This is a genomic window from Bradyrhizobium centrosematis, assembly GCF_045571495.1.
GTDB classification, from domain to species: Bacteria; Pseudomonadota; Alphaproteobacteria; order Rhizobiales; family Xanthobacteraceae; genus Bradyrhizobium; species Bradyrhizobium centrosematis.
Genome location: NZ_CP120703.1, coordinates 3866373 through 4765300, shown reverse-complemented (window position 1 = coordinate 4765300; position 898928 = coordinate 3866373). Strand labels below are relative to the sequence as shown.

General features: G+C 64.6%; 856 protein-coding genes, 7 tRNA genes and 12 pseudogenes (2 of these 875 cut by a window edge). 511 read left to right on the top strand and 364 right to left on the bottom strand.

Annotated features, from left to right (window positions below; genetic code table 11):
* The 20 genes from P6U31_RS22990 to P6U31_RS22895 all read left to right on the top strand — a co-directional run.
* Nucleotides 1-1423 carry the 3' portion of a nickel-dependent hydrogenase large subunit gene (locus P6U31_RS22990; protein WP_407184056.1) on the top strand. It extends 17 nt beyond the left edge of the window, so only the last 1423 of its 1440 coding nucleotides appear in the window; its start codon lies beyond the left edge, outside the window; the stop codon is at nucleotides 1421-1423.
* Between the two features lie 251 nt (nucleotides 1424-1674).
* Nucleotides 1675-2766 carry a hydrogenase small subunit gene (locus tag P6U31_RS22985; protein WP_407184054.1) on the top strand — a complete coding sequence of 364 codons (1092 nt, stop codon included), beginning with the start codon at nucleotides 1675-1677 and terminating at the stop codon, nucleotides 2764-2766.
* Between the two features lie 31 nt (nucleotides 2767-2797).
* On the top strand, nucleotides 2798-4588 hold the full coding sequence (locus tag P6U31_RS22980; RefSeq protein WP_128924937.1) for a nickel-dependent hydrogenase large subunit: 1791 nt from the start codon (nucleotides 2798-2800) through the stop codon (nucleotides 4586-4588).
* A 9-nt stretch (nucleotides 4589-4597) separates the two neighbouring features.
* Nucleotides 4598-5341 carry a Ni/Fe-hydrogenase, b-type cytochrome subunit gene (cybH, locus tag P6U31_RS22975; RefSeq protein WP_407184052.1) on the top strand — a complete coding sequence of 248 codons (744 nt, stop codon included), beginning with the start codon at nucleotides 4598-4600 and terminating at the stop codon, nucleotides 5339-5341.
* Between the two features lie 17 nt (nucleotides 5342-5358).
* Nucleotides 5359-5937, top strand: coding sequence for a HyaD/HybD family hydrogenase maturation endopeptidase (locus P6U31_RS22970; protein ID WP_407184050.1), 579 nt, complete (start codon nucleotides 5359-5361; stop codon nucleotides 5935-5937).
* 29 nt (nucleotides 5938-5966) lie between these two features.
* Nucleotides 5967-6263 carry a HypC/HybG/HupF family hydrogenase formation chaperone gene (locus P6U31_RS22965; RefSeq protein ID WP_407184048.1) on the top strand — a complete coding sequence of 99 codons (297 nt, stop codon included), beginning with the start codon at nucleotides 5967-5969 and terminating at the stop codon, nucleotides 6261-6263.
* Between the two features lie 254 nt (nucleotides 6264-6517).
* On the top strand, nucleotides 6518-6964 hold the full coding sequence (locus P6U31_RS22960; protein WP_407184046.1) for a hydrogenase accessory protein: 447 nt from the start codon (nucleotides 6518-6520) through the stop codon (nucleotides 6962-6964).
* Nucleotides 6961-7824, top strand: coding sequence for a hydrogenase expression/formation C-terminal domain-containing protein (locus P6U31_RS22955; protein WP_407184044.1), 864 nt, complete (start codon nucleotides 6961-6963; stop codon nucleotides 7822-7824). The genes P6U31_RS22960 and P6U31_RS22955 overlap by 4 nt, the downstream gene beginning before the upstream one ends.
* A complete protein-coding gene (locus P6U31_RS22950; RefSeq protein WP_407184043.1) occupies nucleotides 7821-8030 on the top strand; it encodes a rubredoxin in 210 nt (69 codons plus the stop codon). Before P6U31_RS22955 ends, P6U31_RS22950 begins: the two co-directional genes overlap by 4 nt.
* Nucleotides 8027-8533, top strand: a complete 507-nt coding sequence (gene hybE / locus P6U31_RS22945; protein WP_407184041.1) for a [NiFe]-hydrogenase assembly chaperone HybE — start codon at nucleotides 8027-8029, stop codon at nucleotides 8531-8533. The genes P6U31_RS22950 and hybE overlap by 4 nt, the downstream gene beginning before the upstream one ends.
* Nucleotides 8530-9618, top strand: a complete 1089-nt coding sequence (locus P6U31_RS22940; protein ID WP_407184040.1) for a nickel-dependent hydrogenase large subunit — start codon at nucleotides 8530-8532, stop codon at nucleotides 9616-9618. The genes hybE and P6U31_RS22940 overlap by 4 nt, the downstream gene beginning before the upstream one ends.
* Nucleotides 9611-9952 carry a hydrogenase maturation nickel metallochaperone HypA gene (gene hypA / locus P6U31_RS22935; RefSeq protein WP_407184038.1) on the top strand — a complete coding sequence of 114 codons (342 nt, stop codon included), beginning with the start codon at nucleotides 9611-9613 and terminating at the stop codon, nucleotides 9950-9952. The genes P6U31_RS22940 and hypA overlap by 8 nt, the downstream gene beginning before the upstream one ends.
* Complete coding sequence (hypB, locus tag P6U31_RS22930) at nucleotides 9952-10860, top strand: hydrogenase nickel incorporation protein HypB (protein WP_407184037.1); 909 nt, start codon at nucleotides 9952-9954, stop codon at nucleotides 10858-10860. Before hypA ends, hypB begins: the two co-directional genes overlap by 1 nt.
* Nucleotides 10857-13118 (top strand): carbamoyltransferase HypF, encoded by a 2262-nt coding sequence (gene hypF / locus P6U31_RS22925; protein ID WP_407184035.1) that lies wholly within the window; start codon nucleotides 10857-10859, stop codon nucleotides 13116-13118. The genes hypB and hypF overlap by 4 nt, the downstream gene beginning before the upstream one ends.
* Nucleotides 13118-13354, top strand: coding sequence for a HypC/HybG/HupF family hydrogenase formation chaperone (locus P6U31_RS22920; RefSeq protein ID WP_063195714.1), 237 nt, complete (start codon nucleotides 13118-13120; stop codon nucleotides 13352-13354). The genes hypF and P6U31_RS22920 overlap by 1 nt, the downstream gene beginning before the upstream one ends.
* Nucleotides 13351-14493, top strand: coding sequence for a hydrogenase formation protein HypD (gene hypD / locus P6U31_RS22915; protein ID WP_407184033.1), 1143 nt, complete (start codon nucleotides 13351-13353; stop codon nucleotides 14491-14493). The genes P6U31_RS22920 and hypD overlap by 4 nt, the downstream gene beginning before the upstream one ends.
* A complete protein-coding gene (gene hypE, locus P6U31_RS22910) occupies nucleotides 14490-15530 on the top strand; it encodes a hydrogenase expression/formation protein HypE (RefSeq protein ID WP_407184031.1) in 1041 nt (346 codons plus the stop codon). Before hypD ends, hypE begins: the two co-directional genes overlap by 4 nt.
* 6 nt (nucleotides 15531-15536) lie before the next feature.
* Nucleotides 15537-17240: a hydrogenase maturation protein gene (locus P6U31_RS22905; protein WP_407184030.1), complete on the top strand. Its 1704-nt coding sequence runs from the start codon at nucleotides 15537-15539 to the stop codon at nucleotides 17238-17240.
* Nucleotides 17237-18673, top strand: a complete 1437-nt coding sequence (locus tag P6U31_RS22900; protein WP_407184029.1) for a sigma-54-dependent transcriptional regulator — start codon at nucleotides 17237-17239, stop codon at nucleotides 18671-18673. Before P6U31_RS22905 ends, P6U31_RS22900 begins: the two co-directional genes overlap by 4 nt.
* Nucleotides 18666-20033 (top strand): sensor histidine kinase, encoded by a 1368-nt coding sequence (locus P6U31_RS22895; protein WP_407184028.1) that lies wholly within the window; start codon nucleotides 18666-18668, stop codon nucleotides 20031-20033. Before P6U31_RS22900 ends, P6U31_RS22895 begins: the two co-directional genes overlap by 8 nt.
* Before the next feature lie 132 nt (nucleotides 20034-20165).
* Here P6U31_RS22895 and P6U31_RS22890 read toward each other — a convergent pair whose 3' ends face one another.
* Together P6U31_RS22890 and P6U31_RS22885 are read right to left on the bottom strand one after the other, a co-directional pair.
* Nucleotides 20166-20378, bottom strand: a complete 213-nt coding sequence (locus P6U31_RS22890; protein WP_407184027.1) for a hypothetical protein — start codon at nucleotides 20376-20378, stop codon at nucleotides 20166-20168.
* Nucleotides 20379-21570: 1192 nt separating this feature from the next.
* Nucleotides 21571-22467 (bottom strand): LysR substrate-binding domain-containing protein, encoded by an 897-nt coding sequence (locus P6U31_RS22885; RefSeq protein ID WP_407184026.1) that lies wholly within the window; start codon nucleotides 22465-22467, stop codon nucleotides 21571-21573.
* Nucleotides 22468-22663: 196 nt separating this feature from the next.
* On the opposite strand from P6U31_RS22885, the gene P6U31_RS22880 reads away from it, so the two are divergent.
* The 3 genes from P6U31_RS22880 to P6U31_RS22870 are packed head-to-tail and all read left to right on the top strand — an operon-like array spanning nucleotide 22664 to nucleotide 25398.
* Nucleotides 22664-23998 (top strand): C4-dicarboxylate transporter DctA, encoded by a 1335-nt coding sequence (locus tag P6U31_RS22880; RefSeq protein ID WP_407184025.1) that lies wholly within the window; start codon nucleotides 22664-22666, stop codon nucleotides 23996-23998.
* 25 nt (nucleotides 23999-24023) lie between these two features.
* Nucleotides 24024-24524 (top strand): ureidoglycolate lyase, encoded by a 501-nt coding sequence (locus tag P6U31_RS22875; protein WP_407184023.1) that lies wholly within the window; start codon nucleotides 24024-24026, stop codon nucleotides 24522-24524.
* A gap of 34 nt (nucleotides 24525-24558) precedes the next feature.
* The gene (locus P6U31_RS22870) at nucleotides 24559-25398 is read left to right on the top strand and encodes a bifunctional allantoicase/(S)-ureidoglycine aminohydrolase (RefSeq protein WP_407189917.1); all 840 of its coding nucleotides are present in this window, start codon (nucleotides 24559-24561) and stop codon (nucleotides 25396-25398) included.
* Between the two features lie 32 nt (nucleotides 25399-25430).
* On the opposite strand, the gene P6U31_RS22865 is transcribed toward P6U31_RS22870, so the two are convergent.
* The 5 genes from P6U31_RS22865 to P6U31_RS22845 form a co-directional block, all read right to left on the bottom strand.
* On the bottom strand, nucleotides 25431-25985 hold the full coding sequence (locus P6U31_RS22865) for a TIGR02281 family clan AA aspartic protease (protein WP_407184022.1): 555 nt from the start codon (nucleotides 25983-25985) through the stop codon (nucleotides 25431-25433).
* A 28-nt stretch (nucleotides 25986-26013) separates the two neighbouring features.
* Nucleotides 26014-26217 carry a DUF1289 domain-containing protein gene (locus P6U31_RS22860; RefSeq protein ID WP_407184021.1) on the bottom strand — a complete coding sequence of 68 codons (204 nt, stop codon included), beginning with the start codon at nucleotides 26215-26217 and terminating at the stop codon, nucleotides 26014-26016.
* A gap of 44 nt (nucleotides 26218-26261) precedes the next feature.
* Nucleotides 26262-27857, bottom strand: coding sequence for a sensor histidine kinase (locus P6U31_RS22855; RefSeq protein WP_407184019.1), 1596 nt, complete (start codon nucleotides 27855-27857; stop codon nucleotides 26262-26264).
* A 137-nt stretch (nucleotides 27858-27994) separates the two neighbouring features.
* Nucleotides 27995-29275: a sodium:proton antiporter NhaD gene (gene nhaD, locus P6U31_RS22850; protein WP_407184017.1), complete on the bottom strand. Its 1281-nt coding sequence runs from the start codon at nucleotides 29273-29275 to the stop codon at nucleotides 27995-27997.
* Between the two features lie 120 nt (nucleotides 29276-29395).
* Nucleotides 29396-30268 (bottom strand): NAD(P)-dependent oxidoreductase, encoded by an 873-nt coding sequence (locus tag P6U31_RS22845; protein ID WP_407184016.1) that lies wholly within the window; start codon nucleotides 30266-30268, stop codon nucleotides 29396-29398.
* Between the two features lie 198 nt (nucleotides 30269-30466).
* Here P6U31_RS22845 and P6U31_RS22840 point away from each other — a divergent pair, with 198 nt between their 5' ends.
* From P6U31_RS22840 to P6U31_RS22805, 8 genes are all read left to right on the top strand, one after another.
* On the top strand, nucleotides 30467-30904 hold the full coding sequence (locus P6U31_RS22840) for a VOC family protein (RefSeq protein ID WP_407184014.1): 438 nt from the start codon (nucleotides 30467-30469) through the stop codon (nucleotides 30902-30904).
* Between the two features lie 128 nt (nucleotides 30905-31032).
* Nucleotides 31033-32169 (top strand): Mrp/NBP35 family ATP-binding protein, encoded by a 1137-nt coding sequence (locus P6U31_RS22835; protein WP_407184013.1) that lies wholly within the window; start codon nucleotides 31033-31035, stop codon nucleotides 32167-32169.
* A 216-nt stretch (nucleotides 32170-32385) separates the two neighbouring features.
* Nucleotides 32386-33474, top strand: coding sequence for a TRAP transporter substrate-binding protein (locus P6U31_RS22830; RefSeq protein ID WP_407184012.1), 1089 nt, complete (start codon nucleotides 32386-32388; stop codon nucleotides 33472-33474).
* A 167-nt stretch (nucleotides 33475-33641) separates the two neighbouring features.
* Nucleotides 33642-34730: a TRAP transporter substrate-binding protein gene (locus tag P6U31_RS22825; RefSeq protein WP_407184011.1), complete on the top strand. Its 1089-nt coding sequence runs from the start codon at nucleotides 33642-33644 to the stop codon at nucleotides 34728-34730.
* Nucleotides 34731-34995: 265 nt separating this feature from the next.
* A complete protein-coding gene (locus P6U31_RS22820) occupies nucleotides 34996-35346 on the top strand; it encodes a hypothetical protein (RefSeq protein ID WP_407184010.1) in 351 nt (116 codons plus the stop codon).
* A 388-nt stretch (nucleotides 35347-35734) separates the two neighbouring features.
* Nucleotides 35735-36298, top strand: a complete 564-nt coding sequence (locus P6U31_RS22815; RefSeq protein ID WP_407184009.1) for a MarR family winged helix-turn-helix transcriptional regulator — start codon at nucleotides 35735-35737, stop codon at nucleotides 36296-36298.
* A gap of 186 nt (nucleotides 36299-36484) precedes the next feature.
* Nucleotides 36485-37159, top strand: a complete 675-nt coding sequence (locus P6U31_RS22810; protein WP_128924966.1) for a response regulator transcription factor — start codon at nucleotides 36485-36487, stop codon at nucleotides 37157-37159.
* A 1-nt stretch (nucleotide 37160) separates the two neighbouring features.
* Nucleotides 37161-38597 (top strand): ATP-binding protein, encoded by a 1437-nt coding sequence (locus tag P6U31_RS22805; RefSeq protein WP_407184007.1) that lies wholly within the window; start codon nucleotides 37161-37163, stop codon nucleotides 38595-38597.
* A 188-nt stretch (nucleotides 38598-38785) separates the two neighbouring features.
* On the opposite strand, the gene P6U31_RS22800 is transcribed toward P6U31_RS22805, so the two are convergent.
* From P6U31_RS22800 to P6U31_RS22775, 6 genes are all read right to left on the bottom strand, one after another.
* The gene (locus P6U31_RS22800) at nucleotides 38786-40075 is read right to left on the bottom strand and encodes a M20/M25/M40 family metallo-hydrolase (RefSeq protein WP_407184006.1); all 1290 of its coding nucleotides are present in this window, start codon (nucleotides 40073-40075) and stop codon (nucleotides 38786-38788) included.
* A gap of 121 nt (nucleotides 40076-40196) precedes the next feature.
* A complete protein-coding gene (locus P6U31_RS22795; protein WP_407184004.1) occupies nucleotides 40197-41852 on the bottom strand; it encodes a TRAP transporter large permease subunit in 1656 nt (551 codons plus the stop codon).
* Nucleotides 41853-41878: 26 nt separating this feature from the next.
* Nucleotides 41879-42460 carry a TRAP transporter small permease subunit gene (locus P6U31_RS22790; protein WP_407184003.1) on the bottom strand — a complete coding sequence of 194 codons (582 nt, stop codon included), beginning with the start codon at nucleotides 42458-42460 and terminating at the stop codon, nucleotides 41879-41881.
* A gap of 167 nt (nucleotides 42461-42627) precedes the next feature.
* Nucleotides 42628-43647: a GTP 3',8-cyclase MoaA gene (gene moaA, locus P6U31_RS22785; protein WP_407184002.1), complete on the bottom strand. Its 1020-nt coding sequence runs from the start codon at nucleotides 43645-43647 to the stop codon at nucleotides 42628-42630.
* Nucleotides 43648-43757: 110 nt separating this feature from the next.
* Entirely contained in the window at nucleotides 43758-44177 is a 420-nt protein-coding gene (locus P6U31_RS22780; RefSeq protein WP_407184000.1) for a hypothetical protein, read from the bottom strand.
* A 233-nt stretch (nucleotides 44178-44410) separates the two neighbouring features.
* On the bottom strand, nucleotides 44411-45085 hold the full coding sequence (locus tag P6U31_RS22775; RefSeq protein WP_407183999.1) for an HAD family hydrolase: 675 nt from the start codon (nucleotides 45083-45085) through the stop codon (nucleotides 44411-44413).
* Between the two features lie 156 nt (nucleotides 45086-45241).
* Between P6U31_RS22775 and rpiA the strand changes: the two genes are divergently transcribed.
* From rpiA to gor, 3 genes are read left to right on the top strand one after another with little or no spacing between them, the layout of a single operon-like run.
* Nucleotides 45242-45955 (top strand): ribose-5-phosphate isomerase RpiA, encoded by a 714-nt coding sequence (gene rpiA / locus P6U31_RS22770; protein ID WP_407183998.1) that lies wholly within the window; start codon nucleotides 45242-45244, stop codon nucleotides 45953-45955.
* A gap of 2 nt (nucleotides 45956-45957) precedes the next feature.
* Entirely contained in the window at nucleotides 45958-46500 is a 543-nt protein-coding gene (locus P6U31_RS22765; RefSeq protein WP_407183997.1) for a DUF2059 domain-containing protein, read from the top strand.
* Nucleotides 46501-46546: 46 nt separating this feature from the next.
* Entirely contained in the window at nucleotides 46547-47935 is a 1389-nt protein-coding gene (gene gor / locus P6U31_RS22760) for a glutathione-disulfide reductase (protein ID WP_407183995.1), read from the top strand.
* Nucleotides 47936-47943: 8 nt separating this feature from the next.
* Here gor and P6U31_RS22755 read toward each other — a convergent pair whose 3' ends face one another.
* Nucleotides 47944-49083 carry a hypothetical protein gene (locus tag P6U31_RS22755; RefSeq protein WP_407183994.1) on the bottom strand — a complete coding sequence of 380 codons (1140 nt, stop codon included), beginning with the start codon at nucleotides 49081-49083 and terminating at the stop codon, nucleotides 47944-47946.
* A gap of 374 nt (nucleotides 49084-49457) precedes the next feature.
* On the opposite strand from P6U31_RS22755, the gene P6U31_RS22750 reads away from it, so the two are divergent.
* Nucleotides 49458-49766: a hypothetical protein gene (locus tag P6U31_RS22750; RefSeq protein WP_407183993.1), complete on the top strand. Its 309-nt coding sequence runs from the start codon at nucleotides 49458-49460 to the stop codon at nucleotides 49764-49766.
* 13 nt (nucleotides 49767-49779) lie between these two features.
* On the opposite strand, the gene P6U31_RS22745 is transcribed toward P6U31_RS22750, so the two are convergent.
* The 5 genes and pseudogenes from P6U31_RS22745 to P6U31_RS22725 all read right to left on the bottom strand — a co-directional run bounded on the left by P6U31_RS22745 (nucleotide 49780) and on the right by P6U31_RS22725 (nucleotide 54561).
* Nucleotides 49780-49965: a hypothetical protein gene (locus P6U31_RS22745; protein WP_407183992.1), complete on the bottom strand. Its 186-nt coding sequence runs from the start codon at nucleotides 49963-49965 to the stop codon at nucleotides 49780-49782.
* 61 nt (nucleotides 49966-50026) lie between these two features.
* Complete coding sequence (locus tag P6U31_RS22740) at nucleotides 50027-51256, bottom strand: carboxylate-amine ligase (RefSeq protein ID WP_407183991.1); 1230 nt, start codon at nucleotides 51254-51256, stop codon at nucleotides 50027-50029.
* A gap of 17 nt (nucleotides 51257-51273) precedes the next feature.
* Nucleotides 51274-52100: pseudogene (locus P6U31_RS22735) on the bottom strand (class II glutamine amidotransferase).
* Between the two features lie 85 nt (nucleotides 52101-52185).
* Entirely contained in the window at nucleotides 52186-52782 is a 597-nt protein-coding gene (locus P6U31_RS22730) for a redoxin domain-containing protein (RefSeq protein WP_407183989.1), read from the bottom strand.
* A 33-nt stretch (nucleotides 52783-52815) separates the two neighbouring features.
* Nucleotides 52816-54561, bottom strand: coding sequence for an MOSC domain-containing protein (locus tag P6U31_RS22725; RefSeq protein WP_407183988.1), 1746 nt, complete (start codon nucleotides 54559-54561; stop codon nucleotides 52816-52818).
* 443 nt (nucleotides 54562-55004) lie between these two features.
* Here P6U31_RS22725 and P6U31_RS22720 point away from each other — a divergent pair, with 443 nt between their 5' ends.
* From P6U31_RS22720 to P6U31_RS22700, 5 genes are all read left to right on the top strand, one after another.
* Nucleotides 55005-55484 (top strand): TerB family tellurite resistance protein, encoded by a 480-nt coding sequence (locus P6U31_RS22720; RefSeq protein WP_407183987.1) that lies wholly within the window; start codon nucleotides 55005-55007, stop codon nucleotides 55482-55484.
* 2 nt (nucleotides 55485-55486) lie between these two features.
* The gene (locus tag P6U31_RS22715; RefSeq protein WP_407183986.1) at nucleotides 55487-55849 is read left to right on the top strand and encodes a hypothetical protein; all 363 of its coding nucleotides are present in this window, start codon (nucleotides 55487-55489) and stop codon (nucleotides 55847-55849) included.
* The gene (locus tag P6U31_RS22710; protein WP_407183985.1) at nucleotides 55846-56484 is read left to right on the top strand and encodes a TerC family protein; all 639 of its coding nucleotides are present in this window, start codon (nucleotides 55846-55848) and stop codon (nucleotides 56482-56484) included. Before P6U31_RS22715 ends, P6U31_RS22710 begins: the two co-directional genes overlap by 4 nt.
* A gap of 33 nt (nucleotides 56485-56517) precedes the next feature.
* Nucleotides 56518-57099 carry a TIGR00645 family protein gene (locus P6U31_RS22705; protein ID WP_407183984.1) on the top strand — a complete coding sequence of 194 codons (582 nt, stop codon included), beginning with the start codon at nucleotides 56518-56520 and terminating at the stop codon, nucleotides 57097-57099.
* A gap of 204 nt (nucleotides 57100-57303) precedes the next feature.
* The gene (locus P6U31_RS22700; protein ID WP_407183983.1) at nucleotides 57304-57567 is read left to right on the top strand and encodes a hypothetical protein; all 264 of its coding nucleotides are present in this window, start codon (nucleotides 57304-57306) and stop codon (nucleotides 57565-57567) included.
* A gap of 7 nt (nucleotides 57568-57574) precedes the next feature.
* Here the strand turns inward: P6U31_RS22700 and P6U31_RS22695 are convergent, their stop codons facing one another.
* Complete coding sequence (locus P6U31_RS22695; protein ID WP_407183982.1) at nucleotides 57575-58471, bottom strand: alpha/beta fold hydrolase; 897 nt, start codon at nucleotides 58469-58471, stop codon at nucleotides 57575-57577.
* A gap of 181 nt (nucleotides 58472-58652) precedes the next feature.
* Here P6U31_RS22695 and P6U31_RS22690 point away from each other — a divergent pair, with 181 nt between their 5' ends.
* The 3 genes from P6U31_RS22690 to P6U31_RS22680 all read left to right on the top strand — a co-directional run bounded on the left by P6U31_RS22690 (nucleotide 58653) and on the right by P6U31_RS22680 (nucleotide 62371).
* Nucleotides 58653-60041 (top strand): class II 3-deoxy-7-phosphoheptulonate synthase, encoded by a 1389-nt coding sequence (locus P6U31_RS22690; RefSeq protein WP_407183980.1) that lies wholly within the window; start codon nucleotides 58653-58655, stop codon nucleotides 60039-60041.
* A gap of 4 nt (nucleotides 60042-60045) precedes the next feature.
* The gene (locus P6U31_RS22685) at nucleotides 60046-60399 is read left to right on the top strand and encodes a diacylglycerol kinase (RefSeq protein WP_407183979.1); all 354 of its coding nucleotides are present in this window, start codon (nucleotides 60046-60048) and stop codon (nucleotides 60397-60399) included.
* Nucleotides 60400-60613: 214 nt separating this feature from the next.
* Nucleotides 60614-62371, top strand: a complete 1758-nt coding sequence (locus tag P6U31_RS22680; protein ID WP_407183978.1) for an NAD+ synthase — start codon at nucleotides 60614-60616, stop codon at nucleotides 62369-62371.
* Between the two features lie 178 nt (nucleotides 62372-62549).
* Here P6U31_RS22680 and P6U31_RS22675 read toward each other — a convergent pair whose 3' ends face one another.
* Entirely contained in the window at nucleotides 62550-63728 is a 1179-nt protein-coding gene (locus P6U31_RS22675; protein ID WP_407183977.1) for a DUF2865 domain-containing protein, read from the bottom strand.
* A 141-nt stretch (nucleotides 63729-63869) separates the two neighbouring features.
* Nucleotides 63870-64175 (bottom strand): hypothetical protein, encoded by a 306-nt coding sequence (locus P6U31_RS22670; protein ID WP_407183976.1) that lies wholly within the window; start codon nucleotides 64173-64175, stop codon nucleotides 63870-63872.
* Between the two features lie 283 nt (nucleotides 64176-64458).
* On the opposite strand from P6U31_RS22670, the gene cysS reads away from it, so the two are divergent.
* The 4 genes from cysS (at nucleotide 64459) to P6U31_RS22650 (ending at nucleotide 68746) form a co-directional block, all read left to right on the top strand.
* Nucleotides 64459-65841 carry a cysteine--tRNA ligase gene (cysS, locus tag P6U31_RS22665; RefSeq protein WP_407183975.1) on the top strand — a complete coding sequence of 461 codons (1383 nt, stop codon included), beginning with the start codon at nucleotides 64459-64461 and terminating at the stop codon, nucleotides 65839-65841.
* 115 nt (nucleotides 65842-65956) lie between these two features.
* Complete coding sequence (locus P6U31_RS22660) at nucleotides 65957-66448, top strand: GNAT family N-acetyltransferase (RefSeq protein WP_407183973.1); 492 nt, start codon at nucleotides 65957-65959, stop codon at nucleotides 66446-66448.
* A gap of 178 nt (nucleotides 66449-66626) precedes the next feature.
* Nucleotides 66627-68234, top strand: a complete 1608-nt coding sequence (gene cimA / locus P6U31_RS22655) for a citramalate synthase (RefSeq protein WP_407183972.1) — start codon at nucleotides 66627-66629, stop codon at nucleotides 68232-68234.
* Between the two features lie 134 nt (nucleotides 68235-68368).
* Nucleotides 68369-68746 (top strand): VOC family protein, encoded by a 378-nt coding sequence (locus tag P6U31_RS22650; protein ID WP_407183971.1) that lies wholly within the window; start codon nucleotides 68369-68371, stop codon nucleotides 68744-68746.
* A gap of 225 nt (nucleotides 68747-68971) precedes the next feature.
* On the opposite strand, the gene P6U31_RS22645 is transcribed toward P6U31_RS22650, so the two are convergent.
* A complete protein-coding gene (locus tag P6U31_RS22645) occupies nucleotides 68972-69577 on the bottom strand; it encodes a TIGR00730 family Rossman fold protein (RefSeq protein WP_407183970.1) in 606 nt (201 codons plus the stop codon).
* Between the two features lie 201 nt (nucleotides 69578-69778).
* On the opposite strand from P6U31_RS22645, the gene P6U31_RS22640 reads away from it, so the two are divergent.
* From P6U31_RS22640 to P6U31_RS22625, 4 genes are all read left to right on the top strand, one after another.
* Nucleotides 69779-71734 (top strand): ABCB family ABC transporter ATP-binding protein/permease, encoded by a 1956-nt coding sequence (locus P6U31_RS22640; RefSeq protein WP_407183968.1) that lies wholly within the window; start codon nucleotides 69779-69781, stop codon nucleotides 71732-71734.
* 78 nt (nucleotides 71735-71812) lie between these two features.
* Nucleotides 71813-72511 (top strand): phosphatidylserine decarboxylase, encoded by a 699-nt coding sequence (locus P6U31_RS22635; protein ID WP_407183967.1) that lies wholly within the window; start codon nucleotides 71813-71815, stop codon nucleotides 72509-72511.
* 83 nt (nucleotides 72512-72594) lie between these two features.
* A complete protein-coding gene (locus tag P6U31_RS22630; RefSeq protein WP_407183966.1) occupies nucleotides 72595-73473 on the top strand; it encodes a CDP-alcohol phosphatidyltransferase family protein in 879 nt (292 codons plus the stop codon).
* A gap of 124 nt (nucleotides 73474-73597) precedes the next feature.
* Nucleotides 73598-74317 (top strand): RraA family protein, encoded by a 720-nt coding sequence (locus tag P6U31_RS22625; protein ID WP_407183965.1) that lies wholly within the window; start codon nucleotides 73598-73600, stop codon nucleotides 74315-74317.
* 3 nt (nucleotides 74318-74320) lie between these two features.
* On the opposite strand, the gene P6U31_RS22620 is transcribed toward P6U31_RS22625, so the two are convergent.
* Entirely contained in the window at nucleotides 74321-74614 is a 294-nt protein-coding gene (locus P6U31_RS22620; RefSeq protein WP_407183964.1) for a hypothetical protein, read from the bottom strand.
* Between the two features lie 290 nt (nucleotides 74615-74904).
* Here P6U31_RS22620 and P6U31_RS22615 point away from each other — a divergent pair, with 290 nt between their 5' ends.
* The 7 genes from P6U31_RS22615 (at nucleotide 74905) to P6U31_RS22585 (ending at nucleotide 83567) form a co-directional block, all read left to right on the top strand.
* Nucleotides 74905-75678 (top strand): motility protein A, encoded by a 774-nt coding sequence (locus P6U31_RS22615; protein ID WP_080138159.1) that lies wholly within the window; start codon nucleotides 74905-74907, stop codon nucleotides 75676-75678.
* Nucleotides 75679-75702: 24 nt separating this feature from the next.
* A complete protein-coding gene (locus tag P6U31_RS22610) occupies nucleotides 75703-76533 on the top strand; it encodes a flagellar motor protein MotB (protein ID WP_063195488.1) in 831 nt (276 codons plus the stop codon).
* 253 nt (nucleotides 76534-76786) lie between these two features.
* On the top strand, nucleotides 76787-78685 hold the full coding sequence (locus tag P6U31_RS22605) for a potassium transporter Kup (protein ID WP_407183963.1): 1899 nt from the start codon (nucleotides 76787-76789) through the stop codon (nucleotides 78683-78685).
* Nucleotides 78686-78825: 140 nt separating this feature from the next.
* A complete protein-coding gene (locus P6U31_RS22600) occupies nucleotides 78826-80754 on the top strand; it encodes a potassium transporter Kup (RefSeq protein WP_407183961.1) in 1929 nt (642 codons plus the stop codon).
* Nucleotides 80755-80933: 179 nt separating this feature from the next.
* A complete protein-coding gene (locus P6U31_RS22595; RefSeq protein WP_128925005.1) occupies nucleotides 80934-81260 on the top strand; it encodes a rhodanese-like domain-containing protein in 327 nt (108 codons plus the stop codon).
* A gap of 8 nt (nucleotides 81261-81268) precedes the next feature.
* Nucleotides 81269-82447 carry an aminotransferase gene (locus P6U31_RS22590; protein ID WP_407183959.1) on the top strand — a complete coding sequence of 393 codons (1179 nt, stop codon included), beginning with the start codon at nucleotides 81269-81271 and terminating at the stop codon, nucleotides 82445-82447.
* Nucleotides 82448-82454: 7 nt separating this feature from the next.
* Nucleotides 82455-83567, top strand: a complete 1113-nt coding sequence (locus tag P6U31_RS22585) for a polyamine ABC transporter substrate-binding protein (protein WP_407183958.1) — start codon at nucleotides 82455-82457, stop codon at nucleotides 83565-83567.
* Between the two features lie 122 nt (nucleotides 83568-83689).
* On the opposite strand, the gene P6U31_RS22580 is transcribed toward P6U31_RS22585, so the two are convergent.
* From P6U31_RS22580 to P6U31_RS22555, 6 genes are all read right to left on the bottom strand, one after another.
* Nucleotides 83690-84622, bottom strand: coding sequence for a lipid A biosynthesis lauroyl acyltransferase (locus P6U31_RS22580; protein ID WP_407183956.1), 933 nt, complete (start codon nucleotides 84620-84622; stop codon nucleotides 83690-83692).
* A gap of 8 nt (nucleotides 84623-84630) precedes the next feature.
* Nucleotides 84631-85908 carry a beta-ketoacyl-ACP synthase gene (locus P6U31_RS22575; RefSeq protein WP_407183955.1) on the bottom strand — a complete coding sequence of 426 codons (1278 nt, stop codon included), beginning with the start codon at nucleotides 85906-85908 and terminating at the stop codon, nucleotides 84631-84633.
* A gap of 51 nt (nucleotides 85909-85959) precedes the next feature.
* Complete coding sequence (locus P6U31_RS22570; RefSeq protein WP_407183953.1) at nucleotides 85960-87165, bottom strand: beta-ketoacyl-ACP synthase; 1206 nt, start codon at nucleotides 87163-87165, stop codon at nucleotides 85960-85962.
* Nucleotides 87162-87632, bottom strand: coding sequence for a 3-hydroxyacyl-ACP dehydratase FabZ family protein (locus P6U31_RS22565; RefSeq protein ID WP_407183952.1), 471 nt, complete (start codon nucleotides 87630-87632; stop codon nucleotides 87162-87164). Before P6U31_RS22565 ends, P6U31_RS22570 begins: the two co-directional genes overlap by 4 nt.
* Before the next feature lie 10 nt (nucleotides 87633-87642).
* Nucleotides 87643-87930 carry an acyl carrier protein gene (locus P6U31_RS22560; protein ID WP_007592476.1) on the bottom strand — a complete coding sequence of 96 codons (288 nt, stop codon included), beginning with the start codon at nucleotides 87928-87930 and terminating at the stop codon, nucleotides 87643-87645.
* A 222-nt stretch (nucleotides 87931-88152) separates the two neighbouring features.
* Nucleotides 88153-88494, bottom strand: a complete 342-nt coding sequence (locus P6U31_RS22555) for a hypothetical protein (RefSeq protein ID WP_128925012.1) — start codon at nucleotides 88492-88494, stop codon at nucleotides 88153-88155.
* Nucleotides 88495-88833: 339 nt separating this feature from the next.
* On the opposite strand from P6U31_RS22555, the gene P6U31_RS22550 reads away from it, so the two are divergent.
* Entirely contained in the window at nucleotides 88834-89463 is a 630-nt protein-coding gene (locus P6U31_RS22550; protein ID WP_407183949.1) for a ParB-like protein, read from the top strand.
* Nucleotides 89464-89574: 111 nt separating this feature from the next.
* Here the strand turns inward: P6U31_RS22550 and P6U31_RS22545 are convergent, their stop codons facing one another.
* Entirely contained in the window at nucleotides 89575-89730 is a 156-nt protein-coding gene (locus P6U31_RS22545; protein ID WP_165637160.1) for a hypothetical protein, read from the bottom strand.
* A gap of 268 nt (nucleotides 89731-89998) precedes the next feature.
* On the opposite strand from P6U31_RS22545, the gene P6U31_RS22540 reads away from it, so the two are divergent.
* The 5 genes from P6U31_RS22540 (at nucleotide 89999) to P6U31_RS22520 (ending at nucleotide 96750) form a co-directional block, all read left to right on the top strand.
* Nucleotides 89999-90142: a hypothetical protein gene (locus P6U31_RS22540; protein WP_407183948.1), complete on the top strand. Its 144-nt coding sequence runs from the start codon at nucleotides 89999-90001 to the stop codon at nucleotides 90140-90142.
* A gap of 218 nt (nucleotides 90143-90360) precedes the next feature.
* Nucleotides 90361-90528: a hypothetical protein gene (locus tag P6U31_RS22535; RefSeq protein WP_407183946.1), complete on the top strand. Its 168-nt coding sequence runs from the start codon at nucleotides 90361-90363 to the stop codon at nucleotides 90526-90528.
* Nucleotides 90525-93077 carry a cation-translocating P-type ATPase gene (locus P6U31_RS22530; protein ID WP_407183945.1) on the top strand — a complete coding sequence of 851 codons (2553 nt, stop codon included), beginning with the start codon at nucleotides 90525-90527 and terminating at the stop codon, nucleotides 93075-93077. Before P6U31_RS22535 ends, P6U31_RS22530 begins: the two co-directional genes overlap by 4 nt.
* Nucleotides 93078-93628: 551 nt before the next feature.
* Nucleotides 93629-95596 carry a TonB-dependent siderophore receptor gene (locus P6U31_RS22525; RefSeq protein WP_407183943.1) on the top strand — a complete coding sequence of 656 codons (1968 nt, stop codon included), beginning with the start codon at nucleotides 93629-93631 and terminating at the stop codon, nucleotides 95594-95596.
* Between the two features lie 8 nt (nucleotides 95597-95604).
* Entirely contained in the window at nucleotides 95605-96750 is a 1146-nt protein-coding gene (locus tag P6U31_RS22520) for a PepSY-associated TM helix domain-containing protein (RefSeq protein ID WP_407183942.1), read from the top strand.
* Nucleotides 96751-96966: 216 nt separating this feature from the next.
* Here P6U31_RS22520 and P6U31_RS22515 read toward each other — a convergent pair whose 3' ends face one another.
* The gene (locus tag P6U31_RS22515; RefSeq protein ID WP_407183940.1) at nucleotides 96967-97482 is read right to left on the bottom strand and encodes an MgtC/SapB family protein; all 516 of its coding nucleotides are present in this window, start codon (nucleotides 97480-97482) and stop codon (nucleotides 96967-96969) included.
* 170 nt (nucleotides 97483-97652) lie between these two features.
* On the bottom strand, nucleotides 97653-99392 hold the full coding sequence (locus P6U31_RS22510; protein WP_407183939.1) for an ATP-binding protein: 1740 nt from the start codon (nucleotides 99390-99392) through the stop codon (nucleotides 97653-97655).
* A 431-nt stretch (nucleotides 99393-99823) separates the two neighbouring features.
* On the opposite strand from P6U31_RS22510, the gene P6U31_RS22505 reads away from it, so the two are divergent.
* Nucleotides 99824-100789, top strand: coding sequence for a catechol 2,3-dioxygenase (locus tag P6U31_RS22505; protein ID WP_407183937.1), 966 nt, complete (start codon nucleotides 99824-99826; stop codon nucleotides 100787-100789).
* 248 nt (nucleotides 100790-101037) lie between these two features.
* Here the strand turns inward: P6U31_RS22505 and P6U31_RS22500 are convergent, their stop codons facing one another.
* Both P6U31_RS22500 and P6U31_RS22495 read right to left on the bottom strand, forming a co-directional pair.
* Nucleotides 101038-104562 (bottom strand): molybdopterin cofactor-binding domain-containing protein, encoded by a 3525-nt coding sequence (locus tag P6U31_RS22500; protein ID WP_407183935.1) that lies wholly within the window; start codon nucleotides 104560-104562, stop codon nucleotides 101038-101040.
* Nucleotides 104562-105050, bottom strand: coding sequence for a (2Fe-2S)-binding protein (locus P6U31_RS22495; RefSeq protein WP_407183934.1), 489 nt, complete (start codon nucleotides 105048-105050; stop codon nucleotides 104562-104564). Before P6U31_RS22495 ends, P6U31_RS22500 begins: the two co-directional genes overlap by 1 nt.
* Nucleotides 105051-105294: 244 nt before the next feature.
* Between P6U31_RS22495 and P6U31_RS22490 the strand changes: the two genes are divergently transcribed.
* The 8 genes from P6U31_RS22490 (at nucleotide 105295) to P6U31_RS22455 (ending at nucleotide 113521) form a co-directional block, all read left to right on the top strand.
* The gene (locus P6U31_RS22490; protein ID WP_407189916.1) at nucleotides 105295-106752 is read left to right on the top strand and encodes a 6-hydroxynicotinate reductase; all 1458 of its coding nucleotides are present in this window, start codon (nucleotides 105295-105297) and stop codon (nucleotides 106750-106752) included.
* Nucleotides 106749-107645 (top strand): UPF0280 family protein, encoded by an 897-nt coding sequence (locus P6U31_RS22485; RefSeq protein ID WP_407183932.1) that lies wholly within the window; start codon nucleotides 106749-106751, stop codon nucleotides 107643-107645. Before P6U31_RS22490 ends, P6U31_RS22485 begins: the two co-directional genes overlap by 4 nt.
* 15 nt (nucleotides 107646-107660) lie before the next feature.
* Nucleotides 107661-108245: an amino acid synthesis family protein gene (locus P6U31_RS22480; RefSeq protein WP_407183930.1), complete on the top strand. Its 585-nt coding sequence runs from the start codon at nucleotides 107661-107663 to the stop codon at nucleotides 108243-108245.
* Nucleotides 108246-108325: 80 nt separating this feature from the next.
* Nucleotides 108326-109528, top strand: coding sequence for an ABC transporter substrate-binding protein (locus P6U31_RS22475; RefSeq protein WP_407183929.1), 1203 nt, complete (start codon nucleotides 108326-108328; stop codon nucleotides 109526-109528).
* 132 nt (nucleotides 109529-109660) lie between these two features.
* Nucleotides 109661-111550: an ABC transporter permease gene (locus tag P6U31_RS22470; protein ID WP_407183927.1), complete on the top strand. Its 1890-nt coding sequence runs from the start codon at nucleotides 109661-109663 to the stop codon at nucleotides 111548-111550.
* Nucleotides 111547-112338: an ABC transporter ATP-binding protein gene (locus P6U31_RS22465; protein WP_407183925.1), complete on the top strand. Its 792-nt coding sequence runs from the start codon at nucleotides 111547-111549 to the stop codon at nucleotides 112336-112338. Before P6U31_RS22470 ends, P6U31_RS22465 begins: the two co-directional genes overlap by 4 nt.
* Entirely contained in the window at nucleotides 112335-113039 is a 705-nt protein-coding gene (locus P6U31_RS22460) for an ABC transporter ATP-binding protein (protein WP_407183923.1), read from the top strand. The genes P6U31_RS22465 and P6U31_RS22460 overlap by 4 nt, the downstream gene beginning before the upstream one ends.
* Nucleotides 113040-113065: 26 nt before the next feature.
* On the top strand, nucleotides 113066-113521 hold the full coding sequence (locus P6U31_RS22455; RefSeq protein ID WP_407183921.1) for a MarR family winged helix-turn-helix transcriptional regulator: 456 nt from the start codon (nucleotides 113066-113068) through the stop codon (nucleotides 113519-113521).
* A gap of 114 nt (nucleotides 113522-113635) precedes the next feature.
* Here P6U31_RS22455 and P6U31_RS22450 read toward each other — a convergent pair whose 3' ends face one another.
* Nucleotides 113636-114832, bottom strand: coding sequence for an amidohydrolase family protein (locus P6U31_RS22450; RefSeq protein ID WP_407183920.1), 1197 nt, complete (start codon nucleotides 114830-114832; stop codon nucleotides 113636-113638).
* Between the two features lie 158 nt (nucleotides 114833-114990).
* On the opposite strand from P6U31_RS22450, the gene P6U31_RS22445 reads away from it, so the two are divergent.
* From P6U31_RS22445 to P6U31_RS22410, 8 genes are all read left to right on the top strand, one after another.
* Complete coding sequence (locus P6U31_RS22445; protein WP_407183918.1) at nucleotides 114991-115764, top strand: ferredoxin--NADP reductase; 774 nt, start codon at nucleotides 114991-114993, stop codon at nucleotides 115762-115764.
* 106 nt (nucleotides 115765-115870) lie between these two features.
* A complete protein-coding gene (locus tag P6U31_RS22440) occupies nucleotides 115871-116194 on the top strand; it encodes a hypothetical protein (RefSeq protein ID WP_407183916.1) in 324 nt (107 codons plus the stop codon).
* A 78-nt stretch (nucleotides 116195-116272) separates the two neighbouring features.
* Nucleotides 116273-117544: a cytochrome P450 gene (locus P6U31_RS22435; RefSeq protein ID WP_407183914.1), complete on the top strand. Its 1272-nt coding sequence runs from the start codon at nucleotides 116273-116275 to the stop codon at nucleotides 117542-117544.
* A 146-nt stretch (nucleotides 117545-117690) separates the two neighbouring features.
* Nucleotides 117691-117876, top strand: a complete 186-nt coding sequence (locus P6U31_RS22430; protein WP_128925034.1) for a hypothetical protein — start codon at nucleotides 117691-117693, stop codon at nucleotides 117874-117876.
* A gap of 14 nt (nucleotides 117877-117890) precedes the next feature.
* Nucleotides 117891-118091, top strand: coding sequence for a hypothetical protein (locus P6U31_RS22425; protein WP_407183912.1), 201 nt, complete (start codon nucleotides 117891-117893; stop codon nucleotides 118089-118091).
* 90 nt (nucleotides 118092-118181) lie between these two features.
* Nucleotides 118182-118391, top strand: coding sequence for a hypothetical protein (locus P6U31_RS22420; protein ID WP_407183910.1), 210 nt, complete (start codon nucleotides 118182-118184; stop codon nucleotides 118389-118391).
* Nucleotides 118336-118599 (top strand): hypothetical protein, encoded by a 264-nt coding sequence (locus P6U31_RS22415; protein WP_407183909.1) that lies wholly within the window; start codon nucleotides 118336-118338, stop codon nucleotides 118597-118599. The genes P6U31_RS22420 and P6U31_RS22415 overlap by 56 nt, the downstream gene beginning before the upstream one ends.
* A 32-nt stretch (nucleotides 118600-118631) precedes the next feature.
* Nucleotides 118632-118874, top strand: coding sequence for a hypothetical protein (locus tag P6U31_RS22410; protein WP_407183907.1), 243 nt, complete (start codon nucleotides 118632-118634; stop codon nucleotides 118872-118874).
* 36 nt (nucleotides 118875-118910) lie between these two features.
* Here the strand turns inward: P6U31_RS22410 and P6U31_RS22405 are convergent, their stop codons facing one another.
* Nucleotides 118911-120161, bottom strand: a complete 1251-nt coding sequence (locus P6U31_RS22405; protein WP_407183906.1) for a DUF763 domain-containing protein — start codon at nucleotides 120159-120161, stop codon at nucleotides 118911-118913.
* A 139-nt stretch (nucleotides 120162-120300) separates the two neighbouring features.
* On the opposite strand from P6U31_RS22405, the gene P6U31_RS22400 reads away from it, so the two are divergent.
* Nucleotides 120301-121440 (top strand): mechanosensitive ion channel family protein, encoded by a 1140-nt coding sequence (locus P6U31_RS22400; protein ID WP_407189915.1) that lies wholly within the window; start codon nucleotides 120301-120303, stop codon nucleotides 121438-121440.
* A gap of 21 nt (nucleotides 121441-121461) precedes the next feature.
* Here P6U31_RS22400 and P6U31_RS22395 read toward each other — a convergent pair whose 3' ends face one another.
* Together P6U31_RS22395 and P6U31_RS22390 are read right to left on the bottom strand one after the other, a co-directional pair.
* Entirely contained in the window at nucleotides 121462-122379 is a 918-nt protein-coding gene (locus P6U31_RS22395; protein ID WP_407183905.1) for a PepSY domain-containing protein, read from the bottom strand.
* Between the two features lie 141 nt (nucleotides 122380-122520).
* Nucleotides 122521-123498, bottom strand: a complete 978-nt coding sequence (locus P6U31_RS22390; RefSeq protein ID WP_407183903.1) for a tripartite tricarboxylate transporter substrate binding protein — start codon at nucleotides 123496-123498, stop codon at nucleotides 122521-122523.
* Between the two features lie 116 nt (nucleotides 123499-123614).
* Here P6U31_RS22390 and P6U31_RS22385 point away from each other — a divergent pair, with 116 nt between their 5' ends.
* The 7 genes from P6U31_RS22385 (at nucleotide 123615) to P6U31_RS22355 (ending at nucleotide 129797) form a co-directional block, all read left to right on the top strand.
* Nucleotides 123615-124325, top strand: a complete 711-nt coding sequence (locus P6U31_RS22385) for a TetR/AcrR family transcriptional regulator (protein WP_407183902.1) — start codon at nucleotides 123615-123617, stop codon at nucleotides 124323-124325.
* Between the two features lie 32 nt (nucleotides 124326-124357).
* Nucleotides 124358-125242, top strand: a complete 885-nt coding sequence (locus tag P6U31_RS22380; protein ID WP_407183901.1) for an amidohydrolase family protein — start codon at nucleotides 124358-124360, stop codon at nucleotides 125240-125242.
* Nucleotides 125239-126540 carry a C4-dicarboxylate transporter DctA gene (dctA, locus tag P6U31_RS22375; protein WP_407183900.1) on the top strand — a complete coding sequence of 434 codons (1302 nt, stop codon included), beginning with the start codon at nucleotides 125239-125241 and terminating at the stop codon, nucleotides 126538-126540. Before P6U31_RS22380 ends, dctA begins: the two co-directional genes overlap by 4 nt.
* Before the next feature lie 65 nt (nucleotides 126541-126605).
* Nucleotides 126606-127319: a PIG-L deacetylase family protein gene (locus tag P6U31_RS22370; RefSeq protein ID WP_407183898.1), complete on the top strand. Its 714-nt coding sequence runs from the start codon at nucleotides 126606-126608 to the stop codon at nucleotides 127317-127319.
* Nucleotides 127316-127999, top strand: coding sequence for a 4-carboxy-4-hydroxy-2-oxoadipate aldolase/oxaloacetate decarboxylase (locus P6U31_RS22365; protein WP_407183897.1), 684 nt, complete (start codon nucleotides 127316-127318; stop codon nucleotides 127997-127999). Before P6U31_RS22370 ends, P6U31_RS22365 begins: the two co-directional genes overlap by 4 nt.
* Nucleotides 128000-128013: 14 nt before the next feature.
* Nucleotides 128014-128883: a hypothetical protein gene (locus tag P6U31_RS22360; protein WP_407183896.1), complete on the top strand. Its 870-nt coding sequence runs from the start codon at nucleotides 128014-128016 to the stop codon at nucleotides 128881-128883.
* Nucleotides 128883-129797 (top strand): DUF1932 domain-containing protein, encoded by a 915-nt coding sequence (locus tag P6U31_RS22355; protein ID WP_407183895.1) that lies wholly within the window; start codon nucleotides 128883-128885, stop codon nucleotides 129795-129797. Before P6U31_RS22360 ends, P6U31_RS22355 begins: the two co-directional genes overlap by 1 nt.
* Nucleotides 129798-129813: 16 nt before the next feature.
* Here P6U31_RS22355 and P6U31_RS22350 read toward each other — a convergent pair whose 3' ends face one another.
* On the bottom strand, nucleotides 129814-130134 hold the full coding sequence (locus P6U31_RS22350) for a hypothetical protein (RefSeq protein ID WP_407183894.1): 321 nt from the start codon (nucleotides 130132-130134) through the stop codon (nucleotides 129814-129816).
* Between the two features lie 208 nt (nucleotides 130135-130342).
* The gene (locus P6U31_RS22345; protein ID WP_407183893.1) at nucleotides 130343-131584 is read right to left on the bottom strand and encodes an amidohydrolase family protein; all 1242 of its coding nucleotides are present in this window, start codon (nucleotides 131582-131584) and stop codon (nucleotides 130343-130345) included.
* Between the two features lie 147 nt (nucleotides 131585-131731).
* On the opposite strand from P6U31_RS22345, the gene P6U31_RS22340 reads away from it, so the two are divergent.
* Nucleotides 131732-132148: a nuclear transport factor 2 family protein gene (locus tag P6U31_RS22340; RefSeq protein ID WP_407183892.1), complete on the top strand. Its 417-nt coding sequence runs from the start codon at nucleotides 131732-131734 to the stop codon at nucleotides 132146-132148.
* Here the strand turns inward: P6U31_RS22340 and P6U31_RS22335 are convergent.
* Nucleotides 132145-132903, bottom strand: coding sequence for a GntR family transcriptional regulator (locus P6U31_RS22335; protein ID WP_407183891.1), 759 nt, complete (start codon nucleotides 132901-132903; stop codon nucleotides 132145-132147). The two genes, P6U31_RS22340 and P6U31_RS22335, sit on opposite strands and share 4 nt — an antisense overlap.
* 197 nt (nucleotides 132904-133100) lie before the next feature.
* Between P6U31_RS22335 and P6U31_RS22330 the strand changes: the two genes are divergently transcribed.
* The 9 genes from P6U31_RS22330 to P6U31_RS22290 all read left to right on the top strand — a co-directional run bounded on the left by P6U31_RS22330 (nucleotide 133101) and on the right by P6U31_RS22290 (nucleotide 142038).
* Nucleotides 133101-133958, top strand: coding sequence for an ABC transporter ATP-binding protein (locus tag P6U31_RS22330; RefSeq protein ID WP_407183890.1), 858 nt, complete (start codon nucleotides 133101-133103; stop codon nucleotides 133956-133958).
* On the top strand, nucleotides 133958-134734 hold the full coding sequence (locus P6U31_RS22325) for an ABC transporter permease (protein ID WP_036001283.1): 777 nt from the start codon (nucleotides 133958-133960) through the stop codon (nucleotides 134732-134734). Before P6U31_RS22330 ends, P6U31_RS22325 begins: the two co-directional genes overlap by 1 nt.
* A gap of 39 nt (nucleotides 134735-134773) precedes the next feature.
* Complete coding sequence (locus tag P6U31_RS22320; RefSeq protein WP_407183888.1) at nucleotides 134774-135799, top strand: ABC transporter substrate-binding protein; 1026 nt, start codon at nucleotides 134774-134776, stop codon at nucleotides 135797-135799.
* Between the two features lie 16 nt (nucleotides 135800-135815).
* The gene (locus P6U31_RS22315) at nucleotides 135816-137255 is read left to right on the top strand and encodes an amidohydrolase family protein (protein WP_407183887.1); all 1440 of its coding nucleotides are present in this window, start codon (nucleotides 135816-135818) and stop codon (nucleotides 137253-137255) included.
* A gap of 147 nt (nucleotides 137256-137402) precedes the next feature.
* Complete coding sequence (locus tag P6U31_RS22310; protein WP_407183885.1) at nucleotides 137403-138311, top strand: amino acid ABC transporter substrate-binding protein; 909 nt, start codon at nucleotides 137403-137405, stop codon at nucleotides 138309-138311.
* A 136-nt stretch (nucleotides 138312-138447) separates the two neighbouring features.
* Nucleotides 138448-138921: a MarR family winged helix-turn-helix transcriptional regulator gene (locus tag P6U31_RS22305; RefSeq protein WP_407183884.1), complete on the top strand. Its 474-nt coding sequence runs from the start codon at nucleotides 138448-138450 to the stop codon at nucleotides 138919-138921.
* Between the two features lie 2 nt (nucleotides 138922-138923).
* A complete protein-coding gene (locus P6U31_RS22300) occupies nucleotides 138924-140972 on the top strand; it encodes an FUSC family protein (RefSeq protein WP_407183883.1) in 2049 nt (682 codons plus the stop codon).
* Nucleotides 140969-141175, top strand: a complete 207-nt coding sequence (locus P6U31_RS22295) for a DUF1656 domain-containing protein (RefSeq protein WP_407183882.1) — start codon at nucleotides 140969-140971, stop codon at nucleotides 141173-141175. The genes P6U31_RS22300 and P6U31_RS22295 overlap by 4 nt, the downstream gene beginning before the upstream one ends.
* A complete protein-coding gene (locus P6U31_RS22290) occupies nucleotides 141172-142038 on the top strand; it encodes an efflux RND transporter periplasmic adaptor subunit (protein ID WP_407183880.1) in 867 nt (288 codons plus the stop codon). The genes P6U31_RS22295 and P6U31_RS22290 overlap by 4 nt, the downstream gene beginning before the upstream one ends.
* On the opposite strand, the gene P6U31_RS22285 is transcribed toward P6U31_RS22290, so the two are convergent.
* The 3 genes from P6U31_RS22285 to P6U31_RS22275 are packed head-to-tail and all read right to left on the bottom strand — an operon-like array spanning nucleotide 142035 to nucleotide 145823.
* Complete coding sequence (locus P6U31_RS22285) at nucleotides 142035-142928, bottom strand: HpcH/HpaI aldolase/citrate lyase family protein (protein ID WP_407183878.1); 894 nt, start codon at nucleotides 142926-142928, stop codon at nucleotides 142035-142037. The genes P6U31_RS22290 and P6U31_RS22285 overlap by 4 nt on opposite strands.
* 9 nt (nucleotides 142929-142937) lie before the next feature.
* A complete protein-coding gene (locus tag P6U31_RS22280) occupies nucleotides 142938-144149 on the bottom strand; it encodes an acyl-CoA dehydrogenase family protein (RefSeq protein ID WP_407183877.1) in 1212 nt (403 codons plus the stop codon).
* Nucleotides 144150-144197: 48 nt separating this feature from the next.
* A complete protein-coding gene (locus P6U31_RS22275) occupies nucleotides 144198-145823 on the bottom strand; it encodes a long-chain fatty acid--CoA ligase (protein ID WP_407183875.1) in 1626 nt (541 codons plus the stop codon).
* A gap of 177 nt (nucleotides 145824-146000) precedes the next feature.
* Between P6U31_RS22275 and P6U31_RS22270 the strand changes: the two genes are divergently transcribed.
* The 13 genes and pseudogenes from P6U31_RS22270 (at nucleotide 146001) to P6U31_RS22210 (ending at nucleotide 157050) form a co-directional block, all read left to right on the top strand.
* Nucleotides 146001-147860 (top strand): flavin-containing monooxygenase, encoded by a 1860-nt coding sequence (locus P6U31_RS22270; RefSeq protein ID WP_407183874.1) that lies wholly within the window; start codon nucleotides 146001-146003, stop codon nucleotides 147858-147860.
* 5 nt (nucleotides 147861-147865) lie between these two features.
* Nucleotides 147866-148672: a shikimate dehydrogenase family protein gene (locus tag P6U31_RS22265; protein ID WP_407183872.1), complete on the top strand. Its 807-nt coding sequence runs from the start codon at nucleotides 147866-147868 to the stop codon at nucleotides 148670-148672.
* A gap of 116 nt (nucleotides 148673-148788) precedes the next feature.
* The gene (locus tag P6U31_RS22260; protein ID WP_407183870.1) at nucleotides 148789-149607 is read left to right on the top strand and encodes a lytic transglycosylase domain-containing protein; all 819 of its coding nucleotides are present in this window, start codon (nucleotides 148789-148791) and stop codon (nucleotides 149605-149607) included.
* Between the two features lie 113 nt (nucleotides 149608-149720).
* A complete protein-coding gene (locus P6U31_RS22255; RefSeq protein ID WP_128925065.1) occupies nucleotides 149721-149942 on the top strand; it encodes a hypothetical protein in 222 nt (73 codons plus the stop codon).
* 12 nt (nucleotides 149943-149954) lie between these two features.
* On the top strand, nucleotides 149955-150377 hold the full coding sequence (locus P6U31_RS22250; protein WP_407183868.1) for a hypothetical protein: 423 nt from the start codon (nucleotides 149955-149957) through the stop codon (nucleotides 150375-150377).
* 445 nt (nucleotides 150378-150822) lie between these two features.
* Complete coding sequence (locus tag P6U31_RS22245) at nucleotides 150823-151269, top strand: MaoC family dehydratase (protein WP_407183867.1); 447 nt, start codon at nucleotides 150823-150825, stop codon at nucleotides 151267-151269.
* A 319-nt stretch (nucleotides 151270-151588) separates the two neighbouring features.
* On the top strand, nucleotides 151589-152740 hold the full coding sequence (locus P6U31_RS22240) for a LuxR C-terminal-related transcriptional regulator (RefSeq protein ID WP_407183866.1): 1152 nt from the start codon (nucleotides 151589-151591) through the stop codon (nucleotides 152738-152740).
* A 231-nt stretch (nucleotides 152741-152971) separates the two neighbouring features.
* Nucleotides 152972-153937, top strand: a complete 966-nt coding sequence (locus tag P6U31_RS22235) for an AraC family transcriptional regulator (RefSeq protein ID WP_407183864.1) — start codon at nucleotides 152972-152974, stop codon at nucleotides 153935-153937.
* Nucleotides 153938-154050: 113 nt separating this feature from the next.
* Nucleotides 154051-154299 (top strand): DUF6894 family protein, encoded by a 249-nt coding sequence (locus tag P6U31_RS22230; RefSeq protein ID WP_407183862.1) that lies wholly within the window; start codon nucleotides 154051-154053, stop codon nucleotides 154297-154299.
* A gap of 235 nt (nucleotides 154300-154534) precedes the next feature.
* Nucleotides 154535-155653, top strand: coding sequence for a helix-turn-helix transcriptional regulator (locus tag P6U31_RS22225; protein ID WP_407183861.1), 1119 nt, complete (start codon nucleotides 154535-154537; stop codon nucleotides 155651-155653).
* Between the two features lie 245 nt (nucleotides 155654-155898).
* The gene (locus tag P6U31_RS22220; protein ID WP_407183859.1) at nucleotides 155899-156135 is read left to right on the top strand and encodes a hypothetical protein; all 237 of its coding nucleotides are present in this window, start codon (nucleotides 155899-155901) and stop codon (nucleotides 156133-156135) included.
* The gene (locus tag P6U31_RS22215; RefSeq protein ID WP_407183857.1) at nucleotides 156074-156307 is read left to right on the top strand and encodes a hypothetical protein; all 234 of its coding nucleotides are present in this window, start codon (nucleotides 156074-156076) and stop codon (nucleotides 156305-156307) included. The genes P6U31_RS22220 and P6U31_RS22215 overlap by 62 nt, the downstream gene beginning before the upstream one ends.
* 15 nt (nucleotides 156308-156322) lie before the next feature.
* Nucleotides 156323-157050, top strand: a pseudogene (locus P6U31_RS22210) (sulfite exporter TauE/SafE family protein).
* Nucleotides 157051-157058: 8 nt separating this feature from the next.
* Here the strand turns inward: P6U31_RS22210 and P6U31_RS22205 are convergent.
* A complete protein-coding gene (locus P6U31_RS22205; protein WP_407183855.1) occupies nucleotides 157059-160262 on the bottom strand; it encodes an efflux RND transporter permease subunit in 3204 nt (1067 codons plus the stop codon).
* Nucleotides 160263-160424: 162 nt separating this feature from the next.
* Entirely contained in the window at nucleotides 160425-161666 is a 1242-nt protein-coding gene (locus P6U31_RS22200; protein ID WP_407183854.1) for an efflux RND transporter periplasmic adaptor subunit, read from the bottom strand.
* 199 nt (nucleotides 161667-161865) lie between these two features.
* Here P6U31_RS22200 and P6U31_RS22195 point away from each other — a divergent pair, with 199 nt between their 5' ends.
* Nucleotides 161866-162474 carry a TetR/AcrR family transcriptional regulator gene (locus tag P6U31_RS22195; RefSeq protein WP_407183852.1) on the top strand — a complete coding sequence of 203 codons (609 nt, stop codon included), beginning with the start codon at nucleotides 161866-161868 and terminating at the stop codon, nucleotides 162472-162474.
* 289 nt (nucleotides 162475-162763) lie between these two features.
* Here the strand turns inward: P6U31_RS22195 and P6U31_RS22190 are convergent, their stop codons facing one another.
* Together P6U31_RS22190 and P6U31_RS22185 are read right to left on the bottom strand one after the other, a co-directional pair.
* Nucleotides 162764-164875 carry a phospholipase D-like domain-containing protein gene (locus P6U31_RS22190; protein WP_407183850.1) on the bottom strand — a complete coding sequence of 704 codons (2112 nt, stop codon included), beginning with the start codon at nucleotides 164873-164875 and terminating at the stop codon, nucleotides 162764-162766.
* 197 nt (nucleotides 164876-165072) lie between these two features.
* A complete protein-coding gene (locus P6U31_RS22185; protein ID WP_407183848.1) occupies nucleotides 165073-166566 on the bottom strand; it encodes an amidase in 1494 nt (497 codons plus the stop codon).
* Nucleotides 166567-166943: 377 nt separating this feature from the next.
* On the opposite strand from P6U31_RS22185, the gene P6U31_RS22180 reads away from it, so the two are divergent.
* From P6U31_RS22180 to P6U31_RS22140, 9 genes are all read left to right on the top strand, one after another.
* Complete coding sequence (locus P6U31_RS22180; protein WP_407183846.1) at nucleotides 166944-168161, top strand: multidrug effflux MFS transporter; 1218 nt, start codon at nucleotides 166944-166946, stop codon at nucleotides 168159-168161.
* 15 nt (nucleotides 168162-168176) lie between these two features.
* Complete coding sequence (gene guaD, locus P6U31_RS22175) at nucleotides 168177-169574, top strand: guanine deaminase (protein ID WP_407183844.1); 1398 nt, start codon at nucleotides 168177-168179, stop codon at nucleotides 169572-169574.
* A 14-nt stretch (nucleotides 169575-169588) separates the two neighbouring features.
* The gene (locus P6U31_RS22170) at nucleotides 169589-170572 is read left to right on the top strand and encodes an antibiotic biosynthesis monooxygenase (RefSeq protein ID WP_407183842.1); all 984 of its coding nucleotides are present in this window, start codon (nucleotides 169589-169591) and stop codon (nucleotides 170570-170572) included.
* Between the two features lie 52 nt (nucleotides 170573-170624).
* On the top strand, nucleotides 170625-171527 hold the full coding sequence (rnz, locus tag P6U31_RS22165; RefSeq protein WP_407183841.1) for a ribonuclease Z: 903 nt from the start codon (nucleotides 170625-170627) through the stop codon (nucleotides 171525-171527).
* Between the two features lie 157 nt (nucleotides 171528-171684).
* Nucleotides 171685-172605, top strand: coding sequence for a dihydrodipicolinate synthase family protein (locus tag P6U31_RS22160; RefSeq protein WP_407183840.1), 921 nt, complete (start codon nucleotides 171685-171687; stop codon nucleotides 172603-172605).
* A gap of 107 nt (nucleotides 172606-172712) precedes the next feature.
* Nucleotides 172713-173819: a four-carbon acid sugar kinase family protein gene (locus tag P6U31_RS22155; protein WP_407189914.1), complete on the top strand. Its 1107-nt coding sequence runs from the start codon at nucleotides 172713-172715 to the stop codon at nucleotides 173817-173819.
* The gene (pdxA, locus tag P6U31_RS22150; RefSeq protein ID WP_407183839.1) at nucleotides 173816-174844 is read left to right on the top strand and encodes a 4-hydroxythreonine-4-phosphate dehydrogenase PdxA; all 1029 of its coding nucleotides are present in this window, start codon (nucleotides 173816-173818) and stop codon (nucleotides 174842-174844) included. The genes P6U31_RS22155 and pdxA (P6U31_RS22150) overlap by 4 nt, the downstream gene beginning before the upstream one ends.
* A 309-nt stretch (nucleotides 174845-175153) precedes the next feature.
* A tRNA-Gln gene (locus P6U31_RS22145) sits at nucleotides 175154-175227 on the top strand.
* Between the two features lie 177 nt (nucleotides 175228-175404).
* Nucleotides 175405-175767, top strand: a complete 363-nt coding sequence (locus P6U31_RS22140; protein WP_407183837.1) for a DUF1428 domain-containing protein — start codon at nucleotides 175405-175407, stop codon at nucleotides 175765-175767.
* A gap of 117 nt (nucleotides 175768-175884) precedes the next feature.
* Here the strand turns inward: P6U31_RS22140 and P6U31_RS22135 are convergent, their stop codons facing one another.
* Complete coding sequence (locus P6U31_RS22135; protein WP_407183836.1) at nucleotides 175885-176559, bottom strand: TetR/AcrR family transcriptional regulator; 675 nt, start codon at nucleotides 176557-176559, stop codon at nucleotides 175885-175887.
* A 119-nt stretch (nucleotides 176560-176678) separates the two neighbouring features.
* On the opposite strand from P6U31_RS22135, the gene P6U31_RS22130 reads away from it, so the two are divergent.
* The gene (locus P6U31_RS22130; RefSeq protein WP_407183835.1) at nucleotides 176679-178967 is read left to right on the top strand and encodes a sulfatase-like hydrolase/transferase; all 2289 of its coding nucleotides are present in this window, start codon (nucleotides 176679-176681) and stop codon (nucleotides 178965-178967) included.
* A 142-nt stretch (nucleotides 178968-179109) separates the two neighbouring features.
* Here P6U31_RS22130 and P6U31_RS22125 read toward each other — a convergent pair whose 3' ends face one another.
* From P6U31_RS22125 to P6U31_RS22115, 3 genes are all read right to left on the bottom strand, one after another.
* Nucleotides 179110-179676 carry an invasion associated locus B family protein gene (locus tag P6U31_RS22125; protein ID WP_407183834.1) on the bottom strand — a complete coding sequence of 189 codons (567 nt, stop codon included), beginning with the start codon at nucleotides 179674-179676 and terminating at the stop codon, nucleotides 179110-179112.
* Nucleotides 179677-179739: 63 nt separating this feature from the next.
* The gene (locus P6U31_RS22120; protein ID WP_407183833.1) at nucleotides 179740-182883 is read right to left on the bottom strand and encodes a multidrug efflux RND transporter permease subunit; all 3144 of its coding nucleotides are present in this window, start codon (nucleotides 182881-182883) and stop codon (nucleotides 179740-179742) included.
* Nucleotides 182880-184049 carry an efflux RND transporter periplasmic adaptor subunit gene (locus P6U31_RS22115; RefSeq protein WP_407183832.1) on the bottom strand — a complete coding sequence of 390 codons (1170 nt, stop codon included), beginning with the start codon at nucleotides 184047-184049 and terminating at the stop codon, nucleotides 182880-182882. The genes P6U31_RS22120 and P6U31_RS22115 overlap by 4 nt, the downstream gene beginning before the upstream one ends.
* A gap of 378 nt (nucleotides 184050-184427) precedes the next feature.
* Here P6U31_RS22115 and P6U31_RS22110 point away from each other — a divergent pair, with 378 nt between their 5' ends.
* The 6 genes from P6U31_RS22110 (at nucleotide 184428) to P6U31_RS22085 (ending at nucleotide 190235) form a co-directional block, all read left to right on the top strand.
* Nucleotides 184428-184667: a hypothetical protein gene (locus P6U31_RS22110; RefSeq protein WP_027571757.1), complete on the top strand. Its 240-nt coding sequence runs from the start codon at nucleotides 184428-184430 to the stop codon at nucleotides 184665-184667.
* A gap of 225 nt (nucleotides 184668-184892) precedes the next feature.
* Complete coding sequence (locus P6U31_RS22105; protein WP_407189913.1) at nucleotides 184893-187292, top strand: TonB-dependent receptor; 2400 nt, start codon at nucleotides 184893-184895, stop codon at nucleotides 187290-187292.
* 2 nt (nucleotides 187293-187294) lie between these two features.
* On the top strand, nucleotides 187295-187984 hold the full coding sequence (locus P6U31_RS22100; protein WP_407183831.1) for a Fe2+-dependent dioxygenase: 690 nt from the start codon (nucleotides 187295-187297) through the stop codon (nucleotides 187982-187984).
* On the top strand, nucleotides 187981-188946 hold the full coding sequence (exbB, locus tag P6U31_RS22095) for a tonB-system energizer ExbB (RefSeq protein ID WP_407183830.1): 966 nt from the start codon (nucleotides 187981-187983) through the stop codon (nucleotides 188944-188946). The genes P6U31_RS22100 and exbB overlap by 4 nt, the downstream gene beginning before the upstream one ends.
* Before the next feature lie 3 nt (nucleotides 188947-188949).
* Nucleotides 188950-189405 carry a TonB system transport protein ExbD gene (gene exbD, locus P6U31_RS22090; protein ID WP_407183829.1) on the top strand — a complete coding sequence of 152 codons (456 nt, stop codon included), beginning with the start codon at nucleotides 188950-188952 and terminating at the stop codon, nucleotides 189403-189405.
* 11 nt (nucleotides 189406-189416) lie between these two features.
* A complete protein-coding gene (locus P6U31_RS22085) occupies nucleotides 189417-190235 on the top strand; it encodes a TonB family protein (RefSeq protein ID WP_407183828.1) in 819 nt (272 codons plus the stop codon).
* On the opposite strand, the gene P6U31_RS22080 is transcribed toward P6U31_RS22085, so the two are convergent.
* The 3 genes from P6U31_RS22080 to P6U31_RS22070 all read right to left on the bottom strand — a co-directional run bounded on the left by P6U31_RS22080 (nucleotide 190223) and on the right by P6U31_RS22070 (nucleotide 192332).
* Nucleotides 190223-190645 (bottom strand): hypothetical protein, encoded by a 423-nt coding sequence (locus P6U31_RS22080; protein WP_407189912.1) that lies wholly within the window; start codon nucleotides 190643-190645, stop codon nucleotides 190223-190225. The genes P6U31_RS22085 and P6U31_RS22080 overlap by 13 nt on opposite strands.
* A 63-nt stretch (nucleotides 190646-190708) precedes the next feature.
* Nucleotides 190709-191389 carry a site-2 protease family protein gene (locus P6U31_RS22075; RefSeq protein WP_407183827.1) on the bottom strand — a complete coding sequence of 227 codons (681 nt, stop codon included), beginning with the start codon at nucleotides 191387-191389 and terminating at the stop codon, nucleotides 190709-190711.
* A 73-nt stretch (nucleotides 191390-191462) separates the two neighbouring features.
* A complete protein-coding gene (locus tag P6U31_RS22070) occupies nucleotides 191463-192332 on the bottom strand; it encodes a LysR family transcriptional regulator (protein WP_407183826.1) in 870 nt (289 codons plus the stop codon).
* A gap of 89 nt (nucleotides 192333-192421) precedes the next feature.
* On the opposite strand from P6U31_RS22070, the gene P6U31_RS22065 reads away from it, so the two are divergent.
* Nucleotides 192422-193333 carry a DMT family transporter gene (locus tag P6U31_RS22065; RefSeq protein ID WP_407183825.1) on the top strand — a complete coding sequence of 304 codons (912 nt, stop codon included), beginning with the start codon at nucleotides 192422-192424 and terminating at the stop codon, nucleotides 193331-193333.
* Nucleotides 193334-193335: 2 nt separating this feature from the next.
* On the opposite strand, the gene P6U31_RS22060 is transcribed toward P6U31_RS22065, so the two are convergent.
* The 5 genes from P6U31_RS22060 to P6U31_RS22040 form a co-directional block, all read right to left on the bottom strand.
* Nucleotides 193336-193728, bottom strand: coding sequence for a GFA family protein (locus P6U31_RS22060; RefSeq protein WP_407183824.1), 393 nt, complete (start codon nucleotides 193726-193728; stop codon nucleotides 193336-193338).
* A 7-nt stretch (nucleotides 193729-193735) separates the two neighbouring features.
* Nucleotides 193736-194482: an SDR family NAD(P)-dependent oxidoreductase gene (locus P6U31_RS22055; protein WP_407183823.1), complete on the bottom strand. Its 747-nt coding sequence runs from the start codon at nucleotides 194480-194482 to the stop codon at nucleotides 193736-193738.
* A gap of 17 nt (nucleotides 194483-194499) precedes the next feature.
* Nucleotides 194500-195231, bottom strand: coding sequence for an SDR family oxidoreductase (locus tag P6U31_RS22050; protein ID WP_407183821.1), 732 nt, complete (start codon nucleotides 195229-195231; stop codon nucleotides 194500-194502).
* A 135-nt stretch (nucleotides 195232-195366) separates the two neighbouring features.
* Nucleotides 195367-197196, bottom strand: a complete 1830-nt coding sequence (locus P6U31_RS22045) for an IlvD/Edd family dehydratase (protein ID WP_407183820.1) — start codon at nucleotides 197194-197196, stop codon at nucleotides 195367-195369.
* Nucleotides 197197-197332: 136 nt separating this feature from the next.
* Nucleotides 197333-198433, bottom strand: coding sequence for a LacI family DNA-binding transcriptional regulator (locus P6U31_RS22040; RefSeq protein WP_407183819.1), 1101 nt, complete (start codon nucleotides 198431-198433; stop codon nucleotides 197333-197335).
* A 202-nt stretch (nucleotides 198434-198635) separates the two neighbouring features.
* On the opposite strand from P6U31_RS22040, the gene P6U31_RS22035 reads away from it, so the two are divergent.
* The 14 genes from P6U31_RS22035 (at nucleotide 198636) to P6U31_RS21970 (ending at nucleotide 211696) form a co-directional block, all read left to right on the top strand.
* Nucleotides 198636-199703: an ABC transporter ATP-binding protein gene (locus tag P6U31_RS22035; RefSeq protein WP_407183817.1), complete on the top strand. Its 1068-nt coding sequence runs from the start codon at nucleotides 198636-198638 to the stop codon at nucleotides 199701-199703.
* A 50-nt stretch (nucleotides 199704-199753) separates the two neighbouring features.
* Nucleotides 199754-201073 (top strand): ABC transporter substrate-binding protein, encoded by a 1320-nt coding sequence (locus P6U31_RS22030; RefSeq protein WP_407183816.1) that lies wholly within the window; start codon nucleotides 199754-199756, stop codon nucleotides 201071-201073.
* 100 nt (nucleotides 201074-201173) lie between these two features.
* Nucleotides 201174-202091, top strand: a complete 918-nt coding sequence (locus P6U31_RS22025; RefSeq protein WP_407189911.1) for a carbohydrate ABC transporter permease — start codon at nucleotides 201174-201176, stop codon at nucleotides 202089-202091.
* Nucleotides 202084-203019, top strand: coding sequence for a carbohydrate ABC transporter permease (locus P6U31_RS22020; RefSeq protein WP_407183815.1), 936 nt, complete (start codon nucleotides 202084-202086; stop codon nucleotides 203017-203019). Before P6U31_RS22025 ends, P6U31_RS22020 begins: the two co-directional genes overlap by 8 nt.
* A gap of 67 nt (nucleotides 203020-203086) precedes the next feature.
* Nucleotides 203087-204073: a D-erythronate dehydrogenase gene (gene denD / locus P6U31_RS22015; protein WP_407183813.1), complete on the top strand. Its 987-nt coding sequence runs from the start codon at nucleotides 203087-203089 to the stop codon at nucleotides 204071-204073.
* 24 nt (nucleotides 204074-204097) lie between these two features.
* Nucleotides 204098-205066 carry a sugar kinase gene (locus P6U31_RS22010; protein ID WP_407183811.1) on the top strand — a complete coding sequence of 323 codons (969 nt, stop codon included), beginning with the start codon at nucleotides 204098-204100 and terminating at the stop codon, nucleotides 205064-205066.
* A gap of 24 nt (nucleotides 205067-205090) precedes the next feature.
* Complete coding sequence (gene eda / locus P6U31_RS22005) at nucleotides 205091-205741, top strand: bifunctional 4-hydroxy-2-oxoglutarate aldolase/2-dehydro-3-deoxy-phosphogluconate aldolase (RefSeq protein WP_407183809.1); 651 nt, start codon at nucleotides 205091-205093, stop codon at nucleotides 205739-205741.
* 60 nt (nucleotides 205742-205801) lie between these two features.
* Nucleotides 205802-206971, top strand: coding sequence for an acetyl-CoA acetyltransferase (locus P6U31_RS22000; protein WP_407183807.1), 1170 nt, complete (start codon nucleotides 205802-205804; stop codon nucleotides 206969-206971).
* Nucleotides 206972-207087: 116 nt separating this feature from the next.
* Nucleotides 207088-207294 (top strand): hypothetical protein, encoded by a 207-nt coding sequence (locus P6U31_RS21995; RefSeq protein ID WP_035674530.1) that lies wholly within the window; start codon nucleotides 207088-207090, stop codon nucleotides 207292-207294.
* 126 nt (nucleotides 207295-207420) lie between these two features.
* Nucleotides 207421-208620, top strand: coding sequence for a CaiB/BaiF CoA transferase family protein (locus P6U31_RS21990; RefSeq protein ID WP_407183805.1), 1200 nt, complete (start codon nucleotides 207421-207423; stop codon nucleotides 208618-208620).
* A 121-nt stretch (nucleotides 208621-208741) separates the two neighbouring features.
* Nucleotides 208742-209878 carry a thiolase family protein gene (locus tag P6U31_RS21985; protein WP_407183803.1) on the top strand — a complete coding sequence of 379 codons (1137 nt, stop codon included), beginning with the start codon at nucleotides 208742-208744 and terminating at the stop codon, nucleotides 209876-209878.
* Nucleotides 209875-210234, top strand: coding sequence for a Zn-ribbon domain-containing OB-fold protein (locus tag P6U31_RS21980; protein WP_407183801.1), 360 nt, complete (start codon nucleotides 209875-209877; stop codon nucleotides 210232-210234). The genes P6U31_RS21985 and P6U31_RS21980 overlap by 4 nt, the downstream gene beginning before the upstream one ends.
* 605 nt (nucleotides 210235-210839) lie before the next feature.
* Nucleotides 210840-211367, top strand: a complete 528-nt coding sequence (locus tag P6U31_RS21975) for a carboxymuconolactone decarboxylase family protein (protein WP_407183799.1) — start codon at nucleotides 210840-210842, stop codon at nucleotides 211365-211367.
* 26 nt (nucleotides 211368-211393) lie between these two features.
* Nucleotides 211394-211696: a nucleoside triphosphate pyrophosphohydrolase family protein gene (locus P6U31_RS21970; RefSeq protein WP_407183797.1), complete on the top strand. Its 303-nt coding sequence runs from the start codon at nucleotides 211394-211396 to the stop codon at nucleotides 211694-211696.
* Nucleotides 211697-211834: 138 nt separating this feature from the next.
* Here the strand turns inward: P6U31_RS21970 and glsA are convergent, their stop codons facing one another.
* The 4 genes from glsA to P6U31_RS21950 form a co-directional block, all read right to left on the bottom strand.
* Nucleotides 211835-213682: a glutaminase A gene (glsA, locus tag P6U31_RS21965; protein WP_407183796.1), complete on the bottom strand. Its 1848-nt coding sequence runs from the start codon at nucleotides 213680-213682 to the stop codon at nucleotides 211835-211837.
* A gap of 21 nt (nucleotides 213683-213703) precedes the next feature.
* Nucleotides 213704-215776 carry a TRAP transporter permease gene (locus P6U31_RS21960; RefSeq protein WP_407183794.1) on the bottom strand — a complete coding sequence of 691 codons (2073 nt, stop codon included), beginning with the start codon at nucleotides 215774-215776 and terminating at the stop codon, nucleotides 213704-213706.
* 240 nt (nucleotides 215777-216016) lie between these two features.
* Nucleotides 216017-217180: a TAXI family TRAP transporter solute-binding subunit gene (locus tag P6U31_RS21955; protein ID WP_407183793.1), complete on the bottom strand. Its 1164-nt coding sequence runs from the start codon at nucleotides 217178-217180 to the stop codon at nucleotides 216017-216019.
* Between the two features lie 167 nt (nucleotides 217181-217347).
* The gene (locus P6U31_RS21950) at nucleotides 217348-217569 is read right to left on the bottom strand and encodes a biotin/lipoyl-containing protein (RefSeq protein ID WP_063684430.1); all 222 of its coding nucleotides are present in this window, start codon (nucleotides 217567-217569) and stop codon (nucleotides 217348-217350) included.
* Between the two features lie 94 nt (nucleotides 217570-217663).
* Here P6U31_RS21950 and P6U31_RS21945 point away from each other — a divergent pair, with 94 nt between their 5' ends.
* From P6U31_RS21945 to P6U31_RS21920, 6 genes are all read left to right on the top strand, one after another.
* Nucleotides 217664-218638 (top strand): IclR family transcriptional regulator, encoded by a 975-nt coding sequence (locus P6U31_RS21945; RefSeq protein WP_407183791.1) that lies wholly within the window; start codon nucleotides 217664-217666, stop codon nucleotides 218636-218638.
* The gene (locus P6U31_RS21940) at nucleotides 218568-220127 is read left to right on the top strand and encodes an acyl-CoA carboxylase subunit beta (protein ID WP_407183789.1); all 1560 of its coding nucleotides are present in this window, start codon (nucleotides 218568-218570) and stop codon (nucleotides 220125-220127) included. The genes P6U31_RS21945 and P6U31_RS21940 overlap by 71 nt, the downstream gene beginning before the upstream one ends.
* 109 nt (nucleotides 220128-220236) lie before the next feature.
* Nucleotides 220237-221934 carry a GMC family oxidoreductase gene (locus tag P6U31_RS21935; protein ID WP_407183788.1) on the top strand — a complete coding sequence of 566 codons (1698 nt, stop codon included), beginning with the start codon at nucleotides 220237-220239 and terminating at the stop codon, nucleotides 221932-221934.
* 400 nt (nucleotides 221935-222334) lie between these two features.
* On the top strand, nucleotides 222335-223744 hold the full coding sequence (locus P6U31_RS21930) for a type II and III secretion system protein family protein (RefSeq protein ID WP_407183786.1): 1410 nt from the start codon (nucleotides 222335-222337) through the stop codon (nucleotides 223742-223744).
* Nucleotides 223745-223859: 115 nt separating this feature from the next.
* Nucleotides 223860-224354: a hypothetical protein gene (locus P6U31_RS21925; protein WP_407183785.1), complete on the top strand. Its 495-nt coding sequence runs from the start codon at nucleotides 223860-223862 to the stop codon at nucleotides 224352-224354.
* Nucleotides 224355-224559: 205 nt separating this feature from the next.
* Nucleotides 224560-225009 carry a hypothetical protein gene (locus P6U31_RS21920; protein ID WP_407183784.1) on the top strand — a complete coding sequence of 150 codons (450 nt, stop codon included), beginning with the start codon at nucleotides 224560-224562 and terminating at the stop codon, nucleotides 225007-225009.
* 1 nt (nucleotide 225010) lies between these two features.
* Here P6U31_RS21920 and P6U31_RS21915 read toward each other — a convergent pair whose 3' ends face one another.
* The gene (locus P6U31_RS21915) at nucleotides 225011-226486 is read right to left on the bottom strand and encodes an FAD-binding oxidoreductase (protein ID WP_407183782.1); all 1476 of its coding nucleotides are present in this window, start codon (nucleotides 226484-226486) and stop codon (nucleotides 225011-225013) included.
* Nucleotides 226487-226837: 351 nt separating this feature from the next.
* Between P6U31_RS21915 and P6U31_RS21910 the strand changes: the two genes are divergently transcribed.
* The 4 genes from P6U31_RS21910 to P6U31_RS21895 all read left to right on the top strand — a co-directional run bounded on the left by P6U31_RS21910 (nucleotide 226838) and on the right by P6U31_RS21895 (nucleotide 230435).
* Complete coding sequence (locus P6U31_RS21910) at nucleotides 226838-228259, top strand: TadE/TadG family type IV pilus assembly protein (protein ID WP_407183780.1); 1422 nt, start codon at nucleotides 226838-226840, stop codon at nucleotides 228257-228259.
* 33 nt (nucleotides 228260-228292) lie between these two features.
* The gene (locus tag P6U31_RS21905) at nucleotides 228293-228832 is read left to right on the top strand and encodes a TadE/TadG family type IV pilus assembly protein (RefSeq protein ID WP_407183778.1); all 540 of its coding nucleotides are present in this window, start codon (nucleotides 228293-228295) and stop codon (nucleotides 228830-228832) included.
* Entirely contained in the window at nucleotides 228829-229482 is a 654-nt protein-coding gene (locus P6U31_RS21900; protein ID WP_407183776.1) for a TadE/TadG family type IV pilus assembly protein, read from the top strand. Before P6U31_RS21905 ends, P6U31_RS21900 begins: the two co-directional genes overlap by 4 nt.
* A 377-nt stretch (nucleotides 229483-229859) precedes the next feature.
* Complete coding sequence (locus P6U31_RS21895) at nucleotides 229860-230435, top strand: peroxidase-related enzyme (protein WP_407183775.1); 576 nt, start codon at nucleotides 229860-229862, stop codon at nucleotides 230433-230435.
* A gap of 134 nt (nucleotides 230436-230569) precedes the next feature.
* On the opposite strand, the gene P6U31_RS21890 is transcribed toward P6U31_RS21895, so the two are convergent.
* A complete protein-coding gene (locus tag P6U31_RS21890; RefSeq protein ID WP_407183773.1) occupies nucleotides 230570-231745 on the bottom strand; it encodes a patatin-like phospholipase family protein in 1176 nt (391 codons plus the stop codon).
* 228 nt (nucleotides 231746-231973) lie between these two features.
* Here P6U31_RS21890 and P6U31_RS21885 point away from each other — a divergent pair, with 228 nt between their 5' ends.
* From P6U31_RS21885 to P6U31_RS21875, 3 genes are all read left to right on the top strand, one after another.
* Nucleotides 231974-232753, top strand: a complete 780-nt coding sequence (locus tag P6U31_RS21885) for an acetoacetate decarboxylase (protein ID WP_407183771.1) — start codon at nucleotides 231974-231976, stop codon at nucleotides 232751-232753.
* A 111-nt stretch (nucleotides 232754-232864) separates the two neighbouring features.
* Complete coding sequence (locus P6U31_RS21880) at nucleotides 232865-233881, top strand: transporter (RefSeq protein WP_407183770.1); 1017 nt, start codon at nucleotides 232865-232867, stop codon at nucleotides 233879-233881.
* 22 nt (nucleotides 233882-233903) lie between these two features.
* A complete protein-coding gene (locus tag P6U31_RS21875) occupies nucleotides 233904-235301 on the top strand; it encodes a carbohydrate porin (RefSeq protein ID WP_407183768.1) in 1398 nt (465 codons plus the stop codon).
* Between the two features lie 98 nt (nucleotides 235302-235399).
* Here the strand turns inward: P6U31_RS21875 and P6U31_RS21870 are convergent, their stop codons facing one another.
* The 3 genes from P6U31_RS21870 to P6U31_RS21860 form a co-directional block, all read right to left on the bottom strand.
* The gene (locus P6U31_RS21870) at nucleotides 235400-236695 is read right to left on the bottom strand and encodes an MFS transporter (protein ID WP_407183767.1); all 1296 of its coding nucleotides are present in this window, start codon (nucleotides 236693-236695) and stop codon (nucleotides 235400-235402) included.
* A gap of 151 nt (nucleotides 236696-236846) precedes the next feature.
* Entirely contained in the window at nucleotides 236847-238043 is a 1197-nt protein-coding gene (locus P6U31_RS21865; protein WP_407183765.1) for an acetyl-CoA C-acyltransferase, read from the bottom strand.
* Between the two features lie 139 nt (nucleotides 238044-238182).
* The gene (locus P6U31_RS21860) at nucleotides 238183-238953 is read right to left on the bottom strand and encodes an enoyl-CoA hydratase (protein WP_407183763.1); all 771 of its coding nucleotides are present in this window, start codon (nucleotides 238951-238953) and stop codon (nucleotides 238183-238185) included.
* Between the two features lie 157 nt (nucleotides 238954-239110).
* On the opposite strand from P6U31_RS21860, the gene P6U31_RS21855 reads away from it, so the two are divergent.
* On the top strand, nucleotides 239111-239644 hold the full coding sequence (locus P6U31_RS21855; RefSeq protein WP_407183762.1) for a PaaI family thioesterase: 534 nt from the start codon (nucleotides 239111-239113) through the stop codon (nucleotides 239642-239644).
* Between the two features lie 64 nt (nucleotides 239645-239708).
* Nucleotides 239709-240326, top strand: coding sequence for a TetR/AcrR family transcriptional regulator (locus tag P6U31_RS21850; RefSeq protein WP_407183760.1), 618 nt, complete (start codon nucleotides 239709-239711; stop codon nucleotides 240324-240326).
* A gap of 107 nt (nucleotides 240327-240433) precedes the next feature.
* Here P6U31_RS21850 and P6U31_RS21845 read toward each other — a convergent pair whose 3' ends face one another.
* Nucleotides 240434-241342, bottom strand: coding sequence for a LysR family transcriptional regulator (locus tag P6U31_RS21845; RefSeq protein ID WP_407183758.1), 909 nt, complete (start codon nucleotides 241340-241342; stop codon nucleotides 240434-240436).
* A 102-nt stretch (nucleotides 241343-241444) separates the two neighbouring features.
* On the opposite strand from P6U31_RS21845, the gene P6U31_RS21840 reads away from it, so the two are divergent.
* From P6U31_RS21840 to P6U31_RS21805, 8 genes are all read left to right on the top strand, one after another.
* Nucleotides 241445-242941 (top strand): CoA-acylating methylmalonate-semialdehyde dehydrogenase, encoded by a 1497-nt coding sequence (locus P6U31_RS21840; protein WP_407183756.1) that lies wholly within the window; start codon nucleotides 241445-241447, stop codon nucleotides 242939-242941.
* Between the two features lie 120 nt (nucleotides 242942-243061).
* Nucleotides 243062-244207: an isobutyryl-CoA dehydrogenase gene (locus P6U31_RS21835; RefSeq protein WP_407183755.1), complete on the top strand. Its 1146-nt coding sequence runs from the start codon at nucleotides 243062-243064 to the stop codon at nucleotides 244205-244207.
* Nucleotides 244204-245271, top strand: coding sequence for an enoyl-CoA hydratase/isomerase family protein (locus P6U31_RS21830; RefSeq protein WP_407183753.1), 1068 nt, complete (start codon nucleotides 244204-244206; stop codon nucleotides 245269-245271). The genes P6U31_RS21835 and P6U31_RS21830 overlap by 4 nt, the downstream gene beginning before the upstream one ends.
* A 25-nt stretch (nucleotides 245272-245296) precedes the next feature.
* Nucleotides 245297-246184 (top strand): 3-hydroxyisobutyrate dehydrogenase, encoded by an 888-nt coding sequence (gene mmsB / locus P6U31_RS21825; protein ID WP_407183752.1) that lies wholly within the window; start codon nucleotides 245297-245299, stop codon nucleotides 246182-246184.
* A 109-nt stretch (nucleotides 246185-246293) separates the two neighbouring features.
* Nucleotides 246294-248012, top strand: a complete 1719-nt coding sequence (locus tag P6U31_RS21820; protein ID WP_407183750.1) for an AMP-binding protein — start codon at nucleotides 246294-246296, stop codon at nucleotides 248010-248012.
* The gene (locus tag P6U31_RS21815) at nucleotides 248013-248489 is read left to right on the top strand and encodes a MaoC family dehydratase (protein WP_407183749.1); all 477 of its coding nucleotides are present in this window, start codon (nucleotides 248013-248015) and stop codon (nucleotides 248487-248489) included. It begins immediately after the preceding gene.
* Between the two features lie 232 nt (nucleotides 248490-248721).
* On the top strand, nucleotides 248722-249633 hold the full coding sequence (locus tag P6U31_RS21810) for an SDR family NAD(P)-dependent oxidoreductase (RefSeq protein ID WP_407189910.1): 912 nt from the start codon (nucleotides 248722-248724) through the stop codon (nucleotides 249631-249633).
* A gap of 38 nt (nucleotides 249634-249671) precedes the next feature.
* The gene (locus tag P6U31_RS21805; protein ID WP_407183747.1) at nucleotides 249672-250847 is read left to right on the top strand and encodes an NAD(P)/FAD-dependent oxidoreductase; all 1176 of its coding nucleotides are present in this window, start codon (nucleotides 249672-249674) and stop codon (nucleotides 250845-250847) included.
* 111 nt (nucleotides 250848-250958) lie between these two features.
* Here the strand turns inward: P6U31_RS21805 and P6U31_RS21800 are convergent, their stop codons facing one another.
* The 3 genes from P6U31_RS21800 to P6U31_RS21790 form a co-directional block, all read right to left on the bottom strand.
* The gene (locus P6U31_RS21800) at nucleotides 250959-252038 is read right to left on the bottom strand and encodes a D-TA family PLP-dependent enzyme (protein WP_407183746.1); all 1080 of its coding nucleotides are present in this window, start codon (nucleotides 252036-252038) and stop codon (nucleotides 250959-250961) included.
* A 64-nt stretch (nucleotides 252039-252102) separates the two neighbouring features.
* Nucleotides 252103-253914 carry an ABC-F family ATP-binding cassette domain-containing protein gene (locus tag P6U31_RS21795; RefSeq protein ID WP_407183745.1) on the bottom strand — a complete coding sequence of 604 codons (1812 nt, stop codon included), beginning with the start codon at nucleotides 253912-253914 and terminating at the stop codon, nucleotides 252103-252105.
* Nucleotides 253915-253916: 2 nt separating this feature from the next.
* Nucleotides 253917-254408 carry a YaiI/YqxD family protein gene (locus P6U31_RS21790; protein WP_407183744.1) on the bottom strand — a complete coding sequence of 164 codons (492 nt, stop codon included), beginning with the start codon at nucleotides 254406-254408 and terminating at the stop codon, nucleotides 253917-253919.
* Between the two features lie 106 nt (nucleotides 254409-254514).
* Between P6U31_RS21790 and P6U31_RS21785 the strand changes: the two genes are divergently transcribed.
* The gene (locus P6U31_RS21785; protein WP_407183743.1) at nucleotides 254515-255315 is read left to right on the top strand and encodes a hypothetical protein; all 801 of its coding nucleotides are present in this window, start codon (nucleotides 254515-254517) and stop codon (nucleotides 255313-255315) included.
* A 152-nt stretch (nucleotides 255316-255467) separates the two neighbouring features.
* On the opposite strand, the gene P6U31_RS21780 is transcribed toward P6U31_RS21785, so the two are convergent.
* Nucleotides 255468-257840, bottom strand: a complete 2373-nt coding sequence (locus P6U31_RS21780) for a xanthine dehydrogenase family protein molybdopterin-binding subunit (protein ID WP_407183742.1) — start codon at nucleotides 257838-257840, stop codon at nucleotides 255468-255470.
* Nucleotides 257841-258048: 208 nt separating this feature from the next.
* Between P6U31_RS21780 and P6U31_RS21775 the strand changes: the two genes are divergently transcribed.
* Together P6U31_RS21775 and P6U31_RS21770 are read left to right on the top strand one after the other, a co-directional pair.
* Nucleotides 258049-259122, top strand: a complete 1074-nt coding sequence (locus tag P6U31_RS21775) for a Ppx/GppA phosphatase family protein (protein WP_407183740.1) — start codon at nucleotides 258049-258051, stop codon at nucleotides 259120-259122.
* A 1-nt stretch (nucleotide 259123) separates the two neighbouring features.
* The gene (locus P6U31_RS21770) at nucleotides 259124-259810 is read left to right on the top strand and encodes an RlmE family RNA methyltransferase (RefSeq protein WP_407183738.1); all 687 of its coding nucleotides are present in this window, start codon (nucleotides 259124-259126) and stop codon (nucleotides 259808-259810) included.
* A gap of 109 nt (nucleotides 259811-259919) precedes the next feature.
* On the opposite strand, the gene P6U31_RS21765 is transcribed toward P6U31_RS21770, so the two are convergent.
* Nucleotides 259920-261410 carry a DHA2 family efflux MFS transporter permease subunit gene (locus P6U31_RS21765; RefSeq protein ID WP_407183737.1) on the bottom strand — a complete coding sequence of 497 codons (1491 nt, stop codon included), beginning with the start codon at nucleotides 261408-261410 and terminating at the stop codon, nucleotides 259920-259922.
* A 456-nt stretch (nucleotides 261411-261866) separates the two neighbouring features.
* Here P6U31_RS21765 and guaB point away from each other — a divergent pair, with 456 nt between their 5' ends.
* The 3 genes from guaB to P6U31_RS21750 all read left to right on the top strand — a co-directional run bounded on the left by guaB (nucleotide 261867) and on the right by P6U31_RS21750 (nucleotide 265080).
* Nucleotides 261867-263357: an IMP dehydrogenase gene (gene guaB / locus P6U31_RS21760; protein WP_407183736.1), complete on the top strand. Its 1491-nt coding sequence runs from the start codon at nucleotides 261867-261869 to the stop codon at nucleotides 263355-263357.
* A 250-nt stretch (nucleotides 263358-263607) separates the two neighbouring features.
* Complete coding sequence (locus P6U31_RS21755; protein WP_407183735.1) at nucleotides 263608-264630, top strand: NADP-dependent oxidoreductase; 1023 nt, start codon at nucleotides 263608-263610, stop codon at nucleotides 264628-264630.
* A 153-nt stretch (nucleotides 264631-264783) separates the two neighbouring features.
* Entirely contained in the window at nucleotides 264784-265080 is a 297-nt protein-coding gene (locus tag P6U31_RS21750) for a hypothetical protein (protein ID WP_407183733.1), read from the top strand.
* 13 nt (nucleotides 265081-265093) lie between these two features.
* On the opposite strand, the gene P6U31_RS21745 is transcribed toward P6U31_RS21750, so the two are convergent.
* Entirely contained in the window at nucleotides 265094-265936 is an 843-nt protein-coding gene (locus tag P6U31_RS21745; protein ID WP_407183732.1) for a metallophosphoesterase family protein, read from the bottom strand.
* Nucleotides 265937-266005: 69 nt separating this feature from the next.
* Nucleotides 266006-266185: pseudogene (locus tag P6U31_RS21740) on the bottom strand (acriflavin resistance protein); the annotation flags it as partial.
* A 143-nt stretch (nucleotides 266186-266328) separates the two neighbouring features.
* Between P6U31_RS21740 and P6U31_RS21735 the strand changes: the two are divergent.
* Both P6U31_RS21735 and P6U31_RS21730 read left to right on the top strand, forming a co-directional pair.
* Nucleotides 266329-266751: an MAPEG family protein gene (locus P6U31_RS21735; protein WP_257194136.1), complete on the top strand. Its 423-nt coding sequence runs from the start codon at nucleotides 266329-266331 to the stop codon at nucleotides 266749-266751.
* A gap of 40 nt (nucleotides 266752-266791) precedes the next feature.
* Complete coding sequence (locus P6U31_RS21730; RefSeq protein WP_407183731.1) at nucleotides 266792-268093, top strand: RsmB/NOP family class I SAM-dependent RNA methyltransferase; 1302 nt, start codon at nucleotides 266792-266794, stop codon at nucleotides 268091-268093.
* A gap of 211 nt (nucleotides 268094-268304) precedes the next feature.
* Here P6U31_RS21730 and P6U31_RS21725 read toward each other — a convergent pair whose 3' ends face one another.
* From P6U31_RS21725 to P6U31_RS21715, 3 genes are all read right to left on the bottom strand, one after another.
* Complete coding sequence (locus P6U31_RS21725) at nucleotides 268305-268514, bottom strand: cold-shock protein (protein WP_008141931.1); 210 nt, start codon at nucleotides 268512-268514, stop codon at nucleotides 268305-268307.
* Nucleotides 268515-268775: 261 nt separating this feature from the next.
* Complete coding sequence (locus tag P6U31_RS21720) at nucleotides 268776-269108, bottom strand: DHCW motif cupin fold protein (RefSeq protein ID WP_028135824.1); 333 nt, start codon at nucleotides 269106-269108, stop codon at nucleotides 268776-268778.
* 43 nt (nucleotides 269109-269151) lie between these two features.
* Nucleotides 269152-270414: an MFS transporter gene (locus P6U31_RS21715; RefSeq protein WP_407183730.1), complete on the bottom strand. Its 1263-nt coding sequence runs from the start codon at nucleotides 270412-270414 to the stop codon at nucleotides 269152-269154.
* 94 nt (nucleotides 270415-270508) lie between these two features.
* Here P6U31_RS21715 and P6U31_RS21710 point away from each other — a divergent pair, with 94 nt between their 5' ends.
* Nucleotides 270509-270961, top strand: coding sequence for a winged helix-turn-helix transcriptional regulator (locus P6U31_RS21710; protein ID WP_407183729.1), 453 nt, complete (start codon nucleotides 270509-270511; stop codon nucleotides 270959-270961).
* Between the two features lie 18 nt (nucleotides 270962-270979).
* Here the strand turns inward: P6U31_RS21710 and P6U31_RS21705 are convergent, their stop codons facing one another.
* Nucleotides 270980-271351 (bottom strand): nuclear transport factor 2 family protein, encoded by a 372-nt coding sequence (locus tag P6U31_RS21705; RefSeq protein ID WP_407183728.1) that lies wholly within the window; start codon nucleotides 271349-271351, stop codon nucleotides 270980-270982.
* 147 nt (nucleotides 271352-271498) lie between these two features.
* On the opposite strand from P6U31_RS21705, the gene guaA reads away from it, so the two are divergent.
* On the top strand, nucleotides 271499-273097 hold the full coding sequence (gene guaA, locus P6U31_RS21700; protein WP_407183726.1) for a glutamine-hydrolyzing GMP synthase: 1599 nt from the start codon (nucleotides 271499-271501) through the stop codon (nucleotides 273095-273097).
* 187 nt (nucleotides 273098-273284) lie between these two features.
* On the opposite strand, the gene P6U31_RS21695 is transcribed toward guaA, so the two are convergent.
* Nucleotides 273285-274325, bottom strand: coding sequence for a Bug family tripartite tricarboxylate transporter substrate binding protein (locus P6U31_RS21695; RefSeq protein WP_407183724.1), 1041 nt, complete (start codon nucleotides 274323-274325; stop codon nucleotides 273285-273287).
* A 203-nt stretch (nucleotides 274326-274528) separates the two neighbouring features.
* On the bottom strand, nucleotides 274529-275503 hold the full coding sequence (locus P6U31_RS21690; protein WP_407189909.1) for a LysR family transcriptional regulator: 975 nt from the start codon (nucleotides 275501-275503) through the stop codon (nucleotides 274529-274531).
* Between the two features lie 170 nt (nucleotides 275504-275673).
* On the opposite strand from P6U31_RS21690, the gene P6U31_RS21685 reads away from it, so the two are divergent.
* The 10 genes from P6U31_RS21685 (at nucleotide 275674) to P6U31_RS21640 (ending at nucleotide 288712) form a co-directional block, all read left to right on the top strand.
* Complete coding sequence (locus P6U31_RS21685) at nucleotides 275674-276294, top strand: UbiX family flavin prenyltransferase (protein WP_407183723.1); 621 nt, start codon at nucleotides 275674-275676, stop codon at nucleotides 276292-276294.
* Between the two features lie 25 nt (nucleotides 276295-276319).
* Nucleotides 276320-277732, top strand: coding sequence for a UbiD family decarboxylase (locus tag P6U31_RS21680; RefSeq protein WP_407183722.1), 1413 nt, complete (start codon nucleotides 276320-276322; stop codon nucleotides 277730-277732).
* Between the two features lie 127 nt (nucleotides 277733-277859).
* Complete coding sequence (locus tag P6U31_RS21675; protein WP_407183721.1) at nucleotides 277860-278699, top strand: helix-turn-helix transcriptional regulator; 840 nt, start codon at nucleotides 277860-277862, stop codon at nucleotides 278697-278699.
* 143 nt (nucleotides 278700-278842) lie between these two features.
* A complete protein-coding gene (locus P6U31_RS21670) occupies nucleotides 278843-281845 on the top strand; it encodes a xanthine dehydrogenase family protein molybdopterin-binding subunit (RefSeq protein WP_407183720.1) in 3003 nt (1000 codons plus the stop codon).
* Nucleotides 281842-282657: an FAD binding domain-containing protein gene (locus tag P6U31_RS21665; protein ID WP_407183719.1), complete on the top strand. Its 816-nt coding sequence runs from the start codon at nucleotides 281842-281844 to the stop codon at nucleotides 282655-282657. The genes P6U31_RS21670 and P6U31_RS21665 overlap by 4 nt, the downstream gene beginning before the upstream one ends.
* Entirely contained in the window at nucleotides 282654-283172 is a 519-nt protein-coding gene (locus P6U31_RS21660) for a (2Fe-2S)-binding protein (RefSeq protein ID WP_407183718.1), read from the top strand. The genes P6U31_RS21665 and P6U31_RS21660 overlap by 4 nt, the downstream gene beginning before the upstream one ends.
* Nucleotides 283165-284709: an AMP-binding protein gene (locus P6U31_RS21655; protein WP_407183716.1), complete on the top strand. Its 1545-nt coding sequence runs from the start codon at nucleotides 283165-283167 to the stop codon at nucleotides 284707-284709. The genes P6U31_RS21660 and P6U31_RS21655 overlap by 8 nt, the downstream gene beginning before the upstream one ends.
* Nucleotides 284710-284739: 30 nt before the next feature.
* The gene (locus P6U31_RS21650) at nucleotides 284740-285546 is read left to right on the top strand and encodes an enoyl-CoA hydratase/isomerase family protein (RefSeq protein WP_407183715.1); all 807 of its coding nucleotides are present in this window, start codon (nucleotides 284740-284742) and stop codon (nucleotides 285544-285546) included.
* Nucleotides 285547-285622: 76 nt separating this feature from the next.
* Complete coding sequence (locus P6U31_RS21645; RefSeq protein WP_407183713.1) at nucleotides 285623-286954, top strand: MFS transporter; 1332 nt, start codon at nucleotides 285623-285625, stop codon at nucleotides 286952-286954.
* A gap of 60 nt (nucleotides 286955-287014) precedes the next feature.
* A complete protein-coding gene (locus tag P6U31_RS21640) occupies nucleotides 287015-288712 on the top strand; it encodes a GMC family oxidoreductase (RefSeq protein WP_407183712.1) in 1698 nt (565 codons plus the stop codon).
* A 353-nt stretch (nucleotides 288713-289065) separates the two neighbouring features.
* Here the strand turns inward: P6U31_RS21640 and P6U31_RS21635 are convergent, their stop codons facing one another.
* Nucleotides 289066-289629 carry a TetR/AcrR family transcriptional regulator gene (locus tag P6U31_RS21635; RefSeq protein ID WP_407183711.1) on the bottom strand — a complete coding sequence of 188 codons (564 nt, stop codon included), beginning with the start codon at nucleotides 289627-289629 and terminating at the stop codon, nucleotides 289066-289068.
* Between the two features lie 114 nt (nucleotides 289630-289743).
* On the opposite strand from P6U31_RS21635, the gene P6U31_RS21630 reads away from it, so the two are divergent.
* The gene (locus P6U31_RS21630) at nucleotides 289744-290397 is read left to right on the top strand and encodes a glutathione S-transferase (RefSeq protein WP_407183710.1); all 654 of its coding nucleotides are present in this window, start codon (nucleotides 289744-289746) and stop codon (nucleotides 290395-290397) included.
* Between the two features lie 184 nt (nucleotides 290398-290581).
* On the opposite strand, the gene P6U31_RS21625 is transcribed toward P6U31_RS21630, so the two are convergent.
* The 4 genes and pseudogenes from P6U31_RS21625 to P6U31_RS21610 form a co-directional block, all read right to left on the bottom strand.
* Nucleotides 290582-291472 carry an alpha/beta fold hydrolase gene (locus P6U31_RS21625; RefSeq protein ID WP_407183709.1) on the bottom strand — a complete coding sequence of 297 codons (891 nt, stop codon included), beginning with the start codon at nucleotides 291470-291472 and terminating at the stop codon, nucleotides 290582-290584.
* A 20-nt stretch (nucleotides 291473-291492) separates the two neighbouring features.
* Nucleotides 291493-293213, bottom strand: a pseudogene (locus tag P6U31_RS21620) (acetolactate synthase catalytic subunit).
* Nucleotides 293214-293217: 4 nt separating this feature from the next.
* The gene (locus P6U31_RS21615; RefSeq protein WP_407183708.1) at nucleotides 293218-293637 is read right to left on the bottom strand and encodes an SRPBCC family protein; all 420 of its coding nucleotides are present in this window, start codon (nucleotides 293635-293637) and stop codon (nucleotides 293218-293220) included.
* 893 nt (nucleotides 293638-294530) lie between these two features.
* On the bottom strand, nucleotides 294531-295406 hold the full coding sequence (locus tag P6U31_RS21610) for a hypothetical protein (RefSeq protein WP_407183707.1): 876 nt from the start codon (nucleotides 295404-295406) through the stop codon (nucleotides 294531-294533).
* 214 nt (nucleotides 295407-295620) lie between these two features.
* On the opposite strand from P6U31_RS21610, the gene P6U31_RS21605 reads away from it, so the two are divergent.
* The gene (locus P6U31_RS21605; RefSeq protein WP_407183706.1) at nucleotides 295621-296250 is read left to right on the top strand and encodes a hypothetical protein; all 630 of its coding nucleotides are present in this window, start codon (nucleotides 295621-295623) and stop codon (nucleotides 296248-296250) included.
* An 88-nt stretch (nucleotides 296251-296338) separates the two neighbouring features.
* On the opposite strand, the gene P6U31_RS21600 is transcribed toward P6U31_RS21605, so the two are convergent.
* From P6U31_RS21600 to P6U31_RS21560, 9 genes are all read right to left on the bottom strand, one after another.
* Nucleotides 296339-297925, bottom strand: a complete 1587-nt coding sequence (locus P6U31_RS21600) for a methyltransferase regulatory domain-containing protein (RefSeq protein ID WP_407189908.1) — start codon at nucleotides 297923-297925, stop codon at nucleotides 296339-296341.
* Between the two features lie 5 nt (nucleotides 297926-297930).
* The gene (tssH, locus tag P6U31_RS21595; protein ID WP_407183705.1) at nucleotides 297931-300570 is read right to left on the bottom strand and encodes a type VI secretion system ATPase TssH; all 2640 of its coding nucleotides are present in this window, start codon (nucleotides 300568-300570) and stop codon (nucleotides 297931-297933) included.
* Between the two features lie 97 nt (nucleotides 300571-300667).
* The gene (gene tssG / locus P6U31_RS21590; RefSeq protein WP_407183703.1) at nucleotides 300668-301732 is read right to left on the bottom strand and encodes a type VI secretion system baseplate subunit TssG; all 1065 of its coding nucleotides are present in this window, start codon (nucleotides 301730-301732) and stop codon (nucleotides 300668-300670) included.
* Nucleotides 301696-303663, bottom strand: coding sequence for a type VI secretion system baseplate subunit TssF (tssF, locus tag P6U31_RS21585; RefSeq protein ID WP_407183702.1), 1968 nt, complete (start codon nucleotides 303661-303663; stop codon nucleotides 301696-301698). Before tssF ends, tssG begins: the two co-directional genes overlap by 37 nt.
* Before the next feature lies 1 nt (nucleotide 303664).
* Complete coding sequence (tssE, locus tag P6U31_RS21580; protein ID WP_407183701.1) at nucleotides 303665-304213, bottom strand: type VI secretion system baseplate subunit TssE; 549 nt, start codon at nucleotides 304211-304213, stop codon at nucleotides 303665-303667.
* Between the two features lie 170 nt (nucleotides 304214-304383).
* Complete coding sequence (locus P6U31_RS21575) at nucleotides 304384-304869, bottom strand: Hcp family type VI secretion system effector (RefSeq protein WP_407183700.1); 486 nt, start codon at nucleotides 304867-304869, stop codon at nucleotides 304384-304386.
* A gap of 50 nt (nucleotides 304870-304919) precedes the next feature.
* Nucleotides 304920-306422: a type VI secretion system contractile sheath large subunit gene (gene tssC, locus P6U31_RS21570; protein WP_407183699.1), complete on the bottom strand. Its 1503-nt coding sequence runs from the start codon at nucleotides 306420-306422 to the stop codon at nucleotides 304920-304922.
* Between the two features lie 17 nt (nucleotides 306423-306439).
* Complete coding sequence (gene tssB / locus P6U31_RS21565; protein WP_407183697.1) at nucleotides 306440-306964, bottom strand: type VI secretion system contractile sheath small subunit; 525 nt, start codon at nucleotides 306962-306964, stop codon at nucleotides 306440-306442.
* 115 nt (nucleotides 306965-307079) lie between these two features.
* Nucleotides 307080-308396, bottom strand: coding sequence for an ImpA family type VI secretion system protein (locus P6U31_RS21560; RefSeq protein WP_407183696.1), 1317 nt, complete (start codon nucleotides 308394-308396; stop codon nucleotides 307080-307082).
* A 345-nt stretch (nucleotides 308397-308741) separates the two neighbouring features.
* Here P6U31_RS21560 and P6U31_RS21555 point away from each other — a divergent pair, with 345 nt between their 5' ends.
* The 9 genes from P6U31_RS21555 to P6U31_RS21515 are packed head-to-tail and all read left to right on the top strand — an operon-like array spanning nucleotide 308742 to nucleotide 322343.
* Nucleotides 308742-310610, top strand: a complete 1869-nt coding sequence (locus P6U31_RS21555) for a type VI secretion system Vgr family protein (protein ID WP_407183694.1) — start codon at nucleotides 308742-308744, stop codon at nucleotides 310608-310610.
* 56 nt (nucleotides 310611-310666) lie between these two features.
* Nucleotides 310667-311179 carry a DUF6931 family protein gene (locus P6U31_RS21550; RefSeq protein WP_407183693.1) on the top strand — a complete coding sequence of 171 codons (513 nt, stop codon included), beginning with the start codon at nucleotides 310667-310669 and terminating at the stop codon, nucleotides 311177-311179.
* Nucleotides 311180-311191: 12 nt separating this feature from the next.
* The gene (gene tagH / locus P6U31_RS21545) at nucleotides 311192-312562 is read left to right on the top strand and encodes a type VI secretion system-associated FHA domain protein TagH (RefSeq protein WP_407183692.1); all 1371 of its coding nucleotides are present in this window, start codon (nucleotides 311192-311194) and stop codon (nucleotides 312560-312562) included.
* Nucleotides 312563-312610: 48 nt separating this feature from the next.
* A complete protein-coding gene (tssK, locus tag P6U31_RS21540) occupies nucleotides 312611-313948 on the top strand; it encodes a type VI secretion system baseplate subunit TssK (RefSeq protein ID WP_407183691.1) in 1338 nt (445 codons plus the stop codon).
* Nucleotides 313945-315471: a type VI secretion system protein TssL, long form gene (gene tssL, locus P6U31_RS21535; RefSeq protein WP_407183690.1), complete on the top strand. Its 1527-nt coding sequence runs from the start codon at nucleotides 313945-313947 to the stop codon at nucleotides 315469-315471. The genes tssK and tssL overlap by 4 nt, the downstream gene beginning before the upstream one ends.
* A gap of 43 nt (nucleotides 315472-315514) precedes the next feature.
* Nucleotides 315515-319063, top strand: coding sequence for a type VI secretion system membrane subunit TssM (gene tssM, locus P6U31_RS21530; protein WP_407183688.1), 3549 nt, complete (start codon nucleotides 315515-315517; stop codon nucleotides 319061-319063).
* Nucleotides 319045-319761 (top strand): type VI secretion system-associated protein TagF, encoded by a 717-nt coding sequence (tagF, locus tag P6U31_RS21525; protein WP_407183687.1) that lies wholly within the window; start codon nucleotides 319045-319047, stop codon nucleotides 319759-319761. Before tssM ends, tagF begins: the two co-directional genes overlap by 19 nt.
* A 6-nt stretch (nucleotides 319762-319767) precedes the next feature.
* Nucleotides 319768-320541: a PP2C family protein-serine/threonine phosphatase gene (locus P6U31_RS21520; RefSeq protein WP_407183686.1), complete on the top strand. Its 774-nt coding sequence runs from the start codon at nucleotides 319768-319770 to the stop codon at nucleotides 320539-320541.
* Nucleotides 320541-322343 (top strand): serine/threonine-protein kinase, encoded by a 1803-nt coding sequence (locus tag P6U31_RS21515; protein ID WP_407189907.1) that lies wholly within the window; start codon nucleotides 320541-320543, stop codon nucleotides 322341-322343. The genes P6U31_RS21520 and P6U31_RS21515 overlap by 1 nt, the downstream gene beginning before the upstream one ends.
* Nucleotides 322344-322352: 9 nt before the next feature.
* On the opposite strand, the gene P6U31_RS21510 is transcribed toward P6U31_RS21515, so the two are convergent.
* Nucleotides 322353-323309: a DUF4424 domain-containing protein gene (locus tag P6U31_RS21510; protein WP_407189906.1), complete on the bottom strand. Its 957-nt coding sequence runs from the start codon at nucleotides 323307-323309 to the stop codon at nucleotides 322353-322355.
* Nucleotides 323310-323436: 127 nt separating this feature from the next.
* The gene (locus tag P6U31_RS21505; protein WP_407183685.1) at nucleotides 323437-323694 is read right to left on the bottom strand and encodes a hypothetical protein; all 258 of its coding nucleotides are present in this window, start codon (nucleotides 323692-323694) and stop codon (nucleotides 323437-323439) included.
* A 177-nt stretch (nucleotides 323695-323871) separates the two neighbouring features.
* Between P6U31_RS21505 and P6U31_RS21500 the strand changes: the two genes are divergently transcribed.
* From P6U31_RS21500 to P6U31_RS21490, 3 genes are read left to right on the top strand one after another with little or no spacing between them, the layout of a single operon-like run.
* On the top strand, nucleotides 323872-325593 hold the full coding sequence (locus P6U31_RS21500) for a hypothetical protein (RefSeq protein ID WP_407183684.1): 1722 nt from the start codon (nucleotides 323872-323874) through the stop codon (nucleotides 325591-325593).
* A 57-nt stretch (nucleotides 325594-325650) separates the two neighbouring features.
* Nucleotides 325651-327429, top strand: coding sequence for a caspase family protein (locus P6U31_RS21495; RefSeq protein WP_407183683.1), 1779 nt, complete (start codon nucleotides 325651-325653; stop codon nucleotides 327427-327429).
* A gap of 12 nt (nucleotides 327430-327441) precedes the next feature.
* Nucleotides 327442-328092, top strand: a complete 651-nt coding sequence (locus tag P6U31_RS21490; RefSeq protein ID WP_407183682.1) for a DUF4384 domain-containing protein — start codon at nucleotides 327442-327444, stop codon at nucleotides 328090-328092.
* A 24-nt stretch (nucleotides 328093-328116) separates the two neighbouring features.
* On the opposite strand, the gene P6U31_RS21485 is transcribed toward P6U31_RS21490, so the two are convergent.
* The 5 genes and pseudogenes from P6U31_RS21485 to P6U31_RS21465 all read right to left on the bottom strand — a co-directional run bounded on the left by P6U31_RS21485 (nucleotide 328117) and on the right by P6U31_RS21465 (nucleotide 333472).
* The gene (locus P6U31_RS21485; RefSeq protein ID WP_407183681.1) at nucleotides 328117-329109 is read right to left on the bottom strand and encodes a hypothetical protein; all 993 of its coding nucleotides are present in this window, start codon (nucleotides 329107-329109) and stop codon (nucleotides 328117-328119) included.
* 117 nt (nucleotides 329110-329226) lie between these two features.
* On the bottom strand, nucleotides 329227-331092 hold the full coding sequence (locus P6U31_RS21480; protein ID WP_407183680.1) for a caspase domain-containing protein: 1866 nt from the start codon (nucleotides 331090-331092) through the stop codon (nucleotides 329227-329229).
* 383 nt (nucleotides 331093-331475) lie between these two features.
* A pseudogene (locus P6U31_RS21475) lies at nucleotides 331476-331568 on the bottom strand (IS5/IS1182 family transposase); the annotation flags it as partial.
* A 25-nt stretch (nucleotides 331569-331593) separates the two neighbouring features.
* On the bottom strand, nucleotides 331594-332325 hold the full coding sequence (locus P6U31_RS21470; RefSeq protein WP_407189905.1) for a phosphotransferase: 732 nt from the start codon (nucleotides 332323-332325) through the stop codon (nucleotides 331594-331596).
* Nucleotides 332326-332506: 181 nt separating this feature from the next.
* Nucleotides 332507-333472: a hypothetical protein gene (locus tag P6U31_RS21465; protein ID WP_407183679.1), complete on the bottom strand. Its 966-nt coding sequence runs from the start codon at nucleotides 333470-333472 to the stop codon at nucleotides 332507-332509.
* Nucleotides 333473-333706: 234 nt separating this feature from the next.
* Here P6U31_RS21465 and P6U31_RS21460 point away from each other — a divergent pair, with 234 nt between their 5' ends.
* From P6U31_RS21460 to P6U31_RS21440, 5 genes are all read left to right on the top strand, one after another.
* Nucleotides 333707-334267, top strand: coding sequence for a hypothetical protein (locus P6U31_RS21460; RefSeq protein ID WP_407183677.1), 561 nt, complete (start codon nucleotides 333707-333709; stop codon nucleotides 334265-334267).
* Nucleotides 334268-334283: 16 nt separating this feature from the next.
* Nucleotides 334284-334412: a hypothetical protein gene (locus P6U31_RS21455; protein WP_407183676.1), complete on the top strand. Its 129-nt coding sequence runs from the start codon at nucleotides 334284-334286 to the stop codon at nucleotides 334410-334412.
* Between the two features lie 79 nt (nucleotides 334413-334491).
* Nucleotides 334492-335739, top strand: a complete 1248-nt coding sequence (locus P6U31_RS21450) for a serine hydrolase domain-containing protein (RefSeq protein ID WP_407183675.1) — start codon at nucleotides 334492-334494, stop codon at nucleotides 335737-335739.
* A 231-nt stretch (nucleotides 335740-335970) separates the two neighbouring features.
* Nucleotides 335971-336633, top strand: a complete 663-nt coding sequence (locus tag P6U31_RS21445) for an SRPBCC family protein (protein ID WP_407183674.1) — start codon at nucleotides 335971-335973, stop codon at nucleotides 336631-336633.
* Entirely contained in the window at nucleotides 336633-336995 is a 363-nt protein-coding gene (locus P6U31_RS21440) for an ArsR/SmtB family transcription factor (protein WP_407183673.1), read from the top strand. The genes P6U31_RS21445 and P6U31_RS21440 overlap by 1 nt, the downstream gene beginning before the upstream one ends.
* Before the next feature lie 228 nt (nucleotides 336996-337223).
* Here the strand turns inward: P6U31_RS21440 and P6U31_RS21435 are convergent, their stop codons facing one another.
* Entirely contained in the window at nucleotides 337224-337724 is a 501-nt protein-coding gene (locus tag P6U31_RS21435) for a peptide deformylase (protein ID WP_407183672.1), read from the bottom strand.
* 180 nt (nucleotides 337725-337904) lie between these two features.
* Between P6U31_RS21435 and P6U31_RS21430 the strand changes: the two genes are divergently transcribed.
* The 3 genes from P6U31_RS21430 to P6U31_RS21420 all read left to right on the top strand — a co-directional run bounded on the left by P6U31_RS21430 (nucleotide 337905) and on the right by P6U31_RS21420 (nucleotide 340707).
* Nucleotides 337905-338489 carry a TetR/AcrR family transcriptional regulator gene (locus tag P6U31_RS21430; RefSeq protein ID WP_407183671.1) on the top strand — a complete coding sequence of 195 codons (585 nt, stop codon included), beginning with the start codon at nucleotides 337905-337907 and terminating at the stop codon, nucleotides 338487-338489.
* An 83-nt stretch (nucleotides 338490-338572) separates the two neighbouring features.
* Entirely contained in the window at nucleotides 338573-339151 is a 579-nt protein-coding gene (locus P6U31_RS21425; RefSeq protein WP_407183670.1) for a DUF308 domain-containing protein, read from the top strand.
* 335 nt (nucleotides 339152-339486) lie between these two features.
* A complete protein-coding gene (locus tag P6U31_RS21420; protein WP_407183669.1) occupies nucleotides 339487-340707 on the top strand; it encodes an MFS transporter in 1221 nt (406 codons plus the stop codon).
* 22 nt (nucleotides 340708-340729) lie between these two features.
* Here P6U31_RS21420 and P6U31_RS21415 read toward each other — a convergent pair.
* Nucleotides 340730-341115, bottom strand: a pseudogene (locus P6U31_RS21415) (ester cyclase).
* A gap of 57 nt (nucleotides 341116-341172) precedes the next feature.
* Nucleotides 341173-342045: a GNAT family N-acetyltransferase gene (locus tag P6U31_RS21410; protein ID WP_407183668.1), complete on the bottom strand. Its 873-nt coding sequence runs from the start codon at nucleotides 342043-342045 to the stop codon at nucleotides 341173-341175.
* Between the two features lie 151 nt (nucleotides 342046-342196).
* Here P6U31_RS21410 and P6U31_RS21405 point away from each other — a divergent pair, with 151 nt between their 5' ends.
* From P6U31_RS21405 to P6U31_RS21380, 6 genes are all read left to right on the top strand, one after another.
* Nucleotides 342197-343861 (top strand): acetolactate synthase large subunit, encoded by a 1665-nt coding sequence (locus P6U31_RS21405; RefSeq protein ID WP_407183667.1) that lies wholly within the window; start codon nucleotides 342197-342199, stop codon nucleotides 343859-343861.
* A 210-nt stretch (nucleotides 343862-344071) separates the two neighbouring features.
* Entirely contained in the window at nucleotides 344072-344419 is a 348-nt protein-coding gene (locus P6U31_RS21400; RefSeq protein WP_128262042.1) for a Lin0512 family protein, read from the top strand.
* Between the two features lie 5 nt (nucleotides 344420-344424).
* A complete protein-coding gene (locus P6U31_RS21395) occupies nucleotides 344425-345117 on the top strand; it encodes a GNAT family N-acetyltransferase (RefSeq protein ID WP_407183666.1) in 693 nt (230 codons plus the stop codon).
* A 69-nt stretch (nucleotides 345118-345186) separates the two neighbouring features.
* Nucleotides 345187-346371 carry a serine hydrolase domain-containing protein gene (locus tag P6U31_RS21390; RefSeq protein WP_407183665.1) on the top strand — a complete coding sequence of 395 codons (1185 nt, stop codon included), beginning with the start codon at nucleotides 345187-345189 and terminating at the stop codon, nucleotides 346369-346371.
* Nucleotides 346372-346466: 95 nt separating this feature from the next.
* Nucleotides 346467-346676 (top strand): DUF2892 domain-containing protein, encoded by a 210-nt coding sequence (locus tag P6U31_RS21385; protein WP_407183664.1) that lies wholly within the window; start codon nucleotides 346467-346469, stop codon nucleotides 346674-346676.
* Complete coding sequence (locus P6U31_RS21380) at nucleotides 346673-347188, top strand: RNA polymerase sigma factor (RefSeq protein WP_407183663.1); 516 nt, start codon at nucleotides 346673-346675, stop codon at nucleotides 347186-347188. Before P6U31_RS21385 ends, P6U31_RS21380 begins: the two co-directional genes overlap by 4 nt.
* Nucleotides 347189-347261: 73 nt before the next feature.
* Here the strand turns inward: P6U31_RS21380 and P6U31_RS21375 are convergent, their stop codons facing one another.
* On the bottom strand, nucleotides 347262-348602 hold the full coding sequence (locus tag P6U31_RS21375; protein WP_407183662.1) for an RtcB family protein: 1341 nt from the start codon (nucleotides 348600-348602) through the stop codon (nucleotides 347262-347264).
* Between the two features lie 222 nt (nucleotides 348603-348824).
* Here P6U31_RS21375 and P6U31_RS21370 point away from each other — a divergent pair, with 222 nt between their 5' ends.
* The 4 genes from P6U31_RS21370 (at nucleotide 348825) to P6U31_RS21355 (ending at nucleotide 351427) form a co-directional block, all read left to right on the top strand.
* A complete protein-coding gene (locus P6U31_RS21370) occupies nucleotides 348825-349115 on the top strand; it encodes a hypothetical protein (RefSeq protein WP_407183661.1) in 291 nt (96 codons plus the stop codon).
* A 583-nt stretch (nucleotides 349116-349698) separates the two neighbouring features.
* Nucleotides 349699-350370 (top strand): DUF429 domain-containing protein, encoded by a 672-nt coding sequence (locus P6U31_RS21365; protein WP_407183660.1) that lies wholly within the window; start codon nucleotides 349699-349701, stop codon nucleotides 350368-350370.
* Between the two features lie 116 nt (nucleotides 350371-350486).
* Nucleotides 350487-350630 carry a hypothetical protein gene (locus tag P6U31_RS21360; RefSeq protein WP_407183659.1) on the top strand — a complete coding sequence of 48 codons (144 nt, stop codon included), beginning with the start codon at nucleotides 350487-350489 and terminating at the stop codon, nucleotides 350628-350630.
* A gap of 92 nt (nucleotides 350631-350722) precedes the next feature.
* The gene (locus P6U31_RS21355; protein WP_407183657.1) at nucleotides 350723-351427 is read left to right on the top strand and encodes a glutathione S-transferase family protein; all 705 of its coding nucleotides are present in this window, start codon (nucleotides 350723-350725) and stop codon (nucleotides 351425-351427) included.
* Nucleotides 351428-351525: 98 nt separating this feature from the next.
* On the opposite strand, the gene P6U31_RS21350 is transcribed toward P6U31_RS21355, so the two are convergent.
* The 3 genes from P6U31_RS21350 to P6U31_RS21340 form a co-directional block, all read right to left on the bottom strand.
* Entirely contained in the window at nucleotides 351526-352308 is a 783-nt protein-coding gene (locus tag P6U31_RS21350) for a sulfite exporter TauE/SafE family protein (RefSeq protein WP_407183656.1), read from the bottom strand.
* A 3-nt stretch (nucleotides 352309-352311) separates the two neighbouring features.
* Nucleotides 352312-352944: a TetR/AcrR family transcriptional regulator gene (locus P6U31_RS21345; RefSeq protein WP_407183655.1), complete on the bottom strand. Its 633-nt coding sequence runs from the start codon at nucleotides 352942-352944 to the stop codon at nucleotides 352312-352314.
* Between the two features lie 215 nt (nucleotides 352945-353159).
* Nucleotides 353160-353531, bottom strand: a complete 372-nt coding sequence (locus P6U31_RS21340; protein WP_407183654.1) for a tRNA-binding protein — start codon at nucleotides 353529-353531, stop codon at nucleotides 353160-353162.
* A 104-nt stretch (nucleotides 353532-353635) separates the two neighbouring features.
* Between P6U31_RS21340 and P6U31_RS21335 the strand changes: the two genes are divergently transcribed.
* Complete coding sequence (locus P6U31_RS21335; RefSeq protein WP_407183653.1) at nucleotides 353636-353989, top strand: ArsC family reductase; 354 nt, start codon at nucleotides 353636-353638, stop codon at nucleotides 353987-353989.
* A 25-nt stretch (nucleotides 353990-354014) separates the two neighbouring features.
* Here the strand turns inward: P6U31_RS21335 and P6U31_RS21330 are convergent, their stop codons facing one another.
* Nucleotides 354015-354656 (bottom strand): hypothetical protein, encoded by a 642-nt coding sequence (locus P6U31_RS21330; RefSeq protein ID WP_407183651.1) that lies wholly within the window; start codon nucleotides 354654-354656, stop codon nucleotides 354015-354017.
* A 342-nt stretch (nucleotides 354657-354998) separates the two neighbouring features.
* Here P6U31_RS21330 and P6U31_RS21325 point away from each other — a divergent pair, with 342 nt between their 5' ends.
* The 7 genes from P6U31_RS21325 (at nucleotide 354999) to P6U31_RS21295 (ending at nucleotide 361564) form a co-directional block, all read left to right on the top strand.
* On the top strand, nucleotides 354999-355754 hold the full coding sequence (locus P6U31_RS21325) for an ABC transporter ATP-binding protein (protein ID WP_407183650.1): 756 nt from the start codon (nucleotides 354999-355001) through the stop codon (nucleotides 355752-355754).
* Nucleotides 355747-356493 carry an ABC transporter ATP-binding protein gene (locus tag P6U31_RS21320; protein WP_407183649.1) on the top strand — a complete coding sequence of 249 codons (747 nt, stop codon included), beginning with the start codon at nucleotides 355747-355749 and terminating at the stop codon, nucleotides 356491-356493. Before P6U31_RS21325 ends, P6U31_RS21320 begins: the two co-directional genes overlap by 8 nt.
* 33 nt (nucleotides 356494-356526) lie before the next feature.
* Nucleotides 356527-357750, top strand: coding sequence for an ABC transporter substrate-binding protein (locus P6U31_RS21315; protein WP_407183648.1), 1224 nt, complete (start codon nucleotides 356527-356529; stop codon nucleotides 357748-357750).
* A 72-nt stretch (nucleotides 357751-357822) separates the two neighbouring features.
* Nucleotides 357823-358686 (top strand): branched-chain amino acid ABC transporter permease, encoded by an 864-nt coding sequence (locus P6U31_RS21310; RefSeq protein WP_407183647.1) that lies wholly within the window; start codon nucleotides 357823-357825, stop codon nucleotides 358684-358686.
* A 1-nt stretch (nucleotide 358687) separates the two neighbouring features.
* On the top strand, nucleotides 358688-359656 hold the full coding sequence (locus P6U31_RS21305) for a branched-chain amino acid ABC transporter permease (RefSeq protein WP_407183646.1): 969 nt from the start codon (nucleotides 358688-358690) through the stop codon (nucleotides 359654-359656).
* Between the two features lie 156 nt (nucleotides 359657-359812).
* Nucleotides 359813-360457, top strand: coding sequence for a DUF47 domain-containing protein (locus P6U31_RS21300; RefSeq protein WP_235546866.1), 645 nt, complete (start codon nucleotides 359813-359815; stop codon nucleotides 360455-360457).
* Nucleotides 360458-360556: 99 nt separating this feature from the next.
* Nucleotides 360557-361564 (top strand): inorganic phosphate transporter, encoded by a 1008-nt coding sequence (locus tag P6U31_RS21295; RefSeq protein ID WP_407183645.1) that lies wholly within the window; start codon nucleotides 360557-360559, stop codon nucleotides 361562-361564.
* Here P6U31_RS21295 and sugE read toward each other — a convergent pair.
* Nucleotides 361557-361871: a quaternary ammonium compound efflux SMR transporter SugE gene (gene sugE / locus P6U31_RS21290; protein ID WP_407183644.1), complete on the bottom strand. Its 315-nt coding sequence runs from the start codon at nucleotides 361869-361871 to the stop codon at nucleotides 361557-361559. The two genes, P6U31_RS21295 and sugE, sit on opposite strands and share 8 nt — an antisense overlap.
* Nucleotides 361872-362046: 175 nt before the next feature.
* On the opposite strand from sugE, the gene P6U31_RS21285 reads away from it, so the two are divergent.
* The 8 genes from P6U31_RS21285 (at nucleotide 362047) to P6U31_RS21250 (ending at nucleotide 370983) form a co-directional block, all read left to right on the top strand.
* The gene (locus P6U31_RS21285) at nucleotides 362047-363669 is read left to right on the top strand and encodes a peptide chain release factor 3 (RefSeq protein ID WP_407183643.1); all 1623 of its coding nucleotides are present in this window, start codon (nucleotides 362047-362049) and stop codon (nucleotides 363667-363669) included.
* Nucleotides 363670-363768: 99 nt separating this feature from the next.
* A complete protein-coding gene (locus P6U31_RS21280) occupies nucleotides 363769-364344 on the top strand; it encodes a hypothetical protein (protein WP_407183642.1) in 576 nt (191 codons plus the stop codon).
* A gap of 223 nt (nucleotides 364345-364567) precedes the next feature.
* Nucleotides 364568-365152 (top strand): NnrU family protein, encoded by a 585-nt coding sequence (locus P6U31_RS21275; protein WP_407183641.1) that lies wholly within the window; start codon nucleotides 364568-364570, stop codon nucleotides 365150-365152.
* 134 nt (nucleotides 365153-365286) lie between these two features.
* Nucleotides 365287-366879, top strand: coding sequence for a class I adenylate-forming enzyme family protein (locus P6U31_RS21270; protein ID WP_407183639.1), 1593 nt, complete (start codon nucleotides 365287-365289; stop codon nucleotides 366877-366879).
* A 166-nt stretch (nucleotides 366880-367045) separates the two neighbouring features.
* The gene (locus tag P6U31_RS21265) at nucleotides 367046-367699 is read left to right on the top strand and encodes a tetratricopeptide repeat protein (RefSeq protein ID WP_407183638.1); all 654 of its coding nucleotides are present in this window, start codon (nucleotides 367046-367048) and stop codon (nucleotides 367697-367699) included.
* Between the two features lie 46 nt (nucleotides 367700-367745).
* A complete protein-coding gene (locus P6U31_RS21260; protein WP_407183637.1) occupies nucleotides 367746-368297 on the top strand; it encodes a hypothetical protein in 552 nt (183 codons plus the stop codon).
* Nucleotides 368298-368347: 50 nt separating this feature from the next.
* Nucleotides 368348-369730 (top strand): ribosome biogenesis GTPase Der, encoded by a 1383-nt coding sequence (gene der, locus P6U31_RS21255; RefSeq protein ID WP_407183636.1) that lies wholly within the window; start codon nucleotides 368348-368350, stop codon nucleotides 369728-369730.
* The gene (locus P6U31_RS21250; protein WP_407183634.1) at nucleotides 369727-370983 is read left to right on the top strand and encodes a TCR/Tet family MFS transporter; all 1257 of its coding nucleotides are present in this window, start codon (nucleotides 369727-369729) and stop codon (nucleotides 370981-370983) included. The genes der and P6U31_RS21250 overlap by 4 nt, the downstream gene beginning before the upstream one ends.
* Before the next feature lie 145 nt (nucleotides 370984-371128).
* Here P6U31_RS21250 and P6U31_RS21245 read toward each other — a convergent pair whose 3' ends face one another.
* The 6 genes from P6U31_RS21245 to radA all read right to left on the bottom strand — a co-directional run bounded on the left by P6U31_RS21245 (nucleotide 371129) and on the right by radA (nucleotide 378414).
* Nucleotides 371129-372355: an ABC transporter substrate-binding protein gene (locus P6U31_RS21245; RefSeq protein ID WP_407183633.1), complete on the bottom strand. Its 1227-nt coding sequence runs from the start codon at nucleotides 372353-372355 to the stop codon at nucleotides 371129-371131.
* Between the two features lie 170 nt (nucleotides 372356-372525).
* On the bottom strand, nucleotides 372526-373674 hold the full coding sequence (locus P6U31_RS21240; RefSeq protein ID WP_407183631.1) for a hypothetical protein: 1149 nt from the start codon (nucleotides 373672-373674) through the stop codon (nucleotides 372526-372528).
* Nucleotides 373675-373752: 78 nt separating this feature from the next.
* Nucleotides 373753-374493: an SDR family NAD(P)-dependent oxidoreductase gene (locus P6U31_RS21235; protein WP_407183630.1), complete on the bottom strand. Its 741-nt coding sequence runs from the start codon at nucleotides 374491-374493 to the stop codon at nucleotides 373753-373755.
* Nucleotides 374494-374629: 136 nt separating this feature from the next.
* Nucleotides 374630-376144: an amidophosphoribosyltransferase gene (gene purF, locus P6U31_RS21230; protein ID WP_407183629.1), complete on the bottom strand. Its 1515-nt coding sequence runs from the start codon at nucleotides 376142-376144 to the stop codon at nucleotides 374630-374632.
* Between the two features lie 28 nt (nucleotides 376145-376172).
* Nucleotides 376173-376802, bottom strand: coding sequence for a CvpA family protein (locus P6U31_RS21225; RefSeq protein ID WP_407183627.1), 630 nt, complete (start codon nucleotides 376800-376802; stop codon nucleotides 376173-376175).
* 166 nt (nucleotides 376803-376968) lie between these two features.
* Nucleotides 376969-378414 carry a DNA repair protein RadA gene (gene radA, locus P6U31_RS21220; RefSeq protein WP_407183626.1) on the bottom strand — a complete coding sequence of 482 codons (1446 nt, stop codon included), beginning with the start codon at nucleotides 378412-378414 and terminating at the stop codon, nucleotides 376969-376971.
* 189 nt (nucleotides 378415-378603) lie between these two features.
* Here radA and P6U31_RS21215 point away from each other — a divergent pair, with 189 nt between their 5' ends.
* Complete coding sequence (locus P6U31_RS21215; protein WP_407183625.1) at nucleotides 378604-379752, top strand: ABC transporter substrate-binding protein; 1149 nt, start codon at nucleotides 378604-378606, stop codon at nucleotides 379750-379752.
* The gene (locus P6U31_RS21210; protein ID WP_407183624.1) at nucleotides 379752-381818 is read left to right on the top strand and encodes a putative bifunctional diguanylate cyclase/phosphodiesterase; all 2067 of its coding nucleotides are present in this window, start codon (nucleotides 379752-379754) and stop codon (nucleotides 381816-381818) included. The genes P6U31_RS21215 and P6U31_RS21210 overlap by 1 nt, the downstream gene beginning before the upstream one ends.
* A 6-nt stretch (nucleotides 381819-381824) precedes the next feature.
* Here the strand turns inward: P6U31_RS21210 and P6U31_RS21205 are convergent, their stop codons facing one another.
* The 9 genes from P6U31_RS21205 to P6U31_RS21165 form a co-directional block, all read right to left on the bottom strand.
* A complete protein-coding gene (locus tag P6U31_RS21205) occupies nucleotides 381825-382550 on the bottom strand; it encodes a sulfite exporter TauE/SafE family protein (protein ID WP_407183623.1) in 726 nt (241 codons plus the stop codon).
* Between the two features lie 58 nt (nucleotides 382551-382608).
* Nucleotides 382609-383526 (bottom strand): ribokinase, encoded by a 918-nt coding sequence (locus tag P6U31_RS21200; protein ID WP_407183621.1) that lies wholly within the window; start codon nucleotides 383524-383526, stop codon nucleotides 382609-382611.
* Between the two features lie 12 nt (nucleotides 383527-383538).
* Entirely contained in the window at nucleotides 383539-383985 is a 447-nt protein-coding gene (rpiB, locus tag P6U31_RS21195; RefSeq protein WP_128925265.1) for a ribose 5-phosphate isomerase B, read from the bottom strand.
* A gap of 65 nt (nucleotides 383986-384050) precedes the next feature.
* On the bottom strand, nucleotides 384051-384845 hold the full coding sequence (locus P6U31_RS21190) for a transporter substrate-binding domain-containing protein (RefSeq protein ID WP_407183619.1): 795 nt from the start codon (nucleotides 384843-384845) through the stop codon (nucleotides 384051-384053).
* 20 nt (nucleotides 384846-384865) lie between these two features.
* Complete coding sequence (locus P6U31_RS21185; RefSeq protein ID WP_407183618.1) at nucleotides 384866-385624, bottom strand: amino acid ABC transporter ATP-binding protein; 759 nt, start codon at nucleotides 385622-385624, stop codon at nucleotides 384866-384868.
* 1 nt (nucleotide 385625) lies between these two features.
* On the bottom strand, nucleotides 385626-386294 hold the full coding sequence (locus P6U31_RS21180) for an amino acid ABC transporter permease (protein WP_407183617.1): 669 nt from the start codon (nucleotides 386292-386294) through the stop codon (nucleotides 385626-385628).
* Nucleotides 386295-386301: 7 nt separating this feature from the next.
* Nucleotides 386302-386985 carry an amino acid ABC transporter permease gene (locus tag P6U31_RS21175; protein ID WP_407183616.1) on the bottom strand — a complete coding sequence of 228 codons (684 nt, stop codon included), beginning with the start codon at nucleotides 386983-386985 and terminating at the stop codon, nucleotides 386302-386304.
* 10 nt (nucleotides 386986-386995) lie between these two features.
* Entirely contained in the window at nucleotides 386996-387895 is a 900-nt protein-coding gene (locus P6U31_RS21170) for an NAD(P)-dependent oxidoreductase (protein ID WP_407183614.1), read from the bottom strand.
* Nucleotides 387896-387934: 39 nt separating this feature from the next.
* Entirely contained in the window at nucleotides 387935-388675 is a 741-nt protein-coding gene (locus P6U31_RS21165) for a FadR/GntR family transcriptional regulator (protein WP_407183612.1), read from the bottom strand.
* Between the two features lie 284 nt (nucleotides 388676-388959).
* Here P6U31_RS21165 and P6U31_RS21160 point away from each other — a divergent pair, with 284 nt between their 5' ends.
* A complete protein-coding gene (locus P6U31_RS21160) occupies nucleotides 388960-389328 on the top strand; it encodes a GFA family protein (protein WP_407183611.1) in 369 nt (122 codons plus the stop codon).
* A gap of 3 nt (nucleotides 389329-389331) precedes the next feature.
* Here P6U31_RS21160 and P6U31_RS21155 read toward each other — a convergent pair whose 3' ends face one another.
* Complete coding sequence (locus P6U31_RS21155; RefSeq protein ID WP_407183610.1) at nucleotides 389332-390102, bottom strand: exodeoxyribonuclease III; 771 nt, start codon at nucleotides 390100-390102, stop codon at nucleotides 389332-389334.
* A 40-nt stretch (nucleotides 390103-390142) separates the two neighbouring features.
* On the opposite strand from P6U31_RS21155, the gene P6U31_RS21150 reads away from it, so the two are divergent.
* On the top strand, nucleotides 390143-390364 hold the full coding sequence (locus tag P6U31_RS21150; RefSeq protein WP_407183609.1) for a cysteine rich repeat-containing protein: 222 nt from the start codon (nucleotides 390143-390145) through the stop codon (nucleotides 390362-390364).
* A 109-nt stretch (nucleotides 390365-390473) separates the two neighbouring features.
* Here P6U31_RS21150 and alr read toward each other — a convergent pair whose 3' ends face one another.
* Both alr and P6U31_RS21140 read right to left on the bottom strand, forming a co-directional pair.
* Complete coding sequence (gene alr, locus P6U31_RS21145) at nucleotides 390474-391694, bottom strand: alanine racemase (RefSeq protein WP_407189904.1); 1221 nt, start codon at nucleotides 391692-391694, stop codon at nucleotides 390474-390476.
* A 46-nt stretch (nucleotides 391695-391740) separates the two neighbouring features.
* Entirely contained in the window at nucleotides 391741-393252 is a 1512-nt protein-coding gene (locus tag P6U31_RS21140; RefSeq protein WP_407183608.1) for a replicative DNA helicase, read from the bottom strand.
* Between the two features lie 550 nt (nucleotides 393253-393802).
* On the opposite strand from P6U31_RS21140, the gene P6U31_RS21135 reads away from it, so the two are divergent.
* On the top strand, nucleotides 393803-394009 hold the full coding sequence (locus P6U31_RS21135) for a transcriptional regulator (RefSeq protein WP_407183607.1): 207 nt from the start codon (nucleotides 393803-393805) through the stop codon (nucleotides 394007-394009).
* Nucleotides 394010-394012: 3 nt separating this feature from the next.
* On the opposite strand, the gene P6U31_RS21130 is transcribed toward P6U31_RS21135, so the two are convergent.
* A complete protein-coding gene (locus P6U31_RS21130) occupies nucleotides 394013-395263 on the bottom strand; it encodes a class I SAM-dependent methyltransferase (RefSeq protein ID WP_407183606.1) in 1251 nt (416 codons plus the stop codon).
* A 278-nt stretch (nucleotides 395264-395541) separates the two neighbouring features.
* On the opposite strand from P6U31_RS21130, the gene P6U31_RS21125 reads away from it, so the two are divergent.
* The 3 genes from P6U31_RS21125 (at nucleotide 395542) to P6U31_RS21115 (ending at nucleotide 397645) form a co-directional block, all read left to right on the top strand.
* Complete coding sequence (locus P6U31_RS21125; protein ID WP_407183605.1) at nucleotides 395542-396462, top strand: hypothetical protein; 921 nt, start codon at nucleotides 395542-395544, stop codon at nucleotides 396460-396462.
* 110 nt (nucleotides 396463-396572) lie between these two features.
* Complete coding sequence (locus tag P6U31_RS21120) at nucleotides 396573-397169, top strand: TetR/AcrR family transcriptional regulator (RefSeq protein WP_407183604.1); 597 nt, start codon at nucleotides 396573-396575, stop codon at nucleotides 397167-397169.
* Nucleotides 397170-397177: 8 nt separating this feature from the next.
* Complete coding sequence (locus P6U31_RS21115; RefSeq protein WP_407183603.1) at nucleotides 397178-397645, top strand: PaaI family thioesterase; 468 nt, start codon at nucleotides 397178-397180, stop codon at nucleotides 397643-397645.
* Between the two features lie 138 nt (nucleotides 397646-397783).
* On the opposite strand, the gene rplI is transcribed toward P6U31_RS21115, so the two are convergent.
* The 4 genes from rplI to rpsF form a co-directional block, all read right to left on the bottom strand.
* Nucleotides 397784-398383, bottom strand: coding sequence for a 50S ribosomal protein L9 (gene rplI / locus P6U31_RS21110; RefSeq protein WP_407183602.1), 600 nt, complete (start codon nucleotides 398381-398383; stop codon nucleotides 397784-397786).
* A gap of 50 nt (nucleotides 398384-398433) precedes the next feature.
* Nucleotides 398434-399399, bottom strand: a complete 966-nt coding sequence (locus P6U31_RS21105) for a hypothetical protein (RefSeq protein ID WP_407183601.1) — start codon at nucleotides 399397-399399, stop codon at nucleotides 398434-398436.
* Nucleotides 399400-399528: 129 nt separating this feature from the next.
* The gene (rpsR, locus tag P6U31_RS21100; protein ID WP_007592020.1) at nucleotides 399529-399768 is read right to left on the bottom strand and encodes a 30S ribosomal protein S18; all 240 of its coding nucleotides are present in this window, start codon (nucleotides 399766-399768) and stop codon (nucleotides 399529-399531) included.
* Nucleotides 399769-399773: 5 nt separating this feature from the next.
* Nucleotides 399774-400241 carry a 30S ribosomal protein S6 gene (gene rpsF / locus P6U31_RS21095; protein WP_407183600.1) on the bottom strand — a complete coding sequence of 156 codons (468 nt, stop codon included), beginning with the start codon at nucleotides 400239-400241 and terminating at the stop codon, nucleotides 399774-399776.
* 335 nt (nucleotides 400242-400576) lie between these two features.
* On the opposite strand from rpsF, the gene P6U31_RS21090 reads away from it, so the two are divergent.
* The 9 genes from P6U31_RS21090 (at nucleotide 400577) to gmk (ending at nucleotide 409199) form a co-directional block, all read left to right on the top strand.
* Entirely contained in the window at nucleotides 400577-401281 is a 705-nt protein-coding gene (locus P6U31_RS21090) for a TetR/AcrR family transcriptional regulator C-terminal domain-containing protein (RefSeq protein ID WP_407183599.1), read from the top strand.
* Nucleotides 401282-401284: 3 nt separating this feature from the next.
* On the top strand, nucleotides 401285-402310 hold the full coding sequence (locus tag P6U31_RS21085) for a fatty acid desaturase family protein (protein ID WP_407183598.1): 1026 nt from the start codon (nucleotides 401285-401287) through the stop codon (nucleotides 402308-402310).
* Between the two features lie 188 nt (nucleotides 402311-402498).
* Nucleotides 402499-403458 carry an ACP S-malonyltransferase gene (gene fabD / locus P6U31_RS21080; RefSeq protein WP_407183597.1) on the top strand — a complete coding sequence of 320 codons (960 nt, stop codon included), beginning with the start codon at nucleotides 402499-402501 and terminating at the stop codon, nucleotides 403456-403458.
* Nucleotides 403459-403468: 10 nt separating this feature from the next.
* Nucleotides 403469-404206: a 3-oxoacyl-[acyl-carrier-protein] reductase gene (gene fabG / locus P6U31_RS21075; RefSeq protein WP_126258275.1), complete on the top strand. Its 738-nt coding sequence runs from the start codon at nucleotides 403469-403471 to the stop codon at nucleotides 404204-404206.
* 315 nt (nucleotides 404207-404521) lie between these two features.
* Nucleotides 404522-404761 (top strand): acyl carrier protein, encoded by a 240-nt coding sequence (locus tag P6U31_RS21070; protein WP_008551805.1) that lies wholly within the window; start codon nucleotides 404522-404524, stop codon nucleotides 404759-404761.
* A 108-nt stretch (nucleotides 404762-404869) separates the two neighbouring features.
* Nucleotides 404870-406135 carry a beta-ketoacyl-ACP synthase II gene (fabF, locus tag P6U31_RS21065; protein WP_407183596.1) on the top strand — a complete coding sequence of 422 codons (1266 nt, stop codon included), beginning with the start codon at nucleotides 404870-404872 and terminating at the stop codon, nucleotides 406133-406135.
* Between the two features lie 123 nt (nucleotides 406136-406258).
* Nucleotides 406259-407533, top strand: coding sequence for an endolytic transglycosylase MltG (gene mltG, locus P6U31_RS21060; RefSeq protein ID WP_407183595.1), 1275 nt, complete (start codon nucleotides 406259-406261; stop codon nucleotides 407531-407533).
* Between the two features lie 115 nt (nucleotides 407534-407648).
* On the top strand, nucleotides 407649-408536 hold the full coding sequence (locus tag P6U31_RS21055) for a YicC/YloC family endoribonuclease (RefSeq protein ID WP_407183594.1): 888 nt from the start codon (nucleotides 407649-407651) through the stop codon (nucleotides 408534-408536).
* Between the two features lie 3 nt (nucleotides 408537-408539).
* On the top strand, nucleotides 408540-409199 hold the full coding sequence (gmk, locus tag P6U31_RS21050; RefSeq protein WP_407183593.1) for a guanylate kinase: 660 nt from the start codon (nucleotides 408540-408542) through the stop codon (nucleotides 409197-409199).
* Here gmk and P6U31_RS21045 read toward each other — a convergent pair.
* The 4 genes from P6U31_RS21045 to P6U31_RS21030 form a co-directional block, all read right to left on the bottom strand.
* Nucleotides 409132-410337 (bottom strand): hypothetical protein, encoded by a 1206-nt coding sequence (locus P6U31_RS21045; RefSeq protein ID WP_407189903.1) that lies wholly within the window; start codon nucleotides 410335-410337, stop codon nucleotides 409132-409134. The two genes, gmk and P6U31_RS21045, sit on opposite strands and share 68 nt — an antisense overlap.
* Nucleotides 410338-410489: 152 nt before the next feature.
* A complete protein-coding gene (locus P6U31_RS21040) occupies nucleotides 410490-410981 on the bottom strand; it encodes a hypothetical protein (RefSeq protein ID WP_407183591.1) in 492 nt (163 codons plus the stop codon).
* A 23-nt stretch (nucleotides 410982-411004) separates the two neighbouring features.
* On the bottom strand, nucleotides 411005-412351 hold the full coding sequence (locus P6U31_RS21035) for a caspase family protein (protein WP_407183590.1): 1347 nt from the start codon (nucleotides 412349-412351) through the stop codon (nucleotides 411005-411007).
* Nucleotides 412352-412483: 132 nt separating this feature from the next.
* Nucleotides 412484-413173, bottom strand: a complete 690-nt coding sequence (locus P6U31_RS21030) for a hypothetical protein (protein WP_407183589.1) — start codon at nucleotides 413171-413173, stop codon at nucleotides 412484-412486.
* A 310-nt stretch (nucleotides 413174-413483) separates the two neighbouring features.
* Here P6U31_RS21030 and P6U31_RS21025 point away from each other — a divergent pair, with 310 nt between their 5' ends.
* Complete coding sequence (locus tag P6U31_RS21025; RefSeq protein ID WP_407183588.1) at nucleotides 413484-414092, top strand: cupin; 609 nt, start codon at nucleotides 413484-413486, stop codon at nucleotides 414090-414092.
* Nucleotides 414093-414132: 40 nt separating this feature from the next.
* On the opposite strand, the gene P6U31_RS21020 is transcribed toward P6U31_RS21025, so the two are convergent.
* Both P6U31_RS21020 and P6U31_RS21015 read right to left on the bottom strand, forming a co-directional pair.
* On the bottom strand, nucleotides 414133-414834 hold the full coding sequence (locus P6U31_RS21020; RefSeq protein ID WP_407183587.1) for a Crp/Fnr family transcriptional regulator: 702 nt from the start codon (nucleotides 414832-414834) through the stop codon (nucleotides 414133-414135).
* A 16-nt stretch (nucleotides 414835-414850) separates the two neighbouring features.
* Nucleotides 414851-415255, bottom strand: a complete 405-nt coding sequence (locus P6U31_RS21015) for a hypothetical protein (RefSeq protein WP_407183586.1) — start codon at nucleotides 415253-415255, stop codon at nucleotides 414851-414853.
* Here P6U31_RS21015 and P6U31_RS21010 point away from each other — a divergent pair.
* On the top strand, nucleotides 415241-415978 hold the full coding sequence (locus tag P6U31_RS21010; RefSeq protein ID WP_407183585.1) for a Crp/Fnr family transcriptional regulator: 738 nt from the start codon (nucleotides 415241-415243) through the stop codon (nucleotides 415976-415978). The genes P6U31_RS21015 and P6U31_RS21010 overlap by 15 nt on opposite strands.
* Before the next feature lie 49 nt (nucleotides 415979-416027).
* Here the strand turns inward: P6U31_RS21010 and P6U31_RS21005 are convergent, their stop codons facing one another.
* From P6U31_RS21005 to lptF, 9 genes are all read right to left on the bottom strand, one after another.
* Nucleotides 416028-416753 (bottom strand): Crp/Fnr family transcriptional regulator, encoded by a 726-nt coding sequence (locus tag P6U31_RS21005; protein WP_407183584.1) that lies wholly within the window; start codon nucleotides 416751-416753, stop codon nucleotides 416028-416030.
* Between the two features lie 340 nt (nucleotides 416754-417093).
* Nucleotides 417094-417330, bottom strand: a complete 237-nt coding sequence (locus P6U31_RS21000) for a hypothetical protein (protein WP_407183583.1) — start codon at nucleotides 417328-417330, stop codon at nucleotides 417094-417096.
* A gap of 77 nt (nucleotides 417331-417407) precedes the next feature.
* The gene (locus tag P6U31_RS20995) at nucleotides 417408-418466 is read right to left on the bottom strand and encodes an alcohol dehydrogenase (protein ID WP_407183582.1); all 1059 of its coding nucleotides are present in this window, start codon (nucleotides 418464-418466) and stop codon (nucleotides 417408-417410) included.
* A 23-nt stretch (nucleotides 418467-418489) separates the two neighbouring features.
* Nucleotides 418490-419347 carry a 16S rRNA (adenine(1518)-N(6)/adenine(1519)-N(6))-dimethyltransferase RsmA gene (rsmA, locus tag P6U31_RS20990; protein WP_407183581.1) on the bottom strand — a complete coding sequence of 286 codons (858 nt, stop codon included), beginning with the start codon at nucleotides 419345-419347 and terminating at the stop codon, nucleotides 418490-418492.
* The gene (pdxA, locus tag P6U31_RS20985; protein ID WP_407183579.1) at nucleotides 419347-420384 is read right to left on the bottom strand and encodes a 4-hydroxythreonine-4-phosphate dehydrogenase PdxA; all 1038 of its coding nucleotides are present in this window, start codon (nucleotides 420382-420384) and stop codon (nucleotides 419347-419349) included. Before pdxA (P6U31_RS20985) ends, rsmA begins: the two co-directional genes overlap by 1 nt.
* The gene (locus tag P6U31_RS20980) at nucleotides 420384-421319 is read right to left on the bottom strand and encodes a SurA N-terminal domain-containing protein (RefSeq protein WP_407183578.1); all 936 of its coding nucleotides are present in this window, start codon (nucleotides 421317-421319) and stop codon (nucleotides 420384-420386) included. The genes pdxA (P6U31_RS20985) and P6U31_RS20980 overlap by 1 nt, the downstream gene beginning before the upstream one ends.
* Nucleotides 421320-421387: 68 nt before the next feature.
* Nucleotides 421388-423877, bottom strand: coding sequence for an LPS-assembly protein LptD (locus P6U31_RS20975; RefSeq protein WP_407183577.1), 2490 nt, complete (start codon nucleotides 423875-423877; stop codon nucleotides 421388-421390).
* Nucleotides 423877-424974 carry an LPS export ABC transporter permease LptG gene (lptG, locus tag P6U31_RS20970; RefSeq protein WP_407183576.1) on the bottom strand — a complete coding sequence of 366 codons (1098 nt, stop codon included), beginning with the start codon at nucleotides 424972-424974 and terminating at the stop codon, nucleotides 423877-423879. Before lptG ends, P6U31_RS20975 begins: the two co-directional genes overlap by 1 nt.
* Nucleotides 424971-426140, bottom strand: coding sequence for an LPS export ABC transporter permease LptF (gene lptF, locus P6U31_RS20965; RefSeq protein ID WP_407183575.1), 1170 nt, complete (start codon nucleotides 426138-426140; stop codon nucleotides 424971-424973). Before lptF ends, lptG begins: the two co-directional genes overlap by 4 nt.
* A 340-nt stretch (nucleotides 426141-426480) precedes the next feature.
* Between lptF and P6U31_RS20960 the strand changes: the two genes are divergently transcribed.
* The 3 genes from P6U31_RS20960 (at nucleotide 426481) to P6U31_RS20950 (ending at nucleotide 429104) form a co-directional block, all read left to right on the top strand.
* Nucleotides 426481-427980: a leucyl aminopeptidase gene (locus P6U31_RS20960; RefSeq protein WP_407183574.1), complete on the top strand. Its 1500-nt coding sequence runs from the start codon at nucleotides 426481-426483 to the stop codon at nucleotides 427978-427980.
* A 7-nt stretch (nucleotides 427981-427987) separates the two neighbouring features.
* Complete coding sequence (locus P6U31_RS20955; RefSeq protein ID WP_407183573.1) at nucleotides 427988-428440, top strand: DNA polymerase III subunit chi; 453 nt, start codon at nucleotides 427988-427990, stop codon at nucleotides 428438-428440.
* Nucleotides 428441-428618: 178 nt separating this feature from the next.
* A complete protein-coding gene (locus tag P6U31_RS20950) occupies nucleotides 428619-429104 on the top strand; it encodes a hypothetical protein (protein WP_407189902.1) in 486 nt (161 codons plus the stop codon).
* Nucleotides 429105-429140: 36 nt separating this feature from the next.
* Here the strand turns inward: P6U31_RS20950 and P6U31_RS20945 are convergent, their stop codons facing one another.
* Entirely contained in the window at nucleotides 429141-430460 is a 1320-nt protein-coding gene (locus P6U31_RS20945; RefSeq protein WP_407183572.1) for a helix-turn-helix domain-containing protein, read from the bottom strand.
* A gap of 100 nt (nucleotides 430461-430560) precedes the next feature.
* On the opposite strand from P6U31_RS20945, the gene P6U31_RS20940 reads away from it, so the two are divergent.
* From P6U31_RS20940 to P6U31_RS20900, 9 genes and pseudogenes are all read left to right on the top strand, one after another.
* Nucleotides 430561-430944: a hypothetical protein gene (locus P6U31_RS20940; RefSeq protein WP_407183571.1), complete on the top strand. Its 384-nt coding sequence runs from the start codon at nucleotides 430561-430563 to the stop codon at nucleotides 430942-430944.
* A gap of 16 nt (nucleotides 430945-430960) precedes the next feature.
* Nucleotides 430961-431977, top strand: coding sequence for a formylglycine-generating enzyme family protein (locus P6U31_RS20935; RefSeq protein WP_407183570.1), 1017 nt, complete (start codon nucleotides 430961-430963; stop codon nucleotides 431975-431977).
* Nucleotides 431974-433692, top strand: coding sequence for an arylsulfatase (locus P6U31_RS20930; protein ID WP_407183569.1), 1719 nt, complete (start codon nucleotides 431974-431976; stop codon nucleotides 433690-433692). Before P6U31_RS20935 ends, P6U31_RS20930 begins: the two co-directional genes overlap by 4 nt.
* A 14-nt stretch (nucleotides 433693-433706) precedes the next feature.
* Complete coding sequence (locus tag P6U31_RS20925) at nucleotides 433707-433952, top strand: DUF3302 domain-containing protein (protein WP_407183568.1); 246 nt, start codon at nucleotides 433707-433709, stop codon at nucleotides 433950-433952.
* Nucleotides 433949-434890 carry an HlyD family secretion protein gene (locus P6U31_RS20920; RefSeq protein WP_407183567.1) on the top strand — a complete coding sequence of 314 codons (942 nt, stop codon included), beginning with the start codon at nucleotides 433949-433951 and terminating at the stop codon, nucleotides 434888-434890. Before P6U31_RS20925 ends, P6U31_RS20920 begins: the two co-directional genes overlap by 4 nt.
* A 203-nt stretch (nucleotides 434891-435093) precedes the next feature.
* Nucleotides 435094-436314, top strand: coding sequence for a DUF1214 domain-containing protein (locus P6U31_RS20915; protein WP_407183565.1), 1221 nt, complete (start codon nucleotides 435094-435096; stop codon nucleotides 436312-436314).
* Between the two features lie 45 nt (nucleotides 436315-436359).
* The gene (locus P6U31_RS20910) at nucleotides 436360-436521 is read left to right on the top strand and encodes a hypothetical protein (protein ID WP_407183564.1); all 162 of its coding nucleotides are present in this window, start codon (nucleotides 436360-436362) and stop codon (nucleotides 436519-436521) included.
* Between the two features lie 140 nt (nucleotides 436522-436661).
* Nucleotides 436662-437627: a transporter gene (locus P6U31_RS20905; RefSeq protein WP_407189901.1), complete on the top strand. Its 966-nt coding sequence runs from the start codon at nucleotides 436662-436664 to the stop codon at nucleotides 437625-437627.
* A gap of 26 nt (nucleotides 437628-437653) precedes the next feature.
* A pseudogene (locus tag P6U31_RS20900) lies at nucleotides 437654-437959 on the top strand (tripartite tricarboxylate transporter substrate-binding protein); the annotation flags it as partial.
* A gap of 152 nt (nucleotides 437960-438111) precedes the next feature.
* Here P6U31_RS20900 and P6U31_RS20895 read toward each other — a convergent pair.
* The 3 genes from P6U31_RS20895 to P6U31_RS20885 form a co-directional block, all read right to left on the bottom strand.
* Nucleotides 438112-439971 (bottom strand): ABC-F family ATP-binding cassette domain-containing protein, encoded by a 1860-nt coding sequence (locus tag P6U31_RS20895; protein WP_407183563.1) that lies wholly within the window; start codon nucleotides 439969-439971, stop codon nucleotides 438112-438114.
* 56 nt (nucleotides 439972-440027) lie between these two features.
* The gene (locus P6U31_RS20890; RefSeq protein ID WP_407183562.1) at nucleotides 440028-440201 is read right to left on the bottom strand and encodes a hypothetical protein; all 174 of its coding nucleotides are present in this window, start codon (nucleotides 440199-440201) and stop codon (nucleotides 440028-440030) included.
* Nucleotides 440202-440424: 223 nt separating this feature from the next.
* Nucleotides 440425-440673 (bottom strand): sulfur globule protein precursor, encoded by a 249-nt coding sequence (locus P6U31_RS20885; protein WP_407183561.1) that lies wholly within the window; start codon nucleotides 440671-440673, stop codon nucleotides 440425-440427.
* A gap of 320 nt (nucleotides 440674-440993) precedes the next feature.
* Here P6U31_RS20885 and ndk point away from each other — a divergent pair, with 320 nt between their 5' ends.
* Together ndk and P6U31_RS20875 are read left to right on the top strand one after the other, a co-directional pair.
* Nucleotides 440994-441416 carry a nucleoside-diphosphate kinase gene (gene ndk / locus P6U31_RS20880; RefSeq protein ID WP_035715388.1) on the top strand — a complete coding sequence of 141 codons (423 nt, stop codon included), beginning with the start codon at nucleotides 440994-440996 and terminating at the stop codon, nucleotides 441414-441416.
* A gap of 44 nt (nucleotides 441417-441460) precedes the next feature.
* Nucleotides 441461-442321 carry a TerC family protein gene (locus P6U31_RS20875; protein WP_407183560.1) on the top strand — a complete coding sequence of 287 codons (861 nt, stop codon included), beginning with the start codon at nucleotides 441461-441463 and terminating at the stop codon, nucleotides 442319-442321.
* A gap of 5 nt (nucleotides 442322-442326) precedes the next feature.
* Here the strand turns inward: P6U31_RS20875 and P6U31_RS20870 are convergent, their stop codons facing one another.
* From P6U31_RS20870 to P6U31_RS20840, 7 genes are all read right to left on the bottom strand, one after another.
* Nucleotides 442327-442638: a DUF3240 family protein gene (locus P6U31_RS20870; protein WP_407183559.1), complete on the bottom strand. Its 312-nt coding sequence runs from the start codon at nucleotides 442636-442638 to the stop codon at nucleotides 442327-442329.
* Nucleotides 442635-445709 carry an efflux RND transporter permease subunit gene (locus tag P6U31_RS20865; RefSeq protein ID WP_407183558.1) on the bottom strand — a complete coding sequence of 1025 codons (3075 nt, stop codon included), beginning with the start codon at nucleotides 445707-445709 and terminating at the stop codon, nucleotides 442635-442637. The genes P6U31_RS20870 and P6U31_RS20865 overlap by 4 nt, the downstream gene beginning before the upstream one ends.
* Nucleotides 445710-446798 (bottom strand): efflux RND transporter periplasmic adaptor subunit, encoded by a 1089-nt coding sequence (locus tag P6U31_RS20860; protein WP_407183557.1) that lies wholly within the window; start codon nucleotides 446796-446798, stop codon nucleotides 445710-445712. It abuts the gene before it with no gap.
* A gap of 248 nt (nucleotides 446799-447046) precedes the next feature.
* Nucleotides 447047-448549, bottom strand: a complete 1503-nt coding sequence (gene ppx, locus P6U31_RS20855; RefSeq protein ID WP_407183556.1) for an exopolyphosphatase — start codon at nucleotides 448547-448549, stop codon at nucleotides 447047-447049.
* A gap of 15 nt (nucleotides 448550-448564) precedes the next feature.
* A complete protein-coding gene (locus P6U31_RS20850) occupies nucleotides 448565-450757 on the bottom strand; it encodes an RNA degradosome polyphosphate kinase (protein WP_407189900.1) in 2193 nt (730 codons plus the stop codon).
* A 161-nt stretch (nucleotides 450758-450918) separates the two neighbouring features.
* Entirely contained in the window at nucleotides 450919-451596 is a 678-nt protein-coding gene (locus tag P6U31_RS20845; protein ID WP_407183554.1) for a chromosomal replication initiator DnaA, read from the bottom strand.
* Nucleotides 451597-451687: 91 nt separating this feature from the next.
* Nucleotides 451688-452230 (bottom strand): CDP-alcohol phosphatidyltransferase family protein, encoded by a 543-nt coding sequence (locus P6U31_RS20840; RefSeq protein ID WP_025035876.1) that lies wholly within the window; start codon nucleotides 452228-452230, stop codon nucleotides 451688-451690.
* A 155-nt stretch (nucleotides 452231-452385) separates the two neighbouring features.
* Here P6U31_RS20840 and purM point away from each other — a divergent pair, with 155 nt between their 5' ends.
* Together purM and purN are read left to right on the top strand one after the other, a co-directional pair.
* Nucleotides 452386-453459: a phosphoribosylformylglycinamidine cyclo-ligase gene (gene purM, locus P6U31_RS20835; RefSeq protein ID WP_407183553.1), complete on the top strand. Its 1074-nt coding sequence runs from the start codon at nucleotides 452386-452388 to the stop codon at nucleotides 453457-453459.
* A 14-nt stretch (nucleotides 453460-453473) separates the two neighbouring features.
* Nucleotides 453474-454127 carry a phosphoribosylglycinamide formyltransferase gene (gene purN, locus P6U31_RS20830; protein WP_407189899.1) on the top strand — a complete coding sequence of 218 codons (654 nt, stop codon included), beginning with the start codon at nucleotides 453474-453476 and terminating at the stop codon, nucleotides 454125-454127.
* Between the two features lie 90 nt (nucleotides 454128-454217).
* On the opposite strand, the gene P6U31_RS20825 is transcribed toward purN, so the two are convergent.
* Nucleotides 454218-454424 carry a cold-shock protein gene (locus P6U31_RS20825; RefSeq protein ID WP_122403548.1) on the bottom strand — a complete coding sequence of 69 codons (207 nt, stop codon included), beginning with the start codon at nucleotides 454422-454424 and terminating at the stop codon, nucleotides 454218-454220.
* A gap of 374 nt (nucleotides 454425-454798) precedes the next feature.
* On the opposite strand from P6U31_RS20825, the gene P6U31_RS20820 reads away from it, so the two are divergent.
* Nucleotides 454799-455956 carry an autotransporter outer membrane beta-barrel domain-containing protein gene (locus P6U31_RS20820; RefSeq protein WP_407183552.1) on the top strand — a complete coding sequence of 386 codons (1158 nt, stop codon included), beginning with the start codon at nucleotides 454799-454801 and terminating at the stop codon, nucleotides 455954-455956.
* Between the two features lie 230 nt (nucleotides 455957-456186).
* Here P6U31_RS20820 and P6U31_RS20815 read toward each other — a convergent pair whose 3' ends face one another.
* A complete protein-coding gene (locus P6U31_RS20815; protein WP_407183551.1) occupies nucleotides 456187-457227 on the bottom strand; it encodes a LysR family transcriptional regulator in 1041 nt (346 codons plus the stop codon).
* Between the two features lie 71 nt (nucleotides 457228-457298).
* Here P6U31_RS20815 and P6U31_RS20810 point away from each other — a divergent pair, with 71 nt between their 5' ends.
* The 5 genes from P6U31_RS20810 to P6U31_RS20790 all read left to right on the top strand — a co-directional run bounded on the left by P6U31_RS20810 (nucleotide 457299) and on the right by P6U31_RS20790 (nucleotide 460929).
* Complete coding sequence (locus tag P6U31_RS20810) at nucleotides 457299-457916, top strand: hypothetical protein (protein ID WP_407183550.1); 618 nt, start codon at nucleotides 457299-457301, stop codon at nucleotides 457914-457916.
* Nucleotides 457903-458523: a GNAT family N-acetyltransferase gene (locus P6U31_RS20805; protein WP_036000546.1), complete on the top strand. Its 621-nt coding sequence runs from the start codon at nucleotides 457903-457905 to the stop codon at nucleotides 458521-458523. Before P6U31_RS20810 ends, P6U31_RS20805 begins: the two co-directional genes overlap by 14 nt.
* Before the next feature lie 25 nt (nucleotides 458524-458548).
* Nucleotides 458549-459112 (top strand): isochorismatase family protein, encoded by a 564-nt coding sequence (locus tag P6U31_RS20800; protein ID WP_407183549.1) that lies wholly within the window; start codon nucleotides 458549-458551, stop codon nucleotides 459110-459112.
* Between the two features lie 30 nt (nucleotides 459113-459142).
* Complete coding sequence (locus tag P6U31_RS20795) at nucleotides 459143-459313, top strand: hypothetical protein (protein ID WP_164718707.1); 171 nt, start codon at nucleotides 459143-459145, stop codon at nucleotides 459311-459313.
* A 233-nt stretch (nucleotides 459314-459546) separates the two neighbouring features.
* Nucleotides 459547-460929, top strand: a complete 1383-nt coding sequence (locus tag P6U31_RS20790; RefSeq protein ID WP_407183547.1) for an aspartate aminotransferase family protein — start codon at nucleotides 459547-459549, stop codon at nucleotides 460927-460929.
* Between the two features lie 119 nt (nucleotides 460930-461048).
* Here P6U31_RS20790 and rnd read toward each other — a convergent pair whose 3' ends face one another.
* The 6 genes from rnd to P6U31_RS20760 all read right to left on the bottom strand — a co-directional run bounded on the left by rnd (nucleotide 461049) and on the right by P6U31_RS20760 (nucleotide 468304).
* Nucleotides 461049-462197, bottom strand: coding sequence for a ribonuclease D (rnd, locus tag P6U31_RS20785; RefSeq protein WP_407183546.1), 1149 nt, complete (start codon nucleotides 462195-462197; stop codon nucleotides 461049-461051).
* Between the two features lie 415 nt (nucleotides 462198-462612).
* A complete protein-coding gene (locus tag P6U31_RS20780) occupies nucleotides 462613-463947 on the bottom strand; it encodes an ABC transporter substrate-binding protein (RefSeq protein WP_407183545.1) in 1335 nt (444 codons plus the stop codon).
* An 11-nt stretch (nucleotides 463948-463958) separates the two neighbouring features.
* Entirely contained in the window at nucleotides 463959-464828 is an 870-nt protein-coding gene (locus P6U31_RS20775) for a carbohydrate ABC transporter permease (protein WP_407183543.1), read from the bottom strand.
* Entirely contained in the window at nucleotides 464825-465775 is a 951-nt protein-coding gene (locus P6U31_RS20770) for a carbohydrate ABC transporter permease (RefSeq protein ID WP_407183541.1), read from the bottom strand. The genes P6U31_RS20775 and P6U31_RS20770 overlap by 4 nt, the downstream gene beginning before the upstream one ends.
* Nucleotide 465776: 1 nt before the next feature.
* On the bottom strand, nucleotides 465777-466625 hold the full coding sequence (locus tag P6U31_RS20765; RefSeq protein ID WP_407183540.1) for a phosphodiesterase: 849 nt from the start codon (nucleotides 466623-466625) through the stop codon (nucleotides 465777-465779).
* A 206-nt stretch (nucleotides 466626-466831) separates the two neighbouring features.
* Nucleotides 466832-468304: a protein adenylyltransferase SelO gene (locus tag P6U31_RS20760; protein WP_407183538.1), complete on the bottom strand. Its 1473-nt coding sequence runs from the start codon at nucleotides 468302-468304 to the stop codon at nucleotides 466832-466834.
* 197 nt (nucleotides 468305-468501) lie between these two features.
* On the opposite strand from P6U31_RS20760, the gene aspS reads away from it, so the two are divergent.
* Entirely contained in the window at nucleotides 468502-470274 is a 1773-nt protein-coding gene (aspS, locus tag P6U31_RS20755; protein ID WP_407183536.1) for an aspartate--tRNA ligase, read from the top strand.
* Between the two features lie 198 nt (nucleotides 470275-470472).
* On the opposite strand, the gene P6U31_RS20750 is transcribed toward aspS, so the two are convergent.
* Nucleotides 470473-472440 (bottom strand): hypothetical protein, encoded by a 1968-nt coding sequence (locus P6U31_RS20750; protein WP_407183535.1) that lies wholly within the window; start codon nucleotides 472438-472440, stop codon nucleotides 470473-470475.
* Between the two features lie 248 nt (nucleotides 472441-472688).
* Between P6U31_RS20750 and P6U31_RS20745 the strand changes: the two genes are divergently transcribed.
* Both P6U31_RS20745 and P6U31_RS20740 read left to right on the top strand, forming a co-directional pair.
* Nucleotides 472689-474998: an NADP-dependent malic enzyme gene (locus P6U31_RS20745; RefSeq protein ID WP_407183534.1), complete on the top strand. Its 2310-nt coding sequence runs from the start codon at nucleotides 472689-472691 to the stop codon at nucleotides 474996-474998.
* Nucleotides 474999-475291: 293 nt separating this feature from the next.
* Nucleotides 475292-475744, top strand: coding sequence for a DoxX family protein (locus tag P6U31_RS20740; RefSeq protein ID WP_407183533.1), 453 nt, complete (start codon nucleotides 475292-475294; stop codon nucleotides 475742-475744).
* Between the two features lie 3 nt (nucleotides 475745-475747).
* Here P6U31_RS20740 and P6U31_RS20735 read toward each other — a convergent pair whose 3' ends face one another.
* The 5 genes from P6U31_RS20735 to P6U31_RS20715 form a co-directional block, all read right to left on the bottom strand.
* On the bottom strand, nucleotides 475748-476863 hold the full coding sequence (locus P6U31_RS20735) for a helix-turn-helix domain-containing protein (protein WP_407183532.1): 1116 nt from the start codon (nucleotides 476861-476863) through the stop codon (nucleotides 475748-475750).
* Between the two features lie 414 nt (nucleotides 476864-477277).
* Nucleotides 477278-477841 carry a dihydrofolate reductase gene (locus P6U31_RS20730; protein WP_407183530.1) on the bottom strand — a complete coding sequence of 188 codons (564 nt, stop codon included), beginning with the start codon at nucleotides 477839-477841 and terminating at the stop codon, nucleotides 477278-477280.
* A gap of 7 nt (nucleotides 477842-477848) precedes the next feature.
* Nucleotides 477849-478859 carry a polysaccharide deacetylase family protein gene (locus P6U31_RS20725; RefSeq protein WP_407183529.1) on the bottom strand — a complete coding sequence of 337 codons (1011 nt, stop codon included), beginning with the start codon at nucleotides 478857-478859 and terminating at the stop codon, nucleotides 477849-477851.
* A gap of 165 nt (nucleotides 478860-479024) precedes the next feature.
* The gene (locus P6U31_RS20720; RefSeq protein ID WP_407183528.1) at nucleotides 479025-479594 is read right to left on the bottom strand and encodes a glutathione peroxidase; all 570 of its coding nucleotides are present in this window, start codon (nucleotides 479592-479594) and stop codon (nucleotides 479025-479027) included.
* A gap of 99 nt (nucleotides 479595-479693) precedes the next feature.
* The gene (locus P6U31_RS20715) at nucleotides 479694-481253 is read right to left on the bottom strand and encodes a L,D-transpeptidase (protein ID WP_407183527.1); all 1560 of its coding nucleotides are present in this window, start codon (nucleotides 481251-481253) and stop codon (nucleotides 479694-479696) included.
* A 207-nt stretch (nucleotides 481254-481460) separates the two neighbouring features.
* Here P6U31_RS20715 and P6U31_RS20710 point away from each other — a divergent pair, with 207 nt between their 5' ends.
* Nucleotides 481461-482009, top strand: coding sequence for a CreA family protein (locus tag P6U31_RS20710; RefSeq protein WP_407183526.1), 549 nt, complete (start codon nucleotides 481461-481463; stop codon nucleotides 482007-482009).
* A 327-nt stretch (nucleotides 482010-482336) separates the two neighbouring features.
* Here P6U31_RS20710 and P6U31_RS20705 read toward each other — a convergent pair whose 3' ends face one another.
* Nucleotides 482337-482576, bottom strand: a complete 240-nt coding sequence (locus P6U31_RS20705) for a hypothetical protein (RefSeq protein WP_407183525.1) — start codon at nucleotides 482574-482576, stop codon at nucleotides 482337-482339.
* Nucleotides 482577-482638: 62 nt separating this feature from the next.
* Here P6U31_RS20705 and P6U31_RS20700 point away from each other — a divergent pair, with 62 nt between their 5' ends.
* Nucleotides 482639-482803 (top strand): hypothetical protein, encoded by a 165-nt coding sequence (locus P6U31_RS20700; RefSeq protein ID WP_407183524.1) that lies wholly within the window; start codon nucleotides 482639-482641, stop codon nucleotides 482801-482803.
* Between the two features lie 34 nt (nucleotides 482804-482837).
* A complete protein-coding gene (locus tag P6U31_RS20695) occupies nucleotides 482838-483203 on the top strand; it encodes a hypothetical protein (protein ID WP_407183523.1) in 366 nt (121 codons plus the stop codon).
* Here P6U31_RS20695 and P6U31_RS20690 read toward each other — a convergent pair whose 3' ends face one another.
* Both P6U31_RS20690 and P6U31_RS20685 read right to left on the bottom strand, forming a co-directional pair.
* Nucleotides 483204-483449, bottom strand: a complete 246-nt coding sequence (locus P6U31_RS20690) for a DUF6719 family protein (RefSeq protein WP_407183522.1) — start codon at nucleotides 483447-483449, stop codon at nucleotides 483204-483206.
* A gap of 66 nt (nucleotides 483450-483515) precedes the next feature.
* On the bottom strand, nucleotides 483516-484988 hold the full coding sequence (locus P6U31_RS20685) for a PLP-dependent aminotransferase family protein (RefSeq protein ID WP_407183521.1): 1473 nt from the start codon (nucleotides 484986-484988) through the stop codon (nucleotides 483516-483518).
* A 74-nt stretch (nucleotides 484989-485062) separates the two neighbouring features.
* On the opposite strand from P6U31_RS20685, the gene P6U31_RS20680 reads away from it, so the two are divergent.
* The 7 genes from P6U31_RS20680 (at nucleotide 485063) to P6U31_RS20650 (ending at nucleotide 491535) form a co-directional block, all read left to right on the top strand.
* Nucleotides 485063-485785, top strand: coding sequence for a pyridoxamine 5'-phosphate oxidase family protein (locus tag P6U31_RS20680; protein ID WP_407183520.1), 723 nt, complete (start codon nucleotides 485063-485065; stop codon nucleotides 485783-485785).
* A 54-nt stretch (nucleotides 485786-485839) separates the two neighbouring features.
* A complete protein-coding gene (locus P6U31_RS20675; RefSeq protein WP_407183519.1) occupies nucleotides 485840-487117 on the top strand; it encodes an ArgE/DapE family deacylase in 1278 nt (425 codons plus the stop codon).
* Between the two features lie 234 nt (nucleotides 487118-487351).
* Entirely contained in the window at nucleotides 487352-488161 is an 810-nt protein-coding gene (locus tag P6U31_RS20670) for an alpha/beta hydrolase (protein WP_407183518.1), read from the top strand.
* Nucleotides 488162-488197: 36 nt separating this feature from the next.
* Entirely contained in the window at nucleotides 488198-489037 is an 840-nt protein-coding gene (kynA, locus tag P6U31_RS20665) for a tryptophan 2,3-dioxygenase (RefSeq protein WP_407183517.1), read from the top strand.
* An 8-nt stretch (nucleotides 489038-489045) separates the two neighbouring features.
* The gene (kynU, locus tag P6U31_RS20660) at nucleotides 489046-490248 is read left to right on the top strand and encodes a kynureninase (RefSeq protein WP_407189898.1); all 1203 of its coding nucleotides are present in this window, start codon (nucleotides 489046-489048) and stop codon (nucleotides 490246-490248) included.
* 130 nt (nucleotides 490249-490378) lie between these two features.
* The gene (locus P6U31_RS20655) at nucleotides 490379-490777 is read left to right on the top strand and encodes a PaaI family thioesterase (protein WP_407183516.1); all 399 of its coding nucleotides are present in this window, start codon (nucleotides 490379-490381) and stop codon (nucleotides 490775-490777) included.
* Between the two features lie 152 nt (nucleotides 490778-490929).
* Nucleotides 490930-491535 (top strand): GNAT family N-acetyltransferase, encoded by a 606-nt coding sequence (locus P6U31_RS20650; protein ID WP_407183515.1) that lies wholly within the window; start codon nucleotides 490930-490932, stop codon nucleotides 491533-491535.
* Between the two features lie 79 nt (nucleotides 491536-491614).
* Here P6U31_RS20650 and P6U31_RS20645 read toward each other — a convergent pair whose 3' ends face one another.
* The 4 genes from P6U31_RS20645 to P6U31_RS20630 all read right to left on the bottom strand — a co-directional run bounded on the left by P6U31_RS20645 (nucleotide 491615) and on the right by P6U31_RS20630 (nucleotide 494282).
* Complete coding sequence (locus P6U31_RS20645) at nucleotides 491615-491920, bottom strand: hypothetical protein (RefSeq protein ID WP_128925361.1); 306 nt, start codon at nucleotides 491918-491920, stop codon at nucleotides 491615-491617.
* A gap of 72 nt (nucleotides 491921-491992) precedes the next feature.
* On the bottom strand, nucleotides 491993-492709 hold the full coding sequence (locus P6U31_RS20640; protein WP_407183514.1) for a DUF2161 domain-containing phosphodiesterase: 717 nt from the start codon (nucleotides 492707-492709) through the stop codon (nucleotides 491993-491995).
* A 111-nt stretch (nucleotides 492710-492820) separates the two neighbouring features.
* Nucleotides 492821-493501, bottom strand: a complete 681-nt coding sequence (locus P6U31_RS20635) for an SDR family oxidoreductase (RefSeq protein WP_407183513.1) — start codon at nucleotides 493499-493501, stop codon at nucleotides 492821-492823.
* Between the two features lie 22 nt (nucleotides 493502-493523).
* On the bottom strand, nucleotides 493524-494282 hold the full coding sequence (locus P6U31_RS20630) for a tyrosine-protein phosphatase (protein WP_407183512.1): 759 nt from the start codon (nucleotides 494280-494282) through the stop codon (nucleotides 493524-493526).
* 71 nt (nucleotides 494283-494353) lie between these two features.
* Here P6U31_RS20630 and P6U31_RS20625 point away from each other — a divergent pair, with 71 nt between their 5' ends.
* Entirely contained in the window at nucleotides 494354-494680 is a 327-nt protein-coding gene (locus tag P6U31_RS20625) for an MliC family protein (RefSeq protein ID WP_407183511.1), read from the top strand.
* 110 nt (nucleotides 494681-494790) lie between these two features.
* Here P6U31_RS20625 and P6U31_RS20620 read toward each other — a convergent pair whose 3' ends face one another.
* Nucleotides 494791-494994, bottom strand: a complete 204-nt coding sequence (locus P6U31_RS20620) for a DUF2735 domain-containing protein (protein ID WP_407189897.1) — start codon at nucleotides 494992-494994, stop codon at nucleotides 494791-494793.
* 534 nt (nucleotides 494995-495528) lie between these two features.
* Here P6U31_RS20620 and P6U31_RS20615 point away from each other — a divergent pair.
* The 6 genes from P6U31_RS20615 (at nucleotide 495529) to P6U31_RS20590 (ending at nucleotide 500208) form a co-directional block, all read left to right on the top strand.
* Entirely contained in the window at nucleotides 495529-496563 is a 1035-nt protein-coding gene (locus P6U31_RS20615) for a glutamine synthetase beta-grasp domain-containing protein (protein WP_407183510.1), read from the top strand.
* Between the two features lie 200 nt (nucleotides 496564-496763).
* Nucleotides 496764-497465 (top strand): GrlR family regulatory protein, encoded by a 702-nt coding sequence (locus tag P6U31_RS20610; RefSeq protein WP_407183509.1) that lies wholly within the window; start codon nucleotides 496764-496766, stop codon nucleotides 497463-497465.
* Nucleotides 497466-497483: 18 nt separating this feature from the next.
* Complete coding sequence (locus P6U31_RS20605) at nucleotides 497484-498167, top strand: substrate-binding domain-containing protein (protein ID WP_407183508.1); 684 nt, start codon at nucleotides 497484-497486, stop codon at nucleotides 498165-498167.
* A gap of 32 nt (nucleotides 498168-498199) precedes the next feature.
* Nucleotides 498200-499021: a tetratricopeptide repeat protein gene (locus P6U31_RS20600; protein WP_407183506.1), complete on the top strand. Its 822-nt coding sequence runs from the start codon at nucleotides 498200-498202 to the stop codon at nucleotides 499019-499021.
* Nucleotides 499022-499092: 71 nt separating this feature from the next.
* Nucleotides 499093-499242, top strand: coding sequence for a hypothetical protein (locus tag P6U31_RS20595; protein WP_007609497.1), 150 nt, complete (start codon nucleotides 499093-499095; stop codon nucleotides 499240-499242).
* Between the two features lie 261 nt (nucleotides 499243-499503).
* A complete protein-coding gene (locus P6U31_RS20590; protein ID WP_407183505.1) occupies nucleotides 499504-500208 on the top strand; it encodes a GrlR family regulatory protein in 705 nt (234 codons plus the stop codon).
* 204 nt (nucleotides 500209-500412) lie between these two features.
* Here P6U31_RS20590 and P6U31_RS20585 read toward each other — a convergent pair whose 3' ends face one another.
* From P6U31_RS20585 to P6U31_RS20575, 3 genes are all read right to left on the bottom strand, one after another.
* Nucleotides 500413-500856: an SgcJ/EcaC family oxidoreductase gene (locus P6U31_RS20585; protein WP_407183504.1), complete on the bottom strand. Its 444-nt coding sequence runs from the start codon at nucleotides 500854-500856 to the stop codon at nucleotides 500413-500415.
* A gap of 200 nt (nucleotides 500857-501056) precedes the next feature.
* The gene (locus tag P6U31_RS20580; protein ID WP_407183502.1) at nucleotides 501057-501326 is read right to left on the bottom strand and encodes a hypothetical protein; all 270 of its coding nucleotides are present in this window, start codon (nucleotides 501324-501326) and stop codon (nucleotides 501057-501059) included.
* A gap of 189 nt (nucleotides 501327-501515) precedes the next feature.
* Nucleotides 501516-502247: a DUF3750 domain-containing protein gene (locus P6U31_RS20575; RefSeq protein ID WP_407183501.1), complete on the bottom strand. Its 732-nt coding sequence runs from the start codon at nucleotides 502245-502247 to the stop codon at nucleotides 501516-501518.
* A gap of 167 nt (nucleotides 502248-502414) precedes the next feature.
* Between P6U31_RS20575 and P6U31_RS20570 the strand changes: the two genes are divergently transcribed.
* The 4 genes from P6U31_RS20570 (at nucleotide 502415) to P6U31_RS20555 (ending at nucleotide 506115) form a co-directional block, all read left to right on the top strand.
* The gene (locus P6U31_RS20570) at nucleotides 502415-502669 is read left to right on the top strand and encodes a hypothetical protein (RefSeq protein WP_407183500.1); all 255 of its coding nucleotides are present in this window, start codon (nucleotides 502415-502417) and stop codon (nucleotides 502667-502669) included.
* A gap of 63 nt (nucleotides 502670-502732) precedes the next feature.
* Nucleotides 502733-503083 carry a hypothetical protein gene (locus tag P6U31_RS20565; protein ID WP_407183498.1) on the top strand — a complete coding sequence of 117 codons (351 nt, stop codon included), beginning with the start codon at nucleotides 502733-502735 and terminating at the stop codon, nucleotides 503081-503083.
* 260 nt (nucleotides 503084-503343) lie between these two features.
* Nucleotides 503344-504966: an ABC-F family ATP-binding cassette domain-containing protein gene (locus P6U31_RS20560; protein WP_407183497.1), complete on the top strand. Its 1623-nt coding sequence runs from the start codon at nucleotides 503344-503346 to the stop codon at nucleotides 504964-504966.
* A 273-nt stretch (nucleotides 504967-505239) separates the two neighbouring features.
* Complete coding sequence (locus P6U31_RS20555; protein ID WP_407183496.1) at nucleotides 505240-506115, top strand: MBL fold metallo-hydrolase; 876 nt, start codon at nucleotides 505240-505242, stop codon at nucleotides 506113-506115.
* 282 nt (nucleotides 506116-506397) lie between these two features.
* Here P6U31_RS20555 and P6U31_RS20550 read toward each other — a convergent pair whose 3' ends face one another.
* Nucleotides 506398-506646 (bottom strand): hypothetical protein, encoded by a 249-nt coding sequence (locus P6U31_RS20550; RefSeq protein WP_407183495.1) that lies wholly within the window; start codon nucleotides 506644-506646, stop codon nucleotides 506398-506400.
* 202 nt (nucleotides 506647-506848) lie between these two features.
* Here P6U31_RS20550 and P6U31_RS20545 point away from each other — a divergent pair, with 202 nt between their 5' ends.
* The gene (locus tag P6U31_RS20545; RefSeq protein WP_407183493.1) at nucleotides 506849-507304 is read left to right on the top strand and encodes a cupin domain-containing protein; all 456 of its coding nucleotides are present in this window, start codon (nucleotides 506849-506851) and stop codon (nucleotides 507302-507304) included.
* Between the two features lie 6 nt (nucleotides 507305-507310).
* On the opposite strand, the gene P6U31_RS20540 is transcribed toward P6U31_RS20545, so the two are convergent.
* Entirely contained in the window at nucleotides 507311-508273 is a 963-nt protein-coding gene (locus P6U31_RS20540) for an alpha/beta hydrolase (protein ID WP_407183492.1), read from the bottom strand.
* Nucleotides 508274-508385: 112 nt separating this feature from the next.
* Here P6U31_RS20540 and P6U31_RS20535 point away from each other — a divergent pair, with 112 nt between their 5' ends.
* Both P6U31_RS20535 and P6U31_RS20530 read left to right on the top strand, forming a co-directional pair.
* Nucleotides 508386-509063 carry a nitroreductase gene (locus P6U31_RS20535; protein WP_407183491.1) on the top strand — a complete coding sequence of 226 codons (678 nt, stop codon included), beginning with the start codon at nucleotides 508386-508388 and terminating at the stop codon, nucleotides 509061-509063.
* 131 nt (nucleotides 509064-509194) lie between these two features.
* On the top strand, nucleotides 509195-509398 hold the full coding sequence (locus tag P6U31_RS20530; RefSeq protein WP_407183490.1) for a hypothetical protein: 204 nt from the start codon (nucleotides 509195-509197) through the stop codon (nucleotides 509396-509398).
* Nucleotides 509399-509425: 27 nt separating this feature from the next.
* Here the strand turns inward: P6U31_RS20530 and P6U31_RS20525 are convergent, their stop codons facing one another.
* Genes P6U31_RS20525 through P6U31_RS20515 form a run of 3 tightly spaced genes read right to left on the bottom strand, consistent with a single transcriptional unit; the run spans nucleotide 509426 to nucleotide 512031 of the window.
* Nucleotides 509426-510544: an HD-GYP domain-containing protein gene (locus tag P6U31_RS20525; RefSeq protein ID WP_407183489.1), complete on the bottom strand. Its 1119-nt coding sequence runs from the start codon at nucleotides 510542-510544 to the stop codon at nucleotides 509426-509428.
* Nucleotides 510545-510595: 51 nt separating this feature from the next.
* Nucleotides 510596-510928 (bottom strand): PilZ domain-containing protein, encoded by a 333-nt coding sequence (locus P6U31_RS20520; protein WP_407183488.1) that lies wholly within the window; start codon nucleotides 510926-510928, stop codon nucleotides 510596-510598.
* A complete protein-coding gene (locus P6U31_RS20515; protein ID WP_407183487.1) occupies nucleotides 510925-512031 on the bottom strand; it encodes a DUF2336 domain-containing protein in 1107 nt (368 codons plus the stop codon). The genes P6U31_RS20520 and P6U31_RS20515 overlap by 4 nt, the downstream gene beginning before the upstream one ends.
* Nucleotides 512032-512332: 301 nt before the next feature.
* Here P6U31_RS20515 and P6U31_RS20510 point away from each other — a divergent pair, with 301 nt between their 5' ends.
* Nucleotides 512333-513280, top strand: a complete 948-nt coding sequence (locus P6U31_RS20510; RefSeq protein WP_407183486.1) for a helix-turn-helix domain-containing protein — start codon at nucleotides 512333-512335, stop codon at nucleotides 513278-513280.
* 50 nt (nucleotides 513281-513330) lie between these two features.
* Nucleotides 513331-513921 (top strand): NADPH-dependent FMN reductase, encoded by a 591-nt coding sequence (locus P6U31_RS20505; RefSeq protein WP_407183485.1) that lies wholly within the window; start codon nucleotides 513331-513333, stop codon nucleotides 513919-513921.
* Here the strand turns inward: P6U31_RS20505 and P6U31_RS20500 are convergent.
* Together P6U31_RS20500 and P6U31_RS20495 are read right to left on the bottom strand one after the other, a co-directional pair.
* Entirely contained in the window at nucleotides 513918-515999 is a 2082-nt protein-coding gene (locus tag P6U31_RS20500; protein WP_407183483.1) for a methyl-accepting chemotaxis protein, read from the bottom strand. The two genes, P6U31_RS20505 and P6U31_RS20500, sit on opposite strands and share 4 nt — an antisense overlap.
* 75 nt (nucleotides 516000-516074) lie before the next feature.
* A complete protein-coding gene (locus P6U31_RS20495) occupies nucleotides 516075-516530 on the bottom strand; it encodes a DUF1810 domain-containing protein (protein WP_407183482.1) in 456 nt (151 codons plus the stop codon).
* A gap of 190 nt (nucleotides 516531-516720) precedes the next feature.
* Here P6U31_RS20495 and P6U31_RS20490 point away from each other — a divergent pair, with 190 nt between their 5' ends.
* From P6U31_RS20490 to P6U31_RS20480, 3 genes are all read left to right on the top strand, one after another.
* Nucleotides 516721-517680, top strand: a complete 960-nt coding sequence (locus P6U31_RS20490) for a DUF2778 domain-containing protein (protein WP_407189896.1) — start codon at nucleotides 516721-516723, stop codon at nucleotides 517678-517680.
* Nucleotides 517681-517748: 68 nt separating this feature from the next.
* A complete protein-coding gene (locus P6U31_RS20485; RefSeq protein WP_407183480.1) occupies nucleotides 517749-518006 on the top strand; it encodes a hypothetical protein in 258 nt (85 codons plus the stop codon).
* Between the two features lie 121 nt (nucleotides 518007-518127).
* A complete protein-coding gene (locus P6U31_RS20480) occupies nucleotides 518128-519219 on the top strand; it encodes a TRAP transporter substrate-binding protein (RefSeq protein ID WP_407183479.1) in 1092 nt (363 codons plus the stop codon).
* Nucleotides 519220-519389: 170 nt separating this feature from the next.
* Here P6U31_RS20480 and P6U31_RS20475 read toward each other — a convergent pair whose 3' ends face one another.
* From P6U31_RS20475 to P6U31_RS20450, 6 genes are all read right to left on the bottom strand, one after another.
* Nucleotides 519390-520172: an ABC transporter ATP-binding protein gene (locus tag P6U31_RS20475; protein WP_407183478.1), complete on the bottom strand. Its 783-nt coding sequence runs from the start codon at nucleotides 520170-520172 to the stop codon at nucleotides 519390-519392.
* Nucleotides 520160-521215, bottom strand: a complete 1056-nt coding sequence (locus P6U31_RS20470; RefSeq protein ID WP_407183477.1) for a dihydrodipicolinate synthase family protein — start codon at nucleotides 521213-521215, stop codon at nucleotides 520160-520162. The genes P6U31_RS20475 and P6U31_RS20470 overlap by 13 nt, the downstream gene beginning before the upstream one ends.
* Before the next feature lie 6 nt (nucleotides 521216-521221).
* Nucleotides 521222-522043, bottom strand: coding sequence for a GNAT family N-acetyltransferase (locus P6U31_RS20465; protein ID WP_407183476.1), 822 nt, complete (start codon nucleotides 522041-522043; stop codon nucleotides 521222-521224).
* Nucleotides 522030-523067, bottom strand: coding sequence for an NAD-dependent epimerase/dehydratase family protein (locus P6U31_RS20460; protein WP_407183475.1), 1038 nt, complete (start codon nucleotides 523065-523067; stop codon nucleotides 522030-522032). Before P6U31_RS20460 ends, P6U31_RS20465 begins: the two co-directional genes overlap by 14 nt.
* Before the next feature lie 40 nt (nucleotides 523068-523107).
* Nucleotides 523108-523878 (bottom strand): ABC transporter permease, encoded by a 771-nt coding sequence (locus P6U31_RS20455; RefSeq protein ID WP_407183474.1) that lies wholly within the window; start codon nucleotides 523876-523878, stop codon nucleotides 523108-523110.
* 83 nt (nucleotides 523879-523961) lie between these two features.
* A complete protein-coding gene (locus tag P6U31_RS20450) occupies nucleotides 523962-524609 on the bottom strand; it encodes a TetR/AcrR family transcriptional regulator (protein WP_407183473.1) in 648 nt (215 codons plus the stop codon).
* 100 nt (nucleotides 524610-524709) lie between these two features.
* Between P6U31_RS20450 and P6U31_RS20445 the strand changes: the two genes are divergently transcribed.
* The 5 genes from P6U31_RS20445 to P6U31_RS20425 all read left to right on the top strand — a co-directional run bounded on the left by P6U31_RS20445 (nucleotide 524710) and on the right by P6U31_RS20425 (nucleotide 528132).
* Nucleotides 524710-525714, top strand: a complete 1005-nt coding sequence (locus tag P6U31_RS20445) for an ABC transporter substrate-binding protein (protein ID WP_407183471.1) — start codon at nucleotides 524710-524712, stop codon at nucleotides 525712-525714.
* A gap of 249 nt (nucleotides 525715-525963) precedes the next feature.
* Nucleotides 525964-526662 (top strand): septum site-determining protein MinC, encoded by a 699-nt coding sequence (gene minC, locus P6U31_RS20440; RefSeq protein ID WP_407183470.1) that lies wholly within the window; start codon nucleotides 525964-525966, stop codon nucleotides 526660-526662.
* Nucleotides 526663-526681: 19 nt separating this feature from the next.
* A complete protein-coding gene (gene minD / locus P6U31_RS20435; RefSeq protein WP_407183469.1) occupies nucleotides 526682-527497 on the top strand; it encodes a septum site-determining protein MinD in 816 nt (271 codons plus the stop codon).
* Nucleotides 527494-527775, top strand: coding sequence for a cell division topological specificity factor MinE (gene minE / locus P6U31_RS20430; RefSeq protein ID WP_209961595.1), 282 nt, complete (start codon nucleotides 527494-527496; stop codon nucleotides 527773-527775). Before minD ends, minE begins: the two co-directional genes overlap by 4 nt.
* Before the next feature lie 171 nt (nucleotides 527776-527946).
* Complete coding sequence (locus tag P6U31_RS20425) at nucleotides 527947-528132, top strand: hypothetical protein (RefSeq protein WP_128920679.1); 186 nt, start codon at nucleotides 527947-527949, stop codon at nucleotides 528130-528132.
* A 23-nt stretch (nucleotides 528133-528155) separates the two neighbouring features.
* Here the strand turns inward: P6U31_RS20425 and P6U31_RS20420 are convergent, their stop codons facing one another.
* Together P6U31_RS20420 and P6U31_RS20415 are read right to left on the bottom strand one after the other, a co-directional pair.
* Nucleotides 528156-528404, bottom strand: a complete 249-nt coding sequence (locus tag P6U31_RS20420; protein WP_407183468.1) for a hypothetical protein — start codon at nucleotides 528402-528404, stop codon at nucleotides 528156-528158.
* 107 nt (nucleotides 528405-528511) lie between these two features.
* Nucleotides 528512-528901 (bottom strand): hypothetical protein, encoded by a 390-nt coding sequence (locus P6U31_RS20415; protein WP_407183467.1) that lies wholly within the window; start codon nucleotides 528899-528901, stop codon nucleotides 528512-528514.
* A gap of 129 nt (nucleotides 528902-529030) precedes the next feature.
* On the opposite strand from P6U31_RS20415, the gene P6U31_RS20410 reads away from it, so the two are divergent.
* The gene (locus P6U31_RS20410; protein WP_407183466.1) at nucleotides 529031-529816 is read left to right on the top strand and encodes an SDR family NAD(P)-dependent oxidoreductase; all 786 of its coding nucleotides are present in this window, start codon (nucleotides 529031-529033) and stop codon (nucleotides 529814-529816) included.
* Here P6U31_RS20410 and P6U31_RS20405 read toward each other — a convergent pair whose 3' ends face one another.
* Nucleotides 529817-530047 carry a DUF6894 family protein gene (locus tag P6U31_RS20405; protein WP_200454753.1) on the bottom strand — a complete coding sequence of 77 codons (231 nt, stop codon included), beginning with the start codon at nucleotides 530045-530047 and terminating at the stop codon, nucleotides 529817-529819.
* A 380-nt stretch (nucleotides 530048-530427) separates the two neighbouring features.
* Nucleotides 530428-531480: a hypothetical protein gene (locus P6U31_RS20400; RefSeq protein WP_407189895.1), complete on the bottom strand. Its 1053-nt coding sequence runs from the start codon at nucleotides 531478-531480 to the stop codon at nucleotides 530428-530430.
* 369 nt (nucleotides 531481-531849) lie between these two features.
* Here P6U31_RS20400 and P6U31_RS20395 point away from each other — a divergent pair, with 369 nt between their 5' ends.
* A complete protein-coding gene (locus P6U31_RS20395) occupies nucleotides 531850-532446 on the top strand; it encodes a L,D-transpeptidase (RefSeq protein WP_407183465.1) in 597 nt (198 codons plus the stop codon).
* 46 nt (nucleotides 532447-532492) lie between these two features.
* Here the strand turns inward: P6U31_RS20395 and P6U31_RS20390 are convergent, their stop codons facing one another.
* Together P6U31_RS20390 and P6U31_RS20385 are read right to left on the bottom strand one after the other, a co-directional pair.
* Nucleotides 532493-532927: a hypothetical protein gene (locus P6U31_RS20390; RefSeq protein WP_407183464.1), complete on the bottom strand. Its 435-nt coding sequence runs from the start codon at nucleotides 532925-532927 to the stop codon at nucleotides 532493-532495.
* Between the two features lie 120 nt (nucleotides 532928-533047).
* The gene (locus P6U31_RS20385; RefSeq protein ID WP_407183463.1) at nucleotides 533048-533512 is read right to left on the bottom strand and encodes a MarR family winged helix-turn-helix transcriptional regulator; all 465 of its coding nucleotides are present in this window, start codon (nucleotides 533510-533512) and stop codon (nucleotides 533048-533050) included.
* Nucleotides 533513-533615: 103 nt separating this feature from the next.
* Here P6U31_RS20385 and P6U31_RS20380 point away from each other — a divergent pair, with 103 nt between their 5' ends.
* From P6U31_RS20380 to P6U31_RS20360, 5 genes are all read left to right on the top strand, one after another.
* Nucleotides 533616-535538, top strand: a complete 1923-nt coding sequence (locus tag P6U31_RS20380; protein ID WP_407183462.1) for an FAD-binding monooxygenase — start codon at nucleotides 533616-533618, stop codon at nucleotides 535536-535538.
* Nucleotides 535539-535693: 155 nt separating this feature from the next.
* Nucleotides 535694-536707: an SH3 domain-containing protein gene (locus tag P6U31_RS20375; protein ID WP_407183461.1), complete on the top strand. Its 1014-nt coding sequence runs from the start codon at nucleotides 535694-535696 to the stop codon at nucleotides 536705-536707.
* A gap of 168 nt (nucleotides 536708-536875) precedes the next feature.
* Entirely contained in the window at nucleotides 536876-537154 is a 279-nt protein-coding gene (locus P6U31_RS20370; protein ID WP_407183460.1) for a hypothetical protein, read from the top strand.
* Nucleotides 537155-537387: 233 nt separating this feature from the next.
* Nucleotides 537388-537594: a hypothetical protein gene (locus tag P6U31_RS20365; protein WP_164937708.1), complete on the top strand. Its 207-nt coding sequence runs from the start codon at nucleotides 537388-537390 to the stop codon at nucleotides 537592-537594.
* Nucleotides 537595-537683: 89 nt separating this feature from the next.
* Nucleotides 537684-538049, top strand: a complete 366-nt coding sequence (locus tag P6U31_RS20360) for a hypothetical protein (RefSeq protein ID WP_407183459.1) — start codon at nucleotides 537684-537686, stop codon at nucleotides 538047-538049.
* 16 nt (nucleotides 538050-538065) lie between these two features.
* Here the strand turns inward: P6U31_RS20360 and P6U31_RS20355 are convergent, their stop codons facing one another.
* The 3 genes from P6U31_RS20355 to P6U31_RS20345 all read right to left on the bottom strand — a co-directional run bounded on the left by P6U31_RS20355 (nucleotide 538066) and on the right by P6U31_RS20345 (nucleotide 539830).
* Nucleotides 538066-538635 (bottom strand): TetR family transcriptional regulator, encoded by a 570-nt coding sequence (locus tag P6U31_RS20355; protein ID WP_407183458.1) that lies wholly within the window; start codon nucleotides 538633-538635, stop codon nucleotides 538066-538068.
* Nucleotides 538635-538979, bottom strand: coding sequence for a DMT family transporter (locus P6U31_RS20350; RefSeq protein WP_407183457.1), 345 nt, complete (start codon nucleotides 538977-538979; stop codon nucleotides 538635-538637). Before P6U31_RS20350 ends, P6U31_RS20355 begins: the two co-directional genes overlap by 1 nt.
* Before the next feature lie 185 nt (nucleotides 538980-539164).
* On the bottom strand, nucleotides 539165-539830 hold the full coding sequence (locus P6U31_RS20345; RefSeq protein WP_407183456.1) for an O-methyltransferase: 666 nt from the start codon (nucleotides 539828-539830) through the stop codon (nucleotides 539165-539167).
* Nucleotides 539831-539928: 98 nt separating this feature from the next.
* Here P6U31_RS20345 and P6U31_RS20340 point away from each other — a divergent pair, with 98 nt between their 5' ends.
* Complete coding sequence (locus P6U31_RS20340; RefSeq protein WP_407183455.1) at nucleotides 539929-540561, top strand: TetR family transcriptional regulator; 633 nt, start codon at nucleotides 539929-539931, stop codon at nucleotides 540559-540561.
* 58 nt (nucleotides 540562-540619) lie between these two features.
* Nucleotides 540620-541438, top strand: coding sequence for a pyridoxal kinase (gene pdxY / locus P6U31_RS20335; protein ID WP_407183454.1), 819 nt, complete (start codon nucleotides 540620-540622; stop codon nucleotides 541436-541438).
* Nucleotides 541439-541442: 4 nt separating this feature from the next.
* On the opposite strand, the gene P6U31_RS20330 is transcribed toward pdxY, so the two are convergent.
* Nucleotides 541443-542789, bottom strand: coding sequence for a hypothetical protein (locus P6U31_RS20330; RefSeq protein ID WP_407183453.1), 1347 nt, complete (start codon nucleotides 542787-542789; stop codon nucleotides 541443-541445).
* 329 nt (nucleotides 542790-543118) lie between these two features.
* Here P6U31_RS20330 and P6U31_RS20325 point away from each other — a divergent pair, with 329 nt between their 5' ends.
* The 4 genes from P6U31_RS20325 (at nucleotide 543119) to P6U31_RS20310 (ending at nucleotide 545167) form a co-directional block, all read left to right on the top strand.
* Nucleotides 543119-543283, top strand: coding sequence for a Flp family type IVb pilin (locus tag P6U31_RS20325; RefSeq protein WP_027569789.1), 165 nt, complete (start codon nucleotides 543119-543121; stop codon nucleotides 543281-543283).
* Nucleotides 543284-543408: 125 nt separating this feature from the next.
* Complete coding sequence (locus P6U31_RS20320) at nucleotides 543409-543588, top strand: hypothetical protein (RefSeq protein WP_407183452.1); 180 nt, start codon at nucleotides 543409-543411, stop codon at nucleotides 543586-543588.
* A gap of 167 nt (nucleotides 543589-543755) precedes the next feature.
* The gene (locus P6U31_RS20315; RefSeq protein WP_407183450.1) at nucleotides 543756-544010 is read left to right on the top strand and encodes a hypothetical protein; all 255 of its coding nucleotides are present in this window, start codon (nucleotides 543756-543758) and stop codon (nucleotides 544008-544010) included.
* 236 nt (nucleotides 544011-544246) lie between these two features.
* On the top strand, nucleotides 544247-545167 hold the full coding sequence (locus tag P6U31_RS20310; protein WP_407183448.1) for a DMT family transporter: 921 nt from the start codon (nucleotides 544247-544249) through the stop codon (nucleotides 545165-545167).
* Nucleotides 545168-545418: 251 nt separating this feature from the next.
* Here the strand turns inward: P6U31_RS20310 and P6U31_RS20305 are convergent, their stop codons facing one another.
* Entirely contained in the window at nucleotides 545419-545769 is a 351-nt protein-coding gene (locus tag P6U31_RS20305; protein WP_407183447.1) for a zinc ribbon domain-containing protein YjdM, read from the bottom strand.
* Between the two features lie 251 nt (nucleotides 545770-546020).
* On the opposite strand from P6U31_RS20305, the gene P6U31_RS20300 reads away from it, so the two are divergent.
* The 5 genes from P6U31_RS20300 (at nucleotide 546021) to P6U31_RS20280 (ending at nucleotide 548982) form a co-directional block, all read left to right on the top strand.
* Nucleotides 546021-546380, top strand: coding sequence for a c-type cytochrome (locus P6U31_RS20300; protein WP_407183446.1), 360 nt, complete (start codon nucleotides 546021-546023; stop codon nucleotides 546378-546380).
* A 239-nt stretch (nucleotides 546381-546619) separates the two neighbouring features.
* On the top strand, nucleotides 546620-547024 hold the full coding sequence (locus tag P6U31_RS20295; RefSeq protein WP_407183445.1) for a VOC family protein: 405 nt from the start codon (nucleotides 546620-546622) through the stop codon (nucleotides 547022-547024).
* Nucleotides 547025-547069: 45 nt separating this feature from the next.
* Nucleotides 547070-547732: a cell envelope biogenesis protein TolA gene (locus tag P6U31_RS20290; RefSeq protein ID WP_407183444.1), complete on the top strand. Its 663-nt coding sequence runs from the start codon at nucleotides 547070-547072 to the stop codon at nucleotides 547730-547732.
* A 193-nt stretch (nucleotides 547733-547925) separates the two neighbouring features.
* Nucleotides 547926-548453, top strand: coding sequence for a helix-turn-helix domain-containing protein (locus P6U31_RS20285; RefSeq protein ID WP_407183443.1), 528 nt, complete (start codon nucleotides 547926-547928; stop codon nucleotides 548451-548453).
* A 247-nt stretch (nucleotides 548454-548700) separates the two neighbouring features.
* Nucleotides 548701-548982 carry a hypothetical protein gene (locus P6U31_RS20280; protein ID WP_407183442.1) on the top strand — a complete coding sequence of 94 codons (282 nt, stop codon included), beginning with the start codon at nucleotides 548701-548703 and terminating at the stop codon, nucleotides 548980-548982.
* 711 nt (nucleotides 548983-549693) lie between these two features.
* Here the strand turns inward: P6U31_RS20280 and P6U31_RS20275 are convergent.
* Complete coding sequence (locus P6U31_RS20275; protein WP_407183441.1) at nucleotides 549694-550476, bottom strand: class I SAM-dependent methyltransferase; 783 nt, start codon at nucleotides 550474-550476, stop codon at nucleotides 549694-549696.
* A gap of 109 nt (nucleotides 550477-550585) precedes the next feature.
* Between P6U31_RS20275 and P6U31_RS20270 the strand changes: the two genes are divergently transcribed.
* Complete coding sequence (locus P6U31_RS20270) at nucleotides 550586-550852, top strand: DUF2312 domain-containing protein (protein ID WP_025575662.1); 267 nt, start codon at nucleotides 550586-550588, stop codon at nucleotides 550850-550852.
* A gap of 468 nt (nucleotides 550853-551320) precedes the next feature.
* Here the strand turns inward: P6U31_RS20270 and P6U31_RS20265 are convergent, their stop codons facing one another.
* Nucleotides 551321-551836 (bottom strand): ParB N-terminal domain-containing protein, encoded by a 516-nt coding sequence (locus tag P6U31_RS20265; RefSeq protein ID WP_407183439.1) that lies wholly within the window; start codon nucleotides 551834-551836, stop codon nucleotides 551321-551323.
* 166 nt (nucleotides 551837-552002) lie between these two features.
* Here P6U31_RS20265 and P6U31_RS20260 point away from each other — a divergent pair, with 166 nt between their 5' ends.
* Nucleotides 552003-552566 (top strand): type 1 glutamine amidotransferase domain-containing protein, encoded by a 564-nt coding sequence (locus P6U31_RS20260; RefSeq protein ID WP_407183438.1) that lies wholly within the window; start codon nucleotides 552003-552005, stop codon nucleotides 552564-552566.
* 121 nt (nucleotides 552567-552687) lie between these two features.
* On the opposite strand, the pseudogene P6U31_RS20255 reads toward P6U31_RS20260, so the two are convergent.
* The 3 genes and pseudogenes from P6U31_RS20255 to P6U31_RS20245 form a co-directional block, all read right to left on the bottom strand.
* A pseudogene (locus P6U31_RS20255) lies at nucleotides 552688-552867 on the bottom strand (ParB N-terminal domain-containing protein); the annotation flags it as partial.
* Between the two features lie 151 nt (nucleotides 552868-553018).
* A complete protein-coding gene (locus tag P6U31_RS20250; RefSeq protein WP_407183437.1) occupies nucleotides 553019-554446 on the bottom strand; it encodes a hypothetical protein in 1428 nt (475 codons plus the stop codon).
* Nucleotides 554447-554532: 86 nt separating this feature from the next.
* Nucleotides 554533-558303, bottom strand: a complete 3771-nt coding sequence (locus P6U31_RS20245) for a vitamin B12-dependent ribonucleotide reductase (protein WP_407183436.1) — start codon at nucleotides 558301-558303, stop codon at nucleotides 554533-554535.
* Nucleotides 558304-559106: 803 nt separating this feature from the next.
* On the opposite strand from P6U31_RS20245, the gene P6U31_RS20240 reads away from it, so the two are divergent.
* A complete protein-coding gene (locus tag P6U31_RS20240; RefSeq protein WP_407183435.1) occupies nucleotides 559107-560003 on the top strand; it encodes a DMT family transporter in 897 nt (298 codons plus the stop codon).
* Here the strand turns inward: P6U31_RS20240 and P6U31_RS20235 are convergent.
* From P6U31_RS20235 to P6U31_RS20225, 3 genes are all read right to left on the bottom strand, one after another.
* A complete protein-coding gene (locus tag P6U31_RS20235; RefSeq protein WP_407183434.1) occupies nucleotides 560000-562246 on the bottom strand; it encodes a CHASE3 domain-containing protein in 2247 nt (748 codons plus the stop codon). The two genes, P6U31_RS20240 and P6U31_RS20235, sit on opposite strands and share 4 nt — an antisense overlap.
* On the bottom strand, nucleotides 562243-562659 hold the full coding sequence (locus P6U31_RS20230; RefSeq protein ID WP_407183433.1) for a response regulator: 417 nt from the start codon (nucleotides 562657-562659) through the stop codon (nucleotides 562243-562245). The genes P6U31_RS20235 and P6U31_RS20230 overlap by 4 nt, the downstream gene beginning before the upstream one ends.
* Before the next feature lie 244 nt (nucleotides 562660-562903).
* Nucleotides 562904-563509 (bottom strand): BA14K family protein, encoded by a 606-nt coding sequence (locus tag P6U31_RS20225; protein ID WP_407183432.1) that lies wholly within the window; start codon nucleotides 563507-563509, stop codon nucleotides 562904-562906.
* 234 nt (nucleotides 563510-563743) lie between these two features.
* Here P6U31_RS20225 and P6U31_RS20220 point away from each other — a divergent pair, with 234 nt between their 5' ends.
* The 3 genes from P6U31_RS20220 (at nucleotide 563744) to P6U31_RS20210 (ending at nucleotide 567318) form a co-directional block, all read left to right on the top strand.
* Nucleotides 563744-564151: an NADH:ubiquinone oxidoreductase subunit NDUFA12 gene (locus P6U31_RS20220; RefSeq protein ID WP_128925443.1), complete on the top strand. Its 408-nt coding sequence runs from the start codon at nucleotides 563744-563746 to the stop codon at nucleotides 564149-564151.
* Nucleotides 564152-565367: 1216 nt separating this feature from the next.
* A complete protein-coding gene (locus P6U31_RS20215) occupies nucleotides 565368-566714 on the top strand; it encodes a peptidoglycan-binding protein (RefSeq protein ID WP_407183431.1) in 1347 nt (448 codons plus the stop codon).
* A gap of 448 nt (nucleotides 566715-567162) precedes the next feature.
* Complete coding sequence (locus P6U31_RS20210) at nucleotides 567163-567318, top strand: hypothetical protein (protein ID WP_407183430.1); 156 nt, start codon at nucleotides 567163-567165, stop codon at nucleotides 567316-567318.
* Between the two features lie 219 nt (nucleotides 567319-567537).
* On the opposite strand, the gene P6U31_RS20205 is transcribed toward P6U31_RS20210, so the two are convergent.
* Nucleotides 567538-568002: a hypothetical protein gene (locus P6U31_RS20205; protein ID WP_407183429.1), complete on the bottom strand. Its 465-nt coding sequence runs from the start codon at nucleotides 568000-568002 to the stop codon at nucleotides 567538-567540.
* A gap of 412 nt (nucleotides 568003-568414) precedes the next feature.
* Here P6U31_RS20205 and P6U31_RS20200 point away from each other — a divergent pair, with 412 nt between their 5' ends.
* Entirely contained in the window at nucleotides 568415-569176 is a 762-nt protein-coding gene (locus P6U31_RS20200) for a molybdate ABC transporter substrate-binding protein (protein WP_407183428.1), read from the top strand.
* A gap of 254 nt (nucleotides 569177-569430) precedes the next feature.
* On the opposite strand, the gene P6U31_RS20195 is transcribed toward P6U31_RS20200, so the two are convergent.
* Entirely contained in the window at nucleotides 569431-570132 is a 702-nt protein-coding gene (locus P6U31_RS20195; RefSeq protein ID WP_407183426.1) for a DJ-1/PfpI family protein, read from the bottom strand.
* 93 nt (nucleotides 570133-570225) lie between these two features.
* Here P6U31_RS20195 and P6U31_RS20190 point away from each other — a divergent pair, with 93 nt between their 5' ends.
* Nucleotides 570226-571164, top strand: a complete 939-nt coding sequence (locus P6U31_RS20190; RefSeq protein WP_407183425.1) for a GlxA family transcriptional regulator — start codon at nucleotides 570226-570228, stop codon at nucleotides 571162-571164.
* 187 nt (nucleotides 571165-571351) lie between these two features.
* Here P6U31_RS20190 and P6U31_RS20185 read toward each other — a convergent pair whose 3' ends face one another.
* Together P6U31_RS20185 and P6U31_RS20180 are read right to left on the bottom strand one after the other, a co-directional pair.
* Nucleotides 571352-572359, bottom strand: coding sequence for a Na+-dependent transporter (locus P6U31_RS20185; RefSeq protein WP_407183424.1), 1008 nt, complete (start codon nucleotides 572357-572359; stop codon nucleotides 571352-571354).
* A 13-nt stretch (nucleotides 572360-572372) separates the two neighbouring features.
* A complete protein-coding gene (locus P6U31_RS20180; RefSeq protein WP_407183423.1) occupies nucleotides 572373-573320 on the bottom strand; it encodes an alpha/beta hydrolase in 948 nt (315 codons plus the stop codon).
* 210 nt (nucleotides 573321-573530) lie between these two features.
* Here P6U31_RS20180 and P6U31_RS20175 point away from each other — a divergent pair, with 210 nt between their 5' ends.
* The gene (locus P6U31_RS20175) at nucleotides 573531-574556 is read left to right on the top strand and encodes a DUF2155 domain-containing protein (RefSeq protein WP_407183422.1); all 1026 of its coding nucleotides are present in this window, start codon (nucleotides 573531-573533) and stop codon (nucleotides 574554-574556) included.
* Nucleotides 574557-574623: 67 nt separating this feature from the next.
* On the opposite strand, the gene aat is transcribed toward P6U31_RS20175, so the two are convergent.
* The 10 genes from aat to P6U31_RS20125 form a co-directional block, all read right to left on the bottom strand.
* Nucleotides 574624-575304, bottom strand: a complete 681-nt coding sequence (gene aat / locus P6U31_RS20170) for a leucyl/phenylalanyl-tRNA--protein transferase (protein ID WP_407183421.1) — start codon at nucleotides 575302-575304, stop codon at nucleotides 574624-574626.
* Nucleotides 575305-575361: 57 nt separating this feature from the next.
* Entirely contained in the window at nucleotides 575362-576471 is a 1110-nt protein-coding gene (locus tag P6U31_RS20165) for a sensor histidine kinase (protein WP_407183420.1), read from the bottom strand.
* The gene (locus P6U31_RS20160; RefSeq protein ID WP_407183418.1) at nucleotides 576468-576908 is read right to left on the bottom strand and encodes a response regulator; all 441 of its coding nucleotides are present in this window, start codon (nucleotides 576906-576908) and stop codon (nucleotides 576468-576470) included. The genes P6U31_RS20165 and P6U31_RS20160 overlap by 4 nt, the downstream gene beginning before the upstream one ends.
* A 5-nt stretch (nucleotides 576909-576913) precedes the next feature.
* Nucleotides 576914-578431 carry a sensor histidine kinase gene (locus tag P6U31_RS20155; RefSeq protein ID WP_407183417.1) on the bottom strand — a complete coding sequence of 506 codons (1518 nt, stop codon included), beginning with the start codon at nucleotides 578429-578431 and terminating at the stop codon, nucleotides 576914-576916.
* Nucleotides 578432-578537: 106 nt separating this feature from the next.
* Entirely contained in the window at nucleotides 578538-579893 is a 1356-nt protein-coding gene (gene accC / locus P6U31_RS20150; RefSeq protein WP_407189894.1) for an acetyl-CoA carboxylase biotin carboxylase subunit, read from the bottom strand.
* Nucleotides 579894-579982: 89 nt separating this feature from the next.
* Entirely contained in the window at nucleotides 579983-580471 is a 489-nt protein-coding gene (gene accB, locus P6U31_RS20145) for an acetyl-CoA carboxylase biotin carboxyl carrier protein (RefSeq protein WP_407183416.1), read from the bottom strand.
* 36 nt (nucleotides 580472-580507) lie between these two features.
* Nucleotides 580508-580975 carry a type II 3-dehydroquinate dehydratase gene (aroQ, locus tag P6U31_RS20140; RefSeq protein ID WP_407183415.1) on the bottom strand — a complete coding sequence of 156 codons (468 nt, stop codon included), beginning with the start codon at nucleotides 580973-580975 and terminating at the stop codon, nucleotides 580508-580510.
* 229 nt (nucleotides 580976-581204) lie between these two features.
* Nucleotides 581205-582065 carry a DUF1236 domain-containing protein gene (locus tag P6U31_RS20135; protein ID WP_407183414.1) on the bottom strand — a complete coding sequence of 287 codons (861 nt, stop codon included), beginning with the start codon at nucleotides 582063-582065 and terminating at the stop codon, nucleotides 581205-581207.
* Between the two features lie 208 nt (nucleotides 582066-582273).
* On the bottom strand, nucleotides 582274-583041 hold the full coding sequence (locus P6U31_RS20130) for a DsbA family protein (protein ID WP_407183413.1): 768 nt from the start codon (nucleotides 583039-583041) through the stop codon (nucleotides 582274-582276).
* A gap of 92 nt (nucleotides 583042-583133) precedes the next feature.
* The gene (locus tag P6U31_RS20125) at nucleotides 583134-584534 is read right to left on the bottom strand and encodes a M48 family metalloprotease (protein WP_407183412.1); all 1401 of its coding nucleotides are present in this window, start codon (nucleotides 584532-584534) and stop codon (nucleotides 583134-583136) included.
* Between the two features lie 190 nt (nucleotides 584535-584724).
* Between P6U31_RS20125 and P6U31_RS20120 the strand changes: the two genes are divergently transcribed.
* The 3 genes from P6U31_RS20120 to P6U31_RS20110 all read left to right on the top strand — a co-directional run bounded on the left by P6U31_RS20120 (nucleotide 584725) and on the right by P6U31_RS20110 (nucleotide 587979).
* Nucleotides 584725-585912, top strand: a complete 1188-nt coding sequence (locus P6U31_RS20120) for a pyridoxal phosphate-dependent aminotransferase (protein WP_407183411.1) — start codon at nucleotides 584725-584727, stop codon at nucleotides 585910-585912.
* Nucleotides 585913-586001: 89 nt separating this feature from the next.
* Nucleotides 586002-586559, top strand: coding sequence for a biotin transporter BioY (locus P6U31_RS20115; protein WP_407189893.1), 558 nt, complete (start codon nucleotides 586002-586004; stop codon nucleotides 586557-586559).
* Between the two features lie 85 nt (nucleotides 586560-586644).
* A complete protein-coding gene (locus P6U31_RS20110) occupies nucleotides 586645-587979 on the top strand; it encodes a dicarboxylate/amino acid:cation symporter (RefSeq protein WP_407183410.1) in 1335 nt (444 codons plus the stop codon).
* A 28-nt stretch (nucleotides 587980-588007) separates the two neighbouring features.
* On the opposite strand, the gene P6U31_RS20105 is transcribed toward P6U31_RS20110, so the two are convergent.
* Nucleotides 588008-588892, bottom strand: coding sequence for an SDR family oxidoreductase (locus P6U31_RS20105; RefSeq protein ID WP_407183409.1), 885 nt, complete (start codon nucleotides 588890-588892; stop codon nucleotides 588008-588010).
* Nucleotides 588893-588984: 92 nt separating this feature from the next.
* On the opposite strand from P6U31_RS20105, the gene P6U31_RS20100 reads away from it, so the two are divergent.
* Both P6U31_RS20100 and P6U31_RS20095 read left to right on the top strand, forming a co-directional pair.
* Nucleotides 588985-589821: a helix-turn-helix transcriptional regulator gene (locus P6U31_RS20100; protein ID WP_407183408.1), complete on the top strand. Its 837-nt coding sequence runs from the start codon at nucleotides 588985-588987 to the stop codon at nucleotides 589819-589821.
* Nucleotides 589775-591967 carry a tetratricopeptide repeat protein gene (locus tag P6U31_RS20095; protein ID WP_407183407.1) on the top strand — a complete coding sequence of 731 codons (2193 nt, stop codon included), beginning with the start codon at nucleotides 589775-589777 and terminating at the stop codon, nucleotides 591965-591967. Before P6U31_RS20100 ends, P6U31_RS20095 begins: the two co-directional genes overlap by 47 nt.
* Here the strand turns inward: P6U31_RS20095 and P6U31_RS20090 are convergent.
* Together P6U31_RS20090 and P6U31_RS20085 are read right to left on the bottom strand one after the other, a co-directional pair.
* A complete protein-coding gene (locus P6U31_RS20090) occupies nucleotides 591964-593196 on the bottom strand; it encodes an NAD(P)/FAD-dependent oxidoreductase (protein ID WP_407183406.1) in 1233 nt (410 codons plus the stop codon). The two genes, P6U31_RS20095 and P6U31_RS20090, sit on opposite strands and share 4 nt — an antisense overlap.
* A gap of 65 nt (nucleotides 593197-593261) precedes the next feature.
* Nucleotides 593262-595553 (bottom strand): ribonuclease E/G, encoded by a 2292-nt coding sequence (locus P6U31_RS20085; protein ID WP_407183405.1) that lies wholly within the window; start codon nucleotides 595551-595553, stop codon nucleotides 593262-593264.
* Between the two features lie 21 nt (nucleotides 595554-595574).
* Here P6U31_RS20085 and P6U31_RS20080 point away from each other — a divergent pair, with 21 nt between their 5' ends.
* The 7 genes from P6U31_RS20080 (at nucleotide 595575) to P6U31_RS20050 (ending at nucleotide 605775) form a co-directional block, all read left to right on the top strand.
* Complete coding sequence (locus P6U31_RS20080) at nucleotides 595575-596444, top strand: hypothetical protein (RefSeq protein ID WP_407183404.1); 870 nt, start codon at nucleotides 595575-595577, stop codon at nucleotides 596442-596444.
* Between the two features lie 616 nt (nucleotides 596445-597060).
* A complete protein-coding gene (locus P6U31_RS20075; RefSeq protein ID WP_407183403.1) occupies nucleotides 597061-598356 on the top strand; it encodes an N-acetylmuramoyl-L-alanine amidase in 1296 nt (431 codons plus the stop codon).
* A 336-nt stretch (nucleotides 598357-598692) separates the two neighbouring features.
* The gene (locus P6U31_RS20070) at nucleotides 598693-601194 is read left to right on the top strand and encodes a penicillin-binding protein 1A (protein ID WP_407183402.1); all 2502 of its coding nucleotides are present in this window, start codon (nucleotides 598693-598695) and stop codon (nucleotides 601192-601194) included.
* Between the two features lie 172 nt (nucleotides 601195-601366).
* A protein-coding gene (gene prfB / locus P6U31_RS20065; RefSeq protein WP_407183401.1) for a peptide chain release factor 2 occupies nucleotides 601367-602498 on the top strand; the annotation gives its coding sequence in 2 pieces (ribosomal slippage) (nucleotides 601367-601435 and nucleotides 601437-602498; 1131 coding nt in all).
* Between the two features lie 2 nt (nucleotides 602499-602500).
* On the top strand, nucleotides 602501-603385 hold the full coding sequence (locus P6U31_RS20060) for an NAD(P)-dependent oxidoreductase (RefSeq protein WP_407183400.1): 885 nt from the start codon (nucleotides 602501-602503) through the stop codon (nucleotides 603383-603385).
* A gap of 139 nt (nucleotides 603386-603524) precedes the next feature.
* The gene (locus tag P6U31_RS20055) at nucleotides 603525-604436 is read left to right on the top strand and encodes a DMT family transporter (protein WP_407183399.1); all 912 of its coding nucleotides are present in this window, start codon (nucleotides 603525-603527) and stop codon (nucleotides 604434-604436) included.
* A 103-nt stretch (nucleotides 604437-604539) separates the two neighbouring features.
* Nucleotides 604540-605775 carry an ABC transporter substrate-binding protein gene (locus P6U31_RS20050; protein ID WP_407183398.1) on the top strand — a complete coding sequence of 412 codons (1236 nt, stop codon included), beginning with the start codon at nucleotides 604540-604542 and terminating at the stop codon, nucleotides 605773-605775.
* A gap of 20 nt (nucleotides 605776-605795) precedes the next feature.
* Here P6U31_RS20050 and P6U31_RS20045 read toward each other — a convergent pair whose 3' ends face one another.
* Entirely contained in the window at nucleotides 605796-607148 is a 1353-nt protein-coding gene (locus P6U31_RS20045) for a peptidoglycan DD-metalloendopeptidase family protein (RefSeq protein WP_407183396.1), read from the bottom strand.
* Nucleotides 607149-607259: 111 nt separating this feature from the next.
* Nucleotides 607260-607946 (bottom strand): peroxiredoxin, encoded by a 687-nt coding sequence (locus P6U31_RS20040; protein ID WP_407183395.1) that lies wholly within the window; start codon nucleotides 607944-607946, stop codon nucleotides 607260-607262.
* A 195-nt stretch (nucleotides 607947-608141) separates the two neighbouring features.
* Here P6U31_RS20040 and P6U31_RS20035 point away from each other — a divergent pair, with 195 nt between their 5' ends.
* Nucleotides 608142-611960, top strand: a complete 3819-nt coding sequence (locus P6U31_RS20035; RefSeq protein ID WP_407183393.1) for a DUF3971 domain-containing protein — start codon at nucleotides 608142-608144, stop codon at nucleotides 611958-611960.
* A 57-nt stretch (nucleotides 611961-612017) separates the two neighbouring features.
* Here P6U31_RS20035 and P6U31_RS20030 read toward each other — a convergent pair whose 3' ends face one another.
* The 4 genes from P6U31_RS20030 to tyrS all read right to left on the bottom strand — a co-directional run bounded on the left by P6U31_RS20030 (nucleotide 612018) and on the right by tyrS (nucleotide 617309).
* Nucleotides 612018-613712 carry a methyl-accepting chemotaxis protein gene (locus P6U31_RS20030; protein WP_407183392.1) on the bottom strand — a complete coding sequence of 565 codons (1695 nt, stop codon included), beginning with the start codon at nucleotides 613710-613712 and terminating at the stop codon, nucleotides 612018-612020.
* Nucleotides 613713-614081: 369 nt separating this feature from the next.
* Nucleotides 614082-614486, bottom strand: coding sequence for a DoxX family protein (locus P6U31_RS20025; protein WP_407183391.1), 405 nt, complete (start codon nucleotides 614484-614486; stop codon nucleotides 614082-614084).
* 219 nt (nucleotides 614487-614705) lie between these two features.
* The gene (locus P6U31_RS20020) at nucleotides 614706-615998 is read right to left on the bottom strand and encodes an MFS transporter (protein ID WP_407183390.1); all 1293 of its coding nucleotides are present in this window, start codon (nucleotides 615996-615998) and stop codon (nucleotides 614706-614708) included.
* 57 nt (nucleotides 615999-616055) lie between these two features.
* Nucleotides 616056-617309, bottom strand: a complete 1254-nt coding sequence (gene tyrS, locus P6U31_RS20015; protein ID WP_407183389.1) for a tyrosine--tRNA ligase — start codon at nucleotides 617307-617309, stop codon at nucleotides 616056-616058.
* A gap of 165 nt (nucleotides 617310-617474) precedes the next feature.
* On the opposite strand from tyrS, the gene P6U31_RS20010 reads away from it, so the two are divergent.
* The 3 genes from P6U31_RS20010 to P6U31_RS20000 all read left to right on the top strand — a co-directional run bounded on the left by P6U31_RS20010 (nucleotide 617475) and on the right by P6U31_RS20000 (nucleotide 619699).
* Nucleotides 617475-618578, top strand: a complete 1104-nt coding sequence (locus P6U31_RS20010; RefSeq protein ID WP_407183388.1) for an anhydro-N-acetylmuramic acid kinase — start codon at nucleotides 617475-617477, stop codon at nucleotides 618576-618578.
* 109 nt (nucleotides 618579-618687) lie between these two features.
* Complete coding sequence (locus P6U31_RS20005) at nucleotides 618688-619365, top strand: glutathione S-transferase family protein (RefSeq protein WP_407183387.1); 678 nt, start codon at nucleotides 618688-618690, stop codon at nucleotides 619363-619365.
* A gap of 10 nt (nucleotides 619366-619375) precedes the next feature.
* Nucleotides 619376-619699: a DMT family transporter gene (locus tag P6U31_RS20000; protein ID WP_407183386.1), complete on the top strand. Its 324-nt coding sequence runs from the start codon at nucleotides 619376-619378 to the stop codon at nucleotides 619697-619699.
* Between the two features lie 53 nt (nucleotides 619700-619752).
* Here P6U31_RS20000 and P6U31_RS19995 read toward each other — a convergent pair whose 3' ends face one another.
* Both P6U31_RS19995 and P6U31_RS19990 read right to left on the bottom strand, forming a co-directional pair.
* Nucleotides 619753-620400, bottom strand: a complete 648-nt coding sequence (locus tag P6U31_RS19995; protein ID WP_024337874.1) for an alpha/beta hydrolase — start codon at nucleotides 620398-620400, stop codon at nucleotides 619753-619755.
* Nucleotides 620401-620738: 338 nt separating this feature from the next.
* Nucleotides 620739-621731: a LytTR family DNA-binding domain-containing protein gene (locus P6U31_RS19990; RefSeq protein WP_407183384.1), complete on the bottom strand. Its 993-nt coding sequence runs from the start codon at nucleotides 621729-621731 to the stop codon at nucleotides 620739-620741.
* A gap of 44 nt (nucleotides 621732-621775) precedes the next feature.
* On the opposite strand from P6U31_RS19990, the gene P6U31_RS19985 reads away from it, so the two are divergent.
* The 9 genes from P6U31_RS19985 to P6U31_RS19945 all read left to right on the top strand — a co-directional run bounded on the left by P6U31_RS19985 (nucleotide 621776) and on the right by P6U31_RS19945 (nucleotide 630672).
* On the top strand, nucleotides 621776-622969 hold the full coding sequence (locus P6U31_RS19985; RefSeq protein ID WP_407189892.1) for an acyltransferase family protein: 1194 nt from the start codon (nucleotides 621776-621778) through the stop codon (nucleotides 622967-622969).
* A 52-nt stretch (nucleotides 622970-623021) separates the two neighbouring features.
* Nucleotides 623022-624161 carry a cysteine desulfurase family protein gene (locus P6U31_RS19980; protein WP_407183383.1) on the top strand — a complete coding sequence of 380 codons (1140 nt, stop codon included), beginning with the start codon at nucleotides 623022-623024 and terminating at the stop codon, nucleotides 624159-624161.
* 113 nt (nucleotides 624162-624274) lie between these two features.
* On the top strand, nucleotides 624275-625771 hold the full coding sequence (gene sufB / locus P6U31_RS19975; RefSeq protein ID WP_407183382.1) for a Fe-S cluster assembly protein SufB: 1497 nt from the start codon (nucleotides 624275-624277) through the stop codon (nucleotides 625769-625771).
* 132 nt (nucleotides 625772-625903) lie between these two features.
* Entirely contained in the window at nucleotides 625904-626656 is a 753-nt protein-coding gene (gene sufC / locus P6U31_RS19970; protein WP_407183381.1) for a Fe-S cluster assembly ATPase SufC, read from the top strand.
* Between the two features lie 12 nt (nucleotides 626657-626668).
* Nucleotides 626669-627973: a Fe-S cluster assembly protein SufD gene (gene sufD, locus P6U31_RS19965; RefSeq protein WP_407183380.1), complete on the top strand. Its 1305-nt coding sequence runs from the start codon at nucleotides 626669-626671 to the stop codon at nucleotides 627971-627973.
* On the top strand, nucleotides 627970-629217 hold the full coding sequence (locus P6U31_RS19960) for a cysteine desulfurase (protein WP_407183379.1): 1248 nt from the start codon (nucleotides 627970-627972) through the stop codon (nucleotides 629215-629217). The genes sufD and P6U31_RS19960 overlap by 4 nt, the downstream gene beginning before the upstream one ends.
* Nucleotides 629214-629585 carry an SUF system Fe-S cluster assembly protein gene (locus tag P6U31_RS19955; RefSeq protein ID WP_018641712.1) on the top strand — a complete coding sequence of 124 codons (372 nt, stop codon included), beginning with the start codon at nucleotides 629214-629216 and terminating at the stop codon, nucleotides 629583-629585. The genes P6U31_RS19960 and P6U31_RS19955 overlap by 4 nt, the downstream gene beginning before the upstream one ends.
* 49 nt (nucleotides 629586-629634) lie before the next feature.
* Nucleotides 629635-630045, top strand: coding sequence for an iron-sulfur cluster assembly accessory protein (locus tag P6U31_RS19950; RefSeq protein ID WP_100180411.1), 411 nt, complete (start codon nucleotides 629635-629637; stop codon nucleotides 630043-630045).
* 168 nt (nucleotides 630046-630213) lie between these two features.
* Nucleotides 630214-630672, top strand: a complete 459-nt coding sequence (locus P6U31_RS19945; protein WP_407183378.1) for a TfoX/Sxy family protein — start codon at nucleotides 630214-630216, stop codon at nucleotides 630670-630672.
* Nucleotides 630673-630675: 3 nt separating this feature from the next.
* Here the strand turns inward: P6U31_RS19945 and fabA are convergent, their stop codons facing one another.
* Nucleotides 630676-631206 (bottom strand): bifunctional 3-hydroxydecanoyl-ACP dehydratase/trans-2-decenoyl-ACP isomerase, encoded by a 531-nt coding sequence (fabA, locus tag P6U31_RS19940; RefSeq protein WP_407183377.1) that lies wholly within the window; start codon nucleotides 631204-631206, stop codon nucleotides 630676-630678.
* Nucleotides 631207-631313: 107 nt separating this feature from the next.
* Nucleotides 631314-631841, bottom strand: coding sequence for a winged helix-turn-helix transcriptional regulator (locus P6U31_RS19935; protein WP_407183376.1), 528 nt, complete (start codon nucleotides 631839-631841; stop codon nucleotides 631314-631316).
* A 127-nt stretch (nucleotides 631842-631968) separates the two neighbouring features.
* On the opposite strand from P6U31_RS19935, the gene P6U31_RS19930 reads away from it, so the two are divergent.
* Nucleotides 631969-632889 carry an alpha/beta fold hydrolase gene (locus tag P6U31_RS19930; RefSeq protein WP_407183375.1) on the top strand — a complete coding sequence of 307 codons (921 nt, stop codon included), beginning with the start codon at nucleotides 631969-631971 and terminating at the stop codon, nucleotides 632887-632889.
* An 86-nt stretch (nucleotides 632890-632975) separates the two neighbouring features.
* Here the strand turns inward: P6U31_RS19930 and P6U31_RS19925 are convergent, their stop codons facing one another.
* The 3 genes from P6U31_RS19925 to P6U31_RS19915 all read right to left on the bottom strand — a co-directional run bounded on the left by P6U31_RS19925 (nucleotide 632976) and on the right by P6U31_RS19915 (nucleotide 636999).
* Nucleotides 632976-634043, bottom strand: coding sequence for a GGDEF domain-containing protein (locus P6U31_RS19925; protein WP_407183374.1), 1068 nt, complete (start codon nucleotides 634041-634043; stop codon nucleotides 632976-632978).
* Between the two features lie 166 nt (nucleotides 634044-634209).
* Complete coding sequence (locus P6U31_RS19920) at nucleotides 634210-635733, bottom strand: DEAD/DEAH box helicase (protein WP_407183373.1); 1524 nt, start codon at nucleotides 635731-635733, stop codon at nucleotides 634210-634212.
* 303 nt (nucleotides 635734-636036) lie between these two features.
* The gene (locus P6U31_RS19915; protein ID WP_407183372.1) at nucleotides 636037-636999 is read right to left on the bottom strand and encodes a helix-turn-helix domain-containing protein; all 963 of its coding nucleotides are present in this window, start codon (nucleotides 636997-636999) and stop codon (nucleotides 636037-636039) included.
* 199 nt (nucleotides 637000-637198) lie between these two features.
* Between P6U31_RS19915 and P6U31_RS19910 the strand changes: the two genes are divergently transcribed.
* The 4 genes from P6U31_RS19910 to P6U31_RS19895 all read left to right on the top strand — a co-directional run bounded on the left by P6U31_RS19910 (nucleotide 637199) and on the right by P6U31_RS19895 (nucleotide 641446).
* On the top strand, nucleotides 637199-638713 hold the full coding sequence (locus P6U31_RS19910) for a caspase domain-containing protein (RefSeq protein WP_407183371.1): 1515 nt from the start codon (nucleotides 637199-637201) through the stop codon (nucleotides 638711-638713).
* A 196-nt stretch (nucleotides 638714-638909) separates the two neighbouring features.
* On the top strand, nucleotides 638910-639149 hold the full coding sequence (locus tag P6U31_RS19905; protein WP_407183370.1) for a hypothetical protein: 240 nt from the start codon (nucleotides 638910-638912) through the stop codon (nucleotides 639147-639149).
* A 107-nt stretch (nucleotides 639150-639256) separates the two neighbouring features.
* Nucleotides 639257-640519 carry an FAD-dependent oxidoreductase gene (locus tag P6U31_RS19900; RefSeq protein ID WP_407183369.1) on the top strand — a complete coding sequence of 421 codons (1263 nt, stop codon included), beginning with the start codon at nucleotides 639257-639259 and terminating at the stop codon, nucleotides 640517-640519.
* A 162-nt stretch (nucleotides 640520-640681) separates the two neighbouring features.
* The gene (locus tag P6U31_RS19895; RefSeq protein WP_407183367.1) at nucleotides 640682-641446 is read left to right on the top strand and encodes an outer membrane protein; all 765 of its coding nucleotides are present in this window, start codon (nucleotides 640682-640684) and stop codon (nucleotides 641444-641446) included.
* A 112-nt stretch (nucleotides 641447-641558) separates the two neighbouring features.
* Here P6U31_RS19895 and P6U31_RS19890 read toward each other — a convergent pair whose 3' ends face one another.
* Both P6U31_RS19890 and P6U31_RS19885 read right to left on the bottom strand, forming a co-directional pair.
* Nucleotides 641559-642329, bottom strand: coding sequence for an SDR family NAD(P)-dependent oxidoreductase (locus tag P6U31_RS19890; RefSeq protein WP_407183366.1), 771 nt, complete (start codon nucleotides 642327-642329; stop codon nucleotides 641559-641561).
* A 21-nt stretch (nucleotides 642330-642350) separates the two neighbouring features.
* Nucleotides 642351-642536, bottom strand: a complete 186-nt coding sequence (locus P6U31_RS19885) for a hypothetical protein (RefSeq protein ID WP_407183365.1) — start codon at nucleotides 642534-642536, stop codon at nucleotides 642351-642353.
* A 118-nt stretch (nucleotides 642537-642654) separates the two neighbouring features.
* On the opposite strand from P6U31_RS19885, the gene P6U31_RS19880 reads away from it, so the two are divergent.
* Nucleotides 642655-642867, top strand: coding sequence for a hypothetical protein (locus P6U31_RS19880; RefSeq protein WP_407183364.1), 213 nt, complete (start codon nucleotides 642655-642657; stop codon nucleotides 642865-642867).
* 63 nt (nucleotides 642868-642930) lie between these two features.
* On the opposite strand, the gene P6U31_RS19875 is transcribed toward P6U31_RS19880, so the two are convergent.
* Together P6U31_RS19875 and parE are read right to left on the bottom strand one after the other, a co-directional pair.
* Entirely contained in the window at nucleotides 642931-643707 is a 777-nt protein-coding gene (locus tag P6U31_RS19875) for an outer membrane protein (protein ID WP_128925497.1), read from the bottom strand.
* 461 nt (nucleotides 643708-644168) lie between these two features.
* Nucleotides 644169-646211 (bottom strand): DNA topoisomerase IV subunit B, encoded by a 2043-nt coding sequence (gene parE, locus P6U31_RS19870; RefSeq protein WP_407183363.1) that lies wholly within the window; start codon nucleotides 646209-646211, stop codon nucleotides 644169-644171.
* A gap of 273 nt (nucleotides 646212-646484) precedes the next feature.
* Here parE and P6U31_RS19865 point away from each other — a divergent pair, with 273 nt between their 5' ends.
* The 5 genes and pseudogenes from P6U31_RS19865 to P6U31_RS19845 all read left to right on the top strand — a co-directional run bounded on the left by P6U31_RS19865 (nucleotide 646485) and on the right by P6U31_RS19845 (nucleotide 650560).
* Nucleotides 646485-647015 (top strand): DedA family protein, encoded by a 531-nt coding sequence (locus tag P6U31_RS19865; protein WP_407183362.1) that lies wholly within the window; start codon nucleotides 646485-646487, stop codon nucleotides 647013-647015.
* A gap of 226 nt (nucleotides 647016-647241) precedes the next feature.
* Nucleotides 647242-647907 (top strand): FMN-binding negative transcriptional regulator, encoded by a 666-nt coding sequence (locus P6U31_RS19860; protein ID WP_407183361.1) that lies wholly within the window; start codon nucleotides 647242-647244, stop codon nucleotides 647905-647907.
* Complete coding sequence (gene argC / locus P6U31_RS19855; protein ID WP_407183360.1) at nucleotides 647904-648887, top strand: N-acetyl-gamma-glutamyl-phosphate reductase; 984 nt, start codon at nucleotides 647904-647906, stop codon at nucleotides 648885-648887. Before P6U31_RS19860 ends, argC (P6U31_RS19855) begins: the two co-directional genes overlap by 4 nt.
* A 20-nt stretch (nucleotides 648888-648907) precedes the next feature.
* The gene (gene argC, locus P6U31_RS19850) at nucleotides 648908-649954 is read left to right on the top strand and encodes an N-acetyl-gamma-glutamyl-phosphate reductase (RefSeq protein ID WP_407183359.1); all 1047 of its coding nucleotides are present in this window, start codon (nucleotides 648908-648910) and stop codon (nucleotides 649952-649954) included.
* Between the two features lie 14 nt (nucleotides 649955-649968).
* Nucleotides 649969-650560: pseudogene (locus P6U31_RS19845) on the top strand (class I SAM-dependent methyltransferase).
* A 13-nt stretch (nucleotides 650561-650573) separates the two neighbouring features.
* Here P6U31_RS19845 and P6U31_RS19840 read toward each other — a convergent pair.
* Both P6U31_RS19840 and P6U31_RS19835 read right to left on the bottom strand, forming a co-directional pair.
* Nucleotides 650574-650972: an MAPEG family protein gene (locus tag P6U31_RS19840; RefSeq protein ID WP_407183358.1), complete on the bottom strand. Its 399-nt coding sequence runs from the start codon at nucleotides 650970-650972 to the stop codon at nucleotides 650574-650576.
* Between the two features lie 64 nt (nucleotides 650973-651036).
* The gene (locus P6U31_RS19835; RefSeq protein WP_407183357.1) at nucleotides 651037-652845 is read right to left on the bottom strand and encodes a PHA/PHB synthase family protein; all 1809 of its coding nucleotides are present in this window, start codon (nucleotides 652843-652845) and stop codon (nucleotides 651037-651039) included.
* 252 nt (nucleotides 652846-653097) lie between these two features.
* Here P6U31_RS19835 and P6U31_RS19830 point away from each other — a divergent pair, with 252 nt between their 5' ends.
* The 5 genes from P6U31_RS19830 to P6U31_RS19810 all read left to right on the top strand — a co-directional run bounded on the left by P6U31_RS19830 (nucleotide 653098) and on the right by P6U31_RS19810 (nucleotide 658097).
* Nucleotides 653098-653370, top strand: coding sequence for a hypothetical protein (locus tag P6U31_RS19830; RefSeq protein WP_407183356.1), 273 nt, complete (start codon nucleotides 653098-653100; stop codon nucleotides 653368-653370).
* A 209-nt stretch (nucleotides 653371-653579) separates the two neighbouring features.
* Nucleotides 653580-654800, top strand: coding sequence for an LL-diaminopimelate aminotransferase (locus tag P6U31_RS19825; RefSeq protein WP_407183354.1), 1221 nt, complete (start codon nucleotides 653580-653582; stop codon nucleotides 654798-654800).
* Between the two features lie 29 nt (nucleotides 654801-654829).
* Nucleotides 654830-656146 (top strand): homoserine dehydrogenase, encoded by a 1317-nt coding sequence (locus tag P6U31_RS19820; protein ID WP_407183353.1) that lies wholly within the window; start codon nucleotides 654830-654832, stop codon nucleotides 656144-656146.
* A gap of 86 nt (nucleotides 656147-656232) precedes the next feature.
* Nucleotides 656233-657234 (top strand): class II fructose-bisphosphatase, encoded by a 1002-nt coding sequence (gene glpX / locus P6U31_RS19815; protein ID WP_407183352.1) that lies wholly within the window; start codon nucleotides 656233-656235, stop codon nucleotides 657232-657234.
* A gap of 143 nt (nucleotides 657235-657377) precedes the next feature.
* Nucleotides 657378-658097: a haloacid dehalogenase type II gene (locus P6U31_RS19810; protein WP_407183351.1), complete on the top strand. Its 720-nt coding sequence runs from the start codon at nucleotides 657378-657380 to the stop codon at nucleotides 658095-658097.
* 76 nt (nucleotides 658098-658173) lie between these two features.
* Here P6U31_RS19810 and P6U31_RS19805 read toward each other — a convergent pair whose 3' ends face one another.
* Complete coding sequence (locus P6U31_RS19805) at nucleotides 658174-659145, bottom strand: MBL fold metallo-hydrolase (RefSeq protein ID WP_407183350.1); 972 nt, start codon at nucleotides 659143-659145, stop codon at nucleotides 658174-658176.
* Between the two features lie 202 nt (nucleotides 659146-659347).
* On the bottom strand, nucleotides 659348-660013 hold the full coding sequence (locus tag P6U31_RS19800; RefSeq protein WP_407183349.1) for a GntR family transcriptional regulator: 666 nt from the start codon (nucleotides 660011-660013) through the stop codon (nucleotides 659348-659350).
* A gap of 116 nt (nucleotides 660014-660129) precedes the next feature.
* On the opposite strand from P6U31_RS19800, the gene P6U31_RS19795 reads away from it, so the two are divergent.
* The 6 genes from P6U31_RS19795 (at nucleotide 660130) to P6U31_RS19770 (ending at nucleotide 666531) form a co-directional block, all read left to right on the top strand.
* Nucleotides 660130-660924, top strand: coding sequence for an enoyl-CoA hydratase/isomerase family protein (locus P6U31_RS19795; RefSeq protein WP_407183348.1), 795 nt, complete (start codon nucleotides 660130-660132; stop codon nucleotides 660922-660924).
* A 9-nt stretch (nucleotides 660925-660933) separates the two neighbouring features.
* Complete coding sequence (locus P6U31_RS19790; protein WP_407183347.1) at nucleotides 660934-662187, top strand: CaiB/BaiF CoA transferase family protein; 1254 nt, start codon at nucleotides 660934-660936, stop codon at nucleotides 662185-662187.
* Between the two features lie 64 nt (nucleotides 662188-662251).
* Nucleotides 662252-663244 carry a Bug family tripartite tricarboxylate transporter substrate binding protein gene (locus P6U31_RS19785; RefSeq protein ID WP_407183346.1) on the top strand — a complete coding sequence of 331 codons (993 nt, stop codon included), beginning with the start codon at nucleotides 662252-662254 and terminating at the stop codon, nucleotides 663242-663244.
* A 253-nt stretch (nucleotides 663245-663497) separates the two neighbouring features.
* Nucleotides 663498-663980 (top strand): tripartite tricarboxylate transporter TctB family protein, encoded by a 483-nt coding sequence (locus P6U31_RS19780; RefSeq protein ID WP_407183345.1) that lies wholly within the window; start codon nucleotides 663498-663500, stop codon nucleotides 663978-663980.
* Between the two features lie 11 nt (nucleotides 663981-663991).
* On the top strand, nucleotides 663992-665530 hold the full coding sequence (locus P6U31_RS19775; RefSeq protein WP_407183344.1) for a tripartite tricarboxylate transporter permease: 1539 nt from the start codon (nucleotides 663992-663994) through the stop codon (nucleotides 665528-665530).
* Entirely contained in the window at nucleotides 665527-666531 is a 1005-nt protein-coding gene (locus P6U31_RS19770; RefSeq protein ID WP_407183343.1) for a 4-hydroxythreonine-4-phosphate dehydrogenase PdxA, read from the top strand. The genes P6U31_RS19775 and P6U31_RS19770 overlap by 4 nt, the downstream gene beginning before the upstream one ends.
* A 75-nt stretch (nucleotides 666532-666606) precedes the next feature.
* Here P6U31_RS19770 and P6U31_RS19765 read toward each other — a convergent pair whose 3' ends face one another.
* Nucleotides 666607-667740 (bottom strand): glycosyltransferase family 4 protein, encoded by a 1134-nt coding sequence (locus tag P6U31_RS19765; RefSeq protein WP_407183342.1) that lies wholly within the window; start codon nucleotides 667738-667740, stop codon nucleotides 666607-666609.
* A gap of 355 nt (nucleotides 667741-668095) precedes the next feature.
* Here P6U31_RS19765 and P6U31_RS19760 point away from each other — a divergent pair, with 355 nt between their 5' ends.
* From P6U31_RS19760 to P6U31_RS19740, 5 genes and pseudogenes are all read left to right on the top strand, one after another.
* Complete coding sequence (locus P6U31_RS19760) at nucleotides 668096-668548, top strand: Hsp20 family protein (RefSeq protein WP_407183340.1); 453 nt, start codon at nucleotides 668096-668098, stop codon at nucleotides 668546-668548.
* A 122-nt stretch (nucleotides 668549-668670) separates the two neighbouring features.
* On the top strand, nucleotides 668671-669135 hold the full coding sequence (locus P6U31_RS19755) for an NADH dehydrogenase ubiquinone Fe-S protein 4 (protein WP_407183339.1): 465 nt from the start codon (nucleotides 668671-668673) through the stop codon (nucleotides 669133-669135).
* Nucleotides 669136-669268: 133 nt separating this feature from the next.
* A pseudogene (locus P6U31_RS19750) lies at nucleotides 669269-669448 on the top strand (4-hydroxythreonine-4-phosphate dehydrogenase PdxA); the annotation flags it as partial.
* A gap of 133 nt (nucleotides 669449-669581) precedes the next feature.
* Nucleotides 669582-669797 carry a hypothetical protein gene (locus tag P6U31_RS19745; RefSeq protein ID WP_407183338.1) on the top strand — a complete coding sequence of 72 codons (216 nt, stop codon included), beginning with the start codon at nucleotides 669582-669584 and terminating at the stop codon, nucleotides 669795-669797.
* 131 nt (nucleotides 669798-669928) lie between these two features.
* Nucleotides 669929-670960 carry a glycosyltransferase family 4 protein gene (locus tag P6U31_RS19740; protein WP_407183337.1) on the top strand — a complete coding sequence of 344 codons (1032 nt, stop codon included), beginning with the start codon at nucleotides 669929-669931 and terminating at the stop codon, nucleotides 670958-670960.
* Nucleotides 670961-671187: 227 nt separating this feature from the next.
* On the opposite strand, the gene P6U31_RS19735 is transcribed toward P6U31_RS19740, so the two are convergent.
* Nucleotides 671188-672264 (bottom strand): methyl-accepting chemotaxis protein, encoded by a 1077-nt coding sequence (locus tag P6U31_RS19735; RefSeq protein ID WP_407183336.1) that lies wholly within the window; start codon nucleotides 672262-672264, stop codon nucleotides 671188-671190.
* 283 nt (nucleotides 672265-672547) lie between these two features.
* On the opposite strand from P6U31_RS19735, the gene recJ reads away from it, so the two are divergent.
* The 3 genes from recJ (at nucleotide 672548) to P6U31_RS19720 (ending at nucleotide 676178) form a co-directional block, all read left to right on the top strand.
* Nucleotides 672548-674389 (top strand): single-stranded-DNA-specific exonuclease RecJ, encoded by a 1842-nt coding sequence (recJ, locus tag P6U31_RS19730; RefSeq protein WP_407183335.1) that lies wholly within the window; start codon nucleotides 672548-672550, stop codon nucleotides 674387-674389.
* A gap of 91 nt (nucleotides 674390-674480) precedes the next feature.
* Nucleotides 674481-675290: an SDR family NAD(P)-dependent oxidoreductase gene (locus tag P6U31_RS19725; RefSeq protein WP_407183334.1), complete on the top strand. Its 810-nt coding sequence runs from the start codon at nucleotides 674481-674483 to the stop codon at nucleotides 675288-675290.
* 96 nt (nucleotides 675291-675386) lie between these two features.
* Nucleotides 675387-676178, top strand: a complete 792-nt coding sequence (locus P6U31_RS19720; RefSeq protein WP_407183333.1) for an aldolase — start codon at nucleotides 675387-675389, stop codon at nucleotides 676176-676178.
* A 105-nt stretch (nucleotides 676179-676283) separates the two neighbouring features.
* Here the strand turns inward: P6U31_RS19720 and P6U31_RS19715 are convergent, their stop codons facing one another.
* Nucleotides 676284-677513 carry a lytic murein transglycosylase gene (locus tag P6U31_RS19715; protein ID WP_407183332.1) on the bottom strand — a complete coding sequence of 410 codons (1230 nt, stop codon included), beginning with the start codon at nucleotides 677511-677513 and terminating at the stop codon, nucleotides 676284-676286.
* Nucleotides 677514-677637: 124 nt separating this feature from the next.
* Here P6U31_RS19715 and P6U31_RS19710 point away from each other — a divergent pair, with 124 nt between their 5' ends.
* The gene (locus P6U31_RS19710) at nucleotides 677638-677892 is read left to right on the top strand and encodes a hypothetical protein (protein ID WP_407183331.1); all 255 of its coding nucleotides are present in this window, start codon (nucleotides 677638-677640) and stop codon (nucleotides 677890-677892) included.
* A 60-nt stretch (nucleotides 677893-677952) separates the two neighbouring features.
* Entirely contained in the window at nucleotides 677953-678204 is a 252-nt protein-coding gene (locus P6U31_RS19705) for a hypothetical protein (RefSeq protein ID WP_407183330.1), read from the top strand.
* Between the two features lie 27 nt (nucleotides 678205-678231).
* Here P6U31_RS19705 and P6U31_RS19700 read toward each other — a convergent pair whose 3' ends face one another.
* On the bottom strand, nucleotides 678232-678762 hold the full coding sequence (locus P6U31_RS19700) for a MarR family winged helix-turn-helix transcriptional regulator (RefSeq protein ID WP_407183329.1): 531 nt from the start codon (nucleotides 678760-678762) through the stop codon (nucleotides 678232-678234).
* A 54-nt stretch (nucleotides 678763-678816) separates the two neighbouring features.
* On the opposite strand from P6U31_RS19700, the gene P6U31_RS19695 reads away from it, so the two are divergent.
* Together P6U31_RS19695 and P6U31_RS19690 are read left to right on the top strand one after the other, a co-directional pair.
* The gene (locus P6U31_RS19695) at nucleotides 678817-679296 is read left to right on the top strand and encodes a carboxymuconolactone decarboxylase family protein (protein ID WP_407183328.1); all 480 of its coding nucleotides are present in this window, start codon (nucleotides 678817-678819) and stop codon (nucleotides 679294-679296) included.
* 21 nt (nucleotides 679297-679317) lie between these two features.
* Nucleotides 679318-679815, top strand: coding sequence for a cupin domain-containing protein (locus P6U31_RS19690; protein ID WP_407183327.1), 498 nt, complete (start codon nucleotides 679318-679320; stop codon nucleotides 679813-679815).
* Nucleotides 679816-679866: 51 nt separating this feature from the next.
* Here P6U31_RS19690 and P6U31_RS19685 read toward each other — a convergent pair whose 3' ends face one another.
* The 3 genes from P6U31_RS19685 to efp all read right to left on the bottom strand — a co-directional run bounded on the left by P6U31_RS19685 (nucleotide 679867) and on the right by efp (nucleotide 683151).
* Nucleotides 679867-680853: a DUF808 domain-containing protein gene (locus P6U31_RS19685; RefSeq protein ID WP_407183326.1), complete on the bottom strand. Its 987-nt coding sequence runs from the start codon at nucleotides 680851-680853 to the stop codon at nucleotides 679867-679869.
* Between the two features lie 84 nt (nucleotides 680854-680937).
* Nucleotides 680938-682560: a M23 family peptidase gene (locus tag P6U31_RS19680; protein WP_407183325.1), complete on the bottom strand. Its 1623-nt coding sequence runs from the start codon at nucleotides 682558-682560 to the stop codon at nucleotides 680938-680940.
* A 24-nt stretch (nucleotides 682561-682584) separates the two neighbouring features.
* Nucleotides 682585-683151, bottom strand: a complete 567-nt coding sequence (gene efp / locus P6U31_RS19675; RefSeq protein WP_024337831.1) for an elongation factor P — start codon at nucleotides 683149-683151, stop codon at nucleotides 682585-682587.
* Nucleotides 683152-683313: 162 nt separating this feature from the next.
* Between efp and epmA the strand changes: the two genes are divergently transcribed.
* The 3 genes from epmA to P6U31_RS19660 are packed head-to-tail and all read left to right on the top strand — an operon-like array spanning nucleotide 683314 to nucleotide 685759.
* Entirely contained in the window at nucleotides 683314-684378 is a 1065-nt protein-coding gene (gene epmA, locus P6U31_RS19670) for an EF-P lysine aminoacylase EpmA (protein ID WP_407183324.1), read from the top strand.
* The gene (locus tag P6U31_RS19665) at nucleotides 684375-685469 is read left to right on the top strand and encodes a lysine-2,3-aminomutase-like protein (RefSeq protein WP_407183323.1); all 1095 of its coding nucleotides are present in this window, start codon (nucleotides 684375-684377) and stop codon (nucleotides 685467-685469) included. Before epmA ends, P6U31_RS19665 begins: the two co-directional genes overlap by 4 nt.
* 38 nt (nucleotides 685470-685507) lie before the next feature.
* On the top strand, nucleotides 685508-685759 hold the full coding sequence (locus tag P6U31_RS19660; RefSeq protein WP_407183322.1) for a hypothetical protein: 252 nt from the start codon (nucleotides 685508-685510) through the stop codon (nucleotides 685757-685759).
* Nucleotides 685760-685818: 59 nt separating this feature from the next.
* Here P6U31_RS19660 and P6U31_RS19655 read toward each other — a convergent pair whose 3' ends face one another.
* From P6U31_RS19655 to P6U31_RS19630, 6 genes are all read right to left on the bottom strand, one after another.
* Nucleotides 685819-686904: a 3-deoxy-7-phosphoheptulonate synthase gene (locus P6U31_RS19655; RefSeq protein ID WP_407183321.1), complete on the bottom strand. Its 1086-nt coding sequence runs from the start codon at nucleotides 686902-686904 to the stop codon at nucleotides 685819-685821.
* A gap of 235 nt (nucleotides 686905-687139) precedes the next feature.
* A complete protein-coding gene (locus P6U31_RS19650; RefSeq protein ID WP_407183320.1) occupies nucleotides 687140-687718 on the bottom strand; it encodes an HdeD family acid-resistance protein in 579 nt (192 codons plus the stop codon).
* Nucleotides 687719-687790: 72 nt separating this feature from the next.
* Complete coding sequence (locus P6U31_RS19645; RefSeq protein ID WP_407183319.1) at nucleotides 687791-688831, bottom strand: PrsW family glutamic-type intramembrane protease; 1041 nt, start codon at nucleotides 688829-688831, stop codon at nucleotides 687791-687793.
* 545 nt (nucleotides 688832-689376) lie between these two features.
* Entirely contained in the window at nucleotides 689377-689619 is a 243-nt protein-coding gene (locus P6U31_RS19640; protein WP_407183318.1) for a hypothetical protein, read from the bottom strand.
* A gap of 120 nt (nucleotides 689620-689739) precedes the next feature.
* The gene (locus P6U31_RS19635; RefSeq protein ID WP_407183317.1) at nucleotides 689740-690366 is read right to left on the bottom strand and encodes a PilZ domain-containing protein; all 627 of its coding nucleotides are present in this window, start codon (nucleotides 690364-690366) and stop codon (nucleotides 689740-689742) included.
* 462 nt (nucleotides 690367-690828) lie between these two features.
* Nucleotides 690829-690903 (bottom strand) — tRNA-Glu (locus P6U31_RS19630).
* A gap of 226 nt (nucleotides 690904-691129) precedes the next feature.
* Between P6U31_RS19630 and P6U31_RS19625 the strand changes: the two genes are divergently transcribed.
* Genes P6U31_RS19625 through P6U31_RS19615 form a run of 3 tightly spaced genes read left to right on the top strand, consistent with a single transcriptional unit; the run spans nucleotide 691130 to nucleotide 691863 of the window.
* Nucleotides 691130-691384, top strand: a complete 255-nt coding sequence (locus tag P6U31_RS19625) for a PilZ domain-containing protein (RefSeq protein ID WP_407183316.1) — start codon at nucleotides 691130-691132, stop codon at nucleotides 691382-691384.
* Nucleotides 691385-691443: 59 nt separating this feature from the next.
* Nucleotides 691444-691689 (top strand): hypothetical protein, encoded by a 246-nt coding sequence (locus P6U31_RS19620; RefSeq protein ID WP_407183315.1) that lies wholly within the window; start codon nucleotides 691444-691446, stop codon nucleotides 691687-691689.
* A gap of 6 nt (nucleotides 691690-691695) precedes the next feature.
* Entirely contained in the window at nucleotides 691696-691863 is a 168-nt protein-coding gene (locus P6U31_RS19615; RefSeq protein ID WP_407183314.1) for a hypothetical protein, read from the top strand.
* Nucleotides 691864-691990: 127 nt separating this feature from the next.
* Here P6U31_RS19615 and P6U31_RS19610 read toward each other — a convergent pair whose 3' ends face one another.
* Both P6U31_RS19610 and P6U31_RS19605 read right to left on the bottom strand, forming a co-directional pair.
* Nucleotides 691991-692629 (bottom strand): glutathione S-transferase family protein, encoded by a 639-nt coding sequence (locus P6U31_RS19610; RefSeq protein WP_407183313.1) that lies wholly within the window; start codon nucleotides 692627-692629, stop codon nucleotides 691991-691993.
* Nucleotides 692630-692921: 292 nt separating this feature from the next.
* Nucleotides 692922-693374 carry a VOC family protein gene (locus P6U31_RS19605; protein ID WP_407183312.1) on the bottom strand — a complete coding sequence of 151 codons (453 nt, stop codon included), beginning with the start codon at nucleotides 693372-693374 and terminating at the stop codon, nucleotides 692922-692924.
* Between P6U31_RS19605 and P6U31_RS19600 the strand changes: the two genes are divergently transcribed.
* Nucleotides 693373-693519: a hypothetical protein gene (locus P6U31_RS19600; protein WP_407183311.1), complete on the top strand. Its 147-nt coding sequence runs from the start codon at nucleotides 693373-693375 to the stop codon at nucleotides 693517-693519. The two genes, P6U31_RS19605 and P6U31_RS19600, sit on opposite strands and share 2 nt — an antisense overlap.
* Nucleotides 693520-694243: 724 nt before the next feature.
* Here P6U31_RS19600 and P6U31_RS19595 read toward each other — a convergent pair.
* The 3 genes and pseudogenes from P6U31_RS19595 to P6U31_RS19585 all read right to left on the bottom strand — a co-directional run bounded on the left by P6U31_RS19595 (nucleotide 694244) and on the right by P6U31_RS19585 (nucleotide 696778).
* A complete protein-coding gene (locus P6U31_RS19595; RefSeq protein WP_407189891.1) occupies nucleotides 694244-694660 on the bottom strand; it encodes a tannase/feruloyl esterase family alpha/beta hydrolase in 417 nt (138 codons plus the stop codon).
* A 168-nt stretch (nucleotides 694661-694828) separates the two neighbouring features.
* Nucleotides 694829-695686, bottom strand: a pseudogene (locus P6U31_RS19590) (tannase/feruloyl esterase family alpha/beta hydrolase); the annotation flags it as partial.
* Between the two features lie 432 nt (nucleotides 695687-696118).
* A complete protein-coding gene (locus P6U31_RS19585) occupies nucleotides 696119-696778 on the bottom strand; it encodes an oxidoreductase (RefSeq protein ID WP_407183310.1) in 660 nt (219 codons plus the stop codon).
* A gap of 93 nt (nucleotides 696779-696871) precedes the next feature.
* Between P6U31_RS19585 and P6U31_RS19580 the strand changes: the two genes are divergently transcribed.
* Nucleotides 696872-697072: a hypothetical protein gene (locus P6U31_RS19580; RefSeq protein WP_407183309.1), complete on the top strand. Its 201-nt coding sequence runs from the start codon at nucleotides 696872-696874 to the stop codon at nucleotides 697070-697072.
* Nucleotides 697073-697208: 136 nt separating this feature from the next.
* On the opposite strand, the gene P6U31_RS19575 is transcribed toward P6U31_RS19580, so the two are convergent.
* Together P6U31_RS19575 and P6U31_RS19570 are read right to left on the bottom strand one after the other, a co-directional pair.
* Nucleotides 697209-697361 (bottom strand): hypothetical protein, encoded by a 153-nt coding sequence (locus tag P6U31_RS19575; RefSeq protein WP_157783960.1) that lies wholly within the window; start codon nucleotides 697359-697361, stop codon nucleotides 697209-697211.
* A 58-nt stretch (nucleotides 697362-697419) separates the two neighbouring features.
* Nucleotides 697420-697611: a DUF3072 domain-containing protein gene (locus tag P6U31_RS19570; RefSeq protein ID WP_407183308.1), complete on the bottom strand. Its 192-nt coding sequence runs from the start codon at nucleotides 697609-697611 to the stop codon at nucleotides 697420-697422.
* 99 nt (nucleotides 697612-697710) lie between these two features.
* Here P6U31_RS19570 and P6U31_RS19565 point away from each other — a divergent pair, with 99 nt between their 5' ends.
* Both P6U31_RS19565 and P6U31_RS19560 read left to right on the top strand, forming a co-directional pair.
* Nucleotides 697711-697944: a hypothetical protein gene (locus tag P6U31_RS19565; RefSeq protein ID WP_407183307.1), complete on the top strand. Its 234-nt coding sequence runs from the start codon at nucleotides 697711-697713 to the stop codon at nucleotides 697942-697944.
* Nucleotides 697941-698165 (top strand): hypothetical protein, encoded by a 225-nt coding sequence (locus P6U31_RS19560; RefSeq protein WP_407183306.1) that lies wholly within the window; start codon nucleotides 697941-697943, stop codon nucleotides 698163-698165. The genes P6U31_RS19565 and P6U31_RS19560 overlap by 4 nt, the downstream gene beginning before the upstream one ends.
* Nucleotides 698166-698732: 567 nt before the next feature.
* Here the strand turns inward: P6U31_RS19560 and P6U31_RS19555 are convergent.
* Both P6U31_RS19555 and P6U31_RS19550 read right to left on the bottom strand, forming a co-directional pair.
* Nucleotides 698733-699035, bottom strand: a complete 303-nt coding sequence (locus P6U31_RS19555; RefSeq protein WP_407183305.1) for a hypothetical protein — start codon at nucleotides 699033-699035, stop codon at nucleotides 698733-698735.
* Between the two features lie 213 nt (nucleotides 699036-699248).
* Nucleotides 699249-699740, bottom strand: coding sequence for a hypothetical protein (locus tag P6U31_RS19550; protein WP_407183304.1), 492 nt, complete (start codon nucleotides 699738-699740; stop codon nucleotides 699249-699251).
* A gap of 348 nt (nucleotides 699741-700088) precedes the next feature.
* Here P6U31_RS19550 and P6U31_RS19545 point away from each other — a divergent pair, with 348 nt between their 5' ends.
* The gene (locus P6U31_RS19545) at nucleotides 700089-700385 is read left to right on the top strand and encodes an HU family DNA-binding protein (protein ID WP_008558895.1); all 297 of its coding nucleotides are present in this window, start codon (nucleotides 700089-700091) and stop codon (nucleotides 700383-700385) included.
* 50 nt (nucleotides 700386-700435) lie between these two features.
* Here P6U31_RS19545 and P6U31_RS19540 read toward each other — a convergent pair whose 3' ends face one another.
* Nucleotides 700436-700612 carry a hypothetical protein gene (locus P6U31_RS19540; protein ID WP_407183303.1) on the bottom strand — a complete coding sequence of 59 codons (177 nt, stop codon included), beginning with the start codon at nucleotides 700610-700612 and terminating at the stop codon, nucleotides 700436-700438.
* A 453-nt stretch (nucleotides 700613-701065) separates the two neighbouring features.
* On the opposite strand from P6U31_RS19540, the gene P6U31_RS19535 reads away from it, so the two are divergent.
* Both P6U31_RS19535 and P6U31_RS19530 read left to right on the top strand, forming a co-directional pair.
* A complete protein-coding gene (locus P6U31_RS19535) occupies nucleotides 701066-701203 on the top strand; it encodes a hypothetical protein (RefSeq protein ID WP_407183302.1) in 138 nt (45 codons plus the stop codon).
* Nucleotides 701204-702276: 1073 nt separating this feature from the next.
* Complete coding sequence (locus P6U31_RS19530; protein WP_407183301.1) at nucleotides 702277-702474, top strand: hypothetical protein; 198 nt, start codon at nucleotides 702277-702279, stop codon at nucleotides 702472-702474.
* Here the strand turns inward: P6U31_RS19530 and P6U31_RS19525 are convergent.
* Together P6U31_RS19525 and P6U31_RS19520 are read right to left on the bottom strand one after the other, a co-directional pair.
* On the bottom strand, nucleotides 702471-702596 hold the full coding sequence (locus P6U31_RS19525; RefSeq protein WP_407183299.1) for a hypothetical protein: 126 nt from the start codon (nucleotides 702594-702596) through the stop codon (nucleotides 702471-702473). The two genes, P6U31_RS19530 and P6U31_RS19525, sit on opposite strands and share 4 nt — an antisense overlap.
* A 73-nt stretch (nucleotides 702597-702669) precedes the next feature.
* Nucleotides 702670-702936, bottom strand: a complete 267-nt coding sequence (locus P6U31_RS19520; RefSeq protein WP_407183298.1) for a hypothetical protein — start codon at nucleotides 702934-702936, stop codon at nucleotides 702670-702672.
* A 245-nt stretch (nucleotides 702937-703181) separates the two neighbouring features.
* On the opposite strand from P6U31_RS19520, the gene P6U31_RS19515 reads away from it, so the two are divergent.
* Nucleotides 703182-703469 (top strand): hypothetical protein, encoded by a 288-nt coding sequence (locus P6U31_RS19515; RefSeq protein ID WP_407183297.1) that lies wholly within the window; start codon nucleotides 703182-703184, stop codon nucleotides 703467-703469.
* A 71-nt stretch (nucleotides 703470-703540) separates the two neighbouring features.
* On the opposite strand, the gene P6U31_RS19510 is transcribed toward P6U31_RS19515, so the two are convergent.
* Nucleotides 703541-703705, bottom strand: coding sequence for a hypothetical protein (locus P6U31_RS19510; protein WP_162832225.1), 165 nt, complete (start codon nucleotides 703703-703705; stop codon nucleotides 703541-703543).
* A gap of 241 nt (nucleotides 703706-703946) precedes the next feature.
* On the opposite strand from P6U31_RS19510, the gene P6U31_RS19505 reads away from it, so the two are divergent.
* The 5 genes from P6U31_RS19505 (at nucleotide 703947) to P6U31_RS19485 (ending at nucleotide 707000) form a co-directional block, all read left to right on the top strand.
* Nucleotides 703947-704705, top strand: a complete 759-nt coding sequence (locus P6U31_RS19505; RefSeq protein WP_407183296.1) for an SIR2 family NAD-dependent protein deacylase — start codon at nucleotides 703947-703949, stop codon at nucleotides 704703-704705.
* Nucleotides 704706-704902: 197 nt separating this feature from the next.
* Nucleotides 704903-705565, top strand: coding sequence for a cold-shock protein (locus tag P6U31_RS19500; RefSeq protein ID WP_407183295.1), 663 nt, complete (start codon nucleotides 704903-704905; stop codon nucleotides 705563-705565).
* A 165-nt stretch (nucleotides 705566-705730) separates the two neighbouring features.
* A complete protein-coding gene (locus P6U31_RS19495; RefSeq protein ID WP_407183294.1) occupies nucleotides 705731-706216 on the top strand; it encodes a DUF192 domain-containing protein in 486 nt (161 codons plus the stop codon).
* 93 nt (nucleotides 706217-706309) lie between these two features.
* Nucleotides 706310-706386, top strand: a tRNA-Pro gene (locus P6U31_RS19490).
* Nucleotides 706387-706637: 251 nt separating this feature from the next.
* Nucleotides 706638-707000: a hypothetical protein gene (locus P6U31_RS19485; RefSeq protein ID WP_407183293.1), complete on the top strand. Its 363-nt coding sequence runs from the start codon at nucleotides 706638-706640 to the stop codon at nucleotides 706998-707000.
* 164 nt (nucleotides 707001-707164) lie between these two features.
* Here P6U31_RS19485 and P6U31_RS19480 read toward each other — a convergent pair whose 3' ends face one another.
* A complete protein-coding gene (locus tag P6U31_RS19480) occupies nucleotides 707165-707326 on the bottom strand; it encodes a hypothetical protein (protein WP_407183292.1) in 162 nt (53 codons plus the stop codon).
* 235 nt (nucleotides 707327-707561) lie between these two features.
* Between P6U31_RS19480 and P6U31_RS19475 the strand changes: the two genes are divergently transcribed.
* Complete coding sequence (locus tag P6U31_RS19475) at nucleotides 707562-707756, top strand: hypothetical protein (RefSeq protein ID WP_128925567.1); 195 nt, start codon at nucleotides 707562-707564, stop codon at nucleotides 707754-707756.
* Nucleotides 707757-707840: 84 nt separating this feature from the next.
* Here the strand turns inward: P6U31_RS19475 and P6U31_RS19470 are convergent, their stop codons facing one another.
* Nucleotides 707841-708239 carry a translational machinery protein gene (locus tag P6U31_RS19470; protein WP_407183291.1) on the bottom strand — a complete coding sequence of 133 codons (399 nt, stop codon included), beginning with the start codon at nucleotides 708237-708239 and terminating at the stop codon, nucleotides 707841-707843.
* Nucleotides 708240-708421: 182 nt separating this feature from the next.
* Entirely contained in the window at nucleotides 708422-709597 is a 1176-nt protein-coding gene (locus P6U31_RS19465; RefSeq protein ID WP_407183290.1) for an OpgC domain-containing protein, read from the bottom strand.
* A 255-nt stretch (nucleotides 709598-709852) separates the two neighbouring features.
* On the opposite strand from P6U31_RS19465, the gene P6U31_RS19460 reads away from it, so the two are divergent.
* The 3 genes from P6U31_RS19460 to P6U31_RS19450 all read left to right on the top strand — a co-directional run bounded on the left by P6U31_RS19460 (nucleotide 709853) and on the right by P6U31_RS19450 (nucleotide 711464).
* Complete coding sequence (locus P6U31_RS19460; RefSeq protein ID WP_247527477.1) at nucleotides 709853-710158, top strand: ETC complex I subunit; 306 nt, start codon at nucleotides 709853-709855, stop codon at nucleotides 710156-710158.
* Nucleotides 710159-710451: 293 nt separating this feature from the next.
* Entirely contained in the window at nucleotides 710452-710946 is a 495-nt protein-coding gene (locus P6U31_RS19455) for an Lrp/AsnC family transcriptional regulator (RefSeq protein WP_407183289.1), read from the top strand.
* 218 nt (nucleotides 710947-711164) lie between these two features.
* Entirely contained in the window at nucleotides 711165-711464 is a 300-nt protein-coding gene (locus P6U31_RS19450) for a DUF3551 domain-containing protein (protein WP_407183288.1), read from the top strand.
* Nucleotides 711465-711560: 96 nt separating this feature from the next.
* Here P6U31_RS19450 and P6U31_RS19445 read toward each other — a convergent pair whose 3' ends face one another.
* Nucleotides 711561-712589, bottom strand: a complete 1029-nt coding sequence (locus tag P6U31_RS19445; RefSeq protein WP_407183287.1) for an AraC family transcriptional regulator — start codon at nucleotides 712587-712589, stop codon at nucleotides 711561-711563.
* A 122-nt stretch (nucleotides 712590-712711) separates the two neighbouring features.
* Between P6U31_RS19445 and P6U31_RS19440 the strand changes: the two genes are divergently transcribed.
* The 4 genes from P6U31_RS19440 to P6U31_RS19425 are packed head-to-tail and all read left to right on the top strand — an operon-like array spanning nucleotide 712712 to nucleotide 718433.
* The gene (locus tag P6U31_RS19440; protein WP_407183285.1) at nucleotides 712712-713884 is read left to right on the top strand and encodes an isovaleryl-CoA dehydrogenase; all 1173 of its coding nucleotides are present in this window, start codon (nucleotides 712712-712714) and stop codon (nucleotides 713882-713884) included.
* Between the two features lie 23 nt (nucleotides 713885-713907).
* On the top strand, nucleotides 713908-715512 hold the full coding sequence (locus tag P6U31_RS19435) for a carboxyl transferase domain-containing protein (RefSeq protein WP_407183283.1): 1605 nt from the start codon (nucleotides 713908-713910) through the stop codon (nucleotides 715510-715512).
* 4 nt (nucleotides 715513-715516) lie between these two features.
* Entirely contained in the window at nucleotides 715517-717520 is a 2004-nt protein-coding gene (locus P6U31_RS19430) for an acetyl/propionyl/methylcrotonyl-CoA carboxylase subunit alpha (protein WP_407183281.1), read from the top strand.
* A gap of 1 nt (nucleotide 717521) precedes the next feature.
* Complete coding sequence (locus tag P6U31_RS19425) at nucleotides 717522-718433, top strand: hydroxymethylglutaryl-CoA lyase (RefSeq protein ID WP_407183280.1); 912 nt, start codon at nucleotides 717522-717524, stop codon at nucleotides 718431-718433.
* Nucleotides 718434-718565: 132 nt separating this feature from the next.
* Here P6U31_RS19425 and P6U31_RS19420 read toward each other — a convergent pair whose 3' ends face one another.
* Genes P6U31_RS19420 through dctP form a run of 3 tightly spaced genes read right to left on the bottom strand, consistent with a single transcriptional unit; the run spans nucleotide 718566 to nucleotide 721494 of the window.
* Nucleotides 718566-719924, bottom strand: coding sequence for a TRAP transporter large permease (locus P6U31_RS19420; protein ID WP_407183278.1), 1359 nt, complete (start codon nucleotides 719922-719924; stop codon nucleotides 718566-718568).
* Entirely contained in the window at nucleotides 719921-720475 is a 555-nt protein-coding gene (locus P6U31_RS19415) for a TRAP transporter small permease (protein ID WP_407183277.1), read from the bottom strand. Before P6U31_RS19415 ends, P6U31_RS19420 begins: the two co-directional genes overlap by 4 nt.
* Entirely contained in the window at nucleotides 720472-721494 is a 1023-nt protein-coding gene (gene dctP / locus P6U31_RS19410) for a TRAP transporter substrate-binding protein DctP (RefSeq protein ID WP_407183275.1), read from the bottom strand. The genes P6U31_RS19415 and dctP overlap by 4 nt, the downstream gene beginning before the upstream one ends.
* A 331-nt stretch (nucleotides 721495-721825) precedes the next feature.
* On the opposite strand from dctP, the gene P6U31_RS19405 reads away from it, so the two are divergent.
* A complete protein-coding gene (locus P6U31_RS19405) occupies nucleotides 721826-722071 on the top strand; it encodes a pentapeptide MXKDX repeat protein (RefSeq protein ID WP_407183273.1) in 246 nt (81 codons plus the stop codon).
* 134 nt (nucleotides 722072-722205) lie between these two features.
* Here P6U31_RS19405 and P6U31_RS19400 read toward each other — a convergent pair whose 3' ends face one another.
* Entirely contained in the window at nucleotides 722206-722553 is a 348-nt protein-coding gene (locus P6U31_RS19400) for a DUF6481 family protein (RefSeq protein ID WP_407183271.1), read from the bottom strand.
* Between the two features lie 261 nt (nucleotides 722554-722814).
* Between P6U31_RS19400 and P6U31_RS19395 the strand changes: the two genes are divergently transcribed.
* The 3 genes from P6U31_RS19395 (at nucleotide 722815) to P6U31_RS19385 (ending at nucleotide 724295) form a co-directional block, all read left to right on the top strand.
* Entirely contained in the window at nucleotides 722815-723051 is a 237-nt protein-coding gene (locus P6U31_RS19395; protein WP_407183270.1) for a hypothetical protein, read from the top strand.
* A 93-nt stretch (nucleotides 723052-723144) separates the two neighbouring features.
* Nucleotides 723145-723363 carry a DUF2273 domain-containing protein gene (locus tag P6U31_RS19390; RefSeq protein WP_407183268.1) on the top strand — a complete coding sequence of 73 codons (219 nt, stop codon included), beginning with the start codon at nucleotides 723145-723147 and terminating at the stop codon, nucleotides 723361-723363.
* 173 nt (nucleotides 723364-723536) lie between these two features.
* Nucleotides 723537-724295: a hypothetical protein gene (locus P6U31_RS19385; protein WP_407183266.1), complete on the top strand. Its 759-nt coding sequence runs from the start codon at nucleotides 723537-723539 to the stop codon at nucleotides 724293-724295.
* Between the two features lie 453 nt (nucleotides 724296-724748).
* Here P6U31_RS19385 and P6U31_RS19380 read toward each other — a convergent pair whose 3' ends face one another.
* Nucleotides 724749-724910: a hypothetical protein gene (locus P6U31_RS19380; RefSeq protein ID WP_407183264.1), complete on the bottom strand. Its 162-nt coding sequence runs from the start codon at nucleotides 724908-724910 to the stop codon at nucleotides 724749-724751.
* Between the two features lie 253 nt (nucleotides 724911-725163).
* Between P6U31_RS19380 and P6U31_RS19375 the strand changes: the two genes are divergently transcribed.
* Both P6U31_RS19375 and P6U31_RS19370 read left to right on the top strand, forming a co-directional pair.
* Entirely contained in the window at nucleotides 725164-725313 is a 150-nt protein-coding gene (locus P6U31_RS19375) for a hypothetical protein (protein ID WP_407183262.1), read from the top strand.
* Between the two features lie 276 nt (nucleotides 725314-725589).
* A complete protein-coding gene (locus P6U31_RS19370) occupies nucleotides 725590-725835 on the top strand; it encodes a hypothetical protein (RefSeq protein WP_407183260.1) in 246 nt (81 codons plus the stop codon).
* Nucleotides 725836-725935: 100 nt separating this feature from the next.
* Here the strand turns inward: P6U31_RS19370 and P6U31_RS19365 are convergent, their stop codons facing one another.
* Nucleotides 725936-726163, bottom strand: a complete 228-nt coding sequence (locus tag P6U31_RS19365; RefSeq protein WP_027574503.1) for a DUF2171 domain-containing protein — start codon at nucleotides 726161-726163, stop codon at nucleotides 725936-725938.
* Between the two features lie 116 nt (nucleotides 726164-726279).
* On the opposite strand from P6U31_RS19365, the gene P6U31_RS19360 reads away from it, so the two are divergent.
* Nucleotides 726280-727566: a hypothetical protein gene (locus tag P6U31_RS19360; RefSeq protein WP_407183258.1), complete on the top strand. Its 1287-nt coding sequence runs from the start codon at nucleotides 726280-726282 to the stop codon at nucleotides 727564-727566.
* 30 nt (nucleotides 727567-727596) lie between these two features.
* On the opposite strand, the gene P6U31_RS19355 is transcribed toward P6U31_RS19360, so the two are convergent.
* Nucleotides 727597-727815 (bottom strand): hypothetical protein, encoded by a 219-nt coding sequence (locus tag P6U31_RS19355; protein WP_407183256.1) that lies wholly within the window; start codon nucleotides 727813-727815, stop codon nucleotides 727597-727599.
* Nucleotides 727816-728183: 368 nt separating this feature from the next.
* Nucleotides 728184-728260: transfer RNA gene (locus P6U31_RS19350), tRNA-Arg, on the bottom strand.
* A gap of 162 nt (nucleotides 728261-728422) precedes the next feature.
* Between P6U31_RS19350 and P6U31_RS19345 the strand changes: the two genes are divergently transcribed.
* The 7 genes from P6U31_RS19345 to P6U31_RS19315 are packed head-to-tail and all read left to right on the top strand — an operon-like array spanning nucleotide 728423 to nucleotide 739848.
* Nucleotides 728423-728668, top strand: a complete 246-nt coding sequence (locus P6U31_RS19345; RefSeq protein WP_407183254.1) for a hypothetical protein — start codon at nucleotides 728423-728425, stop codon at nucleotides 728666-728668.
* Entirely contained in the window at nucleotides 728665-733869 is a 5205-nt protein-coding gene (locus P6U31_RS19340; protein ID WP_407183252.1) for an alpha-2-macroglobulin family protein, read from the top strand. The genes P6U31_RS19345 and P6U31_RS19340 overlap by 4 nt, the downstream gene beginning before the upstream one ends.
* Before the next feature lie 2 nt (nucleotides 733870-733871).
* The gene (pbpC, locus tag P6U31_RS19335) at nucleotides 733872-736070 is read left to right on the top strand and encodes a penicillin-binding protein 1C (RefSeq protein WP_407183251.1); all 2199 of its coding nucleotides are present in this window, start codon (nucleotides 733872-733874) and stop codon (nucleotides 736068-736070) included.
* Nucleotides 736071-736120: 50 nt separating this feature from the next.
* Nucleotides 736121-737863, top strand: a complete 1743-nt coding sequence (locus P6U31_RS19330; protein ID WP_407183249.1) for an ArnT family glycosyltransferase — start codon at nucleotides 736121-736123, stop codon at nucleotides 737861-737863.
* A gap of 1 nt (nucleotide 737864) precedes the next feature.
* The gene (locus P6U31_RS19325) at nucleotides 737865-738710 is read left to right on the top strand and encodes a phosphatase PAP2 family protein (RefSeq protein ID WP_407183247.1); all 846 of its coding nucleotides are present in this window, start codon (nucleotides 737865-737867) and stop codon (nucleotides 738708-738710) included.
* Between the two features lie 44 nt (nucleotides 738711-738754).
* Nucleotides 738755-739513 carry a glycosyltransferase family 2 protein gene (locus P6U31_RS19320; RefSeq protein ID WP_407183246.1) on the top strand — a complete coding sequence of 253 codons (759 nt, stop codon included), beginning with the start codon at nucleotides 738755-738757 and terminating at the stop codon, nucleotides 739511-739513.
* Nucleotides 739510-739848, top strand: coding sequence for a lipid-A-disaccharide synthase N-terminal domain-containing protein (locus P6U31_RS19315; protein WP_407183244.1), 339 nt, complete (start codon nucleotides 739510-739512; stop codon nucleotides 739846-739848). The genes P6U31_RS19320 and P6U31_RS19315 overlap by 4 nt, the downstream gene beginning before the upstream one ends.
* 9 nt (nucleotides 739849-739857) lie before the next feature.
* On the opposite strand, the gene P6U31_RS19310 is transcribed toward P6U31_RS19315, so the two are convergent.
* Together P6U31_RS19310 and metC are read right to left on the bottom strand one after the other, a co-directional pair.
* The gene (locus P6U31_RS19310) at nucleotides 739858-741549 is read right to left on the bottom strand and encodes a Na/Pi cotransporter family protein (RefSeq protein WP_407183243.1); all 1692 of its coding nucleotides are present in this window, start codon (nucleotides 741547-741549) and stop codon (nucleotides 739858-739860) included.
* Nucleotides 741550-741738: 189 nt separating this feature from the next.
* On the bottom strand, nucleotides 741739-742923 hold the full coding sequence (gene metC, locus P6U31_RS19305; protein WP_407183242.1) for a cystathionine beta-lyase: 1185 nt from the start codon (nucleotides 742921-742923) through the stop codon (nucleotides 741739-741741).
* 380 nt (nucleotides 742924-743303) lie between these two features.
* Between metC and P6U31_RS19300 the strand changes: the two genes are divergently transcribed.
* From P6U31_RS19300 to P6U31_RS19270, 7 genes are all read left to right on the top strand, one after another.
* On the top strand, nucleotides 743304-744320 hold the full coding sequence (locus P6U31_RS19300) for an amino acid ABC transporter substrate-binding protein (protein ID WP_407183240.1): 1017 nt from the start codon (nucleotides 743304-743306) through the stop codon (nucleotides 744318-744320).
* Between the two features lie 22 nt (nucleotides 744321-744342).
* Nucleotides 744343-745548 carry an amino acid ABC transporter permease gene (locus P6U31_RS19295; RefSeq protein ID WP_407183239.1) on the top strand — a complete coding sequence of 402 codons (1206 nt, stop codon included), beginning with the start codon at nucleotides 744343-744345 and terminating at the stop codon, nucleotides 745546-745548.
* Nucleotides 745545-747065 carry an amino acid ABC transporter permease gene (locus tag P6U31_RS19290; RefSeq protein WP_407183237.1) on the top strand — a complete coding sequence of 507 codons (1521 nt, stop codon included), beginning with the start codon at nucleotides 745545-745547 and terminating at the stop codon, nucleotides 747063-747065. Before P6U31_RS19295 ends, P6U31_RS19290 begins: the two co-directional genes overlap by 4 nt.
* 11 nt (nucleotides 747066-747076) lie before the next feature.
* Nucleotides 747077-747814, top strand: a complete 738-nt coding sequence (locus P6U31_RS19285) for an amino acid ABC transporter ATP-binding protein (protein WP_407183235.1) — start codon at nucleotides 747077-747079, stop codon at nucleotides 747812-747814.
* A gap of 103 nt (nucleotides 747815-747917) precedes the next feature.
* On the top strand, nucleotides 747918-750158 hold the full coding sequence (locus P6U31_RS19280; protein WP_407183233.1) for a tetratricopeptide repeat protein: 2241 nt from the start codon (nucleotides 747918-747920) through the stop codon (nucleotides 750156-750158).
* Between the two features lie 114 nt (nucleotides 750159-750272).
* Complete coding sequence (locus P6U31_RS19275; protein ID WP_407183232.1) at nucleotides 750273-752546, top strand: tetratricopeptide repeat protein; 2274 nt, start codon at nucleotides 750273-750275, stop codon at nucleotides 752544-752546.
* 121 nt (nucleotides 752547-752667) lie between these two features.
* Nucleotides 752668-754905, top strand: a complete 2238-nt coding sequence (locus P6U31_RS19270; protein WP_407183230.1) for a tetratricopeptide repeat protein — start codon at nucleotides 752668-752670, stop codon at nucleotides 754903-754905.
* Nucleotides 754906-754962: 57 nt separating this feature from the next.
* Here the strand turns inward: P6U31_RS19270 and P6U31_RS19265 are convergent, their stop codons facing one another.
* On the bottom strand, nucleotides 754963-755997 hold the full coding sequence (locus P6U31_RS19265; RefSeq protein WP_407183229.1) for a cysteine synthase A: 1035 nt from the start codon (nucleotides 755995-755997) through the stop codon (nucleotides 754963-754965).
* Nucleotides 755998-756730: 733 nt separating this feature from the next.
* Here P6U31_RS19265 and P6U31_RS19260 point away from each other — a divergent pair.
* The 7 genes from P6U31_RS19260 (at nucleotide 756731) to P6U31_RS19230 (ending at nucleotide 767215) form a co-directional block, all read left to right on the top strand.
* On the top strand, nucleotides 756731-758215 hold the full coding sequence (locus P6U31_RS19260; protein WP_407183227.1) for an efflux transporter outer membrane subunit: 1485 nt from the start codon (nucleotides 756731-756733) through the stop codon (nucleotides 758213-758215).
* A complete protein-coding gene (locus tag P6U31_RS19255; RefSeq protein WP_407183225.1) occupies nucleotides 758205-759611 on the top strand; it encodes an efflux RND transporter periplasmic adaptor subunit in 1407 nt (468 codons plus the stop codon). Before P6U31_RS19260 ends, P6U31_RS19255 begins: the two co-directional genes overlap by 11 nt.
* A gap of 37 nt (nucleotides 759612-759648) precedes the next feature.
* Nucleotides 759649-762798, top strand: coding sequence for an efflux RND transporter permease subunit (locus P6U31_RS19250; protein WP_407183223.1), 3150 nt, complete (start codon nucleotides 759649-759651; stop codon nucleotides 762796-762798).
* Nucleotides 762798-765902 carry an efflux RND transporter permease subunit gene (locus P6U31_RS19245; RefSeq protein ID WP_407183221.1) on the top strand — a complete coding sequence of 1035 codons (3105 nt, stop codon included), beginning with the start codon at nucleotides 762798-762800 and terminating at the stop codon, nucleotides 765900-765902. Before P6U31_RS19250 ends, P6U31_RS19245 begins: the two co-directional genes overlap by 1 nt.
* A 37-nt stretch (nucleotides 765903-765939) precedes the next feature.
* Nucleotides 765940-766671 (top strand): tRNA-uridine aminocarboxypropyltransferase, encoded by a 732-nt coding sequence (locus P6U31_RS19240; RefSeq protein ID WP_407183219.1) that lies wholly within the window; start codon nucleotides 765940-765942, stop codon nucleotides 766669-766671.
* A 121-nt stretch (nucleotides 766672-766792) separates the two neighbouring features.
* A tRNA-Cys gene (locus P6U31_RS19235) sits at nucleotides 766793-766866 on the top strand.
* Nucleotides 766867-767068: 202 nt separating this feature from the next.
* Nucleotides 767069-767215, top strand: coding sequence for a hypothetical protein (locus P6U31_RS19230; protein WP_164937738.1), 147 nt, complete (start codon nucleotides 767069-767071; stop codon nucleotides 767213-767215).
* 83 nt (nucleotides 767216-767298) lie between these two features.
* Here P6U31_RS19230 and P6U31_RS19225 read toward each other — a convergent pair whose 3' ends face one another.
* Nucleotides 767299-767508 carry a hypothetical protein gene (locus P6U31_RS19225; protein WP_407183217.1) on the bottom strand — a complete coding sequence of 70 codons (210 nt, stop codon included), beginning with the start codon at nucleotides 767506-767508 and terminating at the stop codon, nucleotides 767299-767301.
* Nucleotides 767509-767771: 263 nt separating this feature from the next.
* Between P6U31_RS19225 and P6U31_RS19220 the strand changes: the two are divergent.
* The 13 genes and pseudogenes from P6U31_RS19220 to P6U31_RS19160 all read left to right on the top strand — a co-directional run bounded on the left by P6U31_RS19220 (nucleotide 767772) and on the right by P6U31_RS19160 (nucleotide 782477).
* Nucleotides 767772-768028: pseudogene (locus tag P6U31_RS19220) on the top strand (hypothetical protein).
* A gap of 76 nt (nucleotides 768029-768104) precedes the next feature.
* Entirely contained in the window at nucleotides 768105-768422 is a 318-nt protein-coding gene (locus tag P6U31_RS19215; protein ID WP_407183215.1) for a hypothetical protein, read from the top strand.
* Nucleotides 768423-768479: 57 nt separating this feature from the next.
* Nucleotides 768480-769364, top strand: coding sequence for an ABC transporter substrate-binding protein (locus P6U31_RS19210; RefSeq protein ID WP_407183213.1), 885 nt, complete (start codon nucleotides 768480-768482; stop codon nucleotides 769362-769364).
* A complete protein-coding gene (locus P6U31_RS19205) occupies nucleotides 769364-770986 on the top strand; it encodes an ABC transporter permease subunit (protein WP_407183211.1) in 1623 nt (540 codons plus the stop codon). Before P6U31_RS19210 ends, P6U31_RS19205 begins: the two co-directional genes overlap by 1 nt.
* Before the next feature lie 42 nt (nucleotides 770987-771028).
* The gene (locus P6U31_RS19200; RefSeq protein ID WP_407183210.1) at nucleotides 771029-772270 is read left to right on the top strand and encodes an acetamidase/formamidase family protein; all 1242 of its coding nucleotides are present in this window, start codon (nucleotides 771029-771031) and stop codon (nucleotides 772268-772270) included.
* Nucleotides 772271-772479: 209 nt separating this feature from the next.
* Nucleotides 772480-774810, top strand: a complete 2331-nt coding sequence (locus P6U31_RS19195) for an acetamidase/formamidase family protein (RefSeq protein ID WP_407189890.1) — start codon at nucleotides 772480-772482, stop codon at nucleotides 774808-774810.
* A 13-nt stretch (nucleotides 774811-774823) separates the two neighbouring features.
* Nucleotides 774824-775207: a RidA family protein gene (locus P6U31_RS19190; RefSeq protein ID WP_407183209.1), complete on the top strand. Its 384-nt coding sequence runs from the start codon at nucleotides 774824-774826 to the stop codon at nucleotides 775205-775207.
* 329 nt (nucleotides 775208-775536) lie between these two features.
* Nucleotides 775537-775611, top strand: a tRNA-Asn gene (locus P6U31_RS19185).
* 214 nt (nucleotides 775612-775825) lie between these two features.
* Nucleotides 775826-776005, top strand: a complete 180-nt coding sequence (locus tag P6U31_RS19180; RefSeq protein ID WP_407183207.1) for a hypothetical protein — start codon at nucleotides 775826-775828, stop codon at nucleotides 776003-776005.
* Between the two features lie 139 nt (nucleotides 776006-776144).
* Nucleotides 776145-776807: a protein-L-isoaspartate O-methyltransferase family protein gene (locus P6U31_RS19175; RefSeq protein WP_407183206.1), complete on the top strand. Its 663-nt coding sequence runs from the start codon at nucleotides 776145-776147 to the stop codon at nucleotides 776805-776807.
* A 205-nt stretch (nucleotides 776808-777012) separates the two neighbouring features.
* A complete protein-coding gene (locus tag P6U31_RS19170) occupies nucleotides 777013-778398 on the top strand; it encodes a TolC family outer membrane protein (protein ID WP_407189889.1) in 1386 nt (461 codons plus the stop codon).
* A gap of 305 nt (nucleotides 778399-778703) precedes the next feature.
* Nucleotides 778704-779471, top strand: a complete 768-nt coding sequence (locus P6U31_RS19165) for a PopZ family protein (protein ID WP_407183205.1) — start codon at nucleotides 778704-778706, stop codon at nucleotides 779469-779471.
* A gap of 129 nt (nucleotides 779472-779600) precedes the next feature.
* A complete protein-coding gene (locus P6U31_RS19160) occupies nucleotides 779601-782477 on the top strand; it encodes a valine--tRNA ligase (protein ID WP_407183204.1) in 2877 nt (958 codons plus the stop codon).
* A gap of 89 nt (nucleotides 782478-782566) precedes the next feature.
* Here the strand turns inward: P6U31_RS19160 and P6U31_RS19155 are convergent, their stop codons facing one another.
* Nucleotides 782567-783169 (bottom strand): DNA-3-methyladenine glycosylase, encoded by a 603-nt coding sequence (locus tag P6U31_RS19155; RefSeq protein ID WP_407183203.1) that lies wholly within the window; start codon nucleotides 783167-783169, stop codon nucleotides 782567-782569.
* A gap of 130 nt (nucleotides 783170-783299) precedes the next feature.
* On the opposite strand from P6U31_RS19155, the gene lipA reads away from it, so the two are divergent.
* Together lipA and P6U31_RS19145 are read left to right on the top strand one after the other, a co-directional pair.
* The gene (lipA, locus tag P6U31_RS19150) at nucleotides 783300-784256 is read left to right on the top strand and encodes a lipoyl synthase (RefSeq protein ID WP_407183202.1); all 957 of its coding nucleotides are present in this window, start codon (nucleotides 783300-783302) and stop codon (nucleotides 784254-784256) included.
* A gap of 6 nt (nucleotides 784257-784262) precedes the next feature.
* Nucleotides 784263-784733: a type II toxin-antitoxin system RatA family toxin gene (locus tag P6U31_RS19145; protein ID WP_407183201.1), complete on the top strand. Its 471-nt coding sequence runs from the start codon at nucleotides 784263-784265 to the stop codon at nucleotides 784731-784733.
* Between the two features lie 157 nt (nucleotides 784734-784890).
* On the opposite strand, the gene P6U31_RS19140 is transcribed toward P6U31_RS19145, so the two are convergent.
* Genes P6U31_RS19140 through P6U31_RS19115 form a run of 6 tightly spaced genes read right to left on the bottom strand, consistent with a single transcriptional unit; the run spans nucleotide 784891 to nucleotide 790036 of the window.
* Entirely contained in the window at nucleotides 784891-785706 is an 816-nt protein-coding gene (locus P6U31_RS19140; RefSeq protein WP_407183200.1) for a c-type cytochrome, read from the bottom strand.
* Nucleotides 785706-787328, bottom strand: coding sequence for a b(o/a)3-type cytochrome-c oxidase subunit 1 (locus P6U31_RS19135; protein WP_407183199.1), 1623 nt, complete (start codon nucleotides 787326-787328; stop codon nucleotides 785706-785708). Before P6U31_RS19135 ends, P6U31_RS19140 begins: the two co-directional genes overlap by 1 nt.
* Nucleotides 787315-787884, bottom strand: coding sequence for a cytochrome C oxidase subunit II (locus P6U31_RS19130; protein WP_407183198.1), 570 nt, complete (start codon nucleotides 787882-787884; stop codon nucleotides 787315-787317). The genes P6U31_RS19135 and P6U31_RS19130 overlap by 14 nt, the downstream gene beginning before the upstream one ends.
* The gene (locus P6U31_RS19125) at nucleotides 787881-788057 is read right to left on the bottom strand and encodes a hypothetical protein (protein ID WP_407183196.1); all 177 of its coding nucleotides are present in this window, start codon (nucleotides 788055-788057) and stop codon (nucleotides 787881-787883) included. The genes P6U31_RS19130 and P6U31_RS19125 overlap by 4 nt, the downstream gene beginning before the upstream one ends.
* A gap of 7 nt (nucleotides 788058-788064) precedes the next feature.
* The gene (locus P6U31_RS19120) at nucleotides 788065-789276 is read right to left on the bottom strand and encodes a cytochrome c (RefSeq protein WP_407189888.1); all 1212 of its coding nucleotides are present in this window, start codon (nucleotides 789274-789276) and stop codon (nucleotides 788065-788067) included.
* A 52-nt stretch (nucleotides 789277-789328) separates the two neighbouring features.
* The gene (locus P6U31_RS19115; RefSeq protein WP_407183195.1) at nucleotides 789329-790036 is read right to left on the bottom strand and encodes a c-type cytochrome; all 708 of its coding nucleotides are present in this window, start codon (nucleotides 790034-790036) and stop codon (nucleotides 789329-789331) included.
* 938 nt (nucleotides 790037-790974) lie between these two features.
* On the opposite strand from P6U31_RS19115, the gene P6U31_RS19110 reads away from it, so the two are divergent.
* Nucleotides 790975-791751 (top strand): mechanosensitive ion channel family protein, encoded by a 777-nt coding sequence (locus tag P6U31_RS19110; RefSeq protein WP_407183194.1) that lies wholly within the window; start codon nucleotides 790975-790977, stop codon nucleotides 791749-791751.
* A gap of 96 nt (nucleotides 791752-791847) precedes the next feature.
* Here P6U31_RS19110 and P6U31_RS19105 read toward each other — a convergent pair whose 3' ends face one another.
* Both P6U31_RS19105 and P6U31_RS19100 read right to left on the bottom strand, forming a co-directional pair.
* The gene (locus P6U31_RS19105) at nucleotides 791848-792456 is read right to left on the bottom strand and encodes a CinA family protein (RefSeq protein WP_407183193.1); all 609 of its coding nucleotides are present in this window, start codon (nucleotides 792454-792456) and stop codon (nucleotides 791848-791850) included.
* A gap of 3 nt (nucleotides 792457-792459) precedes the next feature.
* On the bottom strand, nucleotides 792460-793641 hold the full coding sequence (locus tag P6U31_RS19100; RefSeq protein ID WP_407183192.1) for a bifunctional 2-C-methyl-D-erythritol 4-phosphate cytidylyltransferase/2-C-methyl-D-erythritol 2,4-cyclodiphosphate synthase: 1182 nt from the start codon (nucleotides 793639-793641) through the stop codon (nucleotides 792460-792462).
* Between the two features lie 283 nt (nucleotides 793642-793924).
* On the opposite strand from P6U31_RS19100, the gene dusB reads away from it, so the two are divergent.
* From dusB to ntrC, 3 genes are read left to right on the top strand one after another with little or no spacing between them, the layout of a single operon-like run.
* Nucleotides 793925-794926: a tRNA dihydrouridine synthase DusB gene (gene dusB, locus P6U31_RS19095; RefSeq protein ID WP_407189887.1), complete on the top strand. Its 1002-nt coding sequence runs from the start codon at nucleotides 793925-793927 to the stop codon at nucleotides 794924-794926.
* Entirely contained in the window at nucleotides 794923-796098 is a 1176-nt protein-coding gene (locus P6U31_RS19090) for a two-component system sensor histidine kinase NtrB (RefSeq protein WP_407183191.1), read from the top strand. The genes dusB and P6U31_RS19090 overlap by 4 nt, the downstream gene beginning before the upstream one ends.
* Before the next feature lie 9 nt (nucleotides 796099-796107).
* Nucleotides 796108-797550 carry a nitrogen regulation protein NR(I) gene (gene ntrC / locus P6U31_RS19085; protein WP_028174062.1) on the top strand — a complete coding sequence of 481 codons (1443 nt, stop codon included), beginning with the start codon at nucleotides 796108-796110 and terminating at the stop codon, nucleotides 797548-797550.
* 266 nt (nucleotides 797551-797816) lie between these two features.
* On the opposite strand, the gene P6U31_RS19080 is transcribed toward ntrC, so the two are convergent.
* Nucleotides 797817-797960 (bottom strand): hypothetical protein, encoded by a 144-nt coding sequence (locus P6U31_RS19080; RefSeq protein ID WP_407183190.1) that lies wholly within the window; start codon nucleotides 797958-797960, stop codon nucleotides 797817-797819.
* A gap of 177 nt (nucleotides 797961-798137) precedes the next feature.
* Here P6U31_RS19080 and P6U31_RS19075 point away from each other — a divergent pair, with 177 nt between their 5' ends.
* From P6U31_RS19075 to hflX, 4 genes are all read left to right on the top strand, one after another.
* Entirely contained in the window at nucleotides 798138-800528 is a 2391-nt protein-coding gene (locus tag P6U31_RS19075) for an ATP-binding protein (RefSeq protein ID WP_407189886.1), read from the top strand.
* A 17-nt stretch (nucleotides 800529-800545) separates the two neighbouring features.
* Entirely contained in the window at nucleotides 800546-801916 is a 1371-nt protein-coding gene (locus P6U31_RS19070; protein WP_407183189.1) for a sigma-54-dependent transcriptional regulator, read from the top strand.
* Between the two features lie 339 nt (nucleotides 801917-802255).
* The gene (hfq, locus tag P6U31_RS19065; protein WP_007591126.1) at nucleotides 802256-802504 is read left to right on the top strand and encodes an RNA chaperone Hfq; all 249 of its coding nucleotides are present in this window, start codon (nucleotides 802256-802258) and stop codon (nucleotides 802502-802504) included.
* Nucleotides 802505-802515: 11 nt separating this feature from the next.
* Complete coding sequence (hflX, locus tag P6U31_RS19060) at nucleotides 802516-803898, top strand: GTPase HflX (RefSeq protein WP_407183188.1); 1383 nt, start codon at nucleotides 802516-802518, stop codon at nucleotides 803896-803898.
* A gap of 60 nt (nucleotides 803899-803958) precedes the next feature.
* On the opposite strand, the gene mazG is transcribed toward hflX, so the two are convergent.
* Nucleotides 803959-804813 carry a nucleoside triphosphate pyrophosphohydrolase gene (gene mazG / locus P6U31_RS19055; RefSeq protein ID WP_407183186.1) on the bottom strand — a complete coding sequence of 285 codons (855 nt, stop codon included), beginning with the start codon at nucleotides 804811-804813 and terminating at the stop codon, nucleotides 803959-803961.
* Between the two features lie 125 nt (nucleotides 804814-804938).
* Here mazG and queC point away from each other — a divergent pair, with 125 nt between their 5' ends.
* Complete coding sequence (gene queC / locus P6U31_RS19050; RefSeq protein ID WP_407183185.1) at nucleotides 804939-805652, top strand: 7-cyano-7-deazaguanine synthase QueC; 714 nt, start codon at nucleotides 804939-804941, stop codon at nucleotides 805650-805652.
* Between the two features lie 153 nt (nucleotides 805653-805805).
* Here the strand turns inward: queC and P6U31_RS19045 are convergent, their stop codons facing one another.
* The 3 genes from P6U31_RS19045 to nthA are packed head-to-tail and all read right to left on the bottom strand — an operon-like array spanning nucleotide 805806 to nucleotide 807468.
* Entirely contained in the window at nucleotides 805806-806183 is a 378-nt protein-coding gene (locus tag P6U31_RS19045; protein WP_407189885.1) for a nitrile hydratase accessory protein, read from the bottom strand.
* Nucleotides 806183-806842, bottom strand: coding sequence for a nitrile hydratase subunit beta (nthB, locus tag P6U31_RS19040; RefSeq protein ID WP_407183184.1), 660 nt, complete (start codon nucleotides 806840-806842; stop codon nucleotides 806183-806185). The genes P6U31_RS19045 and nthB overlap by 1 nt, the downstream gene beginning before the upstream one ends.
* Nucleotides 806839-807468, bottom strand: a complete 630-nt coding sequence (gene nthA, locus P6U31_RS19035) for a nitrile hydratase subunit alpha (RefSeq protein WP_407183183.1) — start codon at nucleotides 807466-807468, stop codon at nucleotides 806839-806841. The genes nthB and nthA overlap by 4 nt, the downstream gene beginning before the upstream one ends.
* 121 nt (nucleotides 807469-807589) lie before the next feature.
* Between nthA and P6U31_RS19030 the strand changes: the two genes are divergently transcribed.
* From P6U31_RS19030 to P6U31_RS19015, 4 genes are all read left to right on the top strand, one after another.
* On the top strand, nucleotides 807590-808396 hold the full coding sequence (locus tag P6U31_RS19030; protein WP_407183182.1) for an enoyl-CoA hydratase/isomerase family protein: 807 nt from the start codon (nucleotides 807590-807592) through the stop codon (nucleotides 808394-808396).
* Between the two features lie 110 nt (nucleotides 808397-808506).
* Nucleotides 808507-809979 (top strand): DASS family sodium-coupled anion symporter, encoded by a 1473-nt coding sequence (locus tag P6U31_RS19025; RefSeq protein ID WP_407183180.1) that lies wholly within the window; start codon nucleotides 808507-808509, stop codon nucleotides 809977-809979.
* Between the two features lie 252 nt (nucleotides 809980-810231).
* Nucleotides 810232-811368: a methionine ABC transporter ATP-binding protein gene (locus P6U31_RS19020; RefSeq protein ID WP_407183179.1), complete on the top strand. Its 1137-nt coding sequence runs from the start codon at nucleotides 810232-810234 to the stop codon at nucleotides 811366-811368.
* On the top strand, nucleotides 811358-812023 hold the full coding sequence (locus P6U31_RS19015) for a methionine ABC transporter permease (protein ID WP_407183177.1): 666 nt from the start codon (nucleotides 811358-811360) through the stop codon (nucleotides 812021-812023). The genes P6U31_RS19020 and P6U31_RS19015 overlap by 11 nt, the downstream gene beginning before the upstream one ends.
* On the opposite strand, the gene P6U31_RS19010 is transcribed toward P6U31_RS19015, so the two are convergent.
* Nucleotides 811998-812219 carry a hypothetical protein gene (locus P6U31_RS19010; protein WP_407183176.1) on the bottom strand — a complete coding sequence of 74 codons (222 nt, stop codon included), beginning with the start codon at nucleotides 812217-812219 and terminating at the stop codon, nucleotides 811998-812000. The two genes, P6U31_RS19015 and P6U31_RS19010, sit on opposite strands and share 26 nt — an antisense overlap.
* Before the next feature lie 506 nt (nucleotides 812220-812725).
* Here P6U31_RS19010 and P6U31_RS19005 point away from each other — a divergent pair.
* From P6U31_RS19005 to P6U31_RS18995, 3 genes are all read left to right on the top strand, one after another.
* Nucleotides 812726-814720 (top strand): TonB-dependent siderophore receptor, encoded by a 1995-nt coding sequence (locus P6U31_RS19005; protein ID WP_407189884.1) that lies wholly within the window; start codon nucleotides 812726-812728, stop codon nucleotides 814718-814720.
* 51 nt (nucleotides 814721-814771) lie between these two features.
* Nucleotides 814772-816061, top strand: coding sequence for a siderophore utilization protein FsrB (gene fsrB, locus P6U31_RS19000; RefSeq protein WP_407183175.1), 1290 nt, complete (start codon nucleotides 814772-814774; stop codon nucleotides 816059-816061).
* Between the two features lie 82 nt (nucleotides 816062-816143).
* Entirely contained in the window at nucleotides 816144-816959 is an 816-nt protein-coding gene (locus P6U31_RS18995; protein WP_407183174.1) for a hypothetical protein, read from the top strand.
* Nucleotides 816960-816983: 24 nt separating this feature from the next.
* Here the strand turns inward: P6U31_RS18995 and P6U31_RS18990 are convergent, their stop codons facing one another.
* The 7 genes from P6U31_RS18990 to P6U31_RS18960 are packed head-to-tail and all read right to left on the bottom strand — an operon-like array spanning nucleotide 816984 to nucleotide 825869.
* Nucleotides 816984-817979, bottom strand: a complete 996-nt coding sequence (locus P6U31_RS18990) for an FAD:protein FMN transferase (protein WP_407183173.1) — start codon at nucleotides 817977-817979, stop codon at nucleotides 816984-816986.
* Entirely contained in the window at nucleotides 817976-818551 is a 576-nt protein-coding gene (locus tag P6U31_RS18985; protein ID WP_407183172.1) for a nitrous oxide reductase accessory protein NosL, read from the bottom strand. Before P6U31_RS18985 ends, P6U31_RS18990 begins: the two co-directional genes overlap by 4 nt.
* Nucleotides 818548-819375, bottom strand: coding sequence for an ABC transporter permease subunit (locus P6U31_RS18980; protein WP_407183171.1), 828 nt, complete (start codon nucleotides 819373-819375; stop codon nucleotides 818548-818550). Before P6U31_RS18980 ends, P6U31_RS18985 begins: the two co-directional genes overlap by 4 nt.
* Nucleotides 819372-820292 carry an ABC transporter ATP-binding protein gene (locus tag P6U31_RS18975; protein ID WP_407183170.1) on the bottom strand — a complete coding sequence of 307 codons (921 nt, stop codon included), beginning with the start codon at nucleotides 820290-820292 and terminating at the stop codon, nucleotides 819372-819374. Before P6U31_RS18975 ends, P6U31_RS18980 begins: the two co-directional genes overlap by 4 nt.
* Nucleotides 820289-821647, bottom strand: a complete 1359-nt coding sequence (locus P6U31_RS18970; protein WP_407183169.1) for a nitrous oxide reductase family maturation protein NosD — start codon at nucleotides 821645-821647, stop codon at nucleotides 820289-820291. The genes P6U31_RS18975 and P6U31_RS18970 overlap by 4 nt, the downstream gene beginning before the upstream one ends.
* 24 nt (nucleotides 821648-821671) lie before the next feature.
* Complete coding sequence (gene nosZ / locus P6U31_RS18965; RefSeq protein ID WP_407183168.1) at nucleotides 821672-823618, bottom strand: TAT-dependent nitrous-oxide reductase; 1947 nt, start codon at nucleotides 823616-823618, stop codon at nucleotides 821672-821674.
* Between the two features lie 22 nt (nucleotides 823619-823640).
* Nucleotides 823641-825869, bottom strand: coding sequence for a 4Fe-4S binding protein (locus tag P6U31_RS18960; protein ID WP_407189883.1), 2229 nt, complete (start codon nucleotides 825867-825869; stop codon nucleotides 823641-823643).
* A 249-nt stretch (nucleotides 825870-826118) separates the two neighbouring features.
* On the opposite strand from P6U31_RS18960, the gene P6U31_RS18955 reads away from it, so the two are divergent.
* The 4 genes from P6U31_RS18955 (at nucleotide 826119) to P6U31_RS18940 (ending at nucleotide 832084) form a co-directional block, all read left to right on the top strand.
* The gene (locus P6U31_RS18955) at nucleotides 826119-826994 is read left to right on the top strand and encodes a ferritin-like domain-containing protein (RefSeq protein WP_407183167.1); all 876 of its coding nucleotides are present in this window, start codon (nucleotides 826119-826121) and stop codon (nucleotides 826992-826994) included.
* 481 nt (nucleotides 826995-827475) lie between these two features.
* Complete coding sequence (locus P6U31_RS18950; protein WP_407183166.1) at nucleotides 827476-828507, top strand: TRAP transporter substrate-binding protein; 1032 nt, start codon at nucleotides 827476-827478, stop codon at nucleotides 828505-828507.
* Nucleotides 828508-828522: 15 nt separating this feature from the next.
* Nucleotides 828523-830412, top strand: a complete 1890-nt coding sequence (locus P6U31_RS18945) for a TRAP transporter large permease subunit (RefSeq protein ID WP_407183165.1) — start codon at nucleotides 828523-828525, stop codon at nucleotides 830410-830412.
* Between the two features lie 22 nt (nucleotides 830413-830434).
* Nucleotides 830435-832084, top strand: a complete 1650-nt coding sequence (locus tag P6U31_RS18940; RefSeq protein WP_407183164.1) for an acyl-CoA synthetase — start codon at nucleotides 830435-830437, stop codon at nucleotides 832082-832084.
* Nucleotides 832085-832145: 61 nt separating this feature from the next.
* Here P6U31_RS18940 and P6U31_RS18935 read toward each other — a convergent pair whose 3' ends face one another.
* The 9 genes from P6U31_RS18935 to P6U31_RS18895 all read right to left on the bottom strand — a co-directional run bounded on the left by P6U31_RS18935 (nucleotide 832146) and on the right by P6U31_RS18895 (nucleotide 841926).
* Nucleotides 832146-833123 (bottom strand): TRAP transporter substrate-binding protein, encoded by a 978-nt coding sequence (locus P6U31_RS18935; protein WP_407183162.1) that lies wholly within the window; start codon nucleotides 833121-833123, stop codon nucleotides 832146-832148.
* A 32-nt stretch (nucleotides 833124-833155) separates the two neighbouring features.
* Nucleotides 833156-834469: a TRAP transporter large permease gene (locus P6U31_RS18930; RefSeq protein ID WP_407183161.1), complete on the bottom strand. Its 1314-nt coding sequence runs from the start codon at nucleotides 834467-834469 to the stop codon at nucleotides 833156-833158.
* Nucleotides 834470-834471: 2 nt separating this feature from the next.
* Nucleotides 834472-835065, bottom strand: a complete 594-nt coding sequence (locus P6U31_RS18925) for a TRAP transporter small permease (RefSeq protein ID WP_407183160.1) — start codon at nucleotides 835063-835065, stop codon at nucleotides 834472-834474.
* Nucleotides 835066-835226: 161 nt separating this feature from the next.
* Nucleotides 835227-836024 (bottom strand): MBL fold metallo-hydrolase, encoded by a 798-nt coding sequence (locus P6U31_RS18920; protein WP_407183159.1) that lies wholly within the window; start codon nucleotides 836022-836024, stop codon nucleotides 835227-835229.
* Nucleotides 836025-836037: 13 nt separating this feature from the next.
* Nucleotides 836038-836814, bottom strand: a complete 777-nt coding sequence (locus tag P6U31_RS18915; protein ID WP_407183158.1) for a TatD family hydrolase — start codon at nucleotides 836812-836814, stop codon at nucleotides 836038-836040.
* A gap of 13 nt (nucleotides 836815-836827) precedes the next feature.
* Nucleotides 836828-838822, bottom strand: coding sequence for a methionine--tRNA ligase (gene metG, locus P6U31_RS18910; RefSeq protein ID WP_407183157.1), 1995 nt, complete (start codon nucleotides 838820-838822; stop codon nucleotides 836828-836830).
* Nucleotides 838823-838931: 109 nt separating this feature from the next.
* Nucleotides 838932-839978 carry a DNA polymerase III subunit delta' gene (locus P6U31_RS18905; protein ID WP_407183156.1) on the bottom strand — a complete coding sequence of 349 codons (1047 nt, stop codon included), beginning with the start codon at nucleotides 839976-839978 and terminating at the stop codon, nucleotides 838932-838934.
* The gene (tmk, locus tag P6U31_RS18900) at nucleotides 839975-840661 is read right to left on the bottom strand and encodes a dTMP kinase (protein ID WP_407183155.1); all 687 of its coding nucleotides are present in this window, start codon (nucleotides 840659-840661) and stop codon (nucleotides 839975-839977) included. Before tmk ends, P6U31_RS18905 begins: the two co-directional genes overlap by 4 nt.
* 2 nt (nucleotides 840662-840663) lie before the next feature.
* Nucleotides 840664-841926: a D-alanyl-D-alanine carboxypeptidase family protein gene (locus tag P6U31_RS18895; RefSeq protein WP_407183154.1), complete on the bottom strand. Its 1263-nt coding sequence runs from the start codon at nucleotides 841924-841926 to the stop codon at nucleotides 840664-840666.
* 152 nt (nucleotides 841927-842078) lie between these two features.
* Between P6U31_RS18895 and P6U31_RS18890 the strand changes: the two genes are divergently transcribed.
* Nucleotides 842079-843035, top strand: a complete 957-nt coding sequence (locus P6U31_RS18890) for an alpha/beta fold hydrolase (protein ID WP_407183153.1) — start codon at nucleotides 842079-842081, stop codon at nucleotides 843033-843035.
* On the opposite strand, the gene P6U31_RS18885 is transcribed toward P6U31_RS18890, so the two are convergent.
* Complete coding sequence (locus P6U31_RS18885; protein ID WP_407183152.1) at nucleotides 843029-843955, bottom strand: septal ring lytic transglycosylase RlpA family protein; 927 nt, start codon at nucleotides 843953-843955, stop codon at nucleotides 843029-843031. The two genes, P6U31_RS18890 and P6U31_RS18885, sit on opposite strands and share 7 nt — an antisense overlap.
* A gap of 947 nt (nucleotides 843956-844902) precedes the next feature.
* Nucleotides 844903-845193 (bottom strand): hypothetical protein, encoded by a 291-nt coding sequence (locus tag P6U31_RS18880; RefSeq protein ID WP_407183151.1) that lies wholly within the window; start codon nucleotides 845191-845193, stop codon nucleotides 844903-844905.
* Nucleotides 845194-845351: 158 nt separating this feature from the next.
* On the opposite strand from P6U31_RS18880, the gene P6U31_RS18875 reads away from it, so the two are divergent.
* Nucleotides 845352-845942, top strand: a complete 591-nt coding sequence (locus P6U31_RS18875) for a TIGR00645 family protein (protein WP_407183150.1) — start codon at nucleotides 845352-845354, stop codon at nucleotides 845940-845942.
* 15 nt (nucleotides 845943-845957) lie between these two features.
* Here the strand turns inward: P6U31_RS18875 and P6U31_RS18870 are convergent, their stop codons facing one another.
* From P6U31_RS18870 to P6U31_RS18850, 5 genes are all read right to left on the bottom strand, one after another.
* Nucleotides 845958-846275, bottom strand: coding sequence for a DUF1476 domain-containing protein (locus P6U31_RS18870; RefSeq protein ID WP_164937744.1), 318 nt, complete (start codon nucleotides 846273-846275; stop codon nucleotides 845958-845960).
* 241 nt (nucleotides 846276-846516) lie between these two features.
* On the bottom strand, nucleotides 846517-846705 hold the full coding sequence (locus P6U31_RS18865; RefSeq protein ID WP_407183149.1) for a hypothetical protein: 189 nt from the start codon (nucleotides 846703-846705) through the stop codon (nucleotides 846517-846519).
* A 136-nt stretch (nucleotides 846706-846841) separates the two neighbouring features.
* The gene (locus P6U31_RS18860; protein WP_407183148.1) at nucleotides 846842-847516 is read right to left on the bottom strand and encodes an endonuclease/exonuclease/phosphatase family protein; all 675 of its coding nucleotides are present in this window, start codon (nucleotides 847514-847516) and stop codon (nucleotides 846842-846844) included.
* Nucleotides 847516-849672, bottom strand: a complete 2157-nt coding sequence (locus P6U31_RS18855) for a VTT domain-containing protein (protein ID WP_407183147.1) — start codon at nucleotides 849670-849672, stop codon at nucleotides 847516-847518. The genes P6U31_RS18860 and P6U31_RS18855 overlap by 1 nt, the downstream gene beginning before the upstream one ends.
* Nucleotides 849673-849752: 80 nt before the next feature.
* Nucleotides 849753-850049 (bottom strand): hypothetical protein, encoded by a 297-nt coding sequence (locus tag P6U31_RS18850; protein WP_407183146.1) that lies wholly within the window; start codon nucleotides 850047-850049, stop codon nucleotides 849753-849755.
* A 202-nt stretch (nucleotides 850050-850251) separates the two neighbouring features.
* On the opposite strand from P6U31_RS18850, the gene P6U31_RS18845 reads away from it, so the two are divergent.
* Both P6U31_RS18845 and P6U31_RS18840 read left to right on the top strand, forming a co-directional pair.
* Nucleotides 850252-850860: a hypothetical protein gene (locus P6U31_RS18845; RefSeq protein WP_407183145.1), complete on the top strand. Its 609-nt coding sequence runs from the start codon at nucleotides 850252-850254 to the stop codon at nucleotides 850858-850860.
* Nucleotides 850861-851094: 234 nt separating this feature from the next.
* Nucleotides 851095-851301 (top strand): hypothetical protein, encoded by a 207-nt coding sequence (locus tag P6U31_RS18840; RefSeq protein ID WP_407183144.1) that lies wholly within the window; start codon nucleotides 851095-851097, stop codon nucleotides 851299-851301.
* 720 nt (nucleotides 851302-852021) lie between these two features.
* Here the strand turns inward: P6U31_RS18840 and P6U31_RS18835 are convergent.
* From P6U31_RS18835 to pncA, 15 genes are all read right to left on the bottom strand, one after another.
* Nucleotides 852022-852111, bottom strand: a tRNA-Ser gene (locus P6U31_RS18835).
* 289 nt (nucleotides 852112-852400) lie between these two features.
* Entirely contained in the window at nucleotides 852401-852802 is a 402-nt protein-coding gene (locus P6U31_RS18830; protein ID WP_407183142.1) for a hypothetical protein, read from the bottom strand.
* A 450-nt stretch (nucleotides 852803-853252) separates the two neighbouring features.
* Nucleotides 853253-853576 carry a hypothetical protein gene (locus tag P6U31_RS18825; RefSeq protein ID WP_407183141.1) on the bottom strand — a complete coding sequence of 108 codons (324 nt, stop codon included), beginning with the start codon at nucleotides 853574-853576 and terminating at the stop codon, nucleotides 853253-853255.
* Between the two features lie 221 nt (nucleotides 853577-853797).
* Nucleotides 853798-855648, bottom strand: coding sequence for a dihydroxy-acid dehydratase (gene ilvD / locus P6U31_RS18820; protein ID WP_407183140.1), 1851 nt, complete (start codon nucleotides 855646-855648; stop codon nucleotides 853798-853800).
* A gap of 289 nt (nucleotides 855649-855937) precedes the next feature.
* Nucleotides 855938-856801, bottom strand: a complete 864-nt coding sequence (locus tag P6U31_RS18815; protein ID WP_407183139.1) for an ABC transporter permease — start codon at nucleotides 856799-856801, stop codon at nucleotides 855938-855940.
* A complete protein-coding gene (locus P6U31_RS18810; protein ID WP_407183138.1) occupies nucleotides 856798-857727 on the bottom strand; it encodes an ABC transporter permease in 930 nt (309 codons plus the stop codon). Before P6U31_RS18810 ends, P6U31_RS18815 begins: the two co-directional genes overlap by 4 nt.
* The gene (locus tag P6U31_RS18805) at nucleotides 857727-858713 is read right to left on the bottom strand and encodes an ABC transporter ATP-binding protein (protein ID WP_407183137.1); all 987 of its coding nucleotides are present in this window, start codon (nucleotides 858711-858713) and stop codon (nucleotides 857727-857729) included. The genes P6U31_RS18810 and P6U31_RS18805 overlap by 1 nt, the downstream gene beginning before the upstream one ends.
* Nucleotides 858710-859693, bottom strand: a complete 984-nt coding sequence (locus P6U31_RS18800) for an ABC transporter ATP-binding protein (protein ID WP_407183136.1) — start codon at nucleotides 859691-859693, stop codon at nucleotides 858710-858712. Before P6U31_RS18800 ends, P6U31_RS18805 begins: the two co-directional genes overlap by 4 nt.
* Nucleotides 859694-859695: 2 nt before the next feature.
* Complete coding sequence (locus tag P6U31_RS18795; protein ID WP_407183135.1) at nucleotides 859696-861333, bottom strand: ABC transporter substrate-binding protein; 1638 nt, start codon at nucleotides 861331-861333, stop codon at nucleotides 859696-859698.
* A 31-nt stretch (nucleotides 861334-861364) separates the two neighbouring features.
* Nucleotides 861365-862180 carry a sugar phosphate isomerase/epimerase family protein gene (locus P6U31_RS18790; RefSeq protein WP_407183134.1) on the bottom strand — a complete coding sequence of 272 codons (816 nt, stop codon included), beginning with the start codon at nucleotides 862178-862180 and terminating at the stop codon, nucleotides 861365-861367.
* Nucleotides 862181-862646: 466 nt separating this feature from the next.
* A complete protein-coding gene (locus P6U31_RS18785; RefSeq protein WP_407183133.1) occupies nucleotides 862647-863921 on the bottom strand; it encodes a DUF1236 domain-containing protein in 1275 nt (424 codons plus the stop codon).
* A gap of 107 nt (nucleotides 863922-864028) precedes the next feature.
* On the bottom strand, nucleotides 864029-864406 hold the full coding sequence (locus P6U31_RS18780; protein ID WP_407183132.1) for a GrlR family regulatory protein: 378 nt from the start codon (nucleotides 864404-864406) through the stop codon (nucleotides 864029-864031).
* A gap of 32 nt (nucleotides 864407-864438) precedes the next feature.
* Nucleotides 864439-866472, bottom strand: a complete 2034-nt coding sequence (locus P6U31_RS18775; protein WP_407183131.1) for an NAD(+) synthase — start codon at nucleotides 866470-866472, stop codon at nucleotides 864439-864441.
* Between the two features lie 140 nt (nucleotides 866473-866612).
* Nucleotides 866613-867728, bottom strand: a complete 1116-nt coding sequence (locus tag P6U31_RS18770) for an alpha/beta fold hydrolase (protein ID WP_407183130.1) — start codon at nucleotides 867726-867728, stop codon at nucleotides 866613-866615.
* A gap of 16 nt (nucleotides 867729-867744) precedes the next feature.
* The gene (gene pncA, locus P6U31_RS18765) at nucleotides 867745-868383 is read right to left on the bottom strand and encodes a bifunctional nicotinamidase/pyrazinamidase (protein WP_407183129.1); all 639 of its coding nucleotides are present in this window, start codon (nucleotides 868381-868383) and stop codon (nucleotides 867745-867747) included.
* Nucleotides 868384-868643: 260 nt separating this feature from the next.
* Between pncA and glk the strand changes: the two genes are divergently transcribed.
* The 3 genes from glk (at nucleotide 868644) to P6U31_RS18750 (ending at nucleotide 870280) form a co-directional block, all read left to right on the top strand.
* Nucleotides 868644-869636, top strand: coding sequence for a glucokinase (gene glk / locus P6U31_RS18760; protein ID WP_407183128.1), 993 nt, complete (start codon nucleotides 868644-868646; stop codon nucleotides 869634-869636).
* Nucleotides 869637-869777: 141 nt separating this feature from the next.
* Entirely contained in the window at nucleotides 869778-869981 is a 204-nt protein-coding gene (locus P6U31_RS18755; protein WP_407183127.1) for a hypothetical protein, read from the top strand.
* Nucleotides 869982-870124: 143 nt separating this feature from the next.
* Nucleotides 870125-870280 (top strand): hypothetical protein, encoded by a 156-nt coding sequence (locus P6U31_RS18750; RefSeq protein ID WP_407183126.1) that lies wholly within the window; start codon nucleotides 870125-870127, stop codon nucleotides 870278-870280.
* A gap of 56 nt (nucleotides 870281-870336) precedes the next feature.
* On the opposite strand, the gene P6U31_RS18745 is transcribed toward P6U31_RS18750, so the two are convergent.
* Both P6U31_RS18745 and P6U31_RS18740 read right to left on the bottom strand, forming a co-directional pair.
* Nucleotides 870337-870714, bottom strand: coding sequence for a response regulator (locus P6U31_RS18745; RefSeq protein ID WP_407183125.1), 378 nt, complete (start codon nucleotides 870712-870714; stop codon nucleotides 870337-870339).
* A gap of 111 nt (nucleotides 870715-870825) precedes the next feature.
* Complete coding sequence (locus P6U31_RS18740; RefSeq protein WP_407183124.1) at nucleotides 870826-871617, bottom strand: Spy/CpxP family protein refolding chaperone; 792 nt, start codon at nucleotides 871615-871617, stop codon at nucleotides 870826-870828.
* Between the two features lie 457 nt (nucleotides 871618-872074).
* On the opposite strand from P6U31_RS18740, the gene P6U31_RS18735 reads away from it, so the two are divergent.
* From P6U31_RS18735 to P6U31_RS18710, 6 genes are all read left to right on the top strand, one after another.
* Nucleotides 872075-873415 (top strand): ABC transporter substrate-binding protein, encoded by a 1341-nt coding sequence (locus P6U31_RS18735; RefSeq protein ID WP_407189882.1) that lies wholly within the window; start codon nucleotides 872075-872077, stop codon nucleotides 873413-873415.
* Between the two features lie 124 nt (nucleotides 873416-873539).
* The gene (locus P6U31_RS18730) at nucleotides 873540-874478 is read left to right on the top strand and encodes a carbohydrate ABC transporter permease (RefSeq protein ID WP_407183123.1); all 939 of its coding nucleotides are present in this window, start codon (nucleotides 873540-873542) and stop codon (nucleotides 874476-874478) included.
* Entirely contained in the window at nucleotides 874478-875389 is a 912-nt protein-coding gene (locus P6U31_RS18725) for a carbohydrate ABC transporter permease (RefSeq protein WP_407183122.1), read from the top strand. The genes P6U31_RS18730 and P6U31_RS18725 overlap by 1 nt, the downstream gene beginning before the upstream one ends.
* A gap of 20 nt (nucleotides 875390-875409) precedes the next feature.
* Nucleotides 875410-876510 carry an ABC transporter ATP-binding protein gene (locus tag P6U31_RS18720; RefSeq protein ID WP_128925710.1) on the top strand — a complete coding sequence of 367 codons (1101 nt, stop codon included), beginning with the start codon at nucleotides 875410-875412 and terminating at the stop codon, nucleotides 876508-876510.
* Nucleotides 876511-876544: 34 nt separating this feature from the next.
* A complete protein-coding gene (locus tag P6U31_RS18715; protein ID WP_407183121.1) occupies nucleotides 876545-877534 on the top strand; it encodes a hydroxyacid dehydrogenase in 990 nt (329 codons plus the stop codon).
* 167 nt (nucleotides 877535-877701) lie between these two features.
* Nucleotides 877702-878193 (top strand): hypothetical protein, encoded by a 492-nt coding sequence (locus P6U31_RS18710; RefSeq protein ID WP_407183120.1) that lies wholly within the window; start codon nucleotides 877702-877704, stop codon nucleotides 878191-878193.
* 197 nt (nucleotides 878194-878390) lie between these two features.
* Here P6U31_RS18710 and P6U31_RS18705 read toward each other — a convergent pair whose 3' ends face one another.
* On the bottom strand, nucleotides 878391-878888 hold the full coding sequence (locus P6U31_RS18705) for a DUF1993 family protein (protein ID WP_407189881.1): 498 nt from the start codon (nucleotides 878886-878888) through the stop codon (nucleotides 878391-878393).
* A gap of 126 nt (nucleotides 878889-879014) precedes the next feature.
* On the opposite strand from P6U31_RS18705, the gene P6U31_RS18700 reads away from it, so the two are divergent.
* The 5 genes from P6U31_RS18700 to P6U31_RS18680 all read left to right on the top strand — a co-directional run bounded on the left by P6U31_RS18700 (nucleotide 879015) and on the right by P6U31_RS18680 (nucleotide 887179).
* Nucleotides 879015-879794: a transporter substrate-binding domain-containing protein gene (locus P6U31_RS18700; RefSeq protein WP_407183119.1), complete on the top strand. Its 780-nt coding sequence runs from the start codon at nucleotides 879015-879017 to the stop codon at nucleotides 879792-879794.
* 498 nt (nucleotides 879795-880292) lie between these two features.
* Nucleotides 880293-881147 carry a DUF2147 domain-containing protein gene (locus P6U31_RS18695; RefSeq protein ID WP_407183118.1) on the top strand — a complete coding sequence of 285 codons (855 nt, stop codon included), beginning with the start codon at nucleotides 880293-880295 and terminating at the stop codon, nucleotides 881145-881147.
* A gap of 356 nt (nucleotides 881148-881503) precedes the next feature.
* Complete coding sequence (locus tag P6U31_RS18690; protein WP_407183117.1) at nucleotides 881504-884353, top strand: PAS domain-containing protein; 2850 nt, start codon at nucleotides 881504-881506, stop codon at nucleotides 884351-884353.
* Entirely contained in the window at nucleotides 884350-885924 is a 1575-nt protein-coding gene (locus tag P6U31_RS18685; RefSeq protein WP_407183116.1) for a CHAT domain-containing protein, read from the top strand. The genes P6U31_RS18690 and P6U31_RS18685 overlap by 4 nt, the downstream gene beginning before the upstream one ends.
* Nucleotides 885925-885946: 22 nt before the next feature.
* Complete coding sequence (locus P6U31_RS18680) at nucleotides 885947-887179, top strand: hypothetical protein (RefSeq protein ID WP_407183115.1); 1233 nt, start codon at nucleotides 885947-885949, stop codon at nucleotides 887177-887179.
* Nucleotides 887180-887333: 154 nt separating this feature from the next.
* Here the strand turns inward: P6U31_RS18680 and P6U31_RS18675 are convergent, their stop codons facing one another.
* Complete coding sequence (locus P6U31_RS18675) at nucleotides 887334-887738, bottom strand: cupin domain-containing protein (protein ID WP_407183114.1); 405 nt, start codon at nucleotides 887736-887738, stop codon at nucleotides 887334-887336.
* A gap of 24 nt (nucleotides 887739-887762) precedes the next feature.
* A complete protein-coding gene (locus P6U31_RS18670; RefSeq protein WP_128925718.1) occupies nucleotides 887763-888461 on the bottom strand; it encodes a ribonuclease activity regulator RraA in 699 nt (232 codons plus the stop codon).
* A gap of 249 nt (nucleotides 888462-888710) precedes the next feature.
* On the opposite strand from P6U31_RS18670, the gene pxpB reads away from it, so the two are divergent.
* From pxpB to P6U31_RS18655, 3 genes are read left to right on the top strand one after another with little or no spacing between them, the layout of a single operon-like run.
* On the top strand, nucleotides 888711-889442 hold the full coding sequence (gene pxpB / locus P6U31_RS18665; RefSeq protein ID WP_407183113.1) for a 5-oxoprolinase subunit PxpB: 732 nt from the start codon (nucleotides 888711-888713) through the stop codon (nucleotides 889440-889442).
* Complete coding sequence (locus tag P6U31_RS18660; RefSeq protein WP_407183112.1) at nucleotides 889439-890476, top strand: biotin-dependent carboxyltransferase family protein; 1038 nt, start codon at nucleotides 889439-889441, stop codon at nucleotides 890474-890476. Before pxpB ends, P6U31_RS18660 begins: the two co-directional genes overlap by 4 nt.
* Before the next feature lie 33 nt (nucleotides 890477-890509).
* Nucleotides 890510-891280: a LamB/YcsF family protein gene (locus P6U31_RS18655; RefSeq protein WP_407183111.1), complete on the top strand. Its 771-nt coding sequence runs from the start codon at nucleotides 890510-890512 to the stop codon at nucleotides 891278-891280.
* A gap of 87 nt (nucleotides 891281-891367) precedes the next feature.
* Here P6U31_RS18655 and P6U31_RS18650 read toward each other — a convergent pair whose 3' ends face one another.
* From P6U31_RS18650 to P6U31_RS18630, 5 genes are all read right to left on the bottom strand, one after another.
* Nucleotides 891368-891520, bottom strand: a complete 153-nt coding sequence (locus tag P6U31_RS18650) for a hypothetical protein (RefSeq protein WP_407183110.1) — start codon at nucleotides 891518-891520, stop codon at nucleotides 891368-891370.
* Between the two features lie 203 nt (nucleotides 891521-891723).
* On the bottom strand, nucleotides 891724-893337 hold the full coding sequence (locus P6U31_RS18645; RefSeq protein ID WP_407183109.1) for a sulfite reductase subunit alpha: 1614 nt from the start codon (nucleotides 893335-893337) through the stop codon (nucleotides 891724-891726).
* Nucleotides 893334-895112 (bottom strand): NirA family protein, encoded by a 1779-nt coding sequence (locus tag P6U31_RS18640; RefSeq protein ID WP_407183108.1) that lies wholly within the window; start codon nucleotides 895110-895112, stop codon nucleotides 893334-893336. Before P6U31_RS18640 ends, P6U31_RS18645 begins: the two co-directional genes overlap by 4 nt.
* A 337-nt stretch (nucleotides 895113-895449) precedes the next feature.
* Nucleotides 895450-896613: a CmpA/NrtA family ABC transporter substrate-binding protein gene (locus P6U31_RS18635; RefSeq protein WP_407183107.1), complete on the bottom strand. Its 1164-nt coding sequence runs from the start codon at nucleotides 896611-896613 to the stop codon at nucleotides 895450-895452.
* Nucleotides 896610-897200, bottom strand: coding sequence for an ANTAR domain-containing response regulator (locus tag P6U31_RS18630; protein ID WP_407183106.1), 591 nt, complete (start codon nucleotides 897198-897200; stop codon nucleotides 896610-896612). The genes P6U31_RS18635 and P6U31_RS18630 overlap by 4 nt, the downstream gene beginning before the upstream one ends.
* A 110-nt stretch (nucleotides 897201-897310) precedes the next feature.
* Between P6U31_RS18630 and rimO the strand changes: the two genes are divergently transcribed.
* On the top strand, nucleotides 897311-898636 hold the full coding sequence (gene rimO / locus P6U31_RS18625) for a 30S ribosomal protein S12 methylthiotransferase RimO (RefSeq protein WP_407183105.1): 1326 nt from the start codon (nucleotides 897311-897313) through the stop codon (nucleotides 898634-898636).
* Between the two features lie 10 nt (nucleotides 898637-898646).
* Here the strand turns inward: rimO and P6U31_RS18620 are convergent, their stop codons facing one another.
* Nucleotides 898647-898928: the end of a hypothetical protein gene (locus P6U31_RS18620; protein ID WP_407183104.1), read on the bottom strand. 660 nt of this gene lie beyond the right edge of the window; the window shows 282 of its 942 coding nt (coding positions 661-942); its start codon lies beyond the right edge, outside the window; the stop codon is at nucleotides 898647-898649.

The window sequence follows — 898928 nt, the reverse complement described above, 5'->3', positions numbered from 1 at the left end:
CGGCCCGTTCAACCGCGTCGAGGGCGATCTCGAAGTGCGCCTGGACGTCGAGAGCGGGCGCGTCACGCGCGCCGAGGTGACGGCGCCGCTCTACCGCGGGTTCGAGCAGATCCTGGAGGGGCGCCCCCCGCTCGACGCGCTGGCGCTGGCGCCACGGATTTGCGGCATCTGCTCGGTCTCGCAATCGGTTGCCGCGGCCGCGGCTCTGCGCGATGCCATGGCGATCGAGGCGGCGCCGAACGGACTGCTCGCCACCAACATCGCGCATGCCGCAGAGAACGCGGCTGACCATCTCACCCATTTCTACATCTTCTTCATGCCCGACTTTGCCCGCGAGGCCTATGCCGCGCACGACTGGCACGCGGCGACGCACAAGCGCTTTGCCGCGACCCGCGGCAGTGCGGCGCGCGACGCATTGCCGGCGCGGGCGCGGCTGCTCGAGACCATGGGCATCATCGCCGGGAAATGGCCGCACAGCCTCGCGTTCCAGCCCGGTGGTACGACGCGTGCCATCGATCTCGGCGAGCGCGTCCGCCTGCTGTCGATCGCGACGGCGTTTCGCAGCTTCCTCGAGCGCATCGTCTTCGCGGATGCGCTGGAGAATGTGCTGGCGATTACCACCGCGGACGAGCTCGATCGCTGGCGTGACGGCCGCGGTGGCGACTTCGCCCATTTCCTGCGGCTCGCCGACAGTCTCGTGCTGGGCAGGCTCGGCAGGGGCACCGGCTTGATGATGAGCTACGGCGCCTATCATGGCACCGACGGCGAGTTGTTTCCGCGCGGCCTGTTCGGCCCGCGCGCTGCGATCGAGCCGCTGCCGTTGACGCAGATCACGGAGGATGTCTCGCACGCCTGGATGCGAGATTCCTCCGCCGACCCCGCTCACAGCAGCACGATCCCGGATCCCGACAAGCCGGCCGCCTATAGCTGGTGCAAGGCGCCGCGACTGTCCGGTCAGCCGATCGAAGTCGGCGCAATCGCGCGCCAGACGGTGGCGGGGCAGGCGTTGATTGCAAATCTCGTGTCGATCGGCGGGACCAACGTGCGCAACCGCGTGATCGCGCGGCTGATCGAGACCGCGCGCATCGCCCTTGCCATGGAGCAGTGGACGCGTGCACTTCGCCTGTCGGAGCCGTTCTGCCACAATTCGCGCGACATCCCCGATGGCAGCTATGTCGGACTGGTCGAAGCCGCGCGCGGCAGTCTCGGGCACTGGATGGCGGTACGGGGCGGCAGGATCGAGCGCTACCAGATCATCGCACCAACGACGTGGAATTTCTCGCCGCGCGATTCCTTCGACGTCGGGGGGCCGCTGGAGCAGGCGCTGGTCGGCACCGATGTCGGCGACGCTGGCGCGCGCGCGGTTGCGATCCAGCACATCGTGCGCTCGTTCGATCCCTGCATGGTGTGCACTGCGCACTAAGACATGATCCGGAAAAGTGCGACGCGGTTTTCCGGAAAGATCATGCTCAAACAGCCGGAAACTTCGTTGCCGACTGCAAATCGCGTTGTTTCCGCTTCTCCTCCTTTTGCTGTTCCCGCCGCGCTTCATGAGAGCAATTCAAAGACGTAACGTTTTGGAATCTCTCTACATTTGAATCGCTCCAGGTTGTTGGCCTGCTTCTTGCTGTCTTTGGCGTCATCGAAAAGTCAAAGCCGACGACGGGAGGATTCATGGGCACGGCGACGGAAACGTTTTACAGCGTGATCAGGCGGCAAGGCATCACGCGTCGGAGCTTTCACAAGTTCTGCAGCCTGACGGCGACGAGCCTCGGACTCGGACCGCTGGCGGCAAGCCGCATCGCCAACGCGCTCGAAACCAAGCCGCGCGTGCCGGTGATCTGGATGCATGGGCTCGAATGCACCTGCTGTTCGGAGAGCTTCATCCGGTCGGCGCATCCGCTCGTCAAGGACGCGGTGCTGTCGATGATCTCACTCGACTACGACGATACCATCATGGCGGCTGCGGGCCACCAGGCGGAAGCCATTCTCGATGAGACCCGCGCCAAGCACAAAGGTCAGTACATCCTCGCGGTGGAAGGCAATCCGCCACTGAACGAGGGCGGCATGTTCTGCATCGACGGCGGCAAGCCGTTCGTCGAGAAGCTGAAGATGATGGCCGAGGATGCGATGGCGGTCATCGCCTGGGGCGCCTGCGCGTCCTGGGGCTGCGTGCAGGCGGCCAAGCCCAATCCGACGCAGGCAACCCCGATCGACAAGGTCATCACGGGCAAGCCCATCATCAAGGTGCCGGGATGCCCCCCGATCGCCGAGGTGATGACCGGCGTCGTCACCTTCATCACCACTTTCGGCAAATTGCCCGAGCTCGACCGCCAGGGCCGGCCGAAGATGTTCTACTCGCAGCGCATTCACGACAAGTGCTATCGGCGGCCGCATTTCGATGCCGGCCAGTTCGTCGAGGAGTGGGACGATGAGGCGGCACGCAAGGGCTACTGCCTCTACAAGATGGGCTGCAAGGGCCCGACCACCTACAACGCCTGCTCGACCGTGCGCTGGAACGGCGGCGTCTCGTTCCCGATCCAGTCCGGCCATGGCTGTATCGGCTGCTCGGAGGACGGCTTCTGGGACAAGGGCTCGTTCTACGATCGTCTCACGAACATCAAGCAGTTCGGCATCGAGAAGAACGCCGATCAGATCGGCATGGCGGCGGCCGGCGCCGTCGGTGCCGCGGTGGCTGCTCATGCGGCCGTGACGGCGGTGAAGCGGCTCGCGTCCAAGCGCGAAGACGTCGACCACAACAGCTAAGCGCCAAGCGACAGATTAGGGTAGGGCAACCATGGGCATCCAGACTCCCAACGGCTTCAAACTCGACAATTCCGGCAAGCGCATCGTCGTCGATCCCGTGACCCGTATCGAAGGTCACATGCGGGTCGAGGTCAATGTCGACGCCGACAACGTCATCCGCAACGCGGTCTCGACCGGCACGATGTGGCGCGGCATCGAGGTGATCCTGAAGAACCGCGATCCGCGCGACGCCTGGGCGTTCACCGAACGGATCTGCGGTGTCTGCACCGGCACGCACGCGCTGACGTCGGTGCGTGCGGTGGAGAACGCGCTCGGAATCACCATTCCGGAGAACGCCAACTCGATCCGCAATTTGATGCAGCTTGCCTTGCAGGTGCATGACCACATCGTCCACTTCTATCACCTTCATGCGCTGGACTGGGTCGACGTGGTCTCCGCGCTGTCGGCGGATCCGCGGGCGACCTCGACGCTGGCGCAGTCGATCTCGAGCTGGCCGTTGTCCTCGCCGGGCTACTTCAAGGACCTCCAGACCCGTCTGAAGAAGTTCGTCGAGTCCGGACAGCTCGGTCCCTTCAAGAACGGTTATTGGGGCAGCAAGGCCTACAAGCTGCCGCCCGAAGCCAATCTGATGGCGGTGGCGCATTATCTCGAAGCGCTCGACTTCCAGAAGGACATCGTCAAGGTCCACACCATCTTCGGCGGCAAGAACCCGCATCCGAACTGGCTCGTCGGCGGGGTGCCCTGTCCGATCAATGTCGACGGCACCGGCGCGGTCGGCGCCATCAACATGGAGCGGCTCAACCTGATCTCCTCGATCATCGACCGCCTGATCGAGTTCAACGAACAGGTCTACCTGCCCGACGTGGCGGCGATCGGCTCATTCTACAAGGACTGGCTCTATGGCGGCGGGCTGTCGGGCCAGAGCGTCCTCTCCTATGGCGATGTGCCCGAGCATGCCAACGACTATTCCGCCAAGAGCCTGAAGCTGCCGCGCGGCGCCATCATCAACGGCAATCTATCCGAGGTGTTTCCGGTCGATCACGCCAATCCCGACGAGATCCAGGAGTTCGTGGTGCACTCCTGGTACAAATATCCCGACGAGACCAAAGGCCTGCATCCCTGGGACGGCGTCACCGAGCCGAACTACGTGCTGGGTGCCAACGCGAAGGGAACGAAGACCGCGATCGAGCAGCTCGACGAGGCCGGCAAATATTCCTGGATCAAGGCGCCGCGCTGGCGCGGGCACGCCATGGAGGTCGGCCCCCTGGCGCGCTGGATCGTCGGGTACGCGCAGAACAAGGCCGAGTTCAAGGATCCCGTCGACAAGTTCCTGAAGGATCTGAACCTGCCGACCTCGGCGCTGTTCTCGACGCTCGGCCGCACCGCGGCCCGTGCGCTCGAATCGGTCTGGGCCGGACGCCAGATGCGCTACTTCCAGGACAAGCTCGTCGCCAACATCAAGGCCGGCGACAGTTCGACCGCCAATGTCGACAAGTGGAAGCCGGAGAGCTGGCCCAAGGAGGCAAAGGGCGTTGGTTTCACCGAGGCGCCGCGCGGGGCGCTCGCGCACTGGATCAAGATCAAGGACACCAAGATCGACAATTACCAGTGCGTGGTGCCGACCACTTGGAACGGCTCGCCACGCGATCCCAAGGGCAACATCGGCGCTTTCGAGGCGTCGTTGATGAACACGCCGATGGTCAATCCCGAGCAGCCCCTGGAGATCCTGCGCACCATCCATTCCTTCGATCCTTGCCTGGCCTGTTCGACCCACGTCATGAGTCCGGACGGTCAGGAACTCGCCAAGGTCAAGGTCAGGTAGGAGGCCGTCATGATGGATGCCATTGCTCCCGGCTCGGACTCCAGGCCGGACCTCGCGGCGATCGCAGCCGATGCATCCGGGGAACGTGCGGTGGGCCGCCCCACCGTTTACGTCTACGAAGCGCCGGTGCGGATCTGCCACTGGGTGAACGCGTTCTCGATTCTCGTGCTGATGGTGACCGGCTATTTCATCGCATCGCCGCTGCCGACGGTCGCCGGCGAGGCCTCCGAACACTTCGTGATGGGCTACATTCGCTTTGCCCATTTCGCCGCCGGACAGGTGCTCGCGGTGTTCTTCCTCACGCGCATCCTGTGGGCCTTCGTCGGCAATCACCACTCCCGGCAGATCTTCTACATCCCGGTTCATCGCAAGCAGTTCTGGAAGGAGGTACTGCACGAGATCCGCTGGTACGCCTTCCTGGAGCGCGAGCCGAAGATGTATGTCGGCCACAACCCGCTGGCGCAAACCGCGATGTTCACGGGCTTCACGTTGTTCGTGGCCTTTATGATCGTCACCGGCTTTGCGCTCTATTCGGAAGGAATGGGCATCGACAGCTGGCAGCACAAGCTGTTCGGCTGGGTGTTCGCGATCTGGCCGAACAGTCAGGACGTCCATACCTGGCATCATCTGGGCATGTGGGCGCTGGTGACGTTCGTGACGGTGCACATCTATGCGGCGATCCGCGAGGACATCATGTCGCGCCAGAGCATCATCTCGTCGATGGTCTCCGGCGAGCGGCAATTCCGCGATTGAAAACGGGAACGTGACCGATGCCGACATCCCTGCAAGACAATCGCATCCTGGTGCTCGGCATCGGCAACATCCTGTGGGCCGACGAAGGCTTTGGCGTGCGCACGGTGGAGGAGTTCCACCGGCGCTATGCCGTGCCTGACAACGTCACTATTCTCGACGGCGGCACGCAGGGCCTCTACCTCGTGAACTATCTGGAAGAGGCCGATCGCCTGATCGTGTTCGACGCCATCGACTACGGCCTCGAGCCCGGCGAGTTGAAGCTGGTGCGCGACGACGAGGTGCCGCGTTTCACCGGCGCCAAGAAGATGAGCCTGCACCAGACCGGCTTCCAGGAGGTGATCAGTGCAGCCGACCTGCTCGGCAGATGCCCGAAGCATCTCGTGCTGATCGGCTGCCAGCCGCTCGACCTTGAAGACTGGGGCGGACCGTTGACGCCGCCGGTGCGCGACCAGATCGCGCCCGCGATCGATCTGGCCTGCCAGATATTGACCGAGTGGGGCGTTACGATGAGCCGCCGCAGCGAGCCTTTGGCGGACACCGAGCGGTTGCTCGCCAATGACATCGACCACGCCAATTACGAGATGCGGCCGGCCTGACCGGCGCGGCCTGCTTTGGAGAAAGCGCGATGTGCCTCGGCTTGCCGATGACGATCGTCGAGACTGACGGAATGTCGGCGCTATGCGAATTTCGCGGTGAGCAACGCCGCGTCTCCATGCTGCTGCTCTCCAACCCGCCGGTCGGCGCCCACGTGCTGGTCTACATCGATACGGCGATCCGGCTTCTGGACCAGGACGAGGCGCGGCTGATTGCTGCTGCGATCGACGGGCTTGGTGCTGCGCTCGATGGCGAGGATTGCGATCGCTTCTTCGCCGACCTGATCGACCGCGAGCCGCAATTGCCCGCCCATCTGCGGTCCGAATAGACCGCCTCCTGCAGCTGACATCGCTGCCCCCGCCGCACCGACCCACGGCAGGGTGCAAGCTATCTTTCTATCCGCAAAGATATTTTCCACACGACTTGGAAAGTATCTTACCGTATGTGGATGCGCCGTTCCGGGTGCCCAAAATTATATGATTTAGATCAATGAGGTAGCGGCAGAGGGCTGCTGGAATGTCCTGGCATGTGCCTTGCTAATCCTGTCCCGAGCGAAATCATAAGCTTGTCAGGGGAGGTCTGATGGAATTCCAGGTGGGGAAGAAGGATCTGACGCGGCACGGCCTGCCAGAAGTCGGTGCCGCGACGGTCGATCATTTTCTTGGCGCGGCCGATGAGGCCGGCGCGATCGCGGTGCTGCTGTCGGCGGGCGATCCGAACCGGTTTCCGGAGGCGATCGACGTCGCCGTGGTGCTGCCGGAGTTGATCACTGCGTTCAATGGCCGCTTGCGCGGCGCGATCATCGCCCGCGGCGACGAGAGCACGCTTGGCCAGCGTTTCGGCGTGAGGGTGCAGCCGACGCTGATCCTCATTGCCAAGGGCGAGACGCTGGGGCTGATCGCCAAGATCCAGGACTGGTCGGTCTATATCGACCGCATCACCAAGCTGATCGACCGTCCGCGCGGCCAGACCGCCGCGGTCGCCGTCACCCTCGTTCCCCAGCATCGCGCGCAAGGGGCCGAGCTATGAAGGTCGGATTCTGGGATGCGCCCGAAGGCGCCGAGCAACCGGTCAGCGTGTTTCCGATCGGAGAGGAAAGTCTCAATGCATCGAGCGGCAGCCTGACGGCGGCCGGAGCGTTGGCGAAGCTTGCAACGCTCGACAGCGCCGAGCTTGCCAAGAGCTGTCCGAACGCAGTCGCGCTGCTCTCGAAGATCGCGCAGGCCATCGCCGGCCAAAAGGCGGATGCGCCGACGCAGCTGTTCCGGCTCGTCGACCTGAACGATCTCGAAAGCAAGCTCGTCGCCGACGTGCTCGGCGAAGGCGAGGTCGGCGGGGTCGTCGCGTTGCCCGACGGATCGCTGGCCCAGATCCAGGAATCGGTCTTGGCGGGGATCTGGCGCGTGCGGCTCGAAACCGACGCCACATCCGAATATCTCGAGATCGGCGCCATTCCGGAGATCGTCAAGCGCGCGGCCGCCGACCTCACGTCGGCCGATTTCGAGATCGGGCCGGTGCCGGACGGCGCCATGAATGTGTTGCCGGTGCTCGCCGAAATCCGCGAACGCGCGCAGGCCTGGCGGCCGGGGATCCGCTCGCAGATCATCAACTTCACGCTGCTGCCGATGAGCCCGGTGGACATGAGCTTTCTGCAGGACACCATCGGCAACGGACCGATCCAGCTCGTGTCGCGCGGTTATGGCACCTGCCGGGTGCTGTCGACGGGCATCCGCAATGTCTGGTCGGTGCAGTTCTTCAACGCCATGGACACCATCATCCTCGATACGCTCGAGGTCGGCGGCGTGCCGACCGTTGCGCTTGCCGCGGACGAGGATTTCGAGGATTCCGCCGAACGGCTGCAGGAAATCATCGAGGCCTATTTCACATGAGCGCCTTCGAGAATTTTGGCGTTCGTCAGGACGTCACTGAGGCCACGCGGTTGGAATGCGGCATCTGCTGGACCGTCTACGATCCCGCCGACGGTGACGAGGTGGCGCAGATCGCGCCCGGCACGCCATTCGCGGCGCTGCCGGAGGATTGGCACTGCCCGAACTGCGACGCTCCGAAGTCCAAGTTCATGGCGATCGAGGTATGACCGGGAGCGCGCCAAATCTTGAGGCCGATGCCGTGGCGTGGGGCGAGCTCCTGGCCGGGAGCTATCGGGAGATCGGCGAGCGCGCGATGCGCGATCTGCCGATCTACAACGATGCGCTCGGCGTCGAGGCGGTGGGCTTCCGTCGGTTCGCCGGCACGATGGTCGGCATCATGGTCACTCCATGGTTCATGAACGTGGTGATGCCGGCGAGCGCAGCGCGGGAGGATTCGGGAACGACGTTGCAGATCCGTTTTCCTGCCGGCAATATCGAGTTCACGCTCAGCGAGGTCGGACTGATGGGCCGCATCGCAAGCTGCTCGCTGTTCTCGCCGATGTTCCAGTTCGCCGACATGGCCGCTGCGCGGGTGACGGCCGAGGCCGCACTTGCCGAGCTGATGCTGCCGGCAGACAGCGAGGAGGCGGTTCGCCGCCGCGAGCCCGCGACGACCCCGATCGATCGGCGTAACTTCCTGCGCGGTACTTTGACGGAGCGGCGCGGATGACCCTGGCCTTCCGCAACGAGATCGAGATCACGGTGTGGCTTGGCGGCGCGACGATCGCCGACGTCGCGATCCAGCCGCGCAGCCGGCCGCCGTTGACACGGCTGTTTGCGGGAAAGCCGGCGGAATCCCTGCTTCCGGTGCTGCCGCGGTTGTTCTCGCTCTGCTCGGTCGCCCATCAGGTGGCGTTCCTCTCGGCAGTCGAGGCCGCGCAAGGGCAGCAGCCGACGCAAGCGACAACACGCAGTCGCGTCACGGCTGTCGTTGCCGAGCGGCTCACCGAATTGCTGCGCAGCCTGTTCGTCGGGCGGCTGGCGCTCGACGGCGCGAGCGCTGCCGCGGTGCGCGCCATGATGCAGGCGACCACCGTCCTCGGTGGGGCCAATGAAGGTGTATCGGAAGCGTTGCGGCGCGGAGCCCTGGCAAAGATCAAGGCCGCGCTCGCAGCGCTCGGCATTGCCGGCGAAGGCCAGGCTCTGCTGCCGGGCAGCGCGCTCGCTGCCTACCTTGAGCGCTGCGAGGGTGAGGATTTGTCGCCGCCGTCGGTCGAGCCATCATTCCTGACGGGGGCTGACGACCTCGACGTCGTTACGCGCTTGGCGGCGGGCGGGGCAGCCTATTCCGACGCGCCGGAGCTCTGCGGCAAAATTCCGGAAACCGGTGTCTGGGCGCGGTGGGCGCGGCGCGAACCCGTCCTGTCGACGGCGGGGCCGGCTGCGCGCCTCGGAGCGCGCATCGCCGAGGTCGCGCGGCTCTGCGCCTGGCTCGACCACGGCGAGCAAGATCTCGATAATGGCGTCGTCGCAAGCTATCGGCTCGGCGCGAGCCACGGGGCGGCCGCCGTCGAATGCGCGCGGGGCCGGCTCTACCATGCGGTTGCGCTCGACGAGGAACGCCGCATCGTCAATTTCGAATTCCTGGCGCCGACCGAGTGGAATTTTCACGCCCGGGGGCCGCTGGTCCGGAGCCTTAAGGGAGCGAAACTGGCCGCTGGCCGGCGCGGCCAGGACGCGGTTCGCGCGCTGATCGCCGCGTTCGACCCCTGTGTCGGTTTCAAGCTCGACTTTCGCGAGGTAGGCCATGCATGAGATGGCACTGTGCGAGGGCATCATCGGTATCGTCGAGGAGGAAGCGCGCAAGCGCTCCTTCAGCAAGGTGAACGTCGTCTGCCTCGAGATCGGTGCGCTCAGCCATGTCGCGCCGGAAGCGATGAAATTCTGCTTCGAGGCGGTCGCAGCGCAGACCATCGCGCGAGGCGCAAGGCTCGAGATCGTCGAGACTCCGGGAATCGCCTGGTGCATGGCTTGCTCGGAGAGTGTCGAGATCAAGCAGCGTTACGAGCCGTGCCCCTGTTGCGGCGGCTATCAATTGCAGGTGACGGGCGGCGAAGAGATGCGCGTAAGGGAATTGGAGGTCGACTGATGTGTACGGTCTGCGGCTGCAGCGACGCCAAGGCGTCCATCGAACATGCGCATGATCATCATGACCATGGCCATGATCATGGTCACGGCGGACACCATCATCATCACGGTCATGGGCACAGCCACGACCATGTTCACCATCATCACCATGATCACGGTCCTGACGAGGCGGGCGTGCTTGATTGCGGTGCCAATCCGGCGGGTCAAGAGATCGCCGGCATGAGCAGCGATCGCATCATCCAGGTCGAGCGCGACATTCTCGGCAAGAACGACAGGCTCGCCGCCGACAATCGCGCGCGCTTCCGCGCCGACGAGGTGCTTGCCTTCAACCTGGTGTCGAGCCCGGGCGCCGGAAAGACCTCGCTGCTGGTCCGCGCGGTCTCGGAATTGAAGGACAGCTTCCCGATTGGCGTGATCGAGGGCGACCAGCAGACCTCCAATGATGCCGAGCGGATCCGCGGCACCGGCGTGGCGGCGATCCAGGTCAACACCGGAAAAGGCTGTCACCTCGACGCCGCCATGGTCGGCCAGGCCTATGACAGGCTGCCCTGGCTGAACGGCGGCATTCTCTTCATCGAGAATGTCGGCAACCTCGTTTGTCCGGCGGCGTTCGATCTCGGCGAATCCTGCAAGATCGTGGTGTTCTCGACCACCGAGGGCGAGGACAAGCCGCTCAAATACCCCGACATGTTTGCGGCGGCGTCCTTGATGCTGATCAACAAGATCGATCTCGCGCCGGTGCTTGATTTCGACCTTGCCAAGACCGTCGAATATGCGCGGCGGGTCAATCCTGACATCGAGGTGATGACGGTGTCGGCGCGCACCGGCGAGGGCTTTCCGGCTTTCTATGCCTGGATCCGCAGGCGCTGGGCAAAGACGAAGCAGGCCGAGATGGCGATGCAGGGATGACGATGACCGGTGGGACGAGCGTGCCGGAGGCGAAGAGACTGCGTCTGCATGTGCGCGGCGCGGTACAGGGTGTCGGATTTCGCCCCTATGTCTACGGCCTCGCCACGCGCTATCGTCTCGGCGGCTTCGTTGCCAACGATCCCCACGGGGTTATCATCGAGGTGGAGGGTGATCGCGCCGGCGACTTCGTGGCGGCGCTCCCGCTGGAAAAGCCACCGCTTGCCCGCATCGACGACATCTCGGTGCATCCGATCGGGGCCGTGGCGAGCGAGGGATTTTGCATCCGTGCCAGCGAGCAGGGCCGCGTGTCGACCCGCATCGTCGCCGACGCCGCGACCTGCAAGCAATGCCTGCGCGAGTTGTTCGATCCCGGCAGCCGATTTTATGGCTATCCCTTCATCAACTGCACCCATTGCGGCCCGCGCTACACCATTGCCGAGCGGCTGCCCTATGACCGGCCGACCACGGCGATGAAGGGCTTTGTCATGTGCAGTGCCTGCGCGGACGACTATGGCAATCCGGGCAGCCGCCGTTTCCATGCCGAGGCGATTGCCTGCCCGGCTTGCGGCCCAAGGCTCAGCCATGACATCGCGGATATTGCCGCCGCGATTGCCGCGGGCAGGATCGTCGCGATCAAGGGTCTCGGCGGCTATCAGCTGCTCTGCGATGCCCGCGACGATGGCGTCGTGCGGCAGCTGCGGCAGCGCAAGCAGCGCGACCAGAAGCCCTTCGCCGTCATGGTCGGATCGATCGACGCGGTTGCGGACTTCGCTGATGCCGATGCCGCCGAGCTTGCGCTGCTCGAGACCGCGCCACGGCCCATCGTGCTGATGAGATCGCGCGATCGGCTCGCGCCAGCGATCGCGCCGGGCCTGTCGCGTCTCGGCGTCATGCTGCCGGTCGCGCCGCTCCATCACCTGATCTTCGATGCACTGGACATAGCGCACGCGCGGGCCCGCGAAAGCTGGGCGATCGTTGCCACCAGTGCCAACGCCGGCGGCGAGCCGCTCCTGATCGACAATCGCGAAGCCGAGCAACGCCTCGCCGGCATTGCCGACCTCGTCGTCACCCATGACCGCGACATCGTCACCCGGGCCGACGATTCCGTGGCGGCAGTCGTCGCGGGCCGGACGCAATTCATCCGCCGCGCCCGGGGCTACGTGCCCGAGCCGGTTCGCCTCGCGCGGCCCGTGCCGCCGATCCTGGCGGTCGGTGGTGCATTGAAGTCGACGGTGACGGTCACGCGCGGCAATGAGGCGTTCGTCTCCCAGCATATCGGCGACCTCGACAGTGCGGAAGGCATCCGCTTCTTCGAAGAGACGGTCGACCATTTGCTGTCGACCCTCGATGTCGATCCAGTCGTCGTTGCCCATGATTTGCATCCGAACATGGCCTCGACCCGCTTCGCTGAAGCCAGCGGCAAGCGGTTGATCGCGGTTCAGCATCATCACGCCCACGCGGCCGCCGTGATGGCGGAACATGGCATTGCAGGACCGGCGCTGGCCCTGGTGCTCGACGGCTTCGGCCACGGCAGTGATGGTGGCAATTGGGGCGGCGAGCTGCTCGCCTGCGACGGTGCCCGCTTCCGGCGACTCGGACACCTCGCGCCGATGAAAATGCCGGGCGGCGATCGTGCCGCGCGCGAGCCGTGGCGCATGGGCGCGAGCGCGCTGCATGGCCTTGGGCGAGGCGATGAGATCGCGACGCGGTTCGGTACACGGCCGCAAGCCTCGCGCCTCGGCGCTCTGCTCGATCAGCCGGGCGTGCCGACGACGACCAGCGCCGGCCGCCTGTTCGATGCAGCGGCAGGACTGTTGGGGCTCTGTCCGCTGCAGAGCTACGAGGGGGAAGCTGCGATGAAGCTGGAGGCGCTGGTGCGCGCGCCGCGCATCGCGCAGGACGGCTGGATCATCGAGAGCGGCGAGCTGTCCATGGCTCCATTGTTCGCGCGCCTGGCAACCGGGGCCATCGATCCGATCGAAGGTGCCGAGCTGTTCCACGGCACGTTTGCCGCCGCTTGCATCGACTGGATCGGGCAGGCGGCGCGGATGACCGGTATCACCACGGTTGCCCTCAGCGGCGGCTGCTTCCTCAACGCCATCTTGTCGGACACGATCGCGCGCGGCTGCATCGCGGCCGGGCTCTCGCCCCTGCTGCCACGCCAGATGCCGCCCAATGACGGCGGTCTCAGCCTGGGCCAGGCCTGGGTCGCCGCGCTAAGCCTCCTCGAACAGCAAGATCTGGAAGGAACCGCCTGATGTGTCTCGCGATACCGGCAGAGGTCACAAAACTCCTGCCCGATGAGATGGCCATCGTCTCGATCGACGGCGTCAGCAAGGAGATCTCGGTCGCCTTGATCGAGAATCTCGCGGTGGGGGACTACGTGATCATCCATGTCGGCTATGCCCTGACCAAGATCGATCCGGAGGAGGCGCGGCGGACGCTCGAATTGCTGCGCGAGCTGAGCGTCGAGGGGCAGGGAGTGGCGTCATGAAATATGCCGACGAGTTTCGCGACAAGGAGATCGCACTGGGGCTTGCGAAGACAATTCGCAGCGAGACCGACCCGAAGCGGCCGTATCGTTTCATGGAATTCTGCGGCGGCCACACCCATGCGATCTCGCGTTACGGTCTGGAGGACATGCTGCCGAACAATTTGCGGATGATCCATGGCCCTGGATGTCCGGTCTGCGTGCTGCCGGCCGGACGCATCGATATGGCGATCCGGCTTGCGGAGCGAAGCGAGATCATCCTGTGCGTCTATGGCGACCTGATGCGCGTCCCCGGCTCGCAGGGCGCCTCGCTCCTGAAGGCAAAGGCGCGCGGCGCCGATATCCGCATGGTCTATTCCACCATCGACGCGATCCGGATCGCGGAGGAAAATCCCGAGCGCGAAATCGTGTTCTTCGCCATTGGCTTCGAGACCACGACGCCGCCGACCGCGGTGATGATCCGGCTGGCCGAGAAGAAGCGGCTTTCGAATTTCAGCGTGTTCTGCAATCACCTGCTGACCCCGCCGGCGATGCAGAACATCCTGGAGAGCCCCGATATCCGCAATATCGGCCGGGTCGAGATCGACGGCTTCGTCGGGCCGGCGCATGTCTCGACCATCATCGGCACCGCGCCTTACGAGTTCTTCGCCGAAGAGTTCGGCAAGCCGGTGGTGATCTCGGGATTCGAGCCGCTCGACATGATGCAGGCGATTCTGATGCTGGTGCGCCAGGTCAACGAGAGCAGGCACGAGGTCGAGAACCAGTATAGCCGGGCGGTCACGCGCGACGGCAATTTGCGCGCCAAGGAGGAGGTCTCCGACATCTTCGAGCTGCGTGACCAGTTCGAATGGCGCGGGCTCGGCCAGGTACCCTATAGCGGGCTGAAGCTGAAGCGCGCATACGCGAAATATGACGCCGAAATCCGCTTCGGCATGAACGAGCTTCGCGTCGACGACAATCCCGCGTGCGAATGCGGTGCCATCCTGCGCGGGGTGAAGAAGCCGGTCGACTGCAAGCTGTTCGGCACCGTCTGCACGCCGGAGACCCCGATGGGCTCCTGCATGGTCTCCTCCGAAGGTGCCTGCGCCGCGCATTGGACCTATGGCCGCTTCCGCGACCATCAGCAGAGGCGGGCGTCATGAAGGCCTATCAGCGCAAGCTCGACATCAAGAACGGCTGCGTCGACCTGTCCCACGGCTCGGGCGGCCGCGCCATGGCGCAGCTGATTTCCGGGCTGTTCCACGAAGCGTTCGGCAACGAATGGCTGGCGCGCGGTAACGACCAGTCGGCCTTCGATGTCGGCGCCGGGCGCATGGTGATGACGACCGACGGCTATGTGGTCTCGCCGCTGTTCTTTCCCGGCGGCAATATCGGCTCGCTCGCGGTCCACGGCACGGTCAACGACATCGCCATGGCCGGGGCAAAGCCGCTCTATCTCTCGGCGAGCTTCATCATCGAGGAGGGGTTCCGCTTCGCCGATCTCAAGACGATTGCGGAATCGATGGGGGAGGCGGCCCGCTCGGCCGGCGTCCACATCATCACCGGCGACACCAAGGTGGTCGAGCGCGGCAAGGCCGACGGGCTGTTCATCTCGACATCAGGCGTCGGCGTGGTGCCTGATGGGCTCGATCTCTCGGCTGAGAACGCGCGCGTCGGCGATCGCGTCCTGATCTCGGGCACCCTCGGCGATCACGGCGTTGCCATCATGTCGAAGCGGCAGAATCTGGCCTTCGAGACCGAGATCGTGTCGGATTCGGCGGCACTCAACGATCTCGTCGCCAGGATGGTCGAGGCCGGTGGCGCAGGCATCCGCCTGATGCGCGATCCCACGCGCGGCGGGCTCGCCGCCACGCTGAATGAGATCGCCCAGCAATCCAGCCTCGGCTTTCACCTGCTCGAGGAGGAGATCCCGGTCAAGCCGGGCGTGGCGGCAGCTTGTGAGCTGCTCGGGCTCGATCCGCTCCATGTCGCCAATGAAGGCAAGCTGGTCGCGATCGTCGCGCCCGAGATTGCCGGCGTGGTGCTTGCCGCCATGCGGGGGCATCCGCTCGGCCGCGATGCCGCCGACATCGGCGAAGCCGTCGCCGATGACCATCATTTCGTGCAGATGGCGACGAGCTTTGGCGGCGGCCGGATCGTCGACTGGTTGTCGGGCGAGCAATTGCCGCGGATTTGTTGAGCGATCATGATGCGCATCCTGCTGCTATCGCATTCCTTCAACAGCCTGACGCAGCGGCTGCATGTCGAGCTGCGCGAGCGCGGCCACGAGGTGTCGGTCGAGCTCGACATCCATGCCGACGTCACGCGCGAAAGCGTCGCGCTGTACCGGCCAGATCTGGTGATCGCCCCGTTCCTGAAGCGGGCGATCCCCGAAGATGTCTGGCGCAATGTGCGCTGCCTGGTGGTGCATCCCGGCCCGCCCGGCGACCGCGGCCCGGCCGCGCTCGACTGGGCCATTCTCGAGGGAGCAACCGAGTGGGGCGTCACCGTGTTGCAGGCGGACGGCGAGTTCGACGCCGGTCCGGTCTGGGCCTTCCGCACCTTCCCGATGCGGCGCGCTGCAAAATCCAGCATCTACCGCAACGAGGTGACCTCATGCGCCGTCGAAGCGGTGCTGGAGGCGATCGATGCGATCGCGTCGGGACGGCCGACACCGCAGCCGATGCGCGAGGGCGACGCGCGCATTCGCGTACGCGGGCCCTGCCGCCAATCGGACCGCGCCATCGACTGGCAGCGCGACACGACCGAGACCGTTCTGCGCAAGATCAACAGCGCCGACGGCATGCCGGGCCTCCTCGACAGCCTGTTCTTCCAGGACGTGCGACTGTTCGACGCCCATGAAGCGCGAGATATTTCCGGCATTCCCGGCACGATCGTCGCGCAATGCGATGGTGCCTTGGCCCGTGCGACCGTCGATGGAGCGGTCTGGATCGGCCATGTGCGGCAGCTTGCACCGAAGAGCCTGAAGCGCTCTGCAGCGAAGGTCTTTGCCGAGCAAGCAGCTGGCCTGCCGCGGCGGCCGGGTTGCGGCTATGCTCCTATTCAGTACCGCGAGCATGGCGAGGTCGGCGAGTTGCAGTTCTCCTTCTACAATGGCGCGATGGCGAGTTGCGACTGCGAAGCGCTGCTGCATGCTTACCAGGCCGCGCTGGCGCGCCCGACAAAGGTGCTGCTTCTGACCGGCGGTTCCGACTATTGGTCGAACGGCATTCATCTGGCCGAGATCGAGGCCGCCGACAGCGCCGCCGATGAATCCTGGCGCAACATCAATGCCATCGACGATCTGGCACGCGCGATCATCGAGACCACGGACCGGCTGGTGATATCGGTCATTCGCGGCAATGCAGGAGCGGGCGGCGTGTTCTTGAGCCTGGCTGCCGACGAGGTCTGGGCCAGCGATCAGGTCGTGCTCAATCCGCATTACAAGGACATGGGCAATCTGTTCGGCTCCGAATACTGGACCTATCTGTTGCCGCGCCGGGCGGGCGCTGAGAACGCGACCAGGATCACGCAGTGCCGGCTGCCGATGGGCGTTGTCGAGGCACAGCGCCTCGGGCTCGTCGATCGCATCCTCGCAAGGCGCGAGCTCGCGCGCGAAAGTCTCGTGGCACTTGCTGCTGCTGCGGGGGCGGATCCAGGCCTTGCGGCGCGCCTCGCCGACAAGAAGAGCTGCCGCGCGGCGGACGAGGCCAAGAAGCCGCTGCAAGCCTATCGCGACGAGGAGCTGCGGCGGATGAGGCTCACTTTCTACGGCTTCGATCCGAGCTACCACGTCGCCCGCTACAACTTCATCCACAAAGTGCCGAAGTCGCGCACGCCGCTGACCATCGCCAATCATCGGTCGCGGCGGCCGGCCGAGCGGCCCAGGCCCATGGTGGTGCCCTCATGAGCGTTCGGGGAACCATTCTCGTCGTCGACGACGAAGTCCGGTCGCAGGAAGCGCTGCGGCGCGTTCTCAGGGAGGATTTCGAGGTGCTTTGCGCGGGCAATGCCGCCGAAGCGGAAAAGTTGCTGGAGGGCGAGATCGTCCACGCCATCCTCTGCGACCAGCGCATGCCGCAGGAATCAGGCGTGAGCTTCCTGAAGCGTGTGCGGGAGCTGTGGCCCGATCCGGTGCGGATGATCATCTCGGGCTATTCCGATTCCGAGGATATCATCGCCGGCCTCAACGAGGCCGGCATCTATCAATACGTCACCAAGCCGTGGCAGCCGGACCGGCTGGTCGATATCGTCAAGGAGGCGGTGCAACTCTATCGTCTTCAGAAGGAGACGGAAACGGCCGGCGTCGACGTCAAGGCGACGCCTGGGCATATCAAGAAGGTCGTTTCGGTCAAGCGAGGTGTCGCCAAGCAGCTCTACGATTTCGATCGCATCGTGCATTCCTCCGAAAGTCCCATGCACAAGGTGATCGAGCTCGGCAAGCGCGCCGCAGATTACGACATCTCCGTGCTGATCACCGGTGAGTCCGGGACCGGAAAGGAGCTGCTCGCACGCGCCATTCACTACGGCTCGGCGCGCGCCAGCAAGGCGTTCGTCGTCGAGAATTGCGGCGCGTTGCCGGACGAGTTGCTCGAAAGCGAGCTGTTCGGCTGCAAGAAGGGCGCCTTCACCGGTGCCTATCAGGATCGGATCGGCCTGTTCGAGGTCGCCGACGGCGGCACCATCTTCCTCGACGAGATCGGCGAGACCTCGCCGGCATTCCAGGTCAAGTTGCTGCGCGTCCTGCAGGAGAGCGAGATCCGCCCGCTCGGCGCGCAGCGCGTGCGCAAGGTCGACGTCCGCGTCGTGGCCGCGACCAACCGGGATCTTGAAGCCGAGGTCGAGGCCGGCCGCTTCCGGCGCGATCTCTATTATCGCCTGGCAGCGTTTCCCGTCCACATGCCGGCCTTGCGCGACCGCCCGATGGACATCTCACTGATCGCGGAAGGAGTGCTGTCATCGGTAAAGACTTCCTTCAACCGGCCTGGCCTGCGCTTTGCGGCTGCCGCGCTCGAGGCATTTGCCAGGTATCATTGGCCCGGTAATGTCCGCGAGCTGCAGAACGAGATCCAGCGCATGGCGGTGTTGGCGGACGCGGATGAATTGCAGGCCCCGCCGCTGCTGGGCCGCCGCAATGGCAAGCCTCCCGCGGCCCCGGTCCACGGCAAGCTGAACGGCTCGGCGACCCTCAAGGACAAGGTGGAGGATCTGGAGAAAGCGGTTATCATCAGCTGTCTGGAGCGCTACGAAGGCAATATCAGCCGGGTCGCGAGCGAGCTCGGGCTATCGCGGGTCGGTCTCAGGAACAAGCTGGCCAGGTATGATTTGAGAAAGAATGCCTGAGGTGACGCACTCTCCTGAAACGGGCGAGCCGGAAACGCTGCTCAAATTGATCACCAAGCGCGGCGCGATGGAGCTCGATCAGGAGCGCGAGGGCGCCTGGATCGAGGTCATCCGCAAGATGGACGAGGTCTATTCGGACCTCCTGCGCTATGAAGTCGACCTCGAGCACAAGAATGCGGAGCTGGAGGAGGCTCAGGCCTTCGTCACCAACGTCATCGAATCCGTCTCCGACATCCTCATCGTCTGCGATGCCAAAGGGCTGGTGCAGCAGGTCAATTCCGCGTTCCAGCACACGCTCGGCTGCAGCGTCGCGGATATCGTCGGCAAGAACATTGCCGACGTCATCGATGCCAAGGACAAGGCCAAGCTGGTCCCGCTCCTGAAGCCGCGCAGCGCCTCCGACGTCGTCGACGGCGAGCTGCGGTTTTCGCGCGAGAGCGGCAGCTCGGATCTGTTCGGGATCAACGCATCCCCCCGCCACGACCATCGGGGCCGCTTCATCGGCGTGGTGCTGACGGGCCGGCCGATCGGAGAGCTGCGCCGTGCCTATGAGGAGCTGCACAAGGCGCATCACGAGTTGCAGCGCGCCCAGCGGCAATTGGTTGAACAGGAGAAGATGGCAAGCCTCGGCCGCCTCGTTGCAGGCGTCGCGCACGAGCTGAACAACCCCATCAGCTTCGTCTATGGCAATGTCCACACCCTGATGCGCTATCGCACCGCGATCGCCGCCTATCTCGACGCGGTTCACGGCGAGGCCGAGGAGGGCGATCTCGCGGCTCAGCGGCGGAGCCTCCGCATCGATGAGATCCTGGAGGATTTCGGTCCGCTGATCGAAGGCACCCTGGAAGGCGCGGTCCGCATCAGCGAAATCGTGAAGAATCTGCGCCGGCTGTCCTTCAGCAAGCTCGGTGAAGTCGAGCGCGTCAACATCGAGCGGCTCATCAACACCGCGGTGCTGTGGGCCGTGCGCACCAAGCAGGTGCGCATCGACCTGCAGGTGGAGGTCGAGCCGGAGCTCTGGATCTCCGGCAATGAAGGGCAGTTGCATCAGGTGATCGTCAATCTCGTCGAGAACGCGATCGACGCGATGCGCGGCACCGAAGCGCCGCGGCTGGTCGTGTCTGCGGCGCGCAAGGGAAACGAAATCCTGTTCCGGATCTCGGACAACGGCCCGGGGATCGACAAGGATCACATCAGCCACATCTTCGAGCCGTTTTTCACGACCAAGCGGGTCGGCGAGGGGACGGGGCTTGGCCTCTGGATCAGCTACGGCATCGTGCGCGAGCATGGCGGTGAGCTGGTCGCCGGGTATGGTCCGGAGGGCGGCGCGACATTCTCGTTCGCGTTGCCGGCGGCATAGGCGGCCGGCACTCGCCTCGCGCATGAGCTCCGCATTGCCTGTCGGGCAAGACACCTCGTGCGGTCGCCCCTGCAACAAGGAGTCGCTCCAGCAGCGGGAATTTGAGACTGCCGAATCCTCGCGGCGGGCCTGTCACGAAAACATCGAGGCGATCGTCTGTATATGGTCGGTCGCCGCGGCGACGAGATCGGCATAGCTGGTGTGGCCTTGGGCAGCCGCCTTGAGAATGCGCTCGGCGAGGAATGCCTTGGTTGATATCGTCACCAGGTCGGAAGGCACCTTGGACATTGCGTCCTCGAGGGCCGTCCTCATGGTGCACACGAGCTCAGGATCGAATTGCGGCATTGATACGGCTCCATCCATCGCGGTGTCCGGGGCCCCAAATCAGGCCGCCGGTGCGGGGGAAGTTTCGCTGGGCGAGCAGCAGAAGCAAGTCAACTGCATTTGAGCTCCGTGAAATCTTGGAAAGGTTGGTCTCGCGTCGAATTGAACCTGAAGTCGGCGCTGGAGCCGTTCAATTGGCCAAAGAGATCGGATGACCCGTCACCCGGACTGCCGAACCTTGCCTGTTTCGCCCCCTGTCAATCCGTTTCGCCGAAAATATTCCACTTTACCGAAATTCGGAAAGGGCGTATGTGTCGCCCATCCCGGTTCATCAAGAGGGGCGATCTTGAGTCGTCATTTTCGCGAGCCGGGCTTGCGGTGGACGCGGCAGCGTTGGCACGAGATGGGACGGGCGGGGCGGGTAGTCCCTGTGAGTCCGAAACCCGCGTGCAGACGAACGGCGCTGCTAGGCTTCGTCTCGCTGGTAAGTTTCCGGCTTCGTCGACAGGGCCGGGAAAACTGCGGCGACATGGCGGGCCGTGCGTACGGCAAAACCGTGTGGTCCTGGCCGTCGTTGCTACGGTCAAGCCGGATCGAAGATGTGCGCGAGCCCAACCGGGCAGACGGCATCATCCAATTCGAACGGCGAGGAGGCCAGAACGAACTCGGCTCCCGGGAGAGCACGGCATAAGCCGTCCGACCATCGCGCAGGGAAGGCCGAGTGTTCGGCACCACCTGTATGCTGCTGTGCGGTTCTTCCTGCGCGTGTCTTTTGCGCAGCAGACCGCGGGTGCCAGTCGGCACCCGGCCTTCCCTGCGCCCTCTTGACTTTCAGAGGACGAAGCGACGAAGCAAAGCTCGGGCGAGATGAGCCGCGAGAACGAGAAGGCGTGTCTGCAGCCACACAATAAGTGTCATCGCCCGACTTCATCGGTTGATCCAGTACTCCGAGATGGCCGTGGTTGAATCGAGAGGCCGCGGCGTACTGAATTCCCGGCTTTCCCGGGAATGCAAGCGGTACTTGGAGAACCACACGGCTGCCTCATACTCCGTCATTGCGACGAGCCGTTGCGACGAGGCAATCCAGAATCCATCCGCCGAAAAACTCTGGATTGCTTCGCTGCGCTCGCAATGACGATGTTGAGAGAGCACCTGCCATGACCTCGCTCTCGTGCCAACCACGTTACGCGGGCCAATAACGCCATCGCCAGTCCTAGCCCGGACCCTTCCGATGATTGAGGTAGCGAAGCGCCAGCTTGATGAAATTGTGCACCACCATCGACGTCTCTTCCTCTCTGAAGACCAGAAACACGTCGGCTGTCGGCGGCGACGGCCTGATCGGACGGAATACGATGTCGTCGGTCGTGAAGCGCGCAATCGACTGCGGCACGAGCGCCACGCCGAAACCTGCGGCGATCAAGCTTGGAATCGACTGGGCGTCGACGACCTGCTGGGACACCTTCGGCAGGAAGCCGGCATCGACACAGCACGACTGCACGTATCGTGCGAAATCGGAGCTATCCGGATCGAGGACGACATGATCCTCGGATGCGAGGTCACCGAGCGCGATGCGCTTGCGGCGCGCCAGCCGATGGGTGCGGGGCATTGCGAGGACGACCTCTTCTCGCCATGCGAGCTTGCTGGTCAGGCCGCGCTCGGCCGGAATGCCGCGAATGAGACAGATGTTGGTCGTGCGGCCGAGGAGCGCCGCGATCTGCAGCGCCGGGGCCTGCTCGTGCACCGTCATCTTGACCATTGGAGCGACCTGTCGATAGGCCGCGAGCAGCTCTGCGAGACGGCCGCGCAGAATCGAGCCAGTCGCTCCAACGTCAAGCGTTCCGATCAGGCCGGCTCCGATCGACCGAGCCTCGTCTTCGGCTGCCTTGACCTGTTGCAGGATCGCGCGTCCGCGCACCAGCATGGCCTCACCCGCCTGCGTCAGCTCGACCCGGCGGCTGGTCCTGTAGAGCAGCTGGGTTCCGAGCTCCGCCTCGAGGCTCTGAACATGCTGACTGAGCGGCGGCTGCGACAGGTTCAGCCGTCGGGCGGCGAGGGTGAAGCTGCGCTCCTCGGCAACCGCGATGAAGTACCGGAGCTGGCGGAGATCCATAGCGAGACCCTATCAATCGTGTCGTTCTATATATTGGACTTGATGTCGCACCTGGTCAACGAATGGACGGTGCAGCCTCCGTCCTGCCGCGACGACAGGCTGCGTCCGCGGCGATTGCACCTCGCCGCCAACGACAAGAATGGCGAAGGCTCCAGCCGACCAAGCCAGATGGAAGTCCCAGCGAGCGAGGAAGGCCATGCCCAAGATCTTCAAGTCACTCTTCTTCCAGGTCGTCGTCGCACTCGCCGTCGGCATTGCTGTCGGCATGGCCTATCCGGACACCGCATTACAGATGAAGCCGCTGGGTGACGGCTTCATCAAGCTCATCAAGATGCTGGTGCCGGTGATCGTGTTCTGCGTCGTCGTGCAGGGGATTTCGGCGGCCGGCGACCTTTCGAAGGTTGGAAGGGTCGGCATTCGCTCGCTTCTCTACTTCGAGATCGTCACCACCATTGCCTTGGTGTTTGGCCTCGCGCTCGCCTATTATTTCCAGCCTGGCACCGGAATGAACATCGACCCGAAGGCGTTGGACGCCAAGGCGCTCAGCGGGTTCAGCCAGACGGCGGCCCAAGTCGCCGGCGGCGGCGTCTCCGAATTCCTGATGAAGCTCATTCCCTCGACGCTGGTCGGCGCTTTCAGCTCCGGCGACGTCCTGCAGGTCCTGATCGTCTCGATCATGTTCGGATGTGCCGTGTCGCTGTGCGGCGAGCGCGCCAAGCCGGTCGTCGATTTCGTCGAGCGCGTGAACGAGATCACCTTCAAGATGATGAACTTCGTCGTCCGGCTCGCCCCGCTCGGGGTGTTCGGCGCGATCGCCTTCACCGTCGGCAAATACGGCATCGGTTCGCTCAAGCAGCTTGGTGGCCTCGTTGCCCTGTTCTATCTCGCTGTAGCTCTGTTCGTGATCGTCGTTCTCGGCGCGATCATGCGGCTGTCCGGCTTCAGCCTGTTCAAGTTGTTGGCCTACCTGCGCGAAGAGCTGATGATCGTCCTCGGCACGGCCGCCGGCGACAGCGTGCTGCCACAGACCATGCGAAAGCTCGAGCTGCTCGGGATCAAGCGATCGACCGTGGGTCTGGTGATCCCGACCGGATACTCGTTCAATCTGGATGCGTTCTCGATTTACTTGACCTTGGCGGCCGTCTTCATTGCACAGGCGACGAATACGCCGCTTGCGACGGGCGACCTCCTGGCGATCCTCGGCGTCGCGCTGCTCACCTCCAAAGGTGCCCATGGCGTGCCGGGCTCGGCCATCGTCGTTCTCGCCGCGACGCTGTCCGCCATTCCGGCCATTCCGGCGATCGGACTGGTGCTGATCCTGTCAGTGGACTGGTTCATTGGCATTGCCCGCGCGCTCGGCAATTATGTCGGAAACTGCGTTGCGGCAGTCGTGGTCGCCTCATGGGAGGGAGATCTCGATCACGCCAAGGCGCGTCGCATCCTGGACGGCGAGATTGACCCCTCAGCCGAGAATCTGCGGGTCGATCCAGCCGGCGCGGATGCTCCGGTCGCGGGCCTGCAGACCCTCTAGACGCGGGGAGTGCTTGAGGTTGGCGATGGTGACACTCTCGATCGAGCCCTTGACGAAGCAGGCGTTCGCCCCGTTCGGCGAGGTCGTCGAGACGCAAGGAAAGACGCCGCTGTCGATCAACCAGGGCTATGCCGCGCGCTACAACGAGCTCGCCACGATCGACGTCGCCGCGGAAGGCGGGCAGGTCAATATCAGCTGGTTCGTCGCCTCGGCACGCCCGGCACCGATCGCGATCAGCCTGATGGAGCGCCATCCGCTTGGCAGCCAGATGTTCATGCCCCTCAACGGAGCGGACTGGCTGGTCGTCGTCTGCACGGACCCCGCCATCTCCGCGAGCTATCGGGCGTTTGCGGCAAAAGGCCACCAGGGCGTGAATTATGCCCGAAACTGCTGGCATCATCCGCTCCTGGTTCTCCAGGACGCAAGCGCGTTCCTCGTCGTCGACCGCAAGGGGGATGGCGACAATCTCGAAGAATTCTGGCTGAGCGAGAAGATGCAGCTCGCTCTCCGGTCGGCCGCAGGCTGACACGCTCTATCGGTAACCTTCACGAGGCTTGATGATGTCATCGCGCAGCTATCACATACCGCAGGGCGGCCTTCCGCCTCAGACGGACCTGCTGAGCGGCCGCGCGGTCTTCACGAACGCCTACGCCGTCATCCCGAGCAGCGTACAGCGCGACATCGTCGTCAGTCACCTGCCGCACTGGGACGACACGCGGGTGTGGGTGTTGGCGCGGCCGCTCTCCGGCTTTGCAGAGACGTTCTCTCACTATCTCATGGAGATCGCGCCGGCCGGAGGCAGCGAGAGGCCGGAGCCGAACAGGGATGCCGAGGGGGCGTTGTTCGTCGTGGGCGGCCGGCTCAGTCTCGCTTTGGCCGATCAAGAATTCGAGCTGAGGCCCGGCAGCTTCGCTTACGTCCCGCCTGGCTGCGCCTGGAGCATTCGCAACCGCGGCCCGGCTGCGGCGCAGGTTCACTGGATCCGCAAGCTGTACCAGCGCATGCCGGGGCTGGCCGAGCCCGAGGCAATCGTGGTCAACGAAGATTCGCTCGACCCTGTACCGATGCCGGGCACGGAAGGCAGATGGGCAACCACCCGCTTCATCGATCCGGCCGACATGCGCCATGACATGCACATCAATATCGTGACGTTCGAGCCGGGTGCGACGATTCCCTTTGCGGAGACGCACGTCATGGAGCACGGCTTGTACGTGCTCGAGGGCAAGGCGGTTTACCGTCTCAATCGGGACTGGGTCGAGGTCGAAGCCGGAGACTATATGTGGCTGCGTGCCTTCTGCCCGCAGGCCTGCTACGCAGGAGGCCCCGGCCGGTTTCGCTACCTTCTCTACAAGGACGTCAACCGGCACATGAACCTGCGGCAGGGCCCCCCGCTGGTCTAGCCTGCACCGTGCTGCCGCAGTTCCGCCGCGAGCTAATCGATCGCGGTGCGCGAGCGTCGGTGGCTGCTCTGAAGCTCGGGATAGCCGGTCAGCATCAGCTTGTCGGCGCGCACGCCCCAGCTCTCCAGGCGATCGAGGAAGCTCATGCCGAGCAGGTTGGTCTTCATCTGTCCGCGCTGGACGACGAGGGCCGGCACCGATTTCTCGACGAGATGGCCGACGGAGAGACGGTCGAGCGTGAGACGGGCCGCCTTGGTATGGCCCCCCGCGGTTTCGAGGTCGACATCGTATTCGAGCATCTCAATCGGCAACCCGATGGCTTTCGCTGTTTCCCAGGTCAGCACCACCGAGGTCGCACCCGTATCGATCACCATCGGAGCCGCGACACCGTTGATCTTCGCACGCAGTGCGAATTCGCCGCCTTGGCCGCGCGGGATCTGCACGGCGGGGGCAGGCGCCACCGTCTGCGCGCGGAAGATATGCGAGACCTTGTGGCCGGCGCGCGCGATTTGTTCGGGATCGCCATAGGCGACGACCGCGCCTGCCGTGCCGGCGAGCATGACGAGAACGAGCAGGAAGCGGATCATCGCGCGCCTCCCAAGGCGCGCAGGCCGGTCAGCTGCGCTTCGGCGATGGCCCGATCGGCGCCAATCCGGCTTCGGTCATGCGTGCCGGCAACAGGGCCATGAGCGCGAGCCGTTCCGCGCTGTCCATGGCGTGCCAGCGCGCGATTTCGGGCAAGGTCCGGCCGCAGCCGAAGCACAGCTTGGTCCTGGGATCGATCATGCAGACGGCGACGCACGGGGTTTCTTTGCTCATTCGGACATAGTGGGGGATTGTCGGGCATGTCTGCAAGCATCTGGTTAGGAGCCCGTGCCTGCGCTCATGATCGGCTTATGGCGCGGCCGGCGCTTCTCGTCGGGCAGTACGGAACTCTCCGGCTGGAGCGGTGGAGAATCATCTGACAGCGGCGCAAGCGCGCTCATCACGCGCTCCGGCGGGAAGGTGACGATCACCTCGGTGCCGATGCGCAGCTTCGATTTCAGCGTGAACGTGCCGCCATGCAGGTCGATCAGATTCTTGGCGATCGGCAGGCCGAGACCGGCGCCCTGTTCGGCCGACTTGATCGAGTTGGACCCCTGGCCGAACGAGGCGAGCACGACCGGGATCTCGTCCTCGGGAATGCCGGAGCCGGTATCCTTCACCGAAAGATATTGCCCGCCCGAAGCGGTCCAGCCGGCCTTGAGCCAGATCTCGCCGCCCTGCGGGGTGAACTTGATCGAGTTGGAGATCAGGTTGAGCACGACCTGACGGATCGCGCGCTCGTCGGCCCAGAGCCGCGGCATGGCCTGCTCGAACACTTCGTGGATGGTGATGCCGCGACTGGAGGCACGCAGCTTCATCAGATGATGGCAGTCGGCGACGATGCCGACCAGCGATACCGCTTCCTCGTTCAGCTCGTAGCGGCCGGCCTCGATCCGCGACAGGTCGAGGATCTCGTTGATCAGGTTGAGGAGGTGAACGCCGGAATTATGGATGTCGGCGGAATATTCCTTATACACGGGCACGGCATGTGCGCCGAAGATCTCGCTCTTCATCACCTCGGAGAAGCCGAGGATCGCATTCAGCGGCGTGCGCAGCTCGTGACTCATCTGCGCGAGGAAGCGCGACTTGGCGACGTTGGCGGATTCGGCGCGGTGGCGGGCCTCGTCCGAGATCGCCTTGGCCTGTTCGAGCTCGCCGATCAGCGCATCCTTTTCGGCGCGCGCCTCCAGCGTGGCGAAGGTGGAGGAATGCAGACGATGCGCCAGCAGCACGAAATAGCCTTCAGCGGCAAGCGCGAGCGCGGCCAGGATGTAATTGTCCAGCGAGCCCGTTATCGCAAAGCTCAGCGCCATGGCGACCGCGACCGGCGCGGTGGCGGCAAGGGCTGCGATCGGCAGGTTGGCGGCAAGCATGCTCGATACTGCGATCACCAGCAGCATCAGGAACATCATCAGCGTTTCCGTGACCATGTCGAGCACGGGATGGATCAGGATCGCCATCCAGCACAAGCCGTAGAGCAGGTCGAGCACGACGAAGCGTGTCCGCCATGTCCGGGTCGCCGTGGGTGAGGCGGGCTCGGCGAGGAAGCGCCGGCAACTGCGGATCATGGCGCCGTGGATGCAGAGCATGCCGGCGGTCCAGGCGGCGGCCGGAATCGGCTGCATCCACAGGCCGAACAGCACGCCAGTCGCCACCACCAGCAGCATCACGACATAGGAAGCCGACAGCCGCGTCTGGGCATATTGGCGCAGCATCTCGGCGTCGAAGGCCGGCCGGGTTCCGCTGGTCGACGTTAACTTGTCGCGCGCCTCGCGCACCCGCTGCGCCGCAGCCCTTCGGCTGCTCGCCGATGGAGCGCTCACCGGCTCGGCCGGAAGCTGCACAACCTCAGGCTTTTCAGCGGGGTTACTCATCAAGCAACACGATTCCTGCCCGCGCCGGACGCGGGCCTTCTGCATTGTCTATCTCTGGCAAGAAATCCTTAAGAGGTGACTTAAGGAGCTAAAGAATTACGTTAACCCGGCGTTAATTTGGACCTCGCCGGTTCCGTTCAATGCAGCGCGGCGTGCTGGGCGATGTAGACCATCGCTCCCGCCAGATAGCCCACAAGCGCGGGCCCCGCGATGCGGCGGGCGTACCAGAAGAACTCGATCTTCTCGAGACCCATGGCGGCGACGCCAGCAGCCGAGCCGATGATCAGGATCGAGCCGCCGGTGCCGGCGCAATAGGCGATGAACTCCCAGATGAAGCTGTCCGGCGGGTACTGCACCAGATTGTACATGCCCATCGTGGCCGCGACGAGCGGCACGTTGTCAATGATGGCGCTGAGGAGGCCGAGCAGGATGACGATGATATCGAGGCGACCGACCGTCGCGTCGAGCCATTTCGCCAGCAGCTCGAGGACGCGGGCGTGCTCCAGGCATGCGACGGCCATGAGGATGCCGACGAAGAACACGATCGAGCTCATGTCGATGCGCGTCAGCGCATGGACGAGGGTGAGGGGGCGGCGCACATCCTCGTCCTTGTGGCGGTGGACGATCTCGCCGACCAGCCAGAGGATGCCCAGCCCGAACAGGATACCCATGAAGGGCGCAAGGTGGGTCACGGCCTTGAAGACCGGAACGGCGACCAAGGTGCCGAGGCCGAGATAGAACATCAAATTCCGCTCGAACAGCTCGACCCTGAGAGCCTTCGCTTGTTGCTGCAGCGGGGGCACGATCTCCTTGCCCTTGAGCGAATAGCCGATGATGAGCAGCGGTATCAGCAGGTTGAGCAGTGACGGCAGGAACACCGACTTCATGATGCTGACGGGAGTGATCTGACCTCCGATCCAGAGCATGGTCGTGGTGACGTCGCCGATCACGGTCCAGGCGCCGCCGGCGTTGGCGGCGATGACGATGATGGACGCAAACAGCAGGCGATCGCTCTTGTTGCCGATCAGCTTCTGGATCAGCGAGATCATCACGATGGTGGTGGTCAGATTGTCGAGGATCGCGCTCAGGAAGAACGTCACGAAGCCGATGATCCACATCAAGGTGGTCTGCTTCGTGGTGCGGATGATCGAGGTGATGACTTCGAAGCCGTTGTGGGCGTCGATCACCTCGACGATCGTCATGGCGCCGATCAGGAAGAAGACGATCTGCGCGGTCGAGGCGACGGATTCGTCGAGCTGGTGGCTGACGAGCGAGGCATCGCCCACGGACAACGCGTAGATGGTCCAGAGCAGGCCCGCTCCCAGCAAGGCCGAGGCGCTCTTGTTGACGCCGAGCGGATGTTCAAGCGCGATGGCAGCATACGCAACGATGAAAACGGCGGCTATCACGCTCAGCAAGTCAGTCCCCCCGGAATTCGTTCTTCGACTCAATGCGCTTGTCAGGCCTTGAGGCGGCGCCGGCGCAGCGTCAAGGCCGGTGACGGTCGCCGCTGCCCGGCAGCGACCGCCTCGCGCTCCTCAGCGTTGCAGCCGCGCGAGCAGGCTCGACGTGTCCCAGCGCTTGCCGCCCATCTTCTCGACCTCGGAATAGAATTGATCGACCAGCGCGGTGACGGGCAGGTTGGCGCCGTTGCGGCGGGCTTCAGCCAGCGCGATCGAGAGGTCCTTGCGCATCCATTCGACCGCGAAGCCGAAATCGTACTTGCCCTCGTTCATGGTCTTGTAGCGATTCTCCATCTGCCAGGACTGCGCGGCCCCTTTCGAGATGGTCTCGATCACCGCGGCGACGTCGAGGCCGCTCTTCTTGGCGAAATGGATGCCCTCGGACAGACCCTGCACCAGACCGGCGATGCAGATCTGGTTGACCATCTTGGTCAGCTGGCCGCTTCCGGCGGGGCCGAGCAGCTTGCACATCCGCGCATAGGCGCCGGTGATGATCGGCTCGGCGCCGGAATAGGCATCCTGCGTCCCGCCGCACATCACCGTCAGAACGCCGTTCTCGGCGCCGGCCTGGCCGCCGGAGACCGGCGCATCGACGAACTTGAAGCCGGCCTTGGTGGCGGCTGCGTCCAGCTCACGGGCGACCTCGGCGGAGGCGGTGGTGTGGTCGACGAAGGTCGCGCCCTTCTTCATGCCGGCGAAGGCCCCGTCCGCGCCGATCGTGACCGCGCGCAGATCGTTGTCGTTGCCGACGCAGCACATCACGAAATCCTGGCCTTCGGCGGCGGCCTTCGGGGTCGGTGCGGTCTTGCCGCCGAACTTGTCGGCCCATTCCTTCGCCTTGGCCGCGGTGCGGTTGTAGACGGTGACCTCATGGCCCCCTTTTTTCACGAGGTGTCCGGCCATGGGGAAGCCCATGACGCCGAGACCGAGGAAAGCGACTTTAGCCATGTGTGGTACCTTGTCCGTAGTTTTTGAGTTTTACGGTTGTAGCCGGGCGGGGGCGCCGGGCGGCGTCCTCGAAGTTCCGCTGCGAGGGCGGACCGGAGGGGCACCATAAACCGTTAAGCCGGGAGGGCAACGGCTTCGTTTGGCGGCCCCCTGTGCTAGGATGGCGAACCTAAGGACTTCGAAAAAGGGAGCGAAAGCATGGGTGGCGTGAGCGTTGGCGTCCTCGATCATTTCAACATCCGGACCCGGAATCTGGCCGAGACCGTCCGCTTCTATGAAGACGTGCTGGGCCTGGAAAAAGGTGCCCGGCCGAATTTCGCCTTCCCCGGCGCCTGGATGTACAGCGAGGGCAAGGCGGTGGTGCATCTCGTCGATATTTCTGCCACGGCCGAGGCACAAAAGCCGGATTCCGGCGTCGTCCATCATGTCGCCTTCGTCAGTCGCGGTTTCGACGGCATGAAGCAGCGGCTGGCGTCCAAGGGGATGAAGTTCGACTCCCGCCAGGTGCCCGGCGGCGAGCTCTGGCAGATCTTCGTTCACGACCCCAACGGCGTCATGATCGAGCTGAATTACGAGGCCGCCAGGGAGCAGGGGGCCGCGCCCGCCGAGATGGCTGACGATATCGGCAGGCAGTAGCCTTTTGGGCGTTTCCGCTCTAATGGGGCATCCTAAAGTCTCGAGCCTGACCTTGCCGAAGAGCCGCTCCACGCCTTGCGCGGCGCGGCCCGCCGGGTCCGGATCAGGCTCCGTTCAGGAGATGCACTTTGAGCGTGACGCAGCAACAGGTTCTCGACAGCCTCGCCAGGATCAAGTCACCCCGCGGGGTCGCGCTCACCAATGCCAATGTGCTGAGTGCGATCAGCGCGTCGGACGGCAAGGTGTTCTTCTCGATCAATGTCGATGCCGCCGAGGCCAGGGCCTGGGAATCCATCCGGGCCGAGGCCGAGGCCGCGGTGCGCACCATTCCCGGCGTCACCACCGTCATGGTGGCGCTGACCGCCGAGCGCAAGCCGGGCTCCGCGCCACCGCCGCCTCCGCAGCCGAGCCGCGGCGCGCCGGGCGTGCAGCCGGTCCACGCCCACAAGCCGCCACAGGGCGGTGGATCCCCCATGGCGCGGCAGTCGGAGATCCCGGGCATCGCCGCCGTGATCGCGGTCGCCTCCGGCAAGGGAGGCGTCGGCAAGTCGACCACCGCGCTCAACCTGGCGCTGGGCCTGCGCGACCTCGGCCTCAAGGTCGGGTTGCTCGATGCCGACATCTACGGCCCCTCGGTGCCGCGCCTGACGGGCCTGCGCGACAAGCCGGAGCTGAACGACGAGCGCAAGATGATTCCGCTCCGGCGCTTCGGCCTCGCCATCATGTCGATCGGCTTCCTGGTCGAAGAGGAGACCGCGATGATCTGGCGCGGCCCCATGGTGATGTCGGCGGTGACGCAGATGCTCCGCGATGTCGAATGGGGCAAGCTCGATGTGCTGGTCGTCGACATGCCGCCGGGCACCGGCGATGCCCAGCTCACCCTGGCGCAGAACGTGCCGCTCAAGGGTGCGGTGATCGTCTCGACGCCGCAGGACCTGTCCCTGATCGATGCGCGGCGGGGCCTTGCCATGTTCAAGAAGGTCAACGTGCCCGTGCTCGGCATCGTCGAGAACATGAGCTATTTCCAGTGCCCGCATTGCGGCACGCGCTCGGACATTTTCGGCCATGGCGGCGCCCGGCACGAGGCCGAGAAGCTCGGAGTGCCGTTCCTCGGCGAGATCCCGCTGCACATGGCGATTCGCGCCACCTCGGATGCCGGCAATCCCGTCGTCGACAGCGAGCCCGACGGTCCTCATGCGGCGATCTACCGCGCCATTGCAGGGCAGGTTCGGGACCAGCTCAAGGGGGTCATCGCGGCGGCCTGAGGCCACCCGCGGCACGCCTGCTCGTTATTGGAGGGACATGCGACTTTCGTAGAGCCCCATCATGCCATTGTCGCGTTCCGAAACCGGGCCTTCCGTGTTAAAGGCCCAGCGCAGTCAAGCCCCTTCGGTTCGACGCGCCCCTGGCGCGTTTCCGGAATCAGCGGCGGCACAAAGAGAAGTTTAAGGGGAAACGCCCCAGCAAGGAGAGACCTGAAGATGAAGCGTCGTGATTTTCTGAAAGTGTCGGCAGCAGGCGCGGCGGCGACCGCAGTGGCCTCGCCGGCGATCGCGCAGTCCTCGCCCGAGATCAAGTGGCGCCTGACTTCGAGCTTCCCGAAGTCGCTGGACACCATCTATGGCGGCGCCGAGCAGCTGGCGAAATACGTCGCCGAGATGACCGACAACAGATTCCAGATCCAGGTGTTCGCCGGCGGCGAGATCGTTCCGGCTCTCCAGGCGCTCGATGCCACCTCCAACGGCACCGTCGAGATGTGCCACACTGTCTCGTACTACTATGTCGGCAAGGACCCGACCTGGGCGATCTATGCCTCGGTGCCGTTCGGCCTCAACGCGCGGCAGCAGAACTCCTGGTGGTATCAGGGCGGCGGCATGGAGCTCGGCAACGAGTTCTTCAAGAAGTCGAACGTGATCGGCTTCCCCTGCGGCAATACCGGCACCCAGATGGGCGGCTGGTTCCGCAAGGAGATCAAGACCGTCGCCGACCTCTCCGGCCTCAAGATGCGCATCGGCGGCATCGCCGGTCAGGTGCTTCAGAAGGTCGGCGTGGTGCCGCAGCAGCTCGCCGGCGGCGACATCTATCCGGCACTGGAAAAGGGCACCATCGACGCCGCCGAGTGGGTCGGTCCCTACGATGACGAGAAGCTCGGCTTCGCCAAGGTCGCCAAGTACTACTACTACCCGGGCTTCTGGGAAGGTGGTCCGACCGTCCACGCCTTCGCCAATCTGGAGAAGTGGAATTCGCTGCCGAAGAGCTATCAGGCGATCCTCACCAACGCGACGGCCAACGCCAACACCTGGATGGCCGCGCGCTACGACCTCCAGAACCCGGCGGCACTGAAGCGCCTGGTTGCCGGCGGCACCCAGCTTCGTCCCTTCACCAACGAGGTGCTGGAAGCCTGCCTCAAGGCGACCAACGAGCTGTGGGCGGATATCTCGGCCAAGAACGCCGACTTCAAGAAGTCGATCGATGCGATGCAGGCCTACCGCTCCGACGAATATCTGTGGTGGCAGGTTGCCGAATATACCTACGACAGCTTCATGATCCGCTCGCGCACGCGCGGCTGATCGCCTAGTCTTAAAGTCGCAAGACCGGAAAGCCCGGCCTCCGTGGAGGTCGGGCTTTTTCTTTGCCGCAGTGCGATCGGGATGGAATTAGGCCGCAGCTTGCGTCATGCTGGTGCCAAGCCTCGGCAAGAAGGCTCACAATCACTGGTACATCAGGGCAGGAAATCATGAAGAGAAGAGACTTCATCAAGGTCACCGGACTTGGTGCGGCCGGCGCCGCTACGCTCGCGGCTCCCGCGATCGCGCAGTCGATGCCGGAAATCAAATGGCGCATGCCGACGAGCTGGCCGAAATCGCTCGATACGCTGTTTGGCGGCGCCGAGATGATGTGCAAGATGGTCGCGGAGGCGACCGACAACAAATTCCAGATCCAGATCTTCGCCGCAGGCGAGATCGTGCCGGGGCTTCAGGTGCTCGACGCCGTGCAGAACGGCACCTGCGAGATCGGTCACACCGCCTCATATTATTATTTCGGCAAGGACCCGACCTTCACCTTCGGTTCGGCCGTGCCGTTCGGCCCCAACATGCGCATCAACCAGGCCTGGTACATGCAGGGCGGCGGCCGCGACGTGCTCAACGAGTTCTACAAGGGCTACAACGTCGTCTCGCTGCTCGCGGGCAACACCGGCTGCCAGATGGGCGGCTGGTTCAGGAAGGAGGTCAATACGCCCGACGATCTCAAGGGCATGAAATTCCGCATCGGCGGTTTCGCCGGCCGCGTGCTCCAGAAGCTCGGCGTGGTGCCGCAGCAGCTCGCCGGCGGCGATATCTATCCGGCGCTGGAGAAGGGCACCATCGACGCCGCCGAATGGGTCGGCCCCTATGACGACGAGAAGCTCGGCTTCTACAAGATCGCGCCGCACTACTACTATCCCGGCTGGTGGGAAGGCGGGCCGATGCTGCTCGCCTTCGTCAACCTCGACAAGTGGAACGCGCTGCCGAAATATTACCAGAGCGTGCTGGAGCAGGCCGGCCACTACGCCAACAACTACATGATGGCGCGCTACGACACCGCCAATCCGCTGGCGCTGAAGAAGCTGCTCGCGGGCGGCACCAAGCTGCACCCGTTCTCGCCGTCGATCATGGATGCCTGCCACAAGGCGGCCAAGGAGCTGCACGCCGAGGTCGCTGCGACCAACCCGAGCTTCAAGAAGGTGCACGACTCGCTCACCAAGTTCACCAGCGACGGCTACGCCTGGTTCCAGGTCGCCGAGGTCGGCTACGACATCTTCATGGCACGGCGCTCGCAGAGCTGACCGCGTCGGCTTTCGCAGCCCGCGCCCCGGAGCGGAAGCTCCGGGGCGTTGTCGCATCTGGAAGGGCCAGGACCTAAAAAAGCGAAAAACAACCCCATGCACAGTAGCCAACGGGTTGATAAGTCAGCGAAGAATCTGCGGTCCCCACCGGCACTGGCGGAGAGCCGGAGCAGTGCTGTAGTTGACCTGTCGGGCAAAACAGGCGTAGGACGCAATCATGGGATTATTCGAAATCAGGTGCGTCGATGCCTGGCTGGAGATGACGATGAGCTTCGATCCCGAAGGCGTACAAAGATCGCTCCAGAAGGCATGGTCGCTGTCGACCGCAAGCCAATGGACCGCCAGCAATCCGGCGGCCGGACAATGCAACGTCACGTCGCTACTTATTCATGAACTGTTCGGCGGCGAGCTGTTGAAGACGCCGCTGCCGGCCGGCGATCATTTCTATAATCGGATCGAAGGCAAAAGATACGACTTCACGGCAAGCCAGTTCGATCGACCGATCGCCTATGTGGATTTGCCGGCCAGCCGGGCCGAGGCGGAGCTGGGAGCAACACGCGATCAACTGGCCGCACTGAGAGTCTCGTTTCAGGAGGATCCGACGAGGCCGGGCTAAGATCGATGGCCGACGTGACCGCCGCTTGGTGGCATCCATCTTGGGCAATCAGATCGCGAGCAATCGTCTCTTGCCAGTGCCGCAAGGCCGCCGAGCACAACGAGTGCCGTTACCTCAGAGGGCGATATCGTTGAGGCGCGCAGAGGTTGCGTGTCGGCAATCTTGGCGCGAGCGTATCACGTAGTTTTTCGGTGTTCCTTTTACGGAACGATCAGGCTATCGGAATTCGGCAATCGGGCTGAAGCCGCGGCATCGTTACGGCCAAGCAGGCTTCACGGTACGGTATACCGGACTCAACCAATCCCGACGGAATCCAGCTTTCATCAGATACGGCGGCACTCGTTCTTGATCGAGGGCCGGGGAGACCGTTTCCTTCGGGGACTTGTCAATGAGAATGGCGAGCGAAATCGTGCACCTTCTTGTGCAGTCGGCCGGCACGTGGCTTTTTGAAGGTCATCGTTCGGGACTGAGCGATCGCGAATGGATGGCTTTGCGCTTTCTCGCCCTTGCAAACAGATTTTCCAAGACGCCGACCGCTCTGGCGGGCTTTCTGGGGACCACCCGCGGCGTCGCGTCCCAGATTGCCGGCGTTCTCCTGGAGAAGGGATTGGTGGTTCGTAAGCCTTCTGCGGAGGATAAGCGCTCGATTACGCTATGTGTCACGCGTGAGGGAGAGCAGTTCCTGCAGAGCGATCCGATCAACGTCCTGCGGGATCAGCTCATGACACTCGATGGCTCCGATCGATCACGGCTGCGTGATACACTTCGTCGCGTCTTGGTCGGGCTCGATGTTGCCGAGCGCCGTCATCATACCGACGTTTGCAGTCAATGCATGTTTCTTATCGAGAGTGGGGCGGACCAAGACCGTCAGTTCAAGTGCCGGCTTTTTCGGAAATCCATAGCGCAGAATGAGACAACCTTGCTCTGCACCCATTTTGAGGCGCGGAGCTAGGGAGCTCAGCCGCCTCGCGCTGGACCATGAAGCGGCTGCGATTGCCTGGACTCCGAGCGGCTTACACGAAGCTGACGGGTGCCGGACCGTTTGATATTTTCCGCTGGCCGAGGCGTCCCGAATGGTGGAAGAGAGCGGAGATGCCGCGCGGGCCGTGCGGCGACCTGAGGATCCGGCGGATATGCGATGCGCCTTTTGATCGTCGAGGACAATGCCGAGCTGTCGCGGCTGGTCGCGGGCGGGCTGGCGGCGGCCGGCTATCAAAGCGACATCGTGGGCAGTGCGGCCGAGGCGCGCGAGGCGGTGAGCAGCGTCAGCTATGCTGCGATGATCCTCGACCTCGGGCTGCCCGACGGGGACGGCCTGTCGGTGTTACGCGAGCTACGCCTCAAGATGGAGCCGTTGCCCGTGCTGGTGCTGACGGCACGCGGCGGGCTGCAGGACCGCGTCAGCGGCCTGCGCAGCGGCGCCGACGACTATCTCGTCAAGCCGTTCGCGATGGAGGAGCTGGTCGCGCGGCTGGAGGCGATCCTGCGCCGGCCGGGCCAATTGCTCGGCCGCTCGCTCAGTCTCGCCAACCTCGTCTACGACACCGAGAGCCGCCAGATCTTCGTCGACGACCAGCCGCGGATCATCTCCGCGCGCGAGACTTCGGTGCTCGAGATCCTGCTGCGCCGCCAGGGGCGGGTGGTGCCGAAGAAGAACGTCGAGGATCACATCTTCGGGCTGGACGGCGAGGTCGCCTCCAACGCGGTCGAAGTCTATGTCTCGCGGCTGCGCAAGCAGCTCGCAGAACACGGCGCCAAGGTCGTGATCCACACCATCCGCGGCGTCGGCTATCTCATGGACGTGGAGAAATAGCGTGGCCCGGATCGGGTCCTATGGCAGGTCGCCGACGTTCAAATCGCTGATCTGGCGCATCGTGTTCCTGCACATCCTGGCCGTCGCGGTGGTCGCGATCTTCCTGCCGCTGGTGCTGTTCTGGCTGCTCAATTCCGAGATCGACCAGCTGCATCGCGATGCCATGCGCGCCCAGGCCGAAGCGCTGGCGGAGCGCATCGTAGCGCAGCCGGACGGCCTGTTGACGTTCAATCTGCCGGACAGTCTCAAGGGCCTCTATTCGGATGCGTATGGCCGCTATCAGTACGACATTCGCGACGCCGATGGCCGCTTGCTGTTCTCCTCGCACCGGCGCCCCGCCGCGACTGCACCGCGCGCATCGGACAGCATTTCAGGCGCCACGGTCACCCGCGACATCGACGGCAAGACGGTGCGCATCCAGGTCGCCGAGGACCTCGCGCACCGCGACGTCATCATCGACGACATCGTTTCCAACTTCTTCCGCCGCGTGGGATGGATCACGATCCCGAGCCTCCTGATCCTGCTCGCCGCCGACATCATCATCTTCCGCCGTGCGATCGCGCCGCTGTGGAAGGCTTCCCAGGAGGCCAGCAATATCGGTCCGGCGCGCACCGACATCCGCCTGCCGACGGAGCAGATCCCGCGCGAGATCCTGCCGCTCGTCACCGCCGTCAACCAGGCGCTCGACCGCCTCGAAGGCGGCTTTCGGGTGCAGCGGCAGTTCACGGCAGATGCCGCGCACCAGCTGCGCACGCCGCTCGCCATCCTGCGCACGCGCATCGAGACGCTTGACGATCGTGCGGCACGGAAGGCCCTGCATGCCGACATCGAAACCATGAGCCGCCTCGTCACCCAGCTCCTGGAGATCGCCGAGCTCGACACCCTCGTACTCGATCCCGCCGAGACCGCGGATCTGCGCGCCGTTTGCGCCGAGGTGGTCGCCTCGATCGCCCCGTTCGCGATCGCTCAGCACAAGGACATCGCGCTGCGCGGCGCCGACGCGCCGGTCAGGATCCACGGCAATTCGGAGATGCTCCAGCGCGCGATCTTCAACCTCGCCGAAAACGCCATCAAGTTCACGGCGGAGGGCACCACCGTCGACGTCGAGGTGGGCGAGGACGGGTCGGTGCGCGTGCGCGATTCCGGCCCGGGAATCGCGGAGGCCGAGCGCGAGCTGATCTTCCAGCGCTTCTGGCGCGCCGATCGCCGGCGCAGCGATGGTGCGGGACTGGGACTCTCGATCGTGCGCGCCGTGGCGGATGATCATGCGGCCACGGTGGCGGTGGAGAATCTTCCGGGCGGCGGGGCCGAGTTCACGCTGCGTTTTCGGCTGGCGGAGAAGGCGGTGACGGTGTGCCAAAGCTCGCGCCGTATTGACGCTGCACCTTCGCCCCCTGTGGGAGAGGATGGCTCGCCGCATTGGCGGCGAGACGGCTGAGGGGTTCTTTCCGCGCGTCCCTCTTTCAGTTGGGCGCGCTGAGACAGCACCTCATCCGGCGCCATAGCCGAAGCTGCGCTTCGGCGTTCTTAAGAACGGCGGCCGAAGGCCGCCTATGCCACCTTCTCCCACATCCGCCTTCGCCAAGGCTTCGGCGGACATGAGGGGGGAAGGAAGAAAGCCCGCCGCTATTTCAGCTTGCCGGTGGACAGGTCCATGATCATGCGTGTCGCCAGATACAGCCGCGGCACGATGCTGCCCACCTGCACATATTCGGCATCGTTGGAGTGCGCGCCGAAGCCTGACAGGCCCATGCCTTCCACCACAGCCCCGCTGGTCTTGAGCGCGGCAAACGCGGCGTCGGTGCCGCCGCCGGTCGCCTTCTCGTCGACCTTGAGGGTCAGCCCGATCTCCCCGTAGATCGTCTTGCCGTAGGCCGCAACGCGGCGCGAGGCCTCGTTGGCCTCGAGCGGCGGGCGACGCACCTCGAACTTGAGGTCGACCTTGGAGCCGGGCAGCAGGCGATTCTTGATCTTGTCCTGCAACTCCTTCTCCAGCTCGTCGAAATCGGACACCTTGAGCGCACGCGCATCGGCCTGGGCGGTAGCGTCCGCAGGGATCACATTGCGGTTGGTGCCGGACTTGGAGACGGTCCAGTTCAGCTTCAGGCCCCGCTCGGGTTTGGACAGGTCCTTCATCTGCAGCACCTGGTGCGAGAGCTCGTACAGCGCATTCACGCCGCCCTCGGGCCTTGCGCCGGCATGTGACGACTTACCCTGTACGCTGAGATACGCCGAGCCGATGCCGCTGGTGGCGAGGCGCAGCGTGCCGTCGGTGCCGCCGCCTTCGAACGAGAACACCACGTCCTCGTCCGAGGCGAGGCGGGTGATGGTGCTGCGCCAACCGGGCGAGGAGATCTCCTCGTCGCCATTCGTGAGCACCGTGAGCGTGCCGTAATCCCTGAAGTTCAGCTTCTGCAGCAGCGCCACGGTATGGAGAATGAGCGCGACGCCCTGCTTGTCGTCGGCAATCCCGAGACCGTAGGCCTTGTCGCCGTCGATGCGGAACGGCTGGTCCTTCAGCATGCCCTTCAGGTACACCGTATCCATGTGGGCGATCAGCATGATCTTCTTGGCTCCCGTGCCCTTGAACACGGCGTGGACGGCGGGCCCGATCTTCTCAGGGGTATCGTCGAGGCGATAGATGTCGGTCGGTTGCAGGATCTCTACCGTGCCGCCGAGCTGCTTGAGCTGACCGGCAACGCGCTCGGCGATCTGGTTCAGACCTTCGATGTCCCTGCTGCCGGATTCGATGTTGACGAGATCGCGCAGCGTGTCGAGCAGCGGCTGCTGCTCCTTTTGCGCCAGCATTTGGACGTCGGCGATCGGCTCGGCGTGCACCATCGTTGCGGCGCAGGCCAGCCAGAGCGAGGCGATCAACGGGCCGATGAGTGATGAAGCAGGGTGCGGTCGGGGCATGAGCGGCCATCCACGGAGCTGAGGATGGCCCGGTATGCCTGCGTTTCCGCGGCTTGTCACGCCCCCGCGATCGCGCCTCATGCGCCGCGGGCGCGGCGCATGATGGCGCGTGTCGTTCTCGCTACTTCGACGGCGGTCCGAGATCCAGCGGCGGCAGCTCGATCTGCGGCACCTCGATCTTGATGGTGCTGGGATCGATGTTCGACTGCACGCCCTTGTAGTGCATGACCATCGCGGGGAACGCGATCACCAGGCCGACCATGATGATCTGGATGACGACGAACGGCACCGCGCCCCAATAGATCTGGCCGGTGGTGACGGGCTCCATCCGCTTGCCGGTGACGCGATCGGTGTAGCGTTCCTTCGGCGCGACCGACCGGAGATAGAACAGGGCGAAGCCGAACGGCGGATGCATGAACGAGGTCTGCATGTTGACGCCGAGGATCACGCCGAACCAGATCAGGTCGATGCCGAGATGCTCCGCCGCAGGTCCGAGCAGCGGGATGACGATGAAGGCCAGCTCGAAGAAGTCGAGGAAGAAGGCCAGCACGAACACGAACGCGTTGACGAAGACCAGGAAGCCGATCTGGCCGCCGGGAAGCGACGTGAGAAGGTGCTCGACCCAGACGTGGCCGTTGACGCCGTAGAAGGTCAGCGAGAACACGCGGGCGCCGACCAGGATGAACACGACGAAGGCCGACAGCTTGGCGGTGGATTCGGTGGCTTGCCGGATCAGATCCCAGCTCAGCCGCCGCTTCGCGGCTCCGAGGATGAGGGCGCCGGCGGCACCCATCGCGCCACCTTCGGTGGGCGTCGCGATGCCGATGAAGATCGTGCCGAGCACCAGGAAGATCAGGAACAGCGGCGGCACCATGACGAAAGTGGTCTGCTGCGCCATCTTGGACAGGAAGCGGAAGCCGGTGAGCTTGTCGATGACCCAGTTCAGCACGGCGACAACGAAGGCGAAGATGATGCCGTAGAACATGCTGAGCACGACGTAATCGGCGCCATGAACGCTCGAATTGCGCATCATGAACCAGCCGAACACGCAGCTGGCGAGGAACAGCACGCCGAGCGAGGCCAGGCCGCGGCTGCCGCTGTCTTCGCGGAAGCCGATGGCCTCCTTCGGCAGGCCGGGCGTCGCCGCCGGGAAGATCATGCTGACGAGGAAGGCGTAGGCGGCGTAGAGGCCGGCGAGCACGAGGCCCGGAATGAAGGCGCCCTCGTACATGTCGCCGACGGATTTGCCGAGCTGGTCGGCCATCACGATTAGGACGAGCGAGGGCGGAATGATCTGCGCGAGCGTGCCGGATGCGGCGATGACGCCCGATGCCACGCGGCGGTCATAGCCGTAGCGCAGCATGATCGGCAGCGAGATCAGGCCCATCGAGATCACGGAGGCTGCGACCACGCCGGTCGTCGCGGCAAGCAGCGCGCCGACGAAGATCACGGCATAGGCAAGGCCGCCGCGGATGGTCCCGAACAACTGGCCGATGGTGTCGAGCAGGTCCTCGGCCATGCCCGATCGCTCCAGCACCAGCCCCATGAAGGTGAAGAAGGGAATGGCAAGCAGCGTGTCGTTGTTCATCACGCCGTAGACCCGCTCCGGCAGCGCCTGGAGGAAGTCGGGGTGAAATTGGCCGAGCTCGACGCCGATGATGGCGTAGAACAGGCCGACAGCGCCGAGCGAGAATGCCGCGGGATAGCCGAGCAGCAGCACGACCACCAGTGACGCGAACATGATGGGCGCCATATTGGCGATGATAAACGCGGTCATGATTCCCCCTAAACCGTCGCCAACGGCTACTTCTTCTCGATCGCTTCGACGAGGTGCTCGACTTCCGCCTCGAGCGCGGACACCTGGGATTCATGCGGATCCGGCATCAATCCGCGCATGACCCCAATCCGCTTGATCAGCTCGGAGATGCCTTGAACGAGCAGCAGAGCGAACCCGATCATGATCAGGGCTTTGGCTGGCCATTGCGGCAGGCCTCCGGCATTGCCGGATTGCTCGTTGATGTGGAAGGAGCGCTGGAAGAACGGCACGCCCGTGATGATCATGACGATGCACAGCGGGATGAGGAAGAACAGGTGACCGATCACGTCGATCACGTTGCGAACCGTCTTCGGCAGGGCGTTGTTCACGATATCGATGCGGATGTGCTCGTTGTCGAGCAGCGTCCAGGGCGAGCACAGCAGGAACACGATGCTGAACAGCACCCATTGCAGCTCGAGCCACGAGTTGGAGGAGGTGTCGAAGGTCTTGCGGATGATCGCATTGACCGCGGAAATGACGACGGCGGCCAGGATCAGCCAAGCCAGGCGTTTGCCCGTCCAGCGTGTGAACGCGTCGATCCCTTGGCTCAGCTTCAAGAGCGCTTGCAACGATAGGTCCTCCCCGATGTGCCCCGGCCGTCTTGACTGCGCCGAGCGGGCGCGTGGCTTATCTCGCCGCGCAGGCATGAGGCAGCCGCACCAAATCAGCGGGCGTGGCGCCAGTCAATCGGAAGTTTGTTGATAGTTAAGGGGAATAAGACCGTAGTCCGACGGTCTCAGCCGCCCGTGACGCTCATGTGCCTGGACACGCTGGGACGGTCGTGGCGGCGGTCGATGATGAAATCGTGGCCCTTGGGCTTGAGGCCGATGGCGCGGTCGATCGCATCCGCAAGCAGCATGTCGTCGTCAGATGCACGCAGAGGTTTGCGCAAGTCCGAAGCATCCTCGTGGCCGAGGCAGGTGTGCAGCGTTCCCGTGCAGGTAATGCGAACCCGGTTGCAGGATTCGCAGAAATTATGCGTCATCGGCGTGATGAAGCCGAGCTTGCCGCCGGTCTCGGCGACGCTGACATAGCGGGCGGGGCCTCCGGTGCTCTCGGCCAGATCCGTCAGCGTGAATTGCTGGGCGAGGCGCGCACGCACCAGCGAGAGCGGCAGATATTGGTCGATCCGTCCCGAGCCGATCTCGCCCATCGGCATGACCTCGATCAGCGTCAGGCCCATGCCCTTGCCGTGGGCCCAGCGCATCAGGTCAGGAAGCTCATCCTCGTTGAGATTCTTCAGCGCCACCGCGTTGATCTTCACGGCAAGTCCCGCGGCGCGCGCGGCCTCGATGCCTTCCAGCACCTTGTCGATCTCGCCCCAGCGGGTGATCTCGCGAAACTTCTTGGGATCGAGCGTGTCGAGCGAGACGTTGATGCGGCGGACCCCGCAATCGGCAAGCTCGCTGGCGTATTTCGCCAGCTGGGTGCCATTGGTGGTCAGCGTCAGCTCATTGAGCGCGCCGCTCGACAGATGCCGCGACAGCGAGCGGACCAGCGTCATCACGTTGCGCCGGACCAGCGGCTCGCCGCCGGTGAGCCGCAGCTTCTTGACTCCCTTGGCGATGAAGGCCGAGCAGAGCCGGTCGAGCTCCTCCAGCGTCAACAGGTCGGCCTTGGGCAGGAACGTCATGTCTTCCGACATGCAGTAGAAGCAGCGCAGGTCGCAGCGGTCGGTGACGGAAACCCGCAAATAGCTGATGGTCCGCCCGAACGGATCGGTCATGGGGGTCGACAGCGCGGCGAATCCGTTCATGGAAGAGGCCTTGTCACTTACGGCGACGGGCGCACCTTTGCTTCAGCGGTGCTCGGGGACGCAATCTAAGCATCGGACGCGACGAGGACAATCGGGGGGTATACGTAAGTTCAGCGCCTGCCGGCATTCGGATCGGGGAACGGCGAGGCCGCGGTCGGTGCCGCCTCAGCCGGTGCGGCGGCAGGTGCCGCCGCGGCCGGCCTAGGCTTGCGGGGCCGGTGCGGCTTGCGAACCGGCTTGGCCGGGGTCGCCGGCTGAAGTTCCGCAAAGACCGGATTCGGGTCCGTGGTGACCGAGGCGGGCGTTGTGAAATCGCCGGGAGTCTTGATCACGTTCACCGGGACACTTGCCGGCTGGTACTTCGGCAGCGCGAAAGCGACCGTGAAGGGGGCGTCAGGGGCGGGAACCGAGACGGAGCAGGGCGTCTTGCAGCCCGGGCCGAGCGAGGTCGTGGCGTCGGCGCCCGGGGGATTGGATTCGAGCCGGACCTGGACGGTCGGCGGCGCCGATTTGAACGTGTCCCAGGACATCGAGGAGCAGCCGCCAAGGCTTGCCGCTCCCAGGACGCTCGCTCCCACTAACACAACCGCGCTAAAACCACGCATGACCCATCCACTTCAACTGCGACGAACCGCCACATAACCCCACACGGACCTTAGGAGCGTCGCTGGGGGCAGGCAACCGGCGGGGCACGCATAGTTAATGAATGGTTAATGCGGAGGGCGCTGCGGAAAAGTATAGTAGTTTGAATGGCTTGACGGCGCTATGCCGTCATCAGGCTGCTGGCGGCGGCCGGCAGGTCGCGCATGTGATGGATCAGCCGGTCCGGCTTCAGCTCGGCGATCGGCACGTCCGTATAGCCGAAGCTGACCCCGATCACCGGCACCCCGGCCCGGCGGGCGACGCCGACATCGGTTCCGGCATCGCCGACCATGATGCTGGCTTTGACCTCTCCGCCGGCCCGCGCCACGGTTTCCCGGAAAATGGTCGGATCGGGCTTCTGGACGCCGAAGGTATCGGCGCCGCAGATCGCCGCGAACCGGCGGCTGAGGTCGAGCTGGTCCAGCAGGCGCTTGGACAGCCATTCCAGCTTGTTGGTGCAGACCGCGAGGCGATGGCCTTGCGCCGAGAACTGGTCGAGCGCGGCTTCGAGCCCCTCGAAGGGGCGGGATTCGACCGCGATATGGTCGGCATAATAGGCGATGAAATCTGCGGTCATGCGGTCCATGTCGGCAGGGGTGACGGTGCGGCCCTCCGCTTCCAGCCCCCGCTCGATCAGCTTGCGGGCGCCGGCGCCGATCATGTTGCGGGCCGAGGCCATCGGCACCGGCGGCAGGCCTTCGCGGTCGAGCACGTAATTGAGCGCGGTGATCAGGTCGGGCGCCGTATCCACAAGCGTGCCGTCGAGATCGAAGACGATGGTGTGAAGGGAGGTCATGATCCCAGCGCTACCGGCCCGGTCGTTTCCACGCAAGGGGCAGGCCCATAAGATCACCTTATAGGTCTGTTCCCGCGCGGCAAACGAGGCTACATAGGCCGCCGAAAGCGGCCGCCATTGGCGGCACATCTCCGGGATTCAGAGGCGGGCGCAGACGTGAACATGGACCAGTTGAAGCGGCAGGCGGCCGCGCGCGCGCTCGAGGAGGTGCGGGACGGCATGCAGCTCGGGCTCGGCACCGGCTCGACCGCCAAGCATTTCGTCGAGCTGCTCGGGGAGCGCGTCGCCGCCGGGCTCAAGGTGATCGGCGTGCCGACCTCCGAGGCGACGCAGGCCGACGCGGAGCGCTGCGGCGTGCCGTTGACCACGCTCGATGAGATCGACCATCTCGACATTACGGTCGACGGCGCCGACGAGATCGATCCCGAGCTCAACCTGATCAAGGGCGGCGGCGGCGCGCTCTTGCGCGAGAAGATCGTGGCGGCGGCTTCGGATCGCATGATCGTGATTGCCGACGACACCAAATGGGTGCCGACCCTCGGCAAGTTTCCGCTGCCGGTCGAGGTCATTCCGTTCGGGCTTGGCGCCACGCGCCGCGCGATCGAGAAGGCATTTGCCGAATGCGGCGTTTCCGGGCAAATGGCGGTCCGCAAGGCCAAGGACGGCCACGTTTTCGTCACCGACGGCGGCCACTGGATCGTCGATGCCCAGCTCGGACGGATCCAGGATCCAGCCGGTCTCGCCAAGGCGTTGAGCGCGATTCCGGGCGTGGTCGAGCACGGGCTGTTCATCGGCTTGGCCAGCTCTGCCGTTCTGGCGGGTGGCGGGGGAATCCGCGTGATTGAACGGCGCAAGCCGAAAGGAGACTAGGAATGAAGAGCGTTTTGAAATTCTTGCCGGCCGCGACCCTCGCTGCGGGATTGGCTGTTGCGGCCGTCCCGGCCGTGGCGCAGCAGCCGGCCCAGAAGGCTCCCGCGGCGCCGGCGCAGCCGAAGGCCTCGCCCGCAGCGATTGCCGCAGCCAAGGAGATCCTGCAGATCAAGAACGCCAACGCGATGTATACGGGCGCCGTGCCCGGCCTCGTCGAGAAGACCAAGATCGCGCTGATCCAGCAGAACCTCAACTACCAGAAGGACCTCAACGAGGTCGCGACAGTCGTGGCCCAGCAGCTCGCCGGCCGCCAGAACGAGATCGGCGAAGGCATGGCGCAAATCTATGCCAGCGAGTTCACCGAGCAGGAGCTGAAGGATCTCGTCACCTTTTACAAGTCGCCGCTGGGCAAGAAGCTGATCGAGGCCGAGCCGCGCGCCATCGGGCTCAGCATGGCCTTCATGAACTCCTGGGCCCAGAACTTCTCCGAGACCGTGATGGGAGCCTTCCGCGCCGAGATGCGCAAGCGTGGCAAGGAAATCTGACAGACACTATCTGACAGGGGGTTCCTGACGGAGGTCGGAGTGGACAATGGCTGAATTCGACGTCGACCTCTTCGTCATCGGTGGTGGTTCGGGCGGCGTGCGTGCCGCCCGCATCGCGGCCGGTCACGGCGCCCGCGTGATGATCGCGGAAGAGTACCGCATGGGCGGGACCTGCGTGATCCGCGGCTGCGTGCCGAAGAAGCTGCTCGTGATCGGCTCGCATGTCCGTCAGGAGCTCGAGGACGCCGCAGGCTTCGGCTGGACCGTGCCGCCTGCGACCTTCGACTGGCCGACGCTGATCGCCAACAAGGACAAGGAGATCGCGCGGCTGGAGGCGGCTTATACCGCAAACGTCGAGAAGTCGGGCGCGCAGATCGTCAAGAGCCGCGCGGTGCTCGAGGACAAGCACACTGTCCGTCTGCTCGAGAACGACAAGAAGATTACCGCAAGATACATCCTGATCGCCACCGGCGGCGCGCCCAATCATGGCGCGGCGATTCCCGGCATCGAGCACGTGATCTCGTCCAACGAGGCATTTCACCTCAAGAAGCTGCCGAGGCGGATCGTGATCCAGGGCGGCGGCTACATCGCGCTGGAATTCGCCGGCATCTTCGCCGGCTTCGGCTCCGACGTCACCGTGATCTATCGCGGCGACAACATCCTTCGCGGTTTCGACGAGGACGTCCGGGCCCACGTCCGAGCCGAGATGGAGAAGCAGGGCATCACCATTCTCACCGGCTGCACGGTGGCGAAGGTCGATCGGCACGGCGAGGAGTTCACCACGCATCTGTCGAACGGATCGAGCCTCGCCTCCGACCAGGTGATGTTCGCGATCGGCCGGCATCCGGCGGTGGCCAATCTCGGGCTGGAGAAGGCCGGCGTTGCCATCAACCCCAAGAACGGCGGCATCGCGGTCGATCAGTTCTCCAGGAGCTCGGTCGAGAGCATCTACGCGATCGGCGATGTCACCCATCGTTTCAACCTGACCCCGGTCGCCATCCGCGAGGGGCACGCCTTCGCCGACACCGTGTTCGGCAAGCGCGAGGTGACGGTTGATCACACCAACATCCCGACCGCGGTGTTCTCGCAGCCGGAGGTCGGCACGGTCGGCTTGACGGAAACCGAGGCGCGCGCCCAGTTCAGCCATGTCGACATCTACAAGACGACGTTCCGTCCGATCAAGGCGACGATGTCCGGCCGCGATACGCGCGTGCTGATGAAGCTTGTGGTCGACGGCACGACCGATCGCGTGCTCGGCTGCCACATCGTCGGCGACGCCGCTGCCGAGATCACGCAAGCAGTCGCGATCGCGGTGAAGATGAAGGCGACCAAGGCCGATTTCGACGCGACGATCGCGCTGCATCCAACGGCGGCGGAAGAGCTCGTCACCATGCGCACGCCGACCGCGCGGCACGTGCGCCAGGCGGCGGAATAGGGCGCCTCCTAAGCGTACAGATATCCCACCGGCCTGCCTTCGGTGCGCAGCGGACGAAGCTCCTTCTGCGTGATGATCTGGCCGGCGAGTCCGTCGATCTCGTCACGCTGCGTCGGCGTCCAGCTGCGCAGCTCGTTCATGCCCTTGAGCAGGCCGAGGCGGAGGACCTGGGTGTTTTCACTGACGCCAATGAGGCTGATCGACTCCTTGCCCGCCGTCACGACATCGCCGGCGGAAAGCTCGAAGCTCTCACCGGCCTTTCGTTTGAATTCGGCAGTGCCGCGAATGACGCGGTAGATCACGACGTCGCCCTTGGCAAAGCAGGTCGGGTCCGCGGCGCTCGACGTGCTCTTCGGCAGGAGCGCGTGGCCATGCGGGTCGGTCGCGATGATGTGGCCGGTGACGAGATGCCCGCTCGGAATCTCGATGCCGATGTCGCGCACGTAAACGGGCTCTGCCGATTTGACCGAACCATCGGTGAGCGGCTTGAACAGCGCGTCCAGCGACAGGGGATCCTGAAGCCAGAAGCCGGCATCGGCCGGGCGGTCATGCAGCGGATGGCTCCAGGCCACGCGCGGGGTTTCGTCCTCGTTGATCTGCGCGGGACCGACGATGGTCGGGTTCGGAAAGGTGGTGGGATCGGTGATGAAGGCTTCGAGGAATTTGCCGGAATAGCCCATCGAGATCGGATCCGGCACCACCGTCTGCGGCGTCTTCAGATTCTCTTCGGTCGATAGGCCCGACCATGTGTAGAACAGCTGGCGGTGCACGATCGCGCTTTGCAGCATCACCGCGCCGGGGCCAACGTTGTACCAGCGGCCATCATAGTCGAAGGTGAAGGCGCCCGAGGTGACCAGCACCAGCTGAAAGCCGCCCGGCGGAAGATGCAGATGAAAGTCGGTGGGACCGGTGTCGGGACGGTAGATCGGCAAGTTCGTCGCGACTTCGTGCAGCAGGAAGGCTTCGTTGTTGGCGTGAAACCCTTCGTTGGCGCGGTTGTAGAGCGCTTGCGGACGATAGGTCGCCTCGAACTTCGCATTCCGGTCGCGGTCGATGGCGACGAAGTCTTGCGTGTTGAGGCGGAGCGGCGCGCCGTTCGGATGGGTGAGGCCGGTCGTCTTGAGATCGCCCGCAGCATGCACGTTCATGACGTTCTCCGCTCTGCGCCGTTGCTTCGTTGACAACGTCATTGCGAATTTTGGGCCAGTTGGTTTGCAAAGCAGAAGGCGAGCCCGCGGCGTGATGCGGACGCACCGTTGCGGGAAAAATCCGGAGGTTGCACGGGACGTTAGTCGACCGCTCGTTCTGACCGTGAGACGCCGCGCGAGGGGCGTCTCCTTCCAGGCCGGCGACGAGACCTGTCCAATTTATCAGCAAGTCTCATCAGGCGCGTGCAGCGCTGTTGCCGGGTTCGGCGCGATGCTGCCCTTGCGCTCGGCGATAACATCGCGATCGGACAGGCGGCGATTGACAGATTGTTCATGTTTTGTTCTTATGCTGTGCGACCGAGATGGAGGCAGCCATGGACAACCGCATCAACGAAATTCGTAAGACCATCAGAGCGCTCCGCGTCAGCATGCGCGAAGCCGAGGCGATCATGCATGAGCAGATCGATCGCGGTGAGGATTGCAGCTTTGTTGCGCAGGAGGTCATGAAGATGCGTTCGGTCATGAGCCTGCTCGCGAAGGAGCGGATCGCGCTCGGCGATCAGGAGCCGATCATCGTGAACAGCTTCTTCATCCCGCGGCGCCGGCCGACGCGAAAGCCGGTCGCGGCGCTTGCCCCGACCGCCGAGTCCGTGTTCCGCCCGCGCGTGGTGGCGCGGGTTTGACGCGGAGGCTGGCTCACTCCAAGGCGTGACGCGCGGCCCGGTCCGGCTTGCCGGCCGGGCTGTCCGCCCACTTTGCCATCTCCATGGCCCGTGCGTCGAGGCCCTCGCACCAGAAGCAGCTCGGCCGTGCGCGGCCGTTTTCGGACAGGATCGGGACCAGGCTGTGGCCGCAACCTGCGCACCAGGCGATGTCAGTCATGCATTCCCCTACGGCGAAAAATTCGGAGATGACGTTCTCGTTCGGGAAGCTTGCGCGGGCGCTATGACGGCGCTGAAGCGCTCTGCCCGATCGGGGCACTCGTTCCCGAGATCGTCGATGTAGCAATCCATCGTGACACGGCTGCGATGTCGCTGCCGTTGTCGCGATAGGCGCGAAGCTGGAATTCGGCCGAGCTGCCCCGGTCCACAATGATGCGGCAATGCTCGATCTCGGCGGCGCAGCCCAGCGCGTCCGCATCCTCGGCGAGGTCATCGATGATTCGGGAGAGCATTTCCGAGATCGTGACCGGCCCGTCTCTGGAGGCAAAGATACAATCGGTTCCGTAGCGCTGGGCGCGCCATTTGTTCTCCACCGCAATTGCGCGTTCGACTGCCGTAACCGCCCTGGACATATCAGGCCGGAGATAGAGGTGCCGCGTCAGGCAGCGATAGAGCGAGGCGATGGCAACGGCGTCCTCGACGAAGGTGCAGGTGTCGGGCGCTCGGAGCTCGAGCGTCGGGTGGCGCATCGAAGGGCGCATCGCCCACCAGATGTGGCTCTCGTCGGGAATGACGCCCGAGCGCTGCAGGGCGCCGACATATTCGTCGTAGTCCCGCCGGCTCTCGAACAGTTCGGGCAGGCCGGTGCGCGGCAGCTCGGAATAGGCGGCGAGCCGGTAACCCTTCAATCCGGTCTTGTGCGAATTCCAGAACGGAGAGGACGTCGACAGCGCGATGAACAGCGGCAGATGCGGCAGCATCGCCCGCATCACCGCCATGCGCTTCTCAGGATCGGGCAACTGGACATGCACGTGCATGCCGCACATCATGTTGCGATGGCCGATGCTGCGCAGGTCCTCGATCATCTCCTCGTAGCGCGGCTTCGGGCTCGGCTGCGACATGCGCCAGACCGCGGCCGGGTGCGTGCCGCAGGCCATGATCACGAAACCATATTGCGCGGCCACGTTCGCGACCTCGCGCCGCAGGAAGCGAAGCTCTTCGCGGGCGTCGTTGACGTCGACGTGAACGTTGGTGGCGACCTCGAGCTGCGATTGCAGCATCTCGCGCATGGCCTGACCGCCGGTCGACCAGCTCGCCGATTCGAACAGCGCGTTGGGGGTCTCGATCGCGACCTCGAAGCTGCGCGAGTCAGCCAGGAAGTATTCCTCCTCGATGCCGAAGGAATATTCGGCCGCCTTGCCGGCACCGCCAGCGGAGCGAATGACGAGATGCTGCTTGTCTTCAGAGGAATCGAGGCGAAGCAGTTTCAAGACGTCCGAAGCAAAGGTCATGTCCCACCCGGCAGAAATCACCTGCCGGCACTAATCCTTCTGGCAGGGGCGGGTTCCCGTTCGTTGCTACTGCAAATTGTCGCGTCGAACGGAACAATTTTCACGTTTTCTGACGCGCGCGCGATCAATGCGTGATTGGGCGGCACTTCGGTCCAGTTCTCTTCCTTGTCGAACGGCTCGGACACGACGACCACCTGGCCGGCGTCCTCCCGAAAGTAGAGCGTGTTCGCGGCATCGTTGACCGCGACGCGGAAGGCGTAGAGATCCCGGCCGTTGGCGATCGCACTGGTGAAGCGCAGCCGTTCGCGCAAGTGTCCTTCATTGACGAGACCGACGAGGGCTTGCAGCACGCGCCGCGTCGCTTCAAGCGGATCGCGTCGAGACCGGCGCCCATCATCGCCAGGAACACGGCTTCCGAGTCGGTCGTGCCCAAGCGCGAAGGGTAATAGGCATCGGGAATCAGCGCCTCGACCTTGCGCCGCAGCCGATTCCAGCTGCCGACGAATCCGTTGTGCATGAACATCCAGTGGCCGCAGGCAAAGGGATGGCAATTCTGCCGCGTCACCGCCGTGCCGGTGGCGGCGCGCACATGGGCAAAGAACAAATGCGACCGCAGATGGCGGCAGAGATAGCGCAGGTTTTCGTCCGACCAGGCCGGCCGCGTCTCGCGATAGAGGCCGGGCTCCGGATGTTCGCCGTACCAGCCGAGACCAAAGCCGTCGCCGTTCGAGCCCGCCGTGGATTGCAGCGAGCGGATGCTCTGCGCGACCAGCGAATGCTCGGGCTCGGTGACATAGGGCTCGAAAGACGTCGTCTCGCCCCGGTATGCGATCCAGCGGCACATGAGGAATCCTGTCGGGGATGTGTCCTGACGGCACCAACCAATCTGCCCGGGCTGTGTTCCCGGCGAGATCCGGTCGCTGGTGCCGCTAGTCCTCGCCGCCGAGCGTTTCGCGATAAGTCTTGCCATAAGGATAAAAGTGCTCCTTGCGGCCTTGGTCCCAGAGCGCCTTGAATCCGGGTGCGGTGATGTCCCAATCCGGCCGGCACTTCATGCTGACGGCCCTCAGGTCCTGGCGCAATTCCTCGACCGTCGGACGCCCGAAGAACCAGTAGCCGTTGTAAATCTTGTGAACGACCAGGCGGGGCTCCAGCACGATGACATGCGGGATCATGGGATTGTGGACGGGGTCGGTGTATTCGGCGATGTCGAGGTCCTTCTGGACGATCCGCCTGGGGTCCGAGAGGAAGGGCCAGTGCGCGCCGGCGCCGCTGCGATATTCGTTGGTCTCGGTGATGGTGTCGGTGGTGATCGTGACCAGCCGGCAATAGCCGACCTCCATCTCGCGATGGAGCTGAACCAGCCCTTCGGTCTGGCGACGATCCTTCGGGCAGAACCCGCCGCGGCCGAGCACGACGATCATGGGATCGTCCCCCTGCAGCTCCGAGAGCTTGCGGTGCTTTGCGGTGTGATCGCTGAGTTCGTAATCCGGGAAGGTCACGCCCGGCATGATGTCAGTTCGCATCGAAGTCTCCTGTGTCCTGCGCCGATTTGATCTCTAGAGATCGATCACGACATCGCCTTGTGGTCGTGCGCAGCAGATCAGCAGATTCCCCTCCGCGGGCGGGTCGAGCGGATCCGGCGCGTAGCTGACCTCTCCGGCGACGAGCCCGCTCTCGCAATTGTGGCAAACCCCTGTTCGGCACGACCAGCGCACCGGGACATCGCAGGCTTCGGCGAGTTCGAGCAGGCTGGCATAGGAGGGGCCCCAGCAGACGTTGAGGCCGCTGCGGGTGAACGTCACCATCGGACCTGGCCCCGGTGCTCCCGGCGGCTTGTGTACGGGCATCTTCGGCGCGGCGCCGATACCCGGTGTCAGCGAGGGCTTGCTGCCGAACAGCTCGGTGTGGATGCGATCGGGTGCGACACCGAGCGCGGCGAGGCCGGTGGTGAGATCGCTCATGAAGGCCGCCGGTCCGCAGAGATAGAAATGGCCATCCCTGGGAACGTCGAGCATCTGGAGCCGCTGTCGATCCAGACGACCTTCGCTGTCGAAGTCGGCTCCTGCACGGTCGGCCGGATCGGGTGCGCTGAAGCAGATATGACTATGATGGTGAGCCAATCCTGCAAGAAGCCCGCGCACCTCGGCCGCGAACGGATGCTCGCGGCCGTTGCGTGTGCCATGCAGCCACCAGACGTCCCGCGTCGTGCGTTCCGCGGCGAGGGCGTGCAGCATGGCGAGCACCGGCGTCACGCCGATGCCCGCGCTCAGCAGTACCACCGGCTGCTCAGCGCGGTGGAGCGTGAAACTGCCGCGCGGCGCACCGAGCGGCACGATATCGCCGGCCTTGATCGTCTCGGCGACGTAGATGCTCGCCGCGCCGTGCGCCTCTCGCTTGATGCTGATGCGATAGGATGCCGCGTCAGCACGGCTCGACAGCGAGTAGCTGCGCGTCATCGCGGATGGCCCCAGCCGCACGACGACGAACTGACCGGGAAGGGCGGCTGCCAATTTCTGTCCATCGGCGGGCTCGAGCACCAGCGAGGTCACGCTGGCGCTTTCGGTGATCTTGCGCGTCACACGGAAGGGGCGGAAGCCGCGCCAGGCCGGCGACGGGCCAGCGGCTGGGCCGAGCCCGGCGTTTCCCGCGGTGGGGTTGTCCTTCTGCGCGAGCAGCGCTGCAAAGGAGTGATTCCAGCCGCGACTCAGCGCCGGAATCTTCAGCGCGCGCGAGAGGCGTTCGCGCGGATGCGGGGGCAAGTAAAGCAGCGCATTGATCTCGGCTACGCTCATGCCTTCAACGCCGCTTTCAACCTGCGTGATCTCGTCGCCGGCCTGGACGTCGCCCTCCTCGATGACACGGAAGTAGAAGCCCGGCCGGCCGTGCTTGACGAGCAGCGCGGGCATATCCGGCTCTTCCATCCGAATGCCAAGCCGGTAGCAGGTGACGCGCGGCTGCGTGACCTCGAACAGGGCGGTGCCGATCCTGTAGCGATCACCGATGCAGACCACGGCGTCGGCCAGGCCCTCGACGGTGAAGTTCTCGCCGAATTGACCATGAACGAGGTCCGACCGGCCGAGATGTTTCTGCCAGTATCGATAGGATTCGTCCTGGTAGACGAAGACGGCGCGCTGCTCGCCGCCGTGACCCGCCGTATCACCCTGGCCGTCGCCGTCGATGTTGAGCCGGCGAGCCCGGCGCGCGCCCGTGACGGGGGTCTTCCAGATTCCAGTATGGACGGTCCTGCCTTGCCAGGCGACGTCGCGCGGCAAGCCGACATTGAGGGAGAGCAGACGCGCCATCGGTTCCTCGATCGTGGATGCATATCCCCCGACCTGGCGGGGTGCGCAGGGTAATCTGCACCCAAATCGGATGGTTGGCCCGTTAGTGGTTGTTAGACGTTGCGAGACGACCGGCCGGCGACGGTCGGCGCTCCCGAGGGGTAGCGCAGAGCCGCAAACACGAGGCTGGATCAAGTCGCCCGGCAACGGTGGAACCGATGCGGCGGCTGGTCGCAGACCTGCCGCCTTGATTCCGACAGAGCCGCCTTTATCTCTGGCACGAACAAGAATCCGGGCCCCTCTGGCGAGGACGCCGACGATGTCGGCAAACCTCGTGATGTCGGATGACCTGTCCCGCGCGAATGCGATGGATCGGCCGATCGTCGGGCCCTTCGATGTTCTCTCCGACCCCATCGTCCCCATCGCAGCTCCGTGCGGCCATTTCGCAATATTGAGGAGCAACGATGACTGACGCCATGCATTCAAATCCCATCGAGATCGAGATCGAGATCGCGGAGCCATCCACGCTGAACGAGCAGGCTGCGGCCGCGCTGGTGATTGCCGGCGCGCTCGTCGCCGTGGCCGACCGGCAGGTCTCGCCGGTCGAGCGCGACGAGGTGATCCGATTCATCAGGGATCGCGGATTGGCGCCACATCTCGACGACGAGCGGCTGTTTGCGATGTTCGACGCCCTCGCCGAACGGCTGGAGGAGCCGGATTTTGCCAATGTCGTGATCGACACGCTGCGGCCGGTCGCGGACATGCCGTTGTCCTCGCATCTGGTGGAACTGTCGGAGCGGGTCGCGGCCGCCGACGAGGACGTCCATCCCCATGAAGTGCAGGCGATCAAATTGTTGCGCCTGCTGACGCTGGTGCTGCCGCGCGCGAAGCCGGTCGTGGCGACTGCGGCGGGCGCCGCACGGCAGGCCGCCTTGAAGGAGTAAGCATGAGCGCAGTTTCGGACGAGCGGACGACGAAAACCGAGGGCAGCACCGGCCAGATGGCCGGCGGGGACCCGCGTCTCGACAAGCTCGTCCACCGCCTGCCGCCGCGCATGGGCGACACCGTCGCCTATCTGCTCAAGCCATCCAGCCGCTGGGTGAGGATCCCCTCGGGTACGCTCTTGGTGGTCGGCGGTGTGCTCTCCATCCTGCCGGTGCTCGGCATCTGGATGCTGCCGCTCGGCCTCGCGCTGCTCGCCGAGGACGTGCCTGCGCTGCGGTCGTCCCGTTCCAAGGTCTTCGACTGGATCGAACGCCGCAAGCCGCATTGGCTCGATCCGTCTGCATCGAAAAATGATCAAACATGACTGAATTCATCACGCCCGACGCGCTGACTGCGCTGCTTCAGGTCGTCCTGATCGACCTCGTTCTCGCCGGCGACAATGCCGTCGTCATCGGCCTCGCCGCAGCGGGACTGCCGCTCGAGCAGCGCCGCCGCGCCATCATCGTCGGCATTGCTGCCGCCACGGCACTGCGAATCGTCTTCGCCGGCATCGCGACCCAGCTGCTGCAGGTCATCGGCCTGCTGCTCGCCGGCGGCGTGCTGCTGCTCTGGGTGTGCTGGAAGATGTGGCGCGAACTGCGCGAGCAGGCGGCGCATTCGAGGCAGCTGGCGTTCAGCCATGGCGGCGGCACGGATGCTGCGCCGGTGCAGCGAAAGACCTTCGGCCAGGCTGCGGTGCAGATCGTCGCAGCCGACGTGTCGATGTCGCTCGACAACGTGCTCGCGGTCGCGGGCGCCGCACGCGAGCATCCCTACATCCTCGCCTTCGGCCTGTTGCTGTCGGTCGCGATGATGGGCGTCGCCGCCGATCTGCTCGGCCGCGTGCTGCAGAAGCAGCGCTGGATCGCCTATATCGGTCTCGCCATCATCATTTACGTCGCCTTCGAGATGATCTATCGGGGCTCCCTCGAACTTGCGCCTGTCATCGCGAGTCTTTGAGGCAACGACTCCTTCCGCAATCCGGAGTAATTCATGACGTCCGAACCCAAAGCACCTTCGGCGCAGGCCACTCCGCCGCGCCTCGGCCCGTTTGCCCAGCTCATCTTTGGCTCGCGTTGGCTGCAGGTACCGCTCTATGTCGGCCTGATCGTAGCGCAGGCCGTCTATGTGCTGCTGTTCCTGAAAGAGCTCTGGCATCTGGTGGCGCACTCGTTCGACGCCAGCGAGCAGCAGATCATGCTCGTCGTGCTCGGGCTGATCGACGTCGTGATGATCTCGAACCTTCTGATCATGGTGATCGTCGGGGGCTACGAGACCTTCGTGTCGCGCCTGAACCTGACCGGCCATCCCGACGAGCCCGAATGGCTCAGCCATGTCAACGCCAGCGTGCTCAAGATCAAGCTCGCGATGGCGATCATCGGCATCTCCTCGATCTCGTTGCTGAGGACCTTCATCGAGGCCGGCAATCTCGGCACCACGCGCAGTAATTTCACCGAGACCGGCGTGATGTGGCAGGTGCTGATCCACCTGACCTTCATCATCTCGGCGATCGGCATCGCCTGGGTCGATCGTCTCAGCGACAATGGCCCTCGCAAGGAGGCCGGCCACGGCTGAGCAACCCGGCCGCGTCAAACACCTCCCGAGCGGCCAATCCTGAGCCCGCCTGATCGTTCGGTCAGGCGGGCCCTTTTTCGAGATCGATAAAATCGTCTGTATTCGGCTCAGCGGCCGCAAACCCTCTCGGCAAGAAGCACGGCGCCTTAAACCAGAGCTTTGGAACCGACCTGCATCCTGCTCGCAAAAGGGCAGGGCATTATCATGTCAATTTTCAGGGAGATCGTCGTGGCGGTTGCGGGAGTTTACGCGCTCCTGCTCGTCTGCGACGCATTGTTCGGCGTCGGCGAAACGCGCTTCGACGACAACTATTATAGCGCCAGCTTCTATGCGCCGCGGCCGAAGGAGTTTCGGTTTGCGAGCGACACGCCGCCAGCGGTTCGCGTCAGCGAGGCGTTCGCGCAGTTTGCGCCGAGCGATGCAAAGCCGAACAGGCGCTACTCGTCGCTGGCCACCATCATCCGCTAACGCCCGCTCACTCGCCTTGAATCCATTCCGCAAGGCCGCGCCACAGCGTGTCGCGGTGCGCGGGGCGGAAGAAGCCGAAATGGCCGATTCCCTTGGCACCGACGTCGGACGGCCTCACCGTTAGCACCTCCGGCTTGATCGCGGAGAATCCACTCGCGAGCAGCTCGACCGCCGGCCGCGTCGCCCAGGGATCGTCGGAGAAGCACAGCGCCCGCAGCTCGCCTTTGAACTTCGTGAAATTGTCCAGCGCGGGCAGCTTGGAATCGAAGAGATAGCGGGGGCTGGAAACCCACTCGGCCCATTGCAGGAAGACGCCCTTGGGCAGATCCTCGCCGACGCCCGCCCAGCCCGGCGCATAGCCGAGCGCGTGGGTGAGCGGCACGCCGACCAAATTCATGAAGGCGAAGACACGGTATTTTTCCGGCGCGGTCATCAGCCGCCAGGTCGCGGCCTGCGAGGCCACGAATGCGGCCCGTGAAATTTCGCTGTTGTTTTCGATCAGGCCGAGCGCCTGGCCGCCGAAGGAATGGCCGACATAGGCAAGGGGCAGCCCATGATAGCGCTCGCGCATCCAGCGCACCGCGGCGGTGACGTCGAGCGCGGCCCAGTCCGACATCGAGGCCTTGAAGCCGACCAGGGATTTCGGCCGGTTGTAGCCCACCATCGCCGGCAGCCGGGAATCGCCGATGCCGCGATAATCGTAGGTCAGGACCGCACAGCCGCGATGGGCGAGATAGGAGGCAAAGCCGCGATAGATCTTTCGCGGCACGGCGGTCGCCGAGTTGATCAGCACGGCATGGCGCTTGGCGCCCCGCGGCAGGAACAGGGTGCCGGTGAGCGCATACCCGTCGGTCGCCGGGAAGCTGATCTCGTCGATGAAAACGTCGTCCCGTGCTGCGTCCATGGGCAGAAGGTATCCTGCCGGTTTCTTCGTTGTTTCCCAGCAAATGCGAATTTGGCTTTCCCTGCAAGGGTTTGCAGTGCGAAGTGGATTTACAACTGGCGATGTCGTGCCAGCCTGTGTATAAGGCGGCCCTCGCAACCCCTAGATCAGGTTGTGCTTTTTGCTTCACGGAGAGATTGCGATGTCCGAGCGGTGGACGCCCGAGTCCTGGCGCAGCAAGCCGGTGCTACAGGTGCCCGAATATCCCGACGCCAAGGCTTTGGCCGACGTCGAGGCGCAGCTTGCGACCTTTCCGCCGCTGGTGTTCGCGGGTGAGGCCCGCAATCTGAAGAAGGCCTTGGGCCGCGTTGCGGCCGGCGAGGCCTTCCTGCTTCAGGGCGGCGACTGCGCCGAGAGCTTCGCCGAGCACGGCGCCAACAACATCCGCGATTTCTTCCGCGTGCTGCTGCAGATGGCGGTGGTGCTGACCTATGCCGGCGCGGTGCCGGTGGTGAAGGTCGGCCGCATCGCCGGCCAGTTCGCAAAACCGCGATCCTCGCCGACCGAGAAGGTGAACGGCGTCGAGCTGCCGAGCTATCGCGGCGACATCGTCAACGACATCGCCTTCACCAGGGAAGCGCGCATCCCCGATCCGCAGCGCCAGCTGATGGCCTATCGCCAGTCGGCCGCGACGCTGAACCTGCTGCGCGCGTTCGCCACCGGCGGCTTCGCCAATCTCGGCAGCGTGCATCAATGGATGCTCGGCTTCCTCAAGGATTCTCCGCAGTCCCGGAGGTACAAGGAGCTGGCCGACCGCATCTCGGACGCGCTCAACTTCATGCGCGCCTGTGGCCTTGACCTCGAGAGCCATCCCGAGCTTCGCGCCACCGATTTCTACACCAGCCACGAGGCGCTGCTGCTCGGCTACGAGCAGGCCATGACCCGCGTCGATTCCACCACCGGCGACTGGTACGCGACCTCGGGCCACATGATCTGGATCGGCGACCGCACCCGTCAGCTCGATCACGGCCATGTCGAATATTTCCGCGGCATCAAGAACCCGATCGGGCTGAAATGCGGCCCGTCGCTGAAGCCCGACGAGCTGTTGAAGCTGATCGACGTGCTCAACCCCGACAACGAGCCCGGTCGGCTGACGCTGATCGGCCGCTTCGGCTCGGACAAGATCGGCGAGCATCTGCCGAACATGATCCGCGCCGTGAAGCGCGAGGGCCGGGTGGTGGTCTGGTCCTGCGATCCCATGCACGGCAACACCATCACCTCGACGTCGGGCTACAAGACGCGCCCGTTCGACCGGATCCTGTCCGAGGTGAAGTCGTTCTTCGCGATCCATGCCGCCGAGGGCACCCATGCCGGCGGCGTGCATCTGGAGATGACCGGCCAGGACGTCACCGAATGTCTCGGCGGCGCCCGCGCGATCACGGACGAGGATCTCAACGATCGCTACCACACGGTCTGCGATCCCCGCCTCAACGCCGAGCAATCCATCGACATGGCTTTCCTGGTCGCAGAACTCCTCAAGCAGGAGCGTGCCGGCAAAGCCCAGCCGATGCCGGTCGCAGCGGGGCTCTAAAATCTTGCTGCGGATCTGGAAGGCCACGATCAATTCCCGTAACGGGCTGGCCTTTGCGTTCGGATCGGAGCAGGCCGTCCGCGAGGAGATCTTTGCGCTCCTGCTGTCGGTGCCGCTCGCCTGGTTTATCGGTGCGACTGCGATGCGCGCGGTCGAGCTGGTCTGTGCCGTTGCGTTCGTGCTCGTCGTCGAGCTGCTCAACACCGCGATCGAGAAGCTCGCCGACCGCCTGACCATGGACCACGACAAGCAGATCGGGCGGGTCAAGGACATGGGCTCGGCCGCGGTCGGCGTGGCGCTGTTGATGGCCGGCGCGTTCTGGATCATTGCCGTCATCGAGCGATTGGGGTTCGTCTAGCATTCGGAGATGATCCATTGAGCGTGGATGTCCGAGACTTCTTCACCTCTCCCCATCGGGGAGAGGTCGATTTGCATCTCGCGATGCGTAGCATCGTCGAGCGCAAATCGGGTGAGGGGGCTCAGGTCCTACGAGAGGTCGTAACCCCTCACCCGAATTGCATCTCCGATGCAATTCGACCTCTCCCTCCGGGAGAGGTGAAAGCGGACGGCGCATGACCGAACGTCTCGACACATTCGCGGTCACGCTCGCCCAGCTCAATCCCACCGTGGGCGACGTGGAGGGCAATGCCGCTCGAGCGCGTGCGGCGCGGGCGCAGGCAAAGTCCGACGGCGCCGATCTCGTGTTGTTTCCGGAATTGTTCATCGCCGGTTACCCGCCGGAAGACCTCGTACAGAAGCCGGCCTTCCAGGCGGCCTGCCGCGCCGCGATCGAAGCCCTGGCGCGCGAGACGGCCGATGGCGGGCCGGCGATGCTGGTCGGCACGCCCTGGGTCGAGGACGGCCGGCTCTACAATGCCTGCGCGCTGCTCGACGGCGGCCGCATCGCGAGCTTGCGGTTCAAATGCAATCTGCCGAATTACGGCGTGTTCGACGAGAAGCGGCTGTTTGCGCGCGGCCCTGCCGCAGGCCCGGTGACCGTGCGCGGCGTGCGCATCGGCGTGCCGATCTGCGAGGACATCTGGCTGGAGGAGTCCGAGGACTACGAGAACGTGGTCGAGACGCTGGCCGAGACCGGCGCCGAGATCATCCTGGTCCCGAACGGCTCGCCATACGCCCGCGACAAGAACGACGTGCGCCTGTCGGTCGCGGTGGCTCGCGTCACCGAGAGCGGGCTGCCGCTGGTCTATCTCAACCAGATCGGCGGCCAGGACGAGCTGGTGTTCGACGGCGCGTCCTTCGCCCTTAACGGCGATCTCTCGCTCGCAGCGCAATTGCCGGCATTTGAAGAAAGCACCGTCACGCTGCGCTTCACCCGCAATGGCGACGATTGGCGCTGCGCGGGGCCGATTGCAGAGCAGCCGGAGGGCGACAAGGCCGACTACGCCGCCTGCGTGCTGGGCTTGCGCGACTATGTCGGCAAGAACGGCTTTCCCGGCGCGCTGCTCGGCATCTCCGGCGGCATCGATTCCGCGCTGTGCGCAGCCATCGCGGTCGATGCGCTCGGCGCCGACCAGGTGCATGGCGTCATGCTGCCCTATCGCTACACCGCCGCACACTCGATCGCGGACGCCGGCGAGCTCGCCGGCCATCTCGGCATCCGCTACGAGGTCTTGCCGATCGCGGAAGCCGTGAACGGGTTCGAGACCATCCTGTCGGGCCTGTTCAAGAATCTGCCGCCTGACATCACCGAGGAGAATCTCCAGGCCCGCACTCGCGGCACGCTCTTGATGGCGATCTCCAACAAGACCGGGCTGATGGTGGTGACGACGGGCAACAAGTCCGAGATGTCGGTTGGCTACGCCACGCTCTATGGCGACATGAACGGCGGCTTCAACCCGATCAAGGACATCTACAAGACGCAGGTGTTTCGCTTGGCGAGCCTGCGTAACGGCTGGAAGCCGGATGGCGCGCTCGGGCCCGCGGGCGAGGTGATCCCGTCCGATATCATCACGCGTCCGCCGACGGCGGAGCTGCGCGAGAACCAGACCGACCAGGATTCATTGCCGCCCTACGACGTGCTCGATGCCATCCTGGAGCGTCTGGTCGAGCGCGAGCAGCCGCTCGAGCAGATCATCGCCGCCGGCTTCGACCGCGAGACCGTCATCCGCATCGACCATCTGCTCAACGTCGCCGAATACAAGCGCCGCCAGGCCGCGCCCGGCGTGAAGGTGACGCCCAGGATTTTCGGCCGCGACCGCCGCTATCCCATCACCAACCGCTTTCGCGACAAGGGCGAGAAGCAGCCCGCGCCCGACGAGGCGCTGGTGTCGCGCGGCAGCAAGGCGTCGATCGACGCATTCGAGGGGTGAGAAGCCAGCTCGGCCGGTTGTACGAACGCTCTTGCCACATAAGACGCTGTCATCATCCGCGAAGGCGGATGATCCAGCACTCCGCGGCGGACATTGTGAAACCAAATGACCGCCGCGGAGTACTGGATGCCCCGCCTCCGCGGGGCATGACAGTTGAGATTGGAGCTGGCGCGTTACCTTACTTCTGCTGCTGCGGCAGGAAGGTCGGGCCAACCGAGCGGATCGGCTTGTTCTCGGAGCTGGCAGGCGGGGCTGTGTCTGCCGGCGGTGCCGCGGCCGGTGCGGTCGCGGTCGTCGGTGCGGGGCTCACGCCCTTCTTGGCGTTCGCAGGCGCGCCCTTGTTGAGCCGCTGCTGCTGCATCTTCCTGGCGCTTTCCTCGGTGACGATGATGTCGCCCTGCTGCTCGACGCTCGCCTTGTCGTCGGCGGATTTCAGCGCGTCCGCCCAGGTCTGGCCTGCGGCCTTGCAGGAGCAGGACGGGTTGAACTCGCTGCGGAATTTGAACGCGGTCGGCAGCGCCGTGTAGGGCTGTCCGCTGATCGAGACCGCCGAGTTCATGTCTTCGCCGGGATTGCGATGGGTGTAGAGCACGGCCTCCGCGGCCGGGCACAGCGCCTTGCAGGTCTTCTCGTCGTCGGGGAAGCGCGCCGGCACCGTGGCAAATGAAATCGGGAAATAGGCGCCGTCGCAGGTGCGCACGCATACGGTGCGATAGGTGCCGGATTGCGGCGCGAGATCCGACGGCGGCGGCGCGCCCTGCGGATTGCCTGTGTTGTTGCCGCCGAACAGATTGCTCAGGAAATTGCCGCCTTGCGATTGCGCGGCGTTGGCATATTGCGGACCGCAATTGTTCTGCGCCAGCGCCATCAGCACCGAGCGGCGCTGGCTGTCGCGCTCCGGGCTGGAGCCGCCGCCGCGCAGACGCTCGAGATTGCCGGTGATCTGGTCCAGATTGGCGCGCATCTGCTGGATCTGGGTGTTGACCGGGCCGCATTGGGCCGACTGGCCGTTGAACAGCGAGAAGAAGCCGGAGGAATCGCAGCCCATGCGCTTGGCCTGCATGGTGACGCGGTCGAGCTCGGCCTGCTGACGGGTCTGGGAATCCTGGTAGCGGCGGATCTGCTCCTCGCGCGCGGGATCACCACCGCCGCCGCGGTCCAGCGCGGCGAGCTGGCCCTCCAGCCGCACGCACATCGGATTCGGCCCGAGGCCATTTTGGCCGGGCTGAGGCGGCGGGCCGGGCGGACCAGCCTGAGCGAAAGCGCCGGTGGCGAGCACGGCCGTGCTCAAGAGCACGGTGCAGGCAAGGCGAAGGCGAGCAGGGGAGAGAGACAGGAATTCAGGCATATCCGCCATTCTAGCGAGGTCACGGCCCGATGTGACTTTCCACGTGACCTTGGTGGGCCGAAGCGCCCTCCCAATAGCCGCTTCCTGCGGCATCGTCACGTCGTTTCGGGGGCCAAGGACCGGCCTAAGCTACGCCAGCTCCGAGCAAATTCAGCGCTGGCAGGTGATTGCGACATATTCGTCGCAATGGCCATGGGAGCAATTTGTGCCGGATTTGGGGACAGAGCCGGTAATTTCGTCGGGATCGGCCCGCCGGTAGCTCGATGCCTGGGCAAAATCGCGTGACCGGCAATAGGTACGCGCGGCCGAAGCGCCGCATTTGTCACCTTTGACCAGGCACTGTTGGATGTCGTAGCCGCCCGCTTGGTCGGCGATAATGAAGACACGGCTCTCGGCGAAAGCGCTGGATGCCGCAAAGATGAAGGCGCCGAAAATGAGCGCGGGCAACAATCGCATGAAAAGGCACCAGGCAAAAAGGGGAACTGCCGGTTCCAGAATGGGCTCAAATGGTTAGGGCATCATGAACCGTCATGACGCGCGCCATGTCCGGGGCAAGACGGCGTTTTCGTGGCTCTCTTGACGCAGGGGCGCCTTATAGCCCATATGTTCCGCATGAACGGTCTCCTCGCCATTTGCGCCATTTGCCGCGAGATTACGAGCTAGCGATTCGCTGGCTGGAGCCGTCTTTTCTCAAACACATTGAGAGCCTTGGACGCCCGGCCGAGAGGGATGGGTTGTCATGGAATTGCGCCTTTACGATACGTTGAGCAGGGAAAAGCGCACCTTTGTGCCGCTCGATGCGAACAACGTCCGCATGTATGTCTGCGGACCGACGGTCTACGACTATGCCCATATCGGCAATGCGCGGCCGGTGATCGTGTTCGACGTGCTGTTTCGCTTGCTGCGCCACACCTACGGCGAGGCGCATGTCAAATATGTCCGCAACATCACCGACGTCGATGACAAGATCAACGACCGTGCCGCGCGCGATTTTCCCGGCCTGCCGCTGAACGAGGCGATCCGGAAGGTTACCGAACAGACCGGCAAGCAGTTTCACGCCGATGTCGATGCGCTGGGCTGCTTGCGGCCGAGCGTCGAGCCGCGCGCGACCGAGCATATCGGCGAGATGCGCGAGATCATCGAGCGCCTGATCAAAGGCGGCTTTGCCTATGTCGCCGAGGATCACGTGCTGTTCTCTCCGCAGGCGATGAACGCGGCCAATTCCGCGCTGCCGCGCTACGGCGCGCTGTCCAAGCGCTCGCTCGACGAGATGATCGCGGGCGCGCGTGTCGATGTGGCGCCCTACAAGCGTGATGCGACCGACTTCGTGCTGTGGAAGCCGTCCAAGCCTGGCGAGCCGTCATGGCCGTCGCCGGCCGGCATCACGGCCGAGGGGCGTCCGGGCTGGCACATCGAGTGCTCGGCGATGGCCTGGAAGCATCTCGGCGAACATTTCGACATCCATGGCGGCGGCATCGATCTGGTGTTTCCGCACCACGAGAACGAGGTCGCGCAGACCTGCTGCGCGTTCCACCGCGAGCGGATGGCGAATTATTGGATGCACAACGGCTTCCTGCAGGTGGAGAGCGAGAAGATGTCGAAGAGCCTCGGCAACTTCATCACCATTCACGAGCTGCTCAGGGATTGGCCGGGTGAGGTGCTGCGCCTCAACATGCTGAAGACGCATTACCGTTCGCCGATCGACTGGACCATGAAGTCGCTGGAGGAGAGCGCCAAGACGCTCGATGACTGGTATCGGGTTGCGGCCGACGTCGCGCCCGGCAAACCGGCCGCGTCTGTGGTCGATCCGCTGTACGACGATCTTAACACGCCGCTGGCGATCGCGGCGTTGCATGGCCTGCGCGGCGGCGACGCGAGTGCCCTGGCGGGCTCATTGCGGCTGCTCGGCTTCCTGTCCGAGAGCGCTGCGCAGTGGGAAGGGCGCAAGCAGCAGGCGAGCGGGGTCGATGCCAAGGAGGTCGAGCGCCTGATCGCCGAGCGGACAGCTGCGCGTGCGCGGAAGGACTTTGGCGAGTCCGACCGCATCCGTGATCTGCTCGCCGCGATGGGCGTTGCGATCAAGGACTCCAAGGAAGGAACCACCTGGGAGGTCGCGCGATGAAACGACCCGACACGCCTTTCCCGCGGCACTGGCTCTATTACATCGCGCTGAAGATCGGGCTGCTGGCGGGAGCCGTGGCGCTGGTGCTCAAGCTCTATGGGATGTGGTGAGGACGATGGGACAGAGTTTGCCAAAGCCCGCACTTAGGCCCTTCCTGCCGGCGGATGTGCCGGTGCTCGCCGCGATCTTCGCCGCCAGCATCGAGGAGCTGACCGGCGACGATTATAGCGAAGCGCAGCAGCAGGCCTGGATGGAGGTGGCGGAAGGCGAGGAGTTCGGCAAGCGGCTCGCGGCCGACTTGACGCTGATTGCAACGCTGGAGGGCTCGCCCGTGGGCTTCGCCTCGCTGCGCGGCACCGACCACATCCGCATGCTCTATGTGCATCCGGCCGTGGCCGGGCAGGGCATCGCGACCATGCTGGTCGACGCGCTAGAGAAACTCGCCGGCGGCCGCGGCGCGACGAGCCTGTCGGTCGATGCCAGCGACAACGCGCAGGGCTTCTTCGCCAAGCGCGGCTACATCGCCCAGCAGCGCAACAGCGTCACCATCAACGACGAATGGCTCGCCAACACCACCATGAAGAAGACGCTCGGAGCGGCGCAATGAGCAAGGAGCACCTTGGCCTCACGCGATCCTCTCTCCGCTCCCTCCCCCCTTGTGGGGGAGGGTTGGGGAGGGGGGTAGCCCCGCGCTCAGACCGCCCGTGTAGCACCCCCCTCCCGGCGTCACTGTGTGACGCCGACCTCCCCCACAAGGGGGGAGGTAACAAGAACGGACGCTCGCGATGAATTCGGCAAGGAAAGAGCGCCTTTATCTGTTCGACACCACGCTGCGCGACGGCGCGCAGACCAACGGCGTCGATTTCACGCTGGCCGACAAGCAGGTCATCGCCGCGATGTTAGATGATCTCGGCATCGACTATGTCGAAGGCGGCTATCCCGGCGCCAACCCGCTCGATACCGAGTTCTTCGGCGCTAAGCCCAAGCTCGCCCATGCGCGCTTCACGGCCTTCGGCATGACGCGCCGGGCCGGCCGCTCGGTCTCGAACGATCCCGGCGTGGTCGGATTGTTGGAGGCGAAAGCGGATGCGATCTGCTTCGTGGCAAAGTCCTCGGCCTATCAGGTGCGCGTCGCGCTGGAGACGACGAAGGAGGAAAACCTCGCCTCTATCCGCGACAGCGTCGCGGCCGCGAAGGCCGCCGGTCGCGAGGTCATGCTGGACTGTGAGCATTTCTTCGACGGCTACAAGGAAGATTCGAGTTTTGCGCTCGCTTGCGCGAAAGCTGCCTTCGATGCCGGCGCGCGCTGGGTGGTGCTGTGCGACACCAATGGCGGCACCATGCCGAACGAGGTCGAGGCCATCGTCACCGAAGTGACGAAACACATCCCCGGCGATCATGTCGGCATCCACGCCCATAACGACACCGAGCAGGCGGTGGCCAATTCGCTCGCCGCGGTGCGTGCCGGCGCGCGGCAGATCCAGGGCACGCTGAACGGCCTCGGCGAGCGCTGCGGCAACGCCAATCTGTGCTCGCTGATCCCGACGCTGAAATTGAAGAAGGAGTTTGCGGACGCCTTCGAGATCAGCGTGACGGCGGAGAAGCTGGCAACGCTGGTCAAGGTGTCGCGCACGCTCGACGACATGCTCAATCGCGTGCCGAACCGGCACGCTCCTTACGTCGGCGAGAGTGCCTTCGTCACCAAGACGGGCATCCACGCGTCCGCGGTGCTGAAGGACCCGCAGACCTACGAGCACGTGCTGCCGGAGTCGGTCGGCAATCACCGCAAGGTCCTGGTTTCGGACCAGGCCGGACGTTCCAACGTCATCGCCGAGCTCGACCGAGCCGGCATTCCCTATGAGAAGAGCGATCCAAAGCTGACGCGCCTCGTCGAGGAGTTGAAGGAGCGTGAGGCTGCCGGCTACGCCTATGAGTCCGCCAACGCCTCCTTCGAGCTTCTGGCGCGCCGCACCCTCGGCAAGGTGCCGCATTATTTCGAAGTCGAGCAGTTCGACGTCAATGTCGAGCAGCGCTACAACGCGCTCGGCGAGCGCGTCACCGTGGCGCTCGCGGTGGTCAAGGTCGATGTTGCCGGCGAGCACCTGATCTCAGCAGCCGAAGGCAACGGTCCCGTCAACGCGCTCGACGTCGCCATGCGCAAGGACCTCGGCAAGTACCAGAAATACATCGAGGGCTTGAAGCTGATCGATTACCGGGTGCGTATCCTCAATGGCGGTACCGGCGCGGTCACGCGCGTGCTGATCGAGAGCGAGGACGAGAACGGCGACAGCTGGACCACGGTCGGTGTCTCCCCGAACATCATCGACGCCTCGTTCCAGGCCCTGATGGATTCGGTGATCTACAAGCTGGTGAAGGCGGGGGCGCCGGCGTGAGTTGATGACGTAGGGAACGGCGACACCACAAGCGCCGTCATTGCGAGCGAAGCGAAGCAATCCAGACTGCCTCGGCGGAAAGACTCTGGATTGCTTCGCTTCGCTCGCAATGACGAGGGGAGGGAGCACGGCACATGATCGACCACATTTCCGTCGGCGTCAGCGATCTCGAGCGCGCCGCAAGATTCTACGAGGCCACGCTCGCAGCCCTCGGCCTCACGCGCCTTGTCACACGTCCCCGGACGGTGGGCTTCGGCAAGGCCTATCCCGAGTTCTGGATCAATCTGCGCGAGGCCATGCCGCGTGTGCCGGCGGAGAGCGGCGTGCATATCTGCCTGCGGGCGAGGACGACGGACGAGGTCGATGCGTTTCACGCCGCCGCGCTGTCCGCTGGCGGCGCTTCCGACGGCGCGCCCGGCATCCGTCCGCACGACCGCGTGCGCTATTATGCGGCTTTCGTCACCGATCCCGACGGCAACCGTATCGAGGCAGTGACGTTTCCGGCAGATTAAAGCGTGATGAAATTAGGTTCGGCGGGACTCTTGGTGATTCACCTCTCCCCGACGGGGAGAGGTCGGATTGCGCAGCAATCCGGGTGAGGGGCTGCGGCACTCAGCGAGACCAGATCCCCTCGCCCGGATCGCATCTTCGATGCGCTCCGACCTCTCCCTACGGGAGAGGTAATCGAGCCCTGAGCGCACATCCATACAATCAAATCTCATCCCGCTTCTTAGGCGCTACAGCTTGCGCGCCACTTCAGGGGCGAGATCGCGCTGGCTGTCGGGAATCTGTGCAGCCGCGGCGCGCAGTCGTGGGATGATCTCCTCGACCTTGTCCGCCTTCAGGATATCGACGGAAAGACCGGCGCGGATGAACTCCGTTTGGCGCATGTGGGCTACCAGAGAGAACAGCGGCTCCCAGAAATTGTCGATGTTGGCGAGCAGCACCGGCTTGGCGTGACGGCCGAGCTGCTGCCAGGTCAGCTGTTCGACCAGCTCCTCGAGCGTGCCGAGCCCGCCGGGCAGGGCGACGAAGGCGTCGGAGCGCTCGAACATCAGCCGCTTGCGCTCGTGCATGTCGGGCGTGACGACCATCTCCTGCACGCGCGTCAGCGCGTTCTCGCGCATCCGGAGAAAGTCGGGGATGATGCCGGTGACGGTGCCGCCGTGATCCAGCACGGAGGTTGCCACCGCCCCCATCAGTCCGAGCGAGCCGCCGCCATAGACGAGGCGGATCTTGCTCTCCGCCAGCGCCTTGCCGAGGGCTTTCGCCGCTTCGATGAAATTGGGATTTGTTCCTGGGCCGGAGCCGCAATAGACACAGACGGTTTTGATCGTGCTCATTGGTGCCATGATGCATTGCAGCGAGGAGGCGTCAAGCCCAATCGGTGATTCGATACTTGCGGAAATTTACCGGTAAATGGCGATAAACAATCGAAGATTCGCCATCTGGCGGGGTGCGCTGAGGTCGGGAAGGCTCTATATGACAAGCGAAAATCCTAAATCGCAGTGGCGCTCGCATCCGGCGGGCTTTCAGGCTTCTTGATGGACCAACCTCAATCGTTCGACGGCGCCGACGTTCCCAACGCTGCCGGCGGCCCGCCGGAGCGGGCCACGCTGATGGGCACGCTCGCGCATCTGTGGCCCTATATCTGGCCGGGCGACCGCTTCGACCTGAAGATGCGGGTGGTATGGTCGCTGGTGCTGCTGCTCGCCGCCAAGCTGATCACGCTCGCGGTACCCTTCAGCTTCAAATGGGCGACGGACGCGCTGACGGGCGCCAACTCGGCGCCGCTCGCGGCCGACAATTGGCAGCTCTGGGTGATCGCCTCGCCGCTCATGCTGACCGCGAGCTACGGCGTGATGCGCATCCTGATGGCGCTGCTGACGCAATGGCGCGACGGCATCTTCGCGCGCGTCGCCATGCACGCGGTGCGCAAGCTCGCCACCATCACCTTCATCCACATGCACGAGCTGTCGTTGCGCTTTCATCTGGAGCGCAAGACCGGCGGGCTGACGCGGGTGCTCGAGCGTGGCCGTTCGGGCATCGAGGTCATCGTCCGCATGGTGATCCTGCAGCTGATCCCGACCATCGTCGAGGTCTCGCTGCTGATGGCCGTGCTGCTCTGGCAGTTCGACTGGCGCTACGTGGTCGCGACCCTGATCACGGTCGCGGTCTACATGTACTACACCTACATCGCGACCGAATGGCGGATCGGCATTCGCCGCAAGATGAACGATTCCGACACCGAGGCGAACACCAAGGCGATCGACTCGCTGCTCAATTACGAGACCGTGAAATATTTCGGCGCCGAGGCGCGGGAGGCGCAGCGCTACGACAAATCGGTCGCGCGCTACGAGGAAGCGAGCATTCAGACTTACACCTCGCTCGCGGTGCTCAACACCGGACAGGCCGTGATTTTCACGCTAGGCCTGACCGCGACCATGTTGATGTGCGCCATCGGCGTGCGCAACGGCACCAACACGGTCGGCGATTTCGTGCTGGTCAACGCCATGATGATCCAGCTCTACCAGCCCCTGAACTTCATGGGCATGGTCTATCGCGAGATCAAGCAGGCGATCATCGACATCGAGAAGATGTTCAATGTGCTGGGCCGCGAGGCCGAGATCAAGGACGCGCCCGATGCCAAGCCGCTGGTCATTTCCTCCGGCACCGTGCGCTTTGAGGACGTGCGCTTTGCCTATGAGCCGACGCGCCCGATCCTCAAGGGCATCAGCTTCGAGGTGCCGGCCGGCAAGACGGTCGCCATCGTCGGCCCGTCCGGCGCAGGCAAGTCGACCATTTCGCGCCTGCTGTTCCGCCTCTATGACGTTTCGGGAGGCAAGATCCTGATCGACGGCCAGGACATCCGCGCGGTGACGCAGGATTCCCTTCGCGCGGCCATCGGCATGGTGCCGCAGGACACCGTGCTGTTCAACGACACGATCCGCTACAACATCCGCTACGGCCGCTGGGACGCCAGCGATGCGGAAGTCGAAGAGGCAGCGAGCCTCGCACAGATTGATCATTTCATCCGCATGGCGCCCAAGGGTTACGAGACCCAAGTCGGCGAGCGCGGACTCAAACTGTCCGGCGGCGAGAAGCAGCGCGTTGCGATCGCGCGCACCGTGCTGAAGGCGCCGCCGATCCTGGTGCTGGACGAGGCGACCTCGGCGCTCGATACCCATACCGAGCACGAGATTCAGGGCGCGCTCGACCGCGTGGCGAAGAACCGCACCTCGCTGGTGATCGCGCACCGGCTTTCGACCATCGTCGGGGCCGACGAGATCATCGTGCTGGATCAGGGGCGCATCGCCGAGCGGGGGACTCACGCCAAGCTGCTCGCCCATGGCGGCCTTTATGCCAGCATGTGGAACAGGCAGCGCGAGGCCGAGGCGGCGCGGGAGAAGCTGGCCAAGATGGCCGATACCAGCGAGATGCCCAACCGGGAGCCGCCGCCGGTCAACGATGCCCTGACCGCGCCTGCGGCGGCGGAGTGACCTTGTCTCCGGTCCCAACTCTGGCCTAAACAGGCCCGCGCGACGACCCGTGCCATTAACCCCGAGCGGCAGATAGCGATGTCCATTCTCGATTCGATCCAGCGTCAGATCCCGCCGATCCACAAGGAGGGCTATCCCTTCATCGGCGGCTTTGCGCTGGCGAGCCTGATCCTGTTCTGGCTGTGGTCGCCTTTGGGCTGGATCGGCACGATCCTGACGGTATGGTGCGCGCTGTTTTTCCGCGATCCCGTGCGCGTGACGCCGGTGCGCGAGGGGCTGGTGGTGTCGCCGGCCGATGGCCGCGTTTCGATGATCACCATGGCGCTGCCGCCGGCCGAGCTCGGTCTCGGCGACCGGCCGTTACCGCGCATCTCGGTGTTCATGAGCGTGTTCAACTGCCACGTGAACCGCAGTCCGATCGCGGGTCGGGTGGACCGCATCGCCTACCGGCCCGGCCTCTTCATCAATGCCGAGCTCGACAAGGCGAGCGAGGACAATGAGCGCAACTCGCTGGTCATCTCGACGCCGACGGCGCGCATCGGCGTGATCCAGATCGCGGGCCTCGTCGCCAAGCGGATCGTCTGCTTCGTCAGGGAAGGCCAGGCGATCGGCGCCGGCGAGCGCTTCGGCCTGATCCGCTTCGGCTCGCGGCTCGACGTCTATCTGCCGCTCGGCACCAAGGCGCTGGTCTCGGAAGGGCAGATCGCCATCGCCGGCGAGACCATCCTGGCGGACCTCGCCGGCGACGACCCGAGCCGCGCCTACCGCGCCAGTTAACGAAAGTCGGCCCGAGGGGCCTTCCGCCGCAATGGCGGAGGGGGATGCGGCTTGCTATATCTCGCCTTGAGGTGAGGACAGCCATGACGCCCTATGACTTCAAATACCCCGATACGCGCCGCCGGCGGTTCCGCCCGATACCGGTGCGGATGCTGGTGCCCAACGTCATCACGTTGCTGGCGATCTGCGCCGGCCTGACCTCGATCCGCCTTTCGATCGAAGGGCGGATCTCGCTCGCCGTTTATGCCATCGTGTTCGCGGCTGCGCTCGACGGTATCGACGGGCGCATCGCGCGCATGATCAAGGGGCAGTCCAAGTTCGGCGCCGAGCTCGACAGCCTTGCCGATTTCGTCAATTTCGGCGTGGCACCCGGCCTGATGCTGTATTTCTGGCAGCTGCACGAGCTCGGCAATGCCGGCTGGATCGCGGCCATGGTGTTCGCGATTTCAGGCGGCCTGCGCCTGGCCCGCTTCAATGCCACGATGGACGATCCGAACAAGCCGGCCTTCGCGGCCAATTTCTTCACCGGTGTGCCGGCGCCGGCCGGCGCGATCACCGTGCTGCTGCCGATCTATGTTGCCTTCCTCGAGCTTGGCCGCACGCCTGCGGCGGTGACGGCGGCCTACACGCTTCTGATCGCCTTCCTGATGGTGTCGCGCCTGCCGGTGTTCTCCGGTAAGACCAAGCGCATGCGCGTGCCGCCGGAGCTGGTGCTGCCCGCCTTCGTCGCGGTGATCGTCTTCATCGCGCTGCTGATCGCCTATCCCTGGCACGTGCTGTCGATCGGCACGGCGCTGTATCTTCTCGCTTTGCCGCTCGGCTACAAATCCTACCGCGACCAGGCACGCGCGATGGAGGCCGCCGCGCCCGCGGGAGGTGAGGTGTCGGCAACGCCCTCGGCGCCGACGCTGGCGAATTTGTCGGAGCCGCCCCAGGACGACCGGCCCGAGCGGCTGCACTGAGCGGCGACGCGCGGATATCTGCCATGATGGCGCGCTGAGTTGGGTCGAGACCCGATCTCGGCTATATCGCCCTGATGCCGGCGGCATCGCGCAATCAACCGCCGCCAATCTGGGAGAGAACGCCGTGACCAATTCCGCGACCGGGCCGCTGCCCGCTGCCGTCCTCGAAGCGCTGGGCCGCTACGATACGCCGACGATCTGCAATGCCATGGAGATCGTGGCGCCCGAGCGCCGGCTGATCGGCTACACCACCAAGCAATTGGTCTGCCCGTTCCCCGACCTGCCGCCGATCGTCGGCTATGCCCGCACGGTTGCGATCCGCTCGGTGCTGAAGTCCTCGCTTCCGGCCGAGGAGCAGTCGAAGCGCCGCATCGAATATTACGAATATGTCGGCACCGGCCATGGCCCGCGCATTTCAGTGATCCAGGACATCGACGGCCCCGACGTCGGCTACGGCGCGTTCTGGGGCGAGGTGCAGAGCAATGTGCACAAGGCGCTCGGCTGTCTCGGCGTCATCACCGACGGCTCGATCCGCGACATCCCGCAATGGGCGCCCGGCTTCCAGGCGCTCGCCGGCTCGATCGGCCCCTCGCACGCCTGGGTGCACGCGGAAAGCTTTGGCGGGGAGGTTCGCGTCGCCGGCATGACCGTGAGATCGGACGACCTGATCCACGCCGACCGGCACGGCGCCATCGTGATCCCGCTCGATGTCGCCGCCAAGCTGCCCGAGGCTGCCGAGCTCTGCGGCCGGCGCGAGACGCCGATCCTGGAGATCGCCCGCAGTCCCGACTTCTCGCTCGAGAAGCTGAAGGCCGCGCTGAAGCGCTCGGCGGAGATTCACTAAGGCTTACGGCGATGAGGCCGGTCGCGAGCTGCCTTGTTCGGTCAGGAACAGGGCAGCCTGATCCGGTTCTCCGAACATTGCGGCGGCGCATCCGATCAAGGTGAAGCCGCCTGCAAGATCCCACAGGGTGATCTCGTCCGCGCTGCCGGTGTTGTGAATCAATCGCGCGGCCATGACGGCGAAGGCGGCTTCGACAAACAGCACGGCGCTGAACACCGGCAGGACGAGCTCCGGCTCGAGCAGATGAAGCGCCAGCACCGCCGGCAACGCCGTGAGAAGACTGAACAGCGTCAACATTGCAAATCGCTCCCGCGATCGAGCATGTCGCAGCCCATGGGATGATACTGCATCGTCGCCCGTCGCGGATGTGGCGCGGGGCCGCAGTCATGGTTAGCAAAGCGTTGAGATTCGTGTCGGCAAGCGGCAAGGCCGGCATCCTCCGACCGCGTTGCGCCGGTCCGGCGCGCCGCCTCAACTTAACCTTTACGCGGCTTTAAGGGCGGCGCTCTAGGGTTTCCGATGCGGTTCGGGGTTGGGCCGCGCCAGCGGCCAGGACGGCCGTTGTGGCGTACGCGTTGGAGTATCCCATGGACATCATGACGGGCGTTGGGCTCACGGCCGGCATCATCGTCATCACGGCGATGATTCTCATGGGTGGCGATCTCCACATGTTCATCTCCGAACATGCGATGATCATCATTTTCGGCGGCTCGATCTCCGCTACCATGATCCGCTTTCCGCTCTCGGCGCTCCTGCATGGCCTGCCGCTCGGCGCCAAGTTCGCCTTCACCATGAGCCGGCTGTCGGCGCACGACCTCGTCGACGAACTCGCCCGCATCGCCGAGATCGCCCGCAAGCAGGGCCCGGTCGGCCTCGAAAAGGTCGAGACCGACGAGCCGTTCCTCGCCAAGGGCATCCGCTACGTCGCCGACGGTTACGACCTCGATTTCATCCGCGACAATCTCGAGCGCGACCGCGACAACTTCCTGATGCACCTCGACGAGGGCAGCAAGATCTACCGCGCCATCGGCGACTGCGCCCCGGCCTTCGGCATGATCGGCACCCTGATCGGCATGGTGCAGATGTTCGCCAACATGACCGACCCCTCCAAGCTCGGCCCGTTCATGGCGACCGCGCTGCTCGCGACGCTCTACGGCGCGCTGGTCGCGAACCTGTTCTGTCTGCCGATCGCCGACAAGCTGCACGGCAAGCTGCTCGACGAGGAGACCAACCGCACCCTGATCATCGACGGCATCCTCATGATCCGCGATTCCAAGAGCCCGACGCTCGTGCGCGAAATGCTGCTGGCCTACCTGCCGGAGAAGCATCGTCACGCCGAGGGCGAGCCGGTGCCGGCGTAAGCCCGCCCGCCGGGATTTTCAGCCATGGCCAAGAAGAAACGCGGCGATGCGCATGGTGGCGGTCACGGCTGGTTCGTGACCTTCGCCGACCTCATGGGCCTGATGATGAGCTTCTTCGTCATGCTCGTGGCGTTCTCGACGCAGGACGCCAACAAGCTGAAGATCGTCGCCGGCTCGATGCGCGACGCCTTCGGCGTGCAGAGCGAGGCGCGCTATGCCGGCATCGTCGAGTCCGACGGCCTGCCGACACGCCCGCGGCTGAAGAACGTTGATCACATCCAGCCCGAGGACGCCTCCAACACCCCGACCCCGGACCAGGAAGACCGCGACAAGACGTCCGGTGCGAAGATCAAGGTCGACCGCAATTTCGCGCTCGCCGCAGCCTCGCTGCGCCAGGCGCTGCAGGACATGCCGGAGCTGACCGAGATGTCCAAGCACATCATGTTCGAGGAGACCAAGCAGGGTCTCAACCTGGAGATCGTCGACCAGGACGGCCGCTCGATGTTCGCCGACGGCTCCAAGGTGCCCTATGACCGCACCCGTCGCCTGGTCGAGAAGCTCGCAATCCCGCTCAAGGCGACGCCGCTGCGCGTCTCCATCGCCGGCCACACCGCGGCCGGCTTCGTGCCGAACCGCAGCGACTACGGCGCCTTCGATCTGTCGGCCGACCGCGCCAATGCCGTGCGCCAGATCCTCGAACGCGAGGGCCTGCCGCCGTCGCACATCTTCGCCGTGTCCGGCAAGGCGGACACCCAGCCGCTGTTTCCGGACGATCCTTCGCTCGCGGCCAACCGGCGGGTGACCATCACCCTGATGCGCGAAGATCCGCCGCTGCCGCCGAATCTGAAGCCGTGAGCAAGATCCGGGCCCGAGGCGGCGCATTGGCGCAACGTGGGCGCCGTTTTTCCGGCGAGATCATGGCCGGACAAGAGGGCCTCTTGCGCTACCATCCTACCTGAGGCATGTCGTCGCGCTGGCGATGAGCGTGGCTGCGGCGTCACAGCATCAGGCTCGGCGCCTGCTATGGTGTGGTGCGCCGATTGACAGGCGCACGGGAAGCGTCAAAAGGCGCCGGATCAATTCCAGGGACGAAGCGTTTTCCAAATTCATGACGGCGAGCATCACACAGGCCGAGACCCACGAAGGGCCGGTCAAATCAGGTTTTTGGGCCCTTACGCTCGGGAGCATCGGCGTCGTCTTCGGCGATATCGGCACCTCGCCGCTCTACGCATTCCACGAGGCCGTCAGGGGCGCGGCCCATGGCGAGCCGGTCTCGCGGGTCATCGTGCTCGGCGTGCTCTCGCTGATCCTGTGGGCGCTCTTGATCGTCGTCACCGCCAAATACGTTCTGCTGCTGCTGCGCGCCGACAATAACGGGGAGGGCGGCACGCTCTCGCTGATGGCGCTCGGCCAGCGCGCGCTCGGGCGGCGAAGCTGGTTCCTGCTTGCCCTCGGCGTGATCGGTGCCTCCATGTTCATCGGCGACTCCATGATCACGCCGGCGATCTCGGTGCTATCGGCGGTCGAAGGCCTGAAGCTCGCAACCCCCGCGTTCGAGCACTACGTCGTGCCGCTCACAGTCCTCATCCTCGCGCTGCTGTTCGCGGTCCAGAGCAAGGGGACCGCGCTGGTCGCCTCGGCCTTCGGGCCGGTGATGGTGGTCTGGTTCACCGTCATCGCGGTGATGGGCGCGGTCCACATCGTCGATGACCCCTCCGTGCTGGCGGCAATCAATCCCTATTACGCGGTGCAGTTCGTGCTGTCGCATGGCACGGTCGGCCTCGTGACGCTCGGCGCCGTGTTCCTGGCGGTGACGGGGGGCGAGGCGCTCTACGCCGATCTTGGCCATTTCGGGCGCAAGCCGATCCAGTCGGCCTGGATGTTCTTCGTGCTGCCGGCGCTGCTGATCAACTATTTCGGGCAGGGCGCGCTGGTGCTGTCCGACCCCAGCGCGATCGAGCACTCGTTCTACCGCATGGTCCCTGAGCGCCTCGTGCTGCCGTTGGTCGGGCTTGCGACCGCCGCGACCGTGATCGCGAGCCAGGCGGTGATCACAGGTGCCTATTCGCTGGTCTATCAGGCGGTGCAGCTCGGCCTGCTGCCGCGCTTCGAGGTCCGCTATACCTCCGAGGCCCATGCCGGCCAGATCTATCTGCCGCGGGTGAACCGGCTGCTGCTGATCGGCGTGATGCTGCTGGTGCTGCTCTTCCACACCCCCAGCAATCTGGCCTCGGCCTACGGCATCGCAGTTTCCACCACCATGGTCGCCGACGGCATCATGGGCTTCGTCGTGATCTGGAAATTGTGGAACTGGCGCGCTGCCGCCGCTGCCGCTGTGATCATACCCTTCGTCGTCGTCGACTTGAGCTTCTTCAGCGCCAATCTCCTGAAGTTGTTCGAGGGCGCCTGGGTGCCGCTGCTGTTCGGCGTGGCCATGGCGGGAACGATCTGGACCTGGCGCAAGGGCTCGGGGATCCTGATCCAGAAGACGCGCCGGATCGAGGTGCCGCTGGACGATTTGATCCGCAGCCTCGAGAAGCGGCCTCCGCACGTCGTCAAGGGCACCGCGGTGTTTCTGACCAGCGATCCCGCATTCGTGCCGACCGCGCTGCTGCATAATCTCAAGCACAACAAGGTGCTGCATGAGCACAACGTGATCCTGACCATCGAGACCGCGCAGACGCCGCGGGTCGATCTCGCGGAGCGGTTCCGCATGGAGAAGGTCAGCGACAAGTTCTCCAAGGTCCGTCTGCGCTTCGGATTCATGGAGCAGCCGAACGTACCCAAGGCGCTCGCGATCGCGCGCAAGCAGGGCTGGCAGTTCGACATCATGTCGACGTCGTTCTTCGTGTCGCGACGGTCGCTGAAGGCATCGGCGCAGTCCGGCATGCCGCTGTGGCAGGACCATCTTTTCATTGCGCTCAGCCGGTCCGCCAACGATGCCACCGACTATTTCCAAATTCCCACCGGACGGGTGGTTGAAGTTGGAACCCAGGTCACTATTTGAAGCGCAACTGGCAAACCCATGCAAATTTGCATGGTCAGGGCCCGGAATCGGCCTAGGCTATGCCGGCAGCGCAGGACTATAAGCCGCGCGCTCTTCCGCCGTTGTGCAGTGAAGCATTTTAGAGGCCACCAGGCTCTCCCATGACAAGCGACGTAGCAGCTCCCGCCCCGGCAACGGCGGCGGCCAATGGGCATGGCGAGGCCCACACCACCGCCGGTTTCGGCGCGCTGACGCTCGGCAGCATCGGCGTGGTCTATGGCGATATCGGCACCAGTCCGCTCTACGCGTTCCGCGAGGCGGTGATGGCCGCCTCGAGCGTCGAGGGGGTGCCGACGCCGGCAGCAGTGCTCGGCGTGCTCTCGTTGATCCTGTGGGCGCTGATCATCGTGGTGACGCTCAAATACGTCGTGATCCTGCTCCGCGCCGACAATAATGGCGAGGGCGGCACGCTTGCATTGATGGCGCTGGCCCAGCGCGCGGTCGGCACCGGCGGCGCGACCATCGTGCTGCTCGGCATCATTTCCGGCGCACTGTTCTATGGCGACGCCGTGATCACGCCGGCGCTCTCGGTGCTGTCGGCGATCGAGGGCATGAAGGACGTCACCTTGACCTTCGAGCCTTACATCGTGCCGCTGACCGTGGTGATCCTGGTCTGCCTGTTCGCGGTGCAGTCGCGGGGAACCGCCCGCGTCGCGGCCTTCTTCGGCCCGATCATGTGCGTCTGGTTTGCGGTCCTTGCGGCAGCGGCGATCCATCCGATCCTCCAGCAGCCGCAGGTGCTATCCGCGCTGAACCCGCTCTACGCGGTGTCCTTCATGCTCCACCACGGCATCATCGGCTTCGTGACGCTGGGCGCGGTGTTCCTGGCGGTCACCGGCGCCGAGGCGCTCTATGCCGACCTCGGCCATTTCGGCAAGCGGCCGATCCAGACCGCCTGGCTGGTCATCGTGCTGCCGTCGCTCGCGCTGAACTACCTGGGGCAGGGTGCACTCGTGCTCGGCGACCCCGGCGCGATCGTCAGCCCGTTCTTCCAGCTCTTCCCGCAGGGCTTTGTTCGCGGCAGCATGGTCGTGCTGGCGACCATGGCGACCGTCATCGCCAGCCAGGCGGTGATCACCGGTGCCTATTCGCTGACGCGGCAGGCGATCCAGCTCGGGCTGCTGCCGCGCTTCGAAATTCGCCATACGTCGGAAGCCCATTCCGGCCAGATCTTCATCCCGCGCATCAACCAGTTGCTGCTGGTCTCGGTGGTGCTGCTGGTGCTGCTGTTCCGCTCCTCCAGTGCGCTGGCCTCGGCCTACGGCATCTCCGTCACGGGCACCATGGTGGTCACCGCGATGATGGGCTTTGTCGTGATCTGGAAGGGCTGGCGGTGGTCGGCGCTGGCTGCCGGCGCGCTGATTGCGCCGTTCCTGTTCCTCGATCTGACCTTCCTGACCGCCAACCTGCTCAAGGTGTTCGAGGGCGGCTGGGTGCCGCTGGCGCTCGGCGCGGTCATGATCATCCTGATGTACACGTGGCGGCGCGGCAGCCGGCTGCTGTTCGAGAAGTCGCGCAAGCTCGAGTTCCCGCTTGCCGATCTCGTGGCGATGCTGGAGAAGCGCCCGCCACAACGCGTGCCCGGTACCGCGGTGTTCCTGACCTCAGACCCGCTCAGCGCGCCGACCGCGCTGATGCATAGTCTGAAACACTACAAGGTGCTGCACGAGAAGAACGTCATTCTCACCATCGAGACGGCGCAGACGCCGCGGATCGACCCCGCCGAGCGAGTACGGCTGGAGCAGATCTCACCGACCTTCTCCAAGGTGACGCTGAAGTTCGGCTTCATGGAATCGCCCAACGTGCCGAAGGCGCTGGCGATCGCCCGCAAGCTCGGCTGGCAGTTCGACATCATGTCGACCTCGTTCTTCCTGTCGCGGAGGGCGCTCAAGCCAGCCGCCCATTCGGGCATGCCGCGCTGGCAGGACCGGCTGTTCATCTCGCTCAGCCGCTCCGCCAACGACGCCACGGATTATTTCCAGATTCCCTCTGGCCGCGTCGTCGAAGTCGGCACCCAGGTGGCGATCTAGCTCCCCCGCTGTCATGCCCGGCTTTGCCCTGAAAGCCGCACTTCAAGGCGCTGCGATTTAGCTTTAACTTGCGCCGCGCGGCTCAAGCCATTGTAGCGCTTGATTTTCGTCGCCCGAGAGGCGAGGTTGCCGCCGGCCGGGACGCCCCGGCATACGGCCCTGCGACGTTGGAGGATGATGTGGCAAACCAGGTACAGGATCTGACCCCGGACGAGGTCTCCAAAGGTGTCGCGGAAGGGCGCTATCTGCTGGTCGATGTTCGCGAGCCGAACGAGGTGCAGGCCGAGGCCTATCCTTACGGCGTCGTGGTGCCGCTCTCGACCTTCGATCCCAAGGCAATCCCCGATCCCCAGGGCAAGCAGGTCGTGTTCGCCTGCCGCTCGGGCAAGCGCTCGGTGACGGCCTCGCTTGCGGCGCAGGCGGCGGGCCTGCCTTACGACAAGCATCTGGCCGGCGGCATGCTCGGCTGGAAGGCGGCAGGTCTTCCCAGCAAGGTCGGTGGCTGACCCGGCCAATGACCAAGAGCTCTTCGCTGAACAAGGTCTTCGCCGACCTTCCCGTCACCATCTTCGAGGCGATGTCGCAGGCCGCGCGCGACAACAATGCCATCAATCTCGGCCAGGGCTTTCCCGACGATCCCGGCCCGGAGGACATCCGCCGCGCCGCGGCCGAGGCGTCGCTGAACGGCTACAACCAGTACCCCTCGATGATGGGCGTGCCGGAGCTGCGCCAGGCGATCGCGACCCATTACGGCCACTGGCACGGCCTCAAGCTCGATCCCATGAGCGAGGTGATGGTGACCTCCGGCGGCACCGAGGCACTGACCTCGGCAATCCTCGCCGTGGTCCAGCCCGGCGACGAAGTGGTCTGCTTCCAGCCGGTTTACGATTCCTATCTGCCGATCATCCGCCAGGCCGGCGGCATTCCGCGCCTGGTCCGCCTCGAGCCGCCGCATTGGCGGCTGAATGAGGACATGCTGAAAAGCGTGTTCAATTCAAAGACCAAGGCGGTGCTGTTCAATAATCCCCTGAATCCGTCGGCGGTGGTGTATCCGCGCGAGGACCTCGAGTTGCTTGCGCGCTACTGCCAGGAGTTCGACGTCATCGCGATCTGCGACGAGGTCTGGGAGCACGTCACCTTCGACGAGCACAAGCACATCCCACTGATCACCATCCCCGGCATGCGCGAGCGCACCATCAAGGTCGGCTCGGCCGGCAAGATCTTCTCGCTGACAGGCTGGAAGATCGGTTTCGTCTGCGCCGCGCCACAGCTCTTGCGCGTCGCCGCCAAGGTGCATCAATTCCTGACCTTCACCACCGCGCCGAACCTGCAGGCCGCCGTCGCCTACGGTCTCGGCAAATCCGACGACTACTTCCTGTCGATGCGCAAGGATTTGACGCGGAGCAGGGACCGGCTGACCAAGGGGCTGGAGAGCCTCGGCTTTCCCGTGCTGAAGTCGCAGGGAACCTACTTCCTCACCGTCGACCTCTCGCCGCTCGGGCTCAACGAGAGCGACACCGAGTTCTGCTGGCGGATCGTGAAAGACTACAAGGTGGCGGCGATCCCGGTGTCGGCGTTCTACGAGCAGGATCCGGTGACATCGGTGGTTCGCTTCTGCTTTGCCAAGAAGGACGAGACGCTCGACACCGCACTGGAGCGGCTGTCGGACGCTGTGCGTGGACGCAAGAGGTAGAAGGAAGATGACGAACGTCGGCCGCTCGGGGTTTCATCTGGGTCTTGCCATTGCTGCCGCGCTGACGTTGCTTTCGCCTCCCGCCACGGCCGAGGAGCGCGTCGTCAACTTCTACAACTGGTCGAACTACATGGCGCCGGATGTCCTTGAGAACTTTACCAAGGAGACCGGCATCAAGGTGGTCTACGACACCTTCGACGCCAACGAGACGCTGGAAACGCGCCTGATGGCCGGCAAGTCCGGCTACGACGTCGTGGTCCCCACGGCCTATTTCCTGCAGCGGCAGATCAAGGCCAACATCTTCCAGAAGCTCGACAAGTCGAAGCTGCCGAACCTCGCCAACGCCTGGCCGGTGGTGACCCAGCGCCTTGCGACCTACGACCCCGGCAACGTCTACGCCGCCAACTACATGTGGGGCACGACCGGCATCGGCTACAACGTCGCCAAGGTGAAGCAGATCCTCGGCCCCGACGCCAAGATCGACAGCTGGGACATCGTCTTCAAGCCGGAGAATTTGGCGAAGTTCAGGGATTGCGGCGTCCACATGCTCGACTCCGCCGACGACATCTTCCCTGCGGCGTTAAGTTACCTTGGGCTCGACCCGAACTCGACCAAGCAGGCCGACCTCGAGAAGGCCGCCGATGCCGTCGCCAAGGTCCGCCCATCGGTACGAAAATTTCACTCGTCCGAATACCTCAGCGCGCTCGCGACCGGCGAGATCTGCTTCGTGGTCGGCTGGTCCGGCGACATCATGCAGGCCCGCGCCCGCGCGGCGGAGGCCAAGAGCGGCATCGAGATCGGCTACACCATCCCGAAGGAGGGCGCGCAGATGTTTTTCGACAATCTCGCGATCCCCGCCGACGCCAAGAACGTTAGGGAAGCCCACGAGTTGATCAACTATCTCTACCGTCCGGACGTCGCCGCCAAGAACTCGGACTTCCTGTCCTACGCCAACGGCAACCTCGCCAGCCAGAAGCTGATCGATCCGAAGATCCTGAACGACAAGAATATCTATCCGGACGAGGCAACGCTGGCAAAACTGTTCGTCATCACGGCGCGCGAGCCGGCGACGCAGCGCATCATCAACCGGCTCTGGACCAAGGTGAAGACGGGGCGGTGACGATGACCGTCATTCCGGGGTGATGCGAAGCATCGAACCCGGAATCTCGAGATTCTCAGGTGCGCAACCGCGCACCTTAGTTCGGTCCTTCAGACCGCTCCGGAATGACGGCAGCGGGGCTGCTACCGCCACCTTCTGTGCAGCCACAACCATTGCTCGGGATGCTCGCGCACCCAGCTTTCCACCACATTGGTGACGGCCTGTGTGGTGCCCTGGATGTCGATCTTGCCGTCGGCGTCGCGCACCGGTGGAATTTCCTCTGTCAGCTCGGCGCGGAAACGAAAGCCGGGCAGGCGGATGATGCGCACACCGTGGATCGGGCATTCGACCTGGCGCAGGAGGCGCGCCAGCATCGGGTTGGCGCGGGTCTTGCGGCCGAAGAAGGTGACCTCGACGCCGCCGGTCAGGTACTGGTCGATCAGCATGGCGACGTGCTTGCCGTCCTTCAGCGCCTGCGCAAGGCGTACGGGCGCATCGCGCCCCGCGGGGATCAGCGTGCCCATGTTGACCTGGCGCATCTCCTGGATGATGCGGTCGGCGGAGGCGATGTTCGGCCGGCGATAGAGGATCGCGGCGTCCAGCCCATGCGCCACGGCGGCCAGCGCCGGCAACTCCCAATTGGCGAGATGCGCGGCGAAGATCAGCGCCGGCTTGCCGTCGTCGCGGATGTGGTCGAACAGCTCGATGCTGCGCTGGGACAGCTGGATGCGGCTCTTCTCCGGATGCTCGCGGTCATAGTCCCAGACGTGGTCCATGTGGGCGAATTCGGCGCCGACGCGGCCGAGATTGTCCCACACGCCCATCAGGATCTGTTCGATCTCCTCCGGCGACTTCTCGGGAAACGCCGCAGTCAGATTGGCGCGCCCGATGCGGTGCTCGCGCAGGCGCGGGCCGATCGTCCTGGTGACGCGCGCGAAGAAATCCGAGGTCTTGATCGGATCGAAATAGCGCGTGGTGCGCAGCATGCCGACCGTGGCGGCGCCGATCAGGCCTCCGCTGATCGATTTGACTGCATTCCGCGCGCGAATCTTCGTGCCGAGAGAGATCAGCGCCATACGTCCGGTCAGGCCGGTTCGCGGGTCAGAATCAGCGAGGCGTTCTGGCCGCCGAAGCCGAACGAGTTCGACATCACCGCGGTGACGCGGGCGTCGCGCGCCTTGTTGCCGACCACGTTGAACAGGATCGTGGGATCCGGGGTCTCGTAATTGATCGTCGGCGGGATGCGCTGATGTTCGAGCGTGAGCAGCGAGAAGATCGCCTCGACCGCGCCGGCCGCCGAGATGGTGTGGCCGACCATCGACTTGTTCGAGGTGACCGGAATCTTCTGCGCGAGCTCGCCGAACACGGCCGACGTCGTGTTGAACTCCATCTTGTCGTTCTCGGGCGTCGCGGTGCCGTGCGCGTTGATGTGGTCGATCTGGTCCGGCGTCATGCCGGCATCGGCCAGCGTCTTGTTCATGCAGCCGATGATCGGCTTGCCGTCGGGCGAGGAGCGGGTGCGATGGAAGGAATCGGTGAGCTCGCCGCAGCCGGCGATCACGCCGAGAATCTTTGCGCCGCGCGCGGTCGCTGCCTCGTAGCTCTCCAGCACCAGCGCGCCGGCACCTTCGGCCATGACGAAGCCGTCGCGATTCTTGGAGAAGGGGCGGGAGGCCGCCTGCGGCGGATCGTTCTGCGTCGACAGCGCCGAGAGCAGCGAGAAGCGCACCATCGCTTCGGGATTCACCGTGCCGTCGGTCGCGACGCACAGCGCGGCATCGGTCTCGCCGCGGCGGATCGCCTCGACACCGAGCTGGATCGAGGTCGCTCCGGACGCGCAGGCCGTCGACAACGAGATCGGCGAACCCTTGGTCCCGAAGGTCTCGGCGAGATGCGCGGCCACCGAGCCGAACATGAAGCGGTGATGATAGGCGCTGTACTTGCCGCCGCCGGAGATGCGCAGCAAATCGTCATAGGTGAAGTCCGCCTTGCCGACGGCGCGACCGAGCTCGCGGCGCTGCGGCCATTCGACCTCGACCGGCGCAACCGCCAGGAAGAGGGGGCCCGGGAAATCCGCCTTGGCGCCGATGCCGGCCTGCTCCAGCGCTTCCTGCGTCACCAGCTCGGCCATCCGCTCGGACAGGCCGGTGGACGAGAACGGATCGACGCTGACGAAATCGACGGTGCCGGCCATCGTGGTCTTCAGGCCATCGACCGGAAAGCGCGTGATGGTGCGGATGCCGGATTCGCCGGCGACGAGCTTCGCCCAATTGTCGGCCTTGCCGGCACCGAGCGAGGTCATGATGCCCATGCCGGTGACGACGACGACGGGGCGCCCGAGTTTGTCGCGTGGTGCAGTCATGTCGATCCCCCGATAGAGCTAGAGCGTCATCCGGCCAAGGCGCGCCGCGCCTCAGCCGACAGCTTCAACCAGCGCCATGCCTTCGCCGCGCCAGTGTCCGGCCCCCACCACCACAATCTGGGTGGGCGCCCCCTGCATTTCAATCTCGGTCCCCGTGGAATCGTTCGGCGGGAACAGCGCGCCACGCGAAATCGACAGCGCAGCAAGTGCAATGCCGAGCGGGAATTGCGTCTCCATGGTGTGACCGAACATCGTGCCGGTCGAGCGCACCGGGAAATCGGCATGGCCTTTCAGGAAGCCGCGCTCTTCCGAGGTCGCCGGCTCCGCGCCGGTCGCGCCCGTGATGATCGCGCCCTTGCCCTCGCGCTTGGGCAGCTTGGCCCACAGCTGCTCCAGCGTTGCGGCCATATCGCCGGGCTGCTTGCGCCGGGCGAGGTCGGCAACGACGCTGGTGAGCTTTGCGAACGGCTTGGCGCCGCGCGCCTCGGCATGCGCCTTCGATTCCAGCACCAGGAACGCGCCGGCCGAGCCGAGCGCGAAGCCGGGGTGGTCCTTGCGCGCCCATACCGGAGCGAACTTGTCCTTGAGGTTGAAGTCGCCGAATTCATAGAGGACCATCAGGTCCTTGCGCTCGCCATTGTGGGAGCCGCCGATGAGGGCGATGTCGCTCTCGCCCGAGGCGATGCGCGCCAGCGCAATGCGCGCGGCGTCGGCGCCGGCGACTTCCTCGCCCATGAAGGTGCGCGAGGTGCCGCCAAGGCCATGCACGATGGCGATATTGCCGGCGAGCAGATTGGAGAGCTGCGCCAGGAACAAGGTGGGGCGCAAATCGCTCATCAGCCGTTCGTTGAGGAAGCCGGGCGCGTTCGCCCCCTTGGCTTCCGCCGTCAGGACGCCGGTGTCGACGTTGAGGTCGCGCTCGCCGCCGCCGGCGGCAACCACCATGTCGATCTTCGACAGGATGTCCTTGTTGCCCTTGATCCCGGCCGAATCGAGCGCGAGGCCCGCGGCATAGGTGCCGATACGCTGCCAGGCTTCCATCTGGCGCTGGTCGCCCTTTTTCGGGATCTGGGCGTCGAAGCTGACCGGCATCAGGGGATGCACGATGTAGGGCGCAAAACCCTTTTCGTCGACGTTGATGCGCTTCTCCTGGAGCGCGGCCCAGTTGGCCTCGAGGCCCTCGCCCAGCGAAGTCGCGAGTCCAATGCCGGTGATCCAGACTTCTGTCTGGCCGGGCTTCGAAGCAGTGTCAGTCATGGTGATACGACCTGTTGCGGGAAGCCGACGCGCTCGGCGACCTTCGCCATGTATCCGCGCATGTCCGCATTGGGGAAGGGGATCAACGTGAAGGTGAGCGCGGAATTGGCGCGCAGCTTGCCGCCGACCCTGATCTTGGCTTCGGTCATGGCATAGCCCGAGCCCTCATGGACGAGGCTCGCCTCGATGCTCATGAGATCGCCCGGGAAGACCGAGCCGCGGACCTTGGCCTCCTTCACGGCGGCCAGGATCGGCATGCGCTCGAACTTGAACACGCCGAGTTGGAGCCAGCCCGAGGCCTGCGCCATCGATTCGATCAGGAGCACGCCGGGCATCAAGGGGTAACCCGGGAAGTGTCCCTCGAAGACGGTGCTTTCCTTCGGGACCTGGGCTTCGACGACGATCGTCTTCTCGTCGACCTTGAGGTCGACGATGCGATCGATCATGTGGAAGTATTCGAGTTGCATGACCGCGCGCTTAGGCGCTCGCGCCCTTGGCCGCAACCAGTTCGTCGATGCGGGCGCACAGGTTCTTCAGCACGAAATACTGCTCGGTGGTCGCCTTGCCGTCGTTGACCTCCTGGGTCCACTTTTCCAGCGGCAGCTTGATGCCGAACTGCTTGTCGATCGCGAACGCGATGTCCAGGAAATCGAGGCTGTCGATGCCGAGATCGTCGATGGCATGGCTATCCGGCGTGATCGTGTCGCGCGGGATGTCGCAGGTTTCAGCGATGATCGTTGCGACCTGATCGAATGTGGAAGACATCACTAAGCCTTTGATATATTGCGGGTATTTGTCAGATTGTCCAGAGTGGCACGGTGGGTGGGCATCGCGCCCCTGATGACGCCCGCAAACCCCCCTCTGGCCGGGTCGAAAGCCCGTATATCGGAGCGCCGCCCTGAGTTCAATGGAGCCGGGCCGGTGGGGAGAGCGGGCTGGGGATGCCCCGCCTGAGCCGCTTCCGCCGCAGGCCGCGGCGGATCGGGCTTAGATATGCGGCGTCGTGATCTTGACGCAGTCGCGGCGGCCCATCAGCACGCAATCCTGGGTCCGGCGCAGATCCGCAATGCTGACCGCGAGCCAAATTCCGATGGCCGTCAGCGCGATGGTGAAGGCCAGCGCCGCGATGTTGGCGAGCATGCGGTGACGGAAATGGTCCGGCTCGCTGCGAGGCTGCTCATACCGTGACAGGTCGAGCGGTTCGGGCGCAGCGCGCAGCGGCTGCACGGTACCGTTGCCGCGGTGGACCTTCGGGGCGGACGAGGTGCGCGGCCTGAACTGGAGCACCCGGTGCTCGTCGTCAGAGCTTATGGGCCGCTGGTTATTCATGGGGCGGGGAACACTCCGAAGCAGCGATTTTAGATAGCACACGTGACGAACGCGTTGCAGAAAATCTTTTCAATGCCCGCGTGTATTCGAGGCGCCGTACTATTTGTGCATGGCCTGGTTTGAAGCGTTCGCGGAACACCGCCGCGTCGGCATCGGGATGCGGCGGCGCTGCGCTGCAATAAACTGCATGGCCTTACCGCGACACTTCACGCCATCTTTCCCCGCAACATCGGCTTGTGATCTCGACGCCGTTCCGAACACGTTTTGCCGCCGCAGGACCCATGTCATAGTCGGAGGGAACCCGACCCGTCAGTTGATCCATGCGAGGGCCTTTCGACCATGACCACCACCAACGCGCGCGAGCCGAGAGTACATCCGGTTCCGATACTGTCGCTCCGGCCGACGCAGATGACGGTCGGCATGCGTGAGGTCAAGGAGAAGCGCAGGCGCTGGCGTGAGCATGGCAGGAAGAAGCAGGCCGATCTGCTCGGCAAGCACATGATCCCGGTCGTCTACGGTCCGGACGCACGCTATTACGTGATTGACCATCATCATCTCGGCCGCGCACTGCACGACGAAGGTGTCGAGGAAGTGCTGGTGACCGTCGTCGGTGACCTCCGCATGGTCGAGCGCGAGGCGTTCTGGGGCGTGATGGACAACAAGCGCTGGGTCTACCCTTACGACGCCAAGGGCGAGCGGCGCTCGTTCCGTGATCTGCCGAAATCGGTCGCCGATCTCAAGGACGATCCGTTCCGCAGCCTTGCCGGCGAACTGCGCCGCATGGGCGGTTTCGCCAAGGACACCACGCCGTTCTCCGAATTCCTGTGGGCCGACTTCCTGCGCCGAAAGCTCTCGCGCAAGGTGGTGGAAGCCGATTTCGACAAGGCGCTCGAGAAGGCGATGGCTGCGGCAAAAAGCAGGGATGCCATCTATCTGCCCGGCTGGTGCGGTCCGGCGGACGATGATTAGGATTGTCGGGGAGCCGCGCAGCGATGTGGCGCCATCAGGCCGAGGGCCGTGAGATTTGAAGCGGTCGGACGCGCGCTTTCATTCAAGCAAGACCTCGCGCAGCCGCGGGCATTAGTCGCGCTGGAAGATCCTGGCGCCGGGATAGGCGCGGCGGGCGTAAGTGACCACCAGCGCGCGATCCTGGGTGTCCAGGAAGGGCGTTCGGATCTGGCTGGATCCGACGATGAGGTGCCACAGGCCGTTGAGCTTCTGGATCACGATCTTCATTTGAGTAGTCCTCGATGACTCCCATTCCAGCGAATGCTGCGTGTCGCCGCAGTGCTAGGGATTGCGGTTGCAGGTGTGAAATTCCCGACACGGCCCGCGCTCCGCTGCAAAACACGTTGGCTCTTGTTAGTTGGTTACGGAATGCGCCCAGATAAGCCGGCTCTCATCACAGCCGCTTGAGCGAAATCAATTTCTGCGCCCATGAAACCGTCCTGAAACAAAGCCGTCCCATTTCTATGCGGTAGTCGAGCTCACACAGGAGGCGAACATGCGCCGTCTGGTTTTCGCAATTGCCGTGCTCGCGGTCGCTTCGGCGGGAATCTCGGCATCCTTTGCCGCGGTCCACCACGCCAAGACGCTGACGTTTGCGGAGCGCTTTGCTCCGGCGCTCGATTTGATGGCGAAACGCTAGCGGCAAAGCGATGCAGCTGCTGCTCCCTCCGGGGCGGACATCACGTCGCACCTGTCGAGCGGCGATGGCGGTGCAGTCTTGACCTGTCGCAAACATGCCTCGCCCTGAGCGGCTAACGTCTGCCTGCATGGTTGCAGAGACAGCGTTGCGCCCCGATGCCGAGGGCCCGGGGCTCCAAGTCATGCAGATCGATTCATGCAGATTTTGGAGGCACGGCCATGAGCGTCATCTTTCGCATTCTGTTTGTCCTCGCCGGCGCGATCACGGCGCTGTTCGTTGCACGTGACGCGCTGAACTTCACCATCATCCAGACCTTCGTCGCCGTCCTGCTCGTCACCGCCGTCGTCGGTGTCGGCAGCCTCTGGAGCTTGCAGCGAAAGTCGTGAGCAAGGTGCAACGCTCTGGTTCTGCCGGGCTGAGCGAAACAGAAGCCCAAGCGAAGCTCGCGGCGGACGGCCCCAACGAATTGCCCCGGCCGGAACGACGCAGTCCGCTGCGCATCGTGGTGGACGTGCTGCGCGAGCCGATGCTGCTGCTGTTGCTCGGCGGCGGGCTGATCTACCTCGTGCTCGGCGATCTCAAGGAGGCGCTGATCCTGCTGGCGTTCGGGGCGATGTCCATCGTGATCACGGTGGTGCAGGAGACCCGGACCGAGCGCGTGCTGGAAGCCTTGCGCGACCTGACCAGCCCGCGTGCACTGGTGGTGCGAGACGGTGCGCGCAAGCGAATTTCCGGTCGCGAGGTCGTGCAGGGCGATCTTCTCGTCCTCGCCGAAGGCGATCGCGTTCCCGCCGACGCCGCGCTCGTTGAGGCGCGCGACTTGCAGATCGACGAGTCCCTGCTGACCGGCGAGTCTGTGCCCGTCCGCAAGAAGACCGCCGACAAGGTTGCTGCGGCCGATCATCGCCCTGGCGGCGAGGATCAGCCCTACGTCTATTCAGGGTCGCTCGTCGTGCGCGGCGAGGGGCTGGCGCTGGTCGAGGCCACCGGCCCGCGCAGCGAGATCGGGAAGATCGGGCTGTCGCTGCGCGGCCTGCAGGCCGAGCCGCCGCGGCTTCAGCAACAGACCGCAAGGCTGGTGCGGCTCTGCTTTCTCGGCGGCGTCGTGATCAGCCTTGCCGCCGTTGCGCTCTACGGCGCGTTGCGCGGCGACTGGCTGCAAGCGCTGCTGGCAGGCGTCGCCATCGGCATGTCGATGCTTCCGGAGGAATTCGGTGTCGTGCTGACGGTGTTCATGGCGATGGGCGCGTGGCGGATCTCGCAAGCCCGCGTCCTGACGCGGCGCGCCGCCGCCATCGAGGTCCTCGGCTCGGCGACCGTTTTGTGCACCGACAAGACCGGAACGCTGACGCAGAACCAGATGTCGGTTGCCGAGCTGCGGCTGCTCGATGGGACACGACTGCGTGCGGCCGCGTCCGGACAGGATCATGTCGGGCCCGAATTCGTCGAGCTGGCGCGCTGCGGGGCGCTGGCGAGCTCTCCGGAGCCGTTCGATCCGATGGAGAAGGCTCTGCATCTGTTTGCGCGCGGTGCCTTGCGGGAAGGTGATGCGTCGGATGCCGGCCGGACGCTGGTGCGCACCTATGGTCTGCGTCCCGAGCTGCTCGCCATGACCCAGGTTTGGCGGACGCCCGCAGCGACGGACCTCGTCGCCTGCGCCAAAGGCGCGCCGGAGGCGATCGCGCGGCTGTGCAGGCTGAACGACGCCGACCAGGAGGCGATGCAAGCTGCCGTCGGCGCGATGGCGAAGGACGGGCTTCGCGTGCTGGGGATGGCGGTTGCCGCGTGCGACGACGCTTCACTGCCGACCTCCCAGGAGACTTTTGCATTCCGCTTTGTCGGCCTGGTCGGGCTCGCCGATCCGTTGCGGGCTCGTGTGCCGGAGGCGGTTCGCGAATGCCGCGCGGCGGGGATCCGCGTCGTTATGATCACGGGCGACTATCCGGCAACGGCTGTCGCCATCGCGCACCAGGCCGGGCTCGACGTCAGCGAGGTCATGACCGGCGATCAGGTCAAGCAGGCGGACGATGCGGCGCTTGCGGAGCGCGCTCGCCATGTGAACGTCTTCGCGCGGGTCCTCCCCGAGCAGAAGCTGCGGATCGTCCAGGCGATGAAGCGCAGCGGCGAGATCGTCGCGATGACCGGCGACGGCGTCAACGACGCGCCATCCCTGAAGGCTGCCCATATCGGGATTGCGATGGGCGGGCGCGGCACCGATGTCGCCCGCGAGGCCTCCTCGATCGTCCTGCTGGACGACGATTTCGGCTCCATCGTTGCATCGATCCGCCTCGGACGCCGGATCTATGACAATCTCCGCAAGGCGATGGCCTTCATTTTCGCCGTCCACGTTCCGATCGCGGGGCTTGCCCTGCTTCCGCTGGTGTTCGGGCTGCCTCTGGTTCTCGGTCCCGTGCACATTGCGTTTCTGGAGTTGATCATCGACCCCGTTTGCTCGCTCGTGTTCGAAGCCGAGCGAGAGGAGCACGATGTCATGACGCGCCCGCCGCGGCGCGCCGATGCGGAGCTGTTCTCGTGGGCCTTGGTCGGCTGGAGCGTTCTCCAGGGCATCATGGCATTTGCATCGATCGCTGTGATCTTCCTCGTCGCGCTCCGTTCCGGCATGCCCTCCGACGAAGCGCGCGCGCTCGCCTTCATCGCGCTTGTCGTCTGTATCGTCGCGCTGGTGCTGGTCAACCGATCCTTCAGCGCATCCTTCTTGTCCGCCTTCTTCCGTCCGAACCGGGCATTGCTCTGGATCTTCCTGTCGATCGCGCTCGTGCTGGCTGCGGCCCTGGTCTGGCCGCCGGCGTCGGATCTGTTTCGTTTTGGCCCGCTGCATCTGGACGATCTGATGGTCACGCTCGGCGCGGGATTGCTGGTGCTCACCCTGCTCGAATTGTTGAAACCGATCTGGGCGCAGCGCTTGCGATTCTAATCGAGGCGGCAGCTCAGTCGTCGCAGGGCGCAGCGCTTGCATCGTCAGCGTCGGGAATTCATGCAACCGGCGGAAGACGCATGCGAGATGCCGGCGTCATTTCATTGGAATGAATCCAGTCTACATAGATTCTAAGACACGAGCGTCCAAAAGACTTTGATTATGCGCTCGGAGTCTCTGCATGGTCGTCCCCGTAAATTCGGGGACTGGGAATGCTGGAATTCGTGTTTGACGCACGCGCAACGAAGCGCGGACGCGTGTCGGTGCTGTGCGGTCTTCTCGCGCTTCCTCCGGCCATCGCCTTTGGCGGCGACGCGCGAGCCCAGAGTGCAAGTGGAGCATCTGATCTTCCGCCGGTCGTGGTCGAGCAAAGCCGCGCGAACAAGCGTCCGGTCACGATATCGCGCACCTCGCGATCCCAGGGCGCCCGACACGCGCGGTCGCGCACGGGAGGACAGCCGTCCCAGGCCGGCTCCCAGCCCACCGCCGCTGCAACCGAACGCGGCACGGATCCGGTCAGGGGGTTTGTACCCGTCGTCAGCTCGGCTGCAATGAAGTCCGACACGCCCATCCTCGAGACGCCCCAATCCGTGTCCGTCGTCAGCCGCGACCAGCTCGATGCCCGCTCGGTCACGACACTGGTCGAAGGATTGCAGTACGTCGCGGGTCTTGCCATTCAGCCCGGCGGCAAGGATCCGCGGTTCGACAATGTCTTCATCCGCGGCTTCGACAACAACGGCTATGGTGCTTATCGCGATGGGCTTCGCGAGGTCGGCGATCCCAACTTTCTCTCGCTGTTCCGCAACGAGCCCTACGGCTTCGAGCGCATCGACGTCATCAAGGGGCCGAGTTCGGTCATGTACGGGCAGGGCGCGCCGGGCGGCCTCGTCGATGTCATCAGCAAGCGGCCGACCGACAAGGCCTTCGGCGAGATCGTCGGGCAATTCGGCAATTACGACCGGTTTCAGGGGGCATTCGATTTCGGCGGGCCCGCGACCAAGGATGGCACATTGCTCTACCGGTTGACCGGTGTGTTCAGGGATTCCGATGCGCAGATCGCCAACTTCTCGAATTTCGTGAAGGACAACCGGACCTATATCGCTCCGGCGGTGACCTGGAAGCCGACCAACGATACCACGCTGACCATTCTCGCCGACTATACCCACGATCTGACCGGCAATGCGTTTCCGCTGTCGATGGCTCATCTGAGCGGCGGGAAGGTGACCGGCATCACGGCGCTGCCGCTGTTCCTGGGTGACCCCAGCTACAACAAGTTCGACCAGGAGCAGGAGCGTGTCGGCTACCAGTTCGAGCATCGCTTCAGCAACAATCTGATCTTCGAATCGAAGGCCCGCTACGGCCACACCGAACTCGACTATCGCTATCTGACGTTCATCGGAACTCCGCTCGATACGACGACGGTCTTTCCGCGTCGCGCGATGCGGATCCAGGAGCAAGTCGACACCCTGTCGACCGACAACCACTTGGTCACCAAGTTCAGCATGGGACCGCTCCAGCACACGGTGGTCTCCGGCGTCGACTATCTGACGTTCAACATGACGGACCGGACCTATTCCGGAAATGCGCCGTCGCTCAGCAAGATCAATCCAGTCTACGACCAAGCCATCGCGACTCCGACGACGCTCGTTAGCCCCTCGGCGAACCAGACGATCGACCAGGTTGGAGTCTATGTGCAGGACCAGATGAAGATCCAGAACTGGATCTTTACATTGGGCGGACGTTACGACGTCTCCGAGCAGAACACCTACGCTTTGGCGACCAACAAGACCACCGACACCAGGGACACCGCCTTCACCAAGCGAGGCGCCGTCTCCTACGTGTTCGATTCCGGCGTGGCACCTTATTACAGCTACTCGGAATCCTTCCTGCCGACCCCGAGCACGGACTTTTCGGGCAGTCCGTTCAAGCCGACGACTGCGCAGCAGCATGAGGTCGGCGTCAAATACCAGCCGTCGCGGACCCTGTTGATGACGGTGGCGCTGTATGACTTGACGCGTCAAAACTCGCTCACGAGCGATCCATCACATCTCGGCTTCTCGGTCCAGCTCGGCGAGGTGAACTCGCGTGGGATCGAGTTCGAGACGCTGGCGCAGATCATGCCCGGGCTGAACCTCGTGGCCACCTACACCAATCAGGATGTGAAGGTGACCCAAACCACCACTGCCGCTGAGCTCGGCAAGGTGCCGACGCTCGTGGCCCGCCAGATGGCGTCGGCCTATCTCGACTACACGGTCCAGGGCGGCACGTGGGACGGTTGGGGATTTGGCGGCGGCGTTCGCTACAACGGACCGACCTTTGCCGACTCCACCAACACCATCGTCAACGAAGGTTACGTCGTGTTCGACGCCGGCCTGCATTATCGCCAGCCGAAGGGCGTGAATCTTGCGCTGAACGTGAAGAACATCGCTGACCGCGTCACGCTTGCCTGCACGACGGGTGGCGGCTGCCAATACACCAGCCCGCGCACCATCACGGGCACGGTCAGCTATCGCTGGTAGGGATCGTCATGGTTCAGGCACGCAGGATCCGCCTATGGTCCCGCATTCACACCTGGACCTCGCTGGTGTGCATGCTGTTCCTGCTGATGCTGTGCGTGACAGGATTTCCGCTGGTCTTTCACGACGAGATCGACGATCTGCTCGAGCAAGAGATTACAGCGCCCATCATGCCGGAGGGTACGGCGCGGCTTTCGCTCGACCGGATGATCGCCGCGGCTCAGGCCCGGTTTCCCGGTCAATACGTCCTGTTTCTCAATCTGAAGCAGACGGAGCCGCTGGTGACGGTCGCGGTTTCTCCGACGGCTGTGCCGGCGCCTGGCAACTTCCATCGCCTCACGCTCGATGCAAGGACGGCCGAGGTGCTCGGGGAGGAAGCGCCGCATCAGGGTGTCATGGACTTCGTGTTGCGCATTCACAAGGACATGTTCGCAGGTCTGCCGGGCGAATTGTTTCTCGGCGCGATGGGGCTTGTGCTCGCCGCGTCGATCATATCGGGCGTGATCGTGTATTGGCCATTCATGCGGCGGCTCGATTTCGGCACGATCCGCCGGCGATCGTCGCCTCGCGCCAAATGGCTCGACACCCACAATCTCCTCGGCATCGTCACCGTGACCTGGACGATGGTGGTGGGTCTCACCGGCATGATCAACACGCTGGCGACGCCGCTGTTCGATTTGTGGCGTGCGCAGTTGATCCCGGTGTTGCTGGCGCCGCATCTCGGCAAACCCGTGGCTCCGATCCCGTCGGTCCAGGCCGCCGTCGAGCTCGTTCGCGCCAGATTTCCCGATCGTTTGGTCACCTCGGTGACGATGCCGACATCGGCGCGCTTCGGCAGTCCGCAGCACCTCGTGGTCTGGACCAAGGGCGCAACGCCCTTCACGGCGCGCATGCTCCAGCCCATGCTGGTCCACGCCAATGACGGCAGGACGATCGTGGCGCCCGAGGTGCCCTGGTATCTGAAGACACTTCAGGTCTCCCGTCCGCTGCATTTCGGCGACTATGGTGGGCTTCCGCTCAAGATCATCTGGGCGCTGCTGGACGTCATCACGATCATCGTTCTCGTCAGCGGAATCTATCTCTGGGTGGCGAGGGGAAAGTCGTCCGTCCGCCGCAAGCCGCTCGATGCCGGCCGGACCGCGGCGGTCGGCGCCTAGCCCATGGCCACTCCCGCCCCGAACCAGCCTCGTGCTCACAGAAGCGCATGGAGCGTCTTCCGCATCCCACTCCTGGTCGGCGTCATCTGCGGCCTGGGACTGGGGCTCGCGCTGGTCGGAGATGGCGTGTGGGACGGACTCTCCTGGCTGGCGTTGTCGTTGCCGATCGTTCTGACGATCATCTGCTGGCACCGTGCAAATGATCCGCGCTGAGGGTCACGGCCGGCGATCGGGCTCCGGCGGATGTGGCTCCTCGGTATCGTAGCCGACGTCGTGTCTCTCATCCTTGCCGCCAAGCATCCGATGCAGCCAGCGTTCGACCCGGCGGCCGATCGTGAGCAGAACGAAGGCGAAGGCCAGCGCGATCAGGACGATCTTCCATTGTCCGGCGCCGCAGGCAATTCCGAGACAGGCGGCGAGAAAGGTGCAGGCCGCGCTGGTCAGGCCCCGCACGCGAAAACGGTCGCTCTCGTGGACGATGACGCCGGCCCCGAGGAAGCCGATTCCGGTCAGGATGCCCTGGATCACACGACTCGCCGCATCGGTGATCTTGCCGGGCTCGGCGAATTGGACCGCGAGCAGCACGACGGTCGCGGTGGAGAGCCCGACAATGCCGAGCGTCTTCAGCCCGATCGGCTTGCCATGCAGGTCGCGGTTCAGGCCGATCGCGCTACCGGCGAGCGTCGCGCTTCCGAGGCGCAGCAGAATTTCGGGCCAATCCAGCTCGGTCATGTCTTGTCCGTCATCTCGTCCGCCTGCGTCCCATGATATCGTATGCCGGCTTGTCGTGGCAACGGACGCCGGGTTCGCGCCGGCGAAACATAGTCGATGCGGGCGAGAGGCTCAACGCGGTGCGCAAGCCGGGGCATCACACTGGATTTTGCGGAAGCGGTGTCCGCCTCTTATCGCAGCGGCTTCTTCAGCAGTGAGAAGCGGTCGGGGTCGAGGCCCATCGACGGCTGCAGCATCGGAGCTTCGACGCTGGACATCGTCTTGGCGGGCGGAGCCGAGAACACCGGATCGTTCGGCACGTCGCGCTGCGAGGTGGCACCGCGCCAGCGCTCGAGTACGGCGCTGACGAAATGCATGTCGTGGCCCGAGGTGACGGACGGCACGCTCGATATGGTGGCTTCGCCGCGCGGCAATTGATGCGGCGGAACTTCCTTGAAGCGCAGGCGGGTCGGCAGCGCGACGCCTTCGCCGAAGGCCAGCACTTCACGCGTGCCGAGCGAAGGCACGAAGGAGAGCAGGTTCGCGGCGGCGTCCGACACTGCGGCGCGCAGCAGTGCCTGGTCGCGGTCGTTGGCAAGACGCATCGTGAACAGCGTGTTGCACTGGGAGATGATGGTGGCGTCGAGCTCGGCCGGACGCTGGGTGATGAGACCGAGATAGACGCCGTATTTACGGCCTTCCTTGGCGATGCGCGAGACCGCCTTGCGGGTCGGCCCGAAGCCGATGTTGCGGTCGGCCGAGGCGTAGCGATGCGCTTCCTCGCACACGAACAGCAGCGGCGAGACGCCGTCGCTCCACAGGCCGAAGTCGAACGCCATGCGGCAGAGCACCGAGACGACGGAATCGATGACCTCGGCCGGGAAGCCGGCGAGCTGCATCACGGTCATCGGCTTGCCGTTCGCCGGAAGGCGGAACAGATGGCTGATGACCTCGGCCATGGTGTCGCCGCCGACATTGGCGTTGTCGAACATGAACGCGTAGCGCGGGTCGTTGCGCACGGCCTCGATGCGCGAGATCAGCTTGTGATAGATGATGCGCGATGAGCGGTTCTCGAGCTTGCCCATGCGCTCGTCGATCAGCGACAGCAGGTCGACCAGACGATAGGGCACCGGCGTATCGATGGTGTAGCCGACCTGCTTGGGATCGATGCGCTTGAGACCGATGCGGTCGGCGTTCTGGTACTGGGTGTAGACGCCCTTGGCGAGCGGGATCACCTCGGCGAGAATGTCGAGCTCTTCCGGCACGCCGGCGCGCCCGCCGAACAGCACGTCGACGATTTCCTCGAAATTGAACAGCCAGAACGGCAGCTTCAGGTTCCGCGGATTCAGCACCAGCGCGCGGTCACCGAAGCAGCGGCCATATTCGTTGTGCACGTCGAGCAGGAAGATGCGAAGGTTCGGGCGCGCCTTCAGGATTTCGTTGAGCAGCAGCGACACGCCGGTGGATTTGCCGACGCCGGTCGATCCCAGCACGGCAAAATGCTTGGACAGCATTTCCTCGATGTCGACATAGGCGACGACCGAGCGGTCCTGCTGCAGGAAGCCGACATTGATCTGGTCCGACCCGGTCGGTGCGTAGATCGTGCGCAGCTCCTGGCTGGTGATCAGCTCGACCGCATCGCCGATGGTCGGATAATTGGTGACGCCGCGCTGGAATTTCGGCTTGTCGCTGGCGTTGAGGATCTCGCCGAGCAGGTCGACCGATGCGACCGCGATGTAATTGTCCGCGCCCGACAGGTTCTCGCAGGACACCTCGGTGATCATCGCGACGATGACCGAGCTAGCGCAGCGAATGCTGACGAAGCGGCCGACGGTCGCTCGAATTTCCGAGATCGGCATCTGGCCGGTCGCCAAAAGCCCGACCCGGGCGAGCGATCCACGTACCGAAATCACGCGTCCAAAGGATGTCACGATCGATGAACCTGGCGAGAGCAAGGGATTTGCTCCGGACTATGCGCGGGCGTCACTGGACAAACGGTTAAGCGGCAGGCGTGGGCGCTTCGTTAAATCTGCGGTAATTCGGTCGGGAGCTTTGTCGCAAATGCAGAAGATTGGGTCGAAATGCCCGGAAAATACTGCATGTCGAGGCGACCAGGCAGGGGGTGTCTTAAGGAAGATTTTACCATCCGGGCAGGCTGACCTTGGTCCGGACGACCCACGCGAGAGGCGAGGAGCCATTCGCAACGGGCGTGCTGGTTGATTTGTTGACGGGACCTAATCATTTGTACATTAGTACAAATAGCATTACTGCCGTGCAGGGGCGCGCGTCGTTGTGCCCAAATCGTCCCGTCGGTCAGGCGGAAGAGCAGCCACGCCTTACTGGACAAGTCCCGGAGGAAATCATGCAGCCCGAACCCATCCTCGATCTCGCCCATCTCGGCCATATGGAACTACTGACGCCGAAGCCCGACGAGAGCCTGAAATTCTTCGTCGACGTCATGGGCATGACGGTCAGCGGCCAGAAGGGCGAGTCGGTCTATTTGCGCGGCTGGGACGATTACGAGCGCTACTCGCTCAAGCTGACGGCGTCGGAGACATCGGGCATGGGCCACATGGCGCTCCGCGCGCGCAGCCAACAGGCGCTGGAGCGGCGCGTCGCCGCGCTAAAAGGATCCGGCTTCGACATCGGCTGGATCGACGGCGACATGGGGCAGGGCCCGACGTTCCGCTGCCGCGATCCCGACGGTCACGTCGTCGAGCTTTATTACGAGACCGAATGGTACCAGGCTCCGCCGGAGTTGAGACCTGCGCTGAAGAATCAGGCGCAGCGCTTTCCCGCGCGCGGCGTCAACGTCCGCCGCCTCGATCATCTCAACTGTCTCGCCGTCGACATCAAGGCCAACCGCGAGTTCTTCGAGAATTACCTTGGCTGCCGTCTCACCGAGCAGATCGTGCTCAATGACGGCCGCGAAGCGGCGATGTGGCTGACGATGTCGAACAAGAGCTACGACTTTGCCTATTCGCTCGATCATTCAGGCGTGCCGGGCCGCTTCCATCACGTCACCTACGCGCTCGACAGCCGCGAAGAGATCCTTCGCGCTGCCGATATTTTCCTCGAGAACGGCGTGCACATCGAGACCGGTCCGCACAAGCACGCGATCCAGCAGACTTTCTTCCTCTACGTCTACGAGCCCGGCGGCAACCGCGTCGAGGTCGCCAATGCCGGCGCGCGCCTGATCCTCGCGCCCGACTGGAAGCCGATCGTGTGGACCGAGGAGGAGCGCAAGAAGGGCCAGGCCTGGGGTCTGAAGACGATCGAGTCCTTCCACACCCACGGCACGCCGCCGGTGGAAAATAAGCAGGGGTGAGCCTTAGCATGTGAGCTTGGCGGGGCCTGAGCAAGCGCCTCGTCCTTCGAGACGACCGCGGAGCCTGTCATCGGGCCGCGCGTTGCGCGGACCCGGTGGCGGTCTCCTCAGGATGAGGCTAAGCGATAGTTTCGCCTATCGAACTGCTGCCACGCACTCCGTCCTCATCCTGAGGGCCCGCCGCAGGCGGGCGTCTCGAAGGATGGCCGCAGGCGAGCTCTTTCAGACATGCCTTCTTTCGTCTTGTCTTAACGGGTGGACGCCCGCACCCGCGCGATCGTCTCGCGCACGCCGGACCATGCGGGCTTGTCCGGTGCGAACTGCCTGCGCAGGAAGTTGACGAGCTCTTCGATCTGCGTGTCGCTCATGCTGTTCCTGAACGCCGGCATATAGCCGAGATCGCTCGACACGGGCTCGGCGATGCCGTGCAGGATCACCTGCACGAGATTATCCGATGTCGCACTGTGTAGATTGCTGTTGAGCACGAGCGAGGGGCGGCTGCCGAATAGCGGCAGGCCGCCGACCTCGTGGCAGACCGCGCAGGCGCCCTGGTAGAGGCGGGCGCCGGTCGAGGCGGCGAGGGTGACTTGCGTCGCGCTCTCGAGCTTCGCGGCGAGTGCGTCCTGCGACGCGGTCGGCGCGTCATTGAAGGAGCTGAGATAGATCGCCATCGCACGAATGTCCTGGTCGGGCAGGGCCTTGAGGTCCCTGACGACGGGTCCCATGGGGCCGGCCGCGACGCCGTGATAGCGGGAATGGCCGGTGCGCAAATAGGCGAACAGCTCGTCCTCGCTCCACGCGATCGGTGCGCGCGACAGCGAGGTCAGCGCCGGCGCTTCCCAGCCTTCGGCAAAGCCGCCGGCAAGATAGCTCTCGCGCTGCTCGGCGCCGAGCGCGTTGCGCGGCGAATGGCAGGCGCTGCAATGGCCGAGGCTCTCGACCAGATAAGCGCCGCGATTCCAGGCCTCGGATTTCAAGGGATCGGGCTTGAACCCCTTGGCCTGATGGAACAGTGCGTTCCAGCCTGCCAGCAGCGGGCGCAGATTGAACGGGAAGGCGAGCGTGTTGGCGGGTGTCGTCGCGCGCACGGCGGGTTGCGCCATCAGGTAAGCATAGAGGGCTTGCAGATCGGCGTCGCTGGTCTTGGCGAAATGCGTGTAGGGGAAGGCGGGATAGAGCTGACGTCCGTCGCGGTGCAGCCCATCGCGCATGGCGCGTTCGAAGGCGGGGTAGGACCAGGCACCGATGCCGGTCTCGACATCGGGCGTGATGTTGGTGCTGTGGATCGTGCCGAACGGCGTTTCCAAGGCGCGTCCGCCGGCATTGAGCGCGCCGCCAAGCGTGGTGTGGCACTCCGCGCAATTGCCGAGCGCCGCGAGCTGCGCGCCGCGCGCGATCGTCGCCGCGGAATAGACCGATGCGTCGGGCCGTGCGATCGGCGCAATCGCGCGCCCAGGAAGCAGCGCGGCGCCGATGCCGACGGCCGCAGTGCAGACGGCCGCAATCGTCGCGAAGATACCTGCGCGCTTGGCGAATGGATTGGCCCAGATGCGAGACGGCGGCGCTGCGGCCGGCGCGGGCAGCGCCTGCGGCGTCACCGCCGTATCGCCGTGCAACCCCTTCAGGATGCGTTCCGGCGTGAACGGCGGCTCGCGAAAGCGCACGCCGGTGGCATCGAAGATCGCATTGGCAATCGCTGCCGCGCTCGGCACAGACGCGGACTCGCCGACGCCGAGCGGCGGCTGGTCCTGCCGGGGCAGCATCAGCACGTCGATCTTGGGTACGTCGGGGAAGGGGATGATCGGATAGGCGCCCCATTCCCGCGCCACCACCGCGCCGCGCTCGAACGAGACCTCCTCCATCAGCGCGCGGCTGGTGGATTGGATGACGTTGCCCTGGATCTGGTGCCGTACGCCGTCGGGATTGATCATCAACCCCGAGTCCTGCCCCGCGACGACCCGTGTGACGCTGACGTCGCCGGTCGTCTTGTTCACGGCGACGTCGGCAACCCACGCCGACCATGCCGCGCCATAGCCGGGAAATTTGCTGTGGACGTAAAGCGCGTAGGCAAAGCCGCGGCCGTACACGACCTCACCGTCCTTCTTCTCGCGCACGGGGCGCGGTTTCCACCCCGCGCGTTCGGCGACTGCGTTGACGAGATCGACGGCGCGCGGGTCCTTCAGATAGCGCAGGCGGTACTCGATCGGGTCGACGCCGGCCTCGGTTGCGGCTTCGTCGATGTAGGATTCGTGCGCAAAGGTGTTCGGCAGGGCCGAGACGCCGCGAAACCAGGAGGCGCGCACGATCGGCGGCATGTCGTGGGCGACGACACGCATGTTGTCGTAGTCATAGGGCGGGATCGCGGTGCGGTCGCCCATCTGCAGCACCGCCGGCTCCGGTGAGATGCGGCCGGTCAGCAACAGCGCCAGCGTCGGCGCGCCATTCGACGGATAGCGCGTGGCGAGATCGTAACCGGCGATGCCGCCGTCGGCATCGAGCCCGCCATCGACGTCGATGAGCTGCGCGGTGCCCTTGGGCTCCCAGGCGTGCTCCTGCTCGCGCGTCAGCTGCACGCGCACGGGCCGGCCGACCGCGCGCGACAGCAGCAGCGCGTCGGCCGTGACGTCGTCGGCGCAGTTGCGACCGTAGCAGCCGGCGGCCTCCAGCCTGATGATTTCAATCTCGCTCTCGGGCCGCTCGATCAGGAGCGCAAGATCGCTCCGCAACAGATGCGGATTCTGCGTGCCCGACCAGACCCTGACATTCCCGTCCTGAAAATCCGCCACGGCGCAGGACGGGCCGATCGAGGCGTGCATCTGATACGGCCACACGTAAGTGCGCTGCATCGGCTTGGCCGCACCGGCGATCGCCGCGCCGACATCGCCCTTGTCGATCAGCGTGCGCGGTGTCGACGGATTGGCGCGCAGCGCGGTCTCGACGTCGGAAAGATCGGTCAATGTCGGCGTCGGCTTCCAGCTCACCTTGAGCTGCTCCGCCGCGCGGATCGCGTTCTCCTCGCGATCGGCAACGATGCCGACGAAATCGCCGAGTCGCACGACGGCCACGATGCCGGGGATCTCGCGCACCGAGGATTCGTCGACCGCGATCAGGCTGGTGCCGACGAACGGGCCGGCGTCGACGCCGGCATAGGGTGGACGCACCACGCGGCCGTGCAGCATGCCGGGCAAGCGGACGTCGTGCACGAAGGTCAGCTCGCCCGTGGCCTTGGCGGGCAGGTCGACGCGGGGCGTCGACCGGCCGACGATGGAGTAGTCGCCAACAGGCTTCACGGTGACGTCGTCGGCAAGCTCGAGCCGGATCGCTTCGCCACCGATCAGCTCGCCATAGCTGACGCTGCGGTTGTCGCGACCGCGAACGAGGCCGTCTTCGATCCGGAGGTCGGCGGCCGGCAATTCGAGCCGCTCGGCCGCGCGCGCGATCAAGAAGTGACGCGCCTGTGCGGCGGCCTTGCGGAGCGGCACGGCGGTGATCTGGATGGTCTCGCTCGCGATGGTCGCGCCCTGGTTCGGCACCAAAGCGGTGTCGCCGAGCACCACGACGACGCGCGCAAACGACACGTCGAGCTCTTCGGCGACGATCTGGCCGAGCGCCGTGCGAATGCCGGTGCCGAGATCGACGTGGCCGTTATAGGCCGTGACCGAACCGTCCGCGGTGATCCGCACGAAGGTCTCGGATGTGACCTCGTCCACGGTGCGGACGACGACGAGCGAACCGGATGGACGCTCAGCTCCGTTCGAAACAGGGGAGGCCATCAATCTGCGGCCTCGGTGAGCTGGCCGGAGGCGCGCATCACGGCGCGCAGGATTTCGACATGCGTGCCGCAGCGGCAGAGATTGTAGCGCAGCGCCGCCAGCGCCTCCTGTTCGGTCGGCCTCGGGTTGATCGCGAGCAATGCTTTGGTGGTCATGATCATGCCGTTGAGACAGTAGCCGCATTGCGCGGCCTGCTCGTCGATGAAGGCCTGCTGCACGACATCAGGCTTGTCGCGCGTGCCGAGCCCCTCGAGCGTCACGATGTCGCGGCCAGCGCAGCCGCCGACGGGAATCACGCAGGAGCGCGCTGCTGCGCCGTCGATCAGAACCGTGCAGGTGCCGCATTCGCCGAGGCCGCAACCATATTTCGGGCCGTTGAGTGCGAGATCGTTGCGTAGCACGTAAAGCAGCGGCGTCTCTGGCGCCGCCGCGACCTCGAGGATCCTGCCGTTCACGGTGAGGCGGATCGGTGTCTGCGTCGTCCTCATTCTCAAGCCCGCGGCAAATTGCTGCCTAATCTCGATTGCGACGATACCGTTTGTACACAAACGTGCAAGCCGTGCATGCCGCACTGCAGCGCGACTGCCTTCTTTGTGGACAGAGCGGATAGGCAAATGAGGGTTTATGCGGCAGCCGCACCTTTTGCACTGCACCGCCGCTTGACAGCGCCAGGGGAGCGCGCGCAACATCGTTCGTATACGAATGATAACCGCAATGTCCGCTGGCTCCGACATGGTGACTGAAATGACGAGCGCTGTCATCGACAAGATCCGCTGCGATGCTTGTCCGGTGATGTGCTACATCAAGCCGGGCGCGGCAGGTGCCTGCGATCGCTACGCCAACCACGACGGCAGGCTCGTCCGCGTCGACCCGCACGTGATCCTGGAGCGCACCGTCTCGCATGGCGGCAAGCTGGTCCCGTTCAGTCGCGCCGAAGATTGGGACGGCAAGATCGTCCACGAACCCTCGACCTTCGTTACGGCGATCGGCGCGGGCACGACCTATCCCGATTACAAGCCGGCACCGTTCATCGTCTCCGCGGAGGTCGACGGCGTCGACATGGTGACGGTGGTCACCGAGGGCATCTTCTCCTATTGCGGTATCAAGGTGAAGATCGACACCGACCGCTATCTCGGCCCGGAGACCGCGACCGTGCGTGCGCAGGGCGAAGCGGTGGGCCACGTCACCACCAGCGAATACGGCTCGCAGATGCTGTCGCTGGGCGGCGTGCATCACCTGACTGGTGGCTCCAAGAAGGAGGGCCGTGTCACCTGCGACACGCTGATGGACCTCGCCAATTGCAAGGCGGTCGAGCTCACCATCGACGGCGGCGCCACCGTCGTGGTGCAGGCCGGTCGGCCGCCGATCGTCAACGGCGTGAGGGAAGAGCGCATGCGCGTCGGCTGCGGCTCGGCAACGATCGGCATGTTCGCCAAGCAATGGCACGGCAAGGTCGACGAGGTCGTCGTGGTCGACGACCACATCACCGGCGTGCTGAGCGAGCACCAGGCCGGCAAGCTGCTCGACATCGCCGACACTGGCATCAAGATGAAGGGGCGTCGCTCGACGCCCGGCCGCTATTTCCAGGTCGCCGATCCCGGCACGGGTTGGGGCGGCACCAACATTTCCGATCCCTTGTCGATCCTCGGGCCGTTCGATGCCAAGGAAGCAAGGCCCGGTCTGACCATGCTGATGGTTTCCACCACCGGGGAACATTCATCCTATTATGTGCTCGACGAGTCCCTGAAGCCGGTCGAGACCGAGATGCCTGCCGAGCTGAAATTCTCGGTCGAGCGCATCCAGGAGAATTGCGAGCCGGCGTTGTGCACGGTGCTGTTCATGGCAGGCGCCGGCGGCTCCTTGCGCGCCGGCGTCACCGACAATCCCGTGCGCTTGACGCGCTCGGTGAAGGACGCCCTGACCCGCGTCACCAGCGGTGGTGCGCCGGTCTATGTCTGGCCCGGCGGCGGCATCACCTACATGGTCGATGTCACGCAGATGCCGGCAGGCGCGTTCGGCTATGTGCCGACGCCGGCGCTGGTCGCGCCGATCGAGTTCACGATGAAGCTGTCCGACTACGCCGCGCTCGGCGGTCACATGGATTATGTGAAGCCGCTGTCCGAAGTGCAGGCCGGTGAGGATGTCCGCCAGCTGCCCTGGCAGAATCCGATTCCGGGGCCGCGGGCATGACGAGGCTCCCGCAAATCGCATTGCTGTCAGATGGCCGGCGGCTGCATTTGCAGGATGGACCGATCGATCTGATCATTGAGGCGAAGGGGCGGGCGGACGCGGTGCATGCAGCCTATGAAGCTGCGGCGCGGCGCTTCACGGGGCTCCTCGACGAGCTCTGCGCGGAGCTGCCGACGCTGCGCGCTGCTGCCGAGGCGCGGACCTCGCTGGAGGGCGCAGTGGCGCGCCGGATGCACGCCGCGGTCGCGCCCTTTGTTGCCGATTGCTTCATCACGCCGATGGCTGCCGTTGCCGGTAGTGTGGCGGAGGAGATTCTCGGTGCCATGTTGATCGCTGCGAGGCTCGATCGGGCCTATGTCAACAATGGCGGCGACATTGCCCTTCACTTGGGCAGAAACGAGCATTTTTCTGTGGGCCTGGTGGATCGTCCCGATCGTGACGGCGTCATGCGAGCCATGCGGATCGATGCGGATGACCGGGTCAGGGGCGTCGCGACCAGCGGGCGCCACGGCCGCAGCTTTTCGCTGGGGATTGCCGACGCAGTGACGGTGTTGGCCGCGACGGCTTCACAGGCCGATGCCGCTGCGACGGTCATCGCCAACGCCGTCGATCTGCCGGGGCATCCTGCCATCGCCAGGCAGCCGGCCTGCGAGCTTCAGCCCGACAGCGATCTCGGCGCACGGCTCGTCACCCGACACGTCGGTGAACTGTCACAAAATGAGATCGCTACCGCCCTCGAATCTGGCGCGGAATGTGCACGTCAATTGTTCGATCGCGGCTTGATTGAGGGTGCCGTCTTGCAGCTTTGTGGTGATATGCTTGTCATCGGGCCCAAGGATATAGAACAGCAAAGAACGCGTCCGCGTCTGCCGGAGAACGCGGTCTGTGCCTGAACAGGGAAGCGAAACATGAGCGCGATCATCCGCAAGATCGTCACCGTCGTCGAAGAGACGCAGATGGAGATGGGCCGCCAGGTCTCGCCGCCGACCCGGCGTGCCGCGGCGATCGCCGTGATCGAAAATCCCTTCGCCGGAAGATATGTCGAGGATCTCTCGCCGCTGATCGCGATCGGCGAGGAGCTCGGTGATTTGCTGGCGAAGCGCGCGGTGGCTGCGCTCGGCATCGACGGCGCCAAGGTGCAGAGCTACGGCAAGGCGGCAGCCGTCGGCGAGAACGGCGAGCTGGAGCACGCCGCCGCGATCCTTCACCCCAAGATGGGCGCGCCGGTGCGCAAGGTTCTGACCAAGGGCGCGGCGCTGATCCCGTCGTCGAAGAAGCGCAGCGGGCCCGGCGCGACGCTCGACATTCCGCTCGGCCACAAGGACGCAGCCTTCGTGCGCAGCCATTTCGACGGCATGGAAGTTCAGATCAACGACGCGCCGCGTGCCAACGAGATCATGGTCGCCGTCGCCGTCACCGACAGCGGACGTCCTTTGCCGCGCGTCGGCGGGCTCACGGTTGCAGAAGTGAAGGGCGAAGACGGTCTGAGATAGGGTTTGAACCGGGGAGGTGGGCACAGCTTCCCCGACAAGGTCACGCTGAAGACGTCAAGAGTTCAAAACTGGAGGTTGGGATGCGAGCGAGAGACTATTTTGTGGGCGCGGCCTTCGCGCTTCTGGCAGGCGGCATGGCTCATTCGGCTCTGGCGCAAGACATCAAGATCGGCGAGATCAACAGCTATTCGCTGCTGCCGGCCTTCACCGAGCCGTATCGCAAGGGCTGGCAGCTCGCTGTCGAGGAGGTCAACGCGGCTGGCGGCATCAACGGCAAGAAGCTCGTCGTCATCTCCAAGGACGACGGCGGCAAGCCGGCGGATGCGCAGACTGCGGCCAATGAGCTGGTGTCGAGCGAGGGCGTCGCGATGCTCGCGGGCACGTTCCTGTCGAACATCGGCCTTGCGGTCAGCGACTTCGCCAACCAGAAGAAGGTGTTCTTCCTCGCGGCGGAGCCGCTGACGGACGCGATCACGTGGTCGAAGGGCAACAAATACACTTTCCGCCTGCGGCCCTCCAACTACATGCAGGCGGCGATGCTGGTGGAGGCTGCTGCCAAGCTGCCGGCCAAGCGCTGGGCGACGATCGCGCCGAATTATGAATACGGCCAGTCGGCGGTCGCGGTGTTCAAGAAGCTGATGTCAGAGAAACGTCCGGACATCCAATGGGTCGACGAGCAGTGGCCGCCGCAAGGCAAGATCGACGCCGGTCCGGTGGTGCAGGCCGTTGCCGCCGCCAATCCCGAAGCCATCCTCAACGTCACCTTCGGTGCTGACCTCGTCAAGCTCGTGCGCGAAGGCAACACCCGCGGCCTGTTCAAGGGACGCGAGGTCGTCTCGTTCCTGACCGGCGAGCCCGAATATCTCGATCCGCTCAAGGACGAGACGCCCGAGGGCTGGATCGTCACCGGCTATCCCTGGTACTCGATCAAGACGCCCGAGCATGACGCGTTCCTGAAGGCCTATCAGGCCAAGTATAACGACTATCCGCGCCTCGGTTCGATCGTCGGCTATCAGACCATCAAGTCGGCAGCGGCGATCCTCGCCAAGGCCGGCTCGAGCGATCCCGAGATGCTGATCGCGGCCGCAGAAGGGCTCTCGATGCCCTCGCCGTTCGGGGAGATCACCTTCCGCAAGATCGACCACCAGTCGACGCTCGGCGCCTTCGTCGGCAAGACCGCGCTCAAGGACGGCAAGGGCGTCATGGTGGACTCGTCCTACAAGAAGGGCTCCGACTATCTGCCTGCCGATGCCGAAGTCGAGAAACTGCGCCCGAAGGATTGATCGCCGCTGCCGTAGGGTGGGTTAGCCGAAGGCGTAACCCACCACTGTCGGTACCCGTAGAACCAGAAGAGGTGGGTTACGCTTCGCTAACCCACCCTACGATTTCTCAGACTTAACGAACCCGGACCGCCGATGGCCTTTTATGTCGTACAGTTTCTGACCGGTCTCGCCAGCGCAGCGTCGCTGTTTCTGGTGGCCTCGGGCCTGTCGATCATCTTCGGCGTGACGCGGATCGTGAATTTCGCGCATGGCGCCTTCTACATGATCGGCGCCTACATCGCCTTCACGCTGACCGAACGCCTGTCGGGCGCGTTCGGCTTCTGGGGCGGCATCGTGCTGGCGGCGCTCGCGGTGGCACTGATCGGCGTCATCGTCGAGATGGTGCTGCTCCGGCGCATCTACCATGCGCCCGAACTGTTCCAGCTGCTCGCGACCTTCGGCCTGACCTTGATGGTCGAGGATCTCGTGGTGCTGGTCTGGGGGCCTGACGATCTCGTCGGCCGCCGCGCGCCTGGCTTCAAGGGCGCCATCGATTTCTTCGGCCAGAACATCCCGAGCTACGATCTGTTCCTGATCGTGCTCGGACCGGTCGTGCTCGGCGTTCTCTGGCTGCTGTTTCAACGTACGCGCTGGGGCGTGCTGGTGCGCGCGGCAACGCAGGACCGCGACATGGTCGCAGCCCTCGGCGTCAATCAAAAATGGCTTTTCACATCGGTGTTCGCCGTCGGCGTCTTCCTCGCTGCGCTCGGCGGCGCGCTCCAGATCCCGCGCGACGCCGTGCATCACGCCATGGACCTGCGCATCATCGTCGAGGTCTTCGTCGTCGTCGTGATCGGCGGCCTCGGCAGCATCATCGGCGCCTTCGTCGCGGCGGTGCTGGTCTCCGAGCTCAACGCCTTCGGCATCCTGATCTTCCCGAAGATCTCCATCATCCTGGTCTTCCTGGTGATGGCGGTGGTGCTGATCGTTCGTCCCTGGGGCCTGTTCGGCAAGCCTGAGGCGCCCGCGCGCAAGACGCCGGGGCTCACCGTCAATCCATGGCGGCCCTTGACGTCCAACGAGCGGATGGCCGCGCTTGCGGCGCTGGTCGTCGCGGCGATGCTGCCGCTGTTCGCCGGCAATTACGCGCTGACCGTCGGCTCGGAGATCGCCATCTTCGTGATCTTTGCCGTCAGCCTGCATTTCCTGATGGCTGTCGGCGGCCTCGCCTCGTTCGGCCATGCCGCTTATTTCGGCCTTGGCGCGTATGGCATCGCTTTCCTTGCCAAGATGGCGGGGCTGCCGATGATCGTGTGCCTGCTACTCGGCCCGCTGCTCGGCTGCATGGGCGCCGCCGTGTTCGGCTTCTTCGCGGTCCAGCTTTCCGGCGTCTATTTCGCCATGCTGACGCTTGCGTTCGCTCAAATCGTCTGGTCCATCGCGTTTCAATGGGTGAGCGTCACCGGCGGCGACAACGGCATACTGGGCGTGTGGCCGTCGAGTTGGGCGGCGAGCCCGTCCCATTTCTATTGGCTGGCGCTCGGCGTTGCGGCGCTGGTGACGATCGCGCTGCGCGCTATGGTGTTCTCGCCATTCGGCTATGCGCTTCGGGCCACGCGCGACTCGCTTCTGCGCAGCGAGGCCATTGGCATCGATGCCAAGCGCATCCAGTGGACGGCCTTCGTGATCGCCGGCACCACCGCTGGTATCGGCGGAGCGCTGTTCGCCTACCTCAAGGGCAGCGTCTTCCCCGATAATCTCGGCATCTCGTTGTCGGTCGACGCCCTCGTCATGGTGCTGCTTGGCGGCGTCGAGACGGTGTCGGGCGCGGTGATCGGCGCCATCGTCTACAAGGCTTTGAACATCTGGCTGGTCAGCCAGACCGATCTGTCCAAGCTCGTGCTCGGCGGCTTCATCGTGCTGATCGTCGTGGTCTTTCCGAAGGGCATCGTCGGCATGCTGGAGATGCTGGCGGAGCGCCGCCGGAAATCGTCGCCGCCGGGATCCCCCTTGCTTGCCAAGCCGATCGAGTCCGCCGAATGAGCGTTGCGCCCATACTTCTCGCAGCCGAAGGCCTGACCAAATCCTATGGCGGCATCCACGCCGTGCGCGGGGTGTCGTTCTCGCTGCGCGCCGGTGAGATCCTGGCGCTGATCGGGCCGAACGGCGCCGGCAAGAGCACCTGCTTCGACATGCTCAACGGTCAGAACAAGCCCGACTCCGGCCATGTGCGCCTGTCGGGCGAGGAGATCACCGGCAAGAAGCCGCGCGAGATCTGGCGCATGGGCGTCGGGCGGACCTTCCAGATCACGGCGACCTTCGCCACCATGACCGTGCGCGAGAACGTGCAGGTCGCGCTGATCTCGTACGGCAAGCAGCTGTTCAATCTGTTCGGCTCGGCGCCGAAGTTCGACCGCGGCGAGGCCGGCCGGCTGCTCGAGCTGGTCGGTATGGGCGGCTATGCGGATCGCCCCTGCGGCGAGCTCGCCTATGGCGACCTCAAGCGGCTCGAGCTCGCAGTCGCGCTCGCCAACCAGCCGAAGCTGCTGCTGATGGACGAGCCGACCGCCGGCATGGCGCCGCGCGAGCGCGTCGACCTGATGCGGCTGACGGCTCAGATCGCGCGGGAAAAGTCGATCGGCGTGCTCTTCACCGAGCACGACATGGACGTGGTGTTCGAGCATGCCGACCGCATCATCGTGCTCAACCGGGGCACGCTGATCGCCGAAGGCACGCCGGCCGAGGTGCGCGGCAATCCGCAGGTGCAGGCGGTCTATCTCGGCGAGGGCCTCGTCTACGATGCCCGCCATCGCGAGGGAGCATCAGTGTGAAGCTGACTGTCGAGGGCCTCAACAGCCATTACGGCCCGGCGCATATCCTGTTCGACATCGGCTTCGAGGTCGGCGAGGGCGAGGTGGTGGCGCTGCTCGGCCGCAACGGCGCCGGCAAGTCGACCACGTTCCGCTCGATCGTCGGTCTCGTCGCACAGCGGACCGGACGCATCATGTTCGAGGGCAAGGACGTCTCGGCAAGGCCGACGCATGAGATCGTCCGCGAAGGGCTCGGCTACGTGCCGGAGGAGCGGCGCATCTTCACCGACCTGACGGTGGAGGAGAATCTCGAGGTCGGCCGCCAGCCGAAGCGCCCGAACGCCCCGCACTGGACCCGTGAGAAGCTGTTCGCGCTGTTTCCAAATCTCGGCGAGATGAAGAACCGTCCGGGCGGCCGCATGAGCGGTGGCGAGCAGCAGATGCTCACCATTGCCCGCACGCTGATGGGCAATCCGTCGCTGGTGCTGCTCGACGAGCCCTCGGAGGGCCTTTCGCCGAAGATTGTGGAGCAGATGGTCGAGGCCATCCTGACGATGAAGAAAGAGGGCGTCAGCATCGTCGTCTCAGAGCAGAATCTGCATTTCGCGCGGCTCATCTCCGACCGCGCCTACATCATCGAGCGCGGCCGCATCTGCTTCGCCGGCACCATGGTCGAGCTGGACGCGCGTCCTGATATCCGCGACGCGCATCTGTCGTTGTGAAGGCGAAGGGAAGGGACGGCGAGCGGATGGCGAGAAGCGTTGCGGCCAGGAAGGGCGTCAAACCGGGGAAACCGTCTTACGTGCTCGACGAGCAGGTCGGCTTCATTCTGCGTCAGGTCTGGCAGCGCCACAGTTCGATCTTCGCCCGCGATATCGGCACCAATCTGACGCCGACGCAATGGGCGGCGCTGTCGAAACTTGCCGAGACCGGGCCGTGCTCGCAGAACCAGCTCGGGCGTCTGACCGCGATGGACGTCGCGACCATCAAGGGCGTGATCGATCGCCTGACGGCGCGAGGGCTGACCGAGACCAGCCAGGATCCGGAGGACGGACGCCGCCTGCTGGTGAGCCTGACGCGCGCCGGTCAGCAACTTGCGGAGAAGGTTGCCCCGAATGCGCTTGCCGTCACGCGTGAGACCCTGGCTCCACTCGACGCGAAAGAGCGCGAGATGCTGATGGCGCTGCTCAATAAGCTGAGGTGATGTGCTCCGTCATTCCGGGGCACGCGCATCGCGCGTGAACCCGGAATCGTGAGGTTGTCGCGCGAGATTTCCGGGTTTGCGCTAACGCGCGCTCCGGAATGACGACAAGCGCCGTCACTTCGCCACCACCTCCGGCACTTTCCCTGCCGGCGGCGTATTGCGGCTGCGCTGGGTGCGCACGATGCCGTCGATGATGGTCATGCCGATGCCGGGGAGGTCGCCGAGCTGCACGCTCTCCAGGATGTTCTTGCCGGGCGAGTGCTGCGCCTTGTCCATGATGACGAAATCGGCGGAGCGGCCGACTTCGATCAGGCCGCAGTCGAGCTGGCGCATCCGCGCGGTATTGCCGGTGGCGAGACAGAACGCGATCTCGGCCGGCAATTCGCCGAGCGAGGACAGCATCGAGACCATGCGCAGGATGCCGAGCGGCTGCACGCCGGAGCCGGCGGGCGCATCGGTGCCGAGGATGACGCGGTGCAGATCGCCCATCTCGCGCGCGGTGCGCAGCGTGAACAGCGCGGAGCGCTCATTGCCGTTGTGCACGAGCTCGAGCCCGCGCTTGCAACCCTCGCAGATGCAGCGGATCTGGTCGTCGGGCAGGGCGGTGTGGCCGCCATTGATGTGGCCGACGACGTCGGTGTCGGCCTCCAGCACCACGTCCTTGTCGATCAGGCCGGAGCCGGGGATCGAGGGGCCGCCGGTGTGGATCGTGCTCTGGATGCCGTATTTGCGTGCCCAGCCCACCATCTTGCGCGCGGTCGGGCCGTCCTTGACGCCGCCGAGGCCGACCTCGCCGAGCAGCTTGACGCCGTTCGCCGCCATCTCCTTGAAGTCTTCCTCCACCATCTCGCATTCGATCACCGGCGCACCCGCGTGAACCTTCACCCCGCCCGGACGCAGGGTCCAGAACGCGCGCTGGGCGAATACGGCCATGGCCTTGAGGCCGACGACATCGCGGGGGCGGCCGGGCATGTGCACTTCGCCGGCGGAGATCATGGTGGTGACGCCGCCATGGAGATAGCTGTCGATCCAGTTGATCTGGTTCTGGCGCGGCGTCCAGTCGCCGGCGACAGGGTGGACGTGGCTGTCGATCAGGCCCGGCGCGACCGTGGTGCCGTTGGCATCGACGATCGTGGTCGCGCCTTCGGTATCGACGTCCTTGAAGCGGCCGATCGCGGTGATCCTGCCGTTCTCGGCGACGATGGTGTCGCCGTCCAGGATCGGCTTTTCCAAAGCGCCGGACAGGATCAGGCCGATATTGCGGATCACGAGCTTCGAGGGTCCGGTGGCCTGGGGGGCGTCATGCGCCATGGAAGGGGCTCCTTATTCCTAACTGCAAGGCTTTCGATCTTGGGCAGCCTTGACCGCGGGATCAAGCAGGATTATTCATTAGTATACGAATGATCGTGTACTAACGACGCATAGCTGGACCGCCTCGACAACCGCAATGACGCGACAGGGAAGGTGAGATGAGCAATTTCAATCAGGAAAGCGTTTTGAGCGTCCACCACTGGACCGACACGCTGTTCTCCTTCAAGACCACCCGCAGCCCGACCTTCCGCTTCCGCAACGGCGAATTCACCATGATCGGGCTCAAGGTCGGCGAGAAGCCGTTGCTGCGGGCCTATAGCGTCGCCAGCGCCAATTACGAGGACACGCTGGAGTTCTTCTCGATCAAGGTCCCGGACGGCCCGCTGACCTCGCGCCTGCAGCACTTGAAGGAAGGCGACGAGATCATCGTCAGCCGCAAGGCCACCGGCACGCTCGTGATCGACAATTTGGAGGAGGGGCGCAATCTCTACCTGATCGGCACCGGTACCGGCCTGGCGCCGTTCCTGAGCGTCATCAAGGACCCCGAGACCTATGAGCGGTTCGAGAAGGTGGTGCTGCTGCACGGCTGCCGGCATGTGAAGGAGCTCGCCTATGGCGAGATGATCACCGAGCATCTGCCGAAGGACGAACTGCTGGGCGAATACATCCGCGGTCAGCTGATCTACTACCCGACCGTGACCCGCGATCCCTTCCGCAACCGCGGCCGCATCACCGACCTCATCACCTCGGGCAAGCTGTTCGCCGATATCGGCCTGCCGGTGCTGGAAGCCGCCCATGACCGCGTCATGATCTGCGGCAGCCCGGCCCTGGTGGCGGACACCCGCGTGCTTCTGGCGGAGCGGGGTTTCGCCGAGGGCAATCACGGCGAGCCGGCCCAGTTCGTGGTCGAAAAGGCCTTTGCCGAGCGCTGAGCCCGCAATTCTTGCCCGAGAAGACCGTATTTTCGCCGCCAGGCGGGCGTTGCGGCGCCGATTCGGCGCTTGATACACTGTGGGAGCGAATCAGCGGAGTTCCCACATGGTTGCGGACAGCGACAGCAACATCGCCTGGCACCGGGTTCAGTTGAGGAAGAATCGCGCCGAGTTGAAGGCGCTGGAGACCGCGCGCTTCACGATGGGGGAGATCGCCTCGTCGAAGCGGAACGGCCAGACTCAGAAGGCAGTCGCCGAACTCAAGCGCAAGATCGCGCAGTCCGAACGGGCGATCGCCGATCACGACAAGCGCACGCGCCGGCCGCTCGCAACCGACTTGCAGAGCCTCAGCAATGGCAGCTGGAGCCATTGGGACGCCTACACGCAACAGCAGCGCAAAGCGGGGCAGCGTTCGCCGGGACGCGGATAGCCGCGTCGTCGCGCCCACTTGCGCCGGCGACACGGCGCACCATCTGCGTGAGACGTCCGCAATCAGACCGGTGATCCCATGACTGTGCGCCTCGATTTCACCAGCGAGGCCTTCTTTCGCGATCCGCCGAAGGCAATTGCAACGTTGCGCATGTCCGGCCCCGTGGTCGCGACACGCTTCCCTCTCATCGGCGAGGTCTGGGTCACCACGACCCATGACGCCACCGCGCAGGTCCTGAAGGACGGCGCGACTTTCACATTGCGCAAGGAGGATGGCGACGTCGCCGGCTTGCGCTGGTGGATGCCGAGATATGTCAGGACCATCGCCAACAACATGCTGACGATGGACGAGCCTGACCATACCAGGTTGCGCGGCATCGTGGACGAGGCTTTTCGCCGCCGCGCCATCGTCGTGATGGAGCCCCGGATCCGGGCCATCGCCGATGGTCTCGCCGACGAGCTCTTTGCGAACGGAAATCCAGCCGATCTCGTCCAACGCTATGCGCGTATCCTGCCGCTCGCGGTGATCTCCGAGCTCCTGGGCCTGCCGCCGGCCGACCGTCCGCGATTCATCGCCTGGGCCAACGAGATGTCCTCGCTGACCAGTGTCCTCAGCTTCTTCCGCTTGCTGTTCGCGTTCCGCAAGATGCGCGCTTATCTCGAACGGCAGTTGCAGATCGCGCGCGAGCAGGGCGGCGAGGGGCTGATCGCCGAACTGATCCAGGTCGAGCGCGAGGGTGGCCAGATCACGCCGGATGAAATGGTCTCGATGGTCTTTCTACTGCTCGCGGCGGGGTCTGAGACCACCACGCACCTGATCAGCGGCTCGGCTTACGAGCTGCTCAGGAATCCCCACCTGCGCGATTGGCTCGAACAGGACTGGAGCCGGGTCGGCCTCGCCGTCGAGGAGTTCCTGCGCTTCGTCTCGCCGGTGCAGTTCTCCAAGCCGCGCTACGTGCGGCGGGATGTCGAGGTCGAGGGCGTGCGCCTGAAGAAGGGTGACCGCGTCATGGTCATGCTCGCCGCCGCAAACATGGATCCGGCGATGCATGATCGTCCCGAGCGGCTCGATCTCGAACGCAAGCCGAACCGTCACATCTCTTTCGGAACAGGGATACACTTTTGCCTCGGCCATCAACTCGCGCGAATCGAGGCCGCTTGCGCGCTGGAAGCGCTGTTCGTGCGATGGCCGAAACTTGGCTTGGCGGTCGATCCCACCGAGATTCACTGGCGCAAGCGGCCAGGCTTGCGCGCGATCGCGATGCTTCCCGTCACGTTCCAGGGCCGTGGAACACGGATGACTGCGCGCAGTGAAGCGAGCCTTGATCGTTCCGTCACTGCGGCGAGCTGAAGCGCATCCTTTCGGAAAATCTTCGTCGGTCCTGATCGATCAGGAACGGTATGCCATTCGTCCTGTTGTCACTGGCACATCGGACGCGGCAAGGGGTTCCACAGCCATCGATGTCGCGGACCGTCGCCTGAACGGGAGACAAGATCATGACCAGCAAGATGCCACCTGTTCCGCCGGAAAATCAGAGCCGCAAGGGAACCGGCGACCGCAAGCAGATGTCCGCTGATCAGACGCCACAGGGCCAGCAGCGCGCGCAAAATCCGGATCAGCAGGGCCAGCAGGGCAACATCAAGCAGAACACGACCAATCAAGGCTATCAGCAAGATCGCTGAGGAGGACGACAGCCATGTCGACATCCACCAAGACACCGAACAGCATTCGTCAGGGCGGACCAGGCGCTTCGCATGAAAACGCAAAGGCGCCGCTGGAGGTCAAGAAGCCGCCGGCCGATGACGCGCATCGCAGTCATAGCCGCGTCTCGGGGGGCGGCGGCGAGCATGACTCCCATCACCGCCACGACGCCGCCGGCAAGGGCGGAGGCAGGTAGATCATGAGCAGCAAGCAACCCAAACTGTACAGGCCGAGCGAAAAGGACATTCGCGACAATCCCCTGATCGGCGGATCGAAGGGAGCCAACATGGCAGGCGCCTCGTCCGACGATCTCGAGGATGCCTTCGGCGAGAACACGATCGAAGGCGACGTCGAGAACGACGTGAACCTCGGCGGCGGCATCGATAAGGATGTCGCGAAGCGGTTCGCCCCGAAGAGGCCGATAAGATCGGAGACCCAGAATGCAGGGCAAGAAGACCCACGAGCAGCAAGTGCGTATCCTCGAGCGCAAGCCTGACCTTCCTGATGCGCGAGAACTTGAACAGGCCGCCGGTCATAACCCGCAAGACACGCGCGTCCATCGTGCCAACCCGGAGGCTCGACACAGCGAGTTTCCGGTGAGCCGCGGCGGCCTCAACCAGGAGAGCGATCACAACAAGCACAACGATTCCGGCCAGAGCGGCCACAAGCCGCCGAAACCGACGGCGGCGCAACAGAAGCACTAATCATCGGAAGGTCACTGCAAGAGGAGAGACGGATGCCAGCTGGGCACGGCAGCAAGACGCACTTCAGATCGGGCATGCACGGCAAGGGTGATGGCACCGGCGCATTGACCGACGTGCCGAAGGACATGATCGGGGACAACATGGTCCTGTCCAACCGCGACAAGAAACAGCATTCGGACATTCGTGGCATGGACGGCAAGTCGATCCAGACCGAACAATATCAGGACCACGCAGCAAACCGGCTCGACGAGAAGCCGGAGGCCGACGAGACCTGAGAAGGGCGTTCCTCCCGCCAACTTGCGGACCGGTGTTCAGCCGGTCCGCTTTTTTGTGGGCGCAAGCTCACGCTCCCAGCCGAACACGGAGCGGCCGTCGAGATCGGGCGAGGCGGCGCGCTCGCCCGCAATGTAGGCCTCCACGGAAGGGCCGCGCGCGGTCCGCTCCAGCCGGCGTGCCTGATCGTCGAGCCGCTTGATTGCCTGCATTTCTTCCTCGCGCCCGAGCTTCGCGCTCTGAATCGCGCCTTTCAGCACCCGGATGGTCTCGTCATAGACCTTGATCGGAACGGGATAGGGATGCCGATCCTTGCCGCCATGAGCGAGCGAGAAACGCGCGGGATCCTTGAAACGATAGGGCGCGCCGTGCACGACCTCGGCGACCATCGCGAGCGAGCGCACGGTGCGCGCGCCAACGCCCGGCGTCAGCAGCAAGTCCGGAAAATCGACGGGGCCGCGCTCGGCTGCGGCCGCCAGCGTGCCGTGCAGGCGGCGCGCGAACACGTCCTTGGGCCTGACGTCGTGATGTGCGGGCATGATCAGATGCGGCAGCATGGCCTGTACCGGATCGGGCGCGGTCCCGACGAGCCGTTCGAATTCGCAGACGATGCGATCGGGGCCGAGATCGCCCAGCAAATCCAGCTGCGCGCTGCGTGAGACGTCGGCGCGATGGTCGGTGAGATTGACGATCTCGCCCTGCTGGGGACCGTCGATCGCGCTGTGCGGCGTATCGACAAAGCTCTTCAGCGCCTCGGAATGCCAGTGATAGCGTCGCGCCTGCCGCTTGTCGCCGTTCATGCCCTGCTGCACCACCGTCCATTTGCCGTCGGCGGTCACGAAGAAGCCGTGGAGATAGAGGTCGAAGCCATCCTGCACGGCCGCGCTGTCGACCTTCGCCACCAGGCGGCTGGCGCGCGTCAGCTTTGCGCCATCGAATCCGACGCGGTCGCCGAGCTGCATCAACTCATCGGGTGTCTTGCGCGAATGCTGGCCTCGGCCGCCGCAGACATAGATCCCGAGTTCGTCCTGAAGCGGCCCGAGCCCGCGCTTCAGCGCGCCGATCACGGAGGTCGTTATTCCCGAGGAATGCCAATCCATCCCCATCACGGCGCCGAACGACTGGAACCAGAACGGATGGGACAGCCGCTGCAGAAATGCATCGCGGCCGTAATGATGCACGATGGCCTGCGTGACGATCGACCCGAGCGAGGCCATGCGGCTCGCCAGCCAGGGCGGAACCCGTCCGGTGTGCAAGGGAAGATCGGCGCTGCCGCTACGTCTGGTCATGAGCGACTCAAACTAGCCCAGTTCGGTCTCGGTTGCACCAGGGGAATGCTGCGTTGCAGGAGGCGGGGGAGCGAAGCCGGCCGCAAGGCGTTGTGCGGGCTACCGCAAAGGCAACGAGGCAAGACAACGAGGAATGGCGATGCATTGGCAGGCCCTGATGGCCGACATCGACAGGATGTTTGGCTGGATACCATCTTGGTTCGTCGGCCTCAGCCTGGTCGTCGGCGCGATCCTGCTCGCGCTATCGCTCTACCGGCTCGCCACATGGCTGCTGAACCGCGCCTTTGGAACCCGCCTTCCGCTGCTCAGCGTATTCATCGCGCGCACGTCGGGCCCGGCTCAGCTGGCGCTATGCCTGGCAGCCGTCGCTTTGGTCTTGCCGCTGGCGCCGCTCGACGACCCGATCCGAACGGGGCTGATGCGCCTGTTCGTCTTAGCCGTCATCGCCCTGATCGGCTGGATCTCGATCAGGATCGTCGACATGAGCGCGGCGCGCTACCTGCAGAATTTTCGCGATGTCACCGAGAATTTCGTCGCGCGCAAGCACGTGACGCAGGTCCGCGTGTTCAAGCGCGTCACCGACACCATCATCGTCATCATCACGGTGTCCACGGCGCTGATGACGTTCGATTCGGTGCGACAGTACGGCGTCAGCCTGTTCGCCTCCGCAGGTGCCGCCGGTATCATCGTCGGTCTTGCCGCGCGGCCGCTGCTGAGCAACCTGATCGCGGGCCTGCAGATCGCGATCACCCAGCCGATCCGCATCGAGGACGCCGTGATCATCGAGAACGAGTGGGGCTGGGTCGAGGACATCGCCTCGACCTATGTCGTGATTCGGCTGTGGGACTGGCGCCGCATGGTGGTGCCGCTGTCCTATTTCATCGAGAAGCCGTTCCAGAACTGGACACGCGACACCGCATCCCTGATCGGCGTGATTGCGCTCCATGTCGATTATCGCGCCGACGTTGCGCGCATCCGGCGCTGGCTGGAGGAGGCGGTGAAGCAGTCCAAGCTCTGGGACGGGGCGGTGGTCAATCTTCAGGTGATCGACGCGGATGCGCGCACCATCGAGCTGCGGGCGCTGGTCAGCGCGCGGAACGCGCCGCAATCCTGGGACCTGCGCTGCGAGATCAGGGAAAAGCTCATAGCCTTCATTCGCGATGAGATGCCGGAAGCGCTGCCGCGCGAGCGCGCGATCCTGATCCCATCAGGCGGCGACGATCCTCACTTCCTGCATTCCACTCCGCCGGAGCCGAGGCGCGCAAGTGCGCGGAATTGATTGAGTGGTGGCGGGACGACGCTAGGCAGCGCCTGCCACGGCGGCTTGTCCGCCGGCGCGCGGGCGCGGCTTGCGCAGCTTCCGCCGGGCCCAGATCAAGAGACCCGTCGACAGCAGCGTCAGAAGCGCGACCGAGGTGACGACATTGAGCGGCGAGGCGATCAGGGCCGACCAGTTTCCCTCGTGGATCAGGCGCGGCCAGTTGCGCGGCAGTGCCGTGACACCGCTCGCATTGATGGTGTAGGCGCGCAGCTCGCCATCATCGTAGATCCGCGCCATCGCGCGGCCGCCGCGCGTGCCGATCGAGATCACGTGGGTGAGGTCGTGCTGGTCCGCGACCATGCGAACAGCCTCGGGAAGGGCAATTGGACGTCCGCCGCCCGCGGGAGCGGCTCCGTTCTGAAACGTCAGGCCGAACGCCATGCACAGGCCGGTCAGCGGGCTGAGCAGGATCAGCGGCAGCGTGAACCATGCCGTCCCCTTGTGCCATCCCGAGAGCGTGTTGCGCAGCCGAGGCAATCCCATGGCGATGCCGAGCAGCAGGACGATCACCATGGCGAGCGTCGAGGCCGTCACCAGCCAGGCCTGCCCCATGAGACGCTCATGCGTGAATCGCGCCCAGAGGAACACATTCGACAGGGTCGAACTCGCCGAGGCGACTTCGCCGGTTGCAAGATCGATCGCCGGCACGTTGCTGCCTTGCAGTGTCATGCTGCGGCTGCCGGCGTTGAGTGAGAGCCCGCGCGCCTTGCCCTCGGGATCGTACCGCTTCACCAGCTCGATGACGCGACCAGGGTCGATCGCAGGGCCGCCAATGCCACGCGTTTGCACGAGGGGCTCGAATGACAGAACCAGGCCGGTGGCGATGATCACGAACAGCGGGAGGGCGAAGACCAGGGTGATCCAGCGATGGAGTCTCAACAAGGCGGGCTTGCTCATTCGTCGTCCTCAGTGTTCTCTCGACCGTGCTCGCGCAGAGCCGTGCAAAACACAAATGACGCTTTGTCCATGTTGTTGCGTTGATTTGCAGCAACCGGAAATAAAGTTCGCTGCAGCATGCGCTCGTCTGAGGACGGACCCTCACTGTGCGCGGATATTGGCCGCCTTCAGCACCGGCTCCCATTTGGTCGCCTCGCTGTGCATGTAGGCGTCAAACTCCTTGGCGGAGGAGCCGACCGGCGTTGCGCCGATCTTGTCCAGCGTCGACAGCACGCCTGGATCCTTCAGCGCCGCTTTCATGTCGGTTTCGAGCTTCGCGACGATCTCGGGCGGCATCCTGGCCGGGCCAAGCACGCCCCACCAGACCGAGACGTCATAGCCGGGCACGCCGGCTTCTGCGACCGTCGGAACGTTCGGCAGCGCCTTGGAGCGCTCGGCCGAAGTGACCGCGAGCGCGCGCACCGGGCCGCCCTCGAGCTGGCCGATCGCTTCGGCGAGCGGATTGATGCTGAGCGGGATCTCGCCCGATATCACGGCCGTCAGCGCCGGCGCGCCACCCTTGTAGGGGATCGCGACGATCTTGGCGCCGGACATGTGCTTGAGCAGTTCACCGGCGAGATGCGCCGAGGTGCCGTTGCCGGACATGCCGTAGGAGAGCTTGTCCGGCTCCTTCTTCGCCGCGGCGAGGAGATCACCGAGCGTCCTGTAGGGACTGTCCTTGGCCACGACGATCGCAAGCGGAGAGGAGGCGACCTCCGTGATGGCAGTGAAATCCGTGAAGGTGTCGTAGGGCACGCTCGGATAGATGAACTGGTTCAGGGGATGGCCACTCGCGACAAGAATGAGCGTGTAACCATCCGGCGCGGCCTGCGTCAGCGCCTGCGAGGCGACGATGCCGCCCGCGCCGGGACGATTGTCGATGACCGGCTGCTGGCCCCAGGTCTTGGCCAGCGCCTGGCCCAGGGTGCGCGCGAGCACATCGACCGCGCCGCCGGCGGCGTAAGGGACCAGAATGTGGACCGGCTTGCTCGGATAAGTTTCGGCAGCCTGCGCGGCGGAGCCCAGCAGCAGGCCGGCACCCAGCATCAGCCCGCCGATCGCCTTGTTCAAACCCAGCATTTTCCAAGCACTCCTTGAGGGCATTCGTGCGCCAACGGCGGTCTCCAGGCCTCGTCTTGGACGCCGTCCGGTTTTTGTTGACGAGACCTGATCTTTTGTACGATAGTACAAATCACATGGTACGCAAGCCCACCAGCAAGGAAGCGGCCCGCAAGCCGAATATGCGCGAGGCAATCCTCGCCGCGGCCGAGGAGCTGTTCGCCACCAATGGCTTCAACGCCGTCTCGGTGCGCGACATCGCGCAAGCCGCCGGGGCCAATCCCGGCAGCGTGACCTATCATTTCAAGACCAAGGACGGTCTGCTGCTGGAGATCTATCGGCGCCATTGCGGGCCGATGAACCTGCGCCGTTCGGAACTGCTGGCGGCCGCGCGGCGCGTGCGCGATCTCCAGGACCGGCTGGAAGCGATCGTGCGCGCCTATGTGGTGCCTGCTTTCACCTCGGGCAGCGACCTTGCCGGCGGCGGAGCACGCTTCACGCGGCTGCGCGCGGTGATGTCGGCCGAAGGCAACGAGGTCGCGCGCAAGATCATCGCGCAGACTTTCGACGACACCAGTCACGCCTTCATCGATGCGATTCACGAAAGCCTGCCGCACATTCCGCGCACCGACATCGTCTGGCGCAGCCATTTCCTGCTCGGCGCGCTCTATTATTCGCTGGTGACGCCGGATCGCGTCTCGCGCCTGTCGCGCGGCGAGGCCGACGGCGGCGACGCCGCCAATGCCATCGAGCAGCTGGTGCAGGCGACGGTTGCATCGTTCCAGGCGCCGCCGCTCGATCATGCCGCGCCGGCGCGGCGGCGGCCGGTCGTCAGCAGCAAAACTTGAAAGAAGCGGCATCGCTTTCGGCAGTTCACCTGATGACGATGATGTACACGCCGACCATTCCGCCGCCCGATCCGAACACGCGCACGCCCAAGTTCAAGCTGCCCAAATTGTCCTGCGATGCGCATTGCCATATCTTCGGGCCGGGCGCGAAATATCCTTACGCGCCTGACCGCTCCTACACGCCGCCGGATGCGCCGCTTGAGGATTTCAGGACGCTCCATGCCAAGATCGGCGTCGAGCGCGCGGTCATCGTCAATGCCAGCGTGCACGGCACCGACAACACGGTGGCACTCGACGCCATCGCGCAGAGCAACGGCGCCTACCGCGCCGTCGCCAATATCGACGACACCATCACCGAGCGCGGGCTTACCGTGCTGCACGAGGGCGGCTTCCGCGGCTGCCGGTTCAATTTCGTCCGCCATCTCGGCGGCGTGCCCGACAAGCGCGCGTTCGACCGCGTCATCGCCATGGTCGCGCCGCTCGGCTGGCATATCGACCTGCATTTCGACGCGATCGACCTGCCTGACTATGCCGACATGCTGGCGAGGCTGCCGCTCAGCTACACGATCGACCATATGGGACGTGTGAAGGCTTCCGAGGGGCTCGACCAGCTTCCGTTCAGGATCCTGATCGAGCTGATGCAGCGCGACGAGAAATGCTGGGTCAAGATCTGCGGTTCGGAGCGCGTATCCTCGGCTGGCCCGCCCTTTACCGATGCGGTGCCGTTCGCACGAAAGATCGTCGAGACCGCGCCCGACCGTGTCATGTGGGGCACTGATTGGCCGCACCCCAACGTCAAGGTGATGCCGAACGATGGCGATCTCGTCGACCTGATCCCGCTGTTCGCGCCGGAGCCGGAGCTCCAGCAGAAGATTCTCGTCGCCAACCCTGCGCGTCTGTTCGAGTTCGATCGATGACAGCAATGGCGATCGACAAGCCGCGCGGGCGCGCCTGGTGGAAGGAGCTCTGGATCCAGGTGCTCATCGCCATGGCGGCCGGCATCGCGCTCGGGATGGTCAGCCCCGAGACGGGCGCCAAGATGCAGCCGCTTGGCGACGCCTTCATCAAGGCGATCCGGATGCTGATCGCGCCGATCATCTTCTGCACCGTCGTGCATGGCATCGCCCATATGGCGGATATGGCGCGGGTCGGGCGCGTCGCCGTGAAAGCGATCGTCTATTTCGAGATCATGACCACGATCGCTCTGATCATCGGTCTCGTCGCCGTGAACCTCATGCGGCCCGGCGTCGGCATGAACATCGATCCCGCCAGCATCAATGCCAGCGCGATCGAGCCTTACGTGAAACAGACCGGCGCGATCGGCTTCGTCCCGTTCCTGATGAACATCGTGCCCGCGACCTTCGTCGGTGCTTTCGCCGAAGGCCATATCCTCCAGGTGCTGTTCATCTCCGTGCTGTGCGGTTTCGCGCTGGTGCAGCTCGGCGATCGCGCGGTGCCGCTGATCAATCTGCTCGACCTTGCTGGGAAAATGGTGTTCGCCGTCGTCGGCTTCGTGATGTGGGCGGCGCCGATCGGCGCGTTCGGAGCCATCGCGTTCACGGTCGGCAAGTTCGGCGTGGGTTCGCTGGCTTCGCTCGGCAAGCTGCTCTGTGGTTTCTATCTCACCTGCGTCATCTTCATTATCGTGGCGCTCGGGCCGGTGGCGCGGCTTTGCGGCTTCTCGCTGCTCAAGCTGATCCGCTATATCTGGGAAGAGCTGTTGATCTGTATCGCCACCACGTCGTCCGAGACGGTGTTGCCGCGGATGCTGACCAAGCTGGAGAAGGCGGGTTGCGAGAAGAGCGTGGTGGGAATGGTGATCCCCACCGGCTACTCCTTCAATCTCGATGGCACCTGCCTTTACCTCGCCGCGGCCTCGGTGTTCCTGGCGCAGGCGACCAACACGCCGCTCGGGCTCGCCGAGCAGATCGAGCTCTTGCTGATCCTGCTCGTGACCTCCAAGGGCGCGGCGGGGATCGCGGGGGCCGCCTTCGTCGTGCTGGCGGCGACGCTGTCGGCCACCGGCACCATTCCGGTGACGAGCGTTGCGCTGGTACTCGGCATCCACCGCCTGATGTCGCAGGGACTGACGCCGACAAATCTGATCGGGAACGCGGTCGCGACCATCGCCATTGCCAGATGGGAAGGGGCGCTCGATGGCGCACGCCTGAGACGCGTGCTCGACGGCGAGGAACGGGCGGCCGTCGCGGCTTGAGGAACTTGCTGCCTGCATGAGGCAGGCAGCCTTATGCTTACGAACGAAAGAGGGGAGTTCGTCCCATGAAGACAGGTCTCGTGGTCACCGCCCATCCCGGCGATTTCGTCTGGCGCGCAGGCGGCGCCATCGCGCTGCATGCGAAGAAGGGTTATCGCATGAAGATCGTCTGCCTGTCCTTCGGCGAGCGTGGCGAGAGCCAGTTCGCCTGGAAGGAGAAGGGCGCGACGCTGGAATCGGTCAAGGCCGGCCGCAAGGACGAAGCGGAGCGGGCGGCGAAGCTCTTGGGCGCGGAGATCGAGTTCTTCGACTGCGGCGACTATCCCCTGAAGCTCACCGAATCGCATTTCGATCGCATGGTCGACATCTATCGCGAGCTCAATCCAAGCTTCGTGCTGACGCATGCGCTCGAAGATCCCTATAATTTCGACCATCCGAACGCGGCGCATTTCGCTCAGGAGACGCGCGTGGTTGCACAGGCGATGGGCCACAAGCCCGGTGCGCAGTACAAATATTCCGCGCCCCCGGTGTTCCTGTTCGAACCGCACCAGCCCGAGCAGTGCAATTACAAGCCGGACACGATCCTCAAGATCGACGAGGTCTGGAAGGAGAAGTACGAGGCGTTCCAGATCCTGGCCGCACAGAAGCACCTCTGGGGCTATTACGAGCGCGTTGCGCTGAACCGCGGCATCCAGGGCAGCCGCAACACCGGCTTGCCGATGACCTATGGCGAAGCCTATCAGCGTCTGTTCCCGACTGTCGCGGAGGAGCTGGCATGAAGCCGGTCGTCGTCCGCAACATCAAGCGAGCCGATCCAGCCGCGATGGCGGAATACGGCGTCTCGACCGTGCACGAGGCTTATGGGCGCATCGGCCTGATGAAGCCCTACCTGCGGCCGGTCTGGCCGGGCGCGGCAATTGCCGGGCCTGCCGTCACGGTGTTGGCGCAGCCCGGCGACAACTGGATGATCCATGTCGCCGTCGAGCAGTGCAGAAAAGGCGACATTCTCGTCGTCGGCTGCACCACCGACAACACCGACGGCATGTTCGGCGAACTGCTGGCGACCTCGCTGCAGGCGCGGGGCGTGCAGGGGCTGATCATCGATGCCGGCTGCCGCGACGTCAAAGCCCTGCACGAGATGAAGTTTCCGGTGTGGTCGCGCGCGGTCTCGGCCAAGGGCACGGTCAAGGCGACGCTCGGCTCGGTCAACGTCCCCGTGGTCTGTGCCGGCGTCAATGTCGATCCCGGCGACATCATCGTGGCCGATGACGATGGCGTGGTCGTGGTGGCGAAGCGCCATGCGGCTGAAGTTGCCGAGAAGGCGAAGAAGCGTAACGCGGATGAGGGCGGCAAGCGCACGCGCCTCGCCTCGGGTGAGCTGGGTCTCGACATGTACAACATGCGTGAGGCGCTGGCGAAAGCCGGGCTCGTCTATGTCGATAATCCCGAGGACGTTTGAGGCGGAGCGGGCGGATGGATCGTGTCAAGCTGACGGCCGTGCTCGGCAATCACCCCCACGTCCAGGCGGTGAAGAGTGGCGCGCTGCGCTCCGATCTTTTTGACCTGGACTTCATCGCCTACAGCCCGACCAACACCGCGTTCAAGCCGATGGTGCGGGAGGAGGCCTTCGACGTCTGCGAGATGGCGATCGTCACCTTTCTGATGGCGAAGGCTCACGGCAAGCCGCTGGTGCTGCTGCCGGCGACCATGCTCGGCCGTTTCCAGCATTCTTATGCGCTCTACAATCCCGCGCGGGGAAGGCTCGGTCCGTCCGACCTCGAAGGCAAGCGCGTCGGCATCCGCTCGTTCACGACGACGACCGGCGCCTGGATCAGGGGGATTCTCGCCAACGACTACGGCGTGAATCTCGACAAGATCCGCTGGATCACCTTCGAGGACCCGCACGTGGCCGAATATGTCGACACCACCGAGCGCGCTCCGAAGGACAAGAAGGTCCTGCAGATGCTGCTCGACGGCGAGCTCGACGCCGTGCTTGGCGAGACCTCCGACAACCCCAGGCTCACACCTCTGTTTGCCGATCCGGCCGCGGAAGCCGCCAGATGGTACGCCAAACGCGGCGTCGTGCCGGTCAATCACCTCGTAGTCGTGACCGAGCAGCTGGCGAAATCGCGCCCCGACGTGGTCGCGGGTGTCTATGATCTGCTCAAGCGGAACAAGGAGCAGATGGGACCTGCGGCAACGCCCGATCTGGTCCCGTTCGGTGTCGAGGCCAACCGGAAGCCGCTCGAGCTGATCGTCGACTATGCGTTTCAGCAGGCGCTGATCCCGCGCCGGTATGCGGTCGAGGAGCTGTTCGACCAGACGACGGGAGGATTGAATTGATGGCGGATCCGAAGCGATGGCAGATCGGGCTGGTCGGTTATGGCGAAGTCGGCCGGATTCTGGCCGAGGATTTGCGCCAGCAGGACATCAAGGTGTCCGCCTATGACATCAAGCTCGGAACCGAGCAGGGCGCTTCGCTGAAGGAGCATGCGGCAAGATTCGGCGTGGCGCTCGCGGCCTCTCACGCGGAGCTGACGGCGAAATGCGATTTCGTCATCTCCGCTGTCACTGCCAGCCAGGCCGTGCCGGTGGCAAAGGCCTGCGCGGCCGCGATCAACCAGGGCACCTGGTTTCTCGATTTCAACTCGGCCTCTCCCGGCGCCAAGCAACGCGCCGCGGCCCTGGTCGATGGCGGAGGCGGTCGCTATGTCGAGGGCGCGGTGATGACCTCGGTGCCGCCTTATCGCATCAAGGTGCCGCTGCTGCTCGGTGGTCCCGGCGCGAGGGAGCTGGAGCCGCTGCTGAACGCGATCGGCTTTGCCGCGAAGGTCGCCAGCGACAAGTTAGGTGTGTCCTCGGCGGTGAAGATGTGCCGCAGCATCATGATCAAGGGTCTCGAGGCCATGGTCATCGAGAGTTTCACGACCGCGCGCGCCTATGCGGTCGAGGATGCGGTGCTGGCCTCGCTCGCAGAGACGTTCCCCGCGATCGACTGGGAGAAGCAGGGCGCCTACTTCTTCCAGCGCGTGATCGAGCACGGTCGCCGGCGGGCCGAGGAAGTGCGTGAGGTCGCCGAGACCGTGCGCGACGCCGGGTTGACGCCATGGTCGGCGCAGGGCACGGCCGAGCGGCAGGCCTGGATCGCAGATCTCGCCGATGAAGGTCTGTTCGGCGCGCGGGGCACCAAGGAGTTCGCCCGCAGCGCTGATTGGCGGACCGAGGCCGACCGGATATTGGCGAAGATCAGGCGCTGACGCCGAACCTCTGTGGTCAGCTCAAGACCTCGCTGCCGTCGCGATAGTTCGAGATTTCGTCGCGGGCGAGCTCGATCGCATCAACCAGGCTCTTGGCCTTGCGCACGACCAGCTCCTTGGCGGGCGCGGTGCGGAACTCGGCGAGGATCATGCGGATGCACTTGTCGGCAGTATCGAGCGTCCAGAGCGCGCGCGTCATGTCGTCCTGTGTATGGATGGCCGAGATATTGAGGTCCGACAGGACTTCGCCGATTCCGTTCAATCGCTTGACAGCCGTTTCCGCAGGCGTGTTGGCGCGAATGGAGCGATCATCGGTGCTACTGAATGCGTTGAACATAGAAGTGCTTTCTCGCTGAAGCCAGATGGTTCAGAGCGTCTCTTGATATGATCCTGATGGCCTCTTGTGCAATGCGCACAGCTACGGTCCGGGATTCTACCGGGCTCGGTTTCGGGCAAGAATCGGCTGTGAAATCAGCGCGAAACGACCCGGTCATCGGCTGCCTGTCGCGACGATTTTACCGCTGGACGTCCGAGTGGAACGGCATTCAGCTCTCGGGCCGGAACAGAGCGGGTCGCGGCCGGACAAACGTCTGCCGGCCGCTCTTGAAACCCATGACGACATCAGGCAGCTCGGCGATGGCAAAGCGGCTATCCCTCGTGTCGAGCACGATGAGATCGGCGGGATTGCCGGGCTTGATGCCGTAATCGTCAAGGTTCATCAGCCGCGCCGGCTGCTCGGTCACGAGGTCGAGACAGACGTCGAAATCGCTCACCGCGGCGTGCGCGACGTTGGCGTAGAAGTTCGCCATCCGCAGCAGCGATGCGTCGCCGAACGGCGTGAAGGGATTGAGCACGTTGTTGGTCGCAACCGAGCACACGACGCCGTCGCCCGCGAGCTTGTGGGCGAGAGTCAGCCCGCGCGGCGCGTTGTGGCTGGCGTCGCGCCCCATCAGGTAGAGATCGGTCGCAGGCAGCACCGTGACGGCGACGCCCGCTCTTGTCAGTTGCGCGGTGGCCGCCTTCATCCGTTCCGGCGGCAGGGCCGAGAGTTTCGTCGCATGGCCGATCGCGACCCGTCCGCCATAGTCGCGCCGCTCGGTCTGCCGGCAGACCTCGTCGAGATGCCACCAGGAGGGATCGAGATCGAAATCCAGATGAAGGTCGACGTCGACGTCGAAGTCCTGGGCGAGGTCGAAGATGCGCTCGAGATGCGCGGTCGGATCGGTGTCCATGTAGGGACAGCCGCCGATCACGTCGCCGCCGTCGTGCAGCGCTTGAACCAGCAGCTCGTCGCTGCCGGGGTCGTTGGTCAGGCCTTCCTGCGGGAAGACGCAGAGCGACAGGTCGATCGCCCAGGCATAATCGCGCTTCAGCGCCTTGACTGCCTCGAAGCCACGCAAACCGATGCGGGGGTCGATCTCGACATGCGTACGCATCCGCGTCGTGCCGTTCACGATGGCGCGCTCGAGCACCCGCGCGCCGCGCGCGTAGACGTCCTCGACCGTAAAATCCTTCTTCATTCCCGCGACGGCGCGGATCGCTTCCGAGACGCTGCCGTGGTTTTGCCCGCAGCGGCCGAGCAGACAGGCCTTGTCGAGATGGATGTGGGTGTCGACGAAGCCGGGCAGGGCGAGGTTCCCGCCGAGGTCGATCTCCACCGCCTCGCAGGCGAGCTTCGGCTCGATCGCGGCGATCCGGCCGGCTTTCACGCCGATGTCGACGGGTGCGGCGGATGATCGCAACAGCGCGTTACGGAAGATCAGGTCAAAGGCGGCTTGGGTGTTCATGGCATCGAATTCAGCTGTGACAGCCTAGCCGAAGCTCGCGCAGCGGGCAGCTCCAGATTGTGTGCAGTTATACCGCGCAATTGTTCAAAAAATATGCATGCACTTTGAGCCATGGATCGTAGAATGCCGGCATCCCGGAGAACCCAGATGTCCACCCCCGCAAAAGCCGAACGTCCGATGGCCGACGCCGAGATTGTCGAAGCCTATCTCACCGCCTCGATGATACCAGATCCCGATGCCGCCGCGGCCTATATGAAGCCGGGCATGGTGATCACGTTCACCGGCGGACGCGAGTTCGATCATCCGCGCGGGCCGACTGGCTTCAACGCCAAACGCTATCGCTGGGTCAAGAAGAAGATGGACCGGTTCGATGTCTGTCCCGGCAAGGACGAAACCGTGGTCTACAGTGTCGGCACGCTCTATGGCGAGTGGATGGACGGCACGCCGTTCGAAGGCAATCGCTATGTCGATCGCTTCGTGGTCAAAGACGGCCAGATCGTGAAGATGGACGTCTGGAACGACAGCGCCGAGCGCATCCTCGTGCAGCGTGGCATCGAGGCCTAACCTCTCCGCGCCACCTTCGGCAGCTTGACCACGCGATGGCCGGCCTCTTCGTCGGCGTAGGGCGCCAAAATATCGAGTAAGTCCCGGCCACGTTGCGGAGCAGGGGCCACGAGCGCGCGAGTGGCGACTGAATCCAGGTGATGGCGCATCAACTCCATCACCTTGGCCGCGTCGCCCTTGGCAAGCGCAGCAATGATGGCGCGATGCTCGTTGATGGCGCATTCGGTCGAATGCGGCCGGCTGTAGAGTGACAGGGTCAGACAGCAGCGATAGGCGACTTCGCTGACATAGCGCACCAGGATCGGGCTGTTCGTCATGTGCGCGAGCAGGATGTGGAATTCGGTCGCGAGCCGGATCGAGACCGCGTCCGTGCCGTCACGGGCGCGGTCCTCGGCATCGACATGGGCGTTCAGCTCGGCGATCTGAGCCTTGGTCAGCTTGCCGGCGAGCTGGCGCACGACCAGGCGCTCGAGCTCGATGCGGATGTCGAAGGCATCGCGCGCCTCCTGCCAGCTCGGCGTCGCCACCACCGCGATGCGGTTGCGGCGCAGCTCGACCAGGCCTTCGGCGGCGAGTTGCCCCAGCGCGTGGCGGGCGATGGTGCGGCTGACGCCGAAGCGCTCGCCGAGCGCGTCCTCGGGCAGCTTGGCGCCGGGCTCCAGCGCCTGCTCGATGATCGCGCGCCGCAGCGCGCGGCAGATCACGCTGACCTTGTCCGACGATTCAGAGCTCTTGCTGCTTGCGCGCGCCGCCATCGGCGAATCCTTCAGGAGAGGGCGAAGGTCCTCTTTAGCACAGCCTGACGGTAATCGGCGCTCCAATTGCATGCAGTTTGGAGCCGGGATTGCCTAAATCGAATCCGGCCTTCCGGCGCGGAGAGGTGGCCAGGCCATTGAATTCGCTGGGCGCGGGAGCTGGCATCCAGCTTGCATGCACTTTGGCTGTGATGCGCATGCAACCGAACGCTCAATTTGACGGCCGGCCCGTTCCCGAAGGCGCCGCCGCAACCGCGATCGAGCTGTCCGAGGCTTCCGTGACCTTCGGGCGCGGGGACCGCGCCGTGCCGGCTCTGTCGAAGACCACCCTCAAGATCGCCGACGGCGAGTTTGTCGCACTGGTCGGCCCTTCCGGATGTGGCAAATCGACCATTTTGCGTCTCGTCAGCGGCCTGGTGCAGCCGACCAGCGGCGTCGTCATCGTCGGCGGTCGCGAGGTCGCGGCGCGGGCGATGCGGGTCGGCATGGCGTTCCAGAATCCGACCATGCTGCCGTGGATGACGATCGAGCGGAACATCATGCTGCCGCTGAAGATCGTCGAGCCGTTTCGCTCGAACTTCCGCAAGCTGCGCAAGACGGAGTTTCGCGACAAGGCCAATGCGCTGCTGGAGCAGGTCGGTCTCAAGGGCTTTGGCAGCCGCTACCCCTGGCAGCTCTCCGGCGGCATGCTCCAGCGCGCCAATCTGTGCCGCGCGCTGATCCATGAGCCGCGCATGCTGCTGCTGGACGAGCCGTTCGGCGCGCTCGACCAGTTCACCCGCGAGGAGCTGTGGGCGATCCTCCAGACCCTCTGGATGACGCACAAGCCGACCGTGCTGCTGGTGACCCACGATCTGCGCGAGGCTGGCTTCCTGGCTAGCCGCATCTGCGTGATGAGCGCGCGGCCCGGTCGCATCCTCGACGACAGCCGTGTGGACTTCGCGCGGCCGCGCACCGTGCCGATGACTTTCGAGCCGGATTTCGTCGCGTTGAACCAGAAGCTGCGTGCCTTCATCGAGGACGCACGGAGCGCAGCCCTACAGGGGACAGGCTGATGTTCGGGATCGATGTCAGGCAGAAGGCGTGGTCGGCGGGGCTGATCGTGCTGTTCTTCGTCGCCTGGGAATTGTTCTGCCTGATGACGGGCATGTCCGATCTGGTGCTGCCGCGTCCCTCGCAGGTGTTCGTGACGCTGGTCCAGCGCTTTCCAGTGCTGTGGCCGCACATCGTGCAGACGCTGGCCACCACCATGCTCGGCTTCGTGCTCGGCGTCGCGCTCGGTGTTGCCCTCGGTGCCATCATCGGCGTCTCCAAGACGGCCTATGACACCTGCTATCCGCTTTTGATCGGCTTCTCATCGATCCCCAAGGTCGCGGTGGTGCCGATCTTCGTGCTGTGGTTTGGCTCCGGCACCGTGCCGGCGGTGCTGACCGCGCTGTCGATCTGCTTCTTTCCGATCGTCGTCAACATCGCGACGGGGCTTGCGACCACCGAGCCCGAGCTCGAGGACGTCTTGAAGGCGCTCGGCGCCAGCAAGCTCGACATCCTCTGGAATGTCGGTCTGCCCCGGACCATGCCGTTCTTCTTCGCCTCGCTGAAGGTCGCGATCTCCTACGCCTTCGTCGGCGCGGTGCTGTCGGAAACGGTCGCCTCCAACCGCGGCATTGGCAACGTCATGATGACCGCGTCCTCCAATTTCAACGTGCCGCTGGTGTTCGCCGGCCTCTTCGTGCTCGCCGGCCTCGGCGTCGCGCTCTACGTCGTGTTCTCGCTGATCGAGGGGCAGGTCACCGGCTGGGCCACGCGCAAGAACGACGTGATTGCCACCTGATTTTCAAACCGTCACGCAACGAAGCTTGAGGAGGTCTCGATGATGAGAAAAGTGACTGCAGCGCTGTTGGGATTGGCCCTGTCCACGGGGGCCGCGATGGCTCAGGAGACCACGATCAAGTTCACGCTGGGCTGGAAGACTCAAGGCAGCGATGCCGCTTTCTTCTATGCCAAGGACCACGGCTTCTTCAAAGAGGAAGGCCTGAACGTTGTCATCGACCAGGGCGAGGGCTCCGGCGCCACCGTCACGCGCATCATGTCGGGCGCCTATGACGCCGGCTTCGGCGACGTCAACGCCATCATCCAGAATGCCTCTACCAAGCCGCAGGAGGCGCCCGTCATGGTCTACATGATGTGGAACCAGCCGCCGTTCGCGATCGTCGCCAAGAAGACCAGCGGCATCAACACCATCAAGGATTTCGAGGGCCACACCCTCGGCGGCGCGCAGGGCACGCCGACGACGCGGCTGTTGCCGGTGTTCACGCGCAAGAATGGCCTCGACAACGAGAAGATCAAGATCTCCAACATGGCGCCGAACCTGCAGGAGCCGATGCTGATCAAGGGCGATATCGAAGGAGCGCTCGTCTTCAACATCACCAGCTATTTCAACCTCGTGCTCAATCGCCAGGATCCGGACAAGGACTTCAAATGGTTCTCGTTCGGTGAATACGGCCTCGATCTCTATTCGAACGGCGTGATGGTCTCGAAGAAGCTGATCGCGTCGAACCCGAAGGCGGTCGCGGGCCTCGTGCGCGCCATCAACAAGGGCGCCATCGCGGTCGCCAAGGACCAGAATGCCGGCATGAAGGCGGCGTTGAACTACGACAACCTCATCAATGCCGATGTCGAGAAGCGCCGGCTGCAATATTCCTACGAGAAGCTGATCGTCTCGCCAGAGATGAAGGAGATCGGCATCGGCGACATCAAGGATGACCGCATGACCCGGGCCATCGGCATCGTGGTCGAAGGCTATCAGCTCGCCCGCGCGCCGACGCCGGGAGAGGTGTTCTCTCGCGAGTTCCTGCCGCCGCGCGCTGAGCGGGAGCTGGTATATACTGCCAACTGAATGTGGAGAGATGGTCATGGCCGCGGAGATTTCGGCAACCAGCCTGTTCCGTGGCCCTGATCGCGGCGTCAGCGAGAATGTCGTGCTGCGGCACGACGGCGGCGTCATCACCGACGTCTCGGAGGGGGCGGGGGCTGCGCGCGGCCCGCGCTCCCTCGTCGTTCCGGCCTTCGTCAACGCGCACGACCACGCCCGTGCCACAGCGTCGTCATTCGGCGCGGTCGGCATGCCCCTGGAAAGCTGGATCCTGCGCACCGCGCTCGGCACGCCGGTCGATCCCTACCTGACTGCAGCCTCCGCACTGGCCCGTTCCGCAAGGGCCGGCTGCGCGGCCATGATGGTGCACTACACCCGCCCGAGCGGGACGATGCCTTTGCTCGATGAAGCGAAGGCGGTTGCGAAAGCGGCGTCGGACGTCGGCATCCGCATGGCCTTTGCGATCGCGGTGCGCGACCAGAACCCGATCGTCTATGGCGATGCCGAGCCGGTGCTTTCCGGTCTGTCGCGCGACGACCGCAGGACCATCGAAGACTTGTTCGTCCGCGCGCCGCTGTCGCCAGCGGCCTATATCGAGCTGACCGACGCCATTGCCGCTTCCATCGCGGGCCCGATGGTCGACGTGCAGCTCGGGCCCGCCGGCGTGCAATGGTGCTCGAAACCGCTGCTGGAAGCGGTGGCCGAGAACTCGGCGCGGACGGGCCGTCGCATCCACATGCATCTCTTGGAGACCGTCTACCAGCGCGCCTGGGCCGACCAGAACTTTCCGGGCATGGTTGCCTATCTGCGCGATATCGGCTTCCTCTCGGAGCGGCTGACGCTGGCGCATTGCATTCACGCCCGTCCGGACGAGCTCGAGATGATTGCAGCCTCGGGTGCGCGCATCGTCACCAATTTCAGCTCGAACATGCACCTGCGCTCAGGCCTCGCCCCGATCGCCGCCGCGCACAAATGCGGCTGCTCCATTGCGGTCGGTGTCGATGGGCTGGCGCTGGACGAGGATGACGACATCTTGCGCGAGATGCGACTGGTGCAGATGATCCACGGCGGCCTCGGCTTCAAGGCGACATGGACGCCGGCCGAGCTGTTCTCCCTGGCCATCCGCAATGGGCGCCGTGCGACCGGCGCGCCCGGGAGTGGGGAGCTCGTCGCCGGCAGCCCTGCCGACTATGTCGTGATCGATCTCGATCGGCTCGACCGGGATCGGATCATGCCGGTCGATCCCATGACCTTGCTGTTTGCGCGCGGCAACGCCTCGCTGGTGAAGGAGGTCGTGGTTGCCGGCAAGACGATCGCCGGCGATGGCGTGTGTGCGGGTGTCGACCTGCCGGCCATCGAGCAAGAGTTGCGAGCGATGTACCGCGCCAATGTCGGCAAGCTCGAAAGCTTCAGGCAGATGTGGTCGCCGCTGTCGGAGCGGGTCACCGGCTGGTTCGAGCAACAGCTCACCTGCGAATAGGAGCGGGGCGCAACGCCCGCGCCGGTCTCGCCGATATCAAACTGCGATAGCTGATAAGCGGAACCTCGTCTGGCGAACGGTCCGACTCTGCGCTATCACGCCCTGGGCCGCGCGCCAGCGCTGCCGATATCTGTCAAGGAGCCCCCGATGCGTCTTCCTACCATCTTTCTGGCCGTCACATGCCTTGCAGGCGCAGCTTCGGCTGAAGATCTCACGGGCACGCTCCAGAAGGTCAAGGAGACCAAGAAGATCACGCTCGGCTATCAGGAGGCGTCGGTCCCGTTCAGCTATCTCGACGGCAACCAGAAGCCGGTCGGCTTCGCCATGGACATCTGCCTCAGGATCGTCGATGCCGTGAAGAAGCAGCTTGGCATGCCCGACATCGCCGTCGAAACGCTCGCGGTGACCTCGTCGAACCGCATCCCCCTGATGGTCAACGGCACGCTCGATCTGCACTGCTCGGCGACCACGAACAACGCCGACCGCCAGAAGCAGGTCGCCTTCACCAACACGCACTTCCTCAGCGCGACGCGCTTTGCCGCCAAGAAGGCCGCGAAGATCAACACCATCGACGATCTCAAGGGCAAGGCGGTCACCGCCGTGGCCGGCTCGGTCAACCTGACGCAGCTCGCCAAGGTCAACACCGATCGCAATCTCGGCATCAACATCATGCCGGCCAAGGACCAGGCTGAGGCTTTCCTGCTGCTGGAGACCGACCGCGCCCAGGCCTACGCCCTTGACGACGTGCAGCTGGCGGTGGCGATCGCGCGCTCCAAGGAGCCGCAACTGTACATGATCAGCGAGGAGGCGTTCTCGAAGCCGGAGCCTTACGGCATCATGCTGCGGCGGGAGGATGCGCCGTTCAAGGCGCTCGCCGATCGCGCCACCGCGGAGCTCTATGCGAGCCCGGAGATCGAGGTCCTCTACAAGAAGTGGCTGCAATCGCCGACGCCGCCGAACGGCCTCAACTACAACGTCCCGATGTCGCCGGCCCTGCGCAACGCCTTCAAGAAGCCGAGCTCCAGCGCCGATCCCGATGTGTATGTGGTGAACTGAGGCGAGGGCGCCGGCCTGCCGCGTGGGGCGGCACGCCGGCAACCGGGAACCCGCTAGGCCAGCGCCGCGGTCCGGTCGCCGTTTCGTGATCGATCGTACGATTGCGAGCTAATAGATAGTCTCCTATCTAATCGCGGTGGCTCCCTCACAAGCTCATATCCATGCTGAACTCGGCCGGCTCATCGCGCGCCTCGGCCGGGTCTGGCGCCGCGAGTCGGATCAGGCGTTGTCCGACCACGGGCTGTCCTATGCCACCGCAATCCCGCTTCTGGTGCTGTCCCGCCAGGGCGAGAACGTACGCCAGGGCGTGCTGGCGGACGAACTCGGCATTGAAGGGCCGTCGCTGGTGCGGCTGATCGACCTGCTTCAGGCGGAAGGTCTCGTGGAACGCCGCGAGGACCCCACCGACCGGCGCGCCAAGACGCTGCATCTGACCAGGGCAGGCGAGGCCAAAGTCGAGCAGACGAACCGGATCTTGCGCCGTGTTCGAGCCAACCTCCTGAAGGATATTGGGCCCGAGGAACTTGCTGTCACCTTCGAGACTCTTCAGCGCATCGAACAGCGGGCCAGTCGTCTGCCAGACGCCAAGACCGGTCCCGGGCCGAAATAGCCATGCGCGCAGATGAGCCGTTCCTGGTCCGCCACGCGGACCTCATTTTTGCTTTGAAGACGTTCGCCGCGTCGATACTGGCGCTCGTCATCGCGCTGGCGATGGATCTGCCGCGGCCCTATTGGGCGATGGCCACCGTCTACATCACCTCGCAGCCGCTGGCGGGGGCAACCAGCTCGAAAGCGTTCTTCCGCGTGATGGGCACGCTGGTCGGTGCCGTCATGACGGTGGCGCTGGTGCCGAACCTGATCGACGCACCGGAACTGCTCTGCCTCGCCATCGCGCTCTGGGTCGGACTTTGCCTTTATCTATCGTTGCTCGACGGTACGCCTCGCAGCTACGTCTTCATGCTGGCCGGCTACACGGTGGCGCTGATCGGCTTTCCCTCGGTGTCCGAGCCGGGAGCGATCTTCGACACGGCGGTATCGAGGCTCGAAGAAATCTCGCTCGGCATCATCTGTGCGAGCCTGGTCTCGACCATCGTGTTTCCTCGCAGCGTCGCACCCGCGGTCGCTCACCGCGTCGATAGCTGGCTGGTGGACGCGCGCCGTCTGGGCAAGTCGGTGCTACTGCGGGAGGGCACCAGTGAGACCCGTCGCGGCAAGCGCCTCAAGCTTGCGACCGACATTGTCGAGATCGACACGCTCTCCACGCATCTTGCTTACGATCGGCTGACCGACCGCAATGCCGTGACGGGCCTCGGCGAAATCCGGCTCCGGATACTGACGCTGCTGCCGGTGATCGCCTCGATCGAGGATCGATTGGCTGCACTGGGCGAGGAAGCCCTGCGGCGGCAGCCTGCGCTGAAGCAGCTGCTGGAGGATCTGGCGCGATGGGTCATGAGCGGCGATAGCGCACGGCGATCAGCCGATCGGATCCGTGCGGCGATTGCGGAGCAGCAGGCGGTGCTCGATGACAGCGCCTCCTGGGAGCGGATCATCACCACGAGCCTGTTGTTGCGGCTGCGCGAACTCGTCGATCTCTCGCACGACTGCCGCGAGCTGACCCAAGCGATCGCCGAGAACCGCAACGTCTCGGCGCTCGAGCTTGCGTTCCATTCCGAGGCCGGCGCCGCGCCGGTGCGCCACAGAGATCGCGGCCTGGCGCTCTGGTCGGCAGCCGGCGCAGCTATCGCGATCCTGATCTGTTGCGCATTCTGGATCGGTACCGGCTGGCCGGATGGCGCGTCGGCGCCGATGATGGCGGCGGTCGCCTATTCGTTCTTTGCTGCGCAGGACGAGCCCGCGCGCTTCATCCGCAGCTTCGGCCTGTGGTCGCTGGTCGCCATCGTCGTGGTCGCGGTCTACCTGTTCGCGCTGGTGCCGGCGATCTCGCATCTCGAGGTGCTGATCGTCGCGCTGGCGCCGACTTTCCTGCTCTATGGCTTCCTGATCAGCCGGCCGGCGACGGCGGGCACCGGCATGGCTCTGGCGGCGAACACCGCAACGCTGCTGGCGCTGCAATCGACCTACAGCGCGGATTTTGCTTCCTATGCCAATTCGGCCGTCGCCTTCTTCGTCGGGGTCGCCATCGCCGAGCTGGTGACGCGGATCGCGCGCGGAGTGGGCGCCGAATGGATCGCGAATCGTTTGGTGCTGTCCGGCTGGAAGACGATCGCGGTGGCGGCCGAGCGGCGCGGCAAGCGCGACCGTGCGGAGTTCGCAGGCCTCATGCTGCACCGGCTCGGCCTCCTGGTGCAGCGCATCGCGTTCCTCTCGGAGAGCGATCGTCGCGATGCAGATAGCCTGGTCCAGCTCCGCATCGGCATCAACATCATCGACCTGCGTCGCGCCCGCTACGGGCTTGCGGCCGCCACTATTGCCGTCATCGATGACATGCTCGACCAGCTCGCCATGGCCTGCCGTGGCTATGCGGGTGGTGGGATGCCGAGCGAGCTGCTGGCAAGCGTCGACCGGGCGCTGGCCCGGGCGGTGAAGGACCCCAATGACAGCGCACGCGAAGACGCGCTGATCGGCCTCGTCGGTATCCGGCGCGGCCTGTTTCCGGACGCGCCGGCCTATCGGCCCCAGACTGAGAGCGTTGCGGCATGAGATATGTGATCGACATCTACGGCGTGTTCGTGCCGGCGCTGCTGCTGTGGATCATCGTCGCCTATGTCCTCAGCGCGCTTCTGCGCCGGCTGATGCAGCGCTTCGACCTCTATCGGCTGGTCTGGCACCGCGCGCTGTTCGATTTTTCGATTTTCGTCTGCCTTCTCGGCGGCGTCGTCTATCTTTCGGAGTATCTTTCATGAAGGGGAGTTTCGCCTGGCTGGGCCGCTTCGTTCTGACCGTGCTTGCCGTCGTCGCCGCGCTCGCGGTCGGCCGTGAGCTCTGGGTCTATTACATGGAGTCGCCCTGGACGCGCGACGGAAGGGTGCGCGCCGACGTGGTGCAAGTCGCGCCCGACGTGTCGGGCTTCGTCACCGAGGTGCTGGTGAAAGACAACCAGAAGGTCCGTCGCGGCGATGTGCTGTTCCGGATCGACCGGGAGCGCTTTGCGCTGGCGCTGCGGCAGGCCGATGCATCGGTCGCAGGTCATCAGGCAACGCTCGACCAGGCCAATGCCGATCTGAAGCGCTACAGCGCGCTGACGACCGACGCGGTCTCGCAGCAAAAGCAGGAGCAGGTTCTCGCCACCCAGCTGCAGGCCAAGGCGGCTTTCGATCAGGCTGTTGCCGATCGCGCGCTGGCAAAGCTCAACCTCGACCGCATCGAGGTCCATGCCTCGGTGAACGGCGTGATCACCAACATGGATTTGCGTCCCGGCGTTTACGTCACGGCCGGAAAGGGCGTGATGGCGCTGGTGGACACCGACACGCTGCACGTCGAAGGCTATTTCGAGGAGACGAAGCTCGCGCGCATCCGCGTCGGCGACAAGGTGCAGGTCCGTCTGATGGGCGAGAGGACGACGCTGTCCGGTCATGTCGAGAGCATCGCCGCCGCCATCGAGGATCGCGACCGTGCCGAGGGCGCCAGCCTGCTCGCCAATGTCAATCCGACCTTCAGCTGGGTACGGCTCGCGCAGCGCGTTCCGGTGCGCATCGCGCTCGACCCCGTGCCCGCGGGCGTGCAGCTGGTTGCGGGACGTTCGGCGACGGTGGACGTGCTGGATTAGGTCGCGCTCGGGAGCGCGCCCAATCGTCGTGCCCGCTCCATCAGCCTTCGCGCATTGCGGTACGTCGGCACTTCGACCCAAAGGCCGTTCACCACCGCGCGATCCTCTCCGCGGCTGCGCGCCGCGTCGAAACCAGCGATGATCGCGTGCGCGCGTGCGATCTCGTCGGCTCCAGGCGTGAACACCTCGTTGAGGCGCTGCGCATGTTCGGGCAACACCAGGGACTTGCTGCGGTAACCGAGGCGACGCGACAGCGTTGCCTCGCGAATGGCGCCTTCGACGTCGCTGAACGTATAGGGAGGATCGATCGGCTCGATGCCGGCTGCACGCGCTTCCAGGATGAAGCGCCTTCGAGCGTAGTCGAGCTCGAGGCCATCCGGGCCTCGCTCCGCGCAGAGGTCATTGGCAAGGTCCTCGGCTCCGAGCAGGGCGCAGCGAATGCGGGAGGTGGCCGCGGCCATCGTGCGGACCTCGATAACCCCCAACGCCGTTTCGCAGACGGGAAGGATCTCCGTAGCGCCCTGGTCCAGATCGAGCTGCTTTTCCCAATGCGACATCGCTGCATCCAGCGCATGCATCTGGGCGGCGCTGTCGCTCATGGGATAGGCGATCACATCGGGGCGCGCCGTCATGGCTGCCGCAAGATCCAATAGCCCATCGCCCTCCAATGCATTGATGCGGACGGCGGCAACGCGTTGCCGCTCTCGGCATTCTCTCACGAAGTGGTCGAGCAGTCCGCGAGCCTCGGCGCGTCGTGCGGGAGGGGTAAAGTCCTCGAGATCGACGATGAGCGCATCGGCGCCACTGTCCAGCATCTTGGCATGGGCAGCGGGATCGGCACCTGGTCCGAACAACCAGGTGCGGCGGAGATCGGGGTCGAGAAGGACCATGATGATCGCCTAAGCGTTCGAATATTTCTTCAGCTCCAGCCTTGCGATCTGGTTCCGGTGCACTTCGTCCGGGCCGTCGGCAAGACGCAGCAGCCGGGCGGTGGCGTAAGCCTGGGTCAAACCGAAATCGTTCGAGGTGCCGCCGCCGCCATGGGCCTGGATCGCCCAGTCGATGATCTGGCAGGCCATGTTGGGCACGGCGACCTTGATCATCGCGATCTCGGCTTTCGCCACCTTGTTGCCGACCGTGTCCATGGCATAGGCGGCGTTCAGCGTCAGCAGCCGGGCCTGCTCGATCATGATGCGGGCCTCCGCAATGCGCTCCTGGGTCACGGTTTGCTCGGAGACCGGCTTGCCGAAGGCGACCCGGCTGCGAACGCGCCGGCACATCTTCTCCAGCGTCCGTTCGGCAAGGCCAATCAGCCGCATGCAGTGGTGGATGCGGCCGGGGCCGAGGCGGCCCTGCGCGATCTCGAAGCCGCGGCCTTCGCCGAGCAGCATGTTCTCCCGGGGGACCCGCACATTGGTGAAGACGACTTCGGAGGCCCGATCGGGCACGCCGTAGAAGCCGAACACGGGCAGGGGGCGCTTGACCTCGATGCCGGGCGTGTCCATCGGCACCAGGATCATCGATTGCTGCTTGTGGCGATCGGGATTGTCGGGATCGGTCTTGCCCATGAAGATGCAGATCTTGCAGCGCGGATCCGTCGCATTGGTCGTGTACCATTTGCGCCCGTTGATGACGTAATGGTCGCCGTCGCGTACGATCGAGCTTTCGATGTTGGTCGCGTCGGATGATGCGACCGCCGGCTCGGTCATCGCGAAGCAGGAGCGGATCTCGCCGGCGAGCAGTGGCTTCAGCCAGCGCTCCTTGTCCTTCTCCGAGCCGTAACGCTCCAGCACTTCCATGTTGCCGGTGTCGGGCGCCGAGCAGTTGAACACCTCCGGCGCGAGATGCGAGCGGCCCATCACCTCGCAAAGCGGGGCGTATTCGAGATTGGTCAGGCCCGCGCCGTGACTGCTCTCGGGAAGGAACAGATTCCAGAGCCCCTCGGCGCGCGCCAGCGGCTTCAGCTCTTCGACGACGGGATAGACTTTCCAGGGACCCAGCTCTTCCGCCTCGCGATAGAACTGCTCCTCGTTCGGGTAGATGTGCCGGTCCATGAAACTCTCGAGCTTGCGCTTGAGTTCGACGACCTTGGGCGACATCGGGTAGAGCATCTCGGACTTCCTTTATCGATGGACGGCATTTTTTCCGAGCGCGGCGGCTCAGGTGACGCGGTATTCCCTGAACCTTTCGCGCAGCGCCGATTTGAGCACCTTGCCGGTCCCGGTCATCGGGAATTCATCGAGGAATTCGACGGCGTCGGGCAGCCACCAGCTCGCGATCTTCGGCCGCATGTGGTCGAGCAGCGTCTTGCCGTCGACGCTTGCGCCCTTCTTGCGGACGACGAGGAGGAGCGGGCGCTCCTGCCATTTCTCGTGATTGATCGCGACCACCGCGGCCTGAAGCACATCGGGATGCGACAGGGCGACGTCCTCGAGCTGGATCGAGGAGATCCACTCGCCGCCGGACTTGATCACGTCCTTGGAGCGGTCGGTCAGCGTGACGTGGCCTTGGGGGTCGATCACGGCCATGTCGCCGGTGATCAGCCAGCCGTCGCGGTCGAGACCCTCGTCGAGCTTCATGTAGCCGGAGGCGACCCAAGGGCCGCGGGCGCGCAGATGACCAACGGTCTTGCCGTCGCGCGGCAGCTCGACGCCGGCGTCGTCAACGATGCGCAAGGCGGTGCCGAAGCAGGCGCGGCCCGAGACCTGGCGGCGATCGAACTTCTCCTTCTCGGTGAGGTGCTCCGAGCCGGGTCGCAGGCCCGGCATCGAGCAGCCCAGGGCTTCCGTCATGCCCCAGGCCTGGATGTAGTCGATGTTGTAGTCACGCTTGAGCTTCTCGACCATTGCGCGCGGCGGCGCCGAGCCTGACGACAATGTTGCGCGCAAGGTGGAGAACTTGTTGCCGGTGCGCCCCAGCCAGTCGAGCAGGATCAGCCAGAAGCTGGGGACGCCGGCCGAGAGCGTCACCTTCTCGCCTTCGAGCAATTCATAGAGCTTGTCGGGCTCGTAGTTGCGGCCGGGCAGCACCAGCTTGGAGCCGGTGTAGGGCGCGGTGAACGGCATGTTCCAGCCATTGCCGTGAAACAGGGGCGCCATCGGCATCATCACCTCGCGCACGCCTTCGACATGGCCCGGCAGAAAGTCGAAATTGCAGCAGGTCATGGTCTGCAGGATCGCGGCGCGGTGCGAATAGATCACGCCCTTGGGATTGCCGGTCGTGCCCGAGGTGTAGCAGATGGTGGAGGCCGATTTCTCGTCGAACTCCGGCCAGACGAAGCCGGCCTCGTTCTCGCGTGCCAGAAGCTCCTCGTAGCAATGCACGTTCGAAAGCTTGGTTTCGGGCATCCGCTCGCGCGAGGACATCACGACGTAGGCCTCGATCGTCGTCAGCTGCGGGGCGATCGCCTCGATGATCGGCAAGGTGGCGCGGTCGATGAACAACAGGCGGTCTTCGGCGTGGTTGATGATGTAGACGAGCTGCTCGGGAAACAGCCGCGGGTTGATGGTGTGCAGCACATAGCCCATGCCGGGCGCGGCATAGAACATCTCGAAATGGCGGTGGGTATTCCAGGCGAGCGTGCCGACGCGGTCGCCTTGCCTCATGCCGAGCCGCTTCAGCGCCAGCGCCATGCGCTTGATGCGCGGATGGGCGTCGGCGTAGGTGTAGCGATGGATGTCGCCCTCGATCTCGCGCGCGACGATCTCGGCTTCGCCGTGATAGTCGGCGGCATACTGGATCAAGCCGCTGATCAGAAGCGGCATGTCCATCATCAATCCCTGCATGGTCTCCTCCGGTAGCCACGTCGTTGCGCGGCGAAACGTTTGTGATTTTGGCGTGAGGTTAGCGGAACCTCTCGCAGCGTTCACGCAAAAAACATTGGACGCGATTGCATGCGTCACTTTTTCAGGGCTAATTGATCCGAGCTGCCGCCGACGCAGCGTCCGCCGTGGAGGAAATGCATGTCAGCGGAAAGACACAAGACCGGCGCGGCCGGCGAACCTACGGTCGATATTGCAGCGCTCCGCGCGCGCTATCGCGACGAGCGCGATCGCCGTTTGCGTGCCGAGGGCAAGGCTCAGTATGTCGAGGTGACCGGCGACTTCGGTCGCTATCTCGACGACCCCTGGGCCGATCCCGGCTTTGCGCGCGCACCAATCACCGAAGAGACCGAGGTGCTCGTCGTCGGCGGCGGCTTCGGCGGGCTGCTCTGTGGCGCGCGGCTGCGCGAGGCCGGCATCGACGATTTCCGCATCCTGGAAAAGGCCGCCGATTTCGGCGGCACCTGGTACTGGAATCGTTATCCCGGCGCGGCCTGTGATACCGAGAGCTACATCTACCTGCCGCTGCTGGAAGAGACCGGCTACATGCCGGTGCGCAAATACGCGCGGGCGCCGGAGATCTACGAGCACTCCCGCCGCATCGGCCGTCATTTCAGGCTCTACGAGCGCGCACTGTTTCAGACCGTCATCTCGCGGATGGTGTGGCAGGAGCAGGACGGGCGCTGGCTGGTCGAGACCGATCGAGGCGACCGGATCCGCGCCCGCTTCGTCATCCTCGCGGGAGGTCCGCTCAGCCGGCCGAAGCTGCCGGGCATTCCCGGCATCGAGACGTTCAAAGGCCACAGCTTCCATACCAGTCGGTGGGATTACGGCTACACCGGCGGCAGCGCAGATGGTGGTCTCACCGGCCTTGCCGACAAGCGCGTCGGCATCATCGGCACCGGCGCCACCGCCGTGCAATGCGTGCCGCATCTCGCCCGCTCGGCGAAGGAGCTTTATGTCTTCCAGCGCACGCCGTCGGCGATCGGCGTGCGCGACGACCGGCCGACGGATCAGGCCTGGGCGCAGAGTCTCGCGCCCGGCTGGCAGCGCGAACGCATGGACAATTTCACCGCGGTGATCTCCGGCGAGCCGTTCGAACGGGACCTGGTGCAGGATGGCTGGACCGGGCTGCTCGGCGAGATCCTGCTGGCGCCGCGTCGGCAGGAGCATCCGGTGACCTCGATGGAGGAGGCGCTGAAGGTGATCGAGCAGGCCGACTATCGCAAGATGGAGGAGATCCGCGCCCGCGTCGATGCGGTCGTCAAGGACAAGGCGACTGCGGACGCGCTCAAGCCCTGGTACAAGGCGTTCTGCAAGCGACCGTGCTTTCACGACGAATATCTCGACACTTTCAACCGTCCCAACGTGCATCTCGTCGACACCGAAGGGCGGGGTGTCGAACGCATCACCGAGAACGCCGTCGTGGCGGGCGGCAAGGCCTACGAGCTCGACTGCCTGATCTACGCCAGCGGTTTCGAAGTCGGCACCGACTACGCGCGGCGCATGGGCTTCGAGGTCTACGGCCGCGACGGCTTGAGCCTGTCCGAGCGCTGGCAGGGCGGCGTCAAGACGATGCACGGTTTCTACAGTCGCGGCTTCCCGAACTGCTTCCTGATCGTCACGGTGCAGGCCGGGCAGAGCGCCAATTTCCCGCACATCATCGACGAGCAGTCGCGGCATATCGCTTATGTGATCGCCGAGGCGCGCAAGCGGGGCGCGCGAACCTTGGAGCCGACGCTGGCGGCCGAGACCGCCTGGGTCGAGGAGGTCGTCAAGGCCGCGGTCGGCCGGCAGACCTATCTCGCCGAATGCACGCCTGGTTATTACAACAATGAGGGCGTGTTCGATCCGATCGCCGCAAAGAACAGCCAGTATTGGCGTGGCCCGATGGCATTCCTGCGGCTGCTCGACAAATGGCGCAAGGAGGGCAATCTCGACGGTCTGGAAGTGACCTACGGGACTGCGGCGGAGGCGGGCGGCTCCCCGGTGCCGGGTTGAGCGACATGATCCCGGCGCCTACCGGTGCCACGCGCCTCTACGTCATCGTCGGCGATCCCATCGCGCAGGTGCGCTCGCCGGCAGGCGTGACGGCAGCCTTTGCGGCCCGCGGCCATGACGGCATTCTCGTTCCCGTCCAGGTCTCGGTCGCCGATCTGCCGGATTTCCTTTCCTTGGCGCCGCGGCTGAAGAATCTCGACGGCCTCGTCGTGACCATCCCGCACAAATTCGGCTGCTATCAGGCCTGCGCCAGTGCGACGGAGCGCGCCCATTTCCTGCGGAGCGTCAACCTGATGCGCCGGCGCGCCGATGGCGCATGGCATGGCGATATGGTCGACGGCCTGGGCTTCGTCGGTGCCGCGCGGGCGAAAGGCGTCGACCCCGCAGGTCGAAGGGCGCTGCTCGTCGGCGCGGGCGGTGCGGGCTCGGCCATCGCGCTTGCGCTGGTCGAGGCCGGCGTGAGCGAGCTCGCCATTCACGACAGCGCGACCGAGCGCCGCGACGCGCTGATCAGGCAACTCAACTGGCTCGGCAAGGCTCCGGTGCGGGCCGGCACCATGGACCCCACCGGCTTCGACTTTGTCGCCAATGCGACACCGGCGGGGATGAAACAAGGCGATCCGCTGCCGGTCGATGTCGCTCGGCTCGCGCCGTCGGCCTATTGCGGCTGCGTCATCACCAAGCCCGAAATCTCGCCCTTTATCGCGGCGGCCCGAAAGACCGGCTGCGTGACGGGAACGGGCACGGACATGTACGAGCAGCACCAGGGCATCATGGTGGACTTCCTGCTCGGCCGCGGCGAAGGACGGTGATCCGCGCCGGTGTCAAGGCGCCTGTTGCGTCCCGCGGGGCTTGAGCGATCAAAGCCGACGTAGGATCATGCGCCTGCGCGAGCCGGTCGCGTATTGTGAGGAGAGAGGAACGAGGAATGACCAAGGGCAGGACCGTTGCGACGGCCATGATCGGCGCCACAGCGCTGCTTCTCTCTCTGGCGCCCTCGGCCGAGGCCGCGCAATGCGGCAGCTCGGCGGCGGGGTTCGAGGCCTGGAAGCGCGAGTTCAGCGCGGAGGCGCAAGGCAAGGGCATCGGCCAGACCGCGCTCGCGGCCCTGATGCAGACCAATTACGCCAGCGCCACCATCGCGGCCGACCGTGGCCAGCGCAGCTTCTCGCTGACGCTCGACCAGTTCCTCGCCAAGCGCGGCGCCACCACCATCGTCGCCAAGGGGCGGCAGCTCAAGCAGTCGCAGGCAGCCTTGTTTGCCTCCATCCAGCAGCGCTATGGCGTTCCGCCCGGGCCCCTGATCGCGATCTGGGGCATGGAGACGGGTTTCGGCAGCCAGCACGGCAACCAGAACATGCTGTCGTCGATCGCGACCCTTGCCTATGATTGCCGCCGTCCCGAATTCTTCACCGATCAGCTCTATGCCGCCCTGAAGCTGATTGATCGCGGCACGCTGTCGGCGGCGACCCGCGGCTCCATGCATGGCGAGGTCGGCCAGACCCAGTTCATGCCCAAGAACATCCTGGCCTACGGCACCGGCAATCTCGATGTTGCGGCCAATGCACTGAACTCGACAGCGAATTTCCTCAAGGCCCATGGCTGGCGTGCGGGAGCCGGGTACCAGCCGGGCGAGCCGAATTTCGCCGCGATCGAGGCCTGGAATGCCGCCGGCGTCTATCAGAAGGCGATCGCGCTGATGGGCCGGCAGATCGACGAGGGCGGCGGCGCCGCCGCCTCGCGCTGAGCTGCTGCTCAGCGATGTGTGATGCGCCGGCGCGAGAAAGTTGTTGCCATCTGGAACAGACGGCACGAGGTTTGCTTTGATCAAGTTCAGGGCTGGGCATGAGGAGACTCAACATGGCTACCCAGATCGTGATGGACCAGACTGGCGATACGCGCCACGAGTTTGATCCTGGCAATGCCGAAGCGCTCGCGCGGGCCGAGCGACGCTTTCGGGAGCTGACCGGGGCCGGCTTCACCGCTGCTCTTCGCAGCGGACCTGGCGAAGTCACCCGGATCAGATCGTTCGACCCGACCGCGCAGGAAACGCTGTTCTATCCCCGCCTGGTCGGCGGCTGATCTGAGCTGCACATGATCGCGGCCGTTTGGCTCCGCGCGCCGGCGCGTGCGCGTCTGCATGCGCTGCGTGAACTCTACCGGCGGTTCTTCGGCGAGAACACGCCGGATGCCCGTGGCCGCCGGCTACTGGCCGAATGGTTGTCACCGGCGCAGCTCGCGCAGTTCGAGCAGCACCGGTACTTCGACGTGGTCGGCGGGGACACCGGCAAGACCTACCGCATTCATTACGGTACCGCCGCCAATGTCCACGAGATCGACGAGTCGGGGCACGCTACCATGGGCTGGTGCTTCGTCCCGTCTGGCTTTCTGGTGCCGGGCGACGTGATGCTGGCGCAGAAGATCGCGCTCGAGACGGACGAGAAGGGCGCGCTGGCGCTTGCCAACCGGTTTCCGCCGGCAACGCATTCGGAGCATTTCTACCGCCGGCCGTTCTAGCAACGCGGGCCGCGGACGCGCGCTCGATGTGCACGGCTCCCTCAGGGGAAGTGCAGGCAGACCGGCGAACGCCGGTCAGAAGTGCGTGGTGCGATAGGCATCCACCGCATGCGCCGCGAAGACGCCGATGCTGCAAAGGGCCAGCAGGCCCGCGATCAGCTCGATCATGGCTCGTCCTCCCGTAGCGGCTGGGCGACGAGGTTCTGACAGCATGAATATTCGTAGATCAGGTCGAGGAGGAATTGCATGGTGGCCGTCCCTGTACTTGTTTTGACAACCATTTAGACGTCCAACTGTTTCAGGCGTGTTTCGTCGCATCCGGAATGGGGTTTCGCGCGGAACCGGGCCTGGCTTGTGCGCTGCAAAGCGGCTACATCCCGCTCTCGGTTAATGTCTTCAGCTGCGCCTTCCGGCGGGGCCATCAATCACATTGCGAGGCAAAATCATGGCGCAGGTCGAGTGGTTCGACGATCTCAGCATTGGCATGCGCTTCAAATCGCCCGAAGTGGTGGTCACCGAAGCCGACATCAAGCGCTTCGCCGCCGAGTTCGATCCGCAGCCCATGCATCTCGACCACGAGGCCGCCAAGGCGACGCTATTCAAGGGGCTTGCCGCCTCCGGATGGCACACCGCCGCCATCGCGATGAACCTCGCGATCCAGACCCGCCCGTTTGGACCGCATCCGCTGATCGGGGCTGGCGTCGACGGGCTGCGCTGGATGATGCCGGTGCGGCCCAATGACCGCCTGCACCTGGTCGGGGAAGTCATGAGCCTGACGCCGTCGAAGTCGAAGCCGCAGGGCATCGCGCTCGTGAAGTGGACGATGTTCAACCAGAACGGCGATGAGGTTTACACCTTCACCCCGATCGCGATCGTGCCGCGGCGCGGGTAGGGCGTGCGCGGCATCTCCGAGTACGACCAGTCGATGATGGACCGCCTGGCAAAGGCCAAGCGCCTGCAGGCCGGTCATTGCAGCACGTGATCATCGCACGCAGTCCGCTGTTCGCATTTATCCTAGTCTTTGGCGAAACCGTCCAAGCCGCACCCTGCGCTTGACGTTACGCAAGGACGATGTTCGATATTCCAGCATCTGGCTGCTGCATTTTTTTCTCGTCCAAGGCGGCAATTGGCCGGCCCGTCTTCTCCATTGGTCCCCCGATTGCGAGTTCTCCATCTCGCGCGGGCGACAGGCAGATTGCGGCGTCCGCCCGATGACGATCCTCCAGGCAAACCGATTCTCGTCCCTGGTCGGCGAGATCTATGATGCGGCGATCGATCCCGCGTTGCGCAGCGGGGCGTTGGAGCAGGTCTCGCATTTCGTCGGCGGGTGTGCCGCGATGATCCTGTCGAGGGATTCGGCGCGGCGTTCGCTCGAGATCCACCAGCATTTTGGAACCGATGCCCGCTTTCGCCAGCTTTATCGTGACCGGTATGTCGAGCTCGACCCAATGCTCGACCGTCATCTCACGCTCGCGCCCGACCAGACGATCGGCGTGACCGACATCATGCCTCATGCGGATTTTCTGGAGACGAGCTTCTATCGGGAGTGGCTGGAACCGCAGGGGGCGATCGACCTTGCGACGGTCGCGCTGGAGAGGACGGTCACCCGCACCACGATCCTGCAGGTGTTGCGCCATCGCTCCCGCGGAATCGTCGACGCCGCGATGCGCGAGCGCATGCTGTTGCTTGCCCCGCACATCCAGCGGTCGCAGATCATGGGTCGGCAGATCCGGGCTCGCTCCCACACCGTAGAAGACCTCGCCGACGTCCTCGACGGGTTGAACACGGCGATCTGCCTGCTCGACGCCGACGGCCGGGTCGTCCATGCCAATGCCGCATGTCGCCAGTTGTTTGCCGATGCCAATCTGCTCGCGATGGTCGGCGACCGGATCGTGGCCCGCAACACCCAGACCGACAAAATATTCCGCGGTCTATTCGAAATCGATGCGGCCGCAGGTTCCGCCGCTCGTCGCCGGATCGAGCTTGCGACGTCGGCCGATGGCCAGCATTATCTGCTTCATGCCTTTCCCCTGAAACGGGATCGCAGCCTGCCGCGCGACACTGCAGCCACGATGCTCTTCGTTCAAAGAGCTTCCATGCTGCCATTGCTTGCGGCCGATGCGATTGCTGCGGCGTTCAGGCTGACGCCGTCCGAATTGCGCGTGCTGATGGCAATCATAGAGATCGGCGGGGTTCCCGACATCGCTGCAAAGCTTGGCGTTGCCGAGACGACGGTGAAGACGCATCTTGGCCGCTTGTTCGAGAAGACGGGCGCCGGCAGGCAGGCCGATCTGGTGAAGATCGCCGCCGGCTTTGCCGTGCCGTTCGCGCGACGCACGAATGGCGATGACGGGGCGATATAGTTCGTTTTCACATGCCGCGATGTTACCTGCCGCGCTCTCAATCCATTGTGATGGGCCGATCGTGCGGGTCATCCGAACGTAGGACGCGAGTCGTTTCAGGCTTTCGTATATCGCGCTCCGGAAAAGAAGAGCAGCTCGCACGGACATGCCACGACGGCATCGAGCGCGCGTGTGAGGAAACGACGCGTATGGCCGGCCTGCTCGAGGGTTGGAGAGATTGCTGTGGGCAGCATGGTTGATTTTTCAGTTCTCAACGTTTCAACGAGCGAAATTCCCGAAAGCGAACGCGTTCCGCTGATCCGCGAATTCTATTGCAGAGGGGTGCTGAAGGCCGAGGTCGATCCGCGCGAGGGCCGGCCCTTCGCAGCGAGCTTCACGTCCCACGCCTTGCCGGAAGCCCAATTGCTGATCGGCGGATTGTTTGGAGCGCGGGTCATTCGTACCAAGCAGCTGGTCGCCGACGGCGACGACAGCCTTGCCCTGGTCGTCAACAGATCCGGCATCGTCAGGATATCCGAGCGAGGACATGATCTGCAGCTTCGCCCCGGTGATGCCGTCCTGACCAGCGCGGAGGACGTCACGACATTCGAGCGGCTGTCGCTGGGAAGCTGCTTCTCGCTGCGAGTGCCGAGGCGCGTGCTGGCGCCGATGATCGTGGATGTCGACGATGCCGTCATGCGCATTCTGCCGGAGAGCGCGGCGGGGCTTCGGCTGCTCGTCGATTACGCGAGCGCGATGGTGCGTGAGACGGCATTCGCGACGCCCGCGTTGCGCCAACTGGGCGTCGCTCATCTGCACGATCTGCTGGCGGTGGTGCTCGGTGCCACCAGCGAGACGCGGGAGCTGGCGGGACGGCGGGGAATCAAGGCGGCCCGGCTCCAGAAGGCGAAAGTCTCCATTGCCAACAATTGCTGGCGGCAGGACCTGTCGGTGGCAACGGTTGCGCAGGAGCTCGGCGTGACGCCGCGCTATCTCCAGCGCCTGTTCGAGGCCGACGGCAAGACGTTCTCCTCCTTCCTGATCGAGCAGCGCGTCAAGCGCGCGCATCGCATGCTGCGGGAACCCGGGCACGCCGAGCGGACGGTGAGCTCGATCGCCTACGACGTCGGATTCGGCGACCTCTCCTATTTCAACCGCTGCTTCCGGCGCACCTACAACGCGACGCCGAGCGACGTCAGGAGCGGCGGGTCGCTGTAGCGGGACGCCACTGAATTCAGTCATCTGCGATTCCAATTGGCAAGCCGACATCATTCTTGGTCGCGGAAACGCGCCCACATCGTTGCGTGCGGCACCGGCAGCCGGAGTATTGAATGCGCCGTTTCTTTTTCGACCTCCTGGTCGGCAATATCGTGAAGGTCGATCCGGGCGGCATGATCTTCGAGCACGCCGGGGCGACATTCGTCGTTGCCGACGAGATGGCCGGGCATCTGTTCGCGTGGCGAGACGATCTGCGCGATTGCGATGCCTGGATCCGCGTCAGGGACGCCGATGGGAACGAGATCTATCGCGCTCCGGTCTGGTCGGAGCGCGCCGAGAAGCAGGGCTGGGACCAGGCGTGAGTGCTGCTCCAGTGTAGCACGACTGCACCAGTGCGACGGGAAGCGCATTCGGTTCGCTCTCGGCTGGAGCGCGGTTTTTCCGTCCAGGTCGGGGACGACCAACGAATCCGCTTGTCCATCGACTTGTCAATCGCCGTCAGCGTTGAACCTTTTGCTTCCCCGATGGACTCACAAAAGCCGTCAGGCATGAAGAAGATTCCGCACATCTTTGGGTCAGACAGCATTGGGTCTTGTGATGCCCCGACCGCCAGGACATTCCGAGCTGATCGAGAGCATCTATGATGCCGGGCTCCGCCCCGAGTTGTGGAGCGAGGTCGTGGTCATGCTCAATGCCTTTATCGGCAGCCAGGCCTGCGGCTTGATTTCAAAGGACACGGTCAGCAAGTCAGGGGCGACCCATTACTATTGCGGCGTCGATCCGCACTACATCCAGCTCTATTCCGAGACCTACTCCCGCTACGATCCGCTCGCACGGCTTCCCCGGTACGGCGAGGTTCGCAACATTCCGGACCTCGTGAATTTCGACGCGTACCGCCGCGGGCGCTTCTATCAGGAATGGCTGCGCCCCCAGGGCTGCGTCGACGTCGCCAACGTCGTGCTGGAACAATCGAAATCCCCGTGCCCGATGCTGTTGACCGTCATTCCCGGCAGGGAAATGCTCGACGCCGAGCAGCGGGCGCGCATGCAGTCCGTGGTCCCGCATGCGAGCCGGGCGCTGATGATCAACCGCGCGATCGAACGGAAGCAGCAACGCGCGAGCGCGCTGGCGGACGTCGTGGACCGCCTGAATGCCGGCGTCGTCTTGCTCGATTCGACTTGCCGGATCGTCCACAGCAATCCGGCCGCGGAGACGATCCTGGCCGCCGACGACGTGCTCCGCTGCATCGCGGGCCGGCTGGTGACGAGATCTCCCGAGGCCAATCGTAGCCTGCGCAGCATCTTCCGTGATCCGGGAGAGGTTGCCGTGGCGGCGGCCGAGGGCCGGAAGATCCCTCTGACGTCGCATGACGGATCGTACTACGTCGCTCACGTGATTGCGCTGCCATCGCTGCTGCGCGATGGCGCGACGGAACGGACATCGGCCGTCGGGGCGCTGCTGGTCTGGAAAGCGGAACTCGACAGTCGCTCTTGTGCCGGCCTGATCGAGCGCGCGTTCGATTTGACGCCAGCGGAACTGCGGGTGCTGCAGTCGATCGTCGAAGTCGGCGGTGTGCCGGAGACCGCGGCAGCACTGGGAATCGCCGAGACGACGGTGAAGACGCATCTGCATCGCGTCTTCGCCAAGACCGGCGTGTCCCGTCAGGCCGATCTCGTCAAGCTTGCGGCGGGCTTCGCCAATCCGCTGATGCACTGACGCGCACTTGCGTCAGAGAGTCATCGCCGCAATTCGCGGCGGAGCTTGGACAGCCCACATCATTGGAAAGTTATCGCGCGTCATTCGATCGAACGACGCGGCTTTGTCCGTTCTCTCTTAGAGATAAGCCGCACCATTTCTAGTTCGACGACCTCTGTGAAGCAACTCACGGCACGCCGGAGTGGATCCCATCATTCTCTTGCGCAAGTTGAAGGGTAGTCGTCATGCCAAGGACGTCGCTTGTTATGGCCAATAAGTTCCGCGACATCGTCGCTCGCGTCGTCGCTGTGTTTCGCGAGCAGCGCAAGATCGAGGCGCGGCGCGCGTTGCAGCGGTATCGCCATTTGCTGGCTCGGCCGGACGATACCTTGCCTTTGAATCAAGTCATTTCGGTCGCCAGGGAAAAGGATATTCCAGGACATGCCTACGGATCTGATGCGCGCGAGCGCACCGCCGGTCAGCCGGCCTTCGAGCGCGCGTAATTTCAACGTCGTCGCGATCACCCTGACCGCGGCGCTGGTCGCTCTTCAACTGGCCGGACTCGTAATCCTGGAACGATCTCACGCCCACGCCCTGCACATTTCTCTTCCGCGCGAGGCTGCCGTCTGCCCCGGCGGCCCGGATCTGGATCTTCCGCAGATTCCCACGGATTGACCGGAGGATTCGTCCGTGCCTGATGTCGCGACTCTGATTCTGCTGAGTGTTGCCGTATTCGCCGGAGCCTTCGTTTCGGGACTTTCCGGCTTCGCATTTCGGCCGTCGCAGGTGCGATCCTGCTGCGCGTATTTCAACCGCTCGAAGCCGTCCCGCTGATGATGGCGTGCAGCATCGGCGTGCAGGCGACCAATTTGTGGGCGCTCCGGCGCAGCATCCGCTGGGAGGGCAGCCTGCTGCTGATCGTCGGCGGATTGATCGGCGTTCCCATTGCGGTGTCGCTGCTGCAGAGCACGGACACGCATTTGCTCCGGCGTGGGTTCGGCATCGTCGTCGCGCTCTATGCGGCCTACATGCTGCTGCGGCCGACGCTGGTCACGGCCGGTGAGGCCGTCGGCCGGCATTGGGTCGCGTTGATCGGCTTCGGAGGCGGACTGGTCGGCGGGTTGACAGCGATGCCAGGCGCCGTCCCCACGATCTGGTGCGACATGCGCGGCATGCCCAAGAGCGAGCAGCGCGGTCTGGTGCAGCCCTTCATTGCCGCCATGCAGCTGTTCGCCATCGCGCTGCTGGTCGGACATCAGGATCTGTCGTCGAAGGTCTTTGTCGACCTCGCGATCAGCCTGCCGGCTTTGTTCGCGGGGTCCGCGCTCGGCGTGCTCGCCTTTCACCGGGTCAACGAGACGGTCTTTCGTAAGACCGTGCTCGTTCTGTTGCTGATCTCAGGGATTTCCCTGATCTAATACCCGCTTTAATGACCAGCGCCTTCGTGATGAAGCCCCTGGACCGGAGCCGCGCTGATGTCGTTGCCGTGATGCACCAGCGGCTTGTTGCCGGTGATGGTTCTGAGCAGCACATAGAACACCGGCGTCAGGAACAGGCCGAACACGGTGACGCCGATCATGCCGGAGAACACGGCAACGCCCATGGCTCGCCGCATCTCCGAGCCGGCGCCGGTGGAGAGCACGAGCGGCAGCACGCCCATGATGAACGCCATCGAGGTCATCAGGATCGGGCGCAGCCTCAAGCGACTCGCCTCGATCGCGGCCCGGATCGGCGTCCTTCCTGCGAATTCGAGCTCGCGCGCGAATTCGACGATCAGGATCGCGTTCTTGGCCGAAAGTCCGACAAGAACGATCAGGCCGATCTGGGTGAAGACGTTGTTGTCGCCCTTGGAGATCCAGACGCCGAACATCGCAGCGAGCAGGCCCATCGGCACGATCATGATGATCGAGAGCGGCAGCGTCAGGCTCTCGTAGAGTGCCGCCAGCACCAGGAACACCAGCAGGATCGCCAACGGGAACACCCAGATGCCGGAATTGCCTGCGATGAACTCCTGGTAGGTCAGGTCGGTCCATTCGAAGGCGAAGCCGGGCGGGAGCACTTCGGCCGCGATTCGCGTCGCGGCTTCCTGCGCCTGGCCCGAGGAGAAACCGGGTGCGGCCGCCGCATTGATGTCGGAGGACAGGAATCCGTTGTAACGGATCGCGCGCTCCGGCCCCGCGCTCTGGCGGATCTTGAGCAGCGCCGACAACGGCACCATGTCGCCGGAGGACGAGCGCACCTTCAGCTGCCTGATGTCGTCGGCACGCGCGCGGAACGGCGCATCGGCCTGGACGCGGACCGAATAGGTGCGGCCGAACTTGTTGAAGTCGTTGACGTAGTAGGAGCCCAGATAGATCTGGAGCGTGTTGAACACCTCGGTCACGGGCACGCCGAGCTGGAGGGCCTTGGTGCGGTCGATGTCGGCGAACAGCTGCGGCACGTTGACCTGGAAGCTCGAGAACACGCCGGCGATCTCCGGCGCCTTCTGCATCGCCGCCATGAACGCTTTGGTCGCGTCATTCAGCGCGTCATAGCCGAGACCGGCGCGGTCCTCGATCTGCAGCTTGAAGCCGCCGATGGTGCCGAGGCCGTTGACCGGCGGCGGCGGGAACATGGCGATGAAGGCTTCCTGGATGCCGGCATATTTCTTGTTCAGCTCGGCCGCAATCGCGTTGCCACTGAGGGCTGCATCCTTGCGCTCGTCGAACGGCTTCAACGTCGAGAACACGATGCCGGCATTGGACGAGTTGGTGAAGCCGGAGATCGACAGGCCTGGGAAGGCCACCGAGCTTTCGACACCGGGCTGGGTCAGGGCGATGTCGCTCATCTTGCGGATCACCTCTTCGGTGCGGTCGAGCGTGGCGCCGTCGGGCAGGCGGGCGAAGCCGACGAGATATTGCTTGTCCTGGCCGGGCACGAATCCACCGGGCACCTGCTGGAACAGGAAGGCGGTGAGGCCGACCAGCAGCACGTAGAGGCCCATGACGGCGGCCTTGCCCGAGATCACCTTGGTGACGGTGCCGCTGTAGTTCTCGGAGGAGCGGGTGAAAGCCCTGTTGAAGCCGCGGAAGAACCAGCCGAGGCCCTTTTCCATGACGAGGGTCAGCCGGTCCTTCGCCTCGTCGTGTCCCTTGAGCAGCAGCGCCGACAGCGCCGGCGACAACGTCAGCGAGTTGACGGCGGAGATCACGGTCGAGATCGCGATCGTCAACGCGAACTGCTTGTAGAACTGCCCGGTGAGGCCGGAGATGAAGGCGAGCGGCACGAACACCGCGATCAGCACCATGGCGATCGCGATGATCGGGCCCGAAACCTCACGCATCGCCTGATAGGTGGCATCGCGAGGTGACAGGCCGGCCTCGATATTGCGCTCGACATTCTCGACCACGACGATGGCATCGTCGACGACGATACCGATCGCGAGCACGAGGCCGAACAGGCTGAGTGCGTTGATCGAGAAGCCGAACACGTGCATCACCGCGAACGTGCCGACAATCGACACCGGCACCGCGAGCAGGGGGATGATCGAGGCGCGCCAGGTCTGCAGGAACAGGATGACGACCAGCACCACCAGCGCGATCGCTTCCAACAGCGTATGGATCACCGCCTCGATCGAGGACCGCACGAACTGGGTGGGATCGTAGACGATCTGGTAGGACACGCCCTCGGGCATGGTCTTCTTGATCTCGGCCATGGTGGCGCGGACGTTGTCGGAGATCTGCAGCGCGTTGGAGCCGGGCGCCTGGAAGATCGGGATGGCCACCGCCTGCTTGTTGTCGAGCAGCGAGCGCAGGCCGTATTCGGAGGCGCCAAGCTCGATGCGCGCGAGGTCGCGCAAGCGCACGACTTCGCCGCGCGTGCCGGTCTTGACCACGATGTCGCCGAACTGATCCTCGTTTGCGAGCCGGCCTTCGGCGTTGACGGAGAGCTGGAGATCGATGCCCTTGACGTTGGGGGAGGAGCCGACCACGCCGGCGGCGGCCTCGACGTTCTGCGCCTGGATCGCCCTGACGATATCGCTCGCGGTCAGGCCGTGTTCGGCGGTCTTCTGCGGATCGACCCAGACCCGCATCGAATAGTCGCCGGCGCCATAGAGCTGGACGTCGCCGACGCCGTCGATCCGTGCCAGCCGGTCCTTGACGTTGAGCACCGCGTAGTTGCGCAAATACGTCATGTCGTAGCGGCCGTTGGGCGACAGCAGGTGCACCACCATGGTGAGGTCGGGCGAGGACTTCTTGGTGATGATGCCGAGCTGGCGCACCACGGCCGGCAGGCGCGGCTCGGCCTGCTGCACCCGGTTCTGCACCAGCTGCGTCGCCTTGTCGGGGTCGGTGCCGAGGCGGAACGTCACCGTCAGCGTCATCGCGCCGTCCGTCGTCGCCTGGCTCGACATGTACAGCATGTTCTCGACGCCGTTGATCTGCTCCTCGATCGGCGTCGCCACCGTTTCCGCGATCACCTTGGGATTGGCGCCCGGATAGGTGGCGCGCACCACGACCGACGGCGGCACGACATCGGGATATTCCGAGATCGGCATCGCGAACAGCGAGATCAGGCCGGCAAGGAAGATCAGGACCGACAGCACGCCGGCGAAAATCGGACGATCGATGAAAAATTTCGAGAGATTCATGGCCTTGCCCCTGGGCAATATCCTGCGATTCTCCGACAGCCACACCGTCATTCCGGGGCGCGGGCGAAGCCCGCGAACCCGGAATCCGGAGGTGGGATGATCGGAGTTCCTAAGCTCGAGATCCCCGGTTCGCGCTGCGCGCGCCCGGGATGACGGAAAACACTAACGTTGCACCACGTCCTGATTGCTGTGGTTCGAGGCCTGCTGCGGTCCACGCGCACCCATCTCCGCCACTTCGGTCTTGAGCAGGGCGCCCGGACGCACGCGCTGCAAGCCGTTGACGACGATGCGGTCGCCGGACTTCAGGCCCGCGGTCACGACGCGCAATCCATCCACTGCGCCGCCGAGCGTGATCGGCCGGTAGACCGCGCGGTTGTCGTCGCCGACAGCCATCACGAACTTCTTGTCCTGGTCGGTGCCGATCGCGCGCTCGTCGATCATGACCAGCGTCTGCTGCTTCGGCTGACCCATGCGCACACGGGCGAACTGGCCCGGGATGAGGCGCCCGTCCTGGTTCTGGAACACCGCGCGGACACGGATCGTGCCGCTCTGGCCGTTGACCTGGTTGTCGATGAGCTGAATGTGGCCTTTCGCCGAGAGACCGCCCGACGTCGTCATCTCCACGGGAATCTGGTCGAGCTTGCCACGCTGGCCGGAGCCATCGGCAATGGAATTCAGCGCGTGCAGCACGACCTCCTCGTCCGCATCGAACGACGCATAGATCGGGTTGACCGAGACCAGCGAGGTCAGCACCGGGGAGGCGGTGCCGGCGGCGACGAGATTGCCGACGGTGACCTCGATCTTGCCGACCCGGCCATCCACGGGCGCACGCACCTCGGTATAGTCGAGATTGAGCTTTGCGGTCTGGAGCGTCGCCTCGGCCGCCTTCACATTAGCGATCGCTTCGCGGTTGGCGTTCTCGCGCTGGTCGTAGTCGCGCCGGGTGACGACCGCGTTGCCGACGAGCTGGGCGCCGCGCTCGAGCTCGCTCTGGGTGAAGACGACGCGCGCCTTGGCGGCTTCGAGCTGTGCGGCGGCCTTGTCGACCTCTGCCGCATAAGGCGCGGGATCGATCTTGAACAGCACGTCGCCAGCCTTCACCAGCGCGCCTTCGGTGAAGTTCGTCGACAGGATCGCACCCGCGACGCGCGGGCGGAGCTCGACGCGGTTGATGGCCTCGAGTCGGCCGGAGAAATCGTCCCACAGCACGGTCTGCCGGGGCTCGATCATCGCGACGGTGACGGAAACAGCCTGTTCAGCCGCGGCCGCCGGTGCGGTGGCTTGCGCCGCATGAAAGTAGCGGCCCGTGGCGATCGAGCCGGCGACGGCAAGGGCGCCTACGACGGCGACGCCACTCAGAAGGCGGAAACGGCCGGTGCGGGAGGTGCTTTGGGACGGGGGCATTTGCGCGCTCCAGATATGTAGTGTTCACTACAGATGTGGAGCTGGATACCGCAGTGCAAGATACTTATGTACCATTCACTAAGAAAATTGTACGCCGATACCGCGACGATTGGAAGACACAAGAAAAAGAAAGCTAGAACAATTAGATAGGATCCGGCGTTAAGCTGAAAACGGGACGCCGATCCGAGGAGACAGGCACATGGGCATGGGACGCCCCCGCGAATTCGACGCCGAAATGGCGTTGGACCAGGCGATGGAAGTGTTTTGGCGCCATGGCTATGAGGGCGCCACGATTGCCCAGCTCACCGAGGCCATGGGCATCAACCCACCGAGCCTTTATGCCTGCTTCGGCAACAAGGAAGGCCTGCTGAAGGCCGCGCTCGACCGCTACAGCAAGCTGCGCGGCATCTGGATGGACGAGGTGGTGGCCGCCCCGACCGCCCGCGAGGTCGCCGAGCGCATGCTGATGGGGATCGCCGACAAGCAGACCGATCCCGCCAATCCGCCCGGTTGCCTGCTCGTGCAAGGCGGCATCGCCTGCGGCACCGGCTCGGAGAACGTCCCGTTCGAGCTCGCCGCCCGCCGCGCCCAGAACGAAGACCAGCTCCGCGAACGTTTCATCCGCGCCAAGGCCGAAGGTGATCTCAAGCCGACGTCAGATCCCGCCGCGCTCGCGCGCTATGTCTCGGCAGTGTCGGTCGGCATGGGCGTGATGGCATCGTCGGGTGCCGATCGCGAAGCGCTGCGCCAAGTGGCTGATGTCGCCGTGCAGGCGGTCGCGGCGCAGTCGCAGGCGGCGCGGGAGTAGAATCTCAGGCCAGGGGATGTCTCTGGCCTGCCCGGTCGTGGGAGGGCTATCGCATTTGGCTCTTTGCGCGCGCCTCGCCCTTCGAGACGACCGCTTCGCGGTCTCCTCAGGCTGAGGCTAGGCGGCATCGGAATCCAGCGACACGCACTCCGCCCTCATCCCGAGGGGCCGCCAACGGCGGGCGTCTCGAAGGATGGCCACTGGCGATCACTCCCGTATGCGATTGCCCTGGGTGTCGTGGAGACGATGTCCCGGTCGGGAACATCGTCTCTGGTGCTACGTCAGCGGCTTAGCCCTTCTTGACCGCTTTCTTCTTCTTGGCCGCTTTGGTCTTCTTTGCAGTTTTCTTCGAAGTCTTCTTTGCCGATTTCTTGCCGGTCTTCTTGGCGGTTTTACTTTTCTTAGCCGCTTTCTTCTTGACGGCTTTCTTTGCGGTCTTTGCGACCTTCTTCGCCGTATTCTTTTTCTTTGCCGCCTTCTTTGCACCTGTCGTCTTTGCGCCCGGCATCTTGGCACCCATCTTACCGCCCACCGGTGCAGGATCCGCCACGCCGTTATTGGCGGACGACAGCCAGAACCGGAGCTCCGACGACTTCTCGGCGGTCCCCTCGATGTAATTGTCCTGCCATTGATCGTCTTCGCGAAGCGGCTTGCCGAACTTGTCCGGGAATTTGTGCAGCCAGTAGCGCCACGCGTAGTGATCGTAGAGGTCGAGGACGTGACAGGCATAGGCCTGGGCCAGGCTGCGGTGGCCGCGGATGATGACCATGTTCTCGTCATTGTTGCTCGACGCCCGGTAGCCGAGATTGTGCGATCCGGTGATGACGGTGCAGTTATCGCTGAAGGGGTCGATCACCACGATCTTGTTGTGGATGATTGCATGGCCGTATTTGTAGAGTTCGCCTTCCCAGGCCCCGAAGGCATCGTTCTTCGTCAACGAACCCGCCGGGATCGCGCGATAGTCGGGTTCGGTGCTCTCCTTCTTTCCCTTCGTCTTCGCTGCGCCTTTGGCGGACTTCTTCTTCGGCTTGCCGGCTTCGCCAATGACCGCGACGTGCATGTCCTCGCCGTCGCCGTGTTCCGACTCCTGGTTACGTTGCAGCGCGTCGGCGAAATTGCCTGCGCGTTGCGTGCTGGTTAGTGCTCCGCGCAGGAAGAGGTCCGGGTTCTTCGCGAGCGCCTGACCTGCGGCATCGAGAATGGAGTTGTTGCCGGGATCGAAGGCAAGGAACAGCACCGCCTGCTTGGCACCATTGACCAACTCGAACATGCGCTTGACGTCGTTCGGTACCTCCTTGGGAGGGCTCGCCAGCGGCTTCACGGTGTTCGGCGAGAACATCACTTCGATCGTTGTCTTGCCGTCCTCCAAAATGAGCGGCTTCTTGACGTTGTTTTCGCGCGCCCACGTGCGCAGCTTCTCGCCCTGAAGCTCCTTCTGATTGCCGGCGGCCTGATCGATGTCCTTCTTCAACTCGCCCCAATAGTCGATGTAGCGCTGCGCGACGAGGTGCGACTCGATGACGAGGGCATTGTTCGTCTGCGTGCAGAGACCGCTGCTAGTCCAGTTGGTCGATCCGGTCAGCACGGCGGTCGGCTCGCCTGCCTCCGTGAGCACCATGAACTTGTTGTGAGGAATGCGGCCCTTCTGGACGATGCGGTCGATGACTGGCACGCCGGCCTTCTTTAGAGCCGCGCGGTTATTGGCGTCCGCATCTTCGATATCCTGGCCCGTCGCGTCATCGTGAATCCATTCGTTGCCCAGGATCACGGTGCGGCTCGTTGGGTTGCCCTTGTCGGCGGCCTGCAGACGGACTTCGAGCCCTTTGGGATCATCCAGCTCATACAGGGCGGCGTTGATTCTGCCTTTCGACGCGTCGGCTCGGTCGAGCAGCGACGTGACGCCTTCGTAGATTTGACCCATGAGACGCGCACGCAGCGTATCCGCAGGGTTGGTAATATGTCCCTTGAGCACGTTGATGTCGGCCTTGCCGCCCAAGGCATGAATGACCGACTGGGACGCAACGATGCCACGATTGAAGTAGGCCTTGAATGGCGGCCTGTCCGGAGTGAGCGTGACATCGTTGCTTGTGAGTTCTGCGACGCCCTCGAGCGGCTTGAGTTGCCCCGGCGTGCCGCCCATGGCGACGATCCGGTAGCGATAGGAGTGGCCCCGATGGGCATAGAGGTCTTTCCACCAGAATTTCTGAATGGGGGCCTGCTCGGTGGTGAAGTGGGTGTCAACGTCCTGGGATGCGAAGCGCGCGAGCGCCGGTAGCGCGATTTCGATATCCGTCGCGAGGTCGCGCTGATAGACGGCAAAACCGAGGCAGTTCGGCAGGCGCTTGTCGAAGGTCCAGGCGACGAGTGCGATGTCATTATTGGCAAAGGCTAGGGCAGGCATCAAAACCTCCAATATTCCTTAGTGAAATACTGGCGAGTTTTGCACGGTAACTACCTAAACGCTATATTGAATTGATCAGCTACCTGGGGTTCTTGCGATCTCCGGCTCGCTTTGCCGCGATCCCCGCCGTTCTGCCAACGTCGCGCTGGAGGTCGCGCGCTGAAAGAAGGGATCCAAGTGGCGGATATCGGATCGGATCAAGGAGCATTCGCACGCGACGGCGGCGGGACGAAGCCGCCGAATTCGCGCTCGATCAGCCCGGCCAGCGCGATCGTCGTGCGGTCCTCCAGGTACGGCCCGATGATCTGGACACCGATCGGCAGTCCCATCGCCGTGCGCTCGATCGGAACGGCAGTTGCCGGCAGTCCGCAGGTCGAGGCGGGGTCCGCCCAGATGAAGCAGGCGTCGGCGTAGTTGTAGAGCTGGCCGTCGATGTCGAGCTTTCGCGCATCGAACGGCTCGGAATGGTCGTGCGGAAACGCCGGCACGGCGGCGGCCGGGTAGATCACCGCGTCGAACTCGCGAAACAGCTGATGCCATTTCTGTTGCAGCTGCAGGCGCGCCGCATCGGCCGCAAGCCATTCGCGATGACTCATGCCCCAGCCGCGGGCGCGCTCGGCCTCGAGACTGCGATCGTCGGGCGCGAGCGCCGCAGCTAGTCCTTGCGCCTCTGCGAGCGCCGCCGGCGTCAGGCGCGGGCTTCGCGCGGCGTTGAGCAGCTTCATGTAGAGCCGCGCGGATTCGGCAAGATCCGGCAGCGATGCGCTCGAACGTGCGAGCTGCGCGCCTGATCGTTCGAGCCGGCCGGCCAACCGTCCGATGGCGGAACGCACGGCCTCGCCCGTCGGCATCAGCGGATGCGTATCGATGACGAGAATCCTGAAATTCCTGAGCTGCTCATGGCGCGGGGCGGGCAGTGCAAGGCGATAGCCGATCCCGTCCCGCATCTCGTCGGGGCCGGCAATCACGTGGAGCGACAATGCGAGGTCGGAGGCGGTGCGCGCCATCGGCCCGACGACGGCGAGATCGCCCTGGCCGGGGACGGGCGGCGCCGGCGGCAGGCTGTATCCGCGCAGCGGCACCAGGCCGAAGCTCGGCTTGTGTCCGAACACGCCGCAGAAATGCGCGGGGACCCGGATCGAGCCGCCGATATCCGAGCCGATCGAGAGCGGACCGAACCCGGCGGCCAGCGCCGCCCCCGATCCGCCCGAGGAGCCGCCGGGCGAGCGGCCGAGGTCCCACGGATTGTTCGTGGTCCCATGGATCTCGTTGTAGCTCTGGAAATCCCTGAGGCCGATCGGGATGTTGGTCTTGCCGATGATGACGGCGCCCGCCGCTTTCAGCCGCGAGACGACAAGGGCATCGTCAGCCGGCCGGAAATCCCGGAAATGCGGAAAGCCCCATGTCGTCGGTAGACCCGCGATGTTGAACGGCTCCTTCATGGTGACGGGTATGCCGGTTAGCGGCCGCCGCTCGCCGCGGGCAAGCGCGGCATCGGCAGCGCGCGCCGCATCTCTGGCGCGGTCGAAATCGCGCACGACAATCGCGTTGATCTGCGGATCGAGCGCCTCGATGCGCGCGATGGTGTGATCGAGCAACTCTGATGCCGATATCTTGCGAGCGTGCAGGGCACCGAGAAGCGCGCCGATCGAGCCGTAGCTCGTGTCAATGGCATCTGCGGCAGTTTGCATCGACACCTCCACCTCGCGATCCGGAGCAGCCATGCCTTCGGTACGGTTAATCGCCCTGGTGCGGAGGCGGCCTTGAGAAGGCGATCATACAATCGTGCCCCTGCTTTGCCCGACGTGTCAAACGGCTCATCGCGATTGATCGCACGAGACGAAATTCTTCAATGATTTGTACTTTGCATGGGGTTGTTTTCGCATTTTTGTTTTGAGGGGTGACGGCGCCAGACAAACAGCCGCGGGAAACGGATCGACCAACACTCCTAAGAGTTTCTACACACAGTTCTGGCACGTTCCGCGCGTCAAGACCCGCAACCTGCATCGTCGCCTCTCATTGCGCGCACGAAAAGAAGGGACCCGCGGGCATCGAGGGGGCGTGAGCCATGACTGCAGTTGCTTCGGACGCCGGTCGCGCGAGGGGTGGGATCGTGCCGATCCTGTTATGCGTCGTGCCGTTCAGCCAGGTTCCGCTCGACGCCTACACGCCCGGCCTGCCGCAGATGGTGGTGGATCTCGCCGCTGACGCGGCGTCGATGCAGAACACCGTCACCGCCTACATGCTCGGCATGTCCCTGGCGCTGGTGCCTGTCGGTATTGCCTCCGATACGCTCGGCCGCCGCAAGGTGCTGCTCGCGGGGCTGTCGGTGCTGATCGCGATGAGCATCGCCTGTGCGCTCGGCACCAGCGCATCGTTGCTGCTTGGCTTGCGCTTCCTGCAAGGCATCGGCGGCTGCACCTGCCTCGTCGTCGCCTATGCCGTAGCGGCCGACTGCTTTCGCGGTCGTGAGCTCACCGCGATCTCCGGCCTGTTAGGTGCCGCCTGGGGACTTGCGCCGGTGCTTGCGCCGGCAGCCGGCGGCTTCATCGTCGAGCTGACGTCCTGGCGCGGCGTCTTCGTCATCATTGCCATCGCCGCGGCCCTCGTCGCCGCGATCGTGGTTTTTCTTCTGCCCGAAACATTGCCGGCCGAGCGGCGCGCGCCGTTTGATCCGCGCCGCACGGCGGGGATCTTGCGCGAGGCGCTGGTCCGCCCGGGCTTCCTCGCTTTCGTGCTGGTGTTCGCTGCGGCCGCGAGCTCGCAGCTGGCGTTTGGCGTCGTAGCGCCGTTCTTCTACCAGACCGGCCTCGGTTACTCGGCGGCAATCTACGGCCTTGTCGCGCTCGGCCTTGGCGGCGTCAATCTGGCCGGCGAGCTCGGCTGCGCGCATTTCGCGCGCTTCATGCCGGCCCGCATGCTGGGCTTCGGCGCCTTCGCGCTGTTTCTCGCCGGCTCGGCGGCCCTGACCGTAACAGGCATGATCATCGGACTCGATCTTGCCTCGATCACGATCGGCGGTGCGCTGGTGCTCGGCGGCTGCGGCGTGCTGTGCCCGATGATGTACGGCATGGCGCTCGGCCTGTTCGAGCGCGACCACGGCCTGATCGGCGGCCTGATCAGCGCGCTCTGCTATCTCGCCGTCAGCGGCGCCATGGCGATCGCGGCGGTGCTGCCCGAAGCGACGCAGGCGCCGATCGGATGGCTCTATCTCGGCCTCTGCGCCATTGCCGGGACGCTGCTCGCGGTCTCGCTGCCCTCGGCGCGCCACGCCACACAATCCTAAGGAAGGAACCAAATCATGACCACTGTCGGTATTCGCGGCACGTTCTTCGATTTCGTCGACGATCCCTGGCAGCACATCGGCAACGAGCAGGCCGCTGCGCGCTTTCACCAGGACGGCCTCATGGTCGTCACGGACGGCGTGATCAAGGCGTTCGGTCCCCATGACAAGATCGCCGCCGCGCATCCGGGCGTGCAGGTCACCCACATCAAGGACCGCATCATCGTCCCTGGCTTCATCGACGGCCACATCCATCTGCCGCAGACCCGCGTTCTCGGTGCCTATGGCGAGCAGCTCCTGCCGTGGCTGCAGAAGTGGGTCTATCCGGAAGAGCTCAAATACCGGGATCGCAATTATGCGCGCGAGGGCGTGAAGCGTTTCCTCGACGCGCTGCTGGCGTCCGGCACCACCACGTGCCAGGCCTTTACCAGTTCCTCGCCGGTCTCGACCGAAGAACTGTTCGAGGAAGCGGCCCGCCGCAACATGCGCGTGATCGCGGGCCTCACCGGCATCGATCGTAATGCGCCGGCCGATTTCATCGATACCCCCGAGAACTTCTATCGCGACAGCAAGCGGCTGATCGCGCAGTATCACAACAAGGGCCGCAATCTCTACGCCATCACGCCGCGCTTCGCCTTCGGTGCCTCGCCGGAACTTCTGAAAGCGTGCCAGCGCCTCAAGCACGAGCATCCGGACTGCTGGGTCAACACCCACATCTCCGAGAACCCGGCCGAATGCAGCGGCGTGCTGGTCGAGCACCCGGACTGCCAGGACTATCTCGGCGTCTACGAGAAGTTCGACCTGGTCGGTCCGAAATTCTCCGGAGGCCACGGCGTCTATCTCTCCAACAACGAATTCCGCCGCATGTCGAAGAAGGGCGCCGCGGTGGTGTTCTGCCCCTGCTCGAACCTGTTCCTCGGCAGCGGCCTGTTCCGCCTCGGCCGCGCCACGGATCCCGAGCATCGCGTCAAGATGTCCTTCGGCACCGACGTCGGCGGCGGCAACCGCTTCTCGATGATTTCCGTGCTCGACGACGCCTACAAGGTCGGCATGTGCAACAACACGCTGCTCGACGGCAGCATCGATCCCGCTCGTAAGGACCTCGCGGAAGCCGAGCGCAACAAGCTCTCGCCCTATCGCGGCTTCTGGTCGATCACGCTCGGCGGTGCCGAAGGCCTCTACATCGACGAAAAGCTCGGCAATTTCGAGCCCGGCAAGGAGGCCGATTTCGTCGCGCTCGACCCAAATGGCGGGCAGATAGCGCAAGCGTGGCATCAATCGCTGATCGCCGACGGCGCCGGCCCGCGCAACATGGACGAGGCGGCGAGCATGCTGTTCGCGGTCATGATGGTCGGCGACGATCGCTGCGTCGACGAGACCTGGGTGATGGGCAAGCGTCTCTACAAGAAGAGCTGAGCGGACGGCAGCTCATGAGCGCATCGCCAGACACCGCCGGTCAGCCGGTCGCCCTCGTCATCCAGCGCCGCATCGCCGATGACGGCTTTGCCGCGTTCGCGCGCTGGAATGGCGAGGTCGGCGAGGTGCTCAAGGCGTGGCCCGGATTCCTGGGGCAGGAAGTGGTGCCGCCGCAGCCGCCGGCCCATGTCGATTGGGTGACGATCCTGCGTTTTGCCAGTCCGGCCGCCGCGCGCGCCTGGCTTCAAAGCGAGGTGCGGGCGAAGCTGATCGGAGAGGTGCAGCGTTTCTTCGTCGGTTCGGAAGATGTGCATATCCTGCCCGACACCGGCGTTCAGAGCGACAGCGCCGTCTCTGCCGTCATCTCTTTCAGGGTTCCCGACGGGCTCGAGGATGCGTTCCTGAAATGGCAGCAACGTATCCAGGCCGCCGAGGCGGAGTTCAAGGGATTTCTGCGCCACAAGATCGAGCGGCCTATTCCGGGCCTGCATGAGGAATGGATCATCATCCTGTCGTTCGATTCTGATGCCAACCTTAATGCATGGCTGGACTCGCCCGTGCGGCAAATGCTGCTGAAGGAAGGCGAGCGCTTCAACGCCGGCATGAATGTGAAGCGGGCAAGCTACGGCTTCAATTTCTGGTTCCCAGCGGGCAAGACGCAGGCGCCAGAACAAGGGCGGGACTTCATCTGGAAGAGCAACCTGATCGTTCTGCTCGTGCTTTACCCGGTGGTCTATCTCTGGGGCACCTTCATCAGCCGGCCGCTCATCGACAGTCACGGCGTCCCGGTCTGGCTGTCGCTGTTCGTCGGCAATCTCGTCAGCACCCAGCTGCTCGGCTGGTGGCTGGTGCCCGCCGCCTTCAAGGCGCTCGACTGGTGGATCACGCCGAAAGCGGCGATCGGTCGCCAAATCGCAGGCTACGCACTTCTTGCTGTGCTCTATGCCGTCTCGATGGGTCTGTACGCGCTGCTGCTCGCGTGGCATTGGGGACGGTGACACCGTCCACCGCGCTGTCGCGGAAAGGGGCGGCCGCTGGACAGCGACGATCATGTTCGCCCTGACATTTCTCGGCACTTCGGCAAGCATTCCCTCCGCGGAACGCAATCATCCGGCCCTTCTCGTGGAGGCCGCGGGCAAGCGCGTCCTGGTCGATTGCGGCGAGGGCACACAGCGCCAGCTGCTGAGGAGCGGTTCGGGCTTTCGGCGGCTCGATCGCGTGCTCCTGACGCACGCTCATCTCGATCACGTGCTTGGCATTCCCGGACTGTTTTCAACGCTGGGATTGCGGCAGAGCGCCGAGGTGATGACCGTTCACGGCGGGCCGGGCACGCTCGACATCGTCATCCGAATGCTCGCCGGCCTGTGGGGTACGGGCAGGGCGCCGATCGCGGTCGAGTTTGCAGCCCTGAGCGAAGGAGAGGTCGTCGACGCCGGTGACTTCACCATCGCCTGCTTTCCGGTCCGTCACCGCGACACCGATAGTTTCGGTTTCGTGTTCCAGAGCCCTGCACGTCGCCGTCTTCGGCCCGAGCGCCTCGCGGCTCTTGGTGTGCCGGATGGTCCTGTGCGTGGCGAATTGGCTGCAGGGCGGCCGGTCGCGATCGCCGATCGAAGGATTGATCCGGAGGACGTCCTGGGGCCGCCGAGCGGCGGCAGGAAGCTCGTGGTGATCGGCGACACCGAGACGACCGAGGGGCTGTCGCCTTACGTTGCCGACGCCGATATGCTGGTTATCGAGGCGACCTTCCTCGACCGCGACGCCGCGACCGCGCGGGACTACGGCCATCTCACCGCCGCGGAAGCGGCCGCCTTCGCTGCCGCAAACAACGTCCGCCAGCTCATGTTGACCCATATGTCGGGACGGTACGAGGATGACGAGATTCTGGCCGAGGCGTCGACGATCTTTCCGAACACCCGGATCGCCGCCGACTTCGATCATATCGTGATCTAGTCGCGGCGGTGCCCTCCTTTCGACCTCGGCGACGTCCGAATGCCCGGCCATGACAGCCATTGCCCTTGACGCTGGGACCGGCTGATTTTACGGCAGTGTCAGCAAATAACGATTGTTCGCATTCCGAACAACATCGTCGCGGCCATCGGAGGAAGTTTTGTCGACATCATCACTCCACCCTCACGGCGTGTTCTCCGCCGCGCTGACGCCGCTCGATGCCGAACTCGCGCCTGATCACGCGCGTTTCGTGGAGCATTGCCGCTATCTCCTGGACGAAGGCTGCGACGGCATCGCGATGCTGGGCACCACGGGCGAGGCGAATTCCTTTTCCGTCGCGGAGCGCATCGGGCTGCTCGAAGCCGTCGTGGCTGCGGGCATCGCGCCGCAGCGGCTTCTGCCGGGCACAGGAGTGGCCGCACTCACCGAGACCGTCGCGCTGACGCGTCACGCGCTCTCGGTCGGCGTCGACACCGTGGTGATGTTGCCGCCGTTCTACTACAAGAATGTCAGCGATGACGGCATCTTCGCCTCCTACAGTGAAGTGGTGCAGCGCATTGGTGATACGCGGCTGAAAATCGTTCTCTATCACTACCCGCAGATGTCGGCGCAGCCGATCTCGCATGGGCTGATCGAGCGGCTGCGCAAGGCCTATCCGGCGACGTTCACCGGCATCAAGGATTCGTCCGGCGACTTCGCCAACATGACAGCGATGGTGGAGCGCTTCCCTGGATTCGCGGTTCTCGGCGGCGCCGATCCGTTGATGCTGCCGCTGCTGCGAAAGGGCGGGGCGGGCTGCATCACCGCGACCTCCAACATCGTTGCGCGCAGTCTGGCCTATGTCTTCAGGCACTTCGGTGACAGCGATGACGATCCGGCGCTCAAGGCGGCGCAGGCGCGGATCGTGAAGGCGCGCGAGCTGGTCTCGCAATTTCCACAGATGGCGTCGCTGAAGGCGCTGGCGGCCGATCGTACCAAGCATGCCGGATGGCAGCGTCTGCGTCCGCCGCTGGAGTCTCTGCAGCCTGACCAGCTGAAAGTGCTGCTCGCCAATGCCGCGGCATTCACCGCCTCCCCCTAGCTCTGGTACGGACGACAGGGCGCGCCAATGTCCGACTGCTTCCAAGATGTGCTTGCCGGGCTTGCCGCCATCCCGGGCAAGAGTTTCCGCGCGGGAGCACCATGACGATGACGAGCATCCGCCTATTGGCCGACGACCTCACCGGTGCGCTCGACACTGCGGCGGAGTTCGTCGGCCTGTGCGGACCGTTCGATGTCATCTGGCCGGAAGCGCACGCGCCGCGAGGGTCCGGCAGCCTTGCAATCGACAGCGGCACCCGCGAGCGATCGAAAGCCGAGAGCGTCGAGATCGTTGAACGACTGGTGCCGCACCTTCAGGGCGGCACCATCGCCTACAAGAAGGTCGATAGCCTCCTTCGCGGCGCGTGGGCGGCCGAGCTCGGCGCGTGCCTGCGCAGCGGCCATTGGGCTTCTTGCGTGGTCGCGCCCGCGTTCAATTATCAGGGACGCCGCACCATGGGCGGCCAACAATTCGCGCGCTCGATGCATGGCGATTGGCAAAGCGTCGGCGGTAATTTGCTTGATCAATTGAGGCAAGATGGCATCGAGGCACGACAGGGCGCGCCCGACACGGTCGCGCAAGGCGGCGTCCAGGTGTTCGATGCCGAGAGCGACCTCGACCTCGATCGCGTCATCGAAATGGGGCGGCGCATGCCGGGGCCCGTGCTGTGGTGTGGCAGCGGCGGTCTCGCCGGCGCGCTGGCGCGCAACCACCGTGCCGATGCGCCGAGCCAATTGAAGGTGCCGGTGCTGGGGCTGTTCGGCTCCGACCAGCCCGCTGCCGCCTCGCAGCTGGCGGCCTGCGGCGAAGCGACGATCGCGCTGGCGGAAGGTGAGGGCGCATCGCGCACTCAGCGCAAGCTGAGCGATGACCGCGTGGCGATGGTCAAATTCTCTCTCGCTGAAGGTCTGTCACGCCCCGAAGCGACGCGGCGGATTGCGCGCGAAATGGCGGCATTGATCGCGGCGCTCGATCCGCCCGGCACCCTGATCGTCGCCGGCGGCGAGACCTTGAAGGCCGCCTGTGTCGCCCTTGGCGCGCACGCGCTCCAGGTGACGGGACGCATCGTGCCGGGATTGCCGCGCTCGATCCTGCAGGGCGGGCGCTGGGCCGGCGTGGAGGTCGTTTCGAAGTCCGGAGCGTTCGGCAACAGCGAGCTGTGGCGCGACCTGCTCCGGGACAATCATTTGCTCAAAATGGAGAGTCCGACATGACCTCTCGTCATCTTGCCATAACCATGGGCGATCCCGCCGGGATCGGGCCGGAGATCATCGTCAAAGCTTGCGTCGGGTTGAAGGAGCGGATCGCGAAGGGCGATTTGCGCCTGCTGATCATCGGCAGCGGCACGGCGCTCGAGGGTGCCAGGGCCGCGCTCGGCGCCGATATTGCGATCCCGGAGGTGACAGCCGACAGTCCTGACTGGCCCAACCTCTGCTACCTGCAGGCCGACGCCGAAGGCGACCCGATCAAGCCTGGCGTGCTCAGCGCCGATGGCGGCCGCTTTGCCTACAAGGCGATCGAGCAGGGCGTGCGCTTGACCCAGGCCGGCCGGACCGCCGCGATCGTCACCGCGCCGCTCAACAAGGAAGCGCTCAACAAGGCCGGCTATCATTTTCCTGGTCATACCGAGATGCTGGCGCATCTCACCGGCGTGCGCGGCTCGGTGATGCTGCTCGCCCATGGCAACATGCGCGTCAGCCACGTCTCGACCCATGTGGCGCTGGAGGATGTGCCGAAGCGCCTGACGCCGGAGCGCCTGCGCATGGTGATCGACCTCACCAACGACGCGCTGCGCCGGCTCGGCATTGCCAGGCCGAAGATCGCGATTGCCGCGCTCAATCCGCATGCGGGCGAGGGCGGCCTGTTCGGCCGGCAGGATATCGACGTGTCCGCACCGACGATCGCCAAGGCGGTTGCCGATGGCCTCGATGTCGTGGGCCCGGTGCCGGGCGACACCATCTTCGTCAAGCTCCGCGCCGGCCAGTACGACGCTGCGGTGGCGATGTATCACGATCAGGGACACATTCCGGTCAAGCTGCTCGGCTTCCAGGTCGACCCTGCGACCGGCCGCTGGCAGGAGCTCTCGGGCGTCAACATCACGCTGGGCCTGCCGATCATCCGCACCTCGGTCGATCACGGCACCGCCTTCGACATCGCGGGCAAGGGCATCGCCAACGAGCACAGCCTGATCGAGGCCATCGACTATGCCGAACGGCTGTCCGCCGGCGCCTCCGGGTAGGGCGAGCGTCGCTCGCCGAGGCTGCACAGAGTGGTCTCGGTGGCGCCTCGAATCGGCGTCGGCGCGGATGGTTTTGCTGCGACTGAGTCGCTTGGCTTCCGTGGCCTGTCCTGATCTGCGTGCTGCAGAAATGGGGCACAGCGTAATCCGACGTGACCATTAGCAGGCACGTGGACCTCCCCCTCACGAAAGACTAGACCGCGAACGCCGAGGCGGCTATATGACCGGCCTGCGAGCCGCTGATTTGCTGAGCTTTCGGCAATGCTTGCAAAGCTTCCGAAGAAAGCTTAAGGACTTCAAGCACTTCGGTGGGGAATGGTGTAACGGTAGCACAACAGACTCTGACTCTGTTTGTCTTGGTTCGAATCCAGGTTCCCCAGCCAGTTCCAGCTCGTTTTTCACAGGATCCGACCTCCCCATACGCCGCTCGCCAGGGACGTGTGGTCGATTGGTCGCGCCGCCGCTCGCGACGGTTTGCCTCATCCTGAAAATCGCATCTCGCCGTCGGATCGCCGCGCTCTTCATCGTCCTTGGGCCGTACAACCCAAGGAGATCCCGTGATGCCCTATGTCGATGGTTTCGTTCTGGCCGTGCCCAAGGACAATATCGGGGCCTACAAGACGGTGGCGAAGACCGCCTGCGCGCTCTGGATGGAGCATGGTGCGCTCGATTATGTCGAATGCATCGCCGACGACGTTCCCTATGGAGAGCTGACCTCGTTTCCGCGCGCGGTGATGGCGAAGGAGGACGAGGTCGTGGTGTTCGCCTGGATCGTCTACCGCGATCGGGCGAGCCGCGATGCCGTCAACAAGAAGGTGATGGAGGACCCGCGGCTGAAGATGGAAGGCATGCCGTTCGACGCCAAGCGCATGATCTATGGCGGCTTCACGACGCTGCTGCGGGCGAGCGATATCGTTGGCTGACGCCCGGGCAGAGCCTAGAGCATTTTCGGTTCTGATTGAATCAGAACCGAAGCTCTAGATTCTTGTTTTGACGCGTTTTCTTTACGAGAACCGGTGTCCACTTCGCTCGAAAACGCTTTAACTCCGCGTCGCGTCCCCCACCTCCGCCTGCAGCAGCAGCAACAGGCAGCCGGCGAGCCGCGTCTCCATTTCCTTCGACGACAGCGATAGCGGCCCGGGATCGTTGAGGATCGCGTTCACCAGCGTGCCGAGCACAACCTGGAAGCCGAAGGCGATGGCGCGAGTCTTTGCCGGTTTGCGGCCCTTGCCCATGGCCGGCAGCAGGAGAGGGGTGACGCGCGCGGTGGTTGCCCGGGCGAGCGCCTTGAACGGCGTCCATTTGTCCGGACGCGTGTCGTCGTGCTGGAGCGCGGCACGCAGCACGCCCTCGTGGCTGCGCATCCAGACGATGATGCCGCTGACGACGACCTGGCAGAGTTCGTCGAGGCCGGCCTCGCGCGACAGCGGCTGGATCGCGCTGAGCCGTTGCTCGCCGTCGCGGGTGGCCAGCACCATCAGCGCGTTGAAATAGGTCTCCTTGTTCTCGAAGCGGCTGTAGAAGGCGCCCACGGTGGCGCCGACTTCGGCGCACAGCGCCTCGATCGAGAGCTCCGCAAGGCTGCGTGTCCTCAGCATCGCGGCGCCGGCGCGCAGCAGCGCCAGCGTCGTTTCCCGGCTGCGCTTCTGCCGCGACGGAGCCACACCCGGCAGGTCGAAATCGCGTAGCTCCGTCAGTCCCGGCCGTGAGCGCATCCGTCCTTGCATCCGCCAAAAATCATAATCATAATTCTGATTATAATTTAGGGCGATGCGAACCGCGGGTCAACCGTGGGCGCCGAGACAATGAAACGCGATCCGGCAGGGAGGAACAGATGAGCACAGGTAGCGGCACGCCGTTTCGCGGCACCGTCGGCAAGACGGTTGCGGACTCAAAACCCTGGTGGCCGGACGCCGTGAAGCCGCCTGCGGGCGCGCCGAACGTCCTCGTCGTGCTGTTCGACGATGTCGGCTTCTCCGATTTCGGCTGCTACGGCTCGGCGATCCACACGCCGACCATCGACAGGCTCGCTGCGGAGGGCCTGCGCTACAGCGGCTTCCACACCACGGCGATGTGCTCGACCACGCGCGCGGCGCTGCTTACGGGGCGCAACCATCATTCCGTCGGGGTCGGGTGCCTGGCCAATTTCGATTCCGGCTATCCCGGCTATCGTGGCAAGATCGCGCGTGAGGCGGGGACGCTGGCCGAGATGTTGCGCGCGCACGGCTATCGCAACTACATGGTCGGCAAATGGCACGTCACGCCGCTGACCGAGAGTGGCGCCACCGGCCCGTTCGACGGCTGGCCGCTCGGGCGCGGTTTTGATCGCTTCTACGGCTTTCTCGACGCCGAGACCGACCAGTACGCGCCGGAGCTCGTCTCCGACAACACGCATATCGATCCGCCCGGCACTTATGCGGACGGCTATCACCTGACCGAAGACCTGATCGACCGGTCGATCCGCTTCATCGGCGATCACCTCGCCGATCGTCCCGAAATGCCCTGGCTGACCTGGGTCGCGCTCGGCGCCTGCCACGCGCCGCATCAGGCGCCGGCCGACATCATCAGGAGCTATCACGCCGCCTTTGCGCATGGCTGGGACGTCGAGCGGGAGCAGCGTCTGGCGCGCCAGAAGGCGATGGGGCTGGTGCCTGAGAGCACGCGGATGCCCGCGCGCAATGATGGCGTGAAGGCCTGGGAGGAGCATTCGGCCGACGAGCGCCGCGTCTTCACGCGCCTGCAGGCGGCCTTCGCCGGCATGCTCGACCATTCCGACCGCCATCTGGCGCGGCTGGTCGCATTCCTCGACACGGCCGGCATCCGCGACAACACCGTGATCATCGTGATGTCCGACAACGGCGCGAGCCAGGAGGGCGGGCCGCTCGGCTTCGTCAACGCGATGGGACCATTCAATTTCAAGCCGGAGCCGATCGCGGAGAAGCTCGCCCGCATCGACGATATCGGCGGGCCGGACACCCACAGCAATTTCCCGCATGGCTGGGCGATGGCGTCGAACACGCCGTTGCGCCGCTACAAGCAGAACACCCATGGTGGCGGCATCCGCGATCCCTTCGTCATCAGCTGGCCGAACAAGATCGCAGCCAAGGGCGAGCTGCGCCACCAGTTCGTCCACGCCTGCGATCTCACCCCGACATTGCTGGAGCTAATCGGCATCGAGGCGCCCGCGACAATCGCGGGCTGCCCGCAAATGCCGCTCGAAGGCGAGAGCTTTGCGCGTTCGATCCTGGATGCATCCGCCCCGTCAAGGAGCTCGCCGCAATATTTCGAGATGTTCGGGCATCGCGGTCTGTGGCAGGCGGGGTGGAAGGCGGTCGCGTTTCATCCGTCGGGTACGCCGTTCGAGAACGACAAATGGGAGCTGTTCCATCTCGACGCGGATTTCTCCGAGACCCACGACCTTGCGGCAGCGGAGCCGGAGCGCCTCGAACGGATGATCGCGACCTGGTGGGAAGAGGCCGAGAAGCACAACGTGCTGCCCCTCGACGACCGCTTTGGGCCGCGCTTTGCGGAGAATGCCGCGCGCTTCCACGGTGCGCGCCACCGTTTCGTCTTCCATGCCGGCATGGGCCACGTGCCGACCGACGTCGCGCCCGACGTGCGCAGCCGCAGCTACACGATCGAGGCGCATGTGGAGACCGACGAGGCGGGCGCCGACGGCGTGCTGATCGCGCACGGCGATGCGACCTCGGGCTACAGCCTCTATGTCAGCGACGGCCATCTCGTGCACGATCTCAATGTCGGCGGCGGTCATCAGATCGTCCGGTCGGATCGCAAGGTGCCGTCGGGCGCGCGGCGGCTCGGCGTTCATGTGAATCGTCTCGTGCGCAAGGAGCCGCCGGCGAAGGGCGCGCGCACCGGCGTCAGCGAATACACGCTGCTGATCGACGGCGAGCCGGCAGGCTCGCTGCAAACCCAGCTCGGTTTCCACACGCTGATCTCGTGGTCCGGCCTCGACATCGGCCGCGACCGCGGCAGCCCCGTGTCGCACTACCAAGCGCCGTTCGAGTTCGAGGGACGGCTGCTCCGCGTCACCGTGACCATGCACGACGACCAAAAGCTCGACGGCCATGCGGTCGGCAACGCGCAGATGGCGCGGCAGTGAGAGGGAGGGGCGTCGCTGCATCCGCTGTCATTGCGAGCGCAGCGAAGCAATCCAGACTGCCTCCGCGGAAACATTGCTGGATTGCTTCGCGCAATGACGAGGTGAGGGATGCGTGCACGCCAGCGGGAAACGAGAGCAGCCTTTACTTGATCTTGTCGTAGGCTGCGGCGAAATCGCCGAGCGGCATCGGGATCGCGATCGTCTCATTGGCCATGTTCTGGAAGGAGACCTTCAACTGCTTGCCGGACCGCAAGGCCGCGAGCAGGTCCGCCGCGACCGGGGTCGAGGCGTAGCAGCCGCGGCTCTCGCAGGTCTGGATCTGGAGATCGAAGGTCTTGCCCTCGTCGACCTGAAGCTTGGCGCCGACGGGAAGGTTGAGGCCGAGCGGCAATTGCAACAGTGCAATCGGCGTGCGGGTGTCGGGCGCGACGCGGATGTTGATCAGGACGACGGTCTGGCCGGTCTTGGTCAGCACCGCGTTCTGCTCCATCGCGCATTCGAGCGCGGCATCGCGGCTGGCGCTGGTGCAGCGCACGATCCAACCAGGCTGCCCGGGCGCGCCGTCCGCCTGTGCCTGCTGCGTCGGTGTTGGCGCAGGCTGTGCCGCCGGGGCAGGGGCGCTCTTCTTGGCCGCCTGCTGGGCATGCGCGGCGCCCAAGGGCAGCAGGACAGCAGCGGCGAAGGCGGCAAGTCTGGATTGCATGAGCATGGCGAAACCGCGTTGGCGTGAACCGGGGCCTCGCTGTAGCGTCGCGGAAGGTGCGGCGCAAGCTCACTCGGCGGCTTGCTTGACCGTGCCGCGCTCGGACGTCTCGTGGCCTTCGTCATCCGAACGGCCCCAGGTGGAGAACCAGTTGTTGAGCTTGTCGAGATAGAGATAGACGACGGGCGTGGTGAACAGCGTCAGCGCCTGGCTGACGATCAGGCCGCCGACCATGGCATAGCCGAGCGGCTGGCGGATCTCGGCGCCGGTGCCGTGACCGAGCATCAAGGGCACGCCGCCGAGCAGCGCGGCCATCGTCGTCATCATGATGGGGCGGAAGCGCAGCAGCGCGGCCTGGCGGATCGATTCCTCCGGCGTCTTGTGCTCGTCGCGTTCGGCGGCGATCGCAAAGTCGACCATCATGATGCCGTTCTTCTTCACGATGCCGATCAGGAGGATGATGCCGATCAAGGCAATGAGGCTAAAGTCGAAGCCGGCCGCCATCAGGATCGCCAGCGCGCCGACGCCGGCCGAGGGCAGTGTCGACAGAATCGTGATAGGATGGATGTAGCTCTCGTAGAGGATGCCGAGGATCAGGTAGACCACGACGAGCGCGGCGAGGATCAGCAGCGGAACGGTGCCGAGCGACTGCTGGAACGCCTGCGCGGTGCCCTGGAAGCTCGAGTTGAGCGTCGGCGGCGCGCCGAGATCGGCCATCGCCTTCTGAACGGCCTCGGTCGCCTGGCCGAGCGCGACGCCCTGCGCCAAGTTGAAGCTGAGCGTGATTGCCGGGAATTGGCCCTGGTGGCTGATCGAGAGCGGGCGGACCGGATCGGTGGTCCAGGTCGCGAACGTCGACAGCGGGACCTGATCGCCCGTCAAAGGCGATTTCAGATAAAGCTTGTTGAGGCTGTCGAGGTTGCCCTGCATCTCCGGCAGGATCTCCAGGATCACCTTGTAGGTGTTGAGCTGGGTGAAATACTGCGTGACCTGCCGCTGTCCGAACGCGTCATACAGCGTGTCGTCGATCAGCTGCGGCTGGATGCCGTACCGTGCGGCGGTGTCGCGGTTGATCCTGAGCTGGACGGTGGTGCCCTGGGTCTGCTGGTCGGTCGCGACGTCACGCAGCTCCGGCAGCGTCTGCATCTTGGCGAGGATCTTGGGCGCCCATTCGTTGAGCTCGTCCAGATTGGCGTCCTGCAGCGTGAATTCGAACTGCGTGCGCGTCGGCCGCCCGCCGAGCCGCACGTCCTGGGCCGCCTGCATGTAGAGGCGGGCGCCGGATACCTTCTCGAGCTTGGGACGCAGCCGCGCGATGATCTGCTGCGCGGAGGCCTCGCGCTCGTTGCGCGGCTTAAGCGTGATGAACATGTTGCCGTTGTTGCCGGCGCGGCCGCTGCCGCCGATGTTCATCGCGATCGTGGCGACGTCTGGGTCCTCCATCACGATCTTGCCAAGCTCGACCTGGCGGCGCTGCATCTCCTTGAACGAAATGTCCTGTGAGGCTTCCGAGGTCGCGGTGATCAGGCCGACGTCCTGCTGCGGGAAGAAGCCCTTCGGGATTAGGACGAACAGGTAGATCGACAGGGCGAGCGTGGCGAAGAAGATCGTGAGGGTGGTGCGCCGCCAGGCGAGGGCATGGTCCAGTATATATTCATAGCCGCGCAACATCGCGTCGAAGGCGCGCTCGCTCCATTGATAGAAGCGGCCGTGCTGCACCTCGCCGTGGGCGCGCAGGAAGCGCGAGGCCATCATCGGTGTCAAGGTCAGCGACACGAACATCGAGACGAAGATGGTCATCGCCAGCACGACTGCGAATTCGCGGAACAGGCGCCCGATGATGCCGCCCATCAGGAGCAGCGGGATCAGCACTGCAACCAGCGAGATGCTGATCGACACGATGGTGAAGCCGATCTCCTTGGAACCGCGGAAGGCGGCCGCCATCGGCAATTCGCCTTCCTCGATATAGCGCGTGATGTTCTCGAGCATCACGATGGCATCGTCGACCACGAATCCGACCGCGATGGTGAGCGCCATCAGCGACAGATTGTCGAGCGAATAGCCGACGACCCACATCAGCGCGCACGCGCCCAATAGCGCCAGCGGAACCGTGACAGTCGGAATGACGGTGGCCCAGAAGCTGCGCAGGAAGATGAAAATCACCATGACCACGAGGGCAATGGTCAGCAGCAGCGTGAACTGGACGTCCTCGACCGCCGCGCGGATGGTCGTCGTGCGGTCGCTGATGAGCTCGATCTTGATCGCGGGCGGGATCGCCGCCACGAGGCGAGGCAGAGTCGCCTTGATCCTGTCGACGGTCTCGATGACGTTGGCGCCGGGCTGCTTGAAGATCACCAGGAACACGCCGCGCTTGCCGTTCGCCCAGGCCGCCTGCTTGGCGTCTTCGGCGGCGCTGACTGCCTGGCCAATGTCGCGGATTCGCAACGGGGCGCCGTTGCGATAGGCGATGATGACGTCGTTCCAGTCCTTCGCGTGCGTGAGCTGGTCGTTGGCGTAAATCGTGTAGGCGCGCTTCTCGCCGTCGATGTTGCCCTTGGGACTGTCGACCGTGGTGATCGCGATCTGGCTGCGGATGTCCTCCATCGACAGGCCCTTGGCGACCAGCTTCGCCGGATCGACCTGGATGCGGATGGAAGGTTTCTGCTGGCCGCCGATGAAAACCTGCGCGACGCCCGACAGCTGACTGATCTGCTGCGCGAGCTGGGCGTCGACCGCGTCGCTGACGCTGGTCAGAGGCAGCGTCTCCGATGTCGCCGAGAGCAACAGGATCGGCGCGTCGGCCGGGTTGACCTTGCGGTAGGTCGGCGGCGAAGGCAGGTTCTTCGGCAACTGACCGCTGGCGGCGTTGATGGCGCCCTGCACGTCGTTGGCGGCCCCGTCGATGCTGCGGTTGAGGTCGAACTGAATGGTGATCGACGCGGTGCCAAGATAACTCGTCGAGGTCATCTGCGCGATGCCGGGAATCTGGGCGAACTGGCGCTCGAGCGGCTGGGCCACCGACGAAGCCATCGTCTCGGGGCTGCCGCCCGGCAGATTGGCGGTGATCTGGATGGTCGGGAAGTCGACCTGCGGCAGCGGTGCGACCGGAAGCAGGGGGTAGGCGACGAGACCGACAAAGAGGATGCCGGCCATCAGCAGCGAGGTGCCGATGGGATACCGGATGAAAGGTGCCGAAATCCCGCCCTCGGTCATTCCTGTCGCACCTTGTTCTGGGCCGGGTTCGAGCTCGCCACCGTCGTCGAGACGAGGCTTCCGGGTTGCACCTTGAACTGGCCGCCGGTGATCACCTGCTGTCCGGGCGTCAGTCCTTCTTCGATGACCGAACGACCATCGATGGCATAGCTGACCTTGATCTTGTGCACCTCGGCCTTGTTGTCCTGATTGACGGTATAGGCATAGAGGCCGTTGGTGGAATGCTGGATCGCATCATCCGGAACCACGGTCGCGTCCTTCAGCGTCCGCACCAGAAGCCGCGTCGAGACCGATTGGCCCGGCCACAGCGTATGGTCCTTGTTGTCGAACACGGCTTTGAGCCGGATTGTCCCGCTCGTCGTGTCGACCTGATTGTTGATGACCGCAAGCTTGCCCTCGGCCAGCGTCTTCTTGCCGTCGGTGGTGAAAGCGATCACCTTGAGCGCGTCGGACTTCTGGCCTTCGCTGATGTAAGGAAGCTGGTCTTCCGGTGCCGTGAAGATCACGGCGATCGGCTCGACCTGCGAAATCGTGACGATGCCCGTCTGCGTCGAGGCATTGACGATGTTGCCGATGTCGACCTGGCGCAGGCCGGCGACGCCGGTGATCGGCGCCTTGATCTGCGTGTAGTCGAGCTGGGTCTGGGCGTTGGCGATCGCGGCTTCGTCGGCGGCAATCTGGGCGGTGAGCTGGGCGACGGTCGAACGCTGGGTATCGACCCGCTGTGCGGTTGCGAATTCGCCCAGCTTCATGGCGCGCTGAAGCTCGAGATTGGCGTTGGCAAGGTTCGCCTCGTCCTGCGCCTTCTTGGCCTTGGCTTGGTCGAGCGCGGCTTGATACGGGCGGGGGTCGATCGAGACCAGAAGCTCGCCCTGCTGGACGATCTGGCCCTCCTTGAAGGCGAGCTTGTCGATCTGGCCGTCCACGCGGGTCCGGACCTGTACGGTGTTGAAACCCTGAACTGTGCCGAGACCGGTCAGGTAGACCGGGAAGTCGGCCTTCTGGACCGGCGAAACGCTCACCGGGACGGCGGCGGGGCGGGGTGGGCCTTTTTGGGCGGTCTGGGCCTTTCCGGCTTCAGCACCGCGCTTCTGCCAACCATAATAACCCGCGGAGGCCACGGCCGCGATGATCAGAAGCCAGAGGATCGGCCGGGACTTTTTCATGTCGTCTCGTGTCGGCTCGTATGCCCTCAGCTTACGAATTATGGGGCAATAGCAGGGTTCCAGCGCGCTTGTATAATACACGCCAAGTTCCAGTGTAAACAGCACTATCCGTCGAGAATCCTAAACAATTGGAAAGCTTTGCACGGTCTGGGCAGCGGTCTGGCGTAGCAGTGTGCAGTGCTGCATTTTCCGCCGGGGCCGATCGGCGGGCAAGTCTTGTGCGACACCCGCGGACGGTGTGCTCAAGGCCGGCCGGCATCGCGCCGCGCCGCTGTGCGATGCCGGCCACGAGAACGGTTCTAAATCGTGCCGACGCCGTTTCGGTTGTCAGGAATTTCGGCATCGTCCATATCGGCGCCGCCACCAATGGAGCGCAGGATGGACGAACTGAACGGCAAGCTGATCGCGTGTCAGATTCTGATCACTGGATTGATCGCGCGTGTGGCCAACGAGCAGCGTGATCCCTTGCGCTTCCTCACCGACTTCCGAGACGAGATCAAGGCTGTCGTGAATGGCGTCAACATCGCCGGCATGGACAGCACCGATCGCGTGCGCGCCGTTGCGCAGAAAACGGTCGACGAATTGTTTTCGCTGATGAAGCCGCCGAGCAGTGATTGACGCTGTGAGCGAGACCGCGGATTGCGCAGCATTCGATGCTGTCTTTTAGAACGAGTCCAATCTCTGTTTAGAACGGTTTCAAACTCCAGTTTAGAATTGTTTTGATCTGGATGGATTCAAGCGTTCTTGCGAGCCGCTCGCATTGACCCACTATTTTGCGGCCGATACCAACAACGCGTCGTTCATCGAATTGAATGAGCGAACAGGAAGATGGGGCGTTGGGTAATGGGGCAGGTGGTCGCACCGAAGTCGTTGCGTTCGGTCGCAGCATTCGATCTGGTGGATGAAAAGTTCACGGGCGTTTCCGGCAAGAAGGTTTCGGCGGTGGCGAGCTTGATTGCGGTGGCGTCGGTGTCGAGCGGGGCGCAGGCGCAGCAGTCGAACCTGCCGCCGGTGACGGTCGACGCGCCTGTCGAGCGGCCGCGTCCGACGGCTTCGAAGCCCTCGCCGGAGCAGATCCGGGCGCGCAACGCGCTTCGTCGCGCCGCGCAGCGCGAGCAGGCGGTCCAGCAGGCGGCGCCGACTGCTCCGTCGGGTGCTCCCGACGGCAATCCCTATGCCGATCCGGCCGCGCCCTACAAGGTCGACCACGTCCAGGCCTCGGGGAAGTTTCCCGAGAAGATGCTGAACACGCCCAAGACCATCACGGTGCTCAGCAAGGAAGTGCTCGAGGACAAGAACGCGACGACGCTGAAGGAGATCGGGCGCTCGACCGCCGGCGTGACGCTGGGCTCGGGCGAGGGCGGCAACGCGTTCGGCGATCGCTTCTTCATCCGCGGCTTCGACGCGCGCAACGACGTCTTCATCGACGGCATCCGCGATCCCGCCGTTTCCATCCGCGAGAACTTCTTCACCGAGCAGATCGAGATTCTGCGCGGTCCGGCGTCCTCCTACGCTGGCCGCGGCACCGCCGGCGGCGCCATCAACATCGTCACCAAGCAGGCCGGCGACGTCAATTTCAAGCGCATGGATACCGAGTTCGGCACCGACAGGACCAAGCGGGTCACGCTCGACGTCAACCAGGTGATCGATCCGACCTTCTCGGTGCGCACCGGCGGCCTGTTCCAGGACGCCAATGTCGCCGGACGCGATCACGTTACCGACAATCGGTGGGGCACGTTCATCTCGACCAAGTACACCCCGACCACCGACCTCAAGATCACCACGAACTACGTCCATACTGATCTCAGCGGCTATCCCGATTTCGGCGTGCCCTACTACAAGCAGGGCAACGTGCCGGTGACGTCGGCCGGCATCCCGCGCGGAAACTGGTACGGTTTCCTCAACCGCGACTTCCAGACCGCGCGGCAGGATTTCGGCACCGGCACGATCGAGTACAAGGTCAACGAGGCCATCACGCTGACCAGCAAGGTGCGTGGCGAGCATTCGCTGCTCAACTATATCGGCACGCTGCCGCAGAACCCGAACACGACCAGTCCCAATCCGCTGCTCTGGACCACGACGGCGAGCGCGCAGAGTCGCTACCAGAACGTGGATGTATGGGCCAATCAGAACGAGGCCACGTTCAAGCTCGACACCGGCGGGGTCAAGCACACCGCGGTGTTCGGCGTCGAATATTCGAACGAGAATATCTCGATCGACCGCTATGCGGGTCTTGCGTCGGAACTGTCCGGTTCCGCTTTCACCAGCACCGGTGCCGTGTCGGGGGTCAATCTCTATGCCCCGCAATACACCTACATTCCGTTCGGCATTCCCTCGCTGCTCGGAAATCCGACGCGCTACGGCGTCAACACCAGCAGCGTGTATGTCATGGATACCGCGAACTGGCAGGACACGATCATCGTCAATGGCGGCGTGCGCTACGACGGCTACAGTCAGAGCGCGTCGAACAATTCGAGCTACGTGACGCAGAACGCGGATCTCGTGAACTACAATGTCGGCCTGGTCTACAAGCCGATGTCGATCGGCAGCATCTATGCAGCCTATGCGACCTCGGCCAATCCGTTCGGTTCGGAGCTTGACGCGACCGGCACCGATTACGGCGGCGTTCCCCCCAACTCGACCCTCTTGCTCGGGCCCGAGCGCAACAAGGCGGTCGAGCTCGGCACCAAATGGGAGCTCGCCGACCGCCACCTGCTGGTGACCGGTGCGCTGTTCCAGACCACCAAGGACAACGCGCGCGAGACCGTCAACGGCCTGCTGACCTCCGGCGCGGCCTACCGGATCCAGGGCATCGACATCGAAGCCGAAGGTAAGATCACCGATCGCTGGAGCATCTTCGGCGGCCTGGTGCTGATGCAGTCCAAAGTCACGCAGAGCGGCGTCGCCTCGAACCTCGGCCTGCAGCTCGCCAACGTCGCCCACCAGTCGTTCAGCATGCTGACCAAGTACAAGTTCGACGGCGGTTGGGAGCTCGGCGGGCAGGCGGTGTACCGCTCGAAGGTTTATGGCGGCACGTTTGCGGCCAATACCAACGAGCTGCCGAGCTATTGGCGCTTCGATGCGTTCGTCGAGAAGAAGATCGACCAGAACTGGACCATGAAGTTCTACGCGCAGAACCTGACCAACAAGCTCTATTACGACTCGTTCTACCGCAGCAACGTGCCCTTCGTGGCGGTCGCGCCGGGGCGGGCCTTCTACCTCGTGACGACGGCGAAGTTCTGATCATGTTGACGTGTCTGCCGGGCGTTCTCAGCAAGGAAGATGTGGCGGATTTCCGCCGCATCATGGACGCCAGCGAATGGGAGGACGGTCGATCGACTGCCGGTGCGCAGTCGGCCATGGTCAAGCGCAACGAGCAATTGCCTGCGGATAGCGAGGTCGCGCGCAGGCTCGGCAACCGCATCATCTCGGCGCTGACGTCCAATCCGCGCTTCATCGCGGCGGCGATCCCGCTCCAGATCTTCCCGCCGCTGTTCAACCGCTATGCGGCGAGCAGCGGCCATCATTTCGGCCTGCATGTCGACAATGCGATCCGGGGCGATCGCCTGACCGGCCTTCGCATCCGCACAGACCTGTCGGTGACGCTGTTCCTCGCCGAGCCGGAAGATTATGACGGTGGCGAACTTGTGATCGAGGACACTTACGGCTCCCACGAAGTGAAGTTGCCAGCCGGCGACTGCGTGCTCTATCCCTCGACCAGCCTCCATCTCGTCACCCCCGTGACCAGGGGAACGCGGGTTGCGTCTTTCTTCTGGCTTCAGAGCATGATACGGGACGATCAAGCCCGGAGCATGATCTTTGACCTCGACACCGCGATACAGGCGCTGGTGGAACGGCTCGGGCGTGACGATCCCGAAACGGTCAAATTGACGGGTATCTATCACAACCTCATTCGCTACTGGGCCGAAGTATGAAGATCATGTCCTTCCAAGCAAGCCTTGCCGCAGCCGCGATGTTGGCGACCGCCTGGCTCGCATCCCCCGTGGCCGCCCAGACGCAAGCCGCGCCCGCACCGGCGCAATCGGCCACCCAGCCATCTGGGGGCAGCCCGACGCCAGCAGCGACCGCACCTGGTGCCCCGGCACCTGCGGCTTCCACGGCAACCGCTCCGGCCGTTCCGACGGCACCCCCTGCGGCCATCGTCTCGACGACCGCAAAGCCCGACGGGGCCGCCATTGCGCCGGCGATGAAGGAATTGTCGCCCTGGGTCATGTTCATGTCGGCCGACGTCATCGTGAAGGCGGTGATGATCGGGCTTGCCTTCGCATCGCTGATGACTTGGACCGTCTTCATCGCCAAGTCGATCGAGCTGTCGGTTGCCTCCGCCAAGCTTCGTTCGGCATTGAAGAAGATTGCGGAGACGCGCTCTCTTGCCGAAGCACAAATGGCGCTCGGCGGCGGGGAGGGCATCCTGCCGTCCTTCCTGACGGCGGCCCTGCGCGAGGCCCGGATGTCGGCCGGCCTGTCCAGCGACGCCGGCATCAAGGAGCGTGCGGCCTCCAGCTTCTCCGAGATCGTACGGGCCGAGGCGCGGCGCATCCGGATCGGCATGGGCGTGCTTGCGACCATCGGCTCGACCTCGCCCTTCGTCGGCCTGTTCGGCACGGTCTGGGGCATCATGAACAGTTTCATCGGCATCTCGAAATCGCAGACCACCAACCTTGCTGTGGTCGCGCCCGGCATTGCCGAGGCGCTGCTCGCCACCGCGATCGGCCTCGTTGCGGCGATTCCTGCGGTCATCATCTACAACCACTTCTCGCGCGTGACGAAGAGCTATCTCGAACTGGTCAGCCGCGCCTCGGGGGCGGCGGCGCGGCTGCTCTCGCGCGACCTCGACCGCAGCCACGGCAGCGTGCATTCGCGCGCGGCGGAGTGAATCATGGCCGTTTCGCTCGCAGACAATGATGACGACGACGATTTCGCCGAAACGCATGACATCAACGTCACGCCGTTCATCGACGTCATCCTGGTGCTGCTGATCATCTTCATGGTCGCAGCTCCGCTGTCCACGGTCGATCTGCCGATCGATCTGCCGACGTCGAGCGCGACGCCGCAGAAGAAGCCGGACAAGCCGACCTACCTCAGCATCAAGCCGGATCTGACCCTTGCGATCGGGGAAAACCCGGTTCACCGGACCGAGTTGATCGGAACGCTCGACGGGATGTCCGATATGAGCAAGGACAAGTACGTCTTCCTGCGCGCCGACAAGTCGGTACCGTATGGGGAGTTGATGGGTGTGATGGAGCTGTTGCGCTCAGGCGGTTATACGCGGGTGAAGCTGGTGGCGCTGGAAGGCGCCCCTGCGGCGCCCGCGGCAGGCGCCGGTCAACCTTAAGAAGACGCGCGATGTCGGACGAACTCAAACCATCCCGGAAGCTCTGGATCCTGGCGGCGGTGGCGGCGCTCGCGCTCCATCTGGGTGGTGCTGCGCTCGCGCTGGCCCATCTGCGGGTCGATGACGATGGCGACGGCCTGGGGGCGGCTGGTGCGGAATTCGCAGTGGAGATGACCTCGCCTCCGGTTCAGGAATCGAATCTGCCGCTTGCGCCGACGGAGTCGGATGAATCGGAGGAGCGTCCGGCGCTGCCCGAGCAGAAGACCGAGGTGAAGGAGTCGGATCTTCCCCAGGACCGGCCGCAACAGGTCGAGGAGGCCGATCGTCTGGTCACCGAGAACAAGACGAAGAAGGAGCAGGACGACGAGCCGAAATTGGCCGCGGTTGAAACGCCGGCCATGGAGGCGTCCCAGAAGTCGGTTGCAGCAGATCGGCAGACTTTCGAAGATGCTGTCCGCGAAGGCGAGAAGGCCATGGCGCCGGTGCTTGGCATCGGCAAGGACCTGCTGAAGCTGACGGCGGACTGGAACCGCAAGATCAGCGCGCATCTCGCGGCGCACAAGGTCAATCCCCAGGGCAAGGAGCCCAAGGACCAGACGGCAAAGGTGAGCTTCGCGCTCAACCGGAGAGGCAACGTGATTTCGGTCGATGTCGTGGAATCGTCCGGAGATGCGGCTTACGATGCCGCTGCGATCTCCATGGTCCACAAGTCCGATCCGTTCCCGGTACCGCCCAACGAGCTGACCGAGGAGCGGTTCGAGCGCACCGTCGAGATCAAGTTCAAGCCGCGTGACGAGAAGAAAAGGAAGACGACCGCTCAGCGCCAGTAGAGCCGGATCGCGACATAGACGACGACCAGGCAGGCGAAGATCAGCGCCACCGGCAGCGGCCGCTTCTGGGTTCCAGTGAACGCTCCCGCCCCCAAGGAGGCTGATTTCTTCGGGGCCGGTGCCGGACGGCGAAAAGCGGTAACATTGTCCCGCGCCGTTTCAGGCGGACGGGAGCGGACGTCGGGCGCGGTTCCCCCGCCGCCCATTTCGGCATAATAGGCCTTGTAGATTGCGCCGATGGTGGCTTCGGTGGCCTCGCCCTCGCTGGTCTGCGTCAGCAGGTTCTGATAGCTCGCCAGGAACTCCTGGGCCTCCGGGGGCAGTGCGGACGCCCCATTGAGCTTGGCCATCATCTTCCAGGTGGCGAAATCGGCGCGGGCGCGGGTGTCGGCCCGTCGCGCGATCAGCATATCGGCAGCTTTGACCAAGTCGGCCTCTGGCCCTTCGGCTTGTGTTCGAGTTTCGCTGTTCAACTACGCATTGCCGGTCAGGAAGAGAACAGCCTGAATCACATGACCGGTCAACGTCCGCAGTATTGCTGAAATAACATCAAGATTTAGACCGAACTGCGAGCCCGCCAGCGGCAGCAGGATCAAGAGGCTGATCAGGATCAGCATCCCGAACGGCTCGAGCCGGGCCAGCGGCAAGGCGAGCGGGCGGGGCAGCAGCCCGACCGCGACGCGCCCGCCGTCGAGCGGCGGGATCGGCATCATGTTGAAGACGGCAAGGATGACGTTGATGATCAGTGCATTCTTGAGATTGTCGGCGACCCATTTCGCCGAGCCGGCCGGCACGAGGGGCAGGGCGTGGAAGGCGAGGGCCGCGGCGAGCGCCAGCAGGATGTTGGTGACAGGCCCCGCAAGGGCCACCCAGACCATGCCCAGCCTGGGATTGTTCAGCTTGCGGAAGTTCACCGGCACCGGCTTGGCATAACCGAACAGAAACGGCGAATGCGCGAACAGCAGCATCGCCGGCAGGATCAGGGTGCCGAACGGATCGATATGCCTGATGGGATTGAAGCTGACGCGGCCGAGCTGCGCGGCCGTGTTGTCACCGAGCCGGTCCGCGACGAAGGCGTGCGCAGCCTCGTGAAAGGTGATGGCGAGCACCAGCGGCAGCACCCAGACGGAAAGGTCATAGAAGGAAATGTTCACGGCTCGTTGATCCCGGTTCGCTCGCGGCCTTGCAGCCGTTCCAGCCAAACCGGCGGTGCAGCAACGCTTCGACTCAAAATAGGGTGGCCGCGTCCGGAATGCCACGCCGCAGATGATCAGCCAGCAGTGCCGCCGGACGCGACAGTTTGCGCGCGCAATGGAGGCGGATGTCCGCGGCTGGTAGCGGCGGCAGGCCGTCGCGCTCCGACAGGACGCGCAGACGAGGCGGCAGGAGGCCGGCTTTCACCACGGTGATCGCAAGGCCCTGGGCTGCGATCGCCTCCACCGCAGCAAGCGTCCGGCTGATAAAGGCGAGGCGCCAGGGACGGCCGGCGGCATCGAGCGCGGCCGCAGCCCATTGCCGGAACAGGCAGCCGGGTGGGTAGAGCGCGAGGGGCAGCGCGTCGTGCGGTGCCCCGACTGAATATGACGCGGCCGCGGCCCACACCGCCTGCTCGCGTCGCAGCAACTCGCCGTCGCCGCGTCCCTCAGGGTGCATGGCGATGACGAGGTCATAGTCCTCGCCGAGCCGGGACGGCATCGTCGCAGTCAGCCCCGTCTCGATCTCCACCCGGATCTCCGGACGGCTGCTGGCCAATTGCGCCAGCAATGGCGGAATGACGATCGTGCCGTAGTCGTCCATCACGCCGAGGCGAACGACGGCTTCGTGCTTGCGCGCGCGGAGCGCATCGACGGCCTCTGCGTTGAGGTCGAGCAGCCGCTTGGCGTAGACGAGCAGTTGGCCGCCTGCTGGAGTCAGTGCAACGCTGGCCCTGGTGCGTTGGAACAGTTTTGCGCCGAGCCGTTCTTCCAGGCGCCTGATCTGGACGCTGATCGCGGATTGGGTCCGGTTGAGCGTCATGGCGGCGCGCGTGAAGGAGCGATGCTCGGCGACTGCGGCGAAGGCCTTCAGCAGATCAGGATCGAGAACGGGTGCGGTCATGATGAAAACTTATCCTGGCATGACGGAAATTCCATTCCCCGTTTGGGCGCGCCTCGTATGCTGCTTTCAAGGCACCAACGGGAGCAAGCATGGCCGAGATCTCCGGCGTTCTGGCGGCCGTCCTGTCGAGCGGCCTCGGCGGCACCTCGATCGGCGCGACGCGCTATCTGGTGGGCAGCATCGATCCGCTGGCGATCGGCTCGTTCCGGTTCGGCATCGGCTTCCTCCTGCTGTTGCCTCTCGCACTGCTGCGCGGCGATCGCTGGCCGCAGCGAGGCGACTGGGCCGCCGCCATCGCGCTCGGCATCCTGTTCTTTGCGCTGTTCCCGATCCTGTTCAACGCGTCGCTGATCTTCACGACCGCCGCGCGCGGCGCGCTCGCCCTGTCCACGCTTCCCCTGTTGTCGCTCGTGATCGGCGCCGCCCTCGGCGCCGAGGCCCTGACTTGGCGCAAGTCGGTCGGCGTCGTGATCGCGACCTCTGGCGTTGCGGTCGCGCTGCTTTCCGACCTCGGCTCCGCGCCGTCAGGCGCCTGGCGGGGCGATCTCCTGATGATGGCGGCGGCGCTGTGCATGGCGCTCTACGGCATCTGGTCGAAGCCGCTGATCCGGCGCTCCGGCCCGATTGGTTTCACGACCATGGGCATGGCGGCGGGCGCCATCTGCCTGATCCTGCTCTCCTATGTCCGCGGCAGCTTTGCACCGGTTGCGGATTTCGGCGCGCCGCAATGGTTGGCGGCTGCTTATCTCGGTGGCTTCGGCGCGGCGCTGACCTTCTATCTCTGGGCCTTCGCGCTGGAGCGTACCACACCGACGCGCGTTGCGATCTCGGTGACGGTCAATCCGATCACGGCCTCGCTGATCGGAGCCTGGCTGCTGAACGAACCGCTGCGCTGGAATCTAGCGGCCGGCATCGTCGCGGTGTTCGCCGGAATCTGGATCGCGACGACGACGGGACGGCGCGTTCAGGCGGCGAGGGCGCCGGTGTCAGGCCAGGTCTGACATCAGGCCGGAATCGTTCCCTGATATTGCGTCAGACCGTCGTCGAGCTTGAGCCAGGCGGGCTTCTCCGAGACCCAGATGTGCTCGGTCGGCGCGAAGGCGTTGCGATCGTCGAACACCGATAGCGCGACGCCCGCCAGCGTACCGTTGCGCCGCCAGGAGAACAGGCGCGTGCCGCAGCGCTTGCAGAACACGCGGTCGATGTTCTCGGACGATGCATAACGCCCCGTGTCACCCTCGACGGTCAGCGCGCGCTGGTCGAACTGCGCACGGGCGAAGAAGGGGGATCCCATCGCCTTCTGACAAAGGCGGCAATGGCAGATGCGGACGTTGAGCGGCTCTCCCTCCGCCTTGAACCGCACTGCGCCGCACAGACATCCACCTTCCCGGATCATGCTGTCCTCAATAGGTCGCCCGTCCGCCGGAAATATCAAACACCGCGCCGGTCGAGAACGCGCAGTCCTCGGAGGCGAGCCAAGCCACCATTGCGGCGAGCTCTTCCACCAGCACGAAGCGCGCCTTCGGAATCTTCGACAGCATGAAGTCGATGTGCTGCTGCGTCATCTGGTCGAAGATCGCGGTCTTCGCGGCGGCAGGTGTCACCGCGTTGACGAGGATGTCATGCGCGGCGAGCTCCTTGCCGAGCGATTTCGTCAGCGCGATCAGGCCGGCCTTGGAGGCCGAATAGTGCGCGGCGTTCGGATTGCCCTCCTTGCCGGCGATGGAGGCGATGTTCACGATACGCCCGTATTTCTGCTTGAGCATCACGGGCACGATCGCCTTGGAGACGATGAAAGGGCCGTCAAGGTTGATGCGCAGCACCTTGCGCCATTCCTCGAGGTCGGTCTCCCAGACCGGCTTGTTGACGCCGGCGATGCCGGCGTTGTTGACGAGGATATCGATCTTGCCGAAGGCGGCCAGCGTCGCATCGCGGGCCTGCTCCACGGCTGCGGTGTCGGTGACGTCGACCTTGAAGACGCGGACGCTGTCGCCGATCTCCTTCGCGGCCTTCTCGGCCAGGGCGGCATCGAAATCCCAGATCGCGACCTTGGCTCCGGAGGCAACGAAGCGCTCGGTGATCGCGCGGCCAAAGCCCTGCGCGCCGCCGGTAACGATTGCGACGCGGCCGTTGAGGTCGATCTTGTTCATGCCGGCTGCCTCTGGCGTCAGAGCATGTAGCCGCCGTCGACGACGAGGTCGACGCCGGTGGTGAAGGCGCTTTCGTCGCTGCCGAGGTAGACCGCCATGGCAGCGATCTCCTCGGCGGTGCCGAGCCGGCCCATCTTCTGGCGCGAGATGAACATCTCCTTGCCTTGCGGGCCTTGCGCGGCGGCGCGGTCGAGCATCGAGGGCGTCTCGACGGTGCCGGGGCAGATCGAGTTGCAGCGGATGCCCTTGGTGATGAAATCGAGCGCCACCGCGCGCGACAGCAGCGATACCGCCGCCTTCGACGAGCTGTAGACGTAGCGGTTGGCCGGCGGCCGCAGCGCCGCGCAGGACGAGATGTTCACGATGCTGCCGCCGCCGCCCGCGATCATGTCGGGCAGGAAGGCCTTGATGGTCCGGTGCATCGACTTGACGTTGAGGTCGAACGAAAAGTCGAAATCCTCTTCGGAGCACTCCAGGATGGAGCCGTGGTGCACGAAGCCGGCGGCGTTGAGCAGGATGTCGATCTTGCCGATGCGCTTGGCAAAGGCGTTGACCTCGGCGGTGTTGCGGACGTCGAGCTTCGCGGCCTCGGCGATGCCTTCCTTGGTCAGGCTCGCGATGCCAGCTTCGTTGATGTCGGTGGCGATGACGGTTGCGCCTTCACGCGCGAATGCGATGGCGCATGCGCGGCCGATTCCCGCCGCGGCAGCCGTGACGACGGCGCGCTTTCCCTTGAGGCGGTCTGCCATATTCATGTTCTCCCTATGGTCATTCGATGCCAACCCCCACGTCATTGCGAGGAGCTCTTGCGACGAAGCAATCCAGAGGCTTTCCGCACGGGAAGACTGGATTGCTTCGTTTCGCTCGCAATGACGGTGTGGCGGCTAGTGATTGTCCCGCGCCACGCCGAAGGTGCCGGCGACGTTCTGGTAGCGCGTGGCGAGCTCCATGCAGGCGCCGGTCGATTGCTGGCCGACGGTGTTGCGATAGATTTCCTGCCACGGGGTCTGGTTCGGCGGATGCTTGAAGCCGCCATTGGCCTTGAGCTCGGCGTGGCGCTGCTTCAGCTCCTGGTCCGAGATCAGGATGTTGGCGCTGCCCTTGTTGAGGTCGATGCGGACCTTGTCGCCGGTCTTGAGGATCGCAAGCCCGCCATTGGCGGCGGCTTCCGGCGAGGCGTTCAGGATCGAGGGCGAGCCCGAGGTGCCGGACTGGCGGCCGTCGCCGATGCAGGGCAGGGACCGGATGCCGCGCTTGATCAGCGCCGCCGGCGGCTGCATGTTCACGACCTCGGCGCCACCAGGGTAGCCGATCGGGCCGGTGCCGCGGATGAACAGCACGCAGCGCTCGTCGATATCGAGCGAGGGATCGTCGATCCGCTCGTGATAATCCTCCGGGCCCTCGAACACGATCGCGCGGCCCTCGAAGGCGTTCGGGTCCTTGGGGTTGCTGAGGTAGCGGTCGCGGAATTCCTTCGAGATCACTGAGGTCTTCATGATCGCGGAGTCGAACAGATTGCCTTTCAGCACCAGGAAGCCGGCGTCCTTCACCAGCGGCTTGTCGTAGGCCCAGATCACGTCGTTGTCGGGTGCGGGCGCGTTCTTGCAGTTCTCGCCGATGCCGCGGCCGTTGACGGTGACGGCGTCTTCATGGATGCGCTTGTGCTTCATCAATTCGCGCACCACGGCCGGCACGCCGCCGGCGCGGTGGAATTCCTCGCCGAGATAGAAGCCGGCCGGCTGCATGTTGACCAGGAGCGGCACGTCGTGGCCGACCTTCTGCCAGTCCTCGATCGTGAGCTCGACGCCGATGTGGCGGGCGAGCGCGTTGATGTGGATCGGTGCGTTGGTCGAGCCGCCGATCGCCGAATTGATCACGATGCAGTTCTCGAACGCCTTGCGGGTGAGGATGTCCGAGGGCTTGAGGTCTTCCCACACCATCTCGACGATGCGTTTGCCGGTCTCGTAGGCGATCTGGCCGCGCTCGCGATAGGGTGCCGGAATCGCCGCGCAGCCCGGCAGCGAGAAGCCGAGCGCTTCGGCGAGGCCGTTCATGGTCGAGGCGGTGCCCATGGTGTTGCAATGGCCGACCGAGGGCGCGGAGGAGGCCACGATCTCCATGAACTCTTCATAGTCGATCTCGCCCGCGGCGAGCCGCTCGCGCGACTTCCAGACGATGGTGCCGGAGCCGGTGCGCTCGCCATTGTGCCAGCCGTTGAGCATCGGGCCGCCCGACAGCACGATCGCCGGCAGGTTCACGGTCGCCGCCGCCATCATGCAGGCCGGCGTGGTCTTGTCGCAGCCGGTGGTGAGCACGACGCCGTCGAGCGGATAGCCATAGAGGATCTCGACCAGGCCGAGGTAGGCGAGGTTGCGGTCGAGCGCCGCGGTCGGCCGCTTGCCGGTCTCCTGGATCGGATGGGTCGGGAATTCCATCGCAATGCCGCCGGCCTCGCGGATGCCCTCGCGGACGCGATGGGCCAGATCGAGATGGTGCCGGTTGCAGGGCGAGAGGTCGTTGCCGGTCTGGGCGATGCCGATGATCGGCTTGCCGGACTGCAGCTCGGCGCGGGTGAGACCGTAATTCAGGTAGCGCTCCATATAGAGCGCGGTCATGCCCGGATTATGCGGGTTATTGAACCATTCCTGCGAGCGAAGGTGGCGTCGCGTACCGTTGCCGGTGGGGGCATGCCCATTGGTTGGCTTTTTTGTCATTGGTTTCTCCTGCAATGCAAACGCACTGGCGTTCCGTCCATTACGTCAGTCTTGGGCTGTCGGCTTGTGCGATGCCCAACGGCGCGAATGATGGATCGCTGGCCCGCTGGCGGGTCGTTTCCTCACAAATCCGATACTAGTCGTGGCCACTTGGTAACGCTACCATTTTGTTCACCGCAGCCGCACCCGAAACGGCTGGTCTGCTGTCCGAATGGCGCGACGACGAGCTTTGCCGCTCGATCACCTTGAAACCGAGATCGAGCACCGGCTGCTCGGGGCGCCGGCCGTCGATCGCTTCGATCAACATGGCGGCGGCGGTCTTGCCCATCTCGTAACGGTTGGTGCGCACACTGGTGAGGGTGGGGACGGCGGACGCCATGAATTCGAGGTCGTTGAAGCCGACGATGGCGATCTGGTCGGGGACGGCGATCTCGCGGCGCCGGCATTCGAACAGAACGCCGAGCGCGAGGTCGTCATTGGCGCAGAACACCGCATCAAGCTCGGGCTCCCGGGCCAACAGATCCGTGAATAGCGCGCCGCCGAGCGTCACCGAGGTCGGCGTCGCGGTCGTAACGACGAGGCGCTGGTCGAACAGCCCGGCGTCCTTCATGGCGGAGACATATCCGTCGAGGCGCCGCTGCACCCGCGGATCCATGCGCGCCCCGACGAAGCCGATTCTGCGGCGGCCCTGTTCGAACAGATGCGCGACCGCCGCGCGGGCTGCATCGTAGTGCGAAAAGCCGATCATCATGTCGACCGGATCGGGACCGATCTCCATGATCTGAACGATCGGGCAGTCGGCAGCCTCCAGCATCGCGCGCGATTCCGCGGTCTGGTCGATGCCGGTGACGATCAGCCCGGCCGGCTTCTGCGCAAGAAACAGGCGCAGCAGCTTCTCCTCCTGGAGAATGCTGTACCGCGTGTTGGACAACTGGATCGAGTAGCGGCTGCCTTCGGACGCGTCGTAGATGCCGCGCAGCACGTCCGAGAACACGTTGTTGGTGAGAGAGGGGATCAGGACACCGATCACCTCGGTGCGCTGCGAGGCCAGCGCGCGGGCTGCAAGGTTCGGGACATAGCCGAGCTCCTTGGCGGCGCTCTCGACCCGGGTCCGCTTGGCGACCGACAAGGCTTCGGGATTACGGAAGAAGCGCGACGCCGTAATCGGGCTGACGCCGGCAAGCTCGGCGACTTCCGCCAGTCGGATTTTGCCTGACTTGGTGCGTTTTCGACCCATTTGCTGCTCTTAACACAGTCAGTCCCGCAAACAAAGGAACGTTGACAGCGCTACCAGCAACGACTAACCAAAGACAAATTGCCAAAACCGCTCAAACTGCCGACAATGTTGCCCGCTAAGATCGGGCTTCGTTCGGCGAAGTCTGAAAAAACAAGACGGTCGCGGCGCAAGGGGCGTCGTGGACTTTCGAGGAGGGAGCTAGATGTCGTCTGTGCAAATCCGCGACGTGCGGAAATCGTTCGGCAATTTTGAAGTCCTGCACGGCGTGACGATTCCGATCGAGGATGGCCAGTTCGTGGTCCTGGTCGGCCCCTCCGGCTGCGGCAAGTCGACGCTTCTGCGCATGCTCGCCGGTCTCGAAAACATCACCTCCGGCACGATCTCGATCGGCGACCGCGTCGTCAACAATGTCCAGCCCAAGGAGCGGGACATTGCGATGGTGTTTCAGAACTACGCGCTCTATCCGCACATGACCGTCGCCGACAATATGGGCTTCTCGCTCAAGCTGCGGAACGCGAGTGCCGACGAGATCAACAAGCGCGTCAAGCGCGCCGCCGAGATCCTCGCGCTGTCGCCGCTGCTCGACCGCTATCCGCGCCAGCTGTCCGGTGGCCAGCGCCAGCGCGTCGCGATGGGCCGCGCCATCGTGCGCGATCCGCAGGTCTTCCTGTTCGACGAGCCCTTGTCGAACCTGGATGCCAAGCTGCGCGTCGCCATGCGTACCGAGATCAAGGAGCTGCACCAGCGGCTGAAGACGACGACCGTCTACGTCACCCACGACCAGATCGAGGCCATGACCATGGCCGACAAGATCGTCGTCATGCATGACGGCATCGTCGAGCAGATGGGCACGCCGCTCGAGCTCTATGACAAGCCCGACAACCAGTTCGTCGCCGGCTTCATCGGCTCGCCCGCGATGAACTTCCTGAAGGGGCATGTGCGCGTCAACGGCGTTGCGACCTTCGAGGGGCCGAACGGCGTCAAGCTGCCGCTCAAGACCGCGCCCGCGGCGTCCGACGGGCGTCCCGCGGTCTATGGCGTGCGGCCCGAGCATTTCACCATCGCCGACGACGGCGCCGAGGCCGAGATCATCGTGGTCGAGCCGACCGGCTCGGAGACGCAGGTGTTCGCCAAGGTCGGTGGCGAGCAGGTCGTCGCGGTCTTCCGCGAGCGTCACCAGTTTAACCCGGGCGACAAGGTACGGCTGAAACCTGACCCGTCACTGGTGCACTTGTTCGACGAAGCGACGGGGAAACGCCTGAACGCATAGGGCAAACAAGACCAAGTCTAGACAATAAAAAGCATCACAGGGAGGACGACATGAAAGACTTTACCCGCCGGACTCTGCTTCAAGGCGGAACGGCACTGGCTGCAACCGGCATGCTCACCGGGCCGGCACTGTTCGACTTCGCCAAGGCCTGGGCGCAGAGCGCGCCCTGGAAGGCGGAGCCGGGTGCCAAGCTGACCGTGATGCGGTGGAAGCGCTTCGTGCCGGCGGAAGACGATGCGTTCAATGCGATGGTCGCGGCGTTCAAGGCAGCTACCGGCACCGAGATGAACGTATTCAGCGAGTCGTTCGAGGACGTGCAGCCGAAGGCCTCGGTTGCAGCCAATACCGGCTCCGGCCTCGATCTCGCCTGGGGCTTGCACACGCTGCCGCAGCTGTTCCCCACCAAAGTGCTGAAGATGAACGACGTCGCCGATTATCTCGGCAAGAAGTACGGCGGCTGGACCGATGCGGCCGCCAAGACCTGCAAGCTCGGCAACGACTGGCTCGGCATTCCCGTCGCCACCAACGGCGGCTACATGACCTACCGCAAGTCGGCGCTCGACAAGGCCGGCTTCAAGGAATTCCCGAAGGACTTCCCCGGATTCCTTGAGATGTGCAAGGCCCTGAAGGCGAACAACACGCCGGCCGGCTTCGCACTCGGTCACGCCTCGGGCGACGGCAATTCCTGGCTGCACTGGGTCCTGTGGGGCCATGGCGCCTACACGGTCGACCAGAACGACAAGATCATCATCAACTCGCCGGAGACGGCGAAGGCGCTGGACTATTGCAAGGCGCTGTATGAAAGCTTCATTCCGGGCACGGCGTCCTGGAACGATTCCTCCAACAACAAGGCGTTCCTCGCCGGCGAGCTCTATTGCACCGCGAACGGCATCTCGATCTACGTCGCCGCCAAGACCGATGCGAGCAAAAAGGAGCTCGCCGAGGACACCTATCACGCGCTCTGGCCGGTCGGACCGGTCGGCAAGCCGACCGAGCTGCAGCTTGCGCTGCCGATCCTCGCCTTCAACTTCACCAAATATCCGAACGCGGCGAAGGCCTTCGTCGCCTTCATGCTGGAGAAGGAGAATTACGAGAAGTGGCTGGACGGCGCGCAGGGCTATCTGACGCAGACCTTGAACGCCTATGAGTCGGCGCCGATCTGGACGGCCGATCCCAAGAACGCCGTGTTCTCGCAGGCCTCCAAGCGCACGCTGCCGGCCTCGGGTATCGGTACGGTCGGCGAGAAGGCGGCGACTGCGATCGCCGACTTCATCGTCGTCGACATGTTCGCCAACTACTGCACCGGCGCCAAGGATGCGAAGGGCGCCATGGCGGAAGCCGAGCGCCAACTGAAGCGAATCTATCGCTGACGGTCACGGGGCGGGGGGCCATCCGGCCGCCCGCCCATCAACATTTCGATCAGGGATATCGGGCATGGCTGATGTCGCAATTCCCCGGGCCAAGCCTCAGATGAGCGAGGACAGCGCCTGGACCCAGCTCAAACACAACCGCAACTGGCTCGGCTTCTGGTTCATGGTGCCGGCCATGGCCTTCCTGATCTTCTTCCTGGCCTATCCGCTGGGGCTCGGCATCTGGCTGTCCTTCACCGACACCCGCATCGGCAGGGTCGGGCATTTCGTCGCCACCGAGAACTATGAGTGGCTGTGGGACGATTCCATCTTCTGGCTGTCGGTGTTCAACACGCTGCTCTACACCTTCGTCGCCAGCGCTCTCAAATTCGCGATCGGGCTCTATCTCGCGCTGCTGCTGAACGAGAACATGCCATTCAAGGCGATGTTGCGCGCGATGGTCCTGATCCCCTTCATCGTGCCGACGGTGCTATCGGCACTGGCATTCTGGTGGATCTTCGACTCGCAATTCTCCATCATCTCCTGGTCGCTGAGGCATCTCGGTCTGATCAGCCAGAACATCAACTTCCTCGGCGACACGACCTGGGCCCGCATCTGCGTGATCTTCGCCAATATCTGGCGCGGCGTGCCGTTCGTGGCGATCACGCTGCTGGCAGGCCTGCAGACGGTATCGCCGTCGCTCTATGAAGCCGCAACGCTCGACGGTGCCACGCGCTGGCAGAATTTCCGCTACATCACCTATCCACTGCTGACGCCGATCATCGCGGTCGTGATGACCTTCTCGGTGCTGTTCACCTTCACCGACTTCCAGCTGATCTGGGCGATGACGCGCGGCGGCCCCGTCAACGCCACCCATCTGATGGCGACGCTGTCGTACCAGCGGGCGATCATCGCCGGGCAGCTCGGCGAGGGCGCGGCGATCTCCAGCGCCATGATCCCGTTCCTGCTTGCGGCGATCATGGTCTCCTGGTTTGGTCTGCAGCGCCGCAAGTGGCAACAGGGAGAAAACAATGACTGATCTCCCCACCTCGCGGATCGATCTCAAGGCCGTGCTGCATAGCTCGGCTCCGACAGTCGCGAAGGACGATCACAGCGAGGGCATGAGCTATCTGCAGTCGGTGCCGCGCCGGATCGTGACGCTGTACCTGCCGCTCACGATCATCGTCGTGGTCCTGCTGTTTCCGTTCTACTGGATGGCGCTGACCTCGGTGAAGCCGGACGAGCAGTTGCTCGATCTCGACAAGTACAACCCGTTCTGGACCTGGAATCCGACCTTCAAGCATTTCCACAAGCTGCTGTTCGAGAGCTACTATCCGCACTGGCTCTGGAATACGATGTACGTGGCGATCTGCGCCACGGTGCTGTCGATCATCGCATCGGTGCTCGCCGCCTACGCCATCGTGCGCCTGCGCTACAAGGGCGCCAACCTCGTCGGCGGGCTGATCTTCCTCGCCTATCTGGTGCCGCCGTCGATCCTGTTCATTCCGCTCGCCACCGTCGTCTTTCAGTACGGCCTGTTCGACTCGCCGCTGGCTCTGATCCTGACCTATCCGACCATCCTGATCCCGTTCTCGACCTGGCTGTTGATGGGCTATTTCAAGACCATCCCGTTCGAGCTGGAGGAATGCGCGCTGATCGACGGCGCGAGCCGCTGGCAGATCCTGATCAAGATTGTGCTGCCGCTCGCGATTCCCGGCCTGATCTCGGCCTTCATCTTCTGCTTCACGCTGTGCTGGAACGAGTTCATCTACGCGTTGACCTTCCTGCAGTCGACCAGCAACAAGACGGTGCCGGTCGCGATCGTCAACGAATTCGTGGATGGTGACATCTACCGGTGGGGGTCGCTGATGGCGGGAGCCCTGGCCGGCTCGCTGCCGCTCGTCATCCTTTACGCCTTCTTCGTGGAGCATTATGTGTCGGCGATGACCGGCGCCGTGAAGGAGTGATCGCGGGGCTTGCCGAGGGCGCGTCAGGAGCGGCGCGCTTCGGCCAATGAAATAAGGAGTTGAGCTCTTGCACATTCTGGTTCTCGGCGCCGCCGGCATGGTCGGCCGCAAACTCTGTGAACGGCTGCTGCGCGACGGCCGGCTCGGCAAGAGCGATATCACCAAGCTGACCATGCATGACGTGGTCGAGCCGAAGAAGCCGGAGAAGGCCGGTTTCGCGGTCGAGACGGTGTCCGGCGATTTCGCGGTCGCCGGCGCGGCCGAGAAGCTGATCGCCGGCCGCCCCGACGTGATCTTCCATCTGGCTGCGATCGTCTCGGGCGAAGCCGAGCTCGATTTCGACAAGGGCTATCGCATCAATCTCGACGGCACGCGGATGCTGCTCGACGCGATCAGGCTCGTCGGCAGCGGCTACAAGCCGCGCGTGGTGTTCACGTCCTCGATCGCGGTGTTCGGCGCGCCGTTCCCCGATGCGATCGGCGACGAGTTCTTCCATACCCCGCTGCTCAGCTACGGCACCCAGAAGGCCATCGGCGAGCTGCTGCTCGCCGACTATTCCCGCCGCGGCTTCCTCGATGGCATCGGCATCCGTCTGCCGACCATCTGCATCCGGCCCGGCCTGCCCAACAAGGCGGCATCGGGCTTCTTCTCCAACATTCTGCGCGAGCCGCTCGCCGGCAAGGAGGCGATCCTGCCGGTGTCCGAGGACGTCCGCCACTGGCATGCCACGCCGCGCTCCGCGGTCGGCTTCCTGCTTCATGCCGGCACCATGGACCTGGCCGCGGTCGGTCCGCGCCGCAACCTGACCATGCCGGGCCTGTCGGCGACCGTCGGCGAGCAGATCGCCGCGTTGAAGCGGGTTGCCGGCGAAAAGGTCGCCGCGCGCATCAAGCGGGAGCCCGATCCCTTCATCATCGGCATCGTCGGCGGCTGGCCGCGCAATTTCGACGCCAAGCGGTCGCGCGAGCTCGGCTTCACCACTGCCGAGAAGACCTTCGACGACATCATCCGCATCCACATCGAAGACGAGCTCGGCGGCAATTTCGTCGCCTGACCCCTGACTGAGCGGGCCCTGGTGATGGCGAGCGTTGCTTGCGTCGGCGAATGCATGGTCGAGCTTCGGCAGGCGCAAGGCGGCGCGTCTGCCGGGCAGGGCGGCGGGCTGTACTCGCGCGGCTTCGGCGGCGACACCCTCAACACCGCCATCTATCTGGCGCGGCTCGAGGTCAAGGTCGACTATCTCACCGCGCTCGGCGACGACGCCCTGAGCGACGAGATGATCGCCGCCTGGAACGCGGAGAACGTCGGCACGCGGCGCGTCGTGCGGCTCGCGGGCAAGCTGCCCGGCCTCTACATGATCCAGCTAGATGCCAGGGGCGAGCGCCAGTTCTTCCACTGGCGCGACAGCGCGGCGGCGCGCCAGCTGATGAACTTGCCGGAGACCGACGAGCTGCTCAATTCGTTGACGAGCTACGACATCGTCTATCTCTCCGCCATCACGCTCTCGATCTACGATGCGCCCGGGCGCGATCGCCTGTTCGCGGCGATCAAGCGCGCGCGCCTGCTCGGCACCCGCTTCGTCTTCGACACCAATTTTCGCGCCCGGGGATGGCCGGACCGCGACGTCGCACGCGAGGTGTTTGCCGCGGCGTTCGCGGCCGCAGACATCGTGCTGACCTCGACCGAGGATCTGCTCGCGCTCTATCCCGGCGACAGCAACGAGCAACTGATGTCGCGGATCCCGACGCCGGAGCTGGTGTTCCGCCTCGCCGAGCCCGTCAGCCTGCTGCGCTTTCCCGGGGCGACCCACGAGGTCCGCGCCGAGCCCATGACCAGGCCTGTGGTGGACACCACGGCGGCCGGCGACAGCTTTGCCGCGGCCTACATGGCCGCCCGGCTCGCCGGTTCCGATCCGGCCGAAGCCGCCCAGGCCGGGCATCGCCTCGCCAGCGTCGTGATCTGCTATCCCGGCGCCATCATTCCGGGCTATGCCATGCCGCCGAAGAAGCGGCACCGGCCGGCCGCTTCTCGCCGGGCCACCAAGTAAACGCGATCAAGTGAATCGAGCCCCATGACCACGACCGCCCAACAGAATCACCTCGCCGCGCTGTTCAAGGCCGCGACCGTCATCCCCGTCCTCACGATCGAGCGGATCCAGGACGCCGTGCCGCTGGCGCGCGCGCTGGTCGCCGGGGGCGTCCGCACGCTGGAGGTGACGCTGCGCACCCCCGTCGCGATCGAGGCGGCGAGGGCGATGATGGCCGAGGTGCCCGAGGCGGTGGTCGGCATCGGCACGATCCTCAATCCGGCCGATTTCACCCGGGTCGAGAAGCTCGGCGTCGCGTTCGGCATCAGCCCGGGCCTGACCCCCGATCTGCTCAAGGCCGCGGCCCACAGCTCATTGCCATTCGCGCCGGGCATCGGCACGGCCTCCGAGCTGATGCAGGCGCTGGCCCACGGCTTCGACGTCGCAAAATTCTTCCCGGCCGAGCAGGCCGGCGGCATCAAGGGCCTGCGCGCCCTCGGTGGCCCATTCCCGAACGTGCGGTTCTGCCCGACCGGCGGCATCAGCGAGGGCAATGCGGCGAGCTGGCTCGCCGAACCCAACGTGGTCGCGGTCGGCGGGTCCTGGCTGTGCCCGACGGCGGAGATCCGGGCCGGGAACTGGGCCGGCATAACTGCCATCTGCCAGCGCACCCTCAAGGCCCTGAAAGCCGCGTGAAGTCTTGCCATCCCTGGGCTAAGACTTAGCTCAGGTGAGAAATTCCAGGGAGAGAAGACCATGACCGCCAGCATCGTCGGATGGGCGCATACGCCGTTCGGCAAGTTCGATACCGAGACCGTCGAGAGCCTCGTCACCCGCGTTGCCAATGAGGCGCTGGCGGATGCCGGCATTTCGGCCTCCGACGTCGACGAGATCGTGCTCGGCCATTTCAATGCCGGCTTCTCGCCGCAGGATTTTACCGCCTCGCTGGTGCTCCAGGCCGACCCCAAGCTGCGCTTCAAGCCGGCGACCAGGGTCGAGAACGCCTGCGCCACCGGCTCCGCTGCCGTCCACCAGGGCCTGCGCGCGATTGCCGCAGGCGCCGCCAAGATCGTCCTGGTCGTCGGCGTCGAGCAGATGACCCGCACACCCAGCGCGGAGATCGGCAAGAACCTGCTCAAGGCGTCCTACCTGCCCGAGGACGGCGACACCGTCGGCGGCTTCGCCGGGGTATTCGGCAAGATTGCCAGCTCCTACTTCCAGAAATACGGCGACCAGTCCGATGCGCTGGCGCTGATCGCGGCCAAGAACCACAAGAACGGCGTTGCCAATCCCTTCGCCCAGATGCGCAAGGATTTCGGCTTCGACTTCTGCCGCGCCGAGAGCGAGAAGAACCCTTACGTCGCCGGTCCCCTGAAGCGCACCGACTGCTCGCTGGTCTCCGACGGCGCTGCTGCCCTTGTCTTGGCTGATGCCGAGACAGCCAAGGCCATGAGCAAGTCGATCGGCTTCCGGGCCACCGCGCATGCCCAGGACTTCCTGCCGATGAGCAAGCGCGACATCCTCCAGTTCGAGGGCTGCACGGTCGCTTGGCAGCGCGCGCTGGAGAAGGCGGGCGTGACGCTTAACGATCTCTCCTTCGTCGAGACCCACGACTGCTTCACGGTCGCCGAGCTGATCGAATACGAAGCGATGGGCCTGACGCCGAAGGGGCAGGGCGCCCGCGCCATCAAGGAAGGCTGGACGCTCAAGGACGGCAAGCTGCCGGTCAATCCGTCTGGCGGCCTCAAGGCCAAGGGCCATCCGATCGGCGCCACCGGCGTCTCCATGCATGTGATGACGGCGATGCAGCTCGCAGGCCAGGCCCCCGAGGGCATGCAGCTCAAGAATGCCAAGCTCGGCGGCATCTTCAACATGGGCGGTGCTGCGGTCGCAAACTACGTCTCGGTGCTCGAGCCGCTGAAGTAGGTCGGTGCTTGGGCGGGCACGGGCGCGTTATGCCGTGCCCACTTCTTTGCGTTAAATCATGGTGGGCCGCTCTCGGGTCCCCTTAATGCTCCTGATTGGTTTGCAGGGAATGCATCATGAGCACTGACTACGAAGACTCGCTATCGATGGACGCACTCAACGATCGGATTGCGATCCTCGAGGACAATATCCGCCAGCTCATCGAGCAGGCGGCGGCTGCGTCGGGCGAGCAGAACGAGTCGCGTATCGCCGATCGGATCAGCCAGCAGAACGAAGAGCTCGACCGGCTGCTCAAGATTCGCGAATCCCGCCAGAAGAAATAGCGCCGATTTCACCGCGCGGCGCATGCGGCCATACGCCGGCCGTCCTTGCGCGCACGCCAGCACTGCCTTTAGCTGACCGAAATCGCGGGGCCGAGCCTTGAGCCCTCGCGCAATCGGGAGCGAACGATGGGGCCGTTGAAGGGCATCAAGGTCGTCGACATGACCACCGTGCTGATGGGGCCCTATGCGACCCAGATGCTCGGGGACTACGGCGCCGACGTCATCAAGGTGGAATCGCTCGACGGCGACGTCACCCGCCTGATCGGCCCGATGCGTCACGCCGGCATGGGTCCGGTGTTCCTCAACACCAACCGCAGCAAGCGCTCGATCTGTCTCGATCTGAAGAAGCCCGCCGGACGCGAGGCCGTGCTGCGGCTTCTGAAGGATGCCGACGTCCTCGTCTACAACGTCCGTCCGCAGGCCATGGCGCGGCTCCAGCTCGGCTACGACGTGGTCTCCGCCATCAACCCGCGCCTGGTCTATGCCGGCGTGTTCGGCTTCGGCCAGGACGGGCCCTATGCGGCAAAGCCCGCCTATGACGACCTGATCCAGGGCGCGACGGCCCTGCCGGCCTTAATGGCGCAGACCGGCGACGGCGTGCCGCGCTACGTGCTAAATGCGCTGGTCGATCGCATCGTCGGTCTCACCGCCGTGGGAGCGATCTGCGCCAGCCTCGTGCACCGCGACCGCACCGGCCGCGGCCAGCGCGTCGATATCCCGATGTTCGAGACCATGGCCGGTTTCGTCATGGGCGATCACATGGGCGGGCTGACCTATGAGCCGCCGCTCGACAAGGGCGGCTATGCCCGCCACCTCTCGCGCGATCGCCGTCCTTACAAGACCTCGGACGGTTATCTCAGCGTCATCGTCTACAACGACAAGCAGTGGCAGAATTTCTTCAAGGCGACAGGCCGCGACGACCTGCGCGCCGATCCCCAATTCGCAACCTTCGCCGGCCGCGCCGCCAATATCGACGTCGTCTATGCCGAGCTCGCGCGCATCTTCGAGACGCGCACCACCGCCGAATGGATCGACCTGCTGACGAAAGCAGACGTGCCGGTGATGCCGATGCACGACCTCGCCTCGATCCTGCACGATGAGCATCTGGAAGCGACCGGCTTTTTCCCGGTCGTGACCCATCCGAGCGAAGGTCCGATCCGCAGCATGAAGGTGACGGCGACCTGGTCCGAGACCGAAGCCGAGCCGGTGCGTCTGGCGCCGCGGCTCAACGAGCACGGCGCGGAGATTCTTCGCGAGATCGGATACTCGGCCGATGAAATCGACGCCATGGTCCGTGACGGCGTCACGCGCGCAGCGCTGGCGTAGGGAGAAGCATGGCGCAAACTCTTCCATCTGTCATTCCGGGGCGGTCCGCAGGACCGAACCCGGAATCTCGAGGTTCCGGGTTCGATGCTGACGCATCGCCCCGGAACGACAGGAGCGCACCATGAGCTTCATCACCGGCGTTGGCCTCACGTCGTTCGGCAAGCATGAAGGCTCATCCTCGCTCGATCTGATGAGCAAGGCGGCGCAAGCCGCCCTCGACGATTCCGGCCTCAGGCGGAGCGAGATCGACGGCATTCTTTGCGGCTATTCCACCGTCTCGCCCCACATCATGCTGGCGACCGTCTTCGCCGAGCATTTCGGCATCCGCCCGTCCTATGCCCACGCCGTGCAGGTCGGCGGCGCCACGGGGCTCGCGATGACGATGCTCGCGCATCACCTCGTCACCTCGGGCGTTGCGCGCAACGTGCTCGTCGTTGCCGGCGAGAACCGCCTCACCGGGCAGAGCCGCGATGCCTCGATCCAGGCGCTGGCGCAGGTCGGCCATCCCGATTACGAGGTGCCGCTGGGGCCGACCATTCCCGCCTATTACGGTCTCGTCGCCACGCGCTACATGCACGAATACGGCGTGACCGAGCAAGACCTCGCCGAATTCGCGGTGCTGATGCGCGCGCACGCCTGCTCCCATCCCGGCGCGCAATTTCACGATCCCATCACGGTTGCCGACGTCATGGCCTCGAAGCCGGTGGCGGTGCCGCTCAAGCTGCTCGACTGTTGCCCGGTGTCCGACGGCGGCGCGGCCTTCGTGATCAGCCGCGAGCGAACCGGGGAGGCGGGCGTGCGCATTCGCGGCTGCGCCCAGGCGCACACCCATCAGCACGTCACGGCCGCGCCGGCATTGAGCGAACTCGGCGCCGAGATATCGATCGCGCGTGCCAAGCAGGCGACGGGCCTTGCGATCTCCGACGTGCGCTATGCCGCGATCTACGACAGTTTTACGATCACGCTCGCGATGCTGCTGGAAGATCTCGGCCTTGCCGGCCGCGGCGAAGCCGCCGCACGGGTCCGCGCCGGCCATTTCGACCGAGACGGCGCGATGCCGCTGAACACCCATGGCGGTCTGCTCAGCTACGGCCATTGCGGCGTCGGCGGCGCCATGGCGCATCTGGTCGAGGCGCATTTACAGATGACGGGGCGTGCGGCTAACCGCCAGGTGCGCGATGCCTCTATCGCGCTGCTGCATGGCGACGGCGGCGTGCTGTCGTCCCACGTCAGCATGTTCCTGGAGCAAGTGCGATGAGCGAGCGTCTGGCAGACTGGACCAAGGGCGAAGAGGCCATCACCTACCAGACGTGCGGCTCATGTGGGCATGTGCAGTATTTTCATCGCGCCTTCTGCGCGGCTTGCGGCGAATCGAATCCGCGCGAGCTGCGCGCCAGCGGCAAGGGCAGGGTCTATGCGACCTCGCTGGTCTGCCGCGCCGCCGCGCCCGAGACGCGGGCTCACGTGCCCTACAACATCCTGCTGGTCGATTGCGTCGAAGGTTTCCGCATGATGGCGCATGGCGAGAATGATCTTGCCATCGGCGATTCGGTGACCGCGAGGTTCAAGCCGTTCGCCGGCAAGCTCGTGCCGTTCTTTGCCAAGGCCAAATAGCGAGACGCGAATGTCGCCCGGATCGAGCGAAGCGAAATCCTGGCTTCTTCTGACGCGGCTCTGTCCCGGATTGCGTTTCGCGTCATCCGGCCAATGGCCGCCGAGGGAGGGCTTCGTCATTCGGGGGCGGTCATACGACCGAGCCTGGAACGGGATTCTGGGCCTGGCCTGTGCGAGGGCCACCCCGGAATGACGAAAACGTTGAAACCCGAACTCGAACTAGCGCCCGTAGAACAAGATGCTGGCGATGACGAGCATCGCCGTCACCGCCAGCATATGCGCGAGCGCTCCCGAGGCCGCCCCCTTGATGGCTTCCTTCATGCCTTTTTCTCCCTAGACTTGGGCGTGACTCATCGTTGTGCGGCTAGCGCACCCGACGGCCAATTGTTCTACTCGGAACACCCCACTTCTCGAGTATTCACCGCAATGTGTCCCCACACGGCGAATATCGACTGTCTCAGGGTCGATCAGCAATGCGGCGGCAATTTGACTCGATAATGTTGCTCCTGCGTCCGGCCGCGAATAGAGTCTTTGGGAACTTTCGCCGGTGGCGACAAGAAGCATCAAAAGCCAAGAGAAACGTCAGGGAAAACTTCAGGAAAATCATGGCCCGTATTCAGTACAGCGACCCGTCCAAGGCATCCGACCGCACCCGCGAAATTCTCGACAAGAACCGTAACGCCAACATCTTCCGCATGATGGCGCACTCGCCGAGCTATTTTGAGCAGTACTGCCGCCTGGGGGGCGCGATCCGCCACAAGGGCGAGCTCGATCCGATCGTACGGGAGCTCGCGATCACGCGCACCGGCATCTTGTGCGAGGCGCCGTACGAGATCGTCGCGCACAAGCGGATCGGAAAGAATGTCGGCGTCACCGACGAACAGAACGAGTCGCTCGAGAACTGGCAGGCTGCAACCTGCTTCAATGAAGTGCAGCGCGCCGCACTCGCCTTCACCGACGAAATCGTCAAGTTGAAGAAGCCGACGGATGCGACCTTCAAGGCGATCGCGTCGAAGCTGACCCCAGCTGCATTGGTCGAGCTGCAGCTCTCGGTCGGCTTCTACATCATGACCGCGAAATTCCTGGAGACCTTCGAGATCGATCTTCAGCCTGTCACCGAGGTGGTGGGCTGAATTCGACGCAAGCGCGGGGGATGCCGATGACGATCGATGAATATGCGGCCTGGGCCGCAACCATTGCCAAAGTCGATGCGCATCCGACCAACGAGCGGCTGTCCTATCTCGGTCTCGGCCTTGCCGGTGAGGCGGGCGAAGTCGCCGAGCACATCAAGAAGCTCTTGCGCGACGATTGGCTCGACAAGGCGGGTCTCGTCGAAGAGCTCGGCGATGTCGTCTACTACTGGGCCTGCCTGTGCGCCGCCACCGGCCAGCAGCCATCCGCGCTGCTCGACGCCAGTGCCGCCAAGATCAAGCGACGCATCAGCGAAGCCGCGAGCCGTTAATGTAAGCTTGAGCTGGAATTCCGGCGTCATGGCCGGGCTTGTCCCGGCCATCCACGTCTTGCCAAGCGGTACAAAGAACGTGGATGCCCGGGACAAGCCCGGGCATGAGGACTTCCTGTGGAGCAACGTCGGCGTTCATTATGTCGACGTCAAAATATCCACCTTGGCGTTGGCGACGATCAGGCGATCGGCCAAGAGCTGGGCCAGGTTGCGCATGATGCCCTCGCTGGCGTGCGGATGCTGTCGGCGGAAGCGTTCGAAATCTCTCAGCGGGACCTCGAACGCCGTCGCGGCCATGTCGGCGAAGACGTCGGCCGAGCGTGTCGGCTCCAGCAGGGCCATCTCGCCGAACGCCATGCCGGCGGTCAGCGTTGCCAGCCGGATGCCGTCGCTGAGCGTGACGTGCACAGCGCCGCTGCGCAGGAAGAACAGGGAATCGGCGGGATCACCCGTGGCGAGGATCTTCGCGCCGGACTGATAGGTGCGGATGGTGCAGATCGAGGCGAGATCCGTCAACTCGTCCTCATTGAGGCCCTCGAGCAACGGCTGCTCGGCAAGCTCGGTGGTCTCGTGGAAGTCGATCGAGCCGCCGTAGCGGTAGACGATCTGGTCTTCGGCCCATTCGATCGCGGTGTCGAGCAAATAAAAGTCGCGGACATTCTTCAGCTCGGCCGTCCATTCCCGGAGCGAATCCCACTCCCTGGATGCGCGTCTCACGCCAGACAGCACCACCGTGACATTGAGCGCGGCGAGCTCCTCGAACGCTTCGGCCACGAGCCGCGCCCCGGCGCGCGTGGTCGAGGTGACGCGGTGGAGGTCGAAGATCACGAATTGCGGACGGGGCCGCGCGGCGAGCCGCCGGGAGACGTAGTCGACGGCGGAGAGCGACAGCGTGCCGACCAGCTCGATGATCCGTACCTCCTGCTCATGCGCCGCCAAAATCTCCCGCTCCTGCGGCCGGCGCACGCGACGTGACGGGCTCTTGCCGATGTCGTAGTCGGCAATGACGGCGTTGCGGGCATCGCCGCTGCGGTTGAGCATGTGCAGATCGTAATGCGAGGACAGCGCCTCGCAGACCTTGATGCCGCGCACGCTGTTGCCGTGCTTGTCGAGCTTGGGCGAATAGCTGCCGAGCCCGAGGCGGGCAGGGAGCGCGGCCAGGATGCCGCCCCCGACGCCGCTCTTGGCGGGGATGCCGATGCGGTAGATCCATTCACCGGCATAGTCGTACATGCCCGACGAGGTCATCACCGAGAGGGTGCGCGAGATCGCGTACGCGCTCAGCACCTGCTCGCCCGTGACCGGGTTGATGCCGCGATTGGCGAGCGTTGCCGCCATCACCGCGATGTCGCGCGCCGTCACCAGAACCGCGCATTGCCTGAAATAGACGTCGAGCACGCCGTCGACGTTGTCCGAGATCACCGCGTTGGTCTTCAGGAGATAGCCGATGGCGCGATTGCGGTCGCCGGTCTGGCTTTCGGAGGCGTAGACGGCCTCGTCCACATCGAGCTCGCGGCCGGCAAAACGACCGAGTGCGCGGCGGATCTGCTCGAAGGCATCGGGGCCCTTGCTGTCGTAAATCAGCCCGGTGCAAGCGATCGCGCCGGCGTTGACCATCGGATTGAACGGATGGTTCTCGGAATTCAGCCGGATCGAGTTGAAGGGATCACCCGAGGGCTCGACGCCGATCGCGCTCTCGACCCTGCCGGCGCCGAGCAGGTCCAGCGCCAGCGCGAACACGAACGGCTTCGACATCGACTGGATGGTGAAGGGCACCCTGGAGTCGCCGACTTCATAGACATGGCCGTCCAGGGTTGCGAGGCTGATGCCGAAAGAGGCAGGGTCGGCCTTGCTCAGCTCGGGAATGTAATCGGCAACGCTGCCCGAGGTTTCGGCAGAGAATTCGTTGAGGCAATTGTCTAGAAACCGCAGCAAGGGCGGTTTCGAACGGGTCCAGGCGGACGCAAGAGGCGAGAGCGGTTTCATCGCCTCATTTGTGCAACGCAATCAGGGCACGCGCAACCCGTTCGGCATGGGCGACTGCCGCCTCACCAGCAAGAGGGCGATCAGCAGCGTGGGCAGCAGGATTGCGAGCCCGAGCAGCGTGACCTGCATCTGTGACAGCGGCATGATCCCGCCGCCGGGCGTCGCCACCACGAAGCCGCCGATCACCAGCAGCACGCGGATCGGCCATTCCAGGCTGCCTGTGCCGCGGAGATCGCCGACGAACGGCTGGTAGCCCTGAATGCCGCCGCAGATGAACAGCGTGCCGAACGCAGCGAGGCCCATCAGGCCGAGACCGGCCAGATACGGGCTCGGCCCTTGCAGCACCAGCGCCGGATTGAGCACGAAGAAGAACGGCAGAAAATAGATGATGCTGCCGACCCACATCGATTCCCAACCGGTCTTCATCGCCGGCGAGCCGGCAATGCCTGCGGCGGCGAACGAAGCGATCGCGACCGGCGGGGTGATCGACGACAGCATGCCCCAGTAAAAGATGAACATGTGCACGGCCATGCGGTTGAGGCCGAGCTTTTCCAGCGCGGGCGCGACCAGGATGGCGAGGAAGATGTAGCAGGCTGTCGTCGTCAGCCCGAGGCCGAGGATCAGGCTGGTAAGGGCGCACATGCCGAGCAGCAGGAACGGATTGTCGCCGGCAATATGCAGCAAATCGTTGGCAAGGCTGGAGACCACGCCGGTCATCGAGAACGCGCCGATCAAGAGGCCGCAACCGGCAAGGATGCCGACGAGCTCGACGAAGGTCCGGCCATTGACCTCGAGAAACCTGCCGATCGTCGCTAGCGTCCAGCGCGTGTCCTTGGAGAACAACTGGTTGAGCACCAGCAGCAGCGCGGTGGCATAGAACGGCGCGTGGCTCTCGCGCTTGAAGTAGAGCAGCATCACGATCAGAAGCGCGATCACGAAGATGTAGTACCAACCATCCTTGATCGTATCCATGATCCGCGGCAGCTCGGCGCGCGGAATCCCCTTCAGCTTGTGGCGCGCGGCATAGGCGTCGACCTGCATGAAGAGGCCGACGTAGTAGAGCACGGCCGGAATGATCGCGGCGACGGCGACGTCGGCATAGCTGACATTGAGGAACTGCGCGATCACGAAGGCGGTCGCGCCCATCACGGGCGGCGCCAGCACCGCCCCGGTCGAGGCGCAGGCCTCGATCGCGCCGGCATAGGAGGCGCGGAAGCCGCTCTTCTTCATCACAGGGATCGTCATGGTGCCGGCGGTCAGCACGTTGGAGATGATCGAGCCCGACATCATGCCGAGCAGGCCGCTGGCGAAGATGCAGACCTTGGCCGCGCCGCCGCGGAAGGTGCCGCACAGCGCGAAGGCGAGGTTGATGAAGAATTTTCCGGCGCCGGTCATCATCAGCGCCGTGCCGAACACGAGAAAGCCGATCACGGTGTCGGCGAAGGCCTGGATCGGAATGCCGAGCAGGCTTTCGCCGGAGAGCACGTGATAGGCGGTCGCCTGTTCCAGCGTCGATTGCGTGCCGCGAAACGGTCCAAGCCAGCCGGCCTCCGCGAACAGCGGATAGACAGTGAAGGGGAGCACGCTGAAGAGCAGGCTCCAGCCGCCGGTTCGGCGCAATGCCTCCATCAGCATCACCCACATCACGAGGCCCGCGGCGATCACGCTGTTGGGCGCGCCACCGAATTCCCAGCCGGCTTCCGCCGCCTTGCGCACGTTCGACATCAGCAACAATGCCGCTGCGAACGTCACCACGAAGAAGACAAGGTCATACCAGGGAATGCGGTCGAGCGACGCGCGCTCCGTGCCTGGAAAGATCAGGAACGTGAACGGCAGCATCAAGGCGATCAGGAGATAAAAATACTCCGTATTGAGCTGAGTGTAGCCGACGAAGAAGCGCAGCGAGAATTGCTGGTTGATGCAGAGCAAGATCGTCGCCGCGGTCGCGACGATCAGCGTCCAGCGCCAGGCGCCGCGAAGCGCGCGCACGCGTGTCACCTCCGCCTCCTGCATATTGCCGGCCGCGCCATGCGGGTCGTCGAACACGACCCGTTTCGCCTCGTCTTGCGGGGCAGTGGAGGTGGAAGAAGACATCAGATGCACCCCGCGTGCGTGGGCTGGCTAACTAACTAGGCAATGGTCGTTGACTGAATCGGTCGGGCCGAGGACGTTCAAACCTCTCCCGCGTGCGGGAGAGGTCGGCGCGAAGCGCCGGGTGAGGGCTTTCTCCTCTGAGGGAATCCCACCGCGGAGCCACCCTCTCCCCAACCCTCTCCCGCAAGCGGGAGAGGGGGCGCAGCTCCCTCGTTGCGACGATAAATGCCCTCACCAAGATTATTCCTCGAACCCATTCGGCATGTCGGCTTTCGCAAGCGCCGCAGCGCGCGCTTTCATCCAGCCGTCGAGGAAGGCCTTATCGTCCGACGGTGGATTGGACTTGCCGTAATCGGCCCACGCCGTGGCAAGCACCTCTTGTCGTTTGAACAGCTTGGTGTTGTGCGCCTCCTGCGCATCGCTCCACTGCCCGGCTTCCTTGAGCGCCTTCACGGCGCCGGGATGCACGGGCACCACCCAGTTCTTGGTCTGGCGGTCGGCGGCAAGGCCCCCCGCGCCCGGGGCGGAGTCCTTATAGGCGTCGTAATTGACGATCATCGCCTTGGTGATCGCGTAGACCTGATCGGCCGGCTGCGAGGCGTAGGCGACGAAGATCGGGTAGGGGTAGTTGCCGAGCTCGACCGGCTTCTCCGGTGAGATGCCGGCGCCGCAGGTGGCGACCTGCGGGAAGAAGAATGAGCCGACCTTCTGCATCCTTGCCCAGCCTTCCTTGTCCTTGGCGGGCAGCGGCGGCCAGATGAGGCCGCGCGGCGAGGTCTCGGCCTCCTTGGCGGGACCGGTGATGGTGGTACCGAAGGCGGCATCGACGTCGTTGTTGATCAGGCCCTTCCACATCGCACCGTAGCTGGCGAACTCGACCGCCTTGACGTCCTTCTGCGTCAGCCCGGCGAAGGCGAGCACCGCGAGCGAGTTCTGGTTCAGCGCCGGCGAGCCGACCACGAAGCCGACGCGCTTGCCTTTCAGGTCTTTCAGCTCCTTCACGCCGGTGTCGGCGGCAACGCCAAGCGAGCCGCAATTGCAGTCGACGGTCGAGAGCAGGATCTGGAGCGGCTGCGGACCCCATTCCTTGGAGCCGAACTCGAACACGCCTTCCTGCGCGAAATAGGTGCCGGATCCCATCGCCGCAGAAGCTGCGCGCTTGGCGCGCAGCGGCGCGAGACGTGCGACGTCGTTGCCGGCGGGGAGCACGCGCACGTCGGTGCTGTACTTGTCCTTCATCATCTTGCCGACGCCGACCGCGATGTTGAAGCCCGCGGTGCCGGTGTCGTAGGCGGTGAACGTCAACGTCGCCGGCAGCTTGATGTCTTCGGCGTACGCGTAGCGTGTAGACGCAAAAGAAATACTCGCCACGGCAGGCGCGAGCATGAGCAGCCCACGAAGCATGTTTCCCTCCAATGATCCTCGCTTCGTCGCGAAGATTTTCGTTCTTTGTTTGAAACAACGTTTTGTTTGAAACCGATCATGTCATCGCGATCAGGCGATGGCAACGCCGTACCGCGCATGCAAGAATGCGCCTGACAGATTGTCGCGGAGACGGACGGATGATGCGGTCAGTTCGCAACGATTGCGATCGCCTGCCCCTCGGCAACGACGTCGTCGAGCTTGACGAGAAGTGAGGTGATCGTGCCGTTCGCCGGCGAAGGGACCGGTATCTCCATCTTCATCGCTTCGACCACCACAACGTCATCGCCATCCGCGACGGTTCCTCCAACTTGCACGGGAGTTGCGCAGATGCGCCCCGCGACCTCCGTGACGATCTTAATTTCTGGCATGCCATCGCCTTTTTGTTGTCGCCGCAAAATGCCTGAGGTAGCGTCGTCTGCAAGTGGAATTTAATTCCGCACAGCGGAACAAACGGTAGGGAACATGGGACGACGATCGGAGCGGTTGAGTAGGCAAGGCGTGCTCGCTGGTGATGCCGGTGAGGGAGATGTCATCCAGGTGGTCTCGCGCGCGTTCGACGTGTTGCGATGCTTCGATGGCCACGAGGCCAGGCTCGGTAATCTCGAGATCTCAAATCGCTGCGGCCTGCCGCGCTCGACGGTGTCGCGGCTCACGCACACCCTGACGCGAATGGGTCAGTTGGTCTATCTGCCGCGTGATCAAAAGTATCGCATCGGCCCGAGCGCGGTGGCGATGAGCGCCACGATGATGAAGGGCGCGCAGCTGCGCAGCATGATCCGGCAGCGGCTGCAGGAAGTCGCCGAGCAATTGCCCGGAACGGTCGGCTTCGTCGTTCCGGATCGCTTCCATCTCGTCTATCTCCTGTTCGCACGCTCGGCGACGGCACTCGGCCTGCACGAGGGCACCGGCAGCCGCATCTCGATGGCCTCGACCGCCGCGGGCGCGGCCTACACCGCAGCGCTGGCGCCCGAGATCGGCGATGCCTTCATCGCGGACATGGAGCGGGAAGCTCCCGAGGCTGCGAAGATCCTGAAGCCGCGCATCGAAGCTAACAGGCAGATGTTGCGCGAGCGCGGCTATGTCGTGGCCTGCGGCCTGTGGAGCCCGCACATCAACGGGCTCGCGGTGCCGATCTGGTCGCCGCAATATCAGACCTTCGTGGTCATCACGATCGGCCTTCTGTCCGCGATGTACGACGAGGAGCGGCTGCATGCCGAAGTCGCCCCGCTGATGCTCGAACTCGGCCGCTCGCTCGGCAGCCTCGTCGAGGGCGCGGAAGGCGACGTCTTCAACAATCGCATCCCGCGTAAACCGGTTGCGATGGCCGTCCATAACAATAACAAGCCGATCAATTCGGAGGGAGTGAATGAACTGGAAGCCGGAACTCGACGAGCTCGCCCGGCGCGAAGCCTTCGCGCGGGAGATGGGCGGCGTTGACAAGGTCAAGCGACAGCATGACCAGGGCCGACTGACTGTTCGGGAGCGTATCGACAAGCTGATCGACAAAGGCAGCTTTCACGAGATCGGTGCCGTTGCCGGCATCGGTGAGTACGATTCCAGCGGCGATCTGAAGAAGCTGACGCCGGCCAACTGCGTGTTCGGCCGCGCGTGCGTCGACGGTCGCACCGTCGTGGTCGTCGGTGACGATTTCACGGTGCGCGGCGGCTCGGCGGATGCGTCGATCTCGGCAAAGCCGCTGATGGCGGAGGAGATGGCGCACGACTTCCGTCTGCCCATCGTCCGCATTATCGAAGGTTCCGGCGGCGGCGGCTCGGTCAAGACCATCGAGACCAAGGGCGCGGCCAACCTGCCGGGCGGCATCGGCGGCACGCGCTGGTATCGCTTCACGACGGAGAACCTGTCGCGCGTGCCCGTGGTCGCACTCGGCCTCGGCTCGGTGGCGGGCCTGGGTGCCGCGCGCCTTGCCGCCAGCCACTATTCCATCATGACCAGGAAGTCCGCGATGTTCGTCGCGGGGCCGCCGGTGGTGAAGGCACTGGGACAGGATCTCTCGAAGGAGGAGCTCGGGGGCGCCGACATCCAGACCCGCGCCGGCGCGATCGACCATGCCGTCGACACCGAGGAAGAGGCGTTCGCCTGCGCGCGGCGTTTCCTGTCCTATCTGCCGTCGTCGGTCTACGAGCTGCCGCCGACCTTGCCCTGCACCGACAATCCGGAGCGCGGCGACGAGGCGCTGATGAACGCGGTGCCGCGCAACCGCAAGCAGGTCTACAAGGTGCGCCCCATCATCGAGTCCGTCGTCGACAAGGGCTCGTTCTTCGAGGTCGGGAAGAATTACGGCAAGCCTGTTATCGTCGGCCTGGCACGGCTCGAGGGCAGGGCGGTGATGGTGCTCGCCAGCGACAGCTTCCACTATGGCGGCTCCTGGACGGCCGATGCCTGCCAGAAGGTGGTGCGCTGGGTCGACTTCGCCGAGACCTTCCACCTGCCGATCGTCTACCTGATGGACTGCCCCGGCTTCATGATCGGTCTCGATGCCGAGAAGGCGGCCACCATCCGCCACGGCGTGCGCGCCATGGCCGCGGTGAATCAGACAACGGTGCCGTGGTGCACCGTGATCCTGCGCAACGCCTTCGGTGTTGCCGGCGTCGTGCACCAGCCGGCCGACCGCTTCTCGATCCGCTACGCCTGGCCGTCGGCCTATTGGGGCTCGCTGCCGCTCGAAGGCGGCATTGAGGCGGCCTATCGCGCCGACATCGACGCGGCCGAGGACAAGGCGGCCAAGCTGGAGGAGATCCAGGAACGCCTCAACAAGCTGCGCTCGCCGTTCCGATCGGCCGAGAAGTTCTGGGTCGAGGAGATCATCGATCCCCGCAAGACGCGCTCTCTGCTGTGCGAGTTCGCTCGTCTCGCCGAGCCGTTGCGCAAGGTGGGTCCGCCGGAGAACATGACGATCAGGCCCTGAGGTTCGGCCGTCACTGCGGCTGCGCGGCATCTTGCCGGGCAGCCGCGGTGTGACCTCCAAACAAGAACGCGCTACTTTCGCGGGACAAGAACAAGAGGAAGCGCCAATCGTGTACGACTTCATCATCGTGGGCGGCGGCTCGGCGGGGTCCGTGCTGGCCCACCGACTCTCGGCCAAGAGTGCCAACAAGGTCCTGCTGTGCGAGGCCGGACAGGACACACCACCCGGCAACGAGCCCGCTGAAATTCGCGACAGCTATCCGGGCACCGCCTATTTCGATCCGCGCTTCCACTGGACCGAGCTCAAGGTCACGACACAGGTCGTCAGCCACAACAATCCGAACGAATCGCGTCCGCCTTTGCGCAAATACGAGCAGGCGCGCGTGCTCGGCGGCGGCTCGTCGATCAACGGCCAGATGGCCAATCGCGGCGCGCCGACCGACTACGACGAATGGGACGCGCGCGGCGCAGAGGGGTGGACCTGGAACGACGTGCTGCCGTTCTTCAAGAAGGTCGAGCGCGATCTCGACTTCGACGGTCCCTATCACGGCAAAGACGGCAAGATCCCCGTCCGTCGCATTCCGCGCGAGCACTGGACCAAGCACTCGCAGGCGTTCGCCGAGGCCTTCCAGCAGGCCGGCTATCAATTCCTGCCGGACCAGAACGGCGAGTTCGTCGACGGCTTCTTTCCGGTGACCCATTCCAACCAGGCCGAGCAGCGCGTCTCGGCCGCGATGGGCTATCTCGACCGCGACACCCGCAACCGGGCCAACCTCGCCATCTCCACCAACACGCAGGTGCGCGAGCTGCTGTTTGAAGGCACGCAATGCGTCGGCGTCAAGGCTGTCACCGACGGACGCGAGCAGGAGTTCCGTGGGCGCGAGATCATCCTCTCGAGCGGTGCGATCCATTCGCCGGCGCATCTGTTGCGCGCCGGCATCGGCCCGGTCGGTCACCTCAAGGATATGGGCATTCCTGTTCTGATGGGATTGCCGGGCGTCGGGCAGCGCCTGATGGATCATCCCTCGATCTCGCTGTCATCCTTTGTCCGCCGCGGCGCGCGCATGAACGAGCACACCAGGCGCCACATGCAGTTGGGCCTGCGCTACTCGTCGGGGCTGCCCGGCGTGCCGAAGGGCGACATGTTCGTCGTCCTGCTCTCGAAGTCGGCCTGGCATGCGGTCGGCGAGCAGATCGGCTCGCTGCTGACCTTCGTCAACAAGACCTATTCGGAGACCGGACAGGTCAAGCTTGCCTCGCGCGATCCGTCGGCGGAGCCGATCGTCGAGTTCAATCTGTTGTCCGACCGGCGCGACCTCGATCGTCTGATGAGCGGCTTCCGCAAGATGGCGGCCATTCAGATGAGCGACATCGTGAGGAAGGTGACTGACAAGCCGTTCCCCGCCGCCTACACCGACAAGGTTCGCAAGATCGGCGTGGTCAACACCAGGAACAGGATTTTGACCAGGATCGCCGCGACGCTGATGGACGGCCCGGCGGCGCTGCGTCATTACATGATCGACAATTTCGTCGTCGAAGGCTTCACCTTCGATCAGGTCATGAACGACGACGAGGCGCTGGAAGCTTTCGTGCGCAAGGCGACGATCGGCGTCTGGCACGCCTCGTGCTCATGCCGCATGGGCCGCGCCGACGATCCCATGGCGGTGGTCGACAATCAGGGGCGCGTCAAGGGCGTGCAGGGCCTGCGCGTCGTCGATGCCTCGATCTTCCCCGTGGTGCCCTGCGCCAACACCAACTTTCCCGTGTTGATGTCGGCGGAGAAGATCGCGGCTGCGATCGTGCAGTAGAAGCGGCATCCTTCGCGCTGGCGACCTGCGTATGATGTCAATTCGGGCGGCCGCGCGACGCGCATTCCCGCGCGCTCGCTGCGCGGCTATGCCGTGGTCAACCCGCGCGGCTGAGAAACGGTTGAGGGTGCCCGGCTCCGTCGCGGCCGGAGCACCGTGGCGCGACTTACGGATAGAGTGCGCGCCGGGCGTTCTTTTCCCGCGTGTATCGCTCTTCTCTGTTTTGTTTCACTTGTTTGTAACGGCGACCGAACGGCCGACCTGTGACGTTAAACCCGCGTTGATGCCACCTGGATCCCGCAGTCTGCGCGGGGACCCGTAGCGTCTTCCGTGGCACTGGACGTTGAGGGCGATCGTCATGCATGGCAGAGTCGGATCATTGCCGCGAGCATTCAGGCGCGTGCTCCCATTGCTCATCCTTCTGGCTGCGGTGTCCTGTCCATCAGTTTCGGGCGCGGAGGCTGCCGACCGCCGTATCTCGAGACCGCACGATGCGACCGGCCAGCCCGATGGCCAGTTCGTGGCGCTCGGCGTCGGCAAATCCTTCGTGCTCGACCTTCGGCGCGATGTGAAGGACGTGCTGGTCGCGGACCCCCAGATCGCCAACGTCGTGCTGCGATCGGCGCAGCGCGCCTACGTCATCGGCGCGTCGGTCGGGCAGACCAGTGTGGTGTTCTTCGACGATGCCGGCCAGTCGATCAGGGCCTATGACATCGCCGTCAAGCGTGACCTGAACGGCGTTCGCGCCGCGTTGAAACAGGCGCTTCCCGCCGCCAATATCCAGATCGACGGCGTCGGCGATGGCGTCATCCTGACCGGTACCGCGGCGACACCCGTGGAGGCCCAGCAGGCCAACGACATCGCCGCGCGCCTCACGGGCGGCGCCGACAAGGTCGTCAACTCGATCACGGTTCGGGGCCGTGACCAGGTAATGCTGAAGGTGACGGTCGCCGAGGTCTCCCGCCAGATCGTCAAGCAGCTCGGCGTCGATCTCAGCACGAGTCTCAGCTCTGGCACCTCGGTGGTCAGCCTGACCAATGCGAACCCGTTCACGGCCTATGGCAAGAATCTCGTCGACGGCAACAATGTCTCCCTTTCGGCGGGCGGAACGACCGCGACGCTGAGGGCGATGGAGAATGCGGGGGTGGTGCGCACCCTGGCGGAGCCGACGCTGACGGCGATCTCGGGAGAGGCGGCGACCTTCATTTCCGGCGGCGAATTTCCGGTTCCGGCGGGTTATTCCTGCGATCCGACCACCCATGTGTGCACCACGCAGATCAGCTTCAAGAAGTTCGGAATGTCGCTGAGCTTCACGCCGGTCGTGCTCGCGGAGGGCCGCATCAGCCTGCATTTGATGACCGAAGTGTCGGACCTGTCGAACGAGAATTCGATCACTCTGTCCCAGGCCGTAACCGACAGCACGACCAACTCGCTGACCGTGCCGTCGATCAAGATGCGCCGGGCCGAGAGCACGCTGGAGATTCCCTCCGGCGGCTCCATGGCCATCGCGGGTCTGATTCAGGACCAGACCAAGCGGGCGGTGAACGGTTTGCCCGGGCTCATGCAGGTGCCGCTGCTGGGCGCGCTGTTCCGGAGCCAGGATTTCGTCAACAATCAGACCGAGCTCGTCGTTCTCGTGACGCCGTACCTGGTCCGCGCCGTGAGCCCCAGACAGCTGTCGCGGCCGGACGACGGCTTCGTCGCCGCGAGCGACCCGCAATCCGCTCTCATCGGCAACATCAATCGAATCTACGGCCGAACCGGGCCGACGGGCGGCCGCCGCGGCGATATCGGCTTCATCACCGACTGACGCGCTGGCCGGCAACGTTCAGGCAATCTCCGCAACATCTGTAAACATATTCGTCAATTTCCTGCGGCCATCGGGGCCTAGGACGCGCGCAGATTTGACCAATCAGGATCGGCAGATGCTCTTGAAGTCCATGGCCGCACGAACCTGCGCCGGCGCGATTTGCCTCGCACTTGTCGTCGTCAGTCCGTCGCACGCGGAGGCCGTGCTCGACAGCCTGGCCGGCGCATGGTCGGGCACCGGCACGATGAAGCCGTCGGACGGCCCGCGTGAAAAAGTCCGCTGCAAGGTGGCGTACAACGTCACGAGGCCCGGACGATCCCTGACGCTCGACCTGCGCTGCGCCAGCGATGCGTACAAAATGGTGTTGTCGGCCAACATCGAGCAGAGCGGGACGGAGCTGTCAGGCAACTGGTTCGAGAGCGAGTACCGGCAGGGCGGCAAGGTCTATGGCACCAATAAGGACGGTCTGATCGAGGCGCGCATCGAGGGCAACACCGTCGCTGCGCTGGTGACGATCCAGACCAAAAGCAACCATCAATCCTTCCTGATGGAAGCGCCGGGCTCGTGGATGTCGGAGGTCGCGATCGAATTGAACAAGGACGCCAGGTGACGTCGACCATGTGGGCTCTCCCCGATTTGTAACAGTCGATTGCCGGACGGGCGGAGGCCACACTGTCGCCGCCGGCGGCTGGTTGCTCAGTCCGCACGCAAGCTCCCATCTCTGGTTCACTCTTATGATTCCCGTACTCCGCGCCGCGAGCTGTCTTGTCGTCGCCGTATTCTCCCTCGTTTTCATCTCTCCTGTTCACGCGCAAATGCCTCCAGGAGGTCCGACGGCGGAAGGCGCAACGCCGCCGCGCGTCGATCCGTTGCCTGATGGGCCGCTGATCTGGGACTACGACCGCGACGGCACCTACACCTGCGATGAATGGAAGCGCTACATGGAGCAGCTGTTCCGGTTTGCCGACCAGAACCGGGATGGCTTTCTCGGCGCATCGGAATTCCCCGCTATCCGTCGCGCCGAGCGGACCTTCGCCCAGGCAGAGCTTGGCTATTTCGACGACAACCGCGACGGCAAGGTCAGCCGCTCCGAGCTCGTGGACAAGCCGAGCCGCTTCATTGGCCAGTACGACAGGAACGCCGACTGCAAGGTTACGGCCGCCGAGCTGAAGGGCGGCACATCGTCGCCTGGCGGTGGCAATTCGCCGGGGCCGGGTGGTCCGGGCGGCCGGGGAGGCGCCGGAGGCTTCGGCGCGAAGTTCTAGCTCACAGCCGCAGCACCTTGCCCGGGTTCATGATGTTTTGCGGATCGAGCGCGCGCTTGATGGTTCGCATGATGTCGAGCTCGGTCTTGGAGCGGTAATGGCTGAGCTCGTCGAGCTTGTCGATGCCGATCCCGTGCTCCGCCGAGATCGAGCCGTCCATGGAGGTGATGAGATCGTTCACGGCCCGCGTGATGGCGCCCTTGTATTGCGTCAGCGTTTGCTGATCCATGCCGGGCGGCCCCATGAACGAGAAATGCAGATTGCCGTCGCCGATGTGCCCGAGCGGATAGGGCCGGATGGTCGGGAGAATGTCGAGAACGGCCTTGAGCCCCCGGTCGATGAACTCCGGAATCCTCGAGATCGCCACCGAGACGTCGTAGCTGAGCCCCGGCCCCTCGGCTCGCGAGGCCTCGGCGACGCTCTCCCGGATGTGCCACAAGTTGCGCGACTGGTTTCCAGTCTGGGCGATCACCGCGTCGAGCACGCGTCCGGCCTCGAGTTGATCGCTGAGAAACTGCTCCATCTTCGCCGCGATGCCCTCGGCGCCATCCTGGCGCGCCCGCGAGGACGACCATTCGAGCAGCAGGTACCAGGGCGTATCCGCCTTGAGCGGATCCTGCGTGCCGGGAACATGGCGAAGCACCATGTCGATGGCGGCGCGGCTCATCAGCTCGCAGGAGCCGACATTATCCTCGGATGCGCTATGGGCTTCCGAGAGGATCTCCAGCGCCGCACGGGGATCCCGGATCGCCAGCCACGCCGTGCAGACATCCTTGGGGGCCGGCCATAACTTGAGCACGGCCTTGGTGATGATGCCGAGCGTTCCTTCGGCGCCCATGAAGAGGTGCTTGAGATCGTATCCGGTGTTGTCCTTCTTGAGCGCACGCAAGCCGTCCCAGACGTCGCCGTTCGGCAGCACGACTTCGAGGCCCAGGACGAGATTGCGGGCATTGCCGTAGCGGAGCACCTGCACGCCGCCGGCATTGGTCGACAGATTGCCGCCGATCATGCACGAGCCCTGGGCGCCAAGGCTGAGAGGCAGGAACCTGTCATGCTTGGCCGCCGTCTCCTGCAGCGTTTGCAGCACGCAGCCGGCCTCGACCGTCATGGTGTAGCCTGTGGCATCGACCTCCAGCACGCGGTTCATGCGGCCGAGCGACAACACGATGCCCGTATGGGCGGGCCAGGGCGTGGCTCCGCCCATCAAGCCGGTGTTTCCACCCTGCGGTACGATCGCGACCCCATGTTCATGGCAGAGCCTGACCACCTTCGCGACCTCCTCGGTGCTGCCAGGACGAACGACGGCGCCGGCGCGCCCAACCAGCAATCCGCGCCAATCCGTCACGAACGGCTGCTTGCCGTGCTCGTCCTCGATGAGGCCCTTTCCACCGACGATCGCGCGCAGTGAATCGCGCATTTCGGCGGTGAGCGGAGCGGTTGGAATGGTGGGTTCGGACGACGGACCGGCAGCCGGCATTTGTTTCCCCTGGCGCATCTTGGTGTGCACTGCGCACGTTACGTGCGTCGGCTCATTGTCCATGTTTGCGCCGTGGAGTCTAACGCTTCCTCGGGGGTCTTACGGGTTTCTATCCTCGAATACCGCCACTCTACGCGGTGGCGTTTAAGGGACGTTAATGATGCCTTCTCGATATGAGACATCTCGATCCATGACGGCTGCTGTTTGCGAAGGCTCCGTAAGTGTTGGTTAAGAGAGCGCTCGACATAGTCCGCCCGTGATGGACGAGGGTCGGGATCAAACCCGATAGCCTTTTCCATCGATGTCAGGGAAAGGGCTACTGCCACGACGACGGCAGCCAGGATGAATCTCATGATCCGCCGCGCAATGCTCTGTTTTGCGACAGACCGGAAGGCCAACGTCGCCATCATCTTCGCGCTGACGCTGGTTCCTATCATCTTTCTCCTGGGCATGACGCTCGACTACACGCTGGCCCTGCGCAAGCGCGAACAGTTGAACGCCGCCGCCGACGCGGCCGCGATCGCAGCCGTGCGGCCCGCGATGCTGACGCAGACCGACAAGACCACCATCGAGAACACGGCGGCTGCCGTCTTCGCCGCGAAGGCGAATCTTCCCGGGCTGAAGGCCGTGCCGACGCCGACGGTCACGGTCACGGATGTCGGCCTGGCGCGGACCATCACGGTTTCCTACGTGGCCGAGTCCGTCAATAATTTTCCTGGCATCCTCGGCAAGCAGACCTGGCAGGTGGGAGGATCGGCGACGGCGAAGGCGTCCAGCGCGCCAAACATGAATTTCTACCTGCTGCTGGATGACTCCCCGTCGATGGCGCTGGCGGCGACCCAGACCGACATCAACAACATGGTGCTCGCCACCAAAAACCAGCCCACCTACGCAAAGAATTGCGCATTCGCCTGCCATGAGGCGCATCCCAACAACGCCACTCCCAGCTCGACGAACAAGGACAATCTCACGGTCGCGCGCGCCAACAACATCACGCTGCGTATCGATCTCGTGACCAACGCCGTCAAGCAATTGATGGTCGGACCCTGGTCGTGCCCGCAATCGGGCACGTCGGGCGGCGTCATGCAGTGCATGTCTGCGCTCAACAACACGACATACAAGGCCGCCATCTACACCTTCGATTATGCCCTGAACACGATCCAGACGCTGACCACGCCGGACACCGCCGGCACGAAAGTCGGCAACATTCAGCTCCTGACGGTCGACCACCAGAACTGCCCCGTTCTCGACAGCAAGGGCGCCTGCATCTACACCACAGACTACGGCACCGATATCTCGAAAGGGCTGACAGACCTCAACACCATCATGCCCAATCCAGGCGACGGCACCGCCGCCGGTACGCCGCAGGAGGTGGTCTTCCTCGTCACCGACGGCGTCGAGGACAAGCTCATCCCGAAGACCGGGGGAAGCTGCGACCCCAATGCCACCTATGCGCTTCCGTCAGCCAACTCCACGACCGCGCGATGCCAGCAACCGCTTGATACGGCGATATGCGATACCATCAAGAAGCGGAACATCCGCATCGCGATCCTCTACACCGAGTACCTGCAGCTGCCGGCTGACAGCTGGTACACCAGCCGTATTTCGCAGTTCAACAATCCGACTTCGTCGACCGGCACGATCGCGCAACGGCTGCAATCCTGCGCATCACCGGGCCTGTACGCGAGTGTGCAGAACGGTGGCGACATCAGCAAGGCACTGACGGACCTGTTCATCAAGGTCGCGTCGAGCACGGCCAGCCTCGTGCAGTAGGGAAAAGGGGCCATGCTCGGATCCGCATCGACAATGAGGAGACGCCGCAATCGCTGCGCCGCTTTCGCCGCCAGTGACAGCGGAGCCACCGCCGTCGAGTTCGCGCTCGTTGCCGCGCCGTTTCTTGCCCTCATCATCGCACTGATCCAGACCTTTCTCGTCTTCTTCGCCCAGCAGATGCTCGAAACGATCGTGCAGCAATCGGCCCGGCTCGTCATGACCGGTCAGGTTCAGTCCGCGCAGATGACGCAGGCGGCCTTCAAGCAGAAGGTCTGCGACCAGATCGTGATCCTGTTCAATTGCAGTACCCTGATGGTGGACATGCAGGTGGCGACCTCGTGGACGTCCGCGAACACGGCGATGCCAACCCTGACCTACGACGGCTCGGGCAAGGTTTCCAATGTCTGGCAGTACAATCCGGGCAATCCCGGCGACATCGTCGTGCTCCGCGTGATGTACGAGTGGCCGGTCGTGCTCGGACCGCTCGGCTTCAACCTGTCGAACCTCAGCAATGGCAACCGGCTGATCATGTCGTCCGCCGCGTTCCAGAACGAGCCAGGAGCTTCCTTATGATCTCCGCCCTGTCATCTCGCGCCCGGCACTTGGTGACCGATGTCCGCGCCGTTGCAGCGACGGAGTTCGCCATCGTGACGCCGTTCATGCTGTTGCTCTATGTCGGCGGCGTCGAGCTCGGAACCGCGCTCTCCATGAACGTCAAGGTCAGCGCGACCGCGCACAGTGTCGCCGACATGATCACGCAGAATACGGCCGTCACTTCGACTCAAATGACCGGCATCCTTGCGGCCGCGACCGCCATCATGGCGCCATATCCCATCACGAGTGGCAGCACCTCCTTGATGACGATCACGGTCTCGGAAGTCTCGACCGACAGCAACGGCAATGCGAAGGTGCAATGGAGCACGTCGACCAAGGCGGGAGCGGAGAGAACGCCGGGGACCGCCATGACGTTGTCGTCCTTTACCGCGCCGGGTGGGACCAGCAACGCCAACATCTCCCTGATCCTGAGCGAGGTGTCCTACGACTACACGCCGAACCTCGGCTTCACTATCGCGGGCACCGTCAAGCTGTCCGACAGCTATTATCTGTTCCCGCGCTGCTCAACCAATGGCCCGGCCACGTTGACCCCTCCTTATTACGACGTGAAATATCCGGCGACGAGCACCTGCACCTGCGTCCAGCATCTGCAGCAGAAGACCTGTTAGCCTCGCGACAGGCGAGGTTGATTGATCGGGATGGTGCCGAAACGGCACCTCCGGCGTTCCGCGCGAAATTCATCTTTTCTAGCATGGCTGTTGGCCCGCGGGTGGCTCGTCCCCGGCCGTCTCGGCTCGCCTGGCCGGCGGGGCTGGTCTACCGCGACCCGCATTGCTTTGCGACATCGAAGCAGGCATTGATTGCGACAGCCTCGTCCGTTTCTTGTGCATCGGCGGCGGGGGCGCTGCTGCGGGTGACACTGCAACGACGCCCGGATGCGCTCGACCTGTTCGCCCCGAGGGATGTTTCGCGATGGTCCCTGCCGAGGACACGAGGAAAACGATGCCGAGCAACTTCGATTCACCGCATCCGAGGATCCCAGGCCATGACCCAGGCACTTGCCATCAGCCGCTTCCCTGTTCCTGATCTCGCGAATATGCCCGACGACATCAGGGCCCGTATCCTGGCCGTCCAGGAGAAGTCCGGCTTCATTCCGAACGTGTTTCTCGTGCTCGCGCACCGGCCGGACGAGTTTCGTGCATTCTTTGCCTATCACGACGCGCTCATGGACAAGCCCGGCAACCTCACCAAGGCCGAGCGGGAGATGATCGTGGTGGCGACCAGCAACCTCAATCAATGCCAGTACTGCGTCATCGCGCATGGCGCGATCCTGCGCATCCGCGCCAAGGATCCGCTGATTGCCGATCAGGTCGCGGTCAACTACCGCAAGGCCGACATCACTGATCGGCAGAAGGCGATGCTCGATTTCGCCGTACGCGTCTCGATGGAGGCCTACGAGGTTTCCGAATCCGATTTCGCCACGCTGAAATCGCACGGCTTCACGGAAGAGGACATCTGGGACATTGCCGCGATCACGGCCTTCTTCGGCCTGTCCAACCGGATTGCCAACGTCACCAGCATGCGTCCGAACGCGGAGTTCTACAGCATGGGACGCGGCTGACGGGGACGGACCTTTTCGGCAACACGCCCGTCGGTGCGGCGTCCCGTCGTTGACGCGGCGGCGAATTCGCGAGGAGCTGCGCAAGGAGTCTGGATTGTTTCGCTTCGCTCCTCGTGATGACGATGGCGACGCGCTCAGGCACTCTCGGTTTCCCGGTGCACGTCGTGCACCACCAGTCCCATGCCTTCGTCCGGCATCTTGATCCAGTCGCGGCGCTTCAATGTGCGCTTGGTATCCTCATAGCCGCTGGTCCAGTGCTCGCGCATCGAGGTGCCCGAGAATTCGTGGTCCTTGGCGTCGCCTTCATAGGCCTTCTGCTGGTAGATCAGATGCAGGATCGCGATCTCCGGCATGTTGCACAGGTTCGCCTTCAGCTTGCGCTCCTCGTCGGAGAGCTGCTCCTCCGGCAGCTTGGCGAGGGCCTTGTAGAGCAGGACCTTGAGATTGTGCGTCCTGCGATAGACGTCGGTGTTGTGGCGCGTACGCGAGGAATACATGATGTCCTTGTGGCGGGCCATGACGTCCTGGATCGAGCGCGGCAGCACGCCGCGTGCGCTGAAGAGGTCGACCTGGAACACCAGCGAGTTGAGCGCGTCCTCCTGGTCGAGCAGATGCTGCAGCGGGGTGTTGGAGACGATGCCGCCGTCCCAGAAATGGTCGGTGCCGATCCGCACCATCGGCAGTGCCGGAGGGAGGGCGCCGGAGGCCATGATGTGCTCCGGCTCGATCTCGTCATGGGCATTGTCGAAATAGATGAAATTGCCGGAGAGCACGTTGACTGCGCCGACCGCGAAGCGGACTTTCTTCTCGTTGATGAGGTCGAAGTCGACGAGCTCGAGCAGGCTCTCCTTCAGCGGCATCGTGTCGTAATAGCTGGTCGCGGTCTTCGCGCCGACCGGGCTGAACCAGGGATTGACCTGATGGGGGGTGAAGAAGCCGGGCTGTCCCATCGTCGAGGTCATCCATGCACTACAGAGATTGCGCCACTGGCGGAAGATGTCGCCATCGGGCGTGTAGTGCCAGATCTTGCGGTTGGTGATGCGCTCCCAGAAGATCTGCAGCGCCTCCAGTCGCTTCTCCGGCTTGTTGCCGGCGATGATGGCAGAATTGATTGCACCGATCGAAACGCCGCAGACCCAGTCGGGTTCGATGCCGGCCTCGTGCAGCGCCTGATAGACGCCGGCCTGGTAGGCGCCGAGCGCGCCGCCGCCCTGCAGCACCAGCGCGACGCGATCGCAGCGCTCGGGCCGCCAGCTCCGCGCGGGCGGCTGATGCGTCGGATAGGTCGGGTGCGATGTGCGGGCGTCCATGGCGTGCCTCCCTGCGTATCGCCAAACGATTGCGTTGCGTGGTGACGGCGTGATGACAAGCGCGGCACGGATGCCTCGCTTCGATGCTTGATGGCCGCCGCGTGAATGGCGGGGGTCGTGAGGTTGACGGAAATCCTTCACATCGCAGTCAATGACGACGGCTAGCAATTTGCATCAAGCAAGATGTTTCCCGGGCGGACATCTCAGACATCACACAGGAGAGGCGCGATGCGAAGCGAAGACGTGCTGAGACTTCCGTCCATGCCGGCCGCGGGGCCGAGCTACCCGGCCGGACCTTATCGCTTCGTCAACCGCGAATTCCTCGTCATCACCTACGAGACCGATCCGGAGCTGATCCGCGCCGGCCTGCCTGAGCCGCTGGAGCCGGTCGACCAGCCGATCGTGCACTACGAATGGATCAAGATGCCGGATTCTTCGGGCTTCGGCAGCTACACGGAGTCCGGCCTCGTCATCCCGGCGCGCCTCAACGGCGAGGAGGTCAACTTCGTCTCGCAAATGTATCTGGACGATGATCCGCCGATCGCTGCCGGCCGCGAGATCTGGGGCTTTCCCAAGAAATACGCCCATCCCAAGCTCGAGATCGTCAAGGACACCCTGACGGGCACGCTGGAATATGCCGGCCAGCTCGTCGCCATGGGCACGATGGGCTACAAGCACGAGAGCATGGCCGGCAACGGCGATCTCACCCGTGCCACGCTGTCGAAGACGCAAGTCAATCTGAAGATGATCCCGGGCGTGGATGGCCGTCTCGAAGTCTGCCAGCTCATCGCGATCAACCTCACCGATATCGTGCCGAAGGGGTCCTGGATGGGGCCGGGCCGGCTGCATCTGGTGCCGCATGTCAACGCGCCGGTCGCCGATTTCCCGGTCCGTCGCTGTATCGGCGCGCATCACTACATCGCCGACCTGACGCTGCCGTTTGGCCGCGTCGTGCACGACTACATCAGGCAGGCTGAAGCGGAGGCGACGGGGTTGGCGGCAGAATAGGGGCCATCATCAAATTGTAACAAAGCCGTAATTGAGTACCCCGCGCGGTCCGGAAGATGTCGTCAGCCATCTTACGGAATGCGGCGGCTGTTGACGGTTGGGATTTGGACCATGGTGGAGCCGGCAAAGCTTGTCAGCGCGGGATCGGACAGCGAACCCGCGATCGCCGGCCTGGTCTGGGCCTTTCGTCTGCACAGCGACGGCAGCGCCGAGGCGCTGCCGGTCGACCAGCCGATCGCGTTCGGCCATGACGGCCGGCTCTGGCTGCATTTCAACCTGACCGATGCGCGCGCACGGCCGTGGATTGCCTCTTCGCAGCTGCCGCCGCTGGCGCGCGAGCTGTTGCTGTCGAACGACACGTTCCAGCAGCTTCACGTCATCGATCAATGCGTCTATGGCGTGTTCTCCGATCTCGTGCGCGAGATCGACTCCGTGACGGAGGAGACCGCGTTCCTGCGCTTCGCCATGACCGAGCGCCTTCTCGTCAGCGGCCGCCATCAGGCGTTGTGCTCGGCGGACGCAACGCGGCGCGTGCTCGAAGGCGGCTACCGCGTCGACAATGTCGCGCATCTGCTCGAGAAGATCGTCGACGAGGTCGCCGACACGCTGGATCGGATGGCCGACAAATTGGGTCAGGAGATCGACGACATCGAGGAGCGCATCCTCGCCAATGACTCAAGACCGGAGATGCGCCGCAATCTCGGCCGCCTGCGCCGGACCTGCGTGAGATTGCACCGGCAACTCACCGGCCTGCGCGTGCTGTTCCACCGGCTCGACCAGAAGAACACCGATCGCCTGTCCCCCGCCTTGCGGATCCAGGCCGGCAAGCTCGCGCAACGGCTCGACGGCCTCGATCACGACATCGTCGAGCTCAGGGAGCGCAGTCGCCTGCTCGAGGAAGAGCTGCGCTTCAAGAACGAGGAGGAGAGCAACCGCCATCTCCACACGCTCTCGATCGTGACCTCGCTGTTGCTGCCGCCGACGCTGATCACCGGCATCTTCGGCATGAACACCAAGGGCCTGCCGCTCACCGACGTCGAGAGCGGCTTCCTCTGGGCGGCGGTGCTGATGGCCTCCTCGGTTGCTGCGGCCTATTTCTTCATGCGGCGTACGGGTATCTTCAAGTAGCGTATGCCAGCCGGAATCAAGCGTGATCGGAACTGCCCATAGCTCCTTGCGGCGAGGTGCGGCTGCGATTGCGCTCGCCTGCACGGCGACGAGCGCGCTCGCCGGTGCCAAGGACGAAAGCGCGGCCGAATGGCTGTTTCCGAAATGGTTCAACGCCTGGCATGACGGTCTTGCGGGCAGGGGCCTGAATTTCGGCGCCACCTATATCGCGGACAACATCGCCAATACCTCCGGCGGCGTGAAGCGCGGTGCCATCCATTTCGGCCGCCTCGATCTGTCGGTCGATGCCGATCTCGACAAGCTGGTCGGCTGGACCGGCGGGCGCTTCTACGCCAACGGCTTCGTGATCTATGGCCAGGGGCTCTCCCGCAACTACGTGCAAAACCTCGCCACCATCAGCGAGATCGAGGCGCTGCCCGACCAGCGGCTCTACAATGCCTATTTTGAGCAAAGCTTCTTCAATGACCGCGTGAACATCAGGGCTGGTCAGCAGGCCGCGGACGTCGAATTCTTCGACAGCGAGACCGACGACCTCTTCATCAACGGCACCTTCGGCTGGCCGGCGATCAAGGCGAGCAACCTTCCGGCCGGCGGCCCGGCGCCCCCGATCGCGGTGCCCGGCATTCGCATCAAGGCGGCGCTATCGGACCAGATCACGGCCTATGGCGCAGTGTTCAACGGCGACCCGTCAGGCCCGGGCGATCAGGATCCGCAGTTGCGTGACCATCATGGCCTGGTCTTCCGTATCAACGATCCGCCCTGGGTGATCGGGCAGGTCCGCTTCAACTACGACATCGATATCGGCGGCCGCCCGCTCGCCGGAAATTTCACGCCGGGCGCCTGGAAGCATTACGGCTCGTTCAATAGCCAGCGTTTGACTGCGGAGGGACAATCGATCGCCGATCCCGGCGGGAGCGGCATTCCCGCGAAACTCCGAGGCAATTACGGTATCTTCGCGGTGATCGAGCAAGTGCTCTATCGCCCGCCGGAGGTGAAGGAGAGCAGCACCTCGGCCTCGCTCCCGGGCGTCACGGCGTTCGGTCGCATCGCCTATAGCCCGCCGGACCGTAATCTGATCGACCTTTACCTTGACGGCGGCATCGGCTTTGTCGGTTTCACGCCGGGCCGTCCGTTCGACCGCTTCGGCATGGCGATGGCCTACATGCGGATCTCGAACACTGCGCGCAATCTCGACATCGACACGCAGGTCTTCACCGGTATCCAAAGTCCAGTGCGCAGCAACGAGACGCTGATCGAGATGATCTACGAGGCGCATATCAAGCCGGGCTGGCTGGTGGCGCCTTATTTCCAATACGTATTTCGGCCCTCCGGCGGTATCCCGAATCCGAACGATCCGACCGGAGTTTCCAGGATTGGCGACGCCGCGGTGTTCGGCGTCACCACCACGATCAGATACTAGAGCGTTTTCGAGCGAAGTGGACAGCGGTTCGCGTGAAGAAAACGCGTCAAAACAAGAATCTGAGCCTCGGTTCTGATTCAATCAGAACCGAAAATGCTCTAGGCCATCGCCGCTTGCGGCTGCGGCTTCGGCTGCCGCGATAGCGCCAGCACGATCAGCGCGGCGAACACGCAGAGCGCGCCGGCGATGAAGAACGCGGGCAGGTAGCTCTGGTAGACCGTGCGCGAGAAGCCTGCCCCGAATGCGGCGGTGCCGGCGCCGAGCTGGTGGCCGGCGAAGATCCAGCCGAACACCAGATTGGCGCGCTCGGGCCCGAATTTCTGCGCAGTGAGGCGCACCGTGGGCGGAACTGTCGCGATCCAGTCGAGGCCATAGAACATCGCGAAGACGGAGAGGCCGTAGAACGAGAAATCGCTGAAGGGCAGGAAGATCAGCGAGAGCCCGCGCAGGCCGTAGTACCAGAACAACAGCCAGCGGTTATCGTAGCGATCCGACAGCCAGCCCGACATGATGGTGCCGAAGAAGTCGAAGATGCCCATGGCCGCGAGCAGGCTCGCCGCCTGCACCTGCGGGATGCCGAAATCGAGGCACATCGGGATCAGGTGCACCTGGACGAGGCCGTTGGTCGAGGCGCCGCAGACGAAGAAGGTCGCAAACAGGATCCAGAACGCGGTCGACTTTGAAGCGTCGCGCAGGGTCCCGAGCGCCACGCCCGTGATCGAGCCGTGGCTTGCGGGCGGAGCGGGCAGGGGTGTGGTGCCTTCGTCGCCGAATGGACGCAGGCCAACGTCGCTGGGGCGATCGCGCATCGCGAGCAGGACGGCCAGCGCGGAGACGCCGAGCATGATGCAGACGAAGCCGAGCGCAAGGCGCCAGCCGAAGCGTTCGGTGAGGTTTGCGAGCAGCGGCAGGAACACGAGCTGTCCGGTGGCGACGCTCGCGGTCATGATGCCGACCACGAGCCCGCGCCTTGCTGCGAACCAGCGGGTGGCAATGGTCGCGCCCAGCACCAGCGCGGTCATGCCGGTGCCGATGCCGATCACCACGCCCCAGAGCGCCACGAGCTGCCAGACCTCGGTCATGCCGAGCGAGAGCACGAGCGCCGAGACCACGATCAGCTGCGCGGCCAGCGTGACGTTGCGCAAGCCATACCGGTTGAGCAGGGCAGCCGCGAATGGCGCCATCAATCCGAACAGGATGAAGCGGATCGATAGCGCGGACGAGATCTGCGCTGTGCTCCAGCCGAACTCCTTCTGAAGCGGGACGATGAACACGCCGGGCGCGCCGACAGTGCCGGCGCTGATCAGCGCGGCAAAGAAGGTCACGCCGACCATCACCCAGCCGTAATGAATGTTGCGGCGGTTGAGGGTTGCCGCGAGCCAGTTCGAGATCATCGAATTCCCTTGGAGAGCGAAAGGATGGGCATTACTTACAGCGCGCTTGCTGCCAACGCTTTGTCAGTAGCGGGATCGCCGCGCCTGCCAATCTGTCACAAATAGGGGAAGTCCGAAATGTCGAACTTCCCTCAATTTCGGACATTGGCGCTCAGCGCGCCGCGCGTTCGACCGCTATTGCGGTGGCTTCGCCGCCGCCGATGCACAGCGCCGCGATACCGCGCTTGAGGTTCTGCGCCTCCAGCGCATGCAGCAGCGTCACGATCAGCCGTGCGCCGGTCGCTCCGATCGGATGGCCGAGCGCGCAGGCGCCGCCGTTGACGTTCAGCTTGTCGCGGGGAATCCCGAGATCGCGCTGCGCGGCCATCGCCACCACGGCGAAGGCCTCATTGATCTCGAACAGGTCGACATCGGAGGCGCTCCAGCCGACCTTATCGAGCAGTTTTCTGATCGCCGGGATCGGCGCCGTGGTGAACCATTGCGGCTCCTGGCTGTGCGTGGCGTGGCCCTTGATCTCGGCCAGCACCGGCAAACCGTTGCGATCGGCCAGCGAGCGCTTCGTCAGCACCAGCGCGGCGGCGCCGTCGGCATTGGCCGAGGAGGCGGCCGGCGTGATCGTGCCGTTGGCGCGAAAGGCAGGCTTCAGGCCGGGGATCTTGGCGGGATCGACCTTCAGCGGGTGCTCGTCATTGGCGATGACGCGGGGGCCTGCCTTCTCGGTCGGCGTGATCGGCGCAATCTCGGCCTTGAACGCGCCGCCCTCGACCGCCTTGCGGGCACGGCTGAGCGTCTCCATGGCATAGGCGTCCTGGTCCTTGCGGGTGAACTGATAGGCTTCCGCGGTGGCCTCGCCGAAATCGCCCATGGAGCGACCGGTCTCGTAGGCGTCCTCCAGCCCGTCCATCATCATGTGGTCGATGATGCGGTCGTGGCCGACCCGATAGCCGCCGCGCGCCTTGGCCAGCAGGTACGGCGCGTTGCTCATGCTCTCCATGCCGCCGGAGACGACGATGTCGGCCGAGCCGGCGCGGATGATGTCGTGGGCCAGCATGGTCGCCTTCATGCCGGAGCCGCAGACCTTGTTGACGGTGGTGGCACCGGTTGCATCCGGCAGACCGGCGCCACGTGCGGCCTGGCGCGCCGGCGCCTGGCCTTGGCCGGCCGGCAGCACGCAGCCCATGAAAACCTCGTCCACCTTCTCGGGCGCGAGCTTGGCGCGCTCCAGCGCCGCACCGATCACATGCGATCCGAGCTTGTGGGCGCTCAGCGGCGACAATTCGCCCATGAAGCGGCCGAGCGGGGTGCGGGCGGCGGAGACGATGACGACGGGATCGGCGGCTTCGGCCATGAAGAGAGCTCCCTGGGGCAGCATTTAAGATGACGATCATCATATGATGCGGCGCAAAAAATGCAACCACGGCAGGGATGAGAAATTGTCGTGCCTCGGATGAGATTTGGTCGTTCGATCGGAGTGGGGTGGCGCGCGACTACCGCTTCCGGTTCACAAATGCGCCCATCAGCCGGCTCGGCTCGTCCGTCAGGAAGGACTCGCCGAACACCTTGACGCTGAGGTTCACCGACTCCATCAGCGGCAACTCCTCCCATTGCCGCAGCAGCGCCTTCTGCGCGCGCAACGCCTCGGGGCCGCATTCGAGCAGGGCCTTCACCAGGTGTTCGATCTCCGCGTCAAGGCCGCCCGCTGGTGCGACTTTGTCGACCAGTCCCCAAGCGAGCGCGGTGGCTGCGTCGATATTCTCCGCCGTCATCACCAGCCAGCGCGCGCGGGCCCAGCCGATCAGGCGGGGCAAGAGGGCCGCATGGATCACCGAAGGGATGCCGACGCGGACCTCCGGCATGCCGAAATGGGCATCATGCGCGGCGACGCGGAAGTCGCAGGCCGCCGCCACTTCGAGTCCGCCGCCGAGGCACCAGCCCGGCATGCGTGCGATGACCGGAGCAGGGAACTGGCGCACGGCCTCGCAGAGATCGCGCAGACGGCTGATGAAGGCCTCGGCCGATGTCTGGTCGAGCTTGGCCATCTCCTTGATGTCGGCGCCGCCGATCATGCTCTTCTCGCTCTGGCCACGCAGCACCAGGACGCGGATGCTGCGGTCGGATGCGAGCTGCTGCAGGCCCTCGCGCACAGCGTCGGTCACGGGCGAGCTGAGGATGTTGAGCGGGCCGGCATTGCAGATCGCGACATGAACGACGCCGCGGGCATCACGTGTCACGCCGCAGTGATTGTTGAGCATTTGCATCGTAGGATCTCGAAGGGTCTCGGGGGACGCGCGAAACGCGCGGGTCGGGGGATTACTTCCGGGCCGAAACCTCCGGCTTGTCAAGCGGGCAGGCGAGCCGAGTTGCCAGCGCGAAGTCCGCGACATAGTATGATGAACATCATTCAAAGGGGCGGCCATGACAAGTGACGATCAACTCGACCTGTTTTCGCCGGCGCAGCGGCGCGAGCGTGTGGTGGACTGGCAGGTGCCGGCGCCGGTCGCGAAGGTGGCGATGGGACTATCAGGCATGGACGCGATGCTGGGGATCCGCGACGGCCGGCTGCCACCGCCGCCCTTCGCAAAGCTGATCGGCTTCACCATGGCGGTGGTCGAGCCGGGGCGGATCGTCATGGAACTGGAGCCGCGCGAGGATCTCGAAAACCCCATCGGACTCATCCACGGCGCGACAGCCGCGGCGCTGCTTGATACCGCCATGGGGTGCGCCGTTTCGACCCGGCTCGAAGCCGGCCAGGGCTCGGTGACGCTCGACCTGAAGCTGGCCTTCCTGCGTCCGCTCTCGGTCCGTTCCGGGCTGATCTCGGCCGAAGGTAAGGTGATCAAGCTGGGGCGGCAGACCAGCTACACCGAAGGCTTCGTCCGGGACGGCAAGGGGGCCCTTGCGGTGCACGCAACTGCAACGTTTTCGATGATCGGAAGCAACTTAACATGAATTAATGCACCCATTTCGTCATTTGCGTGTTATGAGATGACTCTCGACATCCAATGAGAACCGCATGCGCTACTCCCGGGAACACAAGCAGGAAACCCACGACCGCATCGTGAGGAAGGCGTCTACGCGGCTGCGCGAGAAGGGAGCCCATGGCGTCGGCGTGGCCGACCTCATGAAAGAGGCCGGCCTGACCCATGGCGGCTTCTACGCGCATTTCGATTCCCGCGAGGCGCTGGTGATCGAGGCGTTCGGCTATGCGATGGATCGCTCGATGGAGCACTGGCGCAAGATCACCGCCGAGGTTTCGCCGGAAAAGCGGCTGGCGCTGATCGCGGACGCCTACTTGTCGGTCGTGCATCGCGACAATCCCGGGCACGGCTGCTCGATCCCGGCGCTGGGCGCCGAGATCGCCCGCGAGAGTCCCAAGGCGCGAAAGGCATTCGCCGGCAAGCTCGACGAGATGATCGAGTTGCTGGCCGATTTCATCCCGAACATGCCGCGCAAGGCCGCCCGCAAGCAGGCGATCGCGACGCTGGCGACCATGGCCGGCACCATGCTGCTGGCCCGCGTTGCCGGGTCGAGCGAGCTCTCGGACGAGGTCCTGAAGGCGGGCCGGGACAGCGCGCTCGATGGCGCCAAGCGTGAACCAAAGTCGGCGGCCGCGAAGAAGGCGAAGAGCTAGGGCGAGGCGCCGTAGGGCAGCCAAAGCGACGCGCGACTTCGACGCTATTGGAGAGAGAGACATTGGGGACGGCGCTTTGCGCCTTGCCCACCTTTACGAGACCTCGCTCACCTTCCTGCAAATAGCGCGCGCTCGCGCTCCACGATCTCGCTGATGTAATCCGCCACCGCGCGGATCCGCGCCAGATCCTTGCTGTCGGCGTGCATCAGCATCCAGAACGTCCGCGTGATCGAGATCTCGTCGGGCAGCACCGGAACGAGTTGCGGATAATCGCTCGCCATGAAGTGGGGCAGCACCGCGATGCCGAAGCCCGAGAGCGTCGCGTTGAGCTGGGCGATCAGGTTGGCGCTGCGAAAGCGCGCGGAGATCCGCGGCGACACTTGCGGCAGATAGTCGAGCTCCGGCGTGAACAAGAGCTCCTCGATGTAGCCGACGAAGCGGTGCTGCGTCAGATCCTGCCGCGAGCCGATTTTCGGGAAGCGGTCGAGATAGGCGGGGGCGGCATAGAGGCCAAGGCGGTAGTCGAGCAGCTTGCGCCCGACGATGCGGCCTTCCTTCGGCATGGTCAGGCTGATGGCGATGTCGGCCTCTCGCTTGGAGAGGCTGAACAGCCGCGCGGTGGCCACAAGTTGCAGGTCGAGATCGGGATACCGGTCCGCGAACGGTGTCAGCCGCGGCGCCAGGAAGGCGGTGCCGAACCCATCAGGCGCGCCGATCCGCACCGTGCCGGTCAGCCGCGCCACGGAGCCACCGACCTGCTCCTGATTGGCGACGATGGTCGATTCCATGGCTTCGGCACTGTCGGCGACGCGCTGGCCCGCCTCGGTGAGGAGATAGCCGGTCTTGCGCCGGTCAAACAGCTTGGCCGAGAGGTGCTTCTCCAGCCGGTCGACGCGGCGGATCACGGTGGCATGATCGACGCCGAGCTGTTTTGCCGCAGCCGATACCGAGCCGCCCCGCACGATGGCCAGCACGAAGCGAAAGTCGTCCCAATCGATAGCGCCTTGATCCAGCATTTTCGCACATCTATGGTGCATTATCTCAGACTTGAATCCTATAAAATGCAGGTCAATAGGATTTGTCAAAACGACTAAGCTCGGCCTGAAGGAGACCATTCCATGCGTTCAATCGGACATTTCATCGGTGGCAAGGAGGTCAAGGGCACCTCTGGCCGCACCGCCGACGTTTTCGAGCCGATGACCGGTGACGTTCAGGCCAAGGTGGCGTTGGCGTCGAAGGCCGAGGTCCGCGCGGCCGTCGAGAACGCGCGCGCCGCGCAGCCCGAGTGGGCAGCCACCAACCCGCAGCGCCGCGCCCGCGTCATGATGAAATTCCTGGAGCTGATCCAGCGCGACTACGACAAGCTCGCCGAGCTGCTCGCGCGTGAGCACGGCAAGACCGTGCCGGACGCCAAGGGCGACATCCAGCGCGGCCTCGAGGTCGTCGAGTTCGCCTGCGGCATCCCGCATCTGATGAAGGGCGAGTACACGGAAGGAGCGGGCCCCGGTATCGACATCTATTCGATGCGCCAGCCGCTCGGCGTCGTCGCCGGCATCACGCCGTTCAACTTCCCGGCGATGATCCCGATGTGGAAGTTCGCTCCCGCGATCGCCTGCGGCAACGCCTTCATCCTCAAGCCCTCGGAGCGCGATCCCGGCGTGCCGATGAAGCTCGCCGAGCTGATGATCGAGGCGGGCCTGCCGGCCGGCGTTCTCAACGTCGTCAACGGCGACAAGGAAGCCGTGGACGCCATTCTCGACGATCCCGATATCAAAGCCGTCGGCTTCGTCGGCTCGACGCCGATCGCGCAGTACATCTATGAGCGCGCAGCCCAGACCGGCAAGCGCTGCCAGTGTTTCGGCGGCGCCAAGAACCACGCGATCATCATGCCCGACGCTGACATGGACCAGGCCGTCGACGCGCTGATCGGCGCCGGCTATGGCTCGGCCGGCGAGCGCTGCATGGCCGTCTCAGTCGCCGTTCCCGTCGGCAAGTCCACGGCCGATCGCCTGATGGAAAAGCTGATCCCGCGCGTCGAAAGCCTCAAGATCGGCACCTCGATCGATCCGTCGGCCGATTACGGTCCGCTGGTGACGCGCGAGGCGGTCGAGAAGGTCAAGAGCTACATCGACATCGGCATCAAGGAAGGCGCGACGCTGGCCGTCGACGGCCGCGGCTTCAAGATGCAGGGCTACGAGAACGGCTTTTATCTCGGCGGCTCGCTGTTCGACAACGTCACCAAGGACATGCGGATCTACAAGGAAGAGATCTTTGGCCCGGTGCTTTCGGTCGTGCGTGCGCATGACTACAAGGAAGCGCTGGCGCTGCCGTCCGACCACGACTACGGCAACGGCGTCGCCATCTTCACCCGCGACGGCGACGCCGCGCGCGACTTCGCGGCCAAGGTCAACGTCGGCATGGTCGGCATCAACGTGCCGATCCCGGTGCCGATCGCCTATTACACCTTCGGCGGCTGGAAGAAGTCGGGCTTCGGCGATCTCAACCAGCACGGCCCGGACTCGGTCCGCTTCTACACCAAGACCAAGACGGTGACCTCGCGCTGGCCGTCGGGCGTCAAGGAGGGCGCGGAGTTCTCGATCCCGCTGATGAAGTAGGGCTGTCGCGCAGCCCGTCATTGCGAGCGTAGCGAAGCAATCCAGAATCTTTCCGCAGAGACGGCTGGATTGCTTCGTCGCTTCGCTCCTCGCAATGACGAGGAAGTTGAGGAGCCCGGCATGCAGTTCGCTCTGAACGAGGATCAGGTCGCAATTCGCGACATGGCGCTCACCTTTGCGGCCGAAAAGATCGCGCCGCATGCGCTGCGCTGGGACGAGGAGAAGCATTTCCCCGTCGACGTGATGCGCGAGGCCGCCACCCTCGGCATGGGCGGCATCTACATCAGTGACGATGTCGGCGGCTCCGCCATGACGCGGTTCGACGCGGCGCTGATCTTCGAGGCGCTGGCGACGGGCTGCCCGACCACCTCGGCCTTCATCTCCATCCATAACATGGCGAGCTGGATGATCGATGCCTTCGGCAGCGACAGCCAGCGCTACCAATGGCTGCCGAAGCTCTGCACCATGGAGCTGATCGCAAGCTACTGCCTGACCGAGCCGGGCGCCGGCTCGGACGCGGCGGCGCTCCGCACCCGCGCGGTGCGCGACGGTGACCATTACGTCCTCAACGGCCAGAAGCAGTTCATCTCCGGCGCCGGCGGCACTGACCTTCTGGTCGCGATGGTGCGTACCGGCGGCGACGGACCGGGCGGCATCTCGACCCTCGTCATCGACGGCAAGACGCCCGGCGTCTCCTTCGGCGCCAATGAGCGCAAGATGGGCTGGAACGCGCAGCCGACCCGCGCCGTCATATTCGAGAACGCCCGCGTGTCGGTTGCCAATCGCCTGAGCGAGGAAGGGACAGGCTTCAAGATCGCAATGGCCGGCCTCGACGGCGGCCGCCTCAATATCACGGCATGCTCGCTCGGCGGCGCTCAAGCAGCACTCGACAAGGCGCGCACCTACATGAAGGAGCGCAAGGCGTTCGGAAAGCGGCTGGACGAGTTCCAGGCATTGCAATTCCGTCTCGCCGACATGGCGATCGAGCTCGAGGCCGCGCGCACCTTGCTGTGGCGCGCCGCGGCGGCGCTCGACCGCAAGGATCCTGACGCCACCATGCTCTGCGCGATGGCGAAACGTTTCGGCACCGATGTCGGCTTCGAGGTCGCCAATCATGCGCTGCAGCTTCACGGCGGCTACGGTTACCTCAGCGAATACGGCATCGAGAAGATCGTGCGGGACTTGCGCGTGCACCAGATCCTCGAAGGCACCAATGAAATCATGCGGCTCATCGTGGCGCGCAAACTGATCGAGGGCGCGCGATGAGCGGGGTGGAAGAGGGCGATCTGGTCGCGCGCGTCGAGGGCGCGGCGGGCATCATCAGGCTCAATCGTCCCAAGGCGATCAACGCGGTGACGCTGGAGATGTTTCGCGACATCGACAAGGCGCTCGATCGCTTCGAATCTGATCCGGCCGTCGCCGTGATCCTGCTGGAGGGCGCCGGCGAGCGCGGCCTCTGCGCCGGCGGCGACATCCGCACGCTCTGGGAGAGCTCGAAGGCTGGCGGCGATCTCGGCAAGATCCTGTGGCGCGAGGAATACATCCTCAATGCCCGCATCAAGAAGTTCCCGAAGCCGTATGTCGCCTTCATGGATGGCATCGTGATGGGCGGGGGCGTCGGTTTGTCGGCCCATGCCAGCCATCGCATCGTCACTGATCGCACCAAACTCGCGATGCCCGAAGTCGGTCTCGGCTTCTTCCCCGATGTTGGCGGCACCTACCTGCTGTCGCATGCGCCGGGCGAGATCGGCACCTATTTCGGTCTGACCGGCCAGACCATGAACGGGCCGGACGCGATCCATGCGAAGTTTGCCGATTGGGTCGTGCCGGCGGCGCAATTGCCCGAGCTGCGCGAGGCGCTGACGCAGCTGCGTCCGGGCGCGACCGCCCCCGATGTGAGCAAGCTCATCACCGGTTTCGCCACCGGCGAGACCGCGGGGCCGGTCGCCGCCAGGGAGCCGGTCATCGATGCATTGTTCGGCTTCGACCGCATGGAGGACATTTTCGCGGCACTGAAGCGCGATGGGTCCGAATTCGCGCTGGCCACGTTGAAGACGCTGAACGAAAAATCGCCACGCGGCATGGTGGTGACGCTGAAGCTGCTGCGGCTCGCGCGCGGAGCGTCGAGCCTGGAGGAGTGCCTGGTGCGCGAATACCGCGCCGCGCTGGAGGTATTTCGAAGCGATGATTTTCGCGAAGGTGTGCGCGCGGCGGTGATCGACAAGGACCGCAACCCGATCTGGTCGCCACCGCGGATCGAAGATGTGACGCCGGAGATGCTCGCGCCCTATCTCGCCGAGATCGGCGCAGACGAGCTGAAGTTCAATTAACAACACTGTAGCGGAGGAAACGACAATGGCCACGATCGCATTCATCGGTCTCGGCAACATGGGCGGCCCGATGGCGGCCAACCTCGTCAAGGCCGGCCACAAGGTGGTGGCATTCGACCTGGTCGAAGCTTCGCGCAATCAGGCCAAAGCCGATGGTGCCAGCATTGCCGACAGCGCGCCCGCCGCGGTGAAGGGCGCCGATGTCGTCGTCACCATGCTTCCCGCAGGCAAGCACGTGCTCGGCGTCTGGAACGAGGTCGTACCCGCCATGACCAAGGGTACGCTGATCATCGATAGCTCAACCATCGACGTCGAGAGCGCGCGGGCCGCGCATGCGCTCGCCGCCAAGCATGGCGTGCTGTCGGTCGACGCGCCGGTGTCCGGCGGTACCGGCGGCGCCAAGGGCGGGACGCTGACTTTCATGTGCGGGGGCGAGGGGAAGGCATTTGCCGCGGCCAAGCCGGTGCTCGAAAACATGGGCAAGAAGATCGTGCATTGCGGCGGCGCCGGCGCCGGCCAGGCCGCCAAGATCTGCAACAACATGATCCTGGGCATTTCCATGATCGCGGTCAGCGAGGCCTTTGCGCTCGGCGAGAAGCTCGGCCTTTCGCATCAGGCGCTGTTCGACGTTGCCTCGACCTCGTCGGGCCAGTGCTGGTCGCTGACGACCTATTGCCCGGTTCCCGGACCGGTGCCGACCTCGCCCGCCAACAACGACTACAAGCCGGGTTTCGCCTCGGCGCTGATGGTGAAGGACCTGACCCTGGCGCAGGATGCCGCCAAGGCTGCGGGTGCGGCCACACCGCTCGGCAAGCATGCGCAGGAGATCTATCAGTCTTTCGACGCAGCCGGCCAGGGCGGGGTGGATTTTTCCGGGATTATCAAGCACGTTCGCAGCCTCGCTGGAAACTAGCGGGGCTTCGCAGCCCGGATGGAGCGAAGCGACATCCGGGACAGCTGCTCCGGATTGCGCTTCGCTCCGTCCGGGCTACGCTCGAACATCATTTCGACGGGCCCGGACCATGACGACATTTCAGGAAGCGCGCGCGTTTCTGCTCGATCACCGCACGGACTACGAGGCCGCGGTCAAAGGCTTCCGCTGGCCCGATCCGGTTCCCTTCAATTGGGCGCTCGACTGGTTCGACGCCGAGCTGGCGGCGAAGCCGGGCTCGAAGGATCGCCCGGCGCTCTGGATCGTCGATGCCGCGCAGGATCGCCAGACCAAGCTGTCGTTCGCGGCGCTCTCGAAGCGCTCGAACCAGGTCGCGAACTTTCTCCGCGCCCAGGGCCTAAAGCGCGGCGATCATCTCCTCTTGCTGCTCGGCAATGTGGTTCCGTTGTGGGAGACGATGCTGGCAGCGATGAAGCTCGGCGTCGTCGTGATTCCCGCGACCACGCTGCTCACCGCGGACGAGCTCCGCGATCGGCTCGATCGCGGCAGGGCGAGGGCGGTGGTGGCTGCCGAGGACCAGGTTGTAAAGTTTGCAAGCCTTGGTGCCGAGAATGTCGTTCGTATCGTGGTCGGCGCGCCCTCCGACGGCTGGCTTGGCTATGACGAAGCGGCCAAGGCTTCCGAAAGCTTCACGCCCGACGGTGCGACCAAAGCCGACGACCCGATGCTGCTCTATTTCACCTCGGGGACGACGGCAAAGCCAAAACTCGTCCGGCACAGCCAGCGCAGCTATCCCGTCGGCCATCTGTCGACCATGTACTGGATCGGACTGAAGCCCGGCGACGTTCATCTCAACATCTCCTCGCCTGGCTGGGCCAAGCATGCCTGGAGCTGCTTCTTCGCGCCGTGGAATGCGGGCGCGACCGTGTTCGTGGTCAACCAGCCGCGCTTCGACGCTAAGGCGCTGCTTGCCACCATCGGCCGCTGCGGCGTCACCACACTGTGCGCGCCGCCGACCGTGTGGCGGCTGTTCATCCAGGAGAACCTGGCCTCGTTCAAGGTCGCGCTTCGCGAGGTCTGCGGCGCCGGTGAGCCGCTCAATCCCGAAGCGATCGACCAGGTGCGGGCGGCCTGGGGTCTCACCATCCGTGACGGATATGGTCAGACCGAAACCACTGCGCTCGCCGGCAATTCGCCGGGGCAGCCCATCAAGATCGGTTCGATGGGCCGTCCCCTGCCGGGCTTTTGCGTGCAGATCAGCGACGCCGACGGTAACCCGGCGAAAGAGGGTGAGGTGACGCTGGTGCTCGGCACCGACCGCCCGGCCGGCCTGATGCAGGGCTACCAGGGCGACGACGGCGAGTTGTCCGGCGCCGAGGGCGAGCTCTATCGCAGCGGCGACGTGGTGTTCGCTGACGAGGACGGCTATCTCACCTTCGTCGGCCGCTCCGACGATGTCTTCAAATCGTCGGATTACCGCATCAGCCCGTTCGAGCTGGAGAGCGTCCTGCTCGAGCACGAGCTCGTCGCCGAAGCCGCGGTGGTGCCGAGCCCGGACCCGATCCGGCTCGCGATTCCCAAGGCATTCGTGCTGCTGATTTCGGGCGCGGAACGCTCGCCGGAAACCGCGCTGTCGATCTTCAAGCACTTGCACACGCGCCTGGCGCCGTTCAAGCGCATCCGCCGCCTCGAAATCGTCACCGAGCTGCCGAAGACGATCTCTGGCAAAATCCGCCGCGTCCAGCTACGACGGCTCGAACGCGACGATGATCGCAATGATCCGCTGCGGGGCCGGGAATTCCGCGAGGAGGATTTTCCGGAGTTGCCGAAAACACGGAGTGAGACCTAAGTGAACCAAATCTGGAAGTCGGCGCCCATCACGCTGGAGGCCTATCAGGCCATAGTCGGCAAGGAGATCGGCGTGTCGTCCTGGCACCTGATCGACCAGCCCCGCATCGATACCTATGCCGACGTGACCGAGGATCACCAGTTCATCCATGTCGATCCCGAACGCGCCAAGGCGACCGCGTTCGGCACCACCATCGCGCACGGCTTCCTGACGATGTCGATGTTGTCGGTGATGTCCTATGAGGTGATGCCGGCGATTGCGGGCACCACGATGGGCGTCAATTACGGCTTCGACAAGCTGCGCTTCATCTCGCCGGTGCGATCGGGCAAGCGCGTCCGCGGCCGCTTCGTGCTGGCGGAAGCCAAGCTCCGCAAGCCGAATGAATTGCAATCCCGCACCAACGTCACAGTGGAGATCGAGGGCGAGGACAAGCCGGCGCTGGTCGCCGACTGGCTCGGTCTGATCTATTTCGCCTGACCTGAGGCGTCGTTGCCGGGCTTGACCCGGCCATCCATCGCTGCTCAAAAGCTATCAAATCTCGCGATCTTACCCTCTCCCCTTGTGGGAGAGGGTGGCTTCGCGAAAGCGAAGCCGGGTGAGGGGTCTCTCTCCACGGACTCGCTTGTAGAGACAACCCCTCATCCGGCGCTTCGCGCCATCTTCTCCCACAAGGGGAGAAGGAAGAAGAAGCAGGAATTGCACATAGGCAATCAGGTTCGACGGACGCGTCGCCATCGTCACCGGCGCGGGCAATGGTCTCGGCAAGGCGCATGCGCTGGGGCTGGCGAGCCGCGGCGCGAAGGTCGTGGTCAACGATTTCGGCGGCGCGCGCGACGGCACCGGCGGCTCGTTGTCGCCGGCCGAGTCCGTGGTCGAAGAGATACGCAAGGCCGGCGGCACCGCGATGGCCGACGGCGCCGACGTCTCGAACTTCGAGCAGGTCACCGCCATGGTGGAGCGCGCCACCAAGGAATGGGGCAGCGTCGATCTTCTGTGCGCCAATGCCGGCATCCTGCGCGACAAGTCGTTCGGCAAGATGGACGTCGCCGATTTCCAGAAGGTGCTGGACGTGCATCTCGTCGGCACCTTCTATTGCTGCAAGGCGGCCTGGGCCGGCATGCGCGACCGCAATTATGGCCGCATCGTGCTGACGACGTCGTCCTCCGGGCTTTACGGCAATTTCGGCCAGGCCAATTACGGCGCGGCGAAATCCGGCATGGTCGGACTGATGAACGTGCTGGCCGAGGAAGGCCGCAAGAACGACATCCGCGTCAACATCATCTCGCCGACGGCGGCAACCCGGATGACCGAGGAGCTGCTGCCGCCGCAGGCGCTGCAGCTGATGAAGCCGAACGCGATCACGCCCGCGGTCGAGTACATGCTGAGTGAGGATGCGCCAACCCGCACCATCATGGGCGCCGGCGCCGGCTCCTTCGCCGTGATCAAGATTTTGGAGAGCGAAGGCATCAACCTGCCGGAATCCGAATGGACGCCGGACGCGGTCGCGGCGCACTTCGCCGAGATCAGCGACATGTCGAAGGCCAAGGCGCTGACGGGCGCGTTCGAGCAGACGCAGAAATACGTCGCGCAGGCGGCGGCGCGGGCGGGGATCAAGCTCTGAGGGACGTCGCCGTCATCGGCGCCGGCCCTGCCGGCCTCATGGCGGCGGAGGTGCTGGCGCGGGGCGGTGCCCGCGTCATCGTGTACGACGCCATGCCGTCAGCGGGGCGCAAATTCCTGATGGCGGGCCGGGGCGGGCTCAACCTCACCCACAGCGAGCCGCTGCCGCAGTTCATGGCGCGCTACCGCGAGGCCGCACCGAAGCTGCAAGCGGCGATCGAGGCGTTTTCGCCCGAGGCGTTGCGCGCGTGGAGCGAAGCATTGAGTGAGCCGACCTTCGTCGGCACCAGTGGTCGAGTGTTTCCGAAAGCATTCAAGGCTTCGCCCTTGCTGCGTGCCTGGCTGCGGCGCCTTGACGCGAGCGGCGTGCGGTTTGCCTTTCGCCGTCGCTGGACCGGATGGGATGGCGACGGGCGGCTGCTGTTTCGAACGCCCGATGGCGTGGCGGCGGTCGCCGCCAGTGCCACGATCCTTGCGCTCGGCGGCGCGAGCTGGCCCCGGCTCGGGTCCGATGGCAGCTGGGTCGATCTCCTTGCCGCTCGAGGCGTTGCCGTCTCGAAGCTGCGGCCCGCCAATTCCGGCTTTACCGTCGCATGGTCCGATGTATTTCGCGACCGTTTCGAGGGCCAGCCGCTCAAGGGCGTGGCGCTGACGATCGGGGTGCACACGGTGCGCGGCGAAGCGATGATCACCCGCAGCGGCATCGAGGGCGGCGCGGTCTACGCGCTGTCGGCGGAGCTGCGGGAGGCCGTGCTCGGTCTCGGGCAGGCAAGGTTGATGATCGCCCTGCGGCCCGACCTCGACACGGCCGGGCTGACGACGCGGCTGTCAGGTACGCGCGGCAAGCAATCGCTCGCCAATTTCCTGCGCAAGGCCGCGCAGCTTTCGCCGGTCGGAATCGGCCTGATGCAGGAGGCGGCCATTGCGTCCGGCCGGCCACTGGCCACGTTCTCGCCAGCCGAGCTGGCGCATCTGATCAACGCAATTCCAGCGCAGCTTACCGGCACAGCGCCGATCGACCGGGCGATCTCGACGGCAGGCGGAATCGTTTTCGACGAGCTCGACGAACACTTCATGCTGCGCAAATTGCCGGGTGTATTCGCGGCCGGCGAGATGCTGGACTGGGAGGCGCCAACGGGCGGCTATCTGCTGCAGGCGTCCTTCGCGACCGGGGCTGCTGCGGGCAGGGGCGTTCTGGCGTGGCTCAAACGCTGACCGCCGCCATTGCGAGCGCAGCGAAGGAAGCCAGGCTGTCTCCGCGGAGGCAGTCTGGATTGCTTCGTCGCAAGAGCTCCTCGCAATGACGGTCGTGAGAGCGGAGGTGCCCTACCTTAGCTTTCCCCGCGCCGCGACCGGCAGCGTGCCGATGATCTCCTCGCCGCGGACCATCACAACTTCGTCCATCATGTTGACGACGACGCAGACGTGGTTCGGCACGATGCGGACGACGTCGCCGACATTGGGGCGCGTGTTGCTGCGGGACAGGTCGAGAAAACCGTGCTCCTCGGCGAACTTGATGATCTTGGCTTCGGGGTGCTCCAGGATCAGGCCGTGGCCCTCGAGGCCGCCGGTGTCGGTCGTCAGGGTCTTCGAACCGGCGTCGAGGATGCCTCGCTCGGGCGCTGCGCGGCTCACCACGGTCGAATAGATGTGCAGCGCGCAGTCGTCCCACGTCGCTGAGCCCGCAGCGACCTGCATGCGGTCGTTATAGATATAGGTGCCGAAGCGATGCTCGGTGCCGCCCTTGAGCTTGCCGATGTTGACGAGGTTCGGCGTGCCGCCGGTCGAGACGATCTTTGCGTCCAGCCCATGCGCGCGCACGCCGGCCAAGGCCTCGTCGTAGAATTTCTGCGCCTCAGCCCAGCCGGTCTCGGTCGGATACAGCATGAAGCCGGCGAACTCGAGGCCCTTCGACGCCGCGATCTCGCGGGCCAGCGCAACCGCTTCAGCCGGCGTCTCGACGCCGGCGCGCTTGCGGCCGGTGTCGCATTCGACCACGACCGAGAGCGGGCGGCCCGATGCCGCAGCCGCCTTGGGCAGGCCGGCGACGACCGTGGAGTTGTCGGCGGCAACGGTCATGTTGGCCTTGGTCTGCAGCGCGCCGAGACGCGCCATCTTCTCGTCGCCAAGGAGGTTGTAGCTGATCAGGATATCGTCCATGCCGGCATTGGCCATGATCTCGGCTTCGCCCAGCTTCTGACAGGTGATGCCCTTGGCGCCGGCCGCGACCTGCATCTTGGCAATCGTCGGATTCTTGTGCGTCTTAATGTGCGGCCGATTGGCGACCCCGGCATCGTCGCAAGCCTTCTGGATCCGCGCGATGTTGCGCTCGACCTTGTCCATGTCGATGACGGCGCAGGGCGTGCCGTATTCGCGGGCGATCTTGGCGGCAAGTGTTGTCGTCATGGCAGTCCTTTAGTTGGCGCGTATTCTGATCGCAAAACCGGTGCCCACTTTTGCGGAATACGCGCTATGCCTGTTCAATCTCTTCACGGAGCATTTCGAGTTCGAGCCAGCGCTCTTCGGCGGCGGACAGTTCCTCATGCGCCTTGGCGATGGCGGCCGAGGTATCGTCGAACCTCTTGCGATCCCTAGCGTAGAGGTTGGGATCATCAAGCACGCGCTGCAGCTTTGCGATATCCGCCTGCAACGTTTCCATCTTCTTCGGCAGCGTTTCCAGCGCGTGCTTCTCGTTGAAGCTCAGCTTCCGCTTGGGCGCCGACGAAGAAGCGGCGGCGCGCTCCTCTTTCTTCTCCGCGGGGGCTTGCGCCTTTGCCGTCTCGCGCTTGAGGTCCGCGCCGCGCTGAGCCAGCATGTCGCTGTAGCCGCCGGCATATTCGATCCACTTGCCGTTGCCTTCGGGCGCGATCACGGACGTGACGACGCGGTCGAGGAAGTCGCGGTCGTGGCTGATCAGGATGACAGTGCCCTCGTAGTCGCCGAGCATCTCCTCGAGCACGTCGAGGGTTTCGAGGTCGAGATCGTTGGTCGGCTCGTCCAGCACCAGCAGGTTCGACGGTTTGGCCAGCGCGCGCGCCAGCATCAGCCGGCCGCGCTCACCGCCCGAGAGCACCTCCAGCGGCGTGCCACGCTGCTCCTGCGCGAACAGGAAGTCCTTCATGTAGCCGACGACGTGCTTCGGCTTGCCGCCGACCATGACGTGGTCACCGCGGCCGCCGGTCAGCGCTTCGGCCAGCGTCGATTTGGGATCGAGGCTTTCGCGATGCTGGTCGAGCGTCGCCATCTCCAGATTGGCGCCGAGACGTATCGTGCCGGAATCCGGCGGCATGCCGCCGGTCAGCAGATTGACCAGCGTGGTCTTGCCGGCGCCGTTCGGGCCGATGATGCCGAGCCGATCGCCACGCTGGATGCGGGTCGAGAAATTCTCGACGATCTTGCGCTCGCCATAGGATTTCGTGATGCCCTTGGCCTCGATCACCAGCTTGCCGGACTGCTCGGCTTCGCTGGCCGCGAGGTTGGCGCTGCCGGCGGTGCCGCGATAATTGCGGCGCTGGGCGCGCAGGGCGTGCAGATTGGCGAGGCGCTTGACGTTGCGCTTGCGCCGGCCGGAGACGCCGTGGCGCAGCCAATGCTCCTCGTCGACGATCTTGCGGTCGAGCTTGTGCTGATCGCGTTCTTCCTCGGCCAGCACCTCGTCGCGCCAGCTCTCGAACGAGGCAAAGCCGCGGTCGATCTGCTTGATCTTGCCGCGGTCGAGCCAGGCCGTGGATCGCGACAGATTGGTGAGGAAGCGGCGGTCATGGCTGATGATCACCAGCGCGCTGCGCCTGGAATCGAGCTCCTGTTCCAGCCATTCGATGGTGGCGAGATCGAGGTGGTTGGTCGGCTCGTCCAGCAGCAGAATGTCGGGCGAGGGCGCCAGCACAAAAGCCAGCGCCGCGCGGCGGGCCTCGCCGCCGGAGAGATCGTGCGGGTTCTCCTCGCCTCTCAGGCCGAGCTGTTCCAGGAGATAGCGCGCCTGGTGCTGGTCGTCGCCGGGTGCGAGCCCGGACTCGACATAGGCGAGCGTGGTCTTGTGCTCGCCGAAATCCGGCTCCTGCGGCAGATAGCGAACGGTTGCGCCCGGCTGCACGAAACGCGTGCCGCCGTCCGGCTCGACGAGGCCAGCCGCGATCTTGAGAAGAGTCGACTTGCCGGAGCCGTTGCGGCCGATCAGGCAGACGCGTTCACCCGGGGCGACATTGAGCTCGACGCCTGACAGCAGCGGCGTGCCGCCGAAGGTCAGCCGGATGTCCTTGAGTTGGATCAGCGGCGGCGCCATGGTCAGCCCTGACCCGTTGCGGCCGCACCGGTGCGACGCCGCGCGATCCGGCGCAACGTCTGGTCGAGCGTCGACAGGAAGGCGGAGCGGTCGCGCGGCGCGAACGATCGTGGGCCGCCGGTGACTTCGCCGGCCGAGCGCAGGTCCGTCATCAGATTGCGCACCGCCAGCGTCATCCCGATCGACTCTTCGGTGAACGGCTTCCCGTTCGGTGCGATCACGTCGGCGCCCGCCTTCACACAGCGGCTCGCCAGCGGAATGTCGGAGGTCACGACCACGTCGCCGGGTCTTGCGCGCTCTGCGATCCAGTCGTCGGCCGCATCCATGCCGCTACCCGCGGCAATGCGCTCGATCAGGGGATCTTGCGGCACGCGGATGAGATTGCCCGCGACCACGCTGACGGGTACGCCATGGCGGATCGCGACACGGTAGATCTCGTCCTTCACGGGGCAGGCGTCGGCGTCGACATAGATGCGGGTGGGGGTGTCGGTCATTCCGCGCGTGGTACCGCATTCGGGCGGCAAAGGCGAGGGGATTGACCGCTGTTCCCGGGAGCCTACGATCGGCCCGGAAACAACAAGAATGCAGGGAAGATGCCCCATGCCGAACCGGCTCGAAACCTACCGCGTCGAGGCCTACAACACCGCCAAACAATCCGAAAACAAGATGCATGACGACACGGTAGCGCGCCGCTTCGGCTTTTCCGGCGGGCTGGTCCCCGGCGTCGATGTCTTTGCCTACATGATGCACGTGCCGATCGCGCGCTGGGGCCGCGACTTCCTGTCCCGCGGGCTGATCGAGGCGCGTTTCATCAAGCCGGTCTATGACGGCGAGACCGCCGATGTCGATGCGACCGAGCACAACGGCCTGCTGACCATCGAGGTTTTCAGCCGCACCGAGCTCTGCGCGACGGGGACGGCCTCGCTGCCGGCGGCCGCACCAGCGGCGTCGTTGAGCGACTATATCGAAGTCCCCGCCGTCGCCGAGCGCAAGCCGGTCAGTCCTGCGACGTTCGAGATGGGCAAATGGCTCGGCACGACGCCGCGCCGCTGGGCCGGGCAGGACGCAGCCGACTATCTCGCCGATGTCAGGGAGAAAGATCCGATCTTTGCGCGCGAAGGGCTCGGCCATCCCGGCCTGATCCAGCGCGTCATGAACCGCGTGCTGGTCGACAACACCATTCTGGGCCCCTGGATCCACGTCGGCAGCCGCATGCAGCTGCTGTCCGCTGCACGCGCCGGCGACGAGCTCGCCGCGCGGGCCAAGGTCATCGCCAATTACGAGAAGAAGGGCCACCGCTTCGTCGAGCTGGACGCCCTCGTCATCGCCAACGGCACGACGCCGCTCGCGCATTGCCAGCACACCGCGATCTACCAGCCGCGCGAGCAGGCGGCGGCGTAATCACCGGCAACGTCATTCCGGGGCGATGCGAAGCATCGAACCCGGAATCTCGAGATTCCGTGTTCGGTCCTGCGGACCGCCCCGGAATGACGAGGTGAGACTTAGAGTAGGCGACAAGTCCGGCCATGACGGCGGAATGCGTGTGCGCCCCCTCACGCCGCCTTGGCCTTGGCCTCCTGGATCGCGCGCCAGACGCGCTCCGGGGTCAGCGGCATGTCGATGTGCTTGATCCCGTACTCCGAGAGCGCATCGAGCACCGCGTTCACCACCGTCGACAGGCTGCCGGCGCAACCGGCTTCGCCGCAGCCCTTGCTGCCGAGCGGATTGGTGGTGGCGGGCACCGGGTGATCGCCGATCGTCATGTTGGGGACGTCCTCGGCGCGCGGTAGCGCGTAGTCCATCAGCGAGCCCGTGATCGGCTGGCCGCTTTCGTCGTAGCGGATGTGTTCCATCAGCGCCTGGCCGATGCCCTGGACCACACCGCCATGGAGCTGGCCTGCGACCAGCATCGGGTTGATCACCGTGCCGAAATCGTTGACCGCGCTGTAGCGCACGATCTGCACCACGCCGGTCTCCGGATCAATCTCGACCTCGGCGACGTGGCAGCCGTTCGGAAACGCCGAGGCCACCGGTTCGCTGGTGTGATCGACATCGAGGCTGTCAGGCACGCCCTCCGGCACCTTGGCGTCGTGCAGGCGCTTGGCGAGCTCCATGATGTCGATGCTGCGATCGGTGCCGGCGATCGTGAAGCTGCCGCCTTCGAATTCGATGTCGGCTTCGGACGCCTCCAGCATATGCGCCGCGGCGCGCTTGCCCTTCTCGATGACGAGCTTTGCTGCGCCCACGATGGCTTGGCCGGTCGCGGTGATCGAGCGCGAGCCGCCGGTGCCGTTGCCGGTGTGGACGATGTCGCTGTCGCCCTGGACGAGCTTGATGCTCTCGAAGGGAACCCCGAGCTGCGCGCTCAAGACCTGCGCGAACGGGGTGGCATGGCCCTGGCCGTAATCCAGCGTGCCGGTGATGAGCTGCACGGTGCCATCAGGCTCGAACACGATCTTGCCGAGCTCGGGGCTCGGCGGCGCGGTGACCTCGAGATAGGAGCCGACGGCAATGCCGCGCAGCTTGCCCGCCTTCTTGCTCTCTTTCTTGCGCTTGGCGAAGTTCTCGTGGTCCGAGATTTCGAGCGCCTTGTTGAACACGGCCTGGAAGTCGCCGCTGTCATAGGTCACGCCGGAGGAGGCCGCGAACGGGATCTGGTTCGGCTTGATGAAGTTGCGCTTGCGCAAGGTCAGCCGGTTGATGCCCATCTCGTCGGCGGCGCGGTCGATCAGGCGCTCCATGTAATAGTTCGCCTCGGGCCGGCCGGCGCCGCGATAGGCGCCCATCAGCGTGGTGTTGGTCAGCACCACCTTGATGTCGACGCCCATCAGCGGCGTGCGGTAGACGCTGGAGAAGTTCTTGCCGGTGTTGAGCGACAGCGGACCGGGCGCGACGCCCGTGATGTAGGCACCGACATTGCCATAGCCGGACAGCTTGGCCGCGAGGAAATGTCCCTCGGCGTCGAGCGCGAGCTCGGCATGGATCTTCTGCGCGCGGCCGTGGCTGTCGGAGAGGAAGGAGGTCGAGCGCTCGTCGAGCCATTTCACCGGGCGGCCCAGCGCCTTCGCCGCATACAGGATGCACATGTATTCGGGATAGTTGATGTTCTTCATGCCGAAGGAGCCGCCGACATTGCCGGTGAGGATGCGCACCTTCTCGTTCGGCACCTTCAGGTTCTTGGCGAGGTTGGCGCGGTTGCCGGCCACGCCCTGCGTCGGGACCTGAAGCGTATAGCGCTCGGTCTTCTTGTCGTAGGAGGCAAGCCCCACGCGCGGCTCCATCGAGACCACGGCGACACGGGTGTTCTCGATGTCGATTTTGGTGACATGGGCGGCGCTGGCAAAGGCCGCGTTGACCTTGTCCATGTCGCCATAGTGGTAGTCGAGCGCGACGTTGTTCGGGATGTGGTCATAAAGCTGCGGCGCGCCGGGCTTGGCGGCTTCCTCCGGGTCGGTCACCGCCGGCAGGGGCTCGATGTCGAGCTCGACCGCCTCGGCCGCATCGCGGGCCTGCGCCAGCGTCTCTGCTACAACGAAGGCGACGGGGTCGCCGACGAAGCGGACCTTGTCGGTCGCGAGCGGCTGACGGTTGGTCTGCAGCAGAGGCGAGCCGTCGCGGCTCTTCAGCGGCAGACCGCAGGTGAAGGGGCCGTAACCGGCGGCGTCGAGATCCTTGCCGGTCCACACGCCCAGCACGCCCGGCATCGCCTTGGCGGCATCAATGCCGATGCCACGGATGATGCCGTGCGCGTGGGTGGAACGGACGACCACGGCATAGGCCTGGCCGGGCAGGTTGAAATCGTCGGTGTAGCGGCCCTTGCCGCGCACCAGAGTGTCATCCTCCTTGCGGCGGACGGGCTGCCCGACGCCATATTTTTGCAGTGCAATAGCGTTTTCGAGCGTGGACGATTTGGTGTGTTCTTGCATGGAATTGACCTGAAAAGCCGGCATTTGCGCATTTTTGCGGCAGCGGGGGACCGGATACCTCTGAGATAGCCCACCACCCGGTTCACGACAACGCACGAATGGGCATGGTCCCATGTGATGCGTTGTTGCGCAGGCCTGCCGCGCTGCTAATGTTTCAGGCGAAAAAGCAATTCCTGACTGGCCGACCGGCCTCGGAAAGACAGTTTGTATGAATGACCACACGCGGCTCCGCGACGGCCATGCGCCGCACGGTGAGCTGGAGGGGTCGATGGCAGCGGTGGCGTTGGCCACTGCACCGACCGTCGGCGCGCAGGCGCCGGGAACCGGCGTCTATGCGGCGTTGGACCTCGGCACCAACAATTGCAGGCTGCTGATCGCCTGTCCGACCCAGGACGGCTTTCGCGTCGTCGATTCCTTCTCGCGCATCATCCGGCTCGGGGAGGGCGTCTCGGCGACCGGTTGCATCAGCGACGCCGCGATCGAGCGCGCCATCGCCGCGCTCAGCATCTGCCGCGACAAGATCAATTTGCGGAAAGCGCGCCGGTTGCGCCTGATCGCAACCGAGGCCTGCCGCGCCGCCTCGAACGCGGAAGGCTTCCGCAGCCGGGTTGCGGCCGAGACCGGCATCGAGCTCGAGGTGATCGACCGCGAGACCGAGGCCTCGCTCGCCGTGCTCGGCTGCTCGCCGCTGGTCGACCCGCGGGGACGGGGCGCGATCCTGTTCGACATCGGCGGCGGCTCGACCGAGCTGGTGCGGATCGAGCGCGACCCGGACAATCCGGAGCCGCGCATCAAGGCCTGGATGTCGATTCCCTATGGCGTGGTCACGCTCGCCGAGCAGTTCGGCGGACGCGACGTCACGCCGGAGATCTACGCTGCGATGGAGCGAGAGGTCGCAAACCACGTCGCGCCGTTCGCGGAAGTGCACGGCCGCGATCTCGCCGACATGCACCTGCTCGGCACGTCGGGTACGGTGACGACGCTCGCCGGCATCCATCTCAATCTGGCGCGCTACGACCGCCGCCGCATCGACAGCATCTGGATGAACGATGCCGATATCACGGCGACCATCAACAAGCTGCTCGGCATGAGCTACGAGGAGCGTGCCAACAACAGCTGCATCAGCGTCGAACGCGCCGATCTCGTGCTCGCCGGCTGCGCCATTCTCGATGCGATCCGCCGCGCCTTTCCGCTGCCGCGCCTGCGCGTCGCCGACCGCGGCCTGCGCGAAGGCATGCTGGTCGAGATGATGCGCGAGGACGGCGCGCTCAGGAGCTGGTGAGATGGCGAAAGACACCACCGGCCGCTTGCACGTTCAGGTCAAGACCGGCGGCAAGCGCAAATTGTCGTCCAAGCTGTGGCTGGAGCGGCAGCTCAACGATCCCTATGTCGCGAAGGCCAAGGCGGCGGGCTATCGCTCGCGCGCGGCGTTCAAGCTCCTGGAGATGGACGACAAGTTCCGGCTCTTGAAGCCCGGCATGGCCGTGGTCGATCTCGGCGCGGCGCCTGGCGGCTGGAGCCAGATCGCAGCGAAGCGGGTCGGCTCGACGGAAGGCAAGGGCAAGGTCGTCGCGATCGATCTGCTCGAGATGCCCGAGATTCCCGGCGTCGACTTCGCGCAGCTCGACTTCATGGACAACGACGCGCCCGACAAGCTCACGGCGATGCTGGGCGGCAAGGCCGACGTCGTGATGTCCGACATGGCCGCCAACACCACCGGCCATCGCAAGACCGATCAGCTCCGCATCGTCGGCCTGGTCGAGACCGCAGCGGCCTTTGCCTGCGATGTGCTCAAGCCCGGCGGCACGTTCCTCGCAAAGACGTTCCAGAGCGGCGCCGACGCCGAGCTGCTGGCCCAGCTCAAGCGCGACTTCGCAACGGTACGTCATGTGAAACCGGCAGCGAGCCGGCAGGATTCGTCGGAACGCTACGTGCTGGCGACGGGGTTTCGGGGCGGGGGAGCGGCGTAGCCTCCTACTCCGTCATTGCGAGGAGCCCTTGCGACGAAGCAATCCAGAGTGCTGCCGCGGAGGCATTTTATGGATTGCTTCGCTTCGCTCGCAATGACGAGAGGCGAAGCTATCCCAGCCGCTGATCCCGCACGTTTTGCGTATCCTCGGACGCCGCCTTGACCGCGGCCTTCTCTGCGCCCTTGCCGGCCCCCTTGCGGCTAGCGATCTCGACCGCCTTGCGGCCGGAGATCTCGTGGCCGGCATCGGCCGGCATTTGCCAGAAGAACCAGCTCGACGCCGCCGAGGTCAGCGCGACCACGACGAAGGCCGGGGCGAACACGGTGGCGTCGATCTCGCTGACGTGGTGGAACCACATCGTCGTTTCCACGCAGGCCGCGCCCACTGCGACGCCGGCTGAGACCGCCAGCTGCTGGTTGACGCTGACGAGCGTGGTGGCCCGGCTCATCTGCGCGGTCTCGACGTCGGCATAGGCAACCGTGTTGATCGCGGTGAACTCCAGCGAGCGGAAGAAGCCGCCGACCACCAGGATCACCATGATGATGAGCAGCGGCGTCGTCACCGTGAACAGCGCGCAGACGGCGAGGAAGAACGCGCTGACGATCGCGTTCACCGTCATCAGATTGCGGAAGCCGAAGGTGCGGATGAGGCGGGCCGCCAGTGTTTTCATCCCCATCGCGCCGAGCGAGGAGGCGAAGGTGACGAGGCCGGAATGGAACGGCGACAGTCCAAAGCCGATCTGCATCAGGAGCGGCAGCAGGAACGGCAGCGCGCCGATGCCGAGCCGGAACATGAACCCGCCGAACACGGCCGCGCGCAGCGTCGGCAGCTTCAGAAGCGAGAAGTCGAGCACCGGCGAGCCCGTGCGGCGGGCGTGCAGGACATACAGTGTCATGGAGATCGCACCGCCCACGACCAGGGCGGCGACCGTGCTCCAGGGCAGGAGATTCAGTCCGGCAACGGAGAGGCCGAACGCGATGCCGGCAAGCCCCAGCCCAGCGAGCACCATGCCATAGAGATCGAACGGCTCCTGGGTCTCGCTCTTGATGGGATCGATGAAACGCAGCGCCATGAAGATGCCGAGCAGCCCGATCGGGATGTTGATCAGGAAAATCCAGTGCCAGGACGCATAGGTGGTGATGAAGCCGCCGAGCGGCGGTCCGATCACCGGGCCGATCAGGGCAGGGACCGTCACCCAGGCCATGGCATTGACCAGCGCGCTCTTGTCGACCGAGCGCAGCAGCACGAGGCGCCCGACCGGCGTCATCATCGCCCCGCCCATGCCCTGCAGGATGCGCGCGAACACGAAATCGGTGACCGAGGTCGAGAGCGCGCAGCCGACCGAGCCGACCATGAATACGCCGACTGCGATCGCGAACACCATTCGCGCGCCGAACCGGTCGGCAGTCCAGCCGCTCGCCGGAATGAACACCGCGAGCGACAGCAGATAGGAGGTGATCGCGAGCTTCAGCGTCAGCGGGCTGGTGCCGATGTCGGCCGCGATCGCCGGCAGCGAGGTGGCGATGACGGTCGAATCCATGTTCTCCATGAAGAGAGCAGTGGCCACGATCAGCGGGATGACGCGTTGCTTGTCGACCATGATGGATTGGTAATGAAAATCGGAAGGAGCGGCGAGATTTCGGCTTATCACCGCCGCCCGCTCCCGACCATTGCGGATCGACGCATGGCACCTAAATCCCGCATAACAACGGTGTGACCCTCCAGGTCATTCCGGGGCGCGCCACTCGGCCCGAACCCGGAATCCATTGGGCTGCAAGGGTGCTGTGAGATGAATTCCGGGTTCGCGACTTCGTCGCGCCCCGGAATGACGGTCAGGGTTGGGCTGGCGTGGGGGCTGTGCCCGCCGATTTCGGCCAAAAAAGCCTGTGCATGGCTGGCCAGCGGTCCGAATTGCTTTGATTCGTCACGCGGGCATGCTATCGACCCGCGTCAACCCCACCGATGGGCTCCGATTCTCAAGGCGATGCCGCAAGGTACGCCGAGGGCGGCGCTCATCCATAGCTATTTGCGGCAGGGCCGCGGAAGGAGTTGGCACATGGCCACGGTGCAACAAGGCATTCGCGAAGCCTTTACGTTCGATGATGTGCTGCTGAAGCCGGGCCTGTCGGACGTCATGCCGGGCGAGGTCGACATCCGCTCGCGCGTCACCCGCGCCATTCCGCTCAACATTCCGATCATGGCCTCGGCCATGGACACCGTCACCGAAGCGCGCATGGCGATCGCCATGGCGCAGGCCGGCGGCCTCGGCGTCATCCATCGCAATTTCGATCCCGAAGGGCAGGCCGCGCAGGTGCGGCAGGTCAAGCGCTTCGAGTCGGGCATGGTGGTGAACCCGCTCACCATCAGCCCCGAGGCCACGCTTGACGATGCGCTCAAGCTGATGAGCGACCACGGCATCTCCGGCATTCCCGTCGTCACCGGCGCGGGCAAGAATACGCCCGGCAAGTTGGTTGGCATCCTCACCAACCGCGACGTGCGCTTTGCGACCGACCGCCGGCAAAAAGTCTCCGAACTGATGACGCATGAAGGGCTCGTCACGGTGCGCGAGAATGTCAGCCAAGACGAGGCCCGGCGCATGCTGCACCAGCATCGCATCGAGAAGCTGCTTGTCGTCGATGATCAATATCGCTGCGTCGGTTTGATCACGGTCAAGGACATGGAGAAGGCGGTCGCCCATCCGCTCGCCTGCAAGGATGCGCAGGGGCGTCTGCGCGTCGCCGCCGCCACCACCGTCGGTGACAACGGCTTCGAGCGCACCGAGCGGCTGATCGATGCCGGTGTCGATCTCGTCGTCGTCGACACCGCGCACGGCCATTCCCGCCACGTGCTGCACGCGGTGAACCGCATCAAGCGCCTGTCCAATTCGGTGCAGGTCGTCGCCGGCAACGTCGCCACCACCGAGGGCACGCAGGCGCTGATCGACGCGGGTGCGGACTGCATCAAGGTCGGCATCGGCCCGGGCTCGATCTGCACCACGCGCATCGTCGCCGGCGTCGGCGTTCCCCAGCTCACCGCGATCATGGATGCGGTCGAGGCGGCGAAGAAGGCCGACATCCCCGTGATCGCCGACGGCGGCATCAAATTCTCCGGCGACCTCGCCAAGGCGCTCGCCGCCGGCGCGGACATCGCCATGGTGGGCTCGCTGCTCGCCGGCACCGACGAGACGCCCGGCGAAGTATTCTTGTGGCAGGGCCGTTCCTACAAGGCCTATCGCGGCATGGGCTCGGTCGGCGCGATGGCGCGCGGCTCGGCCGACCGTTACTTCCAGCAGGACATCAAGGACACGCTCAAGCTCGTGCCCGAAGGCATCGAGGGCCAGGTGCCTTACAAGGGCCCGGTCGGCAACGTTATGCATCAGCTCGCCGGCGGCTTGCGCGCCGCGATGGGTTATGTCGGCGCACGCGACATGAAGGAGCTGCACGACAAGGCCGAGTTCGTCCGCATCACCGGCGCGGGCCTGCGCGAAAGCCACGTCCACGACGTCACCATCACGCGCGAGAGCCCGAACTATCCGGGCGGGGGCTAGTTCGCTCGCCCCACTCTCGATGTCATCGCCTGCGAAGGCGGGCGATCCAGTACGCTGCGGCTTCTCGGTACAACAACGATCGTCTCGGAGTACTGGATGCCCCGTCTTCGCGGGGCATGACAGGGAGTTGTGGCGCGCGCGTGTGCATCCAACGCGTCATTGCCAGCGCAGCGAAGCAATCCAATCCTTTTGTATTGACGCGGCTGGATTGCTTCGCTTCGCTCGCAACGACAAAAAATTGGAGGAAGCCATGTCCCAAGCCAAACGCATCGTTCTCGCCGCGCGTCCCGTCGGCGAGCCCAAGCCGTCTGATTTCCGCTTGGAGGAATTCGCGGTGCCGACCCCCGGTGCGGGGGAAGTTCTGCTGCGCACGATATGGCTGTCGCTCGATCCCTATATGCGCGGGCGCATGAGCGAGGGTCCGTCCTACGCAGCTCCGGTGCCCGTCGGCGGCGTGATGGAAGGCGAGGCGGTCAGCGAGGTCGCGGCCTCAAACAATCCCGATTTCGCCGTCGGCGACATCGTGCGCATCCGCTCCGGCTGGCAGACGCACGCGATCTCGAACGGCAAGGGCCTGATCAAGGTCGATCCCAAGCTCGGTCCGATTTCGACCTCGATTGGCGTGCTCGGCATGCCCGGCATGACCGCCTATACGGGCCTGCTCGACATCGGCAAGCCGCAACCGGGTGAGACCGTCGTCGTTGCCGGCGCTTCCGGCGCGGTCGGCTCGGCGGTCGGGCAAATCGCCAAGATCAAGGGCGCACGGGCGGTCGGCATCGCCGGCGGCAAGGACAAGTGCGACTACGTGGTCAAGGAGCTCGGCTTCGACGCCTGCATCGATCACCGCGACCCCGATCTCGCCGCCAAGCTGAAGGACGCCTGCCCAAAAGGCATCGACGTCGATTTCGAGAATGTCGGCGGCGCGGTGTTCGAGGCGGTTTTCCCGCTGCTCAATCCGTTTGCGCGCGTGCCGGTGTGCGGCTTGATCGCGCACTACAACGACACCGAGGCCAAGCCGCCGAAATGGGCCGCGTCCCTGATGCGCGCGACGCTCACCAAGCGGCTGACCTTCCGCGGCTTCATCGTCTCCGACTTCGCCGCGCGCCATGGCGACTTCCTGCGCGACATGTCCGGCTGGGTTCGCGAGGGCAAGGTCAAATACAAGGAGTTCGTGACCGAGGGCCTGGAGAGCGCGCCCGGCGCCTTCATCGGCCTGCTGAAGGGCGCCAATTTCGGCAAGCAACTGGTCCGGGTCGGCCCGGACAAGGCCTGATACGGCCGCCGCCGCCTCCGAGGCGGGGTCGATATGGTTAAGGAAGAGTGACCGATCGGCCACACCAGTCCCGCAAAAGCCGCAGGTGTGGCCGCCGGTTTATTGACCCCAGGGCGAAGAGGTTGAATCATCGCGGATATTTTAGGTGCTGCGATGTTAGAGATTGGTATTTTCTGCGTCATCCTGCTGGCCGCCGGCTATTGGACCACCATGTTCGTCATGGGCCGCCGCGACGATGTCATCCATGGCAAGTTCGTCCGCGCCGATGAAAAGGGCGATTTTGCCCGTCCCGCCATGCAGGCGCCGCCCCCGCCATTCCCGAAGCGTCCGATCAAGGCCGCGCCTACCAGGCAACCGGCTGCCAATGATCTCGCGGCCAAGCCCGTGAACAGCGCAGCGCTGCAATCCCTGCTCGCCGCGATCCAGCAGGACCTCAAGAGCGTCGCCTGAGCGAACAAGCGCGTCAGTGCTCGCCGCCCATCTGCGCGAACAGCTCCTCGATATCGACATCGACCTGGCCGGCGGCCCTGACGTGGCGGAGCTCAAAGCTGTCGGGCCGAAAGCGGTATTCGACGAGCCCGACCTCCTTGATCGCGATCCGGTCCTGTCGCGCATCGTTGATGACGAAGCCGGCCGATGGCGCCCAGACGTGGCGGGTGTGTTGCCAGGTGAAGTCGCGCCGCTGGTGCACATGGCCGCTGGCGACGAGGCGCAGATCGATGCCCGCAAACATCTCGATCAGCCGTGCCCGCGCCGGCTGCGGCACGTAGCGGATCGACGTCTCCGCCGTCTCGGCATCGTCGGGCCGGTTGAGGAAGAGGGGCTTGTGCAGGAACAGCGCGACCGGGCTGCCGTTCGTGCGCGCGATCTGCTGGGCCAGCCAGTCGAACTGCTCGGCCTCGAAGCCGAGCCCTGAATTCATCACCAGCGAATTGAGGCCGATGAAGCGCCAGCCCGCGGCTTCGAACGCCCAATGGTCTTCGCCGATGATGTCGCAGAACTGCCGGCGATGCGCCTCGCTGATGGGCGGCTTCGGCGCCGGGCCGATCGCGGTCGGATTGTCGCCGATGTCGTGATTGCCCGGAATGTAGCGGCACGCGACGGGCAGGGCGTCGTGCAGGCCCTTTGCGAAGACGACATCGTCGCGGCTGGTCGGTCCGTCGAACGCAACGTCGCCGGTGTTGACGACGAGATCGGGCCGCTCAGTGTCGATGTGCTCGCAAACGCGATGGAAGTTGGCGACCAGGCCGGGGAAGCGCCGGCCGAGATGGGTGTCGGAAATCTGCGTCAGGCGAAATTCGGACATGCGACCAGCTTAGCTGTTGTCGCACGTCGGAACGATGACGGCGCGGGCCTGGATCGCGACGAACAAAGTTTAAAGCACGCGGTAGCGGATCGTGTAGGCGTCCTGAGGCGCGATCGGGCCGGCCAGCGGCGAGGCGATGCGGTCGGCGAGGTGCCAGGGGCCGAACTCCGGGGAGCGATGCGGCTCGGCGGACAGACGGAGGCGGAACTCGAACGTGCCCTTGCCCGGCAGGTTCACCACGAGCCGCCTTGGGCCCCGACAGGGGCCAAAATCGTTTTGATTATCGGTGGTTGGTCGCAAGATCGGGAAAGCCGGTTCAACTCGTTGATTGTCAGGACGAGGAGCGGCGGCTAATGGACGTCCGGCGGTCCCCGCCGGATGGGAAGGTTCCGATGTCCGTTCAAATGGTCTTGCTGCCGGTCTTCGTCCAGATCGGGCTCACCTTCGCGCTCTTGATCGGCATGGTCGTCGCGCGCCGCAAGACGCTGGTCTCGGGCGAGACCAGGATTCGCGACATTGCGCTCGGCGAGCCGAACTGGCCGAAGGGCGCCACCCAAATCGCCAACTGCTACCGCAACCAGTTCGAGCTGCCGGTGCTGTTCTACGTCCTGATCGCGCTGGCATTGCCGCTGCGCCGCGCCGATCTCTTTATCGTGCTGATGTCCTGGGTGTTCGTGGTGACGCGCTTTGCCCATGCCGGGGTCTTCGTCTCGTCGAACGATCTCGGCCGACGCTCCACGGTCTGGCTCGCCGGCGTGCTGGTGCTGCTGGCGATGTGGATCTACTTCGCGCTCAAGCTCTTGTTGCTGATCTAGGCGCATTCCCGCCAATCCTGATCTGAAAGATTAAGTGAGAATGACCCCCGCTGCCCGGCTGTCCGCAGCCATCGAGCTCATCGACACCATCGAGAAGGACCGCGTTCCCGCGGCCAAGGCGCTGAAGGAGTGGGGCACCGCGCACCGCTTCGCCGGTTCCGGCGACCGCGCCGCCATCGCCGGCCTGGTCTGGGACGTGCTGCGTCGCTACGCCTCGAGCGCCTGGCTCATGGACGCAGATACCGCGCGGGCGCGGCTGATCGGCATGCTCCGCCTCGAGCGCAACATGGACGCGGCGACGATGGGCGCGTTGTTCGACGGCAGCCGGTATGCGCCGGCGCCGCTGACCGAGGCCGAAGAGGCCGCGCTCGCTTCGCGCTCCCTCCAGGGTGCGCCGGCTGCGATCGCCGGCGACTATCCCGAATGGCTCGACCCGCACCTTGCCAAGGTGTTCGGGGAGGACCGTGCGGCGGAGGCGGCCGCGATGGCGAGCCGGGCCCCGCTCGACCTTCGCGTCAACACGCTAAAATCCAGTCGCGACAAGGTGCTGAAGGCGCTTTCTCATCTTCATGCGAAACCGACGCGGTGGTCGGCAACGGGCTTGCGCATCGAGCTTTCGGCCGATGCGCGCAACCCCGGCATCCAGGCCGAAGAGGACTTCATCAAGGGCGCCATTGAAGTGCAGGATGAGGGATCGCAGCTTGCGGCCCAGTTCACCGCGGCAAAACCCGGCGAGCAGGTGATCGATCTCTGCGCCGGCGCCGGGGGCAAGACGCTGGCGCTCGCAGCGCTGATGCAGGGCAAGGGCCGGCTGATCGCGACCGATCGCGACAAGCGCCAACTCGCTCCGATCCACGAACGGCTGTCGCGCGCCGGCGTCCACAATGCCGATATTCGCACGCCCAAGGGCGAGGCCGATCCGCTCTCGGATATCAGCGGGACGGCCGACCTCGTCATGATCGACGCGCCCTGCACGGGAACCGGTACCTGGCGCCGCAATCCCGATTCCAAATGGCGCATGCGCCCGGGCGCGCTGGAGATCCGCCTGCGCGACCAGGTCGAGGTGCTGGAGCGGGCAGTTCCCCTGGTGAAGCCCGGGGGCCGCATTGCCTACATCACCTGCTCGGTGCTGTCGGAGGAGAACGGTGAGCAGGTGAGGGCATTCGTTGCACGCCATCCCGAGTTCGCCGTCGTCCCGCCCGAGCAGACCGCGAGCGTGCTGTGGGACAAGGCCGAGGCCTTTGGCGAGGCGGCGCTGCGGTCCGCGGAAGGCTGGCTAATGACGCCGCGGCGGACCGGAACGGACGGGTTCTTCGTCTCGGTGTTGGGGAAAATCGGCTGAATCGCTCTCCGCAGTCATTCCGGGGCTCGCGAAGCGAGAACCCGGAATCCATCGAGCAGCGCAACTTGGCGTCCGATCGATTCCGGGTTCGCCCTGCGGGCGCCCCGGAGTGACATCAAAAACAAAAGCCCCGCAGACCGGGTCCCGGTCGCGGGGCTTTCTAACTCTGGCGTTCTGCCGGTACGTCCGTGGTCAGAACGCTGCGCCGGCGTTAGCCGACGCGGAGATTGTCAGCAGACGACTTGCCGCTGCGGCGGTCGGCGACGATGTCGAACGAGACCTTCTGACCCTCGTTGAGGGAGGAGAGGCCAGCGCGCTCGACGGCGCTGATGTGCACGAACACGTCCTTCTGGCCGTCGTCCGGCTGAATAAAACCATAACCCTTTTGGGTGTTGAACCACTTCACGGTGCCCATAGCCATGGGTAATTTCCTTTAGTTAGAGAGAGTACGCACGCGGACCATGACGCTTCGATGCGTCCGTGATCCTGATGAGTCGATGTTTGGAGAATTCATCTGAAGCGTGCGCGCCCGTCAGCAACGAAGCGAAGCGGCCCAGTCGTTCGGCCAAGATCGATGATCACAATATAGCGAGAATTTGGGGCCACTTCAAGGCACCACCCGTGGCTCGAAACCTCGCGCGACTTTGCTATTTTGCGGTGCAAATTAACCGCTCGGCGCAACTCAGTCCACGATGAAGAGCGTCGCCCCGGTTGCGGTCGAGGACCGGTGCGCGGCGTCGCCGAAATCCGAGACCTGGTAGCTCATCCCCGCCGTGAGCTTGAATGTGCGCCCGTCACGCAGCTCGCTGTCGAGTTCGCCCTTCAGCACGTAGAGCACATGGCCGCGATCGCACCAATGATCGGCCAGATAGCCCGGCGAATACTCGACCATTCGCACGCGAAGATCGCCGATATTGAGCGTGCGCCACTTGGCCTCTCCGGTTTCGCCGGGATGGGTGGTTGCCTCGACCTTGCTCCAGTCGGTGACGGTAAAGGGGGAGGTGGGGAGTTTCATGGGGGGAGGCCTGTCTTGGGAGCACCGTCGGCGGTGGTGCGCGTTACGTGGGCGGCGAGGGCGTCAGCGTGCAGCGGGCCGCCTCTTGCATCCTGCTTGCATTGATGACCCAGACCAGCAGGGCCGCGGCACTGATGCCGGAACCCAGCATGCAAACGCCGCTCCAACCCGCCGCAGCATACACCATGGTCGCGGCGATTCCGCCGGCTGCGCTGCCGATCGAATAGAACACCATATAGCCCCCGACCAGCCTGCTTGCTGCGTCGGGACGCGCAGCGACGATCAGGCTCTGGCTGGTCACATGTACGGCCTGCAGCCCGAGATCCAGCATGATCACGCCCAGGACGACGAACCAGAGCGAAATTTGCAGGCAAGCGATCGCGGCCCAGGCGCCGAGCATGAGCACCAATGACAGTCCGGTAGTGCGTTGGGCCCACCCACGGTCGGCAAAACGGCCGGCATTGCGCGCGCCGAGTGCTCCGGCGAACCCGGCGACCCCGAGCAGCCCAATCGTTGTGTGCGACAGCGCGAAAGGCGGCGCCGAGAGCGGCAGCACGATCGACGTCCAGAACACGTTCAGATCGGCGAAGATCAGGAACGCAAACAAGGCGCGCTCGCGCAGGATCGGCTCCTCCGCGAACAGCGCCGCCGTCGAGCGCAACAGCGACAGATACGAGGAGCCTGCCATTGCCGCGCTCGCCCCACGCGGCAGGACTTGCAACAGCAAGACGGCCATCGCGAGCATGAGGCCGGCCGAAACCAGGTAGACCATGCGCCAGCCGCCGACATCGGCCAGCGCGCCCGAGGCGAAGCGCGCGAGCAGGATTCCGCCGACGACGCCGCTGGTGACCGTCCCGATGGCGCGGCCCCGGTCGCCCGGTGTTGCGAGGGTTGCGGCAAAGACAACCAGGATTTGCACGACCACGGCAAGCATGCCGACCAGCGTCAGTCCCGCCAACAGCACCGCGGCGTGTGATGCGGTGCCGACGACGAGGAGTCCGGCCGCCGACAGTGCAATCTGGCCGGCGATCAGACGTCGGCGATCCCAGAGGTCGCCGAGCGGCACGATCAGGATCAGGCCGCACGCGTAGCCGATCTGCGTGAAGGTCACGACCATGCCGATCGCTGCGGGAGCGATTCCGAGGTCCTCGGCCATCGCATCGAGCAGGGGCTGGGCGAAGTAGATGTTGGCGACGCTGAGGCCGCAGGCCAGCGCAAGCAGCAGCGCCAGCGCGGGGGAAAGCCCGTGCCCGGCCGTCCCGGCGCTATCCTTGGGCTTGCCTGGGGCGAGATCATTGCTCGTCATCCGTCATCTCCGGCACGATTATCTGGTCTCATTATAAGACCAGTTGCAGTCAGCGCCGTCTAGTCTTATTTTAGAACTGGATTGGAGTGCGAGCATGAAGCGGACGGGTTTTTCCGGCGCCGACTGCCCGGTGGCGCGTGCGCTCGATGCAATCGGCGACTGGTGGTCGCTGCTGATCGTGCGCGATGCCTTCGATGGGCTGCGCCGGTTTGGCGATTTCCAGAAGAACCTCGGCATTGCGAAGGGCATGCTCAGCGCGCGCCTGCGCAAGCTGGTAGAGCTCGATGTGCTCGAACTGGTTCCGGCTTCCGACGGCAGCGCGTATCAGGAATACGCACTCACGAGGCGTGGACGCGACTTGTTTCCCGTCATTGTCGGTCTGCGCCAATGGGGCGAGGCACATCTCTACGCGCGCGGCGAGGCACATTCCGAGCTGGTGGACCAGGCCGGCCAATTGGTCGGGCAGCTGGTGCTGCCGTCGCGAACCGGCCGGCCGCTGACGTGGTCCGATACCAAGGTGCGGAAGGTGAGCGCGCGGAAGCGCTGATGTCTCTGCGCAGACGGATCACTGCGCCAGATGGTTCGCCGAGCCCTGCACGATCAGCCCGGCATCGTTCACCCGCAGATATTCGCAGATCTTCTTGCCGCGCTCGTTGGCGTAGAACACCACGACGCTGTCGGGGCTGACGAACAGATCGATCAGCGTGAAATGCAGGTTAGGCAACAACCCGAGCGCCTTACCCCAATAGGCGCGCAAGGCATCCTTGCCGCGCACCGTGCCGCTGGCGTCGAAGCCCAGCATAGGGATGCGGTCCGAGGTCATCAATGCCGCCTCGTCATAGAGCGCGAGCACGCGTTCGAGATCGCGCGCATTCCAGGCCTCGACCCAGGTCCGGCCGAGCGCGGCCAGCGTTGATGGCTGATGGTGCTGTGGCATGGCGTTCTCCCTGATAAGCCCCTGTCTGAGAGGGGGCATAATAGGTCAATAATACTGACCTATATTCATTTGTCCATGCCCAAAGAAGCATGTGGGCGCGCCGCGAGCGCGGTTGCGGCGCGAGCGCGGCCAGCGTATCTGCTGGCCATGACAGCAGCACAGAACGACCGCTCCGCGTCGACGCCCTCGGTGGCCTCGGCGCACGACAAGATTCTCATCGTCGACTTCGGCAGCCAGGTGACGCAGCTGATCGCGCGTCGCGTGCGCGAGGACGGCGTCTATTGCGAGATCGTCCCGTTCAACAAGGCCGAAGAGGCCTTCAAGGAGATGAAGCCGAAGGCGGTGATCCTCTCCGGCGGCCCCGAGTCGGTGCACGAAGCGGGCTCGCCCCGCGCCCCGCAATTGATCTTCGCCTCCGGCGTGCCGGTGATGGGCATCTGCTACGGCCAGATGACCATGGCGGCTCAGTTAGGGGGCGAGGTCGAGGGCGGTCATCACCGCGAGTTCGGCCGCGCCGATGTCGAGGTCAAGGCCGACAGTAAGCTGTTCGAGGACGTCTGGTCGTCAGGTAGCAAGAACCAGGTCTGGATGAGCCATGGCGACCGCATCACCAAGATGCCGCCCGGCTTCTCCGTCGCCGGCACCTCGCCGAACGCGCCGTTCGCGATCATCCAGGACGAGAAGCGCAAATATTACGGCCTGATGTTCCACCCCGAAGTGGTGCACACGCCCGACGGCGCGAAACTCATCCGCAACTTCGTGCGCAAGATTGCCGGCCTCACCGGCGACTGGACCATGCGCGCCTTCCGCGAAGAGGAGATCGCAAAGATCCGCCAGCAGGTCGGCAAGGGCAGGGTGATCTGCGGCCTCTCCGGCGGCGTCGATTCAGCCGTCGCGGCCGTGCTGATCCACGAAGCCATCGGCGACCAGCTCACCTGCGTCTTCGTCGATCACGGCCTGATGCGTCTCAACGAGGCCGAGCAGGTCGTCGACCTGTTCCGCCACCACTACAACATCCCGCTCGTGCACGTGGATGCCTCCAAGCAATTCCTCGGCGAACTCGAAGGCGTCACCGACCCCGAAGCGAAGCGCAAGACCATCGGCCGCCTCTTCATCGAGGTGTTCGAGGCCGAAGCCAAGAAGATCGGCGGCGCGGACTTCCTCGCGCAGGGCACTCTCTATCCTGACGTGATCGAGAGCGTCTCCTTCACCGGCGGTCCCTCGGTCACGATCAAGTCGCACCACAATGTCGGCGGCCTTCCCGAGCGCATGAACATGAAGCTCGTCGAACCCTTGCGCGAGCTGTTCAAGGACGAGGTGCGCAAGCTCGGCCGCGAGCTCGGCCTGCCCGAAATCTTCGTCGGCCGCCACCCGTTCCCGGGGCCGGGCCTTGCCATCCGCTGCCCCGGCGAGATCACCAGGGATAAGCTCGACATCCTGCGCAAGGCGGATGCCGTCTACATCGACCAGATCCGGAAAGCAGGCCTCTACGACGAGATCTGGCAGGCTTTTGCCGTGCTGCTCCCGGTGAAGACCGTCGGCGTCATGGGCGACGGCCGTACCTACGATTACGTGGTCGGCCTGCGCGCCGTCACCTCTACCGATGGCATGACCGCCGACTTCTACCAGTTCGACATGAAGTTTTTGGGCGAGACCGCCACGCGCATCATCAACGAGGTGAAGGGCGTGAATAGGGTGGTGTACGACGTGACGAGCAAGCCGCCGGGGACGATTGAGTGGGAATAGTATGGGCGGCGGTTGTCGCGCAATTTGGCGTGGTTTGGTGGGGAGGTTCTCACTTCCTCTCAGATTCGAGCGTTGCCCCCACTTAACCCCGATCGGTGCGTGAATTCCGCGTGCTTCCGCGGGCAGAGTATTGTTGCGCATTGTAGCGTGCAGAACAGCCAAAGTCATGAGAGGCGAAGCCTCGGAGTCACATAGGCTCGATGCCAATCTTCTTGATGATCCTCGCCCATTTCGTGGCTTCCGAGGCCATAAAGTCCTTCAGGCCTTGCGGGTCCATCACCAGCGGCTCGGCGCCCTGCTCGACGAAGAGGGCGCGCACTTTCGGATCGTTCACGGCTTCGACCATCGCCTTATATAGCTTTTCGACGACGGCTTTCTCGGTATTGGCCGGCGCAAGCAGCGCGAGCCAGGCCGCGCTCTCGTAATTATTAAGGCCGGCTTCCGCCGCGGTCGGCACATCCGCCAGTGCCGTCATGCGTTTGTCGTTGGCGACCGCGAGCGGACGCGCGTCTCCGCTTTTGATCAGACCGAGGACGTTCGGCAGGAGCTGGAAGCCGAGCGGGACCTGTCCAGCGATAAAGTCCGGCGTGTAGGCGGCGATATTGCGGTAGGGCACGTGCGTCAGTTCGGCGCCGGTGAGCTGCTCGAAGTAGGCGGCTGCAAGGTGCTGCGAGGAGCCGACACCGACCGTCCCGTAGTTCAGCTCGCGCGGATGCGCCTTGGCGTAGTCGATCAGCTCGGCCAACGATTTCGGCGGCAGTTTTGAGTTGATCACGATGACATTCGGCAGCGTCGCGAACAGGCCGATTGGGGCGAGATCCTTCAGCGGATCGTAGGGGAGGTCCTTGTAGAGCGACTTGTTCGCGGCCAGCGGACCGGAGGTGCTCATCAGCAAGGTGTAACCGTCAGGCGATGCATGAGCCGCCGCGGCAGTGCCGATATTGCCGCCGGCGCCGGGGCGGTTGTCCACCACGAAGGCCTGCCCGAGCGATGTGGACATACGGTTGAGCAGTATGCGCGTGACGACGTCGCTGGCGCTACCGCCGGCAAAGGGCACGAGCACCTGGACTGGACGAGCGGGATAGTCTTGCGCGTTCGCAGCCCGCATCCTCGCGGCCGCGAGCAGGGCGCCGACGCCGAGTGCGAGCAGCGACCGGCGATCAGGATGACGGCCATCAACGTGCCGCGCTGTGGTGTCCGTGTTCTTGGTGCGACCGAACCGTCCCATCTCGGACCAAAGCTCCCAACTGTTTCTTGATGCGAGCCCTGGGATCGTCCGGGACAAGAGTCGGGATGAAGCAAGGCCGCGTTTCTGCGCCTGGACCGTAACCAGCAGCCCGCCGCGATCGTCATGCCCGCGCGTCTCAATACTTACCAACCCGTCTCATTCTGCGATGGGCGCGACATCTTGCCCGCGCAGAACTTATGCATTCAGGAGTTCGCTTTCGGCCGCGGCGATCTCCTGCGCGATTTGCGAGGCGATGAAGTTGCGCCGCCAGAGGAGGGCTCCACGAACTCTCTCGCCACGGCAGCGGCCTGCTCGAGATCATGGCTGACGACGTCGAGCACCGCCTTGGCCGCAACCGACACGGCGCGCCGTGGATGATGCACCCAGGCGATCGAGCGGACGATCCGCTGCTCGTCGAAGCGATGCGCCCGGATGCAGCCGCTTGCGAGCGATTGCCGGAGAGCGATGGTCGGCAGCACGGTCGCGAAATCGGTAGTCGCGATGACGTCGCAGAGCGCGGGCAGGGTGTCGAGCTCGAGCCTAGGACGCAGGTCGATGCCGATTGCGGCGGCGTGCTCGTCGAGGATCAGCCGCAGGCCGTGCCGCTTGGAGGGCAGCACCAGGTCGATCTTGGCGATCTGGTCGAAACGCAGTTTGGCAGGCGGTCGGATCGGCCCGTCCTTCCGGCAGGCGAACACCATCTCCTCGTCCATGACGTGATGCGCCGACAGCGGCGTCTTGCGGCGCGGCACGTTGATCAACGCGAAATCGAGCTGGCCGGTGTTGACCCAGTCGACCAGCGTCTCGGTATAGCCCTCGCAGACCGAGAGCGTGATCTCGGGATAGCGGCTGGCGACGGTCGCCGACGACCTCGCCATCGTGCTTTGCGCCACCGAGGTGATGAGGCCGACCGAGACGCGGCCCGAAATGCGCCCGCCGAGCTGTGCCATCTCCTGCCGCGCATATTCGGCGTCGCGCACGATCGGCGCCGTCAGCCGCACCAGCGCCTCGCCGGCGCTGGTCAGCGTCATGCCCTGGACGCTGCGGTCGAACAGTTTCTGGCCGAGCTCGGCCTCGAGCTTGGCGATCTGCATGCTCAGCGCCGGCTGCACGATGTTGAGCTGGCGTGCGGCCCTTGTGACGTTCTTCTCCTCGGCGAGGCACAAGAAATATTGCATCTGCCTGAGTTCCACGGGCCTGTTCCTTCGGTCGCTGATTTTCCTCGCCGGAGATCATCGCAAGTGATCGTCTATATAATCAATCATTATTTGTGATGATGGATGCGACCGCCTAGTCTTGTCGCGGACCGCGAACCTCAGGGGCGCGTGCAGGGAGCGAAACCAGGCATATGCAGGACGTCACGCCCAAGCGGATGATCATCGGTATTTCCGGCGCCTCCGGCGTCACCTATGGCGTGCGCTTGCTGCAGTTGCTGCGCAATGCCGGCGTCGAGACGCATTTGGTGATGTCGAAGACCGCCGAGCTGACCTTTGCCTACGAGACCGATTTGAAGGTCGCAGAGGTGAGGGCGCTCGCCAATGTCTGCCATGCCAGCGACGACATGGCTTCCGCTATCTCCAGTGGCTCGTTCCGCACTGCCGGGATGATCGTGGCGCCGTGCTCGATGCGCTCGATGTCCGAGATTGCCTCGGGCGTGACCACGACATTGCTGACCCGTGCCGCCGACGTCGTACTGAAGGAGCGCCGCCGCCTGGTGCTGATGGTGCGCGAGACCCCGCTGCACACCGGGCACCTCAGGACCATGACGGCGCTGTCGGAGATGGGCGCGATCATCGCGCCGCCCGTGCCGGCCTTCTACGCCAAGCCGGAAAATCTCGAAGACATGGTCGAGCACACCGTCGGCCGGGTGCTCGACCTGTTCGATATCGACATCGGCGTAGTGCGCCGCTGGGGCGAGGACGATGCGCTCAAGCGCCGCTCGCCGACGCTGCGCAAGATCGCGCCTTGACTTGAGACCTTGAGGAAAGACCCGTATGCGAATGGACAATGCTGCGAGGAACGCGCCCGCCGATCTGCGCGCCTGGCTCGCTTATCTTGCCGAGCGCGGCAAGCTCGCGGTCGCGCGCGAGGGCGTTGCGCTGGCGGACGAGCTCGCCGCCATTGCCAAGCGGCTGGAGCGCGACAGCGCCGTGCTGTTTCCGCGCCCCGACGGGCACGAAATCCCCGTGGTCGCCAATCTCTTTGCCGGGCGCGACTGGGTGGCCGAGTCCATCGGTGTGACCGAGGACCAGTTGCTGCCGCGTTTCCTGGCGGCCGCCAGCCATCCGTTGCCGACGCACGAGATCTCGAGCGGACCGGTGCACGAGATCGTGCATAGGGATGTCGACCTGGTCCGCCAGCTTCCGGTTCCCAAGCACAATGAGCGCGACAGCGGCCCTTATATCACTGCCGGGCTGCTGATCGCGCGAAATCCCAAGACGGGCGTGCAGAACGTCTCGATCCATCGTTGCCAGATCTCCGGCAAGAACCGCATCGGCGTGCTGCTGCTGCCGCGGCACACTTTCTCCTATTATCGCCTCGCCGAGCAGCTGGGCCAGGCGCTGGAGGTCGCGATCGTGATTGGCGCGCATCCGGCCTTGATGCTGGCCTCGCAGGCAATCGCGGCACTGGACGAGGACGAGATGGCGATTGCCGGTGCGCTGTTAGGCGCGCCCGTCAATGTCGTGAAGTGCCGGACCAACTCGGTTCGCGTTCCCGCGCATGCGGAGATCGTGATCGAGGGGCGCATTCTGCAAGACGTGCGCGAGCCGGAGGGGCCGTTCGGCGAATTCCCCCAATATTACGGGCCGCGCGCCAATCGCGAGGTGATCGAGGTCGACGCGATCACGCATCGCAAGAAGCCGATCTTCCACACCATCGTCGGCGGCGGCTTCGAGCACCTGATCCTCGGCGGCGTTCCGCGCGAGGCGACGCTGCTCCAGCATCTGCGCCGCAGCTTCCCCAACGTGCTCGACCTTCGCCTGACGCGCGGCGGCACCTGCCGCTATCATCTCGCGATCAAGATCGACAAGGCCAATGACGGCGAGCCCAAGAACATCATGATGTGTGCCTTCGGCGCGCATTACGACATCAAGCAGGTAGTCGTCGTGGACAAGGACGTCGACATCTCCTCGTCGGACGAGATCGAATGGGCTGTGGCGACGCGCTTCCAGGCTGATCGCGATCTCATGGTCGTCTCAGGTGCGCTCGGCTCGAAGCTTGATCCGACCACCGACAACGGCATCAGCGCCAAGATGGGCCTGGATGCGACCGCACCGGTCACCGCGCCCGAGCTCGCCTTCAAGCGCATCCGCGTCAAGGGCGAGGAGGATGTCGATCTCGCCACCGCGCTGCAGGTCGACGCCAGCGCCGCGGTCGCGCGGTTGCTTGCGGAGGCGCGGGCATGAGCCGATTGTCGCCTCCGAGCAGCTTGCGTCGGTTTGCGCGGTTGGAATATGAAGCGGGTGCTGCTTATAGTGCCGCGCCAATGAACCAATCGTGTTGCAGCGCAATGCTGCCGGGAGGAACGAACTGATGTCGACGGCCCTGCGCATCGCTCACGGCGCTTTCGGCAGGGTCGCGCTGCTCGACATGGACCGTTCGCTGGTCCGTCATGCCCATCATCACTGCCACGTCCTGCTCAAGGTCGAGGGCGCCGACACGCAGTTCCTGGTCGGCGACCAGGTCACGCCGCTCACCGACACCGCCGCCGTGCTGGTCGACGGCTGGAAGCCGCATGCCTATGTGCATGACGTCAATCGGCCGCGCACGCTGATCATGGCCCTCTATATCGAGCCGGAATGGCTGAAGGCGTTTCGACCCGGTTGGGCTGCGAGCGGCGCGCCGGGCTTTTTCGAGCGTCCCTCGGGCGAGGTGTCCCCGCGCATCCGCCAGCTCACGCTGCATCTGGCCGCTGAAATGATGGCGAATCCGGATGCGGTGCGCACCCATGAGCAGACGCTGTCTGACCTGATGATCGCGGTGATCGAGCGCTTCACGCCGTGGCGCAGCTTTCCGACCTCGATCCGCGGCATCAGCGCCGTCGGCTGCGACTGGCGCATCCGCCGCGCCATGGACGCGATGCGCGTCCACGATTCCTATTCCAATGTCGACCAGTTCGTGAAGGGCGCAGGTCTCTCGCGCGCGCAGTTCTTCCGCCTGTTCGAGACCTCGCTCGGCGTCTCGCCGAAGCTCTATCTCAACGTTGTCCGCATGGAGCGCGCGCTCGAGGCTGTCATGCGCGAGGACACGCCGCTCGGCGAGCTCAGCGAGCGCTTCGGCTTTCCGGAGCCGGCGCATTTCACGCGCTTCTTCCGCGATCATGCCGGCGTCAGCCCGCGCGAGTTTCGCAATGTTTCGCGTCTTGCGGGTTGAGTCCCGTAAGCGGATTTTGCGCTGCACAGTCTCGAATGAGACGATTTGGTAAGTGGTGAGAGCGGGCGGTATGGCCCGCGCGCCCTCTGTCCTGACATCTGTCACCGTCGCGTCAAAGAGCGCGTCGGGAGGTATGCCGGGACATGTTGCAGGCGGTCGAATCCGCAAATCCGGGGAGCGGTGATGAACCGTGGGTCGGGCGTTCGATCGAGCGCGTGGAGGATGCCGCGCTGCTCACCGGCCGCGGACGCTTCATCGACGATCTCGGCGTTGCGCCCGGCACGCTGCATGCGACCATCCTGCGCTCGCCGCATGCTCATGCCGATATTCTCTCCATCGATACTGACGCCGCAAAGCGTCTGCCGGGCGTTGCTGCGGTTCTGACCGGCAGCGACGTCAGGGCCGTCACCACCAGCCTCGTCGTCGGCGTGAAGGCGCCGGTCGAATGCTGGCCCATCGCGATCGACCGTGTGCGCTATGTCGGTGAGCCCGTTGCCGTGATCGTGGCGACCGACCGCGCCCGCGCCGAGGACGCGGCCGAGCTCGTCAACGTCGAATATCGCCCGCGCGGCGCAGTGGTCGATCCGCTCGGCGCGATCGCCCCGGGGGCGCCGGTGCTGCACGACGGCTTTCCCGGCAATCTCGCCAGCGATCGCTCCTTCCGTTATGGCGAGCCGGAAAAGGCCTTCGCGGATGCGTCGCACCGGTTCTCCATCGACATCCGCTATCCCCGCAATTCCTGCACGCCGATCGAGACCTATGGCGTCGTCGCCTCGCATGACACGGGCGAAGACGCCTATGAGGTGCTCGCCAATTTCCAGGGCCCTTTCAGCATCCACACCGTGATCGCGCGGGCGCTGAAAGTGCCCGGCAACCGGTTGCGGCTGCGCACGCCGCCGGATTCCGGCGGCAGCTTCGGCGTCAAGCAGGGCGTGTTTCCCTATATCGTGCTGATCGCCGCGGCGGCGCGCATCACGGGCCGACCGGTCAAATGGATCGAGGACCGGCTTGAGCATCTCACCGCCTCGGTGTCGGCGACCAACCGCGCGACGACGCTGGCGGCGGCAGTCGCAAGCGACGGAAAGATCCTCGCGCTGGACTGGGACCAGGTCGAGGATTGCGGCGCGCACTTGCGTGCGCCCGAGCCGGCGACGCTCTATCGTATGCATGGCAATCTGACCGGCGCCTACGACATCCGCCATGTCAGAATCCGCAACCGCGTCGTCGTCACCAACAAGACGCCGACAGGCCTCAACCGCGGCTTTGGCGGCCCGCAGGTCTATTTCGCACTGGAGCGCCTGGTGCAGCGGATCGCGATCGGCCTCGGCCTCGATCCGCTGGATGTCATCAAGCGCAATCTCATCGATGCCGACGCCTTTCCCTATCGCACGGCGACCGGCGCGCTGCTCGACTCCGGCAACTATCAGGAAGCCGTCGCGCGCGCGGTGGAGCAGGGCAGGCTTGCCGAGCTGAAGGCAAAGCGTGACGCGGCGCGGGCGCAGGGGCGGCTCTACGGCATCGGCTTTACCGCGGTCGTCGAGCCCAGCGTCTCTAACATGGGTTACATCACGACCGTTCTGACAGCGGCCGAGCGCCGCAAGGCGGGTCCGAAGAATGGCGCGCAGGCAACAGCGACGGTCGGCCTCGATCCCGTTGGCAGCGTCACCGTCCATGTCGCATCCGTGCCGCAGGGGCAGGGCCATCGCACCGTGCTGTCGCAGGTCGTTGCCGACGTCTTTGGTCTCCAGCCGAAAGACATCCGCGTCAACACGGAGATCGACACCGCCAAGGATGCCTGGTCGATCGCTTCAGGGAATTACGCCAGCCGCTTTGCGGCGGCGGTGGCAGGCACCGCGAAGATCGCGGCCGAGCGCGTCGCCGGCCGGCTCGCCCGCATCGCCGCCAGCCAGCTCAATGTCGATGCCGCGGACATCGTCTTCGCGAAAGGCTTTGTCGCCTCGAAGCACAATCCGGAGAACCGGATCGCGTTCTCGCGCGTCGCAGCCCTCAGCCACTGGTCACCGGGCTCGCTACCTGACGATGCCGGCCAGACCATCCGCGAGACGGTGTTCTGGACGCCGCCGGAGCTGACGCCGCCGGACGAGGACGACCGAATCAATTCTTCGCTCTGCCATGGCTTCATCTTCGACTTCTGCGGCGTGGAGGTCGACCGCGTCACGCTGGAGACGCGGATCGACCGCTACGTCACCATGCATGACTGCGGCACCATCCTGCATCCAGGCATGGTCAACGGCCAGATCCGCGGCGGCTTCGCCCAGGCGCTCGGCGCCGCGCTGCTCGAAGAATACGCCTACGCCGAAGACGGCAGCTTCCTGACGGGAACGCTTGCCGACTATCTGCTGCCGACCGCGACAGAGGTGCCGGAGCCCGAAATCTTCCACATGGAGACGCCATCTCCGTTCACGCCGCTCGGCGCGAAGGGCGTGGGCGAGGGCAATTGCATGTCGACGCCGGTGTGCCTCGCCAACGCGGTGGCGGATGCGCTCGGCATAGCCCATGTCACTTTGCCGCTGGTGCCTGCGCGGCTGGCCGAGCTGATGCGCGGCGCCGAACCGCCGCCGCCCGCAGGCGGCGCGAACGCGGCGCCAGGGCGCGAGGGCGACCGCCGGCTGCGCGGCGAGGGAGCGGCGTCGGTGAAGGGCGCGCCGGAGCAGGTCTGGGCCATGCTGCTTGATCCCGCCACGCTGCAATCCGTTATCCCCGGCTGCCAGCGCGTCGACAGGGTCACCGAGACGCATTTCCGCGCCGATGTCACGCTCGGCATCGGCCCCGTCACCGGCCGTTATCGCGCCGACGTCGAGCTGTTCGATCTCGATCCACCGCGTGCGGTCACCTTGCGCGGTGGCGCTACCGGCGCGCTGGGTTTCGGCAACGCCGAGGGCCGCATCACGCTGGCGCCCGACGGCAATGGCAGGACCAAGCTGACCTACAGCTACGAAGCCGCCATCGGCGGCAAGGTCGCCAGCATCGGCGGCCGCCTGCTCGATGGCGCGACGCGCGTGATCATCGGCCAGTTCTTCACTGCGCTCGCCCGCAAGGCGGGCGGCGGTGGGGCGGATGGTGGCGGCTTCTCGCTGTTCGCGCTGCTGGCGAAGGCCGCGAGTCTATTCGGGGGGCGTCGATGAAGCCGCCCGCATTCGACTATCTCCGCGCCGGGAGCATCAGTGAAGTACTCGATGCACTGGCTCAGCAGGGTGGCGATGCCCGCGTGCTCGCCGGCGGGCAGTCGCTGATGGCGATGCTGAACATGCGGCTCGCCAAGCCGAAGCTCTTGATCGACATCATGCGCATCAGGGAACTGCAGCAGATCGAGCGCAAGGACGATTGCGTCGCCATCGGTGCCGGCGTGCGCCAGGCCGATCTGCTGGCTTGGCCCGACCTGGCCGAAGCACTGCCGCTGGTATCGCTGGCGCTGCCCTGGGTCGGGCACGTGCAAACCCGCAGCCGCGGCACCATTTGCGGCTCGCTCGCGCATGCCGATCCCAGCGCCGAGCTGCCGCTGGCGCTGCTCGCGCTGGGCGGCGAGGTGCTTTTGCGCAACGCCAGGCGTCGTCGCCGCGTGGCGGCAGGAGACTTCTTCGCCGGCATGATGCTGACCGCGCGTGCCGATGACGAGCTGATCGAGGGCATCTCGCTGCCGGTGGTTAAGGGGGCTCGTGTCGCCTTCCGCGAGATCGCGCGCCGTCACGGCGATTTCGCCATCGTCGCCTGCGCCGCGATGAAGACGCAGGGGGGCGTGCGGCTCGCCGTCGGCGGCGTCGCGGACGTTCCGACCGCGCGCGACTGGCCGCCGCTGGAGGGAAGTGCGCTCGACGATGCTCTCAATTCGTTCGCCTACGAGCTTGGGGCCCGCGACGACGTCCATGCCACCGCCCGCTATCGCCGCGACCTCGTCCGCATGATTGGCCGCGATCTCATCGGCGAGGTGCTGCAATGACCCGCCTCAAGGCCGATCAGCGCTATGCCGTCCGCTTCTCGCTCAACGGCAAGCCTGTCGAGGGCGAGGCTGAACCGCGCATGCTGCTCTCCGATTTCCTGCGGCATCAGCTGGGTGCCACCGGCACCCATGTCGGCTGCGAGCATGGCGTCTGCGGCGCTTGCACTATTGTCGTCGACGGCATGCTGACGCGCTCTTGCCTGACGCTCGCAGCGCAGATCGACGGCTGCGAGCTGAAAACGGTCGAAGGGCTCGCGCCGTCGGCCGACCGGCTGGGTGTGCTGCAGCAGGCCTTCCGCCGCAACCACGCCCTCCAGTGCGGCTTCTGCACCGCCGGCATCCTGATGTCGCTCGACCACTATCTCGCGAAGAACTCGGCGCCGACCGAGGCGGAGATCCGCGATCTCCTCAGCGGGCATATCTGCCGTTGCACCGGCTACACCCCGATCGTCCAGGCGGCCTTAGAGGCCGCCGCCGAGCTTGCTTCATCCAACAAAGAGCCGTCCGATGCTTGATCTCGCCAGCAGCTTCATAGCCAGCGCCGCGCGCGATCCTCAGAAAATCGCGCTGGTTGACGGCGATCTCCGCCTGACCTACCGGCAATGGTACGACAAGATTTCTGGTCTTGCAGCGTCGTTCGACCGCCTCGGCCTCAAGCCCGGCGATCACGTCGTCACGCTGCTGCAGAACCGCTGGGAGGCCGCGACGCTGCACTGGGCCTGCCAGTTCGCAGGGCTGGTGATCACGCCAATCAACTGGCGCGCCAAGGCCGACGAGCTCGATTACTGCATCGAGAATGCCGAGGCCTGCGCGGTGTTCTACCAGGACATCTCCGCCGAGGCGGTGCAGGGCTCGGCGCTATCAGGCAAGCTGCTGCGCGTCTCCGTCGATCCCGCAACGGGCGATGCGACCTGCTTTGACACGCTGATCAAGGAGACCGCGCCGGACGCTGAGCCGCGCGTCGGCGCCGATGCCTGGTCGATCATGCTCTATACCTCGGGCACGACCTCGCGGCCGAAGGGCGTACCGCGGCGGCATCGCGCCGAGCGCGCCGCGGCGATCGCCCATGTCGCGCAAAATCTCTATGGCCGCGGTGAACGCACGCTCGGCGTGATGCCGCTCTATCACACGATGGGCGTTCGCTCGCTGCTGGCGATGTCGCTGATCGGTGGCACCTTCATCTGCCTGCCGCGCTATGACAGCCGTCAGGCGCTCGCGTTGATCGAGCAGGAAGAGATCACCAACCTCTATCTGGTGCCGACGCTCTATCACGACCTCGTTCACCATGAGGCCTTTGCCCGGACCGACGTCTCCAGTGTGCGCAAGCTCGGCTTCGCGGGCGCGTCGATGACCGATGGCCTGCTGAAGAAGCTGAACGAGGCCTTCAGGCTGGAATTGTTCGTTAACCACTACGGCAGCTCCGAGATCTACACCTTTACGATCGACCAGAACGCGTCGGCAAAGCCGGGATCGGCCGGAAAGGCCGGGCTGAACCAGCACGTCAAGGTCGTGCGCATCGGTGCAAAGTCGGTCACGGAGCTTGCCGCGGTCGGCGAGGAGGGCGAGATCATTGCGACGCTCGCCGGCGACGAGGCCTTCGAAGGCTATTGGCGGCGCCCTGAAGCCGACGCCAAATCGCTGCGCGAGGGTTGGTATTTCACCGGCGACACCGGCTACGTCGATCCGGACGGCGATCTCTTCGTCACCGGCCGTGTCGACGACATGATCATCACCGGCGGCGAGAACGTCTCGCCGGTCGAGATCGAGAGCTGCCTGTCGCTGCATCCTGCCGTGGACGAGGTCGCGGTGGTCGGCGTTGCCGACGAGAAGTGGGGCAAGGTCGTCGCTGCGTTTGTCAAGCGCAACCGCGCGGTGTCCGAGGCAGAGCTGGAGCAGTTCTGCCGGAGCTCTGGGCTTGCGAATTTCAAGCGGCCACGCCGCTACGTCTTCGTCGACGCGATCCCGAAATCACCGGTCGGCAAACTGCTGCGGCGATTGCTCGTCGCCGGAGAATACGAGGCCGAGCGCCTGCCGCCGTCGGACGCGGCCTGAAAAATCGCCCATAAACAGAAGGAAGTACAGATGCCGTCACCCTATACATTCGCCGATCCCCGTCTCGCCAAGCTCGACGGGTTCAAGGTCGAGATCGACGAGGCGCATGAGCGCGCCGACATCATCTTAGGGAGGCCGCCCTACAACGTCGTGGCGATGCCGCAGCGCGACCAGCTGCGGCTGACCTTCGAGACGCTGGACGAGGATCCGCGCGTGCGCGTGATCGTGCTGCGCGGCGAGGGCGAGCATTTCTCCAGCGGCGGCAATATCGGCGGCTTCATGGAGGCGAGCCCCGAGCATGTCTCCAAGCTCGCCTGGAACATCGCCGCGCCCGCGCGCTGCGCCAAGCCCGTGATCGTCGCCAATCGCGGCTATTGCTTCGGCGTTGGCTTCGAGCTGTCGCTCGCCTGCGACTTCCGCATCGCGTCGGAGACGACGCAGTACGCGCTGCCGGAGCAGAAGCTCGGCCAGATCCCGGGCTCGGGCGGTTCGGCGCGCCTGCAGAAGATGGTCGGCATCACCCGCACCAAGGACATCGTGATGCGGTCCAAGCGCATCTCGGCCAAGCAGGCCTACGAATGGGGCATCGCCACCGAATGCGTGCCGGATGCCGAGCTGGAGAAGGCGACCGACAGGCTGGTCGACGAGCTCCGCACCTTCTCGCCGCTGGCGCAGCGTACCGCCAAGAAGCTCCTCAACGACACCGAGGATTCGACGCTCGCCATCGCCATTGAGCTGGAAGGCCATTGCTACAGCCGCCTGCGCCAGTCGGAAGACTTCAAGGAGGGTGTCGAGGCCTTCAACGCCAAGCGTCCGCCGAAATTCGTCGGCCGCTGAGACGCGACGCAACGCACTGCCGCGGTTCGCAAGGACACGGGCCGCGGCGCTACTCAAACGGGGGAGGTAAAACAACATGGCTGAGATGGATATGCCGGTCGCAGGTGCAGAAGCGTCGGCCGATAGCAAGCAGATGGTCAACGCGATCATCGCCTCGGTGCTCGGATGGGCGCTGGATCTGTTCGATTTGTTCATTCTGCTCTACGTGGCGCCGGTCGTCGGCGCACTGTTCTTTCCGTCGAGCAATGCGGCGCTGTCGCTGGCCGCGGTCTACGGCTCGTTCGCCGTCACGCTCTTGATGCGGCCGCTGGGTTCCGCAGTGTTCGGCCATTTTGCCGACGTGCACGGCCGCAAGCAGGCCATGCTGGTCGCCATTGTCGGTGTCGGCCTCAGCACGGCGGCGTTCGGTCTGCTGCCGACCATCGCCCAAGTCGGCGTCATTGCGCCGATCATATTCCTGATCCTCCGCCTGGTGCAGGGCATCTTTGTCGGCGGCGTCGTGGCGTCCACGCACACGATCGGCACCGAATCGGTTCCGCCGCAATGGCGTGGTGCAATGTCCGGCCTGGTCGGCGGTGGCGGTGCCGGCATCGGCGCGCTGCTTGCATCCTTCATCTTCCTGATCACGTCCTCGGTCTTCCCCGGCGATGCTTTTGCCGTGTGGGGCTGGCGCTTCATGTTCTTCTCGGGCCTGCTGAGCTCGCTGCTCGGCTGGTTCATCTTCCGCAACCTCGAGGAGTCGCCTTACTTCAAGGAGCTCAAGCGCCAGCAGGGCAACAAGCAGGCAAAGGTCTCGAAGGCGCCCGTCAAGGACGTGTTCTCCGGCCAATATCGCGGCGTGCTCCTGGTCAACCTGCTCATCACCTTTGGCGGTGGCGCGGGCTATTATTTGACCTCCGGCTATCTGCCGAGTTTCCTGAAGGTCATCAACGCGGTCCCGAACCAGACCTCGTCGCTGATCCTGATGGGTGCGAGCGTGTCGGCATTCTTCTCGGCCGTGCTGGTCGGCGCGCTCAGCGATCGCATCGGCCGCAAGAAGACCTTCCTTCTGATCGGCGTGCTGGCGGCGGTGCTGTTGCCGCTGTGCTATCTCAACCTTGCGGCTACCAAGGACACGACGCAGATCACGCTTCTTGCACTCGCTATCGCCTTCATCGGCAATGCGGGCTACGCACCGGTGCTGATCTTCCTTAACGAGCGTTTTCCGACCGCGCTGCGCGCGAGCGGCACTGGTCTGTCCTGGAACATCGGCTTCGCACTCGGCGGCATGATGCCGACCTTCGTCTCGCTGGCGAGCGGCAGCCCGGCGGAAATCCCGATGTCGCTGGCCTCCTTCGCGGTCGGCGTGTTCGTGATCTACCTGATCGGTGCGATCGTGATTCCCGAGACCAAGGGCGACTTCCGCTAGGCTCAACCGGCGCGGCCCTTGCGGCCGCGCCGGTCCACCGAATTGCACAACGAGACGGGAATGGATGAGCTGCATTTCGACGACGTGATCGTCGGCGGCGGGTCGGCGGGCTGTGTGCTCGCCAACCGGTTGTCCGTAGATAGAACGCGTCGCGTGCTTCTTGTCGAAGCCGGGATGGATACGCCGCCTGAGGCAACGCCGCCGGAGATCCTCGACAGCTATCCGATGACGCTGTTCTTCGGCGACAAATACATCTGGCCGGGTCTGTCGGCGGCGGCCGGCCGCAACGCCGAGGGCAGACCGGTCGTCCGCGCCTACGAGCAGGGGCGGGTGATGGGCGGCGGCTCCAGCATCAATGTGCAATCGGCCAATCGCGGCCTGCCGCGGGACTATGACGAATGGCGCGATCTCGGCGCGCGGGGCTGGGGTTGGGCGGACGTGCTGCCGTATTTCCTGAAGCTCGAGACCGATCTCGATTTCGACGGACCGCTGCACGGCAAGCATGGCCCAATCCCAATCCGCCGCATCGCGCGCGAAGCGATGCCGCCGTTCGGCCATGCCGTCGGCGAGGCGTGGTCCGCAACGGGCCTGCCGTTCCGAAAGGACCAGAACGGCGAGTTCGAGGACGGCATTTTTCCGCCGGCGTTTTCGAACCGCAATGACCGGCGTGTCTCCACGGCCACCGGTTACCTCGATGCGGCAACGCGGGCGCGGCCGAACCTGACCATCTGGGCCGACAGCGGCGTCGAGCAACTTCAGCTTGACGGTCGCCGTGCAACGGATGTGATGGTCGCACGCGGCGGCGAAAGGCTCACCGTCGGTGCCGGCCGCGTCATCCTCACGGCAGGCGCGCTGCAATCGCCGGCGATCCTGATGCGGGCGGGCATCGGCCCCGGTGCGGCGCTACAAACTCTGGGCATTCCCGTGGCGATCGATCTGCCCGGGGTCGGCCGCAATTTGCGCGACCATCCCGCGTTGACGTTCTGCCAATATCTGCCGAGGCAGATGCGGCTGCCGCTTGCCCAGCGGCGCCCAAACTTTGCGGCGATGCGCTTCTCTTCAGGGCATCCAGGCTGCGATGCTTCCGACATGTACATCACGGCCTCGGCGCGCGGCGGCTGGCACGCGCTGGGCAAGCGGCTCGGCCTTTATTTCCTCTGGTGCAATCGGCCGTATTCGAGCGGCTCGCTCACCCTGGCGGTGCCTGATCCCAGAACCTATCCGGTGGCCGATCTCAACCTGCTGTCCGACCCGCGCGATCTCGAGCGCATGATCGCGTCCGTTCGGTTGCTCGCGAAGCTTGTCGTCCATCCCGCGCTCAATCCGGAGGGGGGTGATTTCTTCCCGGCGTCCTATTCTCCGCGGATGAAGCGTTTAAGCCGGTACAGCACGGCCAACCGCATCGTTGCTTCGATCCTCGGTCCAATGCTCGACGTGCCCGCGGTCCTCCGGCAACTCCTGATCCGGCTGGTGCTTCTCAACGGCACCGCCTTCCGGGCGACCTTGGCGGACGATCGTGCCCTCGAAGACTTCGTGCGGCAGAGCGTGTTCGGCGTCTGGCACCCCGTGGGGACATGCCGCATGGGCGATCCCGCCGACCGCTTGGCGGTGGTCGATCCGAAAGGATTGGTGATCGGTAGTGAAAATATCTTCGTGGCAGACGCCTCGATCATGCCCCGGTTGCCGACCGCCAACACCAACATCCCCGTGATCATGGCGGCCGAGAAGATCAGCGATGCGCTTTTGTCCCGAAGTTAAAGTTTCTGATGCTCCGACCGCAGGCGCGCGCAAAGATCGACGCGGTCGCTCGACGCGTCACCGAACGTCCGGATCAGTCAGACTGGATACCGACAAATGGCAAACCAGACTATCAACGGGTGTGGGCCAATGACCGCTGACGGTATCGTCGGACAGTCGGCCAAAGCCCAAGAGGAGTCTGTATCGGCTTAATGTACGTCATGTTCGTCGACCGAAATTTGTGTCGGGTATACCGTCGGCATTAGACCGTCAGCTCTGAGGATTTGTGCTTTAATCAACGAGAAAACGTCTTCCTGAATCATAGAGTGGGGGTAGGGCGTCGCCGCCTCACTGCGGTCTGATGTTGGGACCATCTATGCTGGCAGAAGACCCACGGCGCGATAGTTGTCGATCGTCGAGTCGTAGAGCGAAATATCGGAGCGGCTTCTGGCGATGAGCTGCGCGCCGGCGATGGCGGCGAAAATGGCGCGGGCCCGCTGTTCGCTCTTTCTCGAACTGACCAGGCCCGCAGCCACCAACAGCTTGCTCAGCCACGCCACGTTGACGTCGGCAAATGTCTGGACCTCCTTCTTGACTGCGCCCGGGAGGTCCTCGACTTCCGCGGACATGAAGCTGCAGAGGCACATGCGATTGTCGCTCTCGAGCGCTTTGCGGAATACATCGGGATATCGACGCAGGCAGCGGACAGGATCGGCGGTTTCTGCGAGCATCGCCTCGAGTTGGGCGGAGGTGTCTTCCCAGTAGCGGCGTGCGACTGCCACGCCGAGATCGGCCTTGCTTGGGAAATGGTGGTAGATGCTGGCGGCCTTGATCCCGACTTCGTCCGCGAGATCGCGGAAGTTCAGGCCGCCATAGCCGTGCGCCTGCGCGGTCCGCTTTGCTGCCGCCAAGATGGCCTCCCGAGCGCTTGAACTCATTTCGTCGCCTCACCGCTTCGTTATCTACCAAGTGACAGGTAGGGCTTGACCAGCCGAATTGAAAGTCTTCATATCGGGCCTACCAAGTGACAGGTAGACAAAATAGGAGTCGTGATGAAGATTTACGATTGGCCAACTGGTCCATATCCGGCCCGCGTTCGCATCGCCTTGGCCGAAAAGAACTTGGCGTCGCGCGTGCAGTTCGTATTGGTCGATCTCTACAAGGGCGAGCACAAGAAGCCCGAATTCCTCGCCAAGAACTACTCCGGCACCCTGCCGGTACTCGAACTCGACGACGGGACCTTCATTGGCGAGTGCACGGCAATTACCGAGTACCTTGATGCGCTCGATGGCGCGCCGACGCTGACCGGCAGGACCCCGCGCGAAAAGGGGGTGATTCACATGATGAGCAAGCGCGCCGAACTGGAAGTGCTCGATGCCATCAGTGTCTATTTCCACCACGCCACGCCGGGTCTTGGGCCTCATGTCGAGATCTATCAGAACCCCGAATGGGGATTCCGCCAGCGCGACAAGGCACTAAGGGGGATGCACTATTTTGACGGCATTCTGAAAGAACAGTCGTTCGTCGCCGGCGAGGCGTTCACGATGGCCGATATCACCCTCATAGGCGGCTTGATCTTCGCGGGACTCGTGAGCGTGCCGGTGCCGGTGGAGTGCGAGGCTCTTTTGGCATGGTATGCGGGGATGCAGCAGCGTCCTAGCGTCAAGAACCGGATAGCAATGTCCGAGCCGACCAAGGCGTCTTGATTGAGATCGTCTTGCGCAACGGCGGATCGGCAAGCATAGCCCGGATGTAGCGCAGCGACATCTGGGTGCTTCCGACGGCGTCTGGAGCTTGTGCCGGTGCGAGCTGCGTCAGTCTTGATTATGCAAGCGGTGCGCGATGGCCGCCGATAGATTTGGCCAATCGAGACGCAATCTGGCCGCTGGGTTAGCTCGAGATTTCCAGGATCGCGTCAGCGAACGCTTGCGGTGCTTCGCGTGGCACGAAGTGACCGATGCCAGGAAGAAGGCGTCGCTCGTAACCGCCGCTGAAGTAGCGTTCCTTGTGCTCCGAGGTGAGTGGCAAGTTGTCCCGATCGTCGGCGCCCTGCAGCATGATCGTCGGCACGCCGATCACGGGCGACTCCGCCAGACGGCGCTCGACCTCGTCGTGCTCCGGAGCGCCTTTGGCATCGTGCCAGCGTTGCCGATACGCATGAATGCTGACGTCGGGCCAGTCGGCATTGTCGAGGGAAGCGGTGGTCGCTTCGAACTCGGCGTCTCGGTCTGGCCATGCCGGTGACCAGCTTTCCCAGAGGTACCGGCAGAGCCGCTTGCGATCCTCGCGGTAGGCTTTCACGCCGTGCGCCGTGTTGACATACCACTCGTACCAATAAGTGCGCGCCAGCTCGTAGGGCATCTGACTCGCCGGAATCGCGGTGGCATAGCCCGCCGCTGCCGCAACAATACCGACCAGCCGCTGCGGCGATAGCGCGGCCACGCCGTAGGCCGCGCGTGCGCCCCAATCGTAACCTCCGAGCACGACGCCGTTGAGGTCGAGGGCACCCAGGAATTGCGATAGATCGAGCACGAGCGCCGCAATCGAACCACTGCGCATTGTCGACGTACGCAAGAACCTCGTTGGACCGGAGCCGCGCAGATAGGGCATGTAGATCCGGAAATGTCGATCGCCGAGCTTTTCGATCACCTTGTCCCAGCAGCGGACATCGTCAGGCCAGCCATGGACAAGGACGAGCGGGCGGCCGTCCGCCGGTCCCGACAGTTCGTAGACAACTTCCAGCTCAGTCGTGCGGCAAGCGTGCAGGGCGTGTTGGGACATGCTGCGTCCTTCCGGTCTGGCTACGGCACGGGTTCTTGGACAACCCGTCCATTCTCCAGATGGTCGAGCGTTCCGTCATAAAGCGAGATCGGGGGATGGCTGCCGGGGTCGGTCAGCACGTCGATGAGCGCTACCGCGGCGGTGTTGGCTGCGCGATCGAAAGCGGCGTCGAGGTCCCCTGCATGTTTCAATGTCTCGCCATATCCGCCGCAGGCACGCGCAATCGCCGCATGGTCGACACGACAGAGATGTCCTGAACTCGTGTAGCGGCCGAATTTTGCTGTCTCGGCATCTTTTTGATAGCCGAGGACACCATTGTTGAGAACCACTACCGTCAGCTTGATGCCGCACCGCACCGCAGTTTCCAATTCGGCCCAAGCATGCGCGAACCCGCCATCGCCAACCACGACGATGACCTCTGCGCCAGGGCGCGCTAGCTTGGCGCCGAGTGCCAGCGGTAGCCCCCAGCCCAGACCGGCAAGTCCCCGCGGCGAGATTACGCGCGTCGTCGCATACCGAGTGCGAAGCTGTCCCGCGACCCAGCTTGACGAGTAGCTGGTATCAGCCGCGATGATTGTATCCCGCCCCAGGCGCTTCTGGATTGGCGTCAGGACACGCTCCGCGCGGAGCGGCTCGGCATCAGAGATCAATTGTGCGCGTTCCCGCTCGAACGTCGCCCACATCTCGGCGACGCGATGTTCGATCTCGCCCCGATCCCGGTTGTTGCCGCCTAATGCATCCGTCAGCGCATCGAGCGTTGCACGCGCATCGCCAAGAAGGCGCACCGCCTCATAATTGCGTCCGATTTCCTGCGGATCGATATCGATATGGATCAGTTGGGCGTTGTCAGGGATCAGTGACCACCGGTCGGTGCCGTCCTCGTTGGTCCGGTTGCCGACCAGCAGCACGAGATCGGCATCCTGCACGATCGGCTTGGTCTGGCGGCCGAGCGCGCCTGGGCCGGTGAGATTTCCGATCACGCCCATGGCGAGCGGGTGCGTCTCCGGGATGGCGCCTTTGCCCATGTTGGTCGTTGCGACCGGCGTGGCGGCCTTCTCGGCGAAGCGGAGCAACGCCTCGCACGCGCCCGATCCGTGCACGCCTCCGCCCGCAATAACGACCGGGAGCTTGGCTTGATCGAAAAGCCGCACTGCCGCGTCAATCGCCGCATCATCAGGACGTGGCCGATCGATTGGCCAGGCGCCGAGCTGTACTTTCCGATGTCCTGATTTTCCGGCAGGCGCCCTGTGCAGATCGGCCGGCAGCATCAACACCGCGGGACCGGGCCTGCCGCTGGCAGCAGCAATGAAAGCGCGGTCGAGATGATCGTCAATGTTGTCGGCGCTCTCCAAAAGATGAAACCACTTGGTCACAGGGGCGAACAGCGCCTTGTGGTCATATTCCTGAAAGGCATTCCTGCCGATGTGGGAGCGATCCACCTCCTGCATGATCGCAACGATCGGGTGCCCGCTTTCGTTGCCTCGGCGAATGGCGCCACCGCGAGCGCTGCCGCGGGGCCGTTCTGGCAGATCATGACAGGCACGCGGCCGGAAACGCGTGCAAAGCCATCGGCCATTGCTCCGCCCATATTCTCCTGGCGATAGGTGATGTTGCGGATGCCGCGGTCTTCGCATGCGAGCACCAGCGCGGTCGGCACGCTCTGGCTCAGGATGAACTCCACTCCGTGCCGAACCAAGCCATCGGCGACGACATCGACGATTGTGCAAGGCGCGTTGGACATGCTGTTAATTCCTTGCGGTGAGTGTGCCGATGTTGTCGAGTCCGGCCCTGAGAAAGCCTCTGACAATCCCGACGGTTTCTGCGCTGTCCGCCGTCGGTTCGAATTCCGCCGACCAGACGACGGTGCTGGTCTTATCTCCGTTATTCTTGATCCTGAATTCAGCAACGTAGTCACGAATCGGCATTTTGGTGGACTCAATGTGGTACCGATAGAAGTGCCGGCGGACATCCATCTCGAGGAGCCGCTCAGTCTGCTGGCTTCCGTCCTTCGCCTCGGCAGTGCGCCGACAGCCTTCGTGTTCGCCTTCGCTGTCGAGCCTCGCGAGCACCGGATGCCATTGACCCACGGAGCCGAACCCGCCGATCTGCTGCCACAGCGCGTCGGCTTGCTTGGGGACCCGCACCGTCTCGATGATCTTTGTCATCCTGCGCGTCTCCTTTCCCCCGGCCTCTGCCGCCTCACGGTCCGGTGCGGTTGCCAATATCGCCTCGATATTGGCGTCAGGATTGCCTCAAGACGAAACGGCGAGTGCCCCACTGCGTTTCATCGATGTCCGACAGGTCGCTATCGGACGATTCGTGCGGAACCGGTGCGGGTGAAACAAACCGTTCGCCAATGTGTTCCGATCGCGTGGCGAGTTTGTGGAAACTCGAGACTTCAGGACTGCGTGATGTCGGACAATGATTTCCGCGTGCGCAGCGATTCCGCGGCATTAGCCTCGTTGCTGGCGCGCATTCACAGCTTCGAATGGGCGCGCGCGATTGCCGCCAGTGGCGGCGTTATGGTATGTACTCGCACACGAACTGGGCACCAGAACCGTTGATCTCGTGGGACGAGATATCGGCGTGATGATCGCCTATGCTTACGCGGCGCAATGGCCGGATGAGGTTACCAAGCTTGCCATGCTAATCGTGCCGGTCCCGGGTACCCACGTTTGGGATGAAGCGTTGACGAAGCAAGATCCGCAAATCGGCACTTCGGACTCTTTCAGCAACGCGACATCGCCGATGCTGATCGGCGACCATGTAAGCGCCTTCACGGGCAGGCAAGTCTCTACTCCGTGCTGGAATTCAGCGGCGTCTTGTTCACCACCATTCTCATCGGTGTCAGTGGAGCGCTCGGCGTCTTCAGCGGCGCGCTCGCTTATGAGTGGGCCGTGGGGACGCGTGTTCTTGGACACTCGGCGCAAGGCGGTCGATCCGCGACCGTCAGCGGGTAATTGGGCGCGTAAGGTAGCACGGCGGCGCTAAGTCGGCTTATCCAGCGGGTGCGGAGCGTCCGTCGGACTGCTGACGGCCGTCCGCAAAGCGGTCTACTTCAGCGGGCGCCCTTGGGCTTCGAGCCGAGCAAATCGTGCGTCCCACTGATGCTCACCGTTCCCGAGCACTCGAATCCGCCGAAAATTCCGCAGGAGCCTGTGACCGTAACGCGCAAGTCCTTGCGCTGGTACATGTCGACCGAAATGCCCAAGCGAGAAAAGTCGTTCGCACTGTTCGGCAGGATGAGGTCGATATGTTCGGCCGCCCAACGTGGCAGATGTGGGTTGCTCTTCCAGAATAGTTCGTTGCCAGCGTGGTGCGCGAAGTTCGGCCCGACCGTCAGGGCGCCGTCTGCGCCCTCGAATACGAAGCCCGTTTCGTCGATGTGGACGTTGACCCGATCGGGCGCGACTGCGAAATGCAGCGAGGTAATGTCTTGCGGCTGCGGGTCCTTGCCGAATTGTGAGCTGTAGGCGTCGCTCCACTGCCCGCGATCGAGTCCAAGCCCGAAGCCGTGCCGGCCCGGCAGGTCCCGCGTTGAGAGTGGCCTGTCGGACAGCTTCGGACGCCAGATCTCGCGAAAACCCTTGCCGATCGTCGCAGCCATCGACAGATCGAGGGCCCAATGCGATGATTTCTCCGGGCTCTGCCCCTCGGCGAACGCGTCGAATCCGTCGGGTGTCTTGGCGATGCGGAGCTTCTTGATCAGGTCGCTCCAGTTCGTCGGCAGGAAGGTAACGCCATCGAGCGTGTTCGTTGCGGCCGCAACGCCGTACTGCTCGAGCTGATGCCTGATGTAGGGCTTTTCGTCATAAAGGCGGACATCCGGGTTGGGACCGGCGAAATATTGCGTCAGATCGATCTGCGGGCGAAACATGGTCAGCCGCGCTGCGATCTTGCGGAAAGTGTCGGTCGTCGTCGGGTCGCTGGTCATCGCAGGGCCGCCTCCGAGGCGAGACTAATCTCTGATTGGTCTGCCCCAAGCGGGTCGGGTTCAAACTTCAGTTCGCTCAATTGTGCTGCCGGCCGCGCCTAAGTCAGCTCCAGTGACCGAGTTCCTGCCACGCTGACGCATAGGCAGTTTGAACCTCCCAACCGGCAGCGCCGACCACGTTACATGGGGTGGTCTCGACAGCGAGGACAATCCAATGTCACTGCGGAGCAGGGTACTCGACGTGCTCAATGGTCCAGCGGTCGCACGCATTCGCTTCCGGTTTCCGATCCGCGGCAGCCACGTGACGATTGCGCCACAAACATTCCATCATGTCGCACGCGCCATCCGGTTGGGACAAGTCACCGTCCGGGTTCCGACCGATCTCGCGGCCGGTGTTGCTGCGCAATATAACGATGTCGCGCGAACCCGAACCGACGGTACGGCGGTTGCTGCGAATACTCTTGAGGTCGTCTCCGCGACGGGGCGGATGGACGAGGCCTATATCGTCCACGAGGCCCTGCATGCTGCTTACGATCTGTTGCGCACCGGCCTTGACGCCAATGCGGAAGAGGCATCCGCCTACGTCTGCACGGCCCTCTATTGTCGCATGACGGGCCTGCCCCGACCTCGCTGGGCCAACGGGCCGATCTACGCAAATGCCGCGGCGGTCGCCGGGACGCTGCTGTCGCAATACCAGAAGGGTGATCCCGGAATTCCCTGGGTCGGCGAAAGCGAATGGCGGATGCTGCGCGCCGGCGTTGGCCTTAATGGTGTCTACACCAGCGGTCCGGCCGGCATTGTCACTGGATGGCTTCTTGGCCAGCAATACACCCACGACGGCTGATCGGCCTGAGCTGTGTCCGTGAGAGGGCGGGAGCTCTCGCCGCCATGCCGTTACCTCTTTCTCGGGCAAGGTCAACCCGCTGAAAACCTCAGGCGGCCAGCAAGCCCAGCTTGCCGACCATCGCAAGCGAACGCTCAACGCTCTCCCGTGTTGACAGCAGCAACGGCTCGGCGGCGGATCCGGCGCTATCCTTCTGATCTATCCGGATCGTCTCGCCGAATCTTTTGGTCATTTCGGTCGTGATCTGGTCGATGGTCCGGGTACCGTCAAGCAATTGCAGAAAGTCCCGGGTTCGGTCGTCCTCGAGCTGCACCGTCTGATGGAGGAGGTTGGTGACCAGGGGACCTGTCTGCGCCTGCTTGCGGGCGAGAAGACTCGCCTGCGGGCGATCCGACGCGCCTTGCAAAAGGAACGGTCGCGACAGCAGGAAGGAGACCTCGCCGCTGCAAGCCAGGATGAACATCGCCTCGGTCAACGCCTTTTTGTCATCATCTGCCGTTCGGCCGCCAAGCAGCGCCCGGGCGCCAGCGAGCAACTCGTCAAAGGACAGTGCGCGAGGCCAGCTGCGGCCGAGACGCAGGTGCGCGGCCTTCAGGAGCGGATTGGTCACCTTGATCGTGCTACCGTCCTGATTCTCGAATTCCATCGCTGAATCGTCGGTGATGCAGCCATCCGGATCAACCGGGCTCGTCGTGCTCAGCAAATGGAAGCGGGTGATGAAATCGAGGTCGATCTGGCGGGACAGCGAGACGTCGTCGTGGCAGAGCAGGGTACGGCGAAAGCCGTTCCCGTCGATGAAATCCTGATACTGGTCGCGCGCCATGAACTCGCTGTCTGGGAAGCGTTGCAACGTCGCGCGCACCTCCTCGGAATAGCCCGCCAGATTGCGTCGCGAGAAATCGGCGTCACTTAGATATTGCAAGCCGTAGGAGCCTGCGTGCTCGACGACCTCGTGCAGCAGGAAGGCCTCGGCCCCGTCGTCGAGATCGTCGTGGAACAACAGCTCGTCGGGAGACTTGAGGACGCGGTTGTACTGGTCGCGCATGACCGCGCCGTGAACCGAGGTGGCCTTCGAGCCCTCGCTCAAGAACTTCAGGATTGCGCGGGCCTGTCCCACCTTTTCCTTCATGCTGGTGAGGCGGCGGGTGTGGTACTGCATCATGTCGCGGACCATGTCGCGCAGATGCGAGAACGGGTGCGCATTGTAGCTGAGGTAGCAGACGCCTTGCCGCGAGAGGTTCTGCTTGAAGATCGTCATCATCTTGTCGCGCACCGCCGGTGGCACCCATGAAAACACGCCGTGGGCGATGATGTAGTCGAACTCTCCGAAATTCGCGTCGACGTCCATGATGTCGCAGTGCAGGAGTTTGATGTTACTCAGACCCAATGCGGCGATATTTCGCTGACCGCGCTCGATCGTGACCCCGCTCAGGTCGACACCGACGAATTCACTGGCCGGATATTGAAAGGCCATCGGCAACAGATTGCCGCCAACGCCGCAGCCGAGCTCCAGCACCCGGCAGTGTTCCACCCGAGCCGGTTGCATGCCGTAAACGGCAGCGATCGTTGCGAGATGGTTCGGATGGGTGAGCCCGTAGACGTGGCCGGGGTAGAAGACCTCGTCATATCGCGTGGACCCAATGGTCGGATGGCGATGCTCGGTTTGAATATTCATCGTGCTCAATTCCAGGTATAGGTGAAGCTGTCGTTCGCGATCGAGACCCGGGCTTGCTTCACGTCCTCCTTTGCAAGCGATTTGCCGAGGAGTTCGCGCGACAGCTCCGGGAGCAAGGTGTTGGTAATGATATTGTCGATCATGCGCCCACCGGAATCCGGATCGTTGCAGCGCGACACAATGTGCTCAACGACCGCATCGTCGTAGCTGAAGGCCGCGTTATGATTGTCGCGGAGCCGCCGTCCGATCCGGTCGAGCTGCAATCGAGTGATCCCGGCGAGCATCTCGTCTGACAGCGGGAAGTATGGGATCGAGACGATGCGTCCAAGAAGTGCAGGGGGAAACACCTTCAGCAATTCCGGTCTCAGCATCTTGGCGAGCTCTTCCGGCTCGTTGCGATATTTGGGATCGCGCGAGAGGCCCATGATCAGATCGGTGCCGACGTTGGTCGTCAAAATGATCAAGGTGTTCTTGAAGTCAATCCGCCGACCATTGCCATCTTCCATGGTCCCCTTGTCGAACACCTGAAAGAATATCTCATGAACGTCGGGATGGGCCTTTTCCACCTCGTCGAGCAGGATCACACTATAGGGCTTGCGCCGCACCGCCTCGGTCAGGCGACCGCCCTCGCCATAGCCGACATAGCCGGGAGGTGCGCCCTTCAAGGTCGAAACGGTGTGCGCTTCCTGAAACTCCGACATGTTGATCGTGATCATGTTTTGCTCGCCGCCGTAGAGGGTCTCGGCAAGCGCCAAGGCAGTTTCCGTCTTGCCCACGCCGGACGGTCCGGCCAGCATGAACACGCCGATTGGCTTCGATGGGTTGTCCAGTTTGGCTCGGCTGGTTTCAATTCGCTTGGCGATCATCGTCAGCCCATGGGACTGGCCGACGACACGGCGGTTGAGAATCTCCGGCAGCTTCAGGACGGTTTCGATCTCGTCCCGCATCATCCGGCCGACCGGGATGCCGGTCCAGTCGGACACGACGGACGCGACCGATTGCTGATCCACATGGGCATAGACCATCCGCTTTTCCGGATTGATGCCCTCTAGCGTCTCGAACTTGCCGCGCAGCTCCGCGCGTCTGGAAGCCGGGTCCTCGCCTTCCTTGGCCTCGGACAGGATCTCGCGAATGCTGCGGATGTCCTTGACCAGCGCCTGCTCGGCCGCCCAATCGGCCTCGAGATGCGCCAGCTTGTCCTTCAGAGCTGCGATGTCGCTGTCGATCGCGGCAATGCGGTCGCTCTCCGTGATCCCGAAGTCGGCGTCGTTGACGAGCGCGGACCGCTCAGCCTCGCGAGCGGTGATCGAAACACGCGTGTCCTCGATCAGAGCCGGGGTCGCGCTCTGGCTGATGGCCACGCGTGCCGATGCGGTGTCGAGCAGGCTGACTGCCTTGTCCGGGAGCTGTCTTGAAGGAATGTAGCGGTGCGAGAGGTTGACGGCTGCAACGATCGCTGCATCGGAGATGCGAACATTGTGGTGCTTTTGCATCGGACCAAGAAGTCCGCGCAGCATGATGCAACAGGTCTCGACGTCGGGTTCATCGATCTGGATCGGCTGGAAGCGTCGCGCGAGAGCGGGGTCCTTCTCGATATATTGGCGATATTCCGCCCATGTGGTGGCGGCGATCGTGCGCAGCGTGCCACGGGCGAGGGGAGGCTTCAGGAGATTGGCCGCGTCACCCGTGCCCGCCGCGCCTCCGGCCCCGATGAGCGTATGGGCTTCGTCGATGAAGAGGATGATGGGAGTGGGTGAGCTCTGGACCTCATCGATGACCGAGCGTAACCGTTGCTCGAACTCGCCCTTCATCGAGGCGCCAGCCTGCATCAAGCCGATGTCGAGCGCGCAGAGCGTTACATCGCGCAGCGGTGGCGGCACATCGCCGGCGGCGATACGTTGCGCGAAGCCCTCGACGACGGCGGTCTTGCCGACGCCGGCCTCGCCGGTGAGGATTGGGTTGTTCTGCCGTCGGCGCATGAGCACGTCGATCAGTTGGCGGATTTCGTCGTCCCGGCCGAGGATCGGATCCATCTGGCCCGATCTGGCCTTGGCGGTGAGATCCTGGGCGAATCGGGCGAGCGGTGTCGTTCCCTTCGGACCTGCTTGGTCCGCGCCCGCCGTATCGGCGCCGACCAGCCCGGAGCCGTCCATTGGCCGCATGCTCTCCTCGTCGGAGCCGGCCCAGATGGCACGGTGCTCCGCGGCCAATGCATCGACGTTGATCTTTGCGAATTCTGGCGAGAGGTTGTTCAGGGCGCGGCGGACATCGTTCGACTTCAGGCCCGCCACCAGCAGATGACCGGTGCGGATCTGAGTTTCGCCGAAGAATAGCGTCGCATAGTGCCAGCCTCGATCGAGCAGATCGATGACCGAATTGGCGACACCGGGCATGTCGGTTTCGTTCTTGCGAAATCCATTGATGACTCGGGCGAGGTCCGACAACAAGCGCCCCCGGTCGAGCTTGTAGTGATCGACGGACAGGCTGAGGTCGGTGCGCTCCTGCTGCAGAATATGAAAAAGCCAATGCGCAAGCTCGACATTGCGGTTACCGGCGCTCTTGGCATGGCGCAGCGCTTGTATGAAGGCATCATAGCCGGCGCGATTCAGCTTGCCTGTTACAGCTTCAAGGCTGATGTCTGTCACGGCTGCTCCTCCTGCCTAATTCCTCCGCGGTGCCTAGTACCAAGCGGAAAATGGCTCAAACCCCGTAATGTTATGGCGACCGGCGCGGTGGATTGGTTCAAATCGCAGCTGCATCGACCGCGGCGCCCCGACGGGCCCTCAGGCGCTCGCCGAGCTGAAAGCGCGCATCGCGGCGAAATTCTTCCGTCGAGGCCCAGTTCGGCGAGACCCAGGTGGTCCAACCAAGCCGTCCACTCTGTCCGAGCCTGACCGGGACGACCTCTCCCGCGGGAATGGCGAGCTCCACCTCCCATTCGAGTTCGTCGCCGATGTAGAAGAAGACGGCATCTGCCAATGGCTCCGACAAATTGGGCCTTTCGGTCGGCAGGAACTGCTCGTACTGCCCGAAATTCTTGACGAAGATTCGAACCCTGATCTTATCCTCGACGCTGAAGACGCGTGAGCCCAGAAGAGCGTCCCGGCCGATCCTGGCATGGGTCCCGCCCAGCCGGCTGCAGTGACTCGGTTCGAACGAGAGCCAGGTGCCGACAAATTCGTCGATCTCGACCCTCACGTCGAACAACCCCTGCAGGAATCGCGTCAGGCGTGAGGCACACTTGACCCTGGGGGCGACCAGTCCGGCGAAGCTGAGCTTCGCCATGTCCGGTACGGTGTCTCGATCGGCGAAAACGTCGGAGCCGAGGCCGGCGAAGGAGCCGACATAGGCGATGAAGCGATCATCGGCTGGCCGGTCATGCTGCGCGATCGGTCGTGCGTCGGCCCAGGCGCGGAAGAACAGTTGCAGGAAGCGTCCGTTGAGCAGGTCGAGGAAACGCGGGAAAGCGTCATCCCGCATCAGCCACCAGCCGAGGCTTTCATCCGTGGTGGCGAGCGGCAGGGCGCCCTGTGGCCCCAGGAGACCGAGAAATTTGACAAGTATCCTGAGCCGGCCGGATTGGTCGTCGACTGCCGCGAGATTCGAGGCGGGAAACTCCAGATAGGGCACTTGGCCAAGGTCGACATATTCGTCGCGGCGCGTGGCACTGTCACCGATCCGCGGCCGATCCGGACGGGCCCGCTCCAGCTGGCGCAACGTATTGAAGAAATCGAACCTCCAGGGCTCCGCCTTCATCTCTTCGATCAGCGTCACAGCGGCCTCCGCGTGCCCATGCGCGGCGGCCACCGCATGATCTCGCCGCGTTCCGGCGTCGAGATGACCGTCTGGGTGAAGGTGTTGAAGCCCGAATAATCTGCGAAGAAGCGCTCAAGCACGGCGCCGAGCAAGAACACGCCGCTGCCTTCGAATGCTTTCTCGTCGAGCGTGACGGTGATCTCCAGACCCCGCGCCGCGCCGCTGCCCGTTCGTTCGCGCACCCGCCGCACCACCGGCCGGCTTTCGATGCTGCGCACGCCGCGGATCTTGCGTTCTGTGGCGTCGTCGAACTGGTCGGCGAACAGGGACAGCATTTCGCGCAACGCTCCGGCGTTCTTGCCGCCACCGCGCTCGACGAGGCCGAGATAGTTCAGGCTCAGCATGTTGATCAGCCGCCAGCTGACAATCCCGGAGTTGGCGATCTCGCTGCGGCTTCGCAACTGCGCGACCACGGGCTCGCGCGGCCGGGTGGGCCCCGCGACGCAAATCAGATCAAGGGAGGTATCGTCCAGCAGGCGGAAATCGGCGCCGCCCTGGCCGACCGGCAAATGCTCGGTCAAATGGCGATTGGAACACAACGCGCGAACGCTGAGCTCGGCGACGGAGCCTTCGCCACTCAGTTCGCCGGGCTCGAGCAGCGACAGGAACATGTCCGTGCCCGTGTAGTCGGAGGATGCGCCGTACGTTTTTTCTTCCACGGTGCGACGGCGAGGCAGCCGGCGGATGGTGAAATAGAGTCCTTCGACAGACCCGCTGGCCCGATCGACGGCCGCCGAATACAGCGGACGCACCGGCCGCTTGTCCTTTTCTGCCGGAAAATGAGCGTAGACGTCGAGCACTTGGTGCGGCTCGTATTCGAGATAGCGGCTGCGATCCGGCACGACATGGTACTCGTGCGTATTCGACTTGACGGGAATGCGATCGCTGGTCTTCTCGAACAGGTTTATCGCCGGCGCGGTATAGAGTTTGAAGACATCTTGACGCACCGCCGCCGCGAGCCTTGAATTGTTCTCATCGAAGGCGAAGACGATGTCGATCGATTTGCTGCGCAGCCGTGGCATCACGCTGCGAAGTCCGATCAGATTGATGCCGAGGAACTTGCGGGGGAACATGAAATATTCCCGCAACAGTTCCGAGCCCCGAAAGATCCGATTGTCGTTGGGAAAGAGCGACTCGTTCTCGTCGAAGCCAATCTGCTGCACGCAGTCATGAGGTGCAGGGGTCACCACCGGATCGCCGAAGTCGTCGAGATGGCGGAAGTAGACACCCCTGCAATTCGAGATCAACTGCTCATAGAGCGCGATGGCGTCGGATTCCGCGCCGGTCAGATAGATCGGGAGCTCGCTCACGCGGCAGCCGGCAAACCAGGTTTCCGGCTTGGTCCGGGCTTCCGCGTCAGGCGGTTCCTCATCGAGCCGGGCCGCGGTCCGATGCGTCAGCGACAGCCTCAATCCGGCGATGACGTCGCTGCCGACGGAAATCCCAAGCGCCTGCAGCGCGCCTGCCGTTGAGAAATACTCTGCGCCCGTGACGTCGAACGGCCAGAGCACGATATCGCGGCAAAGTCGGAATCGGCAGGCAAGGCTTCGTTCCCTTTCGCGGTAGGTGGCGTCGAAATAAGCGCCGCGTGCGATCTTTTTGCCGTCGCGCAGCGCCGGATCGGCATAAGGCGGTCGTGCTGCGACCAGCATGGCTGACGGGGTGGGGGCAAGATAGTTTGGAACCAGCTGCTCAAGCAGATTGGCAGTGAATTCCGGAAACTCGTGTTTGAGTTTGAGTTGAACACGGGCGGCGAGAAACGCGGTGCCTTCGAGCAGCCCCGTGATCATCGGGTCCGAGCGATCTCGAATCAAGCCGCCGAGGCGCTCTGCGATGCCAGGATATTCTTCGGCGAAATCGCTGGCATGCTCGTAGAGCAGTGAGAGTTCACGGTTATAAAAATCCAGGAATTCGCGATTCATGTTAAAGTCGGTTGATCTGGATGTCGCCGCTATCGAGTTCGACGTCGGCGACGAATTCCACGGGGACGTTGAGCGGCTCGGCCTTGAGGTCTGCGTGAACGATGAAGCGCAGCTTGAGCTGCTCAGGGACGACCGAACCGTCACGGCGGACCCGGATCGTCTTGCGATCGAGCCTCGGTTCATAAGTCGTTAGCGTTTCGCGCAGGGCATTGGCGAGTTCGTCGTCAGTGATCTCGTCGATCGATCGATGGGCGATATCTGGGAAGCCGTAATTCAGGACCGAGGTTCGCACGAAATCCCGGCCAGTCAGGTCCAGGGTCGATTCCAAAGCAATGGTATTGAGGAGCGTTTCGAGGTCATGGGAGACCTCGCGCCGAAGTAGCGTTTCCGAGATCGGAAAGCGGCCCGCGCTGCGCCGCCCGGCAATGACCCGCTCGCCGAACTCATCGCGCAGATTGAGCTTCTTGCGCGCATCGCGCGCTTCATGGGCCGCCCGGAAGGCCAGCATCAATGGAGGAGAGAGTCGGTCCCTCTTCGGTGCAATGGTCATTTGCGGTCCCCATGACGCCGGCTCGGACGCAATTCGGTAGGCGCCAGCCGGTCTCCGAGACCGCCTCAGGAGGCGGACGGGCTCACGACGGTCGACCGAAAGGTACAATCAAGATTGTAAGGCTTGGCGCCGGTTCGCGCTATTGGCAACCGGCGCCAAGCAGGGGCCGATCAGGCCCATTCCTTATTGGCAGGAACATCCCAGCCGAACGTCGGTGAAGCTCCGGCGGCGCCTTTTTCCGTCTGGGTCTTGTAGGTCATCTTGACCTTCGCGAAGTTCAGGCTGACGTTTTCGGTCAGGCGGTCTTCACCATGCGAGCCGCCCGTCGATACGCTGCTGACCAAGACGTGTTTCATCTCGATCTTGAGATATTCCAGCGGATTTTCTCCGGCCTTGCGGACAGTGAGGATCGCGGTGTCGATGTGCTTGCCATTAGCGCAGACTTTGAACAGTTCCGGCGTTGCCTTGTCGACAAAATGCGTGAAGTGAAGATCCTGGACGCTGACCTTGCCGGCGCCGCCGCCCGAGCCGCTGTGGAAAGTGCCGGTCTGACTCTCACCGAATGACCAGCTCAAAATCTCGATTTCGTCCTTGTGCTTGTCGTCGAGCGACTCGCCCTTGATTGGATCGAGTTTCAGGAAGATGTCGACAGCCATAGCATAGTCCTTTCAAAAATCTGCATGTTTAAGGTTGCGATGCTGCGGCGTCAGGAGCTCGGGCCCGGCAGGCGCGAAACCAGACTGAGGCCGACGTCCATCGCCTCCAACTGAAAGTGTGGACGAAGAAAGAAGCGCGCGTTGTAGTATCCCGGGTTCTCCTCGTTTGCTATGACCTCTACCTTCGCAGCGGCCAGCGGCTTGCGCGCCTTCTGAGCTTCTGACGACAGGGCTGGGTTGGCATCAACGTACTCGTTGATCCAGGTCTGCAGCCAGACCGTCAGCTCATCCTTCTCCTTCATGGATCCGATCTTGTCGCGAACCATGCACTTCAGATAGTGCGCAAAGCGGGACACAGCGAACATATAGGGCAGTCGTGACGACAGGTTGTCGGACGCAGTTGCATCCACGCCCTTCTCGCCGAAATATTTCTTCGGCTTGTAGAGCGACTGGGCACCGATGAAGGCGGCCTTGTCGGTGTTCTTGCGATGGATCAGCGGGATGAGGCCCGCCTTTGCAAGTTCGTGCTCGCGTCGGTCGCTGATGGCGATCTCGGTCGGGCATTTCAGGTCGACGCCACCGTCGTCGGTCGGGAACGTGTGCGTCGGCAGATTGATGACTTCGCCGCCGGACTGAACGCCGCGGATTCGCGTGCACCAGCCGAACTCCTTGAAGGCGCGGTTGATGTTGACGGCCATCGCATAGGCGGCGTTGATCCAGCCATATTTGTCGCCAGTGTGCCCGTCGGTTTCCTCCTCGAAGGCGAACTCTTCCACGGGCTCCGACTTCGCGCCGTAGGGGAGGCGACCCAGGGCACGCGGCATGCACAGGCCGAGATAACGCGAGTCGTCCTGATCGCGCAGCCCCTTCCACGCGGCATATTCCGGCGTGTCGAACACCTTGCCGATGTCGCGCGGGTTGGACAGCTCGGTCCATGAATCCATTCCCATCAGCGTCGGCTCGGCGCCGCTGAAGAAGGGGGCGTGAGCGGCGCCTGCGATCTTGCTGAGATCGCGCAGCAACTGCACGTCGGTGGGCAGGTGGCTGAAATAGTAGTCGCCGATCAGGCAGCCGAACGGCTCGCCGCCCAACTGGCCGAATTCGTACTCATAGACCTGCTTGAACAGTGGGCTTTGGTCCCAGCGCGCATCGGGGTAGAGCCGCAGATTCCGATACAGCTCGTTCTTGGAGACATTCATCACCCGGATCTTGAGGTTGGCGTCCGTCTCGGAATTGAAGACGAGGTAGTGGAGGCCGCGCCAGGCACTTTCGATTGCCTGGAACTCGGGTGCGTGAATGATCTCGTTGATCTGCGCGGTCAGCTTCCCGTCGATCCGCGCGATCATCTCCTCGATGGTGTCGAGCACGTCCGATTTGATGACGCTCGTGTCCTTGAGCGCTTCTTGTACGAGTGTGGATACCGCATTTTCGACCTCGATCGCTGCGCGTTCGGTGCGCGGCTTGAAGCTTTGCTTCAGCAGAGCGGAAAATTCGTCTGCCTCGACGGTGCCAACCTGGGTGGTAGCTTCTTTATGAGCAGCTTCTTTTGCCATGGTCCCCATTCCTTCCCTTAGCTCTCGGTGCCAGGTTCGCTAGGCGCGCTCGCGCGCTCCCGCAGCGCAGCCATCAGTTGAGGATCGGCGAGAAGTTTCTTCAACTGGTCCTCGGCTGCCACCTTGCCATCCATGTAGCGCAGCAGATTGGCGAGCTGTTCGCGCGCCTCGAGCAGTTTGGCCGTCGCGGGCACCTGGCGTGCGACTGCCACCGGCGTGAAGTCCGACATCTTGTTGAAGCGCAGGTTGACCGTGAGCTTTTCGTCCGTCCCCTCGGTGAGACGATTGGCAACGCGCGCCGTCACACCGGGCTGGATAGCGGCCATGCGGTTGTCGAAATTGTCCATGTCGAACTCGAGGAATTTACGTTCCTCGACCTTGGTCTTCTCGACGCCCGGATTGTTGCCGGAGAGGTCGGAGAGGACGCCCATGACGAACGGCAATTCTATCAGCCGCTCCGCGTCGTAGGGATCTTCGTATGTGATGTGCACGCGCGGAGCGCGGTTTCGGCGAATGAACTTTTGACCGCTGTCTGTAGCCATGGTGTCCTCACTACGAAATCGCTTTTGACGCCGACGCGGGATCGACGAGGGCGCTTTGAATTGCGGTCGGCAAACAGCCTCGTGTCCAGTTAGTGCCCTCGAGCGAAAGCTCGGTTCAATGTGACCTGTCGATTGTTTTAAGCGTTCCCTCGGGCAAAACATCATCCAAAAGGCTGAGGAAGTCGCGTTGTGCGAGCTCTCGCGCGCGATCGAGCAAGAATGGGATGGGGCTGGAAGGCTCGGCGCTTCGGAAAAACGACGCCACCTTGGCCAGCAGGCCCAGGGCCTGCGCCCGGTTTTCCACTGAAAATACAACGTCTTGGTCGTTGCTATCGGCGCCCGCGGAGAGCGGGGCGGCAAGTTCCGCCATCCGTTCGATCGGCAAGTCGAAGACCTTATCGCGCCCGATGTTGATCGCGGCGCTCTCGACGTGCGAAGGCACGAGCATCCGCATGACTTCGATGAACGATTTGCCGATCATCTCCTGCGCTTGGCGCACGAGGAGCAGCGCCGGGTTGGATGGTTCCATTCGGGCAAAATAGTCGGTCACTGCCGCAAGCGCGGCGGAGGCTTGGGCGGAAGAAGCCAGCTCCCCGGGTGTGGCCAGCGGCGCCTGAGCTTCCACAGCTTCGACGCTCTCGCCGCTTGCCGCGACCACCGCGGCCGGATCGCGCAACGCGACCAGACCTGCAAGCCAGGCCGCCATGCCATTCGCCAAGCCGGAAACCCTGTCCAGGCTGACGGAAGGGCCCCCGTTCACCTTTTCGTGCCAGGTCTGCTTGATGCCCGAGATCTCGGCAGCGACTGCGGAGCATCGGGCGCTGGTTGCCTTGAGAGTATCGAGATCAGTCTCACTGACAATGCGCTCGATGGTTGCAGCGTCGGGCCCGTCGGCATCGCCCGCGCCCGCGGGAATTTCGCCCATTGCAACCTGATAGGCACGATAGTTGAGGGTGCCATGTCTGCGGTTCTCGATCAGGGGAAGGAACTGCAGCGGGTTGATGACCGTCGGGAAGACGTCGAGCGATTCGACCGTGACGGCGCGAAGCGCGTAGTCGCCGTCCTCGTCTCTTGGATGCACTGCTTCCCACTGCTCGTTAAGCAGTAAATTGGTTGCCTTCAGGCAGCAGAGGAAACCGTCGATATCGCGATTGAGGATGGAAAATTTAGCCAGCAGCATGTTCAGACGCAGGTCGCGGGTGCGCGCAAGCAGGGGCTTTGCGGCGGCAAACTGCCCGGCAAAATCGACCGCCTTTGGATCGAAGCGCCCACGCTCTCCATTGGCGTTGACGACGTCGAAGAACGACATCGGGAGTAGAGATTCCGCACCTGCGAAGAAGTTGAGATATTCGACGTCTCCTATGGCGTCGAGATCCGGACCGCAGGGATCGTCAGCGGAAATGGGCTGCGTCAGTAAAGCGACATCAAGCATACGGGGCCCATCCAACCGCTCGATCACGTCCCGCCCGCCAATGACGACATGCGGAGCACGCAGCGGATCATGATCCGATCATCTCTTGTAAGTGAGACACCCTCTGATCCTGGTTCATTCCGAGATCATGCCATTTTTGCGTGAACCGGCAAGCTCTTGTAGCCGACTACTTGATAGCGGGGGTGGCTCTTTGGGCCATTCGGATGGACGCGCGAGAGGACCTGCGCCGCGGCGGACTTGCCGGCGCGGCAAGTGGCGCGCCCGGGATTCCCGTGGTTGTCGTATGGCGTTTGATCAGCTCTGCGCAGCGGGTCATTCGATCGGAGGATGGAGTTTAGGCGCCACATGGGCCAGCTTAGTCAGGATACCCGTCTCTGCGAACTCAAGACACCGCTCGGCAAGGACGTTCTGGTTTTTGCCGGGTTCGAGGGCTCGGAAGGTCTCAGCGAATTGTTCGAATATCGTATCGAGTGTCTCAGCGAAGACGCCGACCTCGACTTCGACCGCGCGATCGGCCAGCAGTGCACGTTGACGATAAAGCTGCATGAAAAGGAGCGCGAGTTCAGCGGCATTCTGACCGAGGCCCAGTGGCTCGGAGTGAAGAACGACTATTTCAGCTATCGGATCGTGCTGAGGCCCTGGTTGTGGCTGTTGTCGCGCACCACCGATTGCCGGATCTTTCAGGACAAGAAGGCGCCCGACATCATCAAGGAGGTCTTCAACGAACGCGGCTTCACCGATTATGAATCCAAGCTGACCGAGGAGGGCTCTTGTCCGAAGCTCGAATATTGCGTTCAATATCGCGAGACTGACCTGAACTTCGTGTCCCGGCTGATGGAGCAGCACGGCATCTACTATTTCTTCAAGCATGAGGGCGGCAAGCACACGCTCGTGCTGGCGGACTCCAAATCCTCGCACAGCCCGGTCAGCGGTCTTGCCACGATCCCCTACATCCCACTGACGGGAGCCGATCGTCGCGGCGAGCAGCATATCTACGAGTGGGTCTCGGAGCGCCGGTTTCGCACCGGCAAGATCGAGCTCAACGACTACAATTACCAGAAGCCCAACGCGAAGATGATCAGCGACGCCAAGGGCACCGAGCATTACACCCGGTCGGAGATGGAATTCTACGACTATCCCGGCAAGTTCAAGGAAAAATCGGACGGCGAGCGCTACGCGAAGATCCAGCTTCAGGCGGAGCAGGCGATGGATCGCCGGCGGCGGGGCAACGGCGATGCCGTCAACCTGTTCCCCGGCGGACTGACGAAGCTCGAGAAGCACTCCAAGGATTCGCAGAATATCGAGTATCTCGTCGTGCGGTCCACGCATTCTTTCTCGGTTGAATCCTATCGCACCGGCGGCCCCAGCGACGCCGGGCAACACGTCTATTTCGGCAGCTACGAGTTTCTGCCGAGCGATCGGCCGTTTCGAGCGTTGATGCTGACGCCGAAGCCGAGGATCAACGGCATCCAGACCGCCAAAGTGGTGACCAAGGACGACAATTCGAGCGAGGAAATCGACGTCGAGTCGCTCGGCGAAATCTATGTCCGCTTTTTCTGGGATCGCAAGAAGAAGCGGTCGTGCCGGTTGCGCGTGGCCCAGGTCTGGTCTGGCAAACGCTGGGGCGGTCAGATCATTCCGCGCGTCGGACAGGAAGTCGTCGTCGAATTCCTGGAAGGGGATCCGGACCGGCCGCTGGTGATCGGCACCGTGTACAATGACGAATACAAGCTGCCTTACGACCTGCCGTCGAAGAAGACGATCGGCGGCCTGAAGTCGGACTCCACCAAAGGTGGCGGCGGCTTCAACGAGTGGAGCTTCGAGGACAAGAAGGGCTCCGAGAAGATCACGGTGCATGCGGAAAAAGACCATGACGTGACGGTGCGCGACACCGAGACGAGAACCATCGGCGAAGCTGCATTTGGCGGTGACACCCGCAAGACAACGCTCAAGAACGGCAATGACAAGCTGGACATCGAATTGGGCGGTCAGCACATCACGCTGGCCATGGATCAGTCCGTCACGGCAGGCCTCAGCATCACGCTGACGGCCAATGCGACCATAACTCTGCAAGTGGGCCCCAGCCAGATCATCCTGACCCCGGGCGGCATCGTCATCAACGCGCCGACGATCGCCATGACGGCGCAAGCCGCCATGGCGCTGTCGGCCGGCGGTCCGCTGGCCGCCCATGGCACTCCAACCGTTGTCGGCTGACGGCTATGGGTCAGGTTCGGTTTGGTACGGTTCAGGATCTGCTTCAAGCCTATCCCATGGCGCGCTACGATATTGGCAAGGCCGACGCCGACAAGCCATCGCTGGATTTCCTTCAGGAGGCTGCCGACGCGCGCAACTGGCACCAGGCCGTATCCTTCTGCGCCTACCTGCTCCCCAGGCGCGTGGCCGTTGCCTGGGGGTGTCGCTCGCTGCGACGGATGTTCGACCATTTCGACGCCAACGACAGCAGGTCGCTGGAGTTTGCCGAGACCTGGGTCCACCAATCGGATGAGCCATCACGGAACAAGGCGCTGGCCGTCGGCAATGCCAACGACCCCGAGCAGCCGGCGACGTGGATCGCGCTGGCGGCCGGCTGGTCCGGAGGAAGCGTGGTTCCCGCGGAATTTGCTCCGGTCGAAGCCAAGCCCGATCAGGCAGCGCGGGCGGTCCGCACCTCCCTGCTCATCGGCCTTTGCCGGCTGAGCCGCGACTCGCGGGACCGGATAATGACGGCATGCCTGAAGGATGGTATTCAATTAGCACGCGGCGAACCGCGCCCTCCACGCTAACGAGACGATGTGATGGTGCTTCGCTTCAATATCGAGAATGAAACGAATCTTCCGGATGGCGGACCTGTGTCATTTACCGTCACCGGCAGGCGTTCGGTCGATATTGGCCGGGATCGTCACCTCGACTGGACGCTGCCGGATCCGGCCCGGATGATTTCCGGAAAGCATTGCGAGGTGCACTTTCGCGACGGCGGCTATTGGTTGCACGACGTCTCCACCAACGGCACTTTTCTCAACGGCGCCGACCAGCGCATGCGAGGGCCGCACCGCTTGCGCGACGGTGACCGGCTCACGATCGGCCATTACATCATCGCCGTTTCGCTCGAGGACGAGGCCGGCGGGCGCGCGCCAAACCATGAGGCGCAACACCAAGCATCGCTCGCCCGGCAACACGCCGATTACGGAGAGCTCTGGACCCCCGATCGGGACGTGCCGCCGCCGATCGACCCGCAGCAGTTGAAGAAGCCGCGGGAGGCAGCGCGGCCCGTGAATCCGGAGTTTCTGGATTGGGCGGCGAGCGTCCCGGCGCCGGGTGTGGATCCTGTCCGGCGTTCGTCACCTATGCCTTCCTACCAGTCCTCTGCGCAGGACGACATGAGTTGGGCGGCCGGCCCGATTGCCACCCCGAGCCCCCAGGTCGAGCGCCCGCCCGCGGTGCCAACCCCGCGCCGGCCATCCGTGTGGACCGATGACGAACCAGCGGCGGCCCAGCCGGCGCAATCGCGGCATGCCGAGGCGTCCCACCCGCCTCAGGCGGCGGCGGAGGAGGAACCCGTCAGGGCCATGGCAACCGGCGGTGTCGAGTTCACGCAGGTGGTGGCGCGCGCTGCCGGGCTGCCCGACAATTTCTTTGCTCACCAGAGCGATGCTGAACTCGCCGAGCAGCTTGGCATCATCTTGCGCATGACCGTCGATAATCTGATGGCGCTGCTGCAGGCGCGAACCCAGGCCAAGCAGCTGACACGCAGCACCAGTCAGACCACCGTCCAGGCCATCGAGAACAATCCGCTGAAGTTCTCACCGAGCTCGGAAGAAGCGTTGCGCATTCTGTTCGGGCCGCGGACGCGCAGTTATCTCGATGCGCAACGCGCCCTGGCGCAGGCCTTCGGCGACCTCAAATCACATCAATTGAGGACGTATATGGCGATGCAGCACGCTGTCCATGAGCTGATCGCCAGAATCGATCCGACGCTGATGGCGCGCGAGCTCGAGCTTCAGCGCGGCGCAAACTCCTGGTTCGGATCGAACAAGAGCAAGCTCTGGGACGAATTCCTGACGCGCTGGAAGGCGCATCTCGGCCGCGATAACAGCGCGCCGATCGAGACCTTTATGTTGTATTTCGCCGACTATTACGATCGTGCCGACAAGGCTGATTCAAAGTGAATGACGGCGGCCGCGCGGTCGCCGACTAATTACTGAGTGGATGTGGGAATGTCTTGGTACAGCAAAGTTTTCTGGTCAGAAGGTCTGTTTCTGCGACCGCATCATTTGCAGCAGAACGACCGCTATATCGAACACTTGCTGGAAAAGCGCGTTCGCTACACGACGCCGTACCCCTGGGGTTTCGCCCAGCTCGAGATCGACAGGGATCTTACCGAACAGAGCAAGTTCGCGGTGCGCAACGCCTCCGGCGTCATGCCGGACGGAACGCCGTTCGACATTCCCGCCGATAGCCCCATCCCGGAAGCAATCGAAGTGCCGGAAACGGCCGCAGGCCAGATCGTCTGGCTGATGATGCCGGTGGCGGCGCCAAATACCCGCGAGGTCGATGAGGACCGCACCGACAGCGCCAGTCGTTATGTTCGGACGTCGGAGACCTTCATCGACTCGACCTCGGCGTTACGCATAGAGGAGGAGATCGACATCGCCTATCCGCGGTTGTCGTTCGAACTGCGCAAGACCAGCAAGCCCGGATACATGGGTCTCGGCATCGCGCGCATTCTGGAGGTGCGCGACAAGAACATCTTATTCGACGACAAATTCGTGCCGCCGATGCTGGCCTGCGCCGCGCATCCGGTCATCGATGGTTGGCTCAACCGCATCATCGGCTGGGTCGAGACCAAGCTCGACGAGCTCGCACGTTATGCAGTCGATCCGTCATCTGGAGGCGGCCTGCAGAGCGTCGACTATCTGGTGCTGCAAGTGCTCAACCGCACCATTCCCGTGCTGACCCATTTCCAGCGGTCCGGCAGCGTGCACCCCGAGCGGTTGTACGAGGAGTTGCTGAGATTCGCGGGTGAACTTGCGACATTCGCGACGGCGGAGCGCCGCGCGCGCAATTATCCGGCGTACGATCACGACGATCTGGAGAACGTGTTCACGCCCTTGGTGAGCGACATCCAGGACTTCTTGAGCGCGCGGCTCGGCCGGCGGGCGATCCGCCTGGAGATCATCGAGCGCGCTCAGAACGCCTTCGTATCGCCGATCCGCGATCGGGCGCTGTTCCGAACTGCGACCCTGGTGCTGGAGGTTGCCGCACGGCGGCCGCTGGTGGAAATCCAGAACGATTTCCCGCACCTGTTCAAGGTCGGGCCGAACACGAAGATGAACGAGATCGTGCACGCGAACCTGCCGGGTCTGACGTTGGTGCATCTGCCGACGCCGCCGCCGCATATCCGCGCCATCACCGATCACGTCTATTTCTATCTCGATCGCAAGTCGCCGCTGTGGCCTGAGTTCAGCACCGCGGCATCGATCGGAATGCACTTTTCCGGCGATTGGCCGGAGCTCGAGCTGTACCTTTGGGCCATCCTGGAAGACAGGCCATGAGCGACAGGGACAAGCCGGTCAATCCTTTCGGTCGGGGCGAACGGACGATCATTCGTCCCAACCCTGGCGGAAAGTTGCCGCCGGCGCCGACCCCTCAACCTCCGGCGGGCGAGCTACCTGCGGCACGTCCGGCCTATTCGCCATCGCCCGTACCCTCTCGCGACACGCCGGCACCGCCATCATCCTTTTCTCCCGTCCCGCAGGGCGCGAGTTACGCCGCCCCGCCTGTCAGCCATCCGACCGAGGAATGGATCTCGACGCCTGCGCAAAACCAGGCGCCGCAGCCCATATTGCCGCCCGGACCGCCGCTGCGCGTCGACGATCTGGTCGCGCCAAATGCCAATCCGGTGATGCGCGCGGCGGGCCCATTGCTCCAATTGCTCGGCCGCTTGCGGGTGGCGCTCATGCGTGCGTCGTTCGCGAGCCTGATGGAGCAGGTCGCCGACGCTATCAAGTTCTTCGAAAAGGATATCCGCTCGGCGGGCATTTCCGAGTATCAGGCCAACACCGCGAAATACATTCTGTGCGCCACTGCCGACGATATCGTGCAGCACATCCCGACCGAGGAACGCCACGTCTGGACGCAGTATTCGATGTTGAGCCGGTTCTTCGGCGAACGGGTCGGTGGCGTGCGCTTCTTCGAGATCCTCGACCATCTGAAAGTTGATCCGTTGGTCAACTATCCGGTGCTCGAACTTCAGCACGCCTGCCTGGCGCTCGGCTTCCAGGGCATTCACCGAACCTCGGCAGGCGGACTCGCCAACCTGCAGCTGATCCAGCGGAACCTCTACGAATTGCTGCGCCGGGTCCGTCCGAAAACGATGAGCGACCTGTCGCCTAACTGGCGCGGGCAGGCGCTGGCGGGGCGCCGGCAGCGTCTGCGCGTTCCCGTCTGGTTGGTCGCGGCGGTGGCTGCAGCGCTGCTGACCGGGTCCTATTTCGTCCTGCGGACGCTCTTGGCCGGCCGGGCGGAGAATGCTGCCGAGGTCGCGCACGCACTCCATCCGGACGGTCCGATCGAGCTAAAGCGGCGCGTCGTTGCTCCCCCGCCACCGCCGCCACCTCCGCCGCCACCGGACCGCATCACCCAGTTGCAGCGCATCCGGAACGCCCTGGCGAAGGAGAACACCGTCTGCGCCATGACGGCCGACCAGACCGCGAGCTTCATCGTGATCAGGGTCTGCGACCTGGCATTGTTTGCCTCGGGTCAAGCCACCATCCTCGACGGCTTCAAGCCGGTCGCGCTCCGCGTCGCGGCAACGCTCGACAAGGAGCCAGGACGCCTCCGGGTCGTAGGCCACACCGACAGTTCGCCGATCCGCACCGTCCGCTTCCCGTCGAACTTCGAGTTGTCGGTCGAGCGCGCCAAGGCGGTTGCCGCCGCGCTCAAGCCTGGCCTGACCGACGGTTCGCGCATCGACATCGAGGGCAAGGGAGCCGATGCGCCGATCGCCAGCAACACGACACCCGAGGGGCGCGCCAAGAATCGGCGCGTCGAGATCTTTATCGAACGCAGTGAATAGGCCGACACCGCGGGCTCTCGCGGTTTGCGACAGGTACGGTTAGATGCTTGCCAAGGACATTATCCGCATCATTCTCTACGGGGTCGGGCTCAGCTCTCTCGGAGCGGTGATCTACTTCGCCGGTCCATTCATCGCGTTCGGCGATTGGCGGCCACTGGAGAACCATATCGTCCGCCAGATCGCTATTCTGCTGCTGACCGCGGCCGTGGCAGCTGTCGTCGGTCTCAATCTGTTCAAGCGGCGCAAGAATGCCAAAGAGATTGCCGATGGTATCGCCGGTGCGGATCAACCGGTCAGCGACGAGCCGGTGCTCAAGGAGCGCATGAAGGATGCGCTCGCGACGCTGAAGATCGCCAGTGGCAACAAGTCCGGTTATCTCTACGATATCCCCTGGTACATCATCATCGGTCCCCCCGGTGCCGGCAAGACCACGGCGCTGGTCAATTCCGGTCTGAAATTTCCGCTCGCGCGTGGAGCGACGCCTGCGGCCATCGCCGGGGTCGGCGGTACCCGCTATTGCGATTGGTGGTTTACCGAGGAAGCCGTGCTGATCGATACTGCCGGCCGCTACACCACGCAGGATTCCAACAGCAAGGCCGACAAGGATAGCTGGCTGGCCTTCCTGGACATCCTGAAGAAGAGCCGGTCTCGCCAGCCGATCAATGGCGTACTCGTCGCCATCAGTATCGAAGACATACTGACGCTACCGAAGCAGGAGCTCGCACTTCACGCCGATGCCATCAGGATGCGTCTGCTCGAATTGCACCAGAGGCTCAAGGTCAGCTTCCCGGTCTATGCGCTCTTTACCAAGGCCGATCTCGTCGCCGGATTCACCGAATATTTCGCCTATCTCGGCGAGGCCGGCCGCCGTCAGGTCTGGGGTGCCACGTTCCAGACCGCCGACAAGACCCAAAATCTGGTCGGACAGATCCCGGTCGAGTTCGACCATCTCCTGGAGCGCCTGAGCGAGGAAACGCTCGATCGTCTGCAGGACGAGCCGACGCCGCAGCATCGCGTGCAATTGTTCGGTTTCCCGGCGCAGATGGCGCGGCTCAAGCCGCAGATCCACGACTTCCTCAACCAGATCTTCGAGCCGACGCGCTATCACGTCAATGCGAACCTGCGCGGGTTCTACTTCACGTCGGGCACACAGCAAGGCACGCCGATCGATCAATTGATCGGATCGTTGGCGCGCACGTTCGGCGCGGAGGAGGTCGGCTCCGGATCCTATTCCGGCACGGGCAAGAGCTACTTCCTGGCAGATCTGATTTCCAAGGTCATCATCGGCGAGGCCGATTGGGTCTCGACCGACCGTGCCGCGGTACGCCGTGCGCTGATCCTGAAGACCGCGGCGCTGTCCTTGATCGGGCTGGTCTCGATCGGGCTGATCGCCGCGTGGCTGACGAGCTACAAGCGCAACTCCGATCTGATCGAGCAGAGCCTGCAGGCGGACAGTGAATATGCGAGCGCCGGAGCGCCGGTTATCAAGGAGACGCTGATCGCCGATCGCGATCTCGACAAGGTGCTGCCTCTGCTCTACCGGTTGCGCAATGCACCGGCGGGCTATGCATCGCGCAACGAGTCGGTGCCTCTGTCGGCACGCTATGGGCTCAGTCAGCACGCCCGGCTGCTATCCCCTGCGAAGGCAGCCTACCATACGGCGCTCGAGCGCATGTTCCGGCCGCGCCTTCTCTATCGCCTGGAGGAGCAGCTCAACGCGCGGATCAACGAGCCGGCCTTCGTTTACGAGGCGCTGAAGGTCTACCTGATGCTTGGTGGCCTGCAGGCGCCGGACCGCGAGCTGATCCGCTCATGGATGCAGCGTGACTGGGCGGACAACCTCTATCCCGGCGCGACGAACGCGGAAGGACGACGTCTGCTCGACGAGAACCTCGTTGCGATGTTCGACCTCGAGACCGAGCAGCCGCCGCTTGTTGAGCTCGACGGCAGATTGATCAAGCAGGCCCAGAGCTCGCTGGCGCGCCTCAGCGTCTCGCAACGCGCCTACGAATTCTTGAAATCGGAGGCGCGTGCGTCCTCGGCTGGCGACTGGATCGCCAGCCGGCGCGGTGGTCCGGACATGGCTGTCGTGTTCGAAACCACGACCGGGCAACCGCTCGATGCGCTGCGTGTGCCCGAGTTCTTCACCTATTCCGGCTTCCATCAGAAGTTCGTGGCACGGTTGCCCGGATTGTCGGAGCGAATGAAGCGGGAACGCTGGGTTTTGGGCGATGCCGGTCAGCAGTCGGCCGTCGACCAGCAATATGACAACCTGACGGGCGATCTGCTCAGCATCTATTCCAACGATTTCGTGACGACCTGGCGAACGGCACTTGGAAGCCTGCGCCTGAAGAAGCTGCTCGCCGATAAGCCCAAATACGAGGTGCTGCGCGCGCTTTCCGCGCCGACCTCGCCGATGCGGCAGATCCTGGAATCGGTTCGCGACGAAACCACGCTGACAAAGGAACGCCCGAAGACGGCGGCGAATTCCGCGGCACCTGCGGCTGCTGCGGTTCCACCGGCCCCGGCACTCTTCACCAATGCCCAGGATGGCCCCATCGGCGCGACGATCGAGGCACAGTTCAAGCCTTACCACGCCGTGCTCGAAGGCGAGAGCACGCACCGGCCGATCGATTCGACCATCGCCAACTTGAACGACATCGCACAGAACCTGACGCTGATGATCGAAAATCCGCAACTGACCGCGCAGGCGACCGCCGCGCTTCAGTCCCAGGTTGCGGCCCTTCGCAACAATGCCTCGCGCATGCCGCCGCCGTTCTCCGACATGTTGCGAGCGGCGGCTGCGGAATTCGAAGGGAGCATCGCGGCCTCGACCGCGGGACAGATCCTGCAGACGCTGCGTGATCAGGTGACGCCCGCCTGCCAACAGACGGTGACCAACCGCTATCCGTTCGTCCGGAGCAGCAACCAGGAGGTTCCGCTCGCCGACTTCGCCAAGGTCTTCAGCCCGAACGGGATCATGGATAAATTCTTTGCGCAGTATCTCGCGCCCTACGCCGACACGTCTCGGTCCGAATGGGTCTGGCGGAAGGAAAGCCCCGTCGGACGATCGTTTTCTCCGGATACGCTCAAGCAATTTCAGAATGCCGCCTATATTCGTGATGCCTTCTTCCAGACAGGCGGCGCCGTGCCGGCGGTATCGTTCGCAATCCGGCCGCCCGGTTCAGCCGGACCGGGCGTGACCGTCAAGACCGAGATCGGCGGTACCACGATCACGGGACCGACCAGTCCCGGACCGGCCACGTCATCCTTGTTCGGCGGCCCGCAACCGGCGCCTGCGCCACAGCCGCAGAGCAACGCGCCGACGACGGTTTTGTGGCCCGGTCCGTCGCCGCGAACGGCGATTTCCGTCAGCAACGACACGGGTCCGCCTTCCGTGCTCGAGCGAACCGGTCCCTGGTCGTTGTTCCGGATGCTGGAAGCAGGTTCGCTGGTGGCGAAGGCGGAGACGGCCAGCGCGACTTTCATCGTCGCCGGGCGCGAGCTGAACTATCAGATCTCGACCGGATCGTTGCGCAATCCGCTGAACATGTCAGTGCTCCGGGAGTTTCGTTGCCCGACGGGAATATGACGATGCGTTGCGGTTTATTCGGCAAGATCGGCGCAAAGCGCGACTTCATCGCAATCGCGACCCCGCGCGGCTTCCTTGAAGCATGGGAGCCCTGGCTGCAGGCTGCGCTGTCCGCAAGTCGCCACCGACTGGGCTCGGATTGGCGGCAGGCGTTCGTTACCGCACCGGTTTGGCGATTTTGGCTCGGCGCAGCGATCTGCGGTAGCTCGGTCACAGGGGCGATCATGCCATCGCTCGACGGGGTCGGGCGGTACTATCCACTGACGCTGCATGCAGTGGCGCGCGAAGGCGAGGTGTTGGCCCCACCGAACATCGATCCGCAGGATGAATGGTTCGGGCAAGCGGAGGCGTTTCTGCTTTCGACCTTGGATCAGGCCGCAACCTTCGAGCAGATATCCGATGCACTGGATCGTCTTGAGGCGCCGCGAGTGCGAGAGGCCGCGGCCTGCGGCCCATCAATCACGTCGCTTGGTACCGGCGCGGTCGCAACTGGTTCGGCGGCCGATGCATTCGCGGGAACGTTTGCTGCACTTTGCGCCGCCGCCCCGGACGTCTACGCCGCGGCCAGCTTCTGGTGGACGGCCGGAGGCGAGGGATTTCCGTCAATGGCGCTGAGCTACCGCGGATTGCCGGATCCGTTTCACTACGCGATGCTGTTGACCGGGGATCTTGCTTCGGCCGGACCGGGGACGGGATGACGCGCGATGACACACGTCCCAACCTTATTCGATGTCGGTAGTGTCACTCACGCCGGGCGCGTGCGTGAGCGTAACGAAGATTCTTTCCTGGTACGTACAGATGTCGGCCTCTGGGCTGTGGCCGACGGAATGGGCGGTCATGAGGCCGGTGATCTCGCCAGCCGCATTGTGGTGCAATCGCTTGACGCGATCGGGACGCTTGAGTCCGCCGCCGATCTGCTGGCGGAATGCGAGGTGCGGCTGTTCAGCGCAAACCAGCAGATCCTGGCGCTCAGCCAGGAGCGACAGGGGGCCACGGTTGGAACCACGGCGGCGGTTCTGCTCGTTCGCGAGGGTTACTATGCCTGTGTTTGGGCAGGCGACAGCCGGGTCTATCTGATCAACCGCGGGATGATCAACCAGGTGTCGCACGATCATAGCGAACTTGAGGAGCTCATCGCCGAAGGCGCGCTGTCGCGAGAAGACGTGAAGGATTGGCCGAACAACGCCATTACGCGCGCTGTCGGCGTCGCCGACGATCCGGAGTTTGAGGTGGTGACCGGCCCGGCCGCGCCGGAAGATATCTTCGTGATCTGCAGCGATGGCTTGACGAAGCACCTGAAGGACGAGGAGATCCTGCAGCATGCGGCGACGCGGCGCGCACAGGCGGCTTGCGATGACATGCTCGCGCTGGCTCTCGACCGCGGCGGCCTCGACAACGTGACCATCGTAGTTGTGCGGCTGCTCGCGCCACAATCACGTGAGCCAACAAGATCGCCGCTCGATTGGAAATCACAATGATGACCCCGAACGATCCGTTCCGATCGTCCTACAGAGGCGTGCCGACCGGCACCCGCCTCAACGGCATCTACGAGATCGAAGCGATGATCGGCGCCGGCGGCATGGGTGAAGTCTATAGATGCCGCGAGATCCAGACCGGATCGCCCGTTGCGGTCAAAATGCTGCTGCCCGATATGGTCGAGAACGAAGCCGCTCTCGCGCTGTTCCGGCGGGAGGCCGCCGCGCTCCACAATCTGCCGCACGACGCCATCGTTCGCTATTTCCTGTTCACGGTCGAGCCGGTGCTGCAGCGACCATATCTCGCGATGGAATTCGTGAACGGCCGCTCCCTCTCGAACATGCTCGAGGACGGACCGTTGACCCTCGAGGCGCTGATCAAGCTGATGCAGCGCGTCGCATCGGGACTGCATGCCGCCCATGAGCACGGCATCATCCATCGCGACGTTTCGCCGGACAATATCATTGTGCCGCTCGACGACGTCAGGCGGGCCAAGCTCATCGACTTCGGCATCGCCCGATCGACCCAGATGGGGGACAAGACCATTATCGGCTCGGGCTTTGCCGGAAAGGACAATTACGCGTCGCCGGAACAGGTCGGACTCTACGGCAACGAGGTCACTGCCAAATCCGATGTCTACAGCCTCGGGCTCGTCCTGTTCCACGCGCTGACCGGGCAGAAGCTCGACATGGGCGGCAGCCAATTTCAACTGGTGGAGAAGCGCCGGCGCGTACCCGATCTCGGAGCGGTGGACATGCGCATCCGACCCTTGCTGGAACGGATGCTGCAGCCTGATCCGGCATTGCGTCCGAGCATGGCGGAGGTTGCGAACTGGGCGCTGGCTGGTTCGGCTGCGGCATCACCCGCGCCAATGTACGGATTTGATCCGCTGTCGCGCCCGGAAGGCAAGGCGCCGGCGCGGCAGGACGGGCCACCATCGGCGTGGAAACGGAGTTTCTGGCGCGGGGCTGGCCTGGCGGCGGTCTTGCTCCTGCTCGGAGGAGGAGGATGGGCCTTTTACAAGTTGATCTGGTCGGCTCCGGGCGCAACCGTGTTGCCGCCACCTCCGAAGCTTGCTGGAGGAATGGGGCCGCCGAAGGCCGAGCCAGCTGCCCCGCAGGGGGGACGCCAGGAGCCGGTCGCGCTGCCGGTGCCGCCGACGGTAACGCCGTCTCCCACACCCGACAGGGCTGCGCGAACCGATCGCATCCGCAAATACGTGGCGCAATATTCCGGCGGCGACTGCTTCTTCATCCTGCCGGTCGCTGTAAGCCAGAATGCTGCCGTCATCGAAGGCTTCGGGTCCTCGACCGCCCCGTTCGATGCTTTCGACAAGGCGTTCCGGCGTGAACAAGGCTTTGAGGCTTCGGTCGGCGTCAGGCAGGTCACCCCGGCGCAATGTCCGGCGGTCAAGTTCTTGAGCGAGGTCGGGAGCGATCAGGCGCGAGCGCCGCGGATCAACCTGTCGGCGACAGAGTTAAAGGCCGGGGAAACACTCAACGGTACGATTGAGAACTTCGCCAACCGCGTCGTGGAACTGCTGATGGTGTCAGATCGCGGCGAGGTCCAGAGCCTGAGCTATCTCTTGAAACCTGGCATCGACTCGCTTTCTTTTTCGCTCCCGCCAGCACGCGGGAGCGGGCCGCAGCTACTGCTGGTGGTGGCGACCCCGCAGGTCCTGGATTCCCTGCGCCAACCGAAGCCGACCGCTGCCGACACGTTCTTCCTGCAGGCGCTCAGCGAATCTCAGCGCAACAAGGTAGCCATCACAGCAGCCGCACGTTACGTGCTGCTCACGAATTGATCGGCACGCTCAAAACGTTCCGATGATCAGGATCTTCAGGTCGGCATCCGGCTTGAAATCGATTGAGGTATATTCAAGCGTGCCGCCGGTGGAGGAAGCCTTCAGCCGCCCAGGACAGAAACTCACCAGACGGTCGCTGCCGCCTGGATCGATCGTCAGCTTGAACGACCGGATCGGACCGGCCCAATTCGCTCCGGTTTTCAGCACGTATGATATGCGCCGTTCCTGCAGCTTGCCGGTGTTGGCCGGGTTGCTGCCCGCGCGCTTGTCGAGCTCTGCGAGGAACGCGTCCTGAATGCAGTACTCTCTCCGGTAGCGCTGAACCTCCCGACTGAGAGCGCTGCTGCGACGCAGGCTAGAGCGTAGGATAGTGTCCGGACTGGAGCCGACGCTCGGCCGATACTGGTGTTCAACGGTGACGGTGCTGGCGGCCGGAAACACCTGCTGACGGACCGCCGAGGTCTTGATAACCCAGCCGGGCGCATATTGCTGGCGACCGTTGTCACTCCTCCCCGCAGGCAGCAGAAGGCCGTCGTCCACGAGCCGAGTTCGGGTCGCCTCTGGCAGGTCAGCCACCCGGATTTCGCGGTCGCCGATCGGTAGCAGCGGCAATTTCAGTTCACGCAGCAAGGCGCTGACATCCTTGTTGCCGACCATGGCCCGCTGATCAATGGTCAGTGGCGCCGGGTTGCCATCGAGCCTGGTCGTGAAGTCGACGAAGTTGACCGGATCATTTGACGGCAGAGCAATGTTCTCGGATTCCGAGAGGTCGATGTCGGGTAGCGGAAAGGCGACGGTCAGGGTGATCGGCTTGGTGGTGACATTGGTGAACTGGTAGCGCACCGTGACGCTGTCGAGTGCGATGCGAAGGTTCTCGCTCTCCATGGTCACGTCACTGGTGCGTACGAATTGGAGCCCTCCGATTGATAATTCCGCGGCCGAATCGTTGGCTCGGGCCGGCCACATCGTCGCAACGAACAACGCCAATGCCAAAGCCAAAGCCGATATTCGGGAAGACGGTTGGGCAGGGGAGGCGTTCACTAGCTTGTCTCCATGTGGCGGCGCAACATATGCCGGTTGCGGCCCGTGTGCCTCATTCGATCGGCTGATAGAGATCGCCCCATTCGGATTTCCAGACCCCTTCCGGGTCGCACACCACCACCGCCAGCTTCAAGTCGTTCGCCAGTCGGATCGCGCCACGAAAGGCGTCCTGCGCCGGCAATTGAGCACTGGTCTGGTCGGTGGTCAGTCGTCCCCCGGTCGCTGCCGCCGGCAGCACGATTGATCCGGACGCACCGTCATGGTCGCGCTTGAGGACCAGCGTGATTGCGTCAGACTGGATTTCATTCACTTGCTCAAATCTGTTTCGGGCCATGGTTTGCACCGCAGGCTGAAGAGGGTAGGACGATCACCCTCCAGTGATGGAATTGAACGGGATTGAGATTACTCACCACTAATTGAAGCGCCGCGTTACCGGCATATGGGATTAGTCGATCCGGCGCGGCGATCGGTTCGGGGTGCATTGAACATGCTTCGTCCAAAGCGTTGGATCAGGGTCGTCGTCCTTGGCGCCGGGCTCCTCGGAACCCAGGCCCGCGCTGACGATACTGTCGTACGCAGCTTTGGTAGCGGCTCAGCTGGTTCGATGGTCGGCATTGTCCCGGCCAGCGAGGACGTGGAACTCGGAGGTCCGCAGGCGATCAGCGTCGACGGTCAGGGCAACCTGTTCGTGCTTGACCAGATCAATGGCCGCATTCTCCAGTTCGATCCCAAACAGCCGAATTCTGATCCAGACGTCCTCAGAATGCCGCAGGACGTTCAGCCGACGGACCTCGTCGTCCGCAACGATGACATCATGGTTTGGGACGGCGGCGTGCGGACACTGAAGGCGGCGGCGGGACAATCCACGCGCGGACTGGGCGGCGACGTGATCCAGCTCGAGGAGGTATCGAGCCGTGGCGTGGACGATCGGCTTGCCGTCTCCGCTTTTGCCCAGATGGGTTCGCAGGCGCCCGGCAGCGCCGCCGACTTGCTCGACCAGAACACCCGCGCGGCCATCATCAAGACGACGCGGCAGCCCGACAGGCAATATGTGGCGTCTCGGGGCAAGGGCTCCGTGATCGCCGATATCATTCCGGACAAGGGCAATGCGAGCGTTCGGGTCGAGATCCAGACCATGGTCTCCAACGAGACGATCGGTCAACTCGCCCTCCGGGTTCGCAACCAGCTCGGCGCGGTGGAATTCCTCGAGATTGATAACAGCGACCGCTTTTACGTGCTGGCGGAAGACATTCCGCCGTCGGGCAAGAACGCCTCCACGTTCGTGGCGCGCTACGCCGCGAACGGACGTCTGGAGGGAATTTATGAGCTTCCTCTCGAAAATGCGCCGTTGACCAGACGGTTCGTGACGGTCTCCGGCGACGGCGACGTCTATTTTCTACGGACCAAGCCCGACGGCATCGACGTGGTCGGCGTCGGTTTCAGGCCTCTCAACAACGTGTCGATCATCGACGTGCGGCCGTCGCGAACGGCAGCTGCGCCGGCACCGCAAACCGGCGTGGTCGTCAACACGTCGGCTGCGGTGAGGCCGTCCAATCGACAACAGGCGATCGAGACCGCGTTTGCGTTCGAGGGCATCCAGTGGAAGCTCACGCCGGCGAACTACGGCAGCGATCCCGACAGCCAGTGCAGCGGCTTCAGCCGTGTCCGGCGGCCCTGGTATTTGCAGGGCAAGGTGAACCAGGAGGTGCGCGGCGTACCCTATTGCTGGGGCTGCCACGGCTCGCTTGCGAACTTCCGGCAGCGGATCGAGAGCGGAACGCTGGCCGGCAATGTGTGCACGCGCAACGCGCCGCGGCCGGATGTGGCTGGCGTCGACTGTTCGGCCTTCGTCAGCGCCACGTGGGGGCTCTCCGTCCACTACACGACTGCCGCAATTCCCGCGATTGCAGCCCCGGTGGAAAATCCGTGGGACCTGAAGCCTGGCGACGCATTGAACAAGCCGGGCTCGCACGTGATGTTGTTCCTGCGATTCACGCCCGATCGCAAGGCCGAGGTGATGGAATCCTCGACCGGCGGCTGCAACGGCCGGGTCTGCCGCAATGTCTATCCGCTGGCGAGCCTGCTCTCGCGCGGCTACGTTCCGGTCCGCTTCAAGGCCTTCGCGGACGACCAGGCAACGGTTTCTGCAAGCGCCTATCCCGAGACCGAACCACAGGCGGGGCGCAAGACGGCGAGCAAGAGGCGCTGAACCGGCTGTGTCGTTCGCGCTACAGAATGGGTAGGCAGGATGTCGAGGTGGCTTACGATGCGAATGCCCAGGCGGCGCGAGTGGAAGATCGGGCGGCTATGCGCAACGATCGGTCTGGCCGGGTTGATCGGGTTGACGGCCCCGCAGGCGCGTGCCGCCGGCGGCTTGGCGATCAGCAACCCAGAGGGAGCGGCGGTGCGCGCGCTCGTCATCGGGATTGATGACTATCAGAACGTACGCAAGCTGAAGGGCGCGGTTGCCGACGCCACTGACATTGTCGACAGCTTGAAATCGATGGGGGTCGGCGACGTCGTCGAACTCGTGAACGCACAGGCCGACAGGGCGAGCGTTTTGCGCGAAATCAGTGCGCTGGTGGAGCGGACCGGGAACAACGACCTCATCTTCCTGTCGATCGCCGGTCATGGCACCCAGGAACCGGAGCGCATCAAGGGCTCGGAGCCGGACGGGATGGAAAACGTGTTCCTGCTGCCGGGCTTCGCAACCACGCCGACCGGCTCCGTCGAGCGCATTCTGGGGAGCGAGTTCAACCATTTCATCCGGCAGTTCGAATTGCGCGGAGCGAAGGTGATCTTCGTGGCTGACACCTGCCATGGCGGCGGCATGGTGCGCGATATCGATCCGCGTGCCGCCGAAATGAGCTTCCGGCAGGTGCCGCGCTATACATTGCTGGTCGACGAACTGAAGCCGGTCTCTGATAGTAACGATCCGAAGTCCGAGCTCGACCTCGACCGCACGGCGTTCCTGGCCGCGGTGGACCGTTATACGAAGGCGCCGGAAGTCCGCATTCCCGGCGTCGATGGTCTTCGCGGGGCTCTCAGCTATGCAGTCGCGCGTGCGGTGGAAGGGAGCGCGGACATCAATCACGATGGGAAGGTGACGCTGAAGGAGCTCTTCAGCAATGTTCGGCAGGTGGTCTATCAGCTATCGGACCAGCGCCAGAACATCGTGACGATCTCGTCGCCGGCACAGGCACCGGAGACCGAGGTTGCCTTCGGCTTGACGCGCGGCGTCGTCTTGATTCAGGGGCCGGCCGCACGAGCAGCCTCCGGCTCTGCCGGGACCGGCGCGCCCACCGAGGCCCAGGCATCCCCGCCGCCGGCTGTTACGGCCAAGGCATCCACCGCGCCGACCCTCGCCGCGGCCCCGAACAAGGACCTTCCGATCGGCGAAACGCCACCGCTTCGCCTCGCTTCGCCCATTCGGCTCGCGGCGCTCGACGGCAAGACGAGCTACTTTGCGAGCGTGACGACAAAGGATATTCCCGTACAGGCCGTCCAACCCACGGACAACCCGGACCTCATCTGGGATCCTGTATCGCACGATGTGATCGCATGGGGCGACGTGGTTGCGTATGGGATGGACGTTGCCGGTCTGTCGACCGTTGTTGACCGCACTGCGGCCATTCGTGAACTCAAGCGTATCGCGGTTCGCTCGCCTCAGATGATGCGCATATGGCCGGACGACCGCCAGCAGCGTGCCGGTCAAACCGTCCAGGTCGACCTGTCCGATGTGGCATCGAGGGCCGTGTTGTTGTTCAACGTGTCCGGCGACGGCACCATCCAGATGTTGTATCCGGTGGGCTCCGATCCTGCATTGGCCCGATCAGCGAGCTTGCGGCTGCCGCTGAAGGTCGGTGAACCCTTTGGTGCGGAACAGATCGTTGCAGTGACGTCGCAACAGCGCATGGTCGACCTCGAGACGGCGTTGATACAGCTCAACCGGCGCCGCGCCTCGGGCCAGATGATCAAGAGCCTCGAGCGCTACTTGCCCGCGGACGCCCGGATCGCCTCGATCGGCTTCTTCAGTGCTCCCTGAGGAGAGCAGCCGGTGCGGTCTTTGCAGCTGATCCACCGGCAGCGACCCTGGCTCGCAATGCTTTTGCTACCGCTGCTGGTCGGTGGGGGAGCCGCCTGCGCGGCACCGCTGCCGTCGCCAGCGCCGTCTGCCCGCACGCATGAATGGTGGCTTTGGCCCGTGCAGGCGGTGCGTAGCCAATCCAATGCGGCAGGTGTGTCGCTCCAGATCATGCCAGGCCAGACCGTCACTGTCGGCAGCAAGGTCTCGTTTGGCGTCACCGCCAGGAAACCCGGATATCTCATTCTGGTCGATGTCGATGCGGAAGGACGGATGTCCCAGATTTTTCCGACTCCCGAGCTGCTGGCGCAGTCCGACGGCCGCGACATCAATCTCGTCAAGCCTGGCGTCGAATTTGTCGTTCCGAGCCCGGCTGCACGGCAGAAAGGTTTTGAGTACGTCGTCGCACCGCCAGCAGGATCTGCAGTGATGATCGCGATCCTGAGCGAGCGACGTGTCCAGCTGGTCGACTTGCCGGACTTGCCGCGCAAGCTACAAGATCAAGCCGCGGCACTGAGCTATCTATCGGCCTGGACCAGTGAGCTGCGCGTGCCGGACAACGCCAGCGGCAGGCTGTTGCCGAACAATTGGTCGTTCGACGCCAAATCCTATTCCATCAAGTAAACTCGTGCGGATAAGCCGCCAGCATCAAAGCTTGCTGAGGCGGCTGAAGAAGCCGCCCCGGGCGATCATGTAATGAATGTCGTTGGGGAAGGGAAATGCGCTGCGAACATTGGAAATCGCGCGTTGGAGAAACTCGCCACTCGAGGATGCGGACTTCTGGTGCGACCGTGGTTGGTCGGCGACCTGAGGGATCATGAACCGATCGACGAAAGCTTCGTCCAGATCGTTGACTCTGACCATCTGACCGAAGGCCGGGAACAGATCGTAGTGACCTACGCTCACGCGCAGGTTCTTGAGGGCAGGGCGCTGAGGCTGCGCTTGATTGCCGTCGGAGGTCGCCAGCCCGCGTCCTATCAGATCCAATTTCACGGACTGCGGCAGCGTTGATGGACCGTACACGATTTCCAGCGCAGCGCCGCTCTGTCCAGACAGCCACTGGTACCAGAAGGTCGCATCGTCAGGTCGCGCCTTGGCGCCGTAAAGACAGTCAAATCCCCAACAAGCAGTCAGCTTGGCCTGATATTTTCCGAGAGTTCCGACCAGATTGCGCATGCCGTTGCCACCGCCGGAGTGACAAGCGATGATGAGCTTGCCAATCTGGAGTTGAGGAATGGACGTCGAAGAGCCTCCCAGGAACTTGGCCAAAGCTCCGAGGATTTCCTCGAGGTAGCGCTCCCCCCAGTTCGACGTTGCCAGATCCTTGACGCTGTAATTTCCAGCAAAGCTATCGCCATCGGCATATTCATAGCCGAGAAACGGCGCGATGAGCACGACGTCCTTGCCGGAATCCCGAACCTGTTCGCGGAGCCGCGCTGGATCATTGTGAAACAGGAATTCATGGTCTTTGACGTAGAAGCCGTGCAGCCAGATCACGATATCCAGTTTGGTGGCAGTCGTTACATGCTTTGGCGGAAGATAGACCGCCGTCGGCTTCATGCCGGGCGCCAGCCGCCTCGTAAAGAGCGTCACCCCCGGAAAGGACTTGGCGTCTTTCTGTTCGAGCTCACACGCCACCACGAGGGTCGCTCCGCATCGACCGGGTCGGGCGTGGACTTGGGCCGACCCGATGTTACATGCGATATTCGCCGGATCCTCGATAGGGCTTCCTACGACGGCTGGCGAACTCGCACCTCGCTAGTTGCAGACTTCGACATTCCCGGTGTTGCCGCCGGGGCCGCCGCCGCCTCGGTAGTCGAGGTGGCAGCCGCGACGGACCTGACGGCACAGATATTGATCGCAAACGATCTGGCCGCTGCCGCCTCCGCCACTTGCCTTCGCAGTGGCCTGTCGCCGCGGAACGTCCGCCGTGGGCTCCGATCTTTCGCGGGCCGGACGATCGGCACGTGACGTACCTTCGTCCGTGTTGCGCTTGGCAACGGGCTTCTTTCCGCGCCGCTTCTCGCATTCATTGTCATCGTTGAGGAACGAGCCCTCGGCACACGTGATCCTGACGCACTGGTCGCCGCTAGCCTTGTAGCCATGATCGCAGATCAGCGGACAGACCCGGGCCGGCTTGAGCTTGATCGCGTCAAGCGCGTCGAGACTTGCGAGCTTTGCATCAAATTTGGTTCCCGCGTGCCGGTTGAACAAAGCCAGCGAACGCTGTGAAGCCGCATTCCACTGGCCATCGACGGCACCGGTGAAGCAGCCGACGCGGCTCAATTCGCCCTGTATCGACTTGGCGATATCGGCTTTTGCGATATCGGTCGGGCGCGGCTCGGCGGTCAACGCGGCGAGCCTCGTCGTGTTGTTGGGCTCGGCGGACATCGCTGTTGCGGGACCATCCGCAATCGTGCTTCCAATAGCGGGTTTATTCTCCGAAAGCCCCGCGACTGTTGTGGATTCGGATGCAATTCGTTTCCGTTCCGCTTCAGTCGCCTGCTCGAGCGCTGCTTGCTTCGCTTTCTCGGCGGCGACACGGGCCTCTTCCGCAGCCTTCAGATCCGCAGCAGCCTTCTCCCGGTCGACACGCTGGGCGCCCTGGGACATCAGGCGAGCCTGTTCCTGCTCGGCCTGCTGCGCCTTCGCTGTCGCGGCGACGCGTGCCTCTTCGGCATCGAGCTGGTTGAGCTGCAGCTTGGCGAGGTTTGCATAGTACCCGTCCGGATGCTGGCTCAGGAATGCGTTCAGGGCAGGCTTATTGCGCAGCTGCAACGCCAATTCGTAGTCACGGCGAATTTCGGACTGGGGATTGGCAGCTTGTGTCGGCTCGTCTGCCTTGGCAGCCGGAACAAGTGCAACGTCCTCGCCGCCCAGCGAGCCGTAAACATAGGGCTCCTGCCGGTTGCCCGTCGCTTGCAGGACGTCGTCGCGCACGAAGCCGAAGGCCCTGCGCAAGTCGAGGCCCGGCTTTGCGATGTATTTCACGAGAGCTGACGCGTACGGACTGTTCTTGCTGTTGCCGTCCAGCGCGGTCAGCCCGGCCTTTGCGGCAAACGCGATCAGCGTGTTGGAGACGGTGGGCTCGACCCTGGCCAGCCCCCGGCTGATCGATCGTGAGGCAACGGTGCGCTTCATCGAATCCGCGAACGGATTGTTCCGGCACGCGTCGACGATCACGACGCGAAGCTGCCTTGCAGGCTCAATCGCGAGCAGGACGCGGTCGAGCGAGAACGCCTCGTCATAGATGTCGGTGTCGCGTTCGAGCCTGGCGTCTGTCGGGATCAGATAGTTCGTCCCGTCAATCTCGATACCGTGGCCCGCATAGTAGACCAGGGCAATGTCGGCGTCGCGGACCTGATCGGCGAACTCTCTCAGAGCCCGCCGCATGTCTGTCGCAGCGAGGTTGAGCCTGGAATCGACCACGTCGAAACCTGCGCTCTTCAAGGTCGCGGTGATGGCTGCGGCGTCGTTGGCAGGGTTCGGCAGGAGTGGGGCATTCTGGTAGCTGGAATTGCCGACCACCAGGGCCACCCGCTTTGTTGCCCAAGCTGCCTGGGAGGTCAGGAACAGCGCAGCAGCTATAAGAAAACAAACCTGGAGGTGCCTGTACAATCTCATGGCGAAACACCCGGCGTCCAAAGGATAGTAGTCGCGTCGCTAAGACGGCAGCATAGAACGCAAAAATTTGCTCAACGAACCAATTCGTACGTTACTGGCCGCCACCCATCTGCGTACAGTAACAGTTTGGAGGCTGGTCCATTCCTCATGTTGTCGTTGCTCAGAGCGAACGCGTTCAAGTTCGCATTCAAAGTTCTGGTGGACCGAGAGCTCGTGCAACAGGGGCAATTCGCCGCGCTGGCTGCGTAAGCTATAACCTATTGATAAACCTGTCGATTTCTCTCGCTTATCTCGCCCCTGCTGGAGGCGGCGGCGCGGGGCGTTCGAGCAACATTCGGTGAGCGACGCGTAAGGGACGGGAACCCACCGCCGGCCCGGAACTCGAGTTGAACAAAGGCAAGGTAGTTGGCGGCCAGCCTGTCGTACCGTGTGGCCACCGGACGATATCTTTTGATCCTGTTGAAGAACCGCTCGACTTGGTCAAGGGCCGCTACCGCTTGCTCAGACCGCTCGAACTTCGGCAAGCCGCCTAATCGAGTACTCATCGTCCCAGCAAACGGCAGCTTGCCACGCGGCCGACGCCTGCGCCGCTATGTCAAGCGCGACGCTGTCGAGACCGGCAGCGTTGTGGGGCAGCGCCAGGTCGAGGTCAGGGACGTCAACATGCGACTCGTCCCAGTCGATCAGTGCGACCCGATCTGCGGTCATGCGAATATTGCGGGGGTTGAGGTCGCCGTGAATGACGCAGGTCGGACGTCCAATGAGACGGCCCCATGCCGCTCGGCATCGAGCAACGCCCTCGGGCGGCATTGCGCCAAGCTTGATCCTCGTCCCAGTGTCGGCGTGCAGGAGCTCGGTCGACGATCGCCAGCCAGGGCGCTGCGGCCAGTTCGCAGTCAACCGATGGAGCCGGCGGAGCACGTCGGCCACGCAACGCCAGTCCGCCTCCGTCTCTGGCGGGCCGCCCTCGACGTATGTCATCACCACCAGACCGTCCGCAAACAGCCGGCCGTCTGTCGTCGGGATCGGCACCGGCACGGTCAGGCCTTCACGGTCGAGGTACTGGAGGAGTTCGGTCTCCCAAGCGAGATCCGCGTCGCTCCTGACCCCGAGACGCCCGACCGCAAGGCGCCCATTGACACGCAGGCTCCACACGTCGTTAGCGACCCCACCAGCGAGCCGTTCGACGCGAACGGCGTCTTCACCCCACCGCCGGAGCACCTCCCATCCCACTGATGACATGAAACGCAACTCCTCCGTCGAGCTTGGTGGTCAACTGACTTCCCACAGACAACTTCGTCGCAAGCGACCCTCTCGGTTCATCGGTCACTAGTCACTGAATAGGCTTCCATATCTCCGGAGCGACTGGGCTGCGCCACCCTGTTCAAGAGCGTCAGCGTCACAGATGGATAAGTTACCGCAGCTTGATCTTCAGGTCGTTGTCCAGCATCAATTTTAAGAGAATGGCACCAAGGAGATCGTAGTAATCTTTCTTCTTTCGAACCGACCATTCCTTGACGTCACCGCTCCAATAGCGCGCGTCCGCGTCGGAAAGACGGCTGCGCAGCAGAACGAAGAGATTTCTCCGGTCGACAGTATTCAGCCGAGAGGCCTGCAAGCGGCCGGCCTGAAGTCCGAAATTGTAGAGCTTGCGGAATGTTTCGCGCTTCTCGGGAAAGACGCTGTCGAGCGGCGGATAGGCAAGCGGGGGATAGAAGTCGCTGACCATCGCGGCCGACCAACCGTCGGCCCTCATGACAAAGGACGAGCAAAATCCACCGAAGAAATGCTGTCGCGATTTGTACTTCAGGGCGTCGTTATAAGGGGAGCCCAGTGCAACAAAGGGTCCAACAATGGAGGCGAGCGCGCCGGTCACGATCATTCCACCTTCAGCAAGAGCAACAAGCGGAATTTCCGACATGCTGATGCCCATGTCGGCAACGCCATAGATGTCCAGCGCCTTGGATATCGTATCGTATGCGTTCTGATCGCTATATCCGGGAGCGGTGACTCCACCCACGCCCCTCTTGCCGGTGATGGCGATCGCGTCCTCGTTGTATGTCAAGTTCGGAAGAAAGATGTATCCAGGGTCGGCGTCGTCCGTAAAAGCCCAGTTCCGACCTCCGTCGAGGCTGTGGCGGCAACCGACATATTCACGCAGGTACCAATTGACCTGGTCGGTGTAGAAGCGGTCGAGCGGGCTGAGACGGAAATTGACCCAGATGATGTCGTGCTCGGAATACTGATGGTGGTTCCGGGCCGCCAGGGTGATCCAGGTGTCTCCGGTCCTCACTTTGTACCGGGAGGTGTTGTCCGGCTGCGTCCAGGGGTGCAGCGGCTTCAGGGGGCGCCTTTCGTTGCGCAACGGCTGCACGGCCATCGTAATTCTCCAAATTGAACCCATCGAAACGACCGGCCGCCAGCAAGCAGGGTATTGCGGCCTCGCTGTTTGTGCGATCTTGCTTGGACGGCGTTCAATAGCCGTCTGCTGGTACGGAGGTCGTCATTCGATCGAATGATATCTGGACGCCTTGCCAGTTCGGAAGGTGCACCATCAGCGTGCAAAATGCAGCGTTTGACGGAATGAATTCGAAGAATCTAATTGGAGACTCTCATGCCAATTCCAGTGAAAATTTACATAACGCCGTTTGCCGAAAAGGGTGTTCTGGAGCCCGTGAAATGGGATTATGCTGCCGCCAAAAAGGCTCTGGATGTGGTCAACAAGATCTGGTCAAAGGCGACGATCACTTTCGCGATCAATGATTGCAAGGCAGACAGGGCGCTTGACATGGCAAAGAGCGCCCGCGGCAACGACAAGCAGGTGCTGGACGTTCTCAGCCTCCGCCATGCGGCCGATAATGCGATCCACGTTTATCTGGTCAATCCGATTCCAAACCTTTCAGCAGGCGGGGGCTCATACCTTCATAGCGATCCGGAGCCGGCGAGCTTCGTGCAGTGGTATGGCGACGACGTCGCCAATGGACGCGCCTGGGCTCACGAACTTGGCCATCTCATGAGTGTTGATCACGTCGAGATAGATTACGCCAACGAGAGACAGGCGGCGGCACTGCGCAGCAACCTCATGACGAAGGGCTTGAGCGTGGGCAGCGAGCTGACCAAGCAGCAGATTGAAACGGCCAAGGGCTCCAAGCTCGTCAAGCGGTTTGGCGGCTGACGTCCTCTGGATATCGTTGATCCTTTTCCAGCGGCGAGCTCAACCACGTTACGTTGATCACCAGCGCCTCGGCGACGAGCTGGTCGCAACCCGGCGGGTCGAAGTGAAACTGCTGTCGGTCGTGGTCGCCGCGGTCATCGCGTAGCCGCCCGGCGCAAACGTTGGATCTCCGCCGAGCCGTGTCGTGTTACGACCCTCGCAGTGTCCGTCCGGAGCCCGCCTTCATGTCAATCTCGTCCACGGCTAGCCAGTCCACCACCACCGACCCCGAAACCCTCGGCTGGATGCGCGGCTTCCCGCCGTCCCCTGACCGCCTCGTCACCTTCCAGGACGGCTCGTTCCGCAATTTCCCCGAGTTGCGTTGGGCCTGGAGCAACATCCGCCAGCTGGTGCCGACCGTGAACGTCTGGCGAGGGGCCGGGCCGGCGTCGCCTCTGCCGCGCGCGGAGCAAGACATCGGAGCGGTCGCTTCGACGACGATGGACGGCCGGCCCATGACCTTCGCAAAGATGCTGGACGAGACCTATGCCGACGGCATTGCCGTGCTTCATCGGGGCCGGCTGATCTATGAGCGCTATTTCGGCGCCTTGAGGCCGCACAAGCCGCATATCGGCATGTCCGTGACGAAGTCGTTCACTGGCGTGCTCGCCGGCATTCTGGTCGCCGAGGGCAAGATCGATCCGCAGGCGCCCGTCACGGACTATGTGGCGGAGCTAAAGACAAGTGCGTTTGGCGATGCGCGCGTGCACGAGGTCATGGATATGACCACGGGGCTCGCCTACACCGAAATCTACACCGACAAGAATTCGGACGTCTGGGGCCTCCGGCGCGCCAACGGGATGGCGCCGATCCCGCCGGATTATGACGGCCCCACCAACATCTTTGATTTCCTGATCGCGCAGAAGAAGCAGGGCGAGCACGGCAAGGCCTTTGCCTACAAGACCGTCAACACCGACGTGCTCGCGTGGGTCTGCCGCCGCGCCAGCGGCCTGACGTTGTCCGATCTGTTGTCCGAGCGGATCTGGCAACCGATGGGGGCCGAGGAGGACGCGTATTATCACGTCGACCGCATCGGCACCGAGAGCGGCGGCGGCGGTCTCTCCACGACATTGCGGGATCTCGCCCGCTTCGGCGAGACCATGCGCAATCACGGCCGCTTCAACGGCCGCCAGATCGTCCCGTCGCAGGTCGTCGAGGACATCGCGCGCGGCGGCGACCCCGAAAAGTTCAGGCCGGCCGGCTACACCACGCTGCCGGGCGCGTCCTATTGCAATCAATGGTGGGTCACCCACAACGAGCACGGCGCCTACATGGCGCGCGGCGTCTACGGCCAGGGCATCTACATCGACCCCAAGGCTGAGATGGTGATCGCGCGCTACGCCTCGCACCCCGTCGCCGGCAACGCCGCCAACGATCCCGTGACGTTGCCGGCCTACATGGCGCTGGCAAAGGCGCTGACGGCGGGCGGGTAGGGGCGCTTCGCGCGTTCTCGGCCGCATTGGCCGTATGCCCCGGCCAAGTCCTCATCCTGAGGGCCCGCCGCAGGCGGGCGTCTCGAAGGATGGCCACACAGGAATCGCCATCACGTCTCACTCACGCGCGGGTAAGCGCGAGGCGGTTTGACGCACATGATTATTTAAGGATTGACTTATATTAGTATGGACCGATATTCATCCTCCAACGAGACCACCAGGAGGAATGCAATGCAGATCGACGTCGCCAGGGTGTTGGGGCTTGTCACGCGTTCGGTAACGAACTTCGAGAAGGACGGGAAACCCGCCAGCACAGTGACGCTGACGCGGCTCTACGACACCAGCGTCGACGATCTCTGGGACGCCGTGACCAGCAAGGAGCGCATTCCCCGGTGGTTTGCGGCGGTCGATGGCGACCTCCGGCTCGGCGGACGCTACCAGGTCAAGGGCAATGCGGGCGGCACCATTACGGCGTGCACGCCGCCGACCCATTTTGCCGCGACATGGGAATTCGGCGGCGCCACGAGCTGGATCGACGTCAGGCTGGCGCCCGAACGTAGCCAGGCGCGTTTGACGCTTGAGCACACCGCGATCATCGAAGATCATTGGAATCAGTTCGGCCCGGGAGCGGTAGGTGTCGGCTGGGATCTCGCGCTGGCGGGGCTGGAGCGATATCTTGCGACCGGGGCATCGGTCGATCATGAGACGGCCGAGGCATGGATGGGCTCGCCGGAGGGCAAGGACTTCATGACGATCAGCGGCGAGTCCTGGCGTGCGGCGCATGTCGCGAGCGGGGTCGATCCCGACGAGGCGAAGCAGCGCTCGGACCGCACCATCGCCTTCTATCGCGGCGAGGTGCCACCCGGCATCGCTCATCCCGGCACAGGAAGCTGATGCAAATCTTCGAGGTCCTCGCCGATCCCGTCCGCCGCCGCATCCTCGAGCTGCTGGCGCCGGGCGAATTGGCGTCCGGTGAGGTCGTCGAAATCATCGGGGCCGAGTTTGGGATCACCCAGGCGGCCGTCTCGCAGCACCTCAAGGTGCTGCGAGAAAGCGGCTTTGCCACTGTGCGGGCGGAAGCGCAACGGCGCCTCTATTCGGTCGACGTGGCCGGGCTTCGTGCGGTGGATGCGTGGATCGGTCAGTTCCGGAATTTCTGGGAGCCGAAGCTCGACGCGCTGGCAACCGAGATCGCGCGCGGCAAACGCGAGCGCCGCAACGCGCCGATCACCAAAAGGAGCGGGAAGCGGGCGTGAGGGCGGGGGGCGCTCGGAGTGGGAGCGAGTTCGCCTGTGGCCATCCTTCGAGACGCCCGCCGTTGGCGGGCCCTCAGGATGAGGACCTGGCGGGCACTCGTTTCGACAGCGTCGATGCTGCTGAGCCTCATCCTGAGGAGGCCGCGAAGCGGTCGTCTCGAAGGATGGGGCGCGCGCTCAGCTCGCGCAAAGCGCGGTATGCGATCGCCAGCAAGCGCGGCGCGTGCGTTATGAACCTCGCGCCATCTTCTCGAATTTCTTCACCAGCCGCTCCCGCTTCAGCCGCGATAGCCGCTGGATCCAGAACATCCCGTCGAGCTGGTCGATCTCGTGCTGGTGGCACACCGCGCGCAAGCCCTCCGATTGCTCGCTTTGCATGTTGCCGTCGAGATCGTGGTAGCTGATCCGCAAGCGCGCGTGGCGTTGCACCTCATCGTTGACCCCGGGCATCGAGACGCTGCCCTCACGGTGCAGGATCATCTCGGGTGAGGCCCATTCAATGACGGGATTGACGTAGGTGAGGGGGCCGTCCCTGGCCTCGAGCTCCAGCACGACGACGCGCAGGGGCACGCCGATATGCGGCGCGGTGATGCCGATGCCGGGCGCGGCGCGCAGGGTTTCCAGGAGATCGGCTGCCAGCTCGCGCAAGCTGTCGTCGAACACGGTCACGGGACGTGCCGGCATCGCGAGCCGGCGGTCCGGGTAGCGAACGATGGGACGAAGGGTCATGCAGGTGCTCCTAAAGCGCGATGAAATTTAGATGAATCGTCATCGCGCTTTGGGGTGTTGTTTTGCGCATGATCTTTCCGGAAAACCGCTTCGCACTTTCCCGGATCATGCTCCTAGCATTCACGGATCATTGAAGCATCCCGTCTTGACCGATCTACCTACTAGAAGGTAGATACCCGTATGAGCAACGTCTCCTCAACCGCCGATGACATCCTGTCCTGCGCGCGCTCGCTGATCATTGCCGGCGGCTACAACGGCTTCAGCTACGCCGACATTGCGGACGTGGTCGGCATTCGCAAGCCGAGCATCCATCATCATTTTGCCAGCAAGGTCGATCTGGTCCGCACTTTGGTGTCGCGCTATCGCGAGGAGGCCCAGGCCGGATTGGCGGCCCTCGAGCGCAACATCCCGGACCCGCGCGACCAGCTCGAAAACTACGTGGCTTATTGGGAGGCGTGCATCACTGATGCGACCGCTCCCTTCTGCGTCTGCGCCCTGCTTGCCAGCGAGCTTCCGATCCTCCCCGGCGAGGTCGCGCTGGAAGTCCGCGCGCATTTTCGTGCCCTGGCGTCGTGGCTGACATCGGTGCTGGAGCGTGGCAAGCGAAAAGGGCGGCTGCATCTCGCCAGCTCTGCCAAGGTCGAGGCCGAAGCATTCATGGCGACCGTACACGGCGCGATGCTGTCCTCGCGCGCCTATGGCGATCCCAGGATGTTCGGGACCATCACCCGGCCGTTGCTGGACCGGCTGTCCACCAGGCACTGACGACGCGCGCCAAGGCTGCCAAAGCCGTCTGGCGTCGATCGTTGGGTCACAAAACTACCAACTAGTAGGTAAGGAGAATGAGCATGAGAGATCGTGAGACCCGTTCGGACATCGCCGACGATACCCAATGGCTGAAGCAATATTACTTCCTGCGGGCCGCGTTTTCCGTCGCCTGGGTCATTGCCGCCTTTGCTGTCGCACCGTCGTCAGCGGTCATCGCGGCAACGCTGCTCGTCGCCTATCCGGCATGGGACGCCGCCGCCAATTATCTCGACGCGCGCTGCAGCGGCGGATCGAACCAGAACCGCACGCAGGGCCTGAACGTGCTGGTCAGTCTGGTGACCGCCGTCGCGGTCGCTCTGGCCTTGCAGGCGAGCATGAATTGGGTGCTGGGGATCTTCGGCGCCTGGGCGATGCTGTCCGGATTGCTTCAGCTCGGCACGGCCCTGCGGCGTTGGAAGCGATTCGGCGCGCAGTGGGCCATGGTGCTCAGCGGCGGCCAATCGGCCCTAGCGGGCGGCTTCTTCATCTTTCAGGCCACGATGCCTGCAATCCCCTCGATCGCGAACGTCGCGGGCTATGCCGCGGTCGGCGCGCTCTACTTCCTGGTCTCGGCGATGTGGCTCACGGTCGGCACGTGGCGCAGCCGCGCAGCGATGTGAGGCTGCTGCGGACGTTCATTTGTCAGGAGAGGGCGTGCCGTCCTTGAGGGGGAATCCTTGATCGCGGACGAGAACGCAGGTTTGAACGGGACTGGATTGGCGGGATGATGACATCGTGCCGATGTTTTGCCCGACACGTCAAATCGCCCCCTGGTTTCGCAAAGAACAGGGCTCGTAAGTCCTTGATCTCGCTTGTGCCGCCTACTGTGCATGGGGTTGTTTTTCGAGTTTTCTATTGGCAGGTGACAAGGCCCTCGGCAAAAATGTCGTTCCATTGTCGGCCGGCGCAGTTCCCATTCGTCTTCTCCCCAGACAGATTTCACGGGAGACCCCAAATGACTCAATCCCCCTATCGCTGGGTGATCGTCGCCGCCGGCGGCCTGCTCGGCTGCGTCGCGATCGGCGGCATGTTCTCGCTGCCGGTGTTCCTGCAGCCGATCGCCAAGGACACCGGCTGGTCGGTGACCGGCATTTCCAGTGCGATGACGATCGGCTTTCTGGCGATGGCGTTCACCAGCATGGCCTGGGGCACGCTGACCGACAGGTTCGGGCCGCGGCCGGTGGTGCTGACGGGATCGACCGTGCTGGCGCTCAGCCTGTTCGCGGCGAGCCACGCCACCTCGCTGCTTACGTTCCAGTTCGTGTTCGGCCTGCTGTCCGGCGCGTCCTGCGCTGCGATCTTCGCGCCGATGATGGCGACCGTCACCGGCTGGTTCGACACCCATCGCAGCCTGGCGGTGTCGCTGGTGTCGGCCGGCATGGGCATGGCGCCAATGACGATGTCGCCGTTCGCGGCTTGGCTCGTCTCCGGCCATGACTGGCGGACCTCGATGCAGATTGTGGCGCTGGTGGTCGCCGCCATCATGATCCCGGTCTCGTTCCTGGTGCGCCGTCCGCCGGCGCTCGCGCAAGTCCCCGCCGCGCCGAAGGGCGAGGGTGGTGCGGCGGCCGAGATGTCGATGGGCGAGGCGCTGCGCTCGCCGCAATTCCTGGTCCTGCTCGCGACCAACTTCTTCTGCTGCGCCACCCATTCCGGCCCGATCATCCACACCGTCAGCTACGCCGTGAGCTGCGGCATCCCGCTGATCGCGGCGGTGACGATCTACAGCATCGAGGGGTTTGCCGGCCTCGGCGGCCGCATCGCCTTCGGGCTGATGGGCGACCGGTTCGGCGCCAAGCGCGTGCTGGTGTCGGGCCTGCTGCTGCAGGCGTTCGGCGCGCTCGCCTACGTCTTCGCGCATCAGCTCGCGACCTTCTACGCGGTCGGCGCCGTCTTCGGTTTCATCTATGCCGGCACCATGCCGCTCTACGCGGTGATCATCCGCGAGAATTTTCCGCTCAGGATGATGGGCACGGTGATCGGCGGCACCGCGATGGCCGGCAGCCTCGGCATGGCCACCGGCCCGCTCGCCGGCGGCCTGATCTACGATGCGTTCTCCAGCTACGCCTGGCTCTATATCGCCTCCTGGGCGATGGGTCTCGGTGCCTTCCTGATGGCGATGACGTTCAAGCCGTTCGCAAAGCCGCAAGGCGAGGTGGCGCCGGCCGCGGCGTGAGCCTCGGTGTCGAGGCGCAACGTCAGAGCTGCGCCTCGATCGCGGCCTTGTCGATCACCGACCAGACCTGCCGGATCCTGTCGTTGCCAAATTCGTAGAAGACGTTCTCGCAGAACGAGATGCGCCTGCCGTTGACGGCAAGCCCCATGAACGTCCCGACCGGTGTGCAATCGAACTGCAGCCGCGCCGCGATGCGGGGCGGATCCGAAATCAGCAGCGCGATGTCAAAACGCAGATCCGGAATTTCGCGAAAGTCCCGCTCCAGCATCGCGCGATAGCCGGACAGGCCGAGCGGCCGGGCGTTGTGGACGACATCTCATGCACGAACCGGCCGAGGCCCGGCCAGTCCTGCCGGTTCAGGCAGGCGATGTAGTCGCGGTAGAGGTCGGCGAGATCGGCGCGGTTCATCGGAAAGCTCCCATGCTGCAAGGACAACGCAGCAGGAGGCGTATTCGCCTCCCGGCGTCACAGCCGCTTTTCGAAGAAGAGGTCTGGATAGGGATCGTCGTTGAAGCGCGGGATCTCGCGCCAGCCCGTGGTGCGGTAGAGCTGGCCGGCCTCGGGCAGCGCGCTGTTGGTGTCGAGCCGCAGCAGCGTGAAGCCGAGCTCGCGCGCCGCGCTCTCGGTCGCATCCATCAGCCGCCGGCCGAGCCGCAACCCGCGGGCGGCAGGCGCGACCCAAAGCCGCTTGACCTCGGCGTAGCCGTGGTCCGTTCCCTTCAAGCCGACGCAACCGATCGGCAGCGTGTCCGACATCGCGACGATGAAGGTGCCACGCGGGCGGCGCATGTCCTTGGCGTCGGGGTCGCGCGACAGCGAGACGTCGAAGCCTTGGCTGAAGCGGCGGCCGAGCTCGGAATAGTACTCGCCGAGGCAGTGGCGCGCTTCCTCGCTGCGCGGATCCATCTCCTCCAGCGCAATCCGCTCGCGCGTCAGGGCGAAGGCGATCAGGTCCATCGCCGCCAGCAGCGCCTCGCGTTGCGAATGCTGCGCCAGGAAGCCTTCGGCCTGCGCATTCGACAGCGCCTCGTAGGCCGCGAACTCGCGCCGGCCGGTCCGCGTCAGCCTTGCGACGCGCCGTCGCGCATCGTCTTGATGCGCTTCGGTCTCGACCAGCCCTTCGTCCTCGAGGCTGCGCAGGAGCCGGCTCATCAACCCGGAATCGAGTCCAAGATAGTCGCGGATCTCCGCCACGTCCGAACGCCCGTGCCCGATCGCATTGAGCACGCGCGCGGCACCCAGTGGTCGGCCACGCCCGAGAAACGAATGATCGAGCGCGCCGACGGCAGAGGTGACGGCCCGGTTGAAGCGGCGGACGCGAGAGACGGGGTCGAGCATGATGTCTGACTTTAGTCAGATATTGTGGGGTGTCAATCATGCCTGATCGACCGAGCGGTAACGCGCCTCTTTGTGAGTTGTGCCCGAGCGGCAGGCAGCTACCATGTTCCATCTGCTGTGGAACACGGTAGCGCTACAAGCGGGAGGCGATATGAGCGGGCAGGAACGCAAGGTGAAGGGATCGGACCTGTTTGTCGCGGCACTTGAGAACGAAGGTGTCGACCGCATCTTCGGCGTCCCCGGCGAGGAGAATCTCGACGTTGTCGAATCGCTCCGCACCTCCAGGATCGAGCTGGTCCTGACCCGGCACGAGCAGGCCGCGGCCTTCATGGCCGCAACCCACGGGCGGCTGACCGGCAAGCCCGGCGTTTGTCTCTCCACGCTCGGTCCTGGCGCGCTCAACCTGTCCACGGGCGCGGCCTATGCGCATCTCGGTGCGATGCCGATGATCCTGATCACCGGCCAGAAGCCGATCATGAGCAGCCGGCAAGCGCGATTCCAGATCGTGGATGTGGTGGCGACCATGAAGCCGCTGACGAAACTGTCGCGGCAGATCGTCAGCGCCTCCAGCATTCCGACCGTGGTGCGCGACGCCTTTCGCGTGGCGATGGAGGAGCGGCCCGGGCCGGTGCATCTCGAACTGCCCGAGGACATCGCCGGCGACGAGGTGCCCGGCGTTCCCGTGATCCCGGTCCATCCGATCGAGATCCCGGTCGCCCATCGCGCCGCGCTCGACCGCGCGGCCGAGATGATCTTGGCCGCAAAGCGCCCGCTGGTGATGATGGGCGCGGCAACGAGCCGTCCGCGATCGACCCATGGCATCGCAAGCTTCGTGCGACGCACCGGCATCCCTTTCTTCACGACGCAAATGGGCAAGGGCACCGTGCCCGGCGGCACCAATCTCTACATGGGGACCGCCGCCCTGTCCGAGCGCGACTATGTGCACGATGCCATTGATGCCGCCGACCTGATCATTGCGATCGGCCACGACCCGATCGAGAAGCCGCCCTTTATCATGGGGCCGTCGGGGCCGAAGGTCATCCACGTCAGCTATACCTCTGCCAGCGTCGAGCAGGTCTATTTCCCCGATGCCGAGGTCGTCGGCGATGTCGGCCCGAGCCTGGAGCTGCTGGCGGACCGGCTCGAAGGCAAGCTGCCGCAGGCCGCGTCGCTGCTGCCGCTCAGGGAGGGAATTCTCGGCCACATCGCTGACCGCGCTAACGAGGCGCGCTGGCCGCCGACGCCGCAACGCATCGTGCACGACATCCGCCAGGTGATCCCGGAGAACGGCATCGTCGCGCTCGACAACGGCATGTACAAGATCTGGTTTGCGCGCAACTACCGCACCCGCGTCGCCAACACGCTGCTGCTCGACAATGCGCTGGCAACCATGGGCGCAGGCCTGCCGTCGGCGATGATGGCGGCGATGCTCTATCCCGACCGTCGCGTGCTTGCGGTCGCCGGCGACGGCGGTTTCATGATGAACAGCCAAGAGATGGAGACGGCGGTCCGCCTCAAGCTCAACCTCGTGGTGCTGGTGCTCGAGGATAACGCCTACGGCATGATCCGCTGGAAGCAGGCGGTGGATCATTTCGCCGATTACGGCATGACCTTTGGCAATCCGGACTTTGCGCTTTACGCCAAGGCCTACGGGGCGAAGGGGCATCGGATCGAGAGCATCGACAGCTTTGGCCCGACGCTCGACGCTGCCTTCAGGGAAGGCGGCGTGCATCTGGTCTCGATTCCGATCGATTATTCGGAGAACGTGCGGGTGCTCGTGGACGAGCTGCGCGCGCATGAGAAGGCGAAGGCGTGATTGATGGGAGGCGAAACTGTTTCCACATCGTCATTGCGAGCGCAGCGAAGCAATCCAGAATCGTTCCGCAGAGGCAGTCTGGATTGCTTCGTCGCCAGCGCAAAATTGCTTCGCAATTTTGACGCGGGCTCCTCGCAATGACGGAATATGCCGATCAGCCGAAGTGCTATAATTGCGTCAACGCAGCCACACCAGCCATAGGAATATGAAATGACCCGCATTCGTTGTGTCACCGAGATGGGCATGGGCGTCGACGTCCATGGAAGGGACGCCACCAAGGCGGCGAAACGGGCGGTGTCGGATGCGATCCGGCATTCCAGCCTCGGCTTCTTCCGGATGATCGGCAAGACCGCAAACGACATGTTCGTGGACGTCACGATCGGGGTGCCGAATCCGGAAGCCGTCGACAAGGAGGCGGTCGCCAAGGAACTGCCTTACGGCACCGTGACCGTCACCGCGGTCAAGGGCGGGCTCGAGATTCCCTCGGCCACGGAAGTCGCGAACGACCCCATCCTCATCGCCAATGCGGCGGTGATCGTCAGCTTCGACAAGGATTAGCCCAGGTGTCGGGAAGCGATGAGGCCCTGCTGGATCGCCCGATCTGGAGCGCGTTGACGACGAGCCAGAAGCATCTGGCCGAGGGCGGCCCGCTAGCGCGGCGTTATCCCGTGGACATGACGCCGTTCGCCGATATGGCGGACATGTCCGCGGCGAGCTTTGCGGCGCTCGGCGATCTCATGTCGGGCTCGCAAGTCGCGGTGCTGTTCACGCCCGAGCCGGTCGAGATTCCCGCCGGCTTCAAGGTGCTGCTCGCCGAGCCCGGCGAGCAGATGATCGGCTCGCCCGCCGACACCTCGCTGCGCGATGCTGAAATCGTCCGCCTGGGCGCGGCTGATGTTCCCGCGATGATGGCGCTGACCGAGCTGACCAAGCCTGGGCCATTCGCGGCGCGGACGCACGAGCTCGGCACCTTCCTCGGCATCCGCGCTCGGGGCGAGCTTGTCGCCATGGCCGGCGAGCGGATGAAGCCGGGCAATTTCACCGAGATGACGGCGATCTGCGTGCATCCCGATCATCGCGGTCGCGGTTACGCACAGGCGCTGCTCGGCGCCATCGCGCGCCAGATCGAGGCGCGCGGGGACATTCCGTTCCTGCATGTATTCGCGAACAATACGTCTGCCATTGCGCTGTATCAGCGCCAGGGCATGCGGATTCGGCGTCGCCTGCACGTCACCGTGCTGATGAAGCAGGGATGAGCTGCAGGGTGGGCTTCATATCCCGGCAAATCGCGCTATATCGATCGCAACCACAATGAGGGGGAGCAGATGGACGCCAGAACGACAGATTTTTCCGCCGTACGGACGGCGATGCAGCGCTACGTCGATCAGGAGATCATTCCCGGCGTATCCTGGGCCGTGCTGCGCGGCCGCGAAGTGGTCGATCAGCAATGCGTCGGCTTTGCCGACCGCGAGGCCAACACTGCGCTGCGACCCGACCATATCTTTCGCGCGTTCTCCAACACCAAGATCTTCGTCACCTGCGCGATCATGCTGCTGGTCGAGCAAGGCCGCATCGGGCTCGATGACCCCGTCGAAAAGATCCTGCCGCAGCTCGGCAATCGCAAGGTGCTGAAGCAGGGCGCTTCGAGCCTTGCCGATGTCGAGCCGGCGAAGAGCCCGATCACGATCCGCCAGCTCCTGACCCACACCTCCGGCCTCAGCTATGGCATTTTCGATCCCGGCACGGTGCTGTTCAAAGGCTATAACGAGGCGCGCGTTCTCAATCCGCTGACGCCGCTCAGCGACATGATCGACAGGCTCGCCGACCTGCCGCTGTCCTATCACCCCGGCACGGCTTGGGAATATTCGGTGGCAACGGACGTGCTCGGCCGCGTGGTGGAGGTCGTCTCCGGCCAAATGCTCGATGTCTTCCTCAAGGCGCGCATCTTCGATGTCCTCGGCATGACCGACACTGGTTTCTACGTCCCCGAGGCACAGCAGGGCAGGCTGGTCGCCCTCTATAATGGCGCCGACGTGCTTGACCCCATGAAGCCGGGCCTGACGCGCGCGGACGATCTGCCGTTTCCGCAAGCCTACCGGCGGCCGTTCCCGCGTCTGTCGGGCGGCGGCGGTCTAGTCTCGACCCTGCCCGACATGCTTGCACTGGTCCGCGCACTGCTGCCGGGCTCGGACGCGCTGCTGAAGCCGGAGACGCTGCGGGCGATGATGACGAACCAGCTGCCCGCCGGTCAGACCATTCGCTTCGCCAATCTCGGTCCGATTCCCGGCAAGGGCTTTGGTCTCGGCGGCGCCGTCACCTTCGCGCCGACGCCGTTCGATCCGCCGAACTCCACCGGTGAATTTCAGTGGGGCGGCCTGGCCGGCACCCATTGGTGGATCTGCCCCGAGGCCAATACCGCGGGCGTGCTGATGGCCCAGCGCTACATGGGGTTCTGGAATCCGTTCTTCTTCGAGTTCAAGCGCCTGGCATACCAGGCCGTCGGAAGCTGACCGCGAAAAATTTGTCGGCCGCCGCGAATCCTTTCCGGCCGGCGCGTCCTCTTCGTGGTCGAGGCAGTCAGCCTCGACTTGGCTCGGAGGATGCGATGGCATTTTACAGGAAGAACATTGGCGGCCTGCAACAGATGGTGCGGATCGTCTTGGGCGTCGCGGTGTGGGTCGCGGCATTCGTTTATCTCGCCGGCGCGACGGCGTGGCTGGTTGCGCTCGGCGGCGCCGGATTCGCGCTGACGGGTTTCGTCGGCTATTGTCCGATGTGCGCGATGGCGGGAATCGGGCGAGGGGGCGTGTCGTGAGTGCAGCCGCGATCTCGCCGAACCTGTTCGAAGCCGCGCGGCTTGGCGATCCCGATGCGATCGCCTCGCTGCTCGAAACCGCACAGCCGGACATTCGCCGCTATGCGCGTGCAACCTGCCGCAGCTCGGCGGACGCCGAAGACGCGACGCAGGAGGCGCTTTGGATCCTGTTCCGCCATGTCGGCACGATCCGCTCGCTGCTGGCATTTTCCGCCTGGCTGTTCAGCGTGGTTCGGCGCGAATGTTTGCGGCTTGCGCGGAAGGCGGGTCTCGCGCCGCCGGCCGATGACGGGGAGCTGGCCCTGCTGTCGCGTCCCGAGGCCGATCTGCGGCTCGACGTCGCCGCGGCCTTCGAGGCGCTGCCGCCGCATTATCGCGAGGTCGCGCTGATGCGCGACGTCAAGGAAATGACCATCGATGAAATTGCCGATGCGCTCGGTGCGTCCAGACAGACCGTCAAGGCGCGCCTGCACCGTGCCCGCGCCCTGATGCGCGAATATCTGACGAGATGAGGGGCGATCGAATTCAAAGAAGAGGATGGAGTGATGTGGGCGGGAGACATTGCCTCCCGCCCACAGTTTCGCGTCAGTCCTTCCACGGATCGAACTCGCCTTCGCCGGCCATGGCGACCGCGAACGGCCGCAGCGTATGCAGCACCTTCACGGTGCCGGCATGTTGCGCCAGCACGTCGGGCAGGCGGCGATAGGCCATCGGGCTCTCGTCGAGGTCGGCACCGATCAAGGTGACGCCGCGCTCGTTAAGCCAACGGTCCATCTCGTCGCGCGAGAAGCGCCGCCTAGCTTCCCGTCGTCCGAACAGGCGGCCGGCGCCGTGCACGGTCGAGTAGAGCGAGGCCTTGGCTTCCGGGCTGTCGACGCCTTCGAGGATGACGGCATCGTCGCCCATCGAGCCGCCAACGAATCCCTTCTGGCCGGGAAACGCCGGCGTGGCGCCCTTGCGAACCACCCATAAATCCTTGCCGTCGTGGGTTTCCCGCCAGGCATAATTGTGGTGGTTGTGCACGCTCTCGGTGATGCTGCCGCCGATGATCTGGCGGACGCGCTCGACCACCCACTCGCGGCCCGCATAGGCATAGCGCCCGGCGAGCTGCATCGCAGCGATATAGCGGCGGCCGAGCTCGCTATCCTCGTCGACCACGGCCGGCGGGACGTTCATGCCGTCCTTGCCGCCGGCGGCCTTGAGGTAGCGCGTCGCGGAGGTGTGTCCGAGACCGCGGCTGCCGAAGTGGACGCCGATCCAGACGAAGCCTTCCTCGTCGCGCATGAGGTCGACATAATGGTTGCCCGATCCGACCGTGCCGAGTTGCTTCACCGCCTTTGCACGGTAGTCCTCCATGTCGCTCTCGCGCCAGGCATCGCCGTCGTCGAACAGATCGTGCTCGGCGCGTTCGGCGTTGGCCCGGCCGACACCGAACGAGATCGTCTTGGCAACATCGCGGATGATCGTGGGCACGAGGCCTGCGATGTCGTCGAAGCGCGTATCGAGCTTCGCTGCCATATTGCCGCAGCCGATGTCGAAGCCGACGCCGGAGATGCTGATCTGCTTCTCATAGGTGATGACTCCGCCGACGGGCTGCGCATAGCCGAGATGGCCGTCGGCGCAGATCACACCGGAGACGACGTTGCCGATGGCCATGCAATTGCGCATCTGCGCGATCGTCGCCTCCTCGTCCGGGCCGAACACCTTCAGCGGCGCATTCTGGAAGCGGGTATCCTGCGTCCGGAACTCGGCGATCGAGCTCGCGGTCGCATTGGCCTCGCGGGCAAGATGCTCCTTGCGCGCGGCGTCCTTGTACAGGCACCAGGCCGGCTGGCCGCGTCCTTCGCCGACGCGCGAGTCGGGATCGACACCGGCGGCGAGGCAGAGCTCGCGGGCGCGCTCCATGTAGGGATCGGGTCGTCGCATGGTCGTGGGTCCTTGTCATTCCGCTCGCACCATAGCGGGCGGGGCGGATCATTTCAGAGAGTTCTGAGGCCCCGGGCGCAGTCTCCTGCGTACGGGGCCGTTGTCGTCGCGCATCAGTTCAACGCCGTCTCCGACGCCGCGATCCACGCGACCACGGCCTCGGAGAAGCCGTTGACGCGCGTCCAGGCGCCATGACCGACACCGTGCTGATACGAGGCCACGTTGACCATGGTGCCCCGTGCCCTGGGGTCCGGGCACCTGGTCGTGGCTCTGCTCGTCGGTAAAGACGATGAGGCGATCGCCCTTGCGGTCGATCTCCGTCACGGCCTTGCCGAGATACGTTCCCTCGTGCGGCTGCGAGTTGATGATCGCGTCCCTGAGCGCGAAGCCGCGGCGGAGCGGAACCTTCACGACCTCATTGCTGAAGGTGAAGATCTCGACCTCGTCGCAGATCTCGCGCGCGAGGATGGCAAGGCCGCAGGCCGGGGCAACCAAGTGTCCTTCCACCGCTGACAGCAGCGCAGAGCGCGTACGTCAGAGGCGAAATTCGAGCCCGCTCTTCCATCGTGTGAAGTATTCGATATCCTCACCACCAGCGTCGGTTGAGCCGCGATCATTCGCGGCAAACCGAGTTACAAAAATTTCGATCGCGGCGCTGTTGACGCGCCGCACTTTGCGAACCCTTTTGGGCTCGCTCTGCCATCGGTGTCCGGCTCATCGCCTCGTTCCCTCCGGCAGGCCCCGCGCACTTGGGCACGCGCCTTCTCAACGCGACTCCCGTTCCGGCCATTGCCGGGTTGTTCGATTGGGCCGCACGGTGGGCAACAAAAAACCCTCCGGAGCGGCAGGCTCGGGAGGGTCCGTGAGAAGCGGACGATCGATCTTGCGGTCAGGCAAGATCGCTCCCATGAGCCGAGCATGCGACGTCGAATAGCGCGGGGCTATTCGGCATGCGGACAATTCTTTCGTAGCGGAGTGACATCGCTCGGTTCATGGTGTCTGTCGCAAACGGAAGGGCTTGCGAGGGCGCGGGACATACGCCCGCAACTTGCGGATGTCAAGCGAGACGCGCGCGGAAACTGAAATTGACGGACGCATGACGTGCCAAAACTATCTGGGGCTGGACGGATTTCGCTTCGGCTGGGTCGCAGCGTGGATCGACGAGCGCGGCGATCACGGCTTCGATTACTCGCCGGGCCTGATGCGCCTGCTCGCGATGCCACACGCGCGCGCGATGATCGACATGCCGATCGGATTGACTCCGAGCGGCTATCGCGGTTGCGACCTGCGCGCACGCGAGCTGATTGGCCCCGCCGTGTTTCTCGGCGCGCGCCGCGACCTCTGGACCTTTGCCGACATGGCGGCGGCCAATCGCCATTACTGGGCGCACGAAGGCAAGGGCAGGGGCGTGTCGGCGCAGCTCTGGAATATCCGGGACAAGATCCGAGACGTCGACGAGATCATGAATCCGGCGCGGCAGGCGACGATCGGCGAGGCGCATCCGGAATTGGTGTTCTGGAATCTGGCGGGACGCGTGCGGCTCGCGAACAAAACGACCGAGCAAGGCCGCCAGCAGCGCATCACACTCCTGGCGCAACGCGGTTTCACGCGCCTGCCGAAATGGCTGACATGGCGTCACGGCACCGGTATCGGCCGCGACGATCTCATCGATGCCTGCGCCTGCGCGGTCGCGGCGCGCGACAGCACACAGCGTATCGGCGGCGACGAATTCGATCCGCGCGGGCTGCGGATGGAGATCAATTATTGAGGGTGATGCCGCCGGTCCTTGGGCAGGAAAAAGCGGCAATTTATTCATGGCATGCGGGAACTGTCGCGGGCCGGTCCGCGTTCCCCGTGCCAACACAGGACAGAGAAGCTCGTGCGATGAATGATGCCAGTCAGTTCGCGACCGCGATGCTCGCGCTCGTTTTCACGGGAGCGCTGCTCATCACCGGCCAGCTCTTCATCGAGCAGCGTGCGCAGCGCGATGCGGTTTACGCCACGAGCCATTTGCTGCGGCCGTTGTGACCCGCTGGATGTGGTGTGACGGCTGACTGGCCTTGCGCCGTTCGGCGGCTCGCCTAGATTAGCCGGCATCTCACGAACCAGCCGGAGTGCCGATGTCCGATCTGTCTGCCTTTCCCATCACCAAGCGCTGGCCGGCGAAGCATCCCGAGCTGCTTCAACTCTACTCGCTGCCGACGCCGAATGGCGTCAAGGTCTCGATCATGCTCGAGGAGATCGGGCTTCCCTACGAAGTTCATCTCGTCGATTTCGGCAAAGACGACCAGAAGACCGCTGAATTCCTCTCGCTCAATCCGAACGGCAAGATCCCGGCGATTCTCGATCCCAACGGTCCCGGCGGCCGGCCGCTGCCGCTGTTCGAATCCGGGGCGATCCTGCAATACCTTGCGGAGAAGACCAGCAAGCTCCTGCCCGAAGATGCCGCGGGACGCTACCAGACCATCCAGTGGTTGCACTTCCAGATGGGCGGCATCGGGCCGATGTTCGGCCAGGTCGGCTTCTTCCACAAATTCGCCGGCAAGGATCTTGAGGATAAGCGGCCGCTGGAGCGTTACGTGGGCGAGTCAAAGCGGCTGCTCGGCGTGATGGAGACGCATCTTTCCGGCCGGCAATGGTTCATGGATGACGACTACACCATTGCCGACATCTCCATGCTCGGCTGGGTGCGCAATCTCATCGGCTTCTACGGCGCCGGCGATCTCGTCGCCTTCACGCAGTTCAAGTCGGTCGGTGCCTGGCTCGAGCGCGGGCTGGCGCGTCCGGCGGTGCAGCGCGGATTGAACATTCCGCGGCGGCCCTGAAACCTAAAGCATGATCTGGAAAAGTGCGAAGCGGTTTTCCGGAATGATCATGCGCAAACAACAACCTAAAGCGCGATGTCGATTCATATCATCGCGCTTTAGCCCAGCGCCTTGTAGGTCATGTAGAGCGCCATCAGCGCGACGAGGGCGATCATGGCGCCGCGGAGCACCGATCGGCCGACGCCGTTGGCCATGCGTGCGCCGAGATCGGTGCCAATCCAGAGGCCGGCAAGGATGCCGATGATCGCCGGCCAGCCGACCATGAGGCCCTTGCTCCAGTAGATCCAGGCCGCCGGAAGATTGGTCGGGATGATCGAGAAGACCAGGCTGACGAGCTGCGCCTGATGCTGCGGCACGCGCAAGCCGGCGGCGAGGCCGACCGTGATCGCCAGACCTCCGCCGATGCCCATGAAGCCGGAGGAAAATCCGGCGAGCAGGCCGATGAGGAGCAGGGGGACCCAGGGCAGGTTGTCTTCGTCCCGGGCTTCGCGGCTGCCGTCCTTGCGATCGCGGCGCAGGATCAACAGGGCCATCAGCGCGACGAGATAGACGACGTAGGTCCATTGCAGGACGGAATCGGAAACCAATGTTGCGGCATAGCCGCCGCCGGCGCCGCCGATCAGAAATCCGAGGCCGATCCACATGACCCACGGCAAGGGGCTGCGGTTGCCGCTCTGCCAGTAGCGGCGTATGCCGGCGAGACCCGTCGGCGGAATCTGGGTGATCAGCGAGGTGCCCTGGGCAACGTGCTGCTCGGCCCCGAGCAGCAGCACGGAGAAGATCACGAGCCCGCCGCCAGGGCTGGTGCCCGAGAATCCCGCTGCCAGTCCGGCGACCAGACCGACCCCACCACCGGCGAGGACCTCGTGGAGCCAGGACATCGCTTACGTCCGGGTCCGCCGCCTGGTCTCGGGCTTTATCGTGCGGAAGCCGTCGATCACCCCGGTCACGGCCGCCATGCAGGCTTCGACGTCAAATTCGACGCCCCAGCATTTTTGCAGCACGAACCCCTGGAAGATCGCGATCAGGACGCGCGCGATCGCGTCCGCGCCGAGGTCGCGCCTGATGAGGCCATCGTGCTGGGCGCGCTCGGCCAGCGCGACGATCAGAGCGCGCGGCATGTCGATTCCCTCGACCACGCTGCTGCGGACGCGGCGGTTGCGCAGGGCTTCGGCCCAGCCGTGGACGCCGACACGGCGGCGGGCTTCGCCGGCGGGATCGGTCAGCCATTGCGCGTAGACCCGGATCAGCGCGTGAAGTCCTTCGATCGGATCGCCGGATCCTTTCGCAACCGAATTGAGCACGGCTTCGCGCCGATGCCGGTCGTCGGCGAGTGCTTCGATCAGATCGTCCTTGCTCTGGAAGTAGAGATAGACCGCGCCATGGCTCAGTCCGGACCGCCTGACGATGTCGGCCATGCCGGTCTGGTGAAAACCGTCTTCGGAGAAGCAGGCGAGGGCCGCTTCGAGAATCTGCTGCCGCCGACTTTCGCGTTGCTTGTCGCTGATTTTGGGCATTCGACGGTCCCCAAATAACTGACAGATCGATCGGTTTCTGACGGATCACAGCAGACGCCAAGAACATGACCGCCAAAATAAAAAACGATCAGTCAGTCATTTTTAGTCCCAAAATGAAGGCGGGTCAAGCCCGGCCGCGCGGAAGCCGGCAAAGACGGAGGATGACGTCGCCGCGAATGCGCTGGCCGAATCGAGGCCGCTGCGCCGGGGGCCGGCTAGAATAGCCGTCCGCCGTTCGGCACCGGCTTGCTCGGCTGCACCAGCACGACCTTGCCATTGGCATCGGGCAAGCCGAGCGTCAGCACCTCCGAGATGACGGGTCCGATCTGGCGCGGCGGGAAATTGACGACGGCCGCGACCTGTTGTCCCATCAAAGTCTCGAGCGGATGGTTTTCGGTGATCTGGGCCGAAGATTTGCGCACGCCGATGGCGGGCCCGAAGTCGATCCATAGCCGAAAGGCCGGCTTGCGCGCCTCGGGAAACGGCTTGGCGTCGACGATGGTGCCGACGCGGATATCGACGGCGAGGAAGCTGTTGAAGTCGATGGTCGGCGAGGCGGCGGCTGCGGGATCGTGGCTGACGTGCATGGGATGTCCGTTCGGCGAATTGGCGTCGTTCGCAATATTGTCGCGCGAACCGGAGTTTCGTACAACGCCACGTATGTCACGATACGTCATGCGCGAGGAACGTCTTGCCCACCACCATCTACGGCATCAAGAACTGCGACACCATGAAGAAGGCGCGCGCCTGGCTCGACACGCATGGCGTGCCTTACGCGTTTCACGACTACAAGGCGGCCGGCGTGGAGAAGGACAAGCTCAAGCAATGGAGCGACAAGGTCGGTTGGGCGACGCTGCTCAACCGCGCCGGGACGACCTTCAAGAAGCTGCCCGATGCCGACAAGGAAGGCTTGAGCGAGAAGAAGGCGCTGGCCTTGATGCTAGCGCAACCATCGATGATCAAGCGGCCGGTGCTGGAGATCGGCGGCAAGCTGCTGGTCGGCTTCAAGCCGGAGATCTATGCCAAGGAAGTCAAGGCCAAGTAGGTTCGCTGCCAGCGCCCGCCGACCGCTAGTTCAGCTCGATGGTCTCGGTGGCGGTGCTGGGCTGGTCCGCGAACTCGACCACGTCGGCGGTCGCGATGCGGCCGGGCGCGCGATGGAAAAGCTCGCGATCGATCACGGCGCGCAGCTTCGGACGTGGCAGCGCGTCCTTTCCGCGCATCAGATTCTTGATCTCGAAGCCGCCGTCCTCGCAGAAGGTCTTGACCGAGGCGATGACGTGACAGACGTTGCCGTCGGTCTGGAACGGCAGCAGCAGCCTCTCGTAGGCGACGATGCGGCCGTAGATGTCGTCGACATCGGCAACGCTGTAGACGGGCAGGGCGCGCGCCACGCATTCATGATAGATCGGCATCACGAACGGCGCGAGGCGTTGCCCGAGATAGTCGTGGAGCAGAACGCCCTTGCCGGTCTGTCCGTAGGCGCGCGAGATCCGCGTGCCTTCACTCTGGATGATCAGGCTTGGCGTCGGCGTGGAGATGTCCACCGTATAATAGATGAGGTCGGACAGCTCGTCCTCGAGCCGCGCGGGCTGGTACTCCCAGGTCGCCGGTGCGATCTGCTGGCGCGCATAAAGTCGCAGCCACGTGTTCAGCAGGTCTCGCTGCCTGATCGACTTGACGATGGAGGGAGCGGCGCTCGCGAAATCCAAGACAATATTCCCGGCAGATAAACCCGAGGCATGATGTCGTTTGCGGGGAAATTTTTGATGAAGGCTGGCGCGCGGCACGAAAGACCGTTAACGACGGCTTGATGGCCGGTGCTTTTGCGAACCGGGAGGCCGGGCAGGCACGACATCAAACCTCTCCGACTAGGGAGCATTTGTATCCCAGCCGGAGGCCTGATCTGCTCAGCTTTCCGCCTTGCCTAACCCCCGTCACCTCCGGCATATTCCGCGCCCGGAGGCGGCGTTCCGGATGGGCTCCAAGACCTCCGGAATGCCGAAGTAAACTAAGGACAGCCACGCGTATTTCGCGGGCAGGGGGAAAACTGTTTGGCCGATGAGTTCATTCTCGAAACGGAAGGCTTGACCAAGGAGTTCGCGGGCTTTTTCGCCGTCCGCGACGTTGCGCTCAAGGTTCGCCGTGGGAGCATTCATGCGTTGATCGGCCCGAACGGGGCCGGCAAGACGACCTGCTTCAATCTTCTGACCAAGTTCCTCAAACCGTCTGCCGGAAAAATCCTGTACAAGGGGCAGGACATCACCGCGATGGCGCCGGCCGACGTGGCCCGCATGGGACTTGTTCGGTCGTTCCAGATCTCGGCGGTGTTTCCGCATCTCACTGCGCTGGAGAACGTCCGTGTCGCGCTTCAGCGCCAGCACGGCTCTTCGTTCGATTTCTGGCGGTCCAAGTCGGTCCTCAATCGCTACAACGACCGCGCGCGCGAGTTGTTGAACGATGTCGGCCTCAACGAGTTTGCCAACACGCCCGCGGTCGAGATGCCCTATGGGCGCAAGCGTGCACTCGAGATCGCAACCACGCTCGCGCTCGACCCGGAGATGATGCTGCTGGACGAGCCGATGGCCGGCATGGGCCACGAGGACATCGACAAGATCGCGGCGCTGATCAAGCGCATCTCCGCGAAATACACCATCCTGATGGTGGAGCATAATTTGAGCGTCGTGGCCAACCTCTCGGACATCATCACCGTGCTGACGCGCGGGCAGGTGCTCGCGCAAGGTCATTACAGCGAGCTCACCAAGGACGAGCGCGTCAAGGAAGCCTATCTGGGAGCCGGTCATGCCTGATACTGCAATCGCCGAGGCTCCGGCCAAGGCTGCGACCGGCGGAAACATCCTTCAAGTCCGCAACCTCGAGGCCTGGTACGGCGAGTCCCACATCCTGCACGGGATCAACTTCGACGTGAACGCGGGCGAGGTCGTCACCCTGCTCGGGCGTAACGGCGCCGGCAAGACGACCACGCTGAAGTCGATCATGGGCATCATCGGCAAGCGTACCGGCTCGGTGACGTTCAACAACCAGGAGATCATCCGCGCGACCTCCGACAAGATCGCGCGCATGGGCATCGCGTTCTGCCCGGAAGAGCGGGGCATATTCTCCAGCCTCGACGTGCGTGAGAATTTGATGCTGCCGCCGGTGGTCCGTGAGGGCGGGTTGCCGCTCGATCAGATCTTCGAGCTGTTCCCGAATTTGAAGGAGCGGCTGGGCAGCCAGGGCACCAAGCTATCCGGAGGCGAGCAGCAGATGCTCGCGATCGCGCGCATCCTGCGCACCGGCGCCAGCTTCCTGATGCTGGACGAGCCGACCGAGGGTCTCGCGCCCGTCATCATCCAGCAGATCGGCCACACCATTGCGCGGCTGAAGAAGGAGGGATTCACGATCCTTCTGGTCGAGCAGAATTTCCGCTTCGCGTCCACCGTCGCCGACCGCTACTACGTGGTCGAGCATGGCAAGATCATCGACGGATTTTCAAATGCGGAGCTTGCCGCCAACATGGACAAGCTCCACGCCTATCTCGGCGTCTAGAACGGCAAAGAAGAATTGAAAAAGGAAAGTTGCATGAAGACCAGGTCGATTGCGTCGTTGCTGCTGACCACCGCGGTGACCTTCGCTGCGGCAGGCGTCGCGTCCGCGCAGGACAAGACCGTCAAGATCGGTGCGCTGTCCGATCAGTCCGGCCTCTACGCCGATCTCGGCGGCCCCGGTTCGACGGTCGCGGCGCAGATGGCCGTTGAGGATTCCGGCCTGGCTGCAAAGGGCTGGAAGATCGACATCATTTCCGGCGATCACCAGAACAAACCAGACATCGGTACCGCGATCGCGCGGCAATGGTTCGACGTCGACAAGGTCGATGTCATCGTCGACGTGCCGAATTCCGGCGTGGCGCTCGCCGTCAATAATGTCATCAAGGAAAAGAACGGCGTCTACATCAATTCAGGGGCGGCGACGTCCGATCTCACCAACGCACAGTGCTCGCCCAACACCGTGCACTGGACCTACGACACCTACATGCTGGCGCACACCACCGGCCAGGCGCTGGTCAAGGCCGGTGGCGACACCTGGTTCTTCCTGACTGCGGATTATGCCTTCGGTGCCGCTCTCGAGCGCGACACCACGGCGGTGGTCACCGCCAATGGCGGCAAGGTGATCGGCGGCGTCAAGCATCCGCTGAATACGCCGGACTTCTCGTCCTTCCTGCTCCAGGCGCAGTCGTCCAAAGCCAAGATTATCGGTCTCGCCAACGCCGGCGGCGACACTACCAACACCATCAAGCAGGCGGCCGAGTTCGGCATCGGCAAGGGCGGTCAGAAGCTCGCGGCGTTGCTGCTCTTCCTCACCGACGTCAAGGCAATCGGCCTTGAGACCGCGCAGGGCCTCAACTTCACCGAGACGTTCTACTGGGACATGAACGACCAGACCCGGGCGTTCTCGAAGCGCTTCGCGGCGAAGATGAAGAACAACGCGCCGCCGACCATGGTGCAGGCCGGCGTCTATGCGGGCGTGCGTCACTATCTCAAGGCGCTCGAAGCGCTCGGCGGCAATCCGCATGACGGCGTCAAGGTCGTCGAGAAGATGAAGTCGATGCCGACCGAGGACGATCTGTTCGGCAAGGGCGAGATCCAGCCCAACGGCCGCACCATCCACAGCGCCTATCTGTTCGAGGTGAAGAAGCCCTCCGAGTCCAAGGGACCGTGGGACTTCTACAAGCTGGTGGGCTCGGTGCCGGGCGACCAGGCTTTCACGCCGCTGTCCGAGAGCAAGTGCGCGCTCTTGAAGAAGTAAGATAACCGCCCGCAGGCCTTAAGGCTTGCGGGCGACTTTTGAGGAACGCCGAAGGGACCGGGTGCGGAATCGATGCAGGCTCTATACGCTCAGCTACTGGTGGGACTGATCAACGGCTCGTTCTACGCGCTGCTCAGTCTCGGGCTTGCCGTGATCTTCGGCATGCTCAACATCATCAATTTCGCCCATGGCGCGCTCTACATGATGGGCGCCTTCGTCGCCTATTTCCTCTTGAACCTCGGCGGCATCAACTATTGGTGGGCGCTGCTGCTTGCGCCCGTCATCGTCGGCATCTTCGGCATGATCCTCGAGCGGACCATGCTGCAATGGCTGACCGGCCTCGATCACCTCTACGGCCTGCTGCTGACCTTCGGCATCGCGCTGATCGTGCAGGGCGTGTTCCAGAACTATTTCGGCTCCTCGGGACTGCCTTACGCCATTCCGGACCAGCTCAAGGGCGGCATGAATCTCGGCTTCATGTTCTTACCCGTCTATCGCGGCTGGGTCGTGGTGTTCTCGCTGGTCGTGTGTCTGGCGACCTGGTTCCTGATCGAGAAGACGCAACTCGGCGCCTATTTGCGCGCCGCCACCGAAAATCCGACCCTGGTGCGCGCTTTCGGCATCAACGTGCCGCGCATGATCACGCTCACTTACGGTCTCGGCGTCGGTCTGGCCGCGCTCGCCGGCGTGCTCTCGGCGCCGATCAACCAGGTGCGGCCGCTGATGGGTGCGGATCTCATCATCGTCGTGTTCGCGGTGGTCGTGATCGGCGGCATGGGATCGATCATGGGCTCCATCATCACCGGCTTCGCGCTCGGCGTGATCGAGGGCCTGACCAAATATTTCTACCCCGAGGCCTCCAACACCGTCGTGTTCGTGCTGATGGTGCTGGTGCTCTTGGTGAAGCCAACGGGATTGACGGGAAGGGCGGCCTGATATGACAACCCTGACAGACGACACGCTGCCGGCAACCCCGCGCGCCATGCGCGACGAGATGATCGTGTTCGTGGTGATGGCGCTGCTGCTGGCGTCGGTCCCGTTCACCGGAGTCTATCCGTTCTTCGTGATGCAGGCGCTGTGCTTTGCGCTGCTCGCCTGCGCCTTCAACCTGCTGATCGGTTATGGCGGCCTGCTGTCGTTCGGCCATGCGATGTTCTTGGGGACGGCCGGCTATTGCAGCGCGCATGCGCTGAAGGTGTGGGCATTGCCGCCGGAGCTCGGCATTCTCGTCGGCGTCGCCGCCGCTTTCGCGCTCTCGATCGTGACCGGCTACATCTCGATCCGCCGCCAGGGCATCTATTTCTCGATGATCACGCTGGCGCTGTCGCAGCTCTTGTATTTCATTTACCTCCAGGCCCCGTTCACCCATGGCGAGGACGGCATCCAGGGCATCCCGCAGGGACACATGTTCGGGGTGTTCGATCTCTCCAAGCCGACGGTGCTCTATTACGTCGTGCTGGTCGGGTTCCTCGCCGGCTTCCTGCTGATCTTCCGCATCATCAACTCGCCGTTCGGCGAGGTGCTGAAGTCGATCCGCGAGAACGAGCAGCGCGCGATTTCGCTCGGCTATCGCACCGACCAGTACAAGTTCCTGGCCTTCGTCCTGTCCGGCACGCTGGCCGGTTTCGCCGGCGCGCTGAAGGTGTTCGTGGCGCAGAATGCCTCGCTCACCGACGTCCACTGGTCGATGTCCGGTGAAGTGGTGCTGATGACGCTGGTCGGCGGCCTCGGCACCATCTTCGGCCCCGTGGTCGGCGCCTTCGTCATCATCGCCATGCAGCAATATCTGGCCGGATTCGGCCAGTGGGTGACGGTGATCCAGGGTTCGATCTTCGTGATCTGCGTGCTCACCTTCCGGCGCGGCGTCATCGGCGAAATCGCGCATTACTTCCGGCGATCGCTCTAAGTCATTGATTCACGGTCAATTTACTTGTTGCGTGAAAGCGGTGGATGATCCGGCTCCGCTGGCGTGAGATGACACGCAAGCGGATCGAAAATGGTCTATGACAGTTTAATGACGGCCCTGACGGGCCGGGCCATTTCCAACCGGTAGTCTATCCCCATGATGCGATGGTTTCGCGCTTTCCTGCCCAAGGAAGAACGGTTCTTTGACCTGTTCGACCGGCATGCCCAGACCGTGATCCAGGGGGCGATCGCGCTCCAGGGGATGCTCAACGGGGGCGAGGAGACGCCGGTCTACTGCCAGCGCGTCAACCAGTTCGAGAACGACGCCGACAACATCACCCGTGAGGTGCTGACGGCGGTGCGCCGCACCTTCATCACCCCGTTCGACCGCGGCGATATCAAGAACCTGATTACCTCGCTGGACGATGCCATCGACCAGATGCAGCAGACGGCCAAGGCCGTGATGCTGTTCGAGGTGCGCAGCTTCGAGCCTCCCATGCGCGAGATCGGCGGGCTGCTGATCGAATGCGCCAATCTGGTCGGCCGCGCGCTGCCCTTGATGCAGTCGATCGGTCCGAACGTCGCCATGCTCACCGCGATCACCGAAGAGCTGGGCAAGCTGGAGGGCCGTGTCGACGACCTCCACGACATCGGGCTGAAGGAGCTGTTCCTCAAGCATCGCGACGGCAACGCGATGGACTTCATCGTCGGTGTCGAGATCTACGACCACCTCGAGAAGGTGGCCGATCGCTTCGACGACGTCGCCAACGAGATCAACAGCATCGTTATCGAGCAAGTTTAACGCATGATCCGGAAAAGTGTGCAGCGGTTTTCCTTCGCGCCAAACGCGGAACGCGTTTGCGCGGAGATCATGCGCAAAGCTTAGAGCAGGGGCGCCGCCGTGGATGCTGCGTTGGGTCTTCCCGTCCTGGTCGGACTGATTGCCGTCGCGCTGCTGTTCGATTTTCTGAACGGCCTGCACGATGCCGCCAATTCGATCGCGACCATCGTCTCGACCCGCGTGTTGCGGCCGCAATTCGCGGTGTTCTGGGCTGCCTTCTTCAATTTCGTCGCCTTCATGGTGTTCGGGCTGCACGTCGCCCAGACCATCGGCACCGGCATCATCGATCCCTCGATCGTCGACGCCCAGGTGATCTTCGCCGCGTTGGTCGGAGCCATCGTCTGGAACCTGGTGACCTGGGGGCTCGGCATCCCGTCCTCGTCCTCGCACGCGCTGATCGGCGGGCTCGTCGGCGGCGGCATGGCCAAGGCGGGGATCTCGGCGGCGGTGTGGAGCGGATTATCCAAGACGGTGCTGGCGATCGTGCTGTCGCCGCTGGTCGGCTTCCTGCTGGCGATGATGCTGGTAGCGATCGTGTCGTGGGCCTCGGTGCGCTCGACACCGTTCGCGGTCGATCGGGCCTTCCGGATCCTGCAATTCGCCTCCGCCTCGCTTTATTCGCTCGGCCACGGCGGCAACGACGCGCAGAAGACCATGGGCATCATCGCGGTGCTGCTGTATTCGCAGGGCCATCTCGGCAGCGACTTCTCGGTGCCGTTCTGGGTGGTGCTGTCGTGCCAGGCGGCCATGGCGCTGGGCACCTTGATGGGCGGCTGGCGCATCGTCCGCACCATGGGTCTGCGCATCACGAAACTGACGCCGATGCAGGGGTTCTGCGCCGAGACGGGAGGGGCCGCGACCCTATTCATGGCGACCTTCCTCGGGGTTCCCGTCTCGACCACGCACACCATCACCGGCGCCATCGTCGGCGTCGGGGCCGCCCGCCGCGTCTCGGCCGTGCGCTGGAACGTGGCGAGCTCGATCGTCTATGCCTGGGTGATCACGATCCCGGCCTCGGCCATCGTCGCGGCGCTGAGTTGGTGGGCGGTCAAGATCTTCGTCAAGTAACGAGCTTCAGCCCGACAATCCCGGCCACGATCAGCCCGATGCTGGCAAGGCGCACGGCCGTGGCGGGCTCGCCGAACAGGACGATGCCGAGGATGGCGGTACCGACTGCGCCGATCCCGGTCCAGACCGCATAGGCAGTTCCCACGGGCAGCGATTTGAGGGCGACGCCGAGCAGGATGACGCTACCGGCCATGGCCGCGAGCGTGACGATCGACGGAACGAGCCGGCTAAAGCCCTCGGTGTATTTCAGGCCGATCGCCCAGGTGATCTCGAGAAGCCCGGCGACGAACAGGATGCTCCAGGCCATGACGACCCTCCGTATCAAGGCAGGGTCGTCCCCGCGACTGAGATGCTGTTGGGCAGGGAGGCCGTCCTCCCCCAAGACTGATTTATCCAAGCGTCGATATGGGGCTGGCCGGATGGCCCCGCAATCACCAAATCAGGCTTGATCAGGCCCAGTTTCCCTGCCAAACGCTCCCGCCATGTCCGACATCGCCACCACCACAGCCGAATCGCCGGCCCGTTCCCCGCTTGCCGCTGAAGTGGCGCGGCGGCGCACTTTTGCGATCATCTCCCATCCCGACGCCGGCAAGACCACGCTGACCGAGAAGCTGCTGCTGTTCGGCGGCGCCATTAACCTCGCCGGCCAAGTCAAGGCCAAGGGCGAGCGGCGCAACACGCGTTCGGACTGGATGAAGATCGAGCGCGAGCGCGGCATCTCGGTCGTGACCTCGGTGATGACCTTCGAGTTCGAGGGCCTCGTCTTCAACCTCCTGGACACGCCGGGCCACGAGGACTTTTCGGAAGACACCTATCGCACGCTGACGGCGGTTGATTCCGCCGTGATGGTGATCGACGCCGCCAAGGGCATCGAGGCGCGCACCCGTAAGCTGTTCGAGGTGTGCCGCCTGCGCGACATCCCGATCATTACCTTCATCAACAAGATGGACCGCGAGAGCCGCGACGTGTTCGAGCTGCTCGACGAGATCGAGAAGACGCTGGCGCTCGACACCACGCCGATGACCTGGCCGGTCGGGCGCGGCCGCGACTTCCTCGGCACCTATGACGTCGTCAATGGCGGCGTGCGCCTGCTCGAAGGCGGCGGCGCCAAGACCGGCGCGGCGCAGCAGATCGCGATCGAGGAACTGGCCAAGCTCAATGCCAATCTCGACGTCTCCGCCGTGAAGGACGAGCTCGAGCTCGTCACCGAGGCCTCGAAGCCGTTCGAGCTCGAAGCATTCCGCGAGGGACATCTGACACCGGTCTATTTTGGCAGCGCGCTGCGCAATTTCGGCGTCGGCGACCTCCTCGAAGGTCTCGGCAAGTTCGCGCCCGAGCCGCGCGCGCAGGACAGCGACCAGCGCAAGGTCGAGGCCACCGATCCGCGCATGAGCGCCTTCGTGTTCAAGATCCAGGCCAACATGGATCCGAACCATCGCGACCGCATCGCGTTTGCGCGCCTGTGCTCGGGCAAGCTCAGCCGTGGCATGAAGGCCAAGCTCGTGCGCACCGGCAAGAGCATGCCGCTGTCGAGCCCGCAATTCTTCTTCGCGCAGGATCGTTCGGTCGCGGACGAAGCCTTCGCCGGTGACGTCGTCGGCATTCCCAATCACGGCACGCTGCGCATCGGCGACACCTTGACCGAGGGCGAGGATTTCAACTTCGTTGGCGTGCCGAGCTTTGCGCCGGAAATCGTCCGTCGCGTCCGTCTCACCGACGCGATGAAGGCGAAGAAGCTGAAGGAAGCGCTGCAGCAGATGTCGGAAGAGGGCGTCGTGCAGGTGTTCCGCCCGCGCGACGGTGCGCCGGCGCTGGTCGGCGTGGTCGGCGCACTCCAGCTCGACGTCTTGAAGGCGCGGCTGGAGGCGGAATATTCGCTGCCGGTCGAGTTCGAGGTCAGCGAGTTCCAGCTGGCGCGCTGGGTCTCCTCGGAGGACCGCAAGAAGCTCGACACCTTCATCGCCGCCAACACCTCCAGCATCGCCGACGACGTCGACGGCGATCCGGTCTATCTCGCCCGGAACGAGTTCTATCTCGGCTACACCAAAGAACGCGCCGAGGGCATCGAGTTCACCAACGTCAAGGACGTCAAGAAGAAGGGGTAGGGCGCCCACACCCTCTCGCGCGCGAGCATGTGAATGCGCGCGGGGTTGACGCATTCATGGGCGACGCCACTTTTTCTCGTGGCATTGCGAGCTCATTCCATGTGGCGCGGCATTCTCGTCCTTCTCCTGCTGACGATCTCGACCGCCGCCGATGCGCGGCCGCGCCAGATCAATCCGATCCCGTTTGCGCACGAGCCGTGCAACGTGCTCGATGGCCGGCCTTGTACACCGTCCTATTGCAGCCCGCTCGAACCCGGCCCCTGCATCCCGGAGATCGATTATCCCTACGGCCAGAACCTCCAGCTCACCATCCAGAGCGTCCCCTCAGAGGCCGACCGCGCCAAATATCAAAAGCCCGATCATGATCTCGATACGATCGGCGATCTCTTCGCCGAGCTGCGCAGCTGCTGGTCGCCGCCATCGGACAATGCGCGCGCGGGCATGCAGATGGCGGTGCGCTTCAGCTTCAACAAGGCGGGCGGCCTGATCGGTCCGCCGCGATTGACCTTTGCGACAGCGGGCGTGCCGGCGGATATCCGCACCAGCTACCTCAATGCGATCAATTCATCGTTGAAGGCCTGTCTGCCGCTGAAATTCACGGGCGGCCTCGGTGGTGCCCTGGCAGGACGCCCGATCGCGATCCGCTACGTCGACAATCGCGAGCTGGGGAAATAGCTCTATCCCCTCATCCCTTGCGCAACGGCGAAGCCGTTGTCGCTGGGAGCGCGTCCTTCACGCGCGTCTCGACGGATGAAAGGCCCCCGCTGATGCCGCCTCCGGGCCTGCACGGTTCGAGACGCGCGTGAAGGGCGCGCTCCTCACCATGCGGGGAGAGAGTTGCGAGCCGCAGCCGATCGATGATACCTCAGAGCCGGGGCTGCTTTGCGGGGAGGATGTCGTGGGTCTGCTGGTCATGATCCTGGGGCTGGTGCTGTTCTTCGCCACCCACATTTTTACGACGAAACGAAAGGCGCGTGCGCAGGCGATCGCCAGGCTGGGCGAGGGGACCTACAAGATCCTCTACGCGTTGGTCTCGCTCGCGGGGCTCGCGCTGATCATCTGGGGCTTTGCCCATTACCGCAGCTCCGGCTGGATTGACGTCTGGTACCCGCCGAAGGCGCTGAAGCACGTCACGGTCGCGCTGATGCTGCCCGCGGTGATCCTGGTGGTCGCCTCGTATCTGCGCGGCCGCATCTACGCGACGCTGAAGCATCCGATGCTGGCCGGCATCAAGCTGTGGGCTGCGGCGCATCTTTTGGCCAACGGCGACCTCGGCTCCATCATCCTGTTCGGCTCGTTCCTCGCCTGGGCGGTCTACGACCGCATCTCGCTTAAAGCTCGCACCGACGCCGGTGGCCCGCCGATTCCCGTGGGCGGGGTCACCAATGACCTGATCGCGGTCGCGGTCGGCGTCGTTGCCTATCTGGCCCTGGCCTTTGCGTTCCATCCTGTCGTGATCGGTGTTCCCGTGGTGGGTGTCTAGCGCATGATCCGGAAAAGTGTGCAGCGGTTTTCCGATATGATCATGCGGGAGAATAGGTCAGCCAATCAGCGCAAGACGGGGCCGGCGTGACCGTGCGGGGAAGATAACAAGAGCAACAAGCCGAGGGCATCCCGATGGACTGGTCGCAATCTCAAATCCCGCCGATGCGGCTCGAGGCGCGGTTTGGCGATCGGGTGGTGCCGGCGTTCGCGGAGCGGCCTGCGAGCCTGTGGGCGATGATCGCGGACGCCCGCGCGCACAATGCCGATGGCGAAGCGCTGATCGCAGGCAGTCTCCGGCTGAGCTGGCGGCAGGCGGTGGAGCAGGCGGCGAGGATTGCGGCGGGCTTGCGCAAGCTCGGCCTTGAGCGCGGCGACCGCGTAGCGATCCTGCTCGGCAACCGCATCGAATTTCCGCTACTGCTGTTCGCTGCCGCGCATGAAGGGCTCGTCACGGTGCTGCTCAGCACGCGCCAGCAGAAGCCGGAGATCGCCTATGTCCTTGCCGATTGCGGCGCCAGGATCCTGATCCACGAATCCGCGCTCGCCGAGCGGCTGCCCGATGCGCAGGATGTGCCCGATGTGATCCATCGCATCGCCGTCGATGACGACCCGGCTCTGTCGGGTTTCGCCGTGCTCGCCGACAACCCGCCGGCCGGGGCGCCCGTCGAGGTGAGCGAGGAGGACACCGCGATGATCCTCTACACCTCGGGCACCACGGGCAAGCCGAAGGGCGCGATGCTGGCCCATTGCAACATCATCCATTCCTCGATGGTGTTCGTGTCCTGCCTGCAATTGACGCAAATCGATCGCTCGATTGCAGCGGTGCCGCTCGGCCATGTCACCGGCGTCGTCGCCAACATCACCACCATGATCCGCTGCGGCGGCGCGCTGATCATCATGCCCGAGTTCAAGGCCGCCGATTACCTCAAGCTCGCCGCGCGCGAGCGCGTGACCTACACGGTGATGGTGCCGGCGATGTACAATCTCTGCCTGCTCCAGCCCGATTTCGACAGCTACGATCTGTCGAGCTGGCGCATCGGCGGCTTCGGCGGCGCGCCGATGCCGGTTGCCACCATCGAGAAGCTCAAGGCGAAGATTCCGGGCCTGAAGCTGATGAACTGCTACGGCGCGACCGAGACGACGTCGCCGTCGACGATCATGCCGGGCGAGCTGACCGAGAGCCATATCGACAGCGTCGGCCTGCCCTGTCCCGGCGCGCGCATCGTCGCGATGGGAGCGGACGGACGCGAGCTGCCGCCCGGCGAGATCGGCGAGCTCTGGATCCAGAGCGCCTCTGTCATCAAGGGCTACTGGAACAACCCGAAGGCCACCGCCGAAAGCTTCACCGGCGGATTCTGGCACTCGGGCGATCTCGGCTCGGTCGATGCGGAAGGGTTCGTCCGCGTGTTCGACCGGCAAAAGGACATGATCAATCGCGGTGGCCTGAAGATCTATTCGGCCGAGGTCGAATCCGTGCTGGCCGGCCATCCCGCCGTGGTCGAGAGCGCGATCATCGCCAGGGCCTGCCCGGTGCTGGGCGAGCGCGTCCACGCCGTGGTGGTGACGCGACAGCCGGTGGCCGATACGGACCTGCGCGCCTGGTGCGCCGAGCGGCTGTCCGACTACAAGGTTCCCGAAACCATGGCGATCACGGCCGACCCGCTGCCGCGCAACGCCAACGGCAAGGTGCTGAAACGGCAGCTGCGGGAGCTCCTGGGCGCCTGAGCCGGGCAGGGGCATCCGGGCGGTCCCGGGTGGTTAACGCCTTGATCGGGCTCGCTTTGCCTTGCCACCGCCATATCGTTAGGGTACGTCGCCGCCACACGGGGGACGGGATTCCTGACGCGAACGCATTGGCGCGCGTACCCGGACGGGCATGGGATTAGCATAAGTGTCTGAATTATTTGACGAAGTCGACGAGGAAGTACGTCGCGAACAGCTCAAGAAGCTGTGGGACAAGTATTCGATCTACTTCATCGCCCTGATGGTGCTGATCGTGGCCGCCGTTGGTGGCTGGCGCGCTTACCAATATTTCGAGGCCCAGAAGGCCGCCGCGGCCGGCGCCGCGTTCGAGAAGGCGGTCGAGCTGTCTGAGCAGGACAAGCACGCCGAGGCGGAGGCTGCCTTCACCGAGCTCGCCGCCAAGGCGCCGTCGGGCTATCGCACCCTGGCGCGGCTCCGCGCCGCGGCCGAAGCCGCCGCCCGAGATCCCAAGGCTGCGGCCAAGATGTATGACGACCTCGCTGCCGATCGCAGCGTGGGCGGTGAGTGGCAGGATCTGGCCAAGATCCGCGCCGCCGGCCTCGTGCTCGACAGTGCCAGCTACGCCGACATGCAGCAGCGGCTGGAGCCCTCCGCCGCACCCAAATCGACCTTCCGCCACTCCGCCCGCGAGATGCTGGCGTTGTCGGCCTGGCGCAACAACGACATGACCGCGGCCCGCAAATGGCTCGACGCGATCGCCGAGGACGGCGAAACGCCGCCCGGCCTGCGCTCGCGCGCCGAGGCGCTCCAGGCCCTGCTGCCGCCCGTCGCCAAGAGCTGAGCAAGAACAGCTGACGACGGTCCTCTGACTTGAGACGAGACACAAGATGCGCCGCACGCCCCGCTTGATCGCAGCCGCTGTCCTGATCGCCGTCACGGGCGTTCTGGGCGGCTGCTCCAGCTTCGATCCAAGCGACATGCTCGACTTCCTCGACACCAAGAAGAAGCTGCCGGGCGACCGCAAGCCGGTCTTCCCGGAAGGCGTGCCGGGCCTCGAGCAGGGCGTTCCGAAGGAGCTGTACAAGGGCGCGCAGCAGCAGCCGGATCCGAACGCGCCTGCCGTGGCGGCTTTGCCTGCGGAGCCGCCGCCCGAGCCGGCCAAGCCGGCGAAGGGCGCCAAGGCGAAGCACACCAAGCAGCCGGCCGCCGCAGCCGTCGCGCCAGCCGAGGCGCCCACCGGCGAGGTCGACGGCGAGGCCCAGCCGGAGGCGGCGCCGCCCACGGCCGCGCCGCCGCCCAAGCACAAGATCGTCCGCAAGCGCACCACCGCGCCGCCGCCGGATCAGCCGGTCCAGCAGGCGCAACCCGCCCAGACCACGCAGCAGCAATCGCAGAGCGCCTTCCCGGCGCCGCTGCCGAGCGGCAGCTTCTCGCGCTGATATTTTTCACTGCATTGACAGGCGCAGCCCCGGCAGCGCACGAATGACCGATGTCCTTCACGATCGCCATCATCGGCCGGCCCAATGTCGGCAAATCGACGCTGTTCAACCGCCTGGTCGGACAGAAGCTCGCGCTCGTCGATGATCTGCCGGGCGTCACCCGCGACCGCCGCGAGGGCGAGGCCAAGCTCGGCGACCTCCACTTCACCATCATCGATACCGCCGGCCTCGACGAGGGTGCCAAGGGCTCGCTGACCGCGCGCATGCAGGAGCAGACCGAGACGGCGATCGCGCAAGCCGACGCGCTGTTCTTTGTCATCGATGCCCGCGTCGGCCTCACGCCCACCGATCGCGCCTTCGCCGATTTCGCCCGCAAGGCCAACAAGCCGGTGCTGCTGGTCGCGAACAAGAGCGAGGGCAAGCACGGCGATGCCGGCGCGATGGAAGCGTTCGCGCTCGGCCTCGGTGATCCCATCCAGATCTCGGCCGAGCACGGCGAGGGTATGGGCGAGCTTTACGATGCGCTCGCCAAGCTGATGCCGGAGCCCGTCGGCGAAGGCGAGATCGAGGACGACGAGCCGCTCTCCGAGGAAGAGGCTGCGACGCGCCCGATCCGGGTCGCCATCGTCGGCCGGCCCAATGCCGGCAAGTCGACGCTGATCAACCATCTGCTCGGCGAGGAGCGTCTGCTGACGAGCCCGGAGGCCGGCACCACGCGCGATTCCATTGCGGTCGAGATCAACTGGAAAGGCCGCGATTTTCGCGTGTTCGACACCGCGGGTCTGCGCCGGCGCTCGCGCATCGAGGAGAAGCTGGAGAAGCTCTCGGTTGCGGACGCGCTGCGCGCGGTACGCTTTGCCGAAGTCGTCGTGCTGATGATGGACACGCAGAACCGCTTCGAGGAGCAGGATCTGCGCATCGCCGATCTGATCGAGCGCGAGGGCCGCGCCATCGTGCTCGCCGTCAACAAATGGGATCTGATGGAGACCAAGGGCGGCGGCGCCATCTCGGCTCTGCGCCGCGATGCCGATCATTGGCTGCCGCAGGTCAAGGGCGTGCCGATCGTCGCCGTCTCCGGCCTGATGGGGGAGGGCATCGACCGCCTGATGCAGGCGATCCAGGACGCCTATGCGGTCTGGAACAGGCGCGTGCCGACCTCGGCGCTCAATCGCTGGTTCGAGCAGGCGATCCAGGCCAATCCGCCGCCCGCGGTGTCCGGCCGCAGGTTGAAGCTGAACTACATCACCCAGAACAAGGCGCGCCCGCCGAGCTTCGTGCTGTTCTGCTCGCGTGCGGACGCGGTGCCGCAGTCCTACCTGCGATACCTGACCAATTCCATGCGCGAGACTTTCGATCTGCCGGGCACGCCGGTGCGCATCACCTTGCGCGAGAAGGCCAATCCCTTCGCGCATAAGCGCAAGCGGCCGTCATGAGCGACGGCGCCGGCGCGACGGTGGTGCAGGGCGCCGCAATGGTCCGGCGCGGCGCGGTCGCCTTCATCTTCGTCACCATCCTGCTCGACATGCTCGCGCTCGGCGTGATCATGCCGATCCTGCCGAAGCTGATCGAAAGCTTCGTCGACAACGACACCGCGCATGCGGCGCGCATCTTCGGCCTGTTCGGCACCGCCTGGGCCTTGATGCAGTTCGTGTTCTCGCCGCTGTTGGGGGCGCTGTCCGATCGGTTCGGGCGGCGTCCCGTGGTGCTGCTGTCGAATTTCGGCCTGGCCGCCGACTACGTGCTGATGGCGCTGGCGCCGTCGCTGGTGTGGCTGTTCGTCGGCCGCGTCATCTCGGGCATCACCTCGGCGAGCATCTCGACCGCCTTTGCCTATATCGCCGACGTCGCGCCGCCGGAACGGCGCGCGGCGATCTTTGGCCGGATTGGAGCTGCCTTCGGTGCCGGCTTCGTCCTCGGCCCGGCGCTCGGCGGCCTCCTTGGCGACATCGATCCGCGCCTGCCGTTCTGGGCCTCGGCGGCGTTGAGCCTTGCCAACGCGCTCTATGGGCTGTTCGTCCTGCCGGAATCGCTGGCGCCGGACAAGCGCGCGCCGTTCCGCTGGCGAACTGCCAATCCTCTCGGGGCGCTGCGCCTGCTGCGCTCCAATGCTGGACTCGCCGGATTGTCCGTCGTCAATTTCATCGCGCAGGTTGCGCACGTCGTGCTGCCCTCGACTTTCGTGCTCTATGCGACCTATCGCTACGGCTGGGATTCCAAGACCGTGGGACTGACGCTGGCGATGGTCGGCATCTGCGCCATGGTGGTCCAGGGGCTCGCGATCGGCGCGATCGTGCGCGTGCTCGGCGAACCCAAGGCTCTGTTGCTCGGGCTGTGCTGTGGCGCGGCCGGCTTCGTGGTCCTTGGCGCGGCGCCGACCGGGCCGCTGTCCTGGATCGGCATTCCCATTCTGGCGCTCTGGGGCATCTCGGGCGCCGCGTCGCAAGCGCTGATGACGCGGCTCGTCGCGCCCGATCAGCAGGGCCAGTTGCAGGGCGCGACCGCGAGCGTGCAGAGCGTGTCGCAGCTGGTCGGCCCGTTCCTGTTCACGCTGACGTTTTCGTATTTCATCGGCGCCAGCGCCCCGCTGCATCTGCCCGGCGCGCCGTTCCTGCTGGCGGCGCTGCTGATGATGGTGTGCGTGGCGATCGCGGTGCGGACGCTGGGCGCGACGAAGACGGCGTCGTAGCGCCGTAGGGTGGGTTAGTCGCGCGGTCGCGCGAAGCGCAAACCGCGAGGCGTAACCCACCTCTTTGACTTCAGCGGAGGCAGAAGAGGTGGGTTACGCTAGCGGACTGCGCCTTGCGCAGCCGCATGCTAACCCACCCTACATTCTATTTTTTCACCAGCGGACAGTCGCTGTCCTTGAGCGGCTTGGCCGCGTCCTCCGGCGCGATCGTGGCGACCAGCTTGTAATAGTCCCACGGACCCTTCGACTCCTCCGGCTTCTTCACCTCGAACAGATAGGCCGGGATGAGGCGGCGACCGTCCTGCCGCAGCGGTCCGTTGCCGAACAGCGGATCGTCGGTTGGCAGCTCCTTCATCTTGGCCACGACCTTGGCGCCGTCATGCGGGTTGCCGCCGAGCGCTTCCATCGCCTTGAGATAATGCAGCACCATCGCGTAATTGCCGGCCTGGGTCATCGAGGGCATCGCGTTCTTGCTGGCAAGCTGCGAGAAGCGCTTCGACCATTCGCGGGTCTTGTCGTTCATGTCCCAGTAGAACGACTCGGTGAAGGTCAGGCCCTGCGCGGTCTTGAGGCCCAGCGAGTGCACGTCGTTGATGAACAGCAATAGCGCGGCGAGCTTCTGGCCTCCCTGGACAATGCCGAACTCGGCGGCCTGCTTGATCGCGTTGGTGGTGTCGCCGCCGGCATTGGCAAGGCCGATGATCTTGGCTTTCGACGATTGCGCCTGGAGCAGGAAGGAGGAGAAGTCCGCGGTGTTGAGCGGGTGCTTGACGCCACCGAGCAGCTTGCCGCCGTTGGCGGTGACCACGGCGCTGGTGTCGCGCTCCAGGGCGTGACCGAACGCGTAGTCGGCGGTCAGGAAGAACCAGCTGTCGCCGCCGGCCTTGGTCAGCGCCTTGCCGGTGCCGTTGGCGAGCATGTAGGTGTCATAGGTGTAGGACACCGTGTTCGGCGTGCAGGCCTTGCCGGTGAGGTCTGCGGTGGCCGCGCCCGAATTGAGCAGCACCGCGTTCTTCTCCTTGACGAGGTTGCTCACCGCGAGCGCCACGCCCGAGCTCGGCGTGTCCGCGATCGCGTCGACCTTGTCGTTGTCGATCCACTGCCGGGCGATGTTGACGCCGACGTCAGGCTTGTTCTGGTGATCGCCGCTCAGAACCTCGATCTTCCAGCCCTTCTTGAGCAGGCCGGAATCCTCGACCGCCATCTTGATCGCGACCACGGAGTTCGGGCCGCCGATGTCGGCATAGAGGCTCGACATATCGTTGAGCACGCCGATCTTGACGGTCTTGTCCTGGGCAAAGGCGGATGTGGCAAAACCGAAGGCGGCACAGGCCAGAAGGGCCGCGGAGCGGCGCGCGAACGTCGTCGTCATAAAAGGTCTCCTCCATTGTCAAATATGCGGACGGCTCTCTTGGACGGAGCCTTTGTTCCGGTTGATGGCTCTAGCCTGTCCCACGGCCGGCGGCAATGCGCCTAAAGCCGGATGACGCTGCGTGGTAGCGACATCCATCGGTTAACTTTTGGGCAAGATGCGTTGAGACGCTATTTGAGCGCGTCCGATGTCAGCTTGAATTTCTGGATGCGCTTTCCGGTATCGACCTCGGCGGTATAGACGTTACCCCGCGGGTCGACCGCCATGGCGTGCACCCAGTGGAATTGACCCGCGTTGCGGCCGCTATGGCCGAAGCTGCCGACCACGCTGCCGTCCTCGCGCTTGATCACGCGGATCTCGTTGTTCTCGCCGTCGGCGCTGAGCAGATAGGTCTGCTTCGGGTCGGGCCAGATCGCGATGTCCCATATCGCGCCGTTGCCGAGCGTGTTCTTCTCGAAGAAGAACTCCTTCACGAAGCTGCCGTCCTTCTTGAACACCTGGATGCGGTTGTTGATGCGGTCGCAGACGTAAACGAGGCCGTCATTGGCGAGCTTCACGCAGTGCACCGGGTTGCCGAACTGCTGGGCAACGGGCGCCTTGGGATCGTAGGGAGCCTGCTTGGCATCGTCAGGCTTGTTGCCGTAGGCGCCCCAGTGCCGCTTGTAGGCGAGGGTGGTCGCGTCGAACACGATGACGCGGCGGTTGCCATAGCCGTCGGCGACGTAGATCTCGTTGGCCTCCTTGTCGAGCGCGGTCTCCGCCGGCTTGCCGAGCTGGGTCGTGTCGTTGCTGCCGAGGCTGGGCGCGAACTTGCCGATCTGGGCGACGAACTTGCCGTCGAGCGTGAACTTCAAAATGGCGTTGTCGTTATCGGCGTTGCCGCCGATCCAGACGAAGCCGCGTTCGTCGACCTCGATGCCGTGCTCGCGGCCGACCCATTCATAGCCCTGGCCCGGACCGCCCCAGGAGCGCAGCAGATTGCCGTCGACGTCGAATTCGAGCACGGGCGGCGCCGACACGCAGCATTTCGAGCGCGGCGGGTTGAGGCTCGCGCCTTTCTCGTCGTCGGTGAGCGAGCGCGGGCGGTGGATCACCCAGATATGGCCCTGCCAGTCGACCGTGATGCCGCCGACCTGGCCGAGGATCCAGTTGTTCGGGAGCTGCTTCGGCCACGAGGAATCGACCGTGAAGGTCGGGACGTCGCCGGCTCGTGCCGGGCCCGGAAGCACGACAGCGCTGGCGGCGATCAGGAGGGCGAGGGCGTGAGAGACATTTGCGAGCGCACGCGCAAAGCCTGCGCGATCATGCCATGGCGCCATGGCGACCTCCCTTTCTTGGCTCGCGGCTTACCGCCGCTTAAGCGCGGGCAGTCAATCGCGCCGAGGCAGGTAAGTCAATCAGGCCGGCGCGCGGAAGCTCATCAGCGTGCGGGTCTTGTAGTCGTAGAATTTGCCGGTCTCGGTCCAGTCGGGCGCGCACATCGGCACGATGAATTCGGCGACCTGCTCGGGCGTGTCGAGCATCGCCGGATCTTCGCCCGGCATCAGCGTCGCGCGCATGCGGGTGCGGACCGGGCCGGGATTGAACAGGTTGACCCGCAGCTTGGAGTTCGCGGTCTCCTGCGCCCAGGCGCGGGCCAGCGTCTCCAGCGCGGCCTTGGAGGCGGCGTAGGGGCTGACATAAGCGGTCGCCTTGTTGGCGGCGCCCGAGGTGATGAACACGGCGCGGCCGGCGTCGGACTGCTTCAGCAGCGGCTCCATGCAGCGGATCAGCTGGAAGTTTGCGGAGACGTTGACGGCCATCACGTCGTTGAAGGTCTTCAGCTCGATATGGCCGATCGGCGAGGAGGGGCCGAGCACGCCGGCATTGCCGACGAGGATGTCGAGCTTGCCGTAGCGCTCATGCAGCCCGGCGCCGAGACGCGCGATGCCGTCGAAATCGGTGAGGTTGAGCGGCACCAGCGTGGCGCTGCCGCCGTCCTTGCGGATCTCGTCGTCGAGCTCTTCCAGCCCGCCTTGCGTCCGCGCCGTCGCCACGATGTGCGCGCCGGCCTTGGCGAGCGCGATTGCGGTGGCATAGCCGATGCCGCGCGAGGCGCCGGTGACGAGAGCGATACGGTCAGCGAGGGGTTTGGTCATGGCGGGGTTTTACAGGCGTGGACGGCCGGGACAAGCCCCAACGACTGTCATTCCGGGCGATGCGCAGCATCGAACCCGGAATCTCGAGATCCCGGGCTCGCTCCTGGCGGACCACCCCGGGATGACGGCTACGCCGTCAGCTCGCTTCCGCCAGCAGCGACAGCTGCCGCGGCTGCGGCTCGGTCTGGGTCTGGTCGGTGAGGTGGGTCGGGTAGGCGCCGGTAAAACAGTGATCCGAGAATTTCGGATTGGCGGGATCGCGGCCGGGCTCGCCCATGGCGCGGTACATGCCGTCGATCGACAGGAAGGCAAGCGAGTCGGCGCCGATGATCTCGCGCATCTCCTCCAGCGAATGCGTCGCGGCCAGGAGGCCGCCGCGATCGGGCAGGTCGATGCCGTAATAATCGGGATAGAGGATCGGCGGCGAGGCGAGACGGAAATGCACTTCCTTGGCGCCGGCATCGCGCATCATGCGCACGATCTTCTTGGAGGTGGTGCCGCGCACCAGGGAGTCGTCGATCAGGATGATGCGCTTGCCTTCGATCGCGGCGCGGTTGGCCGAATGCTTCATGCGCACGCCGGATTCGCGGATCGCCTGGGTCGGCTGGATGAAGGTGCGGCCGACATAGTGGTTGCGGATGATGCCGAGCTCGAACGGCACACCGGAGTACTGGCTGTAGCCGACCGCGGCGGGCACCCCGGAATCCGGTACCGGCACGACGACGTCGATCGGCACGTGGCTTTCGCGCGCGAGCTGGGCGCCGAAGGCCTTGCGGACCTCGTAGACCGAGCGGCCGTGGACGATGGAATCCGGCCGCGAGAAGTAGATGTATTCGAAGATGCAGGGGCGCGGCGCCATCGGCGGGAACGGCTTGTGGATGTCCTGGCCGTTCTCGTCGAACACGATGACTTCGCCGGGCTCGATGTCGCGCACGAAGCGCGCGCCGATGATGTCGAGGGCGCAGGTCTCGGAGGTGAGGATCGGGCAGCCGTCGAGCTCGCCGAGCACCAGCGGACGGATGCCGCGCGGATCGCGCGCGCCGACCAGCTTCTTGTTGGTCAGCGAGACCAGCGCATAGGCGCCTTCGATCTCGCGCAGCGCGTCGATATAGCGCTCGATGAAACGGGCGCGCTTGGAGCGTGCGACCAGATGCAGGATCACCTCGGTGTCGGTGGTCGACTGCATCATCGCGCCGCTCTTCACGAGCTCGCGGCGCAGCGTCAGGCCGTTGGTGAGATTGCCGTTGTGGGCGACCGCGAGGCCGCCGGCATTGAGCTCGGCGAACAGCGGCTGCACGTTGCGCAGGATGGTGGCGCCGGTGGTGGAATAGCGGACATGGCCGACGGCCATGTTGCCGGGCAGGCGGTCGATTACCTCGCGGCGGGAGAAGGTGTCGCCGACCAGGCCGAGCCGGCGCTCACTGTGAAAACGGCTGCCGTCGTAGGAGACGATGCCGGCGGCTTCCTGGCCGCGGTGCTGAAGCGCGTGCAGGCCGAGCGCGGTGATGGCGGCAGCATCGGGGTGGCCGTAGATGCCGAAGACGCCGCATTCCTCGCGCAGCGTATCCCCTTCCAGATCGTCCTGAAGCTCTAGCGCGGCGCCGGGGCCGAGATCGAGATCGAATTGGGCGTCCTGGTCAGGGTGTCGCATCTCGTCCGCGCCTCTCTTTAGGGCCTAATCAACGCGCCGCAGGTTTCTCGATCAGCTTTTTCAGGCTGTCACGAGCAGGTTTACTGTATCCGTCGCCACTGCCCGAAGGCTGCTGCTCGGAATCAGCTTGATCATCATCTGGTTTGTTTTTCTTGAATCTCTTCAAGATGGTGTTCTCGGGGTCGTCGGGCAAGAGGGCCATCAGCCAATCCCCGGTTCCCTGCAGCACCACGCGGGATTTGGCCCCGGTGACCCAGTCCGGGCGCTGTTTGTCCGGCACCAGCCAGGTGAAGAACAGGAACGCGACCACGACGATCAAAAGCCCGCGAGCGAGGCCAAACAGGAAACCCAGGGTGCGGTCCAGCGCGCCGATGCGCGAATCCAGGATCATGTCGGAGATCCGCACCGTGATCACGGAGACCACGATCAGGGTGCCGACGAACACGCCGGCGACGACCACCACGCTCGCGACGGTGTCGTTGTTGAAATAGCTCTTGGCGGTCGGCAGCAGCTTCGAGAACGAATAGAGCGTCACGATCGCCGCCGCGCCCCAAGCCGCGATCGACAGGATTTCGCGCATGAAGCCGCGGACCATGGCGAGCAGGCCAGAGATCAGCATCACACCGAGCAGGATCAGGTCGAGGATGGTAACTGGCATCGGCTGGTCTGGTCCGCTCGTACTTCAAAGGTGCTCTGCGAATCGGTGCTTGGCCGCTGCCCTAAAAGAGGGGCAGACGGCGTTCCCGGCAAGGCCGCAACCACGCAATCCCATGCTGCTTTTGTGACGGCTGTATAGCGGCGAGGGCCTCCGACGTCACCTCCACCTACCCCTCTCCACGGCGGATTCTTGCCGGTGTGGCATTTTTCTCTGCCGGCGTGTTCGATTCGCCGCGGCGGGAGCCGCGGGCGGCGATCTCCGCCACCAGGGTCGTCAGGCTGTTGACCGCATTCAGCGACAATCCGGCATCGCCGCCGCTCTCGCCGCGGGCCGATTCGGGCAGCACAGCGCGCTGAAAGCCGAGTTTTGCCGCTTCCTTCAGCCGGGCTGGGGTCTGTGCCACCGGGCGCACCACGCCAGACAGCGAGATCTCGCCGAAATAAACCGCATCGGTCGGCAATTGCGCATTAACCAAGGATGACACCAGCGCCGCGGCGGCGGCGAGGTCCGCCGCCGGCTCGTGGATGCGCAGGCCGCCGGCGACGTTCAGATAGACGTCGTGGCCGGACAGCTTGACCCCGCAATGGGCCTCCAGCACCGCCAGCACCATCGAGAGCCGGCTCGGATCCCAACCAACCACGGCCCGGCGCGGGGTGCCGAGCGAGGTCGGGGCCACCAGCGCCTGCAATTCGACCAGAACGGGCCGCGTGCCCTCGATGCCCGCGAAGACTGCGGTGCCGGGCGTGCCGAGATCGCGCTCGGACAGGAACAGCTCCGAGGGGTTGGTGACCTCGCGCAAGCCGAGCCCGGTCATCTCGAACACGCCGATCTCGTCGGTCGGCCCGAACCGGTTCTTCACGGCGCGCAGGATGCGGAATTGCTGCGAGCCTTCGCCCTCGAACGACAGCACGGCGTCGACCATGTGCTCGACCACGCGCGGGCCTGCGATCTGGCCGTCCTTGGTGACATGGCCGACCAGGATGATGGCCGCGCCGGTTTTCTTCGCAAAGCGGATCAGCGCCTGCGCCGAGGCGCGCACCTGCGTCACGGTGCCGGGCGCCGATTCCACGGTGTCGGTCCACATGGTCTGGATCGAGTCGATCACGATCAGCCGGGGCACCGCGCCCTCGGACAGCGTCGAGACGATATCCTCGACCGAGGTCTCGGCCGCGAGCTGCACCGGTGCGTCCGACAGCCCAAGCCGTTCGGCGCGCAGACGCACCTGCGCGATCGCCTCTTCGCCGGAGATGTAGACGATGCGGTGGCCGGCGCGTGCCAGCATGGAGGTTGCCTGCGTCAGCAGCGTCGACTTGCCGATGCCGGGATCGCCCCCGACCAGCAGCACCGAGCCGCGGACGAAACCGCCGCCGGTGACGCGGTCGAGCTCGGTCATCCCCGAGGACAGGCGCGGCGCATCCGGGCTCTTGCCGGCAAGGCTCTCCAGCGCGAACGTCCGCCCCTTGCGCTTCGAGCGGATCGAGACCGGCACGCTGCCGCTGGTGTCCTCTTCCGCGAGCGTATTCCACTCGCCGCAGGACTCGCACTTGCCCTGCCAGCGGTTATAGGCCGCGCCGCAGTTCTGGCAGACGAAGGAAAGCGTGTTCTTGGCCATGGGACGTATGAGTCGCGGTTTCGGCTCGCTGATAGCATGGAACGGCGGGTGATCGCCGCCTTCGAATATCTCAATTCGGCACGGCAGATATACCCTTCATTAGCTCTGTGCCGCAGTGGCCCGGTCGATTTTGCGAAGTGTTAGCGGACGCAGGTCCAATCTCGGAACCATCGGGGGCGGCGAAGAGAAATGACTGGATTCCTGCGTTTATTGCTCGCGGCGGGCACGGCCTGCGGCGTTTTCGCGTCCGTTGGCCCGAGCGCTGCCAAGCCCCTCGAGATCGTCTTCGTCAGCCCCGGCAAGACCGGCGAGGTCTACTGGGACATGGTCGCGCAGACCATGAAGGCCGCCGGCCGCAAGCTCGACGCGCATGTCGAGGTGCTGACCAGCGAGCGCAATTACCGCACCATGCAGGAGCTCGGCTTCGGCGTGGTGGCACGTCACGACAAGCCCGATTTTCTCATCCTGTCGAACGAGGAATCCGCCGCCGTCCCGATCCTGGAGGCGGCCGAGGCCGCCGGCGTCAAGACGCTGCTGCTCTCGAACACGCTGATCGGCGAGGATGCGGTCCGGCTCGGGCCGCCGCGGCAGAAGCTCAAGACCTGGCTCGGCGATATCACGACCGATCTTCGGACCGCGGGCGCGCGGATGGCCAACGCCCTGATCACGGCCGCGCGGGCGGAGAAGTGGCAGAGCGCGGACGGCAAGATCCACATTCTCGGCATCGGCGGCGACGAGATCACGCCCGCCTCGATCGCGCGCAATGCCGGTCTCAAGCTCGCCGTGGATACTGCCCCTGATGTCGTAGTGGACCGGCTGCTGTTCGCCAACTGGACGCAGTCGGAGGCCGAGCGGGTCACGACGAATTATCTGGGCTGGGCCTCGCGCAAGGAGATCCGGCCCGCCGGGATCTGGGCCGGAAACGATCCGATGGCGCTCGGCGCGCTGCGCGCGGTGATCGCCGCCGGCCTCGTGCCCGGCCGCGACATCCAGCTGGTCGGCCTCAACTGGTCGGAGGACGCGCTGCGCGAGATCAAGGCGGGCCGCCTGCTGCTGACCGACGGCGGGCATTTCCTGCTCGGCGGCTGGTCCATCGTCCTGCTGCGCGATTATGCCGATGGCTGCGATTTCGCGGCGGTTTCACCCCGCGTCGAAGTCAAGACGTCGGCGATCACGCGCGACAATCTCGGCTCGGTGGGCGACCTCATCAGGATGCGCGCCTTCGACCGGATCGACTTCACCCGGTTCCGGGCCAAGGCCGGACGCTGCGGTCACTACGACTTCTCGCTCGACGCGCTCATTTCGTCCCTGCCGCTTCCCGAAGGCGTCGCTGACTGATGCGCAAGGATGAGGCGATGACCGATCCGGATCCCGACCAGCAGACGCCGCCACCGCGCCTGCGCTCGGTCGTCCGGGCGATGATCTGGGCCACCGTGCCCGTGCTGCTGCTGGTGCAATTGCTCGCGTCGGCCGGCGTCGAGGCGTCGAGCTTCTGGTCGCAGATCAAGCAGCTCGACGCCCGCATGGCCCGCCTCGCCGAGAGCCGGGCCGAGCTGATCGCCGAGCCGCTCTGGAAGATGCGCTACGACCAGGTCACGGGCGTGCTCAACGAGATCATGCACGACGAGACCATCGCGGCGGCGGCCGTCTATGACGACACGGGTGCTGCGATCGCCCGCGTGGTGGGACGTCCCGAAGTCCAATCGGTCGCCGAGGTCTCGCGGCCGATCCACTACAGCAACGGCAACATGGCCGTTGAGGCCGGTCGGATCGCGATCGCCTATTCCCATGCGGCGCTCTACGCGGGCGCGGGCAGCCGGCTGGCGCTGCTGCTGATCGTCGGCCTGCTCGCGACGTTTGCGACCCTGATCGCCATGCGGATCTCCGCCAACATCTTCATCGGCCGGCCGCTCGCGGCCATGATGTCGGCCATCCAGCGCAGCAAGCAGGACGGGCGCGCCTATCCGGCGGACGTCACGTCCTCGAACGAGTTCGGTCAGCTCGCGCGCGCCTTCAATGCCATGCAACATACGACGTCGGGTGCGCTCGACCGGCTCGGATACATGGCGGCACACGATCCGCTCACGGGGCTGCCTAACCGGCGCTCCTTGACCGAGCGCCTCGCCGCGGCGAGCCGTGATGGCGGCAGGCCGGATGCGCTGGTCGCGTTTTGCTTCGTCGATCTCGACGACTTCAAGGGTATCAACGACACGTTCGGCCACGAGGCCGGCGACAAGTTCCTGATCCACATCTCCGAGCGTCTTCGGGCCGCGGTCGAGGCGGAGGATTGCGTCGCCCGGCTGGGCGGCGACGAATTCGTCGTCATTCGCCCCGAAGTCAGCAATGAAGCATCTGCGCACGCCTTCGCACAGCAGGTGCTGGCCGCCATTTCCGAACCGATCCGGCTCCACGACAAGCAGGTCGTGCCGCGCGCCAGCATCGGCCTTGCCGTGCGCCACGCTGACGATCCGGAGCTGTCGCATCTGCCGACGCTGGCCGACATCGCGCTCTACCATGCCAAGAGCAAGGCGCCCGGCACGGTCGCCGTGCTGGACGAAAAGCTGCAGCGCGACTACCGGCGCCGCAGGGATCTCGAGCTCGCCATTCCCACGGGGTTTGCCGAGGGACAGTTCGAGGTCTGGTACCAGAGCCAGGTCGACCTCGAAAGCCACGAGGTCGTCGGCCTCGAAGCGCTGATCCGCTGGCGCCATCCCGACCACGGCGTGATCGGCCCGGCCGAATTCCTGCCTCTGATCGAGCGCAGCGGCAACAATGCACGGCTGACCCGCTACGTGCTGACCGATGCCTGCTCGGCGCTGCAACGTTTGGCCGCCGCCGGCAGGCCGCAAATCCGGATCGCGATCAACCTGCCGCCGTCCGAGCTTGCCGACCATTCGCTGGCCGCCGAGCTGCGCGCGACCTGCGCGCGCTTCGAGGTTGCGGCATCTCTGCTCGAGCTCGAGATCACCGAGGGCTCGCTGATCAACAACATCGCCAGCGCCTCCGAGACTCTGCATCGCCTGCGCCGGCTGGGCGCGACGATCGCGCTCGACGATTTCGGCACCGGTTACAGCTCGCTCGCCCATCTCAGGCGTTTCCCGCTCGACAAGGTCAAGATCGACAAGGCGTTCATCAGCGAGATTCCCGATAGCGCGGAGGACAAGGCGATCGTCGGCGTGATCGCATCGCTCGCCGGCACGCTGGGGCTCACCCTGATCGCCGAAGGCATCGAGCGCGCCGAGCAGGCCGCGGCCATGCGCGAGATGGGCGTGAGGTTCGGGCAGGGCTACCTCTATCAGCGGCCGCAGCCGCTCGACGCGGTGCTGCAATGGCTCGACGGGCAGCCCACAACGGCAAGCCGCGTCCTCGCCGACAGCCCCTCGATCGCGCCCGAATTTGCCTGAGCACCTTCAGGTCTGCGCCGCGTTCCACAGCATCGAGAGCCCGGCTGCGATCATGATCGCGTCCATCAATAGGCGGAACATGTCCGGTTTCAGGTGCAGCACGAAACGCTTGGCGATGAAGGCGCCGGACATCAGCGAGCCACCCGCGATCAGGCCCTTGACGAACACATCGCCCGTCAACGCGCCGAAGCGTTCGAAGGTCACGGATTTCGCGAAATAGAGGCCGAGCGAGGCGGCGGCTTCGGTGGCGAGGAAGGCGCCCTTCGAGAGGCCGTAGAACAGGAACAATGGCACGCTGAGCGGGCCGGTCGAGACCACGATGCCGGTGAGATAGCCGATGACGGCGCCGCCGATGGCGAGATGCCAGAGATTGGCCTTGAGATCATGCCGCGCCAGCCAATGCCGCACCGGCACCATCGCGATCAGGAAGATTCCGATGGCGAGATCGACGGCATGCGAGGGCAGCGCCAGCAGCGTCCGCGCGCCGAGCGCGGCGGCCGGAACGCCCGTGACCGAATAGGCTGCACAGGCGCGCCAGTCGACCTCCCGCCACCAGGCCAGGATGCGCGAGAAATTCGCCATCACGGAAGCGACCGCCATGATCGGAACGGCTTCCTTCGGCCCATAGGCATAGACCAGCACCGGCATCAGCATGATCGACGAGCCGGTGCCGACGATGCCGGAGATGGTGCCGGCGAGCAGGCCGACGCTGAGGACGAAGAGAAAGGCCAAGGCAGTCTCCGCGAATCGGGAGAGTGTAGCCGCTGGGAAGGGATGCGAGCGATGCGCTTTAGGCGAGGGAGGCCAATGCGCTGCGCATCGGCATGCCGGTCTGCGCACCGGTCTTGAGGCACTTCAAGGCCGCCGCTTCGCAGCTCACGGCGAGCACGCGTTGCAGCGCGACGCCTTCGCTCAGCATGGCTGCAAACGCGCCGACGAAGGTGTCGCCGGCCCCGGTGGTGTCCACCGGCGTGATGCGTGGGGCAGGCGCGCGCAAGCGGGTTCCGTCCGCTGCGACAGCCAGAGCGCCTTGCGCGCCGGCGGTGACGATGCAGGTGAGCCCGCCGGCCCTCGCGAGTTCCGCAGCTGCGGCCTCGTAATGAGACGGAGCTAGGCCGATGGTCCTGGCGGCATCGAGCGCCTCGTGCTCGTTGACGAGGAGATAGTCGGTCACCGCGAGCAGCTCCGCCACCATCTCGCGGGTCATCTTCTCCGGAACCGGCGCGAGATTCCAGATGACGGTCCCGGAGGCTGAATTGGTCCGGCGCGCGGCTTTCAGCGCCTCTGCGAACGGTACTTCCATCTGAAGCACAAGCACCGTGTCGGAGCTGAAAAGCTCGGCCGGGAGGTTGTCGGCTCCGGCGTCCATGTTGGCGCCGCTGGCCACCGTGATCGCATTTTCGCCGGCCTGATCGACCGTGATGAACGCGCAACCGGTCGGCTCGGCGCCCCGGACGACGAGAGCGGTATCGACGCCGTTTGTGCGCAGGTTCTGGATTGCGCTGTCGCCAAATCCGTCCCGGCCGACGCGGCCTGCCATGCGGACGCGGTCAGGGCCCGCTATTCGCGCGGCAGCCACGGCCTGATTGGCGCCCTTGCCGCCGAAATGGCGTTGGTAGCTCGGTGCGAGCACCGTCCGGCCGGGGCCGGCAATGACCGGCACCTGCGCGACCAGATCGATGTTGAGCGATCCGAACACCAGGATCATGGCGGTAGGCCGTCAGCCTTGCTCATCCATGATGCGCAGTTTCTCCACCCGGCGACGGAAGTCTTCGTCGGTGGAGAATTCGGCAGCGAGGTATGAGGAGACGAGATCGACGGCGAGCCAGGCGCCAACGATCTGCGCGCCGATGCACATGACGTTGACGTCGTCGTGCTCGACGCTCTGGTGAGCCGAATGGACGTCGTGGCAGACCGCGGCGCGAATTCCTTTCATCTTGTTGGCAGCGATCGAGGCGCCGACGCCGGTGCCGCACACCATGATGCCGCGCGCGGCCTCGCCAGAGGTGACCTTTTGTGCCACTGCCCGCGCGATATCGGGGAAATCCACCGGCTTGTCGTCATAGGAGCCGACGTCGACGACGTCATGGCCGAGCTTGCGGATGTGGTCGATGACGGTCTGCTTGAGCGGCCAGCCGGCGTGGTCGGATCCGATGACGAGACGCATGTAATGTCCTTCTTGATCTTGCATTGGCCGTGACAGCCGCACGCGGCTGTCACGGCTTTTTGGTTTCAGCTACGCATGTCCGCCGGAAGATCGACCCCGTGGAATTTCTTGTAGATCGCGTTGAGCTTGCCGTTCTTGACGTTCTCGGTGATCCAGGCGTTCAGCTTGTCCATCAGCGGCTGCTCACCTTTCTTCAAGCCGATGGCGAGATCGAAGGTCGCCAGCGGAATCCTGGATTCGAACACGCGCGAAGGATTCTTCACGCCGATCTGGTTGATGATCGTCGCGGACGAGCCGACGCAGTCGACCTGGCCCGAGACCGCCGCCGTCACCATGGTGGCGTCGTCGTCATAGCGCGCGATCTTGAGGTCCTTGTCCTTCATGTTGGACAGGGTGGTGTCCTGCGTGGTGCCGCGCGAGACGCCGATCGATTTGTCCTTCAGGTCGGGCCAGTCCTTGACGGTGGAGGATTTCAGGCAGCCGACATCGGATTGCAGCGTCGCATAGCGTTTGGTGAAGTCGATCACCTTGGCGCGGTCCGGCGTCACCGACAGGGTCGAGATGATGATGTCGGCCTTGCCGGTCAGGACGTTGGGAATGCGGGTTGCGCCGGTGGTCTGGATGAATTCGAGCTCGAGCCCCCAGTCCTTGGCGAGCAGCTGCGCCACCTCGACGTCGGAGCCGGTCGGCTTCATGCTGGAATCCATCATGCCCGAGGGCGGAATGGCGAGGTCGGTCGAGATGCGGATCTTCTTCGCCTTCATGATGTCGTCGAGCAGGTCGGCCGATGCGGGCGTTGCCGCCATCATGATGAGGCCGCACAATGCGGCGGCAGTCCCCAGCACTATTTTCTTGGTCATCCCTGGTTCTCCTCTCCCTGTTATGATTTTAGGTTTCCCGTCCCCACGAATTGCGTGAGTTCGGGCGTGGTCGGCGACGTCAGGATCGAGGCAGGTCCGGTCTCGTGGACCTTGCCGCGATGCATGAACACGATCCGGTCGGCGATGCCCTTGGCGAATCCCATCTCGTGGGTGACCATCACCATGGTCATGCCGTCGGCCGCGAGCTGCTCGATCACCTTCAGCACCTCGCCGGTGAGCTCGGGATCGAGCGCGGAGGTGACCTCGTCGAACAGCATCACCTTGGGTTGCATGGCGAGCGAGCGGGCGATCGCAGCGCGCTGCTGCTGGCCGCCCGAGAGCTGCTCGGGATAGGCGTGCAGCTTCTCCTCGAGCCCGACTTGCGCCAGCACCTTTCGGGCGAGATCCCTGGCCTGGGATGCCGCCATACCCTTCACCGCGCAAGGCGCAAGCGTGATGTTCTGCTCGATCGTGAGATGGGGAAACAGGTTGTAGCTCTGGAACACGATGCCGACGTCCTGGCGCAGCGCGCGCAAGTTCACGTCGGGGCGGTCGACGCGATGTCCGCACACGACGATCTCGCCGCCGTCGACCTTCTCGAAACGGTCGATGCAGCGCAGCGCCGTGCTCTTGCCGGAGCCGGAGCGGCCGATCAGCGCCAGCACTTCGCCGCGCGCGACGGCAAAGGAGACGCCGTCGAGCACGCGCAGCGCGCCAAAACTCTTCTGCACGTTGTGGAGCGACACGATCGGTTCGGAGGAGGGGGCGTTTTGCTGCATGTCAGGCTGGCGCGAGGTTGGACCTGCCACGCCCCATCCGCTGTTCCAGCCTCTGGCTGAGCAGCGACAGGGGATAGCACATGGCGAAGTAGGTGACGGCGATGATGGCGTAGATGGCGAACGGCTCGAACAGCGAGTTGTTGACGATCTGGCCCGAGCGCATCAGCTCGACGAAGCCGACCACGGAGGCGAGCGAGGTGTTCTTGATGATCTGCACCATGAAGCCGACGGTCGGCGGTGTCGCGATGCGGATCGCCTGCGGCAGGATTACCTTGATCATGCGCTGGGTCCGGCTCAGCGCCAGGCCCTCGGCAGCCTCCCATTGCGGCTTCGGCACGGACTGGATGCAGCCGCGCCAGATCTCACCGAGATAGGCGGCGACATAGAGCGTGAGCGAGGCGCCGGCCGCGACCAGCGGCGAGACCTTGAGGCCGATGGCCGCGAGGCCGAAATAGCCGAGGAACAGGATCACGAGCAGCGGCGTGCCCTGGATGAGCTGGACATAGACGGCGCTGGCGATCCGCACGGTTTTCAGCGGCGAGATCCGTGCAAGCGCGATCACGAAGCCGACGACGCCACCGCCGATCAGCGCGATCAGCGACAGGCCAATGGTCCACAGCGCGCCCTGGCCGAGAAACATCAGATGATTGATGTTGAGATGTCCGCCCATGGTCATCTCACAATGGCGTGCCGAGCCGGCGCCGGCGCGGAAACAGCAGGAGGCCGAGGCCCCAGAAGCCGGCGCGCATCACCAGGGAGAGGATGACGTAGAGAACGGCGACGATGATGTAGGTTTCGAACGCGCGATAGGTGTCCGACTGGATGTAGTTGGCGACGGCGGTCAGCTCTTCGGCCGAAATCTGCGAGCAGACCGAGGACGCCAGCATCAACAGCACGAACTGGCTGGTCAGCGCCGGATAGACCTTCTCGACCGCCGGCAGCAGGATGATGTGCCAGTAGATCTGGAGGCGCGACAGCGCCAGCCCTTCGGCGGCCTCGATCTGTCCGCGCGGGATCGCCTCGAAGCCGGCGCGCATGATCTCGGCGGTGTAGGCGCCGACATTGATCGTCAGCGCGGCCACGGCCACCGCGAAGGCGGAGAATTTCAGGCCCAGACTGGCGAGGCCGAAATAGACCAGGAAGATCTGCACCAGGAGCGGCGTGTTGCGGATGGTCTCGACATAGGCCTTGCAGGCGCTCGCGATCAGCGCATTGTGCGTGCCGCGCCCGATTGCCGCGAGCGTGCCGAGCAGGGCGCCGAGCACCGTCGCGAAGGCGGCAAGCTCCAGCGTCAGCACGGCGCCGGCGAGAAAGCTCGGCCAACGCTCCAGCACTGCGGGAAAGTCGAGTTGCAGGCTCATCGTATCGGGTTCAGCCGGTGGTCTGGTTGGTCATGCGGTCATAGACGCGGAATAGCGCCTGATTGCCGTTGCTGCCCTCGCCATGGGCGCGGGCGTCGACATATTGGCTGGTGACGAGCGCGGTGCCGGGCAGGGGCACGTTGAGAGCCTGCGCGTGCTCCTGCACGAGGCGGAGGTCCTTGAGCTGCAGATCGATCCGGAAGCCGGCGGAGACGTCGCCCGCGATCATCGCGGGGCCGAGCTTGTCGAGCATCCAGGAGGCGGCGGAGCCGCCGAGCAGCACCCGGCGCAGCAGATTGAGGTCGAGGCCTGAAGCACGGCCGAGCGCCAGCGCCTCGCAGATCGCCTGGATGTTGATGCCGCAGATCAGCTGATTGCAGAGCTTCACCGTCTGTCCGGCGCCCGATGCACCGACATGGGTGATGGTGGTGCCCATCGCGCGGAAGAACGGCTCGGCTTTGACGAACGCATCGGAATCGCCGCCGGCCATGATCGAGAGCGCGGCATTCCTGGCACCGACCGGTCCACCCGAGACCGGCGCGTCGAGGAAGCCGACGCCAATTGTCTGCAGGTCGGCATGGATACGGCGGACCGCGACCGGAGAGATCGTGCTCATGTCGACGATCAGCTTGCCCCGGGGTGGAGATTTCAAGAGGCCGTGCTCGCCGTAAATGGTCGCCTCGACATGAGGCGTGTCGGGCAGCATGGTGATGACGATGTCGGCGCCTTCAGCGGCATCCGCAGGGCTGCTGGCTCGGCTCGCGCCTTCCTTGACGCTGTCGGCCAGGGCAGCCTCGTTGAGATCGAAGGCGCGCACCGCATGCCCGGCCTTCAGCAGGTTGCGCACCATCTCGCGGCCCATCGTGCCGATGCCGATGAAGCCGACGCTGCCCTTGTCGTCCCGTCCCATATTGTCGATCCGTTTCTCTGGTTCTTGGTTCGTCGGCGATCAGCGTGAGGCGCTGGCCTTGTCGATGTCGCCGACGACCGCGCGTCTGCGGTACTCGTCGCCGATGGCAAAATGCTTGCGCAACGTCGCATCCGCGCGCTCGGGGTCACGCGCGATGACGGCTTCGAAGATGCGGCGGTGGTCGTCGATCAGATAGGTCTTCATCGACGGAAAGGCCTGCACCAGCTCGCGGCGGCTGCGATGCGAATGCGTCAAGAGGCCCGCCATCGAAGAGTGCAGCACCGTCAGCGTTTCCGAATGTGACGCGATGACGATGGCGCGGTGGAATTCGAAATCGGCCATGCCGCCGGCATCGGCCTCGTCGATCGTCTCGCCGATCTTGGCGAGGGCGCGCTGCAGGCGCTCGAAATCGGCGATGTTGGCGCGCTCGCAGGCGAGCCGGATCGCCTGGCATTCGATCGCGACGCGCGCCTGCATGACGTCGTCGAGCATGTCCGCCTGCTGGGCGAGGGCGAAGGTGAAGAAGTCATTGAGCACCGACACGTCCGGTCGCGTCACCACGGTGCCGATGCGGTCGCGGATCTCGACGATGCCGAGCACGGTGAGTGCGCGTAGCGCCTCGCGCACGATCGGCCGGCTGACGCCGAGAAGGGTCGCCAATTCGCGCTCGGAAATCAGGCGGTCGCCGGGTTTGAGCGAGCCCGCAAGCAGGCGTTCGCGCAGGAAGGCGAACACCTTCTCGAACCCCTTTTCGCCTTCGGCGGTCCGCTTGAGCTCCATCCCTGTCCCATTTGGTCTGATCGTGGTCAGACCAGTATGCTGACCAAGGCGTGGAGGTCAAGGGGGCCGGTCGCCCGCAGCGAGGCAGTGCTGGCGCCTTGCTAAGGCATTGAACCGACTAGGGCCGTCTACTGTGCATGGGGTTGTTTTTCGGATCTGCTGTTGGTTCTGCGCTGACGCCGCCAGTCCCCGCACGGCGAAGCGCGAGGACGAACTCGCTGCTGACAGCATGTTGGCAGCAGGGGCTGGCTACGACCACCTCCTGACAAAACGGAGGTGGGGTCATGCCGATCGAGGCAAGCTGTCATTGCGGTGAGACGGTGTTCGAGGTGGCGGAGGCGCCCTCGAGCGTCACGCGCTGCACGTGTTCGCTCTGCACCAAGCGCGGCGCGCTGTGGGCCTATTACACGCCGGCGCAGTTTCGTCTGCTGTCACCGCCGGACAATGTCGCGACCTATCTTTGGGGCAGCCGCACGGTCAAACACCATTTCTGCGCTGCTTGCGGCTGCGGCACCTATTCGGAGTCGCCGGATTGGTCGACCGGCAAGCCCGATTTCGACAATCCCAAGGTCGCGGTGAACGCGCGCCTGTTCGACGATTTCGATCTCGATGCGGTGCCGGTCAACGTGATCGACGGCAGAAATTTGTGGTGAGGCTCACCGCAACACGATCCACGCCGGCGCGTGATCGGACGCCTCGTCCTCGCCGCGGATCGTCTTGTCCACGCCGGCCTTGATCAGGCGAGGGGTCAGCGCAGGGCTGAGCAGGAGATGATCGAGCCGCAGGCCCGCATCGCGCGGCCACCGGTTCCGCTTGTAGTCCCAGAACGTGTAGATGCGCTTGTCCGGATTGAGCTCGCGGATCGCATCGCACCAGCCCTGCGCGACCAGCGCGGCATAGGCCGCGCGGCTCTTGGGCTGGATCAGCGCATCCTTGTCCCACGAGCGCGTCGGATAGATGTCGATCTCCGTTGGCGCGACGTTGTAGTCGCCGGCGAGCACGACGGGCAGGTCCTGCTTGATGAAAGTGTTGGCGTGGCGCCTGAGGCGCGCGAACCAGTCGAGCTTGTAGTCGAATTTCGGTCCCGGCTGCGGATTGCCGTTCGGCAGGTAGATACTGGTGACGATGATGCCGCGCACAGCGGCCTCGATGTAACGGGCTTCGTGATCGCCGGGTCTTCCAGGCAAGCGGTCGCGGGTGACGATCGGCTCGGCCTTGCGGGCGAGGATGGCCACCCCGTTCCAGGTCTTCTGTCCGCGCCACGCCGCGCCATAGCCGGCCTTTTCGATCGCAGCCGCCGGAAATTCGCCATCACTTGCCTTCAATTCCTGGAGCGCGACGACATCGGGCTTCGCAGCGCGCAGCCATGCCAACAGATTGGGCAGGCGGCGGTTGATGTTGTTGATGTTGAACGTCGCGATCTTCATGTAGAGCTACCGGCTCCTGCCTTCCGTACCCGGAGATACAATGTCCAAGTTGAACCTTGTCGTCATCGTCGCCGCCGTCGCATTGTCCGGGCTCGCGTCGGCACAATCATCCGACCCGCGCGGCGCCTGCAAGGCAGACTATGACAAATTCTGCGCCGGCATCGCGCCCGGCGGCGGCCGCGTCGTCGCCTGCCTCACCGACAAGCGCGATCAGCTCAGCGCGACCTGCAAAGAGGCGCTGGACAACAGGAAGAAGAAGTAAGTCTCGTGTCCCGGACGAGCCGAAGCGCAAGCGCTGCGTCCGGGCCATGCGTGTTCCGTTGGGACAGCAGTGGCGGCGGGGCCGTGCTCGATGGGGGCGCTGACGGCGGCTACTGCGCCACCGGTGCGGCAGCCGGCTTCACCAATGGCTCCTCGACATTGCCGCCCTTGTAGAGCCGGGCATAGCGGGGGCCGAGGCTGGTCAGCACCTCATAGCCGATTGTGCCGAAATGATGCGCGAGCTCGTCGACGGTGATGCCTTCGCCGAGCAGCGTCACCATATGGCCGCGTCGCGCCGCGTTCGGCGGCAGATCGGTGACGTCGATTGCGATCAGATCCATGGAGACGCGGCCCGCGACCGGGCAGCGCTTGCCGGCGACGATCACCTCGGCGCCGCGGGTGCCGTCATTGGAGCTGGCGGCGCGGAAATAGCCGTCGGCATAACCGACCCCGATGATCGCGAGCTTGGTCGGCCGCCGCGCGGTCCAGGTGCCGCCATAGCCGACGGTCTCGCCGCGCTCGATGTTGCGGGTCTGCACGATGCGTGCCTTGAGGTCGACCACAGGCTGCATGGGATTGTCGGCCTCCGGCGTCGGGTTGACGCCGTAGAGGGCCGCGCCCGGCCGCACCAAATCGAACTGGAACGGCGCGCCCAGGAAGATGCCGGAAGAATTGGCGAGCGCGGCCGGCACGCCGGAGAATTCGCTGGCGATGCCGCGGAAGGAAGCGAGCTGCCTTGCATTGACCGGGTTGTTGAGCTGCTCGGCCGAGACCAGATGGCTCATCACCAGGGTGATTCCATGATCGCCGGCATTGATGCGGGGGATGATGGCCTGCGCTTCGGAGAGCGTCAGGCCGAGCCGGTTCATGCCGGTGTCGATGTGAATAGCCGCGCCCCCGGTCCAGCCGGTGCGGCGGCAGAACACGTCCCATTCCGCGAGCTCGTTGAGATCGCCGATCACCGGCCGGCAATTGATCTTGGCGTAGTGCTCGCCGGTGTTCTGGAAATAGCCACCGAGCACGTAGATCGTGGGCTCCGGAACCGCCCCGCGCACCTTGCCCGCTTCCTCGATGGTTGCGACGAAGAAGGTCTTGCAGCCGGCCTTGCTCAGTGCGCGCGCGACCTGCTCGGCGCCGCAGCCATAGGCGTCGGCCTTGATCACCGCCGAGCATTCGGCCGGCACCGCCGTCTTCTCGAGCTTGCGCCAATTGGCAATGATGGCGTCGAGATCGACGGTCAGCACGCCGCCGTAAGCAGCGAGCGCAGCAGCCTGATTGGCCTCCGCGGAGAGAGGGCCGGATTGCGGAATTGTTTTCGGATCGGACGCCATTGTCATGGCGCCGTTTTACGCAAGTGGCCGGTCGGGTTCAAGGAACTCAGTAGTCGTTGTCGCTGCGAGCGGGCAGCTGACTGTCGGGCGCGAGATCGCCGAACCGCGTGACCGAGGCTTCGAACGCCAAATCGACGGTGCCGGTCGGGCCATGGCGCTGCTTGCCGATGATGACCTCGGCCTTTCCGTGCGCAAGACTCATGTCGAGCTGCCACTTCTCGTGTTCGGGCGTACCTGGGCGAGGCTCCTTCATCGCGAGGTAATATTCCTCGCGGTAAACGAACAGCACGACGTCGGCGTCCTGCTCGATTGATCCGGATTCACGCAAGTCGGAGAGCTGAGGCCGTTTGTCGTCGCGGGATTCGACCTGGCGTGAGAGCTGCGACAGCGCGATCACGGGAACGTTGAGCTCCTTGGCGAGCGCCTTCAGGCTGGTCGTGATCTCCGTGATTTCCTGCACGCGGCTGTCGCTGGCGCGCTTGCTCGAGCCCGAGAGCAGCTGGATGTAGTCGATCACGAGCAGATCGAGGCCCTTCTGGCGCTTCAGCCGGCGCGCGCGCGCCATCAGCTGCGCGATCGACAGGCCGCCGGTGGCGTCGACATAAAACGGCAGCGATTGCAGCTCGATCGAGACCTCCCGGATCTTCTCGAAATCGGCTTCCGAGATGCCGCCGCGGCGAATGTGGGAGGAGGGAACGCCGGTGCGCTCGGCCACGATACGCGTGGCAAGCTGGTCGGCCGACATTTCGCAGGAGAAGAAGCCGATCACGCCGCCATTGGCCGCCTTCGTGGTGCCGTCGGCCTGGAGTTCCGGAACGTAGGCTCGTGCCACATTGTAGGCAATGTTGGTCGCGAGCGAGGTCTTGCCCATGCCAGGACGGCCCGCGACGATGATGAGGTCGGAGTGCTGCAGGCCGCCCATCTTGGTGTCGAGGTCGCGCATGCCGGTCGAGATGCCGGACAGTTTTCCGTCGCGCTGGAACGCCTTGGCCGCGAGATCGACTGCGACCGCCAGCGCCTGCGAGAATTTCTGGAAACCGCCGTCATAGCGGCCGGACTCGGCGAGCTCATAGAGGCGCCGCTCGGCATCCTCGATCTGCGCCCGGGGCTGAAAGTCGACCGGCGCGTCGTAGGCGACGTTGACCATGTCCTCGCCGATCCCGATCAGGTCGCGCCTGAGCGACAGGTCGTAGATGGTGCGGCCATAGTCCTGGGCGTTGATGATGGTGGTCGCTTCGGCTGCGAGTCGCGCAAGATATTGCCCGATGGTCATGCCGCCGACATCGGTGTCGGCGGGCAGGAACGTCTTCAGCGTGACGGGCGTCGCGATCTTGCCCATCCGGATCAGGCTGCCGGCGGTCTCAAAGATGGTCTGATGCAGCGGCTCGAAGAAATGCTTCGCCTCCAGGAAGTCGGAGACGCGGTAGAAGGCGTCGTTATTGACCAGGATCGCGCCCAGAAGGCTCTGTTCCGCCTCGATATTATGCGGCGCGCTCCGATAAGCGGGAGTTCCGGCATCGGGCGCGAGTTTGAGAACGTTCGAATCAGTCAGGGCCATGGTCGGACGTGCTTAGCAATTTTCTTGGGCGGATGCGGGGCCGGGATAAAGCGCCGGCTCGGCCCAAAGCGGAAGCGAAAGCTGACCGCTATCAACCGCTCAGTTAAAATGGTGGATGATTAGCAGTCGCAGCACGCGCCGCGCTTGACGGATTTTCAAGGAACTCGCTCCGGCCCGGAGTGGCCGCGACCCCCGCGGAAAGATCCGGAAACCATGAACCTCGGGGATGGTCGCGCAGACCTAATGAAAAGGCGCGCGAAATAACGCACTGTCCGCCTTCGGCTCGCCTTCAGATCAGCAGGAGGTAGACCAGCGCAACCAGAGCCGCCCCGACGCCGGTAACGATCAGGGCGTAGTCAGTGCGGAGGTCGTCCTGCACGTCAAATGAGGTCTGGGTCTCTTTGCTCATGGCGACGGTCTAAGCCAGGCCCGACCGGAGTTATGTGAAGTGGATCACATCCTCCCGGATTCTTTCGGGGGTATGACTGGGAACAGCGGACAGGGCGGGGAATTGTCTCCCGCGGTCCGTCAACAGGGAACGAGGCAGGCAATGCGGCCAGAATGGCAGCGCCAGATGTGGCGGAGCGAGGCAGGAAGCCGGCTTTGGCTGTCGGGGCTGATTGCGGCCATGGAGCACGCCGCGCGGCCCGAAGTGCGTCGCGAGCCTGTCGCCCCCGAAATCCTGGCCGAACTGCGGGCGCAACTGGCGTTAACCGCCCCTTACTCGTTCGGCCAGATCTCGACCCTGCGTCACTAGGACCTATTCACCAGCCAATTTCAGCCGCGGCCAGGTCGCTCCCTCGCGACCCCGCAACCGGGCCTCCTCGCGCGGCACGTAGTCGCGGGTCATCGGCACCACGCCCTGGCGGCGGGTGAGCTGGATCTGGAAGTTCATCATCGCCTGCTTGCGGAAGGTCATCTCGCACGCTGCAAGATAGAATTCCCACATCAGCGCGAATCGCTCGTCGTAGAGCTGCACGGCCTCCTCACGGCGCGCCATGAAACGTTCCCGCCAGGCTTTCAGCGTTTCAGCGTAGTGCAGGCGCAGGATCTCGATATCGCAGACCAGGAGCCCGGCGCGCTCGATCGCCGGCAGCACTTCCGACAAGGCCGGGATGTAGCCGCCGGGGAAGATGTATTTGGCGATCCAGGGATTGGTCGAATCCGGGCCCTGCGAACGGCCGATCGAATGCAGCAGCATGACGCCGTCCTCGCTCAACAGCTCGGCGCAGCGCTGGAAATAGGTGTCGTAGAAGCGGGCGCCGACATGCTCGAACATGCCGACCGAGACGATGCGGTCGAACGGGCCTTCGACATCGCGATAGTCTTGGAGCAGGAATCTGGCCGAGGCGGAGAGGCCCTTCTCGGCCGCGCGGGCATTGGCGATGTGCAGCTGCTCGGTCGACAGCGTCACGCCGGTGACATCGGCGCCCGCGATCTCGGCGAGATAAAGCCCGAGCCCGCCCCAGCCGGAGCCGATGTCGAGCACGCGCTGGCCGGGCTTGACGAGCAGCTTGGCGGCGATGTGCCGTTTCTTGGCGAGCTGTGCGTCGTCGAGCGTCGCGTCCTGCGTCTCGAAATAGGCGCAGCTGTATTGCTTGTCGGCGTCCAGGAACAGCGAATAGAGCCGGGCGTCGAGATCATAGTGATGCGCGACGTTGTGGCGAGCGCGCGAGCGAGGGTTGAACTGCTTCAGGTGCCGCGTCAGATAGCGCAGGTGCCACCAGGGCTTTGCCCACTGCGGCAATAGGTCGGGTTGATCGAGCAGGATCGCGAGGGCATCAGCTATCGTGCCGTGATCGACGACGAACTCGCCATCCATATACGCTTCGCCCAGCCCGAGCTCGGGATTGACGAGGATCTTCCGTTCCGCCTCTGCGGTCACGAAGCGCACCGCGACCGGAACGCCAGTGCCGTCGCCGACAGTGAACGTCGATCCGCTGGCGCTGGTCACCGTCAATGACCCGCGGCGAACGAACTGAGACAGAAATCGACGCAACAAACGGTCCATCGCCACCTTCCTTTCGAGCGAACCCGAAAGATGCGACTAACCCGGCCTTCACATCTGACGCTCAGGTCCCGCTCGGGTTCCTATGCGTTTGCATCCAAGTCTAGAGATGGTCGCCCGGACCCGCTATTGCGCTGTGATCAAAGCGGATATTCCAAAATCGCTTAATCACATCCTTGCGCGTGAAGGCTGCTTCCATTCGCGGCGCAATCGGATAAAAGGTGACCCGCCGCCGCGCCGGATGCCGGCTGCACTCGAAAAATTCAATGGAGATGACGGGAATGTCGAGCCGAGCGCTCAGCCTCGCGACGGTATTGCTTCTGATCGGCTTCGGCGCGGCCGATACCGTTCTTGCGCAGGCGACCAACCTCGAGGCCGGCAAAACCCCGTCTCAGCTTTTCGCGCAGACCTGCAATGCCTGCCACAAGAGCCCGCGCGGATTATTGAAGTCCGTGGCGCCGGGCTCGCTGCCGGGCTTCCTGCGCCAGCACTACACCACGAGCCCGGACATGGCGGGCGTCCTCGCCTCCTATCTCGTCTCCAATGGTGCCTCCGACACCCGCTACCAGGCCAAGGACGGCAAGAAGGACGGCGCCAAGGAGAGGGACGCGAGCACCAGCCCCGAGCATCAGGGCCGCCGCCCGCGTGCCCAGGACGCTGCCAGACCGGATGGCGAGGCTGCTGCTCCCGCTGCGGAAGGTGTGCGCCAGAAGCGCGCCGCGCGGCGGGCCGAGGAAGGTGCAAAGCCGGAAGGCCAGGCTGCGCCCGAGGGGCGCAAGAGCAAGCGCCGCGCCAAGCGCGGGACCGAGGAAGCCCCCAAGGTTGATGCCGCCGCGCCGGCGAGCGAAGACAAGAAGAGCGAACCGAGGACCGAGAGCCCGAAGGCTGAGCCCGACAGCGGCAAGGCGTCCGAGAAGCCCGTCGAGCCCAAGCCGGACAGCAGCGCCAAGGCCGAGCCGCGCAACAGCGAGACGCCCGCGCTGCGGCCAGATCCAGTCCCGCAGGTGACGCCGGCAGCGCCAGCCGTTGCCGGGCCCGCTGAGCCCGCCGCGCCCAAGCCGGTGGAAGAGGCTGCTCCCAAGCCTGCGGCCAGCTCCGAACCAGCCCCGGCGCCCAAGCCGCAGGAACAGGCGCCGCCCGCGACTGCTGCAGCCCCGCCGCCTGCTTCCACCGGGACGCCGGCGCCGCCGATCTCGCGCTAAGTCGCCCAAACTTTTCCATTCACGATGCGAAGGCCGCGCCATCCGCGGCCTTCGCATCGTCTTGACTGTCATTAGAGTATCACTCTAGAGTAATGCTCTAGGAGGTACCGATGACCGCGCGCGTGCGAGACGATTTGTTGGCGGCCGGCCTTGCCGTGTTCGACCGCGTCGGTTTCGAAGCTGCGACGGTGGCCGCGATCCGTACCCGGGCGCGCGCCTCCAACGGCAGCTTCTTTCACGCCTTCGGCTCGAAGAAGGAGCTCGCCGGCGTGCTGTTCCTTGAGGTCTTGCGGCACTATCACGCCGCGGTGCTGGCCGCGCTCGATCCCGTGCCGGATGCGAAGCAGGGCATCGGTCGTCTGATCCGGGCGCATCTCGACTGGGTCGTGACCAGCCGGCGCGAGGCGCGCTACCTCTTCGAGATATCGCGCAGCGAGTGGGGCGAGGATGTTCGCGACGCTCAGCGCGCGCAAAATGCGCGCCTTGCCGAAGGCATCGAGCGCTGGCGCGCGCCGCTGGTTGCGCGCGGCGAGCTCTTGCCGATGACGGCGGCGATGTTCGTCAGCCAGCTTATCGGGCCGGCGCAGATCCTCTGCCGCGCCTTCCTGTCGGGACGCGATCGCGCCGATCCGCGCGCCGAGGCCGACACGCTGATCGCCTGCGCCATCCGCGCGCTGGTACCGCCCGATCGCATCCAAAAACAATGAGAGGCCACATGCGCAACGACGCAGATCCCGAATTCGCACCGATCGCCGAACGCATCCACAGCAATGTCGGCCGGCAAGGCTTCATGAATCTGGTCGGCGCCGAGCTTTCGGAATTGACGCGCGGCACCTGCACGATTGCGGTCGACCGCCGCCCGGAGCTGCTGCAGCAGCACGGCTTCTTTCATGGCGGCGTCACCGCCTTCCTGGTCGACAACGCCACGACGATCGCAGCCGCGACCTCGCGCGGCCAGCCGGCGCTGACGGCCGAATACAAGCTCAATTTGTTGTCGCCCGCGGTCGGCGAGAAGCTGATCTGCCGGGCGAGGGTGATCAAGCCGGGCCGTCAGGTCTCGGTGGTTGCTGCCGACGTCTTCTGCGTCAGCGACGGTATCGAGAAGCACACGGCAACGGCGCTGGCCTCGATCGCGATGCTGAGCGAAGAGGTCGCCGCGAAAACGAAAAGCCCGGCCGCCTGAGGCGACCGGGCTGATTATTGTGTTCGTCATTCCGGGATGGCGCGCAAGCGCCAGACCCGGAATCTCGAGATTCTCAGGTGCGCAATTGCGCACCGTAGTTCGATGCTTCGCATCGGCCCGGAATGACGAGCAGGGACCTTACTTCTCTTCTGCGGCCGGGGCCGGCTCGACCTCGTCGTGCTGGGCTTCCGGATCGAAGAACTCGCCGGCGGCAGCGATCGCCTCGGCGGCCGCGTCGCGGTCCTCGTTGCGGGTCGAGATGTCCTCGCCGCGGTTGATGCGCTCGGCCTCGTCCTGGCTGCGCGCGACCGTGACGGTGATCTCGACCTCGACCTCGGGGTGAACGGCAACCGTGACCGTGTGCTTGCCGATAACCTTGATCGGCGCGTCGAGCTGCACCTGCGGGCGGTCGAGATGGACGCCGTCGGTTTCGAACGCCATGACGATATCGCGCACCGTGACCGAGCCGAACAGCTGGCCGGCCTCAGACGCCTGGCGGATCACGATGATGTTCTTGCCCTCGATCTTCTCGGCGACCTTGGACGCTTCGCCCTTGGCTTTGAGGTTGCGGGCTTCGAGCTCGGCCTTCATGCCGTCATACTTGGCCCGGTTGTCGGCGGTGGCGCGCAGCGCCTTGCCGCGCTTGAGCAGGAAATTGCGGGCGTAGCCGTCGCGAACCTTCACGACTTCGCCCATCTGGCCGAGCTTGTTGACGCGTTCCAGCAAAATGACTTCCATATTCGTTCTCCTTTTGAAGTGCTCTCTTTGGTTTCGGTTCGGGGTTGAACTCAAGGGGTCGGCAGCGGCGGCGGCTGCCGGCTGCGCAAGAAGCGCTCGCGGAAGCCGAACACGGCATCCGCAAGGCCGAGGATCACCATCGCGATCACGGGCCATCCGAACACGACCACGACGGCGTAGGTCGAGCCGAGCCAGAACGTGCGGCTCCTCAGCGCCAGCGTGAGCGTATGCAGCACGGCAAAGCCGGTCAGCGCGTAGCCCATCATCAGAGCGGCCGCCGTGATCTGAGCGACGATCGCGAGCAGCCCGCCGGTGAAGCAGAAGGCGAGCGCGATGCAGAGCGCCACCAGGGTCATCGGCGGCAGCTCGGCCGTCCTCATGTCCGGCCACGGACGCCGCAGCCGGCCCGACGTCGCCGTGACCTTGGCGCTGAGCCAGAGGTTGAGGGTCAGCGTCATCATCGCGATGATGGTGGCCCCGGCCGGTGCGATGCGCACCAGCGCGTCGACGAACTGACCGGCTTCGCCGGCGCTTTGCGGGTCGGTGGCGCGGAGGAGGCGCATCAGGCCGCGCCTGAGCGTGCCGAGGATGGTCTCGGCGTCAGTCCCGAGCGTGAGCAGGGCGGCGATCGTGGTCAGCGTGGCGAAGCCCGCGAGCCACAGCAGGATGCGGCCGACCGGATACCATTCGAGCTCAGGCTCGGTGACGGCATCAGATGCGACGGGTCCCACGGGACGGCTGAGCAGGACGAGATGGCCGAGCCACCACGCTGGCAGCGCGACGGTGACGGCGAAGGCGATGCAATAGGGCAGGCCGAACAGGGCACCGAGGCCGATCGCAGCAGCGATGCCGCCGAGGCTCGCGCAAAGCGGGCCCCAGCCGATCGCGGCGACCATCAGCGGGAGCGGAGCGAGATAGAACAGGACGAGCGAGATCAGCGCGCCCGAAATGATCGAGGCGAACATCAAGGCCGACGCAGCGCCGGCGATCAGGGCTATCAGCACAAATGCCATCATCAGCTGTCCCGCTCCCTTCGAGCGGTTAGAGGCGTCGCTTGCCCCAACCATCGGCGACCGGACGACCCGGAAGCCTTATGAGTTCTAGAAGTCGCGACCGGCGGCGCGAGGCCGCCGGCCGAATTGGTCTTAGCGAATGACGTAGGGCAGCAGGCCGAGGAAACGCGCGCGCTTGATGGCGCGGGCGAGCTCACGCTGCTTCTTCGCGGACACCGCGGTGATGCGGCTCGGCACGATCTTGCCGCGCTCGGAGACGTAACGCATCAACAGCTTGGAGTCCTTGTAGTCGATCTTGGGAGCATTGGCGCCCGTGAACGGGCAGCTCTTGCGACGACGGAAAAACGGGCGACGTGCACCAGCTTCAGCCATTGTTCTTACTCCCCATCCGTGGTTTCAGCTTCATCGCGCGGGCGGCGCGGACCGCGATCGCCGCGGAAACCGCCGTCGCGGTCGCCGCGGAAGCCACCCTCGCGCTCACCGCGGAAGCCGCCGCCACGATCGTCACGCTCGCGATCGCGATCGGCCTTGCGCATCATCGCGGACGGGCCTTCCTCGAGTTCCTCGACGCGGACGCTGAGATAGCGGATCACGTCTTCGCTGATGCGCTCCTGGCGCTCGATCTCGGCGATCGCCGCGGACGGCGCGTCGATGTTGAGCAGCACGAAGTGCGCCTTGCGGTTCTTGTTCATGCGGTAGGTGAGGGAGCGCACGCCCCAATTCTCGGTCTTGGTGACCTTGCCGCCGAGACTCTCGACGATTCCGGTCATCTGCGCAGTCAGCTCTTCGACCTGCTGCGTGCTCGCGTCCTGGCGCGCGAGAAAAACATGCTCATAAAGAGCCATGGTGGTCCTTTCCTCGTGTTGGCGCATCGCCCGGCGTCAAGCCCTTAAGAGGCCTTCAGAAAGGACTCTGGGATTAAGCTCAGAAGGCGGAAACACGGGACGACGGGCCGACTGGCCCTGCCACACCAAAATCACGAATGATTTGCTGAGACCGTCCGTTCAGCTCCCGGCCGGGGTCTGCGGATGCGCGCCTTATACGGATTTTGGCCGACTTGGCAAGGTTCGAGCGCCCGTTTTCGACCAGGCAGCCGCTGGCAGGGCCGGCCAAATCCATCCTCCCGTACCGACTTGACTATTTGTTTGTATGTCATACAAAGAACGGGTCGGAGGTGCTGATGACGGGTGAATCGATCAAGGCTCCGTTCGAGGCGTCGGCGGGCGATCCGAAGCACGCCGCGCGCGCCACACGGTCAGCCGGCCGCAAGATGCGCTCCCTGCTGCTTGATGCGGCAAGCCCACTGTTCCGGGAGCGGGGGCTGTCGGGCACGGCGATCACCGACATCGCGGCCGCCGCGGACGCATTTCCCAGCCAGATCACCTACTATTTCCGCACCAAGGAGGCGTTGTTCGTCGAATGCGCCTGCCGCGACCTCTTGTATCTGGCGCGCGCGACCGAGCAGGCGGCACTGAAGGCGCGGACGCCACGGGAATACACCCACGCGCTGGCGGAGACCGTGACGGCGAGCGATTCCATCGCCTTCTTCGCCGAAGCGCTGACATTGACGCGACGCCGGCAGGATCTTGCGCCGCTGGTCGAGCGCACCATCGAGCGCCTGCATGGCGAAGGCGCGCGCGCCTATGCGAGCCAGGTGGCGCGGCACGGCTGGCGCTCGCTGCGTGCGCCCGACGAGAGCTCCCGGCGTTTCTGGGCGGTCGCCATCGGCGTCATCCTCGAAGGCTATGCGATGGGCCGCTCGCCCGAGCAGCTCTGCGCCGAGATGCTGCGCGTGCTCGGCGAGCAGGCGAAATCCACCGACACGGCGCGGCTGCGCCTTGTCGAGGAACGTGACGCAACGACCACTGCGGACGAGGAGAATTAGGCCATGACCGCGCTTCGCATGCGTGCCCGCGATTTCCTGACCGACGACCAGCTTGCCGACGTGCGCCGGCGTGTGACCTGGAAAGGCGTCGCGCTGATCGCGCATGCCTGGGCGCTGATCATTGCCGCCGTCGCGCTGGTCGCGTGGTGGCCCAATCCGCTCACCTACGTCTTCGCCGTCGCGATCATCGGCTCGCGCCAGCTCGGCCTCGCGATCCTGATGCATGACGGCGCGCATGGCTGCCTGTCCGCCGACGAGAAGACCAATCTGGCACTGAGCCAGTGGTTCTGCGCCTATCCGCTGTTTGCGGAGACGCGCAGCTACCGGCGCTATCACCTGCAGCACCATGCGCGCACGCAGCAGGAGGATGACCCCGACCTCGTGCTGTCGGCGCCGTTTCCGATCACGAAACTCAGCTACCGCCGCAAGTTCATTCGCGACATCACCGGGCAGACCGGCTATCAGCAGCGCAAGGCCCAACTGCTCAACGCGCTCGGCTCGAAGGACTGGCCGTGGCGCCAGCGCGCCGCGCATTTCTGGGACAAGCTCGGCCCGCAATGCACCGTCAATGCGGGGATGTTCGCGGCGTGTGCGGCCGCCGGCGTGTGGTGGGCCTATCCGCTGCTATGGCTGGTGCCGCTGCTCACCTGGATGATGGTCATCACCCGCATCCGCAACATCGCCGAGCACGCCGTCGTGCCCGACAGCAGCGATCCCTTGCGCAACACCCGCACCACGCACGCCAACTTTCTCGAGCGCCTGTTCATCGCGCCGTATTACGTGAACTATCACCTCGAGCATCATCTGCTGTTCTACGTGCCCTGCTACAATCTGCCGAAGGTGCATCGGCTGCTCAGTGCAAGCCGGCATGCCGGCCGCATGGAGGTGCAGCCGGGCTATGCCGCGGTGCTCCGGCTGGCGACGGCGAAGCCCGATCGCGACGATCGGCCGGGTCAGTTGGTGAACAGCGCGCGGCGCGCGCAGGCTGGGCTGAAGGTCGACGCCAACCAGACCGCCGGCGGGTTTTGACGCGGCGTATCCCCAGTTGAATGCCGGCCGGGGTTCCCATCTCGGCTTGACAGTCCGGCCCCGGACAGTGTCTACGGCCCCCTTTGGAGCACGATCCGGAACCATGGCCCAAGGAACCAGGCCCCAAGGCCGCGCGTAATCGGCTGCCGGTTCTTGCAGGGATCGTGCCCGACAAGCAGGGAGCGCCGATGACGGCAGCATTCACATTTCCGGGGCAGGGGTCCCAGGCAGTCGGCATGGGCAAGGCTCTGGCTGACGCCTTTCCGGTCGCGCGCGCCGTGTTCGACGAGGTCGATGCCGCGCTGTCCGAGAAGCTGACGGCCGTTATCTGGGATGGTCCGGCCGAAACCCTCCAGCTCACCGAAAATGCCCAGCCAGCGCTGATGGCGGTGTCTGTCGCCACCCTGCGCGTGCTTGAGGCCGAGGCTGGTTTTTCCGTGGGGCGGGACGCGGCCTTCGTCGCCGGCCATTCGCTCGGTGAATATTCGGCGCTGGCCGCGGCCGGCAGCCTGACGGTTTCGGACACCGCCCGCCTGCTTCGCACCCGCGGTCTCGCAATGCAAAAGGCCGTCCCGGTTGGCGCCGGCGCAATGGCCGCGCTGCTCGGGCTCGACTACGAGACCGCCATGGAGGTGGCCAACGAGGCGGCGCAGGGGCAGGTCTGCCAGGCCGCCAACGACAATGGCGGCGGCCAGGTCGTCGTCTCCGGCGACAAGGCCGCGGTTGATCGCGCCGTCGAGATCGCCAAGACCAAGGGCGCCAAGCGCGCGATGCTGCTGCCGGTGTCCGCCCCGTTCCATTGCAAGCTGATGCAGCCTGCCGCCGACGCCATGGCGGAGGCGCTGTCGAAGGTCACCATCAAGGCGCCGGCCGCGCCGCTGGTGTCGAACGTGCTGGCCAGCGCCATCACCGATCCCGACGAGATCCGCCGCCGCCTGGTCGAGCAGGTTACCGGAACGGTGCGCTGGCGCGAGTCGGTTGCCTATATGGCAGGGCAGGGCGTCACCCGTTTCTTCGAGATCGGTGCCGGCAAGGTGCTGACCGGTCTCGTCAAGCGCATTGCGGACGGCGCCGTCGGGGTTGCCGTCGGCGGTCCCAACGACATTGCCGCCGCCAAAGAAGCCTTGGCCGCCGCGAAGCAGGGGTGAGGAGTTATCGATGTTCGATCTGACTGGCAAAAAGGCGCTCGTCACCGGCGCGACCGGCGGCATCGGCGGCGCGATCGCGCAGGCGCTGCATGCGCAGGGCGCGACCGTTGCGATTTCCGGAACGCGCAAGGAGGTGCTGGATGAGCTCGCCGGCAAGCTTGGCGAACGCGTCTTTGTGTTGCCCTGCAATCTTTCCAAGGCCGACGAGGTCGAAGCGCTGGTGCCGGCGGCGGAAGCCGCGATGGGCCAGGTCGACATCCTCATCGCCAATGCCGGCATCACCCGCGACAATCTCTTCGTGCAGCTGCGTGACGAGGATTGGGAGGAGGTCATCAACGTCAATCTGACCGCGACCTTCCGCCTGGCGCGGGCCGCCACCAAGCTGATGATGCGCAAGCGCTTCGGCCGCATCATCGCCATCACCTCGGTGGTCGGCGTCACCGGCAACCCCGGACAGGGCAACTACACCGCGTCGAAGGCGGGCCTGATCGGCATGATCAAGACGTTGGGCGCCGAATACGCCAAGCGCGGCGTGACCGCGAACTGCATCGCCCCCGGCTTCATCAAGACGCCGATGACCGACGCGCTCAACGACAAGCAGCGTGAAACGATTCTGACCAAGGTTCCGGCTGCCCGTCTGGGGACGCCCGAAGACATCGCGGCGGCCGCCGTCTACCTGAGTTCGAACGAAGCGGCCTACGTCACCGGCCAGACCATCCACGTCAACGGCGGCATGGCCATGATCTGAAGCCCTCGTTCCGCGCTGCCCACATGGGCGGTGCGGGATGCGGCAAACGGCCGTTTTCGGAGCGAAATGAGGCTTGTAGTCAAGGCAATTGAAGTATGATAACCGGACCTTCAACGGATGGGCAAAGAACGCCATTGCAGGTTTTTGAAACCCTGTATATTGGCGATGCGGAGCCTTGGCCGTCGTTCGCCGGGCCCTGTATCGGTTAGGATGGGGCCAAATCAAAGTTCGTAAGCGAAGGCAAAGTAACACGACCACGACGGCTCGTATCGTCCCGGGGGGTCGGGTCTACAGGGAACAACACGAGGTTAAGCAATGAGTGACATTGGCGAGCGGGTTAAGAAGATCGTGGTCGAACACCTTGGTGTTGAACCCGAGAAGGTTGTCGACAACGCGAGCTTCATCGACGACCTCGGCGCCGACAGTCTGGACACCGTCGAACTGGTGATGGCGTTCGAAGAGGAATTCGGTTGCGAGATTCCGGACGACGCCGCGGAAACGATTCTCACCGTCGGCGATGCCACGAAGTTTCTCGAGAAGAACGCGAAGAGCTAAGGCTCTTCATTTTCGCGGGGACAACATTGAAACCGGACGGGCCGCTTCCCAGCGGTCAGCCGGTTTCTTGTTATTGGCCGTGAATGTTTCGATGCGGAGTTTTCGGATATGAGGCGGGTTGTCGTCACGGGTCTCGGCATGGTCTCGCCACTCGGTTGCGGCGTCGAGCCGACCTGGAAGCGCATCCTCAACGGCGAAAGCGGGGCGCGCAGGATCGAGAGCTTCGATGTGTCCGATCTCCAGACCAAGATCGCCTGCACGGTCGTGCGCGGCGACGGGTCCAACGACACCTTCAATCCCGACAAGTGGATGGAGCCGAAGGACCAGCGCAAGGTCGACGACTTCATCATCTTCGGCATGGCCGCGGCCGGCCAGGCGCTCGACGACGCCAACTGGCACCCCGAGACCGAAGAGGACAAGTGCGCTACCGGCACCATGATCGGCTCCGGCATCGGCGGCCTCAACGGCATCGCCGACACCGCGATCCTCCTGAAGGAGCGCGGACCGCGCCGGGTGTCGCCGTTCTTCATTCCCGGCCGCCTGATCAATCTCGCCTCCGGCTACGTCTCGATCGCCCACGGGCTGAAGGGACCGAACCATTCCGTGGTCACGGCCTGCTCGACCGGCGCGCATGCGGTCGGCGATGCGGCGCGCCTGATTGCGCTCGGCGATGCCGACGTGATGGTCGCGGGCGGTGCCGAGTCGCCGATCAGCCGCATCGGCATTGCCGGCTTCAACGCCGCGCGCGCGCTCTCGACCGGCTTCAACGAGACGCCCGAGAAGGCCTCGCGTCCCTACGACAAGGACCGCGACGGTTTTGTGATGGGCGAGGGTGCTGGCGTTCTGGTGCTCGAGGAGCTCGATCACGCGCAGCGTCGCGGCGCCAGAATCTATGCCGAGGTGATCGGCTATGGTCTGTCGGGTGACGCCTATCACATTACGTCGCCGTCGCCCGATGGCGATGGCGGCTTCCGCAGCATGTCGGCCGCGCTCAAGCGTGCCGGCCTGACCGCATCCGATCTCGACTACATCAACGCGCACGGCACCTCGACACCGCTCGGAGACGAGATCGAGCTCGGGGCCGTCGAGCGTCTGCTCGGCAACGCCGCCTCCAAGGTTGCGATGTCCTCGACCAAATCGTCGACCGGTCACCTGCTCGGCGCGGCTGGTGCGATCGAGGCGATCTTCGCCATTCTCGCGATTCGCGATAATGTCGTGCCGCCGACGATCAATCTCGACAATCCGTCGGTCGAGACCGCGATCGATCTGGTGCCGCACACGGCGAAGAAGCGAGGGGTCAACGTTGCCTTGTCGAACTCTTTTGGTTTTGGCGGCACCAACGCGTCGGTGATCGTCCGGCGTTTCACCAATTAGTTTGTGTTTGAGACGAATCCACCGTTTTGCCGTATTCGGCGATAGTCATGGAAGTGGGCGTGCATTTGGCCCGGCAAGCGATTGTCGGGCCGCTATTGAACCGGCAGGATTCAGGTTGCTTCGATGAGTGAAAGGCCGCCCATTTCGCCCCGGAGTCCGCGTGCCGCGCTGGAGCCCGAGCAGCTTCCGCCGCCGCCGAAGCGATCGGACCGCGCGCGCAATCCGCTCGTGGTCGTCGGCAACGCCATCATCACCCTTCTGCTGATCGCCATGCTCGGCGCCGGCGGGGTCTATTATTACGGCCGGCAGGTGCTCGAGGCGCCGGGGCCGCTGAAGGAAGACAAGATCGTCAACATTCCGCAGCGCGCGGGCAAGCGTGACATCGCCGAGACGCTGAACCGGGAAGGCGTGACCGACGTCAATCCCTGGGTGTTCATCGCCAGCGTCGCCGCGTTGAAGGCGAGCTCGGATCTCAAGCCGGGTGAATATGCGTTCCAGAAGAACGCCTCGCTCCGCGACGTCATCGCCACCATCGTCGAGGGCAAGGTGGTGCAGCATGCCGTCACGATTCCGGAAGGCCTGACCTCCGAGCAGATCGTGGCGCGCCTGTCCGACAACGACATCTTCACCGGCAGCGTGCGCGAGCTGCCGCGCGAGGGCACGCTGTTGCCGGAGACCTACAAGTTCCCGCGCGGCACGCCGCGCGAGCAGGTGATCCAGCGCATGCAGCAGGCGCACAAGCGTGTGCTCGCCGAGATCTGGGAGCGGCGCAACCAGGACATTCCGGTCAAGACGCCGGAGCAGCTGGTGACGCTGGCCTCGATCGTGGAAAAGGAAACCGGCAAGCCCGACGAGCGCAGCCGCGTCGCTGCGGTGTTCGTCAACCGCCTGAAACAGCGGATCAAGCTGCAGTCCGATCCGACCATCATCTATGGTCTCGTCGGCGGCAAGGGCACGCTCGGCCGGCCGATCAAGCGCAGCGAGATCACGCAGCCTTCGCCCTACAATACCTATGTGATCGAGGGCCTGCCGCCGGGCCCGATCTCCAATCCCGGCCGCGCCTCGCTGGAGGCGGCCGCCAATCCGGCCCGCACCCGCGACCTCTATTTCGTCGCGGACGGCACCGGCGGGCATGCCTTCACCGAGACCTACGACGCGCACCAGAAAAACGTCGCCAAGCTGCGCGCGATGGAAAAGCAGATCCAGAACGACACCGTCGAGCCGGCCGAGGAGGCCGCGCCGCCCGCTGCCGCCGCCCCCGGGGGCACCGATGCGCCGACCGCGACAACGCCGGCCCGGCCCAATCAGCAGAAGAAGCCGCCGGCCGCGCGCCCCGCAAATCCGGCACCGGCGCGGCAGGGCGCGGTGCAACCCTCGCCGCCGGTGGTCCAGCGCTAGGCGCGTTGCAGACCTGCCTGCGGGACTTTGCGGATTCCACTTTCCTGCAAAATAGTCTTAAGATTCGCGTGGCTTGATGCCTTGCGAATCCCGTGTTTCTGGAGAATTTGACCTGATGGCGCTGTCGTCCATGACCGGCTTTGCGAGATGCCACGGCGCTAGCGGGCCGTACACGTTCGAATGGGAATTGAAGTCGGTCAACGCCAAGGGCTTTGATCTCAGGGTGCGGTTGCCGCAGGGGTTCGACGAGCTCGAGGCTCACGCCAAGAAGCGTGCCGGCGAGCTTTTGTCGCGCGGCACCGTGTACGCCAATCTCAACGTCAAGCGCACCAACGCGGCCGCTACGGTCCGCGTCAATGAGGACGTGCTCAACGCCGTCCTGAAGGCCGCCGCGCTGATCTCCGGCAAGGTCGACGCAGTGGCGCCGAGCATCGACGGCCTGCTCGCCATCAAGGGCGTCGTCGAGGTCGCCGAGCCCGAGGGCGACGAGGAGGAGGACAAGGCTGCGCGCGCCGCTGCCGCCGAGGCCTTCGACAAGGCGCTCGACGAGCTCGTCGCGATGCGCAAGCGCGAGGGCATCTCGCTCGGCCAGATCCTGACCCAGCGGGTGGACGAGATCGAGCAGCTGGCGAAAAGAGCCGAAGCCGCCCCTGGTCGCAAGCCCGAGGCGATCAAGGCGAGACTCGCCGAGCAGATCGCGACGCTGCTCGACACCTCCGACCGCTTCGATTCCGACCGCCTGATGCAGGAGGCGATCCTGATCGCCACCAAGGCCGACATCCGCGAGGAGCTCGACCGCATCGCCTCCCATATCGCGCAGGCGCGCGAGCTGATCGGCAAGGGCGGCCCGATCGGCCGCAAGCTCGACTTCCTGGCGCAGGAGTTTCACCGCGAGGTCAACACCTGCTGCTCGAAGTCGAACGACATCGAGCTGACCAATACGGGGCTGGCCATGAAGAACGTGGTCGAGCAGTTCCGCGAGCAGGTCCAGAATCTGGAGTGATCGATGACGACGGGCGGTCACGGAACTGACGGTGTCGAGCGGCGCGGATTGATGTTCGTGCTGTCCTCGCCCTCGGGCGCGGGCAAGACGACGCTGTCACGGATGTTGCTCGAGCGGGAGCCCGGCCTGAAGATGTCAGTATCGGCGACGACGCGACAGATGCGGCCGGGAGAAGTCGAGGGGCGCGATTATTTCTTCGTGAGTAAGCCCCAGTTCGAGACGATGGTGAAGCAGGACGAACTGCTTGAATGGGCCACCGTATTTGACAATCTTTACGGAACGCCGCGTGCGCCGGTCGAGGCGGCACTGTCGGCCGGGCAGGATGTGCTGTTCGACATCGACTGGCAGGGCACGCAGCAACTGCATCAGAAAGCCAGCGTCGATGTCGTTCGCGTCTTCATCCTGCCGCCCTCGGCGGCCGATCTCGAAAAGCGCCTTCATTCGCGCGCGCAGGATTCCGACGAGGTCATCCGCAAGCGCATGAGCCGCGCCAGCCACGAGATGAGCCACTGGGCCGAGTACGACTACATCGTGATCAATCACGACGTCGATGAGGCCTTCGCCGAGGTGCAGTCGATCCTCAAGGCCGAGCGCCTCAAGCGCGAGCGGCGGATTGGCCTCGTTGGTTTCGTGCGAGGCTTGCAAGGTCAGCTTCAGGGCTAGGCTGCGGCAGCCGCGGCCCTTGCTTCGCCAGCCGCTCCAGCATCGCGGTGATCACGTCGACGTCGACGGTGTCCTCGGTCCGCACATCCTCATTGCGATGGTCTTCACCAAGCGCGACCGGCTTTTCGTCGTCGGTCTCCTTGGCCGCGACCCGCGGCGGCGACGCCTCGATCTCGAAGGCTCGGTTGAAGATAGAAGCCTTGTCGAGCTCTGCGGCCTCGTTGCGAATGACGGCGGATCGGGGCGCGATCTTGCCGATCTCCTTGGTGAACGCGGAGAGTTGCGCGGTCTGCGGTCGTAGTTCGTCGAAGTCGACCGGGCCCGGCTGCGCCCGCGGTGTGGCGCCGGCCGTCGCACCAAGCCAGGGCGCGCGGCTTCCGTCATGGTCCTGCGGCGACCAATCGTCCCAATGCCCGCGGCGGTCGGCGGCTTGGACGCGGACGCGTCCGCCGGCAAAGCGGTAGATGACGCTGGCGAGGATGCCTGCGAGCGTCAGCGCGCCGCCGATCACGAGCATCAACATCTGCAGCGAGCCGCTGGACTTGTCGCTCGTGCCGTCGGCGGCGGGCCCGGGCGGGGCGGGCGATCTTGACGCTTTCGCGTTCGGCTGCGCGGCGACCGCGACCGTGGTGGGTGCAGGCTGTGGCGCTGATGCGGAGGACGCCGTCGAGACCTCGGGTCCGCGCGCGGTCGTGCCCGGCTGCTGCGCGTTGATCTCGGCGACGCTGCTCGGCGGCTGCGGCGCGACCGCGGGCGCATTCGCTGTAGCCGGGGCCGTCACGTTCGGCGCGCTTGGTGCGGCATTCGTCTGCGGCGCGATATATTCGGCGCGCGCATTCTGCACCGCCTGCGGCGGTGCTGCATCCGCCTCGGAGGCGTCGGTCGTCGTTTGCGCGGTCTGCGAGGCTTTGTCGCCTGCAGCGCGCAGATACCAGCACTGCCGCTTGGTCGTGCGTTCGAGGCGATAGTACCAGTGCTGGCCCTGTGGCGCGGCACCCTTCGGCGTGACCAGGCATTCGGCAGCCGGGCTGGCGGTGCTCGATGCGGTGGGCGCGTTCTGCGATACGGCGGCCAGTGGTGCGCCGGCAATGATACTGCCAACCAGCGCGGATACGAACTTTGCGGTGCGGTTGCCCATCCTGGTCTCCCGGTTACGCATGACGCAACTCTCAACCACCCCTTTGTCATCAAAGACTTGGGTGGCAATGAGCCGCAAATCCGGAGAGGATGTGGCTTGAATTGGGCCTGCGCGGCGTTTGTTCCGCAGCGAAATCGGGCGTCTTCGCTGCGTTATTGTTTCGTCGAATTCCAGGTTCCGCCGCAGCCGTCCGAGCGGCGCCAAGTTCCGGAGCCGCTGCGTGCGCCGAGATGGCCGGCGCCCGTGAAGGTCACGCCGTCGCCTTGACCGACGGTCCCAACTGCGCCGCTCGGGCTGACCGTGCCGCTGACGCCCTGGCCGATGACCTTGCCCGAGGAGACGACGACTGCGCCGGACGTGGTGCCGCCGCAGCCGATGCTGGTGACCACCCAGGCGCCGTCAAAGCTGCCGCCGCCACCTCCGCCGCCGCGCCGCGACGACGAGCGCGATTCCTCCGCCGGCTTGCTCCGTCGCGCCGAGGGAGCGGGCTCGGCCGAGCGGTCCGAACGCGAGCCCGACAGCGACTTCTCGTAGTTGCCGATCGAGCCGCCGGCGCTGCCGGACTGGGCCAACGCGCAAAATGGGGCGAGGGAAACGGTGAGGAGGACGGCAAGGGTAATCATACGGATGACGGCAACGGTCATGTGCAAACATCCCAATGAAAAAATCAGCGGCCGGAGCCGTCCGCGCAGACGGCCCCGATAATGCGGCAAGCTTTGCCAGCCTTGCCGCATTCGTCAAGCGCGGCATCCCGGGCGCGCTGCACGCCCTCGCGCTGGACCAGCGACCAGGACTTTTCGGAGATCGCGAACGCGCCGCAGCTCTTGCCGTAGAACGACAGCTCGATCGGGCATTTGGCACCGGCGCAATTGCCGCGCGCATCCGCCACCGCCGCGCGCCGTGAGGCGTGATTCCAGGAGATGCCCCATTTGCTGCTGTCAGGCCCGTAGACGATCGAGCCCCAGGGCTTCAGATCCTCCATCTTGCGCATTCGCAGCAGCAGGCCTTCGGTCGGCTCCCCGTTCGGAGCCATCGAGATTCGCTGCTGCAGCTTCGTGATCGCCCGCGTCAGGCCGTCGGGCGTGTCCGGGTCGAAATTAAGCTCGTAGAGCCGTTCGCTGAGTTCGCTGAGCAGCGCGGCATCGCGCAAGGGCACGTGGTCGGGATCGGCGCGCAGGCGCTCGGCAGGGAGCGGATCGGCCTGCATCGCCGTGACGTGCGGCGGCGCGGTTTGCGTTGGCGGCACGAAGTAGAACGTCCCGTCGATCGGCGAGGACGACACCCACGGTTGCTGCGCGCCCGAAGTTGCGCGCTTCACGGCGAGGCCGACCTGGTTGAAGGTCTGGAACACGTCGAGGCCGGCGACCCGGATGGTCGTCGCCAGCGCCTTGGTATAGGGGCTGTGACCGTCGGCGCCGTCCTGGGCGACGTTGCCGGGCTGGGTCGCATAGGAGATCAGCGTGCCCTCGGGTGCGCGCATCTGCGCAAGACCGCCGTCCGATGATCGCAAGCCGCGCGAGCCGAACGGGTTGTTGCGACAGGCATCCAGGATCACGAGGTTGAGGCGGGTGCCGGAGCCCTGCATCTGGCGAAGCACGAGATTGACGTCGGTCATCTGGAAATCGACGTCGGCCTCGCGCGTCGGATTGGCGCCGATCGGCACGAGATAGTTGGAGCCCGCGACCTGCACGCCGTGGCCGGCATAATAGAACAGCGCGACGTCGGCGCCCTGGACCTGGCGGCCAAAGCTCTGCACCGCGAGGTCCATCGCCCCCTTGTCGAGATCGAGCTGGGCGCGGCCGCCGACCAGCGTGAAGCCGAGCGCACCGAGCGTCTCCGCCATCAGGCTTGCGTCCTTGGACGGATTGTCCAGCGGCGTGATGTTCTTGTAGGCGGAGTTGCCGACCACGAGCGCGATGCGCTTCTCGGCCGATGCGTGAAGCGTCGTGACCGCGAGCACGGCCGCGATGAGCCCGGCCAGCCGCGGGACGCGATTGAAAATCCTCGCGCGCATGAAATGCCCCAAAATAATGGCGGCACTCTACCAGCTCTGCGCGCGCGCGAAAAGCGGCGCGACGCTGTCGCGTCTGCGGCCGAGGGAGCGCGCACGGATCACAGCCGCGCGCTGCGCAAGGCCATCAAAGGGTTACGATGATCGAACGCCTACGAAAGCCATTGACCGCCCAGTCAAGACCTGCGGCCTCCGCGACCTCAGGATAAGACCGGCACAAGCGAGCAGGATGCCCAGCAGCCCACCTCCCACTGTCGGGCCGGGCACGGCCGAAACGATGCCCGGAGCACCGGTCAGGGTCGCAACGTCAGGGGATAAGCCGCCGCGGCAAACGCTGAACGGATCATCGCCGGGGGCGCAGCCCACGAACTGGTATCGTCCCGTCGCGCCCGGCTGAGTGATGAAGACTTTTTGGGAAAGGCTCGGTGTGCTCACCGTTATCGCGTTCTCACCCGGCAGGCCTTCCTGCCACGTCACCAGGGTGTTGCCGGTCGCTATTGGAAATGTGCCGACTTGATCGACGAAGAATGTACCTGAGGTAAACCCAAGAAATTGGTATTGGCCCGAAGAGAAGTCGATGAGCTGGTCCGCAGGCCCGCTGTCGAAGGACAGGTGAAGCGTGAACTGGGAAGAAATGTTCTGGCTCGGCCCACACCCGCCAAGCGGATCGCAAACAAAACGGACGCTTTCGGCCCGCCCCGAGATATCAAGTTGAATGATGCTCGCTGCGGCGTCTGAGACTCCGAGGAGGCAAACAAGCGGCGCTCCGAGCAGAAGTCTCCAAATTTGACGAGCCTGTTTGAACCAATTCGGAAAGACACTCATCGAACCTCTCCCTCAGGGCTACCAGCTGCTGCGAGAGTGCCTCGCGGCTTTGAGACGGATCGAACCTTACGCGTTCAGCTCGCCGTCACTTCCGATCAGTGTCAGCGGATCCCCTCTTGCGTTTCCCCTGCCGCGACGAGCCGGAGACGACGGTTCGATCATGGAAGCCCAGGGAGCGCTCCCGGTCCTTGAGGAAGATCAAGCTGAGCGATCTTCCTCAGAAGCCGCTGCCCAGTCGCTTCGGAAAGCCTCTCGGGCATCTGGAAACCTATCGCCTCCGCTATCGTTATCTCGCGGCTGAGGAGAGGCCATGCCGATCAAGGACCAGATCAAGAATTTTGCCAAGAAGCTGGTGGAGGACCGTCCCGATGCGGCGACGCTGCGGACGTTGGTGCGTGCGCGAGAACCCCGCGCCCTCCGTTTTCGCGACGACGGCATCGTGCCGAACAATCCGAATTTTCCGGCGCTGTTCTATCGCGGCGCGGTGCAGCTGAAGGGCCGGCGCTTTCCGCCTGACGTGGTCATCGACACGCTATTCGGTACCAATGGCTGGGGCCGGTCATGGCGCGATACCGTCTATGATTTCGTCCATTACCATTCGCAGATCCATGAAGTCATGGGCGTGGCGCGCGGTACGGCCCGGATCGAGTGCGGCGGCATCAAGGGCCGCATCCTCAATGTCAAGGCGGGGGACGTTCTGGTCCTGCCCGCGGGTACGGGACACCGGCTGATCGAGTCCAGCCGGGACTTTCTGGTCGTCGGCGCGTATCCGCAGGACGGGACCTATGACGAGTGCACCGACACGCGCGAGCGTCCCGACGCCGTCAAGCGCATCGCCAAGGTCCGCAAGCCGAAGACCGATCCGGTCCTGGGACCCAGCGGCCCGCTGCTCGATGCGTGGCGGCGAGAGCGGTCGTGATCTTAACCCAAGAGAACGCCGGCGCGCGCAGCGGCTGCGTTCAGGTCAGATAGTCCGGCGTGAAATCCGCCAGCTGGCGCAGCTCCTCGGGCTGCAGCAGCTCGATCTCGCTGCCCTCCCAGGCGATCAATCCGCGATGCCTCAATTCCTGAATGGTGCGATTGACATGGACGATCGACAGGCCGCAGGCGTCGGCGACGTGCCGCTGCGTCATCGGCATCTGGAAGCAGCCGTTCTTGAGAAGGCCGACGACCTCGAGCCTGGCAGCGAGCTCGCAGATGAGGTGCGCAACTTTCGGCAGCGCCGCCTGGGCACCGAGGCGGGCGATCCATTGCCGTGAGATCGCCGCATCGATCAGCGTCTCGCGCCAGAATGCGCGGGTCAAAGGGAGCGAGCCGTCGAGCAGCTGACGGAGCTGGCTGTGCGCGACGGTGCCGACGATGGTCGGTCCGAGGCCGACGAGATCCGCGTCCATCGGCGACACCAGCAGCGTGTGCAGGCATGGCATGTCGCCGGGGACGTGGAAGGCGAGGATCTGGCTGCGGTCACCGACGATGCGCGACTGGTAGAGAAAGCCGCTGACGACGAAGACGCAGCGCGAAGCGGTCTCGCCGTGGCGCAGCACGATCTCGCCGTCAGCGACGGGCCGCAGCGTGGCGGGCAGGGCGGCGACCTGTCCGCGCTCGTCGTCGGATAGGCCCGCGATCGCCTGGAGACGCGCGATGAACTTCGGATGGGGCATGGGCTCGCGCGATGCCTCAGTCGCCCCGCGGCCTCGATGCTTCGACGAAGCGCCGCGAGAGCTTGGCGAGGGTCCAGTCGGAGACCGGCGCAGAGCGGAACTCGCGGATGGCGCGGGCGAGTTCCTGATCGGACATCGGCCGGACCGGCTCGCGCAACGTGCCGTCCCTGAAGGCATCGCTGATGCAGTCGAGGTGCGCGCTGGTTTCGGATGCGAACAGGCCGCGGATGCGTTCCAGAATAGTGGTAGGGCTCATGAGAGGGGTGTGCTCGGTGCGCTCGGTGTGGATGCGACCCAGGCCGGTCGCAAGCCGGTTAGCAACCTGTGCTTCTGATCGGCGTTCTAGTCCGCTGAACCCGAGCCGGGTGTATCTTTTGATAGACCCGGTGCGATTTTTGGCGGCGCCATGGAAAAAACTCACGACGTGCTGATCCGGAACCTGTGCGAGCACACCGCGCTCGCCGAGGAGGATCTTGCCGAAATCCGCGCGCTCACCTTCACCCAGCGCGATCTCGAGCCGAATGAGGACTTCATCCGGCAAGGCGACGAACCCGAACATTCGGTGCTGGTCGTCTCCGGCATGATCGCGCGCTACCACCTGCTCGTCAGCGGCCGGCGGCAATATCTTGCCTTTCACCTCACCGGCGACCTGCCGGATGCGCAGGGCCTGTTCATCGACCAGATGGACCACGGATTGAGCGCGCTGGGACCAGCCTCGGTCGCCTTCATTCCGCATCGCGAGTTGTTCATCGCTTTTCGGCGGCGGCCGACCTTCGGACTGGCGGTCTGGCGCGAGACGCTGCTCGATGCCGCGATCTTTCGCGAGGCCATTACCAACAACAGCGCCCGGCCGATGCAGACGCGCATGGCGCACCTGTTCTGCGAGCTGTTCTATCGCGCCCGTGCCGCGCAGCTCGTTCGCGGCAATCGCTGCCGCGTACCGATCAGCCTGGCGCAGCTCGGCGAGACGCTGGGCATGGCGATCGCGACGGTGAACCGGTCGCTCGCCGAGCTGAGACGAAGCGACGTCATGGATCTGCGCGACGGCGAGCTGATCGTGATGAAATGGCGTGAATTGCAGCGGCTCGGAGATTTCAATCCGGCCTATCTGCACCTGAAGCGTCAATCGTCGCCGCGGATGTAGGGCTGCAGAAGCGGGATCCCGTCGGAAGACCGCCGCGCACTCGTCTCGATCATGCGTCAGTCGCCGGCAGTCGCTGCGCGCCCAGCACTTCGTCAAAATGTTTCTTTACCCAATCGTTGCAGCAGCAGGCCTTGGCCTCGAGCGCCGGCGCGTCGAGGATCAGGATGGCACCGCGGCGGGTGGCGAGGATGCGCCTTGCCTTGAACATCTGGATGACGCGGCTGGCATAGCTGCGGGAGACGCCCAGCATGCCGGCGAGCTGCTCGTGGGTGAGGGGAATCTCGGCCCGGCCGATACGTTCCTGCGTGGAGATGATCCACTTGGCGGCGCGCTGCTCGATCGAATGCGTGGCGTTGCAGGCCGCGGTCTGCAGCAACTGCGCGAACTGGCAGTCGGCATAGCGCGAGAAGATCTCCTGCAGCGCGATCGACCTCTGCTGCGCCTGCTCGAGCGCGCGCAGCGGCAGCCGGACCAGCGTGCCGCCCAGCTTCACGACGACGCGGGAATAAGCCAGCGAAGGATTGCAGCCCGCGGCAACGCCCACCGCACCCTCGCGCCCGACCAGCAGGCTCTCGACCTCGCGATCATCCTCGACCGGCACGGCAAAGGACACGAGCGTAGGACCGCACGGGAAATGAAGCGCCGCCACGGCGTCGCCGGCGTGATGCAGGATGTGGCCCGCCTCGACGTCGATCGGCTGCAGGGCAGGTGCGAGAAGTTCGAAATCCTTGGAGGTGAGCTGCCGGAGCAGATCGTTCTGGGGCCGACCGGTCACAGTTTCTTCTCTTCGCTGGCCGGGAATCGGCGCCAGCCAGAACCCTACGTTTCCGCGGCGGAACCAACGGTTCCAAAGTGCACACAAGAGCTCGGCGGCAGCCGAAAAGTTCGCCTGTGTTCTATTGCGGAATTCCGGAAGACGTGACGCCCGCCCGGCCTGTGCTGGGCGGCCGCGTTGATTGGGGCAGGGACTGTTCAGGAGTGAACATTGCGGGATCGCGGATTGGCGTAGCATCCGGCGCCGAGCGTCGTGCCCCGTGCGCTTCGCCCGACGGACCGCCGGCCGTGATCCGCCCGAGAATGCCGCCGGGCCGGCGGTCCCGAGGCGGCGAGGGTCGTCACCCGACGCGTGTTTCGCGGGCCCATGAAGATCGGCGCAGCGCCGCGTGCGCGCGCCAGGCGTCGATCGCCTTGTTGGCGAGCATCAGCTGCCGGCGTTCGCCGGTCCGGAGCTGGGCTTCGATGGCGTCGAGAAGGAAGTTCGCGGTCTCGTCCGGCGGGCCGAGCTCGCCGCTCTGCTCCAGGCAGCTCCAGGCGATGAAGAATGCGCTTTCGACGGTGCAGCGAATGGACATGCGCTGCCAACGCGGCGACGCCGTAGGCGTTCCGTGCGGCGAGCGCAACTTGCGTCGGGCCCGCCGCAACGATGAAGTCAGTTCTTCAGCACGATTCGACCGACGACCTTGCCGGCGCGAAGCTCGTCGATCCATTTCTGAACGTCGCCCATCGGCTCCTCGCGCATCGGCGTCGGCTTGATCTTGCCCGCACGCGCCAGCGCCATCAGCTCGTGGGCTTCCGCGAGCGTGCCGACCATGAAGCCCTCGATGGTCATGCGCTTGTAGACCCATTGCACCATCGGCAGGGTGAACTGGCCGCCCATCAGGCCGGAGACCACGATCTTGCCGCCGCGCGCGGCGACCGCGACCGCAAAGGCCATCGACTTCTCATTGCCGGCGAAATCGACGATCTCGTCGAAGCCGCCTTCGGTCTCCTTCAGGATGCGCTTGATCACGTCCGGCTCGGACGGGTCGTAGGCGACCGCGGCGCCGTTCTTCAGCGCGGTATCGCGGGCGGCCGGCGAAAGGTCGGCGACCGTGATCGGCTGCTTGAACATCGCCTGCGCGAACGACAGACCCATCATGCCGACGCCGCCAAGGCCGATCAGCAGGAGGTTGCGCTGGCGCGGACGGTCGACCAGGCGCTTGAGCGCGCCGTAGGCGGTGACGCCGGAGCACATCAGCGTCGCGGCCTGGTTGACGGGCAGGGGATCGTAGTCGAGCAGGTATTTTGCGTCGGGCACCAGCACGTGGGTGGCAAAGCCGCCGTCGATGGAGACGCCGAGGAAGCGCTGCTTCACGCAAAGGTTCTCATCGCCATTGGCGCAATCGCGGCACTGGCCGCAGCCGATCCAGGGAAACACCGCCTTCTTGGCGCCGACGAGGCCGGCGGGAACGTCCGGGCCGACCTCGTCGACCACGCCCGCGATCTCGTGGCCCAGCGTGAAGGGCAATGTCATACCGCGCGTGGTGTCGAGCTTCTTGCCGCCGCCGAGATCGGCATAGCCGTCCTGGATGTGCAGGTCGGAATGGCAGAGGCCACAGCGCTCGATGCGCACCAGAACCTCGGCGCCTTTCGGCTTCGGCGTGTCGACGATGGTCTCGCACAAGGGTGCGTCGAACTTGACCAGGGACTGCCTGCGCATCAGCGCCATTTTTCTTCCTCCGGAATTCTTGGTTACTCGGCTTCGCTGCGTATATTCGCCAATTCACGCGCCATGGCAACAAAGCCCGAGATCGGAATGGTCTCGGCGCGTCGCGTCGCCTCGACGCCGGCGGCTTGCGCAAGCCGCGCCGGATCGACGCCGAGCGACTTCAGGCTTTGCCGCAGCATCTTGCGGCGCTGGCCGAAGGCGGCGGCTGCGACCTGCTCGAGCAGCCTGCGATCGCACGGCAGCGGCTCTGCGCGCGGCTTGAGGCGCACGACGGAGGAGGTGACCTTCGGCGGCGGCACGAAGGCCGACGGCGCGATGTCGAACAGGATCTTGGTCTCGCAGCGCCAGTTGGCGAGCACGCCGAGCCGGCCATAGGCCTCCTCGTCTTCGTGCGCTACGATGCGCTCGCCGACCTCGCGTTGGAACATCAGCACCATCATGTCGTACCAGGGCGGCCAGGGCTCGGTGGTCAGCCAGTTGATCAGGAGCTGGGTCGCGATGTTGTAGGGCAGGTTGGCGACGATCTTTGCTCTTTCTCCGTTGAGCAGCGGGCGCAGGTCGAAGCTCATGGCATCGCCATGCACGATCTCGAGCCTGCCAGGATAGCGCGCGGAAATATCCTGCAAGGCAGGGATCGCGCGCTCGTCATGCTCGATGGCGATCACGCGCCGTGCGCCGAGTGCGAGCAGCGCGCGCGTCAGCCCGCCGGGGCCCGGGCCGATCTCGACGATGGTGGTGTCTTCCAGCGGTGCCGCCGCCCGGGCGATGCGGGCGGTGAGATTGAGATCGAGCAGAAAGTTCTGACCGAGCGATTTGCGCGCCGACAGCGCGTGCTGGCGAATGACCTCGCGCAGCGGCGGGAGATCGTCGATCGCGCTCATCAATTTTGCGAAGCCGCCATGCGGCTGGCAAGCTGAAGCGCCGCGATCAGGCTCGCCGGATTCGCCTTGCCGGTGCCGGCGATGTCGAAGGCGGTGCCGTGATCGGGCGAGGTGCGGATGAAGGGCAGGCCGAGCGTGACGTTCACCGCGTCGTCGAAGGCGATGGTCTTGATCGGGATCAGCGCCTGGTCGTGATACATGCAGACGGCGCAGTCATAGGTGCTGCGTGCAGCCTCGTGGAACATGGTGTCGGCGGGCAGCGGGCCCTTCGCCTCGATGCCGTCGGCGCGCAGCGTCCTCAGCGCCGGAGCGATGACGGTCTGCTCCTCATGGCCGAGCGAGCCGTCTTCGCCGGCATGCGGATTGAGGCCGGAGATCGCGATGCGCGGCCGCGCGATTCTGAAGCGGGATGTCAGCTCGGTTGCGACGATGCGCACGGTTGAGACGATCAGCTCGCTGGTGAGCTGGGCCAGGGCATCGCGCATCGAGACGTGGATGGTCACGGGCACCACGGCGAGCCGCGGCGACCACAGCATCATCACCGGCTGCGGCACGCGCCCGTTCTCCGCGGCGAGCTCGGCGAGGAATTCGGTGTGGCCGGGATGACGGAAGCCTGCGCGGTAGAGCACGCTCTTGGCGATCGGATTGGTGACGACCGCGCCGGCGCGGCCCTCGCGGACATCGGTGACCGCCTGGCGGATCGAGGCAAGCGCGGCCGGTGCGCTCGAGGCATCGGGCTTGCCGGGCTCGGCGGTCGCGTGCTCGCCGGTGGCAACCACGGGCAGGGCATTGGTGAAGGCGGAAGCCGCCTCGCCGGGGCTCACCGCCGCGGTTCTGATATCGGTCCCCAGCGTGGCGGCGAGCGCCCTGGCGCGCCGTGCGATCAGCGCCTCGTCGCCGAGCAGATAGAAGGCGGGCAGGTTCAGCTCACGGCGCCTCAGCCAGGCTGCGATCGTGATGTCTGGGCCGATGCCGGCCGGCTCTCCCAGGGTCAGGGCTAGGGGAAGGGCAAACGGCTTTGCTGCGCGATTGGCCATCAGCGATTGCGATATTCGATCATCGCCGCCTTGCGGAGCTCGTCGAGATAGGCCTTCTGGGTCTTCTCGTATTTCTCCTGATACATCTTCTCGCGAACCTCGCGCTTCTTCGGCGTATCGATCATGGTCGGCTTGCGCGAGCACAGCACCACCATCTCGATGCCGTTCTTGGTCATCTCGGGTGCGGTCAGGTGGCCGATCGGGGTATCGTCGAGCACCTTGCGCAGCGCCTCGGGCAATTCGGCGGTGGTCTTGGTGACGCTGTCGCGAATGGTGGCGTTCGGCGTCGAGCGGAACAGCGAATTGGCTTCCTCGCAGCTTCCGACGCGCGCGCGGTAAGCCTCGGCTTCCTTCTTCCTTGTCTCCAGGAACGCCGCGGACGAGCCGCGCGGCACGATCAGCACGATCGGCTGCATCTTGTATTCGGTGCCTTCGATCTGCAGCTTGTCGCCGGTCTGCGCCTGTACGGCCTGCGCGACGTCGCGCTCACCGACCAGCAGCTTCTCCTTGAAGCGGCCGCGCACCAGGCTGGTCCAGACCATCTCGGCCTTCATGCGGCCCTTCAGCGTCTCGGGGCGCACGCCTTTGGATTCGAGCGATTTGGTGAGCTGCTCCGGCGTGATGCGCATGCGCTGCGCCATGCCCTCGTAGGACTGGTTGACGTCGGTGACGCCGGGGTCGACCCCGTACTTCTTGCCCTCCTTGAGCTTCACCTTGTCGTCGATCAGCTCGTTGATGACCTCCTGCCGGCCCGGGGTCTTCTGCGTCGTCAGCTGGTCGAGCTTGGAGCGCTGCTCGATGTCGAAATCGGTGATCGGATCGCCGTTGACCATGACGACGATGTTCTGCGCGCGCGACGGCGAGGGCAATCCGGTGAGGACCAGAGCCGCACCGATGGTCAGCAGGAGGCGGAAGGCGGGCAATGAGATCGTCATGATTGTCGCTCGCAGGTCAGCCGCGTCGAGCCTGTGATGGGGCAAGCGCGGCCGGCACTTCAAACCGTTCACTGGAGGCCGGAGGAACTGCTGGTCGTCGACGTGGTCGCCAGCGTGCGCAGGCCGATCTGGAACATGAACGCATGGCTCAGCACGGGCGGCGTGGTGCCCGCAGAATAGCTATACGAAGTTACATAGTTCGCCGCCAGCACGAAGCAATCGTCGACATAGCCGGCACCGAGCACATATTGGTTGATCTTGTTGGCCTCGAGGTCCCAGCGCGCCGAGCCCGACACCACCCAGTTGTTCGCGACCTTCAGCGATCCCGAGGTCAGGATGCCCTCGCGGCGGGTCAGATAGCCGAGTTCCGGCTGCGCTGCGTAATTGCCGTACAGCACGCTGACCGACCAGCGATTGAAGTTGGCGCGGCCTTCCGCCTCGAAGCGCTGCACGTTCCAGGTCTGCTCGTCCATGCGGGAGCGGACGCTGAAGGTGTAGGTGCTGTTGGGCGAGTAGCTGGCGCTCGCGACGTAATCGGAACGCGGCTTGTCCAGGCCGGAATCGATGCCCGTGTTGATGGAGTCCTGGACCGCGAAGGAGTTCATGCCGAACAGCTGGTAGGACTGGCCGAACAGCACCTTGACGGCGCCGCCCTTGTCGAACTGCGTGGTGGACTGCACGCCGACATTGGCGCGGCCGCCGCCCTCGACGCGATCGTAGCCGGAGAACTTGTCGACGCTGAACAGGTTCGAGGTGTCGAACACCATGCTCTGGGCGTCCTCGTTCGGGAGCTTGCCGGCATAGGACTCGTTGGGTCGGATGATGATCTGCGCGATCGGCTCGACCGTGGTCGATCCCCAGGGCTGAATGTTGATGAACGGATAGCGGTATTCGAGGCCAACGGTCGGCATCAGGCGGAACGCCTGGGTATCGCCGACCGGAAGATAGTTCGACACGCCCGGCTGGTTCGAGACCGAGGAGTTGATCGCGTCGGCGCGCAGACTGGCGAACGGCGTCCAGATCTGGCCGAACGGATCGGTGTAGGACTTGCGCCACTGCGCTTCCGCCGTGAGGCGGGTGTAGGTGCCGGGGAAGCCGCGCAACAGACACTGCGACGGCATGCGGGCGAGCGGATCGGCCGACGCCGTCGTGCACAGGCTGTTGGTGTTGGCGAGCGTCGTGATCGGATCGAACACCGCCTGGTCACGCGTCAGGTTCACGAAATTGGTCTTGTAGCTGAACTCGCCGCCGAAGACGGGATAGTTGAGCACGTTGGAGTAGTCGATCACCGGATAGACGATCGGCACCTGGCTCTGATTGCCCGAATAGCTCAGCCAGTACATCGTGCGCGCGTCGAAGAAGCTGCGGTTGCCGACACCGGTCAGATAGAGCTGCGACAGTGCCTCCGTCGGCAGCAGCAGGAACGAGCCGAGCGGATCGCGGTATTGATAGAGGCGGTAGTCCGAGAAGAAATAATAGTCGGACATCAGGACGCCGTCCCAGCCCCAGACCCATTTGTCGTTGAGCGCGAACTGACCCTTGGTGTCGACGGCGCCGCGGAACTGGCGGTCGCCGGGCTGGCCGGCAAACGCGCCGGGATCGAGCTGGTCGATGCCATAGGCGCGGATCTGGTAGGCGCCGTCGATCAGGCGCTGCCGGAACTCGCCCTGCAGCAGCACGCCCTGCCGCGACAAGAAGCGGGGGGTGATGGTGGCATCCATATCGGGCGCGATCGCCCAATAATAGGGAACTTCGACGCCGTAGCCGGTGTTCGTCGTGCCGGCAACATAGCCCGGCATCAGGAAGCCGCTCTTGCGCTTCACGGTCGGGTCGGGCGTCGAGAAATAGGGCATGTAGGCGAGCGGCACGCCGAAGAATTCCAGCTGTGCCGTCTCGAAATACAGCATCTTCTCCTGCTGGTCGTGGATGATGCGCGCACCCTTGACCTGCCATAGCGGCGGCTTCTTCGGATCGTCCTTACACGGCGCGCACGCCGTGTAGACGCCGTTCTCGAACACCGTGTAGTTGCCGCTGGAGCGGTCGGCGCGGCTCGCGGCCATGCGGGTCTGGTCGGCGGTGTCCACGCGCAGCGAATCGACGAAACCGTCGCGGTAATCGTCGGAGAGATCCATGATCTCGGCATAGGTGATCTTGCCGTCGGCATCCGTCATGCGGATGTTGCCTTCGGCATGCAGCCGCTTGGTCTTCTGGTCGTAGATGACCCTGTCGGCTTCGACGCTGGTGCCGTTGTAGAACAGCTGAACGTTGCCGACCGCGGAGACGCGCGAATTGTTGTAGTCGTAGTCGACCTCGGTCGCCTGAACCAGCATCTGGTTGTCGTTGGCGGCCTTCGGCGGCTTGGGGCGCGGCGGCAGCGGATTGTAGGTGAAGCTCTGGGCGGAGGCGGGGGCCACGAACGCAGCGTCCATCAGCCCGCCGAGCGAGGCAGCGGCGACGACGGCAAGCAGCAGCCTGCGGACGGACACGCCGATCCCGTTCGCGCGCACCAAGGTACGCCGCGTCAAACGAGACACGAGCCCTCGTTGGACGGCAGTCACTAACCGTCCTCCTGATAGAGCAAGGCCAAAAAGCCGGTGAGGCCGCCCACTACAACGGGCAACCACGCCGCAGCGATCGGATGCATTAACTCAGCCTTGCTCAAGTCCTCAGTTACTTTCGACAGAACGTAGAGCAGAAAGCCTGCGCCCACGCCACTCAAAACCATCTTTTGCACGCCGCCCATCCGGAAGAAGCGCAACGACACGGAGGCCGCGAGCATCACCATGGCCGCTAGCAAAAACGGCTGAGCCAGAAGCTTCTGATACTGGAGTCGGTATCCGGCTGTCGCGAAGCCCGAGCTTTCGGAGGAGCGGATGTAGCTCGGTAGTTGCCAAAAGGACACAGTCTCGGGGGTGGAAAAGCTGTTGCGGACCTGTGCCTCGGTCAGCGTCGTCGGAATCTCCAGGCTGGCCTGGTCGATCGGCGGCGCGTCGAGCGAGAAGCGGCGGACGCCCTTGAACAGCCAGCGGCCGGCCTCGAGCGTCGCCTCGCGCGCCTCGACCCGTTCCTTGAAGTGCTGGTCCGGATCGAATCGGAACAGCGTGAGCCCGGTCAGCCGGATGCCCTGCTGCTCGCTGCGCGCCGCATTGATGATGGTCTGGCCGTCGCTCGTCACCTGATTGAGCCAGAAGCCGGAGGCATCCTGGATGCCGCCGCCGGGCGCCGAGCCGAACAGCTCGGCCTCCATGCGCTTGGACAGCTCGCGCAAGTTCGCCGACATCGGATTGTAGGCGACGGTGGCGATCACGCCGATCAGCAGCGCGCTGCCGAGCGCCGGCGAGATGAACTGCCAGGCCGAGATGCCGGCGGCGCGCGCGACCACGAGCTCTAATCGGCGGGAGAGCGCGAGATAGCAGGTCATGGCGCCGATCAGCATGCAGAACGGCGTCAGCTTCTCCAGCAGCTGCGGCACCCGGAACAGCGAGGTCTCAGCCACCATGAGCGCGGAGGCGGATGCCAGCCCTGATGTCTTGCGCACCATCTCGATGTAGTCGACCAGCACCAGCAGCAGGAAGATGCTGGCGAACACGCCGAGCGCGGCGACCACGAAGCGGCCGGCGAAATAGCGGCCGAGTGTGTTGGTGAGCATGCTCATGCGGTGGCCGGACGTCCGAATAGCCGCGCGATGCGCGCGTTCGACCTGTTGATGGCCTCCATTAGGCCAGGCGGCGGCTCGACCACGACGCCGCCGATGATCATCCACAGCCCGAGGCCGATGGCGCCGAAAACCATCGCGTATTGCACCAGCACCGGGCTTGACGACTTCACCGCCATCACCGAGCAGGCAAAGCCCGCCATGCGCAGGCCGAACACCGCGAAGATCGAGGAGCCGATCGAGAAGTTGCGGCTCTGGCGGGTGGTGCGCGGCGCGCCGAGGAAGGCGAAGGTCAGCACCGCAAAGGCGAAGGGATAGATCGGCGCGAGCAGGCTGTCGTGCAGGGCGGAGCGGAACTGGCCGGGAATCTGCTTGTAGACGGGATCATCCTCCGACGGCGAGAACAGCTCCCAGAGGTAGCGCTCGCGGATGCCGAGGGTGACGTCGCGACCCTGGTTGGAGAATTTCGACATGTCGAAGCCGTAGCGGCCGAACGCCACCAGCGCCGGATCGCGCTTGCCCGCCTCGAAGCGCTGGAGATTGCCCGTCTCCAGCACCAGGAACGAGCCGGTGTCGTTCTTCACGACCTCGCCGCGTTCGGCGACGATCGAGACGCGCTCGTTGGGATCGCGGCGGTCGTCGATGAAGATGCCGGCAAGGATGCCGCCGGGCAGGCGTTCGCGAATCCGGATCGTGAGGTTCTTGTCGAGCTGGGCGAAGCGGCCGGGCTGCAGGATGTTGGTGAGCACGTCCGCGGTGATCTCGGCATCCCACTGCTTGATCCGCCGCATGCCGTCGGGGGCGAGATACGCCGCGATGAAGGCGACCAGCAGCGCCACCACGCAGGTGGCATAGAAGAACGGATAGAACAGCCGGAACGGCGAGAAGCCGGCGGCATTCATCACGATGATCTCGGAATCGGTCGCGAGCTTGTTGAGCGTGTGCGAGATCGCGATCATCAGCGCGATCGGCGAGATGATCAGGACCAGCGCCGGGATGACGAGGCTGGTGATGCCGAGGAAGGTGAGGATGGTCTGACCGTGGCTCGTCATCAGGTCGATGCCGCGCAACGCCTGCGTAATCCAGATCACGCCGGTAAGGCTGACCAGGACCAGCGCAAACGACGCCAGCGTCGTGCGGAAAATATACCTATCGATCGACCCCATGCGCTACCGCACGAATCCCCACCAAGACCCCAATTCCAGGCCGGAAGTCCGGCTGCCCAACCAATCCCCGATCGGGGATCCCCAAGGTTGGCCAACAGCTCTTCCGCCAGCTTACTCTCTCACTACCATCCCTTTGATCCGTCAACAAAATGGCTGCCCCATGGCACCCTCAACATATGGTTAATAATTCCCTCGTTGTGGCGTGGAGGCCACGGGGGGTGCTTGGCATCTGCCGGGCCGCTGCCCCATAGTGCGTATGGCGCAGTGAATCGTCGTTCAGGTATGGCCCCGGCCAGCAGCCTGAATGACAAGAAGATCAAGTCTTTTGAAGGAGTTACCCATGTCCGATGCCATCAAGGTCGGCTTCGTCCCATTATCATCAGCCGCCCGTGGCATCCTGGTCGTGTTCTGCGACGACAACTTGAAGGTCGGCCCAGCGACCGCCAAGGCGCTGGGCGGCGCTGTCGATCTCGTGAAGCGCGCGGCGGCCGCCGCTGCCTTCAAGGGCAAAAGTGGGGCCGCGCTGGACATCCTGGCGCCGGAAGGGGTCAAGGCCACCCGCCTGCTCGTGATCGGCGCCGGCAAGGCGGCCGGTCTCAAGGCGAACGATTTCCTCAAATTCGGCGGTGTGGCGGCGAGCAAGCTTTCCGCCGGCAGCGCCGCCATGACCATCATGGCGGAGCTGCCGGATGGCGCCATGACGAGCGAGCAGGCGGTGGCGATCGCCTCCGGCCTGCGGCTGCGCGCCTACAAATTCGACCGTTACAAGACCAAGAAGAAGGACGGCGAGGAGGGCGGCTCGCGCGCCGATGTCTCGCTTGCGGTCGGCGATGCCGCTGCTGCGAAGAAGGCGTTTGTCGCGGCCAGCCATGTCGTCGACGGCGTGATGATCGCGCGCGACCTCGTCAACGAGCCGCCGAACGTGCTGTTCCCCGAGGAGTTCGCGCGCCGCGCCAGCCAGCTCCGCAAGCTCGGCGTCAAGGTCGAGGTGCTCGACGTCAAGGCGATGCAGAAGCTCGGCATGGGCGCGCTGCTCGGCGTCGGCCAGGGCTCGGCGCGGCCGAGCCGCACCGTGATCATGCGCTGGGACGGCGGCAAGAAGGGCGAGGCGCCGGTCAGCTTCATCGGCAAGGGCGTCTGCTTCGACACCGGCGGCATCTCGATCAAGCCGGCCGGCAGCATGGAGGACATGAAGGGCGACATGGGGGGTGCGGCCTGCGTCGTCGGCCTGATGCACGCGCTGGCGGCGCGCAAGGCCAAGGCCAACGTGGTCGGCGCCATCGGCCTCGTCGAGAACATGCCCGACGGCAATGCGCAGCGGCCGGGCGATATCGTCACCTCGATGTCGGGCCAGACCATCGAGATCATCAACACCGATGCGGAGGGCCGCCTCGTGCTGGCCGACGTGCTCTGGTACGTCGCCAAGAAGGTGAAGCCGAAATTCATGGTGGACCTGGCTACGCTGACCGGCGCGATCGTGGTCGCGCTCGGCACCGAGCATGCCGGCATGTTTTCCAACAATGACGAGCTTGCCGAGCGCCTGCTGACGGCCGGCATCGAATGCGGGGAGAAGGTCTGGCGCATGCCGCTCGGTCCCGAATACGACAAGCTGATCGATTCCCAGTTCGCCGACATGAAGAACACCGGCGGCCGTCATGGCGGCTCGATCACGGCGGCGCAGTTCCTGCAGCGCTTCGTCGACGGTGTGCCCTGGGCCCATCTCGACATCGCCGGCACCGCCATGGGCGCGCCCAAGACCGACGTCAACCAGAGCTGGGGCAGCGGCTACGGTGTCCGCTTGCTGGATCGCCTGGTCGCCGACCATTACGAGCGCAAATGATCCTGTGATGACCGAAGTCCTGTTCTATCATCTGCAAAACATGACGGTGGAGAACGTGTTGCCGCCGCTTCTCGAGAAATCGCTCGAGCGCGGCTGGCGGGTCGTGGTGCAGTCGACCTCGGAAGAACGGGCCGACGCGCTCGACGCGCACCTGTGGACCTATCGCGACGATTCCTTCCTGCCGCACGCGACATGGCGCGTGAGCGATGCCGCCGATCAGCCGATCGTGCTGGCTGTCGAGGAGGGCAACCCCAACGGCGCCCATGTCCGCTTCCTGGTCGATAACGCAGCCCTCCCGGAGGATGCGCAGGGCTATGAGCGCATGGTGCTGCTGTTCAACGGCGACGATCCGGACGCGCTGGCACTCGCCCGCAGCGCCTGGACGGATTGCAAGGCGCGGGGATTTGATGTCACCTATTGGCAGGCCGACGAGCGGGGTCGATGGCAGCGTCGGAATTAGCGTCCTTGGCAATCATCCTTGGCAATTAATGATAATTTGCACTTTTCGGGCGATGCTGGTCTTGGCCACCTTCGTGCCGCAAAGTGATGTTGGGACAAACGCTTAGGGCTGGTCCTTCACCTGGGGAATTTGGTTTATCGTGCGACATCAAAAGCTTCCCGGCTCGCTCATCATTGCGTTGGCCGCCGTAGCACCGCTGGTCGCGGGCTGTTCGAGCGGGACCGATCTGCTGTCGAAGGACGCCGAATGGTTCCAGAGGCCCGGCCGTCTCTTCATCAAGAACATCTCGATCGAGTCGCCGCCGCTGACCCCGGACAAGCCGGTCGGAGCTGAGGATCTCGTCAGCGCCGACGGCGCCTGTCCCGGCATGGCGCCACCGCCCGGGCCGGCCGATGCCAATGCATCGACGACGGCGCCGGCGCCGATGGGCGGCACGGTCGCGCTCGGCCATACCGAATGCGATGTGGTGCGCGGCATCGGCGCGCCCTCGAGCGTCAATCTCTCCAACGATGCCGCCGGCCGCCGTGTCGCCGTAGTGACCTGGACCACCGGCCCGCGCGCCGGCATCTACACCTTCACCTCGGGACGCCTGTCCTCGATCGAAGGCAATCCCGAGCCGCAGCCGGTGCCGAAGGCGGCGAAGCCGAAGAAGAAGCACGCCTGAGTGCCCGTGCGGACAAGGAATGTCGGCGGGCTGCCTTCAGCTCCGGGTTGGATGTCTGCCCAATGTCTCGGATGGATTTTCGCCGAACAGGGCGCGGTAGTAAGCCGAGAACCGGCTGAAATCGGAGAAGCCTTGCTTGAAGGCGACCTCCGCCACCGTGATCCCGGTCGCAACCCCTTGTTGCAGGAGCAGCCGCGCCTCGCACAACCGCTTTTGCCGCAGATATCTCATCGGTGGGATGCCGAGGACCTCGTCGAAGGCTCGGTGCAGCGCGCGCCGGGACACGCGCAAATAGGAGAGAAGCTCCGAGATGTGGACCGGAGCATCGCCCGAACCATCGAGATAGTCCTGCGCTCTCCGCACCAGCCGTTGGGGTGAAGAGACGAAGATTTCCGATCGTTCCGAGTTTGCAATCGCGTAGCATGCGCTTTCGATGATGGCGCGCTTCCAGTACTCGGCCTCGGACGGTCCCAACTTGCCGGCGCATCGCTCGAAGCCGGCCATGATGCTTCTCAGCACGTGGGTCGAAGCCTGGCCTGTTTCAGGATTGGTGCGAAACGCACTCTTTACCAGCCACACGGTCGGCTCGCTGAACCGGCTGTCGGGTCCGAAGAAGCGTGCCATGTCTCCGGTCGAGACTGAGAGTGCGCCGAACGATACGCCCGCGACGTAGCGGCTTTGATGTTCCACGCCGGGAGACCAGATCCGAATGCCGCCGATGCTCCGCGAGCGCGCTGTCTGCCTGCCGGTCTCCGTCAGGAAACCGATCGTGATGCGGTCGTCGCTGTAGACGCCGCGGGAGATAACCCCGTGCGAGAACGTGCCGAAGCCAAGCGATAGTCCCGCGACACTCGCATGCTTCAAATGGCCCTGCATGCGACCGGGCTGGATCTGGATGATCTCGGCGTTGCTGGTCGGGGTCGCGGCTCGAAGCTGTTCGAACCCGTCGATCGTGATCTCGCCGCAGCTGATGGTGCTGCCGCCATGACCCCGCTCGATCATCCTGACGACGCCCGGCATCTCTGATCCTCTGGTCCGCATCTCAACGTCCGCCGTCATTGCGACGAAAAAGCGGCGTGGCCAATTCGTGTCGAATTGCACGCGTTCCATCCATTTGAAAGCCAATCGTTTTTCGGTCGAACGCGGCAGGGCGTCGCAATGGCACAAACCGCGCATCACAGGAGGCGCAAGGTGAGTTATCGTTGGTATGCAATCACTACGCGATGACCCCGCCGAAGCAGCGCACCGACAGGAGACCCCAATCCCCATCACCGTGAGGCTGATATAGGCGCCTGTATCGTTCGCGCGCGAAACAAGAAAAGTCTGGAGCCTGACAATGCCGTTTGGTCGCCCCAATTTCGATCGTCTGCCTGGAATTGCTTTCCGTAGTGCGCCTTCGATCCTCCTCGCCGTAGCGGTCTGCCTTGCCACCCCAGGCACGCTTGGGGCGGCGCCCATGGCGCCTCACGCAGCAAGCTTCCAATTCGAAGACGATGTCACACCGGTCCGCGCCATCGCACATCGCGGAGGCGCTGTGGTTGGTCCGCGCGGAGGCGCCGTGGTCCGCCGCGGCACGGCGGTGGTCGGGCCACGCGGCAACGTCGCCGTGCGCCGAACGACGGTCGTTCGGCCTGGCTATCACGGCGGCGGCGTTCGCTGGGCGCGACCCGGCTGGTATCGATGGCCGGTCGGCGGCGCCATCGCAGCTGGTGCTGCGATCGGCTTCGTGACCGCGGCGACAGCGGCGGCTTGGGCGGGCGCGGCGCCGGCACCCGGCATGTGCTGGTACTACACCGATCCCTCCAGGACCCAGGGCTTTTGGGATTACTGCCCTCAGTAGCGAGGCGGCAGGGGGAATGACAGTGCTGCAGCCCGAGCTTCAATCCCGGCAGGCAAGGCGAAACACTGGCGACATGGTCTGGATTCCAGGCGGCACTTTCCGCATGGGCTCGGACCGGCACTACCCGGAGGAAGCTCCTTCTCACAATGTGCAGGTCGACGGCTTCTGGATTGATCTCACTCCGGTGACGAACCGACAGTTCAAAGAGTTCGTCAACGCCACAGGTCACATCACGACGGCACAGATCGCGCCCGACCCCAAAGACTACCCCGGCGCACTGCCGAGCATGCTGTACGCAGGATCCTTGGTGTTCTCGCCGCCGCAGCACATCCGGGACACAGCTGACTGGAGCCAGTGGTGGACCTTCAAGAAGGACGCGAACTGGCGGCGTCCGAGCGGTCCCGGCAGCAACATCAGGGATCTGCAAGATCATCCCGTGGTCCACGTGTCGTATGCGGATGCGCTCGCCTACGCGAATTGGGCGGGAAAGGAGCTTGCCACCGAGGCGGAATGGGAGTTCGCCGCAAGGGGCGGGCTCGACGGCGAGGAGTACGCCTGGGGCAATGCCTTCACGCCGTCGGGTCGCCACATGGCGAACACCTGGCAAGGGATCTTTCCCTTGGAGAACCGCTGCGAGGACGGCTTCGAGCGAACATCGCCCGTGAAGGCCTTCCCGCCGAACGGCTTCGGCCTCTACGACATGATCGGCAACGTCTGGGAGTGGACGTCCGATTGGTGGTCCTCTGGACATCAGGCGGATGAACCGAAGTCCTGCTGTATTCCGCAGAACCCGCGGGGTGGTCCCGAAGCGGCGAGCTACGATCCGCAGCAACCGAATATCCGTATTCCACGCAAAGTGCTGAAGGGCGGCTCGCACCTTTGCGCGCCCAACTACTGCAGACGATACCGACCAGCAGCACGACACGCCGAGGCCGTGGACACGTCGACGAGTCACGTCGGCTTCCGATGCGTGATGAGGCCGCGTCGGGACCGTACAAAGGATTCAAACTTTGCAGGTGAGGAGGCAGTATGAGCAGGGACGTGACATCTAGCAGAGGTCGCGGCGAGCAACAGCGCCGTCTGGACATCGGTCGCCGCGATTTGTTGCTGGGGACGTCCCTGGTCACGGCAGCCACGTTGGCCGGGCCCGCTCTTGCGCAAGCTCCTAAGGCCGGCACGTCAGCCGCGCCCACTACGCCCGCCGTTTCGTCAGGTCGTAAGCCGAACGTCCTCGTCATATTCGGCGACGACATCGGACAGACGAATCTCTCGGCCTACTCCCTCGGCCTGATGGGATATCGCACTCCGAACATCGACCGCATCGCCAAAGAAGGCATGATGTTCACGGACTACTATGCCGAGCAGAGCTGCACGGCGGGGCGCTCGTCCTTCATTACGGGACAATGCACGTTGCGCACCGGCCTCTCGAAAGTCGGCATTCCCGGATCCACGATCGGCCTCCAGCCGCGGGATGTCACGATCGCGGAGCTCTTGAAGCCTATGGGCTATGCCACGGGCCAGTTCGGCAAGAATCACCTCGGCGATCGCAACGAGTTCTTGCCGACCGTCCACGGCTTCGACGAATTTTTCGGCAACCTCTACCACCTGAACGCAGAGGAGGATCCGGAGTCCTTCACCTATCCGCAGGACCCCGCTGTAAAGGCCCAGATCGCGCCTCGAGGCGTGCTGAAGTGCAAGGCCTCCGACCGCGACGATCCCACCACGCATCCGCGCTGGGGCAAAGTCGGCAAACAGACGATCGAGGACACCGGCCCACTCACGAAGAAGCGGATGGAGACGATCGACGACGAGACCTCTGCGGCTGCGATCGATTTCATCCAGCGTCAGTCTCGCTCGAATATGCCGTTCTTCTGCTGGTACAACGCGACGCGCATGCATTTTCGCACCCACGTTCGCGCAGATCACCGCGACAAGCCGGGCCTGACAGCACGGACGGAATATGCCGACGGCATGATCGAGCACGACGACACGGTCGGACGCATCCTCAAGGCAATCGATGATCTCGGAATCGCCAACGACACGATCGTGCTCTACACGACCGACAACGGCCCGCATCAGAACTCCTGGCCCGACGCGGGGACTACGCCCTTCAGGAGCGAGAAGAACACGAATTGGGAGGGAGCTTTCAGGGTGCCTTGCATGATCCGCTGGCCGGGCCGCATTCAGGCGGGCTCGGTCTCGAACGAGATCGTCAGCGGCCTGGATTGGATGCCCACCCTCCTTGCCGCAGCCGGTGATCCCGACATCACGCAGAAGCTGCTCACCGGGCATAAGATCGGCGAGCGGACGTTCAAGGTCCACCTCGACGGGTTCAACCAGCTTCCGTACATCACCGGTCAGCAGGAGCGCGGCGCGCGCAAGGAGTACGTCTATTTCAACGACGACGGCGACTTGGTCGCGCTGCGCGTCGAGAACTGGAAGATCGTATTCGAGGAGCAGCGCGCGAACGGAACTCTCCGTATTTGGGCCGAACCCTTCACCAAGCTGCGCATGCCCAAGTTCTTCGACCTGCGATCGGACCCATACGAAAGGGCGGACATCACCTCGAACAGCTACTACGACTGGATTCTGAGCAATCCAGCGCCGGTTCTGTTCGGACCACCCGTCGTCGCCAAGTTCCTCGCCACCTTCAAGGAGTTTCCGCCCAGCCAGCGCCCGCAGAGCTTCAGTATCGATCAGATCGTGGAGAAGATGCAGAAGAGCTTCGAGGCGATTCAGAGCAACTGAGGGAGCGAAGATCGGTGACGGCCTATGACATCCTCGCATGGATCCTCCTCGGCATCCTGATCGCCGTGATCATCCTTGTGCTATGGCTGATGGGTTCGACTCCCGGTCACGTCGCAAGGCGCCGAGGGCACCCCTGGGCCGAAGCCGTCGCAGTCGCCGGCTGGATCACGCTGATCTTCGGCTTCGCGCTGTGGCCGGTCGCCTTGATCTGGGCCTATGTGGATGTGCCGGCGAGGCGGCCGGCGGAGCCGCAGCCATGATGATCGCACTGATGGCGCTCTATCTGGCGCTGCTGTTCACGTTGGTCTGGCTGGGGCTCATCCGCTTCACCACGTTCTGGAAGTCCTCGCCTCTCATCGTGCTGCTGCTCCTGAACGTGTTGCTGTTCATTCCGATGGGGTGGGGCGCGCCGCAAGGCAAAGCGCTGGTCTACCGGAACGCCGTGGCCATCGTCCCCGACGTGGCCGGCGAAGTCGTCGACGTCCCCGTCCAGCCAAATACGCCCCTCAAGCAGGGCGACGTGTTGTTTCGGATCGATCCCGTTCCATTCGAAGCCCAAGTCAAAGCGATCGAGGCGCAGCTCAAATTATCGAGCACCCGGCTAGACCAGATGACCAGGCTCTACGAACGAGACGCGGGCCGCGCCTTCGACGTCGAGCAACGACAGTCCGAGGTCGACCAGTTAAAGGCGCAATTGGAGGGGGCCCGGTGGAACCTGGACAAGACCACCGTCAGAGCGCCGGCCGAGGGGTATGTCACCAATCTGGCGCTGCGCACGGGAGCGCGAGTGAGCAATCTTTCCGTCTCACCGGTGATGGCGTTCATCGACACGTCTGCAACCCACGTGGTGGTCGAAGTCGACCAGATCGATGCGCGTTATGTAGCTGCTGGTCAGGAGGTGGAGATCGCGTTCAAGTTCGCGCCGGGACAAGTCGTCAGTGGGAAGGTCGACAGCGTCCTTCAGGCGGTTGCGACGGGACAGGCGCAAATTTCCGGAGCGGCCGTGATGCCCAAGACGATCACGTCCGTTCCGTTCGTCGTCCGCGTCGTGCTGGACGACGCCATGTTTGCGCAACGGCTGCCCGCCGGCGCGACCGGCACGGCCGCGATATTCACCGATCGCGTCAAGATCAGCCATGTCATTCGCCGGATCCTGCTGAGGCAGGTCGCAATTCTCGACTACGTAAATCCGTTTTGAGCTGGAGGGAGGAGCACGAAATGAGAAGAGCATTACTTGCCGCGTTTTCGCTGTTCTGTCTTGCCGGCGCTCCCGCCGCGCAGACGTCGCCGCTGCAAGATCGTCTCGTCAGAAGCCGCGCGGTCGAAGCCGTGATCTGGGGCATGCCCGTCGTGAACTACGAACTGATGCGGCAGGAGATGCTGACCAAGACGAAAGCCAAGGTGGGCGAAGTCGTCTATTGGGGACGCGCGCTGGACTGGATGAATCAGACGCTGACGCCGAACCCCGACACCATCTACTTCATGACTTTTTTCGATACGCATGCTGGCCCTGTTGTCATCGATGTTCCACCCGCCGACCAGAGCGGTTCGCTCAACGTCAACATGGTGACGATCTGGCAGATGCCGCTCGAAGATGCCGGCTTGCTTGGCGTCGACAAAGGTGCAGGAGGAAAATTCGTCATCTTGCCGCCCGGTCATACGGCGGCGCCGCCGACCGGCTACACGCCGCTCCAATCCGATACGTATGAGGGATATGCGCTCATTCGCTCGAACATGAATAGTCACAGCGACGCCGACGTGGCGAAGTCGATCGCTTATGGCAAGAAGATCAAGATCTACCCGCTCGCTGCGGCAGCCAACCCGCCGCCCACCGTGTTCACCGACGCGCAGGATATCCTGTTCGATTCCACCATCCGGTTCGACTCCACCTATTTCGAGAATCTGAACAGGGTCATCCAGCGAGACACCTGGCTCGAGCGCGACAGGGCGATGATCGACACGCTTCGGACGCTCGGCATCGAGAAAGGCAAGCCGTACAAGCCAGATGCCCACCTGCGCGTCATCCTCGATGAAGCTGCAGTCGACGCCAAAGCCTGGCTCGATGCGCGCTACGAAGCCGGTTGGGAAACCTTCTATCCCGGGACGAACTGGCGCCCGGGCGGCGTGCCGGAGCTCGCGAAAGCCATGTCCGCCCGTTATGCAGAGCTCGAGTCATATCCGCTCGATTGGCGCGGCATGATCTATACGCTCGGCTTTATCGGCATCAAGCGCCTCGGTGTCGGCCAGTTCTACCTGCTGACACCTAAATCCAAAGACGGGCAGACCCTCGACGGCGGCAACGCCTATAAGTTGACCGTGCCGCCGAACGTCCCGATCGATCAATACTGGTCCGTGACCGTCTACGACCGACAGACCCACGCGCTCGTTCGCAACATGAGCCGTGCCAGCCGCGCTTCCAACAGCACCGACGTGAAGAAGAATCCGGACGGCTCGATCGACATCTATTTTGGACCCAAAGCGCCGGTTGGAAAGGAATCGAACTGGGTGCCGACCGATCCCGAGCGCGAGTTCGAGCTGATGTTTCGCGCCTACGGGCCTAAGAAGGAGTTCTTCGAAAAGCAATGGTCGCTGCCGGACGTCGAGAAAGTCGCTGCGCAATAGGTGATGCCACGGCGGCAGGCGCAAGATTCGCAAAATGGGGTCTGGGTGAATTTCTACTATCTGCCCAGCATCACCGGGAAGAACATATGGCTGCTCGGCCAGGCCTTGTTCTTCGCGGTCTACTTCACGGGAATCGTGCTCACGTTCAATGACGCGCAGAACGTCCTGACGAGCTTTGCAGCAACCAGTGAGGGGGTAAAGCCATGACCATCAAGACACGTCGAAAAACGTCCTCCGCCCGGACGCTGCCGTCACCATGCTCTGAAAGCGGGGACAATGAATGGCGAAGGAAAGCCATGAAGCGATGTACAGTGCTCTGCGCGCTCTTGCTTGGCGCAACAACATCAATGATCGAGGTCGATACGGCCCGCGCCGATGCCGGCGGTGTCGGCTTTTGGCTGCCGGGCATCTTCGGCAGCCTTGCCGCTGCGCCGACGGTGCCGGGCTGGGCCTACGCGTCGATCTATCTACACCTGCAGGCCGATGCGGGAGCCACCAAGAATTTCGTCACGAGCGGCGGCGCAAGCGGGTCCGTCGTCACCGGGCTGAACGCGCACGCCGATGCGCTCGCCCTTGGCATCACCTACGTCTCACCGACCCCCGTGCTTGGCGGGCAAGCCGCGATCTCGTTGATCGCTGCGCCGGGCAATGTCGGTCTCGGGATCGACGCCACGCTGACCGGCCCCGCCGGAAACGTCATTTCAGGAGGCAGAACTGACAATCGGACCACGGTCTCCGATGTGTTCTATCAAGGCACGCTCAAATGGAATCAGGGCGTCCACAATGAGATGGTCTACATCACCAGCAACATCCCGAGCGGCACCTACGATCCGACCCGTCTGGCAAACCTCAATCTTGGCTTCGTCGCCTGGGATGCAGGTGCCGGCTACACCTATTTCGACCCGAAGACCGGTCACGAATTCTCGGTCGTCGGCGGGCTGACCTACAGCCTGCCCAATCCCTATCTGCAGTATCAGAACGGCCTCGACTTCCACGTCGATTGGGCGGCGTCGCAATTCCTCAGCAAGCACCTCCAGGTCGGCGTAGCCGGTTACTTTTACCAGCAGATCACCGATGATTCCGGTCCGGGCGCCAAGCTCGGCGGCTTCCGCGGGCGTGCGATTGGCATCGGACCGCAGATAGGTTTCATCATTCCGATGTCGGACGGCTATCAGGGATATCTGAACATTAAGGGCTACAAGGATCTGGAGGTCGAGAACCGTGCGAGCACTTGGAGCACATGGGTGACCTTCGCGGTTTCGCCGGCTCCGCCAGAACCCGCGTCAGCAAACTCGGCGGTTCGAAAGCGCTGAGAGGGCTCCCTTTGCCGCGCGCTCCGGAGGAGCGGCTGAAGAGCCTGCCTGATCTGCCGACCGCCGACGAGGCCGGCCTCAAGGGGTTCGAGCTCGGCGTCTGGCACGGCCTCTATGCGCCCAAGGGCACGCCGCCGGCGGTCGTTCAGAAGCTGACGGCAGCGCTGCAGACCGCGCTGAAGGATCCCGCCCTGATCGCGCGGTTCAACGACATCAACACCGAGCCGGTGCCGCAGGACAAGGCGACGCCGGAGGCGTTGGGCGCGATGCTGACGAGTGAAATCGATCGCTGGGCGCCGATCATCAAGGCCGCCGGGCAATACGCGGATTGAGCGAGTCCGGCGCGCGCGAGCCACGCTGCAGGCGGCCGATCGAGCGGGTAAAGCGCAGCCCGTTCAATAGCTAAGCGTTCGGTATTATAATGCCGGTACGGTGCATGGGGTTGTTTTGCAGGTTTTGATCAGGCGGCCTCGCCGCCGAGGCGCTACCCCGCCGCCTCGTCATATTGCGAGCTCGCCTCGAGCCATTGCTCTTCGGCCCGCGCCAGCGCGTCGGCAGCATTGGCGCGCGCTTTCGACAGTTGCGCGGCCTGCTTGGGATCGCGTGTAAAAATGTCGGGCAAAGCGAGCGCGGTGTCGATCTTGGTGATGATCTCGCTGACGCGGGCGATCTCGGCCTCGGCCTCCGCGATGCGCTTCTTCAAGCCTCCGCGATTGTCCGCTTTCGCCCGCTGCGGTTTCTCGCTTGGCGCGCTGCGCTCGCGCGGGGCGTCGGCGTTGCGCGTGGACAGCACCAGGCGGCGATATTCATCGAGGTCGCCGTCGTAACTGGTCACGGTGCGATCGGCGACGATCCAGAGACGATCGGCGCAGGCCTCGATCAGATAGCGGTCGTGCGAGACCATGATCACCGCGCCGGGAAATTCGTTGATCGCTTCGGCCAAGGCGCCGCGGCTGTCGATATCGAGATGGTTGGTCGGCTCGTCCAGGATGATCATGTTGGGGCCGAAGAAGGTCGCAAGGCCCAGGAGCAGCCGCGCCTTCTCGCCGCCCGACAATTTGCCGGCCTTGGTGTCGGCCGCCTTGCCGGAGAAGCCGATCGCGCCGGCGCGCGCCCGCACTTTTGCTTCGGGCGCATCGCCCATCAGCTTGCGGACATGGTCGTAGGCGGAGGCGTCCTCGTTGAGCTCGTCGAGCTGGTGCTGCGCGAAATAGGCGATCGACAACTTGTCCGCGCGCGTCACCTTTCCCGAGAAGGGCGCGAGGCGCCCGGCGAGCAGCTTCACCAGCGTCGACTTGCCGTTGCCGTTGGCGCCGAGCAGCGCGATGCGGTCGTCATTGTCGATGCGCAAGGTGACGCGGCTCAGCACCGGGCTCGCCGGATCGTAGCCGACCGACGCGTTGTCCACGGCGATGATCGGCGGCGACAGGATTTTTTCCGGCGCGGGAAAGCTGATCTCGCGCACGTCCTCGGTGACCAGTGCCGTGATCGGCTTCAGCCGCTCCAGCATTTTCACGCGGGACTGCGCCTGCCGGGCTTTCGATGCCTTGGCCTTGAAGCGGTCGACGAACGCCTGCAGCCGCGCGCGTTCCGCCTCCTGGCGCTTGACCGCCTTGGCATCGAGCAGCTCGCGCGCGGCGCGCTGCTCCTCGAAGGAGGAGTAGCTGCCCTTGTAGAGCGTGAGCTTGCCCCGCTCCAGATGCAGGATCTGGTCGACCGAGCTTTCCAGGAGGTCGCGGTCGTGGCTGATCACGATCACCGTGCGCGGATAATGCGCGAGGTGATCCTCCAGCCACAGCGTGCCTTCGAGATCGAGATAGTTGGTGGGCTCGTCGAGCAGCAGAAGGTCTGGGGCCGGGAACAGCGTCGCAGCGAGCGCGACGCGCATGCGCCAGCCGCCGGAGAATTCGGCGCAGGGACGGAGCTGGTCGGCGGCGGAGAAGCCGAGGCCGGACAGGATCGCGGCGGCGCGGCTCGGGGCCGAATGCGCATCGATGTCGACCAGGCGAGTCTGGATCTCGGCGATCCGATGCGGATCGGTCGCGCTCTCGGCCTCGTGCAGCAACGCGTCGCGCTCGAGGTCGGCCTTGAGCACGACGGAGATCAGGCTCTCGGGCCCGTTCGGGGCCTCCTGCGCCAGGCTGCCGATGCGCCAGCGCGGCGGCAGGGTCACCGAGCCGTGCTCGGCGGCGAGCTCACCGCGGATCACCTTGAACAGCGTCGACTTGCCGGTGCCGTTGCGTCCGACCAGGCCGACGCGCGATCCCGGCGCGATCTGCACGGAACTCTGGTCAATCAGAAGGCGTCCGGCGAGGCGGATGGAGAGGTCGGAGATGACAAGCATGCGGCCTTGTCACCGCAGGCGGGATCAAACGCAACCCGTTTTTCCGCGCCCGCAGCTCAGTGCGGCTCGCGGTCCCGCCGCTGCAGCTCGTTCAGGAGCTGCTCGAGATAGGTCGGGAGCCGAGGTTCGGGACGCAGGCTCTGCTGGAGCCGTTCGCCCACGGCATCGCAAATCGATCGGCTGGTGCGCCGGTCGATCTGTTCGCTGTCATCGGCAAAAAGGCCAGCCATCGCGCAGGTTCCGTGTTCTCAAACTATCGACGCCGTACCAAGTCATTGGCCCCCAAAATGGTTTCGCGATTCCCGGGGATGTTGGGCATTCTCGTCAAAATTGTATGAATCCCGCCATGTCCGCCGAAAATGCGGAGCCCCGGCGGGGGGATCGCCGGGGCTCCTCTCGGAAGGTACCTGTGGGGGCGCAGATACCTGTCGGTCTTGGAAGGTGCTGTCGGGCTCAGTAGCAGCGGTTGATCAGCCGCCAGCGGGGTCCCCAGGGGGTCGGGACCAGCCGGCGCACATAGCAGCCGCCATAGCCGTAGGAGACGGGGGCATAGAAGCGCGGCCCACCCCAGCCGTAGCCATGGTGCCAGCCGCCGTGCCAGCCCCAGCCGCCGCCATGCCAGTGAGCGGAGGCCGAGGTCGGCGCCAGCGCGGCACCGAGCGCAACCGCAGCGACAGCGGCAAGCGAAAGTTTCCTCAACATGGTGATCTCCTCAAAACTGCCGGCGCGGGGGCAATCCGCGTCGATGAAAAAGGCCGCCGAAACGTTCCGCCTGCAACTTAAGGCTTCGGTTTCGATAGGCTGACCTTACGCCGATGAGGCTGAACCAAACCCTGAATGGAGGCTTCAGATTCGGTTCATCTGGGTGAAATCTCGGTAATCCACCTGGTGGATATATCCCCGGGCAGCCTGCGGCGAAGCGCCCGTGAGCGGGTTTGGGCGGTCGCTTGCCGTCGGGCAAAGGCGCCGATATAAGCCCCGCAACTCGACAACCACCGCTTTTCTTCCCTAAGGACAAGATTATGGCCATCGAACGCACTTTCTCGATCATCAAGCCCGACGCGACCGAGCGTAACCTGACCGGTGCGGTCAACGCCGTGATCGAGAAGGCGGGCCTGCGCATCGTCGCGCAGAAGCGCATCCGCATGACCAAGGAACAGGCCGAGACCTTCTATGCCGTCCACAAGGCGCGCCCGTTCTTCGGCGAACTGGTCGACTTCATGACCTCCGGTCCGGTCGTCGTGCAGGTGCTGGAAGGCGAGGGTGCGATCGCCAAGTATCGCGAGGTGATGGGCGCGACCGATCCGGCCAAGGCCGCCGAGGGCACCGTCCGCAAGCTCTACGCAAAGTCGATCGGCGAGAACTCGGTGCATGGCTCGGACGCGCCGGAGACCGCGGCGATCGAGATCGCGCAGTTCTTCTCCGGCAACGAGATCGTCGGCTGATCGATTAGCCGACAGGTTAGGACGACGGGGCGAAAGGACTCATTGTGAACTGGCTCTGGCAGATCTTCGATCCCGCTACGATCGGGGCATTCTTCACCCAGTTCCGCAATGAGATGGCCGAACCGACCTTCTGGATCGCGGTCGGCAAGATCATCTGGATCAATATTCTGCTGTCCGGCGACAACGCGCTGGTGATCGCGCTCGCCTGCCGCGGCCTGTCGCCGCGGCACCGGCTGTGGGGCATGATCTTCGGTGCCGGCGCGGCGGTGATGCTGCGCATCATCTTCACCGGCATCGTCGCGAGCCTTATGGAGCTGCCGTATCTCAAGCTCGTCGGCGGTCTTGCGCTGATCGTGATCGCGGCCAAGCTCCTGGTGCCGGAAAACGAGGACGAGGACGACGTCGAGTCCGCCTCGCATCTGTGGCAGGCCATTCAGATCGTCGTGGTCGCCGACATCGTCATGAGTCTCGACAACGTCATCGCGGTGGCCGCCGCTGCCAATGGCAGCGCGCCGCTCCTGATCCTCGGCCTTGCCATCAGCGTGCCGCTGATCGTCGCCGGTGCGGCGCTGATCATGGCGCTGCTGGCAAGACTGCCGGTGCTGGTCTGGGCCGGTGCGGCGCTGCTCGGCTGGATCGCGGGCGAGGTGATCGCGACCGACCCCGGCATCGCGCCTAAGCTGCATACGCTGTTCGACGGCCCGTTCGGCGCCTCGCTCGACTCGATGTTCGGTGCCTTGCGTGTCCCGCTGCAGTTCGGCCATGGCGGCGCCGGCGGCGAATATTTCTGCGCCGCGCTCGGCGTGGTCGTCGTGCTGGTGGTCGGCACCATCTGGCGTCGGCGCAGCTTGACCGCTGCCGCGCTGGAATCGTCCGAGCGCCACGCCAGGGCGTCGGCCGAGTAGTCGGTTCAGTCGATCGTACCGAATTCCGTCACCGGCATCGTCCAGTAGACCATCCTGGTTCCGGCGAACGAAACCCGCAGCCGGTCGAGCAGGCGGCTGGCATCGTTCCTTGCCAGCACCACTTGCACGACGGTCTGGTCGGCATGGCCCTTCACGCGTTCGGCGGCCGTCAGCAATCGGACCTCAGTGCCGTGACCTGAGCCCTGAGAGGCCGTGAATCCCGAAACCAGATCGGTCTGTTCTGCGAGATCGTCGAACACCTCGTCGCGGAGCTGATGCGGCACGATCAGGGTGAGACAGACGGGCTGGTCGGTCATTTCGCCACCTTCGATGTCCCGCCATAGCGGCGATACAGGATCGGCAGGAGAATCAGCGTGAGCAGGGTGGAGGACAGCAGCCCTCCGATCACGACCACGGCGAGCGGCCGCTGCACTTCGGATCCTGGACCGGAAGCGAACAGAAGCGGGATCAGGCCCAGCGCCGTGATGCTCGCGGTCATCAGCACCGGCCGAAGCCTGCGCATGGCGCCTTCGACGACGATACGATCCTCGGGAAGACCGTGGGCGCGGAGCTGATTGAAGTAGGACACCAGGACGACGCCGTTGAGCACGGCGATGCCGAGCAGCGCGATGAAGCCGACGGAGGCCGGCACCGACAGATACTCACCCGTCACGACCAGCGCGAAGACGCCGCCGATCAGGGCGAAGGGAATGTTGACGAGCACCAGCAAGGCCTGCCGGATGGCACCGAACGTGGTGAAGAGCAGCACGAAGATCAGGCCGATCGCGACGGGCACCACCACCGACAGGCGCGCGGCGGCGCGTTGCTGGTTCTCGAACTGCCCGCCCCAGGTCAGCCGGTAGCCGTTTGGAAGCGGGAGTTCGTTCATCACCTTCAGGCGGGCGGCGTCGACGAAGCCGACCATGTCGCGACCGCGAATGTTGGCGCGCACCACGCTCATGCGAGCGCCGTCCTCGCGATCGATCTTTACGGGGCCGTCCACGCGCTGGATGCGGGCGACCTGCGACAGCGCGACGTGCCGTCCGGACGCGAGCGTCAGCGGCAGGCTCGCCAGCAGCGTCGGCGCCTCCCGTGTCGTCTCGCTGCCTCGGACCAGTATCGGCGTGCGGCGTCCTTCCTCCAGCGCGGTCCCGATCGTTCGGCCCTCGATCTGGGTTCGGAGCGAGTTGACGATGGAGTCCACGGTCAGGCCGAGGCGGCCGGCCTCCATGCGATTGACCGCGACCGTGTAATATTGGGCGCCCTCGTTCAGCGTGGTGTAGACGTCCTCGGCACCCTCGATGCTGGAGAGGATCGCCGACAGTTTTGCCGCGGTTTCGTTCAGCTTGGCGATGTCGGGGCCGAAGATCTTGACCGCGACGTCGCCGCGCACGCCGCTGATCATCTCCTGCACGCGCATGTCGATCGGCTGGGTGAAGCTGAGCGAGATGCCGGGAAAGCCGCTCAGGATCTCGCGAAGCTTCTGCAGCAGGACCTCGCGATTGTCGGTCGTTCTCTCGGCGGCCGGCTTGAGCACCAGGAAGGTGTCAGTCTGGTTGGGGCCCATCGGATCGAGGCCGAGCTCGTCCGACCCGGTTCGGGCGACGATGCCGGCAATATCAGGTACGGTCAGCAGCGCGGCTTGCAGCCTTGCATTCAGCGCAAGCGATTCGTCGAGGTTGACGGACGGAAGCGTCTCCACGCTGACGATGACGTCGCCCTCGTCCATCGTCGGCATGAAGGTCTTGCCGAGCTTGGTGTAGGCGAAGCCCGCCGCGACCAACCCGATCAGCGCCGCAGCCATCACCTTGCGCTCGTTGTTCAAGGCCCAATTCAATGCCGGCGCGTAGACCCGTTGTGCCGTGCGCACCAGCACGGGATCGCGATGCGATGCGGATTTGAGCACGAACGACGTCGCGACCGGGATCACGGTGAGCGCCAGCAGCAGCGAGCCGGCCAGCGCGAAAATGATCGCGAGCGCGACCGGGATGAACAGCTTCCCCTCCAAACCCTGCAAGGTCAGCAGGGGCACGAACACGATGATGATGATGAGCACGCCAGAGGCGACCGGCTCCAGCACTTCGCAAACCGAACGGTAAACCAGGTGGATCAACGGCGCGGACTTGCCCGCCTCGTGCTTGCCGAGGTTGCCGACGATGTTCTCGACCACGACCACCAGTGCGTCGATCAGCATGCCGATTGCGATCGCAAGCCCGCCGAGGCTCATCAGGTTGGCCGACATTCCGACCAGACGCATGACGATCAAGGCGATCACAATGGCGAGCGGCAGGCTGAGGGCGATCACCAGTGAGGCCCGCCAGTTGCCGAGGAAAAGCAGCAGAAGAACGATGACGAGGGCGGTGGCCTCGCCGAGGGCCCGCACGACGGTGCCGACCGCTCGGTTGACCAGGCGGCTGCGATCATAGAACACGTTGATCGACACGCTCTTCGGTAGCGCGCCCTGCAGCTCGGCGAGCCGGGCGCGCACGTCGCGGATCAGCTGGCCCGCGTTGGCGCCGCGCAAGCCGAGGACCAACCCCTCGACGGTTTCGCCGCGGCCGTCCGCAGTGACGGCGCCATAGCGCGTCAGCGTGCCGACCTTGACGCTCGCCACGTCGTTGACCAGGATCGGCACGCCTTCGCGAGTGTCGACGACGATGGCCTTGATGTCCTCGATCGAGCGGATGCTGCCTTCGATCCGAACCAGGGCGCTGTCCTCGCCCTGGTTCACCCGTCCGGCACCGTCGTTGCGGCTGTTGGCTTCGATGGCCCGGCGAAACAGGTCGTAGGAGATGCCGCGCGCAGCAAGCGCATCGTTGCGCGGTACGATCTCGAACGCGCGGACATAACCGCCGAGCGCGTTGACGTCCGCAACCCCGGGGACTGTGCGCAGGGCAGGGCGGATCACCCAATCGAGCAGGGTCCGGCGCTCGGCGAGCGAGAGCTCGGGACTGTCGATCGTGAACATGAACATCTCGCCGAGCGGACTCGTGATCGGCGCAAGGCCGCCGCTCACCCCGTCTGGGAAATCGCGCGAGATGTTCGACAGCCGCTCCGAGACCTGGTTGCGCGCCCAGTAGATGTCGGTGCCGTCCTCGAAATCGACGGTAATGTCGGCCAGCGCATATTTCGTGGTCGAACGAAGCATCTTCTTGTTCGGCAATCCAAGCAGCTCGAGCTCGATCGGAACGGTGATGCGCTGCTCGACCTCTTCGGGGGTGAGACCCGGCGCCTTCATGATGATCTTGACCTGAACCGGCGAGACGTCGGGAAAGGCGTCGATTGGAAGGCCGGGCAGAAGGACAGCTCCGGCGCCGATCACCAGCAGCACACCCAGCACAACGAACAGTCGCTGGGAGAGCGCGAACGCAACCAGGCGCCGAAGCATCTATTGCCCCAGTCCGGAGAGAATGCCGCGAAGTGCCGACACGCCGCCAATCGCGATCGCATCCCGTTCGGTGATAGGGCCCGACACGACGACATGGTCCTGATCTTCCGCAAGCAGCTTGACCGGGACCAGGCGGAAGCCGCCCTCGATGGCGACGAAGACTGACGTCTGCTCGCCTCGCCGGATCAGCCCACTATAGGGAATCTCAAAGGCGCTTTCGCCGGCGGAGAGGAAGCCGATGCGGGCAGCAGTGGTCTGACCGGGATGCAGTTCGCCGTCATTGGGGACCTCCGCGCGAACCAGAATCGTCTGGGTGGCAGCGTCGACGGTCTCGGAGACCAGGACGACCTTGCCGGGAATGGCATAGCCTTCGATCTCGACTTTGGCGCCCGTGTGGACCACTCGAATATTGGCGGCAGGCACCGCGATTTCGGCCCACAGCGGTGAGAGCCGCGCCAGCTTGACGAGCGGGGCGGACTGTTCGAGCCGTTGCCCCGGCGATACCGCGACCTCGACCACGGATGCGGTTTGCGGCGCATTGACCGTGAGCGTGCCGCTGATCGCGGCCTCCTGAGCTAGCCGGGAGATCGCATCGTCTGACATCCCGCTCAGACGCAGCATCTGGCGCCGTTCGGCGACGACGAGAGCGGCCTGGCGCGCTTCCGCCTGACTGGCCTCCAGCACGCGTTGCGGCACGGCCTTGCCCTCGAACAGATCGACGTTGCGATTGAGCTGCTGATTGGCGAGATGTTCCTGCGCAATCGCGTGCAAATAGTCGCGCTGCTGGGAGACGAAGCTTGGACTCTCCAGGGTGACCAGCGGCTGGCCGGCCGAGGCGCGATCACCGCGCCCGACCAGGAGATTGGCGACCATGCCGGCGACGGGCGCGCTGACGACCCACAATTGCTGCGTGGGGATCACGATTTGAACGGGATAGGGCAGCGTCAGATCGGTTCGGCTCGCGACCGGATGGGTCACGCGCACGCCGAGATTGCGCGCCTGCGCATCGCTCAGCTTGACTTCATCCTGTGCGTTCGGTGCGGAAGGCCAGGAGATCAATGCGAGCGCAAGCAGGACGCGGGCGCTCATGTTCCGAGCGAGGCTCAGAAGGGAAATCCCCTGGTACAATGGCATGGCAAAAGTGGTCCGCAGCGCCGCATTCGATCCCCTCGCTTACGCCGGCGAGATGTCGGTGGGTTGATGTGAATCAAGCGCGCCCCCTCGAGGAGCATATTTTGTGTCAAGCGTGGTGGAGATGACTGCGGTTGCCCAACGCGGTTCCGAATACTTGGGGCAAGGTCGTGGCCGGTGCAGATGCCTGTCGTTTGCAGCGTGCGTTAGCGCCGCACGATCGAGCCGGCGCGGCCGATCAACCGGGCGAGCTGGCGGAAGCGGCTGCCGACGCGGTCGGCGACGAGGTCGACCAGCCGATGCTCGAACACCAGCATCAATTTGCGGCCCTGGCTGCGGAAATGCGTGGCGGGCAAGACGCCCGGGCGGGCCGCCGAGATCAGATGCGCGACACGGAATGCCGCGCCGAGCAGACGGGCGCGTTCGAGCTGTGTCGGCGTCAGCAGGCCCTGCATGGTGGTCGGTGGCTGGTTTTCCTCGCTGAGGCCCGCATAGCGATAGAACACTGAGAGGCCGACGAAGGCGCGCTCGGTGTGGGTGATCGCGCCGAAATTGCCATTGACGACGAGACTGAGCGTCTGCTCGCCGCGGTGATCGGGATGCACGCGCCAGCCGATGTCGGAGAGCAGGCACGCGGTGTGACGCAAGCGGCGATCCTCCTCGGTCTCGCGCAGCTTCACCACGCGCGCGAGGCGATCGGTCCAGGCGATCAGCTCGTGGGCATGCTTCGCCGATCGTGACAGCAGCTGGTTCAGCTCTTCCGCTGCGCAGATCAGGCCGTCCTTGTTGCGTTCCGCCTCCGCCAGCTTCTCGTGCAGCAGGCCCTCGCGCACGCCGAAGGTCGAGAACACGATGGTCTTCGGCTTCGCCACGCGGATGATGTGCTCGAGCACCAGCGCCGCATAGGTGAGGAGCGGGCGGCGCGCATCGGCGACGATCTCGATGTCGGCGAGCATGTTCGCGGCCGCCAAGCGCCGCAGCCTGCGGGAAAAGTCGAGTGCTTCGGCCGCGGACAGCGAATAGCCATGCATCACCTGCAGCGGATAGCCGCTCTGGATGATGTGAATGCGCGCGAGCGCGCGCCAGGTGCCGCCGACCGCGTAGAAGGTGCGGCCGCGGCCCGCAGTGAGCTGCGGCACCTCGTCGAGCTCCTCGCGCACGATGCGGTCGGCGCGCTTGAGCGATTTGTGCGCGAGATCCTGGAGCGCGAGTCCGCCGAGCGGCAGCGTCACGCCGCTGCGCACGCTGTTCTTGCGCACATCGATCAATTCGAGCGAGCCGCCGCCGAGGTCCCCGACGATGCCGTCGGGATGATGAATGCCGGAGATGACGCCGAGCGCCGACAGCCGCGCCTCGCGCGGACCCGACAGGATCTCGATCTTGACGGCGCAGATGCGTTCGGCCTTGGCGATGAAATCCGGGCCGTTGGAGGCGTCGCGGCAGGCGGCAGTGGCGATCGCGAACACGCGTCCGACCTGCATCACGCGACACAGCGCGCGAAAGCGCTTGAGCGAAGTCAGCGCCTTGTCGACGGCATCGGGCGCGAGCAGGCCGGTGCTCTGCACCTCACGCCCGAGGCCGCACAGCGTCTTCTCGTTGAAGATCGGAATGAGACTCCGCGTCAGTCCCTCGTAGACCACGAGACGGACCGAGTTGGAGCCGATGTCGATGACCGCGACGCTGGAGCCGCGCTTGCGCGGCCGCTTCACGTCGGAAATCCCCGATCAGGATTGATGGCGTTCGTTCCGGCGCGTGAGACGACGCGGAGAGGATTCCTTGAGCGACTTTCCACGGCCAGACAGACTCGGATTTGTCATGAAGTAGTTGTGGACGTTGAAAGGCTCCTCGCCCTTCGCGGCCTTCATACGCGTTGAGGACCCGTCCGGCAACAATTGCCAGCTCTGCTCATTGTCTTTCAGGTTGGCGACCATGATCTGTTCGAGAACCTGCTGATGCACCGTGGGATTTTGCAGCGGACACAGCACCTCGACGCGGCGATCGAGGTTGCGTGGCATCATGTCGGCGGACGAGATATACACAGCCGCTTTGGCACTCGGCAGACCCTGGCCCATGCCGAAGCAGTAGATTCGGCCGTGTTCCAGGAAGCGTCCGATGATCGACTTGACGCGGATGTTCTCGGACAGGCCGGGAATGCCGGGACGCAGGCAACAGATACCGCGCACCACGAGCTCGACCTGCACGCCGGCCTGGGACGCCTCGTACAGCGCGTCGATGATGTCAGGGTCGACCAGCGCATTCATCTTCATCCAGACCGCACCGTGCCGGCCGTGCCGCGCATGCGCGGTCTCGCCCTGGATGTGCTCGATGATGCGCTTGCGCAGGGTCAAGGGCGACACCGCCATCTTTTCCAGATCGCTCGGCGCGGCGTAGCCGGTGATGAAATTGAACACGCGTGCGGCATCGCGGCCAATGGTCGGATCAGAGGTGAAGTAGGAGAGGTCGGTATAGATGCGTGCCGTGACCGGGTGATAGTTGCCGGTGCCGGTATGGACATAGGTGGTAAGGCTGCCGCCCTCGCGGCGCACCACCATCGAGAGCTTCGCATGCGTCTTCAGTTCGAGGAAGCCGTAGACGACCTGCACGCCGGCGCGTTCGAGATCGCGCGCCCAGCGGATGTTGGCTTCCTCGTCGAAGCGCGCCTTCAGCTCGATCAGCGCCGTGACGGATTTGCCGGCTTCGGCCGCTTCCGCGAGCGCGCGCACGATCGGCGAGTTGTTGGAGGTGCGGTAGAGCGTCTGCTTGATCGCGACAACATCGGGGTCGCGCGCGGCCTGCTGCAGGAACTGCACGACCACGTCGAAGGATTCGTAGGGGTGATGGACGACGAGATCCTTCTGACGGATCGCGGCAAAGATGTCGCCGCCGTGCTCGCGCACGCGCTCCGGGTGGCGCGGCACGTAAGGCGTGAATTCGAGGTCGGGACGGTCGAGGCGGGTGAGCTGCGAGAGCTCGTTCATCGCCTGCACGCCGTCGACCAGGAAGACCTCGTCATCGGCGGCCGACAGCGCGTGCTGAACGAAGCTGCGCAGCTCCTCCGGCATCTTGGCGTCGATCTCGAGCCGGATCACCGATCCGCGCCGGCGGCGCTTGAGCGCCGTCTCGAACAGGCGGACGAGGTCTTCCGCCTCTTCCTCGATTTCGAGCTCGGAGTCGCGGATGATCCGGAAGGCGCCCTGGCCGTGCAGATTGTAGCCGGGGAACAGGCGGTTGATGAACAGGGAGGTCGCCTGTTCCAGCGAGATCAGGCGAACGATCTTGCTGTCGGCCGGCAGGCGTATGAAGCGGTCGATCTTGCCGGGCATGCGGATCAGCGCGTTCATCTGCTTGCCGTCAGCCGCACGCGTGAGCTGGAGCGCGATGGTGAAGCCGAGGCTCGGGATGAACGGGAAGGGGTGGGCCGGGTCGATCGCCAGCGGGGTCAGCAGCGGGAACACGTTGTTGAGGAAGTAGTCCTCGATCCAGGTCCGTTCCGCCTTGGTGACGTCCTTGCCATCGACCAGCACGATGCCGACATCGGCCAGCGTGCCGCGAAGGTCGCGCCAGATCGCCTGCTGGTCGGAGGCCAGTTCGGAGACGGTGCGGTTGATCAGCGCGAGCTGCTCGGACGGGGTCAGGCCATCGGGGCTGCGTTCGGCAATGCCCTCGCGCACCTGGGCCTTGATGCCGGCGACGCGGACCATGAAGAACTCGTCGAGGTTATTCGCGGAAATCGACAGGAATCGCACCCGCTCCAGCATGGGGTGGCTGGGATTGACCGATTCCTCGAGGACGCGGCGGTTGAAATGCAGCCACGACAGCTCGCGGTTGATGAACCGCTCGGGGCTCGATGCGATTGCCGGCAGACCCTCGGCTTCCGGAGCTTTTTCTTTAGTTTCAACAGCTTGCGCAGAGTCCATCAGAAGTCGGTCCATCCTGTCTCGCCTCACCTTGCGACCTACGCGCAAAACCCGCGGGAGCATGTGTTAGAGCGATGACGTTTCGATGACATTGATGTTCCGCGGCCTCTCGGCGTCAAGCGGCGTTCGCGCAGGCCCCCTTGGCGCCGGCGGGGCGGGGCTCAGGCATCCCGGAGCAGCTCGGCGGCGAGCGCCCTGGTGACGGGGCGGCCGAGCCGGAGGGCCTCGCTGTCGAGCAGTTCCACGGCCTGGCGGGCGGCGGCCGAGGACCGCTCCAGCCGGTTGGCGAGATAACCGACCACGCTCTCGTCCACGGTGAGCTGGCGGTCGGCGCAGAATTTGACGATCAGGCCGCGGAAGAGCTGGTCGTCGGGCGGCAGCAGCGTGACGACGGGCACGGCGCGCAGACGCGAGCGCAGGTCGCGCAGCTCGATCTGGAGCGAAGCCGGGACCTCGCGTCCGGTGAAGAGCACGTAGGCGCCGTCCTCGCGGGCGAGATTCATCAGGTGGAAGAGGGCGCGTTCGTCGAAATTCCCGGCCCTGAGATCCTCGACCACCAGCGCACCGGTGGCGAGCGCGCCTGGAACGCTTGCGGCGGTTAGCCCATTGGCCGCGGTCGAGCGGGCGCCTGCCATTTCAGCCCAGATCGCGGCGAGGTGGCTCTTGCCGCTGCCCTCCGGGCCCGCCAGCCACATGATCCGGTTCGGCCATTCCGGCCAGCTGTCGATCAGGGCGAGACCGGCCGCGTTGGCGGGGCCCTCGAGGAAGTTGTCCCGGCTGAGGCTCTCCGCATGCGGAAGCGCAAACGCCAATTGTCGGGGATGGACGCGGCCTGCCACGCTTGCTTTGCTCCATGCCGGCGCGCCGGCCCGTTTGAAGAGAATTCGACTTAATCGAGCGGAGTTGGCCCTTTGCAAGGCGCTTCCCCGCTCATTTGGCCTCGATCGTGCTCATGTGCCGCAGCCACTCGACGAGATAGAGCGACACCGAGGAGAGCGTGAAGACCGTGACGAGGCCCATCAGGATGATATCATAAGGGGCCGGCTTGAAGCCGAAGGCAAGCGCGGCCAGCACCAGGGCCGCGAACGCCACTTGTGCGACCGTGTTGAGCTTGGACACTTTCGACGGCTTCATTTCGACGGGGCGGTCGAACAGCCAGGATACGATCACGGCGGCGACGATCATGATGTCGCGCGAGACCACCAGGATCACGATCCAACGCGGAATCGCGCCCCAGATCCCGAGCGCCATGTAGATCGAGACCAGCAGGGCCTTGTCCGCAAGCGGGTCGAGCAGGGCCCCGAGCTCGCTCGTCATGTTGAAGCGCTTGGCCAGGAAGCCGTCCACGGCGTCGCTGATACCGGCGATCAGGAAGACGGCGAACGCGACCTCCATTTGGCTCGACACGATGGCCCAGACGATGATCGGGACCAGCATGATGCGGCCCAGCGTAATGATATTCGGAATACTCACGAAAGCGCTTCCCGGCACCCGGTCTGACCTCGAATCCGGCCCCCTGGGAGGCTGAACCGGTTGATATCTACATAGTATAGGGCGGTGCGCCATGCGAGCCATTGCGCGTCCCCGGAATTCGACGTAACCAGCCGCAAACCCACTGGAAATCGGGCATGACCGACCGCAAAAACGGCCTCACTTACGCCGATTCAGGCGTCGATATCGACGCCGGCAACCGCCTGGTCGATTTGATCAAGCCGATGGTGCGGGCCACCGCGCGTCCCGGCGCCGCCGCCGAAATCGGCGGCTTCGGCGGCCTGTTCGACCTCAAGGCGGCCGGTTTCAAGGACCCCATCCTGGTCGCCGCGACCGACGGCGTCGGCACCAAGGTCAAGATCGCGATCGAGACGGGGCTGCACGGCGGGATCGGCATCGACCTCGTCGCCATGAGCGTCAATGACCTCGTGGTGCAGGGCGCCGAGCCGCTGTTCTTCCTGGACTATTTCGCCTGCGGCAAGCTCGACCCGGAGGCCACGGCGGCGATCGTCGCGGGCGTCGCGGAGGGTTGCCGGGAGTCCGGCTGCGCTCTGATCGGCGGCGAGACCGCCGAGATGCCCGGCCTCTACAAGGACGGCGATTACGACCTCGGCGGCTTTGCCGTCGGCGCCGCCGAGCGCGGTACGCTGTTGCCGCGCAAGGACATTGCGGTGGGTGACGCGGTGATCGGCCTCGCCTCGTCAGGCGTGCATTCCAACGGCTTCTCGCTGGTGCGCAAGATCGTCGAGCAGTCGGGCCTCAGCTTCGAGGCGCAGGCGCCGTTCGCGCCGGTGATGACGCTCGGCGGTGCGCTGCTGACGCCGACCAGGCTCTATGTCAAATCCTGCCTGCGCGCGATCCGGGAGACCGGCGCGGTGAAGGGGCTCGCCCACATCACCGGCGGCGGTTTCACCGACAACATTCCGCGGGTGCTGCCGAACAACCTCGGCGTCGGCATCGATCTGGCGCGCCTGCCGGTGCTGCCGGTGTTCAAATGGCTGGCCGCGCAGGCCGGCATCGCCGAGCTGGAAATGCTGCGCACCTTCAACTGCGGCATCGGCATGATCGCGATCGTCGAGCCGGACAAGGTCGACAAGGTGGTCGAGGTCTTCACCAATGCCGGCGAGACCGTGGCGCAGCTCGGCACCGTGATCCCGGCCGAGGGCGAGCACCGCGTCGTCTATAACGGCCACCTCGACATGGCGCTGTGATGACCGGCGCCGTGATGAAGCGCCGCGTCGCCATTCTGATCTCCGGTCGCGGCTCCAACATGGCCGCGCTGATCAAGGCCGCAAGCGCTGCGGATTTTCCGGCCGAGATCTCGCTCGTCATTTCGAACAGGACTGATGCGCTCGGGCTCGAGCGGGCCAAGGCGAGCGGCGTCAATACGCGGGTGATCGAGAGCAAGCCGTTCGGCAAGGATCGGGCCGGTTTCGAGAAAGTGCTGCAGGCCGCGCTCGACCAGCATGGCATCGAGCTGATTTGCCTCGGCGGCTTCATGCGTCTGTTCACGGCCGAGTTCACCAAGGCCTGGTATGGACGGATGCTCAACATCCATCCCTCGCTGCTGCCATCCTTTCCGGGCCTCGACCCGCACGGCCAGGCCTTGCGTGCCGGCGTAAAGCTGTCCGGCGCAACGGTGCATTTCGTGATCCCCGAGACCGATGCCGGCCCGATTGTGATGCAGGGCGCAGTTCCCGTCGGCGACCACGATACCGCCGACACACTGTCGGAGCGCATCCTCGAAGTCGAGCACCGCATCTATCCCGAAGCGCTGCGGCTGCTCGCCACCGGCAAGGTCCGCATCGAGGGCGATGTCTGCAGGACGGAGGGGAGCGCGGCGTCGGAGAATTTTCTGATTGCGCCGGTGGTGAGCTGAAGCGCGTAGCCTCGCGGCCGGTCTTGCCAAACAAAATCCCCCGGCAGAGCCGGGGGCAACATCATGATTTCCCACATGTCGTGAGGGATATCAGGAGACCTTGAGATTCTCCGCGGATGTTTTGCCGCGGTTCTCCACGAGGTCGAATTCAACCACCTGGTTCTCGTTGAGGGTGGAGAGTCCGGCACGCTCGACTGCGGAGATATGGACGAACACGTCCTTGTCGCCGCCGTTCGGCTTGATGAACCCATAGCCCTTGGTCGGGTTGAACCATTTGACGGTGCCCTTTTGCGGCATCGCTAGTCTCCTCCACTAGATAGAAAAAAGACGCGGCCGCTTTTTCGCGTGCCACGCCACAAACGGGCTTTCGGAAGTCTGTTCAGATCTCAACGTCACGAAACGCACAGCCAAGCGGCCAATTCCGATTGTGTCCGATATTGCAACATGAAAATCGCGCGTTAGCAAGCCGCGCCCGATTTTCAAGAACCTGGGCGGGTACCATCGTCTGCTATTTGCGACCTGTGGCCGGGGAACCACAATGGTGGGCAATAGGCTCGGTGGCAGCGCGCCAAGCGGTTGACCCTCCGTGGCAGTTCGGCACAAATCGCCGCACACGTGCGCGGCGCGTGTTGCATTTTTGCGGACCGCCATTGGCTTCGGGATTTGTCGTCATGCGCTGCAGCTCGCAGCCTTCCGGGACACGGCCGACGATCAGGCTCGATCGCGTCCGCCGGGTCGCCGCAGCGATCGCAATGGCGTTTGCGATCGTCGTGACGATGGCGGCCGCATCGCCGGTCCTGGCGCAAAGCCCGACGCCCACCCCGACCCCGACGCCCACGCCGTCACCGACCCCGATCCCGATGCCATCGCCGACCAATTACGACCAGTCGATCGGCAACAGCGCGCTCGATCTCGGCTCCAATTTCCTGGAGCGGCTCGGCAACCAAGCATCCGGCGGTGTCAACCGGGCGTTCCGGACCAATCCCGGCGGCGGCGGTGCATCGGCGAGCACCGAAGATCCGCGCTACCGCACCTGGTTCGAGGGCTACGGCATCTCGGTCCGAGCCGATCCGCAAGGGGATTTCGTCGGCGACAAGCGCAAGACGGTTGGCGGCGTCGCCGGCTTTGGCGTGCGCGTGGCTCCGGGCGTCAATCTTGGCTTCTCCGTCGACCAGAGCCACACCGACGTCGATGTGCCGCTGGCGCTGCAGTCGGCCACGCTCGACTTGACGCAAATCGGCTTCAACGGCTCGGTCGACAAAGGGCCGTGGACCTCGGCCTTCGCCCTGGTGCACGGCTTGGGCAAGGTCCGCTCCAGTCGCGACACCGGCCTCGGCCTTGCGACTGCGGGCTATCGTGCCGCAATCGACGGGGCGCTGACCGAGATCAGCTATTACTGGACCAAGGACCAGATGCGCATCGTGCCCAAGGGCGCACTGGAATATGTGCGCGCCACCAGTGCGGCGTTCCAGGAGACGGGCGGCCTCGATCCGCTCAATGTCGGCTCGACGACGCTGTCGCGCGCACGCGTCATGATCGGGGCGGAGATCGGCCGCTACTTCATCATCGACCAGAGGATCCTGGACCTCTCCGCCTACGGCAAGTTCGTCGACAATTTCCACCAGGACCTCGGATCGATCCAGGTCAGCCTGGGGACCCAGAGCATCGTCGTTCCCGGCATCGGTGAGAGCCGTTACGGCGCGGATGCGGGCGCCTCGGCTTCGCTCAGCCTGACCAACGTGGCGCGGCTCTACGTCAATTACGACGGCAAGTTCCGCAGCCAGCTGACGTCGCACCAGGGCACGGTCGGCTTCGAATATCGGTGGTGAGCGGAGGCTAAAGCAGGATGAGTTTTGGTGGAATCGATGTGCGCTCAGGGCTTGCTTCACCTCTCCCGCAGGGAGAGGTGAAGTACCGAGAGCCCGCGGAATCCAATTTCATCATGCTCTAGCGCCATTTCCGCTCCGATGCGATCGGGGCGGGGCTCTACATTCTTGTTCGACGCGTTTTCTTCAGGCGAACCGGATCCACTTCGCTCGAAAACGCTCTCGCCCCGCGCCTATGTCGGGGTCGCCGCGACATATCCTGCGACCCCAAACCCCTCGCGCGCGGCCGTCATCATTGGCACCAGCGCGTTCGGGTGGATGAACTCGTCGCGGAAGCAGGGATAGGTCCTGGGATCGAAGATCTTCTTCAGCCAGTCCACCACGATCTTGTGGCGCTCGGAGGTCCGGAACTCCCGGTGATAGGTCAGCCAGAGATCGGCGTGGTGGCTGACGCCGAGATCGACGGCGATCAGCGGTGCGCCGAGCGCGATCGAGACCGTCGGTAGGAAACCGATGCCGGCGCCGCGCTCGACGGCATAGAGCACGCCGACAGAGGAATTGGTCTTGATCCCGACGACGCCCTCGAGCGACTTCAGTCCCAGCACGCGGGCATAGGCGCCGTCGTCGACCTGCGGCGCACTCTGCTTGATGATGCGGTGGTTCTTCAGCTCCGCCAGCGTCGCCGGCACGCCGTAGAGGTTCTCGTACTCCTTGGAGACGAAGGGGTAGATGTGGAGACGGCCGAGCTTGGCGACGATCAGGTCGGGATTGGTCGGCGGCTCGAGCTGGATCGCGATGTCCGATTCAAGCCGTGCGACGTCGGCCTGCTCCATCGCGCAGCGCAGATCGACGGTGATCCTGCGGTAGGTTTTCTGGAAGTCGATCAGTCGCGGCAGGATCCAGAAATTGCCAGGCCCCTCCGTCACCGCGACGCGCACGGTGCCCGCCGTGTCGTTGGACGATCGCGCGGCGCGGCGGAAGACGTTGAACGCATGACGCTCCATATGCGCAACGTCCGCGATCATCGCGGTGCCTTCATCGCTAAGCGTGAGCCCGCTCTGGTCGCGCAGGAACAGCTTGCAGCCGATGCTCTCTTCGAGCCGGTCGATCCGCCGCATCAACGTGGTGGAGGTCAGCCCGAGCTCCTCGGCGGCGTTGCGAAAACTTTTATATTTTGCGCAAGCTAAAAACAGCTTCAAATCGTCCCAGGACGCGTCCAGGATTTCTTCACGGTGCTGCGTCACCGCAGCACCCCGGTGCAATAACTGCTGCATACTCCTGATCCCCAGCCGCTAAGCTCATCGGCATAGCGGGGCACGAAAGCCTCGAACGATAGAGGCGTGATATGTGTATGGAAAGGGGCTCGTTTGCCGCAAGGCATGATTTCGATGCCTTGCCGCTGAGCTCGGATGTCGATGTGCGCTGCGCGCAATTTGCCGAAATTGCCGCACTTGCGGAAATGGCGCACCGGCTGGTGCCGGGCGTGCGGATCGGGGCAGACGAGCTTGCGCGATACTTCGCGTTCGATCCGCAGAGCATCCTGACGTTCAGCCGGAAGGGCCGGCTCGTCGGCGGCATGGCGTTCCTGTTTCTCAACGACCGCGGGCACGATGCGCTGCTGCTCGATGAGATCTGCCTCACGGCGCCAGAGGCGCATTATCTGGCTTCCGCGAAGGAAGATGTCGCCGCCATCTATATCTGGGCGATCGCGACGACGGGGCGTGGCATCGCTGGTCTCGGCAAGGCTGCGGCGCATCTGAGACAGCTAAGGTTTCGCGGCGCGGATTGCTATGCGCAGCCGTCAACGGAGGCCGGACGGGACATCATGAAGGCGACCGGCTTCGTGCCGGTCCCGAGCTTCCAGCCCGACCTCTGGTGCTACGAGCGCCCCTGGCATCGGCAGCCGATGCGCATGCCGGGCGCGATCATCCAAGCAAGGAGTTTTGCAGATGCACGGTACTAGGATTCCTGTCGCCAAGCCCTGTTCCCGCGCCATCACGATCCGGCTTGCGCGCGATCCAAGCGATCTCATGCTGGTCACCGCCATCCGCTCCGCGGTCTATCTCGCCGAGCAGGATTGTCCGTTCGAGGAGGAATTCGACGGCAACGACATGGTAGCGGCGCATTTCATCGGCTTCGTCGGCAACGAGCCTGCGGGCTGCTTGCGGGTGCGCTTCTTCGGCGATTTCGCCAAGGTGGAGCGGCTTGCGGTGCGACACCAATATCGGCGCTCGCGCGTCTCGTTCAAGCTGGTGCAGGCGAGCGTCGACTATGTGAAGCGCAAGGGCTTTCGCAAGATCTACGGTCAGGCGCAGGACAGGCTGGTCGATTTCTGGGCACATTTTGGCGCCAAGCCGCTCGGCCACAATCGCAAGATCACTTTCTCGGACTTTTCCTACACGGAGATGCTGCTGGAGATCGAGCCGGGCCCGGATGCGATCACGCTGGACAGCGATCCCTATGTGATCATTCGTCCCGAGGGCGATTGGGACCGGCCGGGCGTGCTCGACGCCTCGGCAGGACGTGCGGTGACCTCACCGCTGCGCGACCTCGCGCTCGCCGACCGCTGAAATTGGTGCAGCCCTGCGCAAGACAATGCTGGATTCCATCCACGATGATCCGCCGATCCTGGTCTGCGCGGATCTCCAGATCGAATATCTGACCCCCGGGCGTCGTCACGTCATCCTCGACGGCGACGCCGCAACGGCGCGCTGCCTGGAACTCCTGACGCTGTGGCGCGGCAATCTGTGGCCAGTGATGCATCTGAAGCGCATCGCGCAGGCGGCCTGGTTCAATCCGGCATCCAGGCTGACCGATTGGATCGCGGAGACCAAGCCGCGGCCGGGAGAGCTGACATTCGAGCACCCGCTGCCGTCTGCATACAGCTCGTCGCGGTTTGTGGACTACATGTCCAATATCCGCAGTGTGCGCAGTATTCTGATTGGTTTTTCCCTGGACGAAACCATTTTGGCCACCGCCGTCGACGGGTTTCATCGCAGCCATCGCTTCCAGGTGGTCGCTGATGCCGTGGCTTGCCGGCAGCCGGGAGCGGGCGATGCCGCCGCCTATAAGCACGCGGTAGTGAATGTCATCGGGAATTTTGCTACAATCCAGTCCAGCGCCGAGCTGATCAGAACCAGCGGCGTCGTTGCAGCGTAAGCGGCTGCGACCGGTGGACGGGGTGAGAGATTGTCACGGGGAGACGAGCTCAAGGAGCTGGCGAGCGATCTGTCGCATGCCGCCGAGAAGGCGCGCAGGCTTGGCCTGCCGACGACGGTCTACCTACTCTCGATGGCGCTGGTGGAGGTGAGGGAGGCCGCCGCCGGCGCCGACGATGGGCATGACGACGACGCGGCGTGAGAGCTGCCTCGAATTCGGCTCTGTCCGGTGCGGTCATGTCACGTGCGGCTGCGGTCTGCGCGGCTGTGCTATCTGCGGCTATGTCATCTGCGGCCTTGTGCAACGCTGCTGAGCGCTTGCTGCCGACGAATTGGCGTTGCAAGTTCTGCGCTGTCGCAATAGCCAAGGTAGCTGATCATCGAGTGATGACGCCGGCTACGCTCGCGACATGACGCTTTCAAGGATCTTCGCAAATGTCCATGCTGCCCAATTCGCAAGAGGCCCGGGATGTGGCCTACCAGCTCCATCCCTACACCAACGCGCGCACGCATCAGCAGGCTGGCCCTCTGGTGATCGAACGCGGCGACGGTCCCTACGTCTTCGACGCGTCCGGCAAGCGCTATTTCGAGGCGATGGCCGGCCTGTGGAGCGTCGGGCTCGGCTTCAACGAGAAGCGGCTGGTCGAGGCCGCCCACAAGCAGATGCAGGCGCTGCCATTCTATCACACGTTCTCCGCCAAGTCGCACGGGCCCTCGATCGACCTCGCCGAGAAGCTGGTTGCGCTCGCGCCGGTGCCGATGAGCAAGGTGTTCTTCACCAATTCCGGCTCGGAAGCCAACGACACCGTGCTGAAGCTGATCGCCTATCGCTCCAACGCGCTCGGCCAGCCGCAGCGCAAGAAGGTGATCAGCCGCCTGCGCGCCTATCACGGCGTCACTATCGCCTCGGCCAGTCTCACCGGGCTGCCCAATAATCACCGCTCGTTCGACCTGCCGCTGCCGAACATCCTGCACACCGGCTCGCCGCATTTCTACAAGGACGGCGCGCCGGGCGAGAGCGAGGAGGCGTTCGCAACGCGCCGGGCCGAGGAGCTCGACGCGCTGATCCAGAAGGAGGGGCCCGACACCATCGCGGCCTTCTTCGGCGAGCCCGTGATGGGGGCGGGCGGCGTCATCGTGCCGCCGGCGACCTATTGGGACAAGATTCAGAAGGTGCTCAAGAAGTACGACATCCTGCTGGTCGCCGACGAGGTGATCTGCGGTTTCGGCCGCACCGGCAAGATGTTCGGCTGCGAGACCTACGGCATCAAGCCGGATGCGATGGTGGTCTCCAAGCAGATCACCTCGAGCTATTTCCCGTTGTCGGCGATCATGCTGAACGAGCGCATGTTCGAGCCGATCGCCGACGAGAGCAACAAGATCGGCGTGCTCGGCCACGGCTTCACCGCCGGCGGCCATCCGGTCGGCTCGGCCATCGCACTCGAAAACCTCAAGATCATCGAGGAGCGTGGCTTGGTCGCGCATGCCGCCGAGCTCGGCGGCTATATGCAGGGCCGCTTGCGCGAGCTCGCAAGCCACCCGCTGGTCGGCGAGGTCCGCGGTGTCGGCATGATCGCTGCGATCGAGCTGGTGCTCGACAAGGGCCGCAAGACAGCGGCCGCGACGCCCGGCGCGGTCGGCGGCATCGCCAGCCGCATGCTCCAGGAGCGCGGAGTGATTTCGCGCAACATGCTGGACGCCATCGCCATCTGCCCGCCGCTGATCGTCGACAAGACCCAGATCGACGACCTGGTCACGTCGATCTCGGGCGTGCTGAACGACATGAAAAGCGAAGTGGCGAAGCTGACGCCGGCGTAGGAGCGCGATCTCTCCTCGTCATTGCGAGGAGCCCTTGCGACGAAGCAATCCAGACTGTCTCCTCGGAAAGACTGGATTGCTTCGCTGCGCTCGCAATGACGATGTGGAAGCAGAGAGCCCTACGCCCGCTGCACCCCGATCACACGGCCTTTCTCGATCGCCAGGGCCAGCTCGCCGCGTTTCAGCTTCAAGGCGGCATCGCCGAACAGCTCGCGGCGCCAGCCGCGCAAGGCGGGGACGTCGGCCTCATCATCGGCCGCGATCTCCTCGAGATCGTCGACCGTCGCGATCACCTTGCTGGCGACCGCGTGGCGCTCGGCGGTCATGCGCAGCAACACCTTCAAGAGCTCGACGATGGCCGCGCCATTGGAATTGTTGCGCGGCTTCTCCAGCTTCGGCAGCGTGGAAAAATCCCGCGCCAGCCCGCGCTCGACTGCGGCGACGATGTCCGCGCCCCATTTCGACTTCTCGAACCCCTTCGGCACCGAGCGCAGATGGGCGAGCTTTTCCAGCGTGGTCGGCGCGTGGGTCGCAATGTCGGTGACCGCCTCGTCGCGCAGCACGCGGCCGCGCGGCACGTCACGGCTCTGCGCCTCCTGCTCGCGCCAGGCCGCCACCTCCATCAGCACCGCGAGATCCTTCGGCTTGCGCACCCGCGTCTTCAGCCGTTCCCAGGCGCGCTCGGGATGGAAGTCGTAGGTCCTGGGCGAGGTCAGGACCTCCATCTCGATCGAGACCCATTCGCTGCGGCGGCGCTTCTTCAGATCGGCGTCGAGCGCTGCGAACACGTCGCGCAGATGCGTGACGTCGGACACCGCGTAATGCATCTGCTCCTTGGTCAGCGGCCGGCGCGACCAATCGGTGAAGCGGTGGGTCTTGTCCGGGCGGTGGCCGGTGACCTTCTCGACGAGGGCGTCATAGGCGATGCTGTCGCCGTAACCGAGCACCATCGCGGCGACCTGGGTGTCGAACACCGGATGCGGGATGATGCCCGCCTGGTGCCAGATGATCTCGATGTCCTGGCGGGCGGCGTGGAACACCTTCAGCACGCTCTCATTGGCCATCAGCTCGAAGAACGGCTTGAGGTCGATGCCGGCGGCCAGGGTGTCGATGACAACGGCTTCCTCGGCGCTGGCCATCTGCACCACGCACAGCAGCGGGTAGTAGGTGGTTTCGCGCAGAAACTCGGTATCGACGGTAATGACGGGGTGCTTGGCCAGCCGGCTGCAGGCAGCCGCGAGGTCAGCGGTGGTGGTAATCAAATCCATGAACGGCCCATGACACTTGGTATCAGCCGTTCTGCCGAAAGTGCTGTGATGTCAAGGGGCTCGATGCGAATTCGAGCCTTGCATTCGGTCCGGAATCGCTTTTTCCGACGAAATTCCTATTCGTAACGGATCCGGTGCGAGGATTTGCGGGCGCAAGGCAGCGCCACCACGACCACGCACATGGCAACCAGCGCCAGTCCCAGGAACTCGAAAACCAACAGATCCACGGCGAAATCTCCAGAAACATTGATAGATTTGTCGGGGGTGCGTTGAGGGTCTGTTAATGGCAATGGTTACCGGCGGCAGGCACGGCCGCATGGTGGACGCGGGGTTAATGGGATTCGGGCGCCCCAAACGATTTCGGCGCTCCGCTTGGCGGAACGCCGAATGATGTTCGTGCGATGAACCGTCGGTCTTACGGCAGCTTCAGCGAGGTCTCCGCATTGTAAGGCTTGAGCGTCTCGTCGGCAGCTTTCTGCGCGGCGATGAGGGCTTCCTTGGGCTGCTTCTTGCCGTTGAGCACCAGCATCACCTCGTCCTCGAGATTCTTGCGCACCGGCACGGTCTTGTAGGTCGCGAGCCAGGGCTTGGCGACGTCGAGCTGCTCGACGGCGGTCTTGGCGTCCGGGTTCTTGTTGAGGAATTCGACCATCTCGGGCGTCTTGTAGGCGGCCATGTTGGGCGCGAAATAGCCGGTGGCGCGGCTCCACCAGGCGCTCTTCTCGGGCGAGGTCATCCACTTGATCAGAGTCCAGGCGGCCTTCTGCTTGTCGGCCTCGAGGCCGGCCGGAATGATCAGGGAGGCGCCGCCGATCGGCACGGCGTTGCGGACGTTGCGCGGAATGAAGGCGACCTTATACGCGAACTTGGCGTTGTCGCGCACATAAGTGAGCGAGCCCGTCGACAGCATCATCATCGCGGCATTGCCCGATATGAAGGAGGTGCTGACGGCAGGACCTGGCGTGGCGCCGGGCGTGTGGACCTTGTGCTTGTAGATGAGGTCGTTCCACCAGGAGAGCGCGCCCAGCATCGAGGGCGTGTCGTAATAGACCTCGCCGCCGAACTCCTCGTTATAGTAGCGCCCGCCATTGCTCATGGTGAGCGTTTCCATCATCCAGCCGCAATAGTCGTAGGCGCAGGGGATCGCGATGCCCCATTGGGTCACTTTGTCGCCCTCGCGCTTGGTCAGCTTCTTGGCCCAGTCGGTGAGCTCGGCCCAGGTCTGCGGCGGCTTGTTCGGATCGAGGCCGGCTTCCTTGGCCTTGTCGGCATTGATGTAGAGCAGCGGCGTCGAATTGTGGAAGGGCACGCCGTAGACCGAGCGGTTGATCACCGCATTGCCCTGCAGCGCCGGGAAGAACTGGCCGAGGAACTGCTCCTTGGTGGTGCCGTCAGCCTTGATCAGCGCATCGAGATTGGTGAGCTCGTTCTCGATCTGCATGTCGAGCAGGAAGTTGGCGGACATGATCACGGCGGCCGGCGGCTTGCCGGCCTTGATCGCGGCCCGCGTCTTGATCAGCGTGTCGTCATAGGAGCCGGTGTAGACCGCGGTCGCCTTGACGTCGGGATGGGTCTCGTTGAACTCCTTGATCAAGGTGCCCATGTCGCGGGCGAGCTTGCCGTCGACGGGGACGGGGAAGAACAAATCGACCTCGGTCGGACCTTCGCCGGCGAGGGCCGGGAAGGCGAGCGCGCCGGCCAGTGTGCCTACCATGGCAAGGCCGAGGACGAGCCTGCGGGAAAACAGCATCGGAAAATCTCCTATTTGATGCCTGAGGTGACGAAAGAGCTGATGAAGCGCTTCTGGAAGATCAGGAAGGTGACGAGCAGCGGCGCAATCACCATCAACGTGCCCGCCGCGATGGTGCCCCAGGCCTGGGTGCCTTCGGCGGTCTTGGTGAACACGGAGAGGCCGACCGTGAGCGGCCGTTTGTCCGGCGAGTTGATCACCATCAGCGGCCAAAGGAAGTCGTTCCAGTGGCTGGTCACCGAGATGATGGCGAAGGCCGAGAAGCTCGGCATCGACAGCGGCACGTAGATGTGGCGGATGCGCTGGAACAGGCTGGCGCCGTCGATCAGGGCGGCATCTTCCAGTTCGGTCGGAATGGCTTCGAACGCCTGGCGCATCAGGAAGGTGCCGAAGGCCGAGGCGAAGAACGGCATCATCACCCCAGTGAGCGTGTCGTAGAGGCCGAGCTGCGCCACGAGCTTGAGGTTCGGCACGATCAGCAGCACCGGTACCAGCATCAGCTGCATCAGGAACAGGTAGAAGATCAGCGTCTTGCCGACGAAGGCGAGGCGCGCGAAGGCAAAGCCCGCCAGCGTGATGGTGACGAACTGCACCAGCAAGATGCCGGCGCAGATGATCGTGGTGTTGAGCGTATAGCGCGGGAAGTCGCCGATCTCCCAGGCATCCCTGATGTTGTCGAGCGTGGGCTTGAGGCTCGGCATCAGCTCGGTCATGGCGTTGATGCCGTCGGAGGCCGGGCGCAGCGTCGCCACGACCATCCACAGAAAGGGGATGAGCCAGACGATCGCGAGCAGCACGGTCAGCGCAAAGCCGAGCTTCGGCGTGATCTCGCCCCTTGTGGCCAGCGGGGCGTCCTTGTAGAGCCGGTCGAACAGCTTCATGGCCCGCCCTCGCGGTTCGCCATGGTGCGGAAGGACAGTGCGGTGAGGCCCATCAGCGCGGCCAGCGTCAGCAGCGTCGCCGCCGAGGCCTTGCCGATGTCGTAATGCTCGACCGCCTGCTGGTAGATGTAGAACAGCACGAGATTGGTCGCGTTGGACGGCCCGCCCTGGGTCATGACGAAGACGTGGTCGACCTGCGTCACCGCGTTGAGGATGGCGATGACGGTGACGAACAGGAAGGTGGGCTTGAGCTCCGGCAGGATGATGTGGCGCAGGCGCATGTAAGGGCCGGCGCCGTCGAGATGGGCTGCCTCCATCACGTCCTCTGGCACGGCCTGGAGGCCGGCAAGGAAGAACAGCATGTAATAGCCGGCGTTCTTCCAGATCGTGATGACCATGATCGCGTAAAGCGCGATGTCGGGGTCGCCGAGCCAGTTCGGCAGCACCGGAAGCAGCCGACCGATGTAATAGTCGAGCAGGCCGACATTGGGCAGGAAGATGAACAGGAACAGCGCCGATGCCGCGACCATCGGGATCAGCACCGGCAGGAACAGCGCGGCGCGCAGCGCGCTATTCACGGCATGGGTGCGCGACAGCGCCAGCGCAAACAACAGCGCCAGGGCGATGCTCGGGATCGCGGTGCCGACCGCGTAGACGAGATTGTTGACGACGGCGCCCGCAAATGCGGGGTCGGCGAGCACCGCGCGGACATTGTCGAGACCGACGAAGCGGACGGGCGCTTTCGGCGTCGTGCGCTGATAGAGCGCATCGACGAGCACGCGTCCCATCGCGCCATAGGTGAACAGCGCGAGGAAGACCAGCGAGGGCAACAGCAGCAGATAGGCCGGCAGCGAGGCTTTGAAACGGACGATCAGGCGTTTCAGGACATCCGGCCGCGCCGCCGCGGAGGTCGCGACCGGGAGAGCCGCGGGTTCGGCGAGGCTCATCTCACCGCGCCGCGAAGTTGAGCGCATAATCGCGCCCGTCCATTCCCGCGGGCGGCTCGAAGGGGAAGCGCAGACTCTCGTCGAGGAAGTCGTGGCTGTGCACCACGAGATTGTCGCCGTCGATCAGCACGACGCCAAAGGCCGGCGGCTCGTGGCTCGCGAGGTGCGGCGCGTTTGCATCGAGCTCAAACCAGACCTGGTGATTGGTGCCGCGCAACGTCGAGAACGGAATCTTGCCGTAGCTGCCGAAGATCGGCCGGTGCACATGGCCGAAGAACAGATGACGGATACGCGCGCGATAGGGCGCGATGACTTCGGCGAATTCGGCGCTCTGCTTCAGCCCGATCTCGTCCATTGCGTGGACGCCCACGGGAAAGGGCGGATGATGCATGAAGACGACGAACTCCTGGTCGGCGGGCGCGGCGGCAAGCGTGCTGGCAAGCCAGCCGAGCCGCCTTGCGCACATCTCGCCGGCATGGCTGGTCTCGTCCAGCGTGTCGAGGAAGACGAACAGGCCGTGCTCGGTGGTGCGGGTGCCCTGCACGAAGCCGTTGGAATCGCGCGGCGCTGCTTTCAGCGCGTCGAGGCAGGTCACGCGGCGGTCGTGATTGCCGACCATGGCGATGTAAGGCATCTTCAGCGCGGCCATCGCTTCGGCGAAGTTGGCGTAGGAGTCAGCCTCGCCCCAATGAGTGAGGTCGCCGGTCACCACCGCAAACGCAGCGTCGGACTGGTGCTTGTTGATGTCCGCAATCGCCGCATCCAGCCGGGCGCGCGGATCGAGTCCATAGAGCGTCGCGCCGGGGTTCGCCAGATGCGTGTCGGTGAGGTGAATGAATTTGAAGGGCATGCGCGCCTGTCAGGACTATTGGAGGAGATGGACGCCTCCGGCAAGACGACCCTGACAGGCGGTTAGAGCCGGTGTGTTTCAGTTTGATGACAGCGATTCCAGCGGGCGGGACGTGTCCACAAGGCGCGGCGGGACAGGAATGCGCCGCGCAAGGCGCAATCCATGCCGTGCATCAATTAGAGATGGTGGTGCGCGTCGAACCCGCCTCAGGTCCCGCAGAACGTCTGCAACACGCGCTGGTCCGGCAGCGGTGGATCGGCATAGGCCGCATACTCCGGCTGGTCTTCGAACGGCCTCGCCAGCACCTGCACCAGCTCCTCGAAGGGGGCGTAATTGTCGTCGTTCACCGCGGCCTGGATCACGGCCTCGACGCGGTGGTTGCGCGGGATGAACATGGGATTGACGGCGTGCATGGCGGCCTGCCGCTCGGCAGCAGACTGCGGCTCCAGCGCGATGCGTGCGCGCCAGCGGGCGGCCCATTCGTCGAAGGCTGCGGGCTCCATGAACTGCGCCCGAACGTCGGCGGCCTCATCGCCCGCGGCCTCGCCGAGCTTGCGGAAGGTGAGGGTGAAGTCGGCCTGGTTCTTGGCCATGGCGTCGAGCAGGTCCTGGATCAGGGCCTCGTCGCCGTCGCGCATCGTGAACAGGCCGACCTTCTTGCGCAGGCCCGCCTGATAGGCATCGCTGAACTGATCGGAGAACGCGCCGAGGATCTCCTGCGCCTCGGCGACCGCCTTCTCCTGGTCGTCCGAGAACAGCGGCAGCAGGCATTCGGCAAGGCGCGTCAGATTCCACAAGCCGATGCGCGGCTGGTTGGCATAGGCGTAGCGGCCCATCTCGTCGATCGAGGAAAAGACCTGGGCGGGATTGTAGGCATCCATGAAGGCGCAGGGGCCGTAATCGATGGTCTCGCCTGAAATCGACGTGTTGTCGGTGTTCATCACGCCATGGATGAAGCCGACCAGCAGCCAGCGCGCGATCAGCGCGGCCTGGCGCGCGACGATGGCGGCGAGCAGGGCATGATAGGGCCGCTCGGCCTGCACCAGCTCCGGATAGTGCCTGATGATGACGTGATCGGCGAGCCGGCGGATCGCATCGGTGTCGCGGCGGACGGCGAAGAACTGGAAAGTGCCGACCCGGATGTGGCTGGAGGCGACACGCGTCAGTACCGCGCCGGGCAGCGCGGTCTCGCGGATGACATGCTCGCCGGTGACGACGGCGGCGAGCGAGCGCGTGGTGGGGATGCCGAGCGCGAACATCGCTTCGCTGACGATGTATTCGCGCAACACCGGCCCGAGCGCGGCACGGCCGTCGCCGCGGCGGGAGAACGGGGTGGGACCCGAACCCTTGAGCTGGATGTCGCGGCGGACGCCCTCTCTGTCGATGACCTCACCGAGCAGGATGGCCCGGCCGTCGCCGAGCTGCGGCACGAAATGCCCGAACTGGTGGCCGGCATAAGCCATGGCAATGGGATCGGCCCCGGCGGGAACCGTCTTGCCGGCCAAGATCGCCGCGCCTTCCGCCGTCTCCAGCAGATCGGGATCGAGCCCGAGCTGGACCGCCAGCGGCCGGTTCAGCTTGATCAGCCGGGGGGCCGCGACCGGGGTCGGTGCGACGCGGGCGAAGAAGCTGTCCGGCAGCGCCGAATAGGAGTTCTGGAAGGGGAAATGCACCGTCATGACCTCAAGATAGGGCTGGAACGTCAATCGGCAAAGGTTCGACCTCGGATAAGCCAAAAATGGGCATCTGAGGTCCAAAACAGGCCGTTCCGTTGGTTGCCGCCCCCGTCCTGCCGGGGTAAACCCTGCCGCAATCTCGGACCGGCCATGACAGGCGGTTCGATTCGCTTCCTCAGACATTGATTTTTGGGACGACCATGCATCGCTACCGGTCACATACATGCGGCGCGCTCCGCGAGAGCAACATCGGCGAGACGGTCCGCCTGTCGGGCTGGGTCCATCGCGTTCGCGATCATGGAGGCGTGCTGTTCATCGACCTGCGCGACCATTACGGCCTGACCCAATGCGTGGTCGACCCGGATTCGCCGGCGTTCTCGCTGGCCGAGAAGCTGCGCTCGGAATTCGTGGTGCGGATGGACGGCAAGGCCCGCCGCCGCCCCGAAGGCACCGACAATGACGACCTGCCGACCGGCAAGGTCGAGGTCTATATCAACGAGATCGAGGTGCTGGGCCCGGCCGGCGACCTGCCGTTGCCGGTGTTCGGCGACCAGGACTATCCCGAAGACATCCGCCTGAAGTACCGCTTCCTCGACCTGCGTCGCGAGAAGCTGCACCAGAACATCATGACGCGCGTCGCGATCATCAAGTCGATGCGCCGGCGCATGGAGGAGCAGGGCTTCTTCGAGTTCAACACCCCGATCCTGACCGCGTCCTCGCCGGAAGGCGCGCGCGACTTCCTGGTGCCATCGCGCATCCATCCCGGCAAGTTCTACGCGCTGCCGCAGGCGCCGCAGCAGTACAAGCAGCTCTTGATGATGAGCGGCTTCGACCGCTACTTCCAGATCGCGCCCTGTTTCCGCGATGAGGACCCGCGCGCCGACCGTCTGCCGGGCGAGTTCTACCAGCTCGACGTCGAGATGAGCTTTGTGACGCAGGAAGACGTGTTCGCGGCGATGGAGCCTGTGATCACCGGCGTGTTTGAAGAGTTTGCCAAGGGCAAGCCGGTGACGAAGGGTTGGCGCCGCATTCCGTTCGCCGAAGCCTTGCGCAAATACGGCAGCGACAAGCCGGACCTGCGCAACCCCATCGAGATGCAGGACGTCTCCGAGCACTTCCGCGGCTCCGGCTTCAAGGTCTTTGCGCGCATGCTCGAAGACCCCAAGAACCAGGTCTGGGCGATCCCGGCGCCTGGCGGCGGCTCTCGCGCCTTCTGCGACCGCATGAACTCGTGGGCGCAGGGCGAGGGCCAGCCCGGCCTCGGCTACATCATGTGGCGCGAGGGCGGCGAGGGCGCAGGTCCGCTCGCGAACAACATCGGGCCTGAGCGCACCGCTGCGATCCGCGCGCAACTCGGCACCAAGGAGGGCGATGCTGCCTTCTTCGTCGCCGGCGATCCCGACAAGTTCTGGAAGTTCTCAGGTCTTGCCCGCAACAAGGTCGGCGAGGAGCTGAACCTCACCGACAAGGAGCGGTTCGAGCTCGCCTGGATCGTCGACTTCCCGATGTACGAGTACAACGAGGACGACAAGAAGGTCGACTTCTCGCACAACCCATTCTCCATGCCACAGGGTGGTCTCGAGGCGCTGAAGGGCCAGGACCCGCTGACCATCAAGGCGTTCCAGTACGACATCACCTGCAACGGCTACGAGATCGCCTCGGGCGGCATCCGCAACCACGTGCCGGAAGCGATGGTGAAGGCGTTCGAGATCGCAGGTTACGGCGAGCAGGAAGTGGTCGAGCGCTTTGGCGGCATGTACCGCGCCTTCCAGTACGGCGCGCCGCCCCACGGCGGCATGGCGGCAGGCGTCGACCGCATCGTGATGCTGCTCTGCGGCACCACCAATCTGCGCGAGATCTCGCTGTTCCCGATGAACCAGCAGGCCATGGACCTCCTAATGGGCGCGCCGTCGGAAGCCACCACCAAGCAGCTCCGCGAGCTGCACGTGCGGGTGAACCTGCCGCAGAAGTGAGGCTCTTGCCTCTCTCCGCGCTTGTCCCGCCGAAGCTTCAGCGAAGGCGGACGCGGGGAAGGCTCTCTCCACGCCGTCATAGCGAGCGAAGCGAAGCAACCCAGGATCTTTCCGCGGAGGGACTCTGGATTGCTTCGCTACGCTCGCAATGACGGGAGGGATTTCGTAAGTTCAACGGCCACCGCCTTCGCAGCGGCCTCACAGCCCTGTCGATGCCTCGATCCTGAACTGCGCCAGTGCGCTTTGCGGGTCGGCCTGGATCAGCTGCATCAATTGCATCAGCGGCACCTTGGCGCGCGGGGTGAGCCTGATGACGAGCGTCTGGCCCGGCGTCTCGACGAAGCTTGCGATTGCATCCACCGCCGCGCCGGCCTCGGGATTGGCAGTCGCGATCTCCGCGCGCTGGGCCCTCACGATGTCGACGAGAGTCTGGCGCGCCGCGTCGCGGCTGACATTTCGTCCCCGGGCATTCTGCGCCACCAGGGAATCCACGCCGCCATTGTCGCGCAGCGAGAACTCGATCGCGCCGGCCTCGATCCGCGCCGCCTGGCCCATCAGCTGGGCGGGGTCGGCTGAAAACACCTCGCGCGCGACGTTGCCGAGAGCGACGCGCAATTGCGCTTTTCCGATCCCTCCGATGGCGAGGGTCGCCGGCGTCACAGCGAAGCTGCCGGACGCCTCGGTCCATGCCGCGCCGAGATCGAGGTCGATCGCGAGCTTGTCGATCCCGCTGAGGACCAACTGGAGCTGCTTCGGATCGGACGGATCGGTCGGCGTGACAAATCTGGCGACAACATGCGCCTTGCTCGGGATCGACCCAATCAGCTCGCCCCAGTTCAGGCTGATCGTATCGATGGTGACGAGCTGCCGCGTATTCTTGAAGGGCGCAACGACGCCCTTGATCTCGGCGCCTTCGAGTACGCGGAACAGGCCGAGCATCTGATCGGGCGAGGGGGGCTGTCCGGGCGTTCGAAGGCTTGCCGCCCAGCGCAACAGGTTTGCCGCGCTGAAAGATTTCAGCGCGAAGCGCTCCATCTTGAGCTGGCCCTGCGGCAGGGGCATGTCGAGGCCTTCCAGCGCGATCTTGTCCTGATCGTATGTGACGGCGTTGAGCCGTCCCGTTCCTTGCGGCGTCTCGACCGTCTGCTTGCCGATTTCGACCTTGCCGATCCGAAGACCCTCGAAGAAATCGGCCACCTTCTCGAGCATGTCGCGCGACTGGGCCGGCGTCGGGATCGAGCCGCCGTTTGGCACCAGCGCGATGATCTCGGCCGGGCGGAATTTCGAGGGTCGGATGGCGATGTCGTCGAAGCTGATGCCATCGACCTGGATGCGCGCGCCCGGTGCCGTCGTCACCACATATGAGTTGACCGAGATGCGTCGATAGAGGCGGTGGAAACTGTCGTCGCTCGACCCTTGCTGATCGAGCGCGGCGCGTACAGCGGTTGCGTCGAAGTTGTCGATGGTCAGGCCGGATAGCTCGCCGGTCATTTTCGCGGGCTTGCCCGGCTGGGCCAGGTCGATCGAATAGGTGACGCGGTCCGTCTTCGCCGTTTCGATCTTGCCGCGGTCGACATTCTGGATCGACAGGCCCGAATAGACATAATCGCCGCTGCCGGGATTGCCGGTGCCCGCATCCACGTTGACTACGACGGTCGGCACCGCGATCGAGGACGCGGAGACTGCTGCGTATTGCGCGAGCATGAAGCGGTACATGTCGATGATGGAGCCGGACGGCGGCACACCGGCTGGACCGGTCGGACCGGAAAACTCGCGGAGGCTGATCTGCGGGATCTTGTAGTTGGCTGTCAGTTTCGCCCGCTCGGCATATGTGACAGCGACCTCGACGCCCGATACTTCAATGCTGTCCGCCGAGAAATGGGCCTCGTCGGGTTGGCGCACACCAATGGCGGTGACCTTGGCGATCTTGACGGTGGCGAGCTGTGGCGGGGCGGGCTCGACATTGATGTCCTCCACCGTCAGTGTTCGCGTCGCGAGCTTGAATTCGACCTTGCCGTGGCTCGCCTTGCCGCCGCCTGCGCGCAGCTGCTCGAACGCCGCCTCGACCTCGGCTGAGGCCCGATGCTGGGCGTAGAGGTTGAAGCCAAACCATCCGCCCGCGCCGAGCACGAGGACTGCGATCAGGCCGATCAGGATTCGCTTCATTTCCGTGCCCCAGTTGCTCGTTTCGAACGACGCAACCTGCCATATTCGCGAAACGCCGCGGGGTCCAGGGAAAGCTATGGTTTTCAAATATTTGACCGCGCGCCCTGTTGATGGGCGCGCAATCGGATGTTGCCACCGGGGCACCCGGCGTGCTTCATCCCGTTTCCATGACCCGGAAATTCGGTCCGCTTGGACAGCCGCTCCGGATCGTGCATTTTTGAGGCCGGTAACGCGAAGCGAGACACCGCATGTCGTCCTATTCTGATGATCTCCACCAGGCGGCGCTCGCCTACCATCGTCTGCCGCGCCCCGGGAAGCTCGAGATCCAGGCAAGCAAGCCGCTTGCCAACCAGCGCGATCTCGCGCTGGCCTATTCGCCGGGCGTCGCCGCGGCCTGCACCGAGATCGCCAAGAACCCGGCGGAAGCCGCCACGCTGACCACGCGCGCCAATCTGGTGGCCGTGGTCTCCAACGGCACCGCGGTGCTCGGCCTCGGTAATATCGGCCCGCTGGCCTCCAAGCCGGTGATGGAAGGCAAGGCGGTCCTGTTCAAGAAATTCGCCGGCATCGACGTCTTCGACATCGAGATCGCCGCCGACACCATCGACCGCGTGGTCGAGACCGTGGCGGCGCTCGAGCCGACCTTCGGCGGCATCAATCTCGAGGACATCCGCGGACCGGAGTGTTTCGAGATCGAGACGCGCTTGAAGGAGCGCATGAAGATCCCGGTCTTCCATGACGACCAGCACGGCACTGCCATCATCGTTGCCGCCGCCATCAGCAACGGTCTGAGGCTGAACGGCAAGAAGCTCTCCGAGGTCAAGATCGTGGCGTCGGGGGCAGGAGCCGCGGCGATCGCGACGCTCAATCTCCTGGTGTCGATGGGCGCGCAGCGCAAGAACATCTGGGTCTGCGACATCGACGGGCTCGTGCACGAGGGCCGCAACACTTCAATGGACCGCTGGAAGGCGGTCTATGCGCAGAAGACCGACAAGCGCACGCTCGCCGATGTCATCGGCGGCGCCGACATCTTCATCGGGCTCTCGGCGCCGGGCGTGCTCAAGCCTGAGATGGCCAAGGCGATGGGCGACAAGCCTTTGATCATGGCGCTCGCCAATCCGGTGCCGGAGATCATGCCGGAAGAGGCGCGCAAGGCGCGCCCCGATGCCATGATCTGCACCGGCCGTTCCGACTACCCGAACCAGGTCAACAACGTCCTGTGCTTTCCCTTCATCTTCCGCGGCGCGCTCGACGTCGGCGCCACCGCCATCAACGAGGAGATGAAGCACGCCGCCGTCGAGGCCATCGCGCAACTCGCACGCGAGGCGCCGTCGGATGCGGTCGCGCAGGGTTTCGACACCGGCGAGACGCAAGGGTTCGGTCCGGGCTCGCTGATCCCGAGCCCATTTGATCCCAGGCTGATCCTGCGCATCGCGCCGGCGGTGGCCAAGGCTGCGATGGAGTCCGGCGTCGCGACGCGGCCCATCACCAATTTCGACGAATACACAGCGCTGCTCGAGCGCTTCGCCTTCCGCTCCGGCCTCGTCATGAAGCCGATGTTTGCCAAGGCCAAGACCCAGCCGGTGCGCGTGATCTATGCCGAAGGCGAGGACGAGCGTGTGCTGCGCGCCACGCAAGTGGTGCTGGAGGAAAACCTGGCGCGCCCGATCCTGGTCGGCCGTCCGTCGGTCGTGGAGGCGCGCATCAAGCGCTTCGGCCTCTCGATCCGCGCCGGCAAGGACTTTGACCTCGTCAATCCCGAGGACGATCCGCGCTACCGTTCCTACGTGCAGTCCTATGTCGAGGTCGCTGGTCGCCGCGGCGTGACGCCCGATGCGGCCCGCACCGTGGTGCGCACCAACAACACGGTGATCGCCGCGCTCGCGGTCACGCGCGGGGAAGCGGACGCCATGCTCTGCGGCGTCGAAGGACGCTACATGAGCCACCTGCGCCATGTTCGCGAGATCGTCGGTTTCTCGCCCGGCATCAGCGACTATGCGGCGCTGGCTCTGCTGATCACCAGCAAGGGTGCCTTCTTCATCGCCGACACGCAGGTTCGCCCCAATCCGAGCGCGGAAGAGCTCGCCGAGATCGCCTCGCTCGCCGCGGTCCACGTCCAGCGCTTCAACATCAAGCCAAAGATCGCCTTCGTCTCGCATTCGGATTTCGGCAGCTACGACACCGATTCCTCACGCAAGATGCGCCTGGCGACCCAGCTTCTGAAGGATAAGCATCCGGAGATCGAGGCCGACGGCGAAATGCAGGGCGACACCGCACTCTCCGCAACTGCGCGACGGATGGTGCTGCCGCATTCCAAGCTGGAAGGCGAGGCCAACATCCTGATCATGCCGACCCTGGACACCGCCAACGTCGCCTATCAGATGATCAAGTCGCTGGCGGACGCGTTGCCCGTCGGCCCGATCCTGGTCGGCCCGGCGCGCCCCGCACACATCCTCACCCCATCGGTGACGGCGCGCGGCATCCTCAACATGACCGCCGTCGCGGTGGTCGAAGCGCAGGAGCGCGCGGCCCGGCAACAGCCGACGCTTTTTACCTAGTTGCTCCGCACTCCCTCGACGTCTTTCGGAGGCGCTCGCACCGCAAACTCGTCATGCCCGGGCTTGACCCGGGCATCCACGTCCTCTCGCGAGGCAAGTCCTGGATGGCCGGGTCAAGCCCGGCCATGGCGCCGAGAGAGTTGCGACCATCACACTGCCCTGGTTCGATTCCGCCAGGGAGTGCCAATCTTTGAATTACTTTCAGTTCTCCATTTCCACGTTTGTAAACCGGCGCACGACTCTTCATAATCCGGAGGCGCGTTCCGCGCTCTGCGCTTGCCAAGAGGCCGATCATGCCAGCGTTCGTGACTTTTGGGCGAATTCTGTTCGCCGTGCTGTTCATCTACACGGGCGCGACCAAGCTCTTTGCCATCCAGGCGACGGCCGACTTCATCGCCAGCAAGGTCGTGGTGCCCGAAATCGTCGCGCCCTACGCCAAGCAGGTCGAGACCGCGACCGCGATGACCACGCCGCAGCTGCTGGCGATCGCGGTCGGCGGGCTCGAGATCATTGCCGGGCTGATGATCGCGCTGAATTTCGGTGCGCGGTTCTTCGCGATGCTGATGATCATCTACGTCGCGGTTGCGACCGTGCTGTTCGACGACTTCTGGAACCAGACGCCGCCCGAGAATGCGACGATGGTGGTCGACGCGCTGAAGAACCTCTCGATCATCGGCGCCTTGTTCATGCTCATGGGCTACGGCCGCATCACGCGTCCGGCCGAGGCAGCCTACGGCGACGTGTAGCGATCAATCGGTGCTCGGGGGCGCGATCTCGCGCATCCATCGGGAGATCGTCGCACCGTTCGTTGGATCAGTGCCACGCTGCATGCCAAGCAATGCGGCCTCGCGGGCGGCGCGCGGCGTGATGCCATAGGCTGCCTTGAAGGAACGCGCGAAATGCGCGTCGGTGCCGAGCTGCCAGCGCCGCGCGACCTCGCTGATCCGCGGGCCGCGCGCTCCCGAATTGGCGAGGTCGAAGAAGGCGCGGTGCAGCCGCCGGCTGCGGATGTACTCCGCGATACCTCCGACCGGCGCAAACAGCCGGTACAGCGAGGCGCGGGACAGGCCGAAATGGGCGGCGATCGAGGTCGCCGACAGATCCTCGCTGGCGAGGCCAGCCTCGATATATTGCCGGATCCGCATCAAGGACGGGCTTGCGGCGACGGCATGGTCGCTATCAGCCTCGCCACGATCGAGCTCGTTGCGCAGGCAGGCGGCCAGCAGCGAGACCGTGCCCTCGACCACCGATTGGCATTCGTCGAGGCTCATGCGCGGCGCAAATTCAAAGAGAGCCGTGAGATGCCCCGCCAGAAGTCGTGCGATCACGCTGCTGCCCGGCAGCACCAGGCCATGCAAATCATCGACCCGCAGCAGATGACTGCCGAACATCGGGCGCGGTACGACCAGCGTGACATTCTCGAACGCGGTTGCTCTGGTCTCCAGGGTCTGGGCCAGGTCGAATAGGCAGATGTCGCCGGCGTGCACACGGACCGGACGGTCGCCTGCGAGACCATCGAAGCCACCCCTGAGATAGAGCTGGAGGATGATGTGGTCGACGCCGCTGCGCGCGATCGTCTCCGGCGTGCGGCGGAAGCGCTGGCCGCTGGCCCGGCTCAGTCCGATCAGCACCGGCCCCATGGCGTAGGAGCTGATGTCGGCACGGAACGGGCCCGGTTCGCCGGCGGCGAGCTGGTCGACGTCGAATAATGTGGCGACGGCTTCCCGCCACGCCGCGACATTCGCATCGGATTCCATCTGATCGGCAGTGAAGCCGAAGGCCGGCAACAAGGATGAAATCGAAGCTGCATCGCCTGTCAGTCCGGAGGCGGCTTTCGGACCCGCCGTCGGGCAGTCGTCGCTCATGGTGGCGTGGTCGTGTCTCGATCGTCGTAAAGGGCTGGAGCAGGGGTCCCGGGTCCGTGGGGTATAGGGGGATCTCCCGCAGAGGGAAAGTCGGTTCGTTCGCGCACAAATCCCGCCGTCTCGGGGCGGTCGGCGGCCGGTGAGGCTATCCGCCACGGTGTAAAGCCGCCTCGACTTGAGCTTTTGTCTCAGTCTTTTGATGCGGTGTTTCTCGCGCGCCGGCTCGTCTTGACGCAGCGCCACCGACGTTGGTTATAGCGCCACGACCGCCGTCGGGGCCGATTACCGGTTCTCGGCCAATATGCTAGCCGGCTTTGTGCTGGCCGGCGGCGGGACCAATTTGCCGTGACAGGCGAGAAACATACTCGATGGTACCTAGCCACCGGTACTGTGCATGGGGTTGATTTTCGAGTTTTAGTTTGAGCCCCTGGCCGGGCTCCAGGGCGTCACGGTCACCCCATGGGCCGCGTCGAGCAGATAGGAGGCGCCCGGCTTCAGTCCGTGCGACGCCAACACCTCATGCGGGGTCCGCGCCGGCACGCCGACGAAGCAGCCTTCGCCGCCGGGCAGGCGCACCTGCGGGGCTTCCGATAGCCAGAACGTGTCGTAGCGGTCCATGAACAGGTCGAACACGACGGGACCGCCGATGATGGCGACCATGCCGGAGGCGACATCCGCAAAGGCGCAGGCCTCCTCGAAGCTCGCATGCTGCGGATTCCACAACGTCGCGTTCGGCAGCTCCGGATCGACAGTCAGCGCCTTGATCTTGCGGGTTAGGATCAACCGCTTGCGCTTCGGTGAGTTCGGCTGCTGCTCATGCGAGTTGCGGCCGTGCACGATCAGCGCGGCACGATCGAGCGCCTGCTCGAAGAACAGCTTGTCGCCCTCGAACTTCAGGCTGTCGGGCATGACGCGACCCGCGTCGGCGAGCATGCCGTCCGCCGAGACGATGACATAGCCTTCGATGCGGAAAGACAACGGCCGTCTATTCGGAAACTGTCGTCACCACGGAATTGACCGGGCGCTGGCTCACCGTCGGCAGCTTGACGTCCTTGAGCAGCTCCTGGTCGTATTCGGGCAGCGTCGATGCCGGGAATTTGGCACGCATCGCCACCACCTTGTAGCCGCCCGCCTTCAGCCGCTTGAGCAACTCGGGCAGGGCCTCCGCCGTGTGCTTCTGGAAGTCGTGCATCAGGATGATGCCCTTGCCCTTGGCGTCGAGCTTCTTCATCACGGTCTCGATCACCTTCTCGGGCTTGGAGGCCTTGAAGTCGAACGAGTCGATATCGCAGGAGAAGATCGCGGTGTTGCGGTTGCCGAGATAGGTGACCATCTCAGGCGGATGCTGGAGCGCCGGGAAGCGGAAGAACGGTGAGGGCGAGATGCCGCCGAGCGCCCATTTCACCGCGGACAGTCCCTTCTCGATCTCTTCCTTGCGCTGCGCTTCGTTGAGCTTCTTGTTGTTGAGATTGGCGTGCGACCAGGTGTGGGTGCCCACGGTGTGGCCGGCGTTGTAGACCTGCTTCAGAATCTCCGGCTCGTAGGTCGCATGCTTGCCGATCGAGAAGAAGATGCCGGTGGTGCATTCATCGGCAAGCGCCTTCAGCACCGCGGGCGTGTTCTTCGGCCAGGGGCCGTCGTCGAAGGTCAGCACCACCTCCTTGTCGCGCAGGAAGTCGAGCTCCTTGAAATGCTCGAAGCCGAAGCCGGGACCGCCGGTGGTGTCGATCTCGACGGTCCGGGCGACGCCGAGCGCGCCCGGCGTGTTGCAGGCCGCGCGGGCCGGCTGCGGCGCCTGCTTGGGCGGAGGCGGATTGACGAAGCCGGCTGGCGCGGCGGCTGCCGGCGGAGCCGCAGCGGGCGCCGCGGCCGCAGTCGCCGCCGGTGCGGCCTGTGTCGCGGCTGCGGGCTTTGCGGCCGGCGTCTGCGACCATGCTGCGCCGGTCATCGCAACCGACATTGCACTTGCCAAAATCAGTCCTGCCGCGACACGCATGGTGTTGTCCTCGAGATTGATCCCGTTGTTCCGCCGCCGCTTTTCACCTGCGGCAAAACCATCCTGCCCCAAACCATCCTAGCCTAGATGGTGGGCCATCGCCATTGCAACGGCTGTTTGGCACCTCGCCACAATTGTGCCCAGCCTGCTTGGGCACGCCTCGCGTCAACTGTCGGCCAGCGCCCGGGCAATGGCCGTCTTGACTCGCGTATCAGCCGGTTCGACCGCGGACGGAAAGACCTCGGCGATATAGCCGTCGCGGCCGATCAGATATTTGTGGAAGTTCCAGCGCGGAACTTCCCGCGGTCGCGCTTCGGCGGCCCATTTGTAGAACGGATGCGCCTTTGCTCCCACCACGATGGTCTTGGCAGCGACCGGGAAGGTAACACCATATTGGTGATGCGCGGTCTCCATGATCTCGCTGCTGCCACCGGGCTCCTGGCCGCCGAAATCGTTGGAGGGCACACCGATCACGGTGAGCCCGCGGGCGCGAAACTCGTTCCAGAGCTCCTGCAGGCCGGCATATTGCGGCGTGTAGCCACAGAGCGAGGCCGTGTTGACCACCAGTAGCGGCTTGCCGGTGAAAGCGGCGAGGCGGATGTCGTCGCCAGACAGAGCGGGGAAGGAGAAGGCGTAGGCCGCGATCCGGCTCATGCCGCCATCAGCGAACGCGCGCGTCGCCGGCGTTAGCATGCCGGCCAGTGCCGCGGTGAGCATGGCCCTGCGGTTCATCATGACGGTATCCCCCGAAATGATCCGGCCGGATGTTACTCCGCCGGTGCAACCTGCCTCGTCAACACCGCGTTATCGGAATCCGCTTCGCTCAAAAACGCTTTAGTACAGACGGACGATGAAGTCGGTGCCTTCGCCGGTCTCGCCCTGGTTGATGCCCTGGTCGGAAACGATGATGGAGCTGCCTGAGGTCAGCATCTCGTTGATCTTTGCCATGGTGTCGGCGGGGATGGAGATGCGGTCGAGGGCTTCGGCCGGACTATCGGGGGCGACCACGGCCTTGGTGGCAAGAGGCTTGGCCGCGACGGGGATCACGGCGGCGCCGCGCTGGCGGCCGGTGAGGCGGCCGTCGTCCTCGCGTGCCGCGGAACGGGCAGAGACGGGCAGCGACACCACCGACCAACGCAGCGCGTTGGAATCGGTCTTGTCGAGCTCCGCGGTGAAGATGTGCGTGCCGAGCGGACGGTCGTCCGTGGCAATGGTGACCGGCACTTCGAACAGCGGCGCAAAATTCTGCCGCACGTAGAGCTTGGAATCCTTGCGGCTGATGAAGACGGCGATCTGGCCGGCCCGCTTGGGCGCTTCCGGCTTTGCGGCCGGGGCTGGGTCGGCCATGCGGCTCTCGTCCTTCTTCGCCTCGGGCGAGGCGGCGGGCGCAGGCGCCGATGCATCGGGTGCCTTCGCGGCTTCCGTCTTGACCGGCTCGGGCTTGACGGTCTCGACCTTGTCGGCGGGCTTGTTCTCGTTCGCCGGCGTGACGGCGTCGGATGCTTCGGCCGTCATTGTCTTGTCGACCGGGGCAGCGGCTTCTTCGTGGGGCGCCGCATTGCCCGTCGTCACATCCGACATCACGATGTGGCCGACGGAGGCGCGCAGCTCGAGCACGCCGTCGGCGCTGGCCGTCTTGGTCTCGGCGGGCTTGGTCTCGGCGGCTTTGGTCGGCGCCGCGCCCTTGTCCGCCTTGTCGCCGGCATTCGTCTGCGGCTCGAGGTTGGCGGTGGGCTGCGGGGGCACGCGGACGGAGGCGAGCAGGGGATGGGAGAAGCTGTGCGGGCTCATCTCGCCGGGCGCAACGATCACGCGCGCACCCATCTTGGTCCAATTCCACATCTTCACGGCGAACGCCATCGGCATGCGGATGCAGCCATGCGAGGCCGGATAGCCCGGCAGCACGCCGGCATGCATGGCGACGCCGGACCAGGTGATCCGCTGCATGTACGGCATTGGCGCGCCGCTATAGATGTTGGAGTGGTGGAATTTGTGTTTCTGGATGACGCTGAAAACGCCCATCGGGGTCGAATGGCCCTTCATGCCTGTCGACACCGGTGATTCCGCGAACACGCCGTTGCTGTCGTAGATCGTGACCTTCTGCCGGTCGATCGAGACGACGATGACCAGCGGCCCTTGTGGCTTCGCACCTGCTTCCTTTTCGGCGACGACCCCTTTCCTTCCGGTCGCGCTGCGCTTCTGCGGCTTCTGGCGCGGTATCTCGGGATGCCGCTCCTGCCGGGCGTAATAGGATCCGTCGGAATAATCCGTCCAATAATAGAATGCCGCGTCTGCCTGGCTGGTCGCGCCGATCGCACTCGCCGCCGTCAAGATGGCGACCTGCCAAAGCCGCGCCGGCTTGGCAGGAAAACCCGACCCGTTCACGCTGTTCATCCTCGAATCCATCATCCAATCAGGCGTTAGTGTCGCAGAGGGGATACGCGTTCACCAGCAAGGCGGTTCTGCCGTCAGCTACATTTGTTCAAGACGTAGCAAAAAAGCCTCACGGAGCGGTAAACGGCGGCCGCGTCCGGCTGTCCGTCGTCTTCCTGAGCGGCCGCCGCATGCCTACATTGCGGGGACTTGTTACCGGAGACCTTCATGTCATCTCGTTTCCTCGGCCTTTCCGGCATCCGCTTGAAAGGATTCGCTTTCTTCCTGCTGGCGCTGGCTGTGCCGGCCGCGTCCGCTCAGGCCGCCGACGAGCCTGATCTGATCTTCCGTCGCTCCACCGTGTTCAAATGGATGAGCCCGAACGACAAGCTCGCGACCTATGGTCTCGACGATCCCGAGGTCGAGGGCGTCGCCTGCCATTTCACGGTACCGGAGAAGGGCGGCTTCAAGGGCTGGTTGGGTCTTGCCGAGGAGGTCTCGGATATTTCGCTGGCCTGCCGCCAGGTCGGCCCGATCAAGTTCAAGAACAAGATGGAGCAGGGCGACGATATGTTCCGCCGGCGCCGTTCGCTGTTCTTCAAGAAGATGCAGATCGTGCGCGGCTGTGACGCCAAGCGCAACGTGCTGGTCTACATGGTCTATTCGGACAAGCTGATCGAGGGCTCGCCGAAGAACTCGACCTCGACGGTGCCGATCATGCCGTGGGGACCGGCGGACGCAAATGTCGAGAAGTGCGGGGAGTTCTTCACGCAATGACGCGTTGCGTCACTCGGCGACAAGGGCGCGGCTCGCCTGCGATTTGACGAGATGCGAGCCGGTCAGCCGTACAAATGCTTGCGGCGCGGCCTCGAAGCCGCGGCCGGACTGCAGTGACATCGCGCCAGCCGAAGCGACGCGGCTGGGTCGTTGATTTCCGCCGTCCGTCCGTTGGTCCGCCTCGCGCGGCGTTGCGCGATCTTGCACCATCAATGCCATCCCTCGACTGAACGCGCCTCGTGAGCTGCGCGTCTTGATTTCGATGGCTTGGGTCGCAGCAGAAGCGCCCTCGGTTCGACAGGACCCAACCTTCGTTTGTCCGCCTCTTCAGCAGAAAAACGTAAAATGCGTGTGAAGCGCGTGAGGCGGGACCATGACGGCGGCGGCGCGGACGCGTTTGCGCAGCGGAACAGGAACCTGCCAGCCTACTTTGAACTCCTGCGCGACCGACCTGAAATGATTGGCAATTTTCGGGAATTGTGTCGTCGTCCCGGACCGGACGAAACAATTCTCCCGCAGGATGAAACCATTTTGCGCTTTTCGCGCATCACGCGCGAAACCGCTCATGGTTATCAGCTTCCCAACAACGAACGGCGGTACCGCCTGCCACGGAATTCGGAGACAAGTCCATGCGCGCGCTCAGCTTCATCCTCGCGTTCGGGTTCGTGATCGCCAGTTCCTCCTTCGCGGGCTCGCCGGATGGCAATCTCCCCGGCGTTGGTACCTTCCAGTACAGCGGCTCGCCGATCAACACCACGACGTCCCAGCCGATCGTGGTCGCCGCGCAGTTCTGATCGATAACAAGAAGATCAGCCGATAAAGGCCGTCATGCTCTTTCGAATTTGCGCTGCTGCGTTCGTATCTGTTCTGGCGATCAGCGCCGCCCAGGCGCAGGTACGTGCGCCCTCCAGGTTGCCGGATCCCCGCAGTGAGTTCGTCCGGCAGTGTGCGCCGCGCATGCTTGGGCGGTGGGAACATCCGGAGGAGGTCTGCGGCTGCCTGCACGACCACGCTGCGGCCGCCGTCGAGGACCGCGACCTGCGCGAAGCGCTGTTGCGTGGCATCAGCGAGACGGGTGTGCCCACCATCGAGACCGACTGGGTGCCGGCTTCCAAGCAAGGCGAGATCGGCGAGACCTTCACCAAGATTGCAAAGCCGACGTTGCAGTGCATGTTCGATCCGGCGAAGCAGTAGTTATTTCGTTTTCGGACCGTAGCGTTGCACGCAAGTCGTGCTGCGCACGACGCCTTTGTCGGACATCTTCGCCCCGCGCACTTCCTTGACCTGTCCGGCGGGACAGGTTCCGTCATCCACTTGCACGCGCTGACCGAGCTTGAGATCGACGATGTCCTGCTCGCGTCCGACCGTCGCGGCGTGCGCCGTCGCGGCAAGCGCGATGGAGATCAGGAGGGAAAGGCAGGTCGCGCGGCGGAACGGCATGGTGAAGGGCCTCGGCATCGAGCCACAATGTAGGGACTGGCCGGCGATTCTCATAGTGAACATTCGTCACGCGCGCCGGGTCGCCCTGACTCTCGTGCGTAGGGCTGCGCGGGATTCTCGCGCCAGCCGTTCGGCGGAGGCGACGAGCTGCGGAACCGCATGGCCGGAAAATCCCAGCACGAAACCGGCTAGTGGGCGGGCGCGCGCATAAGTGTCGGCCAACAGCCAGCCTTCCGCGCCGGCCGTTTGCCTGACAAGCGCGGCCACCGCCGGGTCGACCGACGGATCGAACCGGGCGACGAGATGCAGGCCCTGCGAGGGGACCGGCACCGAAAGCGCGCCATCGGATTCGGCTTCCAGCGTTTCGGCCAGCGCATCGCGCGCCTCGCGATAGAGTTTCCGCACGCGCTTGAGGTTTGCGGCGAAGGCACCGGAATTGAGCATGTCGGCGACCGCGCCTTCCATCAGCGTGCCGGGGAAGCGGTCGAGCGCGGCCCGCGCAGCTGTCACGTCCGCGATGAGCCGTTCGGGCAGGGCGCAATAGCCGATACGCAGGCCTGGAAACAGCGTCTTGGCGAACGTGCCGAGATAGATCACGCGCTGCAGACGATCGATCCCGGCAAGCGACATCAGCGGTGCGCCGTCGTAGCGGAACTCGCTGTCGTAGTCGTCCTCCAGCACGAAGGCGCTGGCTTGCTTGGCCCAGTCGAGCAGCTCGAGGCGCCGCGACATCGACATTTGAACGCCGAGCGGAAACTGGTGCGACGGCGTGACATAGGCCGCGCGTGCGTCGGATGCCGCGGTGCGGCCCTTGGCAACACGCATGCCGTGCTCGTCGACGGGAACGGGCACGGCGCGATAGCCGCAATGCGCAATGGTCTGTCGCGCGGCGGGATAACCCGGGTCCTCGCACCAGACCTGGTCGCCCGCCTTCAGGATCGCGCTCAACACGATGCGCAGCGCGTGCAGGGTGCCTGATGTCAGCATGATCTGATCGGGATCGCAGCGCAGTCCGCGCGCCGACAGCAAATGATCAGCAATCGCCGCGCGCAGCTCGCGGCTGCCGCGCGGATCGCCGTAATGCAGGTGTTCGGTCCCGAAGGCGCGCATGCGCCGGCCGACGAAGGCGCGGAAGCGCTGCACGGCGCGCTCGTCGATGTGGGTGCAGCCGAGCGAAAACGCGCCTTGCCTCGGCGTTTCGACCACCGCCTTGGGCTTGTTCGGCTCGGCCGCGCGCGCAGGGATGCGCGCAGCGACGAACGTTCCGGAGCCGACGGTGGCCTCGGCAAAGCCGTCGGCGATCAGGCGCTCATAGGCGGTCACGACGGCGTTGCGCCGAAAGCCGGTCTGCTTGGCCAGCGTGCGTGACGGCGGCAGCGGCTCGCCGGGCTTGATGAGGCCGGAGACGATCATCTCGCACAAGGCCTGATAGAGCCGGTGCGCGGCGGAGGCGCCCGCCGTGACGTGCGGGCCGGTGAGGTCGAGCGGCAGCTCGGTCTTGGCCGGCGAGGGGCCGGAATTGGTCGGAATTTTTTGCATAGAATTGGAACTATCGCAGACCAAATGCGCCGCTACAACTGCCCCTGATCCTTCCAGCCACAGCAGGAGCGGCCGTGAGTCAGACCGAGACCAATTCCTATCCGACATCGGCGCGCAACCAGGTGAAGCGCCGCCACGATCGCGGCTTCTACGACCACGAGACGGTTCATCGCATCCTGGATTCCTCGATGCTGTGCCATGTCTCCTACGTCATCGACGGCCAGCCCTATTGCACGCCGACCTTTTTCTGGCGTGAGGGCACCAAGCTCTACTGGCACGGCTCGAGCGCCAGCCGGATGCTGCGCAACCAGACCAAAGGCGAGCGCGTGTGTCTTACCGTCGCCCATCTCGACAGCCTCGTGCTGGCGCGCTGCGGCTTCAATCACTCCGCCGATTATCGTGCCGTGATGGCGTTCGGCACGGCCTATCTCGTCACTGATGCGGACGAAAAGGAGCGCGCGGTGATCGCGATGGTCGACCGCTTCTTCCCGGATCGCACCGCGAGCCTCAGGGCCAGCAACACGCAGGAGATCAAGGCGACGTCGTTCATCGCGATGGAGATCGAGGAAGCCTCGGCCAAGATACGCGCCAAGGGTGTCGCCGACGACGACGAGGACTATGCGTTGCCGATCTATGCCGAGCGCATCCCGGTGCGCACAGTGCTCGGCGCGCCCGAGCCGTGTCCGCGCCTGCTGGATGGGGTGACGCGCCCTGCGACGCTCGATGGCTACTCCGAAGGCCGACTGCTCGAAGATGCATTGCGGGATGCATATTTTGTGGAGTACCCGAACGGCTGAAATCGGCTAGCTTGCGCACTCCTTGGGACCATTGGAAATGCCTGGAGTTGCCTGATGAATGCCGAAACGCAGCAGAGGATTCTCGACGCCGTCGATGCCGGCTTCGAAGCCCAGCTCGCAACCACGCGCGACTTCGTCGCGATCCCGTCGACCCGCGGGGCGGAGGGGCCGTGCCAGGACATGATCGGCGACCTCCTGCGCGAGCGCGGCTACGAGGTCGACGACTGGCACATCAATGTCGACGATCTCAAGGACCTGCGTGGATTCGGCCCGATCGAGCATGATTTTTCGAAGGCGCGCTCGGTGGTGGGCACCTACCGTCCGCAAACGAACGGCGGCAAGTCGCTGATCCTACAAGGCCACTGCGATGTGGTACCTGCAGGCCCCCTGGAATTGTGGGAGACGCCGCCGTTCTCGCCCGTCATCAAGGACGGCAAGATGTTCGGCCGCGGCGCCTGCGACATGAAGTCGGGCACCATCGGCGCGCTTTATGCGCTGGATGCGATCAAGGCCGCCGGCTTCAAGCCGACGGCGCGAATTCACTTTCAGTCCGTGATCGAGGAGGAGAGCACCGGCGTCGGCGCGCTCTCCACGCTCCAGCGTGGCTATCGTGCGGACGCCTGCTTCATTCCGGAGCCGACCGGTGGCAAGATGGTGCGCTCACAGGTCGGCGTGATCTGGTTTCGCCTGCGCGTGAAGGGACATCCGACACATGTGGCCTTCGCCGGCTCCGGGGCCAATGCGATCATGGCCGCCTATCACCTGATCCAGGCGCTGCAAAAGCTCGAGATCGAATGGAACGAGCGTGCCAAGGCCGATCGGCACTTCAAGACGCTCAACCATCCCATCAACTTCAACCCCGGCATCATCAAGGGCGGCGACTGGGCTTCCAGCGTGCCGGCCTGGTGTGATGTCGACTGCCGGATCGCAGTGTTGCCGGGCTGGTCGATCGCCGATCACCAAAAGGAGATCATGGCCTGCGTGGCGGCCGCGGCGCGCAATCACCGCTTCCTCGCCAACAATCCGCCTGTTGTCGAATGGTCGGGCTTCCTGTCGGAAGGCTACGAACTGACTGACGCCGCTGCGGCCGAGGCCGCTTTCGGCAAGGCCTTCAACAAGGTCTATGGCGGTGCAGTCGAAGACCTCGTCTTCACCGCGCTCACCGACACTCGCTTCTACGGCCTCAACGAGGGCATCCCGAGCCTGTGCTTCGGCGCCAGCGGCGGCGAGATGCACGGCTTCAACGAATATGTCGAGCTGGAGTCGTTGAAGAAGACGACCAAGGCGATGGCGCTGTTCATCGCGGAATGGTGCGGGCTGGAGAAGGCGTAGGCCTCTCCACCGTTATTGCGAGCGCAGTGAAGCAATCCAGCATCTCTCGGCGGTGGCAGCCTGGATTGCTTCGTCGCTGCGCTCGTCGCAATGACGGAGGGGGAACATCTCGCCGCCCTGTGCCCGAAACACGGGCTTCGCCAACTCCTTTAAGCTTAAAAGAAAGACTAGGATGGCGCGCGTCCCGGTGGCAGACTGGCGTCCGGTTCGTCGAACGAGTCCTCGGGAGCAACCATGCGCGATTGGGATGACGCTTATGCCAATTCGGCCCATATCCCGGGCTCGGACAAAATGCCGGCGCAATGGGCGGAGCGGGCTGCGGCCTACAGGGCCGGCCTGACAAATTTTCGCGGTGATATCGCCTATGGCACCGGTGAGCGCCAGAAGCTCGACCTGATCTCGCCCGATGGCGACAGCAAAGGTCTCGTCGTCTTCGTGCACGGCGGCTACTGGATGCGGTTCGATAAGTCGACATGGACTGATCTCGCCGATGGCGCGCGGCAGCACGGCTGGACGGTGGCGTTGCCGAGCTACACGTTGGCGCCTGTCGCGCGCATCTCCGACATCACCGCCGAAATTGCCGTTGCGATCGCCAAGGCGGCTTCACTCGTCGCAGGGCCGATCCGGCTTGCTGGTCATTCCGCCGGCGGCCATCTCGTCACGCGGATGCTGTGCGACGACAGCCGGCTGGAGCCGTCCGTCTACAGCCGGATCGCCGGCACGCTCTCGATCAGCGGCCTGCACGATCTGCGTCCGCTGCTCAAGACCAAGATGAACGAGACGCTACGCATGACGATGGAGGAGGCGGCGCTCGAAAGCCCGGCGCTGCATCTGCCGCGCGGGCATTCGCCTCTGACCGCCTGGGTCGGGGGCGGCGAGCGGCCCGAATTCATCCGCCAGTCGGATCTGATGGCCAATATCTGGACCGGCTTCGACGTGGCGACCCGCCTCGTCGTCGATCCCGGACTGAACCATTTTACCGTGATCGACGGACTGAAGGATCCGGCCTCGCCGATCACCGCACGCCTGATCGGCCTCGACTGATCCAAGCCGGGGACGATCGATCGAAAGGGCCTGCCCATGACGTCCAGCGATTACGATCCCGCCAGCGAAGGCGCCGAGACCGATTTCGCCCGCCGCATGTCCTACGGCGACTACCTCGCGCTGGATGCGATCCTCGGCGCGCAACATCCGCTGTCGGAAGCGCATGACGAGATGCTGTTCATCATCCAGCATCAGACCACGGAGCTGTGGATGCGCCTCGCCATCCACGAGCTCAGCGCCGCGCGGCGCGCCATCGCGCGAGACGAAGTGTCGCCTGCGATGAAGATGCTGGCGCGAATGTCCCGCATCTTCGAGCAGCTCAACAACGCCTGGGACGTGCTGCGCACGATGACGCCGAGCGAATACACGCGCTTTCGCTCACAGCTCGGACAGTCCTCGGGCTTTCAGTCCCGCCAGTACCGGCTGATCGAATTCCTGCTCGGCAACCGAAACCACGCCATGCTCAAGCCGCACGCGCACGACGTGGAGACGACGAAGCTGCTCGAGGCCGAACTCGCAACGCCAAGCCTCTATGACGAGGTGCTCAGGCTCGCCGACCGCAACGGGCTCAAGATGCCACCCGCAGTGCTGGCCCGCGATGTTCGCGAGACCCACAGCTTCAACGAAGGCGTGCTGCAGGCCTGGCGTGTCGTCTACGAGGCGCCGGAAACGCACTGGATGCTGTACGAGCTCGCCGAAAAGCTGGTCGACTTCGAGGACTATTTCCGCCGCTGGCGCTTCAACCACGTGACGACGGTCGAGCGCGTCATTGGCTTCAAGCGTGGCACCGGCGGCACCGGTGGAGTCAGCTATCTCAAACGCATGCTGGAGGTGGAGCTGTTCCCCGAGCTCTGGCGCGTGCGAACGATCCTGTAGAAATGGCTATGACCAGATATCGCGTCTATGACGACACCAAAGCTCTGTTCCATTTGCCAGACGGCGTGATCTACCTCGACGGCAACTCGCTTGGCGCGCTGCCCCTTGGCGTTGCCGAGCGCGTCAACCGCGTCATCACGGCGGAGTGGGGCAATGAGCTGATCCGCGCCTGGAACACCGCCGGCTGGTACGCCCAGCCGCGCCATCTCGGCAATCGCATCGCGCGGCTGATCGGCGCGGAAGCCGGCTCGGTGATGGTCGGAGACACGCTGTCGCTCAAGGTCTATCAGGCGCTCGCTGCCGCGCTCGACATGAACGCGTCGCGCAAGGTCGTGCTGTCGGACACCGGCAATTTCCCGACCGACCTCTACATGGCCGAAGGCCTGATCGCGACGCTGGGGCGCGGCCACCAGTTGCACCTGGTGGCGCCGCAGGAGATCGAGTCCGCGCTGTCGGAGGAGGTCGCGGTCCTCTACATCACCGAGGTCGATTATCGCACGGGCCGCCGCCACGACATGGCGGATCTGACCGCGAAGGCCCATGCGCTCGGCATCGTCACCGTCTGGGATCTCGCCCATTCCGCCGGCGCGCTGCCGGTCGATCTCGCCGGCTGCGGCGCCGATTTCGCGGCCGGGTGTACCTACAAATATCTGAACGCCGGCCCGGGCGCGCCGGCCTTCCTCTACGTTGCGCCGCGCCACGCCGACGGCGCGCGCGCTGCGCTGTCGGGATGGATGGGCCACGCCAAGCCCTTCGCATTCGAGCTTGGCTATGCCGCCGCGGGCGGCGTCGAGCGCATGCGCGTCGGCACGCCGCCGGTGCTGGCCATGGCGGCGCTGGAGGCCTCGCTCGACATCTGGGACCGGGTGGATATCGGCGAAGTCCGCGCGCGCTCGCTGGCGCTCGGCGATCTCCTCATTGCGGAGGTCGAACGCCGCTGCCCGTCGCTGAAGCTGGTGACACCACGAGCCTACGCGCACCGCGGTTCGCAAGTCTCCTTCGCCTTCGAGGGCGGTTACGCCGCGATGCAGGCGCTGATCGCCCGCGGTCTCATCGGTGATTTCCGCGCGCCTGACATCATGCGCTTCGGGATCACGCCGCTCTACATCGGCGAGAGCGAGATCATCCGTGCAGCCGGGATCATCGAGGAGGTGATCGCGGGCGAGGTGTGGCGACGGCCGGAATACCAGGTCGTGAACGCGGTGACGTGAGGACCGTGTCGGTTCTAGCGCAGGGATCTTGGGGGCGCGCCGATGTCAGCACGGCCATTACCTCGGACGTCATTGCCTTGCTGCGCAAAGCAATTCACGCTGAGACGACAAGGAATTGGGAGAACGTCTGATGACGCCGCTTGAGAAACTTAAAGCGATGAAGATGCCGTTTGCCGAGCTCAAGGGCGTCGAGTTCATCGAGGCCGAGAAGGACCGCGTGGTGGCGCGGATGACGGTTCGGCCCGATCTCTGCACGCTGCAGCACACCATCCATGGCGGGGCAGTGATGGCGCTGGCCGATTCCGTCGGTGCGGCTGCGACCGTGATCAATTTGCCTGACGACGCCAAGGGGACGACCACGCTGGAGAGCAAGACCAATTTCATCGGCGGGGCCAAGGAGGGAACCACCATCATCGCCACCGCGACCCCGGTCCATCGCGGCCGGCGGACCCAGGTCTGGACCACCAGGCTGGAGACCGCGGACGGCAAGCTGGTGGCCGTCGTCACCCAGACCCAGCTGGTCCTGTAAGACCACGGGGCTTTGATTTTGTTAACGAATTAGTCGTCCTCTGTGCCTCTAACTTGGGCAGGTCCTCGCCTTGCAAAACATGCTGCGATGCACAATATAGGGGGCCTAGGGATTCGAACGCCTCCTCGAGGGACACCAAGAGGAGTTTTGACGTGGTACTTGAAGAGACCGTTCGCACCGTTCCGGGCTACGTGCGGACCCTGATCCAGCAGGAAGAATTGCCGCTCCTGCGCGATCATCTGCTGAGGCTCGATGCCGGAAGCCGGCACGATCGTTTCAACGGCTTTCTCGACGACAGCTTTATCGAGCGTTACGCCGCCCGCTGCGCCGACGACGGCACCGTGATCGTCGCCTACATCGTCGACGGCGTGGTCCGCGGTGCCGCCGAACTGCATCCGCCGGAAGAAGAGGCTTTGCCTGAAGTCGCCTTCAGCGTGGAAGGCTCCGCGCGGCGCCAGGGTGTCGGCACCGCGCTATTCCGCCGTCTGATCGCGGAGGCGCGCTGGAAAGGCTACAAGCGCCTGCGCATCACCACGGGTGCGGAGAATCACGCGATGCGGGCGCTCGCCAGAAAGTTCGGGGCGCATCTGGCTTTCCGTCATGGCGAATCGACCGGCACGATCGATCTCGCCAAGACGCCCGAAGCCGAGCTCGCCGATCTCGCGGCCTCGCCCTTCGCGGCCGGGCGCGCGCTTCTGAGCCTCAACTCGACCTGCTGGAAGATCATCTCCAGCATGTACGACAGCCGCGCGGCCTGACATCACATCGCGCCTTGAATCAAAAAGCGGACCGGCCTGGCCGGTCCGCTTTGCTATTTCAGGGCGTGAAACGAACCCTTCAGGTACCGGTGCGCTTGTCGTTGCCGAAACGGCGGACGACGCGGCGTTCGACCACGACGGAGCGCTGCGCACCCTGTTCGCCGGCGATCACGCGCGTCGCGGTGATGCGGCTGTTGCTGCGCGCCTGCTTCTTCACCTCGGCCTGCACGACATCGAGCGGCATCCCCATCAAGGCTGCGGCGATCTCGGCCTGCTGCGCCTGATCGTCGGTGATGCCGATGGCGGCAAAGATCGCCTCGTCCAGGGTGGGCGGATCGTGGCGGACGCGCCGCGTGCCGTACTTAGTATTCCAGTCTGCGCTCATGGGGGCCTCGTTTCGATTCTGGATACCTAGTGCCGCCTATGTTGCATTGCAATATGAAATTGGTGTGGCATCTCAGCTATTCACCGCTTGCATCGATCTCCCGTCAGGCGGTGATGGAGCACCTGCTTCGACCTCGATCCGCTGCTGCGGCCAGCGCTTCAGGGCGGCATGTCCGGCCTCGGTGAGCCCGTAGATCCCCCGGTCGGCCCGTTCGAACCAGCCATACACATTGTTAAGCAAGATCTTGCCGGCATCAGGACAGCGCTCGCGCAAGTCGCGCACGCGCCGCGGCCCGTCCGCGAGCGCGGAGGCGCAGGCCAGCGCCTGCTGCCGATAGGCCGTCATGATCGGCGCGCGGGTGCTGCCGCCGAGCGCGGGATCGCCCTGGCGGCGCTGGTGCTCGGCGACGAGGCGCGACCGCAGCTTCGGCTCGCGGCGCGGCGCCGCGGTCGGCGGCTTCACCAGCACCTCGACCTGGCCGCGATCGGTGACGCCGAGCATGCCGAAGCCGAGCCGGCGGCAGAGATTGCGATAGCGTGCATCGCTCTCGCGTCCCTTGCCGCGGATCGACATCTTCGCTGCGATCCAGACCTCATCGCCGGCCGGCGCGCGGTCGACGGCCTGAAGAATGAGCTCGAGGTTGAAGGCGAGCTTGAGCTCGCCGATCACGACGACCGGCGGATCGCCGGCGCTGAGGCCGACGAGATCGCAGCCACCGATCTCGCCCTTCACGGTGAAGCCGAGCTGTTCGAGGAAGCGTTTGACGGGCAGATAAAGCGCGGTTTCCACGGGAAGGTTCCGGAGGCGATGCTTCGATCTAAGAATCAGTTGCGGGCAGCTTAGAGCCTTCTGTGGTCCGATTGAATCAGAGCTGCCGCGCAAGACGAGGCGTTAAGGCCTTTACACCCGTCCGCACACTGGGATCAGCGCGCCGGTGATGCCGCTCGCGGCATCGCTGGCGAGGAACAGGATGACTTCGGCGAGTTCCTGCGGCGTCACCCATTTGGAGAAGTCGGCCTTCGGCATGTCGGCGCGGTTGGCGGCGGTGTCGATGATCGACGGCAGCACCGCGTTGACCGTGACCTTGCCTTTCCATTCGTTGGCGAGCGCCTCGGTGAGCCGGTGCACGCCGGCTTTCGACGCCGCATAGGGGCCCATGCCGGAGCCCGCCTGAAGGGCGCCCATGGCGCCGATATTGACGATGCGACCAGCCCGGGATGCTGCGAGATGCGGCAGCGCCGCGCGCGAGGTGTTGAGCGCGGTCAGGACATTCAGCGCGTGCATGCGCTGCCAGGTCTTGATGTCGCCGTCGCCGACGGTTTCGAACGCGAAGCCGCCGGCGATGTTGATCAAGGCATCGAGCCGGCCGAAATGCCTTGCCGCCGCATCGACCGCCGTCTTCGCCTGGGCCGCGTCCGACAGGTCGACGCCGCCGATCTCGATGTGGTCGGGCATCGCGGCGCTCTGTGAAGGCGCGTAGTCGATGCCAGCAACGCGCGCGCCGCGCGATCGTGCGATCTCCGCAACCACCTTGCCGAGCGCGCCTCGCGCGCCCGTTACGACCAGGACCTTGTCTTGCATCATCGTCTCCCGGCGCTGTGGCCTATGATTGCAGATAGCGCTCTTTCAGCGCGGCGCGCTCAGTTTCGCCGAGCTTGAGCCCCTCGCGCAAATAGGTTTCGAGATCGCCATATTCGCGACCGACAGCCTCAAAGGCGGCCGCGAGATACGATGCCTCGACTCTGCCGATGGCGTCGAGCACATCGGCAGGAAGCTCGGAGGCGCTTGATGCGTCGCGCTTGTAGTGCCGGTTGGTCAGGAGATAGTCCTCAGCGATGACGTCCTCGGGCACGCCGAGCGCATGCAGGATCAGCGCGCTGGCAAAGCCGGTGCGGTCCTTGCCGGCGGTGCAGTGAATCACCAGCGGCGCCCTGTCCTCCAGGAGATGGGCGAACAGGCTGCGAAAGCTGTGCGTGTTGTGGCGGACGTAGTTGCGATAGGACTCCCGCATCAGCTCGAGCGCGACCACCGCGGTCAGCGTGCCCTTCGCGAGCTCAGCGCGCAGCGCCGCGACGACGGTTGGCTCGATCGGCAGCGAATGCACCGTGATCTCCCTCACGACGCAGACGCCGGCCGCGCGCTCCTCCAGCCCGCGAAAATCGAATGCGCTTCTGACGCCCAGCGCGCGGACGATCTCGACATCGTCAGGGGTGAGCTGGCCGAGATGGTTGGAGCGGAAGATGTGTCGCCAGCGTGTGGTCCGGCCATCGGCGGTCGGATAGCCGCCGAGATCGCGAAAATTGCTGGCGCCCTGGAGGGCGAGGTGGCGGGCAGGGGAGTCCTTTAGGGAGGGGTCTTGCATGGGATCGGCTTGCGTTATGGTTCCAGCGGGCGCACGGCGGGCGTCCTTGAGATCTATTACAGGGGGCGATCATGGGCCGGCACAAGGCCATTGTTTTGACGATCACCATGCTGGCGGGTGGAATTTGCAGTGCACCGCAGGCTGATGCGCAGACGTTCCGGACCTATCGATGCGCGGATGGGACGCAATTCATCTTGGGATTCTATGAGCACGACAAGCGCGCCTTTCTCCAGATCGACGGCGAGCCGGTGACGCTCGCCAAGCGGCTGTCGGTCTCGGGCGCACGTTATTCGGGAGCTGGGGTCACGCTAAGAATTCCCAAGGCGGGGCTCACCACGGTGAAGCACCTGAGGCGGCCGGTCACGGCCTGCGCGGTGGTCGAACGGCCAGGGATCTAGCAGCGAGGCCAGCTGGAATCAAAAAGGGCCGAAACACCGTTGTTTCGACCCTCTTTCGACCGTCGCCAGCCGCTGGCACAAGCGCAGCGGCTTCGAACCAAGCACAGGCATCAGCGATCCCATTTCGGCTTGGCCTCGTCGACCGCGTCCTGGTGATACCAGCTCTCGCTGCAGATCGAGACGTTCGCGGGCAGCGAAGTGTGATCGGCAGGAAGGCGGGTCTCGCCATAGCGCCGTCCGGCGAGAGCCGCGCGGCCCCCGACCGGGAATTGATAGATCGTTGCCGATCCGTGACTCAGACCATTGTTCATCATTACGATTCTCCTTGGTCGAAGCGCCTTGGCCTCCATGGTGCGCCCGACTCGTTCGATTGTGGTTACCGGAATCCCCATATCGGCCGCGTCGCCCGGATTGGAAAGTGCTGAAAAGGAGATCAGTTGCCGCCCAATTTGTAGGCAGTTGAAGCTCTGCATCCCCGAAGGCACCCTGTCGGTGGGTAACGCGTAGGCCATTCCAAAGGTTGCTGAACAGGGGCGTAGGGCTTTGCGAAAATTTCCGGACGTTGATGCGCGTTTCATCGGCAACTTCCACGACCGGTCTGCCTGCTTCAGAATCAGGCGATTTTCTCGGGATTTTTGCGTTGCAGCTTCACGCGAAGGTGCGCGGCTATGACGCATGTCTCCGGGGGCGATCTGCCCGCGGCAGGGAGACGCCGGCTGCGGTGGAAAATCAGGCAACCTGCGGCCTTTTGGCACGCAAAATGCTTGTAAGGGGCCGGCCGATGATGGCCGGGTACAAACGTGCGGGGCTCTCAACCCCACCTTTCGCATCATCTACAGAGAGGCTCAATGACCAAGTATAAGCTCGAGTACATCTGGCTCGACGGATATACGCCGACTCCGAATTTGCGCGGCAAAACCCAGATCAAGGAATTCGCGTCGTTCCCGACGCTCGAGCAGCTTCCGCTCTGGGGCTTCGATGGCTCCTCCACCCAGCAGGCTGAGGGCCACAGCTCCGATTGCGTGCTGAAGCCGGTCGCCGTGTTCCCGGACGGCGCGCGCACCAACGGTGTGCTGGTGATGTGCGAAGTCATGATGCCCGACGGCAAGACCCCGCATCCCTCCAACAAGCGCGCCACCATTCTCGACGACGCTGGCGCCTGGTTCGGCTTCGAGCAGGAATACTTCTTCTACAAGGACGGCCGTCCGCTCGGCTTCCCGGAATACGGCTACCCCGCGCCGCAGGGGCCGTACTACACCGGCGTCGGCTACAAGTTCGTCGGCGACGTCGCCCGCAAGATCGTCGAAGAGCATCTCGACCTCTGCCTCGCGGCCGGCATCAACCACGAAGGCATCAACGCGGAAGTCGCGAAGGGCCAGTGGGAATTCCAGATCTTCGGCAAGGGCTCCAAGACCGCTGCTGACCAGATGTGGATGGCCCGCTACCTGATGCTGCGCCTTACCGAGAAGTACGGCATCGACATCGAATTCCACTGCAAGCCGCTCGGCGATACCGACTGGAACGGCTCCGGCATGCACGCCAACTTCTCGACCGCCTATATGCGCGAAGTCGGCGGCAAGGAATATTTCGAGGCGCTGATGGCTGCCTTCGAGAAGAACCTGATGGACCACATCGCCGTCTACGGCCCGGACAACGACAAGCGTCTGACCGGCAAGCACGAGACCGCGCCCTGGAACAAGTTCAGCTATGGCGTTGCCGATCGTGGCGCCTCGATCCGCGTTCCGCACTCCTTCATCAACAACGGCTACAAGGGATATCTGGAAGACCGCCGTCCGAACTCGCAGGGCGACCCCTACCAGATCGCTTCGCAGATCCTGAAGACGATCGCGTCCGTGCCGACCGACAAGAAGGCCGCGGCCTAAGATCCTCCCGGCTCGGGCTGGGGGGCTGGCCCGGGTTGGCTCACGATCCGCCGGAGCTGCAAGGCTCCGGCGGATTTTTTGCGTTTTGATGACGGCCGGTCCCGGGGTCTCTTGCGCACCTGACCGCGCCACACTTGTCCATCGCCTCCGAAAGCGGGATAGAGTGTCCAGGGACGCGCGCAGGGCCGGGGACACGGCTGGTGTTTGAAGGCTTTTACAAGGTGAGGTTTCAGCTCGGCGACGCCGTCGGCCGCAGCGTGATGCATGCCGGCAATGGCAAGATGCTGGGCGGCAACTCGGCCTTCGCCCATATCGGCACCTACGAGAAGACTGACAGCGGTGTCGACGTCGTGATCAACACCGTCCGCCACAATCCCGATCCAAGCTACCGCGCCATGGCGGGCACCGACGACGCCACTCTGCTCGCCAAGGGCTGGCCGGATGGCGATCTCTACCGATTCAAGGGCGAACTGAAGGAGCTGCCGGGCGTTCCGTTCCAGTCGGTAATGACGCCGATCAGGGACGACGAGACGCCGATCGCCGGCGGCATCGGCGAAGCCGGCATCACCGACGGCCTCTACTCCATCCATCTGCAGATGCTCGACGGTCTCGACCGCGGCCTCACCGGCGTGATGCTGCTCAAGGGTGGGCGCATTCTCGGCGGCGATGCGTCGTTCTACTATCTCGGCAGCTACACCGCCGCGAACGGCCGCTGGAAAGGCCAGATCCTCAACCAGGAGCATACGCCGGCCAAGGATGATCCGATCTTCGGCGGCCACGAGGTCGGCATCGGCTTCTCCGGCCGCTACGATGCGGAAGAGGCGGTGTTGGAGGCGACCGCGCTTGCCGGCAAGCGCAGCCTGCGCCTGACCGCCGCGCTCAAGCTGATGCATCGCCCCTGATCGTTGCGGGAACAGCTCATGGAAAAAATTCGCATGCTTTCGACGCTCGGCCTGATGGGCGCGATGCGGAGCCTGTCCTCCGCCTTCGAGACCGAAACTGGCATCCAGGTCGACGCCGACTTCGCGCCGACCCTGGCGCTGCTGAAGCGCTTGCGCGACGGCGAGGCCGCCGATCTCGTGATCCTCACGCGCGAGGGGCTGGACGAGGCGATTGCGGAGGGCCGCGTGCTCGCCGACAGCGCAGCCGATCTGGCGCGCTCCTATGTCGGCATTGCCGTGCGGGCGGGGCAGGCGCACCCCGACATCGGAAGCGAAGCGGCGCTGCGCAAGTCGCTGCTGGCGGCCCGGTCCGTTGCCTATTCGCGGCTGGGCGCCAGCGGCGTCTACTTCGCCGAGTTGATCGCGCGGATGGGGATCGCAGCCGCGATCAACGCCAAGGCCACCGTCGTCGAGCAGGGCTTCACGGCGCAGCGCCTCGTCAGCGGCGAGGCCGATCTCGCCGTGCAGCAGATCAGCGAGTTGAAGCAGGTCGGCGGCATCGAGGTGGTCGGCCCGATCCCGCATGATCTGCAAACGCCTGCCGTGTTCTCCGCCGGCCGCATGGCGAAGGCGTCGCACGCCGCCGCCGCCGACCGGCTGCTGCGTTATCTGGCATCGCCGGAGGTCGTTCCGGTGCTGCGCCAATCGGGACTGGAGCCTTGAATTTGCCGGAGCGAAGACGCAGCGTGGTGTCCATGCGGACTTTTCTCCTTGCCATCCTGCTCGCGCTCGCGGCGCCCTCGGCCGTGCATGCGCAATCGGCCGACCTCGTTCTGTGTGATCGCGTGGCAGCCGATCCCAGCGATCCCGACAAGCCGGCCGATGTGAGGGGCGTCGGCGAAATCGCGTCCTCCGACGTCGCGACCGCGATCAAGTTCTGCAAGCAGGCCGCGCCGTCCTCGCGCAGAGCCATGTTCGCGCTCGGCCGTGCCTATGCCGCCAATCGGCAGATCGGTGAGGCGCTCGCCGCCTGGCGCAAGGCGGCCGACAAGGGATCAAGCGCGGCCATGGTCGAGCTCGGGGTCGCCTACGCGACCGGCTCGGGTGTTGCCAAGGACGAAGCCCAGGCGCGCAAACTGTTCGAGAAGGCGGCGCAATCAGGCAATCCCCGCGGCGTCAGCAATCTCGCTGCGCTCGGCAGTGCCGGTGGCGCTGCGCCGGCCGATCCCGCGCAGGCGCGCGCGTTGCTCGGCAAGGCCGCCGAGACCAACGCGGAAGCGCAGTACCAGCTCGGCCTGATGCTTTCCGAAGGCACGGGAGGTGCCAAGGACGACGTTGCGGCGCGTGCGCTGTTCGAGAAGGCGGCCGCGCAAAATCATCCCGGCGCGCTGGAGCGGATGGGCGCCTTCGTGCAAGAGGGCCGCGGCGGGCCCAAGGACAAGGACGCCGCGAAGGCCTATTACGAGCGCGCCGCCGCGCTCGGTGATGAGGACGCGAAGAAGGCGCTGGAGCGGCTGCGCTGCCCCTATGCGATCAAGGACAAGCAGGGCAAGCTCGTCACCACGCTGTGCTTCTGAGCAGACCCGTCCGCGGCGGAACCTCTGTCGCGCCTATGCCGTTGATATCGCGACAAGATGGAGGCGCGACCATGATCCGCAAATTGGCATCCGGCGAATATCGTCTCTATTCGCGCAAGGTGAATCCCAAGACCGGCAAGCGCCGTAATCTCGGCACGTTCAAGAGCCGTGCGGCGGCCGAGAAGCACGAGCGCGAGGTGCAGTATTTCAAGCGTCACTGACGCCTGCAGGACGCCCGGCCCAACAAGAATGTCGAAAACAACCCCATGCACAGTAGGCGAGGCCCTGAAATCGCAGAAGAATTAGATGCCGCGGATTGGACGACATTGGTCCTGACCCGACCAGGCAAGACAGGGGCATGATGGCCTCGTGGCAGGGGGCCGTTCGGCAACTGCTCCTGCGCGGAAAAGCAGGATGGCCCGGCTGCGGCGGCAGTGCTAGGTAGCCCGCGATCCTTTTCTTGATTTTACGGGCTTAGTGCGTTGCTGGATGGACTCTACAAAGTTGAATACGGCGTCAACGATGCGTTCGGCCGCAGCATCATGTGCCTGCATGACGGCAAGATGCTGGGCGGCAATTCGGGCTTTGCGCATCTTGGCAGCTATGTCGAGCGCGACGGCGAGGTCTGCGCCGAGGTGATCACCGAGCGGCATAATCTCGATCCCAACTATAAGCCGCTGATGGGTGCCGATGTCGCCAGGATCGCAGCGCGCGGCAGGCTGATCGGCAACGAGATCCGTCTGCAGGGCGGCGCCGACACGATGCCGGGCGCCCATTTCTGGGCCAATCTCACGCGGCTCGATGATGGCGCGCTGCCGCCGCGTGGCACGATCGGGCAGGGCGGCATCGCCAACGGGCTCTATGGAATGAGCCTGCGCGCGCTCGATGGCGTCGAGGCCGGCCTCTCCGGCGTGATGTTGCTGATCGACGGCCGCATCCTCGGCGGCGACGCGTTCTTCTATTATCTCGGCTCCTATTCCTCGGCGGACGGCCGCTGGAAGGGCGAGATGCTGAACCAGGAGCATACGCCGGCGAAAGGCGAAAACCCCGTGTTCGGCGGCTTCGAGGTCGGGATCGGTTTTTCCGGGACGTGCACGGAGGCCAGTGGCGAGCTCGAAGGCATTGCGCTGGCGGGGAAGCGGAGCTTGCGGCTTCTGGCTTCGCTCAAGCTGATGCGGCGGGCGTAGAGCGCGGAATTCAGAACGTTGGACGCCCGTGGTCTATAGCAATCTTTGCGCCTCGTCCTCGTCAATCTCAGCAACTGGCGCCGTACCGGCACGCGCGAACCCGCGCGTCGTCCTCGCCAATGACGGGATGACTCGCTGCGGATGCGACTGCGCGTTGGCACGAAGCCTCGCCCGCATGATCCACTGATCCATTGGCCCGTTGAGCTATATTGCGGGCAGGGGGGAGCGGTGCAGATGGACGATCATCCAGTCCGAGCCACGTTTCGCGATGACGAAAGTGACGCGCCCCCTGCCGACTGTTTGTTGGCCGTCCTTCGTTCCGGTGATGGTATCAAATCCGGCAATAACCACCACTTCGTCACTGACCATTAGAATTTCCGAACTGTCGAGGGTGGCAGTCCGGGGTTTGTCGTTGTTTAGCGCTGCATCGAAATATCTGCGGATCTGCTCCGGCTTGGTGAGCACCTGCTTGCCGAAAGTCCCAATCATCAAAGCGTCTGGCGCATACAGCTTGCTGATTGCGTCCACGTCCGCATCGGTGAATGCCCTGCCCCACTTCTGAACGACCTGGTAAGCATCTTCCTTTGGTCCCGCATGCGCGAGTGAGAGCGACGCGACCAAGGCTGCTGCTGAAAGAATAGCTCGCATGAATGCCTCCTTCGAAACGGCGAATGGTAGCAGCCGATCACGCGCAGGGAAACCCGTCGGCACGAAAGCATTTGCTGATATTCCGCAACCCAGGGGCACTATCGATTCAGCAGCAGACTGCATTGTGTGCGTTCGAATGCGACTGTCCCGCTTCTTAGTGCGGTGCGAGACAATGGGCCGGATGCACTTCCGATGCGGCGCTATTTGCACGCGTCAATCGGATAGGGTTGACCGCCGCCAGTTCCTTCATAGACGCCAACAAAGACCTTGTTACCGCCCTTGCAACGCGCGACGCATTGCGGGATCTCGGCATTGCATTTGGCGGCGTAGCGCGCGGCTTGCGATCCTTGGCCGGCGGCCCACTCACGGCACTTGGCCGCTTGCTGCGTGCATGAGACGGCGTGTGCCGAAGAGATAGCAACCAATGTGGCCAGCGAGATACCTGCGACAGATGCGATCAGCTTGTTCATGATGCCCCTCCCTTAAATGTCTGTCAGCAGCATTCAAGGCCGTGGCCCTCGCTGCAAGAAATCCGACGTGTAGCGTTTCAGAAAAGTTGCCACGTCTTGCGGAAGCCACCAACCCGATCCAGCTACCACAGGACTTTCAACAGCCCGTGCCGGGCGAAGAGACCAACGACCGAACTCGCATGACGGCTCTTACGGGCCGGGCGTCACCCCGAAGCGGCCGAGTCCCGGTAGCTTGAGAGCGGGCCGCCGGATATCGAGGCCGAGCACGGCGCCGAAGAAATTGATCTCCAGGCCTTCGACCCAGCCAACCGAAAAGCCGACATATCCGGCAAGCGAAGCATAGATGCCGGTGCCGGACGCCGTCGCGCCGAACCATCTGCCGGTGTACGGGAAGTCCTTGCCGATCGCTGTCGGCGGCAGGACGGCGCGGAGTTCGGGGACGGCGTCGAGTGTGGCCTGCACGAAGGTGTTCGAATTGGGACCCGGCCAGACGCTGTAATCTCCATAGGATCGAAACTTGTAGTTTTCGACCACCTGCCGGATTTTGGGGATCAGCGCCTCCGCGCGCTCGCCATCGACGGCGACAATGATTTCTGGTGCCGCGCCGAACCATCGACCGTCCGGAGCGAAGCCATTGGTGCGGATCGGCTCGCCCCATGCCGTGTAGTCATACCGGGTGTAGGTCGGCGCATTTTTCTCTTTGATCACGATCCATGTGTGGACGGCGAAGATGCTGCGCCATCTCACCGTTCTCGCGCCGAACACCCGTATCACGGCTTCGGGATGATCGGCAGCAGGGGCCAGAAGACCAGCGCTCGATCGATCGGCGGTTTGCCAATTTCCGCGGCCGTCACCCAGCCAGACATATCTCGCCGCCGAGGCGGCAAGCGGTGCGAAGACGAGGAACAGAAAGACGAGCAAGGGCTTCTTCAAGGGAGCGGTAAGGCGGGCGCGTTTAACAAGCCATATAGTTCACAGGAATGCCGCCGCCATAGGCCATTGGTTCCGAACGACCTTGCCACCAGAGCCGGACCGGCGCCTGGGTTCGAGCTGTCGTGCGGCAACCGCAGCAGGATTGGAGCGCGCGCATGGACATCAAGGAAGCCGCGGCAATGACAGAAGCCTCCGGCTTGACGGACGATCAGGGCAGCATGGACCAGGGCTCAACGCTGCGGTCGGGTTCCGAAGAGCGAAGAGGCACGGCTAATCCGCGGCGCGAGGTGCCTTCGCTGGATTCCGCCGGGCGATGGGTTGACCAGTTGCGCGAGGTAACAACGAAAGCGCCCCTGCGCTCGCTGTTCGTCGCCTTTCTGGCTGGAGTGTGGATCGCCCGCCGGCGTTAGGAGCTGCGCGCTTCGCGACGGGGAAGCCGCGATTTGGAGCTTGCTGGTGAAGGAGAGACAGAGATGAGGCTTCCAGGGATCGCGGCGATCATCCTGCTGGGCACGGTTTCGTTCTCCATGGCACAGAGCTCAGGCGGCGCTTCAGGCGGTTCAACCAGCGGCGGCGCAAGTGCGGCGGGTTCGAGCGGCGGGGGCGGTTCGACGCTCTCGAACGGAACGACGCTGAGCGGGACTGGCGGCTCGCCAGGCCCCAACGCGTCCAATGCAAAAGGCCAGGGAACCACAGGCGAGAGACTGGGTGTGACGCCTTCCGGTCAGGACGGCGGCGGATCTCGACCGAGTTACAACACGCCAGCCGCGAACGCTGCCGTCCAGCAGCTTGGAAATACCGATCCGGGCATCCTCAAGAAGTAATCATCATAAGGCAGGCTCGCGGGTGATCGCAGGAGGGTGATGGATCACGTGGAGCGTGGCCGATCGCTTCCTGCGCGCCGAGGCGGTGGAGCCCGCGCGCCGGCTGTTACCGCTGAGATCTAGGCCGAGGTCCAGGTCTTAAGCTCAGGGATGACGGGGTATTCGGACGCGATAGGCTCAATCCCGGCCTGTCCCGGGCTTCCCCTCGCGGCCCGCATGGCCTATGACGTTGCAACGCAAAAATCCCCCCAAAAGACCCCATGATCCGCCTCGACAACGTCAGCAAGCAAGCCGGCCACCAGATCCTGTTCATCGAAGCCTCCGCCGCCCTCAATAAGGGCGAGAAGATCGGGCTGGTCGGCCCCAACGGCGCCGGCAAGAGCACCCTGTTCCGGATGATCGCCGGCGAGGAGCTGCCTGACGAGGGCCAGGTCTCGATCGATCGGGGCATCACCATCGGCTATTTCAACCAGGATGTCGGCGAGATGTCTGGCCGCAGCGCGGTGGCCGAGGTGATGGATGGTGCCGGTCCCGTCAGCGAGGTCGCGGCCGAGCTGCGCGAGCTCGAGACTGCGATGGCCGACCCCGACAAGGCCGACCAGATGGACGAGATCATCGCCCGCTACGGCGAGGTGCAGCACCGTTTCGAGGAGCTCGACGGCTACGCGCTCGACGGCCGCGCGCGCGAAGCGCTGGCCGGCCTCGGTTTCAGCCAGGAGATGATGGACGGGGACGTCGGCAAGCTCTCCGGTGGCTGGAAGATGCGTGTGGCGCTGGCGCGAATCCTCCTGATGCGGCCCGACGTCATGCTGCTCGACGAGCCGAGCAACCATCTCGACCTCGAAAGCCTGATCTGGCTGGAAAAATTCCTGCACGATTACGAAGGCACGCTGCTGATGACCTCGCACGACCGCGAGTTCATCAACCGCGTGATCTCCAAGGTGATCGAGATCGATAGCGGCTCGCTCACCACCTACACCGGCGACTACGAGTTCTACGAGCAGCAGCGCGCGCAGAACGAGAAGCAGCAGCAGGCGCAGTTCGAGCGCCAGCAGGCGATGCTCGCCAAGGAGATCAAGTTCATCGAGCGCTTCAAGGCGCGCGCCTCGCATGCGGCGCAGGTGCAGAGCCGGGTGAAGAAGCTCGACAAGATCGAGCGGGTCGAGCCGCCGCGCCGCCGCCAGAGCGTGGCGTTCGACTTTCCCCCGGCGCCGCGCTCGGGCGAAGACGTCGTCGCGCTCAAGAGCGTGCACAAGGGCTACGGCTCGAAGCGCATCTATGACGGGCTCGACTTCATGATCCGCCGCAGGGAGCGCTGGTGCGTGATGGGCGTCAACGGCGCCGGCAAGTCGACGCTGCTCAAGCTGGTCGCGGGCGCAAGCGAGCCGGACCAGGGCACGGTGGCACTCGGCGGCAGCGTCAAAATGGGCTATTTCGCCCAGCACGCCATGGACCTGCTCGACGGCGAGCGCACCGTGTTCCAGTCGCTGGAAGATGCATTTCCGACCGCGGGGCAGGGATCGTTGCGCGCGCTCGCCGGCTGCTTCGGCTTCTCCGGCGATGACGTCGAGAAGCGCTGCCGCGTGCTCTCGGGCGGCGAGAAGGCGCGCCTCGTGATGGCCAAGATGCTGTTCGACCCGCCGAACTTTCTGGTGCTGGACGAGCCGACCAACCATCTCGACCTCGCCACCAAGGAAATGCTGATCGCGGCGCTGGCCGATTTCGAGGGCACCATGCTGTTCGTCTCGCACGACCGGCATTTTCTGGCCACGCTCTCGAACCGCGTGCTGGAACTGACGCCGGAGGGCATCCACCAGTTCGGTGGCGGCTACACGGAATATGTCGCGCGCACCGGGCAGGAGGCGCCGGGGTTGCGGTCGTAGCCCCCCGCGGGTTGCGGGAGCGCGAGGATGGCGGCCGTGTTGCGTCATTCGTCATTGCGAGCCAACGGGTCCGCGCGTAGCGCGGCCCGATGACAGGCTCCGCGAAGCAATCCAGACTGCCTCTGCGGAAAGATTCTGGATTGCTTCGCTGCGCTCGCAATGACGATGTTGAGAATGCAGGCTCCAATCCGCCGGCAAGCGTCCTGTGCGGCGCGACTGGCTTGAACACCTCAGCAAGGCTGTTACGCTCTCTCAAAAAAGGGAGCGAACACCATGCAGCAACTTCGGATCGGCGACATCACCATCGATGCGGTGATCGAACGAGAAGGGCCGTGGCGGCGGCCGCAGGATTTCTTCCCGGCCTATGACGAGGGCGTGTTCGCCCGCCATCTGCCGACGATGGAGCCCGAGGTGTTCGACGCTGCGCGCGGCATGATGGTGATCACGTATCAGACCTTTGTCGTGCGCACGCCGCGTTACACCATTCTGGTCGACACCTGCACCGGCGAAGACAAGGGCCATCCGCCGCCGTTCGACTTTCCTGGCAAGGAGCGCTGGCGCAACGAGCTGTTCGCGCCCGGCATCTCTTTCGAGCAGATCGACTACGTGTTCTGCACCCATCTGCATATCGACCACACCGGCTGGAATACGATCCTGCGCGACGGTCGCTGGGTGCCGACCTTCCCGAATGCGAAATACGTCTTCCACAAAGGCGAATACGCGGCCTGGGAGGCCGAGCATGCCAAGGGCAGCAATCCGCCCGGCACCGTTTTTCGCGACAATTGCCTGCCGATCGTCGAGGCGGGACAGGCGCTATTGGTCGATGACGACTACGCGCTTGACGACACCGTCACGCTGACGCCGACGCCGGGGCACTCGCCCTGCCATTGCTGCGTGAACATCTTCTCGAAGGGGCAGCGCGCGGTGGTCGCCGGCGACCTCATGCATCACCAGATCCAATGCCGCGAGCCGGACTGGTCGGCGAAGCCGGATTGGGATCCAAAGCAGTCGGTGCTCTCGCGGCGGAAGTTCTTTGCGTCCGTGGCCGACACCGACACGCTGATTCTGCCGGTGCATTTCCCGGCGCCGACGGTGGGGCTGATCAGGCCGCTGGGAGATGCGTTCGATTATCGGTTCAGGCGGGCGTGACGTGATACGCTTCACCTCGCCCCGCTTGCGGCAGGGTTATCGCATATGAGTGCGGTTGCCTGTGGCGCATCCTTCGAGACGCCCGCCCTTGGCGGGCCCTCAGGATGAGGACAGAGTGCGCGGCAGCACTTTCAACGGACGCCGATACAGTTCAGCCTCATCCTGAGGAGACCGCTGAAAGCGGGCGTCTCGAAGGAGAGGCGCTTGCTCGGGGCCCCGCCACAAAGCCATATGCGATAGCCCTGCCGCAACCGGGGCGAGGGGGTAGATTGCACCGCGCTCTTACGCGCTGGTCTCGCACTTCTTCATGAAGCTGTTCTTGGCGGCGCCGGCGAGCGGCTTGCCGTCGGAGCCGACGGCCTTGGGCGTGCAGGCGTCGGCCTTGCACTTCTTCAGGAACGAGGTCTTGGCGGCGCCGGCCAGCGGCTTGCCGTCCTTGCCGACGGCCTTGCTCTCGCAGGTTTCTTGGGCGAAGGCCGAGCCCGCGGCAAAAGTGGCAACGATCGCAGCCAGGAAAATCCGTTTCATCATGGGGGGTTCTCCGTAAACCAGAAATGGCGGAGAGATTGGAGCCGGAAATCGTGGCGCAATCAAGCTGGATGGCGGCCTGTCGTCCGGTGCGCCCAGCGTTTTTGAGCAGGAGTCCGGCCGGCGCGCGCTCTGCTGCACTGCTCGCTGACCCCGGCCGGCGAGCCTGCTAGGCTCGGTCAGCTTAGCTGGACGGAGCATCGTGATGGACGCAATGATCCCGAAACACCAGGGAGCCGCCGATCAGCATTCTCACCTGGTTCGGCCTCAAGACATGGAATGGCAGACGACGCGCTTTCCGGGGTGCGAGGCCAAGACGCTGCTGTTCGATCGTCGCACCGGGCTGATGACCGCTTTGATGCGGTTTGCGCCGGGATCGGTGCTGCCGGATCACGAGCATGTCGGCATCGAGCAAAGCTGGGTGATCGAAGGCGCGCTCGTCGACAAGGAGGGGCCCGCTCAGGGCATCGCCTGCAGGGCTGGCGAATTCATCTGGCGCGAGGCGGGTAGCCGGCACGCGGCCTGGTGTCCGGAGGGCGCGCTGATCCTGGCGATCTTCCAGGTGCCGAACAAGTTCTTTGAGGCCGACGGCCGCGTCGTCGACGCGGCCGGCCAGGATTGGGATGAAACCTGGGGGCATACCGGCGTGCAGCGGGCCTGACCGCCCTCACACGCCTCGCGCGAGCAGCGCCTTGAAGTCGGCCCGCGCGCGCTGGGCCTCGGCGCGCGCCACCTCTGAGGCGTCGCCCATGCCGAAATAGCCGTGGATCAGGCCAGGGCCCTCATGGTGCTTGACCTTCACGCCCGCCGCCTCCAGCGCCCGCGCATAGGCCGCGCCCTCATCGCGCAGGGGATCGAACCAGGCGGTGGTCACGACCGCGGGGGCGACACCGGCGAGCGATGCTGCGCGTAGCGGCGAGACGCGCCAGTCGCTGGCGTGAGAGGGATCGGAGAGATAATGGCCGCAGAACCATTCCATCGTCGCGCGCGTCAGGAAGTAGCCGTCGGCATTCTCGGCGCGGGAGGGATAGCGCGCGTTCTCGCGCACATCGGCGTAGCCGCCGAGGACGTCCGTCACGGGATAGACCAACAGTTGTGCGGCGAGCTTGATGCCGGCATCACGGCAGGCGATTGCAGTAGTCGCCGCGAGGTTGCCGCCGGCGCTGTCGCCGGCAACGCCGAGGCGTCTGTCGTCCTTGCCAAATTCCGCAACGCGGCCAAACACGTCGCTCACCGCGGCGAAGGCGTCTTCGAAGGCGCCGGGAAAGCGCGTTTCCGGCGGCCGCCGATAGTCGACGGAGACGACGACGGCGCCGGTCTCGATCGCAAGGTTGCGCGCCTGCCGGTCGTGGGTTTCGAGGTCGCCTGCAACCCAGCCGCCGCCGTGGAAGAAGACCACGGTCGGCGCCGGCGTGGTGCCGGCCCGATAGACGCGCGCGGGAAGTGGACCGGCGCCGCCCTTCACCTTGATATCCTCGACGCTATCGACGGGCGGGGGCGGGATGGCGGCGCGCGAGGCAGCCAGTGCGCGCAAGGAATCGCGGGCGCTCTGTGGCGTCATGACCGTGGGATCGCGCATCGGCATGAGCGGAATGATCTGGGCGATGACGGGGTCGAGCGGCGCGGCCATGGCAGGTCCTCCAGGGTTCTTGGTCTTGCTTGCGGGTTAGCATAGATTTCGCGCGCCGCATCGGCAACCGGTTGCGGTGCTGCGGAATGAACGGGCAGGGAGGTTCTAAGAGGTGGAATTTGAAACGCTGGTCCAGTCGCGCCGCAGCGTGCGTGGTTTCAAGAAGGAGCCGGTGCCGCGCGCGGTGATCGAGGCGATCATGGAGAGTGCCAAGCGTGCGCCGTCGTCGATGAACACTCAGCCCTGGCACGTCCATGTGCTCACCGGCGCGCCACTCGAGGAGGTGCGCCGCCGCAACATGGAGGAGATGGTCGGCGGCGCCAAGGTCAAGCGCGACATCATCAGCCATGGCGAGTATCAGGGCGTGCATCGCACGCGGCAGGTCGACATCGCCAAGAAGCTGTTTGGCGCGATGGGAATCGCGCGCGATGACAAGCCGATGCGACAGGACTGGGTGCTGCGCGGCTTCCGCCAGTTCGACGCGCCGGTCTCACTGGTGCTGACCTACGACCGCGTGCTCGATCCCGGCGCGGTCTGTCATTTCGATCTCGGCGCGCTCTGCTACGGCATCGTGCTCGCGGCGTGGGACCGCGGTCTCGGCTCGGTGATCAACGGGCAGGGCATCATGCGATCCGATATCGTGCGCGAAGTTGCGAAGATTCCGGAGGACGAGGTCATCATGACTTGCGTTGCGATGGGCTATCCCGACGACGGCTTTGCCGCGAACGCAGTGCGCTCGGATCGGGAGCACAATCAGGAGTTCGTGCGCTACGTGGGTTTTGCCGACTAGCACAACGAGGAGGCGATTATTCTGCCGCAATTTTTTTGGTGCGGAGTCGTCGGCAACCTCTTGCAATCTCGAAGACGCAGGAGGAACAATATGCCTCGTGAGAGGTTTGTTGCTGGCGCGAGGGAATTGACATGCGGCGGCTGGCTAGCCTGGTTCGGCGGTTCTTCGGTCCGCGGATGCGGCGTCCGATCGATAATGATCCATCTCTTCCTTTCACACCCGAGGAGTTCGGCCGGCTGATCCGCAGCGGCCGGCATGAGGACATGAAGCTGCTCGCGGAGGGGCTGGCCTGCCGGTCCATCCCGCGCCGCGCCAGCTATCGCGCGACCCATTAGGGTGTGTTCGAGATGGCTCTGTTGCGCTCACCGCGTGAGCGCGACCGGCTTGAATGAATGGACCAAAGCCTTTTCCAGCTTCCCATTCATCCCGCACAAGACGTTGTAGGCCTCCGCGCGCGGCATGGTCGGCTTGTAGTGCCGGTGCTCGATCAGCGCCGCGAAAACGTCCGAGATGGTCAGGATCCGCACGATGTCGCCGATGCTCTCGGCAGAGAGCGCATCCGGATAGCCGCTGCCGTCGAGGTACTCGTGATGATGGCGAACGGCATCGAGAACTTCCGGTGAAATCTTGTCGTGCCCCCTCAAGAACTCGTAGCCCGAAACCGGATGGGTCTCGATCAGGGCCCGTTCCTCCGCATCCAGGCGGCCCGGCTTGTCGAGAATGGCGAGCGGGATCTGCGCCTTGCCGATGTCGTGGAACATGGCGGCCGAGTAGAGACGTTCCAGATCGGCCCGGCCGACGCCGAGGCTCAGGCCGAAGTCGATGGCGACGCCGGTCACGAGCAGGCAGTGCTGGTAGGTTCCCTCGTGGTGTCGCCGTACCGTGGTCAGCCATTCCGAAAGGCCTCGCTCGGTGATGCGATCGGCGATCTGGCGGCCGGCCTCCTTGGTGCCGTCGACGTCGAGGGGCTGGTCAAGGGTGACCGCCGTGAACATCGAGGCGATCGCGGTTGCCGCGGCCTCGACCGCGGTATCGGTCGGTGCAGTCTCGCTCGACGACGGCGAAGACGGATCCGCCGGATCAGACAGGGCCGCCAGCAGTCTGGGTCGGTTGACCGGACCGGGCAGGACGAGCGTCGCCCCGAGCGCGTAGGCTTGCGAGATACCGACGTGGGAGCTGTGCTCGAGGAGAAATATCCGCTTCTTCGCCTTGGCGAGCTTGCCAGCCCGCTTCTTGATGGCCGCGATATTGTCGAGATCGCGCAGGTCCGCGCGGATGACGATGGCGGAGGGGACCTGCGAGAGCTTGGCTTCGGCATCCAGCCGCTCGCCCGCGACGGCGAAACGCTCCTCGAGCATCGCGCAGACGCCGGCCAGCTTCTCGGATCTGTCGGCCAGCACGTGCACGAACGGGCGGGCCGCTTCCTGTCCGCGGATGCCGTCTCGATCGGTGCGGTTGAGGATGGTTCGCGCGTTCTGCACGGCTTTGACCTGGCCTGTTGCGGATTGCAATGCGTTGGTTGAATGCTCGGCCTATTTGCTCCGCACCATGGACTGCGGAGCGGCCGACGGTGCGCTGGCCTGCTTCTTCTTGCCGTCCGCAGTCACGAAGTGAATGCCGGCTGTGGTGCCGTCGATCCAGACCAGCTCGCAGCGCCGATAGGCCAGTCCGGTCGATGACAGCAGCATAAAGAATTCCTTGGCCTGCAGGACGTCCAGCGTGCCCTCGACCTCGACCTTCGCGCCTGTCTGCGACACGTCGAGCAGAACGCAGCTGCGCCGCCATGTGCCGTCGGAGCCCATCAGATTGATCGGCTGCCTGTGGTCCATCCGCACGCGCGCTGCCTTGCGGCCGTCAAATCTCATCGGCTAGCCCCCGCTCTTGCGCCATGTTTTCCGCAGCCATTGCCCCGGGCATTGGCGGCGATTTCCCCCCATCGCACCGTCCACTGGCTGGTCGACAGAAGCAGTGTCTCGAACAGGTGTTGCGCGCGTTCACGCTCGGCAAAGGAAAGCCTGGTGCCGCTGCGGTTGCTCAGGATCGCAAGCGTGGTTTGCCAGTTCAGCCGCGAAGCCCGGCAGGCCATGACGAGGCCCTCGCAATCGGCGTCGGTCATGACGTGCTCGACAATCTCGATGGGAGTCCCCGAAAGTACAGACAAGGCCGTGAACAGATTGGCCGTCTCGGCGCGGATCGCAAAGCGGTTCACCGTGGAATCGTTCAGCTTGCCGATGCGGTTGAGCGCGACGATCTCCGGCCGCGCGCTTGCATAGTCGGCCGCGCTGGGCAGCTTGGGCACAGTCGGCGACGCCGCTGGAGGAGGAGAGACGGCATGAGCCTTCTCCGCGCGAGCGTTGGGGCTCGGTGAGGTCGATAGCAACTTGCGCAGCACCGCATCGGGCGTGCCCGGTCTGAGCGCCAGAGCCTTCGTGAGTTCGTCATCGTTCACGCACTTCTCAACGAGCGCAGCGTAGGCGGCATCGGAGAACTGCGTCCCTGCATTGCCGATCAGCGCGAGGTGGACGGCGCGGCTGCCGCGCCTGATGAGCGTCTCTGCCAATGGCGGCTCGATCGAGGCGCGGGTCGCGATCGCGAGATGCTGCGGTTCGCCGCTCGAAATCGCGAGTGTTTCGAGATCGGACGTGGACAGCGCCTGCGATTTGAGCAGAACGGGGCAGGCCACGTCGGGATCGTCGTGCGAGGCGAGACGTCGCAAGGTCTGTGGCGGAGCCACTTTGAGCTCGGCAAGCGCCACGCCGAGTCGAACCAACGCGCCGGCCTCGACCCGCTCCGTCAATCGCAGCAGGACGCCGTCGACCACATTGGCCAGCAATTCCTGAGACCGGTCGCGGCTGCCCGTGAGCAACTGCAAAATGCCTTCGAGGATGCGGGCGCAACGGTCCAGCGGACACGTTGCGACCGCATCTTCCAACTCAACCAAAATATCAGCAGGCGAATTTGCCATCATGGCAGGAGCCTGAAATTGAAATAACTTGACGATCCAACAGGCGCTATTGCACGCTAAGGGCGTTAATTTGAATTTTAGATCACGAGTATTCGGGTACTCCGCAGCGCCGCAATACCGGTAAAACGCTATCGAAATTTGGCGAGATCGGACGTCCCGGCTTGTTCTTGCAGCCGTGCCTTCGCCAATTGGCCAAGACACGTTAAGATTGATTCTCTAGGTTTGACGCCACGGGCGAAGGGGAAAGGGGACCCGGCACCGCCGCCGGACGCGCGTCAATTGCGGCGCAGCGTTTCGTACCGCCATGAACAGCATTGATGACGTGCCCGGGTTGGCACCCAGAGTATTTCGCTTTTCGGACGTCGATGAATTTCGGTATGCCATCCGAGGCCTGGATTTAGAATTCACGCCGTTCGTGCGGAGCATTTCGGCCGAGCAGATCATTCTGTCGTTGCCCGGCTGTGACGTGAATCTGACGACCGCATTTCCGCGCGTGGTCGACGCGCAGCTCGTCGAGAATTGCACGGCGGTCGGGTTCAACATGGACGACCTCGACGTGCCCATACGTTTCAACGGCTCGCAGCGTGCGCGTCCGGCCATCGTCATCGGCAGCGGCGGCGCGGCCTACACCCTCATCGAGGAGGTGCAGCGGCAAATCGCGTCGGTGATTTTCAGGCCGGAGGTGACGGACCGCGGCTGGCCAAGCGCTTCCCAGACCTTCAAGATCTTCGAAACGAGCGCGGCGGGCCTCGGCAGGTTGCGCCGTGTGGTGCGTGAGGTCATGGCCGCGGCTTCAGAGCCCGTCGAGGCGGCGGATATTCCCTTGAAAGCCAGAGCAATGAAGGAATCTCTGCTCGCAGCCGTCGACCACGCGCTGGAGGACGTCGTTTCGGTCCGCTGGACCCTGCGTCCCAATGACGAGCGAAACTTCAGGATATTCCGGGAGATCAGCGCGCTTCTGGCCGATGATCTCTCGCAGCCGATCTACAGCGACGAGATTGCGCGCAAGCTCGGCCTGTCCGTCCGCACCATGCACGACATCGTCCGCCGCTATCGCGGCATGAGCTTGCACCGTTACTTGCGCCTGCGCCGGCTGTGGCTGGTGCGCCGGCGGCTGCTCGCCGGCGCCGACAGCGTCAAGGCGGTGGCGCTCGCCTTCGGCTTCTGGCATCTCAGCGACTTCTCCCGAAGTTACCGCGACCGGTTCGGTGAGACGCCGTCGCAAACCCTGGAGCGCGGGCGCGGGCGATAGTCCGACAAATGGCGTAGAGCTGGCCGCCGGTTTCGTGCTACCGTCAGGTCATGAGCAATCGCATTCTCGTCCTCTACGGTTCCTATCGTTCCGACCGCATGGGCATCCGCCTTGCGAATTTCGTCATCAACCGGCTGCGTGGCCGCGGCGACGACGTCACCTTCATCGACGCCAAGGCGATCGGCCTGCCGATGCTGGACCGCATGTACAAGGAGTATCCGAAGGGCGCGGCGCCGGAAGTGCTGGAGACGCTGGCCGGCCAGATCCGCGGCGCCGACGGCTTCGTCTTCGTCACCGGCGAATACAATTGGGGCATCCAGCCCGGCCTGAAAAATCTCACCGACCATTTCCTCGAAGAGTGGTTCTGGCGTCCGGCTGCGATCGTGAGCTATTCGGCCGGCCGCCTGTCCGGCGCGCGCGCCGCAACCGCCTGGCACGGCACGCTGTCTGAAATGGGCATGGTGGTGGTGTCGAGCACCATCGGCGTCGGCCCGATCGGGCAAACGCTATCGGCCGAGGGCGAGCCGATCGGCGAGGGCGGCCAGGCCTTGGAGCGCTCGTTTCCGCGCTTTGCCGACGACCTCACCTGGTGGATGGAGGCGGCGAAAGCGCAGCGGGCGCGCAAGGCGCCGCCTTATTAAGCCGCCCTGACCTCGCCGAGGAAGCGGTCGAATTGTCCGGCGAGCTCGCGCGACTGGGTCGAGAGCTGCTCGGCTGCGCCGAGCACTTCCCGTGCAGCAGCTCCGGTGTCGTCGGCGGCGCGCTGCACGCCGGAAATGTTGGTGTTGACCTCCTGGGTGCCGCGGGCGGCCTCCTGGACGCTGCGCGCGATCTCCTTGGTGGCCGAGCCCTGTTCCTCGATTGCGGCGGCAATCGCGGTGCCGATCTGGTCGATCTCGCCGATGACGTCGGCAACGTTGCGGATCGCGGCCACGGTCTCGTCGCTCGCAGTCTGGATCGCCGCGATCTGCTCGGAGATCTCGGTCGTCGCCTTGGCGGTCTGGCCCGCCAGCGACTTCACCTCGGAGGCGACCACGGCAAAGCCGCGGCCGGCATCGCCGGCGCGGGCGGCCTCGATCGTGGCGTTGAGAGCGAGAAGATTGGTCTGCTCGGCAATGCTCTGGATCAGCGTGACGACGTCACCGATCTTCTGCGCGCCCTCGGCGAGCGCACGGGCGGTGTCGCCGGTGCGGCGGGCGTTGTCGACCGCGCGGGCCGCGATCTCGGTGCTCTGCGCGACCTGGCGGCCGATCTCCGTGATCGAGGAGGTCAGCTCTTCGGTGGCGCTGGCGACGGTCTGCACATTGGTCGAGGTCTGCTCGGAGGCGGCGGCGACGATCGCGGCCTGGCTGTTGGTCTGCACCGCCGTCGAGGTCATCGACTGGGCGGTGCTTTCCATGGCCGCGGAGGCCTTGGACAGGCCGCCGACGAGCTCGGTGACCTTCGCCTCGAACGCGCGGGTGAGCTCGTCGAGTGCCTGGGCGCGGCGCATCTTGCCGTCGTTCTCGGCCTGCTTCTCGGCCGCGAGCCGATCGGCCCGGATCATGTTGTCCTTGAAGACCTGAACGGCTGCAGCCATCGCTCCGATCTCGTCCGAGCGCTCGGCGCCAGGAATGCTGTCCGCAATCTCACCCTCGGCGAGCCGCGACATCCGCGTCGTCAGGTTGACGATCGGGGCGCAGACGCGGCGGCGAACCATCACGATGAGACCGACGCTCGCGACCAGCACCGCGGCAAGGCCTGCAAGCGCGATGATGAAGCTGGTGCGCGCGGCGGAGGAGGCCCCGGCAAGGATCTGCTCGGCGTTGTCATAGAACGCGTCGCGAACCTCGATGATGGTGCCGAGCCCGCGCTGCGTGGCGGCGTAATAGGTCTCCATGTCGTGTTCGTACTTGCCACTGACGGCACCGTCCTTGACGAGCTTGAGCTCGCGGCCGAACTCCTCGACATAGATCGAATTGAACTTATCGAGCGCAGCGGCGACGTTCGCCGAAGTTGCCGGATTGCCGCGCAATTCGAGCAGCGCCATCACGAGCTGGTCGTTGCGGCCCTGCGAACGGCTGATGTCGGCCTTCTCGGCGTCGGTCGCCGGCTTCTTGCCGCCGACCAGGTTCTTGTGCAGGCTCGAATTGAAGCCGCCGACGTCACGCAATGTCATGGCGGTGTTGGCGTAGCTCGCCTGCCGGTAGGCGTCGCCGTTGAGGATCGCCATGCGGCGGACCTGCTCGTTGAGCAGCGCAGTCACGCCGCCGTTGAGCACGGCATTGTCGGCGACGATCTTCTTGGCGGCGTCCTTGCGCGCCTCGGCCGGCCCGGCCAGCGCCTTGTCGATCGCCTCGCGCAGCGCGGTGAACTTGGCATTGATGCCGTCGATGTTGCTGCCGATGCTGGTGCCGTCGTCGAACGGCCCGGGCAGTTGCTTGCGCAGCGCGTTCATCTTGTCGCGGGCCCCGTCGGTCTGCTTGCGCAGCTTGTCCTGCTCGGCGAGCAGTGCGGGATCGATGGTTGCGGGCCCGTAGAGGATGTTGGTGGAGAAGCCGCGCTCGGGATTGAGGTAGCGCGGGATGTCGCTGACGGCGCGGACGATCGCGAGCCGGCCCTCCGCTTCGGTGATCCGCTCCATGGTCTGGTACTTGGTCACGGCGACGTAGACGGCGAGGCCGCCGCCCACGGTCGACAACGAGACGATGGCGGTGGTCAGGAGCGTACCGATTTTCATGGTCTGTCCGGCAATTGCGCAGGTCGAATTATTTTGCGCGGACGATAGATGGCCCGTCTTAATCCTGGGTTTACGCTATTCGCCTGGATCCTGGCCGGATACTCGGTCGAACCTGGCAAGAACCTCCAGGGTGGCAGCGTCGCGCTCGCCGGCGAAATAGCGGGCGAGGGCCTCGTCGAAGACGGGCTCATCGGACACCGCGCCGAACAGGGTCATGGACGAGCGGAATTTGGCGTCATCCGGCGCGCCAAGAATCGCGTTGATGCTCCGTCCCTGGACGGCGAGCACGAGCCTGGTGCATTGGATCAGGCGCCTCCCGAGCACGGGATGGGCGAGATAGGCTTCGGCCTCGGCACGGGAGCCGATGGCGTAGCGCTGCGACATGGCGCTGAAGCCGAGGCCTGCGACCTGCGGGAAAATGAACCACATCCAGTGAGTCTGCTTCCGGCCCCGGGCCAGCTCGGCCTCGACGGCGCGAAAAACCGGGTTTTGGGCCCGGACGAAGCGCTCCAGATCGAAAGGATCGGCCATCGGATACCTCAGATCTGCCTAACCGGCCGCGATTATGCCTAACTTTTGGCTCCCAATGTGGTAGCTGGTATAGAGTCTCCGGGCGGGGGTTGGGCCCCCCGGGGGTCGATTTGGGGATCTGATGGTTTCCGACGCAGCGCACGCCGAGAGGCTGTTGTCGCGCCGCCGTATTGGGCGGGCCGAGCACGTTATGCTGTCGCTGGCTGCGGTCGCGCTGGCGCTGGGCGCCGCCGCCTGGGTCTCGGACATCGGGACTTCGAATTTCGGCGAATCGACCCCGCTGATCTCCGCCGCGCTGCCGCCGGCCAATACCCCTTCCTTCGAGGACCGTTTCGCTTCGGCGTCCGGGACGTCGTCCGCCCTCGGCCTGCGACAGCTGGAGCGTTCTGCCGTCAATGCGGTCCAGCTCAAGCTTCGCGACGCCAAGGCGATGCTGGCCCAGAAGCTCCAGGGCGACGACTGGCGCTCGACGCTGACCGACGACGACCGCTCCGTGACCGAAGAGCCGAGGCCCTCGCAGCGCGCCGACGCCATCCCGATGCCGCGCTCGCGCCCTGTCCAGGCCGACTTCTCCGCCCAGATCGCCTCCAGCCAGGCCTATGCCGACACCAGTACCAGGGCCGACAACCGCAATTTCTTCGAGAAATTCACCGACAAGATCAGGCTGGCCTCGCTGACACCCGGCGATGGCCTGTTCAGCAAGGCACCGGATCTAGCCGCGCTCGGCTATGATTCGCGCACGGCGGTCTACGACATCAAGGCCAAGGCGCTTTACCTGCCGAGCGGCGTCGCGCTGGAAGCCCATTCAGGCATGGGCGCGCTGATGGACGATCCCGATCATGTCGATCAGCGCATGGTGGGGGCGACCCCGCCGGCGATCTACGACCTGAAGCCGCGCGAAAAACTGTTTCACGGCGTTCGCGCGCTGCGCTTGACGCCGACCGAGGGTACCAGCGCGCTCGGCCGCGTCGGCCTGTTGACCCACAGCTACATGCTGGGCCCGCGCGGCGATTCCAACGGCTGCGTCTCGATCAAGGACTATGATCGTTTCCTCAAGGCTTACGACAATGGCGAGTTCAACCGTCTTGTCGTGGTGCCGAGCCTGAGCGGGGCGGCGACCGCCTCGCAGCGCGCGAGCACCGACTCCTGATCATTCGCCTGCTCCGGCCGGGGCTGCCGTTTCCCCTTCGTTAAGCCGTCATCGTCCAGAAGCAGCCTATGAGTGATCCATCAAGTTCCGACACCCCACTGCGTACGACGTTCAAGATCAAGTTGAACGGTGACACGCTGGCGATCGCGACGGTCGGCCAAGCCTATCAATTCCTCACCAACTTCAAGTCGGTCGAGTGGATGGAATTCCGCTCTCTGCATGAGGAGGCCGTCGCAGCTCTGGAAGGTGCTGCCGGTAACGCGATGCTGGCGGTGCAGGCCACCAACGCCGTGCGCGCGCTGTTCGTCAGCGCGAAGCTGCTCTGAAGCGGGCGACCGGCCGTTCTGTCGCATCTTGAACTCTGCTTTGGGAACGGGCAAACGGTCCGCGAAGATCGTCGCCGCAAAACTCATGTGTTTGAAAACTGAATTCACGGGAGAGCCCATCATGAAACGCCGTACATTCCTCAGGGGTGGCGCAGTCGCCGGCGCTGCCACGCTGGTTGCTGCACCTGCGATCGCGCAGAGCGCGCCCGAGATCAAATGGCGCCTGACCTCGAGCTTCCCGAAGTCGCTCGACACCATCTACGGCACGGCGCAGACCTTCGCCAAATATGTTGCCGAGGCCACCGACAACAAATTCCAGATCCAGACCTTTGCCGCCGGCGAGATCGTTCCGGGCTTGCAGGCGCTGGACGCCGTCAGCACCGCCTCGGTGGAGATGGCGCAGACCCCGCTCTATTTCTACATCGGCAAGGAGCCGGCGCTCGCCTATGCCACCGGCGCGCCCTTCGGGATGAACCATCGCCACCAGGAATCGTGGTGGCACTTCGGCGGCGGCGCCGATCTCACCAACGAGGCGCTGAAGCCGTTCAAGGCGCATGCGATCCTCTGCGGCAATTCCGGCACCCAGATGGGCGGCTGGTTCCGCAAGGAGATCAAGACCGTCGACGATCTCAAGGGACTCAAATTCCGCATCGCCGGCATGGGCGGCCACGTGCTGGCAAGGCTCGGCGTCGTGCCGCAGCAGATCGCAGGCGGCGACATCTATCCGGCGCTGGAGAAGGGCACCATCGACGCGGTCGAGTTCGTCGGCCCTTATGACGACGAGAAGCTCGGCTTCCAGAAGGTTGCCAAATATTACTACTTCCCCGGCTGGTGGGAAGGCGGCGCCATGCTGCACATGATCGTCAACGACGAGAAATGGGCCTCGCTGCCCAAGCACTACCAGGCGATCGTCAACCAGGCGGGCGCGGCGGCCGGCGCCTGGATGTTGGAGAAATACGACAGCGTGAATCCGGCGGCACTGAAGCGGCTGATCGCCAATGGCGCCGAGCTGAAGGCGTTCCCGCAACCGGTGCTGGAGGCCTGCTATAACGCGACCCAGGACCATCTGAACGAGCTCGCTGCCAAGAGCGACTTGTTCAAGCGGACCAAGGAAAGCCACGACGCGTATATGAAGGAACTGCTGTTCTATACCCAGATCGCGGAGAATTTTTACGACAACTATCTGCTCAGCAAGGCGCGCAACAGGAGTTGAGCGCGGCAGGCATGGTCGTTGGGACGTGCCCCGGAAACTCGTCATTCCGGGGCGCGCCTCTTGGCGCGAACCCGGAATCCATTTCACCGCGTGACCTGCTGTCCGATGGATTCCGCGCTCGCGACTGCATCGCGCCCCGGAATGGCGGCAAGAGGGGGAATTGCAGCGTCTTACGCCGTTCCCAGGCCCAGCTTGGCGTAGATCCTTCGCGCATAGGCGCCGAACGCATCCGTCGTTTTCAGCGGCAGATCGCGCGGGAAGGGCAGCTCGATCGGGAAATAATCGGCCATCTTCGCAGGTCCCGCCGTCAGCACGGCGCAATGCGAGGACAGGAACACCGCTTCCTGGATCGAGTGGGTAACGAAGATGATGGTCTTGCCGCTCTCCCGCCAGATCCGCAGCATCTCCAGATTCATCTGCTCGCGCGTCAGTGCGTCCAGCGCGCCGAACGGCTCGTCCATCAGGATCAGCTTTGGATCGTGAACGAAGGCGCGCGCGATCGCGGTGCGCTGCTGCATGCCGCCGGAGAGCTGCTGCGGATATTTCTGCTCGAAGCCGGCGAGCCCGACCAGGTTGAGCAGGTCGCGCGCCCGCTCGCGCGCGGCTTTGAGCGGCAGGCCGACGATTTCGGCGGGCAGCAGCACGTTGTCCAGGATGGTGCGCCATTTCAAGAGCAGGGCCTGCTGGAACACCATGCCGATGTCGCGGGTCGGATCGAACGGGCTGTTGGCGTTGCCGATCCGCACGGTGCCGCCGTCGGCGCCGTGCAGCCCGGCCAAAATCTTCATCACGGTCGTCTTGCCGCAGCCGGACGGGCCGACCAGCGAGACCAGCTCACCTTCCTGCACGTCCATCGTGACGTCGGAGACCGCCAGGAATTCGGCGCCGCCGCTGCGATAGACCTTGCGGACGCCCTGCAGGCTGATGAAGGGGGCAGAGCTCATGCCAGCCATTTGTTCAGATTGGCGGCGACGAAGGCATCGTCGCTGAGGTCAGCGTGCTCGCGCGTGACGCGGTCGATCTCCTCTTTCTGGCCGGGGCTGAGGCCCTCGTCCGGATCGAGGCACCACAAGCCTTTCATCAGGCCCTGGCGGCGCAGGATCTCGTGGCAGCCGGCGATGCAGCCGTGAAAATTGTTGGCGACATCGAAGAAGGCGCTGTTGCAGTCGGTGACGCGGGCATCGAGCGCGAGCAGGTCGGCCGGCACGCTGTCCTTGTGCCGAGCCGCCTTGCAGCGGTCGAACTGCTTGATCGCGCTCGCCGTCCATACCGACCAGTGGCCGAGCAGGCCCCCCTTGAAGTAGGTGCGGGTCGTGACGCCGTTGTCGCGCAGGTCGAAGGGCAGGGTGAGATCGAGCAGGATGTGATCGTCATTGCCGGTGTAGAGCGCGACGCGGTCGAGCGCACCTGCGGCTGCGACGCCGCGCAGCACGTCGAGTGTCCGATAGCGGTTGAACGGCGCAATCTTGATCGCGATGACATTGTCGATCGAGGCAAAGCGCTGCCAGAAGCGGCTCGACAGGACGACGCCGCCGACCGCCGGCTGGAGATAGAAGCCGACCAGCGGGATTTCGGCGGCGACGGAGGTGCAGTGGGCGATGATCTCGTCCTCGGAGGCGCTCTTCATCGCGGCGAGGCTGAGCAGGCCGGCGTGATAGCCGATGTCGCGCGCGGTGCGGGCCTCGGCGACCGCCTGCTTCGTCGGACCGGCGAGGCCCGCGACCATCGCCAGCGGGCGCTTGGTCCAGTTGGCCGCGGTCTCGGCGGCGAGCTCGAGCACAGGACGGTAGAGGCCGACATCGCGGATCGCGAACTGCGTGGTGTGCACGCCGACCGCAAGGCCGCCCGAGCCTGCATCGATGTAATAGCGCGTCAGCGCGCGCTGATGGGTTTTGTCGAGCTGGCGCTCGGCGGTAAGCGCGAGGGGATGCGCCGGCAGCACGGTGCCGTCGGCGATCAGCTTGCGGATGTCGCTGTTGATCTGGCTGTGGTGCATGATGTCCTATCCGAATTCGGGGCCGGCGACGGCGAATGGCATTTCTTCGGTGGCGACGGTGGCGGGGCCGAAACGCATACGCTGAAACGGCCGCTCAATGGTCCAGCCGGAGGCGGTCAAGCCTTCCAGAAATGCTGATTGCGACGCGACGGCGTCGAGCAGCAGCGGGCCGGTCTCGGAGCATGTGATCGCGTCGACCAGAGCCAGAGCTGCCGCGGCATCGTCGGCCAAGAGCGGGCCGATGTGGCGCGCGGTCCGGCCGTCGCGCACCAGCGCGATGGCGCCGCTCACGGCGACGATACGCGAGCCGGGGCGTTGTACGAAGGCGGAGAGAAGCGCGGCCCGGTCGAAACCGGTGGCCCGCCGGTCCCGCGCACTGAGCGCATCGAGTGTTGCGGAGGACGCTGGCGGCGCATCGGCGCGCGCAGGCTTCACCAGCTTCAGGCGACGCAGTTGCAGCGTCGGCGTGAACCCGAGCGGCCCGTAGACGGCAGCGCCGTCGGGCGTGGCGTCGAGCCAGCTCGTCAGGCCGTTCTTTCGTGCGGTTTCCAGGCAGGCGTCGACGAGACGGGTGGCAAGGCCGCGGCGGCGATGCGTGGCCGAGACCAGCACCATGCTGATCCAGGCATTGTTGCCGGAATAGGGCAGCAGTGCCGCGGTCGCAACCAATCGCGCGCCGTCACGGATGCCGAACACGATGCCTTCGCGCAGGAAGATGCGCCAGTCTTCCTCGGTCTGGTTCCAGTGCGCTTCCGTCGAGAGCGCCAGCCCCGCGATCGCGTCCTGCACGCCGAGCTTGAGGACGGGTGGAGCGTCAGTAGCGTCCATCACGCACCTCGTATTTGGTGGGCTTGCCGAGGTTCGGCATGGCGCGCGCGACCCAATCCGCGGTCCAGGCGATCAGCTGCTCGGTGTCGACCACGGGATGGCCGAACAGTTCGACCGCCTTCGACGTGTCGGTCAGCCAGGCCGTTGGCTCTTCCGTGCCGGTCAGCACCGGCGCGCGGCCGAACCTTGCGCCGAATTTTTGAGCGAGATCGCGCACGGCGAGGATCTCGTGGCCGCTGACATTGATCGGCGTTGTCGGCGTCGTGCAATGGGCGAGGCAGCGTAGCGCCTGGGCCGATGCATCGCCCTGCCAGATGAAATTGACATGGCCGAGGCTGACGTCGATCGGCGTGCCCGAGAGCACCTTCGCCGCGATGTCGTGCAGCACGCCGTAGCGCATGTCGATCGCATAGTTGAGGCGGAACAGGCGCCCGGGCGTTCCAAACTTGCGCGAGAAATACTCGAACATCCGCTCGCGACCGACGCAGGATTGCGCGTATTCGCCAGGCGGGTTCGGCGCCATGTCCTCGGTCGAGCCTTTGCCGTCGACAGCGACGAAGGGATAGATGCAGCCGGTCGAGAATGCGACGATGCGCGAGGACGGGAAGGCCTGTGCCACCAGGGCGGGCACGTGCGCGTTCATCGCCCAAGTCAGCGACAGATCGCCCTCGGCGCCGAACTTGCGGCCGGCCATGAAGACGATGTTCGGTGCCTTCGGCAGCGCTGCGATCGCCTTCTCGTCCATCAGGTCGCAGTTGATGGTGTCGACCCCGCGCGCGTGCAGCCAGTCTTTGACGCTCGCGTCGCTGAAGCGGGCGACGCCGATGATGCGACGATCGGGCGCGGCGGCCTTAGCAAGCCCCGCCAGCGTCGGCCCCATCTTGCCGGCGACGCCGAGGATCATGATGTCGCCGTCGACCTTGCCGAGGTCGTCGATCAGCGCCTGGCTCGGCCGGCACAGGAGATCGTCGAGAGCTGCGACATCGGGGATGGTTTTCGGCAGGTTCTCGCGGGTGAGCAGCATGGTTCTATCCTTCAAGTCGGCCGGTCCTAGGTTGCCATTGTCATGTCTGTCTGGCGTCGCCGACCACGAACATGCGCTCGAGGGCAAGGACGAGGCCGTACAGAGCGACCCCGAGCAGCGTCAACAGCACGACCGCCATCACCATTGCGGGCGTGTCGAGTGAGGACTGCACCTGGATCATGAGGTAGCCGAGCCCGCGCTCGGAGGCGATGAACTCGCCGACGATGGCGCCGGCGACCGCGAGAATGGCGCCGACCTTCATGCCGGAGAAGACGTAAGGCAGCGATCCCGGCAGCTGAATCTTGCGGAACAGGGTCCAGCGCGACCCGCGCAGCGATTTGACGAGGTCGAGCAGGTCCGGCTCGACCTCGCGCAAGCCGCGCGCGGTGGTGAGCAGGATCGGGAAGAAGCAGATGCTGAAAGCGATCAGGATGTTCGGGACGATGCCGTAGGAGAACCAGACGATGAAGAGCGGGCCGAGCGCGACCTTCGGGATCATGTTCAGAGTCACGAACAGCGGCAGCAGCACGAGGCTCAGCAGCGGCGCCCAGCTGAAGATCACGGCGAGCGCGACGCCGACGAAGGCACCGAGCGCGAAGCCGCCGAGAATCTCGATTGCGGTCACCAGCGTGTTGGCGCCCCAGGCATAGCTCGCGGTTCCCAGCGTCTGCACCGTCGCGAGCGGCGAGGGCAGGATGAATTTCGGTACGTGGAAGGCATCGACCGCGACCTGCCAGAGCACGAGCACGGCGAGGTGCACGATCAGGATGACCGCGAAGCTGCGCGAGCTGCTTGCCCTGTCTCCTGCCACCGCTTGCTCCCTGTTGGCGCGGCAACGATGCCGCAGGCCGCCAGCTTAGCCGTCCCCAGGGGAAGTTTCAACCAGTTGGTTGATTACGGCCGGAGCGACTGCAGCACCAGGTCGGCGACGTGGCGGCGGCGGGCCCGCTTTGCACTGCGGCTCGATAGGTCCTTGCCGAAGATCGCCGACAGCGTCGGTGTGTTGGAGAAGAAAAAATAGCTGAGGCCGGCAATGGAGATATAGAGTTGGACCGGATCGATCCCCTTGCGGAATACGCCCGCGCGCACGCCCTCGTTGAGGATGTGCGACACGCTCCTGACCAGCGGGGAATGCATCGCCTCCAGCCGCGTGGAGCCGCGGACGTGGGGGGCGCCGCCGCGGTTCTCGTCGTTCAAGAGCACGATGAAATCGGGGTTTGCGGCCAAATGGTCGAACGAGGCCTCGATTAGCTTGCGGATCGCCTTCTCCGGCGGCAGGCCTTCCAGATTGAGCTTGCGCTCCTGCTCGCGGATGTCCTCATAGACCCATTCGAGTACGGCGAGGTAGAGCGCGTCCTTGTCGCCGAAATAATGGTAGACGAGCTGCTTGTTGACGCCCGCGCGCTCGGCGATCTCGTCGACGCGGGCGCCCGCAAAACCGTGCCGGGAGAACTCCAGGCGTGCCGCGGTGAGCAGCTTGTTGCGGGTGGCGACGGGGTCGCGGCGCTGCGGCACGGTGTCGCCAGATCGTTTTGCGGGCATTTCCAACCAAACAGTTGACAAGTTGAGGGCGGGCTTGTTGCATTGGTATCCTCACAAGGGGAGAGCGACAAGCCGGGTCGCTGGCATGAGGAGAGATGCGATGAAGCGTTTGCAGGCGGCTGTTGTGGCCCTGATGCTCGGTTTGCCGGCGGTGCCGGCCAGCGCGGGCGAGGCGGTGAACCTGATCCTCAACTGGACGCCGACAGCCGATCACTCGCCCTATTACTACGCCAAGGCGCAGGGCTGGTACGAGAAGGCCGGCATCGACCTCACGATCGAGACCGGCAAGGGCTCCGGCGTCTCCGCCGCCAAGGTCGGCTCTGGCGGCTCGCCGTTCGGCGTCGCCGATCTCGCCACCATGCTGGTGGCCAAGAGCAAGGGCGCCGATACCGTTGCCGTGATGAGCGTCTATGCCAACACCGGGCAGACCTTCTACTGGCTGAAGAGCTACGGCGTGAACGGGGTGAAGGACTTTGCCGGCCACAAGATCGGCAATCCCCCGGGCGATGCTTCGCGCGTGATGTGGCCGGCCTTCGCCAAGGCCGCAGGGCTAGCGCCCGACGCCGTCGGCTTCGTAAATGTCGGGCCGACCGCGAAGATCGCGGCGCTGAAGAGCCACACCGTCGACATCATCAGCGATTTCTATAACGAGCACGATCTGAAGGTGATCGAGTTCGGACCAGACCTCGGCTATGTCAACTGGAAGGACATCGGGCTCAACCCTTACGGCAACTCGCTGATCGTCAACGGCGCCTATCTGCAGAAGAACCCGAAACTCGTCGAGGACTTCGTGCGCGTCACCCAGAAGGCCTTTGCGGCCTGCGTCGCTGACGCCGCGCCGTGCCTGAAGGCGCTGCTCGACCAGGTCTCGGGTCTCGACAAGGAGAACCAGGAGCGCCAGTGGGAGCGGATCAAATTCCTGATGACCGATGAGTTCACCACCACCAAGGGTCTCGGCTGGATCGACGGCGAGCGGATGAAAAAGGACTACGAGCTGGTCCAGACCTATCTCGGCATGGAGAAGCCGTTCGACGTCACGACCGCCTTCACGACCAAGATGCTCGATCCGAACATCAAGATGGATGCGAGCAAGGTGAAGAAGTAGGGGGCCTTCTCCGTCATTGCGAACGCAGCGAAGCAATCCAGAATCTTTCCGAGGAGTCAGTCTGGATTGCTTCGTCGCAAGGGCTCCTCGCAATGACGTTGTGAGAGGAGTGTTCCTTGCTCTCCTTCTCGGACACGACAGCGGCACAAGCCGAGCCCCAGCCCACGTAATCCCACGGAGAGTTAACCGGCCGTTAACCATATCCGCCGCATCGTTAACCATTCAATAACAGGGAACGAGTCGGCCGCCATGGAGGCTGCAGCAAAAGTCCAACGCCAAATGGTGCGCCTGCGCGGGCGCTCCTACGTGGCCTTCGTGTTTACGCCGACGGTTCCGGTCCAGGACTGGCTGCAGGAGATCGACGCCACCATCGCGCGTTCGCCGGGCTTCTTTGCCGGCCGGCCCGTGGTGATCGACCTATCCTCGGTCGACCTCAGCCAGGCCGGCATCGGCCATCTGCTCACCAGCCTGCAGGACCGCAACATCCGCGTGCTCGGCATCGAGGGCGTGGAGGAGGCAAGGCTGACCCCAATGATGCCGCCGCTGCTGTCGGGCGGACGCAGCTGCGTGGTCGAGCCGAGCGCGCCGAAGAAGCCGGAGACGAAAACCGAGGCCAAGCCGACCTCGCTGTTGCTCGAAAGCCCGGTGCGCTCGGGCCAGACCGTGATCTTCCCCGAAGGCGACATCACCATCCTCGGCTCGGTCGGCTCCGGGGCCGAGGTGGTCGCCGGCGGCTCGATCCACGTCTACGGCGCACTGCGCGGCCGCGCCATGGCGGGCGTGAACGGTCACACGAGCGCGCGCATCTATTGTCAGAAGATCGAGGCCGAACTGCTTGCGATCGATGGATTTTATCAGACCGCCGACGACATCGACGCCGCCCTGCGCGGCAGGCCGGCCCAGGCCTTCCTGCAGGGCAACACCATGCGAATTACCGCGCTGAACTGACCAGAAGGAGATTTCAGAAATGGCCAAAGTACTGGTCGTGACATCAGGCAAGGGCGGGGTCGGCAAGACCACGACCACCGCCGCCCTAGGAGCCGCGCTGGCGCAGCGCGGCGACAAGGTCGTCGTCGTCGACTTCGACGTCGGCCTGCGCAACCTGGACCTCGTGATGGGCGCCGAGCGCCGCGTCGTGTTCGACCTCATCAATGTGGTGCAGGGCGTGGCAAAGCTGCCGCAGGCGCTGATCCGCGACAAGCGGCTGGAGAACCTCTGGCTGCTGCCGGCCTCGCAGACCCGCGACAAGGACGCGCTCACGGAAGAGGGCGTCGGCAAGGTCATCGCCGAGCTGCGCAGCCGTTTCGACTGGGTGATCTGCGACAGCCCGGCCGGCATCGAGCGCGGCGCCTCCATGGCGATGCGCTTCGCCGACGAGGCCGTGATCGTGACCAATCCGGAAGTCTCCTCGGTGCGCGATTCCGACCGCATCATCGGCATGCTTGATTCCAAGACCGTGCGGGCCGAGAAGGGCGAGCGCGTCGAGAAGCACATCCTGATCACACGCTACGATCCTTCCCGCGCCGCGCGCGGCGAGATGCTGACGATCGACGACATCCTCGAGATCCTCGCAACGCCCTTGCTCGGCATCATCCCCGAGAGCCAGGACGTGCTGCGCGCCTCGAATGTCGGTACACCCGTGACGCTGTCGAACGCGGACGGCGCACCGGCGCGGGCCTATATCGACGCGGCGCGCCGCCTGTGCGGCGACACCGTGCCGATGCAGGTGCCGACCGAGCGCAAGGGCTTCATGGATCGCCTGCTGCGACGGAGGGCTGCATGAGCATGGGTCTGCTCCGGCTTCTCCGCGGCAACAAGGCCTCTGCACCCGTCGCTCGCGAGCGGCTGCAGATCCTGCTTGCCCATGAACGCGGAATGCGTGGCCAGCCCGATCTGCTCGGCGTGCTGCGTGAGGAAATCCTTGCCGTGGTCTCCAAGCACGTGACGCTGGACCCGACCAAGGTCATCGTCCGGCTCGAACGCGGCGACGAGGTCTCGACCCTGGAGGTCGATATCGAAGTGCCCAACGATTTCGAGCGCAAGAAAGTGGCAGTCGCGTAGGGGACGCGGCCGACGACGTCCGGTTTGGGGTGAGTGAAAGGCGGTCCGCTGGGCATAGCGGGCCGCCTTTGTCTTGGAGCGGCGGAACGGGACCTACAGCGAGATCGTTGTGAACGACCCGCGGGACCAGTCGCGCGCTGCACCGCGGTTCCACCAACCGGGAGAGCGCTCATGATGTCCGAGGTCCAGGTCCATACCGTTGCGCGGCAGATGCTCGAACAGCACGGCTTTGCTGCGATCGCGAAAGCCGCCGAGCAGGCCCAGGCCTGCGAGGGCCGCGGCGAGGCCGACGAGGCCCGGGAGTGGCGCCACATTGCCGACGCTATGAAGATCATCCGGGGACCGCACCAGAGCTGAGACGTGCGGTGGTCGCGGCGGGCTCAGCGCCCGCCTTGATCAGCACCTTGTGCACCGGACTTATGCTGCGTTTGCGGCTGGCTGCGCTCGCCTGCCTCCTTGCACGGGAGTTGTTCCCAGGATCCGTCCGGCGCCTGCTGATAGGCGCTGCACGACGGCGAGGTCGACTTGTCGTCGCCCTTCTGGGTCTCGGAGTTCTTCGCCAGGGCCGGGGCAGCCAGCACCGCGCTGGCGGCAAGCACGGCGCCGAAAACGAGACGGGCAATCCGCATGGGGCTTCTCCTGTTCGAAAAAGCCCGCATGCTGGCGAGGAATGTGACGATTGTTGGCCGGCCCTTGCGGTTCCCAGCGATGTGCTTAATGCCGCGCGAGCGGCTTGCTAGCCGCCCTTGCTGCGGATCAGCCCGGCGAGGTTGGTCTTCTGGGCCTCGCACCAGCTGGACATGCCGAGGCGACGCTGGTTGAGATCGGTCGCCTGGGTGGCCACCGCGACCTCGGCCATCAGGTCGTCGTCCTGCTTCTCGCCCATCTTGCCGCCGGTGTGCATCCAGGCGATCGCCTTGCGCACTTTCTCGGTGGTGCCGTCGGGCAGATGCATCTGCTGCGCTTTCTGCACGAGGTCCTGGTAGACGACGTCCGTGCCCGGGCATTCGACCTTGGCGGCGAAGGCCTGCAAGACCAGGGTCACATAGGTCGAGCGGGGATGGTCCTCGGCTTGGGCGGGAGCCGCGATCAGCAATAGGCCGGCCATCAGGAAACCGTAGCGCATCCTTGGTATCTCCTACGTTTTTTTGGAAGGCTAACGTCCGGCCGCCTGCTCCGCAATGGTGCCAGATGCGAATTGTCGCTTCCTGCTGCGGTGCGCTATCGTGAATGCAACCCAGCCTCGGAGAACGACATGAGCCTGTTCAGCACGCCGTTCGATCCTGCCCGTGACACGGCGCTGGTCACCGGCGCCGGCAACGGCATCGGCCGCGCGATCGCGCAAGCCCTGGTCGGCGAGGGCGTCCGCACCGTGTTCGCCGATGTGAATGCCGAGCGGGTGACGGCCGCGATCGGCGCCAGCAAGAACCCTGAACTGGCAGTGCCCTGGGTCGGCGATCTCGCCGATCTCGATGCGTGCGACGCGCTGCTCGCTGCCGCGAACGCGGCGCTGGGCGGGATCACGCATTTCGTGCACAGCGCATCGCCGCCGCGGCGGGAGGCCGATCATGCACTCGCGGTCGATCGCAGGGTCTGGCAAGAGATGCATGCCGTCAATCTCGATGCCAGCTTTCATCTGGCGCGCGAACTCGCAAAGCAGCTGATCGCGGCGAAACGACCAGGCTCGTTCCTGTTTCTCACCTCGCTGCATGCCGGCACGCCGCGCAACCTACCGCATTATTCGACGGCGAAGGCGGCGATGGCGATGCTGGTGAAGGAGCTGGCCAAGACGTTTGGCCGCTACGGCATCCGCGTCAACGCGCTGGTGCCTGGTGCGATCGCGGCGGGCGGGTTCGTTGCGGATCCCGCGCTGGCGCGGCACATTCCGCTCGGGCGGCTCGGCGAGGCCAGCGACCTCGCACCGATGGCGCTCGCGGTACTGTCGAACAAGCTGTCCGGTTACGTCACCGGCGCTTCCTTCGCCGTCGACGGCGGATTGTCGCTGACCAACTGGTTCGAGCCGCCGGCGCTCGACGACTAGTCAGCGTCGCCAGGCCGGTACCGGATCGAGCGGCGTGCGATAGAGCTCGTTGTGATCGCGATCGGTGACGCGCACCGCGCAACCCTTCTGCTGCAGCTCCGGCTTGACCTGCGACAGCTCGGTCGCCAGTTGATCGGCACGATCCGAGGCGACCTCGATGTCTTCGAGAATGATTCCGCCCTGGTTCCTGAACTCTTCACCAACCACAAGATCGAAGGAGTAGTAAGGCATCCGAATTCCCCGATGTGACGCGCTGAGCTTCGGTGGAAGGCTCAACACATGCTGGATGCTACCACTGAGTCGATATCTACCGAATGAACGGGCCGCGCAATCTCTGTGCTTATGGCGCAGAAATGATGTGCAGTGTGTGACCGCGTTAACATTTAATTAAACATGTCGGCGTGATCATAAGGCATGGGATTGCAGCAGAACCGGGCTCCGGGAACCGGCAGCTGCAAGAGAAGGCCGGCGGCATAGATCCCGACGGCCTTTTCTCTTGGAAGACGATCGAAGCATCGCTTCCCGTAATTGCCCGGACTCAACGCAGCACGTCGACTCGGACAGCGTATGTGCTGCCGTCGCAGCGCTTGGTGCTGCTGCGCGGTCCTGTTCTAGCGCAACGGCATCGGCGGACGCACCACCGGTCCGTCGTCATCGGCGACGGCCTGGGTCGTGGTCACCGGTGCGGCCGCTGGCGGCGTCGCGGTTGCCTGCGACGGCGGCGGGGGAGGCGCGAGCGGCGGGGGCGAATAAGCCGGCATGTAAGTGTGCGACACGACCGGCTTCGGCTTGCGAACCGGCGGCGGTGACGGAGCTCGCGGCGTGACCGCAGCAGCGCGTGCGCGCGGATCGACAGGCTTGGCCTCGGTCACCGGTTTGAGCGCAGGCGGCTTTGCCATCTCGCGCGCCATTTGCTCCTGCCCGGCCTTCAACTCGGCGATGTTGGCCTTGAGCTGCTCGATCTGCTGCGCCATCGCTGCAAGGTCGCGCGTCATCGATTGCACGGACTGCGCTGCATCGGACGGTGTGGCCGCGGGCGCGGCTGTTGCAACCTGCGCGGCAGGCGGCGCGGCCGATTGATCGGCGGCTTGATCGGTTGCCGCTTGCGCTGGGGCCGCCGCAGCTTGCTCCGCCGGTGCTGCGGCCTCTGCGGGGGCGACCGGCGTGGTCTGCGACGTGGAAGGCAGCAGCGACGTCAGCGACGCCAACGCAGGGGTCCATCCGGCGAGCATCTGTTTGGCCGTATCGCCGTGCCGCTCCCAGGCGATCGTGGCGGCTGCGCTCGCTCCCGCAAACAGAAACGTGACGAACGCACCGCGCAGCCATTTGCCCACGGACGATCGCTTCTGTCGGCGGTGATCATCGCCCACTGCGACGCGTACGCCAGTGTCGACCGCGGGTGGTGCTGCCGCCTGCGGCTCCGAGACAGGACTGAACTTGGGCTCCACGGAGGGCTTGGGCTCCAGAGTGATCTTGGGCGGCGGTGCAAATTTCGGCTCCGGGCGGCTGGCCATGTCGGGCGCCAATGCCGGTGCAACGCTGATGGGGCGCGAGGCCAGCACAATGTCGGGCGAAATCTGAATCGCGTCGTGCGGATCGTTGTCCTTGACCGTGTCCTTCACGATCTCATCGACGATTTGCTTGGGGTTCAGCGTCGCGAGCATCGCAGCTCCTTTGAAGCCCAGGTGTTTGAAGCCCAGGTGTTGAGTACTCATCGCCTGCATTGGCGCAAGCCGATCTGTTTAGGCGGACTCCAAATCCAATGGGCCCGGCTCAATGACGCACGAGTCCAGCCGGGTTTGACCAAAGCAAGGCGAGCGGATGGAGATGATGCGACGCTCTTCCGCCGTTTGTGGTGATGGAACCCAATTTGTTGAACACGCGCACGTGTTCCGCACTGCCTTGTTTTCAGCACGATTTTGACGGCATCTTGCGGTGCTGGGGGCGCTGCTATCCGCGCTATCGGGGGGCCGGCGGTGCCAAGATTTCTGATCGCTTTATTTGCTGCTGCCTTGCTGCCGCTGGGCGGCTGCATGCAGACCACGCTTTCGCCGTCGACCGACGCGAGCATGACGCCGCGCGACCGGCAGTTGCTCGCGCATACGCCTTACGCGCAGGCCAACGTGCCGGAGCAATATCTCCGTCACATCGTCGATTATCACCGCAAGGAGCAGCCGGGCACCATCCTGGTCGATACCGACGCGCGCTACCTTTATTACGTGCTGCCTGACGGCAAGGCGATCCGCTACGGCGTTGCGGTCGGCGAGGAGGCCATGGCGTTCTCCGGCGTTGCGCGGGTCGGCCGCCTCGCGGAATGGCCGGACTGGGTTCCGACAGCCGACATCCAGGCGCGGCTCGGACCGTATCCGGCGCGCGTTCCCGGCGGTCCGGCCAATCCGCTGGGTGCGCGGGGCATCTATCTCTATGTCGGCAACAAGGACACGCTCTACCGCATCCACGGCACCAACCAGCCTGAATATATCGGGCAGGCGATCTCGTCCGGCTGCATCCGGATGCGCAACGAGGACGTGATCGATCTATACGACCGGGTCAAGCTCAATTCGACGGTCGTGGTGCTGCCGCCCGGACAGAGCGCGCAGGCCGAGGCCGGCGCACCCTGGCGAAGTTAAGGACGGTCGCGCGCGCTCGGGTGCGCACGCGCAAGCCGATCCCGCCTTAATTCTCGGGCCGCGCGATCCGCCATTGCAGCGTCGTGGCGTTGCCATTGGCATCGCCTGGCGCCTTGTCGGCGGGTGAGGTGTAGAGCGGGCGATAGCGATATGCCCACATCTTGCTGCCGTCGTTGCGGCTGATCACGGTGAAGTCGCCGACGGCCTTGGCGTCGGCGGTTGCGGGCAGCGGCACCCAGCTCTCGGTGCACTTGCCGTTGCAGTTCGATGTCTTTCCGGTGGTGTCGCGCTCATAATAGTAGAGCGTCATGCCCTTGAGGTCGACGAGCTTGGGGCCCTGCTTGGTCAGGACCACCTTCGCCGGCGCGGTCGTCGCCTCGGGCTTCGGCGGAGGAGGGGCATCGCCGCCGCCATGGCCGTTCGCGAGTGCAGGAGCGGCCGAGAGCGCGATGGCCGTGGCCGCGATGAGAAACCTGAACATCCGAAACCCCTGAACCGCAAAGTTAATCGCGCGTTAAGCGCAGGATGTTGCCGACCCTAGCAGCCGAAGGTTAGTTCCAGGTTTCGTTGCGCTGCGACAATTGCGGATAAAAATACCGGATCATGCCGAGATGTCGCGCAGCGGCGCGCGGCTCAGATCGTTGCCGGCGGCAATCGCCTTGCGCAGCAGCCGCATCAGCTCCTCGCCTTCCTTGGCGCTGAGGCCGCGCAGCATGATGCGCTGCGCTGATTCCACCGCAGGTGTGATCTTGCGCAGTGTGCGCCGGCCCTCGTCGGTGATCACGAGCTCGCGGGCGCGGCGGTCGCGGCTGGAGGCGCGGCGTTCGGCAAGTCCCTTTTGCACCAGGCGATCGATCACGCCGGTGATGGTGGTGCGGTCATAGGCGATCAATCCCGCAAGCGTCACCTGGTCGAGCCCCGGATTGGCCTTGATGGTGGCGAGCGCGGCGTATTGCACCGGCGTGAGGTCGAAGCCGGCATCGCTGACCTCAGCCAGGAAAACTGCGACCGCGATCTGCTGGAACCGGCGCGCCAGATGCCCGGGCATGTCGTTGTTGTCTTTCACCGAATTCTCCATTTGCGACAGCGACGGTGCGCATCGTTGACAAGTATACTGATAGTCAGCATACTGAGCAATATCCAAAAGACATTTGGCGGGAGAGAGGCTCATGCAATTCCATCTCAACGGATTCCAGCCGGGCGATCCCGAGATTGCCGATCCTGCCGAGCGCGTTCAGGTTTCGGGCGCCATGGGCGCCGTGCCCGACAAGGTCGATGTCCTCATTGTCGGCTGCGGCCCCGCGGGCCTGACGCTCGCAGCTCAACTCGCGCAATTTCCCGATATCAAGACCTGTATCGTCGAGCAGAAGGCGGACCGCCTGCTGGTCGGGCAGGCCGATGGTATCGCATGCCGGACCATGGAGATGTTTCACGCCTATGGCTTCAGCGAGCGCGTGCTGAAGGAGGCCTATTGGGTCAACGAGACGACGTTCTGGAAGCCGAACGAGCGGCAGCCCGAGACGATCATCCGCAGCGGCAGGGTCCAGGACGTCGAGGACGGGTTGTCGGAATTCCCGCACGTCATCCTCAACCAGGCGCGCATCCATGACGGCTTTCTCGATGTTATGCGCAAATCGCCGGCCAAGCTCGAACCCCATTACAGCCGGCGCCTGGTCGACCTCGAGGTCGATCCGGCCGCAGGGCCCGCCGACCAAGCCGTCACCGTGCGGCTCGAACGGGTCGATGCCGCGAACGAAGGCAAGGTCGAGACGGTCAAGGCGCGCTACGTCGTCGGCTGCGACGGCGCGCGCAGCGCGGTGCGGAAGGCGATCGGGCGCGAGCTGCACGGCGATTCCGCCAACCACGCCTGGGGCGTGATGGACGTGCTTGCTGTGACGGATTTTCCGGACATCCGATTCAAGTCGCTGATCCAGTCGGCGAAGGACGGCAGCCTGCTGATCATTCCCCGTGAAGGCGGCTACATGGTCCGCATCTATGTCGAACTCGCCAAGCTCGAGGTCGGCGAGCGCGTTGTCAACCGCAACATCACCGCCGACGACGTGATCGCGAAAGCGCAGCGGATCCTGAAGCCGCATAAGCTCGAGGTGAAGGAGATCGCCTGGTGGTCGGTCTACGAGATCGGCCAGCGTCTCACCGACAAGTTCGACGATGTGCCGGAGGCCGCGGTCGCAACGCGCCTGCCACGCATCTTTATCGCCGGCGATGCCTGCCACACCCACAGTCCAAAAGCGGGGCAGGGCATGAACGTCTCGATGCAGGACGCCTTCAATCTCGGCTGGAAGCTCGCCGCGGTGCTGCGGAAGCAGTGCGCCCCACAGCTGCTGCATTCCTATTCGGCGGAGCGCCAGGCGGTCGCGAAAGAGCTGATCGATTTCGACCGCGAGTGGGCGGGAATTCTCGCCTCCGCCGCCAAGGCCGGCGGCGCCGATGCCGCCAGGACGCAGGACTATTTCGTCCGGCACGGCCGCTATACCGCGGGCACGGCCACGCATTACGGGCCGTCGATTCTCACCGGCACGGCCTCGCATCAGCATCTCGCGCAAGGCCTCGTCATCGGCAAGCGCTTCCATTCCGCCCCGGTGATCCGGCTGGCGGACGCAAAGCCGGTACATCTTGGTCATGCCGCACAGGCTGACGGTCGCTTCCGCATCTATGCGTTTTCGCCGGCGGAGAATCCGGTGGCGTCCGACTCGGCCATTCGTGTGTTGTGCAACTTTCTCGCGGAGTCCACGAAATCCCCGATCCGGCGATACACGCGAAGAAGCTCAGACATCGACAGCGTGATCGATCTGCGCGCGGTGTTTCAGCAGGATCACCGCGAGCTCGACATCGCGGCCATGCCGCCGCTGCTGCTGCCGAGCAAAGGTCGTTATGGCTTGCTCGACTACGAGAAAATGTTCTGTCCGGACGTCAAGAGCGGTCACGATGTGTTCGCAATGCGCGGCATCGATCGGAAGGCCGGCTGCATGGTCGTGGTGCGGCCCGACCAGTATGTCGCAAGCGTTCTGCCGCTTGATGACTTTGCCGGGCTCGCCGCGTACTTCGACGCGTTCATGCTGCCGGCCAATTGACGGTCCGGCAGCGCCGCTTACGCGTTGTGCCGATGAACGACGGATGAATATTGAACCGCGCACGGCTGGCGTTTCAATCTTTCGATCCATCGCATGCTTCGCACGGAACGCGCGTTCCGTTCGCGCGTTCCGACTCGAAAGAGGAGGAACATGCCATGAAATTCAAGAGCGTTCTGATTGCCGCATTACTGCTCGCGCCGACAGCCGCACTGGCCGCGCCGGGCATCGTCACGGTCTCCACAGGCTTGCGCGCCGGTCCGGGCGCGGGCTTCCCCCTGGTCGATCGCATCCCCGGAGGCGCTCGCGTCAACATCCATGGCTGCCTGCGCGGCAATGCCTGGTGCGACGTCAGCTTCTCGGACGATCGCGGCTGGGTGTCGTCGCAATATCTCGAATATCTCTATCGCAACCACTACGTCTATCTGCCGGACTATGTCGATGAGATCGACGTGCCCGTCGTTCCCTTCGTGCTGACCTCGTACTGGTCCAGCTATTACACGGGGCGTCCCTGGTACCACCGCTACGCCTACTGGAATAGTTACTGGACCTCGCATCAGAGTGTCGCGACGCGAATGACGATTGATCCGCGTGCGGCCCGCATCGGCCGCGCAGCGACGCGCGATGCAACGGTCGCCTTGGAACGGGAAGGTGTGCGAAGCGGAGGCGCCGCTGCGATCTCTGGACGCAACGCCGCGACCCTGCGGCCCGATGCCGCGATTACCAAGCGCGACGCTGCGATCGCGACGCGCGACGCGGCCATCACAAAACGCGACGCTACTGTTGCCGCCGATCGGACACGTGCCGGACAAAGCGAGCGCATCGCGCATGAGAGGACCAATGTGCAGAGCCGCAACCCGCGCGATGCGCAGGCGCGCATGATGCACGAACAGGCCACGAGCCGCGCTGCGGTGCGCGCCCAGCCGATGACACGCGCGCATGAAGCACCGCGAGTGTCCGCCGCACCCGCCGCGCGGCCCGCGATGCCGCATGTCGCGCAGCCGAATGTGAGCCACGGTTCGCCGATGAATGCTCATGCGCAGATGCCTGCGCCTCGTGCTGCTGCGCCTGCAATGCCGCACGGCGGTGGCGGCGCTCCGCAAATCAATGCCGCGCCGCGTGGCGGCGGTGCTCCGGCCGGCGGTCCCGGCGGCGACCACCGGAAGCACTGACATTCTCAAGGAAAACCCGGCCCTCGCGCCGGGTTTTCTGCGGGATGGACCGGGTTCCCGGCGCGTACAATTTATGGAGGTTCTTCGCGGGCAGATTTCATCGATCGTAATATGTGTATCCAAAGATGCAGGCATCCACTCGGGGCAGCGGGGCACGGGAGGATGACGATGAGACAGAGCCAGGCGGAGACGCGCCGCCAAAATGTCGCGAAGCGGTCGATGACCAAGGAGGCCAAGCAGCTAGCCAACCTGATCGCCGGACTGCGCGAATCCCTCGAAAGCATCCACAAGGAACGGAGGAGCGCTAAGCTCACCGGCGCCGAGATGGGCATGCTCGACGAACGCCGCAACAATCTGTTGCTCACCATCGCGGCTCTCGACGACCGCCTCTCGGCGGTGCAGGGGCTGATCGATCTAGGCCGCCCCCACATCATCCGCGTGCATTAGCGGGCTCGGATAGGGAGGATCGGCTCCGTTGCCGATGCACGGGCCGGCTCCCGGCGGTCGATCCAGCACGACATGAAGACGGCCCCGCGCCGTCGCGGGGCAAGCCTGCGACGGATGGAATTGCGTCCCGACGGGCAAGCGCGAAGCCGAACGCGGCGCCATGCCAGCGGACGGCACCAAATTGCCATGCTCCCGGCGAATTGCCGCCAAAGCCCGCTGCCACGAGGAGGCCGGTGCAGGGCGACGCAAGGGGACGCGAATTGGCCTACAAGATGGTCGCAGAACGCGACAACGAGAAGTATAGTTTCGCCCGCGAGAGCCGGCTGGTGATCGTGGCGAAGGCGAAGGTGTGGGCGAGCGAGGGGTGGCGGGTCGTCATCACGGACCAGGACGGCAAGGCCTACGCGCCGCCCGAATTCGATCAGCTGTTGGCGGCGTGAACCGACGGGCGGAACTCGACATCTGGACGCGTTTTCTGTCCGCGGACCGGTTGTCCGTTTCGCTCGAAAACGCTCTGGGGGGACGACATTTGACATCGCTGTGTGGACTGGGGCGCGACCGGATCGTGCCCCTGGTTGGACTTGCAGCCGCCGCCGTTCTGACGACGACGGTTGCGGCCGCGCAAAATCTCGATGCCGGCAAGTCACCGGCCAAGCTGTTTGCGGACGGCTGTGCGACCTGCCATCGCAGTCCGCGCGGCCTCGCCAAGGGCCGCATCAGCCTGACACTGTCCTGGTTTCTGAAGGACCATTACGCCACCAGCTCCGACTCGGCCAAGGCGCTCGCCGCCTATCTTCAGTCGGTCGACGAGCCGCCGCCGCGCGATGCGGCCAAGCCTGCCAAGAAGCCCGCGCGATCCGCACCGCGTCCGCCGAAGCCGACGCAGAGCCAATAGGCCGCTCGGCCTTTCGCTAACCGCGCCGATGGGTCTGCGCGAGCAGCCGTGCGTGCACGGCGCGCAGCTCGGCGCTCATGCGCGTCTGTCCAGTCGTGACGTAGGAAAGCCAGGCGCCGTCGGCAGCAAGACGAACGATCTGCAGATCCGGCGTGCCGTCGGTCGAGCGGTGGCGCCTCAGGCGTGCCTTGATCCAATCGTTCCAGAGCCGGCGCAGCGGAGGATCGGTGACGACCACCATGCTCAGCGCCGCCCACGGGGTCGCAAAGCCGAAGGTTCTGCCGGTGAACACGGCATTCACATAGGCCCGGGTGAAGCTGCCGCGTGGCTTCGGGTCAGCTTCGATGGCGGCGTCGATCTCGGCGTCGACGCGACCGAGCAGGTCGGCAAACAGGCCCTCGATCAGCGCCTGCTTGCTGCCGAAATGGTGGAACAGCCCACCTTTGGTGACGCCGGCCGCAGCGGCGACCGCCTGCACGGTGACACCGGCGACGCCATGATCCATCGCAATGGCCGCGGCATGGTCGAGCAGGGCGCGCCGGACCTGCTCCGGCTGCTTGGCGCGGGTGTAGGCGCTCGTCGGCATCAGTGCACCGTGGTCTGCGAGAACAGGTTGATGATCACGACGCCTGATACGATCAGCGTGATGCCGACGAAGGCCGCGGCATCCAGCATCTGGCGGAACAGCACGAAGGAGACGGTGGCGGTCAGGATGATGCCGACCCCGCCCCAGATCGCATAGGCGATGCTCAAGGGGATGACGCGGATCGCCACCGACAGCGCGTAGAACGAGGCGACGTAGAACAGCACCATGGCCAGCGTCGGCCACGGGCGGGTGAATTGCGCGGATTGCTGCAGGAAGGCCGATGCCGTGGCCTCGAAGGTGATGGCGAGGGCAAGCGCCGCATAGGCATTGAAGGTGGAAGTCATGGTCACTCGGAGGCCCCAGAAAGATACCGCGCGGTAGGTATGTTTACCACGCGGCGTCTTGGCTTTGCCCCGCAGCAAGTATCACATGTCGGTGACGAGCCTGCGACATTGGCGGAATGCGGCATGAAGCCGCCGCACGATGAATCGCGCAGCGGCTCCATCATTTCATTGAGGCTCGTCCGGCGTCAGTTGATCCGCACGGAGAGTTCGACGTCGTCGGCGAAGGGCGTCGACATGTAGCCGCTGCCGGGCCTTCGTACGCGCGCCAGATAGTCCGGGCTGTCGTCGGCATTGTCGGCGACGAGGATCGCGCCCGGCCCGAGATGGCCTTCGAGCAGATCGAGGATATCAGGGTAGAGCGCCTTGGCACCATCGAGCAGCACGAGATCGATCGTATCGGGCAGATCGGCGCTAAGCGTCTCGAGCGCATCGCCCTCACGGATTTCGACGAGATCGATCAAGCCGCCGGCCGAGAGGTTTTCCCGCGCGCGCGCCGCCTTGGACGGCTCGAACTCGCTGGTGATGAGGCGGCCGCCGCCATTGTCACGCAGCCCTGCGGCAAGGTGCAGCGTCGAGATGCCGAACGAGGTGCCGAATTCGACGATCGTCCTAGCGCCGGAGCTGCGCGTCAGCATGTAAAGCAGTGCTCCAGTCTCGCGCGAGACTGCGAGCGGCGCGTCCTTCAGGCGTCCGTAGAGGTCGCGGTAATCGGTCTTGCTCCGCATCATCCGCGCGCGGTCCATATCGGACAAATCGGCGACGGCGGCTCGCGTTGCGCCGCTTGCCGCCTCGGCTTCGTCGAACAGGCGATCCAGCAGCGGCGCAAGCGATGTGATGATTGGGGTGGTCATTCGAGGTCTCCAGAGGTGACGAAAAAACGCGTGCTTGCGTGCGGCGTGGAAATACGACTAATTCGTCGCATTTCCTATTCGCATTCCTCGGGTGCGCCATGGCCGATCGTCGAAGCCGTTCAGTTTCCTCACGAAAACAGCCGCAACAGGCCCGCTCGACCGGCCTGGTAGCGGCCATTCTCGATGCCGCTGTTCAGGTCCTGGCGAAGGAAGGCGCGCAACGTTTCACCACGGCGCGGGTGGCGGAGCGGGCCGGGGTCAGCGTCGGATCGCTCTATCAATATTTTCCCAACAAGGCCGCGATCCTGTTTCGTCTCCAGAGCGACGAGTGGCGGAGCACCAGCGAGCTCTTGCGCGGCATCCTCGCGGACCGGGCGAAACCGCCGCCAGCGCGGCTCCGCGCGCTGGTCCATGCCTTCATCCGCTCCGAGTGCGCGGAGGCCGCAATTCGCATCGCGCTCAGCGATGCCGCGCCGCTCTATCGCGACGCGCCAGAGGCGCAGGACGCGCGGGCAGCCGGCAAGGAGATCATCGCCGTGTTCATGCGGGAAGCGCTGCCCAAGGCCTCCGAAGCGACGTGCGCGCTTGCCGGCGAGTTGATCAAGACGACGCTGAGCGAGGTCGGCAAGCGGTTTTCGGAGACGCCGCGCAGCGAGGCCGAGATCGCGCGTCATGCCGACGGGCTGGCCGACATGTTCTGTGCTTATCTCGGGGAATTGGCGCGACGCTGAAGCGCGAAATCCGGGCTGCTCTTGCATCGCCTGACGTTTGTCCGTACGGACCTCTCTCATGCTCGTCATCTCCATTCAAAGCCAGGTGGTCCACGGCCATGTCGGCAACAGCGCGGCCGCCTATGCCATCCAGGCGGAGGGCGTGAACGTCGCGGCGGTGCCGACGACGCTGCTGTCCAACCATCCGCGCTATCCGACCCTGCGCGGGCGGGTGCTGGAGACCGAGCTCGTCGCCGATCTCCTCAAAGGCGTCGAGGAGCGCGGGCTCGTCGACGAGGCGGCCGTGCTCGTGACCGGCTATCTCGGCTCGCCGGGCAATGCCGCCGTGATCGCCGATTTCGTCGAGCAGGCGCTGACGCGGAATAGGAAGCTCGTCTATCTCTGCGATCCCGTGATCGGAGATGACGGCCGCGTCTATGTCGCCGACGGCATCTTGGACGTGGTGCGGCACCGGCTGCTGCCGGCCGCAAAGCTGACGACGCCGAACCAGTTCGAGCTCGAGCTGCTCTCAGGCCTTGCGATCGCGGATGCGCAGGGTCTGCGCGCGGCATGCGCCGCGCTGGCAGGCAGCGGCCGCAGCGACGTCGTCGCCACCGGCTGCACGCTCAGCGATACGGCGGAAGGGCAGGTGGAGACGATCCTGTGCGCCGGCGGAGAGGTGTCGCGCTTTGCAACGCCGCGCTTGCCGATCCGCCCCTACGGCACCGGCGATCTCCTCACGGGCCTGATCGCAGCACATTTGGCCAAGGGCGAAGCGACCGAGGCTGCGGTGCGGCTTGCCGTCGAGACCATCTTTGCGGTGCTGGTGCGCACCCAGGAGGCCGGCACGGCCGAGATGCGGCTCGTGCCGCTGCCCTCAGTGGGACGTAAGCCGTAACGGCTCAGGTCGCGCGCTTGCCGGCCGATTGCGCCGATTTCTGTGGCTTGGCCGGGCTCTTCTGCTCGCGCGCCGCCTGCGCCTTCGGCGGCTTGGCGGCGGCAACACTGCGCGTCTTCTTCGGCTTGACGTTGACGGCGGCTTCCTTGCGGTCCCCCGTGCCGCGGCGCGAGATGTATTCCGGGCCATCAATGGGGCCGACATGCGGCGGATCACGGCCGAGATAGGGCCGGCCGATGCCATATGCCTTGCCGTTGGCGTCGACCCACTTCCACAGGATTTCGGTCGAGACCCAGCGCTGCGCGCGGTTGTTGCCCTGAGTGCTGACAATGTCGGCCGCCATGCCGTGGCCGTAGCCGCCGCGCGAGCTGCCGCCATGATAGGAACGGTCGGAGGCCGCTTTCAGGCCGCTCGCGATCGACTGGCGATAGTCGTCGCGGAACGCGCTGGTGATGCCGGGCGAGAGACCGGCGGCTTCTGCGGCGAGCAGCGTGCGGAACAGCTTCCGCTTGAAGCTCTTGTCCATGCCGCCGATGACGTAGTCCATCATCGACATGTTGGCGTGCTCGGCTGCCTTCGGATCCTTCCAGCCGAAATCCTCATCGACCAGCTTCGTGAAGGTGCGCATTACCGTGACCGTCTTGCCCTTGCGCTTGACGGTGACGGCGCGGCGCTCCTGGACCTTGATGGAGTCTTCCTTTGCGGTGCGCTGGTAGAGCGTCCAGAGATAGCGGTCGATGCACGCATCCATGACGAAGCATTCGTCGAGCACGGCAACGGTGTCGGCCGGCGGCGATGCCTTGCTCACGGGCGCGACAGGGCCGCCTGCGATCGCTGCAGGGGACAGCGCATCGGTCGTCACGATCTCGGTGGGATCGGCAGATGCGAGCTTGATGGGCTCCGGCGCCGCAACTGGGGCTGCCTCGCTGACAAACGACTCCGGCTCTGGTTCGGGCGAGATCTGCGGTGCAGGCGGCGGCTCTGCCGGCAGGATCAGGGCCGGATCGGCCGAGGCGAGCTTGAGGGCGGGTGCGGCAGGCTCAGGCGCCGCCTCAGCGATTGCCGGGGCCGGTGCTGCGGCCACCGCGGCCGCGATGTCGGCGGTCAAGGCGATGGCGTCCTCGATCGTCGCAGCGTGTGGCACGTCGGCGAGGTCGAGCCGGCTGAGATCCTTGCTGAGATCCTTGGTGAGATCCTTGGTGAGATTCTTGGCGCGCGAGACGGCAGCCGCATTGGCACCGCTGTTCTCGATCAGGGCAGGGGCATAGGCGGAGAGGGAAAGCGCCAGCCAGCCGGCGAGCACGGCCGAGGGGCACGCGATCGCCACCAGAAGAGACCGTCGATCGTTCATGATCCCTGCCTCCAAACGGTTCTGCCCGAACCCGCCTTGCCCGGACAGTCATGATGCAAACAGTTTGACGAAAACAGTCTTGCACGGAAAGGCACGCAGTGCGTCGATTGTTTGGAGGACCATGTGGCAGCGCAATGGCGCAGATCGGCGAAAATGGGCTTTTCGACCGAGTGTTGCCGAGTTGCAACGTGGGTTCCACGGCGGTTCGCTGGGAGCAGCGTCGTTGTCGTCAACTTGAACGATCGTGTTTACTCAATTTTGGATTGTGGCGATGCATTTGTCTCTCGCCGGCAATTTCCGGTAGAGTTGAGAAGGATGCGGTTGTGAAGTTGAAATGCAAGTGGGCGGAATTCGCGGCCGATGAATCCGGCGCGACCGCGATTGAATACGGCCTGATCGCAGCCGGCATTGCGCTCGCGATCATCGAGATCATCTATGCGCTCGGAACCAACCTCGTCGCAAAGCTGCAATCGCTGGCCACGGCGTTGAAATAGGACGTCGCTGCGCCGGCATCACGCGTTTGCACGCTTGACGGCGCTGCTTTTTGCGCGGAGCCTTGCGGCAACTTTGTTGCGGCTGGCGCGTTTGGTCGCCCATGACGCATACCTCGCTTCGTCCTATGGACGCCTTCGATCCCACCGAACCCGCCATCCTGCACGATCGTCTCACGGACACGATCATCACCTGGACTGCCGACCAAGCCGATGATTACCGGCGGGCCAGCCGGCCGGGCAGCGATGGAACGGTGGCTTGGAAGGCCTATCTGTTTGACGGCTGGGGCAACGTGCTCGGTGGCTGAGCACCACCCTGAGAGCGGCCATGGCGCGGCTCGCGTGACTCGGCCAAAGTCCTAAGTTAAATATATTGCCATGCACGACGTGCGCTTGTGCAATGCAACAAAATATGTCGCGTTGCAGCAAGGCGGGCCTAAATATGCTCCGACTCTTCCACTCAGGAGCATCACCAATGAACAAGAACACTCTGTCGATCGCCGCCGCCATCCTGACGATCGCGGGCAGCACTGCGGCTTTCGCCGCCGAACTGCCGACTTACGAGATCAACGGATTTCCGGTCTCGCCCTTGCAGGTTCGCGTCCTCGGTGCCGCGCATGTCGAGCAACAGGCCGCTGCGCCGATCACCGTCGCCTCGGTTCACCAGACGAAAGTGCTCAGCCCCCGCAAGCTGAAGACCGCCGACGTCACCACGGGCGCTGCCCGCTGAGCTCTATCGGTTGATGGCTGGTGGGTCCCGCGGAGAGGCGGGATCCGCTGCCTCACCTCACGCCTTTGACGTCGACGCTACCTCCCTTGTTATCTTGGTACTGAGCCTGACCTAAGGGCTCGGTCTCAGCCCCTGATTTTTCTGAGCGATCTCGCGCAACGCGCGAAGCTCTGCGCGTCCCAGCCCTGCGGCCGCGTGGGTTGAGGCCATTGGCGAGCTGACCTAAGGCTTGCTCCATGGACCAGCGGACGAGCGGCGCCGAGGCTCTCTCTCAGAACTACGATGCGGCGCCGGCACTGCTCGGCGTGGCCTGCGGCCTTGCCGCGGCGCTGTTCTGGGCGCTCGGCTTTGCCGGCACGCGGCATGGACTCAAGGTCGGCTTCACGCCGGTCGATCTGCTCGTGCATCGCTACGTCTGGTCGGGGATCGCATTCCTGCCGCTGGTGTTGCGCGCCGGCGTCAAGGATCTCTGCGGCATCGGCTGGGGCAGGGGTCTCGTGCTGATGGTGCTCGGCGGCCCCGTGATGTCGCTGATCTCCTACACCGGCTTCCTGTTCGTGCCGCTCGGCCATGGCAGCGTGATCCAGCCCTCCTGTGCCACGCTCGGCGGCCTGTTGCTCGCGGCCCTGGTCCTGAAAGAGCGGATCACGGTCTCGCGTCTCGTCGGCGCCCTCGTCATCGTCGGCGGCCTCGGCGTAATCGGTGCGGAATCGATCGGCCATATCGGCGCCACCGGCGTGCAGGGCGATCTGATCTTCGTGCTGACCGGCTTGATGTTCGCCGGCTTCGGCGCCGCGCTGCGGCGCTGGCGCGTGTCCGCGGTCTCGGCCGCGCTTGTCATCAACGTGCTGTCGCTGTTGCTGCTGCCGGTCTACGTCGCAACCGTCGGGCTCGCTCATGTTGCGGCGATCGGCGTCACCGAAAACGCGATCCAGGCGCTGGCGCAGGGCGTGCTCGCAGGTCCCGCCGCGCTCTATCTGTTTGCCGTCTCGGTGCAGCGCCTCGGCGTTGCCCGCGCAGCGGTGTTTCCGGCCTGCGTGCCGGCGCTGACGCTGCTCACCGGCTGGCTGCTGCTGGGCGAGCCGCCGACGCTGCTGCAGACCGCGGGCCTCGTGACGGTGCTGTGCGGATTCTATTTGGCGCAGCGGCAGCGATAGTCTCTATCGCCCGTAAAACAGGAAGGCCGCCCAAGGGGCGGCCCACTCAAGTCTGAAGATGTGATGCAATCGAACAGGTAACCCTGCAAGCCAGCCCCGGGTTGAGAAAATAGATACGCGCTGCAAACGCCACGCCCCGGCATCTGTAAGCTTACACCGATTTACGACAGGGATAAGAAGGAATATGGGTTCCGGAGCTGGAACTGGGCATTAGTGTTACCGCGGGCGCGGCAGGCCGCAGGCTCGCGCGGTCAGGCTTTCCTGACGAATTCCGACTTCAGGTTCATCGCGCCGATGCCGTCGATCTTGCAGGCGATGTTGTGGCCGTCGCTGGCGTCCTGGAGGCGGATGTTGCGCACCTTGGTGCCGCCCTTGACCACCGAGGAGGAGCCCTTGATCTTCAGATCCTTGATCACGATGACGCTGTCGCCATCTGCGAGCGCATTGCCGTTGGCATCGCGCACGCCGGCCTCCGACGCGGCATCCACGGCCGCTTCCGCCGCACCGCTCCATTCATGGCCGCATTCCGGGCAGACCCAGAGATCGCGATCCTGATAGGCATGCTCGGAGCTGCAGGCGGGGCATTTCATCGCGTCGGTCATGGCAGTCTCGTCCAGCTCTTCTCGGGGTCTCACGCTTCGTTCGCGGCGCGACCGTAGGGGCCGGGAACAGGAAAGCAAGCGAAAGCTGTCGACTGCGGCAGGCCGCGATCGCCTGGTGGTGCGATATCACCGAAACGATGCGACGAAGATCGCGGTGAGCCGGCGGAGACGCATCGCTTGATGCAAATCAACCTGATCCGCGCGCCCCGCCCTAGGCTTCATTTCAGCGAAGCAACGACTGGGAAATAGCGATGTCGCACAGTGCTCGAATCTATCTCGGCCTCGCTCTCCTGATCGCATTGTCGGTGCTGTTTCTGCTCGGCGTCGTCCACACCGCGGCGGGGGCCCAGAGATCCGGCCCGCGTGCGGTTGCTGAAGGACATCGCCTGGCGCAGGCGTGGTGCCAGAGCTGTCACGCCATCGAGCCGCACATGGCCGGGTTCTTCGACGAGGCCCCGAGTTTCCAGGCCATCGCGGACAGGAGCGGCACCACCGCGCTGTCGCTCAAGGTGTTCTGGCGGACCAGTCATCAGAACATGCCGAACCTTGTGATCTCGCCCGAGCAGGCGGATGTGCTGTCGGCCTATATCCTGAGCCTGCGCGGCAAGTGAGGCCGTCGCCGGCACGATTTCGCGAAAACAACCCCATGCACAGTAGAGCGGGCCTTGATAAGTCTCGCTTTTTCGGTTTGTCCGAATGAGATTTGCGGCGTCGGGCAAAACGGGGGTATATTGGCATTGTGGCGTGTTGCGGGGCATCGTCGGCGCCAGCCGCGTGCGGCATCATCCCGGATGACGCTCGCGCAGCATTCGGGCTAGGTTCGCGCCGCAATTCGCGAGACGAGCCCGCCATGTCCTTCCTGCTCAACATCGACGTTCCAGATGTGGCGCAAGCCACGCGCTTCTACACCGCCGCTTTCGGCCTCACGGTCGGCCGCCGCTTCGGCACCGACTTCGTCGAGCTGCTCGGCTGGCCCGCGCCGGTCTATCTCCTGACCAAGCGGGCCGGCACATTGGGTGCCGGCGGCGACCGCCGCCGCTACGAGCGGCACTGGACGCCCGTGCATGTCGACGTCGTCGTCGACGATGTCGATGCCGCCGTCGAGCGCGCGCTGCGCGCCGGCGCGATGCTGGAGGTGCCGGCGAGCGATGCGCCCTATGGCCGGATCGCGATGCTGGCCGATCCGTTCGGGCACGGCTTTTGTCTGCTGGCGTTCAGCGACAAGGGATACGATGCATTGTTGGGGAGTTCGTAATCCGGGCTACGATCGCCAGCGACAGCAAGCTACAATCGGGACGACATGCCGGCAAAGCCGAAACGCAAGCTGAAGACCTACCAGACCTCGCTCGGGTTCTTTGACCAGGCGATCGCCGCGCCCTCGATGAAGGCGGCGCTGGAGGCCTGGGGCGCCAGCTCCAACCTGTTCCACCAGGGTGCCGCGAAAGAGACAGACGACCCCGATATCGTCGCGGCGACCATGGCGAAGCCGGGGGTCGTGCTCAGGCGCCCGGTGGGATCGGACGGGCCGTTCACCGAAAGCGCCGCGCTGCCCACCGATCTCGTCGATGACGAGACCACGCCCAAAAGCAAAACCAAGAGCAAGGCCAAGCCCAAGAGCAAGACGCGATCGCCGCAGCGTCCGGCCAAAGCCGCAAAGACATCCGGCAAGGCCGATGATCAGGCGGCCCGCAAGGCCGCCGCGGCGTTCGAGAAGGAGGAGCGACGGCGCGAGGCCGCGCGTGCCAAGGAGGAGGCCGCCCGCGCCAGAGAGCGTGCACGCCGCGACAAGGCGGTCGCCGCCGCCGAGGCGGCGCTGGAGAAGGCGAGGCGGGAGCACGACGCCAGGCTGGAGGAGATCGAAGCCGAGCGGGCTGCGCTCGACGCGCGCGCCGAGGCGGAGCAGAGCCGCTGGGACAAGCAGCGGATCAAGCTGCAGGAGGCGCTGCGCCGGGCGCGGGAGTAGAGCCCATGGAAGCGCGTGGCCAAAGCGCTTGGCGCAGCGCGCTGGGAAGGGTGGTTGAACCTTCCTTTACCATGGCTGCCGTCGCGGGGCCGAAGCGGCGGAAGTTTAGCGGTTCGGCAAAAATCCTGAGCTAGAGACGCTTCAGTCTTTCGGATGCGTCTTTCGACGCCGCCGCAAGCTTACGGGAGCTGTCATGAGCGATCATCGCGCCGCCGTCAGGCACCAGACCTTGCGCACCGGCATCGTCGAATTCGACAACGGCGCCGGCAGCACCGTCAGCGTGCCCTGCACGATCCGCGATGTCTCCGCCACCGGCGCGCGGCTTTCGCTCAACAGCTCGGCCTGGATCGCCGAGGCGTTCACGCTGGTTTTCGCAAGCGGCCTGCGCAAGACCTGCCGCGTCGCCTGGCGCAAGGAGCGGCTGATCGGCAGCGCGTTTGCGGACGGCTATGCCAGCGCCGACGAGCAGGCCGCCATGATGACCGCGGACGAGCAGGCTCGGCACCGCCTCGGCATCGGCGTGCGCGTCAGGGCCGCGCGTGAAATGCGCGGCTACACGCAAGCCCAGCTCGCCGAGCGCCTCAGCGTCACGCCGGCCTTCGTGGCCGCGGCCGAGCAGGGCGAGGTGGACATTCCGCTGTACCAATTGATGCGGATCGCCGATCTCCTGATGGTCGGTCTCGACCGCCTCGTGGCGGGGCCGGTGCCGGAGGAGGTTTGATGCGGCGGAGGAAGTCGTAGCCCGAATGGGCGAAGCGACTTGTCCGCCGAAGCCTTGGCGAAGGCGGAAGCAATCCAGTCTGTCTCCGCGGCGAAAGTCTGGATTGCTTCGTCGCAAGAGCTCCTCGCAATGACGGTGGAGAGGGCGGAGCGTCAAAGCCACCAGCACGCACCCCCGCAAGATCGCGCGAAATTTGCTTGCCTTGCCTGGCATCCTTTTGCACTCTTCGCGCGAAGGAGATCAATGCATGACAAAAATCACCGCCGCCTGCGCGCTCGGAACCGCCCTGGTGCTGTGCAGCCTTGCAACATCAGGCGCTGAGGCGAGGGCGCGCAAAGCCGTTGTCGTTCGTGCGCCACAAGAGCGGCTCGTCGTCACCGCGCCCGTGCTGCGGCCGACGCCATGGGATTACAATGTGGTGCCGCGCTATCGCTATCGCCCCGAGGACGACAAGGTCGATCCCTACGGCCCGCCGCTGGTGCCGTCCTATATCCGCTACGAGGGATGGCGCTGGCCGTATTGGTGGTAGCGATTGGCGCTCCAAGGGGCCGACAACCGCCCACCGTGGAGCGGCAGGATCAATCGCTCCGCCCCAAAAAAGTCATGCCGTCATGTGAATTGCCCCACAGACGGCGGCCGTCCTGTCTGTTTATCTGTCGCCGACTGGCTGCTGGTGCGCGCGTTTGGCATCGCGCATCCGGCGCCTTCGCATTTCGAAATCATGGGATGATCGCTATGGGCGTTTTTCATCGCACCGCCACGCTTTGCGGCTGGTTCATCGAGTCCACCTTGAGCGGGTGTACCGAGAGATTTCGCGTGCGCTGAACTGGGCGCACAGAGAATTCCCGAGGCCCCGCCGGTGACGGACGGGGCTTTTTCATGTTTGCAATCTGCCCATTCCCGCCCGGCGGAGCCTTCGCGAGAAGGAGGCCGGGTCATGTGGGAGTATTTTGGACCCGATTTCGCGTTCGACGTGATGAAGGGCGTGGTCGCCGGAATAGCCTCTTTGGCAGTTCAGGTCGTGGCGCCACGTAGCCTTCGTGCGGCAAAGCAGTTTCGCGCGTGCTGGGTTGCGAGGAGAGCGGCTCGGCAAGCTGCGAGACGGGCACAGCGCGATGCGATGCCGAAGGATGGGCGGTGAGATGCAAGCCGCCCGAACAAGACTGATGGGGTGGGTTAGCCGCAGGCGTGACCCACCCCTTCTGTTGCCGCGGACACGACGACGTGCCTCGCCACCTCATCATCCCGGCTTGCGTCCGCTGATCGCGTGCGCGCGGGCGCTGTAGGTGATGCGGCCCTCGGCATCGGCCGGCAGCCGCGCCCTCACGCGCTGCACGAGCGCGGTGACATCCGCTTCCGTCATGGCTGCCAGCACGGGCGCGGTGGACGGCGCCTTCGTCTCCACGTTCCAGAACTCGTCGAAATCGGTAAACCTCCGCTGCACGGTGATCTCGCGAGTCTCGATCTCTAGCAGGCCGGCCGCGCTCCAGAAGTCTCGAAGCGCGGCGAGGGTGGACACGTCCATATGCGGCGGCCGCGTCGGCGAAAGCCCCATTGCGCGCATCTCATTGAGGATCGGGTCGAGCGGAAAGCCGCTGCCCAGCATGTCCCACATATAGGTGGCGACGAGGCCACCGGGACGAACGACCCGCGCCAATTCCGCGACGCTCTTGGATGCATCCGGCACGAACACGAGAACCAATGCCATCACCGCGACATCGAAGCTTCCCGCCGGAAAGGGCAACGCCATGGCATCGCCGGTTTGAAACATCGCGCCGCGCGCGCCGGGACGCGCTCGGGCAAAGGCGAGCTGGCCCTCGGAGGGATCGATGCCCTGCACCTCGCTGGGGGCGCAGCGCGCAACGATGAGCTCGGTGAAGGCGCCGCTGCCGCAGCCGACATCGATCCAGCGCAAGCCCTTCGCCGGCTTCAGCCAGTCGAGAAAGACCTCGCCGACCGAACGGCTCCACACGCCCATCATCTGCTCATAGGCGGCACCGTCATCGAAGCGAAGCTCGGCCATGCAACGGCTCCCTCGGCTTTTCCACAAGGCAAATGCGCGGGCGGCGAGGTTAACACATTGGTTATTTCTTTGCGGTCATTTTCGCGACCTCAGTCAGCAAAGAGGCACCATGTCCGACATCACCATTCCAGGCGGCAAGATCCGGTCCTTCGTCGAGCGGATCGAGAACCTCGACAGCGAAATGCAGGAGTTGAGCGAGCAGAAGAAGGAAGTCTTCGCGGAAGCCAAGGGCGAGGGTTTTGACGTGAAGATCCTCAAGGAGATCATCAAGCTGCGCAAGGAAGACAAGAACGAGCGCGACGAGCGCGAAAGCCTGCTCGATCTCTACATGCGCGCGATGGAGACGGCCTCGCCGGAGCAGGCGAAGGCGGCGTGAGACGATCTGGTTGATCGGTGAGAGAGGCGGCCGCGATCGCTGGGATTGCGGCCGTCAGGTACTGGCAGCTTCGCGAAGTGGCGCGCCGCAAACCCCGCCGTCATTCCCAGGGCAATCGCATATGGTGTGCACGATGCGGCGGCAGTGGCAGTCGGCTCCCTCTCCCGCTTGCGGGGGAGGGCTGGGGTGGGGGCTGTCTCCGCATTGGGATTGCTAGAAATTGCGGAAGATGCCCCCGCGTGGCGAAAACCCTCACCCGCCGCGCTCAGCGAGCGCGTCGGCCTCTCCCGCAAGCGGGCGAGGCGGAGCAAGCCCGCGGCCCTCGCGCAATCCATAGGCGATAGCCCTGCTGACATTCCGGGGCACGCGAAGCGCGAACGCGGAATCCATTGCGCAGCTCGTCGTGCCGCCTGATGGATTCCGGGCTCGCGCCCAAGCGGGCGCGCCCCGGAATGACGGCGTCGGCCATCAATAGCGGCCGCCGCTACCCTTTTGCTGCGTGATCCACTCCGATAATGTTTTGGGTGGCGCTTTCGCAGTTCGGCCCGGCGATGCCTTCGGATTGTCGCGGCCGCCTTTGATCGCATGGCTGCGCGGCGCTTGCGTTGCGCCGGCGCCCTTCAAGGCAGCCATCGATGCCTCTGCGGCTTCCTTCTCCAGGCGCAACTGTTTCAATCGCGCCATCTTGATGCGCTCGGCCTCGACTTCGGGTCGTTCGGCGAGAAGCGGCTTGTGCTCGGCAAACTCTGCCGTCACGACGACCCCGAGTATGGTCGTCTCGCCGAGCGCCTTGCAGGCCTCCAATCGATGCAGTCCCTCGACCAGCACCAGGCGGTCTCCGTCTCGCCGAACGGAAATGGGCGCCTGTTGTCCGATATCCAGAATGCTTTCCGCGATTTCCGCAACGGTCTCGGGCTTGAGGGCTCTCTTCTGCTTCGTCGGAACGAAGATTGTCTCGATCGGGAAGCTTTCCGGTTTGGGCATAACTCAACTCCGCTTCTACCGGACGCACCGGAACCTATGCCGACGGGGTTGCGATTTTAGGAGGGAAGGGCTCGACCGCAAAGGCAATTTCCACGGCACGGCGTGAGGAACGAAATGCGAAAGCGTTCGATTGATTGGCATCACCACACGCCCAAAGGAGACACGGATGGAACTGTCCGGAAAGAAGATCGCGATTCTGGCCACCAATGGCTTCGAGCAATCGGAACTCGAAGTGCCGCGTGACACACTCAAGGCGGCCGGTGCGACCGTGGAGATCATTTCGCCGCAAGCCGGCGAGATCAAGGGCTGGGACAAGAAGGATTGGGGCCGCCCCGTCAAGGTCGACAAGACCCTCGATCAGGCCGCCGCTGCCGACTATGACGCGCTCGTGCTGCCCGGCGGGCAGATCAACCCCGACCTGCTGCGTGTCGAGCCGAAAGCGCTTCAATTCATCAAGAGCGTCTTCGATGCCAAGAAGGTCGTCGCCGCGGTCTGCCATGCGCCCTGGCTGCTGGTCGAGACGGGGATCGCGAAGGGCCGCCGGATGACATCGTACAAATCGATCAAGACCGACGTCGCCAATGCCGGGGCGAAGTGGGAAGATTCGGAGGTCGTCGTCGACCAGGGCCTCATCACCTCGCGCAATCCCGGTGACCTCAAGGCGTTCAGCGCGAAGATCATCGAAGAGCTGAAGGAAGGGCGTCACATGCAGCGCAGCAGCGCCGCTTAGCCAATGTTGCGGTGACGGTGCACTGAGTCGATGCCATCCTGCCGCGGTCGTGGAGGACGGGGCGACAGGGAATTTTTAGTGCACTGTCACTGTAATACCCGAGCGCCTTGCAGGCCTCTTACCGATGGAGTCCCTCGACCAGAACCAGGCGGTCTCCGTCGCGCCGAACAGAAATGGGAGCCTGTTGTCCGATGTCCAGAATACTTTCCGCGATATCCGCGACGGTCTCGGGCTTGAGGGCTTTCCTCTGCTTGGTGGGAACGAAAATCTTCTCGATGGGGAAGCTTTCCGGTTTGGGCATAGTTTGATCCGCTTCTACCGGGCCCGTCGGAACCGATGCCGATGGAGGTGGGAGCTTAAGGGGAAAGAGCTCGACCGCAAAGGCCGAAGCGCAGATCGGAGCGAGTGACTCAATTGCAGTGTCACCGGTAATTCTCACCTCGTCTTATAAGTTAGAACGGTATGTCATCATCATCAATCGTTGCTGGATTGTAGGCAGGCCACGCCTTAGGGCGAGCCATCCCTTTGGGCTCTATTGTCTTGTTGTCGGCTTTCAGCGCTTGTACATCCTCGGCTGTAAAGTCAGTTACCTCGGAAAGGTCCACGTTTTTGGACGTGGTTTCGATAATGGCTGCGACATTGAGATTGGACGCGGCCGAAAATTTCAGATTCCGAAAGCTTCCTTGCAGGAGTAGGCAGCCTGGCATGTCAATTGTGGACGTTACAATTGGCTGATGATTGCCGGCAAAAGAGAATTTGTAGAGTAGACTCGCAGGCATTTCCAAATTGTCTAAAGGCCCCTCGAAATGCACCGAGTAAGTCTGGCATGATCGAAGCTTGATCGCTCCGCCGCTCGTTTTGCGGAATGCGATTGCTCCTAAGAGGGAATTGTAAATATCTATTATTGAGTTTTCTCCAGTGATCGAACATCCGATCAAAAACGAATTAGAGATTGTAATGCTCTGGTCTTGAGCATCGAAGTTGCATCGTACGAACGTGCATCTCCGAAACTGAATCTTGGCGAGGAATTGTCCGTTGAAGTGGCGATCGACAAACAGACATTCGTAAAGAACGGGCTTGGAGGTGAGCGTCGCCTGGCTCTTTTGTACTTCGAGTGCATCCGTCGCTTCGTTGACATCTACGCGTGTTTCTGGAAGCGGCTGCGCCCAGGTGCTTACACTCTTGATCTTTGCGTCGAGTTCGGAGATCCACTTTCGCTTTTGTTCAAGGGCATCTGCATTGCGTGGATCAAATGACAGTGTGTAAGCCCAATTCCAGTTAAAGCGCGGCCAGGAGAGCTTCTCGGTGACGTGGCCGGCGCGATCCGACCAAGAATTCTCTCGAATGTACGAGCGCAGCATGTTTTGGATCTTTTCGCGATCTCGACTGCTTTCCTCCGCTAGCCGGGCTAGCGAATGGATGCCTCCCAGTCTCACCTCTACGTTCGGAACAGTCTGGGTGGATTCGACGGTATCGCCATCGTCAGTTGTCGAATTTCTTTTCAGCTCCCTCGTCTGACCTAGCTGATCGATGCTTCGAGAAAAGATGGAAGTGTAATGCGTTTCTCGATCAATTTGAGTCTTGTCCTCGCTGATGCGCGTTTGTCGATCGAGAATAAGAAGCCGCCAGATAATCAGAGGCAGGCCGACTACACCGGCGAGCACCGGCAACGCCGCTTTGGTGGCCTCTGCGGCGCGTTTTTGATCGCCGCTTAATAGATCAGCCAAAAGCCATGCAACTGCTAAGAAACCAATGATAAGCAGCGCTACAAAAAAGACCGTCCCAAAGACGGCGATAGGTACAGAAAGTTTCGATGATGGTTGCTCGAAACTACCCAAGATTTGTAACGGCCATCCCCGATTGTGGTTATCACTTTTCATGCGTTGCTCGCAGAAGTAGTGTTTCGGATCGTAAGAAAGGCCGCTCTTTCGAGCGGCCTTTCCGTTTCATCAGCGGGCTACCGCCCCTACGAACAGCCGGTCGTGCTGCCGCACGTATCGCACTTCATGCAGGTGCCATTCCGCACCAGCGTGAAGTTGCCGCACTCGCTGCACATCTCGCCCTCGTAGCCTTTGGCCTTGGCTTCGGCGCGGCGCTCGGCCTTGCTGGGGGCGGCGGTCGCGGCGCTGCCGGCCTTGCTCCACTGCAGCTGCTCGAGCTTCTCCGTGGGGGAGAGGTCGTGCTGGACGTCCTGCTTCAGGGCGACGGCGCCTTCGAGGGCATCGCCGACACGGGCTGAGGCACCGTGGGAGGCGAGCGCGGTGACCTTGTTGCCGCCGGAGGGCGCGCTGTCGTTGCCTTGCGCGACCGCGGTCGAGCCGCCGCGCATGACGACGAGGTTGTCGGTCCGCGAGCGGGTGAGGCCGCGCGAGACCAGGCGGGTGGCGTGGTGGCCGCCGTCCTCGTCCGGCTCCTTGCCTTCCTCGACGCCCTTGCCGAGCGCGTCAAAACCCGTCTCGTTGGGATCGACATGGGCGAGGTCGAAGCGCGACATATAGCTCACCGCGAGCTCGCGGAAGACGTAGTCGAGGATCGAGGTCGCATACTTGATGCTGTCGTTGCCCTGCACGGGGCCCGCCGGCTCGAAGCGGGTGAAGGTGAAGGCATCGACATATTCGTCGAGCGGCACGCCGTATTGCAGGCCCAGCGACACCGCGATGGCGAAGTTGTTGATGAAGGAGCGCAGCGCCGCGCCTTCCTTGTGCATGTCGATGAAGATCTCGCCGAGACGGCCGTCGTCATACTCGCCGGTCCGCAAGTAGACCTTGTGGCCGCCGACGACCGCCTTCTGGGTGTAGCCCTTGCGGCGATCCGGCATCTTCTCGCGCTCGCGCATCACGATGATGCGCTCGACCAGCTTCTCGACGACCTTCTCGGCCACCTGCGTGGTCCGCGCCGCCATCGGCTTCTCGTGCAGCAGCTCGACCGCATCGTCCTCGTCCTCATCGTCGCTGATGAGCTGCGAGTTGAGCGGCTGGCTGAGCTTGGAGCCGTCGCGATAGAGCGCGTTGGCCTTCAGCGCGAGCTTCCACGACAGCATGTAGGCGGACTTGCAGTCCTCCACCGTGGCGTCGTTCGGCATGTTGATGGTCTTGGAGATCGCACCCGAGATGAAGGGCTGCGCAGCGGCCATCATGCGGATGTGGCTCTCGACCGACAGATAGCGCTTGCCGATCTTGCCGCAGGGATTGGCGCAGTCGAACACCGGATAGTGCTCGGCCTTGAGGTGCGGGGCGCCTTCCACGGTCATCGCGCCGCAGATGTGGACGTTGGCCGCCTCGATCTCGCGCTTGGTGAAGCCGACGGCCTGGAGCAGATCGAAGCCCGGAGCCGCAATGGCTTCAGCGCCGATGCCCAGCTGGTCGCGGATGAAGTCTTCGCCAAAGGTCCACTTGTTGAAGGCGAACTTGATGTCGAAGGCGGTCGGCAGGGCCTTTTCGACCTTGGCGATGGCTTCATCCGTGAAGCCCTTGGCCTTCAGCGTGGTGACGTTGATGCCGGGGGCGTTGGCCAGCGAGCCGTGGCCGACGGCATAGGCCTCGATCTCGGCGATCTCGCTCTCGCGATAGCCGAGCGCGCGCAGCGCGGCGGGCACCGCACGGTTGATGATCTTGAAGTAGCCGCCGCCGGCGAGCTTCTTGAACTTCACCAGCGCGAAGTCGGGCTCGATGCCGGTGGTGTCGCAATCCATGACGAGGCCGATCGTGCCGGTCGGCGCGATCACCGTGGTCTGGGCGTTGCGATAGCCGTGCTGCTCGCCGAGCGCGAGCGCCGCATCCCAGGCCGCCTTGGCGTGGGTGACGAGGTCAGCCTGCGGGCACGAGGCGTGGTCGAGCGGCACCGGGTTGACCGAGAGCGCCTCGTAGCCACTGGCCTCGCCATGGGCGGCGCGGCGGTGGTTGCGGATCACGCGCAGCATGTGCGCCGCGTTCTTCTTGTAGCCCGGGAAGGTGCCGAGCTCGGCCGCCATCTCGGCCGAGGTCTTGTAGGTGATGCCGGTCATCACGGCGGTCAGCGCACCGCAGAGCGCGCGGCCTTCCTTGGAATCGTAGGAGAGGCCCATGGTCATCAGCAGGCCGCCGATATTGGCGTAGCCGAGGCCGAGCGTGCGGAACTCGTAGGAGAGCTCGGCGATCGCCTTCGACGGGAATTGCGCCATCATCACCGAGATTTCGAGCACGATGGTCCAGAGCTGGCAGAGGTGCTCAAAACCCCTGACGTCGAACTGCTTGGTCTCGGTGTTGTAGAACGTCAGCAGATTGGCGGAGGCGAGGTTGCACGCCGTGTCGTCCAGGAACATGTATTCCGAGCACGGATTGGACGCGCGGATGTCGCCGGACGCCTTGCAGGTGTGCCAGTCGTTCATCGTGGTGTTGAAGTGCAGGCCCGGATCGGCGGAGGCCCAGGCGGCGTAGCCGATCTTCTCCCAGAGGTCGCGCGCCTTCAGCGTCTTGGTCACCTTCTTGGAGGTGCGGGCGTTCAGATTCCAGTCGCCGTCGGTCTCGACCGCGCGCAGGAAGTCGTCCTTCAGCGAGACCGAGTTGTTGGAGTTCTGCCCGGAGACGGTGAGATAGGCTTCGCTGTCCCAGTCGGTGTCGTAGGTGTCGAACTGGATGTCCTTGTAGCCCTGCTTGGCGAACTGGATGACGCGCTTGATGTAATTGTCGGGCACCAGGCTGCGGCGCGCCAGCTTGATCTCGCGGCGGAGCGCCGGGTTCTTCTCGGGGTCGAAGCAATCATCGCCCGAGCCTTCGCAGTTGACGCAGGCCTTCAGCACCGCCTTGAGGTGCTTCTGGTTGATCTTGGAGCCGGTGACGAGGGCGGCGACCTTCTGCTCCTCCTTCACCTTCCAGTCGATATAGGTCTCGATGTCGGGGTGATCGACGTCGACGACGACCATCTTGGCGGCGCGGCGGGTGGTGCCGCCCGACTTGATCGCGCCGGCGGCGCGGTCGCCGATCTTGAGGAAGCTCATCAGGCCGGACGAGCGGCCGCCGCCGGAGAGCTTTTCGCCTTCGCCGCGCAGGCGCGAGAAGTTGGAGCCGGTGCCGGAGCCGTATTTGAACAGGCGCGCCTCGCGGACCCAGAGGTCCATGATGCCGCCCTCGTTGACGAGGTCGTCACCGACGCCCTGGATGAAGCAGGCGTGCGGCTGCGGGTGCTCGTAGGCCGACTTCGACTTGGTCAGCTTGCCGGTGAAGGGGTCGACGTAATAGTGGCCCTGGCCGGGGCCGTCGATGCCATAGGCCCAGTGCAGGCCGGTGTTGAACCATTGCGGCGAGTTCGGCGCGACCATCTGCATGGCGAGCATGTAGCGGAGCTCGTCGTAGAAGGCCTGGGCGTCCTCGTCGGTGGTGAAGTACTTGCCCTTCCAGCCCCAATAGGTCCAGCAGCCGGCGAGGCGGTCGAACACCTGCTTGGCCGAGAGCTCGCTGACATAGCGCTCCTTCTCAGGCAGCTCGGCGAGGGCCTCGGTGTCAGGCACGGAGCGCCACAGGAAGGAGGGGACGGATTCCTCCTCGACCTTCTTCAGGCGCGCGGCGACGCCGGCTTTGCGGAAGTATTTCTGGGCCAGCACGTCGGAGGCGACCTGCGACCACTCCGTGGGCACCTCGACATTGTCCAGCTTGAACACGACCGAGCCGTCGGGATTCCTGATCTCCGACGTGGTCAGCCGGAAGTCGATCCCGGCGTAAGGTGATTGTCCCGCAGTGGTGTGGCGCCGCTCAATCCGCATGGTCTTGCCCCGTCCTTATCTTTGACCGGTCCCGTCCCTCGTTGAGGACGTGCCGGGTCGACATTTCGTTTCGCGGCGCCCCTTGGCCCTGGGCCGGAAGGCACCGCAGTTCAGCCGGTGGACCCGGCCCTTGTTCTCCCGACGCGACGGCCCGGTGCATGCACCTGATCATCTCGCCGGCATGTCCACACCCATCCGCCCCCAAGGGGATGGGCCCGACATGCGTTCAACGCCCCACAACGTCACGACTTCTCTGACTTCACGCAGGTGTCACTTCGCACCGCCGTGAAGCCTGCCTTCCGAGCCTGTTGCCGGCCCGTTCTGGCGCCCGAAAAGTCCGCTTATCGCGGGCAGACAAGCCCTCATTCCGCGCCTTTGGCTGGCTGGCGGAGTGTCGATTTGCGAGACCCTTTGGGGGGAGTGCCGGCGGGACGCAAACTCACTCGCGCCGAACGGACCGAAAGCTAGGACTCTCCGTTGCGCCCGTCAAGAACTAGTGCGAGTTCCTGAATCAAATACTAAATATGGTGGATTGCGGGGGATAACAGGGGTCTTGGCCGCGCCTGTTGTGGAGGCAAGTATCAGTGAGTCCTCAGGGATTCCCAACTGAAAAAATTTGCATCCGGTGATGCTGCAGGTGCTTCATCCCGCTGTTCACAGGGCAGGTATATTTTTGAGCAACGGGATTGCGTCAGCAGGACTCACGTAGCCCTACGGAAGGTGAGGGCAGGCATGCCCGCCGAGGTGGTGGTGACAGCGGCGAATCCGGGCCAAGCTGAGCCCGATTTTGCCGGACTACCCACATGCTTGATTCGACTCGTCGGGATGCGCGAGCGCGCATCGCCCCGGCCGGCCTGATGTTCCTCGCGATCACCTCGATCGGCTGGGGTTTTAATTGGCCGGTGACGAAATTCCTGCTCGCCGAGCTGCCGCCGCTGACGCTCCGAGGCGTGACCGGAGTGCTGGGCGCAGTGCTGCTCGCGGCGCTGGCGCTGGTCCGCAGGCAGAGCCTGAAGGTGGGGCCGGGGATCTGGTCGCGCCTCGTCACCGCCGCCATGCTCAACGTCACCGGCTGGATGGTGCTGATGGGCCTCGCGCTGCTCTGGCTGCCGGCGAGCGAGGCGGCGCTGATCGCCTATACCATGCCGGTCTGGGCCTCGATCATCGCCTGGCCGGTGCTGGGCGAGCGGCCGACCGTGCTGCGCACGCTGGGGCTGGTGATGGCCTTTGCCGGCCTTGCCTCGATCATGGGCGGCAACGGCATTGCCGCCAGCGCCGAGAAGCTGCCGGGAATCATCATGGCGCTCGCGGGCGCGCTCGGCTTTGCCGTCGGCACGGTGTTCTCGAAGAAGTACCCGATCCATCTGCCGCCGATCACGGCCGCAGCCTGGCAGATCGGTATCGGCTGCCTGCCGATCTCGATCATCGGCCTCCTGGTCGAGACCTCGCATCTGGATAAGGTGACGCCGGTCGGCTGGTGGCTGCTGGTCTATTCGACCGTGGTGCAGTTCTGCATCGCCTATGTCAGCTGGTTCGCGGCGCTGGCGCGGCTGCCGGCCTCGGTCGCGGCGATCGGCACCATGGCGGTGCCCGTGATCGGCGTCGTCGCCTCCGCGCTCGCCCTTGACGAGCCGCTCGGGGCCGGGCAGATCGCCGGGCTGGTCTTCACGCTCGCGGCGGTGGGGCTGGCGACGCGCTAGGCTCTCGCGCCCAGCGCCTTTCGGATCATCTCGGCGAGCTGGTTGCGCCGATAGGGCTTGGTCAGCAGCAGCACGCCGTCATCGAGCTTGCCGTGATGGACGATGGCGTTGTCGGTATAGCCGGAGGTGTAGAGCACCCTCACACCCGGCCGGCGCTTGGCGACCTCGTCGGCGAGCTCGCGCCCGCTCATCCCGCCGGGCATGACGACATCGGTAAATAGCAGGTCGAACGGCTGGCCGGCGTCGATCAATTCCAGCGCGGCCTTGCCGTCGGGCGCTGCCACGGTCTTGTAGCCGAGGCTCTGCAGCTGCGCGGTGACGAAGTTGCGCACCAGGGCGTCATCCTCGACGACGAAGATGGTCTCGGCGCCGCCCTCGGCCTGCGGAGTGGCGGCGGCAGCGGCGTCCGTCGTGCCGTCGCCGGGCGGCAGATAGAGCTTGATCGTGGTGCCGTGGCCTTCCTCGCTGTAGATCTTGATGTGGCCGCCGGACTGCTTGACGAAGCCGTAGACCATGGAGAGGCCGAGGCCGCTGCCCTTGCCGATCTCCTTGGTGGTGAAGAAAGGCTCGAACGCCTTGAGCTGGACGTCGGGCGACATGCCGGTGCCGGTGTCGCTGACGGCGAGCATCACGTAGGGGCCGGCGACCACGTCCGCATTGGCCTGCGCGTAGGCTTCGTCGAGCACGACGCGGCGGGTCTCGAGCAGCAGCTTGCCGCCGTTCGGCATGGCGTCACGCGCGTTGATCGCCATGTTGAGCACGGCATTGGTAAGCCGGGACGGATCGATATGCGCGGTCATCGGCCCCTGTTCCAGCACGGTCTCGATCTGAATCTGTTCGCCGAGGGTGGGGCGCAACAGCTTTGCGATGTCCGCGATGGCACCGTTGATCTCCACGTTGCGCGGTTGCAGCGGCTGCCGCCGCGCAAACGCGAGCAGATGCTGGATCAGCTCGGCGCAGCGCTCGGCGGCGTCGTCGATCAGCCGCGCCACGCGCTGCAGCTCCGGCTGTTGCTTCAGGCTCTCCACCAAAGTCTCGGTGTTGCCGGAGATCACCGTCAGCATGTTGTTGAAGTCGTGCGCGACGCCGCCGGTCAGCTTGCCGATCGCGTCCAGCTTCTGCGACTGATACAGCTGCCGCTCGGTCTCCCGCGAGGTGGTCGCGTCGTGATAGACCAGCACCGCGCCGGAAATGTTGCCTTGCCCGTCCAGCATCGGCCGGCCGCTGACCATGAGATGCCGCGGAGGATTGCCGCTGTGGGGGCGGACGATCATCTCCAGATCCTCGAACGGCTCGCCGCGCAGCACGCGTGCTGAGGGCAGCTCGTCGGGTCCCATCGGCGTGACGCCGTCGCCGTGAAACACGTCCGAGAGCGCGCGCAGATTGCGCAGGTTCATGCCGGTGCGATGCAGCAGCATGCGCTCGGCGGCAGGATTGGACAGCAGGACATTGCCTTCGGCGTCGATGACCAGCACCGCCTCGGCCATGCTGTGGAACGTGCTCTGGAGCACGTTGACCGACAGGCGCAGCTCGTCATGCGCGTCCACCAGATGCTGCGTGCGCTCCGCCACCGCCTCCGCAAGCGCTTCCTTGGCGGCCGTGGTCTCCATCAGAGTGCTCTTGAGCGCGACCTCGGTGCGCCGGCTTTCGCGCATCACCATCACGACAAGCAGCAGGATCACGAGCGCGCCCGCGACATCGATGCCGAGCAGCACGATGCCGGTGCGGCGGGAATCCTGCGAACGAATGCTGAGCAGGCGCTCCTCGTCGGCGCTCAACCGGTCGAGATTGCCCATGACCGTGTCCATGAGGCCGCGGCCCTCGGCCTTGCCGTTGAGCGCGGCAATGCCGGCCTGGTCGTTGGCGGCGCGCAGGCGCATGGCTTCGGCGGCGATCTCGACCCGGCGCAGCGCCAGCGATTCGGTGCCCTCCAGCAGCGCGACCTGATCGGGATTGTCGCGCACGCTGCGCTTGAGCTCGCCGAGGGCCGGTGCGATCTGGGCATGCACAGCGTCGAACTCGGCGCTGAAGCCCGGGCTGCGGTACAGCTCGTAGCCGCGCGCGGCGCTCTCGGCGCGGCGCAGCAGCACGCGCAGATCGGAGATCTTCTTCTGCACCTGGATCGTATGATTAACCCACGCCGCATCGGACCGCGATTTGAAGTCGAGGGCGGTCGAGGCCGCAGTGATGATCAGGAGGATGGCAAGTCCAGCACCGAGAATGACGCGCTGCGTTGGAATCAAGGGGCTTCTTTCTTGTCCTTCGCCAGCGCGCTCTCGCTGCCGAGGCATTCCCGGATCGTGGTCAGCAAGGCTTCCGGCGTGAACGGCTTGCGCAGGCAGCGCGTTGCGCCGAGCTCCAGCGCCATGCGCAGGAAATCGGGAGAGGGCGAGGCGGACGAGGCGAAGGCGTAGCCAGACATCGCAATCAAAGGAGTCGCCGGCGCTCTCTCGTGAAAGATGCGAATGGACTCGAAGCCGCGCATATGCGGCATGAAGATGTCAACCAGCATCACGTCAAAGGCCTGCGCTTCGAGCGCAGCCAGTCCCGTTTCGCCACCGTCGGTCAGCGTGACGTCGAAGCCCTGACGTTGAAGGAGGACCTCGATGGTCGCGCCGACCATCGGATCGTCATCAACCACGAGAATACGCGGCATGACACTTCCCAGCAGATCGAAGTCCCCATTGTGATTGGTGATATCCGCGAATCGTGGGTCCGGTCAATTTTGGATTGGATCAGGGTAGATATGCACGGTGCGGTGAATACAGGTCCGTTTAGTTAGACTTTGTACGCATCGTCGCGAGCGCCGGCCACAAAGGGCGGCCTCGCTGAGGGGTATGATGCGCGAAGAAAGGCGCCGCGGGACTGCGACGCCTTTCTTGCAACCATGCGCGGATGGCTTACGGACAGGGATGCCGCTGGCCGTCATAACCGAGATAGGTGCCCGAAGCCGGGTCATACGATCTGTAGCGCTGCGCGCAATAGGCTGCGGAGTCGCCGCCGCTGTCGGGGACCACCGCCACTGACGGCTCGTCGTAGTAGTAGCTGTCGCCATAATAGTAGGGGTCATCGTAATAGCCGCCGCCGTAATAGGCGTACGAGCCGATGCCGCCGATCGCCGCTCCCGCCGCGAAGCCGGGCCAGAAGCCGCCGCCATGACGGTGCCAGTGGCGACCGCTCCAATTGCTTCCGCCTTGCCAGTTGCCTGCCGTTGCAACGCTGCGGTCACCGCTGACCGATGGCGCGAAGGCCGTACGGGGCGACGGGCTGGCTGTGAAATTGCCGCCGCTCGGCCGCGCTGCCGGGCCGGCTGCGAAATTGCCGCCGCCGCCCATCCGTGCTCCGCCACCGAAGCCGCCGCCGCCGCCCATGCGGGCGCCGCCACCGCCGCTGACCTGGGGGGTGCCGCTCACGCGGGCACCGGGCCCTTGCGCGAAGCTCGGTGAGGTCATGGGTACAACAAGCGCCAGCGCTGCGGCGGCACTCAAAACTCTCAGACTGTTCATGGTTTTAAACTCCTTTCCCGGAAGCCAAACCTCAAGGATGGGCTGGAGTTCCTGGGATCACGCCGGTTTGCGTGCGAATGGAAGCCTCTCCCACGTCTCCTGTACCCGCCATGAACGGATCACGTCCGATTTGCGGCAGCGCTGCACATTTCGGAGAGCATCGGCGCCCACGCCGAACTGGACATTTCACCGCCCGGATGGCATCAGGGCCCGACGAAGCAGGGCCCTTGCCGCATGAAACAGTTCTTCCTCAAGTTCTTCACCTGGTGGAATGGCCAGACCTTTGGCACCCAACTCTGGACCAAGCGGTACGGGGAGCTGGTCGGCCAGGACGAGCAGGGCAATCTCTACTATCGCACCCGCGGCGGGGCGGTCGATCCGACCCTCGGCTTCGAGCGGCGCTGGGTGGTCTATAACGGCTACGCCGAGGCGAGCCGGATTCCGCCATCATGGCACGGCTGGATTCATCATGTCGTCGATCTGCCGCCGACCGAGGCCAACTATCAGCCGCGTGAGTGGGAAAAGCCGCACCAGCCGAATCTCACCGGCACGGCAAAGGCCTATCGCCCCTCGGGATCGACCCTCGCCAGCGGCAAGCGTCCGAAGGCGACCGGCGACTATCAGCCCTGGACACCTGGCTAGGCTTCGAGCTCCCGCCGTTTTCATCCTTTAATTGGATGCGCCCGCATCCGCCGCCCGCCGCTGTGGACAACGGGAACAGCGGGGACGGCGCCCGCATGGCCGTTGCGCCAAAGCCAGCGATGCGGCTCAATGATCCCATCTTACGGAGATGGGAGACCATCGCGTTCGGTTCGGGCAACAGTTCGCGACTGTCCCGAAATGCAGCGGCTGCCGACAAAGGACTCGATCGGGAGATAGGCCCCCGGTCTGGAAGCTCCGAAATCGCCCGATGGAATGTGCAGCCATCGTAAGACAGGAAAGGCCGCTCGGGAAACCGAGCGGCCTTTTTCTGTTGGGCCGCGTTCGTTTCCCGGACGCGGTGCGGCGTGTAACGCTGCGCCGCTGAGCCGGGACCCATCTATCCAAGAGCACCCCTGTGGCGTGACTCCCGGCTCTGCGGAGCGTCACGCGCGCCGCATCGCGTCCAGGACGCGAGAGTGTCGGGACTAGGGCGCGGACTCATGAAGCGCCTATCGGGGCAATGTCCGCTTCTCCCCGATAGCAGCGCAAAAGCGGAGATTGCCCTGCCGGGGCGGGTCACAAGCTGACCTCCTTCAGTCCAATCGCTTAACTAGCGATGGCTAATCCGATCTGGCGGACCGCGCGACGGAGGCAGCTGACACAACCATCAGTGATCGTTATGCTGCACGCGTTTGTATCCAAGATGACGGGTGATTAACATGAAGTCGATTTTGAAAGCTGCCTTAGCACTTATTCTCTTCGCATCACCACTGACGGCTTTCGCGCAAACACAGCCGCCGGCGACTAAGTCATCGACTACGGCAAAGGCGAAGCCCAGAATGCATGACGGCTGTCACAGCCGCGCGGCTCAGATGTCTGGGAAGCCCTGCCGTTAGGACAATCTACGGGGTCGCTCGTCGGCGGCCCCGTTCCTTTCTACTGCCCTGCGAGTTGTCACGGGGAGAGACATGCAGCGATCTCTCAAAGGCATAACCGGACTCATGCGGTACAAAGACCCACTCGAAGATGCAGTTTATTCGTGAATTACACCACACGTCCGCAGGTTCTTTGCACTGCCGAGGGGGCCCCGCTCCGCAATAAGTGAACGAACCGACTTACTCCTTCGGCCTACTCAAAACCGGTGAACAATTTTGGAAGTTGGGCCACTTCTGGAAGTGGCTGGAAGCCCTTGTTTTTTCGAATTGGAGGGTTGTAGATGGCCGAGCCGCCGATCAAGATTACGCTTGAATCCGCGGAGTTCACCACCGATGTGACGCCCGGGATTCGATCACGGTTGCTAAGTTGCCTGCGTTCCGACCCCCAACACATCCTGCCAAAATACCGAGGCGGAAGGGACGGTAAGGAGGTTGAGGCAATTCAGCAGGCGCTCAAGAAGATCAACGCGACTTGGCCCGCTGAAATGAAGATGCCCGAGATCACCGACAAGGCGGGCGAATACGGACCAACGACGGTCGCCGCCGTGCGGAAGTACAAGGAAGTCAACGCCATCCAACGCACCGGGCAGCCGCTCGACGACATCGTCGGCCGCATGACGATCAGCCGTCTGGACGAAGAGTTGAAGAACCTGCGTTTGCGGCCGGTCCCCCCGCCCAAACCTCCGCCCCCCGGCCCCCTGCCGCCGGAGCCAGTCAATCGTCCCTTCGCGTTCTGTCGGCAGAACACCAAGATCTTCATCGATGGAACGGACGCGGTCAAACGCACAGTGCCCTTGAACCCTGTGGTTTACGTCAACGATACGCTGGCGACCTTCGACACTATCTGTGCCAATCCACTGGGCCGGAAGCTCGTCGAGTCGGTACGCGAGAACCTCGTCGTGAAGCCCTACTTGGAAACGGATGTGAATGCCCTGACTGACGGACGGGTCGCGTTCATACGCGGCTGGCATATTGAGTTCAGCCCAGATATTTTCGCGACGTCGGCAAGCCAAGCCGGCGCCAGGGCCGACGAGGTTCTGCTGCACGAGTTGATTCATTTTTGGGAGCATAACTTCCGCCAGTATGACAATGCAGCGGACGGTTCCCTGATTTTCGACGACGCGGATTTTCTTACCGTCAATGGAACCAATGTCTATTCGACGTCGATCGCCCGCTCCCCGCGAAAGGACCACAGGGGCTTCCAGGTTTTGCCTGGCCGTTACGCGACCGATGCGCGCGAGCATATGATCCTGTACCGCGAAAACTACGAGAAGGGGTTCGATAACAACCGCGAACTGTTCGGTTTCTTCAAGAACCAGGCCGCGAGCTTCAACCCGTTCGCATCGTTCACTCGCGACGTCTCAAAGACCGTGTTCATCGCCGAGGTCGCCACGCAGAACTGGAAGTGGCGTTTCGACCTGTTCAGCGATTCCACCGCGCGCTGGGTTGATACGAGAAACCCCGGACAATTCGGCGTCGGCGCATGGCGGCAGGACGGAGGAACGATCGTCATAGATTGGAAAGGCGGCGGCTTCGACCGATTCCCGGAGGCCGGTCCTGGGCAATTTGTGACCGGTGAGAACAAGACGGGCGGCGTCGTGCGCGATTCGCTCGTCGTCAAGCAATGACGGGCGAGAGTGGGATCAAAAACGCCGATTGTTCCCGTCCCCTCATTACCGGACACTGCCTCGCGGTTTGAATTGCGCGCGATGAACTCGCGCTGAAGGACATGACAGGCGCGGAAGGAGGATTGTTGTCGCTCCTCACCGCGCTTGTGCTTAGATTGCTCATTTGGACGGTTATGGCGAATGCCGGTCAAACCACGACGGTTCGGACCTTGGCGATTTAAATGTGTCGAGTTGGATCGGGCTCCGGCCGACTATGGCCCGGATGCGGCTGTCGGGCGGTGGAAGCTGATGCGTGCGATGCGGCGGATCATGAGCATGGCCGCGGCGGCGTAGAGGAATGCGGCGGATTTTATCGAGGCCTCGACGTCCTTGGTGAGGCGGCGGTTGCGATTGATCCCGGCGAGGAAAGGTTCGACGATCCACGTCGCGGCAACACGACGAAGCCGGATTGACCAGCGATTTTGCTGACGATCTCGATTCGTATCGACGCGGCGGCGGTGACGCGCTCATGATTGTAGCCACCATCGGCTCAGACCAAACTGACGAAGGGAAGAAGGCGGCGCGAGACCTGCAACAGGGGGCCGCCGACCAGGTGATCGAATAAAGCCCATTTCCGCGCCGAAAGTTGTAACAAAGACGCTTGCAACTCATTGCTTCGCCCAAGGTCCGCAGTGGGTCACAAGCGGCTGTTCTGCCTCAGGCCGGGCTATGTCCGGTTGACCCCAGCGAGCCGACCTACGGATAGACCGTGCGGTTTTCAGCAACGGGCCATAAGCGGGCTCATGCGATTTGGCGGCACTCAACTTTTGCAGCGGAACTCCGGTCACCACGCAAACGGCGCTGTCGCCTTGTCTCTGATTCGCCACACGAACTCCGGCATGAGATCGATGCGGGGGAATTGCGCCGGATACATCTGCTGCAGGACCGCGTTCAGCGGATATAGAATGAGAAAGGTGCTGCGCGTGCCGGCATAGTAGTAGTTGGCTTCGCCGGTCCTGGCCGGACTGACGCGGCCATCCACGAGCGGATGGTTCAAGAAGCGCTGCAGTGTCTTGATCGCTTCAACCAACGGATCGCCGTCGCGGCCGTTGCAATACTCATTCACGGTCATCTTGTCGATTGCCGCTCGCACTTCGGGCGCCGTCCCGTGAAATTTTCCGAGTTTGTAGAAGCACCACTTTACGAACAGCACGTCGTCGAACTTGTTCGCGCCGTTCTTGCCGACGGCTTGATCGACGTTCCAATAAAATAGCGGTCCTTTTGGTGATGACACGATCGCGGGTCGCATGGCCCCTCCTTGGCAGGCTGACATGCCATTCGATGATCGCAGCGCCTCATTACGAGCCTCTCGCCCCTCATCGTACTGTTTCCACTCGTCCGATTGAAGGCCCTGCGGAAATACATTGGGTCAAACGCGACCGGCCGGGCCAGTCACCCGTTAGCGACCGATGTCGCCGAACTGCAATATGTCGCGAGGGACCTCAACCCAACTCAGGTCCGCAATGGGGTCAAAAAGCGAAGAACTCAGGTTGAGCAAATCTGGTCCGCTCTGGCTCGACAGGCGGACCTCGGCCAGACCCGGCGCAACTCCGCAGATGGGCCATTTCCGGACCTCGGGGCGACGCACCGCATGCACGCAGGCAATTGGCGCTGAGCAGTTGGAACTGCTAAGCTGCATGGACTAGTGTGGGGAGCACATCATGACAGCGTTGAGCTTTGCGCGCGCGGCATTCCTCGCTTCGGTCTTTGTTGCATTTCTGGTCGAGAACGGTCAGGCGGCCGAGCTGCGCGTTCTGGCGGGCGGCGCGATGACCGCGGTGTGGGCGGAGGTGAAACCAAAGTTCGAGCAGGTCTCTGGACACAAGCTCGACATCTTCTTCGGCACCACGCCAAATTTGATCAAGGAGGCAACCTCGGGGAAGTCGTTTGACGTCGGCGTCGTGCCGGTCGAGGTGATGCAGGACGCAGCAGCACGTGCAAAGTTCGCCTCCGGCACGACATCCGATGTTGCGCGGGTCGGCCTCGGAGTTGCGGTGCGAGCTGGCGCTCCGAAGCCCGACATCGGCACAGCTGACGGATTTAAGGCTGCGCTGCTCAAAGCACAGTCGATCGCGACGCTACCGGCAAGCGCTGCAGGTGCGCAAGTGACGAAAGCATTCGAGCGACTTGGTGTCACCGAGGCAATCAAAGGCAAGGTTCAGGCAAAAGCGGCACCAGCCGAGATCGTTACGGCGGTTGCAAAGGGCGAAGCGGAGCTGGGCGTGTTCTTGCTCAATGTGCTCACCGCCCCTGGACTAGACGTCGTCGGCCCATTCCCTGCGGACCTGCAGCAAGAAGTCGTCTTTACGGGTGCTGTTGCCGCGGACACAAAGCAAGGAGATGCCGCAAAGGAGCTGCTAGGGTATCTCAAGTCGCCAGAAGCAAGCGCCATCATTAAAGCGAAGGGAATGACGCCAGGCTGAAAGCGTTGGACGTCTAGACCGCGGTGATCGCCGCAGCGCACGCTCTACGGCCGGCCCCTTTTGACGGAGCGGCCGTCTTTTTGATCTGCTCGTTGCATCGCGCTGCTCACCATTTTCGCCTATGGAAGCTCGATCTCGCTATGCTTTCGACAACATGGCAAGTGACCGAGAATTTCCGGTCTGGGTCATAAGCGGTAGTGTTCTGAATGAGGGCAACAATTCTGCCTCGCTATCAAGACCGGACATCCGCGAGTTTATGAGTGAAGGCGCTGGTTCACCCTTTCAGCCGCGCGCTTCACGGCCTCGAGCCGCCGCGCCTGGTTCTGCGCGCCACGCTCCCTCAGCAGGGCCATCACTTCGGCCGGGGCGGTGTCGGGCGAGCCGGAGTTGAACGGCGGGGCAGGGTTGTATTCCATCTGGAGCTGGATCGCTTCCGCCGTGGTGCGGTCGCGCAGGATCGACACCAGCGTCAGCGCGAAGTCGATACCTGCCGTGACGCCGCCACCGGTGATACGGTTGCGATCGATGCAGACGCGTGTCTTGGTCGGGATCGCGCCGAACTGGGTGAGCATCTCCATCGCGCTCCAATGCGTGGCGGCGCGGTAGCCTTTCAAGAGGCCGGCGGCGCCGAGCGCCAGTGACCCCGTGCAAACCGAGGTGACGTACTTCGCGCCTTCGGCCTGCTTGCGCAGGAAATCCAGCACGTCCGGGTCGTTGAGCAGATCGTTGGTGCCGCCGCCGCCGGGCACGCAGATCACGTCGAGCTGTGGGCAGTCCGCGAATGTCGTGGTCGGCGTCAACGTCATCACGGAGTCGCTCGGCACCGGCTCGATCCGCTTCCAGATCAGGTGCAGTTTTGCGTCGGGAAGCATGGCGAACACCTGCAGGGGCCCGGTGAAGTCGAGCTGGGTGACGCGCGGGAATACCAAGAGACCGATCTGGAGCGGCGCCGACATGAGAACCTCCAATGAAACGCTTGACGCCGGGACATTGGCATGATGCCTTTATGTCCAAAATGGCGTAATTCCCTCTCTTTCGGACATCCTGTCATGATTGGCATTTTGATCTTTCCGGATTTCCAGCTGCTCGATGCGGCCGGTCCCATCTCGGTATTCGAGGTCGCGGCGCGCTGCGCCGGCAAGCCGCTGCCGCTCCGCGTGCTGGCGCTGAACGCAGGGCCCGTGCGCAGCTCGTCGGGCGCAGAGATGATGGCGCGCGACTTCAAGTCGGCGAACGCGATCACGACGCTGGTCATCGCGGGCGGCACAGGCGTGACGGATGCGGCGCGCTGCGAGGCAACGCGCGCCTTCGTGCAACGGCTGGCTAAACGCGGCGTGCGGGTCGCGAGCGTCTGCTCGGGCGCCTACGTGCTGGCCGAGGCAGGATTGCTGGACGGACGCCGCGCCACCACGCATTGGGGACGCACACGGGATTTCGTCGCGCGCTATCCCAAGGTGAAGTTCGAGCCGGACCAGATCTTCACCCGCGACGGCAATGTGTGGACGTCGGCGGGCATCACGGCGGGTATCGACCTCGCGCTCGCGATGGTGACCGAAGATCACGGCGAGGAGATCGCGCAGCACGCCGCGCGTCACCTCGTACTGTATCATCGCCGCAGTGGCGGCCAGTCGCAGTTCTCCTCGCTGCTGGAATTGAAGGCGCCGAACGGCCGCTTCGGGCCGCTGCTGTCCTGGGCGCGGGAAAATCTCGACACCAGGCTGACCGTCGAAGACCTCGCCGATCGCGCCGGCATGAGCGCGCGGCACTTCGCGCGCGCCTTCGCCGCCGAGACCGGCGCCACCCCGTCCAAGGCGATCGAGCGGCTCCGGCTCGAGGTCGCACGCGAGCGCGTGCAGTCCTCGCGCGAGGCGATCGAGCTCGTCGCGGAGACGACGGGCTTCGGCGATCCCGAGCGCATGCGGCGCGCCTTCATCCGCGCCTTCGGCCAGCCGCCGCAGGCACTGCGGCGCGCGGCCCGGGCGGGGTAGGGCGAGCACTCGCAAGTCCAGTGTGCGTATGTCAACGTCATATCCGCTCCATCTCACGAGAGTTCACGGGCTGGAATGCTAAGCCCTGGCCTACGCAGATCAAATACATCCCGTTCTGGTCCGATCTTGTCGAGCGCTTCGCGCAGGACAGAAACACCTCATAATCCATCAATGCTGTAATGGTCGGTCAGCCCGGCTTTGGTGCCGCCGCTTCGCTCGACATATCCGCGCGCGCCGTCAGCCGCCGCGCGATCGGCATCAGCAGGTACGGCGCAAGGTGGATCGGAAACTGCGTCATCGCAAAATAGAGCCAGGTGGTGGGCGGCAGCGCGCCGGCCGTTGCCGCCAGCATCAGGCCCAGATTGCGCTGTGACACCATCAGCCCGAGCGCCAGCGCGCGCTCGGTGCCGATGCGGCGGAACAGCAGCGTGGTGATCGCGAGCAGCGTGAAATAGATCGCAAAGGACAGGGCTGCGAGGCTGATGGTGAAGAGCGGCTGGGCGAGGAGGTCGCTGACGACATCGCCCATGATCGCCGCAGCGAAGACGAAGAGGATGATGATGTTGAAACCGTCGATCGGCGCCTTGTGACGCTGGATCGCCGCGGCGCCGAAGATCCAGCGGATGACTGTGGCGGCCAGCAGCGATGTTGCGAGAATGCCGAGCAGTTTCAGGCCCAGCGTCAGCGGCGTGACGCTGAGCATGTCGCCGAGGAAAAGGCCCGCGAACAGCGAGGCAGTGAACGGCACCAGCGCGGTCGAGGTCACCAGCGTGATCAGCACGAGCGTGGCGTCGAGACCCATCAGCGCGGCCAGCGCCGGGGAGGCCATCATCGGCGAGGCCATGCTCTGGAGCATCAATGCGAGCGAAAGCCCGGGCGCGCGCGCCGTGAGCCCGGTTGCGTGCGCGATCACTCCCATGATCAGCGGCACGCCGATCGTGGTCCAGGCCGTGGCTGTTGCAACCAGCGCCGGGCGGCGCAGATGGCTGTAGAGGGCGGCCAGATCGACCCGCATGAAGGAGATGCAGAGCAGGCAGAGGATCGCCTCGGTGAGATAGGGGCGCAGCACTGCGCCGAGCGGCGGCACCGCGGCTGCGATGAACACGACAGCGGCCACCGCGCGGGTGCCCTGGCTGCCGAGCCAGGTCAGGACACGCAGCGGAATCGTGCAGATGGTTCGAAGATCAGAAGCCATGCGGAACGGCGTGTCAGCCCAGCCCCTTCAGCCACGCGCCGATCTCGCCGACCGCGACATTGGCCTGTCGCAACAGCTTGCCCATGGTGAAGAAGCCGTGGAATTGGCCGGGATAGTGCTTGTAGGCCACGGGCACGCCGGCCTGCTTCAGGCGCGCGGCATATTCATTGCCTTCGTCGCGCAGCGGATCGGCGCCGGCGGTCAGCACATAGGCGGGCGGCAGGCCCGCAAGGTCTTGCGCGCGCGCAGGCGAGGCACGCCAGTCGTGGATGTCGGCGGCGCCGTTCAGGTAATGGTCGCGGAACCAGCGGATCACCGAATGCGTCAGCAGCACGCTGGTGTCGGGCTCGCTATGGGAGCTGTGGGTCATGGCGAAATCGGTCGCCGGATAGATCAGCACCTGGCCCGCGAGGGCCGGGCCGCCGGCATCACGCGCGGCGAGCGCGACGACGGCGGCGAGATTGCCGCCGGCACTGTCGCCGCCGATCGCAAGACGCGCGGCATCGATGCCGAGCTCGCGCGCGTTGGCGGCGACCCATCTGGTTGCGGCGATGGCATCATCGGCGGCGGCGGGAAATTTGTGCTCCGGCGCGAGACGGTAGTCGACCGAGATCACGATCAGCGCAGCTTCGACCGCGAGCTGGCGACAGACGACATCGTGGGAGTCGAGATCGCCGATCACCCAGCCACCGCCATGGAAGAACACCAGCGCCGGCGACAGGCCCTCATGCCGGCGCGGCTCCTTGGGAACATAGAGGCGGGCGAGAATCGCGCCGTGGGGCGCCGGGATCGCGAGCTGTGCGACGCGGGCAAGCTCCGGCGCGTCGGGATTGGTGGCAAAGCGCGCCTGCGAATAATAGGCGCGGGCTTCGTCTGCGGTCAGGGTCTCGTAGGCGGGGCGACCGGCCTCCTGGAAGGCCTTGTAGACGGCGGCGGCGTCGGGATCGAGCACAACGGGCATGGGCGGCCTCGGGGTGTTTCCGGTTGAGGGGTGGATGTCGTTTTCGGAAGGCGATGCCCGCCTCGCGCCCCCCAAGGAGGGGTGCTCGACTATCCCATTCGGGAGCCGGTCTGGCCAGATCGGGCCGGGAAGGGCAGGGATGCCGCCCTTCCCCCGCCGTATTCGCCGTGTTAACCCGATGGCCTGCGAGCGGCGGTAACCCCCTGTAAAATGTCCAACAAGCCCGATTCGCTGTTGAAGCCGCGCGAGATGTTTCGAACCATTCCTCTGACAGGTCTTGCGGCGCTTCTGGCCGCCACCGCACTGACGGTTGCGACGCCGGCTCAGGCGCAGATCGGCACGATCTTCTCCGATCCGCCGCCGCTGCGGCCGCCCGGGAACATTCCCCGCGGCCAACCGCAGCCGCAGCAGATCCCCGATGACGACGAAGAGGTGCCGGAGCTGCCGCCACAGGGCCGCGTGCTGCCGTCGCGCCCGCTGCCGCCGCCGCCGGGGCGGCAGGGGAACGTGATGCCGGGGCCGGTCGAGAGCCAGCCGCTGGCGCCGCCGCCGGGCTCCACCGTCGCGCCGCCGAACCAGCCGCCATCCGCCGCCATCGCGCCGCCCGGTCCGCAGGGCGCGCCCGGTCGTCAGCCGCAGCAGAAGGGCGCTCCGGGCGCCGTGCCGCAGACGCCCGCAAGCCTGCAGCCGGGCGACGAGGTCGTGACCGAACCGCCGGCGCAGAAGATCGTGAACAAGAAGGCGACCTTCTCCGGGCTCGACAAGATCACCGGGCGTATCATCAATTTCGACGAGGAGATCGGCGAAACCGTCCAGTTCGGCGCGCTCAGGGTCAAGACCGACGCCTGCTACACGCGGCCGGCAACAGAGGCGGCCAATACCGACGCCTTCGTCGAGGTCGACGAGATCACCCTGCAAGGCGAGGTGAAGCGCATCTTCTCGGGCTGGATGTACGCGGCAAGCCCGGGCCTGCACGGCGTCGAGCACCCGATCTACGACATCTGGCTCACCGACTGCAAAGAGCCGCAGCAGGCCATTGCAACCGCTGCGCCGGATCCCGCGACCAAGCCCGCGCCTCCGCCGCCGCCCGCGCAGAAGAAGGCGGCGCCCAAGCAGGTGCAGCAGCGTCCGCCGCAGCCCCTGCCGCCGATCCAGCAGCAGCAACCGGCACCGCCGCCGCCTCCGCCGCCCGAGCAGCGGCCGGGCCTGTTCGGCATCCCCGGGTTTGGCCGCTAGAGCCTCGCCGAGCTCTACACCTCTCCCTACGGGAGAGGTGAATGACCGCGGCAGTCCAGGTCCCCCACTATTGTCGCGAGGCGATGATCTCGAGCGCGCGTGCGCCCGGGATCGCTTCGCCGGCGGAGAGCTTCAGGAAATCGCCGGGCGCGCCGGCGAGCGCCTTGTCGAGCAGCGCGGTGTAGCGCCGCCGCGGGATCTCGACTGCGCCGAAGCTCTTCAGATGTTCGGTGACATATTGCGTGTCGAGCAGCTCGAAGCCGCCGTAAATGAGCCGCGCGACCAGATGCACCAGCGCGACCTTCGAGGCATCGCGCGCGGTGTGGAACATGCTCTCGCCGAAGAAGGCGCGTCCCAGGCTGACGCCGTACAGCCCGCCGACGAGATCCTCGCCCTGCCAGGCCTCGACGCTGTGGCAATGGCCGAGCTGATGCAGGCCGCCATAGAGGTCGCGGATGCGCTTGTTGATCCAGGTGTCCTCGCGTCCGGCCTGCGGCGCCGCGCAGCCGGCGATCGTCGCCTTGAACGCGGTGTTGACGGTCACGCGAAACGCATCCGAGCGCACGGTGCGCGCAAGGCGCGAGGCGACGCGGAATCCGTCGAGCGGGATGACGCCGCGCATTTCCGGCTCAACCCAGAACAGGGTCGGATCGTCGGCACTTTCCGCCATCGGGAAGATGCCGCAGGCATAGGCGCGCAGCAGGACGGCCGGGGTGATTTCAGACGGAGCGGAGTCGCGTGAAGTCATGGTCCGCGACCATAGCAGGATCGCGGCGCGGTTGCGATGGGGGCCGCTCGGCGCGGCTCAGCCCGCGGCGGCGGTGCTGGTCTTGCCGGGAACTGCGGGCGTGCGACTGAACTTCAGCACGATCCGGGTTCCGGAATGCGCGGGATCGCGCTCGACCGAGGCGTCGAGCTTGGCGGCCATGGCCGCGACGATGCGCTGGCCCATGCCGGTGGAGCGCGGATCGGCCTTGACGTTGTCGCCGACGCCATCGTCGGTGATCGACAGCAGGAGATCGTCGCCTTGCGAGGTCAGCTCGACATGGATCGGGCCGGCGCCGTCGGGATAGGCGTATTTCACCGCATTCATCACCAGCTCGTTGACGATGATGCCGACGGCAACCGCGCGGTCCGGATCGATCTCGATCGGCTCGGCCTTCAGCGTCAGGCGCGACATCCGGTTGCCTTCGGCCGAGCGGCGAAGATCCTCGAGCAGCGAGTCCAGATATTGGTTCAGGACCACGCTCTTCAGGTCCTGCGAGGTGTAGAGGCGGCGGTGCACCTGCGCGACCGCCGCGACGCGGCCCATCGCATTGGTGAGCGCCGCCTTGACCTCGTCCTGCGCGGCGGAGCTTGCCTGGAGGTGGAGCAGAGAGGCGATGATCTGGAGCGAGTTGCCGACGCGGTGGTTGACTTCGCGCAGCAGCAGCTCGCGTTCGGCGGCAAGGGCTGCGTAGCGGTCGCGCGAGGCATGGATCTCGGCTTCGGCTTCCTCGCGCGCCTTCTGCAATTCGGCCTGGCGCAGCGCGCCCTCGGTCGCGACATGGAGCAGGGGGATGAAATCGCCGGTGACGTCCTTGACGAGATAATCGGCCGCGCCGGCCTTCAGCGCGGTGACGGCGATGTTGGAATCCTGCGACGCGGTGACGAACACGACCGGCGGCGCGTCCGGGATCGCCATGATCTGCTCGAGGGTCTCCAGCCCGTCGAGGCCGGGCATGTACTGGTCGAGCGCCACGACGTCGATGGCACCATCGCCTTGGGCACCCGCGCGGCGGATGCGCTCCAGGCCTTCCTCGCCGCTGGCGGCATGGATGACCCTGTAGCCGCGCCGCGTCAGGCCGCGTTCGACCAGGCGCGCCAGCGCACCGTCATCGTCGATGTAGAGCAGTGTTGGCGTGCGCTGGTTCATGGGGCGGCGGGCGGGACCTGGATGACCGAGAAGAACAAGCCGAGCTGCCGGATGGCATTGGCGAAATTCTCGTAGTTGACGGGCTTGGTGATGTAGACGTTGCAGCCGAGCTCGTAGCAGCGCTTGATTTCCTGGGAGTCGTCGGTGGTGGTCAGCACCACCACGGGCGAGGCCTTCAGGTATTTGTTCTCCTTGATCTGTCTCAGGATGTCGATCCCGGTCATATCGGGGAGGTTGAGGTCGAGCAGGATCAGCAGCGCGTTGCCTTTCTGCACGAACCCGGAGCCGTCGGCGCCGAACAAATGCCGCATCGCGTCCGTGCCATTGGCGAACGAGACGATCTCGTTGTTGACCCCGGAGCGGCGGATGTTGCGCTCGATCAGGCGGGCGTGGCCCTCGTCGTCCTCGATCATGATGATGGTGACTGGCTGGGTCATCGATCTCAGTTCCGGTTGCTCACGTTCCAGGCGATCGGCAGTGTGATGGTGAAGGTACTGCCCGCGTTCAGTTCCGATGATACCGACATGGTGCCGCCAAGGCGACGCACAAGTGCACGCACATGCGCAAGACCGATGCCCTGGCCCGGCTTGTCCTGAGTTCCCGCGCGGCGGAACAAGTCAAATATCCGCTGGTGATCCCTAGCGTCGATGCCGCGGCCATTGTCGCTGATCTCGAAGATGGCGTAGCCGAGCTTGGTCCGCCCGCGGATTCGGATCTCGCCGGGGACGCCGTTTTTCAGGTACTTGATGGCGTTGTCGATCAGATTGGAGAAGATCTGTTCGAGTGCGAGGCGGTCGCTGACGATGTTCGGCAGCGGCTCGAGATGGATCTCGGCCTGCGCCTCGGCCGCCTGGTGCGCGAGCGTCGACACGATGGCCTCGATCAGCTCGGTCGTGTCGATCTTCACGGGCTGAAATTCCCGCCGGCCCTCGCGGGTGAGGTTGAGGATGGCCGAGATCAGCCGGTCCATCTTCGCGATCGAGGTCTTGATGAAGCCGAGCGCTTCGGAAAAATCCTCCGAGAGCTGCTTGTCGGGGCCTTCGAGCGCGATCTCGCCGGCAGGGCCGGGCGCCAGCGGCGGCCCGTCGGCGGGAACGTGGGTGAGGCTGCCGATGCGGCGGAAGATGTCGCCTCCGAGCTCTTCGAGTTCGCTGGTGAAGCCCATGATGTTGACGAGCGGCGAGCGCAGATCGTGACTGACGATATAGGCAAAGCGCTGGATCTCGTCGTTGGCCTCGCGCAGGTCCGCCGTGCGTTCGTCGACGACGGACTCCAGATTGACATTGGCATCGCGCAGGCGCGCCTCGGCCTCGTCACGGGCGCCGGCCGAGCGCCGCACCAGCCAGGTCGAGATCAGGGCCAGCAGCACGACGAGGCCGGAGCCGATGCCGGTCATGGATGCCGCGAGGGTCTGGCTCCGGTCGGAGTTTGCGGTGCGCAGCCGGAACAGCCGCTCCTCCTCGCGGATCATCGCATTGGCCTGGTTGCCGATCGTGGTCGTGGTGTTGCTGCGGGCCGCCTCACGGACGAGCTCCGTGGCCAGGTCCGGCCGCCCGTCCTTCACGAATTTCATCTCGCGCGAGAACTGGTCGAGGCGGATCTCGATCGCCGCGCTCAGCTTCTCGATGCTCTCGCGTTGCGCCGGATTGTCGCCGATCTGGCGCGTGAGCTTGTCGAGCGCCGGCACGATCGCCGCGACGGCTTTCTCATGATCCGACTGGAAATCCGGTCCCTGGGTCAGCAGAAAGCCCCGGGCGCTGCTCTCGGCCCGCCGGACTTCGAGCAGCAGGGCATTGATCTGGTTCTCCACCTCGATGGTGTGGAGCACCCAGTTGCTGTCCTCCCGCGCCTTGTTGACGAGATAGACCGAGCCGGCGCTGATCACGGTCAGGACCAGGAGTCCCGCCGAAATCAGCAGGACCTGCCAAAATGCGCGCCGTCGTTGGGCCTCGGCCGTCACGACGGCCTCGCTCTGCTACAATTTGCGGAACTCAAAACGCCCCCTTGGAACTACCCCGACGTCGAGAACGCGATCGGGGCCAAAGGGTTCCACGACAAGGGCGGACTTATTGCGAGGCGGGTTGCTTGCCGGCCAGATACTGCTCCAGCCAGTGGATGTGGTAGTCGCCATTGATGATATCGTCTTCACGCACCAGCGCGCGGAACAGCGGCAGCGTGGTCTCGATGCCCTCCACGACCATCTCGTCCAGTGCCCGCCGCAGCCGCATCAGGCACTCGGCGCGGGTCTTGCCGTGCACGATCAGCTTGCCGACCAGCGAATCGTAATAGGGCGGGATGGTGTAGCCCTGATAGACCGCGGAATCGATCCGCACCCCCAGCCCGCCGGGCGGATGGTATTGCAGGATCCGGCCGGGCGAGGGACGGAAGGTCTGGGGATTCTCGGCGTTGATGCGGCACTCGATCGCGTGACCGATGACCTGGATCTCATCCTGCTTGGCCGGCAGATCGCCGCCGGCGGCGATGCGGATCTGCTCCAGCACGAGGTCGATGTCCGTGATGCTCTCGGTGACGGGATGCTCCACCTGGATGCGGGTGTTCATCTCGATGAAGTAGAATTCGCCGTCCTCGAACAGGAATTCGATGGTGCCGACGCCGAGATATTTCATCTCGCGCATCGCCTTCGCGCAGGTCTCGCCGATCTTGGCGCGCGCGGCGGCGGCGAGCACCGGCGAGGGGCCTTCCTCCCAGACCTTCTGGTGGCGGCGTTGCAGCGAGCAATCGCGCTCGCCGAGATGGATCGCGCCGCCGCGGCCGTCGCCGAGGATCTGGATCTCGATATGGCGCGGCTTCTGGAGATATTTCTCCAGATAGACCGAAGCGTCGCCGAAGGCGGACTTGGCCTCGTTGGCCGCCGTCGACAGCGCCAGCTGCAGGTCGGCCTCGCTGTGCGCGACCTTCATGCCGCGGCCGCCGCCGCCGGCCGCCGCCTTCACCAGCACCGGAAAGCCGATCTTCCTGGCGATCGCCATAGCGTCGTCATCAGGGCCGACGGCACCGTCGGAGCCGGGCACCACGGGGATGCCCAGGCGCTTGGCAGTCTTCTTGGCCTCGATCTTGTCGCCCATCAGGCGGATGTGCTCGGCCTTGGGGCCGATGAAATGCAGATTGTGCTCGGACAGGATTTCCGCGAAGCGCGCATTCTCCGACAGGAAGCCGTAACCCGGATGCACCGCGTCGGCGCCGGTGATCTCGCAGGCCGCGAGCAGCGCGGGCACGTTGAGATAGCTGTCCTTGGACGACGGCGGCCCGATGCAGACGCTCTCGTCCGACAGGCGCACATGCATGGCATCGGCGTCGGCGGTGGAGTGCACGGCGACCGTGGCGATCCCGAGCTCCTTGCAGGCCCTGAGGATGCGAAGGGCGATCTCGCCGCGGTTGGCTATGAGGATCTTGTCGAACATGTTGTCCTGCAGCGAATGGCGAGTGGCGAGTGGCGAATGGCGAGTAGGGAAGGCTGACGCCATTCGCTATCCGCTATTCCCCAGCCGCGTCACTCAATAATCACGAGCGGCTCGCCGTACTCGACCGGCTGGCCGTCCTCGACCAGGATCTGCGTCACCGTGCCGGCGCGCGGCGAGGGGATCTGGTTCATGGTCTTCATGGCTTCGATGATCAGCAGCGTCTGGCCGACCGAGACCTTGGCTCCGACCTCGATGAACGGCTTGGCGCCGGGCTCCGGCGCCCAATAGGCGGTGCCGACCATCGGCGACGTGACAGCGCCGGGATGCTTCGACAGGTCGGGCCCGGCGGCAGCAGGCGCGGCGGGGGCGGCCGGCAGGGCGGCGGGAACAGCCGCGACCGGCATCGGCATGGTGGCGGCAACGCTGACGTTGCGGGCGACGCGCAGGCGCAGGCCAGCGCGTTCGATCTCGATTTCAGTCAGGCTGGTCTCGTCGAGCAGCAAGGCAAGCTCGCGGACGAGCGCGGAATCCTCGCTGGAAAACTTTGCGGCTGCTTTGTCGTCTGGCTGGCGCGCCATGTTTTTTGATCCGAATGTTCTTGTTGATGGAGGGCTTCAGGCTTTGGGCTTGATGGCAAGCTTGGCGGCAAGGCCCTGGATGGCGAGGCGGTAGCCCTCGATGCCGAAACCGCAGAGCGAGGCGAAGGCTGCGCGCGCGGTGTAGGAGTGGTGACGAAAGCTCTCGCGGGCGTGGATGTTGGTCACATGCACCTCGACTGCCGGGAGCTGCACCGCGAGCAAGGCGTCGTGCAGCGCGATGGAGGTGTGCGAATAGCCGCCGGCATTGATGATGATGCCCTTCATCTTGCGCCGGTGCGCCTCGTGGATGAAGTCGATCAACTCGCCCTCGCGGTTGGACTGCCGGCAATCGGCCTTTAGGCCGAACGTCGCCGCCGTCTCCCGGCACAGCACCTCGACATCGGCCAATGTCGCGTGGCCGTACTTTTCCGGCTCGCGCGTTCCCAACATGTTGAGGTTCGGCCCGTTCAGGACCAGGATCGTGTCGGTTGCTGGTTCGGCCATTCCAATCCCGCAAAGAGGTGCTTCGGCGTGGCCGGGTTATAGGTAACAAAGCGCGTGAGGGGAAGCCTTGAAGGGCCTCAGGGGCGGGTTCAAGGACCTCATCCAGTGCGCAAAAACCTGTGTGGAAACCACGGAAATTGCTTGTTAACCAGCCCGAAGCGTGGCTGCCGGCAAACAGCAAGGGGGCGGGCATTGCTGCCCGCCCCAAAGGTTGCCGGTATTCCGGAGCTTAGGCGTTCAGGACCGCCACGATTTCGTAGGTGTCCGGATTGATGATCACGATCTCATCCTTGACCAGGACGTACTTGTAGGTCCGCCACTCCGGATAGATCGTTACGACCCGAGACGGCAGGGCGTGCAGCTCGATGCCCTCACGCGGGATGCGGGTGCCGACCGAGATCGAGAAGTTCACGTTGGTCACCGGCCGGACGTGCTCCTCACGGATCACAGAGGTGATCTGGGTCCGCTGCTCGGTCGAGAGCTTGGCGGCGGCGCCGGCCTGGCCCACCGTCGTCGAGGACGAGGTGCCGCCCTGCGCGTTCTGGGTGCTGCTGGTGCCGGTCTGGCCCTGAGCGTTCTGGTTGGTGCTCGTGCCGGTGCCCTTCTGGTTCTCGGCGTTGTTGGTCGAGGTGCCGCTCTTGCTGCCCTCAGCCTTCATGTCCTTCTGGTCCTTAGCTCCGGACTTGCTGGTGTCCTGGCTCATGCTCTTGGACTTGTCCTGCTGGGACTTGTCCATCTGGCCCTGCGCGCGCTCGTCGGTGCGCTGGCCCTTGGTCGCGCCAGACTTGTCCTCGGCCGCGTTCTTGTGCATTGCGCCGCCGGATTGCTCGTCCTTCATCGCGCCGGACTTGTCGTCGGACGTCCGATCGGACTTCATGCTGCTGGAGCCGCCGGCCTGGCCAACGGTGCCCTTCTCATGGCTCGTGGAATCGCGGCCCATCGCGCCGCGCTCGGCGCCGCCGGACGGCTGTGAATGCTGCATCTGCTGCGAGCTAGCGCCAGTGTCGCGGCCCTTATCCTGTGCGTTCGCCAGACCGGCGCCCGCGACGAGTGCGACGGCCGCAACCGAGATCATAAAGCGGTTCAACATCGAATTCTCCTCACGTGTTTCATTCGCGTCATTGCCCGCGCCGACAACGAAAGGAGATTTCAGTTGTTCCGGAACTTCGCCTGTTCCGCGGCATTTGTTTCTTGAATGCCAGATGAATGACCTTGCACGATGACGCCAGGCTTCGCGCAAGAAAAAGGCCGGCGTTCCCGCCGGCCTTTTCGTGTTTTCAGTATCGCAAAACGTGCGGTCAGCAGGTTGCCTTGCCGCAGCGTGCAATGCCGATCTTTTCCCTCAGGCCTTCGACGCCGACGGCGCCGACCACGATCTGCTTGCCGATGACGTAGCTCGGCGTGCCGTTCATGCCCATCGCTTCGGCGAGCTTGAAGTTCTCCTCGATGGTGGCGCGCACCTCGGGGCTGTTGATGTCCTTCTCGATCCTCGCGGTGTCGAGGCCGGCTTCCTTGGCCGCCTGAAGCGCGCGTGCCTTGTCGGCGGCGCCGCGGCCGCCGAGCAGCTTCTGGTGGAAGTCGAGATATTTCTTGCCGGAGGGATCCTGCATGCGCACAGCGACCGCGACCTGCGCCGCTTCCACCGAGCCCTGGCTCAGCACCGGAAACTCCTTCAGCACAACCTTCAGCTTCGGATCGCTCTTCATCAGCGTCAGCATGTCGTCCATCGCGCGCTTGCAGTAGCCGCAATTGTAGTCGAAGAACTCGACGAAGGTGACGTCGCCGTCCTTGTTGCCGAGCACGACCTGGCGGGGCGAGTTGAAGATCGCCTCGGCGTTCTGCGCGACGCTGGCCTCGTGCTTCTGCGCCTCGGCCGCGGCCTGGCGCTTGGTCAGCTCGGCCATGGCCTCCTCGAGCACCTCGGGATGGCTGACGAGATAATTCTTGATGATCTTCTCGATGTCGGTGCGTTGGCTGTCTGAGAAACTGTCGGCCGAGGCGGTCCCCGCTGCGCCGAACAGGGCGAACGCGATCAACGCAGGAGCAAGCAGGCGCAGCGAAGGCATAGGCAAATCCTCTTATCCAAAGCAGGTTTCGGGATACGTCCGGCGGACTCAAAGCTCGGTGTCGTGACGTCGTGGTCCAGGCGTCGTTCTCGTCAGTTGCGCGGCGGCTTGGCCGCCACGATGTCGTCAGCCTTGACCCATCCGGGCGTGCCGACGGCAAAACGGGTTTTCGCGCGCGTGGCGAGCTCGCGGGCGGTCTTGTTGTCGCCGCGCAGATAAGCGGCCTGCGCCGAGGCGAGATCGGCCTCGGCATAATCTCCCTTCCGGCCATAGGCCATCGCGAGCTGGCTATAACCGAGGATGGCCTCGGGCTCCCGTGCCACCGCGGCGCGGAGAATCCGAACGGCCTCGTCGGTGTAGGCCTTATTATCGGATCCGACCAGAGCCTGCCCAAGTAACATCTCGATGAGGGGTGAATTGTTCGAGAGTGCGACAGCCTTGCGCAGGGCCGGGATCGCTTCGGCCGGCTTGCCGCTTTCCAGCAGGGCCTGGCCGCGCACCTCGTAGAAGTACGGGTTGTTCGGCTGGACCTGGATCAGCGCGTCGATCTGGGCGAGCGCGCTGCGCAAATCTCCGTGCAGATAGGTGCTGATGGCGCGGGCATAGCGCGCCGGCAGGCTGTCATTGGTCTGGGGATAGCGGCGGTAGACCGTCTCGGGTCGTTCCATGAAGGCCGATATCTTGGCGCGCACCATGTCGTGGCGCAGTTGGAGCGCGGGATCGTCCTTCTTGTTCCAGTAGGGGCTGGAGCTTGCAAACTCCTGCAATGCGGCGACGCGCTCGGCCGGCATCGGATGCGACTGCAGGTAGGGATCGGCGCCGCGCGCGGCGAACAGGCTCTCGCTGGTGAAGCGCTTGAAGGTCTCGTACATGCCCTTCGGCGACTGCTGGGTCGCGGTCAGGAATTTCACGCCGGCGCGGTCGGCGTTCTCCTCCTGCTGGCGCTGATAGGACAGCAGCGACCGCCGGATCACCTCCTGCGGCGCGGCGATGGCGGCGGCGCCCGCGTTGGCGAGCCCGTTGTTGCCTGCGCTGCTGCGCTGGGTGCTGCCCGCGGCGATCGCGCCGGCGCCGAGCAGCATCGCGATGATCATCTGGGTCTGGGCGTTGGCGAGCTGCTCGCGCAGCTTGGACAGATGGCCGCCGGCCAGATGCCCGGTCTCGTGCGCGAGGACACCGATGATCTGGTTCGGCGTCTCCGATTGTAGGATCGCGCCCCAATTGACGAAGATGCGGCGGCCGTCGGCGACGAACGCGTTGAACGTGCTGTCGTTGAGGATCACCATCTGGATGTTCTGCTTCTCCAAACCCGCGACGCGCAGGATCGGGCGCGTGTATTCGCGCAGCAGCTGCTCGGTCTCGGTGTCGCGCAGGACCGGCGGCCCCTTGGCTTGCGCGTGCGCCGTCGAGAACGGAGTCAACGCGATCGCCGCAGCCGTGACGAGGGCGGTGAGGGCGGAAGCCTTCTTGCGCAATGCGATGTGGAACGACATCAAACGGTCTTGGTCAAACGGTCTGGAAGCAGTTTCGTGATTGGTTTTGGCGATTGGCGGCGGACCGGATACGCGATATGCCCTTATGAGCCTTACCCCTTATGAGCCGTACAATGCGGCCAGTCTGGGGCGCAAGCGCCCTGTTTTCCGGGCCGGATGCACCGGTCCGCCAGCGAAATAGCAGAAATCGATGCACGACGCGACATTGAGGAACCGGTTGGGGCAGTGGCTCGAGCCCTCCCGCCGTAGCGATGTTCCCCCGTTCATGGTGATGGACGTCATGGCCGCGGCGGCCCGAATCGAGGCCGCGGGAGGCCATGTCATCCACATGGAGGTCGGCCAGCCCGCCGCCGGGGCGCCCAGAACGGCGATTGCGGCCGCCCATGCGGCGCTTGAGGTCGGGCGGATCGATTATACCTCCGCGCTCGGGATCCCCTCGTTGCGCGAGCGCATCGCGCGCCATTATCGCGATGTCTATGGCTGCAACGTCAGCCCCGAGCGGATCGTGGTGACGACTGGCTCCTCCGGCGGGTTCATTCTGGCCTTCCTGTCGATGTTCGAGCCGGGCGACCGGGTCGCCGTGACGGTGCCGGGCTATCCGCCTTATCGTCATATTCTCACCGCGCTCGGCTGCGACCCGGTGCTGATCGAGACCACGAACGAGACGCGCCATGCGCTCACCGGCGAGGCGTTGCTCGCGGCCCATCGCAAGGCCCCGCTGAAGGGCGTGCTGGTCGGCAGCCCCGCCAATCCGACGGGGACGATGATGTCCCGCGAAGCGCTCGCCGGCTTGATGGCGGCCGCCGAAGAGGCGGGCATCCGCTTCATCTCGGACGAGATCTATCACGGGCTCGACTATGCGTTTCCGGCCGTCACCGCGGCTGCGCTTTCCGAGCACGCACTCGTGATCAACTCGTTCTCCAAATATTTCTGCATGACCGGCTGGCGCGTCGGCTGGATGGTCGTGCCCGACATCCTGGTGCGGCCGATCGAGCGGCTGCAGCAGAACCTCTCGATCTCGGTGCCGGCGCTCTCGCAGATCGCGGCAGAGGCTGCCTTCGACGGCGCTGCCGAGATGGAGGCGATCAAGCACGGATATCAGGAAAATCGGCGGATCTTGATCGAGGGATTACCGAAGGCGGGCCTCAGCAAGTTCTTGCCGGCCGATGGTGCATTTTATCTCTATGCCGACGTCTCGGACTTCACGTCCGACAGTTTCGAGTTCGCCAAGCAGATGCTGGAGCAGGCGAGGGTTGCGGCGACGCCCGGCCTCGATTTCGATCCGGTCCATGGCCGTTCGTTCATCCGGTTCTCTTATGCCCGTTCGGCAGAAGAGATGCGCGAGGCAGTTGACCGGATCGCTCACTGGCTTAAATAGCCGCCAGTTTTCGACCATCTCCGGAGTTCATCTTGTCTGACCGATCCGTCCCGACCGCCGCTGCGCCGCACTTTTCCCTCGCCACCTTGATGTGGCCGACCCGGCCGGGCGAAAGCGTTGGTGCTATGCGCGCCGTCGTGCTGGTTGCGCTCGGCACCGCATTGATGGCGCTGTCCGCCAAGGTCAACCTGCCGCTGCCTTACGTGCCCATGACGTTGCAGACGCTGGTGGTGCTGATGATCGGCGCTGCTTATGGCTGGCGTCTTGGCAGCGCAACCATGATCGCCTACCTCGCCGAGGGCGCGCTGGGCGCGCCGGTATTTGCCGGACCGGTGGGTGGAATTGCACCTTTGCTGGGCCCGACCGCGGGCTATCTGTTCGGTTTCGTTGCGGCCGCTTTCGTAACCGGCTGGCTCGCTGAGCGCGGCTGGGATCGCAGCGTGGCGCTGCTGTTCGTGGCAATGGCCATTGGTCATATTGTCATTCTGGCCGCCGGGTTCGGCTGGCTGGCGTTCGGCCTTGGCCTCGGCGTTGCGAAGGCCTGGCAGGTCGGCATCGTACCGTTCATCGCAGCTTCGCTGGTCAAGAACGCGCTCGGGGCGACGTTGATGCCGGCAGCGCGCAAACTGATCGAGCGCCGCCGATAAAGCGCGCAAAGAGTTCGCGGTTCCGATTGACAGGGCCGGCCAAGTTGATCTTGGCTGGCCCAGCGTTTTGAGGGGGAGTGAAACGATGACGACGACAACGATGGCGGGGGCGCCGGTCGCGCCGCCCGCGGCAAAGCCGTGGTACAGGGTTCTCTACATCCAGGTGCTGATCGCCATCGTGCTCGGCGCCATCGTCGGCTGGCTGTGGCCGACGGTTGCCACCAATGAATGGATCAAGGCGCTCGGCGACGGCTTCATCAAGCTGATCAAGATGGTGATCGCGCCGATCATCTTCTGCACCGTCGTCTCCGGCATCTCCCACATCCAGGATGCGAAGAAGGTCGGGCGCATCGGCGTCAAGGCGCTGGTCTATTTCGAGGTCGTCTCGACCTTCGCCCTGCTGATCGGTCTCGTGGTCGGCAATCTCGTCAAGCCGGGGGCGGGCTTCGGCAATGCCGCGGCGAGCGAGGCTGCCGTCGCGAACTACGCCAAGCAGGCCGCCGGCCAGAAGTCCGTCGACTTCGTGCTGCACATCATTCCGGACACCGTGGTCGGCGCCTTTGCGCAAGGCGAGATCCTGCAGGTGTTGCTGTTCTCGGTGCTGTTCGGCTTCGCCATCATGAGCCTCGGCGAGCGCGGTCATACCATCCGCAGCTTCATCGATGACGCCGCGCACGCGGTGTTCGGCGTCATCTCCATCGTGATGCGCGCCGCGCCGATCGGTGCGTTCGGCGCGATGGCCTACACCATCGGCAAGTTCGGGACCGGTGCGATCCTCAACCTGATCGGCCTGATCGCGACGTTCTACGTCACCGCGGCGCTGTTCGTGTTCGTCGTGCTCGGCATCATCGCGCGCCTGGCCGGCTTCTCGATCTTCAAGTTCCTGGCCTATATCAAGGACGAGCTGCTGATCGTGCTCGGCACCTCCTCCTCGGAGAGCGCGCTGCCGTCCCTGATGGAGAAGCTGGAGCGGCTCGGCTGCTCGAAATCGGTGGTCGGGCTGGTGGTGCCCACGGGTTACTCGTTCAACCTCGACGGCACCAACATCTACATGACGCTGGCAACGCTCTTCATCGCGCAGGCGCTCGGCGTCGATCTCAGCTTCAGCCAGCAATTGACCATCCTGGTCGTGGCGATGCTGACCTCGAAGGGCGCCTCCGGCATCACCGGCGCGGGCTTCATCACGCTGGCGGCGACGCTCGCCGTGGTCGATCCGCGCCTCGTGCCGGGCATGGCGATCGTGCTCGGCATCGACAAGTTCATGAGCGAGTGCCGCGCGCTGACCAATCTGTGCGGTAACGGCGTTGCCTGTGTGATCGTCGCCTGGTGGGAAGGCGAGCTCGACCGCGGCAAGCTCACCGCCAACCTTGCCAAGCAGATCGATCCGACCGACATGGAGACGGCGATCACGACCGACTGAGCTGGACCAGACAGCGCGAGCTGCGCTGTCACACCTTGAAGTAATAGGGCTGGTCGAGATCCTCGATCAGCCCGATTTCTTTCGGCGTCCAGCCGAGCAGGGCGCGGGTCTTTGCGCTCGATGTCGGCACGTCGATGCCGGTGAATTGCGCGAACCAGCCGAAATGGCCGGCCGCTTCCTCCGGTGATTTCGAGATCACGGGCACGCCGAGCCTCCTGCCGATCACCTCGGCAATGGCCTTGAAAGGCACGCCTTCCTCGGCGATCGCATGATAGCGCGGGGCAGTTGCACCTTGCTCGAGCGCGAGCCGATAGACGCGCGCGGCATCGAAGCGATGCGCGGCAGGCCAGCGGTTCATCCCCTCGCCGACATAGGCCGACACGCCTTTCTCGCGCGCGATGTTGATCAGGATCGGGGCGAATCCGTGGTCGCCTTCACCATGGGTGGAAGGCGGCAGACGCACCACCGCCGTGCGCAGACCCTGCGCGGCAAGGTCCTCCGCGACGGCTTCTGATACGCGCGGAAAGCGACGCGCGGACGGATCGTCCTCGGTCGCAAGCCGTCCGGGCGCGAGCAGCGCGACCCCGCCCGTGACGATCAACGGACGATCGGAGCCCTTGAGCTCCTCGCCGAGTGCGAGAATGGCGCGGCGGTCGAGCTCGCAATTGTCCAGGAATTTCGAGAAGTCGTGGTTGAAGCCGAGGTGGAGCACGCCGTCGGAGGCGGCCGCGCCGCTGCGCAGGGACGTATGATCTTCGAGCGATCCGCGATGGACCTCGGCGCCAAGCGCCGAGAGCGTTGCGGCGGCCGCGTCAGAGCGAGCAAGGCCGGTGACGCGGTGGCCGGCGGCGATCAGGTCCCGAACCACGGCTGAGCCGACAAAGCCACTGCCACCGGTGACGAAAACACGCATGAGCATTCTCCAGAGGATTGGTGGAGAGGACCATCCGCGCTAGAGTTATTCGGGTAAAGTGGTGACGTTATCAGGGTATAATAGCTAACAGGATGAGCGAGACCGCCGCAGCCGAGAACCTGCTCGGGACCTATCTGAAGGACCGCCGCACCCGGCTCGATGCCGCAGCGTTCGGCTTCGCCGGCAGCCGCAGGCGCACGCCCGGCCTTCGCCGCGAGGAGGTGGCCCAGCGCGCCAATATCAGCCCGACCTGGTACACATGGCTGGAGCAGGGCCGGGGCGGGGCGCCTTCGGCCGACGTGCTCGACCGCATCGCCCGCGCGCTGATGCTGACCGATGTCGAGCGCGAGCATCTGTTCCTGATCGGCCTCGGCCGCCCGCCCGAGGTGCGTTACCAGGCGAGTGAGGGCGTCTCGCCGCGGCTGCAGCGCGTGCTCGATGCGCTCGCATTCAGCCCGGCCCTGGTGCGCACCGCGACCTGGGACGTGGTCGCCTGGAACAAGGCCGCCAGCGTGGTGCTGACGGATTACGGCACGATCCCGCCGGGCCAGCGCAACATCCTCCGCTTCATCTTCTGCGATCCGCGCGTGCGCGCCGCCCAATACGACTGGGACAGCGTGGCCCGCTTCGTGGTGGCCGCGTTCAGGGCCGACGCAGCAAGGGCGGGCGCCGTCTCGCATGTCGCCGATTTCGTCGACGAGCTCTGCCGGACCAGTCCGGAATTCGCGGCGCTCTGGCGCGACAACGACGTGCGTCATCACGGCGACGGCACCAAGCGGCTGCGCCACCCCGTTCACGGCACCATGTCGTTCGAATATTCGAGCTTCAACGTCGAGGGCAGGCCGGATCTCAGCATGATCGTCTACAATCCGGCGACGCCTGATGATGCCGATCGCATCAGGCATTTGCTGGCCGAACGCGCCGACTGACGGAATTTGCGAGCTCGCGCGTTCAATCCGCATCTCGGACGTCGAAGGGGCGGGCGGTATTGTGGGCAAGGCGGCGGCAAATCAGATCGTGGCGCAGGCGGCGGAGCACTTTGCGGCGGGGCGGCCAGACCGGGCGGATGCGCTCTGCGCGGAGGTCCTGAAGGCCGATCCGGATCATGTGCCGGCGCTGCACCTCGCCGCCGTCGCCGCCTTCGTCACCGACCGCGCGAGCGATGGCGCGGCTCTGCTTGGTCGCATCTTCAGCGTCGATCCGGACCACGCGCCGGCGCTCGTCACGCTCGGCGATGCGCTCGCGGTGAAGGGCGAGCAGGAGGCGGCGGTGGCCGCATTCCGGCGCGCGCTGGTGCGACGGCCCGACGATGCCGGGCTGCACAACAAGCTCGGCGTGGCGCTCGGAGAGCTCTCCTGCTTCGACGAGGCGGAAGCGGCCTACCGACGCGCGCTCGCGCTCGATGCGCATCTCACCCGGGCCTGCTTCAATCTCGCCGTCGTGCTCGCGGAGCAGGGGCGATTGACCGAAGCGGAGCAAGCCTACCGCGCCGTCATCGCCAGGGAGCCCGAATATCGCGGCGTCTGGCTCAATCTCGACAACGTCCTTGCCGACCAGAACCGGCTCGGCGACGCCGAGGCCGCCTATCGCCGCGCGCTCGATGCCGATCCGGATGATGCGCCGCTGCTCTGCAATCTCGCCGCCGTGCTCTACCGGCAGGGATCGCTCGACGACGCCATCCTGCTGTACCGCCGCGCCATCCTTTGCGCGCCGGATCATTTGGCGGCGCTGCGCCTGCTCGGCCTCGTCCTGCACGAAGCCGGACAGCTGCACGAAGGCGCCGAGATCTACCGGCGGATCATCGCGCTGGATGCATCGGATCATGTCGTCGCGAGCAATCTCGGTGCGTGCCTTTCCGAGCTCGGCGCGCTCGACGAGGCGATCGCATCCTGCGAGCAGGCGCTGCTGCTGAGGCCCGACCACGCGCCGGCCTGGACCAATCTCGGCATCGTCTTCGAGAAGCAGGACCGCGTCGAGGACGCCGTCGCCGCGCATCGCTGCGCGGTCGTGGCCGATCCCGCCTACGCCAAGGGCCATGCCAATCTCGCGGTCGCGCTGCGCAACCGGGGCGAGATCGACGAGGCGCTGGCGGTCTCGCATCGCGCGATCGCGCTCGATCCGGAGCAGCCGCTCGCGCAGTACAACCATGCACATTTCCTGCTGATGAACGGCGACTTCGCTGACGGCTTCGAGGCTTATCGCTGGCGGCGCAAATGCAAGATGCTGTCGGACGGCGATCCCTGCTTCGGCGAGCCTGAGTGGCAGGGCGAGCCGCTTGATGGCCGCACCTTGCTGCTGTTCGCCGAATACGGGCTCGGCGATGCCCTGCATTTCGTGCGCTACGTTCCGCTGGTGGCGGCGATGGGCGGCAAGCTCATCCTCCAAGTTCAGCCGGCGCTCGGCTCGCTGCTGCGGCAACTGCCCGATGTTACCGTGATCGCACGCGGCGAGGCGCTGCCGGCGTTCGATCTGCAGGTGCCGCTGATGAACCTACCGCGGATCTTCGGAACGACGCTCGACACCATTCCGGCCGACGTTCCCTATCTGCAGGCCTATCCCGCAAAACTATTACGCTGGCGCGCGGCGCTGGCGGATGTGACGGCGCTGAAGGTCGGCGTGGTCTGGGCCGGCAATGCCAGGCACCGGGGCGACCGGCAGCGTTCGCTACCGGCGGAGGCCGTGCTGCCGCGCCTCGTGATGCCGGGCGTGCAGCTCTACTCCTTGCAAAAGGAGCCGCGGCCCGAGGATGCGCCGGTTCTGGCGGCGCTCGGCAACGACATTGTCGATCTTGCGCCCGCGCTTTCCGATTTCGCCGACATCGCCGCAGCGGTCGCTGCGCTCGATCTCGTGATTGCCGTCGACACCTCGGTCGCCCATCTCGCCGGCGCGCTCGGCCGCCCGGTGTGGATGCTCACACCTTATGCGCTCGACTGGCGCTGGCTCCGCGACCGCGAGGACAGTCCCTGGTATCCGACCATGCGGCTGTTCCGCCAGCGCAGTCCCCGCCAATGGGACGATCCGCTGCTGCGCCTGTCGGCCGCGCTCGCGGTGCGCGCCGCGAACGGCAACGACTAGAACCGTCCCGGCCGGTACGGCGCGGGATCGATCGCGGGCGTCTCGCCGCTCATGATCTCGGCGAGCAGGCGGCCCGTGGCGGGGCCCAGGGTGAAGCCCTGATGGCCGTGGCCGAAATTCATCCAGAGGCCCGGATGACGCGGAGCTTGCCCGAGCACCGGTAGCATGTCGGGCGTGCAGGGGCGGGTGCCGAACCACGGATCCGGCTCGACGCGCTTGCCGAGGTCGATCAACTCGCGTGCGGAGGCTTCCGCGCTGGCGAGCTGCACGGGCGTGGCGAGCGCATCCATGCCGGTCAATTCCGCGCCGGTGGTAATGCGGATTCCCTTCGCCATCGGGCCCATGGCGTAGCCGCCGGCCTTGTCGACGAGAGGCAGGTCGAGCGATGCGCCGCCGCTATAGTGCATGTGGTAGCCGCGCTTGCGCACCAGAGGAATGCGATAGCCGAACTTGGTGAGGAGATCTGGCGACCACGGTCCGAGCGTCACGACGGCGTGGGCGGCGTCGAGGCGCCCCTGATCCGTGTCGACCGACCAGCCGGTTGCGGTTTGCTGCAGCGATTGCGCATCGCCGAGCACGATGGTGCCGCCGCGGCGCTCGAACAGCTCGGCATAGGCCGTGACCAGCGCGCCGGGATCGGACACGGTCCAGGTATCGAGCCAGTGGATGGCGCCGGGAAGATCGTCGCGCAGGATCGGCTCGGCCTTGGCAAGCTCGCTGCCGGACAGCACACGGAAATTGATGCCGAATTCGCGCTGGTCTTCCTTTGCGGCCTTGATCGAGAGATCCAGGTCCGCGGCGTTGCGGTACAGCGCCCGATAGCCGGCGCGGCGGATCAGATTGTCCGCATGGGCCTCGCGAATGAGGATGTCGTGCTCTGCCGTCGCGTAGCCGATCAGGCGCGCCCAGGCCTCGATCGCCTCGCGATGCCGTTTCGGCGCCGAGTGCCACCAGTAGCGGAGCAGGGGCTCGATATGGAGGTGAAGCGACGACAGGCTATAGCGCACGTCGTTGGTACGGCCGGTCGCGATCTTCAGAAGCGAGGCGAGGTCGCGCGGCATCGGATAGGGACGGACCGCTTCGGCCTGGATCATCCCGGCATTGCCGTAGCTGGTCTCGCGACCCGGCTCCCTGCGGTCGACGAGCGTGGCGGCCCAGCCGCGCTGTCGCAGATGCAGCGCCGCGCTGACACCGATCATGCCGCCGCCGAGAACGATTGCACTTTGCATTCCAACTCACCTCGCCAAATCAAAACCGCCCGGTTTGGCCGGGCGGTTTCATCTGGATGATCGTTTTACTCGCCGCCGCCGAAGCGGCGGGACCACCAGCCGGCGCGGCGCGGCGCGGCCGGCGTTTGGCTGGCCGGCTCTGGCGCGGGCTCAGCCGCCGGCGCGGGCGGGGCGACCGGCTCGGCCGCCTGCACCACCGGCGCTGCCGGCTCGCTCGGGCTGCTCGACAGGAAGCTCACCTTTTCGCGGACGGTGGAGCGGCGCCGCGTCGCCTTGTCGTCGGCGCGCTCGTCCTCCGCCGCAACGGTCTCGGGCTGGGCCGGCGCTTCGGGCTGGACCTCGGCGCGCGGCTCGGGCTGCGAGACTTGCGGCTCGGCGGTGTGCTCGGCTTGCGCAATCGGGGGCGCAGTTTCGCTGCCGTCGAAATCGGCAACCGCGTCGGCAGCTTCCGATGGCTGGTTGGTGCCGAGCTCGTCACCGATGGATCCGGCGAGACCGTCCTCGCCGCCACCACGACGGCGGCGTCCGCCGCGGCGACCACGCCGGCGCCGGCGCTCGCCGCCGCCCTGCTGCTCGCCACGAGCTGCTTGTTCCTCGCCTTCCTCGCCGTCCTGCTCGGACTCGGCATCCTCCTCGCCTTCGCCGGCCGCCACGGCCGCCTCGGGAAGAGTGGGGGGACTATCCTCGCGCAACTCGCCTTCGCGCTGGCCACCGCGGCCGCGCCGGCGCCGGCGGCGCTTGCGACGCTGGCCGTCCTGCTCGGGGGATGCCTCGCCGGCGGCCTCTTCGGTAAGCCCTTCGGTCTCCTCGGTTTCGACCTCGGATTCCAGCTCCGGATCGAACTCCTCGTCGTCATAGGCGTCTTCGGCCAGCGGCGGCGGGCTTGCGGCCGCCTGCGCCGCAAGCAGCGCCTTGGCGGCTTCCAGCGTATGCACCTGCTCGCCGCGATCGATGAGATAGGCCTGCGGTCCGCTGACGCTGGGATCTGCGATCACCGAGAGGGTGACCTTGAAGCCGTTCTCGAGGTCGCGCAGGTGGCCGCGCTTGTGGTTCAGCACATAGAGCGCGACGTCGGTGCGGGTGCGGACCACGAGATTGTGAGTCGCGCCCTTCATCAGGATCTCTTCGAGGCCGCGCAGCAGCTGCAGCGCCACCGAGGACACCGAGCGAACATGGCCGGTGCCGCCGCAATGCGGGCACGGATCGGTCGAGCTCTCGAGCACGCTGGCACGGATGCGCTGGCGTGACATCTCCAGCAGGCCGAAATGCGAGATGCGGCCGACCTGGATGCGCGCGCGATCCTGCCTGAGGCAATCGGACAATTTGCGCTCGACCGCACGGTTGTTGCGCTTCTCGTCCATGTCGATGAAATCGATCACGATCAGGCCGGCGAGGTCGCGCAGGCGGAGCTGGCGGGCGACCTCTTCGGCCGCCTCCAGATTGGTCTTGAGCGCGGTATCCTCGATATGGTGCTCGCGCGTCGACCGTCCGGAGTTGACGTCGATCGAGACCAGCGCCTCGGTCTGGTTGATCACGATGTAGCCGCCGGAGCGCAGCTGCACGGTCGGCGAGAACATTGCGTCGAGCTGACTCTCGACGCCCATGCGCGAGAACAGCGGCTGGCCGTCGCGATACTGCTTCACCGCGCTGACATTGGCGGGCATCAGCATCTTCATGAAGTCGCGCGCTTCGCGGTAACCCGCTTCGCCGGCGACCTGAATCTCGTCGATCTCCTTGTTGTAGAGATCGCGCAGCGAGCGCTTGATCAGCGAGCCTTCCTCGTAGACCAGGGTCGGGGCCTGCGATTTCAACGTGAGGTCGCGCACCGTCTCCCACATCCGGATCAGATATTCGAAGTCGCGCTTGATCTCGGGCTTGGTCCGGGCGGCGCCGGCGGTGCGCAGGATGATGCCCATGCCCTCGGGCACGTCGAGATCCTGCACCACTTCCTTCAGGCGCGAGCGGTCCTGGGCGCTGGTGATCTTGCGGCTGATGCCACCGCCGCGCGCGGTGTTCGGCATCAGCACGGCGTAGCGGCCGGCGAGCGACAGATAGGTCGTCAGCGCAGCGCCCTTGTTGCCGCGCTCTTCCTTGACGACCTGCACCAGCATCACCTGGCGGCGCTTGATGACTTCCTGGATCTTGTACTGGCGGCGCGGGCGGAAGGTGCGCTCCGGTACTTCCTCCAGCACGTCGTCGCCGCCGACGGATTCGACGACCTCCTCTTCGGCTTCCTCGCCGTCCTCGTCCTCATCCTCGTCGTCGTCGCCGTTTGCTTCCGCGGCCTCGGCGGGCGAGGTCTCGGCAGTCTCGCCGGCGGCGTACACCGCATCGGCCGGCTCGGCGGCCGATGTCACCGCCTCGGCCAGAGCGTCCGCATGGGCTTCGGAAGCGTGCGCTTCGGAGGCTTCCGCATCCTGCGGCGCGGCAACGGGCTCGGTTGCGACCACCGGCTCGGCGCCGATCGCCGCGACAGGCGCGGGCGTCTCGTCGGCATGCTCATGGTCGTGATGATCGTGATCGTCGTCGTGATCACCGGCGTGCTCGTCGTCGTGGCCATGATGATCGTCGTGATCATGCTCGTCGTGAGCATGTTCGCCGTGATCGTGGTCATGGTGATCATGGGCTTCGTGCTCGCCGTGGTGCTCCGCATCGGCGTGCAGATGCTCGGCTTCGGGCAGGGCGCCCTCGGCATGCTCCGGCAGCGCCGCACCCTCGATCGGCTGGGCGGCGGGATCGGCACCGGCTTCGAGGCCTTCGACGATGTCGCTACGCACGCGCTCGCCATGACCGCGGCGGCGGGCGTTACGGTGGCGCGAGCGGCGGCGCCCGTGGGAGCGGTTCTCGCTCTCCTCCTCGGCCTCGCGATGGGCCTGTTCCTCGGCCTCGATCAGCGCCTGCCGGTCGGCAACCGGGATCTGATAGTAGTCGGGATGGATTTCGCTGAAGGCGAGGAAGCCGTGGCGGTTGCCGCCATATTCGACGAAGGCTGCCTGGAGAGAGGGTTCGACCCTCGTGACCTTGGCGAGATAAATGTTCCCGCGCAGTTGCTTGCGTTGTGCGGTCTCGAAATCAAACTCTTCGACGCGATTGCCGCGGACCACGACGACCCGGGTCTCTTCCGGGTGGGTGGCATCGATCAACATCTTGTTGGGCATGTCTTGGCTCTTGGCGGCGGCGGGCGCGATTCACCGTGGGCGCGTATCGCGCCGCCGGGTGACGCGACGGTCCACCTGATTCGGGGGTGAGGGGAAGGCCGAAACGCCGTTTCTCGCGCCTTGCCGGACCGGAAGCTTCAGGACCAGGGCGGCGCGCGGGATTTTCACTCCGCAGCGTCGCGAATGGTCCTTCAGAATTCGTCGGCACAGTCTGGCGCATCAAGCGTCGGCCCGTATGAAACATTGGGCGGCGAGGCCACCCTTCAATCAGTTGCTGCTGGCCAGGCATGGCGCGAGCGCGCTCGCCTTGGGGATCACGAACCGTTCCCTTGAGGATCAAGAGACCGGGTAATGGGTTACGTCGCTGTCAAAACCGCCCCGGCTACGTGAGTGGTAACCCGGGACCGTCCGCCGCCGGCGCTCGACCCGTTCCACCTCGCTGCCGCGCACCGCGCTGGTCTTAGAGGGAAACGGAAAACGCTGGAATTCCCAAACCTTGAGAGTTCCGGCGCTGCACCGGGAGGCTGAATGCGACACAACCGAAAATATCGGCCGTCAGCATTCCGTACATACGAGGAATGAGCCACCGGTGCAAGGGAGCGTCGCACGGCGGTCACAGTCGGCGAGTTTCGCGTTTCCGTCATTAAGGAGCGATTAACCCTGTGGTTCTATTGCGTTAAGAGGGCAGCTCGGAGGCACGGAATCGGTGGCGAGCCGCACAAATCAACGGGTTTTGCTGGGGTGCGCGCTGTTGTGCGCTGCGGCGTTGCCGTGCACTGATTCCTCGCGCCTGAGCGCGGCCGAAAGCCAGCCGCAACCCGCTGTTGCGGCCGCGAATTTTCCGATCGCCTCGGCCGCCAGGCTGGCCGGCGACGGCAAGCAGACCCGCTTCATTCTCGACCTCGACCAGGCCGTCACCTTCCGTGCCGTCACGCTGGCCGACCCTTACCGGGTCGTCGTCGACGTGCCGCAGGTCAATTTTCGGCTGCCCGCAGGCACGGGAACCGGGGGACGCGGGCTGGTCAAGGCCTTCCGCTACGGGCTTGTCATGCCCGGCGGCTCGCGAATCGTGTTCGACCTGACGGGACCGGCCAGGATCGCCAAATCCTATGTGCTCGAGGCGGCCAACGACCAGCCGGCCCGCCTGGTGCTGGAGCTGGAGGAGGTCGATCGGGCCGCCTTCGTGCAGGCGCTCGCGCCCCAAAACCGCCCCGAGCTGCGGCCGACGATCGCCGAGGCGCAGCCTGCTACAGCGCCCGCGACCACAGCGCCGGACGCAGCGCAGCAGAAGGCCGATGGCCGCCCGGTGGTCGTGATCGATCCTGGCCATGGCGGCATCGACAACGGCACGCAGTCGAGCGGCGAGAGCGAGAAGAACCTGGTCCTGGCCTTCGGGTTAGCGCTCCGCGATAAGCTGGAGAAGGCCGGCAAGTACCGCGTGGTGATGACGCGGGACGACGACACCTTCATTCCCCTCAATGACCGGACCAAGATCGCGCGCAACCTCAAGGCCGCCTTGTTCGTCTCGATTCATGCCGATGCGCTGCCGCGTGCCGAGGGCGATGCGCAGGGCGCCACCATCTACACGCTGTCCGACAAGGCTTCCGACGCCGAAGCCCAGCGCCTGGCGGATGCGGAAAACCGAGCCGATGCGATCGCGGGCTTCAACCTTGCGGAGGAGCCGACCGACGTCGCCGATATCCTGATCGACCTCACGCAGCGGGAAACCCGCACTTTTTCAAATCGTTTCGCCCGTCTCCTGATGGGAGAAATGAAGTCGACGGTACGAATGCACAAGCATCCCCTGAAGTCCGCCGGCTTCCGGGTCCTGAAGGCGCCTGACGTGCCCTCGGTGCTGGTCGAGATCGGCTACGTCTCCAACAAGGGCGACCTCGAGCATCTGATCTCCGAGGGCTGGCGGTCCCGTGCCGTGGGCTCCATGGCGCAGGCGATCGACGGGTTTCTGGCCAAACGGATGGCCACGGCGGGATCGTCGAATTAACGATCCCGGGGGGATCGTCAATTGACGACCCGGGGATCGTCAAATTGACGACCCGGGGATCGTCGAATTGAGGACCCGGGGGGCTTCGAGCTGAAACGGTTTTTCCGTCCCGCCGCAAAAGCCCTAGTTTGGCCACAGCGGGCGCTTTATAAAAACGCCGCAGGGGGTTCCGGAATCGGCGAGAATCCCATTCGGCAAGCGTCTTAAGTCCGGCACTGATGGTATTGTGTAGGCCGGCGAATTCGCGACGTGAGGTTGGCGCCAGTCTGGGGTGCCAGAGGACCGATACTGGGCTTTTACTGGGCTGATCCAGAATTTTGAACGGATAAACACATAATGCGCTTGCTGGTGCGGTTCATGGGCTTCCTGTTCGCCGCGGGAACGGTGGTGTTCCTTGTCGGTGTCGGGGCCGTGGCAGGCCTGATCTGGCATTTCTCCAAGGACTTGCCGGACTACTCTCAGCTCCAGGATTACGAGCCACCGGTGATGACCCGCGTGCACGCGGTCGATGGTTCGCTGGTCGGCGAATATGCCAAGGAGCGGCGGCTGTATCTGCCGATCCAGGCCGTGCCCAAGCTCGTGATCAACGCCTTCCTGGCGGCCGAAGACAAGAATTTCTACGAGCATGGCGGCATCGACTACACCGGCATGGCGCGCGCAGGCCTGCTCTACATCCAGAACTACGGCTCGAACCGGCGTCCGCAGGGCGCCTCCACGATCACCCAGCAGGTTGCCAAGAACTTCCTCCTCACCAACGAGGTCTCCTTCGCACGCAAGATCAAGGAAGCCTTGCTGGCGATGCGAATTGAGAAGACCTACTCGAAGGACAAGATCCTCGAGCTGTATCTGAACGAGATCTATCTCGGTCTCGGCGCCTACGGCATCGCGGCGGCCTCGCTGGTCTATTTCGACAAATCCGTGAACGAGCTGACGGTGGCTGAAGCGTCCTATCTGGCTGCGCTGCCGAAAATGCCCGCGACCCTGCATCCCGTCCGTAACCGCGACCGCGCCATCGAGCGCCGCAACTATGTGATCGATCGCCTCTTGGAGAACGGCTGGATCAAGCAGGCCGACGCCGACAAGGCGCGCAAGGAGCCGCTCGCCGTCACCAGCCGGTCCAACGGAGCCCACACCTTCGCCGGCGAATATTTCGCCGAGGAAGTTCGCCGCGACATCTTCGAGCGCTATGGCGAGAAGAAGCTGTATGAAGGCGGCCTCTCGGTCCGCACCACGCTGGATCCGAAGATCCAGGTGATGGCGCGCAAGGCCATGGTCACGGGCCTCGTGAACTATGACGAGCAGCAGGGCTATCGCGGCGCCATCAGCAAGCTCGATGTTTCCGGCGATTGGGGGGTGAAGCTCGCCGAGATCAAATCGCTTTCCGACATCTCGCCATGGCGCATGGCGGTGGTGCTGGAGACCAGCGACCAGTCGGCGCGCATCGGCTTCCAGCCGAGCCGCGAGCTCGGCGGCGCGATCAGCAAGCAGCGCGAGACCGGCATCGTCACGGTCGACGGCGTCAAGTGGGCGCGGGCTGCGCAGGGCGGAAGCAGGGGCAAGACGCCGACGGCAGTGTCGCAGGTGCTCCAGCCCGGCGACGTGATCTATGCCGATCCGCTCTACAAGGACGGCCAGCCGGTCGAGGGCCAGTACCGGCTGCGCCAGATCCCCGAAGTCTCCGGCGCGATGGTGGTGATGGATCCCTGGACCGGCCGCGTGCTCGCAATGGTCGGCGGCTTCTCGTTCGATCAGAGCCAGTTCAATCGCGCCACGCAGGCCTACCGGCAGCCGGGCTCGTCGTTCAAGCCGATCGTGTATTCGGCCGCGCTCGACAACGGCTACACGCCCTCGACCGTCGTGCTCGATGCTCCCATCGAAATCGATCAGGGGCAGGGCGCCGGCGTGTGGCGGCCCGAAAACTTCTCCTCGGGCAAGTTCCAGGGACCGGTGACGCTGCGCAACGCGCTGCGCCAATCCCTCAACACGGTGACGGTGCGCCTCGCGCAGGACATCGGCATGCCGCTGATCGGCGAATATGCCCGCCGTTTCGGTGTCTATGACGAACTGCCGAACTATCTCTCCTACGCACTCGGCGCCGGCGAGACCACGGCGATGCGCATGGTCACGGCTTACTCGATGCTCGCCAATGGCGGCCGCCGCGTGAAGCCGACCCTGATCGACCGGATCCAGGACCGCTACGGCCACACCATCTTCAAGCACGACCAGCGCGAATGTCGCGGCTGCGATGCGCCCGGCGGCTGGAAGAACCAGGCCGAGCCGCAGCTGATTGATCGCCGCGAGCAGGTGCTGGACTCCATGACCGCCTACCAGATCACCGAGTTGATGGAAGGCGTGGTCCAGGCCGGCACCGCGACTGTGGTCAAGGAGGTCGGCAAGCCGATCGCCGGCAAGACCGGCACCACCAACGAGGCCAAGGACGCGTGGTTCGTCGGCTTCTCGCCTGACGTCGCCGTCGCCATCTATATGGGCTACGACAAGCCGCGTCCGTTGGGTAAGGGCAATGCCGCCACCGGTGGCCATCTGGCAGCTCCGATCGCGCGCGATTTCCTCAAGCTTGCACTCGCCGACAAGCCCGCGGTTCCGTTCAAGGTGCCGGCCGGCATCAAGCTGGTGCGCGTTGTCGCCAAGACCGGCATGCGCGCCGGTCCGGGTGAGACCGGCGGAACCATCCTCGAAGCCTTCAAGCCGGGCACCGCGCCGCCGGACAATTATTCGGTCATCGGTGTCGCCGACGCCGACGGTCGCATGCCGGCCTCGCAGCAGCAGCAGCCGGATTCCGGCTTTTTCATGCGGCCGGGCACCGGCGGACTGTATTAAGGCTCAGGACAAGACCGACCTTTGTCGCGGCGGCGGTTGCGCTTTGCAGCCGCCGCCGCTACATCCCAACTGCACGATGATGCGTCATCGACCATGGATTTTGTTTTGCGCATGATCTTTTCGGGAAACCGCTGCACACTTTCCCGGATCATGCGCCCGATCAGAGAACGACATGCGCGCCGAAATCGAACGGTTGGTAGAAGAGATCAAGCAGTCAGTCGGGCTGCTGAGGAGGCATCTTTGACGTCGAGAAATCGACGGCGCGCCTCGCTGAGCTGAACAAGCTCGCAGAAGATCCCAACCTCTGGAACGATCCCCAGAAGGCCCAGAAGCTGATGCAGGAGCGAACCTCGCTCGAGGATTCGCTCACCGGCATCGGCAAGGTCGAGCAGGAGCTCGAAGACGATATCGGCATGATCGAGCTCGGCGAGGCCGAGGGCGATGACGGTGTCGTGGCAGAAGCCGAAGCTGCGCTGAAGAATCTCAAGAAGGAAGTGGCGCGGCGCGAGCTCGAGGCGCTGCTCTCGGGCGAGGCCGATCGGTTCGATTCCTATCTCGAGGTTCATGCCGGCGCCGGCGGCACCGAGAGCCAGGACTGGGCGCAGATGCTCTTGCGCATGTACACCCGCTGGGCCGAGAACCACGGCTTCAAGGTCGAGTACCTCGAAGAGTCCGAGGGCGAAGAAGCCGGCATCAAGTCGGCGACCATCCAGATCTCCGGCCACAACGCCTATGGCTGGCTGAAGACCGAAGCGGGGGTGCATCGCCTGGTCCGCATCTCGCCGTTCGATTCCAACGCGCGTCGGCACACCTCGTTCTCGAGCGTGCAGGTGTTCCCGGTCATCGACGACAGCATCAAGATCGACATCAAGGAATCCGACGTCCGCACCGACACCATGCGTTCGGGCGGCGCCGGCGGCCAGCACGTCAACAAGACCGAATCCGCGGTGCGCCTCACGCATATCCCGACCGGCGTCGCGGTGGTCTGCCAGGCCGGCCGCTCCCAGCACAAGAACCGGGCGCAGGCCTGGGACATGCTGCGTGCGCGCCTTTACGAGATCGAGCTGAAGAAGCGCGAGGAGAAAGCCGCCGCCGACCAGGCCGCCAAGACCGACATCGGCTGGGGCCATCAGATCCGCTCCTACGTGCTGCAGCCCTATCAGATGGTGAAGGATCTGCGCACAGGCGTGCAGACCTCCGACACTGCTGGCGTGCTCAACGGGGAGCTCGACGACTTCATGGCCGCGACCCTGGCGCAACGCGCCTTCGGCACCACTGCCGGCGATGTCGAGGACGTGGACTGAGCATGCCCCGCGTCGCCTTCATCGGATTGGGGCGAATGGGCCACGGCATGGCCGGCCGTTATCTCGATGCCGGCTTCACGGTGACGCTGTGGAATCGCAGCAGGGCGAAGGCCGAAGATCTGATCGCGCGCGGTGCGCTATGGGCGACCTCGCCCGAGGACGCCGCGATCGACGCCGATGCGGTCGTGACCATGGTCGCCGACGACGAGGCCTCACGCGCGGTCTGGCTCGGGCCGAAGGGCGCCGCCAAGACCGCGAAAGCCGGCACCATCGCGATCGAATGCTCGACCGTCTCCTATGACCACGCCCGCGCGATGGGCCGCGAGCTCAACGCGCGCGGGCTGATCTATATCGATTGTCCCGTGACAGGGTTGCCCGACGCGGCGGCGGCCGGGAAACTGACGCTGCTGGTCGGCGCCGACGCCGCCGATCTCGAACGCGCGCGGCCCTATCTCGAGCCGATCGGCGCGACCATCCGTCATTTCGGCGCCGTCGGCTCCGGCACGGTCTACAAGCTCATCAACAATCTGATGGGCGCGATCCAGATCGCCGGCCTCGCCGAGGGCCTTGCGATCGCCGAGCAGGCCGGGCTCGACATGAACCTCGTGCTGGAATCGATCCAGGCCGGCGTCGCCGCAAGCCCGCAGGTCATGCGTCATTCCAAGCGCATGGTCGCCCGCGATTTCAGCGGCGCGACCTTCACCGCAGCACTGCGGCACAAGGATGCCGCCTACGCCGTGAAGCTCGCCGAGAGCCTGTTGGCGGACAACCCGCTGGTCTCGCGCGCTGCCGTCGAGGCTTACGCGCAGGCGAGGGCCGCGATGCCGGATGACGACGAAGGCAAGATGATCGAGCTGGTGTCGCGGCCGAAGAAGCCGTCCTCGTAGATGCATTGACATGGGGCAGTCTCGATCGCCTCATTCATTCCGAACATCGGTTCTGTAAACCTGTAGTTCATCGGAATTCGGGTGGCGCCGTCGATCGTGCCGCCTTAGGCGGACAGACTTGGCTGTCTAGGCGAAACGCATGCCCCCGAATGACAACAGGATCGACGCGCGAGGCTGGTCGCTGCTCGCCGTGCTCTCAATTCTCTGGGGTGGCTCGTTCTTCTTCAACGGAGCTGCCTTGCGGGACTTGCCGCCGCTGACGCTGGTGCTTCTTCGCGTTGTGCTCGGCGCAGCCATTCTGCTGCCGCTGCTTCGTGCGCAGAGGATCAGCCTGCCCAAGGGGATGACGGGCTGGAGGCCGTTCGTCTTGATCGGGCTGCTCAACAACGTCATCCCGTTCTCGCTGATCGTGATCGGCCAGACCTTCATCCCGAGCGGACTCGCGTCGATCCTCAATGCCACCACGCCGCTGTTCACGGTCATCGTCATGGCCGCCGCTGGCGAGGAGGCCTTGCAGATGCGGCGCCTTGCCGGTGTGGCGCTGGGTGTTCTCGGCGTCGTCATCCTGCGCGGATGGGGCATCGAGACGAGGCCGGGGCAGGGGCTAGGCATCCTGCTCTGCCTTGGCGGGGCACTGAGCTATGGCTTTGCGGCGCTGGCGGCGCGGCGACTGCTGAAGGACGCAGCCCCGCTGGGCACGGCGACGTTTCAGCTGATGGCGTCGACGGTGATGATGGCGGTCGTCGCCGGCGCGGTGGAGCAGCCATGGCGCCTTGCAGCGCCCGGCGTGGCGACGTGGCTCGCAGTGCTCGGCCTCGCCGCTCTGTCGACGGCGCTCGCCTATATCGTCTTCTTTCAGATCATTCGGCGCTCGGGCGCGAGCAATGTCATGCTGGTGACGCTGCTCATTCCCGTCACCGCCATCCTGCTGGGCTGGCTGGTGCTGGGCGAGTCGATCTCGACGCGCGAGATTGCAGGAGCCATCGTCGTCGGCAGTGCGCTGCTCGTGATCGACGGGCGCGCTTTGCATCTGCTGCGGCGCGGCGTGTAGTTCCTTTCCGCCGTTTCACCGCGCGGAAAATCGTGATGCTTGCCAGCCGGCATCCTCCTTGCGACACTCCAGCAAAACAAGACTACAAACAGGGGAGAGACCAATGCCGGGTCGTCGCAAGAATCTCGCTGCCCTCGCCATGCTTGTTGCCGGAGCGCTCGCCTCGCTACCGGCTTTGGCGCAGAAGAAATATGACCCCGGCGCCAGCGACACCGAGATCAAGATCGGCAACATCATGCCCTATAGCGGGCCGGCGTCCTCCTATGGCGTGATCGGCAAGACCGAGGCGGCCTATTTCAAGATGATCAACGACCAGGGCGGCATCAACGGACGCAGGATCAACTTCATCAGCTATGACGATGCCTATTCGCCACCGAAGGCGATCGAGCAGGCGCGCAAGCTGGTCGAGAGCGACGAGGTGCTGCTGATCTTCCAGGCGCTCGGCACGCCCTCGAACTCCGCGATCATGAAATACATGAATGCCAAGAAGGTGCCGCAGCTCTTCGTCGCCTCCGGCGGCACCAAGTTCGGTGATCCCAAGAACTTCCCCTGGACCATGGGCTTTCAGCCCAACTACCAGAGCGAGGGCAGGATCTACGCAAAGTACATTCGCGACAATTTTCCGAACGGCAAGATCGCGGTGTTCTGGCAAAACGACGACGCTGGCAAGGATCAGTTCAAGGGCCTGAAAGACGGGCTCGGCGATAGGGCGAGCATGATCATCGCGGACAAATCCTACGAGGTCAGCGATCCCTCGATCGACTCGCAGATCGTGGCCTTGCACGATTCCGGCGCCGACATCTTCTTCTCATGGGCGGCGCCGAAAGGCTCGGCGCAGGCGATCCGGAAAGTCGGCGAGCTCGGCTGGAAGCCGAAGTTCTTCTTGGCCAACACCGCGACCTCGGTCGCCTCGGTGCTCAAGCCCGCCGGGCTCGAATATTCCAAAGACATCATTTCGACGGCCTATCTGAAGGACCCCACCGACCCGACCTGGGACAAGGATCCCGCCGTGGTGCAATGGCGCGCGTTCATGGACAAATATTACCCCGACGGCGACCAGGCCAATGCCAACAACATCTACGGCTATGTGCAGGCCGAAGCCATGGCGCAGGTGCTGAGGCAGTGCGGCGACAACCTAACGCGCGAGAACGTGATGAAGCAGGCGGCCAATCTGAAGAACTTCCACACCGACCTGATGCTGCCGGGCATCATGGTCAACACCTCGGCGGACGATTATTTCCCGATCGAGCAGATGCAGCTGATGCGCTTCAACGGGCAGGCCTGGGAGCTGTTCGGTGACTTCATCACCGGCGAGGTCGGCCACGAGCGCAGCCAATAGTCACGGCTGAAGATTGAAGCTCAGCCCGCGCTGAGCCGCACGCCGGCGCGCAGGAATTTCTGCGGATCGACCGCTTCGCCCTCGATGCGGGTCTCGTAATGCAGATGCGGACCGGTGGAGCGGCCGGTCGAGCCGACCAGGCCGACGACCTGGCCGATCTTCACGAACTCGCCGACCTTGACACTGATCTCGGAGAGATGGCCGTAGCGGGTCGAAAGCCCGTTGCCGTGGTCGACCTCGACCATGCGGCCGTAACCGCCGGACCAGCCGGCGGAAACCACCTTGCCGTTGGCCGTGACGCGAACCGGATCGCCGGTGGCGGCGCGGAAGTCGAGCCCGGTATGCATCGCGGGCCGGCCCAGGAAGGGATCGCTGCGCACGCCGAAGCCGGAGGTGAACTCGACCTCGCCGATGACGGGCTTGCGGTAGGGCACCAGCGCCAGCGTGCGGTTGAGACGGTCCATCTCGGCGCGGGTGACGTTGATGCGATTGAGCTGCTTCTCGAACGGCCCGGCATTGGCGCTCAGCTTGACGGGAACGAACGGCCCACCCATTGCGCTGCGCGGCACGGCGGCTTCGAGATTGGCGAGATTGAGACCGAGATCGCTGACCACACCGCGCATCCGGCGCATGCGCGAATCCATGCTTTCCTCGACAGCGCTGAGCGTTGCCATCTGACGACGCTCGACCTGGTCAAGCGAGTTTGTGAGCCGGACCAGGACGTTGTCAAAACCCTGGTGCTTGGCGAATTGGTTGGTCGGCGGCGCCGCGACGGCCGGCGCGCGGGATTCCAGGCGTGCCTCACGATCCGGCGGTGCCACGAAGATGACGGTGTCGCTGATCGGCGAGGGTTTTGGCGTGACCTGGCTGGCATCACCGCGCTGGGGGGCCGCGCGCGGAATCGAGCCGGTTACGTCGGGCATGGCCCCGAGCGCCGTCGCCCGGGACTCCAGCGCCGTCTGGCGCTTCATGATCTGGTCGAGCTTCTGGTCGAACTGTTCCTGGTCGAGCAACTGGCGGCTGGTGGTGCGGTCGACCCTGGCACGCAGCTCGGCGATACGATCCTCATAGGCGTATTGCATCTCGGCCTGGCGGGCGATCAGCCGGGTCAGGACGTCATCACGGAACGCAAAATAGGTAGCGGTCGCCGCCGACCAGAGACCGAGCAGCACCACCGTTCCGACCACGATCCAGAACACCACCGGCCCGAAGCGGACCTGCTTGCCGGCATGGACGATGGTGTAGGCGTCGTCGGTCGGGGGAAGGGGGATCGCCGCGGCGACCGCGGCGGTGGGACGGCGTTGGAAGGACCGTCCGTGGTCGTGAGGATGATGTTGGGGGTACTGCGAGTATTGGGCAGAACTTTTCGACATCGGCACTCCCGCGCCGGTCGGATGAGTCCGTACGGCCCTAATTGCCGCAGCAATCTGGGCCGGTCATGGTTAATTTTCCGGAAACGGGAACGGGCGAATTTAAAGGGCTGGTTAAAGGCTTCTTGCCGCTTCCAGCACGGCATCGGCATGGCCGTCGACCCGGACATTGCGCCAGACCTTGGCCACCTTCCCATCCGCCCCGACCAGGACCGTGGTGCGAAGAATTCCGAGGAAGGTCTTGCCATACATGGACTTTTCGCCCCAGGCGCCATAGGCTTCCAGCATCTTGTGTTGCTCGTCCGAGATGAGGGGGACGGTCAGGCCATGCTTGTCGCGGAACTTCTCCTGGGCCTTTAACGAATCGGCGGAAATCCCGAGAACGGCGGTCCCGGCAGCCGCAAAGTCGCCGGCGAGGCGGGTGAAGTCGACCGCCTCCCTCGTGCAGCCGGGCGTGTCGGCGCGGGGATAGAAGAACAGGACGAGCTTTTGGCCGGCAAAGTCCGCCAATGTGACCACGTCGCCGCCGTCGCGGGGCAGGCGGAAGGCGGGGGCCTTGTGGCCCTCGGCCAGGGCGGACTTCGCCGCCGCGGGGGTGGATGCAGATTTGGAGGAATTTAACTGTTTCGATGCGGCCTTGTGTGATCCTGCTTGAGCCGAGGTCCCGGCTGATTTGCGCGCCGGTGCCCGCGTCTTTGCGGATCCTGTTTGAGTCGCTGCCCGCGTTTTCAGGGGTTTCTTCTTAGCCGTCGGACTTCCGGAGGGTGCCTTGGACGATTTCTTTCGGGATTTCTTGGACATACGCCTTCCTTTCGACGCTTTCGGCGGGTCAACCGAAACGGTATTGCAGCTCTCGTCCGGCGTGCCGGAATCGCGCCCTCGGCTGGGCAAGTCTGACGACGCCGGAGTATGGTTACAAGGAATTCCACGCACCACCCCACTGCTCGTTGAACGCGCTCCCGGGGCGAAATGACGAACAGCAGGAATATTCGAGGTATGGCTGCAGTGCCGGCGCAGGGAGCTTCGCTTCCCGTGGATGGCTGCGGTCCCGGCGGCGCACAGTCCTATGACGGGCGCCTGTATCGAGAGGCAATGGCAAGGAATAAGTCGCCCCAGGATTACAATCGGGACTTCGATCGGCGCGGCGGTCAGCAACAACCGCAGGAATGGGACGACGCCGATTGGGATCCGGATCAGGAGGCGGCCGCGGGCCATCGCGCGCGCCGACTGTTGTCGCGTTCCAGCTCGGGCTTTCATCGCTTCGGTGACGGGTTTGGCGCGTTGCGCCGTTGGCTGGTCGCCGATCGCTGGCTGAAGCGCCTCGTCCTGGTCGTCGGCACGCTCGCCGTGATCTTCGTCGGCTGTTTCGGTGCGCTGTGGTGGCGGCTCGGCGCCGGTCCCATCAATCTCGACATCGCAACGCCGTGGCTGGCGGCCGCAATCGAGGACAATATCGGTCACGGCAATACGGTCGAGATCGGAGGCACCCAGATCGAGCGGGCCGGGCGCGTCCGCATCGCCGTCCGCATCCGCGACATCATCGTCCGCGATCGCGATCACGCTGTCGTCGCCAGCGCGCCGAAGGCCGAGGTGAAACTCTCGGGGGCGGGCCTATTGATGGGGCACCTGCGCGCCGAGAGCCTCAATCTCGTCGACGCCGAACTCGCGATCCGCATCGCGCCCGACGGCACCGTCACCGTATCCGCCGGCGACACGGCAAAGCCGCTGGCAACCGGTGTCGCCTCGAAGAAGGACGCGGGCCTGCCGCCGACATTTCCGCGCAACGGCGTCCCGCCGCCGCCATTCGCGACAGTGCCGGCGAACCAGGATCCGTCTCAAGCCGCCGCGCAGGCCGCGCCGCAGGGGACCGCACAGAGCGGCATCCTTCAGGGGCTCGACTGGCTCGACAGTCTCAGCATGACCGGCCTCGACGGCCAGAACCTCAACGAGATCGGCCTGAAGAACGGCAATCTGATCGTCGACGATCAGCAGCGCGGCAGCAAATGGTCGTTTGAGAACATCACGCTCAGCCTGCGCCGGCCGAGCCGCGGTGGCGTCACGCTCAGCCTCGGCGAGGAGGGCGCGCGCCCGTGGATGCTGCGGGCCACGATCGGACCGGCCGAGAACGGCGTCCGCTCGGTCGACATCAAGGCCGACAAGGTCTCGACCTCCAACATCCTGCTGGCGCTGCGGGTCAAGGACCTCACCTACACCGCCGACTTGCCGCTGACCGGGGAGCTCAAGGGCGAGCTCGGCCGCGACGGCGTGCCGACCTTCTTCCGTGGCAAGATTGCCATCGGCGCGGGCAATATCATCGATACCGATACGCCCGACTATCCGATGGCGATCGACCAGGCCGAGATCAATGTCGAGTGGGACGCCAATCGGCGGGTGCTGGTTGCGCCGTTCAAGGTGCTGTCGGGCGCGAACCGCCTGACGCTTCTGGCCCATCTCGAGCCGCCCAACGGCACCGTCAACGACTGGCAGCTCGGCTTCAGCGGCGGCTCGATCCTGCTCGGCGGCATCGACAACGAGCCGCCGCTCGTCTTCAACCGCATCGCGATCGGCTTCCGCTTCGACACCGACCACAAGCGCTTCCTGCTGACGCAGGCCGACATCAGCAACGGCGAGATCGGCGTCGCCGGCACCGGTGCGATCGACTATTCCGGCGAGCCGCGGCTGACGCTGGGCTTTGCGGGAACGCCGATGTCGGCCTCGGCGCTGAAGCGGATGTGGCCGACATTGGTCGTTCCCGAATTGCGCGAATGGGTGATCGAGCGGATCGAGCGCGGCACGCTTCAGCGCATCGAGATCGGCATCAACTCGCCGGTGAAAAACCTTCCGCGCAAGGGACCGCCGATTCCGGACGACGGCCTGTCGGTGAACATCGTGGCGAGCGGCGTCGCGGTGCGTCCCGTGGACGGCATGCCCGTCGTGCACGATGCCGACCTGAAAGCGCGCGTGACCGGCCGCACCGCGACCGTGAACATCGGGCAGGGCATTGCCGATACGCCCGCCGGGCGCAAGATCACGATCTCCGACTTTAGCTTCGAGGTGCCGGATATGGCGCCCAAGCCGTCGCCGTCGCGCACGAGGTTTCGCGTCGAGGGACCGGTGCCCGCGGCGGCCGAGATGCTGGCCAATGATCGCCTGAGCGATTTGTCGTCGACGGTCGTCGATCCCAACACCAGCAAGGGGACCTTCTCGGCCAACATCCAGCTCGGCATGCCGGTCAAGGGCGAGCTGACCAAGGCTGACACCACCTACGCCGTTACCGCCGATCTCAACGGTTTTGCCGCCGACAAGCTGGTGATGAATCAGAAGCTGGAAGCCAACAACCTCAAGATATCAGCCAACAACCAGGGCTACCAGGTCAAGGGCGACGTCAAGATCAATGGGCAGGCGGCTTCGCTCGACTACCGCAAGCTGACCGAAGGCGACGCGGATGTCAGGCTGCAGGCGACGCTGGACGATGCGAGCCGGGCGCGCCTGGGATTCGATCTGAGCCCAGCCGTCAGCGGATCGTTGCCGATCAAGCTGTCAGGCAAGATCGCCGGCGGTCCCGACCAGACCACGAAGCTCGGCGTCGAGGCCGATCTGACCTCGGTGCGGCTCGACAACATTCTGCCCGGCTGGGTCAAGCTGTCGGGCAAACCGGGCAAGGCCAGCTTCAAGGTCGTTCCGACGGCGCAATCGACGCGTTTCGAGGACATCGTCATCGAAGGCAGCGGCGCCTCGATCAAGGGCTCGCTCGAGATCGACGCGAACGGCGACCTGATGAATGCGAGCTTCCCGGCCTATTCGCCGTCCGACGGCGACAAGGCTTCGCTGAAGGTGGAGCGCAGCCAGGACGGCGTGGTCAAGGGCACGATGCGCGGCGACGTGTTCGATGGCCGCGGGTTCCTGAAATCGGCGATCTCGGGCAATTCCAAGGACGACAAGAGCAAGATCAAGAACGTTGATTTCGATATCGACCTGAAGCTCGGCGCCGTCATGGGTTTCAACGGCGAGGCCATGCGCAGCGTCGATGCCAAGGTGTCGAAACGCAATGGCGCCATCAAGGCCTTCACGCTGAGCGGCAGGATCGGCAAGGACACGCCGGTGGCCGCCGATCTGCGCGGTGGCCGTGCGCAGGGCAATCGCGAGGTGATCTATCTCCAGACCAACGATGCCGGCGCGCTGCTGCGCTTCACCGACACCTACACCAAGGCGGTCGGCGGCCAGATGGTGGTGGCGATGGAGCCGCCGACCTCCGAGCCGAACACGGTGCGCGAAGGCCTCATCAACGTGCGCGATTTCACCGTGAAGGGCGAGGCGCAGCTCGAGCGGGTGGCCGCCGGCGCGCCCAATGGCACCGGCAACGGCGTCTCCTTCAGCGCGTTGCGGGCCGAGTTCACCCGCCAGAATGGCGCGTTGACGATCCGCGACGGCGTGGTCAAGGGCCCGATGATCGGCGCGACCATCGAGGGTTCGATCGACTATCCCGGCAACCAGGTCTGCATGAGCGGCACCTTCGTGCCGATGTACGGCGTCAACAACATCTTCGGCCAGATCCCGTTGTTCGGCATCTTTCTCGGCGGCGGCAACAATGAAGGGTTGATCGGCGTGACCTATGAGGTGGTCGGCACGCCGGCGGCACCCGTGATGCGCGTCAATCCAATCTCGGCGATGGCCCCCGGCCTGTTCCGCAAGATCTTCGAGTTCAACACCGGCAAGCAGAACTCGCCCTTCGAGGAATTCCCGTCGCAGTCGAATGACGGTTCGACCGGCGCGACGCGTCAGCTCTCCAGCGGCTGCAGCCTCGCGCGGCGCTAGGAGCGGGGCTCAAGCGCCCCGCCCGGCATCGCGCTGTGAGCCTTTACCGCCTGTAGCCTACGCCGCGCGCACGCCCTTCAGGAATGTGCCGACTTCGCCGGAGAGCTGCTCGGCCTGCTTGGAGAGGTTGCTGGCTGCGGCCAGCACGATGCCGGCGGCATTGCCGGTCTCGTTCGCGGCCGTGGAGACGCCGCCAATATTGGTGGTGACTTCCTTGGTCGCCTCCGCGGTCTGCGAGACGCTGCGGGCGATCTCGGCGGTGGCGGCGCCTTGCTCCTCGATCGCAGCTCCGATCGAGGTGGCGATGCGGCTGACCTCCTCGATGGTGGCGGTGATGCCGCCGATGGCGTCCACGGCTTCCTTGGTCGCGCCCTGGATCTGGGCGATCTTGTCGCCGATCTCGCGGGTGGCTTCGGCGGTCTGGCTCGCCAGCGACTTCACCTCGGAGGCGACGACGGCAAAGCCGCGGCCGGCTTCGCCGGCACGTGCAGCCTCGATGGTGGCGTTGAGTGCGAGCAGGTTGGTCTGGGCGGCGATGTTGGAGATCAGCTCGGCGACGTGCTCGATCTGCTGGGCGCCGTCCGAGAGCGCGCGCACGATGGTGTCGGTGCGGCGGGCGCTGTCGACGGCGCGGCCGGTGACTTCCGCGGACTGGGCAACCTGGCGGCTGATCTCGGTGATGGAGGAGGAAAGCTCCTCGGCGGCTGCTGCGACCGTCTGCACGCGCTGGCTGGCTTCGGTCGCGGCCGAACCGACCAATGCGGCGCGGCGGTTGGTGCCTTCGGCGGTCGAGGACATCGACTTGGCGGTGGTCTCGAGCTCACCGGAGCCGGAGGCCATCAGCCCGACGAGCTGGCCGACGGAGGCATCGAAGCGGTCGGCCAGCGCGATCAGGGCGTCGCGCTTCTCCTGCTCGGTGCGCGTCTTGGTGGCGGCCTGCTCGGCCTCCAGCGCGCGCGCCGTCAAGGATGTTTGCCTGAGCACTTCGAGGGTCTCGGCCATGCGGCCGATCTCGTCGCCGCGGTCGGTCTCCTCGACCGGCTTGTCGATGGCGCCTTCGGAAATGGCCTGCATGCGGTTCTTCTGGCGATCGAGCGCACCGAGCACGTCGCGGGCGATCAGCCAGGACAGCGCCGCCATCAGCAGCATCAGGCCGATGCCGATCGCAGCGAGCTCCAGCGTCAGTGCGCGCACGTCGGCGTCGATGTCGTCGACATAGAGGCCATAGCTGAGAGTTACGTTCCAGGGTGCAAAGTAGCGCGCGAACACCAGCTTGCGGACCGGCTCGGTCTGGCCGGGGCGGGGATAGAGATAGGAGGTGACGCCGCCCTGCGCGGTGTCGGTGCCGGCCTTGATGATGGCGTCGGCGATCAGCACGCCGTTGGAATCCTTGGCGCCGGTGATCTTGCCTTCGAGCTGTTGATTGGCGCCGTTCACGACGAGGGAGCCGTCCGGATTGTAAACCACCGGATAGCCCTGGTTGCCGTTGAAGTTCATGCGGCGACCGCGCTGGTGGAACTGGGCCTTGGCATCGGCCAGCGTCAGCTTGCCGGCGGTAACCTCGTCCTGAAGCGATTGGGCGTAATTGTAGAGCAGCTCGACGGCGGTCCGCATCTGCTGGACGCGGTCCTCCATCATCCGGCTCTTGCTGAGAACGGACGAGACGCCGATGATGGCCGTGACTGTGAGGGCCGCAAGGCAGACCATGCTGGCAAGCTTGGTGCGGATCTTCAGGTGGCTCAGCAGCTTCATCACAGCCTCTAGGGATGGTTGTTATTGCTCGCATGGGTAGCATGAAGTTCTTACCAATCATGAACGTAGGCATGCGGCGGCGTGCCGCGCGCGCAGCGTCCGCAGGCTCATGCGCAATCGTGCAGGCAAATCGCCTTGCCGACAGGCTCAGGGGCGGGGAATTGATATTGGACGTGAGAAGCTGCGCAGGTCGACCGGACCTGCAATGAGCCGATTCGCCCACCGCATCATCATGTCCGTGCTGCTGGTTGCGGCCCTCGTTCTGATCTGGAACGTGCTGGGGGCGCGCTGAGACGGCCCGGCCGATTCGCCGGAGCCGTCTTGCTTGCGGGTCTAAGAGGGGCGCTGCAGCGCCGCGCGAACTCGCCGCTAGTCCTTGCCCATCGCCGCATCGGCGCTGACCGAGCCGCCGCCGGCTGCCGACAAATAGAGGCAGGCGAAGCAGAACAGGATCGCCGCGGTGCCGCCATTGAGCAGCGGCAGGAACACCGGCGTTTCGCCCTTGAACATGTGGCCCATGAAATAGGCGAAGGCCATTTCACCGGAGAGGATGAAGGCGGCGAGGCGGGTGAACAGGCCGAGCATCAGGAGCGCACCGAGCACGAGCTCAATCGCGCCGGCGGTCCAGATCAGAGGCGGGATGTTCGCGAAGTAGGGAAGCACCGGAAACTTGAAGAGCTTCGCAACGCCGTACTGGAACAGCAAGAGGCCGGTGATGAAGCGAAACAGGCTCAAGAGAACCGGTTGAAAGCGGGTGAGATAGGGAAAGTTCATTGGTTTGTGCCCTCCATCCAATGCGCGACTAGGATCGTATTCAGCTGCGCCTCGCAAGCCATCCCGGATCGATTCCGCGCTGACATTTTCGTCATGTCGGACAAAACACCGCAACGCGTCCGCTTACGCCGGTTGCGCCGGATTTTTTTGCGTACGATGCGCGCGTGTCGTCCGTAATTCCCCGGTGACATCGAGGGATGCAGGTTACGTCGGGGAGACTTACTCCCGCAAGGCGGGGACGATCAGGAATGGAATCATTCCGAGGATCACGCTCGCAAGTGCGAAGGCGAGCAGGAGATTGTAGCCGTGCGTGACGTCGTGGATGAGGCCGCCGCTCCATGAGCCGAAGGCCGAGCCGAGGCCGCTGCCGATCGAGATGGTGCCGAAGATCGTGCCGACGCGCTTGCCGCGAAAGATCTTCATCGCGGTGGCCGTGATCAGCGGGCCGCGGGACCCCATCATGCTGCCGAAGCAGATGACGAAGCCGGTGAGCAGGATGACGTTCGGATAATACTGCAGTAGCCAGAGCAGGACGATGCCGAGAATCGAGATCGCGTAGCTGAGCAGCACCGATGGTCGCCGCCCGATCATGCCGTCGAGCGCGGAGACTCCCAACATGCCGAACACCAGGACGACTCCCGAAAAGCCCCAGGCCGTCGCGGCCTGCAGCGGCGGAAAGCCGGCGTCGATCAGATAGGCCACGATCTGCGCTGCAATGGAATACATGCCGACCGCAGTGAAGAAGAAGGTCGAGAACAGCGCCCAGAACGCGTGATGACGCATCGCGCTCGCAAGCGTCCAGCCGTTGTCGACGAAGTCAGGATCGCTCCTCTTGGTCACATGCGGCGAGCCGGCCGAAAACATCCGCCAGGGCAGGAGCATCAGCGGCACCAGCAAGGCCAGCGCGGCGAGGCCGAACAGCTGATACGTCTCACGCCAGCCGAGGTGGTCGATCAGGAGCTGCGAGGCCGGCAGCAGCGCCAGCACGCCGCCACCCATCGCCGAATACACCACCGCCATCGCGGTCGGCAGCTTGGGGCCGAACCAGCGGCCGAGCAGGATCGAGTTCGGCACGTTGCCGATGAATGCAACGCCGATGCCGACGCAGAGCCCGATCGAGAGCTGGAATTGCCAGAGCGCTTGCGCCCGGCTGGCGATCAGGAAGGCGGAGCCGAGCAGGAACAGTCCGAGCGCGTAGACGACGCGTGGTCCGGAATGGTCGAACAGGCGTCCGACCAGCGGTGCTGTCAGCCCGCTGATCAGCCAGGTCAGTGAATAGATCGAGACGACCTGCGCGCGGTCCCAGCCGAAGCTTTCAGAGATCGGCTTGAGGAAGACGGTGAAGCTCTCGCTGAGGCCGCGGCCTAGAACCGCCAGCGTGAAGCACAGCGCGAGCACAACGAGTGCGGTGCGCACAGCGCCTCGCTGCGAGCGCCGTGGTTCCGTGGTCGCTCCGCTGGACGCTTCCTTGGATGCTTCCTTGGATGCTTTTCTGGGCGTGTTCTGATCCATTGCCGGTCAGGGAGCGCGCTTCGGCGCAACCTGACAAGCAGCGAAAAGCTCATACGCCTATGCAGGCTTGATCAGGATGTGCTTCTTCTTGCCGAAGGACAGCTTGATCACGCCTTCGGGCGTGAGATTGGCCGCCGAGAGCGCCATCTTCTCGTCGGTGACGGGCTCGTCGTTGACACGCAGGCCGCCGCCCTTGATCTGCCGCCGCGCCTCGCCGTTGGAGGCAACCAGGCCCGCCCTGACGAAGGCGTTGAGCACGCCGAGGCCGGCGTCGAGCTCGCGGTGCGGAATTTCCACCGTCGGCAGGCTCTCGGCGAGCGCGCCTTCCTCGAAGGTGCGGCGCGCGGTCTCGGCGGCTTCGTTCGCGGCATCGCGGCCGTGCAGCAGCGCGGTCGCTTCGGTGGCGAGCACCTTCTTGGCCTCGTTGATCTCCGAGCCGCCGAGCGCCTCGAGCTTCTTGATCTCGGCCATCGGCAGCGTCGTGAACAGCTTCAGGAACTTGCCGACGTCGGCATCCTCGGTGTTGCGCCAGTACTGCCAGAAATCGTAAGGCGAGAACTGGTCGGCATTGAGCCACACCGCGCCTTGCGCGGTCTTGCCCATCTTGGCGCCCGAGGCCGTGGTCAGGAGCGGCGTCGTCAGCGCGAACAGCTGATGGGTGCCCATCCGGCGGCCGAGATCGACACCCATGATGATGTTGCCCCACTGGTCCGAGCCGCCCATCTGCAATTTGCAACCGGTGCGCTTGGCGAGCTCGACGAAGTCGTAGGCCTGGCAGACCATGTAGTTGAACTCGATGAAGCTCATCTCCTGCTCGCGCTCGAGGCGCAGGCGCACGGAGTCCATGGTCAGCATGCGGTTGACCGAGAAGTGCCGTCCGACGTCGCGCAGCATCTCGATCCAGTTCAGCTTGGTCAGCCACTCCGCATTGTCGAGCATGACGGCGTCACTCTTGCCCTCGCCATAGCGCAGCACCTTGGCGAACACGCCGCGGATCGATTCCTTGTTGGCCTCGATCTCGGCGACGGTGCGCATCGCGCGCGTCTCGTCCTTGCCGGAGGGATCGCCCACCATGGTGGTGCCGCCGCCCATCAGGGTGATCGGCTTGTTGCCGGACTGCTGCAGCCAATGCAGCATCATCATGGTCAGGTAGTTGCCGATATGCAGCGAGCGGGCGGTGCAATCGTAGCCGACATAGGCGGTCGCTTCGCCCTTGGCGGCGAGCGCGTCCAGCCCCTCGAAATCGGAGCACTGGTGGATGAAACCGCGTTCCTGCAGGATATTGAGAAAATCCGATTTAAATGCAGTCATCTGTCGGCATGCCCAACAATTCTTGGTTTACTGTTTCGGGAGCAATTTAAGGGTATTTCGGGGGAACCCGACTGCTGCCCGCCGCTTTGGCGCTGTGGCATTATAAGATGTGTCCCTCTGGCACAAGATCGGCATGCCGGAGCGGGGTCTTGAGGATGCTGATCCATGATGTTGACGGCACTCGGTTTGATGAGCGGCACCTCGCTGGACGGGGTGGATGTCGCGCTGATCGAAACCGATGGAAGACAGGTGAAGGCATTCGGGCCGTCGAGCTACCGGGCCTATACCCCGGCGGAGCGCAATCTGCTGCGCCAGGCGCTGAACGAGGCGGTGCATCTGCAGCGACGTGACGACCGGCCGGGCATTCTGGCCGAGGCCGAGCGCGTGGTGACGCTGGCCCACGCCGAGGCGGTTGCCGCCTTCATCGCCCAGAACCGCATGAAGCCCGAGGAAATCGACATCGTCGGCTTCCACGGTCAGACCGTGCTGCACCGGCCTGAACGGCGGCTGACGGTGCAGATCGGCGACGCGCCGGCGCTGGCCAGGGCGATCCATATTCCCGTGATGTACGATTTCCGCGCCGCTGATGTCGAGGCGGGCGGGCAGGGTGCGCCGCTCGTACCGGTCTACCATCGGGCGCTGGCGCAGTCGCTGGAGCGCGAGGGCCCGATCGTCGTGGTCAATATCGGCGGCGTCTCCAACATCACCTATATCGACGGCAATGAGACGCTGATCGCCTGCGATACCGGCCCCGGCAACGCGCTGCTCGACGATTTCATGTACCGCACCATGAACCAGGCGTTCGATGCCGAAGGCAAGTTCGCAGCGCTTGGCAAGGCAGACGAGGCCTGGATCGCCCGCGCGCTGGAGCTGCCGTTCTTCGCGTTGCCGCCGCCGAAATCGCTCGACCGCAACGACTTCGCTGGCCTCAGGCTCGGCGACGTCGCGCCGGCCGACGGCGCGGCGACCCTGACCGCTTTCACCGCAGCAGCGATCGCCCGCGTCATTCCGCTGCTGCCGCGGCGGCCGCGCAGCTGGATCGTCTGCGGCGGCGGCGCCCGCAACCTCACCATGCTGCGGATGCTGCGGGAGCGGGTCGGCTCGGCCACCGTCGAGGCGGCCGAGACGCTCGGCTGGGCCTCCGATGCCATCGAGGCGCAGGCCTTCGGCTTCCTCGCCGCCCGCGGGTTGAAGGGGCTGCCGCTGTCCTATCCCGCCACCACGGGCGTGCCGATGCCGATGACGGGCGGGGTAATTGCCAGGCCCTGAGGCGGCGGCCTCAGATCACGGCCGGTTGATGCAGACGCATCCAACTTGACGACTAGATGCAAATGCATCTATATGGATGCAATTGCATCTAACCGTCGGGATCCGCGCCATGACCGCGTCACTGAAATTGATCAGCCACAAGCTTTGCCCCTATGTGCAGCGCGCGGTGATCGCGCTGAAGGAGAAGGGCGTTCCGTTCGAGCGGATTGACATCGATCTGGCCAACAAGCCGGACTGGTTCTTGAAGCTCTCGCCGCTCGGCAAGGTGCCGGTGCTGGTGGTGACGACGGAGCAGGGCGAGGTCGCGGTGTTCGAGAGCAATGTGATCTGCGAGTACATCGAGGAAACCCAAGGCGGCGCGAAGCTGCATCCGGCGGATGCCTTGAAGCGGGCCGAGCACCGCGCCTGGATGGAGTTCGGCTCGGCGATCCTCGGCGATCTCTGGGGCCTGGAGACCACGACGGATCCGGCGACCTTCGAGAGCAAGCGCCAGGCGCTCGCGGCGAAATTCGCGCGCGTCGAGGCAGCGCTTGGCGCGGGCCCGTACTTCGCAGGCGAGGCGTTCAGCCTGGTCGATGCGGTGTTCGCGCCTGTGTTCCGTTACTTCGACCTGTTTGACGAACTGACCGAGCACGGCATCTTCACGGATGTTCCGAAGGTCCGAGCCTGGCGCGCCGCGCTGGCGAAGCGTCGAAGTGTCCGCACTGCCGTCGGCGAAGACTATCCGCAATTGCTGCGCGCTTTCCTTGTTCGTCACGACGCGCACCTGCTCAAGCTCGCGGCCTGAGCGCAGCGCAATGTCGCAGTCCGTGGCCTGGCTGATGCTGGTGATTGCCGGCCTGCTCGATGTCGGTTGGGCCATCGCGATGAAGTATGCGGAAGGCTACACGCGCGTCGGCTGGAGCATCGCCTCGCTGGTGCTGCTCGCCGCCTTCGTCGTGCTGCTCGGACGCTCCTTGAAGGTGCTCGAGGTCGGCGTCGCCTATTCGGTCTGGACCGGCATTGGCGCTGCCGGCACCTTCATCATGGGTGTCGTGCTGTTCGGGGAGACTCTGAGCGCGATGAAGCTGGCGGGCATCGCACTCGTCTTGCTGGGGATCGTCGCGCTCAAGCTGGCTTGAATTCGGAGCCCGGATGAGGCTTCGCTTCCATCCGGGCTACAAAGCTGCGGACTTTAGCGCACGTTGGCGAGACGCATGTCCAGGTACGCCGTGATGGTTTCCATCAGCGGCTCGAGCTTGGCATCGAAGAAGTGGTTGGCGCCGGGGATGATCTGCTGGTCGATCACGATGCCCTTCTGCGTCTTCAGCTTCTCGACCAGCGTATTGACGTCCTTGGGCGGCACCACCGCGTCCTTCTCGCCGTGAACGATCAGACCCGATGACGGGCAGGGCGCGAGGAACGAGAAGTCGTAGAGATTGGCGGGCGGCGCGATCGAGATGAAGCCCTCGACCTCGGGGCGGCGCATCAGAAGCTGCATGCCGATCCAGGCGCCGAAGGAGAAGCCGGCGACCCAGCAGGCGCGCGCCTCGGGATTGATGGTCTGTGCCCAGTCGAGCGCGGCGGCCGCATCCGACAATTCGCCGGTGCCGTGGTCGAACGAACCCTGGCTGCGGCCGACGCCGCGGAAGTTGAAGCGCAGCACCGAGAAACCGCGATGGGCGAAGGCGTAGTAGCACTGGTACACGATCTGATGGTTCATCGTGCCGTGAAACTGCGGGTGCGGATGCAGGATCATCGCGATCGGCGCGTTCTTCTGCTTCGCCGGGTGATAGCGGCCCTCGAGGCGGCCGGCGGGGCCAGTGAAAATAACTTCAGGCATCGATGATCTCTGATTTGAGTCCCTTGAGGTGATCCCTGCGCAATCGTCCGATTCTGGCTCTGCCCGCGTTGCCGCCGACAAGAGCGCGGATGAAAGGTGGAGAGGCGCGCCCTCGGATGATGCGCGAGTGGCGCGCAGGTGAACTGACGCGCGCTTCTAACACGAGGCCAGGGTCAAAAAGCAAGCTTCTTCGACATCTCTCAATCAGCTCAAGAGCTTAGCCGGTCATCGCAGTGTCATCTCTAGCTTGCCTCGCAGCACCTGGACCTGCCTGAAATTGGCCGGAGCGCGGCAAGCGCCGGCCGCTTTGCCGGAGGGTAGCGCTCAACCGATTGGAATTACGACTGTTTATGGATTGCCGGTTGATCGACGGCGGCGATTCCCGCTGGGGCGGTTCGGCTTCCGAGCGAGGCGACGGCCGGCCGGTATCGCCGGCTGCCGCCGAGCGTCTGGCCGTTGTCGAAGGCGAGTTCGAAATCTCCTGATGGCTTGAGGTCGACGCTGCGCACCCGGTCGAGATTGGCAAGCTTGGTCCGGTGAACGCGAACGATGGAAAAGTGCGCCAGCTCGCTTTCCGCGGCCGCGAGCGTGCCCCGGATCAGGTGCCGGGTGCCGTTGGCGAGGCTGTATTCGATGTAGTTGCCGGCGGACGCGACCCAGAGGATCTCGCGCGGCACCACGCGGATGCGGCTCGTGCCGTCGCGCAGCCAGATCAGATCGGGTGACGGCGGCTGCGCTGGAGTGGGCGCCGCCGACAGGGCGACGGCGGCGCTCTTCAGCTCACGCCGGCTTTCGAGCAGCCAGATCGTGGCGGCGATCAGGACGACGGCCACGGCGTCTTTCCGGAATTCGTACAGAACCGTCGCGAGCGAGAAACGGAAATCGTAGGTGCCACCCGCGAGCCACAGCGCGAGCTTCCGCACCCAGACCATGCCGGCGATGTGAAGGGTGGAGAAGCCGAGCAGGGCGATCGCTCCGATGGCAGCCTGAGCCCCGAGGCCAGGTGTCCGGCGCATGCGGCGCACCGCCAAGACCAGGATCGGCAGCAACAGCACGATGACGGCGATGCTCGACATCTCCCAAAACAGCCGCCGGCCGATGTCGTAGCTGTCGCCGCGCCAGGCCGCGTCCTGCGCGCCCGAGAACGCATTGACTACTCCGATCGCGAGCGCGACGGCCGCAATCGCGGCGAACATCATCCGGTCGCCACCGCTGATCCCAAAAGACCCGCGATTCGTCCCAACCGCCGGCGGCTCATCCCCTCGCGCCCGTGCCTGATCCCAAACCGGCTCGACGCGCGCCGCAGGCGGAGCATTTTCGGTGTCAGCCATGGCCCCAAAACCGCGTTTGTCGTCCCGTCAAGGAGCAGAAAACCATTACAACACCACAGCAATTCCAGAGCTCGGACAGACGTATCGATCTGGACTGGGTGCGGATTTTAGCCTTCGGGCTCTTGATCTTCTACCACGTCGGCATGCTCTACGTGTCCTGGGGATTCCACATCAAGAGCGTGCACCGGCTGACCTGGCTGGAACCGGTGATGCTATTCCTCAATCCCTGGCGGCTGTCGCTGCTGTTCCTGGTGTCAGGGGTTGCCACCCGTTTCATGCTCGGCAAGTCGGGCCTCGCCTCGCTCGCCGGCGCGCGGTCGGCGCGGCTCCTGATCCCGCTCGTCTTCGGCATGCTCGTGATCGTGCCGCCGCAGTCCTATCTCCAGATCGTCGAAAGCCTCGGCTATCCCGCCGGCTTCCTCGATTTTTACACCAGGCACTACTTTGCCTTCGGCGCACAGTTCTGTCCGAACCCGTGCATCGTGTTGCCGACCTGGAACCATCTCTGGTTCGTGGTTTACCTGTGGGTCTACACGATGGCCTTGATTGGCGTGCTCGCGCTATGGCCGGCCGGGGCTGACTGGCTTGGCCGGAAGCTGGCTGGCATGCTGGCCGGGCCACGGCTCCTGATCGTGCTCTGCCTGCTGTTTGCGGCCTGGCGCCTGGTGCTGTTTCCGGCTTTTCCCTCGACGCATGCGCTGTTCGGCGACTGGTACAACCATGCGGACCATGCAACGGCTTTCCTGATCGGTTTCCTGCTGGCCAGGCAGGAGGGGATCTGGCGTGAAGTCGAGCGCCAGCGTTGGGTGGCCCTGCTGGCGGCAGCCGCCTGCTTCTTGGCCTTCATCCTGGTTCGCGCCGGCCTGTTTGCGCCGTCGCCCGCACTGAAATGGGCCGCTGCTTCGGCCTATGGCTGCTATCAATGGCTCGCGATTTCCGCCGTGCTGGGCTTTGCGCGACATCACTTCACAGCCGACAGCCCCGCGCGGCGCTACCTGACCGAGGCGGTCTTCCCGTACTACATCGTGCATCAGACCGCGATCATCGTGATCGCGCACCGATTGCGCGACAGCGGTCTGTCGGCCGGGATCGAGGCCTGCATTGTCATCCTGGGGACCGCGCTCACATGTGTGGCGACCTATGAAATCGTTCGGCGCATGTCCTGGCTGAGGCCGCTGTTCGGATTGCGCGCGGTGCCGCGAAGGCTCGCAAAAATGGAGCAGCATCAGCCGGCCTGACGAGGTCCCGCCGTGCGGTTGGCCGGACGACAAAAGGTGCTAAGAGGGCCAGATGCCGAACCGTGTCTATCTCGACTGGAATGCGACCACGCCGCTGCGCCTCGAGGCGCGGGCGGCGATGGCCGCGGCCTTCGATCTGGTCGGCAATCCATCGTCTGTCCATGCCGAGGGGCGGGAGGCGCGGCGGCTGGTCGAGGACGCCCGCGCCGCGCTTGCGACGGCCGTGGGCGCTTTGCCGCGGAACGTTGTCTTCACCTCCGCCGGAACCGAGGCCAATGCGCTGGCGCTGTCGCCGGGGCTGCGGGGCCTGTCCGGCGGACCTGTCGAGCGGCTGCTGGTCTCCGCGGTCGAGCACGCCTCGGTGCTGGCCGGTGGCCGGTTTCCGGGTGCCGCGATCGGTTTGATCCGGGTCACGCGTTCCGGCGTGGTCGATCTTGAGCACCTCAAGGTCCAGCTCAGGGACGGCCCGCCGGCGCTGGTTTCCATCATGGCCGCCAACAATGAGACGGGTGCACTCCAGCCCGTCGCCGAGGCGGCGAGGATGGTCCATGAGGCCGGCGGCCTCCTGCACGTCGATGCAGTCCAGGCGCTGGGTAAAATCCCTTTTGACATCAAGGCCATCGGCGCAGACCTTGCGACCTTTTCCGCGCACAAGATCGGCGGCCCCAAGGGGGTCGGCGCACTGGTCGCGGCGGAGGGGATCGCCGGCCTCGAGCCGGTGCTGCGGGGCGGCGGGCAGGAGCTCAACCGTCGCGCCGGAACCGAGAATGTCGCCGGCATCGCGGGCTTCGGCGCGGCGGTGAAAGCCGCGCTTCAGGCTCTCCCGGAGGATGCGGAACGCATGGCAACCGTCAGGAATTGCTTGGAAAATGGCATCCGAGGGATCGCAGGCGCGACGATCTTCTCTGAGGATGCTGCGCGGTTGCCAAATACCGTGCTCTTCACGGCGCCCGGTCTCAAGGCCGAAACCGCCGTGATCGGTTTCGATCTTGAAGGCGTCGCCGTCTCCTCCGGTTCGGCCTGCTCCTCGGGCAAGGTCCAGCCGTCTCACGTTCTTTCAGCTATGGGATTTGACCCGGCGGTCGCCCAGGGAGCGGTGCGCCTCAGTCTGGGCTGGTCCACCGAACCTGAGGACATCAATAGGGCGTTAGAGGCTTGGCGAAAGCTTGGTAATACCCTACTTAAGACCTGAGCGACGAAACACGGCTTGAACGGTTCTAAGCCCGTGCTTTCCGCGGAGAAATATCGTAATACTCGTCCGAGTTTGATCCACCGCGGTCCTTGAAACCGCGAGCGGAGGATGGAATGCCAGCCGTACAAGAGACGGTCGAGCGCGTGAAGCGCATCGACGTCGACCAGTATCGTTATGGGTTTGAGACCCTGATCGACTCCGAGAAGGCCCCCAAGGGGCTGTCGGAGGAAATCGTCAAGTTCATCTCGCAGAAGAAGAACGAACCCGCCTGGATGCTGCAGTGGCGGCTAGAGGCCTATCGGCGCTGGCTGACCATGCAGGAGCCGACCTGGGCGCGCGTCGATTATCCCAAAATCGACTTCCAGGACCTCTATTACTACGCGGCGCCGAAGCCGAAGAAGACGGTCTCGTCGCTGGACGAGATCGATCCGGAGATTCTGAAGACCTACGAGAAGCTCGGCATCCCCTTGCGGGAGGTCGCCATGCTCGAAGGCGTCGAGCCGAAGGTGGGCGAGGACGATCCGGCGCGGCGCAAGATCGCGGTCGATGCGGTGTTCGATTCGGTCTCGGTTGCGACCACGTTCAAGGCGGAGCTGAAGAAGGCCGGCGTGATCTTCATGCCGATCTCCGAGGCGATCCGCGAGCATCCCGAACTGGTGCAGAAATATCTCGGTTCGGTGGTTCCGACCTCGGACAATTTCTATGCGACGCTGAACTCGGCGGTGTTCTCCGACGGCTCGTTCGTCTACGTGCCGCCGGGCGTGCGCTGCCCGATGGAGCTGTCGACCTATTTCCGCATCAACGAGCGCAACACCGGCCAGTTCGAGCGCACGCTGATCATCGCCGACAAGGGGGCCTACGTCTCCTATCTCGAAGGCTGCACCGCGCCGCAGCGCGACGAGAATCAGCTGCATGCCGCCGTGGTCGAGCTGGTCGCGCTCGACGATGCCGAGATCAAATATTCGACCGTGCAGAACTGGTATCCCGGCAATTCGGAAGGCAAGGGCGGCATCTACAATTTCGTCACCAAGCGTGGCGACTGCCGCGGCGCCAACTCCAAGATCTCCTGGACCCAGGTCGAGACGGGTTCGGCGATCACCTGGAAATATCCGAGCTGCATTCTGCGCGGCGACAATTCCCGCGGCGAGTTCTATTCAATCGCGATCTCGAACGGCTTCCAGCAGGTCGATAGCGGCACCAAGATGATCCATCTCGGCAAGAACACGTCGAGCCGCATCATCTCCAAGGGCATCGCCGCCGGCAAGTCGCAGAACACCTATCGCGGCCTCGTCACCGCGCACCGGAAAGCCACCGGCGCGCGCAACTTCACCGCCTGCGACTCGCTGCTGATCGGCGACAAATGCGGCGCGCACACCGTGCCGTACATCGAGGCGAAGAACTCCTCGGCGACGTTCGAGCACGAGGCGACGACCTCGAAGATCTCCGAGGACGTGCTGTTCTACTGCATCCAGCGCGGGCTCAGCCAGGAGGAGGCGGTCGGCCTCGTCGTCAACGGCTTCGTCAAGGACGTGCTGCAGCAGCTGCCGATGGAGTTCGCGGTGGAAGCGCAGAAGCTGATCTCGATCTCGCTCGAAGGGTCGGTCGGCTAGCTCGGACCTCATCCCGAGGAGGCCGCGCAAGCGGATGTCTCGAAGGATGGATACCGGAAAGATTGGTGGCCTCAATCCTTCGAGACGCGCCTTCGGCGCTCCTCAGGATGAGGGGATAGATGGAAAAACATTATGGCTTTGCTTGAAGTGAAAGACCTCAAGGTTCGTGTCGAGGAGCGTGAGATCCTCCACGGGCTGACGCTGACCGTGAACGAGGGCGAGGTGCACGCGATCATGGGGCCGAACGGCTCCGGCAAATCGACGCTCTCCCACGTCATCGCCGGCAAGCCCGGCTATGAGGTCACCGACGGCCAGATCCTGTTCAAGGGCGAGGACCTGCTGGAGATGGAGCCGGACGAGCGCGCCGCCAAAGGCGTGTTCCTGGCGTTCCAGTACCCGGTCGAGATTCCCGGCGTCGCCACCATGAATTTTCTGCGCACGGCGCTGAACGCCCAGCGCAAGGCGCGCGGCGAGGCTGAATTCTCGACCCCGGATTTCCTGAAGAAGGTCCGCGAGGTCTCGAAGTCGCTGAACATCCCGCAGGACATGCTCAAGCGCGGCGTCAATGTCGGCTTCTCCGGCGGCGAGAAGAAGCGCAACGAGGTGCTGCAGATGGCGCTGTTCGAGCCCAGCCTGTGCATCCTCGACGAGATGGATTCCGGCCTCGACATCGACGCGCTGCGGATCGCGGCCGACGGCGTCAACGCGCTGCGCTCGCCGGGGCGCGCGATGGTCGTCATCACCCACTACCAGCGACTGCTCAACTACATCGTGCCCGACGTCGTGCATGTGATGTCGAAGGGCCGCGTCGTGAAGAGCGGCGGCAAGGAACTGGCGCTGGAGCTGGAAGCGTCCGGCTACGCCCAGTTCGAGGATGCCGCGTAAGGATTGTTTGCGATGAACGTTGCTGTGGCAAAGACCGGAAACGGCCGCGCGGTAAGCGATCTTTTCGCCAGCGCCGAGGGCCGGCTGCCGGGTTCGCCTGCGGTCACGGCCGTGCGCCGCGAGGCATTCGAGACCTATGAGCGCCTCGGCCTGCCGCACCGTCGGATCGAGGAATGGAAATACACCGACCTGCGTGCGCTGGTCGGCGAGGTGCTGCCGTTGGCAGCAGCGCCCGATGCCGCCGCGCTGAAGCGCGCTGCGGAGGCGGTCAAGGTCCATGCGATCGACGGCGCCCGCAAGCTGGTGCTGGTCGATGGCGTGTTCGCGGCCGATCTGTCCGATGTGAAGGCGCTTGCCGCCGAGGCGGGCTTCAAGACGTCGCGTGAGGCGCTGGAGAAGGATGCCAGCCTCCTGACAACCGCAACCACCGACGCCGTGATCGCACTCAACGCGGCCATGGCGACCGACGGCGTGGTCTTGTCGATTGCGGACGGCGCGCAGCTGTCCGCGCCGATCCAGATCATCCACATCGCGACCGCCGCGTCGACCTCGGCATTCACCCGCTCGCAGGTGACGGTCGGGAAGGGCGCTCGCGTCACCATCGTCGAGACTTTTGTTGCGGCGGAAGCCAAGGCCTATCAGGTCAATGACGCCGTCGTCGTCTCCGTCGGCGACAGCGCCGATGTCGCGCACATCCGCCTGATGGACGACGCGCCTGACGCAGTGAACGTCACCTCGCAGTTCGTCACCATCGGCGCCAACGTGAAGTTCAATTTCTTCAACATGACCACCGGCGCTGCGGTGAGCCGTCTTCAGGGCTTCATCACGCTGGCCGGCGAGGGCAGTGAGCTCTCGGCCAACGGTGTCAACCTGTTGAAGAAGACCGAACATGGCGACACCACGCTGGTGGTCGATCATGCCGTGCCGAACTGCGTCAGCCGCGAGACCTTCCGCGCGGTGATCGACGAGCGCGGCCACTCGGTGTTCCAGGGCCGCATCATCGTCCGTCCCGACGCACAGAAGACCGACGGCAAGATGATGACCCGTGCGCTGCTACTGTCGGACGAGGCCGAGGCCGACAACAAGCCCGAGCTCGAGATCTTCGCCGATGACGTCTCCTGCGGCCATGGCGCCACCGCCGGCGCGCTCGACGACAGCCTGCTGTTCTATCTGAAGGCCCGCGGCCTGCCCGAGAAGCAGGCCCAGGCGCTGCTGATCCAGGCCTTCGTCGGCGAAGCGATCGAGCAGATCGCCGATGATGGCTTGCGCGAGCACGTGATCGGCGTCGCCGAACGCTGGCTGGAGCGTCGCCAATGAGCACGCATCCCGCGGTCAAGAACGGAGCCTATGACGTTGCGCGGGTGCGTCAGGATTTTCCGGCGCTTAGCCTGCAGGTCTACGGCAAGAAGCTGGTCTATCTCGACAACGCCGCCTCGGCGCAGAAGCCGAGCGCCGTGCTCGAGCGCATGACGCAGGCCTATACGTCCGAATACGCCAACGTGCATCGCGGCCTGCATTACCTCGCCAATGCGGCGACCGAAGCCTATGAGGGCGGTCGCACCAAGGTGGCGCAGTTCATCAACGCGCCGCTTACGGAAGAAGTGATCTTCACCCGCAATGCGACCGAGGCAATCAACCTGGTCGCATCCTCGTGGGGTGCTCCCAATATCGGGGAAGGCGACGAGATCGTCATCTCGATCATGGAGCACCACTCCAACATCGTGCCCTGGCATTTCCTGAGGGAACGCCAAGGTGCGGTGATCAAGTGGGCGCCTGTCGACGACGAGGGCAATTTCCTCATCGAGGAGTTCGAGAAGCTCCTGAGCCCGAAGACCAAGCTGGTCGCGATCACACAGATGTCGAACGCGCTCGGCACCATCGTGCCGGTCAAGGACGTGGTGAAGATCGCGCATGCACGCGGCATTCCCGTGCTGGTGGACGGCAGCCAGGGTGCGGTGCATCTGCCGGTCGACGTCCAGGATCTCGGCTGCGACTTCTACGTCTTCACCGGCCACAAGGTCTACGGCCCGACCGGCATCGGCGTGCTCTGGGCCAAGTACGACCACCTCGTCGCGATGCGCCCCTTCAACGGCGGCGGCGAGATGATCCGCGAGGTCACGCGCGACGTCGTCACCTATGGCGATCCCCCGCACAAATTCGAGGCGGGCACGCCGGCGATCATCGAGGCGGTCGGGCTTGGCGCGGCCATCGACTACGTCAACTCGATCGGCAAGGAGCGCATCGCCGCCCACGAGGCCGACCTCACGGCCTACGCCCAGGAGCGCCTGCGCGAGATCAACTCGCTGCGGCTGATCGGCACGGCGCGGGGCAAGGGCCCCGTGATCTCCTTCGAGCTTGGGGGCGCGCACGCGCACGACGTCGCGACCGTGATCGATCGCCAGGGCATCGCGGTGCGGGCCGGCACCCATTGCGTGATGCCGCTTTTAGAGCGGTTCAACGTGACGGCCACCTGCCGGGCCTCGTTCGGCATGTATAATACGCGGGAAGAAGTCGATCATCTGGCACAGGCGCTCTTGAAGGCGCGGGATTTGTTCGCATGAGTGACACGGCCGAAATCAAAGCCAATCCGATGGAGACCCATTCGGCGCTGCCGCCGGAGGAGACCGAGCGGCTGACCCGCGAGATCATCGCCGGGCTCAAGACCGTGTTCGACCCGGAAATCCCGGCCGACATTTACGAGCTCGGCCTGATCTACAAGGTCGAGATCAAGGACGACCGTTCGGTCGACGTCCAGATGACGCTGACGACGCCGAACTGCCCGGCCGCCGGCGAGCTGCCGACCATGGTCGAGAACGCGGTTGCCAGCGTCCCCGGAGTGGGCGTGGTCGACGTCAAGGTGGTCTGGGAGCCGCCGTGGTCGCCCGAGCGCATGAGCGACGAGGCGCGTCTCGTCCTCAACATGTGGTGACGCTTAAGGCCGGCATTGAATTCGCTCCGCAACGGACCAGATAGATAAGATGACCCAGATTTCGTCAGGTTCGACCCCAGCATCCGCTCCGAAGCCGCGGCGTCCTCGTCCGCAGGTGATGCGGCTGACGGATGCGGCTGCCCAGCGCATCACCGAGCTGACCCAGCGCGCCGATTCCGAGATCGTGGGTCTGCGCGTCGGCGTGAAGAACGGCGGCTGCGCCGGTCAGTCCTACACGGTCGAATATGCCCACGAGATCCGGCCGACCGACGAGGTGGTCGAGGACAAGGGCGTCAAGATCCTGGTCGACCCCAAGGCCGTGCTGTTCCTGCTCGGTACCGAGATGGACTACAAGGCCGACAAGATGCAGGCCCAGTTCGTCTTCAACAATCCCAACCAGATCTCCGCCTGCGGCTGCGGCGAGTCGGTCGAGCTGCGGCCGGCCAAGATCGACGGGTAGTCTCTCCAGCATCATTGCGAGGAGCCCGCGACAAAACTGCGAAGCAATTTTGCGCAAGGCGACCAAGCAATCCAGACTGTCGCAGCGGCGGAAGTCCGGATTGCTTCGCTTCGCGCGCAATGACGGAAATGCTATGAAGGCTCACTTGCTTGCGCAGGGAAGCCTCCGATGGACCGCGAATTCCTGACCGACCTGTTCGCCGATTTCGGCCCCGTCACCATCCGCAAGATGTTCTCCGGCTACGGCATCTCCGCCGATGGCATCAACTTCGCGCTGTCGCTGCGAGCAGGCCTGTTCTTCCGGGCCGATGATGTGACCATCCCGGATTTCGAGACGGAAGGCTCAAAGCCGTTTCAATATTCGACCCGCGCCAAGACGGTGGTGGTGAACTCCTATTGGGAGGTGCCGGCACGCCTGTTCGACGATTCCGAGGAGTTCGCACAATGGGCAAGGGCGGCGCTCGCCGCCGCCCAGCGCGCCAAGGTGAAGAAGCGGCCGAAGGGGAAGACGGCGGCCAGCAAGAAGGTTGCTCTGAAGCCGCCAAAGAAGATCGCCAAGTCCGCAAAGGCGACGAGAGAGGCAGGCAACAAAAGCCTGGCGCGCAAGCGTACCAAGCGAAGAGCGTGAGGCTCAATCCACGGCCTTCGTCAGGCCGACCCTCATGTCCTTCGCCGTGAACACGAAGATGCCATCCGCCAGCACGCGCTCATCGGCGATGCCGAGCACCAGCTTGCCGCGGCGGACCATGCGCATCGCGACCTCGTAGCGCACGCCTCGTGTGTTTGGTGTGATCTCGCCGGTGCACTCCACCTCGCCGACCCCGATGGCGCGGCCCTTGCCCGGTGAGCCCGACCAGCCGAGCCAATAGCCGACCATCTGCCACATGGCATCGAGCCCCAGCGTCGGCGGCAGCAACGCATCGCCGCGATAATGGCAGTTGAAGAACCAATGGTTTGGCGCGATGTCGAGCTCGCCGACGATATGGCCCTTGCCGAACGCGCCGCCGTCCATGCTGATTTCCGTGATGCGGTCCATCATCAGCATCGGCGGTGCCGGCAATTGCGCGTTGCCGGGGCCGAAATAGCCGCCTTCGCTCGATCTCAGCAGCTCGTCTCTTGAGTAGGACGGTTGCGGCGCGTGGAAATCGTGAGGGTTGGGCAAGATGACAAGTCCTCGCGGGCAGGCGGCGAGGGAAATGTCGTTGGTCGGGCCGCAATGTCAAGCAGAGCTGGTTCGACGCTCAGCGCAAGGTCGCACGCCGGAGGCTGCTACCTGAGGGCGCGAGACTTCGACAGCCGACGCTTTGCACTGGTCCGGACCTGTCGGTTTGTGGTGTCGGGACCGGCCGTGGTTGCCGCGTGCCGCACAACGGTGTCAGTCGGGCCAAGGATGCGTCCATCCCGAGCCCGTAGCTCGAGCCTGCGCACGGGAAGGCCGGATTTCTTGTCGACCAGCAGCACGTGGGCCTCTTCAGGCGCGAAGAAAAAGTCCTCGCCCCATTGTCTGAGTGCAGCAAGAACCAGAAACAGCCCGCGCCCTTTTTCCGTCAACTCGTATTCCTGATAGGGGCCGCCCTCTGCCGATGGCACCAGGTCCATGATGCCGTGCGCCACGAGATTGCGCAGCCGGGCCGATAGGATGTTCTTGGCAAGGCCGAGACTCCTCTGAAATTCTCCGAACCGGCGCAAGCCATCGAAGGCGTCACGCACGATGAGAAGCGACCACCAGTCGCCGATGGCGTCCAGAGGACGCGCCACGCCGCACAGCGAATCCTTGTGACTAATTCTCTTGCCCATCCTGAACGCTCTCCCGCCCGCGCGCTGCCATTCGAACGCGCTGCAACGCCTATAATGGTTGCAATGTGAAACCTCAAGGGATATGCAAAAATGGTTTCAAGCTGAAACCACAGAATTCGAGGACCCCATGATCCAGCCCGACGCCACGTTCGGTGGCACCTTCGCCTTCACGCCGCATTTCACCGATGCTGCAGCTTTCAAGATGCATTTCGTCGATGAAGGCCCGCGCCGCGGCGAGATCGTCCTTTGCCTGCATGGCGAGCCGACCTGGGGCTATCTGTTCCGTCACCTGATTCCGGTGTTGAGCGCGACGCATCGCGTCATCGTCCCGGACCACATGGGATTCGGAAAGAGCGAGACGCCGGCGGCACGCAGTTATTGGCTGCAGGACCACATCGACAATCTTGAGAAATTCGTCCTTGCACTCGACCTGACTGACATCACGCTCGTGATGCACGATTTCGGCGGCCCGGTCGGCATGGGACTGGCGGCGCGGCACCCGGACCGCATCCGTCGGCTCGTCTCGACCAACGGCCCGACACCATTCGGCCAAGTCGATCTGCTGGAGCGCGTGACTGCAAATGCCGCCGTTTCACCGTGGTTTCGGTGGATTGCGCAAGCGGAAGCAGACGGCACTCTCGAAGCGGTGCTTGGACAACTCGGCTTCAACATCTTGAGCACGCTGAAGCTGAATGGTTTCGAGAACAACGCGATCATCAGCGATGATTGGCTTGAGGCCTATGGCGCGCCGTTCGCCAATCCGGCCGAATGCCTCGGGGCGATCGGCTGGGCGAAGGGTTTTGCGATCGGTGCACACCAGTTCGCGGCGCCTGATGCCGCGGCAGATCGCATCATCCGCGGCAGGCCAGCGCTGGCGATCTGGGGCGAGGCGGACCGCACGCTTCACGCGGCGCACTTCTTGCCGCTCTTCGAAGCGGTCTTCCCGGGTGCGAGCGTCCATCATCTCACTGGAGCGGGCCATTACTGCCTCGAGGATGCGCCCGGGGCCGTCAATCGTCTGATCGTGGAATTCATCAACCAGACCTGACCTCGCCGAGACATACGGACCGGGGACGCTGGCGTCCTCGGTTGCGAGGTTTCAGTTCGAAACTGATTTGTGGAAAGAGATGGTGCTCACGCCACCCGGCCGTGGGTCTCGACCGCGTATTCCGGATCCGCTTCGCAGATCACGCGGTTGCGGCCGTTGCGCTTGGCGGCGTAGAGGCAGGCATCGGCACGCTCGATCAGCGCGTCCGTATCGTCGCCTTCCTTGAGCATGGATACGCCGACGGAGATGGTGACGCGGCCGAGGATCTCGCCGGTCGACTTCTTCTTCAATTCCTTCGCCATCACGGCGCGGCGGATATGGTCGGCTACCGTGAGAGCCTGGCGCAGCGCCGTGTTGGGCAGCACGACCGCGAATTCCTCGCCGCCATAGCGGGCGGTGATGTCCTGGCCCTTGATGGTCTGCTTCAGCGAAAGGCCGACGAGCCGCAGCACCTGATCGCCAGTGAGATGGCCGTAGGAATCGTTGAACGACTTGAAGTGATCGATGTCGAACAGCAGCAGGCACAGCGGCTCGCCCGAGGCCAGCGCGCTCTGCACGGCCATGCCGATCATGCGGTCGAAATATTTGCGATTTCCGAGGCCGGTGAGCGGATCGGTCAGGCTCTCGGCGCGGATCGCCTCCAGACTCTGCTGGAGATTGCTGATCTCGTTCTTCGACAGCGTCAGGCGATCTTCCAGCGCCTTATTGGCCTCGCGCATCTCGCTGGTCGAACGCAGCAGCGTTTCGACGATCGCCTTGATCTGGTCACGGCTCTTGGCCGACGACAGCTTCTCGGTCGCCCCCGACAGGCTGGCATCGTAGGAGCTGGTCATGCCCAGTGCATCGCTCAAGACCTTCATCACGTCGTCGATCTCGCCGATGACGCGCGCGCCGACCTTGTCGATGCGGTCGGTGGTCTTGATATGGGAAAGATAGGTCTCGTAGATCTGCTCGAGATCGGCCTCGGTCAGCTTGCCGCTTCGTGCCAGAGTCTCGTTGATGATCTTGTTGAGGGGCGCGTTGTAGCCGGTGGCGTAGACGTACCAGATCTCGTAATTGCGGGGAATTGCCGTCTGCCGCAGCGACCGGATCTGACCGAGCGCTACCTCGGCGAACGCCATCGTGCGTTCGTGTTCGTCGAGCACCTTGACCACAGAACATACCCCACAGCGGTCGGTGCGCCCACGACCGCAGCAATCCCTAAATTATGTTCGCAGGCTAACGGACGATCGTGAACGCCCCGTAAATATACGTTCACGGGCGTATCCAAAAAATTGCAAATCGACGGTTTTCAACCGAAATCTGGACCGCCGGTGCGCTTCAGGCCCCGGCGGGGGAGCGCACGGGCCGCAGCAGAAACGCCGGCAGATGGGAGTGATCGCCCGGCTCGGTGTCGACCTCGCGTTGGCGGCGCGGCTCGGGACGGCCGATCGACGGCACATGCCCATGATTCGCCTGCGGGCGCGCGTCGCGCCGCGGCTCCGCCCTGCGCTTGTCGTCCGACCGATGCCGGCCTTCGGAGGGCTGTCGTGCGTCCGAAGCGTGCCGGCTCTCTGAAGAATGTCTTGTCTCGGAAGAATGTCTTGCCTCGCCACGGGACTCGCGCGGCTCATGGCTGCGCTCACGATCACGGCCGCGCTGCGGCTTACCGCGTCCGCCGCGTGAACGATCGCGGCCGCGCGGCTGCTCAGCCCCGTCGCCGGCTTCGGTGTGGACTTCGTAATCGCCCTCGGCGCGCGGAATGCTCTGGCCGATCAGCTTCTCGATGGCCGCCATCGACTTCTGGTCGAGCGGCGTCACGATCGAGATCGCAGTGCCGGTGCGGCCCGCGCGGCCGGTGCGGCCGATGCGGTGGACGTAGTCGTCGGGGTGATGGGGGACGTCGAAATTGAAGACGTGGCTGACCTCAGGGATGTCGAGGCCACGGGCGGCAACGTCGGAGGCGACGAGCAGCGGCAGCTCGCCCTTGCGGAACTGGTCGAGCGCGGCCATGCGGGCCGGCTGGTCCATGTCGCCGTGCAGGGCGCCGACGCTGAAGCCGTGCTTCTGCAGCGACTTGTGAACGATCGCGACCTCGCGCTTGCGGTTGCAGAAGATGATCGCGTTCTTGAGGTCCTTGGCTTCGCGCAGCAGGCGGCGCAGCAACTCACGCTTCTCGTGCGCCTCGCGCCCGGCAGGCACCTGGGCCTGGGTCACGGTGACGGCGGTGGTGGCGGGCTTGGAGACCTCGACCTTCTGGGGATTGTGCAGGAAGGCTTCGGTGATGCGCCGGATTTCCGGCGGCATGGTCGCGGTGAAGAACAGGGTCTGTCGCGTGAACGGAACCAGCTTGCAGATGCGCTCGATGTCGGGAATGAAGCCCATGTCGAGCATGCGGTCGGCTTCGTCGATGACGAGCAGCTCGACGCCGGTGAGCAAGAGGCCGCCGCGCTCGGTGTGGTCGAGCAGGCGGCCGGGCGTTGCGATCAGCACGTCGACGCCGCGCATCAGCTTGGCGTCCTGGTCGCCGAAAGAGACGCCGCCGATCAGCAGGGCGACGTTGAGCTTCTGGCCGGCGCCGTAGCGGTCGAAGTTCTCCTTGACCTGGGCCGCGAGCTCGCGGGTCGGCTCGAGGATCAGCGTGCGCGGCATGCGTGCCCGGGCGCGCCCTTTTTCGAGGATCGTGAGCATCGGCAGCACGAAGGCCGCGGTCTTGCCGGTGCCGGTCTGGGCGATGCCGAGCACGTCCTTGCGTGCGAGGACGTGGGGGATCGCCTGTTCCTGGATGGGGGTGGGATTGGTGTAACCGGTGGCCGCCACTGCGGCGAGGACTTTTTCGGACAGTCCGAGATTTGAAAAGGACATTGAGCCTCTGGTCGAAACCGCCGTTCGGAATCGAGGGTAATAAGGCTGTCGCGTTCCACCCCGAAACGGCGCGCTCTCAAAGAAGCTGGGGGTGCTGACTCACGCGAACAAAGCGCCAGGCTCGGGAATCGATGTTCGATCTGAGCCGCGTCGCCACGGAACATAGGGCGGAATCCGCCAAAGTCAATGGAGCGGGCGCGGGAAGACCCTAAAAAACCTGAGGTTTTTGCCCAAATCTCGGGCGCGGCTGGGGTTTTCGGCTCAGCCCCGCGCCGCTGCCGGCGCGGCCGAGGCGGCGGCTAGCTAGCGCTCCTCCGAGCCCTTCGCCCGGAAGTCGCCGGGGGCCATGCCATAGGCGGCGTTGAAGACCCGGTAATAGGTCGCCAGGCTTTCGAACCCGCAGGCGGTCGCGATATCGGCGATCAGCCGGTCCGGCGCCTCGCGCATCAGGCGGCGGCTCTGCTTCAGCCGTTCGTCCGTCACGGTCTGCGAGAAGCTCTTCGCTGCCGTCTCGAACAATATGTGCAGGTGGCGCACCGACACCGCGAGCTCGTCGGCCACCATCGTCGGCGTCAGATCCGGATTTTGCAAATGGCGTGCGATCAGGCGCCTGGCCTGCGAGAGGCGGGCGGTCCGCAGCGCGGCCTGTCCGCGCCGGCTGCCGGGCCGCACGATGCCGCGCTCGATCAGCGCCAGATGGGCCAAAGCCTGAACCAGGGAGGTCGCGTCCTCGGCGCCTTCGTCGGTAGACGCCGCGTCGAGCTCGGCAAAGCAGGCGCCGAGCAGGGGCGACAGGGTGGGATCATCGAATGTCCTCGGCGAAAGTTCGCGCATGCGCTTGTCCTGCGCCGGGATGCTGCTCACCGGGATCTTCAGGATGCGCAGATGAAAGCCGCCTGCGCCGAGCGGCGTGGTGCGGTAGGGCAGGTCGGTGTGGCTGGTGGCGAAGCTGCCGTTGCCGATCGCAAAGTCGCTTCCGCGCATGCCGCCGAACCAGCCGCCGCTGCCGAGCTGCTGATAAACGCAGATGGCATCGCCCGGCGCGTTGGCGATATCGGACGTGCTGCGCTCGACCGTGTAGGCCGAGGCCTTCAGCTCGACGAGACCGGCGCCGCCAAGCTTGCGCAACGAGAATTCGCCGAAGAAATCCGCGCGCCGTTCGCGCTCGAGCTCGGCGGTGACGCCAAACAATCCCTTGGAGCGCACCTCGCGCCAATAGTCGAAGCGATCGTTCGGCTCGACCTCGTCGGTACACCACGTCAACACGGCAGGCCCCCGCTTGCAGCGCAATTGCCCCAGAAAGAGCAGATTCCGCGGGAATCTGCCATAGCCGGATCAAGGAATCGGCGCCCTGGTCCTTGAACCGGCCTCGCATCTCGGCCGACTATCACACAGCGGCAGAGGGTCCCATGAACTGCCGTTTGAAGGAAGCGGCCTGGCGCCGTCCTGCAACGGGAATCGTGCGATGACGCGTCGGCTTTTCAGAATTCTGGCGGCCCTTGGCCTGGCAGCTAGCCTCAGTGGCCTTGCGCTTCCGGCGCATGCCGAGAAGCGCGTCGCGCTCGTCGTCGGCAACAACGACTACAGCAACGTCCCCAAGCTGCTCAAGGCGGTCAACGACGCCCGCACCATGGGCGACACGCTGAAGCAGCTCGGCTTCTCGGTGATGGTGGCGGAGAACCAGAACCGGCAGCAATTCTCCGAGACGCTGCTCGCCTTCGACAAGGCGATCGAGCCGGGCGATACCGCGTTCTTCTTCTACGCCGGCCACGGCTTCGAGATCGCGGGCCAGAACTATCTGCTGCCGACCGATGTGCCCGCGGCGACGGAGGGGCAGGAAGAGCTGGTGCGCGATGCCTCCATCCTGGCCGATCGCATCATCGAGCGCCTGCAGAACAAGAAGGCGCGGACGTCCATCCTGGTGTTCGACGCCTGCCGCAACAATCCGTTCGAGCGCAAGGGCACCCGCGCCGTCGCCGGCGGCGGCGGACTTGCGCCGATGACGCAACTGCCCGAAGGCGTGTTCTCGGTGTTCTCGGCCGGTCCGCGCCAGACCGCGCTCGACCGTCTGTCCAACGACGACACCAATCCCAATTCGGTGTTCACGCGCACCTTTGCCAGGGAGCTGCTCAAACCCGGCGAGAACCTCGTGCAGGTGGCGCAGCGCACCCGCCGCGCCGTCAGCGAGATGGCAGATACCGTCAAGCACAGGCAGGTGCCGGTCTATTTTGACCAGATGGTGGATGACGTCTTCCTCAGCGGCATGGCGAAGGATGCGGCGGCGCGTTCCGACGATCCGCCGCCGCAGAAGCTCGCGGCGCTGCCGCCGGTGTCGGTGCCGCAATTGCCGAAAGAGGAGGCCACCAATGCACCGATCGCGAGTTTCTCGCGGCACAATGGCGGCTGGAGCGTGGTGTTCTCGTTCGCCGATCCGACGCTCGGCATCTCCTGGCGCATGGCCGGCAAGGGCGATTTCCGCGAGACCGGCTTCATCGACACGCTCGATCCGCGCACGCGCAAGCGGATGCCGAACCCGTCGATCGAATTGCCGCCGGATGCGCAGGCCGGCACCATCGAGGTCCGCTATGTCGATCAGGCCGGCGACCTGCAGGGCCCGTTCCCGATCAAGTTCGATCCCGAGGCCGCGCTGATCCGCGACCAGCGCAAGATCCTCGACATGACCGCGACGAGCTGGCTGTCGTTCCGCGAGTTCAACGGGCTCCTGGTCTACTACACGCACCTCGTCTCCTATCGCTGCGCCATCCGCGAGGTGCGCATCGGCATCGACACCGCCGTGCCCAACCAGGTGCTGAAGATGCCGCCTTGCGACATGCGCGACCCCAGCGCGATCACCGCCGGCATGCCGCTCTACATGAAGCTTGCCCCGAGCACGCAGTTCGTCTCAGTGGAGCTGACCTATCGCGACGGCAGCGTCTCCGAGATCAAGAGCTTTAGGAGCGCGAACCGGAGTAACAATTGAGCCGGCGTGACCCGGGTCCTTGCAGGTGGAACTCGCGCCTTTTGCAAATCGTTATCGGAGCTATCGAACAGTTCATCGGAGTTCGGCGCAGAAGGTCGGCCTTCTTAGGAGCAAAGGCGCTGTCCCTTTGAAGGGAGTGGACTATAAAGGGGCATTTGGGCTGCCGCAGCCGCTTCGATGAGAAGGAAACAACTTCATGAAAAGACTTGCCACAGCCGCATTTTTCCTCGTCCTCTCGACAAGCATTGCTCCTGCAATAACTGCCGAGGTCGCGAAGAAATGCAATGCAGCTGTTGCGAAGACCTTCCCGCCGCGTGTTCCCGGCAATCCTGCGGCGGGCAGCGCAAAAGGCTCCGGGAGCGACCAAGCGGCATTCTATAAAAAGTGTGTCGAGAATGGCGGCGAGATGCCGACGAAGTCCGATGCCGCCAAATGAATCCCGGAGATCAGAACGCTGCCTAGTCTGAAGTCGACCAGTCGAATTCAAGTGTTGTCTTTATCTGGCATTCTTGATCGATACTCGCATCGCGGATCGTGGCGGCAATGATATCCGACCAGCAATCGAACCGGACGAGAAAAGTCCGCTGCTGCATCGTTGGCGGCGGGCCGGCCGGCATGATGCTTGGTTATCTCCTGGGGCGGGCCGGCATCGAGGTCGTGGTGCTGGAGAAGCATGCGGATTTCTTCCGCGACTTCCGCGGCGACACCGTGCATCCTTCGACGCTTCAGGTGATGGACGAGCTCGGCCTGATCGACGGCTTCCTGAAGCTGCCGCACCAGCGCCTGCAGAAAATGGATGGACTGTTCGGCGGCACGCCGGTACGCATCGCCGATCTCAGTCGGCTCCACACCAAATACCCCTTCATCGCCTTCATGCCGCAATGGGACTTCTTGAATTTCCTGCGCGAGGCCGGCCGGCGCTTCGTCTCGCTCGAGGTTATGATGAGCACGGAGGCGGTCGATCTGATCCGCCGCGGCGAGACGATCGCCGGCGTTCGGGCGAAGACGCCAGACGGCACCATCGACATCGAAGCCGATCTCACCATCGCCTGCGATGGCCGGCATTCGACGGTGCGCGAGCGAGCAGGCCTTGCCGTCGAGGAGATCGGCGCGCCGATGGACGTGCTGTGGTTTCGCGCCGGCCGCAGACCCGACGAGACCGAGAACGTGTTCGCGCGGGTCGAGCCCGGCAAGATGATGATCACCTTCGACCGCGGCGACTATTGGCAATGCGCCTATGTCATCGCCAAGGGACAGCACGAGGCGGTGAAGGCGAGGGGATTGCAGGCGCTGCTCGACGAGGTCGTGCGCATGGCGCCGATCCTCAGGTCCGGCATCGCCGACGTCAAAAGCTTCGACGACGTCAAGCTGCTGACCGTCGCCATCAACCGCATGGCGCGCTGGACGCGGCCGGGCCTGCTTTGCATCGGCGATGCCGCCCATGCGATGTCGCCGGTCGGCGGCGTCGGCGTCAATCTCGCCGTGCAGGACGCGGTGGCGACCGCCAATCTGTTGGCCGACAAGCTGCAGCACGGCTGCCCGCCCGAGGATGAACTCGATGCCGTGCGCCGCCGCCGCGAGTTCCCGGTGAAGATGACGCAGCGAATGCAGGTGGTGGTGCAGAACAACATCATCAGCGGCGCTTTGCAGGGCGGCGATCGGCCACTGAAGGTGCCGCTGATCGTCCGCCTCATCACCGCGCTGCCTTGGCTGCAGGGCATTCCAGCGCGCTTGCTTGCACTCGGCGTGCGGCCCGAGCACGTGCACTCGAAGGCCGCGCCGGGATCGCAACTAGGATTTCGGTAGGGATAACGCGGGCTAAATGGCGCGCGAGGCGTTGCGCGCCTGCAACAGCACCGATCGATTTGCAGCCCGATGCGGGCTCGTCGGCCACGTTAACCGTGTTGATTTCAATTTTAGTAAGAGCCGTCTGTGACCGTGCGCCGATCAAAGGACACGGGGTGTACCATGCGTAATAAATTGATTGCCGCCTTCGCCTGCACGACCGCTCTGGTTTCGACCGGTGCCGCCTCCGCCGCCGATCTCGGCGCGCGCTACACGAAGGCGCCCGCTTATGTCGAGCCGCTGTTCAACTGGACCGGTTTCTATGTCGGCGGCCATATCGGCGGCGCGTGGACCAACGAGCAGTTCATCAACAACGGGACCGGCGCGCCGTTCGGCGATCTTTCGGTTGGCCAGGGCTTCCGTCAGCGCAATTCGGGCGTCATGGGCGGCGCCCAGATCGGCTATAACTGGCAGGCCAACAACTACGTGTTCGGCATGGAGGGCACGATCTCCGGCCTCGACAACAAGGGCACGTTCACGAACACGGTGTTCGGCGCCGGAGACGACGTGTTCTCCTGGCGTGCCAACGTGCTCGCCACCGTGGTCGGCCGCGCCGGCTTCGCCGTGCAGAACAACCTCTTCTATATCAAGGGCGGCTATGCCGGCGTGAACAACCGTCTGTCGGTCAGCGACACCGTCGGTGTGTCGGGTTCGGGCGGCCAGACCCACTGGCACAACGGCTGGACCATCGGCGCAGGCTGGGAATACGGCATCACCCGCAACTGGATCGTCGGCCTCGAATACAATTACGCGGCCTTCGCCAGCCAGACCTATCAGCTCGGCGGCACCTCGGGTAACTACACCTTCGATACCAAGCCGCGCGACATCCAATGGGCCGTGGTGCGCGCGAGCTACAAGTTCGACGCCCCGACCATCGCCCGTTACTGAGCACGTCGACGCAACGCGACCAACGATCAAGAAAAGCACTGCCAAGTTCAAAAGCCCCGGTTCGGACCGGGGCTTCTTTTTTGAATCGTTGTATTTGCGGCCCGCGTCCGCCTCAGGCCATCACGGAGAAGCCGCCGTCGACCGGGATGGCGGTGCCCGTGACGAAGTTCGACGCGGGCGATGCCAGGAACACGGCGATGCCGGCGAAGTCGTCGATGTCGCCCCAGCGCCCCGCAGGCGTGCGCGCCAGCACCCGCTCGTGCAGCCCCGACACCTGCTGCCGCGCGCCGCGGGTGAGATCGGTATCGATCCAGCCCGGCAGGATCGCATTGACCTGGATGTTGTCGGGCGCCCAGGCATTGGCGCAGGCGCGGGTGTACTGCACGATGCCGCCCTTGCTTGCCGCATAGGCGGTGGCGAAGCTCGCACCGAAGATCGACATCATCGAGCCGATGTTGATCACCTTGCCGTTGCCTGACGCCTTCAAGGCCGGGTAGGCGAGCTTCGAGCACAGGAAGGCGCTGGTGAGATTGGTGTCGATCACCTTGTTCCACTCGTCGAGCTCGAGCTCGTGCGGCGGCTTGCGGATGCTCATGCCGGCATTGTTGATGAGAATGTCGATGCGGCCGAGATCCTTCACCACGCGCGCGATCATGGCTTCGATCGCTGCCCTGTCGGTGACGTCGGTTGCGACCGCGATCGCCCTGGCGCCGCGCTGCCTGAGATCGTCGACCGCCGCTTTGGACTTGGTCTCGTTGCGTCCGACCACGGCGATGTCGGCACCTGCATCGGCAAGGCCGCGCGCCATGCCGAGGCCGATGCCGCCATTGCCTCCTGTCACGATCGCGACCTTGCCGCGGAGATCGAACCGGCTGGATGTCATGCTTGTATTCCCTGGTTTCTTCTATTGGTTGCTCTGCCAGATCAGCACCAGCCCGAAAGCGGCCATGGCAGCGCCATAGCCGGCCCATTGCAGCTGGTTGACCATGAAGCTCGATCGCGGCCAGGGCACCGTGCCGGTCCCTTGTCCGATCCAGAGCAGCCCGACGGCCGTCGCAAGCAGGCCTGCGACCAGCAGAAATCTGCGCATGCATTCCTCCCCGTCGGTTTGCTTCTGTCGCGGTGTTCGGCGCAAAAGATCGCCGTTCTCGCGAAAACTTGGCGCCAGACTAGCCGTAGCTTCGGTTGGGATACAATGGGGAGGACGCATGTCCGTGAAGGTCATCCCGCGGGCATTGCCGCTGCTGACCGACGGCAGGAGCGCCGATGATGCCGGAATCAGGCGGTTCGGCATCGCCCGGGCGGAAGCTCTGGCGTTTCGCGATGCGCGCGGCAAGGCATTCACCGACACCGACTGGACGAAGATCGAGGCGCAGCTCGGGGAGGCGTGCGGGTCACTGAAGGCAAGAATCGGCCGGTAGGCGCGGACAACGAAAAAGCCCCGGACGATGCCGGGGCTTTGACGTTCTGAACTTGCGTTCGGATCAGTACTTCGCGACGACCGGACCGGTCCAGTTGAAGCGGTAGACCAGCGAGGTGCTGATGGTCTGCACCAAGGGCTTGAAGCTGATCGAGTCGGTGGTCGCGACGTTGCCGGCGTCGGTGCGGACGGCAATGTCCTTACGATCGTAGTAGGCAGCGCGATATTCGGTCTTCATGAACCAGCCCGGCGCCGAGATGCCGAAGATGTTCAGGTTGTTCTCGACGCCACCGCCGACGAACCAGCCGTTGCGGTTGAACGAGTCGGTGTGGAAGCCCGAAGCCGTTCCGGCGAGGTTGGTCAAGCCAGCGCCCGACCAGTGCGACCCGGAGTAACCGGCATTGACGTAGGAGAGAACGTTCGGAGCGACCAGATAGCCGAGGCGAACGCCCGCGGCCCAAGCGTCCTGCATCTTGATGCGGCCGGTCAGCGCAGCGAACTCGTCGTTGATGCTGCCACGCAGGCTGCCGAACTGACCGTCGGCGAACACGCCGGCGACCCAGGTGCCGCTGAACTGCCAGTCGTAGCCGAGACCGACCGTTCCGAACCAGCCGTCGCCGCCGACGCGCTGATCGATCGTCACGGGGACGCCAACGAAGTTGGTGTGAGTGTCCGCATCCCAGACGCCGCCGCCGGCGCCACCGAAGATGTAGAAGCCGGTCCAGTTCGCGACGGGGGCCGGCATCGGCGCCTTCACGTAGGGACGGGCAGCCAGGTCAGCGGCCGAAGCCGAACCGGTCATCGCGGCAACCGCGGCCAGAGCGAACAAAACCTTCTTCATGTCAAAATCCCCAACCTTGGTCTGTCGTAACAGGCGCGAGCGCACTGAAGTTCGTGTCATCTGATGGACCGGACTATAGACGTTTCCAGCCGAAATGCTGTTGCCGGGCAGGCACAGTCGCCGGAAAACGCCGGTAAGCGGGGATTGGGCCCCTCGTTACCAAAAATCCAGATAATCCATATAAATCAATTGATTGTTCCAGATTTTGAAGGGGTCGTTTTTGGTGGCTTCTCGTTAGAGAATTCGGCTTTGTTCGAGATGGAGGCAATCCTGCCTCAGTCCTAGGCCTTCTTTGCGCCCGTTAGCCCCCGTGAGTCGCTGGCCGAGTCGCCGCGTGATGGAGTGGGACTCGATCGCCGCGAAGGTGATGCCGGCTCCAGAAACGAAAGAGCCCCGGCGGTCAGGCCGGGGCTCTTGATTGGGCGCGGTAGCGCCCAAAGGGTTGTCATCCCTCTCGCAAGTCAGACGTCCAGCAGCTCTTCGCTGGCGAACTCGGCCTTGTCCGAGATGAAGGCAAAGCGCGCCTCGGCCTTGGTGCCCATCAGGCGCTCCACCGAATCCGCCGTGGTGTCGCGGTCGTCGGCGAGCAGCACCACCTTGAGCAGCGTGCGCTTGCTCGGATCCATGGTGGTTTCCTTGAGCTGTGCCGGCATCATCTCGCCGAGGCCTTTGAAGCGGTTCACCTCGACCTTGGCATTGGCGTTGAACTCGCTCTTGAGCAGCGCGTCCTTGTGGGCGTCGTCGCGGGCGTAGACCGATTTCGAGCCGTGGGTCAGCTTGTAGAGCGGCGGCACCGCGAGGAAGAGATGGCCCTCGTCGATCAGCCGCGGCATCTGCCGGTAGAAGAAGGTGATCAGGAGCGAGGCGATGTGGGCGCCGTCGACGTCGGCGTCGGTCATGATGATGATGCGCTGATAGCGCAGGTCCTCTTCGCGATATTGCGCGAGCTGGCCGCAGCCGATCGCCTGCACGAGATCCGAGAGCTGCGCGTTCGCCGTCAGCTTGTCCTTGCCGGCGGAGGCGACGTTGAGGATCTTGCCGCGCAGCGGCAGCACCGCTTGCGTCTTGCGGTCGCGCGCCTGCTTGGCGCTGCCGCCTGCCGAGTCGCCCTCGACGATGAAGAGCTCGGAGCCTTCGGTGCCGGCGTCGGTGCAGTCGGCGAGCTTGCCGGGCAGGCGCAGCTTCTTGCCGGCGGTTTTCCGCGCGGTTTCTTTCTCCTGCCGGCGTCGCAGCCGCTCCTCGGCGCGGTCGATCACGAAGTCGAGCAGCCGGTTGGCCATGTTCGGATTGCCGGACAGCCAATGGTCGAACGGATCCTTCATCGCCTGCTCGACGATGCGCTGCGCCTCGGCGGTGGCGAGACGATCCTTGGTCTGGCCCTGGAATTCAGGCTCGCGCACGAACACCGACAGCATCACGGCCGCGCCCACCATGACGTCTTCTGACGTGACGGAGGCGGCGCGCTTGCCCTGGCCGACGCGCTCGGCGTGATCCTTCAGGCCGCGCAGCAGAGCGCTGCGCAGGCCGGATTCGTGCGTGCCGCCGTCAGGCGTCGGCACGGTGTTGGTGTAGGAGGAGAGGAAGCCGTCGGCATCTGCGGTCCAGGCGACCGCCCATTCGCAGGCGCCGTGCGCGCCGTTGCGGCCCGACTTGCCGGAGAAGATGTCGGGATGCACCAGCGTGTCGGCGTGAATCGCCGCCGCCAGATAATCCTTGAGACCGCCGGGGAAGTGGAACGTGGCCTCCGCCGGCACGTCCTCGATGCCCTTGAGCAGCTCGGGCGCGCAGTTCCAGCGGATCTCGACGCCGCCGAACAGATAGGCCTTCGAGCGCGTCATCTTGAACAGGCGCTGCGGCTTGAACGCGGCCTTTTGCCCGAAGATGTCGGTGTCGGGCTTGAAGCGCACGCGGGTGCCGCGGCGGTTGTTGACCTTGCCGAGATCCTCGAGCTTGCCCTTGGGGTGGCCGCGCTCGAACGACATGCGGTAGAGCTTCTGGCTGCGCGCGACCTCGACCTCGAGCCGCGAGGAGAGGGCGTTGACCACGGAGATGCCGACGCCGTGCAGACCGCCCGAGGTCTCGTAGACCTTGCTGTCGAACTTGCCGCCCGAATGCAGCGTGCACATGATGACTTCGAGCGCCGACTTCTTCGGGAACTTCGGATGCGGGTCGATCGGGATGCCGCGGCCGTTGTCGGTGACGGTCAGGAAGCCGTCCGCACTGAGCTCGACTCCGATGAAGGTCGCGTGCCCGGCCAGCGCCTCGTCCATCGAGTTGTCGATGACTTCGGCGAACAGATGATGCAACGCCTTCTCGTCGGTGCCGCCGATATACATGCCCGGCCGGCGCCGCACTGGTTCCAGACCTTCGAGCACCTCGATATCGGCCGCGGTGTAATCGGCTTCCCCGCCGCCGCGCGGCGCCGCCTTGGCGGGCGCGCGGGACTTCGGCTCGTCGCCACCGAAAAAGTCGTCTTTTGCTTTAGGCTTCAATTGCTTGGACATATGTCTTGATGTGCTTCAGGGGCCGCGTCAGCGGCGAATCGGTTAGGCCGACTATGCCACTTCTGACTTGGAAAGGTTACCGCAGGGCCGGCCGGGCCGCGTGGTTGGGAGCCAATCCCGGCGATTTTACGCCGCCGGCCAGCCAAATCCCGGCAATTTGACGTCCCCATCCTCGCTGGGCCGGCTTTTGTGACTTGATGTCACACAACCCCTTGGCTTACCAGTCTTTTTCATCGAGCAGCACCTTGAGACGGGGCGGGAAGGCTATTTTTGATGGAGCAGTTTGCGCACGCCCTCGCCGATTTCGTGCGCGTTCACCAGGCCTGGGCGGCGCCGATCGTGTTCCTGCTCGCCTTCGGGGAGTCGCTCGCCTTCATCTCGCTGCTGGTTCCGGCCTGGGGCGCGCTGGTGGCGATCGGCGCACTGATCGGGGTGAGCGGCATCAGCTTCTATCCGGTCTGGATCGCCGGCGCCATCGGCGCGGCGCTCGGCGACTGGGTCTCCTATTGGTTCGGCTACCGCTACAAGGAGAAGGTCGCCGAGATGTGGCCGCTCTCGCGCTATCCGGGATTGCTGCCCAGAGGCGAGGCGTTCGTCCGCAGCTGGGGCATCCCCAGCATCTTCATCGGCCGCTTCTTCGGTCCCTTGCGCGCCTCGGTGCCGCTCGCGGCGGGCATCTTCGAGATGCCCTATTGGAGCTTCCAGGTCGCCAATTTCGTCTCGGCCCTGGTCTGGTCCGCCGTGCTCCTGCTGTTCGGTGACGTGCTCGCCAAGATCATGGAATGGATCTGGCGGGTGGTCTGACGCCGGAACCTTGACGGGAACCGGATCTCGCTCTATAGCCCCGCGCCATGATCAACGCCGCGACCATCCTGTTCGCCCGTCGCCGCCGCCGCAGTCTTGCGGTTTGGGCGGTCGATCGCGTTTGAGATCATCGTCTTTGCCGCTGGATACGATCCGCGGCATTCTCTCTCCTGTCAGCGCGATCTGATCCGGCGGCTCCTACAAGGAGGCCCAGCAGGAGACCACGATGTACACGCCACCCTTTTTCAAGCAGGACCGCGCCGCGAGCCTGAAGTTCGCCGAGGAGCGCGGCTTCGGCACCATGTGTGCCTTTGACGGCAAGAGGCCGGTCGCATCCCCGCTGCCGTTTTATCTGACTTACGCCGCCGACGGCACGCCGCAGGCCTCCTTTCATGTCGCCCGTCACAATCCGCTGCTAAGGCTTGCGGACGGCACTGCGTCCTGGCTGCTCGCGGTCAACGGCCCCGATGCCTATGTATCGCCGGACTGGTACGTGTCGCCGGATCAGGTGCCGACCTGGCTCTACCAGTCGGTGCATCTCAGCGGGCCGGTGCGCCTCCTGACGGATGAGGAATTGTCGGTGCAGATCGACACGCTCAGCGACAAGTTCGAGAGCTGGCTGCTGCCGAAGAAGCCGTGGACCTCAGGCAAGATGACGGCGGGCCGGCTGGAGACCATGAAGAAGGCGATCGTGGGCCTGATGATGACGGTCGAGGAGGTCGAGGGCAGCTTCAAGCTGAACCAGCACAAGTCCGAGGCCGATTATGCAGCGATCGCCAATGCGCTCAGTGCCGGCGACGCCGCCGCCAAGCAGATCTCACATTTGATGCGGCAGGCAAGGCCGCAGCTTTTCGCAGACGACACGAACATGCTCGAAGGGAGCGCGCCATGACCCTCGCCGACACTACCCAAGCTCCGGCCACCAGCTCGGCCAAAAAGCCGGCCACCGTCTTCGTCGACGGCGGCTCCGGCACTACGGGGCTCGGCATCAACGAGCGGCTGAAGCTCCAGAACGACGTCGTCGTGAAGACCATTGCCGACGACAAGCGCAAGGATCCCGCCGCCAAGAAGGCGCTGATGGAGGAGGTGGATCTCGTCATCCTCTGCCTCCCCGACGATGCCGCCAGGGAAACGGTTGCTCTCGTCGACAGCATGGGTGCGGCGGGACCGAAGGTGCTGGATGCCTCGACCGCCTACCGGGTCGCGCCCGATTGGGCCTACGGCTTTCCGGAGCTGACGCCGGACCAGTCCGGCAAGATCAAGGCTGCCAGGAAGGTCTCCAATCCCGGCTGCTATCCGACCGGCGCGATCGCGCTGCTCCGGCCGATCGTCGATGCCGGCCTGTTGCCGTCAGATTATCCCGTCACAGTCAATGCGGTGAGCGGCTATTCCGGCGGCGGCAAGTCGATGATCGCAAGCTTCGAAGACGGCAGCGCGCCGTCCTTCGAGCTCTACGGCCTCGGCTTCGAGCACAAGCATCTGCCGGAGATGCAGCTCTATTCCAACCTGACGCGGCGGCCGATCTTCATTCCCTCGGTCGGCAACTACCGGCAGGGCATGCTGGTCTCGGTGCCGCTGCAGCTCGACACGCTGCCCGGCAAGCCGAGCGGTGCCGATCTGCAGGCCGCGCTCGCCAAGCGCTATGCCGGCTCGAAATACGTCTCGGTGATGCCGCTTCAGAACGAAGCCTCGAAGGGCGGCCGGCTCGAACCGGAAGCGCTCAACGAGACCAATCAGCTCGAGCTCTACGTCTTCGCCAGCGACAAATATCACCAGGCGGTGCTGGTCGCCCGGCTCGACAATCTCGGCAAGGGCGCATCTGGCGCGGCCGTGCAGAACATGCGGCTGATGCTGGGGCTGGCAGAGACGTGACCGATCCAGGGGAGTGTGTGATGAGCACGAAGAAGATTGGCGTTCTCGGCGCGTCCGGCTACACCGGCGCCGACGCGGTGCGCCTGTTGGCGCGGCATCCGAATGCCGAGATCACTGCACTCACTGCCAATACTCATGCCGGCAAAGCGATGAGCGAGGTGTTTCCGCATTTCTTCATGCTGGACCTGCCTAAACTTGTGGAATGGGAAAAGGTCGATTGGAGCAAGCTCGATGCGGTGTTCTGCGGACTGCCCCACGGGACCACGCAGGAAATCATCGCCGCGGTCCTTAAGGCGAATCCCAGGATCAAGGTCCTCGACATGTCCGCCGATTTCCGGCTGCGGGACAAGAGCACCTATGCGCAATGGTACGGCCATGAGCATCGGGCGCTCGAATTGCAAGGCGAGGCGGTCTACGGTCTGACCGAATTCTATCGCGAGAAGATCACGTCGGCGCGGCTGGTCGCCTGTCCCGGCTGCTATCCCACGGCGGCGCTGCTCGCGCTGATACCGCTCGCGAAGGCCAAACTGATCGACGTCGATGACATCGTCATCGACGCAAAATCGGGCGTCACCGGCGCCGGACGCGGGCTGAAACAGAGCACGTTGTTCAGCGAGGCGGGCGAGGGGCTGTCGCCCTATTCGGTCGGCACCCACCGGCATGCGCCCGAGATCGAGCAGGAGATCAGCCTCGCCGCCGGCTCTGCGGTGACGGTGAACTTTACCCCGCATCTGATCCCGATGGCGCGCGGCGAACTCTGTACATCCTATGTAAAGCTCAACGGCGCGACGCCCGACGATTTGCGGGACGCGCTCGAGAAGGCTTACGTCAACGAACCCTTCGTGCATGTCGCCAAAAAGGGCGTGCTGCCGCAGACGCAGAATGTACGCGGTTCCAACTACGTGCAGCTCGGTGTCGTCGCCGACCGCATCAAGAACCGGGCGATCGTCATTTCCACGCTCGATAATCTGGTGAAGGGCTCGGCCGGGCAGGCGATCCAGAACATGAACCTGATGTTCGGATTGCCCGAAACGATGGGGCTGGAGCAGATCGCGCTGTTCCCGTGACGTAAGGTGCGACGGTGGACGAAGAGACGCTGCAATTCTACCGCGGCAACGCCGAGGCCTATGCCAGGCGCGAGATCACCTCGCGCCAGGCGCGCCTGACGGCGTTTCTCACCCGGCTCGCACCAGGTGCTTCCATTCTCGAACTCGGATGCGGCGCCGGCGGCGATACCGCGGACATACTGGCGCGCGGCTTCGCGGTTCGCGCGACCGACGGATCGCCGGAAATGGCCGAGATCGCCTCGCGCCGTCTCGGCCGCCCCGTCGAGACCCTGCTGTTCGAGCAGCTCGACGAGACCGAGGCCTACGACGCCGTCTGGGCCAATGCGTGCCTGCTGCATGTGCCGAGACCTGAACTCGCCGGGGTTCTTGCGCGGATATGGCGCGCTGAAACCGGCCGGCTTCTTCTACGCCAGCTACAAGGCCGGCGAGGCTGACGGCCGCGACACGCTGAACCGCTATTACAATTATCCCTCGCCGGACTGGCTGCGGGCCACCTACGCCGAGGCGGGCAGCTGGAGCGGGGTGACGATCGATACCGGCGAGGTCAAGGGCTTCGACGGTAAGGCCGCATCGATGCTGTTCGTCGTCGCGCAGAAGAGCGGCTGAGCGCGGCGCGCGCTCAAGCCCATCCGAAGATCGCCAATGCCAGCACGGCCTGGGCGAGGAAGCCGACGGTGAAGGCGAGCGTGCGGAACACCGGGATTCCCAGCGCGTAGACGATCAGATGCGCGACGCGGGACCAGAAGTAGACGGCGCAGGCCAGCACGGTCCATTTCGTCGAATAGTCGATCGCGTTCAGGATCAGCACCAGCGGCGCGAAGATCACGAGGTTCTCGACCGCGTTGTCATGGGCGAACATCAGCCGGTTGGCCCATTCGGCCTGCGGCTTGTCGCCGCGCGAGGGATTGGCCATGGCTCCGGAGAGACCGCGAACCTGACAGCGGTTGATGATGTAGGGGATCCAGAGGATGCCGGTCAGGATCACCGTCAATGTCAGCCAGAACAATTCGCGCGTCATAGTCCGGTCCCCTCTGTCGTCGCTGCGATGAGCGCCAGTCTATACGAAAGCGCAGGCGATTCCGCTATGCACGAACCCTGACATAGCTGCCGGGCGCGTCTTCGATGGGTGGGAATGCTTCGCTCCCCGGTAGGCGCGCCGGAACCTGCTCCGGATCGATCTCGCCCAGCCACTGCCGCCAGTCCGGCCACCACGAACCCTTGTGCTCGACGGCACCCTTCATCCACTGCGCGACATTGACGTCCTTGATGTTGTCGTTGGTCCAGTACTGGTACTTGTTCGAGGCGGGCGGATTGACGACGCCCGCAATATGGCCCGAGCCCGACAGCACATACTTCACAGGACCGCCGAAGAATTGGGAGCCGTACAGCACCGATTCAGCGGGCGCGATGTGGTCCTCGCGGGTGGCGAGATTGTAGACGGGCACCTTGACCTTGGAGAGATCGAGCAGCGTGTTGTCGAGCACCATCGTGCCGGTCGAGAGGCGGTTCTCCAGGTAGCAATTGCGCAGGTAATAGGAATGGTTCGCCTGCGTCATCCGCGTCGCATCCGAGTTCCAGTGCAACAGGTCGAACGCGCTCGGCTGCTGGCCCTTCAGGTAGTTGCTGACGACATAGGACCAGATCAAATCGTTGGAGCGGAGCATGTTGAAGGCCATCGCCATCTTCGAGCCTTCGAGCACGCCGGCCGCCTTCATGTCCTGCTCGAGCGCGGCGATCTGCTCCTCGTCGACGAACACGAGGAGATCGCCAGCATGGGTGAAGTCGACCTGCGCGGCGAAGAACGTCGCGGACGAGACGCGCTGGCGGCGTTTCTCGGCGAGCCAGGCCAGCGTGGTCGCGAGCATGGTGCCGCCGACGCAATAGCCGGCGGTGTGGACCTTCATCTCGCCGGTGACCTTCTCGATCACGTCCATCGCCGTGAGCGGGCCTTCCTTCATGTAGTCTTCCCAGCTCTTGTTGCCGAGCCGCTTGTCGGGATTGACCCATGAGATCACGAACACGGTGATGCCCTGGTCGACGCACCACTTGATGTAGGATTTCTCCGGCTTCAGATCGAGGATGTAGAATTTGTTGATCCAGGGCGGCACGATCAGGAGCGGGGTGCGCAGCACCGTTTCCGTGGTCGGCGAATACTGGATCAGCTGCATCATCTCGTTCTGATAGATCACCTTGCCCGGCGTCGTCGCCATGTTGACGCCGACGACGAGATTGTCCGGATTGGACTGGCGAATCTTCAGCATGCCCTTGCCGGCCGCGATGTCCTCGGCCAGCATCGTCAGTCCGCGCGCGAGGTTCTCGCCGCTGCTGGTCACCGTCTCGCGCAACACCTCCGGATTGGTCAGCACGAAATTGGACGGCGACAGCGCGTTGGTGAGCTGCTGGACGTAGAACTCGGCCTTGCGGCGGGTGTGCGGATCGAGCCCTTCGGCATCGCGCACCAGCTCCTGCGCCCATTTGGTCGTGAGCAGATAGAGCTGCATCACGAAATCGAAGAACTGGTTCGACTTCCATTCCGGATCGGCAAAGCGCTTGTCGCGCGGCGAGGGCGCGATCGCGGGCGGAGCGTCCTGGCCGGCGAGGCGGCGCGCCGCCGAGCCCCAGAGGTCGAGATAATCCTTGGCGAGCTTGGTCTGCAGATCGGACGAGCGGGACGTATCCGACAACCAATATTCGGCGACCGACGTGAAGGTCTTGACCACTTCAACAAGCTCGGCCGGCGGGCGGTCCTGCACCTCGCCGCTCTCGCGCGGCTTGAGATAGGCAGCGAGCGCCTTGCCGCCGCTTTCCATCGCCCGCGCGACATTCATCGCGAAGGCTTCCGCATCGAACTTTGTGTCGGGCTTGGGCGTGTCGGTGGTGGCCATACTCATGAGCAGAACAGTAACGATTCATTCCGTATTCGTCACCGCGAAGCTCGCATGTTTGACGTTAAACACGCTGCAAGATGTGCTGCACTGCGACAAATTTTCTTGGTTTTGTCACATTCGCGGTGCAACTCTCGGGCCGTGGGCCTTAGATGTTTTCTCGCTCGTACCATTTGTGGGCAGCATTGGTTTGAGCTTGGGCAGGTTGTCGGATTAATGTGCGGCAGCTTGCATTGGGACGAGTAGAGGATTTCCCAAGTGTTGGCGTTGAGGGTCCAAAGATCGCTGCTGATCTATGGCGCGCTCCTGAGCGTGACATTTGCGCTGGGTGGTTGCTCGAGCCAGCTCGCGGATTTAACGCCTGCAGACGCGCAAGCGCATCCGAAGGAGCCGGGGACCTATCTGCCCGTGCACGACCTGCCGCCGGATCGCGACCAAGCGATCATCCCCCCGGAACAGCGCGCCAAGATCGAGGCCGAGCTGGCAGCTGCGCGCGATCGCCAGGCCGCGGCCGCCAAGGACGCGAAATAAGGCCGTCCAACGGGTGGCGCCCCGGCCTTGCCGTGCTAAAAGATCCCGGTTCAGCCGAGAGTCAGGGCGAACGACTTCAGTCTTCGTTGTCGATGATTGCTCTAAGCTTTTGATTTTGAGCGATTTTTGAGACCAGACTGAGCCCTTTTCGAGCCGCTGTTCTGTCCCGTCGATTCTGTCCTGACCGGTTGCCCGGAGCCCAGAGAGCCATGGAAGAATTTTACCGCATCCGCCGCCTTCCGCCTTACGTGTTCGAGCAGGTCAACCGGGCCAAGGCGGCCGCGCGGAATGCCGGCGCCGACATCATCGACCTCGGCATGGGCAATCCGGATCTGCCGGCCCCGGCACATGTGCTGGAGAAGCTGAAGGAGACGCTCGGCAAGCCGCGCACCGATCGCTACTCGGCCTCACGCGGCATCCCCGGGCTGCGCCGCGCTCAGGCGGCCTATTATGCCCGCCGCTTCGGCGTGAAGCTCAACCCCGACACCCAGGTGGTGGCGACGCTGGGTTCGAAGGAAGGCTTTGCCAACGTGGCGCAGGCGATCACGGCGCCGGGCGACGTCATCCTGTGTCCGAACCCGAGCTACCCGATTCACGCCTTCGGCTTTTTGATGGCGGGCGGCGTCATCCGCTCGGTGCCTTCCGAGCCGACGCCGCAGTTCTTCGAGGCGGCCGAGCGGGCGATCATCCATTCGATCCCGAAGCCGCTCGCGCTGGTCGTCTGCTATCCCTCCAACCCGACCGCCTATGTCGCGAGCCTCGACTTCTACAAGGACCTCGTTGCCTTCGCCAAGAAGCACGAGATCCTGATCCTGTCCGATCTCGCTTATGCCGAGGTCTATTTCGACGAAGCCAACCCGCCGCCATCGGTGCTGCAGGTGCCGGGCGCGATGGACTGCACCGTCGAGTTCACCTCGATGTCGAAGACCTATTCGATGGCCGGCTGGCGCATGGGCTTTGCGGTCGGCAATGAGCGCGTGATCGCCGCGCTCGCGCGCGTCAAATCCTATCTCGACTACGGTGCGTTCACACCGGTGCAGGTTGCGGCGACCGCCGCGCTCAACGGCCCGGACGATTGCATCAAGGAGATGCGCGACACCTATCGCAAGCGCCGCGATGCGCTGGTGGAATCGTTCGGTCGTGCCGGCTGGGAGATTCCGCCGCCGGAGGCCTCGATGTTCGCCTGGGTGCCGCTGCCGGAAGCCTTCCGCGGCGTCGGCAGCATGCAGTTCGCGACCCTGATGGTCGAGAAATCCGGCGTCGCGGTCTCGCCCGGCGTCGGCTTCGGCGAGCATGGTGAAGGATATGTCCGCATCGCCATGGTGGAAAACGAGCAACGGATCCGGCAGGCCGCGCGCGGCGTGCGACGCTTCCTTGAAAGCGGCATCGAAACGTTGCACAACGTCGTTCCGCTCGCCAATCGGCGTTAAGTTCTCTTCGGCAGGTTTTCTAAGACATCATGGTTGCACCCCTGAAAGTGGGCATAGCGGGGCTCGGCACCGTGGGCGCCGAAGTGGTCCGTTTGATCGAAACGCAGGCCCGCGTGCTGGCGGCCCGCAGCGGCCGCGGCATCCGCGTCGTTGCCGTTACCGCGCGCTCGAAAGCGAAGAAGCGCGGCATCGATCTGCGCGGCGTGGAATGGGCCAAGGATCCGATGGCGCTGGCCACGCATCCCGGTATCGATTGCTTCGTCGAGCTGATGGGCGGCGCCGGCGATCCCGCCTTGTCGGCGGTGGAGGCGGCGCTCAACGCCGGCAAGTCGGTCGTCACGGCCAACAAGGCGCTGCTGGCCAAGCACGGCATCAAGCTCGCCAAGGCAGCCGAAAAGCACGGCGGCGCGCTGAATTTCGAGGCAGCGGTCGGCGCCGCGATCCCCGTCATCAAGACGTTGCGGGAGGGGCTTGCCGGCACCGGCATCAGCCGCGTCTACGGCATCCTCAACGGCACCTGCAACTACATCCTGACGCGGATGGAGCAGGAGGGGCTGTCCTTCGCCGAATGCCTCAAGGACGCGCAGCGGCTGGGCTATGCCGAGGCCAACCCGTCCTTCGACGTCGACGGCCATGACACCGCGCAGAAGCTCGCGATCCTTGCCAGCCTCGCCTTCGGCACGAAAGTTGCTCAAAGCGCGGTGTATGTCGAAGGCATCTCATCCATCGCGCCGGAAGATCTGCGTGCCGCGTCCGATCTCGGCTACCGCGTCAAGCTGCTCGGCGTTGCGGTGCGCACCGCCAAGGGCATCGAGCAGCGCGTGCATCCGACCATGGTTCCAAGATCCTCCTCGATCGCGCAGGTGATGGGCGTCACCAATGCGGTCACGATCGATGGCGAGGGCATTCCGCCGATCACGCTGGTCGGGCCCGGCGCGGGTGGCGCTGCGACCGCATCGGCCGTCGTCGCCGACATCGCCGATGTCGCGCGCGGCATCCGCGCCAATCCGTTCGGCCGGCCGATCGCGCAGCTGCGCGACACCGAGAAGGCGCCGATGGAGCGGCATGAGGGCGGTTATTACATTCGCCTGCTCGCGCGCGATTTCCCCGGCACCGCGGCCGCGATCGCGACCCGGCTTGCAGAGCAGAAGATTTCGATCGAGTCGATCGTGCAGCGTCATCCCAATGGCAGCGCTGCGCCTGCCAACGGCAAGGCGGTCCCCGTGCCGGTCATCCTGATCACCTACGCCACGCATGAGGACGCCGTGCGCCGCGCGCTCGCGGCCGTGCAGAAGGACAAGGTGATCAGCGGACGGCCGCAAGTGATCCGGATCGAGAAGAACTGAGGCGGTCGTTCGGTCGAACGAACCGTGGGCGTTGTGAGTTGATGCGGACGGAGATTTCCGTCCCAAACCGTTTAAGGAGTAAGCCGATGTCGACCCATATTTCAGTGCCGCCGCAGGCGTTGCTCGAGCGTATTCTCACGCTGGAGATCGTGCGTGTGACGGAGCGGGCGGCGGTGTCGTCGGCGCGCCTGCGCGGACACGGCAACGAGAAGGCAGCCGACCAGGCCGCGGTCGACGCGATGCGACGCGAGCTCAACAAGCTGCCGATCCAGGGCACCATCGTGATCGGCGAGGGCGAGCGCGACGAGGCGCCGATGCTCTATATCGGCGAGCAGGTCGGCCTGAAGGCCGGCCCCGAGGTCGATATCGCGGTCGACCCGCTCGAGGGCACCACGCTGTGCGCCAAGAACATGCCGGGCTCGATCGCCACCATGGCGATGGCAGACGGCGGCACGCTGCTGCACGCTCCCGACGTCTACATGCAGAAGCTCGCGATCGGCCCCGGCTACGACAAGGGCGTGGTCGATCTCGATGCCTCGCCGGCCGACAATGTCCGCCGCCTCGCCAAGGCGAAGGGCGTCAAGCCGGACGGCATCACGGTCCTGGTGCTCGACCGTCCGCGCCATGCCGACATCATCGCAAGCGTGCGCTCCACGGGCGCTGCCGTGCGCCTGATCACCGACGGCGACGTCGCCGGCGTCATTCACTGCGCTGACCCCGATAACACCGGCGTCGACATGTATCTCGGCACCGGCGGTGCGCCGGAAGGCGTGCTCGCAGCCGTGGCGCTGCGCTGCATCGGCGGCCAGATGCAGTGCCGCCTGATCCTCGATTCCGGCGAGAAGATCGAGCGCGCCGCCAAGATGGGCGTCAACGATCCCAAGATGATCTATGGCATCGAGGACATGGCGCGCGGCGACTGCCTGTTCGCCGCCACCGGCGTCACCACCGGCTCGCTGCTGTCGGGCGTCAAGTTCCGCAAGGACGGCGTGATCGAGACCGAGACGGTGGTGATGCGCTCGGTCACCGGCACCGTGCGCTACATCAAGGCCGAGCATCGCGAGCTGGCCAAGTTCCATCTGGATTGACGTGAAGCGTCATTCCGGGGCGACGGGACCGCGCAAAGCGCGCGGCCCGGAGAACCCGGAATCCAGAGATTGTAGCGCGAAACTCCGGGTTCGCGCTCTGCGCGCCCCGGAATGACGACGATAAGAACAAAAAGGAAGCGCACATGTCCGATCTCTCCGCAGTCAAAGCCCTCGTCTTCGACGTGTTCGGCACGGTCGTGGACTGGCGCACCAGCCTCATCACCGACTTCATGTGGTGGAGCAAGCAGCGCGGCATCACTGCTGATTGGACTGCGCTCGTCGACGGCTGGCGCGGCATGTACGTCGCCTCCATGGACGACGTGCGCAAGAACCCTGCGCGCGGCTATATCATGCTCGATGATCTGCATCGCCGCTCGCTCGAGAAGCTGGTCGAGAAGTTCGCGATCAAGGGCCTCACGGACGCCGATCTCGATCATCTCACCAAGGGCTGGCACCGCCTGCACCCCTGGCCCGACAGCGTCGCCGGCCTGACCCGGCTGAAGCGGAAATTCGTGATCGCGCCGCTTTCGAACGGCAACGTCGCGCTGCTCACCAACATGGCCAAGTTCGCCGGCCTGCCGTGGGACCTCATCATGTCGGCCGAGCTGTTCGAGCATTACAAGCCGGATCCCGAGACCTATCTCGGCGCCGCGAAGCTGCTCTGTCTCAAGCCGGAAGAGGTGATGATGGTCGCCGCCCACAACGGCGATCTCGCGGCCGCTCAGAAGAACGGATTGAAGACCGCCTTCGTGGCGCGGCCGACCGAATACGGTCCCCTTCAGAAGGTCGATTTCGAGGCCACTGGCAATTGGGACATCGTCGCCAAGGATTTTGGCGGGATCGCCGACAGGCTTGGTTGCTAGCGGCGTCTTCGACCGGAAGTGCGCTCCCCAATGATCCGGGCGACATGCCCGCCGCCCGGACCTGATTGCGGAGAAACTACAACGTCATCTTCATCGGCTCCGGATAGTAGTGGAAGCCGTCACCGGCCTTGGCGACATGGCCGTAGCCCGGCCAGGCGAAGTGATACGACATCACCGGGACCTTGTTGGCGGCGAGCATCGTCAGCAACTTCACCCGCGAGTCCGCCGCCTGCTTCGGATCGGTATCGTACGAGAATTCCATCCGCGGCTTCTCCAGCAGCAGCACCGAATGGTGCGAGAGGTCGCCGAGGAACGCGAAGGATTTGCCCGCCGACGACACCATGAAGATGGTGTGGCCGACGGTGTGGCCGGGCGCCGCGATCGCCTGCACGCCGGGTAGGAATTCCTCGCCATCCCTAAAGAACTTGATCCGCTCGCGGACCGGCAGCAGATTCTTGCGGGCGTGAACGACGAAGTCCTTGGCCGGGCTGCCGAGCTTGCCCTCGTCGGTCCAGAAGTCGAAATCGCTCTGGGAAATGTAGACTTGCGCGTTCGGGAACAGCGGCTTGTCGTTGGCATCCACGATGCCGCCGATGTGGTCGATATGGGCATGCGAGCAGACCACGGCGTCGATGTCCTCCGGCTTGATGCCGGCCTCCATCATGCTCTTCTGCTGCCGGCCGGTGCTGGCGCCGAACATCTTCGATGTGCCCATGCCGGTGTCGAACAGGATGAGCTTGTCGCCGGTGTTCACGATCGGCGAATTCTGTTCGAGCACGACATTGTCCGGCGACAGGAAATTGTCCGCCAGCATCTTCTTGACCTCTTCCTTGGGAACGCCTGTGAAGGTTCCGGAGGGATCGCCGAGCGGCAGTGGCCCGTCGGACACGACGGTGACCTCGGCATCGCCGAGAACGAAGCGGTGCCAGTACGGCGTCTGGGTGCCGAGCTTGGGAGCCCGCGCCAACGCGCTGCTGCCGAGCATCGCGCTCGCTCCAAGGCCAGCTCCAAGTGCGAGTAGGGATCGACGTGAGACATCGATTGTCATGCGTTTCCTCCGCTTTTGTCTTTTGCTTTGCGCGATTGTTCGCGCGTTGGGGCCGCCCAGATCGGCCAGTCGGCCGCAAGTCGGCAGACGAGTATGCTGCGCCCGCCGCTACAAGCTAGCAAGTGGAATCAGTGAGCAGATTCACGTAGAGCGGGAACGCGCCGAGGAGTGTCGAAGGCCGCGTGTGGATCCGCTGTCCGCCTTACGCAATTCTCAGCGTGAGATCATGTCCTTCGGTCTCGGCAAAACCCGCCTGCAACACCTCTTCACGCTTGTGGCGGAGATGCGCGCGCAGAATATGCGAGAGGCCGGCGCCGTCGCGCCGCTGCAGCGCGTTCAGGATGGCCTCGTGCTCCTTCACGGCGAGCGCCCAGCGCTGCGGCGTCATCGGCGTGACATAGCGCGCGCGGCGGATGCGCGCCGTCACCGACGTGTAGAGCCCCGCGAGCGCGGGGTTTCCGGCCGCGGTCACGATGGCCTCGTGAATGGCGCGGTTGCCGCGGTAGTACTGGATCAGGTCGCCGTCGCGATAATGCTGCACCATGGCGGCGTGCACCGCGGCGATCTCGTCGATCCCGGCGTCGGTGATGCGCTCGCAGGCGAGCTCGCCGGCAAGGGCCTCCAGACCCTGGCAGACCTCGAACAGGTCGCGCATGTCCTTGTCGGTCAGTTTTGCGGCGCGCGAGCCGCGATGCGGCAGAAGCTGCACGAGGCCTTCGGCGGCGAGCACCTTGAGGGCCTCACGCAGCGGCGTGCGCGAGATCCCGAGCCGCTCGCACAGCTCGCGCTCGGGAATGCGGGCGCCCGGCGGGATTTCGCCGTCGAGAAGAATGGCGCGGATACGGCCGACGACGTCTTCGTGAAGCATGGGGCCAGCCCGAGTTTGAATGCAAAACTGAAGAAACTGATGGAAGTCCCGAAGTTCCAGCTTGCTAATCCCAGATTTTGCATTCAAAAATGTAAAAAACAAGAGGACATGAGGAAATGGACCTGGCGGTACAGGCGGACGAGCTGGTTTTTGAATGCAAAGACGGCATCGGGCAGATCACCTTCAATCGCCCGCAGGCCCGCAATGCCTTCACCTTCGCCATGTATGAGCGGCTCGCCGCCATCTGCGAGGAGGCTAATCGCGATCATGACATCAAGGTGCTGGTGCTGCGCGGGGCCGGCGACAAGGCCTTCGCCTCAGGCACCGACATCAACCAGTTCCGCGAATTCAAGACGCCCCAGGACGCGATCGACTACGAGAACCGGATCGACCGTGTTCTGACCACGCTCGAGCAGTGCCGGGTGCCGACCATCGCGGCGATCAACGGGTTCTGCACTGGCGGCGGGGCGGGCATCGCCGCGGCCTGCGACCTGCGCATCGGCACGAAAGCTGCGAAGATCGGATTTCCGATCGCGCGGACGCTCGGCAATTGCCTGTCGATGTCCAATGTCAGTCGTCTCACCGCGTTGGTCGGCGCCGCGCGAGTCAAGGACCTGATCTTCACCGCGCGCCTGATCGACGCCGCGGAAGCCGCAAGCATCGGGCTGCTCGGCGAGGTCGTCGAGGACATCGCCGCGCTGGACAAGCGGGCCGACGAGGTCGCCCGGCTGGTCGCCAGTCACGCGCCGCTGACGCTGAATGCGACCAAGCAGGCGGTGGCGCGTCTGCAGCGGCGGCTGACGCGGGACGAGGGCGAGGACCTCATCCTGATGTGCTACACGAGCCAGGATTTTCGCGAAGGGCTCGATGCTTTCCTCAACAAGCGCGCGCCGCAATGGCGCGGCCAATAGGACGCCCCGATGCAAAGCTCGCCATCCACCTCCCGCCGTTCGGGACCGCTCGCCGGCCTCAAGGTCATCGATCTCACACATGTCATGGCCGGGCCGACCTGCACCCTGATGCTCGCCGACATGGGCGCCGACGTCATCAAGATCGAGAAATCGCCGAACGGCGACGACACCCGCCACTCGGTGCCGCCCAAGATCGGCGACGAGGCAGCGTCCTTCCTGATGATGAACCGCAACAAGCGCGGCATCGTGCTGGATCTCAAGACCGATGGCGGAAAAGAAGTGCTGCGGCGGCTGATCGCAGACGCCGATGTGCTGGTCGAGAATTTTGCGCCGGGCGCGATGGAGCGTCTCGGATTCGGCTATGAGGCGCTGCACGCGCAATTCCCGGCGCTGATCTATTGCTCGCTGTCGGGCTTCGGCCGCACAGGTCCCTACAAGCACCGCAGGGGATTCGACCTCGTCGCGCAGGCCATGAGCGGCATCATGAGCTTTACCGGCGAACGCCCCGACGGTCCGCCCGTCAAATGCGGCCCGCCATTGTCCGACATCACCGCCGGCCTGCTCGCTTGCATGGGCATCCTCGCCGCCTACACGCATCGCCTCAAGACCGGGGAGGGGCAATGGGTCGAGACCTCGCTCTATGAAGCCGCCCTGGTACAGACCTATTGGCAGTCGACCATTGCGCTCGCCGCGGGCACCGCACCGCGCGCGATGGGGTCGGCGCATCCGCTCAACGCGCCGTATCAGGCGTTCGAAGCCTCCGACGGTTGGCTCGTGGTCGGCGGCGCCAACAAGAAGCACTGGCTGTTGATGCTGGAAGCGCTCGGCGCGAGCGAACTCGCTGATGATCCGCGCTTCCTCACCGGTGCCGATCGCATGGCGAACCTGAAACAGCTCGAAGCCGTCCTCAGCGAGCGCTTTCGCACGAAGTCACGAGCGCATTGGCTGGCGGCGTTGGACGAGAAGGGCGTGCCGTGCGGCCCCGTGCACGACATGCTGGAGGCGCTGAGCGATCCGCAGACGCTGGCCAGGGAGATGGTTGTCGAGGTCGAGCACTCCACGCTCGGTCCCGTGAAGACGATCGGCCTTCCCCTCAAATTTTCGGAGACCCCGGGCAAAGTGCTGTCAGGCGCACCGGTCTATGGTGAGCATACGCGCGAAGTGCTGGCCGAGCACGGCTTCGATCAGGCGCAGATCGAGGCGCTCGAAAAGGAAGGCGCAATTGTCTCGGCCCTGGAACGGCGCGAAGAACGCGTCGCCTGACCGGACGTTGATACGACAAGACCAAACAAAAATACAAAAAGACAAAAATCATCTGGAGGAGATCATGGGTCGGACGTCAATATTTCTGCTCTCTGCAGCCGTAGCCGTGCTCGCCGGCACGATGCCGGCGCTCAGCGCGTGGCAACCGCAAAAGCCGATCGAGTTCGTGGCGACCGCCGGACCGGGCGGCGGCACCGACAATCTCGCCCGTGCGGTGCAGAACATCATCACCAAGCACAAGCTGACGGATCAGCCGATCGTCGTCGTCAACAAGGGCGGCGGCAGCGGCGCCGAAGGCTATGTCTACGGCAAGGCCTCCGCGGGCGATCCCTACAAGGTGATCTTCGGCACCTCGAACGCCTGGCAGCAGCCGCTCGTCTCCAAGGTCGCGTTCAACTACACCGATCTCACCCCGATCGCGGCCATGGCGCAGGACGAGTTCCTGCTCTGGGTCAAGCAGGATGCGCCCTACAAGAATGCGGGCGACTATCTGAAGGCAGCCGCATCGGGCGAGTTCAAGATGGGAGGTGCGCAATCGAAGGACACCGATGAGGTGCTGACGCGCATGATCGAGAAGGTCGGCAAGGTCAAGCTGACCTATATCCCCTTCAAGAGCGGAGCCGAGACCGCCGTACAGCTCGCCGGCGGCCATCTCGACTCCCACGTCAACAATCCCAGCGAAAGCCTCGGGCAATGGCGCGGCGGCACGCAGCGTCCGCTGTGTGTCTTCAGCCCCAAGCGGTTGCCGCAGGGCGCCAAGATCACGGCGACCGAAGGCTGGGGCGACGTTCCGACCTGCGTCGAGCAGGGCCTCGACATCAAGCAATATGAGCAGCCGCGCACCGTCTGGCTGCCCGGCAAGGTCACGCCGGAGCAGGCCGCATTCTATGTCGACCTCATGAAGAAGGTGCAGGCGACGCCGGAATGGAAGGACTATATCGAGAAGACCTCGCAGGTCGACACGTTCCTGACCGGCGCCGAGTTCGACAAGTTCATCAAGGAGGATCTCGAACGCGTCAAGCAGGTCGCGGGCGAGCAGGGCTGGCTGGTCAAGTGAGGCGGGGCCAGCTTGGATATGCGCCGGGCCTGCCCAACAACTCCCTGCCGTCCCTGCGAACGCAGGGGCCCACACCGCGTGATCTCTCCATGCGTGTCGGTCGTCGTACCGACGAAGAGTTCACTTCTCGTCTTCGTCAAACGTCTCCCTGTGGTTATGGGTCGCTGCGTTCGCAGGGACGGCAGGGAGGAATGTGGGGCAAAGACGCCTGTACGCCAACCGGCCCTTGTCCCGCGCCAGAGCGGAGCCCCCCATGATCTCCCGCCGCGTCCTTGAACTTGCGACCGCCGTGCTCACCGGTGGCTTCGGCGTCGCCGTCGTCGTCTCCAGTCTCGACAACGGCATCGGCTGGTCGAGCGCGGGCGTCGACGCCGGCACGTTCCCGTTCCTGACCGGCATCATCATCGTGCTCGGGAGCCTCTACAATCTGGTGCGTGGCGTGCTGCCGGCCACGACGCTGGCAAATGTTCGCATCGCCATCACGCCGCTCGAGCTGCGCCGGCTTGCCGGCCTGTTCGTTCCGGCTGCGATCTTCGTGGCCGCCATCCCGTTGCTCGGGATGTACGTCGCCGCTGCGCTTTACGTCTTTGCGGTGCTGGCGATCCCTCGGCACCAATCTGTGCCTTCTGCGCTCGCCACGGCGGGGGCGACGGCAGCCGCGCTCTACGTCGTGTTCGAGCGCATGTTCCAGGTCAGCTTGCCGCACGGCGCGTTGGCCGCAGCACTTGGATTCTAAGGGCGAGGCTGATGGACAATCTCGCGGAGCTCCTGCACGGTTTCACCATCGCGGTCACCGTGCCCCATCTGGCTCTGATGGTCGTCGGCGTGCTGCTCGGCATTCTCGTCGGCGTGCTGCCGGGGCTCGGCGCGCCGAACGGGGTGTCGCTGCTCTTGCCGCTGACCTTCGGCATGCAGCCGGTGTCCGCAATCATCCTGCTCTCCAGCATGTATTGGGGGGCGCTGTTCGGCGGCTCCGTGACCTCGATCCTGTTCAACATCCCGGGCGAACCGTCGTCGGTTGCGACCACTTTCGACGGTTATCCCATGGCGCGCGACGGCCGGCCGACCACGGCGCTCGCGACCGCATTCGGTTCGGCGGCGTTCGGTGCTCTGGTCGGTGTCATCCTGATTACGTTCCTCGCCTCCTGGGTGGCGCAGGTCGCGCTCGCCTTCGGGCCGGCCGAATATTTTGCGGTCTATTTCCTGGCTTTCGCCAGCTTCGTCGGCATGGGCGGCGCGGCCCCGATCAAGACCGTGGTGGCGCTCGCGATCGGCTTTGCCATCGCAGCCATCGGCATCGACACCGTGTCCGGCAGCGTCCGCCTCACGATGGGCGTCGACGAACTGGTCAAGGGCGTCAGCTTCGTCGTCGCGGTCATGGGCCTGTTCGGCATCGGCGAACTGCTGGTTGCCGTCGAAGAGGAGTTTCATGCCCGCGCCGTCTCCTCGAAGATCGACTGGGCCGAGGTGTTCCGCGCCGTCGGCCGCCTGCCACGGCACGGCGTGGCATTGCTGCGTAGCGCCGCGATCGGGTGCTGGATGGGGATCACACCGGGCGGCCCGACCGCGGCGTCCTTCATGAGCTACGGCATTGCGCGCCGCTTCTCGCGCCGCGGCCGCCACTTCGGCACCGGCGAGGTCGAAGGCATCATCTCGCCGGAGACGGCCGACCATGCCGCCGGCACCAGCGCGCTTCTGCCGATGCTCTCGCTCGGCATCCCCGGCTCGGCGACCGCGGCCGTGATGATGGGCGGGCTGATGATCTGGGGCCTCAATCCCGGGCCGATGCTCTTTGTCGACAGCAAGGACTTCGTGTGGGGCCTGATCGCCTCGATGTATGTCGGCAACATCGTCGCCGTCGCGCTGGTGTTGCTGACCGTTCCGGTCTTTGCCGCCTTGATGCGGATTCCTTTCGTGGTCATCGCACCGCTGATCGTGATCATCTGCGTTGTCGGCGCCTATTCGGTCTCGAACTCTTATCTCGACGTGGTGATGATGCTCGGCTTCGGCGTCGTCGGCTATCTCTTCAAGAAGCTGTTCTATCCGCTGGCCCCGCTCGTGCTCGCGATCGTCATCGGCGACAAGGCCGAGGATGCGTTCCGGCAGTCGATGCTGATATCCAAGGGGTCGCTCGGCATCTTCTTCGCCAACAAGCTCGTGACATGCCTGATCGTGGCCGGCATCGCGCTGTTGCTGCTGCCGCTCGCCTTGCAGCTTGCGCACCTCAGGCGCAAACCGGCATCCCCCACGGCCGAGACCACGGCCCAGGAGAAGGTGATCATATGACCGCAAAGCCGCTGATTGCGCTGGCCATGGGAGATCCCGCCGGCATCAGCCCCGAACTGACGGCCAAGCTGGTGGTGCAGGGCGACATCCGGGAGCGAAGCCGGCTCGTCGTGATCGGCGATCGCCGCATCTTCGACGAGGGCGCGCGCGTCGCTGGCGTCCAGCCGGAGTTGTCGACGGTGGAGCAGGGCGCAGATCTTCGCGCGGCGAAGGGCGATGTGCTATTCGTCGATCTCCGTCACCTCGACCCCAGCGAAGTCGAGCCGAAGACAGCGACCCTTGCCGGCGGGAAATTCGCGCTGGCGAACTATCGGCTTGCACTGGAGCTCGGCCGCGACCGACGCGTCGATGCCGTCTGTTTCACGCCCTTCAACAAGCAGGCCATGCGGCTTGCCCGCGCCGAGTACGACGACGAGATCGCGTTTTCGGCCGAGGTGGTTGGGCTCGCAACGCCGGCCAGCGAATTCAACGTGCTCGACCGGCTCTGGAACGCGCGCGTCACGTCGCACATCCCGCTCAGGGACGTCGCCGCAAGGCTGACCGGCGAACGCATCCATCGCGCACTCACACTGACCGATGCCTGCATGCGCAAGGCCGGCTTCGCGCGGCCGCGCATCGCCGTGGCTGGCCTCAATCCGCATGCCGGCGATGGCGGAAATTTCGGCCGTGAGGAGATCGACGTCATCGCACCCGTGGTCGCGGCCGGCCAGCGCGAGGGCATCGCTGCAGAGGGTCCGTTTCCCGCCGACACCGTGTTTCTCCGCGCCAAGGCCGGCGCCTTCGATGCGGTGCTGACGATGTATCACGACCAGGGCCAGATCGCGATGAAGCTGATGGGCTTCGACCGTGGCGTGACCTTGCTTGGCGGCTTTCCGTTTCCGATCTGCACGCCTGCGCACGGGACCGCCTACGACATCGCAGGGCAGGGCATCGCTTCGATCGGCGCCAGCCGCACCGCGTTGCTGCTGGCAGCCGAGATGGCTGAGCGCCGTCTCGGCTGATTCTGCACGCCGCAATGAACGAGTGCTGATTGCGCTCGCCTTGCGCGCAGACTTGGGCGCGGTCCGCTTGGATTCTCAGGAAAGCTCGCGCCCTGCTGGGAATGCGATCGAATCCGGGCCATGCCCGTTGACGGCTGCGGCGTGCGCAGCCACGACAGGCGAAACCAGCTTCGCCGGCGCGGTCCCGCGACCGAGCTTCTGGTAGAGCTTGACGTATTGTTTCGCCATCTGGGCCGACGAGAACCGCTCCTCAAACCTCGCGCGAACCGCCCTGCGATCGAGCGCGAGCACGTCGGGAAGCGCCGCCACCGCTTCGTCCACGCTGGAGACGATGCGCCCGGTCACCCCGTCGTCGATGATCTCCGGGACCGATCCGCAGCGGAAGGCGAGCACCGGCGTGCCGCAGGCCATGGCCTCGATCATCACCAGCCCGAACGGTTCGGGCCAATCGATCGGAAAGAGCAGGGCGGCGGCCTGACCCAGGAATCGGTCCTTGGTGCTTTCGTTGATCTCGCCGACGAACTCGATTTGCTGACCGTCGATCATCGGCTCGATCACCTCGCGGAAATAGGCTTCGTCGACCTTGTCGACCTTGGCCGCGATCTTGAGCGGGAGGCCCGCCCTGCGGGCGATCTCGATGGCCCGGTCCGGACGCTTCTCGGGCGAGATGCGGCCGAGGAAGGCGAGGTAACCGCCGCCCGGGTCCAAGGTCGGCTTGTGCAGCTCGAGCGGGAGGCCGTGATACACCGTCCCGATGAAATTGCCGCTCGGCAGCGGATTTCGCTGCGCATCCGAGATCGAAACCAGCGGCATCTGAGGAAAACGAAGATAGAGCGGAAGGTGGTCGGGCAGATCCTGCCGGCCGTGCAGGGTCGTGAGGCTGCGCCCGGTAGAGGACCTGAAGAGCGGGAAATGCAGGTAGTCGATGTGGAAATGCAGGATGTCAAAACCGTCGGCGCGCTCGCGTACCTTGTCGAGCATGACCATCATGTGCGGGATCGGGTCGCGTACATCAGGATCCAGGCGAAGGGCCCGCGGGGTACAAGGGACGAGCTCGGCTGAGGTCATGGAATCGCCGCTGGCGAACAGCGTAACGTCGTGTCCCTGCTTGACCAGCTCTTCCGTGAGATAGGAGACGACCCGCTCCGTTCCCCCGTAAAGTCTCGGCGGCACGCTTTCGAACAGCGGCGCGATCTGCGCAATTTTCATCGTTCTTCTCCAGTCTTCTTGTTGGATTGGTGGCCTGCGCTCGAGCCGGCGATGGTGGTGTCCCCGCGCCCCTTGCGCTCCCGGATTCTGCCCAACCGGCCGCCGCCAGGCGGCCGTGCTAGCAAGTTCGATCGGCGAAATTCGTTCCGCTTACCTTCGACCAAATCACAAGGCCATCGCGTTAGTGCCGGCGCGGCGACGACGGGCCCTTGAAACGAGCGTTGCCCGCTCTAAGTTGATCGGCGCAAGCGCAGCACTGCGCCGGACCGGCCGCCTTTTCAGGGGCCGGCGGATCGGCGCCGGACGTTCGCCCGGCGCATTCGTAACCATGTTGCTCGAGGAGGAGGATGTGGCTATGACCACCTTTGACTACACCCCACTTTGGCGTTCGACCGTTGGTTTCGATCGCCTCGTCGACCTGCTTGAGGATTCGGTCCAGTGGACCGGCAACAATTATCCGCCCTACAACATCGAGCGGACGGATCAAGATCACTATCAGATATCGCTTGCTCTAGCTGGATTCTCTCCCGACGAGGTGACCGTCACTGCAGAGCAGAGCGTGCTGACCATTGAAGGCCGCAAGGCCGACAAGGGAGCGCACCAGTACCTCTACCAGGGCATCTCGGCCCGTCCGTTCCGGCGTCAGTACAACCTCGCTGACTACGTGCAGGTGGAGGGGGCCAGTTTCGAGAATGGCATGCTGACGATCGATCTGGTGCGCAAGGTGCCGGAGGCGCTCAAGCCGCGTCGGATTCCGATTCAAGCCGGCAACGACAACCAGAAGCTCGAGCAGAAGCAGACGGGCTGAGGCATCAGCCGCACGCCTGCCGAGCCCATGGCCCGCGACGCCGCCTGCGTCGCGGGGCGCGTTCGCTTGCGAGAGCAGGTGTAGGGGCAAGGTGAACCCGCCAATGTCCTATGGAGGTTTCGATGAATGTCGTGCGTCAGCTCCATCCGTCCGCACCAGAGAGCGGCGCGCTGCGTCCGATCACCACATCGGTGTTGCCGGCCGACGCTCATGCCATCATTTCTCGCGCGAGTCCGTCGACGCTGACGACGGCGCGACCACGGAAGGAGCAATGGAAGCTCCGGTTCGAGCGGCGGTCGCCGTTGCGCTGCGAGCCGCTCATGGGATGGACGGAAGATGATGATCCTTTGGCACAGGTGGAATTGACTTTCCCCTCGGCGGAGGCCGCGATGGCGTATGCTCGCCGTCAAGGACTGCAATATTCGATCATCGGATCGATCGCTCACCCGCCTCAGCTGCAGCTCGTTCGTGACGATGAGCCAACACGGCGGCCGTGTCCCTCGCCGAGGACGAGTCGCAAGTTCGAATGGATCGGGCGAACGGCGGGACCAGTTACGGTGACAGCGCTGGACTGCACCCAGAAGTGAGACACGGTAATTGCGGTGGCAGTTGGGTTGCCACGATGCGTTACCGGAGCTTGTTTTGCGCGATCGCGATTTCGAACTCAAAGGGCGCTTGATATCCAAGCGCCGATGGACCCGTTCCTTGTTGTCGACCTCCGCGGTGAAGTTGATGGGCTTCGACCGTGGCGTGACCTTGCTTGGCGGCTTTCCGTTTCCGATCTGCACGCCTGCGCACGGGACCGCCTACGACATCGCAGGGCAGGGCATCGCTTCGATCGGCGCCAGCCGCACCGCGTTGCTGCTGGCAGCCGAGATGTCGGCACGTCGGCTTGGCTGACCTTGCACGCACCGAGAGCGAGCACTGATCGTGCCCTCCTTGCGTGCAGACTTAGACTTTAGGGAAAAACCGGAAACTTCCGCCCGCGCGACGAGTTGGCGTCACATGAACATCTCCACGTCGGAGTGGGAACATGGTCGACGACGGTCCGCTACGAACAGCGGTCGATACCGCTTGGTGCGTGTACCGCGCCAAGCATCGCAGTGTCGACGCTGCCGACGGCCGTCGCAGCCTCCTTGAGCGTCATCTGCAAGGAAGGCGGGAAGCGCGCGAGAGTAACGGTGATGCCCAGGAACTCGCAGCATTCGGGCTTGCCTATCTCGAGCGTCTTTCCGGTGACGAATGTTGAAGCTCGCGGAGAGCTTCGCCTGTCGCATAGCGAGCGCCAGCGCGCGGCCGAATTGGACCTTGCTTGCGATTTCGAACCTTCTTTCCGCGACCGTCGTGCTGATCGTGCGTTCGGCATTATAGCGAGCCGCCATGCGTATTGCTCAGCTCGCTCCCCTGGCCGAAAGCGTCCCTCCGAAGCTTTACGGCGGCACCGAACGGGTGGTGGCCTGGCTTGTGGATGAACTTGTCGCGCTCGGTCATGACGTCACGCTGTTTGCCAGCGGCGACTCTCGAACGACAGGCGAACTTCACCCGGTATGGCCAGCGGCGCTGCGTCTCGGCCGGAAGGGCGCCGATCCAAGTGCCGCCAACGCCATGCTGCTTGAAGCGATCGCGCGACGAGCCGGTGATTTCGACGTGATTCACTCACATGTCGACTGGCTGCCACTACCCTTGCTCAGTCGACTTGGCGTGCCGTTCCTGACGACCACGCATGGTCGCCTCGACCTGCCTGGCTTGCCCCACGTCGTGCAGCAGTTTTCAGAAGCGGGCTTCGTGTCGATTTCCGATCATCAGCGCCTGCCACTCCCTGAGGCAAGATGGATCGGAACGATTCAACACGGATTGCCGTCGGAGTTGTTGCAGCCTTCCTACGAGGAAGGGACCTATCTGGCATTTCTCGGACGTCTCACGGCGGAGAAGGGACCCGAGGACGCGATCCGCATCGCGCACGCAACCCGGATGCCCCTTCGCATCGCCGCAAAGATTCCGCGCGCCGAGACTGCCTACTTCCGAAAACACCTCGCGCCCCGGATTGACAGCGATAAAATCCAGCTTGTCGGCGAGGTCGACGACGTGAAGAAGCAGTCCTTCCTTCGCCAGGCCGCCGCACTGCTGTTTCCAATCGCATGGCCTGAACCTTTCGGGTTGGTCATGATCGAGGCGATGGCGTGTGGAACGCCCGTGATCGCCTACCCCGCTGGCTCCGTGCCAGAGGTCGTCGAGCACGGCGTGACCGGTTTCATCGTCGAGAGCGAGGATCAGGCCGTCAAGGCGGTCGGTGACTTGGGCAAGCTGGACCGAAGGCGGGTGCGCGCGCGCTTCGAGGAACGCTTCACCGCACGTCGGATGGCGAGGCAATACGAAGATGTGTATGGCAAGCTGGTTGCCGCTGCAGCTTGAGAATTCCACGCGAAGGTGGAGTGAACCAAATAGCTCGTCCGTCATTTGATCCGCTCGAAGCACGCGAACAGAATACCGTGGTCGCAGAACGCCGGTGCTTTGCCCGACGTGTCAAAACGCTCCACTGGGGCGTTGTTAGCGATCGCAAAAGACCAATGAAAACAACCCCCAGGCTACTGTGCATGGGGTTGTTTTGTGGGTTTTGATCGGAGGCGGACCCGCTCGCCTCACGCGCCGCAGATGATCACGCCGTACCAGCCGAGCCCTCGATAGGTCTCGTAGCCCGGGGTGGCATGGAAGGCGACCAGCGCGCCGGTGTGGTCGCGATAGAAGCCCGAGCGCTGACCGTTGAGCGAGATCGCGATGCGCTCGCTGAGGATGCCCTGGCCGTCGGACGCCGCGATGACGCGCAGATTCGAGTCGACCAGCAGCACGCGGGCCTTGTCGCTGTCGCCGACGCGCACGCCTTGCACGATGGCGCGGGCCTGCGGCTCCCAGTCGAAATGGATCGCGAGCACGCCGATCGGTGCGCCGCTCGCCTGGCCGCCGGCGCGGACGCTGGCGCAATAGGTGGCAACCTGCGCGTTGCCGAGCAGCGGCTGGTTCTCGACGTCGCCGGCGACATAGTCGTCACCGGAGCGCAGGCCCTTGGCCTCGCGAAACCATTTGGTGTGGGCGACGTTCTGGCCGACCACGCGGAAGCGGTCGGCGCGGCCGTTGGCAATGACGTTGCCGTCGAGGTCGCAGAGCCAGAGGTCGAGATAGACGGTATAGGCCCCGAGGATCACGCCGAGGCGTTGCGAGGCATGGGAGACGGCGGCCGCACCCGGCGAAGCCGCGCAATCGACCACGGCGGAATCGGTCGCCCACCAGCGCACGTCACAGGTGCGTTCATAGAGGTTGCGGTCGATCAGCTCGATCGCGTTCAGGGACAGGTCCATCATGCGCTCGCCACGCGAACGCTGGCTCATGCGCTCGATCGAGGAGACGAGATCGCCGGTCCGCTTCGTCAACTGTGTCTCGAGCTCGCGTGCGATGGTCTCGACCTGCTGGCCGACGCCGCGGACCTCCTGCGCCACCACCGCAAAGCCCGCGCCTTGCGCGCCGGCGCGCGAGCTCTCGATCAGCGCGTTCAGCGCCAGCATCTTCATCTGGTTGGTGATCTGCTGGATCGACTTGGTCTTGTCGACCGCGATCTGGTTGACCTCCGCAGTCAGGCGGTTGATCAGCGCCGAGATGTCGGAATCATCGTCCGCGGGTTCGGCGGCAATCGGCTTGGCTTTCAGAGCCAGCGCAGCAGACATCGGGGATTTCCCTTGGCAATGAGGTCTGATCTGCAATGAAACCCGGAACTACAAATTACAGATCGAATACGAGTCTTTTTCGAAGATTCCGCCTAACGCCTGCTTAATTTGCTGTTTGGCGGGGTGCCTAAATGATAGTCACTCCGGCCTGCCTGACGACCATCCACCGCTTTGTGTGTCCCGACCGTTGCAAATCGGCGGGGTTTCCCGGCCAATCGTTTCAAGCCGGCCCCGGCCGGCCGCGTGATCGCCCGGACCCGAGTTCCCAATCGATAGCCGCCTCATGACGCCGCCCGCATCCGCACTCCCTGTCGAAGCGCCCCAGGCGTTCCTGGGAGTCACGCGCTCGCTCACCGACAAGCTCTGGCGCGATCGGCTGGACCCGCGCGGGGCAGCTCAGGCGCTCGCTATCGTGCAGCGGCACCAATTGCCGGAGCTGTTGGCACGGGTGCTGGCGGGCCGCGGGGTCGATATCGACGCCGTGCCCGACTTCCTCGATCCGACCATCCGCAAGCTGCTGCCGGATCCGTTCACGGTGACCGAGATGGAGTCCGCCGCCAAGCGGATCGCGGATGCGGCGGCGAGGGGCGAGAAGGTTGCGATCTTCGGCGATTACGACGTCGACGGTGCGACCTCGGCGGCGCTGCTCGCCTGGCACCTGCGGCATTGCGCGCTCGATCCGTTGATCCACATTCCCGACCGCATTTTCGAGGGCTACGGCCCCAATTTGGAAGCCGTGCGTGGGCTGGCAGCGAAGGGCGCCACACTGCTCGTCACCGTCGATTGCGGCACCACCAGCATCGAGCCGCTCGCCGAAGCCAAACGCCTCGGCATGTCCGTCGTGGTGATCGACCACCACCAATGCGGCCTCGATCTCCCCGAGGTCGATGCGCTGGTCAATCCGAACCGGCCGGACGATCTCTCCGGCCTTGGCCATCTCGCCGCTGTCGGACTCGTGCTGGTGACCCTGGTTGCCGTCAACCGCGAGCTGCGCCAGCGCGGCTTCTGGCGTGCCGAGATGCCCGAGCCCGATCTGCTCGGCATGCTGCATCACGTCGCGCTCGGCACGGTCGCCGACGTGGCGCCGCTGATCGGTCTCAACCGCGCCTTCGTTGCCAAGGGGCTGATCGCGATGCGGCGGCGCGACCATGTCGGCCATACCGCGCTGATGGACGTGGCGCGGCTCAACGGGCCGCCGGAGGCCTGGCATCTCGGCTTCATGCTGGGGCCCCGCATCAACGCCGGCGGCCGCATCGGCCGTGCCGATCTCGGCGTGCGGCTGCTGCTGGAAGGCGACAGCGTCGAGGCAGCGCGGATCGCCGCCGAGCTCGATCGCCTCAACAGCGAGCGCCGCGTCATCGAGCAGGCCGCCGAAGCGCAGGCCGAAGCCGAGGCGCTGGCCTCGATCGGGTTGGAGGACAAGCTCGGCGTCATCGTGACGGCGTCCGAGGGCTGGCATCCCGGCGTGGTCGGCCTCGTGGCCTCTCGGCTGAAGGAAAAATTCTCGCGGCCGGCCTTTGCCATCGCGTTGGAACCGGGCGGCATCGGCACCGGCTCGGGCCGGTCGATTGCCGGTGTCGATCTCGGCAAGGCGGTGCGGCAGGCGGTCGCCGACGGCATCCTGCTGAAAGGTGGCGGGCACGCGATGGCCGCGGGCGTGACGTTGCGGAAAGAGAAGCTCGCCGAGTTTCGGGCTTATCTCGAAAATGCGCTGGCGCAGGACGTCGCCGAGGCGCGCCATGTCAATGAGCTCTATATCGACGGCGCCGTGTCCGCGCGCGCCGTGACGGCGGAGCTTGCCGCGACGCTCAACCGTGCAGGTCCTTTCGGCACCGGCAATCCGGAGCCGGTGCTGGCGCTGCCGGCGCATCAGCTCGTCTTTGCCGACGAGGTTGGCCAGGCGCATCTGCGCCTGCGCTTCAAGTCGGGCGACGGCGCCATCGTCAACGGCATCGCTTTCCGCTCGGTCGGCCAGAAGCTCGGCAATGCGCTGCTCGCCAATCGCGGCCAGCAACTGCATGTTGCCGGCTCGCTCTCGGTCGATCGCTACCAGGGCGCCGAGCGCGTGCAATTCCGCGTCGTCGACATCGCGCTACCGGACCAGGGGCCATCCGTGATCAGATAACGCAAGATCGCCAGCGACAAACGCGGTACGCGTTTGCGCGGAGATCATGCGTAAAAGATAACTCGCTCAAATAACAAAAAGGGGAGTGAACATGGCAGGGCAGGTTGAAGGCAAGGTCGCGCTGGTGACGGGCGGTGCGTCCGGTATTGGCGAGGCCATCGTCGAATTGTTCGCGCGCGAAGGCGCCACGGTCATCGCAACCGACATCGACGAGCTGCGCGGGCCCGAGCTCGCCAAGCGCGTCGCAAAAGCCGGCGGCAAGGCAATCTTCCTGGAGCAGGACGTCACCAGCGAGGAGCGCTGGATCGAGATCGTCGCCGAAATCGGCAAGCGCTACGGCCGGCTCGACGTGCTCGTCTCCAATGCAGGCATCGGCATTTCCGTGCCCTCGATCGTCGACATGACCCTCGCTGACTGGCGCAAGCAGAACGCGATCAATCTCGACGGCGTGTTTCTATCGGTCAAACATTGCCTGCCGTTGATGCGCAAAACCGGCGGCGGCTCGATCGTCATGATGTCCTCGCTCGCCGGCCTGCGCGGCGCGCCGGGCCTGTCGGCCTATTCGCTGACCAAAGGCGGCGTACGGCTGTTCGCCAAGTCGATCGCGATGGAGTGTGCTGCGGCAGGCGACGGCATCCGCGTCAACTCCGTGCACCCCGGCATCATCGACACCCCGATCTGGGGCAAGATTCCGACCGGGGCGACCGGCGCCGGCCAGAACGCGCCGATCGATCCGGAGGAGCGGGCCAAGATCGTAACGCCGCTCGGCCGCGCCGGGCAGGCCGCGGAGATCGCCTCCGGCGTGCTGTATCTGGCCTCCGACGCGTCGCGCTACGTCACCGGCAGCGAGCTCGTGATCGACGGCGGGATGAACGCCGGCGGCGTGCCGCGGCGGGCCTGAGCGGCGCAGGGCAGGGTGGCACGCGGAGGGGCTGACGCACAGGCGCCGCCCCTGTAGAACGCGAAGAGCTCCCGACCGACAGAGGTGTCCTTCGCCATGGCGCACAGCCTTCACGCTTCCTCACCCGCGCCCTTCCGCTCCAACCGGCCGGACCTTGCGACCGATGCGATCCGCACCGCGCGCGAGGATCTGGCCGCCTGCTTCCGCATGGCCGCGCGCAACGGCTTTGAAGAGGGCATCTGCAACCATTTCTCGGCCGTCGTGCCCGGCCACGACGATCTGTTCCTGGTCAATCCCTATGGCTATGCCTTTCGCGAGCTGACCGCATCAAAGCTGCTGATTTGCGATTTCCATGGCAACGTGCTCGACCGCGAGGGCGCGCCCGAGGCGACCGCCTTCTACATCCATGCCGAGATGCACAGGCTGCTGCCGCGCGCCAAGGTCGCCTTCCACACCCACATGCCCTATGCGACGGCGCTGTCGATGACCGAGGGCGATCCGCTGATCTGGGCCGGCCAGACCGCACTGAAATTCTATGGTCGCACGGCAGTCGACCGCGACTACAACGGCCTCGCGCTCGACAGCCGCGAAGGCGCCCGCATCGCCTCGGCCGTGGGTGATGCCGATATCGTGTTCATGAAGCACCACGGCGTAATGGTGCTGGCACCGACCATCGCGGAGGCCTGGGACGATCTCTACTACCTCGAACGCGCCGCCGAGGTGCAGGTGCTGGCGATGTCGACGGGACGAAAAGTGCTGCCGGTCGATCCGGCGGTTGCCGCCGAGACCTACAGGCAGATGCGCGAGGGCGATTCCGAATCCGCCCGGCTGCATCTCGCCGCGATCCGCAGACAGCTCGATGCGGAGGAGCCGCAGTATAGACACTGACCGCAGTGTCATTCCGGGGCGAGGCAACGCCTCGAACCCGGAATCCAGAGATGGGGCGCGAGATTCCAGGTTCTCGCTGCGCGAGCCCCGGAAATGACTGGGTACCTACGTTCCCTGCCGCAGCTTCGCCAGAACCTTCAGGCCGCCATAGCCGTCGGCTGGCGTGATCCCCACACGCTGCTGGAAATCCTTGACCGCCTTCATCGTGTCGTTGCCGACGCGCCCGTCGGTGCCGCCGGTGTCGAAGCCGGCCTTGGTCAGGCGCGCCTGCATCTCCTGCACCTCGGCCAGCGTCAAGGCCCGTTCCGAGCCGGGGAACGGCTGGATGAAGGGCGGTGCGCCGAGGCAGCGGTCGCCGAGATGGCAGATCGCGAGCGCATAGTTCATTGAAGGATTGTAGCTCTTCACCGAATAGAAGTTCGGTCCAAGCAGGAACGTCGGCCCGCCCGCGACCGGTGTCCACATCTGCGCGGATGCGTTGGGCTGCGGGAACGGCTGGCCGTCGGCGCGGGTGACGCCGGCCGCCTGCCAAGCCGCATAGGTGCGGCTGCCGCTCATATTGCCTGCCGCGCGCACCTCGTAACCCCAATGTTCGCCGCGGTGCCATTTGCCGCGATTGACGAGGTATTTTGCGGTCGAGCCCAGCGCATCGTCAGGCTTACCGAATGGCGAGACCTTGCCGTCGCCGTCATAGTCGATGCCGACATTGAGCCAGACCTCCGGCATCCATTGCGAATGCCCCATCGCACCGGCCCATGAGCCCTGCATCTGCTCCGGTGTGCTCCAGCCCTTGTCGACGATACGCAGCGCGTTGATCAGCTCGGTCTCCCAATAGGCCTTGCGGCGCGGCTCATTCCAGGCGAGCGCCGCGAGCGAGGGAAACACCGGCCTCATGTGGTTCTGCTGCACCAACGGATCGCCATAGGCGGATTCGACGCCCCACAGCGCCAGCAGCGTGCCGCGCTCGACGCCGAAATCGCGCTCGATGCGTGCAAACAGCGCTTCGTTGTTCTTCAGCGCGATCTTGCCGTTGACGATGCGCCAATCGGAGACGCGGCGGTTGATATATTGCCACACCTGCTCGTGGAATTCGGGCTGGTTTCGCATCTGCTTGAACACGCTCATGTCGGGCTCGACCTGCCCCATCGCGCGCTGCCATGTCGCGGCTGAAATGCCCTTGGCCATCGCCCGGGCGCGAAAAGCCTCGCGCCATTCGTCAAAGCCTGGCGGCGAAGCGAAAACGTCGGCGGGTGCGGCGAGCAGGGCCCCCACGCCAATCGCGGATTTCAGCAGGCTGCGGCGGGTGTGATCGATCGAGGAATCAGCGTGTTTCATGAACTTATTCTAACGCGAAACAGCGCTCCTGTGAGCCGGTTCCTGGAACGTCCGGAACAGGCATTTGCCCGGAACAAATGGTCGCAGTCTTGCATTCCCTCCGCAGCACAATGAGGAGGACAGGATGAGGAAGTATCTTCTTGCCGCTGCCATGGTCAGCACCGTTACGGTCCCTGCGTTCGCCGATGAAGTCGGCGTTCACGTCGGCCCGGTTGGTGCCGGCGTGACGGTTGGCCAGTCGCCGGATTATCGCGTGCGGGAACGTGATCGCACGACGGTCATCAAGGAGCGCGAGCCGTCGGACCGCACCACGGTCATCAAGAAGGAAGATGAATTCGGCAATCGCAGCAAGACGGTGATTCATCACGACAACGATTGACGGAATGGGCCCCGGCCCGAGCGCCGGGGCCGCTTCTGTTCATCGAGAATTCGGGGTGGAATGAAGATACGCACGCATGCGGAGAGCCATGTCGTCGAACTCGACGACGGATCGCAATGGCAGATCTTTCCCGGCGATCTCGCGACCACGCTGAGCTGGAAGCCCGAAACCGACTTGCATCTCGAACAGAGCAGCGACCGGGTCGGCTCGCACGTGCTGGTGAATGCCGCCGACCAAAGCCGCGTGCGGGTGATCGCGGCGGACGATGTCTGGCACGACGGTGAAGTCAAGAAAGCGTTGAAGGACGGGTAGGACCCGCCGCAGACGGACGCCGGTCGGTCAATCCTCCTGTAGATCAGCCGCGATTCCGGCAAGCCAACGCCGGATCGCGGTTTCGGTTTTGCTGTCCAACCCCCGCGCTAGGCGTTTGTCGAGCGCGATCACCCGTTCCCGGCACGCCTTCAAGAGCGTCGCGCCGCGCGGCGTCAACGTCCATTGCTGGATGCGGCCGTGAACGGGATGGCGCGTCATCGCGATTGCGCCGTCACGTTCGAGATTGCGGATGATGACGCCGACGGTCTGGGGAGTGAGGAAGGTGAGGCGGGCGACGTCGGCACCGGACAGGCCCGGATAGGCATTCAGCATCGTCAGCACGGCGAATTGCGGCGATGTCACGCCGAGATCGGCGAGCGCTCGTTCCATCGTCAGCCGGACCGCGGCATGAGCCTGCCGCATCAGATAGCCGAGGTAGCCTTGCTCGCCGCGTTTGCCTTCGCCGGGTGCGGGCACGCGAACGGCACCGTCCAAGGCAGGCGCTGGCGGCTTTCGAACCGTTTTCGATCTCGTGGTGTCGGCGGACTTGCGCATCATGTAAGTGCTCTTATAAGATATAAGCACTCTTACAATAAGACGAGGTGAACGGCAATGTCGCATGCCCGCAGCGAATACGAGGATTTCAAGCGGATTGCACCGGATGCGTATGACGTGGTGCTTGCGCTGGGCCAGCTCGCGGCCAAGGCCGGCCTCGACAAGCATCTTCTCGAGCTCGTCAAGCTGCGCGCCTCGCAGATCAATGGCTGCGCCTTTTGCGTGCAGCATCACATTCTCCTCTCCGAACGCATCGGCGTCCCCGTGGACAAGCTCAATTTGGTCGCGGTCTGGCGCGAGGCGCCGATCTTTTCGCCGCGCGAGCGCGCGGCGCTGGCCTGGGCCGAGGCGCTGACCCTCCTGCCGGACGGCGTCGGCGAGGAGGTCTACGCCGAAGCTGCCCGCGAATTCTCCGAGACCGAGTTGATGTACCTGACCTCGGCGGTCGCCTCGATCAACGTCTGGAACCGGTTTGGTGCCGCATTCCGCTGGACGCCGGCGCCGCGGCCGGTGGCCGCGAATGCTGCGGCATCCTGATCGTCACGAGAGGAGGTCACGATGACAGTCATGAGTTTGGTGCCGCATCCGGCGCTGTCACGTTCGACGGCATTTGCCGTCGTCGCAGGGTTGGTCTGCGCGGTAGCGGTCGGCAAGAGGCTCCCGGTGACGATGGACGCTGTCTCGGGCGTGCTCGCGCCGTTGTGCGCCGCCGCTGCGGATGGCTCTTCGCTCGACAAGGTCGAGCCGATCGGCTCCTACGCACTGCCCAACGTCCCGGGCAAGCGCGTCACCATCGTGCGCGTGTCCTACGGTCCCGGCGGGTTTTCGCGGCCGCATCGCCACGCAGGCTCGGTGACCGCCTACATCACCAAGGGCGAGATCCGCTCTCAGCTCGGGGGCGGCCCGGTCGAGACATTCGGCGTCGGCCAATCCTTCTTCGAGCCGCCGGGCTCGACCCATCTGGTCTCGGCCAATGCGAGCGTGACGGAGCCGGCCGAATTGATCGCGGTCTTCGTTGCGGACGAGGGCGCGCAGCTGACGACGTTCCTTGAATGATCGTTAGCCCGGATTGCGCTTCGCTCCATTCGGGCTGCATGGCGGTTGCCGTCAGGTCGACCGCCATCGTCTCAACCGCTTCCATGCCGGTGCGAGACCGTATTCGACTGTTGGAATTGCGATTGCGCCCACAAGCAGGCCAAGCACGCCCGAGATAGCTGCCTCGACCGACCATTCGATGAGGCCGGCGACCGATGGAAGGAGATGGGCGGCAGCCCCGCTTATGGCATGGACCGTGTGGCCAACCATCGGCGGCCCGTATTTTTCGATGCCGTGCAGAATGATGCCGCCGCCGACCCAGATCATGGCGGCAGTGCCGATGGTGCTCAGCACCGACAAGAAGGTGGGCATGCCGCGGACGAGCGCGCGTCCAAGCAAGCGGATCGTCCCGCCAATGATCGAGCCGCCGCCGTAGCGCGCCAGCGCCAGGCCGACATCGTCCGCCTTCACGATCAGGGCCACCACGCCGTAGACCCCGACCGTGATGCCGAAGCCGACCAGCGCCAACACCAGCGCTTGTGTCCAGATGTTACCCGCCGGGATCGCAGCCAGCGTGATCGCCATGATCTCGGCCGACAGGATGAAATCCGTCTTGATGGCGCTCGCGACCTTCTCGTCCTCGACCGACCGGCCAATCGACGCGATCGGTTCGAGTTGAGCTTCGTGGTCGTGCGCGTGCTGCGGCATCACCGCTTCGAGCACCTTCTCGGCACCTTCATAGCAGAGAAAGGCACCGCCCAGCATGAGCAGCGGCGTGACCGCCGCGGGAAGGAAATAACCAAGCAACAGGGCGATCGGCAGCAGAATCAGCAATTTGTTGCGCAGCGATCCGGCCGCGATCTTGCCGACGATCGGCAGTTCGCGCTTGGAGGCAAATCCGATGACGTAATTCGGCGTGACGGCTGCGTCGTCGATGACCACGCCAGCTGCCTTCGTGCCCGCCTTGGCGGCCTGGCCGGCGACGTCATCGAGCGAGGCTGCTGCCACCTTTGCAATCGCCGCGATGTCGTCGAGAAGGCCGATCAGTCCGACGCTCATCAAGACTATTCCTTCTTCGTTCGAGCGGGCGTTGCGAGCGACAGCATGTTCTTGCAACCGCCTGGCATTGGAACGAGGACGTCCTTAGTTCTCCTCGCCGCTCGATCCCTCGCGCAGATCCGGCTTGTTCACGTCCTCCGGCAAGGCATGAGCGACCGGCTGTGCCGTGACCGCGATCTCCGGCCCGATCTCACGGCCGCGGCCACGGATCAGGCGTTCATAGGCGGAGATCAGGGTGACGTAGGGGCTGACCCAGATCCACCCGTCGCGTGTGAACACCTGCACATCGAAATGCAGATGCAGCGATGTTCCCGCGGGATGGTCGAGATAGTTCGAGATCACGCCGATCTTCTCGCCCTCGGTGACGATACGGCCGTTGAGCACGCCATCTGCGTTCATCGCGTGCGGATTCATGTGCATGTAGCGGAAACGGATATGCTCGGTGCGGCTGTTGACCTGAAGCGTCGCGGCCTGGTCCCTGGCTCCGCGGATCACGATGGCATCACGCACGGCGACGACGCCGCGCTGCTTGGGATCGCAGGGCTCGCGGCCTTCACCTGGCGGCGGGCAGTCGGCGGCGCGAATGTCCTCGCCCTGATGGCCGTAACCACCGCCGCATTGCCAAACCTCGAAGCTGCGCGACTCGCAGAAATTGTCGCGCCAGGGATAGGTGGTCAGACCTTCGTTCCTGTCGCGCCTGCCGTGGGATTGCGAACGCACGAAGGCGGGCGCCTTTTCGAGGGGAAAGCGGATCTGGGCATAGGCCATCATGTCGGGATGGCCGCCCTGCTTGCGGTAGCCGGTATTCGGGATGATGTCGCCGCTCGGCCGGTAGCTGAAGTCCGGTGAACGGTCCGCCGGCCGATCGAGGACGGTGGAGGCAATGTCCGTCAATGGCCGCATGCGCTGGCCGCCGGCGACACGCAGGGCCTTCAGGAAGCGCTCAGCGACGGGATAGGCTTCCTTGCAGGCGAGCCGGCGCGGCTTGGCGGCGCTGTCGAGACACTGGATCGACACGACATAGGCGACGCCGAAACGGGTGAAGGCGTAGCGGACATAGCCTTCCCGGATGAACCTGCGCAGGTCCGGGTAGATCGTCGCGAGCGGCTTGACCGGCTCGCCCTTGCCGCCCGCGGGATCGGCGATGTCGTAGATGAGCGCCGAGCCCGTGATCTGCACCTCGACGGGCCTTGCGTACGCCCGGCTCGGCATGCCGTCGCCGGCGCCCGGCTCGAGCGAGAAAGTCGCGCTGTAGCCGGCAGGACCGGCATCGAACATGTCGACGGGATTGAAGTCCGCCTGGTAGCGCGCGAGCGTGAGCGTCGCCGGCGCGCCGCTGCGCTGTGCCTCGAGATAGGCGGCGGCGTCGAACGGCAGCAGCACGGGCACGGGACTGCGGGTGATGCCGGTAAAAAATCGCGAGGAGACCGCGTTGAGCTGCACCAGTGCAGGCGTCGCGCGCGGATCGTAGCGCGGCACCGAACGGCGAGGTGCGAAGATGAAATCCTCCGCGACCCGGGGGCGGCTGTTGATCTCGGCGCGGAGCTGGTCGAGCGCTGCGCGCCAGTCGACGCGCAGAGCCGTGAGCGAGCGGCTGCGGAATTCGTCCGCAGCCAGCGGGGAGGCAATGAAGAGCGAAAGCGACGCCAGAAGGTGCGAGACGAAGCGGAAATTCTTCCCAACCACTGTCTCGCCCCCCGGCGCCAACTGCTGCGACCGCCCTGTTCCCCGTCAGTCCTTGGCGCGCTCGGCGTAGGAGCCGTCTTCGGTCATCACCACGACTCGGGTGCCGACCGTGATGTGCGGCGGCACGGTGGTTCGCACGCCGTTGGAGAGCACCGCCGGCTTGTAGGAGGAGGAGGCGGTCTGGCCCTTGGTCACTGGCTCAGTCTCGACCACTTCCAGCGTCACGCGCTGTGGCAGCGCGATTGCCACCGGGTTGGTGTCGTGCATGGACAGCTTGACCGTCATGCTCTCCTGCAGATACGCGGCGGCGTCGCCGACCACGTCCTTCGAGACCTGGACCTGATCGTAGGTCTCCGGGTTCATGAAGTGGTAGCCGTCGCCATCCTCATAGAGGTAGGTGTAGTTGCGCTCTTCGATCGTGGCCTTTTCGACCTGGTCGGTGGTCTTGTAGCGTTCCGAGATCTTTACCCCGTCCGAGATTCGGCGCATTTCGATCTGGCTGACCGGGGTACCCTTGCCGGGATGGATGTTCTCGGCGCTCACGACGACATAAAGCTTGCCGTCTTGCTCGATCACGTTGCCCTTGCGAATAGAACTGGCGATGACTCTCAAAGCTGTATTTCCTGCTTGCTTGGCCCGGCACCGGCCAGGACGTGGTCAAATTGATGGGGGACTTGGGGCCTCAAATCGGACCTTGGCGCCCGTTTCGGGCCGCAACATACTGATTTTGCCGGTGGATGCCAGCGTTTTGCTGAGACGCGGGGCGGTCGGTTAATGGCTGGGGACAAGCCCATCTCGCCGTTCTGGTCGCCCTCGCGGCACCTCGACCGGCGGCCGTTCCTGCAGGCCAGGGGCGCCGTGATCGGAGCTTTACGGGGCTTTTTCGCCGAACAGGGGTTTGTGGAGGTCGAAACCTCGGTTCTCCAGGTCTCGCCCGGCAATGAGACCCATCTGCACGCCCCCCGGACCGAGATCATGCGGCCCGACGGCAGCCGCGTCACCCGTTACTTGCGGACCTCGCCGGAATTCGCCTGCAAGAAGCTGCTGGCGGCAGGGGAGGCGCGGATTTTCGAGTTCGCCCGGGTGTTTCGGGATCGGGAACGGGGCGACCTGCATCTGCCCGAATTCACCATGCTGGAATGGTACCGGGCAAGCGCCCCCTATGATGCCATCATGGCCGATTGCGTCGTCGTCATCGCCCATGCGGCGCGGGCGACCGGCATCGGGACCTTCTCATTCCGCGGCCGCACCGCCGATCCTTTCGCCGAGCCCGAACTCCTGACGGTCGCGGGCGCCTTCGCGCGATTTGCCGGCATCGACCTGCTCTCGACAATCTCGGGCAGCGAGGGTAACCGTGCCGCGCTCGCCGCGGCCGCCGGCGGCAAGGTCCGCGTGGCCGGGGACGACACCTGGTCCGATATTTTCAGCAAGGTTCTGGTCGAGCATGTCGAGCCGCATCTGGGGCTGGGGCGTTTGACCATTCTGTTCGAATACCCATCTCCAGAGGCAGCGCTGGCACGGGTGAAGACTGGGGATCCCAGGGTCGCCGAACGTTTCGAGGTCTATGCCTGCGGCGTCGAGCTCGCCAATGGCTTCGGGGAACTGACCGATGCCGAGGAGCAGCGCAAACGCTTCATGGAATCGATGGCGGAGAAGCAGCGCCGCTACGGCGAGGCCTATCCGCTGGACGAGGACTTCCTGGCCGCCGTTGCGGCAATGCCGGAGGCGAGCGGCGTTGCGCTCGGCTTCGACCGGCTGGTGATGCTGGCAAGCGGCGCATCGCGAATTGATCAGGTGGTGTGGACGCCGCCTGCAAATGAGACGTTAAGCGAGCGATGACAAAAAGCAGTCTTGCACGGACATTGCGCGAGCCGGCCGAGCTCGTTGCTGAAGGCCTGGCGCCGGCCGCGGCGCTGCCTGCGCTCGAGCGGGTTGCTGCGCGCTATGCGGTCGCGATCACCCCGGCGCTAATCGAGCTGATCGACACGTCCGACCCCGCCGATCCCATCGCGCGTCAGTTCGTTCCGACGGCCGCGGAGCTGGAGATGCAGCCGGGGGAGCACGCCGATCCGATCGGCGATCACCCGCACTCGCCGGTGCAGGGCATCGTGCACCGCTATCCCGATCGCGTTCTGTTCAAGCTGGTTCACGTTTGCGCGGTCTATTGCCGCTTCTGCTTCCGCCGCGAGATGGTGGGGCCCGGCAAGGAGAACGCGCTGTCGGAGGACGCCTATCGTGCGGCGATCGATTACATCCGATCGCATCACGAGATCTGGGAGGTGATCCTGACCGGCGGCGATCCCCTGATGCTGTCGCCGCGGCGGTTGGGTGAGATCATGGCCGACCTCGCCGCCATCGATCACGTCAAGATCATCCGGCTTCACACCCGCGTACCCGTGGCCGAGCCCGCGCGCATCAGCGACGAGTTGGTTGCAGCGCTCAAGGTCGAGGGCGCGACCACCTGGGTCGCCTTACATGCCAACCACGCGCGCGAATTGACCGGGCCGGCGCGCGCCGCCTGCGCGCGGCTCGTCGATTCCGGAATCCCGCTGGTCAGCCAGTCCGTGCTCTTGCGCGGGATCAACGACAACATCGCCGCTCTGTCGGATTTGATGCGAGCTTTCGTCGAATGCAGGATCAAGCCTTATTATCTGCATCACGGCGATCTCGCGCCGGGCACTGCGCATCTGCGGACGACGCTGGCGGAGGGGCAGGAGTTGATGCGGCAGTTGCGCGGACGGGTGTCAGGGCTGTGTCAGCCGGACTATGTCATCGATCTTCCCGGCGGCGCGGGCAAATCGCCGGTGGGACCGAACTATGTGTTGGCGGAGCAAAATACCGCGGCCGGTGTACGTGAAGCGGAAACGAAAACGAGCTATCGTATCGTTGATTATTGCGGCGACGTTCATCTCTATCCGCCTGAGATCTGAGCGGTGAGAAGCGTCGGTTGGAGAATGGAGGATCGGAGATGAAGAAGATCATGCTGGCCGCATCGCTCGTGGTCTTGCTGGGCGGCCCGGGGATTGCGCAGACCGGGGCCAAGGGATCGCCATCGAGTGGCGCGACCTCGGGATCGCTGCCGCCGGCGCCGGTCGGTCATCGCCAGCCGCGCGTCTCGGACGTGCCGAACGAGAAGAATTTGACCGATCCGAACGATCCACTGAGCAAGGAAAACCAAGCCCTCGACAAGAAGATCAAGAGCATCTGCCGCGGCTGCTGATGAGCGTACCTCTCCCCGACGGGGAGAGGTACCGAGCCTTGACACTTCGTCAGCCTCTCCTACGCCGACCGCTCGTGCAGTCCGGCGCGGCGGGTGTTGCGGCGGACCTCGACTGCGTCGGCGAGCTGCTCGAGCACGGTTGCCGTGGTCGCCCAGTCGATGCAGCCATCGGTGATGCTCTGGCCGTAGGCGAGCGGTTTGCCAGGCACCACGTCCTGGCGACCGGCGACGAAATTGCTCTCGATCATCACGCCCATGATGCGATTCTCGCCGCCGGCGATCTGACCGGCGATGTCGGCCGTGACCAGCGGCTGGTTCTCCGGCTTCTTGCTCGAATTGGCGTGACTCGCATCGACCATCACGAGCGGCGCGACGCCGGATCTGGTCAGCTCGTTGCAGGCGGCCGCGACACTGGCCGCGTCATAGTTCGGCTCAGCTCCACCGCGCAGGATGATGTGACAGTCCTCGTTGCCGGCGGTCGAGGCGATCGCCGAGCGGCCGAGTTTTGTGACAGCCATGAAATGATGCGGATGCGAGGCCGATTTCACCGCATCGGCGGCAATGCGAACATTGCCGTCGGTCCCGTTCTTGAAGCCGACGGGACACGACAGCCCCGAAGCCAGCTCGCGGTGGATCTGACTCTCGGTCGTGCGCGCGCCGATCGCGGCCCAGGACACGAGGTCGGCGATGTATTGCGGCGTCGTCATGTCGAGGAATTCGGTGCCGGCGGGCAGGCCGAGATTATTCACCGCCGACAGTACGTTGCGCGCCAGCCGCAGACCCTTGTTAATGTCGAAGCTGCCGTCGAGATCGGGATCGTTGATCAGGCCCTTCCAGCCGACCGTGGTGCGCGGCTTCTCGAAATAGACCCGCATCACGATCTCGAGCTGATCGGCGAGATCCTCGCGCAACTTCGCGAGGCGCTCGGCGTAATCGAGCGCGGCCCTGGGATCATGCACCGAGCAGGGGCCGACCACGACCAGAAGGCGGTCGTCCTGGCTGTTAAGGATGGCGTGGATGGCGTTGCGCGCGGCCATCACCACGCGGGTGGCGGTGAGCGTGCGCGGGACCTCCCGCATCACCTCTTCCGGGGTGCTCAGTTCTTTCAGTTCGCGGATGCGAAGATCGTCGGTCGTGCTCAGCACGGCGGGCTCCTGTCGTTTTGAGAACCTGCCGGCCAACAAAAAAGCCGCCAGGTCTGGCGGCTTGTTCGGACGTTTGCTGCAATATTTCAGATTGAGCGCGATCCTCCTGCCGCCAGCGAGCTGTCGTAGCTAAAGTACCAAAAATAGCTGGCGGCGACGGTGATCATGGCAGGCCATATAGCGCGCCAATGGCACCTTGTCACCCCCCAATCGGCGACGCGGGCGACGAGGCGGGTCAGGTGTTGCTATTGCGCGCCGCCAGCGCCATGCCGATCAGGCTGGCGCCGCCGAACAGCAGGTTGATACCGACGAGGATGCCGATCGCCCATTCCGCCGAGCTCGGCAGGCCCGTGATCACCATGAACGAGATCGCGATGTCGAGGAGGCCCGAGATCAGCAGCCACGACCAGCGGCTGCTCAACTCGCGGCGGTGCTCCAGCGCGTACATAATGGTGGCGACGCCCTCGGCGAGGAAGTAGGCGCCAAGCACGATGGTGAGCGTCAGCACGGCCTGCATCGGCCGGGCGAGCAGCAGCATGCCGGCGAGCACGGCGAGCGCCGCCGAGACCAGCGACCACCAGAAGCCCGGCATGCTGCGCGCCCAATAGGTCACGATCAGCCCGCCTATGCCGCTGATCAGGAACATCCAGCCGAGGAAGATCGCAATCGCAAGGCTCGCGAGCGGCGGCAGGATCAGGGCGGCGAGGCCGAGCACGGCAAGCAGGATGCCTTCGAACAGGAAGGCCTTCCAATGCGCCTTGACCGTCCGGTTCATGACGGATTGCAGCCGTGAAAAATCCTCAGGCGATGTCATCGGCAGGCTCCAGATCGGGAGGGTCAGCGCTCAATCTAATCTAGGCGCGGTGCGCTCGCCATCCCGCAAGGCTCACCCGCCCCCGGGCGCCGAGGAAAAGCCCTCCGCGCTGGTGCGGATGCGGTTGCGGCCGAGAATGTAGATGGCCGTTGTGACAATCAGAAGTGCAAGGCCGAGCAGGATCGAGACGAAGCCGATCGGGATCAGGGCCAGCGTCAGATTGCGCTCGGGGTTGATGAGCCAGTGATGGATCGAGGTCAGCACGAAGGCGAGCCCGATGAAGCCGAAGCCGCCGCCGGCAAGCAGCAGCGCCCACATCCGGCGGAGCTGGCTGAGCCGCTCGCGCGCGACATCGGTCCGGGGGGCATGGTGGCGGGCGACGCGCCGGACCAGGCGGATCGCGAAGGCGATCGAGCTGAATCCGATCAACAGGCTCGCGGCGCCGAGCCAGATCCGCAGCGTCGGATCGAGGTCCGGCATGCGCTGGAGGGTGAGCAGGGGGAAATCGAAGGCCGAATGCAGCGCGAGCGGGCCGGCCAGCAACAGGAGGCGGCTGGAGAGCCGGGCCCAGTCGCGGTGGTGGCGGTTGGCGCCGAGCGCGGTGCCGGCGCGCGCGATCGTCAGGTAGGCGCCCGCGATGATGCCGAGCGCGCCGTGGAACGGCACGGTCAGCACGCTGCGCAAGGCGGCCAGCGAGCGCCACATCTCGGCGTGCTGAACCAGATAGGCCAGATTCTCGTAAGCGGCGAAGCCGAGGCCGACCGCGGCGCCGTAGACCACGGTGTCCATCGGATTGGCAAAGGTCCGTCGCTTGGTCGAGGAGACCAGGACGATGGCGATCACCTTGACCGCTTCCTCCGGCAGCGCGACGCCGAAGATCGAATGCATAGCCAGCGCCGCCCAGGGATCGTCTGGGGCTGCGACCATCTTGGCAAAGGGGGCCCGGGCAAGGCCGAGCAGGGAGATGCTGGCCGCCCCCAACAGGAAGGCGGTCCAGACCTGGGTGGGCGGGCCAGGGCGCTCTTCAGCGGCGATGACGAGCCACAGCATCAGCAGCGCCGGGGCGACGGCGGCAGTTCCGATGACGGTGGGCAACGCTTCAATCAGGTACATCGGCGCCGAAAATAGGTTCCCTTGGTCCGCTTATCTACATTCACCGATGCGACCATGTGTCATGTGCTCGCTATCGGCTCGCTTAACGAGCGCGGCAGCTTCCATTCATCGGTCTTCGCCCGCAAAGCTGTAGAGTACAAGCGCAATCAACGACATGATGGAGCCTGTTCGTCATCCGTGGTAACGGTCTCGCTGTCCGGCTCAAGATGCGATTGGCAAGTCAGATCAAGGGAATGCGCAGATTTTCTCGATTCACTGCGCAGCTGTCTCGGCATGTTCTGGCGAAGCGACGGGACGGCTTCTGCCGGGCAGCGCGTGCGCGACTGACCGGCTAATCGCGCTCCGTTGTGCGCCCAAGGGGCGGCGGCACGATCCGGCGCGTGCGCACCTGCTCCAGCTCCCAGAAGACGCGGACCAGACATGTGCCGAGACAGAGCACGATAAGCAACAGCAGGAAGGTTTGGTCGACGGCGGGGATGTGCATCATGGCGATGATAAAGCAACGGCCATGCCATGCGTTCCCGCAACGGCCGGCGCCTTCGCCGTCAATGGGTGGTGAACGGCGGCGGCGCGTCGGGGGCGATGTCGAAAGCGCCGAGATGGAATTCCTCGCCAGGGGACGCGTCGGACTCGACGGGTTGCGCCAGCAACGTGAAGGCGGCCCGGGGGTAGAGCTTCCAGATCTCGAGATCGCCGGCGGTGATGGTGAGCCAGCCGAACGTGTACATGTAGCGTCCGGGCTCGGTGACCCGGCCGACCCTGTCCCAGGTGATCTTGTTGACTGGCATCCGGTCCCCCGATCGCAAGTCCGCAAATGAAGTCCGGCGCGAGGCCCGGACCGACAAAAGCTGATCCCGCAATGGGGCCGCGATAGGGCAGCGATGCGGAGGCAAGACGGCCGGTCCGGCTCAGGCCGACTGCTGCAGCGGCGAGCGCACAACGAGGCGGACGAGGTCGTCCCGGGACTGCTTTTCGGCGAATTTGACCGCAAAGCCGTGGTCGAATTTGCGGATGACCCGCCCGACGCAGGCGCCGACGGCAAGCGCCGTTCCCACCGGTGGATCGTACTCGCAGGATATCGCGACCCCCGCAGTGGAGACGTCGATGATGAAGCAGGGATGGATGCTGCCGTCGGCGAGCGTCAGGACAGTGTGCGAGACCTGCGGGACGAAACGCGCGTCGCGCCGCAATTCCTTGATGCTGTCGTCCTTCTGCTTCTTTTCGAGCCAGGTGAGCTTTTCCGACATCCAGGCGCGCCGCGCCCGGGTCATGTCGAGCTCCATCAGGAAGCCTGATTTCAGCGTCGCGCTGATGGTGCACTGGAATTCGCCGAAATCCTGGAAGTAGGAGGTCAGGCGGTCACCGACCTTGCCGACAACGGGCACGTCCACGATCATGCGGAAGGGCGAGACGCGTTTGGTGCGGCAGGCAAAGCTGCGCAGCTTGCCCTCGCAATCGTACCAGCGCGACAGCGAGTAGCTGCCGTTCACGGTGAGGTCCACTGCACGCTGCCTGAGGAACTCTGCGACGGACATGAGCTGCCAATGATGTTCGGGGATCGCTTCCGTAGTTTCACGGTAGCGGTGAACTTCTAAGCAAATGATACTGTCGCTCAAAAGCGGGGGTAAATCTCCGGTTAATGCCGGCCTCGGTCGCGTCGCGAAAAGCGCGGCATAAGGTCCCGTTTTGCTGCGGGCCAGCTCACAACGTCGTCATTGAGGAAGCGGTGGGCGCAACCGCGCGACGCGATGTCTAATGAAATCCGACCGAACCAGAATGCGAAGCGCTTGACGATGTCTTCGCCGATCGTTGCGGGCTCGAGGCGGATACTGATCCCTGCCAGCGCGCTTTCAATGCGCCTGCCGTCGGTCAGAAAGACGAACGCGCCGAGATAGAGAGGAATGCGCGACGGGAAAAGCAGGGAGAGGATGCGGAATTAGGATCGCGTGGCCGCTGGCATCGCCGATCAGATCCCGGGCGCTCCGGTCTGACGGCACTGGCGCTCCCTAGCGGAATCGAACCGCTCTCTCCACCGTGAAAGGGTGGCGTCCTAACCGATAGACGAAGGGAGCAAACGCAGGGCCCCGCCGTTTTTGCCGGCACGGCCACTGGCCGGCCGAAGAGGGCCCGGCGGCTTGCAGCGGGCGAACGTATAGTGGCCTTTCTGCCTCCGGGCAAGCCGTTCGGGACCGGTCTTTTGCCCCCGGTGGACAGCGCCGGCCGGGGGATGATCAGGGGGCGATTTCAACGGTTTCTTAGGGTTCCCTGAGTAGCGCTGGAGCGGGAGATCTCTCGCCAATGCCACTGCCGAAAAAGCGCGCAGCCCGAAAGCTGCTGTCGCAGCACGCCTGGATCACGCTCGACGGCGGCTTCGCCGCGCGGCATTGCCTGGTCCAGGACATCTCCGACTCCGGCGCCAAGATCACGATGGACGAGGACGCGAGCCAGCTCCCGGGCGTGATCCGGCTCGCCTTCGCACGCGATGCGCGCACCGGGCGGAGCTGCCAGGTGGTGTGGCGCCGCGGCAAATCGGCCGGCATCAAGTTCATCTGATCGCGCGCGCGGGCCGCGCCCATTGGCATGCGATGCCCGTTTCGGGGTAGAACGCGGCCATGCCTACGAAGCTCTTCATCGTGATCCCGTTGCTCGCCACATCCGCCGCCGCCGCGGAGGCGCTGCGTCTGCCGCCTGCCGAGCGGCCCCAGGCGGGCACGACCGTGCCGCTGAAGGGCGCGGCCGGCAAGGCACGGGCGGGGTCCTGCACCACCTACGGCCCGCGCTTCGTCATGGTCGAGGGCACCGGGACCTGCGTGAAGATCGGCGGCTCGATCGGCATCGACACCACCGTCAGGCGCTGAAGGCCGATGCCGCCGGATCTGCTGCGCCTCGACCTCATCGTTCCCGTCTTGATGTATTGCGCGCTGCTGTGGTGGGTCGGCCGCGGCCTCAGCTGGACGGCACGGCTGGCGACCGCTGTGGTGACGCTGGTGCTGATCATCTGCGTGCTGCTGGTCGAGCGCGGCTGGCGCTAGGCCAAGAAACAAAAACGCGAAAACAACCCCATGCACCGTAGCGTCAAGTCAAAAAGTTGCCGCCGGAGGCGTGCGCCAAAACGCCGATTCCTCGTGCTCTCACCGCAGCCTAGGCGGCGCCGCCGGCTCACGACATCGGCGGTGCGACATATTGCGCAAATCCGGGCCGTTTGCCGAGCTCGGCGAGCCAGCGCGTCAGGTGCGGCTGCGCCGGCCGGCTGATGCCCTCGACCCCGAGCCAGCGCCGCGCATAGGCGCCGAGCGCGATGTCGGCGAGCGTGAACGCATCGCCCTCCATGAAGCGGCGCGAGGAGAGCAGGCGGTCGGCGATCGCCCAGACCTCTGCGGCGGCGTCGGCATCGCGCTGCACCTGGATCATGTCGCGCTCGGCGGGCGCCGTGCGCACGATGCCCCAGAACACCGGGCGGTCGACCGGCTGCACCGTCGACAGCGTCCAGTCGAGCCAGCGATCGATCGAGGCGCGTTGCTTCGGCGCTTCGGGATAGATCGGCGTGCCGTGGCCATGCGCGAGGCAGAGATAGCGCAGAATCGAATTGGATTCCCACAGCACGAAATCGCCCTCGACCAGGGTCGGGATCCGCGCATTGGGATTCATCGCCAGATACTCGGCCTCGCGCGTCCTGCCGTAGCTCATGCCGGCGTCGATGCGCTCGTAAGCGAGGCCGAGCTCGGTGAGGCACCACAGCACTTTCTGCACGTTGACCGAATTGGCGCGGCCCCAGATTGTCAGCTTGGCGTCGGGCATCAGGCGTCTCCCCGCGGTGTTGTCGCTTGTCGCGGGTGATAGCGGAATTTGCCGAAACGCGCGATGTGCGATTGCGGCGCGCCTCTCATGCAAAAAGCTCCGCACGCGGCGGAGCTTTCATTGCAACGTCGAACCTGTCGCTCAGCGGCCGAAGAACAGCCACAACAGAATGATCACCGGGATCGGCACGCCAAGCAGCCACAGCAGAATTCCGCGTCCCATAATTTCCTCCTCCAATCGCATTGTCGGAGGGTGAACGCGGGCGGTGAGGCCTTGTTCCAGCGGCTGGAGCCTACCAATGACCGGTGTTGGGCATCGACGCCCAGGGCTCCTGCGGCGGCTTCGGATCGCCCTTTTGGAGCAGCTCGATCGAGTGCAGGTCCGGCGAGCGGACGAAGGCCATGTTGCCGTCGCGCGGCGGCCGGTTGATGATGACGCCGGCCTTTTGCAGCTTCTCGCAGGTGGCGTAGATATCGTCGACCTCGTAGGCGAGATGGCCGAAGAAGCGATCCTCGCCGTACTTCTCCTCGTCCCAATTGTAGGTGAGCTCGACCAGCGGCGCCCCGCGCGTCGGCGGCTGCTTCTTCAGCGCTTCGAGGTCGTCCGCCGAGCACAAGAAGACCAGCGTGAACCGCCCCTTGTCGTTCTCGATCCGCCGCACCTCCTTCAAGCCCAGCGCATCCTGGTAGAACTTGAGCGCGACATCGAGATTGCGCACGCGCAGCATGGTGTGGAGGTATCGCATGTTTCTTTTTCCTTCTCAGAGCCTTGTAGGAATTTCCGCCCGTTTCGGCACGACGGCGCAACAAATAGCAGCAAAATCCGTCACGGTGCAGGGGGTGCGCGACAATTGCGTGCCGCCTTATGTCCTAGCGCTCTCAATTGCGTGAGGTTTTCCTGGACTCAAGAGATCTCATGCGGCTCGATTCCATCGCCATCCAATAGTTCGCCCAGCGGCGTGCTCTGCTTGCTTAACCCGAATTGGCAATGTCGCGCGTGATGTTCAGAACGCGAACCAAGCTAGCACCGCGATGACGGGGAGAACCGCCACACCGAAAAGCAACAAAGGTGCGGGTTCATTGCCTGTGCGATCACTCATGTCGATCTCCTGAAGAAAAGCCCTGCGGCGGCGCCGCCACAGGCTTTCAGCGCCGATATGCGGGGAAGCATGCCGGCACGGCTTTTCACTGAATTCCGGCTTGTCGAACTCGTTCCTGTGGCCGCTGCGGCGAGACCCTTACTGCGCCTATTTTCAGCCGTGTCTAAGTTCACGCCCTCGCGTGGAGAGGCAAATCCTGGTTCTTGGGCTTCGGCTTCCTGCTGGGCGCGTCCTCAAGCCGGGCTAAGCGCGGCCGTAGCCCGTAGGATGGGTTGAGCTCTTGCGAAACCCATCGCTCTTGCTGCTTACTCGCGGCATGCCCGCGGACTGTCGCACTCGTTCCTGAGGTGAGGGAGCGATGACGTTGAGATCGCATTGGAGGCTTCTTCATCGCCAATCTGGCGCAGCGGAAGCTGACGTTGCGGACGGGTTATGTCGGACGTACGGAGGGCGGCGATCGAGAAGAGATGGGTTTCGCAAGGGGCTCAACCCATCCTAAGCACCGCGCACACCCCCTACTTGCACTCAAAGCTCGCCGCGCTCTCCGGATCGCCTTGGCCCTTGTAGTGCGCATGTTGCGGATAGGCGCAAAGCGGCCGACTGCGGCCGGGAAAGGCTGGTCCCGTCGCGACCACCAGATCGGGCGCCTTGCCGTCTTCGACCCAGTTCACGACGGCGGTGAGCAAATCGAAACGATCGAGCGTGGCGCCGCTCGAGCAGTGGCCCATGCCTGGCACCAGGAAAGCCCGGCTCGATGTCTCCCGCACCAATTCCATGCCGCCGGAATCCGCCGCCATGCGCTCATAGTAATTCACGGTGTCGAGCGCCGAGAACCAGGGATCGCTGACACCGTGGTAAAACAGCAGCTTGCCGCCATGGCCGAAGTAGCTCGAAAGGTTGGTCCAGTAGGCGGTGTTGGTGAGGCGATCCATCCCGCTCGCGTTGACCCGGTCTTCGAGCTGATCGACGTTGATGCTTTCCCAAACAGGGGGGCCCACCGGACTGCGTGCGCCAGTGGTCAGGATGCCGGGAATGGCAACGCCTTCGGCTGCGACGCCGCTGTCCCACGGGAACGGCGGATAGACCTGCGCGCCGCGTGAATTCTTCGGTCCAGCGAAAGCTTTCTTCAAGGCGTCGACCTGCGGCGGCGCCAGGCAAGAATCCGTCTTGTTATCTGTCTTGTCGCCGTTGCAGGTGAGGACCGCGGGATCAAATTGACAGGCCTTGCTGTCGAAGATCAGGCCATCCTTGACGCCGTCCTTGGCGTCGCAGGCATCGAGGATCGCGTTCGCAATCAGCTTTCGCTCGCCTGCGGAAAAAGTCTTGGCGGGCTCCGGCTTGCCGGACGCATCTTTCGGCGCGATCTGGCTGAAGGCAGCGTTGGCCCAGGCGAGGCCGATGTTGGAATTGCCGGTGCGCATCGCAGGCGCGCCGGCGACGATGCCGTCGAATTGTTCGGGATAGCGCGCCGACGCCAGCATGCCTTCGCGGCCCCCGGTCGAGCACCCCGTGAAATAGGAACGTTTTGCGGGCTGGCCATAATAATGCGCGACGATCGCCTTGGCGGCCATCGTCACCTTGCCGAGCGATGCATTGGCGAAGTTGAGCGCGGCTTCCTGGTCCTTCAGGAACGAGGCATCGAACACCGCGCCCTGATGACCGCTATCGGTCGAGACCACGGCAAAGCCGCGCGCCAACGCCGGCACCTCGCCGGCCGCCTGGTAACCCAGCGGCGGCCGGATCGAGCCGTTCAAACCGCCGCCGCCCTGAAACAAAAACCGGCCGTTCCAGCGATCGGGCAGGGCAACGGCAAAGCCGATCGCGTAGGACTTGCCCTCGACCCCCACGCGCTGATCGATCACGCCATCCGCGCGGCAGTTCGGCGGCAGCGCCACCGATACGGTGGCCGGCGCCGGCGGCGACGGCTGCACGGTTCCCGGCGGCGCCTCCGGCACCATTTCGGCCTTGGTGACTGTTGCCGTCGATCCCGGCATTGTCCAGCCGGTCAAGTCAGCGCATTTGAGCGCAGGTGGTATGTTGGCTGAATCGTCGGCGCTTGCCGGCGAGATCGCAATGACCATGATGGCTGCGACTGGAGCCAGGCAAGCCATGGCACCATCAAGCGCCAGATTTCTCTTTCCCTGCATCGTTCTTCCCTGCCGTTTTTTGATTTTACTGTGGTGCACGCAGCTCACCCTGGCCCCGGACGATCTGGTGCACCGATACTGCAACTATCTTGTGTTATTCGGGAGGTGCAGTCCAGCGGCGCAAGCTTTCAACCGCTACCGGCCTTCGCGCTTGCCGATGACGCCGATCGAATAGGACGGCGAATGCTACGCCGCCTGCAGACGTCGGTTACAGCAAGGGCTCAACCCATCTTACGCACCGCATCACGTCCGAAGCAGGGCCGCCATCTCTTTCCAATGATAGATTCGAACCTTCTCCGTTTGGTGCCGCGCAGCTTTGGCGATGGCGTGCGCGATGTCGTTCCCGGTGAGGCCGCGATACCGGTCGGCCGGACCGACGAGCAGCGGATTGAGCACGCTCCATAACGCGATGATGAGGCGTTCACGCGGGCGGTCTTCGTCGCGCGCGCCGAGGATCATCGACGGGCGGAAAATATGCGTGTGCTCGAAATCGAGCGCGAGAATGTCCTGCTCCACCTCGCCCTTGGTCCTGAGATAGAACACGCTGGAAGCGGCGTTAGCGCCGACGGCCGTGACCAGAAACACCGACCGTGCGCCGTTCGCCCTGGCGATCTCGGCCGCGAGCAGCGGATAGTCATGATCGATCTTGTAGTACTCGGCCTCCTCAGGCGTGTGCTTGCGCGTCGTCCCCAGCGCAATGAAGATCTCGTCCGCAACCAATTGCGGCTTGAGTGCGGGCAGGGACGCGAGATCGCCGATCAGCACTGGGAGCTTCGGATGGCTCACCGTCAGCGGCTTGCGGGCCACCGCCACCACCCGCGAATAGTCCGGACTGTCCAACAGGTCGCGTAGCAGATGCGAGCCGATGAAGCCGGTTGCGCCGAAGACCAATGCGGTTTTCATTCAAGCCCGGTTTTGTGCTGATTGCGTGATCGCTTGTAGACACCGCGATGACCGGCTGATGAACCCCGCCAGAGGTGGCGCCGACCAAAGGCCATGGTCGCATTCCTTGCAGAGCTTTTGCTCGATCTCGTCAGAGCCCTCGTGGGCAGCTGGCTGAGACAGGCTGCGGTGGCCATCTGTGCGTGGCTCGATACGATGATTCACGGCCGCACTGCACGCATTGTCGTCGGCCTTCTTCTCGGGATCGCCGCCTTTTTCCTCGTGCCTGCGATCACCGGCTTGCTGGGTCTTTGATGCACTCCGTGCGGACCCAACTCGTCGTCGCATTGGCCGTGGGGGCCGCGGGCAGATTGGCTGGGCCCTGATAGCAGCTAGTGCGGGAGCGATTGTGCTATTGTGCGCGGCTAACCCCATCGACCGTGCCACTCCCTCACGCCGTCTCCTCGTCACCCTTCGCAACGATCTCGACTTCGAAATAGCCCATGTCGCGGAGCTCGGCGGCCTTTTTCTCGGCCGCTTCCCTTGTGTCTCTCTTCAAGATGATCTGGCCCGCTCCGTCGCGGGCACAAACGAAATAAGGCATTCTCGATTCCCAATTTCGTTTGCATACGCACGGAGCCGAGTTCCGGCAATCGGACGGCTCACTGCTCCAACCCGGCCTTTTGCCGCATCTTGTCGATCAGCTCCGAGGCTTCGGCCTTGGTCAGCTCGCCCTCGGGCGGGCTCTCGTGCGCCTGCTCGGCGAGGGTCTTGAGATAGGATTCCTGGGCTCCGGTCATCGGGTCGTCGCCGGAAACCCAGTCCTTCGGGTCCTTCTGGGTGTTGTCGGCCATTGCAAATCTCCTTTTCCGCTTTCCGTAGAACGTCGGACTCGACTCTTCGTTCCGTTTTTGTTCTCATGCTGTCATATCTAGAATTCGCGAGGCGGAACAATGCCGGACCTGGACTTTCTCAGGCGGGAAATCGAACGGATGCGCATCCAGATGGGCAGGCAGAGGAAGGAGATCCTCCAGCTGCAACGGGCGGGGATCGGCACAGCCTCGGCCGAAGCGCTGCTGTCGCGGATGGAGGCGAAGGTCGAGAGCCTGTGCGCGGAGCGCGACGCGTTGAAGGCAGCAGAGCCGCGCCAGACCAAGGGCAGGGTGCTCGGCGGGAGGACGTGGTGAGCAGGCGGTGGTTCGACGACGAGCGAGAGCTGTCGCCCTTCCTGACCGCGCTCGAGGACGTTCGTCGGCGGGCGACGCGGGAAGGCTGGTGCTATGCCCACGTCCAGGCCATCATCGTCGCCATCGACCAGTACGCGGAAGCCGCGACCGGCAACCGCGAGTATTTCCTGAACAAGCCGGTCTCGATCGGTGACAGCCGGAAGGCCGGGGATGTTCGGTGAGGGGCTGTCGGCTTTGCCGCCGAACCTCGGCGCTGCGCTGGGATCATGGATCCCGCGCGGGATCGTCAACCAGCTCCGGGACTAAGCGCGATGCGATCTAGATGAATCGTCAATCGCGCTTAAGCTTGTCGTTTGCGCATGATGTTTCCGGAACACCGCTTCGTACTTTGCGCTAACGCGGCCCTGCGGGTCCGGATCATGCTTTAGCCGTCATCGGAGGAGTGAGGCGGCCTAAACATGAGATGGCCGCGCCGTTCCATGGGAAGCGACGCGGCCAAAGGTAAGCTGTGCAGAAGGCGTGGCCTACTTCATGTTGCTGCGAGCCTTGGTGCCGCCCTGGTCGCTGCCCGGGTCGGAGCCGCCCTGACCGGAGGCATCGGGCCTCATCATTCCGCCCCTGCTCATGCCGTCATTGCTCATGCCGCAAAGCCAACGGGAGCGCGGAAGGCATGTTCCAGAGGAGGCGTTCAGGAGGACGATATTCGTAGAGCAGGTTCCAACGCGAGCGCAACGCGATGAGAATGAAGCGTCATCGCGCCGCGGGGCGTTGTGAGATCCGGCTTAGGCTTAGGCCGCCATCCGTTGTGCGACCGGGGCCGTCAGCAGCTTGAGCGCTTGTGCATGTTGCAGGTCGGGGACTGCAACGGCCGTATGACTGTAGAGTGCATGGCTCCGTGATCTTGCAATCTCGTCCAGGATCTGGCCGCCCTTGATGACGTGCAGGCCCATGCCCTCGGCGGTGGGGAAGATCGCCAGCACCACGTCATAGGCCGCGATGACGGCTCTGAGCGCTTCGGCCTTGTCTTCGGCGAGTTCAACGAAGACACGAACATCGGCTGCGAGTTCACGCAGCTCGTCAAAATCCAGCACTGTGGGGATACTCCAACGCAACGAGACTGCATGGAGCTTGGCGGCGTTGGGTTACTGAAGTGTCAACAAGCCGGCCGAAGACACAAGTTTCACGACGAGGTGACTCTAAAGCGCGATGAGATTCAGACCAATCATCATCGCGCTTTAGATTGTGCATGATTGTTCCGAAAATCGCTTCGCAGCTTGCGCTAACGCGGCCCTCCGGATCATGCTTTAGCGCTTTGCTTCGTCCTTGCGGAGCCGGGCCTCCGCCGCCTCGTCCATAAGATTCAAGGCGCGGCCATCGTAGCCCAGCTTGAACCCGCGCCCGACGATCCATGTCCACCCATCCCGGTCCTTGATGGCTTGCGCATTGAACTGCTCGGAGATCGATTGGACGGCAGCTTCCTGCGATCCCGGCTTGTTCAGTGTCGCGCTGACACGCCAGATCGGATGCCTCGCGTCGGCCGCGTCGCTCTCGACCAAGACCTTGGCGCCGTTGATGTCGCATTCGAGGGTGTACGAGCCGGGGCCCTGGCGGCAGAGATAATGGCGTTGACTGACGAGCTTGCTGGTCTCGTCAGATGTCATGCCGGGCGAGAAGCCGAAGATGTCGGACTTCTTGACGAGGGCGAGGGACGCCGGCTTCAGGAAGCTCGGCTGGATCGCAACGAGGGCTGCAACGGCAACGACGATCAAACCTGCGACGACGATAGCGACCTTCATGAGCTCCCCGCGAGAAACCTTGTCGCGGCTTATAGCAGCCGCGGGCGTTCTGCCAGGCACGCAAAAGCGAAAACCCCGCCTGGGGGAAGCGGGGCTCTCTGGTGGGTGAAGCTTAGGGACTTCGTTGATAAGACGCGCCAGCGGCGAAATGGTTCAAACGAAATTGCAAGCCCCTACAGCGTCTTTCACAGGAAGTCGGGAACCCGGCAGAACCCAAGCTTGCGTTTTCGGCCTCGATGGGTTCTAAGCCCCGTCACTTCATGGCCTCTGGCATGACATCAGCAGCGCGTCCCCCGCGCTTCAGGCCGCGGGCAAGCAGATGCTCGCGCGCACACAAGGAATTCAGACATGGCGAAGATGACGAAAACCCAATTGATTGATGCAATTGCCGAGGGCACGCAGCTTTCGAAGAACGACGTGAAGTCGGTGATCGAGTACATGGCGACGGTCGGCTACAAGGAGCTCAACGAGTCCGGCGAGTTCGTCATCCCCGGCTTCGTGAAGATGTCGGTCGTGAACAAGCCGGCGACCGAGGCCCGCATGGGCATCAATCCCTTCACCAAAGAGCCGATGCAGTTTGCGGCCAAGCCCGCGAGCAAGTCGGTGAAGGCCTCGCCGCTGAAGGTGGCCAAGGACGCCGTCTGACGCGCCAGCGACCTCGTTGCGGCTAACACCCTCGCAAGACGGCGCAACCATCAAGGGCTGAACACAAGGTGGTGCTCGGCAACCGCGATGCCGAACATCACCACGACGATCAGGACAAGCCACAGAGAGCTGCGGCCGGCCTGTCCGGGCGCGCTCTGCGGCTTTCCGCAAGCCGGGCAGACCGCAAGTCCGATCGGGATGTCGGTCTCACAGAACTCGCAGATCAATTGCTACCTCGAAGGCAAGGACGCGGTGCGCGTCTCGGCAACTGCCGCATCGCGCGGTGGGCAGCACCGTTTTGGCGGATCAATGCGACGAAGCGAAAGTTCGTTCCCGAGCGCCACGACTGCGCCGGCCGCGAGCTGCGGCGATGAAAAACCCCGCGCTTTCGCACGGGGCTCTTCTGGCCGGCGGCGTTGGGATTTCAGCGCCTGGCCGCCAGCCGTAGTGCTAACTTAAAGTTGAAAATCCAAAAAGCAACAGCGCCGCGGTGACGGAGTATGATCGTCGATCGCGGCGCTGCCATATGACTGGGCGCTGAAATCCCCAGCTTCCATGGGTGCGCGCTGCGCCGAAAAGGTTCAACGACGTGCAAGGGAAATTGCGCGCGAGGGGCTGGACTTTTTGTTCTCATTTTGTTCTAGTGAGCCTGCCTTGGTGGATCGCTTGGGAGGTGACTCATGACCGTCGAAAAACAGCGCGAAGTGATCAGGCTGTGGAACGAGCTCAGGAAGCTGGAGGGCCCGGCCGCAGAAGAGCTCCGCATTCAGATCCTGGAATGCTTCTCGAAAGAGGAGAAAGCGAAACGGGCGGCTTGATTCGTGTTGGCGGACGCGACACGCGATCCGCCACCGGCAAGCGCGGCCTCCGTCAGGTGGTCCGCGCTTGATGGGACCTTGCAGCGTGCGCGGAGGCGACAACATGCCGACCTGGAGTTCGCCCTGGCAGGTGTCGTGGTACCCCGCGAACATTCGCTCCTGATGGCTCGTATACGAACATGTGGGAACGAAAATGTGCCGTCGGCGTTCGGCCTGCATGACGTGCCCCCGATGCGCCAAGCCGATGATGGCGAATTCCGCCAACAGTTTTCGATGCGAACCTTGCCGCGAGATCGTGATCGTGTTTGCGGGCGTCTCGAAGTTCCTACCGTCGATGATTATGCCGACGCCGGCGATGAGCCCCGCCGCAACAGACATCACCTCGCACGCTTTCATCGATCGTTAGGAATCGCTTCGCGCTGATTTTCGCGACTCCGATTCGTTCTTCGAGAACGAAATGGAGTCGGATGCAGAACAAGCTGGGTCCGCTCGGCGGTGCTGCGATCACGCGTGTCAGAACGAGACAGCGTGAGGTCTCGCACAGTCACCTTCGCGTCTCCTTCGTAAGAAGTGAGGCGAGGGAGAGCGACATGGACGCGTCCTGGTCTCACGTCGAGATCGCAAAAGTGTTCGGCATCCGCGCTTGCGCAAAGGCAGGCCTTCGGTGCCGCAATGCCCCGCCGGCCTCGACGGCTCCTGATGCACCTCTTCCGATGTGCCGTCGTCTGATGCGCCATGATCGGATCGTCGTGCGTGCGACCTGCACGTTTTGTTAAGAGCTGCTCCGCGCCGATTTCTTCGATTCCGATTCGTTCTTCGAGAACGAAATGGTGTCGAAGCTGGAACAAAGCCGGTCGGCAAAGCCGCGAGCCGTCGCAGCCGGGCTCGGCGCGATAGAGACAGCGGCTCGCCGCGGTGGGAGGCGCTCGGCAAACTCCTAACGATCCTTTGCCCGAAAGCCGATAACCCTATTCGGTTAGGTTAAAAGCCCAATCGCGTTGCACCTGCCGCTGCGTGGAGTAGGTGTCTGGCAAAGACAAGCAAGAAACGACTTTGCCAAGAAGCAATTTGTCATGACCCCTTTTTCACAGCCGTCCTTTTTTCAGGGCGACCGGCACACCTACCGGCGTGTCGCCATCGTCGGCACGCTGTTCTGTGTCACGTTCGTGCTGATCAGCTTTTCGCTGCGGTCGCAGGTCGAGGATAGCCGCGTTTTGGTCAAGGCCGACCGGCTGGTGCGTACGGCAGGCCAGCCGGCGCGCGCCAATTAGCGCTGGTCGCGGCAGATCCTGTCGTCGGCCTGCGCCTGCGGGCCCGCGGTGCCGCGCGAGGCGAGCACCACGAAACCGGCATAGCCGGACAGGTTAAGCAGGACTTCGAGCCAAGCGGGCATGTCGGCCTCTTTTTCTGCGAAGAAGGATTCAACGTCCGCGCGCAATCCTGGTTCCCTGCGCCCGCGGAGGATCTCAGACCGGGGAGGAGGGGTCGAGCCGGCGGCCGAGGGTGGCGACGGATTCGCTCGACGGCTGCTCTTTCAGGAACTCGGCGATGGCCTGTGCCAACTCGCGGTCACTCATCGGTGTCGGCGGCGGGTGCAGCGTGCCGACACCGAAGCTACGCACGATCTCGTCGTAATGCTGATCATTGGATCTGGGAACCAATTTACGAATACGGGCCAGCAAAGCGGATAACGGCAAACCTTCCTCCTCGATCGTCGCCCCGCTGGCAGTCATTGTGCTCTGCTGCCATTTGCTCCCGTGAAACTGAAAAACCCCGCCAGCATCGCGGAGATGCTGACGGGGTCTTCGTGCCGTTGCCTCAACCCGGATGGCGGAGGCTCCCGCACTTGAAGAACCAATGCGCAGCCGGTGATTTCGTTCCGGCTGCATCGGCTTTTTTACCGCCGGCAGTTCCGCACCCTGCGCGCAACTATCGCGGACGCTCGTCGTTGTCTCTGCAAGACGCGAAGGAGGAGAGCATGAAGAAGACACTGGCAGTTCTCGCCACCGTCGCAGCCGTCGGTGTGACCGCGGTCGCGGCCCCTGCGCCTGCCGAGGCACGCGGGCGTGGCATCGGCCCGGGACTCGCATTTGGCCTCGCCGCCGGCGCGATCACCGCGGGCGCGGTCGCTGCGTCCCACCCCTACGGCTATTACGGACCCCGCTACGGCTATTATGACGGCCCCGACTATTACTACGGGCCGGGCCCTTACGCCTATTACGGCGGACCGTACTACCGGCACCACCACTACTGGAGCCATTGGTAACGACCGCCTGACAAGCGAAAAGCCCGGAGCGATGCTCCGGGCTTTTTTCACGCGCATTCATCAGGCGCGTCTTACGGCCAAAGCGAGGGCCGTTCGACCTTGCGGGCGTTCTCCAACGTCGACACGAAATACTCTTCGCGCTCGCGCTTAAATTTTTCCTGCGTGGCACGGAAGGCGGCGACACGGGCGGCGATCTCGTCGCGCTCACGGGCTTTGCGTTCTTCGTCTTCGGTCATGGCCATCCCCTCGAGTCTACTGGTGAACTCAAGCACTGCCGCCGCATCGTCTTGAGTCGCATTCACATATCCATTGATGCTCCCGAATGGGGCGTCAATGGGGAGGAGGCATTGCAGGATTGTGATATGCGAGGGTCGGAAGAAATTGCCGAGCGCATCGCGTGAGCGCTTGATAACTGCGTCAACAATCTTGCCGCTTGCGTATGTTGCTGCAACGGCAGATCGAATCGGGAGGCCGCAATTGATTGCATCGAATCTTCAGAGCGGCGTTGAACAGCTCGGTAACATGATCGCCGAAGCGCGGGTGATCGTCCCGTTCACCGGCGCCGGCATCTCGACCGAGTGCGGCATTCCCGACTTCCGCTCGCCGGGCGGAATTTGGACGCGCTATCGTCCGATCGAGTTCGGCGAATTTGTCGCAAGCCAGGAGGCGCGGGAGGAATCCTGGCGTCGCCGTTTTGCGATGGACGAGGTCTTCGCGGCGGCGAAGCCCGGCCGCGGCCATCGCGCGCTGGCCTCGCTCTACCGCGCCGGCAAGGTTCCCGCCGTCATCACCCAGAACATCGATAATCTGCACCAGGCCTCCGGCTTCGCCGCCGAGCACGTGATTGAACTGCACGGCAATACAACTTACGCGCGCTGCATCGGATGCGGGCAGGTTTATTCCCTCGACTGGGTGAAGCGCCGCTTCGAGGATGACGGTGCGCCGAATTGCACCGCCTGCGACGAGCCGGTGAAGACCGCCACGATCTCGTTCGGGCAGATGATGCCGGATGATGAAATGCAGCGCGCGACCGCACTGTCGCGCGCCTGCGATCTCTTCATCGCGATCGGTTCCTCGCTTGTGGTCTGGCCGGCGGCGGGCTTTCCGATGATGGCAAAGAACGCCGGTGCACGTTTGGTGATCATCAATCGCGAGCCGACCGAGCAGGACGACATTGCCGATCTCGTCATCCACCACGATATCGGCGAAGCGCTCGGGCCCTTTGTCGGCAATTGAGGCATCAATTTGATTCGCGGCTGTGCAAGCTGTTCATAGGTTCCGGCGAATCTCTTTTTTATCTATGCCTCGCAACCGGGAGTGTTATCTTTTGAGTCGAAAGATTCGCGTCGCGTCCAGTTGAGAAGGTTCTCGAAAGACGCGTGATTCGACGCCGCTGCTGAGGCGGGTCGCATGACAGTGTGGGGTCCGGGGTTATGGGGTCGTCGGACGGATTTGAGTCCAAGAAGCTCGGGGTTCCCGGGCAGGGAGTATCGCCCGGGCGGATGACGCCGGGCGAGCACGGCGGTGCCGGTCGGGAAAGCGGGCTCAATCCCTTCAGCGGGTTGGGTGAGGCGAGCGCCAATCTCGTTGAAGTCCACGGCGTCATCAAATGGTTCGATGCCTCCAAAGGCTACGGCTTCATCGTTCCGGACAATGGCTGGCCCGACGTGCTGCTGCACGTCACCGTGCTGAGGCGCGACGGCTTCCAGACCGCTTACGAGGGCGCCCGCATCGTCGTCGAGTGCATCCAGCGCGCCAAGGGTTACCAGGCGTTCCGTGTGGTCTCGATGGACGAGTCGACCGCGATCCATCCGGCCCAGATGCTGCCGCCGCGTACCCATGTCACGGTCACCCCGACCAGCGGGCTGGAACGGGCCCAAGTCAAATGGTTCAACCGGCTGCGCGGCTTCGGCTTCCTGACCTGCGGCGAGGGCACGCCCGACATCTTCGTGCACATGGAGACGCTGCGCCGCTTCGGCATGACCGAGCTCCGCCCCGGTCAGTATGTCCTGGTCCGCTTCGGGCCCGGCTCCAAAGGCATGATGGCGGCCGAGATTCATCCCGAGACCGGATCGCCGGGATTGCAATCGCACTAAGGCATGATCCGGAAAGTTGCGAAGCGGTTTTCCGGAAAGACACGCGAGCTTTCAATTCCCGCAATCGTGAGCAATTGAGGCGCTCCGGCCGGCCGGGGCGTCTCTGGCTTTTCCGGCGATCGCCGGTTAAGGACTCGTTCCAGTCCCACGCCTCGAGTGTTTCCCATGAATCCTGATCGAAAGGCCGTCTGGTCCGCCCTGAAAGGCTGGCTTGCCGCCATCCTCGTCATCCTCGGCTGTGCCGTGGCCAGCGCCCCCGCCGGCGCCGCCAGCTTCCAGCCGCTGGAGATCGTCACCAAGAACGGGGTGCAGGTGTTCTCGGTGGAGATGGCGACGACCGAGGAGGAGAAGCAGACCGGCCTGATGTACCGCAAGGAGCTGGCGGACGGCAAAGGCATGCTGTTCGACTTCAGTCCCGAGCAGGAGGTGTCGATGTGGATGAAGAACACCTATGTCTCGCTTGACATGATCTTCATCGGCGCCAACGGCCGCATCCTGCGCATCGCCGAGAACACCGAGCCGCTGTCGACCAAGATCATCTCATCCAGGGGCCCCGCCCGGGCCGTGCTGGAGGTGGTGGCGGGAACGGCTCAAAAATACGGCATCCGTCCCGGCGACCGCGTCGGCCACCCCCTGTTCGGCAGCAAATAGGCCGGGCGGGCACTTGGATCTGGGCGCCTTACCGGCGCCTGGAAGCTTGCTGGCGCCCTGGGAAGCGTGTATCGACGGGGCTCGCCGGACATTCGGGGTATAGCGCAGCCTGGTAGCGCGGCAGTTTTGGGTACTGCAGGTCGTTGGTTCGAATCCAGCTGCCCCGACCAGTCCCGAGGTCAGTCTCCTTCATTCTTCTCGTGATCTCGGCGTGCGGCCCGACCGTCTGTTGCAGAAGCATGGACATTGCGTCCGGGAGTCCAGGCGAGATCTTACGATCCCTACCCGGGGCTTCGGGCAGTAGCAGGCATGTTGAAATATCCGAGGGCGCAAATCCTGCGCCTGCTTCGCCCGCTCGCTGCGTTGAAGGAGAGGGCGAGCAACTGCTGCTGCGCCCGCCATTCCTGCAGGCGAGGTCCTCATGTCGATCAGTGCGATTGCTTCTACCGGCGCAGCCGTGACCGCTTCCGCATCGACTGCGACGACGGCGTCATCCGCGGCATCATCGACGACGGCGGCCTCCGCGACGTCGGAGACGTCATCCTCGCAATCGGCGGGTGGGAGCGGGGGATCGGGCGGCAGCTCAGCCAAGACCATCGTCAGCGAGGTCTCCATCACCATCGACGGCGTCACCACCACGACGATCACCTATTCCGACGGCACCACGGAGGTGCAGACCTCGGCGAGTGAACAGGGGAGTCAGTCGGGACAGACCTACAACGCGCAAGGCGCGCTTCAGGCCAATGGCCAGGCGGCGTCCGGCACCGGCACGGTGTCTGAGTAAATCCGATCGGAATGCCCGCGGCTTCGTCGAACCTTTGGACGCCGCCATAGACATAATCAGTGTTGGGGATTTCAGCGCCCAATGTCTAAACGGACGCCGCCAAGCGATAATATTCCGCTTGCGCGGCGTTGCGTTTTTCAGGCGTCATTCCTGTCAGATCCGGCTCAACAGCCGGACGCGTGCCAGCCCGGCGGAAACGGGACGAATGGCCAGGCCATCTGGTTGTCATTGGCGGCTTTCGGCAGCTCTTGCGCCGGGGTCCCCGCGACTGGCGCAGGCGGCGTCGATCGCAGCGCCAGGCGCAGACGTGCAAATTGCAGATTCATGGTGGTCGCCCTGACGATCTTCTCGAAATTCAGTTAGAAAATTGAACGTCGGCTCAATCAATAATCCCGCGCCCAACATGGTGCGGTCATTCTCAAATCACGCACCCAGTCTAGATAAACCGGCGCCAGCTTTCAACCGCTCGCGGGCCGTCAGCCGCGGGGAGTAAGGTTGATGGGTTAGGTTAAGGATGAGCGGTTGTTGCGGCCGCCGCGGCGATCATGATCAGATCGATTCATGTCTTTCGACCGCAACTTCCGAACTGCCGGTCCGCAATCGAGCTGGAGCGAGATCTGGCACCTCTGGACCGTGATCGTGCCCCGCCGCTCGATCAACGGGCAGCTCGTCTACGGCAAGGTCTGGCGCCGCCATGACGGCCGCGATTGGATCTACAAGAAATTCACCGAGTTTGATGGCGAGGAAGTGGCCTGACGCGCGATCAGTCGAAAACGAAGACTCGTCGCGCCTGAGCTAGAGGCCGTGTGTGGCCCTGGCCCGCGTTGCCGTTTCCGCGGCCTATCCCCGTGCCTGCACGCGCGGCAGCGGCAGCTTGAAGTGACGTTTCGCATAGGCGACGATTTCGGCGTCCGAGGGATGATCGGCCGCTTCCACCGCGGCAATCCGCTTGGCGATCTCGGGCGCGTTCGCGCGAATGTAATTGGCAAGTTCCGTCTTCGCGCTCGCCGGACCGATGATGAGGATCTCACCGGCCTCGGCGATGGCTTTGCTCACGTCGGCGTAGAACGCCTTGTCAGGGGCGGCATGGCCGCTGCCGATCGCGTTGGCCTTGTGATGAAGATGACGCGTCGCAAGTTGCGGATGCAACGTGATTTCGTCAGAGCCGCTCAGGCCGAGATGGAAGATCCTGGCCTGCGAATGGTCGATCCATACCACGGCGTGAAAATGAGAGGGCATGTGCTTGAGCCTTGTCCGAGGGGAGGCCGCCGAGATCAGTGCCGCGGCGCGTGTCGTGACGACATTATGCCGACCGGCACCGCCCCTGGTTGACCCAGGTCAATCGAGCTCGGCTCGAGCCGTCAGGGCGACCGACGGCTCGCTTTCCGAATGGGGCACCCCGAACGGCAGGCGTTCGCGGCTCAGGCTGCCTTCGCCGCGCTTGCTGCCGGCTTAGCCGGCGGCGGCTTCAGCGGCTTGTCCTGCTTCTTCGACCACGAGATGTAATAGGCCACCGTCGTCATGATCGCGATGCCGGCGACGCTGACGAAGATCTGCGCGAGCAGCGAGCCCGAGCTCATCGACAGCTCGAAATGGCCGACGAAGGACAGGAACACACCGACGCAGAACACCGCGAGCGACTGCTGGCCGCAGACGATCAGGGGATCGAACACCTTCCATTCGAGCCCGGGCCATTCCTTCGGCACGAAGCGGATCACCAGGATCACGATCACGACGAAATGGATGAAGCGGTAGGGGGCGAGGTTGGTCTTGTCGTTCGGGTTGAACGCCGAGAACAGCCATTCCGGGAACAAGCCGCCGAAGGCGGGGAAGCGGCCGGCCATGGTCATCACCAACGCGAACAGCAGATAGCCGAAGCAGAGCCACAGCGTGATCGGCGAATTGATCAGCGTCATCGAGCGCCGCGCGCCGCCCATCGCACACCAGGCGCCGAACACGAACAGCACCTGCCAGCAATAGGGGTTGAAGTACCACTGGCCGGCCGGATAGGCGTTCAGATTCCAGCCGAAGTGGCGCGCCGCCAGCCACAGCACGATCGCCAGCACCATGGTCAGGTCGGGCTTGCGCAGCATGAACCACAGCACCGGTGGGAACAGGCCCATCAGCACGATGTAGAGCGGCAGCACGTCGAGATTGAGCGGCTTGAAGCGCAGGAACAGGCCCTGGCGCAGCGTCTCGGTGGCGTTGTCGACGAGACCCGCGACGTTGAACTCGTTGATCATCTCGGAGTCGCCGAAGCGCAGCGCCAGATAGCTGATCGAGGCGATGTAGATCACGAACAGGATGATGTGGGCGACGTAGAGCTGCCAGACCCGCTTGGTCAGCCGGGTGGCGCCGACGATGAAGCCGCGCTCCAGCATCATGCGGGCATAGACGAACGAGGCGGTATAGCCGGAGATGAAGACGAACAGGTCGGCGGCGTCGGAAAAGCCGTAATTCCGCGTCGTGATCCAGTTCACGACGTTGTCGGGGATGTGGTCGAGGAAGATCGCCCAGTTCGCGACACCGCGAAACAGGTCAAGCCGGAGGTCGCGGCCTTTTTCGGGGAGCGTGGCGTTGATGTTCAGGAATGCCATGCGAAGGGAGCTCTCGAAGGGGACGGACAGGCTGAGGTCGGGGAGGCAGTGCCGCCGGGCGGGATCCCGGCGCGGAAGGCGGGTACGCAATTGTCACGGTGCAGCATAATGACTATACCGTCGCAGAGGCTACGGGCGGCCGGAATCACCATCAGTTCCCAACCGGTGTCTCTATACTATCCCTGAGGTTTGCACCAACTGCCACCCTGCCGCATCGAAATCGAACGAAAGACGCAAACGAGGCCTGGACCACCCATGACCGCACGCATTTTCAAGCCCGCCAAGAACGCGATGCAATCCGGCCGGTCCAAGACCAAGGAATGGCAACTCGATTACGAGCCGGAGCAGCCGCGTTCGGTCGAGCCGCTGATGGGCTGGACCTCGTCCGGTGACATGAAGCAGCAGATCACGCTCCGTTTCCACTCCAAGGAAGAGGCGATCGCCTATTGCGAGCGCAAGGGCATCGCCTACCAGGTCATCGAGCCCCAGGATTCGATCCGCCGCCCGGTCGCCTACGCCGACAATTTCTCATTCCGGCGCGGTGAGCCCTGGACGCATTAAGGGGCCATCTTCATCGGACGTGTTGTCATGCCCGGGCCTGTCCCGGGCATCGGCGTTTTCGGGTGGCCCGAGCACGGGCTGCGTGGTTCGAGACGCCCCCGCTTTGGCCGGCTCCTCACCATTGGGGTTTGATATCTTGCCGTCAGACCTGACCTCATCCTGAGGGCGGCCTGAAGGCGGGCGTCTCGAAGGACGGGCCGCAGGCAAGCTTTCTGCCGAGCTCTTCTAGCCTTGGCAGCGATTTCCCGCCGTGCTTCGCTTCCCGCATGACACGATCATGACGAGGTGAGGGGATGGCGGGGCGTGACCAGCTCGACGGCGTCGATCTGAAGATACTTTCAGAGCTGCAGCTGGACGGACGGGTGCGCAACAACGAGCTGGCGTTGCGCGTCGGCGTGTCCGCGCCGAACTGCCTGCGGCGGCTGAAATCGCTGTTCAGCCGCGGGGTGATCCGGGCTGTGCGGGCGGTCCTCGACGAGCGGCGGCTCGGTTATGAAGTGGTCTCCTTCGTCTCGATCCAGCTCGGCAGCCAGGCGCAGCCGGTGCTGGAAGCGTTCGAGAGCTCGATCGCTGCGATCCCGCGCATCCAGCAATGCTGGCGGATTTCAGGCGATACCGACTATCTCCTGAAGTGTGTGGCGCCGAGCGTCGGGAGCATGCGCCAGCAGCTGCTGCATTTCGCGGCCATGCCTGACGTGAGGAACGTCCGCAGCTTCCCGGTGCTGGGTGTCGCGAAGGACGTGCCGCTGCCGTTGCAGGAGGTCGCAGCGGCGGCGCCGGCGGGATAGGGAAACCGTCGGCCTCCATACGGCTCGTTGCAATTTCATGTAATCCGAACTATAATATGACTCACTCACCTAACTGTGACATGTGATTTGCGAAGTCCTGCGTTGCGCTGGACCGTGATTGTCGGTTCCGCCGCGCGGCCTAGATGCGAGGTGTGAAACCTCAGCCTGCATCGCATGCCGAGGCCTCTTTTGTGGGACCCTAAGCTGGAAAAGACACCATGACCTCGATCTCGAAGACGTTCGTCGCCTCCGCCGCGACGCTGTTCGCGTCCGCGTTTCTGATGATGACCGCGCCGGCTGCGCAGGCGGAAGAATACTGCATCACCAACGGTGCGCAGGCCGCTCATGGCTGCGGCTATCCGACCATGGAAGCCTGTCGTCAGGCGGCCGGCGGCATCGGCGGCACCTGCTCGCAGAGCGGCGGCGCGAAGACCTCGAACGACGCGCTCGCCTATCAGCCCAAGCACGCGCAGCCGCGCGCCAAGCTTCGCTCGGGCGGGCAGACCAACTCGAACTGACGTGGAATTCGACACTCGTTTTGCGACGTTGCGGCCTTCGGGATCGAGCCCGGAGGCCGTTGGTTTTTGGCGGCCGGGTGACGGCTCCAGCGCGCGTTAGCGATACCTGCCGCGAAATTCGCGTGGGCTCGCTCCGGTCCAGCTGCGGAAGGCGCGGGAGAAACTCTTCTCATTGCGAAAGCCGGCAATTTCGGCGATCCGCTTGATCGGCGTGCGGCCGCGCATCAGCTCTTGCTTGGCGAGCTCGAATTTTGCTTCCTCCTTGAGATCGCGCAGCGATGTGGACTCCTCGCGCAGGCGCCGATGCATGGTGCGGGTGGAGAGCGCCAGCTCGCTTGCGACGTCCTCCGCGCCGAGACTGCGTCCGCGCGCATTGCGGAGCACGCGGCGGACACGTTCGACCAGCAACCTGTCGCGCCGATAGGGCAGCACGGTCAGCCTGAGCGCGCCCTTGAGCATGTTGTCGAGATCGACGGCACTGCGCGTGAGCGGCAGCGAGAGATAATGCTTGTCGAACACGATGCGGGCGCGGTCCGCACCGAAGCGGATGTTTCGGCAAAAGATGGTCGGATAGACCGAGACATGGCCGGGCTCCGCGTGCGGGAATTCCGCTGCGCGGAGCGCGATCCGGGAGTCGGCGGCCCAACAGGAGAAACCGAGCACGTAGCGGAACAGCGTGACCAGGCAGAATTCGCGTAACGAACCGAGATCGCGCAGCTCCCGGATCGAAATGACCGCGGTCTCCTCGCCGACCTCGAGATCGAGCAGCACATCCTCGGTGACCAGGCGATGGTGCCGGCACCAGCGCTTGAGCGCCACCTCCAGCGTCGGCGCCGTTATCGAGGCGCGGCACAGCATGCCATAGGTGCCGTAGGGCAGGCGGCGCGAGAACCAGCCCAGCGCCTCGTCGTCGAGCTCGCGCATGGCGTGGCCGGCCAGCGCCTCGAACTGGGCGGCCGTGATCCGCCCGTCCGGCGAATTGACGAGGTCCGGCGCGATCTGGCCCCGGCTCAGCGCTTCCGCCGGGTCGCAGCCATATCGTTCATAGGCGGCCATCACGCCGCGGACGAAGGCGGCGGGGGTCACGGCGCGGCGCGGAAGCGCGGTTGCGGTTTGAAAAGGCATTGGAACCTGCGGGGCATCCCTCCGGAAAAGCCTCGCCAAGTTTGGCGGAAAATGCAACCTTTTCGACCGCAGAAGGGCTCCGACCCCGCTAGGTTTGGTGCCCAAAATACGGAGGAATCGCCTTGAATATCCCGAGCATCGATTTCGATCTGGGCGAAGACATCAGCCTGCTGCGCAACACCGTGCGCGCCTTCGTCGAAGCGGAGATCACCCCGCGGGCCGCCGAGATCGAGAAGGCCAATCTGTTTCCTGCCGACCTCTGGAAGCGCCTCGGCGACCTCGGCCTGCTCGGCATGACCGCGCCGGAGCAATATGGCGGCTCCAACATGGGCTATCTCGCCCATATCGTCGCCATGGAGGAGATTTCGCGCGGGTCCGCGGCCGTCGGGCTGTCCTATGGCGCCCATTCCAACCTCTGCGTCAACCAGATCCGCCGCAATGGCAATGACGCGCAGCGCCAGCGCTATCTGCCGAAGCTGATCTCGGGCGAATATGTCGGTGCGCTCGCGATGTCAGAGCCAGGCGCCGGCTCCGACGTCGTCTCGATGAAGCTGCGCGCCGACAAGCGCGGCGACCGCTACGTGCTCAACGGCTCCAAGATGTGGATCACCAATGGCGGCGATGCCGACGTGCTGGTGGTCTATGCCAAGACGGATCCGGAGGCCGGCCCGCGCGGCATGACTGCGTTCCTGATCGAGAAGGGTTTCAAGGGCTTCACCCATGGCCAGCATCTCGACAAGCTCGGCATGCGCGGCTCCAACACCTATCCCTTGTTCTTCGACGATTGCGAGGTGCCGGAAGAGAACGTGATGGGCAAGGTGGGCGAGGGCGTCAAGGTGCTGATGTCCGGCCTCGACTATGAGCGTGCGGTGCTCTCGGGTGGCCCGCTCGGCATCATGGCGGCCTGCATGGACGCGGTGGTGCCCTACATGCACGAACGAAAACAGTTCGGCCAGCCGATCGGCGACTTCCAGCTGATGCAGGGCAAGCTCGCCGACATGTATGCGACCTGGCAGGCCACGCGCGCCTATGTCTATGCCGTCGGGCGCGCCTGCGACCGCGCCGACCACGCGCGCACGCTGCGCAAGGACGCTGCTGCCGCGATCCTCTATTCCGCGGAGAAGGCGACATGGATGGCCGGCGAGGCGATCCAGGCGCTCGGCGGGGTCGGCTACACATCCGAATTCCCCGTGGGGCGTCTGTGGCGCGACGCCAAGCTCTACGAGATCGGCGCGGGCACCTCCGAAGTTCGGCGCATGCTGATCGGCCGCGAGCTGATGGCCGAGACGGCTTAGACCTTTACTCCATTGGAATCACCATGCTGCTTCATTCGAGCATCGATCCGTCCTCCCAGGATTTTGCGCGCAATTCCGAGGCCATGCGCGGCCTCGTTGCGGACCTGCGCGAAAAGCTCAGCCAGGTCGCCGGCGGCGGCGGCGAAGCCTCGCGCAAGCGCCACACCGCGCGTGGCAAGATGCTGGCGCGTGAGCGCGTCGACCTGTTGGTCGATCCCGGCACCTCGTTCCTGGAGCTGTCGCCGCTCGCGGCCTACGGCCTCTATGGCGGCGATGTGCACTCGGCCAGCGTCGTCACGGGGGTAGGGCGCATCTCGGGCCGCGAATGCGTGATCGTTGCCAACGACGCCACCATCAAGGGCGGCACCTACTACCCGATGACGGTGAAGAAGCATCTGCGCGCGCAGGACATCGCGCGGCAGAATAATCTGCCCTGCGTCTACATGGTGGATTCCGGCGGCGCCTTCCTGCCGCTCCAGGACGAGATCTTTCCCGACGAGCGGCATTTCGGGCGCATCTTCTACAATCAGGCGCAGATGTCCTCACAGGGCATTCCGCAGATCGCGATCGTGATGGGCTCCTGCACTGCCGGCGGCGCCTATGTGCCGGCGATGTCGGACGAGAGCATCATCGTGCGCAACCAGGGCACGATCTTCCTTGGCGGTCCGCCGCTGGTGAAGGCGGCGACCGGCGAGGTCGTGAGCGCCGAAGAGCTTGGCGGCGCCGACGTGCATTCGCGGCAATCCGGCGTGACCGATCATTACGCCCAGAACGATGCCCATGCGATCGGGATTGCGCGCCGCATCGTCGGCACGTTGAAACCGCCGGCGCGGCCGAACCTGAACATGCGTCCGCCGCGCGATCCGCTGTTTGCGGCAGAGGAGATCTATGGCGTCGTGCCGGTCGACGGCAGAAAGCCGTTCGATGTGCGCGACATCATAGCCCGTGTCGTGGACGGCTCGGAGTTCGACGAGTTCAAGAAGCTCTACGGCACGACGCTGGTGTGCGGCTTCGCTCATATCTGGGGCTATCCGGTCGGCATCATCGCCAACAACGGCATCCTGTTCAGCGAAAGCTCGCTGAAGGGCGCGCATTTCATCGAGCTGTGCTGCCAGCGCGGCATTCCGCTGGTGTTCCTGCAGAACATCACCGGCTTCATGGTCGGCAAGAAGTACGAGGCCGGCGGCATCGCGCGCGACGGCGCCAAGCTGGTGACGGCGGTCGCGACCGCGTCGGTGCCGAAATTCACGGTCGTGATCGGCGGCTCCTACGGCGCCGGCAATTACGGCATGTGCGGCCGGGCCTACTCGCCGCGATTCCTGTGGATGTGGCCGAATGCGCGGATCTCGGTGATGGGCGGCGAGCAGGCGTCGATGGTGTTGAGCCAGGTCCGCCGAGACAATATCGAGGCCAAGGGCGATAGCTGGTCGAAGGAGGAGGAAGACAAGTTCCGCGAGCCGATCCGCGCGCAATATGAGAGCCAGGGGCACCCATATTACGCGACCGCGCGCCTGTGGGACGACGGCGTCATCGACCCGGCTGACACGCGCCTCGTGCTCGGCCTCGGCCTGTCGGCGGCCTCGAATGCGCCGATCGAAACGACGAAATTCGGCCTGTTCAGGATGTGATGCGATGGACCGCTCAAAGCTCTACCGGCGTTTTCGCACGCTCCTGATCGCCAATCGCGGTGAGATCGCCTGCCGGGTCATCCGCACCGCCCGTGCCATGGGCCTGCGCACGGTCGCGGTCTATTCCGAGGCTGACCGCGACGCGATGCATGTCGCGCTCGCGGATGAGGCCGTGCTGCTCGGGCCGGCACGGGCCCGCGACAGCTATCTCGACGTCGAGCGGCTGATCGAGGCCGCCCGCAAGACCGGCGCCGAGGCCGTTCACCCCGGCTACGGCTTCCTGTCGGAGAACGCCGAATTCGCGCAGGCTTGCTATGACGCCGGGCTCGTCTTCGTCGGCCCGACCGCCGAGATGATGAATGCGATGGGCTCGAAATCGGGCTCGAAAGCGCTGATGGAGAGAGCCGGCGTGCCGCTGGTGCCAGGCTATCACGGCGAAGCCCAGGACGAGGCGACGCTTGCGAAGGCCGCGGACAAGATCGGATTTCCCATTCTGGTGAAGGCCTCCGCCGGCGGTGGCGGCCGTGGCATGCGCATCGTGCGGTCGGCTGACGAGCTTGCGCCCGCGATCGTCAGTGCCAAGCGTGAGGCCAAGGCGGCGTTCGGCGACGACCGCATGCTGATCGAGAAGTACGTCGACAATCCCCGCCACATCGAGGTGCAGATCATCGGCGACAGCCACGGCAACTTGCTCTCGTTGTTCGAGCGCGAGTGCACCTTGCAGCGCCGCCACCAGAAGGTGATCGAGGAGGCGCCGTCGCCGACGCTCAATCCTGCCCAGCGCGAGACGGTTTGCGCCGCCGCGCGAAAGGCGGCGGGTGCGGTGAACTATGTCGGCGCCGGCACCATCGAGTTCGTCTCCGACGGCAAGGACGTGTTCTTCATCGAGATGAACACGCGTCTGCAGGTCGAGCATCCCGTGACCGAGCTGATCACCGGGATTGACTTGGTCGAATGGCAGCTCCGCGTCGCTTTCGGCGAGCCGCTGCCGCTCAAGCAGGGCGAGATCAAGCTCAACGGCCACGCCGTCGAGGCGCGGGTCTATGCGGAAAACCCGACCAAGAACTTCATGCCATCGGTCGGCAGGATCTCGACCTGGCGCATGCCGGCCGAGATGGGAGGCCTTCGTATCGACGCCGGCTATCGCGAGGGTGATACGGTCTCGCCCTATTACGACGCCATGCTCGCCAAGATGATTGCGTGGGCGCCGACGCGGGACGTTGCGATCGAGCGGCTGAACCGCGGGCTGGAAGAGTCCGACGTTCGCGGCATCGTCACCAACATCCCGTTCCTCTCGGCGCTGATGACGCATCCGAAGGTCCGGGCGAATGCGATCGACACCGGTTTCATCGAGCGCGAGCTGGCCGTTCTGACACAGGCCGCGCCGGCCCCAGGGGAACTGGAGCTATGCGCCGCAGTCGCTGCAATCGTCGACTTGGAGCGACAGACTTCGCAGGCGCAGGCGAACTCGCCCTGGCAGACCTTCGGTTGGCAGCCGGTCGGCCGCCGCCAGCGCAGCTTTGCCTTCCGCGTCGGCCACGGGTCCGAGCAGAAGATTGCGCTGAACTATGGCAGCGGGCCGTCGACGCTGGTGATCGGCGAGCGCGAGCTTGCGTTCGCAATCGCGCCGCGCGACGGCGGGTTCGATCTGACCCTCGACGGCGTCAAGTCGTCGGTCGCTGCGGTGATCGACGGTCACGAGCTGTACCTGCGCACCCGCAACGGTCGCTTCGACCTGCATTGGGTTGATCCGTTCGGCGGCGAGAGCGAGGAGCATGTCGGTGAAGACAAGATCGCGGCCCCCTTGCCGGGCACGGTCGTCGCCGTGCTGGCCGAGGAGGGTGCCAAGCTCGACAAGGGCGCGCCGATCCTCACCCTTGAAGTGATGAAGATGGAGCAGACGCTGCGTGCGCCCTATGCCGGCGTGCTGAAGTCCATCAAATGCAAGGTCGGGGACATCGTGCAGGAGGGCGTCGAGCTCGCCGTGGTCGAGCCTGCAGGAGAGTGACATGAGCGATCAGGTCCGCATCATCGAAATGGGGCCGCGCGACGGCCTCCAGAACGAGAAGGTTCCGGTCAGCGTCGAGGCCCGTATCGCCTTCATCGAGGCGCTGGTCGGGGCCGGGCTCGATACGGTCGAGGTCGGCGCCTTCGTGTCGCCCAAGGCGATCCCGCAGATGGCGAGCTCGGATGCCGTGCTGCGCGGCGTCAGCCACGTGACGGGGGTGGAATTCCACGTGCTGGTGCCGAACGAGAAGGGCTATGACGCCGCGCGCGCCGCGGGCGCCAAGGTGGTCTCGGTGTTCGCAGCGGCTTCCGAAGGCTTCTCGCGCGCCAACATCAACTGCACGGTCGCGGAATCCATCGAGCGCTTCAAGCCGGTGCTGTCGCGCGCCAACGCCGATGGCGTCAAGGTGCGCGGCTATATCTCCTGCGTGCTCGGCTGTCCGTTCGATGGCGAGATCAAGCCGAAGGCGGTGGCCGATCTCGCAAGCACGCTGTTCGATCTCGGCTGCTACGAGATCTCGCTCGGCGACACGATCGGCGTCGGCACGCCAGCCAAGGCCAAGGAGATGCTGCGCGCGGTCGCCGCCAACGTTCCTTCAGCCAGGCTCGCGATGCATTTCCACGACACCTATGGCCAGGCGCTCGTCAACCTCTATGCGGGGATGGAAGAGGGCGTCCGCGTCATCGACGCCGCCGCCGGCGGCCTTGGCGGCTGTCCTTACGCGCCAGGCGCGACCGGCAATGTCGCGACCGAGGATGTCGTCTACATGCTGGAGGGCATGGGGATCAGGACCGGCGTCGACATGAACAAGCTGCTGGCCGCCACCAACGCGATGAGCGGCGTGCTCGGCAAGCCGCCGGTGAGCCGTGCCGCTTCCGCGTTGAACGCGAAGAGGAAGCGAGCGGCTTCCTAGTTCTCCGTCATCGCGAGCGCAGCGACTTGTCCGCCGCAGCCTTGGCGAAGGCGGAAGCAATCCAGAGTCTTTCCGTTGAAGCAGTCTGGATTGCTTCGTCGCTTTGCTCCTCGCAATGACGGTGTCGGGCCGCTACCTGCTCCCGTCCGGTCCCATCACGAGATCCGGCAGCCAGGTCGAAATCCCCGGCACGAAGCACAGCAGCAGCACTGCGAACATCATCAGCAGCACGAAGGGCAGGGTGCCCCATATCACCTCGCGCAGCGGGATGTCCGGCGCGACGTTGCGGATGACGAAGATGTTGAGGCCGACCGGGGGGTGGATCAGCCCCATCTCCATCACGATGGTCATGACCACGCCGAACCAGATAATATCGAAGTTGGCGGCGCGCAGCGGCGGCAAGATGATCGGCGCCGTCATCAGGATGATCGAGACCGGCGGCAGGAAGAAGCCGAGCACGACGACCATGACGAGGATCGCGAACAGGAGCTCCCAGCGCGGCAAGTGCATCGCGACGATGGATTCGGCGACCGATTGCGAGATGTGCAAATAGCTCATCACGTAGGAATAGAGCAGCGACATGCCGATGATCATCATCAGCATGGTGGATTCCCGGATCGTCGATTTCATGATCGGGGCGAGGTCGCTCGGCCGCCAGACGCTGTAGATCGCCGCGATCAGTGCCAGCGCGAGGAGGCCGCCGAGGCCCGCCGTCTCCGACGGCGTGGCGTAGCCGCCATAGAGCGCGATCATGACGCCGGTGAGCAGCAGCACGAACGGGATCACCCGCGGCAGCACGCTGAAGCGTTCGGCCAGCGTGTACTCGTCGCGGGTCAGGATCGCGGCCTCGGCGCCGCCGTTCTTGTAGATCGCTTCGGCCGCCGCATATTCCCGGCGAAAACGGATCACCGCGTAAGCCCCGAACAGCGTGACCAGCAGCAGGCCCGGCCCGATGCCGGCGAGGAACAGACGCCCCAGCGACTTTTCGGCGGCGACCGCGAACAGGATCATGGTGATCGAGGGCGGCAACAGGATGCCGAGGGTGCCGCCGGCGGCAATGATTCCGGCGGCAAAGCCGCCGGAATAGCCGCGCTTGCGCATCTCGGGGATGCCGGCCGAGCCGATCGCCGAGCAGGTCGCCGGGCTCGAGCCCGCCATGGCCGCGAACAATGCGCAGGCGAACACGTTGGCAACGCCGAGCCCGCCGGGCACGCGATGCAGCCAGGCATGCAGAGCCGAATAGAGATCCTGGCCCGCGCGCGACTTGCCGATCGCCGCGCCCTTCAGGATGAAGAGCGGGATCGACAATAGCGTGATCGAGGCCATCTCCTCGTAGACGTTCTGCGTCACCGTATCGAGAGAGGCTGAGGGCATGTAGATGCCCATGAACACGACCGCGACCGCACCGAGCGCGAAGGCGATCGGCATCCCTGAGAACATCACCAGCAGGGTCGCAATGCCGTAGGCGAGGCCAATACCGAAGACGCTCATGGACGCTTGGCTCCGGCGAAGGGCAGCGCAAGCTGCACGAGGATCTGGAGGCACAGCAGGCTCATCCCGAGCGCCATCAGCGCGTAGGGGATAGCGAGCGGCGGCGACCACATCGAGTTGGAGACCTGGCCGTCGACATAGGCCTCATGGGCCAGTGTCCAGGACTTCCAGGTGAAGAAGGCGCAGAACAGGAACGTGGCGGCGTCGACCAGCCAGAGGCGAACCTTGTTCGCGAATGGCGACAGCAGGCCGACGAAGGCTTCGATGCCGATATGACCGCGGTTCTGCTGCACATAGGCCGCCGTCATGAAGGTCGCGCCGACCAGGAGGAACACAGCGGCCTCGTCCTGCCAGTAATTTGCGGCCTTGAACAGCGCGCGGCTGAGCACGCTGTAGCTCAGGATCACGCAAGCGGCGACGAGGGCGATCGCGGCGAACACCACGATGATGCCGTTGACGATGGCAAGACCGCGATCGACCGCTGCCGCAAGACCTGACCTTGCGACAGTGTTGGCCGTGTCGTCACGATCCGGAAGCGGACCATGGCTCATGCGGCGACGTCGGTGGCGAGCTTGAGCAGGTTAGCCGCGGTCGCAGTCTTGGCGCTGTAGTCCTTCCAGGCGGTGTCGCGGGCGATGTCACGCCACTTGCCGACCGTGGCGGCATCGAGCGCAGAGACCTTGGCACCGGCCTTCTCGTAGACCTTGGCCACCTCGACGTCGTCATCCTGCGCGCCCTTGCGGCCGAAGGCTTCGAGCTCGGTGCCGACGGTGAGCAGGATGTCCTGATGGTTCTTCGGCAGCTTGTCGAAGATGGCCTTCGACATCATCAGCGGCTCGAGCATGAACCAGTAGGAGGCGCCCGCGCCGGAGGTCAGCGACTTCGCGACCTCTTCCAGACGGAACGAGATCAGGCTGGTCGAGGACGTGATACCGGCATCGCAGGCGCCGGTCTGCATCGCGGCGTAGATTTCGTTGGAAGGAACCGACAGCACCGAGGCGCCGGCGGTTTGCAGCACCATGTCCATCTCGCGCGAACCGCCGCGCACCTTCATGCCTTTGGCATCTTCGGGCGCGACGATCGGCTTGGAGCGGCTGGCGACGCCGCCGGCCTGCCAGACCCAGGTGAGCAGGATGATGCCCTTGTCGGCGAGGAAGTCGGTCAGCGCCTTGCCGACCGGCTCCTTCTTCCAGCGCAGGCCCTGGTCGTAGGTGGTCACGAGGCCCGGCATCAGGCCGATATTGGTCTCCGGCAGCTCGCCGCCGGCATAGGGCATCGGATAGAGGCTGATGTCGAGCGCGCCCTTGCGCATGGCGGAGAACTGGGCGTTGGTCTTGATCAGTGAGGAGTTCGGATAGATCTCGGCAGCGATGTCGCCGTTGCTGCGCTTGGCGACTTCCGCCGCGAACACGCGGCAGAGCCGGTCGCGGAAGTCGCCCTTGTCGACGGTGCCGCCCGGGAATTGGTGCGAGATCTTCAGCGTGGTCGCGGCCAGCGCGGTGCCGGTGCCAAAGCGGAGGATGGCGGGTGCGGCGACGGCGGTCGCGAGCAGATGGCGGCGCGTGAGCATGGTGTGATTCCCTTGGCGTTTCTTTGGACGGTTCTTGCTTTGCGTGATTGGGCGGGTCGTGGGTGACCGGTGCGTTGGCCCATCCTAGCCGGTCTTTCACCCGATATTCTCTCATCTGATAGTTCGAGACCGAATGCCGCGGCAAGTGCCGGGCATGCTGCGCTGCACACATCCGATCTCGGGTGTGTGCGCGAGACGACGCCGAACGGCGGAGGGTGGAGGGCTCGCGATAATTTATCGGAGGCCGCGTAACAACGCCGGCTGGCAATCCGTCGAGCTTGGATAGCGGCGTCCGTCGCTGACAAACACCATCTCGAAGGGAACATGAACCATGACCATTCGCACCCGTATCGTGCTCGGCGTTTCGGCTGCCGCTCTCTCGCTTGGCCTTGCGCTGTCGCCGGCCGCTTTGGCCCAGGACAAGATGGGCAAGGACGACGGCATGATGAAGAAGGACACGATGTCCAAGGACGGCATGATGAAGAAGGACAGCATGTCCAAGGACGACGGCATGAAGAAGGATCACATGTCGAAGGACGGCATGAAGAAAGACGACGGGATGATGAAGAAGAACTGATCTTCGTCCATTCGCGATCGCGGCGCCTGGCAAAGGGCGCACGTACGCACATTCGGGGCGGTCACCTGGACCGCCCCGAATTCCGTCCTGCTTCAATTTGAATTGAACGCGACCTGCGCAGGTCTCGCGTCGGATTACTTGCGCTTGGCCTTGCGGGCCGCGTAGCGCGCGTCGCGCTTGGCCTTCTGTTCGGCTTCGAGCGCTGCCTGTCTTTCGGCGGCTTCCTGCGCCTCGCGCGCGATCCGCGCGGCTTCAGCGGCCTTGGCCTCTTCCTCGAGGCGCTTCTGCTCGGCCTTTTCGGCCTCGCGCGCAGCCTTGGCCTCGGCGCGCTTGGCTGCGAGTGCCTCGCGCTCAGCGCGACGCGCGACAACCGCCGGGTCGTCGGGGCCCGGCTGCGATTTAAATTTGTTCAAAAGGTTTTTGCGGGCATCCTGTGCCGCCTTTTGCCGGTCTGCGAAGCCGGGTTCCCTGAATCCACTCATCGACGAGCCTTGTCTTCCTCGCTTTCGATCCTACATCACTGCCTGTTGGTACGTCGGCTGGGCATAGCAGGCGCCGCGCGACGCAGAAGCGTGTACATCGCTGCGCGTCGCGAAGCCACCCATAATCGCAGCCGATCAGGTCAACGAAAATCGCCATCCCCGACGATCTCTCGTAGCCCGGAAAAACTGCCGAATTGTGATGTCCCTCATAAGGGACCGCGAGGGCGACGCCTAGCGTCCGCCCCGATACGGAGCACGGGCATGACGATCTCAAGATTCAGCCTGAAGGCACTCGCAATTGCCGTCGCCTTGGTGGCCGTGACCGGTGCCATGCTGCTGCTTGCGCGCCCGCAGCCCATCGAAAGCGCCGTCCTGGGGGCCGGCTGGGAGTGCACCCAGACCGCGTTCGTGCTCACAACCTGCGCACCGCGGGCCCAGCAGGCGATTCCGGCAGTCGAAACCTTGCGCAAGGAAGCGATCCGGGCGACCCGAGGCTGAGCCCGGAAGGGAGCTTGGCCGAAGCGGCTGATCGGGATGTGACGGGACGTCGCAGAGGTGATAAGCCGGGGTCGTCCGTGCGATCAGGTAGCCATGTCCACGTCCAAGCCCGAACCGGGCGAGAAGCCGAAAGCCCGGCCTAAGCCGCCATCCGGTGACAACCACCGTGGCGCGATCGCCGGCCTGGTCATTGCGGTCGTGATCCTTGGGATCGGCTGGTGGCTCGCACGGGACCTCACCGCGGCCAGCAAGATGCAGGACTGCCTGATGTCGGGTCGGAGCAATTGCAACGTGATCGAGCCCGCCCGCTAGAGGTGCTCCAGCTGGCCCCTCGGGCCGAAAAAAGCCCTGATCTTAATCATTTGTAACGGGACTTCGCCGACCAAAGCAGGTCAGCTATGTCAGCCGGCATCAAGTCTGGGGCGAGCCGAATCATCTATGGCGCCAGGCACCACGGCAATCGAGAGAGTAGGGGGCAAGCACGCATGAGTGCGTCCAGCCGCATGAAGATCATCATTCCCTTGGTTTCGGCCATGTCGCTGCTCGCGGCTTCGGCCCAGGCTCAGGACGCCAGGCCATCGAGGGACGCTGGCCAGCCCGCGGCGCGTCCGAGTGCGGGAGCGCCGTCTCCGACCAATCAAGACATGCACAGGGGCCCGCAGCCGCGCCAGGCGGTCCAGCCCGCGCCGCAGCCGGATAGCCGGCCGCGCAACGCGGGCGGCTCGCCGCCCGCACGCAATTATGCCAGGGGCCCCGCGCCGACGCGCGACTGGGACGGACACGCCTATCGCGGCAACCGCGCTTGGGACGGTGGGCGTTGGCGCCACGAGGTCCGCAATGGCCGCTCGGGCTGGTGGTGGGACGTTGGCGGCGTCTGGTATTATTATCCGCAGCGCATGGCCGGCCCGCCCGCCTATATCTCGGAGGAGTACTATGACGACGTGCCGGTGGCCTATGCTCCGCCGCCGCCTCCGGTCACCTATGCGCCGCCACCTCCGCCCCCGCCACCGGCTGATCCCGGCGTAAGCGCGCTTGGCGGCGCCATCGTCGGCGGCGTGCTGGGTGGACTGATCTCGGGCAATGCCACAGGAGCTGCCGCCGGCGCGGTTCTCGGCGGTGCAACCGGCGCCATTGCGGGCGCCACCGCCGCATCCCAGCCCGGCTATTACTGGGCGCAAGGCAATTGCTATTACCGCTACCCGGATGGTCAGTACGTGGCGACCGATCCGCGGGCGTGCCGTTGAGGCACTGGCCCGTATCCTGATCAGAAATTGGCGGGCAAAAGGCCCGCCTCTTTTTTGCCCTCTCGCGCGGTGGTCCGGATGGCTGCCCGGCGCTTTGGGTTATGATCGTTTGCGGTCGTATCGAGCTGGGTTCTGCACCGGCTGCTCTAGCGCATGATGAAATTGGATTCGGCGGGCTGCCGGTAATTCACATCTCCCCGACGGGGAGAGGTCGGATTGCCCTGGCGATGCGAAGCATCGTCCAGCGCAATCCGGGTGAGGGGCCGCGGCACTGAGCGAGACCATATCTCCTCACCCGGACCGCATCTTCGATGCGCTCCGACCTCTCCCTGCGGAGAGGTGAATCGACCCCTGAGCGCACATCGATTCAACCAAAACTCATCCTGCTTTATCGCATGATCCGGCAGCGAGCCTCGTTCGCGAAAGAGCTTGCGCGCGACCGACCGGCCTGCGTCAAGACACCAGCCAGTTGAAGAACGCGATCGCGCCCCAGACCAGGCCGGCGATCCAGGCCAGCGTCACGATGCCGATGCTCCCGAGATAGGCGAAGCGGAGCAGGTCGCTCTTTTGCCGTTGCGCCGAGGCGTTGGCTGAAGCTGCTGCTTCTTGTGTCATGACGGAAAACACCATCGATGCCGTCGCGCGCCGCTGAAGCGTCAAGGTGTTGTTTAACCGAGATGGCAGCCCAAGACTGTGACGCCATTCACAGATCGCCTGAAAGAAGCCCGGCCCCATGGCTTCGTAATCAGCGCATGCAAAGCGGCGACAGGGCCGACGCTTGCCCGGTCCGGGAGGTGGGGGCGTCACTCCGCAATCATACGGACGAAATTGCCATGCGCTTGTCCAGATGGCCGGCTAGGGTCCACGCATGTTTACCAAGTTCGACCCACAGCGTGAGGCCGAGGCCGCAATGAAGCGTGCCGCGGCATCGGAAGGCGCCGACCGGCAGCGCCTGATCCAGCTCGCTTTGGCCTGGCACGAACTCGCGCGCGATCGGCGCGACGAGCGGGCGGACTGAGAGCATTCTCGGACGGAATTCGGCGGGACGGCGCGGGGCCGGTCAGGCGCCGGCCTGCATGAGAAAGCCCCGTGCTCGGGGGACAAGCACGGGGTCCTTCAAAGCCGATCGGGGCTGGAAGATCGGCACCACTCAATTTCACGCATCAACGTGCCGGCCGTGATCTCGTTCCCCATTGCCTTCGCATTTTGTTGCGCCGTCGCTCGACTTGGCTGGCGGGCGCGTTTCACGCGGCTTGAAGGAGGAACATTCGTTCCTTGCGGACGTTGGGCGGCTATGACCGACCCTGAGTTACGCGCACAGTCTTTCGAGATTGCCTGGAAATATCTCGACCGATCCGGCCTGCTGACGGGAGAGCAGCGGGAGTCAGCCCGCTTCATCCTGAACAGGATCGATCGCATGATGCTGCGAGGCGAGCGGCGCAGGCTGCTGCTGTCGAATGCTGCGATCGATGCGTACCGCTTGCGGCCGGTGCTCGTGGCGCTGAACGCGGACAACCGGCCGGGTGAAACGCCGCATTAAGAAATGTGCCGCGCTGATCGTTCCGGTCCCGATTCGTGCCTTGGAACGAAGCGGAGTCGGATCGTGAACAAAGAAAAAGCCCCCGAAGGGGCTCAGTGTCTCAGGCGGCTTCCGTCTTCGGTACCGCGTCGGCATTCACCGAAAGCTTGACGACGTCGCCTTCGACGGCACCGACATATTTCGTGTCGATATAGTGATGATGGTCCTTGTGACCCTCCGGGCTGTCCTTGCGCGTCAGCTTGATCCGGTTGCCCTCCACGCGGTCGACGGTGCCGACATGAGCGCCGTCCTTGCCGATGATTTTCATGTGCTCTCTGATATCAGCCATCTCGTCCTCCTTGCTCTGGTCTCAACTGCGAACATCGGCGTTCGTTGCACCAGGCGCGCGTTGGATCCGAGACGCCCTCGGAACGTTGAAATCCGATCGGATCTGCCAAGACGCGCATGGAGAGCATTCAGGCCTATCTGGACCGGAAGCATGAGGAACTCGGGCTGTTGAACGACTGCCTGAGACATCGGCTCGATGTGACGCGTCCGCAATCAGTCGACGAGGTCGTCAGGTCCAAATTCCAGCTCACGGCGGCGCTGAGGGCAGAGCACGAACTGCACGAGTGGAAGGCGACGGAGACGGCCTGGTCGCATACCAGTGCTCCCGTCAGCGGGCCTTTCGCGTTCAGTTACGACTACCAGCGGGCCGATCTGTCGGTGCGCGGTCCGTCGTTCTATGAGCTCGACCTCGGCTGCACGAGCACGGCGCTTTATATGGCCTCGGGCATGGCTGCGATCTCCGCCGTGCTGCTGGCCTCCGCGCAAATCGTCGAGAAGGCCGATATCCTGGTGCTACCAGGCTCCTACGGCGAGACGCTGGAGCTGATCCGGAGCCTTGTTCCTCATCTGCGGCCCGTGGCTTTGAGTCTGCCGTTGGGCGATGCGCTTGCATCGGCAAATTCGCCGCGGATTCTTCTGCTGGATTCCTGCTCCTTCGCCGGAGCCTTCGAGGCGGTGCTCGGACGTGACGGCTCGGGTCTCGATCTCCTCGTGTTCGACACGACCTGCTTCGCCGGCAGGTCAGGCCGGATCAGGCGCGTGCTGCGGTGGGCCCGGCGAAACGGAATTCCGCTGGTCCTGGTGCGAAGCCACAACAAGCTCGATTCGCTCGGGGCGGAATATGGCCGGCTCGGCTCGGCCGTGTTCGTCCGCGACAACGAGCATCAGCAGCGGGCGTGCCATCCTGACTGGACACATCTCGCGTCCGAAACCCGCAACGCGGTGCGACTGCTCGGCGGCGCGGCATTGCCGGCACACTTCCCGCCTTTCGTCGGCAGCGCGGCATATTGGGCCCTCACAAAACGGCGCGTTGCGGCGATCTTGCGCAACGGCCGAAGCACGGCGCGATGTTTTGCGGCGAAGCTCCCGGCGCTCTCGGGCGAGCTCCATTTCGCTCACGGTCTCTACGTCACCTTGCGGGGCAGGCGTCCCCTCGACGAAGCGAGCGCGCGGCAGGCCGCCGAGGACATGAGCAACGAACTGCGCGAGGCTGGATTTCCCATCCGCCATGCCGGCAGCTTCGGTTTCGATTTCGCGGCGACCGAATGGTTTCACGACGCGACCACGGAGCAGTATAGCGTCCGGGTGGCGGTCCCGGATTTGCCAAGCGAGCTTTGGGATGATCTCGCCGTGGCGATTGCACGGTGGTGGCGGGCCTATCAGTCGACAGGTGGTCGAGGATGAATGTGTCGACAGCCCAGGAGGGCGCCTCGATCAGTCGACCGCCAGGCAATGCTCCAGCTGCGGCTTGTCTTGGCCGCGACGCGCCCACTCCTGAACGGCGAAGGCAAGATGATGCTGGCCCATCGCGGCGCCGACGATCGTGGCCTGAGCCACCTTGATGGGCTTTGTGACCACATTGGTGTTCACGACACCTGCGTCGATTGCCAAATACGACATCGCGACGACCGCTACCGCGGATGCAATCGCCATTCTCGTCAACTCGGATAGCTGCATCAAAAAACCTGTCGGGCGCATCCCGCCCGGCGCTTACATAGGGCTGATCGGCGTGGTTCAAAGGCTGCGGGATGCTACCCCACGCGTTCGTGAAAGGCTTTGATTGATAGCTTTTTGCTTGGCATGGCAGCCTCCTTGCTTGGCCGCGCCGAGCGGTCAACCCCGAAGCCCACCAGGGGCGCGCGCTTGGCGCACGGGGCTGTGTGCGTGCCGAGCAAATAATGGTCGACGCCATGAGTGCGTGGAGTACCTGCAACCCTCGACAATCCGCTCGGCACGAGGTTGTCACCCGTGTCTCAGGTACGGTCTGTTGCCTATGTGTCCGGGCTGGACAAGGTAGAGACTGGCGATCCCGGCAGGACTCGAACCTGCAACCCGCGGAGTAGAAATCCGCTACTCTATCCAGTTGAGCTACGGGACCGTCTTCAGCCGCCCCGGGGTGGGGCCTGGCTGTACGTCTACCATGCCATTATGAAAAATTGGGTGTTTCGCCAAGCCTGAACCGAACCGTTTTCCTCGATGCCGCGACAAAGCGAGACGGTGGCGTGTCAGGGTGCCGGGGTGAGCGGCAGCGGACTGGACGATGGTTCACATCGCCGGCAACGCTGGCCAGCTTCCGGGATGCGGCCGCCGGTCGACGGATCTGGTATTGCTGCGCCAACAGGACGGCGTGCGCGTCGGTACCTTGATCGGTCTCCTCCGGGCTTGTCTTTTCATGGCGAATGCGACGATTTGCAGCTTTGGTTCCATCGCCTTGAGTCCGTCACCTTTCCGCGCACTTCATGCGGCCAGCGGGCAGCTGGCCGCGATTTCCGGGAGTCCATCATGATCGGTCTTGTTCGCGCCGTCACAATCTGCGCCACGCTGGCGCTCGGCCTCAGCGCAGCCCAGGCTGCCGACAAGGCCTTCCGACGCGACGACCTCGGCGATGCCGCGATCAAGCTGGAGGCGCAGATCAAGAGCGAGGCGGGACCGGTCGCCAAGACCAATGCGACGCTGAAGACGGACGCCGACGCCGCCTTCCGGCGCAACGACTACCGCACGGGACTGTCGGTGCTCGGCCAGATCGCGGCCACCACGCCGGAAGATACCGGCAACTGGCTGCGGCTCGCCAAGGTCATCTTCCAGATCTCGCCGAAGAGCTCGAGCGAGCAGACTTTCCTGCTGGAGCGCGCCTCGACCGCGGCTTACATCGCCTATCAGCGCGCCGGCAATGCGGGCGAGGAGGCCGACGCGCTCGCCGTGCTCGGCAAGGCCCTGGCCGAGCGCAAGCTGTGGCGGCCGGCGCTGGATGCGCTGCGGCTGTCGCTCGACATGCGCGAGGTCGCCGACGTCCGCGGCCAATATGAGAAGATGCGCGACGAGCACGGCTTCCGCCTGCTCGACTATACCGTGGATTCGGACTCGGCGAGCCCGCGCGTCTGCTTCCAGTTCTCCGAGGAATTGGCAAAACGCACCGATTTCGCGCCGTTCCTGGCGCTGGCCGGGCAGGACAAGCCCGCGCTGTCGGCCGAGGGCAAGCAGCTCTGCGCCGACGGGCTGAAGCACGGGGAGCGTTACAACATCAACCTGCGCGCCGGCCTGCCGTCCACGGTGAAGGAAGGTCTGCCGAAATCGGCCGAGTTCAACGTCTATGTGCGCGACCGCAAGCCCTTCGTGCGCTTCACCAGCCGGGCCTATGTGCTTCCGAAGACCGGTCAGCGCGGCATTCCCGTGGTCAGCGTCAACACGCCCGCGGTCAACATCAACGTATTCCGGATCGGCGACCGCAATCTGATCAACACGGTGGTCGACAGCGATTTCCAGAAGACGCTGTCCAAGTACCAGCTCTCCGATCTCGGCGACGAGCGCGGCGTCAAGGTCTGGTCCGGCGAGCTCGCGACCGCGATGACGCTGAACCAGGACGTCACCACGGCATTCCCGGTCGAGGAGGCGCTCGGCGAGCTCCAGCCCGGCGTTTACGTCATGACCGCTGCGGCCAAGGGCCCGGGCTCGGACGACGATTATCAGCTCGCCACGCAATGGTTCATCGTCTCCGATCTCGGCGTGTCGGCCTATTCCGGCAATGACGGTATCCATGTGTTCGTCAACTCGCTGGCTTCGACCGATCCGGTGGGCAAGGCCGAGGTGCGGCTGGTGGCCCGTAACAACGAGATCCTGGCGACCCGCAAGACCGACGACTCTGGCCACGTGCTGTTCGAGGCGGGCCTTGCGCGCGGCGAGGGCGGCTTGTCCCCGGCGATGCTCACGGTCACCGGCGAGAAGGCAGACTATGCCTTCCTGAGCCTGAAGACGTCGGCCTTCGACCTGTCCGACCGCGGCGTTGCGGGGCGCGCCGTGCCCGCCGGCGCCGATGCCTTCGTCTATGCCGAGCGCGGCGTCTACCGCTCCAGCGAGACCGTCTATCTCACCGCGCTCTTGCGCGATGGGCAGGGCAATGCCGTCACCGGCGGGCCGCTGACGCTGGTGATCGAACGCCCCGACGGCGTCGAATTCCGCCGGGCCGTGCTGTCCGACCAGGGCGCCGGCGGCCGCACGCTGGCCGTGCCGCTCAACGCGGCCGTGCCGACAGGCACCTGGCGGGCGCGCGCCTTCACCGATCCGAAGGGCTCCTCGGTCGGCGAGACCACCTTCATGGTCGAGGATTACGTTCCTGATCGGATCGAATTCGACCTGTCCGCCAAGGACAAGCTGATCAAGGCTAACACTCCAGTAGAGCTTAAGGCGGACGGCCATTTCCTCTACGGCGCGCCGGCCTCGGGCCTCGCGCTCGAAGGGGACCTGCTGGTCGCGCCCGCGGCCGAGCGTCCGGGCTTTGCCGGCTACCAGTTCGGCGTCGCCGACGAGGAGACGACCTCGAACGAGCGAACGCCGCTGGAGAACCTGCCCGAGGCCGACGCCAACGGTGTTGCGACCTTCCCGGTGGCGCTGGACAAGCAGCCGGCCTCGACCCGGCCGCAGGAGGCCCAGATCTTCGTCCGCATGGTCGAGACCGGTGGCCGTGCCGTCGAGCGCAAGATCGTGCTCCCGGTCGCGCCCGCGGCGGCGCAGATCGGCGTCAAGCCGCTGTTCGGCGACAAGAATGTCGCCGAGGGCGACAAGGCCGAGTTCGATGTCGTGTTCGTCTCGCCTGAGGGCGAGAAGCTGCGCCGCGACGGGCTGCACTACGAGCTTCTGAAGGTGGAGTCCCGGTACCAATGGTATCGCCAGAACAATTACTGGGAGTATGAGCCGGTCAAGTCGACCTCGCGCGTCGCCGACGGTGATGTGGCGGTCGCGGCCGACAAGCCCGCGCGGATTTCGCTCAGCCCTCAGCCCGGCCGCTACCGGCTCGATGTGAAGTCGAACGATGCCGATGGCCCGGTGACCTCGGTGCAGTTCGACGTCGGCTGGTATTCCGACGGCAGCGCCGACACGCCGGATCTCCTGGAGACCTCGATCGACAAGCCGCAATACGCTTCCGGCGACACCATGACCGTGTCGGTCAATGTCCGCAGCGCTGGCAAGCTCACCATCAACGTGCTCGGCGACCGCCTGCTGACGACGCAGACCATCGACGTCAAGGAAGGCACCGCGCAGGTGAAGCTCCCGGTCGGCAAGGATTGGGGCACCGGTGCCTATGTGGTGGCGACGCTGCGCCGTCCGCTCGATGCCGCGGCCCAGCGCATGCCGGGCCGGGCGATCGGGCTGAAATGGTTCGGCATCGACAAGCAGACCCGCACCTTGCAGGTGAAGCTGTCGCCGCCGGCGCTGGTGCGGCCGAACTCGGCATTGAGGATCCCGGTCAAGCTCGACGGGCTCAATCCGGGCGAGGACGCCAAGATCGTGATCGCCGCGGTCGACGTCGGCATCCTCAACCTCACCAATTACAAGCCGCCGGCGCCTGACGATTACTATCTCGGCCAGCGCCGGCTGAGTGCGGAGATCCGCGATCTCTACGGCCAGCTGATCGACGGCATGTCCGGCACGCGCGGCCAGATCAAGTCCGGCGGTGACGCCGGTGCGGCCGAGCTGCAGGGCTCGCCGCCCACGCAGAAGCCGCTCGCGCTCTATTCCGGCATCGTCACCGTCGCCTCCGACGGCACTGCGGACGTCAGCTTCGACATTCCGGAGTTCGCCGGCACCGCTCGCGTGATGGCGGTGGCGTGGACCGCGACCAAGCTCGGCCGCGCCAACACCGATGTCGTGATCCGCGATCCCGTGGTGTTGACGACGACGCTGCCGCGCTTTCTGCTCAACGGCGACCGCGGCACGGTCAACCTCGAGATCGACAATGTCGAGGGTCAGGCCGGCGACTACGTCATCAACGTCAAGACCGGCGGTCCGGTGAAGATGACGGGTAATCCCGCCACCACGGTCAAGCTCGCCGCCAAGCAACGCAACGCATTCTCGCTCGCGCTCGACGCGACCGCGGCGGGGCAGGCGACGCTCGACGTCGACATCAAGGGACCGAACGGGCTGGCGTTGGCGCGGCATTACGCGTTCGACGTCAAGGCGGCGACGCAGGTGCTGGCACGGCGTTCGATCCGCACCCTGGCGAAGGGCGAGAGCCTGACGCTGACCTCGGACATGTTCTCCGACCTCGTGCCGGGCACCGGCAGTGTCTCGGTCTCGGCGAGCCTGTCGACCGCGCTCGACGCCGCGACGATCCTGAAAGCACTCGACCGCTATCCCTATGGCTGCTCGGAACAGATCACGAGCCGCGCGATGCCGTTGCTCTATGTCAACGAACTCGCGGCCGGCGCGCACCTCGCCATGGATAGCGAGGTCGACCAGCGCATCCGCGACGCGATCGAGCGGCTGTTGGCGCGCCAGGGCTCGAACGGCTCGTTCGGCCTGTGGTCGGCCGGTGGCGATGATGCTTGGCTCGATGCCTATGTCATGGACTTCCTGACTCGGGCCCGCGAGAAGGGCTTTGCGGTACCGGACGTGCTGTTCAAAAATGCGCTCGACCGCATCCGCAACTCCGTGGTCAACGCGAACGAGCCGGAGAAGGATGGCGGGCGTGATCTCGCTTACGGCCTCTACGTGCTCGCCCGCAACGGCGCGGCGCCGATCGGCGATCTCCGCTATCTCGCCGACACCAAGCTCGCCAATCTCGCAACGCCGATTGCGAAATCGCAGCTCGCGGCCGCGCTGGCGCTGGTTGGCGACCGTAACCGCGCGGAGCGCGTCTATGGTGCTGCGCTGGACAGCCTTGCACCCAAGCCCGTGCTGGAGTTCGGCCGCACCGACTACGGCTCGCAGCTCCGCGATGCCGCAGCGCTGGTCTCGCTGGCCAGCGAAGGCAACGCGCCCAAGGCGACGCTGACGCAAGCGGTGTCGCGGGTCGAGACCGCGCGCGGGCTGACGCCCTACACCTCCACGCAGGAGAATGCGTGGCTGGTGCTGGCGGCGCGGGCGCTCGCCAGGGAGAACCTGTCCATGGAAGTGGACGGCCAATCAGTCAAGACCGCGCTCTATCGCAGCTACAAGGCCACGACGCTGGACGGCAAGCCGCTGAAGATCACCAACACCGGCGATGCGCCGGTGCAGGCGGTGGTCTCGGTGTCGGGCTCGCCGGTGACGCCGGAGCCGGCTGCATCGAACGGCTTCAAGATCGAGCGCAGCTACTTCACGCTCGACGGCAAGCCCGCCGACATCAGCAAGGTCAAGCAGAACCAGCGCTTCGCGGTGGTGCTGAAGATCACCGAGGCCAAGCCCGAGTACGGCCACATCATGGTGTCCGACTATCTGCCCGCCGGCCTCGAGATCGACAATCCGCAGCTGGTCTCGTCCGGCGACAGCGGCACGCTGGATTGGATCGAGGACGGCGAAGAGCCCGAAAATACCGAGTTCCGCGACGACCGCTTCACCGCGGCGGTCGATCGGGCCTCGGATTCCAAATCGGTCTTCACCGTGGCCTACATCGTACGCGCCGTCTCACCCGGCAAATACGTGCTGCCGCAGGCCTATGTCGAGGACATGTACAATCCCTCGCGCTACGGGCGGACGGGCACGGGCTCCGTCGAGGTGCGGGCGGCGAAGTGAACATGTCGATGGCTGAGGCTGACAGTGAAACTCGTCATTCCGGGGCGGCTCGAAGAGCCGAACCCGGAATCTCGAGATTCCGGGTCTGGTCCTTCGGACCATCCCGGAATGACGGCAGTGGAGCGAGGGGCGGTGGCTATCGTCTCCTCTCCGCAGTCGCCTTCACCCTCATCCTTGCCATCATCGGCTTCGTTGCCTGGGTCTACTCCCTCGGTCCTCTCCCACTCGACGAAGCGCGGCAGGTCTCCACCACCATCGTCGATCGCAACGGCAAGCTGCTGCGGGCCTATGCGATGGCGGATGGCCGCTGGAGGCTGCCGGTCGATGCCGCGTCGAACGTCGACCCGACCTATCTGAAGCTGCTGCTCGCCTATGAGGACCAGCGCTTCTACGCCCATGACGGCATCGACCCGTTGGCGCTGGGGCGCGCTGCGCTGCAGCTCGGAACGCGCGGCCACATCGTCTCGGGCGGCTCGACCATCACCATGCAGCTGGCGCGGCTGATGGAGCCGCGGCGGCAGCGCTCGCTTTATGCCAAGCTGCGGCAGATGGTGCGCGCGATCGAGATCGAGCGAAGCTTGAGCAAGGAGCAGATCCTCGATCTTTATCTTGCGCTGGCCCCTTATGGCGGCAATCTCGAAGGCATCCGCGCCGCCTCGATCGGCTATCTCGGCAAGGAGCCGAAGCGCCTGTCGCTGGCCGAAGCCGCGCTGCTGGTCGCGCTGCCGCAATCGCCGGAAACGCGCCGGCTCGACCGCCATCCCGAGGCCGCGAGCAAGGCGCGCGACCGCGTGCTCGACCGCATGGTCGAAGAGCACGTGGTCAGCGCAGAGGATGCCAGGCAGGCCAAGGCCGTGCCCGTGCCGAAACTGCGCAAGCCGATGCCGATCCTGGCCCCGCACGCTTCCGACACCGCGCTGTCGACGATCAAGGACACGCCGACCGTCAAGCTCACGCTCGATGCGAACTTGCAGAAGGTGCTGGAGCCACTGGCGCGCGACCGCGCCATTGCGCTCGGGCCGAACATCTCGGTCGGGATCATCGTGGTCGACAACGAGAGCGGCGACGTGCTCGCCCGCGTCGGCTCGGCCGATTATTTCGACGAGAGCCGGGCAGGGCAGGTCGACATGACCCGCGCGGTGCGCTCGCCGGGTTCGACGCTGAAGCCCTTCATCTACGGGCTCGCCTTCGAGGACGGTTTCGTCCATCCGGAAAGCCTGATTGACGACCGGCCGGTTCGCTTCGGCTCCTACGCGCCGGAAAATTTCGACATGACCTTCCAGGGCACGGTGCCCGTGAGGAAGGCGCTGCAACTGTCGCTGAACGTGCCGGCGATCGTGCTGCTCGACCGCGTCGGCTCCAGCCGGCTCGCGGCGCGGCTGCGGCAGGCCGGCGGCCATCTGGTTCTGCCCAAGGACGAAGCGCCGGGACTCGCCATGGGCCTCGGCGGCGTCGGCGTGACGTTGCAGGATCTCGCCCAGCTCTATGCGGGCTTCGCCCGGCTCGGCACTACCAAGCCGCTGCGTGAGGTCATGTCGGACAAGGACGACGACCGCGAGCCGCTCCGGCTGCTGGATCAGGTCGCAGCCTGGCAGGTCGGCAACGTGCTGCTGGGAACGCCGCCGCCGGAGAATGCCGCTCACAACCGCATCGCGTTCAAGACTGGGACCTCCTACGGCTATCGCGACGCCTGGTCGGTCGGGTTCGACGGCCGGATGACCATTGGGGTCTGGGTCGGCCGGCCCGACGGCGCCCCGGTTCCGGGCCTGATCGGGCGCGTTGCCGCCGCACCGATCCTGTTCGACGCCTTTGCCCGCACCGGCAAGACGCTCGCTCCATTGCCGAAGCCGCCGAGGGGAACTCTGGTTGCCAGCAACGCCAAGCTGCCGTTGCCGTTGAAGCGGTTCCGCCCGGTGGGAGAACTGGTGCGGACCGGCCGCGAGCAGGCACTGCATATCCAATTTCCGCTGAATGGCTCGCGCATCGATGTCGATCGTTCCGGCGGACAGGAGAGCGCGGCGATGCCGGTCAAGGTCGCTGGCGGTGTTCTGCCGATGACCGTGATGGTTAACGGCACGGCGCTTGGCGAGATCGACGGCCGGCGCCAGCGCCTGATCGATCCGCCAGGCCCGGGCTTTGCACGGCTCACCGTGATCGATGCCACGGGCGCCGCGGACACAGTCGTCATTCGAATTCAATGAGCCTGCCTTAAGCGGTTGTGGCGATGGCGGTTTCAGCGTAAGCGGAACCAATGGCCGAGACCTACCCATCCCCCCGTTTTGGAGCGCCCCGCGAGCCGAAATCGCCTGCAAACCCGGGCAGCGGGCTCGTGAGCATGCTCGACATCGTCACGGCCAGCCACGCCCGAGCCGTCGCCTTCCTGCTGCTGTGCGCGCTGCTGTTGTTCCTGCCGGGTTTCTTCACGATTCCGCCGATCGATCGCGACGAGGCGCGGTTCGCCCAGGCCACCAAGCAGATGGTCGAGAGCGGCGACTATGTCGATATCCGCTTCCAGGAGGACGTCCGCTACAAGAAGCCGGTCGGCATCTACTGGCTGCAATCGGCGACGGTGGAAGCCGCCTCGATGCTCAAGCTGCCGAAGGCCGAATTGCGGATCTGGGTCTATCGGCTGCCGTCGCTGTTCGGGGCGATCGGCGCCGTGCTCATGACCTATTGGGCCGCGCTCGGCTTCGTCACGCGGCGGGGAGCGGTGCTGGCGGCGCTGATGATGTGCGCCTCGGTGCTGCTCGGCGTCGAGGCGCGGCTTGCCAAGACCGATGCCATGCTGCTGTTCTGCGTGGTCGCCGCGATGGGGGCGATGGCGCGAGCCTATCTGTCCTGGCAGCGCGCCGAGGACGAGACGCACCCGCCCTGGAGCTGGCCTGCGATCTTCTGGAGCGCGCTTGCGGTCGGCATCCTGATCAAGGGCCCGCTGATCCTGATGTTCGCAGGGCTGACCATCGTTGCGCTCGCGATCCAGGACCGCGATTCCTCCTGGTTGTGGCGGCTGCGCCCGGTCTGGGGCCTGATGTGGATGCTGGTGCTGGTGCTGCCCTGGTTCGTCGCGATCTTCTGGCGCGCGGGAGACGCCTTTTTCGCCGATTCCGTCGGCGGCGACATGCTGAGCAAGATCGGCGCCCAGGAATCCCATGGCGCACCGCCCGGACTTTACCTGGCGCTGTTCTGGATCACGTTCTGGCCGGGTGCGCCGCTCGCGGCGATGGCCGCGCCCGCGGTGTGGCGGGCGCGGCGTGAACCCGGTGCGCAGTTTCTGCTGGCCTGGCTGATCCCGTCCTGGATCGTGTTCGAGGCGGTGCTGACCAAGCTTCCGCATTACGTGCTGCCGCTCTATCCGGCGATCGCCATTCTCACCGCCGGCGCGGTGGAGCGGCGCGTGCTGTCGCGCTCCTGGCTGATGCGCGGTTCGGCCTGGTGGTTCGCCATCCCCGCGGCCGCCTCGATCATCGCGGTGGTCGGCGCGGTGATGCTGACACGGCAGCCGGCCTTCGTCGCCTGGCCGTTCATCGCGGCGTCGCTGATCTTCGGCCTGTTCGCCTGGTGGCTCTACGACAACAATCGTGCCGAGCGCTCGCTGCTCAACGCGCTGGTCGCAGCCCTGATGCTCGCGGTGACAGTGTACGGCATCGTGCTGCCGTCGCTGACGCCGCTGTTTCCGAGCATCGAGATCGCGCGCGCGCTCCGCAACGTCACCTGCATCGGGCCGAAGGCGGCGGCGGCCGGCTATCACGAGCCCAGTCTCGTCTTCCTGACGGGGACCCAGACGCTGCTCACCGACGGTTCGGGCGCGGCGGACTTCCTGCGGCAAGGAAGCTGTCGTTTTGCGCTGATCGAGCAGCGCTCGGAGCGCAGCTTCGTGCAGCGCGCCGAAGCAATCGGGCTGCGCTACAAGGTCGGTACCCGCATCGACGGCTACAACTTCTCGCAAGGCCGCGCGATCTCGATCTCGATCTTCCGCTCGGAAGGTACCGAATAGGATGTCGGCCCCGACCAGCACCGCGCCGCGTTCGGGCTATCCCGCGCAATTGTTCGCCGTGTCGAGGCGCGCGCTGGCGCAGCTCGTTCGCACGCCCTCACATTCGCGCCGCGCGGAAGCCGCGCGAAAACTGGCGCGTCATTCGCTGTGGCTCGCCACGGCGGGCGCAGCTCTCGTCATCGTGCTGATGGTCGCGTTCGACCAGACCGAGATCCAGCTGATGCCGGCGCGCGGCACGCCCGGCTTGTGGCCGATCCGCATCCTCACCGATTTCGGCAAGGACGAGTATCTGCTGTGGGTAATGGGAGCTGCGCTGGTCGCTTTGGCGTTCGTTGCAGCGGCGCTTCACGGCACACGCCGCGCGCTGTTGCTCGGATTCGGCACGCGCCTCCAGTTCATGTTTCTGTCCGTTGCCGTGTCGGCGCTCGTTGCCGAGGTCCTGAAATTTGTCATCGGGCGCGGACGTCCGTTTGTCGGGGGCAAGGCCAATCCCTTCAACTTCGTGCCGTTCGAGGGGACCGGTGCCTATGCCAGCCTGCCGTCGGGCCACGCCGTAGCGGCATTCGCCCTGGCGTTTGCCGTGTCCGCATTGTGGCCGCGCCTGCGCGTCTTCATGTTCACTTACGCAATCGTGATCTTGTTGACGCGGTTGGTGCTGCTCGCGCATCACCCGAGCGACGTCGTCGCCGGCGCCCTGGTCGGCACGGTCGGGGCCATGGCGGTGCGCTACTGGTTCGCGGCGCGAAGGCTGGGCTTTGCCATCCGGGGCGATGGCACCATCGTGCCTCTTGCGGGGGCGGTCTCGGGCCGCCTCAAAAGGGTTGCCCACCGGGCATCCGCCCCATAAAAGCGGCTGCCTGCCGGGGCCCTCGGTTCCCGGGTCGCGGGCCAATGCCAACCACGAGCTTTGATTTGTCGACGTCCCAGCCTTCGGTTTCCATCATCGTTCCCGTGCGCAACGAAGCCGACAACATCGCGCCGCTGATCGCGGAGATCGGCGCGGCGCTCGATGGCCGCTGGTCCTATGAGATCATCTACGTCAACGACGGCTCGACCGATGCAACCGGCGAACGGATCGCCGCGATCATGGCACAGCGGGACAATCTGCGTCAGCTTCGCCATGCCAGATCAGGCGGCCAATCGGCGGCCGTGCGCAGCGGCGTGCGCGCGGCGCGCGGGGTGATCGTGGCGACGCTGGACGGCGACGGCCAGAACAATCCGGCCTTCCTGCCCGACCTGATCTCAGCGGTCGAGAAGGGAGCAGGGCGTATCGGCCTCGCTGCCGGTCAGCGTGTCGGACGCAAGGATACCGGCTTCAAGAAATTCCAATCGCGTGTGGCGAACGGCATCCGCAACGCCATCCTGAAGGATGGCACGCGGGACACCGGTTGCGGACTGAAGGCATTCCAGCGCGAGGTCTTCCTGAGTTTGCCCTATTTCGACGGACTGCATCGCTTCCTGCCGGCGCTGGTTCGCCGCGAAGGCTACGACATCGCCTATGTCGACGTGATCGACCGGCCGCGCCATTCCGGCGTGTCGAACTACGGCTTCTTCGACCGGCTTTGGATCGGAATCATGGATCTCGCCGGCGTGTGGTGGCTGATCCGCCGCAAGAAGCCGACGCCAGAAGTGACCGAGGTGACCGCATGATCATCCAGTACGGTCAGGCGCTGAGCAACTACCTCTACGACGTCTTCGTCGCCAAGTTCGATTTCTGGCTGGCATTCGGCCTCGTCGCGCAGCTGTTCTTCACCGCGCGCTTCCTGGTGCAATGGATCGCGAGCGAGCGCGCCGGCAACAGCGTGGTGCCGATGGCGTTCTGGTTCTGCTCGATGGGTGGCGGCCTGATGACTTTGGTCTACGGCATCGTGAAGCGCGAGCCGGTCATAATCCTCGGACAATCGATGGCGACGGTCATCTATGTCCGCAACATCATGCTGATCATCAAGAACCGCGGCAGCGCCTCGAAGACGCTGGATCGGTAAGCCGCTGTCCTAACGCGGCAACGCCGAGGCCGCGCCTGAGGCGGGCAGGGTGGCCGTCTCCGCCGAGGTGCTGCGATAGGGCTCGCCGGCGGCATCCAGCACAGGGTAGGCAACCGAGCAGATATGCGAATGGATGCGACGCAGGTCGCGCAGCACGTCGAGATGCAGCGACGTCGTTTCGATGGTTTCGGGGCGGCCCTCGCGCAGGCGGTCGAGATGCCGCTCGACGGCCGCAAGCTCGGTGTTGCGCAGCGCCGTCTTCTCGACCAGCAGCTTCCGCGCCTCGTTGGCGTCGCCCGACATGAAAACGCCGAAGGCGATCCGCAGCGAGTCCATGGTGCGCTTGTGGAAGGCGGCGAGCTCGTCGGCGCCTTCCGCTGAGAACTGGAAGCGCCGCTTGATCTTCTTGGTGGCGAGCTCGCTCAGGCTCTTGTCGATGATGTCGCCGATATGTTCGAGGTTGATGGCGAAGGAGATGATCTCCATCGCGCGCCGTCCTTCGCTCTCGTCGAGGCTGCCCCGCATCAGCTTAGTCACGTAGAGCTTGATGGCCTCGTCGAGACCGTCGACCAAATTGTCCATCTTGGAGACCTGATCGACCAGCGCACGGTCGCCCGTCATCATCGCGGCCATCACCTGGCGCAGCATGACCTCGACGAGATCGCCCATGCGCAACGTCTCCCGGGCGGCGTCGGCGAGCGCCAGCGACGGCGTCTCCAGCGCGGTCTCGTCGAGATAACGCGGCCGCGCCGGGTCGGCCTCCTGGGCGCGATCCGGCAAGAGGCGGGTCAGCAGGCGCGACATGGCGTCGAGCAGGCCAATGAAGACGACGGCCGTGCCGACATTGAAGGCGATATGGAAAGCCGCCGTCATCTTGGCGAGATCGGGCTGCCAGGCGTGCATGTGCTCGGCGATCGTGCCCAGGAAGGGCAGGACGAGGGCGATCCCGACCACACGGTTGACGAGATTGCCGACCGGCAGGCGGTAGCTCGCGGCATCCTCGCGCCTGGCGCCCTCGAACACCGGATTGATGGCACTGCCGAGATTGGCCCCGAGCACCAGCGCCATCGCGGCGTAAGGCGTGATGAACTGTGAGTAGGCCAGGGACATGATCAAGAGCACGCTGGCGACGCTCGAATGCACCGCCCAGGTGATGAGGGCGGCGATGACGATGCACAGGATCGGATCGCCCGTGATGGCCGACATCACGACGCGGACGCCGGGCGCGTTCTCGGCCGGCGCCAGCGTGTCGAGCAGGATGTGCAGCGAGAGCAGCATCAGGCCGAGGCCGATGCAGACGCGGCCGATGTCCTTGATCCGCGAGCGCGGGCCGGAGCGGAACGCGACGAGACCAAGCACGAACAGGACGGGCGCAACGGCTGCGATGTTGAACGACAGCACCTGTACGATCAGCGTCGTGCCGACATTGGCCCCGAGCATGATGGCAAGCGCGGCAGCGAGGCTGACGAGGCCTTCGGCTGCAAACGAGCTTGTGATCAAGGCGGTCGCCGTGCTGCTCTGGAGCAGTGCGGTGAGCCCGAGGCCGGCGGCGAAGGCGCTGACGCGGTTGCTCAGCGCCTTGCCGAGCAGGCGCCTGAGGTCAGGACCGAAGGCGCGCAGAATCCCGCTGTGGACCATGTGCAGGCCCCACAGCAACAGCGCCACCCCGCCCATCAGGTCGAGCAGAACCAACGTTCCCATTCTCCGTGTCCGGATTGGAGTCGATTGGTGAGGCTAGCGCCAAATGCTTGAGGATCAAACCATTTCTTGGCGCGTCAGCGTTAACGTTTACGACACGTGCGCGTTCCCGCGTTGCGCGTCCGCCGGCGCGCGTTGCGCCTCCGCCCGCGCGATTGGCGCGTTCTCAGGCGCAATGCCCTGTGTGCAGGCTCACATTGCTGCCTTGAGGGCAGCGAAGCCGCGATCGAGATCGGCCTTGAGATCGTCGGTGCTTTCGAGCCCGATGTGCAGACGCAGAGTCGGCCCGCCGGGCGCCCATTTGGTCGCGGTGCGATAGGCGTCGCAATCGAAGGGAATCGCCAGGCTCTCGAAGCCGCCCCAGGAGAATCCCATGCCGAAGAGCCTGAGCGTGTTCAGCATGGTGTCGACCGCCTTCTGCGGCGCCGGCTTCAGCACAATGCTGAACAGGCCCGAGGCGCCGCTGAAGTCGCGCTTCCAGATCGCGTGACCCGGATCGGTCTCGAGTCCCGGATGCAGCACGCGCGCGACCTCGGGTCGGGCAGCGAGCCAGCGCGCCATCTCGAGCCCGGAGCGATGATGTTGGGCCAGGCGCACCGACAACGTGCGCAGGCCGCGCAGTGCGAGAAAGACGTCATCGGGACCGGCGCAGACGCCGAGCAGGCGGATGCCTTCGGCAACCATCGGCCAGGCCTTGGCATTGGCCGAGATCGTGCCGAACATGATATCGGAATGGCCGCCGATATATTTCGTCGCGGCCTGCATGCTGATGTCGACGCCCTGTTCGAGCGAGCGGTGATAGAGCGGGGTGGCCCAGGTGTTGTCGTCGATGACCAGCGCGCCGCGCGCATGGGCGACCTCGGCGATGGCGCGGATATCCGGCATCTCGAACGATTGCGAGCCCGGCGCCTCCACCAGCACCGCGCGGGTGTTGGGCTTGAACAGCTTGTCGATGCCGGCGCCGATCAGCGGATCGAAATAGGTGGTCTCGACGCCGTAGCGGGTGAGCATGCCGTTGCAGAAATTGCGCGAGGGCCGGTAGACGTTGTCGCAGACCAGAATGTGGTCGCCGGCCTTCAGCACCGCGAGCAGGGTGGTAGAGATTGCCGATAGCCCCGACGGGACGATGCCGACGCCGGCGCATTGCGGCCCCTCCAGTGCCATCAGCGTCTCCTGGAACGCCTTGGTGGTGGGGGAACCGTGGCGGCCATAGGTGAACTCACCGCGATGGGCGTGCAGGTCCTCGGCGGTCGGATAGAGCACGGTCGAGCCGTGAAAGACCGGCGGATTGACGAACCCCTTCTGCGCCTTGGTGTCGCGGCCGGAGGTGACCAGCCGGGTCTCGGCGTGCTGCTCTTGCGGGTGCGAGGAATCCATGCGTCTGCTTTCAAAACCGCGTTTCCGCTCGGGCTTGGCGCCGAGCGGGCTGGCCGAAAGGCCGCTGTCGTTAATAACAGAACACAGAAGAGTCCCGTCAACCCCTTGACCCGGCACGCCAGTCGTTCTGTGATGCGCAGGTGCTATTCAGTCGCCGCATGTTGAGGGGCCTGCCGCGACCTTCGATCCATCGTCTGACCGGACCTTGCGTCACAGCCAAAAATGGCGGGCGCCAGCGGCGGAGATGAAGGTATGGGCTCCCGGTATCGGCGAGTGTTCGGCTTGATCTTCCAGCATGACTCTTGCAAGGCCCTGCCTGGCGGAGATGATCCTGCGACAACGTTCCTGACCTTGAGACGACCTTGAAAGGCCCAAAGCCCATGAAACGCGTAACCCTGGCTCTCACCCTTGCTCTCGCCACCGGCCTCTCCGCCCAAGCCGCCGATGCGCAAACGCTCAAGACCGTCAAGGACCGGGGCATGCTGTCCTGCGGCGTCAGCCAGGGCCTGCCGGGCTTCTCGAATCCGGATGACAAAGGCAACTGGACGGGAATCGACGTCGATGTCTGCCGCGCAATTGCGGCGGCGATTTTCAATGACCCGACTAAGGTCAAGTACGTGCCGCTGTCCGCCAAAGACCGCTTCACGGCGCTGCAATCCGGCGAGATCGACGTGCTCTCGCGCAACACCACCTGGACCATCTCGCGCGACACCTCGCTCGGTGCCAACTTCACCGGCGTGACCTATTACGACGGCCAGGGCTTCATGGTGAAGAAGTCGCTGAAGGTCAATTCCGCGCTCGAATTGAACAGTGCCTCGGTCTGTGTGCAGACCGGCACCACGACGGAACAGAATCTCGCCGACTACTTCAAGGCTAACAACATGAAGTACGAGGTGATCGCGTTCGCCGGCGCGGATGAGACTATCAAGGCTTATGAATCCGGTCGTTGCGACGTCTTCACCACGGACCAGTCCGGGCTCTACGCCTATCGTTTGAAGTTCGCCAATCCCGCCGACCACATGGTGCTGCCGGAGATCATCTCCAAGGAGCCGCTCGGGCCGATGGTGCGCCACGGCGACGACCAATGGTTCGATCTCGTGAAATGGACGCTGTTTGCGATGATCACGGCTGAAGAGCTCGGCGTGACCTCGAAGAACGTCGACGAGAAGGCAAAGCTGGAAAACCCGGAGCTGAAACGCGTGCTCGGCACGGATGGCAATTTCGGCGAACAGCTTGGTGTGACCAAGGACTGGGTGGTGCGGATCGTGAAGGCGGTCGGCAACTACGGTGAGGTGTTCGAGCGCAACGTCGGCACGGGCTCGCCGCTCGCCATCAACCGCGGTCTCAACAATCTCTGGAACAAGGGCGGTCTTCAGTACGCGCCACCGATCCGTTGATCCCGATCGGCGGCTCGCGGCGATGAGCACCGAGGCCCGTAAACCGCCGCCCCAGATCGCGCTGAAGATCCGGCGCGCGCTGGGCGGCAAGGCCGGCTGGAACGGCGTCGCCGTCCAGCTCGCCTTCGCGGCGATCCTGGGCTGGATTGGCTACGAGATCATTTCAAATGCCCGCGCCAACCTGGAAAACCAGCACATCGCCGCCGGTTTCGGCTTCCTCCGCAACAATGCCGGCTTCGACGTCAATCAGACCCTGATCCCCTACACCGGATCCGATACATTCTTGCGCGTGTTCGTCGTCGGGCTCTTGAACACGCTCATGGTCTCGGTGGTCGGCATTGTCTTTGCCACCCTGATCGGCTTCATCATCGCGCTGTGCCGGCTGTCGCCGAACTGGCTCCTGTCGCGCGTGGGCGGGATCTATGTCGAGGTCATCCGCAACCTGCCGCTGCTGTTCCAGATGCTGTTCTGGTACCTCGCGGTGCTGGCGGCGTTGCCCAATCCGCGGCAGAGCATCTCGCTGCTCGGCATTGCCTTCCTCAGCAATCGCGGCTTCGTGGTTCCCAGCCCGATCGGAGAGAGAGGTCTCGTGCCATTCCTGGCGATGCTGGCGCTCGGCATCGTCGCGGCGCTGGCCTTGCGCATCTATGCGCGGCGCGCGCTGTTTGAGGAAGGGCGGATGATCCGGATCTGGCCCTATGTGCTCAGCCTATTGTTCGGGCTGCCGCTCGCCACCATGCTGGTGTTCGGTTTGCCGTTCACCTTCGAGCTGCCGCAGCTCAGGGGGTTCAACTTCGCAGGCGGTTCGCGGATCATTCCGGAGTTCGTGGCGCTGGCACTGGCACTGTCGACCTATACCGCCGCCTTCATCGCCGAAATCGTGCGCGCCGGCATCCTGTCGGTCCACAAGGGGCAGATGGAGGCCGGATCGTCGCTGGGCCTCAGCCGGGGCAATACGCTACGTCTGATCGTGGTGCCCCAGGCCATGCGCGTCATCGTGCCGCCATTGACCAACCAGTACCTCAACCTCACCAAAAACTCGTCGCTGGCTGTCGCGATCGGCTATCCCGACCTGGTCTCGGTGTTCGCCGGCACCGCGCTGAGCCAGACCGGACAGGCGATCGAGATCATCGCGATGACGATGGGCATCTATCTGCTGATCTCGCTCCTCACCAGCGCGATCATGAGCGTCTATGGTTGGCGCGTCAGCCGGAGTCTGGGCGCATGAGCGATATCGCCTCGAGCAGCTTCGTCCGCCAGGACTTGCTCACCGAACGTCCCGCGCCGGTGAAGACCACCGGCTTTGTCGGATTGATGCGCACCCGCCTGCTCAACTCGCCGACCAACATTCTGCTCACGATCGTGGGCGCCCTGCTGCTGTGGTTCACCATCGTCCCCTCGGTCAAGTTCCTGCTGGTCGATGCGGTGTGGAGCGGCGAGGATCGCACGGCATGCCTGACCGAGAACGCCGGCTTTGCGGTCGGCGCCTGCTGGCCCTACATCCAGGCCAAGTTGCCGCAACTGATCTACGGCTTTTACCCTGAAGCCGAGCGCTGGCGGGTCAACCTGACATTCGTCCTCGCGGTGATCCTGCTGATACCGTTGCTCGTGCCGCGTCTGCCGGCGAAGGGGCTCAACGCCGGTCTGTTCTTCGTCGCCTTTCCGGTGGTCGCATTCTTCCTGCTGCACGGCGGCGGCATCAAGGGTTTTGGCCTCAGCTGGACGGCCGGCCTGCTGGAGTTGTTCGACGACAGCATCATCGGCGCCGGCCAGGCTCTGCTCACTCTCAGCAAGACATCGGCCCTCGGGCCACTGCTTTGGGCCACGGGCCAACTCATCGTGGTGGTCGGAACGATGATCTCCTGGCTCATCTTCCCACTGATTTGGCTGCGCGACCAGATTCAGGGCACCGGCCAGTCAGTCTGGACCGATTTCGCCATCACGTCCCTCGTCGTATCCCTGATCGCGTTTGTTGTCGGCGGCGGCCCGCGGACGGGATGGCACGCGCTCCTGTCGAGCGTCGCCACCTTCGCCGCGGTCGCCGTCGTCATCAAGCTGATGGGGCTCGATCACGGCGGGCTGCCCATTGTGACCACTAATCTGTGGGGCGGGCTGCTGGTGACGCTTGTGGTCTCAGTCACCGGCATCGTCACCTCGCTGCCGATCGGCATCGCGCTGGCACTGGGGCGGCGTTCCACCATTCCGCTGATCCGGATCTTCTCGATCGCCTTCATCGAGTTCTGGCGCGGCGTGCCCCTGATCACCGTGCTGTTCTTCGCCACCTACATGCTGCCGCTGTTCCTGCCGGGCAATTTCACGGTCGACGGCCTCGTCCGCGCACTGATCGGCATTGCGCTGTTCACGGGCGCCTATCAGGCCGAGAACGTCCGCGGTGGGCTCGCGGCGATTCCGCGCGGGCAGGGCGAGGCTGCGGCGGCCCTGGGCCTGTCGTGGTGGAAGACCACCTCGCTGATCGTGCTGCCGCAGGCACTGCGCCACGTCATTCCGAACCTCGTCAACAGCTTCATCTCGCTGTTGAAGGACACGTCGCTGGTCTCGATCGTGGCGCTGTTCGATCTGCTGGGCTCGCTGAGGGCCTCGTTCTCGGATCCGAAATGGTCGACGCCTTCGACTGCGTTCACTGGCTTCGCCTTCGCCGGGATCATCTACTTCATCTTCTGCTTTGGAATGTCGCGCTACTCGCTGTTTGTCGAGCACCGCCTCAACGCCCACCGTCGCAACTGATCGAGGTCACCATGTCAGACCCCATCGTCAAGATTTCCGGCCTCAACAAATGGTACGGCGACTTTCACGTGCTGCGCGACATCGACCTTTCGGTGCAAAAGGGCGAGCGCATCGTGATCTGCGGGCCCTCGGGCTCCGGTAAGTCGACGTTGATCCGCTGCATCAATGCGCTCGAGGAATTCCAGGAGGGCGAGATCGTCGTCGATGGCATCGAACTCGGGCCGAACCTGAAGCACATCGACGCGGTGCGCCGCGAAGTCGGCATGGTGTTCCAGAGCTTCAACCTGTTCCCGCATCTCACGGTGCTCGACAATTGCACACTGGCGCCGATCTGGGTGCGTAACATCCCGAAGAGGGACGCCGAGGCGACGGCGATGAAATTCCTGGAGCGGGTCAAGATCCCGCATCAGGCCAACAAGTTTCCGGGCCAGATGTCCGGCGGCCAGCAGCAGCGCGTCGCCATCGCCCGCGCCCTGACCATGAACCCGAAGGTCATGCTGTTCGACGAGCCGACCTCGGCGCTCGACCCCGAGATGGTCAAGGAGGTGCTGGACACCATGGTCGACCTCGCCGAGGAGGGCATGACCATGCTGGTCGTCACCCACGAGATGGGCTTTGCCCGCGAGGTCGCCAACCGCGTGGTGTTCATGGATGCCGGCCAGATCATCGAGGCCAACACCCCGAACGAATTCTTCGCGGCGCCTCAGCACGCCCGGACGAAACTGTTCCTGAGCCAGATTCTGCGCTGAGCACCACCCGGCATTCCATGGCCGTGCCGGCCTGACTGACCCGCCAGCTTGGCACCATCCGAATCGGCTTTGCCTCCTTTCGGGCCATCCCCGGAGAGAGACCTTGCAAAGCAGTGTCGGCGCGCGCGCCTACCAGAATGCGCGATTGCAGAAGAAGTTGAGGAAGCAGGCGGATGCCGTGTTGTCCTTCGCAATCGAGGCGTTGGGGCAGGGCCGGTTTGCGGAGACCGAGGCACTCTGCCGCGAGATTCTGAAGGAAGTGCCAGATCATTTCCACGCCACGCACCTGCTCGGCCTGCGGGCGTACGAGGGTGGGCGGCTCGAGGAGGCGCAACAGCTGTTAGAGCGCGCGATTGCGCTCGATCCGCGCTCGCCGGATGCCCACGGCAATCTTGGGGCGGTCTATTTCGATCTGCAGAGGTTTCAGGACGCCCGCCTATGTCAGGAGAAGGCCATTGCGCTGAAGCCGAATTGTCCGATCACCCTGACCAATCTCGGCAATACGCTGCTCAACATCGGGCTTGGCGAGCAGGCCATCGGACTGCACGAACGCGCGATCAAGCTGCGGCCGGACTATGCCGATGCAATTTGTAACCGAGGCATGGCCGAGCTGATGATCGGCCGCCTCGAGCGCGCCAAGCAGAGTTTCGACCGCGCCCTCGTGTTTCAGCCGCGTCATGCGGAAGCGCTCGCCGGCAAGGGCATGGTGTGCATCGAGCTCCGGCACTACGAGGAGGCCGAGGCCGCCCTTGCGGCAGGACTTGCGATCAAGCCGGGTTCACCACGGATTCTGGCGCAGCGCGGACGGCTGAACTTCGATCTGTACCGGCTGGAGCAGGCGGCGGCGGACTTCGACGCGGCGCTGACGCAATCGCCGCGGCTCGAGCTCGCGCTGCGTGGGAAGGCGCAAGTCAACCTTCTGTTAGGAAACACGACGCAGGCGATTGCGGCCGTCAAGACCCTGCTCGAGGACAATCCGCGGTCTGATTACGCACTCGTGCTGCTCGGCGCCTGCTATGCCAACCAGGGAGATGTTGCGACGGCACTCGCGCATCTCGACGCAGCTCTCGCGATCTCGCCGGATTATGCGGATGCCATTGCACGCAAGATCTTCATCCTGGATTATCTGTCGGAGGCCGATTTCGCCGTCCAGCAAGCGGTGCGGAAATCATGGTGGGATGCGGTCGGCGCCAAACTGCTGCAACGGACATTGCCGCCGCGGCAGCTCGATCCGGACAGGCGGATCGTCGTCGGATATGTCGCCTCGGAATTCAGGAACCACTCGGCAGCGTTTGCCCTGTTGCCGGTGCTGCGCCATCACGATCACTCGAGGTTCGAGATCGTCTGCTATTCCTGCTGGCCGTTGCGGGACGAGATCACCGAGCGGTTCAAGCCTCTCGCCGACGTCTGGGTCGAGGCCGCGCAGCTATCGGACGACGAGCTGGCCGACCGCATCCAGGCAGACAAGATCGACATTCTGATCGACGTGTCGGGACATACGGCCGGCAATAGGCTCGGAGTCTTCGCCCGCAAGCCGGCCCCGATCCAGGTGACAGGCTTTGGACACGCTACGGGAACCGGTCTTCAGACCATGGACTATGTGCTCGCGGATCCGGTCTTCATTCCGCAATCGGCCCGCCATCTGCTGGCCGAGAAGGTCCACGATCTGCCGTGCCTGATCACGATCGATCCGATCCAGGATGTCCCGCCTTCGGAGCTTCCCATGCTCCGCAACGGCCATGTCACCTTCGGCGTCTTCAACCGCATCTACAAGATCTCGGATGAGGCGATCCGGGTCTGGTCGAAGGTGATGCGTGAGGTGACGGGCTCGAAGATCATCATCAAGCACGGCCTGCTCGACGATCCCTTGCTGCGCGACGGCTTGATCGCGCGGTTCATGAACCAGGGCATTGCCAAGGAGAGTATCACTTGCCTCGGCTCGACCTCGCGCCATGAGCATCTGCTGGCCTTTGCGAAGGTCGATATCTCCCTCGACCCATTTCCGCAGAACGGCGGCATCAGCACCTGGGAGTCGCTCTATGCGGGCGTTCCGGTCGTCGCCAAGCTCGGCCTCGGCGCCTCCGCGCGCGCCGGAGCCTCGATCGTGACCGCCGTTGGCCTCGACGACTGGGTCGCCGAGAATGACGACGACTATGCCGCGATCGCTTGCAGATACGCAGCGCAGCACGCGCATCTTGCTAAGTTACGGGCGGAGCTGACGGCCCGGATCGCAGCCTCGCCGGCCGGCAACGTCGAACGTTATACGCGTGAGGTCGAAGCGGCCTATCGCCGGTTCTGGCGCGATCATTGTGCCGTGGCCTCGGAACGCGGCGAGATGGCGTAGGCAGCCCTTACGCCGAGCCCCGGGACATCCCGGAGCCGACGCCGGTCCGCTGACCGGCCGGCCGGGTCCGCGAATCAGTTAGAGTCGTCCTAGGGCATCCTCCGGAGAGACACCTTGCAGAAGAGCGGCGGCGGCGCGCGCGCATTCCAGAATGCGCGATTGCAGAAGAAGTTGATGAAGCAGGCCGACGCCGTGATTGCCGCTGCAGCGAATGCCTATGGCCAGGGCCGATATGCCGAGACCGAGGCGCTGTGCCGTGAGATCCTGAAAGCCCTTCCGGATCATGTCGACGCCATCCACCTGCTCGGCATGTGCGCCCATGACGGTCGGCGCCTCGAGGAGGCACAGCAGCTGCTGGAGCGCGTGATTGCGCTCGATCCGCGCCTGCACGACGCTCATAACAACCTCGCGACCGTGCATTTCGACCTCGGCAATTACGAGGAGGCGCGGCGGTGCCAGGAGAGGGCTATCGCGCTGAAGCCGAATTTCACCGTCGCGCTGACCAATCTCGGCAACACGCTCATGCATCTGGGGCTATACGAGCAGGCACTCGAGATGCACGAGCGCGCTATCAAGATCAAACCGGATTATGCCGACGCGCTCTGCAATCGCGGCATGATCGAGATCGTGCTTGGGCAGACCATGCGCGCCAAGGAGAGTTTCGATCGCGCCCTGCTGTTTCAGCCGCGTCACGCCGAGGCCATCGTCGGCAGCGGCATGGTCAGCATGGAGTTGCGGCACCACGAGGAGGCCGCAGCCAAGTTTGCCCAGGCACTGGCAATCAAGCCGGGCGCGCCACGGATCCTGGCCCAGCGCGGACGGCTCAGTTACGAACTGCAGCGCCTGGACGAGGCGCTGGCGGATTTCGATGCGGCGCTCGCGATTTCGCCCAAGCTCGAGCTGGCCCTTCGGGGCAAGGCGCAGGTCTGCCTCGTCATGGGAAGGACCGCGCAGGCGATGGCGGCCGCGACGACCTTGATCGAGCGAAATCCTCGCTCCGAGATGGGCTTGGCGCTGATGGGCTTCGCTTATTCGAACCAGGGAGACATGGACGCTGCGATCGAATATCTCGATCGCGCGCTGGCGCTCCGACCGGACTATGGCGACGCGATCAGGGGCAAGATCTTCTTGCTGGACTACCTTGCGCAGGCGGATTTCGCGGTTCAGCAGGCGGTGCGAAAGTCCTGGTGGGATGCGATCGGCTCGAAGATTCCGCAAAGGACGCTGCCGAAGCGGCCGCTGGATCCGGACAAGCAGATTGTGGTCGGATATGTCGCGGCCGAATTCCGGCAGCATTCGGCGGGGCTCACCTTGCTGCCCGTGTTGCGCCATCATGATCACGCCAAGTTCAAGATCATCTGCTATTACTCCTGGCCGGGGGCGGACGAGTACACCGACAAGTTCAAGCAAATGGCGGACGTCTGGGTCGAGGCTTGGCAGATGTCGGATGATGAGCTCGCCGATCGCATTCAGGCCGACAACGTCGACATCCTGATCGACGTGTCGGGCCACACGACCGGCAACAGGCTCCCGGTCTTCGCGCGGAAGCCCGCCCCGATCCAGGCCACCGGTTTCGGGCACGCGACGGGCACGGGCATGCAGACTATGGACTATGTGCTCGCGGATCCGATTTTCATTCCGCCAACGGCGCGGCATCTGTTCCCGGAAAGGATCTACGATCTGCCGTGCCTGATCACGATGGAGCCCGTCACCAATTTGCAGCCTTCCGAGCTGCCGATGCTCCGCAACGGCTATGTCACCTTCGGTGTGTTCAACCGCATCTACAAGATCTCGGATGACGCGATCGGTGTGTGGTCGCGCATCATGCGGGAGCTGCCGGGATCGAAGATCGTCCTCAAGCATGGTTTGCTCGATGATCCTTTGCTGCGCGACAGCTTGGTTGCACGCTTCATCGCGCAGGGCATCGCCGAGGAGAACATCACGTGCCTCGGCACCACTTCGCGCGACGACCATCTGAGGGCCTTCGATCAGGTTGATATTTCCCTCGACACGTTCCCGCAAAACGGCGGCATCAGCACCTGGGAATCCCTCTACAAGGGCGTTCCGGTCGTCGCCAAACTCGGCAATGGCGCCTCCTCGCGTGCCGGCGCCTCGATCGTGGCGGCCGTCGGTCTCGGCGACTGGGTCGCCGAGGATGACGACGGCTATGTCGAGATCGCACGCAAATTTGTCTCGCAGCCTGAACACCTGGCGAAGTTGCGCGCGGGTCTGCCGGCTCAGATCGCAGCCTCGCCCGCCGGCAATGTCGAGATCTACACGCGCGAGCTCGAAGCGGGCTACCGCAAGTTCTGGCGCGATTATTGTGCTGTGGCCTCGGAACGCGGCGACGCTGCGGGAAGCAGGTCAGACGCACCAAGCGGTTCCTGAGCCAAGCAGATCTTAGGGCAAGCCCCCGGGATATCCCGGGGGAGATTCCGATTCTGCCGACCGGCCGGGCCGGTAGGCGAATCAGTTAGACTCGCGACGGGCCATCCTCCGGAGAGACACCTTGCAGAACAGCGCCGGCGCGCGCGCATTCCAGAATGCGCGATTGCAGAAGAAATTGAAGAAGCAGGCCGACGCCATCATCTCCGCGGCGGCAAGCGCCTTCGGCCAAGGCCGGTATGCCGAGACCGATGCGCTCTGCCGCCAGATCCTGCAGGCCATTCCGGATCATTTTGACGCCACGCACCTGCTCGGCGTGTGCGCGCAACAGGGTGGGCGCCTTGAAGAGGCGCAACAGCTACTCGAACGCGCGATCTCGATCGATCCGCGTTCGCACGAGGCGCAGAGCAATCTCGCGACCGTCTACTTCGTTGTTCAGAAATTGGAAGCGGCCCGCGTCTGCCAGGAGAAGGCGATCGCGCTGAAGCCGAATTTCACGCCGGCCCTGGCCGGCCTCGGCAACATCTTGCTCCAGATGAACCTGCCCGAACAGGCCATCGAGGCGTACGATCGCGCCGTCAAGCTGAAGCCCGACTATGCCGACGCGCTTTGCAATCGCGGCGTGGCGGAGATGGCGCTGTACCGGTTCGACCGCGCCAGGGAGAGCTTCGATCGCGCGTTGTTGTTTCAGCCGCGCCACGTCGAAGCGCTCATCGGCAAGGGCGCGGTCAGCATCGAGCTCAGGCGCTATGACGAGGCGGAAGCTGCGCTCGCAGCGGCGTTCGCGATCAAGCCCGATTCGGCGAAGGTTCTGGCGCAACGCGGACGCCTCAACGCGGCACTGTCGCGGCTGGAGCAGGCGGCGGCGGACTTCGATGCGGCACTTGCACTTTCGCCCCGGTTCGAAGTGGCCTTGCGGGGAAAGGCAGAGGTCGCGCTCGGCATGGGAAATACCGCACAGGCGATCCTGGCCTGCACGACCTTGCTTGAGCAGAATCCGCGTTCCACGATCGCGTTGGCGCTGCTGAGTTCCTGCTTTGCAAACCAGGGAGAGATCGCATCCGCAATCGAACATCTCGACGCGGCACTGGCGATCGCGCCGGATCCAGACTTGATGGCGCGGAAGATCTACTTCCTGGACTTTCTCCCTGACGCCGATTTCACGGTCCAGCAGGCCACGCGAAAGTCTTGGGGCGAAGTGATCGGCGCCCGCGTGCCGCAAAGGAAGCTCGCACGCCGGCAGCTCGACCCCGACAGGCGGCTCGTGATCGGTTATGTGTCTTCCGAGTTCTGGTACCACTCGGCGGCATTCGGCCTGCTGCCAGTGCTGCGCCATCATGATCATGTCAATTTCGAGGTCGTCTGTTATTCGTGCTCGCCGACGCGAGATGCGGTGACGGCCGAATTCAGGTCGGCGGCAGACGTCTGGGTCGACGCCTGGCAGATGCTCGACGACCAACTCGCTGATCGTATTGAGGCCGACAAGGTCGACATCCTGATCGACGTGTCCGGGCATTCGTCGGGCAACAGGCTCCAGGTCTTCGCCCGCAAACCGGCTCCCATCCAGGTCACGGGCTTCGGACATGCGACCGGTACGGGCCTTCGGACCATGGACTACGTGCTCGCGGACCCAGTCTTCATTCCGCAGTCGGCGCGGCATCTGCTGGCCGAAAAGGTCTACGACCTGCCGTGCCTGATCACGATCGATCCGATCCTGGATGTGCCGCCTTCGGAGCTTCCCATGCTCCGCAACGGCTACGTCACCTTCGGCGTGTTCAACCGCGTCAACAAGATCTCGGATGAGGCGATCCGCGTATGGTCGAAACTGATGCGCGAGGTGACCGGATCGAAGATCATCATCAAGCATACCTTGCTTGACGATCCGCTGGTGCGCGACGGCCTCCTCGCTCGATTTGTGGCGCAGGGGATTGCGGAAGAGAACATCACCTGCCTCGGCACGTCGGAGCGTGCCGAGCATCTGCGGGCGTTCGCCGAAGTCGATATTTCGCTCGATCCGTTCCCGCAGAACGGCGGCGTCAGCACCTGGGAATCCCTCTATGCGGGCGTTCCCGTCGTGGCCAAGCTCGGTCACGGCGCCTCGTCGCGCGCCGGCGGCTCCATCGTGGCGGCCGTCGGTCTTGACGACTGGGTCGCCGAGGATGACGAGGGCTATGTCGAGATTGTCCGGAAGTTTGCGGCGCAGCCCGAATATCTGGCGAAGTTGCGCGCGGAATTACCGGCCCGGATCGCAGCTTCGTCCGCGGGCAATGTAGAAACCTACACGCGCAAGGTCGAGCAGGGGTATCGTCAATTCTGGCGCGACTATTGCGCCGCGGCCCCGGAAAGCGGGGAGGTCGCCTAACCAGCCGAACCGCGCAGAGCTTGTGGACGTGCGCTCTCGCCCCGAGGAGCGTGACGATCACACGAAGGGCGGCTTGATGTTGCTGCGCTTCTCCAGCCACTCCGGCACCGGAAGGTTCTTGGCGCGCATGAAATCTGCGTTGAACAGCTTCGACTGGTAGCGGCTGCCGGAATCGCACAGCACGGTGACGATCGTCTTGCCGGGCCCGAGCTGCTTGGCGAGGCGCATCGCACCAACAATGTTGATGCCGGTCGAGCCGCCAAGGCAGAGACCTTCATGCTGGAGCAGCTCGTAGATCATGCTGACAGCTTCAGCGTCGGGAATGAGATAGGCGTCATCCACCTTCGCGGTCTCGACGATGGCGGTCGCGCGGTTGAGGCCGATGCCTTCGGTGATCGAGCCACCGGGCGTCGCCTTGGCGTCGCCGGTTCGGAAATATTCGTACATGCCGGCGCCGTGGGGATCGGCGCAGGCGATCCGCACGTTCTTGTTCTTCTCCTTCAGATAGCGGCTGGTGCCGGCGAGCGTGCCGCCGCTGCCGACCGAGCAGACGAAGCCGTCAACCTTGCCGCCAGTCTGCTCCCAGATCTCCGGTCCTGTGGATTCGTAGTGTGCCTTGGCGTTGTCGAGGTTGTTCCACTGGTCGGCGAACAGCACGCCGTTCGGCTCGGTCTTGCGCAGCTCGTCGGCAAGACGGCGACCGACATGCTGGTAGTTGTTGGGATTGGCGTAAGGAAGGGCCGGGACCTCGATCAGCTCGGCGCCGCACAGCTTCAAGAAGTCCTTCTTCTCCTGGCTCTGCGTTTCCGGAATCACGATCAGGGTGCGGTAGCCACGGGCGCTCGCGACGACCGCAAGGCCAATGCCTGTATTGCCGGCGGTTGCTTCCACCACGAGACCGCCGGGCTTGAGTTCGCCGCGCTTCTCGGCCTCCAGGATCATCCATTTGCCGGCGCGATCCTTGACCGACTGGCCGGGGTTCATGAATTCGGCCTTGCCGAGAATGGTGCAGCCGGTCAGTTCCGAGGCGCGCTTCAGCTTGATCAGCGGGGTGTTGCCGATGGCTTCGACAACGTCGTTTCGAATGGTCATGTCAGGGAAATCGCTATCGGGTTGATCTGGTTGACCCGAACCTAGTGCTTGGAGGACCAAAGGGGAAGGCTTTTGCGCTGCGGCGAAACCGGCTGAAACGCCTGTCCAAACAATGATTTTCTCGAGCGGTGTGACCTGCGACGATGGGCTTGGGCGCGAGGCGATATCGGTAGGACGAAATGGCTGAACTCCGCCGCAGCACGAAAGATGACGGTCGCCGCCAGCCATTTCACGACCGCTTTCTTCCAAGGCCGAACCGAGCAGCCATCGCGGGTGCGGATGGCGCTTGGATGTCCCAAGTCATATCTCCCTCCAGAAGCGGGCATCCGTTTCGGCCATTGACGGCCTTGAGACCTGGCTCGATTGGAGCGCGAAACTGAACCGACGCCGCGCGGCGGGCAGGGCACGGCCGGACGGAAAGGCTCAGGTGCCGGTGTGGCAGCAATATCACATGAAATCTTGGTAAGCTTGATCTCGCCTTCTCCGGTTTCGAGAATGAGAGAAGTCTCTGCAGGACAGGCATGTTCTGCATTTTCACCGGTTGGCCTCCGGCACGTTGGCGCGGCTATCTCGCAACTGCGGGACTGTCCGCCAGTTCAGCGCCCGGCTAGTATCAATGTCGAGGTTCCGCAGAAAGCATCACCCCTGTGAACGAGTTGTCCAAAGCCTCCCGACCGTCCCGCCGCGAATCGGTTACTCCGGTTGCGCGGCGGCATGATCTGCCCGGCGGGGGGTGGATGTGACACAGGATGTTCCGGCGATCGCCATGCGGCGGTCCGAAGGTGCTACATCCCGGGCGTGGCGCGCGGCGCGCTGGTTTGCGGCGCTGAGCCTCGCTGCCGCCTCGGGTGCTTGCGTGCTGACCCAGGACCTTCCCGACCCCGCCCTCGACGTTCCCGCGCAGTACAAATACGCCGGCAAGGGCGATGCGCCGCCGTCACTCGATTGGTGGCGCGGCTTCCGCTCCGCGGAGCTGACCCAGCTGATGGAAGAGGCCCAGACCGTCAACCTCGACATCGCCGCCGCCGTCGCGCGCATCGTTCAGGCGGATGCTCAGGCGCGGCAGGCGGGCGCGGCGCTGCTGCCGAGCGTGTCGACGAGCGGGTCGGAAACCTATTCGCGCACCTCGGGCTCGAGCGCGTCCGGCCTGTCCATCGGCGGACGCGAGGTCGTCAATTATTCGGCTTCGCTGAGCGCGAGCTATCAGCTCGACTTCTGGGGCCAGAACCGCGATGCGCTGCAATCGGCCGAGGAGACGGCGAACGCCAACCGTTTCGACCGCGACACCGTCGCGCTGACGACGCTGGCGGCCGTCGCTAACGCCTATTTCCAGGTGCTGGCCTCGCAGGACCGCATTAGGACCTCACAGCGCAACATCGCGAGCGCGCAGCGCATCCTCGATGCCGTGAGGGAGCGGCGCAAGGCCGGCACGGGCACGGATCTCGATGTCGCCCAGCAGGAGAGCGTGCTTGCCAATCAGAAGGCCCTGGTGCCGCCGCTGCGCCAGACGCTAGACCAGAATGTCAACGCGCTCGCCGTGCTGGTCTCGCGCCCGCCAGAGAGCGTGCGTGTGCACGGCGGCTCGCTGGATCGGATCGCGATCCCGCGCGTGGCGCCCGGCCTGCCGTCGGAGCTGCTGACGCAGCGGCCGGACATCCGCCGGCAGGAGGCGCAGCTTGCGTCTGCGACCGCCAACGTCGGCAATGCCCGGGCCCAGTTCTTTCCGACCATCCAGCTGACCGGCAATGGCGGCTATCAGAGTTCAGCGCTGGTCTCGCTGTTCCAGCCGCATGCGGCGTTCTTCCAGCTCGTCGGCAGCGCCACGCAGCCGATCTTCGACGGCGGCAAGATCCTCGGCAATTTCGAATTGGCCAAGGCGCGGCAGGACGAGCTGCTGCAGACCTACCGCAAGACCATCGTCCAGGCCTTTGCCGACGTCGACAACGCGCTGTTCTCGATCAAGCAGACCACGATCAAGCTGCAATTGCAGCGCGACGTCGTCGCCGCTTCGCGCCGCGCCTTCGATCTGTCCGAGCAACAATTGCGCGCCGGCACCGCCGACATCGTGACCGTGCTCAATACTCAGCTGACCCTGTTCCAGGCGGAAGACGCGCTGTCACAGGCGCAACTGGCCCGCCTGCTCGCCATCGTCAGCCTGTATCAGGCGCTCGGCGGCGGCTGGGAGCCGCGAATGGAGAAACCGGTCAATGCTCTTTAAGCCGGATGGCAGGCAAGGCGCGGAGGAAGGGACGGCGAGAAGGTCGCGCGGCCGCGGTTTCATCATGACCCTGGTCACGCTCGCGATCCTCGGCGGCCTCGGTTATCTCGGCTGGACCGCCACGCATCAGCAGCAGGCCAATAATCGCAACAATCAGCGGCTCGATCTGCCGGTGCCGGTGCTGGCGGCAAGCCCGCGGGTGCAGGACGTTCCGGTTTATCTCGACGGCGTCGGTGCGATCCGCGCGCTCAACACCGTGACCGTGCGGTCGCAGGTCGATGGCAAGTTGATTGCGGTGAACTTTACCGAGGGCCAAGACGTCAAGAAGGGCGACGTGCTCGGCGAGATCGATCCCGCGCTCTATCAGGCCACTTACGACCAGGCGGTCGCCAAGAAGGCGCAGGATCAGGCGCAACTCGCCAACCAGCGGATCGACCTGACCCGCTACGAGCAGCTCGCCGCCTCCAACGCCGGCTCCAAGCAGCAGGCCGACACCCAGCGCGCGCTGGTCGCGCAGACCGAGGCATTGGTGAAGGCGGATCAGGCCGCGATCGACAACGCGGCGGCGACGCTGAGCTATACCAAGATCGTGGCGCCGATCTCGGGGCGCGCCGGCTTGCGCCAGGTCGACCAGGGCAACATCATCCATGCCTCCGACACCACGGGGCTCGTGGTGATCACGCAATTGCAGCCGATCGCGGTGTGGTTCAGCCTGCCGCAGCAACAGATCATGCGCGTCAATGCGGCCGCCGCGAAGGGCCCGCTCGCAGTCGACGTGTTCGGCAATGACGGCATCACCGTGATTGACACCGGCAAGCTCACCGGCATCGACAATCAGGTCGACCAGACCACCGGCACGCTCAAGCTCAAGGCGGAATTTCCCAACGCCAATTACCAGCTCTGGCCCGGCCAGTTCGTCAATGTCCGCCTCAAGGTCGAGACGTTGACCCAGGCGCTGGTGGTGCCGACGTCTGCGGTGCAGCGCGGCCCGATCGGGACCTTCAGCTACGTCATCGGCCAGGACAATATCGTCTCGGCCAAGCCCGTGACGGTGACCCAGCAGAACGAGCATGACGCCGTGATCGCCAGTGGCCTGTCGGCGAATGACAGGGTCGTCACCACGGGCTTTGCCAATCTGTCCGACGGCTCCAAGGTGATCGTCGGCCGCGACGACCAGACCCCGTCGGCCGATCTCGCCCCGCGCAAGCGCTCGCGCGGCGCCGACGCCCAGAAGAAGGATGGCGCCAAGGAGAGTCAGAACGAAGGGCAGAAGGACGGACAAGGCAAGGACGGCGAGTTCCGCGCCAAGCGCAAGAGCAGCGAGGGCGACCAGAAGGGACAGACCGGGCCGGCACCGGGGCCGGGAGCATCGGGATCTGGAGCCAAGCAGCCATGATCCCATCAACAGCCGCCTGAAGCGGCAGGCAGATCCCATGGGTGTCTCCGAACCCTTCATTCGCCGGCCGATTGCGACCTCGCTGCTCGGCATCGCGCTTCTGATCGGCGGGCTGCTGGGCTATTTCGCGCTGCCAGTCTCGGCGCTGCCGCAGGTCGACTTCCCGACCGTGCAGGTGACGACGCAGCTGCCGGGCGCGAGCCCCGACGTGATCGCCTCGCTGATCACCGCGCCGCTGGAGCGGCAGCTCGGGCAGATCCCGTCGCTGTCGGCGATGAACTCGACGAGCTCGTTCGGTGTCAGCCAGATCTCGCTCCAGTTCGATCTCAACCGCGACATCGATGGCGCGACGCAGGACGTGCAGGCCGCGATCAACGCCGCAGCCGGCGTGCTGCCCAAGACGCTGCCTTATCCACCGACCTACGCCAAGGTGAACCCGGCGGACGCGCCTGTCATGACGCTGGCGCTGCGCTCGGACACCATCTCGCTGCGCGCGATGAGCGACATTGCCGACACCATATTGGCGCAACGTTTGAGCCAGATTTCCGGTGTCGGACGCGTCTCGGTGCTTGGCGGATTGAAACCGGCCGTGCGCATCCAGGCCGATCTGGCACGCCTCGCTGCCTATGGCATTGCGATGGAGGATCTGCGCACCGCCATCGCCAACGCCAATGTCTCGGGGCCGAAAGGCTCGCTCGATGGCGCGCAGCAATCCTACATCATCGCGGCCAACGACCAGATCGCTGCGGCCGACGCCTACAAGCCCGTCATCATCGCCTATCGCAACGGCTCGCCCGTCACCATCGCCGATGTCGCGCAGATCGTGGACGGTCTGGAGAACGACCGCACCGGTGGCTGGTACCAGGGCACGCCGGCCGTCATCATCGACATCCAGCGCCAGCCCGGCGCCAACGTGATCGACGTCGTCAGCCAGATCCGCGCCGAAATCCCCAAAGTGCAGCGCGCGATCCCGGCCGGGGTGAACCTCACCATCGTCTCCGATCGCACCGTCACCATCCGAGCCTCGGTGCGCGACGTGCAGTTCACGCTGGTCCTTGCGGTCGTGCTGGTGACCCTTGTGGTGCTGCTCTTCCTGCGTTCGCTGCGCGCGACCATAATCGCTGGCGTGGCACTACCGCTGTCCCTGATTACGAGCTTCGGCATCATGTATTTCGCCGGGTTCAGTCTCGACAATTTGTCCCTGATGGCGCTGACGATCGGCACCGGATTCGTCGTCGACGACGCCATCGTCATGATCGAGAACATCGTGCGCCACATGGAGAACGGCGACGGCGCGATGGAGGCTTCGCTCAAGGGCGCCAGCGAAATCGGCTTCACCGTGATCTCGCTGACGGTCTCCCTGATCGCGGTGTTCATCCCGCTCCTGTTCATGTCAGGCCTCGTCGGGCGCATGTTCCGCGAATTCGCGCTGACCTTGACGATCGCGGTCGTGACCTCGGCCGTAGTCTCGCTGACGCTGACCCCGATGATGTGCTCACGCCTGCTCAAGCACGCCCATGAGGAGCTGGCGGTGCCGGGATTGGCCGCGATCAGCCGCTTCATCGACCGCACTGTCGAGGCCTATCATGGCTCGCTTCTGTGGGTGCTGGAGCGCCAGCGCGCCACGCTGGTCGTGACATTCGCCACGCTGATCGCGACCCTGGTCCTCTACATCGTCGCGCCAAAAGGCTTCCTGCCGCTGCAGGACACCGCCTCGATCACGGCAGTCACAGAGGCCGGAGCAGACGTGTCGTTTGCGGAGATGCAGAAGCGGCAGGCCGAGGCGGCCGAAGCGATCAAGAGCGACCCGGACGTGGTCGGCGTGGTCTCGGTGATCGGTGCAGGCTCGGTCAACCCGACCACCAATGTCGGCCGGCTCGTCATGAGCTTAAGGCCGCGCGGCGAGCGGCGCGACGATGTCGCGGTCGTCATCACTCGGTTGAAGGATAGGGTGGCGGGTATCCCCGGAATGACCGTCTATTTCCAGCCGGTGCAGGACGTGCAGATTTCGACCCAGTCGAGCCGCTCGCAATACCAGTACACGCTGACCGGGACCGATGCGACGCTGGTGTCGGAATGGGCGCGCAAGCTGGTCACGGAGATGCGCCGCGATCCCTTGTTCCGCGACGTTTCCTCCGAGGCGCAGGAAGGCGGCCTGCGGGCGCAGCTCGACGTCGACCGTACCCGCGCGGGCCAGCTCGGCGTGAGCCTGCAAGGAATCACCGATACGCTCAACGACGCGTTCGCGCAGCGCCAGATCTCGACCATTTACGGTCAGGCCAACCAGTACCGCGTGGTGCTGGAGGCGCTGCCGATGTACCAGCGCGATCCCTCGATCCTGTCGAAGCTCTATCTGCCGGGCGCGGCGAGCACCACCGCCGGCGCGCCGAGCGCTCAGGTGCCGCTGTCGGCCGTGGCGACGCTGAAGCGCACGACTGCGCCGCTCGCGATCTCGCACCAGGCGCAATTCCCTTCCGTGTCGCTCAGCTTTAACCTCGCGCCGGGCGCCGCGCTCGGCGATGCGGTCGAGGCCGTGAAGACGATCGAGACCCGGATCGGCATGCCCAACAGCATCGTCGGCGTCTATGCCGGCGATGCCGCCGAATTCGCCAAGGCGCTTGCGGGGCAGCCCTGGCTGCTTCTTGCCGCCGTGATCACCATCTACATCGTGCTCGGCGTGCTCTACGAGAGCTACATCCACCCGATCACGATCCTGTCGACGCTGCCCTCGGCCGGCGTCGGCGCGATCCTCGCGCTGGTGCTGTGCGGGCAGGACCTCTCGGTCATCGGCCTGATCGGCATCATTCTCTTGATGGGCATCGTCAAGAAGAACGCGATCATGATGATCGACTTCGCGCTCGAGGCCGAGCGCGGGCAGGGCATGTCGCCCAACGAAGCCATCGTGCAGGCCTGCCTCTTGCGCTTCCGCCCGATCATGATGACGACGCTGGCCGCGCTGTTCGGCGCGCTGCCGCTCGCGATCGAGAGCGGCACCGGCGCCGAGCTGCGCTTTCCGCTCGGTATCTCCATCATCGGCGGCCTGCTGCTGAGCCAGCTCCTGACGCTCTACACGACGCCGGTGATCTACCTTGCGCTCGACCGCATCAACCGCCGCCTCGAGCAGGCGCTGCCGCCCGCTGAATCCGGCGGCCCGCCGGTCGCGGGCGCGACCGAGGGGATGCAGTGATGGCGTCGATCTCGGAGCCCTTCATCCGCCGCCCGGTCGCCACCACGCTGCTGTCGATCGGGTTGTTCCTGCTGGGTGTGGTCGCCTACGAGTTCCTTCCCGTCGCCTCGGTCCCGAATGTCGACTTCCCCGCCATCTTCGTCTCGGCCAGCCGGCCCGGCGCCGACCCGTCGGTGATGGCGGCGACGGTGGCGTCTCCATTGGAGCGGCGGCTCGGTGAGATCGCCGGCATCAACCAGATCACCTCGACCTCGACGCTCGGCAACACCAGCATCCAGCTCCAGTTCGACATCGGCCGCAGCATCGACAAGGCTGCGCGCGACGTGCAGGCGGCGATCAACGCCGCGATGGTCGACCTGCCGAGCGACCTGCCGACGCTGCCGCGATTCCGCAAGGCCAACACGGCCGGCGCGCCCGTCTTCGTGCTGGCGCTGACCTCGAAGACGTTGTCGGCCAGTGCAATCTACGACGTCGCCGACACGGTGCTGGCGCAGCGCATCTCGCAGGTTCCGGGTGTCGGCGACGTCACGGTATCCGGCGCCGACCAGCCAGCCGTGCGGGTCCAGCTCAATCCGGTCGCGCTGTCGAATGCCGGCATCGCTACCGACGACGTGCGGACCGCGATCGTCAACGCCAACCCGCTGGGTCCTGTCGGCATCTTCAACGGTGAGCGCCAGAGCGAGACGCTGGCGCTCAATCGGCAGATGCGCACGGCGAAGGAATTCCGCGACATCGTCATCAAGAGCTCCAACGGCAATTTCGTGCGACTGTCCGACGTCGCCGACATCGAGGATTCCGTCCGCAACGCCCGGTCGATCGCCTGGTTCAACAAGCAACCGGCGGTGCTGATCCAGATCACCAAGCAGGGTGATGCCAATGTCATCGATACCGTCGATAGGGTGAAGGCGCTGGTTCCCCAGCTGAAGCAGTGGATTCCCGCCGGCGTCGAGATCTCGACCCTGGTCGACCGCACCGGCACGATCCGCGCCAGCGTGCTCGACATGCAATGGACATTGCTGGCGACCGCGGTCCTGGTGATGCTCGTGGTGTTCTTGTTCCTGCGGCGGCTGACGCCGACGATCGCGGCCGGCATCTCGGTGCCGCTGGCACTGGCCGGTACCTGTGCCGGCATGTGGGTGGCCGGCTTTTCGATCGACAATCTGTCGCTGATGGCGCTCGCGATCTCGGTCGGCTTCGTGGTCGACGACGCCATCGTCATGATCGAGAACATGTATCGCAATCTCGAGCACGGCATGCGGCCATTCCGTGCGGCGCAGGAGGGCGCGAGGCAGATCGGCTTCACGGTGGTCTCGATCAGCCTGTCGCTGATCGCGGCGTTCACGCCGCTGATCTTCATGGACGGCATCGTCGGCCGCCTGCTGCGCGAATTCTCGCTGACGCTGACCTTCGCCATCCTGGTCTCGACGCTCGTGTCCCTCACGGTCACGCCGATGATCTGCGCCCATTACATCCGGCAGACTACCTCCGGCACGGCCACCCTGTTCGATCGGCTGATCGAGGGCTCGCTGTCGCGCATCGTCGCCTTTTACGCCCGAACCCTGCGCGCCGTGCTGGATTACCCGCTGGCGACCCTGCTGGTGTTCTTCGCCACCATCGGCCTCACCGTGACGCTCTACATCAAGGTCCCCAAGGGCTACTTCCCGACCGACGATTCCGGCTTCGTCATCGGAGCGACGCGGGCCTCGGCCGACATCTCGTTCCAGTCGATGCTTGGCCTCCAGCAGCGGCTCGCCGACATCGTGATGCAGGATCCGGCCGTGGCGGGCATCGGTTCGACCGTCGGCGCCGGAGGCGGGCCAGGGGGAGCGACCTCGAACCGCGGCGTCATGTACATCAGCCTGAAGCCGCCGGAGCAGCGCGATCACGTCTCGACGCAGACCGTGATCGACCGCCTGAGGCGCGCGCTCTACCCCGTGCCAGGCATCCGCCTCTTCATGTTTGCCGCCCAGGACGTTCGTGCCGGCGGCCGGCAGAGCGATTCCGACTACCAGTACACGCTGACCAGCACCGACCTCAGTCTGCTGCAGAAGTGGGCGCCGATCGTGGCCAAGCGCATGGAGAGCGTCGAAGGCATCACCGACATCTCCAGCGATCGCGACCCCGGCGGGCTTCAGCTCACGCTCGCGATCGATCGGCAGAAGGCTTCGGCGCTCGGCGTCAGGGTCCAGGACATCGACAACGCGCTGAACAACGCCTTCTCGCAGCGGCAGATCTCGATCATCTACACCCAGCGCAACCAGTACATCACCGTGCTGGAGATCGATCCGAAATTCCAGGTCGATCCTTCCAACCTCGATCGCATCTATGTCGCCGGCGCGGGCGACGCGCAGGTGCCGCTGTCGGCCGTGGTGCATGCCACGCGCGGGCTTGCCGCGCTCGCGGTCTATCACTCCCAGTCCTTTCCCTCGACCACGGTGTCGTTCAACCTCCTGCCGGACGTGCAGCTCCAGGCGGCGACGCAAAACATCCAGCGGGCGGTGGAAGAGCTGCACATGCCGGAAGGTATCCGCGGCAGCTTCGACGGCAATGCCGGCGACTTCGCCAGGACCAGCGGCCGCCAGCCGCTTCTGATCCTCGCTGCGCTGGTGGCGATGTACATCGTTCTCGGGGTGCTCTACGAGAGCCTCGCCCATCCGCTCACGATCATCTCGACGCTGCCCTCGGCCGGGCTCGGTGCGCTGCTCGCCCTACAGCTCACCAATACGCCGCTGACGGTGATCGCCTTCGTCGGCATCATCCTCTTGATCGGCATCGTGAAGAAGAATGGCATCATGATGGTGGATTTCGCGCTCGACGCCGAGCGCCAGCGCGGCCTGTCCTCGGCGGAGGCGATCTTCGAGGCCTGCCAGGCGCGCTTCCGCCCGATCCTGATGACGACGATGGCGGCGCTGTTCGCCGGCATCCCGCTGGTGATCGCCACCGGGCCCGGCACGGAGCTGCGCCGTCCGCTCGGCATCACCATCATCGGTGGCCTGTTCGTCTCGCAGATCCTGACGCTCTACACCACGCCCGTGATCTACCTCTTGATCGACCGCCTGCGGCGGCGGTCCGAACCGCGTCCGGTGCCTGCGCCCGCGGAATAGGTTGTTGAAGCCCCGCTTCAAGCGTATAGCCGCGCCCATGTCGAACCCGCCCGATACGGCCGCCGCCGATCCGATCCCAGAGTGCCCGCATTGCCAGAAGCCGATGCCGCTGTGCATCTGCGACAGCGTCACGCCGATCGAAAATCGGTTGTCGCTCCTGATCCTGCAGCATCCGCAGGAGCAGGACAGGGCGCTCGGCACCGCGCGCCTGCTGGCCAGGCATTTCGCCGATGCAACGGTGCGCGTCGGTCTGTCCTGGCCGAGCTTGTCCAAGGCGCTGGGACGGCCGGTCGAGAATGCTGCGCGCTGGGCCGTGCTCTATCTCGGCTCGGCGCGCGCCGCCGATCTCGACGCCGAAGGCGAGATCATCGCGCTCAACCGCAAGGGTGAGATCGCGGAGAACCAGCGCGCGATCCTCGGCAAGCTGGAAGGGGTCGTGCTGCTCGACGGCACCTGGAGCCAGGCCAAGGCGCTGTGGTGGCGCAATCCCTGGATGCTCAAATGCCAGCGCGTGATCCTCAACCCGGCGCATCCCTCGCGCTATGGGCGCCTGCGCCGAGAGCCGCGCCGTGAGGGGCTCTCGACCATCGAAGCCGCGGCGACGGTCCTCGCCGGCCTCGAGCGACGTCCCGACATCGCCGACACGCTGCATGCGAGTTTCGAACGACTGCTCACACGCTACCGCGAGGTCCAGGCCGAGATGCCGGAACTGGCGCCCAAACCCGCCCCGAAGGGCCGCCGCGACTTCCGTCGTCGCAAACGAGCCTGACTTTGCCGACATGATCGGCACGGTTGCGATCCCATAACGACCGCGCCGGGGGCGACGAGCCAAACTCAGACGAAGGCAGTTGCCTAAGCCATTGATCCCCTATATTGGTCCGCCCTTACGGGGCCACGTGGCGGAGTGGTTACGCAACGGTCTGCAAAACCGTGTACACCAGTTCAATTCTGGTCGTGGCCTCCATCACAACACTCTGATTTCCCAGCACAATTCGATTTTGCGGTGGTTCCGCCGATGCTGCGCGCGACACTCCGCCGAGGGGCGGGGTGGCGCGGCCACCGGGTTTGCCCGGGGGCCGGCCGGAAACCCCCGATTCAGGCCCGCTGGCATAGAGTTCGCATCTGCGAAGTGAAGCATCTCGTCATCCCGAGCCCTGGAGCCACAAGTGGGCGACATCGTCCGATTCGTTCCGAAATCCGAGCTGGAGCGGGCCCGTCTCATTCGTGAGGCCCGCGCGATCTACGACAGCATCTTTCCATCGGCCCCACCGGACCGAGCGCCGCAGGATGGCGAGGATCGCGTCAAAAATTGATCATTGCCGGGCCGGGTTTCCGGCGCAGGCCGCGCGGCAACACGCCCGCAAGATAGGCGGTCGGCTCACGTTGAAAGCAGGGCTCAGGAGGCCGCGTACCAGCCGTCGGGGAATGGCAAAAGAGGCCAGGCGCCATCATTGTCGTTGGCGGCCATCGGAGTTGTCCTGGACATCGCGTCAAAATTCCAGGCCCGCGGCACGAATTGCTGCGCCGGAGCGGAAGCGAAATCTTCAATGAGCATGGCGTCCCGGACGGCATCCAGCAGCAAGTTGAATTCGGCTTCGCTTCTCATCGCACCCTCGCAAAACGCGGATGGCGCAATGTCGCAAAGCCGGTTTGTTACCCGATTGAGCCGATCGTTCGCATTTTAACGATCCGGCGATCGTGGCTCGATTGGTTAGCGATGTCTAAATAATCCCCTTGGGGACCGTACGTTCCGACCGCTCACGCCCGGTGTGAAAGGGATCACATCCCGCGCGATTTATTTCTCCTACCTCTCTGCACGACACCGGTTGGGAAAGCCGCGAGGCGGGCAGGGCAGAGAGGACACGGGTCATGAAGGCGAGGGTCTTGCGGGCTGCAGGCGTGAAGAGCCGGGCGCGTCGCGCCTCGACGGTCGGACTGCTCCTGACGCTGTTTGCCTCGGCCGCCCATGCGCAGGGAACGGCCGAGCAGCGCCGGGTCTGCACGCCCGATGTTTATCGGCTCTGCACCGGCGAAATCCCAATGTCCGTGCCAACACCGCTCGCCTGCGCCGTAACCGCGCAAGCCTAAGCGCGGCTTGCCGCGGCGTGTTCGATCACGGTGGCTAAACGGCCCTACTTGTGGGTTTGTGCGCAGCAAGTACCTCGCACGGGCTCGCGAATCCGCCATGGTCGGCCTGTGGATATGCTGTGGAAGACCAGTGAATTTGCTGCGGATGCCGGAGGCGCTTCGTTTCGGCGTCAGGTCTCAATCGGCGAATTCGATCAAACAGGCTCACCGAATGACCCGATGACGGAGCAGATCGCGGCGTCGGCGGAGATCATGTGGCTATCCCGATTCGGAATCGCGTATCCGCGCCGTCGTGGCCTGCGAACAGTTTTTGTGCAGCCGTTTGCCCAAATGTCGGGCGCGCCCTATCCAATTTTTTGTACGCCCGCGGACAAGCTTTTCGCGCCGCGCTCCCGCACGCTTCCGATCACTGGACCATGGCAGGCGCCATGACATTTCGGAGGAATTGGCGAGATGGAGAAATCGGTTTGGCCCCGGGCGCGGCGGGGAATGGCGCGCGCATCATTGCCACGGCGCAAGCTCATGCTCGGTGCCGCCATTGCTCTCGGCTTCGTCGTCGCCGCGCCGCTGAGCGCGCAGGCCGCTGCGCCCGCCGCCTGCACCACGCTTCAGGAGAAATACCCGGACTGGAAGGGCAAGACGCTCGTCAACGCCATCAACCCACACACGCCGGGCTATGAGACGATCGATCCCAAGGACCCCAGCAAGTACATTGGATTCGATATCGATCTCGGTGAAGCCATCGGCGAATGCCTCGGCTTCAAGCTGACCTACAAGCCCGTCGTGTTTGCGGCACTCCTGACCACGCTCGCAGCCGGCCAGGCCGACATCGTGATCTCCGACATCTACGCCACCAAGGAGCGCGCCAAGGCGGCCGACTTCATCACCTATTCGAAAGTGTTCGACGGCGTGCTGGTCGCCAAGGGCAATCCGAAGGGCATCAACGGAATCAACATGTCGATGTGCGGCGCGGCTGCCGCCGAGAACACCGGCTATGTCGAGGTGCCCCTGATTCAGGCCTTGATCCCGGAGTGCAAGAAGGCCGGCAAGGCGGAGCCGACGATCCAGCTCTACGACAACAACGCCAACTGTATCCAGGCGATCCTCGCCGGCCGTGCCGACACCTATGTCAACGACGTCAACACCGTCGACAGCGCGGTGAAGGCCTATCCGGACAAGCTGGAGAAGGCGATCGCGGTGACGATCCCATATTCGGTCGGCATCGCCGTTCCCAAGGACAAGCCGAAATTCCGCGACGCCGTGCTCGCCGCCCTCATCGAGGTGCAGAAGGCCGGCACGCATATGGAGCTTCTGAAGAAGCATGGGCTCGATGTGAACAACTTCAAGGAGCCGGACATTCTGACGGCTGACTGATGTCGCTGTTCCTTCACTATCTGAGCATGCCGTACCTGCTCGAGGGCATCGAGCTCACCCTGGAGGTGACCGCCCTCGGGCTCGGCGGCGGATTGGTCCTCGGACTGATCCTCGCCGGCATGCAGCTCTCGCGCTTCTGGCTGCTCTCGGCGATCGCCAGGGCCTACACCGTGATCTTCCGCGGCACGCCGCTGATCCTGCAAATGGTGTTCGCCTACGACGCGCTGCCGCATATCGGCATCAAGCTGCCGGCGGTGGTGGCCGCCGGTCTCGCGCTCGCCTGCAACGAGGCGCCCTTCATCGCGGAGATGCTGCGCGCCGGCGTGCTCGGCGTCGACCGCGGACAGCTGACTGCGGGGCAGGCGCTCGGCATGACGCCGTCAGTGCTGATGCGCAGGGTCATCGCGCCGCAGGCCATCCGCACCATGATCCCGGCCTTCGGCAATGAGGCAGTGAGCGCGCTGAAGAATTCCTCGCTCGCCTCCGTCGTCGCGGTGCAGGAGCTGACCTTGCGCTCGACCCAGCTGGCGTCCTCGACCTTCGACTTCTTCTCGATCTTCTTCGCTTCGGGTCTGCTCTATCTGGTGCTGACCGCGACCATCAGCGTCATCCAGCTCTTCATCGAATGGTTGCTCGATCTCGATCGTGCCAAGGGCCGCGAGCGCAAGCTCGCCGATTATCTGCCGTGGCGGCGCGTCGATCTCGTCGCCAAGCTCGAACTCGCCGATGCGACCGTCGCCGATCCCGGGGCCGCACCAGCAGGGTTGACCGATACGCCGCCGCTGGCCTTGACCCGCGAGGAGCGCGCCCGCCGTGCCGCGACCATCGCGCGCAACAACATCGCTGTCGAGGTCAAGGATCTCACCAAGAGCTACCCCCCGCAGAAAGTGCTCGACGGCCTCGACCTCACGGTGCGGGTCGGCGAGGTTGTCGCACTGCTCGGGCCGAGCGGCTCAGGCAAGAGCACGCTGCTCCGCTGCATCAACCATCTCGAAAACTGGGACGCCGGCACCGTGCGCGTCGGCGGCCGCCGTCTCGGCTTTGGCGAAGACGGCAAGCCACTGTCGCCGCGCGCCATTGCCAACGAGCGTGCCAGTGTCGGCGTCGGCATGGTGTTCCAGCAGTTCAATTTGTTCGCTCATCTGTCGGCGAAGGAGAACATCGCGGGCCCTTTACGCTGGGTCCACAGCATGACCCGGATCGATGCCGATCGCCGCGCCACCGAGCTGCTCGACCGCGTCGGCCTATCGCATCGCGCCGATGCGCTGCCGCGGCATCTCTCCGGCGGCCAGCAGCAACGCGTTGCCATCGCCCGCGCGCTCGCACCCAATCCAAGTGTGTTGCTGCTGGACGAGCCGACCTCCGCGCTCGATCCCGAATTGGTCAACGAGGTGCTGGAGGTGATCCGCCGCCTCGCCATCGACGACGGCCTCACCATGATCATCTCGACACACCAGATCCGCTTCGCCGATGAGGTCGCCGACCGCGTCGCTTTCCTGAGCGGTGGCGCGATCATCGAGGAGGGGCCCGCGCACGAGGTGCTCTCCAATCCCCGCAATCCGCTGACGGCGCGTTTCCTCAGTGTGATGGAAGCCGACAAGACGCTGGAGACGCTGCGATGAGCGGCGCCTCCACAAGCTCAAGACTCCCTAAGAGGCCACCTCATGAAGCATGTCACGCTGCCGGTTTCGCCCAAAACCGTCCACTGGGGCTATTTCTCCAAGACAGTCACGCCAGCCTTGACGCTGCGCTCCGGGGATCGCGCGACCATCGAGACGCTGACCCATCATGCCAACGACGACTATGAGCGCATGATTCAGGGCGATCCCGGCGCCGAGAGCGTGTTCCGGTGGACGCGCGAGCACAAGGCGGTCGCGCGCCGCGGCTCGGGCCCGGTCGAAGGCCCCTTCATCCGCGGCGCAGGCGAGGGGATCGGCGTGCATTTGCTCACCGGCCCCGTCGCGATCGAGGGGGCCGAGCCCGGCGACATTCTGGAGGTGCGCATCCTCGATATCAGGCCGCGACCGAGCTGCAGTGATTGTCATGCCGGCCGCTGCTTCGGCTCCAATGTCGCCGCCAACTGGGGCTTTCACTATCACGACCTGATCGAAGAGCCGAAGCCACGCGAGGTCATCACCATCTTCGAGCTCGACACCTCCGGCGAGCCCTTTGCAAAGGCCGTCTACAACTATGTCTGGACGCCGCAGACCGACCCTGACGGCATCGTGCATTCGACCATCGACTATCCCGGCGTCCGCGTCGATCACGCCACCATCAGGAAACGCGAGAACATCCTCTCCAGCGTGAAAGTGCCCGCACGCTTGCACTTCGGCACCATGGGCCTTGCGCCGTCGGAAGCCGACTTCGTCAGCTCGATTCCGCCGAGCTATACCGGCGGCAATATCGATGACTGGCGTATCGGCAAGGGCGCGCGGATGTTCTATCCGGTCGCCGTCCCCGGCGCCTATTTTTCTGTCGGCGATCCCCATGCCGCGCAAGGCGACAGCGAGCTCGGTGGCACGGCGATCGAGACCTCGCTGACCGGCGATTTCGAATTCATCCTGCACAAGAAGGCCGACCTTGCCGGCACCAGCCTCGAAGGCCTCGACCATCCCATGCTCGAGACCGACCACGCGTGGTCGTTCTACGGCTTCACCTATCCGAACTATCTCGCCGCGCTCGGCACCGAGGCGCAAACGGAGATTGCCAATCACAGTAGTCTCGACCGTGCGATGCGCGATGCATTCAGAAAACTTCGCCGTTTCCTGATGACCGTGCATCGCCTCAGCGAAGACGAGGCGATCTCGTTGATGTCGGTCGGCGCCGATTTCGGCGTCACCCAGGTGGTCGATGCCAATTGGGGCGTCCACGGCACGATCCGAAAGAACATGTTTCGATGCGACTGAATCTCCCAAATTCGGTATTCCGGGGGACGCAACGCGTCGAACCCGGAATGACGAATAGGGCACGCCATACTCCAACACTTTGAGGAATCTTCCAGTTCCCGGATGAACACTTGACCAACGATCCCCATTTGCGGCCCGTTGCCGCGACGGATGACCGCGTACGTCTGGCACAGAGGTTGCTTCGATCGACCGCAATCTGGGTCGATCCGATGAGCTTCCGGCCGTTCACGAGCGAGTCCTACGCGCAACACGACCGCCTCGACGCCTGGCGGGACGTGCTGGCGGCGGTCGGCCTGCAGCCGGCAGGCGGTCACTCCTTCTTTGACGGGCACGCGACCGCCTCGCATCGCCAGGCCGCAGGTGTTGCGCTGACCCGCATGGCCGCGGGCGCGCAGAGCGTCGGTCCGCTCTCGCGAGCGAACGATGACCTTCCGATCGCGCTGATACCGGTCGAGGATGGCATGGTGCTCAGAAGCGCCGGCGGTCACCGCATCGTTCCCGTCGGCTATCTCGTGCTCCTGCCCCGCAGCGGTGACTGGAGCATCGTGTTCCAGCGCGACATGCGCGCCATCGTGCTGTCGGTCACGTCGGAGGCGCTGCACGGACGCCTCTCGGGCAAGCCGCGGCTCGGCGAGCCCTGTGTCGTTCCGTCCGGCGGCTTTGCCGATGCGTTCTCGCGCCTGCTGGACGCGACCGCGCGCACGCTGGATAGTTTGAGCGATTCCGAATGGAATTCGCTCGCGCAGTCGCTGGTCGATCTGCTGTTGACGCTCGCGCATCAGTTGGCGGCCTCGAGCTCCGATGCCGGATCGAGTGCGACGCAGGCTGCGCTGCTGCACCGGATCTGCCAGACCATCGAACGTCGCCTCGACGATCCCGATCTGGTGCCGGCGCGCGTCGCGCAAGCCGAGGGCATTTCCGAGCGGTATTTGCAGAAGCTGTTCGAGACGGTCGGCGACAATTTCACCCACTACGTTCGCGAGCGTCGTCTCCAGCGCGCCTGGGCGGATCTCTCCAACCCGACCGAGGCGCATCGCTCGATCTCGGAGATCGCCTACGCCTATGGCTTTGGCGACTCCGCGCATTTCAGCCGCGCCTTCCGGCATCGCTTCGGCCTGCCGCCGCGCGAGTTGCGCCAGCAGGAGGCGGAGCGAGCGGCCGCACAGCACGGCGTCGCCGGCCAGCGCGGCTGGCCACAGGAGGCGCTGGCGCAATTGCGCGCGCATCAGAGCCTGGAGGCTCGCAGCAACCTCGCCTGTGCCGGCGCCGAGGAGCGCACGACCACCGAGCGCAGACATCACCACCTTCCGGTCGAGGCCAGCCGCGTCCATTGGGGCTATTTCAGCCGCTCGCTGCCGCCGCAGATCGAGATCGCATCGGGCGACACCATCACCATCGAGACGCTGACACAGCACGCCTCTGACGCTCCTGATATGATGATCGCCGGCGATGTCGCCGCCGAAAGCGTGTTCGGCTGGACGCGGAACAAGAAGAACGTGGACCGCCGCGGCGCAGGACCGATGGATGCCAGCGTGTTCGGCCGCGGTGCCGGCGAGGGGTTTGGCGTGCACATCTGCACCGGGCCCGTCGCTGTGAAGGACGCCCAGCCCGGCGATGTGCTGGAGGTGCGTATCCTCGACATCGTGCCGCGGGCGAGCCGGAGCCCGAACCATGCCGGCCGCGTGTTCGGCTCCTCGGTGGCGGCCTGGTGGGGCTATCACTACAATGAGTTTCTCGGCGGCCCCAAGCCGCGCGAGGCCGTGACCATTTACGAGATCTTTGACGATGTGGACGCGCCGCATGCCCGCGCGCTCTATTCCTATCGCTGGGAGCCGCAGACCGATCCCTTCGGCGTCGTGCACACCACCTACGACTATCCCGGCGTTCCCGTTGCACCCGCCACGATCAAGCGCCGGCACGCCGTGCTCGACGGCATCAAGATTCCTCTGCGGCCGCATTTCGGCGTGATCGCGCTGGCGCCGCGCGAGGTCGACTTCGTCGATTCCGTGCCGCCGTCCTATTTCGGTGGCAATCTCGACAATTGGCGGCTGGGGAAGGGGGCGACCATCTATCTTCCGGTCTCCGTGCCTGGCGCGCTGCTGTCGGTCGGCGATCCCCATGCAGCGCAGGGCGACGGCGAGCTCAGCGGTACCGCGATCGAATGCTCGATGACCGGCACCTTCGAGGTAATCCTGCACAAGAAGGCCGATCTCGCCGGCCGTCCCTTCGCGGATCTGTCTTATCCCCTGATCGAGACCGAGAGCGACTGGGTGCTGACCGGCTTCAGCCACCCCAACTATCTCGCCGAATTCGGCGCGCAGGGGCAGAGCGAAGTCTACGCAAAATCCTCGCTCGACCTCGCCATGAAGGATGCGTTCCGGAAGATGCGGCGCTTCCTGATGAACGTCAAAGGCCTCAGCGAGGACGAGGCGATCGCGCTGATGTCGGCGGCGGTCGATTTTGGCGTGACGCAAGTCGTCGACGGCAATTGGGGCGTACACGCCATCCTCAGCAAGCGCCTGTTTCAGGACGCACCTTAACAAGGACAGCCAAGTGAAATTCCACATGATCAGCGGCGGACCGAAGCCGGTCGCGCCCTTCAGCCACGCGGTGGAGACCGATGGCTTTGTGTTCGTCACCGGCCAGATGCCGGACACGCCGCAGACGCCGGGCGTGTTGCCCGACGGCATCGTCGCGCAGACCCGCGCCGTGATGGAGAATTTGAAGGTGGTTCTCGCCGGTCTCTATCTCGGCCTCGAGCACGTCGTGATGGCGCGCGTCTATCTGACGCGGTTCAAGGATGACTATGCGGCCATGAACGAGACCTACCGCACGTTCTTCGCACCGGACCGCCTGCCGGCCCGTACCTGCGTCGGCGTCACCGGCCTCGCCTATGACGCGCTGATCGAAATTGATCTGGTGTGTCGGCGGTCGTGATGGTCTCGCAGGGTGAGTGATGCTTATTGCCCGACCGGGCATGCGCATCAGTCATCTGCAGGGCGACGGGGGCAATAGTGCACCGCTCCCCCCGGGCGTTGCGCAAGCGGTCCGGAGTGCAGATCGATGGGCCTTGAATCTTTCGATCGCGCCCCGACCTTGGCGCCAAGACCACCTCGTTCCTCACGGAATAACGGCCGGCTGACATGGCCCGGAGGAGGGGCGGTTCAGGCCCATCCTCAAGGACGTTCGGATGATGACGAATTCGTCCTTTGCAAGCGCAAGCGGCTTTGTTATACGCACCCCGCGCGAACGACTGGTTCGCCTTTTCCTCGGTAGCTCAGCGGTAGAGCATCCGACTGTTAATCGGATGGTCGCTGGTTCGAATCCAGCCCGGGGAGCCAAATCTTATCGCAAATTCAACATGTTATGATCGCGCCTTCATGTGGCGCGCGATATCGCTGCATTATTTTCTGAGCGGTCCCTCCGCGATCGCTGTCTGGAATCGCTTTCAACCAGATGTGTGCATGGGCGCCCTCGCGCCATGCGGACGGCGCCAAATCGACTCAATTGAAATCGAGCTTCGCGGCTGCCGGATTGTTACGGAGCTGATTCCCCATGCCAGACATCCAGGTCGACGGTTCTCATATGGCCCCCTCGCTTCTGCCGGCCGACGTTCCCGAGCTCAGTGACGATGAATGCCTCGCCTGTCTGGCGCGAGCGGTCGAGACGCCCGATTCGGCGCGGCTGGACGAGGTCGCGGCTCTGATCGGCCGCCTTGCGGTGGCGATCGAATAATCCGGTCCGGCTCCTGATGCGGTAAGATGCGGAAGCCTTAGTCGCGCCGGCCAACGGCCGTGTTGCGTTTTGGCCGAGCATGTTCCAAAGATGCCGCCAAATCATCTCAGCGGCATGGTCCGCATTGCAGGGTCCGCAAATGTCCGGTTTCTCGACCGCGCGCCTTAAAATGGTCGATGGCCAGGTGCGCACCAATGACGTCACCGACCGTCGTGTTCTCGATGCCATGCTCACGGTTCCGCGCGAGGCCTTCGTGCCGGCCACCAGGCAGGCGTTGGCTTACCTCGATCTCGACCTCGACGTCAGCGAGGGCGCAGCCAAGCGCTTCCTGATCAAACCACAGCTGACCGGCAAGCTGTTGCAGGCCGCCGAAATCGGTGAGAACGACAACGTGCTGGTGGTGGGCTGCGCCACGGGGTACCTCGCTGCGCTGGCCGCCAAGCTGGCCCGTCAGGTCACCGCAACGGAATGCGATACGGCCCTGGCCGCGAAGGCCAAGGATGCCGTCGCAGCCTTGGGGCTTGTCAATGTCACCTGCAAGGCCGCGGCCTGCACCGAGGGCGATCCTTCCGCCGCGCCGTATGACGTGATCATCCTCAACGGCGCAGCCGAGGTAACGCCCGAAGCCGTGCTCGGGCAGCTGAAGGAGGGCGGGCGTCTGGTCGGGGTCTCCGCCGCATCCAGGCCGCCGCGGGCCATGATCGTCACCCGCACCCACGGCGAATTCGGCCATCGGACCCTGTTCGACGCGGCTGCCCCGGTCCTTCCCGGGCTGGAACGGGCTGCCGCTTTCGTCTTCTGACGGCGCAAACCCGATAAAATCCCGTTCTGAATCAGAAGTGTGGCCGGGATGCTGCACGTGAAGAGTTTCCACCGAGAACTCGCCTGAGGTAGTTCCGTCGCGCCAATCCGCATCCTATGTTGCGGCGGGGCAACGACTCCACTTGGTAGACGGTAACCCAGCTCGCGGGCACGAGGTGGGCGTTAGAATGAACGGAATTTTTGGGATGCATGGGGTGAAGCTCTTCACCGGAGCTGCGGTTTCGGTCCTGCTGCTGGCGCTAGCCGGGCCGACGCCTGCCTTGGCGGACACGATCGAGGCGGCACTGGTGCGCGCCTATCAGAACAATCCGCAGCTCAACGCACAGCGTGCCCAGGTGCGCTCGACTGACGAGAATGTGCCTCAGGCCTTGTCGGGCTATCGCCCGAAGGTCTCACTGACCGCCAGCGGTGGTTACCAGTACTCGGACTTCAAGAGTTCTTCGACCAGCGATCCCGTTAACGGCACGGGCATTCCGCGAAGCGTGGGACTGACCGCCTCCCAGACGCTGTACAATGGCAACCAGACTGCCAACAGGACGCGCGCGGCGGAGAGCCAGGTTTCCGGCGCTCGGGAAGCGCTGCGCAGTCTCGATCAAAGCGTGCTGCTTCAGGCGGCCACGACCTACATGGATTATCTGCGCGACGCGGCGACGCTCGAAGTCCAACGCAGCAACGTGCGGGTGCTCGAGCAGACACTCAAGCAGACGCGGGACCGCTTCAATGTCGGCGAAGTGACCCGCACCGACGTGGCGCAATCCGAAGCACAGCTGGCGGCCGGCAGGACGCAGGCTCTGACCGCGGAGGCGAACCTCACCACGACTCGCGCGAACTTTCGCCGGATCATCGGCAACGAGCCGACGAATCTGGCGCCCGGCTCGCCGGTCGACCGTTTCCTGCCCGCGACGCTCGCTGCGGCCGTCGAGCTCGGCCTCGTCGAGCATCCCAACGTCACGGCCGCAATGTTCGGCATCGACGTCAATTTCTTGCAGGTCAAGGTCGCCGAGGGCGCTCTGCTGCCGACGGTCACCCTGCAGGCGAGCGCGACCCAGGCCTACGAGCAATCCCTGATCCAGTATCGCTCGTTCAACGCTGCCGCGCTCGCGCAGATCTCAGTGCCGATTTATCAGGGCGGTGGCGAATATTCGTTGATCCGTCAGTCCAAGGAAAACCTGGCGCAGCAACGTCTCAACCTCGAAAACACGCGGGATCAGACCCGCGCGACCATCGTTCAGTGGTGGGGTTCGCTGCAGGCCGGCAAGGCGCAGGTGCAATCGGCGCAGGCCCAGGTGACGGCGTCCGAGATCGCGCTCAACGGCGTACGCGAAGAAGCCAAGGCCGGTCAGCGCACGACCCTCGACGTCCTCAACGCTCAGCAGGCGCTGGTCAATGCGCGCGTTGCGCTCGTGACTGCGCAGCACGACCGGGTCGTCGCGTCGTACAACGTCCTCGCCGCTGTCGGCCGTCTTGCGCCGCAGGTGCTCGGTCTCAACACCACTGTCTACGACCCCAGCGTTCACTATCATCAGGTCCGCGACAGCTGGGCCGGTGTGCGCACGCCTGACGGGCGCTAAAGTCCCGTGGTCGTCCGGTCGGCCTCGCCAATGGCTGAAGCCGACCGGCGCTTTGCTTGCAATCGTCAAATTCCCTGACATAGCCTTGCCAAGACAATGCGGGTCGATTCGGCTCGCATTGATACCGTGTGCGTAAAGCTTGAGTGCCGGGGGCAGGGGCGCACCGCCGCACGTTGAGCCGTGATCTGGGGACAAGTCAGGCTGCCGCGACGAAAATGTCAGGCCACTTGGTGCGGAACCGGCCAATCCTGCCGTGCTTGGTGTAAAACAACGCATGCGAGGGCGTTGATGATGTGGAGTCGGAGATGACGCAGCCTGCAAAGGTCACAGAACCCTCGATGGAGGAGATTCTGGCCTCGATCCGGCGCATCATTGCCGACGACGAGGCCAAGCCGCCGCCGGCCGAGGCCGCCAAGCCTGAGAAAGCTGCAGCCCCCGCCGCGCCGCCGAAGCCACAGGCGATGAACGACATTCCGCCGTCCAAGGTCGCGCCAGCCAAACCGGCCGCCGAGAAGCCCGCTCCACCCCCGGCCGCAAAGCCGGCACCGGTCCCGCCACCTGCACCTGCAGCTGAGGCATCGAACAGCCAGGACGACATCGACGCGCTGCTCGCGGGTCTCGATGCGGCCACGCCCGCGCCCGAGGTCCGTGCGCCCGAGCCGGAGCCAGAACCAGAACCCGACGTGCTCGAATTAACCGACGAGATGGCGGTTGATCCGACGCCGCCCCCGCCGCCGCCGAGCTTCCGCAAGGTCGAGCCGCGCGACGACCTCGAATTCTCCGAATCGCCGCCGCGTCCGACGCCGCCACCGTCCTACGCGCCGGTGGACTTCGATGCGCCGCCGCTGCCGCCACAGCAGCCGATCCTCGCGCAGTCGACGGTCTCGGCAGTCGAATCCGCCTTCAACTCGCTGGCCCACACCGTGCTCAGCAGCAATGCGCGGACGCTGGAGGATCTGGTCAAAGAGATGCTGCGGCCGATGCTGAAATCCTGGCTCGACGACAACCTGCCGGGCCTCGTTGAACGCATCGTGAAGGCCGAAATCGAGCGGGTCTCGCGCGGCGGCCGCTGATGCGGGCGGTATGGCCGCGATAAAGCCCTGCTCCCAGGGCATATTCGGCCTGCGGACCGGGCTCGACAGCCCTTTTGCCGCTGAGCTTTCCGTTGACTTGGCCCGCCCACGCGGCTTTCTAGCAGCCCCATGATCGAGAAAAATTACCAGCCCGCCGATATCGAAGCCCGCATGTCCGTGGTGTGGGAGGACAGCCTTGCCTTCAAGGCCGGCCGCCCCGACCGCCGCGACGCAGCGCCCTTTACCATCGTGATCCCGCCGCCGAACGTGACCGGTTCGCTGCACATGGGCCACGCCCTCAACAACACGCTCCAGGACATCCTGTGCCGGTTCGAGCGCATGCGCGGCCGCGACGTGCTGTGGCAGCCCGGCACCGATCACGCCGGCATCGCCACCCAGATGGTGGTCGAGCGGCAGCTGATGGAGCGCCAGCAGCCCGGCCGCCGCGAAATGGGCCGCGAGAAGTTCCTCGAGCGGGTCTGGCAGTGGAAGGCCGAGAGCGGCGACACCATCATCAACCAGCTCAAGCGGCTCGGAGCCTCCTGCGACTGGTCGCGCGAGCGCTTCACCATGGACGAAGGCCTGTCGAAGGCTGTCGTCAAAGTGTTCGTCGAACTGCACCGCGAGGGGCTGATCTACAAGGACAAGCGGCTGGTGAACTGGGACACCAAGCTGCTCACCGCGATCTCCGATCTCGAAGTGCAGCAGACCGAGGTCAAGGGTCACCTCTGGTATCTGCGCTATCCGATCGAGGGCAAGACGTTCAGCCCCGAGGATCCCTCGAGCTTCATCGTCGTCGCCACCACGCGTCCCGAGACCATGCTCGGCGATACGGGCGTGGCCGTGCACCCCGAGGACGAGCGCTATCAGAATCTGGTCGGCAAAAACGTGATCCTGCCCCTGGTCGGCCGCAAGATCAAAATCGTTGCCGACGACTATTCCGATCCGGAGAAGGGATCGGGCGCGGTCAAGGTGACGCCGGCGCACGACTTCAACGATTTCGAGGTCGGCAACCGCCACGGCCTCCGCCGCATCAGCGTGATCGACCGCGAGGGGTGTCTCGATCTCGTCGACAACGAGGACTATCTGCACGACCTGCCGGAAGGCGCCGCGCAATTTGCCGAGGAATTCCACAAGGTCGACCGCTTCGCCGCGCGCAAGCGCATCGTCGAGCGGCTGGAATCGTTCGGCTTCGTCGAGCGCATCGAGCCCCACACCCACATGGTGCCGCATGGCGACCGCTCCGGGACGGTGATCGAGCCCTACCTGACCGACCAGTGGTACGTCGACGCCAAGACGCTGGCGAGACCTGCGATCGCCGCGGTGCGCTCGGGCGAAACCACCTTCGTGCCGAAAAACTGGGAAAAGACCTATTTCGATTGGATGGAGAACATCCAGCCCTGGTGCATCTCGCGCCAGCTCTGGTGGGGCCACCAGATCCCGGCCTGGTACGGGCCCGACGGCAAGGTCTTCGTCGCCGAGACCGAGGAAGAGGCGATCAGCCACGCGCTCGGCTATTACGTCGAGCAGGACGTGATCACGCCTGAGCAGGGCCGCGAGATGGCGCTCGACCGCAACAAGCGCGAAGGCTTCATCACCCGCGACGAGGACGTGCTCGACACCTGGTTCTCCTCGGCGCTGTGGCCGTTCTCGACGCTCGGCTGGCCCGACGACACGCCGGAGGTGCAGCGCTATTACCCGACCAACGCGCTGGTCACCGGCTTCGACATCATCTTCTTCTGGGTCGCCCGCATGATGATGATGGGGCTGCATTTCATGAAGGAGGTGCCGTTCTCGACCGTCTACATCCACGCCCTCGTCCGCGACGAGAAGGGCGCCAAGATGTCGAAGTCGAAGGGCAACGTCATCGACCCGCTCAACCTGATCGACGAGTACGGTGCGGACGCGCTGCGCTTCACGCTGGCGGCGATGGCGGCGCAGGGGCGCGACATCAAGCTCGCCACCAGCCGCGTCGAGGGCTACCGCAATTTCGCGACCAAGCTCTGGAACGCCTGCCGCTTCGCCGAAATGAACCAATGTGCGGTTCCCGACGGCTTCGAGCCGGCGAAGGCGAAGGAGACGCTGAGCCGCTGGATCGCCCATGAGACCGCGCACACCACACGCGAGGTGACGGAGGCGATCGAGGCCTATCGCTTCAACGATGCCGCCGGCAGCATCTATCGCTTCGTCTGGAACGTCTATTGCGATTGGTATGTCGAGCTCGCCAAGCCCGTGCTGCTGGGGCCGGACAGCCCGGCCAAGGACGAGACCCGGGCCATGGTCGCCTGGGCACGCGATGAGATCCTGAAGCTGCTGCACCCCTTCATGCCCTTCATCACCGAAGAGCTGTGGGAGGTGACGGCCAAGCGTGACGGCTTGCTCGCATTGGCGCAATGGCCGCTGAAGCCGGCCGAGCCGACGCCGGAACAGCTCGCGATGCTCGCGGCGACGACGGGACCGACCGATGCGCTGGTCTCGCCGGCCTGGGTGCTGCCGATCTTCGATCACGCCGATTTCACGGACCCTGCGGCCGAGGCCGAGATCGGCTGGGTGATCGACCTGATCACGCAGATCCGTTCGGTGCGTGCCGAGATGAACATCCCGCCGGCGACGCTGACCGCGTTGGTGCTCGCGGGCGCCTCGGCTGAAACCAAGGAGCGCGCGCCGCGCTGGACCGACGTCATCAAGCGCATGGCACGCCTGTCGGACATCTCCTTCGCCGACCGCGCGCCCGACGGTGCGGTCCAGCTGCTCGTGCGCGGCGAGGTGGCCGCGCTGCCGCTCAAGGGCGTGATCGACGTCGCCGCCGAGCGCACGCGCCTCGACAAGGAAATCGCCAAGGCCGACGCCGACATCAAGCGCGCCGAGTCCAAGCTGGCGAACGAGAAGTTCGTCGCCAACGCGGCCGAGGAGGTCGTCGAGGAGGAGCGCGAGAAGCGCGAGGCCGCTCTGGCGCGCAAGGCCAAGCTGCTCGAAGCCATGGAGCGGCTGAAGCAGGCGTCGTAGCCACGGTGTCATTCCGGGGCGGCTCAAAGAGCCGAACCCGGAATCTCGAGATTCCGGGTCTGGTCCTTCGGACCGTCCCGGAATGACGATCACTTCGGGAACGGCTTGCTCAAAAACTTCGAGCCCCTGATGCCATAGCGCCAGGGCAGCTCGACGGCCTTGGTGATGCCGATCCGGATGCCTGTTGCGACCTCGACGTGCCCGGTCCGCGCATGCAGTGCGAACGGCCGCCGGTCCAGCGGCAGGGTGTTGTGCGCGATGGTGATCCCGAGCGCTTCGGTCAGCTTGCCAGGGCCCGAGCACAGTGCATGCAGATCCTGCAGATGGCGGCGGCGACGCATCGCAGCCAAGCCGTGCGTCGGCTCCAGCGCACGGATCAGCACGGCGCTGGCCGAGCCTTCCTCTTCGCAGACGAAATTGACGCACCAGTGGATGCCGTAGGAGCGATAGACATAGGCGAAGCCGGGCGGGCCGAACATCACCTGGTTCCGCGGCGTCGGCCCGTTGTAGGAGTGCGCCGCGGGGTCGGTATGATGATAGGCCTCGACCTCGACGATGATGCCGCCGACCCCATCGACCAGCATCGTTGCGCCGATCAGCTCGGGCGCGACCTCGTGGACGCTGCGGGCGAAAAAGGCGCGCTTCAACGGCTTGCCGAGCCGTGGGGGTGAGGGTTTCGAGCTTGGAGCCATTCGAGGTGAGAATCGCTTGAGAACAGAGCAGGATATTGCCCATATCTGCCATGTTCCCTGAAGCGGGGCGAGCCGGGTTGCGATGCCAGCCCAGACCGACTAGGTAGGACCTGAACAGACCGGACAGACCATGGTCGTTATTGTCGATACCATCTCGAACCCGCTGCGCCCGCGCCACCCCGAAAAGGTGAATCGCCCTGACTCCGCTTCGCCGCCGAAGCCGGACTGGATCCGCGTGCGCGCCCCCAATACCCGCGGCTATGCCGACACCCGCAACATCGTGCGCTCCAACGGGCTGCATACGGTGTGCGAGGAGGCGGGCTGTCCGAATATCGGCGAGTGCTGGGACAAGAAGCACGCCACCTTCATGATCATGGGTGACACCTGCACCCGCGCCTGCGCATTCTGCAACGTCAAGACCGGCCTGCCGAATGCGCTGGATGCGGCGGAGCCGGAGAACGTCGCCGAGGCGACTGCCAAGCTGGGCCTCGCCCATGTCGTCATCACCTCGGTCGATCGGGACGACCTCGCCGATGGCGGCGCCGAGCATTTCGCCCAGACCATCCGCGCCATCCGGGCCGCATGTCCCTCGACCACGATCGAGATCCTGACGCCGGACTTCCTGCGCAAGGAGGTCGCGCTCGAAATCGTCGTTGCTGCAAAGCCCGACGTCTTCAACCACAATCTCGAGACCGTGCCCTCGCGCTATCTGACGGTGCGGCCCGGCGCGCGCTATTTCCATTCGATCCGGCTGTTGCAGCGGGTCAAGGAGCTCGATCCCACCATCTTCACCAAATCCGGCATCATGGTCGGCCTCGGCGAGGAACGCCACGAGGTGCAGCAGGTGATGGACGATTTGCGCTCCGCCGACGTCGATTTCCTGACCATCGGCCAGTATCTGCAGCCGACCCGCAAGCACCATGCCGTGATGCGCTACGTGCCGCCGGACGAGTTTTCGTCCTACGAGAAGATCGCCTACACCAAGGGATTCCTGATGGTGTCGGCGAGCCCGCTGACCCGCTCGTCGCATCATGCCGGCGAAGACTTCGCGAGACTGAAGGCCGCGCGGGCAGCTAGCGCCCGCTGAACCGCCATGCCCAAATTTTCGAGCAAGCGCCGTGTCAATCACAGCGCATCCGAGATGTTCGACCTGGTCGCCGACGTCGAGCGGTACCCGGAATTCGTGCCGCTCTGCAGCGCGCTGAAGGTGCGCCAGCGCATGGCCAAGCCCGACGGCACCGAGGTGCTGGTGGCCGACATGACGGTGTCGTTCAAGCTGGTCAAGGAATCCTTCACCAGCCGGGTGACGCTCGACCGCACCAACTTGAAGATCCTCGTCGAGTATCTGCAAGGTCCTTTCAGCAATCTCGAAAACCGCTGGACGTTCGAGCCCAAAGGTGAGGGCGTCTGCGATGTCGGATTTTTCCTGTCCTACGAATTCAAGAGCCGCATGCTGGCCATGCTGATGGGCTCGATGTTCGATGCCGCCTTCGCGCGGTTCTCGACCGCGTTCGAAAAGCGGGCCGATGCGATCTACGGCCGGCCTAAGCTGGCGCCGACATAGGCAGACTCTTTCCCCCGTCATTGCGAGCCAACGGGTCCGCGAAGCGCGGCCCGATGACAGGCTCCGCGAAGCAATCCAGAGTCTCTCCATGGAGGGATTCTGGATTGCTTCATCGGAAGGGCTCCTCGCAATGACGGTGGAGAGGTGCGTCGAGCGCTCAATCCACCGCCTTCACGACATCAGGGGGCTGCGAGGCATAGTACGCTGCGGCCTGCTCGACCTCCTGCGGCGTCATCGCGCGGGCGATGTTGCGCATCTGCTGACTGATGTCGTTGCGGCGCTCGCCTGACGCGAAGGCCTGGAGCTGCGCCTTCATATAGGCCTCCGACTGTCCTTCGAGCCACGGGCTGCCGGTCTTGTTGTCGAGGCTGCCATGGCAGGAGCCGCAAGGCGCGATCCCGCGCATCGGCGCGCCGTAGATGACGATGTTGGGCTTCGGCAGTTGCGGCGTCGGATGATACGCCGGCAGCCGCGGCAGATAGGCGTAATAGTGCGAGAGATCGGCGATCTCCTGGTCGGTCAGGTTGACGGCAAACGGCGACATTACGGCATTGCTGCGCGCGCCCGAGCGAAAATCGTGTAGCTGCTTGTAGATCACGGCGGCGTATTGGCCGGCGAGATTGGGCGAATCCGCGCGGCTGACGCCGGTCGGGCCGTGGCAGATCGCGCAGCGCTGCGCCAGCGTTGCGCCACGGCCGATCGCCTCTTGGCTCGGGCGCGCCAGTGTGTTCGAGGTGAGCACGACCTCCGACAATCGCTTGGTCTGCTCCGGCGCCGTGACGGTTGCCGCGCGCTGCGGCAGGCCGGCGGCGCTGCAGATCGCGTCCCATACGTTGGCAAACTGCACCCAAGGCTGCGCGAAGGGCAGCACGATGAAGCCGGCAATCGCGGTCGCGATCAGGATCCCGGCGGTGAGGCCGACGCCAGTCCGGAAATGCCTGTTACGGAGGGTGAAGAGCTCGCGCGTGCTCATCACTGCGCTCCCACATAGACGGCGGGCACCGAGGTCCCCGAACTCAGTGCCAGATTCAGGATCGGATAGCCGTAATTGGTGAGGGTCAGCGCAATCATCAGCATCACCCACAGCGCATGCGTGTTGAGCGCGACCGGGACCGTCTTTGGTTCATGCACGGCGAGCGCAAAGCGATACGGGCCGGCGTCGGCCTGCGGCGCACGCATGCCGCGCGCGAGGATGACGATGAACATGATGCCCGAGGCCAGCAGGATGAAGCCGCCGATCGCCGACAGAATGACCGACAGGGCCTGCGGAGCGATCGCGGGATCGCCGAAGTCGAAATAGGCCATGCGGCGTGGCATCCCCAGAATGCCGACCCAGTGCCACGGGAAGGTCGTCACGATCATGCCGATGAACCACAGCCAGAGCTGGGTACGGATCAGGCGGAGGTCGATCAGCTCGCGCCCGGTCAGATGCGGCCACAGATCATAAGCGATCGCAAAGTACATGATCACGATGGCGCCGCCGAAGATCAGGTGGAAATGGCCGGTGATCCACTGCGTGTTGTGAATGGAGGCATCGAGCTGATAGCTCATGTTGATGAGGCCGCCGGCGCCGCCGAAGCCCAGCATGACGAACGAGAACGCCAGCGCCAGCATCATCGGATTGTCCCAGGGCAAGGTCCTGATCCAGCCGAACATGCCGCGGCCGCCGCGCAGGCGCGCGGCGATCTCGACCGAGGCGCAGATCGTGAACACGGTGAGCAGCGTCGGCAGCGCGACCAGGGCGGTGAAGGCCGAATGGATGAACTTGAAGCCGGCGCCGACCATGGGATCGGCGAAAGTGTGGTGCATGCCGATGGGCATCGCCACCACCAGGAACAGGATAAAGGAGATCCGAGCCATCGAGTCGGAATAAACCCGGCCACCGATCGCGCGCGGCACGATGGTGTAATAGGCGATGTAGGTCGGCATCAGCCAGAAATAGACGATGGCGTGCAGGGTCCAGGAGAAGAACACGCGGGCGAGGCCCGCGTCGATCGTGGCCTTCAGGCCCGCCGCGACCGGGATGATCTGGAGCAGCAGCTCGAGCGCGGCGCCGACAGCGGTCCAGGCCCACAGGTAGGATCCTGCGACATTGGCGAACATCGCCAGCGGCACCGGCGCGCCGGGATGGGCCTTGCGCCAGACGCGCAAATTGATCGACATCAGCGCGACCCAGATCCAGGAGCCGACCACGACCAGGACCACGCCGAGGTAGTAGAAGACATTGCCGATCAGCGGCGGGTAGAACGTGTAGAGCACCGAGGCGCGGCCAAGCGAGATCGGGATCACCGCCATGACGCTGCCGGCGACGATCAGCCAGAAGCCGGTCCAGGCCCAGCGCACGCCGACCAGGCGCTGCTCCAGTGCGGATTCGCTGATGGCATAGCCAAAACCCATCGCGACCAGCGTCGGGAACACGTAGCCCATCACCGTGCCATGTGCAGTCAGGGAGCGGTAGTAGAGCTCCGGATTGGACAGCCAGGTCCCGATCGGGCTGCGGATGAACATCTGCCAGGCGCCGAGCGTGAGCGCGATGCCGAACACGGCGAAGGCGAGCCAGAAATGGGCGAGGATGAGCTTCCTATTGACCAACACAGCTCAGCCTCCCGCCGCCTTTTGCGCGGTTCGCGAATTCGTTCCTGTCGATCACCCTGACCTTGCCCCACATGCCCTCGTGGCCGAAGGAGCAGAACTCCTGGCAGGGCATCGGATAGTCGCCGGTTCTGGTGAAGCGCATCAGCTGCTCGGAAATGTAGCCCGGCACCAGCATGGTGTTGACGTTGGTGCCCTGGATCAGGATGCCGTGCACGACGTCGGCGCTGGTGGCGCGCAGCGTGATCTGCGTGTCCGCGGGCACCAGGATGCAGGCCGGCGTAAAGGAATATTGCTGGCCGATCGCGCGCACCGTCACGTTGCCGTTGGCTTCGAGCACGCTGCCGAGATTGCTCTCGACGAACTCGCCGGACAGATGCAGGCGGGATGGATCGGTGATCTCGACGCGCGGCTGCGGCATGGTCGCGCGATGGATGCCGGCGAAGGCCGCGAGCAGGGCCATCATTACGATGATGATCACGGCAACGGTGACCCAGCGCCGCTCGACACGGGCCGCGACCTCGGCGCTGGCGCTGTCATGCGTGTCTTGTGCGCTCATTGCAGCGGTCCGCGCGGCAAGAACACGAATAGATAGAAGGCAAGCCACATCGCGACAACGCAGGCCGTGGCGATGCCGGCAAGCACGATCGCACCGGATGGCCCTTGCGCGACGATCTCCTCGACGGCCTGGTCGGCGGCGGCTGGGCTGGTCGGCGGATCGGAATTGATCATGATGGCCTCAGTTCAGCGGTGCGGAGCGCAGCTCGTTGGCCTCGCGCGCCGAGACCGGCGTGCCGCGATTGCCCCAGGCGGTGCGGATGTAGGAGACGACGGCGGCGATCTCGTTGTCCGAGAGCAGACCTGCAAAGGGCGGCATGCCGTAGGGCATGGGGTTGCCCTTGGTGCCCGGCGGATAGCCGCCATTGAGCACCATGCGGATCGGGTTGACCGCCGATTGCATCTCGATCGACTGGTTGTTGGCGAGTGGCGGCCAGTGCGGCGGCTTGCCTTCGCCCTGTGTGCCGTGACAGCTCGCGCAACTCTTGTCATAGACGGTCTTGCCGAGGCTGATCAGCAGGCTGCTCTCGGTGCTCGGCAGCGTCGAGCTGGCCGGTGGAGGAGGCGAGGGCTCCGCAATGCCCTTGAGATACACCGCCATGGCACGCGTGTCCTCGTCATTGAGATATTGCAGGCTGTTGTGCACCACCTCGGCCATCGGGCCGTAGACCACGCCGCGCATGGAAACGCCGGTCTGGAGCAGGTCGGTGATGTCCCTGATGCTCCAGTCGCCGAGGCCGGCCTCGCGGTTGGATGTGAGCGAGGGCGCGTACCAGTTCTGCATCGGGATCAGGCCGCCCTTGAAGGCGTCCGATTGCGAGGTGCCGCCAAGCGCGTTGATCGGCGAATGGCACATGCCGCAATGGCCGAGGCCCTCGACGAGGTAGGCGCCGCGATTCCATTCCGCGGATTTGGTCGGGTCCGGCTTGAACTCGCCCTCCGAGAAATACAGCGTGCGCCAGCCGAGGATCAGCTGGCGGTTGGAATAGGGGAAGCGGAGATCGTGCTCACGATTGCGCTGACTCACGGCCGGGATTGACTTCAGATAGGCAAAGATCGCCTCAGTATCGGTGCGCGTGACCTTGGTGTAGGACGCGAACGGCATGGCCGGATACATCAAGCCGCCATCCGGAAAGCGGCCGTAGTGCATCGCCTTGTAAAAGTCCTCGGCCGTCCATTTGCCGATCCCGGTGTCGCGGTCCGGCGTGATGTTGGAGGAATACAAGGTGCCGAAAGGCGTCGGCATGGCGCGTCCGCCGGCGAAGGTGCGCCCCTCGGGCGCCGTGTGGCAGGCAATGCAGTCGCCGGCGCGCGCCAGATATTCGCCGCGTGCAACCAGGCTATCCCGGTCGGAGCCAGACTTCGGCTGCGCCCCGGCGGACGAGCCGGCCACGAGCAACAGCCACACGGCAAGGATTGGTGAACACGATCGCAATTCCGTCTCCTCAATCCGGTTCACTGCCGCAGGCGAACGGCAGCACATATGTGCCTTTCGGCGCCGGCGCGATGTTCACAGGGGCGGGGCGGCTCGCGAGCCACGCTGCGACCGCAGTCACGTCCTCCTCGGTGAGCCGGGCTGCGACCTGCTGCATGCAGTCCGGTGCTTTCGCGGTTCGTGTGCCATAACGCCATGCACCCAATTGCGCGCTGACGTAGGCCGGCCGCAGTCCAAGCAGGCCTGGAATTCCGGGCTCCATGCCGGTCAGGGCCGGGCCATGGCAGCTTCCACAGGCCGGAATGTGGCGTTGCGGATCGCCGCGCGTCACCAGCGACCGGCCGTGCTGCAGCACCTCCTTGCTTGCATCGCTTGCCGTGACGGGGGGCAGAGGCGGGTGCTGATCCGCAAAATAGTCCGCCATCTGCTGCAGGTACGGATCCGGCAGGAATTCCAGCAGATAGTTCATCGGCGGATATTTTCGCCGGCCATTCTTGAAGGCGAGAAGCTGATTGTAGAGATAGCCGGCCGGCTTGCCCGCAAGCCGCGGGAAATAGACGTCGTTGGTGCCTTCGCCTTGATTGCCGTGACAGGGCGTGCAGGCTTCGACCCGCGCCGCCATCGTGTCCGGCGGCTGATTGGCGGTTTGTGCGGCCGCACCATCAAACGCGGCCAAGGCGGCAATGGCGATGGCCAGAGCAGCGGTGCGAGCGAACACTCTCGTCACCCTCCAGAAAGCAGGACCGGTTGATTCCGGATCACAACGTAGCGGTGCATTATTGCGACAATATGCTCCCGCGCAAGGTCGGGCACGCGCGATGACGTTTGCTCGCGGCCTTCGCATGTGCGGTCCCGATCGGATTCGATAAGACTTGCGTGCTTTTTGAAAACTGAACATAACGCCGCGGTCTCGCGACAGTTCCTGCCCGAGCTTTGCTTTATTATGCCACCCTCTGTTTGTCAGAGGGCGCAGGGAAGGCCGGGTGCCGGCTGACACCCACGGTCCACTGTGCGAAGGTTGCGCTAGAGAAGGCTGCACAGCGGCATACAGGTGAAGCCCAACACACGGCCTTCCCTGCGCAGTGGTTTGACGGCTTATGCCGAGCTCTCCCCGGGGAGCGATGCACTATTGCCCCCGTCGCCTTGCAGTTCGCTGACATGCGCACCCGGTCGGGCACCACACACCACTACAAGACTTGACGCACAGACCCCGGGCGTCAGGACGACACGGTTTTGCCGTACGCAACTCACACCGGTCGTATGCGCGACGGTTTTCGCTCACGGCTAACCGCCCTGCGAACCTTTCGCGCCGATGTGACGAGCGTCCACCGCAGCTCACCCCACGTTCGTGACGATCGCGATACGCCCCTCTGACAAGGGATGAGGTGGCCAAAGAGTGCGACAAAGCCGAAATTCTGTAAAGACGAATATTTTTGTTTCTGGTGATTGACCGGACAGTTGTGTGTTTCGCCCGTCGGGCAACGCAACGGCTTGTAGGCTTGGGATGAGCACAGCGCCATCCCCGACCTGCGCTGACGGTGATTCCGGGTTTCGCTTCGCTCACCCTGGCAACGCGACCGTGTTCCGCCTCGACCGCCGCGGGGATCATTTCGCATCGCGCTGCGTTCTCAACGGATTGTTCGGGTTGGAGCCGCCATGACCATCAATTTCGACACGCTGAAAGCCTCGCTCGTCCTCTATGGCCTCAACGCCATCTACGCGATCCTGCTGCTCGCGATCGGCTGGTATCTGTCCGGCGCCATGCAGCGCTTCGTCACGCGCCTGTTGAGCGTCACGCACCGCGTCGACCCGCTGGTGACGCTGTTCGTCGGCAGCCTTGCGCGCTATGGCGTGCTGGCGGTGGTCGGCATCGCCGTGCTTCAGCTGTTCGGCATTCAGACTGCGAGCCTCGTTGCCGTGCTGGGCGCGACATCACTGGCTATTGGTCTGGCATTACAGGGTACGCTCTCAAATCTCGCCGCCGGCGTGATGCTATTGTTGTTCCGGCCGTTTCATATCGGTAACGACGTCGAGGTCGCCGGCAAGGCGGGCAAGGTGCAGTCGTTGTCGCTGTTCATGACCGAGCTGGTCGCGGCCGACAACACGCAGATCCTGCTGCCGAACGGCCAGGTGTGGGGCGCGGCCATCATCAACCACAGCGCCTATCCCGGCACCGGCGAGGTCAAGGTGGCGTTTCCGGTCCCGGCCGGCGCGGCCAATACGCTGGCGGATCGCATCCTGAAAGAGCTGCGCAACGATTCCCGCATCGATTCACAGGCGCAACCGACCGTCTCCGTGACGAAGGTTCTCGATGTCGGCAATCCCGCGGCACCGATCCTGGAATTGACGGTCAGCGCGAAGGCGAAACCCTCGGAGGCCGGTGCGGTCAAGCAGTGTGTGCTGGACCATGCGAGCGCGCTGCTTGCGGCGTGAAGCGGTCCATGACGATGTGGCGCGGCCGTAGCCTGCATGGGCGCAGCGATATGCGGGGCTCTTCCGCGCGTGTTGCGCTCTCCCGGGCTAAGGACCTCAGCCCCTTGGCGAGCGTGGCGTCCGTCGTTTGACCGCATGCCGGCGCGGCGAGCGCGTCACGCGGGGACGCAGGCGGCTCGCGGCTTCGCGCCGCGGCTTGGCCTGGGCTTGCGGGCCGCGGGCCAGATCCATCAGCATGCGCAGCGCCTCGACCACCGAGCGGGCGCGGACTGCGCTGCGGCCGATCGCGCCGAAGCGGTGCTCGCGGTGGATGATGCGGCCGTCGCGGGCGGCCGCAGCGAAATGCACCAGGCCGACCGGCTTGCCCGGCGTAGCGCCGCCGGGGCCGGCAATGCCGGTGATGGCGACGGCGAGATCGACGCCGGCGCGCTCCAGCGCACCGACCGCCATCGCGGTTGCGGTTTCCTTGCTGACCGCGCCGAAATTGGCGAGCGTGCCGGCTTCGACCCCCAACATCGCGCGCTTGGCGTCATTGGAATAGGTGACGAAGCCGCGATCGATCACGTCGGAGGAGCCGGGAATGTCGGTCAGCGCGCCGGCGACGAGTCCGCCGGTGCAGGATTCGGCGGTCGCGATCGTCAGCTTGCGCATCCGGCACAGATCGAGCAGCGAGCGGGAGAGGGCGCGTGCGTCGCTGCCGCCCATGGCCTAGACGCTCCAGGGAAGACGGATGGTGGCGCTCGCGGTGGCCGCGATGCCTTCCTCACGGCCGGTGAAGCCGAGCCGCTCGCTGGTCGTGGCCTTCACCGCGACGCGCGAGATGTCGACGCCGGAGATCTCGGCGATGCGCGCGCGCATGACATCGCGCAACGGGCCGATCTTCGGCCGCTCGCAGATCATGGTGACCTCGAGATTGGCAACGCGGCCGCCACGCGCTGTGACGCGCTCGATGGCGTATTTCAGGAACTGGTCGGAGGAGGCGCCTTTCCACTTCGCATCGCTCGGCGGAAAATGCGAGCCGATGTCGCCGTCGGCGAGCGCGCCGAGGATGGCATCGACCAGCGCGTGCAGGCCGACATCGCCATCGGAATGGGCGAGAAAGCCCTTGCTGTGCGGCACGCGCACGCCGCAGAGCATGACGTGGTCGCCCTCGCCGAAGGCGTGCACGTCGTAGCCGGTGCCTGTCCTGATATCGCCGAGCTGGGCAGCCAGGCGCGCTTCCTCGCGCACGAAATCCTCGGGAGTGGTGAGCTTCATGTTGGCAACATCGCCTTCAAAGGTCGCAACCGTCAATCCCGCCCATTCGGCAATCGCGGCATCGTCGGTGAAATCAGAGCGCCCGTCCTTCGCCGCGCGACGATGCGCTTCGAGGATGACGTCGAAACGAAAGGATTGCGGCGTTTGCGCGATTCGCAGGCGCGCGCGATCCGGCGTGCCCTCGACATGGCCGGCCTCGCCGGTGAGCTTGATGGTGTCAGTAACGGGAATGGCGGGGATCGCAGCGCCGGCGCGATCCGCCGCCTCGATCGCACGCGAGATCAATCCTTCCGAGACGAAGGGACGCGCGGCGTCGTGAATCAGGACGATATCGGGCTTGTGCTTGACGAGCGCCTCGAGGCCGGCGAGCACCGAAGCCTGCCGCGTCGCGCCGCCGTTAACGGGCGGCTCGTGCTTGAGGCCAGCGACCGCGGCCGTGAACATGGCGCTGTCATCGGGGTTCACCACCGGCTGCACCGCAAACACGCCGGCGTGGCGGCTGAAGGCCTCCATGGCGCGATAGATCACCGGCACGCCACCGATCTCGCGATATTGCTTCGGCCCGCCGGCGCCTGCACGCAGTCCACGCCCGGCTGCGACGAGAACGACTGCAGTGCGCTGTGATTTCGCCATAGGATTCAAATACTCAGTTGGTGATGGAGAGAGTCGGGGAGTGGGGTGATTGCCGCATGCCTCTAGCACGGCAGGCCCGCAAAAAAAGGGGGTTTCCCCGGATTGTGGGAAACAGCATTTTGCTGCACTGCACTTGAAAGATCTGCAGAATTGTCTAAACTGTAGGCATGGCGCTTGACTGCACAAGAATTGTGCGCAAGATAGGTCATGGCAGGCGCGATGAGGCCCCTGCCCAGTCGACGAGACCCCTGTGACCGGTTCGGCAGTGTCCGGCTCTAAGCCGTTGAAAATAGGCGATATTGATGTCGCTACCCCGGTCTTCCTGGCACCGATGTCGGGGGTGACCGACTCGCCCGTCCGCCGGCTGGCCGCCGAGCTGGGGGCCGGTCTCGTCGTGTCCGAAATGACCGCCAGCGATGAGCTCGCCAATGGCCACCGGATGTCCCGGTTGCGCTGCGAAGCCACGGGGGTAGGCCCGCACGTGGTCCAGCTCGCCGGCTGCGAGGCACGCTGGATGGCCGAGGGCGCCCGGATCGCCGAGGCCGAAGGCGCCGATATCATCGACATCAACATGGGCTGTCCGGCACGCCACGTCACCGGCGGTCAATCCGGCTCGGCCTTGATGCGCGACCTCGACCACGCCGTCAGCCTGATCGATGCGACGATCGCGGCGGTGAAGGTGCCGGTGACGCTGAAGATGCGGCTCGGCTGGGACGATCGGACGCGCAACGCGCCGGAGCTGGCGCGGCGCGCGGAAGCCGCCGGCGTCAAGCTCGTCACGGTGCACGGCCGCACCCGCAGCCAGTTCTACAAGGGCGAGGCTGATTGGGATGCAATCCGCGCCGTGCGCGAAGCCGTCGCCATTCCGCTCGTCGTCAATGGCGACATCACGTCTTACGAGAAGGCGCTTGCGGCGCTCGAGGCTTCCGGCGCCGATGCCGTGATGATCGGCCGCGGCGCGCAGGGCCAGCCCTGGCTTCCCGGCCAGATCGGCCGCCGCCTGAAGGGAGGGGCAGAGGAAGCTGTGCCCTCGCTCGAAACGCAGCTGCATTATGTCCGCACGCTCTACGAGGGCGTCTGCGCGCTCTATGGCCTGCGCATCGGCCTCAGGCACGCCCGCAAGCATCTCGGCTGGGCGCTCGACGTCGCGGCGCAGGCGAGCCGCGCGCCGGCGGAGACGCTGAAGGGCTGGCGCCAGAAGATCCTCACCTCCGAGGATCCGCGCCTCGTTCACAGTTCACTGCAAGATGCCTTCGACGACTTCGCATGGAGCGCTGCTGCATGAGCTCAGCCGCTGAACATCGTCGGCCGCTGCTGTCCGACAGCGAGGCGATCCTGGACGCGCTTCCCAATCCCGTGCTCATGATCGGGCCGGACGGCAAGATCGTCGCCGCCAACATCGCCACCGAGGCCTTCTTCGAGATCTCGACGCAGTTCCTGAAGCGGCAGTCGTTGAAAGAGCTGGTGCCGTTCGGCAGCCCCTTGCTGGCGCTGATCGACCAGGTGCGCTCGTCGAACTCGCCGGTCAATGAATACAAGGTCGATCTCGGCACGCCGCGCATGGGCGGCGACCGCCAGGTCGACCTGCATGTCGCCCCACTCACCGAGCGGCCCGGACATATCGTGGTGATGCTGCAGGAGCGCACCATCGCCGACAAGATGGACCGCCAACTCACCCATCGCAGCGCGGCGCGCTCGGTGATCGCGCTGGCTGCGATGCTGGCGCACGAGATCAAGAACCCGCTCTCCGGCATCCGCGGTGCGGCGCAGCTTCTGGAACAGCAGGCCTCGTCCGAGGACCGCATGCTGACGCGCCTGATCTGCGACGAGGCCGACCGCATCGTGACGTTGGTCGACCGCATGGAGGTGTTCGGCGACGAACGTCCCGTGGTGCGTGGCCCCGTCAACATCCATTCGGTGCTCGACCACGTGAAGCGGCTGGCGCAGTCCGGCTTTGCCCGCAATATCCGCTTCATCGAGGATTACGATCCTTCGCTGCCCCCGGTGCTGGCGAACCAGGACCAGTTGATCCAGGTGTTCCTCAACCTCGTGAAGAACGCCGCAGAGGCGCTGATCGATGTGCCCGATGCCGAGATCCAGCTCACCACCGCGTTCCGCCCCGGCGTGCGCCTGTCAGTCCCCGGTCAAAAATCCCGGGTATCGTTGCCGCTCGAATTCTGCGTGAAGGACAACGGACCAGGCGTGCCGGACGATCTTCTGCCCAACCTGTTCGACCCCTTCGTGACCACCAAGCAGACCGGCTCGGGTCTGGGCCTTGCGCTGGTCGCCAAGATCGTCGGCGATCACGGGGGCATCATCGAATGCGAATCTCAGCCGCGCAAGACCACCTTCCGCGTGCTGATGCCGATGTATTCCACATCGGTGAAACATGCCGATCACAGCAGTCGCGCCGACTCTGCCGGGAAGTCGTCGCCTGCGTCACAGGGGGCAAAATGAGGATTAACGATGCCCGCAGGTAGCATTCTCGTAGCAGATGACGATACCGCCATCCGCACCGTTCTCAATCAGGCACTGTCCCGCGCCGGCTACGAAGTCAGGCTCACCGGCAACGCGGCAACGCTGTGGCGCTGGGTCAGCCAGGGGGAGGGCGACCTCGTCATCACCGACGTGGTGATGCCGGACGAAAACGCCTTCGACCTGCTGCCGCGGATCAAGAAGATGCGGCCGAATCTGCCGGTCATCGTCATGAGCGCGCAGAACACGTTCATGACGGCGATCCGCGCCTCCGAGCGCGGCGCGTACGAGTACCTGCCGAAGCCCTTCGACCTCAAGGAGCTGATCGCCATCGTCGGCCGCGCGCTCGCCGAGCCGAAGGAGCGCACCTCGACGCCGGACGAGGACGCCGAGATGGAGGCGATCCCGCTGGTCGGCCGTTCGCCGGCGATGCAGGAAATCTACCGCGTGCTCGCGCGGCTGATGCAGACTGACCTCACCGTGATGATCACCGGCGAATCCGGCACCGGCAAGGAGCTGGTGGCGCGCGCGCTGCATGATTACGGCAAGCGCCGCAACGGACCGTTCGTCGCGGTCAACATGGCGGCGATCCCGCGCGACCTCATCGAATCCGAGCTGTTCGGCCACGAGCGCGGCGCCTTCACCGGTGCCAACACCCGCGCCTCGGGCCGGTTCGAGCAGGCCGAGGGCGGCACGCTGTTCCTCGACGAGATCGGCGACATGCCGATGGAGGCGCAGACGCGGTTGCTGCGCGTGCTGCAGCAGGGCGAATACACCACCGTCGGCGGCCGCACCCCGATCAAGACCGACGTGCGCATCGTCGCGGCCTCCAACAAGGATCTGCGCGTGCTGATCCAGCAGGGCCTGTTCCGCGAGGATCTGTTCTTCCGCCTCAACGTCGTGCCGTTGCGGCTGCCGCCGCTGCGCGAGCGCATCGAGGACCTGCCGGATCTCGTGCGTCACTTCTTCGCGCTGGCCGAGAAGGACGGCCTGCCGCCGAAGAAGCTCGACGCGCTGGCGCTGGAGCGGCTGAAGCAGCACCGCTGGCCCGGCAACGTGCGCGAGCTGGAGAATCTCGCCCGCCGTCTCGCCGCGCTCTATCCGCAGGACGTGATCACGGCATCCGTCATCGACGGCGAGCTCGCGCCGCCGTCGGTCAGCCCGGGCGCCGCAGTCCAGCAGGGCGTCGACAATCTCGGTGGCGCCGTGGAGGCGTATCTGTCCTCGCACTTCCAGGGCTTCCCGAACGGCGTGCCGCCGCCCGGCCTCTATCACCGCATCCTCAAGGAGATCGAGGTGCCGCTGCTCACGGCCGCGCTCGCCGCCACCCGCGGCAACCAGATCCGCGCCGCCGACCTGCTCGGCCTCAACCGCAACACGTTGCGCAAGAAGATCCGAGATCTCGACATCCAGGTCTATCGCAGCGGGGGCTAGGCGGATCGGCCGGTGGCTCAGCTCCCCCTACCAAGGCAGAGCTGAGCCTGTCCGGATCGCGCTGGCCGTTGTGGCTGACGCGGTGAGCAGAAGTCGCGGTGAGGCTGAAATGTTCCGTCGGACCCTTTCTAATCGGCCACGCCGCCGCGTGGCGCGGCGTCGCACCTAAAGCGCGACGAGATTTAGATAAGTCGTCATCGCGCTCTAGCTTGTTGTTTGCGCATGATCTTTCCGGAAAACCGCTTCGCACTTGTCCGGATCATGCGTTAGCGGACCATATGGCCTGCCGGCATGAGGCTGGCGACATTGGCCGGCGCCTCCTGCAGGCCGGGCCCATTGACCAGCAGGTCCGAGGCCACGATCAGGACCAGCACGGCCGACACCATCATCGCGAGAAAAAATCTATCCATGCCGGAATCAAGCCGGGATAGGGGGAATCCGTTCCCGTCCGTCGGCATATCCTTGTGGACGCGCCGATTCCAGGCGGAAAGGGCGCCGCGGAATTGTCGCAATTCGGCAACAATGTGGTACGAATACATCAGTATCCGCCCGTCGCGGACCTGTTTTTCATCACCACCATTGCCGGAATGACCAGCGCAGAGACCTCGGCCGCACACTTTGACACGGCCCCAGCGGAAGAGCCCCGGCGTTGGTCGGTACGACGCTGGCTGGCGCCGTTTGCCGTGGCGCTGGCCCTGCTGTCGGCTTTCCTCACCTTCCTGGTCCTGACCGGCCTGACCAAGATCGAGCCCACGCCCGAAGTTGTTCGCTCGTTCTACCTGATCAATGCGGCCACGATCCTGCTCCTGGTCGGGATCATCGTCCGCGAGCTCTGGCAGCTGATCCTGGCGCGGCGGCGGGGCAGGGCGGCTGCGCGCCTTCATGTCCAGATCGTCAGCCTGTTCTCGATCGTGGCGGTGCTGCCGGCGGTGCTGGTCGCCGTCGTCGCCAACGTCACCATCGAGCGGGGCCTCGACCGGTTGTTCTCCGGGCCGACCAAGGAGGTGATCCAGAACTCGCTGACGATCGCGCGGGCCTATATGCAGGACCATGCCCAGCTGATCCGCGGCGACATTCTCGGCATGGCCAACGACATCGCGCATGCCCGGCCGCTGTTCGACCAGGATCGCCGCTCGTTCCGCGAGATGCTCACCGCCAGCGCCGGCTCCCGGAACCTGCCGGGCGCGATGATCATCGACAAGAACACCAACATCCTGGAATCCGCCGAGACCGGCATGCGGCTCGCTTATTCGCCGCCCGCGCCTGACTTCCTCAGCAACGTCAACGAGAACGAACCCGAGATCGCGGTGCTGCCGGACGCGAGCTATGTTGCTGCGGTGATCCGCTTGCGCGCCTTCAACGACACCTTCCTCTACGTCGCCCGTCCGCTTGATCCGAATGTCGTCAATCAGCTCAAGCAGACCGAGGTCAGCGTCGCCGAATACGCCCAGATCGAATCGCGCCGGCTCGGCATCCAGGTTGCCTTCGCGCTGATGTTCGCGGTGATCGCGCTGACCATCCTGATGGCCTCGGTGCTGATCGGCCTCAACTTCGCCAATTCGCTGGTTTCGCCGATCCGGCGGCTGATGAATGCGGCTCACACCGTCTCGACCGGCGATCTCCATGTCCAGGTGCCGGTGCACCAGTCGGAAGGCGATCTCGCCCAGTTGGGTCAGACCTTCAACAAGATGACGCAGGAATTGCGCAGCCAGCGCGATGAGCTCGTCAATGCCAGCGACCTCATCGACAGCCGCCGCCGCTTCATCGAGGCCGTGCTGTCCTCGGCCAGCGCCGGCATCATCGGCGTCGATGCCTCCGGCAGCGTCGGCATCCTGAACCGCTCCGCCGAGAAGCTGATCGGGCACGCCGAATCCGAGACCCTCGGCCATCCGCTCTCCGAGGTGCTGCCCGAGCTCGACGAGATGATGAAGACGGCGCGGGAAGGGACCCAACGCCTGGTGCAGGGCCAGATCACGATCACCCGCGACGGGCAGGAACGTAATCTGTCGGTCCGCGTCAGCGCTGAGAAGAACCAGCCGCACGACAGCTACATCATCACGCTCGACGACATCACCGAGCTGGTCTCGGCACAGCGCACCTCGGCCTGGGGTGACGTGGCGCGCCGCATTGCCCACGAGATCAAGAATCCCCTGACGCCGATCCAGCTCTCCGCCGAGCGAATCCGCCGCAAGTTCGGCAAGACCATCACCGAGGACAAGGACAAGCAGATCTTCGACCAGTGCACCGACACCATCGTGCGCCAGGTCGACGACATCAGGCGCATGGTCGACGAATTCTCGCGGTTCGCGCGGATGCCGAAGCCGGTGATGGAAGGCGAGGACGTCGCCGACACCGTGCGGCAGGCGGTATTCCTGATGAAGGTCGCCCATCCCGAGATCGATATCGAGGCCGAATTCAAGCAGGATCCGCTGCGCGCCCAGTTCGACCGGCGGCTGATCTCCCAGGCGGTGACCAACATCGTCAAGAACGCCACGGAGGCGATCGAGCAAGTCCCGCCGGAAGAGCTCGGCAAGGGCCGTATCGACGTCGTAGTGTCGCGCGAGGGTGAGGACGTGCTGATCGACGTCATCGATAACGGCATCGGCCTGCCCAAGGTCGCGCGCTCGCGGCTGCTCGAACCCTACGTCACGACGCGGGCCAAGGGCACCGGCCTCGGCCTTGCGATCGTCGGCCGCGTGCTGGAAGACCATGGCGGACGGATCGAGCTGAAGGATGCTTCCGACTTCCGCGCGGGCCAGCGCGGTGCCTGGATGCGGATGCGCTTTGCGATCTCCGGGCGGCCCGCGAAATCCGACGGAGCCGAGCCGGCGCCGGTAGCCAAGGACATCACCGGGGACGTTGGGACTGAGGCGTCGAAGGACACGGCGCCGGAAACAAAACAACCGCCGGCCGAAACCAAAGAGCCCGCTGAAAAGACCAATGATTCAACGAAAATCGAAGCCTCAACAGGCAGCTGACAAGACAGGCGCGACCCATGGCAAGTGAAATTCTGATTGTCGATGATGAGGCCGATATTCGGGATCTCGTTGCGGGCATTCTCGAGGACGAGGGCTTCGTGACCCGGACCGCGCGCGACAGCGATACGGCACTCGCCGAGATCGCCAACCGCAGGCCGCATTTGGTGTTCCTCGACATCTGGCTGCAGGGCTCCAAGCTGGACGGCCTGCAGCTGCTGGAGCAGGTCAAGAAGGACAATGCCGACCTTCCGGTCGTGATGATCTCCGGCCACGGCAACATCGAGACCGCGGTCGCCGCGATCAAGCGCGGTGCCTATGACTTCATCGAGAAACCGTTCAAGGCCGATCGCCTGATTCTGGTCGCCAACCGCGCGCTGGAGAACTCGCGGCTGAAGCGCGAGGTCAAGGAGCTGAAGCAGCTCGCGCCGAGCGCCAGCCAGCTCGTCGGCCGTTCGCCCAGTATGAACCAGCTGCGCCAGACCATCGAACGCGCCGCCAAGGCCAACAGCCGCATCCTGATCGTCGGTCCCGCCGGCGCCGGCAAGGAATTGACCGCGCGCACGCTGCACGCGGCCTCGGGCCGCGCCGACGGTCCCTTCGTCGTCATCAACGCCGCCGCGATCACGCCCGAGCGCATGGAGCACGAGCTGTTCGGTGTCGAGCAGTCCAACGGCGAGCATCCGCGCAAGCCCGGTGCGCTCGAGGAAGCCCATGGCGGCACGTTGTTCATCGACGAGATCGCGGACATGCCGCGTGAGACCCAGAACAAGATTCTGCGCGTGCTGGTCGAGCAGTCGTTCCAGCGCGTCGGCGGCACGGCCAAGGTGCAGGTCGACGTCCGTATCATCTCGTCGACCGCGCGCAATCTCGAAGAGGAGATCGCGGCCGGCCATTTCCGCGAGGACCTCTATCATCGGCTCTCGGTGGTGCCGATCCGCGTGCCGGCGCTCTCGGAGCGGCGCGAGGACATCCCGGAGTTGATCGACTATTTCATGGAGCAGATCTCGGCCGGCAGCGGCCTGCCGAAGCGGCAGATCGGACAGGACGCGATGGCAGTGCTGCAATCGCATGTCTGGCCGGGCAATGTGCGACAGCTGCGCAATAACGTTGAAAGAGTCATGATTCTCGCCGCGGGCGGGCCGGAGGTCATCATCACGGCCGACATGTTGCCGCAGGATGTCGGCTCCATGGTGCCGGCGATGCCGACCAGCAACAATGGCGAGCACATCATGGGCCTACCGCTGCGTGAGGCGCGCGAAGTGTTCGAGCGCGACTATTTGATTGCCCAGATCAGCCGTTTTTCAGGAAATATTTCTCGTACGGCTGAGTTCGTTGGCATGGAGCGTTCGGCCTTGCACCGGAAGTTGAAAGCGCTCGGGGTCGGCTAAACGTCTGCGGGGCCAAGTGGATACCGACCAGCATACAGAACACGCATCATTTGCAGGGCTCGGAGGACTCGTTGGCGCGACGGGAGCCGGATTCCGACGCTGCGGCCACAGCTCGGGGATAAGCGAGGAAAATCATAGATTTCCGTAGTTTTTCGGGGCAATACGGCGTCGGCTGGCGCGTGAAGCGGCTTGCCTAATAGGCCCACCTAGCCTCTAATCGCATGGCCGTTCCTTCCGAGGGGGATCTCATGAAGGACCGGCAACCGGGAGAGGCTCCGGACATCACAAAGAGAGCCGCAACCGGCGCAATAAAAAGAAACTCAAAGCGAGAAAAGAACAATGGCGGCAGACCGCGCACAAAACCTACAGGACACCTTCCTCAATCACGTTCGCAAAACCAAGACGCCACTAACGATCTTTCTGGTCAACGGAGTGAAGCTCCAGGGCATCGTGACCTGGTTCGACAATTTCTGTTTGCTGCTTCGGCGCGACGGTCATTCGCAGCTCGTCTACAAGCATGCGATCTCGACTATCATGCCGGGTGCGCCGATCCAGCTGTTCGAAGGCGGCGAGGACCAGCCGGCTTGAGAGTGATCTGATTGGAACCCCGGAATTTCGACGGGGATGCCGACCGTCTACGGTCGGCAGGGGCTAAACAGACGGGGCGGGTGCTTGTCATCGGCCCCTATCTGCGAGTGCGCGCGGGAGCTGCCGACGCGCAGTCGGAGAGCCATGTCGTGCGGGACGCCGAGGCCCGGCTCGATGAAGCCGCAGGCCTCGCGCGCGCGATTGACCTTGTCGTTGCCGACGCCATCATCGCGCCGATCAGCCAGATCCGCCCCGCCACCTATATCGGCAAGGGCAAGGTCGAGGAGATTGCCGGGCTGATCAAGAGCCTCGATGTCGAGCTCGTCGTGATGGATTGCGCGCTGGCGCCGATCCAGCAGCGCAATCTCGAGAAGGAGCTGCACGCGAAGGTGCTGGACCGCACCGGGCTCATCCTGGAGATCTTCGGCCGCCGTGCCAAGACGCGGGAAGGTTCGCTCCAGGTCGAGCTCGCGCATCTCAACTACCAGCGCTCGCGCCTGGTGCGCTCATGGACCCATCTGGAGCGCCAGCGCGGCGGCTTCGGCTTCATGGGCGGTCCCGGCGAGACACAGATCGAGGCCGACCGCCGCCTGATCCAGGAGCGCATCTCCAAGCTCGAGAGCGAACTGAAGAAGGTTCAGGCGACGCGGCGCCTGCACCGTGCGGGGCGCCAGCGCGTGCCGTATCGGGTGGTCGCACTGGTCGGTTACACCAATGCCGGCAAGTCGACGCTGTTCAACCGCCTGACGCGCGCCGACGTGCAGGCGGCCGACATGCTGTTCGCCACGCTCGACCCGACCTTGCGCGCACTCAACCTGCCGCATGGCGGCAAGGCGATGCTGTCGGACACGGTCGGCTTCATCTCCAACCTGCCGACCCAGCTCGTCGCGGCCTTCCGTGCCACGCTGGAGGAGGTGCTGGAAGCGGACGTCATCCTGCATGTGCGCGACATCTCGCATGAGGATGCGGAGGCGCAGCAGAGCGACGTCGACGCGGTGCTGCGCCAGCTCGGCATCAATCCCGATGATTCAGGCCGCATCATCGAGGTCTGGAACAAAATTGACCGTTACGATGCAGAGCAGCGCGAAGAGCTGTTGAATATCGCAGCGCGCCGGCCGGAGGATCATCCGGCGATGCTGGTCTCTGCCGTCACGGGCGAGGGCATCGATGCACTGCTCGCCGCGATCGAGGAGCGGTTGGCGGCCAAGCGCACCACGCTCGACCTCTCCATCGACGCCGCCGACGGCGCCGGCATCAGCTGGCTGCATCGCAATGCCGAGGTGCTGGCGAAAGAGCTGCACGACGGCCGCTTCGACATGACCGTGCGGGTGGACGAGACCAAGCGGGATATCGTGGTGTCGAGGTTCGACGCCGTGCCGCATCACGCCACTTAACCGGTCTCGTCTCTGCGCATGATTTCCGGAAAATCGCTTCGCACTTTTCCGGATCATGCTTCAGCGGCGTGCTTTCTCGCGTTCCTCTGACGGCGGGTTCGTCTCGGCTTTCGCCGCGTTCCACAGCGCGTCCATCTCCGCCAGCGAGGCTTGTTCCAGCGTCCGGCCCTGTGCTTCCAGCGCACGCTCGATATACGCAAAGCGCCGCTCGAATTTCGCATTCGTTGCGCGCAGCGCGGCTTCCGGATCCGCGTCGACATGGCGGGCGAGGTTGACCAAGGCAAACATCAGGTCGCCGGTCTCTTCGGCGATCTCCTGCTTGTCATTACGATCCAGTGCGGCCTCGATCTCGTCGGCTTCCTCGCGGATCTTCTGCAGGACCGCGCGCGGGTCGTTCCAGTCGAAGCCGACGCTGGAGGCTTTGCGCTGCAGCTCCATGGCGCGGGTCAGCGCGGGCTGGCCGGCCTTCACGCCTGACAGCAGCGATTTGTGCGTCGGAGTCTCCTCCGGCGGACGGCGTGCGGCGCGCTCGGCCTTTTCCTCCGCCTTGATGCGATCCCAGACCTCCTTGACGTGGGAGGAGGCGAGATTGCCGTCCTTGTCGGCAAACACATGGGGGTGACGGCGGATCATCTTGCGGGTGATGGCCTCGACGACGTCGCCGAAAGCAAAGGCGTTCTGCTCGGATGCCATCTGGGCATGGAACACCACCTGGAGCAGGAGGTCGCCGAGCTCCTCGCGGAGATCATCGAGATCGCCGCGGGTGATGGCGTCGACCACCTCATAGGCCTCCTCGATCGTATAAGGCGCGATCGTCGCAAAGTTCTGCTCGAGGTCCCAAGGGCAGCCGGTCACTGGCGTGCGCAGCGCCGCCATGATCTCGATCAGGCGGGAAATGTCGCGGGAAGGGGTCATTGCGGGGCCATTCTCCTAGCTCCCAGCGTTATGCCAAAAGCGGGCCGCCGTTCCCAGCACAGCCGTGCGGAACGGGCCGATTTCCACCGATTGGCTGATACGCGCCACAATGCTAAAGCGCGGCGATGAGCGACACATTTTCATCAGAAACCGCGCTGGTGCTGTTTTCGGGCGGTCAGGATTCCACCACCTGCCTGGCCTGGGCGCTGAGCCGTTTCGCGCGCGTGGAGACGCTGGGGTTCGAGTACGGCCAGCGTCATGCCATCGAGCTGGCCTGCCGCGACCGGCTGTTCGCCGGTGTGAAGGCGTTGCGTGCCGATTGGGCCGCAAAGCTCGGCGAGAGCCACACGCTGTCCATCCCGACGCTGGCCGCCGTCTCCGAAACCGCGCTGACGCGCGACGTCGCGATCGCGATGGGCGCCGACGGGCTGCCGAATACGTTCGTGCCGGGCCGCAACCTCGTGTTCCTGACTTTCGCCGCGGCTCTGGCCTATCGGCGCGGCATCAGCCACATCGTCGGCGGCATGTGCGAGACCGACTATTCGGGCTATCCCGATTGCCGCGACGAGACCATCCGCGCCATGCAGGCCGCACTCTCGCTCGGCATGGCCAAGACGTTCGAGCTGCATACGCCCTTGATGTGGATCGACAAGGCCGCGACGTGGAAGCTCGCGCAGGATCTCGGCGGCGAGGGACTGGTCGATCTCATCCGCGAGCACTCCCACACCTGCTATCTCGGCGAACGCGGCGCACAGCACGATTGGGGCTACGGCTGCGGCGAGTGCCCGGCATGCAGCCTGCGGGCGAAGGGGTGGCGGGAGTACGTGGCGCAGAGATAGCGGGACTCTCTCCGCTGTCATTGCGAGGAGCCTTGCGACGAAGCAATCCAGACTACCTCCGCGGAGAGATTCTGGATTGCTTCGCGGAGCCTGTCATCGGGCCGCGCTTCGCGCGGACCCGTTGGCTCGCAATGACGGAGTATGCGGCGCGAGCTAGCCGAAATCCTCCGGCCGCAGCTCGATCGGCTTGCCATGCGGCGTGCGATCGGCGGCGTGGTCCCAGGCGTCGCGATAGCGGTGCAGCGTCTCCAGCGACGCGACGCCCTTGCGTGCGACGAGGCCTTCCAGCGTGGCCAGCCAGTGCAGATAGTAGGTTTCGCCGGTGTCGGGATCGCCGGCGGCCTGCGCGCGCTTGATCTCGTCGGCGAGGGCCGCGGCCCATTCCGGCCATGTGAACACGCCGCGGTCGTGCAGCGTCAGGGCCATCGCAAACGCATGCGCCTCCCAGGGCGCACGAAATACCGGGCCGTCGTCATCGCGCGGAATGCTTGGAATGGCTGCCGTCGCGGCGGCCGCAGCGCTGACGGTCATCATGCAGGATCCAGATACGGCTCGAACGCGTCGATCGAAACCTTCAGCGTGGGATCGCCATCCTCGCCCCAGAGATCACGCCCTTCGAACACGACCGTGTAAAGCCATTGCGGGTTTTCGCCGAGCTCCATCGCGGCCGAATCCGGAAACACGTGGCAACCATGGTTCAGCTCGACCACGCCGACATGGCCGCGCACGTAGCGTGGCAGCCTTGTGTGCGTCGCCGGATGCATGTTCTTTGCGCGCACGCGATCGCCGATGTTGAATTTAGCCGGGGCCGGGGCGGGGCGGGCGAACTTGCCGCGCACCATGACGCGCTCGACCTGAGTGAGATCGAACTTGCCGTGCTTGAGCGCCTTTCCGGGCTGCATCGCATGGCCCGCGGCGACCTCCTCGCGGGTGAGGTAGCCCTTCTCGATCAGCATCTCCTCGAGCCCCAGAAACCATTTCTTGTAGTAGGAGCTCGACAGATAGACGTGCGCCGGCAGCGTCTCGCGGTAATAGCGCGAGGTGTCGATGTTAAAGGCGCCGGCCGCGCCCATCGCGCGCACCATGGCGAGGACGCGTGATTCCCACTCGGCATGAAACACCGGCTCGTTCGGCTCGGGCTCAACCTTGCCGAACCCGTCCATGCCGCCCATGTCGTGCACGCCGTTCATGACGGCGCTCCGGGCTTGCTCGGGAAGCCGGTGCCGATCATGGAGTCGCGCGTGACGATCTCGGCGAGCTGTGCCTCGCTCCACCCCTCGGTGCCCGCGGGGCGCATCGGCAGAACCAGGAAGCGCGTCTCGGCGGTGGAATCCCACACCCGGATCTCGACGTCCTTGGCCAGGCTGACGCCGAAATCGGCGAGCACGCCGCGGGGATCCTTCACGGCGCGGGAGCGGTAGGGCGCGGCCTTGTACCAGACCGGCGGCAGTCCCAGCATTTCCCAGGGGTAGCAGGAGCACAGCGTGCACACGACCATGTTGTGGCGCTCTGGCGTGTTCTCGACCACGACGAGATGGTCGCCGACGCGGCTGACGTGGCCGAGCGTGCCGATGGCCTTGCTGCCGTCCTCCAGCAACGCCTTCTTGAAGGCGGGATCGGTCCAGGCCTTGGCGACAACGCGCGCGCCGTTGTGCGGGCCGATCTTGGTCTCATAGGCCTGGATAATGGCATCGAGCGCGGCCGGCTCGACATAGCCTTTTTCCGTCAAGATCGTCTCGAGCGCGCGTACCCGCAGCTCGGTCTCCGACAGCTCGGAATGATCGTGATCGTGATGATGTTCGTGATCGTGGCTCATGGCGGCGAGGATAGGCGCAATGGCCCGGGCCTGTCGAGTATGCGTTGTGGGCCGACCGGGTCCCATATTCGTGAGGTCCGATGTAGGCTAGGATCGCTGCAAAGCAGATCGGGAGACGGCGGTGACGGACTACGTGAAGATCGAAAAGGGCCTCGGGCCGGAGGGGCGGATTGCCGTGGTGCGTTTCGACCGAGGCGACGGCATCAATGCCTTGTCACCCGAGGCGTTGCGGCAGCTGACGGCGACGGCACGCAGCTTCGAGGACGACGCTGCGACCTCGGTCGTCGTGTTGACCGGCAGCTCGGGCGCCTTCAGCGCCGGCTTCGACCTCAAGGATGCCGAGGGACGCTCGCGCAAGGAGATGGATCTCGGCACGCTGCGGCGGCATCTCAAGCTCGGACCGCGTCTGACGCGCGCTTGGCAGGAGATGGAGCAGATCACGATCGCGGCGATCGAGGGCTTCTGCGTCGGTGGTGGCGTAGCCCTCGCCGTCGCGCTCGATTTCCGCATCATGGGGCGGGATGCGCATCTGCGCGTGCCCGAGATCGGGCTCGGCATGAACATGAGCTGGCAGAGCATCCCGCGCATGCTGCATCTAATGGGGCCGGCCCGCACCAAGCAGGCGGTGATCCTGGCCGATCAGCGCATCTCGGCGGATGAGGCCCATGAATGGCACCTGGTGGAGCAGGTCGTCGATCCCGGCCACGCCTTCGATGCCGCCATGGACCTCGCGCGCAAGATTGCCGCGCAGCCGCCGCTCTCGGTTGCAATGACGAAGCTGACGGTCAACCGGCTCGCGCATGCGCTGGACGATCTCGCCAGCCACATGGACGTCGATCAGTTCGCGCTCGCCAGCCTCAGCGAGGATCACAAGGAGGGCGTCGAGGCGTTCCTCGCCCGCCGCAAGCCGCGCTTCAAGGGACGGTAGAGTTGTGCCAGGCCATTGATCGCATCATCGACAGTCCGTATACGCCGCGCTGGGACAAAAGTGGCCCGGCCAACGGGTCCACGATGTGACGGCAATCGAGGGGAGGATTCATGGCCGCTGGTTCGCAGGCGCCTGAAGCAAAAGGGTTTCGCTGGAAACTGGTCGCGCCGCTGGTGGTGTGGCTGGCGATCTATCTGTGGCCGGTGCCGACTGGCCTCAACGTCAATCAATGGCACTATTTCGCCGTGTTCGCGGCCGTCATCACCGGGCTCATCCTGGAATCCATGCCGGTCGGCGCAGTCGGGCTGATCGGGCTCACGGTCGCCGGCATCAGCGGCTATATCGACCCCGATCCGTCCAAATCGCTGCGGTGGATGCTGGCCGGCTTCGCCGAGAGCACGGTTTGGCTGATTGTCGGCGCCTTCGTGTTCTCGATCGGCTATCGCAAGAGCCAGCTCGGCCGGCGCATTGCGTTGGTGCTGGTGCAGCGGCTCGGCCGCAACACGCTCGGCCTTGGCTATGCAGTGGCAATGTCGGACTTCCTGCTCGCGCCGGCGACGCCGTCGAACACCGCGCGCAGCGGCGGCATCGTCTATCCCATCATCAGCAACATCCCGCGCATCTATGGCTCCGAGCCGGGGCCGACCGCCGGCAGGATCGGCACCTATGTGATGTGGACGGCCTTTGCTGCGACCGCCGTCACGAGCTCGCTGTTCTTCACGGCGCTGGCGCCCAATGCGGCGGCGCTGGCGATCGCCAAGAAGACCGCAGGCGTCGAGGTGAGCTGGGGCCAGTGGTTTCTCGGCTTCGCGCCGCTCGGCATCCTGCTGATGGTTCTCGTGCCGCTGCTCAGCTACGCAGTCTGTCGCCCCGAGGTGAAGCGCAGCCCGGAGATCTCCGCATGGGCGGCCAAGGAGATCCAGGCGATGGGCCCGATGTCGCGCAACGAATGGATCATGCTCGGCCTGATCGCGCTGGCGATGTTCCTGTGGATTGCGGGCTCGAGCCCGGACATCCACGTGCCCGTGCTCGGCTCGAACTTCGTCAATGCCACCACGGTCGTGTTCATCGTGATCTCCTTGATGCTGGTGACCGGGGTCATCGAGTTCGCCGACATCGTCGCCGAGAAAAGCGCCTGGGAGGTGTTCTTCTACTTTACCTCGCTGCTGACGCTGGCCTCGGGCCTCAACGAGATCGGCTTCATCAAATGGTTCGCGACCGAATACGCAAAACCGCTCGCCGGGCTGTCGCCGGCGACGGCGATGCTGCTCCTGGTCGCGCTGTTCTTCTGGATCCACTATTTCTTCTCGAGCACCACCTCGCATGCCGCCGCCGTGCTGCCGGTCGTGCTCGCGGTCGGCTCCGGCATCCCCGGGCTGCCGGTCACGACGCTCGCCATGCTCTGCATGTATTCGCTCGGCCTGATGGGCGTGATCTCGCCTTACGCGACGGGGCCGGCGCCTATGTATTTTGGCAGCGGCTATATCGGGAAAGGGCAATTCTGGGGATTCGGGCTGATCTTCGGAGTGCTCTATTTCGCCGGGCTTCTGCTGATCGTGCTCCCCTGGCTGCAAATGCGGTGATCCCCGCCGGAGGCCGATACCCCCGGGGTGAAGGAATATTCTTCTCCTGGGGGCGATCGGAGAATCTTCGTCCATCTCCTCGCAAATATCTGAAATTGCGAGAAAGACCGAAAAAGACGATGGTGCGTGCTGCGGTGCAGCGCGCTGCCCTCTGAGGCGTTTGCTGCTGTTCCACCCTAGTCGCTGCAGCGACCCGTTCCCGTTTGCCTTTTCGGGCAGGCAAGAGAACGATGATGCATGAAGGCCGTCTCCATGAACGCTCACCCATCGCTCGCCGTCGGACACCCCATTGCGCCGCCTGAAGCGATTTCACCTGCCGCGGCCGAGGCGGACGCGATGGTCAGTTTCGCCGGGATCTCCAAGACCTATCCGGCCTATCGCGGCAAGCCCGGCGTCAATGCGCTGCAGGACATCGACTTCGCGATTCCGCGCGGTTCCATCACCGGCGTGATCGGTCGCTCCGGCGCCGGCAAGTCGAGCCTGGTGCGGCTCATTAACGGCCTGGAGAAGCCGACCAGGGGCCGCGTGATCGTGGACGGGCGCGATATCTCGGCGCTCGCGGGCCGCGAGCTGCGGCTGGCGCAGCGCTCGATCGGCATGATCTTCCAGCATTTCAACCTGCTGTCGTCGCGCACCGCGGCCGACAATATCGCGCTGCCGCTGGAGATCGCCGGCTGGTCGAAAGCCGACATCAAGGCCCGCGTCACTGAGCTGCTCGCGCTGGTCGGCATCGCCGACAAGCACGACCGCTACCCTTCGGAGCTGTCCGGCGGGCAGAAGCAGCGCGTCGGGATTGCCCGCGCGCTGGCGACGCGGCCGAGCGTGCTCTTGTCGGACGAGGCGACCTCCGCGCTCGATCCGCAGACCACGCGCGCGATCCTCGATCTGCTCGCCAACATCAACCGCGAGCTGGGCGTGACCATCGTGCTGATCACCCACGAGATGTCCGTGGTGCGCCAGCTTGCCCAGGACGTCGTCGTGCTCGATGCCGGCCGCGTGGTCGAGAGCGGCCACGTCGCCGATATCTTCACCCATCCCAAGCATCCGATCACGCAGTCCTTTCTCGCCGAAGTGATCGGCGACAGCCTGCCGGTCTCGCTGGCGAGCCGGATCGTTTCGGAGCGGCCAGCCGGCGGACAGACCGTGATCCGCGTCCAGGTGCGCGGGGCAGGGGCCGGCGACACCGTGGTGGCGCGGCTCGCCCGCGAGCTCGGCCTCGACGTGTCGCTGCTGTCGGCCCGCATCGACGAGATCGGCGGCCAGCATGTGGGCTCGCTGACCTTGGGCATTCCTCTCGGCATTTCTGGCGGCGAGGGCGCGGTGACGCGCACGCTCGCCTGGCTCTCTCAATATCAATTCTCGGCGGAGCATCTCGGCTATGTCGCCTGAACTCATCAAGCTGATCATCCAGGCCACGGGCGAGAGCCTGTACATGGTCGGCATCGCGGCGCTGCTCGGCACCGCGTTCGGCCTGCCGCTCGGCGTCTTCCTCGCCACCAGCCGGAAGGGTGAGCTGTTCGCGGCTCCCGTCGTCAACCGCGTGCTCGGCATCGTCGTCAATGCAACGCGGTCGACGCCCTTCATCATCCTGGTGGTCGCCATCATCCCGTTCACGCGGCTCGTTGCCGGCACCTCGATCGGCTCGACGGCGGCGATCGTGCCGCTGACCATCGCATCGACGCCGTTCATCGCGCGTCTGGTCGAAGCTGCGATCCGCGAGGTCGACGGCGGCCTGATCGAGACCGCATCCTCGTTCGGCGCCTCGCCACTTCAGATCGTGTTCAAGGTGCTGATCCCGGAGGCGCTGCCGGGGCTCCTGCTGGCGCTGACGCTCGCGGTGGTCAGCCTGCTCGGCTACTCCGCCATGGTGGGTGCGGTCGGCGGCGGCGGCTTGGGCGATCTCGGCATCCGCTACGGCTATCAACGCTTCATGCCGGAGATGATGCTGGCCGTCGTGATCGTGCTGATCGCGCTGGTCCAACTCGTGCAGAGCGCCGGCGACTATCTGGCGCGCCGGGTCAATCGCCGGCTGCGGCATCGCTGATATCACGATCCCCAAACTGGATGGCGGCGAGCGTCAGGTCGCGGTTCGGCCGCATCGCGCGCCAATCGCGCATCGGGCTTGTGCCCAACACCTCCTCAAAGCAATAGCCGGGCTTGCGCGGGCTGGCGCCGACTGCCTTGCGGACCTCCAGCAGCGAGAGTGAGCGATCTCCGCCAGCTCGATGCGGCGATCGCATGCGCTTTGGGCTCCGAAAGGATCGCAACGTTTCAGTCTGGAAATATTCCAATTCCAAATCGGTGATGCTGGGCGCATTGGTCGCAGAGTCTATTCCCTAGTCTCGATAAATTCTAACGCCACCTCTCTCGCACTCCGAGACCGCCTGAGTTAGGCCCGGACATCAAAAACGGTACCGGCGAAGCCGGCAGTGCGTGGGGCCTCAAAGACGTGACCAACTTCCAACTTTCTTCGCGTGAGGACACGCGTCGTCGACAGATTCGCGTGCTGCTTCTGGGGGCGGTCAGTACACTCTCCCTCGTCATTCCCTTCGGGTCCGTGGAGGCGCAGACGCAGATTCCCGCTGTTACCGTCGATGCCCCGGCGCAGCGCGCCCGTCCCGCGGCGGCTGCTGCCTCGCGGGGAGCGGCGACACGGACCTCTCGCGCCAACCGTCGCGCCGCCGCGCAGCAGGCCGCGCCGGTCCAATCGGCATCGAGCGGCGCGACGGAACGCGCCAACGGTCCGGTGCGCGGTTTCGTCGCGACGTGGAGCGGCACCGCCAGCAAGACCGACACCCCGTTGATCGAAACCCCGCAGTCGGTGTCCGTCGTCACCACCGACCAGGTCAGGAACCAGGGCGCGGTCTCGATCGGCGAGGCGCTGCGCTACACCGCCGGTGTCAGCGGCGACGTCAATGGGGGATCGGATACCCGTTTCGGCGCTCTCCAGATTCGCGGCTTCGACACGACCATGTCGGGCCTCTACATCGACGGTTTGCGGATTCCCTCCAGCAACTACGTGCATTTCAACGGCCTCGATCCCTATGGCGCCGAGCGGCTCGAGATTCTCAAGGGGCCGTCCTCGGCGATGTATGGCGGCAGCGGCACCGGCGGCATCCTCAATTACGTGACCAAGCTGCCGACCGCGCAGCAGTTCGGGGAAATCTCGATCTCCGGCGGCAGCTTCAACCGCTATCAGGGCCAGTTCGACATGGGCGGCCCCGCCAACAAGGAAGGCACCGTGCTGTGGCGCCTGACCGGCGTCGTCCGTGATGGCGAGACCCAGGTCGACTTCACCAAGGACAACCGCGTCTTCATCGCGCCCGCGGTCACGTTCAAGCCGAACGAGGACACGTCGATCACGCTGCTCGCCAACTACCAGCGGGACCGGGCCGGGTGGGGCCTGCAGTTCCTGCCGGCCTCGGGCACGGTGTGGCCGAACAACGGCCGCACCATCCCGGTCTCGTTCTTCGCGGGCGTGCCGAGCTTCAACGCGTTCAACACCGAGATTGCGACGGCCGGCTATCAGCTGTCGCACAATTTCACCGACAACATCACGTTCCGGCAGAACCTGCGCTACGCCTATCAGCACAACGAGGAAAAGACCTTCTACGGCACCGGATACACCGACGAGGCGGCGGGGCAGCTGGGGCGTTTCGGCAGCTACAGCAATTCCTACATCAACTCCTTCGCAGTCGATAATCAGCTCCAGGGCAAGTTCACCACCGGCATCGTCAGCCATACCACCCTGGTCGGGCTCGACTATCGCAACACCACGTTCCGCGATACGGCGTTTGCCGTCACGACGTCGGCGCCGGAGATCAACGTCTTCAACCCGGTCTACAGCTACGACTGGGCTCTCGGCGGCCTGTACGACAACAAGGGCATCAAGCAGTCGCAGCTCGGCCTCTATGCGCAGGACCAGATGAAGCTCGGCCGGCTCTCGTTCCAGCTCAGCGGCCGCCAGGACTTCGTGACGACGCAGCTCGACACCAATCTACCGCCGGCCGATACTTCCACCTCGAAGGACTCCTCCGCGTTCACCGGCCGCGCCGCCGTGATGTACAATTTCGACAACGGCATCGCTCCCTATTTCAGCTATTCCGAGTCGTTTCTGCCGCAGCTCGCGACCCGTCCTTCCGGACAGATGCTCGATCCCGAGACCGGCGTGCAGTACGAGGTGGGCGTCAAATATCAACCGCTGGGCTGGAACGCGCTGTTCACCTTCGCCGCCTTCGACCTGACGCGTGACAACGTCGCTGTGTACGTGCCTGCAACCACCTCTTACGAGCAGATCGGGCAGGTGAAATCGCGCGGCATTGAGCTCGAGGGCACGATGTCACTTGCCGACGGCTGGAACCTGCGGGCGGCCTATGCCTATGTCGACGCCATGGTCACGCAGGACCCGGTCAATGTCGGGAAGGCGCCGGTCACCGTGCCGCTCAACCGCGCTTCGTTGTGGAGCGACTACACGCTTCAGAACGGCATACTGGCGGGCTTGCAGTTCGGCGGCGGCGTTCGCTATGTCGGCGCGACCTGGGGTGATGCTGCCAACACGTTCAAGGTGGGATCAGCCACGGTGCTGGACGCGCTCCTTGCCTACACCAGGGACAATTGGCGGCTGTCGCTGAACGTCACCAACCTGGCGGACACGCGCTATGTCGCCGCTTGCTATAGCCTCTCGGGCTGCATGTATGCCGAGGGACGGAAAGCTATCGGCAAGCTGACCTATCGCTGGTGAATCGAAGACGGTCCGGCAATCAGCCGGACCTGCTGATGAGAGTGCGAGACGATGAGAGCGATATTCGGCAGGCTGCATCGCTGGGCGGGACTGCTCACGGCCGGATTCCTGTTCTTCTCCGGCATCACGGGTGCGATCATCTCGTGGGACCACGAGATCGACGACGTCCTGAACAGCCATCTGTTCGACGTCAGCAGCAAGGGCGCGGCGATCCCGTCGATCGAACTCGCCAGGATGATCGAGCAGCGCGATCCGCGCGCGCGTGTGACCCATCTCTTCATGACGCCGGAGCAGGGGCACTCGCTGTGGTTCTTCGTCATGCCGCGGATCGATCCCGCAACCGGCAAGCGCTACCCGCTCGACTACAATCAGGTCTTTCTCGATCCCAACACGGGTGCGGAGCTCGGGCGGCGCTATTGGGGCGCGGTCTGGCCGGTCACGCGGGAGAATTTCGTCTCCTTCCTCTACAAGCTGCACTACACCATGCACATTCCGGAGTTCTGGGGCAGCGACCGCTGGGGCATGCGCGTGCTCGGCGTGATCGCCATCATCTGGACCATCGATTGCTTCGTCGGCTTCTACCTGACGCTGCCCTCGCGCCGGCGCACCAGGGCGGCGCGCGCGCCTGCGGTCACACGCCAGCTCGAACGCGGTTTCTGGGCGCGCTGGGCGCCGGCCTGGACCATCAAGACCTCGGGCAGTGCCTACCGGATCAACTTCGATATCCATCGCGCCTTCAGCCTGTGGACCTGGGGCGTGCTGTTCATCATCGCCTTCACGGCGTTCTCGCTGAACCTCTATTTCGAGGTGTTCTCGCCGCTGATGAAGATGGTGTCGAACTATACGCCGACACCCTATGAGCAGCGGCCGTATCGCGATCTCGACGATCCCATCGAGCCAAAGGTCAGCTTCGCCGACATCGCCGCGCGCGCGGCGGCCGACGGCAAGGCGCGCGGGTGGACGGTCCCGGTCGGCTCGATCAATTACGGCCCGGCGCATGGCGTCTATGCCGCGGCTTTCTTCCACCCCGGCGACGATCACGGCGCCGGCGGCGTTGGTCCGGCGCAGCTCTACTACGACAGCGAGGACGGTCGTCCCATCGGCGAGCGGCTGCCGTGGGTCGGCACCGCCGCCGACATCTTCGTCCAGGCCCAGTTCCCGCTGCATTCGGGCCGCATCGTCGGCCTGTTCGGCCGCATCCTGATCTCGATCATGGGGCTCGTGGTGGCGGCGCTGTCGGTCACCGGCGTCGTGATCTGGTGGCGCAAGCGCCGCGCCCGTGTCCGCGTCCGCGAGACCTCGGCCGTTCGCTTGAACCGGCAGCTGACGCCGGCGGAGTAGGGCGCGCCCGGCGGCTGCGGATGAACCTTCCAGCCGGGCGACGCCACAAAGACTGGTGGCCCCAGTCTGTCCGGAAACGTCCATGAAATCGCTTGCCTTGCTCTGCCTGCTCGTCCTGGCGACGCCCGTCCATGCCGCCACGCCCGAGCAGCGCTATCTCGACCTGCGCGATCGCTACATCGAAAAATTCTCGAAGGCCACGGAGAGCGACGAGATCTACAGGCAGCATGATGCGGCCTTGAAGGAGCTGGCAGGCGTGTTGCGCAGCCTGGTAGGACCGGTCGGGATCAAGGGCCTTCCAGCAGACGGCAAGTCGAACGCCGACACGCTGTTCAAGGGCGATTCGGGCTTCGGCCATCTCGACGGGCTCGGTTTCGCCTCCGAAGGCGACAAGATCCAAGCCGTGGTGACCACCACGGGGCTGCTCAAGCACTGGCTGCGCGAGCACCGCGAGGACGGCATGCCGCAGGAGATCGGCGCGGCCTTCAAGTCAGATCGCTTCTACTATCAAGCGATCCAGGACTCGGCTTTTGCCAAATATGCGGAGCTGCCGGTCACCAAGCCGGCATCCGCGCGTGCCGCAGCCGCGGTGCTGGGTGTGCGCGGCAATGGCGATCTGAAAGCGCCGCCGCGTGAGATCGACGTCGTCGCCATCCAGGGCGACCAGGTCTTCTTCCTCGCCGCGACCGACGCCGTGAAGACGGCTGAGATTCCAGCCTGCGAGAAGATCTGGAAGCAGATGATGGCGAAGAAGGTGCCCCAGGACGCAATGGCGAGGGAAGACCGGGCCATGGACGCCTACACCAGATGCTTCGCAAAGGAAGCGCCCAGCCAGAGCTGGTTCGCAGCGGCCGTGAAGAAAGCGCAGAGCCAGTTGGAGCTGCTGCTATCGCGATAGCGCGCCGCTGACGCGCTTTTCTCCCTATGCCGACAATTCGACCGGATTGCCGGCGCCATCGATCAGATGCACGCGCTCGATGTCGAGACGCGGCAACAATGCGCGAATTTCGTCTTCGCGCATCAGGCTGAACGCCGTCGACAAGGCGTCCGCGGCGGTCGCGCTGCGGGACACGGTGGTCACGCTGCGATAACGGCGCGCGCAGCCGCCCGATCGGGGATCGAACAGATGGTTGAAGCGTGCCGCGGGATCGAACTGGAAGCCGTAGCCGCCCGAGGTGGACACGGCGCGATCGACGATCGGCAGCACCGCTTTCGTCCGGCTCACCATGTCCGGATCGGCGATGCCGACGTCCCAGGCGCGTCCGTCCGGACGCGAGCCGATCGCCCGGGCCTCGCCCATGTCGACCAGGCTGTGAGAAACGCCGTTCGCGCGCAGGAGATCGACCACCTTGTCCGTGACGTAGCCCTGGGCGATCCCGTTCAGGGTGACGGCCATGCCGCGAGACATGGCGATCCGGTCGCGGCTGATCGACAGCCGGCCGCTGCCGATGCGCGCCAGCACGCTTTGAATCTCGACGGCCGCAGGGCCGGCCGGATCAGCGCCATCGCGCGAGAAATGGCTGGCATAGAGCTCCCACAGCGGCTGCACCGTGACGTCGAACAGACCGCCGGTCAGCGCGGAATAGCGCTGCGAGATCGACAGCAGATCGACCATGTCGGCGTCAGGATCGACCAGGATGCCGGTCCGGTTCAACGCGACCAGGGCGGAATCGTCCCGGTAAAGGCTGAACAGCCGCTCGAGCCGCCGCGCCTCGGCGCAGGCCAGCGAGATCAGCCGCTCCGCCCGGATGCGGTCTTCGTCGTGGATCTGCATCGTCGCGGCGGCACCCAGCATCGTGCCGCGCCAGGTCACGGGCGCGACCTCTGCACGGACGGGGAGTCCCGGCGACAGCGCGCCGAGGCCCGCTGCCGCGGCACTGATCCGGATGAAGCGTCGGCGCGTCAGGGTTCGCGTCATGGCGTTCTCCTCGATCGTTCGCCCGGCGGGGCTTCGAGCGCATCGTCGGGCGCAGCGGCGCCGGCGGCATTTGCCGACGACGTCAGGACATAGTCCCGGGGCACCGCCTCGAAACCGACGATCCTGCCCCCGTTGTCAGCGGCGAACTTCTCCGCTGCAGCCCGGTCCGAGAACGGAACGGCCTCGTCGCCGCCCATCCCGCTCTTGGCCCGGCTCTCGATCACGAACAAGGCCTTGCGCGCGTCGATCCAGTTGTCGGCGCCGGGCTTGTCCCAGTCGGGTGCCTTGCCCATGTCGGACACGTAGATCGCCTGGATGTCCTTGGGTTCGTCCGGCAACATGGTGAAGGCGATGGTGTCCCGCACCGACGAGAACCACACGGGCTCGATCAGGCTCGCCGCGAAGATATGGCCCTTCGGTCCGGGATGCTCGAGCACGTTCATGCCGCAGTAATGGCCGATATCTTCCGCGGTCATCGGATGCGGCGGCGGGATTTTCATGGCCTGCTTGTCGTTGCAGCCCGCGAGCGCGAGCGGCACGAGCAAAGCGAGCAGCAGCGTTCGGCGCCTCATAGCTCCCTCCGCGAGAACGCGAGCGCGGCCAGCCCCAGCGGCAGCAGCGTCCAGCCGAGCAGGGCGGTCAGCAGGACCGGTACCGTCAGGGATGTACTTTGGGCAAGGCCGGCCATGCCGGCGAAGGTGCTGACATTGGCAAAGCCGGTCAGGTTGATCAGCCGGTAGGCGTCGGTCGGATTCACCAGCAGCATGGCGTTGAGCACGGGTGCCGAGATGTTGCGTCCCTGGTCGAGCGCAAGCACGCCCAGCAGCGCCATGTCGTAGATCAGCACCAGCAGCAGCCACAGCCCGATGCAGAGGCCGGCAGCCGTTCCGCGATCGCGCACGAGCGCGCTGACCAGATATCCGATCGCGACGAAAGCTGCGCCGAGCAGCACCGAGGAGCCCACCATCGCCGCGAAGGCCAGGAGACTATCGCCATCCATCTGGCTGCCCGTCGCCGCCAGCGCGCCGACGGCCGCGCCATAGCCGAGGCAGGTCGCAAAAGCGAGAACGGCGAGATGGCCCACGAACTTGCCGAGTAGCACCTGGCATCGTGCGACCGGATAGCTCAGCAGCAACAGCATCGTGCCCCGTTCCATCTCGCCGACGATGGCATCGTGTGAGATCAGAAGCGCGATGAGCGGAACCAGAAAGATCGTCAGGCTGGACAAGCTGACGACGACCACGTCCAGCGCGCGAACGCCAACGTTTCCGGTCGGTGCGCTGCCGAGAAAGGTCAATGACAAAGCAAGTCCAGCGAGCAGGAGCGTTGCGGCAAGCACCCAGCGATTGCGGATGGCCTGGTGAACTTCCTTGGCAGCGATGATCACGACATTCATGAGGCCTGCTCCGATTGCCGGAGGAAATGCGCATAGAGCTCATCGAGGGTCGGCGGGACCACGTCGACGTCCTGGACGGAATTGCCGGCGGCGGTCGCACGGTGCAGCAGCTCGATCTTCCGCTCCGGCGCGGCGTCGATCTCGACGATGTGGCCGTTGAGACGGCGGCAGGTCGCGTCCTGCGGAGCCCAGCCCGGCATCTCGCTCGGCGCGAGGCCAGCCACTTTGAGACGGATCCGGGTGGGGAGCCTGGCGAGACGGCGCAGCTCGTCGATTGATCCGTCCGCAACCTTGATGCCGCGGTTCATGATGATGACCCGGCCGGCGCGCTCCTCGAGCTCGGTCAGCGCATGCGACGACAGCAGCACCGTCGCGCCCGCAGCGGCGAGCCGCTCGATGATGTCATAGAAGGTCTGCCGCAGCTCGGGATCGAGACCGGTGGTCGGCTCGTCCAGCAGCAGCACGCGCGGCTCGCCAAGCAGCGCCTGCGCGAGCCCGAGCCGCTGACGCATGCCCTTCGAATAGGTGCTCACCCGGCGGCGGCTGGCGGCACCCAGTCCGACGGCGTCGAGCAGCTCCAGCGCCTTGGCTACCGGCTCCCGTTTCAGGCGGGCGTAGAAGGCCTGCGTCTCGCGGCCGGTCAGGGCAGGGTCGAAGGAAACATTTTCCGGGAGGTAGCCGAGCTGCCTCCGGCCGGCGAATTCGCCGGCGGCGGGGTTGTCTCCGAGAACCTCGATGGCGCCGCGGGTCGGCCGGATCAACCCGAGCATGAGCTTCATGAGCGTGGTCTTGCCGGCGCCGTTGTGGCCGATCAAGGCGACCAGCTCGCCTTGATCGAGCGTGAACGAAGCATCGCGCACGGCCTCGACCCGGCCATATGCCTTGGTGACATCGCTGACGCGTACTGTGCTGGTCATCGCGGCTCCTTCGGCGCAGCGCTGCGCGGCGGCGACACCAGCGGATGGCTGTCGACCACGCCGCCCGGCAGCAGCGCCGGAAACTGCGCCTGCGCCCAGCGGATCACCTGGACGGCCGGGCTGTTGATCAGGATCTTCGCGGCCGGCGCGGTCCACAGCACGCGATCGATGAGATCGTTCGGTCGGTACGCCGTGTCGGCAATTCCGTCGCCGTTCAAGTCGAATGCCGGATTATCGCTCCAGTAATTGCCGCGCCCACCGGTCGACCAGTCGAGGTGCCGGGTGCCGACATATTTCACCTGGTTGGCATTGCTGACGAAGGCGTTGCCCGTGATCTCGTTGCCCTCGGAGCCGGCCGTGAAGTGCACGCCGATGGCACAGCGTTCGAACCAGTTGTTGCGGAATTTGTTGTGATTGGTGTTGTAGATGAACACGCATTTCTCCGGGCCGCTCCGAAGCGTGCTCTCCCGCTTCTGTTGCGGCAGCATGCCTCGCTCGTCGTCGGGACCGTCTTCCGTCTTCTGCATCATCGCGCCGAGCGAGCCGCCGGTGACCCGGTTGTCCTCGATTTGGGCATAGTTGGCGTAATTGAAGAGAAATCCATAGTCGCGATCATGGTCGGAGGAGTTGCCGCGGATCGCAAGGCGGTTCGAATACATGATGGCGTAACCGACATGGTTGCCGATCGAGACGTTGCCGCTGATCTCGCTGTCGTTGGTGTACATGTAGTGGACGGCGAAGCGAACCTGCTCGAAGCGGTTGTCGACGAAGCGGTCCTTGCTGCTGGAAATAGAGAAGATGCCGTCACGGCCATAGCGGAAAATATTGTTCGCAATAATGACGTCGGGCGCATTCCACAGCGAGACGCCGTTGCCGGCCTCGCTGAGACGCACCCCGCGCAGGCCCTCGATCTCATTGCGGACGACGAGGGAGCCCCTGGCGCCGTGCACATAGACCCCGAACAGATTCCCAACCAGTCGGTTGTCCTCGACCTTGGCGCGCTCGGCCGTCTTCTGCAGGAAGATTCCTGAGTTCATCGCCTGCAGATCGCGGCCGGAGGCCCGGATGGTCAGACCGCGAATGGTAACGTCGGGCGCGCTGACGGTGATGACGTTGCCGGAGCCGTCGCCGTCGAGTACCGCGCCGCGGCTCCCGACCAGCTGCAGGGGACGGTCGATCCGGACCGCGCCGTGATATTCTCCCGGAGCGAGTTCGACGACGTCGCCGGCACTGGCGCCATCCAGCATCGCCTGCAGCGGCTGTCCGGGCACAGCCGTCACAGTCGCCGCATCGGCGGAGCCGGACAATCCGGCGGCGACGAGCGCCGCCGGAAACATGCGTAATAATAGACCCACGAGGTCGCTCCGATCAGACCGACTTCAGACCGATTTCGGCTCGACGAACATTCGGCCCTTCATCTCCATGTGCATGGCGTGACAGAACCAGGAGCAATAGTACCAATAGACGCCCGCCTTGTCGGCCGTGAACGTCACGGACGCCGTCGCCATTGGCCCGATCTCCATCTGGATGCCGTAGTTCACGATGCAGAAGCCGTGCGTCAGGTCTTCGACGGCGTCGATATTAGTGACGAAGACCGTCACCTCGTCGCCCTGCTTGACCTGGAACTGATCGAGGCCGTAGGCGGGGGCGGTGGATGTCATGTAGACGCGCACCTTGTTGCCGTCGCGAATGACCTTCGAATCCGCCTCGAGGTTGATGCCGTCGGCCTTGGCCTGCTTGACCGCGTCGGCGAACATCGGATCCGCGCGGTCGTAGATCGAGATCGGGTTGATCTTGGAGCGGTGGACGATGGTCGCATCATGCGGCTCGGCGAAGCTCGGGCCGTCATGCACCAGCTTCATTTGATCGCCCGAAATGTCGATTAGCTGATCGTTCTCGGGCTTGAGCGGCCCGACATTCAGGAAGCGGTCCTTCGAGAACTTGTTCAGCGAGATGAGCCATTTTCCATCCGCCTCCTTGGTCTGGCCCATGGAGGAGTGGTTGTGGCCGGGCTGATAGTGCACGTCGAGCTTCTGAAGGATGGGATTGACCTTCTCACCCTTGAAGGCCCGCTTGGCGAGATCGATGTTCCACTTGCAGACCTGGCTGTCGAGGAAGAGGGTGGTGTAGGCGTTGCCCTTGCCGTCATAGGCGGTGTGCAACGGGCCGAGGCCGAGCTCGGGCTCTGCGACGACGACGTCGCGCGGCTTGATCTTGTCGTCGAACAGATCGTCGAATTTGCGCACGTCCATCACGGTCACGGTCGGCGAGAGCTTTCCGGCCGCCACGATGTGGATGCCGTCCGGAGCCGTGTTCATGCCGTGCGGATTGTTCGAGACCGGCACGTAGCGGGTGTAGGCCGAGCCCTTCCGGCCGTCGATGACGGGCACGCCGTTCATTTCCTTGAAGTCGCCCTTCTTCAGCGCCTCCTCGATCCGCTTGATGTTGAAGATGACGACCCAGTCCTGTTCGCTGGCGGTCATCTCCGCGAGCGTGACGCCTTCCTCACTGTTGTAGCAGGTCGCAAAGCAGTACTTGCCCTGATAGTCCGCGTCGACATTGTCGAGGTTGCCGCTGACGATCACCTGCCAGGCCACCTTCATGGTGTCACCGTCGATCGCGGTGAAGATCGAGCGATACTGCTTGGGATCGTCGAGGACCTTGCCGTCGTTGGGCAGCGGCACGCCATCCTCGCCGTTGGCGAAGACGTAGCCCGTGCGCGGATATTTCTGCACGCGCAGGCCGTGGACGGTGTGCTGGTTCGGCAGCTCGATGATCTTGTCGCACTTCATGATGTCGAGACGCACCCGCGCGACGCGGCTGTTGGCCTTGTCGTTCATGAAGGCATAGCGGCCGTCATAAGTGCCGTCCGTGAACGAGATGTGCGGGTGATGGAGGTCGCCGTTCAGGAAGGTGCCGCCGCGATTCTTCAGGAATTCGCGGGTCGCGGGCTGCAGCCCCTCGGTCAGAATCTTGAGACTCTCATTGGTCTGGCCCCAACCGGTCGCGCTGCAGCGGTTGAACACCGGCACCCGCATCAGCTCGCGCATCGAGGGAAGGCCGACGACCCGCATCTCGCCGGACTGGCCGCTCGAGAAGAACACGTAATATTCGTCGAGCTCGCCGGGCGCGACCTCGGTCTTCTGCACGGCGGGGCGGGCGGCCGGTGCCTTCGGAGCGGCATTCTTGGTCTGGGCGTCCGCAGACGAGACGAAGCCGCCGTCGGTCAGCGCCACGCCGCCGGCAAGGCCCACGCCGGCCGCAGCCGCGGTCGTTCCCAGCACTGTTCGTCGGCTGATGCTCTTGGTCTTATCGTTCTCACTCATGATTGCCTCCTCGGCTTCCGGTTCAGTTTGGTGGTGGAGAGATGGTGGCTGGAGCGCCGACAGGTTTGCCGCCGGCGGTGATGACAGTCGCAGGACCCTTGCCGCCCGAGCGCATCGTGGGCGAGGACATGGCCGCGAACTTCTCCCGCTTGAGCCGCACCTGAATCATGTGCGGGCAGCGGTGATCGTCGTAATAGAGTTCCTGACAGTGCATGCAGTAGATGCACTCATTGACGTTGATGTGCCCCTCGGGATGGATCGACTGCACCGGGCATTCCTTGGCGCATCGCTGGCAGGGCGAGCCGCATTCCTGCCAGCGTCGCAACCATTCGAAGGTCCGGATGCGGCCGGGAATGGCAAGTGCCGCGCCGAGCGGGCACAGGTAGCGGCAGAAGAAGCGCTCGATGAAGAGGCCGATGACGAGCAGGGCGACCGCATAGGCCACGAAGGGCCAGCCGCGCGAGAATTTCAGGATAATTGCCGTCTTGAACGGTTCGACCTCGGCGAACCGTTCGGCCATGTCGACGGAGTAGAGCGAAAGGCCGAACAGACCGAGGAAGATGATGTACTTGATCGGCCATAGCCGTTCGTGCAGTCCCCACGGCACCGTGATCTGCGGCACCTTCAGCCATTTCGCGGCCGTGTTGGTGAGCTCCTGGAGTGCGCCGAAAGGACACAACCAGCCGCAGAACGGGCCCCGGCCCCAGAACAGGAGCCCGCCGGCCGTGGCGGCCCAGAGAATGAAGATCAGGGGTGCGGCGAGAAAGAATTCCCAACGGAAGCCCGTCACCAGCGCATTCGTGAATGTGACCACGTTGACGACGGAGAGCTGCGCGTTCGCGTACCAGCCGAGCCAGAGCAGAACGAAGGCGAGATAGCTTCGTCGCACCCAGGTGTATAACACCGGCCGGCGCACAAGCAGGTTCTGGAAGAAGAAGATGCCGGTGAGGGCGGCCAGCATGAACGCTGTGATGCCGATCGAGACGGTGCTCGTCCGCCAGATCCGCATCCAAAGCGGCTCGTCGGCCTCCGCGGGCGCGGACGGTGTGGTCGCGGCGGTCGCCTGCGACGCCGGAGGGGCCGCACTCTCGGGGACCGTCACCGTACGCTGCTCGCGGCGCATATAGGCGTCGGGCAGGCCGTAGCTGAGGTCGAAGGTCAGGAATGCCTTGTCGCGGCCGCCGAGGCTCCGCTGCACCAACAGCTGAAGCTGCCACGGCTGCGTCGGATCCAGGGTGAATTCGGGAGGCGTGACGAACAGGCCGACCTCTCTGAACTCTGGCGCGCCGACCGCGTCCAGCGCCCCGAGCCGGGTATGGTTGCGGTCGCGGAAGCGGGTGCTGTTGCCTTCCTGCAGGATCTCGATGCGATCGAAGATGCCGCCGCGGACATAGGCCGAGCCCTTGAAGGAGTAGGGCCCGTTGCCGGCGACGACGATCGCCTGCTGTCCTGGCTTCAGCCCGTCCTTCAACCGCCGATAGCCGTCCTCGCCGAGCAGGCTGCGGCCGATCGTCGGCGCGCTCACGAGTGCGACATAAAGGTCGATGAAGGTCTCGCTGTCCTCGCCTGGCTCAGGATACTGGGTCGCCGCCGCGCTGCCGGATTTTGCAAAAGCCTCGTTGATGTCGCCGATGCTCAGATGAAGCCTTCGGATCGAACCGTCGCCGACGAGACTCTCCCAGTCGCGGACTTCGCTGCGTTCGAGATCGAGCGTCTTGACGACGGGGGGCAGGGCTGCCGAAACCGCGGCACCGTCGCCGCCGCCGACGCGGCCGCTACGAATGATCTTGGACGCCGCGCGGACGATACTGTCGCCCATCACCAGCACGGTGACGGTTGCGCCGCTCACGATGTCGACCTGCGGCGGTTTCTCGGCCCCGCTTGCGACAGGCTTCATGTCCTTGCCGATCAGCGAATTCACGGCGGCAATGATGCGCGCCTCTGGAATGCCGACCAGCACGATCGGCTCCTTGTGATCGACGAGCTTGATGCCGGTGATGACGCCTTTCGGATCAATCCCGGCCAAGAGGTGGATCGGTTTGCCGGAGTAGCCGACCGAATTCGCGAAATCGGAGTTGAGGAAGACGAATCCCTGGAGCTGGTCGCCGCGATAGACCGGCACGATCGGCGGATCGCCTTGTGGCGGGCCGAAACGGTCCGCTCCCGGGAAGAAATCCGCAGGCGCAATCTTCGGCAAATATGTCGGCAAATCACCGGCGGCGTACGCGGGCGAAATATAAGTCAGACACATCAGCAGCAAGCCGGCCAGCGTTAGCGCTGCACGCCTTGCGAAGGCGGTATCTTCATCCGGTCGCTTCGACATGGATTCAAATGCCATCTGCGCGACCAACCGGGCCGCGCGTGCTTTGAGATTCTTCTTCGGTGATTTGTCGCCGCTGACGTGCCACACTCCTCGCGCACGTCGACATCTGTCAAGCTGAGCCACAAAATTTGTGCTCTCGCGGAACCAACTCACACGTTTGCATTGGGAACCCTCACCATGCAGCTCCTGCGCACCTCATTGCTCAGTGCTGAGCCCGCCGGTGTATTGGAGTCTCTCGACGAGCTCTTTGCGCTAGCGCATGCAATGGAGCAGGAGGCGGCCAACAAGTACGATTCTCTTGCCGAAGATATGCGCGGGCAGGGCAAGGATGATCTGGCGGAGGTGTTCACGCGGCTCGCTGCGGCCGAGCGCGAACACGTGGACAGTGTGACGCAATGGTCGCAATCGCGCCGCGGCAAGCGCCCGGAACCCGCCATGGTGCGCTGGGAGGCGCCAGAAGCACTCGCCCCGGAAGCTGCCGCGGAGGTGAAGACATCACGTCTGATGACGCCGTACCGCGCGCTCGCCATGGCGGTTCGCAATGAGGAGCGCGCCTTCGCCTTCTGGTCCTATCTGGCGGCCTACTCGCATGATCCCGAGGTCAAGAAGGCGTCCGAGGCGATGGCCAGGGAAGAGCTCGGCCATGTCGCCACGCTGCGGAAGGAGAGGCGCCGCGCCTATCACCGCGAGCACGATCGGAGCAGCGCCGAAATGGCAACGGAGCCTCTGCGGCACATTGATGCGCAGCGACTCGAGCTTCGCCTGGTCGCGCAGCTGGGCGACATCGAGCAACGCATGAGCGGACCAGCCGCCGGCCGGACCCGGGACCTGCGCCAACAGGCCATCGAGATGGCGGACGCTGCCGCAGGGCTCGGGAGCTTTCCGGCGGCCATGGAAGGCAAGGAACCGCTGGAGATCGCCGAGGCTCTGGTCGACGGTTATCTCGACGGCGCCGAGCGGGCCACCGATCCGGCCCGCCTCGATCGCCTGCAGCACCTGGCCGAGCAAGCGATCTCACGCCTGGCTTGGCTGCGATCGCTATCGGCCGCCTGACACGCTCGCCACGACCTTCAGAGCCGGGACACCTCGCGCATGACGGGTCTGCCGGGCCGTGACCGCAGGTCGTCGGCAGCAGAGCAGGCGCAAGGCGGACGAGAGCGGCTCAGGCCTGGCGATATCTCTTGGCGGCCCGCATGCGGTCACAGCCCTATCCACGATTCGCATAAGGTATATTATGGAATATTTTTATATACAATTGGATCAGTTATTTAGCTGAAATTCCTGCTGTAGCACCTTCGCTCCGACGCGATTTCCGGTGTGGCTCTTGACTGTCGTCCCAGTCCTTGACGGCTCCTGTGCATGGGGTTGTTTTCGCGTTTTTTGAATCAGGCGCATGTGGCGAAAGCCGATATTGCCGTGACCTTGTCCGGCTGCAATAAGCGAGGCCTCGCGAGATCGCAGATGACCTTCTGACCCGAGGTCCGTATAGGTTTGCGTCTCAGAACAACAACAAACCTTCCGAGGAAGCAGACCCATGGTCTTTTCGACGCGCTTTTCCCGACGCACGCTTCTCAAGGCCTCCGCCGCGACCGCGGTCTTGGGAGGCCTCGGCGCGCCGCATGTGGCCCGCGCCCAGAGCGCCGAGTTCACCTACAAATATGCCAACAACCTGCCCGACTCCCATCCGCTGAACGTGCGCGCCAAGGAGATGGCGGCGGCGATCAAGAGCGAGACAGGTGGTAAGTTCGACCTGCAGATCTTCCCGAACAACCAGCTGGGTTCCGATACCGACATGCTGAGCCAGATCCGCTCCGGCGGCGTCGAGTTCTTCACGCTGTCCGGCCTGATTCTGTCGACCCTGGTGCCGGCAGCGTCCATCAACGGCATCGGCTTCGCTTTCCCGGACTACGACACGGTCTGGAAGGCCATGGATGGCGATCTCGGCGCCTATGTCCGGGGCGAGATCAAGAAGGCCGGCCTCGAGGTCATGGACAAGATCTGGGACAACGGCTTCCGCCAGACCACGTCGTCGACCAAGCCGATCACCGGTCCGGACGACTTCAAGGGCTTCAAGATCCGCGTGCCGGTGTCGCCGCTGTGGACCTCCATGTTCAAGGCGTTCGACGCCGCGCCCGCCTCGATCAATTTCAGCGAGGTCTATTCGGCGCTGCAGACCAAGATCGTCGAGGGCCAGGAGAACCCGCTGGCAATCATCTCGACCGCCAAGCTCTACGAGGTGCAGAAATACTGTTCGCTGACCAACCACATGTGGGACGGCTTCTGGTTCCTGGCCAACCGGCGCGCCTGGGAAAAGCTGCCGCAGGACGTGCGCACGGTCGTTGCCAAGCACATCAACGCCGCCGCGGTCAACGAGCGCGCCGATACCGCCAAGCTCAATGCCAACCTGCAACAGGAGCTCGCCACCAAGGGCCTGACCTTCAACCAGCCCGCCGTGACGCCGTTCCGCGACAAGCTGCGCACCGCCGGCTTCTATGCCGAGTGGAAGGGCAAGTACGGCGATCAGGCCTGGGACCTCCTGGAAAAGGCGGTCGGTAAGCTGTCGTAACCTGGTGGGGCCGTCATGGCTCATGCCGAGATCGAGGTGATCGAAGTGGTGGGCGAGGCGACCATTCAGTCCCCTCGCCGACCTTCGTTGCTGACTTCGCTCGAGCGCGTGCTCGGTCTCGTCGTCGAGATCCCGGCGGCGATCCTGGTCGTCGCCGAGATCGTGATCCTGTTTGCCGGCGTGGTCGCGCGCTACGGGCTGCACCGGCCGCTGATCTGGTCGGACGAGCTCGCTTCGATCCTGTTCCTGTGGCTCGCCATGCTGGGCGCGGCGGTCGCGTTCCGCCGCTCCGAGCACATGCGCATGACCGCGGTCGTCGCCAGCGCGCGGCCGGCGCTGCGGGCCTATCTCGATCTGGTCGCGACCTGTGCTGCGCTGGGGTTTTTGATCCTGATCGTGTGGCCGGCCTGCGACTACGCCTATGAGGAAAGCTACATCACGACACCGGCGCTGCAGATCTCCAACATGTGGCGCGCCGCCGCACTGCCGGCCGGCATCGGCCTGATGGCGGCCTTCGCCTTGCTGCGGCTGCTGCGCGCGGCCGATTGGCGGATGGTCGCGGCCGCGGTCCTCAGCGTTGCCGTCGTGATCGGGCTGTTCTGGCTGGCGGAGCCGTCGCTGCGGCCGCTCGGCAACCTCAACCTCGTCATCTTCTTCGTCGGCGTTGCCGGCTTCTGCGTGTTCGCCGGCGTTCCCATTGCGTTCGGTTTTGGCCTTGCGATCTTCGGCTATCTCGCGCTGACCACGCGGACGCCCGTGATGGTGCTGGTCGGGCGAATGGACGAGGGCATGAGCCATCTGATCCTGCTCTCGGTGCCGCTGTTCGTGTTCTTGGGGTTGCTGATCGAGATGACCGGCATGGCGCGGGCCATGGTGGCGTTCCTGGCCAGCCTGCTCGGTCATGTCCGCGGCGGCCTGAACTATGTGCTGGTCGGCGCCATGTACCTGGTTTCCGGCATTTCCGGTGCCAAGGCCGCAGACATGGCGGCCGTTGCGCCCGTGCTGTTTCCGGAGATGAAACAGCGTGGCGCCAAGCCCGGCGATCTCGTCGCGCTGCTCGCGGCCACCGGTGCCCAGACCGAGACCATTCCGCCGAGCCTCGTGCTGATCACGATCGGCTCGGTGACGGGCGTCTCCATTGCGGCGCTATTCACCGGCGGGCTCTTGCCCGGCGTCGTGCTCGCGATCACGCTCTGCATGCTGGTGTGGTGGCGCTACCGCCACGAGGACATGAGCCATGTCAGGCGCGCCACGGCCTCCGAGATCGGCAAGACCTTCGTCGTCGCCCTTCCCGCGCTCGCACTGCCCTTCGTGATCCGCTACGCCGTGGTCGAGGGCATCGCAACCGCGACCGAAGTCTCCACCATCGGCATCGTCTATGGCGCGCTGGTCGGCCTCCTCGTCTATCGCCGCTTCGACTGGCGGCGGCTGTTTCCGATGCTGGTCGAGACCGCGGCCTTGTCGGGCGCGATCCTTCTCATCATCGGCACGGCGACCGGCATGGCCTGGGGCCTCACCCAGTCCGGCTTCTCGCGCTCGCTGGCCGCGGCCATGACCGGATTGCCCGGAGGCGCGGCGACCTTCATCGCCGTCTCGATCCTGGCCTTCACCATCCTCGGCAGCGTGCTGGAGGGAATCCCGGCGATCGTGCTGTTCGGGCCGTTGCTGTTTCCGATCGCCCGGGCCGTCGGCGTGCACGAGGTGCACTACGCCATGGTGATCATTCTCGCCATGGGTATCGGGCTATTCGCCCCGCCCTTCGGCGTCGGCTATTATGCCGCCTGCGCGATCGGACGCGTCGATCCGGCTGAAGGCATCCGGCCGATCTGGGGCTATCTGCTGGCGCTGCTGGTGGGATTGATCGTCGTCGCGATCTTCCCCTGGATTTCGATCGGATTCCTTTGAGTTTGGTTTAGGAGGGTTGTCGATGAGTGAGCGGCAGAACCAGTACAATATCGGCCTCGACAGGACGCCCGCCAACTACGTGCCGCTGAGCCCGTTGAGCTTCCTCGCGCGCAGCGCCGCCGTTTATCCCGATCATGTCAGCACGGTCTATGAGGGGCGCAGCTTCACCTGGGCGCAGACCTTCGAGCGCTGCAAGCGCTTTGCGTCCTGGCTCGCGCGCAACGGCATCGGCGTCGGCGACACCGTTGCGGCGATGCTGCCGAACATCCCGGCGATGAACGAGGCGCATTTCGCCGTGCCGATGACCGGCGCCGTGCTCAACGCGCTGAACATCCGCCTCGATGCGCCATCGATTGCATTCCAGCTCGACCATGGCGGCGCCAAGATCATCCTGGTCGACCCCGAGTTCTCCAGCGTGATCACCGATGCGCTCGCGCAGATGAAGGGCCCCAAGCCGCTCGTTGTCGACGTCGACGACGCATCGTTCAAGGGCGGCAAGCGCATCGGCGAGATCGAGTATGAGGCAGCCGTTGCGCAAGGCGATCCCGGCTTCGCAGCGATCATGCCGAGCGATGAATGGGATGCGATCGCGCTGAGCTACACCTCGGGCACGACAGGTAATCCCAAGGGCGTCGTCACCCATCATCGCGGCGCCTATCTGAACGCCGTCAGCAACATCCTCGCCGGCAATCTCGGCCAGCATCCGGTGTATCTCTGGACGCTGCCGATGTTCCATTGCAACGGCTGGTGCTTTCCCTGGACCATGGCAGCCGCCGCCGGCATCAATGTCTGCCTGCGCAAGGTCGAGCCGACCAAGATCTTCGAGCTGATCAAGAGCCACGGCGTCACCCATATGTGCGGCGCGCCGATCGTGTACAACACGCTGATCAACGCACCCGATGCGCCCAGGGGTAATGCGGCGCACCGCGTCGTCGGCCTGATCGCCGGCGCCGCACCGCCGGTTGCGGTGCTGGAAGGGGCCGAGAGCATCGGCATCAAGCTGACCCATGTCTACGGCCTGACCGAGGTCTACGGCCCCGCCTCCGTCTGTGCCGAGCAACCCGGCTGGGACCAGCTTCCCGCGCCCGAGCGTGCCCGCATGAAGCGCCGGCAGGGCGTGCCCTACCCGCTCCAGGAAAGCGTCACCGTCATCAATCCGCAGACCATGCAGGAGGTGCCGCGCGACGGCGAGACGATCGGCGAGGTCATGTTCCGCGGCAACATCGTGATGAAGGGCTACCTGAAGAACGAGAAGGCGACGACGGAAGCCTTCGAGGGCGGCTGGTTTCACACCGGCGATCTCGGCGTGCTCGACGAGCACGGCTACGTCATCATCAAGGACCGCTCCAAGGACATCATCATTTCCGGCGGCGAGAACATTTCCTCCGTCGAGGTCGAGGACATTCTCTACAAGCACCCGGCCGTGCTGTTCGCCGCCGTGGTCGCCAGGCCCGATCCGAAATGGGGCGAAGTGCCTTGCGCTTTCGTCGAACTGAAGGACGGCGCAAGCGCCAGCGAAGCCGACATCATTGCCTTCTGCCGCTCGCATATGAGCGGATTCAAGACGCCGAAGGCGGTCGTGTTCGGACCGATCCCGAAGACGTCAACCGGCAAGATCCAGAAATTCCTGCTGCGCAACGAGGTCGGATCAGCAAAGGCGATCTCGAGCTGAGCCGACGGCACGATACCGGCCGCCCGCACACCATAAGGCGGCGGGCGGAGGCGCTCCGTCCTCACATCTTCTTGTAGGCGTCGACGACCGCCTGGCCGTCCGCCCCCGCCTTCTTCAGCCAGTCGGCCGTGAGCTGTTCGCCGATCTTCTGGAAGCCGGCCTTCAACGCCGGGCTCGGCGGCTCGACGGTCATGCCTTTCGCCTTGAGCTGATCGAGGTACCAGGTGCTCTTGTCCTGCCAGGCCTTCCAGCCGCGCGTTTCCGCCGTTGCGGCTGCCTTGAGGATCGCCTCCTGGGTCGGCTTGTCGAGCGCGTCGAACGCGGCCTTGTTGACGAAGGTGTAATCCTTGGGAATCCAGGCCTGCACGTCATAGAAGTATTTGAGCGACTCCCAGGCCTTCGCGTCGTAGCCCGTGCCGCCCGACGACATGAAGGAATTCACCACGCCGGTCGCCAGCGCCTGGGGCAGCTCCGCAGCCTGGATCGTGACCGACTGCGCGCCGACCAGCTCGCCGATGCGCGCGGTCCCGACGTTATAGGCCCGCCATTTCAGGCCCTTCATGTCCTCGATCGTGGCGAGCGGCTTGTTGACATAGACGCCCTGCGGCGCCCACGGCACGACGAACAGCAGCTTGAGACCCTGTGCATCGAGCTTCTTGGCGATCGCCGGCTTGGAGGCCTGATACAGCTTCATCGCCTCCGGGAAGCTGGTGGCGAGGAACGGCACGACATCGACGCCGAACAGCGGATCCTCGTTCTCGTGGATCGAAAGCAGCACCTCGCCCATCTGCGCCTGCCCGGTCACCACCGCGCGCTTGATGTCGGGCGCCTTGAACAGCGAAGCGCCGGGATGAACCGTGATCTGGAGTTTTCCCGATGTGGCGGCTTCGACGTCCTTGGCGAAAGCGACCAGGTTTTCGGAGTGCGGATTGTCCGCGGGGTATGCGGCCGGCAGATTCCATTTGGTTTGCGCCAAGGCGGGCGTCGCGGCCGCCAGTATGCCGGCGGCCAGGAATGCGCGAAATAAACGTGACCTCATCGGGCTTCTCCTCACAGTCGATTTGAATACGCTCAGTCTGGGAAGGCGAGCTTGGGCAAGAACATGACGATCTGCGGATATTCCGTGATGATGAACACGGAGGCGAGCAGCAGCACGAAGAACGGAAACGCCGCCCGCGCGACGGTGAACGTATCGCGCCCGCTCATGTTCTGAAGCACGAAGAGATTGAAGCCGACCGGCGGCGTGATCTGCGCCATCTCGACGTGGATGATGAGGTAGACGCCGAACCAGACCAGGTCGAGCCCAGCCTGCTTCACCATCGGCAGCACGATGACGGCCGTCAGCACGATCATCGAGATGCCATCGATCAGGCATCCCAGGATGATGTACATGATGCTGAGATACAGCGCGAGCATGCCAGGCGTGAGCTGTTGCCCTTGCACCCAGGTCGCGAGCGCGGCCGGAATGCCCGTATAGGCCATCGCGGCGGTGGTGTAGGCCGCGCCTGCCAGGATCAGCATGATCATGCAGGTCAGGCGCGTCGCGCTCATGATGCTCTCGAGGAAGTTCTTCCGCGTCAGCGTGCCGCTCCACCAGGCCAGCAGCAGTGCGCCCGCGACGCCCCATGCCGCGCATTCCGTGGCTGTCGCAAAGCCGAGGACCAACGAGAGGAACACCGCCAGGATCAGCAGCAGGCACGGCACGAGCTTTGCGGACTCGCGCAGCTTCTGCTGGAACGGCATCGGCGGATCGCGCGGCGGGATCTTGTCCGGATTGAGCAGCGACCAGATGATGATGTAGCCGGAGTAAAGCACCATCACGAGCGCACCCGGCAGGAAGCCGCCCAGGAATACCTGGAGCACGGAGACGTTCGCCGTCACCGCGTAGACCACCATCGGAATCGACGGCGGGATCAAGAGGCCGAGGGTGCCGGAGCCCGCGAGCGAGCCAAGGCTCAGGCCCTTGTCGTAGCCGCGCTTGTCGAGCTCCGGCAGGGCGATCTTGCCGATGGTCGCGCATGTCGCCGCGGACGAGCCCGACACCGCCGCGAAGATGCCGCAGCCGATCACGTTGACATGGGTCAGGCGCCCGGGCAGCCATTGGACCCAAGGCGACAAGCCGCGGAACATCTCTTCCGACAATTTGGTGCGGAACAGGATCTCGCCCATCCAGATGAACAGCGGCAAAGCGGCCAGCGTCCAGGACGAGCTTGCACTCCAGGTGGTCGTCGCGAGCACCGAGCCAAGCGGCAGGCTGGTGGTCAGCGCCATCGCCACGAAGCCGACCAGCCCGAGCGAGACGGCAATCCAGACCCCGCTGCCGAGCAGCAGGATCATGACGCCGAGCAAGATGAAGGACAGCTCGATCATGCCGAGATTGGCCATGGTCAACCTCCGCCGCCCTGCGAGATGCGTTCGACGAACTCTTCCGGCGTCTCGTCCGGCGAGCCCTTCTCGTAGCTCGGCCGGTTACCGCTGACGACATTGACCATCTCGTCGAGCAAGGCGATCGACAGGATTACCAGGCCGCCGACAAAGCCGAGCTGAGGAATCCAGAGCGGAAGCGCGACAACGCCCTGTGCCACGTCGTTGAAGCGCCAGGAGTCATAGGTCATCTGCACGGCATGCCGGGTGAAGTAGAGAATGAAGGCTGCCGCAATGCCGAGGGCCAGGATCTCGGCGACTTGCTTCGTGCGTCCGTGCAACTTCTCCAGCAGCAGGCCGACGCGGATCATCTCGCCGCGCTTGAAGGTGTGCGCGAGACCGAGGAAAGCCATCGCGGCCATGCACCAGGACGCGAAATCGTCGCCGGCGGGAATGTTGATCGCAAACTGGCGGCCGACCGACATGATCATCATGATTGCAAAGATCGCAACCAGGAAGATGCCGGCGGCGTAGCCTGCGCCGAGATAAAGGAGGTCCAGAGCGCGGCGCACCGGTCCTTGAGTCGCTACATCGTCCTCTGCCAACGCGATCCCCATCCTCACACGAGGCAATTCGACCGACCGATTGCACTTGTGTGGTGCCGGTCCCGTTTGAATATCGCCCTGCCCAACGCCTGTCTTTCAGACGTTAGATCAACATGATGGGGCCGGCGCAAGCAAGGTCTGTGCCGGCTGGGAGCAGAATTTCCACCGCGGGTTTAGTGCGTCTCCAGCCGCAGCCCGTCATAGGCCGGCACCACGCCAGGGGGCAGCGATTGCCGGATGACCTCGTAATCGACCTCGGCGGTCATGTTGGTTATCACCGCGCGCTTCGGCTTGAAGCGCTCGATCCAGGACAGCGCGTCGTTGATGCTGAAATGGCTGACATGGCTTGTGTAGCGCAGGCCGTCGACGATCCAGAGGTCCAGGTTTTCCAGCGCGCCCCAGCTCTCGCGCGGGATGTCGTTGAGGTCGGGCGTGTAGGCCGCATCCCCGATGCGGTAGCCGAGCGCGGGAATATTGCCGTGCTGCACCAGAAAGGCGGTCAGGGTCACCGCGCCGCCCTTCCCCAGGATGGTCTGGCTTTCGCCCGCCTCGATCGAATGCCGGGTCAGGATCGGCGGATAGTCGCTGCCTTCAGGCGAGATGAAGCAATAGGAGAACCGCGACAGGATGTCCTTGGCGGTCGACTGGTTGAAGTAGGTTGGGATCCGGCGGCGCATGTGCATCACGACCGAACGTAGATCGTCCATGCCGTGGGTCTGGTCGGCATGCTCATGCGTCAAGAACACCGCGTCGATGTGATCGACATTGGTCGAAAGCAATTGCTCGCGCAGGTCCGGCGAGGTGTCGATCACGATGCGCGTGGTGCCGTGCTCGGAAGTCCGCTCGACCAGCAGCGAGCAGCGGCGACGGCGGTTCTTGGGATTGTTGGGATCGCAGGCGCCCCAGCCGAGCGCCGGGCGCGGCACGCCGGCGGAAGAGCCGCAGCCCAGGATCGTCAGCGTCAGCGTCATGGGGTCCCCGGTTTCAAGCTTTCACTTTCGAGAACAGGCGGAAGAAATTCTCGCTGGTCTGGCGCGAGATCTCCTCAAGCGACACACCGCGAGTCTCGGCCAGCACCTTTGCGACCTCGACCACATAAGCCGGCTCGTTGCGTTTGCCCCGGAACTTGCCGGGCGCAAGATAAGGCGAGTCGGTTTCGACCAGGATACGGTCGGACGGCAGTTCGGCTGCGAGCGCGCGCAAGGTGTCCGATTTCTTGAATGTCACGATTCCCGTGAAACCGATATAGAGCCCGAGCGACACCGCCTTCAACGCCAGCTCGCGCCCGCCAGTGTAACAATGCAGCACGGCGCGAAACGATCCCTTTGCGACCTCGTCTTCCAGGATGCGCGCGCAATCCTCGTCGGCTTCGCGGGTGTGGATCACCAACGGCAGGCCGGTGGCGCGTGCGGCGGCGATGTGGGCACGAAAGCCCCTCGCCTGCGCCTCCGGCGAGCCGTTATCGTAGAAATAATCGAGCCCGGCCTCGCCGAGCGCCACGACCTTGGGATGCTCCGTCAAGGCCACGAGCTCGTCGGGCCCGATGCCGTCCTCCTCATCGGCGTTGTGCGGATGGGTGCCGACCGAGCAATAGACGTCGTCATAGCGTTCGGCGATCGCGAGCAGGTCCTTCAACCGCCGCACCCGCGTCGAGATCGTGACCATGCGCCCGATGCCGGCGGCGCGCGCCCGCGACACGATCCCGTCGAGATCGTCCGCAAAGTCGGGGAAATCCAGATGGCAGTGGCTGTCGACCAGCATCGCGCGAACGCCTTCAGGCCGCCGGCTCGATGTAGCGCGGGAACGCCGGGGTCGGTGCCGGCAGGGTCGAGCCGGGCGCGATGCGCTTGGCTCCGCCGAGCATGGCGAAGCTGCGCTCGGCCTCGGGGATACCGAGACTGTCGAGCAGCTTGCTGGAAGCGGTCGGCATCGCCGGCTGAGCCAGGATCGCGATCTGGCGCACGACTTCCGCGGTGACGTAGAGCACGGTCCTCTGCCTGGCAGGATCGGTCTTGGCGAGCGCCCACGGCGCCTCGCCGGCGAAATAGCGATTGGCCTCCGCGACTACGGCCCAGACCGCGTTGAGCCATTGATGGATCTGCTGCGTCGCCATGGCCTCGCGCGAGGCCGCGACCATGCCGTCGGCCATCGCCAAAATCGCCTTGTCGTTGTCGCTGAATTCGCCGGGCTCGGGCAGCACGCCGCCCAACTGCTTGGCGATCATCGACAGTGAACGCTGCGCCAGATTGCCGAGATCGTTGGCGAGGTCGGCATTGATGCGCGCGACGATGGCTTCGTGGTTGTAGTTGCCGTCCTGGCCGAACGGCACCTCGCGCAGGAAGAAATAGCGCATCTGGTCGACGCCGTATTGGTCGGCGAGGTTGAAGGGATCGACGACATTGCCGACCGACTTCGACATCTTCTCGCCCCTGTTGAACAGGAAGCCATGGGCGTAGACCCGCTTCGGCAGCGGAATTCCGGCCGACATCAGGAATGCCGGCCAGTACACGGCGTGGAAACGGATGATGTCCTTGCCGATGATGTGCACGTCGGCCGGCCAATAGCGCCAGTTTTTGTCGCTCTCGTCGGGGAAGCCGACGCCGGTGATGTAATTGGTCAGCGCATCGACCCAGACATACATCACGTGGTCTTCGTCGCCGGGCACCTTCACGCCCCAATCGAACGTGGTGCGCGAGATCGAGAGATCGCGCAGTCCGCCCTTGACGAAGCTGACGACCTCGTTCTTGCGGGAATCCGGCCCGATGAAATCGGGATGATCCGCATACAGCTTGAGCAGCCTGTCCTGGTACGCCGACAGGCGGAAGAAGTAGCTCTTCTCCTCAACCCAATCGACCGGCGTGCCCTGCGGCCCCAAGCGCACGCCCTCGTCATTCAGGCGCGTCTCGTCCTCGGCGTAATAGGCCTCGTCACGGACCGAGTACCAGCCCGAATAGGTGTCGGCATAAATGTCGCCGTTCGCCTCCATGCGCCGCCAGATCTCCTGGCTGGAGCGGTGATGCTGCTCCTCGGTGGTGCGGATGAAGCGGTCGAACGACACGTTCAGACGCTCGTCCATCTGCTTGAAGCGGCCGGCATTGCGGGTTGCGAGGGCTGCTGCGGACATGCCCTCACCGGCCGCCGTCTGAACCATCTTCTGACCATGCTCGTCGGTGCCTGTCAGGAAGAATACGTCCTTGCCGTCGAGCCGCGCAAAACGCGCCAGCACGTCGGTCGCGATCGCCTCATAGGCGTGGCCGATATGCGGGCTGCCGTTGGGATAGGCGATGGCGGTCGTGATGTAGAAGATGTTGTCGCGTGCCGGGGCGGCAACGGGTGCTGCGGCTTGCGGAGCTGAGGCCGGCTTCGGCGACCGCGGCGTCTTCGGCTTGGCAGCCTTCGGCGGAGCAATGACGGCAGTCGAGGCTGCGATCGCAGCGGGCGCAGCGACCTTGGCCTTCTTGGCGACTTGCTCCGGAGCCTTCGCTGTTTTCTTGGCCGTTTTCTTGGCTGTTTTCTCGGCTTGCCTTTTGGCCGCGTTCTTTGCTGCCTTCTTGGCGACGACCTGCTTCTTCGCAGCCTTCTTGCCGGATCTCTTTGCCGTCTTCGCTGCGCTCTTCGTTCCGCCCTTCTTGCCGGCAGGCTTCTTGGTCTTCTTGACCTTCTTGGCAGCTTTGCGCGCAAGCGTCTTCACGGCCTTCTTCGCGGCTTTCTTGCCGGCCTTCTTCGTAGCCTTCTTGCCCTTGGCGGTTTTCTTAGCTCGGGTTGCCACGACGAATTCCTCTACCGGCTTCTCAAAAACTGGAAACGAACCTGAGTTCGATTGTTGATCTGCGCATGATCCTTTCGGAAAACCGCCGCGCACCTTTCCGGATCATGCTTTAGCGCGTTGCGTCCGCGAGCCAGCCGAACACCGAGAAAACCAAGGGCTTGCGCTCCAGATTGTAGGTTTCGGTGTCGCGCGCAGCGCGGACGATCTTTTCCCATACCTCGGCTAGGCGCGCAAGGCGCGGCAGGTTCTGGTTGGCATTGGCCTCGTCTGCATGCAGGCGTTCTGCGATCCAGCGGTCGATGCCATCGACGAAAGCCGCAAGCGCGACGCGGTCGCTGGTGCCAAGCGAGTCGCCGAGCGTGTGCAATTCGCGCGGATCGACCTGAGGCAGGCGCGCCAGCAGCGCCGCGGTACGCTGCTGAAGTTTCAGCGCGTCGCCACCGAGCAGCGTCAGGGCCCGTGCAACGCTGCCCTCGGAGGCCTCTGCCGCCTCGCGCAGCGCCGGATCGTTCGGATCGAGCTCGGCCGCCGCAGCCGCTGCTGCTATCACGTTGTCCGTGGCCAGCGGTCGCAGGCGCAGCTTGCGGCAGCGCGACTGGATCGTGGCGAGCACGCGCGCCGGCGCATGGCTCACCAGAAGGAACAGCGATTGCTGCGGCGGCTCCTCCAAGATCTTCAGCAGCGCGTTGGCAGCGTTTGGATTGAGCTCGTCGACGGTGTCGACGACGCAGACACGCCAGCCTTCCGCTGCCGCCGTCGAGCCGAAGAAACCGATCGTCTCGCGCGTCTCGTCCACGGTGATCACGGTGCGCATCACGCCGCGGTCGTTGGCCGTGCGCTCCAGCGTCAGCAGGCCGCCATGCGAGCCGGCCGCCACCTGCCGCGCGACGGCGTCGTCAGGATCGATCGCAAGATCCTCGGCGCGCTGCACGGCGGGCGCCAGCGGCTGGCCATGGGCAAGCACGAAGCGCGCCATGCGATAGGCCAGGGTCGCCTTGCCGATCCCTTGCGGCCCGCCGATCAGCCAGGCATGCGGAATCCGCCCGCTGCGATAGGCCGTCAGCAGCGCCGTCTCGGCCTCGCGATGGCCGAACAGCCTCGTTGTCTCGCGCGGATGCGGAATGGCGGTCTCGCGCTCGGTCTGACGCGGGCTCATGCGGATATCACCGAAGCCGGTGTGGGAAGAAGACGATCGCGCAACGCCGTCCAGACCCGGGCAGCGACCGTGTCAGGATCGGAATTGGCGTCGATCAGCACGCAGCGCGCCGGCTCGTCCGCGGCGATCTTGCGGTAGGCCTCGCGCAGGCCCTGGTGAAAGCTGAGCGTCTCGGCCTCGAACCTGTCCGGCGTGCCGCTGCCGCGGCGCGCAGCCGCACGCTGCAGGCCGATCTCGACCGGCAAATCGAGGATGATGGTGAGGTCCGGCTTGAGATCGCCGATCGTGACCCGCTGCATGGCGTTGATCAGGCCATCGGGCACGCGGCCGAGGCTGCCCTGATAGGCCCGCGTCGAGTCGGCGAAGCGGTCGCACAGCACCCAGGTGCCCTGGTTGAGCGCAGGCAGGATCACGGTACGAACGTGGTCATCGCGCGCGGCGGCAAACAGCAGCGTCTCCGCCTCGGGACCGAGCAGCTTGCCCATGCCCGATAGCACCAGATGGCGCATGATCTCGGCGCCCGGCGAGCCACCCGGCTCGCGCGTGACGCGGATGCGGAGCTTTGCCGCCTTGAGGCGATCGGCGAGCTTCTTGATCTGGGTCGACTTGCCCGCGCCCTCGCCGCCTTCGAAGGTGATGAAGCGTCCGCGTCCGGACGGCCGCTGTGCCGCGCTCTCGCTCATGATCAGAGCTTCTCGGCGCCCGCGCGGAACATGCCGATCACGAGTTCGCTGGCACCATCGATCGCGCGGCGCATGGTCGAGCCGGTGCCGATCGTCTCGCCGGCATAGACCGGCGTCTCGACCGCGATATTGCCGCTGCGCCAGACCCTGACCACGCCGACCTGCTGGCCGGCCTCGACCGGCGCCCGCACCGGGCCGCTATAGACGACGCGCGCGATCAGCTTGTCGCTGCCGTTCTTGTGCACCATCACCTTCACCGGGGTCTTGGCGACGAGCTTGACCGAGCGGCTCTCGCCGCCGAACACCTTGGCATAGCCGACCGGCTGCTCGGCCGCGATCAGCGTGCGGGTCTCGAAATTGCGGAAGCCCCATTCCAGCATCTTCTTGGCTTCCGTCGCGCGATCCTCGGGATCTTCGAGCCCGTTGACGACCACGATCAGCCGCGTGCCATTCTGCACGGCCGAGCCGACCATGCCGTAGCCGCCTTCCTTGGTATAGCCGGTCTTCAGGCCGTCGGCGCCTTCCATCGAGTTGAGCAGCGGATTGCGGTTGGGCTGGCGGATCTTGTTCCAGGTGAACTCCTTCTCGCCGAACAGTTTGTAGAATTCGGGGAAGTCCAGGATGATGTGCCGGGCGAGGATGGCGAGCTCGCGCACCGTCATCTTGTTGCCGGGATCGGGCAGACCGTTGGAATTCCCGAAGGTCGACTTCGTCATGCCGAGCTCGCGGGCGCGCTTGGTCATGAAGTCGGCGGCGAAGATCTTCTCGTTGCCCGCCATGGCTTCCGCGAGCGCGATGCAGGCATCGTTGCCGCTCTGGATGATCGCGCCGTGCAGGAGATCGTCGACCGAGACCTTGCTGTTGATGGCGGCGAACATGGTCGAGCCGCCCGACGGCGCCCCGCCCCGGCGCCAGGCGTTCTCGCTAATCCGGTACTCGTCGGTCAGCTTGATGTCGCCCTTCTTGATCGCGTTGAAGACGACCTCCGCCGTCATCAGCTTCATCATGCTGGACGGCGCGCGCAGCTCGTCGGCGTTCTTCTCGAACAGCACGCTGCCACTGGAGGCTTCGATCAGGATCGCGGTCGGGGCATCGCCGTCAAAGCCCGTATCGTCCGCTTTCTTGGCGCCCTGGACGCTCTGGTTGGCGGCCAGCAGGGCCCCGCCCCAGCTCATGCCCACAACCAGACCAATCGCGAGCAACCCGCGCGCCAGCGCCCTCGTGGTGAAGCGGGTGCGACGAAGCGAAGAAGGACGAAATGCCATGGCCAAGTCCTGAGAGCGGCGTTCTAACAGCTGGAACCGGTGCGAACAACACGAGGTTGGACGCCTGCCGGGAGATTGCACGATTCTCGCCGCGCCCCTATCGTGACGCCTCATGTTTTTCGACCAAACCCCTGAAACAAGGCGGAAAAGCGATGTCCTCAACCCGCGTGATCAACGCCAACGGCATCGATCTCTTCATCCGCGAAGCCGGGCAGGGTCCGCTGGTCGTGCTCTGTCATGGCTGGCCGGAACTGTCCTATTCCTGGCGCCACCAGATCCCCGCGCTCGCGGCGGCCGGGTTTCACGTCGTCGCCCCCGACATGCGCGGCTACGGCCAGAGCGCGGCGCCGCCTGAGATTGCCGCCTATTCGATCTTCGATACGGTGGGTGACGTGGTCGGCCTCGTGCAGGCGCTCGGCGAGACCAGGGCGATGGTGGTCGGCCACGATTGGGGTGCGCCGGTCGCCTGGCACGCGGCGCTGTTCCGGCCCGACATCTTCACGGCGGTCGTTGGCCTCAGCGTGCCGCCCCCGTTCCGCGGCCGCGGCAAGCCGCTCGACCTGTTGCGCCAGGGCGGCGTCACCAATTTCTACTGGCAGTATTTCCAGGCGCCGGGTGTCGCCGAGGCCGAGCTCGAGCGCGACGTCGCCCGCACCATGCGCATCGTGCTGGGAGGACGCGGCCTTGCCGATCCCACCGCCGCCATGTTCGTGCAGGAAGGCAAGGGATTTCTCAGCCACGCGACCGCCGAGGAACCGCTGCCCGGCTGGCTCAGCGAGGCGGATCTTGCTTATTTCACCGAAAGCTTCCGCAAGTCCGGCTTTCGCGGCGGGCTGAACTGGTACCGCAACATCGACCGCAATTGGGAGCTGACGGCGCCCTGGCAGGACGCGCAGATCCATCAACCCTCGCTGTTCGTCGCCGGCTCCAGGGACGCCGTCATCACCGGCCTGATCGGGGCCAAGCGCATCAACGAGCTCGAACGGGTGTTGCCCAACCTGAAGCGCAAGCTGATCATCGAGGGCGCCGGCCACTGGGTGCAGCAGGAGCGGCCCGACGAGGTCAACGCGGCGCTGGTGACGTTCCTGAAGGAAAGCGCGGCTCAGTAGAGGCCGCGACCGCTCAGGATGCTGCGGGCCTCGGCGGCGCCGTCGCTCGATGAGGCCGCGCTCTCGGCGGCGTAGCGGCCGTCCTCGTCGTAGGACACCGCGCGGGCATTCTGAAGCGCCCGGCCCCGGCTGCGGCTCGAGGCCGAAATTTCCGAAGTCGCATTGAGCGAGGCCATGTCGGCAGAGGTGTTGCCGAGATTGTAGGGCCGCCCTTCCGGCATCGGCACGTCGCCGCGAATGGCGCCGCGGCCCGAGGACGGCAATTCCGGCACGAAGGGCTTTGCCGAGGCGACCCGGACCATCGAGGGCGACGGCGCCGGAACGCCGGTGCGCAGGGTCGCCAGAAGCTGGCGGTCGTCCGAGCCTTCAAGCGGCGCCCGGCCGACATATTCGACCCTGACCCTGGCGACGCCGTTGCCTTTGAATTCAAGGAGTTCGGCGGCCTTGTTCGAGACGTCGATGAGGCGGTTGCCGTGATAGGGTCCGCGGTCGTTGACGCGAACGATCAGCGACTTGCCGTTCGAGATGTTGGTCACCCGCGCATAGGACGGCATCGGCAGGGTCGGATGCGCCGCCGTCAGCGAGGCCATGTCGAACACTTCGCCGTTGGCGGTCAGGCGGCCGTGGAAATCGTCGCCGTACCAGGACGCCATGCCCTCGGCGCGATAGTTGACGTCCTCCTCCGGCACGTAGGTCCTGCCTGCCACGACATAGGGCTTGCCGACGCGATAGGTGCCGCCGCCCTTCGGGACCGGATCGCCCCAGGCCACCACCCGGGGGCTCGAGGACACGCCGTATTTGGGATCGACGCGGCTGGCGAATTTGTTGGAGGAGGCGCAATTGGCAAGCGCAACGCAGGTCGCGACCGCCGCAACACCGCGCGCGGCCCGCAAAACCGAATCTGACCGTCGGATCCCCATTCGCCCCAAATACCACTTTGCCAGAGGCGTATCCCACCCGCTTGGCTACGGGGAGCGCCGTCCGGTCATCTGATCCGAAGGCGGCCCACCACCGTCTCGGACTTGGTAAGGATAACGCAACCGGAACGCGGCGGAAATGGGGAGCCCACAGCGATCCCGCCGGGATGGTAAACGGGACGTTCGCATTTTTCCGTTGTTGTACGGGCCGATGGCGCCGGCGCTGTGCCAGGGCTGGACATTCTGTTGCGCCAAATCCTCACTCCACCCCCATTGTCGCTGCCTTCACCGGAATTCTTTTGACTGTGCAAGGCCGCACGCGTTCTCTCGGACGCAAGGGCGGGATTTGGAATTTAACGATGATCGAGACGGTTTCGGCACTGATGGGTCTGGTAAGCGCGGGGATCTTCCTGGCCCATGCGTTTGAAGGCTACCGCACGAGGGCCTGAAGGCACTCGCGCGCAACGGCAAGCATCACCTCTTTCAAGACGGCACGTTCGGGCAGTTTCAATCGATCCGACCGAGCATCGAAGACGAGAGCGGCAGGTGTCCCATGCGCAACCATGACCTGGTATCTGACGGCTTCCTGGCATTGACCGCCGGCGGCTTGGTCCTGCTCTGCTCGAGCCTCGTGGCACTGGCCTTCGCCTGAGCGCCACCCTCCTTCCGATTTTCAAACGCGGCAACCCCGGCACGCCCCTGACCTGCCCTGTCCCGCTCTCATTGAGTTGATTGAATTTCCGCGTGCGGCGCCTCGACTAAGTTTCAAGAGGCCATCACCGATTGGGGTGACGCACATGCTTGCCGAGAAATTCTTCCTGGTCCTGGAATCACTGCTCCGCGGCGACCGCACCTATCCGGACGGAAGCCCCCGGGTCATCAGCACCTCTCCGCACGTACCGGTGAAGGTGCCGCCGGCGCGGCCATAGCCGGCTCCTTCGCACCAGCGCTCAGCGCAGGCCCAGCAGGGAGCGGCGATAAAGGCCGCCACGCGCCTCGCTCTGGCAGACGAAGCTGCCGTCGAAGCCCTGGCCGTAACGCTTCTGACCCTTGCGATAGTAGACGCCTTTTCTGAAATCGAGCCAGACCACCTTGTCGTGCGGACAGTGACGCTGCGCCTGCGCCTCGTAGCGAAACGGCGTCAGCGGCGTTGCCAAGGCAACTCCGGCGCCGGCGCCCACCATGATCGCGCCGGTGAGCAACATCCCGCCGGCCCATCTGCCGAAGCCGCTCCCCGTCACGTCCCGCCTCCCCATCCCGCCGTCGCGCGACGGCCCAGCAGCACGCTAGCACGAAACGGCGCGATCCGCAGAAGGCGGGAGGCGCGGCGTCTTCCGCCGGCCATCTTGTCGGGCTAGAGAAAAGCGGGATCGCCTGCGATTGCGAGGATGCGGCCTGAATGTCGGTTGAGCCTGGACCCGGATCCGAACTTGGCACCGAACGCCGCCCGCCCACGCCGCGCCTGGGTCTGCTGCCGATGATCATCTTCGGTTCGCGCTGGCTGCAGCTGCCGCTCTATCTCGGACTGATCGTGGCGCAATGCGTCTACATCGCGCTGTTCCTCAAGGAGCTCTGGCACCTGTCCTGGCACGCGCTCGACCTCACCGAACAACAGATCATGATGAGCGTGCTCGCGCTGATCGACGTCGTGATGATCTCCAATCTGCTCGTGATGGTGATCGTCGGCGGCTACGAGACCTTCGTCTCCCGGCTCGATCTGCAGGGGCACCCCGACGAGCCGGAATGGCTCGGCCATGTCAATGCGAGCGTGCTCAAGATCAAGCTCGCCATGGCCATCATCGGCATCTCCTCGATCGCGCTGCTGCGCACCTTCATCGAGGCCGGCAATCTCGGCTCGAACCGCGCCGGCTACACCGAGAACGGCGTGATGTGGCAGGTGCTGATCCACCTCACCTTCGTCGTCTCGGCGATCGGCATTGCCTATGTCGACAGGCTTGGCGACTCCGGCGCGCGCAAGCAGGCCGATTAGCACCGGCGACCCGCCTCACCTGTCGGCTTCGAGCTGCTGCATGGCCTGATGCAGGCATTCTTGGAGCTTGGCCGCGACCTGTTCGCGGGCAACGCCGGTGCCGGCGAGATCGCCCGACACCTTGTCCAGCACCTCGTCCATCGTCCGGTCTTCCAGATGGTCCGCGACCAGCGTCGTTGCGTAGCTCGCGGCGGCATCGCCGCTCAGACCGAGCCGGCCGGCGGCCCAGAGACCGAGCAGCTTGTTGGACCGGGCCGTGGCCTTAAACATGAGCTCCTCGTCGTGGACGAATTTGGCCTCAAAGCCCTGCTCGCGCTTGTCGAACGTGGTCATGGTCAGCTCCATTGCGCTTTCGCTGATGAGGGTCGGACTGGTCGGGGGCGAACGTCTCCGCAGGTTCAGGTCGGTTCAGGATTGTCCTCAAGCTTCCTCCCGGACGGCGAATGCCGTCAAGCCATCCGGCACGTCGCAGCACCCAAACGCGAAAGCGCCCACCGGCACGAAGGCCGGTGGGCGCTCTGGATTGGCTTCAAGAGATCGCTGGGCTGGCGAGAGCGCTCAGCCCTTGCCTGCGTCAGTCCTTGGCTGCAGCTTCGCGCGCAAGGCGTTCGGCTCTGAGCCGCTCCTTGTTGGCGTAGAACGCCTTCTGCGCCGCCTCATGGTCGCGCATGGCTTTTTCGGCCTCGATCCGGCGTGCCGCATCGCGGGCCTGGCGCTGCTCGGGGGTCAGGGGTTTGCGTCGGAATGAAAGGTCTTCAGTCATGCCGAGATAACGCGGGTATGAGGAAAGAGTTCCTCACACCTTGCGAACGCGCCTTGCGCAAAATATCGAAAAACAACCCCATGCACAGTAGCTATGCTGTTGGAGAACAAAGCTTTTCTGTAAGCCCCGAAGGCCCCTAGATCTCGATCTCGGCGATGACGGGCAGATGGTCCGAGTAGGCTCTCGCCTCCGCGTCGGTCCAGACTTTCACGATGCGGCTGTCGGACGTTGCATAGATCCGGTCGAGCCGCAGAAGCGGGAGGCGCGACGGGAAGGTCCGCAGTCGCGTGCGGTTTGGGCAGGCCTGCGCGAGCACGCGTCGCACCGACTTGACCCAAAACCAGTCGTTGAAATCGCCGAGGACGACGGTCCGCCCGGGTTTCACCAGGCTCACCAGAGTCTGGGCCTGCGCATAGCGCTCGTGGATGCTCAGGCCGAGATGCGTGGCGACCACGCGCACGTCGCCCGAAGGCGCCAGCAATCCCGCCGCAATCGCTCTGCGCGGCTCCCGCTCACGATAGGACACGTCGACGATCTCTGGCACAGCGGAGAACGGAAACCGGCTCAGGAGCATCTGCCCGTAGTCGCCATCCTCGGTGACGATCGACTTGGCGTGGACGCGGTGATCGCCGATGACGCCCGCCAGCTTCGCAAAGGGATCGTCGGACCTCGATCGCGAATCCACCTCCTGAAGCGCGACGACATCGGGCGCCCATTTGCGGACGATCGAGCAGACACCTTCCAGGTCGAACGTCGGATTGAGATTGAACGTGCCGTGCACGTTCCACGTCATGAAGCGCATCGGCGCCATCACCGTCTCCCGGCGAGCCAGGTCGCGACGAATTGTGCGCCGGCGCAGGCCCCGAGCCAGCCCAGGAACGCCAGCGCCAACAGCAACAGATTGCCCCATGACGCATTCCTGGCCAGATCTGCGATCTGGGCGCCCAGGACGGCCATGGCGAGAATGCCCGGCATCATGCCGAGCAAGGTTCCGACCAGGAAGTCACGAAGCGGCAGCGTGCTCGCGCCCGCCACGACATTCACCAGCGAGAACGGCGCGATCGGAATCATCCGGATGACGACGACGGCGAGAATCCCCTTGCCGACGACGCGTTGCTGGATGCGCGCGGCGCGTCGTCCGAGCAGTTGTTGGAGGCGCTCGCGACCGAGCACCCGACCGATCGCAAAAAGGACGAAGGCGCTGAGCAGGACACCCGTCATTGCGGTGGCAAAACCCAGCCACGGCCCAAGCGCGGCGGCCGTTGCGGCAATGAGCACGAGCACCGGAAACACGACCAGCCCGCCCACTACAAAGGCTGCGACCGCGAATGGCGGCCCCCAGACGGAGTGCGCGTAGGCGGACAGGAACGTCGAAATATGATTGGCGTCGGCGAAATCGCCCAAGGATGTGTAGGACCATGCCATCGCCAGGCCGAAAAGTGCCACGGCGATCGCTGCGATCCCGAGGATGGTCTTGGTGCTCCACATGCGCGATGCCGCCCGCTCGAGATGAAGCGGCCGCTCGGGGTCCGCCACCGGCTGAACCATCGTGGCCAGAGTGCTGGTCAGAACCGAGAACTCCACGTCCCGCAACATCTTTGCGCCACCGGCTTGCGACGCCTCGTCCAGCAGAGCAGGAAGGCGATCCTCGTTTTGCGCGATGGCCTGTTCGTCGAGGCCGCAGAAATGGGCGATCAGGCGGCGGCGGACCGATGCGATGAAGTCCCGATGCTCGTCGGTCGTGGCTTCGAGGATGAGATCGCATTCGCTGTCGGCGCCCATCGACCGGTTGTTCAGATTGGCCGAGCCGATCCTCAGGATCCTGTCATCGACGATCATGAGCTTGCTGTGCACCATCACAGCCGCTTCCGTATCGCCCGCGCGTGAGACCGGATAGACGAAGCGGATCCGATCGGCCACGCCCGCCTCATCGAAGCAGGCGATGAAGGCGCCACGGCCGTTCTGCATGGCCTGGGATTCCAGCCACGAGGAATGCAGCTTGGGGGCAACGACCAGAACCCGGAGCGTAGGCACGCGGCGCATCTGCTCCGCCAATTCGCGCGCAATCTTGATGGCGCTGGTGAACTGGTTCTCGATATAGACGAAACTGGTCGCCGACCGGATCGCGGCAATCAACGAGCGTTCGACCTCCCTGATGGTCGAACCTGCCGGGCAGATCACCTCGGTCCTGGCGATCCCCACCCGCACATGCTCGGCCTCCACCGGAACATGCGCCGGCCACCGCATGCGCTTCAGCGCGCGCCGCTCGTGCGTCTGCTGGCCTGCCGCACGCCAGCGTTCCTCCGCGAGGTCGAACAGCGAGACTGCAGCATCCCCATCGACCAGGCATTGAACATCATGAAACGGCGGGTATGGCTTACCCTCGGGGTCGCAGCGCAATTCGTGATCGGCGCGATGGTCGCTGGTGTCCCAGCGCCGGATCGTCAGATCGAGACCGCCGACGAACGCCAGCGAACCGTCGATACAGACGATCTTCTGGTGCTGCGCCGAGCCGAACGGAAGCGTGGAATCCAGATGAAATCGCACCCGGCCGTCCGTGCCTGCGGTGAATTTGGCCGCGGAATTCCACTCCCTTTCCGAGGCGTAGAACGAGACGAAGTCCCAGACCAGAACGTTGATCTGCAAGGCGGGACGGCGTTGAACCAGCGCGCGCAGGAACGGGCCGAGCTGTTCCGGCAGGCCGTCATCGGCGTGTCCGGATGCTCCGACCAACCTGGTCTCGCTATGGATATCCCATCCGATGATGTAGACGAGATCCTGCGCCTCCAGCAGCGCCTCCCGCAGGGCTGCGAAATAAGCGGCACCATCGTTGAGAACCGCCACACGCCGCGCTTCGCAGCGCCGCCAGACGGTCTCGCCGGGGATCAGGGTCGATGAACTCTGAAGCAGCTGGACCTCGCAATTCGCATTCGCGTCTAAACGCGCTGAACGCTCAAGGGGTTCCACGTCTTCAAGAGCCGGGATTGCGGTTCAGCCCGCGCGAATGCCGAAGTCGCGGAGCTTGCTCGGCACACCGCAAATCGCCGTCATTTGGTGCGGACCGTCTTGGCGCCGGCGCTCCTCAAGACGTCTGCAATCTTCTCGGGGGCATCGCCGTGAAAATCCACGGAGACCTCGATCAGACCGTCCAGCTTCTGCCGGCCATCTGGCGCAGGCGCGACCTTGACGTCGCTCCCTGCCGGACGTGTCCCGACGGTGTTGGCGCCGCCAGCGGCCTGGACGAAGACGTCGCTGCGCGGCACGCCGCATTCCTGCACGACATGCTCGACCGCAAGCTCGGCGCCGCGGCGCGTGTCGAATTCACCGATGATGGTACTTTCCAAATGCGCTCTCCGTGACTGGACGAGAGTGCGAACAACAAGTCAGCAAGGGCCAGGTTCCTGAAAGTCGGACCCGGAGCATCCCCGAACAGGAGCGGTGCGGCGCCGCAACGCAAATTCGTGAGACCACGACGTTGTTGAGGCAAGTCAATATGAACCAGCCCAAGTTTTGGAATTCTGCCTCCGGCAAACAATGGAGAGGGCCATGTCAGAGCAGAGCAGCATGCATTTCTACCTCAATTGGGCCAAGGAGCGGATCGACGAAATGGATGCCGCGCTGGCCTCTTTCGAGGTCAAGGCCGGCCAAGCCAAAGCCGAGTCGAAGGTCAAGACGGATGAACTCCTGTCCGACCTGACCAAGCGCCGTGACGAATTTCGGGCCATGCTCAAGACCCAGGCGGAAGCCGGTGAAGTCGCCTGGACCAAGGCCAAGGCGGACCTGGAAAAGCAGTGGGCAGGATTCGAAGCCCAGGTGAAGACCTACTTCGAAGGTGCGAGCAAGCAGTTCGAGCAGCAGCAGGCCACGTTCAAGAACGTCGCAGCGGCACAGGCCAAGGCTTGGCGCGACGCGGCGGACAAATTCCGCGAGGCCGCCGGCAAGGTGGCTGCAGCCCATACCGTCGACGTCGATGCCGCGCTCAAGCAGATGAAATCCGACGCGTCCGAAGCCGAAGCGCGCCTGCAGAAGCTGAAGCAGGCTGGCAGCGAATCCTGGTCGGTCCTGAGCGCCGCGCTCGCCGAATCCCGCAAGGCGTTCGACCACGCCAACCAGGCCGCTTGGGACGCGCTGAAGGGCGCAGGCCCGAAGAGCTGAGGTTTTCAGTTCGGTAAAGCTGGCTATCCGCAAGCGAAGGAGCGCGCGGGCCGGCTTCCGGCAGAACTCCGGCCGAGCCGTTACAACGCCGCCAGACGGCTCGGTTCAATTCACGGTGGGTCAAAAGTGAACAGGCCCCGCCGGGAAATTAACCTCATCTTAGGCCTGCCTGTTGTGCGGCCGGGTTCCCTTCGATACAAGGTAACCTCCCCGTGTCAGTAGCGTTCAACAGTCATGATCACGTACAAGCAGTACCACATCGAGCGCCTCGAGCACGGCCCGAAGCGCTGGGTTGCCCGTATTACACGGACCGACGGCAAGAACATCCGTACCATCCTGCCGGCATCCGAGCATCCCTATCTCGACACGAAGCCCACCTCGTCGGGCGAGGAAGCCGAGAAGCTTGCCAAGGAAGGCATCGACTTCGGGGGCATGGTCTAGCGGATCGTATTTCGGCTCGTCCGGGACGGGCCATTCTTTAAGCGCTTCGTCTCCAATGGATAAGCGCTTTAACGTGACGAAGTGTACCGAGTATTTTTTGCAGATTGAGAAGCCGTCCAAAAACTTCGGCGCTGTTCTTTTCTCGGCTCCAAATATGACGGCATCCCAGCAGAGCGGATCGTGTTCGCAGTCGCGCCGATGGCGAACCCACTCGTGCTGTCGCAGCCCGAATATTCGTTACCAACCCGGGTTCGGTTTTTGAACGCATCACTCCCGGTCGAGGGTCTAGACATTTCAGCTGCCCCCGGCCCGACCATCGTCGCTGCGAGACTCCTCGCCAATTAGTGGGTTCGAAGTATCATGATTGCGTGGTTACTCGTCATTACCATCGGAACGTCGACGATTTCAGTACCGGCGATTGAATCAGAAGCCCAATGCGAAGCGCTGGCCCAAAGATTTGCTACGACGGTCGGTGCTACGCCGACACATAAGTGCGTCGACTACAGGGCGGCGAGGATCGTGGTCAAGGATCCCGAGGTGATTATGGTGCCGTTTGCGGAGAAGTAATCGGCCGCATTGACATCGTGTCCACCTAAACCCACGGCTCAGGCTCGGATATGATCCGTGCGGTGTCGGACAACATCGAAGAGAAACGTTGGAAAGTGCTTTTAGATCAAGCACGTGTTCGGCCCGGAAGGACAGATCACCATCGGACGCAGCTGGCGGAAGGGGTGGGATTCGAACCCACGGTACCCTTGCGGGCACGCCGGTTTTCAAGACCGGTGCCTTAAACCACTCGGCCACCCTTCCCTGACAGGCCATTGATTTATCAAAGATTTTCTTAATGTCTACAATCTTGTTAGATGCAGGTCCCCCGCACTTTTGGAATTCCTCTATTGTCACCTCAGATTGAACCTGCCTCTCTTTGTAATCGTGACCCCTCGTGATGGGGCGTTAAGTCAAAGCACCCTTGGATAAATTTCTGGACGGCCTTTCACGTAGATCGCGTGTTGCGTGCATGTCCGGGCGATAGAAGCGAGCGGGTTTTTGCCGGTCCCCCGCAGCATCACGCCCGGATTTGAATTCGCCCAGTCGCATTTCATTCTCTTGCAACTGACTTCGGCACTGCCCTAAGCGCGGTGATGACGTCTTGCATTAGCTTGCGACCCTTCGGGGTCAGCATGGCACGATGTTTCCGCAGGTCGAAGGCGTCGCGAACTTGGGTGATCAGTTCCAAGCCCTTTTCTCGCTGGCGATTGCGTTCGCCAATGTCGAGCAGATTGCGGGTCATGACCGTGGCGCCAGTGCCTGCCTGTTCGGCGTACTCAGAAACGCTTAAGCCCTCATTCATCGCGACTAGAAGCGCGGCCCTGATGTAGGACGCAGGCATCACCGAGTGCTCTAAGTCCCAGAAGGGCTCCAGGGCGCGATAGAGCGCGCGGAGGTGCGCCCTCTCTTCTTCCGTGAGCGACGGCTTAACAGGGTTCGGTGCGGAAAGCATACTTGTCAACGAGGAGCGTTTGGACAGATGACAGACAACCATGAAGGAGGTGCTGCGAAGGGGCGCTCTTCACGGATTACTAGGGACGTTGTTTGTATTTACAAGTGGCAGATAGTTGCTATTTGGTTTCCAAGACCGGTGCCTTAAACCACTCGGCCACCCTTCCTGAGCCTGAATGGCTGTCGCTTAGCCCAGTCGACCACGCAAGGCAACGCGAAGTTGGGCGCCCTCGCCTCGGGCCCATCGGCTTGTCCGCTGTCAGGCCAGCGTCAGCCAGTTCGCTTAGCCTGCGTCTGCGCAAATCTCGGACACCGGCGACATCTCCCAGGGCGTCGCTGGTTGCGAGGCCCGGCTGGATCGGTCTCCATACCCGGGCCTCGTTTTGCGGCTCGCAAATGCAAACGGCGCCCTCGAGGGAGCGCCGCGCAAATCCGATCTCGTCAATCGGCGTCAGTACCCGCAGGACGCGCAGCCCATCTGCACCGGGGCGTAATAGGAATAGCCGGGCGAGACCATCTCGACGCGCTGGCGCGTGGCGTATTGCGGTGGGATGCGCTCGTACTGGACGCTGGGCGGCGCCACCATCACGGTCTGCGGCACCATCACGGTGCGGTACTGCGCGGGCGTGCGGTGGGCGACCACGGAGCCCGGCGAGACCATCACGGTCTCGTCGACGGTGCGGTATTGCGGCGGCACGTATTGCTGCTGATAGCAGGTCGTGCAGGGCGGCGGTGCGTAGCAATTGTAGCAACCGGCGGAGGCTGCACCCGTCATGGAAATCGCGGCGACGGTAGTCGAGAAAAAGACAGCAAGAGTACGAGACATTGTGCGTGGTGCCCCAGTTGCCCGAAATGGATTTGCGAAGGTGGCCGCATTATACGCCGCAAAATCCTGGGCCGCTGAAGTTCATCGGGGCATCCTTAATGCAAACGGCCGGCTTGCGCCGGCCGCTAAGGACTCGTTGACCATTCGCGCGTCTGCGGACGGCACGAAGCCTATTTCGAACGCCGCTTCACCTCGCGCACCGCGCCGCGCGCAGCGCTGGTGGTGAGCGCAGCGTAAGCCTGCAGCGCGGTCGAGACGTTGCGCTTGCGGCCCGTCGCCTGCCAGGCGGCATCGCCCTTCGCCTCCTCCGCGGCGCGGCGCTTGGCGAGCTCGTCGTCGGAGACTTCGAGGCTGATGCTGCGGTTCGGGATGTCGATGGCGATGATGTCGCCGGTGCGAACCAGCCCGATGTTGCCGCCTTCGGCGGCTTCCGGCGAAAGATGGCCGATCGACAGGCCGGACGAGCCGCCGGAGAAGCGTCCGTCGGTGACGAGCGCGCAGACCTTGCCGAGGCCCATCGATTTCAAATAGCTGGTCGGATACAGCATCTCCTGCATGCCCGGGCCGCCGCGCGGGCCTTCATAGATGATGACCACGACCTCGCCGGCGACGACCTTGCCGCCGAGAATGCCCTCGACCGCCGCATCCTGGCTTTCGAACACGCGCGCGGGGCCGGAGAATTTCAGGATCGAGGCATCGACGCCGGCGGTCTTCACGATGCAGCCGTCCTGCGCGAGATTGCCGTAGAGCACGGCGAGGCCGCCGTCCTTGCTGAAGGCATGCGCGAGGTCGCGCACGACGCCCTTCTCGCGGTCGGCGTCGAGCTCGTCGTAGCGGCGCTCCTGGCTGAAGGCGACCTGCGTCGGGATGCCGCCGGGCGAGGCGCGATAGAAGGTGCGCACCGTGTCGCTCTTTGTGCGCTTGATGTCCCAGCGCTCCAGCGCCTCGTTCATGGTCGGCGCGTGCACGGTCGAGACCGAGGTGTCGATCAGCCCGGCGCGATCGAGCTCGCCAAGGATGCCCATGATGCCGCCGGCACGATGCACGTCCTCGACATGCACGTCGGCGACCGACGGCGCGACCTTGCAGAGCACGGGCACGCGGCGCGACAGGCGGTCGATGTCCTTCATGGTGAAGGCGACCTGCCCTTCATGGGCCGCCGCGAGCAGATGCAGCACGGTGTTGGTCGAGCCGCCCATCGCGATGTCGAGCGTCATCGCGTTCTCGAACGCCTTGAAGTTGGCGATGTTGCGCGGCAGCACGGAGGCGTCGTCCTGCTCGTAATAGCGGCGGACCAGATCGACAATGGTGTGGCCGGCCTCGACGAACAGCCGCTTGCGGTCGGCATGGGTTGCGACCACCGAGCCGTTGCCGGGCAGCGCCAGGCCCAGCGCCTCGGTCAGGCAGTTCATGGAATTGGCCGTGAACATGCCCGAGCAGGAGCCGCAAGTCGGGCACGCCGAGCGCTCGATCACCTTGACGTCCTCGTCGCTGACCTTGCTATCGGCCGCGGCGACCATGGCATCGATGAGGTCGACGGCCTTGGTCTTGCCGGCCAGCTTGACCTTGCCGGCCTCCATCGGCCCGCCCGAGACGAACACGGCGGGGATGTTGAGCCTGAGCGCGGCCATCAGCATGCCGGGCGTGATCTTGTCGCAATTGGAGATGCAGACGAGGCCGTCGGCGCAATGCGCGTTGGCCATGTACTCGACGCTGTCGGCGATCAGCTCGCGCGACGGCAGGCTGTAGAGCATGCCGTCATGGCCCATGGCGATGCCGTCATCCACCGCGATGGTGTTGAACTCCTTGGCGACGCCGCCGGCCTGCTCGATCTCGCGGGCGACGAGCTGGCCGAGGTCCTTCAGGTGGACGTGGCCGGGCACGAACTGGGTGAAGGAATTGACCACCGCGATGATCGGCTTGCCGAAGTCGGCGTCCTTCATGCCGGTCGCGCGCCAAAGGCCGCGGGCGCCCGCCATGTTGCGGCCGTGGGTGGTGGTGCGGGAGCGATAGGCTGGCATGGCGGTTTCCGTCCTCGGGTTTGGGGGCTGGCGGGAAAATATGGAGCCGCCTCAGGCCTTTCGGGCCGGATAGCGCACGGACCCGGCGGGCGCAACGGGAACTTGGGTCCGGCAGGGCTCCCCTGCTCCCGGCGCGGGGTTTTGTCGCCCGTCTTATCTCGTCGGTCATTCCGGGGCGATGCGCAGCATCGAACCCGGAATCCATCGGGCGGCAGCCCGCGCGGGACGATGGATTCCGGGTTCGCGCCTTTCGGCGCGCCCCGGAATGACGCGGGGGGCATCGGAGCCCCTATTGCAGCGTCGGATCGAGCCGGTCGCGCAGCCAGTCGCCGATCACGGACACTGCCAGCGTGGTGACGACGATGGTGGTCGCCGGCGCCAGCATGATCCAGGGGGCCCGGGTCAGATATTCGCGGCCGTAGCCGACCATGTTGCCGAGGCTGGTCATCGGCGGCTGCACGCCGAGGCCGAGGAAGGACAGGCCGGACTCCATCAGGATCACCTCGGGGAACACCAGCGTGGTCGAGACGATCAGGGTCGAGGCGATATTGGGCAGGATGTGCCGGAGGTAGATCCGCGACGGCGTCGCGCCCAGTTGACGGACCGCGGCGGCGTATCCTTGCGCGTTGGCGGAGATGGTAAGGCCGCGGGCGATGCGGGCGTAGCGCTCCCAGCCGAACAGGCCCATCAGGCCGATCAGGAGCGGCAGCGAATTGCCGAAGAAGGCGAGCACGGCGAGCGCCATGATCAGGAACGGCATGCTGGCCTGGAAGTCCGACAGCATCAGCACGAGCTGCTCGACGGCGCCGCGAAAGTGCGCGGCGAGGAAGCCGAGCATGGTGCCGACCACCGCGGAGATCGCGGTGGCGCCGAAGGCGATCAGCAGCGAGATACGGACCGAGACGAGGAGCCGCGACAGCACGTCGCGGCCGAGCTCGTCGGTGCCGAGCCAGTGCGCGGCATTGCCGGGCACAGCAAGCCGGTTGCGCAGATCGAGCTGGGTGAAACCGTAGGGCGCGATCTTCTCGGCGAAAGCCGCGATCACCAGCATCGCCACGATCCAGGCGATCGCGAGCGCGACCGAGACTGGGATCGCCGGCAGGCTGATGCGGCGTGAAAACGCTTTGGAGTCCTTCAGCGTCGCGTCGGTCATGCGTGCGCTCCCTTGCTGCGCAGGCGCGGATCGAGGAAGCCGTACAGGAAGTCGACGATCAAATTGGACGTCACCATGGTCATTGCGACCAACAGCAGGATGCATTGGACGACTGCGAGATCGCGGTTGGCAACCGCAACGACGAGCAGCCGCCCGACTCCCGGCCAGGCGAACACGCTCTCGACCACGACTGCGCCGGCAATCAGAGTGCCCACCATGAAGCCCAAAATGGTGACGGTCGGAATCGCCGCATTCGGCAGCGCGTGCGACGTCACCACCTTGCGCCACGGCACGCCCTTGGCCGAGGCGGTGCGGATATAGGGCTGGCCGAGCACCTCCAGCATGGCGCTGCGGGTGAAGCGCGCCAGCACGGCGGCGCCGCCGAGGCTCAGCGTGGCGATGGGAAGGATCGCGTGGCGCCAGCTGTCCTGCCCGCCCGAGGGCAGCCAGCCGAGCTGCACGGCGAAGACGAGAACGAGGATCAGCGCCAGCACGAAGCTCGGCACGGTGAAGCCGGCGACCGCCGTCATCATCACGGCGCGATCGATTGCGGAGCCCCGATGCAGCGCGGCGTAAATGCCGGCGGGAACGCCGAGCGCGACCTTGAAAAAGAACGCCGGCAGCGTCAGCGCCAGCGTCGCCGGGATGCGCTCCAGGACCAGCTCGATCGCCGGCCGTCCGTCGCGCATGGAGCGGCCGAGCTCGCCTTTTGCGATGGCGCCGAAGTAATCCAGATATTGGAACCAGATGGGATCATCGAGGCCCCAGGCCTTGCGGAACGCCGCAAGCACCTCGGGCGGCGCCTCGGGCCCCAGGATCATCAGCGCGGGATCGCCCGACAGCCGCAGCACGATGAAGGCGAAGGTGACGACGAGCACGATCGTGAGCGCGGCGCGTCCGATCCGAATGGCGAAATAGCGTCCCATCACGCCGCGTCCTGCGCCTGCCTGCCCGTGACGAGATGGCAGGCGACCTGCCGGTCGCCGCCGACCGCCGACAGCGCCGGCACCTCGCTCGCACAGCGCGCGATCGCGCGCGGGCAGCGCGGATGGAAGGCGCAGCCTTTGGGGCGCGCGGCCGGGTTCGGCGGATCGCCCGACAGCACGATGCGGCCTGCGCTGCGGCGGCCCGGCGCGGGCGAGGCCGAGACCAGCGCCTGGGTATAGGGATGCTCGGGCCGCGCGAATAAATCATCGGCGCTGCCGATCTCGACGATGCGGCCGAGATACATCACGGCGACGATATTGCTGATCTGCCTGACCACGCGCAGATCGTGGCTGATGAACAGCAGCGTCAGTGACAGCTGCGCCTGGAGATCGCAAAGCAGGTTCACGACCTGCGCCTGGATCGAGACGTCGAGCGCGCTGACCGGCTCGTCGCAGACGAGGAAATCCGGCTTCGTCGCGAGCGCTCGCGCCATCACGACGCGCTGCCGCTGGCCGCCGGAGAGCGCGCCCGGATAGCGCTCGCCATGCGCCGGCGTCAGCTCGACGGCGCGCAGCAATTCGCGCACCCGGTCCTCGCGCATCGCCGGCGTGCCGATGCCGTGAATGTCGAGGGGCTCGCGGATCTGGGTCGCGACCGGCAGCCGCCGGTCGAGCGCCCCGAGCGGATCCTGGAAGATCATCTGCATGCGCGCACGCTGCGCGCGCCAAGCCGGCGTGCCCGGTGCCGCCATCGGCTTGCCGTCGAACCTGACCTCACCGCGATCGGGCGGCTCGAGGCCGAGCACGATGCGCCCCGTCGTGGACTTGCCCGAGCCGGACTCGCCGACGAGGCCGAGCGTCTCGCCCTTGCGGATGGCCAGCGACACCCCGTCGACGGCGTGAACGGCGGTGCTGCGGCCGAACATGCCAAAGCGCATCGCATAGCTGCGCGAGATCGCGGACACCTCGACGAGCGGCGGGCTCATTCGGCCGCGATCCCGAGCAGCGCGCGGCGCGACGCCTCGGCGCGGATGCACGCCACGGTGCGGCCGTCCGAGATCGGCGCCAGGGTCGGGGCGGCGTGACCGCACGGCTCGGCCGCAATCGCGCAACGCGGCGCGAAGGCGCATCCGCTTGGCATCATCGCGGGATCCGGGACGGTGCCGGGAATGGCCGTGAGCCGACGGCGCGGGCCATCGAGCGGCGGCAGCGCGCCGATCAGGCCCTGCGCATAGGGATGCACGGGATCGGCGAAGAGCTGGTTGCTGGGGGCCTGCTCGACGATGCGGCCGGCATACATCACCGCGACGCGGTCGCAGTTCTCCGCAACGACGCCGAGATCGTGGCTGATCAGCACCATGGCCATGCTCATCTCGCGGCGTACGGTCGAGAGCAGCTCCAGGATCTGCGCCTGGATGGTGGCATCGAGCGCGGTGGTCGGCTCGTCCGCGATCAGCAGGTCCGGATTTCCGGCAAGCGCCATCGCGATCATGATGCGCTGGACCTGGCCGCCGGAGAATTCGTGCGGATAGGCCTCGAGCCGCCGCACCGCATCGGGGATGCCGACGAGGTCGAGCAGCCGACGCGCTTCCGCCTTCGCCACGTTGCCTTGGAGACCACGATGCAGGGCCAGGGCTTCGCAAAGCTGCTTGCGGATGGTCAGCACCGGGTTGAGCGCGCTGGCCGGATCCTGGAAGATCATGGCGATGCGCCCGCCCCTGACGCGGTCGAGCTCGGCCGTTGGCGCCCCGAGCAGTTCGCGGCCCTCGAGCTGGACCGAGCCCGAGACATGCGCCTGCCGCGGCAGCAGACCGAGCGCGGCGAGCCACGTCACCGACTTGCCCGAGCCGGACTCGCCGACGAGGCCGACAGCCTCGCCCTTGCCAAGGGCGAGATCGACCCCGCGCAGGACCGGCACGCCACTGAAGGCAACGCGCAAGTCCCGGATGCTGACCAGTGGCGACACCTTTAGGCCTCGAAATTGCCGGCGCGGAAATCCATCGCGAAGGCGGGCGCGGCCTTCCATTTGATCGATTTCGGCTTGGCTGTGAAGGTCGCGTTCTGGTGCAGCACCGTGTAGGCGGGATCCTCGCGCTCGGCGATCTCCAGCATGCGGCGGAACGCCTTCTTACGCGCGGGCCGGTCGGTCGAGGTCTCCAGGAACTCCGAGAGCGTGTTCAGCTCGGCATTGGTCCATTCGCCGATCTGCTGCTGCTGGCCGTTCGGCCCATGCTGGGCAACCAGCGAGGACACGGGGTCGTTGAAGGCGGCCGAGTTGGACCAATCGCGCACCGCGCGGGTCGGCGCCCGCTCCATGATCTGCGACCAGTTCTCCTTGGTCTCGATCTGCACGTTGAGGCCGACCGACTTCCACATCTCGACCAGCACCTGCGCAGTCGCGACCTGGTTGGTGTAGTAATTGTTGAGCAGGCGATAGGGAATTGGATCGCCCTTGTAATTGGCCTGCTTGAGGAGATCCTGCGCGAGCTTGGGATCGTAGGCCGGCACGCTCCAGTCGGCGTTGAACATGTCGCCGTAGAATTCCCACTGCAGCCCCTTCGGCACGCGGGTGCGGCCCGCCCACAGGCTGTCAACGATGGCCTGGCGGTCGATCGCGTGGGTGAAGGCGCGCCGCACCAGCGGATTGGCGAGCACGGCGTGGTTCTTGTCGAACACGGTAAGGCGGTGATTGAGGATGGTGCCGCCCTGCACTTCGAACGCCGAATTCTTCTCGATGCCGGCGATCTGGTCCGGCGGGATGTCGCAGGCGAACTGGTACTCGCCCGACAACAGGCCGTTGATGCGGCTCGCGACCTCAGGCACTTCGAGGAAGCGGATACGCTTGAGCGGCGGACGACCGCCCCAATATTCGTCATGCGCTTCCAGCGTCAGCGACACGTCGGGCTTGAGCTCGACGACCTTGTACGGACCCGTGGTGATCGGCTTGCGCGCCCAGTCGAGATAGCTGGCGGACTCCTCCCACGCACGGCGGTTCATGATGTCGGAGCCGTAGCGCGACAGCCGGCCCTCGATGGTGACGTCGGGCGTCGCGTTGTAGAACCGCACCGTGTACTTGTCGACGGCATCGACCCGCACCAGGTCCGGCCAGATGCGGCGCGCGACGGCCGGCACATCCGGCGGCAGCTCCTTGCCCGGGCGCGGCGTCGGGATCTTTTCGAACGCCTGGATGGTCGAGCGGCTCTTGGCCTCGCTCTCGCCGAACATGCGCTCGCGGCTGAAGGTGAAGACGACGTCTTCCGCCGTCAGCTCGTCGCCATTGTGGAACTTGACACCCTGGCGCAGCTTCAGCTCGACGGTCTGGTCGTCAATGCGGCGCCACTCGGTGGCAAGGCCGGGCACGGCTTCGAGATTGCCGCGCCAGTTCTTGGAGATCAGGCCTTCCCAGATCGAGGAGAAGAACACGCGTTCGCCGACATTGGACTGCTCGCGCAGCACGTCGAGCACGTTCGAATTGGTGACCTTCTGCACGGCGATCGTCACCGACGGACGGTTGTCGCCTTGCGCGATGGCAAAGCGCGGCAGCAGCAGGGCGCCGGCGGCCGCGCCGCCGGACTTCAGGATGGTGCGACGGGTGAATTTACTCATGGCGGTAAGCCCTGCCCTCTGGTGATTTCAGTTATTCGGCGAGACCGAGCGCGGCGAGATGGGCTGCGCCGGCGCGGACGTCGTCGTGGTTGCGGAGTTCGAGGATCAGGCGCGGGTTGGAATTCAGCCGGCCAAGGGCGCGGAACACGGCGAACCAGGGGATGTTGCCTTCGCCCGGCGCCCAGTGCCGATCGGCAAAGCCGTCGCTGTCCTGCAGATGCACATGCGTCAGCATGTCGCCGGCGGTCTCGACATAGTAATCGACCGGCGGCGCCCCGGTGGAGATGTGGGCGTAATTGGCGTGCCCGGTGTCGAGCGAGACGCGGACCTTGGCACTTTCGAGCGCCTTGGCGAGACGGACGCGGTCGCGCGGATCCTTGTCCTCGATGTTCTCGATGACGATCTCGCAGCCGATGGTTTCGGCGCGCGCGATCACCTCGGCGAGCGTCGCCTTGACGCGTTCGACGAGATTGCCGCGGTTGTCAGGATAGAGATCGAGATTGTTGTGGTCCCAGGTCGTGAATGGCGAGTGGATCACCATCTGCGTGGCGCCGAGGAACTCGGCGGCATCGAGGCCCTGCAGCAGGCGCTTGGTCACCGCCTGGCGGATCATGGGATCGTGACTGTCGATTTTGAAGCCCCAGAACGGGCCGTGGATGCCGAGCCGACCGGTATGGCCGGACAGCATCTGCTTGATTTCGCCGGCGGTGCTGCGCCAGTCGCTGTCAAGCAGATCGGCGCGGAAGAAGTCCTGGATTTCGAGATCGCGCTGCCGCTCGAGAAGCCAGTCGCGATGCGCAGGGATCGATTTGATGGACAATGCGGCGCCCAGCACCGGCTTCGACATGGCTTGCTCCTTGGCCGTCAGCGATGACGGGAGCAGCGCTAGACCAGTTCAATGACAGGCCCGTGAAACCGAGGTTTCTCAGTGTCGGACAGATGTGGACATCGTGTCGACCGCGCCTTGCGGATCCCACGACCGCGATCGGAAGGCCGATGCCGAACCAACACATGGCAAGCGATATCTGTGTCCGTAGTGACCCGGAATGGAATCCTAACCTGCCTTCGCGTACATCGCGGGACATCGATCGGCGGCCACTTCCACGGGCATCACCCTCTGATCGCGCGACATGGGGTTGGGGGACCACATGGGGCGGGGGATCTAAGGCTGGGGCAAGGTGACGAGGTCCGGACTCCTAGGCACTCCGGACCTCGAAGCTTTTCTGAACTGACGCGACTTCGCGCCGTCCGGCTGGGGCATCCGGGCGGCGCGTTGTCGTTTCGGCCTCGTCTTAACGAGACGATCGTCGGGCTCAGCGCGTCTGCGGCTCCAGAGTCACCGTGCAGTCGCCCTGCCCTTGCGTTGCCACCACGATATTGCCCGCGGGCGCGCCGAGAGCGATCGGTGCGGACGCGCCGCCACCAGGCATCTGGACGATCACGCTCATGGTATCGTTGCGCGCGGTCGAGCCGACGGTTGACGGTTCAGCCTGGGCAACTTGGCCTGACGCGTCACGCCGCATGATCTGACAGTTCACGTTATTGCTCGCCGCGGGGCCGGCAGCTGCCATACTCGACGAGGGAGCACTGCCGCCCATTTGCGCCCGGGCGCGGGAGGGATCGCGCGGCACCTGGCTGACGATGCGGTGCGTGCGCGGCTCCACGATGACGACGTCGTCATCCGTGGCAAAATACTCGTAGTCCCGATATTCCGGCTCGATCGACACGATTTCGGGCGGAAGCCGGTAGAGACGGACGCGCGACGGGATCGTCTCGCCGACGCGGATCGAGATGTTCAGATTGCGCTCCGGCTGGGCCAGGCGTGCCCGGCTCACCGTTTCGGAGATCCGCACCTGCTTCTCGGGCGTCATCTGGGCCTGCTGATTGACCTGCGTGTTGGTCTGGGTGGTTTGATTGGCTTGATTGGTCTGCGTGCCCGAGGTGCCAGGCGCGGTCTGCGCGTTGTTAGTCGGCGCCGTCCGGTTCGTATCGGTCGCGGTGGCCGGCCGGTTGTTCTGTTGCGCCGGCTGCTGCTGCTCGGCGGCGTTGCGCGGAGGCTGCGTCTGATTGCGCTCGTTCTGGTTGGCTGCAGCGCCTGTCCGCTCGTTCTGCTGGCTGGCGGGACCGGTCTTTGATTTCTCAGTCTCGGCCGTTGATTTCTGCGGCGCAGACTTGTCCTGCTTCGTCTCCGCGCTGCTCTTACCGCTGTCGCGGCCCGGTTTCGCAGTCTCGGCCTCGCGGTTGCGATCGCGCGCAGGCTCGCGGGATTCTTGTGCCTGGTCCTTCACCTTCGGCTGATTGCGCTCGGAAGCCGTGGCCGGTTGACGCTTGTCCTCGTTCGCCTCGTGCTTGGCTGCGCCGCCCTTCTCCTCGCGGCCGGCGCCCTGCAGTCGCTCCTGGGCGCCCTGCGCGCGCTCCTGACCACGTTCCTGAGCTGCTGCCCCACCGTGCTGGGGCGCGGCACCTTTCGCCGGTTCCTCGGTCCGTTTCGGCTCGTCTCTGCGCTCGCCGGGCGCCTGGGCATAGGCGATGCCGGACGCGAGCATGAGCCCGATGGCCGCAGTCGATAACATCAAGTGTTGACGCATGGTCCCTCTCCTCGACAATTCGTAACGACAGACGCGAACGTTCTGTCGCTCCGAATGTTCCTGAGGGGGAACGCCAGTCACTTCCCTGGCCGAGGATCAGATCGGGCTCACATTGCGTCTTTCAGAGCGAGCCGCGCCGTGAACGTCACGCTGATCTTGCCGACCAGCGCCATTCCCTCGACTTCGGCGCCACCTGGGTAGTAGTCACCGGAGAAACCGCAGGTCACCTCCCTGCCCCCGAAGACGAGGGTCTTGCCGACAGCTTCCGTGTGCTGGTTGACGATCATGTCGCCGCGCCACTTGCCGTTCCGAAAGGTGTAGCTGCCGGTGTAGTAGAAATAGCTGTCGCCGCCCATGATGCGTCCGTCGCAGAGCACGACCACGCCCCTGGCCTGGCCGCGCTTGCCGTCCCGCATCTCGATGTCGAAGATGTAGAGGCCATTGACGACCTTGGCCTCCGCTTCTGCCTCGCTGCCAGCAGGCATCCGATCATCCCCCATCGATCCCGCGGCCCCGATCAGTTCGGCACGTTCCGCTCGAGATCCTCGAGCCATGCCGCCGCGCTCGAATCCGATGGCGCCCGCCAGTCGCCGCGGGGCGACAGCGAGCCGCCCGCCGAGACTTTCGGGCCGTTCGGCATCGCCGACCGCTTGAACTGGCTGAAGGCGAAGAAGCGGCGCAGGAACACTTCGAGCCAGCGGCGGATCTCCTTGAGGTCGTAAGCCCTGCGCCGATCGTTCGGGAAGGCCGGCGGCCATTCACCCTTGGCAACGTCTTTCCACGCCTGCAGCGCCATGAAGGCAATCTTGGAGGGGCGCATGCCGAAACGCAGCGTGTAGAACAGGTTGAAATCCTGCAGCTCGTACGGCCCGACCGAGGCTTCCGTGCTCTGCGGCTTCTGGCCGGGCTCCACCGGCACCAGCTCGGGCGAGATCTCGGCGGACAGGATCGCGCCAAGCGTGCGGTTGACGTCGTCGCTGAACTGCTTCGACGAGATCACCCAGCGGATCAGGTGCTGGATCAGCGTCTTCGGCACGCCGGCGTTGACGTTGTAATGCGCCATCTGGTCGCCGACGCCATAGGTGCACCAACCGAGCGCGAGCTCGGAGAGATCACCGGTTCCGATCACGATGCCGCCGTGATGGTTGGCGAGCCGGAACAAATAATCCGTGCGCAGGCCTGCCTGCACGTTCTCGAAGGTGACGTCGTAGACCTTCTCGCCCTTGCCGAAGGGATGGCCGATATCCTTCAGCATCTGCGTCGCGGTGGTGCGGATGTCGAGCTCCTGCCAGCTCGTGTGCAGCGCCTGCATCAGCGCCAGCGCGTGGGTCTTGCTCTCGCTGCCGGTGGCGAAGCCCGGCATGGTGTAGGCCAGGATGTTCTCGCGCGGCAGGCCGAGCAGGTCGACTGCCTTGGCGGCGACGATCAGGGCATGGGTGGAATCGAGTCCTCCCGAGACGCCGATCACGACGCGCTTGGTGCCCGTGGCGCGCATGCGCTGCACGAGGCCGGCGACCTGGATGTTGTAGGCCTCGTAGCAATCCTGCTCGAGCAGGCTTTCGTCGCTCGGCACGAAGGGGAAGCGCTCGACCTTTCGCAGGAATCCGATATCCGCGGATGGCGGCTTCAGCGCGAACGTCACCTTGCGATAGAACGCCTCGCGCTGCCGCCGGTTGTCGTCGAACGTGCCCATCAGCGCGCGTTCCTGCCGCAGCAGATCAAGATCGACGTCGGCCAGCGTGATCTGGCCGCCCTGGCGGAATCGCTCGCCCTCGGCCAGCAGCACGCCGTTCTCGTAGATCGAGGTCTGGCCGTCCCAGGACAGATCGGTGGTCGATTCTCCGGCTCCCGCGGCGGAATAGACGTAGGCTGCGAGGCAGCGCGCCGATGTCGATTGGCAAAGCAGCGCGCGCGAACGTGCACGGCCGATCGTGATCGGGCTGCCCGAGAGATTGATCAGCACGCTCGCACCCGCCAACGCGAGCTCCGAGGCCGGCGTCACCGGGATCCACATGTCCTCGCAGATCTCGACGCCGATGGTGAGGCCCGGCACGTCCTCGGCCGAAAACAACAGGTCGACGCCGAACGGCGCATGCAGCCCGCCGAAGGCGATCGTTTCTCCGGCGATGCCGGCGCCGGAGGCGAAATGCCGGCCCTCGTAGAATTCGCGGTAGGTCGGCAGGTAGCTTTTCGGCACTACGCCGAGAACGCTGCCGCGATGAATGACGACGGCGCAATTGTAGATGCGAAGACCAAAGCGCAGCGGCGCGCCGACGATCAGGACCGGCATCAGTGCCGCGGAGGCTTCGACGAGGCCCACGAGGCCGCGCTCGACGGCATCGAGCAGCGGATCCTGCTTGACCAGATCTTCGATCGCATAGCCGGACAGGCACAGCTCGGGAAACACGGCGACCGCGACCGATTGCTCGTGGCAGGCATTGGCCGCCGCCAGTACCGCCTTGGCATTGGCCGAGGGATCGGCGACATGGGACGTGGTGACACAGGCCGCCACGCGCGCAAATCCGTGGGCGTAGATCGAGTGGAAAGTCATCGAGCGCAGTACCCTTGATCTCTTCGCTGCCGAAGCCGTCAGCTCCGGACCATATGTAGCCCATCGGCCCGGTCCCGTGCAGGCCATCCGCCGTCATGCATAACGGATTTGCAGGGCCGCCGGTTCGGTGCCTGGCCAGCTCAGGCGCTGCGGGCCAGCACGCCCGACAGATCGTCGTGCAGCCATTGGGCGATCCGCGGCCAGGCATGGGCGTGGGTGCGCGCCCCCATGAACAGGCCGAGGTGATTGCTCGGCTCGGAGGCGGCTGCAATGAAGGCCGGCGGCGTGCCGACCAGCTTGGCGGTGGCGAGCGCCTGCACGGCCGGCACGACATCGTCGTCGAGCCCGGCCAGCAGGAAGACCGGCGCCTTGACGACCTTCAGATCCACCGTGCGGCCGAGCGCCACGAAACTGCAGGCGGCGATCTGGTTCTCCCGGAAGATCCGGTTGACGATCTCCAGATAATACTTGCCCGGCAGATCGAGCGTCTCCGCATTCCAGCGCTCAAAGCGCGCGAGCAGCGCCGCGCCCTCCTCGTCCGACAGGTCTGTCTGCAAGGACGCGACGATATCATCGCGGTTTGGCGCCTTGGACCACAAGCGGAGCATCTCCCCGCCGCTGACATTGCCGCCACCGCGCGCGACGAGCTGGTCGTAGACCATCTCCGGCGCGTTGCGGGTGAGCTGGCGCAACGAGGACTCGATCGACAGATCGACGGGAGCGCCGACCAGCACCAGCCGCCGTACCTTGGCCGGAAAGCGCGCCGCATAGAGCAGCGACAGCCAACCACCCTGGCACAGGCCGACCAGATCGACCGGCGCGCCGATCTCGTCGACGGCGACGTTGAGATCGCTGAGATAGCTGTCGATCGAGAGATAACGCATGCTGGGGGTCGCTGACCGCCAATCGGTGAGATAGACCCGGTCGATGCCGCCGCCTTGCAGAGACTGCACAACGCTGTGGCCGGGCGCGAAATCGGCGATCAGGGCCCGATGCAGCGCATAGGGCGCGCAGACCAGCACCGGCTGGCCCGACCGGGTCCGCGAGCAATCGCGCAGGCGCATCGTCCCAAGCTCCAGCGCAACGCGGTTCGGCGTCGTCCACGGCAGGTTGCTCTCGTCCTGCTCGGCCCGGCCGCGCTCGACCCACCAGAAGCAAGCATCCATGGCGAGCCGCGCCGCCGTAAAAGGCCATAGCAGCGGCTCGTCGGGAGCATGACCCGGTCCACCCGGCCGTTTATCGGACTTGTCCACCATGACGTCCCCAGAGTCCTTACAGAAACGCCTCGAGGCTGACGACGGAAATGCCGAGGTCGCGAAAACTCCGATGCGTCGCAGCGATCGAGCCGTCGAGATCGATGCCGCGACAGGCGTCCTCGATGACGGCCACCTCCAATCCCGCCTTGCACGCATCCTCCGCCGAGAAGCGGACGCAGAAGTCCAGCGCGAGACCGGCGACAAAGACGGTCTTCAGCTCGCGTTCGCGCAAATACCCGAGCAGGCCCGTCGCCGTCCGATGGTCGTTCTCGAACAATGCCGAATAGGAATCGATGCCGCGGCGAAAGCCCTTGCGCACCACGAGGCTCGCCCGGGCGACATCGAGATCGCGATGGAATTCGGCGCCGGAGGTGCCCTGGACGCAATGCGCCGGCCAGAGCACCTGGGTGCCGTAGTCCAGCTCGATGGTCTGGAACGGCTGCTTGCCCGCATGGTTCGACGCGAACGAGACGTGGTCGCGCGGATGCCAGTCCTGGGTCAGCACCACATTGGCGAACTTTTGGGCGATGCGGTTGATGGCGGGGACGACCTTCTCGCCGCCGGGAACGGCGAGCGCTCCGCCGGTGCAGAAGTCGTTCTGCACGTCGATCGCCAGCAGCACGTCGTGGTCGGAAATCTTCATCGCCAGTCCCATTCGATGGACCTCCGGCGCGCCGGCGCCGGACAAGCCACCTCAGTGTCGGTCTTCCCGCGCAGCTTCGCAACCGCCGACACCGTGCGAAGCCCTGCGCGAATTGGTGACCGGATGGCCGCCAGGATGCAACGGTTTGCCCCCGTGCGTGTTGACTAGGCGCACCCAAGGGCGGATTCTCGCACCGTTCGCGACGGGCGGATCGGGGCGAAGGAGCGGAGGACAGGGTTGCTGCGCCGGAAGGCAGCGGCAGCCGCGAGGCCATGAATATCGGCAAGACAGGACAGATTCTTCTCGCCGATATCGGCGGCACCAACGCGCGCTTCGCGCTGAGCCGGAGCGAATCGGGCCAAGGCGGCCTCGAAGAGATCGGACCGATCGAATATGTGAAGGTCGCCGACTTCCCGACCGTCCGGGAAGCCATCGCCGACGTCCTGGCGCGCCGGTCCGGCGGCGAGCAGCCGCAACGGGCGGTGCTGGCGGTCGCCGGTCCCGTCACCAACAACCGCTGCGTCATGACGAACAGTCCCTGGGTCATCGACGGTAACGAGCTGCAACCGGCGCTGGGCTTCGACAGCGTCCATGTGCTCAACGACTTCGAGGTGGTCGCCTGGTCCCTGCCCGCCTTGCAGCCTGCCGATCTGATTCCGCTCGGCGGACAGGACGGCCTGCCCGGCGAGCCGCTGCTGGTGGTCGGCCCCGGAACCGGCTTTGGCGTCTCCTGCCTGGTCGAACGCCATGGCGCGCGACTGGCCGTCGTCACCGAAGCCGGGCACGCGACCCTGCCGGCGGAGAACGAGCGCGAGGAACGCGTGATCGCGTGCTTGCGCAGGCGCCTCGGCCACGTCTCGATCGAGCGTGGCGCGCTCTCGGGTTCCGGACTGCAAAACCTCTACGAAGCCTTGGCTGAGATTGACGGCGCTCAGGTTCCGCATCGCGACGCCGCCGCCATCACCAAGGCGGCGCTGGAGGGCAGTTGTCCGGTCAGCCGTGCAACGTTGGAGATGTTCTGCGCCATTCTCGGCTCCGTTGCCGGCAATCTCGCGGTGACATTCGGTGCCCGCGGCGGCGTCTATATCGCCGGCGGAATCGTGCCTCGCTTTCGCGAATTCCTGATGGCCTCCGCATTCCGAGACCGGTTCGAAGCCAAGGGCCGGTTCCAGGATTATCTGCGCAATATCCCGACCAGGCTCGTGATCAAGCCTGATGCGAGCTTCGTCGGCCTCAAGATGTTTGCCGACCACAACGTGGATTGAGACGCGGCCGTTCGCCGCTCGCGGGTTCCACAATTCACCGCTGATTTGCAATGGGCCCGGTTCCATGTGTCAACGTGCTTGCCTGCATGTTCCCGATGAGAAACAATCACACCGTGTGTGGCGTAGTTGCGGGGGCGTAGCATGCGTAAGCAAGATTTGGGTTTCGACTATCACCGCTATCACCGTCTGCTGAGCGAGGCGGATGACGAGGCCAAGCGGCTGGCGTTGATCGACCTCCTGATCGAGGAAAAGGCGCGAGACCGGCTGGCCGCCCAGCGCGCGTCGGACCGCGCGGCCATGACCGCCCATACCATTGCCACGGTGCTGAAGAACGGCCGCAACTGAGGCTTGCACTCCGCTCGTGGCGGTGCGAACGCGGGAGTCCTTTGCGAACTCGTTAACGACGCCTCGCAATCTCACGTCAAACTTTTTGCTCTAAGAGCTCCCTCACCTGATGCAATTCAGGATCAACAACAGGGGGAATGACCATGAGCATGATTTCGCTGGCCGCTATGCCGGCCGGCGCCGAAACGCGTTCCGCCGATTCATCCTTCAAGACCATCTTGCTGTTCTGCTGCGCGGGCCTTGTCGCCTCGTTCGGCCTGATGGCGTCCGGCATCGACCTCGGCGCCGGCCTGATCTGAGACTGCGATAGCCTCTGTCGCCAGATGGCCGCCCCTATCGGGCGGCCATCTTCGTTTCAGTGCGGCGCCTCGACTGCGCCTTCCGGAAACATCGAATCGATCATCGCCTTGAGCTGGTCCATTGCGATCGGCTTGCGCAGGATCGGCCGGCGCCGGAGCAAGGACGGCAGCAATTCCGGCCCATAGCCGGTGGCGAACAGAAACGGCTTTCCGCGGCGTTCGATCAAGTCAGCGACGGGATCGACGTAGACGCCCATGAGGTTGATGTCGAGGATGGCCAGATCATATTGCGCGGTCATGGCGAACGCGCTGGCGTCCCGAACATTATCCGCTTCCGCGACGACGTGATGGCCGAGTTCCACCACCATGTCGGCGATCATCATCCGGATCAACGCCTCGTCTTCGACCAGGAAAACGGAGAGTCCGTCCGCCATATCAACCCCGCAGTCAGCTTGCGAAGATGATCATACCTCAAATTTCGAGAGGATTCACGAATTCGTAGCGGGCTCCGTTAATTCAGACGCGCCTGATCCGATTCAACTTGATCAATCCAATCCGCGCTCGTGGCTCAGACGCACCATCTCCTGGATGAAGACCTGTTTCTGCTTGTCATCGAGGCTTGAATAAAGGGGCTCGGCGGCATCGGCGACATTGCGCTGGTCGGCAGCGCGGTCGATCAGGAACTGCGCCTCGTTGCGCATCTGCTCGATAATGTCGTCGGGCGGGTCTCGCTTGGCGCGCGCAACCCGCAAGTTGAGCCGCTCTGCACCATTATGCCCCAAGTAGTGCATCGCGCTGGAGAAGCCGTACCAGTGCTTCTCCTGATCGGGCGTGAGGTTCAGCTCGGTCTTGATCCGCTCGATATAGGCATCGCTGTTGGCAACGATCTGCTCGGCGGTCTGCTGCGGCGCGCCGGGCTGGGTGAGGACGGTGACGTCCCTGCTGTCCTTGCCCTGCGCTGCGTTCTTCGCCTCCTTGGTGGCCTTGGCACCCTTGCCCGCCTTGTTGGCGCTCTTGGCGTCCTTGTCCTTGGCCGCGCTTGGCTGCTTGGCGTCCTTGCCGGATTCCTTGGCGGCCGGCGGCGGCGGATTGCCGCCATTGTTGTTGCCGACGCCGAGCACGCCGGTGAAGACGCCGACCACGCCGCCGATCGCGCCGCCGAGCACGCCACCGACCGGGCCTGCCGCCTTGTTTCCGGCCGCCGCGCCTTCCTGCACGCCTTTGACCAGGCCTTGAGCATTGGCCACTGCGGCGGCACCGAGCAGCAACGCAAGCACGGCCCCGAGCGCGAAACATCGCCGCATGTGAAGCCGCGCTGACGGCGCCGGGTTGATCATTCTCGTCTCCATCGTCGATCTGACTGACCTGTTGGGCGTTGAGCCCCTGCCCGCCGCAACTCTATCGTTTCCGCCGCTTCGTGGTCCAGACGCCGCCGATCGCTGTCCACGCCCGAAAAGTCTTTCGCGCGAAGCGGTTATGCAGGCTTATTCGGAACTGCGGCGTAATTGCGCACGGAGCGTTCCCGACCGGCTCGCGCGAAGTGTGCGTCGCAAAAACAGGCAAGCGCCCGCACGGCTGCCCACGCCACGGGACGCAACATTAGTTCTATGCGCGAGCCGTTCGGTTTTCTCGACAGACGCGATCAATCATGATCTGATCGCGCTACCAATTCGCTGCGGCCTTCGCGAATTGCTCATGGAGGCCGACGGCATCAATAAGAAAATCGAACAACAGGAACTCGGAAAAGAAGTCGTAGAGGAAACTCCAACAACAACACCCAAGCGAGGAAACGAGATGTCACGCAAGGCACTGACGCGACGTCAATTTGTGGCTGCCACTGCATTGTCCTCCACGGCGCTGATCACGGCGCCCTATGTCCGCGGCGCTTACGCCGCCGGCAAGCTCTCGATCGGCTTCTGGGACCATTGGGTGCCCGGCGCCAACAAGGCCTCGACCGACCTCGTCAATGAATGGGCGGCGAAGGAGAAGGTCGAGGTCACGATCGACTACATCCCAAGTCAGGGCAACAAGAACCTGCTCACCATTGCCGCCGAAGCGCAGGCGAAGTCGGGCCACGACATTTTCGCCATGCCAACGTGGTGGGCCCACGCCAATGCCGAGCAGTTGGAAAACGTCAGCGACATCATGGGACCGATCATCGCCGAGAATGGCGAGGTCAACGGCACCGCCAAATATCTCGGCACGGTCGGGACCAAATGGCTTGGAGTCCCGGCCTGCGTCGGCAGTCAAATCAAGGGCCCCTGCTCCCGCATCGATCTGATGAAGAAGCATGCCGGCATCGACGTGCAGGCGATGTATCCGGCCGGTTCTGAACCAAAAGCGGATGACTGGACGCTCGAAACATTCCTGAAGGCTGCCGAAGCCTGTCACAAGGCGGGCTTCCCGTTCGGCATCGGCCTCGGCGAGACCACCGACAACGTCGATACCGCGGGCGCGATCTTCCTGTCGTTCGGCGCCCAGCTCGTCGACGCTAAGGGCAATCTCACCGTCAAGACCGATGCGGTTCGTCAGGCCCTCGACTTCTACAAGAAGCTGATCAACTTCCTGCCGCCCGACGTCGCAGCCTGGGATGACGCATCCAACAACAAATGGCTGGTCTCCGGCAGGGGGGCGATGATCATGAACCCGCCGAGCGCCTGGGCCGTTGCCAAGCGCGATGCGCCGCAGGTTGCAGAGCAATGCTGGACCCACGGCTTCCCGGCCGGACCCAAGGGGCGTTTTGCTCCCTACCTGCCGTACTTCTGGAGCATATGGAATTTCTCCAAGAACAAGGAGGCGGCGAAGAGCCTCCTGGTCCATTTGTCGAAGCCGGCAGCCATCGAGAAGATGGTGGTGGCCAGCGGCGGCTACGATCTGCCCGCCTATGACAAGCTGACGACGTTGAAGGTTTGGCAGGAGGAAGGGCCGCCGAAAGGCACGCTCTATCACTATCCGAACCCCTATAAGCATCAGACGCTGTCGATTGCGGCCTCGCCGGCGCCGCCGAAGATTGCACAGCAAATCTACGCGCAGGCCACGCTGACCAAGATGTGTCTGCGCTATCATCAGGGTGAAGCGATGGAAAAGACGCTCGCCTGGGCCGAAGGCGAGTGCGAAGGCTTCATGCGGAGCTGAGACGGCGAGGCGTCGCCGCAAGCGGCCGCGAGCCGTCTTGCGGCGACCCTCCTCCCGCCTCGGCGCAAGCCGAGAACGCTCCGAAATCGAGCTCTTGAATTAAACCGCGCGAGGAAAATGCATCATGGCGGATGTCGCATTGCAGCCGGACAGGGTTGGCGCAGCGCAACCGGCGCGAAAACGCTCCAGTCTGCAGAAGGCGCTCAAGCGCAAATCCACCGCCGCGTTCCTGATGACGCTACCGCTGATCATCCTGATCGCACTTCTGGTGATCTATCCCGCGTTCTATTCGCTTCACCTGGCGACCCTCAACAAGTCGATGCAGAGATTCATCGGTCTCGGCAACTTTGAATTCCTGTTCAAGCGCGACACTTTCTGGCTGGTGGTCAAGCAATCGTGCATCTTCGCGATCACAGCCGTGCTGTTCAAGGCGCTGATCGGGTTCATCGTCGCGCACTTCGTCCACAACATTCCCGCCAAGGGTCAGCGCAAATGGCGCGGCATGCTGCTGGTGCCCTGGGTGATCCCGCCCGCCATGAGCACGCTGGCCTGGCTGTGGCTGTTCGATCCGTCCTACAGTGCATTCAACTATACGCTGTCATTCTTCGGAATCGGCCCGATCCCGTGGACCGGCGATGCGGCCTGGGCGCGCTTCTCCGTCATTCTGGTCAACGTCTGGTACGGCGCGCCGTTCTTCATGATCATGTATCTGGCCTCCCTGAAATCGGTGCCCGATCAGCTCTATGAAGCGGCAGCGATCGACGGCGCCAATTGGTGGCAACGGATCTGGTACGTGACGCTGCCGATGATGCGCAACATCATCGCGATCACGACGCTGTTCTCGCTGATCGTCACCTTTGCCAATTTCGACATCGTACGCATCCTGACCGCCGGCGGCCCTCTCGACCACACCCACATCTTCGCCACCTGGGCCTTCAGGATCGGCATCGAAGGGAGCGACATTCCGCTCGGTGCCAGCGTCTCCCTGTTCATGGTGCCAATCCTGGCGATCGCAGCGATATTCATCCTGCGGGATGTCAACAAGCGCGGGAACGAAGCCTGATGAGCTCAGTCACGATCGACAAGGCCGCGCCGACCCGCACGGTCAAGTATGGAAGCATGAGCCGCGACCGCAAATGGGCGCTGCGATGGTCGTATTTCTTTCTGACCCTGTTTGCGGTCTTCTCGCTGCTTCCGCCCATTTACATGCTGATCACCTCGCTGAAGAGCAGCGCCGAGATCTCGGCGGCGACCAATCCATGGTGGGTTTTCCAGCCCACGCTGGAAAACTATATCGGGCTGCTGACGTCAAACCAGTTCTTGCGGTTCTTCTGGAATTCCGCGCTGGTCTCGATCTTCGTGGTCACCATTACGATGCTGATCAGCGTGCCTGCGGCATTTGCCCTTGCGCGGATGCGGTTCTGGGGTTCGGCCACGCTGGCGACCGGCGTGTTCCTGACCTATCTGATCCCGGACAGCCTGTTGTTCATTCCGCTGTTCAAGGTGTTTGCGCTGTTCGGCGACTGGACGGGCATCCAGCTCATCAACCGCTGGTACGTGCTGCTCTTCATCTATCCGACCCTGACGGTGCCGTTCTGCACCTGGATCATGATCGGCTACTTCGCCTCGATCCCCAAGGAGCTCGACGAGGCCGCCATCATCGATGGAGCATCCTGGTTCCAGACACTGACCCGGATCTTCATTCCGGTGGCGCTGCCGGGGCTGATCGCCGCGACCATCTTCGCCTTTACCGTGTCCTGGGCGCAATTCCTCTATCCGCTCGTGTTCACCACGTCCACGGACCAACTTGTGCTACCGGTCGGCATCATCACCACGCTGATCAAGGGCGACGTCTTCAACTGGGGACAGATCATGACCGGCGCGCTGCTCGGCGCGGCGCCGCCGCTGATCATCTACGCCTTCCTGATGGACTACTACATTGCCGGCCTGACCGCCGGCGCGACAAAGGGTTGATGACGAGGAGCTGAAGTTCGATGGCTGACGTTGCTTTGCGGAAGGTAGTCAAGCGTTACGACGATGTCGAAGCCGTGCGCGGCATCGACCTCGACATCGCCGACCACGAGTTCATCGTGCTGGTCGGCCCCTCCGGCTGCGGCAAGTCGACGACGCTGCGGATGATCGCAGGCCTCGAGGACATCAGCGACGGCGACATCATGATCGGCGGCGACGTCGTCAACGACGTGCCGCCGAAGGACCGCGACATCGCGATGGTGTTCCAGAACTACGCGCTCTATCCGCACATGACGGTCGCGGAGAACATGTCGTTCGGACTGCGTCTGAAGCACTATCCCAAGGCCGAGATCAAGGCGCGGGTGACGGAAGCCGCCCGCCTGCTCGACATCACCGACCTGATCGACCGCAAGCCGAAGCAGCTCTCCGGCGGCCAGCGCCAGCGCGTCGCCATGGGCCGGGCCATCGTGCGCAACCCAAAAGTCTTTTTGTTCGACGAGCCGCTGTCCAATCTCGACGCGAAACTCCGCGTGCAGATGCGGATCGAGATCAAGAAGGTGCATCAGAAGGTGCGCACCACCACGGTCTACGTCACCCACGACCAGGTCGAGGCGATGACCCTGGCCGACCGGGTCGTGGTGATGAACAAGGGGCGCATCGAGCAGATCGGCACGCCGAACGAGCTCTATCACAAGCCGGCAACGCGCTTCGTCGCCGGCTTCATCGGCTCGCCCGCGATGAACTTCATCCCGTGCCGGCTCGAGGATGTCGGCGGCACGCTGCAGATCCGCCTCACCGACCGCATCGCCTTCGCGCTGCCGCCGGCCCGTGCCGCGCGCTACAACGCGCTGCCGCGCACCGACAAGCTGCTGCTCGGCATCCGCCCCGAGCATCTCACCGAGTCGCACGCGCATCTGGAGCCCGGCGTCGAGACCTTCGACACCGTGCTCGACGTCACCGAACCGATGGGAATGGAGACGCTGGTCTATTTCGGGCTCGACGGCACGCCGGTCTGCGGCCGCGTCAATCCCAATGCCGGCGCCAAGGACGGGGCACCCATGCGTTTGGCGATGGACCTCAACAATATGCACCTGCTAAACGAGGCGACCGGCGTCGTGTTGTGATGCCGGTCCAAGAAACTCGTGCAGGAAGGGGACGATGGCGACCAACAAGAAGAAGATTTTCGTTACGCAGACTTTGTCGCCAGCGGCACGCGCCCTCCTCACCCAGCGGGAAGATATCGAGCTCGTCGAATTTTCCAACCTGATCTCGGCCAGGGACTTCGAGGCGCTGCTGAAGAGCCATGCCCCGGTCCACGGCGTTGCGCTCGGCGCCACCGCCTTCGGCGAGACCGAGCTCGAGGCGGCCCGCGATATGAAAGTGGTGACGCGGATCGGCGTGGGCTACGACGCCGTCGACGTGCCCGCCCTCTCCCGCCGCAAAGTGCCGCTGATGGTCGCGGGCAGCGCCAACTCACCCTCGGTTGCCGAACAGGCGCTGTTCATGATGCTGACGTTGGCGAAACGGGCCAATGAACTGCACGCCTGCGTCAAGGACGGCAAATGGGCCGACCGGCTCGGCATGCTGCCGTTCGACCTCTACGGCAAGACCGTGCTGATCATCGGCTTCGGCCGCATCGGCAGCCGCACCGCCAAGCGGTGCCTGGCGATGGAAATGAACGTGCAGGTCTACGATCCCTACAAGCCGGCCGCCGAGATCAAGGCCGCCGGCTGCGAACCCGTCGCCGACCTCGATGCGGCGCTGCCGAACGCCGATTTCGTCACCATTCACTGCCCGAAGACCCCGGAGACGGTCGGCCTATTCGATGCGGCGCGGATCAGCCGGATGAAGCCGAAATCCTATCTCATCAACACCGCCCGCGGCGGCATCGTGAAGGAAGCCGCGCTCTACGACGCCCTGGTCTCGGGCAAGCTCGCCGGCGCCGGCATCGACGTGTTCGAGGTGGAGCCGCCGCCGGTCAGCAACGCGTTGTTCGCCCTGCCCAACGTCATCATCGCCCCGCATGTCGCCGGCGTCACGGTTGAGGCGGTCCAGCGCATGAGCGAGCAGACCGCGCGCAACATCCTGAGTGTGCTGGACGGCGATCCGATCCGGCAGAACGTCATCAATCAGGACGTGCTGGCCTGAACGGGCCAAAGGCGGGCGGAGACATCCGCCGCCTTCGGATGGCCAGAATGCGTCCCATTTTGGTGCAGATCTGGCCCCAACTCAGCCTTAATCAAACGCGCGTAATGTTCCCGGCCGCGGCGGCAGTGGGACAGACTTGCCGGCCGCGTCGAGCTGGAGGATGGACCTTGGCAGAGATCGACCCGACCGACCACGCGCTGGCGACCATCGCCAGTATCCTGGAGCACCCCGAGCCCGTCCTCGTCGTTCGCCAGACCGAGACCGAAATCGTGGTCGCCGGAGAGCGTGAGCACGTTGCTTCCGACGAGGCACCGGTCATCGACGAGCAGCCGGTGGTCGACGAGCATCCCGTGGTCGAGGAGCAGCCGCTGGTGCCGGAGCACACCGATGCCGACGGCTACAGCAAGGTCGGGCCCGGGCCGATGGTGGCGATCCGTCTCAAATGGACGGTCCATCGCGGCGATGACGACCAGTATTACGTCCACGAGACCATCGGCGAACAATCCGCACCCGTGGTCAGCGGCCCCATGACCAGCGAGGCTGCGGTGCATTTCGTCGATGCCCAGGAGCACGAGGCGCATCGGCGCTTCGAGCTGCTGCGCAGCGAGATCGCCGGCCGCAGCTCGCTCGCTGATTACGAGCGCAAGGGCGAAGCATAAGGCAGCTGGCTTTCAGACCAGGTCTCGCTTCACCTCTCCCGTAGGGAGAGGTCGGAGCGCATCGAAGATGCGATCCGGGTGAGGGGCTAAGGTCTTACTGTGCGTTGCGGCCCCTCACCCGGATTGCGCTGGACGATGCTTCGCATCGCCAGGGCAATCCGACCTCTCCCCGTTGGGGAGAGGTAAACGGCGAGCTCCTATTTTCTTCCCAGATAATCCTTCTTCACCAGCTCGACGCCTGCGTGCCGCAACAGGTCGTAGGACGTCGTGACGTGAAAGAAGAACTGCGGGACGCTGAACGTCAGCAGTAGCGTCCGCCCGGTGAAGGGCAGCTCGGTCCCGTTCTTCAGCTTGAAGAAGACATTGCGCTCCGCCGCCGCGTCGATATCCGCACGCGGCAGGCTTTCGATGAACTCGATCGAGGTCGCGATGCGCGCCTGGAGCCCGGCCATGTCGTGCTCCAGCGCCGGCAGCGCCACCGGCTCGCACTCCGCCAGCAAGGCCGGGGCGACCACGGCATGCCGACAGGCCTCGCCGACCTGCTGCGCCAGGTCATACATGTTCGGCGCGAGGCGCATTCCGAGCAGGACCGCAGGATTGAACTTGCGGACCTCGGCATAAGCGACGCCCTTGTCGAGAAGGACCGACAGATTACGCAAGTACGGCACGAAGAGGCCTACCGAGGCCTCGTACATCGAGATCGTCACGTCGAGAGTCCATTCAATTCCGCCTCGCCAACGACGGGCATCTGGTCTAAATCCACGTCCGAAGAGCTGCACAATGACAGCTCGCGCAGGGGTGGAGAAGAGATGATCGTTCGAATGGCTGTTCGGATCCTGGCCACTTTGGCCGTGGCGCTGCTGGCAAACCTTTCGGCCTACGCGCAGCAGGGGCCCTCGCGGCTCGACGAGATCGTCAAGCGCGGCACCCTGCGCGTCGGGATGACAGGCGATTACAAGCCCTTCACCTATCTGGACAAGGCGACGCAGACATTCAGCGGCTTCGATGTCGACATGGCGGAAGCGCTCGGCAAGGCGCTCGGGGTCAAGGTCGAGTTCATCCCCACGGCCTGGCCGAAGCTGATGAAGGATTTCGAGGCCGACCAGTTCGACATCGCCATGGGCGGCGTCTCGGTCACGCTGGACCGGCAGAAGAAGGGCTTCTTCTCGATGCCGATCATGCGCGAAGGCAAGACGCCGATCGCCCGCTGCGCGGATGTCGGCAAGTACCAGAGCATCGCCGACATCGACAAGAAGGGCACCCGCGTGATCGTCAATCCCGGCGGCACCAACGAGCGCTTCGCGCGTGCCAACATCAAGGACGCCGAGATCACCGTGTTCGCCGACAACACCGTGATCTTCGACGAGATCGCCAAGGGCAATGCTGATCTGATGATGACGGACGCCTCCGAGACGCGCTACCAGCAGAAGCAGCACGCCGGCGTGCTCTGCGCTGTGCATCCGGAAAAGCCGTTCGACTTCTCCGAGAAGGCCTATTGGCTCCAGCGCGACGTGGCACTGAAGGCCTTCGTCGACCAATGGCTGCACATTTCCATGGAAGACGGCAGCTACCGGAAGATCTACGCCGCCTGGTTCGACTAGAGGATGATCAAATTAGATTCTGTGGACTGTCGATGATCCACCTCTCCCCGACGGGAAGAGGTCGGATTGCCCTGGCGATGCGAAGGATCGTCCAGCGCAATCCGGGTGAGGGGCTTCGGCACTCAGCGAGACCAGATCCCCTCACCCGGACCGCCTCTTCGATGCGCTCCGACCTCTCCCTGCGGGAGAGGTGAATCGAGCCCTGAGCGCACATCGATTTCAACCGAAGCTCACCCTGCTTTAGAAGCGTTTTCGCGCCGCACTGGCGCCTGCTCCCAAGACGTCCAGACGCTGGAATTCCGTTCCGATCGGCTGGAATGGCGCTCCAGGCCGCGTCCTCCTGTCGCCCGCTCTGGCCCAACTTTGGACCGGTCCCCGGCCTTTTGAACCCGGGACAGCGGGACGACGACTCATACCGAGACAGTGATCTAGATCACTTTCTGCATTCAAACTGGTGCGTAAGCGTCGGTCCGGGGACCACCTGTTCAGGAGATGGAAATGAGGAAGCTGTTGGCCACGGCCGCATTCCTTTTGGCGAGCACGGCTGCGCAAGCGCAGTACACTTTCGAATATGGCGGGCGCACCATCCGCATCGACCCGGACCGCGGCACGGTGCAGATCCCCGGCGTGTACGACAACACCGGCCAGGCCAAGCCCAAGAAGGCCAAGAAGAACGAGACATCTCCGAGCCAGCAGCCGCCGCAGCAAGCCACGATCGAACCGCAAACGCCGGCTGCGTCGGCCCCTACCCAGGCCACCACGCCACCCGCCGCCGTGCAGGCGCCTGCGGCCGCTGCCGCAGCAGCATCTCCTCCGGCGCCGCCTGCGAGCGCCAGCAACGCACCGGCCGCAACCGCCGTTTTGCCACCACCTGCGCCCCCCGCGGCAGCTGCGCCGATCGAGCAGCAGGCGGCGCCCGCTGCGCCGCCGGCCGCGACGGTTGCTGCGGCACCCCCGGTTGCGGCCCCGTCTCCGCCACCCGCACCGCCTGCCCCCGCTCAGGCCGCCGCCGTCGCCTCACCGGCCCCGGCAGCCGCGCCCACGCGCGATCTCAACTCACCGCTCGGCGTCTGGCTCACCGAGGAGAAGGAAGGCAAGGTCCGTATCGAGCAATGCGGCGCCAATCTGTGCGGCTATTCGGTAGACAGCAAATCGAACCAGAACGGCGAGCAGGTCTTGATCAACATGAAGCCGGGCAAGGACCAGAAGTGGTCCGGCCGAATCCTCGATCCGAACTCCGGCTCGACCTACGATTCGACGATCGCGATGAAAGGCACGGACCGTCTGCGCGTGCAGGGCTGCGCCTTCGGCGGCATGTTCTGCGGCGGCCAGACCTGGACACGCTTGAACTGAGCGGCTGCACCTTAGGCCAACATGGCGCAGCTCAGCTGACGTTTTCGCGGCACAACCCGCCATCGACGACGCGACTGCCGAAATGGCAGTCGCTGCGCGCGCGATTCAAGCGCCCCACTGTGAACCACTTCATACTCCGCCCGCGGATGTTGCTTCTAGTCTGGATTGATCGCCAGATTATTTGCCACCTTTATACGACGCAGTCGGCACCGTTTCGCCGAGACGAGTAGACCGAAACGAGTCATTTCCCAGACATCCTTTCGGCGACGGTCGTTGCGTAAGCGAGCGAGGTTGTTATGGAGGAACTCCGTGCGACGCCATCGCTAGTCTCAGGTGACTGGGGCCCCGGCTCGCTGATGTCGGAAGAACGCATACGGCGCCACGTCATCGGCGCACTCCGAAGCCGGCAGACAAGCCTGACGACCGCGCTGCAGCCGCTGATTACAGAGCAAGCGCGGATGCTCGTTTCGGAATTCGGCTTCGACGCCAGGACCGTCGGCAAGATCCTGCAATCGCAAAACACCGTGCTGAACGTCCTGTCGGATCGGTATGACGCGCTCGATGAAGCCGCGCATTACAGCGAGATCCCCTTCGTCGAGCTGGCGCATGATGGCCGCATCGTCTATTCGAACGCGGCATTCGACAAGCTCATTCCCGGCCGGCGCGGCGCTCCCTTCTCCGGTCTGTTTGGATCCCGCGCAGCCGATGTGTGGATGGCGCTCCGGGCAAATCACAACACGAGCTTGCGGGCAGACATCCAGACCAACGAAACGGTTCGTCAGGTCAGGGTCGAGATTGGCCCACTGCGCGACGAAGATGGCAAGCCGGGCAATTATGCACTGCTTCTCGACCAGAGCGCCGAGCAGAGCCGCCTCGATGCCCTGCAGGATGGCGTGCTCCGAACCGACCTGACCGGCAAGATCCGGTTCGCGAACGAGCGCGCGGCGCAGGTTCTGGGATTCTCGGAATCAGAGCTCAAGGAGATGCCGCTCTCCGAGGTCTTCGGACCCGACGACGAGGGAGCGACAAACCTGTTCGCCGAATGGATCACCAGGCAAACGGGCTTCTCCAGCTTCGTCCGGCTGCGCCCAAAAGACGGGCGCTCCATTCTGGCAAGGGTGAGCGGAACGCCCTACATGGAAGCGACGAACAGCTCGGCGGGGTTATTGGTGCTGTTCGCTCCTCTTGCCGAAGATCGCGCGCGCCAGGAGCTCAAGACGATTCTCGCCGAGCACGACGATCCGCAAGAGATCATCGAAGCGACGCTTCAGGCGATCGGCAAGGTCATCCCGTTCGAAATGAGCATGTTCGGGGTTTACAACGACCTCAACGACTATTGGCGCGCGCTCACGATCTTTCCAAAACCCGACTGGGACTGGAGCACGCGTTGGTTCAAGGTGCCGCCGGTCGTGATCGAATGGCTCGAGCAGGGCAAGACGTGGGACAACAATCTGGCCGCATTCGTCGAGAGCCGCAATCCCGAGGAAAAGGACAACCCGGTCAGCAAGGCCATCATCGCCGACAAGTTCGAGTCGATGCTCGTATTGCCTATCCGCAAGGCGGGGGGCCAGTTTGGAAGCTCGCTGGCTCTGCTGTCCCGCACGCAAAAATACACGGGCGCGGATCTGCGCACGCTGCAAAATCTCGGCGTCGAGGAGATATTGCAGGCCGCAGACGCCGCGATGGAACAGGCTCAGGCGCGCGCCTTGCGCAAACTCAAGGATGATCTGAACAAGGCTCCGAGTGCGCGCGCTATCGCCGAGCTGCTCGCCACGGGCGCCACGAAATGCCTGGGCTGGGAATATGTCGGCGTGTTCCGGGTCGATCGTCTGCGCGGCAAGTTCGTACTGGTCGCCGAGCACGTCAAGAACGGCCGCAACCTGCTTGTGAAAGCAGCCGACCGCAAGGCCGAATACACCCAGGAGCTGTCCAGCGGCATGCTCGGCAGCTGCCTGGCCGCACGGGACATCCTCGTCGTTCCCGATGTCAGTGATACCGAGAGCAATTACGGCTTCATCAAGACCGCACCCGATCAACAGTCGGCCATGACGGTGCCCCTGTTCGTGAACGGCAAGATCGAACTGATCCTGGACATGGAATCGTCGGAGCTGAACGCGTTCCGTGGACCCGATCGCGACGCGGCAAGTGGCCTCGCCGCCGATTGCGAACAGATCTTTGCGGCGCGCTGGCACGAAGCGATCGAGCACGCGCTCATGAACAGGATCGAGCAGGCGGCCGTCATCGTCGACGCCGTCGGGACGATCTGCCACATGAACGGTGCAGCGACGAGCATGTTCGGCCAGGCGCGCGACAAGAGGCTCTCGTCATTTGGCGCCCGGGACGAGGATTTGAGACAACTGTCGGAATCCGGAATCCAGCACCGTCTTCGCCTCCATTTGTCGATCGGCGATGCACCGCGCACCGAGCTGACGGTTCTGGCAAATCGTGAGCCGCTGAACGACGATTATGGTCATCAGCTCTGGCTTTTCACCAGCCTTGCCGATCAAAGCCGGGAGAGCGACTGGGGCTTTCTGGAGGAGACCGTCACGGCCGTCGCGCGCGAGACGCGCGCTCCGTTGCTGATGGCCGATGGCTTGCTGCGGGCCGCCTCCTCGCTCTTGAACAACCCGGAGCTGACGAGAAAATGCACCGATCTGCTCGAGCAGGCCGCCAATCACCTGCTCCGCGCCGATCTCACGTTCGAGCGCCTGTCCGAGCGTCTCACTGTGCAGCAAACGCCGCAGGAGGCTCCCGAGCAATTCGACGTTCTGGATGTGCTCCACCATGAGATCGAGAGCCTTCCGATCGAAGATCGCGACGCAATCCACCTCATCGACGAGATTGCCACCCGCCGCCCCTTGCTGGTCAATGGTTGGACGAAGCGATTGAGCTTTGCGTTTCGCTCCGCCCTCAGCTCCCTGCTGTTGTTGCGCATCACGCCAAGCGACAAGTTGACCGTGACCATCGCGGAACGGCCGCCGCATCACCTCTCGGTGTCCATGCGCCTGCCCGCGACCATCGCCGACACGCTGGCCGCGGCGGCGGATCCGATCGAGCAGAGCCAGCACCGGGCACGGGAGATGGCCAGCATCGCGGTCGAAGCAATCCGCAAGGCTGCCGAGCAGCACGACGGCACTCTGACCGATTTGGACGGCGCCGGCTTTGCGTTCGACCTGCCATTGTGCGCGCAGGAGACCCCAGTATGACAGCGAAGATCGCCATCGCCACCGCCGAGCCAAGCATGTTCGAAACGCTGCGGACGCATCTGCTCGCGGCCGGAGTGGCCGTGGAGGACTTGTATGACAAGCCTCTGGTGACCCCGGACCAGACGAGCGAGTGGCTCGTCGCGAATGAAACCGAATTGCTCGTGCTCGATGCCCGGTTGCCGACCGACCCGAACACCGCCTACGATTCACGCACGACGTATGGCGCGAAGCGCGTTCTCAACACCGTGCTGGCTCAGGACCCACACACGTCCGTGCTGGTCATGGCCCCCTCGTTCGGGACCTGCGTGGACCTCGACGAAGATTGCAGAGCAGTCGGCAATGCGTTGATCCTGCCGATGGACGTGCTGCAGCTGCACCGGCATCGGATCTTGCGGCCGTTCATTGCGACGCTCACCGGTCGTCCCGACGAGACGGACGCCATTCCGGGCGCGTTTCGCGTGATCGAGATCGAAATCCAAAGCGCCAAGGTGGAATGCCGGCTCGGAACGGGTGAAGACGGTTCCCCGATGCTTCGCTGGAACACCATCAGCGATCTCGATGACCTCAAATCCGCTGCTCAAGCCTATGCGCGCGATGAGATGCCGCCGACCAATTGGCTCGGCCAGACGCGGGATGTCGGAACACGCCTGTTCAAGAGCTTCGTCGTCAAGGCGATCGGCGAGCATTTTTTCTCGCAGATCGAGAAGTCAGCCGGCGGACTTGTGGGACTGTCGTTCCGGTTCGTCATTAGCGATGCCGGCTTCTATTCGGTGCCCTTCGAGGCGAGCGTGCGTTATCTCTCGGAGGAAAATGGGCCGTTCGTGCTGCTCTATGCGCCGATTGTCCGGCGCATTCCGTCCTTCGTCCGTGGAAGGGCCAGTGAGCGGGCGCGGATCAGACCGGGCGCGAAACTGATGTTCGTGCGCTCTCAGATCGGCGAACATCCCGACCTGAAGCTCGACAGCGCGATCTGCGACGGCAAGAAGTTCGACAAGCTCGGCAATATCGATATCGAGCTGGATTACGTGAAGACGCTGGGCGCCGAGGGCCATTTCGATCTGAGGATCGTCAACCTGTCGGACGCCCCTCCGGGCGAGGCCGCCCCCTATCTGCTGAAGCAGCTCGACGCGTTTCGGCCGACCATTCTCCACTATGCCGGGCACGCCTGGAGCGACGGCCAGAAAACCGCGACCCTCATCCTGCCGGGAATGCGACCGGAGCAAGCGGTCGGCCTGAAACTCGACAGGGTTGCGGCATCGGACGGCCTGTCGGCGACGACGCTGGTTTACCTCTCGGCCTGCCGTGGCATCTCGAAGGGCTGCGTACAGCAACTGGTGATGAACGGGATCCCCTATGCGCTGGGCTTCCGATGGAACGTTGAGGACGAACGCGCGCCGCAGTTCGCGAGGGAATTCTATGACGAACTCTACAAGACGCGGTCCGTATGCCTGGCGTTCCGCAAAGCGTGTCGCGCATCCTGGGAAAGCCTGAAATACGACGATGAAAGCCCGATCTGGCTCTCACCGATCCTGCTGGCACAGTCGACCGATTGGGCGGCACGCCGCCAGTAAGCAGCTCGGGGCGGAGAACGTCATGACAGTCTGGGCTACACTGAAGAACGTCGTCGAGCACTGGGCGAGCCGCGAGCTGCGGCGCCCTTATGTCGGCTATGTCGCTTCGACCGGCGGCAATGCGGCGACGGCGGGCCAGGCCTTCGTGCCCGAAGCGAGCTATTTCGGCGTGCGCATGGTCGAGATGGGCTTGCGCGAGGGCGGCAAGTTCTTCAGCTCGTTCCTCCCGCTTGGCGTCGTGCTCACGGAGTTCAGCTTCGGCGACGGGCGGCAGCGCCGGCCCACGATCTTGAGCAACGACGAGATCGCCGCTCAGCTGAAAGGAGCCGGTGCCGCTCCGGGCTATGTCGACTTCAAGAATATCTACGCGGTCCGGCGCGCGCCGATGAAGCAGGACAATCTGTCTCTGTTCGTCGGGCTCTTTCGTCTTCCGTTCCACGACGTCGCCCAGCAGGTTCTCCAATTGGCCGCCGATCTCACCACGCAGACTGGGCTCGCGCCGGGTGTCTCCGACGGACTGCGTGTGGCTGAAAAGATCTACGACCGGGTCGCTGGCCTGTTCGGACTCAACATCGTCACGCCGCTGTTCTCCTATGCCGACGGCAATGCGCTTGGCCGCAGCGGCTATCTGCTGGTTGCGGGTTCCGACCTCGAGGAAACGGTGGCCAAGCGGCTGGTGGTGACCGACGACCGATTGCTGCTGGACGGCCAGCGGGTGTCGGGACTGGATTATTGCCTGCTGGCCATCGAGTTCACGGCCAGCCTGCTGCCCGACGGGCCGGACACGATCAATCCTCTCACGCAGCTCGGATTTCATCGACGCTGGCAGGATGTCGCAAGCAGCATCATGAAGCGGGAGTTGGAGCACGCGGATGAGCAGATGCTGACGCTGCGTGCCGAGGTGATTACCTCGCCCGAACTTGCCGAGAACGACCGTCTCGTGGCGATCGGCGCCTACCAGACCAGCTACGACAAGCTGGTGGAGCGCGTCACCCCAAGAAATGCTCACCGCGGCTGGGAGAAGGCCCTTCTGCCCGATCCCAACGACAAGACGATCATCAAGCCGGGCGTGACAGACGTCCTGAAAGGCATGCAAATCCGCCTGCTCATCAAGGATGCCCCGGAGGATCCCGACAAGCTGTTTGCGTCAGAGGCCTTCGCATTGCGAACGACGGTCGGCAAAGCTCCCCTCGTCGACACCGACTCCGCCGTCGCGCTGGCGCGCGTGATCGATCGCGCTGCGGCAACAAAGTGATGGCGCGAACGAGCAGGTTCACGCCTCGGCCTGGCTGTGAGACGGCACCGCCGGACCGCATGCTCAGATCGCATCGACAAGCGCCGCGGTGACGGCTTCGGCCGTCTCGGCGACGCATCGCCACCGGCGATGCGCCTTGTCCGGGCTACGCGAATTAGCCGAGCGGCGCGCCGTACTCCGCGTCCGTGACCGGCTCCAGCCAGGTCGAGTAGACGCCGTCGAGCGCTTCCTGCATGGCGATGTGGCACATGGCGTTGGTTGGCGATGCGCCGTGCCAGTGCACTTCACCCGGCGGAATCCAGACGGTGTCTCCGGGGCGGATTTCCTTGACCGGCCCACCCTTGGTCTGAACGCGGCCGACGCCCGAGATCACGTAGAGCGTCTGGCCGAGCGGATGGTGGTGCCAGTTGGTGCGCGCACCCGGCTCGAATGCGACGCGCGAGACGTTCAGCCTTGCAGGTGCCGGAGCCGTGTTGATGGGGTCCTGCAACACGGTGCCGGTGAAGTGTTCCTTCGGGGCGCGGCGGGTCGGCCGCGTGCCGGCGAGCGTGATGTCCATGCGATACCTCGTTTCCTTTGTCCGTTACTTCTTGCTGGCGGCATAGCGCGCCTTGGTTTCGGCGTTCATGGGATAGAGGCCCGGCAGCGCGGCGCCGTTGTTCACCTCGCCCACGATCCAGGCTTCCATGCGCTCCTGCTCGACGCCCTCGGCCAGCACGTGGTCGAGCATCGCCTGCGGGATCAAGACGCAGCCGTCCTGGTCGGCGACTACGATGTCGTTCGGGAACACCGCAACGCCGCCGCAGCCGATCGGTTCGCCCCAGCCGACGAAGGTCAGGCCCGCGACCGAGGGCGGCGCGGCATAGCCATCGCACCACACCGGAAGATTGGTGCCGAGCACGCCCTCGACGTCGCGGACGACGCCGTCGGTGACGAGCGCGGTGACGCCGCGCTTCACCATGCGGGCGCAGAGAATGTCGCCGAAGATGCCGGCATCGGTAATGCCCATGGCGTCGACCACGGCGATGCAGCCTTCCGGCATCGCCTCGATCGCGGTGCGGGTCGAGATCGGCGAGGACCAGGATTCCGGCGTCGCCAGATCCTCACGCGCCGGCACGAAGCGCAGCGTGAAGGCCGGTCCAACCAGGCGCGGCAGCCCGGGCCGCAACGGCCGCGCGCCGCGCATCCACACATTGCGCAGGCCCTTCTTCAGCAGGACCGTGGTGATGGTGGCGGTGGTGATGCCGGCGAGGGTCTTGCGGGCTTCGGGGGACAGCGACATGGACGAGAACGAGCTCCGGATAAGCGGGAAGGAACGCGCGCATCTTGCGAGCCGCAGCCTTTGCGTCAAGGGCAAAAGGCCAGCAATAACGCAGGTCCGCCGGGCTGTTATGCGATGCGATAACAAGGCTTTATCACGTCCCCTTGCATTAATTTATTGGACTTGCGGACGCATTTACGCGAAGCAGGGAGACAGCGGAACTCAAGGTCGAGCCCGCGCATTTCCCGAGAAGCCCGATTTCGACAGCTCATGGCCGCGACGCTTCCTCCGCCCCGCCTTCTGCCCAGTGGCGATAGCGCCGTCACGGTCGAGTTCAGCCGCACCATCGACGACGCCGCCAACCAGCGCGTGCTGGCGCTCGACAAGGCACTAGCCGCAAACCCGATCGACGGCATCACCGAGACCGTGCCGACTTATCGCTCGCTGCTGGTGCATTACGACCCCGGCACAATCGGCTTCGATGCACTCGGCGAAAAGCTGCTGCCGATCGCGATCCAGCCGCCGCCGCCGGTGACGAAGGCGCGCCGCTGGCGCATTCCCGTCGCCTATGGCGGCGAGCACGGCATCGACCTCCAGGATGTCGCCAAGGCGCTGAACACAACGCCGGACGACATCGTCGCCCGCCATGCCGGCGGCGACTACAAGGTGGCCATGATCGGGTTCACGCCGGGGTGGTCCTATCTCAGCGGTCTCGACAAATCCCTGCACATGTCGCGCCGGCAAAATCCGCGGCTGCTGACGCCTGCGGGCACGATCTCGATCGGCGGCATCCAGGCCGGGATCCAGTGCCTCGCCGCCCCCAGCGGCTGGCATCTGCTCGGCCGCACGCCGGTGCGGACCTATCAGCTCCACCGCAATCCGACCTTCCTGACCGAGCCCGGCGATCGCGTGACGTTTTTCGCCATCGACCACAAGACCTTCGAGGAGCTGGACCGCGCCGCCGAAGCCGGCGAGCTCGTCGCCGAGCAGGTGGCCGCATGAGCCGGCTCGTCGTCGCCAGCATCGGCCCGGCAAGCTCTGTCCAGGACGGCGGCCGCCACGGCGCGCAGCGCTATGGCCTGACGGTGAGCGGTGCGATGGACCGCCTGTCGCTGGCCGCGGCGAACACGCTGGTCGGCAACGCGCCGTTCGCAGCCGCCGTCGAGATCGGCCCGTTCGGAGCCGCCTTCACTGCCCGTGACGGTGCCGTGCGTGTGGCGATTTCAGGCGCGCCGCGCAACGCGGACGTCGCCGGACAACCGGTCGCCATGGACAGCTCGGTGACGCTGAAGGACGGCGAGACGCTGACGCTGGGCTTTGCCCGCGGCGGCGCCTTCACCTATCTCGCGATCGAGGGCGCCATCACCGGCGAGCTGGTGTTCGGCAGTCTCGCGGTGAATGCACGCGCAGGTCTCGGCAGCCCCTACCCGCGCCCGCTCCAGGCCGGAGACGAATTCACTGTCGACGCCGCAAGCGGCGCGAGCGAGATGCGCATCGAATTGCCGAAGCCCGTGAGCGGTCCCATTCGGGTCTTGCTGGGGCCGCAGGACGACGAGTTCGACGAGGCCAACAAGGCGCTGTTCCTGAACAGCGAGTGGAAGATTTCCGCGACCTCCGACCGCATGGGCTACCGGCTCGAAGGTCCCGCCATCAAGCATCTCTACGGCCACAACATCGTCTCCGACGGCACCGTCAATGGCAGCATCCAGGTGCCGGGCAACGGCGCGCCGATCGCACTGATGATGGACCGTGGCACGTCCGGCGGTTATCCGAAGATCGCAACCGTGATCACGGCCGACATCGGTCGCCTCGCCCAGACCTCGGCGGGAACGGCGTTTCGCTTCAAGGCGGTCAGCATGGCCGAGGCACAGGACGAGGCGAGGAAGTTCGCGCAAGCGATCCGCAGCCTGCCCGATCGCCTGCGGTCCTCTGACACCGTCGCACTGAACATCGAGGCCCTCAGCGATGCCAACGTTGCCGGCCATGCGGTGAACGCGGTCGATGCCGGCACCTGGCACGTCACCGCGGAGCCTTAAGGCAACAACTAGACCAGAGGCGGAGAGCACCCCATGAAGACGATCGATCTGAACTGCGACCTCGGCGAAGGTTTCGGCGCGTGGGAGATGGGCAACGATGCCGCGATGATCGAGCTGGCAAGCTCGGTCAACGTCGCCTGCGGCTTCCATGCTGGCGACCCCGACATCATGCGGCGAACCGTCGAGCTGGCGAAGGCGCGCGGCGTCTCGGTCGGCGCCCATCCCGGCTATCGTGACCTGCACGGCTTCGGCCGGCATCCGATCGCGGGGCTGAAGGCCTCCGAGATCGAGAACCTCGTCGCCTACCAGATCGGCGCGCTTCAGGCGATTGCGACGGCCGCCGGCCACAAGGTCACGCATGTGAAGGCGCATGGCGCGCTCTCCAACGTCGCCTGCGAGGACGACATGACGGCGAAGGCCATCGCCGCCGGCATCAAGGCGGTCGATCCCAGCCTGATCTTCGTCGTGCTCGCCAATTCCAAATTGGTGAAAGCAGGCGAAGAGGCCAACCTGCCGATGGTGCACGAGGTGTTCGCCGACCGCGCCTATGAGGACGACGGCAATCTCGTCTCGCGCAAGAAGCCCGGCGCGGTGCTGCACGATGCCAAGGCGATCGCCGACCGGGTGGTGCGCATGGTGCAGGACGGCGCAGTGGTCTCGGTGACCGGCAAGGTCATCAAGATGCGCACGGACACGGTGTGCATCCATGGCGATACGCACGGCGCCGTCGAGATCGCACGGACCTTGCGTCAGGCGTTGAAGGAAGCAGGGATCGAGGTCGCGCCGTTCAAGCGGGGGGCGTGAGGCCGTCTGTCATTCCGGAATGATGCGAAGCATCAGACCCGGAATCTCGAGGTTCCGGGTTCGGCTTCGCCGCCCCGGAACGACAACTTAGAAGGGATGCACCGACAGCGTGCCGAACACGATCGCCGCGATGACCGCAAACGCGCTGTACAGCGCGAAGTGATGCATGCTCGCCCGGGGCTGCCGCGAGAGCGAACGCGCGTAGAAGTGCAGTCTGGCTTCCGCCGATAGTTCGCGCATGGTCGATCTCCAACGCCCCATTTGCGGGATTATGAGGGATCAACCAGGGCGGGAGGCAAGATGGTGGAGCAAATAGCGATGGGGGTTCTCTTTCGAGCCCCGATCGCAGGTTCAAATTCTTCGCAAGGGCGGGTTCCGAGAATCTTATTCGTTCAAATCCGAGCCAGTTGGAACCGGCTCGGATGACAGTGGAGTGACAATCGTCAATAGACGTCCGCCTGGAAGCGGCCGGTCTTCTTGAGTTCGGCGACAAAGCTGACGGCCTCGTCCGTCGAACGGGCGCCGAACTGCGCAACGATATCGACCAGCGCGCGCTCGACGTCCTTGGCCATGCGCTTAGCATCGCCGCAGATGTAGAAATGTGCGCCCTCGGCGAGCCAGGTCCATAATTCGCGACCGACCTCGCGCATGCGGTCCTGCACGTAAAACTTCTTCTCGCCGTCACGCGACCAGGCCAGCGACAGCCGCGTCAATTGGCCTGAGGTCTTCATCGCATTGAGTTCGTCCTGGTAGAAGAAATCGCAATCGCTGCGCTGGTGGCCGAAGAACAGCCAGTTCTTGCCGGGCGCGCCGGTGGCCTTGCGATCGAGCAGGAAGGCGCGGAACGGCGCGATGCCAGTACCGGGGCCGACCATGATGATCGGCGTCTTCGGATCCTGCGGCAGGCCGAAATTGTGCGCCTTCTGCACGTAGACCTTGAGCTTCTCGCCCTCGTTGATGCGCTCGCCGAGGAAGGTCGAGGCGACGCCGAGCCGCTTGCGCTTGCCGATCACGTAGCGCACGGAATCAACGGTCAGCGACAATTTCCCCGGCGTCGCATTGTGCGAGGACGAGATCGAATAGAGCCGCGGCTGCAGCGGCTCCAGCGCCTCCACGAACGCTTCCGGATGCGGCCGCGTGCCCGAAAACTTCTGCAGCGCCGCCATCACGTCGAGGGTGGCGCCATCGCCATCGGGATCCTCGCCCTGCGCCAGCGCCCGCGCCTTCTCGCGCTGCGCGCCGCCGGTGATGAAGGAGATCAGCTCGAACAGCGAATCCGGCGCCGGCGACAGCGAGACATCGTCGATCAGCACCTCGCGCAGCGTCTTGCCGCTGACCTCAGTGGTGTGGGAGGCGCCGAGCAGCGCGATGATCTGGTCGACGAGGCCGACATCGTTACGCGCGAACACGCCGAAGGAGTCACCGACCACGTAGTCGAGCTTGCTCTCGGAGAGATCGAACTCGACGTGATAGGTCTCCTTCTCCGACTTCCCCTTGTTGAGGAGGCGGCGCGACAGGAAGGTCGCCAAGGCGGGATTGTCGCGCGAGCGGCCCGGCTCTGCGATCGTCACCGTCACGGCGGGCGCGGCCACCGCATCCGCCTTGTCGGGCGCTTTGGCGGCCGGCGCCTTGTCCAGCTCCTCATAGAGCGACTTCAGCATCCGCGCGGTTTCCTTGCCACCGGGGACGCAGAGGTTGAGCCGCGCTTCGCTGCGGCTGGCGATCGCCTCCGAATAGTCGTGGCAATTGTAGCCGCACTGGCCGCAATCCTGCTGCGCCATCGCAGCCATCATCTTGCGGCGGACGGGGCGCCCCTCGGCGAGCTTCATCCGCTCGGCGATCGGCATGGTCTGGTCATGCCAGGGGGCTTCGCCGTCGTCACCGTCGCCGGCGGCGCCTTGCATGACGGCGGCGCCCTGCTCCGCCGACAGCGGCGCGGCGACGTCGGGCGACAGCAGCCCGGCAAAGAAGCCGTTCAGCCAGGAGCGCTGCGCATCGGAGAACGGTGCGCTGGCGGGAATGATGTCGAGCCTGGGCGGAGGGGTGATCTGGTTCATGAGGACACCTCGGCATCTGCAAGCTTGCGCAGCGTTTCACCGTCGTGGCGGCGCGCAAAGGAGAGGAAGGTTTCGTCGTGCGACGACCGATGGGCGATGTAGGCCTTCAGCAGTTTTTCGACCGTCTTCGGCGCGTCCTCGGCCCTGAGGTCGTGATAGACCTCCTGCCCGACATCCGCGTCGGGACCGAACCCACCCCCGGTGAAGAGGTGATAGCCCTCGACCGTGTCCTCCTCGCCCACAGGCACGCGGGCCCCGATCAGGCCGATGTCGCTGATGTAGTGTTGCGCGCAGGAATGGTGACAGCCGGTGACGTGGATGTTGACCGGCTTGTCCACCGCAACGCGCGGCTCGCACCAGTCGCCGATCTCGGCGGCGTGGCGCTTGGTATTGGCGGCCGCGAAGCGGCAGCCGGCATTGCCGGTGCAGGCGATCAGGCCTGCGCGGATGTGCGAGGCCTCGACCGCGAGCCCGATCTGCTTGATCGCGGCAATGGCGAGTTCGACATTCTCGTCGCGCACGCCCGAGATCAGCAGGTTCTGCCAGACCGTGAGGCGGATCTCGCCGTCGCCGAGGTCACGCGAAACCTTGGCAAGGCCCCGCATCTGATCCGAGCCGAGCTTGCCGAGCGTCAGCGCTACGCCGATCCAGTTGAGGCCGTCCTGCTTCTGCTTGTGCACGCCGACATGGGCCATGCGGTCCGCCGCGGGCCGCGGGGAAAACGCCTCCTCCGGCACGCGCGTGAACGGCGCCTTCAGCCGTTCCTCGACCAGCTTAAGGAAGCCGTCATGGCCCATGGCGTCGAGCACGTATTTCAGCCGCGCCTTGTTGCGGTTGGTGCGGTCGCCATGGTCGATGAACACCCGCACGATGGCGTCGGCAACGGCGGTCGCCTGCTCCGGCTTGATGATGATGCCGGAGTATTTTGCAAAATCCTTGTGGCCGGTGATGCCGCCGAGGCCGAGGCGGAACCAGACCCCGGGCTCGACCCCGAACCCGTCCTTCACCTCATAGGCGGTGAAGGCGATGTCGTTGGTCTCTTCCAGCACCGCGACCTTCCCCGCGCCGTCGAAGGCGACGTTGAACTTGCGCGGCAGGCCGTAGAGCGAGCGGTCGTTGAGGATGTGGTAGTGCCACTCGCGCGCGTAGGGCCGCGTGTCGATGATTTCCTGCGGATCGATGCCGGCCGTCGGCGTCCCCGTGACGTTGCGGATGTTGTCGGCGCCGGAGCCGCGCGAGCACAGGCCGAGCTCCTGGATGCCCTCGAGCAGCTTCACCGCATGCTTCGGCGGGATCTCGCGCAGCTGCAGATTGGCGCGCGTCGTGACGTGGCTGTAGGGGCCGCAGAGCTCGTCGGCGAGATCGGCAAGACCGGACAGCTGCCAGTGCTTCATGATGCCGTTCGGGATGCGCAGGCGGCACATGTAGGAATCCTGCGTCGGTGCGACGTAGAAGATGCCGTAATAGCGCCAGCGGAAATTGTCCGCAGGGCTTGGCGGGGTGTTGTCGCGCGCCTGCTGGCGCAGTCGCGGATAGGCATCGAAGGGATGCTCGTCGCGCTTGAACTTCTCCTGGTCGGCGAGCTTCTTGCCCGACGCGATCACCTTGTCCTGCGCCTTGATGTGCACGGCATCGGGACCAACAGGCTCGGCATTGGCCTTGCCGCCGCCGCCAAGGCCGCGACCGACGCGGCTGATTTGCAGGCCGGTCGTGAAGCCTTCGAGATAGCGCTTCTGCTCGTCGGTAAAGTCGACTGAGACCGTATCGATTTTCATTGTCGGTAACGAAGCTCCTGCGGCCACGAATGGGTGGCATCGACGGAATTGGTGCGACCCGCGAGGAACTTGGCTGGCTCACGAGCCGGCCTCATTACCCAACGGTCCGATCAGCTTCGTTGCTGCGGGACTTGGCTCAGCAGTCACCTGTGACAAGCTGGCCGCAGTGCAACATTCAAGTTGCGTGCCAGCTTTCACTAAAGAGGAATTGCAGGGATTTCAGATAATTAAGGACCTGCCCGGAACATCCCGGACGACCCGCGGCTCACGAAATTCGAGCAGGACGCTCAAATTTTAGCCGACGAACGCGTTTGCTCAAAAATGATGCAAGGCCGAATCAGGCCTTCCAGCGCCCGACCTCGAAGGCCTCGAGATGCCCCCGGATGTTGTCGGGATCGAACACCGGGCCGGCGAAGGCCCCGAACGCTGCAGGAGCTTGCTCGGGCGCCCTGTTGCCGAGCGCCGCGTCGTAAAGATCGGGCCTGAACACCGCGATCGCCGTCTTGACGCCATCCGGGGTGAGCGCCGTCTGCCCCCAGCGCACCATCTGCGCATAGAGCCAGGCGGCCTGGACCGGATCGGGCCGCCCTGCCCCTTCGCGTCCGACCAGCAGGTAGCGGCCGCTTTCGCGGAAGGTGCCATCGGGCGAGATCTTCAGGCGCCCCGTCAGGGTGCGCTGGATGACCTCGGCGTGGACGCCGATCCGTTCCGGCTGCGCCAGGATTTGCGCCGCCTCGGTCCGGTTCTCGGGATGCTCGATGAACTCGGCGGCCTTCACGGCTGCCCGCACCAGGGCTGCGACCACATCAGGGTTCTTGTCGGCCCAGGTCTGGCGGACCGCCAGCACCTTCTCCGCCGCACGGACCAGGATGTCGGAGACGAAGTGCAGGATGTGACCGATGCCGAGATCGACCGCGAGCGAGTTCCAGGGCGCGCCGACGCAGAACGCATCGACATGGCCGTTCTTGAGGCTGTCGACCATATAAGGCGGCGGCAGCACCACGAGGCGCACGTCCTCGTCGGGATCGACGCCGGCCGCCGCCATCCAGAACCGCAATTGGTAATTGTGGGTCGAGAACGGGAACGTCATGCCGAAGGTCAGCGGCTCGGCCCCTGCCTTGCGCCTGATGGCAACGACCTTCGCCAGCGCTTTCGCCGTCGCCATCGGATCGAAGCGGTCGCCGTCGATCGCCTCCATCAGCGCGGCGTGAAGCGCCGGCGAGACCGTGATGGCATTGCCGTTGATGCCGAGATTGAAGGGCGCGGCGATCGGCACCTTGACGTGACCGAGCCCGAGCGAGGACGCGATCGCCACCGGCGCAAGCAGATGCGCGGCGTCGAACAGGCCGATATTGAGCTTGTCGCGAACGTTGGACCAGGAGACCTCGCGCACGAGCTCGACATCGAGCCCTTCGGCGGCGGTAAATCCCTTGTCGACGGCGACGATCAGCGCGGCGGCATCGACCAGCGGAATGAACCCGATGCGAAGGGTGGCGGTCATTTCAGCATCTCCGACGCGGTGATGATCGACTGCGCGATCTCGCCGATTTTCTTCTTCTCGCGCATCGCGGTAGAGCGCAGCAGCACATAGGCCTCGTCCTCGGTCAGGCCCTTGACCTTCATCAGGATGCCCTTGGCCCGCTCGATGACCTTGCGGTCCTCGAGCTGCGACTTGGTCCGCTCGAGTTCCTCCTGGAGCTTGGCGAAGGCGTTGAAGCGGGACACGCAGAGGTCGAGGATCGGCTTGATGCGCTCCTTCTTCAGGCCGTCGACGATATAGGCTGACACCCCCGCCTCGACCGAGGCCTGGATCGAAGCGGAATCGCTCTGGTCCACGAACATCGCAATCGGCCGCTTCACGGCGCGGCTGACCTGGAACATCGCCTCGAGCACGTCGCGGCTGGGGTTCTCCAGGTCGATCAGGATGATGTCGGGGTCCACCGCATAAATACGGGCAAGCAGGCTCTGCATCTCGCGGATATGGACGACCTGCGTGAACCCGGCCTCGCGCAATCCCTCCTCCAGGATCGCGGCCCGGATCGGGCTTTCGTCGACGATCACGATTTTGGGCGACTGTTCGGCGCTCATGGCTCACTCACGGCAGGTGATTCATCCATAGCACGGCCGAACGCCCTGCAAAGGGTTGTAATTATGGGCAATTGGGACTAGCTCAGGCCGGTCAATCAGGCAGTTCAGATATGGATCAGACGGCTGCGCCCAAGGTCAGCTTCGTGTCGCTCGGGTGTCCCAAGGCATTGGTGGATTCCGAGCGCATCATCACGCGCCTGCGCGCCGAGGGCTACGAGCTCGCCCGCAAGCATGACGGGGCGGACATCGTCATCGTCAACACCTGCGGCTTCCTCGACAGCGCCAAGCAGGAATCGCTGTCAGCGATCGGCGAGGCCATGGCCGAGAACGGCAAGGTGATCGTGACCGGTTGCATGGGCGCGGAGCCCGAACAGATCGAGCAGGCCTATCCCGGCGTGCTCTCCATCACCGGCCCGCAGCAATATGAGAGCGTGCTCGACGCCGTGCATCGCGCGCTGCCGCCGGCGCACAATCCGCATCTCGACCTGGTGCCGCCGCAGGGCATCAAGCTGACGCCGCGGCACTACGCCTATTTGAAGATCTCCGAGGGCTGCAACAACCGCTGCACCTTCTGCATCATTCCGAAGCTGCGCGGCGACCTGGTCTCGCGCCCGGCCAATGACGTGCTGCGCGAGGCCGAGCGCCTGGTCGGCGCCGGCGTCAAGGAGCTCCTGGTGATCTCGCAGGACACCTCGGCCTATGGCGTCGATCTCAAATATGCCGAGAGCCCGTGGAAGGATCGCCAGGTCCGCGCCAAATTCCTCGACCTCGCGCGCGAGCTCGGCGAGTTGGGAGCCTGGGTCCGGCTGCAATATGTCTACCCCTACCCGCATGTCGACGAGGTCATCGCGCTGATGAACGAGGGCAAGGTGCTGCCCTATCTCGACATCCCGTTCCAGCATGCGAGCCCCGAGGTGCTGAAGGCGATGAAGCGTCCCGCCGCGCAGGACAAGACGCTGGCGCGGATCAAGCGCTGGCGCGAGGACTGCCCCGACCTCGCCTTGCGCTCGACCTTCATCGTCGGCTTCCCCGGCGAGACCGATGCCGATTTCGCCTATCTGCTCGACTGGCTAGACGAGGCGGAGATCGACCGCGTCGGCTGCTTCAAATACGAGCCGGTCGCCGGCGCCACCTCGAACGCGATCGCAAATCCCGTCCCCGAAGAGATCAAGCAGGAGCGCTACAACGCGCTGATGGCCCGCCAGCAGAAGATCTCCACGCGTCGCCTGAAGCGCAAGGTCGGCACGCGCCAGCAGATCATCATCGACGAGATCGGTCCGACCGTCGCCAAGGGCCGCTCCAAGGCCGATGCGCCGGAGATCGACGGCGCAGTGTATCTGTCGAGCCGCCGCCCCTTGCGCGTCGGCGAGATCGTCACGGCCAAGATCGAGCGCGCCGATGCGTACGACCTGCACGGCAGCGTCGCGGGGTTCTGACGCACTCCCATCACGCCAGCCATTTCGGCACCCAGCGCTCCGGACGAGGGGCGCGGGCGAGATCGGCCTGTGCCTCGGATAATTTCGCCGGCTCGCCGTCGATGGTCGGGCGCACATCGTATTCGAAGTTCGGCATGACCCGGCCGTCGGCATAGAGGCCGAATTTCATCGCATACCAAAGCCCGAGCCCGGGCTGCGCACGCCGCATTTCCTCGCGGAGATCGCGCAACAGGGATTCGATCGAAGCAGCTTCCTCGAAAGGTTGCGGCCCGCGCGAGAGCACGCGCGCCTC

Bases quoted from the DNA above. Each gene is read 5' to 3' on its own strand.
- P6U31_RS22985 (WP_407184054.1), top strand. From the start codon at position 1,675: ATGGGCACGGCGACGGAAACGTTTTACAGCGTGATCAGGCGGCAAGGC.
- P6U31_RS22980 (WP_128924937.1), top strand. From the start codon at position 2,798: ATGGGCATCCAGACTCCCAACGGCTTCAAACTCGACAATTCCGGCAAG.
- cybH (WP_407184052.1), top strand. From the start codon at position 4,598: ATGATGGATGCCATTGCTCCCGGCTCGGACTCCAGGCCGGACCTCGCG.
- P6U31_RS22970 (WP_407184050.1), top strand. From the start codon at position 5,359: ATGCCGACATCCCTGCAAGACAATCGCATCCTGGTGCTCGGCATCGGC.
- P6U31_RS22965 (WP_407184048.1), top strand. From the start codon at position 5,967: ATGTGCCTCGGCTTGCCGATGACGATCGTCGAGACTGACGGAATGTCG.
- P6U31_RS22960 (WP_407184046.1), top strand. From the start codon at position 6,518: ATGGAATTCCAGGTGGGGAAGAAGGATCTGACGCGGCACGGCCTGCCA.
- P6U31_RS22955 (WP_407184044.1), top strand. From the start codon at position 6,961: ATGAAGGTCGGATTCTGGGATGCGCCCGAAGGCGCCGAGCAACCGGTC.
- P6U31_RS22950 (WP_407184043.1), top strand. From the start codon at position 7,821: ATGAGCGCCTTCGAGAATTTTGGCGTTCGTCAGGACGTCACTGAGGCC.
- hybE (WP_407184041.1), top strand. From the start codon at position 8,027: ATGACCGGGAGCGCGCCAAATCTTGAGGCCGATGCCGTGGCGTGGGGC.
- P6U31_RS22940 (WP_407184040.1), top strand. From the start codon at position 8,530: ATGACCCTGGCCTTCCGCAACGAGATCGAGATCACGGTGTGGCTTGGC.
- hypA (WP_407184038.1), top strand. From the start codon at position 9,611: ATGCATGAGATGGCACTGTGCGAGGGCATCATCGGTATCGTCGAGGAG.
- hypB (WP_407184037.1), top strand. From the start codon at position 9,952: ATGTGTACGGTCTGCGGCTGCAGCGACGCCAAGGCGTCCATCGAACAT.
- hypF (WP_407184035.1), top strand. From the start codon at position 10,857: ATGACGATGACCGGTGGGACGAGCGTGCCGGAGGCGAAGAGACTGCGT.
- P6U31_RS22920 (WP_063195714.1), top strand. From the start codon at position 13,118: ATGTGTCTCGCGATACCGGCAGAGGTCACAAAACTCCTGCCCGATGAG.
- hypD (WP_407184033.1), top strand. From the start codon at position 13,351: ATGAAATATGCCGACGAGTTTCGCGACAAGGAGATCGCACTGGGGCTT.
- hypE (WP_407184031.1), top strand. From the start codon at position 14,490: ATGAAGGCCTATCAGCGCAAGCTCGACATCAAGAACGGCTGCGTCGAC.
- P6U31_RS22905 (WP_407184030.1), top strand. From the start codon at position 15,537: ATGATGCGCATCCTGCTGCTATCGCATTCCTTCAACAGCCTGACGCAG.
- P6U31_RS22900 (WP_407184029.1), top strand. From the start codon at position 17,237: ATGAGCGTTCGGGGAACCATTCTCGTCGTCGACGACGAAGTCCGGTCG.
- P6U31_RS22895 (WP_407184028.1), top strand. From the start codon at position 18,666: ATGCCTGAGGTGACGCACTCTCCTGAAACGGGCGAGCCGGAAACGCTG.
- P6U31_RS22890 (WP_407184027.1), bottom strand. From the start codon at position 20,378: ATGCCGCAATTCGATCCTGAGCTCGTGTGCACCATGAGGACGGCCCTC.
- P6U31_RS22885 (WP_407184026.1), bottom strand. From the start codon at position 22,467: ATGGATCTCCGCCAGCTCCGGTACTTCATCGCGGTTGCCGAGGAGCGC.
- P6U31_RS22880 (WP_407184025.1), top strand. From the start codon at position 22,664: ATGCCCAAGATCTTCAAGTCACTCTTCTTCCAGGTCGTCGTCGCACTC.
- P6U31_RS22875 (WP_407184023.1), top strand. From the start codon at position 24,024: ATGGTGACACTCTCGATCGAGCCCTTGACGAAGCAGGCGTTCGCCCCG.
- P6U31_RS22870 (WP_407189917.1), top strand. From the start codon at position 24,559: ATGTCATCGCGCAGCTATCACATACCGCAGGGCGGCCTTCCGCCTCAG.
- P6U31_RS22865 (WP_407184022.1), bottom strand. From the start codon at position 25,985: ATGATCCGCTTCCTGCTCGTTCTCGTCATGCTCGCCGGCACGGCAGGC.
- P6U31_RS22860 (WP_407184021.1), bottom strand. From the start codon at position 26,217: ATGAGCAAAGAAACCCCGTGCGTCGCCGTCTGCATGATCGATCCCAGG.
- P6U31_RS22855 (WP_407184019.1), bottom strand. From the start codon at position 27,857: ATGAGTAACCCCGCTGAAAAGCCTGAGGTTGTGCAGCTTCCGGCCGAG.
- P6U31_RS22845 (WP_407184016.1), bottom strand. From the start codon at position 30,268: ATGGCTAAAGTCGCTTTCCTCGGTCTCGGCGTCATGGGCTTCCCCATG.
- P6U31_RS22840 (WP_407184014.1), top strand. From the start codon at position 30,467: ATGGGTGGCGTGAGCGTTGGCGTCCTCGATCATTTCAACATCCGGACC.
- P6U31_RS22830 (WP_407184012.1), top strand. From the start codon at position 32,386: ATGAAGCGTCGTGATTTTCTGAAAGTGTCGGCAGCAGGCGCGGCGGCG.
- P6U31_RS22825 (WP_407184011.1), top strand. From the start codon at position 33,642: ATGAAGAGAAGAGACTTCATCAAGGTCACCGGACTTGGTGCGGCCGGC.
- P6U31_RS22820 (WP_407184010.1), top strand. From the start codon at position 34,996: ATGAGCTTCGATCCCGAAGGCGTACAAAGATCGCTCCAGAAGGCATGG.
- P6U31_RS22815 (WP_407184009.1), top strand. From the start codon at position 35,735: ATGAGAATGGCGAGCGAAATCGTGCACCTTCTTGTGCAGTCGGCCGGC.
- P6U31_RS22810 (WP_128924966.1), top strand. From the start codon at position 36,485: ATGCGCCTTTTGATCGTCGAGGACAATGCCGAGCTGTCGCGGCTGGTC.
- P6U31_RS22800 (WP_407184006.1), bottom strand. From the start codon at position 40,075: ATGCCCCGACCGCACCCTGCTTCATCACTCATCGGCCCGTTGATCGCC.
- P6U31_RS22795 (WP_407184004.1), bottom strand. From the start codon at position 41,852: ATGACCGCGTTTATCATCGCCAATATGGCGCCCATCATGTTCGCGTCA.
- moaA (WP_407184002.1), bottom strand. From the start codon at position 43,647: ATGAACGGATTCGCCGCGCTGTCGACCCCCATGACCGATCCGTTCGGG.
- P6U31_RS22780 (WP_407184000.1), bottom strand. From the start codon at position 44,177: ATGTCCTGGGACACGTTCAAATCGGCGCCGCCGACCGTCCAGGTCCGG.
- P6U31_RS22775 (WP_407183999.1), bottom strand. From the start codon at position 45,085: ATGACCTCCCTTCACACCATCGTCTTCGATCTCGACGGCACGCTTGTG.
- P6U31_RS22765 (WP_407183997.1), top strand. From the start codon at position 45,958: ATGAAGAGCGTTTTGAAATTCTTGCCGGCCGCGACCCTCGCTGCGGGA.
- gor (WP_407183995.1), top strand. From the start codon at position 46,547: ATGGCTGAATTCGACGTCGACCTCTTCGTCATCGGTGGTGGTTCGGGC.
- P6U31_RS22755 (WP_407183994.1), bottom strand. From the start codon at position 49,083: ATGAACGTGCATGCTGCGGGCGATCTCAAGACGACCGGCCTCACCCAT.
- P6U31_RS22750 (WP_407183993.1), top strand. From the start codon at position 49,458: ATGGACAACCGCATCAACGAAATTCGTAAGACCATCAGAGCGCTCCGC.
- P6U31_RS22745 (WP_407183992.1), bottom strand. From the start codon at position 49,965: ATGACTGACATCGCCTGGTGCGCAGGTTGCGGCCACAGCCTGGTCCCG.
- P6U31_RS22740 (WP_407183991.1), bottom strand. From the start codon at position 51,256: ATGACCTTTGCTTCGGACGTCTTGAAACTGCTTCGCCTCGATTCCTCT.
- P6U31_RS22730 (WP_407183989.1), bottom strand. From the start codon at position 52,782: ATGCGAACTGACATCATGCCGGGCGTGACCTTCCCGGATTACGAACTC.
- P6U31_RS22725 (WP_407183988.1), bottom strand. From the start codon at position 54,561: ATGGCGCGTCTGCTCTCCCTCAATGTCGGCTTGCCGCGCGACGTCGCC.
- P6U31_RS22720 (WP_407183987.1), top strand. From the start codon at position 55,005: ATGACTGACGCCATGCATTCAAATCCCATCGAGATCGAGATCGAGATC.
- P6U31_RS22715 (WP_407183986.1), top strand. From the start codon at position 55,487: ATGAGCGCAGTTTCGGACGAGCGGACGACGAAAACCGAGGGCAGCACC.
- P6U31_RS22710 (WP_407183985.1), top strand. From the start codon at position 55,846: ATGACTGAATTCATCACGCCCGACGCGCTGACTGCGCTGCTTCAGGTC.
- P6U31_RS22705 (WP_407183984.1), top strand. From the start codon at position 56,518: ATGACGTCCGAACCCAAAGCACCTTCGGCGCAGGCCACTCCGCCGCGC.
- P6U31_RS22700 (WP_407183983.1), top strand. From the start codon at position 57,304: ATGTCAATTTTCAGGGAGATCGTCGTGGCGGTTGCGGGAGTTTACGCG.
- P6U31_RS22695 (WP_407183982.1), bottom strand. From the start codon at position 58,471: ATGGACGCAGCACGGGACGACGTTTTCATCGACGAGATCAGCTTCCCG.
- P6U31_RS22690 (WP_407183980.1), top strand. From the start codon at position 58,653: ATGTCCGAGCGGTGGACGCCCGAGTCCTGGCGCAGCAAGCCGGTGCTA.
- P6U31_RS22680 (WP_407183978.1), top strand. From the start codon at position 60,614: ATGACCGAACGTCTCGACACATTCGCGGTCACGCTCGCCCAGCTCAAT.
- P6U31_RS22675 (WP_407183977.1), bottom strand. From the start codon at position 63,728: ATGGCGGATATGCCTGAATTCCTGTCTCTCTCCCCTGCTCGCCTTCGC.
- P6U31_RS22670 (WP_407183976.1), bottom strand. From the start codon at position 64,175: ATGCGATTGTTGCCCGCGCTCATTTTCGGCGCCTTCATCTTTGCGGCA.
- cysS (WP_407183975.1), top strand. From the start codon at position 64,459: ATGGAATTGCGCCTTTACGATACGTTGAGCAGGGAAAAGCGCACCTTT.
- P6U31_RS22660 (WP_407183973.1), top strand. From the start codon at position 65,957: ATGGGACAGAGTTTGCCAAAGCCCGCACTTAGGCCCTTCCTGCCGGCG.
- cimA (WP_407183972.1), top strand. From the start codon at position 66,627: ATGAATTCGGCAAGGAAAGAGCGCCTTTATCTGTTCGACACCACGCTG.
- P6U31_RS22650 (WP_407183971.1), top strand. From the start codon at position 68,369: ATGATCGACCACATTTCCGTCGGCGTCAGCGATCTCGAGCGCGCCGCA.
- P6U31_RS22645 (WP_407183970.1), bottom strand. From the start codon at position 69,577: ATGAGCACGATCAAAACCGTCTGTGTCTATTGCGGCTCCGGCCCAGGA.
- P6U31_RS22640 (WP_407183968.1), top strand. From the start codon at position 69,779: ATGGACCAACCTCAATCGTTCGACGGCGCCGACGTTCCCAACGCTGCC.
- P6U31_RS22635 (WP_407183967.1), top strand. From the start codon at position 71,813: ATGTCCATTCTCGATTCGATCCAGCGTCAGATCCCGCCGATCCACAAG.
- P6U31_RS22630 (WP_407183966.1), top strand. From the start codon at position 72,595: ATGACGCCCTATGACTTCAAATACCCCGATACGCGCCGCCGGCGGTTC.
- P6U31_RS22620 (WP_407183964.1), bottom strand. From the start codon at position 74,614: ATGTTGACGCTGTTCAGTCTTCTCACGGCGTTGCCGGCGGTGCTGGCG.
- P6U31_RS22615 (WP_080138159.1), top strand. From the start codon at position 74,905: ATGGACATCATGACGGGCGTTGGGCTCACGGCCGGCATCATCGTCATC.
- P6U31_RS22610 (WP_063195488.1), top strand. From the start codon at position 75,703: ATGGCCAAGAAGAAACGCGGCGATGCGCATGGTGGCGGTCACGGCTGG.
- P6U31_RS22605 (WP_407183963.1), top strand. From the start codon at position 76,787: ATGACGGCGAGCATCACACAGGCCGAGACCCACGAAGGGCCGGTCAAA.
- P6U31_RS22600 (WP_407183961.1), top strand. From the start codon at position 78,826: ATGACAAGCGACGTAGCAGCTCCCGCCCCGGCAACGGCGGCGGCCAAT.
- P6U31_RS22590 (WP_407183959.1), top strand. From the start codon at position 81,269: ATGACCAAGAGCTCTTCGCTGAACAAGGTCTTCGCCGACCTTCCCGTC.
- P6U31_RS22585 (WP_407183958.1), top strand. From the start codon at position 82,455: ATGACGAACGTCGGCCGCTCGGGGTTTCATCTGGGTCTTGCCATTGCT.
- P6U31_RS22580 (WP_407183956.1), bottom strand. From the start codon at position 84,622: ATGGCGCTGATCTCTCTCGGCACGAAGATTCGCGCGCGGAATGCAGTC.
- P6U31_RS22575 (WP_407183955.1), bottom strand. From the start codon at position 85,908: ATGACTGCACCACGCGACAAACTCGGGCGCCCCGTCGTCGTCGTCACC.
- P6U31_RS22570 (WP_407183953.1), bottom strand. From the start codon at position 87,165: ATGACTGACACTGCTTCGAAGCCCGGCCAGACAGAAGTCTGGATCACC.
- P6U31_RS22565 (WP_407183952.1), bottom strand. From the start codon at position 87,632: ATGCAACTCGAATACTTCCACATGATCGATCGCATCGTCGACCTCAAG.
- P6U31_RS22560 (WP_007592476.1), bottom strand. From the start codon at position 87,930: ATGTCTTCCACATTCGATCAGGTCGCAACGATCATCGCTGAAACCTGC.
- P6U31_RS22555 (WP_128925012.1), bottom strand. From the start codon at position 88,494: ATGAATAACCAGCGGCCCATAAGCTCTGACGACGAGCACCGGGTGCTC.
- P6U31_RS22550 (WP_407183949.1), top strand. From the start codon at position 88,834: ATGACCACCACCAACGCGCGCGAGCCGAGAGTACATCCGGTTCCGATA.
- P6U31_RS22545 (WP_165637160.1), bottom strand. From the start codon at position 89,730: ATGAAGATCGTGATCCAGAAGCTCAACGGCCTGTGGCACCTCATCGTC.
- P6U31_RS22540 (WP_407183948.1), top strand. From the start codon at position 89,999: ATGCGCCGTCTGGTTTTCGCAATTGCCGTGCTCGCGGTCGCTTCGGCG.
- P6U31_RS22535 (WP_407183946.1), top strand. From the start codon at position 90,361: ATGAGCGTCATCTTTCGCATTCTGTTTGTCCTCGCCGGCGCGATCACG.
- P6U31_RS22525 (WP_407183943.1), top strand. From the start codon at position 93,629: ATGAAGTCCGACACGCCCATCCTCGAGACGCCCCAATCCGTGTCCGTC.
- P6U31_RS22520 (WP_407183942.1), top strand. From the start codon at position 95,605: ATGGTTCAGGCACGCAGGATCCGCCTATGGTCCCGCATTCACACCTGG.
- P6U31_RS22515 (WP_407183940.1), bottom strand. From the start codon at position 97,482: ATGACCGAGCTGGATTGGCCCGAAATTCTGCTGCGCCTCGGAAGCGCG.
- P6U31_RS22505 (WP_407183937.1), top strand. From the start codon at position 99,824: ATGCAGCCCGAACCCATCCTCGATCTCGCCCATCTCGGCCATATGGAA.
- P6U31_RS22500 (WP_407183935.1), bottom strand. From the start codon at position 104,562: ATGGCCTCCCCTGTTTCGAACGGAGCTGAGCGTCCATCCGGTTCGCTC.
- P6U31_RS22495 (WP_407183934.1), bottom strand. From the start codon at position 105,050: ATGAGGACGACGCAGACACCGATCCGCCTCACCGTGAACGGCAGGATC.
- P6U31_RS22490 (WP_407189916.1), top strand. From the start codon at position 105,295: ATGGTGACTGAAATGACGAGCGCTGTCATCGACAAGATCCGCTGCGAT.
- P6U31_RS22485 (WP_407183932.1), top strand. From the start codon at position 106,749: ATGACGAGGCTCCCGCAAATCGCATTGCTGTCAGATGGCCGGCGGCTG.
- P6U31_RS22480 (WP_407183930.1), top strand. From the start codon at position 107,661: ATGAGCGCGATCATCCGCAAGATCGTCACCGTCGTCGAAGAGACGCAG.
- P6U31_RS22475 (WP_407183929.1), top strand. From the start codon at position 108,326: ATGCGAGCGAGAGACTATTTTGTGGGCGCGGCCTTCGCGCTTCTGGCA.
- P6U31_RS22470 (WP_407183927.1), top strand. From the start codon at position 109,661: ATGGCCTTTTATGTCGTACAGTTTCTGACCGGTCTCGCCAGCGCAGCG.
- P6U31_RS22465 (WP_407183925.1), top strand. From the start codon at position 111,547: ATGAGCGTTGCGCCCATACTTCTCGCAGCCGAAGGCCTGACCAAATCC.
- P6U31_RS22455 (WP_407183921.1), top strand. From the start codon at position 113,066: ATGGCGAGAAGCGTTGCGGCCAGGAAGGGCGTCAAACCGGGGAAACCG.
- P6U31_RS22450 (WP_407183920.1), bottom strand. From the start codon at position 114,832: ATGGCGCATGACGCCCCCCAGGCCACCGGACCCTCGAAGCTCGTGATC.
- P6U31_RS22445 (WP_407183918.1), top strand. From the start codon at position 114,991: ATGAGCAATTTCAATCAGGAAAGCGTTTTGAGCGTCCACCACTGGACC.
- P6U31_RS22440 (WP_407183916.1), top strand. From the start codon at position 115,871: ATGGTTGCGGACAGCGACAGCAACATCGCCTGGCACCGGGTTCAGTTG.
- P6U31_RS22435 (WP_407183914.1), top strand. From the start codon at position 116,273: ATGACTGTGCGCCTCGATTTCACCAGCGAGGCCTTCTTTCGCGATCCG.
- P6U31_RS22430 (WP_128925034.1), top strand. From the start codon at position 117,691: ATGACCAGCAAGATGCCACCTGTTCCGCCGGAAAATCAGAGCCGCAAG.
- P6U31_RS22425 (WP_407183912.1), top strand. From the start codon at position 117,891: ATGTCGACATCCACCAAGACACCGAACAGCATTCGTCAGGGCGGACCA.
- P6U31_RS22420 (WP_407183910.1), top strand. From the start codon at position 118,182: ATGGCAGGCGCCTCGTCCGACGATCTCGAGGATGCCTTCGGCGAGAAC.
- P6U31_RS22415 (WP_407183909.1), top strand. From the start codon at position 118,336: ATGCAGGGCAAGAAGACCCACGAGCAGCAAGTGCGTATCCTCGAGCGC.
- P6U31_RS22410 (WP_407183907.1), top strand. From the start codon at position 118,632: ATGCCAGCTGGGCACGGCAGCAAGACGCACTTCAGATCGGGCATGCAC.
- P6U31_RS22405 (WP_407183906.1), bottom strand. From the start codon at position 120,161: ATGACCAGACGTAGCGGCAGCGCCGATCTTCCCTTGCACACCGGACGG.
- P6U31_RS22400 (WP_407189915.1), top strand. From the start codon at position 120,301: ATGCATTGGCAGGCCCTGATGGCCGACATCGACAGGATGTTTGGCTGG.
- P6U31_RS22395 (WP_407183905.1), bottom strand. From the start codon at position 122,379: ATGAGCAAGCCCGCCTTGTTGAGACTCCATCGCTGGATCACCCTGGTC.
- P6U31_RS22390 (WP_407183903.1), bottom strand. From the start codon at position 123,498: ATGCTGGGTTTGAACAAGGCGATCGGCGGGCTGATGCTGGGTGCCGGC.
- P6U31_RS22385 (WP_407183902.1), top strand. From the start codon at position 123,615: ATGGTACGCAAGCCCACCAGCAAGGAAGCGGCCCGCAAGCCGAATATG.
- P6U31_RS22380 (WP_407183901.1), top strand. From the start codon at position 124,358: ATGACGATGATGTACACGCCGACCATTCCGCCGCCCGATCCGAACACG.
- dctA (WP_407183900.1), top strand. From the start codon at position 125,239: ATGACAGCAATGGCGATCGACAAGCCGCGCGGGCGCGCCTGGTGGAAG.
- P6U31_RS22370 (WP_407183898.1), top strand. From the start codon at position 126,606: ATGAAGACAGGTCTCGTGGTCACCGCCCATCCCGGCGATTTCGTCTGG.
- P6U31_RS22365 (WP_407183897.1), top strand. From the start codon at position 127,316: ATGAAGCCGGTCGTCGTCCGCAACATCAAGCGAGCCGATCCAGCCGCG.
- P6U31_RS22360 (WP_407183896.1), top strand. From the start codon at position 128,014: ATGGATCGTGTCAAGCTGACGGCCGTGCTCGGCAATCACCCCCACGTC.
- P6U31_RS22355 (WP_407183895.1), top strand. From the start codon at position 128,883: ATGGCGGATCCGAAGCGATGGCAGATCGGGCTGGTCGGTTATGGCGAA.
- P6U31_RS22350 (WP_407183894.1), bottom strand. From the start codon at position 130,134: ATGTTCAACGCATTCAGTAGCACCGATGATCGCTCCATTCGCGCCAAC.
- P6U31_RS22345 (WP_407183893.1), bottom strand. From the start codon at position 131,584: ATGAACACCCAAGCCGCCTTTGACCTGATCTTCCGTAACGCGCTGTTG.
- P6U31_RS22340 (WP_407183892.1), top strand. From the start codon at position 131,732: ATGTCCACCCCCGCAAAAGCCGAACGTCCGATGGCCGACGCCGAGATT.
- P6U31_RS22335 (WP_407183891.1), bottom strand. From the start codon at position 132,903: ATGGCGGCGCGCGCAAGCAGCAAGAGCTCTGAATCGTCGGACAAGGTC.
- P6U31_RS22330 (WP_407183890.1), top strand. From the start codon at position 133,101: ATGCAACCGAACGCTCAATTTGACGGCCGGCCCGTTCCCGAAGGCGCC.
- P6U31_RS22325 (WP_036001283.1), top strand. From the start codon at position 133,958: ATGTTCGGGATCGATGTCAGGCAGAAGGCGTGGTCGGCGGGGCTGATC.
- P6U31_RS22320 (WP_407183888.1), top strand. From the start codon at position 134,774: ATGATGAGAAAAGTGACTGCAGCGCTGTTGGGATTGGCCCTGTCCACG.
- P6U31_RS22315 (WP_407183887.1), top strand. From the start codon at position 135,816: ATGGCCGCGGAGATTTCGGCAACCAGCCTGTTCCGTGGCCCTGATCGC.
- P6U31_RS22310 (WP_407183885.1), top strand. From the start codon at position 137,403: ATGCGTCTTCCTACCATCTTTCTGGCCGTCACATGCCTTGCAGGCGCA.
- P6U31_RS22300 (WP_407183883.1), top strand. From the start codon at position 138,924: ATGCGCGCAGATGAGCCGTTCCTGGTCCGCCACGCGGACCTCATTTTT.
- P6U31_RS22295 (WP_407183882.1), top strand. From the start codon at position 140,969: ATGAGATATGTGATCGACATCTACGGCGTGTTCGTGCCGGCGCTGCTG.
- P6U31_RS22290 (WP_407183880.1), top strand. From the start codon at position 141,172: ATGAAGGGGAGTTTCGCCTGGCTGGGCCGCTTCGTTCTGACCGTGCTT.
- P6U31_RS22285 (WP_407183878.1), bottom strand. From the start codon at position 142,928: ATGGTCCTTCTCGACCCCGATCTCCGCCGCACCTGGTTGTTCGGACCA.
- P6U31_RS22280 (WP_407183877.1), bottom strand. From the start codon at position 144,149: ATGCTCTACCCGATGTCGCCCAAGGTCGTCGAACTCAAGCGCAAGCTC.
- P6U31_RS22275 (WP_407183875.1), bottom strand. From the start codon at position 145,823: ATGCAGGGATTGATGATGGACATGCCGCTTCTGATCAGCGGCTTGATC.
- P6U31_RS22270 (WP_407183874.1), top strand. From the start codon at position 146,001: ATGTCAGCGGAAAGACACAAGACCGGCGCGGCCGGCGAACCTACGGTC.
- P6U31_RS22265 (WP_407183872.1), top strand. From the start codon at position 147,866: ATGATCCCGGCGCCTACCGGTGCCACGCGCCTCTACGTCATCGTCGGC.
- P6U31_RS22260 (WP_407183870.1), top strand. From the start codon at position 148,789: ATGACCAAGGGCAGGACCGTTGCGACGGCCATGATCGGCGCCACAGCG.
- P6U31_RS22255 (WP_128925065.1), top strand. From the start codon at position 149,721: ATGGCTACCCAGATCGTGATGGACCAGACTGGCGATACGCGCCACGAG.
- P6U31_RS22250 (WP_407183868.1), top strand. From the start codon at position 149,955: ATGATCGCGGCCGTTTGGCTCCGCGCGCCGGCGCGTGCGCGTCTGCAT.
- P6U31_RS22245 (WP_407183867.1), top strand. From the start codon at position 150,823: ATGGCGCAGGTCGAGTGGTTCGACGATCTCAGCATTGGCATGCGCTTC.
- P6U31_RS22240 (WP_407183866.1), top strand. From the start codon at position 151,589: ATGACGATCCTCCAGGCAAACCGATTCTCGTCCCTGGTCGGCGAGATC.
- P6U31_RS22235 (WP_407183864.1), top strand. From the start codon at position 152,972: ATGGTTGATTTTTCAGTTCTCAACGTTTCAACGAGCGAAATTCCCGAA.
- P6U31_RS22230 (WP_407183862.1), top strand. From the start codon at position 154,051: ATGCGCCGTTTCTTTTTCGACCTCCTGGTCGGCAATATCGTGAAGGTC.
- P6U31_RS22225 (WP_407183861.1), top strand. From the start codon at position 154,535: ATGCCCCGACCGCCAGGACATTCCGAGCTGATCGAGAGCATCTATGAT.
- P6U31_RS22220 (WP_407183859.1), top strand. From the start codon at position 155,899: ATGGCCAATAAGTTCCGCGACATCGTCGCTCGCGTCGTCGCTGTGTTT.
- P6U31_RS22215 (WP_407183857.1), top strand. From the start codon at position 156,074: ATGCCTACGGATCTGATGCGCGCGAGCGCACCGCCGGTCAGCCGGCCT.
- P6U31_RS22205 (WP_407183855.1), bottom strand. From the start codon at position 160,262: ATGAATCTCTCGAAATTTTTCATCGATCGTCCGATTTTCGCCGGCGTG.
- P6U31_RS22200 (WP_407183854.1), bottom strand. From the start codon at position 161,666: ATGCCCCCGTCCCAAAGCACCTCCCGCACCGGCCGTTTCCGCCTTCTG.
- P6U31_RS22195 (WP_407183852.1), top strand. From the start codon at position 161,866: ATGGGCATGGGACGCCCCCGCGAATTCGACGCCGAAATGGCGTTGGAC.
- P6U31_RS22190 (WP_407183850.1), bottom strand. From the start codon at position 164,875: ATGCCTGCCCTAGCCTTTGCCAATAATGACATCGCACTCGTCGCCTGG.
- P6U31_RS22185 (WP_407183848.1), bottom strand. From the start codon at position 166,566: ATGCAAACTGCCGCAGATGCCATTGACACGAGCTACGGCTCGATCGGC.
- P6U31_RS22180 (WP_407183846.1), top strand. From the start codon at position 166,944: ATGACTGCAGTTGCTTCGGACGCCGGTCGCGCGAGGGGTGGGATCGTG.
- guaD (WP_407183844.1), top strand. From the start codon at position 168,177: ATGACCACTGTCGGTATTCGCGGCACGTTCTTCGATTTCGTCGACGAT.
- P6U31_RS22170 (WP_407183842.1), top strand. From the start codon at position 169,589: ATGAGCGCATCGCCAGACACCGCCGGTCAGCCGGTCGCCCTCGTCATC.
- rnz (WP_407183841.1), top strand. From the start codon at position 170,625: ATGTTCGCCCTGACATTTCTCGGCACTTCGGCAAGCATTCCCTCCGCG.
- P6U31_RS22155 (WP_407189914.1), top strand. From the start codon at position 172,713: ATGACGAGCATCCGCCTATTGGCCGACGACCTCACCGGTGCGCTCGAC.
- pdxA (WP_407183839.1), top strand. From the start codon at position 173,816: ATGACCTCTCGTCATCTTGCCATAACCATGGGCGATCCCGCCGGGATC.
- P6U31_RS22140 (WP_407183837.1), top strand. From the start codon at position 175,405: ATGCCCTATGTCGATGGTTTCGTTCTGGCCGTGCCCAAGGACAATATC.
- P6U31_RS22135 (WP_407183836.1), bottom strand. From the start codon at position 176,559: ATGCGCTCACGGCCGGGACTGACGGAGCTACGCGATTTCGACCTGCCG.
- P6U31_RS22130 (WP_407183835.1), top strand. From the start codon at position 176,679: ATGAGCACAGGTAGCGGCACGCCGTTTCGCGGCACCGTCGGCAAGACG.
- P6U31_RS22125 (WP_407183834.1), bottom strand. From the start codon at position 179,676: ATGCTCATGCAATCCAGACTTGCCGCCTTCGCCGCTGCTGTCCTGCTG.
- P6U31_RS22120 (WP_407183833.1), bottom strand. From the start codon at position 182,883: ATGACCGAGGGCGGGATTTCGGCACCTTTCATCCGGTATCCCATCGGC.
- P6U31_RS22115 (WP_407183832.1), bottom strand. From the start codon at position 184,049: ATGAAAAAGTCCCGGCCGATCCTCTGGCTTCTGATCATCGCGGCCGTG.
- P6U31_RS22110 (WP_027571757.1), top strand. From the start codon at position 184,428: ATGGACGAACTGAACGGCAAGCTGATCGCGTGTCAGATTCTGATCACT.
- P6U31_RS22105 (WP_407189913.1), top strand. From the start codon at position 184,893: ATGGGGCAGGTGGTCGCACCGAAGTCGTTGCGTTCGGTCGCAGCATTC.
- P6U31_RS22100 (WP_407183831.1), top strand. From the start codon at position 187,295: ATGTTGACGTGTCTGCCGGGCGTTCTCAGCAAGGAAGATGTGGCGGAT.
- exbB (WP_407183830.1), top strand. From the start codon at position 187,981: ATGAAGATCATGTCCTTCCAAGCAAGCCTTGCCGCAGCCGCGATGTTG.
- exbD (WP_407183829.1), top strand. From the start codon at position 188,950: ATGGCCGTTTCGCTCGCAGACAATGATGACGACGACGATTTCGCCGAA.
- P6U31_RS22085 (WP_407183828.1), top strand. From the start codon at position 189,417: ATGTCGGACGAACTCAAACCATCCCGGAAGCTCTGGATCCTGGCGGCG.
- P6U31_RS22080 (WP_407189912.1), bottom strand. From the start codon at position 190,645: ATGCTGATCGCGCGACGGGCCGACACCCGCGCCCGCGCCGATTTCGCC.
- P6U31_RS22070 (WP_407183826.1), bottom strand. From the start codon at position 192,332: ATGACCGCACCCGTTCTCGATCCTGATCTGCTGAAGGCCTTCGCCGCA.
- P6U31_RS22065 (WP_407183825.1), top strand. From the start codon at position 192,422: ATGGCCGAGATCTCCGGCGTTCTGGCGGCCGTCCTGTCGAGCGGCCTC.
- P6U31_RS22060 (WP_407183824.1), bottom strand. From the start codon at position 193,728: ATGATCCGGGAAGGTGGATGTCTGTGCGGCGCAGTGCGGTTCAAGGCG.
- P6U31_RS22055 (WP_407183823.1), bottom strand. From the start codon at position 194,482: ATGAACAAGATCGACCTCAACGGCCGCGTCGCAATCGTTACCGGCGGC.
- P6U31_RS22050 (WP_407183821.1), bottom strand. From the start codon at position 195,231: ATGGCAGACCGCCTCAAGGGAAAGCGCGCCGTCGTCACGGCTGCCGCG.
- P6U31_RS22045 (WP_407183820.1), bottom strand. From the start codon at position 197,196: ATGACAAAAAAGCCAACCAATGGGCATGCCCCCACCGGCAACGGTACG.
- P6U31_RS22040 (WP_407183819.1), bottom strand. From the start codon at position 198,433: ATGGGTCGAAAACGCACCAAGTCAGGCAAAATCCGACTGGCGGAAGTC.
- P6U31_RS22035 (WP_407183817.1), top strand. From the start codon at position 198,636: ATGTCGTCTGTGCAAATCCGCGACGTGCGGAAATCGTTCGGCAATTTT.
- P6U31_RS22030 (WP_407183816.1), top strand. From the start codon at position 199,754: ATGAAAGACTTTACCCGCCGGACTCTGCTTCAAGGCGGAACGGCACTG.
- P6U31_RS22025 (WP_407189911.1), top strand. From the start codon at position 201,174: ATGAGCGAGGACAGCGCCTGGACCCAGCTCAAACACAACCGCAACTGG.
- P6U31_RS22020 (WP_407183815.1), top strand. From the start codon at position 202,084: ATGACTGATCTCCCCACCTCGCGGATCGATCTCAAGGCCGTGCTGCAT.
- P6U31_RS22010 (WP_407183811.1), top strand. From the start codon at position 204,098: ATGGCGAGCGTTGCTTGCGTCGGCGAATGCATGGTCGAGCTTCGGCAG.
- eda (WP_407183809.1), top strand. From the start codon at position 205,091: ATGACCACGACCGCCCAACAGAATCACCTCGCCGCGCTGTTCAAGGCC.
- P6U31_RS22000 (WP_407183807.1), top strand. From the start codon at position 205,802: ATGACCGCCAGCATCGTCGGATGGGCGCATACGCCGTTCGGCAAGTTC.
- P6U31_RS21995 (WP_035674530.1), top strand. From the start codon at position 207,088: ATGAGCACTGACTACGAAGACTCGCTATCGATGGACGCACTCAACGAT.
- P6U31_RS21990 (WP_407183805.1), top strand. From the start codon at position 207,421: ATGGGGCCGTTGAAGGGCATCAAGGTCGTCGACATGACCACCGTGCTG.
- P6U31_RS21985 (WP_407183803.1), top strand. From the start codon at position 208,742: ATGAGCTTCATCACCGGCGTTGGCCTCACGTCGTTCGGCAAGCATGAA.
- P6U31_RS21980 (WP_407183801.1), top strand. From the start codon at position 209,875: ATGAGCGAGCGTCTGGCAGACTGGACCAAGGGCGAAGAGGCCATCACC.
- P6U31_RS21975 (WP_407183799.1), top strand. From the start codon at position 210,840: ATGGCCCGTATTCAGTACAGCGACCCGTCCAAGGCATCCGACCGCACC.
- P6U31_RS21970 (WP_407183797.1), top strand. From the start codon at position 211,394: ATGACGATCGATGAATATGCGGCCTGGGCCGCAACCATTGCCAAAGTC.
- glsA (WP_407183796.1), bottom strand. From the start codon at position 213,682: ATGAAACCGCTCTCGCCTCTTGCGTCCGCCTGGACCCGTTCGAAACCG.
- P6U31_RS21960 (WP_407183794.1), bottom strand. From the start codon at position 215,776: ATGTCTTCTTCCACCTCCACTGCCCCGCAAGACGAGGCGAAACGGGTC.
- P6U31_RS21955 (WP_407183793.1), bottom strand. From the start codon at position 217,180: ATGCTTCGTGGGCTGCTCATGCTCGCGCCTGCCGTGGCGAGTATTTCT.
- P6U31_RS21950 (WP_063684430.1), bottom strand. From the start codon at position 217,569: ATGCCAGAAATTAAGATCGTCACGGAGGTCGCGGGGCGCATCTGCGCA.
- P6U31_RS21945 (WP_407183791.1), top strand. From the start codon at position 217,664: ATGGGACGACGATCGGAGCGGTTGAGTAGGCAAGGCGTGCTCGCTGGT.
- P6U31_RS21940 (WP_407183789.1), top strand. From the start codon at position 218,568: ATGAACTGGAAGCCGGAACTCGACGAGCTCGCCCGGCGCGAAGCCTTC.
- P6U31_RS21925 (WP_407183785.1), top strand. From the start codon at position 223,860: ATGCTCTTGAAGTCCATGGCCGCACGAACCTGCGCCGGCGCGATTTGC.
- P6U31_RS21920 (WP_407183784.1), top strand. From the start codon at position 224,560: ATGCCTCCAGGAGGTCCGACGGCGGAAGGCGCAACGCCGCCGCGCGTC.
- P6U31_RS21915 (WP_407183782.1), bottom strand. From the start codon at position 226,486: ATGCCGGCTGCCGGTCCGTCGTCCGAACCCACCATTCCAACCGCTCCG.
- P6U31_RS21910 (WP_407183780.1), top strand. From the start codon at position 226,838: ATGATCCGCCGCGCAATGCTCTGTTTTGCGACAGACCGGAAGGCCAAC.
- P6U31_RS21905 (WP_407183778.1), top strand. From the start codon at position 228,293: ATGAGGAGACGCCGCAATCGCTGCGCCGCTTTCGCCGCCAGTGACAGC.
- P6U31_RS21900 (WP_407183776.1), top strand. From the start codon at position 228,829: ATGATCTCCGCCCTGTCATCTCGCGCCCGGCACTTGGTGACCGATGTC.
- P6U31_RS21895 (WP_407183775.1), top strand. From the start codon at position 229,860: ATGACCCAGGCACTTGCCATCAGCCGCTTCCCTGTTCCTGATCTCGCG.
- P6U31_RS21890 (WP_407183773.1), bottom strand. From the start codon at position 231,745: ATGGACGCCCGCACATCGCACCCGACCTATCCGACGCATCAGCCGCCC.
- P6U31_RS21885 (WP_407183771.1), top strand. From the start codon at position 231,974: ATGCGAAGCGAAGACGTGCTGAGACTTCCGTCCATGCCGGCCGCGGGG.
- P6U31_RS21880 (WP_407183770.1), top strand. From the start codon at position 232,865: ATGGTGGAGCCGGCAAAGCTTGTCAGCGCGGGATCGGACAGCGAACCC.
- P6U31_RS21870 (WP_407183767.1), bottom strand. From the start codon at position 236,695: ATGATCTCGAACTGGCTCGCGGCAACCCTCAACCGCCGCAACATTCAT.
- P6U31_RS21865 (WP_407183765.1), bottom strand. From the start codon at position 238,043: ATGGCCGAAGCCGCCGATCCCGTCGTCATCGTCTCCGCCGCCCGCACC.
- P6U31_RS21860 (WP_407183763.1), bottom strand. From the start codon at position 238,953: ATGCAAATGCTCAACAATCACTGCGGCGTGACACGTGATGCCCGCGGC.
- P6U31_RS21855 (WP_407183762.1), top strand. From the start codon at position 239,111: ATGACAAGTGACGATCAACTCGACCTGTTTTCGCCGGCGCAGCGGCGC.
- P6U31_RS21850 (WP_407183760.1), top strand. From the start codon at position 239,709: ATGCGCTACTCCCGGGAACACAAGCAGGAAACCCACGACCGCATCGTG.
- P6U31_RS21845 (WP_407183758.1), bottom strand. From the start codon at position 241,342: ATGCTGGATCAAGGCGCTATCGATTGGGACGACTTTCGCTTCGTGCTG.
- P6U31_RS21840 (WP_407183756.1), top strand. From the start codon at position 241,445: ATGCGTTCAATCGGACATTTCATCGGTGGCAAGGAGGTCAAGGGCACC.
- P6U31_RS21835 (WP_407183755.1), top strand. From the start codon at position 243,062: ATGCAGTTCGCTCTGAACGAGGATCAGGTCGCAATTCGCGACATGGCG.
- P6U31_RS21830 (WP_407183753.1), top strand. From the start codon at position 244,204: ATGAGCGGGGTGGAAGAGGGCGATCTGGTCGCGCGCGTCGAGGGCGCG.
- mmsB (WP_407183752.1), top strand. From the start codon at position 245,297: ATGGCCACGATCGCATTCATCGGTCTCGGCAACATGGGCGGCCCGATG.
- P6U31_RS21820 (WP_407183750.1), top strand. From the start codon at position 246,294: ATGACGACATTTCAGGAAGCGCGCGCGTTTCTGCTCGATCACCGCACG.
- P6U31_RS21805 (WP_407183747.1), top strand. From the start codon at position 249,672: ATGGCGGCGGAGGTGCTGGCGCGGGGCGGTGCCCGCGTCATCGTGTAC.
- P6U31_RS21800 (WP_407183746.1), bottom strand. From the start codon at position 252,038: ATGACGACAACACTTGCCGCCAAGATCGCCCGCGAATACGGCACGCCC.
- P6U31_RS21795 (WP_407183745.1), bottom strand. From the start codon at position 253,914: ATGGCGCCGCCGCTGATCCAACTCAAGGACATCCGGCTGACCTTCGGC.
- P6U31_RS21790 (WP_407183744.1), bottom strand. From the start codon at position 254,408: ATGACCGACACCCCCACCCGCATCTATGTCGACGCCGACGCCTGCCCC.
- P6U31_RS21785 (WP_407183743.1), top strand. From the start codon at position 254,515: ATGCCGAACCGGCTCGAAACCTACCGCGTCGAGGCCTACAACACCGCC.
- P6U31_RS21780 (WP_407183742.1), bottom strand. From the start codon at position 257,840: ATGCAAGAACACACCAAATCGTCCACGCTCGAAAACGCTATTGCACTG.
- P6U31_RS21775 (WP_407183740.1), top strand. From the start codon at position 258,049: ATGAATGACCACACGCGGCTCCGCGACGGCCATGCGCCGCACGGTGAG.
- P6U31_RS21770 (WP_407183738.1), top strand. From the start codon at position 259,124: ATGGCGAAAGACACCACCGGCCGCTTGCACGTTCAGGTCAAGACCGGC.
- P6U31_RS21765 (WP_407183737.1), bottom strand. From the start codon at position 261,410: ATGGTCGACAAGCAACGCGTCATCCCGCTGATCGTGGCCACTGCTCTC.
- guaB (WP_407183736.1), top strand. From the start codon at position 261,867: ATGGCCACGGTGCAACAAGGCATTCGCGAAGCCTTTACGTTCGATGAT.
- P6U31_RS21755 (WP_407183735.1), top strand. From the start codon at position 263,608: ATGTCCCAAGCCAAACGCATCGTTCTCGCCGCGCGTCCCGTCGGCGAG.
- P6U31_RS21750 (WP_407183733.1), top strand. From the start codon at position 264,784: ATGTTAGAGATTGGTATTTTCTGCGTCATCCTGCTGGCCGCCGGCTAT.
- P6U31_RS21745 (WP_407183732.1), bottom strand. From the start codon at position 265,936: ATGTCCGAATTTCGCCTGACGCAGATTTCCGACACCCATCTCGGCCGG.
- P6U31_RS21735 (WP_257194136.1), top strand. From the start codon at position 266,329: ATGTCCGTTCAAATGGTCTTGCTGCCGGTCTTCGTCCAGATCGGGCTC.
- P6U31_RS21730 (WP_407183731.1), top strand. From the start codon at position 266,792: ATGACCCCCGCTGCCCGGCTGTCCGCAGCCATCGAGCTCATCGACACC.
- P6U31_RS21725 (WP_008141931.1), bottom strand. From the start codon at position 268,514: ATGGCTATGGGCACCGTGAAGTGGTTCAACACCCAAAAGGGTTATGGT.
- P6U31_RS21720 (WP_028135824.1), bottom strand. From the start codon at position 269,108: ATGAAACTCCCCACCTCCCCCTTTACCGTCACCGACTGGAGCAAGGTC.
- P6U31_RS21715 (WP_407183730.1), bottom strand. From the start codon at position 270,414: ATGACGAGCAATGATCTCGCCCCAGGCAAGCCCAAGGATAGCGCCGGG.
- P6U31_RS21710 (WP_407183729.1), top strand. From the start codon at position 270,509: ATGAAGCGGACGGGTTTTTCCGGCGCCGACTGCCCGGTGGCGCGTGCG.
- P6U31_RS21705 (WP_407183728.1), bottom strand. From the start codon at position 271,351: ATGCCACAGCACCATCAGCCATCAACGCTGGCCGCGCTCGGCCGGACC.
- guaA (WP_407183726.1), top strand. From the start codon at position 271,499: ATGACAGCAGCACAGAACGACCGCTCCGCGTCGACGCCCTCGGTGGCC.
- P6U31_RS21695 (WP_407183724.1), bottom strand. From the start codon at position 274,325: ATGGGACGGTTCGGTCGCACCAAGAACACGGACACCACAGCGCGGCAC.
- P6U31_RS21690 (WP_407189909.1), bottom strand. From the start codon at position 275,503: ATGCAATATTTCTTGTGCCTCGCCGAGGAGAAGAACGTCACAAGGGCC.
- P6U31_RS21685 (WP_407183723.1), top strand. From the start codon at position 275,674: ATGCAGGACGTCACGCCCAAGCGGATGATCATCGGTATTTCCGGCGCC.
- P6U31_RS21680 (WP_407183722.1), top strand. From the start codon at position 276,320: ATGCGAATGGACAATGCTGCGAGGAACGCGCCCGCCGATCTGCGCGCC.
- P6U31_RS21675 (WP_407183721.1), top strand. From the start codon at position 277,860: ATGTCGACGGCCCTGCGCATCGCTCACGGCGCTTTCGGCAGGGTCGCG.
- P6U31_RS21670 (WP_407183720.1), top strand. From the start codon at position 278,843: ATGTTGCAGGCGGTCGAATCCGCAAATCCGGGGAGCGGTGATGAACCG.
- P6U31_RS21665 (WP_407183719.1), top strand. From the start codon at position 281,842: ATGAAGCCGCCCGCATTCGACTATCTCCGCGCCGGGAGCATCAGTGAA.
- P6U31_RS21660 (WP_407183718.1), top strand. From the start codon at position 282,654: ATGACCCGCCTCAAGGCCGATCAGCGCTATGCCGTCCGCTTCTCGCTC.
- P6U31_RS21655 (WP_407183716.1), top strand. From the start codon at position 283,165: ATGCTTGATCTCGCCAGCAGCTTCATAGCCAGCGCCGCGCGCGATCCT.
- P6U31_RS21650 (WP_407183715.1), top strand. From the start codon at position 284,740: ATGCCGTCACCCTATACATTCGCCGATCCCCGTCTCGCCAAGCTCGAC.
- P6U31_RS21645 (WP_407183713.1), top strand. From the start codon at position 285,623: ATGGCTGAGATGGATATGCCGGTCGCAGGTGCAGAAGCGTCGGCCGAT.
- P6U31_RS21640 (WP_407183712.1), top strand. From the start codon at position 287,015: ATGGATGAGCTGCATTTCGACGACGTGATCGTCGGCGGCGGGTCGGCG.
- P6U31_RS21635 (WP_407183711.1), bottom strand. From the start codon at position 289,629: ATGAGTTCAAGCGCTCGGGAGGCCATCTTGGCGGCAGCAAAGCGGACC.
- P6U31_RS21630 (WP_407183710.1), top strand. From the start codon at position 289,744: ATGAAGATTTACGATTGGCCAACTGGTCCATATCCGGCCCGCGTTCGC.
- P6U31_RS21625 (WP_407183709.1), bottom strand. From the start codon at position 291,472: ATGTCCCAACACGCCCTGCACGCTTGCCGCACGACTGAGCTGGAAGTT.
- P6U31_RS21615 (WP_407183708.1), bottom strand. From the start codon at position 293,637: ATGACAAAGATCATCGAGACGGTGCGGGTCCCCAAGCAAGCCGACGCG.
- P6U31_RS21610 (WP_407183707.1), bottom strand. From the start codon at position 295,406: ATGACCAGCGACCCGACGACGACCGACACTTTCCGCAAGATCGCAGCG.
- P6U31_RS21605 (WP_407183706.1), top strand. From the start codon at position 295,621: ATGTCACTGCGGAGCAGGGTACTCGACGTGCTCAATGGTCCAGCGGTC.
- P6U31_RS21600 (WP_407189908.1), bottom strand. From the start codon at position 297,925: ATGAATATTCAAACCGAGCATCGCCATCCGACCATTGGGTCCACGCGA.
- tssF (WP_407183702.1), bottom strand. From the start codon at position 303,663: ATGAATCGCGAATTCCTGGATTTTTATAACCGTGAACTCTCACTGCTC.
- tssE (WP_407183701.1), bottom strand. From the start codon at position 304,213: ATGACCATTGCACCGAAGAGGGACCGACTCTCTCCTCCATTGATGCTG.
- P6U31_RS21575 (WP_407183700.1), bottom strand. From the start codon at position 304,869: ATGGCTGTCGACATCTTCCTGAAACTCGATCCAATCAAGGGCGAGTCG.
- tssC (WP_407183699.1), bottom strand. From the start codon at position 306,422: ATGGCAAAAGAAGCTGCTCATAAAGAAGCTACCACCCAGGTTGGCACC.
- tssB (WP_407183697.1), bottom strand. From the start codon at position 306,964: ATGGCTACAGACAGCGGTCAAAAGTTCATTCGCCGAAACCGCGCTCCG.
- P6U31_RS21560 (WP_407183696.1), bottom strand. From the start codon at position 308,396: ATGCTTGATGTCGCTTTACTGACGCAGCCCATTTCCGCTGACGATCCC.
- P6U31_RS21555 (WP_407183694.1), top strand. From the start codon at position 308,742: ATGGGCCAGCTTAGTCAGGATACCCGTCTCTGCGAACTCAAGACACCG.
- P6U31_RS21550 (WP_407183693.1), top strand. From the start codon at position 310,667: ATGGCGCGCTACGATATTGGCAAGGCCGACGCCGACAAGCCATCGCTG.
- tagH (WP_407183692.1), top strand. From the start codon at position 311,192: ATGGTGCTTCGCTTCAATATCGAGAATGAAACGAATCTTCCGGATGGC.
- tssK (WP_407183691.1), top strand. From the start codon at position 312,611: ATGTCTTGGTACAGCAAAGTTTTCTGGTCAGAAGGTCTGTTTCTGCGA.
- tssL (WP_407183690.1), top strand. From the start codon at position 313,945: ATGAGCGACAGGGACAAGCCGGTCAATCCTTTCGGTCGGGGCGAACGG.
- tssM (WP_407183688.1), top strand. From the start codon at position 315,515: ATGCTTGCCAAGGACATTATCCGCATCATTCTCTACGGGGTCGGGCTC.
- P6U31_RS21520 (WP_407183686.1), top strand. From the start codon at position 319,768: ATGACACACGTCCCAACCTTATTCGATGTCGGTAGTGTCACTCACGCC.
- P6U31_RS21515 (WP_407189907.1), top strand. From the start codon at position 320,541: ATGACCCCGAACGATCCGTTCCGATCGTCCTACAGAGGCGTGCCGACC.
- P6U31_RS21510 (WP_407189906.1), bottom strand. From the start codon at position 323,309: ATGTGGCCGGCCCGAGCCAACGATTCGGCCGCGGAATTATCAATCGGA.
- P6U31_RS21500 (WP_407183684.1), top strand. From the start codon at position 323,872: ATGCTTCGTCCAAAGCGTTGGATCAGGGTCGTCGTCCTTGGCGCCGGG.
- P6U31_RS21495 (WP_407183683.1), top strand. From the start codon at position 325,651: ATGCGAATGCCCAGGCGGCGCGAGTGGAAGATCGGGCGGCTATGCGCA.
- P6U31_RS21480 (WP_407183680.1), bottom strand. From the start codon at position 331,092: ATGAGATTGTACAGGCACCTCCAGGTTTGTTTTCTTATAGCTGCTGCG.
- P6U31_RS21465 (WP_407183679.1), bottom strand. From the start codon at position 333,472: ATGGCCGTGCAGCCGTTGCGCAACGAAAGGCGCCCCCTGAAGCCGCTG.
- P6U31_RS21460 (WP_407183677.1), top strand. From the start codon at position 333,707: ATGCCAATTCCAGTGAAAATTTACATAACGCCGTTTGCCGAAAAGGGT.
- P6U31_RS21450 (WP_407183675.1), top strand. From the start codon at position 334,492: ATGTCAATCTCGTCCACGGCTAGCCAGTCCACCACCACCGACCCCGAA.
- P6U31_RS21445 (WP_407183674.1), top strand. From the start codon at position 335,971: ATGCAGATCGACGTCGCCAGGGTGTTGGGGCTTGTCACGCGTTCGGTA.
- P6U31_RS21440 (WP_407183673.1), top strand. From the start codon at position 336,633: ATGCAAATCTTCGAGGTCCTCGCCGATCCCGTCCGCCGCCGCATCCTC.
- P6U31_RS21435 (WP_407183672.1), bottom strand. From the start codon at position 337,724: ATGACCCTTCGTCCCATCGTTCGCTACCCGGACCGCCGGCTCGCGATG.
- P6U31_RS21430 (WP_407183671.1), top strand. From the start codon at position 337,905: ATGAGCAACGTCTCCTCAACCGCCGATGACATCCTGTCCTGCGCGCGC.
- P6U31_RS21425 (WP_407183670.1), top strand. From the start codon at position 338,573: ATGAGAGATCGTGAGACCCGTTCGGACATCGCCGACGATACCCAATGG.
- P6U31_RS21420 (WP_407183669.1), top strand. From the start codon at position 339,487: ATGACTCAATCCCCCTATCGCTGGGTGATCGTCGCCGCCGGCGGCCTG.
- P6U31_RS21410 (WP_407183668.1), bottom strand. From the start codon at position 342,045: ATGCTCGACCCCGTCTCTCGCGTCCGCCGCTTCAACCGGGCCGTCACC.
- P6U31_RS21405 (WP_407183667.1), top strand. From the start codon at position 342,197: ATGAGCGGGCAGGAACGCAAGGTGAAGGGATCGGACCTGTTTGTCGCG.
- P6U31_RS21400 (WP_128262042.1), top strand. From the start codon at position 344,072: ATGACCCGCATTCGTTGTGTCACCGAGATGGGCATGGGCGTCGACGTC.
- P6U31_RS21390 (WP_407183665.1), top strand. From the start codon at position 345,187: ATGGACGCCAGAACGACAGATTTTTCCGCCGTACGGACGGCGATGCAG.
- P6U31_RS21385 (WP_407183664.1), top strand. From the start codon at position 346,467: ATGGCATTTTACAGGAAGAACATTGGCGGCCTGCAACAGATGGTGCGG.
- P6U31_RS21375 (WP_407183662.1), bottom strand. From the start codon at position 348,602: ATGCGACGACCCGATCCCTACATGGAGCGCGCCCGCGAGCTCTGCCTC.
- P6U31_RS21365 (WP_407183660.1), top strand. From the start codon at position 349,699: ATGACGTGCCAAAACTATCTGGGGCTGGACGGATTTCGCTTCGGCTGG.
- P6U31_RS21360 (WP_407183659.1), top strand. From the start codon at position 350,487: ATGAATGATGCCAGTCAGTTCGCGACCGCGATGCTCGCGCTCGTTTTC.
- P6U31_RS21355 (WP_407183657.1), top strand. From the start codon at position 350,723: ATGTCCGATCTGTCTGCCTTTCCCATCACCAAGCGCTGGCCGGCGAAG.
- P6U31_RS21350 (WP_407183656.1), bottom strand. From the start codon at position 352,308: ATGTCCTGGCTCCACGAGGTCCTCGCCGGTGGTGGGGTCGGTCTGGTC.
- P6U31_RS21345 (WP_407183655.1), bottom strand. From the start codon at position 352,944: ATGCCCAAAATCAGCGACAAGCAACGCGAAAGTCGGCGGCAGCAGATT.
- P6U31_RS21340 (WP_407183654.1), bottom strand. From the start codon at position 353,531: ATGCACGTCAGCCACGATCCCGCAGCCGCCGCCTCGCCGACCATCGAC.
- P6U31_RS21320 (WP_407183649.1), top strand. From the start codon at position 355,747: ATGCCTGATACTGCAATCGCCGAGGCTCCGGCCAAGGCTGCGACCGGC.
- P6U31_RS21315 (WP_407183648.1), top strand. From the start codon at position 356,527: ATGAAGACCAGGTCGATTGCGTCGTTGCTGCTGACCACCGCGGTGACC.
- P6U31_RS21310 (WP_407183647.1), top strand. From the start codon at position 357,823: ATGCAGGCTCTATACGCTCAGCTACTGGTGGGACTGATCAACGGCTCG.
- P6U31_RS21305 (WP_407183646.1), top strand. From the start codon at position 358,688: ATGACAACCCTGACAGACGACACGCTGCCGGCAACCCCGCGCGCCATG.
- P6U31_RS21300 (WP_235546866.1), top strand. From the start codon at position 359,813: ATGATGCGATGGTTTCGCGCTTTCCTGCCCAAGGAAGAACGGTTCTTT.
- sugE (WP_407183644.1), bottom strand. From the start codon at position 361,871: ATGGCCTGGAGCATCCTGTTCGTCGCCGGGCTTCTCGAGATCACCTGG.
- P6U31_RS21285 (WP_407183643.1), top strand. From the start codon at position 362,047: ATGTCCGACATCGCCACCACCACAGCCGAATCGCCGGCCCGTTCCCCG.
- P6U31_RS21280 (WP_407183642.1), top strand. From the start codon at position 363,769: ATGTGGCGCGGCATTCTCGTCCTTCTCCTGCTGACGATCTCGACCGCC.
- P6U31_RS21270 (WP_407183639.1), top strand. From the start codon at position 365,287: ATGGACTGGTCGCAATCTCAAATCCCGCCGATGCGGCTCGAGGCGCGG.
- P6U31_RS21260 (WP_407183637.1), top strand. From the start codon at position 367,746: ATGCGCCGCACGCCCCGCTTGATCGCAGCCGCTGTCCTGATCGCCGTC.
- der (WP_407183636.1), top strand. From the start codon at position 368,348: ATGTCCTTCACGATCGCCATCATCGGCCGGCCCAATGTCGGCAAATCG.
- P6U31_RS21250 (WP_407183634.1), top strand. From the start codon at position 369,727: ATGAGCGACGGCGCCGGCGCGACGGTGGTGCAGGGCGCCGCAATGGTC.
- P6U31_RS21245 (WP_407183633.1), bottom strand. From the start codon at position 372,355: ATGACGACGACGTTCGCGCGCCGCTCCGCGGCCCTTCTGGCCTGTGCC.
- P6U31_RS21240 (WP_407183631.1), bottom strand. From the start codon at position 373,674: ATGGCGCCATGGCATGATCGCGCAGGCTTTGCGCGTGCGCTCGCAAAT.
- P6U31_RS21235 (WP_407183630.1), bottom strand. From the start codon at position 374,493: ATGACCAAACCCCTCGCTGACCGTATCGCTCTCGTCACCGGCGCCTCG.
- purF (WP_407183629.1), bottom strand. From the start codon at position 376,144: ATGCGACACCCTGACCAGGACGCCCAATTCGATCTCGATCTCGGCCCC.
- P6U31_RS21225 (WP_407183627.1), bottom strand. From the start codon at position 376,802: ATGCCAGTTACCATCCTCGACCTGATCCTGCTCGGTGTGATGCTGATC.
- radA (WP_407183626.1), bottom strand. From the start codon at position 378,414: ATGGCCAAGAACACGCTTTCCTTCGTCTGCCAGAACTGCGGCGCGGCC.
- P6U31_RS21215 (WP_407183625.1), top strand. From the start codon at position 378,604: ATGACTGGATTCCTGCGTTTATTGCTCGCGGCGGGCACGGCCTGCGGC.
- P6U31_RS21210 (WP_407183624.1), top strand. From the start codon at position 379,752: ATGCGCAAGGATGAGGCGATGACCGATCCGGATCCCGACCAGCAGACG.
- P6U31_RS21200 (WP_407183621.1), bottom strand. From the start codon at position 383,526: ATGATCCTGGTGTTCGGATCGCTCAACATCGATCTGGTCGCGCAGGTG.
- rpiB (WP_128925265.1), bottom strand. From the start codon at position 383,985: ATGCGTCTCGTCATCGGATCCGACCACGCCGGCTGGCCGCTCAAGCAG.
- P6U31_RS21190 (WP_407183619.1), bottom strand. From the start codon at position 384,845: ATGACCAAGAAAATAGTGCTGGGGACTGCCGCCGCATTGTGCGGCCTC.
- P6U31_RS21185 (WP_407183618.1), bottom strand. From the start codon at position 385,624: ATGCAGCAAAACGCCCCCTCCTCCGAACCGATCGTGTCGCTCCACAAC.
- P6U31_RS21180 (WP_407183617.1), bottom strand. From the start codon at position 386,294: ATGGGCGGACATCTCAACATCAATCATCTGATGTTTCTCGGCCAGGGC.
- P6U31_RS21175 (WP_407183616.1), bottom strand. From the start codon at position 386,985: ATGAGCCTGCAACTCGACTTTCCCGCAGTGCTGGAGCGTTGGCCGAGC.
- P6U31_RS21170 (WP_407183614.1), bottom strand. From the start codon at position 387,895: ATGGGACGGGACGACAAGGGCAGCGTCGGCTTCATCGGCATCGGCACG.
- P6U31_RS21165 (WP_407183612.1), bottom strand. From the start codon at position 388,675: ATGGAGCTCAAGCGGACCGCCGAAGGCGAAAAGGGGTTCGAGAAGGTG.
- P6U31_RS21160 (WP_407183611.1), top strand. From the start codon at position 388,960: ATGCCGATCGAGGCAAGCTGTCATTGCGGTGAGACGGTGTTCGAGGTG.
- P6U31_RS21155 (WP_407183610.1), bottom strand. From the start codon at position 390,102: ATGAAGATCGCGACGTTCAACATCAACAACATCAACCGCCGCCTGCCC.
- P6U31_RS21150 (WP_407183609.1), top strand. From the start codon at position 390,143: ATGTCCAAGTTGAACCTTGTCGTCATCGTCGCCGCCGTCGCATTGTCC.
- alr (WP_407189904.1), bottom strand. From the start codon at position 391,694: ATGGCGTCCGATCCGAAAACAATTCCGCAATCCGGCCCTCTCTCCGCG.
- P6U31_RS21140 (WP_407183608.1), bottom strand. From the start codon at position 393,252: ATGGCCCTGACTGATTCGAACGTTCTCAAACTCGCGCCCGATGCCGGA.
- P6U31_RS21135 (WP_407183607.1), top strand. From the start codon at position 393,803: ATGCGGCCAGAATGGCAGCGCCAGATGTGGCGGAGCGAGGCAGGAAGC.
- P6U31_RS21130 (WP_407183606.1), bottom strand. From the start codon at position 395,263: ATGGACCGTTTGTTGCGTCGATTTCTGTCTCAGTTCGTTCGCCGCGGG.
- P6U31_RS21125 (WP_407183605.1), top strand. From the start codon at position 395,542: ATGTCGAGCCGAGCGCTCAGCCTCGCGACGGTATTGCTTCTGATCGGC.
- P6U31_RS21120 (WP_407183604.1), top strand. From the start codon at position 396,573: ATGACCGCGCGCGTGCGAGACGATTTGTTGGCGGCCGGCCTTGCCGTG.
- P6U31_RS21115 (WP_407183603.1), top strand. From the start codon at position 397,178: ATGCGCAACGACGCAGATCCCGAATTCGCACCGATCGCCGAACGCATC.
- rplI (WP_407183602.1), bottom strand. From the start codon at position 398,383: ATGGAAGTCATTTTGCTGGAACGCGTCAACAAGCTCGGCCAGATGGGC.
- P6U31_RS21105 (WP_407183601.1), bottom strand. From the start codon at position 399,399: ATGATGGCATTTGTGCTGATAGCCCTGATCGCCGGCGCTGCGTCGGCC.
- rpsR (WP_007592020.1), bottom strand. From the start codon at position 399,768: ATGGCTGAAGCTGGTGCACGTCGCCCGTTTTTCCGTCGTCGCAAGAGC.
- rpsF (WP_407183600.1), bottom strand. From the start codon at position 400,241: ATGGCTCTTTATGAGCATGTTTTTCTCGCGCGCCAGGACGCGAGCACG.
- P6U31_RS21090 (WP_407183599.1), top strand. From the start codon at position 400,577: ATGACGGGTGAATCGATCAAGGCTCCGTTCGAGGCGTCGGCGGGCGAT.
- P6U31_RS21085 (WP_407183598.1), top strand. From the start codon at position 401,285: ATGACCGCGCTTCGCATGCGTGCCCGCGATTTCCTGACCGACGACCAG.
- fabD (WP_407183597.1), top strand. From the start codon at position 402,499: ATGACGGCAGCATTCACATTTCCGGGGCAGGGGTCCCAGGCAGTCGGC.
- fabG (WP_126258275.1), top strand. From the start codon at position 403,469: ATGTTCGATCTGACTGGCAAAAAGGCGCTCGTCACCGGCGCGACCGGC.
- P6U31_RS21070 (WP_008551805.1), top strand. From the start codon at position 404,522: ATGAGTGACATTGGCGAGCGGGTTAAGAAGATCGTGGTCGAACACCTT.
- fabF (WP_407183596.1), top strand. From the start codon at position 404,870: ATGAGGCGGGTTGTCGTCACGGGTCTCGGCATGGTCTCGCCACTCGGT.
- mltG (WP_407183595.1), top strand. From the start codon at position 406,259: ATGAGTGAAAGGCCGCCCATTTCGCCCCGGAGTCCGCGTGCCGCGCTG.
- P6U31_RS21055 (WP_407183594.1), top strand. From the start codon at position 407,649: ATGGCGCTGTCGTCCATGACCGGCTTTGCGAGATGCCACGGCGCTAGC.
- gmk (WP_407183593.1), top strand. From the start codon at position 408,540: ATGACGACGGGCGGTCACGGAACTGACGGTGTCGAGCGGCGCGGATTG.
- P6U31_RS21045 (WP_407189903.1), bottom strand. From the start codon at position 410,337: ATGGGCAACCGCACCGCAAAGTTCGTATCCGCGCTGGTTGGCAGTATC.
- P6U31_RS21040 (WP_407183591.1), bottom strand. From the start codon at position 410,981: ATGACCGTTGCCGTCATCCGTATGATTACCCTTGCCGTCCTCCTCACC.
- P6U31_RS21035 (WP_407183590.1), bottom strand. From the start codon at position 412,351: ATGCGCGCGAGGATTTTCAATCGCGTCCCGCGGCTGGCCGGGCTCATC.
- P6U31_RS21030 (WP_407183589.1), bottom strand. From the start codon at position 413,173: ATGAGTGTCTTTCCGAATTGGTTCAAACAGGCTCGTCAAATTTGGAGA.
- P6U31_RS21025 (WP_407183588.1), top strand. From the start codon at position 413,484: ATGCCGATCAAGGACCAGATCAAGAATTTTGCCAAGAAGCTGGTGGAG.
- P6U31_RS21020 (WP_407183587.1), bottom strand. From the start codon at position 414,834: ATGCCCCATCCGAAGTTCATCGCGCGTCTCCAGGCGATCGCGGGCCTA.
- P6U31_RS21010 (WP_407183585.1), top strand. From the start codon at position 415,241: ATGGAAAAAACTCACGACGTGCTGATCCGGAACCTGTGCGAGCACACC.
- P6U31_RS21000 (WP_407183583.1), bottom strand. From the start codon at position 417,330: ATGTCCATTCGCTGCACCGTCGAAAGCGCATTCTTCATCGCCTGGAGC.
- P6U31_RS20995 (WP_407183582.1), bottom strand. From the start codon at position 418,466: ATGGCGCTGATGCGCAGGCAGTCCCTGGTCAAGTTCGACGCACCCTTG.
- rsmA (WP_407183581.1), bottom strand. From the start codon at position 419,347: ATGAGCGCGATCGACGATCTCCCGCCGCTGCGCGAGGTCATTCGCCAG.
- pdxA (WP_407183579.1), bottom strand. From the start codon at position 420,384: ATGGCCAATCGCGCAGCAAAGCCGTTTGCCCTTCCCCTAGCCCTGACC.
- P6U31_RS20980 (WP_407183578.1), bottom strand. From the start codon at position 421,319: ATGACGATCTCATTGCCCGCCTTCCGCCTCCTGCTGACCATCGGTGCG.
- lptG (WP_407183576.1), bottom strand. From the start codon at position 424,974: ATGAGCATGCTCACCAACACACTCGGCCGCTATTTCGCCGGCCGCTTC.
- lptF (WP_407183575.1), bottom strand. From the start codon at position 426,140: ATGGGGTCGATCGATAGGTATATTTTCCGCACGACGCTGGCGTCGTTT.
- P6U31_RS20960 (WP_407183574.1), top strand. From the start codon at position 426,481: ATGTCCGATGCCATCAAGGTCGGCTTCGTCCCATTATCATCAGCCGCC.
- P6U31_RS20955 (WP_407183573.1), top strand. From the start codon at position 427,988: ATGACCGAAGTCCTGTTCTATCATCTGCAAAACATGACGGTGGAGAAC.
- P6U31_RS20940 (WP_407183571.1), top strand. From the start codon at position 430,561: ATGGCGCCTCACGCAGCAAGCTTCCAATTCGAAGACGATGTCACACCG.
- P6U31_RS20935 (WP_407183570.1), top strand. From the start codon at position 430,961: ATGACAGTGCTGCAGCCCGAGCTTCAATCCCGGCAGGCAAGGCGAAAC.
- P6U31_RS20930 (WP_407183569.1), top strand. From the start codon at position 431,974: ATGAGCAGGGACGTGACATCTAGCAGAGGTCGCGGCGAGCAACAGCGC.
- P6U31_RS20920 (WP_407183567.1), top strand. From the start codon at position 433,949: ATGATGATCGCACTGATGGCGCTCTATCTGGCGCTGCTGTTCACGTTG.
- P6U31_RS20905 (WP_407189901.1), top strand. From the start codon at position 436,662: ATGATCGAGGTCGATACGGCCCGCGCCGATGCCGGCGGTGTCGGCTTT.
- P6U31_RS20895 (WP_407183563.1), bottom strand. From the start codon at position 439,971: ATGCTTGTCATCTCCGACCTCTCCATCCGCCTCGCCGGACGCCTTCTG.
- P6U31_RS20890 (WP_407183562.1), bottom strand. From the start codon at position 440,201: ATGGCTGGCCTTTTTGCCGATGACAGCGAACAGATCGACCGGCGCACC.
- P6U31_RS20885 (WP_407183561.1), bottom strand. From the start codon at position 440,673: ATGTTGAGGAAACTTTCGCTTGCCGCTGTCGCTGCGGTTGCGCTCGGT.
- ndk (WP_035715388.1), top strand. From the start codon at position 440,994: ATGGCCATCGAACGCACTTTCTCGATCATCAAGCCCGACGCGACCGAG.
- P6U31_RS20870 (WP_407183559.1), bottom strand. From the start codon at position 442,638: ATGACCGACCAGCCCGTCTGTCTCACCCTGATCGTGCCGCATCAGCTC.
- P6U31_RS20865 (WP_407183558.1), bottom strand. From the start codon at position 445,709: ATGCTTCGGCGCCTGGTTGCGTTCGCGCTCTCCCAGCGACTGTTCGTT.
- P6U31_RS20860 (WP_407183557.1), bottom strand. From the start codon at position 446,798: ATGAGCGCCCGCGTCCTGCTTGCGCTCGCATTGATCTCCTGGCCTTCC.
- P6U31_RS20850 (WP_407189900.1), bottom strand. From the start codon at position 450,757: ATGGACTCTGCGCAAGCTGTTGAAACTAAAGAAAAAGCTCCGGAAGCC.
- purM (WP_407183553.1), top strand. From the start codon at position 452,386: ATGACCGACCGCAAAAACGGCCTCACTTACGCCGATTCAGGCGTCGAT.
- purN (WP_407189899.1), top strand. From the start codon at position 453,474: ATGAAGCGCCGCGTCGCCATTCTGATCTCCGGTCGCGGCTCCAACATG.
- P6U31_RS20825 (WP_122403548.1), bottom strand. From the start codon at position 454,424: ATGCCGCAAAAGGGCACCGTCAAATGGTTCAACCCGACCAAGGGCTAT.
- P6U31_RS20820 (WP_407183552.1), top strand. From the start codon at position 454,799: ATGCGCTGCAGCTCGCAGCCTTCCGGGACACGGCCGACGATCAGGCTC.
- P6U31_RS20815 (WP_407183551.1), bottom strand. From the start codon at position 457,227: ATGCAGCAGTTATTGCACCGGGGTGCTGCGGTGACGCAGCACCGTGAA.
- P6U31_RS20810 (WP_407183550.1), top strand. From the start codon at position 457,299: ATGTGTATGGAAAGGGGCTCGTTTGCCGCAAGGCATGATTTCGATGCC.
- P6U31_RS20805 (WP_036000546.1), top strand. From the start codon at position 457,903: ATGCACGGTACTAGGATTCCTGTCGCCAAGCCCTGTTCCCGCGCCATC.
- P6U31_RS20800 (WP_407183549.1), top strand. From the start codon at position 458,549: ATGCTGGATTCCATCCACGATGATCCGCCGATCCTGGTCTGCGCGGAT.
- P6U31_RS20790 (WP_407183547.1), top strand. From the start codon at position 459,547: ATGTCCATGCTGCCCAATTCGCAAGAGGCCCGGGATGTGGCCTACCAG.
- rnd (WP_407183546.1), bottom strand. From the start codon at position 462,197: ATGGATTTGATTACCACCACCGCTGACCTCGCGGCTGCCTGCAGCCGG.
- P6U31_RS20780 (WP_407183545.1), bottom strand. From the start codon at position 463,947: ATGCTGTTTTCCCGCAGGCTCGTCCTCGGCCTTGCCATGGTAGGCACA.
- P6U31_RS20775 (WP_407183543.1), bottom strand. From the start codon at position 464,828: ATGAAGCTGTTCGACCGGCTCTACAAGGACGCCCCGCTGGCCACAAGG.
- P6U31_RS20770 (WP_407183541.1), bottom strand. From the start codon at position 465,775: ATGAGCCTCGCCGAACCCGCGGCTCTCCCGGTCGCGACCTCCGCGGCG.
- P6U31_RS20765 (WP_407183540.1), bottom strand. From the start codon at position 466,625: ATGCCCTTCAAATTCATTCACCTCACCGACACGCATCTGGCGAACCCC.
- P6U31_RS20760 (WP_407183538.1), bottom strand. From the start codon at position 468,304: ATGACGGTGCATTTCCCCTTCCAGAACTCCTATTCGGCGCTGCCGGAC.
- aspS (WP_407183536.1), top strand. From the start codon at position 468,502: ATGCATCGCTACCGGTCACATACATGCGGCGCGCTCCGCGAGAGCAAC.
- P6U31_RS20750 (WP_407183535.1), bottom strand. From the start codon at position 472,440: ATGAAGCGAATCCTGATCGGCCTGATCGCAGTCCTCGTGCTCGGCGCG.
- P6U31_RS20745 (WP_407183534.1), top strand. From the start codon at position 472,689: ATGTCGTCCTATTCTGATGATCTCCACCAGGCGGCGCTCGCCTACCAT.
- P6U31_RS20740 (WP_407183533.1), top strand. From the start codon at position 475,292: ATGCCAGCGTTCGTGACTTTTGGGCGAATTCTGTTCGCCGTGCTGTTC.
- P6U31_RS20735 (WP_407183532.1), bottom strand. From the start codon at position 476,863: ATGAGCGACGACTGCCCGACGGCGGGTCCGAAAGCCGCCTCCGGACTG.
- P6U31_RS20725 (WP_407183529.1), bottom strand. From the start codon at position 478,859: ATGCGTGTCGCGGCAGGACTGATTTTGGCAAGTGCAATGTCGGTTGCG.
- P6U31_RS20720 (WP_407183528.1), bottom strand. From the start codon at position 479,594: ATGATGAACCGCAGGGCCATGCTCACCGCGGCACTGGCCGGCATGCTA.
- P6U31_RS20715 (WP_407183527.1), bottom strand. From the start codon at position 481,253: ATGAACAGCGTGAACGGGTCGGGTTTTCCTGCCAAGCCGGCGCGGCTT.
- P6U31_RS20710 (WP_407183526.1), top strand. From the start codon at position 481,461: ATGTCATCTCGTTTCCTCGGCCTTTCCGGCATCCGCTTGAAAGGATTC.
- P6U31_RS20705 (WP_407183525.1), bottom strand. From the start codon at position 482,576: ATGAGCGGTTTCGCGCGTGATGCGCGAAAAGCGCAAAATGGTTTCATC.
- P6U31_RS20700 (WP_407183524.1), top strand. From the start codon at position 482,639: ATGCGCGCGCTCAGCTTCATCCTCGCGTTCGGGTTCGTGATCGCCAGT.
- P6U31_RS20695 (WP_407183523.1), top strand. From the start codon at position 482,838: ATGCTCTTTCGAATTTGCGCTGCTGCGTTCGTATCTGTTCTGGCGATC.
- P6U31_RS20690 (WP_407183522.1), bottom strand. From the start codon at position 483,449: ATGCCGTTCCGCCGCGCGACCTGCCTTTCCCTCCTGATCTCCATCGCG.
- P6U31_RS20685 (WP_407183521.1), bottom strand. From the start codon at position 484,988: ATGCAAAAAATTCCGACCAATTCCGGCCCCTCGCCGGCCAAGACCGAG.
- P6U31_RS20675 (WP_407183519.1), top strand. From the start codon at position 485,840: ATGAATGCCGAAACGCAGCAGAGGATTCTCGACGCCGTCGATGCCGGC.
- P6U31_RS20670 (WP_407183518.1), top strand. From the start codon at position 487,352: ATGCGCGATTGGGATGACGCTTATGCCAATTCGGCCCATATCCCGGGC.
- kynA (WP_407183517.1), top strand. From the start codon at position 488,198: ATGACGTCCAGCGATTACGATCCCGCCAGCGAAGGCGCCGAGACCGAT.
- kynU (WP_407189898.1), top strand. From the start codon at position 489,046: ATGACCAGATATCGCGTCTATGACGACACCAAAGCTCTGTTCCATTTG.
- P6U31_RS20655 (WP_407183516.1), top strand. From the start codon at position 490,379: ATGACGCCGCTTGAGAAACTTAAAGCGATGAAGATGCCGTTTGCCGAG.
- P6U31_RS20645 (WP_128925361.1), bottom strand. From the start codon at position 491,920: ATGAGCGCAGACTGGAATACTAAGTACGGCACGCGGCGCGTCCGCCAC.
- P6U31_RS20635 (WP_407183513.1), bottom strand. From the start codon at position 493,501: ATGCAAGACAAGGTCCTGGTCGTAACGGGCGCGCGAGGCGCGCTCGGC.
- P6U31_RS20630 (WP_407183512.1), bottom strand. From the start codon at position 494,282: ATGCAAGACCCCTCCCTAAAGGACTCCCCTGCCCGCCACCTCGCCCTC.
- P6U31_RS20625 (WP_407183511.1), top strand. From the start codon at position 494,354: ATGGGCCGGCACAAGGCCATTGTTTTGACGATCACCATGCTGGCGGGT.
- P6U31_RS20620 (WP_407189897.1), bottom strand. From the start codon at position 494,994: ATGATGAACAATGGTCTGAGTCACGGATCGGCAACGATCTATCAATTC.
- P6U31_RS20615 (WP_407183510.1), top strand. From the start codon at position 495,529: ATGACCAAGTATAAGCTCGAGTACATCTGGCTCGACGGATATACGCCG.
- P6U31_RS20605 (WP_407183508.1), top strand. From the start codon at position 497,484: ATGGAAAAAATTCGCATGCTTTCGACGCTCGGCCTGATGGGCGCGATG.
- P6U31_RS20600 (WP_407183506.1), top strand. From the start codon at position 498,200: ATGCGGACTTTTCTCCTTGCCATCCTGCTCGCGCTCGCGGCGCCCTCG.
- P6U31_RS20595 (WP_007609497.1), top strand. From the start codon at position 499,093: ATGATCCGCAAATTGGCATCCGGCGAATATCGTCTCTATTCGCGCAAG.
- P6U31_RS20585 (WP_407183504.1), bottom strand. From the start codon at position 500,856: ATGCGAGCTATTCTTTCAGCAGCAGCCTTGGTCGCGTCGCTCTCACTC.
- P6U31_RS20580 (WP_407183502.1), bottom strand. From the start codon at position 501,326: ATGAACAAGCTGATCGCATCTGTCGCAGGTATCTCGCTGGCCACATTG.
- P6U31_RS20570 (WP_407183500.1), top strand. From the start codon at position 502,415: ATGGACATCAAGGAAGCCGCGGCAATGACAGAAGCCTCCGGCTTGACG.
- P6U31_RS20565 (WP_407183498.1), top strand. From the start codon at position 502,733: ATGAGGCTTCCAGGGATCGCGGCGATCATCCTGCTGGGCACGGTTTCG.
- P6U31_RS20560 (WP_407183497.1), top strand. From the start codon at position 503,344: ATGATCCGCCTCGACAACGTCAGCAAGCAAGCCGGCCACCAGATCCTG.
- P6U31_RS20555 (WP_407183496.1), top strand. From the start codon at position 505,240: ATGCAGCAACTTCGGATCGGCGACATCACCATCGATGCGGTGATCGAA.
- P6U31_RS20550 (WP_407183495.1), bottom strand. From the start codon at position 506,646: ATGATGAAACGGATTTTCCTGGCTGCGATCGTTGCCACTTTTGCCGCG.
- P6U31_RS20545 (WP_407183493.1), top strand. From the start codon at position 506,849: ATGGACGCAATGATCCCGAAACACCAGGGAGCCGCCGATCAGCATTCT.
- P6U31_RS20540 (WP_407183492.1), bottom strand. From the start codon at position 508,273: ATGGCCGCGCCGCTCGACCCCGTCATCGCCCAGATCATTCCGCTCATG.
- P6U31_RS20530 (WP_407183490.1), top strand. From the start codon at position 509,195: ATGCGGCGGCTGGCTAGCCTGGTTCGGCGGTTCTTCGGTCCGCGGATG.
- P6U31_RS20520 (WP_407183488.1), bottom strand. From the start codon at position 510,928: ATGAGATTTGACGGCCGCAAGGCAGCGCGCGTGCGGATGGACCACAGG.
- P6U31_RS20515 (WP_407183487.1), bottom strand. From the start codon at position 512,031: ATGATGGCAAATTCGCCTGCTGATATTTTGGTTGAGTTGGAAGATGCG.
- P6U31_RS20510 (WP_407183486.1), top strand. From the start codon at position 512,333: ATGAACAGCATTGATGACGTGCCCGGGTTGGCACCCAGAGTATTTCGC.
- P6U31_RS20505 (WP_407183485.1), top strand. From the start codon at position 513,331: ATGAGCAATCGCATTCTCGTCCTCTACGGTTCCTATCGTTCCGACCGC.
- P6U31_RS20500 (WP_407183483.1), bottom strand. From the start codon at position 515,999: ATGAAAATCGGTACGCTCCTGACCACCGCCATCGTCTCGTTGTCGACC.
- P6U31_RS20495 (WP_407183482.1), bottom strand. From the start codon at position 516,530: ATGGCCGATCCTTTCGATCTGGAGCGCTTCGTCCGGGCCCAAAACCCG.
- P6U31_RS20490 (WP_407189896.1), top strand. From the start codon at position 516,721: ATGCTGTCGCTGGCTGCGGTCGCGCTGGCGCTGGGCGCCGCCGCCTGG.
- P6U31_RS20485 (WP_407183480.1), top strand. From the start codon at position 517,749: ATGAGTGATCCATCAAGTTCCGACACCCCACTGCGTACGACGTTCAAG.
- P6U31_RS20480 (WP_407183479.1), top strand. From the start codon at position 518,128: ATGAAACGCCGTACATTCCTCAGGGGTGGCGCAGTCGCCGGCGCTGCC.
- P6U31_RS20475 (WP_407183478.1), bottom strand. From the start codon at position 520,172: ATGGCTGGCATGAGCTCTGCCCCCTTCATCAGCCTGCAGGGCGTCCGC.
- P6U31_RS20470 (WP_407183477.1), bottom strand. From the start codon at position 521,215: ATGCACCACAGCCAGATCAACAGCGACATCCGCAAGCTGATCGCCGAC.
- P6U31_RS20465 (WP_407183476.1), bottom strand. From the start codon at position 522,043: ATGGACGCTACTGACGCTCCACCCGTCCTCAAGCTCGGCGTGCAGGAC.
- P6U31_RS20460 (WP_407183475.1), bottom strand. From the start codon at position 523,067: ATGCTGCTCACCCGCGAGAACCTGCCGAAAACCATCCCCGATGTCGCA.
- P6U31_RS20450 (WP_407183473.1), bottom strand. From the start codon at position 524,609: ATGCCCGCAAAACGATCTGGCGACACCGTGCCGCAGCGCCGCGACCCC.
- P6U31_RS20445 (WP_407183471.1), top strand. From the start codon at position 524,710: ATGAAGCGTTTGCAGGCGGCTGTTGTGGCCCTGATGCTCGGTTTGCCG.
- minC (WP_407183470.1), top strand. From the start codon at position 525,964: ATGGAGGCTGCAGCAAAAGTCCAACGCCAAATGGTGCGCCTGCGCGGG.
- minD (WP_407183469.1), top strand. From the start codon at position 526,682: ATGGCCAAAGTACTGGTCGTGACATCAGGCAAGGGCGGGGTCGGCAAG.
- minE (WP_209961595.1), top strand. From the start codon at position 527,494: ATGAGCATGGGTCTGCTCCGGCTTCTCCGCGGCAACAAGGCCTCTGCA.
- P6U31_RS20425 (WP_128920679.1), top strand. From the start codon at position 527,947: ATGATGTCCGAGGTCCAGGTCCATACCGTTGCGCGGCAGATGCTCGAA.
- P6U31_RS20420 (WP_407183468.1), bottom strand. From the start codon at position 528,404: ATGCGGATTGCCCGTCTCGTTTTCGGCGCCGTGCTTGCCGCCAGCGCG.
- P6U31_RS20415 (WP_407183467.1), bottom strand. From the start codon at position 528,901: ATGCGCTACGGTTTCCTGATGGCCGGCCTATTGCTGATCGCGGCTCCC.
- P6U31_RS20410 (WP_407183466.1), top strand. From the start codon at position 529,031: ATGAGCCTGTTCAGCACGCCGTTCGATCCTGCCCGTGACACGGCGCTG.
- P6U31_RS20405 (WP_200454753.1), bottom strand. From the start codon at position 530,047: ATGCCTTACTACTCCTTCGATCTTGTGGTTGGTGAAGAGTTCAGGAAC.
- P6U31_RS20400 (WP_407189895.1), bottom strand. From the start codon at position 531,480: ATGCTCGCGACGCTGAACCCCAAGCAAATCGTCGATGAGATCGTGAAG.
- P6U31_RS20395 (WP_407183465.1), top strand. From the start codon at position 531,850: ATGCAGACCACGCTTTCGCCGTCGACCGACGCGAGCATGACGCCGCGC.
- P6U31_RS20390 (WP_407183464.1), bottom strand. From the start codon at position 532,927: ATGTTCAGGTTTCTCATCGCGGCCACGGCCATCGCGCTCTCGGCCGCT.
- P6U31_RS20380 (WP_407183462.1), top strand. From the start codon at position 533,616: ATGCAATTCCATCTCAACGGATTCCAGCCGGGCGATCCCGAGATTGCC.
- P6U31_RS20375 (WP_407183461.1), top strand. From the start codon at position 535,694: ATGAAATTCAAGAGCGTTCTGATTGCCGCATTACTGCTCGCGCCGACA.
- P6U31_RS20370 (WP_407183460.1), top strand. From the start codon at position 536,876: ATGAGACAGAGCCAGGCGGAGACGCGCCGCCAAAATGTCGCGAAGCGG.
- P6U31_RS20355 (WP_407183458.1), bottom strand. From the start codon at position 538,635: ATGCCGACGAGCGCCTACACCCGCGCCAAGCAGCCGGAGCAGGTCCGG.
- P6U31_RS20350 (WP_407183457.1), bottom strand. From the start codon at position 538,979: ATGACTTCCACCTTCAATGCCTATGCGGCGCTTGCCCTCGCCATCACC.
- P6U31_RS20345 (WP_407183456.1), bottom strand. From the start codon at position 539,830: ATGACCACCCCAATCATCACATCGCTTGCGCCGCTGCTGGATCGCCTG.
- P6U31_RS20340 (WP_407183455.1), top strand. From the start codon at position 539,929: ATGGCCGATCGTCGAAGCCGTTCAGTTTCCTCACGAAAACAGCCGCAA.
- pdxY (WP_407183454.1), top strand. From the start codon at position 540,620: ATGCTCGTCATCTCCATTCAAAGCCAGGTGGTCCACGGCCATGTCGGC.
- P6U31_RS20330 (WP_407183453.1), bottom strand. From the start codon at position 542,789: ATGAACGATCGACGGTCTCTTCTGGTGGCGATCGCGTGCCCCTCGGCC.
- P6U31_RS20320 (WP_407183452.1), top strand. From the start codon at position 543,409: ATGGACGCCTTCGATCCCACCGAACCCGCCATCCTGCACGATCGTCTC.
- P6U31_RS20315 (WP_407183450.1), top strand. From the start codon at position 543,756: ATGAACAAGAACACTCTGTCGATCGCCGCCGCCATCCTGACGATCGCG.
- P6U31_RS20310 (WP_407183448.1), top strand. From the start codon at position 544,247: ATGGACCAGCGGACGAGCGGCGCCGAGGCTCTCTCTCAGAACTACGAT.
- P6U31_RS20305 (WP_407183447.1), bottom strand. From the start codon at position 545,769: ATGACCGACGCGATGAAATGCCCCGCCTGCAGCTCCGAGCATGCCTAT.
- P6U31_RS20300 (WP_407183446.1), top strand. From the start codon at position 546,021: ATGTCGCACAGTGCTCGAATCTATCTCGGCCTCGCTCTCCTGATCGCA.
- P6U31_RS20295 (WP_407183445.1), top strand. From the start codon at position 546,620: ATGTCCTTCCTGCTCAACATCGACGTTCCAGATGTGGCGCAAGCCACG.
- P6U31_RS20290 (WP_407183444.1), top strand. From the start codon at position 547,070: ATGCCGGCAAAGCCGAAACGCAAGCTGAAGACCTACCAGACCTCGCTC.
- P6U31_RS20285 (WP_407183443.1), top strand. From the start codon at position 547,926: ATGAGCGATCATCGCGCCGCCGTCAGGCACCAGACCTTGCGCACCGGC.
- P6U31_RS20280 (WP_407183442.1), top strand. From the start codon at position 548,701: ATGACAAAAATCACCGCCGCCTGCGCGCTCGGAACCGCCCTGGTGCTG.
- P6U31_RS20275 (WP_407183441.1), bottom strand. From the start codon at position 550,476: ATGGCCGAGCTTCGCTTCGATGACGGTGCCGCCTATGAGCAGATGATG.
- P6U31_RS20270 (WP_025575662.1), top strand. From the start codon at position 550,586: ATGTCCGACATCACCATTCCAGGCGGCAAGATCCGGTCCTTCGTCGAG.
- P6U31_RS20265 (WP_407183439.1), bottom strand. From the start codon at position 551,836: ATGCCCAAACCGGAAAGCTTCCCGATCGAGACAATCTTCGTTCCGACG.
- P6U31_RS20260 (WP_407183438.1), top strand. From the start codon at position 552,003: ATGGAACTGTCCGGAAAGAAGATCGCGATTCTGGCCACCAATGGCTTC.
- P6U31_RS20250 (WP_407183437.1), bottom strand. From the start codon at position 554,446: ATGAAAAGTGATAACCACAATCGGGGATGGCCGTTACAAATCTTGGGT.
- P6U31_RS20245 (WP_407183436.1), bottom strand. From the start codon at position 558,303: ATGCGGATTGAGCGGCGCCACACCACTGCGGGACAATCACCTTACGCC.
- P6U31_RS20240 (WP_407183435.1), top strand. From the start codon at position 559,107: ATGCTTGATTCGACTCGTCGGGATGCGCGAGCGCGCATCGCCCCGGCC.
- P6U31_RS20230 (WP_407183433.1), bottom strand. From the start codon at position 562,659: ATGCCGCGTATTCTCGTGGTTGATGACGATCCGATGGTCGGCGCGACC.
- P6U31_RS20225 (WP_407183432.1), bottom strand. From the start codon at position 563,509: ATGAACAGTCTGAGAGTTTTGAGTGCCGCCGCAGCGCTGGCGCTTGTT.
- P6U31_RS20220 (WP_128925443.1), top strand. From the start codon at position 563,744: ATGAAACAGTTCTTCCTCAAGTTCTTCACCTGGTGGAATGGCCAGACC.
- P6U31_RS20215 (WP_407183431.1), top strand. From the start codon at position 565,368: ATGGCCGAGCCGCCGATCAAGATTACGCTTGAATCCGCGGAGTTCACC.
- P6U31_RS20205 (WP_407183429.1), bottom strand. From the start codon at position 568,002: ATGCGACCCGCGATCGTGTCATCACCAAAAGGACCGCTATTTTATTGG.
- P6U31_RS20200 (WP_407183428.1), top strand. From the start codon at position 568,415: ATGACAGCGTTGAGCTTTGCGCGCGCGGCATTCCTCGCTTCGGTCTTT.
- P6U31_RS20195 (WP_407183426.1), bottom strand. From the start codon at position 570,132: ATGTCGGCGCCGCTCCAGATCGGTCTCTTGGTATTCCCGCGCGTCACC.
- P6U31_RS20190 (WP_407183425.1), top strand. From the start codon at position 570,226: ATGATTGGCATTTTGATCTTTCCGGATTTCCAGCTGCTCGATGCGGCC.
- P6U31_RS20185 (WP_407183424.1), bottom strand. From the start codon at position 572,359: ATGGCTTCTGATCTTCGAACCATCTGCACGATTCCGCTGCGTGTCCTG.
- P6U31_RS20180 (WP_407183423.1), bottom strand. From the start codon at position 573,320: ATGCCCGTTGTGCTCGATCCCGACGCCGCCGCCGTCTACAAGGCCTTC.
- P6U31_RS20175 (WP_407183422.1), top strand. From the start codon at position 573,531: ATGTCCAACAAGCCCGATTCGCTGTTGAAGCCGCGCGAGATGTTTCGA.
- aat (WP_407183421.1), bottom strand. From the start codon at position 575,304: ATGACTTCACGCGACTCCGCTCCGTCTGAAATCACCCCGGCCGTCCTG.
- P6U31_RS20165 (WP_407183420.1), bottom strand. From the start codon at position 576,471: ATGAACCAGCGCACGCCAACACTGCTCTACATCGACGATGACGGTGCG.
- P6U31_RS20160 (WP_407183418.1), bottom strand. From the start codon at position 576,908: ATGACCCAGCCAGTCACCATCATCATGATCGAGGACGACGAGGGCCAC.
- accC (WP_407189894.1), bottom strand. From the start codon at position 579,893: ATGTTCGACAAGATCCTCATAGCCAACCGCGGCGAGATCGCCCTTCGC.
- accB (WP_407183416.1), bottom strand. From the start codon at position 580,471: ATGGCGCGCCAGCCAGACGACAAAGCAGCCGCAAAGTTTTCCAGCGAG.
- aroQ (WP_407183415.1), bottom strand. From the start codon at position 580,975: ATGGCCGAACCAGCAACCGACACGATCCTGGTCCTGAACGGGCCGAAC.
- P6U31_RS20135 (WP_407183414.1), bottom strand. From the start codon at position 582,065: ATGTTGAACCGCTTTATGATCTCGGTTGCGGCCGTCGCACTCGTCGCG.
- P6U31_RS20130 (WP_407183413.1), bottom strand. From the start codon at position 583,041: ATGCCTTCGCTGCGCCTGCTTGCTCCTGCGTTGATCGCGTTCGCCCTG.
- P6U31_RS20125 (WP_407183412.1), bottom strand. From the start codon at position 584,534: ATGTCGTTCCACATCGCATTGCGCAAGAAGGCTTCCGCCCTCACCGCC.
- P6U31_RS20120 (WP_407183411.1), top strand. From the start codon at position 584,725: ATGCACGACGCGACATTGAGGAACCGGTTGGGGCAGTGGCTCGAGCCC.
- P6U31_RS20115 (WP_407189893.1), top strand. From the start codon at position 586,002: ATGTGGCCGACCCGGCCGGGCGAAAGCGTTGGTGCTATGCGCGCCGTC.
- P6U31_RS20110 (WP_407183410.1), top strand. From the start codon at position 586,645: ATGACGACGACAACGATGGCGGGGGCGCCGGTCGCGCCGCCCGCGGCA.
- P6U31_RS20105 (WP_407183409.1), bottom strand. From the start codon at position 588,892: ATGCGTGTTTTCGTCACCGGTGGCAGTGGCTTTGTCGGCTCAGCCGTG.
- P6U31_RS20100 (WP_407183408.1), top strand. From the start codon at position 588,985: ATGAGCGAGACCGCCGCAGCCGAGAACCTGCTCGGGACCTATCTGAAG.
- P6U31_RS20095 (WP_407183407.1), top strand. From the start codon at position 589,775: ATGATGCCGATCGCATCAGGCATTTGCTGGCCGAACGCGCCGACTGAC.
- P6U31_RS20090 (WP_407183406.1), bottom strand. From the start codon at position 593,196: ATGCAAAGTGCAATCGTTCTCGGCGGCGGCATGATCGGTGTCAGCGCG.
- P6U31_RS20080 (WP_407183404.1), top strand. From the start codon at position 595,575: ATGGGCTTCGGAAGCGTGCGCTTCGGAGGCTTCCGCATCCTGCGGCGC.
- P6U31_RS20070 (WP_407183402.1), top strand. From the start codon at position 598,693: ATGCGCTTGCTGGTGCGGTTCATGGGCTTCCTGTTCGCCGCGGGAACG.
- P6U31_RS20060 (WP_407183400.1), top strand. From the start codon at position 602,501: ATGCCCCGCGTCGCCTTCATCGGATTGGGGCGAATGGGCCACGGCATG.
- P6U31_RS20055 (WP_407183399.1), top strand. From the start codon at position 603,525: ATGCCCCCGAATGACAACAGGATCGACGCGCGAGGCTGGTCGCTGCTC.
- P6U31_RS20050 (WP_407183398.1), top strand. From the start codon at position 604,540: ATGCCGGGTCGTCGCAAGAATCTCGCTGCCCTCGCCATGCTTGTTGCC.
- P6U31_RS20045 (WP_407183396.1), bottom strand. From the start codon at position 607,148: ATGTCGAAAAGTTCTGCCCAATACTCGCAGTACCCCCAACATCATCCT.
- P6U31_RS20040 (WP_407183395.1), bottom strand. From the start codon at position 607,946: ATGTCCAAGAAATCCCGAAAGAAATCGTCCAAGGCACCCTCCGGAAGT.
- P6U31_RS20035 (WP_407183393.1), top strand. From the start codon at position 608,142: ATGGCTGCAGTGCCGGCGCAGGGAGCTTCGCTTCCCGTGGATGGCTGC.
- P6U31_RS20030 (WP_407183392.1), bottom strand. From the start codon at position 613,712: ATGAAGCTGCTGAGCCACCTGAAGATCCGCACCAAGCTTGCCAGCATG.
- P6U31_RS20025 (WP_407183391.1), bottom strand. From the start codon at position 614,486: ATGAACTTTCCCTATCTCACCCGCTTTCAACCGGTTCTCTTGAGCCTG.
- P6U31_RS20020 (WP_407183390.1), bottom strand. From the start codon at position 615,998: ATGGATCAGAACACGCCCAGAAAAGCATCCAAGGAAGCATCCAAGGAA.
- tyrS (WP_407183389.1), bottom strand. From the start codon at position 617,309: ATGACTGCATTTAAATCGGATTTTCTCAATATCCTGCAGGAACGCGGT.
- P6U31_RS20010 (WP_407183388.1), top strand. From the start codon at position 617,475: ATGATGTTGACGGCACTCGGTTTGATGAGCGGCACCTCGCTGGACGGG.
- P6U31_RS20005 (WP_407183387.1), top strand. From the start codon at position 618,688: ATGACCGCGTCACTGAAATTGATCAGCCACAAGCTTTGCCCCTATGTG.
- P6U31_RS20000 (WP_407183386.1), top strand. From the start codon at position 619,376: ATGTCGCAGTCCGTGGCCTGGCTGATGCTGGTGATTGCCGGCCTGCTC.
- P6U31_RS19995 (WP_024337874.1), bottom strand. From the start codon at position 620,400: ATGCCTGAAGTTATTTTCACTGGCCCCGCCGGCCGCCTCGAGGGCCGC.
- P6U31_RS19990 (WP_407183384.1), bottom strand. From the start codon at position 621,731: ATGGCTGACACCGAAAATGCTCCGCCTGCGGCGCGCGTCGAGCCGGTT.
- P6U31_RS19980 (WP_407183383.1), top strand. From the start codon at position 623,022: ATGCCGAACCGTGTCTATCTCGACTGGAATGCGACCACGCCGCTGCGC.
- sufB (WP_407183382.1), top strand. From the start codon at position 624,275: ATGCCAGCCGTACAAGAGACGGTCGAGCGCGTGAAGCGCATCGACGTC.
- sufC (WP_407183381.1), top strand. From the start codon at position 625,904: ATGGCTTTGCTTGAAGTGAAAGACCTCAAGGTTCGTGTCGAGGAGCGT.
- sufD (WP_407183380.1), top strand. From the start codon at position 626,669: ATGAACGTTGCTGTGGCAAAGACCGGAAACGGCCGCGCGGTAAGCGAT.
- P6U31_RS19960 (WP_407183379.1), top strand. From the start codon at position 627,970: ATGAGCACGCATCCCGCGGTCAAGAACGGAGCCTATGACGTTGCGCGG.
- P6U31_RS19955 (WP_018641712.1), top strand. From the start codon at position 629,214: ATGAGTGACACGGCCGAAATCAAAGCCAATCCGATGGAGACCCATTCG.
- P6U31_RS19950 (WP_100180411.1), top strand. From the start codon at position 629,635: ATGACCCAGATTTCGTCAGGTTCGACCCCAGCATCCGCTCCGAAGCCG.
- P6U31_RS19945 (WP_407183378.1), top strand. From the start codon at position 630,214: ATGGACCGCGAATTCCTGACCGACCTGTTCGCCGATTTCGGCCCCGTC.
- P6U31_RS19935 (WP_407183376.1), bottom strand. From the start codon at position 631,841: ATGGGCAAGAGAATTAGTCACAAGGATTCGCTGTGCGGCGTGGCGCGT.
- P6U31_RS19930 (WP_407183375.1), top strand. From the start codon at position 631,969: ATGATCCAGCCCGACGCCACGTTCGGTGGCACCTTCGCCTTCACGCCG.
- P6U31_RS19920 (WP_407183373.1), bottom strand. From the start codon at position 635,733: ATGTCCTTTTCAAATCTCGGACTGTCCGAAAAAGTCCTCGCCGCAGTG.
- P6U31_RS19910 (WP_407183371.1), top strand. From the start codon at position 637,199: ATGACGCGTCGGCTTTTCAGAATTCTGGCGGCCCTTGGCCTGGCAGCT.
- P6U31_RS19905 (WP_407183370.1), top strand. From the start codon at position 638,910: ATGAAAAGACTTGCCACAGCCGCATTTTTCCTCGTCCTCTCGACAAGC.
- P6U31_RS19900 (WP_407183369.1), top strand. From the start codon at position 639,257: ATGATATCCGACCAGCAATCGAACCGGACGAGAAAAGTCCGCTGCTGC.
- P6U31_RS19895 (WP_407183367.1), top strand. From the start codon at position 640,682: ATGCGTAATAAATTGATTGCCGCCTTCGCCTGCACGACCGCTCTGGTT.
- P6U31_RS19890 (WP_407183366.1), bottom strand. From the start codon at position 642,329: ATGACATCCAGCCGGTTCGATCTCCGCGGCAAGGTCGCGATCGTGACA.
- P6U31_RS19885 (WP_407183365.1), bottom strand. From the start codon at position 642,536: ATGCGCAGATTTCTGCTGGTCGCAGGCCTGCTTGCGACGGCCGTCGGG.
- P6U31_RS19880 (WP_407183364.1), top strand. From the start codon at position 642,655: ATGTCCGTGAAGGTCATCCCGCGGGCATTGCCGCTGCTGACCGACGGC.
- P6U31_RS19875 (WP_128925497.1), bottom strand. From the start codon at position 643,707: ATGAAGAAGGTTTTGTTCGCTCTGGCCGCGGTTGCCGCGATGACCGGT.
- parE (WP_407183363.1), bottom strand. From the start codon at position 646,211: ATGTCCAAGCAATTGAAGCCTAAAGCAAAAGACGACTTTTTCGGTGGC.
- P6U31_RS19865 (WP_407183362.1), top strand. From the start codon at position 646,485: ATGGAGCAGTTTGCGCACGCCCTCGCCGATTTCGTGCGCGTTCACCAG.
- P6U31_RS19860 (WP_407183361.1), top strand. From the start codon at position 647,242: ATGTACACGCCACCCTTTTTCAAGCAGGACCGCGCCGCGAGCCTGAAG.
- argC (WP_407183360.1), top strand. From the start codon at position 647,904: ATGACCCTCGCCGACACTACCCAAGCTCCGGCCACCAGCTCGGCCAAA.
- argC (WP_407183359.1), top strand. From the start codon at position 648,908: ATGAGCACGAAGAAGATTGGCGTTCTCGGCGCGTCCGGCTACACCGGC.
- P6U31_RS19840 (WP_407183358.1), bottom strand. From the start codon at position 650,972: ATGACGCGCGAATTGTTCTGGCTGACATTGACGGTGATCCTGACCGGC.
- P6U31_RS19835 (WP_407183357.1), bottom strand. From the start codon at position 652,845: ATGAGTATGGCCACCACCGACACGCCCAAGCCCGACACAAAGTTCGAT.
- P6U31_RS19825 (WP_407183354.1), top strand. From the start codon at position 653,580: ATGGAAGAATTTTACCGCATCCGCCGCCTTCCGCCTTACGTGTTCGAG.
- P6U31_RS19820 (WP_407183353.1), top strand. From the start codon at position 654,830: ATGGTTGCACCCCTGAAAGTGGGCATAGCGGGGCTCGGCACCGTGGGC.
- glpX (WP_407183352.1), top strand. From the start codon at position 656,233: ATGTCGACCCATATTTCAGTGCCGCCGCAGGCGTTGCTCGAGCGTATT.
- P6U31_RS19810 (WP_407183351.1), top strand. From the start codon at position 657,378: ATGTCCGATCTCTCCGCAGTCAAAGCCCTCGTCTTCGACGTGTTCGGC.
- P6U31_RS19805 (WP_407183350.1), bottom strand. From the start codon at position 659,145: ATGACAATCGATGTCTCACGTCGATCCCTACTCGCACTTGGAGCTGGC.
- P6U31_RS19800 (WP_407183349.1), bottom strand. From the start codon at position 660,013: ATGCTTCACGAAGACGTCGTCGGCCGTATCCGCGCCATTCTTCTCGAC.
- P6U31_RS19795 (WP_407183348.1), top strand. From the start codon at position 660,130: ATGGACCTGGCGGTACAGGCGGACGAGCTGGTTTTTGAATGCAAAGAC.
- P6U31_RS19790 (WP_407183347.1), top strand. From the start codon at position 660,934: ATGCAAAGCTCGCCATCCACCTCCCGCCGTTCGGGACCGCTCGCCGGC.
- P6U31_RS19785 (WP_407183346.1), top strand. From the start codon at position 662,252: ATGGGTCGGACGTCAATATTTCTGCTCTCTGCAGCCGTAGCCGTGCTC.
- P6U31_RS19780 (WP_407183345.1), top strand. From the start codon at position 663,498: ATGATCTCCCGCCGCGTCCTTGAACTTGCGACCGCCGTGCTCACCGGT.
- P6U31_RS19775 (WP_407183344.1), top strand. From the start codon at position 663,992: ATGGACAATCTCGCGGAGCTCCTGCACGGTTTCACCATCGCGGTCACC.
- P6U31_RS19770 (WP_407183343.1), top strand. From the start codon at position 665,527: ATGACCGCAAAGCCGCTGATTGCGCTGGCCATGGGAGATCCCGCCGGC.
- P6U31_RS19765 (WP_407183342.1), bottom strand. From the start codon at position 667,740: ATGAAAATTGCGCAGATCGCGCCGCTGTTCGAAAGCGTGCCGCCGAGA.
- P6U31_RS19760 (WP_407183340.1), top strand. From the start codon at position 668,096: ATGACCACCTTTGACTACACCCCACTTTGGCGTTCGACCGTTGGTTTC.
- P6U31_RS19755 (WP_407183339.1), top strand. From the start codon at position 668,671: ATGAATGTCGTGCGTCAGCTCCATCCGTCCGCACCAGAGAGCGGCGCG.
- P6U31_RS19745 (WP_407183338.1), top strand. From the start codon at position 669,582: ATGGTCGACGACGGTCCGCTACGAACAGCGGTCGATACCGCTTGGTGC.
- P6U31_RS19740 (WP_407183337.1), top strand. From the start codon at position 669,929: ATGCGTATTGCTCAGCTCGCTCCCCTGGCCGAAAGCGTCCCTCCGAAG.
- P6U31_RS19735 (WP_407183336.1), bottom strand. From the start codon at position 672,264: ATGTCTGCTGCGCTGGCTCTGAAAGCCAAGCCGATTGCCGCCGAACCC.
- recJ (WP_407183335.1), top strand. From the start codon at position 672,548: ATGACGCCGCCCGCATCCGCACTCCCTGTCGAAGCGCCCCAGGCGTTC.
- P6U31_RS19725 (WP_407183334.1), top strand. From the start codon at position 674,481: ATGGCAGGGCAGGTTGAAGGCAAGGTCGCGCTGGTGACGGGCGGTGCG.
- P6U31_RS19720 (WP_407183333.1), top strand. From the start codon at position 675,387: ATGGCGCACAGCCTTCACGCTTCCTCACCCGCGCCCTTCCGCTCCAAC.
- P6U31_RS19715 (WP_407183332.1), bottom strand. From the start codon at position 677,513: ATGAAACACGCTGATTCCTCGATCGATCACACCCGCCGCAGCCTGCTG.
- P6U31_RS19710 (WP_407183331.1), top strand. From the start codon at position 677,638: ATGAGGAAGTATCTTCTTGCCGCTGCCATGGTCAGCACCGTTACGGTC.
- P6U31_RS19705 (WP_407183330.1), top strand. From the start codon at position 677,953: ATGAAGATACGCACGCATGCGGAGAGCCATGTCGTCGAACTCGACGAC.
- P6U31_RS19700 (WP_407183329.1), bottom strand. From the start codon at position 678,762: ATGATGCGCAAGTCCGCCGACACCACGAGATCGAAAACGGTTCGAAAG.
- P6U31_RS19695 (WP_407183328.1), top strand. From the start codon at position 678,817: ATGTCGCATGCCCGCAGCGAATACGAGGATTTCAAGCGGATTGCACCG.
- P6U31_RS19690 (WP_407183327.1), top strand. From the start codon at position 679,318: ATGACAGTCATGAGTTTGGTGCCGCATCCGGCGCTGTCACGTTCGACG.
- P6U31_RS19685 (WP_407183326.1), bottom strand. From the start codon at position 680,853: ATGAGCGTCGGACTGATCGGCCTTCTCGACGACATCGCGGCGATTGCA.
- epmA (WP_407183324.1), top strand. From the start codon at position 683,314: ATGGCTGGGGACAAGCCCATCTCGCCGTTCTGGTCGCCCTCGCGGCAC.
- P6U31_RS19665 (WP_407183323.1), top strand. From the start codon at position 684,375: ATGACAAAAAGCAGTCTTGCACGGACATTGCGCGAGCCGGCCGAGCTC.
- P6U31_RS19660 (WP_407183322.1), top strand. From the start codon at position 685,508: ATGAAGAAGATCATGCTGGCCGCATCGCTCGTGGTCTTGCTGGGCGGC.
- P6U31_RS19650 (WP_407183320.1), bottom strand. From the start codon at position 687,718: ATGACATCGCCTGAGGATTTTTCACGGCTGCAATCCGTCATGAACCGG.
- P6U31_RS19645 (WP_407183319.1), bottom strand. From the start codon at position 688,831: ATGTACCTGATTGAAGCGTTGCCCACCGTCATCGGAACTGCCGCCGTC.
- P6U31_RS19640 (WP_407183318.1), bottom strand. From the start codon at position 689,619: ATGCCAGTCAACAAGATCACCTGGGACAGGGTCGGCCGGGTCACCGAG.
- P6U31_RS19635 (WP_407183317.1), bottom strand. From the start codon at position 690,366: ATGTCCGTCGCAGAGTTCCTCAGGCAGCGTGCAGTGGACCTCACCGTG.
- P6U31_RS19625 (WP_407183316.1), top strand. From the start codon at position 691,130: ATGCCACTGCCGAAAAAGCGCGCAGCCCGAAAGCTGCTGTCGCAGCAC.
- P6U31_RS19620 (WP_407183315.1), top strand. From the start codon at position 691,444: ATGCCTACGAAGCTCTTCATCGTGATCCCGTTGCTCGCCACATCCGCC.
- P6U31_RS19615 (WP_407183314.1), top strand. From the start codon at position 691,696: ATGCCGCCGGATCTGCTGCGCCTCGACCTCATCGTTCCCGTCTTGATG.
- P6U31_RS19610 (WP_407183313.1), bottom strand. From the start codon at position 692,629: ATGCCCGACGCCAAGCTGACAATCTGGGGCCGCGCCAATTCGGTCAAC.
- P6U31_RS19600 (WP_407183311.1), top strand. From the start codon at position 693,373: ATGTTTCTTTTTCCTTCTCAGAGCCTTGTAGGAATTTCCGCCCGTTTC.
- P6U31_RS19605 (WP_407183312.1), bottom strand. From the start codon at position 693,374: ATGCGATACCTCCACACCATGCTGCGCGTGCGCAATCTCGATGTCGCG.
- P6U31_RS19595 (WP_407189891.1), bottom strand. From the start codon at position 694,660: ATGGATCGCCTCACCAACACCGCCTACTGGACCAACCTTTCGAGCTAC.
- P6U31_RS19585 (WP_407183310.1), bottom strand. From the start codon at position 696,778: ATGAAAACCGCATTGGTCTTCGGCGCAACCGGCTTCATCGGCTCGCAT.
- P6U31_RS19580 (WP_407183309.1), top strand. From the start codon at position 696,872: ATGGTCGCATTCCTTGCAGAGCTTTTGCTCGATCTCGTCAGAGCCCTC.
- P6U31_RS19575 (WP_157783960.1), bottom strand. From the start codon at position 697,361: ATGCCTTATTTCGTTTGTGCCCGCGACGGAGCGGGCCAGATCATCTTG.
- P6U31_RS19570 (WP_407183308.1), bottom strand. From the start codon at position 697,611: ATGGCCGACAACACCCAGAAGGACCCGAAGGACTGGGTTTCCGGCGAC.
- P6U31_RS19565 (WP_407183307.1), top strand. From the start codon at position 697,711: ATGCCGGACCTGGACTTTCTCAGGCGGGAAATCGAACGGATGCGCATC.
- P6U31_RS19550 (WP_407183304.1), bottom strand. From the start codon at position 699,740: ATGAAGGTCGCTATCGTCGTCGCAGGTTTGATCGTCGTTGCCGTTGCA.
- P6U31_RS19545 (WP_008558895.1), top strand. From the start codon at position 700,089: ATGGCGAAGATGACGAAAACCCAATTGATTGATGCAATTGCCGAGGGC.
- P6U31_RS19535 (WP_407183302.1), top strand. From the start codon at position 701,066: ATGACCGTCGAAAAACAGCGCGAAGTGATCAGGCTGTGGAACGAGCTC.
- P6U31_RS19530 (WP_407183301.1), top strand. From the start codon at position 702,277: ATGACCCCTTTTTCACAGCCGTCCTTTTTTCAGGGCGACCGGCACACC.
- P6U31_RS19525 (WP_407183299.1), bottom strand. From the start codon at position 702,596: ATGCCCGCTTGGCTCGAAGTCCTGCTTAACCTGTCCGGCTATGCCGGT.
- P6U31_RS19520 (WP_407183298.1), bottom strand. From the start codon at position 702,936: ATGACTGCCAGCGGGGCGACGATCGAGGAGGAAGGTTTGCCGTTATCC.
- P6U31_RS19515 (WP_407183297.1), top strand. From the start codon at position 703,182: ATGAAGAAGACACTGGCAGTTCTCGCCACCGTCGCAGCCGTCGGTGTG.
- P6U31_RS19510 (WP_162832225.1), bottom strand. From the start codon at position 703,705: ATGACCGAAGACGAAGAACGCAAAGCCCGTGAGCGCGACGAGATCGCC.
- P6U31_RS19500 (WP_407183295.1), top strand. From the start codon at position 704,903: ATGGGGTCGTCGGACGGATTTGAGTCCAAGAAGCTCGGGGTTCCCGGG.
- P6U31_RS19495 (WP_407183294.1), top strand. From the start codon at position 705,731: ATGAATCCTGATCGAAAGGCCGTCTGGTCCGCCCTGAAAGGCTGGCTT.
- P6U31_RS19485 (WP_407183293.1), top strand. From the start codon at position 706,638: ATGTCGATCAGTGCGATTGCTTCTACCGGCGCAGCCGTGACCGCTTCC.
- P6U31_RS19480 (WP_407183292.1), bottom strand. From the start codon at position 707,326: ATGAATCTGCAATTTGCACGTCTGCGCCTGGCGCTGCGATCGACGCCG.
- P6U31_RS19475 (WP_128925567.1), top strand. From the start codon at position 707,562: ATGTCTTTCGACCGCAACTTCCGAACTGCCGGTCCGCAATCGAGCTGG.
- P6U31_RS19470 (WP_407183291.1), bottom strand. From the start codon at position 708,239: ATGCCCTCTCATTTTCACGCCGTGGTATGGATCGACCATTCGCAGGCC.
- P6U31_RS19465 (WP_407183290.1), bottom strand. From the start codon at position 709,597: ATGGCATTCCTGAACATCAACGCCACGCTCCCCGAAAAAGGCCGCGAC.
- P6U31_RS19460 (WP_247527477.1), top strand. From the start codon at position 709,853: ATGACCGCACGCATTTTCAAGCCCGCCAAGAACGCGATGCAATCCGGC.
- P6U31_RS19455 (WP_407183289.1), top strand. From the start codon at position 710,452: ATGGCGGGGCGTGACCAGCTCGACGGCGTCGATCTGAAGATACTTTCA.
- P6U31_RS19450 (WP_407183288.1), top strand. From the start codon at position 711,165: ATGACCTCGATCTCGAAGACGTTCGTCGCCTCCGCCGCGACGCTGTTC.
- P6U31_RS19445 (WP_407183287.1), bottom strand. From the start codon at position 712,589: ATGCCTTTTCAAACCGCAACCGCGCTTCCGCGCCGCGCCGTGACCCCC.
- P6U31_RS19435 (WP_407183283.1), top strand. From the start codon at position 713,908: ATGCTGCTTCATTCGAGCATCGATCCGTCCTCCCAGGATTTTGCGCGC.
- P6U31_RS19430 (WP_407183281.1), top strand. From the start codon at position 715,517: ATGGACCGCTCAAAGCTCTACCGGCGTTTTCGCACGCTCCTGATCGCC.
- P6U31_RS19425 (WP_407183280.1), top strand. From the start codon at position 717,522: ATGAGCGATCAGGTCCGCATCATCGAAATGGGGCCGCGCGACGGCCTC.
- P6U31_RS19420 (WP_407183278.1), bottom strand. From the start codon at position 719,924: ATGAGCGTCTTCGGTATTGGCCTCGCCTACGGCATTGCGACCCTGCTG.
- P6U31_RS19415 (WP_407183277.1), bottom strand. From the start codon at position 720,475: ATGAGCCATGGTCCGCTTCCGGATCGTGACGACACGGCCAACACTGTC.
- dctP (WP_407183275.1), bottom strand. From the start codon at position 721,494: ATGCTCACGCGCCGCCATCTGCTCGCGACCGCCGTCGCCGCACCCGCC.
- P6U31_RS19405 (WP_407183273.1), top strand. From the start codon at position 721,826: ATGACCATTCGCACCCGTATCGTGCTCGGCGTTTCGGCTGCCGCTCTC.
- P6U31_RS19400 (WP_407183271.1), bottom strand. From the start codon at position 722,553: ATGAGTGGATTCAGGGAACCCGGCTTCGCAGACCGGCAAAAGGCGGCA.
- P6U31_RS19395 (WP_407183270.1), top strand. From the start codon at position 722,815: ATGACGATCTCAAGATTCAGCCTGAAGGCACTCGCAATTGCCGTCGCC.
- P6U31_RS19390 (WP_407183268.1), top strand. From the start codon at position 723,145: ATGTCCACGTCCAAGCCCGAACCGGGCGAGAAGCCGAAAGCCCGGCCT.
- P6U31_RS19385 (WP_407183266.1), top strand. From the start codon at position 723,537: ATGAGTGCGTCCAGCCGCATGAAGATCATCATTCCCTTGGTTTCGGCC.
- P6U31_RS19380 (WP_407183264.1), bottom strand. From the start codon at position 724,910: ATGACACAAGAAGCAGCAGCTTCAGCCAACGCCTCGGCGCAACGGCAA.
- P6U31_RS19375 (WP_407183262.1), top strand. From the start codon at position 725,164: ATGTTTACCAAGTTCGACCCACAGCGTGAGGCCGAGGCCGCAATGAAG.
- P6U31_RS19370 (WP_407183260.1), top strand. From the start codon at position 725,590: ATGACCGACCCTGAGTTACGCGCACAGTCTTTCGAGATTGCCTGGAAA.
- P6U31_RS19365 (WP_027574503.1), bottom strand. From the start codon at position 726,163: ATGGCTGATATCAGAGAGCACATGAAAATCATCGGCAAGGACGGCGCT.
- P6U31_RS19360 (WP_407183258.1), top strand. From the start codon at position 726,280: ATGGAGAGCATTCAGGCCTATCTGGACCGGAAGCATGAGGAACTCGGG.
- P6U31_RS19355 (WP_407183256.1), bottom strand. From the start codon at position 727,815: ATGGCGATTGCATCCGCGGTAGCGGTCGTCGCGATGTCGTATTTGGCA.
- P6U31_RS19345 (WP_407183254.1), top strand. From the start codon at position 728,423: ATGGTTCACATCGCCGGCAACGCTGGCCAGCTTCCGGGATGCGGCCGC.
- P6U31_RS19340 (WP_407183252.1), top strand. From the start codon at position 728,665: ATGATCGGTCTTGTTCGCGCCGTCACAATCTGCGCCACGCTGGCGCTC.
- pbpC (WP_407183251.1), top strand. From the start codon at position 733,872: ATGTCGATGGCTGAGGCTGACAGTGAAACTCGTCATTCCGGGGCGGCT.
- P6U31_RS19330 (WP_407183249.1), top strand. From the start codon at position 736,121: ATGGCCGAGACCTACCCATCCCCCCGTTTTGGAGCGCCCCGCGAGCCG.
- P6U31_RS19325 (WP_407183247.1), top strand. From the start codon at position 737,865: ATGTCGGCCCCGACCAGCACCGCGCCGCGTTCGGGCTATCCCGCGCAA.
- P6U31_RS19320 (WP_407183246.1), top strand. From the start codon at position 738,755: ATGCCAACCACGAGCTTTGATTTGTCGACGTCCCAGCCTTCGGTTTCC.
- P6U31_RS19315 (WP_407183244.1), top strand. From the start codon at position 739,510: ATGATCATCCAGTACGGTCAGGCGCTGAGCAACTACCTCTACGACGTC.
- P6U31_RS19310 (WP_407183243.1), bottom strand. From the start codon at position 741,549: ATGGGAACGTTGGTTCTGCTCGACCTGATGGGCGGGGTGGCGCTGTTG.
- metC (WP_407183242.1), bottom strand. From the start codon at position 742,923: ATGGATTCCTCGCACCCGCAAGAGCAGCACGCCGAGACCCGGCTGGTC.
- P6U31_RS19300 (WP_407183240.1), top strand. From the start codon at position 743,304: ATGAAACGCGTAACCCTGGCTCTCACCCTTGCTCTCGCCACCGGCCTC.
- P6U31_RS19295 (WP_407183239.1), top strand. From the start codon at position 744,343: ATGAGCACCGAGGCCCGTAAACCGCCGCCCCAGATCGCGCTGAAGATC.
- P6U31_RS19290 (WP_407183237.1), top strand. From the start codon at position 745,545: ATGAGCGATATCGCCTCGAGCAGCTTCGTCCGCCAGGACTTGCTCACC.
- P6U31_RS19285 (WP_407183235.1), top strand. From the start codon at position 747,077: ATGTCAGACCCCATCGTCAAGATTTCCGGCCTCAACAAATGGTACGGC.
- P6U31_RS19265 (WP_407183229.1), bottom strand. From the start codon at position 755,997: ATGACCATTCGAAACGACGTTGTCGAAGCCATCGGCAACACCCCGCTG.
- P6U31_RS19255 (WP_407183225.1), top strand. From the start codon at position 758,205: ATGCTCTTTAAGCCGGATGGCAGGCAAGGCGCGGAGGAAGGGACGGCG.
- P6U31_RS19250 (WP_407183223.1), top strand. From the start codon at position 759,649: ATGGGTGTCTCCGAACCCTTCATTCGCCGGCCGATTGCGACCTCGCTG.
- P6U31_RS19245 (WP_407183221.1), top strand. From the start codon at position 762,798: ATGGCGTCGATCTCGGAGCCCTTCATCCGCCGCCCGGTCGCCACCACG.
- P6U31_RS19240 (WP_407183219.1), top strand. From the start codon at position 765,940: ATGTCGAACCCGCCCGATACGGCCGCCGCCGATCCGATCCCAGAGTGC.
- P6U31_RS19225 (WP_407183217.1), bottom strand. From the start codon at position 767,508: ATGAGAAGCGAAGCCGAATTCAACTTGCTGCTGGATGCCGTCCGGGAC.
- P6U31_RS19215 (WP_407183215.1), top strand. From the start codon at position 768,105: ATGCTGTGGAAGACCAGTGAATTTGCTGCGGATGCCGGAGGCGCTTCG.
- P6U31_RS19210 (WP_407183213.1), top strand. From the start codon at position 768,480: ATGGCGCGCGCATCATTGCCACGGCGCAAGCTCATGCTCGGTGCCGCC.
- P6U31_RS19205 (WP_407183211.1), top strand. From the start codon at position 769,364: ATGTCGCTGTTCCTTCACTATCTGAGCATGCCGTACCTGCTCGAGGGC.
- P6U31_RS19200 (WP_407183210.1), top strand. From the start codon at position 771,029: ATGAAGCATGTCACGCTGCCGGTTTCGCCCAAAACCGTCCACTGGGGC.
- P6U31_RS19195 (WP_407189890.1), top strand. From the start codon at position 772,480: ATGAGCTTCCGGCCGTTCACGAGCGAGTCCTACGCGCAACACGACCGC.
- P6U31_RS19180 (WP_407183207.1), top strand. From the start codon at position 775,826: ATGCCAGACATCCAGGTCGACGGTTCTCATATGGCCCCCTCGCTTCTG.
- P6U31_RS19175 (WP_407183206.1), top strand. From the start codon at position 776,145: ATGTCCGGTTTCTCGACCGCGCGCCTTAAAATGGTCGATGGCCAGGTG.
- P6U31_RS19170 (WP_407189889.1), top strand. From the start codon at position 777,013: ATGCATGGGGTGAAGCTCTTCACCGGAGCTGCGGTTTCGGTCCTGCTG.
- P6U31_RS19165 (WP_407183205.1), top strand. From the start codon at position 778,704: ATGACGCAGCCTGCAAAGGTCACAGAACCCTCGATGGAGGAGATTCTG.
- P6U31_RS19160 (WP_407183204.1), top strand. From the start codon at position 779,601: ATGATCGAGAAAAATTACCAGCCCGCCGATATCGAAGCCCGCATGTCC.
- P6U31_RS19155 (WP_407183203.1), bottom strand. From the start codon at position 783,169: ATGGCTCCAAGCTCGAAACCCTCACCCCCACGGCTCGGCAAGCCGTTG.
- lipA (WP_407183202.1), top strand. From the start codon at position 783,300: ATGGTCGTTATTGTCGATACCATCTCGAACCCGCTGCGCCCGCGCCAC.
- P6U31_RS19145 (WP_407183201.1), top strand. From the start codon at position 784,263: ATGCCCAAATTTTCGAGCAAGCGCCGTGTCAATCACAGCGCATCCGAG.
- P6U31_RS19140 (WP_407183200.1), bottom strand. From the start codon at position 785,706: ATGAGCACGCGCGAGCTCTTCACCCTCCGTAACAGGCATTTCCGGACT.
- P6U31_RS19130 (WP_407183198.1), bottom strand. From the start codon at position 787,884: ATGAGCGCACAAGACACGCATGACAGCGCCAGCGCCGAGGTCGCGGCC.
- P6U31_RS19125 (WP_407183196.1), bottom strand. From the start codon at position 788,057: ATGATCAATTCCGATCCGCCGACCAGCCCAGCCGCCGCCGACCAGGCC.
- P6U31_RS19110 (WP_407183194.1), top strand. From the start codon at position 790,975: ATGACCATCAATTTCGACACGCTGAAAGCCTCGCTCGTCCTCTATGGC.
- P6U31_RS19105 (WP_407183193.1), bottom strand. From the start codon at position 792,456: ATGGGCGGCAGCGACGCACGCGCCCTCTCCCGCTCGCTGCTCGATCTG.
- P6U31_RS19100 (WP_407183192.1), bottom strand. From the start codon at position 793,641: ATGGCGAAATCACAGCGCACTGCAGTCGTTCTCGTCGCAGCCGGGCGT.
- P6U31_RS19090 (WP_407183191.1), top strand. From the start codon at position 794,923: ATGAGCTCAGCCGCTGAACATCGTCGGCCGCTGCTGTCCGACAGCGAG.
- ntrC (WP_028174062.1), top strand. From the start codon at position 796,108: ATGCCCGCAGGTAGCATTCTCGTAGCAGATGACGATACCGCCATCCGC.
- P6U31_RS19080 (WP_407183190.1), bottom strand. From the start codon at position 797,960: ATGGATAGATTTTTTCTCGCGATGATGGTGTCGGCCGTGCTGGTCCTG.
- P6U31_RS19075 (WP_407189886.1), top strand. From the start codon at position 798,138: ATGACCAGCGCAGAGACCTCGGCCGCACACTTTGACACGGCCCCAGCG.
- P6U31_RS19070 (WP_407183189.1), top strand. From the start codon at position 800,546: ATGGCAAGTGAAATTCTGATTGTCGATGATGAGGCCGATATTCGGGAT.
- hfq (WP_007591126.1), top strand. From the start codon at position 802,256: ATGGCGGCAGACCGCGCACAAAACCTACAGGACACCTTCCTCAATCAC.
- mazG (WP_407183186.1), bottom strand. From the start codon at position 804,813: ATGACCCCTTCCCGCGACATTTCCCGCCTGATCGAGATCATGGCGGCG.
- queC (WP_407183185.1), top strand. From the start codon at position 804,939: ATGAGCGACACATTTTCATCAGAAACCGCGCTGGTGCTGTTTTCGGGC.
- P6U31_RS19045 (WP_407189885.1), bottom strand. From the start codon at position 806,183: ATGACCGTCAGCGCTGCGGCCGCCGCGACGGCAGCCATTCCAAGCATT.
- nthB (WP_407183184.1), bottom strand. From the start codon at position 806,842: ATGAACGGCGTGCACGACATGGGCGGCATGGACGGGTTCGGCAAGGTT.
- nthA (WP_407183183.1), bottom strand. From the start codon at position 807,468: ATGAGCCACGATCACGAACATCATCACGATCACGATCATTCCGAGCTG.
- P6U31_RS19025 (WP_407183180.1), top strand. From the start codon at position 808,507: ATGGCCGCTGGTTCGCAGGCGCCTGAAGCAAAAGGGTTTCGCTGGAAA.
- P6U31_RS19020 (WP_407183179.1), top strand. From the start codon at position 810,232: ATGAACGCTCACCCATCGCTCGCCGTCGGACACCCCATTGCGCCGCCT.
- P6U31_RS19015 (WP_407183177.1), top strand. From the start codon at position 811,358: ATGTCGCCTGAACTCATCAAGCTGATCATCCAGGCCACGGGCGAGAGC.
- P6U31_RS19010 (WP_407183176.1), bottom strand. From the start codon at position 812,219: ATGCGATCGCCGCATCGAGCTGGCGGAGATCGCTCACTCTCGCTGCTG.
- fsrB (WP_407183175.1), top strand. From the start codon at position 814,772: ATGAGAGCGATATTCGGCAGGCTGCATCGCTGGGCGGGACTGCTCACG.
- P6U31_RS18995 (WP_407183174.1), top strand. From the start codon at position 816,144: ATGAAATCGCTTGCCTTGCTCTGCCTGCTCGTCCTGGCGACGCCCGTC.
- P6U31_RS18990 (WP_407183173.1), bottom strand. From the start codon at position 817,979: ATGACGCGAACCCTGACGCGCCGACGCTTCATCCGGATCAGTGCCGCG.
- P6U31_RS18985 (WP_407183172.1), bottom strand. From the start codon at position 818,551: ATGAGGCGCCGAACGCTGCTGCTCGCTTTGCTCGTGCCGCTCGCGCTC.
- P6U31_RS18980 (WP_407183171.1), bottom strand. From the start codon at position 819,375: ATGAATGTCGTGATCATCGCTGCCAAGGAAGTTCACCAGGCCATCCGC.
- P6U31_RS18975 (WP_407183170.1), bottom strand. From the start codon at position 820,292: ATGACCAGCACAGTACGCGTCAGCGATGTCACCAAGGCATATGGCCGG.
- nosZ (WP_407183168.1), bottom strand. From the start codon at position 823,618: ATGAGTGAGAACGATAAGACCAAGAGCATCAGCCGACGAACAGTGCTG.
- P6U31_RS18960 (WP_407189883.1), bottom strand. From the start codon at position 825,869: ATGTGTCTGACTTATATTTCGCCCGCGTACGCCGCCGGTGATTTGCCG.
- P6U31_RS18955 (WP_407183167.1), top strand. From the start codon at position 826,119: ATGCAGCTCCTGCGCACCTCATTGCTCAGTGCTGAGCCCGCCGGTGTA.
- P6U31_RS18950 (WP_407183166.1), top strand. From the start codon at position 827,476: ATGGTCTTTTCGACGCGCTTTTCCCGACGCACGCTTCTCAAGGCCTCC.
- P6U31_RS18945 (WP_407183165.1), top strand. From the start codon at position 828,523: ATGGCTCATGCCGAGATCGAGGTGATCGAAGTGGTGGGCGAGGCGACC.
- P6U31_RS18940 (WP_407183164.1), top strand. From the start codon at position 830,435: ATGAGTGAGCGGCAGAACCAGTACAATATCGGCCTCGACAGGACGCCC.
- P6U31_RS18935 (WP_407183162.1), bottom strand. From the start codon at position 833,123: ATGAGGTCACGTTTATTTCGCGCATTCCTGGCCGCCGGCATACTGGCG.
- P6U31_RS18930 (WP_407183161.1), bottom strand. From the start codon at position 834,469: ATGGCCAATCTCGGCATGATCGAGCTGTCCTTCATCTTGCTCGGCGTC.
- P6U31_RS18925 (WP_407183160.1), bottom strand. From the start codon at position 835,065: ATGGGGATCGCGTTGGCAGAGGACGATGTAGCGACTCAAGGACCGGTG.
- P6U31_RS18920 (WP_407183159.1), bottom strand. From the start codon at position 836,024: ATGACGCTGACGCTGACGATCCTGGGCTGCGGCTCTTCCGCCGGCGTG.
- P6U31_RS18915 (WP_407183158.1), bottom strand. From the start codon at position 836,814: ATGCTGGTCGACAGCCACTGCCATCTGGATTTCCCCGACTTTGCGGAC.
- P6U31_RS18905 (WP_407183156.1), bottom strand. From the start codon at position 839,978: ATGAGCCCGCGTCAGACCGAGCGCGAGACCGCCATTCCGCATCCGCGC.
- tmk (WP_407183155.1), bottom strand. From the start codon at position 840,661: ATGAGCGAGAGCGCGGCACAGCGGCCGTCCGGACGCGGACGCTTCATC.
- P6U31_RS18895 (WP_407183154.1), bottom strand. From the start codon at position 841,926: ATGGCATTTCGTCCTTCTTCGCTTCGTCGCACCCGCTTCACCACGAGG.
- P6U31_RS18890 (WP_407183153.1), top strand. From the start codon at position 842,079: ATGTCCTCAACCCGCGTGATCAACGCCAACGGCATCGATCTCTTCATC.
- P6U31_RS18885 (WP_407183152.1), bottom strand. From the start codon at position 843,955: ATGGGGATCCGACGGTCAGATTCGGTTTTGCGGGCCGCGCGCGGTGTT.
- P6U31_RS18875 (WP_407183150.1), top strand. From the start codon at position 845,352: ATGTCGGTTGAGCCTGGACCCGGATCCGAACTTGGCACCGAACGCCGC.
- P6U31_RS18870 (WP_164937744.1), bottom strand. From the start codon at position 846,275: ATGACCACGTTCGACAAGCGCGAGCAGGGCTTTGAGGCCAAATTCGTC.
- P6U31_RS18865 (WP_407183149.1), bottom strand. From the start codon at position 846,705: ATGACTGAAGACCTTTCATTCCGACGCAAACCCCTGACCCCCGAGCAG.
- P6U31_RS18860 (WP_407183148.1), bottom strand. From the start codon at position 847,516: ATGGCGCCGATGCGCTTCATGACGTGGAACGTGCACGGCACGTTCAAT.
- P6U31_RS18845 (WP_407183145.1), top strand. From the start codon at position 850,252: ATGTCAGAGCAGAGCAGCATGCATTTCTACCTCAATTGGGCCAAGGAG.
- P6U31_RS18840 (WP_407183144.1), top strand. From the start codon at position 851,095: ATGATCACGTACAAGCAGTACCACATCGAGCGCCTCGAGCACGGCCCG.
- P6U31_RS18830 (WP_407183142.1), bottom strand. From the start codon at position 852,802: ATGCTTTCCGCACCGAACCCTGTTAAGCCGTCGCTCACGGAAGAAGAG.
- P6U31_RS18825 (WP_407183141.1), bottom strand. From the start codon at position 853,576: ATGACGGGTGCAGCCTCCGCCGGTTGCTACAATTGCTACGCACCGCCG.
- ilvD (WP_407183140.1), bottom strand. From the start codon at position 855,648: ATGCCAGCCTATCGCTCCCGCACCACCACCCACGGCCGCAACATGGCG.
- P6U31_RS18815 (WP_407183139.1), bottom strand. From the start codon at position 856,801: ATGACCGACGCGACGCTGAAGGACTCCAAAGCGTTTTCACGCCGCATC.
- P6U31_RS18810 (WP_407183138.1), bottom strand. From the start codon at position 857,727: ATGGGACGCTATTTCGCCATTCGGATCGGACGCGCCGCGCTCACGATC.
- P6U31_RS18805 (WP_407183137.1), bottom strand. From the start codon at position 858,713: ATGAGCCCGCCGCTCGTCGAGGTGTCCGCGATCTCGCGCAGCTATGCG.
- P6U31_RS18795 (WP_407183135.1), bottom strand. From the start codon at position 861,333: ATGAGTAAATTCACCCGTCGCACCATCCTGAAGTCCGGCGGCGCGGCC.
- P6U31_RS18790 (WP_407183134.1), bottom strand. From the start codon at position 862,180: ATGTCGAAGCCGGTGCTGGGCGCCGCATTGTCCATCAAATCGATCCCT.
- P6U31_RS18785 (WP_407183133.1), bottom strand. From the start codon at position 863,921: ATGCGTCAACACTTGATGTTATCGACTGCGGCCATCGGGCTCATGCTC.
- P6U31_RS18780 (WP_407183132.1), bottom strand. From the start codon at position 864,406: ATGCCTGCTGGCAGCGAGGCAGAAGCGGAGGCCAAGGTCGTCAATGGC.
- P6U31_RS18775 (WP_407183131.1), bottom strand. From the start codon at position 866,472: ATGACTTTCCACTCGATCTACGCCCACGGATTTGCGCGCGTGGCGGCC.
- P6U31_RS18770 (WP_407183130.1), bottom strand. From the start codon at position 867,728: ATGGTGGACAAGTCCGATAAACGGCCGGGTGGACCGGGTCATGCTCCC.
- pncA (WP_407183129.1), bottom strand. From the start codon at position 868,383: ATGGGACTGGCGATGAAGATTTCCGACCACGACGTGCTGCTGGCGATC.
- glk (WP_407183128.1), top strand. From the start codon at position 868,644: ATGAATATCGGCAAGACAGGACAGATTCTTCTCGCCGATATCGGCGGC.
- P6U31_RS18755 (WP_407183127.1), top strand. From the start codon at position 869,778: ATGCGTAAGCAAGATTTGGGTTTCGACTATCACCGCTATCACCGTCTG.
- P6U31_RS18750 (WP_407183126.1), top strand. From the start codon at position 870,125: ATGAGCATGATTTCGCTGGCCGCTATGCCGGCCGGCGCCGAAACGCGT.
- P6U31_RS18745 (WP_407183125.1), bottom strand. From the start codon at position 870,714: ATGGCGGACGGACTCTCCGTTTTCCTGGTCGAAGACGAGGCGTTGATC.
- P6U31_RS18740 (WP_407183124.1), bottom strand. From the start codon at position 871,617: ATGATCAACCCGGCGCCGTCAGCGCGGCTTCACATGCGGCGATGTTTC.
- P6U31_RS18735 (WP_407189882.1), top strand. From the start codon at position 872,075: ATGTCACGCAAGGCACTGACGCGACGTCAATTTGTGGCTGCCACTGCA.
- P6U31_RS18730 (WP_407183123.1), top strand. From the start codon at position 873,540: ATGGCGGATGTCGCATTGCAGCCGGACAGGGTTGGCGCAGCGCAACCG.
- P6U31_RS18725 (WP_407183122.1), top strand. From the start codon at position 874,478: ATGAGCTCAGTCACGATCGACAAGGCCGCGCCGACCCGCACGGTCAAG.
- P6U31_RS18720 (WP_128925710.1), top strand. From the start codon at position 875,410: ATGGCTGACGTTGCTTTGCGGAAGGTAGTCAAGCGTTACGACGATGTC.
- P6U31_RS18715 (WP_407183121.1), top strand. From the start codon at position 876,545: ATGGCGACCAACAAGAAGAAGATTTTCGTTACGCAGACTTTGTCGCCA.
- P6U31_RS18705 (WP_407189881.1), bottom strand. From the start codon at position 878,888: ATGTACGAGGCCTCGGTAGGCCTCTTCGTGCCGTACTTGCGTAATCTG.
- P6U31_RS18700 (WP_407183119.1), top strand. From the start codon at position 879,015: ATGGCTGTTCGGATCCTGGCCACTTTGGCCGTGGCGCTGCTGGCAAAC.
- P6U31_RS18695 (WP_407183118.1), top strand. From the start codon at position 880,293: ATGAGGAAGCTGTTGGCCACGGCCGCATTCCTTTTGGCGAGCACGGCT.
- P6U31_RS18690 (WP_407183117.1), top strand. From the start codon at position 881,504: ATGTCGGAAGAACGCATACGGCGCCACGTCATCGGCGCACTCCGAAGC.
- P6U31_RS18685 (WP_407183116.1), top strand. From the start codon at position 884,350: ATGACAGCGAAGATCGCCATCGCCACCGCCGAGCCAAGCATGTTCGAA.
- P6U31_RS18680 (WP_407183115.1), top strand. From the start codon at position 885,947: ATGACAGTCTGGGCTACACTGAAGAACGTCGTCGAGCACTGGGCGAGC.
- P6U31_RS18675 (WP_407183114.1), bottom strand. From the start codon at position 887,738: ATGGACATCACGCTCGCCGGCACGCGGCCGACCCGCCGCGCCCCGAAG.
- P6U31_RS18670 (WP_128925718.1), bottom strand. From the start codon at position 888,461: ATGTCGCTGTCCCCCGAAGCCCGCAAGACCCTCGCCGGCATCACCACC.
- pxpB (WP_407183113.1), top strand. From the start codon at position 888,711: ATGGCCGCGACGCTTCCTCCGCCCCGCCTTCTGCCCAGTGGCGATAGC.
- P6U31_RS18660 (WP_407183112.1), top strand. From the start codon at position 889,439: ATGAGCCGGCTCGTCGTCGCCAGCATCGGCCCGGCAAGCTCTGTCCAG.
- P6U31_RS18655 (WP_407183111.1), top strand. From the start codon at position 890,510: ATGAAGACGATCGATCTGAACTGCGACCTCGGCGAAGGTTTCGGCGCG.
- P6U31_RS18650 (WP_407183110.1), bottom strand. From the start codon at position 891,520: ATGCGCGAACTATCGGCGGAAGCCAGACTGCACTTCTACGCGCGTTCG.
- P6U31_RS18645 (WP_407183109.1), bottom strand. From the start codon at position 893,337: ATGAACCAGATCACCCCTCCGCCCAGGCTCGACATCATTCCCGCCAGC.
- P6U31_RS18640 (WP_407183108.1), bottom strand. From the start codon at position 895,112: ATGAAAATCGATACGGTCTCAGTCGACTTTACCGACGAGCAGAAGCGC.
- P6U31_RS18635 (WP_407183107.1), bottom strand. From the start codon at position 896,613: ATGACCGCCACCCTTCGCATCGGGTTCATTCCGCTGGTCGATGCCGCC.
- P6U31_RS18630 (WP_407183106.1), bottom strand. From the start codon at position 897,200: ATGAGCGCCGAACAGTCGCCCAAAATCGTGATCGTCGACGAAAGCCCG.
- rimO (WP_407183105.1), top strand. From the start codon at position 897,311: ATGGATCAGACGGCTGCGCCCAAGGTCAGCTTCGTGTCGCTCGGGTGT.